The 662,454-nt window shown below is 71.6% G+C and carries 663 protein-coding genes, 1 tRNA gene, 2 pseudogenes and 2 riboswitches (1 of these 668 only partly in view); of the genes and pseudogenes, 347 read left to right on the top strand and 319 right to left on the bottom strand.

Annotation, left to right across the window (positions count from 1 at the left end):
* A partial coding sequence (locus HNR20_RS31830) for an MFS transporter (protein ID WP_260321925.1) occupies positions 1-1,145 on the bottom strand: 1,145 nt, incomplete at its 3' end.
* A gap of 137 nt (positions 1,146-1,282) precedes the next feature.
* Between HNR20_RS31830 and HNR20_RS31825 the strand changes: the two genes are divergently transcribed.
* The 4 genes from HNR20_RS31825 (at position 1,283) to HNR20_RS31810 (ending at position 4,969) form a co-directional block, all read left to right on the top strand.
* Positions 1,283-1,732 carry a MarR family winged helix-turn-helix transcriptional regulator gene (locus tag HNR20_RS31825; protein WP_184187750.1) on the top strand — a complete coding sequence of 150 codons (450 nt, stop codon included), beginning with the start codon at positions 1,283-1,285 and terminating at the stop codon, positions 1,730-1,732.
* A gap of 77 nt (positions 1,733-1,809) precedes the next feature.
* Entirely contained in the window at positions 1,810-3,117 is a 1,308-nt protein-coding gene (gene paaK, locus HNR20_RS31820) for a phenylacetate--CoA ligase PaaK (RefSeq protein WP_184187747.1), read from the top strand.
* 120 nt (positions 3,118-3,237) lie between these two features.
* Positions 3,238-4,347: a nucleotide disphospho-sugar-binding domain-containing protein gene (locus HNR20_RS31815; RefSeq protein WP_184187744.1), complete on the top strand. Its 1,110-nt coding sequence runs from the start codon at positions 3,238-3,240 to the stop codon at positions 4,345-4,347.
* Between the two features lie 55 nt (positions 4,348-4,402).
* A complete protein-coding gene (locus HNR20_RS31810) occupies positions 4,403-4,969 on the top strand; it encodes a dienelactone hydrolase family protein (protein ID WP_184187739.1) in 567 nt (188 codons plus the stop codon).
* A gap of 37 nt (positions 4,970-5,006) precedes the next feature.
* On the opposite strand, the gene HNR20_RS31805 is transcribed toward HNR20_RS31810, so the two are convergent.
* Together HNR20_RS31805 and HNR20_RS31800 are read right to left on the bottom strand one after the other, a co-directional pair.
* Entirely contained in the window at positions 5,007-5,699 is a 693-nt protein-coding gene (locus HNR20_RS31805; RefSeq protein WP_229687411.1) for a hemerythrin domain-containing protein, read from the bottom strand.
* Positions 5,700-5,788: 89 nt separating this feature from the next.
* Complete coding sequence (locus HNR20_RS31800) at positions 5,789-9,079, bottom strand: ATP-binding protein (RefSeq protein WP_221309984.1); 3,291 nt, start codon at positions 9,077-9,079, stop codon at positions 5,789-5,791.
* Positions 9,080-9,187: 108 nt separating this feature from the next.
* Here HNR20_RS31800 and HNR20_RS31795 point away from each other — a divergent pair, with 108 nt between their 5' ends.
* Complete coding sequence (locus HNR20_RS31795; protein ID WP_229687413.1) at positions 9,188-10,003, top strand: class I SAM-dependent methyltransferase; 816 nt, start codon at positions 9,188-9,190, stop codon at positions 10,001-10,003.
* Positions 10,004-10,086: 83 nt separating this feature from the next.
* Here the strand turns inward: HNR20_RS31795 and HNR20_RS31790 are convergent, their stop codons facing one another.
* The gene (locus HNR20_RS31790; RefSeq protein ID WP_184187732.1) at positions 10,087-12,429 is read right to left on the bottom strand and encodes an AAA family ATPase; all 2,343 of its coding nucleotides are present in this window, start codon (positions 12,427-12,429) and stop codon (positions 10,087-10,089) included.
* A gap of 194 nt (positions 12,430-12,623) precedes the next feature.
* On the opposite strand from HNR20_RS31790, the gene HNR20_RS31785 reads away from it, so the two are divergent.
* The 5 genes from HNR20_RS31785 to HNR20_RS31765 all read left to right on the top strand — a co-directional run bounded on the left by HNR20_RS31785 (position 12,624) and on the right by HNR20_RS31765 (position 21,076).
* Positions 12,624-15,521: a helix-turn-helix transcriptional regulator gene (locus tag HNR20_RS31785; protein WP_184187730.1), complete on the top strand. Its 2,898-nt coding sequence runs from the start codon at positions 12,624-12,626 to the stop codon at positions 15,519-15,521.
* A gap of 135 nt (positions 15,522-15,656) precedes the next feature.
* Positions 15,657-16,427, top strand: a complete 771-nt coding sequence (locus HNR20_RS31780) for a DUF5995 family protein (RefSeq protein ID WP_184187727.1) — start codon at positions 15,657-15,659, stop codon at positions 16,425-16,427.
* A 385-nt stretch (positions 16,428-16,812) separates the two neighbouring features.
* Complete coding sequence (locus HNR20_RS31775) at positions 16,813-17,202, top strand: hypothetical protein (protein WP_229687414.1); 390 nt, start codon at positions 16,813-16,815, stop codon at positions 17,200-17,202.
* A gap of 87 nt (positions 17,203-17,289) precedes the next feature.
* On the top strand, positions 17,290-19,386 hold the full coding sequence (locus HNR20_RS31770; protein WP_221309983.1) for an APC family permease: 2,097 nt from the start codon (positions 17,290-17,292) through the stop codon (positions 19,384-19,386).
* Between the two features lie 172 nt (positions 19,387-19,558).
* Positions 19,559-21,076 carry a right-handed parallel beta-helix repeat-containing protein gene (locus HNR20_RS31765; RefSeq protein ID WP_184187719.1) on the top strand — a complete coding sequence of 506 codons (1,518 nt, stop codon included), beginning with the start codon at positions 19,559-19,561 and terminating at the stop codon, positions 21,074-21,076.
* 83 nt (positions 21,077-21,159) lie between these two features.
* Here the strand turns inward: HNR20_RS31765 and HNR20_RS31760 are convergent, their stop codons facing one another.
* Positions 21,160-22,119 (bottom strand): TIGR03557 family F420-dependent LLM class oxidoreductase, encoded by a 960-nt coding sequence (locus tag HNR20_RS31760; protein WP_184187716.1) that lies wholly within the window; start codon positions 22,117-22,119, stop codon positions 21,160-21,162.
* 323 nt (positions 22,120-22,442) lie between these two features.
* Between HNR20_RS31760 and HNR20_RS31755 the strand changes: the two genes are divergently transcribed.
* The gene (locus HNR20_RS31755; protein WP_184187713.1) at positions 22,443-22,895 is read left to right on the top strand and encodes a hypothetical protein; all 453 of its coding nucleotides are present in this window, start codon (positions 22,443-22,445) and stop codon (positions 22,893-22,895) included.
* Positions 22,896-22,958: 63 nt separating this feature from the next.
* Here HNR20_RS31755 and HNR20_RS31750 read toward each other — a convergent pair whose 3' ends face one another.
* Complete coding sequence (locus HNR20_RS31750; RefSeq protein WP_110566517.1) at positions 22,959-23,165, bottom strand: hypothetical protein; 207 nt, start codon at positions 23,163-23,165, stop codon at positions 22,959-22,961.
* A gap of 249 nt (positions 23,166-23,414) precedes the next feature.
* On the opposite strand from HNR20_RS31750, the gene HNR20_RS31745 reads away from it, so the two are divergent.
* Together HNR20_RS31745 and HNR20_RS31740 are read left to right on the top strand one after the other, a co-directional pair.
* Positions 23,415-24,242, top strand: coding sequence for a hypothetical protein (locus HNR20_RS31745; RefSeq protein ID WP_184187709.1), 828 nt, complete (start codon positions 23,415-23,417; stop codon positions 24,240-24,242).
* Complete coding sequence (locus HNR20_RS31740; RefSeq protein WP_184187708.1) at positions 24,239-24,997, top strand: maleate cis-trans isomerase family protein; 759 nt, start codon at positions 24,239-24,241, stop codon at positions 24,995-24,997. The genes HNR20_RS31745 and HNR20_RS31740 overlap by 4 nt, the downstream gene beginning before the upstream one ends.
* A 19-nt stretch (positions 24,998-25,016) precedes the next feature.
* On the opposite strand, the gene HNR20_RS31735 is transcribed toward HNR20_RS31740, so the two are convergent.
* The gene (locus tag HNR20_RS31735; protein WP_229687415.1) at positions 25,017-26,147 is read right to left on the bottom strand and encodes a low temperature requirement protein A; all 1,131 of its coding nucleotides are present in this window, start codon (positions 26,145-26,147) and stop codon (positions 25,017-25,019) included.
* A gap of 294 nt (positions 26,148-26,441) precedes the next feature.
* Positions 26,442-27,512: a helix-hairpin-helix domain-containing protein gene (locus HNR20_RS31730; RefSeq protein WP_308425487.1), complete on the bottom strand. Its 1,071-nt coding sequence runs from the start codon at positions 27,510-27,512 to the stop codon at positions 26,442-26,444.
* 243 nt (positions 27,513-27,755) lie between these two features.
* Between HNR20_RS31730 and HNR20_RS31725 the strand changes: the two genes are divergently transcribed.
* The gene (locus HNR20_RS31725) at positions 27,756-28,856 is read left to right on the top strand and encodes a threonine aldolase family protein (RefSeq protein ID WP_184187703.1); all 1,101 of its coding nucleotides are present in this window, start codon (positions 27,756-27,758) and stop codon (positions 28,854-28,856) included.
* 6 nt (positions 28,857-28,862) lie between these two features.
* Here HNR20_RS31725 and HNR20_RS31720 read toward each other — a convergent pair whose 3' ends face one another.
* The 3 genes from HNR20_RS31720 to HNR20_RS31710 all read right to left on the bottom strand — a co-directional run bounded on the left by HNR20_RS31720 (position 28,863) and on the right by HNR20_RS31710 (position 31,452).
* A complete protein-coding gene (locus HNR20_RS31720; protein ID WP_184187701.1) occupies positions 28,863-30,212 on the bottom strand; it encodes an FAD-dependent oxidoreductase in 1,350 nt (449 codons plus the stop codon).
* Position 30,213: 1 nt separating this feature from the next.
* Complete coding sequence (locus HNR20_RS31715) at positions 30,214-30,564, bottom strand: TcmI family type II polyketide cyclase (RefSeq protein ID WP_184187699.1); 351 nt, start codon at positions 30,562-30,564, stop codon at positions 30,214-30,216.
* Between the two features lie 90 nt (positions 30,565-30,654).
* Complete coding sequence (locus HNR20_RS31710; protein WP_184187696.1) at positions 30,655-31,452, bottom strand: AfsR/SARP family transcriptional regulator; 798 nt, start codon at positions 31,450-31,452, stop codon at positions 30,655-30,657.
* Between the two features lie 443 nt (positions 31,453-31,895).
* Between HNR20_RS31710 and HNR20_RS31705 the strand changes: the two genes are divergently transcribed.
* From HNR20_RS31705 to HNR20_RS31665, 9 genes are read left to right on the top strand one after another with little or no spacing between them, the layout of a single operon-like run.
* Positions 31,896-32,234 (top strand): TcmI family type II polyketide cyclase, encoded by a 339-nt coding sequence (locus tag HNR20_RS31705; protein WP_184187693.1) that lies wholly within the window; start codon positions 31,896-31,898, stop codon positions 32,232-32,234.
* A complete protein-coding gene (locus tag HNR20_RS31700; protein ID WP_184187690.1) occupies positions 32,231-33,982 on the top strand; it encodes an acetyl-CoA carboxylase carboxyltransferase subunit alpha in 1,752 nt (583 codons plus the stop codon). The genes HNR20_RS31705 and HNR20_RS31700 overlap by 4 nt, the downstream gene beginning before the upstream one ends.
* Positions 33,979-34,512 carry an acetyl-CoA carboxylase biotin carboxyl carrier protein gene (gene accB, locus HNR20_RS31695; protein WP_373291108.1) on the top strand — a complete coding sequence of 178 codons (534 nt, stop codon included), beginning with the start codon at positions 33,979-33,981 and terminating at the stop codon, positions 34,510-34,512. The genes HNR20_RS31700 and accB overlap by 4 nt, the downstream gene beginning before the upstream one ends.
* A gap of 19 nt (positions 34,513-34,531) precedes the next feature.
* Positions 34,532-35,974, top strand: a complete 1,443-nt coding sequence (locus HNR20_RS31690; RefSeq protein ID WP_184187687.1) for an acetyl-CoA carboxylase biotin carboxylase subunit — start codon at positions 34,532-34,534, stop codon at positions 35,972-35,974.
* Complete coding sequence (locus HNR20_RS31685) at positions 35,971-36,726, top strand: SRPBCC family protein (RefSeq protein WP_184187684.1); 756 nt, start codon at positions 35,971-35,973, stop codon at positions 36,724-36,726. Before HNR20_RS31690 ends, HNR20_RS31685 begins: the two co-directional genes overlap by 4 nt.
* Entirely contained in the window at positions 36,719-37,123 is a 405-nt protein-coding gene (locus HNR20_RS31680; protein WP_184187681.1) for a cupin domain-containing protein, read from the top strand. The genes HNR20_RS31685 and HNR20_RS31680 overlap by 8 nt, the downstream gene beginning before the upstream one ends.
* 55 nt (positions 37,124-37,178) lie before the next feature.
* Positions 37,179-38,453, top strand: a complete 1,275-nt coding sequence (locus tag HNR20_RS31675; RefSeq protein ID WP_184187678.1) for a beta-ketoacyl-[acyl-carrier-protein] synthase family protein — start codon at positions 37,179-37,181, stop codon at positions 38,451-38,453.
* 59 nt (positions 38,454-38,512) lie between these two features.
* Positions 38,513-39,763, top strand: coding sequence for a beta-ketoacyl synthase N-terminal-like domain-containing protein (locus tag HNR20_RS31670; RefSeq protein ID WP_184187675.1), 1,251 nt, complete (start codon positions 38,513-38,515; stop codon positions 39,761-39,763).
* Positions 39,760-40,083, top strand: coding sequence for an antibiotic biosynthesis monooxygenase family protein (locus HNR20_RS31665; RefSeq protein WP_110566547.1), 324 nt, complete (start codon positions 39,760-39,762; stop codon positions 40,081-40,083). Before HNR20_RS31670 ends, HNR20_RS31665 begins: the two co-directional genes overlap by 4 nt.
* A 91-nt stretch (positions 40,084-40,174) precedes the next feature.
* On the opposite strand, the gene HNR20_RS31660 is transcribed toward HNR20_RS31665, so the two are convergent.
* Together HNR20_RS31660 and HNR20_RS31655 are read right to left on the bottom strand one after the other, a co-directional pair.
* Positions 40,175-42,103 carry a S1 family peptidase gene (locus HNR20_RS31660; RefSeq protein ID WP_184187672.1) on the bottom strand — a complete coding sequence of 643 codons (1,929 nt, stop codon included), beginning with the start codon at positions 42,101-42,103 and terminating at the stop codon, positions 40,175-40,177.
* A gap of 131 nt (positions 42,104-42,234) precedes the next feature.
* Entirely contained in the window at positions 42,235-43,170 is a 936-nt protein-coding gene (locus HNR20_RS31655) for a sialidase family protein (protein WP_184187669.1), read from the bottom strand.
* Positions 43,171-43,645: 475 nt separating this feature from the next.
* On the opposite strand from HNR20_RS31655, the gene HNR20_RS31650 reads away from it, so the two are divergent.
* Positions 43,646-44,743, top strand: a complete 1,098-nt coding sequence (locus tag HNR20_RS31650; protein WP_184187666.1) for an alpha-hydroxy acid oxidase — start codon at positions 43,646-43,648, stop codon at positions 44,741-44,743.
* Between the two features lie 104 nt (positions 44,744-44,847).
* Positions 44,848-45,108: a hypothetical protein gene (locus tag HNR20_RS31645; RefSeq protein ID WP_110566555.1), complete on the top strand. Its 261-nt coding sequence runs from the start codon at positions 44,848-44,850 to the stop codon at positions 45,106-45,108.
* A gap of 115 nt (positions 45,109-45,223) precedes the next feature.
* Here HNR20_RS31645 and HNR20_RS31640 read toward each other — a convergent pair whose 3' ends face one another.
* The 4 genes from HNR20_RS31640 to HNR20_RS31625 form a co-directional block, all read right to left on the bottom strand.
* Positions 45,224-46,660 (bottom strand): glycine hydroxymethyltransferase, encoded by a 1,437-nt coding sequence (locus HNR20_RS31640; protein WP_184187662.1) that lies wholly within the window; start codon positions 46,658-46,660, stop codon positions 45,224-45,226.
* 19 nt (positions 46,661-46,679) lie between these two features.
* Positions 46,680-46,769, bottom strand: a riboswitch (ZMP/ZTP riboswitch).
* A gap of 64 nt (positions 46,770-46,833) precedes the next feature.
* A complete protein-coding gene (locus tag HNR20_RS31635) occupies positions 46,834-47,703 on the bottom strand; it encodes an NAD(P)H-hydrate dehydratase (protein WP_184187659.1) in 870 nt (289 codons plus the stop codon).
* Positions 47,687-48,418 (bottom strand): histidine phosphatase family protein, encoded by a 732-nt coding sequence (locus tag HNR20_RS31630; RefSeq protein WP_184187656.1) that lies wholly within the window; start codon positions 48,416-48,418, stop codon positions 47,687-47,689. The genes HNR20_RS31635 and HNR20_RS31630 overlap by 17 nt, the downstream gene beginning before the upstream one ends.
* Positions 48,419-48,462: 44 nt before the next feature.
* Positions 48,463-50,025 carry a glycosyltransferase family 39 protein gene (locus HNR20_RS31625; protein WP_184187653.1) on the bottom strand — a complete coding sequence of 521 codons (1,563 nt, stop codon included), beginning with the start codon at positions 50,023-50,025 and terminating at the stop codon, positions 48,463-48,465.
* A 139-nt stretch (positions 50,026-50,164) separates the two neighbouring features.
* Between HNR20_RS31625 and HNR20_RS31620 the strand changes: the two genes are divergently transcribed.
* Genes HNR20_RS31620 through HNR20_RS31605 form a run of 4 tightly spaced genes read left to right on the top strand, consistent with a single transcriptional unit; the run spans position 50,165 to position 54,444 of the window.
* Positions 50,165-51,112, top strand: a complete 948-nt coding sequence (locus HNR20_RS31620; protein WP_311736892.1) for a glycosyltransferase family 2 protein — start codon at positions 50,165-50,167, stop codon at positions 51,110-51,112.
* Positions 51,113-51,135: 23 nt separating this feature from the next.
* Positions 51,136-52,110 (top strand): NAD-dependent epimerase/dehydratase family protein, encoded by a 975-nt coding sequence (locus tag HNR20_RS31615; protein ID WP_184187645.1) that lies wholly within the window; start codon positions 51,136-51,138, stop codon positions 52,108-52,110.
* Positions 52,111-52,132: 22 nt separating this feature from the next.
* Positions 52,133-53,437, top strand: a complete 1,305-nt coding sequence (locus tag HNR20_RS31610; RefSeq protein ID WP_184187642.1) for an acyltransferase family protein — start codon at positions 52,133-52,135, stop codon at positions 53,435-53,437.
* A 35-nt stretch (positions 53,438-53,472) separates the two neighbouring features.
* A complete protein-coding gene (locus HNR20_RS31605; protein WP_184187638.1) occupies positions 53,473-54,444 on the top strand; it encodes a DNA polymerase domain-containing protein in 972 nt (323 codons plus the stop codon).
* Between the two features lie 10 nt (positions 54,445-54,454).
* Here HNR20_RS31605 and HNR20_RS31600 read toward each other — a convergent pair whose 3' ends face one another.
* A complete protein-coding gene (locus HNR20_RS31600; RefSeq protein ID WP_184187635.1) occupies positions 54,455-54,961 on the bottom strand; it encodes an Lrp/AsnC family transcriptional regulator in 507 nt (168 codons plus the stop codon).
* Between the two features lie 106 nt (positions 54,962-55,067).
* On the opposite strand from HNR20_RS31600, the gene pdhA reads away from it, so the two are divergent.
* The 4 genes from pdhA to HNR20_RS31580 all read left to right on the top strand — a co-directional run bounded on the left by pdhA (position 55,068) and on the right by HNR20_RS31580 (position 60,496).
* Complete coding sequence (pdhA, locus tag HNR20_RS31595; RefSeq protein WP_373291109.1) at positions 55,068-56,234, top strand: pyruvate dehydrogenase (acetyl-transferring) E1 component subunit alpha; 1,167 nt, start codon at positions 55,068-55,070, stop codon at positions 56,232-56,234.
* Entirely contained in the window at positions 56,231-57,247 is a 1,017-nt protein-coding gene (locus tag HNR20_RS31590) for an alpha-ketoacid dehydrogenase subunit beta (protein WP_184189353.1), read from the top strand. Before pdhA ends, HNR20_RS31590 begins: the two co-directional genes overlap by 4 nt.
* Positions 57,244-58,683 (top strand): dihydrolipoamide acetyltransferase family protein, encoded by a 1,440-nt coding sequence (locus HNR20_RS31585; RefSeq protein ID WP_184187632.1) that lies wholly within the window; start codon positions 57,244-57,246, stop codon positions 58,681-58,683. Before HNR20_RS31590 ends, HNR20_RS31585 begins: the two co-directional genes overlap by 4 nt.
* Positions 58,684-58,816: 133 nt before the next feature.
* Positions 58,817-60,496: a right-handed parallel beta-helix repeat-containing protein gene (locus tag HNR20_RS31580; protein WP_229687439.1), complete on the top strand. Its 1,680-nt coding sequence runs from the start codon at positions 58,817-58,819 to the stop codon at positions 60,494-60,496.
* Positions 60,497-60,586: 90 nt separating this feature from the next.
* Here HNR20_RS31580 and HNR20_RS31575 read toward each other — a convergent pair whose 3' ends face one another.
* Complete coding sequence (locus tag HNR20_RS31575) at positions 60,587-62,680, bottom strand: PQQ-dependent sugar dehydrogenase (protein WP_184187629.1); 2,094 nt, start codon at positions 62,678-62,680, stop codon at positions 60,587-60,589.
* A gap of 22 nt (positions 62,681-62,702) precedes the next feature.
* On the bottom strand, positions 62,703-63,659 hold the full coding sequence (locus HNR20_RS31570; protein ID WP_184187626.1) for a sugar phosphate isomerase/epimerase family protein: 957 nt from the start codon (positions 63,657-63,659) through the stop codon (positions 62,703-62,705).
* Between the two features lie 647 nt (positions 63,660-64,306).
* On the opposite strand from HNR20_RS31570, the gene HNR20_RS31565 reads away from it, so the two are divergent.
* Positions 64,307-65,575, top strand: coding sequence for a L,D-transpeptidase (locus HNR20_RS31565; protein WP_184187623.1), 1,269 nt, complete (start codon positions 64,307-64,309; stop codon positions 65,573-65,575).
* Positions 65,576-65,724: 149 nt separating this feature from the next.
* Here HNR20_RS31565 and HNR20_RS31560 read toward each other — a convergent pair whose 3' ends face one another.
* On the bottom strand, positions 65,725-66,741 hold the full coding sequence (locus HNR20_RS31560; RefSeq protein WP_184187621.1) for an SMP-30/gluconolactonase/LRE family protein: 1,017 nt from the start codon (positions 66,739-66,741) through the stop codon (positions 65,725-65,727).
* Between the two features lie 298 nt (positions 66,742-67,039).
* On the opposite strand from HNR20_RS31560, the gene HNR20_RS31555 reads away from it, so the two are divergent.
* A complete protein-coding gene (locus HNR20_RS31555; protein WP_184187619.1) occupies positions 67,040-67,426 on the top strand; it encodes an STAS domain-containing protein in 387 nt (128 codons plus the stop codon).
* A 118-nt stretch (positions 67,427-67,544) separates the two neighbouring features.
* On the opposite strand, the gene HNR20_RS31550 is transcribed toward HNR20_RS31555, so the two are convergent.
* Both HNR20_RS31550 and HNR20_RS31545 read right to left on the bottom strand, forming a co-directional pair.
* Positions 67,545-67,937 (bottom strand): FKBP-type peptidyl-prolyl cis-trans isomerase, encoded by a 393-nt coding sequence (locus tag HNR20_RS31550; protein ID WP_184187617.1) that lies wholly within the window; start codon positions 67,935-67,937, stop codon positions 67,545-67,547.
* Positions 67,938-68,193: 256 nt separating this feature from the next.
* Positions 68,194-68,751 (bottom strand): hypothetical protein, encoded by a 558-nt coding sequence (locus HNR20_RS31545; RefSeq protein WP_229687417.1) that lies wholly within the window; start codon positions 68,749-68,751, stop codon positions 68,194-68,196.
* Between the two features lie 252 nt (positions 68,752-69,003).
* On the opposite strand from HNR20_RS31545, the gene HNR20_RS31540 reads away from it, so the two are divergent.
* On the top strand, positions 69,004-69,963 hold the full coding sequence (locus HNR20_RS31540; protein WP_184187613.1) for a TerC family protein: 960 nt from the start codon (positions 69,004-69,006) through the stop codon (positions 69,961-69,963).
* 30 nt (positions 69,964-69,993) lie between these two features.
* Here HNR20_RS31540 and HNR20_RS31535 read toward each other — a convergent pair whose 3' ends face one another.
* The 5 genes from HNR20_RS31535 to HNR20_RS31515 all read right to left on the bottom strand — a co-directional run bounded on the left by HNR20_RS31535 (position 69,994) and on the right by HNR20_RS31515 (position 72,459).
* A complete protein-coding gene (locus HNR20_RS31535; protein ID WP_184187611.1) occupies positions 69,994-70,719 on the bottom strand; it encodes a helical backbone metal receptor in 726 nt (241 codons plus the stop codon).
* Positions 70,720-70,786: 67 nt separating this feature from the next.
* The gene (locus tag HNR20_RS31530) at positions 70,787-71,347 is read right to left on the bottom strand and encodes a hypothetical protein (protein WP_184187609.1); all 561 of its coding nucleotides are present in this window, start codon (positions 71,345-71,347) and stop codon (positions 70,787-70,789) included.
* The gene (locus tag HNR20_RS31525; protein ID WP_184187606.1) at positions 71,344-71,865 is read right to left on the bottom strand and encodes a DUF6286 domain-containing protein; all 522 of its coding nucleotides are present in this window, start codon (positions 71,863-71,865) and stop codon (positions 71,344-71,346) included. Before HNR20_RS31525 ends, HNR20_RS31530 begins: the two co-directional genes overlap by 4 nt.
* Before the next feature lies 1 nt (position 71,866).
* The gene (locus tag HNR20_RS31520; RefSeq protein WP_184187603.1) at positions 71,867-72,271 is read right to left on the bottom strand and encodes an Asp23/Gls24 family envelope stress response protein; all 405 of its coding nucleotides are present in this window, start codon (positions 72,269-72,271) and stop codon (positions 71,867-71,869) included.
* Entirely contained in the window at positions 72,268-72,459 is a 192-nt protein-coding gene (locus HNR20_RS31515; RefSeq protein ID WP_184187600.1) for a hypothetical protein, read from the bottom strand. Before HNR20_RS31515 ends, HNR20_RS31520 begins: the two co-directional genes overlap by 4 nt.
* Before the next feature lie 162 nt (positions 72,460-72,621).
* Here HNR20_RS31515 and HNR20_RS31510 point away from each other — a divergent pair, with 162 nt between their 5' ends.
* Together HNR20_RS31510 and HNR20_RS31505 are read left to right on the top strand one after the other, a co-directional pair.
* A complete protein-coding gene (locus HNR20_RS31510; RefSeq protein ID WP_184187597.1) occupies positions 72,622-73,503 on the top strand; it encodes a DUF2726 domain-containing protein in 882 nt (293 codons plus the stop codon).
* A 294-nt stretch (positions 73,504-73,797) separates the two neighbouring features.
* On the top strand, positions 73,798-75,096 hold the full coding sequence (locus HNR20_RS31505; protein ID WP_184187594.1) for a hypothetical protein: 1,299 nt from the start codon (positions 73,798-73,800) through the stop codon (positions 75,094-75,096).
* A 132-nt stretch (positions 75,097-75,228) separates the two neighbouring features.
* On the opposite strand, the gene HNR20_RS31500 is transcribed toward HNR20_RS31505, so the two are convergent.
* Both HNR20_RS31500 and HNR20_RS31495 read right to left on the bottom strand, forming a co-directional pair.
* Positions 75,229-75,576 carry a histone-like nucleoid-structuring protein Lsr2 gene (locus HNR20_RS31500; protein ID WP_184187591.1) on the bottom strand — a complete coding sequence of 116 codons (348 nt, stop codon included), beginning with the start codon at positions 75,574-75,576 and terminating at the stop codon, positions 75,229-75,231.
* 145 nt (positions 75,577-75,721) lie between these two features.
* Positions 75,722-76,345: a response regulator gene (locus HNR20_RS31495; protein ID WP_229687418.1), complete on the bottom strand. Its 624-nt coding sequence runs from the start codon at positions 76,343-76,345 to the stop codon at positions 75,722-75,724.
* An 83-nt stretch (positions 76,346-76,428) separates the two neighbouring features.
* Here HNR20_RS31495 and HNR20_RS31490 point away from each other — a divergent pair, with 83 nt between their 5' ends.
* The 4 genes from HNR20_RS31490 to HNR20_RS31475 all read left to right on the top strand — a co-directional run bounded on the left by HNR20_RS31490 (position 76,429) and on the right by HNR20_RS31475 (position 81,040).
* Positions 76,429-77,160: a sensor histidine kinase gene (locus tag HNR20_RS31490; RefSeq protein ID WP_184187585.1), complete on the top strand. Its 732-nt coding sequence runs from the start codon at positions 76,429-76,431 to the stop codon at positions 77,158-77,160.
* Positions 77,161-77,247: 87 nt separating this feature from the next.
* Positions 77,248-78,090 carry a manganese catalase gene (locus HNR20_RS31485; protein WP_184187582.1) on the top strand — a complete coding sequence of 281 codons (843 nt, stop codon included), beginning with the start codon at positions 77,248-77,250 and terminating at the stop codon, positions 78,088-78,090.
* 84 nt (positions 78,091-78,174) lie between these two features.
* Positions 78,175-80,505 (top strand): endopeptidase La, encoded by a 2,331-nt coding sequence (gene lon, locus HNR20_RS31480; protein ID WP_184187579.1) that lies wholly within the window; start codon positions 78,175-78,177, stop codon positions 80,503-80,505.
* Positions 80,506-80,635: 130 nt separating this feature from the next.
* Complete coding sequence (locus HNR20_RS31475) at positions 80,636-81,040, top strand: DoxX family protein (RefSeq protein ID WP_184187576.1); 405 nt, start codon at positions 80,636-80,638, stop codon at positions 81,038-81,040.
* 48 nt (positions 81,041-81,088) lie between these two features.
* Here the strand turns inward: HNR20_RS31475 and HNR20_RS31470 are convergent, their stop codons facing one another.
* Both HNR20_RS31470 and HNR20_RS31465 read right to left on the bottom strand, forming a co-directional pair.
* Positions 81,089-82,834 (bottom strand): DEAD/DEAH box helicase, encoded by a 1,746-nt coding sequence (locus HNR20_RS31470; RefSeq protein ID WP_184187573.1) that lies wholly within the window; start codon positions 82,832-82,834, stop codon positions 81,089-81,091.
* A gap of 130 nt (positions 82,835-82,964) precedes the next feature.
* A complete protein-coding gene (locus HNR20_RS31465) occupies positions 82,965-83,909 on the bottom strand; it encodes a hypothetical protein (protein WP_184187571.1) in 945 nt (314 codons plus the stop codon).
* Positions 83,910-84,040: 131 nt separating this feature from the next.
* Between HNR20_RS31465 and HNR20_RS31460 the strand changes: the two genes are divergently transcribed.
* The 3 genes from HNR20_RS31460 to HNR20_RS31450 are packed head-to-tail and all read left to right on the top strand — an operon-like array spanning position 84,041 to position 86,360.
* On the top strand, positions 84,041-85,198 hold the full coding sequence (locus HNR20_RS31460) for a sensor histidine kinase (RefSeq protein WP_184187568.1): 1,158 nt from the start codon (positions 84,041-84,043) through the stop codon (positions 85,196-85,198).
* On the top strand, positions 85,195-85,800 hold the full coding sequence (locus HNR20_RS31455) for a response regulator transcription factor (RefSeq protein WP_184187565.1): 606 nt from the start codon (positions 85,195-85,197) through the stop codon (positions 85,798-85,800). Before HNR20_RS31460 ends, HNR20_RS31455 begins: the two co-directional genes overlap by 4 nt.
* Before the next feature lie 41 nt (positions 85,801-85,841).
* A complete protein-coding gene (locus HNR20_RS31450) occupies positions 85,842-86,360 on the top strand; it encodes a 2'-5' RNA ligase family protein (protein ID WP_184187562.1) in 519 nt (172 codons plus the stop codon).
* A gap of 44 nt (positions 86,361-86,404) precedes the next feature.
* Here HNR20_RS31450 and HNR20_RS31445 read toward each other — a convergent pair whose 3' ends face one another.
* Together HNR20_RS31445 and HNR20_RS31440 are read right to left on the bottom strand one after the other, a co-directional pair.
* On the bottom strand, positions 86,405-87,055 hold the full coding sequence (locus tag HNR20_RS31445) for a UCP032817 domain-containing protein (protein WP_506280107.1): 651 nt from the start codon (positions 87,053-87,055) through the stop codon (positions 86,405-86,407).
* Positions 87,056-87,194: 139 nt separating this feature from the next.
* On the bottom strand, positions 87,195-89,423 hold the full coding sequence (locus HNR20_RS31440; protein ID WP_184187558.1) for a glycoside hydrolase family 43 protein: 2,229 nt from the start codon (positions 89,421-89,423) through the stop codon (positions 87,195-87,197).
* Positions 89,424-89,574: 151 nt separating this feature from the next.
* On the opposite strand from HNR20_RS31440, the gene HNR20_RS31435 reads away from it, so the two are divergent.
* The 7 genes from HNR20_RS31435 (at position 89,575) to HNR20_RS31405 (ending at position 99,000) form a co-directional block, all read left to right on the top strand.
* A complete protein-coding gene (locus HNR20_RS31435; RefSeq protein ID WP_184187556.1) occupies positions 89,575-90,318 on the top strand; it encodes an ArsR/SmtB family transcription factor in 744 nt (247 codons plus the stop codon).
* Positions 90,319-90,495: 177 nt separating this feature from the next.
* Positions 90,496-91,455 (top strand): cytochrome P450, encoded by a 960-nt coding sequence (locus tag HNR20_RS31430; protein WP_229687419.1) that lies wholly within the window; start codon positions 90,496-90,498, stop codon positions 91,453-91,455.
* A complete protein-coding gene (locus HNR20_RS31425) occupies positions 91,452-92,267 on the top strand; it encodes an isocitrate lyase/PEP mutase family protein (RefSeq protein ID WP_184187552.1) in 816 nt (271 codons plus the stop codon). The genes HNR20_RS31430 and HNR20_RS31425 overlap by 4 nt, the downstream gene beginning before the upstream one ends.
* Positions 92,268-92,431: 164 nt before the next feature.
* Positions 92,432-93,400, top strand: coding sequence for a DUF5715 family protein (locus HNR20_RS31420; protein ID WP_184187549.1), 969 nt, complete (start codon positions 92,432-92,434; stop codon positions 93,398-93,400).
* A gap of 4 nt (positions 93,401-93,404) precedes the next feature.
* On the top strand, positions 93,405-94,994 hold the full coding sequence (locus HNR20_RS31415; RefSeq protein ID WP_184187546.1) for an asparagine synthetase B family protein: 1,590 nt from the start codon (positions 93,405-93,407) through the stop codon (positions 94,992-94,994).
* Between the two features lie 524 nt (positions 94,995-95,518).
* The gene (locus tag HNR20_RS31410) at positions 95,519-98,050 is read left to right on the top strand and encodes a fibronectin type III domain-containing protein (RefSeq protein ID WP_184187543.1); all 2,532 of its coding nucleotides are present in this window, start codon (positions 95,519-95,521) and stop codon (positions 98,048-98,050) included.
* Positions 98,051-98,115: 65 nt separating this feature from the next.
* Positions 98,116-99,000 carry a hypothetical protein gene (locus tag HNR20_RS31405; protein WP_184187540.1) on the top strand — a complete coding sequence of 295 codons (885 nt, stop codon included), beginning with the start codon at positions 98,116-98,118 and terminating at the stop codon, positions 98,998-99,000.
* Here HNR20_RS31405 and HNR20_RS31400 read toward each other — a convergent pair.
* From HNR20_RS31400 to HNR20_RS31360, 9 genes are all read right to left on the bottom strand, one after another.
* Positions 98,988-99,269 carry a PqqD family protein gene (locus HNR20_RS31400; protein WP_184187537.1) on the bottom strand — a complete coding sequence of 94 codons (282 nt, stop codon included), beginning with the start codon at positions 99,267-99,269 and terminating at the stop codon, positions 98,988-98,990. The two genes, HNR20_RS31405 and HNR20_RS31400, sit on opposite strands and share 13 nt — an antisense overlap.
* Positions 99,266-100,408, bottom strand: coding sequence for an asparagine synthase-related protein (locus HNR20_RS31395; protein WP_184187534.1), 1,143 nt, complete (start codon positions 100,406-100,408; stop codon positions 99,266-99,268). The genes HNR20_RS31400 and HNR20_RS31395 overlap by 4 nt, the downstream gene beginning before the upstream one ends.
* Positions 100,409-100,416: 8 nt before the next feature.
* Complete coding sequence (locus HNR20_RS31390; RefSeq protein ID WP_184187531.1) at positions 100,417-101,277, bottom strand: ABC transporter permease; 861 nt, start codon at positions 101,275-101,277, stop codon at positions 100,417-100,419.
* Positions 101,274-101,888, bottom strand: coding sequence for an ABC transporter ATP-binding protein (locus HNR20_RS31385; protein WP_184187528.1), 615 nt, complete (start codon positions 101,886-101,888; stop codon positions 101,274-101,276). Before HNR20_RS31385 ends, HNR20_RS31390 begins: the two co-directional genes overlap by 4 nt.
* Before the next feature lie 34 nt (positions 101,889-101,922).
* On the bottom strand, positions 101,923-102,078 hold the full coding sequence (locus HNR20_RS31380; protein WP_184187525.1) for a lasso RiPP family leader peptide-containing protein: 156 nt from the start codon (positions 102,076-102,078) through the stop codon (positions 101,923-101,925).
* A 131-nt stretch (positions 102,079-102,209) separates the two neighbouring features.
* Positions 102,210-102,617, bottom strand: a complete 408-nt coding sequence (locus HNR20_RS31375; RefSeq protein ID WP_184187522.1) for a lasso peptide biosynthesis protein — start codon at positions 102,615-102,617, stop codon at positions 102,210-102,212.
* Positions 102,610-103,533: a nucleotidyltransferase family protein gene (locus HNR20_RS31370; protein ID WP_184187519.1), complete on the bottom strand. Its 924-nt coding sequence runs from the start codon at positions 103,531-103,533 to the stop codon at positions 102,610-102,612. The genes HNR20_RS31375 and HNR20_RS31370 overlap by 8 nt, the downstream gene beginning before the upstream one ends.
* Positions 103,534-103,743: 210 nt before the next feature.
* Complete coding sequence (locus HNR20_RS31365) at positions 103,744-104,955, bottom strand: ArsB/NhaD family transporter (protein ID WP_184187516.1); 1,212 nt, start codon at positions 104,953-104,955, stop codon at positions 103,744-103,746.
* Positions 104,956-105,088: 133 nt separating this feature from the next.
* Positions 105,089-106,522, bottom strand: coding sequence for an LVIVD repeat-containing protein (locus HNR20_RS31360; protein WP_184187513.1), 1,434 nt, complete (start codon positions 106,520-106,522; stop codon positions 105,089-105,091).
* Positions 106,523-106,660: 138 nt separating this feature from the next.
* Between HNR20_RS31360 and HNR20_RS31355 the strand changes: the two genes are divergently transcribed.
* From HNR20_RS31355 to HNR20_RS31340, 4 genes are all read left to right on the top strand, one after another.
* Positions 106,661-107,389, top strand: a complete 729-nt coding sequence (locus tag HNR20_RS31355; RefSeq protein WP_184187510.1) for a DUF305 domain-containing protein — start codon at positions 106,661-106,663, stop codon at positions 107,387-107,389.
* 25 nt (positions 107,390-107,414) lie between these two features.
* Positions 107,415-108,626: a sensor histidine kinase gene (locus tag HNR20_RS31350; RefSeq protein WP_184187508.1), complete on the top strand. Its 1,212-nt coding sequence runs from the start codon at positions 107,415-107,417 to the stop codon at positions 108,624-108,626.
* Positions 108,623-109,288: a response regulator gene (locus tag HNR20_RS31345; protein WP_184187505.1), complete on the top strand. Its 666-nt coding sequence runs from the start codon at positions 108,623-108,625 to the stop codon at positions 109,286-109,288. Before HNR20_RS31350 ends, HNR20_RS31345 begins: the two co-directional genes overlap by 4 nt.
* 147 nt (positions 109,289-109,435) lie before the next feature.
* The gene (locus HNR20_RS31340) at positions 109,436-111,910 is read left to right on the top strand and encodes an ABC transporter permease (RefSeq protein ID WP_184187503.1); all 2,475 of its coding nucleotides are present in this window, start codon (positions 109,436-109,438) and stop codon (positions 111,908-111,910) included.
* Between the two features lie 93 nt (positions 111,911-112,003).
* On the opposite strand, the gene HNR20_RS31335 is transcribed toward HNR20_RS31340, so the two are convergent.
* Together HNR20_RS31335 and HNR20_RS31330 are read right to left on the bottom strand one after the other, a co-directional pair.
* A complete protein-coding gene (locus HNR20_RS31335) occupies positions 112,004-113,266 on the bottom strand; it encodes a nucleotide sugar dehydrogenase (RefSeq protein WP_184187500.1) in 1,263 nt (420 codons plus the stop codon).
* Between the two features lie 124 nt (positions 113,267-113,390).
* A complete protein-coding gene (locus tag HNR20_RS31330) occupies positions 113,391-114,767 on the bottom strand; it encodes a serine/threonine-protein kinase (RefSeq protein ID WP_184187497.1) in 1,377 nt (458 codons plus the stop codon).
* A 457-nt stretch (positions 114,768-115,224) separates the two neighbouring features.
* On the opposite strand from HNR20_RS31330, the gene HNR20_RS31325 reads away from it, so the two are divergent.
* The 10 genes from HNR20_RS31325 (at position 115,225) to HNR20_RS31280 (ending at position 122,952) form a co-directional block, all read left to right on the top strand.
* Positions 115,225-115,857 carry an RNA polymerase sigma factor gene (locus HNR20_RS31325; RefSeq protein WP_184189347.1) on the top strand — a complete coding sequence of 211 codons (633 nt, stop codon included), beginning with the start codon at positions 115,225-115,227 and terminating at the stop codon, positions 115,855-115,857.
* A 16-nt stretch (positions 115,858-115,873) separates the two neighbouring features.
* A complete protein-coding gene (locus HNR20_RS31320; protein ID WP_184187495.1) occupies positions 115,874-116,665 on the top strand; it encodes a hypothetical protein in 792 nt (263 codons plus the stop codon).
* Between the two features lie 158 nt (positions 116,666-116,823).
* Positions 116,824-118,083, top strand: coding sequence for an ergothioneine biosynthesis glutamate--cysteine ligase EgtA (gene egtA / locus HNR20_RS31315; protein WP_184189344.1), 1,260 nt, complete (start codon positions 116,824-116,826; stop codon positions 118,081-118,083).
* Positions 118,080-119,417 carry an ergothioneine biosynthesis protein EgtB gene (gene egtB, locus HNR20_RS31310; protein WP_184187492.1) on the top strand — a complete coding sequence of 446 codons (1,338 nt, stop codon included), beginning with the start codon at positions 118,080-118,082 and terminating at the stop codon, positions 119,415-119,417. The genes egtA and egtB overlap by 4 nt, the downstream gene beginning before the upstream one ends.
* 40 nt (positions 119,418-119,457) lie before the next feature.
* The gene (egtC, locus tag HNR20_RS31305) at positions 119,458-120,204 is read left to right on the top strand and encodes an ergothioneine biosynthesis protein EgtC (protein ID WP_184187489.1); all 747 of its coding nucleotides are present in this window, start codon (positions 119,458-119,460) and stop codon (positions 120,202-120,204) included.
* Positions 120,205-120,252: 48 nt separating this feature from the next.
* Complete coding sequence (gene egtD, locus HNR20_RS31300) at positions 120,253-121,224, top strand: L-histidine N(alpha)-methyltransferase (protein WP_184187487.1); 972 nt, start codon at positions 120,253-120,255, stop codon at positions 121,222-121,224.
* Positions 121,225-121,440: 216 nt separating this feature from the next.
* On the top strand, positions 121,441-122,028 hold the full coding sequence (locus tag HNR20_RS31295; protein WP_184187484.1) for a TMEM165/GDT1 family protein: 588 nt from the start codon (positions 121,441-121,443) through the stop codon (positions 122,026-122,028).
* A gap of 39 nt (positions 122,029-122,067) precedes the next feature.
* Positions 122,068-122,430, top strand: a complete 363-nt coding sequence (locus HNR20_RS31290) for a DUF1622 domain-containing protein (RefSeq protein WP_184187481.1) — start codon at positions 122,068-122,070, stop codon at positions 122,428-122,430.
* Complete coding sequence (locus HNR20_RS31285; protein ID WP_184187479.1) at positions 122,427-122,750, top strand: hypothetical protein; 324 nt, start codon at positions 122,427-122,429, stop codon at positions 122,748-122,750. The genes HNR20_RS31290 and HNR20_RS31285 overlap by 4 nt, the downstream gene beginning before the upstream one ends.
* A gap of 4 nt (positions 122,751-122,754) precedes the next feature.
* On the top strand, positions 122,755-122,952 hold the full coding sequence (locus tag HNR20_RS31280) for a hypothetical protein (protein ID WP_184187476.1): 198 nt from the start codon (positions 122,755-122,757) through the stop codon (positions 122,950-122,952).
* Positions 122,953-122,983: 31 nt separating this feature from the next.
* Here HNR20_RS31280 and nhaA read toward each other — a convergent pair whose 3' ends face one another.
* Positions 122,984-124,324: a Na+/H+ antiporter NhaA gene (gene nhaA / locus HNR20_RS31275; RefSeq protein ID WP_184187473.1), complete on the bottom strand. Its 1,341-nt coding sequence runs from the start codon at positions 124,322-124,324 to the stop codon at positions 122,984-122,986.
* Between the two features lie 323 nt (positions 124,325-124,647).
* Between nhaA and HNR20_RS31270 the strand changes: the two genes are divergently transcribed.
* The gene (locus HNR20_RS31270) at positions 124,648-126,111 is read left to right on the top strand and encodes a tyrosine-protein kinase domain-containing protein (protein WP_184187470.1); all 1,464 of its coding nucleotides are present in this window, start codon (positions 124,648-124,650) and stop codon (positions 126,109-126,111) included.
* Here HNR20_RS31270 and HNR20_RS31265 read toward each other — a convergent pair.
* The gene (locus tag HNR20_RS31265; RefSeq protein WP_184187467.1) at positions 126,092-126,646 is read right to left on the bottom strand and encodes an arsenate reductase/protein-tyrosine-phosphatase family protein; all 555 of its coding nucleotides are present in this window, start codon (positions 126,644-126,646) and stop codon (positions 126,092-126,094) included. The genes HNR20_RS31270 and HNR20_RS31265 overlap by 20 nt on opposite strands.
* Positions 126,647-126,814: 168 nt before the next feature.
* Between HNR20_RS31265 and HNR20_RS31260 the strand changes: the two genes are divergently transcribed.
* The 4 genes from HNR20_RS31260 (at position 126,815) to HNR20_RS31245 (ending at position 132,106) form a co-directional block, all read left to right on the top strand.
* Positions 126,815-128,062, top strand: coding sequence for a glycosyltransferase family 4 protein (locus tag HNR20_RS31260; protein ID WP_184187465.1), 1,248 nt, complete (start codon positions 126,815-126,817; stop codon positions 128,060-128,062).
* Between the two features lie 97 nt (positions 128,063-128,159).
* Complete coding sequence (locus tag HNR20_RS31255) at positions 128,160-129,944, top strand: DUF4012 domain-containing protein (RefSeq protein ID WP_184187462.1); 1,785 nt, start codon at positions 128,160-128,162, stop codon at positions 129,942-129,944.
* Positions 129,945-129,957: 13 nt separating this feature from the next.
* On the top strand, positions 129,958-130,584 hold the full coding sequence (locus HNR20_RS31250; RefSeq protein ID WP_184187458.1) for a hypothetical protein: 627 nt from the start codon (positions 129,958-129,960) through the stop codon (positions 130,582-130,584).
* A gap of 937 nt (positions 130,585-131,521) precedes the next feature.
* On the top strand, positions 131,522-132,106 hold the full coding sequence (locus tag HNR20_RS31245; protein ID WP_184187455.1) for a hypothetical protein: 585 nt from the start codon (positions 131,522-131,524) through the stop codon (positions 132,104-132,106).
* Positions 132,107-132,176: 70 nt separating this feature from the next.
* On the opposite strand, the gene HNR20_RS31240 is transcribed toward HNR20_RS31245, so the two are convergent.
* Together HNR20_RS31240 and HNR20_RS31235 are read right to left on the bottom strand one after the other, a co-directional pair.
* Positions 132,177-133,616: an MFS transporter gene (locus tag HNR20_RS31240; RefSeq protein ID WP_184187452.1), complete on the bottom strand. Its 1,440-nt coding sequence runs from the start codon at positions 133,614-133,616 to the stop codon at positions 132,177-132,179.
* Between the two features lie 85 nt (positions 133,617-133,701).
* Positions 133,702-133,938, bottom strand: coding sequence for a hypothetical protein (locus HNR20_RS31235; protein WP_030491902.1), 237 nt, complete (start codon positions 133,936-133,938; stop codon positions 133,702-133,704).
* Between the two features lie 144 nt (positions 133,939-134,082).
* On the opposite strand from HNR20_RS31235, the gene HNR20_RS31230 reads away from it, so the two are divergent.
* Both HNR20_RS31230 and HNR20_RS31225 read left to right on the top strand, forming a co-directional pair.
* A complete protein-coding gene (locus tag HNR20_RS31230) occupies positions 134,083-135,240 on the top strand; it encodes a geranylgeranyl reductase family protein (RefSeq protein ID WP_184187449.1) in 1,158 nt (385 codons plus the stop codon).
* 55 nt (positions 135,241-135,295) lie between these two features.
* Entirely contained in the window at positions 135,296-135,496 is a 201-nt protein-coding gene (locus HNR20_RS31225) for a hypothetical protein (protein WP_184189408.1), read from the top strand.
* A gap of 54 nt (positions 135,497-135,550) precedes the next feature.
* Here the strand turns inward: HNR20_RS31225 and HNR20_RS31220 are convergent, their stop codons facing one another.
* The 4 genes from HNR20_RS31220 to HNR20_RS31205 all read right to left on the bottom strand — a co-directional run bounded on the left by HNR20_RS31220 (position 135,551) and on the right by HNR20_RS31205 (position 139,248).
* On the bottom strand, positions 135,551-137,341 hold the full coding sequence (locus tag HNR20_RS31220) for a bifunctional metallophosphatase/5'-nucleotidase (RefSeq protein ID WP_184187446.1): 1,791 nt from the start codon (positions 137,339-137,341) through the stop codon (positions 135,551-135,553).
* Positions 137,342-137,453: 112 nt separating this feature from the next.
* Positions 137,454-138,113 carry a nucleotidyl transferase AbiEii/AbiGii toxin family protein gene (locus HNR20_RS31215; protein ID WP_229687420.1) on the bottom strand — a complete coding sequence of 220 codons (660 nt, stop codon included), beginning with the start codon at positions 138,111-138,113 and terminating at the stop codon, positions 137,454-137,456.
* The gene (locus tag HNR20_RS31210; RefSeq protein WP_184187443.1) at positions 138,110-138,451 is read right to left on the bottom strand and encodes a hypothetical protein; all 342 of its coding nucleotides are present in this window, start codon (positions 138,449-138,451) and stop codon (positions 138,110-138,112) included. Before HNR20_RS31210 ends, HNR20_RS31215 begins: the two co-directional genes overlap by 4 nt.
* Positions 138,452-138,486: 35 nt before the next feature.
* Positions 138,487-139,248, bottom strand: a complete 762-nt coding sequence (locus tag HNR20_RS31205) for an alpha/beta fold hydrolase (protein WP_184187440.1) — start codon at positions 139,246-139,248, stop codon at positions 138,487-138,489.
* A gap of 974 nt (positions 139,249-140,222) precedes the next feature.
* Here HNR20_RS31205 and HNR20_RS31200 point away from each other — a divergent pair.
* The 10 genes from HNR20_RS31200 to HNR20_RS31155 all read left to right on the top strand — a co-directional run bounded on the left by HNR20_RS31200 (position 140,223) and on the right by HNR20_RS31155 (position 152,301).
* Positions 140,223-140,807, top strand: a complete 585-nt coding sequence (locus HNR20_RS31200) for a hypothetical protein (RefSeq protein WP_184187437.1) — start codon at positions 140,223-140,225, stop codon at positions 140,805-140,807.
* Between the two features lie 1,025 nt (positions 140,808-141,832).
* Entirely contained in the window at positions 141,833-145,105 is a 3,273-nt protein-coding gene (fdh, locus tag HNR20_RS31195; RefSeq protein ID WP_184187434.1) for a formate dehydrogenase, read from the top strand.
* Positions 145,092-146,024, top strand: coding sequence for a 4Fe-4S dicluster domain-containing protein (locus HNR20_RS31190; protein ID WP_184187430.1), 933 nt, complete (start codon positions 145,092-145,094; stop codon positions 146,022-146,024). The genes fdh and HNR20_RS31190 overlap by 14 nt, the downstream gene beginning before the upstream one ends.
* The gene (gene nrfD / locus HNR20_RS31185) at positions 146,021-147,205 is read left to right on the top strand and encodes an NrfD/PsrC family molybdoenzyme membrane anchor subunit (RefSeq protein ID WP_184187427.1); all 1,185 of its coding nucleotides are present in this window, start codon (positions 146,021-146,023) and stop codon (positions 147,203-147,205) included. Before HNR20_RS31190 ends, nrfD begins: the two co-directional genes overlap by 4 nt.
* 38 nt (positions 147,206-147,243) lie before the next feature.
* Positions 147,244-147,339 (top strand) — tRNA-Sec (locus tag HNR20_RS31180).
* Between the two features lie 22 nt (positions 147,340-147,361).
* A complete protein-coding gene (gene selA, locus HNR20_RS31175; RefSeq protein WP_184187424.1) occupies positions 147,362-148,666 on the top strand; it encodes an L-seryl-tRNA(Sec) selenium transferase in 1,305 nt (434 codons plus the stop codon).
* A gap of 2 nt (positions 148,667-148,668) precedes the next feature.
* Positions 148,669-150,423: a selenocysteine-specific translation elongation factor gene (selB, locus tag HNR20_RS31170; protein ID WP_184187421.1), complete on the top strand. Its 1,755-nt coding sequence runs from the start codon at positions 148,669-148,671 to the stop codon at positions 150,421-150,423.
* A gap of 71 nt (positions 150,424-150,494) precedes the next feature.
* Entirely contained in the window at positions 150,495-150,692 is a 198-nt protein-coding gene (locus tag HNR20_RS31165) for a hypothetical protein (RefSeq protein ID WP_184187418.1), read from the top strand.
* Positions 150,693-150,766: 74 nt separating this feature from the next.
* Positions 150,767-152,044 (top strand): hemolysin family protein, encoded by a 1,278-nt coding sequence (locus HNR20_RS31160; protein WP_184187415.1) that lies wholly within the window; start codon positions 150,767-150,769, stop codon positions 152,042-152,044.
* Positions 152,045-152,115: 71 nt separating this feature from the next.
* Complete coding sequence (locus HNR20_RS31155) at positions 152,116-152,301, top strand: hypothetical protein (protein ID WP_036410487.1); 186 nt, start codon at positions 152,116-152,118, stop codon at positions 152,299-152,301.
* Positions 152,302-152,305: 4 nt separating this feature from the next.
* Here HNR20_RS31155 and HNR20_RS31150 read toward each other — a convergent pair whose 3' ends face one another.
* The gene (locus HNR20_RS31150) at positions 152,306-152,956 is read right to left on the bottom strand and encodes a hypothetical protein (RefSeq protein ID WP_184187412.1); all 651 of its coding nucleotides are present in this window, start codon (positions 152,954-152,956) and stop codon (positions 152,306-152,308) included.
* A gap of 134 nt (positions 152,957-153,090) precedes the next feature.
* Between HNR20_RS31150 and HNR20_RS31145 the strand changes: the two genes are divergently transcribed.
* A complete protein-coding gene (locus HNR20_RS31145; RefSeq protein WP_184187409.1) occupies positions 153,091-153,294 on the top strand; it encodes a hypothetical protein in 204 nt (67 codons plus the stop codon).
* Here the strand turns inward: HNR20_RS31145 and HNR20_RS31140 are convergent, their stop codons facing one another.
* The 3 genes from HNR20_RS31140 to HNR20_RS31130 form a co-directional block, all read right to left on the bottom strand.
* On the bottom strand, positions 153,295-153,771 hold the full coding sequence (locus HNR20_RS31140; RefSeq protein ID WP_184187406.1) for a hypothetical protein: 477 nt from the start codon (positions 153,769-153,771) through the stop codon (positions 153,295-153,297).
* The gene (locus tag HNR20_RS31135) at positions 153,768-153,980 is read right to left on the bottom strand and encodes a phosphatidylethanolamine-binding protein (RefSeq protein WP_184187404.1); all 213 of its coding nucleotides are present in this window, start codon (positions 153,978-153,980) and stop codon (positions 153,768-153,770) included. The genes HNR20_RS31140 and HNR20_RS31135 overlap by 4 nt, the downstream gene beginning before the upstream one ends.
* A gap of 71 nt (positions 153,981-154,051) precedes the next feature.
* The gene (locus HNR20_RS31130; RefSeq protein ID WP_184187402.1) at positions 154,052-154,933 is read right to left on the bottom strand and encodes a universal stress protein; all 882 of its coding nucleotides are present in this window, start codon (positions 154,931-154,933) and stop codon (positions 154,052-154,054) included.
* A gap of 117 nt (positions 154,934-155,050) precedes the next feature.
* Between HNR20_RS31130 and HNR20_RS31125 the strand changes: the two genes are divergently transcribed.
* The 15 genes from HNR20_RS31125 to HNR20_RS31055 all read left to right on the top strand — a co-directional run bounded on the left by HNR20_RS31125 (position 155,051) and on the right by HNR20_RS31055 (position 166,683).
* The gene (locus HNR20_RS31125) at positions 155,051-155,797 is read left to right on the top strand and encodes an SAM-dependent methyltransferase (RefSeq protein WP_184187400.1); all 747 of its coding nucleotides are present in this window, start codon (positions 155,051-155,053) and stop codon (positions 155,795-155,797) included.
* A gap of 71 nt (positions 155,798-155,868) precedes the next feature.
* Entirely contained in the window at positions 155,869-157,047 is a 1,179-nt protein-coding gene (locus HNR20_RS31120; protein WP_184187398.1) for a PP2C family protein-serine/threonine phosphatase, read from the top strand.
* Between the two features lie 56 nt (positions 157,048-157,103).
* Positions 157,104-157,568: a MarR family winged helix-turn-helix transcriptional regulator gene (locus HNR20_RS31115; protein WP_184187396.1), complete on the top strand. Its 465-nt coding sequence runs from the start codon at positions 157,104-157,106 to the stop codon at positions 157,566-157,568.
* Between the two features lie 292 nt (positions 157,569-157,860).
* Entirely contained in the window at positions 157,861-158,493 is a 633-nt protein-coding gene (gene clsA / locus HNR20_RS31110) for a cardiolipin synthase ClsA (protein WP_184187394.1), read from the top strand.
* Positions 158,490-159,434, top strand: coding sequence for a DUF881 domain-containing protein (locus HNR20_RS31105; RefSeq protein ID WP_184187392.1), 945 nt, complete (start codon positions 158,490-158,492; stop codon positions 159,432-159,434). Before clsA ends, HNR20_RS31105 begins: the two co-directional genes overlap by 4 nt.
* A complete protein-coding gene (locus HNR20_RS31100; RefSeq protein ID WP_030327710.1) occupies positions 159,431-159,763 on the top strand; it encodes a small basic family protein in 333 nt (110 codons plus the stop codon). The genes HNR20_RS31105 and HNR20_RS31100 overlap by 4 nt, the downstream gene beginning before the upstream one ends.
* Before the next feature lie 11 nt (positions 159,764-159,774).
* Positions 159,775-160,809 carry a DUF881 domain-containing protein gene (locus tag HNR20_RS31095; RefSeq protein ID WP_184187389.1) on the top strand — a complete coding sequence of 345 codons (1,035 nt, stop codon included), beginning with the start codon at positions 159,775-159,777 and terminating at the stop codon, positions 160,807-160,809.
* Between the two features lie 60 nt (positions 160,810-160,869).
* Positions 160,870-161,250 (top strand): glycine cleavage system protein GcvH, encoded by a 381-nt coding sequence (gene gcvH, locus HNR20_RS31090; protein WP_184187386.1) that lies wholly within the window; start codon positions 160,870-160,872, stop codon positions 161,248-161,250.
* 214 nt (positions 161,251-161,464) lie between these two features.
* The gene (odhI, locus tag HNR20_RS31085) at positions 161,465-161,917 is read left to right on the top strand and encodes an oxoglutarate dehydrogenase inhibitor Odhl (protein WP_007071101.1); all 453 of its coding nucleotides are present in this window, start codon (positions 161,465-161,467) and stop codon (positions 161,915-161,917) included.
* 50 nt (positions 161,918-161,967) lie between these two features.
* Complete coding sequence (gene ftsR / locus HNR20_RS31080; RefSeq protein ID WP_184187383.1) at positions 161,968-162,669, top strand: transcriptional regulator FtsR; 702 nt, start codon at positions 161,968-161,970, stop codon at positions 162,667-162,669.
* Between the two features lie 185 nt (positions 162,670-162,854).
* Complete coding sequence (locus HNR20_RS31075; RefSeq protein WP_030492026.1) at positions 162,855-163,319, top strand: bifunctional nuclease family protein; 465 nt, start codon at positions 162,855-162,857, stop codon at positions 163,317-163,319.
* A gap of 184 nt (positions 163,320-163,503) precedes the next feature.
* Positions 163,504-164,100 (top strand): MerR family transcriptional regulator, encoded by a 597-nt coding sequence (locus HNR20_RS31070; RefSeq protein WP_184187381.1) that lies wholly within the window; start codon positions 163,504-163,506, stop codon positions 164,098-164,100.
* 258 nt (positions 164,101-164,358) lie between these two features.
* Complete coding sequence (locus HNR20_RS31065; protein WP_184187378.1) at positions 164,359-164,751, top strand: group I truncated hemoglobin; 393 nt, start codon at positions 164,359-164,361, stop codon at positions 164,749-164,751.
* A gap of 2 nt (positions 164,752-164,753) precedes the next feature.
* On the top strand, positions 164,754-165,935 hold the full coding sequence (locus HNR20_RS31060; protein ID WP_184187375.1) for a globin domain-containing protein: 1,182 nt from the start codon (positions 164,754-164,756) through the stop codon (positions 165,933-165,935).
* 52 nt (positions 165,936-165,987) lie between these two features.
* Positions 165,988-166,683, top strand: a complete 696-nt coding sequence (locus HNR20_RS31055) for a cell division protein DivIVA (RefSeq protein ID WP_184187373.1) — start codon at positions 165,988-165,990, stop codon at positions 166,681-166,683.
* A gap of 47 nt (positions 166,684-166,730) precedes the next feature.
* Here HNR20_RS31055 and HNR20_RS31050 read toward each other — a convergent pair whose 3' ends face one another.
* On the bottom strand, positions 166,731-167,009 hold the full coding sequence (locus tag HNR20_RS31050; protein ID WP_184187370.1) for a DUF1905 domain-containing protein: 279 nt from the start codon (positions 167,007-167,009) through the stop codon (positions 166,731-166,733).
* A 21-nt stretch (positions 167,010-167,030) separates the two neighbouring features.
* Positions 167,031-167,687, bottom strand: a complete 657-nt coding sequence (locus tag HNR20_RS31045) for an NAD(P)H-binding protein (protein WP_184187367.1) — start codon at positions 167,685-167,687, stop codon at positions 167,031-167,033.
* 150 nt (positions 167,688-167,837) lie between these two features.
* Between HNR20_RS31045 and HNR20_RS31040 the strand changes: the two genes are divergently transcribed.
* From HNR20_RS31040 to gcvP, 3 genes are all read left to right on the top strand, one after another.
* Positions 167,838-168,905, top strand: coding sequence for a MerR family transcriptional regulator (locus tag HNR20_RS31040; protein ID WP_184187364.1), 1,068 nt, complete (start codon positions 167,838-167,840; stop codon positions 168,903-168,905).
* Between the two features lie 102 nt (positions 168,906-169,007).
* On the top strand, positions 169,008-169,859 hold the full coding sequence (locus HNR20_RS31035; protein ID WP_184187361.1) for an NAD-dependent protein deacetylase: 852 nt from the start codon (positions 169,008-169,010) through the stop codon (positions 169,857-169,859).
* 87 nt (positions 169,860-169,946) lie between these two features.
* Positions 169,947-170,045: riboswitch (glycine riboswitch) on the top strand.
* A gap of 74 nt (positions 170,046-170,119) precedes the next feature.
* A complete protein-coding gene (gene gcvP / locus HNR20_RS31030) occupies positions 170,120-172,942 on the top strand; it encodes an aminomethyl-transferring glycine dehydrogenase (RefSeq protein ID WP_184187358.1) in 2,823 nt (940 codons plus the stop codon).
* Positions 172,943-173,118: 176 nt separating this feature from the next.
* Here the strand turns inward: gcvP and HNR20_RS31025 are convergent, their stop codons facing one another.
* Positions 173,119-173,319: a DUF5999 family protein gene (locus HNR20_RS31025; protein WP_007460326.1), complete on the bottom strand. Its 201-nt coding sequence runs from the start codon at positions 173,317-173,319 to the stop codon at positions 173,119-173,121.
* Positions 173,320-173,415: 96 nt separating this feature from the next.
* Between HNR20_RS31025 and HNR20_RS31020 the strand changes: the two genes are divergently transcribed.
* Both HNR20_RS31020 and def read left to right on the top strand, forming a co-directional pair.
* The gene (locus tag HNR20_RS31020) at positions 173,416-174,636 is read left to right on the top strand and encodes a chorismate-binding protein (RefSeq protein ID WP_184189338.1); all 1,221 of its coding nucleotides are present in this window, start codon (positions 173,416-173,418) and stop codon (positions 174,634-174,636) included.
* A 31-nt stretch (positions 174,637-174,667) separates the two neighbouring features.
* Positions 174,668-175,177, top strand: a complete 510-nt coding sequence (gene def / locus HNR20_RS31015; RefSeq protein WP_184187355.1) for a peptide deformylase — start codon at positions 174,668-174,670, stop codon at positions 175,175-175,177.
* On the opposite strand, the gene HNR20_RS31010 is transcribed toward def, so the two are convergent.
* Positions 175,157-175,942: a GNAT family N-acetyltransferase gene (locus tag HNR20_RS31010; RefSeq protein ID WP_184187352.1), complete on the bottom strand. Its 786-nt coding sequence runs from the start codon at positions 175,940-175,942 to the stop codon at positions 175,157-175,159. The two genes, def and HNR20_RS31010, sit on opposite strands and share 21 nt — an antisense overlap.
* Positions 175,942-176,715 carry a sulfite exporter TauE/SafE family protein gene (locus HNR20_RS31005; RefSeq protein WP_268240374.1) on the bottom strand — a complete coding sequence of 258 codons (774 nt, stop codon included), beginning with the start codon at positions 176,713-176,715 and terminating at the stop codon, positions 175,942-175,944. Before HNR20_RS31005 ends, HNR20_RS31010 begins: the two co-directional genes overlap by 1 nt.
* Before the next feature lie 184 nt (positions 176,716-176,899).
* On the opposite strand from HNR20_RS31005, the gene HNR20_RS31000 reads away from it, so the two are divergent.
* The 5 genes from HNR20_RS31000 (at position 176,900) to HNR20_RS30980 (ending at position 182,362) form a co-directional block, all read left to right on the top strand.
* On the top strand, positions 176,900-177,679 hold the full coding sequence (locus HNR20_RS31000; RefSeq protein WP_184187349.1) for an endonuclease/exonuclease/phosphatase family protein: 780 nt from the start codon (positions 176,900-176,902) through the stop codon (positions 177,677-177,679).
* Positions 177,680-177,787: 108 nt separating this feature from the next.
* On the top strand, positions 177,788-178,591 hold the full coding sequence (locus HNR20_RS30995; protein ID WP_184187346.1) for an alpha/beta hydrolase: 804 nt from the start codon (positions 177,788-177,790) through the stop codon (positions 178,589-178,591).
* Complete coding sequence (locus HNR20_RS30990) at positions 178,588-179,388, top strand: MBL fold metallo-hydrolase (protein WP_229687421.1); 801 nt, start codon at positions 178,588-178,590, stop codon at positions 179,386-179,388. Before HNR20_RS30995 ends, HNR20_RS30990 begins: the two co-directional genes overlap by 4 nt.
* 115 nt (positions 179,389-179,503) lie before the next feature.
* The gene (locus HNR20_RS30985; RefSeq protein ID WP_184187343.1) at positions 179,504-181,612 is read left to right on the top strand and encodes a M14 family zinc carboxypeptidase; all 2,109 of its coding nucleotides are present in this window, start codon (positions 179,504-179,506) and stop codon (positions 181,610-181,612) included.
* A 96-nt stretch (positions 181,613-181,708) separates the two neighbouring features.
* Positions 181,709-182,362: a fasciclin domain-containing protein gene (locus HNR20_RS30980; RefSeq protein ID WP_184187340.1), complete on the top strand. Its 654-nt coding sequence runs from the start codon at positions 181,709-181,711 to the stop codon at positions 182,360-182,362.
* Positions 182,363-182,368: 6 nt separating this feature from the next.
* Here the strand turns inward: HNR20_RS30980 and HNR20_RS30975 are convergent, their stop codons facing one another.
* Entirely contained in the window at positions 182,369-183,364 is a 996-nt protein-coding gene (locus tag HNR20_RS30975) for a tyrosine-type recombinase/integrase (protein WP_184187337.1), read from the bottom strand.
* A 57-nt stretch (positions 183,365-183,421) separates the two neighbouring features.
* Here HNR20_RS30975 and HNR20_RS30970 point away from each other — a divergent pair, with 57 nt between their 5' ends.
* Entirely contained in the window at positions 183,422-183,973 is a 552-nt protein-coding gene (locus HNR20_RS30970; protein ID WP_229687422.1) for an AAA family ATPase, read from the top strand.
* 188 nt (positions 183,974-184,161) lie between these two features.
* A complete protein-coding gene (locus HNR20_RS31985) occupies positions 184,162-184,731 on the top strand; it encodes a hypothetical protein (protein WP_221309980.1) in 570 nt (189 codons plus the stop codon).
* Between the two features lie 123 nt (positions 184,732-184,854).
* Here HNR20_RS31985 and HNR20_RS30960 read toward each other — a convergent pair whose 3' ends face one another.
* Positions 184,855-186,897 (bottom strand): hypothetical protein, encoded by a 2,043-nt coding sequence (locus HNR20_RS30960; RefSeq protein WP_184187331.1) that lies wholly within the window; start codon positions 186,895-186,897, stop codon positions 184,855-184,857.
* 88 nt (positions 186,898-186,985) lie between these two features.
* Complete coding sequence (locus HNR20_RS30955) at positions 186,986-188,200, bottom strand: MFS transporter (protein ID WP_184187328.1); 1,215 nt, start codon at positions 188,198-188,200, stop codon at positions 186,986-186,988.
* A 75-nt stretch (positions 188,201-188,275) separates the two neighbouring features.
* On the opposite strand from HNR20_RS30955, the gene HNR20_RS30950 reads away from it, so the two are divergent.
* Positions 188,276-188,821 (top strand): CGNR zinc finger domain-containing protein, encoded by a 546-nt coding sequence (locus HNR20_RS30950; protein ID WP_184187325.1) that lies wholly within the window; start codon positions 188,276-188,278, stop codon positions 188,819-188,821.
* 29 nt (positions 188,822-188,850) lie between these two features.
* On the opposite strand, the gene HNR20_RS30945 is transcribed toward HNR20_RS30950, so the two are convergent.
* The gene (locus tag HNR20_RS30945; protein WP_184187322.1) at positions 188,851-190,008 is read right to left on the bottom strand and encodes an FAD-dependent oxidoreductase; all 1,158 of its coding nucleotides are present in this window, start codon (positions 190,006-190,008) and stop codon (positions 188,851-188,853) included.
* Between the two features lie 98 nt (positions 190,009-190,106).
* On the opposite strand from HNR20_RS30945, the gene HNR20_RS30940 reads away from it, so the two are divergent.
* Positions 190,107-190,754: a TetR/AcrR family transcriptional regulator gene (locus HNR20_RS30940; protein WP_184187319.1), complete on the top strand. Its 648-nt coding sequence runs from the start codon at positions 190,107-190,109 to the stop codon at positions 190,752-190,754.
* Positions 190,755-190,780: 26 nt separating this feature from the next.
* Here HNR20_RS30940 and HNR20_RS30935 read toward each other — a convergent pair whose 3' ends face one another.
* The gene (locus HNR20_RS30935; RefSeq protein ID WP_184187315.1) at positions 190,781-191,563 is read right to left on the bottom strand and encodes an alpha/beta fold hydrolase; all 783 of its coding nucleotides are present in this window, start codon (positions 191,561-191,563) and stop codon (positions 190,781-190,783) included.
* A 27-nt stretch (positions 191,564-191,590) separates the two neighbouring features.
* Between HNR20_RS30935 and HNR20_RS30930 the strand changes: the two genes are divergently transcribed.
* Positions 191,591-192,523, top strand: coding sequence for a PhzF family protein (locus tag HNR20_RS30930; protein ID WP_184187312.1), 933 nt, complete (start codon positions 191,591-191,593; stop codon positions 192,521-192,523).
* 61 nt (positions 192,524-192,584) lie between these two features.
* Here HNR20_RS30930 and HNR20_RS30925 read toward each other — a convergent pair whose 3' ends face one another.
* A complete protein-coding gene (locus tag HNR20_RS30925) occupies positions 192,585-194,180 on the bottom strand; it encodes a beta-N-acetylhexosaminidase (RefSeq protein ID WP_221309978.1) in 1,596 nt (531 codons plus the stop codon).
* Positions 194,181-194,383: 203 nt separating this feature from the next.
* Between HNR20_RS30925 and zwf the strand changes: the two genes are divergently transcribed.
* Positions 194,384-195,763 (top strand): glucose-6-phosphate dehydrogenase, encoded by a 1,380-nt coding sequence (zwf, locus tag HNR20_RS30920; protein WP_184187310.1) that lies wholly within the window; start codon positions 194,384-194,386, stop codon positions 195,761-195,763.
* A 31-nt stretch (positions 195,764-195,794) separates the two neighbouring features.
* On the opposite strand, the gene HNR20_RS30915 is transcribed toward zwf, so the two are convergent.
* Positions 195,795-196,472 carry a TetR/AcrR family transcriptional regulator gene (locus HNR20_RS30915; RefSeq protein WP_184189326.1) on the bottom strand — a complete coding sequence of 226 codons (678 nt, stop codon included), beginning with the start codon at positions 196,470-196,472 and terminating at the stop codon, positions 195,795-195,797.
* Between the two features lie 95 nt (positions 196,473-196,567).
* Between HNR20_RS30915 and HNR20_RS30910 the strand changes: the two genes are divergently transcribed.
* From HNR20_RS30910 to HNR20_RS32545, 3 genes are all read left to right on the top strand, one after another.
* Positions 196,568-197,995 carry a DHA2 family efflux MFS transporter permease subunit gene (locus HNR20_RS30910; RefSeq protein WP_184187307.1) on the top strand — a complete coding sequence of 476 codons (1,428 nt, stop codon included), beginning with the start codon at positions 196,568-196,570 and terminating at the stop codon, positions 197,993-197,995.
* 267 nt (positions 197,996-198,262) lie between these two features.
* A complete protein-coding gene (locus HNR20_RS30905) occupies positions 198,263-199,681 on the top strand; it encodes an OFA family MFS transporter (RefSeq protein WP_184187304.1) in 1,419 nt (472 codons plus the stop codon).
* Positions 199,678-199,803: an MFS transporter small subunit gene (locus HNR20_RS32545; protein ID WP_260321921.1), complete on the top strand. Its 126-nt coding sequence runs from the start codon at positions 199,678-199,680 to the stop codon at positions 199,801-199,803. Before HNR20_RS30905 ends, HNR20_RS32545 begins: the two co-directional genes overlap by 4 nt.
* 35 nt (positions 199,804-199,838) lie before the next feature.
* On the opposite strand, the gene HNR20_RS30900 is transcribed toward HNR20_RS32545, so the two are convergent.
* Positions 199,839-200,567 carry an SDR family oxidoreductase gene (locus HNR20_RS30900; RefSeq protein ID WP_184187301.1) on the bottom strand — a complete coding sequence of 243 codons (729 nt, stop codon included), beginning with the start codon at positions 200,565-200,567 and terminating at the stop codon, positions 199,839-199,841.
* Between the two features lie 90 nt (positions 200,568-200,657).
* Here HNR20_RS30900 and HNR20_RS30895 point away from each other — a divergent pair, with 90 nt between their 5' ends.
* From HNR20_RS30895 to HNR20_RS30885, 3 genes are all read left to right on the top strand, one after another.
* Positions 200,658-201,491, top strand: coding sequence for a patatin-like phospholipase family protein (locus HNR20_RS30895; RefSeq protein WP_184187298.1), 834 nt, complete (start codon positions 200,658-200,660; stop codon positions 201,489-201,491).
* A 45-nt stretch (positions 201,492-201,536) separates the two neighbouring features.
* On the top strand, positions 201,537-201,998 hold the full coding sequence (locus HNR20_RS30890; protein ID WP_308425488.1) for a peroxiredoxin: 462 nt from the start codon (positions 201,537-201,539) through the stop codon (positions 201,996-201,998).
* Between the two features lie 83 nt (positions 201,999-202,081).
* Positions 202,082-202,771 carry a hypothetical protein gene (locus tag HNR20_RS30885; RefSeq protein ID WP_184187295.1) on the top strand — a complete coding sequence of 230 codons (690 nt, stop codon included), beginning with the start codon at positions 202,082-202,084 and terminating at the stop codon, positions 202,769-202,771.
* 6 nt (positions 202,772-202,777) lie between these two features.
* Here the strand turns inward: HNR20_RS30885 and HNR20_RS30880 are convergent, their stop codons facing one another.
* Complete coding sequence (locus tag HNR20_RS30880; protein WP_184187293.1) at positions 202,778-203,230, bottom strand: MarR family winged helix-turn-helix transcriptional regulator; 453 nt, start codon at positions 203,228-203,230, stop codon at positions 202,778-202,780.
* Positions 203,231-203,325: 95 nt separating this feature from the next.
* On the opposite strand from HNR20_RS30880, the gene HNR20_RS30875 reads away from it, so the two are divergent.
* Positions 203,326-203,772 carry a winged helix DNA-binding protein gene (locus HNR20_RS30875; RefSeq protein WP_184187290.1) on the top strand — a complete coding sequence of 149 codons (447 nt, stop codon included), beginning with the start codon at positions 203,326-203,328 and terminating at the stop codon, positions 203,770-203,772.
* Positions 203,773-203,998: 226 nt separating this feature from the next.
* Here HNR20_RS30875 and HNR20_RS30870 read toward each other — a convergent pair whose 3' ends face one another.
* The 3 genes from HNR20_RS30870 to HNR20_RS30860 all read right to left on the bottom strand — a co-directional run bounded on the left by HNR20_RS30870 (position 203,999) and on the right by HNR20_RS30860 (position 207,833).
* On the bottom strand, positions 203,999-205,192 hold the full coding sequence (locus tag HNR20_RS30870) for a GNAT family N-acetyltransferase (RefSeq protein ID WP_184187288.1): 1,194 nt from the start codon (positions 205,190-205,192) through the stop codon (positions 203,999-204,001).
* A gap of 215 nt (positions 205,193-205,407) precedes the next feature.
* Positions 205,408-206,406 (bottom strand): cytochrome d ubiquinol oxidase subunit II, encoded by a 999-nt coding sequence (cydB, locus tag HNR20_RS30865; protein WP_184187285.1) that lies wholly within the window; start codon positions 206,404-206,406, stop codon positions 205,408-205,410.
* Between the two features lie 14 nt (positions 206,407-206,420).
* A complete protein-coding gene (locus tag HNR20_RS30860; protein ID WP_184187282.1) occupies positions 206,421-207,833 on the bottom strand; it encodes a cytochrome ubiquinol oxidase subunit I in 1,413 nt (470 codons plus the stop codon).
* A gap of 159 nt (positions 207,834-207,992) precedes the next feature.
* On the opposite strand from HNR20_RS30860, the gene HNR20_RS30855 reads away from it, so the two are divergent.
* The 6 genes from HNR20_RS30855 (at position 207,993) to HNR20_RS30830 (ending at position 213,500) form a co-directional block, all read left to right on the top strand.
* On the top strand, positions 207,993-208,760 hold the full coding sequence (locus HNR20_RS30855; RefSeq protein WP_184187279.1) for a lysophospholipid acyltransferase family protein: 768 nt from the start codon (positions 207,993-207,995) through the stop codon (positions 208,758-208,760).
* Positions 208,761-208,851: 91 nt separating this feature from the next.
* The gene (locus HNR20_RS30850) at positions 208,852-209,427 is read left to right on the top strand and encodes a TetR/AcrR family transcriptional regulator (RefSeq protein WP_184187276.1); all 576 of its coding nucleotides are present in this window, start codon (positions 208,852-208,854) and stop codon (positions 209,425-209,427) included.
* 58 nt (positions 209,428-209,485) lie between these two features.
* Positions 209,486-210,442, top strand: coding sequence for an SDR family NAD(P)-dependent oxidoreductase (locus tag HNR20_RS30845; protein WP_184187273.1), 957 nt, complete (start codon positions 209,486-209,488; stop codon positions 210,440-210,442).
* Positions 210,443-210,550: 108 nt separating this feature from the next.
* The gene (locus HNR20_RS30840; RefSeq protein WP_184187270.1) at positions 210,551-211,318 is read left to right on the top strand and encodes a glycerophosphodiester phosphodiesterase family protein; all 768 of its coding nucleotides are present in this window, start codon (positions 210,551-210,553) and stop codon (positions 211,316-211,318) included.
* A 17-nt stretch (positions 211,319-211,335) separates the two neighbouring features.
* Positions 211,336-212,727 carry an MFS transporter gene (locus HNR20_RS30835; RefSeq protein ID WP_184187268.1) on the top strand — a complete coding sequence of 464 codons (1,392 nt, stop codon included), beginning with the start codon at positions 211,336-211,338 and terminating at the stop codon, positions 212,725-212,727.
* 56 nt (positions 212,728-212,783) lie between these two features.
* Positions 212,784-213,500 carry a thymidine kinase gene (locus tag HNR20_RS30830; protein ID WP_184187265.1) on the top strand — a complete coding sequence of 239 codons (717 nt, stop codon included), beginning with the start codon at positions 212,784-212,786 and terminating at the stop codon, positions 213,498-213,500.
* Here HNR20_RS30830 and HNR20_RS30825 read toward each other — a convergent pair.
* Both HNR20_RS30825 and HNR20_RS30820 read right to left on the bottom strand, forming a co-directional pair.
* Positions 213,467-214,690, bottom strand: a complete 1,224-nt coding sequence (locus HNR20_RS30825) for a low temperature requirement protein A (RefSeq protein ID WP_184187262.1) — start codon at positions 214,688-214,690, stop codon at positions 213,467-213,469. The genes HNR20_RS30830 and HNR20_RS30825 overlap by 34 nt on opposite strands.
* Positions 214,677-215,135, bottom strand: coding sequence for an Rv0361 family membrane protein (locus tag HNR20_RS30820; RefSeq protein ID WP_184187259.1), 459 nt, complete (start codon positions 215,133-215,135; stop codon positions 214,677-214,679). Before HNR20_RS30820 ends, HNR20_RS30825 begins: the two co-directional genes overlap by 14 nt.
* Before the next feature lie 147 nt (positions 215,136-215,282).
* On the opposite strand from HNR20_RS30820, the gene HNR20_RS30815 reads away from it, so the two are divergent.
* Positions 215,283-216,986: an acyl-CoA dehydrogenase family protein gene (locus HNR20_RS30815; protein ID WP_184187256.1), complete on the top strand. Its 1,704-nt coding sequence runs from the start codon at positions 215,283-215,285 to the stop codon at positions 216,984-216,986.
* A gap of 31 nt (positions 216,987-217,017) precedes the next feature.
* A complete protein-coding gene (locus tag HNR20_RS30810; protein ID WP_184187254.1) occupies positions 217,018-218,190 on the top strand; it encodes an outer membrane protein assembly factor BamB family protein in 1,173 nt (390 codons plus the stop codon).
* Between the two features lie 25 nt (positions 218,191-218,215).
* Here HNR20_RS30810 and HNR20_RS30805 read toward each other — a convergent pair whose 3' ends face one another.
* Positions 218,216-219,061, bottom strand: coding sequence for an LLM class flavin-dependent oxidoreductase (locus HNR20_RS30805; RefSeq protein ID WP_184187251.1), 846 nt, complete (start codon positions 219,059-219,061; stop codon positions 218,216-218,218).
* 88 nt (positions 219,062-219,149) lie between these two features.
* Here HNR20_RS30805 and HNR20_RS30800 point away from each other — a divergent pair, with 88 nt between their 5' ends.
* The gene (locus tag HNR20_RS30800) at positions 219,150-219,521 is read left to right on the top strand and encodes a VOC family protein (RefSeq protein WP_184187248.1); all 372 of its coding nucleotides are present in this window, start codon (positions 219,150-219,152) and stop codon (positions 219,519-219,521) included.
* 31 nt (positions 219,522-219,552) lie between these two features.
* Positions 219,553-219,960, top strand: coding sequence for a RidA family protein (locus HNR20_RS30795; protein ID WP_184187245.1), 408 nt, complete (start codon positions 219,553-219,555; stop codon positions 219,958-219,960).
* A gap of 42 nt (positions 219,961-220,002) precedes the next feature.
* Here HNR20_RS30795 and HNR20_RS30790 read toward each other — a convergent pair whose 3' ends face one another.
* From HNR20_RS30790 to HNR20_RS30765, 6 genes are all read right to left on the bottom strand, one after another.
* A complete protein-coding gene (locus tag HNR20_RS30790; protein ID WP_184187243.1) occupies positions 220,003-221,001 on the bottom strand; it encodes a tyrosine-type recombinase/integrase in 999 nt (332 codons plus the stop codon).
* 97 nt (positions 221,002-221,098) lie between these two features.
* On the bottom strand, positions 221,099-221,593 hold the full coding sequence (locus tag HNR20_RS30785) for a GNAT family N-acetyltransferase (RefSeq protein WP_229687423.1): 495 nt from the start codon (positions 221,591-221,593) through the stop codon (positions 221,099-221,101).
* A 40-nt stretch (positions 221,594-221,633) separates the two neighbouring features.
* Positions 221,634-222,047 (bottom strand): DUF6069 family protein, encoded by a 414-nt coding sequence (locus HNR20_RS30780; protein WP_184187240.1) that lies wholly within the window; start codon positions 222,045-222,047, stop codon positions 221,634-221,636.
* A gap of 76 nt (positions 222,048-222,123) precedes the next feature.
* Positions 222,124-222,600 carry a MarR family winged helix-turn-helix transcriptional regulator gene (locus tag HNR20_RS30775; RefSeq protein WP_184187237.1) on the bottom strand — a complete coding sequence of 159 codons (477 nt, stop codon included), beginning with the start codon at positions 222,598-222,600 and terminating at the stop codon, positions 222,124-222,126.
* 52 nt (positions 222,601-222,652) lie between these two features.
* Complete coding sequence (locus HNR20_RS30770; protein ID WP_184187234.1) at positions 222,653-223,168, bottom strand: DUF2087 domain-containing protein; 516 nt, start codon at positions 223,166-223,168, stop codon at positions 222,653-222,655.
* A 52-nt stretch (positions 223,169-223,220) separates the two neighbouring features.
* Positions 223,221-223,736, bottom strand: coding sequence for a MarR family winged helix-turn-helix transcriptional regulator (locus HNR20_RS30765; protein WP_221309976.1), 516 nt, complete (start codon positions 223,734-223,736; stop codon positions 223,221-223,223).
* A 68-nt stretch (positions 223,737-223,804) separates the two neighbouring features.
* On the opposite strand from HNR20_RS30765, the gene HNR20_RS30760 reads away from it, so the two are divergent.
* The 5 genes from HNR20_RS30760 (at position 223,805) to HNR20_RS30740 (ending at position 228,102) form a co-directional block, all read left to right on the top strand.
* Complete coding sequence (locus HNR20_RS30760) at positions 223,805-225,043, top strand: MFS transporter (protein WP_184187231.1); 1,239 nt, start codon at positions 223,805-223,807, stop codon at positions 225,041-225,043.
* 132 nt (positions 225,044-225,175) lie between these two features.
* The gene (locus tag HNR20_RS30755; protein ID WP_184187228.1) at positions 225,176-225,649 is read left to right on the top strand and encodes an NUDIX hydrolase; all 474 of its coding nucleotides are present in this window, start codon (positions 225,176-225,178) and stop codon (positions 225,647-225,649) included.
* A gap of 125 nt (positions 225,650-225,774) precedes the next feature.
* Complete coding sequence (locus HNR20_RS30750) at positions 225,775-226,296, top strand: SigE family RNA polymerase sigma factor (RefSeq protein ID WP_184187225.1); 522 nt, start codon at positions 225,775-225,777, stop codon at positions 226,294-226,296.
* Entirely contained in the window at positions 226,293-227,561 is a 1,269-nt protein-coding gene (locus HNR20_RS30745) for a hypothetical protein (protein WP_184187222.1), read from the top strand. The genes HNR20_RS30750 and HNR20_RS30745 overlap by 4 nt, the downstream gene beginning before the upstream one ends.
* A 52-nt stretch (positions 227,562-227,613) precedes the next feature.
* Positions 227,614-228,102, top strand: a complete 489-nt coding sequence (locus HNR20_RS30740; protein WP_184187221.1) for an isochorismatase family protein — start codon at positions 227,614-227,616, stop codon at positions 228,100-228,102.
* Here HNR20_RS30740 and HNR20_RS30735 read toward each other — a convergent pair.
* The 3 genes from HNR20_RS30735 to HNR20_RS30725 are packed head-to-tail and all read right to left on the bottom strand — an operon-like array spanning position 228,093 to position 230,253.
* A complete protein-coding gene (locus HNR20_RS30735; RefSeq protein ID WP_184187218.1) occupies positions 228,093-228,698 on the bottom strand; it encodes a GNAT family N-acetyltransferase in 606 nt (201 codons plus the stop codon). The two genes, HNR20_RS30740 and HNR20_RS30735, sit on opposite strands and share 10 nt — an antisense overlap.
* A gap of 20 nt (positions 228,699-228,718) precedes the next feature.
* Complete coding sequence (locus tag HNR20_RS30730; RefSeq protein WP_184187215.1) at positions 228,719-229,225, bottom strand: DinB family protein; 507 nt, start codon at positions 229,223-229,225, stop codon at positions 228,719-228,721.
* Positions 229,222-230,253, bottom strand: a complete 1,032-nt coding sequence (locus tag HNR20_RS30725) for an aldo/keto reductase (protein ID WP_184187213.1) — start codon at positions 230,251-230,253, stop codon at positions 229,222-229,224. The genes HNR20_RS30730 and HNR20_RS30725 overlap by 4 nt, the downstream gene beginning before the upstream one ends.
* 122 nt (positions 230,254-230,375) lie before the next feature.
* Here HNR20_RS30725 and HNR20_RS30720 point away from each other — a divergent pair, with 122 nt between their 5' ends.
* Positions 230,376-231,929 carry a glycosyltransferase family 39 protein gene (locus HNR20_RS30720; protein ID WP_184187210.1) on the top strand — a complete coding sequence of 518 codons (1,554 nt, stop codon included), beginning with the start codon at positions 230,376-230,378 and terminating at the stop codon, positions 231,927-231,929.
* A gap of 7 nt (positions 231,930-231,936) precedes the next feature.
* Here the strand turns inward: HNR20_RS30720 and HNR20_RS30715 are convergent, their stop codons facing one another.
* Positions 231,937-232,422, bottom strand: coding sequence for an RrF2 family transcriptional regulator (locus tag HNR20_RS30715; RefSeq protein WP_184187207.1), 486 nt, complete (start codon positions 232,420-232,422; stop codon positions 231,937-231,939).
* Between the two features lie 132 nt (positions 232,423-232,554).
* Between HNR20_RS30715 and HNR20_RS30710 the strand changes: the two genes are divergently transcribed.
* A complete protein-coding gene (locus tag HNR20_RS30710) occupies positions 232,555-233,295 on the top strand; it encodes an SDR family oxidoreductase (RefSeq protein WP_184187205.1) in 741 nt (246 codons plus the stop codon).
* Positions 233,296-233,472: 177 nt separating this feature from the next.
* On the opposite strand, the gene HNR20_RS30705 is transcribed toward HNR20_RS30710, so the two are convergent.
* Positions 233,473-233,964, bottom strand: coding sequence for a MarR family winged helix-turn-helix transcriptional regulator (locus HNR20_RS30705; RefSeq protein ID WP_184187202.1), 492 nt, complete (start codon positions 233,962-233,964; stop codon positions 233,473-233,475).
* A gap of 174 nt (positions 233,965-234,138) precedes the next feature.
* Between HNR20_RS30705 and HNR20_RS30700 the strand changes: the two genes are divergently transcribed.
* Both HNR20_RS30700 and HNR20_RS30695 read left to right on the top strand, forming a co-directional pair.
* The gene (locus HNR20_RS30700; RefSeq protein ID WP_184187199.1) at positions 234,139-234,690 is read left to right on the top strand and encodes a TetR/AcrR family transcriptional regulator; all 552 of its coding nucleotides are present in this window, start codon (positions 234,139-234,141) and stop codon (positions 234,688-234,690) included.
* Positions 234,691-234,699: 9 nt separating this feature from the next.
* Positions 234,700-235,170: a hypothetical protein gene (locus HNR20_RS30695; RefSeq protein ID WP_184187197.1), complete on the top strand. Its 471-nt coding sequence runs from the start codon at positions 234,700-234,702 to the stop codon at positions 235,168-235,170.
* 105 nt (positions 235,171-235,275) lie between these two features.
* Here HNR20_RS30695 and HNR20_RS30690 read toward each other — a convergent pair whose 3' ends face one another.
* The 3 genes from HNR20_RS30690 to HNR20_RS30680 are packed head-to-tail and all read right to left on the bottom strand — an operon-like array spanning position 235,276 to position 236,283.
* Positions 235,276-235,602 (bottom strand): DUF1048 domain-containing protein, encoded by a 327-nt coding sequence (locus tag HNR20_RS30690; RefSeq protein ID WP_184187194.1) that lies wholly within the window; start codon positions 235,600-235,602, stop codon positions 235,276-235,278.
* 1 nt (position 235,603) lies between these two features.
* On the bottom strand, positions 235,604-235,960 hold the full coding sequence (locus HNR20_RS30685) for a DUF1048 domain-containing protein (RefSeq protein ID WP_184187191.1): 357 nt from the start codon (positions 235,958-235,960) through the stop codon (positions 235,604-235,606).
* Positions 235,957-236,283: a PadR family transcriptional regulator gene (locus tag HNR20_RS30680; RefSeq protein ID WP_184187188.1), complete on the bottom strand. Its 327-nt coding sequence runs from the start codon at positions 236,281-236,283 to the stop codon at positions 235,957-235,959. The genes HNR20_RS30685 and HNR20_RS30680 overlap by 4 nt, the downstream gene beginning before the upstream one ends.
* Positions 236,284-236,455: 172 nt before the next feature.
* Here HNR20_RS30680 and HNR20_RS30675 point away from each other — a divergent pair, with 172 nt between their 5' ends.
* On the top strand, positions 236,456-237,292 hold the full coding sequence (locus HNR20_RS30675; protein ID WP_184187185.1) for an alpha/beta fold hydrolase: 837 nt from the start codon (positions 236,456-236,458) through the stop codon (positions 237,290-237,292).
* Complete coding sequence (locus tag HNR20_RS30670) at positions 237,285-237,848, top strand: TetR/AcrR family transcriptional regulator (RefSeq protein ID WP_184187182.1); 564 nt, start codon at positions 237,285-237,287, stop codon at positions 237,846-237,848. Before HNR20_RS30675 ends, HNR20_RS30670 begins: the two co-directional genes overlap by 8 nt.
* Before the next feature lie 60 nt (positions 237,849-237,908).
* Here the strand turns inward: HNR20_RS30670 and HNR20_RS30665 are convergent, their stop codons facing one another.
* Positions 237,909-238,928, bottom strand: a complete 1,020-nt coding sequence (locus tag HNR20_RS30665) for a DMT family transporter (protein ID WP_184187179.1) — start codon at positions 238,926-238,928, stop codon at positions 237,909-237,911.
* Between the two features lie 73 nt (positions 238,929-239,001).
* Here HNR20_RS30665 and HNR20_RS30660 point away from each other — a divergent pair, with 73 nt between their 5' ends.
* The gene (locus HNR20_RS30660) at positions 239,002-239,937 is read left to right on the top strand and encodes a LysR family transcriptional regulator (protein WP_184187177.1); all 936 of its coding nucleotides are present in this window, start codon (positions 239,002-239,004) and stop codon (positions 239,935-239,937) included.
* A gap of 96 nt (positions 239,938-240,033) precedes the next feature.
* Positions 240,034-240,726: a carbon-nitrogen hydrolase family protein gene (locus HNR20_RS30655; RefSeq protein ID WP_184189314.1), complete on the top strand. Its 693-nt coding sequence runs from the start codon at positions 240,034-240,036 to the stop codon at positions 240,724-240,726.
* Positions 240,727-240,797: 71 nt separating this feature from the next.
* On the opposite strand, the gene HNR20_RS30650 is transcribed toward HNR20_RS30655, so the two are convergent.
* Together HNR20_RS30650 and HNR20_RS30645 are read right to left on the bottom strand one after the other, a co-directional pair.
* On the bottom strand, positions 240,798-241,280 hold the full coding sequence (locus HNR20_RS30650; protein WP_221309973.1) for an NUDIX hydrolase: 483 nt from the start codon (positions 241,278-241,280) through the stop codon (positions 240,798-240,800).
* A gap of 64 nt (positions 241,281-241,344) precedes the next feature.
* Positions 241,345-242,253: an NADP-dependent oxidoreductase gene (locus tag HNR20_RS30645; RefSeq protein WP_184187171.1), complete on the bottom strand. Its 909-nt coding sequence runs from the start codon at positions 242,251-242,253 to the stop codon at positions 241,345-241,347.
* A gap of 237 nt (positions 242,254-242,490) precedes the next feature.
* On the opposite strand from HNR20_RS30645, the gene HNR20_RS30640 reads away from it, so the two are divergent.
* Positions 242,491-242,952 (top strand): HNH endonuclease, encoded by a 462-nt coding sequence (locus HNR20_RS30640; protein WP_184187168.1) that lies wholly within the window; start codon positions 242,491-242,493, stop codon positions 242,950-242,952.
* Positions 242,953-243,492: 540 nt separating this feature from the next.
* Here the strand turns inward: HNR20_RS30640 and HNR20_RS30635 are convergent.
* Positions 243,493-245,394, bottom strand: a complete 1,902-nt coding sequence (locus HNR20_RS30635) for a S9 family peptidase (RefSeq protein WP_184187165.1) — start codon at positions 245,392-245,394, stop codon at positions 243,493-243,495.
* A gap of 182 nt (positions 245,395-245,576) precedes the next feature.
* Here HNR20_RS30635 and HNR20_RS30630 point away from each other — a divergent pair, with 182 nt between their 5' ends.
* The gene (locus HNR20_RS30630; RefSeq protein ID WP_229687424.1) at positions 245,577-247,028 is read left to right on the top strand and encodes an MFS transporter; all 1,452 of its coding nucleotides are present in this window, start codon (positions 245,577-245,579) and stop codon (positions 247,026-247,028) included.
* Between the two features lie 353 nt (positions 247,029-247,381).
* Positions 247,382-248,806 (top strand): rifampin monooxygenase, encoded by a 1,425-nt coding sequence (gene rox / locus HNR20_RS30625; RefSeq protein WP_221311197.1) that lies wholly within the window; start codon positions 247,382-247,384, stop codon positions 248,804-248,806.
* 151 nt (positions 248,807-248,957) lie between these two features.
* Here rox and HNR20_RS30620 read toward each other — a convergent pair whose 3' ends face one another.
* Entirely contained in the window at positions 248,958-249,413 is a 456-nt protein-coding gene (locus tag HNR20_RS30620; RefSeq protein ID WP_184187160.1) for a hypothetical protein, read from the bottom strand.
* Positions 249,414-249,573: 160 nt separating this feature from the next.
* Between HNR20_RS30620 and HNR20_RS30615 the strand changes: the two genes are divergently transcribed.
* Positions 249,574-250,833, top strand: coding sequence for a sensor histidine kinase (locus HNR20_RS30615; protein ID WP_184187157.1), 1,260 nt, complete (start codon positions 249,574-249,576; stop codon positions 250,831-250,833).
* On the top strand, positions 250,818-251,465 hold the full coding sequence (locus HNR20_RS30610; protein WP_184187154.1) for a response regulator transcription factor: 648 nt from the start codon (positions 250,818-250,820) through the stop codon (positions 251,463-251,465). The genes HNR20_RS30615 and HNR20_RS30610 overlap by 16 nt, the downstream gene beginning before the upstream one ends.
* 11 nt (positions 251,466-251,476) lie before the next feature.
* On the opposite strand, the gene HNR20_RS30605 is transcribed toward HNR20_RS30610, so the two are convergent.
* A complete protein-coding gene (locus HNR20_RS30605; protein WP_184187151.1) occupies positions 251,477-252,199 on the bottom strand; it encodes a TetR/AcrR family transcriptional regulator in 723 nt (240 codons plus the stop codon).
* An 86-nt stretch (positions 252,200-252,285) separates the two neighbouring features.
* On the opposite strand from HNR20_RS30605, the gene HNR20_RS30600 reads away from it, so the two are divergent.
* A complete protein-coding gene (locus HNR20_RS30600; RefSeq protein ID WP_184187148.1) occupies positions 252,286-253,149 on the top strand; it encodes an NmrA family NAD(P)-binding protein in 864 nt (287 codons plus the stop codon).
* Between the two features lie 69 nt (positions 253,150-253,218).
* Here HNR20_RS30600 and HNR20_RS30595 read toward each other — a convergent pair whose 3' ends face one another.
* Both HNR20_RS30595 and HNR20_RS30590 read right to left on the bottom strand, forming a co-directional pair.
* On the bottom strand, positions 253,219-254,079 hold the full coding sequence (locus HNR20_RS30595) for a class I SAM-dependent methyltransferase (RefSeq protein ID WP_229687425.1): 861 nt from the start codon (positions 254,077-254,079) through the stop codon (positions 253,219-253,221).
* A 59-nt stretch (positions 254,080-254,138) separates the two neighbouring features.
* A complete protein-coding gene (locus HNR20_RS30590) occupies positions 254,139-254,765 on the bottom strand; it encodes a TetR/AcrR family transcriptional regulator (protein ID WP_184187145.1) in 627 nt (208 codons plus the stop codon).
* A 63-nt stretch (positions 254,766-254,828) separates the two neighbouring features.
* Between HNR20_RS30590 and HNR20_RS30585 the strand changes: the two genes are divergently transcribed.
* Positions 254,829-256,055 carry an FAD-dependent monooxygenase gene (locus HNR20_RS30585; protein WP_184187142.1) on the top strand — a complete coding sequence of 409 codons (1,227 nt, stop codon included), beginning with the start codon at positions 254,829-254,831 and terminating at the stop codon, positions 256,053-256,055.
* On the opposite strand, the gene HNR20_RS30580 is transcribed toward HNR20_RS30585, so the two are convergent.
* Positions 255,936-256,607: a winged helix-turn-helix transcriptional regulator gene (locus tag HNR20_RS30580; RefSeq protein WP_184187139.1), complete on the bottom strand. Its 672-nt coding sequence runs from the start codon at positions 256,605-256,607 to the stop codon at positions 255,936-255,938. The genes HNR20_RS30585 and HNR20_RS30580 overlap by 120 nt on opposite strands.
* 105 nt (positions 256,608-256,712) lie before the next feature.
* Here HNR20_RS30580 and HNR20_RS30575 point away from each other — a divergent pair, with 105 nt between their 5' ends.
* The 3 genes from HNR20_RS30575 to HNR20_RS30565 are packed head-to-tail and all read left to right on the top strand — an operon-like array spanning position 256,713 to position 258,263.
* On the top strand, positions 256,713-257,096 hold the full coding sequence (locus tag HNR20_RS30575; protein ID WP_184187136.1) for a VOC family protein: 384 nt from the start codon (positions 256,713-256,715) through the stop codon (positions 257,094-257,096).
* A gap of 39 nt (positions 257,097-257,135) precedes the next feature.
* Positions 257,136-257,642 (top strand): hypothetical protein, encoded by a 507-nt coding sequence (locus HNR20_RS30570; protein ID WP_184187132.1) that lies wholly within the window; start codon positions 257,136-257,138, stop codon positions 257,640-257,642.
* Positions 257,643-257,687: 45 nt separating this feature from the next.
* The gene (locus HNR20_RS30565; protein ID WP_184187129.1) at positions 257,688-258,263 is read left to right on the top strand and encodes a maleylpyruvate isomerase N-terminal domain-containing protein; all 576 of its coding nucleotides are present in this window, start codon (positions 257,688-257,690) and stop codon (positions 258,261-258,263) included.
* Between the two features lie 34 nt (positions 258,264-258,297).
* Here the strand turns inward: HNR20_RS30565 and HNR20_RS30560 are convergent, their stop codons facing one another.
* From HNR20_RS30560 to HNR20_RS30520, 9 genes are all read right to left on the bottom strand, one after another.
* Positions 258,298-259,773 carry an aminotransferase class V-fold PLP-dependent enzyme gene (locus tag HNR20_RS30560; RefSeq protein ID WP_184187126.1) on the bottom strand — a complete coding sequence of 492 codons (1,476 nt, stop codon included), beginning with the start codon at positions 259,771-259,773 and terminating at the stop codon, positions 258,298-258,300.
* Positions 259,763-261,064: an amino acid adenylation domain-containing protein gene (locus tag HNR20_RS30555; protein WP_184187123.1), complete on the bottom strand. Its 1,302-nt coding sequence runs from the start codon at positions 261,062-261,064 to the stop codon at positions 259,763-259,765. Before HNR20_RS30555 ends, HNR20_RS30560 begins: the two co-directional genes overlap by 11 nt.
* A complete protein-coding gene (locus HNR20_RS30550; protein WP_184187120.1) occupies positions 261,061-262,269 on the bottom strand; it encodes a cytochrome P450 in 1,209 nt (402 codons plus the stop codon). Before HNR20_RS30550 ends, HNR20_RS30555 begins: the two co-directional genes overlap by 4 nt.
* Positions 262,266-262,496, bottom strand: a complete 231-nt coding sequence (locus tag HNR20_RS30545; RefSeq protein WP_110568593.1) for a phosphopantetheine-binding protein — start codon at positions 262,494-262,496, stop codon at positions 262,266-262,268. The genes HNR20_RS30550 and HNR20_RS30545 overlap by 4 nt, the downstream gene beginning before the upstream one ends.
* On the bottom strand, positions 262,474-263,571 hold the full coding sequence (locus tag HNR20_RS30540) for a condensation domain-containing protein (RefSeq protein ID WP_184187117.1): 1,098 nt from the start codon (positions 263,569-263,571) through the stop codon (positions 262,474-262,476). Before HNR20_RS30540 ends, HNR20_RS30545 begins: the two co-directional genes overlap by 23 nt.
* Positions 263,564-264,895 carry an MFS transporter gene (locus tag HNR20_RS30535; RefSeq protein ID WP_184187113.1) on the bottom strand — a complete coding sequence of 444 codons (1,332 nt, stop codon included), beginning with the start codon at positions 264,893-264,895 and terminating at the stop codon, positions 263,564-263,566. Before HNR20_RS30535 ends, HNR20_RS30540 begins: the two co-directional genes overlap by 8 nt.
* Entirely contained in the window at positions 264,892-266,079 is a 1,188-nt protein-coding gene (locus HNR20_RS30530) for a condensation domain-containing protein (protein ID WP_184187110.1), read from the bottom strand. Before HNR20_RS30530 ends, HNR20_RS30535 begins: the two co-directional genes overlap by 4 nt.
* A 274-nt stretch (positions 266,080-266,353) precedes the next feature.
* The gene (locus HNR20_RS30525; RefSeq protein WP_184187107.1) at positions 266,354-267,643 is read right to left on the bottom strand and encodes an MFS transporter; all 1,290 of its coding nucleotides are present in this window, start codon (positions 267,641-267,643) and stop codon (positions 266,354-266,356) included.
* A 153-nt stretch (positions 267,644-267,796) separates the two neighbouring features.
* A complete protein-coding gene (locus HNR20_RS30520; RefSeq protein WP_184187104.1) occupies positions 267,797-268,282 on the bottom strand; it encodes a DnaJ family domain-containing protein in 486 nt (161 codons plus the stop codon).
* A 229-nt stretch (positions 268,283-268,511) separates the two neighbouring features.
* Here HNR20_RS30520 and HNR20_RS30515 point away from each other — a divergent pair, with 229 nt between their 5' ends.
* Positions 268,512-269,162, top strand: coding sequence for a LysE family translocator (locus HNR20_RS30515; protein WP_184187101.1), 651 nt, complete (start codon positions 268,512-268,514; stop codon positions 269,160-269,162).
* Positions 269,163-269,173: 11 nt separating this feature from the next.
* On the opposite strand, the gene HNR20_RS30510 is transcribed toward HNR20_RS30515, so the two are convergent.
* Genes HNR20_RS30510 through HNR20_RS30500 form a run of 3 tightly spaced genes read right to left on the bottom strand, consistent with a single transcriptional unit; the run spans position 269,174 to position 272,066 of the window.
* Positions 269,174-270,013, bottom strand: a complete 840-nt coding sequence (locus HNR20_RS30510; protein ID WP_184187098.1) for an SDR family NAD(P)-dependent oxidoreductase — start codon at positions 270,011-270,013, stop codon at positions 269,174-269,176.
* Positions 270,010-271,368 (bottom strand): flavin-containing monooxygenase, encoded by a 1,359-nt coding sequence (locus HNR20_RS30505; protein WP_184187095.1) that lies wholly within the window; start codon positions 271,366-271,368, stop codon positions 270,010-270,012. Before HNR20_RS30505 ends, HNR20_RS30510 begins: the two co-directional genes overlap by 4 nt.
* A gap of 56 nt (positions 271,369-271,424) precedes the next feature.
* Positions 271,425-272,066, bottom strand: a complete 642-nt coding sequence (locus HNR20_RS30500) for a TetR/AcrR family transcriptional regulator (protein WP_184189305.1) — start codon at positions 272,064-272,066, stop codon at positions 271,425-271,427.
* A gap of 63 nt (positions 272,067-272,129) precedes the next feature.
* Here HNR20_RS30500 and HNR20_RS30495 point away from each other — a divergent pair, with 63 nt between their 5' ends.
* The 3 genes from HNR20_RS30495 to HNR20_RS30485 all read left to right on the top strand — a co-directional run bounded on the left by HNR20_RS30495 (position 272,130) and on the right by HNR20_RS30485 (position 275,274).
* Positions 272,130-273,512, top strand: coding sequence for an MFS transporter (locus tag HNR20_RS30495; RefSeq protein ID WP_184187092.1), 1,383 nt, complete (start codon positions 272,130-272,132; stop codon positions 273,510-273,512).
* Positions 273,513-273,546: 34 nt separating this feature from the next.
* Positions 273,547-274,704: a hypothetical protein gene (locus tag HNR20_RS30490; protein ID WP_184187089.1), complete on the top strand. Its 1,158-nt coding sequence runs from the start codon at positions 273,547-273,549 to the stop codon at positions 274,702-274,704.
* Between the two features lie 228 nt (positions 274,705-274,932).
* The gene (locus HNR20_RS30485; RefSeq protein WP_091398247.1) at positions 274,933-275,274 is read left to right on the top strand and encodes an RNA polymerase-binding protein RbpA; all 342 of its coding nucleotides are present in this window, start codon (positions 274,933-274,935) and stop codon (positions 275,272-275,274) included.
* A gap of 107 nt (positions 275,275-275,381) precedes the next feature.
* Here HNR20_RS30485 and HNR20_RS30480 read toward each other — a convergent pair whose 3' ends face one another.
* The 9 genes from HNR20_RS30480 to kdd form a co-directional block, all read right to left on the bottom strand.
* Complete coding sequence (locus HNR20_RS30480) at positions 275,382-275,900, bottom strand: FxsA family protein (protein ID WP_184187086.1); 519 nt, start codon at positions 275,898-275,900, stop codon at positions 275,382-275,384.
* 67 nt (positions 275,901-275,967) lie between these two features.
* A complete protein-coding gene (locus HNR20_RS30475; RefSeq protein WP_184187083.1) occupies positions 275,968-276,777 on the bottom strand; it encodes a polyprenol monophosphomannose synthase in 810 nt (269 codons plus the stop codon).
* Between the two features lie 34 nt (positions 276,778-276,811).
* Complete coding sequence (gene lnt / locus HNR20_RS30470; protein ID WP_184187080.1) at positions 276,812-278,473, bottom strand: apolipoprotein N-acyltransferase; 1,662 nt, start codon at positions 278,471-278,473, stop codon at positions 276,812-276,814.
* 480 nt (positions 278,474-278,953) lie between these two features.
* Positions 278,954-280,291, bottom strand: a complete 1,338-nt coding sequence (locus tag HNR20_RS30465) for a glutamate mutase L (RefSeq protein WP_184187078.1) — start codon at positions 280,289-280,291, stop codon at positions 278,954-278,956.
* A 28-nt stretch (positions 280,292-280,319) separates the two neighbouring features.
* Positions 280,320-280,727 (bottom strand): 3-aminobutyryl-CoA ammonia lyase, encoded by a 408-nt coding sequence (gene kal, locus HNR20_RS30460; protein ID WP_184187075.1) that lies wholly within the window; start codon positions 280,725-280,727, stop codon positions 280,320-280,322.
* Positions 280,724-281,473 carry a lysine 5,6-aminomutase subunit beta gene (gene kamE / locus HNR20_RS30455; RefSeq protein WP_184187073.1) on the bottom strand — a complete coding sequence of 250 codons (750 nt, stop codon included), beginning with the start codon at positions 281,471-281,473 and terminating at the stop codon, positions 280,724-280,726. Before kamE ends, kal begins: the two co-directional genes overlap by 4 nt.
* Positions 281,470-283,026 (bottom strand): lysine 5,6-aminomutase subunit alpha, encoded by a 1,557-nt coding sequence (gene kamD / locus HNR20_RS30450; RefSeq protein WP_184187070.1) that lies wholly within the window; start codon positions 283,024-283,026, stop codon positions 281,470-281,472. The genes kamE and kamD overlap by 4 nt, the downstream gene beginning before the upstream one ends.
* A 117-nt stretch (positions 283,027-283,143) precedes the next feature.
* Positions 283,144-284,709, bottom strand: coding sequence for an amidohydrolase (locus HNR20_RS30445; RefSeq protein WP_184187067.1), 1,566 nt, complete (start codon positions 284,707-284,709; stop codon positions 283,144-283,146).
* Positions 284,710-284,713: 4 nt separating this feature from the next.
* Positions 284,714-285,775 carry an L-erythro-3,5-diaminohexanoate dehydrogenase gene (gene kdd, locus HNR20_RS30440; protein WP_446425749.1) on the bottom strand — a complete coding sequence of 354 codons (1,062 nt, stop codon included), beginning with the start codon at positions 285,773-285,775 and terminating at the stop codon, positions 284,714-284,716.
* A 141-nt stretch (positions 285,776-285,916) separates the two neighbouring features.
* On the opposite strand from kdd, the gene HNR20_RS30435 reads away from it, so the two are divergent.
* Entirely contained in the window at positions 285,917-287,323 is a 1,407-nt protein-coding gene (locus HNR20_RS30435) for a KamA family radical SAM protein (protein ID WP_184187064.1), read from the top strand.
* Positions 287,324-287,347: 24 nt separating this feature from the next.
* Here the strand turns inward: HNR20_RS30435 and HNR20_RS30430 are convergent, their stop codons facing one another.
* Positions 287,348-287,905, bottom strand: coding sequence for a TetR/AcrR family transcriptional regulator (locus HNR20_RS30430; protein WP_184187061.1), 558 nt, complete (start codon positions 287,903-287,905; stop codon positions 287,348-287,350).
* Positions 287,906-288,009: 104 nt separating this feature from the next.
* On the opposite strand from HNR20_RS30430, the pseudogene HNR20_RS32530 reads away from it, so the two are divergent.
* Positions 288,010-288,954 (top strand): annotated as a pseudogene (locus tag HNR20_RS32530) (NADP-dependent oxidoreductase).
* 72 nt (positions 288,955-289,026) lie between these two features.
* On the opposite strand, the gene HNR20_RS30420 reads toward HNR20_RS32530, so the two are convergent.
* The 3 genes from HNR20_RS30420 to HNR20_RS30410 all read right to left on the bottom strand — a co-directional run bounded on the left by HNR20_RS30420 (position 289,027) and on the right by HNR20_RS30410 (position 290,560).
* A complete protein-coding gene (locus tag HNR20_RS30420) occupies positions 289,027-289,707 on the bottom strand; it encodes a polysaccharide deacetylase family protein (RefSeq protein ID WP_229687427.1) in 681 nt (226 codons plus the stop codon).
* A 243-nt stretch (positions 289,708-289,950) separates the two neighbouring features.
* On the bottom strand, positions 289,951-290,292 hold the full coding sequence (locus HNR20_RS30415; RefSeq protein WP_184187058.1) for a YnfA family protein: 342 nt from the start codon (positions 290,290-290,292) through the stop codon (positions 289,951-289,953).
* Between the two features lie 73 nt (positions 290,293-290,365).
* A complete protein-coding gene (locus HNR20_RS30410) occupies positions 290,366-290,560 on the bottom strand; it encodes a CsbD family protein (RefSeq protein WP_110568553.1) in 195 nt (64 codons plus the stop codon).
* A 176-nt stretch (positions 290,561-290,736) separates the two neighbouring features.
* On the opposite strand from HNR20_RS30410, the gene HNR20_RS30405 reads away from it, so the two are divergent.
* Positions 290,737-291,348 carry a histidine phosphatase family protein gene (locus tag HNR20_RS30405; RefSeq protein WP_184187055.1) on the top strand — a complete coding sequence of 204 codons (612 nt, stop codon included), beginning with the start codon at positions 290,737-290,739 and terminating at the stop codon, positions 291,346-291,348.
* Here HNR20_RS30405 and HNR20_RS30400 read toward each other — a convergent pair.
* The 3 genes from HNR20_RS30400 to HNR20_RS30390 all read right to left on the bottom strand — a co-directional run bounded on the left by HNR20_RS30400 (position 291,278) and on the right by HNR20_RS30390 (position 294,147).
* Positions 291,278-291,784, bottom strand: coding sequence for an Lrp/AsnC family transcriptional regulator (locus HNR20_RS30400; RefSeq protein ID WP_184187052.1), 507 nt, complete (start codon positions 291,782-291,784; stop codon positions 291,278-291,280). The genes HNR20_RS30405 and HNR20_RS30400 overlap by 71 nt on opposite strands.
* Before the next feature lie 114 nt (positions 291,785-291,898).
* Positions 291,899-293,041 (bottom strand): acyl-CoA dehydrogenase family protein, encoded by a 1,143-nt coding sequence (locus HNR20_RS30395; protein WP_184187049.1) that lies wholly within the window; start codon positions 293,039-293,041, stop codon positions 291,899-291,901.
* Positions 293,038-294,147 (bottom strand): M24 family metallopeptidase, encoded by a 1,110-nt coding sequence (locus HNR20_RS30390; RefSeq protein WP_184187046.1) that lies wholly within the window; start codon positions 294,145-294,147, stop codon positions 293,038-293,040. Before HNR20_RS30390 ends, HNR20_RS30395 begins: the two co-directional genes overlap by 4 nt.
* Before the next feature lie 203 nt (positions 294,148-294,350).
* Between HNR20_RS30390 and HNR20_RS30385 the strand changes: the two genes are divergently transcribed.
* Entirely contained in the window at positions 294,351-295,721 is a 1,371-nt protein-coding gene (locus tag HNR20_RS30385) for a glycosyl hydrolase family 18 protein (RefSeq protein WP_184187043.1), read from the top strand.
* Between the two features lie 37 nt (positions 295,722-295,758).
* On the opposite strand, the gene HNR20_RS30380 is transcribed toward HNR20_RS30385, so the two are convergent.
* Together HNR20_RS30380 and HNR20_RS30375 are read right to left on the bottom strand one after the other, a co-directional pair.
* Positions 295,759-297,066, bottom strand: a complete 1,308-nt coding sequence (locus tag HNR20_RS30380; RefSeq protein WP_184187040.1) for an MFS transporter — start codon at positions 297,064-297,066, stop codon at positions 295,759-295,761.
* A gap of 38 nt (positions 297,067-297,104) precedes the next feature.
* Entirely contained in the window at positions 297,105-298,058 is a 954-nt protein-coding gene (locus tag HNR20_RS30375) for a DMT family transporter (RefSeq protein ID WP_229687428.1), read from the bottom strand.
* Between the two features lie 93 nt (positions 298,059-298,151).
* On the opposite strand from HNR20_RS30375, the gene HNR20_RS30370 reads away from it, so the two are divergent.
* Positions 298,152-299,042: a LysR family transcriptional regulator gene (locus tag HNR20_RS30370; protein ID WP_184187037.1), complete on the top strand. Its 891-nt coding sequence runs from the start codon at positions 298,152-298,154 to the stop codon at positions 299,040-299,042.
* An 85-nt stretch (positions 299,043-299,127) separates the two neighbouring features.
* Here HNR20_RS30370 and HNR20_RS30365 read toward each other — a convergent pair whose 3' ends face one another.
* Positions 299,128-300,006 carry a winged helix-turn-helix transcriptional regulator gene (locus HNR20_RS30365; protein WP_184187034.1) on the bottom strand — a complete coding sequence of 293 codons (879 nt, stop codon included), beginning with the start codon at positions 300,004-300,006 and terminating at the stop codon, positions 299,128-299,130.
* An 84-nt stretch (positions 300,007-300,090) separates the two neighbouring features.
* Between HNR20_RS30365 and HNR20_RS30360 the strand changes: the two genes are divergently transcribed.
* The 3 genes from HNR20_RS30360 (at position 300,091) to HNR20_RS30350 (ending at position 302,669) form a co-directional block, all read left to right on the top strand.
* Positions 300,091-301,365, top strand: a complete 1,275-nt coding sequence (locus tag HNR20_RS30360) for an MFS transporter (RefSeq protein WP_184187032.1) — start codon at positions 300,091-300,093, stop codon at positions 301,363-301,365.
* A gap of 91 nt (positions 301,366-301,456) precedes the next feature.
* Positions 301,457-301,684, top strand: a complete 228-nt coding sequence (locus HNR20_RS30355; protein WP_184187029.1) for a hypothetical protein — start codon at positions 301,457-301,459, stop codon at positions 301,682-301,684.
* 58 nt (positions 301,685-301,742) lie between these two features.
* Complete coding sequence (locus HNR20_RS30350; RefSeq protein WP_184187025.1) at positions 301,743-302,669, top strand: 5'-3' exonuclease; 927 nt, start codon at positions 301,743-301,745, stop codon at positions 302,667-302,669.
* An 80-nt stretch (positions 302,670-302,749) separates the two neighbouring features.
* Here the strand turns inward: HNR20_RS30350 and HNR20_RS30345 are convergent, their stop codons facing one another.
* Both HNR20_RS30345 and HNR20_RS30340 read right to left on the bottom strand, forming a co-directional pair.
* Positions 302,750-303,466 carry an isocitrate lyase/PEP mutase family protein gene (locus tag HNR20_RS30345; RefSeq protein WP_184187023.1) on the bottom strand — a complete coding sequence of 239 codons (717 nt, stop codon included), beginning with the start codon at positions 303,464-303,466 and terminating at the stop codon, positions 302,750-302,752.
* 41 nt (positions 303,467-303,507) lie between these two features.
* On the bottom strand, positions 303,508-304,263 hold the full coding sequence (locus tag HNR20_RS30340; RefSeq protein WP_184187020.1) for an SDR family NAD(P)-dependent oxidoreductase: 756 nt from the start codon (positions 304,261-304,263) through the stop codon (positions 303,508-303,510).
* Positions 304,264-304,353: 90 nt separating this feature from the next.
* On the opposite strand from HNR20_RS30340, the gene HNR20_RS30335 reads away from it, so the two are divergent.
* Positions 304,354-304,944 (top strand): TetR/AcrR family transcriptional regulator, encoded by a 591-nt coding sequence (locus tag HNR20_RS30335; protein ID WP_184187017.1) that lies wholly within the window; start codon positions 304,354-304,356, stop codon positions 304,942-304,944.
* 45 nt (positions 304,945-304,989) lie between these two features.
* Here the strand turns inward: HNR20_RS30335 and HNR20_RS30330 are convergent, their stop codons facing one another.
* On the bottom strand, positions 304,990-305,292 hold the full coding sequence (locus tag HNR20_RS30330; RefSeq protein ID WP_184187014.1) for a GNAT family N-acetyltransferase: 303 nt from the start codon (positions 305,290-305,292) through the stop codon (positions 304,990-304,992).
* A gap of 154 nt (positions 305,293-305,446) precedes the next feature.
* Here HNR20_RS30330 and HNR20_RS30325 point away from each other — a divergent pair, with 154 nt between their 5' ends.
* The 5 genes from HNR20_RS30325 (at position 305,447) to HNR20_RS30305 (ending at position 311,796) form a co-directional block, all read left to right on the top strand.
* Positions 305,447-306,145 carry a DUF1223 domain-containing protein gene (locus HNR20_RS30325; RefSeq protein WP_184187012.1) on the top strand — a complete coding sequence of 233 codons (699 nt, stop codon included), beginning with the start codon at positions 305,447-305,449 and terminating at the stop codon, positions 306,143-306,145.
* A 40-nt stretch (positions 306,146-306,185) separates the two neighbouring features.
* On the top strand, positions 306,186-306,593 hold the full coding sequence (locus HNR20_RS30320) for an MmcQ/YjbR family DNA-binding protein (protein WP_184187009.1): 408 nt from the start codon (positions 306,186-306,188) through the stop codon (positions 306,591-306,593).
* Positions 306,594-306,750: 157 nt separating this feature from the next.
* Positions 306,751-309,657, top strand: a complete 2,907-nt coding sequence (locus HNR20_RS30315) for a glycosyl hydrolase (protein WP_184187006.1) — start codon at positions 306,751-306,753, stop codon at positions 309,655-309,657.
* 217 nt (positions 309,658-309,874) lie between these two features.
* Positions 309,875-310,813 (top strand): NHL repeat-containing protein, encoded by a 939-nt coding sequence (locus HNR20_RS30310; protein ID WP_184187003.1) that lies wholly within the window; start codon positions 309,875-309,877, stop codon positions 310,811-310,813.
* Between the two features lie 119 nt (positions 310,814-310,932).
* A complete protein-coding gene (locus tag HNR20_RS30305) occupies positions 310,933-311,796 on the top strand; it encodes an endonuclease/exonuclease/phosphatase family protein (RefSeq protein WP_229687429.1) in 864 nt (287 codons plus the stop codon).
* Positions 311,797-311,822: 26 nt separating this feature from the next.
* Here the strand turns inward: HNR20_RS30305 and HNR20_RS30300 are convergent, their stop codons facing one another.
* Together HNR20_RS30300 and HNR20_RS30295 are read right to left on the bottom strand one after the other, a co-directional pair.
* A complete protein-coding gene (locus tag HNR20_RS30300) occupies positions 311,823-312,707 on the bottom strand; it encodes an MHYT domain-containing protein (RefSeq protein ID WP_184186999.1) in 885 nt (294 codons plus the stop codon).
* A 166-nt stretch (positions 312,708-312,873) separates the two neighbouring features.
* Complete coding sequence (locus HNR20_RS30295; protein WP_184186996.1) at positions 312,874-315,684, bottom strand: DEAD/DEAH box helicase; 2,811 nt, start codon at positions 315,682-315,684, stop codon at positions 312,874-312,876.
* Positions 315,685-315,770: 86 nt separating this feature from the next.
* On the opposite strand from HNR20_RS30295, the gene HNR20_RS30290 reads away from it, so the two are divergent.
* On the top strand, positions 315,771-316,541 hold the full coding sequence (locus HNR20_RS30290; RefSeq protein WP_184186993.1) for an HAD family hydrolase: 771 nt from the start codon (positions 315,771-315,773) through the stop codon (positions 316,539-316,541).
* A gap of 17 nt (positions 316,542-316,558) precedes the next feature.
* On the opposite strand, the gene HNR20_RS30285 is transcribed toward HNR20_RS30290, so the two are convergent.
* Both HNR20_RS30285 and HNR20_RS30280 read right to left on the bottom strand, forming a co-directional pair.
* Positions 316,559-316,954, bottom strand: coding sequence for a hypothetical protein (locus tag HNR20_RS30285; protein ID WP_184186990.1), 396 nt, complete (start codon positions 316,952-316,954; stop codon positions 316,559-316,561).
* Positions 316,951-317,259: a hypothetical protein gene (locus tag HNR20_RS30280; RefSeq protein WP_184186987.1), complete on the bottom strand. Its 309-nt coding sequence runs from the start codon at positions 317,257-317,259 to the stop codon at positions 316,951-316,953. Before HNR20_RS30280 ends, HNR20_RS30285 begins: the two co-directional genes overlap by 4 nt.
* Before the next feature lie 123 nt (positions 317,260-317,382).
* Between HNR20_RS30280 and HNR20_RS30275 the strand changes: the two genes are divergently transcribed.
* A complete protein-coding gene (locus tag HNR20_RS30275; protein ID WP_184186984.1) occupies positions 317,383-318,300 on the top strand; it encodes an EamA family transporter in 918 nt (305 codons plus the stop codon).
* Here the strand turns inward: HNR20_RS30275 and HNR20_RS30270 are convergent.
* The 6 genes from HNR20_RS30270 to HNR20_RS30245 all read right to left on the bottom strand — a co-directional run bounded on the left by HNR20_RS30270 (position 318,263) and on the right by HNR20_RS30245 (position 323,104).
* A complete protein-coding gene (locus HNR20_RS30270; RefSeq protein ID WP_184186981.1) occupies positions 318,263-319,186 on the bottom strand; it encodes a diacylglycerol kinase in 924 nt (307 codons plus the stop codon). The genes HNR20_RS30275 and HNR20_RS30270 overlap by 38 nt on opposite strands.
* Positions 319,187-319,332: 146 nt before the next feature.
* Positions 319,333-320,286, bottom strand: a complete 954-nt coding sequence (gene tatC / locus HNR20_RS30265) for a twin-arginine translocase subunit TatC (protein ID WP_184186978.1) — start codon at positions 320,284-320,286, stop codon at positions 319,333-319,335.
* 18 nt (positions 320,287-320,304) lie between these two features.
* Positions 320,305-320,613: a Sec-independent protein translocase subunit TatA gene (gene tatA / locus HNR20_RS30260; RefSeq protein WP_184186975.1), complete on the bottom strand. Its 309-nt coding sequence runs from the start codon at positions 320,611-320,613 to the stop codon at positions 320,305-320,307.
* A 160-nt stretch (positions 320,614-320,773) separates the two neighbouring features.
* A complete protein-coding gene (locus tag HNR20_RS30255; protein ID WP_184186972.1) occupies positions 320,774-321,019 on the bottom strand; it encodes a hypothetical protein in 246 nt (81 codons plus the stop codon).
* A 10-nt stretch (positions 321,020-321,029) separates the two neighbouring features.
* The gene (locus tag HNR20_RS30250) at positions 321,030-322,109 is read right to left on the bottom strand and encodes a helix-turn-helix transcriptional regulator (RefSeq protein WP_229687430.1); all 1,080 of its coding nucleotides are present in this window, start codon (positions 322,107-322,109) and stop codon (positions 321,030-321,032) included.
* Positions 322,106-323,104, bottom strand: a complete 999-nt coding sequence (locus HNR20_RS30245; protein ID WP_184186969.1) for a helix-turn-helix transcriptional regulator — start codon at positions 323,102-323,104, stop codon at positions 322,106-322,108. Before HNR20_RS30245 ends, HNR20_RS30250 begins: the two co-directional genes overlap by 4 nt.
* A 128-nt stretch (positions 323,105-323,232) precedes the next feature.
* Here HNR20_RS30245 and HNR20_RS30240 point away from each other — a divergent pair, with 128 nt between their 5' ends.
* Positions 323,233-324,228 carry a cation diffusion facilitator family transporter gene (locus HNR20_RS30240; RefSeq protein WP_184186966.1) on the top strand — a complete coding sequence of 332 codons (996 nt, stop codon included), beginning with the start codon at positions 323,233-323,235 and terminating at the stop codon, positions 324,226-324,228.
* 61 nt (positions 324,229-324,289) lie between these two features.
* Positions 324,290-325,375, top strand: coding sequence for a DUF3866 family protein (locus tag HNR20_RS30235; RefSeq protein WP_184186963.1), 1,086 nt, complete (start codon positions 324,290-324,292; stop codon positions 325,373-325,375).
* 22 nt (positions 325,376-325,397) lie between these two features.
* On the opposite strand, the gene HNR20_RS30230 is transcribed toward HNR20_RS30235, so the two are convergent.
* From HNR20_RS30230 to rfbA, 4 genes are all read right to left on the bottom strand, one after another.
* A complete protein-coding gene (locus HNR20_RS30230; RefSeq protein WP_184186960.1) occupies positions 325,398-325,592 on the bottom strand; it encodes a hypothetical protein in 195 nt (64 codons plus the stop codon).
* Positions 325,593-325,693: 101 nt separating this feature from the next.
* Entirely contained in the window at positions 325,694-327,052 is a 1,359-nt protein-coding gene (gene pafA, locus HNR20_RS30225; RefSeq protein WP_074309747.1) for a Pup--protein ligase, read from the bottom strand.
* A gap of 68 nt (positions 327,053-327,120) precedes the next feature.
* Positions 327,121-327,744, bottom strand: coding sequence for a dTDP-4-dehydrorhamnose 3,5-epimerase (gene rfbC / locus HNR20_RS30220; protein ID WP_184186957.1), 624 nt, complete (start codon positions 327,742-327,744; stop codon positions 327,121-327,123).
* Positions 327,741-328,631, bottom strand: coding sequence for a glucose-1-phosphate thymidylyltransferase RfbA (rfbA, locus tag HNR20_RS30215; RefSeq protein ID WP_184186954.1), 891 nt, complete (start codon positions 328,629-328,631; stop codon positions 327,741-327,743). The genes rfbC and rfbA overlap by 4 nt, the downstream gene beginning before the upstream one ends.
* A gap of 87 nt (positions 328,632-328,718) precedes the next feature.
* On the opposite strand from rfbA, the gene rfbB reads away from it, so the two are divergent.
* From rfbB to HNR20_RS30190, 5 genes are read left to right on the top strand one after another with little or no spacing between them, the layout of a single operon-like run.
* Positions 328,719-329,720 (top strand): dTDP-glucose 4,6-dehydratase, encoded by a 1,002-nt coding sequence (gene rfbB, locus HNR20_RS30210; protein WP_184186951.1) that lies wholly within the window; start codon positions 328,719-328,721, stop codon positions 329,718-329,720.
* Complete coding sequence (gene rfbD / locus HNR20_RS30205) at positions 329,717-330,604, top strand: dTDP-4-dehydrorhamnose reductase (protein WP_184186948.1); 888 nt, start codon at positions 329,717-329,719, stop codon at positions 330,602-330,604. Before rfbB ends, rfbD begins: the two co-directional genes overlap by 4 nt.
* Complete coding sequence (locus HNR20_RS30200) at positions 330,601-330,972, top strand: DUF2304 domain-containing protein (protein ID WP_184186945.1); 372 nt, start codon at positions 330,601-330,603, stop codon at positions 330,970-330,972. The genes rfbD and HNR20_RS30200 overlap by 4 nt, the downstream gene beginning before the upstream one ends.
* Positions 330,965-331,666 (top strand): glycosyltransferase family 2 protein, encoded by a 702-nt coding sequence (locus HNR20_RS30195; protein WP_184186942.1) that lies wholly within the window; start codon positions 330,965-330,967, stop codon positions 331,664-331,666. The genes HNR20_RS30200 and HNR20_RS30195 overlap by 8 nt, the downstream gene beginning before the upstream one ends.
* A complete protein-coding gene (locus tag HNR20_RS30190; RefSeq protein WP_184186939.1) occupies positions 331,663-332,967 on the top strand; it encodes a lipopolysaccharide biosynthesis protein in 1,305 nt (434 codons plus the stop codon). The genes HNR20_RS30195 and HNR20_RS30190 overlap by 4 nt, the downstream gene beginning before the upstream one ends.
* Positions 332,968-333,044: 77 nt before the next feature.
* Here HNR20_RS30190 and prcA read toward each other — a convergent pair whose 3' ends face one another.
* The 6 genes from prcA to arc all read right to left on the bottom strand — a co-directional run bounded on the left by prcA (position 333,045) and on the right by arc (position 339,204).
* Entirely contained in the window at positions 333,045-333,875 is an 831-nt protein-coding gene (prcA, locus tag HNR20_RS30185; RefSeq protein WP_184186936.1) for a proteasome subunit alpha, read from the bottom strand.
* A gap of 61 nt (positions 333,876-333,936) precedes the next feature.
* Positions 333,937-334,776, bottom strand: coding sequence for a proteasome subunit beta (gene prcB, locus HNR20_RS30180; RefSeq protein WP_184186933.1), 840 nt, complete (start codon positions 334,774-334,776; stop codon positions 333,937-333,939).
* A complete protein-coding gene (locus tag HNR20_RS30175; RefSeq protein ID WP_229687322.1) occupies positions 334,695-335,063 on the bottom strand; it encodes an endonuclease VII domain-containing protein in 369 nt (122 codons plus the stop codon). The genes prcB and HNR20_RS30175 overlap by 82 nt, the downstream gene beginning before the upstream one ends.
* 177 nt (positions 335,064-335,240) lie before the next feature.
* Positions 335,241-335,456 (bottom strand): ubiquitin-like protein Pup, encoded by a 216-nt coding sequence (locus HNR20_RS32525; protein WP_184186930.1) that lies wholly within the window; start codon positions 335,454-335,456, stop codon positions 335,241-335,243.
* A 104-nt stretch (positions 335,457-335,560) separates the two neighbouring features.
* Positions 335,561-337,078 (bottom strand): depupylase/deamidase Dop, encoded by a 1,518-nt coding sequence (gene dop, locus HNR20_RS30165; RefSeq protein ID WP_373291063.1) that lies wholly within the window; start codon positions 337,076-337,078, stop codon positions 335,561-335,563.
* Positions 337,079-337,419: 341 nt separating this feature from the next.
* Positions 337,420-339,204, bottom strand: coding sequence for a proteasome ATPase (gene arc, locus HNR20_RS30160; RefSeq protein WP_184186927.1), 1,785 nt, complete (start codon positions 339,202-339,204; stop codon positions 337,420-337,422).
* A gap of 178 nt (positions 339,205-339,382) precedes the next feature.
* On the opposite strand from arc, the gene HNR20_RS30155 reads away from it, so the two are divergent.
* A complete protein-coding gene (locus HNR20_RS30155) occupies positions 339,383-339,676 on the top strand; it encodes a ferredoxin (protein ID WP_184186924.1) in 294 nt (97 codons plus the stop codon).
* 52 nt (positions 339,677-339,728) lie between these two features.
* Here the strand turns inward: HNR20_RS30155 and HNR20_RS30150 are convergent, their stop codons facing one another.
* Genes HNR20_RS30150 through HNR20_RS30140 form a run of 3 tightly spaced genes read right to left on the bottom strand, consistent with a single transcriptional unit; the run spans position 339,729 to position 342,437 of the window.
* Positions 339,729-340,301, bottom strand: coding sequence for a hypothetical protein (locus HNR20_RS30150; RefSeq protein WP_110567382.1), 573 nt, complete (start codon positions 340,299-340,301; stop codon positions 339,729-339,731).
* 46 nt (positions 340,302-340,347) lie between these two features.
* Positions 340,348-341,349: a tRNA (adenine-N1)-methyltransferase gene (locus HNR20_RS30145; RefSeq protein WP_373291064.1), complete on the bottom strand. Its 1,002-nt coding sequence runs from the start codon at positions 341,347-341,349 to the stop codon at positions 340,348-340,350.
* Complete coding sequence (locus tag HNR20_RS30140; RefSeq protein WP_373291089.1) at positions 341,346-342,437, bottom strand: site-2 protease family protein; 1,092 nt, start codon at positions 342,435-342,437, stop codon at positions 341,346-341,348. The genes HNR20_RS30145 and HNR20_RS30140 overlap by 4 nt, the downstream gene beginning before the upstream one ends.
* A gap of 140 nt (positions 342,438-342,577) precedes the next feature.
* Here HNR20_RS30140 and HNR20_RS30135 point away from each other — a divergent pair, with 140 nt between their 5' ends.
* From HNR20_RS30135 to HNR20_RS30115, 5 genes are all read left to right on the top strand, one after another.
* The gene (locus HNR20_RS30135; RefSeq protein WP_184186918.1) at positions 342,578-343,492 is read left to right on the top strand and encodes a RecB family exonuclease; all 915 of its coding nucleotides are present in this window, start codon (positions 342,578-342,580) and stop codon (positions 343,490-343,492) included.
* A 238-nt stretch (positions 343,493-343,730) separates the two neighbouring features.
* A complete protein-coding gene (locus HNR20_RS30130; RefSeq protein ID WP_184186915.1) occupies positions 343,731-344,417 on the top strand; it encodes a response regulator in 687 nt (228 codons plus the stop codon).
* A 355-nt stretch (positions 344,418-344,772) separates the two neighbouring features.
* Entirely contained in the window at positions 344,773-345,540 is a 768-nt protein-coding gene (locus HNR20_RS30125; RefSeq protein ID WP_184186912.1) for an ABC transporter ATP-binding protein, read from the top strand.
* Positions 345,540-348,095, top strand: coding sequence for an ABC transporter permease (locus HNR20_RS30120; protein ID WP_184186909.1), 2,556 nt, complete (start codon positions 345,540-345,542; stop codon positions 348,093-348,095). Before HNR20_RS30125 ends, HNR20_RS30120 begins: the two co-directional genes overlap by 1 nt.
* Positions 348,096-348,260: 165 nt before the next feature.
* Positions 348,261-348,638, top strand: coding sequence for a carboxymuconolactone decarboxylase family protein (locus HNR20_RS30115; protein WP_184186907.1), 378 nt, complete (start codon positions 348,261-348,263; stop codon positions 348,636-348,638).
* Between the two features lie 15 nt (positions 348,639-348,653).
* On the opposite strand, the gene HNR20_RS30110 is transcribed toward HNR20_RS30115, so the two are convergent.
* Positions 348,654-349,310 (bottom strand): HAD family hydrolase, encoded by a 657-nt coding sequence (locus HNR20_RS30110; protein WP_184189286.1) that lies wholly within the window; start codon positions 349,308-349,310, stop codon positions 348,654-348,656.
* Between the two features lie 119 nt (positions 349,311-349,429).
* Positions 349,430-350,173 (bottom strand): neutral zinc metallopeptidase, encoded by a 744-nt coding sequence (locus HNR20_RS30105; protein ID WP_184186904.1) that lies wholly within the window; start codon positions 350,171-350,173, stop codon positions 349,430-349,432.
* Positions 350,174-350,340: 167 nt separating this feature from the next.
* On the opposite strand from HNR20_RS30105, the gene HNR20_RS30100 reads away from it, so the two are divergent.
* The 3 genes from HNR20_RS30100 (at position 350,341) to HNR20_RS30090 (ending at position 352,571) form a co-directional block, all read left to right on the top strand.
* Positions 350,341-350,703, top strand: a complete 363-nt coding sequence (locus tag HNR20_RS30100; protein ID WP_184186901.1) for a hypothetical protein — start codon at positions 350,341-350,343, stop codon at positions 350,701-350,703.
* 209 nt (positions 350,704-350,912) lie between these two features.
* Positions 350,913-351,305, top strand: a complete 393-nt coding sequence (locus HNR20_RS30095; RefSeq protein ID WP_221311167.1) for a YciI family protein — start codon at positions 350,913-350,915, stop codon at positions 351,303-351,305.
* Between the two features lie 3 nt (positions 351,306-351,308).
* Entirely contained in the window at positions 351,309-352,571 is a 1,263-nt protein-coding gene (locus HNR20_RS30090) for an RNA polymerase sigma factor (protein WP_184186895.1), read from the top strand.
* Between the two features lie 8 nt (positions 352,572-352,579).
* Here the strand turns inward: HNR20_RS30090 and HNR20_RS30085 are convergent, their stop codons facing one another.
* Entirely contained in the window at positions 352,580-353,680 is a 1,101-nt protein-coding gene (locus HNR20_RS30085) for a calcium:cation antiporter (RefSeq protein WP_184189284.1), read from the bottom strand.
* An 89-nt stretch (positions 353,681-353,769) separates the two neighbouring features.
* Between HNR20_RS30085 and HNR20_RS30080 the strand changes: the two genes are divergently transcribed.
* A complete protein-coding gene (locus tag HNR20_RS30080; protein ID WP_184186893.1) occupies positions 353,770-354,132 on the top strand; it encodes a metalloregulator ArsR/SmtB family transcription factor in 363 nt (120 codons plus the stop codon).
* Positions 354,129-354,644 (top strand): SRPBCC family protein, encoded by a 516-nt coding sequence (locus HNR20_RS30075; RefSeq protein WP_184186891.1) that lies wholly within the window; start codon positions 354,129-354,131, stop codon positions 354,642-354,644. Before HNR20_RS30080 ends, HNR20_RS30075 begins: the two co-directional genes overlap by 4 nt.
* An 8-nt stretch (positions 354,645-354,652) precedes the next feature.
* Here the strand turns inward: HNR20_RS30075 and mug are convergent, their stop codons facing one another.
* Complete coding sequence (mug, locus tag HNR20_RS30070; RefSeq protein WP_184186888.1) at positions 354,653-355,228, bottom strand: G/U mismatch-specific DNA glycosylase; 576 nt, start codon at positions 355,226-355,228, stop codon at positions 354,653-354,655.
* Between the two features lie 74 nt (positions 355,229-355,302).
* Here mug and HNR20_RS30065 point away from each other — a divergent pair, with 74 nt between their 5' ends.
* The 5 genes from HNR20_RS30065 to HNR20_RS30045 all read left to right on the top strand — a co-directional run bounded on the left by HNR20_RS30065 (position 355,303) and on the right by HNR20_RS30045 (position 362,159).
* Positions 355,303-356,046, top strand: coding sequence for an SAM-dependent methyltransferase (locus HNR20_RS30065; RefSeq protein WP_184186885.1), 744 nt, complete (start codon positions 355,303-355,305; stop codon positions 356,044-356,046).
* A 37-nt stretch (positions 356,047-356,083) separates the two neighbouring features.
* Complete coding sequence (locus tag HNR20_RS30060; protein WP_184186882.1) at positions 356,084-356,893, top strand: CPBP family intramembrane glutamic endopeptidase; 810 nt, start codon at positions 356,084-356,086, stop codon at positions 356,891-356,893.
* Between the two features lie 118 nt (positions 356,894-357,011).
* Positions 357,012-357,725 carry an alpha/beta fold hydrolase gene (locus HNR20_RS30055; RefSeq protein ID WP_184186878.1) on the top strand — a complete coding sequence of 238 codons (714 nt, stop codon included), beginning with the start codon at positions 357,012-357,014 and terminating at the stop codon, positions 357,723-357,725.
* 337 nt (positions 357,726-358,062) lie between these two features.
* Entirely contained in the window at positions 358,063-359,241 is a 1,179-nt protein-coding gene (locus HNR20_RS30050) for a ThuA domain-containing protein (protein ID WP_184186875.1), read from the top strand.
* A gap of 86 nt (positions 359,242-359,327) precedes the next feature.
* Positions 359,328-362,159, top strand: a complete 2,832-nt coding sequence (locus HNR20_RS30045) for a PQQ-dependent sugar dehydrogenase (RefSeq protein ID WP_184186872.1) — start codon at positions 359,328-359,330, stop codon at positions 362,157-362,159.
* 83 nt (positions 362,160-362,242) lie between these two features.
* Here the strand turns inward: HNR20_RS30045 and HNR20_RS30040 are convergent, their stop codons facing one another.
* Positions 362,243-363,187 (bottom strand): acyltransferase domain-containing protein, encoded by a 945-nt coding sequence (locus tag HNR20_RS30040; protein ID WP_184186869.1) that lies wholly within the window; start codon positions 363,185-363,187, stop codon positions 362,243-362,245.
* A 67-nt stretch (positions 363,188-363,254) separates the two neighbouring features.
* Positions 363,255-363,839 carry a hypothetical protein gene (locus HNR20_RS30035; RefSeq protein WP_229687239.1) on the bottom strand — a complete coding sequence of 195 codons (585 nt, stop codon included), beginning with the start codon at positions 363,837-363,839 and terminating at the stop codon, positions 363,255-363,257.
* A 95-nt stretch (positions 363,840-363,934) separates the two neighbouring features.
* Between HNR20_RS30035 and HNR20_RS30030 the strand changes: the two genes are divergently transcribed.
* Together HNR20_RS30030 and HNR20_RS30025 are read left to right on the top strand one after the other, a co-directional pair.
* Positions 363,935-364,540 (top strand): hypothetical protein, encoded by a 606-nt coding sequence (locus HNR20_RS30030; RefSeq protein ID WP_184186865.1) that lies wholly within the window; start codon positions 363,935-363,937, stop codon positions 364,538-364,540.
* A gap of 32 nt (positions 364,541-364,572) precedes the next feature.
* Positions 364,573-365,526 carry an NAD-dependent epimerase/dehydratase family protein gene (locus HNR20_RS30025; RefSeq protein ID WP_184186863.1) on the top strand — a complete coding sequence of 318 codons (954 nt, stop codon included), beginning with the start codon at positions 364,573-364,575 and terminating at the stop codon, positions 365,524-365,526.
* Here the strand turns inward: HNR20_RS30025 and HNR20_RS30020 are convergent.
* The 4 genes from HNR20_RS30020 to HNR20_RS30005 all read right to left on the bottom strand — a co-directional run bounded on the left by HNR20_RS30020 (position 365,483) and on the right by HNR20_RS30005 (position 367,862).
* Positions 365,483-365,932 carry a GNAT family N-acetyltransferase gene (locus HNR20_RS30020; protein WP_184186861.1) on the bottom strand — a complete coding sequence of 150 codons (450 nt, stop codon included), beginning with the start codon at positions 365,930-365,932 and terminating at the stop codon, positions 365,483-365,485. The genes HNR20_RS30025 and HNR20_RS30020 overlap by 44 nt on opposite strands.
* Positions 365,933-365,974: 42 nt before the next feature.
* Positions 365,975-366,415, bottom strand: a complete 441-nt coding sequence (locus HNR20_RS30015; RefSeq protein WP_184186859.1) for a VOC family protein — start codon at positions 366,413-366,415, stop codon at positions 365,975-365,977.
* A 72-nt stretch (positions 366,416-366,487) separates the two neighbouring features.
* Positions 366,488-367,030, bottom strand: a complete 543-nt coding sequence (locus HNR20_RS30010; RefSeq protein WP_184186857.1) for a carbonic anhydrase — start codon at positions 367,028-367,030, stop codon at positions 366,488-366,490.
* A gap of 82 nt (positions 367,031-367,112) precedes the next feature.
* Positions 367,113-367,862 carry an MBL fold metallo-hydrolase gene (locus tag HNR20_RS30005; protein WP_184186854.1) on the bottom strand — a complete coding sequence of 250 codons (750 nt, stop codon included), beginning with the start codon at positions 367,860-367,862 and terminating at the stop codon, positions 367,113-367,115.
* Between the two features lie 107 nt (positions 367,863-367,969).
* Here HNR20_RS30005 and HNR20_RS30000 point away from each other — a divergent pair, with 107 nt between their 5' ends.
* Positions 367,970-368,509, top strand: a complete 540-nt coding sequence (locus HNR20_RS30000; RefSeq protein ID WP_184186850.1) for a hypothetical protein — start codon at positions 367,970-367,972, stop codon at positions 368,507-368,509.
* Between the two features lie 54 nt (positions 368,510-368,563).
* Here HNR20_RS30000 and HNR20_RS29995 read toward each other — a convergent pair whose 3' ends face one another.
* A complete protein-coding gene (locus HNR20_RS29995) occupies positions 368,564-369,007 on the bottom strand; it encodes a hypothetical protein (RefSeq protein WP_184186847.1) in 444 nt (147 codons plus the stop codon).
* 160 nt (positions 369,008-369,167) lie between these two features.
* Here HNR20_RS29995 and HNR20_RS32810 point away from each other — a divergent pair, with 160 nt between their 5' ends.
* Together HNR20_RS32810 and HNR20_RS29985 are read left to right on the top strand one after the other, a co-directional pair.
* Positions 369,168-370,139 carry a DUF6183 family protein gene (locus tag HNR20_RS32810; RefSeq protein ID WP_184186844.1) on the top strand — a complete coding sequence of 324 codons (972 nt, stop codon included), beginning with the start codon at positions 369,168-369,170 and terminating at the stop codon, positions 370,137-370,139.
* A 172-nt stretch (positions 370,140-370,311) separates the two neighbouring features.
* Complete coding sequence (locus HNR20_RS29985) at positions 370,312-370,692, top strand: VOC family protein (protein WP_184186841.1); 381 nt, start codon at positions 370,312-370,314, stop codon at positions 370,690-370,692.
* 293 nt (positions 370,693-370,985) lie between these two features.
* On the opposite strand, the gene HNR20_RS29980 is transcribed toward HNR20_RS29985, so the two are convergent.
* From HNR20_RS29980 to HNR20_RS31975, 3 genes are all read right to left on the bottom strand, one after another.
* A complete protein-coding gene (locus tag HNR20_RS29980) occupies positions 370,986-371,219 on the bottom strand; it encodes a hypothetical protein (RefSeq protein ID WP_184186838.1) in 234 nt (77 codons plus the stop codon).
* 246 nt (positions 371,220-371,465) lie between these two features.
* Positions 371,466-371,948 carry an NUDIX domain-containing protein gene (locus HNR20_RS29975; RefSeq protein ID WP_229687240.1) on the bottom strand — a complete coding sequence of 161 codons (483 nt, stop codon included), beginning with the start codon at positions 371,946-371,948 and terminating at the stop codon, positions 371,466-371,468.
* Positions 371,949-371,967: 19 nt separating this feature from the next.
* Entirely contained in the window at positions 371,968-373,026 is a 1,059-nt protein-coding gene (locus HNR20_RS31975) for an XRE family transcriptional regulator (protein ID WP_221309966.1), read from the bottom strand.
* Between HNR20_RS31975 and HNR20_RS31970 the strand changes: the two genes are divergently transcribed.
* Complete coding sequence (locus HNR20_RS31970) at positions 372,962-373,279, top strand: tyrosine-type recombinase/integrase (protein ID WP_221311163.1); 318 nt, start codon at positions 372,962-372,964, stop codon at positions 373,277-373,279. The genes HNR20_RS31975 and HNR20_RS31970 overlap by 65 nt on opposite strands.
* Before the next feature lie 57 nt (positions 373,280-373,336).
* On the opposite strand, the gene metH is transcribed toward HNR20_RS31970, so the two are convergent.
* Positions 373,337-376,837, bottom strand: coding sequence for a methionine synthase (metH, locus tag HNR20_RS29965; protein ID WP_221311162.1), 3,501 nt, complete (start codon positions 376,835-376,837; stop codon positions 373,337-373,339).
* 277 nt (positions 376,838-377,114) lie between these two features.
* On the opposite strand from metH, the gene HNR20_RS29960 reads away from it, so the two are divergent.
* Both HNR20_RS29960 and HNR20_RS29955 read left to right on the top strand, forming a co-directional pair.
* Positions 377,115-377,984 (top strand): PAC2 family protein, encoded by an 870-nt coding sequence (locus HNR20_RS29960; RefSeq protein ID WP_184186832.1) that lies wholly within the window; start codon positions 377,115-377,117, stop codon positions 377,982-377,984.
* A gap of 163 nt (positions 377,985-378,147) precedes the next feature.
* Positions 378,148-378,939 (top strand): GntR family transcriptional regulator, encoded by a 792-nt coding sequence (locus HNR20_RS29955; protein ID WP_184186829.1) that lies wholly within the window; start codon positions 378,148-378,150, stop codon positions 378,937-378,939.
* Positions 378,940-379,347: 408 nt separating this feature from the next.
* On the opposite strand, the gene mshC is transcribed toward HNR20_RS29955, so the two are convergent.
* The 6 genes from mshC to HNR20_RS29925 form a co-directional block, all read right to left on the bottom strand.
* The gene (mshC, locus tag HNR20_RS29950) at positions 379,348-380,586 is read right to left on the bottom strand and encodes a cysteine--1-D-myo-inosityl 2-amino-2-deoxy-alpha-D-glucopyranoside ligase (protein WP_184186826.1); all 1,239 of its coding nucleotides are present in this window, start codon (positions 380,584-380,586) and stop codon (positions 379,348-379,350) included.
* Between the two features lie 66 nt (positions 380,587-380,652).
* Complete coding sequence (locus HNR20_RS29945) at positions 380,653-381,471, bottom strand: Rv2133c family protein (protein ID WP_184186823.1); 819 nt, start codon at positions 381,469-381,471, stop codon at positions 380,653-380,655.
* Complete coding sequence (locus HNR20_RS29940; RefSeq protein ID WP_184186820.1) at positions 381,468-382,049, bottom strand: Rv2134c family protein; 582 nt, start codon at positions 382,047-382,049, stop codon at positions 381,468-381,470. Before HNR20_RS29940 ends, HNR20_RS29945 begins: the two co-directional genes overlap by 4 nt.
* A gap of 187 nt (positions 382,050-382,236) precedes the next feature.
* Positions 382,237-382,950, bottom strand: coding sequence for an Rv2135c family putative phosphatase (locus HNR20_RS29935; RefSeq protein ID WP_184186817.1), 714 nt, complete (start codon positions 382,948-382,950; stop codon positions 382,237-382,239).
* Positions 382,951-383,203: 253 nt separating this feature from the next.
* Positions 383,204-384,040: an undecaprenyl-diphosphate phosphatase gene (locus HNR20_RS29930; RefSeq protein ID WP_184186814.1), complete on the bottom strand. Its 837-nt coding sequence runs from the start codon at positions 384,038-384,040 to the stop codon at positions 383,204-383,206.
* On the bottom strand, positions 384,037-385,089 hold the full coding sequence (locus tag HNR20_RS29925; RefSeq protein WP_184186812.1) for an LLM class F420-dependent oxidoreductase: 1,053 nt from the start codon (positions 385,087-385,089) through the stop codon (positions 384,037-384,039). Before HNR20_RS29925 ends, HNR20_RS29930 begins: the two co-directional genes overlap by 4 nt.
* Before the next feature lie 186 nt (positions 385,090-385,275).
* Between HNR20_RS29925 and HNR20_RS29920 the strand changes: the two genes are divergently transcribed.
* A complete protein-coding gene (locus HNR20_RS29920; protein WP_184186809.1) occupies positions 385,276-386,247 on the top strand; it encodes an aldo/keto reductase in 972 nt (323 codons plus the stop codon).
* Positions 386,248-386,283: 36 nt separating this feature from the next.
* Here HNR20_RS29920 and HNR20_RS29915 read toward each other — a convergent pair whose 3' ends face one another.
* From HNR20_RS29915 to HNR20_RS29905, 3 genes are read right to left on the bottom strand one after another with little or no spacing between them, the layout of a single operon-like run.
* The gene (locus HNR20_RS29915) at positions 386,284-387,189 is read right to left on the bottom strand and encodes a hypothetical protein (protein ID WP_184186806.1); all 906 of its coding nucleotides are present in this window, start codon (positions 387,187-387,189) and stop codon (positions 386,284-386,286) included.
* A 14-nt stretch (positions 387,190-387,203) separates the two neighbouring features.
* On the bottom strand, positions 387,204-388,265 hold the full coding sequence (locus tag HNR20_RS29910; protein ID WP_184186803.1) for a WXG100 family type VII secretion target: 1,062 nt from the start codon (positions 388,263-388,265) through the stop codon (positions 387,204-387,206).
* Positions 388,262-388,594 (bottom strand): hypothetical protein, encoded by a 333-nt coding sequence (locus tag HNR20_RS29905; RefSeq protein WP_184186801.1) that lies wholly within the window; start codon positions 388,592-388,594, stop codon positions 388,262-388,264. Before HNR20_RS29905 ends, HNR20_RS29910 begins: the two co-directional genes overlap by 4 nt.
* Positions 388,595-388,693: 99 nt before the next feature.
* Here HNR20_RS29905 and HNR20_RS29900 point away from each other — a divergent pair, with 99 nt between their 5' ends.
* The 3 genes from HNR20_RS29900 to HNR20_RS29890 all read left to right on the top strand — a co-directional run bounded on the left by HNR20_RS29900 (position 388,694) and on the right by HNR20_RS29890 (position 390,343).
* A complete protein-coding gene (locus HNR20_RS29900) occupies positions 388,694-389,113 on the top strand; it encodes a YbaB/EbfC family nucleoid-associated protein (RefSeq protein ID WP_184186798.1) in 420 nt (139 codons plus the stop codon).
* A complete protein-coding gene (locus HNR20_RS29895; protein ID WP_184186793.1) occupies positions 389,110-389,934 on the top strand; it encodes an SseB family protein in 825 nt (274 codons plus the stop codon). The genes HNR20_RS29900 and HNR20_RS29895 overlap by 4 nt, the downstream gene beginning before the upstream one ends.
* A 217-nt stretch (positions 389,935-390,151) precedes the next feature.
* A complete protein-coding gene (locus HNR20_RS29890) occupies positions 390,152-390,343 on the top strand; it encodes a DUF5703 family protein (RefSeq protein ID WP_013734349.1) in 192 nt (63 codons plus the stop codon).
* Positions 390,344-390,388: 45 nt separating this feature from the next.
* On the opposite strand, the gene HNR20_RS29885 is transcribed toward HNR20_RS29890, so the two are convergent.
* Positions 390,389-391,051: a hypothetical protein gene (locus HNR20_RS29885; protein WP_184186790.1), complete on the bottom strand. Its 663-nt coding sequence runs from the start codon at positions 391,049-391,051 to the stop codon at positions 390,389-390,391.
* A gap of 59 nt (positions 391,052-391,110) precedes the next feature.
* Entirely contained in the window at positions 391,111-392,439 is a 1,329-nt protein-coding gene (locus HNR20_RS29880) for a M20/M25/M40 family metallo-hydrolase (protein WP_184186788.1), read from the bottom strand.
* A gap of 205 nt (positions 392,440-392,644) precedes the next feature.
* Here HNR20_RS29880 and HNR20_RS29875 point away from each other — a divergent pair, with 205 nt between their 5' ends.
* From HNR20_RS29875 to HNR20_RS29865, 3 genes are all read left to right on the top strand, one after another.
* Entirely contained in the window at positions 392,645-393,253 is a 609-nt protein-coding gene (locus tag HNR20_RS29875) for a hemerythrin domain-containing protein (protein WP_184186785.1), read from the top strand.
* Positions 393,254-393,339: 86 nt separating this feature from the next.
* A complete protein-coding gene (locus HNR20_RS29870) occupies positions 393,340-394,320 on the top strand; it encodes a LysR family transcriptional regulator (RefSeq protein ID WP_184186782.1) in 981 nt (326 codons plus the stop codon).
* A 60-nt stretch (positions 394,321-394,380) separates the two neighbouring features.
* Positions 394,381-394,626: a hypothetical protein gene (locus HNR20_RS29865; RefSeq protein WP_184186779.1), complete on the top strand. Its 246-nt coding sequence runs from the start codon at positions 394,381-394,383 to the stop codon at positions 394,624-394,626.
* 55 nt (positions 394,627-394,681) lie between these two features.
* Here the strand turns inward: HNR20_RS29865 and HNR20_RS29860 are convergent, their stop codons facing one another.
* From HNR20_RS29860 to HNR20_RS29850, 3 genes are read right to left on the bottom strand one after another with little or no spacing between them, the layout of a single operon-like run.
* Positions 394,682-395,032 carry a DUF3140 domain-containing protein gene (locus tag HNR20_RS29860; RefSeq protein ID WP_110565257.1) on the bottom strand — a complete coding sequence of 117 codons (351 nt, stop codon included), beginning with the start codon at positions 395,030-395,032 and terminating at the stop codon, positions 394,682-394,684.
* Positions 395,032-395,244 carry a hypothetical protein gene (locus tag HNR20_RS29855; protein WP_184186777.1) on the bottom strand — a complete coding sequence of 71 codons (213 nt, stop codon included), beginning with the start codon at positions 395,242-395,244 and terminating at the stop codon, positions 395,032-395,034. The genes HNR20_RS29860 and HNR20_RS29855 overlap by 1 nt, the downstream gene beginning before the upstream one ends.
* On the bottom strand, positions 395,241-397,799 hold the full coding sequence (locus HNR20_RS29850; RefSeq protein WP_184186775.1) for an ATP-dependent Clp protease ATP-binding subunit: 2,559 nt from the start codon (positions 397,797-397,799) through the stop codon (positions 395,241-395,243). Before HNR20_RS29850 ends, HNR20_RS29855 begins: the two co-directional genes overlap by 4 nt.
* 141 nt (positions 397,800-397,940) lie before the next feature.
* Here HNR20_RS29850 and HNR20_RS29845 point away from each other — a divergent pair, with 141 nt between their 5' ends.
* The 7 genes from HNR20_RS29845 (at position 397,941) to HNR20_RS29815 (ending at position 406,294) form a co-directional block, all read left to right on the top strand.
* Entirely contained in the window at positions 397,941-398,333 is a 393-nt protein-coding gene (locus HNR20_RS29845) for a PIN domain-containing protein (RefSeq protein ID WP_184186773.1), read from the top strand.
* A 152-nt stretch (positions 398,334-398,485) separates the two neighbouring features.
* Positions 398,486-398,746, top strand: a complete 261-nt coding sequence (locus HNR20_RS29840; RefSeq protein ID WP_030504016.1) for a hypothetical protein — start codon at positions 398,486-398,488, stop codon at positions 398,744-398,746.
* 6 nt (positions 398,747-398,752) lie between these two features.
* Positions 398,753-399,790, top strand: a complete 1,038-nt coding sequence (locus HNR20_RS29835) for a hypothetical protein (protein WP_184186771.1) — start codon at positions 398,753-398,755, stop codon at positions 399,788-399,790.
* Positions 399,783-402,458 carry an FtsK/SpoIIIE domain-containing protein gene (locus tag HNR20_RS29830; protein WP_184186769.1) on the top strand — a complete coding sequence of 892 codons (2,676 nt, stop codon included), beginning with the start codon at positions 399,783-399,785 and terminating at the stop codon, positions 402,456-402,458. The genes HNR20_RS29835 and HNR20_RS29830 overlap by 8 nt, the downstream gene beginning before the upstream one ends.
* Positions 402,455-403,117 carry a hypothetical protein gene (locus HNR20_RS29825; RefSeq protein WP_184186767.1) on the top strand — a complete coding sequence of 221 codons (663 nt, stop codon included), beginning with the start codon at positions 402,455-402,457 and terminating at the stop codon, positions 403,115-403,117. The genes HNR20_RS29830 and HNR20_RS29825 overlap by 4 nt, the downstream gene beginning before the upstream one ends.
* Before the next feature lie 92 nt (positions 403,118-403,209).
* The gene (locus HNR20_RS29820) at positions 403,210-405,738 is read left to right on the top strand and encodes a CHAT domain-containing protein (protein ID WP_184186765.1); all 2,529 of its coding nucleotides are present in this window, start codon (positions 403,210-403,212) and stop codon (positions 405,736-405,738) included.
* A 40-nt stretch (positions 405,739-405,778) separates the two neighbouring features.
* Positions 405,779-406,294, top strand: coding sequence for a trypco2 family protein (locus tag HNR20_RS29815; RefSeq protein WP_184186762.1), 516 nt, complete (start codon positions 405,779-405,781; stop codon positions 406,292-406,294).
* Positions 406,295-406,309: 15 nt separating this feature from the next.
* Here HNR20_RS29815 and HNR20_RS29810 read toward each other — a convergent pair whose 3' ends face one another.
* The 11 genes from HNR20_RS29810 to HNR20_RS29760 form a co-directional block, all read right to left on the bottom strand.
* A complete protein-coding gene (locus HNR20_RS29810; protein ID WP_184186760.1) occupies positions 406,310-407,584 on the bottom strand; it encodes a cupin domain-containing protein in 1,275 nt (424 codons plus the stop codon).
* 9 nt (positions 407,585-407,593) lie between these two features.
* A complete protein-coding gene (locus HNR20_RS29805) occupies positions 407,594-407,899 on the bottom strand; it encodes a hypothetical protein (RefSeq protein ID WP_007459745.1) in 306 nt (101 codons plus the stop codon).
* A 183-nt stretch (positions 407,900-408,082) separates the two neighbouring features.
* Entirely contained in the window at positions 408,083-408,511 is a 429-nt protein-coding gene (locus HNR20_RS29800) for a DUF2267 domain-containing protein (RefSeq protein ID WP_184186757.1), read from the bottom strand.
* Positions 408,504-408,689, bottom strand: a complete 186-nt coding sequence (locus HNR20_RS29795) for a hypothetical protein (protein ID WP_184186754.1) — start codon at positions 408,687-408,689, stop codon at positions 408,504-408,506. Before HNR20_RS29795 ends, HNR20_RS29800 begins: the two co-directional genes overlap by 8 nt.
* A 121-nt stretch (positions 408,690-408,810) precedes the next feature.
* Complete coding sequence (locus tag HNR20_RS29790; protein WP_184186751.1) at positions 408,811-409,683, bottom strand: DUF72 domain-containing protein; 873 nt, start codon at positions 409,681-409,683, stop codon at positions 408,811-408,813.
* Positions 409,684-409,731: 48 nt separating this feature from the next.
* On the bottom strand, positions 409,732-410,130 hold the full coding sequence (locus HNR20_RS29785) for a TraR/DksA family transcriptional regulator (RefSeq protein WP_184186748.1): 399 nt from the start codon (positions 410,128-410,130) through the stop codon (positions 409,732-409,734).
* A gap of 164 nt (positions 410,131-410,294) precedes the next feature.
* Positions 410,295-410,948: a nucleoside/nucleotide kinase family protein gene (locus HNR20_RS29780; RefSeq protein WP_184186745.1), complete on the bottom strand. Its 654-nt coding sequence runs from the start codon at positions 410,946-410,948 to the stop codon at positions 410,295-410,297.
* 42 nt (positions 410,949-410,990) lie between these two features.
* A complete protein-coding gene (locus tag HNR20_RS29775) occupies positions 410,991-411,596 on the bottom strand; it encodes a winged helix-turn-helix domain-containing protein (protein WP_184186742.1) in 606 nt (201 codons plus the stop codon).
* 248 nt (positions 411,597-411,844) lie between these two features.
* A complete protein-coding gene (locus tag HNR20_RS29770; RefSeq protein WP_184186739.1) occupies positions 411,845-412,393 on the bottom strand; it encodes a winged helix-turn-helix domain-containing protein in 549 nt (182 codons plus the stop codon).
* A gap of 50 nt (positions 412,394-412,443) precedes the next feature.
* The gene (locus tag HNR20_RS29765; protein WP_184186736.1) at positions 412,444-412,932 is read right to left on the bottom strand and encodes a rhodanese-like domain-containing protein; all 489 of its coding nucleotides are present in this window, start codon (positions 412,930-412,932) and stop codon (positions 412,444-412,446) included.
* Positions 412,933-412,978: 46 nt separating this feature from the next.
* On the bottom strand, positions 412,979-413,434 hold the full coding sequence (locus tag HNR20_RS29760; protein WP_184186733.1) for a cysteine dioxygenase: 456 nt from the start codon (positions 413,432-413,434) through the stop codon (positions 412,979-412,981).
* A 217-nt stretch (positions 413,435-413,651) separates the two neighbouring features.
* Here HNR20_RS29760 and HNR20_RS29755 point away from each other — a divergent pair, with 217 nt between their 5' ends.
* On the top strand, positions 413,652-414,203 hold the full coding sequence (locus HNR20_RS29755; RefSeq protein ID WP_184186730.1) for a LuxR C-terminal-related transcriptional regulator: 552 nt from the start codon (positions 413,652-413,654) through the stop codon (positions 414,201-414,203).
* A 38-nt stretch (positions 414,204-414,241) separates the two neighbouring features.
* Here the strand turns inward: HNR20_RS29755 and HNR20_RS29750 are convergent, their stop codons facing one another.
* The gene (locus HNR20_RS29750; RefSeq protein ID WP_184186728.1) at positions 414,242-414,619 is read right to left on the bottom strand and encodes a signal peptidase I; all 378 of its coding nucleotides are present in this window, start codon (positions 414,617-414,619) and stop codon (positions 414,242-414,244) included.
* Between the two features lie 64 nt (positions 414,620-414,683).
* On the opposite strand from HNR20_RS29750, the gene HNR20_RS29745 reads away from it, so the two are divergent.
* Entirely contained in the window at positions 414,684-415,076 is a 393-nt protein-coding gene (locus HNR20_RS29745; protein ID WP_184186726.1) for an ankyrin repeat domain-containing protein, read from the top strand.
* Positions 415,077-415,108: 32 nt separating this feature from the next.
* Complete coding sequence (locus tag HNR20_RS29740; protein WP_184186724.1) at positions 415,109-416,059, top strand: DUF3500 domain-containing protein; 951 nt, start codon at positions 415,109-415,111, stop codon at positions 416,057-416,059.
* 117 nt (positions 416,060-416,176) lie between these two features.
* On the opposite strand, the gene HNR20_RS29735 is transcribed toward HNR20_RS29740, so the two are convergent.
* The 8 genes from HNR20_RS29735 to HNR20_RS29700 form a co-directional block, all read right to left on the bottom strand.
* A complete protein-coding gene (locus tag HNR20_RS29735; protein WP_184186722.1) occupies positions 416,177-416,935 on the bottom strand; it encodes a class I SAM-dependent methyltransferase in 759 nt (252 codons plus the stop codon).
* Between the two features lie 163 nt (positions 416,936-417,098).
* A complete protein-coding gene (locus tag HNR20_RS29730; RefSeq protein ID WP_184186720.1) occupies positions 417,099-417,293 on the bottom strand; it encodes a helix-hairpin-helix domain-containing protein in 195 nt (64 codons plus the stop codon).
* 61 nt (positions 417,294-417,354) lie between these two features.
* Entirely contained in the window at positions 417,355-417,846 is a 492-nt protein-coding gene (locus HNR20_RS29725) for a DUF2231 domain-containing protein (RefSeq protein ID WP_184186719.1), read from the bottom strand.
* Positions 417,847-418,117: 271 nt separating this feature from the next.
* Positions 418,118-418,858: a GAF and ANTAR domain-containing protein gene (locus HNR20_RS29720; protein WP_184186716.1), complete on the bottom strand. Its 741-nt coding sequence runs from the start codon at positions 418,856-418,858 to the stop codon at positions 418,118-418,120.
* A gap of 178 nt (positions 418,859-419,036) precedes the next feature.
* Positions 419,037-421,328 carry an accessory Sec system translocase SecA2 gene (secA2, locus tag HNR20_RS29715; protein ID WP_184186713.1) on the bottom strand — a complete coding sequence of 764 codons (2,292 nt, stop codon included), beginning with the start codon at positions 421,326-421,328 and terminating at the stop codon, positions 419,037-419,039.
* Positions 421,329-421,402: 74 nt separating this feature from the next.
* The gene (locus HNR20_RS29710) at positions 421,403-423,154 is read right to left on the bottom strand and encodes an ABC transporter ATP-binding protein (RefSeq protein WP_184186710.1); all 1,752 of its coding nucleotides are present in this window, start codon (positions 423,152-423,154) and stop codon (positions 421,403-421,405) included.
* Positions 423,155-423,206: 52 nt separating this feature from the next.
* Positions 423,207-424,295, bottom strand: coding sequence for a zinc-dependent alcohol dehydrogenase (locus HNR20_RS29705; protein WP_184186707.1), 1,089 nt, complete (start codon positions 424,293-424,295; stop codon positions 423,207-423,209).
* Positions 424,288-425,298, bottom strand: coding sequence for a Gfo/Idh/MocA family protein (locus tag HNR20_RS29700; RefSeq protein ID WP_184186705.1), 1,011 nt, complete (start codon positions 425,296-425,298; stop codon positions 424,288-424,290). Before HNR20_RS29700 ends, HNR20_RS29705 begins: the two co-directional genes overlap by 8 nt.
* 226 nt (positions 425,299-425,524) lie before the next feature.
* On the opposite strand from HNR20_RS29700, the gene HNR20_RS29695 reads away from it, so the two are divergent.
* From HNR20_RS29695 to ctaD, 5 genes are all read left to right on the top strand, one after another.
* Positions 425,525-426,508 (top strand): glucosyl-3-phosphoglycerate synthase, encoded by a 984-nt coding sequence (locus HNR20_RS29695; protein WP_229687324.1) that lies wholly within the window; start codon positions 425,525-425,527, stop codon positions 426,506-426,508.
* A 22-nt stretch (positions 426,509-426,530) separates the two neighbouring features.
* Complete coding sequence (locus tag HNR20_RS29690; protein WP_184186699.1) at positions 426,531-427,688, top strand: glycosyltransferase; 1,158 nt, start codon at positions 426,531-426,533, stop codon at positions 427,686-427,688.
* 95 nt (positions 427,689-427,783) lie between these two features.
* Positions 427,784-428,242 carry a DUF4383 domain-containing protein gene (locus HNR20_RS29685; protein ID WP_184186696.1) on the top strand — a complete coding sequence of 153 codons (459 nt, stop codon included), beginning with the start codon at positions 427,784-427,786 and terminating at the stop codon, positions 428,240-428,242.
* 109 nt (positions 428,243-428,351) lie between these two features.
* Positions 428,352-429,080: an ATP-binding protein gene (locus HNR20_RS29680; RefSeq protein WP_184186694.1), complete on the top strand. Its 729-nt coding sequence runs from the start codon at positions 428,352-428,354 to the stop codon at positions 429,078-429,080.
* 124 nt (positions 429,081-429,204) lie between these two features.
* The gene (gene ctaD / locus HNR20_RS29675; protein WP_184186691.1) at positions 429,205-431,196 is read left to right on the top strand and encodes an aa3-type cytochrome oxidase subunit I; all 1,992 of its coding nucleotides are present in this window, start codon (positions 429,205-429,207) and stop codon (positions 431,194-431,196) included.
* A gap of 78 nt (positions 431,197-431,274) precedes the next feature.
* On the opposite strand, the gene HNR20_RS29670 is transcribed toward ctaD, so the two are convergent.
* Together HNR20_RS29670 and HNR20_RS29665 are read right to left on the bottom strand one after the other, a co-directional pair.
* Positions 431,275-432,417 (bottom strand): SigB/SigF/SigG family RNA polymerase sigma factor, encoded by a 1,143-nt coding sequence (locus tag HNR20_RS29670; RefSeq protein WP_184186688.1) that lies wholly within the window; start codon positions 432,415-432,417, stop codon positions 431,275-431,277.
* Between the two features lie 223 nt (positions 432,418-432,640).
* Positions 432,641-434,083: a hypothetical protein gene (locus HNR20_RS29665; RefSeq protein WP_229687242.1), complete on the bottom strand. Its 1,443-nt coding sequence runs from the start codon at positions 434,081-434,083 to the stop codon at positions 432,641-432,643.
* A 203-nt stretch (positions 434,084-434,286) separates the two neighbouring features.
* On the opposite strand from HNR20_RS29665, the gene HNR20_RS29660 reads away from it, so the two are divergent.
* Entirely contained in the window at positions 434,287-434,541 is a 255-nt protein-coding gene (locus tag HNR20_RS29660; RefSeq protein ID WP_184186683.1) for a CDGSH iron-sulfur domain-containing protein, read from the top strand.
* A 5-nt stretch (positions 434,542-434,546) separates the two neighbouring features.
* On the opposite strand, the gene HNR20_RS29655 is transcribed toward HNR20_RS29660, so the two are convergent.
* Genes HNR20_RS29655 through HNR20_RS29645 form a run of 3 tightly spaced genes read right to left on the bottom strand, consistent with a single transcriptional unit; the run spans position 434,547 to position 438,583 of the window.
* Positions 434,547-435,662 (bottom strand): iron-containing redox enzyme family protein, encoded by a 1,116-nt coding sequence (locus HNR20_RS29655; RefSeq protein ID WP_184186681.1) that lies wholly within the window; start codon positions 435,660-435,662, stop codon positions 434,547-434,549.
* Positions 435,663-435,711: 49 nt separating this feature from the next.
* Positions 435,712-437,466, bottom strand: a complete 1,755-nt coding sequence (locus tag HNR20_RS29650; protein ID WP_184186678.1) for a thiamine pyrophosphate-binding protein — start codon at positions 437,464-437,466, stop codon at positions 435,712-435,714.
* The gene (locus HNR20_RS29645) at positions 437,459-438,583 is read right to left on the bottom strand and encodes a baeRF2 domain-containing protein (RefSeq protein WP_184186675.1); all 1,125 of its coding nucleotides are present in this window, start codon (positions 438,581-438,583) and stop codon (positions 437,459-437,461) included. Before HNR20_RS29645 ends, HNR20_RS29650 begins: the two co-directional genes overlap by 8 nt.
* 142 nt (positions 438,584-438,725) lie before the next feature.
* Here HNR20_RS29645 and HNR20_RS29640 point away from each other — a divergent pair, with 142 nt between their 5' ends.
* Positions 438,726-439,274 carry a hypothetical protein gene (locus HNR20_RS29640; RefSeq protein WP_184189280.1) on the top strand — a complete coding sequence of 183 codons (549 nt, stop codon included), beginning with the start codon at positions 438,726-438,728 and terminating at the stop codon, positions 439,272-439,274.
* A gap of 28 nt (positions 439,275-439,302) precedes the next feature.
* Here HNR20_RS29640 and HNR20_RS29635 read toward each other — a convergent pair whose 3' ends face one another.
* The gene (locus HNR20_RS29635; protein WP_184189278.1) at positions 439,303-439,641 is read right to left on the bottom strand and encodes a DUF3817 domain-containing protein; all 339 of its coding nucleotides are present in this window, start codon (positions 439,639-439,641) and stop codon (positions 439,303-439,305) included.
* Between the two features lie 153 nt (positions 439,642-439,794).
* Between HNR20_RS29635 and HNR20_RS29630 the strand changes: the two genes are divergently transcribed.
* From HNR20_RS29630 to HNR20_RS29620, 3 genes are all read left to right on the top strand, one after another.
* Entirely contained in the window at positions 439,795-441,273 is a 1,479-nt protein-coding gene (locus tag HNR20_RS29630; RefSeq protein WP_184186672.1) for a glutamate-cysteine ligase family protein, read from the top strand.
* Between the two features lie 267 nt (positions 441,274-441,540).
* Positions 441,541-442,464, top strand: coding sequence for a S66 peptidase family protein (locus tag HNR20_RS29625; RefSeq protein ID WP_229687325.1), 924 nt, complete (start codon positions 441,541-441,543; stop codon positions 442,462-442,464).
* A gap of 89 nt (positions 442,465-442,553) precedes the next feature.
* The gene (locus HNR20_RS29620; protein WP_184186669.1) at positions 442,554-444,365 is read left to right on the top strand and encodes a hypothetical protein; all 1,812 of its coding nucleotides are present in this window, start codon (positions 442,554-442,556) and stop codon (positions 444,363-444,365) included.
* 44 nt (positions 444,366-444,409) lie between these two features.
* Here the strand turns inward: HNR20_RS29620 and HNR20_RS29615 are convergent, their stop codons facing one another.
* The 5 genes from HNR20_RS29615 to HNR20_RS29595 all read right to left on the bottom strand — a co-directional run bounded on the left by HNR20_RS29615 (position 444,410) and on the right by HNR20_RS29595 (position 449,103).
* Complete coding sequence (locus HNR20_RS29615; RefSeq protein ID WP_184186666.1) at positions 444,410-444,796, bottom strand: DUF2267 domain-containing protein; 387 nt, start codon at positions 444,794-444,796, stop codon at positions 444,410-444,412.
* A gap of 132 nt (positions 444,797-444,928) precedes the next feature.
* The gene (locus HNR20_RS29610; RefSeq protein ID WP_184186663.1) at positions 444,929-446,239 is read right to left on the bottom strand and encodes an alpha/beta fold hydrolase; all 1,311 of its coding nucleotides are present in this window, start codon (positions 446,237-446,239) and stop codon (positions 444,929-444,931) included.
* A gap of 83 nt (positions 446,240-446,322) precedes the next feature.
* Entirely contained in the window at positions 446,323-447,495 is a 1,173-nt protein-coding gene (locus tag HNR20_RS29605) for a zinc-dependent alcohol dehydrogenase (protein ID WP_184186660.1), read from the bottom strand.
* Positions 447,496-447,522: 27 nt separating this feature from the next.
* The gene (locus HNR20_RS29600) at positions 447,523-448,473 is read right to left on the bottom strand and encodes an SRPBCC family protein (protein ID WP_184186657.1); all 951 of its coding nucleotides are present in this window, start codon (positions 448,471-448,473) and stop codon (positions 447,523-447,525) included.
* Positions 448,474-448,596: 123 nt separating this feature from the next.
* A complete protein-coding gene (locus HNR20_RS29595) occupies positions 448,597-449,103 on the bottom strand; it encodes a DUF6584 family protein (RefSeq protein WP_184186654.1) in 507 nt (168 codons plus the stop codon).
* A gap of 119 nt (positions 449,104-449,222) precedes the next feature.
* Between HNR20_RS29595 and HNR20_RS29590 the strand changes: the two genes are divergently transcribed.
* Together HNR20_RS29590 and HNR20_RS29585 are read left to right on the top strand one after the other, a co-directional pair.
* On the top strand, positions 449,223-449,753 hold the full coding sequence (locus HNR20_RS29590) for an RNA polymerase sigma factor (RefSeq protein ID WP_229687243.1): 531 nt from the start codon (positions 449,223-449,225) through the stop codon (positions 449,751-449,753).
* The gene (locus HNR20_RS29585; RefSeq protein WP_184186649.1) at positions 449,740-450,945 is read left to right on the top strand and encodes a WD40/YVTN/BNR-like repeat-containing protein; all 1,206 of its coding nucleotides are present in this window, start codon (positions 449,740-449,742) and stop codon (positions 450,943-450,945) included. The genes HNR20_RS29590 and HNR20_RS29585 overlap by 14 nt, the downstream gene beginning before the upstream one ends.
* Positions 450,946-451,277: 332 nt before the next feature.
* Here HNR20_RS29585 and HNR20_RS29580 read toward each other — a convergent pair whose 3' ends face one another.
* From HNR20_RS29580 to HNR20_RS29570, 3 genes are read right to left on the bottom strand one after another with little or no spacing between them, the layout of a single operon-like run.
* On the bottom strand, positions 451,278-452,288 hold the full coding sequence (locus HNR20_RS29580; RefSeq protein ID WP_184186646.1) for a HEAT repeat domain-containing protein: 1,011 nt from the start codon (positions 452,286-452,288) through the stop codon (positions 451,278-451,280).
* 6 nt (positions 452,289-452,294) lie between these two features.
* On the bottom strand, positions 452,295-452,963 hold the full coding sequence (locus tag HNR20_RS29575) for a HEAT repeat domain-containing protein (RefSeq protein WP_184189273.1): 669 nt from the start codon (positions 452,961-452,963) through the stop codon (positions 452,295-452,297).
* 47 nt (positions 452,964-453,010) lie between these two features.
* Positions 453,011-454,966: a serine hydrolase domain-containing protein gene (locus tag HNR20_RS29570; RefSeq protein WP_184186643.1), complete on the bottom strand. Its 1,956-nt coding sequence runs from the start codon at positions 454,964-454,966 to the stop codon at positions 453,011-453,013.
* A 169-nt stretch (positions 454,967-455,135) separates the two neighbouring features.
* Between HNR20_RS29570 and HNR20_RS29565 the strand changes: the two genes are divergently transcribed.
* Entirely contained in the window at positions 455,136-456,227 is a 1,092-nt protein-coding gene (locus HNR20_RS29565) for a winged helix DNA-binding domain-containing protein (RefSeq protein ID WP_184186641.1), read from the top strand.
* Between the two features lie 140 nt (positions 456,228-456,367).
* Here the strand turns inward: HNR20_RS29565 and HNR20_RS29560 are convergent, their stop codons facing one another.
* The 3 genes from HNR20_RS29560 to HNR20_RS29550 all read right to left on the bottom strand — a co-directional run bounded on the left by HNR20_RS29560 (position 456,368) and on the right by HNR20_RS29550 (position 458,158).
* Positions 456,368-456,976: a hypothetical protein gene (locus HNR20_RS29560; protein WP_184186638.1), complete on the bottom strand. Its 609-nt coding sequence runs from the start codon at positions 456,974-456,976 to the stop codon at positions 456,368-456,370.
* Between the two features lie 198 nt (positions 456,977-457,174).
* Positions 457,175-457,735: a TMEM175 family protein gene (locus tag HNR20_RS29555; RefSeq protein WP_229687244.1), complete on the bottom strand. Its 561-nt coding sequence runs from the start codon at positions 457,733-457,735 to the stop codon at positions 457,175-457,177.
* 150 nt (positions 457,736-457,885) lie between these two features.
* Positions 457,886-458,158 carry a hypothetical protein gene (locus tag HNR20_RS29550; RefSeq protein ID WP_184186635.1) on the bottom strand — a complete coding sequence of 91 codons (273 nt, stop codon included), beginning with the start codon at positions 458,156-458,158 and terminating at the stop codon, positions 457,886-457,888.
* A gap of 247 nt (positions 458,159-458,405) precedes the next feature.
* Here HNR20_RS29550 and HNR20_RS29545 point away from each other — a divergent pair, with 247 nt between their 5' ends.
* From HNR20_RS29545 to HNR20_RS29455, 19 genes are all read left to right on the top strand, one after another.
* Positions 458,406-458,663, top strand: a complete 258-nt coding sequence (locus tag HNR20_RS29545; RefSeq protein WP_184186633.1) for a hypothetical protein — start codon at positions 458,406-458,408, stop codon at positions 458,661-458,663.
* 462 nt (positions 458,664-459,125) lie between these two features.
* A complete protein-coding gene (gene lxmK / locus HNR20_RS29540) occupies positions 459,126-460,226 on the top strand; it encodes a class V lanthionine synthetase subunit LxmK (protein ID WP_221309963.1) in 1,101 nt (366 codons plus the stop codon).
* Complete coding sequence (locus tag HNR20_RS29535) at positions 460,223-461,182, top strand: T3SS effector HopA1 family protein (RefSeq protein ID WP_184186630.1); 960 nt, start codon at positions 460,223-460,225, stop codon at positions 461,180-461,182. The genes lxmK and HNR20_RS29535 overlap by 4 nt, the downstream gene beginning before the upstream one ends.
* A gap of 99 nt (positions 461,183-461,281) precedes the next feature.
* Positions 461,282-461,464, top strand: coding sequence for a hypothetical protein (locus HNR20_RS29530; RefSeq protein WP_184186627.1), 183 nt, complete (start codon positions 461,282-461,284; stop codon positions 461,462-461,464).
* Positions 461,465-461,532: 68 nt separating this feature from the next.
* On the top strand, positions 461,533-461,718 hold the full coding sequence (locus HNR20_RS29525; protein ID WP_184186624.1) for an LxmA leader domain family RiPP: 186 nt from the start codon (positions 461,533-461,535) through the stop codon (positions 461,716-461,718).
* A gap of 84 nt (positions 461,719-461,802) precedes the next feature.
* Positions 461,803-462,810, top strand: a complete 1,008-nt coding sequence (locus tag HNR20_RS29520; RefSeq protein ID WP_184186621.1) for a methyltransferase — start codon at positions 461,803-461,805, stop codon at positions 462,808-462,810.
* Between the two features lie 23 nt (positions 462,811-462,833).
* The gene (locus tag HNR20_RS29515; protein ID WP_221309962.1) at positions 462,834-464,612 is read left to right on the top strand and encodes an ABC transporter ATP-binding protein; all 1,779 of its coding nucleotides are present in this window, start codon (positions 462,834-462,836) and stop codon (positions 464,610-464,612) included.
* Positions 464,612-465,574: an LLM class flavin-dependent oxidoreductase gene (locus tag HNR20_RS29510; RefSeq protein ID WP_184186620.1), complete on the top strand. Its 963-nt coding sequence runs from the start codon at positions 464,612-464,614 to the stop codon at positions 465,572-465,574. Before HNR20_RS29515 ends, HNR20_RS29510 begins: the two co-directional genes overlap by 1 nt.
* Positions 465,571-466,206: a flavoprotein gene (locus tag HNR20_RS29505; protein WP_221309961.1), complete on the top strand. Its 636-nt coding sequence runs from the start codon at positions 465,571-465,573 to the stop codon at positions 466,204-466,206. The genes HNR20_RS29510 and HNR20_RS29505 overlap by 4 nt, the downstream gene beginning before the upstream one ends.
* Entirely contained in the window at positions 466,203-467,081 is an 879-nt protein-coding gene (locus tag HNR20_RS29500) for an aminoglycoside phosphotransferase/kinase family protein (protein ID WP_184186617.1), read from the top strand. Before HNR20_RS29505 ends, HNR20_RS29500 begins: the two co-directional genes overlap by 4 nt.
* Positions 467,082-467,090: 9 nt before the next feature.
* Positions 467,091-469,676 (top strand): M16 family metallopeptidase, encoded by a 2,586-nt coding sequence (locus HNR20_RS29495; RefSeq protein WP_184186615.1) that lies wholly within the window; start codon positions 467,091-467,093, stop codon positions 469,674-469,676.
* A 46-nt stretch (positions 469,677-469,722) separates the two neighbouring features.
* Positions 469,723-470,202: a hypothetical protein gene (locus HNR20_RS29490; protein WP_184186612.1), complete on the top strand. Its 480-nt coding sequence runs from the start codon at positions 469,723-469,725 to the stop codon at positions 470,200-470,202.
* Entirely contained in the window at positions 470,199-470,516 is a 318-nt protein-coding gene (locus HNR20_RS29485) for a transcriptional regulator (protein ID WP_184186609.1), read from the top strand. The genes HNR20_RS29490 and HNR20_RS29485 overlap by 4 nt, the downstream gene beginning before the upstream one ends.
* A gap of 41 nt (positions 470,517-470,557) precedes the next feature.
* Complete coding sequence (locus tag HNR20_RS29480) at positions 470,558-471,706, top strand: nucleotide disphospho-sugar-binding domain-containing protein (RefSeq protein ID WP_184186606.1); 1,149 nt, start codon at positions 470,558-470,560, stop codon at positions 471,704-471,706.
* 86 nt (positions 471,707-471,792) lie between these two features.
* Positions 471,793-472,632, top strand: coding sequence for an ABC transporter ATP-binding protein (locus tag HNR20_RS29475; protein ID WP_221311147.1), 840 nt, complete (start codon positions 471,793-471,795; stop codon positions 472,630-472,632).
* On the top strand, positions 472,629-473,483 hold the full coding sequence (locus tag HNR20_RS29470) for an ABC transporter permease (RefSeq protein WP_184186602.1): 855 nt from the start codon (positions 472,629-472,631) through the stop codon (positions 473,481-473,483). Before HNR20_RS29475 ends, HNR20_RS29470 begins: the two co-directional genes overlap by 4 nt.
* A 66-nt stretch (positions 473,484-473,549) precedes the next feature.
* Positions 473,550-474,182 (top strand): GOLPH3/VPS74 family protein, encoded by a 633-nt coding sequence (locus HNR20_RS29465; RefSeq protein ID WP_184186599.1) that lies wholly within the window; start codon positions 473,550-473,552, stop codon positions 474,180-474,182.
* Positions 474,183-474,189: 7 nt separating this feature from the next.
* Complete coding sequence (locus HNR20_RS29460) at positions 474,190-475,320, top strand: glycosyltransferase (RefSeq protein ID WP_184186596.1); 1,131 nt, start codon at positions 474,190-474,192, stop codon at positions 475,318-475,320.
* Between the two features lie 7 nt (positions 475,321-475,327).
* Positions 475,328-476,794: a helix-turn-helix domain-containing protein gene (locus tag HNR20_RS29455; RefSeq protein ID WP_311736889.1), complete on the top strand. Its 1,467-nt coding sequence runs from the start codon at positions 475,328-475,330 to the stop codon at positions 476,792-476,794.
* A 168-nt stretch (positions 476,795-476,962) separates the two neighbouring features.
* Here HNR20_RS29455 and HNR20_RS29450 read toward each other — a convergent pair whose 3' ends face one another.
* The gene (locus tag HNR20_RS29450; protein WP_184186591.1) at positions 476,963-477,172 is read right to left on the bottom strand and encodes a hypothetical protein; all 210 of its coding nucleotides are present in this window, start codon (positions 477,170-477,172) and stop codon (positions 476,963-476,965) included.
* A gap of 278 nt (positions 477,173-477,450) precedes the next feature.
* Between HNR20_RS29450 and HNR20_RS29445 the strand changes: the two genes are divergently transcribed.
* Both HNR20_RS29445 and HNR20_RS29440 read left to right on the top strand, forming a co-directional pair.
* Positions 477,451-477,750 carry a LysR family transcriptional regulator gene (locus tag HNR20_RS29445; RefSeq protein ID WP_204945369.1) on the top strand — a complete coding sequence of 100 codons (300 nt, stop codon included), beginning with the start codon at positions 477,451-477,453 and terminating at the stop codon, positions 477,748-477,750.
* A gap of 92 nt (positions 477,751-477,842) precedes the next feature.
* Positions 477,843-478,994, top strand: coding sequence for a class I SAM-dependent methyltransferase (locus HNR20_RS29440; RefSeq protein WP_184186588.1), 1,152 nt, complete (start codon positions 477,843-477,845; stop codon positions 478,992-478,994).
* 87 nt (positions 478,995-479,081) lie between these two features.
* On the opposite strand, the gene bla (HNR20_RS29435) is transcribed toward HNR20_RS29440, so the two are convergent.
* The gene (gene bla, locus HNR20_RS29435) at positions 479,082-480,047 is read right to left on the bottom strand and encodes a class A beta-lactamase (protein ID WP_184186586.1); all 966 of its coding nucleotides are present in this window, start codon (positions 480,045-480,047) and stop codon (positions 479,082-479,084) included.
* 140 nt (positions 480,048-480,187) lie between these two features.
* On the opposite strand from bla (HNR20_RS29435), the gene HNR20_RS29430 reads away from it, so the two are divergent.
* The 3 genes and pseudogenes from HNR20_RS29430 to HNR20_RS32990 form a co-directional block, all read left to right on the top strand.
* Entirely contained in the window at positions 480,188-481,081 is an 894-nt protein-coding gene (locus HNR20_RS29430) for a LysR family transcriptional regulator (RefSeq protein ID WP_184186583.1), read from the top strand.
* Positions 481,078-481,980 carry a serine hydrolase gene (locus HNR20_RS29425; RefSeq protein ID WP_184186580.1) on the top strand — a complete coding sequence of 301 codons (903 nt, stop codon included), beginning with the start codon at positions 481,078-481,080 and terminating at the stop codon, positions 481,978-481,980. The genes HNR20_RS29430 and HNR20_RS29425 overlap by 4 nt, the downstream gene beginning before the upstream one ends.
* Before the next feature lie 158 nt (positions 481,981-482,138).
* Positions 482,139-482,320 (top strand): annotated as a pseudogene (locus HNR20_RS32990) (IS5 family transposase); the annotation flags it as partial.
* A gap of 31 nt (positions 482,321-482,351) precedes the next feature.
* Here the strand turns inward: HNR20_RS32990 and HNR20_RS29420 are convergent.
* Entirely contained in the window at positions 482,352-482,990 is a 639-nt protein-coding gene (locus HNR20_RS29420) for a hypothetical protein (RefSeq protein ID WP_184186577.1), read from the bottom strand.
* A gap of 342 nt (positions 482,991-483,332) precedes the next feature.
* A complete protein-coding gene (locus HNR20_RS29415; RefSeq protein WP_184186574.1) occupies positions 483,333-483,764 on the bottom strand; it encodes a winged helix-turn-helix transcriptional regulator in 432 nt (143 codons plus the stop codon).
* Positions 483,765-483,879: 115 nt separating this feature from the next.
* On the opposite strand from HNR20_RS29415, the gene HNR20_RS29410 reads away from it, so the two are divergent.
* Positions 483,880-484,599 (top strand): DsbA family oxidoreductase, encoded by a 720-nt coding sequence (locus HNR20_RS29410; protein WP_184186571.1) that lies wholly within the window; start codon positions 483,880-483,882, stop codon positions 484,597-484,599.
* Positions 484,600-484,761: 162 nt separating this feature from the next.
* Here the strand turns inward: HNR20_RS29410 and HNR20_RS29405 are convergent, their stop codons facing one another.
* Entirely contained in the window at positions 484,762-486,369 is a 1,608-nt protein-coding gene (locus tag HNR20_RS29405; protein WP_184186568.1) for a hypothetical protein, read from the bottom strand.
* A 420-nt stretch (positions 486,370-486,789) separates the two neighbouring features.
* On the opposite strand from HNR20_RS29405, the gene HNR20_RS29400 reads away from it, so the two are divergent.
* The 5 genes from HNR20_RS29400 (at position 486,790) to HNR20_RS29380 (ending at position 490,698) form a co-directional block, all read left to right on the top strand.
* Positions 486,790-487,434 carry a dihydrofolate reductase family protein gene (locus tag HNR20_RS29400; protein ID WP_184186565.1) on the top strand — a complete coding sequence of 215 codons (645 nt, stop codon included), beginning with the start codon at positions 486,790-486,792 and terminating at the stop codon, positions 487,432-487,434.
* A 129-nt stretch (positions 487,435-487,563) separates the two neighbouring features.
* Positions 487,564-488,478, top strand: a complete 915-nt coding sequence (gene bla, locus HNR20_RS29395) for a class A beta-lactamase (RefSeq protein ID WP_373291067.1) — start codon at positions 487,564-487,566, stop codon at positions 488,476-488,478.
* 87 nt (positions 488,479-488,565) lie between these two features.
* Entirely contained in the window at positions 488,566-489,405 is an 840-nt protein-coding gene (locus tag HNR20_RS29390) for a helix-turn-helix domain-containing protein (protein WP_229687245.1), read from the top strand.
* Positions 489,406-489,470: 65 nt separating this feature from the next.
* On the top strand, positions 489,471-490,052 hold the full coding sequence (locus HNR20_RS29385) for a dihydrofolate reductase family protein (RefSeq protein ID WP_184186557.1): 582 nt from the start codon (positions 489,471-489,473) through the stop codon (positions 490,050-490,052).
* A 100-nt stretch (positions 490,053-490,152) separates the two neighbouring features.
* Positions 490,153-490,698, top strand: coding sequence for a GNAT family N-acetyltransferase (locus HNR20_RS29380; RefSeq protein WP_229687246.1), 546 nt, complete (start codon positions 490,153-490,155; stop codon positions 490,696-490,698).
* 104 nt (positions 490,699-490,802) lie between these two features.
* Here HNR20_RS29380 and HNR20_RS29375 read toward each other — a convergent pair whose 3' ends face one another.
* Positions 490,803-491,546, bottom strand: a complete 744-nt coding sequence (locus HNR20_RS29375) for a hypothetical protein (protein WP_184186554.1) — start codon at positions 491,544-491,546, stop codon at positions 490,803-490,805.
* 264 nt (positions 491,547-491,810) lie between these two features.
* Here HNR20_RS29375 and HNR20_RS29370 point away from each other — a divergent pair, with 264 nt between their 5' ends.
* Genes HNR20_RS29370 through HNR20_RS29360 form a run of 3 tightly spaced genes read left to right on the top strand, consistent with a single transcriptional unit; the run spans position 491,811 to position 493,924 of the window.
* On the top strand, positions 491,811-492,884 hold the full coding sequence (locus HNR20_RS29370) for a glycoside hydrolase family 43 protein (RefSeq protein ID WP_229687247.1): 1,074 nt from the start codon (positions 491,811-491,813) through the stop codon (positions 492,882-492,884).
* Between the two features lie 33 nt (positions 492,885-492,917).
* The gene (locus HNR20_RS29365) at positions 492,918-493,298 is read left to right on the top strand and encodes a hypothetical protein (protein WP_184186551.1); all 381 of its coding nucleotides are present in this window, start codon (positions 492,918-492,920) and stop codon (positions 493,296-493,298) included.
* Entirely contained in the window at positions 493,295-493,924 is a 630-nt protein-coding gene (locus HNR20_RS29360) for a 4a-hydroxytetrahydrobiopterin dehydratase family protein (RefSeq protein WP_184186548.1), read from the top strand. Before HNR20_RS29365 ends, HNR20_RS29360 begins: the two co-directional genes overlap by 4 nt.
* Before the next feature lie 82 nt (positions 493,925-494,006).
* On the opposite strand, the gene HNR20_RS29355 is transcribed toward HNR20_RS29360, so the two are convergent.
* A complete protein-coding gene (locus HNR20_RS29355) occupies positions 494,007-494,591 on the bottom strand; it encodes a dihydrofolate reductase family protein (protein WP_184186545.1) in 585 nt (194 codons plus the stop codon).
* A 57-nt stretch (positions 494,592-494,648) separates the two neighbouring features.
* Positions 494,649-495,146, bottom strand: coding sequence for a pyridoxamine 5'-phosphate oxidase family protein (locus HNR20_RS29350; protein ID WP_221309960.1), 498 nt, complete (start codon positions 495,144-495,146; stop codon positions 494,649-494,651).
* A 75-nt stretch (positions 495,147-495,221) separates the two neighbouring features.
* On the opposite strand from HNR20_RS29350, the gene HNR20_RS29345 reads away from it, so the two are divergent.
* The 6 genes from HNR20_RS29345 to HNR20_RS29320 all read left to right on the top strand — a co-directional run bounded on the left by HNR20_RS29345 (position 495,222) and on the right by HNR20_RS29320 (position 498,947).
* Positions 495,222-495,896: a winged helix-turn-helix transcriptional regulator gene (locus tag HNR20_RS29345; protein ID WP_184186541.1), complete on the top strand. Its 675-nt coding sequence runs from the start codon at positions 495,222-495,224 to the stop codon at positions 495,894-495,896.
* A 40-nt stretch (positions 495,897-495,936) separates the two neighbouring features.
* Positions 495,937-496,821 carry a S41 family peptidase gene (locus HNR20_RS29340; protein WP_184186539.1) on the top strand — a complete coding sequence of 295 codons (885 nt, stop codon included), beginning with the start codon at positions 495,937-495,939 and terminating at the stop codon, positions 496,819-496,821.
* Between the two features lie 110 nt (positions 496,822-496,931).
* Positions 496,932-497,309, top strand: a complete 378-nt coding sequence (locus HNR20_RS29335; RefSeq protein ID WP_221309959.1) for a DUF2089 domain-containing protein — start codon at positions 496,932-496,934, stop codon at positions 497,307-497,309.
* Positions 497,309-497,566 carry a hypothetical protein gene (locus HNR20_RS29330; RefSeq protein ID WP_184186537.1) on the top strand — a complete coding sequence of 86 codons (258 nt, stop codon included), beginning with the start codon at positions 497,309-497,311 and terminating at the stop codon, positions 497,564-497,566. Before HNR20_RS29335 ends, HNR20_RS29330 begins: the two co-directional genes overlap by 1 nt.
* A gap of 11 nt (positions 497,567-497,577) precedes the next feature.
* A complete protein-coding gene (locus HNR20_RS29325; RefSeq protein ID WP_184186535.1) occupies positions 497,578-498,000 on the top strand; it encodes an SHOCT-like domain-containing protein in 423 nt (140 codons plus the stop codon).
* Between the two features lie 275 nt (positions 498,001-498,275).
* On the top strand, positions 498,276-498,947 hold the full coding sequence (locus HNR20_RS29320) for an acetoacetate decarboxylase family protein (protein WP_229687248.1): 672 nt from the start codon (positions 498,276-498,278) through the stop codon (positions 498,945-498,947).
* 15 nt (positions 498,948-498,962) lie between these two features.
* On the opposite strand, the gene HNR20_RS29315 is transcribed toward HNR20_RS29320, so the two are convergent.
* Positions 498,963-499,304, bottom strand: a complete 342-nt coding sequence (locus tag HNR20_RS29315) for a GlsB/YeaQ/YmgE family stress response membrane protein (RefSeq protein WP_184186533.1) — start codon at positions 499,302-499,304, stop codon at positions 498,963-498,965.
* A gap of 167 nt (positions 499,305-499,471) precedes the next feature.
* A complete protein-coding gene (locus tag HNR20_RS29310) occupies positions 499,472-500,695 on the bottom strand; it encodes a helix-turn-helix domain-containing protein (protein ID WP_184186529.1) in 1,224 nt (407 codons plus the stop codon).
* Positions 500,696-501,066: 371 nt separating this feature from the next.
* Here HNR20_RS29310 and HNR20_RS29305 point away from each other — a divergent pair, with 371 nt between their 5' ends.
* Together HNR20_RS29305 and HNR20_RS29300 are read left to right on the top strand one after the other, a co-directional pair.
* Complete coding sequence (locus HNR20_RS29305) at positions 501,067-502,425, top strand: NsdA family TPR-like regulatory protein (protein WP_184186526.1); 1,359 nt, start codon at positions 501,067-501,069, stop codon at positions 502,423-502,425.
* 40 nt (positions 502,426-502,465) lie between these two features.
* Positions 502,466-503,002, top strand: coding sequence for an NUDIX domain-containing protein (locus tag HNR20_RS29300; protein ID WP_184186523.1), 537 nt, complete (start codon positions 502,466-502,468; stop codon positions 503,000-503,002).
* A gap of 83 nt (positions 503,003-503,085) precedes the next feature.
* On the opposite strand, the gene HNR20_RS29295 is transcribed toward HNR20_RS29300, so the two are convergent.
* From HNR20_RS29295 to glgX, 4 genes are all read right to left on the bottom strand, one after another.
* Positions 503,086-503,757: a DUF6082 family protein gene (locus tag HNR20_RS29295; protein WP_184186520.1), complete on the bottom strand. Its 672-nt coding sequence runs from the start codon at positions 503,755-503,757 to the stop codon at positions 503,086-503,088.
* 386 nt (positions 503,758-504,143) lie between these two features.
* Positions 504,144-505,868 (bottom strand): malto-oligosyltrehalose trehalohydrolase, encoded by a 1,725-nt coding sequence (gene treZ / locus HNR20_RS29290; RefSeq protein ID WP_184186517.1) that lies wholly within the window; start codon positions 505,866-505,868, stop codon positions 504,144-504,146.
* Positions 505,865-508,186, bottom strand: a complete 2,322-nt coding sequence (treY, locus tag HNR20_RS29285; RefSeq protein ID WP_184186514.1) for a malto-oligosyltrehalose synthase — start codon at positions 508,184-508,186, stop codon at positions 505,865-505,867. The genes treZ and treY overlap by 4 nt, the downstream gene beginning before the upstream one ends.
* A 1-nt stretch (position 508,187) precedes the next feature.
* A complete protein-coding gene (gene glgX, locus HNR20_RS29280; RefSeq protein ID WP_184186513.1) occupies positions 508,188-510,305 on the bottom strand; it encodes a glycogen debranching protein GlgX in 2,118 nt (705 codons plus the stop codon).
* A 332-nt stretch (positions 510,306-510,637) separates the two neighbouring features.
* On the opposite strand from glgX, the gene HNR20_RS29275 reads away from it, so the two are divergent.
* A complete protein-coding gene (locus HNR20_RS29275; protein WP_184186511.1) occupies positions 510,638-512,071 on the top strand; it encodes a glycosyltransferase family 4 protein in 1,434 nt (477 codons plus the stop codon).
* 122 nt (positions 512,072-512,193) lie between these two features.
* Entirely contained in the window at positions 512,194-512,838 is a 645-nt protein-coding gene (locus HNR20_RS29270) for a maleylpyruvate isomerase N-terminal domain-containing protein (RefSeq protein WP_184186509.1), read from the top strand.
* A 298-nt stretch (positions 512,839-513,136) separates the two neighbouring features.
* On the opposite strand, the gene HNR20_RS29265 is transcribed toward HNR20_RS29270, so the two are convergent.
* The 4 genes from HNR20_RS29265 to HNR20_RS29250 form a co-directional block, all read right to left on the bottom strand.
* On the bottom strand, positions 513,137-514,420 hold the full coding sequence (locus HNR20_RS29265) for a citrate synthase (protein WP_184186507.1): 1,284 nt from the start codon (positions 514,418-514,420) through the stop codon (positions 513,137-513,139).
* A 230-nt stretch (positions 514,421-514,650) separates the two neighbouring features.
* Positions 514,651-516,705, bottom strand: a complete 2,055-nt coding sequence (locus HNR20_RS29260; protein WP_229687249.1) for a sulfatase-like hydrolase/transferase — start codon at positions 516,703-516,705, stop codon at positions 514,651-514,653.
* The gene (locus tag HNR20_RS29255) at positions 516,698-518,128 is read right to left on the bottom strand and encodes a class I SAM-dependent methyltransferase (RefSeq protein ID WP_184189244.1); all 1,431 of its coding nucleotides are present in this window, start codon (positions 518,126-518,128) and stop codon (positions 516,698-516,700) included. Before HNR20_RS29255 ends, HNR20_RS29260 begins: the two co-directional genes overlap by 8 nt.
* A 17-nt stretch (positions 518,129-518,145) precedes the next feature.
* Positions 518,146-518,295, bottom strand: coding sequence for a hypothetical protein (locus tag HNR20_RS29250; protein WP_179778832.1), 150 nt, complete (start codon positions 518,293-518,295; stop codon positions 518,146-518,148).
* Between the two features lie 198 nt (positions 518,296-518,493).
* Here HNR20_RS29250 and HNR20_RS29245 point away from each other — a divergent pair, with 198 nt between their 5' ends.
* Positions 518,494-519,342 carry an arginase family protein gene (locus tag HNR20_RS29245; protein ID WP_229687326.1) on the top strand — a complete coding sequence of 283 codons (849 nt, stop codon included), beginning with the start codon at positions 518,494-518,496 and terminating at the stop codon, positions 519,340-519,342.
* A gap of 39 nt (positions 519,343-519,381) precedes the next feature.
* On the opposite strand, the gene HNR20_RS29240 is transcribed toward HNR20_RS29245, so the two are convergent.
* From HNR20_RS29240 to HNR20_RS29220, 5 genes are all read right to left on the bottom strand, one after another.
* The gene (locus tag HNR20_RS29240) at positions 519,382-520,647 is read right to left on the bottom strand and encodes a glycosyltransferase (protein ID WP_184186503.1); all 1,266 of its coding nucleotides are present in this window, start codon (positions 520,645-520,647) and stop codon (positions 519,382-519,384) included.
* Positions 520,644-522,797, bottom strand: a complete 2,154-nt coding sequence (locus HNR20_RS29235; RefSeq protein WP_184186501.1) for an ArnT family glycosyltransferase — start codon at positions 522,795-522,797, stop codon at positions 520,644-520,646. Before HNR20_RS29235 ends, HNR20_RS29240 begins: the two co-directional genes overlap by 4 nt.
* Before the next feature lie 44 nt (positions 522,798-522,841).
* On the bottom strand, positions 522,842-524,347 hold the full coding sequence (locus HNR20_RS29230; RefSeq protein ID WP_184186497.1) for a sensor histidine kinase: 1,506 nt from the start codon (positions 524,345-524,347) through the stop codon (positions 522,842-522,844).
* Positions 524,325-525,071 (bottom strand): response regulator transcription factor, encoded by a 747-nt coding sequence (locus HNR20_RS29225; protein WP_184186495.1) that lies wholly within the window; start codon positions 525,069-525,071, stop codon positions 524,325-524,327. The genes HNR20_RS29230 and HNR20_RS29225 overlap by 23 nt, the downstream gene beginning before the upstream one ends.
* Positions 525,072-525,184: 113 nt before the next feature.
* The gene (locus tag HNR20_RS29220; protein ID WP_184186492.1) at positions 525,185-525,415 is read right to left on the bottom strand and encodes a DUF8847 domain-containing protein; all 231 of its coding nucleotides are present in this window, start codon (positions 525,413-525,415) and stop codon (positions 525,185-525,187) included.
* A 189-nt stretch (positions 525,416-525,604) separates the two neighbouring features.
* Here HNR20_RS29220 and HNR20_RS29215 point away from each other — a divergent pair, with 189 nt between their 5' ends.
* The 3 genes from HNR20_RS29215 to HNR20_RS29205 all read left to right on the top strand — a co-directional run bounded on the left by HNR20_RS29215 (position 525,605) and on the right by HNR20_RS29205 (position 528,265).
* Positions 525,605-526,552 (top strand): serine/threonine-protein kinase, encoded by a 948-nt coding sequence (locus HNR20_RS29215; protein ID WP_184186490.1) that lies wholly within the window; start codon positions 525,605-525,607, stop codon positions 526,550-526,552.
* A gap of 70 nt (positions 526,553-526,622) precedes the next feature.
* On the top strand, positions 526,623-527,048 hold the full coding sequence (locus HNR20_RS29210; RefSeq protein WP_110567054.1) for an OsmC family protein: 426 nt from the start codon (positions 526,623-526,625) through the stop codon (positions 527,046-527,048).
* A 368-nt stretch (positions 527,049-527,416) separates the two neighbouring features.
* Positions 527,417-528,265 (top strand): hypothetical protein, encoded by an 849-nt coding sequence (locus HNR20_RS29205; RefSeq protein ID WP_184186488.1) that lies wholly within the window; start codon positions 527,417-527,419, stop codon positions 528,263-528,265.
* A gap of 17 nt (positions 528,266-528,282) precedes the next feature.
* On the opposite strand, the gene HNR20_RS29200 is transcribed toward HNR20_RS29205, so the two are convergent.
* The 5 genes from HNR20_RS29200 to HNR20_RS29180 form a co-directional block, all read right to left on the bottom strand.
* Positions 528,283-528,804, bottom strand: a complete 522-nt coding sequence (locus HNR20_RS29200) for an ATP synthase subunit B family protein (RefSeq protein WP_184186485.1) — start codon at positions 528,802-528,804, stop codon at positions 528,283-528,285.
* A 110-nt stretch (positions 528,805-528,914) separates the two neighbouring features.
* Positions 528,915-529,361 carry a response regulator gene (locus tag HNR20_RS29195; RefSeq protein WP_184186482.1) on the bottom strand — a complete coding sequence of 149 codons (447 nt, stop codon included), beginning with the start codon at positions 529,359-529,361 and terminating at the stop codon, positions 528,915-528,917.
* 69 nt (positions 529,362-529,430) lie between these two features.
* Positions 529,431-529,778: an STAS domain-containing protein gene (locus HNR20_RS29190; protein ID WP_184186479.1), complete on the bottom strand. Its 348-nt coding sequence runs from the start codon at positions 529,776-529,778 to the stop codon at positions 529,431-529,433.
* A 116-nt stretch (positions 529,779-529,894) separates the two neighbouring features.
* Positions 529,895-530,932, bottom strand: coding sequence for a cobalamin B12-binding domain-containing protein (locus tag HNR20_RS29185; protein WP_184186476.1), 1,038 nt, complete (start codon positions 530,930-530,932; stop codon positions 529,895-529,897).
* Positions 530,929-532,683: a PP2C family protein-serine/threonine phosphatase gene (locus HNR20_RS29180; protein WP_184186474.1), complete on the bottom strand. Its 1,755-nt coding sequence runs from the start codon at positions 532,681-532,683 to the stop codon at positions 530,929-530,931. Before HNR20_RS29180 ends, HNR20_RS29185 begins: the two co-directional genes overlap by 4 nt.
* Before the next feature lie 184 nt (positions 532,684-532,867).
* Here HNR20_RS29180 and HNR20_RS29175 point away from each other — a divergent pair, with 184 nt between their 5' ends.
* Positions 532,868-533,200, top strand: coding sequence for an STAS domain-containing protein (locus tag HNR20_RS29175; RefSeq protein WP_184186469.1), 333 nt, complete (start codon positions 532,868-532,870; stop codon positions 533,198-533,200).
* 71 nt (positions 533,201-533,271) lie between these two features.
* Here HNR20_RS29175 and HNR20_RS29170 read toward each other — a convergent pair whose 3' ends face one another.
* Complete coding sequence (locus HNR20_RS29170) at positions 533,272-533,586, bottom strand: hypothetical protein (protein WP_184186465.1); 315 nt, start codon at positions 533,584-533,586, stop codon at positions 533,272-533,274.
* 199 nt (positions 533,587-533,785) lie between these two features.
* Here HNR20_RS29170 and HNR20_RS29165 point away from each other — a divergent pair, with 199 nt between their 5' ends.
* From HNR20_RS29165 to HNR20_RS29155, 3 genes are all read left to right on the top strand, one after another.
* Positions 533,786-534,763: a DUF2267 domain-containing protein gene (locus tag HNR20_RS29165; protein ID WP_184186462.1), complete on the top strand. Its 978-nt coding sequence runs from the start codon at positions 533,786-533,788 to the stop codon at positions 534,761-534,763.
* A 112-nt stretch (positions 534,764-534,875) separates the two neighbouring features.
* Complete coding sequence (locus HNR20_RS29160) at positions 534,876-535,670, top strand: spermidine synthase (protein WP_184186459.1); 795 nt, start codon at positions 534,876-534,878, stop codon at positions 535,668-535,670.
* Positions 535,671-535,727: 57 nt separating this feature from the next.
* A complete protein-coding gene (locus HNR20_RS29155) occupies positions 535,728-536,828 on the top strand; it encodes an AI-2E family transporter (protein ID WP_184186456.1) in 1,101 nt (366 codons plus the stop codon).
* Between the two features lie 17 nt (positions 536,829-536,845).
* On the opposite strand, the gene HNR20_RS29150 is transcribed toward HNR20_RS29155, so the two are convergent.
* On the bottom strand, positions 536,846-538,147 hold the full coding sequence (locus HNR20_RS29150) for an NAD(P)/FAD-dependent oxidoreductase (protein ID WP_184186453.1): 1,302 nt from the start codon (positions 538,145-538,147) through the stop codon (positions 536,846-536,848).
* Positions 538,148-538,268: 121 nt separating this feature from the next.
* Between HNR20_RS29150 and HNR20_RS29145 the strand changes: the two genes are divergently transcribed.
* Entirely contained in the window at positions 538,269-539,717 is a 1,449-nt protein-coding gene (locus tag HNR20_RS29145; protein WP_184186451.1) for a M20/M25/M40 family metallo-hydrolase, read from the top strand.
* Positions 539,718-539,781: 64 nt separating this feature from the next.
* On the opposite strand, the gene HNR20_RS29140 is transcribed toward HNR20_RS29145, so the two are convergent.
* The 9 genes from HNR20_RS29140 to HNR20_RS29100 all read right to left on the bottom strand — a co-directional run bounded on the left by HNR20_RS29140 (position 539,782) and on the right by HNR20_RS29100 (position 550,199).
* Positions 539,782-540,117, bottom strand: coding sequence for a CU044_2847 family protein (locus tag HNR20_RS29140; protein ID WP_184186448.1), 336 nt, complete (start codon positions 540,115-540,117; stop codon positions 539,782-539,784).
* A 14-nt stretch (positions 540,118-540,131) separates the two neighbouring features.
* Positions 540,132-541,523: an ABC transporter substrate-binding protein gene (locus HNR20_RS29135; RefSeq protein ID WP_221309957.1), complete on the bottom strand. Its 1,392-nt coding sequence runs from the start codon at positions 541,521-541,523 to the stop codon at positions 540,132-540,134.
* A complete protein-coding gene (locus tag HNR20_RS29130) occupies positions 541,520-542,623 on the bottom strand; it encodes a GlnX family signal transduction membrane protein (protein ID WP_184186445.1) in 1,104 nt (367 codons plus the stop codon). Before HNR20_RS29130 ends, HNR20_RS29135 begins: the two co-directional genes overlap by 4 nt.
* Positions 542,620-544,050, bottom strand: a complete 1,431-nt coding sequence (locus HNR20_RS29125) for a vWA domain-containing protein (protein ID WP_184186442.1) — start codon at positions 544,048-544,050, stop codon at positions 542,620-542,622. The genes HNR20_RS29130 and HNR20_RS29125 overlap by 4 nt, the downstream gene beginning before the upstream one ends.
* A 30-nt stretch (positions 544,051-544,080) precedes the next feature.
* Complete coding sequence (locus HNR20_RS29120; protein ID WP_184186439.1) at positions 544,081-546,357, bottom strand: serine/threonine-protein kinase; 2,277 nt, start codon at positions 546,355-546,357, stop codon at positions 544,081-544,083.
* Positions 546,354-548,033 carry a S1 family peptidase gene (locus tag HNR20_RS29115; protein WP_184186436.1) on the bottom strand — a complete coding sequence of 560 codons (1,680 nt, stop codon included), beginning with the start codon at positions 548,031-548,033 and terminating at the stop codon, positions 546,354-546,356. The genes HNR20_RS29120 and HNR20_RS29115 overlap by 4 nt, the downstream gene beginning before the upstream one ends.
* 113 nt (positions 548,034-548,146) lie before the next feature.
* Positions 548,147-548,674, bottom strand: coding sequence for a GNAT family N-acetyltransferase (locus HNR20_RS29110; RefSeq protein WP_229687251.1), 528 nt, complete (start codon positions 548,672-548,674; stop codon positions 548,147-548,149).
* A 98-nt stretch (positions 548,675-548,772) separates the two neighbouring features.
* On the bottom strand, positions 548,773-549,510 hold the full coding sequence (locus tag HNR20_RS29105; RefSeq protein ID WP_260321915.1) for a VOC family protein: 738 nt from the start codon (positions 549,508-549,510) through the stop codon (positions 548,773-548,775).
* 80 nt (positions 549,511-549,590) lie between these two features.
* Positions 549,591-550,199, bottom strand: coding sequence for a TetR/AcrR family transcriptional regulator (locus HNR20_RS29100; protein WP_184186430.1), 609 nt, complete (start codon positions 550,197-550,199; stop codon positions 549,591-549,593).
* 130 nt (positions 550,200-550,329) lie between these two features.
* Between HNR20_RS29100 and HNR20_RS29095 the strand changes: the two genes are divergently transcribed.
* From HNR20_RS29095 to HNR20_RS29085, 3 genes are all read left to right on the top strand, one after another.
* Positions 550,330-551,241, top strand: coding sequence for a TIGR03620 family F420-dependent LLM class oxidoreductase (locus HNR20_RS29095; protein WP_184186427.1), 912 nt, complete (start codon positions 550,330-550,332; stop codon positions 551,239-551,241).
* A gap of 50 nt (positions 551,242-551,291) precedes the next feature.
* Entirely contained in the window at positions 551,292-552,041 is a 750-nt protein-coding gene (locus HNR20_RS29090) for an SDR family oxidoreductase (RefSeq protein ID WP_184186425.1), read from the top strand.
* A gap of 344 nt (positions 552,042-552,385) precedes the next feature.
* Entirely contained in the window at positions 552,386-552,562 is a 177-nt protein-coding gene (locus tag HNR20_RS29085) for a hypothetical protein (RefSeq protein WP_184189405.1), read from the top strand.
* A gap of 1 nt (position 552,563) precedes the next feature.
* Here the strand turns inward: HNR20_RS29085 and HNR20_RS29080 are convergent, their stop codons facing one another.
* From HNR20_RS29080 to HNR20_RS29055, 6 genes are all read right to left on the bottom strand, one after another.
* Positions 552,564-552,983: a hypothetical protein gene (locus HNR20_RS29080; RefSeq protein WP_184186422.1), complete on the bottom strand. Its 420-nt coding sequence runs from the start codon at positions 552,981-552,983 to the stop codon at positions 552,564-552,566.
* A gap of 40 nt (positions 552,984-553,023) precedes the next feature.
* Positions 553,024-553,317 carry a DUF6510 family protein gene (locus HNR20_RS29075; RefSeq protein WP_184186419.1) on the bottom strand — a complete coding sequence of 98 codons (294 nt, stop codon included), beginning with the start codon at positions 553,315-553,317 and terminating at the stop codon, positions 553,024-553,026.
* A 35-nt stretch (positions 553,318-553,352) separates the two neighbouring features.
* The gene (locus HNR20_RS29070) at positions 553,353-554,117 is read right to left on the bottom strand and encodes a ferredoxin reductase (RefSeq protein ID WP_184189235.1); all 765 of its coding nucleotides are present in this window, start codon (positions 554,115-554,117) and stop codon (positions 553,353-553,355) included.
* Between the two features lie 7 nt (positions 554,118-554,124).
* Complete coding sequence (locus HNR20_RS29065; protein WP_184186417.1) at positions 554,125-554,724, bottom strand: sulfite oxidase-like oxidoreductase; 600 nt, start codon at positions 554,722-554,724, stop codon at positions 554,125-554,127.
* Positions 554,725-554,795: 71 nt separating this feature from the next.
* Positions 554,796-555,821, bottom strand: a complete 1,026-nt coding sequence (locus HNR20_RS29060) for a TerC/Alx family metal homeostasis membrane protein (protein ID WP_184186414.1) — start codon at positions 555,819-555,821, stop codon at positions 554,796-554,798.
* Positions 555,822-556,039: 218 nt separating this feature from the next.
* A complete protein-coding gene (locus HNR20_RS29055; protein WP_184186398.1) occupies positions 556,040-556,450 on the bottom strand; it encodes a DUF2267 domain-containing protein in 411 nt (136 codons plus the stop codon).
* 158 nt (positions 556,451-556,608) lie between these two features.
* Here HNR20_RS29055 and HNR20_RS29050 point away from each other — a divergent pair, with 158 nt between their 5' ends.
* Both HNR20_RS29050 and HNR20_RS29045 read left to right on the top strand, forming a co-directional pair.
* Positions 556,609-556,881, top strand: coding sequence for a DUF2795 domain-containing protein (locus HNR20_RS29050; protein ID WP_184186396.1), 273 nt, complete (start codon positions 556,609-556,611; stop codon positions 556,879-556,881).
* A 78-nt stretch (positions 556,882-556,959) separates the two neighbouring features.
* Complete coding sequence (locus HNR20_RS29045; RefSeq protein WP_184186392.1) at positions 556,960-557,592, top strand: DUF1345 domain-containing protein; 633 nt, start codon at positions 556,960-556,962, stop codon at positions 557,590-557,592.
* A 313-nt stretch (positions 557,593-557,905) separates the two neighbouring features.
* On the opposite strand, the gene HNR20_RS29040 is transcribed toward HNR20_RS29045, so the two are convergent.
* The 5 genes from HNR20_RS29040 to HNR20_RS29020 form a co-directional block, all read right to left on the bottom strand.
* Positions 557,906-558,574, bottom strand: coding sequence for a hypothetical protein (locus HNR20_RS29040; protein WP_184186387.1), 669 nt, complete (start codon positions 558,572-558,574; stop codon positions 557,906-557,908).
* A 98-nt stretch (positions 558,575-558,672) separates the two neighbouring features.
* Positions 558,673-559,647 (bottom strand): pirin family protein, encoded by a 975-nt coding sequence (locus tag HNR20_RS29035; RefSeq protein ID WP_184186383.1) that lies wholly within the window; start codon positions 559,645-559,647, stop codon positions 558,673-558,675.
* Positions 559,648-559,712: 65 nt separating this feature from the next.
* Positions 559,713-560,324: a cell wall-active antibiotics response protein gene (locus HNR20_RS29030; protein WP_229687253.1), complete on the bottom strand. Its 612-nt coding sequence runs from the start codon at positions 560,322-560,324 to the stop codon at positions 559,713-559,715.
* 592 nt (positions 560,325-560,916) lie between these two features.
* Positions 560,917-561,501 carry a hypothetical protein gene (locus HNR20_RS29025; protein ID WP_184186380.1) on the bottom strand — a complete coding sequence of 195 codons (585 nt, stop codon included), beginning with the start codon at positions 561,499-561,501 and terminating at the stop codon, positions 560,917-560,919.
* Between the two features lie 1,236 nt (positions 561,502-562,737).
* Complete coding sequence (locus HNR20_RS29020) at positions 562,738-563,049, bottom strand: MazG-like family protein (protein WP_184186377.1); 312 nt, start codon at positions 563,047-563,049, stop codon at positions 562,738-562,740.
* Positions 563,050-563,482: 433 nt separating this feature from the next.
* Here HNR20_RS29020 and HNR20_RS29015 point away from each other — a divergent pair, with 433 nt between their 5' ends.
* Positions 563,483-564,850 carry a hypothetical protein gene (locus tag HNR20_RS29015; protein ID WP_184186374.1) on the top strand — a complete coding sequence of 456 codons (1,368 nt, stop codon included), beginning with the start codon at positions 563,483-563,485 and terminating at the stop codon, positions 564,848-564,850.
* 67 nt (positions 564,851-564,917) lie between these two features.
* Here HNR20_RS29015 and HNR20_RS29010 read toward each other — a convergent pair whose 3' ends face one another.
* The 4 genes from HNR20_RS29010 to HNR20_RS28995 all read right to left on the bottom strand — a co-directional run bounded on the left by HNR20_RS29010 (position 564,918) and on the right by HNR20_RS28995 (position 568,471).
* The gene (locus tag HNR20_RS29010; RefSeq protein ID WP_184186371.1) at positions 564,918-565,643 is read right to left on the bottom strand and encodes a hypothetical protein; all 726 of its coding nucleotides are present in this window, start codon (positions 565,641-565,643) and stop codon (positions 564,918-564,920) included.
* 430 nt (positions 565,644-566,073) lie between these two features.
* On the bottom strand, positions 566,074-566,535 hold the full coding sequence (locus tag HNR20_RS29005) for a VOC family protein (RefSeq protein ID WP_184186368.1): 462 nt from the start codon (positions 566,533-566,535) through the stop codon (positions 566,074-566,076).
* A gap of 221 nt (positions 566,536-566,756) precedes the next feature.
* Positions 566,757-567,386, bottom strand: coding sequence for an MBL fold metallo-hydrolase (locus HNR20_RS29000; protein WP_184186365.1), 630 nt, complete (start codon positions 567,384-567,386; stop codon positions 566,757-566,759).
* Entirely contained in the window at positions 567,383-568,471 is a 1,089-nt protein-coding gene (locus HNR20_RS28995; protein WP_184186362.1) for an S-(hydroxymethyl)mycothiol dehydrogenase, read from the bottom strand. Before HNR20_RS28995 ends, HNR20_RS29000 begins: the two co-directional genes overlap by 4 nt.
* A gap of 186 nt (positions 568,472-568,657) precedes the next feature.
* Here HNR20_RS28995 and HNR20_RS28990 point away from each other — a divergent pair, with 186 nt between their 5' ends.
* The 3 genes from HNR20_RS28990 to HNR20_RS28980 all read left to right on the top strand — a co-directional run bounded on the left by HNR20_RS28990 (position 568,658) and on the right by HNR20_RS28980 (position 571,836).
* The gene (locus HNR20_RS28990; protein ID WP_184186360.1) at positions 568,658-569,077 is read left to right on the top strand and encodes a hypothetical protein; all 420 of its coding nucleotides are present in this window, start codon (positions 568,658-568,660) and stop codon (positions 569,075-569,077) included.
* A 20-nt stretch (positions 569,078-569,097) separates the two neighbouring features.
* Positions 569,098-570,285, top strand: coding sequence for a low temperature requirement protein A (locus tag HNR20_RS28985; RefSeq protein WP_221309955.1), 1,188 nt, complete (start codon positions 569,098-569,100; stop codon positions 570,283-570,285).
* A 90-nt stretch (positions 570,286-570,375) separates the two neighbouring features.
* On the top strand, positions 570,376-571,836 hold the full coding sequence (locus tag HNR20_RS28980) for a cryptochrome/photolyase family protein (RefSeq protein ID WP_184186357.1): 1,461 nt from the start codon (positions 570,376-570,378) through the stop codon (positions 571,834-571,836).
* Positions 571,837-571,848: 12 nt separating this feature from the next.
* On the opposite strand, the gene HNR20_RS28975 is transcribed toward HNR20_RS28980, so the two are convergent.
* The 4 genes from HNR20_RS28975 to HNR20_RS28960 all read right to left on the bottom strand — a co-directional run bounded on the left by HNR20_RS28975 (position 571,849) and on the right by HNR20_RS28960 (position 575,339).
* Positions 571,849-572,754 carry an SDR family NAD(P)-dependent oxidoreductase gene (locus HNR20_RS28975; protein ID WP_184186354.1) on the bottom strand — a complete coding sequence of 302 codons (906 nt, stop codon included), beginning with the start codon at positions 572,752-572,754 and terminating at the stop codon, positions 571,849-571,851.
* Positions 572,755-572,815: 61 nt separating this feature from the next.
* Complete coding sequence (locus HNR20_RS28970) at positions 572,816-574,333, bottom strand: flavin-containing monooxygenase (RefSeq protein WP_184186351.1); 1,518 nt, start codon at positions 574,331-574,333, stop codon at positions 572,816-572,818.
* A 68-nt stretch (positions 574,334-574,401) separates the two neighbouring features.
* Positions 574,402-574,860 (bottom strand): hypothetical protein, encoded by a 459-nt coding sequence (locus tag HNR20_RS28965; protein ID WP_184186348.1) that lies wholly within the window; start codon positions 574,858-574,860, stop codon positions 574,402-574,404.
* Positions 574,860-575,339, bottom strand: a complete 480-nt coding sequence (locus HNR20_RS28960; protein WP_184186345.1) for a hypothetical protein — start codon at positions 575,337-575,339, stop codon at positions 574,860-574,862. The genes HNR20_RS28965 and HNR20_RS28960 overlap by 1 nt, the downstream gene beginning before the upstream one ends.
* A gap of 44 nt (positions 575,340-575,383) precedes the next feature.
* Between HNR20_RS28960 and HNR20_RS28955 the strand changes: the two genes are divergently transcribed.
* The 4 genes from HNR20_RS28955 (at position 575,384) to HNR20_RS28940 (ending at position 579,226) form a co-directional block, all read left to right on the top strand.
* Entirely contained in the window at positions 575,384-576,406 is a 1,023-nt protein-coding gene (locus HNR20_RS28955; protein ID WP_184186343.1) for a helix-turn-helix transcriptional regulator, read from the top strand.
* Between the two features lie 45 nt (positions 576,407-576,451).
* Positions 576,452-577,075, top strand: coding sequence for an ABC transporter ATP-binding protein (locus tag HNR20_RS28950; protein WP_184186340.1), 624 nt, complete (start codon positions 576,452-576,454; stop codon positions 577,073-577,075).
* Positions 577,072-578,493, top strand: a complete 1,422-nt coding sequence (locus HNR20_RS28945) for a DUF6297 family protein (RefSeq protein ID WP_184186337.1) — start codon at positions 577,072-577,074, stop codon at positions 578,491-578,493. Before HNR20_RS28950 ends, HNR20_RS28945 begins: the two co-directional genes overlap by 4 nt.
* A 154-nt stretch (positions 578,494-578,647) precedes the next feature.
* Positions 578,648-579,226 (top strand): dihydrofolate reductase family protein, encoded by a 579-nt coding sequence (locus HNR20_RS28940; RefSeq protein ID WP_184186335.1) that lies wholly within the window; start codon positions 578,648-578,650, stop codon positions 579,224-579,226.
* Here HNR20_RS28940 and HNR20_RS28935 read toward each other — a convergent pair.
* Together HNR20_RS28935 and pdxR are read right to left on the bottom strand one after the other, a co-directional pair.
* Positions 579,208-579,918: a helix-turn-helix domain-containing protein gene (locus HNR20_RS28935; RefSeq protein ID WP_184186332.1), complete on the bottom strand. Its 711-nt coding sequence runs from the start codon at positions 579,916-579,918 to the stop codon at positions 579,208-579,210. The two genes, HNR20_RS28940 and HNR20_RS28935, sit on opposite strands and share 19 nt — an antisense overlap.
* Positions 579,919-579,958: 40 nt before the next feature.
* On the bottom strand, positions 579,959-581,431 hold the full coding sequence (gene pdxR / locus HNR20_RS28930; protein WP_184186329.1) for a MocR-like pyridoxine biosynthesis transcription factor PdxR: 1,473 nt from the start codon (positions 581,429-581,431) through the stop codon (positions 579,959-579,961).
* Between the two features lie 62 nt (positions 581,432-581,493).
* Here pdxR and HNR20_RS28925 point away from each other — a divergent pair, with 62 nt between their 5' ends.
* Positions 581,494-582,105 (top strand): LysE family translocator, encoded by a 612-nt coding sequence (locus tag HNR20_RS28925; RefSeq protein WP_184186326.1) that lies wholly within the window; start codon positions 581,494-581,496, stop codon positions 582,103-582,105.
* A 23-nt stretch (positions 582,106-582,128) separates the two neighbouring features.
* On the opposite strand, the gene HNR20_RS28920 is transcribed toward HNR20_RS28925, so the two are convergent.
* Both HNR20_RS28920 and HNR20_RS28915 read right to left on the bottom strand, forming a co-directional pair.
* Positions 582,129-582,731, bottom strand: a complete 603-nt coding sequence (locus HNR20_RS28920; RefSeq protein WP_184186324.1) for an MBL fold metallo-hydrolase — start codon at positions 582,729-582,731, stop codon at positions 582,129-582,131.
* 34 nt (positions 582,732-582,765) lie between these two features.
* Positions 582,766-583,374 (bottom strand): hypothetical protein, encoded by a 609-nt coding sequence (locus HNR20_RS28915; protein WP_184186321.1) that lies wholly within the window; start codon positions 583,372-583,374, stop codon positions 582,766-582,768.
* Between the two features lie 181 nt (positions 583,375-583,555).
* Between HNR20_RS28915 and HNR20_RS28910 the strand changes: the two genes are divergently transcribed.
* The 3 genes from HNR20_RS28910 (at position 583,556) to HNR20_RS28900 (ending at position 585,913) form a co-directional block, all read left to right on the top strand.
* Positions 583,556-584,650 carry a DUF5919 domain-containing protein gene (locus HNR20_RS28910; RefSeq protein WP_184186318.1) on the top strand — a complete coding sequence of 365 codons (1,095 nt, stop codon included), beginning with the start codon at positions 583,556-583,558 and terminating at the stop codon, positions 584,648-584,650.
* A gap of 72 nt (positions 584,651-584,722) precedes the next feature.
* Positions 584,723-585,604, top strand: coding sequence for a pentapeptide repeat-containing protein (locus HNR20_RS28905; RefSeq protein ID WP_184186314.1), 882 nt, complete (start codon positions 584,723-584,725; stop codon positions 585,602-585,604).
* A gap of 72 nt (positions 585,605-585,676) precedes the next feature.
* Positions 585,677-585,913: a preprotein translocase YidC gene (locus tag HNR20_RS28900; protein WP_184186310.1), complete on the top strand. Its 237-nt coding sequence runs from the start codon at positions 585,677-585,679 to the stop codon at positions 585,911-585,913.
* A 7-nt stretch (positions 585,914-585,920) separates the two neighbouring features.
* Here HNR20_RS28900 and rnhA read toward each other — a convergent pair whose 3' ends face one another.
* The 5 genes from rnhA to HNR20_RS28875 all read right to left on the bottom strand — a co-directional run bounded on the left by rnhA (position 585,921) and on the right by HNR20_RS28875 (position 591,783).
* Positions 585,921-586,397, bottom strand: a complete 477-nt coding sequence (gene rnhA, locus HNR20_RS28895; RefSeq protein WP_184186307.1) for a ribonuclease HI — start codon at positions 586,395-586,397, stop codon at positions 585,921-585,923.
* A 96-nt stretch (positions 586,398-586,493) separates the two neighbouring features.
* On the bottom strand, positions 586,494-588,395 hold the full coding sequence (locus HNR20_RS28890; RefSeq protein ID WP_184186305.1) for an FtsX-like permease family protein: 1,902 nt from the start codon (positions 588,393-588,395) through the stop codon (positions 586,494-586,496).
* Between the two features lies 1 nt (position 588,396).
* Complete coding sequence (locus HNR20_RS28885; protein ID WP_184186302.1) at positions 588,397-589,143, bottom strand: ABC transporter ATP-binding protein; 747 nt, start codon at positions 589,141-589,143, stop codon at positions 588,397-588,399.
* Positions 589,144-589,208: 65 nt separating this feature from the next.
* Positions 589,209-590,465: a lycopene cyclase family protein gene (locus tag HNR20_RS28880; RefSeq protein ID WP_184186299.1), complete on the bottom strand. Its 1,257-nt coding sequence runs from the start codon at positions 590,463-590,465 to the stop codon at positions 589,209-589,211.
* A 55-nt stretch (positions 590,466-590,520) separates the two neighbouring features.
* A complete protein-coding gene (locus HNR20_RS28875) occupies positions 590,521-591,783 on the bottom strand; it encodes an MFS transporter (RefSeq protein ID WP_229687254.1) in 1,263 nt (420 codons plus the stop codon).
* Positions 591,784-591,926: 143 nt separating this feature from the next.
* Between HNR20_RS28875 and HNR20_RS28870 the strand changes: the two genes are divergently transcribed.
* From HNR20_RS28870 to HNR20_RS28835, 8 genes are all read left to right on the top strand, one after another.
* A complete protein-coding gene (locus tag HNR20_RS28870; protein ID WP_184186296.1) occupies positions 591,927-592,751 on the top strand; it encodes an ArsR/SmtB family transcription factor in 825 nt (274 codons plus the stop codon).
* 397 nt (positions 592,752-593,148) lie between these two features.
* A complete protein-coding gene (locus HNR20_RS28865) occupies positions 593,149-593,634 on the top strand; it encodes a hypothetical protein (protein WP_184186293.1) in 486 nt (161 codons plus the stop codon).
* An 87-nt stretch (positions 593,635-593,721) separates the two neighbouring features.
* Complete coding sequence (locus HNR20_RS28860) at positions 593,722-594,333, top strand: class F sortase (RefSeq protein WP_184186290.1); 612 nt, start codon at positions 593,722-593,724, stop codon at positions 594,331-594,333.
* Between the two features lie 108 nt (positions 594,334-594,441).
* A complete protein-coding gene (locus HNR20_RS28855) occupies positions 594,442-595,542 on the top strand; it encodes a magnesium and cobalt transport protein CorA (protein ID WP_184186287.1) in 1,101 nt (366 codons plus the stop codon).
* 56 nt (positions 595,543-595,598) lie between these two features.
* Positions 595,599-596,366 carry an SGNH/GDSL hydrolase family protein gene (locus tag HNR20_RS28850; RefSeq protein WP_184189222.1) on the top strand — a complete coding sequence of 256 codons (768 nt, stop codon included), beginning with the start codon at positions 595,599-595,601 and terminating at the stop codon, positions 596,364-596,366.
* A gap of 47 nt (positions 596,367-596,413) precedes the next feature.
* Positions 596,414-596,833: a YchJ family protein gene (locus tag HNR20_RS28845; RefSeq protein ID WP_184186284.1), complete on the top strand. Its 420-nt coding sequence runs from the start codon at positions 596,414-596,416 to the stop codon at positions 596,831-596,833.
* A gap of 201 nt (positions 596,834-597,034) precedes the next feature.
* On the top strand, positions 597,035-597,763 hold the full coding sequence (locus HNR20_RS28840; RefSeq protein WP_184186281.1) for an SRPBCC family protein: 729 nt from the start codon (positions 597,035-597,037) through the stop codon (positions 597,761-597,763).
* Positions 597,760-598,146, top strand: a complete 387-nt coding sequence (locus tag HNR20_RS28835) for a VOC family protein (RefSeq protein ID WP_184186278.1) — start codon at positions 597,760-597,762, stop codon at positions 598,144-598,146. The genes HNR20_RS28840 and HNR20_RS28835 overlap by 4 nt, the downstream gene beginning before the upstream one ends.
* 45 nt (positions 598,147-598,191) lie before the next feature.
* Here the strand turns inward: HNR20_RS28835 and HNR20_RS28830 are convergent, their stop codons facing one another.
* A complete protein-coding gene (locus HNR20_RS28830) occupies positions 598,192-599,478 on the bottom strand; it encodes an MFS transporter (RefSeq protein ID WP_184186275.1) in 1,287 nt (428 codons plus the stop codon).
* Between the two features lie 213 nt (positions 599,479-599,691).
* Positions 599,692-600,735 carry a mechanosensitive ion channel family protein gene (locus HNR20_RS28825; RefSeq protein WP_184186272.1) on the bottom strand — a complete coding sequence of 348 codons (1,044 nt, stop codon included), beginning with the start codon at positions 600,733-600,735 and terminating at the stop codon, positions 599,692-599,694.
* Positions 600,736-600,947: 212 nt separating this feature from the next.
* Between HNR20_RS28825 and HNR20_RS28820 the strand changes: the two genes are divergently transcribed.
* The 5 genes from HNR20_RS28820 (at position 600,948) to HNR20_RS28800 (ending at position 605,484) form a co-directional block, all read left to right on the top strand.
* Positions 600,948-602,078, top strand: a complete 1,131-nt coding sequence (locus HNR20_RS28820) for a peptidoglycan recognition protein family protein (protein ID WP_184186270.1) — start codon at positions 600,948-600,950, stop codon at positions 602,076-602,078.
* 141 nt (positions 602,079-602,219) lie between these two features.
* Positions 602,220-602,633: a VOC family protein gene (locus HNR20_RS28815; RefSeq protein ID WP_184186265.1), complete on the top strand. Its 414-nt coding sequence runs from the start codon at positions 602,220-602,222 to the stop codon at positions 602,631-602,633.
* 61 nt (positions 602,634-602,694) lie between these two features.
* Positions 602,695-604,269: an FMN-binding glutamate synthase family protein gene (locus HNR20_RS28810; protein WP_184186262.1), complete on the top strand. Its 1,575-nt coding sequence runs from the start codon at positions 602,695-602,697 to the stop codon at positions 604,267-604,269.
* Between the two features lie 115 nt (positions 604,270-604,384).
* A complete protein-coding gene (locus HNR20_RS28805; protein ID WP_184186259.1) occupies positions 604,385-604,906 on the top strand; it encodes a GNAT family N-acetyltransferase in 522 nt (173 codons plus the stop codon).
* Positions 604,903-605,484 (top strand): GNAT family N-acetyltransferase, encoded by a 582-nt coding sequence (locus tag HNR20_RS28800; protein ID WP_184186256.1) that lies wholly within the window; start codon positions 604,903-604,905, stop codon positions 605,482-605,484. Before HNR20_RS28805 ends, HNR20_RS28800 begins: the two co-directional genes overlap by 4 nt.
* Here the strand turns inward: HNR20_RS28800 and HNR20_RS28795 are convergent.
* The gene (locus HNR20_RS28795) at positions 605,379-606,353 is read right to left on the bottom strand and encodes a helix-turn-helix transcriptional regulator (protein ID WP_184186253.1); all 975 of its coding nucleotides are present in this window, start codon (positions 606,351-606,353) and stop codon (positions 605,379-605,381) included. The two genes, HNR20_RS28800 and HNR20_RS28795, sit on opposite strands and share 106 nt — an antisense overlap.
* 95 nt (positions 606,354-606,448) lie before the next feature.
* Here HNR20_RS28795 and HNR20_RS28790 point away from each other — a divergent pair, with 95 nt between their 5' ends.
* The 7 genes from HNR20_RS28790 to HNR20_RS28760 all read left to right on the top strand — a co-directional run bounded on the left by HNR20_RS28790 (position 606,449) and on the right by HNR20_RS28760 (position 610,416).
* The gene (locus tag HNR20_RS28790) at positions 606,449-606,886 is read left to right on the top strand and encodes a VOC family protein (protein WP_184186250.1); all 438 of its coding nucleotides are present in this window, start codon (positions 606,449-606,451) and stop codon (positions 606,884-606,886) included.
* 136 nt (positions 606,887-607,022) lie between these two features.
* Entirely contained in the window at positions 607,023-607,364 is a 342-nt protein-coding gene (locus tag HNR20_RS28785; protein ID WP_110565305.1) for an ArsR/SmtB family transcription factor, read from the top strand.
* A complete protein-coding gene (locus HNR20_RS28780; protein WP_184186247.1) occupies positions 607,365-607,592 on the top strand; it encodes a hypothetical protein in 228 nt (75 codons plus the stop codon).
* Positions 607,589-608,179, top strand: a complete 591-nt coding sequence (locus tag HNR20_RS28775; RefSeq protein WP_184186244.1) for a CDP-alcohol phosphatidyltransferase family protein — start codon at positions 607,589-607,591, stop codon at positions 608,177-608,179. The genes HNR20_RS28780 and HNR20_RS28775 overlap by 4 nt, the downstream gene beginning before the upstream one ends.
* Positions 608,176-608,682 (top strand): hypothetical protein, encoded by a 507-nt coding sequence (locus tag HNR20_RS28770; RefSeq protein ID WP_184186241.1) that lies wholly within the window; start codon positions 608,176-608,178, stop codon positions 608,680-608,682. The genes HNR20_RS28775 and HNR20_RS28770 overlap by 4 nt, the downstream gene beginning before the upstream one ends.
* 70 nt (positions 608,683-608,752) lie before the next feature.
* The gene (gene dinB / locus HNR20_RS28765) at positions 608,753-609,940 is read left to right on the top strand and encodes a DNA polymerase IV (protein WP_184186238.1); all 1,188 of its coding nucleotides are present in this window, start codon (positions 608,753-608,755) and stop codon (positions 609,938-609,940) included.
* 122 nt (positions 609,941-610,062) lie between these two features.
* The gene (locus HNR20_RS28760) at positions 610,063-610,416 is read left to right on the top strand and encodes a hypothetical protein (protein WP_184186235.1); all 354 of its coding nucleotides are present in this window, start codon (positions 610,063-610,065) and stop codon (positions 610,414-610,416) included.
* Positions 610,417-610,495: 79 nt separating this feature from the next.
* On the opposite strand, the gene HNR20_RS28755 is transcribed toward HNR20_RS28760, so the two are convergent.
* Positions 610,496-611,158 carry a ThuA domain-containing protein gene (locus HNR20_RS28755; protein WP_184186232.1) on the bottom strand — a complete coding sequence of 221 codons (663 nt, stop codon included), beginning with the start codon at positions 611,156-611,158 and terminating at the stop codon, positions 610,496-610,498.
* Between the two features lie 65 nt (positions 611,159-611,223).
* On the opposite strand from HNR20_RS28755, the gene HNR20_RS28750 reads away from it, so the two are divergent.
* Positions 611,224-611,559, top strand: a complete 336-nt coding sequence (locus HNR20_RS28750) for an ArsR/SmtB family transcription factor (RefSeq protein WP_184186229.1) — start codon at positions 611,224-611,226, stop codon at positions 611,557-611,559.
* A complete protein-coding gene (locus HNR20_RS28745) occupies positions 611,556-612,248 on the top strand; it encodes a nitroreductase family protein (RefSeq protein ID WP_184186227.1) in 693 nt (230 codons plus the stop codon). The genes HNR20_RS28750 and HNR20_RS28745 overlap by 4 nt, the downstream gene beginning before the upstream one ends.
* Before the next feature lie 107 nt (positions 612,249-612,355).
* On the opposite strand, the gene htpG is transcribed toward HNR20_RS28745, so the two are convergent.
* A complete protein-coding gene (gene htpG, locus HNR20_RS28740) occupies positions 612,356-614,272 on the bottom strand; it encodes a molecular chaperone HtpG (RefSeq protein WP_184186224.1) in 1,917 nt (638 codons plus the stop codon).
* A 162-nt stretch (positions 614,273-614,434) separates the two neighbouring features.
* Between htpG and HNR20_RS28735 the strand changes: the two genes are divergently transcribed.
* A complete protein-coding gene (locus HNR20_RS28735) occupies positions 614,435-615,133 on the top strand; it encodes an SDR family oxidoreductase (protein WP_184186221.1) in 699 nt (232 codons plus the stop codon).
* A gap of 63 nt (positions 615,134-615,196) precedes the next feature.
* On the opposite strand, the gene HNR20_RS28730 is transcribed toward HNR20_RS28735, so the two are convergent.
* Entirely contained in the window at positions 615,197-616,954 is a 1,758-nt protein-coding gene (locus HNR20_RS28730; protein ID WP_184186218.1) for a M28 family peptidase, read from the bottom strand.
* A gap of 205 nt (positions 616,955-617,159) precedes the next feature.
* Between HNR20_RS28730 and HNR20_RS28725 the strand changes: the two genes are divergently transcribed.
* Entirely contained in the window at positions 617,160-619,991 is a 2,832-nt protein-coding gene (locus HNR20_RS28725; RefSeq protein WP_229687256.1) for an ATP-binding protein, read from the top strand.
* Between the two features lie 19 nt (positions 619,992-620,010).
* Here HNR20_RS28725 and HNR20_RS28720 read toward each other — a convergent pair whose 3' ends face one another.
* Complete coding sequence (locus tag HNR20_RS28720; RefSeq protein ID WP_184186215.1) at positions 620,011-620,772, bottom strand: hypothetical protein; 762 nt, start codon at positions 620,770-620,772, stop codon at positions 620,011-620,013.
* Positions 620,769-621,269: a SigE family RNA polymerase sigma factor gene (locus HNR20_RS28715; protein ID WP_184186212.1), complete on the bottom strand. Its 501-nt coding sequence runs from the start codon at positions 621,267-621,269 to the stop codon at positions 620,769-620,771. Before HNR20_RS28715 ends, HNR20_RS28720 begins: the two co-directional genes overlap by 4 nt.
* A 137-nt stretch (positions 621,270-621,406) precedes the next feature.
* On the opposite strand from HNR20_RS28715, the gene HNR20_RS28710 reads away from it, so the two are divergent.
* Entirely contained in the window at positions 621,407-622,252 is an 846-nt protein-coding gene (locus HNR20_RS28710; RefSeq protein WP_184186209.1) for a DUF3152 domain-containing protein, read from the top strand.
* A 15-nt stretch (positions 622,253-622,267) separates the two neighbouring features.
* On the opposite strand, the gene HNR20_RS28705 is transcribed toward HNR20_RS28710, so the two are convergent.
* Complete coding sequence (locus tag HNR20_RS28705; RefSeq protein WP_184189402.1) at positions 622,268-622,909, bottom strand: hypothetical protein; 642 nt, start codon at positions 622,907-622,909, stop codon at positions 622,268-622,270.
* A gap of 127 nt (positions 622,910-623,036) precedes the next feature.
* A complete protein-coding gene (locus tag HNR20_RS28700; RefSeq protein WP_375791646.1) occupies positions 623,037-624,182 on the bottom strand; it encodes a snapalysin family zinc-dependent metalloprotease in 1,146 nt (381 codons plus the stop codon).
* Positions 624,183-624,462: 280 nt separating this feature from the next.
* On the opposite strand from HNR20_RS28700, the gene HNR20_RS28695 reads away from it, so the two are divergent.
* The 8 genes from HNR20_RS28695 (at position 624,463) to HNR20_RS28660 (ending at position 633,153) form a co-directional block, all read left to right on the top strand.
* Positions 624,463-625,032, top strand: coding sequence for an AMIN-like domain-containing (lipo)protein (locus HNR20_RS28695; protein ID WP_184186203.1), 570 nt, complete (start codon positions 624,463-624,465; stop codon positions 625,030-625,032).
* A gap of 105 nt (positions 625,033-625,137) precedes the next feature.
* Positions 625,138-625,818 carry a response regulator gene (locus tag HNR20_RS28690; protein WP_184186200.1) on the top strand — a complete coding sequence of 227 codons (681 nt, stop codon included), beginning with the start codon at positions 625,138-625,140 and terminating at the stop codon, positions 625,816-625,818.
* A 14-nt stretch (positions 625,819-625,832) separates the two neighbouring features.
* Complete coding sequence (locus HNR20_RS28685; protein ID WP_184186197.1) at positions 625,833-627,281, top strand: ATP-binding protein; 1,449 nt, start codon at positions 625,833-625,835, stop codon at positions 627,279-627,281.
* Positions 627,278-628,192 (top strand): Gmad2 immunoglobulin-like domain-containing protein, encoded by a 915-nt coding sequence (locus tag HNR20_RS28680; RefSeq protein ID WP_229687257.1) that lies wholly within the window; start codon positions 627,278-627,280, stop codon positions 628,190-628,192. The genes HNR20_RS28685 and HNR20_RS28680 overlap by 4 nt, the downstream gene beginning before the upstream one ends.
* Positions 628,193-628,332: 140 nt before the next feature.
* Complete coding sequence (locus tag HNR20_RS28675) at positions 628,333-628,962, top strand: TetR/AcrR family transcriptional regulator (protein ID WP_184186194.1); 630 nt, start codon at positions 628,333-628,335, stop codon at positions 628,960-628,962.
* Between the two features lie 35 nt (positions 628,963-628,997).
* A complete protein-coding gene (locus HNR20_RS28670) occupies positions 628,998-630,491 on the top strand; it encodes an MFS transporter (RefSeq protein WP_184186191.1) in 1,494 nt (497 codons plus the stop codon).
* A 110-nt stretch (positions 630,492-630,601) separates the two neighbouring features.
* Complete coding sequence (locus HNR20_RS28665; RefSeq protein WP_184186188.1) at positions 630,602-631,393, top strand: maleylpyruvate isomerase family mycothiol-dependent enzyme; 792 nt, start codon at positions 630,602-630,604, stop codon at positions 631,391-631,393.
* Positions 631,394-632,154: 761 nt separating this feature from the next.
* The gene (locus HNR20_RS28660) at positions 632,155-633,153 is read left to right on the top strand and encodes a zinc-dependent alcohol dehydrogenase family protein (protein WP_184186186.1); all 999 of its coding nucleotides are present in this window, start codon (positions 632,155-632,157) and stop codon (positions 633,151-633,153) included.
* Between the two features lie 66 nt (positions 633,154-633,219).
* Here the strand turns inward: HNR20_RS28660 and HNR20_RS28655 are convergent, their stop codons facing one another.
* Both HNR20_RS28655 and HNR20_RS28650 read right to left on the bottom strand, forming a co-directional pair.
* A complete protein-coding gene (locus HNR20_RS28655; protein ID WP_184186184.1) occupies positions 633,220-634,419 on the bottom strand; it encodes an RtcB family protein in 1,200 nt (399 codons plus the stop codon).
* 363 nt (positions 634,420-634,782) lie between these two features.
* The gene (locus HNR20_RS28650; protein ID WP_184186182.1) at positions 634,783-636,780 is read right to left on the bottom strand and encodes an elongation factor G; all 1,998 of its coding nucleotides are present in this window, start codon (positions 636,778-636,780) and stop codon (positions 634,783-634,785) included.
* 321 nt (positions 636,781-637,101) lie between these two features.
* On the opposite strand from HNR20_RS28650, the gene HNR20_RS28645 reads away from it, so the two are divergent.
* Both HNR20_RS28645 and HNR20_RS28640 read left to right on the top strand, forming a co-directional pair.
* A complete protein-coding gene (locus HNR20_RS28645; RefSeq protein ID WP_184186179.1) occupies positions 637,102-638,538 on the top strand; it encodes a glycosyltransferase family 39 protein in 1,437 nt (478 codons plus the stop codon).
* A 52-nt stretch (positions 638,539-638,590) separates the two neighbouring features.
* Entirely contained in the window at positions 638,591-639,550 is a 960-nt protein-coding gene (locus HNR20_RS28640) for a helix-turn-helix transcriptional regulator (RefSeq protein ID WP_184189213.1), read from the top strand.
* Here HNR20_RS28640 and HNR20_RS28635 read toward each other — a convergent pair.
* The 6 genes from HNR20_RS28635 to HNR20_RS28610 all read right to left on the bottom strand — a co-directional run bounded on the left by HNR20_RS28635 (position 639,538) and on the right by HNR20_RS28610 (position 644,822).
* Positions 639,538-640,149 carry a hypothetical protein gene (locus tag HNR20_RS28635; RefSeq protein ID WP_221309951.1) on the bottom strand — a complete coding sequence of 204 codons (612 nt, stop codon included), beginning with the start codon at positions 640,147-640,149 and terminating at the stop codon, positions 639,538-639,540. The two genes, HNR20_RS28640 and HNR20_RS28635, sit on opposite strands and share 13 nt — an antisense overlap.
* Positions 640,150-640,222: 73 nt before the next feature.
* Positions 640,223-640,921 carry a hypothetical protein gene (locus HNR20_RS28630; protein ID WP_184186177.1) on the bottom strand — a complete coding sequence of 233 codons (699 nt, stop codon included), beginning with the start codon at positions 640,919-640,921 and terminating at the stop codon, positions 640,223-640,225.
* Between the two features lie 90 nt (positions 640,922-641,011).
* Entirely contained in the window at positions 641,012-641,680 is a 669-nt protein-coding gene (locus HNR20_RS28625) for a response regulator transcription factor (protein WP_184186175.1), read from the bottom strand.
* Positions 641,677-642,951 carry a sensor histidine kinase gene (locus HNR20_RS28620; RefSeq protein WP_229687258.1) on the bottom strand — a complete coding sequence of 425 codons (1,275 nt, stop codon included), beginning with the start codon at positions 642,949-642,951 and terminating at the stop codon, positions 641,677-641,679. Before HNR20_RS28620 ends, HNR20_RS28625 begins: the two co-directional genes overlap by 4 nt.
* Positions 642,952-643,023: 72 nt before the next feature.
* Positions 643,024-643,485 carry a hypothetical protein gene (locus tag HNR20_RS28615; RefSeq protein ID WP_184186174.1) on the bottom strand — a complete coding sequence of 154 codons (462 nt, stop codon included), beginning with the start codon at positions 643,483-643,485 and terminating at the stop codon, positions 643,024-643,026.
* Positions 643,486-643,508: 23 nt separating this feature from the next.
* Entirely contained in the window at positions 643,509-644,822 is a 1,314-nt protein-coding gene (locus HNR20_RS28610) for an RICIN domain-containing protein (RefSeq protein ID WP_229687259.1), read from the bottom strand.
* 160 nt (positions 644,823-644,982) lie between these two features.
* Between HNR20_RS28610 and HNR20_RS28605 the strand changes: the two genes are divergently transcribed.
* On the top strand, positions 644,983-646,170 hold the full coding sequence (locus HNR20_RS28605; protein ID WP_229687260.1) for a spore photoproduct lyase family protein: 1,188 nt from the start codon (positions 644,983-644,985) through the stop codon (positions 646,168-646,170).
* Positions 646,171-646,172: 2 nt separating this feature from the next.
* Here the strand turns inward: HNR20_RS28605 and HNR20_RS28600 are convergent, their stop codons facing one another.
* Together HNR20_RS28600 and HNR20_RS28595 are read right to left on the bottom strand one after the other, a co-directional pair.
* Positions 646,173-647,009 (bottom strand): M15 family metallopeptidase, encoded by an 837-nt coding sequence (locus HNR20_RS28600; protein WP_229687261.1) that lies wholly within the window; start codon positions 647,007-647,009, stop codon positions 646,173-646,175.
* A 39-nt stretch (positions 647,010-647,048) separates the two neighbouring features.
* Positions 647,049-648,014: an acetylxylan esterase gene (locus tag HNR20_RS28595; RefSeq protein ID WP_184186171.1), complete on the bottom strand. Its 966-nt coding sequence runs from the start codon at positions 648,012-648,014 to the stop codon at positions 647,049-647,051.
* A 184-nt stretch (positions 648,015-648,198) separates the two neighbouring features.
* Here HNR20_RS28595 and HNR20_RS28590 point away from each other — a divergent pair, with 184 nt between their 5' ends.
* Positions 648,199-649,233 (top strand): LacI family DNA-binding transcriptional regulator, encoded by a 1,035-nt coding sequence (locus HNR20_RS28590; protein ID WP_184186168.1) that lies wholly within the window; start codon positions 648,199-648,201, stop codon positions 649,231-649,233.
* A 138-nt stretch (positions 649,234-649,371) separates the two neighbouring features.
* Here the strand turns inward: HNR20_RS28590 and HNR20_RS28585 are convergent, their stop codons facing one another.
* The 3 genes from HNR20_RS28585 to HNR20_RS28575 all read right to left on the bottom strand — a co-directional run bounded on the left by HNR20_RS28585 (position 649,372) and on the right by HNR20_RS28575 (position 652,281).
* On the bottom strand, positions 649,372-650,217 hold the full coding sequence (locus HNR20_RS28585) for a peptidylprolyl isomerase (RefSeq protein ID WP_229687262.1): 846 nt from the start codon (positions 650,215-650,217) through the stop codon (positions 649,372-649,374).
* A gap of 70 nt (positions 650,218-650,287) precedes the next feature.
* Positions 650,288-651,499 (bottom strand): D-alanyl-D-alanine carboxypeptidase family protein, encoded by a 1,212-nt coding sequence (locus HNR20_RS28580; RefSeq protein ID WP_184186165.1) that lies wholly within the window; start codon positions 651,497-651,499, stop codon positions 650,288-650,290.
* Between the two features lie 53 nt (positions 651,500-651,552).
* Positions 651,553-652,281, bottom strand: a complete 729-nt coding sequence (locus tag HNR20_RS28575; protein ID WP_221309950.1) for a MerR family transcriptional regulator — start codon at positions 652,279-652,281, stop codon at positions 651,553-651,555.
* A gap of 166 nt (positions 652,282-652,447) precedes the next feature.
* On the opposite strand from HNR20_RS28575, the gene HNR20_RS28570 reads away from it, so the two are divergent.
* Positions 652,448-654,742, top strand: a complete 2,295-nt coding sequence (locus tag HNR20_RS28570) for an ATP-binding cassette domain-containing protein (protein ID WP_184186162.1) — start codon at positions 652,448-652,450, stop codon at positions 654,740-654,742.
* 55 nt (positions 654,743-654,797) lie between these two features.
* Here HNR20_RS28570 and HNR20_RS28565 read toward each other — a convergent pair whose 3' ends face one another.
* The 3 genes from HNR20_RS28565 to HNR20_RS28555 form a co-directional block, all read right to left on the bottom strand.
* Entirely contained in the window at positions 654,798-655,217 is a 420-nt protein-coding gene (locus tag HNR20_RS28565; protein ID WP_184186159.1) for a protein-tyrosine phosphatase family protein, read from the bottom strand.
* 670 nt (positions 655,218-655,887) lie between these two features.
* Positions 655,888-656,472 (bottom strand): hypothetical protein, encoded by a 585-nt coding sequence (locus HNR20_RS28560; protein ID WP_184186156.1) that lies wholly within the window; start codon positions 656,470-656,472, stop codon positions 655,888-655,890.
* Between the two features lie 890 nt (positions 656,473-657,362).
* Entirely contained in the window at positions 657,363-658,157 is a 795-nt protein-coding gene (locus tag HNR20_RS28555; RefSeq protein ID WP_184186153.1) for a DedA family protein, read from the bottom strand.
* On the opposite strand from HNR20_RS28555, the gene HNR20_RS28550 reads away from it, so the two are divergent.
* From HNR20_RS28550 to HNR20_RS28535, 4 genes are all read left to right on the top strand, one after another.
* Positions 658,156-658,938, top strand: a complete 783-nt coding sequence (locus HNR20_RS28550; RefSeq protein WP_184186150.1) for a carbon-nitrogen hydrolase family protein — start codon at positions 658,156-658,158, stop codon at positions 658,936-658,938. The two genes, HNR20_RS28555 and HNR20_RS28550, sit on opposite strands and share 2 nt — an antisense overlap.
* A gap of 63 nt (positions 658,939-659,001) precedes the next feature.
* On the top strand, positions 659,002-659,802 hold the full coding sequence (locus HNR20_RS28545) for an alpha/beta fold hydrolase (RefSeq protein ID WP_221309949.1): 801 nt from the start codon (positions 659,002-659,004) through the stop codon (positions 659,800-659,802).
* Positions 659,803-659,850: 48 nt separating this feature from the next.
* Entirely contained in the window at positions 659,851-660,291 is a 441-nt protein-coding gene (locus HNR20_RS28540) for a VOC family protein (RefSeq protein WP_184186148.1), read from the top strand.
* Positions 660,292-660,337: 46 nt separating this feature from the next.
* Positions 660,338-660,835 (top strand): DinB family protein, encoded by a 498-nt coding sequence (locus tag HNR20_RS28535; protein ID WP_184186145.1) that lies wholly within the window; start codon positions 660,338-660,340, stop codon positions 660,833-660,835.
* A 9-nt stretch (positions 660,836-660,844) separates the two neighbouring features.
* On the opposite strand, the gene HNR20_RS28530 is transcribed toward HNR20_RS28535, so the two are convergent.
* The 3 genes in view from HNR20_RS28530 to HNR20_RS28520 are tightly spaced (at most 51 nt apart) and all read right to left on the bottom strand, a layout consistent with a single transcriptional unit that may run on beyond the window.
* The gene (locus HNR20_RS28530; RefSeq protein WP_184186142.1) at positions 660,845-661,720 is read right to left on the bottom strand and encodes an alpha/beta fold hydrolase; all 876 of its coding nucleotides are present in this window, start codon (positions 661,718-661,720) and stop codon (positions 660,845-660,847) included.
* A 51-nt stretch (positions 661,721-661,771) separates the two neighbouring features.
* Complete coding sequence (locus tag HNR20_RS28525) at positions 661,772-662,413, bottom strand: histidine phosphatase family protein (protein ID WP_184186139.1); 642 nt, start codon at positions 662,411-662,413, stop codon at positions 661,772-661,774.
* Positions 662,414-662,446: 33 nt separating this feature from the next.
* On the bottom strand, positions 662,447-662,454 hold the 3' portion of the coding sequence (locus tag HNR20_RS28520; protein WP_229687263.1) for a serine/threonine-protein kinase. The gene runs 1,435 nt beyond the window's last position; the window shows 8 of its 1,443 coding nt (coding positions 1,436-1,443); its start codon lies off the right edge, out of view; it ends in the stop codon at positions 662,447-662,449.

Raw genomic sequence — 662,454 nt, 5'->3', positions numbered from 1 at the left:
AGGACACCCAGACCGGCCAGGGTGAGCGCGGCGCCGGCCCAGATCGGCGAGGTGTACCCGAGTCCGGCGGCGATGGTCACGCCGCCGATCCAGGCGCCCAACGCGTTGCCGAGGTTGAACGCCGCGATGTTCGCCCCGGACGCCAGGGTCGGCGCCTGGTTGGCGTAGTGCATGATCCGCATCTGCAGCGGCGGCACGGTGGCGAACCCGAACCCGCCCATCAACACCAGCGAGACGATGGTCAGCACCGGGCTCGTCGCGGTCAGCGCGAACCCGACGAGCACCACGGTCAGCACCGCCAGGACGATGACCAGGGTGCGCGACAGGGACCTGTCCGCCGCCCGACCGCCGAGCAGGTTGCCGGCGAAGAGCCCGACTCCGAAGAGGACGAGCAGCCACGGCACGGTGCCGGCCGCGAACCCGCTGACCTCGGTGAGCGTGTACGCGATGTAGGTGAACGCGCCGAACATGCCGCCGAAGCCCAGGACCGTGATCACCAGGGACAGCCAGACCTGCGAGTGGGTGAAGGCGCGCAGCTCGCCGCGCAGACCACCGGCCGGCTGGTCGGCGTTGGCGGTGTCGCGAGCCGGGATGAGCAGGGCCAACCCGATCAGCGCGACCACGCCGATCGCCGTGATCGCCCAGAACGTCGACCGCCAGCCGAAGTGCTGGCCGAGGAAGGTGCCGAAGGGCACGCCGAGCACGTTCGCGATGGTCAGGCCGGCGAACATCATGGCGATCGCGCCCGCCCGACGGGCCGGTGCGACGAGGCCGGCCGCCACCACGGCGCCGATACCGAAGAACGCGCCGTGGCAGAGCGCGGCGACGATCCGGCCGGCCATCATCACGGCGTAGTCGCCGGCGACGGCCGAGAGCAGGTTGCCGATGATGAAGAGCACCATCAGGCCGAGCAGCACCGGCTTGCGGGGCAGCCGGGTGACCGCCGCGGTGAGGGCCACCCCGCCGACGGCCACGCTGAGCGCGTAGCCGGAGATCAGCCAGCCGGCGACCGGCTCGGTGACCGCGAAGTCGGCGGCCACCTCGGGCAGCAGCCCCATGATCACGAATTCGGTGAGCCCGATGCCGAAGGCGCCGATGGCCAGCGCGATCAGGCCGGGCGGCAGGGACTTGTGGCGTACGGACATGGTCTTCCCATCGGGGAGGGGTCAAGTATGCGGCGTGTGCAACTACACGCGCCAACAACGAAATAGTTGCACGCGCCTTATACCGGCGCAAGCGTGGTAGCCTGGGGCCGTCCAGATCACACCCGAGGAGGGCCGGCATGGGCATCGCCGACGACGCGGTCGAGATCCGCGCGCAGGGCTGGCGCACCCTCGCCGCCCTGCACGGGCTGATCGAGACCTCCCTGGAGCGGGCCCTGCAGGGGTGCCACGAGCTGTCCGTCGTCGAATACACCGTGCTCGACGCGCTCTCCCGCCAGGACGGCTGGCACATGCGGATGAGCCAGCTCGGTCGGGCCGCCGCGCTCTCCAGCAGCGCCACCACCCGCCTGGTCACCCGGCTCGAGCAGCGGGGTCTGCTCACCCGCATCCTCTGCGCCGACGACCGACGTGGCATCTACACCGAGCTGACCCCAGCCGGCTCCGACCTGCTCGCCCAGGCCCGACCCACCCACGACCGGGTGCTCACCGACGCACTCGCCGAGGCCGAGGCCACCCCCGAGCTGGCCCCCCTGGTCGACGCCCTGCACCGGCTGCCGACCGCCCGCTGACCGTCCGCCAGCCTTCGCGAAGGCGGGCGTACGGTACCCGCAGCCCCACCGGGACCGCCGCGCCAAGGAGGCAACCGATGCAGGACCGCACCCCTCGTCCGGAGGAGCTGGAGCCGATCGAGCGCGCCAGCATCGACGAGCTGCGCGCCCTGCAAGGAGAACGGCTGCGCTGGTCGTTGCGGCACGCGTACGACAATGTGCCGCACTACCGCCGCGCGTTCGACGCGGTCGGGGTGCACCCCGACGACTGCCGCGACCTCGCCGACCTGGCCCGCTTCCCGTTCACCGGCAAGGCGGAGCTGCGGGAGAACTACCCGTTCGGCATGTTCGCCGTCCCCCGCGAGCGGGTCGCCCGGCTGCACGCCTCCTCCGGCACCACCGGCCGGCCGACCGTGGTCGGCTACACCCGCGACGACCTGCGCACCTGGGCGCGACTGATGGCCCGCTCGATCCGCGCCTCGGGCGGTCGCCCCGGCGACCGGGTGCACGTCGCGTACGGCTATGGGCTCTTCACCGGTGGTCTGGGCGCGCATTACGGGGCCGAGGAGCTGGGTTGCACGGTCATCCCCGTCTCCGGGGGCATGACCGAGCGGCAGGTCATGTTGATCCGCGACTTCGAGCCCGAGGTCATCATGGTCACGCCCAGCTACATGCTGGCCATCGTGGACGAGATGCGCCGGCAGGGTGTCGACCCGCGGGCCACCTCGCTACGGGTGGGCATCTTCGGCGCGGAGCCGTGGACCGAGGACATGCGCCGGGAGATGGAGCAGCAACTGGACATCCACGCGGTGGACATCTACGGGCTCTCCGAGGTGATGGGCCCCGGCGTGGCCACCGAGTGTGTCGAGACCAAGGACGGGCTGCACCTCTGGGAGGACCACTTCTACCCGGAGATCATCGACCCGGTCAGCGGGGAGGTGCTGCCCGACGGCGAGCAGGGTGAGCTGGTGTTGACCTCCCTGACCAAGGAGGCGATGCCGGTGGTGCGCTACCGCACCCGGGATCTGACCCGGCTGCTGCCCGGCACCGCCCGCCCGATGCGCCGGATCGAGAAGATCACCGGCCGGACCGACGACATGATGATCGTGCGTGGGGTGAACATCTTCCCCACCCAGATCGAGGAGCTGATCCTGCGGACCCCACAGCTGTCGCCGCACTTCCAGTGCGTCCTCGACCGGCAGGGGCGGTTGGACACCCTGACGGTACGGGTGGAGCGGCGGGCCGATGTCGCCGTGGAGGCCGCCGCGCGGGCCGGCGCGACGCTGGTCGAGCTGGTGAAGAACACCATCGGCGTGAGCGTGGCGGTCGACGTCCTCGCCCCGGACGCGGTGGAACGGTCGGTGGGCAAGATGCGCCGCATCGTCGACCAGCGCCGGGCTGGCTGAACGGCTGGCCGACGGCGATCGGTGGCAGCTCGGCAGGGCGGCGCGCGGCGTGTCGGGTCACTCAGCTGCCAACGATCATCGAGGAGCCCGCGTTCGTCATCGTCGACATAGGATTCGCCCATGCGAGTGCTGGTGGTCTCCGCCCCGCTGATCGGGCACGTCTTTCCGCTGGTGCCACTCGCCGTCGCCCTGCGCGACGCCGGCCACGACGTGCTGCTGGCCACCGGTGACAGCGGCCTGGCCGCCGCCGAGGCGGGCCTGCCGGTGCACGACATCGCGCCGGGCTTCGCCTTCGGCCGGATCGCGCTGCGGGTCCTTCCCCGGCATCCGCTGATCGCCCGCGCCGAGATGGCCGGCACCGCCGGCACCCGGGGCGCCGGCCTGCTCTTCGGCGCCCTCAACGACCAGCTCACCGATCCGGTCGTCGCGTTGGCCACCGAGTGGCTACCGGATCTGGTGCTGCACGAGCCGTTCGCGGTGGCCGGCGCGGTGGCCGCCGCCCGGTTGGGCGTCCCGGCGGTCCGCCAGGAGAACTCCCTCTTCGACGGTCGGGACCTGGTGGGCGCCACCACCGCCCGCCTCGGTCCCGCGCTGCGTCGGCACGGCCTGAGCGAGCTGCCGCCACCGGCTGCCGCCCTGGCCGTGGCCCCGCCCAGCGTGGCCACCCAGGAGGGCTGGCCGATGCGCTACGCCTCCTACATCGGCGGCGGCGAGCTCCCGGCCTGGCTGCGCGAGCCGGGTGAGCGACCCCGGATCCTGGTCACCCGCAGCACCCTGACCGGCCCCGGCGACCAGGGGCCGATGCCCGCCGTGGTCGCGGCCGCCGCCGAGGTGGACGCCGAGATCGTGCTGGTCCGGCCGGACCGCCGTACGGCAGCCCGCACGCTGCCCGCCAACGTCCGCGTGGTCGATTGGGTCCCGCTCGACGAGGCGTTGCCGGCGAGCGCGGCGCTGGTGCACCACGGCGGCGCGGGCAGCGCTCTCGGTGCCCTCGCCGCCGGGCTGCCCCAACTGGCCACGATGGGCCCGGGGGACCGGCGGCACAACGCCGAGCTGGTGGCCCGCCGGGGCGCCGGTCTGGCGCTGCGCCCTCGCGACATCACCGCGCGGACGCTGACCCAGTTGGTCACCGACGACCGCCTCCGTACCGTTGCCGGGCAGGTCAGCCGCGAGATGGCCGCGATGCCGCCACCGGCCGACCTCGTCGCGCGACTGGCGGCGCTGGTCTGACGCTCGCCCCGCGTGGCCGCACTGGACGGGCGGTCGGCTGCGGCAGGATGGCGTGATGCGACACGTCGTGCTGTTCCACTCCGTGCACGGGCTGCGGCCCGCCGTGCGCGCCGCCGCCGACCGGATGCGGGCCGCCGGGCACCAGGTCGCCACACCCGACCTGTACGGCGTACCGGCCTCCGACAGTGTCGAGGAGGGCTTCGCGTTGCTCGACAAGATCGGCCAGGAGGTGGTGCTGGACCGGGCTCGGGAAGCGTTGCGTGACCTGCCGGCCGAGACCGTGCTCGCCGGCTTCTCGATGGGTGCCGGCGTGGCCGGGGCGCTGCTGGCCGAGCGCCCCGACTCGGCCGGTCTGCTCCTGCTGCACGGCACCGGTGGCGCGCCGGACGCGGTCCGGCCCGGCTTGCCGGTGCAACTGCACCTCGCCGACCCCGACCCGTACGACGCGCCGGACGAGGTCGACGAGTGGCAGCAGGCGCTGACCGACGCGGGCGCTGACCTGACGGTGTTCCGCTACCCCGGTGTGGGACACCTGTTCACCGACCCGGACCTGGCCGAGTACGCCCCGGACGCCGACGCGGCGACCTGGCCACGGGCGCTGGCCTTCCTGGCGGCCCGCTGACCCCGGCGCGAGCAGCCGAATCCGCACCGCCCACGGCTCAGTGCGCGTTTGCCCCGATGCGCGGGGGCGTGGCGGTGCCGTGCACCCGCTTGGCGTGCGCGGCGAAGAGCCGGGGCCCGATGATCGGCATGAGCAGCCGGGCCGGCAGCGGGGCGTGCGCGAGCACCGCCTTGATCACCTCGGGATCGCCCTCGTACATGGCCAGGCCGAAGATGAGCGGCGCCTGCTTCTTCGGGGTCTTGGCCAACCCGTGCTCGCCGAGCTGCATCCACTCCGCGGCGGTGACGTACCGCTGCGCCAGGGGCAGGATCTGGGTCTCCTCCATGGCCATGTGCTCGATCAACGCGGCACGAAGGTGCTCGACCGCGTCGGCGAGCTGCTCACCGCCGCGCCCGGTGCGGCGCCACTCGGGGAGCAGGGCGACCACCGCCGCGTGGGCCTCCTCGATGGCGTGGTGCTGCGCCTCCATGGTGGGCACGATGGCCGCGGCCTCCGCACCGGCGCGCTCGACCAGTCGCGGCCACAGCAGCAGGTCCTCGCCCTCGTGGTGCAGGTGCAGGACGTTGCAGAGCAGGTCGGTGTGGGCGCCGACGACCTCCGCGCGTTGGGCGTCACCCGGTGCGACGTCGCGGACGAGCTGCGGAAGCAGGCTGAACTCGCGGCGGAGCGCGGCGTGCGCCATGTACATGTCGCGGACGTCGGCCATGGCTTCGCGGTGGTTCTGGTTCACGGGGACCTTCCGAGGAAATCAACTGGCACAGGTTTCTTGATCATGCTCGGTGCCACTTGGAATCGGCTTGGAAGCCACACCGCACGGGATCAGCCGGCCAGCGCCGCCGTCGCCTCCGCCAGCCAGTGCGGCGACTCCCACCGACGGGCCACCCTGGCCGCCAGCGTGAAGTGCCGCGCCGCCTGCTCGGTGTCGCCCAGCAACCGGAACAGCTCCCCGAGCGTCAGCGCGACCGGCCGCAGCGCGATCGCGGTGGTGCAGAAACCGGCCAGTTGGTCGCGTACCGGAAGCAGCGCGTCGATCACGGGCCGGGCCAGATCCCGCCGACCCAGTGCCACGACGACCATCGCCCGTACGGTGAGCAGCGACGACTGGAAGTAGTCGGGGCGGTACGTGTGCCGTCCGATCGGCATGGCCCGCGCCTCGTCCACCCGTCCGCTCTCGATCAGCGCCAGCGCCAGCAGGTCGTCGGCGATCGGCCCGAGCAGCTCGCCGGCCAGCCGGGTCGGCTCCAGGTGCTCGGCGAAGCGCCGCTGACTGATCAGCAGGCTCGCCACGGCGAAGTAGTGGAAGGCCTCGGCGTGCAGCGAGCCCTGTCGCCGCATCTGCTCGGCAACCTCGTCGTAGTGCCGCCGCGCGGCGCCGAAGTCGCCGCCGATGTGCGCGAGGGCACCCAGCGAGCTGAGGTGGATAGCCTGCGCCTCGTGCAACTGGTACGCCTGGGCCAGCGTCCCCTGCCGGGCGACGCTGACGCGGACCTCGTCCGGCTCGTTGAGCGCGGCGGCGGCCTGCCCGAGCACCTGCTCGGCGAGCCAGCGGTAGGTCACCAGGCCGTGCTTGTCGGCGAGGGCGCGCAGCTCCAGGGCCAGCTCCCGCCGCTGCGGCGCCTCCAGCTCGTAGCGCATGGTGCGGACACGGGCGGCCAACCCGAGGGCACGCAGCTCGGGGTCGTCCTGTCGCCGGGAGATTGTCAGCGCCTCCCGTCCGGCCTCCGCGCCGCGGGGGTCCGCCTCGCCCTCCAGCTCGGTGGCCAGCGCGTCGAGCAGCCGGCAGCGGGCGACCGGGTCCAGGTCGTCGGCGCGCAGCAGCCCAGCGAGCAGCTCGACGACCCGGTGGTCCACGTCGCCGTACGCGTGGGTCAGCCACGGGGTGGGGACGGTCCACGCGGTGAACGCCGCGACCAGCAGCTCGTCCCGGCCGGACCCGACGGCGACGTCGATGGCCCGCGCGCGGGTCTGCTGGGCGGCGGCCACCGCACCGGCCCGAGCCTGGGCGCGCAACAGCCGGCCGAGCAGGTCGACACGCAGCGCGTCGCGATCCCCGGCGACCGTGCCAGCGGCGTCGACGGCGTTGCGGAGCAGCTCGATCGCGGCGTCGTACACGTACCGCCGCTCGGCCAGTTCGGCGGCGCGCACTGCGTAGTCGACGGCGAGCGGCGCGGTGTCGGCCGACGCCGCGCGGGCGTAGTGGTGGGCCAGGGCCGGGTAGTCGTCGGGCGTCAGTCGGCGGGTGGCGGCGGCGATCCGGGCGTGCAGGTGGGTGCGGCGAAGTTGGGGAAGGTCGGTGTAGATGGTGTCGCGGACCAGACCGTGCACGAACCGCACCCGCCCCGGTGCCGGTTCGGTGAGCAGGCCGGCGGTCAGCCCGACCTCCAGCGCCTCGAGGGCGGACGCCTCGTCGGTGCCGGCGGCGTCGACGAGTGTCCGTACGTCCGCCTCCCGCCCGAGAGCGGCGGCGAGGCGCAGCACCGAGACCGCCGATGACGGCAAGCGGGAGATTCTCCGGCGCAGCACGTCACGTACCCCCTCGGGCACGTCGGAGGTGGCGACGAGCGAGCCCTCGGCGGCGAGCAGCCGCGCCGACTCCCGGACGTAGAACGGGTTGCCGCCGGTCCGCTCGGTCAGCGCGGTGACCGTGTCGGCGTCGACGGTGGTCCGGGCCAGCGCCCCGAGCAGCGTCTCGATCTCGGCCGTCGTCAGGCCGCCCAGCTGGATCCGGTGAGGTGATCGACGGGCCAGGACGGCCATGGTGTCGGCGAGTCGCTCCCGGTTGTCGGCGGGGCGCAACGCCGCGACGAACAGCACGGGGCCAGTGGTCAGTTCGATGACGCTGTTCAGGAGGAGCAGTGTCTCGGCGTCGGCGGCGTGCAGGTCGTCGAGGACCACCGCGACCGGCCTGTCGACCGCGGTCGCGTCCAACCAGGCGCCGACGGCCCGGTGCAGCCGGAACCGGCCGGCGGTGACGTCACCGCCCGGCTCGCCGTCGCTCCCGCCGAGCAGCGGGGTCAGCGCCGGCGCGAGATCGCCCGGGGGAGCTTCCTGGGCGAGCTGCCGCAGCGCCTCGACCCACGCCCAGGCCGGCGGGGCGCCCTCGACCTCGGGGCAGCGGCCGACGGCGACCAGCCAGCCGTGGGCGGTGAGCGCCTCCCGGAACCGGGCGAGCACGCTCGTCTTGCCGGCCCCGGCCTCCCCGCTGAGCAGCGCGATCCGCGGCCCACTCGTCATCGCCTCGGCGGCGGCCCGCCCGAGAGCGGCCAGCTCGGCCTCCCGTCCGACGAAGACGTCCTCTGCCGGCGGTGGTGTGGCGTCGACGTGTGCCGCCGTCGCGGCCACCGGTGGGAGCAGGTCGAGACGTTGGCCCAGGATCGCGGACTCCACCTCGACCAACGCCGGGCCGGGGTCCAGGCCGAGCTGATCCGCCAGGGTCGCCCGCGCCCGGCGCAGCGCGGCCAGCGCGTCGCCCTGCCGACCGGTACGCCACAGCGCCAGCGCCAGCAGCCGCCAACTCTCCTCCCGCAGCGGCGCCTGCCGGGTCAGCGCCTCGGCCTCCGGTACGGCCGAGGCCGCGTCGCCGCAGCGCACGGTCACGTCGAGTAGCAGTTCCCGGGCGACGAGACGCAGCTCCTCCAGTCGCACGACCTCCGGCTGCGCCCACGGCTCCCCGGCGAATTCGGCGTACGCCCGGCCGCGCCACAGGTCGAGCCCGGTGCTGAGCAGCAGACGTGCGCGTGCCGGATCGGCGGGGCTGACCGCGCGCGCCTCCCCGAGCAGCGCCTCGAACCGGCCGGCGTCGACGGCATCGCGGGGCACCCGGATCGCGTAGCCCGGTGGTGTGGTGACCAGGACCCGCGCCGGCGCGCGGCGCTCGCGGGCCGGCTCCAGCAGGCGGCGCAGGTGGGAGACGTACGCCTGGAGGGAGGCGATCGCCCGCGGCGGTGCGTCACCACGCCACAGATCCTCGATCAGATGACCGACGGAGACGGCCTCACCCCGGGCCGCCAGCAGCAGCGCGAGCACGGCGCGTTGGCGGGGGCCGCCGAGGTCGACCGGCCCGCCTGTGTCGACCTCGACCTCAAGCGGCCCGAGCACCCGTAGCAGCATGACTGGGCCAATCCTAGTCAGGCGCGTGGAGGGCCTTCCCGTTCCCGCTGAACACCTCGTGCAATATCGTGGCGATACCATCAAGATCGTTGAATGGGATGTGGGCCAGTGACGACAGCCTTCGACGAATACGAGCGGTCGCGCTGGGCCGGGCGCGCGGCGGCGTTCGACCGCAGCTTCGCCTCGCTCTGCGCCCATCCCGCGTCAGCGTTGTTGGACGCCGCCAACGTCGGTGCGGGCATGCGAGTGCTCGACGCCGGTACCGGTTCCGGGACCGTCGCCGGGTTGGCGTGCGCTCGCGGCGCCGCCGTGGTGGCCGTCGACGCCGAGCCCAGCATGGTGGAGCTGGCGCGCGGTCGGCTCCCGTCCGCCGAAGAGGTCCGTGTCGCGGCTCTGCCCCACCTGCCGTTCCCGTCCGGGTGTTTCGACGCGGCCGTCGCGAACTTCGTGATCAATCACGTGGGCGATCCGCTGGCCGCGATCGGCGAGCTCCGGCGGGTGGTCCGTCCGGCGGGTCGGATCGCGGTGACGACCTGGCCCTACCCTCCGCCCGAGGCCCAGCGGCTCTGGGGCGAGGTCTTCGCAGCCGCGGGGGTCGAACCGCCGACCGCGGTGCCGAGCGTGGACGCGGACAGGGACTTCCCGCGTACCCCCGACGGGTTGGCGGGCCTCCTCGACGTCGCCGGGCTCACCGACGTGCGCTGCGACACGATCAGCTGGGTGCACCGCACCGACCCGGAGGCGTGGTGGAGCGGCCCCGCCAACGGGATCAGCAGGCCGGGCCTGCTGATGGAGGCCCAACCGCCGGACGTGATCGTCCGCATCCGTGCCGCGTACGACGAGGTGACCGCCGCCTACCGTGACGCGGACGGCCTGCTCGCACTGCCTACCGCGGCGCTGCTGGCCTCGGCGTCGGTGCCGTGAAGATCGCGGCGATCGGTGGCAGCTCAGCAGGGCGGCGCTCGGAGTGTCGCGTTGCTCAGTTGTCAACGATCAAGGGCGGACCCTCAGGCGGAGGCAGCCAGGTTCTGCGGCCGACGGATCGGCTTCGCCAGGGGCACGGAGCGCACCGCCCCTGGCGGAGCGCCGACAGCGGCATGGGCGCCGGGTCCGGCTGACCCTGGTGCGGCAGGCACTGCACGGATGCCCACCGGGGACCGGTCGACGTCCGAGGGCCAGTGACCGCCCGAATTGGACCGCGCCACCGGCGCCGCTGCGGATCGGGCCCGCGCCGTAGGCGCTGTGACGGCCGGGATCGGCGGCACGTCACCGGCCAGCGCGACGGCTCGGAGTCGGCTGGAGCCGGGCGGACGGTTGGTCACCCGAGTCAGCGCGGCCGGCGGGGTGGCCATCGTCGGGGTGGGACGGCGTCGGCCCGCCGGGCCGGATCGCGGCGCTGGGGCCAGCGCCGCGGGGACGTTGTCCAGGCCGACCCGGGAACGAACGGCGTCGAGGCGCACGACCTCGGCGGTGCGCGCGGCCGAGCCCTTCAGCACAGCACGAGCGGCACCAGCAACACCGGCGCCAACGGGGTCGACGGCAGCAGGGTCCGCCCGGAGGGCGTCTGCCTGGACCGGGCCGAGGCGCGGGGCGTCAGCCGGGACCGGGCCGAGGCGCGGGGCTTCGGTGGCTCGGTGGGCGAAGAGGGTCCGCAGCGCGCGGGGCAGCCGCTCGGCGGCGACCTGGCGCAGCGCGGGCGCGGCGAAGGCGTACCCGTCCGCGCGGTGGGGGAGCAGCAGCCCGGCGGTGACCAGCCCGCGTAGTGCCGGTGCGGAGCGGCCGGGCGTCCAGCCGAGCGCCCGGTCGATCGTCGCTGACGAGATCACCCCGCCGAGGATGCCGGCGGCCATCAGGACCGCTCGCCGCTCACCGTCGAGGTGGTCCACCTCGGCGGCGACGGCCCGGCGTACCGCCTCGGGCAGCGGGAGCGCCACCAGGTCGGCGCCATCCACGATCGATGCCACGTACGCCGCCGCGTGCCCGGGGCGGCCGCCCACCAGCGGCAGCAGCCGGTCGACCAGGGCCACCGGCTGGCCGGCCCGGGTCAGCAGGTGGCGCAGCATCCGCCCGGACTGCACTGTGGCCAGCGGGCGGATCGTCACCCGTCGGGCCGGGCCGGGCTGGGTGTCGGTCCACTGCGGTTGGTGCAGGGTGAGCATGGCCAGCGGCAGTCCACGCGCCGTCGCCGCGCTGAACAGCGCGTGCAGGAAGCGACTCACCGCCGGCCCCGCCCGGTCCACGTCGTCCACGGCGACGATCAGCGGCCGGTAGGCCGCCAGGCGCAGCAGGACCTCCCGGCAGATCGCCGCGCCTGCCAACGCCGCCGCCGAGCCGTCCGGGGTGCCCAGCAGCCGCTGCAGCGCCGGGACCGCCGTCGCGACCTGCGCGGGCGGGAACAACGGTGTCAGGGCGGCGACCAACCGGTCATGGACCACTGCGGCGCTGTCGCCGTGCCGGACCCCGGCGAGGCCGCGGAGCAGTTCGGCGATCGGCGCCAGGACCTGATCGGGGTACGGCTGGCAGGTCGTCACACACCAACGCACCGGCGACCCGTCCACCGAGGTCAGCCCACGGGTCAACTCGTGCAGCAGCCGGCTGCGTCCACTGCCGGTGGGGCCGACCAGGGAGACCCAGCGCGGGTTCCGCGTGCGGATGGCCCAGCTCAACTGGTCACGGATGGTGGCCAGCTCGCGGCGGCGACCGATCAGCGGGCCGTCGTGCTGGTCTGCGCCGGGGCGCACCGGACCGACGGCGTGCCAGACCGGCATCGGTGGCACCCGACCGGCGACCGGTACCGGCATGAGCTGACGCTGGGTGATGAGGCCGGCGGTGGCGCGGGCGGTGGCCGCGCAGAGTGCGACGGCGCCGGGCGGCGCGTACTCCTGCAGGCGCGCCGCGGTGGTGATCACCGCGCCGCTGGCCACGCCGTGCCCACCGCTGACCGCGCCGCCCAGGTCGACGACGACCTCGCCGGTGGCGACACCGACGCGAACCCGCAGTCTGATGTTCCCGACCATCGGCCGGCGGTCCAGCGCGGCCTGGATCTCCAGTCCGGCGCGCACCGCCCGGTACGCGTCGAAGCCGTCGGAGTTCCGGGCGCCGAAGAGCGCCATCACCGCGTCGCCGACGTACTTCTCGACCACCCCCTGCCAGCGGTGCAGCACGCCGGCGACGGTGTCGAAGTAGACCCGCTGCAATGCTCGGACGTCCTCCGGGTCGAGCCGGTCCACCAGCGCCGTGGAGCCGACGATGTCGGCGAAGAGCACGGTGACGGTGCGCCTCTCCTCCGGCACCGGCCAGTCCGGGGTAATGGTCCGCAGCGCGTCGCCGACGATGAGCGTGGTGGTCATGGGTGTCGCACCGGCCCTTCTCCCCGCTGATGCCTGATGACCTCCGGAGATTGGCATTCCTGGGCTGACGGGGGATCTGCCGAACGACGTATGTCGGCCACCTGCAACCTTTAGTCGCAAAGTCGACGCGAGGAGTACCACAAGCGGCGGATGGCCGTAGAACGGTTTGGGGACCTGTGATTAGGCTGCGTGCCATGGCCAGCGATGTGGACACCGCACCGCTCGTGGGCCGGGCCGAGCTGGTGCAGACGGTTCGGTCCGCGATGCTCGGTGACGCCGCGCACGGGCAGACCGCCGCTGTCTTCCTGACCGGTGAGAGCGGTGTGGGCAAGACCCGGCTGTTGAGTGAGATCGGCGACCAGCTGCGTGAGCAGGGTGCGGTGGTGCTCACCGGCAGTTGCCTGGACATCGGCGACGCCTCCCCGCTGCACCCGCTGCTGCAGGCACTGCGCCGCTTCGACGCCGACGTGTCCACCTCGCACGCACGCACCTCCTCGGCCGTGCGTGGGTTGCTGCAGATGTTCGCCGACGAGACCGCCGGCCCGGACGGCGCGGGCGCGTTGCTGGAGCGGGTCAGCCGCGGGCTGCACCTGATCGCCGAGGGCAGACCACTGGTGTTGATCCTCGACGACCTGCAGTGGGTCGACCGGAGCACCCGGCAACTGCTGCTCTACCTGTTGGCCGGGCTCGGCGACCTCCAGCTCTCCGTGCTGGCGGCCGTGCGCGCCGAGTCGTTGCAGGGCGCGCACCCGCTGCGCCGGGTGCTCACCGAGCTGCGTCGCCTGCGGACGGTGCGAGTGCTCGACCTGGCACCGCTGGGCCGGGCCGACACCGAGGAGCTGGCCGCCGCCGTGGTCGGCCGGACACTCCCCGCAGACGCGGCCGAGCAGGTGTGGCAGCGCAGCGGCGGCAACCCGTTCGTCATCGAGGAGCTGGCCCGCGATCTGCGCGACGGCCGCGACGGTCTGTCCGAGACGCTGCGGGAGATCTTCCTCGACCGGGTCGACGCGCTGCCCCAGCACGCGCACGCGGTGGTGCACGCGGTGGCCGCCGGCGTCGAGCCGGTGCAGCACTGGCTGCTGGCTCAGGTGCTGCGGTTGCCGGAGGACGAGCTGATCGACGCGGCCCGCGCGGCGGTGGCACACCGGCTGTTGGTCGGCGCCGACGACGGCTACCGGCTGCGGCACCGCCTCGTCGCCGAGGTGCTGGCGCACGAGCTGCTGCCGGCCGAGCGTTCCGGGCTGCACCGTCGCTACGCCGAGGCGCTGACCGCGGCGCCGGGTGAGCTGCACCAGGCCCGGCTGGCGCACCACTGGCGGTTGGCCGGTGAGCCGGCGCGTGCGTTGCCGGCGGCGGTGGCCGCCGCGCAGGAAGCCGAGCGGCTGCACGGTTACGCCGAGGCGCACCGGCACTGGTCGGCGGCGCTGCAACTGGCCACCGACCCGGGTCCGCTGCCGATGGACCGTGTCGAACTGCTCGAGAACGCCGCCGAGGCCGCCCACCACTGTGGGGAGCACGCCCGCGCGCTGGCCCTGCTGGAGGAGGTGGCCGCGCTGCGCGGCGGCGAGCCGAGCTGCGCGCTGCACATCCGCCGTGCTCGCTACCTGGCCGCCGCCGGTCGTTCGGCGCTGGCCGAGGAGGAATACCAGCGGGCGTTGGAGGCGGCGGACTGCTCCCCACGGGACCGGGCCGCAGCGGCCGCGCGCCTGGCCGAGCTGCTGCTGCACCTCGGTCGGTACGCCGACGCCGGGCAGCGGGCCCGGGAGGCGCTGACGTTGGCCGCCAATGTGGAGGGCACCGCCACCGAGGTGGTGCTGGCCAGCTCCGCGCTCGGCTTCAGCGACGCCTACCTGGAGGACCCGGACGCCGGCCTGGCGGTCATGCGCGACGCCCTCGACACCGCCGAGCGCGCCGGCCAGCCCGAGGACGTCGCCTGCGCGTACCTGCACCTGGCGGAGCTGCTGACCGGTCCACTGAACATCCTCGAAGAGGGCGTGGTGGTGGCCCGGCGTGGTGCCGAGCGGGTGGCCGAGCTGGGGCTGGGCCGCACCTGGGGGACGCGCCTGCTGGCCATCGCCATCAACGGGCTGTTCCGGGTGGGCCAGTGGGCCGAGGCGGAGAAGGTGGTCGCCGCGGCCCTGCGGCACCGACCGTCCGGCGCGGACGCCGTCGAGCTGCTGCTCGCCCGGTGCCGGCTCTCGGTGGGCTACGGCGACATCGAGGCCGCCGGTCGGGACCTCGACGCGGTGGCGACCCTGCTCGCCGGCGGCGGGGCGCGGCACGTCATTCCGCTGCTCACCCTGCGCTCCGGGCTGGCGATGTGGGAGGGCCGGCACGATGTGGCCCGGTTGGCGGTGCAACGCGGCCTCACCGAGAGCCGTTCCGACGACGTGACGATCCTGTCCGCGTTGGTCTGGCACGGCCTGCGCGCCGAGGCCGAGGCGCACGCCAGCCGCACCGTGGCCGTGGACCCGACGGCGGTACGCCGGCTGCGGGACGTGGCTGAGCGGGTGGCCCGAAAGAGCGTCGGCGCCGCTCGTCCGGTGCGGTCGGTGGTGGAGGCGTTCCTGGCCCTCTGCGCCGCCGAGGTGAGCCGCCTCGACGGCAGCGACCCGGAGCTGTGGGCCGCGTCGGTCAGCGAGTGGGACCGACGTCATCACCCCTACCCGGCGGCGTACTCGCGGCTGCGGCAGGCCGAGGCGCTGCTGGCTCGCCGCAGCCGGGTGGCAACCGCAGGCAAGCTGTTGCGGGAGGCGTACCGGGTGGCGCAGGGGTTGGGCGCGGTGCCGTTGACCTCGGAGATCCGCGAGCTGGCCGGGCGTGCCCGGGTGTCGCTGGAGGAGCGCGAGATCATCGGCGGTACGCGGGGCGTACCGGTGGAGGCGTCCGACGACGAGTTGGCGGCGCTCACCGCACGGGAGCGGGAAGTGCTCGCTCTTGTCGCGGAGGGGTTGACCAACAAGGAGATCGGGCAGCGGCTGTTCATCAGCGAGCGGACCATCGGGGTGCACGTGTCGCACATCTTCGACAAGCTCCAGGTCCGTACCCGTGTTCAGGCCAGCGCGATCCAGTTGCGCAACGTTCGGGGCTGATCGGCCACTCCGTTTACTGACGCGTGTGCGCGCCCGGATACGTCGTTCTACTGATCCGGCGAGTGGGTGTCGGCTGAAAGGCTGAGCCGCGTCGACGACGGCACGGGGGATGCCGCCGACCACCATGGAGGAGAGATGACCGAACCGGTCTGGGGGCCCGTGCACCGGGACATCGTCGACCTGCTCGCCGACCATCCCGCGGACGTGCCGGCCGTGGTCGATCACCTCACCAAGCTCCAGGACATTCTGGTGCGGCTGCCTCCGCTGGAGGACAGTTGTCCGCTGGCCGACTTCAACCGGCTCTACCTGACCATCACCAGCAGCGTGCTGGACGGGCTGTACGACGACCGCTTCGTCGACCCGGCCTTTCTCTCCCGGCTAGACGTCGAGTTCGCCGCGCGGTACTTCGACGCGATGCGAATGTGGACCGATTCCAGTCCGGGCACACCGAAGGCCTGGTCGTGCCTCTTCGAGCGGATGCGTGGGCCGGACGCCCGCCCGCTGCCCTCGGCGGCGGCCGGGGTCAACGCGCACATCAACTTCGATCTGCCGTTCGCGTTGGTGACCACGTTCGACCACCTGGAGTCGGAGCCGGTCGACGGCAGCGACCAGCACCACGACTACCTCGAGATCAACAAGATCTTCGCGGACAAGATCCCCGGCCTGCGCCGTGGCTATCTGGAGCGGTGGCAACTGCTCATCGACATGCTCAACGGCGACATCGACGACTGGTACCAGGGGGAACTGGTCGAGTACACCCGCGATGTCGCCTGGCGTAACGCGCAGAAGATCTGGCGGTGCCGGCACGATCCGGACGCCCGCGAGTGTGAGCGCACGCGGTTGGACGACAACGCCGCGGCGCTCGGCCGGCTGCTGCTCTCGCCCCTGGGGGCGTTCCTGCAGTAGCCGGGACGGGGGGTCCCCGCGCTCCGCCCCGTGGGGGGCGGCGGAGCGCGGGGGCGCGTCCCACCAGTTCCGCCCACCCCGGGTGGCCGCCGAAGGGCTCGGCACCAGGGGGTACAGCCGGTCGGCTCCGGGGGGTGTCGACCGTCTGCCACCGTCGGCCGGCCCGGGGGGTGCCGGCCGGCGGTGGGGGAGGGGCGTCACGCTCGCGCCGACGGTGGCAGATCCGGGGGTGTCGGCGGGCTCGTACGGGGTACGCCCGCGCCATGACCGTCCTGGCCCGGCGCCGGCCCGCCGCCCGCCCCCGACCCGCGCGGCCCGGCCCTCTGCGGCCGGGTGGCCCGGTGCCGCGACCCATTGCCCGGCCCGGTGCGCGGTGACCGGCGTCGTGACGCGGTTCCCGTTCCGCTTCGATCCGGCGTTCCGCCCCGTGCTGGCGCTGCTGGGGGTCCGCCCGGCGACGGCCTGGGTCGCCGTCACCGACCGGGATCTGCTGATCCGGTACGGGCCGTGGCGGCTGCGGACCGACCGGGAGAACGTGACCGCCGTCGAGCTGAGTGGCCCGTACCGCTGGTGGCGGGTGATCGGGCCGCACCTGTCGATGGCCGACAGGGGCGCGAGCTTCGGCAGCAGCACGGCCGGCGGGATCTGCCTGCGCTTCCGCGTACCGGTGCCGGCCATCGTGCCTGGCGGGCGGCCGCGACACCCGGCGGCCACGGTGACCGTCGCCGATCCGCTCGCACTGGCCCGGCTGCTCGCCGTTCCGGACCTGTCCTGAGCAGGCCACCCACCTGCCCGGTTCCGCCGGCCGGGCCCCGCGCTACCGCCTACCGTCGGATCAGGACCTGTGAGGGTGGGACTGGCGATGGGTGACGAGCACCGGGCGAAACCACGACGCTGGAGCGGACGCCGCCATGCGCCGACCGGGCCGGACCCGGCACTGCGGGCGGCCCGTGACCCGGCCCGGCCGCACCGCGGCGGTCGGCAGGGTGTCGTGGTGCCCGAACGCGTGGCCACCGCGGCCCGGTCGGCGCCGCCAACCAGCCCCCTGCGCCGGTGGCTCTTCCAGCACCGGGTGCAGCCACCCGGCCCGGAGACGACCGAGGGGCAGAACCGCAGGCACGCCTGGTGGCAGGTGATGTGCCTGACCGGTGTCGACTACTTCTCCACGCTGTCGTACCTGCCGGGCATCGCGGCGTTGGCGGCCGGCGCGCTCTCCCCGCTGGCAACCCTGTTGATCGTCGCGCTCACCCTGTTCGGCATGCTGCCGATGTACCGGCGGGTGGCCCACGAGAGCCCACACGGGCAGGGGTCGGTGGCGATGCTGGAGCGGCTGCTGCCGTTCTGGCGGGGCAAGATCTTCGTACTGGTGCTGCTGGGCTTCGTGGCCACCTCCTGGATCATCACGATCACCCTCTCCTCGGCCGACGCCACCGTGCACCTGATGGAGAACCCGTACCTGCCGGACGCCCTGCACGGCCCGCAGACCCCGGTCGTGGTGACCGTGGTGCTGCTGCTCATCCTCGGCGGGGTGTTCCTGCTCGGCTTCCGCGAGGCGGTGGTGGTGGCCATCCCGCTAGTCGCGATCTTCCTGATTCTCAACGCGGTGATCGTCGTGGTCGCGGTGGCCCGCATCGTCGGTGACCCGGGCATCGTGTCGAACTGGACCGACGCGTTGACGACGACCGGCGGCGGGCCGGGCCACGTGCTGCTCACCGCGGTGCTGGCGTTCCCGCTGCTGGTGCTGGGGTTGTCCGGTTTCGAGACCGGGGTCAGCATGATGCCCCTGGTCTCGGCCGACGGGCCGGACCGGCAGGCCCGGCTCGCCGCCCGGATCCGCAACACGCGCCGACTGCTCACCACCGCCGCGCTGATCATGTCGGTGTACCTGATCTCGACGACCTTCGTGACCACGGCGCTCATCCCGCAGGAGGAGTTCCAGCCTGGCGGCGCCGCCAACGGGCGGGCGCTGGCGTTCCTGGCGCACTCCTACCTGGGGGAGTTCTTCGGCAGCGTCTACGACGTGAGCAGCGTGCTCATCCTCTGGTTCGCCGGCGCCTCGGCGATGGCCGGGCTGATCAACATCGTGCCCCGCTACCTGCCCTCGTACGGTATGGCACCGGAGTGGGCGCGGGCGGTGCGGCCGGTGGTGATCGTCTACACCGTGGTCAGCATCGCCATCACGATCGCCTTTCGGGCCGACGTCAACGCTCAGGCCGGGGCGTACGCGACCGGCATCCTGGCGATGATGGTCTCCGCGGCGGTGGCGGTGACGATCTCCGCGGCGCGAAACCACCAGCGCGCCTTCGCGATCGGGTTCACCGTGCTCACCCTGGTGCTGCTGTACGCGCTGCTGGAGAACGTCATCGAGCAGCCGGACGGGATCACCATCTCCGCGCTGTTCATCCTCGGCATCATCGCGGTCTCGTTGGTCTCCCGGGTCACCCGGACCACCGAGCTGCGCGCCGAGCGGATCGAGTTCGACGAGTCGGCCCGTCGATTCATCACCGAGTCGCTGGCCCACGACGGGCAACTGCACCTGATCGCCAACAAGAGGCAGAGCGGGTCGGTGAAGGAGTACACGCTCAAGGAGCGGGGGCAGCGCGGGATGAATCCGGTGCCCGGGGCCGCGGACGTGTTGTTCCTGGAGATCGACGTGGTCGACCCGTCGGAGTTCAGTCAGGTGCTGTGTGTGCACGGGATCGAGGTGGGTGGCTTCCGGGTGCTGCGGGCCAGCAGCCCGGCCGCGCCCAACGCGATCGCCGCGATCCTGCTTGCCCTGCGGGACGCCACCGGGGTTCGGCCGCACGCGCACTTCGAGTGGTCGGAGGGGAGCCCGATCGCGCACCTGGCGCGCTATCTCATCCTCGGTCGCGGCGACACCCCGCCGGTGGTACGGGAGATCATCCGCCGGACCGAGCCGGACCCGTTACGTCGTCCCGGCATCCACGTCGGCGGGTGAGCCGGTGCCCGGATGACGGGTTCAAAGATGAATAGGGGCGCTATTCACGTTCACACCTTCCTGTCCGTATTGCGGACCTATCGTGACGTTTGGTGGCCGGCGGTACGTCGAGCCCCCCGCGCCCGGATCGGCGCGCGGTCACGTCAGGCAGGCAGGAAGGCAGGCACCTTTGATGTCCACGTACCGAAAGGGAGACCGCGAGATCCGACCCAGACGGCGGTCCCGATGGTTCTTAGCCAGCGGCTTCCTGGCGGGGAGCCTGGTCGTGGGAGCGGCCGGAGCGGCCGGCGTGGCCGCTGCCGCCGACCGTGCCCTCTCCCTCCCCGGTCTGAGCCGGCTGTCCCCGACGGCCGCAAGTGACGACGACCGCGATGCCGGCGAGCAGGGCGCGGCGGAGCGCGACCAGGACGACGCCGAGCGGGCCCGCCCGACCGTCCCGGGCACCGGCAAACGTGGCGTGGTGTCGGTGCCCTGCGACGCGGCGAAGCTGGTGGCGGCGCTGGTGACGGCGAACGCCGAGGGCGGCGCGGAGCTGCGGCTCGCCCCCAGGTGCCGCTACGTCCTCACCGAGGCGTTCCACGAGACCGACCAGTACGACGGGGGGATCCGCGACGCACGGGAAGCGGCCGACGCCGCGGAGACCCCGGGTGACGCCGAGGCGCCGCCGCACAACCCGGCCGACGACACCGCTGGCCTGCCGGTGATCTACCAGCCCATCACGATCGACGGCGCGGGCGCCACCATCGCCCGGGACGCCCAGGCCGCCGCGTTCCGCTTCTTCACCGTCCGCGACGGCGGCGAGTTGACGTTGCGCGACGTGGAACTGCACAACGGCCGCTCGGCCATCGAGGGCGGCAGCGTGCACGTGGTGCACGGCGCCACCGCCGTGGTGGAACGGGTCACCGTCACCCAGAGCACGTCGCTGTCCCCTGAGGGCGGCGGCGGGGGCATCTTCAACGACGGCAACATGGTGGTCACCGATTCCACGTTCGTCGGCAACAGCGCCTCCGGCGCCGCGGGCAAGGGCGGGGGCCTGCTCAACGGTGGTGTGCTGACGCTGAAGCGCTCCGAGTTCCACCGCAACAGCGCCAACGCGTACGGCGGCGGGCTCGGCAACTACCGTGGTGCGGCCGACGTGGAGAGCGTCTCCTTCACCCAGAACAGCGCCGGCCAGGGCGGTGGGCTGGCCAGCTTCTCGGCCCGGACGAAGGTCTTCGACACCGAACTGCTGAACAACACCGCGCAGATCGGCGGCGGCGCCGCGAACTCCGACGCGGTGCTGGTGATGCGCAAGATGACCATCCGTGGCAACACGTCCACCGTCAACGGTGGCGGCATCTCGACGGTGAAGGGCCTGACGCCGCTCGACGACAGCGTGGTCGACGGCAACACCACCCACGGCCTCGGCGCCGGCATCTACGCCGAGAAGGCGAACCTGCTGGTCCGCGGCAGCGACGTGACCCGCAACGAGGCGGTCGGCGCCGCGTCCAGCGGCGGCGGCATCTACGCGACCGCGGGTTCGGTGGCGATCTACCGCAGCAAGATCACCCACAACGCGTCGACGGTGAAGCCCGGTGGCATCTTCGCCGCGCACGCCCAGGTCAAGATCGACGATGAGAGCGTGGTCGTCGAGAACGAGCCGACCAACTGCGAGGGCAGCGCGGCACCGATCGCGCACTGCTTCCGCTGAGCAGGACCCGCGCACCCATCCCGAGCGCGCAACCGGCCGCCCCGACGATCAGTCGGGGCGGCTCGGCGCGGAACACGGTCGGATCAGCCCGTCGCGCGGAGGCGGCCGGAGAGGTCCGCGGCGAAGAAGTTGAGGAAGCCGTCCGGGTCGGGGCCGGCGTTTTGCAGGACGATGTGGTCGAAGCCCGCCTCGACGTACGACCGGACCTTGTCGACGTGCGGCTGCGGGTCGGGGCCGATGGCGAAGAGCTGACGGATGTGCTTCTCCTCGACGTACGCGCTGGCCGCGTCGAAGTTGACCGGGTTCGGCAGCTCGCTCATCACCTTCCAGCCGGTGACCATCCACCGACTTGTCTGCAACACCGCCTGCACCGCCTGTTGGTCGTCGCTGGCCCAGGCCAACGGCACCTCCGCGTAGCGCGGGCCCGACCCGCGGGCGCGTCGGTAGTGCTCGACGATCGACGCCTCCGGCTCGGTGGCGAACAACCCGTCGCCCAACTCGGCGGCAAGACGGGCCGATGCCTCGCCACTGGCCGCGACCGCGATCACCGGCGGGGTGTCCGGCAGGTCGAAGACCCGGGCGTCCTCCAGTTGCAGGTGCCGACCCTCGTACGACTGGTAGCCACCCTGCCAGAGCAGTCGGATGATCTCCAGTGCCTCGCGAAGCCGCTCGTGCCGGCCCCGCACGCTCGGGAAGCCGTGCCCGACCACGTGCTCGTTGAGTCGCTCGCCGGCCCCCACCCCGAGGGTGAACCGCCCATCGGAGATCAGCGCCATGGTCGCCGCGGCCTGCGCGATGATCGCCGGGTGGTAGCGGACGGTCGGGCAGGTGACGCCGGTGGCCAGGCGCAGGGTGCTGGTCCTGGCCGCGATGGCGCCGAGCACGCTCCAGGTGAAGGACGAGTGTCCCTGCGCGTCCAGCCAGGGGTGGAAGTGGTCGCTCATCTCGACGAAGTCGAAACCAGCCTGTTCGGCCAGGACGGCCTGCCGGATGATCTCCTGTGGGCCGTAGCCCTCCGAGGCGAGCTTGTAGCCGATCTGCATGCCGCGCTCCCGATTCCGTCCGCCGACTGACCCGGGTCGGTTCCCGGCCTCGGCACCGACAAACGCCGCCGAGACCGGTAAACCAGCCTCCTAGGATGCCGTACGGGGTGTGCGGTGTCAGCGCCAGCGCTGCGATCCGAACAGGTCCGAACACGCCGCCGAGCAGCCCGAACATCCGCTCACCTGTTCGGAACAGGATCCGCCTCTTCCCTCAGCCTGCGTCGGGCCCCAACACTTTCCCTCGTCCGGTAGGACCACCGACAAGGTCCCGATCAATGTCGACGGCCTGGTTGGTCGCGGCAGAGCCACCCTGGGGGAAAGAGATGACGAACCGACTCATCCGCCGTGTCAGCGCCGTCGCTCTGGCGGCCGTCCTCGGGGGCGGCGCAGCCCTCGCCGGCGCGTCACCAGCTCAGGCGTCGGGCTGCTACACGGGCACCGGCACCGTGGCGAGCCCGAAGGGCGGGGCGGGAGCCACTGCGAGGGCAACCCTCTGCGTCAACAGCGCCGGCTACGCCTGGCTGGACACCAACAGCACCAACACGGTCACCGACAGGCAGGCCGACGGGTACGCCGCCCGCGTGTACGTCTACTGGGCGCAGCAGTACAGCGGCGCGATCGCCGTCGACGACACCAGCAACTCCGGGAGCGTGCCACTGTACTGGGAGTCCAACCGCGGCACGCCGTACCTGTGGACCGAGGTCTACGTCTGCATGGGCTTCTCGCGGCCCGACGACTACAACGGCCGCTGCGCCTCGGTCGTCTACGGCAGCTGAACCGTCGACGTGCGCCGGCCCGTGCCCCGAGTCAGGGGGCACGGGCCGGTGTGCGTCAGCGTCCTACTTGGACGGTTCGGGCAGCTTGCAGTCGACCTTGGGGTTGGCGCCGATGTAGTTCAACGGCCCGGCCACGATGGTGACCAGGATGGTGCCGGCCTCGGCGCAGTTGGTGTCGTCACCGCTGTAGTAGCCGCGCTGTCCGGCGGCGATCGCGCCGATCAACAGCCAGATCACGACGATGACTCCGAGTATCGAGGTGCCGCGCATCGCTGCCTCCTGAGGTATGTGGTGGATGTGAGGTGCAGGCGTTGTACCCAATCCGGTCGCGCGGCTAACGGCCGCGCGCCGAGACCACGCAGGATCCTCCGTCCGGCCGGTGTCGTCCGCCGTTGAGTACCCCCGGGCATCGGCCGCCAGCACCGGGTCGCGCCGGCCGGCTATCGGATCGACGACCGACCTCGCCGTCGTACGGGTCGGCCGACGTAGAACTGCCTCACGGCCCGCCGAGGAGGACTCATGGACGCCCCGACACCGCCCCTGTACATCGACCGCCCCGAGGACGTCGCGGTCGCCGCCCGCGCGTTGGCCGGTGGCGCGGTCGTCGCGGCGGCGTTCGCCAACTTCTACGTCATCGTCACGCGACCCGACGCGGACACCGTCCGCCGGGTCAACCTGGCCAAGGGCCGCCCGGTCCAGCAGGTCGGCAGCATCACCACCGCGATCGGCCGGATCCCGGGGATGTTCGACTGGACGCGGATCTCGCCACGGTTGCCGGTGGGCCGGGTGCGGGCGCTGATGGACGCCCTCTACGGGGCCGGGCCGTTCGGCTTCCGGGGTCCGGCGGCGGAGCGGTTGCCCGAGCACCTCACCCAGGTCGACCGAGGGGTGCGGACCACCCAGGTGATCGCGCCCGGCCTGACCTGTCCGTCCAACGCCTTCTTCGAGCGGGCACTCGCCGAGACCGGGTCGGACCACCTCTACATCACCTCGGCGAACCGGTCCCGGCATCTCACCGGCGCCGCCGAGGAACCGGCGCACTGGAAGGCCGCGGCACTCGCCGCCGACTTCGCCCACCTCGACGACCTGGTGGTGCTCGCCCACCGCGACGAGGCGGCGGCCCGCGCCGCGTACCCGGGCTACCTCACCACCTCGGTCACCCTGCTCTCCTTCCACGCGCCAGAGGGTGAGCTCGAGGAGCCGCCGGTGCTCAGCGTCGACCGGCACGGGTCGCTGCACCTGGACGACGTACGCCGCGCCGCCGCGCCGCTCGGCCTGCAGGTGCGCCTCGGCGCGACCGCCGGGCAGCGGTTGCAGGTCCGGGGGTACGCCGAGGCGCTGGTGTGAGCAGCCACCGCATCGGCCTGGTGGTGCCCAGTTCGAACACCACCATGGAGACCGAGATCCCGGCGATGCTGCGCCGGCGCGAGACCGTCGACCCGACGGTTCGCTTCACCACGCACACCAGCCGGGTACGACTGCGTCAGGTGACCCCCGACGAGTTGGCCCGGATGAACCGCTCCGCGCTCCGGTGTGCCGCCGAGTTGGCCGACGCCCGCTGCGACGTGCTCGCGTACGCCTGCCTGGTGGCGGTGATGTGCGAGGGGGCCGGCGCGCACGAGCGGGCCGAGCGGCGGTTGGGCCGCGCGGCCGTTCGGGCCGGGCACGACATGCCGGTGGTGACCAGTGCGGGCGCGTTGGTCGCCGGGCTGCGTGCGCTGGGCGCCCGCCGGGTGGCCCTGCTCGCGCCGTACCTGCCGCCGTTGACCGCGACCGTCGCCGCCTACCTCGCCTCGCACGGTGTGCAGGTGACCGAGGCGGTGAGTCTGAGCGAACCGGACAACGTGGCGGTCGGGCGCATCCCGCCGTCCCGCCTCGTGGAGCTGGCCGATCGGTTCGACGTGGCCGACGTGGACGCGGTGGTCCTCTCCGCCTGTGTACAGCTGCCGTCGTTGGCGGCGGTGCCGCAGGTGGAGGCCCGGCTCGGCCGCCCGGTGCTCACCGCGGCCACCGCCACCGTGCACCAGCTCCTCACCACTCTGGGTGTCGAGCCGTACGTTCCGGACGCCGGCCGGCTGCTGGCCGGGCCGACTCCTCGCTGAGCGGGCCGGCACCGACCGTTCAGTGCGGTGGGGCCGGGGCCTCCGGTGGCTTGCCGTAGCTACGCCGGAAGTCCGCGTAGGCCACGCCGGCCAGCACCAGGAGTGCGCCGAGGGAGGCGAACACCGGTGCCACGAACAGCACGGCGGGCGCGATGGTCAGCAGCGCCAGCACACCGCCGGGGCGGGACAGTGACACCCGGCTGAACACCTCGTACTCGAAGGAGGCCCGGCCGACCAGGAACAGTGCCGGGCCGCCGAGGATCACCGCCGCCCAGGCCGGTGGCGTCCGCCCGCCCGGTTCGTGCAGCACGAGGTCGAAGCCGGAGGCCGTGGTCACCACCCCGGCAACCATCAGCAGATGGGTGTACGGCGCAGTGAACAGGAACTTGTTCGGCGACCCCGATCCCTTGATGGCCATCGGCAACAGCTGACCGGACTTGTGCACGTAGATCCGCCACAGCAGCAGGGTGGTCAGGAACGCCACCGCGAACACGGCGATGTTCGCCGCCTCGCTGTGCGCGGTGCTGAACATGCTGCCGATGGTCAGGATGGCGTCGCCGAGGGCGATGATGAAGAACTGCTGGTAGCGCTCGGAGAGGTGCTCCGCCGTGACGTTGCGCTGCTGTTCGGGCACCACACCGAGCCCCGGCACCGGGTAGGCGAGCCGGAAACCGAGGTAGTCGATGGCGAGCGCGATGGCCCAGCACGCCAGGCGGGCGTCGTCGCTGACGAACGCGCCGATGATCCAGGGGATCGCGGACACGGCGAACCAGACGAAGATGCGTGCCGCGCGGCGCTGGGTCTGCGGTTCTCGGCGGACGGCCGGCATCAGGAACAGCCCGCGCCCGAGATGGATTGCCACGTAGGTGGCGGCGAAGACGATCCCGCGGTCGTCGAACGCCGCCGGGATCGCCGTGGTCATCAGCAGCGCGCCGAACATCACGGCGCTGATCAGCAGCTTGATCTCGGTTCGTTCCGGGTCGTACAGGTCGGTGACCAGGGTGGTGATCACCCACGTCCACCAGACGGCCGCCAGCAGGATCAGTGCCTGGCCGGCCCGGTGCCAGTCGAGGTGGTCCACCATTCCCCGCGAGATGAGCGCCAGGGCGACCACGTACACCAGGTCGAAGAAGAGCTCGAGGAGGGTCACCCGGCGGGGGGCCTCCGGGTCGCGCACCGGAGGGCGGCGGGCCCGCGGGGACCCGGGCTCCGACGCGGCGAAGTGCACGGGCTACTCCTGCGGTACGGGTCGACTCGACGGACCCGACCGGCCCACCTCAACCGACGGTAACGATCGACCGATTGCGGGGCGCCGGATTCGCCGCGTCTTCCCTCGGCCGAGTCGATCACCTGCGCCTCGGCGTCGGAGGATCTTTCGCGCCAACGGCCGAGCCCCCGGTCCACCGTCGGGTTGGACGGTAGACCGGGGGCTCGATGTCAGGCGTCAGGCCTGGTTGCCGCCCGGCAGCACCGCAGCCATCTCGTCGCCGGCTCCGGCGAGCACGCGGGCCTGCTGCGGCCAGCTGGCCAGCCCGGGTGCGGCCCGCAGGCCGGCGGCCCGGATCAGGTCACGCAGCGCCGGCTCGTCCAGCTCGCCGAGCTGGCCGTAGGTGCGCACACCGGCGTCCTGCAACGCGGCCGCCATCTTCGGCCCGATCCCCTGGATCCGGCGGAAGTCGTCCGCGGGGCCGGTCGGGTCGGCGTCCACGCTGCTCGTGGTGTCGGCGGCCGTACGCACCGGCGGGGTCGCGGTGGCGGTCGGCCGGACCGGAGGCGTGGCCACCGCCGGCCGCGTCGGCTCCGCGTCGACGTCCACCGACTCAGCGGTCACCGGCGTCTCCTCCGACAGCGGGTCAACTGCCGTGACCTCGGCCGGAGCGTCGTCGGCCGGGGTGGTGTCGGTCGAGGTGGTGTCGGTCGGGGTGGTGCCGAGCGTGGCCTCGGCCGGGGTCGCGTCGGTCTGCGGGGCGTCGGCGTCCGGGAGGTCGTCCGCCGGCAGGCGGGGGGAGATCACGGTTGCCGCAGCGGGCTGCTCCTCGACCGTGACCGGCTCGGGGGCCGACTCCACGGCCGGCTCCGGCAGCTCGGCCGCGTGAACCGGCTCAGCGGCGGGGACCGGCTCGGCGGCGGGGACCGGCTCGGCGGCGGGGACCGGCGGTGGGGCCTCGGTCAGTGCCATGTCGGCCGGGTCGACGCTGCTCGGGGTCTCCACCGGGGTGGCGTCGACCGGCGCGGTCACCGCGGCTGGCGCGCTGACCGTGTCCACCGGCGCCGGCTCATCGGCGACCGCGGTCGGGGCCGGGTCGACGGCGGCCGCGGGCCGGGCCTCGTCGGTGGTGGCCGGTGGCGTCGGCGTGGAGATCACGGCCAGGCCGGCGACGGGATCGCCGTCCACGATCGACTGACCCTGCCCACTGCCCTGTGCGCCCCGCCGGCCGCGCAGCAGCCACCCGGCGGCCAGGCCCAGCAGCAGTGCCAGCACCACTATCAGCGAGTGTCCGATAGACCACGCCACGGCGAACCTCCCTCTCATGTCGTCGGATAAGTTGCGAGAAAAACTCGCCGCAGCTTCGCACACGCGTATTTCCGATGACAGAGAGGATCGGTCGATGGCGTCCGGATGGGATACCGCACGTCAACGGGTGTCCGCCGAGTAACGCAACGTTGCGACAGGTGGCGCAGGGAAGCGCGCCGATCGCGGCGCGCAGCGAAGAAAAACCGATCGGCCCCTATTGCCATGACATGCGAGGATCCGCCAATGTCCCACAACACAAGGCAGCGTCGGCTTGCCGCGCAGCGCGCCTGCGACCACATCCTCTCCGGCCTCCGGCCCACGACCATGAGAGAGCGGCTCGCGGACCTCGACGCAGGCGGCGATCTGGATGGTCAGCCCGACTTCTATGGCGACGGTCCGGTGGCCACGCTGGAAGAACGCGTCGCCGAGCTGCTGGGGACCGAGGCCGCCGTCTTCTTCCCCACCGGCACGATGGCCCAGCAGGTCGCACTGCGTTATGGCGCCGACCGCACCGGTCACCCGACGGTAGCTCTGCACCCCCTCGGTCACCTGGAGGCGGACGAACGGCACGCCTACGCCAACCTGAGCGGCCTGCGCAGCACCTGGCCGACGACCGAGCCCCGCAACCTCACTGCCGAGGAGATCACCGCGCTCGCCGAACCGGTGAGCACCGTCGTCATGGAACTCCCGCTGCGCAACGCCGGTTTCGTCCTCCCCACCTGGGACGAACTCGCCGCCGCAGCGGCTGCGGCGCACGCCGTCGGTGCCCGGGTCCATTTCGACGGCGCCCGCGTGTGGGAATCCACGCCGTACCTGGCACACACCCTCAATGAGATCGCCGGCCTCGCCGACAGCACCTACGTCTCGTTCTACAAGACGATCGGAGGTATCAGCGGTGCGGTGCTGGCGGGCACCACAGACCTCGCCTCCTACGCCCGCATCTGGCGGCGCCGCTACGGCGGCGAGGTGTTCCAGCAGTGGCCAGCCGCTCTGAGCGCACTCGCCGGTCTCGACACGGAACTGCCGCGCATCCCCGACTACGTGCGACACGCGCGGACCGTCGCTGCCGCGCTCAGCGCGCTTCCCGGCGCGCGGGTGCATCCGGAACCTCCGCACACCCATCGATTCCGCCTCTGGCTACCCCACCCGGCGCAAGCGCTCAACGACGCCGCGCTCGCACTCGCCGAAGAGGAGAAGGTGTGGTTTGTCGCCGGCTGGCAGGACGCCGCCGTGCCGGGTATGGCGATGGCCGAGGTCACTGTCGCCGCACCCGCCCTCGACTGGACCCCCGACGACGTCGCCGAGGCAGGTGAGCGCTTCCTCGGCCGCGTCGTCGAGCAATAGTCGGGCTCAGTCCTGGTCGCCCTCGTAGGTGTGGAAGTCGTCGACGAACCGGCGGCGGAGCCGTGGCACCCGGCTGGTCACGCCGAAATAGCCACGGGCGCCGGCCAGCGCGAGCCGACCCACCACCGGCCGGTACATCCGGTCGTCGCCGTTGGTGCCGCTGCGGTTCAGTGATTCGGCGACCCGCGCGAAGCCGTACGGCACCATCGCGGCCTCGTAGTCCGCCACCGCCTGCAGCAGCGTCTTGTCGCCGGCGACGGCGCGGCTGAGTTGCCCGCAGAGCAGGCGGGCGTCGCGCAGCGCGGTGTTCGCGCCGACCCCGCGACCAGGGGTCATGGTGTGGATGGCGTCGCCGAGCATGGTGACGGTGCTGCTCTTCCAGGGCGGCACCGGCTCGGACGTGGACACTTTGATCGGTAGGGCGCTGGAGGGTTCTGCGCGGGTCAGCAGCTCCCGCAGGTTCGAGTGCCAGTTCGAGGTGAGACCCAGGGCGACACGCAGTACGTCCTCGCCGCGGCGCTCCATGACATCGGCCGGGAAGCGGCGGGCCGTACTCCAGATGATCAGGTTGATGTTGTCGGTGGTGGTGTCGTGGGACAGGCCGGGCCATTCCCGCAGCAGCGCGGCGTCGGCGTCGCCGACGCCGCGCTTGATCGCCCGCTGGGCGTCCCACTTGAACTCCATGACGTGCAGCACGCCCATCATTCCGCCAACGCCGAAGATCAGCGAGATGCCCTGACGGACCCGCTCCGGGACGAGGCCGCGGGTGTGCGCGGTCAGTGGGATCCGGGTGGCGATGTTGATGGTGCCGGCGTCGCGGGTGACGGCGTGCGGCAGGTACTGGCGGCGCACCGCCGAGTGGGTGCCGTCCGCCGCCACCAGCAGATCGCCGGTGGCGCTGGTGCCGTCGGCGAAGTACGCGGTGACCGTGCCGTCGTCGCGCTGCTCGTAGTGGGTGAAGGTCTTGTCGAAGTGCACCACGTCGTCCAGGCCGGTCAGTAGCACCTGGCGCAGCACCATTCTGGCCACCGAATGTTCGGTGTGCACCGGGTCGGCGCTCGGCCGCAGGGCGAACGAGGCGGTCTGGCGTAGCCCCTGGGTGACCACGTTGAAGTAGTGCGGCGGCCGGGCGCAGGTGGCCAGGAAGGTGGCGAACAGTTCCGGGGGCAGGCACTCCCGCAGTGCTCGGCTGCCGGTCGGGCCGATGCCCACCCGGTAGCCGAGCAGCCCTTCGGAGCGGTTGCGGTGCCGTTCGTAGACGGCGACGCTGATCCCGGCGCGGCGCAGGCCGTGCGCCAGGCACAGTCCGCCCGTGCCGGCGCCGATGATGAGGACGTGCGGTGGCGCGGACGACATGTCAGCCGGCCGGGCGCGCGGCGGGCGCGGGGGTGGCGTCCCACCGGTAGAAGCAGCCGGCGATCGCGTCACGGGGGGAGCGCCAGGTCGGCAGGTACGGCGACGTGTGCGCGGAGAGCCGCTCGTTGACCTGCTGGAAGAGCGGGTGGTTGCGGGCGGCCGCGAGCGCGTCCGGGTCGACGTCGTCCGAGGTCTCCAGGACGTGGACGTACAGGTCGTGCAGGCAGTACAGGGACCGGTGCGTGACGCCGGTCAGACCGGGGAGGTCGGTGGCGTCGGATTCGGCGAAGATCTGCGCGACCCGCCCCTCCGCGCCCGGGATGATCCGGCTGACGATCAGTAGACGACTCATGGGACCCCTTCCGCCGGTGGCTTCGCGACCCTCGGATCGGCGCCACGTGCTCTGTGCGCCCACCGTGCCGCAGCGCCTGTCACATCTCCGTCACGTACGCCGACCGGCTGGTGACGGGCGGTCGGTGACGGCTCCCCGGGTGGCCTGGCGGATCGGGGCGAGCGTGTCGTCGAGCAGGGCGCTCATCGCGGGGCTCGGCTCCAGGCGTAACTCCCTGCGCAGCAGGTCCCGGTAGACGTAGAAGGCGTGCACCGCTTCGAAGGCGTTGCCCTCGGCCAGGTGGATGCGGACCACCAGTCGGTGGGGCGTCTCCCGTAACGGCTCGGCGGCCATCGCCTCCAGCGCGGCTTCGAGGGCCTCGCCGTGCCGCCCCGCGGTCAGGTGTTGCCCGGCCACCTGCTCCAGCATGTGCAGGCGGAGTTGGCGCAGTCTCTCCCGGTCCAGCAACACCCAGTCGTCGTACCAACCGGGCAGGAGGTCGTGCCGGCCGGCGGCGAGCGCTCCGGCCGCGATGCGTGGGTCGTCGCCGTCACGGACCCGGGCCGCGGTGCCGACCAGGTCGTCCACGTCGAGCCGGACCGCCGGGCCGAGCCGTACGGTGTCGCTGGCGATGGTCATCGGGCAGCACGGGTCCTGCCGAAGTCGCCACAGCGCGGTGCGCAGTGAGGACAGGGCCCGTTCCTCCGAGGCGTCGGGCCAGAGCAGCCCCGCGAGTTGGCTGCGGGTGGCGCCGGGGCGCAGTCCGATCAGCGCGATCACCCGTTGCAGCCCGCGCGGCACCACGACCGGCACCGCCTCGCGGAGTAGCCGGAAGCCGCCGAGCAGGTGCAGCGAGACGCCCTCCTCGGGCGGGTCGCCGGCGGTCGGCACGGACGGATCAGCGGTCACGGCGGCACCCCCTGCGGAACGCTCGTCCCGACTGTCTGCTGTGTCCCGGATAGGTTGCCCGTGACGCCACTGTCGGCCCCCCGGTGGGGCGCGGCCCACGGCTGCCGGGCGCGGCCCCGCCCCGTCGAGGCGGCCGGGCTGACCACGGTGAAGATTATCAATAGCGCTCACGGTGAGTCAACGCCGTCGTGGACCTTCTATTGGCGACAGTCAACCTGAGATCGGTTCTGAACTGCCCAAATGTCTCTGTGGCCTGCCGCATCTGGTTGCGGGGACGCATAGCTAATACACAGGTTGCGTCAACGCAGCGTCACCATGCAGCGTCGCTGGTTGGGCCTGTGCGGTGACGCCGCCGTGACGAGGATTGCCGCATCGTGGCGGAAGTCGTCCAGCGCGTACGGGGTTCACCCGTCGCCGCCCGGACGCTGTGGGGGAGGCCCAGCATGGATCGATCGCTGATCGTCGCGAAGGTGGATCCGACCGCCGAGGAGCGGGTCGCCGAGATCTTCGCCGAGTCGGACGCGACGGAGTTGCCGCGCCTGGTCGGCGTCCGGCACCGCTCGCTGTACCGGCTGCACGACCTGTACGTGCACCTGCTTGAGACCGAGCAGCCGGCCGAGAGCGCCGTGGAGGGCGCCCGCGGCCACCCCGAGTTCATCCGGGTCAGCGAGCGCCTGCGTCCGTACGTGTCGCCGTACCTGTCGACCTGGCGCTCACCGCGCGACGCGATGGCGCAGTGCTTCTACCGGTTCGACGCCCCGGACGCCCGGCGGCGGTCGTGACGGCCACCGCGCCACGCGAGGATCAGCTCTGGTCCCGCTGCGCCGGCTGCGCGAGCCTGCTCTACCGCAAACGGTTACGCCGCAACCTGGACGTCTGCCCGGAGTGTGGCGAGCATGCCCGACTCGCCGCCCCGGAGCGCCTGCGCCAACTCGTCGACCCGGGATCGCTGCGCCCACTGCCCGACCAACTGCCCGAGGCGGACCCGCTCGACTTCGTCGACGTGCTGCCGTACGCGCACCGGCTCAGCGCCGCGCGGGCCAGCACCGGCCTGGCCGAGGCGGTCGTCTGCGCCACGGCCACCATCGGTGGGCACCCGGCCGTGTTGGCGGTGATGGACTTCCGCTTCCTCGGCGGCAGCCTGGGCTGCGCGGTGGGTGAGCTGATCACCCGCGCCGCCGAACGGGCACTGGACGACCGCATCCCGCTCATCCTGATCACCGCCTCCGGCGGTGCGCGGATGCAGGAGGGCGCGCTGTCACTGATGCAGATGGCCACCGTCAGTCAGGCCATCGCCGCGCTGCGCGAGGCGGGTCTGCTCACCGTGAGCGTCCTCACCGATCCGACCTACGGCGGGGTCGCCGCGTCGTTCGCCACCAACACCGATCTGGTGCTCGCCGAGAGCGGCGCGCGAATGGGCTTCGCCGGCCCCCGGGTGATCCGCCAGGTCACCGGCCGCGCACTGCCGGAGGGCTTCCAGACCGCCGACGTGCTGCTCCGGCACGGGCAGGTCGACATGGTGGTGCAGCGCCGGTCGCTGCGCGGACGGCTGGGGGCGCTGCTCGCCGCCACCAGTCCGGCCCGCGCCGCCCGTCCGCCCGTACCCCGGCAGGAGCCGGCACCGCTTCGCGAGCGCCTCACCGGCGACGGCGCGGCGTCGGCGGACCCGGCGGCCGCCGTGACGCCGCCGACCACCCCAGCAGCCCCGGCGGTACGCGACGCGTGGGACACCGTCCGGATGGCTCGACACCCCGGTCGACCCACCACGCTGGACTACCTCGACTCGGTCTTCGACGGGTTCGTGGAGCTGCACGGCGATCGGCTCGGCGGGGACTGCCCGGCCATCGTGGGCGGTGTGGCGCGGTTGGCGGACCGGCACGTAATGGTCATCGGCCATCAGAAGGGCCACACCACCGCCGAACTGGTGGCGCACAACTTCGGTATGGCCAGCCCGGCCGGGCACCGCAAGGCGCTGCGGCTGATGCGCCTCGCCGCCCGGCTCGGCCTGCCCGTGGTCACTCTCGTGGACACCCCCGGCGCCGACCCCGGGGTGAGCGCCGAGGAGCAGGGCCAGGCGGCGGCCATCGCGGAGAACATCCTCACCCTCACCGTGTTGCCCACCCCCGTGCTCGCGGTGATCACCGGAGAGGGCGGCAGCGGCGGCGCGCTCGCGTTGGCGGTCGCCGACCGGGTGCTGATGCTGGAGAACGCCGTCTACTCGGTGATCAGCCCCGAGGGCTGTGCGGCCATCCTCTGGCCGGACCGGTCGGCGGCGCCGCAGGCCGCCCGGGCGCTGCGACTGACCGCACCCGACCTGTGCCGGCTCGGCGTGGTCGACGAGGTCGTGCCGGAGCCGTCGACCGCCGCGCACGACGATCCGGCGGAGACCGCCCACCGGTTGCGCGCGGCCTTGCTGACCAATCTGCTGCCGCTGCTGGACGTGCCGCCCGCCATGCTGGTCCGCCTGCGCCGGCAGCGCTTCCGGCGGTTCGGCGCGACCCGCGCCGGTGCCCGGGCAGGTGTGCGGTGACCACCGGCGACGGGGCGATGACGACCGTCGAGGCGACCCACGACGCCGGGGTGAGCGGCGAGGAGGCGCTGGCCGGGTTGCGTCGGCAGGCACAGCACCTGATCGCCGAACTGGCCGGGCCGGTGCGTCGGATCCGGCTACGCAGCGGGCCGGCGGTGCTCGAGGTCGAGTGGCACCCCGAAGACCCGGCCCGAGCGGACGTACCTCCCGAGGTTGCCGAGGCGGCGGTGCCGCCGGGCGCGTCCCCAGCCGGCCCACCAGCGGCGCTGAACTGGCCGGCGGTGCCGGGGCGTGCCGCGGTGCGGGCACCCATCGTCGGCACCTTCTACCGGGCGGCGGAGCCGGGCGCGAAGCCCTTCGTCGCCGTGGGTGACCTGGTCCGCCCGGGCCAACCGGTCGCCATCGTCGAGGCGATGAAGCTGATGAACGAAGTGACCGCCGACCGCGCCGGCCGGGTGGTCGCGATCCTGGTCGAGGACGGCCACCCCGTCGAGTACGACCAGCCGCTTGTCGAGTTGGACCCGGCATGACCGCGCAGGGTGGTTGACCATGTTCGAGACCGTGCTGATCGCCAATCGGGGCGAGATCGCGCTGCGGGTGCTGCGCGCCTGCAAGGAGCTCGGCGTGCGAACGGCGGTGGTCTACTCCGCCGCGGACGCCGACTCGGCGGTGGTCCGCCTCGCCGACCAGGCCGTCCGGATCGGACCCGCGTCGAGTCGGCGCAGCTACCTCAACGCCGCGGCGATCGTCGAGGCGGCCCGGCAGGTGGGCGCGCAGGCCGTGCACCCCGGCTACGGCTTCCTCTCCGAGGACGCGGACTTCGCCGAGATCTGCGCGGACAACGGGCTGACCTTCATCGGCCCGCCGCCAGCGGTGATGGCCGCACTGGCCGACAAGTCCTCGGCACGTGCGTTGATGAGCCGTGCCGGGCTTCCACTGTCGCCGGGCAGCGTCGCGCCGGTGCCGAACGCCGCCGCGGCGGCGGAGGTGGCTGAGGCCGTCGGCTACCCGGTGATCGTGAAGGCCACCGCCGGGGGCGGCGGCCGGGGGATGACCGTGGTGCACACCCCGGGTGAGCTGCGCCGGGCGTACGCCCGCACCCGGGCCGCCGCCCAGGCCGCCTTCGGCGACGACCGGGTGTACGTCGAGCGCTACCTCAGCGAGGCGCGGCACGTCGAGGTGCAGGTGCTCTGCGACTCCCACGGAAACGGGGTGCACCTGGGCACCCGGGACTGCTCGGTGCAACGCCGGCACCAGAAACTGGTCGAGGAGGCGCCCGCCCCGGCGCTGCCCGCCGCCGTCCTCGACACCATCGCCGAGACCGCGCTGCGGGGTGCGCTCCAGGTCGGCTTCGTCGGTGCCGGCACGCTGGAGTTCCTGGTCGACGCCGAGGAACAGTTCCACTTTCTGGAGATCAACTGCCGGATTCAGGTGGAGCATCCGGTCACCGAGATGGTCACCGGGATCGACCTGGTGCACGAGCAGCTGCACATCGCCGCGGGGGTGCCGCTGCGCTGGCGGCAGGAGGAGATCCACCTGCACGGCGTCGCGGTGGAGTGCCGGGTCAACACCGAGGACCCCGACCGCGACTTCGCCCCGACACCCGGGCGGCTGGAGCGTTTCACGCCACCCGGCGGCCCGTTCACCAGGGTGGACACCCACGCCAGCGCCGGCTACCTGATCGGCCCCTGGTACGACTCCCTCCTGGCCAAGGTGATCGTCTGGGCGCCGGACCGGGAGTTGGCCCTCAACCGCCTCGAACGCGCCCTGGACGAGTTCGTCATCGCCGGGCCGGGCGTGCACACCACCATCCCGTTCGTCCGGCGGGTGCTCGACGACGCCGCATTCCGCAAGGGCCGCTACACCACCGGCCTGGTCGACCGTCTGCTCGCCGCGCCCGCAGCGGCGCCCGCGCAGCGACCGACGGCCACCCCCGCACCGCGCCCCGCGTCCGCCGCGGAGCCCGACGTAACCCACAGGAGGACCCGATGACCGTCACTCATGGTCGCCCGATGACCGCCGAGATCACCGACATCCTGGTGGCGCACTGCGGGCTGGACGCCGACGCGGCGGCCCAGGCGCCCGCCGCGTCGCTGGAAGAGTTGGGCATGGACTCACTCGCCCTGCTGGAGTTGTCCGCGGTCGTCGCCGACCGATGGAAGGTGAGCATCCCCGAGCAGGCCGGGCAGCTGAGCATCCCGGCGGTGGCAGACCTGGTCAACCGGCGCGTCGATCCGCCCGGGCACACCGAGAACGGCGTGGTCATCGACGCGCCGCTGGCGCTGGTCTGGGAGGTCACCAATGACGTGGCGAACTGGACCGAGCTGTTCACCGAGTACGCCGTGGTGGACATCCTGCACCGCGAGGGGCACACCGTGCGGTTCCGCCTCACCATGTACCCGGACGAGAACGGGGTGGCCTGGAGCTGGGTCAGCGAACGCACCGCCGACCCGGTGAGCAGGCAGGTCCGGGCGTACCGGGTGGAGACCGGGCCGTTCGAGTACATGCGAATCCACTGGCGTTACGCCGAGGAGGCCGGCGGCACCCGGATGACCTGGACGCAGGACTTCGCGATGAAGCCGACCGCGCCGGTCGACAACGCCGCGATGACCGAGCGGATCAACACCAACAGCGCCATCCAACTCTCGGTGATCAAGGACCGGGTGGAGCGGATCGCCCGGCAGCGCGCCGACGAGGACGCTTCGGCGGCCGGTGACGAGCCGACGGAGGCCGGCGATGAGTGACCTGAGCACGCGGCCGATCGCCGCCGGGGACGTACCCGCCGACCGGCGACGCGGTGGTGAGCTGCGGGTGCTGCTCGGCCCCCGCACCGTCGGCAGCACCTCGGGCTTCCTCGGGGTGGCCGCCCTCGCGCCGGGGGAGCGGATCGCCGAGCACTACCACCCTTACAGCGAGGAGTTCCTGTACGTGGTGCGCGGCGCCATCACCGTCGACCTGGACGACGAGCCGACGCTCCTGGCCGCCGGCGAGGCGCTGTTCGTACCGGTGAACGTGCGGCACCGCCTGCGCAACACCGGCGTCGAACCAGCCGAGGTGGTCTTCCACCTGGGCCCGCTCGCCCCCCGCCCCGAGTTGGGGCACGTCGACACCGAGCTCGTCGAGCAGCGGGGCGGGTCATGAGCGCGAGGAGTGAGCCGGGTTTGCGAGCCCCGCAGTCGCGAACCGAGGTGGCGACATGACTGGGCGCCGCACGGTGGTGACCGGGGTCGGGGTGGTCGCCCCCGGCGGCGCCAGCCGGGACCGGTTCTGGAAGACCATCACCGAGGGGCGGACCGCCACCCGGCGGATCAGCTTCTTCGACCCGTCGGCGTTCCGTTCGCAGATCGCCGCGGAGTGCGACTTCGACCCGATCGCCGCGGGGCTCACCGAGGCCGAACGACGCCGGGCCGACCGGTACGTGCAGTTCGCGCTGGCCTGTTCCGCGGAGGCCGTCGCCGATGCCGGGTTGGTGCTGACCGACGCCGAGCGGAACCGGGCCGGGGTGGTGCTCGGCACCGCCGTGGGCGGCACGATGGCGCTGGAGCAGGAGTACGTCACCGTCAGCGAGCACGGCCAGCGGTGGCTGGTCGATGGGGCGCGCGGTGGCCCGTACCTCTATCAGGCGCTGGTGCCCAGCAGCCTCGCCGCCGACGTGGCCTGCCGGCACGGGCTGCACGGCCCGGCGCAGGTGGTGTCCACCGGCTGCACCTCCGGCATCGACGCCATCGGCTACGCCCATCAGATGATCGTGGACGGTGAGGCGGACGTGATGCTGGCCGGTGCGTCCGACTCGCCGATCTCGCCGGTCACTGTCGCCTCGTTCGACGCGATCAAGGCGACCAGCCCGGACAACGACGACCCGGCGCACGCCTCCCGCCCGTTCGACGCCGACCGGCACGGGTTCGTGCTGGCCGAGGGTGGGGCGGTGCTGGTGTTGGAGGAGGCCGGGCATGCCCGGCGCCGGGGCGCGCACATCTACTGCGAGGTGGCCGGTTACGCCAGCCGCAGCAACGGTTACCACATGACCGGGCTGCGGCCGGACGGTCTGGAGATGGGCCTCGCCGTCACCGACGCGCTCAAGCAGGGGCGGATCCTTCCCGAGCAGGTCTCCTACATCAGCGCGCACGGCTCGGGCACCCGGCAGAACGACCGGCACGAGACGGCCGCGTTCAAACGGGCGCTGGGCCAGGCCGCCTACCGGGTACCGATCAGCTCGATCAAGTCGATGGTCGGGCATTCGCTCGGCGCGATCGGGTCGATCGAGATGGCCGCCTGCGCACTGGCCATCGAGTTCGGTGTGGTGCCGCCGACGGCGAACTGGAGCACCCGGGATCCGGAGTGCGACCTGGACTACGTACCGAACGAGGCGCGGGAGGTCCCCGTGGACGTCGCGCTGTCGGTGGGCAGCGGGTTCGGTGGCTTCCAGTCCGCGATGGTGTTCCGCCGGCTGCCCGGGACGGTGGCGGCGTGAGCGGCGCTCACGGCAGTGGCGGCGCTCAAGGCAGTGGCGGCGCTCACGGTAGTGGCGGCGTGAGCGCCGCCCGGGCGGTGGTGACCGGTATCGGTGTGGTGGCGCCGAGCGGCATCGGCGCGGACGCGCACTGGCGTACGGTGCTGGCCGGGACCCGCCGGACCGGGCCGATCACGCTGTTCGACCCGTCCGGCTATCCGACCCGGTACGGCGGGGAGGTGCCCGGCTTCACCGCCGACTCCTACGCCGACAGTCGACAGTTGGTGCAGACCGACCGGTGGACGCACCTCGGGTTCGCCGCCACCCGGCTGGCGTTGGCCGACGCGGGCCTACCCGACCGGGCCCCCGACCCGTACGGCTACGCGGTGACGCTGGCCAGCTCGTCCGGGGGCAACCTGTTCGGCCAGCGGGAGCTGCAACGGCTCTGGGGTGGGTCGTCGCGGACGGTCGGGGCGTACCAGTCGATCGCCTGGTTCTACGCGGCCAGCGTCGGGCAGCTCTCCATTCACCACCAGTTCAAGGGGCCGAGCGGGGTGCTGGTCGCGGAGGCGGCCGGCGGGCTGGACAGCCTCGCCCACGCCGCTCGCGCGATACGCCGAGGCACACCGGTGGTGATCGCCGGGGCCACTGAGTGCCCGCTCAGCCCGTACGCGCTGGCGTGCCAGCTGCGCTCCGGGCTGCTCAGCGACGTCTCCGATCCGGAGCGGGCGTACCGGCCGTTCGACGCCTCGGCCAGCGGCTACCTGCCGGCCGAGGGGGGAGCGGTGTTCGTGGTGGAGGAGTTGGGGCACGCGTTGTCCCGGGGCGCCCGCGTCTACGGTGAGGTGAGCGGTTGGGGCTCCACCCACGACGCCGCGCACACCACGGCGGACAGCGCCGGTGACCCGGCCCAGTACGCGCGGGCGATGCGGCTGGCCCTGGACCGGGCCGGCGTCGCGGCGGCCGGGATCGACGTGGTGCTGCCCGACGCCCTCGGTGTGCGCCGCTACGACCGCAGCGAGGCCGAGGCGCTGCGCGCCGTCTTCGCCGACCGGCCACCTCCGGTGACCACGCAGAAGCCGCTGACCGGGCGGGCGTACCAGGGTGGGTCGGCGTTGGACGTGGCCACCGCGCTGCTCGCCTTCGCGCACGACACGCTGCCCGCCTCCGCCGGACCGGACGAGGTCGCCGAGGGGTGCGAGCTGGACTTCCTGCGCGAGCACCGCCAGCCGCGAAGCAGGCTCGCGCTGGTCTGCGCGCGGGGCTTCGACGGGTTCAACAGTGCGCTGGTCCTGCGCGGGGCGGTGCCGATGAGGGGAGAGACGCCATGAGCGATCAGCGAGCCCGGGTGGTGTTCCTGGTACGGGTGCCGGTGCCCCGCACCGAGCAGTTCCTCGCCGCGTACGAGGAGGTGCGGCACCTGGTCGCCGACGGCGTGCCGGGGCACGTGGTCGACCAGGTGTGCCGCTCGTCGACCGACCCGGAGCAGTGGTTGATCACCAGCGAGTGGGCGAGTCTGGCGGACTTCGAGGCCTGGGAGCGCACTCCGGAGCACCGGGACCTGGTGCGTCCGATGCGGGAGTGCTTCACCGACGCCCGTTCGCTGCGTTTCCACATCCACGCACAGACTCCGGCCTTCGCGGCGGGTTGAGCACGCTCGCCGGCGGCGGATCCGGTCCGAACGCCAGCGCCGCGGTCGCTCCTGACCCTGGTGGCCAGGAGCGACCGCGGTGGTGTGGTGTTCAGCTGCCGGCGACCGCCGGCTGGTTGAACCATCCGTGCAGGGTCACCACCAAGTGCACGGTGCCGCCGCTGAAGTTCACGATCCTGACCACGCCCGGCTGCCCGTTGTAGAAGCTGCCGTCATCCCGGCCGACCTTGGTCACCATCATTGTGGTCCGGGCATGGTGGCCCGCAGTGAAGTTCGACACCGACGGGTTCGTCATCAACGGTCCGTCCGGGGTGGAGGCGTACGGCCCGGCGTGCTCGACCGTGAGGACGCCACTCGCGGTCGGGCTGATCACCGTGATCGAGATGAGGGCGCCGTCCATCGCGTTCGGTGGAAGGCCGATGGCGGTGGCGAGGTTGACGGACAGTTCACCCTTCGCCTTGATGGGAGCCCCACCGTTGGCCCGCGTGTCCAGGACCTGGGTGGCCGGCGTGAGACGTAGATCCGCACCCATGGTCGGGGATGCCGCGACGTAACCCTGCAGGGTCAGCACCAGGTGCACGGCCGGGCCACGATTCACGAAGGTGACCTGGTTGGTCGAGGAGAGCTTGACGGCGACACCCTGTGCGGTGACTCCGCTGGCGTAGTCCAGCACGCTGCTCGGGTCGGCCGTGCCGCCCGTCGGGGACGCGGTGAGGTAGCCGCCACCTGTCGCACCGACGACGACCGCCTCGAGTAGCACGTTGCTGGTGCCGGCCGGGATGCCGTCGTCCTCGGCCAGCGTGAACGTGCGGCTGCCGTTGGTGGGAATCGTGCCGGTGGTGGTGCCGGTGCCGTTGCGGGTGTCGACCACGCGGCGGTGTTCCACCGCGACGAGACCGCCGCCGCCGCTGTTCGTGAAGTAGCCGTGGACGTCGATGCGGACGTGCATGCTGCCGCCCTGGTTGTACACGGAGATCGTGCCGTTGGACCCCACCTTGACCACCTGCGTGGTGGAGATCGTCTCACCGGTGGAGGCATTGATCGAGGCCGTGACCGGCCGGGTCGAGCCGCCCGGGTAGACAATCATGTAGGAGTTCTGGGTGGGGTTGATCGCCGTCACGTCCACCAGAACAGCGGTGACACCGGTGGTGGGGACACCCGTAACCCCGAGCGCCTGGACAGTGGTCGTGCTGCCACCGGTGCGTAGGCCCGCGGGGGCGCCGACGCCGCTGCGAGTGTCCAGCAGAGCGCCGCCGGAGGCCAGCGCGACGTAGCTGTTGCGCGTGCTCTGGGCGATCCAGCCGCCGAGGTCGTCGACCCGGACCTCGGTGGCGGTACGGCGGGTCTCGGACTCGGCGAGACAGCCGCCCTGCCAGGAGCGGTCGTGCAGGGCGACAAGTTGCGGCGCGCCCGAACCGGCCCGCACCAGCGGACCGCCGGCATCACCCTTGCAGAGGGTGGTGGCGTTGTCGGTGCCGTCGATGGTCAGGGTCTGGCCGGCGACGGCGGTGACAGCGAACGCGCCCGCGTGCAGCTTGTTGGGAACCCATTCGGTGGCGGTACGGCCGAAGCCGGCGGCCATGAGCTGCTCACCCACGGTCGCGGCGGCTCCGAGCGCGATCGGCGTGACACCGCTGGCCGGCCGATCGAGCTGTGCGAGCACCACGTTGCGGGAGGGGTGCGGCACCAGCGAGGTGACACTCAGAACATGGCCGGCCGTGGAGGTCAGGTCCGTGCGGCCGACCGTGACGGTCGTCGGGCGGGTCGGCGGGCCGGCCACGACGGGCTGACCTTCGCTGGTGAGACAACTGGTGGTCGTGATCACCCAGGTGGGGTCGACCAGGGCCGCGGAACAGGCCCCGAGGTCGCTCTGGATTTTGGCGGTGAACAGGTAGGTGCCCGCAGGCACCGGGCTGACCCCGCTCACCGCCTGCGCGGTGGCGCTGATGATCGTGCTCGCCGCGACGACGACGGCGACGAACGCCGAACCCTTCGCCAGGCGACTACGGGTTGTACGCATGCTTCTCTTTCCTGTCAGCCTTGTGCTGGCAGGCCCCCCGTGAGGTCGCGGAGACCGCCCCGTCGGGACGACGATAGCGGCTGGCGTCGCCGGCCGTGGTCCCCTCGATTGTCCGTGGTGGACGGTGCCGATCAGGCGGTCAGCCGGACCTCGGCGAGATAGACGCACGTCCGCTCCTCGTGGGAGGAGTAGTAGCTGACCCAGAGCAGATCGTCGTGCCAGACCAGCCCCGGATAGCTGGTGTCACCGCCGGAGGGCAACGCGACCAGTTCGGTCAGCTCGCCACGCTCCGGGTCGACCGCGCAGATCGCGGTGCGGACGACACCGTCGAGCAGGCGTACCCCGGCCAGCAGGCCTCCGTCGGGCAGCCGGAGCAGCGCCGGCCCGCCCACCTGGACGCCCAGGTCGGTCCACCGCCACTCCCGGTACGGCGGCCGGGCCAGGCCGAGCTGCGCGCTGGCGTTGTCACCGTCGCGCCGCAGCAGGCAGAAGGCCGTGCCGTCCGGGTCGAAGACCAGCCCCGACTCGTTGGGGTAGCCGCCCTCGAACAGCGTCGGCACCCACGGCTCCAGGTCGGTGCCGTCCACGCTGCGGTAGAGCCGGGCGAACCGCGGCTCACGGGTGGCGTAGCCGACGCCGTACATCACGTCGTCGTGCCACGCGGCCCTCCACACCCAGACACCCGGTTCACCGACACCGATCGGGTCGCCCCAGGTGTGCCCGTCGTCGGAGAGCCAGGCCACCGTGTCGAAGGTCCGGGGGCTCCCGCTGCTCGCCGCCGCCAGCAGTTGCAGGCGCCCGTCGGGCCGCGGAACGAACCGAGGGTCGCGCAGGTCGGCACCGGCCTGGCGGATCGTCGTCGCCGAGGTCCACGAGCGCCCGTCGGCCGAGGTCAGCACCCGGATGACACCGTCGTCGGAGAGGTGGGTCCGCGCCTCGCGGAAGGCGCAGAACCAGGTGCCGGCGTACCGGACGAGGTCGGTGAACGCGCTGTGCGGCGCGCTGTCGCCGATCCGCCGCACGGCGGTGACCTCGGCGGTGCGGCGACGGGTGGGTGACGACGTCATGCGCGGCGGCCTCCTGGGCACGGAAGGAGCAGAGCGTGGCGTACGCCGCCGGGGTGCTCCCGCGGCCGACGCCGGCCGTCCTCGGGCCGACGTGGTCCGGCGCGGCCACGGCGGCCGAGGCTAGCCGGCCCGGCCGACGTCCGCCCGGCCATCAGGCGAACGGGCGGCGAACGAGCAACTCGCCGAGCACGTGCCGGGCCTCGGCAGCCCGGGCCGGATCTCGGTTATCCACAGTGGTGGACAGTGGGCCGCCCCGCCAGGCGGTCGTTGGCGCCGGGTATGTCGGGGAGGGGCTGCGCACTCATCCGTCCGAGCCTGGGGGGACCGCCCGACGTCCCGCAATCGAATTCGCGCCGCTTGATCACCCCGATTGACGCTCATCGTCGGCGGAGCTAGGTTTCTAAACCATCGTCGGCGTGGAGACCGCCAGCAGACGGCCCGAGGGCGGGCACGGGGGTGCGAGGTGGTTGAGCCGATGCTGACCGACCGACCGGTGCTGACCGACCGCCCGGCGGTGTCGCTCGACGACTACACCGAGCGGGCCCGGGCGGTGCTGCCGCCGGACGTGTGGGACTACGTCGCCGGCGGCAGCGCGGCCGAGGTGACCCTGGCTGCCAACCGTCGCGGGCTGGACCGGGTCGCCGTGCTGCCCCGGGTGCTGCGCGGGGTGGGCGCCGCCGACCTCCGCACCCGGCTGCTCGGCCGCCCGTACGCCATGCCGGTCGGGGTGGCGCCCATGGCGTACCAGCGACTCCTGCACCCGGACGGGGAGTTGGCCCTCGCGGCGGCGGCCGGCGCGGCCGGCGTGCCCTACGTGGCCAGCACGTTGGCCAGCACACCGATCGAACAGATCGCCGGTGCGGGCGCGGAGATCTGGTTCCAGCTCTACTGGCTGCGTGAACGTGCCATGGTCCGTGATCTGCTGGACCGGGTCGTCGCGGCGGGTTGCCGGGCATTGATGCTCACCGTGGACGTCCCGGTGCTCGGCCGGCACCCCCGGGACCTTCGCAACGCGTTCCGGCTGCCGGCCGACGTGGTCGCCGCGAACCTGCCGGACGGCCGCGCCGCCCTGGCGCACGCCGGCGCACCGGGAGTGGCCGCGGTCGCCGCGTCGTTCGCGCCGGCGCTGCGCTGGGCGGACCTCGCCTGGCTACGGGAGCAGGTCGACCTGCCGCTCGTGGTCAAGGGCGTGCTGGACCCCCGTGACGCGGTCGAGGCGGTACGGGTCGGCGCGGACGCGGTGGTCGTCTCCAACCACGGCGGCCGGCAGCTCGACGGGGCGCCGGCCAGCATCACCATGCTGCCGGAGGTGCTCGACGCGGTCGGCGACCGGTGCCAGGTGCTGGTGGACAGCGGCATCCGGAGCGGCACCGACGTGCTGCGGGCGCTCGCGCTGGGAGCCTCCGGGGTCCTGATCGGCAGGCCGCTGCTCTGGGCGCTGGCCGTCGGTGGCCAGCCGGCCGCCCGGGACGCGCTGGCCCTGCTCGCCGCGGAGCTGACCGACGCGTTGACCCTGGCCGGTTGCCCCGACCCGGCGGCGGCGGGGGAACTGCGCACGGTCGAGGTGCGCTGAGCGCGACCGTCCCCGATCGGCACCACCCGTCGGTTGACACATCGCGTTCACCGGATGGCAAAGCGCGACGGCCCGCGTACCGCCGTCCTGGGTGGACGGTCATAATGGGCCGCATGGTTGCCTGGGAGTACGCCCTGCTCGTCCGCCGCTATCAGGGACAGGGCCGCAATTTCCATGTCTCGTTCGTCTGGTACGCCCCGGACGGGTCACGCAAGGACATCACCGCCTTCGGTGACACCGCCATCGCGCACCTCAACCGCGCTGGCCGGGAGGGGTGGGAGCTGGTTTCCGCCGCCGAAGACGTGAACAACGTCCAAGGCAGCACCGAAGTTCACCGTTACCACCTCAAGCGCCCGCTGGCCTGAGATTCGGCGTGGCCGCGCAGTTACTTGGAAGAGCGATATACCGCTGAGTCGCATTTATGACTCAGCGGTATATCGCTCATTCACGCGACCGTCACCGATCCGTCCGAACGAGCTGTCAGGCCAGATCGATGGCCGGGTAGAGCGGGTGCGGGGCCAGCAGATCGGTGGCCTGGCGGGCGATCTTGTCGGCCAGGTCGGGGTCGAGGTTGTACTTGGCCTTCGAGGCGGTGCCGTCGGCGTTCGCGCCAGCGGTGGTCTGGGTCAGCACGGTGTGGATCAGCTCCGCGGTCTGGTCCATCTCGGCGGTGCCCAGGCCGCGGGTGGTCAGTGCCGGGGTGCCGATCCGGATGCCGGACGTGTACCAGGCCCCGTTCGGGTCCTGCGGGACCGAGTTGCGGTTGGTGACGATGCCCGAGTCGAGCAGCGCCTGCTCGGCCTGCCGGCCGGTGAGCCCGTAGCCGGACACGTCGATCAGCACCAGGTGGTTGTCGGTGCCGCCGGTGACCAGCTTCGCGCCCCGGCGCAGCAGCCCCTCGGCGAGGGCCTGCGCGTTGTCCACGATCCGCTGGGCGTAGTCGGCGAAGTCGGGGCGGCGGGCCTCCGCGAGGGCGACCGCCTTGGCGGCCATCACGTGCGGCAGCGGACCACCGAGCACCATCGGGCAGCCCCGGTCCACCTGGTCGGCCAGCTCCGGCTGGCAGAGCACCATGCCGCCGCGCGGGCCGCGCAACGACTTGTGGGTGGTCGTGGTGACGATGTGCGCGTGCGGCACCGGGTCGAAGTCGCCGGTGAACACCTTGCCCGCCACCAGGCCGGCGAAGTGCGCCATGTCGACCATGAAGGTGGCGCCGACCGAGTCGGCGATCTCCCGCAGGATCCGGAAGTTCACCTTCCGGGGGTACGCCGAGTAGCCGCCGACCAGGATCAGCGGCTTGAACTCGCGGGCCGCCTCGGCCACCCGGTCGTAGTCGATCAGGCCGGTCGCCGGGTCGGTGCCGTAGCTGCGCTGGTCGAACATCTTGCCGGAGATGTTCGGCCGGAAGCCGTGGGTGAGGTGGCCGCCGGCGTCCAGCGACATGCCGAGCATCCGCTGGTTGCCCAGCTCCCGGCGCAGGGCGAACCAGTCGGCCTCGGTGAGATCGTTGACCTGGCGGACCTGCGCCTTCTTCAGCGCGGGGGACTCCACCCGGTCGGCCAGCACCGCCCAGAACGCGACCAGGTTGGCGTCGATACCCGAGTGCGGCTGCACGTACGCGTGCGCGGCGCCGAACAGCTCCCGGGCGTGCTCGGCGGCGAGCGCCTCGACGGTGTCGACGTTCTGGCAGCCGGCGTAGAAGCGGCGCCCCACGGTGCCCTCGGCGTACTTGTCACTGAACCAGTTGCCCATGGCCAGGAGCGTCGCCGGGGAGGCGTAGTTCTCGCTGGCGATGAGCTTGAGCGACTCCCGCTGGTCGGTCAGCTCGGCGCCGATGGCGTCGGCCACCCGCGGCTCGACAGCGCGGATCACCTCAAGGGCGCTCCGGAATGCGGTGGACTCGGCGTTGCGCGACATACGACCTCCAACAGACGTGCGGGAAGGCCCAGGCGCTCGGCAAACGTCCTCGTGACGGGGCCGCTCCCCGATGGTTGTCCATCCCCACGCGCCAGTAACGGCCCGGTCCGATCCTACCGGGGGAGGGGACCACCGCCCCGGCCGGCCTCCGTGGGCGACACGCCGGTGTTCGGTCAGACGGTGGCCAGCGTTCCCGGGATCTCGTCGAGCAGCTCCCGGGCGAGGAAGCCGATCCGCCCGTACCGGGGGATCAGCCGCTGGCCGCTCACCGCGTGCGCGAACGAGCCCCAGCAGGCGGCCTGCGCCGGGTCCGCGCCGCGGGACAGCAGCCCCGCCAGCAACCCGGCGAGCACGTCCCCGCTGCCGGAGGTGCCCAGCCCCGCGTCACCGCTCTCCTCGCGCCAACCACGGCCGTCCGGGGCGGCCACGTGCCCGTAGAGCGAGACGACCGCCTCGTACCGGGTGGCCAGCTCGGCCGCCTCGGCGTCCAGGTCGTCGCCCGGGTCCCGCCCGAGCAGGTGCCCGGCCTCGGTGACGTTCGGGGTGAGCACCACGGGCCGGCCCGAGCCGACCAGCAGGTCCGGCGCGTGGCTGAGCGCACCGAGGGCGTACGCGTCGAGGACCAGCGACGTCTGCGGCCGGGCGGCGTCCAGGACCAGGCTCAGTAGCCGGTTGGTCTCGTCGATCGCCTTCAACCCCGGCCCGACAGCCACCACGTCGGCCTGAGCGACCAGCTCGCCGAGCTGGCCCTCCCGGTCGGCGGCGACCGCGCCGTCGGGGGTCTCCGGCAGCCCGACCACCAGCGCCTCGGGCACCTGGATGCTGAGCGTGGCGGCGGTGGACTCGGCGGCGGCGAGCTGGAGCACCCCGGCGCCGGCGCGCAGCGCGGCCACCCCGGCGAGCAGCACCGCGCCGGGGGTGAAGCGTGACCCACCGACCACCAGCACGGTGCCCCGGCTCTGCTTGCCACCGACCGGCACCGGTAGCGCCCAGTCCCGTAGCAGCCCCGGCGTGATCACCTTCACCTCAGACCGGTTCGGCATTGACCTCGTCCTCCCTGGTCGGCTGGGCGCCCTGCCGGTGCAGGTGGCCGACCTCGTTGAATCCGCCCAGGAGCAGTCGATCCTGGGCGTCGGCGGACCAGTCGGTGATCGAGCAGTTGGCGATGACGTGCTCGCGGGTCAGCGCCATCAGGTCCGTCTCGGTCAACCCCTCCACCAGGTAACGCAGCAGAAAGACCAGCGCGTCGTGGCCGAAGAGCAGAACCCGCCGGCCCTCGTGGTCCCGGCGCAGGTCGCCGAGGAGTGTCCGCAGCCGCAGCGCCACGTCGGTCCAGGACTCCCCGCCCGGCGGCCGGTAGTAGAACTTGCCGAGCCGGGCTCGGCGCTCGGCCTCGTCGGGATACCGGCGGCGCACCCCGTGCCCGGTCAAGCCGTCGAGGATGCCCAACTCCCGGTCGCGTAGCCGCTCGTCCCGGCTCACCGGCACGCCGGTGCCGTGCAGCGCCAACTCGGCGGTGCAGACCGCCCGCAGGTACGGCGACACCACCGCCACGTCCGGCCGGCGGTCCGGGGGCAGCCCGGTCAGCCAACGGCCGGTGGCCCGGGCCTGCTCCTCGCCGGTGGGGGAGAGCGGCACGTCGGCATCGCGGTGACTGAGCCCGATCAGCTCCTCGCCGGACGCCTCGGCGTGTGTCGCCGCCACGTTCGCGGTGCTCTCACCGTGCCGAATGATCCAGAGCGTCGCCAGTTCCGCCATGCCGATCCCCCTACCCGGGCACCGTCGGCGGTAACCGCGCGCGCTCAGCCGCGCCGTTGCAGCAGGGCGACGGTGATCCCGGTCGCGTGGGTCACCCGAACCACCTCGTAGCGCTCGGTCAGCACGGTGGCCTGCTTCTTCGGTAGCCCCGTCAGCGGCGCGTCGGTGACCGTCGGCAGCAGCACCCAGATGCGCGGCTCGTCCCGCAGACAGCTCGCCGGGTCGGCACACGCCGCCCCGAACAGCTCGTTGCGCTGTGCCGCGGACCGCTGCTCGAAGACGTTGCGCGGCGCGACGTCCGCCGGGAGGTAGTAGCGCACCCCGGGCTCGTGCATCCACCACCAGGGGCCGCCCGCCACGAGGCCGTCACCGGGCTGGTAGTCGGCCTCGATGATCCGTGCCGCCTCGGAGTAGGACAGCGGCTTGAACGCCCGTGCCTGCGGATAGGTGTACCAGCCGTGCGAGTACTCCCCCCGCAGCGCGAGCTGACCGGGCACGGACAGCGCGGCGACGACCACGAGTGCCACCGCCACCAGCGGGGCGCGGCGCAGCACGGCGATCCCCGCGCCGGCGAGCACGGCCCAGGCCGGCAGCAGGAACAGCAGGTACTTGGAGAAGAAGTAGTTGATGTCGCCGGTCGAGGCCAGCAGGATCACCGGCACCGGCAGCACGGCGACCAGCGCCGCGCTCACCGACCGGGCGAGGACGTCGCGGCGCAGGTGGGTCAGCACACCCACCGCGGCCAGCGCGGTCACCGCGACGGCGAGCAGCGTCGAGCCGTACGCCTGCTCCCAGACCGTCCAGGGCGGGCTGTCCGGGATCCAGCTGACCTGCCGCCCGGCCTGCCTCATGCCCCGCAGGATCACCGGCGCGGCGATCGCCACCCCACCGGCGGCACCGAGCGCGAACCAGGCCAGCGACCACCAGCGGCGCTCCCGCCAGCAGTGGATCAGGACGGCCGTCCCGTGCCCGAGCAGCAGGGTCAGCGCCACCACGTTCACCAGGCCGATGCCGGCCACCGCGAGCGCGTACGCCGCCCAGCGCCACCACCCCGGCCGCTCCAGCGCGCGGAGCAGGAACAGGGTGGCCGCCGCCGCGGCGAGGACGACGAAGGCGTACGAACGGGTCTCCTGCCCGAAGCGGGTGACCGTGGGCACCAGGGCGAAGACGAACCCGGCGGCGACACCCGCCCGGTGGTCGAAGAGCCGCCGCGCCGCCAGCGCCACGCAGGCGGTGGCCAGGATCATGGCCAGCGCCGACGGCAGTCGCACCGCGGCGGGGCCGGTGCCGAACAGCGTCGTCCAGCCGTGCATGAACAGGTAGTAGGCCCCGTGCACGGCGTCGACGTTCGCCAGCATGCCCCGGATCTGCCGGGTGGAGCGGGTCGCCACGTCGACGGTGACCAGCTCGTCGTGCCACATCTCCGGGCTGCCGAGGCGCCACCCGACGGCGAGTGCGGCGAACGCCGTCGGCCAGAACCAGACGCTGAGCGCCAGCCGCCGGGGGAGGGCGACCAGCTGACGGCTCGGCCCGGTGACGGGCCGGGGCGGACTCCCCGCGTCGATCTGCGCGGGATGCGCGTCTGTGGCGACGGCGCGGTCTGACATTGGCGTCCGATCCGGGGGCGGGGGGTTACGGGCGCGACGATGATAGCGCCCGCCGAGGTCGGCGTCGGACCGTCATCGGCGCGGTGGAGTGGACACCCGGCCGGTTCGGCGATGGTCGATCGCCGGGGCGAGCCTGATAATGTGGCCCGCGCCTGTCGAGCTACTTCCACCACGCACAGTTAGGCCTGCCGACCCCATGATTGTCGACATAATGCTGCCGTACTACGGAAGCGTGCCCCTCATGCAGGCGGCAGTGCGCAGCGTGATGGCGCAGAGTGACCCTGGCTGGCGCCTCACCGTGGTCGACGACGGCACCGCGCCGGGGGTGCCGGAGTGGTTCGCGGGCATCGACGACGAGCGGGTCAGCTACCAGCGCAACGAGCGCAATCTGGGGATCACCGCCAACTACCGCAAGTGTGTCGGTCTCGCCGAGCACGAATACCTGGTGATGATGGGCACGGACGACATCATGCACCCCAACTACGTCGCCACCGTGCGATCGGTGATCGAGCAGTACCCGGGCGTCGGCATGGTCCAGCCGGGGGTCGAGGTCATCGACGCCGACGGCACGGTGGTCAACACGATCGTCGACGAGGCCAAGCGGCGGCTCTACGCCCCCCGGATCGACTCCCGCGAGCTGATGGGAGGCGAGGACCTGGCGGCCAGCCTGCTGCGCGGCTGCTGGTTCTACTTCCCGTCGATCTGCTGGCGCACGGACGCGCTCAAGGCCGTCGACTTCCGCGACGAGTTCCAGGTCATCCAGGATCTGGCGCTGGTCATCGACCTGATCCAGCGCGGTGAGCAGATGGCGGTCGACAACACCCTCTGCTTCCAGTACCGGCGGCACGCGGTCAGCAAGTCCGCCGCCGACGCGGTCAACGGCTCCCGGTTCACCGAGGCGCGGGCGTACTTCGTCGATGTCGCCCGGCGCATGGACGAGCAGGGCTGGCCCCGGGCGGCCCGGGCGGCCCGTCGCTACACCTCGTCCCGGCTGCACGCCATCACCATGCTGCCGACGGCGGTGCTCTCGGGCAAGATGGCCGGCGTACGGAGCCTGTCCCGGCACGCGTTCGGGCCGGGCCGATGAACGACGACAGCCAGGGAGACGCCATGACCGTCACACCACGACGCCCGACGGAGGACGCAGGACAGGCGCTGCGGGTGGTGGTGCTCGGCGGCACAGGATTCCTCGGCCGCCCCATCTGCCGCGCGCTGGCCGACCACGGCCACACCGTGGTCGCCGTCGCGCGCAACCCGAAGGCCATCGGCCCGGGCGTCGTGGTCCGCGCGCTGGACCTGGCCGCCGCCGACGTCGACGAGATCACCGCGGTGCTGCGTGACCTCGACCCGGACGTGGTGATCAACGCGGCGGGCGGGATGTGGGGGCTGAGCGAGGCGCAGATGCTCGCGGTCAACGTCACCCTGGTCGAGCGGCTCACGGAGGCCGTGGGCCGCCTGCCCCGGCGGGCCCGCGTGGTCCAGATCGGCAGTGTGCACGAGTACGGGCTGGTCCCGGTCGACACCTCGATGTCCGAGCAGATGACCCCCGCGCCGGTGATGCCGTACGGCGAGTTCAAGTTGCGCTGCACCGCGGCGATCATCGAGGCGGACCGGCAGGGCCGGATCGAGGGCGTCACGCTGCGGGTCGGCAACGTCATCGGCGCCGGCCAGCCCGGGCACAGCCTGCTCGGGGTGGTCGCGGGCCGGCTGCGCGAAGCCCAGCGGTCCGGTGAGCGGGCACGGCTGGAGCTGGCGCCGCTCGGTTCCCGACGCGATTTCATCGGCATCAGTGACGTGGTCGCCGCCGTGCTGCTGGCCGTGACCCGCCCCAACGCCGCCGGCCGCGTGATCAACATCGGTCGGGGGGTGGCATCCAGCGCGCGTGATATGGTCCGACTCCTCATCGACGTGAGCGAGGTGCCGACCGACCTCGTCGAGGCCGAGCACACCGGCCCCGCCGAGACCAACTGGCAGCGGCTCGACGTCGGGCTGGCCGCCGAGGTGCTCGGTTGGTCGCCGAGCGATGATCTACACACCGAGATGAAGCAGTTGTGGGAGCACGCCGGCGCCGAGGTGCCCGCCTGATGGTCGAGAGGTTCCTGACCGCATGACTACCCCCGCCCTCGTCAGGTCCCGTGGCACGCTTGCCGACCTGCTCTCCGGCCGCAGCAACGGCATCGGACTGATCCGGCTCCTGCTCGCCGTCGGCGTCGTGCTGTCGCACTCCAAGCCGCTCGGCTTCGGTGCCCACGACCTCGGCTATTACCTGACCGGTCGGCAGACCAACGTCGGCACCATGGCCGTCTACGGCTTCTTCGTGCTCTCCGGCCTGCTGATCACCCGCAGTGCGCGGCGTACCGGTCTGATCCGCTACGCCTGGCACCGGGCCCTGCGCATCTTCCCCGGTCTCTGGGTCTGTCTGCTGATCAGCGCGCTGGTGATCGCCCCCCTGGTCGCGCTGCGCGAGCACGGCACCGTCGCCGGCTTCTTCGACAATCCCTGGGACCGGGGCGGCCCGCTGGCCTACCTGCAGGCCAACTGGTGGACCGGCGTCCGTCAGTACGGCGTCCGGGACCTGTTCGTGGAGACCACCCCGTGGGGTGAGAAGGTCAACTACAGCGTCTTCAACGGCGCCCTGTGGTCGCTCAAGTACGAGATGTTCTGCTACGTCGTGGTGGGCGTGCTGGCAGTGACCGCGGTGCTGCGCAACGCCCGCCGGTTCGTGCTGTTCCTGACCGCCGCGCTCTACCTGAGCATCCTGCACGACTGGGTGACCTCCGGGCACTTCAGCGGCCCGGCGTCGACGGCGAGCTGGAGCTTCAACTCGCCCCTGGTCGGCGGGATGTCCTTCTACTACATCGTCTACCTGGGCTTCCTCTTCGCCGCCGGCGCGACCATGGACCTCTACCGGGAGCGGGTGCCGATCAACGACGCGCTGGGCATCGGCTCGGCGGTGGCGCTCGGGTTGTCGCTGCTCTTCGGTGGCTTCTTCGCCATCGGGCTGCCCGCGTTCGCGTACCTGCTGGTCTGGCTGTCGGTGCGGATGCCGCGTCAGCTGCACTTCGTGGGTCGCAAGAACGACTACTCGTACGGCATCTACATCTACGGCTTCGTCTTCCAACAGGTGATGACGAGCCTGGGCTGGAGCCGCTGGGGGTACGTGCCGTTCGCGGCGATGTCGGTCGCGGTCGCCTTCGCCGCCGCCTTCCTCTCCTGGAAGCTGGTCGAGCGGCCGGCGCTGCGGTTGAAGGACTGGACGCCGGGCTTCGTGGCCCGCCGGTCGTCGCAGCGGGTGCCGGTCGAGCAGCAGACCGCGGTGGCCGAGGAACCACCCGGGACACCGCCGGCGCAGGTCGGTGGTCCGACGCAGGAGTTGCCGCAGCAGCCCGCCACGCTGGTTTCCGGCCGGTAGCCTCCGGACCGCTCCGGCGTCGTACCCTCGGGGGCGTGGCGACGGCGGCGGAGGAGATCCAGGTGGGGGAGCGGCTGGTCCGCGTCTCCAGCCCCGACAAGCCGTACTTCCCGGAGCGTGGGCTGACCAAGCTGGACGTGGTCAACTACTTCCTGGCGGTGGGTGACGGCATCCTGCGCGCGTTGCGGGACCGGCCGACGATGCTGGAACGCTGGCCGCGTGGTGTCTTCGAGGGCGCGACGATCGCCACCCGGCAGACCAACCGGGGCGACGCGTTCTATCAAAAGAGACTGCCGGCGGGCGCGCCCGAGTGGGTGCGCACCGCGCACATCACCTTCCCCAGCGGTCGTACCGCCGACGAGGTCGCACCGAGCGAGTTGGCCGTGGTGATCTGGGCGGCGAACCTGGGCACCCTTCGTTTCCACCCGTGGCCGGTCACGGCCGCCGACGTGGAACGACCCGACCAGCTGCGCATCGACCTCGACCCGATGCCCGGCGTCGGGTTCGAGCAGGTGGTGCCGGTCGCCCGGGAGGTGCGGGCGTTCCTCGCCGAGCTGGGCCTGACCGGCTACCCGAAGACCACCGGCGGGCGGGGCCTGCACGTCTACCTGTCGATCGAGCCGCGGTGGAGCTTCGGCGACTGCCGTCGGGCGGTGCTCGCCCTGGGCCGCGAGATGCAGCGCCGGCTGCCGGAGCTGGTCACCACCACCTGGTGGCGCGACCAGCGGGACCGGCCGGTCTTCGTCGACTACAACCAGATGTCCCGGGACCACACGATGGCCTCGGCGTACTCGATCCGGCCCACGCCCAGAGCCCTGGTGTCGGCGCCGCTGGAGTGGGCGGAGCTGGACGACGCCCGACCGGAGGACTTCGACGTGCTGTCCGTGCCGGCCCGCTTCGCCGAGCGCGGCGACCCGCACGCCGGCCTGGACGGTGACCGGCACTCGCTGGAGCCGCTGTTGGAGCTGGCCGACCGGGAAGGGCTGGAAGCCCCGCCCGAGCGGTGACCGGTCTGGCCTACTGCCAGGGGCTCTGCGTCCCGCCGAACTCCTCGAAGACGAGCCATGACCGCGTCGACAGCACCCCCGCGATGCGCTGCACCCGGTCCAGCACCACGTCCCGCAGCGCGGCGTTGTCCGGGGCCCGGACCAGCGCCAACACGTCGTGCTCGCCGCTGAGCAACGCGACGTGCTCGACGTAGCGGACCCGGGCCAGCTCGGCCGACACCTCCCGCCAGGTGTTCTGCTCGATCGTCAACGCCATGTACGCCGAGGTGCCCAGCCCGGCCGCCTCGGGCGCCACCTGGGCCCGGAAGCCGGTGATCACCCCGTCGCGCACCAACCGCTCCACCCGCGCGTACGCGTTCGTGCGGGAAATGTGGATCCGCTCGGCGAGGGTCCGTACCGACGTCCGACCGTCCCGGACCAGCTCGTCGAGGATCCGCCGGTCCACCTCGTCGAGAGCTCGGACCGATCGTCCCGATCCCGCTGCCCGGGCTGCTTCGTCGGCGGTCTCCTGGCTCACAGGTGAATCCTCCGCATACCAATCGTCCCGCCTTCCGCGTGGATCTTGAGTCAATCATCCGACAAGCGGAAGCATAGGCTCACCACACGTCCCAGGAGGTTCCGCCGTGACGACCACTCCCCAGGCGGTCCGCAGGGCATCCCCGCGCACCCGTCGGGCGGCCACCCCGCCCGACCCGGCGCGCCCGCTGCTGCCGGACGCCGAGCCGGTCCGCCTGCTCGACAAGAGCGGCACCCCGCTGCCCGCCCGCACCGACTACCCGGAACCACCCGTCGAGGTGCTGCGCGAGCTGTACCGCCGGATGGTGCTCGGCCGCCGATTCGACATCCAGGCGACCGCCCTGACCAAGCAGGGCCGTCTGGCCGTCTACCCGTCCTCGCGGGGCCAGGAGGCGTGCCAGGTCGGCGCGGTCCTCGCGGTCCGTGACACCGACTGGGTCTTCCCCACCTACCGTGAATCGATGGCGCTGGTTGCCCGGGGCATCGATCCCGTCGAGGTGCTCACCCTGCTGCGCGGCGACTGGCACTGCGGCTACGACCCGACCGAGGTGCGGACGGCACCGCAGTGCACCCCGCTCGCCACCCAGTGCGTGCACGCCGCGGGACTGGCGCACGGCGAGGCGTACCAGGGTCGCGACACCGTGGCCCTGGCCTTCATCGGTGACGGCGCGACCAGCGAGGGCGACTTCCACGAGGGGATCAACTTCGCCGCCGTGTTCAAGGCGCCGGTGGTCTACTTCGTGCAGAACAACCGCTACGCCATCAGCGTCCCGCTGTCGCGGCAGACCGCCGCGCCGTCGCTGGCCTACAAGGGCGTCGGCTACGGCGTGCCCAGCGAGCAGGTCGACGGCAACGACCCGGTGGCGGTGCTCGCCGTGCTCACCCGCGCGGTCGCCCACGCCCGGGCCGGCAACGGGCCGTTCCTGGTCGAGGCACACACCTACCGGATGGAGCCGCACACCAACGCCGACGACGCCACTCGCTACCGCGACGGCGCCGAGGTCGACGCCTGGCGTGACCGGGACCCGATCGCCCGGTTGGAGACCTACCTGCGGGCCCGCGGGGTGCTCGACGACGCGGCGGTCGCCGAGGTCGCCGAGCAGGCCGAGGCGTACGCGGCGGACCTGCGGACCCGGATGAACGACCAGCCCACCGTCGACCCGCTGAGCCTCTTCGACCACGTCTACGCCCAGCCCACCCCGCAGCTGATCGAACAGCGCGAGCAGGTCCGCGCCGAGCTGGCCGCCGCTCGCGACGAGGAGGGTGACGCCTGATGGCCACCACCATGGCCAAGGCGCTCAACGCCGCGCTGGCCGACGCCCTCGCCGCCGACGATCGCGTCGTCGTCTTCGGAGAGGACGTCGGCCAACTCGGCGGCGTCTTCCGGATCACCGACGGTCTGCAGGCCCGGTTCGGTGAGAACCGTTGCTTCGACACCCCCCTCGCCGAGGCCGGCATCGTCGGCTTCGCCGTCGGCCTGGCCATGTCCGGCCTGCGACCGGTGGTCGAGATGCAGTTCGACGCGTTCGCGTACCCGGCGTTCGAGCAGATCGCCTCGCACGTGGCGAAGCTGCGCAACCGGACCCGGGGCGCGCTGAGCGTGCCGATCGTCATCCGCGTGCCGTACGCGGGCGGGATCGGCGGGGTCGAGCACCACTGCGACTCGTCCGAGGCGTACTACGCGCACACCCCCGGCTTGAAGGTGGTGACGCCGGCGACCGTCGAGGACGCGTACTCGCTGCTGCGTGAGGCGATCGACGACCCCGACCCGGTGGTCTTCATGGAGCCGAAGAAGCTCTACTTCGCCAGCGCCGACGCGTCTCTGCCGGCACGGACCGAGCCGTTCGGCCGGGCCGTCGTGCGCCGCCCGGGACGCGACGCCACCCTGGTGGCGTACGGGCCGGCGGTGCCGGTCGCGCTGGAGGCCGCCGAGGCCGCCCGCGAGGAGGGCTGGGACCTGGAGGTGGTGGACGTGCGCAGCATCGTGCCGTTCGACGACGCCACCATCACCGCCTCGGTCCGGCGTACCGGTCGGTGCGTGGTGATCCAGGAGGCTCCCGGCTTCGCCGGGGTCGGCGCGGAGATCGCCGCCCGGGTGCAGGAACGCTGCTTCCACGCACTGCACGCCCCGGTGCTGCGGGTCGCCGGGCTGGACATCCCGTACCCGGCGCCGATGCTGGAGCACACCCACCTGCCCGGCGTGGACCGGGTGCTCGACGCGGTGGCTCGGTTGCAGTGGGACGACCAGCCGGACCCGCGCTGGGCGGCGCAGGGCAGCGCGGCATGACCACCGTCGAACGGACGCAGGTCTTCCTCCTGCCCGACCTGGGCGAGGGGCTGAGCGAGGCCGAGATCGTCGAGTGGCGGGTCGCGGTGGGCGACGTGGTCACGGTCGACCAGAGCGTGGTCGAGGTGGAGACCGCCAAGGCGGTCGTCGACGTGCCCTGCCCGTACGCCGGCCGGGTCGTCACCCTGCACGGCGCGGCCGGTGAGGTACGCCCGGTCGGCCAGCCGTTGATCACCATCGCGCCGCTGGACGGTGGTGACGAGCCCGCGGGGCACGCCACCTACCGCGAGGAGGAGCGGGCCGGCTCCGGCAACGTGCTGATCGGGTACGGCACCGGGCACGGCAGTGCCACCCGGCGTCGGCGTCGACCCCGTCTGGTGCTGGCCCCCGAACCGACCGATGCTGGCCCGGCCGGTGTGGCCGGCCCGACCGATGCTGGCCCGACCGGTGTGCCAGGCCCCAGCGGTGTGCCCGGCCCGACCGGCGGCGCTGGCGCGGTTGCCGGCGGTGTTCCTGCCGGGGCGACCGCGTCCGGCGACCCGACACGGTCGTCGACCGCCCTGGTCATCTCGCCGATCGTGCGGCGGCTGGCCCGGGAGCGCGGCATCGACCTGGGCACGGTGCGGGGCACCGGGCCGGGCGGGGTGATCCGCCGCGCCGACGTGGAGGCGGTGCTGACCGCGCCCGCCGCACGGCTCGCCGCCGTGCCGGACCCGCACGTCGGCCCGGCCCCGTCCACGGACGGCGACGTGATCATCCCGCTCACCGGTGTCCGCAAGGCGATCGCCGACAAGCTCTCGCGCAGCCGGCGAGAGATCCCGGAGGTGACCATCTGGGTCGACGTCGACGCCACCGGGCTGCTGGAGACCCGGGCCGCGATCAACGCGGCGACGCCCGACGCACCCGTGAGCATCCTGGCCCTGCTGGCCCGGATCTGCCTCAGTGGGCTGCGCCGGTTCCCGCAGCTCAACTCCCGGGTCGACACCGAGGCGCAGCGGATCGTCCAGTCCGCCGGGGTGCACCTCGGCATCGCCGCGCAGACCGACCGGGGTCTGCTGGTGCCGGTGCTGCGCGACGCCCAACGGCTCACCACCGCCGAGTTGGCCGCCGAGCTGACGGCGACCACCGCCGCCGCGCGGGCGGGCAGCCTGCCGCCGGCCCGGCTGACCGGCGGCACGTTCACGCTCAACAACTACGGGGTGTTCGGCGTGGACGGCTCGACGCCGATCATCAACCACCCCGAGGCGGCTCTGCTCGGGGTCGGGCGGATCGTGGACAAGCCGTGGGTGGTCGACGGGCAGCTCGCCGTCCGCAAGGTGACCCAGCTCAGCCTCACCTTCGATCACCGGGTCTGCGACGGTGGGGTGGCCGGCGGTTTCCTGCGGCACGTCGCCGACTGCGTGGAGCGCCCTGCGCTGCTGATCGCCGCCGTCTGACGGCGTACCCCGGCCCCGGCGTCGCCTCTGCGGCGCCGGGGCCGGCGCGCGTCCAGGGTTTCCCGGCGGCTCCACCGGGAAGTCGGCCCCGCCGGAACGCACCGAACGCGTCGAAGGGAGCCGGCCCGTGGCCGTGGCGAACGAGCTGCTACTGAACTCGGTCCGGGTACGACGGCCCGCCTCGGCCGGCGCCCCGCTCTACTGCGACGCCCGGGAGTACGGGCTGACCGGCGACGGCGCGACAAATGACCAGCCAGCGTTGGCCGCCCTCGTGGACCGCCTCGGCGCCGGCTACGCCGCGGACGGGCGGGCCCGGGTCATCTACTGCCCGCCGGGCATCTACTCGATCCGCGATGCCGGCACGGTGTGGCGCAGCGGCGTGTCACTGGTCGGGGCCGGTCCGGCGGCGACCCGGTTCATGCTCAGCAACGAGGGCAACCGGGCCGACCCGACTCCGTTGGCCTTCTGGACGACCGTGCAGCACGGCGCCGACCGCGACCGGCACATCGCCGACTGCACCTTCTCCGACTTCCAGATCGACGGCTCCGGCGTGGCGATGGCCGAGTACAGCTACCTGGCCAAGGGGCTCGGCCTCCAGTACGTGGTGCGCGGCGTGTTCCGCAACCTCTACATCCACCACACCGCGGCCACCGGCCTGGGCTGCGACTTCCTTCAGGACTCCCTCATCGACGGGGTGGTGGTGGTCGGCTGCGGCAGGCTGGACAACGGCGAGCAGATCGGTGGCGCCGGCATCGGGGTCGGCATCGGCGGCTGGGGCGCCGAGGAGCGGCTGACCATCGCCAACTGCACCGCGCTGGCCAACGGCACCAACGGGATCTTCCTGGAGCTGCAGAAGGACTACTGGGAACAGCCGCGCGGCTACCGCATCGTCGGCTGCCACAGCCAGGGCAACCGGTTCGGCATCTCCGACTGGGGCGCCGACGGGCTGATCGTCTCCGCCTGCACGATGACCAGCAACCTGGAGACCGGCTTCGACGTGTCGGCGCAGGGCACCTCGTCGGTGGCCGGCCGGGGTGGGCTGCTCACCGACTGCGTCATCGACGGCAACCTGCGCGACGGCGTCAGGATCGGCAACAGCCCCGGCCCGTACACCGTCCGGGGCAACCGGATCAGCGGCAACGGCCGGCACGGCTATCACGCGCTCGACCTCGGGCGCGGCTACCAGGGCTCGATCCGCGACGTCGTGATCGAGAGCAACGAGCTCTGGGGCAACGGGCTCGACGCGATCCGGATCGACCACCAGATGACCGACGCGGTGCTGCTCAACAACCGGATCCGCAACAACGGGCGGCAGTGCGCCCAGGGCGCGGGCGGCAGCGGTGATGCCGTCCACTACGGGGAGCGGAGCCTGGTGGACCGGTCGGCCAACTGGCCACACGACGGGCACCGGGGCAAGGTCCTACGGGTCGGGCGATCCGTTGCCCTGGTGGCCTCGAACACCGGCGACGAACTCACCCTCGCCCCGGTCCGCCCCGACGCGTTCAGCGCGTGGAGCGGGGACGTCCCTCCACCGGGATGCGGATACGAACTGTCTGCCGCACCACAGCGGCGGGCCGGTATCACCATCGAAGCGCCGTTCGACTCGGCCACCATCCGGGGCAACCGGATCTGGGACGGCAACGACGACCAGAGCCAGACGCACGGGCTGTGGATCACCGAGCGGGGCAGTTGTGTGGACTGCCGGGTCGAGGACAACGACCTCGCCGGCAACGCCGACGACGGGATGCGGCTGGACACCCCACCGGTGGGCGGACGCTGGCGGGACAACCACGTCGACAGCGACTGGAGCTGAGCCGCGGCCGGCACCCGCGACGGGCGGGGCGCAACGACGAGCGGCGGCGGCCGGAGTGTCCCGGCCGCCGCCGCTGTCATGGTGAACTGGTCAGCCGGCCAGACCGGCCACCGGCGTCGGGTCCAGCACCACCGTGTCCGAGCCGGACTGTGCCGGTACGCCCGTGTCGGTGTATTCGGCGACGAAGACCCCGGTCAGGTTGTCCGCGCCGCTGTGCCCGCCGTCCAGGAAGGTGACGATGCTTCCGGAGCACCCGCTTGACGTGGAGAGCGGGTGCCCGTGCTCATCGTGACCGAGCACGTAGGTGACCGTCACCCGGGAGCAGTCCACCGGCAGATCGTCGGTGACCTTCACCTCGTACGCGACGGTCTGCCCGAACTGGAACGGCTGCCCGGCCACCGGGGTGACGAATTCGACGATGGGCGCCGTTGGCCCCACCACCAGCGGCAGGGTCGCCGCCGCCGACCGTCCGGTGCGGTCGGTCACCTTCACCGTCGGCGTGTACGAGCCGTTTTCCTGGAACGTCCAGGTCGGGTTCGCAGCGGTGCTGTCCACCGAGCCGTCCGCGTTGAAGTCCCACGCGTAGCGCAGCGCGTCACCGTCCGGGTCGGTGGTGCCGGCGCTGGAGAACGCGACGGTCAGCGGAGCCTGCCCGACGGTCGGGTCAGCGCTGATCTTCGGGATCGGCGTCCGGTTGCCGCGGACGAAGTCGATCCGGGACAACTGGGCGTCCGGGTTCTCGGCGAAGTAGCCATCGCCGTACTCCAGCACGTAGAGCGCGCCGTCCGGGCCGAACTCCAGGTCCATCGGGTTGTCCACCACCACCGATGGCACCACCGACCGGATGTCCTTCACGTCGCCGTCCTCGTCGAGGCGGAACTCCTTGATGTAGTCCCGGGTCCACTCGTAGAACAGCGGCACCCCGTCGTAGTAGGCCGGCCACCGGGTCCGCGACGTGCTGGTCCCGTCGTAGTCGTACGCCGGGCCACCCATCGGACCGATACCGCCGGTGCCGAGCTGCGGGAACTCACCCGACGCGGCGGACGGGTACCAGACCTCCGGCTGCTCGACCGGCGGCAGTTGCCGCTTGCCCGTGTTGTGGGGTGAGTCGTTGACCGGGCGCTTGCAGTTGAACTTCGGACCGGACGTGCCGGTGGCGAAGTCGTAGTCGCGGTAGGCGATCGTCGGCGTCACGCAGTAAGGCCAGCCGTAGTTGGCTGGCTTGTCGATGAGCATCCACCGGCCGTGCCCGGCCGGCCCGCGCTCGGGGTTCGACGAGGACGCGTCCGGGGAGTAGTCGGCCAGGTACACGTTGTCGGTACGCCGGTCGACGGCGAACCGGAACGCGTTGCGCAGCCCCATCGCGTAGATCTCCGGGCGGGTCTGCGCCGTGCCCGGCTTGAACAGGTTGCCCGCCGGCACCGTGTAGCCACCACCGGGCTTCACCCGGATGCGCAGCAGCTTGCCGCGCAGGTCGTTGGTGTTGGCCGAGGTGCGCTGGGCGTCGAACGCGGGGTTACGGTCGGCCCGCTCGTCGATCGGGATGAAACCGTCGGAGAAGAACGGGTTCGTGTCGTCACCGGTCGACAGGTACAGGTTGCCCTTGCCGTCGAAGTCGATCTGGCCGCCGACGTGGCAGCAGATGCCCCGGTCGGTGGGCACGTCGATGATCTTCTGCTCGGTGGTGAGGTTGAGCTTCATCCCCTCCAGCTTGAACCGGGACAGCCGCAGCGCGCCCTTGAACCGCTGCCAGTCGGCTTCGGTGCCGACCAGTGGCGCGTCGCCCTCGTTGACGTCCGGGGTGGCCGGGTCGTCCACCGGCGTGTCCAACGGCAGCGAGTAGTAGAGGTATACCCACTTGTTCTGGGCGAAGTTCGGGTCGATGGCGACCCCCTGCAGCCCCTCCTCGTCGTGCTCGTAGACCGGGACGTCGGCAGCGAGGGTGTTCAGCCCGGTGCGCGGGTCGTGGATGCGGACCTCGCCGGTACGGGAGGTGTGCAGCACCCGCAGGTCGGGCAGGACGGCGAGGCTCATCGGCTCGCCCGGGAAGTCGTTCAGTGTCACTTTCTGGAAGCTGCTGTCCGGCGGCGCGGCCGGCGCGGGCGCGGCTGCCGCCGCCGATGGTGGTACGGCCAGGCCGGCCGTCACCAGCAGCAGGGCGGACACGAATGCGGTCCTGTTCATCAGGTCGTCCCCCGAGGTGGTTTCAGTACCGGAGTGAAGCGAGAAAGTCGAAGCCGACCCGGGCGGTGTCCAGGGCGTCGGCGGGGGAGCGTGGCGAGGTGCCTGCGTCGTCGCGCTCCACGATGTACTCCTCGATGCCGGCCTCCCGCTCGTGGGCGAAGATCCGGCCGAAGTCGATGAGGCCGTCACCGAGGTCGGCGAAACCACCTTCGACGTCGAGGTCCTTGACGTGCACCTGGCGGATTCGGCCGCGGTTGGCCCGGATCACGTCGATCGGGTCGTGCGCGCCCCGCCAGGTCCAGTAGAGGTCGAGCTCGAAGTGGACCAGGCGCGGGTCGGTCTGCCCGGTGAGGATCTCGAAGCCGGTCGAGCCGTCGGTCAACGGCGTGAACTCCAATTGGTGGTTGTGGTAGCCGAAGTCGAGCCCGGCGCGCTCGGCGAGCCGACCGGCGCGGTTCAGGTCCCGGGCCAGGGCACGGTAGACGGCTGGGTCCCGGATCGCCTGGCCGTTGGCGTCCCGACCGAAGTACGGGTGGACGATCTTCTTGCTGCCCAGGATGTTCGCGTCGGCGAGGGCGCGCTCCCAGGTGGCGTCGTCGAAGGGCTGCGGGATGCCGGTGTGCCCGGAGGTGGAGCGCAGGCCGGCCTCGTTCAGCGCGGCCCGGAACTGCGCGGCGGTGCGTCCGACGAAACCGGCGTGCTCCACGCGCCGGTAGCCGATCCGGCGCAACGCGTCCAGGGTGCCGGGCAGGTCGGCGGCGAGCTGATCGCGCAGCGTGTAGAGCTGGATGCTGATCCGGTCGACCGGCACCCGACGCCGGCCCTGGGACTGCCCGACGGGCCCGGCGGTGGCCGGGCTGGCGAGCAGGCCGGCGGCGCCGACGGCGGCGGCCGAGACGGTCGCGGCGCGCAGCACTCCACGCCGGCTGACCGGCTCGGACGCCAGTGCTGGCTCTGGTCGATTTATCTGTTGATCCATGGTGGTGGTCCCTTCCTGACGGCAGGTACGCCGTCGGCGGCAGTCGACCTGGTCGCCGTCGACCTGGCTGCCGTCGCCCGGGCGCGCCGAACCGGCCGGAGACGGGCTTCGGCTGGACGGTGAGGGACGGCGTGCGGGTGCGGCCCAGCCCCATCGGGAGCGGAACGCGGCGACCCGGCAGGGGTGGCGGCAAACTGATCGACAAATGGGCAACCCTCTATCTGGATCGTGACCCTACCCTTGCCCCCGGACGAAGGCAAAGCTTCGTCGCGGGCGGCAGAAGTTTCGCTCCAGTCGACAAAAGTCCGCCCCCGCCGTGCGCCACCGGCTGCGGCCCACTACCTCCGCCGCAGTCGCCTGGCTGTGCCCGATCTCCGCCGGGGCGGCGATCCCGGGGCGTGCCGCCGTCGCTCGGCTTCGTCCCAGGCGGCGCCACCGGGGGCCTGGTATCCGGACAGCCGGTGTCGCGCGCGCCGAAGTGGAGCAGAGGACGTGAGAGAGGCCGCTTGAACCCCTGTTCTGCCAAGTGGAGCATTGCGGGAAAATGCGTCGGTAAATGCGCCGACGATTATTTCCGAATGCCGTGGACGCCCCTGTCGAAGAAGCGAGGATGTGGCAGAGGGAAGTCGAAAACGGGGGGACTGAACATGACGTCTAGGCGGCGATTGACGCTGTTGGCGGTAACCATCGCAGCCGCACCACTCGTCCTGGGTGGATGCACCGCCGACCGGGAGTCGGCGACTGGTTCGGCCAAGAAACACGTCGCCGGCCCGGAGCTCGCCGTGACGCCGGGGGACAAGGCCCGGGACGTCCCGGTCAGCGCCGAGGTGGGCACCGTGGTCAAGGGCGGACGGGTTACCGGCGTACGCCTCACCGACGACAAGGGCAAGCAGGTGAACGCCGAACCGCGCGAGGACGGCTCGGGTTGGGTGCCGAGCGCGCCGCTGCAACCGCGACGGACGTACACCGCGGAGGTGACCGCGACCGGTGACTCGGGTGCCACCACCACTCGCACCACCACCTTCACCACGATGGCGAAATCGACCAAACCGCAGATCACCAGCACGCTGTATTTCGTCGGCAATCGGACGTACGGCACGGCGATGCCGGTAACCGTCGCGTTCGACCCGGCAATTCCAAAAGGGGCCAGAGCGGATGTCCAGCGGCGGTTGTTCGTGAAGACGAATCCCCCGCAGCCGGGCACCTGGTCGTGGCTCGAGGACGGAAGTCAGGTCTATTACCGGGCGCCCGATTTCTGGAAGCCGGGGACCACGGTCAGCGTCCGGGCCGGCCTGCAGGGTCTGCCGATCGGGAAGGACCGGGTCGGCGACGCCGAGCGGACCGCGACCTCCAAGATCGGACGCCAGGTCTCGCTGGAGATCGACAACGCCACCAAGCAGATGACGGTGCTGCGCGACGGCAAGCAGGTCCGCCGGATCCCGGTCAGCCTGGGTAAGCCGAGCACGCCGAGCTCCAGCGGCAAGATGGTGATCATGGAGAAGCACGAGCGGACCACCTTCGACACCCGGGGTGAGCCCAACGGTGGGTACGTGGTCGACGTCGACGACGCCCAGCGCTACACCTGGGGTGGCGAGTTCATCCATTCCGCCCCCTGGTCGGAGGGGGACCAGGGCAACACCAACGTCTCACACGGCTGCGCGAACGTCTCCGCCACCGCGGCCGACTGGTTGATGGGGGTGACCCAGGTCGGTGACCTGGTCACCGTCAAGGGCACCGAGGTGGAGCTGCAACCGGGCAACGGCTGGACCGCGTGGAACGTGAGCTGGGACGAGTTCGCCCGGGGCAGCGCCCTGCCGGTGCCGCCCGGACTCAAACCCGCGCCGGTCGGCCCGGCGCACCCGGGCGCGGTGGCCGGCGGGTCACCCGCCCCGGCGCCCTCGGTCAGCGGCCGCTGAGTCCGGCCTTCGGAGCCGGCCCGCCACCGCGGCGGGCCGGCTCCTGGCTGCCAGCGAACCGATCGCTGGCATCCGGGCGACGCGACACGCCGAGCGCCGCCCTGCTGAGCTGCCAGCGATCGGTTCGGCGTCCGTGGCACCCCGGGCGTTCAGTCCAGCGGTACGCGGGCCACCCCGGGCCCGATCAGGCTGCCCAACCAGAGTTGATCGCCGTGCTGGCGTACCCCGGTGATCATCCAGTAGTGCCCGGTCGGGCCGTGCAGCGTACGGCGGACCGCGCCCGTGCCATCGACCAGCGCGACCAGCCCGTACCGGCGTGGCTGCGGCTGCATCGCGTCCGGCAGCAGCGCGGCGACCTGGCGCAGTCGCGGGTGCGGCAGCAACCGCTCGGCGATCGGCACCCGGGGGCTGGGCAGCGCGATCCAGTACGTCCCGTCGCCCACGGCGGCGAGATTGTCCGGGTACGCGGGCAGGTCGGCGAGGATCCGGACGCCGCCGCTCAGCTCTACGCGGAGCAGGCGGTGGGTGCTGGTCTCCACCAGCATCAGCGCCGACTCGTCCGGGGTCAGCGCGATTCCGTTGGGGAAGTAGAGCCCGTCGGCCACCACCTCGGTGCGGCCGCTGCCCGGATGATGGGCGAGCACCCGACCGTTGGGGCGGTGCTCCAGCAGGTCCCGCTTCCAGTGCGAGACCGGGAACCGGTCGGAGCTGTCGGTGAAGTAGATGGTGCCGTCACGGCCCACCGTCGCGTTGTTGGCCAGGTGCACCGGGGGCGCCGTCCCGGTCAGTTCGCGTACCGCGCCGTCGGGCGTGACCCGCAGCAACCCGCGGTACGCGTCGCAAACGATGAGAGCCTCGCCGGACGGGTCCAACTCGATGCCGAGCGGCCGGCCCCCGGTCTCGCCCAGCAGCCGGGGTCGGGTGCCGGCCGGCGCGTCGGCCGGCCACCACCAGAGCCGCCCGTCCTCGTCCCCGCTGATGACCCGGCCGGCGCCGTCGACCAGCACGTCCTCCGGGCCGACGGCACCCTCGGGGAGGGGCAGCAACTCAGCGTGGTCGAGCCGGCAGTCGTCGGGTGCCCACGCCCCGGCCAGCGCGGGCGGAACGGTTGCCGGCTCGCGGACGGGGCGGATCAGCCGGGGTGGTCGGGGCCGAGGGATCAGCATCGGCCTATTCTCCACCGCCGGTGCCGGCCGTCCCCGAATCGTCGCTCAGGCGGCGTGCCGACGGGCGTGATCAACACCGTATCGGCGAGGTGGGGGTGTTCCGCTGACCTGGATGCCCCGATGTCGGCGACCTGGAGTGGATCATGACCCGGGCAGGCGTTTCGGGGTCGCCCACGCCGCTGCCCCCGGCCTCCACCCCGAGGGGGATGAGGGGCGCCTCGGGGTATGACCCTGGGCGTACCCGGAATCACTCCGCGGAGGGGCGAAACTGTCGGTGGTGGCGGCTAGATTTCTGGGCATGGGAGAGCACAGCGACCGCCTCGACGTGCAGGTCAGCGTGGGTGATCAGGTGGTCGTCATGCGGGTGGCCGGCGAGGTCGACATCGCCACCGTGGCCGCGTTCCGGTCCGCGTTGTGGTCCGCGCCTGCCCGCCCGGTGCTCCAGCTGGAGCTGTCCGAGCTGCGGCTGCTCTCCGCCGCCGGTGTCCGCACTCTGCTCGCCGCGCATCTGCGCGTCCGGGCCTGCGGTGGCGAGCTCGTCCTGGTCGACCCGAGCCCGGTGGTGGCGCGGGTGCTGCGTGCCACCGGTCTGCACCGGGTGATGTCAATTCTGGAGCCGGCCCGGGTGGTTGAGGCCGCGCGTCGCCCGGTGGGCGCGACCGCACACCTGCAGCTGGCCGCCTGACCTAGGCCGAGCCCGCGCTGGGGTCGCTGGCGTGGGCCCGAGCCCGCGCTGGGGTCGCCGGCGTGGGCCGAGCGCGCGCTGGGGTCGCCGGCGTGAGCCGACGACCCCCGGGAATCGGTCAGCGCACGCCGAGCAGGTCGACGATGAAGACCAGCGTCTCGCCCGGCTTGATGACGCCGGCCGCGCCGCGGTCGCCGTACCCCAGGTGTGGCGGGATGGTGAGGCGGCGCCGGCCGCCGACACGCATGCCGACGACACCCTGGTCCCAGCCGGCGATGACCTGACCGCCGCCGAGCGGGAACTCGAACGCCTCGCCCCGGTTCCACGACGAGTCGAACTCGCCGCCGGTGGAGTGCGACACGCCGACGTAGTGCACGCTGGCCAGCTGGCCGGGCTCGGCCTGCGGGCCGTCTCCCACGGTGATGTCCTCGACCACGAGGTCGGCCGGCGGCGCACCCTCGATCGGACCCACCTCGGGCTTGCCCGATCGGGCGCCTGCTGCCTGGTTCATGCGGGGTCTCCTGCCGTGCTGGGTGATGTGTCCGGTCACCGTCGATCCTGCCGGATCACCCCTCACCGATGTGCGGCAGACCCGCTCCCCGCCCCGCCACCCCCTCGCCGATCTTGCACTTTCGGTCGCCGAAGTGCGAAGAATCGCACCTTTCGTCGGGGCAGGAAGCGCAAGATCGGCGGGACGGGGGGAGGGGGACGGGGGGACGGGCGTCACCGGTTTGGGTGACGCCCGTCCTCGGGGGTGTTGCGGTGGGTCAGCGGAGCCAGGGCAGCCGGTGGACTATCGGCAGCCTCGCCCATACCCGGCCTAGGCCCCAGGTGTCGCCGGCATTGACCAGCGCCAGGACCGCCAGCACCGCGGCGTAGATCAGGTGATCGTCCACGAAGGGGTTGTTCTCCGGAGGCAGGACGGCGGTCCACATCAGGACCAGCAGCAGTCCACCGGCCACGGCGGCGACCCGCATGGCGACACCGAGCAGAAGAGCGGCGCCGATCCCGGCCAGTCCGGCCATGAAGAGCCAGTCCGCCCAGGCCGCGCCGGCGATCCCGGTGTAGACGTCCGTGAACGGGCCCGTCACGCCGAAGGTCAGAAAGCCCTTGGTGGGGCTGCCCCCGTTGATCCACGCGCCCTTCGACTCGGTGGCCATTCCGAGGCCGAACACCTTGTCGACGAAGGCCCAGAGGAAGATCCAGCCGAGCGCCAGACGGATGCCGGCCAGGAGGTACCGGACAGGTCGCTTCTCAGCGTTGCCGGCGTTCGGAGCGGTGTTTGTGGCGGTGACCCGCCCGATCGTCGCAGTCATGGTCTCCACGTCCCTTCTCAGCTTCGCACCGCGCTTCCCGGTGGCATCTCCAGTGGACGCTCACGGCGCCGTCGGTGGCAGGGCCGACAGACCGCAACGACCCGGGACGTTGGACCCCCCTCCGGTCCTGTCCGGCAACCGGACGAGGGCTGGGCCGCACTGGCGGGTGAGGTACCCGTCGGAGCGCGGACGGCGGGTCGGTCGTTCCCCTAGGCTCGGAACGGCCGGCCGGCGGGGTAGCGGGCGGGTGCACCGTGGTCGATGCGGAGGGCGTCGGTGGCTGAGGCGACGGTCGCGGTCCCGCTGTGGGCCTGGGCGGCGGTCGGCGCGGTGATCGCGGTGATGCTCGCCGTGGACGTGCTCCTGCACCGGGACAACCACGTCATCGAGCTCCGCGAGGCGCTGGTGTGGAGCGCCGTCTGGATCGGCGCTGGCCTGCTGTTCGGGTTGGTCGTGTGGTGGGGCCTCGGCGGCGACCCGGCCATCGCGTACTTCTCCGGCTACCTGCTGGAGAAGGCGCTCTCGGTGGACAACGTGTTCGTCTTCGCCCTGCTCTTCGGCTACTTCCAGGTGCCGCCGGGTTACCAGCACAAGGTGCTGTTCTGGGGCGTCGTGGGGGCGCTCGTCTTCCGCCTGCTGTTCATCTTCGCCGGCGCCGAGCTGCTGGACCGGCTCGCCTGGGCCGGGTTCGTGCTGGGCGCCTTCCTGATCTGGACCGGCTGGCGGCTGGCCGTACGCGGGAAGCCGGACGTCGACCCGGAACGCAACGTCGTGGTCCGGCTGTTCCGCCGGCTGGTGCCCACCGACGCCCGGTACCACGGCGACCGGTTCACCGCCCGGGTGGCAGGCCGGCGCGTGGCGACGCTGCTGCTGGTGGCGCTCGTCGCCATCGAGGCCACCGACGTGGTCTTCGCCATCGACTCGGTGGCGGCGATCCTCGCCATCACCACCAACACCTTCCTGGTCTGGTCGGCCACCGCGTTCGCCGTCCTGGGGCTGCGCAGCCTCTACTTCTGCCTGGCCGGCCTGCTGCGACACTTCGGCTACCTGCGCTACGGGCTGGCCTTGCTGCTCGCCTTCGCGGGGCTGAAGCTGATCCTCGCCGAGACGCCGGTGGGCAAGCTGCCGGTCTGGTTGACCCTCGCGGTGGTGGTGCTGACCCTGGCGGTCTCCATCGGGGCGAGCGTCGTGCTCCCGCGCCGCCCCGGGGCCCACGGCTGAGCCGCCGGGCCGTGCGCGGAAACGCCGGGGTCAGCCGACCAGAACCGGCCGGGACAGCTGGTCGGCGAGCACCGCGGGCGCCTCGGCCAGCGAGGGGCCGTACCAGGTGAGGTGCCGACCGGAGAGCAGAGCGCACGGTACGCCGGGGAAGGCCTCCGGCCCGTCGTCGGCGGTGAACGTGTACGGCTCGTCGGGCAGCACCACCAGCTCCGGCTCCCGCTCGCGCAGCTCGGCAAGGGTCGGGCGGGGATAGCGATCGGGGTGCTCGTCGTAGCTGTTGACCACGCCGAGCCGGCGCAGCACGTCACCGGCGAACGTGTCACCGCCGAGCACCACCCAGGGGCGCCGCCAGACCGGCACCACCGCCCGGCGGGGCGGCGCCAGCCGGGGCGGCTCGGCCCACGCCCGACGGGCGGCCCGCAGCCAGGCCGGCTCCGCCGACGCACCCAGCTCGGCCAGCAGCTCGCCCAACTCGGTCAACGCGCCCGGGACGGTACGTGGATAGGTGACCCGTACCGGCACGCCGGCCGCCCGCAGCGCATCCGCGTCGGCCCGGCGGTTCTCCTCCACGTTCAGCAGCACCAGGTCGGGACGCAGCGCGCGGACCCGGTCCAGGTCCGGGTACTTGCTGCCGCCGACCCGGGCGACGTCCAGCCCGACCGGGTGGCTGCACCAGTCCGTCGCGCCGACCAGCACCCCCGGCAGCGTCATCGCCACCGCCTCGGTCAGCGACGGCACCAGCGACACCACCCGCATCCCGGTTACCTCCGTCCGCCACCCGTACCGGCACCGATCATGCCCGCTGGGCCGGTCCGGCCTTGGCTCAGGGTTGGCCGGGTTCGATGCGGGCGGTCACGTCGAGGTGCGCCGGCTGGCAGTCGGTCGTCGCCGCGAATCGGCGGACCGCCGCGCGGACGTGCTCGCGTACGCCTGCGGCCGGCGCGTCGGCCGTCAGGTCCACCCGGATCCACACGTCGGGGTGCGGCGGCTCGCCGGTGAGCACCACGCGGGCCCGGCGTACACCGGGGTTGCCGGTCAGGTCGCGAACCAGCGCGTCGGCGAGGACGTCGGCGGCCAGCCGGGTCCGGCCCGGTCGGCGTCCGGGATGGCTCAGGGTGCCCCGCAGCCTGCCGGCGGGTCGCTGCAGCTCTCGGGCCAGCAGGCGCTGCCCGGCCAGGGCGATGAGCACCCCGGCGACTGCCGCGGCCAGGGTGCTCCACGGCGCGGCCGTCCGCCACCGGTCCATCAGCCCGGCGCTGAGCAGCGTCGCCTGAGGACTGGCGCCGTGCAGGGTGCCGAACCCGGCCGCCAGCGCCGCTGCGCCGGCTGCCACCAGCAGCAGCGCGATGATGGTCCACAGCAGCCGGTGCCCGGCGTTGGTCATGCCGGCCGCCTCCGCGGCTGGAGCCGGACGTCGACCCGGGCCGGGCGCGGCGCGGTGAGCCGGTGCAACTCCTGGTGCACCGCGTACTCGATCTCCGCCCGGGCCGCCGGGTCGCCGGTCGCGCGCACCCGGGGGCGCCACTGGCCGCCGCGTCGCCGGACCCGGACCCGCGCGCGGCGTACGCCCGGGACGGCGCTGGCGGCGTCGGCCAGCCGCCGCTCCACACAGCGCCGGTGCAGGTACCAGCCGTCGCGTTCGTCGGTGCGCAACCGCACCGGCGTCCACGGGCGCAGCTGGGCGACCAGGATGGCCAGACCCAGCAGCACGGCCGCGCCGGCCACGGCCCGGACCGTCGGGTCGCGCCACGGGGTGCTGCTCAGGGCGGCGAACCAGCCGGCGGTGTCGAGTGGCGCCGGGCGGTCCAGGGCGAGCAGCAGTGCCTGGACGGCCGACAGCGACCCGCCGACGAGCAGCGCGGTGGCCAGCAGCAGTGAGGCGACCCGGTTGACGCTCCGCATCTCAGCCGTCCTTCGGCAGGAGGGTCGCGGGGGCCGCGGAGACGTCGACGCCGGGGACGAGCAGGTCGTCCACGGTGACAGTCACCACCGCCACGCTGAGCCCGGTGGTCGCGGTCACCCGGTCGGCGACCACCGCCCGGACCGTCTCGGCGATGGTTGGCACGCTGTGCCCGTACCAGGTGATCAGGTGCAGGTCGAGTCCGACGGACCGGTCGTCCAGGCGGACCGCCGCCGGACGGACGACGGCCACGCCCGGCACCAGGCCGGCCGCCTGGACCGCGATCCGCGCGACGTCCGCCGCGTCGGCCGGGCGTCGTTCCGGCCCGGTGGCGTCGGCCGGGCGTCTTTCCGGCCCGGTGGCCAGGTTGGTGCTGGGGCTCGTCCCTGCGGACGGGCCGGTGGTCATCGGCGTCGCCGTGGTTCGGCGTGGCGGTCGCCGAGGCCGGTCACCGCCAGGTCGCCGTCGAGCACCCGGACCACCAGCCAGCCGAGCAGGCCTGCGAGTACGGCGAGGGCGGCCACGCCGGCGCCGGCGAGCGCCCAGACCGCTACGGCGAGAAACCCGGCGAGGAAGCCGAACTGCTGTCGCGACATGGTCACCTCCGGCCGGCCCGTTACCGGCGGTCGCTGGATACACCCGGGGGCCATCCCTGGAACGTCGCACGACTGTGATCCCGATCACACCCGAAGTCGGTGGACCATGATCGACCACCTAGACTCGGCCCGGCTCGACCGACCGGCGGATGGATCAGGCAGATGACGAGCATCGGCAGCGACGACCGCGGCTTCCTGCGGGCGGTGCCCGCCGACGGTGGACGCGACACGATGCTCAGCCGCGCCGACCACCGGGTCTATCCGGCGCGCCGGCTCAGCGACCTGGTGCAGGGTCGCCCACCCGGCGTCACTGGCAGCCAGTGGAGTTCCGCCAGCCGCGCCAGCTTCGATTTCGTGGTCTGCGCCGCCGACACCGGGCGGGCGATCGTCGCCGTGGAGATCGGTCCGGTCGCGGCCGCCGGCTCGGCGGAGCAGCGCGTCGAGCGACTCAAGGACGCGGTGAGCGCGGCCGTCGGGCTGCCGGTGTTGCGGATCGGATCGTCGACGTTGCGGGCGGCCGAGCACGGCCGACGCCTCGTGGAGTACGTGATCGACGCTCGCGCCTACGCGGCGGGCGGTGCCGGGGTGACCGCCGCCGAGGACGAACCTGCCCCGGTGGGCTTCCGGGACATCCTCGGTCGGCTGCCGGACGGCCGTACCGGGCCGGTCAACGACCTCGGCGCGCTGACCCGCGCGGCGGCCGTCGAGGCGTACGTGGCCGGGCGGGTGGCCGACCCGATCGTGCGAGGCCTGCACGTGCGCTGGGCGGACGGGCCGGCGCAGGGGTGGAGTTGGGTGCAGGTCCGCCCCGACGCGTGCCTCGTCGAGCGGGTCTCGGTGACCGAGCACCGCTTTTCGTGCGGCATCGACCCGGCCCGACTGGCCGAGGATCTCGCCGCGGTCGCCGTGGGTGAGCGGCTGCGTACGAACGGGCTCACGGACCTGCTGCCGCGCACCGAGTTGACCGCGCAGATCGTCGAGTTGAGCCGGCGCCGCCACGAACTCGTGGGCGGGTTCGCCTTCGACCACCTCTGCGCCGACTGACGGGCGCGCGTTTTACCTGCTGATTCCTGCTCCGCACCGGCTCCGCGTCGGGTCGCGGCAATTTCCTGTGCGCCGGTTGAACCTTCCCGGTCGCCGTCCCGTACTCCTGCGCGAATGAACAGGATCTCCCCATCCGCGTCGACCTGACGCGGGAGACGGTGCGGAAAGGGCATCGTCGGCCATCGACGCATTACCGGGTAGGTCACGGTGGTCGCCGCCGTGGCGTGCCATCTCACATCCGTCGGTCCGCCGAGGGCAGGAATCCACTACCGGATCGAGAAGGAGAGCAATTCGATGCGCAGGTCCACACGGGCGCGCCGGTCATCCGGCAACGCGCGGAGCAAGCGTCTGCTGGCCGTTGTCGGCACGCTCGTGGTCTTCGGCGGAGTCGTCGCCGTGACCCAGATTTCGTCGGCCCAGGACCGGCGGACAAATAAGCCGCGTCCGGCTGCTGGGCAATGCGTGGAGCCGAGCCCGGGCTCGACCGCGCCGGCTGGCAGCTCGACCAGCCGAACCTGGCAGAACGGTCGGTGGGTGCGTAATCACTGGGGTGACGGACAGCAGTCGGTCCCCGAGTGCGAGGACGGCAAGGACGGCACCGTGGGCACCGGTACGGCCATTGCCTGTCCCGATGTGACGGCCAAGCTGCCGCAGGTGCCGGCCCAGGCGCGGGCCGAGGTGGATCGGGGCCTCGCCCAGTTGCAGTCCCAGATCGCCGAGGCGGACCGACGGCTGGCAGCCGAGGGCAACAAGGGTGAGGCGTTCATCCGTAGCGCGATTCTGCAGCCGTTGAGAGACAAGCGGCGCGCGGTGCTGGACCGGATCACGACCGCGATCGACCGGGTCGGGCCTCGGCCGCAGGGTCTCGCGCAGCTCGCCGACTGCCAGGTGCAGCCGACCGGCAACACGGGCGGCAACAACGGTGGTGGGAGCAACGGCGGCGGTCCCACCAACGGTGGCAACAACGGTGGTGGCAACAACAACGGCGGCAACAACGGTGGTGGCAACAACGGCGGTGGGAACAACGGTGGCAACGCCCCCGGCGCCGGGCTCGGCGTGCTGGCCAACGACTGCGACGAGAGCCAGCTCCAGCCGCACGACGGTTTCCAGATCGGCAACCGCTGTGTGAGCACCGAGTTCGGTGAGGTCGGCGCCGCCGCCAACAACCCGTCCCTGCTGATTACCCAGTTCCCCGACCAGGTCGGCCGCAACCAGGCGTTCACGCTGCGGGTCAGCACCCGCAACCTGGTCCGGGACCGCTTCCTGGCCGCCGGTCAGGGTGGCTACTACGTGGAGAGCTCGCTGCTCAACGCCCAGGGCCTGGTCCGGGGCCACTTCCACACCGCATGCCGGATGTTGGACAGCCTGACCGCCCCGCCGGAGCCGCAGGAGGTGCCCGCGTTCTTCGTCGCGACCGAGGACGGCCGCGGTGGCGCCCAGCCCGACGAGGTGACGATTCAGATTCCGGGCCTGCCGGAGTCGGGCACCGCGCAGTGCTCGGTCTGGGCCGGTGACGGCTCGCACCGCCTGCCGATGATGGAGCGGGCCAACCAGACCCCCGCGTTCGACTCGGTGCGTATCGACGTCAACTGATCCGACTGCACGAACGGCGGCCGGTCATCCAGGGCGACATCCCTGGGTGACCGGCCGCCGCGTCGTTTCGGTGCCCGGACAATCTGACGGGGTCCGGCCGTTTCCGGCGGGACCCCGTCGTGAACTCCTGTGTCAGCGCGCCTTGTACGCCTCGACGACCTCAACCGGGATCCGGCCCCGTTCGGAAATCTTGTAGCCGTTCTTGACGGCCCATTCCCGGATGGCCCGGTTCTGCTCCCGATCCATTCCGGCACCGGTGGGTCGCCCCGGCCGCCGGACTGAACGGGTGCTGTCCACCGGGCCGCGCCCGATCCGCCGACCCGCATTGATGTACGGATCCAGTGCCTTGCGCAGGACGCCGGCATTTTCATCCGAGACGTCGATCGTGTAGGCCACGCCATCGAGACTGAACTCGACCGTCCGGTCGGCCTTGCCGCCGTCCAGGTCGTCGGTCAGGACCGTGATTACTTTTCTCGCCATTGCCGATTACTCCCTGTGTGCGGCGGGATGTGTCCAAAGTCTGACCTATCACCCCGGTAATCCGCAACAATATGCCTCCCATTCATTCGGCGCGTCGCGATTCCGTTACCCAACAAAACCGCGAATCGGTGCGATGAAGGGGGCTTCAATCGCCGAGGAGACCGGTGTGACCGGCGACGGCGGCCGCCTCCGCCCGGTTGGACACCCGCAGCCTGCGCAGCAACGCGGCGGTCATCCGTTTCACCGTCCGCTCCGAGACGTGCAGTTCTTCGGCGATGTCGACGGTTGTGCGGCCGGTGGCGATCGCCCGCAACAGCCGACGTTCCTCGCCGTCCAGGTCGACCGGTGTGGCGTGCGTGGGTCGCAGCATGGCGCGCAGCAGTCCGGCCGGCAGCACCGCCCAGCCGTTGAGGATGGCCACCAGCGGGGGAAGTAGTTCCTCCGGTTCGCTGGTCTTCGGCAGGAACCCCTCGGCGCCGGCTCGCAGCGCCTCCAGCGCCGGTGCGGGGTCGGCGGAACCGGACATCGCGACCACTCGTACCCCCGGGGTGGTCCGCCGGATCGCGGCCACCGCCCGGATGCCACCGGGTGCCGGCATGTGCAGGTCGACCAGGGCCAGGTCGGGGTGGCAGCGGCTGACCAATGCCGCCGCGGCGGCGGCGTCGCCGGTCGAGGCGACGACCTCGGCCCGGCCTTCGGTGGTGATCGGGAGCAGCAACTCCAGGCCGCGGACGAAGAGGGGGTGATCGTCCACGACAACGAGTCGCATGGTGGAGGCTCCCGGCATGTCTGCGCCGTTCCCCAGCGGGTACCGATCATGCGGGTACGCACCGAACGAGGGGAGTCGGGTGGATGCGCGCACGGCACGGTTTGCAGGGCCTGCTGCGAGGGTTGCGCCGAATCGAGCCGGTGCCCGGCGACATTCGGGAGCCGCAGGTCGATTCCGAGTTGTTGCTGCGGGTGTTGTGCCACGAGTTTCGCACGCCGATCAGCACCCTGACGTCGCTGATCCGCGCACTCGCCGACGAGCGTCGCGAGCTGACCGGCGCCGACCGGCGGGCGATCACCGAGCTGGCCCGTGACCAGGCCGTCCACCTGCAGAGCCTGCTGCGCGACGCGACCGCCGGCATCGGAGCGCTGGCGTTGGTCCCCCAGCCGGAGCCGGCCGTCGCGCTGGCGGGCATCCTGCGTGAGGTCGCCACGCTGGTGCCGGCCGGTCGGCGGCGTGCGCGGGCCACCCGGCGGGCGGGCTCCTGCCCGGTGCCGGCCGGGCGGACCCGGCAGGTGCTGGTCAACCTGGTGGAGAACGCGTTGCGGCACGGGCCGCCGGAGGGGCAGATCGGGCTCTACGCCACGCTGCGCGGTGCCGGCCTGAGCATCCTGGTCACCGACGAGGGTGGGGTCGACGACGCGCTGCTGGTCGCGTTGCGCCGCCCGACGCCGGCCGTCGGGATGTCCGGTCTCGGGTTGTGGATCGTGCGGCAGCTCGTCGTGACGGATGGGGGAGCGCTGCGGGTGCACCGGCTGCAGCCGCGCGGCGTGGCGCTGGAGGTGCTGCTGCCGATCGCCGGCCCGGTGCGCTGACCCGAGGGGGACGTGGGTTGGCGCGTTCGGGCCACCGGGACGGGAACGGCCTCGCTACCCGATGTCGGGTACCGAGGAGGAGGTCGGATGTTCCGTCATGTCAAGGACCTGCAGTTCGAGGCCAGGCCGGACGGCCCGGACGCCGCGTTCGCCCGCCGGTTGCAGGAGGTGCTGGGCGGCAAGTGGGGCGAGATGACCGTCGCCAACCAGTACCTCTTCCAGGGCTGGAACTGCCGGCTGCCCGGCAAGTACAAGGACCTGTTGCTCGACGTGGGCACCGAGGAGATGGGCCACGTCGAGATGATCGTCACGATGATCACGCGACTGTTGGACAACGCGCCGCTGTCGCTGTCGGAGGCCGTCGCCGACAATCCGGGAGGCGGGGCGATCTACGCCGGATCGAACCCGGCGCACTTCATCCATGGCGGTGGCGGGGCGTTGCCCACCGACGCCAACGGGGTGCCCTGGAGCGGCGCGTTCATCACCGCGAGCGGAAACCTGCTGGCCGACTTCCAGCTCAATGTCACCGCCGAGGCGCAGGGCAGGCTCCAGGTCTCCCGGTTGTTCAACATGACGGACGACCCGGGCGTCAAACAGATGCTGCGCTTCCTGCTGGCTCGCGACACGATGCACCAGAACATGTGGCTCGCGGCGATCGAGCAGCTCAAGGAGGACGGCCTGGAGGACATGCCGGTGCCGGAGGCGTTCCCGGACTCCGGCGAGTTCACCGCGGAGTACAGCCACACCTACCTGGGCTTCTCGTCGGGCACCGACGCCGCCGAGGGTCGGTGGGCGGCGGGACCGAGCCCGGACGGCAAGGGCGAGTTCCGGTACGACGACAACCCGCGCGCGAACGCCCCGGAGCCCCTGCTGCCCCCGGGAGATCCGCGGTTGTACGGCACGAACCCGGAGGCGGCCGGCTCCATCTAGTGTCCTGGGTCACAGATCGGAACAAGGGGAACGCTTTGTTACTTGAGTGAGACACGCTCAACTCAACGCGATAGCAGGTGTTCGATGGCAACTCTTCCGGTACTTCCCCTGACCGACGCCGTGCTGCTGCCCGGCATGGTCATCCCGGTGACCCTCGACCCGACCACCCAGGCCGCGATCGACGCGGCGCGGGCGACCGGCGACCGCAAGCTGCTGGCCGTGCCGCGTATCGACGGCGAGTACGGCCCGGTCGGCGTCGTCGCCACCATCGAGAAGGTCGGCCGGCTGCCCGAGGGTGAGCCCGCCGCCGTCATCCGTGGCCTGTCCCGGGCCCGGATCGGCTCCGGTGTGCCCGGCCCCGGCGCCGCACTCTGGGTCGAGGCGACCGAACTCGACGAACCCGCCCCCGCCGGCCGTGCGCGCGAACTCGCCCGCGAGTACCGCGCCCTGGTGACCTCCGTGCTTCAGCAGCGGGGCGCCTGGCAGGTCATCGACGCGGTGGAGCGGATGACCGACCTGTCCGAGCTGGCCGACTCGGCCGGTTACGCGCCCTGGCTGACCCTGGAGCAGAAAACCGAGCTGCTCGCCGCACCGGACGTCACCGCCCGGTTGGAGCTGCTGGTCGGCTGGGTCAAGGACTACCTGGCCGAGCAGGAGGTCACTGAGCAGATCAACAGTGACGTCCGCGAAGGGCTGGAAAAGTCGCAGCGGGAGTTCCTGCTGCGCCAGCAGCTCGCCGCGATCCGCAAGGAACTGGGCGAGGACGAGCCGGACGGCTCGGCCGACTACCGGTCCCGGGTCGAGGCAGCCGAGCTGCCGGAGAAGGTCCGCGAGGCGGCCATGCGCGAGGTCGGCAAGCTGGAGCGGGCCAGTGACGCCTCCCCGGAGGCCGGCTGGATCCGCACCTGGCTGGACACCGTGCTGGAAATGCCGTGGGGCACGCGTACCCAGGACAACACCGACCTGGCCGCGGCCCGGGCTGTGCTCGACGCCGATCACGCCGGTCTGGCCGACGTGAAGGACCGCATCCTGGAGTACCTGGCCGTGCGCAACCGGCGGGCCGAGCGCAACCTCGGCGTGGTCGGCGGTCGCGGCTCCGGCGCGGTGCTCGCGCTCGCCGGTCCTCCCGGAGTCGGCAAGACCAGCCTCGGCGAGTCCGTGGCGCGGGCGCTCGGGCGCAACTTCGTCCGGGTCTCGCTCGGTGGTGTCCGCGACGAGGCGGAGATCCGCGGTCACCGGCGCACCTACGTGGGCGCGCTGCCCGGCCGGATCGTCCGCGCGCTGCGCGAGGCCGGCTCGATGAATCCGGTCGTGCTCCTCGACGAGGTGGACAAGCTGGCCGCCGGCTACGCCGGCGACCCGGCCGCCGCCCTGCTGGAGGTGCTCGACCCGGCCCAGAACCACACCTTCCGGGATCACTACCTGGAGGTCGACCTCGACCTGTCCGACGTGCTGTTCCTGGCCACCGCCAACGTGGTGGAGTCCATCCCCGGCCCGCTGTTGGACCGGATGGAACTCGTCACCCTGGACGGCTACACCGAGGACGAGAAGGTCGCCATCGCCCGCGACCACCTGCTGCCCCGGCAGCGGGAGCGGGCCGGGCTGACCGCCGAAGAGGTGCAGATCGCCGACGAGGCGTTGGCACTGATCGCGGGGGAGTACACCCGGGAGGCCGGCGTCCGGCAGCTCGAACGTGGCCTCGCCAAGATCCTGCGCAAGGTGGCGGTGACGCTCGCGACCGACGACACCCCGGTACGCGTCGACACCGACAACCTCACCGGCTACCTGGGGCGGCCGAAGTTCACCCCGGAATCGGCCGAGCGCACCGCGGTGCCCGGCGTGGCAACCGGCCTCGCCGTCACCGGCGCGGGTGGGGACGTGCTCTTCATCGAGGCGACCAGCATGGAGGGCGAGCCGGGGCTGACCCTGACCGGTCAGCTCGGTGACGTGATGAAGGAGTCGGCGCACATCGCGCTCTCCTACCTGCGTTCCAACGGACGTCGGTTCGGCATCGACCCGAACGTCCTGGCCGGACGCCGGATCCACGTCCACTTCCCGGCGGGCGCGGTGCCCAAGGACGGCCCGAGCGCCGGCATCACCATGGTGACGGCTCTGGCGTCGCTGGTCACCGGCCGACCGGTCCGCCCCGAGTTCGGGATGACCGGCGAGGTGACGCTCTCCGGTCGGGTGCTACCGATCGGGGGAGTGAAGCAGAAGCTGCTCGCCGCGCACCGGGCCGGCCTCACCGAGGTCATCATCCCGGCGCGTAACGAGCCCGACCTGGACGACCTGCCGACCGAGGTGCGCGAGGCGCTGACCGTGCACACCCTGGCCGACGTGGCCGACGTGCTCGCCCTGGCGCTGCGCCCGGCCGACGTGCCGGCGCTGGACGGTCCGGCGCTCTTCACGGTCTGACGTTCCGTACCAAAGGACCCCCGCCGTCTTCGAGACGGCGGGGGTCCTTTGGTACGCGCAGGGAGGTCTACTGTCTCGCTTGAACCCTCAACTACCTCTCCGCCGCGAGGCGGCCCCTGGAGGAACAACCGTGAACCTGGTGCTCTGGATCATCCAGATCATGCTCGCCGTCGCCTTTGCCGGCGCTGGCGTCAGCAAGCTGACCCAGCCCAAGGAGAAACTGCGCGACCGGATGGCCTGGGTGGACCCGGTTCCGCCGACCCAGGTCAAGGCCCTCGGCGCTGTCGAGGTGCTGGCCGCCATCGGGCTGGTGCTGCCTCCGCTCACCGGCATCGCCACCGTGCTCACCCCGCTCGCCGCCGTCGGGCTGGTCATCGTCATGATCGGCGGCATCCTGGTGCACCGGCGCGACTTCAAGAAGCGGGACACGGAGGCCGCCCGCCGGTTGGAGATCCAGGGCGGGATCCTCTGCGCGGTGCTGCTCCTCCTCGCCGCCGTGGTGGCGTGGGGCCGCTTCGGCCCGTACTCCTTCTGAGCTGCCGCGCCGGCGACCGTCGTACCACGGCGGTCGCCGGCGGCGTGCTCAGCGCTCGTCGCCCCCGCGGTCGCGGCGCACGGTGGCCTTGCGGCCCTTGATCGTGCTCTGGCGCAACCCGGAGATCACCTCGTCGGCCACCCCCTGCGGCACCTCCACCAGCGAGAACCGGTCGGCGATCTCGATCGAGCCGATGTCCCGGCCACGGATCCCGGTCTCGCCGGTGATCGCGCCGACCAGGTCCTGCGGGCGCACCCCCGCGCGCCGGCCCAGGCCGACGAAGACCTGGACGGTGTTGCCGCCGCCCGAGCGCGGCCGGCCCCCACCACGCCGATCGCCACCCCGGCCGCCGGTCTCCGGTCGACCCTCGCGCGGCCCACGCACCGGCACCTGCGGGATCTCCTCCTCGTCGTCGGAGCCCGGCGACGTCACCTCGTGGGCCAGCTTCACGGCGGCGAGGGCGACCTCCATCAGGTCGAACTCGTCGGTCAGCGTCTCCACGATCACCCGGAACGGGTCGAGGTCGTCCTCCAGCAGGCTCTCCCGCAGCGCCGCCTGGGTCAGCTCCAGCCGGCGGGTACGCATGTCGGCCACGGTGGGGATCTTGTCGATGGTGATCCGCTGGCCGGTCACCCGTTCGATGGTCTTGAGCATCCGGTGCTCGCGCGGCTCGGCGAGGGTGATCGCCACGCCCTCGCGCCCGGCCCGACCCACCCGGCCGATCCGGTGCACGTACGACTCGGGAGCTGACGGCACGTCGTAGTTGACGACGTGGGTGAGCTGCTCGACGTCCAGCCCACGCGCCGCCACGTCGGTGGCGACCAGCAGGTCGGCGGTGCCCGCCCGCAGCCGGCCCATGACCCGGTCACGCTGCTCCTGGCTCATGCCGCCGTGCAGCGCCTCGGAGCGGTAACCCCGGCCGTTCATCGTCTCGGTCAGCCGGTCGACCTCTTCCCGGCTGCGGCAGAACACGATCGCCGCCGTGGGCGACTCCACGTCCAGCACCCGGCCCAGCGCGGCCGGCTTGTGCGCACGGGTCACGATGTACGCGCTCTGCCGCACCCGGGGCGCCTCACCGGCGACCGTCTGCTCCCGGCCGATCTCGATCCGGACCGGCTCACGCAGGTGCTGGCGGGCCATTCCGTCGATGCGGGACGGCATGGTGGCCGAGAAGAGCACCGTCTGACGCTGCGCGGGAGCGTGCTCCAGGATCGCCTCGATGTCCTCGGCGAAGCCCATGTCGAGCATCTCGTCGGCCTCGTCGAGCACCACCGTGGCCAGCCCGCCGAGCCGCAGCGTGCCCCGGGCGATGTGGTCCAGCGCCCGACCCGGGGTGGCCACCACCACGTCCACGCCGCTGTCGAGTGCCCGCAGCTGCCGCCCGATCGGCTGCCCACCGTAGATCGGCAGCACCCGAGCGCCCAGGTCCTTGCCGTAGCGGTGGAACGCCTCGGAGACCTGCACCGCCAGCTCCCGGGTCGGCACCAGCACCAGCGCGACCGGATCGCCGCCCCGGCGGTGTGCCGTCATGAGGTTCAGCAGCGGCAGCGCGAACGCCGCCGTCTTGCCGGTGCCGGTGGCCGCCTGACCCAGCAGGTCCCGACCTTCCAGCAGCGGTGGAATCGCCTCCCGCTGGATGGGGGTCGGCTCCTCGTAACCGAGGGCGGCGAGCGCGCCCAGCAGTTCGGCGCGCAGCCCGAGCTCGGTGAAGGCGTTCACCTCGTCGGTGCCGGCGGGGGTGGCGTCGAGCGGTGCGTCGGTCGGTGCGTCGTGCTGTGCAGGTGCGGAACTCATGTGCCAAGCCTTTCATTACGCCGTCCGGGCCGCTGCGCCGACCGGCACAAGAGTCGCGCCGACTCCCGGGCCGCACGGCCCCCGCGCCGGTGCGCGCGCCCGATCTCGCTCCTCGGCGGCCGTGGTCGCCTTACGCGTAGGTGGTGAGGATGGCGAGGATCATCGTGCCGGCGAGGGCCGCGTCGAGCACCCCGCACCACTCGGCGTAGGCGCGCGGCACCACCCGGCCGGTGCGGTGGTGCACCAGGTCCCACCCGGCGTGCGCCAGCCACCCGAACGCCACCAACCAGGCGGCGACCTGTCCGTCGACCGTGACGGCGACCACCGTCAGGGCCACCCAGCCGCCGAGCCCGACGAGTTGGGTGGCGAGCACCTTTGGCCCACGCAGCGTACGGCGGGCCACGCCGATCACCAGGTAGCCGCCGGGCAGCACCAGCATCGTCCACGGGCTGAACACTCTCGGCTCCACCCACAGGTCCACGGTCATCAGCACCGCCAGCCCGGTCGGCCAGCGGCGGGCGAGCGCCACCACGGCCGGGTGCCGGCGCACCACCACCGGCGGGTCGTGCCGATGGCGCAGCGCCACCAGCACCATCGCGGGAACCATCAGCAGATGACCGCCGAGCAGCAGCGCGTCCGCGTCCAGCAGGCCGACCCACCACGGTACGAGCAGCAGCAGGAACGGGACGTACATCGCGGCGGCCATCTCACCGACCCCACGCCAGTGGTGCGCCCGGTAGCGCATCCACACCGTCATCCCGACGGTCATGTTCGTGGCCATCACCAGCGCGGCAACGTCCGGCCGGCGCAGCGGCCCGGCGAGCCCCAACGAGGCGCCGGCCGCGTCCCACAGCCCTCCGAGCAGCAGCATCCCGGCGAGCATCGCCAGCGCCATCTCGCCGAGGTGCCACAGCAGCGGCCGTGTGTCGCCGGTCGGTGCCGCGTCCGAGGGTGCCGCTACGGGGCACGCCGGGTTGAGGGACGCCGCGTCCGAGGGCGCCGGCTGGTCGGTCGGCAGCGGCCCGGGCGGCGGTACGGCGGCGACGCTGTCCGCGTACATCCGTGTCTTTTCCATGCCTCGACCCTGCCGGCGTCCCCGGCGCGGTGGGCAGACCCGTTCGGCACGGGAAAACCGTGCGGGTCGCATGGTCCAACCGTGACGGTTCGCTGGGTGGACCGGGCGGCGGGCGGCCCTAGGATCGGTGCGTGGCGAGCGAGGCGGTGACGGCCCGGGCGGACCGCCGGCTGCGCCGGGCTCGGCGGGCAACGCTCTTGTCGCTGGCCACCGGCGTCTGGGCGAGCGTCCTGTTCCCGGCGGTCGGGCTGACCCGCGAGCCCGATCCGGGCCGGGTGGTGCTCGGCGCGGTTGGCATCCTCGCGTTCACGGTCGCCCAGACCGTTGTGCTGTACGCGGCCGTGACGCCGTGGCTCGACCCGCGCTGGCGGCGCCGCGCTCAGGTGGGCCTGGCCGGGATGGCGGTGCTGAGCGTTCCGCTCGTGGGTCCGGTGGCGGCTGGCAGTTGGCCGACCTGGGCCTGGCTCGGTGCGGCACTGATCGGCATGGCGCCGCTGCTGTTGGTGCGACTGCGGGCCACGTTGGCGGTGGCGGCCGGTGTGCTGGTGGTGGCGGTGGCGGTCGCCTGGTGGACCGGCGGCTCCGTCCCGCGTCACCTCGCCGTCACCGGGGGGATCGGGGTGGGCGTCGCCGCCGTGAACGGGTTCCAGGTCTGGTTCTGGGACCTGCTGGTGCAGGCCAGGCAGGGCCAGGCCGCCCAGGCCCGGCTGGCCGCCGCCGAGGAGCGGTTGCGCTTCGCCCGGGACGTGCACGACGTGCTGGGGCACAGCCTTACGGTGATCGCGTTGAAGGCCGAACTCGCCGCCCGGCTCGCCTCGGTCGACCCGGAACGGGCCGGGCGGGAAGCCGCCGAGGTGCAACGCTTGGCCGCGTCCGCGCTCACCGAGGTGCGGGAGACCGTGCACGGTTACCGGGTCGTCGACCTCGACGAACAACTCGCCGCGGTGGCGGAGGTGCTGCGCTCCTCTGGGGTACGGTGCACGGTCCTGCCGCTGCCAGCGGACCTGCCGCAGCCCGCCGCCGCCGAACTGGCGGCCGTGCTGCGCGAGGCGAGCACCAACGTGCTGCGACACAGCCGGGCCGACTGGTGCCGGATCCGCATCGATCGGGAGGACGACGTGGCCAGAATGACGGTGGCCAACGACGGCGCCGACGACCGTGGCCCGGACGCGCACAGCCACGGCCTGCGCGGGTTGGCCGACCGGCTCGCCGCCGCCGGGGGCGAGTTGCGGGTACGCCGGGAGGACACGGTGTTCACCCTCGAGGCCACCGTGCCGGTGCCGTCGTGATCCGCGTCCTGCTCGCCGACGACGAGGACCTGATCCGGGTCGCGGTCGCCGCGCTGCTCGGCCTGGAGCCGGACATCGAGGTGGTGGCACACGCCGCCGATGGGCCGACGGCCGTCACCGCGACACTGGCGCACCGCCCGGACGTGGCCGTGGTGGACCTGGAGATGCCCGGCCTGGACGGCATCGCGGTGGCCGCCGAGCTGACCCGGGCCCGACCCGAATGCGCGGTGGTCGTGCTGACCGGGCACGGCCGACCCGGGCACCTGCGCCAGGCGCTGACCGCCGGCGCCCGGGGGTTCCTGCGCAAGGGTTCGCCGGGTGGCGCGCTCGCGGATGTGATCCGCCGGGTGCACGCCGGAGGCCGCTACGTCGACCCCTCGCTGGCCGCCGACGCGCTGACCTTGCCCCCGTGCCCACTGACCCCTCGGGAACTGGAGACGCTGCGGCTGGCCGAGGTTGGTGCCCCGGTAGCGCTGATCGCCCGGCGGGTGCACCTGTCCACCGGCACGGTGCGCAACCATCTCTCCGCCGCCGTGCAGAAGCTCGGCGCGGCCGACCGGGCCGAGGCGGTACGCACCGCCCGGGACAACGGCTGGCTCTGACCACGCCACCCCGCCGTCCGTTGCTCCGCTAGCGTATCTGGGTGCGTACGGTGGAACTGCTCTGCTCGGCCGGGTTGGACGCCGAGGTCCGGTCGACCTGGGAGCGGTTGGCGGAGGCGGGGCTGCCCAGCCTGGCCCGCAACATCCATCCGACCAACCGGCCGCACCTCACCCTCGCCGCCGTGGACGACTTTCCGCCCGGTGTCGAGCACCGCCTGGCCGAGCTGTTCGACGCCGCGCTGCCGGTGCCGGTCACACTCGAGCGCGTTGTCGTGCTCGACGGCAGCGCCCCGTTGGTCTGGCTCGTACGACCAACGCCGGCACTGACCTCGTTGCACGCCGCCGTCTGGGACGTCCTCGCCGAGGCCGACGGGCATCGTCCGTGGCATGCCCCTGGGCAGTGGGTGCCGCATCTGAGCCTGGCACTGCGGTTCCGCAACGCGGATCTGCGGCTGGCCCGGGCTGTCGCGGACGGGCACCGGCCGGCGGGCGAGTTCGCCGCCGCCCGCAGCTACGACGGCACGGACCGGACGGTGACCCCGCTGACCCGGCTCGGCTAGGGGCAGCGGGTCAGCGGATCAATTCGGGCAGTGGGTCGGCAGGCTCAGTCGCCGCCCCCACCGCCGTCGCCACCGCCCGCGCCGCCGGCGTAGCCGTGGCGGCCGTCGTTGAAGGGCAGATCGCCGCGAATGCCGCCTGACTTGGGCCGCTTACCCGGCCCTTCGAGGTGCTGCAGGCAGACGCGGCCGGAGACCGGGAAGCACTCGCCACGGCCTCCACAGTCGGCCAGGTAGCGGTTGCCGTCGTGGACGCGGAGCTCTTGGTCCACCCGGAACAGCAGGGGGAGGTCGGTCGCGGCGCACCCCTCGTCCTGACGGCCGTGACTCAGCGTGGCGAGCAGCAGGGCGCTGCGATCGGCGTTGGTCGTGTCGCCGTTTGGTGCCGACCTCGGTTGGCGGTTCAGCAGACGCCCGAACGCGGCGTCGCAGAAGGTGGCGTAGTCCTCCGCGTGCAGGGTCAACGCCTGCCACAGATCGTCCACGACCACCGACGGCATCGCCAGCTTCGCTCTGGGCTGGCGGGCGATGATCCGGAACCACTGCCGGGTCGCGGTTTCGACGAGGACGATGTCGTCGTCGTTGAGATGGGGGTACTGATTGCGCAGGTGCTCACGCCCGCTGGCAGGAAACTGCAGGTTGGACACTGCGCGGAGTCGGCGAGGGGTGCGGTCGCTTCTGAACGGCGTCCAGATCATGCGGCTACTTCCATCCGCCCAGGGTGCGAGCTCTAAGGCCACGACTTGCCGAAGTGGCGCCGCGGCCCCTCCAGGGTAGGGCAGTAGACAAGCGAAGGCCCCCTGCACACCGCCGAGCGGCGGCAGGGGGCCTCGCCACCTAGCGGTAGAAGCGCAGGTAGTCGAACTCGGCGCTGACCGCCGGTGCGGCGCCGCCGTGCGCGACGAGCCCGATCCGCGGGGTGGTGTCGGCCGGGAAGGTCCACACCGCACCCCAGGTCCAGGTACGCCCGTCCCGGCTGGACCCGGCCCGGTACTCGTGCTCCCCGGTGGCCGGGTCGACGTGGTGCGCCAGCCGCAGCCAGGTGGTGCTGGCCGGGGCGCCGACGATGCTGCCGCCGTAGACCGGTTGACCGGCGAAGGGGAGCTCGTAGCCGTACTCGACCTGGCGGGTGTTCCAGATCGCCACCTGGGTCAGCCGCGCGAACCGGTCGTCGTCCACGTAGGCGACCAGGCCCGCCTGCTGGTAGTTGCGGACGGTCTCCTCACCCAGGTCCAGCGTCACCTTCGTCTCGACGACGTAGTCGCCGTTCGGTGCGTCACGCAGCAGCACCCCCGCCGTGTTGCCGGTGCCGGTCAGGTCGGCGGCCTGCACGGGCCAGCGCAGCGCGCCGCCGGCGACGGTGGCCGCCGGGTCCTCACGTACCCATTGCCAGTCGCCGTCCAGCCCGCCGTCGAACTCGTCGGAGTACGCCGGCAGTGGTGCCCCGGCCCGCGGCTCGGGCACCGGTCGCCGAGGCGGTTGGTACAGCCGGGCCACGCTCACGTTGTCGAACTCGGCCGGCCCGCCGGTGGCGGTCAGTCCGGGTCGGCCGGCGACCGGGCGGTCCAGCCGTAGCGACACCACGGCGAGCTGGTCACCGAGGCGGGCCGGGCTCAGCTCGGCGACCAGTTGCTTGCCGCGTACCTCGATGGCCAGGTTGTGTCGGTCGGCCGGGTCGAACCCGGCGGGCAGTGCCGCGCTGGCGCGACGGCGGCCGTCGCTGGCGACGAGCCGGCCGACGGCCGCGTCCACCCGGACCTCGACCCGGTCGGCGAGGGTGATCCCGGCTGAGGCCGCGCCGGTCAGCCGCAGGTCGGCCTCCGCCCGCAGGTCGCCGCCCATGGTGGTACGGCTGGTCAGCGCGCCGCTGCCGGTGAGCCGGCCGTCGGCGATCCGCCACTCGCCGGATGCGCGTCGCCAGCCGGCCAGGCCGGCGGTGTCGAACCGTTCGTCGACCCGGCCCGTGGTCACCGGCGCGGGGCGGTTGCCGTCGGACGGGCCGGCGCCGGCGTTCACCGTCGGCCAGCCGTCGAACCAGTCCAGCCGGTCCAGCAGCATGGGGCGTTCGTTGATGCCGAACGGCTCGTCCAGGTACGGGTCGGCACGGTCGATCGCGTGGTAGACGATCCAGTCCTGACCGGACAGGTCGGTGAGGAACCCGTTGTGCCCCGTCCCGATCCACTGGTTGCCGTTCTGGGTGAGCACCGGCGTGCCGCCCGCCCGGGACGCGGTCAGCGCGACGCCTTCCCGGTCGGTGAACGGGCCGCGCGGGCTGCGCGCGCGTCCAACCTGGACGGAGTAGCCGGTGGCCGGGCCGGCGCAGCAGTTCGCGGTGGAGGCGAACAGGTAGTACCAGTCGTCGTGGCGCAACACGTAGCTGCCCTCGAACTTGTTGTCGACGGCTACCAGCGTCGGTGTGCCGACGGCGGCCAGCCCGTCCGCGGTGAGCTCGGTGACCGAGATGCCGCCGTAGTAGCTGCCGTAGTAGAGGTAGCTGCGGCCGTCGATGTCGGTGAACTGGGTGGGGTCGATGGTCCACAGGTAGCCGCCGCCACCGCCGGCACGAGGGTTGACGACCGGCTGCGCGGCGAAGGTCCAGGGCCCGGCGGGGGTGGGGGCGGTCGCCGCGCCGATGGCGTAGTCGCTGCCCTCGGCGGAGACGGTGGTGTCGGTGACCGTCACGTACATGACCCACCGGTCGCCGAGGCGGCGCACATCAGGCGCCCAGAAGGCAGCCCCGGGAGCGGCGTACGGCGGGCGCTGGTCGGGGCCGAACGCGTCGCCGACGTACGCCCAGTCGACCAGGTTGGCCGAGCGGGCGATCGGCACCCGGTGGAACTCCCGCTCACCCTCGTGCAGCGGGTCAGTGGTGCCGTACGCGTACCAGAACCCGTCTTCGCCGCGGACGATGACCGGGTCCGCGAACGTGTCGCCCACGGCGACGGAGATCGGGTTGCGGTAGCGCGACGGACTGTCCGAGCCGGCGGCGGCGGCGGTGGGCGCGGTCGCGGCCAGGATCAGGCCGAGCACGGCGGCGAGTACGCCACCGCGGCGGAACTGTCGCATGTGGACCTACCTTGGGGGAGTTGGCGGTGTGCTCCACGTTCTTACAACGTTGGATACAACGTTGTAAAGGGGCAGGCTCCGATAATGAGAGCCAGCTCGTGCTCTGGACCCAGATGATCGGGGCGCTGCTCGTCCAGGCGATGATGACGCAATGAGTGGTGGCACCGAGGGCCGGGCAATGGCCGAACTGGCAGCCCTGCTGGCCGACGGCACCCGGGCTGGCATCTGCGTCGCGTTGCTCGACGGCCGTGCCTGGACAGCCGGCGAGCTGGCCCGGCGGGCCGGGGTCGCCCCGTCGACAGCCAGCGACCACCTCACCCGACTGGTCCGCGGCGGTCTACTGGTCGAGGAGCGGCAGGGCCGCCACCGCTACCTGCGGCTGGCCGGGCCGTCGGTGGCCCAGCTCATCGAGGACCTGGCCGGGCACGCCCCGGCTGCACCCGCGCCGGCCGGGTCGCTGCGCGCAGCCAACGCGAGCGCCGTCCTGGCGTACGCCCGGACCTGCTACGACCACCTGGCCGGACGGTTGGGCGTGCTCATGTACGACGCGCTGCTGGCCGATGGACGGCTGGATCGCTCCAGCGGCCTGACGCTGACGACCGAGGGGTGGGCGTGGGCGGCCGAACTGGGCGTACCGGTGCACGTGCTGCGCACCGCTCGGCGGCCGGTGGTCCGTGACTGCCTGGATTGGACCGAGCGCCGGCCGCACCTGGCTGGAGCGCTCGGCGCGGCGCTGTGCCGCCGCTTCACCGACCTGGGCTGGATCACGCCGGGCGCGGGTCGCGCGGTCCGACTCACCTCGACCGGCCGCACCGCCCTCGCCGAGACCCTGGACGTCTCCGAACAGACCCTCGCGCCCACCCCGCCCCCGGCACCCGCCAGCGGCCGGGCCTGACTCTCGCGCCGCGAACCGCGCGCCGCGCAGGGCGCGACATCGGGGGACTGTTCGGTGGGGGGCGAAGGGTTCGGGTTCTACGGTCGGCCGGTGACTGACACGTGGACTGAAATCGCGCCCCCTGCGGGAACGCCGGCGTGCGGCCCGCCCTCGTTCGAACCGGGGCGCGGTTGGTCGGTGACGCGGCACGTCGACGTGCGGGCGGCGCTGACGCACCCGGCGTTCGAGGTGCCGGCTGTCGACAGCGGTCCGTACGGCACGCTCGCCTGGCTGCGAGCCTCGGTCAGCCGGTTCAGTTCGTCGCGGCGGCACACTGAACGTCGGGCGATCGTGGTTGACGCGCTGGGCGCCCTGGACGTGGACGATCTTCGGCACGAGGCGGCCCGGCGGACGGCCGCCGTCCTGGATCGGGCCGGGGACCGCCTGGACGTGATGCGTGACGTGGCCCGGACGGTGCCGCTGCGGGTGCTGGCCAGGCGCCTCGGTTTCGCCGAACCGGCAGCCGCCGGGACGGCGGTCGCGGTCGTCGCTGCGGCGTACCACCCGGGGGTTGACCTGGCCCTGGCGCAGCGGGCCGACCGGGCGGTGGCGACGCTGCTGGCCTTGGCGCCGCCGGCCGGACCGGAGGTTCGGGCGAACCTGATCGGACTGTTGGTCCAGGCGTGTGACGCGACCGCCGGCCTGATCGGTGCCGCCGCTTTCCATCTGCTGCCTCCGCACGGCCGCCTACCGGGCGGCGACCCGCCAGGCGTGGCGGGAACGACGGAGCTGGTGGCCGAGGTGCTGCGGCTCGACCCGCCGGTACGGGCGACCCGGCGGGTCACCGCATCCGCGGTGCGACTGGGTGGGCGGGATCTGTCGGCGGGCAGCCCGGTGCTCCTGCGCTTCGACGCGGCAAACCGTGACCCGCAGGCGTTCGCCGAGCCGGCGACGTTCCGGCCCGGTCGACCCGGTGCCAGTCTGTTGACCTTCGGGTCGGGGGAGCGCGGCTGCCCCGGCGACCGGCATGCCCTGGCCCTCGCCACCGGGGTGCTCGACGTGCTGGGCGAACGCTGCGAGCGCACTCGGGCCCCGCTGTGTCACGAGCCGCACCCCACCCTGCGTGTTCCGACGAACCTCGAGGTGAGCGTCCGATGACCGATCAGCGTGCGGAGTTCCGCGCCCTGCACCACACCGGCCGACCGCTGCTGCTGCCCAACGCCTGGGACCACGCCTCGGCGGCGGCGCTCGCCGCGCGCGGCCACCGGGCGATCGGCACCACCAGCCTCGGCGTCGCCGCAGCCGCGGGCCGACCCGACGGCACCGGGGCCACCGCCGCCGAGACCCTGGCCCTGGCTCGCCGGCTCAGCAGACTGCCGGTGCTGCTCAGCGTGGACGTCGAAGCCGGCTTCAGCGCTGATCCGGCGGCCGTGGCGGAATACGTGGCCGAGCTGGCCGGGCTCGGTGTGGTCGGGATCAACCTGGAGGACGGGCGCGCTGACGGCACCCTCGCCGACCCCGAGGACACCGCCGACAAGGTCGCCGCGGTGAAGGCAGCGGTGCCGGACCTGTTCGTCAACGCCCGCACCGACACCTGGTGGCTCGGGGTGGACAACCCGTTGCCGCAGACCCTCGCCCGGGCCCTTGCCTACCGGGCCGCCGGCGCCGACGGGATCTTCGTGCCCGGCACCGTCGACCTGGCGACGCTGCGCGTGCTCACCCAGGAGATCGACGCTCCGCTCAACGCGCTGTACCAGCCGGGTGGCCCAGGGCTGGGCGACCTGGGCCGCGCGGGGGTGGCCCGGGTCAGCACCGGCTCCCTGTTGTTCCGGGCCGCGCTGGCCGCCGCGGTCGCCGTCGCCGACGGAGTACGCGCCAGCGGGCTGGCGGCGCCGGACGGGCCAGCCGTGCCGGCCGGGCTGCCGTCGTACGCCGAGGTGCAGGGCCTGGTGCCGACGGACGGCGACTGACGGCTCCCACCTGGCCCGCTGGGGGTCGCGCCGTCGGGCGCACAACCTGAGGTCCGGCTCCCTTCGGGGCCAATCGGAGGATTGTTCGGTCCCTTCCGGTCCGGCTGATTACGGTGTGTTTCAGGGCGAACACCCAGTGCCGTGACCGGAGAAGGGACCCCGTCATGCGAGTGCCCAGCCGTAGCCCGGGACAGCAACCCGGTTCGCCCGTCTCGCCCACCGCGCCGGCCCGCCGTCGGCCCTCCGGCACGGCCCCCCGCCGCCTCTCCGCCACCGAGCCCGATCTGGCCGCCTACCGGGCGGCCGTCGCCGAACTGCTGGTCGAGGTCGGCGCCCTGGCCGACGCGGCCAGCACCCGGGCTCGCCAGGTGCTCATCGACGAGCGGCTGCGGGAGCCGGCGCTCGCCGCCGTCCTCGACGCCACCCCGCAGGGGCTGATCGGGGCGCGCGAGACGCTGCTGCTGGAGATGGCCCGCTACCACCCGAACGAGCGCACCTCGGCGCGTGACCTCACCGCGCTGGTCCGGATCTACCTGCTCTCCCGCATCGACGTGCTGTGGTGGCAGGACGCTCCGACGTTCGTCACCGACGACCAGGTCAACGGCAGCGCCGACCTCGTCGACCTGGAGTGGTTGCGCCGCCGCGACCTGCTGCGTTTCCGCTACCAGGAGCAGCCCGCCACCATGCTCGGCCGCGCCGCCCGCGGACTTCGACGTCGACTGCGCCCGGACGCCACCCCGCAGACCGCCGGGCTGCTGTTCCGTCGCGCCCGCCGGGAGGTGGTGGCGCTGCTCAACGACCTCGCGCGGGAATTCGCCGCCGCCGCGCCACCGAACACTCCGCCGCTGTGGGTGACCAGCCTGGTCCGCAGCGCCGAACACCAGTACCGGCTACGCCGCCTGGGCTACGCCGCCATGCTGCCCAGCGGGCACTGCCTCGGCTACTCCGTCGACGTCGAGCTGACCTGGTTCGAGCGTTTCGGCGCCCGGGAGGCGCTGGCGGAGCTGCTGCTGGCCCGGCAGGAGACCGGGGACATCAACGTGATCGACGAGGGGCAGGCCTGGCACCTGTGCCTCGCGCCCACCGCCCGGCGCCGCCTCCGCCGGGCGTACGAGGCCGAGATGGGGGTCTGAGTCGGTGTGCGGCATCGCGTTGAGCATCGGCCCCGAGGCCGACCCGGCGACCTTCCGGCGGATGCTCGCCGTCCTGGCCCCTCGCGGTGAGGTCACCGAAACCCGGTCCGAGAGCGGGTTGCTCGCCGGCACCCGCCGGCTCCGGGTCGTCGACCGGGACCGGGCGGTGCAGCCGTGGACCTCGACCGACGAGCGCTGGCTGCTGTGCTTCAACGGCGAGATCTTCAACTACCGGGAGCTGCGGGCACAACTGACCCGCCTGGGTCAGGCGTTTCGCACCGTGAGCGACACTGAGGTGCTGCTCGCCGCGTTCCAGCAGTGGGGCGAGGCCGCGGTGACCCGGCTCCGCGGCGAGTACGCGTTCGCCGTTGTCGAGCGGGCCACCGGCCGGGCGTACCTGGCTCGCGACCCACTCGGGGTCAAGCCCCTGTACTGGTCCCGTCGGCCCGGTTGCCTGCACCTCGCCTCCGAGGTCAAGGCGCTTGTCGGGCACGGCGCCCCGATCGCCGAGGTGCCACCCGGGCACCACGGCTGGGCGGAGGCGGACGGGCACGTGCGACTGCGCCCGTACGTCGACCTGCTCACCATCGGTGAGGGCCTGCCGGTCATCGACGACCCGGACGAGGCCGCCCTGCTCGTCCGTGCCGCGCTGAGCGACGCGATCCGGATGCGGGTGGAGACCGACCTGACCGTCGGGGTGGTGCTCTCCGGTGGGTTGGACAGCTCGTTGACCCTGCGGCAGGTGCGCGACATCCACCCGGACTGCGTCGCGGTGACGGTCGGTGTCGCGGACAGCCCCGACGTCGCGTACGCCCGGCGGCTCGCCGCCGACCTGGACGTGCCGCACGTCGTGGTCGAGCTGCGTCCGCGCGACATCCGCCTCGCCGACGTGCGCGAGGCCATCCGGATCTCCGAGCTGACCGAGTACGGCGACATCATCAACGCGGTCGTCTCGGTGCCGATCTTCCGGCGGCTGGGCGACCTGGGCATCAAGGTGGTGCTCACCGGCGACGGCTCCGACGAGCTGTTCGGCGGGTACCCGATGTACCGCCAGGTCGCTCCGGCCGCGGCCCGCCGACTGTTCCTGCACCGGATCCGCAACCTGTGCCGTACGGAGTTGCAGCGGGTCGACCGGGCCGCCATGGCGCACGGGGTGGAGGCTCGGGTGCCCTTCCTCGACCTGAGCGTGGTGGAGCTGGCGATGCGGCTGCCGCTGGATCTGAAGGTGCGCCACGGGCAGGAGAAGTGGATCGTCCGGCGGGCGTTCGCCGACGTGCTGCCCGACTACATCCTGCGCCGTCCGAAGAACCCGATGTCGTACTCGTCGGGGCTGCACGAGCGGGTCCGGTTGTACAAGCCGCTCTTCGCCCGGCTGCACCGCTCGTTCGGCTACGACCTGCAGGAGCCGGTGCGCCGGGACTTCGACACCGTGTTGAGCCGGTGTGGCAACGACCTCGACCGGGCCATCGCCGACGGGTTGGACCGGCCCGACTACACCGTGCTGGAGCACGCCCGCGACCTGGTCGGTGCGGCGAAGTGGAACGCCGCGCCGGTGGTCCGCCGCCTGGTCGGCCCTCGTCCCGCCCGCCGCTGAGCGCCAGCCACAAAGGACGTACCCGTCGCCGTCCACCAGGACTGACCGCGACCCTGCCGTCGTGCCCCCGAATCGGGGCGCGACGGCAGTCGGGTTCCGGACAGCCCTCGCCCACCGGAAGAATTCCCCACCGCCGAAACGCGCTTTGACCTGGGAAAACTGGTAGAAGTTGATAGAGGATCGTCGCTCAATACGTGAGATCCATTGCGTGAGCGGCGGTCGGGTTTCCGCCAGTCGCCCTGCGGCCGGGGGGCATCAGGCGCGTGGCCGCCGAGGACTAATCAGCCGGTCGCCCGTCTCCTTCCTCCATCCGCTGTGGTCCTCATCCCCGGAAGAGGGAGAAAACATTCATGTCCCCAGTGCTCCGTGCCCGACCACGGGCCGTCACGGCATGCGCCGCAATCCTGGCGCTGATCATCAGTCTGTTTGTCGCACCTACGGCGGCCTCGGCCCGTGCGCCGAGCCGTGCCCCCACACCCGCTTCGGCGCCGGTGACAGCGCCGCTGACAGCACCGACCGTCACCATGGAGCGCGTCGCCCAGGCGGCCGCTCCGGCGCAACCACCGGCCGCCCCGGCCGCGCCCACCGCGTCCTGGCGCGCTGGCACGGCAACGGTGACGTGGAAGGCGCCCGCTGACCGTGGCGCCGCCATCACCGGCTATGTGGTCACGCCGTACCGCAACGGCAAGAAGGCGAAGGCGGTGACCTTCGACGCGTCGAAGACCACCCAGAAGATCTCGGGTCTGACCGCCAAGGGCACCTACACCTTCACCGTCGCCGCGAAGAACGCGGAGGGCACCGGCCCGGCCAGCAAGGCATCCAAGGGCGCCAAGATCATGGCTCTGCCGGGCGCACCGACCATCATCGCGGTCACGGCCGACACCGCCACCGCCCTGCTGAGCTGGACGCCCGGACCCAACGGCGGCTCACCGATCACCAACTACATCGTCACACCCTGGGTCGGCGGCATCCGTCAGCCCGCCCAGACCTTCGGACCGACCACCACCAACACCGTCACCGGGCTGACCCCCACCACCACCTACCGGTTCACGGTGGCCGCCCGCACCGTCGAGGGCACCGGCCCAGACTCGGCGCTGTCGGACACGGTGATCGCGAACGTGTCGCCGACACTGCTGTTCAACCACCCGACCGAGGCGACCGTCGGGATCGCCTACGTCGCCACCCTGAACATCACCCACGGCGTGCCGCCCTTCGTCTGGTCGGTCGCCTCGGGCGTCCTGCCACCGGGGCTGCTGCTCAACCCGCTGACCAACGGCATCTCGGGCGTACCGACCACTGCGGGGAACTACCCGGTGGTGATCCGGGTTGTCGACGCGAACGGCCAGACCGGCACCCGGCTGATCGTGCTGGTGGTCAACCTGGCACCCACCCTCACCTTCCCAGCACCGCCGCTGGGTGAGGTCGACGCTCCCTACGCCGAGCAGCTCAACGTGGTGGGCGGCACAGCGCCGTTCACCTGGTCGCTGGCCACCGGGTCGCTGCCGCCCGGCTTGACACTCGACGCGGCGACCGGCCTGTTGTCCGGCCGGCCGACCCTGATCGGCGCGTTCCCCTCAACGGTCCGCGTGACCGACGCCAACGGCCAAACCGCCACCCGGGCCATTCGCATCCTGATCCAGGCCGCGAGCGTGGCCACGCTGACGGCGTCCACGAACGCCACCACCTTCGGCACACCGGTGCAGTTCACGGTTCTCGTCGGCCCGGGCGTCGCCGAGGGCAGCGTCACCCTCATCGACGAGTTGCCCAACGGGGTGGAGACCCCGCTCGGCACCTTCCCGCTGAGCCTCAACGTGGCCCACTTCGAGATCTACGTACCGGCCTTCGGACACAATCAGTTCCGGGCGCAGTACGACGGGACCGGCCCGTTGGGCGAGGCGGTGTCCAACGAGATCGTCGTCGAGGTCTCGGCGGCGCCCCGACAGGTGGTCATCGACCAGTTCGCACAGTCCGGCATCAGCGGCCTCACCGACCAGTTCGTCTCGATCGTCAACAGCACCTCGATCAACCTGCCGATCGCCGGTTTCAAGGTCGAGGCGCCCGGTGGGCTGTCCATCACCATCCCGGGCAGCGCCCGGCCGCTCGGTCCCCGACGGGGCTATCTGATCGCGGCAGCCAACTATTCGCTGTACAACATTCAACCCGACCTCATCGTCCCCAGCCTCGGCCAGGGCGGGTTCCGGGTGGTTGCACCGGACGCGGCGAACACGGTCACCGACCGGGCGGGCTCGACACCGGGCTTCTCCGAAGGTCCGCCACTGCCCGCGTTCAACGCACCGCCGTTCGTGCCCCACTCCTGGAACCGACTCCGGGTCGCCGGCAACCTCCAGGACACCGCCAACAACCAGGCCGACTTCCGACTGGTCGCCACCGTGCTCGGCCCGATCAACGGGGTCCCGTCCACGCTCGGCAGCCCGTCTCCACAGAACACGCTCGGCACCTACCAGCAGAACGCCTCCATCCAGTCGACGTTGTTCGACCCGAACGTGGCCGTGTCGGTCGCGCCCAACCGGGTGCGCACCGCGAACAGCCTGGTGATCCGGCGGACGCTGACCAACCGGTCCAACGCCGCGATCACTCAGGCCCGGATTCGGATCACCTCACTGAGCGCGGAGAACGGAGCACCGTACCCCGGTGGACCGTCGCCGGCGGTGCACTCCAACCTGAGGTTGGTCAACCCGATCAACCCGACCACTCCGATCATCATCAGTGACGGTCGGACCCTCCTGTCCCGCAATCTGTCGATGGATTCGCCGGCGACCACCCCGCCGGGTGGTGGGCTGGGCACGACGCTGACGATCCCGTTCGACCTGGGTGGTCTGGCGCCCGGTGCGTCGGTGCACATCGCGTTGAGCTTCGCGATCGACACACCCGGATCGTGGTGGGTGGCGTACGACGTCGATGCGATCGGCGGGGGAGTCGTCCCCACGGTCGCGGCATCGGCGAAGGGCGCCAAGGCGACGAAGCAGCGCGCGGCGGACGCCAAGCGACTGGCTGAGTCGCGCAAGTTGAGCGTCGACAGCGGAACCCTGCGCTGACGCTCGTCGGTTGAGGGTGCGGGTGGCGCGTCACCACGAGCGCCACCCGCATCGCGTCGTCGACCATGATCGTTGAGCAGGCGATGAACGGGGAGAACATGCCGACACCCGGACGAGGTGTCTACGGGCTGCGGGTGCACGGGCTGGACGAGGTGTCCGAGCTGCTGCCAGCCGAGGGTGCCGCGCTCGGGTGGCCCGCGGTGCGGGTCCGCCAACTCGACGCACCGCCACCGCCGCCGGTGCCGCTCGACGACCGGCGGGGCACCCGGGTCCTCGCCGACGGGCGGACCCTCGCCCTCGACCGGCTGGCGGGCACCGCCATCTTCTACGGCCCTGCGCTCACCCCGGACGTGCTGGCCCACCCGTACCTCGCGCCGGTGGCGACGACCGTCAACCGGTGGGCCGGGAGGGAAACCTTCCACAGTGGAGCGTTTGTACTCGCCGATCGGGCCTGGGCGGTGCTCGGCCCGCGTACCGCGGGCAAGAGCAGCCTGCTCGCCGCCCTGGCCGCCCGGGGCGTGCCGATCCTGACCGACGACATCCTGGTCGTCGACGGCGTCGAAGCCTTCGCCGGTCCTCGCTGCGTCGACCTGCGGCAGCCCGTGCCGGGCGCGGCGCTGCCGACCTGGCTGGCCCGGGCCGGCGACCGGCTGCGCGTCGGGCTGCCCCCGATCGCGCCCCGCGTCCCACTGGGCGGCTGGCTGTTCCTGTGCTGGGGTGACGCGGTCACCCTGACCCGACTGCCCGGGACCACCCTGCTGGCGCGGCTCGCCGGGCAACGGTCCTTCGGACAGCTGCGCTCCGACCCGGCGGCGCTGCTGTCGATCGCCGCCCTGCCGGCGTGGGAGTTGACCCGGCCGCGCGACTGGGCAGCGCTCGACGACACCCACCGACTGCTCGCGGACACCATCGCCGCGAGCCGGGCCGTGGGCTCCGGTCAGGGCCGCTGAAGCAGCAGCCCGTGCCCGCGCAGGTCCTCCAGGAAGGCGGCCACGTCGGCTCGGGCTCGTTCCCGATCCACCGGGGCGGTCTCCTCCAGTGCGGTGACCAACTCGGTGCTGGTGGCACCCGCCACCAGTCGTTGCCAGAGCAGCGCCCCCGCCGAATCCAGCCCGAAGTAGACCGAGTTGGCGGTGTCCAGGACGACCACCTCGTCGCCGGCCAACCGCCAGGCCACCCGGTCCGGGTCGACCCGGTGCACGGCCTCATGCTGTGTCACGACTTGACCTCCACATCGATGTCGGAACGCTCCGGCCGGCCGGCGGCACCAGCCGGGTTGGCGGCCAGCCAGAGCTGTTGGACCAGGCTTGCCGTGCCGCCGGGGATCGGCCAGTGGGACCACAGTCGACGCAGACCGTCCGGGTCCACCAGCCTCGGGTCGACGCCGGAGCCGTCCCAGGAGCGGACGAACTCCCGGGTCGGTGTCCGGAAGAACACCTCGAGAAAGCGGGCCTTGCGGCGTGGCGCGGTGACCTCGGCCGGCAGGGCTCCCCGGACGATCTCCGCGAGCAGCCGGTCCCGGCCGATGTTCCGGCGGTCGCCCGCCAGCATTGCCAGCGCGGCCAGAAATCCCTTGTCGAGCAGCGGCTGAATCGCGGTGGCCTGGTGCTCGGCGGCCAGCGCGGCCAGCGCCGAGCAGGTCATCCGTAGGTCACGGCGCCGGGTGTGCCAGGCAACCCGGTGCCGCAGTTCGCGCGGCTCGGCCCGTTGCTCGGCGCGGAGCGCCCGGTGCGCCTCCCGCGCCACCGACCGGCGCAGCCAGGGAAACATCGCGGCGGGCCCTTGACGGGTACGCGCGGCGTGCCGCAGCCACCACAGTCGGTCGCGCAGCGAGGCCGCCGGCGGGCGACGCCACCCGGCCAGGATCTGGTCGCCGCCGGCGCCCGTGAGTAGTGAACCGCCGGAGGCCAGCTCGGCGATGGGCAGGTGTAGGTGCAGGTTGACCGGATGGACCACCCCGTGGCGGTGCAGCAGTCGACGGGCCACCGGCCCGACCAGGTCCAGATCGTCGTCGGCCCGCAGGATCTCCCACGATCCGCCGATCCCCAGAGCCCCGATCACCCGTTCCTGCCAGTCCGACTCGTCAGCCCGGGGGGCCCCGGTGAATCGCCAGGTGACCGGGACCGGATCCGGCAGCCCTTCCCGCCGGGCAGCCCGGACGGCCACCGCGAGAATCAGCGACGAGTCCAACCCGCCCGAGAAGCTGACCACGCACGGGGGCCGGGACAGGCCGGCCAGCACGGCGGCGTCGAGCGCGGCCAGCGGGTCCGGTACGACGACCGGCACGGGCCGACGCGGCGGTGGAGCGACACCGAGCAGCGTGCCGGTGGCGAGGTCGAACGGGGTCGGACGGAGCATGTCGTACCTCAATCGCGTTTCAGGGTGCCGCGGCCGGCGGCGACCCGCAGCGCCCGCGCGAAGGCCCAGCTCGACACCGGCAGCAGCAGCGCGGTGACGCCGAGCAGCGTGCCGGCCGACCACGCCCACTCGCCGCCGGCCAGTGCGGCGCGCAGACCGTCCAGGGCGATCCGGCTGGGCAGCACCGCGGTCAGCTCCGGTAGTGGGCCGGGGAGTCCGGAGACCGGGAAGTACGTGCCGGACACAAAGGTGAGCCCGACGACGAAGAGCCGGGCGGCGGCGTCGCCGTGCCCGACAGCGACGGTGAACGCCGCGAGCGCGATGCCGATGCCCATCAAGGACGCGGTGCCGGCGATCAGCATCACCGCGACTCCCCACCAGTCGGCCCGCTCGGTGCGCAGGCCGAGCAGGGTGCCGAGGATCGCCAGGTAGACGCAGGAGCGCAGCAGGGCGAACAGGAACGGGTAGCCGGCGGTCCCGATGGTCAGCGCGGTGACCGGCACGGGTTGGGCGGCCAGCAACTCCAGCGTCCCGCCGCGTTGCTCCCGGATCACCCGGCTGGTCAGTTGCGTGGTGGCGGCCTGCAGGATGAGCAGGAAGGTGATGCCGACCGCCACGAAGTCGAAGTAGCTCGGCGAGTGGGCGAGGTCGGTGCCGGAGGACGGGGTGAGCGCCCGGGAGATGAACAGGAAGACGACCAGGTTCACCACCCCGAAGGCGAGGTCCAGGAGCAGCGGCAGCCGGAACTGCCGTGGGTCACCGAGATCGCGGCGGACCAGCGCGAGGATCATCCCGACCGCACTCGCACCGACGGCCCGGCGACCGACCGGTCGGGCGGTGGTCGTGACCGCCGTGGTCGGTGTCGTCATTGGGCGGTCGGGAGGGTCAGCGCGGACTGGCACCGGCTGCGGTCGTCGGCGAGGTGCGACGCGATCACGCAGGTCAGCTCGGGCCGCCGATCGAGTGCCTGCCACAGCAGCAGCCGGGACCTCTCATCGAGGGACCGGCCGGGCTCGTCGAGGAGCAGCAGCGCTGGTTCGGCGACGAGCGCCCGCGCGATGCTGACCCGGGCCCGCATTCCCGCCGAGCATCGTTCCACCGGGACGGTGGCGTAGCCGGTGAGGTCCAGTTCGGATTCGACCCGGGCGACGGCTGGGCGGACGGCCCGTCGTGGCAGTCGGAGTCGGGCGACGAGGGCCACGTTCTCGCGCGCCGACAGTTTCTCGTACAGGCCCTGCTCCGGGGCGAGGCAGACGCCGGTCAGGCGCCGGGCGGGCAGTGAGCCGACCGGGTGGCCGCTGACGGTGGCCTGTCCGGCGCTGAGGGTCAGCGTGCCGGACAGGCACCGCAGTAGCGTGGTCTTACCGGATCCGTTACCGCCGCCCAGGAACACTCGGGCACCGACCGGAACGTCGAGGTCCAGATCGGTGAAGATCACCCGACGCCCGAACCGACGCTGTGCCCGGCGGACCGTGAGCATCGGCGGTCCTCCCACGATGTCGGGCGGCGACGGATCAGAGGGAACCGTCGCCGCCGCCACCCAGGCCATCGTCTGGACCTACGGTGCCGCCCTTGGTCAACTCGGCGAGGGTGCCCAGGCGCTGAATGGTCGGCGGCCGGTAGTCCGCAGCGGCGGTCTGGGCTGTGTCCGGCTCGCGGTTCGATGTCATTGGTTCTCCCTAGTCGTTCGGTGTTTTACCAGCATAAACGGTCATCAGGTGCTTTAGATGCCATTGGAGGCCTAAACGTCGCAGCACGTCGAGAACCACCCAGGAACGGTCGAGCTGCGCCGGCGGCGCGGTCAGAGCAGCCACGAGTTCGGGACGGGGCGGCGCAGAATCTCCGCCAGCTCGTGCTGGTGCGGGTCCGGATCGCCGTCGAGCCAGGCGTGGGCGTGGAACCCAGCCCCCGGCGAGCTGACCCCGATCACCACGGTCCGCGCCACCCGCCTCCGGGCGAACCAGCGCTGGAGCACCAGCGCGCTCTCCAGGCAGTTGCCGCCGCCCCGGCCCAGCGCCCGCCGGACCAGGGCGTCGCTGCCACCGGGGGGCGGCGCGGGGAGGCGTACCGCATCGAGGCCGCCCCGGGCGAGCTGACGGCGTACCCGCCGGCAGGCCAGCAGCGTCCACGCCACCACGGCCAGGCCGAGCGGCCCGTGCCGGCGGATGACCCGGGCCAGGGCGCGCAGCGCGCGTACCGGGTCAGCCATGCCGTCGCTGCGCGGTCCGCAGCTCCCGCAGCACCCGGGGCAGCAGCCGGACATGCCGGCCGATGCGCCGGACGTACGCCCACAGCAGGCCCCGCCGGCCGCGGTGCGCCCGCGCGTCGAACTGCCGCAGGTGCACCGGCAACGGCAGCACCAGCCGGGACAACACCCGCAGGCGGTGCCCCGGCCCGGACACATCCGCCAGGTGCGCCAGACCGACGGCGGTGGGACTGGCCAGGCGGGCGGCGAGCCATGCCGACGACGGGCCACGCGTGGACGAGAGGCCGAGCCGGGCCGCGACCACCACACCGGCCGGCAGCAGCCCGAGCCCGACGGTGAACGCCGGCACCGCGTCGCAGCGCGCGGCGAGCCGACCGGCCGCCTCCCAGGTGTCCGGGGAGAACACCGCCAACGCGTGGGCCAGGTCCCGGGCTGGTTTGCCGAAGCCGGCGGGACTGGCGGCGTGCAGGGCGGCGATCAGGGCGGTGCCGGCCTCGTCGGGTACGAGGACGCGCCCGCCGGCCAGGTCGAGGTGGTCCGCCCCGACGCGTAGCGACCGCCACAGCTCGTCGTAGTCACCGACCCCGGCGAAGCCGCGGTGCAGCTCCATGGTCAGCGGCAGTGGCCCGGGCGCGTGCCAGGGCTGTTCGTGCCACGTCGCCGCGACGACGTGCAGGTCGGCAGGGAGCTTCGGCCGGTAGCCGGCGGCGTGGAGGGCGTCCTGCGCGGCGGTGACGCTGTCCGGCGCGACGAGCAGGTCGACGTCGGCGTAGTGCCGGTCGACGCCGAGCCGGCGGGCCAGGCCGGCCCCCTTGAGCAGCATGCTGTCGACGCCGTGTCGGCGCAACACGTCGCTGGTGGACACGGCCAGGGCATCGAGGGCCAGGCAGCGCACGGCGAGGCCGGGGGAGACGGTCACCGCAGGACCACGGCGGGGGTGAGTGCCGGTCCCACCGGTGCCCGGAGACGGTACGACAGTGACATCCAACCTGCCTTTCGGGTCTGCGGCACCGGACGTACTGAAAAGGGGGTGAATCCGAGACCAACTCAGTTATATCGACATAAGGCGATATCTGGTATACCACATTTCGGCAGGTCGGGCGGGCTCGGCGGCCGGGAGCTCCTCGGGTCAGCCGACCAGCAGTAGCGCGCCGACCGCGGCGAGCGTGCCGACGACCGCGAGCAGGGCGCTGGTCAGCACGAACCGGGTCAACGGCACGGCCACCCCGGCCGCCCGGCACCGCTCGAACCACAGCAGGGTGGCCAGCGACGCCCAGGGGGCGGCCAGTGGGCCGACGTTGGTGCCGATCAGCAGGGCCAGCAGGCGGGTCACGTCGCCGGTCGGCAGCACCGACTCGCCGGCCAGGTAGGCGGGCAGGTTGTTCACCGCGTTGGCCAGCAGTGCCCCGGTCCCGCCGGCGCGGATCGCGCCGCCAGCCCCGCCCTCGACACCGAGGAGATCGCGGACCAGGTCGTCCAGCCCGTGCTGGCCGAGGGTCTGCACCACCAGGAACAGGCCGGTGACGAAGAGCAGCAACCGCAGTGGCACCAGCCCCGGGCGCAGCGTGGCGGGGGACCGGACGATGAACCCGATCAGCACCAGCGCGAGCGCGACGGTGGAGGCGAGGCCGATCTCCACCCCGGCGAGGATGCCGGCGACGAAGAGCAGGCAGCCGGCGAGCGCGATGCGGTGCAGCACCGGGTCGGCCGGCACGTGCCGGGCCGGCGGGACGAAGCGCCCACCGGCCGGCCGTTCCCGCCGCCACCACGCGTACCAGAGCAGCGCCATGGTGACCGTCACCGCGGCGACCTGCGGCAGTGCCATCCGCTCGGCATAGGCCAGCGGTGTCAGGCCGACCCGGTCGGCGGCCAGCAGGTTGGTCAGGTTCGACACCGGCAGCAGCAGGCTGGCGGTGTTCGCCAACCAGACCGTGGTGACCGCGAGCGGGGCGGCTGGAACGCGCAGAGCGCGCGCCAACGCGAGCAGCACCGGCGTGAGCAGTACGGCGGTGGTGTCGAGGTTGAGCACGAGGGTGGTCAGCGTGGCGAGGCCGCCGCAGAGCAGGAACAGCGCCGCCCACCTGCCTCGGGCGGCGATGGCCAACCGGCTGGCCAGGACGTCGAAGACGCCGGCCACGGCGGTCAGCTCGGCGAGCACGATCACGGTGCCGAGGAAGAGCAGCAGCGGCAGGATCCGGTGCAGGGTGGTGGTGGTCTCCGCGCGGGGCAGCAGCCCGCTCAGCGCGCAGCCCGCGCCGGCCACCGCGAGGACGACCGCCACCAGGTCGAGCGGGTGTGGACGCCAGCGCACGGTCGGCTCGGGCGGGGCTGCGGGCTTCACGGCTGCTCACGCTGGCACAGCGCCTGGCCGGTCGGTCGTCAACCCCCGTCCAGGTGACCGGCCCCACCCTGCTTGAACGTGGCCAGGCCCGGCCCCCGGGATCGGGGACCGGGCCTGGTGTGGTGCGCGGTGCCTACCAGCCCAGGTAGCTGGGCTGGGTCTGCACGTTCAGTTCGTTGTAACGGGTCAGCTTGGCCGTCCAGGTCCGCCAGTCGTTCAGCTCCAGGACGTCCAGGCCCTTCACCATGTCGTTGGAGTAGATGTGGCCGTTGTAGTAATACGCGGACCAGGTGCCGCCGCCGACGAACGAGTCGGCCGAGAGCGGGCCGCGCTCCCAGAAGGCGATCTCCTTGGGCCTGGCCGAGTCGGTGAAGTCCCAGACCGAGATTCCGCCCTGGTACCACGCCTGGACCATGATGTCCCGACCGAGCACCGGGATCAGCGAGCCGTTGTGCGCCACGCAGTTCTCGGTGTCGGCGTTCACCCGGGGAATCTTGTAGTAGCTGCGGAAGTTCATCTTCCGAGCGTTACCGCGGCCGGTGATGTCGTAGATGGCGTCCGCGCCCCGGTTGGGTCCTACGGTCTCGTTGCAGGTCGCCGCCCCGCCACCACCCAGCTCGTCGGTGAAGATCACCTTGGTGCCGGAGTTGTTGAAGGTGGCCGAGTGCCAGAACGCGAAGTTGGTTTCGTCCCGGACTCGGTTGATGACCCGGGGCGCCTCCCGGTTCTTGATGTCGAGCAGGACGCCGTCACCCATGCAGGCGCCGGCGGCCAGGTCCTTCGACGGGTAGGCGGTGATGTCGTGGCATCCGGTGGTCGCCGAGCCCGTCGTGCTGCCGGGGAAACCGCCGTCCGGGAAGAGGTTCGGCGTCGCGACCACGGCCGCGTCGGTCGGCTTCTTCAGCGGCACCTTGATGATCGAGATGGAGTCGTGCGGCGGCTGGCAGTCCGGGAACTCGGCCCGCGGGCTGTACGACGACACGTACAGGTAGACGGCCTTGCGGTCCTTGCCCGGCACCAGGGTGTGGGTGTGCGAGCCGCAGGCCGTCTCGACGGACTTGATGTACCGCGGGTTGGCCTTGTCCTTGATGTCGAAGACCTTGATGCCCTCCCAGGACCCCTTCACGTCCGCCCCCTGCGCGGTGCTGTTGCAGGAGTCGTCGCTGCGGGACGAGTCGGTGGAGAGGAAGAGCAGGTCGCCGTGGATGGAGATGTCGTTCTGCGACCCCGGGCAGAGCACCCGGGCCTTGACCGTCGGCGCGCTGGGCCGCGAGATGTCGTAGATGACGAAACCGTTGTAGTTGCCGGCGAACGCGTACTTGCCCTGGAAGGCGATGTCGCTGTTGGTCGCGTCCAGGGGCGCGACCTTGGGCACGTTCGCGATCTGGCGCAGGTTGGGGCTGCTCACGATCTCGTCGACGCCGGGGATCGTGTTGGTGGGGGCCGACTGCGGCACCACCTGGGCGTTGCTCGCGGGGGCGACGAGCGCGCTGGCGACGAGCAGGCCGGTCGCGGCGAGCGCCACGATGCGGAGTTGTCGTAACCGAGGCTTGTGGAGTCTGATCATCGGCGAGGCCCTTCGCAAGGGGAAGACGATGGTCGACACCTTACCGCCCGACGAAGAACGTCGATGTGACCTGGCTCACACCAAAGTGGGTTCTTCAATAGATAGCATCGCGATGACCTCGACCCCAGGGAGTGGCCCATGACCGACCGGCGCGCACGAACCCTGGCGATCGTCACACTGGCGCTCGTGCTTCCGCTGGTGGCGTTCATTGTGAGCCGCTCCGGCGGCGACTCCACGACCGGCGCCGCGCGGTCGACCTCCGTGTCCGCCATCCCCGAGCCCGCCACCCCCGCGCCCGCCACGACGCCGACGGTCAGCCCGGTGCCCACCGACCTGACCGTCATCGCGCCCGGCCGCCCGGGTGAGACGGCGGCCACCCGCGCGGCCCACGAGGTCCGCGACGCCGGCCCCGCTCCGCACAACTCGATGGACGTCTGGTTCGTGCGGATGATGATCCCGCACCACGCGCAGGCCCTGGCCATGGCGGAGCTCGCGCCCGACCGCGCCGCCAACCCCGACATCCGTGCCCTCGCCGATCGGATCCGCGCCAGCCAGGGACCGGAGATGGGCATGATGCGTGGCTGGTTGCAGACCCGTGGCCTCCCGGCGGAGGTCCAGGGGCACGACCACGGCACCATGCGCGGCATGCAGTCACCCGAGGCGATGCGGCAGCTCGCCGCGGTCCGTGGCGCGGACTTCGACCGGCTCTTCGTCCAGATGATGACCGCGCACCACGAGGGCGCCATCGAGTTGGCCACCAACCTGCTCACGGTCGGTTCAGACCTGACGCTCAACGAGTTCGCCAACTCGGTCGCCACCGAGCAGACCGTCGAGATCGGGCGAATGCGCGAGGTCCTCTCCCGTTGAACGGGCCCTGCGGCACGTACGCTGGGTGACCGTGACACGCACGATGTTCGGTCGCCCGCTGCGCGGCGTCGCCTTCGACGTGGCCGTCTCCGCCGTGGTGGCCCTCATCGGCCTGGCCGGCGCGGTCAACCTGCCGGGCGGCTGGGCGGCCGCGCTGGTCTGTGTGGGGATGGCCGTGGCGCTGCTGTTCCGCCGCGCGCATCCGGGCGCGGTGACCGTGGCGGTAGCGGCGCTCGGCCTGGTGCAGGTGATCGCCCAGTGGGGTCCGCTGCCCTTCGACGTCGCCGTCCTGATCGCGCTCTACAGCGTGGTGAAGTATGGCGAGCGGCTGCGCGGCGCCGTGCTCGCCGGCGTGGCCGCCGCCGTCGGCGTGGTGCTCGCCGCCGTGCAGACCCCGGGGCTGATCAGCTGGTGGGTGACCGCGCTGTGGTACGCGCTGGTCACCGGCGCGGTGTGGCTGGTCGGGCTGAACGTGCGGACCCGCCGGCTCTACGTGCTCAGCCTGGAGGAACGGGCCACGACCCTGGAACGCGAACGAGAGGCCGAGTCCCGGGCGGCGGTCGCCGAGGAGCGCACCCGGATTGCCCGCGAGCTGCACGACGTGGTCGCCCACAGCATGGCGGTGATGATCGTCCAGGCGGACGGCGCCCGGTTCATGCTCGACCGTGACCCCGCCCAGGCCCGCACCGCCGTGAAGGTGGTCGCGGACACCGGCCGGGCCGCACTGGAGGAGATGCGCCGGCTGGTCGGCGTCCTGCGCGACGCCGGACCGTCCGGTGGAGACGGGCTCGCGGTGGCCGCCGACCCGGAGCACCGGCGCCTGGCCCTGGCCGAGTTGCCCGACCTGCTGGCCCGGTTCGGCGACGCCGGGCTGTACATCCGCAGCACCGTCACCGGTGAGCCGCCGGCCCTGCCCCCTGGCTTGGAGTTGACCGTCTACCGGGTGGTGCAGGAAGCGCTGACCAACGCGCTCAAGCACGCCGGTGTCGACGCCGGCGTCGAGGTCGCCCTGACGTACACCGCCGAGGCCGTCGTGGTCCGGGTGCGCGACGACGGTCGGGGCCGCCCGGTGGTCAGCCCGGCACCGTCCGGCGGTCACGGTCTGCTCGGCATGCGGGAGCGAGTGACGGTGTACGACGGCAGCCTCACCGCCGGCCCCCGGCCGGCCGGGGGCTGGCAGGTCGAGGTCCGGCTACCGCTACCGTCGGACCCGGCAACGGAGGTGATCGCGGCATGACGGTCCGGGTGGTGATCGTGGACGACCAGGCGCTGGTGCGCGCCGGGTTCCGGATGGTGCTGGACTCCCAGCCCGACCTGAAGGTGGTCGGGGAGGCGATCGACGGCGCGGACGCCCTGCGTGTGCTCGCCCGCACCGAGGCCGACGTGGTCGTGATGGACATCCGGATGCCGACCATGGACGGTGTGGAGGCGACCCGCCGGCTCTGCGCCGACCGGCCCGCCGGCCCGCCCCGGGTGCTGGTGCTGACCACCTTCGACACCGAGGCTGACGCGTTCGCCGCCCTGCAGGCCGGGGCGAGCGGGTTCCTGCTCAAGAACGTCCCGCCGGAGGAGCTGCTGGCCGCGATCCGGGTGGTGGCCCAGGGTGACTCGGTGGTGGCCCCGTCGATCACCCGGCGGCTGCTGGACCGGTTCGCCGGGCAGTTCGGCGCCGCCCCGAGCGCAGACCCTCGCCTCACCCAGCTCACCGAACGGGAACGGGAGGTGCTGCTGTTGGTCGCCCAGGGGCTGTCCAACGCGGAGATCGCCGCCCAGGTGCACGTGGCCGAGGCGACGGTGAAGACCCACGTCGGGCGGATCCTGGCGAAGCTCCAGCTGCGCGACCGGGTCCAGGCGGTGGTCCTGGCGTACGAGAGCGGGCTGGTGACACCCGGCGGATGACTCCGCGTACGACCTGGGTCGTAGGGGTCGGCGGGCGCACCGCGACCCGGGTCGCACGCAGGTCGAGCGCGCAGGTGGAGATCGACCGACCAGCTCCGGCCATAGCGTCGGAGGGGTCCGATCCGCCACCTGCACCGGGAGCCCCGCATGATCCGCCTGACCCTGCGCTCGTTGCGCGCCGAGGCACTGCGCATGCTGCTCTCCGCGCTGGCCGTCGTGCTCGGTGTCGCGTTCGTCGCCGGCACCATGATCTTCGTCGACGGGATGAGCGCCGGCGCGTACGAGCGGGCCGGCACCTTCGACCGGCACACCGACCTGGGTGTCTACTCGGCCGGCCGGGAGTTGTTGCCCCCGACCCTCATCGACCGGGTGCGCGCGGTCGACGGGGTGGCCGCCGCGGCCGGTGAGCTGACCAACACCGCCGGGCTCCTCGGCGCCGACGGTCGCCCGGTCCTGGGCTTCACCATGCTCGCCGCCATCCCGACCGAGGACGCTCTGCGCTCGTACGACGTGGTCGCCGGCCGGTTGCCCGACCGTGCCGGGGAGGTGGTGCTCGACGCGCCGACGGTGGCCGACGAGGGTTTCACCCTCGGCGCTCCGGTCCGCGTCGGCAGCACCGGCGGAGCGGCCCGCTCGTACACCCTGGTTGGCACCGTCGACGTGGCTGGCACCGTCCGCGACGTCGGCGGTCCGTTCGTCGGCCTGGTCGGGCCGGACGCGTTGGCCCTCACCGGTGAGCGGGGCTATGGCCGCATTATGGTGGCGGCCCGACCGGAGGCCTCCGTTACGGCGCTGGCCGACGAGCTACGCACCGTGGCAGGTGGCGAGTTCACCGTGAAGGGTCGCCAGCAGATTCTCGACGAGGCCGTGGAGGACGCGGTCCGCAACGTGGACCAGTTCCGGATGCTGCTGTTGATCTTCGTGGGGGTCGCCGTGGTGGTGGCCGGCTTCGTGATCGCCAACACCTTCGCGATCGTGCTGGCCCAGCGCACCCGGCGGACCGCGCTCCTGCGCCTGATCGGCGCCACCCGCGGGCAGGTCTTCCGGGCCGCACTGCTGGAGTCGGCGGTGCTGGGGCTGGTCGCCTCCGCGCTCGGTGTGCTGCTCGGGGTGGCCCTCGCCGGTGGGTTGGGGCTGCTGATGTCCCAATTGGACGTTCCGGTCAGCGGGGGCCTGACCGTGACCGGTTCGACCGTGCTGACCGGCCTGCTGCTGGGAACCGCGCTCACCGTGTGCGCCGCCCTGCTCCCGGCCTGGCGGGGGACACGGGTCGCTCCGGTGGCCGCGCTCACCGACGCCGCGGTGCAGCAGAGCCAAGGTGCTGGTCGGGTTCGGCTGACCTTCGGCGCGGTGGTGCTGGCCGTCGGTGTCGCCGCGCTGGTCGGCGCCGCCAGCGCCGGCCAGCTGCTGCTGGTGGCGCTCGGCGGGGTGTTGGCCTTCTTCGGGATCGTGCTGTTCGGGCCGGTGCTCGTCCCGGCGTTGGCCCGGGTGTTCGGTTGGCCGGCGCGCAAGGCGCTCGGGACGATCGGTGCGCTGGCGGTGGCCAACGCGGTCCGCAATCCGCGGCGGGTCGCCGCGACCGCGACCGCCCTGGTGATCGGGATCGGACTCGTGTCGGCTTTCATGGTCGGCGGACGCAGCACCAAGGACAGCATCGAGAACAGCGTGGACGCCCAGATCGGGACGGACTTCGTGGTCGTCGGAATCGGTCAGGAGCTGCCCGCCGCGCTCGTCGGTGAGCTGGCCGCCCGCCCCGAGTTGGGCGTGGTGCACGAGCAGCGCAGCACGGTCGCCGCCGACATCGAGATCCGCGCGGCCGACCCGGCGCTGGTCGGCCGGACGTTGAGCGGGGTGCTGTCCGGCGCCGCCAATGAGGTCGGGCCGGGGCAGGTGCTGGTGCATCGGGAGTTGGCGCAGGCACGCGGCTGGCAGGTCGGCTCGCCGGTGACCGTCGGGGGCCGGTCGTTCCGGGTGGCCGCCGTCGTCACCGACGACACGCCCGGCAACGGCGCTCCCGCCGGTCACGTGATCGACATGGCCGACGCGGACTTCACCGCGCTCTTCCCCGGTCAGCGGGGCTTCCTGGCCGAGATCGACCCCGCCGCCGGGGTGAGCGCCGAGCGGGCCCGGGACGCGATCGAGGCGGTGCTGGGCAGCTACCCGACGGTGAACCTGATGGACCAGGACGCGTACAAGAAGATGCTCACCGGCACGGTGGACATGGTGCTGGGACTCGTCACCGCGCTGCTCGGCCTCGCCGTGGTGATCGCCCTGGTCGGTGTGGCGAACACGCTGAGCCTGTCCGTGGTCGAGCGGACCAGGGAGAACGCCGTACTGCGGGCGGTCGGGCTCACCCGAGCGCGGATGCGGGCGGTGCTCGCCGTCGAGGCGGCGCTGATGGCGCTGGTCGGTGCGGTGCTCGGGGTCGGGCTGGGCACCGGCGTGAGCGCCTCCGCGATGGCTCTGCTGGCCCGCTTCGACGAGAACTTCCATGTGGTGCTGCCGCTGGGCCAACTCGGGCTGGTCCTCGGCGTCGCGGTGCTGGCCGCCCTGCTCGCCTCGGTCCTGCCGGCCCGTCGTGCGCTGTCCCGCCCGGTCGTCGAGGCGCTCGCCGACCAGTGATCGGCCCCGCCGCCGCCCGGGGCGAACGGACGGACATCCGCCGGCCGGCCCCGCCGTCTTCCCCGGCGGCGGGACCGGCCAGCGGTGCCGGGCCTACAGGCGCTCGACCATCGGGCCGACGCACCGGTTGCGGGTGTCGAAGACGTACGTGGCGTGCTGGACCACCAGGTCGTAGTCGAAGGTGTCGTGGTCGGTGACCACCACCACCCCGTCCGCGGCGCGCACCTCCCGCTCGGTGAGACCGACCACGGTGACTCCGGCCGGGATCTGGTGCGCCTCGGCGTACGGCTCGACCGCGTGGACCTCGGCCCCGAGGGCCTGCAGCCGGCGGGCCACGTCGACAGCGGGGGAGTCCCGCATGTCGCCGGTGTTCTTCTTGTACGCCAGTCCGAGCAGCAGCAGCCGGGCGCCGCTGACCGCACGGCCGTTCCGGTTCAGCCCCGCCATGATGCGCTGCGCGACGTGCTCGGGCATCTCGTGGTTGATGTCGTTGGCCAGCTCGATGAAGCGGAACTGCCGGCCGAGGCGGCGCTTGACCTGCCACGAGAGGTAGCACGGGTCGATCGGCAGGCAGTGCCCGCCGACGCCGGGTCCGGGCCGGAACGGCAGGAAACCGAACGGCTTGGTCTCGGCGGCGTCGATCGCCTGCCAGACGTCGATGTCGAGGTGGTGCGAGAGCATGGTCAGCTCGTTGATCAGCGCGATGTTGACCTGGCGGAAGGTGTTCTCGATCAGCTTGGTCAGCTCGGCGACGCGGGTGGAGCCCACCGGCACGGTGTGTTCCACGAGGCGCTGGTAGAACTCGTCGACCCTGGCCAGTGACGTCGGGTCCACGCCGGAGACCACCTTCGGGGTGTTCTCCAGCCGCCAGGTCGGGTTGCCCGGGTCGATCCGCTCCGGGCTGTAGCCGAGATGGAAGTCGCCGGGGCTGCGCAGCCCGCTCGCCGACTCCAACAGCGGGCGCAGCAGTTCCTCGGTGGTGCCGGGGTAGGTGGTCGACTCCAGGATCACCGTGCAGCCCGGGCGTACGTACGGGCCGATGCCGACGCCGGCCTGCTCGACGAAGCTCAGGTCGGGAGTGCCGTCGCGCAGCGGCGTCGGGACGGTGATGACGCAGATGTCGAAGCCTTCGGCATCGGTGTACTCCGTGCTGGGGTTGTACCGGCCACTCCCCAACGCCCGGCCCAGCCGGTCGGTCGGGATGTCCTCGACGAACGACTCGCCGGAAGCGAGACGCTTCACCCGGTCGGCGTCGACGTCGAGGCCGACGACGTCCAGCCCTGCCTCGACGGCGCGCATTGCCAGCGGCAGTCCGACGTACCCCTGACCGATCACGACCAGCTTTTCAGCGCTCACCCAGGCTCCCGCAGCAGTTGGTGGAAATAGCCTGTTGCGAGCCTAGAGGCGCTTTCGACTCCTCAAGTCCGTTTTGGGGATATCGGTGCTGGTGGGGCTGTCGCGGCGGGCGAAAGAGCCGCCCTCAGCCGGCCTCCGACCCGCCCGGGGCGCTCGTCGGGCTCTCCGGGGTGCTCGGCTCGGGAGATGCAGGCGGGGTCGTCGGAGGTTCATTCGTCGGGGGAGTGGTCGGCGGGGCTGTCATCGTCGGCGTCACCGTCGGCGTCGGCGGGCTGGATGTCTGGCTGGGCTGCGTGCTCGCCGTGGTGGAGACCGAGACGGACGGGGAGACGCCGGGCGCCGGCGGCCGGTCGGGCCGACCCGGGTCGGCGCTGGGGAAGTGCTCGTTCGCCGCCGGCAGGTCCAGCGGGCCAGTCGGTGTCACCGTCGGCGAGGTGGTCGGCAGTTTGACCGCCGGATCGTCGCCGGCATTGCGTGCCGCGCCCAGTGCCGCGCCGAGCCCGACCAGCGCGACCAGCACGGCCACCCCCGCGCCGACCAGCGGCCCACGCCGTCGCTGACGCCCGGCATGGGGCCCAGTCGCCACCGCCGCGCCGGCCGGCACGTCGGTGCGGGTGCCCGGCCCGGCATCACGCAGCGGGACGGCTGCCGCCATCGCTGTCGGCGGCTCGCCGCCGGTGACCGCGGTCCGAGCGGCCTCGGCCATCGCCGCGCCGCTGGAGAATCGATCCTGCGGGTCCTTGGCCAGGGCCCGGGACACCAGAGCGCGGACCGCCTCCGGGATCTCGTTCGGCAGCTCCGGCGGCTCGTCGTCCAGGTGTCGAACGGCAACCTGGAGCGGGTTGTCGCCGGTGAACGGCGGACTGCCGGTGAGGCAGCAGTAGGTGACCGCGCCCAGCGCGTAGATGTCGGTGGCACCGCTGACCGGCCGGCCGGCGGCCTGCTCGGGGGCCATGTAGAGGGCGGTGCCGGGCACCGCGTTGGTGCTGGTGATGCTGGTGATGTCGGTGGAACGGGCCACGCCGAAGTCGACCAGGACAACCGTGCCGTCCTCGTGGACCAGCAGGTTGCTGGGCTTGACGTCGCGGTGCACGATGCCGCCGCGGTGCGCCGCGTTCAGTGCCGCGGCCGCCTGGGCCACGACCGACATCGTCTCGGCCACGTCGAGTCGGCCGGCCGTCTCGATCCGCTTGGACAACGGCTCGCCGGCGACGAACTCCATGACCAGGTAGTCCGCCCGACCGCCGTCGGGCAGGTCGTCGGCTCCGCAGTCGAAGACCTGCACGATGCCGGGGTGCCGCAGCGCCGCCATGATCCGGGCCTCGGCCCGGAACCGGGCGATGAAGTCGGGGTCGGAGACCAGTGCTGGCAGCAGAACCTTGACCGCGACCTGCCGGCCGAGGATCAGGTCTGAGCCACGCCAGACGTCGCCCATACCGCCGGTGGCGACACGTTCGTCCAAGCGGTACCGACCGCTGAGCACGACCTCCGATGACAACACCGCAATACCGTACCCAGAGTGGCGCGCGGGGGTGCATCACGGCCGGTCGGCCGAACGAGTGATACGGGTCGGTTCATCCGGCCTGACCTGTGTGGACGCTGCGTCTCTGTGACGGCGTGACGACTTGCCGTGACGAAACCCGACATATTTCGACGTACGGGTGCCGGACGGTGGCGACAGAGCGCCTCCAGAGGCGGTCCGCGCCCCTCGGTTACAGGCCGTGACGGCGACACGCCGTCCCGCAGGGCAGATAATTGTCACTCTTCCGTGACGAGGTGCCGACTTGTCGTGCCGCTGGGCCCGTCCTAGCGTTAGCCCGGCTCGGGTCCGCCCGACGGATGGGATCAGATCGGCGGAGGGCGGTGCGGGTGCTGATCGGGCGGACGATTCGCACCGCGTGGTCTGGCGCACCGTGGCCGATCGGGCCGGCACCCGCCGGACACTGCGCGGGCTGCGGATGACCGTCGAGCTGTCGGAGGCGGTCAGCGCGGCGCAGGCCGGAGACGAGGACGCGTTCCGTCTTCTCTACCGCAGCCTGCAGCCGGGTCTGCTGCGGTATCTGACCGCCCTCGTCGGCGCGGACGCCGAGGACGTCGCCTCCGAAACCTGGCTGCAGATCTCCCGCGACCTGCCCAACTTCACCGGTGGCGAATTCCGCGCCTGGACCGTCACGATCGCCCGCAACCGGGCGATGGACCACCTGCGCCGGCTGCGCCGCCGACCGTCCCTGCCGGTCCCGGTGCAGGCGCTCGTCGACCTGGCCAGCGACGAGGACACGGCCGAGGGCGCCAGCGAGACGATCGGCACCGAGACCGCCCTGGCGCTGATCGCCACCCTCCCTCGCCGCGAGGCCGAAGCAGTCCTGCTGAGGGCCGTGATCGGGCTGGACGCGGGATCCGCCGGTCGGGTGCTGGGCCGCCGGGCCGGTGCCGTCCGGACCGCCGCCCACCGAGGTTTGCGACGGCTCGCAGCCCTGCTGGAGCGGCAGGCCGCGGCCGAGCCGTCGGTCGGGGTCGAGGGCATACCGCCGCCCCGTACGGGCAGCGGCCCATCCCTGCGGGCACCGCACGCCGAGCCGGCGGACGGCTGACGTGAGGGGATTCTGGATGAACCCGTTCCGGCGGGCCGACCACGCCGAGACCGAACGGCTGCTCGACTCGGCCCGCGCCACCGTGGCCACCACGTCGGATCAGGTCCGCCGCGCCACGCCGCCCGTCGGGGACGTGACGTCACCTCAGGTCCGCGTGCCTGCCCCAGCCGAGCCGGTGGCCGGGTTGCTCGCCGCGGCCGCCGGCCCGATCCGGCCCGGAGAGCTGGTTGGCGAGGAAGCCGCGCTGGCCGCGTTCCGGGCCGCCCGGGAGAACCCGGCGCCCTCGGTGCCGCACCGGCCGCGCCGTCGTCGGCTGACCACCGGCGCGGTGGCCTGGATCGGCGCCGTGGCGGCCACCGCCACGGCGGGCGCCGCCTTCGCCGCGGTCACCACCCGGGACTGGGCGCCGGACCCGGTCCCGCCGGCGCCGACCAGCACGTCACCGACCCCTGATACGGGGGCGTCCACGTCCGGCGACCCCAGACGGTCGCCGTCCCCGGGCACGCCGTCGCCCGGCACGCCGTCCCAAGGCCCACCGTCCCCCGGCATGCCGCCTCCCGGCACCCCGCCGGCTCACACCCCGCCCGAGGGCCAGTTGCACGGCCTCTGCCGCGCCTGGCAGGCCAAGAAGCCCGAGCAGCGGGAGAAGGCGCTGCGGACGCCGGCCTTCAAGAGGCTGGTGACCGCCGCCGGCAGCGCCGACCAGGTGGAGGCGTACTGCCAGCGGTTGGTGCCCGAGCCCAAGCCGTCCGAATCGGTGAAGCCCAAGCCCTCACCCCCACCGACGGGCCACCCCGCCCCGAGGTAAATGGTCGGCGGCTGGCGCGTTTCCGTTCCGCCCTGCACGGGAAATTCGTCTGTTAGACAGAGGTTGGTGGCGTCGTACACGCCCCCGACGGTGTCGGTGGGCGGGTTTACGGTGGCACAGTGTCCCGGAGCCGGCAGACGGAGAGGGGGCCCCGACCGTTGGTGACGTCACCCGAGCTGGACCGCAGCGCCATCCTGCGCGAGTCCGCAGCCGCAGGCCGGCACCTCGCCCGGATCTGCTTCAAGACCGGCCCACCGACACTCACCGGCGTCGAACTGGAATGGACCGTGCACGACGCCGCCGATCCCGCCCGCCCCGTCGACCCGACGCGGCTGCGAGCGGCGCTCGGGCGGCACAGCCCCGCCACGCTTGATGCCACCAGCCCGGCCGAGCCGCTGCGACACGGCGGCATGGTGACCCTGGAGCCGGGTGGCCAGTTGGAGATCTCCACCCCGCCCCGCCCCTCGGTCACCGCGTTGATCCAGGCCACCGAGGCCGACATCGCCCAGGTCACCGACCTGCTGGCCGCCGCCGGGCTGATCCTCGGCCGCAGCGGCATCGACCCACACCGACGGCCCCGCCCGGTGTTGGAAACTCCCCGCTACCGCGCGATGCGCGGCGCCTTCGACCGGCACGGTCCGGCCGGCCGCACGATGATGTACAGCACCGCCGGCCTGCAGGTCTGCCTCGACGCCGGCGAGCCGGAGCAGGTCGCGGCCCGTTGGGCGGCCGCCCACGCGGTCGGGCCGCCGCTGCTCGCGGTGTTCGCCTCGGCCAGCCGGCACGCCGGGCGCCGCACCGGGTGGGCTTCCGCGCGGATGGCCGCCTGGCTGGCCATCGATCCGGCCCGCACCCGCCCGGTCTGGATGCCCGGCGATGTCGACGAGGACCCGACCGCCAGCTGGATCCGCTATGTGCTCGCCGCGCCGCTGCTCTGCCTGCGCCGGCAGGGCCCCGACTGGGCACCGCCCCCGAACGTGACGTTCGCCGACTGGCTCGACGGCGCACTGCCCCGCCCGCCGACCACCGACGACCTCGACTACCACGTGAGCACCCTCTTTCCGCCCGTGCGGCCGCGCGGCTACCTGGAGCTGCGCTACCTGGACGCCCAACCCGACCGGGACTGGCGGCTCCCGCTGGCGGTGCTGACCGCCCTGTTCACCGACCCGGGCACGGTGCGCGCGGCGTACGCGATCGCCGCACCGGTGGCACACCGCTGGTCGGCCGCCGCTCGCCACGGCCTCGCCGACCCGGCGCTGGCTGCCGCCGCGGCGGCGCTGCTCGACCTGGCCCTGACCACGCTGCCCCGGCTGGACCTGCCGGCCGGCATCCACGACGAGATCCAGCGAGGCGTACGACGACGGCTGGCCGCCGCGAATCGACAGCCCCGCAGTCGCGAACGAAAGGTGACGCCGTGACCGCGAGCACGAGGGAACACGTCGACGGGGAGCAGTTGCGTGAGCGGATCGCGGCGGAGTTGGCCCGGGCCCGCTCCCGCACCATGCTGCTGACCGAGGTGGTCGACGACGCCGACCTGATGCGCCAACACTCACCGCTGATGTCGCCGCTGGTCTGGGACCTTGCCCACGTGGGCAACCAGGAGGAGCTCTGGCTGGTCCGCGACGTCGGGGGCCGCGAGCCGGTCCGGTGCGACATCGACGAGCTTTACGACGCGTTCAAGCAGCCGCGACGGGATCGCCCCGCGCTGCCGTTGCTGCCGCCCGCCGAGGCGCGCGCCTACCTGGGCACCGTCCGGGACAAGGTGCACGACCTGCTCGACGCGGTGGCGTTCACCGAGCGGCCGCTGGTCGCCGACGGGTTCGCCTTCGGCATGATCGTCCAGCACGAGCAGCAGCACGACGAGACCATGCTCGCCACCCACCAACTGCGCTCGGGGTCGGCGGTGCTGCACGCTCCGCCGCCGCCCGAGCCGTCCGTTCGGGTCGGCGCGGAGGTGCTGGTGCCGGCCGGCGATTTCATGATGGGCACCGACACCGACCCGTGGGCTCTGGACAACGAACGTCCCGCGCACCGCGTCGACCTGCCGGCGTACGTCATCGACGCCGCTCCGGTCACCAATGGTCAGTACGCAGCCTTCATCGCCGACGGCGGCTACACCGATCAGCGCTGGTGGAGCCCGGCCGGGTGGGCACATCGGCTTCGGGAGCGGCTCAGCGCGCCGATGCACTGGCGCCGTGACGGCGACGAGTGGTCGTACCGGCGCTTCGGCCAGTGGGGTCGGGTCCGCGCCGACGAGCCGGTGGTGCACGTGTGCTGGTACGAGGCGCAGGCGTACGCGGCGTGGGCCGGCAAGCGGCTGCCGACCGAGGCGGAGTGGGAGAAGGCGGCCCGGTGGGATCCGGAGACCGGTCGGTCCCGCCGTTACCCCTGGGGCGATGACGACCCGACCGAGGCCCACGCCAACCTCGACCAACGCCATCTGCGGCCGGCGCCGGTGGGCGCGTACCCGGCTGGTGCCTCGCCGTTGGGTGTGCACCAGCTCATCGGTGACGTGTGGGAGTGGACGTCGACCACGTTCAAGGGGCATCCCGGCTTCACCGCGTTTCCCTACCGCGAATACTCGGAGGTCTTCTTCGGCGACGACCACCGGGTGTTGCGCGGTGGCTCGTTCGGCACCGACCGTTCGGCCTGCCGGGGCACCTTCCGCAACTGGGACTATCCGATCCGCCGGCAGATCTTCAGCGGTTTCCGTTGCGCCCGTGATGCCCGACCGGAGGAGTCGTACCGGTGAGTCACCGCGCGGGCGGCGGCCCGGCGGGCGGGGTGCGCTGATGTGTCGCCACCTGGCCTACCTGGGGCCGCCGGTCACTCTGGCCGAGGTTCTGTTCGACCCCGCGCACTCGCTGGCGCGGCAGTCGTGGGCGCCCCGCGACATGCGCGGCGGCGGCACCATCAACGCCGACGGGTTCGGGGTCGGCTGGTACCCGGGCGATGGTGAGCCGGTGCGTTATCGGCGGGCGCAGCCGATCTGGAGCGACCCGACCATCGCTCAGCTTGCCGCGGTGACCCGCAGCGGTGCGCTACTCGCGGCGGTGCGCTCGGCCACCGTCGGGATGGCGGTGCTCGACGGCGCGGCCGCGCCCTTCGCCGAGGGGCGGTGGTTGTTCAGCCACAACGGTGTGGTCCGCGGCTGGCCGGACGCCGTGGTGCCGCTCGCCGCCGACCTGCCGGTGCGCGACCTGCTCACCTTGGACGCCGCCACCGACTCGGCGCTGCTCTGGGCGTTGGTGCGGCATCGGCTGCGTGCTGGCGAGGACCCGGCCGAGGCGGTCGGGCGGACGGTGGCCGACGTCGCCGCGGCTGCCCCCGGGTCCCGGCTCAACCTGCTGCTCACCGATGGCCGCCGGGTGGTGGCCAGCGTGGCCGGGCACGCGCTGTCGGTACGCGAGGCGCCGGGTTCGGTGCTGCTCGCCTCCGAGCCGCACGACGACGATCCCGGGTGGCGGGTGGTGCCGGAGGGGCATCTGGTCACCGCCGCCCCGGGAGAGGTGCTGGTACGTCCACTGCCGATCCGGTGAGCGCACCGGTCGGGCACGCAACGGTTGATCGAGCAGAGAGGCGAACCGATGACCGCGGAACCGCTGGAGATCTACCTCGAGGAGCGTGACCTGGAGCGCGGCCTGCGCGACGACGTCCGGGCCGGTCTGAGCGCCGGGCAGAAGTGGCTGCCCCCGAAGTGGTTCTACGACGCCCGGGGCAGCGAGCTGTTCGAGGAGATCACCCGACTTCCCGAGTACTACCCGACCCGGGCCGAACGGGCCGTGCTGGCCGCGCACGCCCCCGACATCGCGGAGCTGACCGGGGCCAAGACCCTGATCGAGTTGGGCTCCGGTTCGTCGGACAAGACTCGGCTGCTGCTGGACGCGTTCGCCCGTCGGGGCGGGCTGGGCACGTTCGTCCCGCTCGACGTGTCGGTGAGCGCGCTGCGGGGGTCCACCGCCCAGATCGCCGCCGACTATCCGAGCCTGCGGGTCCGGGGCATCGTCGGTGACTTCACCCGGCAACTGGACCGGCTGCCCACCGGCGGCCGTCGGCTGGTGGTGTTCCTCGGCGGCACCATCGGCAACCTGCTGCCCGCCGAGCGGGCCGAGTTCCTGACGGCGATGCGCGCCGCGCTGGAGGTTGGCGACTGGCTGTTGCTCGGCACCGACCTGGTCAAGGACCCGTCGGTGATCGTGCCCGCGTACGACGACGCCGCCGGGGTCACCGCCGAGTTCAACCGCAATGTGCTGCACGTGATCAATCGGGAGTTGGACGCCGACTTCGACCCGGGGGCGTTCGCGCACGTCGCTCTCTGGGACCCGGCCCAGGAGTGGATCGAGATGCGGTTGCGGGCGACCCGCCCGATGCGTGTGCAGGTGCGGACCCTGGACATGACCGTCGACTTCGCCGCGGGGGAGCAACTCCGTACCGAGGTCTCGGCGAAGTTCCACCCGGAGGGGATCGCCGCGGAGCTGACCACGGCCGGCTTCGTCACGACGGAGTTCTGGACCGACGTGGACGGGCTCTTCGGGGTCACGCTGGCCCGGGCACGGTGAGCCTTTCCACCCACCCCGACCGGGCCCGCGGTGATCGGTTAGGCTGGTCGCGCGAAGGGGAGTAGCCCCCAATGTCGTGGTCGACATACTGGTGCGTTCCGCATCCGGCCACGCGGCCTCGGGTTTCCGGGGCGGGCGAGACCTTCGACTCAGGCTGTTGCAGCCGGGTCGAGGGCGCCCCTGTACCTCCTCCCGGCATTGAACGGGAAGGATGTCATGGAGGGATTTTTCGCCGCGCTGGTCATCAGCTTCGGCGTCATTTTCGTCGCCGAGCTGGGGGACAAGTCCCAGTTGATGGCGTTGACCTTCGCCACGCGGTTCAAGCCGATCCCGGTGCTGATCGGCATCACCGTCGCCACTGCGGTGGTGCACCTGGCGTCGGTCGCCATCGGTGTGGGTCTCGGTGCGGTGCTGCCCACCGACTGGATCTCCCTGGTGGCCGGCGTGGCGTTCCTCGGTTTCGGTGCGTGGACCCTGCGCGGGGACAAGCTCACCGAGGAGGAGAAGCGCAAGGCGGAGAAGACCAGCAAGACCGCGATCGTGGCGGTGTCGGTGGCGTTCTTCCTGGCCGAGTTGGGCGACAAGACGATGCTCGCCACGATCACGCTCGCCACCAAGTACGGCTGGTTCGGCACCTGGCTCGGCTCCACCATCGGCATGGTCGCGGCGGACGCGCTTGCCATCCTGGTCGGCCGGATGCTCGGTCGCCGGCTGCCGGAGAAGGTCATCAAGTACGGTGCCGCGATCCTGTTCGCCATCTCGGGGCTCTGGCTGATCCTGGAGGCGGTGAACGAGCTGACCTGAGCGCCGACTAGCCGCCCCGAGGGCGGGTAACGGCCCGGGGTGGAGCCGGCCGAGCTGTTGCGACACGGCGACCAGGTGCTGGTTGCCGTGGTGGAGGTGGCCGGCGCTCTGGTGATCTTCGTCGGCGCGGTCTGGGCGGCGGTGCGGTTCGTGGTCGAAGGGCTACGACACCGCACCGCCGCCGTCTTCACCCCGATCCGGCTCTCGCTGGGCCGGTTTCTGACCCTCGGTCTCGAATTCCAGTTGGCGGCCGACGTGCTGCGGACCGCGGTGTCCCCGTCGTTCAACCAGATCGGCCAACTCGCGGCGATCGCCACGATCCGGACGGCCCTCAACTACTTCCTGGGCCGGGAGATCGGCCAGGAGCAGCGGCAGGTCGCCGAGCGGGAGCGCCGCACGTGATCGGCACCCTGGCCACGGTGGTCACCGCGCTGGCCCTGGTCGTCGGTGTGGTCATCGCGCTCACCACCGTGGCGCTCCGGACCGCCGTTCGGGTCCTGCTGGACCTGCTGACCGCGGCCGGCCTGCTCCGGCTCGCCGGTGATCCGGGCTGGAACGGTCTGGCCGGCGCGGCGGCGATCATCGCCCTGCGGCAGCTGCTCGGGGCGGCATTGAACACCCGGCCGCCGTGGTCCGGGCGACAATCCCCGGCGCGCTGCGCAGTCGACGATCAGCACCTACCGTTGGCGTTAGAGGCGAAACCGGGGAAAACGGGAGGATAACCACATGAGCCGGCACGACGAACCGAACGAGTACGGCTTTTCCGGTGACCCCACCGCTCCCGAGCCGCCGCCCCGCGGGAAGCCCGACGAGCAGGATCGTGCCGAGGCGGTGGCGGTGCCGGGCGACGACCTCACCGCACCGGCGGCCGAAGCGCTGGTCGACGAGACCGAGGACCTGCCGCCCGCCGAACGCCGCCACTGACCGGAGTCGGTTCCCGACCCGCCGGCCGCGCTCAGCGCTCGGCGGGTCGCTGGTAGACGTCGGGTACGCCGTCGCCGTCGGCGTCCAGCCGCTCCCGCTCCGCCACCTCGCGGTACGTGGCGTTGCGGCGGACGAGCACCGCGGCGGCCAGCCCGGCGGAGATCACCGACCCGAGCAGCACGGCCACCTTGACCCGGTCGTCGGTCGTGCTGCCCGTGCCGAAGGCCAGGTCGCCGATGAGCAGCGACACGGTGAACCCGACGCCGGCCAGCAGGGCGATCCCGCGCAGGTCCGACCAGGTGATGTCCTCGTCCAGCTCGGCGCGGGTGAACCGGGCCAGCAGGTACGTCGAGCCGAAGATGCCGATGCTCTTGCCGAGCACCAGTCCGGCGACGATGGCGATCACCACCGGGTCGGTCAGTAGCGCGCCCAGGTCGGTGCCGCGCAGGGTGACCCCGGCGGCGAACAGCGCGAAGATCGGCACCGCGATGCCGGCCGACACCGGCCGCCAGCGGTGCTCCAGGTGCGCGGCGAGTCCGCCCTCGTCCGACCTCGTACCGCCGGCGGCCCCGGCCGGTCGGCGGGCCAGCACCGGGACCGTGAAGCCGAGCAGCACACCGGCCACCGTGGCGTGCACACCGGAGGCGTGCACCAAGGCCCAGGCAGTGGCCGCGAGTGGGATCAGCGCCCACCACCAGGTACGGCCGCGCTGCACCAGCAACGCGAAGAGCCCGATCGGCGCCAGCGCCGCGAGCAGCGCAACGGGACGGAAGTCGGCGGTGTAGAAGACCGCGATGATGGTGATGGCGAACAGGTCGTCGACCACGGCGAGGGTGAGCAGGAACGCGCGTAGCCCCTGGGGTAGGTGGGAGCTGACCAGCGCCAGCACGGCGAGCGCGAAGGCGATGTCGGTGGCGGTCGGAATGGCCCAGCCGCGCAGCCCTGCCCCGCCGGCGGTTACCACGACCGCCACGTAGATCAGCGCCGGCAGCAGCATGCCGCCGAGGGCGGCCACCACGGGCAGCGCCGCCCTGCGCGGGTCGCGGAGTTCGCCGGCGACGAACTCCCGCTTGAGCTCCAGGCCCACCACGAAGAAGAAGATGGCCAACAGGCCGTCCGCCGCCCAGCTGGCCAGGTCCAGGTCGAGGTGCCAGGGCGCGCCGCCGGGCCAGGGCACCCAGCCGCCGAGCCGGGTGTACGAGTCGGACCAGGGCGAGTTGGCCCAGATCAGCGCTGACACGGCGCCGAGCAGCAGCAACGCGCCACCGACCGTCTCGGTACGCAGCACGTCGGCCAGGTGCCGGGCCTCGGGCCAGGTCGATCGCGAGAACAGTCGCGCCTTCGGCCGCCGCTCCGGCGGGGGGGAGGTCATCTGCGGTGCTCACCTCGGGAATCAGGACGGCAGGAATCCACTCGCCGACCAGACTTCCCGGCACACCGCCACGGACCTTATCCGGGTTCGTGCGCGGCGGCGACCGCAGAGATGTTCGCTCGCTGACTTTTTCCCGGGTATCGCCGCAGCCGAATGCCCGTTTGTCCGGTTGGTTATGCGGGCGCATGTGTCGGAGTCAGAAAGTACCTAACTCCGGACATAAGCCCTATGAACCGCTTTAATGGTTTCACGAGTTGGCAGACGACCTTGGGGGTTTTCGTGAAGTTTTTTGGCGTAACCGGACCGACACGGAGGCGCTCCTGATGGAACTGCTCCGCCACTTGCGCCATGTGCGTCGGCACTGGTGGGTCGTGCTGGTCACGGTCATGGTGCTCCTGGGCGTCTCGGCGTTCCTGACCGTACGGGCCCAACCCCGGTACGTCGCCACGGTGACCTTCTTCGTCACCACCCCCAACTCCGGCGTCAGCGACGCCTACCAGGGTGGACTCTTCCTCCAACAGCGCGTCAAGTCGTACGCCGACCTGCTCACCAGCGACCGGCTGGCGCAGAGCGTGGTGGCCGAGACGCCGGTGGGCCTCACCGCGGACGAGGTGCGCAGCCGGGTCACCACCTCCACCGAGACCGGCACCGTCCTGCTGCGCGCGTCGGTGAACGACACCGACCAGACCCGGGCGTTGCGGGTGACAGAGAGTCTCGCCACCAAGTTCGTCGAGCTGGTGGAGAAGGTCGAGACGACCCCGGAGGGCAAGGCCCCGCTCAAGATCGAGGTGGTCAGCGGCCCACGGGTCAGCGCCAGCCCGGTCTCGCCGCAGCCGGCGCGCAACCTCACCCTCGGCGGCCTGATCGGCCTGGTGCTCGGCGTCGGCCTGGCGATCCTGCGCGGCGTCGCCGACGTGCGGCTGCGTGACTCCGCCGGCCTGCAGCGGGCCACCGGCAGTCCGCTCCTCGGCGAGATCCCCTTCGAGAGCGGCGCCCGCGCCAAGCCGCTGATCATCGGCGACGCCGCGACCTCGGCGCGCGCCGAGGCGGTCCGCAAGCTACGGACGAACCTGCGGTTCGTGGACGTCCACGAGCCGGCCCGAGTCATCGCCGTGACCAGCGCTCTGCAGGGCGAGGGCAAGACCACGCTCTCCTGCAACCTGGCCATCGCGTTGGCCGAGGCGGGTTGGCGGGTCCTGCTCGTCGACGCGGACCTGCGCCGCCCGAAGGTCGACGAGTACCTGGGCCTGGACGCCGGCGTCGGCCTCACCGACGTGCTCGTCGGTGACGTGAAGGTCGGCGACGTCGTGCAGCGCTGGGGCGACAAGTCGATGCTGGTGCTACCGAGCGGTTCCGCCCCGCCGAACCCGAGCGAGCTGCTCGGCTCCAAGGCGATGTCGGACCTGCTGCTGGCGCTGCGGGAGTCGGCGGACATCGTGATCATCGACACCGCGCCGCTGCTCGCGGTGACCGACGGCGTGGTCGTGGCCGTGCAGGCCGACGGTGCGCTGCTGGTGACCCAGCAGGGCCGTACCTCGCGCAGTCAGGTGGCCGCGGCGGCCCGCTCACTGCACTCGGTCTCGGTCCGGCTCCTCGGCTGCGTGCTGAACATGGCCAAGGTGGCCAAGGCCGAGGCGTACCAGTACGAGGCCTACCGGGTGGTCACCTCGATATCCAAGGGATCGGCGCCGTCCGAGCGGGCGACGGCCGGCCGGCACAGCGGGACCACCACCGGGGTCAACGGCGTCGCCGACCACACCCAGGAGCTCACCCGGCTGCCCCGATGAGCGCGGCGAGGGGTCGCAGCGACCGTTCGATCTCCTCGGCGCAGCGTCGGAAGTCGGCGGCGGCGCCGCCGATCGGGTCCCGAAGGTCGTCCTCGTCCGGGGCGGCGGGTTGCAGCCGTCCCCGGGCCTGGGCGGCGGCGGCGACCGCCGCCCGCAACGGGTCGTCGGCCGACTCGACGGGCGGCTCCGCCGCCGCCGCCAGCCGGCCGAACTGGTGCAGCGTGAACGTCCGGTGCAGGGCGCTCGGCGCCAGCGCGGTACAGATCGAGCGCTGGCGCCTCGTCGCGGTCAGCACCAGCGTCGCATCGACCAGGTACTCGGGCCGCAACGCTCGGGTCCGGAACGCCGCCGCGTCCGCGCCGCTCTCGGCCACGACCTCCATGGCGTACGGATGCATGCCCAGCCCGTCCATCGCGTCGGTGCCGGCGCTGGCCACGGTGACGGGCCGGTCGGCCAGCAGCCGGCGGGCCAGATGCTCGGCCATCGGTGACCGGCACAGGTTGGCGTGGCAGACGAACAACACGCGATCAGCCATCGGTGCCCCTCTCATCGGTGCGGACGCGGGTGGACGCACCGCGAGGACGGTGCGTCGGTGCCGGCGGCCGCGCAGGGAGGGGTTGTCGGCATCGTACGCGCGCCGTCCGCCCGTCGGTCAGGGTGCCGCGCCGGCCGATGTCGATCCGCAGTGGACGGGGGCGTACCAGTGAAGATTGGCATCCTGTCCTACCACTTTCCACCCGAGCCCGCGTTCATCCCCGGCAGCCTCGCCGAGGAGTTGGCCGCGCGGGGGCACGAGGTTCGCGTGCTCACCGGGTTCCCGGACTACCCCGGCGGGCACGTCTATCCCGGCTGGCGGCAGCGTTGGCACCACGAGACGCACAGCGAACGGTTGACCGTCCGACGAGTGCCCCGCTACCCCGGGGGCGCCACGTCCACCGGAGCCCGGATGGCCAGCTACCTCTCGTTCGCCGGCAGCGCGACGCTGGCCGCACGCCGATATTTCAGTGGCGTGGACGCGCTGTACGTCTTCCAGCTTCCGGCCACGACATTCGCCGCAGCCGGGGTGCTCCGGCTGCTCGGGCAGGTGCCCACGGTGCTGCACGTCCAGGACGTCTGGACCCGTGACGGCACCGACGAGGCGGGCGAGGGGCGCTGGGTGGCGCGGATGGGCAGCGCGATGACCCGGATCTACCGGGCTGCCGCGCGGATCGCCGTCGCCGCGCCGTCGATGCGGGATCTGGTTGTCGCCGCCGGCGCCGAACCGTCCCGGGTTCAGCTGGTGCTGAACTGGACCGACGAGCGGATCTTCTATCCGGCGACGCCCGGCGCGGCGGCCCGCCAGTTGGTCCGCCGCGACGGTCGGTGCGTGGTGATGCACGCCGGCACCATCGGCCCACGGCAGGGGCTGGAAACCGCGGTCCGAGCGGCGGCGGCGCTGGATCGGACGATGGATCTGGTCCTGGTGGGTTCGGGGGCGGCCGAGCGGGGGGTGCGAGGGCTCGCCGCCGAGTTGGGCGCGGACAACGTCCGCTTCGTGGAGCGACGGTCGCCGGTCGACATGCCCGAGCTGTACGCCGCCGCCGACTACCAGCTGATCATGTTGCGCGACCTTCCGGAGCTGCGGGGCATGGTGCCCGGCAAACTCCAGGCCGCGCTCTCCTGTGCCGCGCCGGTGGTGGCGTCGGCCGGCGGGGACACGACCGAGCTGGTCGAACGCGCCAGGGCAGGGCTGTCCTGCCCACCGGAGGACTGGGCGGCGCTCGCCGACCGGTTCTGGTTGGCCGCCACCATTCCTCCGCCGACGCGTACCGAGATGGGCCGTCGGGGGCGGGCGGCGTACCTGCGGGAGATGTCGCTGCCCGCCGGGGTGGACCGGATCGAGCGGCTGCTTCAGGAGGCCGCGGGGCGAGTCGCAGAGCCCGTTGCCGAGCCGCGAAGGAAACTCGCATAAAGGACGCGTAGCGCAATAACGGTACGAAGTTCCCCGACACGTGCTAAGAACGTCAGGGAATCGACCTTCTGTCCGGTTCCGCGAACGGGAGTGTGGTGTGACGGAGAGCGAACGGCCGACCCGGCGACGAAGCCGGTCCCGGCGTCGTCGGCGTGCCCGACTGCGACGGGCCCTTCTCGGCGCCCTGGTGGTCGGCTCGCTGCTGCTGGCGACCGGCGGGTGGATCGGCTTCCGCGGCTGGCAGGCGCGTGCTCACCTGCTCAACGCCGCAGGCCTGGCCAGGGAGTTGAGTGCCCAGGTGGTCGGCGGGGACACCGACCGCGCCCGGCGGACGCTCGCGGCGCTGCAGGAGCAGTCCGGTGCGGCCCGGGACGCGACCGCCGACCCGAGTTGGCGGTTCGGCCAGCGCACGCCGATTGCCGGCGACGATCTCGACGCCGTCCGCCGGATCGCCGTCGCCATCGACGAGCTGGCCCGGCAGGCGTTCCCGACTCTGCTTCGGACGGATCTGACGAGCCTGGTGCCGGCCGGTGGCCGGGTGGATCTCGCTCGACTCACCGCTGTCTCCGCCGAGCTGGCCCAGGTGGACGAGTCGGTGCAACGTACCCGCAAGGACCTGGCGGCGGTGCCGGCCGGCAGTCTTGTCAGCCAGATTCGGCAGGCGTTGACCGACCTACGCGCCGAGATCGACCGACTGGCCAGCCTGACCGCGGCCGCCGACCAGGGCGCCCGCCTGCTGCCGCCGCTGCTCGGCGCGAACGGACCGCGACGGTACCTGCTGGTCTCGCAGAACCTGGCCGAGCTGCGCGCCACCGGAGGCATGTTCGGCGCGTATGCGATGTTGGAGGCCGAGAACGGCGCGGTGAAGATGGGCAAGCAGGGCAGCAGTGCCTCGCTCGGCCGGTTCACCCCGGCGCTGAAGGTGCCCGGCGAGATCCGGGCGCTCTGGACCGACCTGCCCGGCATCTATCCCGCCGACGTCAATCTGTCCCCGCACTTCCCGACCGCCGCCTCGCTGTACCGCGAGATGTTCCGCCGCTCGACGGGCACCACGGTCGACGGGGTGCTTGCCGTCGACCCGGTGGTGCTGTCCTACCTGCTCAAGGCGACCGGTCCGGTGCTGGTGCCCGGTGGTGTCCCGCTTGCCAGCGAGAAGGTCGTGCAGACCCTGCTCAACGACAGCTACCAGCGGTTGAACGTCAAGCAGCAGGACGATTTCTTCGCGGCGTCAGCCGCTTCGGTCTTCGACGCCTTCTTCAAGAAGAATGTCAACCCGCGAGTGTTGTTGTCCGCATTCGACCGTGCTATCACTGAACGTCGCATATTGTTCTGGAGTGCCCGACCAGAGGAACAGCGGACATTCGGCGAGAGTCGGATGGCCGGGACGCTTCCGGAACAGGACACCGTGCCGACTGTCGGCGTGTTCCTCAACGACGGCAGCGGCGCGAAGCTCGGCTACTACCTGCGGCCGACGGCGAACCTGACAGTCGGCGAATGCCGGCCCGACGGTCGCCGCGAGCTCCGGCTGCGGGTGACCATGCGCTCGACGGCGCCGAAGTCCGGACTTAGCGAATCCGTCCTCGGCCTCGGTCTGGCTGGCGACCCGTACACCGTTCGCACCTTGGTGTCGATCTTCAGCCCGGCTGGTGGAGCGGTGGTCGAGGCCCGGCTCGACGGGGCCGAGACGGCGCTTGGCAGCGGCACCGAACGCCGCCGTCACGTGGCGACCACCAGCGTCGACGTCGGCCCCGGCGTCGAGAGGGTGCTGGAGGCCACCGTACTGACGGCCAAGACCGGCGTCGGGCAGGCCGAGCTGTGGCTGACCCCCACCGCCAACCCCTGGATCACCCAAGTTCATTCCGCACCAAGCTGTGACCAGTAGGAGGGAACCAATTATGCGGCTATCCCGCATCATCATGGCGCTCACGGTCGGCCTGGCCGTGGTGGCCGTGCCGACGGCAGCGGGGGCGGCACAGCCGCAGCCGGCGCCCAGCGCGACCACCGACCCGCCCCAGCCGCCGCCGTACACGCCGGTCGGCCCGTCGCTCACCGTCAACCGGCCGACGATCTTCATCGGTGAGACCGTCGTACTGACCGGCACCGGCTTCGGTCCGAACGAGACTGTCGACATCGTGGTGACGGTGGCCCCGCTGGCTGCTCCGGCCGGCGGTCAGGCTCCCGCTCGCCGTAGCGACGGCAGCACCGTGGCCATGGTCCCGGTGGCCTACCAGGCCAGCGCGCCACTGAGCTTCACGGCGCAAACCAACGGCGAGGGTAGCTTCAGCAAGCGCTACAAGCCGTCGGTGACGGGTCTGCTGACCTTCACCGCCACGGGCCGGGATTCCGACCGTACCGCCAGCACCGAGCTGCGGGTGCTGCACAAGAAGCAGCCGCTGCCTGTCACCGGTGACAGCCTCGGCACACCCATGAAGCTCGGCGGCGGCCTGGTCGGCGCCGGAGCGGTCATGCTGCTGCTGACCCTGGCCTGGCGTCGCCGCCAGCGCCTCGGCGGTGCTGCGTAGTAACCCGCACACCACCGGGCAGTGCCCGGATTGCACACGAAGCTGGCGCCCGTCGGAACACTCCGACGGGCGCCAGCCCGTCTTGTCCGGTTTCCGCCCCCAGTTCCCCGCGAGATCCCCCTGGCCGACTCGTGGCCGGGCGCGGCGAGGTGCGGTGCGGTGCCTGATCGACTCCAGGTCGGCGCGGTTTCCCGGAGCGAGGCCTCGGTCACCCCGGCCCGAAGAGGGATATGTCCGCCTTTGGGTGCGCCGTTGCAGGCTGTCGTGATCATGATCGACACGAGGTCGCCGACCTGGGGGTGTCCCGCGCCGTGGATACCCCAATATCGGCGATCTGGAGTGGATCATCCCCGAGCGAGGCGGACTGAGGCCACACGGGCGGCCCCGACGTGCGCGTTGTGTCCGTTCTGGGGTGTTCTGGCCTGTGACCGGTGGCACCCGTGGCCCGGAATCATGGCCGGGCCGGGGTCGTTACATACCCTGACGATCGCAGCACCACCGGCTAGCGCCCCGCCCCCCGGGGTTGGAATGCTGGTCCCCGCCCGGTCGTTACAGTCTCCCCGAACGACCGCCCGGCCGCCGCCTCCACGAGGTCGCGGATAGGTGGGCCACCTCCGGAATGACCCCGGCCCCCGGGTCGTTACACACAGACCCGGCGCCACGAGCCCTCCGCTCGCAGGCCGCCGAACCCGGGCGCCACAAGCCCTCCGCTCGTGAGCCACCCCGGGAATGACCCCCGACCTCGGGTCGTTACACATGGACCCGGCGCCACGAGCCCCCCGCTTGTAGGCCGCCGACCTCGGCGCTGTCAGTCAGGCGCCAACTCCCTTTAAGACTTTCCCCTGTTTTGTGCAGCGCCCGGACGAGGTGCTCACACCCGGCACGCCTTCCCCCTTATGGGCGGCTGGGTGTCCTTACCCCCGAAGGAGCTACCCCCATGAACACGATCATGCGTAAGAGTGTGCTGTCTGTTGCTGGTCTCGCGTTCGCCGGCGGTGTGTTCGCCGGTCCGATCGCCGGCCACGCCAACCCGGTTGATGCCAAGCCCGTCGCGGTGGCGGTGCAGGCCGACAAGCCCGATACGAGCAAGTTGATCCCGCACGGCACGCAGGGCGACCAGTCGCGCATCTCGTTGAACGATGAGCAGACCGCCAACGCCAAGGCGATCATCGCCGCCACGAAGAAGGCCGGCCTCCCCGAGCGGGCCGCGGTCATCTCGATCGCGACGAGCCTGCAGGAGTCGAAGCTGGAGAACCTCGGCCACCTCGGTGACATGAACGACCACGACTCGCTGGGCCTGTTCCAGCAGCGCCCGAGTTCGGGTTGGGGTACCCCGGAGCAGATCACCGACCCGGCCTACTCCACCACCGCGTTCCTCAAGGGCCTGCGGCAGGTTGACGGGTGGCAGGACATGCCCCTGACCGAGGCCGCGCAGACCGTCCAGGTCTCCGCCTACCCCGACGCCTACGCCCAGTGGGAGCAGCAGGCCGCCGACCTCGTCGGCCAGCACTGGAACAGCTGACCCCGCACATGAACACTCGACCGCTGGCCGGCACCCCGCACCTGGGGTGCCGGCCAGCGGCGTACCCCGGTCAGTTCTCGTGTTTGTGGCTGCGGACGATGTCGATCAGCGCGGCGATCAGCGCGAGCGCGATGATGCCGGCCGCCAGCGTGAGGGACTTCTCGAAGGCCATGGTCCAGTTGCCGCGGCTGTCGGCCACCGACGAGAAGAACAGCGAGCCGACGGCGGCGATACCGGCTGCGGCCCCGATCCGCTGACCGGTCTGCAGCATGCCCGCGCCACTGCCTGCCTGCGGTAACGGCACCTCGGCGAGGGTGAGCGTCTGGTTGGGGGCGATCACCAGCCCGCTGCCGATGCCGGCGACGAGCAGTGGGCCGGCGGTGACCCAGGGCGCTGGGGCGTCCGGCGCGAGGCGCAGCGCTACCACCGTCGCGGCCAGCCCGACCACCACGGCGAGCAGACCGATGCCGACAAGTGGTCGACCGAAGCGGTTGACGATGCGGCCACCCAGCACGGAGGCGGCCGCCGAACCCAGGGCGAACGGGGTGATGGCCAGGCCGGCGACGAGCGCGCTGTAGCCGAGACCCATCTGCAGGAACAGGGTGAAGATGAAGAAGATCGCCGTGAAGCCGCCGAAGTAGACGAGCGCGATGAGCGACCCCAGGGTGTACGACTGGAAGCTGAACAGCCGAAGGTCGAACAGGGGCTGGTGGTGGCGTGCGTACCGCCGCTCCCAGAGCCCGAAGGCGATCAGCACTGCCAGGCCGACCGGGATGAGCGCCCACTTCCACGGGGTGTGCCACTGCTGCTCCTGCACCAGCGGCAGCAGTACCAGGAACACGCCGACGCCGAGCAGCAGGACGCCGACCGGGTCGAGTCGATGCGAGCCGCGTTGGTGGGCGGCACGGCCGGGCAGCAGGCGCCAGCCGAGGATCACTGCGAGGATGCCGACCGGCACGTTGACGAAGAAGACCCAGCGCCACCCGTGATCCTCGCCGCCGATGGCGATGAGCAGTCCGCCGAGCAGCGGCCCGACGGCGGTGGAGATACCGATGGTCGCGCCGAGCAGCCCGAACGGGCGGGCCCGTTCCGGTCCTCGGAAGAGTTGTTGGATCAGCCCGATGACCTGCGGGTTGACGATGCCGGCCGCGGCGCCCTGAAGCAGTCGGGCGATGACCAGCCACGTCGGGGAGGTGGCGAGGCCGGCGAGCGCGCTGGTCAGGGTGAACAGCGCGATGCCGAAGACGAACGCGTTGCGCCGACCGCGGGCGTCGCCGAAACGGCCGGCGGGCACCAGTGCCAGGCCGAAGGTGAGCGCGTACCCGGAGAGGATCCACTGCAGGTCGCTCGACGAGGCGTGCAGCGCCCGGTCGATGGACGGCACCGCGACGTTGACGATGCTCACGTCGAGCAGCGTCATGAACGCGGCGACCAACCCGACGCCGACGGCCTGCCAGCGTCGCCGGTCCTCGGCCTCGTCCACGGGCTGCGGCGTCTGCGCCGCACTCATCGTGCCCCCCGTTGACCGTTGACTACGATGTGCTGACTGCTACCCGGGCCACCGGGGGGCGAATCGTCGCGGGTGGTTCCGCGGGTCACGCCATCTGGCGTGCGCAGAACCGGGGGCCGAAATCGAGGCCCGCCATCGGCGAGTCCTCGCGATGCAGCAGGCCCTTCTCGGTGAGCAGGTGCAGGGGGCTGCCCACCTGCTCCTCGGTCAGCCCGGACTCCTCGGCGATCAGGTCCGGGTACGGTACCTGCCCGCGTGCCTCAAGCGTGGTGACCGCCTGGTACACCCGTTGCTCGGCCTCCGACAACTGCACCTGCTGCATGGTTTCCTCCTTCGCTCGCCCGCCATCGCGGCGGGTTGCCCCGGGCCGCTTACCCCCTCGGTGACTGAAGATGCACACCCGATCGGGCGGTAGAGGCGGCGTGCTGGCCGGCCCTCGCCTCAGGTGGTGCCCTAGGCTGCTTTCGTGATCATTTGGGATCTCGTCGTCGTCGGCGCCGGCCCTGCCGGGCTCTCCGCGGCACACGCCGCTGCCCGCGCGGGTGTCTCCACCCTGGTTGTCGAGCGAGCCGCGCACCCGCGGTACAAGACCTGCGGCGGTGGTCTGATCGGCACCTCCCTGGCGGCCGTTCAGGATCGGATCGAGGTGCCGGCGCACGACCGGGTGGACCGTGTCACGTTCACCCGCGACGGCCGCCGGGAGTTCACCCGCCGCAACGACAGTCCAGTGGTGACCATGGTGCGCCGCGAGGAGTTCGACGACCGGCTGCGCGCGGCGGCGGTCGCCGCCGGCGCGCAGATGCGGGAGCGGGTCGCCGTCCGCGCGATCGAGCAGGACCCCGAGGGGGTACGCCTGCGGCTGGCCGACGGTACGACGATCGCGGCCCGCACGGTGATCGGGGCGGACGGTTCCTCGGGGGTGACCGCCCGGCATGTCGGGGTTCGGTACCGGCAGGTGGACCTGGGGCTGGAACTGGAGATTCCGGTGCCGCCCGCCGAGCAGGAGCGCTGGCGGGGGCGGCTGCTACTCGACTGGGGCGCGATGCCGGGCTCGTACGCCTGGGTCTTTCCCAAGAACGACAAGTTGACCGTCGGTGTGATCGCCGGTCGGGGCGCGGGGGAGGGGACCCGGGACTACCTGCGGCAGTTCGTCGACCGGCTGGGGCTGACCGGGTTGCCGGCGGAGCACGACTCCGGTCACCTGACCCGTTGCCGCGAGGAGGATTCGCCGCTGCGCAACGGCCGGGTGCTGGTGGTGGGGGATGCGGCGGGGCTGCTGGAGCCGTGGAGCCGGGAGGGCATCAGCTTCGCGTTGCGCTCCGGCGAGCTGGCGGGTGCGGCGGTGGCCGGCGGAGACCTGACCGGGTACGAGCGGGCGGTCGCCGAGCACCTGGTGCCCGAGATGCGGGCGGGGTTCCGGCTGCTCGACGTGTTCACCCGCCGGCCGGACGTGTTCCACGCCCTGTTGGCGACCCCGCCGGGCTGGCGGATGTTCGTCCAGTTCTGTCAGGGGCGGGCGAGCTTCGACGAGATGCTGCGACGCCGGCCGATCCGGGCTGCCCTGGCGGTGCTCGACCGGCTACCCAGTCCGCGCCGGCCCACTGCCATTCACCCAGGATCCTAGGATGCCTTACACGGTGTGACCCGACACTGGTGCCGAGCGCTCCAGCCGCTGGACAATGGCGGGGGAGCAGCAGGAGGTGCCGATGGCCGAGCAGCCGTTTACCGAGGACGAGTACGCGTTCCTGCGCCAGATCCGGTTCGGAGAGCTACCGCCCGCTGTGCGCCCGGAGGACCGCGTCGCCCTGACGGAGACCGATCCCGGGCGTGACCGGCCGGAGGAGGCCGAGGACCCGGTCCGCTGGAACGTGCAGGGCTGAGAACGCGCGGCGGGCCGCGGGTGCCGCCACCCACGGCCCGTCAGCGGTCTGCGATCAGAAGACCGGCACGCCCTCGCGTACCAGTCGCCAGTTGGGCTGGAAGAAGTCGTCGGGGTTGATCGTCCCCTTGGCCTGCGCCCAGTCGATGAGCAGCTGACGGATCTCCTGCTGCGCGTTGTAGACCTGCGTCTTCACGATGCCGGGGAAGTTGCCACCGCCGCTGCGCCGGTAGTTGTTCACCGCCACCACGAACTGCGCGTTGTCGGCTACCGGGGTGTCGGTGCCGGCCAGCACCAGTCGGGTGATCCGCTGGCCGACCGGCTTCGAGATGTCGATGTCGTAGTCCACGCCGGAGAAGACGTCGTAGTTGTAGTCCGGCACCGCCGGGTCGCTGATCTGCTCCGGGTCGACCGTGGCGCCCGGGGCGAGGGTGCGGAAGAACTTCGCCGAGTACTCCAGGTACGCGCGTACCTCAGCGCCGCTGAGCACGACCGCCTCGAGCGTGTTGTCGTACACGTACAGGCCGGCCACGTCGCGGATCTTGACGTCACCGGCAGGGAAGACCGCGGTACGGCTGAACGGCGCCGCGATCGACAGCACCGGCAGGTCCGCGTACGCGGTGCCGGCCAGCGCCGCGCCGACGACCTCGGTCTGCACGTGGTTGATGAAGTCCAGGATCGGGGTGTCCCGGTACCGCGACTCCGCGGCCGACAACTCCACCGTGGACTGCGCGACGACCTGGTTGACGTACGCCACGGTCTTCTTGTGCTGCGCCCGCACGGCGGCGAGCACCTTCGGGTCCTCGGCCACCGTGTTGGTGTTCAGCATGGTCGCGGCCTTCTTGGTGATCGTCCAGCGGCCGCGCTCGCGAGTGAGGGTGAAGTCCATCCGGGTGAGCCGCTGGCCCCACTTCGACGGCTCGGAGAGCAGCACCTGCGCGCCGGTCCGCTCGTTGGTGACGAACCGCTCGACCACCTCGTTGTGCGCGTGACCGAAGAGGATCGCGTCGATCCCCGGCACCTGCTGGGCGATCAGCGCCACCGGGTTCTCGTTCGGCAACTCCGGGCCGTAGCTGGAGGTGCCGCTGTCGCCGCCGTGGGCGGAGATCAGTACGAGGTCCGCGCCGCGGGCCCGCATGATCGGCACCCACTTCGCGGCCGTCGCCACCATGTCGTCGAAGCGCAGCTTGCCCTCGACGTTGCCCTTGTCCCAAATGGCCACACCGGGGTTGGTCAGCCCCAGGATGCCGACCCGCAGGGTCGGCGCCGCGAAACCGAGGGAGACCTTCTTGATGACGTACGGCAGGAAGGCCGGCTTGCCGGTCTTCGCGTTGACCGCGTTCGCGGCGAGCGCCGGAAAGCCGAGCTGACGGATCCACAGGTCCAGCAACGGCAGACCGTAGTTGAACTCGTGGTTGCCCAGCGTCACCGCGTCGTAGTCGATGACGTTCATCGCCCGCGCCATCGGGTGCTTCTCCCCGGTGGCGGTGATCGGCTCCTGCTTGGCGTAGTAGGTGGCCAGCGGCGTGCCCTGAATGGTGTCGCCGGCGTCGAGCACCAGCGTCGCCTTGCCGCGCCGCTCCCGACGGATCTGGTTGATCAGGGTCGCCAGCTTCGCGACGCCGATGTCGTTCTGCTTGCTGTCGTCGTACTCGGCGTCGCGGTAGTAGTCCCAGTTGTAGACGTTGCCGTGCGTGTCCGACGTGCCCAGAAGGGTGAGGTCCCAGGTGCGGGGACGGGCCGGACCGGCCGCCTGCGCGGGTGCGGCGGCGATCAGCGGGGCGGAGGCTGCCGCCGCCGCGGCGACGAGCACCTGACGGCGCGACGGGCCGGAGGGAGAGGTCATGACGTGCCTTTCCATGGGGGTGGACGGGCCTTGTGGGCGCCTCGCGCACCATAACCAGCGGTCGGCACTCCCGCCACGCCGGCCTCATGTGGGTCGACGGTCCGGTGTCGGCTCAGCGCGGCCAGGCGGCGAAGCGGTGCCGGATCTGGGCGACGTCGGCGGTGCCCAGGCCATAGCGGCCGAAGCGCTGGTCGGGCAGCCGGTCCAGGTAGCGGCCGGCGGCCCGGACGTCCGCCGGATCCAGTACGGGGTCGACCTGCCGTGCCAGCACCAACAACTCGGTCACGTCGTAGTGCTCCAGCGCCGCCGCCACGTCGATGAAGTCGCGGACCTCCCGCCGGTTGACCAACGCCGCGATCTTGTTGGCCACCAGGTCACGGACGTCCATCACCGGGCCCAGGTCCATCACCACGGGACTCTGCTGGCGGTCCAGTCGGGCGAGGCTGAGCCGGATCTGCCGTCCATCACGGCTCACCACGAAGTCCTTCATGTCCTGCTCGTACCCGTCGAACAGCTCGTGCAGCTCACTGTCCGGGTCGGCATCGCTCACGATGAACCCGGCCTGCTCCAGGGCAACCCGTACCTTGGCGGACGCTGCCGCGGCGGCGCCCTCCACGTCTGCGAACAGGTCGACGTCCTCCGTCGGGCGGGCGACCAGACCGTGCGCCGCCCAGGCCACCCCGCCACCCAACACGAACCGGTACGGCCCGGCAGCGGTCAGCGCCACCCGGGCCACCTCCCGGTAGAACTCGTGCAGATGAGGGCCGATCACGCCGCGCGCAGGCCGCGGTGCCGGCTCTCCCACGCCTGGCGTACGCCCCGGGGCAGGTTGAGCAGTCGCCACACCCGGCGCAGCGTCCGCCCATTGATCAGAGCGCGCAGGTCCTCGGCGCGGGTGGTCTCGCGGAGCACGTTCTCGTACATCCAGAGCAGCTGGTCGGGGTCGCCGAGGTCGAAGGTGCGCTCGGCGTTCCACATCAGCCGCACCGGCAACTCCACCACACCCCGGGTGGGGCCGGACAGCTCGGCGAGCGTCCTCGCCACCACGGCAGGGCGACCCGGGCGTGCCAGGAAGGTCACGCCGGTCGGGGTGGGGGAGACGGCCTGCATGGTGTCAGGGTAACTCCCACCGGAGTCGGTGTCGCTCAGGACGATCCCAGAAAGGCGCGGACAGCAGCGGCGAACTCCACCGGAGCGTCCTGGTGCACGACGTGACCGGTGGGCAGCTCGACAAGACTGGCCTGGCCGGTATGACGGGCGATCATCTCGCGAGCGTGCGCAGCCGTCAGTCCGTCGCTGCGCGTTCCCCGGATCAGAAGGGTGGGGCTGCTCACCGATTCCCAGTCCTCCCAGTGGTCTCCGTCGAGTGCCTGCTGGGATGCCACCGTGTCCTCGATGTCGAACGACAAGCCCCAGCCGTCCTCCGTCTGCCGGAAGGAGCGCTCCAGGTAGGGGGCCATCGCGCCCGAGGCCGAGGCCAGCGCCTCGCGGGATGGCGCGTGGCGGGTGAGTTTGGTGGTGAACACCCAGTCGACCTCCACAACCGCGCCGATGTCCTCGACGATCAGCGCGGTGACCTGGTCCGCGTGCCGGGCGGCGTACTGGTAGGCGTTCACTCCGCCCAGTGAGTGGCCCAGGAGCGCCACGGGGCCGACTCCCAGATGCTGGTGAAAGGCGGCGACGTCGGCAACATAGTCGTCCCGCTCATAACTCTCGGCGCGGTCCGACTCTCCATGCCCACGCTGATCGAGTGCGATCACCCGCCACTGCGGTGCCAGCGCCTCAGCCAGCGGCGCCCATGCCGACGCCTCGTTGTAGTGCCCGTGCAGAGCCAGGACCGGGGTACCCGGACCACCAAAGTCCAGGTACGAAAGCCGCCGACCCGCAACCGCGAAGAACCCACGCATGACCGGGGATGTTAGATCTTCGCCGCCGACCACGCACCAGGCTTTTCCTGGTCCCAGCCGGCCCGAAATGCAGTGCCGGAGTCGGACCTGATCATGATCGACTCCATATCGCCGATGTAGGGGTGTCCTTGCGCCCGGATACCCCCATATCGGCGATATGGAGTCGATCTCTCGGTGTCAGGGTGGGAACGCTCTGGCTGTGGTGGGGTCTTCGCGCGGTTCGTCGGGTTTGACCCCGTGTTCCGGAAGCCGACCGCGATGGCACCACGCCACGGTGAACGAATCGGTCCTGATGATGGCGGGGTGTCACCGCGCCCCGGACGCCGCGATGTCGCCGTTGCCCCGGGACGGGTGATCTGGCACCCCGCTCCGGACGGGCTTCTGGGCGATCTGCGCGGTCTGGGGTGCTCTGGCCTGTGACCGGTCGCACCCGTGGCCCGGAATCATGGCCGGCCCGGGGTCGTTACATACCCTGACGATCGCAGCACCACCGGCTCGCCGCCCCGCCCCCGGGGTTGGAATGCCGACCCGGGCCCGGTCGTTACAGTCCCCACGAACGACCGCCCGCCCGCCGCCTCCACGAGGGTGCCGATGGACGGGCCACCCCCGGAATGACCCCGGCCCCCGGGTCGTTACACCTGGACCCGGCGCCACGAGCCCTCCGCTCGTCGGCCGCCCCCCCCGGAATGACCCCGGCCCCCGGGTCGTTACACCTGGACCCGGCGCCACGAGCCCCTCCGCTCGTCGGCCGCCCCCGGGAATGACCCCGGCCCCCGGGTCGTTACACCTGGACCCGGCGCCACAAGCCGCTCGGCTTGCAGGCTGCCGATCCCGGCGCCACGAGCCCCCCGCTTGTGGGCGCCGACCCCCTTTAAGACTTTCCCCTGTTTTGTGCAGCGCCGGACGAGGTGCTCACACCCGCTTGCCACCACCGTTGGTGTGCGGGTGTTCCTACCCCCGAAGGAGCTACCCCCATGAACACCATCATGCGTAAGAGTGTGCTGTCTGTTGCTGGTCTCGCGTTCGCCGGCGGTGTCTTCGCCGGACCGATCGCCGCCCACGCCAACCCGGTCGACGCCAAGCCCGTCGCCGTGGCCGTGCAGGCCGACAAGCCCGACACGAGCAAGCTGATCCCGCACGGCACCCAGGGCGACCAGTCCCGCATCACCCTCAACGACGAGCAGACCGCCAACGCCAAGGCGATCATCGCCGCCACGAAGAAGGCCGGCCTCCCGGAGCGGGCCGCGGTCATCTCGATCGCGACGAGCCTGCAGGAGTCGAAGCTGGAAAACCTCGGCCACCTCGGTGACATGAACGACCACGACTCGCTCGGCCTGTTCCAGCAGCGCCCGAGTTCGGGTTGGGGCACCCCGGAGCAGATCACCGACCCGGCCTACTCCACCACCGCGTTCCTGAAGGGTCTGCGACAGGTCGACGGGTGGCAGGACATGCCCCTGACCCAGGCCGCGCAGACCGTCCAGGTCTCCGCCTACCCGGACGCGTACGCCCAGTGGGAGCAGCAGGCCGCCGACCTGGTTGGCCAGTACTGGAACAGCTGACCCCGCACATGAACAACCGACCGCTGGCCGGCACCCCGCACCCGGGGTGCCGGCCAGCGGCATACCCACACCACACCCCGCACCGCACCGCACCGCACCGCACCGCACTAGCGTTCCGGGCCCGGCCCGCACCCCACCCGGCCCCGCACCGAGCCGCCGCGTCTGTGTCCGCGCCGCGTCTGTGTCCGCGCCGCGTCTGTGCCAGCGCCTGGGCCTGCACCGCGTCCGTGCCCGTCCGTGCCGGCCCCGCGCCTGTGCCTCGCGCCGCCGTCCGTGCCCGCGTCCGTGCCGGCACCGCGTCCATGCCCCTGTGCCTCGCGCCGCCGTCCGTGTCCGCGCTCGGGCCTGCGCCGCACTCGGGCCGTCCTGCACCCGTGCCCGCGTCGATCATGCACTTGTGGTGCCCGGTCGAGGATGCTTCAGGCTGCTTTGTCCTCCACCACAACTCCTTGATCGACGCGGGATGGCGTACGGCGCACGCCCCCGCAGCCACGAGCCCTGGCAATCTTGGACAGTTGCTGTTAGCCGCTGACGGAAACTGTCCAAGATCTCGGCTGCCGAGCCGCCGAGCGGCCGCGCCGCCGAGCTGAGTGGGGCGGCCCAGGGGCCGGGCGATCGGGCGAGCCGGCCGGGTCATGGTGCGGGCCGAACGATGGTGCGGGCCGGGCGGTCGAGCGGGCGGGCGATCGGGCGAGCCGGCCGAGCGGGCCGAGCGGGCCGAGCGGGCCGAGCCGTCGGGCGATCGGGTGGGTTGGGCGGTGGGGAACATCGTGGGGGTCCGGCTGGTTGTGGACAGTGTCGGTGTGACTCAGTGTCCCCGGGCCTCACCTAATAATGCCTTCGCGGAATACCGTTCGGCTGGAGCCGTGTTGCGCCACTCGCCGAGAGGCGACCTGCACACCGACACCAGCGCCGCCCCCGACCAAATGGCCGGGGGCGGCGCTGTCTGATTTTCCGCGCTCGCGAACATGTCTCAGTTGACCTATGTTCATGGGGTCGCTCGCGTGGGAGGGGGGTGTCGGGGCATGGGTCTGCGTACCTTCATTGAGGGTTGGCCGGTTTACCGGCAGCTCACCGGCACTGACCCGCTGGGCCGGGGTGCCGCGGCCAAGTCCGCCGGATCCCGTGCGCTCACCGCCCGTACCGAGGACGCCGACAGTGTGGCCCGTTCGGTGTGCCCGTACTGCGCGGTGGGGTGTGGTCAGCGGGTGTTCGTCAAGGACGGGCAGGTCAGTCAGATCGAGGGTGATCCGGACAGCCCGATCTCGCGGGGTCGGCTGTGTCCGAAGGGTTCGGCGAGCAAGAGTCTGGTGACCAGTCCGCTGCGGCAGACGAAGGTCCGTTACCGCCGGCCGTACTCGACGCAGTGGGAGGACCTGGAGCTCGACACCGCGCTCGACATGATTGCTGACCGGATGCTCGCGGCGCGTGAGCAGACCTGGGAGGACGTCGACACGCAGGGCCGGCCGCTCAACCGGACGCTGGGTTTCTCCAGCCTGGGTGGGGCGACGCTGGACAACGAGGAGAACTACCTCATCAAGAAGTTGTTCACCGCGATGGGGGCACTTCAGATCGAGAACCAGGCCCGTATTTGACACTCCGCCACCGTCCCCGGTCTGGGGGCCAGCTTCGGTCGTGGCGGTGCGACGGACTTCCAGCAGGACATCGCCAACTCTGACGTCATCGTCATCCAGGGTTCGAACATGGCCGAGGCCCATCCGGTGGGTTTCCAGTGGGTGATGGAGGCCAAGCGCCGCGGGGCGAAGGTCTTCCACGTCGACCCACGGTTCACCCGGACCAGCGCGCTGGCTGACTCGTACCTGCCGATCCGGGCGGGCACGGACATCGCGCTGCTCGGCGGGGTGGTGCGCTACATCCTCGAAAACGAGTTGGACTTCCGGGAGTACGTGTTGTCGTACACCAACGCGGCGACGATCGTCAGCGCCGAGTTCAGCGACACCGAGGACGGCGACGGCTTCTTCTCCGGGTTCGACCCGGAGACCGGCACGTATGTGCAGGACAGTTGGCAGTACGAGGGGCACGAGGGCTCGTCCGGCAGCGGGCACACCGCCCAGGAGCGGGACAGCGCCGCGGGCCTGGCGCACGAGTCGCACGGCGCGCATGTGGGCGGGCAGACCCGGCGCGACGAGACGTTGCAGCATCCGCGCTGCGTCTACCAGATCCTCAAGCGACACTTCTCCCGCTACACGCCGGAGATGGTCGAGCGGGTCTGTGGGATTCCGCAGGACAAGTTCCTGGAGCTGGCCCAGGCCTGGACGGCGAACTCCGGTCGGGAACGCACCGGAATGCTGATCTACTCGGTCGGTTGGACGCAGCACAGTGTGGGTGTGCAGTACATCCGCACCGGGGCGATCATCCAGCTGTTGCTGGGCAACATGGGTCGGCCGGGCGGCGGCATCATGGCGTTGCGCGGACACGCCAGCATCCAGGGCTCGACCGACATTCCGACGCTGTTCAACCTGCTGCCCGGCTATCTGCCGATGCCGCACCACGCCGAGCACCCGACCTTCGACGAGTGGGTGGACAGCATCCGGCACCCGGGGCAGAAGGGGTTCTGGGGCAACGCGCGGTCGTTCGCGGCCAGCCTGCTCAAGGCGTACTGGGGTGATGCGGCGACACCGGAGAACGACTACTGCTACGGCTACCTACCCCGGCTGACCGGTGATCACGGGACGTACCAGCAGGTGCTCGACATGATCGACGGCAAGATCAAGGGGTACTTCCTGCTGGGCCAGAACCCGGCGGTCGGCTCGGCGCACGGTCGGGCGCAGCGGCTGGGCATGGCCAACCTCGACTGGCTGGTGGTCCGGGACCTGTTCGAGATCGAGAGCGCCACGTTCTGGAAGAACGGCCCCGAGGTGGCCACCGGTGAGATCGTGCCGGAGGAGTGTCGTACGGAGGTGTTCTTCCTGCCCGCCGCCTCCCATGTGGAGAAGGAGGGGACGTTCACCCAGACACAGCGTCTGTTGCAGTGGCGGGAGAAAGCGGTCGAGCCGCCGGGTGACGCCCGCTCCGAGCTGTGGTTCTTCTACCACCTGGGGCGCAGGCTGCGGGAGAAGCTGGCCGGCTCGAAGCTGCCGCGCGACCGGGCGCTGCTCGACCTCACGTGGGACTACCCCACGCACGGTCCGCACGCGGAGCCGAGCGCCGAGTCGGTGCTGCGTGAGATCAACGGGTACGACGTGGCGACCGGCCGACCGCTGTCCAGTTTCGCCGAGGCCCGCGCGGACGGCTCCACCGCGATCGGCTGCTGGATCTACACCGGGGTGTACGCGGACGGTGTGAACCAGGCCGCCCGGCGCAGGTCCCGCCACGAGCAGGACTGGGTGGCCGCCGAGTGGGGTTGGGCCTGGCCGGCGAACCGCCGGATGCTCTACAACCGTGCCTCCGCCGACCCGGACGGCAATCCGTGGAGTGAGCGCAAGCGCTACGTCTGGTGGGATGCCGAGAAGGCCGAATGGACCGGCCACGACGTGCCGGACTTCGAGAAGACCAAACCGCCGTCGTACCGGCCGCCACCTGGCGCGTCCGGGACGGAGGGCCTCGCCGGCGACGACCCGTTCATCATGCAGGGCGACGGCAAGGGCTGGCTGTACGCTCCCAGCGGTGTCCTGGACGGCCCGCTGCCCACCCACTACGAGCCGGTGGAGTCGCCGGTGCGTAACCCGTTCTACGGGCAGCAGGCCAACCCGACCCGCAAGATGTACGCGCATCCGGTGAACTCGGTGAACCCGAGTCCGCCGGAGGAGCACAGCCAGGTCTTCCCGTACGTGTTCACGGTCAGCCGGCTCACCGAGCACCACACCGCCGGTGGGATGAGCCGAACGGTGAGCCCGTTGGCGGAGCTGCAACCGGAGATGTTCGTCGAGGTGTCGCCGGAGTTGGCGGTCGAACGCGGCCTCGACCACCTGGGCTGGGCTCATCTGGTCACCGCTCGGGCGGCCATCGAGGCGAAGGTGTTGGTGACGGATCGCCTCACTCCGCTGCGGGTCGACGACCGGATCATCCACCAGGTGTGGTTGCCGTACCACTTTGGTTTCGAGGGTCTGGTGACCGGCGACTCGGCCAACGACCTGTTCGGGATCAGCCTCGACCCGAACGTGCTGATCCAGGAGAGCAAGGTCGGTACCTGCGACGTCCGACCCGGGCGCCGCCCGACGGGCCGCGATCTGCTCGATCTGGTCACCGATTACCGGCGGCGTGCCGGGACCGTCCCGGGCCAGCATGCCCCGGCGGTCACCACCGACAGCGCGGGAGAGGAGCATGGTGCTTCCTGACCCGAACAGCCTGTACGGGCCGCTCGATCCGGCGCCGGAAGCCGGCTACGAGGACGCCCCGCCGCGGATGGGGTTCTTCACCGACACCAGCGTCTGCATCGGCTGCAAAGCCTGTGAGGTCGCCTGCAAGGAGTGGAACGGCGTCCCGCAGAGCGGGCTCGACCTGCTCGGGATGTCGTACGACAACACCGGGGCGCTGACCGCGAACTCGTGGCGGCACGTCGCGTTCGTCGAGCAACCCCGTCCGGCCGACGTGCTCGGTGAGCCGGCCGCGACCGAAGCGGGCCCGCAGTTCCTCGGGATGCCGGGGTCGCAGCCGCCGGGGCGGGGGTCCGGTGCGCAGGGTCGCACGGACTTCCGCTGGCTGATGATGTCCGACGTGTGCAAGCACTGCACCCACGCGGCCTGCCTGGACGTCTGCCCGACGGGTTCGCTGTTCCGCACCGAGTTCGGCACGGTGGTGGTCCAGGAGGACATCTGCAACGGCTGTGGTTACTGCATCTCCGCCTGCCCCTACGGTGTGATCGATCAACGCAAGGACGACGGTCGGGCGTGGAAGTGCACCCTCTGCTACGACCGGTTGGGTGCGGGCATGACCCCGGCCTGTGCGCAGGCGTGTCCCACCGAGTCGATCCAGTACGGGCCGCTGGACGAGTTGCGGGAGCGGGCCGCCGTGCGGGTCGAGACGCTGCACGAGCGGGGGGTCCCCGAGGCACGCCTGTACGGTCACGACCCGACCGACGGGGTGGGCGGGGACGGCGCGTTCTTCCTGCTCCTCGACGAGCCCGAGGTGTACGGGCTGCCACCCGACCCGGTCGTGACCACCCGCGACCTGCCGAAGATGTGGAAACGCGCCGGCCTCGCCGCGCTGGCCATGGCGGCGGCGACCGTCGCCGCGTTCGTCGGAGGTTCCTCGTGAGTCCAGACCGTCCGCCGGTGGGTGACCTGTTCCGCCGCTTCCGCGACCGGCTGGCCGCCGAGGGTTCCGACCGACCGGGCGACCCGGTGCGACCGGAGGCCCGTGTGCATCGCGGACCGGCGGGCACCGACGATGGGGTGGACCTGGCCTCGCCGCCGCAGCGGCCCGCCGACCTCCCCGGCCGGCGCGCTGGCCGTAGGGGCGGGCGTCGCGGCAGCGGCGAGGAGTTGCGGGTGCCGGAGGCGGAGTTCACCTCGTACTACGGTCGGCCCATCCTGAAGGCGCCGGTCTGGAAGTGGGACATCGCCGCGTACCTGTTCACCGGCGGGCTGGCCGCCGGTTCGTCGCTGCTCGCGGCGGGTGGGCAGCTCACCGGGCGTCCGGCGTTGCGTCGCGCCGGGCGGGTCACGGCGTTGGCCGCCGTCAGCGCCAGCGCCGTGTTCCTGGTCAGGGACCTGGGTAGGCCGGCGCGGTTCCACCACATGCTCCGCGTGGCCAAGCCGACGTCGCCGATGTCGATGGGCACCTGGATCCTCACCGCGTACGGGCCGGCCGCCGGTGTCGCCGCGATCGCCGAGGCAGCCGGTTGGCTGCCCCGCCACGGCCGGCTCGGGCTGGTCGGTCGGGTGTTGCCGTCGGTCGGGCACACCGCTGGCCTGCTCGCCGCCGGCACCGCGCCCGCGCTGGCCACGTACACCGGGGTGCTGCTCGCCGACACGGCGGTGCCGTCCTGGCATGAGGCGTACCCCGAGTTGCCGGTCATCTTCGCGGGCAGCGCGCTGGCCAGCGGCGCCGGCGTCGGTCTGCTCGCCGCGCCGCCGGCCCAGGCCGGGCCGGCCCGGCGGATGGCGGTGGCCGGCGCGGCCCTGGAGCTGTACGGCGCGCATCGGGTGGAGACCCGCCTCGGCCTGCTCAGCGAGCCCTACCGGTTGGGCCGGCCCGGTCGGCTGCTGCGCGCCGGGCGGCTGCTCACCGTCAGCGGGGTCGCCGGTGCTCTGCTCGGCCGGCGCAGCCGGTGGGTCGGCGCGCTCTCCGGCGCTGCGTTGCTGGCCTCGTCGGCGGTGACCCGGTTCGGCATCTTCTACGGCGGCGTCGCGTCCGCCCGCGACCCGCGGTACACGGTGGTGCCGCAACGCGAGCGGGTGAACGCTCGGCGGACCGAGGGCGGATCTGGCGGCTGACTGAGCGGCCACACCGCCGTTGTGATCGAATGTCCGACGGAGGCGTTCAGGAGGCTGGTGCCCCTCCCGGTCTTCAAAACCGGAGTGGTCCGGGACCCGGGCCAGGCGGGTTCGATTCCCGTCCGTCTCCGCCAAACGGTTGCAGGAGATGACGCGATGGGCGACGGCCCGGTGGACCCGCGACGCCGGGTGCCCCGCACCGACACGCTGCTCGCCGACCCGCTGCTGGCCGCGGCCAGCGCGACGCTGGGTCGAGACCAGGTCAAGGCGGTCGTCGCCCGGGCGCAGGACCGGGCCCGTCGCGGCGAGATCAACCCCGACGAGGTACGCGACGTCGCGGTCGCGGCGTTGCCCGCGCCCGGCCCGCGCGCCGTGCTCAACGCCACCGGCGTCGTGCTGCACACCAACCTGGGCCGGGCGCCCCTGTCGCCCACCGCGGTCGCCGCGGTGGTGGCTGCCGCCGGGCACACCGACGTCGAACTGGACCTGACCACCGGCCGGCGGGCCCGGCGAGGCCGCGACGCGCTCGACGCGTTGGCCGCCGCCGTGCCCGACGCGGACGCCGTGCACGTGGTCAACAATGGCGCCGCCGCGTTGGTGCTGGCCGCGACCGCGTTGGCCACCGGCCGGGAGATCGTGGTCAGCCGAGGCGAGCTCGTCGAGATCGGTGACGGCTTCCGGCTGCCCGACCTGCTGGAGAGCACCGGCGCGCGACTGCGGGAGGTGGGCACCACCAACCGCACCACGCTCGCGGACTACGCCGCCGCCCTCGGCCCGCAGACCGGCTTCGTGCTCAAGGTGCACCCGTCGAACTTCCAGGTCACCGGCTTCACCTCCGCCACCCCGGTACGCCAACTGGCCACCCTCGGTGTGCCGGTGGTCGCCGACATCGGCTCCGGCCTGCTCGCCGCGGATCCACTGCTGCCCGACGAGCCGGACGCCGCCAGCACCCTCCGCGCCGGCGCCGCACTGGTGACCGCCAGCGGCGACAAGCTGCTCGGCGGCCCGCAGGCCGGGCTGCTGCTCGGTGCCGCGGACCTGGTCGACCGGCTGCGCCGCCACCCGCTGGCCCGGGCGCTGCGCGTGGACAAGCTCACCCTGGCCGCGCTGGCCGCCACCCTGCACCAACCGGACACACCAACCCGGACGGCCCTGCACGCCGACCCGGGTGCCCTGCGGCGGCGGGTGGAGCGGCTGCGCGACCGGCTCGGCGCGGACGGCCGCAAGGCGGAGGTGGTGCCGGCCGTCGCGGTGGTCGGCGGCGGCGGCGCACCCGGGGTCGAACTGGACTCGTGGGCGCTGAGCCTGCCCGAGCGGTACGCGGCGCCGCTGCGCACCGGCGACCAACCGATCCTCGGGCGGGTCGTGCGGGGCCGACTCCTGCTCGACCTGCGCTGTGTGCCCGCCGACGCCGACGAGGCCGTGCGAGTGGCTGTGCTGCGCGTGCCCGGGGACGACTGAACGTGTTCGTCGTCGCCACCGCCGGGCACGTCGACCACGGCAAGTCGACCCTGGTCCGGGCGTTGACCGGGATGGAGCCCGACCGGTGGGCCGAGGAACGCCGCCGGGGGATGACCATCGACCTGGGCTTCGCCTGGACGACGCTGCCGTCCGGCGGCACCGTCGCGTTCGTCGACGTGCCCGGGCACGAGCGGTTCGTGCCGAACATGCTCGCCGGGGTCGGCCCGGTGCCGGCGGCGCTGATCGTGGTGGCCGCCGACGAGGGGTGGATGCCGCAGTCCGCTGAGCACCTGGCGGCGCTCGACGCGCTCGGTGTCGCGTACGGCCTGCTGGTGGTGACCCGCGCGGACCTGGCCGACCCGGGACCGGCGATGGCCCACGCCCGCGCCGAGATCGCCGCGACCAGCCTCGGCGCGGTGGAGGCGGTGGCGGTCAGCGGCCTGACCGGCGCGGGCCTGCCGGAGCTGCGTAGCGCCCTGGACCGGCTCGCCGCCGGACTGCCGGCCCCCATGGCGCACGACCCGGTGCGGCTCTGGGTCGACCGTAGTTTCACCGTGCGGGGCAGTGGCACCGTCGTCACCGGCACCCTCGGCGCCGGTCGTCTCCGCGTGGGTGACGAGTTGGAGTTGGCCGGCGCCGACGAGCCGGTCCGCGTCCGTGGCCTGCACTCGCTCGGCGAGGCCCGACCGGAGACCACGGCGGTGGCCCGGGTGGCGGTCAACCTGCGCGGTACGCCCCGCGACCGACTCGGCCGCGGCGACGCGCTGCTGACCCCGGGGCGGTTCCACCACACCGACCTCGTCGACGTCCGGCTCACCGGCGACCCGGCCGCCGACCTGCCGGCCACCCTCACCCTGCACGTCGGATCGGCGGCGGTGCCGGTACGGGTCCGCCCGCTCGGCCCGGACACCGTACGGCTGCGGCTGGCCCGCCCCCTGCCGCTGCTGGTCGGCGACCGGGCTGTGCTGCGGGACCCGGGCCGCCACCACGTGGCCGGCGGGGTGCGGGTGCTGGACGTGGCACCGCCACCGTTGGCCCGCCGAGGCGCCGCCGTCGCCCGCGCGCAGGTCCTCGCCGAGTTGGACGGTCGACCGGACCTGGCCGGTGAGCTGCGTCGCCGTCGGCTGGTCCAGGCCGGTGCGTTGATCCGGATGGGCGTGCCGGTGGACTCCGCGCCGGTGGCCGGCGACTGGTTGGCCGACCCCGCGCACTGGCGGCGACTCGGCGACCAGTTGACCGAGGAGGTCGCCCGGTACGCCCGGGACCACCCGTTGGAGCCCGGGATGCCGGTGGACGCGCTGCGCCAGCGCCTGGCCCTGCCCGACCGGGCGCTGGTCGAGGCGCTGGTCCGGCCGCCGCTGCGGCTGCACGCCGGGCGGGTCGGGGTGGCGGGCGCCGACGCGCTGCCCGAGCCGGTGGCCCGGGCCGTGCAGCGGGTCCGCGCCGAGTACGGTGACCGGCCGTTCCGCGCCCCCGAGGCGGACCACCTCGTCGACCTCGGGCTGGGGCCCCGGGAGATCGGAGCGGCGGTGCGCGCCGGCGCCCTGCTGCGGCTGGCCGACAACGTGGTGCTGCTGCCCGACGCACTCGACGACGCGGTCCGGGTGCTGGCCGGGCTGCCCCAACCGTTCACCCTCTCCGCGGCCCGGCAGGCGTTGGACACCACCCGACGGGTGGCGGTGCCACTGCTGGAGCTGCTGGACCGCCGGGGCGCGACCCGGCGACTGCCCGACGACGCCCGGATCGTCGTCACCTGAGTGCCCGGCCCGGCGCGGTGGTGCCGGGCTAACCGGCCCCCGGGTCGGCGGCGGTCACCTACGGTGACGCCATGGACCCTTCGGCGGTCTGGCGGGACCGGCAGCACCGGTGGCGGATCGAGGCGTACCGCGCCCCCGACCTGCGCTTCGCCATCTACGCCACCAACGGCCCCACCGAGTCCGTGCCGCTGTGGCTGTTCGGCATGTCGGCGCTGGCCCGCTGGTTGATGTCCCACGCCATCTCGCTGGACGACCTGGAGGTCGACTGAGCGGGGGGCGGAAACGGACCCGGAGCCGGCCGCGCTGCGGTTGAGTGACCTGAGGCGGCGGACGGGGGTGCGCGATGGGCGGTCAGCTCGGGCAGTTGGCGCTGGTGGCCGTGCTGGTGCTGGTCAACGCCGCGCTCTCCGGCAGTGAGATGGCGCTGGTGACGTTGCGCGAGGGGCAGCTGCGGCGGCTGGGCCGACGGACCCGCGCCGGTGACCGGTTGGTGCAGCTGTCCCGCGATCCGAACCGGTACCTGGGCACGATTCAGCTCGGCATCACCCTGGCCGGGTTCCTCGCTTCGGCGGCAGCCGCGGTGTCGCTGGCCGGGCCACTGGTCGGGCCGCTGGGCTTCCTCGGCGGGTTGGCCCGTCCGGCCGCGGTGCTGGTGGTGACCGTGCTGCTGACGTTCGTCACGCTGGTGTTCGGGGAGCTGGCCCCGAAGCGGCTGGCCATGCAGCGGGCGGAGCGGTGGGCGCTGCTGAGCGCCGGCCCGCTGGACGTGCTCGCCCGAGTGTCCCGACCGGCGGTGTGGCTGCTCAGCCGGGCCACCGACGCGGTCGTCCGGTTGGCCGGCGGTGACCCGCGGGCCAACCGTGAGGAGATGACCGAGGAGGAGCTGCGGGAGATGCTGGCCAGCCAGCGCGGCCTGTCGGCCCAGCAGCGGGAGATCCTGACCGGAGCGTTCGACATCGCCGGCCGCACCCTGCGCGAGATCCTGGTGGCCCGGCGGGAGGTGACGACCCTGCCGGCCCACCTGACCGCCGACGACGGGGTGCGGCAGCTCGCCGCCGCCGGGCGGTCCCGCGCTCCCGTCACCGGTCCCGGTGGCCTCGACGAGGTGCTCGGGGTGGTGCACATCCGCGACCTGGTGCAGGCCGGCGCCGCCTCGGTGGGCGAGCGGGTCCGGCCGCCGTTGCTGCTGCCGGTCACCCTGCCGGTCGCCGACGCGTTGCGTCAGCTCCGTCAGGAGCATCAGCAACTGGCCCTGGTGGTCGACGAGCACGGCGGCATCGACGGCATGGTCACGATGGAGGACCTGCTGGCCGAGGTGGTCGGCGAGTTGTACGACGAGACCGACCGCGACGTGCGCGGGGTGATCCGGGAGTCGGACGGGTCCCTGCTGGTGCCCGGTGACTTCCCGCTGCACGACCTGCCCGACCTGGGGGTGCGGCTGAGTTTCCCGTTGTCACGGGACTACACCACCGTGGCGGGGCTGGTGCTGGCCCGGCTGCGGCACCTGCCGGATGAGCCGGGGGAGACGGTGCGCCTGCCCGGGTTGACCCTGGAGGTGGTGGAGGTCGGTGACCGGGCGGTGCGTCGGGTACGGCTGCGCGGGTTCACGGCCGACCGCTGACCACCCCCAGAAGGGGGACAACAAGCCCAAATGCCCGCCGGGGTGGGGGCGGCACGCTTACGGTGCGAGACGTGAAGGACCGAGGTTTGCGTACGTTCGTCACGGTGCTGGCCGGCCTCGCGGTGATCTACTTCGGCAGCGCCGGCCGCAGCCCCGAGGAGGGCCGTGGCATCTCCGGCGGGGTGGTCGTCCTGGCGTTGCTCGCCGCGTTGCTGGTGTGGCACCTGACCCGGCCCGGGGACAAGACGGTCAAGTAGGGCCTCAGCGGGCGGCCACGCGGGTGACCTCGCCGGCGGACTCCTCGCCGAGCGCCACGCGAACCAGCGCCGAGGCGAGCCGGCCGAAGTCCGGTTCCTTGACGAGGCCGGCCAACCGGTCCGGAGAGCCCGGCAGACCCAGCCGCTTCGCCCCGGCCAGCGCCCGACGGTCGGCGTACGGGCGCAGGTCCGACCAGACCGCCTGAGCCTCGCGCAGGTAGATGTCCGCGCCGGTGGGGCCGATGCCGGGAAACTCGGTGAGCCGCCGACGCAGCCCGGCGGGGTCGCCCTGCGCCTCCCGGTGCAGCCGTCGCAGGTCACCGTGCCAGCGGTCCAGGCACAGTCGGGCGCCGGTGCCGAGCATGGTGGCGGTCCGCTCGTCGTAGCGGCGGTAATGGGCCCGGCCCAGCGCGTCGACGCGTTCCTGCCAACTGGCCGCCTCCATCGCCTGTGGCGTGCGGTAGCCCGCGGCGAACAACTCCCGCGCGGCGTCCACCGCCAGGCACGCCCGGATCCGGGTGCTCAGCAGGGTGGCCAGCACCAACAACTGGTAGAGCGGCCCGGGGCGGTCGGAGAGCCGGATGCCGGCCTCCTCCGCGTACGTGCGGCCACGCCGGTCCAGCAGGACTCGCACCACCGTTCGATCGTTGCCCACACCGACGGGGTACCCGATCCGTGCTCCACTAGCCGTCCGGCCGGCGCCCGGGGCCGGAATGCCGCCGGAGCGGGCGGGTATGCCGGGGTGTGCAGGCGGTCGATGCCGCCTGCCGTACCGGAGGGAGACACCCCGTGACGAACCCGCAGCAGCAGGAACTTCGCCGCAACGCACTGGGCGCGACCAGCCAGGACAACAAGGGCCCCGCCCCGGGCGGGCACCCGGCCAACCGTGGCACGTCGGGCGGCGATGCCGGTCGACCGGTACCCAAGGGGCAGGTGTCGCCGTACGGCCCGGCCGGTGAGCCGGTGGCCGACGACGACAGCGACACCCGCTAACTAGCGACTGCGACCTGACGGCCGCCGCAACCTGTTCCAGGTGGCGGCGGCCGTCAGCCCGTACGCCAGGTGCGGGATGATGTCGGAGATCCAGTCGGATCGCCGCCACGTACGCGGGTCACTGATCCCGAGCACGGTGATCGACCCGTCGGTCATGGTCATGACGCCGGCGCCGAGCAGGCCGGTGGCCATCGGCAACGGCTGGCGTCGACCACCCGCGTAGAGCGCGAACGCGACGCCCGCGGCGATGCCCAGCCCGTAGCCGATCAGGGGCCCGAGGCCCGAGCGGCGGTTCGCCGCCTGGTCCCCGGACCCCAGGTCCACGTGCGCGATCCCGGCCAACCGGTCGACGGTCTCCTGCGGGACGTTGCTCTCCGGCCGTCCCCGCAGCGCGATGTCGAGGTAGCTGACCACGTTCAGCGCGGTGCTGCCGACGGCGCCCGCGATGGCGCCGTCGGCCACGTCGACCCTCCTCACTTCGGGTCGCCTGGTTCGCGCTCGCTCTTCGGGCCGTACGTGCGGTCGCCGCGCACCACGCCCCGCTGCCCGCGATCCTCCTGGAGGATCTTGTTGGCGACCTGGTTGGCCTTGCCGTCGGGCACCCGGCGTCCGGAGTCGTCGATCGCGTTACGCAACCGCGCCCGCTGCTTGTCGTAGGCGTTACTGCCCGGCCGTGGTCCTGCCATCTGGAGCCTCCTTCGTCGCCATGGGCGTACCGCGGCCGTCTACCCGTCTGGTGGCGCGCCAACCTCGGGACCTAGCGGGGCGCGTGGACGACGGCGACGGGGCACTGCGCGTGGTGCAGCATCGACTGGCTCACCGACCCCAGCAGCAACCCGGTCACCTCGCCGCGCCCCTGCCCACCCACCACCGCCAGTTGGGCGGAGCGGGACGCCTCGGCGAGCACCGCACCGGTCCGGCCGTGCACCGCCCGGCAGGTCAGCCGCAGCTCCGGGTGGTGCTCGGTCAGCCCGCTCACCCACTCGGCGAGCATCCGCTCCTGCTCACCGTGCAGCTTCGCCTCGTCGTACACCAGGGGTTGCATGTCGCCCGGGCCGCTACTGCCCGGGTGCCGGTAGGCGTGCACCGCCACCAGCGGCACGCCGCGCGACACGGCGGTCTCGGCGGCGAAGTCGGCCGCCAGCTGGGAGGCCGGCGAACCGTCCACCGCGACCAGCACCGGCTCGTCGGGTCGTTGCGCGCCGCGGGCCACCAGCACCGGGCAGTCGGCGTACGCGGCGACCTGCACCGCGACCGAGCCGACGATCAGCGCGGAGAAGCCACCCAACCCGCGGTCGCCGAGCACGATGAGCGCGGCGGTGGGGGATTCGCCCACCAGCACCGCGGCGGCCTCACCGTCGATGATCTCACCGGAGATCGACAGTCCCGGTACGGTCGCCTCGGCCTCGGCCACCGCGGCCTGGACCAGTTCCTCGGCCCGGTGGCGCAGCCCACCGCCGGGCGGCGCGCCCGGGGCGGGGGAGACCGGCACGTGCAGCAGCGGCCAGATGAACCCGTGTACGACCCGTAGTGGCCGATGCCGGCGCGCCGCCTCCGTGGCGGCGAGGCGTACGGCGCGCAGCGCCGGTTCCGAGCCGTCCACGCCCACCACGACCGCCGCGCTGTTCGCCGAGTTCACCGCCCACCTCCCGCCCGGGGCCAGTATCGCGGGCGCGATCGCCTCCGCGCCGCGATACCGCCGAGTGCGTCGGGGTCGGTACGCTGGCGACGACCGGTCGGGGAGGGAGCACTGTCGATGGGTGAACCGGAACAGCCGAGCACCGCACGTATGATCGACTTTTGGCTCGGCGGGGCGCACCACTTCCCGGTCGACGTGGCCGCCGCGAGCGCGTTCGAGCAGGCGTACGGTCCGTGCGCGCCGGTGTTCCGGGAGTTGCGGGCGTTCCTGGGCCGGACGGTGCGGGCCATGGCCGGGCAGGGCGTGGACGGTTTCCTGGTGTTCGGCGCCGGGGTGCCCACGATGGGCAACGTGCACGAGGTCGCCACCGACGCGACCGTGCTCTACACCGACGTCGACCCGGTGACCATCCGGCTCGGTCAGGGCATCCTCGCCGGCAGCGACCGGGCCGGCTACGGCTTCGGTGACGCGACCGACATCGGCACGATCGACCCGGCGCAGCTGCACCGGTTCGTCCCTGGTTGGGGCCGCAGACCGGTCGGGGTGGTCTTTCTCGGGCTCGCCGCGTTCCTCGACGACGCTACGCTGACCCGCACGCTCGACGAGTTGTACGCCGGCGCGGCGCCGGGCAGCCTGCTCGCGGTGGATTTCGACACCGAGGAGTTGGCGGGTCATCCGCAGGCGCTGGCGATGATGGGGCCGCAGTTCCGGATGCGTCCACCGGCGGCGTTCGCGCCGCTGCTGGGTCGGTGGGCGCCGACGGGGGACGGGATCGTCCCGGTTGCCGAGTGGCGGCCGGAGGGCCCGCCGGCGCAGGTGCCCGACGCGTTCCACGGTGTGCTCGCGACCCGCGGCGGCGACTGACCGCCCGGATTCGCCGTCTGGGGTCGTCCGTATGATGCTTGCCCTGTAGCAAGCTTCTGGAGAGGACGACCATGGTGGACCCGCCGGACGTGGTGTCGCGCGCGTTGCGCGAGGCCCCGCCCGACCAGTTGGCGGAGGCTGCGGACCGGGCGATCCGGTCGACGCTGGGCGCGCTGCGCACCGACGTCTTCGTCGCCGACTACCGGATCAGCGGGCTCTGGCCGGTGCTGGATCCGGACCTGCCGGCGGCCGGGTTCCTGGCCTGCCACACCGTGGCCCAACGGTGCTTCAGCAGCCAGCAACCGGTGCGCGACAGCGCCGGGGACGGCTCCTGCCGGCTCTACCTGCCGTTGACGGTGTGGGGGGAGCGGCTGGGTGTGCTGATGATCGAGCTTCCGGCCGTCCCGGGTCCGGCTGTCACCGGCCAAGCGGCCGACATCGCCGGTGCTCTGGCGGTGGCGATGCGTGCGGCGGACCGGGAGACCGACCGTTACCGGCGGGCCCGACGCCGTGAGCGACTGACGATGGCCGCCGAGATGCAGTGGGATCTGCTGCCCGGGCGCAGCGTGGCGCACCACGCGTTCCACCTGGCTGGGCAGCTCGAGCCGGCGTACACCGTGGGTGGGGACCACTTCGACTGGTCTCTGGACGGCGACCGGCTCACCGTGACCGTGCTCAACGGCGAGGGCAGTGGCCTGGCCGCGTCGATGCTGACGGCCGTCACGGTGAACGCGATGCGCAACGCGCGGCGCTCGGGTGGCGGCCTGGTGGAGCAGGCCGAGCTTGCCTCGGACACGGTCTTCTACCAGCACCGGGGCCACCGGTACGTGGCCACCCTGCTGCTCGAAGTGGACACTCGCACCGGCCGGGTGCGGGCGGTCGACGCGGGCTCCCCGCACCTGTTGCGGATGCGCGGGGCCGTGGTGGAGCCGATAAAGCTGGATCAGCAGTTGCCGCTGGGCATGTTCGCGGAGACCCGCTACGAGCTACAGGAGTTGCAACTCACGCCGGGCGACCGCCTCTTCGTGGTCAGCGACGGGGTGTGGGCCGCCGAGCCACCGGGCCAGGAACCGTACGGGCAACGGGTGATGGCCCGCTCCCTGCGCGCCACACGGTTGCAGCCGGCGGCTGAGGCGGTTGGTACGGTGATGCGCGAACTGCACGCCTACCACGCGGACTCCGATCTGCGCGACGACGCCGTCGTGGTCTGTCTGGACTGGCACGGTCCGCGTGAGCGGGGCAGTGAGTGAGGGTCGCCGCCGCTCCGTCGGGCGGGCACCAGCGCGACGACGGCAGGGGACATCAGGTGGAGCGACCTGCGGATCTCGCCGCCGCGATCGACGCGGCCGCCGGGACGCTGATCGCCGTGCTCGACTCGGCCGCGGCGCGGCACCAGGTGCCGCCCACGCAGTTGCGGGTGCTGACCCTGATCAGCAGCCGACCGGAGACCAATGTCAACGGCCTGGCGGAGCTGCTGAATGTGGTGCCGTCGTCGGCGAGCCGCCTCTGCGACCGGCTGGAGGCGACCGGCCTGCTGCGCCGGGTGCCCGATCCACGCGACCGGCGTGAGGTGCGGTTGGTGGCGACCGCCGCGGCGCTGACCCTGCTGCGGCAGTTGGCCGAACAGCGGCAGCGGGCGGTGCAGTCGGTGCTGGATCGGATGCCGGCGAGGATGCAACACGATCTGTTGCTGGCGTTGGTCGCGTTCGGTCGGGCGGCGACCCAGTCGGTGCCCGAGCAGCAGACCGACCCGGCGGTGCAGACGGCCTGAGCCCGGCCACCCCGTTCTCCAGTATCCTAGGATGCTCTACGCGTGGTGATCCACGCCACAGTGCGGCAAAGCCGCACCGAACCGCCCACGGCGGCGCCCAGGGAGCCGAGGGAAGCCCGATATAGTGACAACGCACTTACCCGGCCCGTGATCATCGAGATCACGGGCCGCGTCAGGGAAGAGGCCCCGCCCGGGGCCGCAGGGGAGCCGGCGCTGGCCGGCCCGACAGCGCGTACGACCCTCCGCCACGCCCAACGTCGGCCGGGGGCCCGCGTGCCGTGGAGGAGGATCGGTGTCGCGTCGGCCGGCTCGGGCAGAGCAACCGCGGGACACCGGTGACGAGGCCCCCGGCAACCAGGTGCTCACCCTGCCCAACCTGATCAGCTTCGTGCGGCTGCTGGGCGTGCCGCTCTTTCTCTACCTGTTCCTGGTCGAGCGAGCCGACGTCGCGGCGATCGTCATCCTCGCCATCGGCGGCACCACCGACTGGGTCGACGGTTGGATCGCCCGCCGCCTGCACCAGGTGAGTCGCCTCGGGGAGCTGCTCGACCCGTTCGCCGACCGGCTCTACATCCTCGCCACCCTGATCGCCTTCACCGCGCGGGAGGTGGTGCCGTGGCAGTTCACCGCGGCGCTGCTGGCCCGCGAACTGCTGCTGCTCGGCTCGCTGGCGGTGCTGCGCCGCTTCGGCTACGGGCCGCCGCCGGTGCACTACGTGGGCAAGACCGCCACGTTCCTGCTGCTCGCGGCGTTCCCGGTGCTGCTGCTGGCCACCGAGTGGAGCGCGGCGGCGACGGCGACGGCCGCGATCGGTTGGGCGTTGGCCTGGTGGGGGCTGGTGCTCTACTGGGTGGCCGGCGGGATGTACGTGGTGCAGGCGGCTCGGCTGGTGCGCGCGGCGCGCGGGCGGGGAGCGGCGGCGTGAGCGCGCCCCGGCCCGGGAAACCCCGCCAGGACCGGGTGTACGCGCCCGATTTCCTCACCGAACTGTTTCGCAACCCGCTGGACCCGGGGTATGCGGACGCGGCGGCTGCCCGCCGTCGTTCGGCGTCCACCGAGCCGGCCCGGGGGTGGCGTGCCTGGCCGACCCGTTCGGTCAGCCTGGTCGTGGTGGTGATGCTCGGGTTCCTGTTCGCGGTCGCGTACCGACAGACGATGGAGGACGAGCCGGGGCGCAGCCAGGCCCGCTCCGGTCTGGTGGCGCAGATCAAGGAGCGGGAGAGCCAGACCGACCGGTTGTCCACGCGGGCGGACCAGCTGCGTGACGAGGTCAGTCGGCAGCGGGATGCGGCGTTGAGTGGGTCGGCCGCCGCCCGGCTGCGGGACCTGGAGGCGAGCACGGGGCTGGGTCGGGTGCGCGGCGATGGTGTGGTGGTGCGGTTGGCGGACGCACCGGACAACGCGGACGCGGTGACCGGTGCCGGCGCTGGGCCGTCGCGGGTGCTCTACAGCGACCTGCAGGGGGTGGCGAACGCGTTGTGGAGTGCCGGCGCGGAGGCGATCGCCATCAACGGGCAGCGGTTGACGGCGACGTCGACGATCCGGTCGGCGGGTGAGGCGATGCTTGTGGATTTCCGGCCGGTGACCGGGCCGTACGAGGTGTCGGCGATCGGTCCGGGTTCGTTGCGGCGCAAGTTCGAGGACAGCCGTAACGCGGCGCTGATGCGGGAGGTCGCGCAGAAGACCGGGTTGTCGTTCGGTGTGCGGGAGTCGGATGACCTCACCCTGCCGGCGGCTCCGGAGCCGCAGCTACGCTACGCGAAGCCGTCGGTCAGTCCGAGCCCTTCCGCGTCGGGTGTCCGGTCCGGCAGTCCCGGGTCGTCCGGCCCGAAGACGACCACTAGCCCCTCCGGAGGTGGCCGATGATCGCGGTGCTGGCGTTGCTCGCCGGTGTGGTGCTCGGTGTGTGGCTTGATCCCACGGTGCCGGCGGCGTTGCAGCCGTACCTGCCGATCGCGGTGGTGGCCGCGTTGGACGCGGTGTTCGGTGGTGTGCGGGCCAGGTTGGACCGCATCTTCGACGACAAGCAGTTCGTGGTGTCGTTCATCTCGAACGTGCTGGTTGCTGGTCTGATCGTCTATCTGGGTGACCAGTTGGGGGTGGGCGGGCAGTTGTCCACCGGTGTGGTCGTCGTGCTGGGGGTTCGCATCTTCGGCAACGTGGCGGCGATCCGTCGGCACCTGTTCCGGGCGTAGGTTTGACAGCGATGAGTGACGAGCAGACCGACACGGGGACCGGGTGGCCGCAGCCGGCGGGTCCGGCGCGGCCGGGTGGGCCGGCGGGTGAGCCGGATCCGCGGCCGGATGCGCCGGATCCGGACGAGTTGAGCCCGTTGGCCCCGCAGGAGCCGGTGGAGCCGCAGGAGCCGGATGAGGATCCCGCGGTGGAGCCGGGTGTGGAGCCGGTCGATGACGGTGCGACGGTGGACCTGAGCGCGGTGTCGCGGTCGGGGGAGCCGGTGGCGGGTTCCGACGGGTTGGCGGAGCCGGCCGGGGAGTCGGAGGCGGTTGCCGGGGCGTCGGCGGCGCCGGTTGCGGCGGGTCGGTCGCGGTGGAGTACTGCCGGGGCGATGATCGTGGTGTTGTTGGCGTTGTTGGGCTTCACCCTGGTGGTGCAGTTGAAGACGACGTCGACGGATCCGACGTTGGGTGCGACGCGCCAGGAGGACCTGGTCCGGATCCTGTCGGATCTGGATGCGCGGGAGAGTCGTCTGCAGCAGGACATTCGTGCTCTGGAGGACAGTCAGCGGCAGTTGCGCTCGGGTGAGCAGGGCCGTCAGGCGGCGTTGGACGAGGCGACGCGGCGGGCGGACGAGCTGGGCATCCTGGCGGGTACGTTGCCGGCGGTCGGGCCTGGGTTGACGGTGCAGTTCGATGCCGGCCTCAAGCCGATCACGGCGAACCGGGTGCTGGACGCGGTGCAGGAGTTGCGGGGTGCCGGCGCGGAGGCGATGCAGATCTCCGGTGGTGACCGGGCGACGGTGCGGGTCATCGCATCGACGTACTTCCTCGATGGGGACAACGGGTCGTTGGTGGTCGAGGGGCGTCGGTTGACGGGGCCGTACACGATCACGGTGATCGGTGATCCGGCGACGATGCGTACGGCGTTGAACATTCCTGGTGGGGTGGTGGCGTCGGTCCGGGGCGGCGGCGGTAACGTGACGTTTGGGGAGCGTGAGGTTGCCGAGGTTTCGGCGCTGCACGCTCCGATCAGGTTGGAACACGCCCGTCCGGTCTCCTGACCGGCGCGGCCGCGCCGGGCCCGGGTGGTCCGGGGCACCGATGGATGAAGGACGCGTCTGGTGATTCCTGAGGATCTGCGATACACCGCCGAGCACGAGTGGGTGGCGGGTGACGGCACGGGTTCGATCCGGGTCGGCATCACGCACTTCGCGCAGGACGCGCTGGGTGACATCGTGTACGTGCAGTTGCCCGAGGCGGGTGCGGTGGTCGCGGCCGGTGATTCGCTGGGTGAGATCGAGTCGACCAAGAGTGTGTCGGAGATCTACGCGCCGGTGGCCGGTACGGTTTCGGCGCGCAACGAGGCGTTGGGTGACACGCCTGAGCTGATCAACACTGATCCGTACGGTGAGGGTTGGTTGGTGGAGATCACGCCGAATGATCCGACGGCGACGGACGGGTTGCTGACGGCGGGCGCTTATCAGAAGATCACCGAAGGCTGAGTGTGCTTGTTCCGGTGCGTGGGCTGTCTGCGCGCGTCCGGTTGCCCTGCATTTCGGCGCTGGCTAGGCTCGCCCAGTCGACCGAGAACCCAATAGTTGAGCGTTGTGGAATTGCCTTCCCGGGCACGGGGAGCCAGCCGCCGGGTGTTCGAGTGCCCGGCGGCCAGACCCGCCATTACCCGACGCCGACCGAACAGATCCGTGAGGTGGTCCCATGACGCGGCCAGACGACGAGTTCCCCCCGCTCGACGTCACTTCGACGCTCAATCTCGGTTCGCTCGACGAAGTGCTGGAGGGGCCGGACACCGATGTGGTGCCGAGCCGGATGTCCGGTTCGTTGCCGCCGGGTATGGCGCTGCTGGTGGTTCGTCGAGGCCCGAATGCGGGTGCCCGGTTCCTGTTGGACCACGATGTGACGACCAGTGGCCGGCACCCGGACAGTGACATCTTCCTCGATGACGTGACGGTGTCGCGTCGGCACGCGGAGTTCCACCGTGACGGTGGCACGTTCACGGTGCGCGATGTGGGCAGCCTGAATGGCACGTACGTGAATCGTGAGCGGGTCGAGGCGGCCACGTTGAGCAATGGTGACGAGGTTCAGATCGGTAAGTTCCGGGTGGTGTTCATCGCCGGTCCGCGCCCGGAGGAGGAGGCCGGCCGGGGGTGAACGAGCCTGCGGCCTCCACGTCACCCGGGGCGGCTCGGTCTCAGCCGCTGATGAGCATCGGTGAGGTGCTTGGGCAGTTGCGGGTGGATTTTCCGGACACCACGATTTCGAAGCTGCGGTTTCTTGAGGCCGAGGGTTTGGTCGAGCCGCAGCGGACGGCGGCGGGTTACCGGAAGTACAGCTGGGACGATGTGGCGCGGTTGCGGTTCGTGTTGACCGCGCAGCGGGACAAGTACCTGCCGTTGCGGGTGATCCGTGAGCAGTTGGCGGAGTGGGACTCGTCCGGTGAGCAGCCGGGGCGGTCGCGGCCTGCGTTGGTGGCGGTTGGTCCTGATGGTGCGGTGCCGGGTCGTGAGCCGGTGGAGCCGGCCGAGTCGTCGCAGGTGCGGCTCGGCCGGGTGGATCTGGTGGCGCGTAGTGGGATCGACGAGTCGACGCTGGTGGAGTTGGAGCGGCTCGGTGTGCTGGTGTCGGATCCGCCGGGGTGGTATGACGCGGACGCGTTGATCATCGCGTCGGCGGTGGCGGGTTTGGCGTCGTACGGGTTGGAGCCGCGGCACCTGCGGGGTTTTCGGACGGCGGCGGACCGTGAGGTCGGTTTGTTCGCGCAGTTGGTGGCGCCGTTGGCGCGGCAGAGTGATCCGGCGGCGCGGGCGCGGGCGGCGGAGACGGCGCGTGAGTTGGTGGCGTTGTCGGAGCAGTTGCACGCGGCGTTGGTGCGGGTGGGTTTGCGTTCGACGTTGGGTCGGTGAGGGTGCCCGGCGGGTGGCGGCTGAGCGGAAAGATCTCTTCCGGGAAGCGTGCCGTAGGCTTGCCGGGGTAACCCCTTTCCGGCGCGGACGTGGTGCTGTAGCGCATGGGACGGCCGTGTCGCGGTCCGTGTACCGTGCAGGGAAGGGCGCGGTGCGGCGTAGGTGACAACGACACGGAGGCGGCGGTGCGCGAGCTGAGCGTGGTCGGAGTTCGGGTGGAGCTGCCCAGCAACCAACCGATCGTCCTGCTCAGGGAGGTCGAGGGGGACCGCTATCTGCCGATCTGGATCGGCGCGGTCGAGGCCACGGCTATCGCTTATGAGCAGCAGGGGGTCAAGCCGGCCCGGCCGTTGACGCATGATCTTCTGCGGGACGTGTTGGCGGCGTTGAAGGCGCCCTTGCAGGCGGTGGAGATCACCGAGCTCAAGGAGAACGTGTTCTACGCGGATCTGTTGATCGGCGATGGGGTGCGGGTGTCGGCGCGGCCGAGCGATTCGATCGCGTTGGCGTTGCGTGTCGGTGCGCCGATTCGTTGTGCGGAGCAGGTCCTCAGCGAGGCGGGGATCGTCATCCCTGACGAGCAGGAGGACGAGGTGGAGAAGTTCCGTGAGTTCCTGGACCAGGTGCGTCCGGAGGATTTCGCGGGCTGAGGCTCCGTTCCCGGCTGTCACTGTGGGTGATTCCGGTGCGGCTGGTGATCTTTCTCGGTGGCTGCGCGGCGTGTCGCGTCGGTTCCTCCGTGGTAACCCCTGACGGTGGCTATAGGGTTTTCCATGTCGAGGGGTGCGCGTCCCGGAAACGACGCGTCGCCACACTGACGGGGAGGTTGTCCGGATGCACGAGCCGCAGGATCCCGATCCGGGTGGAGAGTTGGACGAGCCGGGTGCCTCGTCGCCAGGAGTGGCGACTGAGGGTGACGGTTCGGTCGGCTACCGGGGTGTGACGGCCTGCCACGCGGTGGGCATCAGTTATCGGCAGTTGGATTACTGGGCGCGGACGACGCTGGTGGTGCCGAGCGTGCGGGACGCCTCTGGTTCGGGGACGCAGCGGTTGTATTCGTTCCGGGACCTGGTGGTGTTGAAGGTCGTGAAGCGGTTGTTGGACGCGGGGGTGTCCCTGCAGAACATCCGTAAGGCGATTGAGGCGCTGCGGTCGCGTGGTGTGGAGGACCTGGCCGGGATCACGCTGATCTCCGATGGGACGACGGTGTACGAGTGTCGGTCCCCGGAGGAGGTGGTCGACCTGTTGCAGGGTGGCCAGGGCGTCTTCGGGATCGCGATCGGCGGGGCTTTCAAGGAGATCCAGGGGTCGTTGTCGCATCTGCCGGCGGAGCCGGCGACGAGCGGCCCGGTGGAGCCGGCGGTGGCGTCGGAGTCGGATCCGGTGGGCGACGAGTTGGCGGCGCGGCGGGCGCGGCGTCGGGCCGGCTGAGCGGTCGCGTTCCCGGTTTTTTCCGGTTGGTTTTCTCGCGACCGTCGGTGACGGTGGCAGGGGTCGTCTGGTCGGTGTTGTCCACTGTGGATACGGTGGGTGTTGCTGCGGTGGCCGGTTGTGGAAGTTCCAGTCAGTAGTGGTGACGTAGCGTGTCGTCCGCTTGTCGGGAATCCGATACGGGGGCGCTGACCGGAGGCGGTTGACACGCTATGGTCCCTCACGGTTCTGGACCCTTCATCCCCGGGAGGAACGACCGTGACGGTTACGGAAGAAACCGCTTCGCACTACGACCGCATTGGCGGAGCCAGTTCGGTCAAGGCGGCTGTTGAGCTGTTCTACGACAGGGTGTTGGCGGACCCGGAGTTGGCGGGTTACTTCACCAGTGTGGACATGGTGGGTCAGCGGCGGCACCTGGCGTTGATGTTGACCGTGGTGCTGGGTGGGCCGAACGAGTACACCGGTCGCGGGTTGGCCGAGGCGCACCAGCCGTTGAACATCCCGGTGGAGCACTACGCGAAGGTGGGCGAGCACCTGACGGCGACGCTGACCGAGCTGGGTGTGCCGGCCGACATCCTCGCCGACGTGCAGACCGTGCTGGGGCAGGTGCAGGACCAGGTGGTGGCCTCCGGGAACCGGTCGGGCGTCTGAGCGTGGACGCGGCCCGACTCAAGCAGAGCTGGTCGATGGTCGCCGGGCACGGCGACCAGGTGCCGCTCTATTTCTACTCGACGTTGTTCCTCGCTCATCCTGAGACGCGGCAGATGTTCCCGACGAACATGGCCGGGCAGCGGGACCGCCTCGTGACCGCGTTGGGGCACATCGTGTCCAACGTGGACCAGTTGGATCAGCTGGTGGGTTTCCTGCAGGATCTCGGCGCGGACCACCGCAAGTTCGCGGTACGCGCGGAGCACTACCCGGCGGTCGGTGAGGCGCTGTTGGCGACGTTGCAGCACTTCCTCGGGGAGCAGTGGACCGACGAGTTGGCTCAGGAGTGGACAGCCGCGTACGGGTTGATCGCGCAGGTGATGACGGAGGCGGCGCAGGCCGCCGAGGCGGTGAACCCGCCGTGGTGGGTTTCCGAGATCGTGGCGCACGAGCGGCGGGCGTTCGACGTGGCGGTGTTGACGGTGCGTCCGCAGTACCTGTTGCCGTTCACCCCGGGTCAGTCGGTCGGGGTGTCGCATCCGTCGGTGCGTTCGTGGCGGTACTACTCGCCGGCGAACGCGCCGCGCGCGGACGGCACCCTGGAGTTGCATGTGCGGGCCGCGCCGGGTGGCGCGGTGTCGTCGCGGCTGGTGTACGGGTCGGCGGTGGGGGATCGGATCCACCTGGCGGCGCCGGTCGGAGAGCGGCTGGGGTTGTGGTCGGCGGGTTCCAGCGATCTGTTGTTGCTGGTCGCGGGGACCGGCTGGGCGCCGGTGAAGGCGTTGGTGGAGCAGGTCGCCGCGGAGGGTTCCCGCCGGCGGGTGGACCTGTACGTGGGGGCGCGCTCCCGCAGTGAGCTCTACGACAGCGACGCGATCGACAAGATGGCGTCGTCGTATCCCTGGTTGACGGTGACCTACGTGGTGGGTGCCGATGTGAACCGGCCGGGGGAGTTCGTGCAAGCGGTGGACCGGGCGTTGGCCGACGGTGACTGGCGTTCCCGGCATGTGTTCGTGTGCGGGTCGGACCAGATGGTTTCGCACGCGGTGCAGACGTTGGGTCAGGCGGGTTTCCACCCGGGTCAGGTGCACCACGAAGGCCTGGGTGATCAGTGGTACGGCCCGGCCTGGCGTACGGCGGTGCAGCAGGCGCCAGTCGGTGACACTTCGGGAGGTGGGCACAGGTGAGCGCGAGGAGTGAGCTTGCGAGCCCCGCAGTCGCGAACGGAGGCGGGCACAGGTGAGCGCGACCCCGATCAGCCGGTACGACGGGATGCAGGTTTCCGGCGGTGTGCAGGTGCGGATGACCGCCGATCGGGTTCGGCGGTGGGAGTTCGGTGCCGCGTCGTTCGCGCGGCGCGGTTACGACAATGCCGACGTGGACCGGTTCCGGGTGCAGGTCGCTGACGAGTTGGACCTGCTGGCGACGCAGATCGCGACGTTGCGGGCGGAGAATGAGCGGCTGACCGACCGGGTGGAGTTGCACCGGCACGGGGTCATCCCGAGCACGGGGGCGGCGGGGAAGGTCCCGGCGGCGCGGGAGGTGAATCTGCTGTCCGCGGCGCAACGGGAGGCGGAGCAGATCATCGCGCAGGCGCATGACTATGCGCGGCGGGTCGCCGAGTACGCCCGGGTGCAGTACGAGAGTTACATGCACGCGGCGGAGGCGGAGGCGAAGCGGGAGGCCGAGCGGGCGGTGACGGAGTACCGCAGCGCCGCCGGGTCGAGCTTCGACGACACGGTGGCCACGCGGGAGGCGTTGCGGATTTTCGGCGAGATGATGGTGTCGCACATGCAGGCGGCGGCGCGGCATCTCGACGACGGCAGCGAGCAGTTGGCCCGCACGATGGACCGGATCCAGGCGGAGACGCCGGGGGCGCCGTTCGTCGGCGGTGCGGCGGGACAGTCGGCGTTGCCGCGACACCAGCATCGGTGACCACCGCGCGGGTGGGGTTCGCTTGAGGTGAACCCCACCCGCGGTGGTCAGCTGAGGCGTTGCTCGAGGTGGAAGTTGACCTCGGCGCCGGCTTCGCTCTTGCCGATGGCCTTGCACAGTGCGGCCCGGATGGGCAGCCAGTGCGGGCCGGTGCCCGAGGGCATGAGGGTGGCGTTGAACGGGTGGCCGTCGATCGTGCCGGTGACCTTGACGGCGCGGCGGGTGCCGAGCAGCTCCGCGGAGTCGGGCACGGTCACGTAGGTGGCGAACGCGCCGTCCTTCTCGATGGGCGCGGTGAAGCGGTGGTCGAGTGGTTGCGGGTCCATTGCTCTCCTCGGTGAGGGCGGTCAGGTGGTGGCGGCGTGGATGGCGTCGGCGATCGGTGTGGACCCGCCGACGAGTTCCAGGGTCGCTCCGGTAGTGGCTGGTTCGTCGAGCAGGGCGACGAGGACGTGGGCGACGTCGGTGCGGCTGATCGCGCCGCGGTCTGCGTGTCGGGTGAGGGTGACCCGGCCGGTGGGCTGGTCGTCGGTGAGCCGCCCGGGGCGTAGCACCGTCCAGGCCAGGTCGCGGCCGCGTAGGTCGTCCTCGGCGGCCTTCTTCGCCCGCAGGTACGCCGCCCACACGTCGTCGGTGCCGGCTGACGGTGGGGCGTCCACGCCCATCGAGGAGACCAGCAGGTAGCGGCGGACACCGGCGCGGGTGGCGGCGTCGGCGAGCAGCGCGGCGGCGCCCCGGTCGACGGTGTCCTTGCGGGCGGCGCCGCTGCCGGGGCCGGCACCCGCGGCGAAGACCACGGCGTCGGCGTCGGCGAGGTGCGCGGCGACCTCCGCGGCGTCGGCGTGTTCCAGGTCGCAGACGACGGGGGTGGCGCCGGCGGCGCGCAGCGTGGCGGCCTGCGCGGGGTTACGGATCAGCCCGACGGCGGTGTCACCGCGCCCGGCGAGGTGGCGTTGCAGCAGTAGGGCGATCTTGCCGTGGCCTCCGGCGATGACGACACGCATGCGCCCAACCTACCGGCGGTGTTGGTGGCAGTGGCGACACCAGGGGCGGCGGGGCTGTTTTCCTGGGTGGCGAGCTTGACCTTGACCTTTGGGCAACCCCCAGCCTGGTGCGTACCGGTCAGTGTGACCGGCACGAGGAGGATGTTCGGCGTGGAGCTGTGGACCATCGGGGCGTTCGCGCAGGCGGCGAGGCTGACGCCGAAGGCGTTGCGCCTGTACGACCAGGTGGGGCTCCTGCCACCGGCCGCGGTCGATCCTGAGTCCGGGTACCGGCTCTACGACCCGGACCAGTTGCCGTTGGCGCGGCTGGTCGCCCAACTGCGCCGCATCGGCATGCCACTGGCGCAGATCCGTGTCGTGTGTGGCTTGGCGCCCGCGGCGGCGGCTGAGGCGGTCACCGCGTACTGGCAGCAGGTCACCGCCGATACCGCCGCTCGGGCGCGACTCGCCACCGTCCTCGTGGACCACCTGTCTGAAGGGGGCACCACCATGTCTGACGCGAAACCCACAGTTGCCGTCCGCTACGCCGCTGGGTGTGACACCGGGGCTGTGCGCGCCAGCAACGAGGACGCCGCGTACGCCAGCGGGCGGTTGTTGGCCGTCGCCGATGGTATGCGAGGACCCGGCGGCGCTGCCGCCAGCGCTGCCGCTATCGACGCGCTGCGTACGGTCGAACTGGCCGACGTCCCGGCCGCCGACCTGCTGACGATGCTCGCTGGTGCGGTCACCGACGCCGAGCGCACCGTGCGCGCGTTGGAGACCGACGAGGACCAGCCGGTCACCACGCTGACCGCGCTGCTGTTCAGTGGCTCCCGGCTGGCCCTGGTGCACGTCGGTGACACCCGGGCCTACCTCCTGCGCGGCGGTGAGTTGTCCCTGCTCACCCAGGATCACACCTGGGTGCAGGCTCAGGTGGAGCAGGGCCGGCTCGACCGGGACCAGGCCGCCGCGCATCCGCAGCGCGCGGTGCTGGTGCGCGCCCTCGGTGGCGGCCGGCAGGTCGAGGCGGATCTTGCGTTGCGCACCGCCCTGCCCGGTGACCGGTACCTGCTGTGCTCCGACGGCCTGTCCGCTGTCGTCGGCCGGGCCGACCTGCTCTCGACGCTGAGCGCGGCAACCGACCCGGAGCAGACGGTGCGGGCACTGATCGCTCTGGCCGAGGCCGAAGGGGCGCCGGACAACATCGCCTGCGTCGTCGCCGACGTCATCGCCGCGTAGCGCGCGACCCCGCCCGCCGCCGGCACCCCGACCGGCGACCGCCCAGCGAGCTGCGGTTGCCGGGGTTCGGCGTCGGCGGGTGGGTTGAGGCAGCATTGAGGGGTGACGGAGAGCCTCGACGCGTTGACCTCGCTGCTGGACGGTGGCGGGGTGGTGGTGCTCAGCGGTGCCGGCCTGTCCACCGAGTCGGGTATCCCGGATTATCGGGGGCCCAGCGGCGTGGCGCGGCGGCACACCCCGATGACCTTCCAGGCGTTCACCCGGGATCCCCTCGCGCGGCGGCGCTACTGGGCGCGTAGCCACCTGGGGTGGCGGTTGATCGCGGGTGCGGCGCCGAACGCCGGGCACCGTGCGGTGGCGGGGCTGCAGCACGCCGGTCTGGTCGACACGGTGATCACTCAGAACGTCGACGGTCTGCACGGTGCGGCCGGCAGCACGTCGGTGATCGAGTTGCATGGTCGTCTGGATGAGGTGACCTGCCTGGACTGCGGCAACCTGACCTCCCGGGAGGAGTTGGACCGGCGACTGCGCGAGGCCAACCCGGACTTCGTGGCGCAGGTCGCCGCGGTGAACCCGGACGGTGATGTTGATCTCCCCGACGAGCAGGTGGCGGCGTTCCGGCCGGTCGACTGCGGGATCTGCGGCACCGGGATGTTGAAGCCGGACGTGGTGTTCTTCGGTGAGACGGTGCCGGCGCAGCGGGTGGCGCGTTGCTTCGCGGCCGTGGAGCAGGCCCGGTCGTTGCTGGTGCTCGGGTCGTCGTTGACGGTGATGTCCGGGCGCCGTTTCGTGATTCGGGCGGCGAAAAGGGGCATCCCGGTCGCGATCGTCAACCAGGGGCCGACCCGTGGTGACGGCCACGCCACGGTGTGCGTCGACGCGTCGCTGGGTGCGCTGTTGCCGGAGTTGGCCGCGCGGGTCGTCGGTGACGCCGCGACGGCGGTCGGGGTGTGACGCTGTCGGCGTGTAGCGCGGTGTGCACGGGCCAGGGGTAGGACATCTGCCGGAAACACCGGCGCTGGTAGCGTTGACCATGCCGGTAACACCCACGTGGGAGAGACCGCCCGACAGCACGCAGGGCGGCGCCGAAGGGGCAAATCCTCCCCGGAACCTCTCAGGCAAAAGGACCTCGTGGGCAGGCACTGTGGAGCGCCCCTGTGGGGTGCGACAGAGGGGGAGGCCGACACGTCGACCTCGCCCCGGGAGTGCCCCCAATGACCGTAGAGCAGTTCGCCACCCGTCACATCGGTCCCGGCCCCGACGATGAGCGCCGGATGCTGGAGGTCGTCGGGCACGACTCGATCGACGAGCTGATGGACGCCGCGATCCCCGAGGTGATCCGCTGGCACGGCACCCTCGACCTGCCGGACCCGGCCACCGAGGCCGAGACGATCGCCGAGCTGCGGGCCCTGGCGGCCCGCAACACCGTCGCCGTCTCCATGATCGGGTTGGGTTACCACGGCACGCACACCCCGGCGGTGATCCGCCGTAACGTGCTGGAGGACCCGGCCTGGTACACGGCGTACACCCCGTACCAGCCGGAGATCAGCCAGGGCCGCCTCGAGGCGCTGCTGAACTTCCAGACGATGGTCACCGACCTGACCGGGTTGGCCACCGCGAACGCCTCCATGCTCGACGAGGGCACCGCCGCCGCGGAGGCGATGACCCTCGCCCGCCGCGCGTCCAAGAGCAAGAGCGGCGTGTACGTCGTCGACGCCGACGCGTTGCCGCAGACCATCGCGGTGATCACCAGCCGGGCGGAGCCGCTCGGCATCGACGTGCGGGTCCTCGACGTCGAGCGGGACGAGTTGCCGGCGGAGTTCTTCGGCCTGCACCTGCAGTACCCCGGCGCGTCGGGTGCGGTGCGCGACCACGCGACGCTCGTCGAGGCGGCGCACGCCGCCGGTGCCCTGGTGACCGTCGCCGCGGACCTGCTGGCGTTGACGCTGCTGCGCGCACCGGGGGAGATCGGCGCGGACATCGCCGCCGGCACCACGCAGCGTTTCGGCGTACCCATGGGCTTCGGTGGGCCGCACGCCGGTTACCTGGCGGTGCGCTCGGGCCTGGAGCGGATGCTGCCCGGGCGCCTGGTCGGGGTGTCGCGCGACGCGGACGGCAACCCGGCCTACCGGCTGGCGTTGCAGACCCGTGAGCAGCACATCCGGCGGGAGAAGGCGACCAGCAACATCTGCACCGCGCAGGTGCTGCTCGCGGTGATGGCCGGCATGTACGCGGTCTACCACGGCCCGGACGGGCTGCGCGACATCGCGACGCGTACCCATGACATGGCGGCGCGGCTCGCGGCCGGGCTGCTCGCCGGGGGCGTGGACGTCGCGGACGTCGCGTTCTTCGACACCGTCACCGCGCGGGTGCCGGGCCGGGCGGCGCAGGTCGTCGCGGCGGCCGCCGAGCGGGGCGTGAACCTGCGGCTGGTCGACGCCGACCGGGTGGGTGTGTCGTGCGACGAGACGACGACCGTGGCGCACCTGGCGGCGGTGTGGGAGGCGTTCGGTGTGCCGAGCTTCGACGGCGCCGTCGACCCGACCCTGCCGACCGGCCTGCGCCGCAGCAGCGACTTCCTGACCCACCCGGTGTTCCGCAGCCACCACTCGGAGACGGCGATGCTGCGCTACCTGCGGCGGTTGTCGGACTTCGACTACGCCCTGGACCGGGGCATGATCCCGCTCGGGTCGTGCACGATGAAGCTGAACGCCACCACGGAGATGGAGCCGGTCAGCTGGGCGGAGTTCGCGCACATCCACCCGTTCGCGCCGGACGACCAGACCGTCGGGTACCGGGAGATGATCGGCCAGCTGGAGTCGTGGCTGGCGGAGGTGACCGGCTACGACGCGGTCAGTGTGCAGCCCAACGCCGGGTCGCAGGGTGAGCTGGCCGGGTTGCTGGCGATCCGCTCGTACCACGCGTCGCGGGGTGAGTCGCACCGCGACGTGTGCCTGATCCCGTCGTCGGCGCACGGCACGAACGCGGCGTCGGCGGTGATGGCCGGCATGCGGGTCGTCGTGGTGGCCTGCGACGACGACGGCAACGTCGACCTGGTCGACCTGGACGCGAAGATCGAGAAGCATCGGAACGCGCTCGCCGGGATCATGGTGACGTACCCGTCGACGCACGGGGTGTACGAGACGGGCATCGCGTCGCTGTGCGCGAAGGTCCACGACGCCGGTGGTCAGGTGTACGTCGACGGGGCGAACCTCAACGCGCTTGTCGGTTTCGCGAAGCCGGGCAAGTTCGGGGCGGACGTGTCGCACCTGAACCTGCACAAGACGTTCTGCATCCCGCACGGTGGCGGCGGCCCCGGCGTGGGTCCGGTGGCGGTGCGCGCGCACCTGGCGCCGTTCCTGCCGGGTGACCCGCTGGGCACGCACGCGGACGCGACGCCGGCGATCTCGGCGGCGAAGTACGGGTCGGCGGGGATCCTGCCGATTCCGTGGGCGTACCTGCGGATGATGGGCGCGGCCGGGCTGACCCGGGCGACCGGTGTGGCGGTCCTCGCGGCGAACTACGTGGCGGCGCGGCTGCGGGGGCACTTCCCGGTGCTGTACGCCGGCAACAAGGGCCTGGTGGCGCACGAGTGCATCCTCGACCTGCGGCCGTTGACGAAGGCGACCGGGGTGAGCGTCGACGACGTGGCGAAGCGGCTGATCGACTACGGCTTCCACGCGCCGACGATGTCGTTCCCGGTGGCGGGGACGCTGATGGTGGAGCCGACCGAGAGTGAGGACCTGGCCGAGCTGGACCGGTTCTGCGCGGCGATGATCGCGATCCGGGCCGAGATCGAGCAGGTGGGTTCCGGGGCGTGGCCGGCCGGGGACAACCCCCTGGCCAACGCGCCGCACACCGCGGCGATGGTCAGCGGTGACGAGTGGCCGCACCCGTACCCGCGGTCGGTGGGCGCGTACCCGGCCGGGGTGGACCGGGCCGGAAAGTACTGGCCGCCGGTGCGGCGGATCGACGGCGCGTACGGCGACCGGAACCTGGTCTGCTCGTGCCCGTCGCCGGAGGCGTTCGAGGACTGACGACGCCGGAGGCGTTCGAGGACTGACGACGCCGGAGGCGTCCCGGGACTGACCACGGGCGAGCCGGGGCGGGCGGTGTGGCCGCCCCGGCGGGCGCCGCGACCTGGGCGGGGACGTCCCTTACCGGGGGACTAGCCTGGGTCGACGGCGGCTATCTGGTGACGCTGGGTGGTCGATCAGGCCACGAGGGCGTGGCGGGCGGGGCCGCGGTGCGGTGCGATGCTGCTGCCGTCGGGGAGCAGCTCGCCGGTGTCCTCGAAGACGATCACACCGTTGCAGAGCAGGCTCCAGCCCTGCTCACGGAAGCAGGCGAGGACCCGTGCGGCTTCCCGGTCGGTGGCTTCAGCGGAGGGGCAGGTCGGTTGGTGCTGGCACATCAGGGTCTCCGGACTGTGGGGGCACTGTGTCATGGTTCACATGACCAGTGACGCACAGTACCAAGCGAAAGTGTCCAGCATCGAGCAGGTGTCGGCCTGGCGCACGGGAAATCCACTGAACGGATGAGGAAGGTCGGACCGTACGGCGTGGAAACGCTCCCACAAATGCTGGTCGATGTACCCGCGGCACCGGCCGCGTGCCGAGGCGCGCTCACCGAACGCGCCCGCCTGCAGTGGCGCCTCGGCGACGGCGGCGACCCCGCCGCACTGGCCGAGGAATTCCTCGCCGCGCACGGCCTGCCCCTGCACGACCTGACCCGACCCGCCCCCGCCCACCACGACACCGGGGCCTGCGGCGCCGCGCTCTACCTGTCCGCCGCGGCCGGGGCGTACCTGGCCGGCGCACCCACCACGGCGCCCGAGCCCGCGCCGGCGCTGCCCGACCTCACCGTGGTCGTCTACGACCACGGCCGTCCCCGGGTCACCGCGGCCGGCCCACCATCGCCGTGGTGGCTCGGCGCGTGGACCGAGAGCTGGACACCTCGCCAGCACGCCGACGCCGTCGACGCGGTCCGCGCCGCCATCGGCCGCGGCGACGTCTACCAGACCAACCTCGTCGGGCACGCCGCCGCCCGCTACACCGGTGACCCACTGCCCGCCCTGAGCCGCCTCGGCGCGCTCCCCGGGGCCCGCTACGGCGGTGTGCTCACCGGCGACGGCTGGGCGATCGGCTGCGCCTCCCCGGAAACCCTCGTCGAAGTCACCGACGGGCAGCTGATCACCCGCCCCATCAAGGGCACCCGCCCGGCCACCGCCGCCGGCCGCAGCGAGCTGATCGCCAGCGCCAAGGAACGCGCCGAACACATCATGATCGTCGACCTGGAACGCAACGACCTCGCCCGCATCGCCCGCACCGGCACCGTTCGCGTCGACGACCTGTTCGCCGTACGCCGCTGGTGCGACCTGTGGCAGGCCGAGTCGACCGTACGCGCCGCCGCCGCCGACGGCCTCGGCCTCGCCGACCTGCTGCGCGCCACCTGCCCCGGCGGCTCCGTCACCGGCGCGCCGAAACACGCCGCCCTGACCCAGATCAACGCCCTCGAACCCGTCGGTCGGGGTGCCAGCATGGGCGCGTTGGGCTGGGTCGCCCCCGGCCGCGTCGACCTCGGCCTGACCATCCGCACCGCCGCCGCCGACGCCGAGTTGCTGCACACCTGGGCCGGCGGCGGCATCACCTGGGACAGCGACGCGTACGCCGAGGTCGCCGAAGCCGCCGCGAAGACCGCCCCGATCCGCGCCGCCCTGGCCGGACGCTGACCCCGGCGCCACCGGCGATACGCTGACCGGCATGACCATGCGGCCCATCCGGATCATCGGCGACCCCGTCCTGCGGACCGAGTGCGAGCCGGTCACCACCTTCGACGCCGAGCTGCGTGCCCTCGTCACCGACCTGATGGACACCCTGCTCGGCGAACCCGGCCGCGCCGGCGTCGCCGCACCGCAGATCGGCGTCAGCGCCCAGGTGTTCGTCTACGACGCCGACGGGCACCGCGGCCACCTGATCAACCCGACCCTGGAGCTGTCCGACGACGTCCAGGACGACGAAGAGGGCTGCCTGTCCATCCCCGGGCTGTACTTCCCGACCGTACGGGCCCTGCACGCCACCGCCCACGGCGTCGACCAGCACGGTGAGCCGCTCAGCATCACCGGCACCGGGTTCCTCGCCCGCGCCCTGCAACACGAGACCGACCACCTGCGCGGCACCCTCTACGTCGACACCCTGCGTGGCGACACCCGCCGCCGCGCCCTGCGCGAGATCCGCGCCGGCCGCTTCGACTCACCCAGCCGCCGCCGCTAGAGCGGTCAACGTCCACTCGTCGTAGTCGGCGACGCGGGTGAAACCCACCCGCTCGTACAGGCGCACCGCGGCCACGTTGTCCGCCTTCACGTTCAGCGTGACGTGCTCGACGCTCTCCCGCAGCCGGGCGCACAACGCCGCCACCACCGACGCGCCCAGCCCCCGCCCCCGCCAGCGCGGATGCGTCGTGACGTTGCCCAGGGCCGCCACCCGGTACGCCGGCGAGAACACGTGCACCCCGGCCACCGCGACCAGCGTGCCGCCCTCGCGTACGCCCAGGTACTGCCCGGTCTGCAGCATCCGCTCGTCGAACCAGTTACCGGGGTACGCCTGCGCGTACAACTCACGCACCTGCGGCAGGTCCGCCGCGCCGAGCACCACACCCGCCGGGGCCACCACGCCCAACCGCGCCGGGTCGGTCAACGCCATCCGGTGGTGCCGGCCACCGGAAGCCAACCGGAACGACCCGGCCAGAGCATCGGCCAGACCGGGGGACAGGTGCGCGTACAGCCGGGCCGGCAGCACCGGCGCCATCTCCGCCAGCAACACCGCCAGCGACCCCGTGTCCGCCGGCGCAGCGAACGCCAGCAGCGTCGGCAGGTCGACCCCGTGGTACAGCAACGCGACCTGCTCACCCCGGCGGAACCACGACGTGTACGGCCAGAAGAAGTCGTCCAGGTCGCCCAACTGGTAGGCGTGCAGCACCGGGTCACGCCCCAGCAACCGCGCCAGCACCGCACGGTCGTGCTCGGCCCGCACCGGCATCAGCGGGCCACCCACTGGTCATGACCGAGCTTCGCGACCAACGCGACCACCACCACCAGCAGCACCACCCGCACGAAACCCGACCCGCGGCGCAACGCCATCCGCGCCCCCAACACCGCGCCGGCGATGTTGCACACCGCCATCCCCGCGCCCAGCAACCACCACACGTGCCCGGTCACCCCGAACACCACCAGCGCACCCAGATTCGTACCCGCGTTGACGACCTTCGCCATCGCCGAGCCGTGCACGAAGTCCGCGCCCACCAGCGCGGTGAACGCCAACACCAGAAACGTGCCGGTGCCCGGACCGATCAACCCGTCGTACAGGGCGATGCCCACCCCGGCCACCGCGATCGCCGCCGCCACCCGCACCGGGGTACGCCGCTGCGGCACCGCCACCACCCCCAGCCGGGGGCGCAGCAGCACGAACACCGCCACCGCCACCAGCACGACCAGCACCACCGGCCGGTACGCCGACGCCGGCACCGCCCCGGCGAGCGCGGCGCCCACACCCGCGCTGAGGACCGCCAGCCCCGCCGCCGGCGCCACCACCCGCCAGTCGACCTTGGTCCGCCGGGCGTACGTCGCCGCCGCCGTGGCCGTACCGAAGATCGCGGCCAGCTTGTTCGTGCCCAACGCGGTCGCCACCGGCAACCCCGGGGCGGCCACCAGCAACGCCGGCAGCAGCAACAACCCCCCACCGCCGACCACGGCGTCGACCCACCCGGCCATCGCGGCAGCGGCCAGCAGAGTACTCAGCGATACGGCGTCCACGGACGGCAATTCTCCCCACCGGGGCACCCCCGACCGGCACCGGAGTGGCCAGCCTCACCCGGTCAGCGACCCCGCGTACGCCGCAACCACACCCCCAACGCGCCAACCGCCACGAACACCAGCATGGAACACAGCAGCACCTTCACCACCGGGCAACCATGTCACGGGCACGTAAGGTGCAGGAGTGCGCCTGGCCACCTTCAACCTGCTGCACGGACGATCCCTCACCGACGGGCTCGTCAACTCCGACCGGCTCGCCGCCGCCGTACGCGCCCTCGACGCCGACGTGCTCGCCCTGCAGGAGGTCGACCGCGACCAGCACCGCAGCGGCAACCTCGACCTCACCGCCATCGCCGCCCGCGCCCTCGACGCACCCCAGCACCGCTTCGCCGCTGCCCTCGTCGGCACCCCCGGCGAACAGTTCCGCCCGCTGCGCCACGACGACGACGGGCACGGCGAACCCTGCTACGGCATCGGCCTGATCAGCCGACACCCGGTCCGCAGTTGGCACGTCACCCGGCTCAAACCCGCCCCCGTCCGCTCACCGGTCTACGTCCCCGGCCCCCGCGGCGGCCTCATCCTGCTGCACGACGAACCTCGCGTCGTCCTCGCCGCCATCCTGGACACCCCACACGGCCCGCTCACCGTCGCCGCGACCCACCTGTCCTTCGTGCCCGGCTGGAACGCCCGCCAACTCCGCCAGACCGTCCGCGCCCTGCGGGCGCTGCCCGCCCCCCGCGTCCTGCTCGGCGACCTCAACCTGCCCGCGGGCCCGGCCCGGCTCATCTCCGGCTGGCACCCCCTGGGCCGACGCCCCACCTACCCCTCCGGGCAGCCCCGCGTCCAACTCGACCACATCCTCGCCGACCGGCACGCCCTCGACCAGCTCCCACCCGTGCGGGCCGTCACCGCGCCGCCGTCCACCGTCTCCGACCACCGGCCCCTGCTCGTCGACCTCGGCTGAGAGTCGACTCGCGGTAAAGCCGCCATCGCGGGTCACGAATGTCTAGGGTGGACGCACCGACACCACCGCCGACGCGCCATCGCCACCCCCGACACCACGGAGCTGACCATGAGCGACACGCCGGACACGATCGTGCTCATCCACGGATTCTGGGTCACCCCCCGCAGCTGGGAACACTGGGTCACCCACTACCAGGCCAAAGGCTTCCGAGTGATCACCCCCACGTACCCGGGGCTGGAAGTCGAGGTCGAGGCGATCAACGCCGACCCCAGCCCGCTGGAGACGCTGACCGCACCGCAGGTCATCGAGCACCTCAGCACGGTGGTCGAAGCGCTACCCACGCCGCCGATCATCATGGGCCACTCCGCCGGCGGGGCGTTCACCCAGGTGCTGCTCGACCGGGGGTACGGCGCCTCGGCGGTCGCCCTCAACTCGGCGCCCACCGAAGGCGTCAAGGTGATCCCCTTCTCGCAGCTCCGCTCCACCTTCCCGGTGCTGAAGAACCCAGCCAACCGGCACCGGGCCGTCGGGTTCACCTTCGAGCAGTGGAACTACGCGTTCACCAACACCTTCGCCGAGGACGAGGCCCGCGCCCTGTACGAGCGCTACGCCATCCCCGCCGCCGGCGGCATCCTCTGGGACAGCGTCCTGGCCAACCTGCTGCCCGGCCCGCAGGACATCGCCGTCAACTACCACAACGACCAGCGCGCGCCGCTGCTGTTCATCTCCGGCTCCGAAGACCACATCATGCCGCCCAGCGTGCAGCGCTCCAACGCCGCGCACTACAAGGCCGACAACACCATCACCGAGGTCCAGCTCTACGACGGGTACGCACACCTGCTGCCCGCGCAGCAGGGTTGGCAACAGATCGCCGACGACGCCCTCGACTGGGCCCTGCGGCACGCGCGGTGACCACCGCGGAACCGCTGCGCATCACCCACATCGGCGGCCCCACCACGCTGATCGAGGTCGGCGGCTGGCGGTTGCTCACCGACCCGACGTTCGACGCACCCGGTCGCCGCTATGCCTTCGGCTGGGGCACCTCATCGCGTAAGGTCACCGGCCCGGCCATCCCCGCCGCCGACCTCGGGCCGATCGACGCGGTGCTGCTCAGCCACGACCACCACGGCGACAACCTCGACGACACCGGTCGCGCGCTGCTGACCGGCGTGGACACCGTCCTCACCGCCGTGTCCGGGGCACGTCGGCTCGGCGGCGACACCCAGGGCCTGCGCGCCGGGCAGAACACCCGACTCGCGCGCTCCGGACGGCCGACGATCGAGGTGACCGCGACACCGTGCCGGCACGGCCCGCCACTGAGCGGCCCGATCGTCGGTGACGTCATCGGCTTCGCCCTACGCTGGGCCGGACAACAACACGGCGCGCTCTGGATCACCGGCGACACCGTGCTGACCCGCCGGGTACGCGACGTGGCCACCCGCATCCCGATCGGCACGGTGCTGCTGCACCTAGGCGGGGTGCGGTTCCCCATCACGGGGCCACTGCGCTACTCCATGACCGCCCGGCGGGCCGTCCAACTGTGCGCCGCGCTGCGACCCCACACCGCGATCCCCGTGCACTACGAGGGCTGGCAGCACTTCCAGGAACCCCGCGACGTCATCGAGCGGGCATTCACCGCCGCACCGCCCTCGGTACGCGACAGCATCCACTGGCTCTCACCGGGTGAAACCGCCACCGTCACCGCGTAGGCGCGACGGGGGAGCGCCGCCGCCGAGTCGCAAGATTCCCTCAAGATCATTGCATCGACGGACGCCGACGATCATGCTGGCCGATACACGCCACGATCACCTCGTCGGAGGCCACATGAGACGTCAGCGACCCACCCTCATCGCGGTAACAACCCTCATCGCCCTCACCCTCACCGCCGCACCCACCCCCGCCAACGCCCAACGTGCCGCGGAACCCAACCAGGTCAACGCCCTCTCCGTCCGCCAGGCCGACGGATTCGCCACCCTCGCCTGGCAACCAGTCGACGGCGCCACCGACTACCAGATCGAACGCACCCCCGTCGACGCCGACAACACCCCCACCGGCGCACCCACCATCGTCGGCATCTGGCGACCCAACCGCCAGATCAACCAGGAGGCACCCACCTTCGCCGACGCCGGCTTCAACCCCGGCGACACCTTCCAATGGCGGGTCCGGGCCCGCACCGGCACCACCGAACAGCCCTACTCCGACCCGGTCACCGCCACCACCACCGCCCCCTGGGGCAACCCCGAAAACCCCGGCCAGCAGCTGCGCACCCAATGGGAAACCACCCACGCCGCGCAATACACCAGCGACACCGACGAGTACGCCTACACCGCCGCCATCGACGCGCTCAGCGACCGCGTCCGCGTCGTCGAACTCGGCCGCACCATCCAGAACCGACCCATCAACATGCTCGTCATCGGCAGCCCCACCCCACCGGCCACCCCCGCAGCCGTCGCCGCGACCGCCCCGGTGGCCATCAACTGCAACGTGCACGGCAACGAACCCGGCGACCGCGAAGCCTGCCTCATCATGGCCCGCCAACTCGCCTTCAGCACCGACCCCCGCGTCACCGACCTGCTCAGCCACACCACCGTCCTGATCGTCCCCACCATCAACGGTGACGGCCGAGCCGCCAACACCCGCGGCAACTCCACCGGCCAGGACCTCAACCGCGACTACTCCCTGATCCGCCAACCCGAGACCGCCGCGTACATCAAAATGGTCCGCGACTACCGACCCGTCGCCGGCTACGACGGCCACGAGTTCGGCAACTCCCGCGCCGGTGACCTCCCGATGCTGCCGCCGCGCCACCAGAACGTCGCCCAACCCATCTTCGACCAGTCCCAGGACATGATCGAAGGCCACATGTACGCCAAGGGCGCCGAAGCCGGCTGGTGGGCCTGCCCCTACGGCTGCGAAGGCGGCGGCAACGTCGGCCTCAGCGAGGAAACCATCCTGCGCAACACCCTCGGCCTCAAGAACGTCACCAACTCCCTCCTGGAACTGCGCAGCTCCGGCGGCCAGACCCGACCCGACGAGGGCAACAGCGCCAACAACCGGCGCCGCAAGACCTACTCCGCCCTGTGGACGTTCCAGCAGTTCCTCGACTACCACCGCGCGGACCTCGGCGACATCCTCAAGGCCCGCACCGAGGCCATCGAATTCCAGGCCGCCAACACCGGCCGACTGGTCTTCCGCGGCTCCCGCCCCATCCCCGCACACCCGGCACCCCACCCCGGCGACAGCCCCCCGCCGCTCGACGCGCCCCCCGCCAACCTCATCCTCGACAACGCCCCCTGCGCCTACAAACTCACCGACGCCCAGTACAACGGAGCCCGCACCGACGGACCCGGCGGCGTCGGCACCACCATCGCGCAACGCATCGCCGCACACGGCTGGAAGGTCATCAAGACCGCCGACGGCTACTACGTCCCCCTCAACCAGCCCGAACGCGGCCTCATCCCACTGCTCCTCGACACGCTGGGCGTGGAGAAGCTGACCGACGGCGAACGCGTCTACCCGACCCTCACCGGACGACGCAACGGACCCCTGGTCGTCTCCGGCTTCACCTGCGCCGCCAACGCCACCATCAACGGTCCGGTCACCGTCCGGCCCGGCGCGACACTCGTCACGACCGGAACGACCATCAGCGGCCCCGTCAGCGCCACCGGCGCCGCCGGCGTGCTCCTCGCCGACAGCACCATCAACGGGCCAGTCCGCATCGCGAACACCACCGACGCCGTCTCCGTCATCGACGTCACCGTCGCCGGCCCGGTCGACCTGTCCGCCAACACCACCGGCACCGACACCCCGCTACTCGTCGGTTCCACCATCCGCGGCCCGCTCAACTGCGCCGGCAACAGCCCCGCACCGAGCAACCTCGGCATCACCAACACCGTGCTCGGCCCCCGCACCGCCCAGTGCGCCGCACTGTGACCACCAACTAGCCGCACCAACATGCCGGCGGCGCGGGTCTGACACCCGCGCCGCCGGCACACCCCACCCGCCAACCCCGAACCCGTGGAGGCCGCCGTGCCGCACACCGCCACCGCAGCGCGGCACCCCCGACTGCGGGCCCTCAGCCTCCTCGTGCCAACCCTGCTGCTCGCCGCCTGCACCAGCAGCACCGCCGCGCCCCGCACCCCGGCCGCCAACGGCACGGCACCCCACGTCACCGGGCCGCTCTGCGCCGCCCTGCCCACCGGCACCGACCCCGGTAACCCGACCTTCCTCGCCGGCCAACCCGCCGACGAGGCCCTGCGGTGGCTCCCCACCCTCACCACGTTCGAAGCGGCCCTGCGCACCAGCGGCGTCCTCGCCGACCTGCCCGCCGGCACCGGCGTCACCATCCTGGCGCCTACCGACGACGCCTTCGCCGCCACGTTCTCCGAGGACAACTGGGACGACCTCATGACCCACCACACCGACCAGCTACGCACCCTGCTCAAGGCGCACCTCATCACCGACGCCCACCCGATCGACGACCTCGCCGGCGCCGGCACCGCCACCACCCTCGACGGCGTCACCATCACCGTCACCCGTACCGGGCCGACCACCCGCCTCGCCGACCGCGCCGACACGGTCTGCGCCGACTACCAGGCCACCAACGCCCGCATCCACCTCATCAACGCCGTGCTCGGCCCACTGCCCGTCACCGCGGACGGCACCGACCACCGCGCCCACTGACCGCCCTCAGCCCAGGTCCGTGGGCACCAGACCCGCCAACGCGCGGTTGGTCCGGTTGGCCCGCACCGCGTCACGCTGCTGCCCGGCCGTCACCTCGATGTACGTCTGCGACGACGCCAACGACGCGTGCCCCAACAACCGCATGATCTCCGCGGCGCTCGCCCCGTCCTCCGCCAGCCGGGTCGCGAAGGTGTGCCGCAACGCGTGCAACCGCGCGCCACGCGGCACCCGGTCACCGATACCAGCCCGCCGATAACACGACTCCACGAGATACTGCAGCCCACCACGGCGCAACGGCTCACCGTGCCGATCCACCAGCAACGCCGAGTCGGGGCGTACCGAACGCGAACCGAAGCGCCGCGCCCGACTGGCCAGGTAGTCCATCAGCACCCGGTCCAGATCCGCCTCGATCGGCACCACCCGGGGCCGCCCGCCCTTCCCGACCACCTCGACCCGCCGCTCACCGAGCCGACCACCCAGCGAGCCGACCCGCAGCGCGAGCAGCTCCGACAGTCGCAGGCCGGCGCAGAGCGCCACCGCCAACACCGCGACGTCCCGCTCCGGCCACGGGTCGCGCTGCCGACCGTCGTCGCGCGCGGCCGAGGCGAGCAGCACCTCGGGGGTGTCCGCGCCGCGCAACGGCTTCGGCTGGGGGAGTAGCGCCCGGGGGCGGCCGACCGCCGGCATCGGGTTGCCCGCCACGATCCCGTCGGCCACCAGGAACGTGAAGAAACTGTTCCAGGTGGACCAGGCGCGGTGCACCGACGCGGGCGCCCTGGGTGCGGCGAACCGGGCGAAGGCCGCCCGCATCACCCGAGGGGAGAGGTCGGTGATCAACAGTGCGTCCCGGGGGAGGGGAGTGGCCTCGGCGACCAGGGCGGCCACCGCGTGCAGGTCCCGCCGGTACGCGGCCAAGGTGTGCGGGGAGGGCTTGCGGGTGGCCCGGGCGGTCAGGAACTCCTCGATCAACGCCATGAGCGATTCGTCCTGTTTGTCATGCATAACGGATATTATGCAGCATTTTCGGGTTTCCCGGAAGTGCAGGAGAGGGGGAGTGCGGTGACCGAACCGCGGCGCTACGTCCTGACCGGAGCCCCGGGAGCCGGCAAGACCACACTGATCGACGCCCTGAGCCGCCGCGGACACCTGGTGATCCGGGAGGCGGCAACCGACATCATCACGGCCCGGCAGGCGAAGGGGTGCGCCGAACCCTGGCAGGAACCCGATTTCCTCGACGCCATCGCGCGCCTGCAGCACCAGCGCCGACTCGCCGCCGACGCGCATGGCGGCGCGCAGATCCACGACCGATCACCGCTGTGCACCCTCGCGCTGGCACGACACCTGGGCCGCGACGTCGGCCCCCACCTCGCCGCCGAGATCGACCGGATCACCAGCGCGGGGACCTACCAGCCGCTGGTGTTCCTGATCGCCCCGCTGGGCTTCATCCGACGCACGGCCGCGCGCCGGATCAGCTACGCCGAGTCACTGGCCTTCGCCCGGATCCACCAGCAGGTGTACGAGGCGTACGGGCATCGACTGGTGGACGTGCCACCCGGGCCGGTGCGGGAACGAGTCGCGCTGATCGAGAAGCACGTACCGTGCCCGGTATGACGACACCAGCCGGCACCTGTCCCGAGTGCGGCCGGTCCGGCAGGCCGACCGTGTACCGGGAGCCCGACGAACCCATAGGTTGGGCCTGTACCGAGGGGCACGAGTGGAGGGCGGCCGACCGCCCGGGGTGGGCCCCCTGGGCAACGCCAACCGTTGTCGCCGGAGGCCGCGATGCGGCTGACGCGTCGATGTCGACGGACCCCAGGGACTTCGTCAGGGACGGTCGGGTGTGGCGGATCGGCACGGCCAGCGACGTCGCCTGGCTCGCCGACCGCACCACACTGGGCCTCTCGATCACCGCGGCGATTCCGCCGGTGTTCGACGCGTACGCCACCTTCTATCCACCCGACGGCGTCAGCTTCGTCGACCACGAGCGCGCCCTGGTCGACGAGCTGGCCGCGTACACCCCTGACCAGCCGTGGTGGCTGGGCTATCTCGAGACCGGCGCCCACGATGTCGTCTTCCCGCGTGCTCCACGGGTGACCCTGTACGGGGACTGGTCCTACGTGCTGGTCGAAGCCGGACCCGAGCAGGCGGTCACCTGGCGGACCCGTCACTCGCGCGGTGATGGGCCGCTGCCGGACCTGTTGTTTCCCGCGGATCGCTCCTGGCTGGTCTCCGCACTGTGGGACGACACCTGGACCGACATTGGCGGCAGCGCCGTCCTCGTCGCGGCGTTGCACCGCAATCCGCTGATCAACGCTCGCCGTGTCGGGCCCGATGACGACGCCCTGCCGCCAGGACTGACGCGCGAATAGCGGCTGCTCGTGTCACCGCGAGGGGACCGCCAAGATAACGCTACTTGACATAATGTGCATTATCGAATCAGGATTAAGGCCCGCCGGGACGGTGATCCCGAGGGGCCTTGCCGGCGCGTTCGCCTACGGCGTCATGGGACAGGGCGTCCGCGCGCAGACGTCGATGACCCTGCCGGTGAGCAGGAAGACCGCCTTCTGTTTCTGGGCACCGGCCTGGGCGCGCGGGAACTCGTGCGGATCCTCCCCGTACTCCGGTCCGGCCGGAGCGAGGTTGGTCGGCGGTGGCGCCTGGGCCGCGCCGCTGTTCCAGATCACGATCGCCGAGCCGGTGTACGGGTAACTGCGGATCGGCGCGATGCCCCAGTACGGCCGCACGTCCAGTGACCAGCCGTCGGCGAGCGCGGGGGTATGCAGGCGGGCGCCGATGGTGCGCGCCTGCACCTCCGCCGCGGCGGGTGAGACCTGCTGGTCGGCGAAGGCCACGTGCATCAGCACCTGGTGCGCCGGGGTGCGCGGTAGCGGCCGGTCGGTCATGTGCTGGGCGTAACCGTTGGCCTCGGACCGGTCCCACAACATCTGCAGCAGCGCGAGGATCAGCTGTTGGTCGACCTTGTCCGGGTAGTAGCCGTCCAGCACGGTCTGGAACGGGGCGAAGTCGACGCTGCGTTGCAGCAGCGTGGAGTAGTTCATCGCCGGTACGCCGAGCACCGAGCGGGTCCAGTCCTGGGCGATGGCGGTGAGCGCGCCTCCGTTGATGCCGCCCTGGCTGTTGCCGTCGTAGTGCAGCCCGCCGACTCGGTTGATCAGCGGTCGTGCCGTGGCGTCCCGGAACGCCGGGTGGGCGGCGAATCCGTTCGGGTGGATCATCGCGCGGCCCAGGAAGAGGAAGTTCAGGAAGCTCTGCTGCAGCCGGTCCGCCACCGCGGGGAAGGCACTGAGGTCGGTGAAGGCGCCCGCCACGTAGGGGACGTCGGCGGCGGCCATGCCGATCCAGCTTGTCGCGCAGAAGGTGAAGTTGTGGGTGTTCGACATTGTCCTGACGTTGCCGGCGTTGATTTCGGTCGGCTTGCCGAGCAGCCCGTGGCCGTAGAGCGAGAGGTGTGCGGGTCTACCGGCGGAGGCACTGCGCGGGATGTTGCAGACGAAGTCCGCCGCGACCGTCGCGCCGGACGGGGTGGGCAGGGCGTTCGGCGTTGGCGGTGTGCCGGCGCCGCCGGTCGGCCCGTAGTGCAGTCGGGAGCCGGGCCCGCCGTCGCCGGTCAGATAGGACGGTACGCCGATGGTGCCGGTCACCTGCCGGGCGATCAGTGGCTCCTGCTCCGGTGGATAGTTGGTCACCTGGGTGACGGTGATCGGCGGCGCGGCGCGGCCGAGGTCGGCGAACGCGTCGTCCCGGACCGCCAGCATCCGCCCGGTCAGACTCTGCCGGCTGGCCACGGTGAAGTCCCAGGCCAGGTAGAGGTTGTGCCGCTGGACGCCGGTCCGGGTCAGATCGGCGAGGATGCGCCTCATCTGCGGCACGCGAGCGTCCCGATGGGCGAGGCCGGCGCCGGTCACGTACGCCGTGAACGCCTTCGGCGCGGGTATCGACGCTCCGGTGCCGTTCCGTAGGCCGCGCAGGCCGACGACGTAGCGGGTGCCTTCGGCCAGTGCCACCGCCGGCCGGATGATCAGCAGTTGCCGGTCGGGCTGGCCTGCGGCGTGCGCGTCCAGTTCGGCCCAGTACGGGGTGCGTTTGCCGGTGCGGGTGTTGAGCAGGACGATCGGCGCGTCGGGCGCCAGCGAGCGGCCGATGTCGGTGACCGGCGCGATCCCGGTCGCCGTGGCGTCGAGGCCGGGTACGCGCACCAGGATCGGCGAGCCGGGACTGAAACCGTCCTGTCGGTTCCATTCGGTCGGGTCGATCGGGGCTCCCTGCACGTTCGCGGGCATCGCGGTGGCCGCGAACCGTACCCGTTTGCCGGTGGGGCTGGTGCGGTCCGGCACGGTGAAGTAGTCATTCGGGAACGGCAGCAGGCAGGCGGTCGGGTCGATCGGGTCGCAGGACCGGCGCCCGGCCGGTTCGGGAGTCGCTGGCGGTGCCGCGGCGGCTGCCGTGCCGAGCAGGACCGTGCTCACAGTCACCAGCACGGACACGGCGAGGCGGAGCCCTCTGGAGGTGGTCACACGCATCTCCTTCGACGCTGGACGGCGGATCGATGCAGGGGCCGACGGTGGGTGGTGGTGGTGTTCTTCCTACGCTTGTGAAAGAAACTCAGCAAGCATCGATACGTGCCCTCTCCCCCGGCCGCTGACGGCGCAGCAGTACGCCGCCCGCCACCCCCGCGAGGATCGGAAAGCCGGCGACCAGCAGCAGTTGGGCGCTCGCCGGCAGGTGGGCGGCGAGGCCGAGGAGGCCGGCGCCGATCGCGGAGGCCGCTACCTTCAGCCCGGCGCCGATGGTGAACACCTGCGTACGGATCGCCTCGGCGGCGAGTTGGTTGCGGGCCAGGAACAGTGCTGCGGCGAACGGCCCGGTGCAGAGCCCCGACAGCGCGAACAACGCCGCGGTCAGCGGCAGGGAGTGCGTCGCGGCGGCCAGCGCGAGAGGTACGCCTGTCGCGACCATGGCCCAGACGGTCACGCCTGGCGCACGGGACGCCGGCAGCGGCCGCCAGGTCCAGAGCAGTGCGCCCACGAACGCGCCTGCGGCGGTGACGCTGAGGAGCAGGCCGGCCTGTGTGGGTTCGTGCGCGGCGGCGGCCAGGGTGGTGGCGACGACAGCGAGACCGCCGAGGCCCAGTTGGCCGAAGCTGGTGGCGAGGGTGATCGTTCGCAGGGCCGGAACCCGGACGATCGCGCGGACGCCGTGGAACAGGTCGGTCGCTCGTGTCGGCTCCGCCGCGGTGTCGGAGGCGACCAGGCGCAGGGATGCGACGCCGAGTGCGCCGAGCCCGGCGGCGACCGCCAGCGTGAGAATGGCGGTACTCGGGCTGGCGACCGCCGCCACCAGCCCGACGGTCGCCGGCCCGACCATGCCGGCGACGCTGTAGGTCAACGAGTCCAGTGCGAAGACGCGAGCTTCCTGCCCGGGTTCCGCCAGCGGCGCCAACCGGCTGGTCAGCCCGCCGGTCACCGCCGGCCCGCCGCACCCCGCCAACGCGAGGACGAGACAGGTCTGCCACAGCGGCGCGGGACCGAGCAGGGCGACCGGGGCCGCGAGGGCGCCACCGAAGACGGCAATCGCGCCGGCGAGGACCGCTGCCGGGCGTCGCGACCGGTCGACCAGCGCGCCAACCAGGGGCGCGGCAACGACATGCGGGATGAGCAGGGTCGCGACCAACGTCCCGCCGACGGCGGCGCTGCCCGTCCGTTCCAGGGCGAAGATCAGCAGCGCGACACGTGCGCCTTCGTCAGCGGTGCGTGCCAGTAGTGCCGCGGCCAGATAGTGGGCCAGCCGACCGCCGCTGCGGCGGGTACCGGGATCCACTCTCGTCACCTGTTCAACCGGTGATGCCATCGAGCCACTCTTGCATCGCCCCGCGTCACCGGTCAATATGGTGACGTGAGGTTCGAGTTCACCGCCGATCGGCCGGTACTGGACTTCCTTCCCACGCTCGCCGAGCGCGGTCACACTGACGTCGAGCAGCTGACCGCCCCGAAAGATTTCGCGAACTGGGCCGTCCAGGCCGGCATCGTCGACCAACCGCCTCCTGTGGACGATGCGGGTCTACGACACGCGAAGGCGCTCCGAGAGGCGATGTTCCGCCTGGTCCAAGCTCTGATCGACGGTGCTGACGCGGCCGCGGCAGACCTTGAGCTGGTCAATGAGGCGGCGGCAGGGCCGCTGCCCGCGTTGCGCCTGGAGGTCGACGGGATGCACCGCAACGGCGACCTGGACGCCGTCCTCGCGGTCCTCGCACGTGACTGTCTGGAACTGCACGCCAGCGACGATCGTCTCGCCCTGCGCTGGTGCGCCGACGAGCACTGCACCCGAGCGTTCGTCGATCGGTCGCGGGGCGCGCGGCGGCGCTGGTGCGGCATGCGCGGCTGTGGAGACCGGGCGAAGGCGGCCGCGTACCGGCAACGCAGGCGAATTCCGACCGCGTAAGGGCAGCCGACCGAGGACATCGGCAGGGGCTACCGCGTGCCGAGCGTGCCGGGCTCGTAGTCGTAGAGCCAGGCGGTGGCCTTCTCGTAGAACAGCGGCACGAACATGCGCATCACCAGCGCCTGCATGCGTCGCTTGACCGGCCCGGCCTTCTTGGCCCCGCGGTTGTCCTCGGCGGTGTCGAGAAGCTTGACGATGCGCGGGCGGCGCTCGGCGTCGTACGCCGTCAGTGCCGCTGAGAGGGTCGGCTCGGCCTGCAGGGCCGCGGCCAGGACGAGCGCGTCCTCGATCGCCATGGAGGCGCCCTGGCCGGCGCCGACCGGGTGGGCGGCGTCGCCGATCAGGACGACGCGGTCGCTGTGCCAGGTGGGCACCGGGTCGACCGCGTGGAAGAGCACGGTCGGGTGCAGCCGGGTGGTCGCCGCGATGACCGCGGATGGCACCGCCTCGTGCTGGTAGAGCTCGGCCGTGCGGCTCAGCCACTGTGCCTCGCTGATGCCGGTGCGGTCCGGCTGGGTCGGTTCGGCGATCTGCGCCTGCCACCACACCTCGCCGTCGCCGGCGCCCAGGTGGATGAAGGCGCCGTTGCGGGCGAAGGTCAGGTTGAACACCCCGGGCTCGACGCCGTCCATCGTGGCGACGCCCGAGACCGCGTAGAGGCCGGCGTACTCCGGGCGGGGCGCGGCCGCGTCGAGCAGCCGGCGCACCGTCGACCAGATGCCGTCGGCGGCCACGAGCAGGTCGGCGGTGGCCCGCTCGCCATCGGCGAACTCGGCGGTCACACCCTCCGGTGTCTCGGTGACGCCGACGAGTTCGCGTCCGGTCACGATCCGCGCCCCGGCGTCGGTGGCGGCCTGGCGCAGCGCCGCGACGAGCCGTCCGCGTAGGAGCGTGACGCTGTGCAGTGTTTCGGTGCTGCGCCGGCCGCGTGGCACGTCGGCCAGCAGGTGGCCGCCGGCCGACCACATCCGCTGCCGTGGGATGTCGACGCCGGTGTCCTGGACCTGGGCCAGGCAGCCGAGTGTGTCCAGGCTGCGTAGCCCGTTGCTGGCGAGGCTGACGAACGAGCCGATGTCGCCGGCCGGTTCCTCGTACGCCTCGTAGATGGTCACGTCGATGCCGATGTGCCGCAGCGCGAGTGCGGCCGTGGCTCCGGCGATGCCGCCGCCGACGACTATCGCTCTCATGTCCCCGCTCCCCTGAACTTTAATTCACTGAACCAGTCTTCGGTGAAGGTACGTTCGTTAGGATGGGCCCGTCAACCCCTTGACGCGGAAGGACGCAGATGCCCCGAGGAACCACGCCCGAGACGGCCACGCGCAAGGTCAAGGCCGCCCAGACGCGCACCGCGCTGCTGGACGCGGCTCGGCGGCTGTTCACCGAGCGCGGCTACCTCAACACCAAGATCACCGACATCACGGGCGCCGCGGGGCGTGCCACCGGCTCGTTCTACGAGCACTTCGCCAGCAAGGAGGAGCTTCTGCAGGCGCTGCTGGCCGAGATGGAGGCCTCCGCTGACGAGCACATGGCCAGCGGCGATCACCCCAAGGACCACGACCTGACCGACCGGGCGCAGTTGCGCGACCATCTCGCGATCGCCTGGACGGTGATGCGTCAGCACCGCCCGGTCACGGTCGCGCTGTTCCAGTCGATGATCGCCGCAGATCCCGCCTCCGGCAGCGCCTGGCGCGACCTGCGCGACCAGACCACGACGTTGCGCGAACACCTGGAGTACCTGCGTGACCGTGACCACCCGCTGCCCGGCGACCCGCTGCTGGTCGCGGCAGCCATGGGCGCGATGCTCGCCACCCTCAACTACGCGATGCCGGCCACCGATCTGCCGGCCGGTGACGACGACAGGACCCTCGACACCCTCACCGACCTGCTGCTGCACGGACTGGCCGGGCCCGGCCCCTCCGGGGTGGTCTCGTAGCGGCACCGCCGCAGACGGGGGAGTTCCTAGCCGCGCGTACGGTGCAGCCAGTCCTGGGTCAGCGTTCGCAGCATCGTGGGCTGTTCGTACGGCAGGTAGTGGCCGGCGGCGTCGAGCACGGTGAAGGTGCCGCGGGGGTAGCGGCGCATGGCGCGGAATTGATCGGCGTAGCCGACGATCCCGTCCTGTCGGCCGGTGACGACGGTGACCGGGCCGTCGAAGACGACGTCGTCGCTCTCGTCGGGCAGTGCGTAGTCGGGGCCGGTCTGCAGCTTCTCCTGGAACGTCGCGTCACCGGGGCCGCCCGAGCTCAGTGCCGTGAGCACCGTCGTGACGACGGCTGCGCTGCGATGACCCAGGGCGGCGTCGAGGTGGGCGTGCAGTGCGGCGGGGGCGGCGTCGAGCCAACCCGTGGGCGCGGCGAGCGGCGGCTCTTGGGGCAGGTCCCGGCTTTCGCGGGCGATGGTGATGCCCGGGCAGACGAGGAGCAGGCCGCCGACGAGGTCGGGTCGTTGGCGTGCGATGCCGGCGGCCAGGTAGGCGCCGTAGGAGGCACCGGCGAGCAGGACGGGTGTGTCGACGTGCTGGTCGAGCCACGCGCACACGGTGTCCAGCATCGCCTGGGACGTGGGTGGGCAGTCGGCGGGGGTGTCCCCGTGGCCGGGCAGGTCCAGGTACGTCTCCCGCAGGCCGGCACCGGCGAAGGCTGGGCCGAAGGCGGTGGCCGTGGCGGTGCGGGTCATGCTGAACATGGGCAGGCACACCACCTCCGGTCCGGTCCCCGCTGATTGGTCATACGCAAGGTTCATGGTCGACTCCCTGTGGAGATGATGGCGATGGCACCGAGCGACAACGTCTCACGGGTGGGTTGGCGCGGTGACGACGGGCTGGCGGAGGCGGCTTCCGCTGACTCGTTTGTGATCACCACCGTCCGCGCTTGTCTTCGGGAGGGGCGCGGCGGCAGCCCCACGGCTGTCGTCGATGAATCCGGCTCCCCCACCCTGGCCGACGTGATGACCGACGCCGATCGGGGGCAGGTGCCGGGCCGGGTGGGGGCCTCGCATGCCGTGTTCGTGCGGCGGGCGTCGGCTGACGAGCCCGTGGGCCTGCGGTTCTTCGCCGCCGAGGGAGAGCTGCCCGCGTGTGGGCACGGGACGGTGGCCGCCGTGGCGTTCCTCGCCGCGCAACGACCTGGTGCGGAGCAGGAGTTCAGGCTGCGGGTGTCGGGCCGTACGTTCGTCGGCCGGGCGGTCCGTGCTGGCGATCTGATCCATGCCGCGTTCGACCCGGGTCCGGTGGTCGTACGCGATGCCACCTCGGCCGAGATCGGGCCTGTCGTCGACGCCCTCGGTGTCGCCCCGGGTCACCTGCTCGCCGGGGCGTGTGTGGCCTCGCTGGGCCGGGCTCGGATCCTGGTGCCGGTCAGCACGCCCGACGCGGTCGTTGGGCTCGGCCCGCGTCTGGATCGGCTCCGCGCGGTGTGTGATCGGTTGGGGTTGCTCGGCTGCTACGTCTATTCGGCGCCCACACGCTCGGGTGGTGTGGTGGCGCGGATGTTCGCGCCGTCGATCGGGGTGCCCGAGGACATCGCCAATGTGAACAGCACGGCTTGCCTGGCGGCCCGCCTGTCCGGCAGCGGCTTCGGCCGGTTGTCCGTCGACATGGGTGATGTCCTCGGCGAGCCGGCGACAATCACCGCTTCTGCCCGGCCGGGTCCGACCGGTCCGCGGGTCCTGGTCGGGGCCGCCGCCCTGATTGCCGGGCGGTGAGTGGTTCCCAGCCTTCGCGGGCACCGGTCGGTGCCCGCGAAGGCGTCAGATGGGGTACGACTCAGCGCCACGGCACCTGGGGTGACGGGTAGAAGTCGACCTGTTGCAGGCGCCAGCGGGGTGCCTGCTCCCCCAGTCGCGTCCGGAACGATTCCCAGTCGTGGCTGGCGGCGGTGGACCAGCCGAGTTCGGCGATGGCGGGTAGGCGTGGGAAGGCCATGTACTCGATGTCGTCCAGGGAGCGCAGCGTTTCGGACCACAGCGGGGCTTCGACGCCGAGGATGGCGTTCTCGCCGACGCCTGTGACGCGGGTGGCGGGGTCCCAGCCGTACGCGTCGGAGACTTCGATGTAGGCGGCCCAGCTCAGCCCGAGGCGGGTGGTGCGGTCGTACTTCATGTCCAGGTACGCCTTGTTCGCCGGCGACATGATGACCTTGTTGCCGCGGGCGGCGGCTTCGGCGAGGTCGGTGTTGGTGGTGCCGGTTCCCCAGAACTGGGCGACGGCGTCGGTGGGCGGGTCGACCTGCATGATCTCGTTCCAGCCGGATGCGCGTTTGCCGTACTTGGCGACCAGGGGCAGGACCCGCTGCATGAAGGTGCGGTAGTCCTCGTCGGTGGTGGCGTGGGCTTCGTCGCCGCCGATGTGCAGGAACGGGCCGGGTGTGATGGCGGCGAGTTCACGGATGACGTCCTCGACGAACCGGTAGGTGAGGTCGTCGTTGATGCACAGCGAGCTGTAGCCGACGGCCATGTCGGTGCGCGGGGCCGGTGCGACGCCGTCGCAGTTGAGTTCGGGGTACGTCGACTGGGCGGCGTTGGTGTGTCCGGGCATGTCGATCTCGGGGACGACGGTGATGTGTCGGGCGGCGGCGTAGGCGACGACGGCCTTGTAGTCGGCCTTGGTGAGGTATCCGGGGCCGACACCGTCGACTCCGGTGCCTGGTCCGCCGCCGACGGTGGTGAGGCGGGGCCAGGAGTCGATCTGGATGCGCCAGCCCTGGTCGTCGCTCAGGTGCAGGTGCAGGTAGTTGATTTTGTACTGGCTGAGCAGGTCCACGTAGGCGGTGATCTCGTCGACGGTGTGGAAGTGCCGTGCGAGGTCGAGCATCGCGCCCCGGTACGCGAAGCGCGGGTAGTCGACGATCCGGCCGCCGGGGACCGTCCAGGTGGTGCGTTGCCGTTGGGGTGATTCGATCGTGGCCGGGAGCAGTTGGCGCAGTGTCTGTGTGCCGGCGAACAGGCCGGCGGGGGTGTTGGCCCGGATGGTCACGCCGCGGCGGGTGACGTCGAGTTGGTAGCCCTCCTGGCCGACGCGGCCGTCCGCTCCCCCGATGAGCAGGGCGATCTCGGGCAGCGGGGTGGAGTGGACGGGGAGGACGGGCAGGGGGTAGCCGGTGGCGGGGCGCAGGGTCTCGGCGAGTTGGCGGCCCACCTGCCAGGAGGCGGCCGAGCCGGGTGTGGTGCGGATGACGGTCAGGGGGCTGATCCGGAAGGTGCCGCGGGCGTCGGGTCGGGTCTCGACCGGTGCGGGGATGACGTCGGCCAGTTGTCGGGCCGGTGCGGTGGGTGCGGCGGTGGCTGGGGTCGCGGGCAGGATGAGTGGCAGTCCGAGCACGGTCATGGCCAGTAGTCGCGTGACGGTGTGTCGGCGACGCATGGGCACCTCCAGGCCTCGTCATGATCGACGTGTGTCGATCAGGCCCGTACGTTACCCGCGTCACACACGCACTGTAAACCTTCCTTAACGTTGGGGTCGCCGCTGTCGCCGACCTCACGCGCGCCGCTCGCGGGGAATTCTCGGAGCGGGCCGGGCCGTTGTCCGTTCGGAAGATCAGGATCAGATGATCGAATGGAAGTGCCATGGACATGCGCTCAGACGCGGTAGTGCTGTTCGGCGTCACGGGGGACCTCGTCTCGAAGAAGCTGTTCCCGGCGCTGTACGAGCTGACCCGGCGCGGCCGCCTCGACGTCCCGGTGATCGGCGTGGCCCGCTCCCCCTGGGATGATCAGCAACTCGTCACCACGGCCCGCAAGTCGGTCACCGAAGCCAACGACGAGGTCGACGACGAGACCTTCGACCGGCTGGCGGACAACCTTTCGATGATCTCCGGCGACTACGCGGACTCGGCCACCTACCAGCGGTTGGCTGAGCGCCTGCGGGGCGCCGAGCGGCCGGTCTTCTACCTGGCGATCCCGCCGGCGGTGTTCGGCGCCGTCGTCGAGGGCCTCTCGTCGGCCGGCCTGGCCGACCGCGGCCGGGTCATCGTGGAGAAGCCGTTCGGGCGCGACCTGGAGTCCTCCCGGGAGCTGGACTGGACGCTGCGCGCGGCCTTCGACCCGCAGCGGGTGTTCCGCATCGACCACTACCTCGGCAAGGAAGCCGTCGAGGGCCTCTACGCCTTCCGGTTCGCCAACCGGCTGTTCGAGCCGCTGTGGAACAACGAGCACATCGACAACATCCAGGTCACCCTCGCCGAGGGTTTCGGCACGCAGGGCCGTGCCGGCTTCTACGACACGGTGGGCGCCACCCGGGACGTGTTGCAGAACCACATCCTGCAGGTCGTCGCGCTCATCGCGATGGAGGCGCCCGTCGCCGACGACACCGACGCGTTCAACGCCGCAGAGGTCGCGGTGCTGCGGCAGATCGCGCCACTGTCGCCGCAGTCCACCGTCCGGGGGCAGTACGCGGGCTACCGCGACGAGCCGGGCGTCACGCCGGACTCGAACACGGAGACGTTCGTCGCCACCCGGTTGACGGTCGACTCCCCCCGCTGGGCGGGCGTGCCCTTCTATCTGCGGACCGGCAAGTCCCTGCCGGGGACGGCGACCGAGGTCGTGGTCGAGTTCAAGCAGCCACAACGTTCCCTCATCCCCGCCGAGGGTGGTGCCGTGGCGCCCGCGAACCTGCTGCGGTTCCGGCTCGGGCGTGGTGACGGCATCACGATGTCGATCCAGGCGAAGAGCCCGGGCGCCGAGGTGACCAGCCGTCCGGTGGACCTCTCCGTCGACTTCGGCGCGGCTCTCGGCCGCCGGCAGGAGGCGTACGAGCGGCTGCTCGACGACGCGATGGATGGTCAGCACCTGCGCTTCGCGCGCGAGGAGACGATCGAGCAGGAGTGGCGCATCGTCGAGCCGATCCTGGATCTGCCGGCCGCGGTGCAGTCGTACGACAAGGGCACCTGGGGTCCGGCGGACGCCGAGGCGCTCGCCGGCAGCTGGCACGCCCCGGACCTGCGGTAGCGGCGTTGCCCGCCACCGGGGCCGGGTCAGGTCATCCGGAGGTACGGGTCGCCGGGCGGATGCCGCGGATGCCGGCGACGGCGAATTCGATGCCCAGGTCGTAGTAGTTGTCCCGGTCGGCGCAGAGGGTGAGGGCGTCGGCCGCGGCGAGGATGTGCGGGTAGCGCTGCGGGGCCAGTGCGCGCAGCGCCGCCCGCTTGGCGCGGATGACGTCGTCGCGGGTGTCGGGGTCGGTGTTCTCGGTGGCGGCTCCGGGTTCGGTGGCGACGAGGGTCACCAGGGAACAGAGGGCCTGGCTGCCGATCTCGGTGGCCTGGTCCGGCGCGAAGCCCGCTTCGTCGAGCAGGGCGAGGGTGCGCTCCACCAGCGTCAGGCCCGGCTCGGAGAGCAGGATGCGGGCGGGGACGAGGCCGGCGACGGCCGGGTGCGGGCGTAGCACGGCGAGGCAGGCGGCCAGGACGGCGCGTATCTGCTCGTCCCAGGGCGCGGTCGTCGGCGCGGGTAGGCGAATGTCGGCGAGCAGGCGTGCCGCGAGTGCGTCGAGCAGGTCGTCCTTGTCCCGGAAGTGCCGGTAGAGCGCCATCGGAGTGACTCCGTGTTCCTGGGCCAGCCGGCGGATGGTGATCGCGGTGAGGCCCTCGGCGTCGGCGATGCGCATGGCGCTGGTGACGATCGCGGCGGGGTCGAGGCGCGGGGTGTCCTTGCTCATACTGACCACGTGGCCAGTCTACTACGTACACCTGTAGGTATACGTTGTAGATGTACGGCGTATACGGCGTCGTCCCTTCCCCGATGAGGTAGGCAATGCGACGTAGTCCCTGGGCAACCCTGGCGGTGCTGTCGTTGGCGCAGTTCATCGTCATCCTCGACGTGACGATCGTGAACGTGGCTCTGCCCAACATCCAGACCGACCTGAGCTTCACCGCTGACAACCTGCAATGGGTGATCAGCGCGTACACCCTGCTCTTTGGTGGTTTCCTCCTGCTCGGTGGGCGCGCCGCCGACCTGCTCGGCTCCCGCCGGATCTTCATCGTCGGGCTGGTGCTGTTCGGGGCGATGTCCATGCTCGCCGGGCTGGCGACCTCACCGGGCCTGCTGATCGCCGCGCGCGCTGTGCAGGGTCTGGGTGGTGCGTTGCTCTCCCCCGCGGCGCTGGCCATCCTCACCGTCACGTTCGCGCACGGACGGGAACGCAACATCGCGATGGGCATCTGGGGCGCCCTCGCCGGGCTCGGTGGCACGCTGGGCGTGGTGGCCGGTGGCCTGCTCGTCGACGCGCTGAGCTGGCGGTGGGTCTTCTTCGTCAACGTGCCCATCGTGATCGCGCTGGTGGCGATCGTCCCGACCTTCGTGGCGGCCGTGCGGCACTCCCCACCCGGACCCCGGACCTTCGACGCGCTTGGCGCCGTCCTCGGCACCTCCGGTCTGCTCGCGGTCGTCTTCGGCGTGGTCCGCGCCGAGTCGGCGGGCTGGGGCTCGGCGCAGGTGCTCACCGCCCTCGTCGGTGGTGTGGCGCTGCTGGTCGTCTTCGTCGGCGTCGAGGCGCGCTCGGCCGCGCCGCTGGTGCCGCTGCGGCTGTTCAACTCCCGGGCGCTGAGCGTGTCCAGTGGGGCCCTGGCGCTCAACGGCGCCGCGTTCCTGTCGATGTTCTTCCTCACCGCGCTGTACCTGCAGCAGGTACGCGGGGCCTCGCCCCTGACCGCCGGCCTGCAGTTCCTGCCGATGGGCGCGACAGCCATCGCCGGCGCCGCCCTCGCCACCCAACTGGTGCACCGGCTCGGCACCCGCACCCTGCAGATCATCGGCGCGCTGCTCAGCGTGATCGGCCTTCTGCTGCTCGGTGGCGCCGGCGCCACCGGCTCCTACGCCACCGAACTGCTGCCCGGCCTGCTGCTGTTCGGCCTGGGCATCACCACTCTGGGCGTACCCGCCCAGATCTCCGCGGTCTCCGACGTCGAGCACCACGAGGCCGGCGCCGCCTCCGGTGTGGTGACAGCCGTCTACCAGGTGGGCGGGGCGCTGGGGCTGGCCATCGTCACCACGCTGTCCATCACCCACGTCACCGACGCGCTCGGGCACGGGGCCAGCCAGCAGCAGGCGCTGGTCGACGGGTTCCACCGAGGGCTGTTGATCGCCGCCGTGTTCGCGATCGTCAACCTGGTCATCTCACTGGCCACCCCGCAACTGCGGCCCGACGCCGAGCAGGTCGCCGAGGCGGCAGTCGCGGCCTGACCGACGCGCCCGCGCCGGCGGGCTCAGCGGGTGATCAACTCCAGATCACCGACATGGGGGTGTCCCGCGCCAGGGACACCCCCATGTCGCCGATCAGGAGTCGATCTCCGCCTCGTGTGGCCGGCCGCCCGGTGGCTCGCCGTCGGGGCTGAGTGACCGCTCAGCTCAGCGCAGCGACCGTCCGGCGATGATGAGGTTTGCCTCGTGCCCGTGGTGTGGGCACGTTGTGCGGGACGTTTCTCGTCCGCATTGGAGAGGAAGCAGCGCATGCTTTCCGCACTCGATCGTCGGCACACCATCGCGCCACCCGGCTACAGCCGGTGGCTCATACCCCCGGCGGCATTGGCCATCCACCTCTGCATCGGCCAGGTCTACGCGACCAGCGTCTACAAGAACTCGCTGATCGCCCACTTCGACACCAGCCAGACCGCGATCGGGGTCATCTTCAGCATCGCGATCGTGATGCTGGGACTGTCCGCCGCGGTCGCCGGGACCTGGGTGGAGGCGAACGGACCGCGCAAGGCGATGTTCGTCTCCGCCTGTTTCTGGGCGGCGGGCTTCCTGGTGGGTTCGCTGGGCATCGCCACGACACAACTGTGGCTGCTGTATCTGGGCTACGGCCTGCTCGGCGGCATCGGTCTGGGAATCGGCTACATCTCCCCCGTCTCCACCCTGATCAAGTGGTTCCCGGACCGGCCGGGCCTGGCCACCGGGTTGGCGATCATGGGGTTCGGCGGTGGGGCAATGGTCGCCTCTCCCCTGTCCCGGCAACTGCTGTCGTTCTACGACCCCGCATACGACCCGGCCAACGCGGGTTCGACCGCGTCGGGCAACGCCCTGGTGTGGCTGTTCGTGACGCTCGGCCTGGGCTACTTCGTGATCATGATGTTCGGGGTGGCCAACGTGCGGGTGCCCGCGCAGGACTGGCGGCCAGCCGGCTTCGACCCCGCCAGCGTGGCGGCGAAACCGCTGGTCACGACGGCGAACGTGTCGGCCGCGAACGCCGTGAAGACCCGTTCGTTCTGGCTGCTGTGGGTCGTGCTGTTCTGCAACGTGACAGCCGGCATCGGCATCCTGGAACAGGCCAGCCCGATGATCCAGGACTTCTTCCGGGACAACGGCACCTCGGCGGTGACCGTCGCGGCGGCCGGCGGCTTCGTGGGTCTGCTGTCGCTGTTCAACATGGCCGGCCGGTTCGTCTGGTCGTCCACCTCGGACGTCATCGGCCGCAAGCCGATCTACATGGTGTACCTGGGTGTCGGCATGGTGCTGTACGCGCTGCTGGCCCTGGTCGGACAGACCGCGACGGCGCTGTTCGTGCTGTTGGCCTGTGTGATCCTGTCGTTCTACGGCGGTGGCTTCGCCACGGTGCCGGCGTACCTGCGGGACCTGTTCGGCACGTTCCAGGTCGGTGCGATCCACGGTCGGCTGCTGACCGCCTGGTCGGCGGCGGGGATCGCGGGTCCGCTGATCGTCAACGGGTTCCTCGACGCGCAGGGTGAGCCGGGCTCGTTGACGGCCGCGGCCTACCGGCCGGCGCTGTTCACGATGGTGGGTGTGCTGGCCGTGGGCTTCGTGGCGAACCTGCTGGTGCGGCCGGTGCCGCAGCGCTACCACGAGCCGGCGGCGGCGGCGGATCAGAGCGTGGACGAGGACGCGACGGTGCAGAGGAGTGGCACGCGATGAGCGACGACAGCCGACACGGGCAGCAGGCCCGGTTGTGGATCTCCTGGTTGGTGGTGGCGGCGCTGCTCGGCTACGGGGTGGCGCAGACCGTCATCACGGCGGCGAAGCTGTTCACGCACTGAGCCGGGTCCGGCGGTCTCCGGCCGCGAACGCGTGGTCAGAGACCGCCGGACACCCGCAGCACCGTTCCGGTGGCGTACGAGGCGTCCGGGCCGAGCAGCCAGGCGATGGCCGCGGCGATCTCGTCGGGTTCGCCGGCACGGCCCAGCGGGATGCGACCGGCCGCTGAGTCGGCGCGGTCGGGTACGCCGGAGTCGGCGTGGATGTCGGTACGCACGATGCCCGGCGCGACGGCGTTGACCCGGATGCCCTTCGGGGCAAGCTCCTTGGCCAGGCCCACGGTGAGGGTGTCGGTGGCGGCCTTCACCGCCGCGTAGTGCACGTACTCCCCCGGGCTGCCGAGGGTCGCGGCGGCCGACGAGACGTTGACGATGGCGCCGCCGTCGGTCATTCGGCGGGCGGCCTGCTGGGCGCAGAGCACGTAGCCGACGAGGTTCACGTCGACGACGCGGCGCAGGTCGTCGACCCGCAGCTCGGTGAAGGGCCCGATGGGGCTGGTGACGCCGGCGTTGTTGACCAGGCCGGTGAGCGGGCCGAGCTGTGCGGCGGCGTCGAACAACTCGCTCACCTGGTCGGGGTCGGTGGTGTCGGCGCGTACCGCGATGGCCTCCGCGCCGGCGGCGCGCAGGTCGGCCAGGACGGCAGCGGCGGCCGCATCGTCGCGGCGGTAGCACAGGCCGATGTGGTGACCGGCCCCGGCGAGACGGCGGGCGGTGGCCGCGCCGATGCCGCGACCGCCGCCGGTGATGATCGTGACGGGTGCCACAGCGCCCTCCCTGGAATCGACGATGGCTGCGTACGGGTCGCGCCGACGCTACCGTGACCGGCGCGGGTCGGTCGTCGAGAGGAGAGTCACATGCAGACGGCGTTGGTGCTCGGTGGTGGCGGGGTGACCGGTGTGGCCTGGGAGTTGGGGCTGCTGGCGGGGCTGGTCGAGCGGGGCGTGCCGGTCACCGGGGCGGACCTGGTGGTGGGCACGTCGGCGGGTTCGGTCGTCGGCGCGCAGGTGTGTTCCGGGTTGCCCGTCGAGCAGTTCTACGAGGAGCAGTTGGTCCCGCCGTCGAGCGAGATGGCGGCACGGCTGGGCTTCGTGGCGCTGGCGCGGCTGGTGTGGGCCGGTGGGCGTACCCGGGACGCGGTGCGTTCACGGGCCCGTATCGGGGCGATGGCGGTCGCGGCGCGTACCCCGTCGGAGGCGTCGCGACGCGCGGTGATCGAGGCCCGCCTGCCGGCCCGGGACTGGCCGGCGCGGCGGCTGCTGATCACGGCGGTGGACGCTGCCACCGGTGAGTTCGTGGTGTTCGACCGTGACAGCGAGGTGTCCCTGGTGGACGCCGTCGGGGCCAGCTGCGCGGTGCCGGGTGTGTGGCCGCCGGTGACGGTCGGGACGCGCCGCTACGTCGATGGGGGGATGCGCTCGTCGGTGAACGCGGACCTGGCGGCGCACGCGCAGCGGGTGCTGGTGATCGCGCCGACGTCGGCGGCGTTCGGGCCGATGCCCCGGTTGTCGGCGCAGGTGGCCGGGTTGCGGGCCGCCGGATCACGGGTGGCGGTGGTGACTCCGGACGCGACGGCGCGTACGGCGATCGGCCGCAACGTGCTGGACCCGGCCCGACGGGCCGGCGCGGCGCGGGCCGGGCGGGCCCAGGCCGCGACGGTGGTGGACGAGGTGACGGACCTCTGGGTGTGATCGCTTACGCTCACCGCGCGTTCGATCGGACAACGGAGGTGCGCGGTGGCGGGTGTGGGTGTCGGCGACGTGGTCGAGGATTTCGAGCTGCCGGATGAGACGGGCACGCCCCGGCGACTGTCCGAGTTCCTGGCGACAGGGCCGGTGGTGCTGTTCTTCTACCCGGCGGCGATGACCCGGGGGTGCACGGCGGAGAGCTGCCACTTCCGGGACCTCGCCGCGGAGTTCACGGCGCTGGGCGCGTCGCGGGTGGGCATCAGCCGCGACCCGGTGGCGAAGCAGGCGGAGTTCTCCAAGCTGCACGGCTTCGACTACCCGCTGCTGTCGGACTCCGACGGTGTGGTGGCGCAGCAGCTCGGGGTGAAGCGGCGGGTGCCGTTGGGGCCGTTGAGCATGAAGCGGATGACCTTCGTGATCGGCACGGACCGGCGGGTCATCGAGGTGATCCACAGCGAGGTCAGCATGAACGACCACGCGGACCGGGCGCTGCGGGCGCTGGGCGGCTGAGGGGGCACGAGCCCCCTGCGGCGGGTGTCGCAGCCGGCTGGTATCAAGACAGCAATCAAACAGGTGTACGGAAGAGGGTTGTGATGGATGCCGGCCAGGGTTTGTCCACTAGCGACGTGCAGAGCATCCGGGAGGCGTTGGCGGCCGGGCGTAAACCGCGGGTGGTGTTCACCGCGTCGGCGGGGCAGATCGCCGGTCAGGTCGGTCAGGTGATCGAGCTGACCGACCCCGAGGTGTCCGACGAGTTCGTGGTGGTGCGCTTCGGCCGCGACGAGTTGCCGTTCTCCCCGGCCGACCTGGCCGTGGCGCCCAAGGGCGCCGGTCGCCGGGTGGCGGAGCCGAAACCGGAGCCGGAGCCGCAGGAGTCACCGGCGGTGCCCGCGCCGGAGTTCGTGTTGGACACGCCGCGGGTGCCCGCGCAGCGACAGGAGGAGCCGAAGGTGGAGCAGCAGACGGAGAAGCCGCCGGCGCGGCGGGCGGTCAAGGCCGTCAAGCCGAAGGGCCCCGCGGGCCTCACCGTCACATTGGCGTACGCCGACGGTGAGTGGACCGTCGCCGCGCAGCAGGGCAGCAAGGCCCTCGCGAAGCCGTACGTGGTGAAGCCGGCCGAGGCGTTGAAGATGGTGGCGCTGGTCGACGTGCCGGGCGTGCAGGAGGCGGTGGAGCAGATCCTCGGCACCGAGCGGGCTGAGGCGGAGCAGCAGGCGGAGAAGCTGCGCGCGGAGCTGGCCGAGATCGAGGCCCGGTTGGCGGAGCTGCGCGAGGCCCGCTGAGGCGGGTCAAAGCCGGCTGTGGTGCTCCAGCAGCCGGGTCAGCAGTCGCGTCAGCTGCTCACGCTCGGTGGTGGACAGGGGGGCGAGCAGGTCGTCCTGGACACGGTCGACGGTCTCGCCCATCCGGCGGGCCGCGTCGGCGCCAGCCTCGGTGCTGCTGATGACGTTGCGGCGGCGGTCGGCCGGGTCGGAGGCGCGCACCACGAGGCCTCGGCCGGCCAGGTCGTTGATGGCCGCCACCACGTCGCTACGGTCGATACCGCAGCGACGCCCGAGGTCGGCCTGGCTGGCGGGCCCGTCCTCGGCGAGCGAGGCGAGCAGCCGGTAGTGGTAGCCGCGCAGGTCATGCGCGGCGAAGCCCTCGCTGATGAGGCGGCCGGCGTAACCGGCGGCCTGGTTGAGCAGCCAGCTCGGGGTGGTGCGGAGCCCGGCGGGTGACTGCGGGGCGGTGAACTCCATGGCAGCACCCTAACAGTAATCGTTGGTGCGACCCACGATCTGTGTTACGTTGGCTGCACCAACGTTGGCGCGGCCAACGTTCCGAAGGAGGCGTCATGTCCACCGCTCCCACGCTCAACGGCCAGGTCATCGGCCAGGCCCACTACGCCACCCGGGCCCTGCTCGACCGCGCCATCGCGCCCCTCGGGCTCATCTTCGGGCAGGTGATCGCGCTCAACGTCCTCGCCGACGGCGCTGTCACCCCGGCCCGGCTCGTCCACCGGCTCACCAGCACCCTCAAGACCGACGAGCAGACCGTGCACGAGGTGATCGCCCAGCTCGTCGACGCCGACCTCGCGCGGATCGACGACGGCGCCGCCGAACCGCAGGTGCGGCTCACCGACGCCGGCCACGCCACACAGCGCCGCGTCGGGGCCGCCGTCGCGGACATCACCACCCGGCTGTACGGGGACATCCCGACCGACGAGGCCACCGTTGCCGCCCAGGTGCTCACCCTGGTCACCCAACGGGCGAACGCCGAGCTGGCGGCCCTTCCGGCCTGACCAGCGAACGATCGTGCTTGATCAGAGCGCCGCACTACCCCGTCGATCATGGAGTTGTGGTGGGTGACAAAGCGCCTGCAAGATGCCAGAACTGGCACCACACCTCCCGAAGTGTCACCGACTGGCGCCATGATCGACCGGGCTGGGACTGCGCCCTGACGGGTTGTAGGGGCCGGACTCGTCGCCAGGCAGCAGTCACCGCATTCGGTGCCTGACCGGGGCCGCGTCAGAAGTAGTCGAGCAACTGCGCCGGCCCGCCGGCACCCAGAAGGTCGAGGGCGCTCGGGTCGACACCGGCAGCGTGGTGCAGCAACCCGGCCTGCGCGACCGCCCGGGCCTGCGCCGCTCCGGCGTAGAGCAGGGCGAAACCGCGGACGTCCAGCCGCAGGTCCGCCTCGCCGCTGATCCGGCTCAACTCGGCGGCGCCGTCGGCGACGGTCAACCGCCAGGTGCCGGTGTTCCACTCGGCAAGTGGATCGGCGAGGGCGAAGTCGACGGTCCCGCTGGCGTGGGCGGGCCAACCGCGTGCGCCCACCGCCCGGGCGATGTCGACCGGCCGGTGCATCCACAGGTCCCGCTCGTGCTCGCGGGCCGACTCCAGCGGCAGATGGGTGCTCACGGCGTCCCCGTCGAGCGGGCAGAACCGCAGGGTCGGTGCGACGCTTGCCCAACTGCCGAGCACCCCGACGAGCTCCCGGGCGGCGTCGGCGGTGGTGGCCAGCGCCTCGTCGACGGTCAGCACCGAATCGGCGCCGTAGCCACGGCCCCGCTGCCAGGTGGCGTAGCCGACCAGGTCGCCATCGGCCTCGACGAGGGTGACCCCGTCGCCGGGCAGGCCACGGTCGGCGGCGAAGGAGTCGAACAGCTCGCCCCGGCGGGTGAGCATGCCGTTGCGGTGCCGGGTGACCCGCTCGTACAGGGCGCTGACGGCGGGCAGGTCGGCCGGAGTGCCGGCGCGAACGCTGAGATGCGCGGCGGGTCGGTGTCGGGGCAGCGCGGCGGTGCGCAGATCGACGGTCCGCAGCACTCCGGCGGCCTCCCACCCGCAGGCGCGGTAGGGGGCGGCGACGGTCGGGTAGAGCGCGCTGATCGCCGCGCCGCGTTCGTGGGCACCGCGCAGCAGGGCGGTGAGCATGGCCCGAGCCACGCCCCGGCCACGGGCCTCGGGGGCGACCGCCACCCCGGCGACGTCGGCGGCGGGCACCGCGCGCCCGGTCCACCACTGGTCGTGGTGCAGGTCGACGGCCTTGCCGACGAGTCGACCGGCGTCGTCGAACGCGCCGTAGCGGGTCAGGCCGGGCACCTCGGCCGAGGCGTGCGCGGGGCGCTGCGGGTCGGATCCGAACGCGAACCGGCCCAGCTCCCAGGCGGCGTCGAGGTCGTCAGCGGTGAGTTCGCGAACGTGTACGGGATCGGGCATCGGCACAGGCTAGCGGGAGCGCGGGGGCATGATCGACTCCATTTCGCCGACGTTGCGCTTTCCCGGCCCGCGGATACCGCCATGTCGGCGAAATGGAGTCGATCACGTTGCCGGCGAGCCGGCGAGCCGGTGAGCGGTTGGGCCGGCGGTCCGTCTGGCGCGGGCGGAGCGGGCGGCGGGTGCGGGGCCGGCGCGACCGACCCCGCACCCGACGCTCAGTGCTGCGGGATGTTGGCCACGCCGATGCGCTTGCGGAACACCCAGTACGTCCACCCCTGGTAGCCCAGCACGACCGGAGTGAAGATCACCGCCACCCAGGTCATGATCTTGAGGGTGTACGGGGTGGAGGCGGCGTTGGTGGCCGTCAGCGTGCCGGCGGCGTCCAGGGTGGAGGGCAGCACGTTCGGGAACAGTGCCGCGAACAGGGTGGCCACGGCCAGGCCGATCGCCACGGCGGTGCCGGTGAACGCCCAGCCCTCTCGGCGTACCCGGGCGGCGGCGAGCCCTCCGAGCAGGGCGAGGGCCGCGCCGACGGCGAGCACGACGGCGGCCGCGCTGGACCGGATGGTCAACGTCCAGGTCAGGAACCCGACCGCGAGCACGGCGGCGCCGACGCCGAGGCGCACCGCGAGGGCGCCCGCGCGCTCGCGGATGTCACCGGTGGTCTTCAGGGCGATGAACACCGCGCCGTGGGTGAGGAACAGGGCGAGGGTGGTCGCCCCGCCCAGCAGGGCGTACGGGTTGAGCAGGTTGAACAGACCGCCGACGTACTCGTGCTCGGCGTTCAGTGGCACCCCGCGCAGGATGTTGGCGAAGGCGATGCCCCACAGGACCGACGGCAACAGCGAACCGATCACGATCGCCGCGTCCCAGCGGCGCTTCCAGGACGCCTCGGGGCGCTTGTGCCGGTATTCGAAGGCCACCCCGCGGGCGATCAGGGCCAGCAGGATCAGCAGCAGCGGCAGGTAGAAGCCGGAGAACAGGGTGGCGTACCACTCGGGGAAGGAGGCGAACATGGCGCCGCCGGCGGTGATCAGCCAGACCTCGTTGCCGTCCCAGACCGGGCCGATGGTGTTGATCAGGACGCGGCGTTCCCGGTCGTCGCGGCCGAGGACGGGCAGCAGCATGCCGACGCCGAAGTCGAAGCCCTCCAGGATGAAGTACCCGGTGAACAGCACGGCGACGAGGAGAAACCAGATGGTGGTCAGTTCCACGATGGGCTCCGGGATCAGTAGGCGAAGGCGAGCGGGCGCTCGGCGTCGTCGGTGTCGTCGGCGGGGGGATGTTCGGTGACGTCCGGTACGCCGGCCTTGGCGTAGCGCAGCAGCAGCTTGACCTCGATCACGGCGAGGGTGGCGTAGATCAGCGTGAAGGCGGTGAACGAGGTGAGCACCTCGGCCAGCGAGACGCTGCGGGACACGCCGTTGCGGGTCAGCATCTCGCCGAAGACGATCCACGGCTGGCGGCCCATCTCGGTGAAGATCCAGCCGAAGGAGTTGGCCAGCAACGGCAGCACCGGCATGGCCAGCCCGGCGCGCAGCAGCCACTTGCTGCTCGGGGTGCGGCCCTTGCGCTGGCTCCAGAGCACGAGCAGGGCGATCGCGCCAGCGGCCAACCCGAACGTGATCATGAAGCGGAAGCTCCAGTAGGTGACCGGGATGATCGGGGTGTAGCTGCCCGCCCCGTACTGGGTGGCGTACTGGGCCTGCAGGTCGTCGATGCCGCGTACGGTGCCGTGCGGGTCGCCGGTGCCCAGGTACGACAGCAGGTACGGGATCTTGAGCGCGAACACCTCGCGGCTGCCATCCAGGCTGCCGATGGTGAGCACGGAGAACGAGGCGGGGCTCTCGGTGCTGTAGAGACCCTCGGCGGCGGCCATCTTCATCGGCTGCACGTCCGTCATGATCTTGCCCTGGATGTCGCCGGTGAACAGCACGGCGGCGGAGGCGACCAGGACCACCCAGGAGCCGAACTTCGTGGCGAAGCGGTAGGCGCCGGTGTCGGCGGAGTCGCGGTTGCGGATGACGTGCCAGAGCCCGACGGCGACGATCAGCGACCCGGCGACCAGGAAGGAGCCGGCCAGGGTGTGCGGGAAGGTGATCAGGGCGACCTTGTTGGTCAGCACGGCCGGGAAGTCGGTCAGCTCGGCACGTCCGCTGTCCGGGTTGATCCGGTAGCCGACCGGGTTCTGCATGAACGAGTTCGCGGCGAGGATGAAGTACGCGCTGAGGTTGGTGCCGATCGCGGCGGCCCAGATGCTGGCCAGGTGCGCCCGCTTGGGCAGCCGGTCCCAGCCGAAGATCCACAGGCCGATGAAGGTGGATTCGAGGAAGAAGGCGACCAGCGCCTCGATGGCGAGCGGGGCGCCGAAGATGTCGCCGACGAAGCGGGAGTAGTCGCTCCAGTTCATGCCGAACTGGAACTCCTGCACGATGCCGGTGACCACGCCCATGGCGAAGTTGATCAGGAAGAGCTTGCCGTAGAACTTGGTCAGCTTGAGGTAGCGCTCGTTGCCGGTGCGGTGCCACATCGTCTGCAGGATCGCCACCAGCACGGACAGGCCGATGGTCAGCGGTACGAAGAGAAAGTGGTAGACGGTGGTGACACCGAACTGCCAGCGGGCAACGTCCAACGCGTCCACTCGAACCCCCAGCCATCCGTACTACGAGACGTAGTAAATACTACTGCTCGTCGTAGAAGTCGGGCGGCTCGAACCGGCCCGGGACGAATGACTCTGATCACCCCGGTCCCCCGGACCCGCCCTCCTGGCCCCGCCGCCACGTGCGACGATGGCGCGCTGATGGACACCACGCACTGGCAGCCGCCGCTGATCTGGCGCACCGCCCTCGTACTGATGCGGGGCCTGGTCGGCCTGCTGGCCCGCCTCGAGGTCACCGGCGACGTTCCCGCGCACCTGCGCCGCGGCCCGTTGGTGCTGGCCGCCAACCACATCAGCCCGTTCGACCCGCTGGTGATGGCTGCCGCCTGCCAGGCCCGCGGCATCGCCCCCCGGATCATGGCGACCGCCGGGCTGTTCCGCGTACCGGTGTTCGGCGCCGCCATGCGCCACGCCGGGCACATCCGGGTCGACCGGGGCACCAGCGCCGTGCACCGGGCACTCGACGATGCCGCCGCTGCCGTCGGCCGGGGGTCGGTGATCCTCATCTACCCCGAGGGACGCATCGGCCTGGACCCCGGCATGTGGCCCGAACGCGGCAAGACCGGCGCCGCCCGACTCGCTCTGGCCTGCGGCGCTCCGGTCGTCCCGATCGCCCAGTGGGGCTCGCACGAGGTGCTGCCCTACGAGGCGCCCCGGGGAATGCTGCGCGGCATCGCCCGCTCGCTGTGGCGCCGCCCGGTGATCCGGGTGCACTTCGGCGCGCCCGTCGACCTGGGCGAGACGACCGCCGCCCATCCCGGCGCCGCCCGCAGGGCCACCGACCGGATCATCGACGCGCTCACCGACACCCTCGCCCCACTGCGCCCCGACGAACCCGACCTGCCCCGGCACATCGACCCCGGCCGCCCGACCGACCTCAGCCGGGCGCACCGCCGCCACTCCCGCTGAGGCCGGGGGTGGCGGCGCGAAGCCGTGTGCACCGTCACAAGCATCGCTGACAGCTTAGACAGATTCCAGAAATCTGTCTAAGGTGTCTAACGTGAGCAACGTGGAGATGGATGACGCGGACCCGAAGCGCTCCGCCGTCCTCGCGGCGGCGGTCGGGGTGTTCGGGCGCTACGGCTTCCAGAAGACGTCGATGGAGGCGGTCGCCAAGGCTGCCGGCATCTCCCGGCCCGGCCTGTATCTGACGTTCCCGAACAAGGAACAGCTCTATCGCGCCACCATGCAGGGCGTCATGGAGCACGCCCAGCGGGGCATGGAGGCCCGATTCGCCGACCAGGCGCTCAGCTTCGACGAGCAGATCGTGGCCGGGCTGGACGCGCTGATGGGCCCGTACATCGGCACCCAGATGGCCCGCGACCTCAGCGACTTGCTGGAGAACAGCGGGCCGCAGCTGGGCTCGATGTTCTCCGACTACCAGGAGCGGGCGCAGGCGACGCTGCGTGCCCACCTCGACGCTGCCGCCCCGGCCGGCCTCCTCGGCGAGGAGCAAACCGCGGACGACGTGATGGACCTGCTCTTCTCCGCCGCGCTGACCTGGAAGTCGACCTCGGCGACCAGGGACGAGTTCCGCGACCGGATCCGCCGGGCGCTGCGGCTGCTCCACCGCTGACAGACCCTGTCGTACACCGAGGACCTGTACCGATACCCTGCATCCCAGGAGACCCGAAATGTCACGAATCATCACCCCCTACTCCGCCCAGTCGACCGCCATCGAGGTGATCGCCGGCGTCGACCTCGCCGGCAGGCGGGCAGTGGTCACCGGCGGCGCCTCCGGCATCGGCCTGGAAACCGCGCGGGCCCTGGCCACCGCCGGCGCCGAGGTGACGTTGGCGGTGCGCGACACCACCGCCGGTGAGCGGACCGCCGCCGACATCGCGGCGGGCGGGGCGTCCGGCAAGGTTCGGGTCGACCACCTCGACCTGTCCCACCGCGCCTCCATCGACGCCTTCGTGGCCAGCTGGACAGGCCCGCTGCACATTCTGGTCAACAACGCCGGAGTCATGGCCCTGCCGGAGCTGACCCGGACCGTCGAAGGCTGGGAGACACAGTTCGCGATCAACCACCTCGGCCACGCCGAACTGACCCTGGGTCTGCACGACGCGCTCACCGCGGCGCGGGGCGCCCGGATCGTCGTCGTCAGCTCATCGGCCCACCAGCAGTCGCCGGTCGTCTTCGACGACATCCACTTCACCGCTCGGCCCTATGAGGCGTGGTCCGCGTACGGCCAGTCGAAGACCGCCAACATCCTGTTCACCGTCGCCCTGGCCCGGAAATGGGCCGCCGACGGCATCACCGCCAACGCCCTGCACCCCGGCGGCATCATGACCAACCTGCAACGACACCTCGACGACGCGCAGCTGCGCTTCGTCGGCGCCCTCGACGAGCAGGGCAACCGCCTCTCGGTGCCGCCGGGCTGGAAGACCCCGCAGCAGGGCGCGGCCACCTCGGTCCTGCTGGCCGCGTCCCCCGAGATCGACGGCGTGACCGGCCGCTACTTCGAGGACGCCAACGAGGCGATCATCGCCGAGCGCGCCGACGGCAGAAGCGGCGTGCTCCCGTACGCCCTCGACGAGAAGGCCGCCGACCGCCTCTGGGACGAGACGCTCCGGCTCCTGGGGCGCTGACCACTCGCGAGTGGCGACTGGTTGGCCTGAGCGTCGAGGGGGCCACTGGACGACGAATGTCGCCCGCAGGTCACCCACGATCCACCGGCGGCGGGCATACTGCGTCGCGTGTTGACCCGATTCGGCTACCTCGACGCACCCGCGCCGCTGGCGTTCGCCCACCGTGGCGGCGCCGCCGAGGGCGACGAGAACACCACCGAGGCGTTCGCCCGCGCCGTCGGGCTCGGCTACCGGTACGTGGAGACCGACGTGCACGCCACCGCGGACGGCGTGGCGGTGATCTTCCATGACCCGACGTTGCGGCGGGTCACCGGCGAGGCCGGGCGCATCGCTGATCTGAGCTGGGCCGACCTCGCCTCGGTACGCGTCGGCGGCGCTGCCGTCGTACCCCGGCTCGACGAGGTGCTGGAGGCCTGGCCGCAGGTCCGCTTCAACATCGACGTGAAGGCCGACGGCGGCGTCGAACCGACGGTCGCGACCGTGACCCGGGCCGGCGCCGCCGACCGGGTTCTGCTGGCGTCGTTCAGCGACGCCCGCCTGACCCGGATGCGCGCGCTCACCGAAGGGCGGATCGCGACCAGTCTCGGCATGCGCGGAGTCGCCCGGCTGCGGCTCGCCTCCCTGCACGGACGTCCACTGCGGTTGCCCCCGTCGGTGGTAGCCGCGCAGGTCCCGCCGCACTACGGGCGGGTGCCGGTGGTGGACCGCCGGTTCCTCGACTACTGCCACCGACTCGGTCTGCAGGTGCACGTCTGGACGATCGACGAACCCGCCCAGATGCACGACTTACTGGATCGTGGCGTGGATGGCATCATGACCGATCACGTCGGCGTGCTGCGCGACGTCTACCGCAGCCGCGGCCACTGGGCCGCCTGACCATCGAAGGACCCCCGATGGCCGAGACCGTGACCCCCACGGTGGACGACACGCCGCCTCCGGCAAGCACCCGCCGTGAGCGCAGCGGCTGGTACATCTACGACTGGGCCAACTCCGCGTTCCAGACCACGGTGATCACCGTGTTCCTCGGCCCGTTCCTGACCACCGTCGCCGAGCTGGCCGCCGGCTGCGAGCTGGGCGCGGACACCTGCGACGGCTTCGTGTACCCGCTGGGCATCAAGGTCGCGGCCGGGTCCTACTACCCGTACCTGATCTCACTGTCGGTGTTCCTCACCGTGTTCGTGCTGCCGGTGATCGGGGCGATCGCCGACCGGTCCGCGCACAAGAAGCGACTGCTCGGCGGTGCCGCGTTCACCGGCGCCGGCGCGACCATCGCGATGGCCTTCGTCACCGGCGACCGCTACCTGCTCGGCGGGGCGCTGTTCCTGATCGCCAACATCTCCTTCGGTGCCGCGATCGTGGTCTACAACTCGTTCCTGCCCCAACTCGGCGGCCCCGACGAACGCGACGGCATCTCCAGCCGCGGCTGGGCGCTGGGCTATCTGGGCGGCGGTCTGCTGCTGGCGCTCAACCTCGTCGCGATCACCCTGTTCGACGACGGGGACAACCCGCAACGCACCCTGGACCTGGCCCGCTGGTCGATCGTGTCCGCCGGAGTGTGGTGGGCGGCGTTCACCCTGGTGCCGCTGCGCTGGCTGCGCGAGCACCCGACCGTCGCGGCCCTGACCGCCGGCGGCAACGTGCTCACCGACGGGTTCCGGCAACTCGGCCGCACCATGCGGCAGATCAAGGCGTACCCGTTGACGCTGTTCTTCCTGCTCGCCTTCCTCGTCTACAACGACGGCATCCAGACCGTCATCACTCTGGCCAGCCAGTACGGCACCGAGGAGCTGCGCCTGGAGCAGGACACCCTGATCGTCACGATCCTGCTGGTGCAGTTCCTCGCCTTCGGCGGCGCGCTGAGCCTCGGCGCGCTGGCCAAGCGCATCGGCGCCTGGAAAACCGTGCTGCTCAGCCTGGTGCTCTGGACCGGTGTGATCATCGCCGCGTTCCGGCTGCCCGCCGAGGCGCCGAGGCAGTTCATGATCCTCGGCGCGGCCATCGGCGTGGTCCTCGGCGGCAGCCAGGCGTTGAGCCGATCGCTGTTCAGCCAGCTCATCCCGGCCGGCAAGGAAGGCGAGTACTACGGCTTCTACGAGATCAGCGACAAGGGCACCAGCTGGCTCGGCCCGCTCGCCTTCGGCCTGGTGTTCCAGCTCACCTCCTCCTACCGGGTGGGCCTGGTCTCACTCCTGATCTTCTTCGTGGTCGGGTTCCTGCTCCTCGCCGCCGTGCCGATCCGGCGTGCCATCGTCGCCGCCGGCAACACGCCACCCCGGGTGCTCTGAGCACGCATCCCGCGCCCAACAGATCAGGACCGGTCGATCGGCTAGGCTGCCCGACCGTGACTGACGACGCCGCCACCGCCCCGACCTGCCTGGCCCACCCGTTCCCCGGCCAGCCGCACGCTCCGGCCGGGTGCGCGGCTGCGCGCGGGCTCGACGGGCGTCCGGTGCACGCCGCGGCGTTGAAGTTCTTCTGGGGGCCGATGGACTGCGGCAAGTCGACGATGGCGCTGCAGATGAACTACAACCACGCCCGGCAGGGCCGTCGCGGGCTGGTCACCACCCGCATCGACCGGTCGCTGGGCCCGCAGGTCACCACCCGCATCGGCCTGGCCCACGAGGCCATCGAGGTCACCGACGACCTGGACCTGCGGGCCCTGGTCCGCGGCCGGTGGGCCGACGGGGTACGCGTCGACTACCTGATCTGCGACGAGGCGTGCTTCTACACCGTCGAGCACGTCGAGCAGATGGCTGAGCTGGTCGACAGCTACGACGTCGACGTGTTCGCGTTCGGCCTGGCCACCGACTTCCGGTCCCGCCTGTTCCCCGCCGCGCAGCGCCTGTTCGAGTTGGCCGACCAGGTGGCCCGCATCCAGGTCGAGGTCCTCTGCTGGTGCGGCCGGGAAGGGCTGCTCAACGCCCGCGTCGTCGACGGGCGGGTCGTCCGCGAGGGCGCGCAGGTCGTCATCGGCGACACCGTGGACACCGCCGAGGTGCGCTACCAGGTGCTCTGCCGCCGGCACTACCGCAGCGGCGACCTCGGCCCCCGCGACTGAGGAGTCGCCGCGGCCGCTCGGAACCGGTCGGTCACGATCACGGCGACGGTCACCGCCAACGCCACCGCGGCGCACGCCGCGACGGGCACCTCCAGCCCCACACAGACCGGGATCAGTGCCAGCAACACCACCACCGCCACGATCCGGCTGATCGGCAGGATCCGCCACAACAGCGCCTTGTACGCGGCGTGCCCGGCCAGGAACAGCGCCGGACCACCGAGGGTGAGCAGCGCGGCAACCGCAGTGGCAGGCGCGCCGGGCTCGCGCAGCAACCGCTCGTCGCTCGCCGAGGTGACGATCACGCCGGCGACGATCACCGGGTGCAGGTAGTTGAACGCCACCCGGCTCAGGGCGCCGGTGCGCTCGCCGGCCTGGGCGATGACCTCCGTCGCGGCCGGCGCCGAGCGGGCGAAGTACACCCACCACAGCGCCACCGAACCGGCGAACGCCAGCAGGAACGCCCCGGACGTCACCAGGTCCACGTGCGACGTGAGGGTGCTCCCGGTGACCAGGATCGACTCGCCCAACGCGATCAGGACGAACGCCGCGGACCGCTCGGACAGATGCCCACCCTCCACCATCCACCGCTCGGGTCGGCTACGCCCGCGTCGGGGCAGGGGATAGCCGATCGATAGGCCGACCACCTCGATCACGATCACCGCCGTCCACACCGCGCCCCGGGCGGCACCGTCGACCAGGCCACCGAGGACCACCAGCACCGACGTCCCGGTGATCCACGGCAGCGACTGCTGAAATCCGGCTACCAGCCACGGGCTGCCCTGCACCGCCCACAACGCGAACAGGGTGCGGCCCACCTGCACAGTCACGTAGACCAGCGCGAAGAGCAGGCCGGTCGAGCCGAAGGCCTCCGGGATCGCCGCCGACAACAACAGGCTGCCCAGCGCCACCGCGATCAACATCGCCCGCACCGGCCCCTGATCCGGTTGCAGCCAGTTGGTCAGCCAGGTGGTGTAGATCCAGACGAACCAGACCAGCGCCAGCAACAGCCCGGTCCGCGCGGCGCCACGCCAGTCCGGGTGCGCGATCAGGTAGTGCGACAACTGGGTGATCGTGAAGATGAAGACCAGGTCGAAGAAGAGTTCCGTCGAGGTGGTCGGCTGCACCCCCTGGCGCGGTCGCAGTAGCTGCGGGCGTACCGGGTCGGCGGCCGGCGGCTCAGAAGGGGTCACCGCACACCCGCCAGTCCCCGCCCTCGCGGACCACTGGCAGGCGGCGTTCCTCGGTGAGCCCGCCGTCACGGGTCACCTTGACGGTCACCGTGCCGTGTGGCCGCCCGCTGCGGGTCGCCACCGACACGTCGGTGATCTCGTAGTCGGTGACCATCGGCGGCGTACGCACCCAACTGGTGAAACCGATCGCGCTCCACCGGCTGCGCGCGTCCGCGCAGAGCCGGTCGTACGCGCCGTCGCTGTCGCCGAGGGTCACCTCACTGAGGAACCCGTCGGCGGTCTCCCGGATCGGGCCGGCGGCCTGGCGGACGGTCTGCAGGTTCCAGGCGCCCAGCCCGGCCACGCCGACACAGCACAACGCCACGCCGAACCCGGCGAAGGCCAGCCCGGTACGCATCGGGCGGTGACGCCGGGCCGGTCGGCTCCACGGCTGGCCGGCACCCACGACTACCGACCGTAGAGAACGCAATCGCACCAAAGTGCGACAAGCCGGAAATCGGCTGTACGCGGTGGGTGGGACTGCCCTGTTCGCGGCGGCCACGGATCGTCTACCGTCGGCGCACACCCCCCGAGCAGTGCCAGGAGTCGATCGATGAGCCGCTTCGTGCAGCCGGTACCACTCCCCGTCGACCCGTACGCCGGTGATGCCCTCCTGCGGTCCTGGCTGGAGCGTCACCTCGGCCCCAGCGGGCACGCCGCCGCGAAGGGCCGCCTCGCCGATCTGGCCGCGGACGTCAGCGGGCCGCTGCGCGCGGCGCACGCCGACGCGGAGGCCCACCCGCCGACCCTGGTCCGCTACGACCCGTGGGGTGCCCGGATCGACCGCATCGACACCTCCGCCGGCTGGCAGGCGCAGCGCGCCGCCGCCGCCCGCCATGCCGTGGTCGCGCTGCCCTACCTGGCGGACGCCCGCGGCACCTGGGGTGCCGCCGCGCGGGTCGTCCAGCACGCCCTGCTGCACCTGTACGGGCCGGAGTCGGCGACGTTCTCCTGCCCGGTGGCGATGGCCGACGGGGCCGCGGCGCTGCTCAGCATGCCCGACGTGGACGCCGGGGTCCGCGATGCGTGGCTGCCCCGGCTGATCTCCACGGACCCGGCAACGGCGATCACCAGCGGGCAGTGGATGACCGAGTCGCAGGGCGGCTCCGACCTCGGCCGTTCGAGCACGATCGGTCGGCCGGCAGCGGATGGCTCGTGGCGGCTGACCGGGGAGAAGTGGTTCTGTTCCGCCGCCGACGCGGCGATGGCGGTGGCGCTGGCCCGGCCGGAGGGCGCCGGGCGCGGCAGCCGGGTGCTCGCACCGTTCCTGGTCCCCCGGTACGCGGTCGACTCACCGTTGACCGATGGCGTGGCGCCGGGCGCACCCGCACCGGGCGTCACCGTGCGCCGGTTGAAGGACAAGCTCGGCACCCGGGCGCTACCCACCGCCGAGATCGGACTGCACGACGCCTACGCGGTACCGCTGGGCGACCCGGCGGTGCCCGGTCTGGTCCGGGCGATGACCCTTGTCGTGGTGACCCGGGTGCACAACGCCGCCGCGGCGGCCGGCGGGATGCGACGGGGTCTCGACTACGCCCGGGCGTACGCCGACGTGCGGCACGTCGCCGGCGGCCCGCTGGCGTCCTCGCCGCTGCACCGGGCCACCCTGGGCACCCTCGCGGTCGACGCGGCGGGCGCGTTCGCACTGGCCGGGCACGCGTTCGCCCTGCTCGGGCGGGTCGAGGTCGGTGCCGACCCGGCGGCCGCGGCAGAGTTGCGCATCGTGGCGCCGCTGGCGAAGCTGGCCACCGGCCGGCTCGCCGTCAGCTCCGCCAGCGAGTACGTGGAGAGCTTCGGCGGGGCCGGTTACGTGGAGGACACCGGCGTTCCCCGGCTGCTGCGCGACGCACAGGTGCTGCCGATCTGGGAGGGCACCACCAATGTGCTGGCCCTGGACGTGCTGCGCGCGTTGACCCGGGAGGACGCCGGGACTCCGGTGCTCAACCGGCTCGCCGCCGCCGTCGACCTGGCCCGGCCCCTGTCGCCGGCGCTGGCCGACACCCTGGCCGCCTCCGCCGCGCAGTTGGGCGACACCATCACCTCGGTCACCGCCGACCCGGGCGCCGCGGTGGTGCAAGCCGGTGCCCGTGGCCTGGCGCTGCGCCTGGCGTACGCGCTGACCACCGCGTTGCTCGTCGAGCACGCCGCGTGGGGTGACGAGCAGGCCGAACTGGGGGCCCGGCTGTGGGCGCGACGCTGGCTGCGGCACGAGGAGATCGCCGAGGACGCCCACCACCACCTGGAGTTGCTCTGCTGACCGGCCGACGCGAGCGTATGGGCGGGGCGGCATGTCGGTGCTGATCGAGCTGGGCGACGACCGGGGCGCGCCCCGGGACGACCGCAGGCCACCGCGGCAGGCGTCCCGCGGTCGGCGGGTGGCACTGCTGCTGGTGGTGTGCGCCCTGCTCGGCGGGGCCGCCGGGCCGGCGTACCTGAGGCCTGAGCTCGGGCCGGCGGTGCCCGCCGGGGCGACCGTGCTCGGCGCGGGGCGGCTGCTGCTGGTCGTCGACCCCGACACGAACCCGCCGACCCTGAGTGCTTACGACGCGGACGCGCCGCACCACCCGGCGCGGTGGCGGGTCGCGGTGCCGCGAGCCTTCGGGTGGTCCGCCGAAGCCGTCGGTGACGTGCTGCTGGTCGTCGAACGTGACCAGGTACGCGGGACGAGGGTGACCACCGCCCGGTCGATCCGCACCGGCGAGGCAGTGTGGCGACGACCCGAGCGCGTGTACGCGGCCGGCGACACGGCGGTCGCGGTGAGCGAGGTGCGCAGCGCCTCCGAGCCGGGTCGCCGGGTCGAGGGCACCGTGCACGGCGTCGATCCGGCCACCGGCGCCACACGTTGGTCGGTGCCGGTGCCCTCCACGGCCGTGTTGCGGGTGCTGCCCGACACGCCCGGGGGGTTACTGCTGGTCCAGGACGACGGGCTGGCCCGGATGCTCGACACCCGCGACGGCACCGAGCGTGGGCGGGGGTGGCTTCCGCCGGCCGACTACGGCCCGGACAACCCCCAGGTCGTTGGCGCGCACCTGGTGCTGCGGCACCCGAGGGGCAGCAGCGGGGCGGCGCTGACGGGTTACGGCCTGCCCGGCCTGTCGCCGCGCTGGCAGCTGCCGGTCGAGGCGGGTGAGCTGACCCTGCGGCCCTGCCAGGGTCTGATCTGCGGGCAGGACCAACAGGGCCGGTGGGCCATCGACGCGGGCACCGGCGCGCGACGTTGGACGTGGCCGGCCGGGGCGCACTGGGACACCGTCGCGGGCCCTCGGGTCGCCAACGAGTCGTTGGTGCTGCTCAGCATGGCGTCGGACGGCCGGCGCGTCCTGGTCGCGACGGTGGGCCCGGATGGCCACCGGGTGATCGCGGTGCTCCCGGCCGGGCTGACCAGCTGCCGGCGGGTCGGCCCCCGGCTCATCTGCCGCGACGGCACCCGCGTGACGCTCTGGCCGCTCGACGCTCCCTGACCCGACCGCGTCCCCAGGACGACGCTCAGCGTAGGGGGCCACGGGTGACGGCGGCGCGCATCGTCTCCGGGTCGTCGACCGGGATGAACTCCAGCCACCAGGTGGCGCCGGCCGCCGCGAGCTCATCGAGGTACGCCCGTTCGGCGCGTTCGTTCGACCGGCGCCGCCGGCCACCGATCGCCACGTCGAACGGCTGGCCGTCGGCGCGGGTCGGTGGCAGGGCGCGCACCAGGTCGTGGACCTCGTCGGGGGTGAAGTCGGACCACCCGTCGGTGTCGGTGAGCTTGTACGGCACGATGCCGTCGGCGCGGGCCGCACGGCGACGCACGGCCCCGGCCTGGGTGCTGCCGCCAACCCAGACCGGCACCCGGGGCGACTGCACCGGCGCAGGCCGCAGCGCCACCCCGTCGGCGCGGTAGTGGGTGCCCTGGTGGCTGACCCGCTCGCCGCTGAGCAGCCCGGTCAGCAGGTCGAGCCCCTCGTCGAGCATCGCGGCGCGCAGGGACACCTCGGTCTGCTCGCCGAACGCGACCATCCCCCGGTCAGCGGGGTCGCCGACGCCGACCGCCACGGTGGCGCGGCCCGCGCTGAGGTGGTCGAGGGTGAGGACCTCCCGCGCCAGCTTCGCCGGGCGGCGCCGGGGCAGCGCGGTGACCGTGGTGCCCAGCCGCACCCGACCGGTGCGGCCCGCGATCGCGGCGAGGACCAGCCAAGGGTCGTAGGTGGACGGGTCGTCGCCGGAGTAGTGGATCAGGTAGTCCTCCAGGAACACGCCGTCCCATCCGGCGCGCTCGGCGAGCTCACCCAACTCGACCAGGGTGGACACCGTGACGGCGGCGCCGCCGCAGGAGATCTCCAACCCGTGTCTCATCCGTCGACCGTACGAGCAGGGTGCGACGTTCGGCCGCAACGAGTGTCGCTGGACCGATCCTGTCGGACTCCCGCGACATACTGCGGGCGTGACAGTCACAGCGGACCTCGCCATGGTCAACCTCGACAGTTCCGACCCCGCCGGCCACGCCGCCTTCTACCACGAGGCGCTCGGCTGGGAGATCACCCACAGTCAACCCGAGTACGCGATGATCAAGTCCGGCGGCATCTCCATCGGCTTCGGCCTGGTGGAGGGCTACCGGCCGCCGTCCTGGCCGGACCCGACGGGCGACCAGCGTTACCACCTCGACCTCTACGTCGACGACCTCGCGGCGGCGGAGGAGAAGTTCGTCGCCGCGGGCGCGTCCAAGCCGGATTTCCAGCCCGGTGGTGAGCGGTGGGTGGTGCTCCTCGACCCGATTGGGCAGCCGTTCTGCATCTGCCCCCGCCCGCAGGGCTGAGACGGCTCGGCGCAACGACAAAGGAGTCAGCATGGCCATCACTCTCGTCAACCCGGACGGCTTGCCGAAGCCGGACGTCTACCGGCAGTTGTCGATCGCGACCGGGTCCAGGCTGGTGTTCCTCGCCGGTCAGGTGGCCCGTGACGCCGAAGGGCGCAAGGTCGGTGAGGGAGACTTCGCCGCCCAGGTCGAGCAGTGCTATCTCAACGTTGGCACCGCCCTGACTGCGATCGGCGGGTCCTTCGACGACGTGGCGAAACTGACCATCTACGTCGTCGACTGGTCGCCCGACAAGATGCCCCTGTTGGGCGAAGGCGTCGCTCGGGCGGCCGAGAAGCTGGGAGTTGACCCGGTCAAGCCCATCACGCTGCTCAGTGTCAGTGCTCTGGGCGAGCCTGATCTCCTCGTCGAGGTCGACGCCACCGCGGTTCTCGACTGACCAGCGGCGGTCGGCGGAGGACCTCCGTCGGGCGCGGAGGGTTCAGCCGCGGCGGCGGGACCGGGCCGCCCACACCACGTACGCCGGGTCGCGGTCGAGGTTGTGCCGATCCCTGTCGTAACGACGGGTGGTGCGTGGGTCGGCGTGGCCCATCGCGTCCTGCACGTCCTCCAGCGGCACGCCCTCGGAGCGGGCGGTGGTGGCGAAGGCGTGCCGCAGCGAGTGCGGCGACAGCTTTGCCCAGGCCGGGATGCCGGCCGCGCGGGCGAGTCGACGGACCATCCGGAACACCGAGTGCCGGTCCAGTCGGGCGCCGCTGGCGGTGACCAGCAGCGGGCCGCTCAGCTGTGGCACCGGCACTCCGGTGGCGGCGGCCCGCTGGGCCAGGTAGGCGTCGACGGCGTAGCCGGTGCCGGGGGTGAGGGCGCGGCGGCGCTGCTTGCCGCCCTTACCGATGAAGCGCACGCTGCGGTGCCCGCGTTCGGTGCCGAGGTCGGTCAGGTCCAGTGAGATCAGCTCCCCGACCCGGAGGCCGAGGTCGGCAAGGAGCGCGATCGCGGCCCGGTTGCGCACGGCGGTCGCGCCGGTGTCCGCGTCGGCGGCGCCGAGCAGGGCGTCCACCTCCTCGGGGGTGAGCCCGACGGTGGCGGAGTGGTCCCGGTCGACGCGGGGTCGGTCCGCGCCGGAGACCGGGTTGGCCGGCACCCCGCCGAGTTTGACGAGGAAGTCGTACCAGCTGGAGAGCGCGGAGAGCCGACGCGCCACGGTCGCCGGGGTCAGCGGTCGGCCGCTGCGGGCGCCGATTGTCGACTCCAGCGCGCGGGCGTACTCGTTGACGTGCAGGAACGTGGCCCGCAGCGGATCCAGGTCCCGGCTGGCGCACCAGCTGAGCCAGGCGGTGACGTCGCGCCGGTACGCGTCGCGGGTGTGCTCGGACAACCGTCGGTTGCGCAGCCACGCCTCGGTGACCTCGACCGGCCCGCTCGGCAGCGCGGGCGGCGCGGTCGGGCGGGTCAGCACCGGAGCGTCGGAGATCACCATGTGAAAAAGGCTCTCAGCCTCGGGTGGGATCAGCGCGTAGGCGCGCCGATCCCACCCGGCACGGTGTCGTTCAGGCGATCCTGGTCACGCGTTGAACTCAGCGCAGTTGCTTCTCGAACCAGTGCTCGGCGTACGGGCCCTGCGAGTACGCCGGGATCTCGACGTAGCCGTGCCGTGCGTACAGGGCGCGGGCCTCGACCAGGTCGTTGCGGGTGTCGAGTCGGATCCGGTCCGCTCCGGCTGCCCGGGCCCGCTGCTCGACGGCGGCCAGCAGCGCGGCGCCCCCTCCCGCGCCCCGATGCTCAGGACGGACGAACACCCGGGTCAACTCGGCCCACCCCGGATGCCAGCGCAGCCCGGCACAGCCGGCCAGGTCAACGCCGTGGTGGGCGAGCAGCAACAGCCCGCTCGGGTCCGTCAGGTCGTTGCTGGGCATCTCGGCCAGCGCCTCGTCGACCTCGCCGGGCAGAGCCGGGCGGCGGTGGTAGCGAACCACCATCTCGGTCATGTACTCGCGCAGCAGATCTACCGCGTCGGGGTGGTCGGGTCGGACGGTGCTGGTCAACCATGTCGGTCGGGCGGTGGTGGTCACCTGTCGATCATCACCGCCCGGTCAACGGCTTATCGGCCCGTCAGCGCCGACGGGCCGGCAACAGGGCGATCAGCGCGACTGCCACGGCCACGTGCGTCGCACCGAGGGCCAACTTGGCGCCGCCGGTGGCCTCGGTGCCGGCCAGGGGGGCGAAGGACAGCAACGTCACCACGCCGGCGAGCGAGATCCAGACGGGGCGGGCGACCCTCGCGGCGAACCGCTCCAGCAGGGCCAACGCCGCCCAGCCGAGCAGTGCGGCGCCCAGGGCGACCACGACGATCGCGCCAGGACCGATGTCCGTGGCGGGCTGACCCGGACTCTTGACGGTGTAGTCGACTCCGGCGAGCGCGCCGATCGACCAGATGGCCAGGCAGGCCACGACGGCGACGACGACGCCGAGGGCGCGGCGACGCAGCGATGAGGTGGCGGGGGTCGTGACGGCGGCAGCACTCATGACGGCTCCTCGTTCAGGGGAAACGAACGAGTACGACCGTAGCAGATAGTCTTGTTCGGAACTATCTTTCTCGGGACTAACAGCCGGAGCGGGCGCCCGGAGCGTACGGAGAGGTGTTGGCCAGCGGCCCGCTCACCAGCGCCAGGAGCGCACGCAGGAACACCTCGCGGTCCTGCGCGGGCAGGGTCGCGAGCAGGTCGCTCTGGATGCGCTGGACGACCTGCTGCGCGCGCTGCAGGACCTGCTCCCCCGCTGGTGTCACCGCGACCAGCCGGGCGCGCCGATCCGTCGGCACGGGACGGCGCTCGGCCAGCCCGGCCCGTTCCAACTGGTCGAGCGTCACGACCATCGTGGTCTTGTCCACACCGCACCGCTCGCCGATCTCGCGCTGGGTCAGGTCGCCGGTGCGGGCCTGCGCCAGCACGTAGTGCGCCCGTGGCGAGATGCCCAACTCGGCCAGGCCCGCGGCGTGCTCGGTCTGCAGCGCGTGACTCGCCCAGGAGAGCAGGAACAACAGGTCAACGGGGCCGTCGCCGGGCGTGCAGGAGGTCATGCGCCGAGGCTAGCAAGATCCTCCGCGACGAGACGGTTCGCGCGGCGGACGATCAGGGCCGCTGGTAGATGCCGTGCTCGCGGGTGAGCAACTGCTCATCGATCAGGTACCGGCGCAGCGTGGCATGATCCGACGCGCCAGCGGCGCACCACGGCTTGAGCGCGTCGTCGACGGCCCGTTCCGGATAGCGCGTCCCCGCCTCGAACGACCGCTCCGCGATGTGCGCGAGCAGCAACCGCCGCCGGACCCGCTGCGCCGGCATGCCCACCAGGACGCCCGCGCGCAAAAACGTCCGCAGCACCGGATCGGCGGCGGGTTCGGCGTCGTCGGCCGGGCGGTTGTCGCGCGCGGCCGCCCGTAGCGACGCCTCGTCGGCCGCGAACGCGCCTTCCGCGCCGGTGACGAGGCCCGCGTCGGTGAGCCGGCGGACCCCGGTGAGCACCACCCGCGCCGGCAGGCCGGCTCGTCCGGCGACCTCCGCCGTGCTGGTCGCACCCAGCACGATCGCCGCGAAGATCCGTCGCCGTCCGTCGTCAGCCAGGGCCCCGGCCAGTGCATGCGCAGTCACGCCGGTCACCCTTCCATCAGCGGTACGCGGCCGCCAGGCGATTTCGGCCCGCTCAGTTGGCTTCCGGCGCGCCTTCCGGCCGCTCGGTAACGAGCAGCACCCGGCGCAGCAGGTCGGACAGCTGTCGTCGCTCGGTCGGGGCGAGCGCGCCGAGAAGTCGGTGCTCCTCCGCGCCCTGGATCTCCATCGCCCCGCGCCACGCCGCGTAACCCTCGTCGGTCAGCTCGACGTCGACCCGACGACGGTCGACTGTCGACGGAATCCGACGCACGAAACCCCGCCGCAGCAGGGTGTCGACGCGCGCCGTGATCGAGGCGGGAGCCATCGCGAGGTCCGCGGCGAGGTCCGAGGGGGCCGCCCGTCCTCGGCGGCCGGCCAGGACGTGCAGGGTGTCGTACTCGTGGGCCGGCAGGTCGAGATCGACCAGGACCCGCTCCTTGACCGCCCGCAGGTGCCGGGTCAGCTTGATCATCCTGGTCACCGCGCCCTCGACGTCCGCGTCGAGGCCGGGCACCACGGGTAGCCAGCGCTCGATGTGGTGGTCAACGGCATCCGGAGTGGCGGTCACGGCTCCAGCTTACCTCAGTGTCGAAATATTCGATGGCGAAAGGTTCGACGTCGAAGTATGTTGTCGGTATGTCTCACCCACTGCGCACCCGCTCCTTCCGGCTGCTGTTCCTGGGTCGCACCGTCTCCGCCCTCGGGGACGCGGTGGTGCCCGCCGCGCTGGCCCTGGCCGTGCTGCGGACCACCGGCTCCACCGGCGCGCTTGCCGTCGTCCTCGCCGCGGCGATGGTCCCCCGGTTGTTGCTGCTGCCCCTCGGTGGTGTCGTCGCCGACCGGTTCGACGCCCGGCGGGTCGCCCTGCTGGCCGACCTGGTCCGCTGCGCGACCCAGCTCGCGGTCGGCGTGCAGTTGCTCGGCGACGACCCGTCGCTGAGCACCGTCGTCGTGGCGTCCGCGCTCGGTGGCACCGCGTCGGCGTTCGCCATGCCGACCGCCTCCCCGCTGGTCGCCGGCACCGTCGAACCGGCCGGCCGGCAGCGGGCCAACGCCCTGATGGGGATCACCGCCAACACCAGCCGACTCGCCGGGCCGGCGCTGGCCGGGGCGCTGATCTGGGCCGCCGGGCCCGGCTGGGCGTTCATCGTCGACAGCGCGTCGTTCGCGCTCAGCGCCACCCTGCTCGCGCTGGTACGGGTCCGCCACGTACCGGTGCCCCGCCGCTCCGTCCTCGCCGACCTGCGGCACGGCTTCGGGGAGGTACGCGCCCGCGACTGGTTCTGGACCAGCCTGCTCGGGCACGGTGTGTGGAACGGCGCCGCCGCCGTGCTGATGACCCTGGGGCCGGCCATCGCCATCCAACGTCTCGGTGGCGAGACGACCTGGGTGCTGCTGCTGCAGGCCGGCGCGATCGGCATGCTCACCGGTTCGCTGCTGGCCGGGCGGGTCCGGCTGCACCGGCCGGTGCTGCTGGCCAACCTCGGGCTGGCCAGCTACGCCGCGCCGCTGTTCCTGCTCGCCGTCGCCGCGCCCGCCCCAGCGGTGATCGCCGCCTACGCCGTGGCGCTGACCGCCCTCGGTTACCTGAACCCGGTCTGGGAGACCGTCGTGCAGCATCAGTTCCCGCCGGAGGTTCTGGCCCGCGTCACCTCCTACGACTGGCTGGTGTCGCTGGCCGCCGTGCCGTTGGGATACGCGCTGGCACCGCTGGCCGCCGACGCGTTCGGCGCACCCGTACCGCTGGCAGTCGCCGGCCTGCTGGTCCTCGTCTCGTGTGCGGGCACCGCGCTCGTCCCCGGCGTACGCCGACTCACCTGGCCGGCGGCCCCGCAACCGCAACGGCAACCGGCCGAACCCGCCGGTCTGCGCTGAGCAGAGCGAACCTCCCGTGGGCCGTACTCGGCCGCGAGGCTGCGTTTCGTCGGCTGGGCTGAAGCCCGCGAGGAACCGTCTTCGGGGTCACGGCTCAAATTCCGCATTGTCTAGCTCATCGATCATGGCCGCATGAGGATTCCTCCGTTCGCGTTCCGACTTCTCTATCGCCTCCGGACGGTCTACTGGCGGATTGCCAAGCCGACCACCTACGGCGTGAAGGTCCTGATCATTCACCCGGTGGACTCCGGGCGGGTACTCCTCGTCCGACACAGCTACGGCGACCAATCGCTGTGGAGCCTGCCCGGAGGCGGATACAAGCCGACCCGGGAGACGCCAGAGCAAGCCGCCATGCGCGAGTGCACTGAGGAGCTGGGCATCAAGGCCGAGTCGTACGCCCTTCTGTTCGAGGAACACCTGACCACCTTCGAGGGCAAACAGGGCTACCAGAAAGTTGTCAGACTGCACGCCATTTCCGAAGACCTGGTACCAAACGGGGAGATCTCCGAGGCCCGGTGGGTGGCCGTCGACCTTGCGGACCTACCTGGCAAACCGGTGCTCTCCAAGTGGGTGCATTCGGCACTGAAGGCGTACGCAAAGACCTGAACCGAGTTCGGGATCGACGAGCCGACATGCCTGCTCATGCGGCACTGATCCGAGCAAGGTTGCAGGCTCGGTAAACCTCGCAAGCGGATGCGGTGTCTTGCTGGTTGACGAGGCCGGGAGGTCAGATGAGGGATTCGCGTGGGGCGGAGTTCGACGACTTCGTTCGCACACGGTCGGTGGTGCTGTTGCGGGTTGCCTTCCTGCTGACCGGGAACCGGCACGCTGCGGAGGACCTGCTTCAGGAGGTGCTGGAGCAGGTGTATGTGCGATGGCGTCGGGTGCAGAGCAGCCCCGAGGCGTACGCGCGACGGGCGCTGGTCAACCGTTCGATCAACCGGTGGCGTTGGCGTGCCCGGCGTCCGGAGCAGGCGCTCGGTGACCATGACGGCGTTGCCCGGGACCACGCCGATGCCGTGGCGGTTCGTGAGCTGGTCGTCGGGGCGCTGCGGGCGTTACCGCCTCGGCAGCGGGCCGCTGTCGTGCTCCGTTACCTGGAAGATCTGCCAGTCGCTGACGCTGCGGCGGCGATGGGCTGCTCCGAGGGTGCGGTGAAGAGTCACGCCTCGCGTGGGTTGGCCCGGCTGCGAGAGGCGCTGGCCGAGTCGAGTCTCGTCATGCCCATCACTGAAACCGGGAGTTCGCGATGACCATGAACGACAGTGACGTGCGCGGCATCCTGCATCGCGCGACGGACGGCCTGGTGAGCCCGCCGGGTCTGCTCGGTGAGGTGCGCCGGGGTGGTCGACGACGGATGGTGCGCCGGCGGGCCGTGTTGGCGGCAGTCTGCGCGGCCGTGGTGGCCGTGCCCGTGGCTGGCAGACTTCAACTGACAGGCGACGCAGGAGATGCACCTTTCGCCGCACCACTGCTTGACGAGCCCACTCGCGGTGACCTGGCCACCGACAACGGTTACCTGCGGCAGGTCCGCGCGGCGTGGCAGCTCCGAATGAAGCAGGTCGGGGACCTGGCGCGCGGCGAGTCGCACATCGTGTGGGCAGGAGCTACGCCTGCTGGCCCTGCCGCTTACGTCGCCCAGCGCACCGCGCACGGCACAACTGTGGGATTCGTCGAACCCACCGCCGACGGACCGCGCGTCGGCACCCAGACGCAGGTCACCGATATCGGAACAGACGGCTTCGAGCAGGCGGCACTGCTGGGATCGCAGCGCGACGTGCTCCTCGTGCTCGACTTCGGGCAACCGGTGCAGTTCTCCGCGGAACTGCGGTCCAAGCCCGATGGCAAGGTCGAGCGGACCTTCACGCCGGTGGTGTTCCGAGACGGTGCAGCAGTGCTGTCGGTGCCGCCACAGCTTACGAAGCTCACCGTCGCGCTCTCCAGGACTCCGGTTGGCTGGGAGAACATGATTCACATCGACAACGCGCAACTGATCCTCTTCCCGGGCAACAAGGATCGGCCGGAGCCACCGGTTTTCCGCCACACGTTGGCCGGCGCGGAGCAGGTGTGGGGCACCGACCCGGCCGCTCAAAGCGTGAGCGCGCCAGCAGAAGCTCTCACCGGGTACATCGACCCTGTCGGAGTGCACACCCACAACGGATCACCCCGTCTGTGGGTCTACGGGGCAACCCCCGACGGACGGCGACTCCTCGTGGAGACCATCCAGTACGACGACGAACCCTCCCGCGTCATCGCGCTGCTCGCGCGCAGGTACTTCCCCTTCGAAGCGGTGGCCAGCACGACCGCGGACTGGTCGGCGCCCCTACCGGTGCGGTTACGGCTACCTGACAACCAGGGCATTCTCGTCGCCGCCGAGGGGTCAGCGCTGAGCTACCGAGTCGGCGAAGGCCAATGGCAGGACGCCGGCCGCAACGCAGCGCTCCTGCCCGCGACGGCCACCGAGGTACGCGTCACCGACGCCAACGGAACCACCACAAGCGTGCCGACCGCTTCCTGACTCAACCCCCGTCAGCCGAAGCGCCGGCCAGCTCATGCATATGATCATCTTCATGACCTCCGCGCTGGTGCTGATAGATCTGATGCCCCGCATCGTTGCTCTGCCTGTTGCTCCGCACTCTGGCGAGGAGGTCTTGGAGCGCTGCCGTCAGCTGGCCGAGGTGTTCCGGGCGAATGATCGGCCGGTGGTGCTGGTGCGGGTGGAGCGGCCGAACGTGTCCGAGCAACCACCTGGCAGCGACTTCGTCGACGGCCTCGTTCAACGCGGCGACATTCTGGTCGTCAAGCGCACCATCGGCGCGTTCTACAACACCGATCTGCACGAGCAGCTGCAGAAGCGTGGCGTGAGCACCCTGGTCCTTGCCGGGCTGGTCACCACCATGGGAGTGGAGTCCACTGCGCGGGCTGCCAGTGACCACGGCTACGAGGTGGAGTTCGTCGCGGACGCGATGTCGGGACTCGCCGCCGACGAGCACGATTTCGCGGTCGAGAAGATTTTCCCAAGGTTCGGCAAGGTGCAGAACACCGAGGCCTACAACTGATCCAGGGGGTGTGACGCGGGGCCCGTCGCCAGCCGCGCGTGCAGGTGCATGTCGTGCCAGCCATCGATGTGGCGAACCGACTCGCGGAGCACACCCTCCACGGTGAAGCCGGCCCGGGTGGCGACTCGGCACGACGCCGTGTTGGCGGTCGAGTGCTCCAGGGCCGGCCGGTGCAGGCCGGCTCGCGTGAAGCTCCACCGGGTCAGTGTCCCCAACGCGTCGGTGGCGATCCCCCGACCGCGCGCCGCCGGCACAACCCAGTACGACACCTGCGCCGGCGCCTCGGCCAGCAGCACGCCCCGCAGCCCCACCTGACCGACCGGTCGGTCGTCGGCGTCGACGATCGCCCAACTGGCGGCCGTCTCGTCGCGCCAGCGGCCCGCCCACTGCGCTGTCCACGCCCGCGCCTCGTCGTCGCCGTCGAGGCGGCGGACGTGCCACCGCTGGATGGCCGGACAGTCGAAGGCGACCCGGACGGCCGTGGCGTCGTCGTCGCGCCACGGCCGCAGCGCCAGTCCGGGGCGTACCGGAAGGTGGGGTTGCTCCTGGGAGCCGAGGCTCCCGACGGGCAGGGCGGGCGCGACGAGCAGCGGCATTCCGCCATTGTCGCCGCGCCTCACTCCCCCGTCGGACCGCCGGCGAGTTCGGCGACCACGTCGAGGTGCCCGAGATGGCGGGCGTACTCCTGCACCAGGTGGAACAGCACCCGCTCCAGCGACGCCGGGTCCGCGCCGTTCCAACGCGGGCCCGGCGCACCGATCTCCGCCAGGTCATGGGCCGTCACCACCTCGGTGGTGTGCGCGCCCTGAGCCCGCAACGCCGCCACCAGGTCCGCGCGGGTCTCGTCGGGGGCGACGTACCAGCGGTCCTCGTGGCGGTCGCCCCACGGCTCGGCGACGTCTCGACCCTGGAAACCCCACTCGATCCAGCGCAGCTCAACGTGGCGCAGATGCTTGAGCAGCTCCAGCGGGGTCCACCCCGACGGCAGCCGGCTGCGCCGCAGCTCCGGCTCGGCCATCGCCGACACCTTGGCCACTGTGGACTCGCGGAAATAGTCCAGGTAGCGGAGGAAGACCTCGGCGCGGCTGCCGGCGGGGGAAGTGGGCTCAGGAAAGGGAATCACGGCGAGGTCGGCAGGTCACGGCCGCGCTGCCGCACACCCGGCTCGCCGTATGGGTAGTCACCCACGAGCGGGGCGCTCGCCTCGTCCAGCAGCCGCATCTGCTCGGCGTCGAGGACCAGGTCGGCGGCGGTCAGGTTGTCGTCGAGCTGCTCGGTGGTGCGCGCACCGAGGATCACCGAGGTGACCGCCGGTCGGGCCGCCAACCAGGCCAGCGCCACCGCCGACATGGACGCGCCGCGTCCTTCCGCGACCTGACCGACGGCGTCGAGCACCCGCCAGGTGCGCTCCTCGGCGTTGCGACCCGCGTACGCCTCGACCCCGCGCTGCGGGTTCTCCCCCAGCCGGGTCGCCCCGGTGGGCAGGCTGTCGCGCTGGTACTTGCCGGTCAGCCAGCCTCCGCCCAGCGGCGACCACGGCAGGATGCCGATGCCCTCGTTCTCACAGACCGGCACCAGCTCGAACTCGATCTCCCGGGCCAGCAGGTTGTACTGCGGTTGCAGGGTCACGATCGGGGTGAGGTTGAGGTGCTGGGTGAGCAGGGCGGCCTTCTGCAACTGCCAACCGGTGAAGTTGCTGACCCCCGCGTAGCGGATCTTGCCGGCGCGCACCGCGTCGTCGAAGAACCGCAGCGTCTCCGGCAGGGGGGTCAGCGGATCCCAGGCGTGCGCCTGGTACAGGTCGATGGCCTCGACGCCGAGCCGCCGCAGGCTGGCGTCCAGGGCGCGGCTGAGGTGCACCCGGGACAGGCCCGCGTCGTTCGCTCCCGGGCCCATCGGGAAGCGCCCCTTGGTGGCGATCACCAGCCGGTCACGCAGGTCGGGCCGCGTCCGCAGCCAGCGACCGACGATGTCCTCCGAGACGCCGCGGGAGTAGACGTCAGCGGTGTCGATGAAGGTGCCACCGGCCTCGACGAAACGGTCCAGTTGGGCGAAGCTGCCGGCCTCGTCGGTCTCCGCGCCGAAGGTCATCGTGCCCAGACAAAGGGTCGACACCACCGTGCCGGTGGCGCCCAGAGTGCGATAGCGCATATCGTCCTTTCGGTCCGAGTGACAAAGCTGATCTTCGCACTCGGCTGGGCCACCTGCACATGGAGGCCGCCGGACCCCGGCACGGGCACCCACGCGCCGCCCTCGCGGGTCATCATGGGCGGGTGAGTGAGCCCGCGATCGACATCGACCGACCTCACCAGCCGGCCCAGTCGCCCTTGCCAGGGCGGCCACCGGAGCCCGGCGCGTCCACGCGCGCCCCGTGGCTGATAGCCGCGGCGACCAGCCTGACGCTGCTGCTGCTCGCCGGCCGTTACGGCTACCACCGTGACGAGCTGTACTTCCTGCTCGCCGGCCGACACCTCGACTGGGGCTACGTCGATCAGGGCCCGCTGGTCCCGGCGCTTGCCCGGCTGCTGGACACGATCGCGCCGGGCAACCTGGTGGTGCTGCGTACCCCGTCGGCGTTGCTGGCCGGCGGCGCGGTGCTGCTGGTCGCCGCCATCGCCCGCGAGTTGGGCGCCGGCCGGGGCACGCAAACCTTCGCCGCGGGCCTCGCCGCGCTGTCCGGCATCGTGCTAGCCGGTGGGCACCTGCTCAGCACCACCACCGTCGACCTGCTGGTCTGGCTGGTCGCGGCGTGGTGCGCGGTGCGGTTGCTGCGCACCGGTGACAGCCGCTGGGCCCTGGGCATCGGGCTGGCGCTCGGCGTGGGCATGCTCAGCAAGGTGCTGCCCGCGCTGCTGGCCGTGGGCCTGATCGCCGGAGTGCTCATCGCCGGGCCACGCCGACTGCTGCGAGACCGGTGGGTGCTCGCCGGCGCCGGGATCGCCGTGCTGCTGGCCGCGCCGAACCTGATCTGGCAGGCGGCGAACGGCTTCCCGCAGCTCGGCGTGGCGGCCTCCATCTCCGACGGCGACAGCTCCTACAGCGGCCGCCTCGACGCGTTCACCCTTCAGTTCGTCATCATCAGCCCCTATGCCGTACCCATCTGGATCGCCGGCCTCGTCGCGCTGCTGCGGCGACCGGCGTGGCGGGCCTACCGGGCGGTGGCCTGGGCCTGGGTGGTCGTGGTCGGCCTCGTGCTGATCGTCGGCGGCAAGGGCTACTACGACGCGCCTCTGCTGCTGGTCCTCACCGCCGCCGGCGCGGTGGTCACCGTCGCGTGGGCGTCACGCGGGTCGATCCGGTTGCGCCGAGGGCTGCTCGCGCTGGGCACGGTGCCGCTCCTGCTGCCCAACATCGTGCTGCTGCTGCCGGTGCTGCCGGCCGACCGGTTGCCCGGTTTCGTGGTCGACGTCAACTACGACGCCGGCGAGACGATCGGCTGGCCGGCCTTCGCCGACTCGGTCGCCGTCGTCCACCGTGGTCTGCCCACTGAGGAGCGTTCCCGGGCGATCGTCCTGACCGCCAACTACGGCGAGGCGGGTGCGTTGGCCCGCTACGGTCCGGCCCGTGATCTTCCCCGCGCGTACTCCGGGCACAACAGCATGGCCGACTTCGGTCAGCCGCCCGCCGACGCGGACGTGGCCATCGCGGTCGGCTGGGAGCGTGCCGACCTGCTGAACACCTGGTTCGACGAGTGCACGCTCGCCGGGCGGGTGGACCAGCGCGTCGAGGTGGAAAACGACGAGAACGGCGGCCCGATCCACGTGTGCCGAGGGCTGCGGCGTCCGTGGGCGCAGATCTGGGACAGCGAGGTACGCCACACCGGCTGACCCGTGCTCAACCGGCCTTCTCGCCGGTCAGCCAGGTCTGGATGCCGGCCATGGCCTCAGGGCCGGAACTGGTGTCGACGTCACGCGCGAGGTCGGCGATCGTGACCGCGGCGAGCGCCTGGCGCCACGCGTCCTCAGCCGCCCACATCGCTCGGGCGACCGGGCACGGCGTGGTGCAGGAATCGGCCGGAGTCGCGAAGGGGCCGCGCTGGCGGATCTCCGTGCAGACGAAGGTGGGGCCTGGACCGTCGACGGCCCGGACCACGTCGAGCAGGGTGATGCTCTCCGGTGCGCGGGTCAGGACGTAACCGCCCGACTTGCCCTGAACGGAGTGGATCAGGCCCGCACGGGCGAGGGACTGGAGCTGCTTGGCGAGGTAGCTGCCGGAGACGTCGTGCAGCTCCGCCAGTTTGGCCGCCGGGACGGGCGTGCTGCTGGCCGTGAGGACCACGCAGCAGTGCAGCGCCCACTCGACCCCGCCAGACATCTTCATGACTTCACCCTAGCCAACCCCGATTACTCGGACTGGGAATGTCCGAGTATTGTTACTCGGACAAGAGGGGTCCGAGTAACGGCTGTTTCAAGCCGGACAACCGGCCGCATAGTCACGGGAAGGTGCATTGACATGAAGATCGCCGTACTGGGTGGGACTGGGCTCATCGGGTCACAGGTCGTGAAGATCCTGCAGACGGCCGGGCACGAGGCGGTGCCGCTGGCGCTGTCCACCGGGGTGGATCTCCTCACCGGGCAGGGCCTGTCCGAGGCGCTCGCCGGAGCCGAGGTCGTCGTCAACCTGACCAACTCGCCGACCTTCGACGACGCCTCGCCCGCCTTCTTCCAGACGACCATGGACAACCTGCTGGCCGCTGCCGCGAGTGCAGGTGTCGGCCACGCGGTGGTGCTCTCCATCGTCGGGGTCGACCAGGTGCCGGACCTGGCCTACTACCGCGCCAAGGTCCTCCAGGAGGACATCCTCACGGCCGGTCCCGTTCCGTACTCGATCGTCCGCGCCACCCAGTTCTTCGAGTTCGTCGACGCGATCCTCTCGTGGACGGCCGACGACACCACGGTCCGCCTGCCCAGCACGCCCGTGCAGCCCATCGCCGCGGCCGACGTGGCGCAGGCCGTGGCCGACGTCAGCATGGGCGCGCCCCTGCAGGGCATCCGCAACGTCGCCGGCCCCGACGTCTTCGCCCTCGACGAACTGGGTCGCATCACTCTCGCCGCCCGCGGCGACCAGCGCACCGTCACCACCGACGACGGCGCCGGCATGTTCGCCGCCGCACCCGGCGGCGTCCTCATCGCCCCCGACGACGCCGTCATCGCGCCCACGGCCTATCGGGAGTGGCTCGGCCGCCAGGCCTGAGGCGTCAACCCGCCCGCACGCCGCCGTGGTGATCGACTGCCGCGGCGGCGTGCGGGCACGACCCCGCCCTCGACGCCGTCCAGGCCTCGGCGCCGCCGACCGCAGGGAGCCGAAGCGCCTGCGCAGGCCGGCCGATCAGAGACCTGCCGGACCCGGACGCAGCCGAAGAGGCAGAACCTAGGAGCCCTCGTTGTCCCCGACGTTGGCGACCATCCTGCGTAGCACCTTGAGCGCGGCCACGTACTCCTCGTCGCTGATGCCCTCGTGGACCACGGCGCGCAGCTCGGTCACCGACTCGCGCAGCCGCAACCTGGCAGCCTCCCCGGCGTCGGTGAGCTGTAGGCGCTGCCCGGCGTCAATCCGAAGCCAGCCGCGGTGGAGCAGTTGGTCGACGACACGAGCGATCTCGTGCGGCCCGTCCGCGAGGGGCGTCAACTGGATGACGACCTCCTCGCGGCTCGGCGCCACGGGCCCGCCGTTCACCCGGTTGAGTACCCAGTACTGCGGCTGCGTGACGTCGATCCTGGCCATGGCGTCCCGCAGATGGCGGGTGACGGCCGCGTGGACGACGCCACTCCAGTACCCGATGGGTTGAGTGGCCAGGGAGTCGTCGTCGGCGCCCGGATCAGCCGGTGCCTGGTCGGTGGTGGTGTCAGTCAACGATCTCATCATCGCGACGCTATAGCCCTCGTCGCGACGCCAGCGCTACGGGCGACGCTTGCACGCAAGGCGAGCTGCGTGGTGCGGGTCGGCCCGCCGGTACTCCGATCGCGCAAAGCGGTGTCTTGCGCCTCTCACCTAACAGCGTTAGGCTGATCTAACACCGTTAGGTAGGAGGCATGAGTGCCCCAGCAACCCTTGAGCCCGACACTGATCGTCGACACGGCGATGGACATCCTGGACCGCGATGGCGTCGCCGGTCTGTCGATGCGTGCCATCGCGGTCCGGCTCGATGTCAAAGCGGCCTCGCTCTACTACCACGTACGCAACAAGGAAGCCCTGCTCCAGGCACTCGCCGACCGCGTCGCCCACGAGGTCAACGCCAACGCGGACCCCGCCGCCGATTGGCGGCCGATGCTCACCGCGATGGCGGTGCGCCTGCGTGGCATCCTGCGCGCGCACCCCGGCCTCACCGCCGTGGTCGCCACGAAGAGCGTCTCGCCGACGGTCGCGCAGCAGATCGCCGACCGCGTCGGGCCACCCCTGGCCGGCGCGCTGAACACCACGGTGGACCGGGCGCTGCTGTTGGCCCAGTCCCTCTACGTCCTCGTCGCGGGGCTGGCTCTGGCCGAGTTCGGCGACGTCCCCCACGAGCCCGCCGCCCCCCGCGCGTACTACGACGCGTGGTTCGACCTCGCCGTCGGCACCTTCCTTGACGGCGTCGACACCCCCTGAGGAGCCGGAATGTTCGCTGCCGCCATCACGCTTGTGCTGCTCACCGTCGCCTACTTCGCCGTGACGACCCTCGTGGACCTCGCTCCGCTCAACAACGTCACCGCCGCCACTCGCCGCGAGAAGACCATCGAGGTCGCGGTCAACGCGCCCGTCATGACGTTGCCCGCCGTCCTGATCCTGGTCGCGGCCGCACTGCACACCTCCGTCGCCGCCTACGCTGCCGCCGGCCTCGAACTGCTCATCGTCCTCGGTGGACTTGCGCTGTGGTGGCTGCCCTACCTGGTCGGGGTGACCGTTCCCTGGGCGACCGCCGGCGTCGGCGAGACCTGGGCTCAGCTGCACGCCCGCACGTACGCCAAGACCATCGTCGTGCTGCCCCGGATCGGCGACCGCCCTCGGCCCAACCTGGAACACATGATCCTGCACTCGCTCCTGCTCGCGGCGACGGCCGTCACCTTCGCGTACGCCTCGAATCTCTGACGTGGTGGCGCCTTGTCGGCCCACGGCCTACGGCGTCGGCAGGCTGCCTGCCGACGCCGGGCGAGCTGAGGAGCTCGCCCGGCGTCGTGCGGCCAACGCCCCGGCCTACTTCTTGTCCGTGCCGGGTTTCGCGCTGATGGACTCCTGGTAGGCGTCCGCGTAGGTGGGCGTGTCCTTGATCAGCTCGTCGCAGAAGGCGGCGACGTCGTTGCCGATGAGTTGCAGGACTCCCTTGCCGGCGGCGACGCCCTCCTCGAAGAAGTCGACGATCCCGGGGAGCAGGGGCCCGTCATGCAGGTCTACTGGTCCGACCTTGAACAGGTACCTCTGCATCTCCTTGTAGACGATCTGGTAGTCCGGCGGGAGCGCCTTGACCCGAGCGACGTGCGCCCGCCACTGCTTCTTGCCTTCGATGATGTCCTGGATGCCCACGTCAGCCTCCCAGCCGCTTCAATTTCCGTGCGACGTTCCTGTTCAACTGCTCGCGCCACCGGTCCCGATAGGTCCGGGCTTCCTTGCCGCCGGCGAGCGCCTGACAAAAGCCGGGGATGTCGTCGCCCAGCACCTCGTGGATGCTCAGCCCGTCGGCCGACGCCTCTTCGAGCAGCCCCAGGGCGTTGTCGAAGATCGGCATCAGATTGCGACCCGAGAAGTCCCCGTAGGTATAGAGGTTGTTCTTGATCTGCTCCCATGCCGCCTGGTAGTCGGCCGGCAATGCCTGTGCGCGGGCTTCGAGCACCTTCGATTCCCTGGTGAGATCGCTGCCCGTGATGGTTTCCCAGAAGCTCATCTCCCGCCCTCCCTGAGCTTGTTGATGCGTACCGAGACGTACTGCCATTTCGCCCAGAACGTCGCGAGCTCCTCGCGCCCGGCGTCGTTGAGCGCGTAAAACTTGCGCGGCGGGCCCATTTCGGATGGCCGCTTCGTCACCTGGACGAGTCCGTTCCTCTCCAGACGCAGCAGGATCGTGTACACCGTCCCCTCGATGACGTCGGCGAAGCCGAGCTCGTTCAGCCGACGCGTGATGGCGTACCCGTAGGTCTCCTCGCCGTCGATGATTTCGAGCACGCAGCCCTCGAGGGTGCCCTTCAGCATCTCCGTCAGGTCGTCCATCGCGCCTCCTCTTCGGCCCCTGGCACCTCGGTACTTCGTAGTACCAAGTACTACTAGACCGTATCACCGAGTACTGGTATCCGGTAGTACCGAGTACCGAAGAAGTTTGACACGGCTAGCTAATCGCGTTAGTTTTTAGCTAACGCAGTTAGTTATCCCCTTGGAGGATGTCATGACCGAGCACCTGAGCATTGACGGCAACACCATCGCCTTCGACGTGACCGGGGAGGGTCCCCTCGTCGTCCTCGCGCACGGCATCGGTGACAGTCGACACTCCTACCGATTCGTCGCCCCGGCCCTGGTCGAGGCCGGTTACCGGGTCGCGAACGTCGACATCCGCGGCTGCGGTGACTCCAGCCTCGGCTGGGACGGCTACAGCCGCACCGACATCGCCGCCGACCTTGTTGCCGTCGTGCGTCACCTCGGCGGCCCGGCCGTGATCGTCGGCCAGTCGATCAGTGGTGGCGCCGCGACCATCGCCGCCGCCACGGCGCCCGATCTGATCACCGGCGTCATCGAGCTGGCGCCCTTCACCCGCACCCAGTCGATCGCCCTCGGCGGGCTGGTACGGGTGAAGCGTTACCGGGCCGGGTCGACCCACCTGGCAATGACCCTGGTCCGGGGAAGCCTGTCGAGCTGGAAGAAGTACCTCGACGTGGCGTACCCCGTGAAGCCGGCCGACTGGAACGCCGAGCTGGCGCGTATCGAGGCCAAGCTGAGCGAGCCCGGCCGGATGAAGGCCCTGCAGGCCATGTGCAAGTCCAGCCCGGCTGATGCCGGTGCGCAACTGGCCAACGTCACCTGCCCGGTCCTGGTCATCGAGGGCAGCGCCGACCCCGACTGGGCCGACCCGCGCGCCGAGGGCGAGAAGATCATCGCTGACCTGCCCGACGGCATCGGTGAGCTGGCGGTCATCGACGGCGCCGGCCACTACCCGCACGCCCAGACGCCCGAGAAGGTTGTCGCGCTGGCGCTGCCCTTCCTCGCCAAGGTGACCGCTCGTGCCTAGGGCCGGCCTCACCCCGGCGGCGGTCGTCGAAGCCGGCGCCAGCCTGGCCGACGAGATCGGGTTCGCCCAGCTCAGCATGGGCCTGCTCGCCGAACGGCTCGGGGTCAAGACACCCTCGCTCTACCGACACGTCGACAGCCTGGCCGACCTCGCGCACCGGATCGCCATCCTGGCCATGATCGAGGTCGGCGACGCCGTCCGCGACGCCACCCAGGGTCGGGCCGGCGGCGACGCACTGACCGCCGCCGCCCAGGCCATGCGGGCGTACGTGAAGGACCACCCCGGCCGGTACGCGGCGGGTAACGCTGCCCGCTCGACCGGACCGGACGACCCGCTCCTCGCAGCGAGCACTCGACTGCTCGCCTCCCTCTCCGCCGTGCTGCGGGGGTACCAGCTGGAGCCCGGGCAGGAGATCCACGCTCTCCGGATGTTCCGCAGCATGATGCACGGCTTCGCAACCCTCGAAGCAGCCGGCGGCTTCCAGATCGACGCCGACGTCGACGAGAGCTTCACCTGGATGATCAACCTGATCGACCAGGGCCTGCGGGCAGAGTGATCACGTCCAGCACGGTCACCGACACGAAACCCTGCGCCGCTTCTTCGGCCGCTCGCCGCTTTACGGCGCCAGAAAGGCCGGCTCGGCATGGTCGTCACGTGCCGGATCCGTGGCCTGGTGGTTTCCAAGGGCGTGTCGGTCGGCCGTCGGGCGCAGGTCCAATTCCTGGCGGCGGGTGCCGCTGCGTCGGAGCTGGAGGACGGCGACGGAGGACAGCACCAGCGCGCCGCCGGCGAGTTGCACCGGAGTCAGGGACTCGCCGAGGACGAGCGCGGCCAGTGCCGAGGTGACGACGGGCTCGAAGGTGGACAAGATGGCGGCGGTCGACGGGCCGGTGCGCTTGAGGCCGGCGAAGAAGGTCAGCATCGCGGCGACGGTGGAGACGATGGCGATGCAGGCCAGCCAGAACCATCCCGACACCTCGAAGTCGAGGTCGACGCCGCCGGTGAGCAGGGCGAGGGCGACGAGGGTGCCGGCCGCGCCGGTCATCACCAGCCCGGCGAGCACCACGGGTGCCAGCCGGTGCACGACGGTGTCGGCGACGAGGATGTAGACGGTGTAGGTGATCGCGGCGGCGAAGGCCAGCAGCGCCCCGGTCGGGGCGAAACTGACGCCGCCGGCGCCGAGCAGGACCAGCAGGGCTCCGCCCGAGGCGGCCGCCAATGCGGCGCCGCGCGCGGGGGTGAGCCGGTCACGGCCGACCAGCACCGCCACCACGGTGACCATGACCGGGTAGGTGTAGAAGATCAACGCCAGCAGGGATGCGTCCATCCGTTGCAGCGCGGAGAAGAACAGACTCGCCTGCGTGGCGTACCCGATGGCGCCCAGTCCGACGGCGATGGACAGCACCCGGGCGCGTGTCATCGTCGACCGACCGATCGCCCCACGCAGGGGCGAACTGGATGCCGCGCGGCGGAGTCCTGGCCGCACCAGCAAGACGATCCCGAGCAGGACGGCCGCCAGGGTGAAGCGCACCAGCAGCAGAGCCCCGGGCGAGACGCCGGCGTCGTACGCGAGTTTGCCGAAGATCGCCATCACGCCGAAGCAGGCCGCGGACAAGAGACACAGTGCTGCACCCATGCACCCGAGGATCGGACAGCCGACGCATCGGGTCCAGCGATGATTTCCAGGGGTGAATCGTTAGGATTCCCGCATGATCGAGCTGGACCTGCGGCGGTTGCGCTTCCTGCGCGAGTTCGAGGAACGCGGCACCCTGGCCGCGGTCGCCGCGGCTCTGGGCTACAGCCCGTCCACGATCTCCCAACAGCTCGCCCTGCTGGAAAAGGACGTCGGCGCACGGCTGCTCGACAAAGCCGGGCGCGGTGTGCGGCTCACCGACGCCGGACACCTGCTCGCTCAGCACGCCCGGGTGCTGCTGTCCGCCGCCGAAGCGGCAGAAGCCGACCTCGCCGCCCTCAGCGGCGACATCCGAGGCACCGTCCGTGCCGGCGGCCTGCAATCGGCGGCCCGCCGCTTACTGATCCCCGCCGTGGCCCGCATGAAGGCCGACCATCCGCAGGTCCGGGTGGAAATCTTCGAGCTGGAACTCGAACAGTCCCTGCCAGGTCTACGCCTCGGCGCGGTCGACCTCGTCATCGGCGATGAGTACGACAGCCACCCCCGCCCCCGCCCGGCCGGGCTGTGTTTCACACCCTTGCTGGAAGAGTCCCTGAAGATCGTGCTTCCGGCCGCGCATCCGCTCGCCCAGGCCGGCGGACCGGTCGCGGTCACCGACCTGCGTTCCGACATTTGGACCGCGTCCGCCGAAGGCACCGGCCACCATGCCATGGTCGTCGGCACCTGCCGCGCCCTCGGCGGCTACGAACCCGACCTCCGGCACCGCTCCAGCGACGCCGACGTCCAACTCGAACTCGTGCGGGCCGCCACCGCCGTCGCCCTGTTGCCAGCCCTGACCCTGCCCAGCAACGACCCCGCGCTCGCGATCCGAGACATCGCCGAAACCACCCTCAGACGCCGGCTGGTCGCCGCCACCCGAGACACCCCACCCGCTCCGTCACTCACCGCCCTCCTGACAGCCGTGACGGACCAGGTGCACAACCTCGATCCGAAGAACAGCCGCTTCCGTTGACGAGATCGGGCTCCATCTGGGCGTCGATGTGAGCGGAGCGATCCGGGGTCGCGTACGCACGTGGTCTAGAATTGGATCTTGCCGATCGGCCAGCTCGTGGAGGAAATCTTGCGCATCGCCGTCGCCCAGCCTGCGGTCGTGGCGTACGACGTCACCGCGAACGTGGCCACTCATGCGAAGATCGTGCGCACGGCAGGGGCGAGGCTGGTGGTGTTCCCGGAGTTGTCGCTGACGGGGTACAACCTCGACGCGCCAGCGTTGACTTGCGACGATCCGCGGCTGGTCCCGATCGTGGCGGCGTGCGCCGATGCCGACGCGGTCGCGTTGGTCGGCGCGCCGCTCGCTGATGCTGATGGCCACGCCTACATCGCGACGTTGCTGGTCGACGGCGAGAGCGTGACGGTGGCCTATCGGAAGATCCATCTGCACCCACCGGAGGACCAGCGGTTCACTCCGGGCGACAAGCACGTCGTGCTCGACCTCGACGGGCGACGGCTCGGGCTGGCGATCTGCCGGGACGCCTCGCTTGCCGAGCATGCGGCCGCGACGGTCACGGCCGGCGCCGACGTATACGTTGCGAGCACCCTCAACTCACCTACCGACCCACGCGATGCGCGAATGCGCGAGCGCGCGACCACGCACCGGATGCATGTGGTGCTGTCCTGCGGCGCGGGGCCGGACGGGCCGCTGTTGACCGCGGGCGGCTCCGGATTCTGGGCGCCGGACGGGACAGTCATCGCGCAGGCCGGCGCCATGCCGGGTGAGGTGGTCGTGACCGACCTGCCCTGACCTGCCGGCCTGGTGATGTTCCTCAACCGTCGTCAACCGCCTAGCGCGGCAACCAGGTCGGTGCTCGCTGATCAGTGCCGCTGGAGGCTGGTCGTCGGGATCGGCTCCCTGTGCCCGGTGGGTGGCGTATCGCGATGCAAGTCAAGCCCGATGTCGACAACCGCGGAACGCTCCAGGGTGGCGACCTGCGCGATTGGTATCCACTGTGCCAGGTCGGTCGTGCCGTCCGTCTCAGGTCGAAGATCGCCGCCAACGATCCGGGCCCGGTAGAAGATGCCCAGCATGTGCAGGTCGACGACCCCGCCCTCGTAGCTCTCCACGGTCCTCGTTCGCGAATTCACGCCGAGCAACAGCTCGACCTGCGCCTCGTACCCCGTCTCCTCAGCCACCTCCCGCACGACGGCGTCGAACGGATCCTCCGCGTGCTCAACCCCACCGCCGGGCAGCGTCCAGTGCCGCCGAGCCCCATCCGGCGAAACCCAACGGGCCAGCAGCAGATGCTCGTCCCGCGAGCACACCGCGTACGCGGCGACCCGCAGCCGTTGCGCGATCACAGTGACCTCCTCGCTGAGTGCCCGAAGCGGTGACCCCGGCGTCAGACCCATCTCGACGCTCCCGTCACGGCACCAGGACGAGTTTGCCGGTTGTCCGACCGGTCTCACCACGCCGGTGTGCCTCGGCCGCCTCCGCGAGCGGAAACACTCTGTCGACGTGAACCCGTAGTTTGCCGGCGTCCACCAGCGTCGCCAGTGCCTCGAGTCCAGCCCGGTCGGGCTCCGCCAAGAGAAACAGTCCGCCGAAATCGCGAACGGTCGTCGCCTCCGCGCTGTTGAGCGCGACGATGAGGCCACCGGGGCGCAGCGTTGCCGCAAGCACCGGAAGTTGGCCGGACACCGTGGCGATCGCGAGATCAACGTCTTTGACGACCGCGCCGACGTCCTCGGATCGGTAGTCGACCACCTCGTCAGCGCCGAGCCCGCGCACGAAGTCGTGCTTGGGCGCACTGGCGGTCCCGATCACGTACGCGCCGAGCGCCTTGGCGACCTGGACCGCCAGGTGCCCGAACCCGCCCGCCGCCCCCGGGATGAGGACCCGCTGACCGGGCTGCACATTGGCCGTCTCGACGAGCGTCTGCCATGCGGTCAACCCGCCCAGGGCGAGCCCTCCCGCCTCGACCTGGCCCATGACGCGCGGGGTTCTCGCGAGGTGTCGGGCCGGCGCGGTGACGTACTCGGCATAGCCGGCGAGTTCCTTGGGAAACCGGGGCATGCCGAAGACCTCATCCCCCACCGCGAACCGGGTCACTCCCGGACCGAGCGCGGAAACGACGCCGGAGATCTCCCAACCGACGGTGAACGGCGGCGGGCCGAGAATCCCACCGTGGGCCCGCACCTTCCAGTCGACCGGGTTGACACCGGCCGCGCGTACCTCGACCAGCACCTCGGTCGGGCCCGGCTCCGGCCGATCCGCCTCGATCAGGCGTAGCACTGAAGGGTCGCCCAGCTCGCTCTGCACGATCTTCCACATCGCAGTCAGTATCCACACCGGTGGAGCACCAGACCAGGCTCGTCACGCCACCGCACCAGCAACGACTTCAGCTCGCGCTCCGCGTTGTTACTCGCCAGGTGTCCCTCCTCTCCGCAGGACCATCATCCGGAAAGGAGGGATCGTCGGTGGTGATGGACTGCGCATCTGGGCGCCCAGGCGCTCCACTGGCCCTGGTCTCCCGTCGAGCGAGGCCGCGCATGCGGGTACGGTGACGCCGTGCTCTCGGCCGTGAAGGGTCTGTCCCGGTACCACACCGAAAAGTCACTGGAGGCCCACCTACTGGAGCGCTCACACCGCGCCGAGAACGGCTGCCTGATCATTCACGGCTACGGGCCGCGACGCGGAACGCACCAGAAAGTCGCGGGTCGCGCATGGGCGCACATTGCCGCGTACGTTGTCCTCGTCGGCGGGTACGACCCCGCCCTCGACGTCGACCAGACCTGCGGCGCTGCCGACTGTATCGAGCCGACACACCTGCGCCAGGTCAGCCGGACCGAGGCCTGCCGCAGCCGAACTCAGCCGGCACGATGCCGCAACGGCCACGACCGTGAACTCGACCCGGCGACCGGCCGGTACCGTCGGGTCTGTCGAACGTGCAACCGGGAGGCTCAGCGCCGGTGGCGTGAACGCGAGGCCGCCGAGGTAGCCAGGGCCCGCGCCGCGTACGGCCGCTCGTAGTCTCAGCCCCTCCGTGCGGTCCGATCCCGGAATCGCCACTCAGTCGGTATTGGCGAGGATCGTGGCCGAGTTCAAGCAACTTCGGCCGCCAGAGTCCTTTGTCGGCGCGGCCGGTCGCCCAATGCTCGCCCGTGCCGCCCCGAGAGGTCTGAGCCCTCGCTGTTGAGCGACACGACAGTGTCCGTGAAGTGACATCGTTCGTCTGCGCGTCCTGCGACTTCATCCCTGAACGTCGGTGAGTCTTCACCTGCGGGACGAGCTTCGAGAACCAGCCGCCTGACCTCGCGGCGCGCCAGTCGCCCGCGCCGGCTCGGTGCACTTACACCATGCTGATTCCTTACGCACAAGAACTGTCATTATGGTGCACTGCGGATTCGCCCCTTTTGCGGTGATGATTTAGCGAATTATCGTTACCGGCAATCCGACAATCGGAGCGCAAGCGTCGAGCTCAGCGAACGGGTGTCGCTTCGCAGACGAGGCGGTGAGTCCTCGTTTGGCGTGGAGAGCAGGCACGGGAACACGTCTGATCCACGCGCTCCCTCAGCGCCGAAGCCAGCGATCAAACCAGGCGCGGGTCCGGCGCAGGACGTCGAGTTGGTGGTTGCGTTCCCGGATCGAGTGGCCCTCTCTCGGGTAGATCACGAACTCGTGCTCGACGTCGTAGTGACGCAGCGCCCGGTGGAGGTACACGGCCTGTCCGAGCGGAACGTTGGTGTCCTCGGCGCCGTGCAAGATGAGCACTGGAGTGCGGATGTGGCTGGCGAAGGAGATCGGGCTGACCGCGTCATGCGGGTGTGGGCCGATGCCGGACCAGCCAGTGCTGCCGCCGAGCGCGGCTTCGAACTGGCCGTTCTCCCCGGTCGCGGCGAGCATGCCCCAGTCGATGACGCCGGCGCCGACCAGCGCGGCGCGGAAGCGGTCGGTCTGGCCGACGGCCCAGGCGGACATGAAGCCGCCGTGGCTCCAGCCAGCGATGCCCAGCCGGTCGGGGTCGGCGATGCCCTCGGCGATGAGCAGGTCGATGCCGGTCAGGATGTCGGTCCACTCCTGCTGTCCGACCTGACCGGCGACGCTGGCGGCGAACTGATGACCATGGCCCTGGCCGCCGCGCGGGTTGGGAAGCAACACGGCGTAGCCGGCGGCGGCCAGCCACTGCGCGCTGGGGTACCAGAACAACTGGCAACGATCGGCGTAGCGATCGTACGGGCCTCCGTGCACGATCGTGACCAGCGGGAACGGGCCTTCCGATGCGGTTCTTCCGACCGGCAGCACGAGCAAGCCGTCCAGGTCGAGGCCGTCGGCGGCGCGGTAGGCCAGCGGTTGTTGCGTGCCGAGCGCGATGCCGTCCAGTTCCGGGCGGGTGTTGGTGATTCTCCGCAGCGGCCCGGCCGGCGGGCCGATGTGGACGTTCGCAGGTTGATAGCGGGTGCCGGTAAGTACCGCGATGTCCTCGCCGGTAGGTGTGGCGGTGAGGTTGTCGAGGCGTCCGGGGTGATGCGACAGGGTCGTGAGGTCGGTGGGGTTGAGCCGGGCCAGGGTCGTGTTCAGGCCGTCGGCGAACACAACCAGCGGGGCGGCATCGGTCTGGCAGAGTTTGGTGGGGCACATCGGTAGACCAGCGGTGCGGTTGCGCAGGACGCGGCTGTCCACGGCCAGGTCGAACACGGCAGTGCCGGCCTGCAGGACCGGTGGGGTGAGCGCGATGTAAGCGAGGTGCCAACCGTCTTCGCCCGGCCACCAGGCCAGAGATCGTGCATCTGCCCCGACCGGTCCGAGGTTCTCCGCAATCCCGGTCGTGGGGTCGAACAGGTGCAGTTGGCCGGTGCGCGGGCCGTAATCGTTGTCGGCGCTGGCCCCGGTCAGCACGGCAAGTGGGCCGCCGTCGGGACGTTGCCGCAGTTCCACGACGTGCCGGTCACCGAACACATTCGGGGTGGTGACCCGGCCGGTACGCAGGTCGAGCAGGCGCAGCCGGGCACGCGGTTCGCGCTCGCCGACGACGATGGCGTCGTCGCGGTCCCGGGCACGGCGCGCGTCCTGCTCGGTGGGTTCGTCCTCGGCGAGCAGAGCGACCACATTGGGGTCGGTGAGCGGCAGATGGTCGATGACGCCGGCGCGCCAGCTGGTCAACGTGGTCATCATGGCGGCGGCGAGGTTGAGCCCGTGCAACTGCGGGAGACCGCGGTCGGCGCGGTCGGACAGGAAGAACAGCGTCTCCGAGTCGGCCGACCATCGTGGCCGGGACTCGGTTGCGGTGTCGCCTGTCGCCCGGTGCGACGCGACGACGCCATCGGTGTCGACGAGCCAGAGTTCGGTGTCGAGATGGTCACCGGTCCGGCTGACGGGAGCGAGGACGTAGCAGAGCAGGCGCCTGTTCGGGGCGAGCGCCGGGGTCTGCGGGTCACGACCGTCGACCACGAGCTCGGCGCTCAGACCTGTCATGCGATCAGTCTGCCAACACCACGCGGGTAACCCGCCGCTCGATCCAGTGCTGGATCACTGCATCGGAGCGGTCCGGATCAGCCGTGTCCAGACGAACGCCGGGGAGGTCGAGAAGGGGGGGAGGACCGAAGCCGGAACAAACCCCCTTGACTAATGGTCAAGAAATCTTGACCATTGGCGGCATGACCACCGATGATCTTCCCGAGACGTTCCACGTCACCCCTGACGAGCAGGTACGCAGCGATTCCAACCGCACCCGTCACCGGATCACCTCCGCGCTGGCGATCGCGCCGCCGGATCCGGGCCGTGCAGGCCGAGGGGGACGACAAATGACCTCAGACGTCCAGAAGTTGCCGACCGGGTTCGGGCGGCTGTGGACTGCGCAGACGGTGTCCTCGCTCGGTGACGGGGTGATGCATGCCGCGCTGCCGCTGCTCGCGTTGACGTTGACGCGGGATCCGATGGCGCTCGCCGTCGTCACGGCCGCCGGAACGCTGCCGTGGCTGCTCTTCGGGGTGCTCGGCGGTGCGCTGGTGGACCGCTGGGACCGCCGCCGCACGATGTGGGTCGCGGACGCGGCGCGTGCGGTGCTGCTCGCGATACCGGTAGCGGCGGCCGCGCTCGACGTGCTGAGCATTCCGCTACTCGCGGCCGTCGCCTTCCTGCTCGGCCTCGGCGGACTCTTCTTCGACACGGCCGCCACGGCCTATCTGCCGGATCTGCTCGGCCGGCACCCCGCGCTCCTGGAGCGAGCCAACTCCCGCCTGCGCGGCACCCAGACCGCCGCGTCCGGCTTCGCGGGGCCGCCCCTGGGCAGTGCCCTGCTCGCGCTCGGACGGGCGGTCCCGCTGCTCGCCGACGCGGTGTCGTTCACGCTCTCCGCGCTGCTCGTACGGTCGTTGCCTGCCGTACCCCGGCCGGTTCCGCAGGCTCGCGAGTCGTTGCTTCGGCAGGCGCGGGCCGGGGCCTCGTACGTCTTCCGGGATCGGCTGCTGCTCGGGCTCGCGCTGCGTCCGGCGGTCGGGAACGTCGCCTTCCTCGCCGTGGAGACCGTCCTCGCCCTCTTCGCGCACGACCGTCTCGGCATCGACACCTACGGCTTCGGCCTGCTCCTCACCGCGGAGGCCACCGGCGGCCTGCTCGGCGCGGGGATCGCCTCGTTCCTCGGCCGACGACTCGGCACCGGAACCGCGCTGACCTGCACGGCCGCAGTCGAAGGGCTCGCCATCCTGGGTCTCGCCGCCGCCCCGAACCCGTACGTCGCCGGCCTCGCGCTCGCCGTCTGCGGAGCGGGCATGGGCGCCACGATGGTGCTCGGCCCTTCCCTGCGACAGGCGATCGTCCCTGCCCACCTGATGGGGCGGGTCGCCTCCACCTCCCGCATGCTCGCCATGTGCGCCGCCCCGTTCGGTGCCTTCCTCGGCGGCTGGCTGGCCGCCGCCTACGACGTACGCACCCCGCTCTACGCCGCCGGCGGCGTCCTCCTTGCCATGACCGCCGTCACGGCGACCATGACCAGCAACCGCCGGGTCGAGGCGGCGCTGCGTGCCGCCGCCCCGGCCGATGATCCGGGTCACCCGGAATCCCGGGATCTCGTTCAGGAGGGTGCCGTTCAGGGCTTCGGAGGTCGTTGAGCCGGTGCTGTTGCGGCTGGCCGGGCGAGGTCGCCCGCCGGCGGACCGGAAAGGGTTGGACGGGATGACGCTCGGGCTTGTAGCTTGCAGTCGACCGCGACACCGCCCGAGGAGGTGAGACCCATGAACCCTGTTTCGATGTGGGTGCTCCCCCTTGCTGTCACGGTCGGGCGATTGACGTAGGTGTCGCCGGGAGCGCCTCGCCACCAAGGCGCTCCCGAAAGGCAACACCGATGCATTCTCTGCAGTCCACCGCCGAACCGTCGTCGAACGACATGGTCGAGCGCGACTCCCCAGTGAGCGACGTCCTCGGACTCCCCTCGCCGGCCGCCGACACCGATCGGGCGCCCCTCATGTTCGACGTGATCATTGCCGGTTGCGGGCCGACCGGTGCGATGCTGGCCGCCGAACTGCGGCTGCACGATGTGCGGGTACTCGTTCTGGAGAAGGAGACCGAGCCCGCGTCGTTCGTCCGCATAGTCGGTCTGCACATCCGCAGTATCGAGTTGATGGCAATGCGCGGGCTGCTGGAGCCCATCCTCGAACGCGGACGACGGCGTCCGGCCGGCGGCTTCTTCGCCGCCATCAACAAACCCGTGCCCGAGGGCCTGGATTCCGGGCACGCCTATCTGCTGGGCATCCCACAGCCGGTCATCGTCCATCTGCTCGAAGAACGTGCGGTCGAACTCGGTGCGCAGGTCCGCCACGGTGCTGCGGTGGTCGGTTTCCAGCAGGACGACGAAGGGGTGACCGTCGAACTTGCCGACGGGGAACAGGTTCGTTCGCGCTATCTCGTCGGCTGTGACGGCGGGCGCAGTACGGTGCGCAAACGGCTTGGCGTCGGCTTCCCCGGCGAACCCTCGCGGACCGAGACGCTGATGGGCGAGATGGAAGTGGGTGTGCCGCAGGAGGAGGTCGCCGCCAGGGTGGCCGGCATCCGCGAGACCCATCAGCGGTTCTGGCTGCGGCCCGCGGGCGTCGGGGTCTACAGCGTCGTGGTCCCCGCCGTAGGGGTCAGCGACCGCGCGGTACCGCCCACCCTCGAGGATTTCCAACAACAGTTGCGCGCCATCGCCGGAACCGATTTCGGCGTGCACTCCCCGCGCTGGTTGTCCCGCTTCGGCGATGCCACCCGGCTGGCCGAACGTTATCGGGTCGGGCGGGTGCTGCTGGCCGGCGACGCGGCACACATCCATCCACCCATCGGCGGACAGGGCCTCAACCTGGGCGTTCAGGACGCATTCAACCTCGGCTGGAAACTGGCCGCACAGATCCGTGGCTGGGCGCCGGAAACACTGCTGGACACCTACCAGGCCGAACGTCGACCGGTCGCCGACGACGTGCTGGACAACACCCGCGCCCAGATGGAGTTGCTGTCCACCGAACCAGGCCCGCAGGCGGTGCGCCGGCTGCTCACCGAGCTGATGGACTTCGACGAGGTGAACCGCCATCTGATCGAGAAGATCGCCGCGATCGGCATTCGCTACGACTTCGGGGCGGGCCCCGACCTGGTCGGGCGCCGCCTGCGCGACATCGATGTGAAGCAGGGCCGCCTCTACGGTCTGCTGCATCGCGGCCGTGGCCTGCTGCTGGACCGCACCGATCGGCTGACCGTCGGCGGCTGGTCAGACCGGGTCGATCACCTCGCGGATCCCACCGCGGAACTCGATGTTCCGTGCGTTCTGCTCCGCCCGGACGGCCACGTCGCCTGGGTCGGCGACGACCAGCAGGACCTGGACGACCACCTCTCCCGCTGGTTCGGCAAGCCCGCCAACTGATTGGTCATCCCGCAGGTACGAGCAGATCGGCGTTTCTCGTCGGGCATCAACCGCCCGCTGGAATGGCGGAAGAGGGCCATGCCAGCGGGCGGTGCCAGTCGGGCTGTCCAGCCCCATCGCAGGTGTTACCGGGCTTCGGCCGGATCTCTGGTCAGTGCAGCTCGGCCCGGCCCCGCTTGGGGAACGCGGCGCGCAGTGCGGGGCGACGGACGATGAACGCGACTCGGATGATGGGCAGCATGCAGACAACCTGCAGCACGGCGTACCACGGCGGGCAGACGCCCGGGATCACGTCGACGCCGATGATCGCGATCGGCATGATGACCGTGAGGGCGGCCACTCGCTCGAAGGCCCGCCGGGACCCCCGGGAAGCGGAGACGGCAATCTGGTAGATCGGCAGAGCGGCTACCGGCAGCAGGACCGCCCGGACCCACATGAAGGTGTTCACCAGATGACCGCTGCTCGACACCACGATGACGGCCGCGAGGGCGGCGGCGCTGAGCGCGGCGTACACCTTGATGCTGCCCGTCACGGTGCCGAACGCTCGTCGGGTGTCGGGCCGGTCGAGGTCAGTGGCTGCGGGCGGGGTGTGCGTGTTGGTCTGCATGGTCACCGACGCTAAGAAGCGCTCGGTCGACCCAGTATCCGTCTGGACCCACGGCTGGGTGGGGACAGACCCACTCCCCGGCCGCACAGGGCGGTAACGGGCTCCGCGCGGTGCACAGTGAGAGCAGCGAGAGCACCGGACGGAGAGCGAAGGTAGGGACATGAGGCATCTGGGTTCGTGGCTGGCGCGCGTGGGCGTGGGGTTCGTACGGGCGTGCGTCGTGACGGTCGTCAGCCTTCTGGTCCCGGCCGTGTGGGCCGCCGCCGTGGCGTTGGGGATCTGGTGGGGGGCGGGCAACCCGTGGTCGTGGGTCGCGCCGTTCGTGCTGGTGTGCGTGGGCACGCTCGCCCTGTCCCGTCCGGTCTGCCGGATGGTCCGCTTCCTCGTCGCCAGGTGGACGGCCACCGTCATCCCCAGCGGATACCGGCAGACCCCTCAGGTGACGCAACTGTCCACCGGCTACTGGTGGAACGGCTTCAGCTACGAGCGCACCAGCCGCGACGCCCTCCTGGACCAGAGGTGGCGGGTTCGATGGCAGGACCCCGCCAACTGGCGTGATCTGCGGTTCACGGCGGTCGCGCCGCTCACTGCGGGCGTGGTCGCGTCCCTGCCACCCGCGGGGGTGGCAGCGGCGGCTCTCGGGCTCAGCCAGCCGGCGCCCTCCGCGCGCCTGGTCGGGGCGTTCGGCCTGGTCGTGGCCTTCGTCTCCGCCCCGTACGCCTGGCGGTTTGTCGAACCGGTCGCCGTCCGCTTCCTGCGCCCGACGCCGGCGATGGCGCTGGCCGATCGGGTGGACGAGCTGACCGCCCAGCGTGCCGACGCTACGGTCGCCCAGGCTGCCGAGATCCGCCGGATCGAGCGGGACCTGCACGACGGGGCGCAGGCCCGTCTGGTCTCCCTCGGGCTCTCCCTGGCGACCGCCGAGAAGCTGATGGAAACCGACCCTGTCCAGGCCAGGGCGCTGATGCGGGAGGCGCGGGCCGGTGCCACCGCGTCGCTGACCGAGCTCCGTGACCTGGTTCGGGGCATCAACCCGCCGGTGCTGAACGACCGGGGGCTCGTCGACGCGGTTCGCGCTCTCGCCCTGGACAGCCCGCTCGAAGCGGATGTCAGCGCCGACCTTCGGCTGCGCCTGGACCCGCCGATCGAGTCCGCCCTGTACTTCGGGGTCGCCGAACTGCTGACCAACGCGGTCAAGCATGCCCAGGCGACCCGGGCGCGGATCTCCATCAGCCGGGACACCACCACCATCGTCATCGACGTCGAAGACGACGGTCGCGGCGGCGCCCGTGAGCGTGCCGACGGTGGTCTTGCGGGGCTACGCCGCCGCCTCGCGGTCTTCGACGGCACCGTAGAGATCACCAGCCCGGCAGGTGGCCCGACCCTCGTGCGGATGATGGTCCCATGCGAATCGTTGTAGCCGAGGACCTCTACCTGCTGCGCGACGGCATGGTCCGCCTCCTCGAAGCGTACGGACACCAGGTGGTGGCGACGGCAACCACCGGAACCGAGACGCTCCAGGCGCTCCTGAGGCACCGGCCGGACGTCGCGGTCGTCGACGTCCGCATGCCACCGACCCAGTCGGACGAGGGCCTGCGGGCGGCTCTCGCGGCCCGCCGCGAACTGCCCGGACTGCCCGTCCTGATCCTTTCCCAGTACGTCGAGCAGCTGTATGCCCGGGAACTCCTGGCCGACGGCTCCGGCGGAATCGGCTACTTCCTCAAGGACAGCGTGTTCGACGCCGACCAGTTCATCGACGCCCTGGAACGCGTCGCGGCCGGTGGCACCGCCATGGATCCGGCCGTCATCGCCAAACTGCTGTCCAGCGGGTCCTCGAACCGACGTCTCGAACAGCTCACCGAACGCGAGCGCTCCGTGCTCAGCCTCATGGCCGAAGGACTGTCCAACCATGCCATCGGCCAACGGCTCTTCCTCAGCGACGGCGCCATCAGCAAATACACCACGTCGATGTTCGGCAAGCTCGGCATCACCGACGACGACAACAACAATCGCCGCGTGCTTGCCGTCCTGGCCTACCTGAACAACCCCTGACCAAGCCCCGGTCAGGGGTTGTGCGGTGCGCTCAGCGATCGGTTGAGCCACTCCGTCATGAGCGCGCGTTCGGCATCGCTGAGCCCCGGGAGGTCGGGCACCACCGTGGCGAAGGTGACCGCGACCGCGCTCATGGTCGTGTCGGGTGTCGCCGGCGCGGTCACGAGGATGCTGCTGAGTACGGCATCGAGCATGGCGTCGCCCAGGCCAGGGTCGCGCTTCTCCTCGGACGTCCCCAGTAGGGCGAGAATGGTGCCGTTGCCCGCCGCGTGGATCATCATGAGCGCCCGCTGTTCGTCGACGCGTAGCAGGCCGGCTGCGGCCAGTCGCCGTACGCGGGTGCGCAGCACCTCGATGCCCGCGGCCGTCGCCGGCGACGGCCCGCCGCGCCCCCGGGTGCCGATGAGTGCGTACAGCTCAGGATTGGCCAGTCCGAACTCGACGTGCACGCGCCATCCGGAGCGCAGGTCCGCTACGGGATCACCCGCGGCGGTCTCCACCGCAGCCGCTTTGGCGGACACGTAGGTGGCCATGACGTGTTCCGCGACGGCGTCGATCAGGCCGTCCTTGTCGCCGAACAAGCGGTAGATGGTGGGCGCCTGCACGCCCGCCGCCTGGGCGACCGCTCGGGTCGTCACCGCGTTCGCGCCCTTCTCCCGCAGCAGCTCGCTAGCTGCCGCGACGATGCCGGATCGGACGTCGTCTCGGGATGTCGTGTCCTGCGCCGCAGCCATGAATCAATGCTAACAGCAACTTGTTGCCATCGAATTATCAGTGCTAACGTCGAGACGATAACGCCGTTAGCACAGGAGTGTTCACCATGTTCGTCATCACCGGCGCCACCGGTCAGCTCGGATCCCAGATCGTCGATCGGCTACTCGAACGGGTTCCCGCCAACACCGTGGGCGTCAGCGTGCGCGACGTAGCCAAGGCCGTGAGCCTCGCCGAACGCGGCGTACGGGTCCGCGCCGGAGACTTCACCGACCCGACCACGCTGGAACACGCCTTCGAGGGCGCAGACAAGGTCCTCATCGTGTCCGCCGCCATTCGCGGTGGCGGTGCGGTCGTCGCGAACCGCGCCGCCATCGACGCCGCTCACGCCGCTGGAGCCAAGCGCATCCTGTACACCAGCCACCAGGCCGCCTCCACGGAATCCCTGTTCCCCGCCCAGCTCACCCACGCCGCGACCGAGGAGTACCTGGCAGGGCTCGACGTCCCCTTCACCGCCCTCCGCAACGGCTTCTACGCGAGCACGCTCAGCTTCGCCGTCGGTGCGGCACTCGAAACCGGACAACTCGTGGCGCCGCCGGACGGCCCGGTCTCCTGGACCGCGCACGCAGACCTCGCCGAGGCCGCGGCCATCGCCCTCGCCGAGGACGGCGCACTCGACGGGATCACGCCCGCCCTGACCGCGCCGGAGATGCTCGACCTCGAAGCGGTCGCCGGCGTCCTCACCGACATCACCGGCCGCACCATCAGGCGCGTCGTCGCGGATGACGAGCAGTGGAGGGCGGCCACCATCGCCCGTGGCATGCCCGCGCCAGCAGCGGACTTCACCCTGGGCATGTACCGCGCGGCCCGCCGTGGAGAATTCGCCGTCACCGACCCGACGCTGGAGACCCTCATCGGTCGCCGTCCGACGTCCGTCCGTTCGGTGATCGAGGCCATCGCCTCTCAATCCTGAGGGGCTCGGTGGCAAGACAAGAGCCGAAGGCCGGCCCTCGCCATACGCGGGGGCTGGCCTTCGACGTGCTCAGTGCGCGGCGCGAACCGCCGAGACGAGCCCGCCCGCGCCCTCGTCCTGCTGCGGCGGGGTGGGCGCAGGACGCCCGTAGGCCTCGGCGCGCTCGCGCAGGGTGAAGGTCTCCGCCTCCCAGCCGAGGCCGGCTAGCCAGCCGACCGGGTCCTCCGGCATCTCCCAGACCCACATCGACGCCGCCGAGCCCGAAGCGGCATCCTCGCGGAAGCGTTCGACCACACCGCGCGAGCCCAGTGTGAGGCCCATCCTGCTGCCTGCGGCGGACAGCGCGCCGACCCGTTCCAGCAGCGACTCCACCGCGTCCTCGGGTAGATAGATCAGCAGTCCCTCGGCGATCCACACCGTCGGCCGCGCCGGATCGTGCCCGGCCGCGGCCAGGGCGCCGGGCCAGTCCTCGCGCAGGTCGACCGGGACGGTGATCCGCTCGCAGCGCGCAACGGCACGCTCCTGACGCAGCACCGAGGCCTTGAAGCCCAGCGGTTCGGCCGTGTCGACCTCGAACAACCGCGTACCCGCAGGCCAATCCATCCGGAAGGCCCTGCTGTCCATCCCGGCTCCGAGCAGCACTACCTGCCGAACGCCGGACGCGACCGCCTGATCCAGCAGGTCGTCCAGGAACTTCGTCCGGATGACGATCGAGAAGGCCACACCGAGCCAGCGGCGCCGCGCCGCCTCGTCCGCGCGCGGGGGCGGCGGCGTCCCGGGGTCTCTCCCGCCGGCCGTGGCGAAGGCCAGCGCCAGCGGATCCCGGAACAGCGGCTGCTCGCGTGCCGTCTCCATTGCCCTCACCCGGGCCACGCCCACGGCTGTGGCCCACACCCCGGACGGCTCGATCGGTCCCGCCGCATCAGTCACGCGTTGAGCCTAGCCAGGCGGCGTTTCACCCAACACCGGGAACGTTCGTGGTCACAGCACTAGCGGACGGCGGACAGCCAGGGGCGCAGCGCTGCCGCGACCGCGTCACGCATGCGCCGCTGCAGCTTGCGGGGGTCGTCGAGCGCGCCCGGCTCTTCGAGGAGGACTTGAAGCGCGCCCGTCACCGCACCAAGGAACGCCCCGACCAAGGCGCTCGCCTGCACGGCGTCGAGTTCGTCGGGGAATGCTGCCTGGAGGTGGCGGGCGATCTCGAGTTGCGCGTCGAGTTGGATCTGCAATCCACGGCCGCGCACGGCCGGAACGGTCTGCATGAGCCGCATCCGCAACAGCGCGGTGGGGCTCGCCATCTCGGTGCTGTGGTCGTTGACGTCGCGCAGCGCCCGGACGAGCAGGTCGGCGGGGCTGTCACCGGGCTTGCGGCCGGCGATCGCCGAGACCGCCGCGGCGACGCGCGCGTCGCTTTCGGGAAAGAGCAGTTCCTCTTTGCTGGCGAAGTAGCTGAAGAACGTCCGAGTGCCGATCTCCGCCGCTTCGGCGATGTCGGCGATCTTCGTGCCTTCGTAGCCGTGGCGCTCGAAGAGGTCGACCGCGGCGTCGACGATGGCCTGCCGGGTCCGTTCGCGTTTGCGCTCGCGCAGGGAGGATTCCGCCATGGTCAGCAGCATAATGCACCCAGCGCGTAGCGGCACTGATTGTAATACTGCACTGAGTGCAGATATCCTCCTGGCATGACGAGCATGAAGACCGTGCTGATCTCCGGGGCCGGCGTCGCCGGCCCCACCCTTGCCTACTGGTTGGCCCGCCACGGATTCCGGCCCACCGTCGTCGAGCAGGCGCAGGGCCTGCGCTCCAGCGGCAGCCCCGTCGACGTGCGCGGGCCCGCCGTCGGAGTCGCCGAGGCGATGGGCATCATGCCGAGGCTCCGCGCTGCGGCGACCGACGTGACCACCCTGACCTTCGTGGACGACAGCGGTCGCCGGGTCGGTGGCATGCGGCTGGGTCAGACGCGCGGCGAGGTGGAGCTGCCCCGCTTCGACCTCGCGACGATCCTCCACGAGGCGGCCCGTGATGAGGCCGAGTACCTCTTCTCCGACTCGATCGCCACACTCGCGCAGGACGAGGGCGGCGTCGACGTCACGTTCGAGCAGGCCGCGCCGCGCCGCTTCGACCTGGTCGTCGGCGCCGATGGCCTGCACTCGCGGACGCGCCGGCTCGTCTTCGGGGACGAGGGCCGGTTCGTGCGGCACATGGGCGTCTGGATCGCGACCCTGCCCGTCGACGGCCTCGACCTCGCGCCGCACGAGGTGCTGATGCACAACGCGCCCGGCCGCGCTCTCGCGCTGCACCCGAACCGCGGGGATTCGAGTGCCGCGTTCATCTTCCGTGGCCCGCCGGCGCTCGGCTTCGACCACCGCGACACCGCCGAGCACAAGCGCACACTCGCGGCTGCCTACTCCGGCGGCGGCTGGCGGACACCCGAGCTTCTTCAGTGGGTGCACGCAAGCGACGACCTCTACTTCGACTCGGTGAGCCAGGTCCGGCTGGACAGGTGGTCGGCCGGACGGGTGGCGCTGCTCGGCGACGCGGCATCCTGTGTGTCCCTCTTCGGCGACGGGTCGACCCTGGCGATGGCGGGCGCGGCGACGCTCGCGGAGTCGCTGGCCGCGACACCCGGCGACGTTGCAGAGGCGCTGCGACGCTACGAACAGACCCACCGGAAGCTGGTGGCGCCGAAGCAGCGAAACGTCGCGCGGGCCGCGTCGCTCCTCGTGCCCGCCAGCCGGATCGGAATTACGACCCGCAACGCCGCCACCCGACTGCTGTCGCTGCGAGGGCTACGCACCGACCTGAGCACCAGGCCGACGATCTCCGGCCCCCGCCTCGAGGAGTCGGTGCAGCGCCGCGTCGTCTCCGCTGACGACGACCGTGCCGGCGGTGCGAGCGGTGGCCAGTGAGATGGAGCCGTCGAGCAGGGAGTTGAGCGTCGAAGGGTCGGTGCGCAGGCCGGCGTCGGGGTCCGCTGGTTCGCCGGGTTCGACGTGGACCTGGCCGTCCCGGGTGCGGATGGTCCACACCTGGTCGTTGAGCTCGAACCGGTAGGTGGCCGGCGGCGCCTGCGGACTCGGGTGCCGTGAACCGCGCAGGAACAGCAGCACCGAGGTCGCGCTGAGGTGGGCCGGCGACGGTGGCAGGGGTACGCGTAAGCCCCAGCCGCCGAGGGCCAGCACGATCGGCTCCAGTTCGCGTCCGGACGCGGTGAGGTCGTACACCACCGAGGCCGCGGGCGGCGGCAGCCGGCGCTGGCGCACCACACCGTGGCTCTCCAGCTCGCGCAGCCGGTCGGTGAGCATGTTCGAGCTGACCCCGGGCAGTGCCCGGCGCAGGTCGGAGAAGCGCTGCGGCCCAAGGAACAGTTCACGGACGACGAGCAGCGCCCAGCGTTCCCCGACGACGTCGAGGGCACGGGCGATCCCGCAGGCGTCGCCGTAGCTACGACTGGTCGGCATGGTGGACCCTCCCCCACTCGACTCTGGATGCCAAACACTATCGCGTGGTTGTTTTTAACAACTATAGGCGTTACGGTCTCGCCAAACAGAGACAGGGAGAATTCCATGGGGATGCCAGTGGTGCACTTCGAGATCATCGGGACCGACCCGCAACGGCTGCGCACCTACTACAGCGAGCTCTTCGACTGGCAGTTCGACGTGGGGGACGCCGCCGCCGAAGCGGTCTCGGCACCAGGCAGCTACGGGTTCGTCCACCCCCACGACGGCGGAATCCCGGGCGGCGTCGGCGGTGGCACGGGTTACCCGCACCGGACACTGTTCTATGTCGGCGTGCCCGATGTGGAGGCGGCGCTGCAGCAGGCCGAGCGTCTCGGCGGCACCCGCGTGTCCGGACCGCATCCCAACCGCGACGAGACGTTGGTGGTCGGCTTCTTCACCGACCCCGAAGGACACCTCGTCGGGCTCGCCGCCGCCGGAGCACCGCAGTGAGTTGACCCTCAACCGGGTTGAGGCCCGAGCATCGGCGACATGGACGACCAGCCGACACCCGACCCGACCATGATGCGCATCATCGAAGCGGTGCAGCTCGGCCAATCCGGTACACCGGGCCAGGCCCGCGAGCTGCTCACCGCCCTGTGGGACGAAATCGGCCCCACCGGTGACGCGCTGCACCGCTGCACCCTCGCCCACTACCTCGCCGACCTGCAGGACAACCCCGAGGTCGAGCTGATGTGGGACGAACGCGCCCTGGCCGCCGTCACCGACCTCACCGACGACCGCGCCCAGCAGTACCATCACGCCCTTCAGGTGCAGGGCTTCCTGCCGTCGCTGCACCTGAACCTGGCCGACGTGCACCGACGGCTGAGCAACACGACCCTGGCCCGGGCACACCTGGCGACCGCTCGGAGCCTCGTCGAGCAGTTGCCGGCCGACCAGTACGGCGACCTTGTCCGCGCGGGCATCCAACACGTCGACCAGGCTCTGGCGGCGGGTTCGACGGCCCGCCTCGACTCGCATCCCTCGGTGGCGGGCTGACGATCCCGGTTGCGCCACAGGGGGCCGTGCTGTGAGGGTCGACGGATGACAGCGGTGACCGGCGCCGACCTGCTCCAGGCGGCCAACGAGATGACCCGGGTGCTGCTCCCGCACCGGGAGCGTGACTGGACGGTGCCCGCCGGCACCCTGACCTGGAGCTGCTGGACCACCGCGGCGCACGTCGCGCACGACCTGCTCGCGTACGCCGGCCAGGTCACCGGCCTCCCGCAGGACGCCTACCTGCCGTACGACCTGCGGGTCTCCCCCACCGCGAAACCGGCGCAGGTGCTCACCGTGGTGCACGCCTGCGCCGGGCTGCTCGCCGCCGCGGTCGACACCACCGGGCCGGACGCGCGGGCCTGGCACTTCGGCCCCTGCGACCCGGCCGGCTTCGCCGCGATGGGCGTGGCGGAGACCCTGTTGCACACGTACGACATCACCGTCGGCCTCGGCGTGCCGTGGCTGCCGCCGCAGCGGTTGAGCACGTTGGTGCTGGGCCGGCTCTTCCCGGAAGCCCCGGACGGCCCCGCACCCGACGTGCTGCTGTGGATGACCGGCCGGGTCGAGCTGCCCGGCCGGGCGAGACGCACATCCTGGGTTTGGCGGGCAGCGGTCGACTGACTCGCACCACAGCCGGCTGTGGCGGGCCGGGCGCTCAGCAGCGGATTCGTGGTGCCAGCCGGACGTCGGCGGGACCGTCGCGGTCCAGGTAGGTCGACTCGCAGAAGGCCAGGAAGCGTTCCGCGTCCGCCGCGGTGGACGCCAGACCGAAGGAGACGCGTACCGCCCCGCCGGTCGGCAGCCCCAGGGCGGCGAGATGCTGGTCGATCGTCCCGACGTGCGCGAGGTTCGTACGGCGCAGCAGTCCGGGGTTGATCCCGAAGGCGGCCTCGGCCGAGCCCGGATTGCAGAAGCAACCCGTCCGCAGGGCGAATCCGGCCGCCGATGACTCGAACGCGACGAGCCGCTCGTCGACGAGCGTGCCGTCGGGATAGTGGAAGTTGAACGCCACGGTGCCACCCCGCGCGTCGCCCGTAGACGGCCCGTACACCCGGACCAGCGGCTGGCCGTTGCGGTGCCGCAACGCGGTCAGCCGCTCCAGCAGCCAGCCGGTGAGCAGGCCGACCCGGGTGTGAACGAGGTCCACGCCGATCGAGTCGAGCCAGCGCAGCCCGAACTCCACATCGGGGATGCTGAGGAAGTTGAGCGTGCCGTCCTCGAACCCCGTCTCGTCCCCCATCGGCTGGTGCCAGTCACCCTGGACGCTGACGGCCCGGATGGTGCCACCGGCGAACCAGGGGCGGCGCAGTCGGGTCAGGGCGTCCCGCCGGGCGAGTAGCGCCCCCACACCGGTGGGGTAGCCGAAGAGCTTGTACCAGCTCAGGCAGACGAAATCCGGACGTACGACGCTCAGGTCCAGCCGGTTCGTCGGGGCGAAGGCCGCGGCGTCGAGCAGTACGTCGTACCCGTGCTGCTGGGCCAGGTCCACCCACCCGAGCGGATGCTGCACGCCGGTGAAGTTGCTCTGCGCCGGGTACGCGAAGAGCCCCGCAGGACCCGACCCACGCGCCCAGGGGCGGCCGACCGGCCCGCCTCCACGCGCGGTCAGCGCGGTGATCACGTCGGGTTCGGCCACCCGCAGGTCGGGTCCGGCCGGCGGCACGTAGCGGACCGGTGAGTGGGCCGCGCGGGCGTACTCCCGGATGCCGTTGACGGAGTTGTGGTTGTCCCAGGTCAACACGAGCGGGCGGCCCCGGCCGAAGCCGTACGCCTCGCCCACCAGCCGGCATGCGCCACTGGCGTTGGGCGTGAAGATGACCGCGTACTCGGTGGGGTCGGCGCGGAAGAAGTCGAGCACCGCCCGCCGGGCCGACTCGACCAGCCCGCCGGCCGCCTCGGAGGTGGGGTTCTCCGAGTGCGGGTTGCTGTACAGGCCTGCGAGCAACCGGTCGTGATGGGCGATGACCTGGGCCTGCGCGGCCACCCCGGCGCCGGTGTAGTCGAGGTAGACGCGGCCGTCGCGGTCGAGGTGCCGGTACTCGGTGGCGCGCAACTCGTCGATCCGGGCCGTGCTCGCGTAGGCGGCGGTCGCGGGGACCCGCGCCGCGGACGTCCGCCGCTCAGTCGCCATGTCGAGTGTGGTCGGCTTGGCTCAGGGCACGCCTGTCGAGTTTGCCATTGGGCAAAGTGGACAGCGATCGCACCCGCTCGAACACGGTGGGCACGGCCACGGCGGGCAGCCGGTCGAGCAGGTGTGCGCGCAGGGCCTTCTGATCCACCGGCTCGGCGCAGACGACGTACGCGACACCCTGATAGGGGACGGCGACGCCGGCGAGGAGCACCGCCGGGTGGGCCATCAGGGCGTGCTCGATCTCGGCCGGCTCGATACGCATCCCACCAATTTTAAGCTGCTCGTCAATGCGTCCGTGGTACCGCAGCAGGCCGTCGGCGCCCCTGCTGACCCGGTCACCGGTGCGGTAAACCGTGCCCCCGGACACCACCCCGGGCGAGGAGACGCACAGCTCGCCGTCGTCGATCGAGACCGTCGTACCGGGGATCGGACGGCCGATGGGGACCGGGTCCTCGCCCACCGCGCACCTGTGCACGGTGCTCCAGACGGTGCACTCGGTCGGGCCGTACTCGTTGTAGAGCGTCGCGTCCGGCATTCGCTCGTGGTGCAGGTCGACCAGGCCGGGTGGACAGCTCTCCCCGGCCACGATCACGGTCGTCAGGCTGGGCACCGGCGAGCGCAGCACGAGGCGGTACAGGGACGGGACCATCAGCGTGTGGGTGGGCCGGTGCGCGGCGCCGGCCCGGACGATCGCCCGCACGTCGAACGGTCGGTCGCTCGGGATGACCAGGGTGCCGCCCGTGCACAGCGTCCAGTAGATGCCCGCGACCGAGCTGTCGAAGGAGATGGACGAGCTGAGCATGAACCGTTCGGGTGGGCGGCCGTAGTACTCCAGCCGGGCGCCCGTCGAGTAGCTCAGCGCCGCCCTGGACACCGTGACCGCCTTCGGTACGCCGGTCGATCCGCTGGTGAACAACGTGTACGCGTCCGGCCCGTCCTGCCAGTCGAAGCGGGCCGGACGCAACGTCGCCAGCAGCTTCTCGGTGAGTGTCACGCGCGCGCCACTGCCAGCGGCCATCAACTCGCGCCGGGTCGCGGGGAAGGCCGCGTCGATGGGTACGTAGCGGGCTCCCGCTCTGAGGACGCCGATCATGGCCACGATTGCCCAGCGCGACAGCCGGGTGTGCACGATGACCGGGTCGCCGACGGCCACCCCCTGCTGTTCGAGGTGGAGCGCGACCGCGCCGCTCAAGCCGTCCAGGTCGGCGTACGTCAGGGACTGCTCGGGGTCCACCACGGCCAGCGACTCCCGGCGGGTGCGCAGCTGGGTGGCGAGCGCCTCGGGGATCACCGCCGACCGGCCAGGACCGGCATCCGCTTGATCCCGCCGAGCCAGTTGGACCGTACGCGCTCGACCTCGCCGGCCGGTTCGAAGGACGTGAAGGTGGCGAAGAGTTCCTCGAAGAAGACGCGCAACGTCAGCCTGGCGAATGCCGCCCCCAGGCAGTAGTGCCGGCCCTCCCCAAAGGCCAGGTGCCGGTTCGGGTGCCGGTCCGGGTCGAGGGTGTCGGGGTCGCGAAAGACGGACTCGTCACGGTTCGCCGACCCGAGCCACACCACGACGGCGTCGCCCGCCGCGACGCGTACGCCGCCGAGGGCGGTGTCGCTCGTCGCCAGCCGCATGAAGTGCCCGGCCGGTGAGGCGAACCGAAGCGCCTCCTCCACCGCGCGGCCGATCCGCTCGGGTCGGCGGGCCCAGTCCTCGTAGCGCCCGGTGCGGATCAGCTCGGCCAGGACCGCGCGGGGCACGTGCGGGAAGGCCGCGCTGCCGCCGAGCAGCAGGCTGTAGCAGTTGGCCACGATCGCCCCGGCGCGCAGCGGCATGGCGCCCAGCACGTCCACCAGGTCGCCGCGTGGCCGCCGTCGGTGCGAGATCACCAGGTCGAGCAGGTACGCGAACAGTTCCCGGTGTCCACGGTCGAGGGTCGCGGACGGGCCGCCGGGCAGCATGACGTCCGGGTCGTGTTCGGCCACCGACATGGACACCCACCGGGCCAGAGCGGGCCAGTCCGCCGTCGGGATGTCCATCATCGGTCCCAGGAAGGCCATCGGCAGGGCGGAGGTGAGCGAGGCGAAGTCCAGGAGCCCGTCGGCGGGGCGCAGCATCTCCCGTACGAAGGAACGGATGGCCGGTTCGTGCCGTGCTACCGCACGTGCGGTCATCTGCTGCTGCAGCGGCCCCCGGATGAGGCCGTGCCGCGGCGGGTCGGTCGCCGCGAACTGCTGGTTCTGCGCCGGTTCGGGCCGGCCGAGCATGCTGAGCACCACCCCACCGGTGGAGGTGAACCGGGAATGGTCGGCCAGGACGGTTCTGACGTCGGTGTGGCGGGTGACCGCCCAGAAGCCTGACCCGCCCTGCGCGGGCTGCCAGCTGACGGGATCCCATCGGCGCAGCATCCGCCAGGCGGCGTGCGGGTCGCCGCCACCATGCAGGCCGGGGTCGGCGAGGTCGATCCTGCCCGGGGGGCGGGTGTGCCCACACGGTGGGGTTCTCATGCGGCCAGTACCTCGTCGACCAGCTCGGCGATGGTCGGCTTGAGGAACAGCACTGCGGCGTCGACCTCGACGCCGAGCTGGTCGTAGAGGTCCATCAGCAGGTCGGCGGCGAGCAGCGAATCACCGCCGAGGGCGAAGAAGTCGTCGTCGACCCCCACCGGGGTGACGTTCAACTTCTCGCTCCAGAGCCGGGTCAACATCGTCTCAAGCTCGCTGCGCGTCTGCACGGATCTCCTCCCAACTGTCGATGAATCGGCCGACCAGGGCCTGCATGTCGGCCTCCCGCCACGAGCGGCGGTAGCGCACGCAGACGGTGTAGGCGCCGCCCGCGCCCGGCTCGAGCCAGAACGTCAGCCCGTTGACGGGCAGCAACGGCCCGCCCAGCCCGAGCCCGGGAGGGATCGTCAGCGGCTCGATCCCGGCGCCCTCCGGCACCTGGATCACCTCGAACTGGGCCAGGCCCGGCCCGCCGTCGGCGAACAGCGCGTCGGCCTGCGGCACCGCGTCCAGCAGCACCGGAAACGGGATCTCATGCGCGTACGCCTCGGCGAACGCGCGGTGCACCGCGCCTACCGTCGGCGTGCGCAGCCGTACCGGCAGCGCGTTCATGTACAGCCCCACGGTGTCCCAGTCGGCACGCTGCCGGCCGTGCGTCAGCACGGGAATGACGGCCTCGCCCGGGCTGAGCGGGTCGAGGGCCCGTGCGAACGCGGTGAGCAGGACGACGAACGGCGTGCTGCGCACGGTCCGGGCCACCACGGCCGCCTGCTGCTGAGTGATGCCGCTCGGCGTTCTGATCTCGGCCGTGCCCCCGTCGTCGCCCACGGCCACGCCCGGGGCCAGGGCCGGTACGTCGGCGAGCATCTCGCGCCAGAACGGCACGGACCGGTTGATCCGCTTGGGCGCCGGGGTCGACGTGCCGCCGTAATAGGAGGGGGCCGGCCCGGTCCCCGGCTTCAGCACCTCGCGCAGCAGCAGCCGCATGGACCACGGGTCGGACACGTTGTGGTGCGCCACGAGCAGCAACTCGCGTCCGGCCAGGTACGCCCAGAGCAGGCAGCTCGCGTCGCGCGGGTAACGGCCCGCGGCGGCCGCCGCCCACACGTCGTCGACGACGCGCAGCGGGACCGGCCCCGCACCCAGCACGGGGTGCCGGGCCACGATCGTGTCCAGGGCGTGTTGCAGGGCGGCGGGGTCGGGTTCCGCGGGTAGCCGGACCCCGCCCAGCGCGACGAACCGGTCGGGGTTCGCCGGCCCACCCGTCCAGGAGAGAATGCGCTGGCCGAACGGCTCGTCATGCACGTCGTACACCTCCGATGGCCTTGCCGGCCGGGTCGACCGGCGACCGCTCACGCGGCGCCGGGAAGCGCGTCTCCGGCTGCCCGCCGGCTGGCGCATCGGCCTCGTCCGGCAGGTCACGCCACCGCCGTAGCGGCGAGAAGTACAGCAACAGGCCCGACGCCCACACGCCGACGGCCGCGATCCACAGCGTCGGTCGTACCCCCAGCCAGCTGCCCAGCAGCCCGCCCGCCAGTGCGCCCACCGGCATCACCCCGAAGATCACGAATCGGACCGACGCCGTCATCCTCCCGAGCAGCTCCGGAGGGCAGACCCGTTGCCGGTAGCTGACCGACGCCGAGTTGAAGATGGCGAACACCACCCCCATCCCCGCCATCCCGACCGTGTAGGCGGCCGGACCCCAGCCGGACTGGGCGGCCGGTACGAGGAGCACCGTCCAGCCGATCCCCAGCGGGGCGATCCAGATGATCCGGGCCGTGCCCACCACGCGCGCCAGCCGTGCGGACGCCAGGCCGCCGACGATCCCGCCGACCGTGGTCAGCCCCATCACCACACCGACCATGCCCTCGCTCAGACGCAGGTCGCGCACCAGGTAGAGGACCGCCAACGCGAAGAGCATCTGACTGAACAGGTTGAACGACGCCGCGGCCGCCACCAGCCGGGGCATGACCGGGTGGCGGAACACGAAGGACAGGCCGTCGCCCAGTTCGCGGCGGAAGTCCCGACGCCGCGCCACGGTCGGCCGCTCCTCGGTATCGCGGATCAGCAGGAGGGACGCGGCGTTCACCACGTAGGCGAGCGCGTCGACGCCGGCGGCACGCGCCACGCCCAGCGCCGACACCACCGCGCCGCCCACGCCGTACCCGGCGATCCGCGAGACCGAGTACGTGGTCGTCAGCTTGCCGTTGGCGTCGAGCAGCTGGTCCTTGGTGACGATCGACGGCAGGAAACTCTGGTGCGCGGTCTCGTACAGCACGGTGCAGACGCTGGACAGCAGCGCCACGGTCCACAGTTGCATCATCGTGACCCAGCCGGCCCACGCACCGACGGCGACGGTGGCCACCAGCCCGGCCCGCACGAGGTGACAGACCACCATGACCCGGCGTTTGCGCATCCGGTCCACCCACACCCCGGCGGGCAGGGAGAGGAACAGGTAGGCCACCATCCGGGTGGCGCTGAGGACACCCACCTCCACGGCGGAGGCGTCCAGCACGGTGACGGCCAGCAGCGGGATGACCAGCATCGACACCGCGTCGCCGACCTCGCTGAGGGTCTTGCCCGACCACAACACCAGGAAGTTTCGGTGTCGCCACAGGCTGTCCGTCATGCCGCGTCCTTGACCGCGCGCAGCAGCAGGTCGGTCATGGTGCTCAGGAAGCGTTCCACCTCGTCGCGCCCGTACCCGTTGCGCATCACCCGCATGGTGAGCTGCACGTACGGGTGCACCTCCGCCAGCACGTAGAAGCTGGCTCCGCTCTGCGCGCGGGGAGCGAGGAACTCGATCCGCCCGGGCTCCCACTCCGACGGCGCGGGATCGGCCGCGGCGTCGACCGGCGCCGGGAGGAAGGTGAAGAAGCTGCCGTGGTCGAAGTCCGTCAGCTCGACGGCGAACGGGTCGTACACGCCGTGCTGCAGGGCGCGCGCCGCCGCGACGTTGATGTCACGGGCCAGCGGGCGCAGCGGCCCGTCGGGGTCGCACTCGGCCAGCAGGGGCACCAGCTGGGTCATGGAGGACACCAGGCGCCGCACCGTGGGGTCCATCCGGTTCGCGGACAACTGCCACAGCAGGTGTCCGGGCTGGCCCGTGGTCGTGGCGAGCGCCTGCGCGTACACCGTGAGCAGCAGGGTGGGCAGGGTGACCCCCAGCTGCCGTGCCGCGTCACGAACCGCGCCGTGCGGGATGCCGGTGTGCGCGCAGGCCCGCACCATCGGACCCCGGGTCACCGGCACCCGCGGTGCGGCAGCAACGGTGCGTCGGCGGTATTCGCCGGCCGCGGCCAGCTTGGCCCGGAAGGCGTCGGAGCCTTGGCGTTCGGCGACCTCGCGCGGCGCGGGGGCGTCGGCGGGACGTTCACCGCGCAGCAGTGCGTGAAAGTCGGATTCCAGGATCCGCACCGCGGCGCCATCGGCCGCGATGTGGTGGATCAGCACACGGACCTGGGGTGCTCCACCGTCGTCGGGGGTACGCACCCAGGCCCGCCACGCCGGCTGGGCGGCCAGGTCGAACGGGTCGCGGACGGACGCCTCGGTGAACCGCACGAGTGGGTCGCGCAGGACCACCTGCCGCACGCCGCCGGGATCATCGGCCGCGTGGTACACGGTGCGCAGCGACTCGTGCCGCACGGCCAGGGCGGTGAGCGCCTGCCGCACCTGCTCCTCGGTGGTCCCGACCGGAGTTGACCAGGCGAGGTCCAGGTTGGACTCCCACAGCTGTTCCGGGGGGCGTACCGAGAGGGCTCGCCACATCGAGAGCTGACCCATGGTGAGCGGGTGGTCACCCGAATTCTGCATGGCTTCTCCAGCGTCGAGGGGTGGGTGGGTGGTCGCCTGGCCGGCGACCACCCACCGCGCTTCACACGGCTCTCACTTAACGCAGTCGTCCTTCCGCATCTCCCGCACCTCCTCTCGCCACCGGGGTCGGTCCCCTCCGGCCATCAGTTGGGTTCGGAGGCGTGCCGACGAAGTGGTGCGTCACGGTCAGGTCCAGCTGATGCCACGGTTGCGGACGTTGCGCATGCGCTTCTCCTCTCCCGTAGAGGGCGGCTCCCGAGCCCGCCCGGTGACCTCAGCGTCGGCCGCCGCCAGCTTCGGCGGTAGGGCTGCCAGCGTTCGAAGTCGTTCGGCCTTGTTCGACCGGAACCTCGAACGTCACCGGTGTCGGGGCAGGCCGCCGGGGCCACAGCGGCACGAAGACGAGGACCGCCACCGCACCCGCCAAGCCGCTGAACCCGATCACCGTGGTGGCCGGCCACCGGTCGGCGGCCAGACCGGCCATGACCATCGCCGCCCCCTGGAGCCCACTCAGACCGGTGATGGCCACCCCGAACGCCCGTCCCCGGTACTCCGTCGGCACCGCCCGGCCGAACAACGCGTTCAGCGGGATGGCGAAAGCGCTCGCGGCGCCGGCCAGCACCAACAGCAGCAACATCATCCACAGCGGAGGGACGAGCCAGGCCACCGTCAGCACGCCGGTCGACGTCGCGGCCAGGGGCAGGATGAGTCGTGGCCGGGCCGCCGGCGGACAGAGCCGGGTGAGGGCGACTCCGCCGATGGCCATTCCCAACGGCGCCGCCGCCAGCAACAGCCCGACGGTGCCGGCGCCGCCGCCGTACTCTCGGGCGAGCGGTGCCATCAGCCCCTCGGCGGCGTAGGTGAAGGCGCTGGCCGTCCAGAGGACGAGCACGTAGGACCGCAGCCGGGAGTCGGCGAAGATCACCCGCAGGCCGACCGCCCGGGTACGGCGGGTCGGGCGGGACGGTGGTCGGGGGGCAGGGCGCGAACGCACGCCGATCGTGATCAGCAGGGCGGAGACCAGGAACGTGCCGGCATCCACCAGCAGCGCGCCGCGCAGCGACAGCAACGCCACCAGACTCCCCCCGACGGCGAAGCCGACCACCTGCACGACCTGGGCGCAGATGTTGTCCACGCCGTTGGCCACCGCGTAGCGGTCGCCGTCGAGCACTTCCGGCATCAACGCCGCCCGCGCCGCCACGAACGGCGGTCGCATCAGGTTGACCACGAAGAGGAGCGCCACCAGGGCCGGCGCCGGGAGAGCCGGCAGCGCCGCCAGCGGGATGAGCGCCGCGCGGCCAAGGTCGCACGCGATCATGACGTTTCGCCGGGGGAACCGGTCGGCGAGGCCGGACAGCAGCGGTCCGCCGGTGAGCCAGGCGAGGTAGGAACTGGCGTAGCCGGCCGCCGCAAGGGCGGCGGAGCCGGTTTCGGTGAAGACGAGGTACGCCACGGTCACGGCCGTGAGCTGGTCGCCGGCCAGCGACAACAGGTACGCCCCGAACAGGTGGCGGTATTCGCGCACCGCGAACACCTCGGCGTACGTCGCGGCGCGCTCGGTCACTTCGCCCCCGTCGAGTCCCCCGCGCCCGCTGTCGTCAGGGCGCTCGGCCCAGACCGTAGCCGCGCTGGCGGGGTCGGGGCAGAGACCAGGCGTTCGAACCCGTTCGGATCCGTTCGGAACGAGTTCGGACGACCGAAGGGGAGGTGTTACCCGTCAGCCCCGGCGACGCCAGCGCAGCCACCAGCCGCGGCGGGGCCGGCGGGCCGGCGCGGCGGCGGTTGCCGGCTCGGTGGCGGGCGTGAGCTGCGCGCGTCGGGCGCGCCCGACGCGCCAGTTGCGGACCACCTCGTCGGCGTTCACCGGCCGCACCGCTACCCGGGGACCTTCGGGGTTACGCAGCCAGGCCACGATCTGGGCGTTCAGTTGGGCCACGAAGTCCCGTACGGACTGTTCGGTGGGCAGGTCGCGGACCTCGTCGGGGACCTGCTCGACACGCCGACGCAGTTGCAGTGGGGTGGGCAGGAGCAGGTCGCTGGGCAGCGCCTCACGCTCCAGGAAACTCTTGATCCACCACGACTCGTCGTACGGTGCCCCTCGGCCGGGGATCGGCTTGCCCATGCCGGGCAGGTCGTCGAACTCGCCGCGTTGCGCGGCTCCCCGGATCTGCGCCTCCACGGCCGCTTCCCACGCATCGGTCACCCTGCGGCACCTCCCCTGGCCACCGTAACGCGCAGCCTCCCGACGGCGACGCGCACCTGCAACGGCACAGCGCACCCGGCCCGGTGACCATTCCCGGCGGGCGCCGCCGGGGAGGTTTTCGCCCGGACGACCGGTTTGGCGAGGCAGGCCACGGCCTTCCCGTTGGCCCTGCTCCGCGACGCTCTCCTCGCCTACGGTCGGTGTGAGTGTTCGAGGAACGGGGGCTGCCATGGTGGGCACGGGTGCACTGCTGGGTATCGCGCTGGTGGCGTTGGGGTTGGTGCTCACGCCCGGCCCGAACATGGTCTATCTGGTCTCCCGGTCGGTGGCGCAGGGCCGTCGCGCCGGGCTGATCTCACTGCTCGGGGTGGCGGCCGGGTTCGGCGTCTATCTGGCGGCGGCGGTCGCCGGCCTCGCCGCCGTCTTCGTCCTGGTGCCGACGCTGTACGCGGTGGTGAAGCTTGCCGGCGCCGGCTATCTGCTGTGGCTGGCCTGGCGGACGGTGCGTCCCGGTGGGCACTCACCGTTCACGCCCGCGCCGCTGCCGCCGGACCGGCCTCGTCGGCTGTTCACCATGGGCCTGGTCACCAACCTGCTGAACCCGAAGATCGCCATCCTCTACGTGTCGCTGCTGCCGCAGTTCGTCGACCCGGCGCGGGGGCACCTGGCGGTGCAGAGCCTGCTGCTGGGCCTGACCCAGATCGCGGTGGCGCTGAGCGTCAACGCGCTGATCGTGCTCAGCGCCGGCGCGCTGGCCGGGTTCTTCGCCCGCCGTCCGGTGTGGCTGCGGGTGCAGCGGTGGGTGACCGGGACGGCCCTCGCGGCGCTGGCGGTCCGGATCGCCGCGGACCGGTCCCGCGCGGCGGTCGTCACCCCCTGAGAGCCGGCGGACTAGTGTCCGGGGTCGCGGTGGCGGCGGAGCATCCCGGCGGCCAGCGGCGCGGCGTCCAGGTCACCGGCGGCGAGCCGGGCGGCGAGGGTACGCCGTACCAGGCGGTCGGCCAGCGCGGGCGCGTGCCGGCCGACGGCCATCTCCAGGCGTCCGCGCCTGGTGGTCGCCACGTCCCGGGGCGCCCGCCGGGCGGTGGCGGCGCGCAGGATCGCCGCGACGACGCCGTCGACGGGCTCGGGACGGGACACGCCCCGCAGGGACAGGCCGGCCTCGGCGGTGCTGTCGTGGATGGGTGAGGCGACCATGCTCGGGTAGATCACGCTCACGCCGACGTGGGTGCCGACCTCGTGGCGCAGCGCGTCGGCGTAGGCGACCAGGGCTCGTTTGCTGACCCCGTACGCGGCGGCGAGTGGCAGTGGCAGCACCGCCATCCGGCTCGCCACGAAGATCACCCGCCCGTGGGCGGTGAGCAGTGCGGGCAGCGCCGCGGCGGTGGTCCGCCACGCGGCGAGCAGGTTGACCTCCAACTGCTGGCGGACCACCTCGTCGGGTGGCAGTTCGGCCGGGGCGGGCCCACCGACCCCGGCGTTGTTGATCAGCAGGTCGAGCCCGCCGAGCCGGTCGACGGCGGCCTGCACCGCAGTCGGCACGGCCGCCGGTTCGGTCAGGTCGCAGCCGAGCACCGGCACGGCGTCGTCGGGGCGCGCGTGCAGGTCGAGCCCCACCACCTGGGCGCCGGCGGCGTTCAGCGCGGCGCCGAGATGCCGGCCGAAGGTCCCGCTCGCCCCGGTGACCAGCACCCGCCGCCCGCTGAGCCCGCGCGCCGGGCGGCCGCTCACTGCCCTGCTCCGACCGGCGAGGCGGTGCCGCCCGCGTCGGGGGCGCCGGAGCGGGCGCGGCGGGCACCGGCGGCCAACTCCCGGGTCAGCTCGGCCAGGTAGACGTCGAAGTCGACCCGCATCGCCGGTCGGCGCTGGCCCCACCGGGCGGTCGCCGCCCGCAGTTCGGCCCGGCACGCGGCCCGCTGGCGGGCCGGGTCCGGCAGCGCGTACCGGCCGGCGAGTTGCGCGGCGATCAGCTTTGCCTGCGCCTCCACCAGGGGGAACGCGGAACCGGTCGACTGCATCAGCCCGACGAAGGTCAGGCCGGGGGCGTCGGGGTGGAAGACGTGCCGGTACAACGGCAGGGTGTCGGCGCCCCCACCGAGCAGCGCGGGGTCGAGGAAGGGGACGTCCACCCGGTAGCCGGTGCACCAGATGATCAGGTCGACGTTGTCGCTGCGACCGTCGGTGAACTCGACCCGGTCGCCGTCGAGGGCGGCGACGCCGGGTCGGGCCTCGACGTCGCCGTGGGTCAACCGGGACAGCAGTCCGTCGGAGAGCGTCGGATGGTCCTGCAGGAAGCCGTGCGTCGGCGCGGGCAGCCCGTAGCGGGTGGGGTTGCCGACGGTGGTGCTCAGCATCGCCTGGCTGATGCGCTGGCGCAGTCGCCACGGCAGCCGGCGGGCCAGCGCCCCGTTGAGGGTGTCCGAGGGGCGGCCCAGGAGGTGCTTCGGCACCACCCAGACACCTCGGCGCAGCGACAGCAGGGTGCGGGTGGCGGCGTACGAGGCGTCCACCGCGATGTCCATCGCGGAGTTTCCGCCGCCGACGACCAGGACGCGCTTGCCGGCCAACTGTTCCGGGCCGCGGTAGTCGTGGCTGTGCATCTGTTCGGCGGTGCAGGTGCCGGGGTACGGCGGGCTGGGCAACCGGGGCACCCGGTTGTGCCCGTTGGCGACGACCACGGCGTCGACGGTGACCTCGACCGGCCCGCCTGGTCCGCTCGCGGCCACCGTCCAGGTGCCGCCGGGATCCTGGGTGACCCGCTGCACGGTGTGGCGCAGCCGGATGGTGTCGCCCAACCCGAAGCGGTCGGCGTAGTCGGCGAGGTAGCCGGCGACGCGACGGTGGTCGGGGTAGTCGGGCCAGTCGGTGGGCATCGGGTGGTCGGCGAACTGGGTGCGGCCCCGACTGGTGTTCAGGTGCAGCGTGCGGTATGCGGGCGAGTCGGCTGCCCCGTACACCCAGAGGCCGCCGACCTGGTCGGCGGCCTCGAAGCCGACCGTGGGCACGGCGGCGTCGCGCAGTGCCTTGACGGCGGCGAGCCCGGCCGCGCCGGCGCCGATCACCGCCACCTGAGGTGGTACGCCCATCGCCGCCCCCAATTAATCCAACGTCTGATGGATAATCGTCGTGGGGCGGCGGCCCGTCAAGAGGTCGACGCGCCGTACAACCCGTCCAGCAGCCGATGCACGAACGCCCGGAACTCGCGCCGCTCCCGAGCCCCCGGCGCACCCGCGGCCAGCGCCACCACGTGCCCGTGCGTCGCCCACACCAGGCTGCGCACGGTGATGTGCGGGGTCGGTTCCGCCAGCGCGCCGGCCGCCGCCGCGGCGGTGAGCAGCTCGGCGACCAGCCGGTACAACGGCTCGGCGTAGCGCTTGTCGAGTTCGGCGTGCCGCTGCGGTTCCAGCCAGCGTCGCAGCCACAGCGCGGTGGTTTCCGGGCGGTCCTCCAGGAAGTCGACGAAGACGTCGACCAACCCGTGCAGGGCTCGCCGCGCCGCGTCCGGCCCCGCGTCGAGGGCCGAGCGGGCCTGCTCGGCGGCCTCGGTGAGCACCTCCCGCTCGGCGGCGAAGACACGGGCGAAGCAGGCGTCGTAGAGCGCTGCCTTCGTACCCGTGTGGTGCGCGACCGTGGCGACGTCGACCCCGGCGGCGGCGGCGACCTCCCGCAGCCCGACGGCGTCGAAGCCGCGCTCGGCGAACAGCGCGGTCGCGGCGGTGAGCACCACCTCGCGGGTCGGTCGGGTCTCGTCGCGGCGGGGCCGGCCCGGACGGCGTCGAGGCATGGTCATGGCCGCCATTCTGCCCCTAGAATCCAGCAACCGTTGGATTACGGAGAGGATGCGGCGATGACCGGGCTCGACCGGCGGCCCGCGGCCGCCACCGACGCGACGCTTCCCCGGGGCCCGCTGGCGGGCTTCGCGGCCGGCTCGCTCGGCATGGGTGTCTGGGTGACCGTGCCCGGCCTGCTGCTGCTCTACTTCCTCACCGACGTGCTGGCCGTCGGGCCGTGGCTGGCCGGCCTCGCGCTGCTGCTGCCGAAGATCGCCGACGTGCTGCTGCACCCCTGGGTGGGGCACCGCGCCGACGTCGAGCAGACCCGACGCGGCGACCGGCGTCGACTGCTGCTGCTCGGCTGCGCCCTGCCGATCGCGTTCGCCGCGCTCTTCGCGGTGCCCGGCGGGCTCACCGGCGCGCCGGCGGCCGCGTGGGTGGCGGTGTTCTTCGTCGCCGGCAATCTGCTCTTCGCCGCCTACCAGGTGCCCTACCTGGCCACCCCGGCAGACCTGCGGATCGGCTACCACGAACGCACCCGGCTGATGGCGTTCCGGATGGTCGTGCTGACCCTGGGCATCCTGGTCGCCGGGCTGCTGGCACCGCTGCTCACCGGCGGCGACGCCGCGACCCGCGGCGGCTACCAACGGATGGGCGTGGTCCTCGCCGTCGGAATGCTGGTGGCCATGCTGGTCGGTGTCGCCGGCATCGCCCGGCTACGCGGATCCGCCGCGGCCACCGCACCCGCGGGCCACAGCGGGTGGCGGGCGCTGCGCACGGCGCTGCGTGACGCGCAGTTCCGCTGGCTGGTCGCCGCGTACCTGGCGATGTCGACCACCACCCACCTGGTGCTCGCCGGGGTGCCCTACTACGCCGAGTACGAGCTGCGAGCGCCCGGCCTGACCACGGTGCTGGTGGCCGCGTTCGTGGCACCGGCGCTGCTGGTCACCCCGGGCTGGCTGGTGGTGGCCCGCCGGGTCGGCAAGCAGCGGGCGCTGCTCGGCGCGCAGGGCGCCTTCGCGGTCGGCTCGCTGGTGCTGGCGGTGGGCCGCCCGGCCGGCCTGCCGGTGCTGATCGGCGCGGTGGCGGTGCTCGGCGTGGCGTTCGCCGGCATGCAACTGCTGCCGTTCTCGATGCTGCCCGACGTGATCCGCGCCGCCGAGACAACCGCCACCGACCCAACCGGCGCCGGTAGGACGACCGGTGCCGGCACCTACACCGGGGTGTGGACGGCCACCGAGGCCACCGGTGCGGCCCTCGGCCCGTACGCGTACGCCCTGTGCCTGACCGTCGGCGGTTTCGTGGCCTCGACGGCCGGCGAGTCGCCGGTGCAGCCGGACGCGGCGCTCGCCGCGGTCCGCTACGGCTTCGGGTTGCTGCCGGCGGTGGCGATGCTCGCGGCGCTGCTGCTGCAACGCCGCTACACCCTGGACGTGACCGCCCGGGCCGCGAGCTGATCCACCGGTGCTGCGGCACTAGACTGCGACCTCGATGGACGCCGAGCCCAGCACCACCGAGACCCGCCCGTGTGCCCACTGTGGACGGCCGGTGCCGCAGCGTGTCGGCGCGGGTCGACCCTTTCGCTACTGCAGGGACAACGACGGCGCCTGTCAGCGGGCCTCCCGCAACAGCCGGATGCGTCACCGCAACGCCCCTGGCCTGCCCGGGCAGGTGGCCCGCACCTGGGAGGCGGTGGACCGCCTCGATCAGATCGTCGAGACGTTGACCGAGTCGTTGCACGCCGAGTTGTCCCCGGTGGGTGTGCAACGGCAGCTCGCTCAGGCGCGGGCGGAGGCCGCCACCGAGGTCGCGGCGGCGCAGACCGAACGTGACGAGGCCCGCGACGACGCCGAGACCGCGGCCGCCGACGCGGCGCGTGCCCGTGAGCAGGCCCGCGGTGCTGTCGCCGACGCCGACGACGCCCGGCAGCGCGCCGAGCAGGCCGTGCGGCAGGCCACCGCGGCCGACGAGCGGGCGCAGCGCGCCGAGGCCGCCCGTGACCAGGCGCGCCACGACGTCAGCGCCGCCGAGGCGCTGCGTACCCAGGCCGAACGCGACCGCGACCAGGCCCGCGCCGAGGTGCGCGACCTGCGGGCGGAACGGGACACCGCGCGGCAGCGGGTGGCCGACCTGACCGTCGACCGCGACGCGACGCGCGCCGACGCCGAGCGGGCCACCCGGGCCGCCGCCGAGGCGACCGAGCGGGCCGGGCGGTGGCAGGCCGAGGTGCAGGACGTGCGGCAGCAGATCGAGCAGGCCCGCGCCGACGCCGCGCGGACCCGCGCCGAGGCCGCCGACGCCGCTCGCGCACGGGAGCAGGCCGACCGGGCCCGCGACCGCGCCCAGGTCGCCGCCGTCGCGGCCGACGACGCCCGGCAGGAGGCCGCGGAGCTCGCGGCGCGGCTGCGCGCGGAGCTGGCCGCCACGACCGCCCACCGCGACACGCTCACCGCCGAGCTGGCCGCGGCCCGGCAGGCGGCGGCCACCGCCGAGGGCAGCGTCACGGCCCTGACGGTACGGCTCGACGCCGCCGAAACCGACCGGGACCTGGCGCAGCGGCGGGTGGCGCAGCTCGGTGACCAGGTCAGCGACCTGGCCCTGGCGCTGGCCCGCCTCGGCGCCGCCACGCCCGACGACGCCAACCGATGATCGCCGCGCAACCTTCGCTAGGCTCGGGCGGTTAACATCCCCGGTGGCAACGGGTCGAACATCCCGTTGCGACCCGCCTGGGGATCACCTGGCCGGGTGACCGTCCCGGCCGGCTACCCTTGGTCCCGGCCCACCCGTGGACGCCTCACGCCCTCGGGCGGGAATGGCTCGACGGGAACGCACCGTTACACCCAGAAGACCAGCACCACGAACGAGGGGAAGTCGATCATGGGCGAGCGTATGCTGCGCGGAAGCCGCCTTGGCGCGGTGAGCTACGAATCCGACCGCAACACGGAGCTCGCGCCGCGTCAGACCCGCGAGTACCTCTGCGCCAAGGGCCACCAGTTCGAGGTGCCGTTTGCCGTCGACGCCGAGGTCCCGACGACCTGGGAATGCAAGTTCGACGGCAGCGTCGCCCGACTCGTCGACGGCAACGAGCCGGAGCAGAAGAAGGCCAAGCCGCCGCGTACCCACTGGGACATGCTGCTGGAGCGGCGCTCGATCGCCGAGCTCGAGGACATCCTCGAGGAACGCCTCCAGGAGGTTCGGACCCGTCGCGGCCGCGCCTGAGCCGCACGACGCACAGCCGCACGACGCACAACGACGGCGCCCCCGGGGTTTCCCCCGGGGGCGCCGTCGTGTTGTCAGTGACTTCGGTGGCCTGGCTGGCCGTGGGCTCAGTGCCGGCCCGGCTCGATGATCTCGCCCTCGATGGGCTGGCCGCCGTCGACCACCACCGGCTGTTCCGGCCGCGGCGTCGGTTGCGGCGCACCCTGGCGCACCCGCACCGTGCGGGGCCCGAACAGGTCACCGGCGACCATCGACGACACCCGCCGCTCGGTGGTGCGTCGCACCCCCGCGCGGGCCAGTCGACGCACCGGCGGCACCAGCAGCAGCAACCCGACCAAACCGCTGACCAGGCCAGGCACCGCCAGCAACAGGGCACCGGCCAACCCGACGAGCCCGTCGGTCACCTGCCCGCCCGGTGGCTGCCCGGCGGCCGCGGCGGAGCGGAAACCACGCCAGGCGCGCATCCCCTCACGGCGCAGCAGCACCAGCCCGAGCAGGGACGCGGCGAACACCAGCAGCACCGCCGCCCCGAAACCCAGCGCCCGCCCCACACCGACGAACACCGCCAACTCCAGCACCACCGCCAGCAACAGGGCCAACGGCACGAACCTCAGTCCTCGGCGCATCTCACCTCATCGCCATTCCCGCGACACCATGGGCGTGTCCCGCTCATCCAGCATGACACGGCCGCGCTCACGGCCACCGCGCCTGACCCGTGGGGGTGCCGTGCAGGCCACGGCGTACCGCCTGCCGCCGGTCCTGCACCCCCCAGGCGGTGATCCGCCACAGCGCCTCGGCCACGATCCGGGGGCTCATCTTGCTGTCCCCGTGTTCCCGTTCGGCGAAGGTGATCGGCACCTCCACGATGCGCACCCCGGCGCGGTGCGCCAGCCGGGACAACTCCACCTGGAACGAGTAGCCCTGCGACGTCACCGACCCCAGGTCGATGGCGTCCAACGCGCTGATCCGGTACACCCGGTAGCCGCCGGTGGCGTCCGAGACGGGCATACCCAGGGCGAGACGGGCGTACAGGTTGCCGCCGCGTGACAGCAGCAGCCGCCGCAGCGGCCAGTTGACCACCTGCGCACCGCTGGTCCACCGCGACCCGATCACCACGTCGGCGTCCCGGGCGGCGTCCAGCAACGCCGGCAGGTCCTCCGGCGCGTGTGAGCCGTCGGCGTCCATCTCCACGACCGCGTGGTAGCCACGCTCGCGCGCCCAACCGAACCCGGCCAGGTACGCGGCTCCGAGGCCCTGCTTGCCCTGACGGTGCAGCACCTGCACGTGCGCGTCGCCGTCGGCCAGGGCGTCGGCGATGGCACCGGTGCCGTCGGGGCTGTTGTCGTCGGCGATGAGGATCTGCACCGCCGGGGCGGCGCGCCGGACCCGTCCCACGATCGCGGCGATGTTGTCGGCCTCGTTGTAGGTGGGGATCACCACCAGCACCCGGCCCACCCCGGGCACCTCGTCCGGGCGTCGGATCGTATCGGTCGCCTGGATCACGGTTCCTCCGCTCCCGCCGGCGTACCGGCTGTTGCTATCCGGGCATGACCCGCTGCCGCCGGCGCAGCACCGCCGCGCCGACCAGGGCCGCCACGGCCAGCGCGGCGAGCGTCACCTCCGGCCACCAGGCGAGGCGGGTGGCGAGGGTACGTCCGTCGTCGAGCCGCAACTGCCGCACCACGACCTCCCGGGTGTTGAACCCGGTGCCATCGCTTACCCGCCCGTCGGGTGCGACGAACCCGGACACGCCGACCGTGGAGGCCATCAACGCCGGTCGGCCGTGCTCCACGGCCCGCAGCCGCACCATGGCCATCTGCTGGCGGGCCTCCGCCACGTCGAAGGTGGCGTTGTTGGTCTGCACCACCAGCAGTTGCGCGCCGCCGATGACGGTGTCGCGGACCAGGCCGTCGTAGGCGACCTCGAAGCAGATCACGTCACCGAGCACGGCTGGGCCGGCGCGTACCACGCCCGGGGTGCTTCCGCCCACGAAGTCGCTGCGGATCAGGTCGACCTGCTTGCTGACCTTCCGGGCGATGTCGCGCAGCGGCACGTACTCGGCGAACGGCACCGGGTGGCGTTTCGTGTACAGCTGACTCATGTCGGCGCCGGTGCCGGGCCGCCACAGGATGCCCGCGTTGCGGACCTGCCCGGGGCCGGGGCCGAGCAGCACCGCGCCGACGAGGATCGGCGCGCGCACGGTGTCGGCGGCCTGGGAGATCCGCGCCCCGGCCTCGGGGTTGCGCAGCGGGTCGATGTCGCTGGAGTTCTCCGGCCACACCACCAGGTCGGGTTGGCGTTCCTGCCCGGCGGCGACCCGGGCGGCCAACTCGATGGTGGCGTCGACGTGGTTGTTGAGCACCGCCTGCCGTTGGGCGTTGAAGTCCAGGCCCAGCCGTGGCACGTTGCCCTGCACGATGGCCACGGTGACGGTGGCGCCCGATCCCGCGGTGGCGACCGGCACCAGCAGACTCCCGGCGGTCAGCGCGACCGCCACGACGGCCGGTACGGCCACCGGCGCCCACCGCCGGGTTGTGTCACCCTGCGGGCCGCCAGGGTGTGACGCGTCGTCCTGGGGGGTGCGGCGGGCGGCGGCCCAGCCCCGCCAGGCGGCGGTGACCAGCAACCCGCCGACGAGCGCCACCGCGAAGCTCACCAGCGGCGCACCGCCCAGGGAGGCCAGGCGCAGCAGCGGGGAGTTGTCCTGGCTGAACGCCAGCCGCCCCCACGGGAACCCTCCGAACGGGGTGCGGTCGCGCAGCGCCTCCTGCCCCACCCAGAGCAGCCCGGTCAGCGCCGGCCACGCCCAGCGGCTGCGGTCGGCCAGCGGTGACACCCAGGCGGTGGCCGCGCCGAGCAGCGCCAGGTAACCGGCCTGCAGCAGCGACAGCAGCACCCACGGCAGGTAACCGGTGTGCAGGTTCGTCCAGGCCAGCAGTGGGGCGAAGAACGCCACCCCGGTGAGGAAGCCCAGGCCGGCGCCGGCGCGCAACCGACGCCGGTGTGCGGCGGCGGCCAGCATCGCCACTCCGACCGGCGCGAGGGGCCACACGCCGTACGGGGGGAACGCCACCAGCAGGGCCAGCCCGGCGGCCACGGCCAGGGGCGCGGCGAGGGTCAGCGGCAGCGGCCGGCCGGTGCCGGCCGGCCGGGGCAGCGTTGCCGGGGTAAGGGCCTCATCCCGGTCCAGGGTCGTCACCGCTTCACCTCGATCACGGGGCGAAGGCTACCTGGCTGGTGGGCGTGCCGACCGCATCGGGCCACCCGGGTACGGACCGCCCTTCGGGCATGAAATCGGGGCGCGGCTGACGCCGCGCCCCGATGCTCCCAGGCCCTTCCCGGCCGGTGTGGCGAGGATGGGGCACGACGACCTTCGGACCGACCGGACGTGGACTGGCTGCCCCCGCCGGGCCGTTGTCTACTGGCCGTGCACCTCACCCTGCCCGTACACCGGTAACCGCGGCCGGTTCGCGCCGCCCCGCCGACCCCCGCCCGCTGGACCTGGCCGCCGCGACTGTGACGCTGAAAAATGTCGCTCGGCCAGCGGACGAAGGGACGAAGCGAACAACAGCCGCTTCCCGTGGTAGGACTCAAAGACGGTACGTGCCGACCCCCGTCGGTTGTCAACCCACCCCCGGCCTGTCGTGTGTTGCGACACGGCGTGTCGGGTCGGCGAGTCTCAATGCGTGCGCAGATGGTGGCGCAGCAGCGCCCCCGCCGCCGCCCGGTGCTCCTCGGCGAGCAGCCCTCCGGCGGCCAGCACGTAGTCGGCGTCGACCACGGCGGCGGCGGCGCGCGGTAACGCCCACCCTCCGGCGTGGTCGGTGAGGACCGCCGTCAACACCTGCTCGGACGCGTCCGTCGGGGCGTGCCGCAGCACCCCACCGGAACCCACCAGCAGCCGCACGTCGCGCAGGTCCCGCCCGGCCCGCTCACCCGTGGCGGCGCCCCGGGCGTGGCGCCGCAACGCCACCGTGGCGGCGAGGGTGGCGATGCGGGCGTCCACGGCCCGTTCGACGTCGTCGACGGCCAGGAACGCCGGATCGGCGGCCCGGCGTGCCGCGGCGGCGGTCAGGTCGTCGGCTTCACCGGTGGCGAGCAGCCGCTCCTCGGCGGCGGCACGTACGACTCCGGGGGCGCTCCACCGCATGCCCAGGTCACCTTCCACGGTGCGGGCCCGCCACAGGCTGCCGGTGACCTCCCGAGCGGGCCCGGTGGCCCGTTCGTCGGGGGTGAGCACCGAGTACACGTCGGTGGTGGCGCCACCCACGTCGACCACGGCGAGGTCACCGCCGATGGTGTCGGCGAGCACCTCCACACCGGTGAGGACCACGTCGGGGGTGGCGGCCCGCACCAGCCGCGCGAACCGGGTGCCCTTCGACAGTCGTTTACCGCCGATGACGTGACGCAGGAACACCGCGCGGATCGCCGCCCGCGCCGACGCGGGGGCGAGCACCCCGATGCGCGGCAGGACGTTCTCCGCGTCGGTGACCGGCACCCCGGCGTCCTGTAACAGCCTGGTCAGCGGTGCGCGCACGTCGGCGTTGCCCGCGTACACCACGGGTTTGCGCCACCGGGCGCGGGCCAGGCGGGTGGCGTTGTGGGTGATCGTGTCGGCGTCGCCGCCGTCGGTGCCGCCGACCAGCAGCACCACGTCCGGTCGGGCCGCCCGCAACGCCGTCAGGTCCGCCGCACCGAGCCGGCCCGCGGCCACGTGCACCACGTGCGCGCCGGCGGACAACCCGACCCGCCGGCCCGCCTGCGCGGTGACCAGCAGCTCGTAGCCGATCACGGCCAGCCGCAGCCCACCGCCGGCCGACGAGCACACGTACCAGGGCACGTCGCGCACACCGAGCCCGACGGTGGCCGCCGCGACCGCGGTGTCCAGGCCGTGCAGCACGTCGGTTCCCACCGTGGTGGGCGCGGCCGCCGCGCCCACCAGCACACCAGCGGCAAGGTCCACCACCGCGACCTTGGTGTACGTGGACCCGACGTCCGCGCAGACCGCCAGGCTCACCGGCCTCCCCTGTTCACGACTGCGGGGCTCACTCCTCGCGACTCACACCTGCGGCGGGAACGACCACGGTCCCGGTCGCGGTGACCGCCACGATCGGCGGGTCGAGGACCTCGGCGGCGGACTCGGAGCGGTCCGGGCGGCCCCGGCACACCACCGCGCAGCTCAGCTCCAGGGTGCGGCTGCGGGTGCCGACCCGGGACACCTGCGCGCTCACCTGCACCACGTCACCGGCGCGGATGGGCGCGTGGAACCGCACGTCGGAGTACCCGGCGAACAGGCCCTCGTCACCGTCGGTGCGGATGCACACCTCGGTGGCGACGTCGCCGAACAGTCCGAGGGCGTACGCCCCGTCGACGAGGTTCCCGGCGTAGTGGGCGTGCGAGTACGGCACATACCGCCGGTGTGTGACGGACACTCCGAGCCTGGAGTCGGTCATGGCGTCGCCTTCCGCTGCGTGATCAGGGCGTGCACGAGGTAGCTGGCCACCTCGCCGGGCGTGGTGCCGCGACCGAAGATGCGGTCCACGCCCAACTCGTCGGTCATCGTCTCGTCGAAACGGGGGCCGCCGACGATCAGCAACGGCCGCTGACCTGCCGGCAACGCCTCCCGGAACGCGGCGGACATCTCCCGGGTGTTGTGCAGGTGCGCGTCGCGTTGGGTGACCACCTGCGACACGAGCACCGCGTCGGCCTTCTCCACCCGGGCGGTCTCCACCAGCTCCGGCACGCTGACCTGCGCACCCATGTTGGTGACCTTCAGTTCCCGGTAGTACTCCAGGCCCTTCTCCCCCGCGATGCCCTTGACGTTGAGGATCGCGTCGATGCCCACGGTGTGCGCGTCGGTGCCGATGCACGCCCCGACCACGGACAGCTTGCGCCGCAGCCGCTGCTTGATCACCGTGTTGACGTCCTTCGCCGACAGCAGCGCGAAGTCCCGTTCCACCACCTGCACCGCGTTCAGGTCGACCAGGTGGTTGACCCGCCCGTAGACGACGAAGAAGGTGAACCCGTCACCCATCGGCTTGGCGTGCACCACCATCGCCGGGTCGATGCCCATCCGGTTGGCCAACTGCACCGCCGCGCCCTCGGCCCGCTTGTCGTGGGTCACCGGCAGGGTGAACGACACCTGCACCATCCCGTCGCCGGTGGTGTCCCCGTACGGGCGCACGATCGCCCCGCTCATGCCGCGGCCTCCAGGATCTCGGTGGCCGGGTTGCAGTAGTCCGCCTCGTGCGCGGCGACCCCGGCCAGACCCTTACCCCGGTCCGCGGGCCGCTTCATGATCCCGAACGTGCCCTCGGCGATCGCCGTGAGCAACGTCTGCTCCCCGATGCGGTCCAGCAGATCCAACGCCTCACCGAGGACCTGGTTGGCGCGCCGTCGGATGAACCCGTCGGGCGCCGGCACGAAGTCCTCGTGCAGACCACCGGCCGCGCCCAGCACGTACCGCACGTTCTGCAGGGCGATGTCCCGGTCGGACAACCACGGCGTCACCACCGCCTCGGTCATCATCCCCACCAGCAGGATGCCCTGACCGGTCAGCGCGCCCGCCAGGTTGAAGAACCCGTCGAGCAGGTTGCCCCGGAACACGTCGCCGGTCATGTGCTTCGTCGGCGGCATCCACTTCAGCGGCGCGTCGGGGAACAACTCCCGGGCCAGCAACGCGTGCGCCAACTCCAACCGGAACGACTCCGGCACCTCCGGGTTGATCTCGAACGCGTGCCCCAACCCCAACTGCCAGTCCGCCAACCCCGCCTCGTGCGCGAAGTACTCGTTGAGCAGCTGCGACACCGTCACCGTGTGCGCCTCGTCGACCGCGTCGGCGGTGGTCAGGTAATTGTCCTCACCGGTGTTGATGATGATCCCGGCGCGGGCGTGCACCTGCCGGGAGAACCGCTGGTCGACGAACGTACGCACCGGGTTGATGTCGCGGAACAGGATCCCGTACATCGAGTCGTTCAACATCATGTCGAGTCGTTCGAGGCCCGCCAGGGTCGCCATCTCCGGCATGCACAACCCGGACGCGTAGTTGGTCAACCGCACGTAGCGCCCGACCTCCTTCGACGACTCGTCGAGGGCGGCGCGCATCAACCGGAAGTTCTCCTGCGTGGCGTACGTGCCGGCGAACCCCTCCCGGGTCGCACCCTCCGGCACGTAGTCGAGCAACGACTGCCCGGTGGAACGGATCACCGCGATCACGTCCGCGCCCGCCCGCGCCGCGGCCTGCGCCTGCGGGATGTCCTCGTAGATGTCGCCGGTCGCCACGATCAGGTAGATCCACGGCCGCTGCGCCGGGTCACCGTGGCGCTTCACGAGACGGTCCCGCTCGGCGCGCCGCCGGTCGATGCGCCGGATGCCCGCGCCGACCGCCTTGCGCGCCGCCGACCGGGCTGCCGTGGCGGCCCGACCGGTGGGCTGGGCGAAACGCACCGACCCGGCGGCGGCCTTCTGCGCCAGCAGCGTCACGTCGGTGCTGCCCTCGCGGACCAGGGCGTCGAACACCGGCACCGCCACTCCGTGGCCCAGCCCCACGTCCGCGGCGACCGCGTCGACGAGGCGGTTGACCCACGGGATGCCGTCCGGGTCGGCGCCGGTCACGCCGGCCAGCCGCAGGACCGCCCGCTCCACCGACACCGTGGTGTGACTGCGCGCCAGGTCCACCACCGGCTGCCCGGCCCGACGCGCCAACTCACGCGCCCGCGCCACCAGCACCGGATCAAGATCAAGCTTGCTCATCGACCATCCACCCGCTCCTGTGCCCGATGGTCCGCTCGCTTCGCTCGCTCACGCCGACGCTCCGCGTCGGCGCGAGCGCCCCGCTGCTGTGCTTGCCGGTTCGCTCGCTTTGCTCGCTCACGATGACCCTTCCTCATAGATGACCTCACCGCGCAGCACCAGGCTCCGACACGTCGGCAACGGCGTCGGGTCGTCCGGACCCCGCAACTCCGGGTCCTCGGCCTGCAGCACCGGCAGGCCCCGCTCCACCCCGGCCGGCGTCGACCACACCGCGAACGTCGCCGGCGCACCCAACGCGAGGACCCCCTCGACGTCCAGGTGCACCGCCCGCCACCCGCCACGGGTGTGCGCGGCGAACGCCGCCCGCACACTCATCCGCTGCGCCGGGTTGTGGTGCGCCGCCGCGGCCCGCACCGACCCCCACGGGTCCAGCGGCGTCACCGGCGAATCCGACCCGAACGCCAACGCCACGCCCACACCGTGCATCGCGCCCATCGGGTTCGACTCCAACGACCGGTCCAGACCCAGCCGCGACTCGTACATCCGGCCCGCGCCACCCCACAACCGGTCGAACGCCGGCTGCATGCTCGCCACGACCCCGTACTCCACGAACCCGGCGATCAACCGCTTGCTCATGATCTCCGCGTGCTCGATCCGGTGCCGGGCGGCCCGCAGACGCTCCACACCCACCGTCCGCGCGGCGCCCGCGAAACCGTCGAGGACCGTGCCGATCGCGGCGTCACCGATCGCGTGGAACCCACCCTGCAGGCCGTGCGCCACGCAGTCCAGCAGATGATCACGCACCTGCTCGGCCGTCAGGTACCCGTGCCCGCAACCGTCACCATCGCCGTACGCCTGCGACACGTGCGCGGTCCGCGAACCCAACGCCCCGTCGGCGAACAGGTCACCACCGGCGCCCACCGCGCCCAACTCCCGGGCCCGCGCCGCACCACCCAGCTCACCCCAGTACCCGTACACCTCCGGCAACCCCGCACCGGAGATGCCCAGCAGGCCGGTGAAGTCCTCCTCGTCGGAGATCTCCGGGCCACCGCACTCGTGCACCGCCGCGATGCCCAGCGACGCCGCGTGGGCAAGGGCCACCCGCTGCGCGGCGACCCGCTGCGCACGACTCACCGACCCCTGCGCCGCCGCCCGCACCACATGATGCGCGTCGCGCCGCAACCACCCGGACACGTCGTAACCGGCCGACTGCACCACCTGCGGACACGCCGCCAGCAACGCCGACGACACCAACGCCGAGTGCAGCGACGCCTGCGACACGTACACCCGCCGCCCACCGGCCGCCCGACCCAACGCCTGCGCGTCCGGCACCGTCGGATCCGGCCAGGTCGACTCGTCCCAGCCGTGCCCCAACACCACCGCGTCGCCCGGCAGACCCGCCGCGAACCCGGCCACCGCGTCCAACAACTGCCCCGCCGAGCGCACCCCGGACAGATCCAGCCCGGACAACGCCAACCCGGTGTCGGTGGCGTGCACGTGCGCGTCGACGAACGCCGGCGTCACCAACGCCCCACCCAGGTCCACCACCCGGTCGGCCGGCGGCGCGTCACCGTCGGTCCCCAACCAGGCAATCCGCCCACCGGACACCAGCAGCGCGGTGGCGCTCGGGTCGGCGGGGCAGTGCAGCACGCCGCCGCGGTACAACGTCGAGGGGTTCGTCATGACCTCAGTCTGCCGCGATCCGCGCCGCGAACAGCCGACGCACCCCCGGCTCGGCGCGCAGCAGCCCCAGCGCCAACTCCGCGTGCCCCGGCACGTACCCGTTGCCCACCAGCATCGTCACGTCCGCGGCCAGACCCTCGGCGCCCAACGCGGCCGCGGAGAAGCTCGTCGCCATCGAGAAAAAGATCACTGTGCCGCCGTCCGCGGTGGCCAACACCGCCCCGTGCTCACACCCCGGCACGTCGACGCAGACCACCGTGACGTCCGCCGGGGCACCCAGGGCGGTGGTCACCGCCGTGGACAACCCCACCGGGTCCCGCGCGTCGGCCAACGCCACCACCGACGCCAGACCGGCGGCCGTCAGCGCGTCGCGCTCCGCCGCCACCGGCACCACCCCGACGGTACGCGCGGCGCCTGCCCGCCGCGCCGCGGCGAGGGACAGCGACCCGCTCTTGCCCGCCCCGCCGATCACCGCGACCCGCACCGGCGTCGGGTCGCCGACGCGACGACGATCCTCGACGTAGCGCGACACCACCCGCGCGGTCAACGCGGGCGCCCCGCACACGTCCAGCACGGCCAGGGACAACTGCGGGTCCTCGTCGTCGGGCAGCACCGCGGCGATGGAACGGGCGAACAGGATCGCCCACCCGTCACACGGCACCTGCTCGCTGCGCCCGTCCCAGCGGGCCAGCCCGTCGGTCACGACCAGCGGCGTCAGCGTCAACGACACCAGGGTGGCGACCCGCTCCCCCGGCTTGAGCCCGAGCGGGGAACGCCGGCCGGCCTCCTCCACCGTGCCGATCAGCATCCCGCCGGAACCGGTCACCGGGTTCTGCATCTTCCCCCGCGTCGCGATGATCTCCAGCACCTCGGCGCGGACCGCGTCACCGTCCCCGCCGTGCTTCTCCGACAGCTGCCGGAAGCTCGCCGCGTCCAGGTTGAGCCGCTGCACCCGGATCCGCACCTCGTTCGGCGCGATCGCCGCCGACGTGTCCAGGCGCCAAGCCGCCTGCGGCAGCACCCCCGTCGGTTGCACGACGCGGTGCAGTCCCACCGGTGACGTCACGCCAACCTCCCCTGCCCAGCCGTTCGAAGCCCCGGTCAAGGCTCGCGTAACGGGAAAACTTACGGCAGACTAATTTCTACGCCGGATATTTTCCAGTAGCCTTCGAGCTTCGATGATCAGCCGCAACACCGAGGAGGGGCCGTGACCCAGACCCAACCGGTTGAGACCATCCCTCAACCCCGTCACGCCCCGGTCGCCGTGCCGACGGCTGGGCAGCCGTACGAATACCACCGCCGCCCCCTGGTCGAACCCGACTGGACCCGCTTCCCCGGCTGGCGCCACGTCACCCGCGACCAGTGGGAATCCGCCCAGTGGCAACGCGTCAACTGCGTCAAGAACATCAAGCAGCTCCGCACCGTCTTCGGCGACCTCATCGACGAGAGCTTCTACACCGACCTCGAGGCCGACCAGAAGGCCCTCGCCACCATGTCGATGCTCGTGCCACCCCAAATGATCAACACGATGGTGCCGTTCGCGCCCCTCACCACCGAGGCGCTGCTCGCCGACCCCATCCGCCGCTACATGATCCCGGTCGCCTCCGACCGACGCACCGACTGGCCGTCACACCCCTACGCCAGCCGCGACAGCCTGCACGAACACGACATGTGGGTCGCCGAAGGCCTGACCCACCGCTACCCCACCAAGGTCCTCGCCGAACTGCTCTCCACCTGCCCCCAGTACTGCGGGCACTGCACCCGCATGGACCTCGTCGGCAACTCCACCCCCGCCGTCGACAAGCTCAAACTCACCCTCAAGCCCGTCGAGCGCTACGACGCCCACATCAGCTACCTCAAAGCCCACCCCGGTGTACGCGACGTCGTCGTCTCCGGCGGCGACGTGGCCAACGTCCCCTGGCGCAACCTCGAGGCGTACCTGATGCGGCTGCTGGAACTGGAGACGGTCCGCGACATCCGCCTCGCCACCAAGGCCCTCATGGGCCTGCCCCAGCACTGGCTGCAACCCGACGTCGTCGAAGGCCTCGAACGGGTCGCCCGCACCGCCGCCCGCCGCGGCGTCAACCTCGCCATCCACACCCACGTCAACCACGCCCAGTCGCTCACCCCACTGGTCGCCAAGGCCGCCCAGACCGCCCTCGACGTCGGCGTCCGCGACGTCCGCAACCAGGGCGTGCTCATGCGCGGCGTCAACGCCACCACCCCCGAGCTGCTCGACCTCTGCTTCGCGCTACAGGGCGAAGCCGGGATCTTGCCCTACTACTTCTACATGTGCGACATGATCCCCAACGCCGAGCACTGGCGGGTCCCGGTCTGGCACGCCCAGCAGCTCCAGCACGACATCATGGGCTACCTCCCCGGCTACGCCACCCCCCGCATCGTCTGCGACGTCCCCTTCGTCGGCAAGCGCTGGGTCCACATGCTCACCGACTACGACCGCGAGCGCGGCATCTCCTACTGGACCAAGAACTACCGCACCTCCATCGAGTCCGCCGACCTGGAGGCGCTCAACAAGCGCTACGCCTACTACGACCCGATCGACACCCTGCCCGCCGGCGGCCAGCAGTGGTGGGACGACCACCGCGACGACTGACCACCAGTCAGACGCCGATTCCAGTCAGACGCGGATTCCGGCGAGGACGAGGTCGGCGAGCCTGCCGATCACCTGCGCCCTCGTCCTCGCCGGCAACCGCCGCAGGGACGCGATGGCCAGCAGACCGGCCCGAACATCGTCCACGTCCACGCCGTCACGAAGCACACCCGCGGCCCGCGCGCGGGCGACCAGCACGTTCAACGCCTGAGCGTGCTCCCGCCGTTCGACACCGAAGACGGCGCTCACCTCACCGGACCCCAGCAGCGCCTCGTTGAGCGCCTGGTCGCGAATCTGCCGATCGGCGAAGTCACGGACCGTGCCGGACAGCGCCCGCCACGGGTCGGGGTCGTCCAGAGCACGGCGCATCTGCACACCACACGCCTCGACGCGCTCGGCGAGGACCGTCGTGACCAGCTCGGTGCGGGTCGGGAAATGCCGGTAGAGGGTCGCCACGCCGACCCCCGCCCGCCGGGCCACCTCGCGCATGGGCGCCTCGAGCCCCGCCGCGGCGAACGTCTCCCGTGCTGCCGCCACGACCCGCTCACGGTTGGATCGGGCGTCGGCACGCTGCTTCTGAGGCATCTTCGACCCTCCCCCTTCTCACTTGACCCCCATAGCGGAACAGCTGCTCCGGTTCCGGCCTACGGTACGGGCACGACCACGTCATCGAGGCAGAGGAGCCGCTGATGTTCGCAGTGCAGTTCGACCGGTTCGGCGGCCCGGAGGTACTCCACCTCGCCACAGCCGACGCGCCATGACCCGAGACCGGCCAGATCCGGATCCGCGTCCAGGCCGCCGGGATCTCCCCGGTCGACGTCGGACTCCGGGCCGGCCGCACCCCGATGAGTGCCCAGTTGCCACTGCCGCACATCCCCGGCGTCGACGCGGCCGGAATCGTCGACGACATCGGCGACGGCGTCGACGGCGTCACCGTCGGCGACCACGTCTTCGGTGTCGTCGATCTGGCAAAACTCGGCGGAGCGAGCGCCCAGTTCGCGGTACTGCAGCTCTGGGCACACAAGCCCGCCACCATGCCATGGGAGCAAGCCGGCGCGGCCGGCACCAGCACCGAGACGGCCACCCGGGCCCTCGACCTCCTCGACCCACAACCCGGCACGACCCTCCTCATCGACGGCGCCGCGGGCGGCGTCGGAAGTATCGCCGTCCAACTCGCCGCAGCCCGCGGCATCCGGGTCATCGGCACCGCCCGCACCGACAACCACGACTTCCTCCGCCAACTCGGCGCGACACCCGTCACCTACGGGCCCGGCCTCCCGGACCGGCTCAACGCCCTGGGCGTACCCCGGGTGGACCGCGCACTCGACGTCGCCGGCGCCGGTTCCCTGACCGACCTGCTCCAGCTCACCGGCGACCCGGCAGCGGTGGTGACCCTGGCCGACTTCACCGCCCCCACGCACGGCGTCCGCCTGTCCATGGGCCAACTGGCCGGTGAGCCCGACGGCCGGCACGGCCTGAGCACCGCCGCCGAACTGTTCACCGTCGGCCGGTTCACGGTGCCGATCGAGGCGGCCTTCCCCATCCAGAAGGCGACCGACGCACACGAGACAGCCGAGCGTGGATCCCGCCGCGGCAAGATCGTCATGACCGTCGACGACGCGCCGGACCTCTGACCAACCACGGCAGCCCCGGCTAGTGACCAACCACGGGGCTGCCGCGGGTCTCGGCCCGAACACGCGTGCCGGTCAGCCGGCGGCCAACACCTCCGACAGCGGCGCCGGCACCAAATCCCGCTCGCGCAACCCGGCCAGGATGTGCGGCAAGGCCTCATCGGTCATCGCGGCGTTCGCTTCGGTCACATGCATGATCACCACCGAGCCGGGGCGGACCTTGTCCAACACCGCCCGCACCAACGGCTGCCAGGCCTTGGCGAACGGGTCACCGCTGACCACATCCCCGTCGACGACCGTCAACCCGAGCGGCGCCAACGCATCCAGCGCGGCGGCGTCGTGGCAGAGCCCCGGGAACCGGAAGTACCGAGTCTGCCGACCCCCGTACGGTTTGATCACCTCGAAGGTCTTCGCCACGTCGGCGGTCATGCCCTTCGCCGGCACCCGCGGCAGGTCGTAACAGTCATCGGTGAACGCCGCGTGCCCGTAGGTGTGGTTGGCCAACTCGAAGCGCGGATTGTCGGCGATCCGCCGCGTGAGAGCCGGATACCGCTGCACCCACTTGCCGGTGAGGAAGAAGGTGGCCGGCACCTCCTCGCGCTCCAGCAGGTCGAGGATGCGCAGGTTGGCGTACGACTTCACCTTGCCGGTGCGCAGGTTCTGCAGCATCCCGTCGGTCATGTCCGCGTCGAAGGTCAGCGCGACCCGGTCACCGGTCCTCGGCCCGTGGTCGACCACCGGCGGTCGACTGCCCACCCGCGTCGCACCTGGCACGCTGGCCGCTGCCTCCCGCGGGGTGGCGCTCACCGACGGCCCTGACGCGGAGGGGCTCACGAAGGCCGGCCCGCCCGGCGACGGCGCCCGGGTATCCGCGCACGCGGCGCTGCCGAGAACGGCCACCGCAACCAGTACGCCACACAGCGGGCGAAGCCGAGGTCGGATCACGGCGCCGATCATCGCAGACGTGAACGACGTTCACTGTCCCGTCGGCGGGGACGATCAGGCGGGCGTACCCCGTGGCGCGTACATGATGACCGCGACGCCGAGCAGGCAGAGCGCCGCACCCGCCAGGTCCCACCGGTCCGGGCGGAAGCCGTCCACCACCATCGCCCAACCCAACGAGCCGGCCACGAACACCCCGCCGTACGCGGCCAGGATCCGGCCGAAGTTCGCGTCCGGCTGGAACGTGGCGACGAAGCCGTAGCAGCCCAGCGCGACCACACCGGCGGCGATCCACCACAGCCCGCGCTGTTCCCGCCAGCCCTGCCAGACCAGCCAGGCGCCACCGATCTCGGCCAACGCGGCGAGCGCGAACAACACCAGGGAACGGAGCACGGTCACCTGGCGACAGTAACCGCAGCACGCGACGGGTCCCCGGGCGACGGTGCGCCCGGGGACCCGTGGACCGCTCAGGTCACTTGGTGAAGGAGTCCTTCACGTTGCGCCCGGCGTCCTTGACGTTCTGACCGGCCTGCTTGGCGCGCGCGTCGCTCTGCTGGCTGGCGCCCTCGCCACGCATCCGCTCGTTGTCGGTCATGTCGCCAACGCGCTCTCTCGCGGCGCCGGCCATCTGCTCAACCTTGTTTCGTGCCTTCTCGGTGAAGCTCATCGCGCCTCCTCGGTCTGGCGGTTGTCCGTGCTCGCTTGCCCGGTCTCCGGGTGCCGAAACCAGCTGTGCTGGTCGGCACACCGCGTAAGGCATCCTAGGAAGATAGGTTGAGAGGTCACGGTGGCGGTGTTCGTGCCCGCCGTATGCCGACCTGAGCTCGGTGGTTAACTGGCCGCATGGGAGAGCTCCTGCTGATCCGGCACGGCGAGACCACCTGGAGCGCCAGCCTGCGGCACACCTCGTACACCGACCTGGAGCTGACCCCCGACGGCGAGCGGCAGGCCCGCACCCTCGCCGCGTTCCTGGCCGGCCGGCGGTTCGTGACCGTGCTGGCCAGCCCCCGCTCCCGGGCGCTGCGCACCGCGCAGCTGGCCGGGCTCACCGTCGACGGCGTCGACGAGGACCTCAGCGAGTGGAACTACGGCGAGTACGAGGGCCGCACGACCGTCGACATCCACGAGGACCAGCCGCACTGGAACATCTGGACCGACGGCTGCCCCGGCGGGGAGTCACCCGCGCAGGTGGGCGAACGACTCGACCGGGTGCTCGCGCGCGTCACCCCGCTGCTCGACCGGGGCTCCGTCGCCCTGGTCGGCCACGCGCACAGCCTGCGGGTCCTCGGCGCCCGCTGGATCGGCCTACCACCGTCCGCCGGCGGGCGGCTGCGCCTGGAGACCGCCACGGTCAGCGCGCTCGGTCACGAGCACGGCCGGCAGGTCATCCTGCGGTGGAACCAGCCGGCTCCTCCGGCACCCGGGACCGCGACCGACTCGGTGCCGCAGCACTGATCTTCGGCGGCCGGTTCTCGTACGGAGTGGAGAGCACCACCGTGGTCCGGGTCGTGACGTTCGCCGACGTGCGGATCTCCTGCAGCACACGCTCCAGGTCGGTCGGGCTCGCCACCCGCACCAGCAGCATGTAGAAGTCCTCCCCCGCCACCGAGTAGCACGAGTCGATCTCGGGCAGGTGAGCCAGCCGCTCCGGCGCGTCGTCGGGCTGCGACGGGTCGAACGGGCGGATCGCCACGAACGCGGTCAACGGGAGGTCCAGCGCCTCGAACGAGACCCGGGCCGCGTACCCCTTGATCACCCCGCGCTGCTCCAGCCGGCGCACCCGCTGGTGCACCGCGGACACCGACAGCCCCACCTTCTCGGCCAGGTCGGTGTACGACAGTCGGCCGTCGGCGGTCAGCGCGGCGACGATGGCGCGGTCGATCTCCTCCACGGCGTGCAACCTACCGGGAAAACGGCCCGACGGCGACGAGGTACCCGCCGGGCCGGGCCGGCGGCGCGGCGCGGTGGACCACCGCAGCCACGCCGCCACACCTCGTCGGCCTGGTCAGCCCTTCGCCAGCGCTCGGGAAATCACCATCCGCTGGATCTGGTTGGTGCCCTCCACGATCTGCAACACCTTGGCCTCGCGCATGTACCGCTCCACCGGGTGGTCGGCCACGTAGCCAGCACCTCCGAGCACCTGCACCGCGTCGGTGGTCACCCGCATCGCCATGTCGGTGGCGAAGAGCTTCGCCTTGGCCGCCTCGATAGCGTACGGCCGACCGGCGTCGCGCAGCCGGGCCGCGGCGAGGGTCAGCGCACGGGCGGCGGAGATCTGGGTGGCCGCGTCGGCGAGGATGAAGCCGAGCCCCTGGAAGTCGATGATGGACCGGCCGAACTGCTGTCGCTCCCGGGCATAGGAGACCGCGTAGTCCAGGGCCGCCTGGGCCAGCCCGACCGCGCAGGCCGCGATGCCCAGGCGGCCGGAGTCCAGTGCGGACATCGCGATGGTGAAGCCCATTCCCTCGCCGCCGATCAGCCGGTCGGCGGGCACCAGCGCCTCGTCGAAGGCGATCTGCGCGACCGGGGAGGCGCGCAGCCCCATCGTCCGCTCGGCCGTCTGCGGGGTGATGCCGGGCGTGCCCGCGTCGGCGAGCAGGCAGGAGATGCCCTTCGGGCCGGGCCCTCCGGTGCGGCAGAAGACGTTGTAGAAGTCGGCCGTCCCAGCGTGGGTGATCCACGCCTTGGTGCCGGACACCAGGTACGCGTCGCCGTCACGGTCCGCCCGCGTGCTCAGCGCCGCCGCGTCCGAGCCGCCCTGTGGCTCGGAGAGGCAGTACGCGCCCAGCAGCTCGCCGCCGATCATGTCCGGCAGCAGCTTGCGCTGCTCGTCGCTGCCGAACGCGAACACCGGGTAGCAGGACAGGGTGTGCACGCTGACCGCCTCGGCGACCGCGAGCCAGCGGCTGGCCAGGATCTCCAGCACCTGCAGGTACACCTCGTACGGCTGGGCCGCGCCGCCGTACTCCTCGGGGTAGGGCAGGCCGAGCAGGCCGGCCCGGCCGAGGGTACGGAGCACGCCGCGGGGGAATTCGGCGCGCTCCTCGAAGGCTGCGGCCTTCGGCGCGAGCTCACGGTCGGCGAGCTCGGTGGCGAGACCCAGCAGGTCGTGGGCCTCGTCGGTGGGCAGGATCCGGTCGACAGTCATAGTGCGATGAGCTCCGTGGGGGTGGTGTTGAGCCGTTGCACGCCGTCCGTGGTGCAGACGACGATGTCCTCGATGCGGGCGCCGTGCCGGCCCGCCAGGTAGATGCCCGGTTCGATGGAGAACGCCATCCCGGCCTCGAGCGGGCGGTCGTTGCCGGCCACCAGGTACGGCTCCTCGTGACCGTCGAGGCCGATGCCGTGGCCGGTGCGGTGCAGGAACGCGGGGCCGTATCCGGCGGCGGCGATCGGTTCCCGGGCGGCGGCGTCGGCGGCCGCGCCGGTGACCCCGGGCCGTACCGCGGCGACCGCGGCGCGCTGTGCGTCGTGCAGCACCGCGTAGTACTCCAGGAAGTCGGCCGGCGCCGGAGCGCCCACCACGTAGGTGCGGGTGCAGTCCGAGCGGTAGCCCGAGGCCATCGTCCCGCCGATGTCGACGACCACCGGCTCTCCGGCGCCGATCGGCCGGTCCGAGGTGCCATGGTGCGGGCTGGCGCCGTTCGGCCCGGCCGCCACGATGACGAAGTCGACGGTGACGTGCCCGGCCGCGCGGATCGCCGCGGCGATGTCGGTGGCGACCTCGGCCTCGGTGCGCCCGGGGCGCAGCCACCGCGCCATCCCCTGGTGCACCTGGTCGATCGCCGCGCCGGCCTCGGCGAGCGCCGCGACCTCCGCCGGGGACTTGCGGATGCGCAGCTCACGCAGCACCTCCGCGGCGAGCCGTTGCGCGGCGTCGGGAAGGGCCGCGCGCAGCGCGAGGACCTGCTCGGCCCACATCCGGTTGGACAGGCCGACAGCCGTGACCGGGCCGTCGAGGGCGGCGACGACCAGGGGGTACGGGTCGGTGCCGTCGACGTGGTCGACGATGCGTACCCCGGTCGCCGGTGCCGCCTCGGCCGCCGGGCGTTCCAGCCTCGGCACGATGAGGGTCGGCTCGCCCACGGCGGGCAGCACGAGGCAGGTCAGCCGCTCCCCCGCGTGGGCGTCGTACCCGGTGAGGTAACGCAGGTCGGAGCCGGGTGTGAGCAGCAGGGCGTCCAGACCCGCAGCGGCGGTGGCGCGCTGCGCGGCGATCAGCCGATCCGGTGGATACAGGTCGTCGATTCCCACACCACCAGCTTAACGGTCGTTTGGGTAAACCCCCATATTCGCGCCGGTACCGCAGAAATCCATAGATGTTGATTGACGCGGACAGTTAACACTCTTTAAGATTTGGCTGCCTCGAGGCCCACCCGTCCCTGCGTCCCCGCACCTCCCGCCCGCGACAACCCTGCGCGGGCGGGTGTCGTCCCCCGCCCACGGGAAGGCCCCCGATGTCCTCACCACTGCGCCGCGCCCTCGCCGCCGGCCTGCTCGCGCTGGCCACCGCCGGCGCCACCCTCACCGTCACGTCCACCGCCGCGCAGGCCGTGGTGCTGCCGAACAACTTCAAGAGCGTCGGCTACATGCCCTCCTGGGCCGGCGACGTCAACACCATCCAGTACAACAAGCTCACCCACATCAACTACGCGTTCGTGCTGCCCAACAACGACGGCAGCCTGCGCGCGGTGGAGAACCCGAGCAAACTCTCCTCGCTGGTCTCCCGCGCGCACGCCAGCAACGTCAAGGTGTCGATCGCCGTCGGCGGCTGGAACGACGGCAACGACTCGGCCTTCGAGGCCCTGGCGGCCAACTCCGGCAGTCGGACCAACTTCGTCAACAACCTGGTCAACTTCGTCAACCAGTACAACCTCGACGGCGTCGACATGGACTGGGAATACCCCGACCCGGGCGCCTCGGCCAACAACTACACCGCGCTCATGACCCAGCTCGGCAGTGCGATGCACAGTCGCGGCAAGCTGCTCACCGCCGCCGTCGTCTCCGAGGGCGGCAGCGTCCAGGGCGTACAGACGGCCGTGTTCGGCCAGGTCGACTGGCTCAACATCATGGCGTACGACGGTGGCAGTCCGCACGCCAACTACGACTGGTCGATCAACAGCATCAACCTGTGGAAGGCGCGTGGCCTGCCGGCCAGCAAGGCCGTGCTCGGCATCCCGTTCTACAGCCGCCCCGGCTACTACACCTACTCGGCGCTGGTCGCGCTGGACCCGGCCAACGCCAACCGGGACTGCACCACCGCCGGCGGCGCGCAGCAGTGCTACAACGGCATTCCGACGGTCAAGCGCAAGACGCAGTGGGCGCTCGCCAACGCCGGCGGCGTGATGAACTGGGAGCTGTCGCAGGACACCTCCGGCTCGACCTCACTGGTCAGCGCCATGTACGACACCATCATGGGCGGCACCACCCCGCCGCCGACCGGTCGTACCGGCCCGATCACCGGGATCGGCGGCAAGTGCGTCGACGTGGCCGCGGCGAGCACCGCCAACGGCGCCGCCGTCCAGCTCTACGCCTGCAACGGCACCAACGCGCAGACCTGGACCGTGGCCAGCGACAGCACCCTGCGGGCCCTCGGCAAGTGCGCCGACATCGCCAGCGGCTCCACCGCCAACGGCGCGAAGGTCCAGCTCTGGGACTGCAACGGCAGTGGCGCGCAGGTCTGGCAGGCGCAGTCCAACGGCACGCTGCGCAACCCGCAGTCGAACAAGTGCCTGGACGCCACCGGCAACAGCTCCGCCGACGGCACCCGGCTGCAGATCTGGGACTGCTTCGCCGGCGCCAACCAGCGCTGGACGCTCCCAGCCTGAGGTAAGGAACAAGGAAGGGCTCCTTGTTGACGCCACGTCAACGAGGAGCCCTTCCTTGCCCGGCCAGCGCCAGGGAGCCGGTTCGCTGTTCGGCCCCGTCGTCGTCCTTGCCCGCTGGCCATTCCGGCAGGTCGCGGCGGGTGCGAAGGGGCGAGAGAAACACGGGCAGGAAGGCCAGCGTCAGCACGACACCACCTACCCAGAGGGTGGCGTGCGCGCCGGCCAACTCGCCGATCAGTCCGGCCACGGCGGCGCCGATCGCGAGTGCGCCGGTGAGCAGGAAGCGGAACGTGGCGTTCATCCGGCCGAGGAGGGCGTCCGCTGTCATCCGCTGTCGCAGGCTGACGCCGAGTACGTTGTCCATGCCCGTCTTGAACAGTGCAAGCAGCCATCCGGTCCCGGCGAGGCATAACCAGGGGCCACGGTCGATGAGCGGTACGAGTAGTCCGGCGGGCGCCAGGAACAGGCCGACGAGACCGAGTGCGCGACCGTAGCCGAGCCGTCCCGCGATGGGGCGAGCGCAGCGGGATCCCAGCAGCAGGCCGGCCCCGCCCACCGCCCAGAACAGGCCCAGCGCGCCGGCCGGGAGGCCGAGTTCCCGGATGAACAGCACCGGAAGCATGGTGTTGATGATCTGCGAGCCGAGGTTGGACAGGGTTGCGGTGAGCGCGAGGGCCCGTAGTTCCGGGTTGTTGAAGACGTGCTGCAGCCCTTCGGCGATCTGTGTGCTCAGCCGGGTGGGCTGCCCCGTCACGGCCGGCGCCGGGGTGCGGCGAATGGCGGTGAGCCGAAGGGCCGACGCCAGGTAACCCCCGGCCGCGCACGCCACCGCCACGGGCGCGCCGAGTAACTGGACCAGCGCCCCGCCAGCGCCCCGCCCGGCTATGTTGCCGACCGCTATCAGGCTCACCACGGCGGCGTTCGCCTGGACCAGGCCGTCACGGCCGACGACTCGCGGCAGCACGCTCTGCGCGCCGACATCGCTGAAGACGGTGGCGCAACCGTTCAACAGGACGACCAGATACAACTGCCAGAGCGTGAGGGCGTCCCACCACCAGGCCAGCGGGATGAGGGCGAACAGCGCGGCTCGGGCCAGGTCCGCGGTGATCAGTAGGCGCCGATGGCGCATCCGGTCCACCCAGGCCCCGGCGGGAAGACCAATGAGGAGGAAGGCGGCGGTGCTCAGGGTGGCGAGTGCCCCGACCTGGCCGGGACGGGCGTCGAGGGCAGACACGGCGATGAGCGGGACGGCGATGTAACCGACGTTGGTGCCGAGTTGGCTGAGGCTGGTTGCGGTGAACAGGGCGCGGAAGTCGGAGTTCCGCCACGGGGAGTTGGGTCGCATGATCCGTTCATCCGGTGGTGGGGTTCGCGGCACCGCCGTCATCCGGCAGTGGCGTTGCTGGTGGCGGCGGCATGGGTGCCGGGAGTCGCGGTGTCCTTGCTGACCGATGGCGGCGGCTGCTGTCGCCGGGTCATCGCGACACCGACGAACACGACGACCATCCCCGCGATGACGCGCAGACCGATTTGCTCACCGAGCACGATCGCCCCCAGCGCCACCGAGACGACCGGCAGCAGGTACCCGACGGTGGCGGCGCTGGTCGCCCCCTCGTCCGCGATCAGCCGGTAACTGAGGTAGAAGGTGAATCCGGTGCTGAGGATGCCGAGGAGGACGACCGCGATCACGCCCCTCGGATTGAGCTCCGGCAGTGCCATCCCGCCGGCTGGCAAGGCCAGCGCGCTCAGCGCGGTGGCGGTGAGAAGCTGGGCCGCGGCGAGGGCGATCGGGGCGGTGCCCCTCCCGGTGAGCGTGCGGGCCATGTAGGCGAAGGCGACGGCGTAGCTCGCCGCCGCGCCGAGCAGGGCGAGGGTGCCCCAGCTCAGCAGCCCGGCCGCATGCCAGGGGGCGAAGATCAGCAAGGTACCGGCGAAGCCGAGCAGCAACCCGCCCAGGCGGACCGGGCCGAGGCCGCGCTCCGCCCCGACTCCGATGCCGATCAGCAGCGACCACAGCGGCGTGGTCGCGTTCAGCACGCCGGCCAGCCCGGAGTCGACGGTCTTCTCGCCGAGGCTGAAGAGGAAGAACGGCAGGGCGTTGCAGAAGAAGGCGGCCACGACGAGGTGGCACCAGGTCGTCCGGTCCCGGGGCAGTCGCTGGCGTGCGGACCAGGCCAGGCCCAGCAGGACCGCCGCGCCGAGCGCGGACCGCGCGAAGGTGATCTGGAGCGGGGTCAGACCGTTGTTCAGGGCCAGCTTGATCCAGAGAAAGCCGGATCCCCACAGCAGCGCGAGTACGACCATCCGTCGCAACGCGCCACGTCCGCCAATGCTCACTTCTTGCCTCCCGGTCGAATCGACATGAACGCTGCCGGAGTGGACTCGACAGGACAAGTGAAAGATTCTTCAGAGGCCGTTAAGCTCAGCTACATGATTGACGTACGCCGCATGCAGGTCCTCCGCGCGGTGGTTGCCACGGGCTCGGTGACCGCAGCGGCGGCGGATCTCGGGTACACCCCGTCCGCCATCAGCCAGCAGGTGGCGGCGCTCGAGAAGGAGGCCGGGATCGCGCTGTTGGAGCGCGTCGGCCGGGGCGTACGGCCGACGGCTGCCGGACGACTGCTCACCGAGCACGCGGCCATCATCGGCAAGCAACTGGCCGAGGCGGAGACGGCGCTGGCCGATCTGCGGGCCGGGCGTACCGGGCGGCTGGCGATCGGCTACTTCGCCACTTCGGGAGCCACCCTGATGGCGCCCGCGCTCGCCCGGCTCCGGCAGGCGTACCCGGGCGTGCGGGTCGACCTCAGGATGACCGACCCCGAGGACCCGCTGCCGGAGGTGACGCAGGGCCGGATCGACCTGGCCATCGTGGTCAGGTCCCCGGACCGGCCACCCGAGGGCGTCCACCTGGTCCACCTGCTCGACGACCCCTATCGCGCCGTCCTACCCAAGGGGCACCGACTCGCCTCGAAGCGGGTCATCGACCTGATCGATCTGGCCGATGAGCCGTGGGTCGGCAGCGAGTGGCCCGGCCCCTGCCTCGATGTCATCCTCGACGGCTGCGCTGCGGCCGGGTTCCAACCGAACGTGGTGGCGCGGAGCGAGGATTACGCCACCGCGCAGGGCTTTGTCGCCGCCGGCCTCGGCGTCAGTCTGATTCCGGAGTTGGGGCTGACCAACCGGCACCCCGCCGTCGTGACGCGCAAGATCCGCAACCCGGAACCCGTTCGGGCGATCCAGGCGGCGGTGCGGCAGACCTCGCTGGGCCAGCCGGCGCTCAACGGATTGCTCGCCGCACTGCGGCACGCGGCGGCCGACTGAGGCCCGCCTCGGGGGCGCGGCGGGACCGCCCGGTGTGGCACCGGGCCAGGAATCGGACGCCCATCCAGTTACCCAAGCGGGGGGCTTACAACTGGTGCTCGCGGACCAGGGTGAGCATCTCGTCCACCGAGCCCGCCGGGTCGGTGACCGGGAACTGCACGGCGCGCACCACCGTCGTGGGGTCGACCAGCAGCGTCAGCCGCTTGAACCGGGTGATCCCACCGGCCCGGAAGGTGGGCAGCAGCAGCCCGGCGGCGAGCCGGCCGTCCTGATCGGACAGGAGGGGGAACGGCAGCTCGGCGTACGCGGCGAACTCGCCGAGCTGGTCCGGCCGCTGGGTGCTGACCCCCCACACCCGCGCCCCGGACGTCTGGAAGTCCGCGTACCGGTCGGCGTAGGTGGTCGACTCCAGGGTGCAGCCACGGGCGCCGGGAATGTCGGCCCAGCCCGGCGGGTAACCCTGCGTCCCGGGCGCGTACGCCCCGGGGAAGAGGTAGAGGACGCTCCACGCGCCGCCGTCGGTCAGCGCGACCGGTTGCCCGTCCGGCCCGGGCAGGACGATCTCGGGCAGTCGCCGCCCGATCAGGTCGTGCACCCGACGCGCCTCGGCCGAGTCGGCGTCGGCGGTAGCGGTCAGCTCACCATCGCCCATCAGATGTCTCGTTCCCCAGTCCTGCAACGCGATCAGCACCGGCAGTAGCCCCTCACCCTTGGCGGTCAGCAGATAGTCGAAGCGCGGCGGGTGTCGGGAGTACGGCCGGCGCTCCAGCACACCGTGCTCGACCAGCGCGGCGAGGCGTTCGGTCAGCGCTCGCCGGCTGACACCCAGCTCGCGCTGCATCGCGTCGAAGCGGGTCGTCCCACCGGCGACGTCCCGCACGATGAGGAACGTCCACCAGTCCCCCAGCACGCCGAGCGCCTGCGCGATACCGCAGTCCGCATCAGCAAGATCCTCTCGCCGCACCCGCCACCTCCGTTCGGTCCGGGCTCGACTATAGTCCGTTCCAGATTGGAACGCACTGGTACGAGCGAACGGGGGACCGACGACATGCGCGTCGAAGATCGAGCCGGTGTGTTCTGGCGCTGGTGGACCGCCGGCACGACCAGCCTGGTCGGGTCGGCGGTCGGCTCGGTGGCCCTGCCGCTGACCGCGCTCACCGTCCTCGACGCCTCCGCGTTCCAGATGGGCGTGATCGCCGCGGCCAGCTACGTCGCCTGGATCGTGATCGGGCTGCCCGCTGGCGTCATCGTGCAGCGCCTGCCGCTGCGCGGCGCCCAGGTCGGTGCCGACCTGGCCCGCGCGGTCGCCGTCGCGTCCATTCCGCTGGCCTGGTGGTGGGGCCACCTCACCGTCGCCCACCTGGTGGTCACCGCGCTCGTAGTCAGCTTCGCCAACGTGCTCTTCGACGTGGCCAACTCGACCTTCCTGCCGAGCATCGTGGACCGCGAGCAGCTGCAGTCGCGCAACAGCCTCACCTCGGCAACCCACGCCGCCACCCAGCTCAGCGGCCCCTCGCTCGGTGGGCTCGCCGTGCAGGCGCTCGGCGCGGTGCCCACCCTGCTCGTCGACTCGGCCAGCTACCTCGTCTCGGCGGCCCTGCTGCGCACGCTGCCCGCCAGCCGGGTCGACGTGCCGGAGCGCTGGCCGCCGGTCGGCGAGCTGATTCGCGAAGGCTGGCGCTTCGTCGTGCACCACCCGGTGACGGGCCCGAGCATGTGGGCCGCGACGGCGATGAACTTCGTCTGCGGCGCGCAGCTCGCGCTCTTCCCGCTCTACCTGGTCCGCGAGCTGCACGCCCCGGCCGGCCTGGTCGGGGTGCTGCTGGCCGTCGAGGGGGTCGGCGCGTTGGTCGGGGCGGCGCTCACCACGCGGATCACCGCACGGATCGGCACCGCCCGCGCCCTGATCGCCGCCGGATTCACCACGGTCGCCGGTGCGTTCCTGCTCCCCTGGGGCACCGGCCGGCTGGCGTACGCCGCCTTCGCCGCCGGCAGCATCATCTTCTCCCTCGGGACGGTGGTGCTCAGCGTGACCACCCGGACCTACCGGCAGATCGCCAGCCCACCCGACCTGCTCTCCCGGGTGATGGCCACCGTGCGGTTCGTCTCCTGGGGCGCGATCCCCGTCGGCGGGCTGGTCGCGGGCGCGCTGGCCGGCCCACTCGGCGCCCGCGCCACCCTGTTCGTCTTCGCGGCGACCCTGGTGTGCGCGCCGCTGGTGCTGCTGCTCTCCCCCGTCCGGCACCTGCGCGACCTCACCGACCACGACCGGGACGACCCGACGCGCCCAGCCGCACCACCGGTCACCGTGGGAGGTCGGTAACCACGCCGCCGCCGGTTCGCTGGTCGAACGGCACCGGGGGTCATAGCCTGGGTCGGGGGACCGCGCGGGCTCCCCGACCGGGAGGTCCGACGTGGCAGCGAACGACACGAACCGGGGGGCGGCACGCCGTCGCTTCCAACTGTGGGCCGGGGTCCTCGCGCTCGTCGGCCTGGTCCTGCTGATCATCGGCCTCACGGTGGCCGACGGGGTCGCGGCCTGGGTCGAGGTGCTGGTCGCGATCCTGCTGCTGGTGACCAGTTACGTCGTGCAGCACCTGGCTCGGCGGGAGACCGTCTACCGACGCGACGAGCAGCGCTGACACCGCCGACGGCCGGGCGTACCCCTGATCGTCGGAGGCTTGTGCCAGGCTGTCCGGCGTGGCACACCGACCCCCGATCCTGCTGATCGACGCAGCCAGCCTCTACTTCCGGGCCTTCTTCGGCATCCCGGAGTCCGCCGCCCGGGCCGAGGACGGCACCCCGGTCAACGCGGTGCGCGGTTTCCTCGACATGCTCGCCACCCTCATCCGGGTACGCGGCGCCGACCGGATGGTCTGCGCGCTGGACTACGACTGGCGTCCCGCCTGGCGGGTCGACCTGCTGCCGTCGTACAAGGCGCACCGGGTTGCCCCGCAGGGCGGCGAGGTCGTTCCGGACACGCTCTCCCCGCAGGTGCCGATGATCCTGGAGGTGCTGGCCGCGGTCGGCATCACCGCTGTCGGCGCGACCGGTTACGAGGCGGACGACGTGCTCGGCACGCTCTCGGTGACCCAGCCGGGCCCGGTCGAGGTGGTCTCCGGCGACCGGGACCTGTTCCAGCTCATCGACGACGCCCGGCCGGTCCGGCTGCTCTACGTCGGGCGGGGCGTCGCCAAGCTCGACGACTGCGACGACGCCGCGGTGCGGGCCCGCTACGGCGTGCCGGCCGACCGGTACGCCGACTTCGCCGCCCTGCGCGGCGACCCCAGCGACGGGCTGCCCGGGGTCGCGGGCGTGGGCGAGAAGACCGCCGCCCGGCTCATCGAGCGGTACGGCAGCATCGCCGGCATCCTGGCCGCGCTCGACGACTCCGACTCGTCCTTCGCACCGGGTCTGCGCACCAAGCTCGCCGCGGCCCGCGACTACCTGGGCGTCGCGCCGACGGTGGTCCGGGTCGCCCTGGACGTGCCACTGCCGGAGCTGTCCACCGCGCTGCCGACCGCCCCGGTCGATCCGGACCGGCTGCTTGAGCTTGCCGGTCGGTGGAACCTGGCCGGCTCGGCCCGCCGGTTGGTGGACGCCCTCGCCGCCCGCGCCGACGCCTGACCGCCGGCCTCGCGGCGTCCGGCCCGGAGCCCCGCCGCGAGGGCGGGCTCCAGGTCGCAGGTCCGCTCCGAGGCGAGGCGTCAGGCCCGGAGCTTCGCCGCGAGGTCGCCGATCGCCCCCGACGCGTACCGCTGCATCTCCGGGCCGAAGGTGATGCGGGTCGCGCCCCGCCGTCCCAACTCGGCCACGGACTCCCTGCTCGGCCCGGCGGCCATGTTGAGTGGGCCCGCGATGCCCTCCCGCAGCGCCGGCAGCACCTCGATCGGCGCCAACAGGGGGTAGACGCAGTCGGCGCCGGCGGCCACGTACAGGCGGGCTCGGTGCACCGCATCGGCCGGGTCGCCCGTTCCGACCAGGAACGTGTCGACGCGCGCGTTGATGACGAGAGCGTCGCCCGCCTCCGCCCGCACCTCGGCCAGCCAGTCCGCGTGCCGCTGCGGGTCCTTGAGCGTGCCGTGCCCCTCCGAGTCCTCCAGGTTGCAGCCGACAACGCCCGCCTCCAGGAGCCGCCCGACCAATTCGCTGGGGGCGAGGCCGTAACCGCCCTCGACGTCGGCGGACACCGGAACGGAGACAGCTCGGGCGATCCGTGCCACCGCGGCGAACATCTCGTCGGCCGGGGTCGAGCCGTCCTCGTAACCGAGGGAGGCGGCGATCCCGGCGCTCGGCGTCGCGAGGGCCGGGAACCCGGCGTCGGCAAACACCCGAGCGCTGGCGGCGTCCCAGGGCCCTGGCAGGACGAGCGGGTCGCCGGCGGCGCGGCCGTGGTGCAGGGCGCGGAAGGTGGCGGCTGTCATCGTTCTTGTCTCCTCAAGGGTGCGGCGCGGCTGGTCGAGGGTCAGGCGGTGTAGCCGCCGCTGGAGTCAAGCACGGCGCCGGTGATGTAGGAGGCTGCGGGGCTCGCCAGGAAGGCGATGGCCGCCGCGGTCTCGGCCGGCTCGCTGACCCGCTTGATCGCGAGGTTGGAGACCATGCCCTGGAGCACCTCCGGGTTCGGCGGCTCCATCCCGGTCAGCATGAGGCCGGCCTGCACCATGTTGACGGTGATGCCGCGTGGTGCCAGGTCGTGGGCGACGCCCCTGGTGTAGCCGACCAACCCGGCCTTTGTCGCGGCGTAGTCGGCGAGCCCGGGAACCCCGACGCGGGTGGCGATTCCCGAGCCGATGGTGACGATTCGCCCGTTGTCGCGCAGCACCTTCGCCGCAGCGCGGATGATCGCGATGACTCCGGTGTAGTTGGTGGCGTGCATCCGGTCCAGGGCGGCGACGTCAGCGTCCGGGTCGTCGACCGTCCGGCCCTGCTCGATGGAGATCGCGGCGTTGTTGATGAGGATGTCCAGGCCACCGAGCTGGGTGACGACGTCGTTGATCAACTGCGGTGCCAGCGAGGTGTCCGCCTGGTCGTTCTGCAGGGCCACTGCCCGTACGCCCCGGCCCACCAGCTCGTCGACGACCTCGGCGGCCTTGTCGGCGGAGCCGACGTAGGTGATCGCGACGTCCGCGCCGGCATCGGCCAGGGCACGGGCCGTGGCCGCCCCGAGCCCGCGTGAGCCGCCCGTGACGAGGGCGACCTTGCCCTGAAGAAGGTGTGCCATGAGGTGTTCCTCCACGTGACCGAGTTATTGACCGTCCGGTCCACCATACGTTTGGTGGACCGTACGGTCAAGAATTGCTAGGCTGGTCACATGGCCAGGCCACGGCAGTTCGACGAGGAGCAGGTGCTCCGCGCGGTTCGGGACCAGTTCTGGGACGCCGGCTACGCGGCGACCTCGCTGGAGGACCTCATGCGGGTCAGCGGGCTGGGCAAGGGCAGCCTCTACGGCGCCTTCGGCGACAAGCACCAACTGTTCCTGCGGGCACTGCGCGAGTACACGGACACCAGCGGCGGCTACCTGCGGGAGATGCTCGCGTCCACTCCCCGCGCCCGGGACGCGTTGCGGGCGTTCGTCATGGCTCCGGCGAACGACCCGGGCGGAGCCGCCGCCCGGCGCGGTTGCCTGATGGCGAACAGCACCTCCGAGCTGGCCACCAGCGACCCCGACGTTCTCGCCGAGGCGCGACGCACCTACGAGGCGACGACAAGGCTGGTCGCCGAGTGTGTCGTACGAGCCCAGGACGAGGGTGACCTGTCGCGCGACATCGAGCCGGTCGAGTTGGCGCGCGCACTGCTCGCCGCGCAGCAGGGGCTGGTGTTCATGGGGCGCACCGGGCTGGACATCGCGACCCTGACCGCAACCGCGCGCGCCCTCGCCGCCCAGCTCCTGCCGGGCGACTGACCGGTAACGGTCGCCCGCGAGGGTGCCGAACAGCGCGTTCGGGCCTTATTTCACCTTGCGGGTCGATCGGACCACGATGCCCTCGTACTCCGGGTGCTTGACCAGCCAGTCGGCGAGGAACGGGCAGATCGGCACCACGGTCCGCTTCCTGGCCCGGGCGTCGTCCATCACGGCACGGGCCAGCGTCGACCCGACGCCCTTGCCCTCGAACGCCGGATCGACCTCGGTGTGGGTGTAGGCGATGATGGTGCCGGTCAGCTGGTAGGTGACGAACCCGGCGACCACACCCGCCTCGTCGCGCGCCTCGAATCGCTCCCGCTCCGGCACGTCTGTCACGGTGAACTGCACCAGGCCATCCAACCACCCACCCCGCCACCGCTCACGTCGAGGCCGGCCCGGGGGGGCGACAGCACGCGCATTGTCTCGGCCGTAGCGGGAAACGCAGCGGCGCCCGGCCGGTAGCAGCGCCGCCCCGACCGGTTCGTGGGAGGAGACGCGCGACATGACAGACCCGTCGACGGACGGCGGCATCGCCGTCGTGGAGATGTTCACTTCCCAGGGCTACTCGAGCTGCCCTCCCGCCGAGGAGGTGCTGACCGAGATCGAGCGCGACGCCCGGGAGCGGGGCCGGCCCGTCTTCGCCCTCGGGTTCCACGTCGACTACTGGGACGACCTGGGCTGGCCCGACCGGTTCGCGGACGCGGCGTACACCGCACGGCAGGAGGCGTACGCCCGCGCCTTCGGCACCGGGCGCCTGTACACACCGCAGATGATCGTCAACGGCACCGTCGAGTTCGTCGGATCCGATCGTCGGCGGGCGGCGGGTGCGATCGCGTCGGCCCTGACGTCGACCATGACCACGCCGCTCGCACTCTCCGTCTCCGACGCCGACGGCGGGCACCGGATGGTGTTGGACTACCAGGCCGATCATGCGCCGGGCCGCACGGTGTTGAACGTGGCGATGGTGGAGCGCGGGCTGGTCAGCGAGGTCGCCCGAGGGGAGAACGCCGGGCGGACGCTGCGGCAGGACAACGTCGTACGCGCCTTCACATCGGTGAGCATGAACGGCGGGCGGGGACAGGTGGAGCTGGCGGTGCCGCCGGATCTCGATCCGCGTGGCGCCACGGTCGTCGGCTATGTGCAGGAGAACGGCGAGCAGGCCATCATCGGCGCCACGTCCATCGACCTGTCCACCGCGTAATCTCGACACATGCGAGTGGTGTGGGGTGCGAGGAGGCTCGGTGGCTGACGCCGATGACGTACGCCGGCTGGCGCTGGCCCTGCCGCACACGGTCGAGATCGCCAGCGACGGCTTCGACTTCCGGGTGGCCGACAAGGGCTTCGTCTGGTCCTATCCGGAGCGCGTCCCGGGGAAGCCACGGGTGATCCGACTCGACGTCGCGGTGCTGTTCGTCGGCGACGAGGCCGAGAAGCAGGCTCTCCTGCTCGGCGAGCCCGAACTGTTCTTCACCGCGCCCGGCTACGACGGCCTGCCCCTGGTGCTGTTGCGCCTGGCGGCGGTCGACGTCGAACGCCTGAGTGAGCTGGTGACCGACGCGTGGCGGATGCGCGCGCCCGAGGCGCTCCTCAGCGACATCGACGGCTCCGACGGGTCGGTCATCGCGACGAGCGCGGGCGCGGGCAAATAGCGACATCAGCACGCAACGGGTAGGACACATTGACGAGGATCTCAGTACTCCATTACCGTGATTGTGAGAGCGCTCTCTCGACCGACCTTCTCCCCTAATTCAGACGCAACGCGTCGGACCCGGCAAGGGCCGTTCCCCGGCGCGCGATGGAGGCACCATGAAACCTCCCGTCCCCCACCGCCGCTGGGCCCTGGCCATCGCCACCGCTCTGGCCCTGGTCGTCGGGGGTCTCGCGATCCCCGTCACCCGCTCGGCCGAGGCCGCACCCGTCGGCGCCGGCAGCTACACCACCACCCCGGTCGGCCCGCTCCCCAGCGGATGCGGCGCGATGTCCAGCAACCCCCGGCAGTTCGTCACCGCCAACGCGCCCGCCGGGCCGGTACCCACCAACGACTGGTGGTCCTCGCTGCTGTGGAAGCGCACCGACTGCGCCTTCAGCGAGCCCCTGCACGCCCACCCGACCTCGTACGACACCTTCAGCGACGGCCTCGGCTTCTCGGCCAACTCCACCGCCGCGATCAGCGGCACCGCGACCGGCGTCGGCGAATTCCACTACCCGTACGTGCAGGACATCCGGGTCGGCGTGGCCGGGCTCGCCGCGCCCCTGGTCAGAGTCGACGGCTGGACCGACTGGACAGTCAGCCCACACTGGAGCGACGGCACCCGGACCCTGCGCGCGACCATCGGCCACGGGCTGCCCTTCGCGTACTTCCAGAGCACCGGCGGGGACGCGGTGATCGGCACCGCCGGCACCCCCGACGTCTGGTCCAACAGCGGGGCCACCATCGGCTTCCGGGTCAACGGCCACGACTACGTCGGTTTCGCGCCCAGCGGCGCCAGCTGGACCGTCGCGGGCGGCCGGATCTCGTCCACCCTGGCCGGTCGGGGCTACTTCTCCGTGGCCCTCCTGCCACCGACGTCGAGCACGGCCGAGCGCGCCGACCTCGCCGCGACCTACGGCCGGTACGCGCACGCCCACGTGACCGGCACCCAGGTGTCGTACGCCTACAGCCCGGCGACCAGCGGCCTGACCACCACGTACGCGTTCACCACGACCGCCCGGGAGGGGTCCGCCACGCAGACCGTGGTGAGCCTCTACCCGCACCAGTGGAAGTCGCTGAGTGGGTCCACCGCGATCACTCCGACCTACCCGTCCGCCCGTGGTCGGATGAGGGTGCTCACCGGCGTCAACCAGTTCCGCACCGCCATGAAGTTCCAGGGCGTCCTGCCGGAGTTGCCGGCCGTCGGCGACGGGAGCGGCACCGACCTGGCCACGCTCACCAGCCAACTGGCCGCCGTCCGCGCGAACCCGATGGACCAGCGCGGCAACGACACCTACTGGACCGGTAAAGGGCTCGGCCGGGCCGCCCGCATCGCCGAGATCGCCGACCTGGTCAACGACACCACGACACGCGACAGCGCGCTGACCGCGATCCGTAACACGCTCACCGACTGGTTCACCGCGTCCAGTGGCAAGACCAGCAGGGTCTTCTACTACGACAACAACTGGGGCACGCTGATCGGCTACCCGGCGTCGTACGGCTCCGACCAGGAGCTCAACGACCACCACTTCCACTACGGCTACTACATCGCCGCCGCGGCGACGCTTGCCAAGTTCGACCCGGCGTGGGCTTCCACCAGCCGTTACGGCGGCATGGTCGACCTGCTGATCCGCGACGCCAACAACTACCGGCGCGGCGACACCCAGTTCCCGTACCTGCGCGACTTCGACATCTACGCCGGCCACGACTGGGCGTCCGGGCATGGCTCGTTCGGCTCCGGCAACAACCAGGAGTCCTCGTCGGAGGGGATGAACTTCGCCAACGCGCTGATCCAGTGGGGGCAGGTGACGGGTAACACCGCCGTCCGCGACGCGGGCGTCTTCCTCTACACCACCCAGGCGGCGGCCATCCAGGAGTACTGGTTCGACGCCAGCGACCAGAACTTCCCCGCGGCCTTCGGGCACTCGACGGTCGGCATGGTCTGGGGTGACGGCGGCGCGTACGCCACCTGGTTCAGTGGCGAGCCGGAGATGATCCAGGGCATCAACCTGCTGCCGGTCACCGGAGGACACCTCTACCTGGGCAACAACCCGGCGTACGTGCGGACCAACTACGCCGAGCTGGTCCGCAACAACGGCGGGCAACCGACGGTGTGGCAGGACATCCTCTGGCAGTTCCAGGCCCTCGGCGACGCGGACGCGGCACTGGCGAACCTTCGTGCCAACCCCGGCTACACCCCGGAAGAGGGTGAGAGCCGGGCACACACCTTCCACTGGATTCGCAACCTCGCGGCCCTGGGCACCGTCGACACGACGGTGACCGGCAACCACCCGCTGTCGGCGGTGTTCTCGCGCAACGGGGCGCGCACCTACGTGGCGTCGAATCCGACCGCGTCGCCGATCACGGTGACGTTCTCCAACGGCACCAGCCTCACCGTGGGGGCCGGCAGGACGGCCACCACCGGGGCGTACACCTGGAGCGGTGGCAACGCGGCCGGCGGCGTGACGCCGGGGCCGACGACTCCCCCACCGACGACCCCACCGCCCACGACGCCACCGCCGACTACCCCGCCGCCCACGACGCCACCCCCGACCTCGGGCGGTCCGACGCGGTACCTGCTGCCCGGGGGTGGGTTGGGCGCCGCCGGTAGCGCGGCCACGACGACGGTCGTGGCGGCCAACGGAAACCACGACGGTACGCCCACCAACGCGCAGGTCTTCACCGCGACCGGCCTCAACCTCGCCTACTCCGGCGGGCAGACCACGTTCGACCTGTTCGTGGACGCCGGGACAGCGGTCGGCAACGGGGTGCAGGTGCGGATCTCCTACGACCTCACCGGCAACGGCAGTTGGGAACGGGTGGAGACGCTGCGCTACTTCGCCACCGACCCGGTCCCCGGCTATGAGCACTACACCCAGAGCGCCGGCCTCGCCTCGGCCACCGGCACGTTGGGCTCACTGAGCAACGGCACGGTTCGGGTGGAGATCTGGTCGGCGATCGGCAACAACCCCAGCACCGTGGGCATCGGCAACCAGTCGGTGCTGCGGCTTCCGTACTCCTGATCGATCCATCCGGTCCTGACACGGGTCGACAAGGTGCTGGGCGTGGCGAACCAGCCGACTGTCCACGCCCGACGGGTCACCGGCGGCGGTCCGAGGAGACCGTCGCCGGTGACCCCGGGCAGGTAGCTCGCGCCGGACGTACAGTGGGTTGGGTCCTGGCCCCATTGATCGTGGCGGATCGACGGCGCGTGCCGCGTTTCCGCCCGGAAGGAGCACAGTGAACCGACCCCTCAGGGCCGCGCTCGGCGGCGCCCTGACCGCCGCTCTCCTGACCTCCGTCGCCGTCGCCCCCGCGCAGGCGCATCCCGGACGGCGGCTGCCCACCGTCCTCGCCCTGCCCGAAGGGTTCCAGCCCGAGGGCATCGCCGCCGCCGGCCGGTACGCGTACTTCGGCTCCCGCGCCACGGGCGCCATCCAGCGCGTCGACCTGAAGACCGGCCGGGGTACGACGATCGGCGCACCCACCGGCACCCCGTCGCTCGGCCTCAAGATCGACCCACGCGGCCGGCTCTTCGTCTCCGGCGGCACCGCCGGCGACGCCCGCGTGCTCGACACCCGCACCGGCGAGGTGCTGGCGCGCTACCAGTTCGCCACCGCCCCGACGTTCGTCAACGACGTCATCCTGACCCGCGACGCCGCGTACTTCACCGACTCCAACCGCCCGGTGCTCTACCGGCTGTCGCTCGGCCGTGGCGGCGCGCTGCCGCCCGCCGACACGTTCACCACCATCGCGCTGACCGGCGCGTACCAGCAGGTCGGCACGGGCGTGAACCTCAACGGCATCGCCACCACACCCGACGGACGGGCGCTGATCGTCGTCCAGTCCAACACCGGAACGCTGTACCGGGTCGACCCGGCAACCGGCGCGACCACCGTCGTGGACGTGCCCGGTTACACCTTCGCCAACGGCGACGGGCTGCTGCTGCGCGGCCGCACCCTCTACGTCGTGCAGAACAGGCTCAACCAGATCGCGGTGGTCACGCTGAACCGCGCCGGCACGACGGGGACGGTCACCGGCACCATCACCGACCCGAACTTCGACGTGCCCACCACCGTCGCCGAGGCGTTGGGCCGGCTCTACCTGCCCAACGCCCGCTTCACCACGCCGCCGACCCCGACCACGCCGTACACGGCCGTCGCGGTCCGCACCCGCTGAGCAACCCGAGGGGGTACGCGCGGTGCGCGTACCCCCTCGGTAGCCCACGCGCGGTCCGGTCGCCGGTACGATCACCGGCACCTCGGCGAAGACTGTCGCCTCCTTCACCCGGAGCCCGCGTGGCCGACCGTTCCTTCCGATTCCTGCGTCGGGCCCTGGCCGTCGGCTGCCTGATCGCCGCCGCCGGACTGCCCGCCGGCGCGTCGGTGACCAACTCGACGGACGCCGCCGAACCCACGATCCTGCGGGTGCTCCAGCTGAACCTCTGCAACAGCGGCCGCGCCGGCTGTTACACCGGCCGGTCGCTGACCCGGGCCGCCGAGGTGATCAGCGCGGAGGCTCCCGACCTGGTCACCCTCAACGAGATCTGTCGGGACGACGTGACCGCCCTGGAGCGGGTGTTCGCGGCCGTCCACACCGGCCGGGTCGCCGTGTCCGCGTTCCAGGCCGCCGGCGACCGTCCGAGCGGCGCCGACACGCGGTGCCGCAACGGCCAGCCGTACGGCGTCGGGCTGCTGACCCACGTGCGGACACCGGACACCCCGCGTGCCGTGTACGGCGGTTTCCACCCGACCCAGGACGTCGCGGACCCCGAGGAACGATCCTGGCTCTGCGTCGACGTCGACGGTGCTCTGCTCGCCTGCACTACTCATCTCGCGGCAACCGGTTACCGCGTCGCGCTCACCCAGTGCCGCCACCTGCTCGACACGATCCTGCCGACGATCCGCGGGCGCGCCGGGTACGCGCCGGTGGTGCTGGGCGGCGACCTCAACCTCCGCGACGGCGGCGACCCCGACGTGCGGTCCTGCACGCCGCCGGGTCACCAGCGGATCGACGACGGCGCGGTGCAACACATCGTGGCGACGCTCGACGTCACGCTCTGCTGCCGCAGGTCGGTCGCCATGCACGGGGCGACCGACCATCCCGGGCTGCTGGCCACCCTCAGCATCGACGGCAACCGGCCCGGCCGCCCGCCGACCTGACCCTCCCCCGCGAGCACCGCCCGGCGTCATCGGGGTGGCGTGTCCCGGCGGGACGGGAACGGGGTGCCCGGCTGGCCGAGGGTCGAGCGGGCGCGCAACCCGACCGGGTCCGGAGCGGAGACCGGCGTCACGGCGGCCGGCTCCGGGACCCGCCGCCCGTCCAGGTACGCGGCGGCGGCCCGGTCGTCGTCGTTCGGCGCGGCGAGCAGGGCGTAGAGCAGACCCACCACGCCGAAGATCACCGCCACCACGATCGGCACCAGCAGCGTGCTCACCGAGGCGCCGGTCACCTCGCCCGTACCTTCGTGGCGGTGCACCGACAGGGCGCTCATCCCGGTGAAGTGCATTCCGTTCACGGCGATGCCCATGACCAGCGCGGAGGCGAAGATCGCCAGCCCTCGTCGGACGGTCATCGCGAGCCACAGCGCGACGGTGGACGCCACGACGGCGATGACCACCGAGAGCACGACCCGGATGGTGTCGTAGCCGAGGCTGCCGTTGAGGCGCATCGCCGCCATCCCGGTGTAGTGCATGGACGCCACGCCGGCACCGGTGAAGACGCCACCCGCGACCAGTCGTACCGGATTCAACCGGCCGGTGCCCACGATGGCCAGGCCGATGCCGACCGCCACCACGGCGATGACCGTGCTGGCCACGGTCAGCGGCACGTCGAAGCGGATCCGGGTGCCGTCGACGGCGAAGCCGAGCATGGCCATGAAGTGCATCGCCCAGATGGCGGTTCCACCCAGTGCCCAGGCCGACAGCAGACCCCACCACGCCCGCTGGCCGGCCGTGCCCGCCGTACGGATACGCCCGGCGCAGATCAGCCCGAGGACCGAACCGAGTACGGACAACGCGTAACTCAGCGCGGGCGTGATCCATCCATACTCAAAGTGATTGATGTCCGCCACGGCGGTCCTCTCCCCATTGGTTACCGGCGCGTCAACAAATGCGCTCGGGCAATGATCAGGGGTGCCGTGAACAGCGGCGACAGCGCCCCCCGAGCTATCCGGGGGGTGCCGTAGCGGTGACAGTCCGACACATCAATTCGTCAGCGATGACGACGGAATGTGACGATCAGGCGGAGGTGTGGTACGCCAGGACGCCCCGGTTGATGGCCGCGATCGCCTGTCGGGCGGTCGAACGCAGCTCCGGCGAGGCGCCGCCGGAGTCGGCGAGCTGACCGAGCAGGTCGACCACCTGTCGCGCCCACCGGACGAAGTCACCGGCGGGCATCTCACCGTCCATCTCGTGACCGCTGCCGAGCACCTTGGCCAGCGCCTCACCCCGGGCCCACCGGTAGACGGGCCAAGCGAAGCCGAGATCCGGCTCCCGGGTCGCGGTCAGCCCGCGTGCCGCCTCGTCGGCCTCGATCTCCCCCCACAGCTTCAGCGTCTCGTCCACCGCGTCTGCCACCGGCCCGCGCGGCAACGACGCCCGCTCGTCGACGTCCCGGCGCGCCTCGAAGACCACCACGGACACCGCGGCTGCCAACTCGGACGGGGACAGCCCGTTCCACACTCCCCGGCGCAGGCACTCGGCGACCAGCAGGTCCGCCTCGGTCCAGATCCGACCGAGCATCCGACCAGCGTCGGTGACCGCGCCGTCGCGGGCGAGATAGCCGCGCTCGGTCAGCAGCGCCACGATCCGATCGAAGGTCCGCGCGAGGGAACCGGTGCGCCCGGAGACCCGCTCGCGCAGCTCCTCGGTGTCACGCTCCAGCCGCCGACGCCGTTCCGCCCAGCGGGCGTGGTCCTCCCGCTCCGGGCAGGCGTGGCAGGGGTGGTGCCGCAGCTCGGAGCGGAGCTGGGTGAGCCGGTGGTCCTCGCCGGTCGCCTGCCGGGAACGGCCACCCCGTCGGCCGCCGTGCCGGTCCAGGCCGGTGCCGCTGACCTCGGCGGCGAGATCACGCCGCGCGCCCGGCGAACGGTGGTTGAAGTGCTTCGGCACCCGGATCCGAGCCAGCACCTCGGCGGGAGTGCTGAAGTCGCCGGGGCTGACCCGCCCGGCCCAGCGGTCCTGGGTGAGCACCAGCGGTCGGGGCTCACCGAACCCACCGGTCGCCGGGTCCAGCACGACGGCCAGCCCGGCCCGCCGGCCCGACGGAACCCGGATCACGTCGCCGACCCGCAGCCGCTCCAGCGACGCCACCGCCGCGGCCTTGCGCTGGGTCTGCCCCTGCCGGGCGATCGCCTTCTCCCGGTCGGCGATCGCCACCCGCAGCGCGAAGTACTCGTCGAAGTCGCCGTGATGGCAGGCGGCCTCCGCGCCGTACGCCTCGATCGTCTCGGTGTTGCGCTGCACCTGCCGGGCCAGGCCGACCACCGACCGGTCCGCCTGGAACTGGGCGAACGAGGACTCCAGCAGAGCACGGGCCGGCTCCGCGCCGACCGTGCCGACCAGGTTCACCGCCATGTTGTACGAGGGCCGGAAGCTGGAGCGCAGCGGGTAGGTGCGGGTGGAGGCGAGCCCGGCCACGTGCCGCGGGTCGGTCTCCGGGGACCACACCACGACGGCGTGCCCCTCCACGTCGATGCCACGACGGCCCGCCCGACCGGTGAGCTGGGTGTACTCCCCCGGGGTCAGGTCGACGTGCGCCTCGCCGTTGTACTTCACCAGTCGTTCCAGGACCACGCAGCGGGCCGGCATGTTGATGCCCAACGCGAGGGTCTCGGTGGCGAAGACCGCCTTGACCAGACCGCGGACGAACAACTCCTCGACGATCTCCTTGAACACCGGCAGCATGCCGGCGTGGTGGGCGGCCAGGCCGCGCTCCAAGCCGTCGAGCCACTCCCAGTAACCCAGCACCGACAGGTCCTCGCCGGGAATCGCGGTGACCCGCGACTCGACGACGCGGCGGATCTCGGTCCGTTCCTCGGGCGAGGTGAGCCGCAGCCCGGCGGCGAGGCACTGCTGCACGGCGGCGGCGCAACCGGCCCGGCTGAAGATGAACAGGATCGCCGGAAGCAGACCCTCCCGATCCAGCCGGTCGACGATGTCCGGGCGCAGCGGGCCACGCCAGCGCGGGCCACGCCGGCCGGCGCCGGGCCCCGCGCTGCGGCCCTCGCCCAACTCCAGCCGCCGGGCGGTCTCTCGGGTGTAGCGCAGCAGTTCCGGGTGCACATCGTGCTTGCGGGCCGCGTCGGCGTCGTGGAACAGGTCGAACATCCGCTTACCGACGAGCATGTGCTGCCACAACGGCACCGGCCGGTGCTCGCTGACCACCACGGCGGTCTCGCCGCGCACCGTGACCAGCCAGTCGGCGAACTCCTCGGCGTTGGAGACGGTCGCCGACAACGAGACCAGGGTGACCGAGGCGGGCAGGTGGATGATCACCTCTTCCCACACCCCACCGCGGAACCGGTCGGCCAGGTAGTGCACCTCGTCCATCACCACGTACGCCAGCCCCTGCAGGGCGCTGGAGCCCGCGTAGAGCATGTTGCGCAGCACCTCGGTGGTCATCACCACCACCGGCGCGTCACCGTTGATGGCGTTGTCGCCGGTCAGCAGGCCCACCTGGTCGGCGCCGTACCGGGCGACCATGTCGTGGTACTTCTGGTTGGACAACGCCTTGATCGGCGTGGTGTAGAAGCACTTGCGCCGGGCCGGCGGGGCCGGCGGGGTCGACGCGTCGTCGGCGGGCGCCGGGTCGTCGGGCCGCCCGCGCAACGCCAGGTGGACCGCGAACTCCCCGACCACCGTCTTACCGGCACCGGTGGGAGCGCAGACCAGCACACCGCTGCCCCGCTCCAACGACTGACACGCCTCCCGTTGGAAGTCGTCGAGATCGAACCCCAGGTCAAGGGCGAACTCGTCCAGCGCCGGAAACTGTGAGGCCTGTGCGGCCTGGCGGCGCGCTGCTGCGTACCGCTCGGCGGGGCTCGACATGGCACCAAGATTAGTGCGTGCCGGGACACGCCACTCGACAAGGCCGTCCGGCCGGGCCGTCGGCGGCGGTCGGTAGGGTGCACGGCGTGCCGGACCATGCCGAACCGCCCCAGACCCCTCCGCCGGGCAGCGCCGAGGCCGTCGCCGCCCCGCGGGCGTCCCGACGGCCCGTCAAGGCGGTGCTCTTCGACTTCCACGGCACCCTGGCCCAGGTGGAGGAGCCCCGGCAATGGGTGCTGGAGGCCGCGGCGACGTGCGGGGTCACCCTGGACCGGGTCCGTGCCACCTCGCTGGCCGACCGGCTGCTGACCGCCGGGCGCGCGGGCGGGCCACTGCCTGCGCGGGTGCCGCCCCGGCTGGCCGAGCTGTGGGCCGACCGGGACCTCTACCAACACGCCCACCGGGGCGCGTACACCGGGCTGGCCGAGACGGTCGACGCCGGCATCGACGGCTTCGCCGAGGCGCTCTACGAGCGGCTGCTGATCGCCGAGGGCTGGCTGCCGTACGCGGACACCGCGCCCACGCTCACCGCGCTGCGCGACGCCGGGGTGCCGGTGGCGGTGGTCAGCAACATCGGCTTCGACCTGCGACCGCACTTCGACGCGTGGGGGTTGACCGACCTGGTCGACGCGTTCGTGCTCTCGTACGAGGTGGGGCGCTGCAAGCCGGACCCGGCGATCTTCTGGCGTGCGTGCGGGATGCTCGGCGTCGACCCGGAGCAGACGCTGATGGTCGGTGATTCACCGGCGGACGCGGGCGCGGTCACCGCCGGCTGCGCGGTGCTGGTGCTCCCGGCCGCCGAACCGGGTCGGGAGAACGGCCTGGGCGCCGTGCTCGATCTCGCCCTGCCGGGCTGACCGTGGGGGTCGTGCCGTCAGTCGGGAATGTGGATCACCGGTAGCTCGCCGTCGCCGTACCGGTCCTCCCCGGTCAGGATCGACGCGTCGTGTTCGAGGACGGCCAGCACCGTGCTCGCCAGGTCGGCGCGACCCGTCACCGTGCGCCAGAAGCTGAGTTCGTGCCAGGAGTGCCCCTCGGTGGAGAGCACCTCGCAGGCGTCGAGGGACAGCAGCCGGTGAAGGGTCGCCCGCTCCTTCGGGTCGCTGACGATCGCCATGGCCTCCGCCGCGGTCACCGCGGTGACGCCGAACCGGTTGCGGTCCTGGATGACCTCGTGCAGCGGCTCCCCGACATGCACCGATCCCGCCAGGTAGGCCAGCAGTGCCGACCGGTCCAGTACGAGCCGGACCGGCCGGTCGTCGGCGGTCACGCGGCCGGCTGGTCGACAGTGCCGGCGGCGGCGTCCAAGGCGGTTTGGCGTGCCCGCTCGCGAAGTGCTCGGCGGCGCTCCGGCGACCAGTCGGCCTCGACGGCGGCCCGGCGGGCGCGTGCCTCGGCAACGCCCTGGTCGGTGATCTGAATGCCCTGGTGGGCCAGTTCCGCGTCCAGGGCGTCCAGACGCATCCGGTCACGGACGGCCTGGGTGATGTACGCGCTCGCGTTGGTCTCGCGCTCCAGGCGCTCCGCCACGTCGGGTGGCACGGAGATCGACAGTTTCCGCATCGCGCTGGTCATACCAGGGACCGTACGCCGGTAGCACCGCATTGGCGAACACTTACGCCGTGTCGGCTTCGCGGTGCCGCTCGTAATGGCAGGTGGACACCGGCGTCGGGTGGCCGAGACTGACCGCCTACCGTCGTGCCCGTGACCGACACGCTGCTGCCCACCCCATCGCCGGCCGACACGCCAACGGCCCGGCGCGGTGGTATCGCCGCCGTGGGCCTGGTGCTCGGCGGGGCCCTGTCGGTGCAGTTCGGGTCCGCCGTGGCCGCGCTGCTCTTCCCGCGCACCGGGGTGGCCGGCGCGGTGACCCTACGGCTGACGATCTCGGCGCTGTTGCTGCTCGTCGTCTGCCGGCCCCGACTGCGCGGGCACGACCGGTCGGCCTGGCTCGCGGCGGGCGCGTTCGGGCTGGCGCTGGCCGGCATGAACTCGCTGTTCTACCAGGCCATCGAACGCATCCCGCTGGGCCCGGCGGTGACGCTGGAGGTGCTCGGCCCGTTGGCGCTGTCGGTGTTCGGCGCCCGACGACTGGCCAGCTGGGGCTGGGCAGGGCTGGCGTTGGCCGGGGTGGCGCTGCTCGGGCAGGGCGGCTTCGACCGGCTGAACCCGGCCGGAGTCGCCTTCGCGTTCGGCGCGGGCGCGATGTGGGCCGCGTACATCGTGCTGAGCGCCCGGGTCGGCGGGCGGTTCCCGGGCGCCGACGGGCTGGCCCTGGCGCTGACCCTCGCCGCCCTGGTCACCCTGCCACTGGGCATCGCCGACGGTGGTGCGGTGCTGCTCGACCCACAGGTGCTGGCGCTCGGCACCGCCCTCGCGGTGCTCGCCTCCGGGCTGCCCTACACGCTGGAGCTGCTGGCGCTGCGGCGGATGCCCACCGCCACCTTCGCGGTGCTGATGAGCCTCGGCCCGGCCATCGCCACGCTCGCCGGGTGGCTGGTGCTGCGGCAGGCGCTGACCCTGCTGGAGTGCGCCGCCATCGTGCTGGTCATCGCGGCCAGCATCGGAGCGGTACGGGTCAACGCAGCAGCCGCAGGGCGCCCGGGACGGCGGTGATCGTCACCGGCAGGTCCAGGGAACGTTCCCCGTCGGCGTACGTGGTGATGCCCTCGGCGGTCAGCTCCACGGTGCGGGCCCGGAAGCTGCGCACGAGCGGATGGCTGACGTGGGTGCCCTGGTAGATGCGCGGCTTCACCCGGATGAGGGTCCACCGGTCGACCCGGCCCGCCACCACCACGTCGAGCAGCCCGTCGGTCGGGTCGGCGTCGGGGCAGATCCGCATACCCCCGCCGTACGTCGGGCAGTTGCCCACCGCCACCAGCACCGCGTCCAGCTCGTGCGGCACCCCGTCGAGGCGCAGCGTGTAGCGCCGGGGTCGCAGCCGGGCCAGCTCGACCAGGATCGCCAGGTCGTACCGGCGGGGGCCGCGCGGCCAGCGCATCCGGTTGGCCCGCTCGTTGACGATCGCGTCGAACCCGGCACCGAGCACCGCCCCGTACCAGCGCTCGACGCCGTCGGCCCCGGTCATCCGGGCCAGGTCGACCGGTCGGCTCCGGCCGTCGCGCAGCGCTGACGCGATCACGTCCGCCGCCACCAGCGGGTCGGCCGGGAAACCGGTGTCCAGGGCGAAGTCGTTGCCGGTGCCGGCGGGGATCGGGCCGAACGGCACGTCGGTGCCGGCGACGGCCTGCAACGCCCGGTGCACGGTGCCGTCCCCGCCGATCGTCACCAGCGCGCCAGCACCATCGGCGACCGCGGCACGGCAGGCCGCTTCCGCCTCGGCGGGGCTGGACGCCGGCAGCAACCGGACCGGCCGACCGGCAGCGGCCAGACCGTCCAGCAGCCGGGGCAGCAGAGCGCGGTGCCGGCCCCGTCCAGCGGTCGGGTTGGCGAGCACGGCGACCGGGCCGGGCAGGTGATCGTCTGCGGTCACGGGCAGCACCGTACCGGTCGGACACCCGCCGTTCACCAGGGGCGGGCGACATCACGATCAGTCCCCGCGTCGGCGCGCGGGGTGAGGTCGCGAACGCGCCGACGCCGCCCCCGGGGACCGGGGACGGCGTCGGTGGACCGGGCGGCGCAGGGCCGTCAGGTCATGTCGTCGTAGCGCCGCTCGATCGGAGCCGGCTTTGCGATCGGCTCGGGTACGCCGATCGGCGCGGTCGCGTCGACCCGCTGCCCGGCCACGACCGGATCCTTGTCGAACTCCAACGGCGACACCTCGTCGTCGTCGATGCCGGCGTAGACCTCCTTGCCACGGCCACGTCGCCTGTCGTTGATGAACGCGACCCCGACCGCGGCGAAGTAGAGCGCGGAGAGACAGATCGCCAGCGCGGTCATCCCGAACGGGTCCGGGGTGGGGGTGACCACGGCGGAGAACGCGAAGAACACGAAGATCGCCACGCGCCACCAACTGAGCAACCGCTTCGCGCTGGCCAGGCCGACGAAGTTGAGCATCAGCACGATCAACGGGAACTCGAACGCCACACCGAACAGCAGGATCAGGTTGGTGACGAACGAGATGTACCGGGTGACTTCGAGGTTGGTCGAGATGTCATCGCCGGAGACGTTCAGCAGGAACTCGAGGCCCTTTGTGGTGACGAAGAAGGCCAGCACCGCGCCGGCCGCGAACAGCGGCGCGGCCAGAGCGGTGAAGACGTACGCGTAGCGCCGCTCGTGCCGGTGCAGGCCCGGCGCGATGAACGCCCAGAGCTGGTAGAGCCAGATGGGCGCCGCGATGATCAGGCCCACCCACAGGCCGATCTTCAGGTTCAGCAGGAAGACGTCCGCCACGCCGAGCTGGACGAACTTGCACTTGCCGGTCGCCGCGTCGATCGACGCCGGAAGGTCACAGTACGGCTTCGACAGCAGCACCCGGACCGGCGTTGCCAGCCAGATGCCGATGCCGAAGCCGAGCATGATCGCCAGCGAGGCGCGGAACAGGCGGTTGCGCAGCTCGCGAACATGCTCGATGAGCGTCATCGAGCCGTCGGCGGCCCGCTCGAAGGTGCTCGGGCCGCGTTTACGCAGGGCGAAGGCCACGGTGGTGGGGCCTTTCGGTCAGTTGTCGCGGACGCGGTGCACCGGGTCGACGACCGGCTGCTGCACCGGTGCCTGCTGGTACGGCGCCTGCTGCGGGGCGTACGGCGCCTGCTGCCCGGCGTGCGGCGGCAGCGGCTGGTAGCCGGCCTGCGCGTCGGCCTTCTCGGCGAGGTCGCGGTCGTCGTCCTGCAGGCTCTTGGTCTCGGCCTTGATGATCCGCAGCGACCGACCCAGCGAACGGGCCGCGTCGGGGAGGCGCTTCGCACCGAAGAGCAGGATCAGCACAACCACGAGAACAGCGATGTGCCACGGCTTGAGGGCACCCATGAGAAGCTCCAGTCGCTCTGTGTCCGAGGGGTGGTTCGCAGCCCATCGTACGTGCGGATCGGCTGGTTGCCACCCGCCGGGTGGTGGTGGTCTGGCCCAAAGAGTGAAGTGTTGACCAACGCGCGATGATCCGTCAACCGCCGCCGGGGCGAAGGCCCGATCAGCCCCGCTTGGCCTTGATCAACTCGAGTCGCCGCTGTGTGGTGTCGAGTTGATGTTGGATGCCCTCGGCGCGCTGCTGCAACGCCTCGGCGGTCTCCCGCAGCGACTCGGCCTCGCTCGCCCGCCGCTGCAACGCCACCGCGGCGCGGCGCAGCTGAGGCAGCCGGGTCAGCACCGGGCGCACGGCCAGCGCGAGCGCCACGAGCGGAAGCAGCACCACCGCGAGCACGATCCAGATCAGCACGGCGGTCAGCCTACTGGGTGCGGCCGGCCACCGCCGGGTCACCCGACGGCACGCCGAGCGGACCCACCGGGTCCGGTGTCCCGGAATCAGACGCGGGTCGCCGGGGCGCGGCCGTGGGGGCCGGCACGGCGTACGCGTCCAACGCGCTGGCCGCCGCCGCCCGCACCTGCTCGGCCAGCTCGACCGGGGCGACCACGATGGCGTCCGGGCCGAGGCCCAGCACGAACCGGCGCGCCCACCCCAGGTCGGTCACCCGCAGGGAGACGAGCCACTGATCGCCGTCGCCGGCCTCCACCCGCTCGCACGGGTAATACTCGGTGATCCACCGCTCGCCCCGGCCGATCCGCAGCGTGATCAACGGCAGGTCGGGCGAGGGGCGGAAGACACCCTCGGTGAGGTCGTGCGGGACGGCCTGCGGCGGCACGGTCGCCGGCTCGCCCAACTCGGTGATCGCGTCGATCCGGTCGGCCCGGAACAGGCGGACCGCCTCCGCGCGCCGACACCACGCCTCCACGTACGCCCGGCCGCCGACCATCAGCATCCGCAGCGGGTCGATGACACGCTCGGTGGTCTCGTCCCGGGCCGCCGTGTAGTAGGTGATCCGCAGCGCCTTCCCGCCCTCCACGGCGGCACGCAGCGCCTCGACCCGCCGGGTGTCCCCCGGCAGCCGGACCGCCACCGGCGCGCCCACCAGGTCCCCCGCGTCCTCGATCTTGGCCAGGGCCCGTTCGACGGCCTCGCGGTTGGCCACGCCGGGCGTCTCGGCGAGCATCCGCAGCGCCACCACCAGCGCGAGGGCCTCGTCCGGGGTGAGCCGCAACGGCCGGTCGATGCCGGCGTCGTAGGTGATGGTCACCCGGTCACCGTCGAACGCCATGTCGATCAGATCACCGGGGCCGTAGCCGGGCAGCCCGCACACCCAGAGCAGCTCCAGGTCCTCGCGTAGCTGTCGTTCGGTGACGCCCAGGTCACCGGCCGCCTCGGCGATCTCGATGCCGGGCCGGGCCAGCAGGTAGGGCACCAGGTTGAGCAGTCGGGCCAGCCGGTCGGCGGACGCGCGCGAACCGCCCCGGGCGGCCGGGCGGGTCACCGGGCACCACCGGTGGCGGTCAGCTCGTCGTGTCGGACGGCGATCTCCTTGAGTCGTTGGATGACGGCCTCGCGGACCTCCGGCGGGTCGAGCACGCGCACGTCCGGGCCGTAACCGACCAGGTGGCCGGCCAGCCCGTCCGGGTCCGCGTACGGCAGGACCAACCGGTCGCCGTCCGGCCCGGTGGTCACCTCCACCGCCCAGCGGCGCAGGCCGGCGGCCCGGCCCGGTGCGGCCAGCACGGTGGCCCGGCCGGTGCGCTCCACGGGACCCGACCAGCGGGCCACGTGGCTGATCAGGTCGACATTGGCCGGCGGCTCGTACGCGCCCGGCGCGCCGGTCACCCGGACCGTGCCGACGACCCGGGAAAGTCGGAAGCAACGGGTCGCCGCCCGGTCCAGGTCGTGGCCCACCACATACCACCGGCCACGCCAGCAGACCACCCCCCACGGTTGCAGCCGCCGACGGCTCGGCGCGTCGCGGTCGGGCACCCGGTAGTCGAAACCGACCTCGCGCCGGTCCCGGGCGGCGGCGGTCAGCGGCGCGAACGCCGGGTCGACCGTGACCATCGGCTCCAGACCGAGGGTGGCCTGCGGGTCCACATCCACCCCGGCAGCGCGCAGCTTCGCCAACCCGGACGACGCGGCGGCGGCCAGCCCGGCGTGCTGCCACAACCGGGCGGCGATGCCCACCGCCGCGGCCTCATCGGGCTCGAGGAGGATGTCGGGCAACGCGTATTCGCGGTGGGCGATCCGGTAGCCGGGCTCGGCGTCGAAGGCGCTCGCCGTGCCGGTCTCCAGTGGCACACCCAGCTCGCGCAGCTCGGCCTTGTCCCGCTCGAACTTGCGCTGGAACGCTTCGTGGTCGCGTGCGTCGTCGGGGTCGTGCTCGTAGCCGGGCACGGTCGCGGCGATCTGCGCGGCGGTCAGGAACCGTCGCGTGGACAGCAGGCAGATCACCAGGTTGACCAGGCGTTCGGTGCGGGTCCGCGACACGCCGTAGACGCTAGCAGCCGACACGCCCGCGACGTGCACCCGCGCGGGCGTGCCGCACAACTGTTCGGATCGGTGGTGTCGGCGGACTCCGGCGGCGGGTTGCCTCTACCGGTCATAGGGTGGCCCTCATGTCGCAACCGGAGCTCAAGACCGAGAGCGTCGGCACCGTCCTCGTCGCGGGCGCCGCCAACCTCGCCATCGCGGTCGCCAAGCTGGTCGCCGGGGTCATCTCCGGCTCGGCCGCGATGCTCTCCGAGGCGGCACACTCGGTCGCCGACACCACCACCGAGGTGTTGCTCTACCAGGCGCTGCGCCGCGGCGCCCGACCGGCCGACCAGCGGCACCCCTTCGGCTACGGCAAGGAGAGCTACGTCTGGGCGTTCTTCGCCGCGATGTTCACGTTCGTCGCCGGCGCCGGTTTCGCCGTCACCCACGGCGTCACGACGATCCTGGTGCACGAGCACAGCGGCGACTACCTGATCTCGTACATCGTCCTGGCGGTGTCGTTCGTCATCGAGTCGATCTCGCTGGCCCGGGCCCTGCGGCAGGTCCGCAGCGAGTCGAAGCGTTGGGGGACCACTCCCCGACGCTTCCTGCGCCTCACCGCCGACACCACTGTCAAGGCGGTCTTCCTGGAGGACAGCGCGGCTCTGATCGGTCTGCTGCTGGCCGCGGCCGGCGTCGGCCTGTCCCACGTCACCGGCGACGAGGTCTGGGACGGCATCGCGTCGATCCTGATCGGGCTGTTGTTGCTGACGGTCGCCGGGATCCTCGCCGGCAACAACCTGTCGCTGCTGGTCGGCCGGGCCGTCCCGGAGCGGCTGCGCCACGAGATCGAGCAGGAACTGACCGGGCTGCCCGAGGTGGAGCGGATCGACACCCTGATGACGATGCAGCTCGGCCCGGACGACATCCTGGTCGCCGCGAAGGTCGACTTCAGCGACGAGGCCACCGGCGCGGCCATCGAGGCCACCGCCGACGAGGCCGAACGACGGCTGACCGAGCGGTACCCGGAGATCCGTTACGTCTTCCTCGACCCCACCCGCTCGTTGCCCGGCGCCACCGGCCGGGCCCGGCACACGCAGGCGGACCCGGCCGCCGGCGACGAGCCCCACCGCCCCTGAACCACGGCAACGGCCGCACCCGGGCGCGGGCCGCCGCGCCCGCGCGGCTAGCGTGCCCGTCATGGTGCGATGGCGTACGGGGACGGTGGCGACGCTGCGACGGCAGTGGACCGGGGCGGTGGAACTGGACGTGGACCTGCCCGACGGCACGCGCATGCGGGCGCTGGCCTATCCCGAGCTGGTCGGCACGCCCGAGCCCGGCGACCGGGTGCTGCTCAACGCCGGTGCGCTGCTGATGGGGTTGGGCACCGGCGGGTACGCCCTGGTGGTCGCCCTGCCGGACCGGCTGCCGCCGGACCCACCGGAGGTCAGCGACACCCGCGATGCCGGGCACCTGGTCAAGGCCCGCTACACGCCGTTGCAGCCGATCCTGCTTGGCGTCGACGAGGAGGCGTCCCCGCACCGCGACGTGCTGGCCGACGCGGACGACCTCGGCGGTCTGCCGGTGGTCACCGCCGACCTGCACTCGGCGCTGCCGGCGATCCTGGCCGGCATCCGGGCCGACGCCCCGCAGGCGCGGGTGGCGTACCTGCTCACCGACGGTGGGGCACTGCCCGCCTGGTTCTCCCGCACCCTCGCGGGGCTGCGCGCCGAGTTGGCCGGCACGATCACGGTCGGGCAGTCCTTCGGCGGCGACCTGGAGGCCACCACCCTGCACGGCGGTCTGCTCGCCGCCCGGTACGTGCTGGGCGCCGACGTGGCCATCGTGGCCCAGGGGCCCGGCAACCTGGGCACCGGCACCCGGTGGGGGTTCTCCGGCGTCGCCGTCGGTGAGGCGGTCAACGCGATCGCCACGCTGGGTGGCCGGCCGATCGGCTCGCTGCGCATCTCCGACGCCGACGCCCGCCCCCGGCACCGGGGCGTGTCACACCACAGTCTCACCGCGTACGGCCGGGTGGCGCTCGCCCCGGCGGAGCTGGTGGTGCCCGACGACCTGCACCCGGCGCTGGCAGCCGAGGTGGACGCGTCGTTGGCCCCGCTGGCTGCCCGGCACCGGATCGTCCGGGTGCCCACCAAGGGTCTCGACGCCGCTCTGCGCGCCAGCTCGGTGCCGCTGTCCACCATGGGCCGTGGTCTCGACGCCGACCACGCGTACTTCCTGGCCGCCGCCGCGGCCGGCCGCCACGCCGCCACGCTGCTCCCCTGAGGAGCCGCGAAGCGGGTGCTGATCAGGCCAGGAAGATCAGGGCGAGCCAGCCGCCCACGATGAGCACGAGGGCCAGGGCCAGCACCCACGTCGGAACGGTGTATTCACCGCGGCGGTTACGGTCGACCTCGGCGCGGATCTTGTCCCGCCGACGTTCGACCCAGTTCTGCCGCTCGGTGCCGCGCTCGGGGCGGTCGGGAGATCCGGAAGTCGTCATGGCGCGCTCAGCTTACCGGGCCGCTCAGCTCGCCTGGCCGCTGAGCCCACCGGGCCGGCCGGCCCCGCCGGTGGACACCACCACCGGGGCCGGCACACCCGTCACATGCTGGCGATCAGGCGCTCCACCCGCTCGTCGTACGCCCGGAACGGGTCCTTGCAGAGCACGGTGCGCTGCGCCTGGTCGTTGAGCTTCAGGTGCACCCAGTCGACGGTGAAGTCCCGCCTCTTCTCCTGGGCGTGCCGGATGAACTCGCCGCGCAGCCGGGCCCGGGTGGTCTGCGGCGGAGTCTCCTTGGCCTCGAAGATCTCCGGGTCGGTGGCCACCCGGTCGACCTCGCCGCGACGCTCCAGCAGCCCGTAGAGGCCACGGCCGCGACGCACGTCGTGGTAGGCCAGGTCCATCTGCGCCACCCGGGGGTGCGACAGCGGCAGGTCGTGCTTGCGCTGGTAGCGCTCGATCAGCCGCAGCTTGCTGACCCAGTCGATCTCCCGGGAGACCGGCTCCAGGTCCCCGGTCTCGACCGCGTTCAACACCCGACCCCACAGCTCGACGACCCGCTTGGCGGCCTGGTCGCCGCCGCGGCGCTCGACGAACTCGGTGGCCTTGGCCAGGTACTCCTGCTGGATGTCCAGGGCACTGACCTCCTTGCCGGAGGCCAACCGCACCTTGCGCCGGCCGGTGATGTCGTGCGACACCTCCCGGATCGCCCGGATCGGGTTCTCCAGGGACAGGTCGCGCATCACCACCCCGGCCTCGATCATCCGCAGCACGATGTCGGCGGTGCCGACCTTGAGCAGCGTGGTGACCTCGTTCATGTTGGAGTCACCGACGATCACGTGCAGCCGTCGGTAGCGCTCCGCGTCGGCGTGCGGCTCGTCGCGGGTGTTGATGATCGGGCGGCTGCGGGTGGTCGCCGAGGAGACGCCCTCCCAGATGTGCTCGGCACGCTGCGACAGGCAGTAGACCGCGCCGCGCGGGGTCTGCAGGACCTTGCCGGCCCCACAGATCAACTGCCGGGTGACCAGGAACGGGATGAGCACGTCGGCGAGCCGACCGAACTCGCCGTGCCGGGAGACCAGGTAGTTCTCGTGGCAACCGTACGAGTTTCCCGCCGAGTCGGTGTTGTTCTTGAACAGGTAGATCTCACCCGCGATGCCCTCGTCGTGCAGTCGCTTCTCCGCGTCGACGAGCAGGCCCTCCAGGATCCGCTCGCCGGCCCGGTCGTGGGCGACGAGATCGGTCACCGAGTCGCACTCCGGTGTGGCGTACTCCGGATGCGACCCGACGTCCAGGTAGAGCCGGGCCCCATTGCGCAGGAAGACGTTGCTCGACCGACCCCAGGACACCACGCGACGGAACAGATACCGCGCGACCTCGTCCGGGGACAGCCGCCGCTGCCCGCGATAGGTGCAGGTGACGCCGTACTCGGTCTCGAGGCCGAAGATTCGCCGCTCCATGGTGAGACATTAGCCGCCCGGAGGCCCGGTTCGTCACTGTCACACCACAGGTCGTGCCCCGGGGGCGGTCACATACCGGTTGAGTGCGACATTCCGTCCGGCCCAAGGGTCGCCACGAACCGCCGGCAGTTGTCGTACTCCGGCAGCAGGCCCCGCTCGCGAGCCTGCGCCAGCGTCGGTGCCGCGTCGTCCCGCGCGGACAGCAGCGGAACGTCGGCGGGCCACTCGACGCCCAGCTCCTCGTCCAGCGGGTGCACCGCGTGCTCGCCGGTCGGGTTGTAGCTGGCCGAGCAGAGGTAGCTCAGCGTCGCGTCGTCGGTCAGCGCGCAGAAACCGTGCCCCAGCCCCTCGCTGAGGTAGACCGCCCGCCGGTCGGTGTCGTCCAGCCGGACGCCCTCCCAGCGGCCGAAGGTGGGCGAACCCACCCGCAGGTCCACGATCACGTCGAGGACCGCGCCGCGCACACAGGTGACGTACTTGGCCTGCCCGGGCGGAACGTCGGCGAAGTGGATGCCGCGCACCACGCCGCGCGCGGAGACCGACAGGTTGGCCTGGGCCAGGCGCAGCGGATGCCCCACCACCTCGGCGAGCTTGTCGAAGCGGTACCACTCCATGAACATGCCGCGCGGGTCGCCGTGCTGCTGGGGGGTGATCTCCCAGGCGCCCTCGATGCTCAACTCCCGGATCTTCACCACGCCACCCCGTGACTGCCCTTCGGCTCGGCCAGCAGACCGAGCAGGTAATCGCCGTAACCGCTCTTGGTCAGCGGCGCGGCCAGCGCGCGCAGCTGGTCGTCGTCGATGAGGCCGGCCCGCCAGGCCACCTCCTCGACACAGCCGATCTTGAGACCCTGCCGTTCCTCGACCACCCGGACGAACTCGGCCGCCTGCATCATCGAGGTGAACGTGCCGGTGTCCAGCCAGGCGGTGCCCCGATCCAGCACGGTCACCGACAGCTCCCCGGTCTCCCGGTACACCTCGTTGACCGCCGTGATCTCCAGCTCGCCACGGGCGCTCGGGGTGAGCTTGCGGGCGATGTCCACCACCCGGTTGTCGTAGAAGTACAGGCCGGGCACCGCGTAGCGGGACTTCGGCCGGGCCGGCTTCTCCTCGATCGAGAGCACCCGACCGGCGTCGTCGAAGTCGACCACGCCGTACTCCTGCGGGTTGGACACCTGGTAGGCGAAGACCCGACCGCCGACCGGGTCACCGTGCTCGGCGAGCTGCCGGCCCAGACCCACGCCGTGGAAGATGTTGTCGCCGAGGATCAGCGCCACCGACTCGGCGCCGATGAAGTCCGCACCGAGGATGAACGCCTGCGCGATGCCCTCCGGGCGCTCCTGGCTGACGTACTCCAGGCGCAGCCCGAACTGGCTGCCGTCGCCGAGCAGCCGACGGAACTGGTCCTGGTCGTCCGGAGTCGTGATCACCAGGATCTCCCGCACCCCGGACATCACCAGGGTGGAGAGCGGGTAGTAGACCATCGGCTTGTCGAAGACCGGCATCAGCTGCTTCGAGACCGCCCGGGTGATCGGCCAGAGCCGGGAGCCGGTGCCGCCAGCAAGTAGGATTCCACGCACCGGGGAAGCCTAGCGGCACAAAAGCCGGATGCGCCGGGGGGTCACACCCCCCGCAGCGCGCCCAACTTCGCGTACACTTCCCGACCCGTGAGGATCCTCGTCACCGGCGGAGCCGGATTCATCGGGTCGGAGTACGTTCGCCTGCTGCTGGGCAAGCCCCTCGGCAGTGCCGACGGCGTGCCGCCGCTCGAGCCGGCGGTCGTGACCGTGCTCGACAAACTGACCTACTCGGGCAACCTGGCCAACCTCGACCCCGTCCGCGACGACCCGCGGCTACGGTTCGTCCAGGGCGACATCTGCGACCCGACCATCGTCGACGAGGTCGTCGCCGACCACGACGTGATCGTGCACTTCGCCGCCGAATCCCACGTCGACCGGTCCATCGCCGGCGCCGCCCCGTTCGTCACCACCAACGTCCTGGGCACCCAGACCCTGCTCGACGCCGCGCTACGCCACCGCACCGGCCGCTTCGTGCACGTCTCCACCGACGAGGTCTACGGCTCCATCGACGACGGCTCCTGGACCGAAACCTGGCCCCTCGCCCCGAACTCCCCCTACTCGGCGTCGAAGGCCGGCTCCGACCTGCTCGCCCTGGCCTACCACCGCACCCACGGCATGGACGTCGTCGTCACCCGCTGCTCCAACAACTACGGCCCCTACCAGTTCCCCGAGAAGGTCATCCCGCTGTTCGTCAGCAACCTCCTCGACGGCGGCACCGTCCCCCTCTACGGCGACGGCGGCAACATCCGCGACTGGCTGCACGTACACGACCACTGCCGCGGCATCGCCCTCGTCCAGCAGAAGGGCCGCCCCGGCGAGGTCTACAACATCGGCGGCGGCACCGAGCTGACCAACAAGGAACTCACCGGCCTGCTCCTCGACGCCTGCGGCGCCGGCTGGGACCGCGTCGTCCCGGTCACCGACCGCAAGGGCCACGACCGCCGCTACTCCCTCGACATCACCAAGATCCACGAAGAACTCGGCTACACCCCCAGCATCACCCTCGACCAGGGCCTCGCCGACACCGTCGCCTGGTACCGCGACAACCGCACCTGGTGGGAACCCCTCAAGACCACACCCGCCGCATGACCCGGCTACTCGTCACCGGCGCCGGCGGGATGCTCGCCCGGGACCTGGTCACGGTGCTGCACACCCGGCCCGACCTCAAGGTGACCGCCGCCAGCCGCGCCGACCTGGACATCACCGACCCCGCCGCCGTCCGCGAGGCGGTCGCCGCGCATGACATCGTGATCAACACGGCGGCGTGGACCAACGTTGACGGCGCCGAAGCCAACGAGGCGGCAGCCACCGCCGTCAACGGCGACGGCGTGGCGAATCTCGCGTCGGCGTGCGCCGCCAGCGGTGCGCGGCTGATCCAGGTCTCCACCGACTACGTCCTCGCCGGCGACGCGCAGTCCCCCTACCCGGAGGACGCGCCCACCGCGCCGGTCAACGCCTACGGCCGGGGCAAGCTGGTCGGCGAGCAGGCCGTCGCCCAACTCCTGCCCGACAACGGGTACGTGGTCCGCACCGCCTGGCTGTACGGCGCGCACGGGCCGAACTTCGTGGCCACCATGCTCCGTCTCGCCGGCCAGCGGGAGTTCATCAACGTGGTCGACGACCAGCACGGCCAGCCCACCTGGTCCTACCGGCTCGCCGAGCGGCTCGTCGCACTCGCCGAGGCCGCCCTGGAGGGCCGGGCCGAGCCCGGCATCTACCACAGCACCTGCGCCGGCCAGACGACCTGGTACGGGCTGGCCCGCGCCACGTTCACGCTGGCCGGCCTGGACCCGGACCGGATCCGACCCACCACCAGCGACCAGTTTCCTCTTCCTGCTCCCCGCCCGGCGTACAGTGTGCTAGGGCACAGCCGCTGGGCGGCCGCGGGCTTGCCGTCGCTCCCGGACTGGCACACCACTCTTGTCGACGCGTTCGCCTCCCCCGCTCCGCCCGCTCCGTGGAAGGTCGCATGAAGCTCACCCTCGTCACCGGCTTGACCGGCCTGATACTGCTGGCCACGATCGTCGAGCTGCTGCGCCGCCGGCAGCTCCGCGAGAAGTACGGCATGCTCTGGCTCGGCGTCCTGGTGATCGTCATCCCGCTGTCGCTCTTCCCCCGCCTGCTGGACAACGTCGCCGAACTGCTCGGCGTCGCCTCCGGCGTGAGCCTCGTGCTCTTCCTCGGCATCGTCTTCCTGCTGCTGGTCTGCGTGCACCTCAGCTGGGAGGTCAGCCACCTGGAAGAAGAGACCCGCACCCTGGCAGAAGAATTCGCCCTGCTCCGCACGGAGATCGACGCGGACCGGGCGGCCCGAGACGAACTGGTGCGCAACGATGGTTAACGGCAAGCGGGTCCTGATCATCATCCCGGCGCTCAACGAGTCCGGCTCGATCGCCGACGTGGTCGGCGAGGTCCGCGGTGAGCTGCCCGGCGTCGACGTTCTCGTCGTCGACGACGGCTCCACCGACCGCACCGCCGCGGTCGCCGCCGCGGCCGGCGCCCGGGTCGCCAAACTGCCGTACAACCTCGGCGTCGGCGGCGCCATGCGGGTGGGCTACCGGTACGCCCGCGACCACGACTACGACGTCGCCATCCAGGTCGACGCGGACGGCCAGCACGACCCCCGGTACGTGCCGAAGCTCGTCGACCTGCTCGACGAGACCGACCTGGTGATCGGCGCCCGGTTCGCCGGCGAGGGTGACTACAACGTCCGCGGCCCCCGCCGCTGGGCCATGGTCATGCTCTCCGGCGTGCTGTCCCGCGTCGCCCACACCAAGCTCACCGACACCACCTCCGGGTTCCGCGCCGCCAACCGCCGGGTGATCGACATGTTCGCCACCTGGTACCCGGTGGAGTACCTGGGTGACACCGTCGAGACGCTGGTGCACACCGCCCGACGCGGCTACACCATCCGCCAGGTGCCGGTGGCCATGCGCAAGCGGATGGCGGGCACCCCCAGCCACTCCCCCGCCAAGGCCATGATCTACCTCGGCCGCGCCTTCGCCGTCCTCACGTTGGCGCTCATTCGCCGGTGATCCGCAGGCTCCTGAGTCTCGTCCCACCGGGCACCGTCGCCGTCGGCGCCGGCCTGGCCCTGCTGGGACTGGCCTCCTACGTCCACCTGGCCGTCGCCGGGCACAGCCTCACCGAGGCGGACTACAACTCCCTCTCGGTGCTCTGGTCGATCGTCTTCACCCTCGGCATCGGCCTGTTCATGCCGGTCGAGCAGGAGGTCGCCCGACTCGTCGCCGCCCGGCACAGCCAGGGCCTCTCCCCCGGGCCGGTACTGGCCCGGGGGGCGGCCCTGGCCGCCGGCCTGCTCGCCGCCGTGGTCGCGCTGATCATCGCCGCCCGGGGGCCGCTCGCCGACCGACTCTTCGACGGCGACGGCACCATGGTCGCCGTCCTGATCGGCGCGTTGGCCGGGCTCGCCATCGCGCACACCACCCGCGGGATCCTCTCCGGCCTGCAACTCTTCCCCTGGTACGGCACCCAGCTCGGCATCGACGGCGGCCTGCGGATCGCGCTCGTCGCCGTGCTCGGCCTCAACGGCGTCACCAACCCCGTCTGGTACGGGGCGGTGCTCGTCGTCGCGCCCGTCGCCGGCGCCATCCTCACCGCGCCACCGGTCCTGCGGGCCATCGGCGGTGGCGCACCCGTGGCCTGGGCGACCCTGCTACGCGGCCTCGGCCTCCTCACCGTCTCCAGCCTGCTCTCCCAGGTCGTGGTCAACATCGGCGTGATCAACGTCAAGGTTCTGGACCCGTCCGACGCGGCAACCGCCGGCGCGCTGCTCTCCGCGCTGGTGCTGGTCCGGATCCCGCTGTTCGTCTTCGCGTCGCTGCAGGCATCACTGCTACCCGGCCTCGCCACCACGGCCTCCACCGGTGACCTCGCCGGCTTCCACAACCTGCTGCGCCGGGCACTCGGCATCGTCAGCGCGCTCGGCCTCACCGGCGCCGTGCTCGCCGTCCTGCTCGGTCCGTGGCTGGTGCAGGCCCTCTTCGACGCACCCGGTCTCGGCCACGCCGACTTCGCCTGGCTCGCCGTCGCCACCCTCGCCTACCTGTGGGCGATGGTCCTCGGCCAGGCCCTGCTCGCTCTCGACCGGCACCGGGCACAGGCCCTCGCCTGGGCCATCGGCGTGGCCGCGCTCGTCGTCGCCACGCTCGCCCCGGTCTCCACCGCGCTGCGAGTCGAGCTCGGCTACGCCATCGGCTCCGTCGTGGTGGCCGTCGTCATGGCCGTGCTGCTGCGCACCCGCACCGCCCGCTCGACGCCCACCCACGCCCCTCCCCTCGAGGCCGTCACGCCTGGAGTGACCGGAGTGTCGTGAGCATGGCCGCCCGCCGCCGGGCTGGACATGCGGCGGCGGGCGGCCATGAACTCAACCGCCCGCCGCCCTGTCCGGTGTTACTTGCCGTCCGCCGGCTTGTCCTCCAGGTCCGCGGACGCCGCCGACGTCGTCGGCTTGTGCGACTCCGTGGTCGGCTGCGCCGGCGTGTCGGGGCCACCCGCCTCCGCCGGCTGCTCGGCGGCGGACACATCCCCGTCCAGCAACGCGGTCAACGCCGCGCCGGTGATCCGGCGGAACGTACGCCCCACCCGGTGGCGGTCCAACACCGCCACCTCCAACTGGTTGGCGGCGATCGTCCGAGCGGCGCCGCCCTCCCCACCAACCGTGCTCAACGCCTGCACCGCCACCCGGGCCGCCTCGGCGAGGGACATGTCCGCGCGGTGCTGTGACTTCAGCACGCCGGTGATCGCCTCGGCCTGACCACCCATGGCCATCCGCCCCGGCTCGTCGTTGACCGAGCCGTCGTACGTCAGCCGGTACAGCTCGTCGTCGTCCGCGGTGGCACCGACCTCCGCCACGCAGATCTCCACCTCGAACGGCTTCGACTGCTCGGTGAAGATGGCACCCAGCGTCTGCGCGAACGCGTTGGCCAAGGCCCGGCCGGTGACGTCACGCCGGTCGTAGCTGAGCCCGTTCAGGTCGGCCATCCGCACACCGGCCCGGCGCAGATTCTCGAACTCGTTGTACCGGCCGACGGCGGCGAACCCGATCCGGTCGTAGATCTCGCTGACCTTGTGCAGGGCGCTGGAGAGGTTCTCCGCGACGAAGAGCACCCCGCCGGAGTAACTGAGGACCACGGCGCTGCGACCCCGAGCGATGCCCTTGCGGGCCAACTCGGAGCGGTCGCGCATGATCTGTTCGGGCGAGGCGTAGAACTGCATGGCCACGGCGGCGGTTCTCCTTACGGCGCGGTGCTGACGACTGCTGACTGGTGGGGGTGGACGGGGCTCAACCGCCCGGGTTCTCCATCCGGCTGGCGACCACGCCCTCGGCGATCGCCGCCGTCTCGGCATCGGTCAGCCGGCGGGTGCCCTCGGCGGTAGCGGTCATCACCACCGGATAGATCCGGCGGGTCAGGTCCGGTCCGCCGGTCGCGGTGTCGTCGTCGGCCGCGTCGTAGAGTGCCTCGACCGCGAGCCGGGTGGCATCGTCAACCGACAGGCCGGCCCGGAAGCGCTTCTTCAACGCCGACTTCGCGAAGAGCGAGCCGGAGCCGATCGCGTCGTAGCCGGTCTCCTCGTACGGGCCACCGGTCACGTCGAAGCTGAAGATCCGCCCGGCCCTCTCCGGGTCGGCGCCGGCCAGGTCGAAGCCGGCGAAGAGCGGCACCACGGCCAGCCCCTGCATGGCCGCGCCCAGGTTGCCCCGGATCATCGACGCCAACCGGTTGGCCTTGCCGTCCAGTGAGAGCATCGCGCCCTCGATCTTCTCGTAGTGCTCCAGCTCCACCTGGAACAGTCGCATCAGCTCGATTCCGATGCCCGCGGTGCCCGCGATGCCGACCAGCGAGTACGCATCGGCCGGGTGCACCTTCTCGATGTCGCGCTGGGCGATCAGGTTGCCCATGGTGGCCCGGCGGTCGCCGGCCATCACGACGCCACCCGCGGCCGAGATGGCCACGATGGTGGTCGCGTGCGGCGCCAGGTCGGCTGCCATGCCCGGCGGCAGCGGCCGCCGACCGGGCAGCATCTCGGGAGCCACCCGACTCAGGAACGTCGTGAAGGAGGACGTCCCCGCGTTGGTGAACACATCTGGTAGACGCCCGGATGGATCAAAGCCCGCTGCCACGTGGTTCCTCTCAGGTACGTGATCGCCCTGGCCAGCCTCATGGGACTGTCACGGAACTGGCCAAGACCACCGTTGCAGTTGAAGCAGAGTATCCCGCGCACCCATCCGGTGCGATGATCGTGGTCCAGATGTTGCGGGTCCGCGCCACCACAGATCGCGCAGACCCCGCCCTGCTCGGCCAGGAGCTCCGGAAACTCCTTCTCAGGCGTGGTGGCATGGCTTGCAGTATGTGCCGCAGCCCGTGCTGTCCGAGCGGTTACGGCGAAGTCGGACAAGGGCTTGGCCATCGCACAGTCCACGCGGAACCGATGACCCTCAGGGGCCTCGCGGGCCTTCTTCACCTCGCGACCGTGCCGCTGGCAGAAGACAAATCAAGGGGCAGCCACTCGCCGCAGTCGCGGTAGCGGCGGTGGCCATCCCGGTCATCCAGAGGACGAGGCACGTCCGTTTCGTCCGGCTATGCCCTACTCGCCGCCTTTTTGTACGTAACCCCTCACGAACTCCTCTGCGTTTTCTTCGAGGACGGAGTCGATCTCGTCGAGGAGGTCGTCGACGTCCTCGGTGATCTCGGCATGCCGCTCGGCCACCTCGGGGTTGGCCTCGGTGGTGACGTCCTCGACTTCCTCGCCCTGACGGGACTTGCCGGACTGCGACTGGCCGCCGCTGTCATGAGTGGCCACTGCTGCCTCCTCCACGATCGTCTGCGATGAACTTACCTCGCGCGGGCGACGAAAAGCCCGCCGCGCGCCGGCTTGCGGCACACGACGGGCATCCGGACGCGTGTTCAGCCCCCGGTCAACGTCTCCAGCAGGTCCTTGGCGCTGGCGCAGCGGTCGAACAGTGCTCCGACGTGCGCACGAGTGCCACGCTCCGGCTCCATCATCGGCACCCGCACCAGCGACTCCCGACCCACGTCGAAGATCACCGAATCCCAGCTCGCGGCCACCACCTCGGACGCGTACTGGGCGAGGCAACGGCCGCGGAAGTAGGCGCGGGTGTCCTCCGGCGGCTCGGTCATCGCGGTACGGGTCTCGTCGTCGGTGAGCAGCGTCTTCATCGCCCCCCGGCTGACCAGCCGATGGTAGAGGCCCTTCTCCGGCCGGACGTCGGAGTACTGCAGGTCGACCAGTTGGAGCTTGTGCGCGCCCCAGCCGAGCTTCTCGCGCTCCCGGTAACCCTCCAGCAGCCGCAGTTTGGCCACCCAGTCCAGCTCGTCGGCGCAGAGCATCGGGTCGCGGCCGAGCCGGTCCAGCACGCTCTCCCAGCGGTCGAGCACATCGACGGTCTGCTCGTCGGCGTCGGTGCCGTACCGGTCGTCGACAAAGGACCGGACCCGCTCCAGGTACGCCCATTGCAGGTCCAGCGCGGTGAGCCGGCGACCGTCGCGCAGTCGCATGCGGTGCGACAGGCTGGGGTCGTGGCTGACCGCGCGCAGCTCGCTGACCGGGTCGGCGATGCCGAGGTCGGCGCCGAGCGCCTTCTCCTCGATCATGTTGAGGATCAGCGCGGTGGTGCCGACCTTGAGGTAGGTGGAGATCTCGGAGAGGTTGGCGTCGCCGATGATGACGTGCAGCCGGCGGTACTTGTCGGCGTCGGCGTGCGGCTCGTCGCGGGTGTTGATGATCGGCCGCTTGAGGGTCGTCTCCAGGCCCACCTCGACCTCGAAGAAGTCGGCGCGCTGGGAGATCTGGAAGCCGCTCTGCCCGCCGTCCTGGCCGATGCCGACCCGGCCGGCACCGCAGACGATCTGGCGGGTGACGAAGAACGGCGTCAGGTACGCCACGATGTCGGCGAACGGGGTCTGCCGGCGCATCAGGTAGTTCTCGTGGGCGCCGTAGCTGGCGCCCTTGTTGTCGGTGTTGTTCTTGTAGAGGTGGATCGGCTGACTGCCCGGGATGGTGGCGGCGCGACGCGACGCCTCGGCCATCACCCGCTCGCCGGCCTTGTCCCAGCGCACCACGTCCCGGGGGGTGGTGACCTCCGGGGTGGAGTATTCGGGGTGGGCGTGGTCGACGTAGAGACGTGCGCCGTTGGTGAGTATCACGTTGGCGAGGCCGAGGTCCTCGTCGGCCAACGCCTCGGCGGGGTCGTAGGCCGCTCCGGAGTAGGTGAAGCCGCGGGCGTCGCGCAGCGGCGACTCTTCCTCGTAGTCCCAACGAGCTCGCCCGCCCCGGTTCAGTTCTGGGCGGGCCCCATAGGCGTTGACCACCTGTGATGAGGTGACCATCGGGTTGGCTCCGGCCTGTCCGGGCACGGAGATGCCGTACTCGACTTCGGTGCCCATGATCCGACGTACCGTCATGCGACCACTCGCTTCGCTCGCCCCTGGAGCCGGCGTACCCGCCGCTCACACCATCGAGACTAGTCTGCGCGGTGGCCCACCGCGCGGCCCTGCCGGCGGCGCGGCGTGGCTACCGTGCCGGGGCGACGTGGAGTGGCATCACGGTGAGGCCCGCCCGCGGCGACGGGCTCGCCGCGCGGATTCCGTCGATGGCCTGCTGAGCGGCCTGGTCGGCCACCAGCGGCCGCAGTGGACGAGGGCTGCGACGCAGAAGCTGCGCGGTCCGGGCGGACTCGACGGAGGCGGAGAAGCAGAAGCACGCAGCGGCGGCACCGGACGAGTCCGGTGCCGCCGCTGGACGATCAGAGGTACTGGCCGGTGTTGCTGGCGGTCTCGATGGACCGGCCGGCCTCAGCGCCCTTGCCACCGGAGACGAGCGTGCGGATGTAGACGATCCGCTCGCCCTTCTTGCCAGAGATGCGGGCCCAGTCGTCGGGGTTGGTGGTGTTGGGGAGGTCCTCGTTCTCGCGGAACTCGTCGACGCAGGAGTCGAGCAGGTGCTGCAGGCGCAGCCCCTTGCGAGCGGAGGTGAGGAACTCCTTGATGGCCATCTTCTTGGCCCGGTCGACGATGTTCTGGATCATCGCGCCGGAGTTGAAGTCCTTGAAGTAGAGGACTTCCTTGTCACCGTTGGCGTAGGTGACTTCGAGGAAGCGGTTCTCCTCGGTTTCCGAGTACATCCGCAGCACCACGGCGTCGATCATCGCCGCGACGGTGGCCTGGGGGTCGGCTCCGTGCTCGGCCAGGTCGTCCGGGTGCAGGGGCAGTCCGGAGAGGATGTACTTGGAGAAGATGTCCTTGGCCGCTTCGGCGTCCGGTCGCTCGATCTTGATCTTCACATCGAGCCGACCGGGGCGCAGAATCGCCGGGTCGATCATGTCTTCCCGGTTGGAGGCGCCGATGACGATGACGTTCTCCAGCCCCTCCACGCCGTCGATCTCGCTGAGCAGCTGCGGGACGATGGTGTTCTCCACGTCCGAGGAGACACCGGAGCCGCGGGTCCGGAAGATCGAGTCCATCTCGTCGAAGAACACGATCACCGGGGTGCCCTCGCCGGCCTTCTCCCGTGCGCGCTGGAAGATCAGCCGGATGTGCCGCTCCGTCTCGCCGACGTACTTGTTGAGCAGCTCCGGGCCCTTGATGTTGAGGAAGAAGCTGGTGTGCTTCTCCTTGCCCTGCCGTTCGGCGATCTTCTTGGCCAGCGAGTTGGCCACCGCCTTGGCGATGAGCGTCTTGCCACAGCCGGGCGGGCCGTAGAGCAGGATGCCCTTGGGCGGACGGAGCTGGTGCTCACGGAACAGGTCCGCGTGCAGGAAGGGCAGCTCCACGGCGTCCCGGATCTGCTCGATCTGCGACTGGAGGCCACCGATGTCGCCGTAGTCGACGTCGGGCACCTCCTCCAGGACCAGCTCCTCGACCTCGCTCTTCGGGATCCGCTCGTACGCGTACGCCGAGCGGGGCTCGATCATGAGCGAGTCGCCGGCGCGGATCGTCGAGCCGATCAGCGTCTCGGCGAGGTGCACGATGCGCTCCTCGTCGGAGTGCGAGACCACCAGCGCCCGGTCACCCGGACCGCCACCTGGTCCCTCCAGGATCTCCTTGAGCATCACCACCTCGCCGACCCGCTCGTAGCCGAACGCGTCGACGATGTTGAGCGCGTCGTTGAGCAGGACCTCCTGACCGCGGCGCAACTCGGCCACGTCCAGTGAGGGCGAGACGGAGACCCGCAACTTGCGGCCGCCGGTGAAGACGTCCACCGTGCCGTCCTCGTGCTTGGCCAGGAAGACGCCGTAACCACTCGGCGGCTGTGCGAGCCGGTCGATCTCCTCCTTGAGCGTCACGATCTGCGTGCGAGCCTCCTTGAGGGTGCTCACCAGCCGGTCGTTGTTCTCGGTCAGCCGCGCCAACTGTGCCTGGGTGGCCGCCAGCCGCTCTTCGAGCTGCCGGACGTGTCGGGGGCTCTCGGTCAACTTACGCCGCACCAGAGCGAGTTCCTCCTGAAGGAACGCGACCTGCGTGGAGAGATCGTGGGCTTCCTTCTCCCACCGTGCGGCGCGCGAGTCCGCGTCGTCGCTGCGTGCTGCCACGTCCCACCTCCCCGGGGGGCTTGAACGTTCTGCCCTAACACTAGCCGCTATGAGGCCGATTCGGTCCCATGCAACACCCTCGTCACCGAACCTTGATCGCCAAGGGTGGCCCGGCGGGCCGGTACCGGCGTTCAGGTACCGTCGGACCGTACGACGCGAGAACATGGGGGGTGCACTGATGGCCGAGGTCGCGACCGATCAGCTGCAGGTCTGGGTGGACCAGGATCTGTGCACGGGCGATGGGCTCTGCGTGCAGTACGCGCCGGAGGTTTTCGAGTTCGACATCGACGGCCTGGCGTACGTCAAGGGCGCCGACGGTGAGCTGCGGATGGCGCCGGGCAGCCGCGTCGACGTGCCCGAGCACCTGCGGCTCGAGGTGATCGACTCCGCGAAGGAGTGCCCGGGCGACTGCATCCACGTGGTGCGCGGCGACGGTGTCGAGGTCGCCGGGCCGGACGCCGAGGAAGACTGATCACCGGCCGGCCGGGCCACACGGCCCGGCCGGGCCCAGGACGGGGTACGCCTCAGAGCATCGGACGGCCGACCACCGATGCGACCAGCCGCGCGAACTCCTCCAGCCGGGCGATCTGCCCGGCCCCGCCGTCGTCGAGGGTCTTGCCGAAGCGCAGCGCGTCGTGCCGTGGCGTGCCGACCATCTCCTCGCTCGGCGGCGCCTCGTCCAGCGAGGTGAGCAGCAGGTAGACGTCGATGCTGTCGACCCGGATCTCGCCGCTGTCGGAGCGGTTGAGCCGCCGCCGGCAGCCGACCTCGGTGACGGTGGAGACCGGCACCACCCGCAACGACGAGGTCATCGAGCCCGGCGGGCCCTCCTCCGGCGGTACGTCCTCGCCGTGCCAGAGGATCAGCCGACTGCCGTCGCAGACGACGACCTCCTGCCACACGCCGTTGACCTCGTTGACGAAGCGTTCCAGGGTGAAGCCGAGCACCGACGCGCCGCGCAGCACGCCACCGAGCGCCTCCAGGGCCACGTCCGGGTCGCGCAGGTAGGCCCGCGCCGCCGACTCCAGATCCTGGTAGGGCGACCAGTCGGGGAAGACCGCAGGGAGGTCTCCGCCGCCGTAGCCCGGTCGGCTCATGCCAGCGTCTCCCCCTGCTCGGCGGTGCCGGCACCCAGCTCGATGGTCACGGCCTGTCCATCTCCCCCGTACCGTTGGGTTGCGCGCCTGCCGCCTGGGCGGCTGCGGCCTGTCGGGCCGCCTCCGCCGCGCGCAGGTCCTGGCGGCGCTGCACGTACGCCTCGGTGCCCTTGCTGGGCTTGCGCCGACGCGGCGGCGCGGTGACTCCCGGGGCCAGCTTGCGCGCGGACACCAGGAACGCGGTGTGCGCGATCATCCGGTGATCCGGCCGCACGGCGAGGCCCTCGGCGTGCCAGTCGCGCACCAGGGACTCCCAGGCCCGCGGCTCGGTCCAGCCGCCGCGCTCGCGCAGCGCCTCCACCAGCTCGGACAGCTGCGGCGTGGTGGCGACGTAGCCGATGAAGACCCCGCCCGGCACCAGTGCCCGCTCGACCATGTCGAGAGTTTCCCAGGGCGTCAGCATGTCCAGGATGATCCGGTCGAAGCCGGTCTCCTGGCACTGTGCGACGTCACCGACGTGCAGGTTCCACGACGGGTGCGGCCCGTTGAAGAACGCCTCGACGTTGCGCTTGGCGATCTGGGCGAAGTCGTCGCGCAGCTCGAAGGAGTGCAGTTCACCCTCGGTGCCGACGGCCCGCAGCAGGGAGCAGCTCAGCGCGCCGGAGCCCGCGCCGGCCTCGAGGACCTTCGCGCCGGGGAAGATGTCGCCCATCGCGACGATCTGCGCCGAGTCCTTCGGGTAGATCACCTGGGCGCCGCGCGGCATGGACAGCACGTAGTCCGACAGGAGTGGCCGCAGGGCGAGGAACGCGGTGCCGCCACCGGAGGTGGTCACCACGCTGCCGTCGGGGAGCCCGATCAGCGCGTCGTGCGCCAGGATGCCGCGGTGGGTGTGGAACTCCTTGCCGGGCTCCAGCGTCACGGTGTGCATCCGCCCCTTGGGGTCGGTCAGCTGGACCCGGTCGCCGGGCCGGAACGGCCCACGGTGCACGGGTGTCAGCGCCGGGGTGGCGGGGTCGGCTCCGACGGTGGAGGGAGTTGCGGTCACGGTGTCATCTTCCGGTTGGGTTCGAGGAGCTGTGCCAGGTCCGCGATGTGCAGAATGCCGACGACATCTTCGCCTGACGTCACCACGTACTGCGCGCCCGGGTGGGTCTGTACGGCGTCCATCACCCGCTCGCCGTCCAGGCCGACCGGCAGTGAGGGAAGTGTGCCCAGTGATCGGGCGACGGCGTCCACCGCCAGCCACGGTCGGCGTTCGACGGGCACCGCGTCGGCGGCGGCCGGGTCGACCAGCGCCACCGGCCGGCCGGCCGAGTCGGTGACCAGCAGGGGCGCGCCGGGCTGCCCGCCTTCGGCGCGTCGGCGCTGGGCCTCGGCCAGGGGCGTACCGGTGGCCACCGGCCAGACCGGACGGGCCAGCCGGGCGAGGTCGATCAGCGGGAAGCGGCGGCCGACCCGGGCGGCCCGGATCGCCTGACCGGCGCCGCGCCAGAGGGTGACGGCGACCAGCAACATCAGCGGCAGCGCCAGCGGCGCCAGGTAGTCGGCGAGGGTGAGGAGCAGGACCAGGGCCGCGGTGCCCACGGCGACGACGCGCCCGGCCCACCCGGCGACCTCGGTGCCGAGGTGCCGGTCGCGGGTCATCCCCCATACCGCCGCACGCAGCGCCCGGCCGCCGTCGAGGGGCAGACCGGGCAGGCTGTTGAACACCGCGACGATGACGTTGCTGACCGCGAGCTGGAAGGCGAGTTGGTGGGCCACCGTCCCCTCGGGCAGGGCAAGCGTCGCGGCGACCGCGACGCCGCCGAGCACCGCGGACACGGCCGGGCCGGCCAGCGAGACCAGCAGGTCGATGCGGGCGGTCGGGGCGTCCCGGTCCATCTCGGTGTAGCCGCCGAGCAGTTCCAGGGTGATTCCGCGCACACCGATGCCGTAGCGCCGGGCGGTGAGGGCATGGCCCAGCTCGTGCAGCAGCACCGAGCCGAGCAGCGACACCACGAATCCGAAGCCGATCAGGTAGCCGCTGATCTGCGGCAGGTCCAGCTGTCGGCGGGCGAACTCGGCGTACAGCACGGCGATGAGCACCGCCAGCAGGACCATCGAGCCGTTGAGGTGCAGCGGCACCCCGAACACCCGGCCGACGTTCAGGCCGAGGCGCCGGTCGGGTCGGCGCGGCGGGCGGGATGTCTGCTCCATCGGCACGATGCTACGGACCGTCGCTGTACGGGGCGGGCGGCGGTCGGTGTCACACCGGTGCCCTAACCTTTGCCGACATGACGGCGGAACCGGTCACCACCTCCCAGCCCACCTCCCCGGCGCAGGCGCCGCCTACGGTGCGGGCCTCGCTGTCCCCGTCGCGTGCGGCGGATTTCAAGACCTGCCCGCTGCTGTACCGGTTCCGCAGCATCGACCGGCTGCCCGAGCGCACCACCATCGAGCAGGCCCGGGGCACGCTGGTGCACGCGGTGCTGGAGCGCCTGTTCGACCTGCCCGCGCAGGGCCGCACGCCGGCGGCCGCCGGCGACCTGGTGGCGCCCCAGTGGGACCGGCTGGTCACCGAGCAGCCGGAGCTGGCCGGGATCTTCGACGGGGCCGAGCCGGCCGGTCCGGTGGAGTTCCTCCGCTCGGCAGCCGGGCTGCTGGAGGGCTACTTCGCGGTGGAGGACCCGACCCGGCTGGAGCCGGCCGAACGGGAGAGCCTGATCTCGGCGGTGGTCGACGAGGAGTTGTTGATCCGGGGCTACCTCGACCGGCTCGACGTCGCACCGGACGGCGCGCTGCGGGTGGTCGACTACAAGACCGGGGGCGCGCCACGGGAGGCGTTCGAGGCGCGGGCGTTGTTCCAGTTGAAGTTCTACGCGCTGGTGCTGTGGCGCACCCGGGGGGTGGTCCCCAGGGTGCTGCGACTGCTCTACCTGCGCGACGCCGAGGTGTTGGACTACACGCCGGACGCCGACGACCTGGTCCGCTTCGAGCGCACGGTGGTGGCCCTGTGGAGGGCGATCGAGCAGGCCACCGCCCGGCAGGATTTCCGGCCTCGGCCGAGCCGCCTCTGCGACTGGTGCAGCCACCAGGCGCTGTGCCCCAGCTTCGGCGGCACTCCGCCGCCCTTCCCGGTCGCGGCGGCGAGCGCCGACCCGCTGCGCGATTCCCGGTCCGCTCCGGTGGCGCCGGGCGCGGACGAGTGACGGCCCCCGGGCGACGTTCGCGCCCCGCGCGGTGAGACCCGCCGGGCCCCGACGGCCCTGATCGCTCGCGCCCGGTGCGCTCTCGTGCCGACGCCGATGCCGGAAAGCCGACCAAAGCGGTGCCGTTCCGGTCGGGACAGAGCGACGGGCCGGCCAATACGGTGATCCGCGACGCACCGGCCGGTGTACGCGAGGATGACCGGTGCGGCAGCAGGACGCCGGCTGGACAGGAGACGACATGACCGATCGGGCGGCCCCGGCGCGGCCGGTGCGGATCCTGCTCGCCGACGACCAACCGCTGCTACGTACCGGGTTCCGGATGGTGCTGGGCACCGAGGGTGACCTGGACGTGGTGGCGGAGGCCGGTGACGGCCTGGAGGCGGTGGAGCTGTCCCGCCGGCTGCTACCCGACGTCGTTCTGATGGACATCCGGATGCCCCGGATGGACGGGGTCGCCGCGACCCGGGCGATCGTCGACGCTCGACTGCCGGTGCGGGTGCTGGTGCTGACCACGTTCGACCTGGACGAGTATGTGGTGGGCGCGTTGCGTGCCGGGGCCAGCGGGTTCCTGGCCAAGGACGTGCCGGCCGAGGAGTTGATTTCGGCGATCCGCACGGTGGCGGGCGGGGACGCGGTGGTGGCGCCACGGATCCTGCGGCGGCTGCTGGACCGCTTCGCCACGCTGTTGCCCGACCCGACGGCGACGCCGTCGGCGGCGCTCGACGCGCTCACCGAGCGCGAGCGCGAAGTGCTGGTGCAGGTCGCCCGAGGCCTGTCCAACGCCGAGATCGCGGCGGTGCTGTCGGTCAGCGAAACCACCATCAAGACCCATGTCGGGCATGTGCTGACCAAGCTGCGGCTACGCGACCGGGTACAGGCCGTGGTGCTGGCGTACGAGTCGGGTCTGGTCCGCCCCCGGGCGTAGCCTCCGCCGTCCCGAGTACCTCACCCGGCGTACTCGAAGATCCCACCCTGGGGGGACGTAGGCCGTTGCCGTCGTCACCTACCGTGACCAGAGGTGGCTCGGCGCGGTTGACCCTCCTGTGGCGTCAGGTGGGAGCGTCGGGCCGACGGCGTACCGCACGATCGGAAACACGGTCGACCGGGCGTCGAGTCAGGGGCAACCCTGACTCGGCATGGGGGTGCACCCGCAGCGGGAAATCCGCGCGGGGTCAGCCCGTGGGCGGACGGAACGGGCGTGAGCAGCGCCGATGATGGAACAGTCGCGCCGGACCATCGGGGGGCGGCGTGAATTCGGACAGACGGAAGAGGTAGATGACGTGACCGCGACGGTAGGCCGGCAGGCGCAGGCCGCGGCCCGGGCGAACGACGTGTGGAAGGTGTACGGCAGCGGCGAGGCTCAGGTCATCGCGCTGCGGGGGGTCAGCGCGGAATTCGAACGTGGCCGGTTCACCGCGATCATGGGGCCGTCGGGTTCCGGCAAGTCGACGCTGATGCACTGCCTCGCCGGGCTTGACTCGGTGACCCGGGGGACGGTGGCGATCGGTGAGACGACCGTCACAGGGCTGGGTGACGCGGGGCTGACGAAGCTGCGCCGCGACAAGGTTGGCTTCATCTTCCAGCAGTTCAACCTGCTGCCCACGCTGACCGCCAAGGAGAACATTCTGCTGCCGCTGTCGATCGCCGGCCGCAAGCCGGAGGCGGCCTGGTACGACACGGTGATCGACACCGTCGGTCTGCGCGACCGGCTGGACCACCGGCCGGCGCAGCTCTCCGGCGGCCAGCAGCAGCGGGTGGCGTGCGCGCGGGCGCTGGTCTCCCGTCCCGAGGTGATCTTCGCGGACGAGCCGACCGGAAACCTGGACTCACGCTCCGGCGCGGAGGTGCTCAACTTCCTGCGCGACTCGGTTCGCGAGCACGGCCAGACGATCGTGATGGTCACCCACGACCCGACCGCCGCCGCGTACGCCGACCGGGTGGTCTTCCTCGCCGACGGGCAGATCGTCTCGGAACTGATCGAGCCGACCGCCGAGACGGTGCTGGACACCATGAAGAAGCTGGACACCCCGGCTGAGGTGGGCAACTGATGTTCCGGGCGACAATGAAGAGTCTGCTGGCCCGCAAGGTCCGGCTGATCCTGTCCGGGCTGGCGGTGGTGCTCGGGGTGATGTTCGTCTCCGGCGCCTTCGTGCTCACCGACACGCTGGGTCGCTCCTTCGACTCGGTCTTCGCCGACGGCTTCTCCGAGATCGACGTGAACGTCGCGGCGAAACCGAAGGTGGAGCTGAGCGAGTTGGAGGGCGAGCAGACCTCCGCCCCGCTGCCCGCCGCCGTGGTGGACCGGGTCAAGCAGGTGCCGGGGGTCGCTTCGGCGACCGGCATCGTCAACGCCGACGGCGCTCGCGTGATCGGCAGCAACGGCAAGGTGCTCACCTCGTTCGGTCCGCCGCAGTTGGGCGAGAACTGGACCGGCGAGAGCGAGCTGATGCAGTTGCGGGAGGGGCGCGGGCCGCAGGCCGAGGACGAGATCGTGATCAACAAGTCCTTGGCCACCGCGGCGAAGGTGCAGGTCGGCCAGAAGGTCGGCGTGCTGACCGCGTTCGAGTCGAAGAAGCGGGACTTCACGCTCGTCGGCATCATGGGCTACAGCGGTGACCGCGACTCGATCGGCGGGGTCAACGAGGTCTTCTTCACCACGCCCGTGGCGCAGCGGCTGATGCTCGGCCAGCCGGACACGTTCAGCAGCATCACCGTAGCCAATGCCGGCGGGGCCTCCGACGAGGCGCTGCGCGACGACGTGGCTCGCGCCCTGGGCCCGGACTTCGAGGTGAAGACCGGCGAGCAGGTCGCCGCCGACGCCTCGGCGAGCCTGAAGGAGGGCCTGTCCTTCTTCAACAAGATCCTGCTCGGCTTCGCCGCGGTGGCGCTGCTCGTGGGCACCTTCCTCATCCTCAACACCTTCTCGATCATCGTCGCGCAGCGGACCCGGGAACTGGCGCTGATGCGCGCCATCGGGGCCAGCGGTCGGCAGATCATCGGTTCGGTGGTGCTGGAGGCGATCGCGGTGGGGCTGATCGCCTCGGTCCTCGGCCTGGCCGCGGGCATCGGGATCGGCGCGCTGCTGGCGTTCCTGTTCGGCAAGCTGGCCGGCGGTCTCACCCTCGCCGGGATCGGCGTGCCGGCGGCCGCGGTGATCGGTTCGTTCGCCGTCGGTCTGATCATCACCGTGGTGGCGGCCCTGCTGCCGGCGCTGCGGGCGTCCCGGATCCCGCCGATCGCGGCCATGCAGGACGTGGCCACCCCGGACCGGCCGTTGACCAAGGTCACCGTGGCCGGGTCGCTGGTCACCGGCGTCGGCGCGGTGCTGCTGTTCCTCGGGCTCAGCGGCAACGCGCGCGGGCAGACGCTGCCCACCATCCTCGGTGGGGTGCTGTTCGCCTTCATCGGCGTGGCGCTGCTGACCCCGCTGATCAGCCGGCCGGTGGTGAGCCTGCTCGGTGCGATCTTCTCCTGGTCGGTTCCGGGCAAGCTGGGCCGGCTCAACTCCGGCCGCAACCCCCGCCGGACGGCGATCACCGCTGCCGCGCTGATGGTCGGCATCGCGCTGGTCACCGGCGTCACGGTGATCCTCGACTCGGCCAAGGGCAGCATCAGCGCGCTCGCCAAGGACACCATCAAGGCCGAATTGGTGATCGCCGGGGTGCAGGGCGGTCCGCGTCCGCCGAGCTTCGACCCGGGGGTGCTGGACCAGGCGAAGACCCTGCCCGGTGTGCGGCTGGTCGACGGCGAGTACGGCGACATGGCGAAGCTCGACGGCGAGAGCACCTGGGTCGCGGCGAGCAGCGACATCACGTCGCTGCGGCAGATCTTCGGCGCGAAGGCCACCGCCGGTGACATCGACCGGCTCGGGCCGACCCAGATGCTGGCCAGCTCCGACACCGCCACCTCCCGTGGCTGGTCAGTGGGCTCCACGGTGAAGGTGCAGCTCAACCGGGGCGAGGCACGGACGTACACGATCAGCGGCATCTACGAGTCCTCGCAGCTGACCAACCCGGTGACGCTGCCGGTGCAGGCCGCGAAGGACTTCGCCATCCCGCAGCCCATCCAGGGCTTCATCCAGCTCGCCCCCGGCACCCGGGTGTCCGACGTGCAGCCCCAGGTGGAGACGCTGCTGGCGGACAGCCCCGAGGTGTCGGTGGCCGACATGGACGCGTTCATCAAGCAGCAGACCGGTCAGCTCGACGGGCTGCTCACGATGATCCAGATCCTGCTGGCCCTGGCCATCGTGATCGCCGTGCTCGGCATCATCAACACCCTGGCGCTGTCGGTGCTGGAGCGGACCCGCGAGTTGGGTCTGCTGCGGGCGATCGGCCTGCGCCGGTCGCAGACCATGGGCATGATCACCGTGGAGGCGGTGGTGATCTCCGTGTTCGGCGCGCTGCTCGGCGTGGCGGTCGGCACCGGCCTCGGCGCCGCGGTGGTCGAGGCGCTCAAGGACGAGGGCATCACCGACCTGATCCTGCCCTGGGGGCAGATGGGTGTCTTCCTCGGTCTCGCCGCGATCATCGGGGTGGTGGCCGCGGTGCTACCCGCCATCCGTGCGGCACGGATCAACGTCCTGGGCGCGATCGCCCACGACTGATCGCACCACCGAGGCCCCCGGTCGCCGTGCCCGGCGATCGGGGGCCTCAGCCATCCGGCATGGTCGTTTGGCCTCGGCTGCAAGCGTCCGAGTGCCAGACTGGTGGCGCCGGCAGGGCGCCGGTCCGCCAGCGACCCAGGCGGCGGCGAGCCGGGGTCCGGTGACATGACCGATCAGGATGCGTACCCGCGGGCACTGGACAACGCCGAGCGGCTGCTCGGTCAGCCACTGGTGCTGCCGCTCGGCGATGGCGAGCCGCCCGTCGGGCACGATTTCCGTCGCCTCGCAACGGTGCAGACGTTCGGCGAGGCATGGCCCCGGGAAGGCTTGGACCTGCGCAGCCGCTGCCTGGTCTCGGTGGCAATCGCCGCCGCCCTCGGCACTCATGAGCCGCTGCGCGGCCAGCTGCGCATCGCCCTGAACTCGGGCGTGACCAAGGAGGAGATCGTCGAACTGTTCATCCACCTCGCCGCGTACGCGGGGGCCGCGAGGGCCTTCGACGGCTACCAGGTGGTCGGGGCGGTCTTCGCCGAACGCCCCTGATCCACGCCGGCCCCGTCAGCCGGTCGCGCCGGCCCAGTCGGCAAGCAGCCCGGCGAGAAACTCCAGGTCCACGCCGGTCAGGCTCTCCACCTGGTGTACGCCGGCAATGCGCCCGAGTGGCACCTCCACCGGTACGGCCAGCACCGCCGCGCCGGACGCGAGCGCGCTGGCCACCCCGGTCGGGGAGTCCTCGATCGCCACGCAGCGCTCGATCGGCACGCCCAGCAGCCGGGCCGCGGTCAGGTAGGGCTCGGGGTGCGGCTTGGCGGCGACCACCTCGTCGCCGCAGACCACCGTGTCGAAGTTGTCCCGGCCCAGGGTGTCCAGTGCGATCTCGACCAGCGCCCGGGGGCTGGAGGTGACCAGCGCGGTGGGGATCGCCGCCGCACGAACCGCGCGCAGCAGGGCGAACGCGCCCGGCCGCCAGCGCAGACCGGAGCGGAACAGCTCCAGGATCCGGGCGTTGATCCACGCCGCGCTGATCTCCGGATCCCGTTCGGGCTGCCCCAGGTCGTCGTGCATGATTCGCATCGACTCGGCCATGCTGGTGCCGACGATCGACCGCCGGGCCTCGGCGGAGAGCTCCGCGCCGTACTCCTGCGCGAGTTCCTGCAGCGCCACATCCCACAGCTTCTCGCTGTCGACGAGCGTGCCGTCCATGTCGAAGAGCACTGCGGCGGGGTGATGGCTGCTCAGCGGATCCTCCAGGGTCGTGGCGACACCGGCGATCCTTCCAGGCCCCGGCACCGCCGGTGACCGCGATGGCCACCGACGTGATCCGGGCAACCCGCTCAACCCAGGTCGCAGGCCTCCAGTGAGCGCTCGTAGCCGCGGAAGAACGAGTCGGTGCGCTGCTCGGCGGTGCCGTGCGAGCCCTCCGCGAACCACGGTTGGTCCGGGTCGTCGCCAACCGCCGCCACCCCCTCGCGGAACTCGTCCAGGTCGCCCTCGGCCAGGGTCAGGGCCCCGGAGCGCACCGAGTCACCGAGGTACGCCCCGGCCATGCAGTCGGCCTGCAACTCCTGCTGGATGGTGAAGCTGTAGTTGATGCCGAGCCGCACCTGGATGCCGTGGGCGTACTCGTGGCCGAGCAGGTAGAACACGAACGCGTCGCCGACCTGGCGGAACGCCCCCACCGACCAGGCGACGTCGTACGCGATGAAGTCGCCCTGCGAACAGTAGACGGCGTTGTTGCGGGGCAGCGGCTGGCCGCCGCAGGACACCTCGCCCTCCCGCTGGTACGGGGTGATCCGCCGGATCGGCTGGAACCGCTGCGCGGACGCCTTGAACTGGGCCGCCCAGTATCGCTCGGCGATCGCCTGCGCGTCGGCGACGTCCTGCTCGAACTCGGCGACGCTGGTGGTGCTGTCGGCCCGGGTGGTGTTCGCCTCCGGAGATGCCTTCGACACCTCCGGTGCGGGGCGTTCACCCTCCGGCTCGGCCAACCCACCGCCGGCGCAGGCGAGCGACACCAGTGCGGCGATCAGGAGGCCCACCAACGGGCCTCGGGCGTTGCGTCCCGACCGTGCCACCACTGTGTCCTCCCCTGGCGTCGGCGCTGCGCTGCGCAGTACCCCGACGATACGACCGCCACGCTCACGCACCGGTTTCACGTCCGCTGGCGGCGGATGGTTCACGGCACCGACGTTCTACGGCCAGAATGACCCGGGGCGGGTGCAGCCGTCCGGCGAGGAGGGTCGTCGTGCACGAGCTGGGCAGCCGCCTTCGACGTCAGCCGGCCCCGCCGCACGTCGTGTGGCGTTCGCTGCGCGACCCGTACGAGGTTGGCAGCCGCCCCTGGCTGGAGCTACGTGACGACGAGGTGCCGCCCCGGGTGGTGGCCGGCTACGCGCCCGTACTGCTGATCTGGTCGTCGCTGTGGCCGCACCGGCCGCTGGACCGGATCCGTTTCGACCTGGCGGCCCACCGGCCCGGTCCGGAGTGCGCGCTGCGGTGGACCCTAACCACCGATGGGGAGGTGCCAAGCGAGAGCACACTCGGCTACCTGCGGCACCGGCTCAACTACCTGATCAATGACCGCCTCCGCCGCTCCTACGGCCAGTAACCCGTCCCCGCTCCCCCACCCCACCCCACCCCTCCCCCGGTTGATCATGAAGTTATTGCCCTCGATGTCGGCGTGTCGGGGGAATAACTTCATGATCAGCGGATCGAATCGGGCGGGCGGGGTGTCCGGGTGGGGGGTTGGGCTTCGACGTTTCTGGTAGGTGGTGCCGGAGGCGGTGCCCGCGATACGAGGAGACACCCGTGAAGTACATGATTCTGCTGTACGGCTCCCAGCAGGACTACGACGTGCTGTCCGGCCGGGCGACCGACCGGCCGGCCATGTCGGCCGAGCAGATCGCGGCGATGCACAAGCACATGGAGACCTTCCACCAGGCGCTGGCCGAGTCCGGCGAGTTGGTCGACGCCCGAGGCTTGAGCGAGCCGGTGCATGCCCGCCGGGTGCAGGTACGCGAGGGCGCGCCCGTGGTCACCGACGGCCCGTACCCGGAGACGCAGGAGGTCCTCGCGGGTTACACGATCGTGGAGTGCGCCAGTTTCGACCGGGCCACCGAGATCGCCGCCGGTCTGGTCGATCCGGACGCTCCCGGCGGGTACGTGGACGTGCGGCCGGTGCTGGAGGGCGTCGAGGACCTGGCCGGCTGACCGGTGCCGGAGACTCCCGTCGAGGACCTGCTGCGCGAACTGGCGCCGCAGGTCCTCGGCGCGCTGGTACGCCGCTACGGGCACTTCGACACCGCCGAGGACGCGGTGCAGGAGGCGCTGATCGCCGCGGCGGGCCGTTGGCCGCGCGACGGCGTACCCGAGAATCCGCGCGGCTGGCTGATCACCGTCGCGTCCCGCCGGCTGACCGACCTGCTGCGCCGCGAGCAGGCCCGGATGCGGCGGGAGGACACGGTGGCCCGGTGGGTGCTGCCGGAGCAGTGGCGCGCTCCGCCGGCCGATCGACCAGCGGCGGACGCCGACGACACGCTCATCCTGCTGTTCCTGTGCTGCCACCCGGCGCTGTCACCGGCGTCGCAGATCGCGCTCACGCTGCGAGCGGTGGGCGGGTTGAGCACCGCCGAGGTGGCGCGCGCGTTCCTGGTGCCGGAGGCGACGATGACCCGGCGGATCAGCCGGGGAAAGCAGCGCATCCGCGACACCGGCTTGCGGTTCGCGCCACCCACCGACGCGGAGCGCGGCGACCGGCTCGCGGCCGTGCTGCACGTGCTCTATCTGATCTTCACCGAGGGGTACGCGCGCACCGCCGGCCCCGGGTTGCTACGCGCCGACCTGACCGCCGAGGCGATCCGGCTGGCCCGCCTGGTGCAGCGGCTACTTCCCGAGGATCCCGAGGTCACCGGGTTACTCGCGTTGATGCTGCTCACCGATGCCCGTGCTCCGGCGCGGATCGGCCCGCACGGCGAGTTGGTGCCGATGGCCGAGCAGGACCGCGGCCGCTGGCGGGCCGACCAGATCGCCGAGGGGGTCGAGCTGATCACCGCGGCGCTGCCGCGCGGGGTTGTCGGGGCGTACCAGGTGCAGGCGGCCATCGCGGCCGTGCACGACGAGGCGCTCAGCGCGGCGGCCACCGACTGGGCGCAGATCACCGCCCTGTACGAGGTGCTGCTGGGCATCTCCGACAACCCGGTCGTGGCGCTCAACCACGCGGTGGCGGTGGCGATGAGCAGAGGCGCGTCGGCCGGCCTGGCGCTGCTCGCCGACCTGGCCGACGACGCCCGGCTCGCCGACGATCCCCGGCTGCCGGCCGCCCGCGCCCACCTGTGGGAGCAGGTCGGTGAGCGGATCGCGGCGCGGGAGGCGTACCGGATGGCGGCGACGCGCTCGACGAACCTGGCGCAGCAGCGCTACCTGAACGCCCGCGCGGATCGTCTGGCGGACGATCCGCCGGGCGGCGGGAGTCGGTGACGGCGGGGTCAGGGGCTGGCGGCGAGGAAGACGAAGGCGGCCAGCAACACCAGGTGTACGCCGCCCTGCAGCACGTTGGCCCGGCCCGGCACGACGGTCAGCACCGCCGTCACCGCGGTCAGTGCGAGCAGCGCGAGCTGGGTGCCACCGAGGCCGAGCAGCAGCGGACCGTCCAGCCAGATCGAGGCGATCGCGATGGCCGGGATGGTCAGGCCGATGCTGGCCATCGCGGAGCCGAGGGCGAGGTTCAGGCTGATCTGCACCCGGTCGCGGCGGGCGGCGCGGGCGGCGGCCAGCGTCTCCGGCAGCAGCACCAGCAGGGCGATGATCACGCCGACGAACGCGTGCGGCAGGTTCGCCGCCGCCACCCCGGCCTCGATGGTCGGTGAGACGGTCTTGGCGTCGCCGACCACGGCGACGAGCGCCACCAGCAGCAGCCCCAGGCTGACCAGCGCCGCGCGGGTCGTCGGCGGTTTGGCGTGCTCCTCGGCGTCGATCACCCGGCCCTGACTGTCGACCGGCAGGAAGTAGTCGCGGTGCCGGCCGGTCTGCACGAGCACGAACAGGCCGTACAGCGCCAGCGACGCGACGGCGGCGAAGGCGAGCTGGGCCGGGCTGAACTCCGGGCCAGGTCGGGCCGTGGTGAAGGTCGGAATGACCAGACTCAGGGTGGCCAGGGTGATCACGGTGGCCAGCGCCCCGCCGGTGCCCTCCGGGTTGAACACGGCGACACGACGGCGCAGCGCCCCGAGCAGCAGGGACAGGCCGAGTATCCCGTTACAGGTGATCATGACAGCGGCGAAGACGGTGTCGCGGGCGAGCGACTGGGTCTTCTCCGGCCCGCTGATCATCAGCGTGACGATGAGGGCGACCTCGATCACGGTGACCGCGACGGCGAGCACCAGCGACCCGTACGGCTCCCCCACCCGGTGGGCGACCACCTCCGCGTGGTGCACGGCGGCGAGCACCGCCCCGCCCAGCAGCACCGCGACCACCACGATGATCGGGCCGGGCAGGTCTCGCCCCCAGGTGACGATCAGCACCAGGACAGCGAGCACGGGTACGGCGACGGTCCAGTCGGTCACGCGGGAGCGAAGCAGGGCGGTCATGCCGTACAGACTGCCAGGCCAGGTGATCATGTGCCCACCATCGACGCAGCGACGACCCAAATCCGTAACTTGTAGGTTACGCTTCCGGAGTGGATGAGGTGGCCACCGCGATCGCGGACCCGGTACGACGGCACATCCTCACCCTGCTGCGCGACGAACCACTGGCCGCCGGCGACATCGCCCGGCGGTTCGCGATCAGCCGGCCCGCGATCAGCCGCCACCTGCGGGTGCTGCGCGAGAGCGGGCTGGTCCGCGACGAACTGGTTGGCCGGCAGAGGATCTACCACCTCGACCCCGGCCCGCTCGCCCCGCTGCTCGACTGGCTCGCCGGGCTCGTCACCACCGACCGGTGGGAACGGCACCTCGACGCGCTGGAGACCGAGGTCTATCGCACCCGCCGAGAGCGCCGCAGCAGCGGCCCGGCGGAGCACCGAAGGGAACGCACCGCATGACTCGTACGCCCGCCGGACGCCTGTTTCGCACCGCCACCGGCCACGACCTCGTCCTCACCCGGACGTTCCGCGCCCCGGCGGCGGACGTCTGGGCCAGCCTGACCGAGTCGGAGCGCACCGCGCGCTGGTTCGGTCCGTGGGAGGGCGACGCCACGCCCGGACGGACCATCCGGGTCCAGATGGCGTACGAGGAGCAGCAGCCCTGGTGTGACGTCCACATCGACGCGTGCGAGCCCCACCAGCGCCTCGCCGTGTCGATGATCGACAGCTACGGCACCTGGCTGCTGAAGCTGTCGCTGACCGAGACCGACGGCACCACCGAACTGCGTTTCGTCCAGCACCTGACCAACCTGGAGGGCATCGCCGAGGTCGGCGCCGGCTGGGAGTACTACCTGGACATGCTGGTCGCCGCCCGGGACGGCGCAGCCCGGCCCGAGTTCGACGACTACCACCCCGCGATGCAGCCCTACTACCAGGCCCTGGCCGCCGAAGGCGCCACACCGCACGCCTGAGCCCCAGCTCACGCCTCGGCCCCCAGCTCACGCCGTAGCTTCGCGAACTCGGCGGTCAGAGCCGGCAGCGGGAAGTGCGCGTTCAGGCCACTGGGGTTGGGCAGCACCCACACCCGAGCCGGGCCCAGCCGACCGGGCTGCGGACCCAGCTCGGCCTTGGGCCGGACAAAGGCGATGCGGTACGCGGTCACCCCGAGGATGGCCACCCACCGCGGCCGGTACCGCTCGGCCTTCACGGCCAACCCCGTGACCCCGGCCACCAGCTCCGCCGACGTCAGCTCGTCGGCGCGGGCGGTGGCCCGGTTGCTCAGGCTGGTGATGCCGAGGCCCTGCCGCAGCAACTCGTCGTGTTCCCACGGGTGCAGCTCCCGGTCGGTGAATCCGCCACCGTGCAGGGCCGGCCAGAACCGGCTGCCCTTACGGGCGAAGGGCAACCCCACCGCGGCGGAGTAGAGACCCGGGTTGAAGCCGCAGAACAGCACCCGCAGGCCCGGGCCGATCACGTCCGCCAGGCCCCGACCGGCCGCCGCCGCCACCTCCTGCGGGGTTGGCCGCCGGGGCGGGCCCGACCTCTGCGCGTCCACCTCACCGATCCTGCCGTACTCCCGGGTGCCGGACCCGGCGCACGCCGACGATCACCGCTTGGCACCCTCAACGGATGCAGTCAGCCGACCACCTCGCCACCAGCCGCTACGCGCGGATGCGCTGGAACACCCCGCTGTCGCAGGAGCACGCGGCGTTGCTGCTGCAGCGACTCGACGTCCGCCCCGGCGCGCGCGTACTCGATCTGGGTTGTGGTTGGGGTGAGCTTCTGCTGCGGGCGGTCGCCGCCGGGGGCGTGTCCGGCCCGGTCGCGACGAGGGGCGTCGGCGTCGACACCGACGGCGCCGCCCTCGCCCGGGGGCGGCGGCTGGCCGCGGATCGGTCGCTGAACCGGCACGTCGCCTTCGTCATGGGGGAAGTGGCGGCCTGGCAGGAGCCGGCCGACCGGGTCCTCTGCATCGGCTCGGCGCACGCCTTCGGTGGCACCGGCGCCGCCCTCGACGCGCTCGCCACCCTGGTCCGACCGGGAGGAAGGCTGCTCTTCGGAGACGCCTACTGGGACCGTCCCCCGCCGCCGGAGGTCGAGCAGATCTTCGGCCCGGACGTCGTGACCCTCCCGGGGCTGATCGAGGCAGCCCGGGAACGGGGCTGGCGGGTGCTGCACCTGAGCACCGCAGACCAACGGGAGTGGGACGACTTCGAATCCACCTGGCTCGCGGGCCGCCAGGAGTGGCTGCTGACGTACCCGGAGGATCCCCGCGCGGCCGACGTCCGCGCGGAACTCGACGACCGGTTGCGCCAGTACGTCGGCGGCTACCGGGGCATCCTCGGCCTCGCCTACCTCGTCCTCGGCCGGTGACGGTCTGCCATTGACGCCGCTGGCTACGCTGCGCGTGGTGAGCACCCAACCTCGCCTCGCCATGCCGCGGCGGATCATCATCGTGTTCAGCGCCACCGTGCTGGTATGGATGGCGCTCGGGGCTCTTCTCGACCGCGACTACAATCGCCCGACCCATGCCGTCGGGGCGATCATCACGACGGTGCTCGTCGTACCCCTGGTCGTGCTTGCCCGCCGTCTGCTCGACCGACGCCCCTGGGCCGGCCTCGGGCTGCCGCCCCTGCGGGTCGGTTGGCGGCGTCTGCTGCTCGGCATGGCCTGCTGGCTCGTCCCCGCCGCTGTCGGCTTCGCGCTCTGCCTCGGCCTCGGCTGGGTCGAGATCAGCGTTCGGACATCCGTCGGGGACGCCCTGCGGGTGGCGGCGTTGCTGGTCGTGCTCGTCTTCCTGAAGGAGGCGCTGCCGGAGGAACTCGTCTTCCGCGGCTACCTGCAGCACAATCTCGCCACCCGACTGCCGGCGTGGCAGGCGGTCATCGGGCAGGCGGCGTTGTTCACCCTGTTCGGATTCCTCACCGGGGCGGCCAGATCCGTCGACCGGCTCGTGCTCTTCACCGTCTTCGCGCTCCTGCTGGGTGCCTTCCGCGCCGCCACCGGCGACATCTGGGCGGGCATCGGCTTCCACGTCGCCTTCCAGACGGTCGCCCAACTGTTCGGTGACGTGGGGGCGGTCTTCGACGTCACCGGGTCCGGCGTCCTGGGAGTCGTGGCGCTGGGAGCCATACCGTTCTCGGTCAGCTGGCTCGTCATCCGACGTCTGTACCGGGACCGCCTGGACTGGCAGGCCCTCGAAGCGGACCCGGCACGTTGACGGTCCGGACCCTCGGTGTTCGGCCCACCGACCCGACCGGCGTAGGGAAGAGTGTCAGGTGAGAACTGTCGTCGGCGGCTGAGCGGTGGCACCCGCGTCGTCGCGTGCGGAGGTCCAGATGAGCGACACGTCCCCGACCAAGCCCGCCCGCAATGTCGTGCTGGTCCACGGCGCCTACGCCGACGGCTCCTCCTGGTCCGACGTCATCCCCATCCTCCAACGGGCCGGGTTGACCGTCACCGCCGTGCAGAACCCGCTGACCTCCCTGGCGGAGGACGTCGCCGCCACCAACCGCGCCCTCGACCGCCAAGATGGGCCGACGGTGCTGGTGGGGCACTCCTGGGCAGGCACGGTCATCAGCGATGCCGGCAACCACCCGAGGGTCACCGCCCTGGTGTACGTCGCCGCCCGCGCGCCGGACGCCGGCGAGGACTACGCCGCGCTCGCGGCGAAGTATCCGACGCCGCCGGCGAACGCCGGTGTCGTCCACCACGACGGGTACGCGCAGCTGAGCGAGAGCGCCTTCCTCGAAGACTTCGCGGGCGGAGTCGACGAAGCCCGTGCGCGCACCCTCTACGCGGCACAGGGGCCGATCGCCGACGACCTCTTCAAGGGCCGTACGACGACCGCCGCGTGGCGGGACAGGCCCTGCTACTACTCGATCTCCACCCAGGACCGGACCACGGCGCCTGAGCTGGAGCGGTTCCTGGCCGAGCGGATGGACGCGACGACGATCGAGGTCGACTCCTCGCACCTCGCCATGGTCACCCACCCGGAGGCGATCGCCGATCTCATCCTGATGGCCACGAGAGGCGCGCGAGCGCGGGCTTGACGGAGCGCAGACATCGGAGGTTTACTGCCTCAGCGATGCAAGTCGATGTGCTTCGATCGTCCACACTGGTCGATCGAGTCGTTGGCGGCGCCATCGCGCATGGTCGTCGCTGTCGCGCCAGCCGTCTCCTGGCGCTTTCGGTCGCGACTGTGACGCTTCCCCCTCGGCGGGTGGGGAGCGCCCCCGCACGGCGCAGCGTCGCGCACCCCGACACCACCCGCAGCATCTCAGCCGAGCATCGGCGGCCCGGCTCCGTACCACCGCCAACCGGCCCCGGCGAGGCCGCACGTCCAGCGACGCGCGCGCCCGGGTCGATGCTCAGCAGAGGAGCAAGTGCATGCGTTCCCGTTCCCGCTTGTTAGGTTTCATCACCGGCGTGGCCGTGTTGTTGGCCAGCCTGGTCGCCCTTCCGACGCCGGCCTCGGCGGCACCCCTGACCAAGGTCCTGGTGTTCAGCAAGACCGCCGGCTTCCGCCACTCGTCCATCCCGAACGGCATCGCGGCCATCCAGCAGCTCGGCTCCGCCAACGGCTTCACTGTCACCGCGACCGAGGATGCCGCCCAGTTCACCACCTCCAACCTGGCCCAGTACCAGGCGGTGGTCTTCCTGTCGACGACCGGTGACGTCCTCAACGCCTCCCAGCAGACGGCGTTCGAGTCGTACATCGCCGCCGGCGGCGGCTACGTCGGCGTGCACGCCGCCGCGGACACCGAGTACAGCTGGGCGTGGTACGGCGGGCTGGTCGGCGCGTGGTTCGACTCGCACCCGGCGATCCAGACCGCGACCGTGCGGGTCGAGGACCGAACGAACCCGTCGACCGCGCACCTCGGCGACACCTGGGTCCGCTCCGACGAGTGGTACAACTACCGCACCAACCCCCGGTCGGGCGCGCGGGTCCTGGCCAGCCTCGACGAGTCGTCGTACAGCGGCGGCAACATGAGCGGCGACCACCCGATCACCTGGTGCAAGACCTACGGTGGCGGACGCGCCTGGTACACGGGGCTCGGGCACACCGAGGCGTCGTACAGCGACTCGAACTTCACCCGGATGCTGCTCGGCGGCCTCCGTGTCGCCGCGGGCGCCGTGACGGCCGACTGCTCGCCGCGCACCACCACCCCGCCGCCCAGCGGTTCCAGCCTGCGTGCCCGGGCCAACAACCAGTACGTGAGCGCGCCGAACGCCACCACCGCACTGATCGCCAACCGCAGCGCCATCGGCACCAGCGAGCGGTTCGACGTGGTCGACCTCGGCAACGGCAACGTCGCGCTGCGGGCCAAGAGCAACGGGCAGTTCGTCGCCGCCGAGAACGCCGGTGCCGCCGCGCTGATCGCCAACCGCGCCAGCGCCGGCGCCTGGGAGACCTTCCAACTCGTCCGCAACTCCGACGGCACGGTGAGCCTGCGGGCCACGGTGAACAACCGCTACGTCGCCGCGGAGAACGCGGGCGCCGCCGCGCTGATCGCCAACCGGACCTCCATCGGCCAGTGGGAGAAGTTCGACCTCGTCACCGGCTGACCCCACCCCGGTTCGCTCCTCACCACCCCCACCTGGCCGTGGTGCGCCCCCGCACGCCCGGCCCTGGTCGTCGAGGAAGGACGATCATGCCCTCGTACCCCCGGCGCTGGCCCCGGGTCCTCGTCGCGGCGGTCACCACCGTCGCGAGCGTGGCCCTGGCTGTGGCCGCACCGTCCACCGCCCAGGCTGCGGTGATCCCCGCCTCCGACTATCAGCAGGTCAAACTCGCCACCGGCTCGGCCGAGCTCGGTGAGGCCATGTCCCTGGCCGTCCTGCCCAACCGCTCGGTGCTCCACACCGCCCGCAACGGCGTCCTGCGGGTCACCGACGTGGCCGGCAACACCAAGGTCTCCGGCACGCTGTCCGTCTACACCCACGACGAGGAGGGGTTGCAGGGCGTCGCCGTCGACCCCAACTTCGCCACCAACCGGTGGATCTACCTGTACTACTCGCCCAGTTTGAGCACCCCGTCCGGGGACGCCCCGACCACCGGCTCGGCGTCGGACTTCGAGCAGTGGAAGGGGCACCTGCGGCTGTCCCGGTTCACGCTCAACAGCGACGACACGCTCAACCTGGGCAGCGAGAAGATCGTGCTCCAGGTCGCCAACGACCGTGGGCAGTGCTGCCACGTCGGCGGCGACCTGGACTTCGACGCCGCCGGCAACCTGTACCTGACCACCGGCGACGACACCAACCCGTTCGAGTCGTCCGGCTACGCGCCGATCGACGAACGGACCAACCGCAACCCGCAGTTCGACGCCCAACGCTCCTCGGGCAACACCAACGACCTGCGGGGCAAGCTGCTGCGGATCAAGCCGCAGGCGGACGGCTCGTACACCATCCCGTCGGGCAACCTGTTCGCCCCCGGCACGTCGGGCACCCGCCCGGAGATCTACGCGATGGGTATGCGCAACCCGTTCCGGATGAGCGTCGACAAGGCGACCGGCGTCGTCTACCTCGGCGACTACGGCCCCGACGCCGGGTCCACCAACTCCGACCGTGGCCCCTCCGGTCAGGTCGAGTTCAACCGGATCACGGCGCCCGGTAACTACGGCTGGCCGTACTGCACCGGCACCAACACGACCGCCGAAACATACAGCGAGTACACGTTCCCGTCCGGGCCATCGCAGTCCAAGTACAACTGCGCGGGCGGGCCGACCAACAACTCGTTCCGGAACACCGGGCTCACCACGTTGCCCGCGGCGAAGCCGGCCTGGATCAGGTACGCCGGCGACTCCGGATCGCCGCCGGAGTTCGGCAGCGGCTCGGAGTCGCCAATGGGCGGACCGGTGTACCGGTACGACGCCTCGCTCAACTCCAGCATCAAGTTCCCGGCGTCGCTGAACGGCCAGTTCTTCGCCGGCGAGTACGGCCGCCGTTGGATCAAGGCCATCGCGGTCAACTCCGACGGCACCCGCGGGGAGATCTCCGACTTCCCGTGGAGTGGCACCCAGGTCATGGACATGGCCTTCGGCCCGGACGGCGCCCTGTACGTGCTGGACTACGGCACCGGCGCGAACAACCAGGCGCTCTTCCGGATCGAGTACATCGGCGGCGGCAACCGCAGCCCCATCGCGGTCGCCTCGGCGAACCCCACCTCCGGGCCAAGCCCACTGACCATCGCCTTCTCCTCGGCCGGCAGCTCGGACCCGGAGGGCGGCGCGCTGAGCTACCTGTGGACCTTCGGCGACGGCACCACGTCGACGGCGGCCAACCCCACGAAGACGTACACCACCAACGGCACGTACTCCCCCACCCTGAGGGTCACCGACCCGACGGGGCTGTCCGGCACGGCAAGTCTGGTCGTCACCGTCGGCAACACCGCCCCGACGGTGACGCTCACCTCCCCCGCGGATGGGCAACTGTTCACCTTCGGTGACACGGTGCCGTACCAGATCTCCGTGAGCGACCCGCAGGACGGCACGATCAACTGCTCCAGGGTGAGCCTCACCTACGCCCTGGGCCACGACAGCCACGCCCACCAGATCACCTCGAAGACCGGCTGCAGTGGCACGATCACCGTCCCGACCGACGGTGAGCACGACTCCGCGGCCAACATCTACGGTGTCTTCGACGCCGCCTACACCGACAACGGCGGCCTCACCACGCACAGCATCAAGACGCTGCAACCGAAACACCGGCAGGGTGAGCACTTCGGCGCCCAGTCCGGCGTCCAACTCGCCGACCACGCCAGCGCCGAGGGTGGCCGCACCGCCGGGTTCATCGAGAACAACGACTGGATCTCGTACCAGCCGTACAACCTGTCCAACGCGACCCGGTTCACCGCCCGGGTCTCCTCGGCCGGGGCCGGCGGCACCATCGAGGTCCGCGCCGGTTCCGCCACCGGTTCCCTGCTGGGCACCGTCACGGTGCCGGTGACCGGTAGCTGGGAGACCTTCACCGAGGTGTCGGGCGCGATCAGCAACCCGCCCGCCGCGTCGACCACGCTGTACCTGGTCTTCAAGGGAGGCTCCGGCAACCTGTTCGACGTCGACGCGTTCACCTTCGCCACCGGCACCACCAGCCCCATCGGCGGAATCAGCCTCCGGGCGCAGGTCAACAACCAGTACGTCTCGGCGGTCGGCAGCAGCCCGTTGATCGCCAACAAGGCCACCATCGGGACGACTGAGCAGTTCGACCGGGTGGACGCCGGCAACGGCACCATCGCCCTGCGGTCACGCGCCAATGGGCTCTACGTCGCCGCCGAGAACGCGGGCGCGGAACCGTTGATCGCGAACCGTACGGCGATCGGTCCGTGGGAGACCTTCCAGCTCATCACCAACTCGGACGGGACGGTCAGTCTGCGGGCCACGGTCAACAACCAGATCGTGGCCGCGGAGAACGCCGGAGCGGGATCGCTGATCGCGAACCGTGCGGCGGTCGGCTCGTGGGAAAAGTTCATCCTCACCACCAACTGACGAGTGGTGGGCCCGGCCTGGTCGGTGACCGGGCCGGGCCCACCGAGCCCATCGACTGTCGGCGCTGCCGGCCGCGGATGTGGCTAAATCGGGAAGCGGCCGTGCCGCCAGTGCCAGTGCCGGCCGGCCCTGAGGTGGTCGACGATCGCGCGCTGGAGAACGGTGCGGCGGGGCAACTGGTCGAGCGGCGTGCTCAGGGTGCGGAACACAAAACGCAGCACCTCGACGTCGGCGTCCGGACCGTCCTGCTCCTGGTAGGGGTCCAGCTCGAACATCTGCTGGAACCGGGCGATGTTGGAGCCTTCGGGTAGGTATTCCAGCAACTGCGGGTCGAGCAGCCACGAGCCGCAGGAGAACGCGGTGTAGGGCTCGTCGGGGAAGTGACGCGGGAAGAACGCACGCGCCTCGTCGAGCGACGCCGCGACCGCCTCCGGGGTCAGCGGTCCCGCGTCGGGGACGTGCAGGCCGATGGCCGCGTCGCCAGGGTGATGTTGCAGCCGGCCCAACTCGTAGACGCTGCCGCGCACGTGCAGCGTCAGCCAACTCTGCATGACCGGCCAGCCCTCGCGGCGCATCCGCCGATCGATCGCGAGGTTGCGCCCGAGGTCCGCGAGGCTCAACCACGACACGGCATCGGGGATGCCGTGGTCGCGGTGGTAGTCCCGGGCGACGTCGACCAGGGCCAGGTACGCGTACACGTAGAGGTGCCGCCAGGCGGGACCCCGGTCGCGGGGCAGCTCCGGACCGGGCGACAGCCAGCCGTGGCCGCCGAGATCGGCGCGGACCAGGGCGATCGAGCGGTCGAGCAGCCAGCGCAGCTCCGAGGTCCACAGCGGCGAATCAGGGTCGGGCCAGCCCGCCATGATCTCGGCGACGTCGTCCGGCCGCACCGCGAGCCGGTCGAGGATCGCCGGCGCGTCGGCCTTGGCGGGCAGCGGAGCCGACGGCCGGTCGCCAGCCAGTTGGTGCACACGGTCAACGTCCTCGACGGGCACCCCGAGCCGGGAGGCGATGGCGTCCAGATCCACGGGACGACCCTACCGGCGAGGGGGTCGGTGGTGGACGCCCGGAACGTGAAACTCCGTGCCCGCGGACTCAGGAGTCCGCGGGCACCCCGGCTTCGAGCTGGCCGATCATCGGCGCGAGCAGGTCGTTGAGTTCCCGAACGAGCACCACCACGGCCCGACGCGCCGCGGACGCGACGTCGTCGTCCGGACCCCCGGGCGCCGGCGGCAGATCGTCGAGCGGGACCGGGGCTTCCACCTGAAGCAGCGCGCGCAGATGCGGGCTGCGCGTCTGATCCTGCTCCGTCGGCGTCGTGAACTGACCGAAGACCTGAGGCCAGTCCCGCCAACCCCGGTCGCGCTGCCACTGTTTCGTCCAGGTCAACTCGGCCGGCCAGCGGGACACCATCGTCACCGCGCAGACCATGCTGCCGTCCCACGGGCTGCGGGCACAGGTCGCCGCGACGATCCGCCGATGCCAGCGGACGAAGCCGGGCGACAACTCGCTCGCCACCCGCCAGGCCGTCGCCGCGAACGCGACCGGCGCGAAGTCGTTCCAGCTGTCGGCGAACTCGTCGATCCGGGCGATCACCTCGGCCTCGTACCGGCCGCGCCCGTCGGTGCCGCGTTCGCGGTCGAACTGCTCGTCCAGCCAGAAGGCGCGCGGTTCAGGCATCCTCAACCCCGTTTCACGGCGATGGTGTCCAGCACCTCAAACCTAGGCGAACGTCGGGGTACCGACGACATCCTCGCTGGTTGTTAACCTGCGCTATGCCCTCATCGGACCTACCCGTCTGGGTGACCCTGGCAGTCGCCGGCATCGGCGTGGCGGGAATCGTGGCAGGAAGCGCCATCCAGTCCGCCCGGGACGACCGACGCTGGGAACGCGAACGGCAACGAGAGCGCGAACGGTGGGACCGGGAGGACACGAACCGCTGGTTCGCCCTGAAGACGGAGAGGTACGCCGCGTTCCTCAAGGTCGCCAACGAGTGGGGCAACGCCCTGCTCTATCCCCGACTGCACTCCCCGACTCCCGACGACGCGCCGACTCTCGAACAACTGGTGGACCAGGAGATGTCCAACCTGATGTTCTTCGCCTCCGCCGAGATCAGGGAGGAGGCCATCGCCCTGTGGGAGATCCTGCAGACGGCCACGGAGGCGCTCACCGAGACGGACACGAGCCGATCAGAGCGGGAGCGCATCGATCGCCTGGTGGCCGACTGGGAGTTGTGGCGGCAACCATTCCGGGATGCCGCGCCGGACGACGACCTGCGCACCGTCGTCAGAAGGCACTTCGACGAACGCTGGGGCTCGTGCGCCACAGCGATGCGACAGGACCTGAACGTGCCCTGGCGATCGACGCCGATCGTGACTTGACAAGCACCGGGTTCCAGAGTGGACGATCCGGTGTGCGAATTCTTGTGGTGGGTGGCAGTGGTCTGATCGGCGCGCACGTGGTGGACGTGCTGCGCGAGCGCGGTCATGCGGCGACCACTGCGGCGCGTACCGCCCATCCGGGTGTCGATCACCTGCTCGACGCCGGGTCGGCCTCGGTCGACGAGTTGCGAGCGCTGCTCACCGGTCAGGACGGCGTCGTGTACGCGACCCGCACCGACGAGCAGCGGCCGCTGCCCAAGCCGATCTACCCGGAGTTTCGCCGCGACAACGTCGAGCCGGTGGTGCGCCTGCTCACCGCCGCTCGCCAGGAGGGCCTCACCCGCGCGGTCGTGATGGGCTCGTACTACACCTATTTCGACCGGCTGCATCCGCAGTGGCGGCTCGCCGAGCGTCACACGTACATCCGGTGCCGTCTGGAGCAGGCCCGGGAGGGGCGCGACGCCGCAGGCCCGGGCCTGCCGGTCGCCGTACTCGAACTGCCCTTCGTCTTCGGCCGGGCCGGCGACCGGCTGCCGAACTGGGCCGGGCCGCTGGACCGGTGGGCGCGGTCCCGTACCCCTCTGGTCGCGCCGACCGGCGGGAGCGCCGCGGCCTCGGCCCGCAGCGTGGCCGAGGTCGCGGTGGACGCCCTGGAGCAGGCCAGCGGCGCGGACATCCCGGTCGCCGACGAGAACCTCGCCTGGGACGACATGATCGGGCGCATCGCCGAGGCGGTCGGCCGACGCCGCCGGGTCACCCGCCTGCCGTCCGGCGCGGCGAAGGCCGCCCTACGGCTCGGCGGTGCGATGCAGGCCCTCGGCCGTAAGGAGTCGGGCGTCAACCCCAGCTACCTCGCCGACCTCCTGCTCGCCGACCTGTTCATCGAGCCGACGACCGGCCGCGCGCTGGAGCCGGCGCTGCGCGAGACCTTCCCCGAGTTACCTAGCTCTGGGGCGCCGGTGGTCGGGCGAGATACGCGGTCTTGACGTCGGCCGAGAACCCGCAGGCTCGGTAGAAGGCGTGGGTCGCGGGGTTGCGTGAGCCCGTCATCAACATCGCCTTGTAGCAGCCCGCATCCCAGGCGGCCTGGAGTGTGCCGGCCATGATCTGCCTACCCAGGCCGGTGCCTCGCCGCGATTCCTCGACGACGACGTTCTCGATGACGGCGTAGGGCGATGCCGACCGGCTGAGATTGGGGATCACGTTGAGATACGTCGTGGCGACGACAACCCCATCCAGTTCGAGTACGAAGAGACGCAGTCCTGCCGAGCCCAGGATCTCCCGAAAAGCCGCCGCGTCGGATCCATCCTCAAGAACCGAATCGTCGGGGTTCAGTTGCCGGTAGAGGCCGATGATCTGCTCGAAATCGTCAGGCCGAGCCACACGAAACATGCCCTGAAGGGTAGTCACCACTCGCGGGCACGTTGGTGGTCGTCAGTTGAGCTGTTCGGCCAGGCCGACGAGGATGCCCTCGGGGCCGCGGACGTAGCAGAGCCGATAGAGGTTCTCGTACTGTTCCAACTCCCCGACGAGCTCGGCGCCGTGGTTGCGCAGGCGGGCAATGACGTCCTCGATGTCGTCGACGGCGAACATGATCCGACGAATGCCCAGCGTGTTCGCCGGCGCGTCCTTCGGCTCGGTGGTGATCGCCGTCGGCGTGTGGAACATCGCCAGCTCGACCTTGCCCTGGCCGTCCGGGGTCCGCAGCATCGCGACCTCCTGCCGGACGTCGTCGATCCCGATGACACGCTCCACCCAACGCCCCTCGACGGGCCCCCTCCCCTCCAGCTCCATGCCGAGTTCGACGAAGAACGCGATGACAGTGTCAAGGTCGTCGACAACGATGAGGACGTTGTCCATCCGCTGGATCGCCATGCTGAATCTCCTTGGGCTGGTGCGGCCACGACGGCCACATCCTCCCTGAGACCGAGCCGCGCCGCCGCTTACCTAGCCGTCAGACCGGCTGCGCGGGGGCACGAGTGTTCTCAACAGGCCAGTGTCCACGTCGTACTCGTAACCGGAGACCTTGATCCTGGGAGAGAGCAGTGGAGCGTTGATGAGTGTCTCCACGTCGCCGGGCACGGTCTGGGCCGGGTCGAAGACCGCCTGGTTGACCAGAGCGGTGTCATCGCCGCCTCGCTCTGCGAAGCCCTTGAGCAGGGCCTTGTCGTCCAGCCCTCTGCCACAACCCGTGTGGTGCACGACAGCGAGATCGAACCAGTCGGCGTCCGGCGTCTTGACCTCGTGCAGGTAACTGATCCACGCCAGGTCCTCGATCACGGCCGGAGTTACCCGACCACCCAGACTGCGGGCGACGATAGCGTCACCGAGCGCCAGGCCGAAGATGAAGGCCGGGTCGACTCGCGGGTCGAGACACGTGATCACGTAGAGCTGCTGGTTAGGGACGAACGGGACTTCCGGTACGCGATCCCTGGCGTCCGTAGCCGCGAAACGGACGTTACGCTGCAACAGGTCGTCCATGTTGCTCATTTCTGCAGCCTAAGCGAGGCGCCACGTCACCCGGCCTCGAACGTGTAATCCAGGCGACCCCCGTCCGCCCCTCGAACCCGACTCAACCTGAGCTCCTGAGCAGGTAGGCCTCGGCCAACGGGCGAAGGCGGGTCCTGCCGAAGCTGTCCCCGTGGCCGGGATGGACGACGGACACGTCGAGGTCGGCGAGGAACTCCATGCTTCGCCGGTAGTCGGCGACGTCGGAGTTCGGCAGGTTGTCGATCAGATAACCCTCGTAGATGATGTCGCCGGAGTACAGCGTCCCGGTGCGCTCCTCCAGCAGGGCGATGCTCCCCGGTGTGTGGCCGGGAAGGTGCAGCACCGTCAGTGCTCGCCCGCCCAGGTCGATCCGGTCGCCGTCGTCGAGCGTGCGATTCAGGGTCATGGGTTCGACGCGGTAGGTGGCCGGGTCGTAGCCGAGATCGGGCAGGACGTCGATCATGAGCTCCGGGACAGGTTCTCCCGCTGCGTCGATCCCGAGTTTGTCGTAGAGCTCCGCGCCGTACAGGCTCGCCGGCACACCCGCCGCCAAGAGCCCTGCCTCGGCGGGGTGGGCGGCCCGGTCAGCGAACTCCGCTGCCCCACCCACATGGTCCAGGTGCGCGTGGGTGAGCAGCACCATCGGATCGCGCTCGAACAGTCCCGGAATCGCCTCGCGCAGGGCGACGACACCGAGCCCGGCGTCGATCACGATGTCACGATCGTTGCCGCGCAACCACCAGAAGTTCGCCGACAGCAGCTCGTTGACGTGCGGTTCCGAGATCCGAATGACGTCACTGGCCGCTTCGGCCTGCGTGTACCAGTCGACCATGTCTGCGAGTGTGCCAGCGCGGCGATGCCGTTTCGACCCTGTCCGACCCCGGCCTCCGGCGCCGTGGGGCAGACGATCGGCGTCCGGAATTTCGGTAACCTCGCGCCGTGACGTCTGCTGATCAAGAAAGCTGGTCGTTCGCCACCGCACGGGTTCCGGCCGCGTTCGGCGCTGCGATCCACCCGCTCACACCGGGTGTGCAGCACGCCTGGGGCGGCGAACAAACCCTGTGCGGCCTGCCCGAGGAGCAGATCGAGTTGTACCGGCACCTCTTCAACCACGGCGACGACTCAGCCTGCCCGACCTGCCGGCAGCGGGCAGCCGTCGCGCCGACCCAACCGTGTGGGCAGGAGCGTCTGCACGACCAGGTCCTCGCGGCTGCGGTGGGACCGATGCGCGATGATCTGCTCGACGCCCTACGCCGAGGTGTCGAGATCAAGTTGTGGATCAACGGCCCCGCCCGCGGCCTGGCCACGCACTACGCTCGGCTAGACCGGATCGTCGAAGGCGGCCCTGCCCTGGTCGAGGCGCTCAACGTCGACGGATCGGTCGGACTTGCCCGGGTCGAGCAGGGACAGTGGCAGTTCATCGTTGTCCTGCCCGACCACGGGCCTGCCCTGATCGGTCGCGCTACCACCGACGGGTAGGCACCCGCAGGCCGCTGGCACCATGCCGGCCAGGCCGACGCGGGCCGGGCCCGATCAGGCTGTCGGCGCCGGCGGCAAGGCTGCCGCGAGGGCCTCGGCGTTCTTCTTGTCCACCCGGGGGAAGGTCAGGCTGACGCCGTCCCCCGCACCGCCGAAGGCGAGGCGCAGCAGGCTCACAACACCGATCTTCGCCTCGGCGAGCGCGACGTGTTCCCTGGGCACCTCACCGAGAACACCGGTGCCGGGCCCGCCAAAGAAGGTCTGCGGCAGGAAGATCAGTCGCTGGTCGGTGAGCACGAGGAACTGCTTCTTGGTCCGCGCCAGCGCCGCGCCCGTCGCTCCGGCAGCCGCCCCGATCAACCCTTGCGTGACGACCGTCCCGAGCCGACCGGCCGAGAATCTCCCGACCATCGCTCGGGTCGCGGTGATTGGGCGTTCCCCCGGCCGCAGGGTCGATGCCACCCGTTCGAACGCGCGGGTCTGGAGCTTCTGGTTCATGGTGTCCTCCGTCTTTGACCGTGATCGCCGGTGATGTTACGAAGTGGGCCACCGCGAGCCATCCGCCGATCAGACGCATGATCATGACGGGTCAGCCATGATCGACATCTGCCGACGGCCCGCCGCGGCGTCACTCCTCGCAGGCCGGCAGGATGACAAGGTGACCCCACCCGCTGCCTCATACCGCAACCTCGACCTGTTGGCTGACGGCGGACGCTGGCATGACCTACTGACCTTCGCCGCCACGGTCGATGCGGGGCCGGTCGACGAGCGGCAGGAGGTAGCCCACGTCGTGGCATTGGAGGCGCCAGCCGGGATCGCCGCGGCCGCTGCCGAACTGTTTCCCGACGGCGACAACGGTTACCCGGGGCCCCTGTGGGAGGTTGTGGCGCAGAACCACACCTGGCGAGAACTGGCCCCACATCTGACCAACCCGCGCACGCGGCACCTGGTAGCCCACACTCGTGTGCTCCACGGCGAGGATCTCCGTGCCGCCACGGACCTCGACCCACAACTGCTCGGCGCTCCGCTGTGCCTTGAACGTTGGGAAGGCGCCAACTGGCACAGCACACTGGACATCTCCGACTACGACCGAACCGGCAGCGTGGGCTGCACCAACTGGGCCTGGCCGAGCCATCTGGCCGACCCGATGCCGCTGCCCACGACCACGGCACGGTCGGCGCAGCATGACGCGGTGCCGTTCCTGGACGAGTTGTCACCTGCCACTCAGGCGTACGCGTTCCACGGCACCGCGTGGGAGGCAGCTTCGATGGTCGCCACCGACCAGGCCAGGATGCCCAGGGGCCAACGGTGGCAGGGCCTGCGCGGCCGTGAGGGATCACCGGTCCCCTTCGCCGACGTCTACTCCAGCTTGGTGCACCTGGCCACCGGTGACGGACCTTACGCGCGCCGAACGGGACAGGCGCTGGGACGGACAGCTCTCTGGAGGGCACTCGCCGCCATGGCTGGCGTGACTCCTGCCGCAGATCCGCACAGCGTCACAGCGCTTGTCGAACGCCTGCACTGCGTCACCTGGCAGGAGCCGGACGACGAGATCTGGTACCTGCACCTGGCGATGGAAGACCCTGAACAGGGCATCGCCTGGGTGCTCACCGGCAACGACTTCGATTGACCAGACAACGATCGTCCGTCAACACCCACGCCGGTGCAGGCCCGACGGACACCCTCGTCCAGCCCTGCTCGCCTCGCCCGCTACGATCGCGAGCTTGTTCGCCCTGCAGGGAGCCCATGAGATCCGCGTGCGGCCGCCCCGGCAGTTCCCATGCTGAGAGTAGGTTTCGTCAATGGCATGCCGTATCGGTGAGCTCGTGCTCAAGTGCCAGGACCTCGAGGTGCTGGCGCGGTTCTGGTGCGAGGTCTTGGACTTCGTAGAGCTCGATCGCGAAGAGGGGGTCTACATCGAGATAGGTCCGCGCGAAGGGTTCGGCGGCCCGCAGCCGACGATCTTCCTCATCCGCGACGACGAGCCGAAGAACGGGCATGCCCGGCTGCACATCGACGTCAACCCCACCGACCGCGATCAGGACGCCGAGCTCGAGCGCCTCCTGGCCGCCGGGGCCAAACTCGTCGACATCGGCCAGCCTGCGGATGCGTCCTGGCACGTCCTCGCCGATCCAGAAGGCAACGAGTTCTGCCTGCTCAAGCGCCGCCTCGACCCACTCTGACGGCCCTCGCCCAAACGATCGGCGGCGTGTGCGGCCCGTCTCGGGCCGCCTTGAAGACGTACAGAAACTTTGAACCACTTTTGCCGGCAGCCCGGTGTCCTCCGTCGACTGATGCGCGACAGTCGTCCGCCAACTGATCTGCGACATCCGAGCGGATCGCGGCAGATGCGTGCGTTCTCGGGGTCGTTGCCCGTGGAAGCGTTCTGCGGGACCGGACCGGACCGGACCGGTGCCGCACCGACCGGCTGACCTCTGGCGGCCCAGACAGCCGCATCACCTACCGGACTGCCTCGTTAACGGTCCTGCTCGGTTCTCAACACGCGCATCATTCGCAGGATGCCCTGATGAATCAACACGCCGACGCCGGCGTTGGCTATGGCGAGCCCAGACGCGCCGAGCAACCCCGGCCCGACACTCATCACGTCGTCGGCGGCGAGCAGGACTGGCCACCCCAGAGCGGCGGCGATGAGCGACAACCGCCACCAGCGTCCGAATACAAGGCCGAACAAGATCAGTGTCGGGATCACGGCGATCCGCCCTTCGCTGCTCCCAACATACGCTCATCGGCCGGGCGTCCGCCCCACCCCCCGACGTCACGGAACGGGGCGCCGACGGCCTGCTGCCTAGTTCCCTGGCACATGTCGCACTTCAACTGATGGAGATCTGTCGTGCATCTCATGTCGGATCACATTGCCGGCAGCCCGGCCGCCCCGAAGATCCGACCAACAGACGGTGCGATGGGTACAGCGGCTCCGGTGGCGTGGCTCCGTGTCTCAGAGCGTGGTGGGCACTTCGCCCTCTTCAAGGTAGGAGGTGCGAGACTGCTTCCGGGCTCGCACACTGGCCCGGAGTCGTCGGGCGAGTCTGGGGATGGCCAGCTCGTCTAGCTGGTGGTCTTCCACGAATGCCCACTCTGCGATCTCGCCGTCGCGGAAGGCAACGGACGTGAGCTGGTCAGACGTGAGCATGCCGCCGTCGAAGACGAAGAGCATCTTGTCGCCCTCGTCTGGCCTCGGAGCCCAGTCGACCGTAAGGAGAGCACCGATCGCGACTCGGAGGCCTAGTTCCTCGTAGACCTCTCTCGCACAGGCCTGTAGCGGGCTCTCGCCCTGCTCGACGTACCCGCCTGGGATGTCCCAGTGCGCCTTGTACGTTGGCCTGACGAGCATCATGCGCTCTTGCCCATCAACGAAAAGCGCGCCCGCCGCCACCTTGGGAGTAGCTTGCGGACGGGCGTTGCTGGCTTGGCTGGTCACATCCTCGGACCCTACGGATCTAGGCCGTGAAGGGCACGCGCTGCGCCAGGCTGGCGAGTTGGTGGCTGGGTCGGCCTCGACCGCGGCGCACCCAGTTCTGGACGAGCTGCCTGCTGATCGCGTGGTGGCGAATCTGCTCGGGCGCCTGCTGCTCAGCAGACAGCACTACCGCCATGGCCTCATCTGTTCTGTTCCAGGCAGTCAGTGCCCGCGCTGTTTCGAGCGCATGCCGCGCCTGCCGTTCGGCAGGAAGGCCGGTCGTGTCGATACGGGGACCAAGGTCGATCGCAACCTGTACGTCATCCAAGTCCATGGCGGTTGTCACGCGGTGGATAGCCACGTTGGTCGGCCCGAACGCGGTCCAGAGGTGGTTCGCGTCGTGGCCAAGTCGCCGCGCGGTCTCGTCCGCCTCGCTGAGGAAGGATCGGACGGCGGTACGGTCCTCGTCGCGTGCTGCGGCTACGGAACCGGCCAGGAACAGGGTGCCGTATACCGACAGGTACTCCGGCGTCGCCCCGGCCAAGCCGGGCTGCATGTATGCCGCCGCATCGGCGGTGAGCTGCTTCGCTTCACGGAATCGACCTGTCGAGAGCAGCGTATGGGTGACTGAGCGGAAGAGCGACCCGATGACAACCACATCGCCGCATCGTTGAGCCGCCGTGAAGCCCCTCTCGGCAGCAATCCATGCGAGGTCCGCTTCCCCGAGCTTGGTGAGCAGGACTGCGGTCGCCTGGTAGGTGAGCGCCAGAAGTGCGAACGACTGCTCCTGGTCCTCGCCCTCGTGAGTTTGGGTCGCGGCTTGTCCGGCTGCGAGCGCCTGCGGCAATCGCGCGACGACGTAACCGTATCGAGAGTTCCGCTCCCGGCCTCGGTAGCTCGTCGCCTGAGCGCGCACGCCAAGCAGTACGCGCCCGTAGAGGTCACCTTGCCGTAGGGAACCCTCACTGGCGATCCCACGACCGTCACGCTCTACTTGACCACCGCTGACGGCCTGCCGCACCACCGCTGACGGCCTGCCGCTCAGCCGCTCGAAGTTCAACCCCGGTGTCTGGAAACCTGCGATTCGGGCGACGGCCATCCCCGACGACCGGCGCAACGGCATGCACGTCCTGCGGCACACCTACGCCTCGGTCCTCCTGGACGCCGGGGAGAGCATCAAGGCCCTGTCGACCTATCTGGGCCACGCCGACCCGGGCTTCACTCTGCGGACCTACACGCATCTCCTGCCGACCAGCGAGGACCGCACGCGCCGGGCCATTGATGCGGCCTTCGGTGAGGACCAGGCCGCCGAGGTCGTCCCGGAAGCCCTTGACGGCCTACAGACGGCATGATCATGGTTCATAGGCCCTCGGGACGACCGTAATTGCAGGTCAGGAACCTTGCGCCCGTCACTTGGCGTTGAAGTAGCTGGCCTCCGGGTGGTGGACCACGATCGCGTCGGTGGCCTGCTCCGGCATCAGCTGGAACTCCTCGGACAGCTCAACCCCGATCCGGTCCGCACCGAGCAGGTCCACGATCTTCGCCCGGTCCTCCAGATCCGGGCAGGCCGGGTAACCGAACGCGTACCGGCAGCCCCGGTAGTCGTTGCGGAGCAGGCCAGCCAGGTCCGCCGGGTCGTCGTGGCCGAGCGCACGGCCGTCGGGCAGGGTCATCTCCGAACGGATGCGCCGGTGCCAGTACTCGGCGAGGGCCTCGGTGAGCTGCACGGAGAGCCCGTGCACCTCCAGGTAGTCGCGGTACTCGTTGCGGGCGAACAGCTTCGCCGCGTACTCGCTGACTGGTTGGCCGACGGTGACCAGTTGCAACGCGACCACATCGAGCTGGTCGCCCTTGGGTTTGAAGAAGTCGGCCAGGCAGAGCCGCCGCTCCTGCCGCTGCCGGGGGAAGGAGAACCGGGCGCGCTCCGCGTGCCCGTTCTCGTCGAGCACCACCAGGTCATTGCCTTCGGAGTACGCGGGGAAGTAGCCGTACACCACGGCTGCCTCGAGCACCTGGTCGGCGATCAGCCGATCCAGCCAGTACCGCAGACGCGGCCGACCTTCGGTCTCGACCAGTTCCTCGTAGGACGGACCGTTGCCGCCGCGGGCGCCGTTCAACCCCCACTGCCCGCGGAACGTGGCCCGCTCGTCGAGCAGTGCTGCGTAGTCGGCCATCGGCACGCCCTTGACCACCCGGGTGCCGAAGAACGGCGGGGTGGGCACCGCTACGTCGGCAGCCACGTCGGAGCGGATCGAGGAGTCGTGCAGCTCCGGCAGGGACTCGGACACCATCGACCGCTGCCGTTCCCGGCGGGCCCGCCGCGCCGCCAGGGCCGCCTCGCGCTCCGGGTCGATCACCGGGGCGCCGCCGCGCTTGGCGGTCATCACCTTGTCCATCAGGGACAGCCCCTCGAACGCGTCCCGCGCGTAGTGCACCTGCCCGGGGAACATCGACCGCAGGTCGTCCTCGACGTACGCGCGGGTCAGTGCCGCCCCACCCAGCAGGACGGGCCACCGCTCCGCGACCCCGCGGGTGGCCATCTCGGCCAGATTTTCCTTCATGATGACCGTGCTCTTGACCAGGAGCCCGGACATGCCGATCGCGTCGGCGCGGTGCTGCTCGGCGGCGTCCAGGATGGCGCTGATCGGCTGCTTGATGCCGATGTTCACCACCTCGTAGCCGTTGTTGGACAGGATGATGTCGACCAGGTTCTTGCCGATGTCGTGCACGTCGCCACGGACGGTGGCGAGCACGATGCGGCCCTTGCCGCCGTCCTCGGTGGTCTCCATGTGCGGCTCCAGGTACGCCACCGCGGTCTTCATCACCTCGGCGGACTGGAGCACGAACGGCAGCTGCATCTGCCCCGAGCCGAACAGCTCGCCGACGACCTTCATGCCGTCCAGCAGGATGTCGTTGATGATCGACAGTGGGGCCCGGCCGCCGGCCATCGCCGCGTCCAGGTCGGCCTCCAAGCCGTTGCGCTCACCGTCGATGATCCGCCGCTTGAGCCGCTCGTCGAGCGGCAACGCGGCCAACTCCTGCGCGCGGCTGGCCCGTGCGCTGGTCACGTCGACACCCTCGAAGAGTTCGAGGAAACGCTGCACCGGGTCGTACCCCTCGCGACGCCGGTCGTACACCAGGTCCAGGGCGACCTCGCGCTGCTCCTCGGGGATCTTCGACATCGGCAGGATCTTGCTGGCGTGCACGATCGCCGACGTCAGACCGGCCTGCACACACTCGTGCAGGAACACCGAGTTGAGGACCTGCCGGGCCGCCGGGTTGAGCCCGAACGAGATGTTCGAGATGCCCAGGGTGAAGTTGACCCCCGGGTAGCGGTGGGCGATCTCCCGGATCGCCTCGATCGTCTCGATGCCGTCGCGGCGGGTCTCCTCCTGCCCGGTGGCGATCGGGAACGTCAACGCGTCGATCAGGATGTCGGAGCGGTCCACCCCCCACCGGCCGGTCAGGTCGTCGATCAGCCGCGCCGCGACCCGGACCTTCCACTCCTGGGTACGTGCCTGCCCCTCCTCGTCGATGAGCAGCGCCACCACCGCCGCGCCGTGCTCACGGACGATCGGCATCACCCTCGCGTAACGGGAGTCGGGGCCGTCGCCGTCCTCGAAGTTCACCGAGTTGACCACGCACCGGCCGCCGAGCATCTCCAGCCCGGCCTCGACGACGGCCGGCTCGGTCGAGTCCAGCATGATCGGCAGCGTCGACGCGGTCGCGAAGCGGCCGGCCAACTCCCGCATGTCCTGTGTGCCGTCACGGCCGACGTAGTCCACGCACAGGTCGAGCAGGTGCGAGCCGTCGCGCGCCTGACTACGGGCGATCTCCACGCAGGCACGCCAGTCGCCGGCGAGCATCGCCTCGCGGAACGCCTTCGAGCCGTTGGCGTTGGTCCGCTCCCCCACCATCAGCACCGACGCGTCCTGTGCGAACGGCACCGGGTGGTACACCGAGGAGACGCCCGCCTCGTGCCGGGGCTCGCGCGCCGGGGCGGTGACGCCGTGCAGCCGCTCCGCCAGCACCCGGATGTGCTCCGGTGTGGTGCCGCAGCAGCCGCCGACCAGCCCCACGCCGTACTCGGTGATGAACCGCTCCAGGGCCTCGGCCAGCTCCACGGGAGTCAGCGGGAAGTACGCGCCGTCGGCGGTCAGCACCGGCAGGCCGGCGTTCGGCATCACCGACAGGGGGATGCGGGAGTGCTGCGACAGGTACCGCAGGTGTTCGCTCATCTCGGCCGGGCCGGTCGAGCAGTTCAGGCCGATCAGGTCCACCCCGAGCGGCTCGATCGCCGCCAGTGCCGCGCCGATCTCGCTGCCCACCAGCATCGTGCCGGTGGTCTCCACGGCCACGTGGCAGATGATCGGCACCGACTGGCCCAGCTCGTCCATCGCCCGCTTGGACCCGACCACGGCCGCCTTGACCTGGAGCAGGTCCTGGCAGGTCTCGATGATCAGCGCGTCCGCGCCGCCGACGATCAGACCGGCGGCATTTTCCTGGTACGCGTCGCGCAGGGTCGCGTAGTCGGCGTGCCCCAGGGTCGGCAGCTTGGTGCCCGGCCCGATCGAGCCGAGCACGAACCGGGGCCGTTGCGGGGTGCTGGCCGCGTCGGCGGCCTCCCGGGCGATGCGGGCGCCCGCCTCGGACAGCTCCCGGATGCGCTGCGGGATGTCGTACTCGGCGAGGTTGGCGAGGTTGGCACCGAACGTGTTGGTCTCCACGCAGTCCGCGCCAGCCGCCAGGTAGGCGTCGTGCACGCCGCGCACCACGTCCGGCCGGGTGACGTTGAGGATCTCGTTGCACCCCTCCAGCCCGTCGAAGTCGTCGAGCGTGAGGTCCGCGGCCTGCAGCATCGTGCCCATCGCGCCATCGGCGATGAGAATCCGGTCGGCCAGCACATCCATCAACGAAGTCCGCACCCGTTCAGGTTAGTGCGGCACCTGCCGGACCCAGCGGCCGTCGGCACCCGATCCCATATTGTGTCAGCGGGATCACGCTGTCCGGTTCGTTCGTGTATGACCAGGCCTTGGCATGGCCGACCGGCGCGGCCGACAGGCCGTACCCTCGCCCGGCACGTAGGCTGACGGACGTGAAGGACAACAGGGACGCTGCCGTGCCCCACGGTATGACGACCGGGCGCCATCCCGGCGCCGGCCGCGACGAGCAGGGTGAGGTGACGGCGTGACCGAGTTCGACGGACTGCCGGTGCTGCGGTCCCCGGTGGCCATCGCCGCGTTCGAGGGCTGGAATGACGCCGCCGACGCGTCCACCGCTGCGGTCGAGCACCTCGAGCAGGTCTGGAATGCCCGGCAGATCGCCGAGTTGGACCCGGAAGACTTCTACGACTTCCAGGTCAGCCGGCCCACCATCACCATGGCCGACGGGGAGACCCGCCGGGTGGAATGGCCGACGACCCGGTTCATGGTGGCCAGCCCGGAGGGCACCGACCGCGACGTGGTGCTGATCCGCGGGATCGAGCCGAGCATGCGCTGGCGGACGTTCTGCGAGCAGGTGCTGGAGATCTGCCACAGCCTCGAGGTGGAACGGGTGGTGTTGCTCGGCGCGTTACTGGCCGACGTTCCCTACACCCGGCCGCTGCCGATCAGCGGCAGCGCCTCCGACGCGCAGGCCGCCGAGCGCTACCAGCTCACCCCGACCCGGTACGACGGGCCGACCGGCATCGTGGGCGTGCTGCACGACGCCTGCTCCCGCGCCGACGTGGATGCCGTCTCGTTCTGGGTGCACGTGCCGCACTACGCCAACAACCCGCCCTGCCCCAAGGCCACTCTCGCCCTGCTGCACCGGGTCGAGGAGGTCGTCGACCTGCCGGTGCCGATGGCCGACCTGGCCGAGGAGTCCGCCGAGTGGGAGCAGCGAGTGCGCAGCGCGGCCGAGCAGGATGCCGAGCTCGGCGAGTACGTCCGCGAGTTGGAGGAACGAGTCGGCGACGAGGGGATCACCCCGCTGACCGGTGACGAGATCGCTCAGGAGTTCGAGAAGTACCTGCGGCGGCGGGGCGGTTCGGCCGGCCCCACGGCCGGTTCCTGGTAGCACCTCTCCCCCGTCTCGCCTCTCCCCGTCTCGTCGTGGTTTGTTCGACCCTGCGGGCCCTCGGACCTTTTGTGGTCCGGGGGCCCGTTTTCGTGTGTCAGGGGTAGCGCCGTCACACCCTCTAAGGCATCCTAGGAACCTAGATGTGATCAAGGAGGCCGGTGTGCAGATCAATCCCGGGGCCGCGGAGTTCCCGCACCGACAGATCGCCACGCAGCTCAAGGCCCAGGTCCGCCGCGGCGACTGGGGACCCGGCGAGCGGCTGCCATCCATCCCGGCCATCGCCGAGATGTTCGGCGTCGCCAAGCAGACCGTGCAACGCGCCGTCGACCAGCTGCGGGTCGAGGGCATCCTGATCACCAAACCCGGTTCCGGTACGTACGTCCGCGGCACCCGCCGCCGACTCAACCGCCTCGCCCGTGGCCGGTACGGCGGCTTCCGCGGCTACCACACCGATCTCGCCGCCCGATATCGTCAGCAACTCGTCTCCGTCGGTCGCGCCCCCGCCCCCGCCGAGGTGGCCGACGCGTTCGGGGTGCCCGACGGCACCGACCTGCTCTGCCGCCGACACCTCGTACGCACCGACGACTCCCCCGTCGAGGTGGGCGCCTCCTGGTTCCTGCCCACCGACACCGCGGGCACCTCGCTGGAGCGCACCGAGGCGTTCGGCCGGCCGCTCTACCAGGAGGCCGAGGAAGTCACCGGCCGGCGGTACGTCTCGGCCACCGACACGATCAGCGCCCGCCAGCCCAGCCGCGAAGAGGCCGAGACACTCCAGATCCGGCCAGACACCCCGGTGCTGCACCTGCTGCACGTCGCCTACGACGCCCACCGCAAACCGATTGAGGTGTCCCAGGCCACCTGGCCCGGCCCGATGACCACCCTCACCGAGGAGTACAAGATCCCTGCCCCAACCCCAGACCCCGACCCCAACCCCGGCCTGGTCCTAGGCTGACCCACCCCGCCCCGCGCACCCTCACGCGCTCACCCCACCCCCACGCCGTCACACCCCGCCCCGCCCCGCCGATCTTGCACTTCCTGCCGCGGTTATGCCACGGTTCGCCCCATATGCGGGGACAGAAACCGCAAGATCGCGGGAAGTCACGGCGCCGGGGCAGTCACGGCACCCTGGCAGTCACGGCACCCTGGGAAGTCACGGCGCCGGGCTCAGAGCGCGCCGTCGATCATGGAGTTGTGGTGCCCCGCAAAAGGCGCGGAATACCGCACAACAGGCACCACAACTCCATGATCGACGCGCGCCAGGGCCACAGCCACGACGGACCGCGGCCACAGTCACCGCCACGACGGGTCACGCTGCGAGCGCGGCCACGGCCACGCCGAGGGCTGCGGGGAGGGGGTGGGGCTAGAGGTGGATTCCTAGGAGGGCGTCCAGCGTGTTCGCGAAGAGGGCTGGAGCCTCGGTGTCGTCTGCGGTGCCCGCCAGGGCAGCGTCGGCCCATCGGTCGGCCACGGCCAGGGCGCCGGGGGTGTCCAGGTCGTCGGCGAGGCGTTCGCGTACCCCGGCCAGCAGCTCGGACCCGGACGGCCCGGCGGGCGCGGCGGCGGCCCGCCGCCAGCGGTCCAGGCGCTCCTGCGCCTCGGAGAGCAGCGCGTCGGTCCAGGTGCGGTCGCTGCGGTAGTGCCCGGAGATCAGCGCCAGGCGGATCGCCATCGGGTCGACCTTGTCGGCACGCAGCCGGGACACGAAGACCAGGTTGCCTCGGGACTTGGACATCTTCTCGCCGTTCAGGCCGATCATCCCGGCGTGCACGTAGTGCTCGGCGAACGGCGCCTGACCAGTGAGCCGCTCGGCGTGCGCGGCGGACGCCTCGTGGTGCGGGAACAGCAGGTCGTTGCCGCCGCCCTGTACGTCGATCTGGTCGCCGAGCAGGTTCAACGCGATCACCGCGCACTCGATGTGCCAGCCTGGGCGGCCCGCGCCCAACTCGCCGCCCGGCCAGGACGGCTCGCCCTCGCGGGCCCCACGCCACAGCAGCGGGTCCAGTGGGTCACGCTTGCCGGCCCGGTCGGGGTCCCCGCCGCGATCGGGGAAGATCTCCAGCATCTGCTCGCGGGTCAGGTTCGACTCGTAGCCGAACCGGCCGGTGGCGGAGATGTCGAAGTAGACGTCGCCGGTGCCGTCGTCGAGCCGGTACGCGGCGCCGTCCTTGAGCAGGACCTCGACCTTTTCGGCGATGTCCGGGATCGACTCGACCGCTCCCACGTAGTGCGCCGGCGGGATGATCCGCAGCGCCTCCATGTCCTCCCGGAACAGCGCCGTCTCGCGCATCGCCAGGACCACCCAGTCCTCGCCGTCGCGGGCGGCCCGCTCCAGCAGCGGGTCGTCGATGTCGGTGACGTTCTGCACGTAGCGCACGGGACGGCCTGCGTCCCGCCACATCCGCTGCACCAGGTCGAACGTGATCATGGTGGCGGCGTGACCGAGGTGCGTGGCGTCGTACGGGGTGATGCCGCAGACGTACATGCTTCCCGCGTCGGCCGGCTCGCTCGGGTGGACGGCCTGCCGCGCCGAGTCGTACAACGCCAGCGGCTCGCCCCTGCCCGGTAGCCGTGGCACCTCGTGTCCCGCCCAAGACTCCATGGGATCAGCCTAGCCAGCCGCAGGGCGACGTCGGAGCGCCCCACGGGTGATCAAGATGACAGCGACTCACATGGGCGGCCAGGGCATCGCCGGCCAGTCCTCCGGGGGCTGCGGGAAGCGGCCGGCCTTCCGCAACCGGTCGATCCGGGAGGCCAGTTCGGCCACCTCGCTGATCGTCAGGTGGTCGGCCAGTTCCGCGCCGAGCGCCCCGGCGACCTGCCCGGCGAGCCCGTCGAGCATCTCCACGGCGTCCGGGGGCAGCTGCTTGCCGGCCCAACCCCAGAGCACCGTGCGCAGCTTGTCCTCCACGTGGAAGCTCACCCCGTGGTCCACCCCGTAGATCCGGTCGTCGGCGCCGACCAGCACGTGACCGCCCTTACGGTCAGCGTTGTTGATCACGGCGTCGAGCACCGCGAGTCGGGCCAGCCGTGGGTCGTCGGCGTGGGCCAACGCGTAGGCGGTGCCGTCGTCGTCCTGGGCTGCGGCGATCGGAACCCAGCGGGGCGGCAGCTCACCGGCCGGCAGGAAACCGACGAGCGCCTCGGCGTCCTCCGGCTCGTCGATCCAGAGCTGGCAGGAACCGGGGCCGAACGGGCCGTCGCGCAGAACGGTGGGCGGCACCAGGCCCCAACCGGTGGCCCGGGACACCAGATACGCCGAGACCTCCCGGCCCGCGAGGGTGCCGTCCGGGAAGTCCCAGAGCGGACGTTCGCCACGGACCGGTTTGTAGACGCAGCGGGCGGTGATCCCGTCGAGGGTCAGGATGCCGCGCAGCGTCGTGTTCGACGCGTCGACCAGCCGACCCTCCAGGTCGAGCACGCCGTCACGCAGCAGCCGCAGCGCCGCGTCGCCGTCCTGGCGAGGCTGGAGGCCGGACGAGGTCACCGGTGATAACCGTTGTGCCGCGGGCAGAGGTGCCCGGCGGGGTCCAACGGTTGGCCGCAGAGCGGGCACGGAGGCCGACCCGCGTTGACCACTCGCCGGGCCCGCTCGATGAACTGGCGGGTCGCCTGCGGGGTGAGCCGGACCCGGAGGCGGTCCAGGTCCTCGTCCGGCTCGTCGTCCTCGTCGTCGTCCTCGTCCTCGTCGTCGTCCAGCTCGACCTCGGGCTCCACCTCGCCCGCGGCGATCGCTTCGATCACCACGGTGGCGGTGTCCACGTCGAAGGCCAGCCCGAGGGTCCCGACCCGGAACTCCTCGTCGACCGGCGTGTCCAGCGGCTCGTTGTCGCCGATCACCGGCGCCAGCTCGGGCGGCAGGTCCACCCCGAATCGACGCTGCGCCTCGGTGAGGAGCTCCTCCAACTTTTCGGCCAGCAGGGACACCTGGACCTTTTCCAGCGCGACGCTGACCAGTCTGCCGCCGCCGCGGGCCTGCAGGAAGAACGCGCGCTCCCCCGGCGGCCCGACAGTCCCGGCGACGAACCGCTCCGGCGGTTCGAAGGCGTGCACCTGGTGGGTCATACCCACGACCCTATCCGGCCCGCCATGGCATCGCGCACCCCACCGACCCGAATCGCCCCAGGGGCGGCGCGCCCGGCGTACCAGCAGGTATAACCGGGCGTGGCGGCCCACCCGCCGGCCGCCGCCAGCCTCAGCCGACGATCAGGCGGGGGTGTCGCGCCGGCACGGCGGGCGGACAAAATCGCCGTCACGAGGCCGCCCCGGCCCCGCCGCCGACCGTGGCGTCCGAATCAGCCGCGCGGGGAGCCCGCCGACGCCGCTTGCGCGGCGGCGGCACCAGGGCGTGGAGATCACCGCCGGTGTCGTTGAGCCGGACCAGGAACGGCCGCAGCGGCGTGAACCGGATCGCGGTCACCGACGCCGGGTCGGCCACGATCCGCTGAAAAAGATCCAGGTGTACGCCGAGCGCGTCCGCCACAATGGCCTTGATCACATCGCCGTGGCTGCAGGCCAGCCACACCGCCTCGGGCCCGTGCTCGGCGCTGACCCGGGCGTCCCACGAGCGAACCGCCGCGACCGCCCGCGCGGCCATCGCCGCCATCGCCTCCCCGTCCGGAAAGACCGCGGCGCTGGGGCGCTGCTGGACCACCGGCCAGAGGGGCTCCTTCGCGAGCTTCTTCAGCTGCTGCCCCTCCCAGCTGCCGTAGTCGCACTCGATCAACCCGTCCTCGACGATCGGGGCGGCCTCCGGCAGCGCCAGCTCCAGGGTCTGTCGGCAGCGGATCAGCGGGCTTGTCACCACTGCGGCCAGCGGCACCCCCCGCAGTCGCTCGCCCACCGCGGCGGCCTGGGCGCGCCCGGTGTCGTCCAGCTCGACCGGTTGCCGGCCGGCCAGGCCGCCATCGGCGTTCGCCGTGGTCCGGCCGTGTCGCAGAAGTAGAAGGGTTGCCACACCGACCACCCTATGGCCTGCTCCCCGACCCCGACCGTGACGGGCTCCGGGCCGCCACCCGCGGGTCCCCGTCGGCGAGCCGGAGCCCCGGCGGGATCCGCACCGGGTCGGCGATGTGGGGGTTTCCTGGCACCCTGATGCCCCCATGTCGGCGACATGGAGTCGATCAAGCGGGCGGCGGGAACGAAGGCGGGCCGGCGGGAACGAAGGCGGCCCCCGGCCCGCCGGGAGGCGGGACGGGGGCCGTCGACGGGTCGGCCGGTCAGGTGGCGTCGATCGTGCCGGTCAGCAGCAGAGCCAGGACCAGGGTGCCCAACGCGACCCGGTACAGCACGAAGACGTACAGGGTGTGGTGGGCGACGTAGCGCAGCAGCCAGGCGATGGCCGCGTACCCGATGCCGAAGGCGATGGCGGTGGCCACGATCGTCTGGGCCACGGTCGGCACCGACGTGCCCGGCGCGGACGGCTCGAAGACGTCACCGAGGCTGAACACGCCGGACATGACCACCGCCGGGATGGCCAGCAGGAACGAGTACCGTGCCGCCGCTTCCCGGGTGAGGTTGAGCAGCAGGCCGGCGGTGAGCGTGCCACCGGAGCGGGACACCCCGGGGACCAGCGCCATGGCCTGGGCGAAGCCCATCACCACGCCGTCCTTCATCCGGAAGTTCTCCAGGGTCCGGGTCTGCCGCCCCCAGTACTCGGCGAACGCCAGCACGAAGGCGAACACGATCAGCGTGGTCGCCACGACCCAGAGGTTGCGCCCGGCGGTCTTGATCTGGTCCTTGAACACGAAACCGAACAGCCCGATCGGGATCGAGCCGACGATCACGTACCAGCCCATCCGGTAGTCGAGGCTGGAGCGCACCGACTTGTCCCTGATGCCGACCAGCCAGGTTCGGGTGATCCGCCAGATGTCCTTGGCGAAGTAGATCAGCACGGCGGCTTCGGTGCCGAGCTGGGTGACCGCGGTGAACGACGCGCCGGCGTCACGGTCGAAGAAGATCGCCGAGGTGATCCGCAGATGCCCCGACGAGCTGACCGGAAGAAACTCGGTCAGTCCCTGGACGATGCCCAGGACGATGGCCTCGACCCAGGTCACTCGCCGACTCCCGAAAGGTCGAGTGCCTCGGCGACGGTACGCAGGGTCTGCACACCGCTGTCCCGGTCGGCCACGAACAGGGTCACCGACAGCGTGGTGACGCCGGCGGCGGCGTACTCCCGCATCCGCTCGGCGACGCGCTCCTTCGGGCCGAGCAGCGAGGTGCGGTCGATGAACTCCATGGGGACGGCGGCGGCGGCGTCGCGCTGCCGCTTGGCCAGGTACAGGTCCTGCACGTCGCGGGCGGCGTCGCCGTACCCCATCCGGGTGGCGAGCTGGTTGTAGAAGTTCTGCTCCCGGCTGCCCATGCCGCCCACGTACAGCGCGGCGTACCAGCGGACGAGTTCGGCGCAGGAGGCCACGTCGTCGCCGATCACCACGGGCACCGACGGCACCACGTCGAACCCGGCCAACTCCTTGCCGACCTTGGCCCGCCCGGCGCGGACCGAGGCGAGCTGCTCCTCGGCGAACTCCGGGGCGTAGAACACGGCGAGCCAGCCGTCGGCGATCTCGCCGGCCAGTTCCAGGTTCTTCGGGCCGACCGCGGCCAGGTAGATCGGTATGTGCTCGCGTGGTGGGTGGAAGCCCAGTCGCAGGGCCTTACCGGGGCCGTCCGGCAGCGGCAGCGTGTAGTGCTCGCCGTCGTACGCCACCTCTTTGCGGGCGATGGCCAGCTTGACGATGTCGACGAACTCGCGGGTCCGGGCGAGCGGCTTGGCGAAGCGCACGCCGTGCCAACCCTCGGAGACCTGCGGGCCGGAGACTCCCAGGCCGAGCCGGAAGCGGCCGCCGGAGAGGGCGTCGATGGTGGCGGCGGTCATCGCGGTGGCGGCCGGCGTACGGGCGGGGATCTGCATCACCGCGGCGCCGACGTCGATCCGTTCGGTCTGGCCGGCCATCCAGGCGAGCATGCTGGGCGAGTCGGAGCCGTAGGCCTCCGCCGCCCACACCACCGAGTAACCGAGCCGGTCCGCCTCCTGCGCCAGGGCCAGGTGATCGGCCGGTGTGCTCCATGCGGTCTGGTATCCAAGACTGAGCCCGAGTCGCACTGGTCCTCCCCCATCCGTGGCACAGGTCGCACCAGGTTACGCAATGACGAAAACGGACTCGATCACCGGCTCGACACCTTTGTTCCCCGCCCGTCGCGGTGCCCGTCGTCGGCGGAACCGGCAGAACCGGCAGAGTTGACGGGAGCGAGGATATCCGTGGCGGCAGGTTCGAAATAAGGTTCACCCATGCAACAGCGACCGCTCGGCCGAAGCGGGCTGGCGGTTTCCCGGCTCGCGCTCGGCACCATGACCTGGGGCCGGGACACCGACGCCGACGATGCGGCCGCCCAGCTGAAGAGTTTCCTGGACGCGGGCGGCAACCTGATCGACACCGCCGACGTGTACGGCGACGGCGACGCCGAGTCGGTGATCGGCTCGCTGCTGGGCACCCTCGTGCCCCGCGACGAGCTGCTGATCGCCACGAAGGCGGGGTTGCGCCCGGGCAGCGGCCGGCGCCGCGACGGCTCCCGCGGGCACCTGCTGCGGACGTTGGACGCGTCGCTGCGCCGGCTCGGCACCGACCACGTCGACCTGTTCCAGGTGCACGGGTACGACCCGGACACCCCGCTCGAGGAGACCCTGGCCGCGCTGGACCACGCGGTGGCCAGCGGAAAGGTCCGCTACGTCGGCGTGTCGAACTTCTCCGGCTGGCAGACCGCGCGCGCCGCCGCCTGGCAGACCGCCTGGCCGGGGCGGGCGCCGGTGGTCGCGACCCAGGTGGAGTATTCGCTGCTGGAGCGGGGCGTGGAGCGGGAGGTGCTGCCCGCGTGCGACGCGCTCGGCCTCGGCCTGCTGCCCTGGTCACCGCTCGGCCGGGGGGTGCTCACCGGCAAGTACCGGCACGGCCGTCCGACGGATTCCCGAGCCGCGTCGCCGCACTTCGAGCGGTTCGTCTCGACGTACCTGGAGCCGCGTTGTTCCAGCATCGTGGAGGCGGTGGCGACGGCGGCCGGGGGCCTGGGGGTGTCGCCGCTGGAGGTGGCGTTGGCCTGGATCCGGGACCGGCCGGGAGTGACCGCGCCGATCCTCGGCGCGCGGACGGTGGGGCAGCTGCTCGGCGCGCTCCAAGTGGAACGGATCACACTTCCTGAGGAAATCACCACCGCACTGGACGACGTCTCGGCGGTGCCGGTGGGCTACCCCGAACGCGACGGCTGACCCGCCGGCCGGGGTCACGGCTCACCCGCCGGCTGGTCACGGCGTTGGGCGCTGTCCGGGGAGGTCCTGGATCGCGGTCAGGAAGCGCGACTGGTCGTCGCGGAGCGCGGGCTGGGTGAGCCGGATCCACGAGCCGTCGTCGAAGACGATGGTGGAGGCGAGCTGCACGAGCCCGCTCGCGCCACGCTCGGAGTCGACCCGGGCCACCCGGTCGCGCCGCACACTCCACAGCACCCGTGGTTGCCGCCGGTCGGGCCGGTCGGCGTCCGGGCGGGGGCCCATCCGCAGCAGGTGCAGATGGCTGTCGGTCACCGCGAGGGGTGTGCCGCTGTAGCGCTCCAGGAAGAGCAGCAGGCTGCCGGCGAGGGTGGCGAGGTCGCCGCTGAAGACGTAGCGCCGCCGGTAGGCGATCTCGGCGAGCTGGTCGGCCAGCGGGCGGTACTGGCTGAGCCGGAACAGCGCGCGGAACGCCTCCTGCTCCGCGGTGAGTGGGATCGGCTCCCGCTGGGCGGGTTGCTGCGGCAGACCCGGCTCCGGCGCGGCCAGGTCCGGCACTCCGGCGGCGATGGCACCGGCCTTGCCCGGCAGCAGCAGCACACCGGCGGCCAGCCGCACCGGCGTCAGCACGGCGTCCACCCAGACCACGGGGTTGACGATGTTGAGCAGCCCGAACAGCACCTTCGGGTCGAGTGCGTCGGCCAGCTCGGCGCCGACCTCGTCGGCGAGCTGTTGACCGGCCTTGTGGGTCTGCGACATGCGGACCGGGCCGAGCCCCACGTAGCGGAGCTCCTGTCCGGGCAGCAGCGGCGCGACGAGGGCACGTTCGGGTTCGTCGCTGGTGCGGAACTCGTCGACCAGCTCACGGGCCTTGTCGCGGGCCGCCCGCGCGCCGCCGAGCACCGCGTCGGTGAACCGACCGAGCCGGCCTCGCTCCCCTGCCATCACGCGTCGCCTCCCTAGCGGCCTGCCGGCTGGCCGGCCGGCGGTTGCCCGAAGACATTCTGGTCGACCCAGTCGGCGCCGCCCTGCACCGCCTGGTCGATCTGGTCGCTGACCTGATCGCTGCCGGGAACGGAGAGCCCGCTGGTCAACGCGACCGTCCCCCAGGTGACGCCGTGGACGACCGAGTTCGGCACGTTCCACGGCAGGTTGGTCGCCCAGTCCCGGGCGATCACCCGGGCGCCGTCGGCAACGCCATGCGCCCGCAGCGCGGCGGCCCGTTCGAGGGCGCCCATGTCGAACGGGGCACCCGACTTGCCCAGCTTGTACGTGCCCTTGCTGGGGTCGAGGACCTTGTGGTGCCACTTGTCGAGCTTGCCGGCGAGGCGGCGCTTGTCGGCGTACTTCTTGCCGGTGCGCAGCCCCTTCTGCATGTCGACCAGCTTGTCCAGGTGCGCGCGCAGCTTGCGCAGGTACAGCATGACCCGCTGCAGCAGGCGGATGACCTTCTGCAGGTGCGTTGCCAGCGGCCGGATGACCTTCAGCATCCGGGTGAGCACGATCATGCCCCTGGTCACGGCGACGCCCAAGCCGGCCGCCCAGGACGCACCCATGGTGATCGGCGCCATCAGCAACGCCGTCACCAGCGTGACCAACAGGAAGTTCACGAACTCGACGCAGAGATCCACGAGTACGTCGTGCACCGTCTGCAGGCCGTCGGCGACACTCCGCAGGTACTCGGCGGTCGCGGCGAACTGCTCGGCGACGTCGAGCATCTGCTGCTCGACCTCGGCCAGCCGCAGGCCGTACGCCTCACCGGCGGGTGAGCGCCACCCGGGCTGTGAGGCCTCGCGGACGCCGCGGTGCCCCTCTGCCAGCTCGCGCACCTGTGCGGCCAGCGCGTCCCACTCGGCGGCCTTCGCGCGCAGGGCGGCGGGTTCACCGTCGACCATGTCGACGAGTTGGATGAGCGGCCAGGCCAGGGTCCGGCAGACGCTGTCGACCGCGTCCTGCACCCCGGAGAGCGCGCTGTCGAGGCCGTTCCACAGCTGGACGGCGCTGCCGGCGGGCCCGCTCATCCGGGCAGCCCCGACTGGATGGCCTTGAACCCGGCGTCGAGGTCCTGCTCGTTGCGCTCGTACGCCTCGACCGTGTCGGCCAACGCGCCGGCCACCCGGCCGAACGCGGCATTCGCGGCGCCGAACAGCTCCTTACCGCCGGTGACCTGCTCGGCGTACTTCTCGCGCAGCATGTCGCTGGCGAACGGCAGGTGGCCGAAGGCGTCCGACGGCACGTCGCCGGCCGAGGCGATCTGGCCCTCCAGCGCGGCGAGCGAGCTGGCGACCTGCTTGGCGGTTGTCTCCAGTCGACGGACCGCCTGCACGTCGACATCGATATCCGGTGGCATGCCGTTCCTCCCCCATGAGTCGAGCGCACCGACGATACGATTCCCCGGCTACCGGGCACCACCCGGTCCCGGTGGCACCGTCCACGGGGGAGGATTCTCATGACTGACCCGACGTCCGCGTTCGACGCGCTCGCCGGGCGGATCGCCGACATCGAACGCCGGTTCGCCGGCCTGGGCGACGACCTGGCCGAACTGTCCGGCACCGCGACCGACGAGAGCGGGCTGGTCTCGGCGACCGTCGACGCCACCGGCGCGCTGACCGGCCTCACCGTCGCGCCCGCCGCCCTGCGCGCAGGAACCGAAGGGGTGGCGGAGTTGGTGCTCGACGCGTACCGGCGGGCCCGCGTGGCGGCCACCGAGCACGTCGACGAGCACACCGAGGGGTTGGAGGTCGCGCTCGGCGCGGGCCTCACCGACCTGTTCGGCAAGCCCGGCGACTTCTCGGCGCTGGGCCGTCTGGAGGAGACCGTCGCCCGGCTCGGTCGGCTGGACGACCGCCTGCCGGGCTCACCGGCGTGACGCCGGCGACCTGGCCGGACATCGCCGCGCGTCTGCGGGACACGCTCGCCCGCTGCGACCGCGACACCGACCTGGAGCTGTCCGCCGGTCCGCGCAGGATCTGGCTGCTGGTGCGGCGCGAGGCCGTGCGGGTGGTCTGCCCGGGCCACGACGAGGCGGTCCTGGCCGCGCTCGGCTGGCACCGCCCGACCGGCGGCGAGGGCTGGTGGTACGAGGCACGGCGCACTCCGGAGCAGTTGGAGCGCCTCAGCGTGTTCGTGACCCGTACCGCCGCCGAGGTGCTCACCGACCGGCCGGGTGCGCTCTCCTGCCGGGCCGTGCCGCCGGCTGCGGGCCCTGGCCCGACGGGGCGATCGGCTGCGGGCCCCGGCCCGACGGAGCGATCGGTCGCCTCCCGGCCGGCACCGAACGCGTCTGCACTGGCCCGGACGACACCCGCCGAGGCGGCGGAGCCGGCGGTGGTGGCGGTGCTCGCCGCGGCCGTCGACCGGCGTGACCTGCCCGGCTACCTCGGAGCGCTGGCCGGCGCCACGGTGTGCGTCCCGCTGGCCGGGGAACCGGCGCCTGATGCCGACTTCCCGTGGACGGTGGTCGGCGACGCGACCGGAACGACTCTGCTGCCGGTCTTCACCTCGCCCGGGTCGCTCGCTGCGTTCACGGGGGACGGGGTGCCGTTCGTCGCGCTGCCCTGCGCGGACCTGTTCGAGGACTGGCCGAACCCGTCCTGGGGGCTGGCAGTCGACCCGGGGAGCGCCCGGGCGATGGCCCTGGCCGCGCCAGCCCTAGCCGCCCTGCTGACAGCAAACGTCCCCACCAGCTGACACCCCACCCCACCCCCACCCGGCCCTCGGCCCCCGCCCCTTTTCCGCGATCTTGCAGTTGCTGTCGCGGCATACGGGGCGTTCCACTCATCTCGCCGACCGAAACTGCAAGATCGGCGCGATGGGGGCACGGGGTGGCAGGAACCACCCACGGCAGCGGCGTTGGTCACCCCCGAGGGGGTGGCGAACGGCCGCTGGGCTGGGCAGCATGGGTGGCATGGACTACGAATACGCGCCGCTGCGGCTGCCGCCGAACGTCGACCGGTTGACCGCCGCGGCGCAGTTGGCGATCCAGGCGGAGTTCTCCGGGTGGGAGTTGGCCCGGGTGCGGTTGTACCGGGACGGCACGCGGCAGGTGGTGCTGCGTCGTCGGCGGGTCAACCAGCCGCAGCCGGGCCTGTCGTACTGAGGGACGTTCGCCCGGGGCCCGCGCGGGCCCCGGGCGTCACCCTGCCTAGTGCTGGTGCCCGGCGTGGTCGTGATCGTCGTCGAGCTCCAGGAACGGGTGCTCGTCGAGCCGGCCGACCAGCCGGTCGTCGGCCGCCGGTTGGAACGGGCCGACCGCGTCGTCGTCGTCGAACGACTCCAGGTCGACCGGGGTGCCCACCTCGCTGACCATGACCACCCCGTCGAGCGGTTCCAGCTCGGGGACGTCCAGCGCACCGAGCGAGCCGTCGCCGCTCTGCAGCAGCTCCAGCACCGCCTCGCCGACCCCCTCCACCGGTGCCGGCTCGTCGTCCTCCGGGGTGCCCTCGCGACGGGCCACCTCGGCGACACGCAGCAGCGCGGCCACGCTCGGCACCCGGTAGTCACGGCGCTGCCGCACCGAGATCACCCGGGGGTGCGGGTCGCTGGCCTCGGCGCCCTCGGCGCCGCCGAAACGCTCGTCGGCTTCGTCCGGGTCGATCGAGTCGACATCCCACGGCGTCACCTCGCCGAAGGCGTCGAGCAACCGCTCGTCGTAGGCGAAGGAGGCGTTGTTCAACGCCACGTACGCCTGCCAGACGTCGTCGTCGTCGACGCGGCCCTGTGCGGCGCGTACGGCGGCCAGGTGGTGACGGGCCGCTTCGATCACCCGCTCGAGAGCGGCGTCCAGCTCACCGTGCTGGTCGGTCATGTGGGGCAGTCCCTTCACGTTTGGGGAGGTTGCGCGCCGGCGGCTACTGCCGGACACGACTAGCAGGTGCGGAGGAACCGGTCGAGAACCCGCACGCCGAACTGTAGTCCGTCCACCGGAACGCGCTCGTCGATGCCGTGGAACAGCGCCGAGAAGTTCAGGTCGGCGGGCAGCCGCAGCGGGGCGAACCCGAAGCAGCGGATGCCGAGCTGCGAGAACGCTTTCGCGTCGGTGCCGCCGGAGAGCATGTACGGCACCGGCCGCGCCCCCGGGTCCTCCGCTCGCAGGGCCGCCGACATGGCCTCGACCAGGTCACCGTCGAAGGTGGTCTCCAGCGCCGGCTGCCGCTGGAGGTACTCGATCGCGATGTCCGGGCCGACCAGCTCGCGCAGCTGCCGCTCCAGCAGCTCGGACTGGCCGGGCAGGCTGCGGCAGTCGATGGTGGCGGTGGCCCGACCGGGGATGACGTTGTCCTTGTAGCCGGCGCTCAACCGGGTCGGGTTGGCGGTGTTGCGGATGGTCGCGCCGATGATGTTGGCGATCGGGCCGAGCTTGGCGATGGCCGTCTCCGGGTCGTCCGGGTCCAGCTCGATGCCGAGCACGTCGGAGACCTCCGTGAGGAAGGCCCGCACGGTGTCGGTGACCACCACCGGGAAGCGGTGCTGGCCGATCCGGACGACCGCCTCGGCGAGCGCGGTGACCGCGTTGTCGTCGTGCATCATCGAGCCGTGCCCGGGGCGGCCCTTGGCGTGCAGCCGCAGCCAGTCGATGCCCTTCTCGGCGGTCTCGATCAGGTAGAGCCGCTGGCTGTCGTTGACCGAGTACGAGAAGCCGCCGACCTCGCCGATCGCCTCGGTGCAGTCGTCGAAGAGGTCACGGTGGTTCTCCACGAGGAAACGTGCCCCGTATTCGCTGCCCGCCTCCTCGTCGGCGGTGTACGCGAGCACGATGTCGCGTGGGGGCCGTACGCCGGTGCGCTGCCAGTGCCGCACCACGGCGAGCACCATCGCGTCGAAGTCCTTCATGTCGATCGCGCCCCGGCCCCACAGGTAGCCGTCGCGCAGCTCCCCGGAGAACGGGTGCACCGACCACTCGTCGGCGTCGGCGGGCACCACGTCCAGGTGACCGTGCACGAGCAGCGCGCCACGGCTCGGGTCGGTGCCCGGGATGCGGGCCACCACGTTCGCCCGGCCCGGCGCGGACTCGTGCAGCACGGACTCCACGCCGACCTCGGCGAGCTTCTCCGCCACGTACTCGGCGGCGCGGCGCTCACCGACGCTGGTGTCGTTGTCTCCCGTGTTGGTGGTGTCGATACGCAGGAGGTCGCGGCAGAGGTCCACGACCTCTGCGGTGGGGTCGGGTCGGGCGGAGGCCGCATCGCTCGTCATCGGCTCTTCATACCAGCCGGAGCTGGTCGACCGCCCGGCGCACCGGCGCGGACGGGCCGGCGCACCGGCGCGGACGGGCCGGCGCACCGGCGCCCGCGCGGTGGCGCATCGACGGACCCGGTTTCGCCGTTGACGCGTTCGGGTACCGCCGCCCGTGACCGCACATCCCTGCCGGAGCTTCCGCCCGCCAGTCGAGGAGGGCATCATGTCCGCCGTTCCCCTGCCGCCGTTGCCGCCCGCGCCCGCACCCGAGGAGGGCTACCGGCCCGGTGGCCGCAACATCGCCGACATCGTCGAGCGGGAGCACTCCCAACTGCTGACGCTGCTGGACCAGCTGACCGGCCCGGACGCCACCGGGCAGGAAGGGCTGGCCGTGCTCACCGCCGCGCTGTCGCGGCACCTGTCGGCCGAGGAGCAGTACCTGCTGCCGGCGGTGCGCGCCGCGCTGCCGCACGCCTCCGAGCGGGTGGACGCCGAGATCAACGCCGACGCCAGCCTGCTCAACGCCCTGAAGGGGTTGACGGACGAGGCGCTCACCGAGGTGGCCGAGCGGGTCCGCCGACACGTCGACGGGGTGGGCTCGCTCGTCACCGAGCTGCGCACGGTCGCGACCGAGGAGGAGCTGATCCGGCTCGGCAACCGGCTGGAGATCGCCGAGGAGGCGGCGCCGACCCGACCGCACCCGGGCACTCCGGGCACCCCTCCGTGGAACCGGATCGTGGAGCCGGCGGTCGGGGTGGTGGACAAGGTGCTCGACGCGGTGACCCGCCGGCCGACGTATCTGGCGGACCTGCCGGAGCCACCCCGCGACTGAGGAGCGGCGACGACCAACAGTGCATTCATCATCACCGATCCGCTCGGGCTATTCCGCCGGCTGACGCGTAGTCCTACCGTCACCCTATGAACCTGGAGCTGCGTCACCTGCGGGTGGTCTGCGCGATCGCGGAGACGGGGAGTGTGACGAAGGCGGCGTCGGCGCTCGGCCTGGCCCAGCCGGCGCTCACCGCCCAGCTCCAGCGCATCGAGCGGACACTGGGCGGCCCGCTGTTCGACCGGGACCGGCGCGGTGCCCGGCCCACCGCGCTCGGTGAGCTGGTGCTGGCCCGCGCCCGGGTGCTGCTGCCGGCGATGAAGGGGCTGCAGGACGAGGCGGCGCGCCTGGCCGGGTCCGGCGACGCCCCGCCCTGCTACCGGCTCGGTGGAGTGAACAGCCCGATCCTGGGCCGGATGGTGCACCGGTTGGCGGCCGAGCAGCCCCCCGCCCAGATCACCACGTTCGCCTCCTGGTCGGTGGACGAGTTGGCGCAGTTGGTGGCGGGCGGCCGACTGGACTTCGCGCTCACCGGTGTGTGCGGCGACGCCAGCCCGTCGGCCGGGTTCGGGTTGAGCTGGCAGGAGGTGGCCATCGACCCGGTGCTGGTGCTGCTGCCGGAGACGCACCCCCTCGCGGCGCACGACGAGGTGCGCCTGGGGGACCTGCGCCACGAGCAGTGGGTGGCCGCGCCGGGCGACGGCTGCTTCAGCGACTGCTTCGCCGCCGCCTGCGCGCGCGCCGGCTTCACCCCTCGGAAGGTGTACGAGACCGACATCCGTGGCTGCGTCGACCTGGTGGACGCCGGCGTGGCGGTGGCGCTGTGCCAGGCGACGTTCCGGCCGGTGGCCGGGTTGGTCACCCGTCGACTCGCCGGCGTACCCCTGCGCTGGCGGCTCCTGCTCGGCTGGCATCCGGACTCCCCCGCCGCCCGGGAGGCCGACCTGGTGTTGGAGACGGCCAAGGCGGCGTACGTCGACTCGTTGGCCGCGCATCCGGCGTACCTGGCCTGGCTGCCACGCAACCCGGGGTTCGGCGTCCGGCAGCCCAGCGGGGTCCGACCTGGCTGAGCGGGAGGTAATCCCGGCCGGTGGCGGTGCGAACCGCCGCTGTCCGGGTATCTGGCGAACATGACCGATCTCTACCCGCCCGCCGACGACCGGGAGCTGCTCCGCCAGGCGGCCGCCGCGCACACCGCCGCCACCCGTGAGGTGGAGGCGTTCCTGCGCCGCCTGCCGACGGTGCCCGACCCGGCCGACGTCACCGAGTACGCGAATCTGCTCACCCGGGAGGACCAGACCCGCGCCGAACGGGACGCCGCCGCCAACTCGGCGGGGCTGACCATCGCCAGCTTGGAGCCCGACCAGGGCCAGTAGCCGGACGCGACGGTGCCGTCCCCGCCCGGGACGGCACCGTCGCGCGTGGCACCACTCAGCGTTCGACGAGCGGGTCGTGACCCAGGTCGAGCAGCGAGTGCCGCCACGTGTCGTCGGCGTTGCCGCGCGACGGCTTGGCGTCCATCAGCTCGCGGATCCGCTCGACCGCCTCCCGCATCACCTCGATGTCCTCCGGGGTGAGGTCGACCTTGCGCTTGTTCAACACCTTGAGAATCTCCCGGCCCGGCTGAGGCAGGTCGAGGTTCGGGTTCGGGCTGAACGAATCCTCCCCGGAACCCCGGGTCAGCAGCCACGTCCGCAGCTGCTCCGACGGGACGTTGACCTCGGCGTGGAAGTCCTCCCAGAGCACTTCCACCTCGGGGTCGAGCCGCGCTTCGCGTACCATCAGGTCTCCTCTTCGGGCGGCGGCCCGGACGTCTCCGGGTCGTCCTGGTCGGTCTTCGGATGCAGGCCCTCCGCGGGCACCCGCGTCCTGCGGGGGTTCGCGGTGGGCGGCGCCAGGATCGGGTCGGGATGCTCGTCCTCGTCCCGGTGTTTCGCGGACTCCGCCGGCTCGTGCGGGTCCTCGTGTTCACCTCGTCGCGCCGGCCCGCTCATCGCGGGTGCGTTGTCGTGGCGGCGGTGTACCCCCGCTCGCCCGCGGTCACGTCGAAGGTGAGCGCGCCGTCGCGGACGTCCACGACGACCTTCTGCCCGGGTGAGATCGCCGACTCCAGCAGCATCCGGGACAGGTGGTTGTCCACCTCCCGCTGGATCACCCGGCGCAGCGGCCGGGCGCCGAACTCCGGCTGGAAGCCGTGCTCGGCGAGCCAGTCGATGCCCGCGGTCGTGAACTCCACCTGGAGGTCCTGGGCGTGCATGCGGCGGCGGGTATCCTCCAGCAGCAGCGCCGTGATGTCGCGCAACTGCTCGGCCTCGAGCCGGCGGAAGATGATGACCTCGTCGATGCGGTTGAGGAACTCCGGGCGGAAGTTCTCCTGCAGGCGGCGCATCAGCCGCTCACGCAGTTCGTCGCTCTCCTGTTCGCTGCCCGGCGCGCCGGTGCCGAACCCGACGCTGCGCTGGCTGCCCGTGATCAGCTCGGAGCCGAGGTTGCTCGTCATGATCAGTACGGTGTTCTTGAAGTTCACCGTGCGGCCCTGACTGTCGGTCAGCCGCCCGTCGTCGAGCACCTGGAGCAGGATGTTGAACACGTCCGGGTGGGCCTTCTCGATCTCGTCGAGCAGCACCACCGCGTACGGGCGGCGGCGCACCGCCTCGGTGAGCTGGCCGGCCTCCTCGTAGCCGACGTACCCGGGTGGGGCGCCGACCAGCCGGCTGACCGTGTGTCGCTCCTGGAACTCGCTCATGTCCACCCGGACCATCCGGTCCGCCTCGCCGAACAACGCCTCGGCCAGGGCACGGGCCAGCTCGGTCTTGCCGACGCCGGTCGGGCCGAGGAACAGGAAGCTGCCCATCGGGCGCTCCGGGTCGGCCAGTCCGGCTCGGGAACGACGGACGGCCTCGGCGACCGCGGTGACCGCGTCGTCCTGCCCGACCACCTTCTGGTGCAGTTGCCCCTCCAGGCGCAGCAGCCGGTCCCGTTCCTCCTCGGTGAGCTGGCTGACCGGGATGCCGGTGGCGCGGGACACCACCTCGGCGATCTCCTGCGGACCCACTTCGGGCACCTGGGAGGTGGTGGAGCCGTCGTCGCCGTTCGCGCGACGCATCTCCTCCTCCAGCTCGGAGATCCGGTCGCGCAGCGCGGACGCGCGTTCGTACTGCTCGTCGGTGACGGCCTGTTCCTTGTCCCGGCGTACCTCGTCGAGCTCCTGCTCCAGCTCCCGCACGTCGGAGGCGGGCGTACGGGTCCGCAACCGCACCCGCGCGCCGGCCTGGTCGATGAGGTCGATGGCCTTGTCCGGCAGGAACCGGTCGGTGACGTACCGGTCGGACAGCTCGGCGGCGGTGACCAACGCCTCGTCGGTGAACCGCACCTGGTGGTGTGCCTCATAGCGGTCGCGCAGGCCGCGCAGGATGGCGATGGTGTCGTCGACGCTGGGCTCGGGCACCAGCACCGGCTGGAAGCGCCGGGCCAGCGCGGCGTCCTTCTCGATGCTCTTGCGGTACTCGTCCAGCGTCGTCGCGCCGATCACCCGCAGTTCGCCGCGGGCCAGCGCGGGTTTGAGCATGTTGGACGCGTCCATCCCGCCCTCGCTGCCGGCGCCACCCGCCCCAACCAGGGTGTGGATCTCGTCCATGAAGATGATCAGCTCGTCCCGGTGCGCCCGGATCTCGTCGATCACCTTCTTCAGCCGCTCCTCGAAGTCACCCCGGTACCGGGTGCCGGCGACCAGGCCGGCGAGGTCGAGTTGGACGACCCGCTTGCCGAGCAGGGTCTGCGGGACGTCACCGTCGCAGATCCGTTCGGCCAACCCCTCGACGATGGCGGTCTTGCCGACGCCGGCCTCGCCGATCAGCACCGGGTTGTTCTTGGTACGCCGGGACAGGATCTCCACGGCCTGCTCGATCTCGTCGGCCCGTCCGATCACCGGGTCGATCTGATCGTTGCGGGCCAGGTCGGTGAGGTCCTGCCCGTACTGGTCGAGGGTGGGCGTGCCGCGATCCGGCTTCGGTCCGGTCATCGGCCCGCGCTCGGCGTTGGCGGCCTGCAACGACTCGGGTTGGATCCGACCGGCGGCCAGCATCCGCCCGGCCGGCGACTCCGGGTTGAGCGGCAGCGCCATCAGGATGTGCTCGGGGCCGATGTAGTTGGCGCCCATCGCCCGGGACAGCTGATGGGCGTCGAGCAGCGCCCGCTTGGCCGCCGGGGTCAACGACAGGTTGGGCGGCACCTCCCCGCGCGGCGCCCCGTCGCCCTTGCCGCCGAGCGCGTTGAGCAGGGTGTCCGGGTCGGCGCCGGCCCGGCGTACCAGGTCACGCAGCGGTTCGCGTTGCAGCGCCGCCCAGAGCAGGTGGTCGGTGTCCAGGTCACTGCTGTGGCGTTGGGCGGCACGCCGGGCCGCGTCGGCCAGCATCTCCCGGGCGTCAGCCGTCATCAGTCGGGTGATGTCGACCCGGTGCGGCGGTCGGCGCCCTCCCTCGCCCCGGCCGAAGTACCTGGCCAGGAATTCATCCCACGGGTCGGAGCCGGTCTCACCGGGTCCCATCATGTCTGTCCTCCCGCAGTAGGGCGCGGCACGGTCGGCAGGGGCTACCCGGCGCGCGCCCCGACAAACGCCGCAGGAGGCGGAGCACCGGCGTCCCGGGAGTGGCGTCGGGCCCGAACCGGCCGTTGGTGGCAGGCTGACGGGATGGATGAGACCCCGCTGCTGATCGTGGATGGCGCCAACGTGGTGGGCTCCCGCCCGAACGGGTGGTGGCGTGACCGTGCCGGGGCCGCTGCCCGGTTACGCGACTCCCTCGCCCCGGTGGCGACCATCGGCCTGCCGGCGCGACTGACCGCCCCGGTGGAGGTGGTGCTGGTGGTCGAGGGGGCCGCGCGGGACGTGCCGGGCACCGAGGGCGTCCGGGTGGTCTCCGCCGCCGGCTCCGGGGACGACGCGGTGGTCGAGCTGGTGGAGGGGGCGCCGCGCCGCCGCCGGCTGGTGGTCACCGCCGACCGGGAGTTGCGCGGTCGCGTGACCGCGTTGGGCGCCGAGGTGTACGGCCCGCGCTGGCTACGCGAAGAGCCGACCAGCAACTGAGAAAGTCTCGCACCGGGACTCCCACAGAACGGACTCCCGGCACTTCCGGGGTCCTACCGGACAGGCGGGCAGGAACACCGACAGGGCGGATGTTCTTTCGGGACCGCCGATAGGCTCTAATGGAGATCTCCCCGCCCCCAGGAGGTTCCGCCGTGGCCAGCGTCGCTGAGCTGAAGGCTGCCATCGATGTCGCCCTCCAACAGATCGGCGACGGGCAGACAGCCGTACAGGCCGCCGGCGAGAAACTGGCCGAGGCGCAGCAGACCCTGGCCGGTGCGCTGGAGGGCAGCGGGCACGAGACGGTGGAGGCGGCCCAGGCGTCGCTGACCCAGGCCAGCCAGGAGCTGGAGGAATGTCTCGCCGCGACACTTGTCGCGGTCGAGCAGGCGCAGCTCTACGTCGCCACCCTGTAGGCCGCCATGTCCATCATCGAGGACGTCGGTGGGCAGGTCCGTGCCGCCAGCGAAGAGTTTCCGGTGGCCCTGCTCGGGCAGGCGCTGGAGAAGTTCGGGCTGGCCACCGAGCGACTGCGCTGGGTTCGCCAGGAGTCGGCCAACCCGATGGGCGTGCCCGAGTTGTCCGCCGCCACCGAGCACGCCGAGAGCGCCGGCTACGCGCTGCGGGTGGCGCAGGAGCAGCTGTCGGCTTACCTGGCGGCGATCGGGCTCGCCGCGGACGGCGCCCCGGCGCCCCGCCCACAACCGCGCGAACCCCGACACGACACGTCACCGGCGGCCGGGCCGACCGAGGTGGCCCCGGAGCCGGCCGAGCAGGTCCGGCTGCGCCGCTGGTGGTCGGTGCGGGTCGCGGAGCTGACCGGCGGGCGTGACAGCGGCGCCGAGGAACCCGACGAGCAACTGGACGACTCCCAGGAGCTGCTGCGCCGCGTCGTCGGCGGGGTGCGCGCCGGCGACCGGGACCGGCTGCGTACCGAGCTGCGCCGAGCCCCGGCCGACGTGGGGCTGGGCATGGCGGCGCTGACCCCACCGCTGCTGCGGGAGCTGGCCGGTGAGCTGCTGGGCCACCCGCCCCGGGCCACCGACCTCGGGCGGCTGCGCGGGGAGTTGGACGGGCGCGTACGCGACCTGTTGCCGGGGCTACCGCCGCCGGTGCTGGAGACGTTGCTGACCCGGGTGTGCCGGATGCCGCCGCCTCGTGCGTCCGGGGAGCCGCCGCACGCCGCCGACTCCGCGGTGACGGCCGGCGTGGCGACCGGGCTGCTGCTCGCCCGGCTCGGCCGGGACCTGCCCTCGGGGGCCCGTCCGCCGTCAGGTGACGCAGGCCAGCCCGGCCCCGGGCCGCAGCAGACGGGCGCGGGCCGGCCACCCGGCGCGGGCCAGCCGGGCGGCGTGAGCCAACGGCCGGGTGGCTCCGCTGGGCAGCGCTCCGGTGGGTTGCCGCCGCGCGCGGGCAGCCCGTGGCGGGACGCGCCGACTCGTCGGGGCTCCGATGGCTGACCGGCGCGGGCAGTTGGCCCGCCAGGTCCGGGACACCCTCGCCGAGGCGTTGGGCGCCACCCGTACCCGACTGTCCGCCGCCCAGGCTGAGCTGACCGCCGGGCGGGAACGGCTGGCCCGGGTACAGCGGGCGGCGGCCGCCGTACCGGAGCGGGTGGGGGCCCAACGGGACCGCCGCATCGCCGAGATCGACGCCCGCTACTCCACCCGGATCGCCGAGCTGGCCCGACGCGCCGCCGACGCCGCCCGTCAGGAGGCGCCCGGCTGCGCGGGGGCCGACTGGGCGGGGTGGACACCGACGCCCGCCCGGCGGGCCGAGCCGCCCGGCGCGCTGCGCGTCGGCACGGTCCGGATCGACGGCGTCGACCCGGTGCCCGCGCTGGTGCCGCTCCTCGACGCCGGGCACGTACACCTCTCCGGGGACGATCGCGCCGGCTGCGACGCGGTGGTCTCCGCGTTGCTGCTGCGGGCCGTCGGCCGCGCCGACCCGGGGGCGGTACGACTGATCGGGTACGACCCGGAGCAGCTCGGTGGCGGCCTGGCCGGATTCGCCCCGCTGGGCACGGCGGGGCTGCTCACCTTCGTCGGCCCCGGCGGGCTGAGCCCTCTCCTGGACGACCTGGTGGAGCAAATCCGCCGGGTCAACGAGACGGTGCTCGCCGGCGAGTACGCCTCATTGCGGGAACTGGCCGCGGCGACCGGCCGACGACCCGAACCGTGGCGGGTGGCGGTGCTGCTCGGCGGCGATGAGCTGAACCGGCACGAGCGCGGGCAACTGGACCGGATCGTGCGGGCCGGCGCGGCGTGCGGGGTGCACCTGGTGGTCCACGGTGTGCCGCTGCCGGAGGATCCGACGGTGACCCGGGTGGTGGCCGGGGTGTCCGGCGCGCGGATCGGCGGATCGGCCGGGCTGCCGGTCCGGCTGGACCCGCCGCCACCGGCGACGCTGGTCACCGAGACCTGCCGGGAGATCGCCGCCCGGGTGAACGCGGGCCCACCGCCGACCCCGTTCGCCGATTTGCTGCCCCCGCCCGAGTTGATGTGGCGGGAGGACTCCGCCGACGGGCTGACCGCGCCGATCGGCGAGGGCCCACAGGGCCGGCCGGTCCGGCTGACGTTGGGCGACTATCCACCGCACGCGCTGATCGGCGGGCCGTCCGGCACCGGCAAGACCAACCTGATCTTCGCGTGGATCGGCGCGCTGGCGGCCCGCTACTCCCCCGCCGAGTTGGAGTTCTACCTGCTGGACTTCAAGGAGGGGGTGTCCTTCGCGCGGTTCGCGCAGGGCCGGCGCGATCCGAGCTGGTTGCCGCACATGCGTCTGGTCGGCATCAACGTCAACACCGACCGGGAGTTCGGGCTGGCGCTGCTTCGTTTCCTCGCCGAGGAGCTGCGCCGGCGTGCCGACGCGGCCAAGAAGCACGAGGTGACCAAGCTGGCCGAGCTGCGGGCGGTCGACCCGACCGGGCACTGGCCACGGATCGTCGCGGTGGTCGACGAGTTCCAGATGCTGCTGGCCGGCCGGGACGTGGTCGCCCGGGAGGCGGCCGACCTGCTGGAGGACCTGGCCCGCCGCGGCCGGTCGCAGGGCATCCACCTGGTGCTCGCCTCGCAGGACGTGCGGGGCATCGAGGCGCTGTGGGGCCGCCCCGCGCTGGTCGCCCAGTTCACCCTGCGTATCGCGCTGCCGAAGGCGCTGCGGATCCTCGCCGAACGTAACGACGCGGCGCAGTCGCTGCCCCGCTGGCACGCGGTGGTCAACGCCGAGTCGGGCATGGTGGAGGGCAACGAGGTCGCCCGGATCCCGTCGGCCAGTGACTGGGAGACGTGGAGCGGGTTGCAGCACCGGCTGTGGCGGATGCGCCCGGCCGACGCGGCACCGGCCCGACTCTTCGACGGCGACGCGATCCCCCGGCTGGCGGACGCACCGGATTTCCGGGCCCTCGCCGTACCCCCGGACGGGACCGTGCCCCGGAACCCGGTGGCCCTGCTCGGCGAGATCATCGACGTGCAGTCCCGTTCGGCGGCGCTGCGGCTGCCGCGCGCCCCGGGGCGCAACCTCGCGGTCCTGGGCACCCGGGTGGACGAGGCGTGCGCGGTGCTGGACGCGGCGGCCCGGTCGCTGGCCCGCCAGCACCCGCCGGGCACCGCCCGGTTCTCCATCGCCTGCCTCGACCCGGACGCCGACCCGATCGCCCGCGCCCTCTACGACGACCTGGCCGACGACGCCGCCTGGTACGACGAGGAGACCGTGGGCGAGCTGATGGCCGAGACGGCCGACGCGCTGACCGGGCCGGGTAGCCCGCACTACCTCCTGCTGTTCGCGGTCGACGCGGCAGCCGGCGCACTGGCCGCCCGCGCCGGTCGGCGCACCGGCCTGGAGCAGCTACGCCGGATCATGCACGACGGGCCGGAACGACGGACGCACGTGCTGGCCTGGTGGCGGGGGGTGGCCCGGATGCGCGCCGACCTGGGTGGGCCGGCCGCCCGTACCGACCAGATCGGCGCCTGGGTGGCGCTGGACGCGCACGGCGGTGAGCTGGGTGCCTCGCTCTACCCGGGCACCGGCGGCCCGGACTGGTATCCCCGCCCCTGGCGGGGGCTCTTCTTCGACCGGGCGGTCCACCGCACCGGGCAGGTCATCATCCCCTATGGACCGTCGCGATGAACGAACCAGTGGCCAGCGAGACGTACGCGGCGCAGTTGCGGCGGCTGGCCGACCTGACCGCGCGGGTGCACGAGCAGCGCGCCGAGGCGCACACGTGGCACGAGCGGCAGTGCGCCGCTGCCGAGCGGGCTGTCGCCGACGCCGCCGAGCAGCTCCAGTTCGCCGAGGAGGAGCTGGTCTCCGCGCGTGAACAGCAGGAACGGGTCGACGCCGAGGTGGCGCACCTGTGGCAACAGGTACGCACCCGACTGGGCGCCCGCCGCCTCGGCGGCCCGCCCGCCCCGGCGAACGGCAACGGGGCCACCGACCCGTTGCTGCTGCTTGGACGGGCTCGTGACCTGCTCGACCGGGCCGGGCAGCCGGGTGAGCTGCCAGCCTCGGTCAACCCGCTACTGGCGCTCTGCGGGGTCGCCGGCGCGGTGGTCGCGTACGCGCTGGGGGCCGGCGCGCGTGCGCTCGGCGTCGGGTACGGCGGCGACCTGGCGGTCGGAATGCCGGTGCTGGCGCTGGTGGTGACCCTGCTTGGGCCGCTGGTCGGCCTGGTGCCGGCGCGGGTGCTGGCCGACCGTCGGCACGCGGTGCTCGGTCCCCGGCCGATCACCGTGGTCCTCGGCGCGGGGGTGCTCGCGACCGGGTTGCTGCTGGCGCTGGGACGCTGAGCGATCTGGTCGAATCAGTCCACAGAGGTTGTCGAATAGCCGACCGCCGGTGCGGCGAAAATCAGCGCGCGATCTTCGATACGGTACGTCAAATGGTCAGCTTCCTCCTCAGCTACCGCGCCGACGACGACAACGTCGTCGGGCGCCTGCTCGATGACGCGCTGACCGCTCGATTCGGCCGCGGCAGCGTCATTCGCGACGATCGGATGGCGGTCGTTTCCCCCGCTGAGCTGTCAGCCTCGGCGGCACTCATCGTCGTGCTCGAACCTCGCATGACCAGCGGTCCGGCAGGCTTGTCGGAGCACGTTCCGAGCAGCACCCTCCGGACGATCGAAACCGCCCTCGAACGGCAGGTCCTGCTCATCCCGGTGCTGGTGGACGGCGCTCCACTGCCACGCGAGACGCGTCTGCCCGAGGCGCTCAGACCGCTGGTCCAGCAGCACTACCGGCGGGTCTCCACGCGCACCGTTGATGCGGACATCCGCCACCTGATCGATGACCTCGCGACAAGTTTCGGCGCGGAGACCAAAACTGCTGGGCGCGCGATCCCACTGATCCTCAGCGCGGAACGGGTGCGCTGGTTCATGCCGCCCCCCGGGCACGGGCCATCGGCGGCGATCGTCTACTCGACCCGCCGAGATGGTCTGGAGGTCGCCGACAGTGGCCAGTCAATGGCGTGGTGGCGCCCAGGGTTCGTAGCCCGATACTCGACACGCTACGAGGTGGACACCAGCGACCACTGGATCGTCTTCGACGTTCGGCTGCCCGCGAAGGGCGCGTACCATTTCGAGGCATCGATCATCGTCGGCTTTCGGGTGACCGACCCGGCGCAGGTCGTCCGACGCGCGATCACGGACGCCGCGGGCCTGATCCGCGAGTTCGTGCTGGACGCCTGCCGGCCAATCAGTTCGCAGTACGCCCTCGACGAGGCGGACCAAGCCGAGACAGCCATCAATCGACGACTCAACCGGGGCGCGTCTGCTCTCGGCGGCATCACCCTCTATCGAAGAAGCGCACGGCTTTCCCTCGACGAACGAGGCCGTCACTATGTGCGATGGCGCGAACTGGAAAGGAAATTCTACGACCCGCAGGCACGAGCCGCGTACCGGCTGGCGCGACACCGGCTCGGCCCGACCACCGGGGGCCGGAAATTGGGTATGTCCGCCTTACGGCCGGGCGGGACACCCCGGGCACGGGAGCGGCTGTTGGTGGCGCGTGCGCCCACCCAGGTTCCGGCGGGTCGGGACCTGAGCGTCGACGTCCGGCTCGTCACCGAAGGGCGGCCGGTTCACCCGGACGCCGTGACCTCGCGGTTGGCGAACCTCCTCGTCAGCGACGCCGGCACACCTGTCACCGTGACCGTCCACGCGCCGGCCGGCCTGCACGCCGAGGGCCCGCTCCAGCAGACCGTGCTGGTCCTACCGGACGAGGATCCGAATCCGATCCGGTTCGGTTTCGGGGCGCGTACCCCCGGTCTGCATCGCATCGACGTGACGGCCTGGGCCGGCGGCACGTTCCTCAGCGAGGTGTCCGTCGAGGTCTCCGTCGCGGACGGTGGGCCGTTCCGGGACGGCCAGCCGAAGACGGCGCCGATGGGCGCCCCGCAGGCACGACCGGGCGAGGTCACCATGGAGGTACGGTTCGACGGGAGCCGCTACACCTTCCAACTGCGCTCCGACGCGGCGCTGTTCGCCCCGGTCGTCGAGTCGGTCACGAACACGCCGAACGCCGCGGTGGAGAACGCGATCAAGGAGTTGCAGCAGCTCGCCGGTGGTGGTTCCCGGTACGACGCGACGATGACCCGCGCGGTCATCCGGTCGGCGGGCATCCAGCTGTGGTCGGAGATGGTGCCAGCCGACGTGCAGGACCAGTTCTGGCAGGTCGGCGCCGACATGAGTGCCTTCACGATCGCCACCGACCACGATGTCGTCCCGTGGGAACTGCTCTATCCGCTCAGCGCCGAGCGCGATGCCGGTTTCCTCGTCGAGCAGGTCCCCGTGGTACGCCGCACCTATGGTCAGCACCGCAACGCGAAGGTCGGCCTGCGCAACCCGCGCTTCGTGGTGCCGCCGAAGGCTCCGACCGGCGCGCACGAGGAGATCGCCGCCATCCGCGCGATCCTCGGCGCGGCCGACAGCGAGCCCATCACCAAAGCCGGCGAACTCCTCGCCCTGATCAACTCAGGAGGGCTGGGAGCGACCCACTTCGCCTGCCACAACACGTTCTCCTCGGACGGCTCGTTCATCGACATGGACGGCGGCCGGTTCAAGCCGGCCCTGCTCGCCGAGGCCAGCATCCGGAGACTGCTGGCGGAGTCCGGCCCCCTCGTGTTCATCAACGCGTGCCGGAGCGCGGGCGTGGCACCGACGTACACGAAGATGCTCGGCTGGGCGCAGCAGTTCATGTCGTCCGGAGCGGGCGCGTTCGTCGGCACGCTCTGGGCGGTGCGCTCGGACAGTTCGGCCCGCTTCGCGACCGCGTTCTACCAGTCCCTCGCCGACGGCGCCACGCTCGGCGCGGCGGCCCTCGCCGCACGGATCGAGCAGCAGGACGACCCGCTGGACCCGACCTGGCTGGCCTACACCGTGTACGGCGACCCGTTCGCCACCGCCGCCGTCTGAGCGGTCGGCAACTCAACTCGCGCAGAAGGGGAGGTGCGGCATGGACGTGGTCGACCACAGCGTGCCGGTGGAGGAGTTGGTGTCGGCGGTGAAGAACGCGGTGAAGCAGGCCGGGATCTCCACGACCGACGAGGGTCGGGACCTGCGGGTCGGCTCCGTTCAACTGATCTTGAGCGCGGTCGCCACCACGAAGCTCGGCGGTGGCGTCGACTTCCGGGTCCCCGTGATCGGCTGGAAGGTCAAGGTGGGCGGCAGCCACTCCCGCCAGAGGACCCACACGATCGACATCACGCTCGTCGCCGAGGATCTCCAGGATCGGCACGAGCTGCGCGACGGCGGGGTCGAGGCGACCCTCGTGGACGCGATCACCACGATCCGCGCGGTGGTCGCCGCCGGCACCGGAGGTGACGACCCGCTGGTGCTGAAGGCCGGCACGGTGGAACTCGTCTTCGGCGTCACCGACCAGGGCACGATCTCGGTCGGCGCGGAGGGCGAGCTGACCGACGAGGTCACGAACACGCTCAGGATCGAGCTGGTCGGAGCCACGGCCGGGTGATTCAGGCCGGGTTGCTCAGACTGGGACCAGGACGGCCTCGCGGAGCAGTCGGCGGGCCAGGGTGACCCGGTCGGCGTCGTCGGGCAGCCCGGGCAGGTCACCTACCCGGGTGACCGTGCCGCTGAGCACGGCGCGGGCCGCCGGCTCACAGTCGGCGGGCAGGGTGATGGTGCGATCGAACAGCCGCAGCGCCACCATGTCCGAGCTGTGCGGCACGAGTTGCCAGCGCAGGCCCGGGCGCAGCGCGACCTGGGAGTCGGGGTCCAACGCGGCCAGCGCCTCAGCCTGGGCGAGCGGCCGGATGGGTGCCGGGCGGGCAGCCGGCCAGGCACGCTGCCGCAGGCGCGCGGCGACCGCGCTCGGGTCGGCGCGCAGCAGCCAGTCCCGCAACGCCTCCACCGTCTCGGTCAGCTCCGGCTCGATGGCGTCCGGGTCGGCCACGTCGGTGCCGAACGGCAGGCTGGCCCGCAGCCGCTGGTCCTCGGCGGCCAGCGTGAGCAACTCCTCGACCAGGGCGTACCGGGTGAGAGCACGGATGCCCACGGTCAGGTGCAGCGAGCTGGCGTCCTGCGCCTGCGCGCTGTGCAGCCAGCCCCGGGGCAGGTAGAGGGCGTCGCCGGGGGCGAGCACCACGTCCAGCGCGGCGGGGCCCTGCGCGGTGGCGCCGACCTCGTCGGCGCGCCCACCCCACGGTTGCTTCTCCAGCGGATCGGGCAGCACCGGCGGGTGGATCCGCCAGTGCTTACGGCCGTCGACCTGGAGGACGAACACGTCGTGCGTGTCGTAGTGGGTGGCGAATCCCTGGCTGCCGGCCGGGGTGAGGTAGGCGTTGATCTGCAACGGCTGGTTGAGCGCGAGGCCCAGGTCGCGGGCGAAGTCGACAAGCGGTGGCCAGATCCGGTGCAGCCCCTGCAGCACCAGCGTGGCGCCGGCGGCGTACTGCTCCAGGATCCGCTCGTCGAGCACCTGGTCGCCGATCTCGGCGCCGGCACCGCCGCCGCCGGTCCAGCGCGCCGCGGGCACCAACTGGCCGTCCCGGGCGACGCGCAGGAAGGGGGTACGCAGTCCGCGCCGGCTCAGCAACTCGTCGGCGTCGGCGGGGCTGAGCAGGTCGGTGAAGCCGGACGGGTCGGGCAGCTCGGTCGCGCGGGACAGCAGCGGGGTGTGGCCCCAGTGCGCGGCGGCGAACTTGGCCGGTTCGACCGAGACGCAGCGGGCCAGGGCGGCGGTGGCGTCTGCGGACGGAACCGCCGGGCGGCCGTGGCCGCCCGGCGGGTCGAGGTGCGTCATGGTGTGCCGCTACCGTGCGCTGCCGTCGGCGCCACCGTCCTGCTGGCCCGGCGTCGCACCGCCGTCGGCGGGACCTTCCGCGCCACCGTCGGCGCCGCCGTCCTGGTGACCGGGAGTCGCCCCACCGTCGGCCGGGCCTTCCGCGCCACCATCGGCACCGCCGTCCTGGTGACCGGGGGTCGCCCCACCGTCGGCCGGGCCCTCCGCGCCACCATCAGCACCGCCGTCCTGGTGACCGGGGGTCGCCCCACCGTCGGCCGGGCCCTCCAGGCCGCCGCCGCCCGTGGTCTGCATGTCGTCGTCGTTGAGTGCCATCGGTACTCCCTCGGGTGTGCCGCCCCGCCGTACGCCGGGCTCCGTCGTGGTGCGGGTGGTACCCCACGCGCGATCTTCTCTAACCCTCACCGTAGACGCCGAACCGGAGCGACACGGGCGGTTCAGCGGCAGCGCGGCACCTGAGCCCGCCCGATTCCTCGGGCGGGCTCAGGTGCCAGGTCGTCACGGCATCATCGTGGCGAGGTCGCTCGGCATGGTGTCCTTCACGTCCTGCCACTCGCCCTGGGTGACGTGTCGGCGCAGGGTGTCCAGCACCACCTGCGTCACCCGCTCCGGGCCGCCCTCCGCGTCGTACGGGAAGCCCTGCCGGACCTCGTACAGGAAGTCGTCCCGGTTGAGCTTGATCGGCACGTCGGACGGAACCCAGCCGTCGAAGTAGATCCCCCGGACCAGCACCGGCAACTGCTGGGCGAACTCGACGCTCTCGTCCACCGGCAGCCGGTCGCGCAGCAGGTGCAGCACCGTGCGCAGGGCCGCGTACGACTGGTTGCGCCGGTCCTTCGGCCAGCCGTAGGCGTTCTCGATGTCCTTGAGAATGAGGTTCGTCTTGTCCAGCGAGGACTCGAACGCTGAGATCATCGCGTCAGCCATCGGTCGACCCCCGTTCCGTGCTGTCCCACCGTCGGTCGTCGGAGCGGCGCGGTGGCCCCGCCGGGCCGCGTCGCGCCCGCACCGGGCTGCCCTGCGGGGCGCGCCGGGCGTTGTCGGCCGTGCCGACCACGTGCAGGACGGCACCACGCCGTCGATCCGTCACCACTCGAACCGTCATCCCCCGTCACCTCCGTGTCGTCTCCGGCGTCGGCCACCCTCGGGCGGCCGTACCCACCGTGTCCACCCTGCCGGCGGCCCGGGTGAGTCGGCACCACCCCAACCGGGTGAGCCGGCGACGATCAGTCGACGCCGAGGAGCCCGGCCAGCGTCGTGGCGTTGGTCTGCGCATAGTCGCGGTAGCAGTTGTTCATGAGAACGTGGGTCTGGCCGGCCTCGTCGGCCAGCTCACGCAGCTTCGGCGCCCAGTCGGCCAACTCCCGCTTGGAGTAGTGGTAGCCGAACTTCTCGTGGATGTCCTTGCTGGTCCACTTGTCGCTGTGGCCGTGGAAGCGCATCACCGCGAGGTCCGCGGTGGCGGCCAGCACCGGGGGCAGCGACGAGCGGTGGCCCTGCGGCATGTCCACGCAGACGTACGGCAGTTTGTGCTCGCGGAGGAAGGCCAGGGTCTCGTCGGCGTTGTCACCGTCGAACCAGGAGGCGTGCCGGAACTCGTAGACGGCGCGTAGCGGCGCGCAGCGCTTCGCCACCTCCAGCAGGTACTGCTTGTTGGCCCGCTTGATGGTGAACCAGGGCGGGAACTGGAACAGCAGCGCGCCCAGCTTGCCCGCCTCGACCAGCGGGTCCAGCGCGGACAGAAAGCGCGTCCACACCTCCTCGTACGCCTGCGCGGGCAGGTCGTCGGGGTAGATGTTCTTCTTGTCGGTCTCCGGGCGAAGGTCCTTGTAGAGGGCGCTGACCCGGGTGGGATGCCCGGTCAGCAGGCTGAACGCCTTGATGTTGAAGGTGAAGCCGGCGGGGGTGCGCTCGGCCCACAGCCTCGCGGTCGCCTCGGCGGGCGGGGAATAGTACGTGGCGTCGACCTCGACCAGCGGGAACTGCCGGGCGTAGTAGGCCAGCCGTTTTTCCGGGCTGTCCGCGGTCTGCGGATACCATCCCGAGTCCAGCAGTGTGCGGTCGGTCCAGGACGCGGTGCCCACAAGGATGTCACCCATGGGTGAAGTCCATCGCGTTGTGGACCGACCGGCAACCGCTGGCGTCGCTCAGGCCGCCCGCCGTTCGCGGGTCTGCTTGCACGTCACGCAGGTGGTGGCGGACGGGAAGATCTCCAGCCGCTCCACCGGGATCGCCGCCGCGCAGCCCTCACACCAGCCGTAGGTGCCCTCTTCGAGTCGGCCGAGGGCGTGCTCGTACTGGGCGCGGCGGTCGAGGATGGTGCGCAACAGGGACTGCGCGGTGTCCCGCTCGGCCGTCTTGGTGCCGCTGTCGGCCTGGTCGTCGCCGGCGGTGTCACCTACCTCCACCAGCCGCAGCACCTGGCTCTGCAACACGGCCTGGTCGTACTCGGCGGTCAGCTCGTCGTAGTGCGACTGGAGGGAGAGCTTGATCTGGTCGATCTCCGTCTGGGGACGGGCCGTACCGACCGTGTCGTGGGCGACCATCGCTGCCTGCCTTTCCTGGGCCTGTGGCTCAAGGTGAACCGGGTGCCGGCGGCGTGAGGCCCCGGTCACGGTCGCAGTGGGTGCGCGGGCGATCACCCGCGCTCTGTGAGCCGGGCGAGTACCCGCCGGATCAGCCGCACAAACCGCCGAACTCTCCGCGGTTGTCAGTCGTCGCCGTCGGGCTCCACGAGCGCGGGTCGGCGGGGGTCGTCGGCCCGCACCACCACGTCGGCGAAGCTCGCCGGGACGACCTCCTCGGCGTACCGGTCGAAGGCCGGCAGCGCCCATTCCTGGGCCGGTTCGGTACGCCGACGCAGCGCGGCCGGGGTCAACTCCAGGTGGACGGTGACGTCGAAGGGCAGGCCACCGCCGAGCAGCAACGCGCCGCTGACCAGGACGACGCCCCCGGGTGGCAGGTCGACGTAACGGGCGCGGCTGGCCCGGTCGGCGTCGGCGTCCCAGAGCGACGGGAGCAGCCGCCCGGTGCCGCCCGGGCCGGCCGGGTCGAGCACCTCCCGGCGCAGCCCGGCCTCGTCGACCCAGCTCTCGTAGTAGGAGTCCGGGTTGGTGCGGCCCAGCTCGAAGCGCAGCGACGCGGGGCGGAGGAAGTCGGTGGCGCGGATGTGCAGCACCGGGCGGCCCCGGGCACGCAACGGGTCGACGAGCGCGGCGGCCAACCCGTCGGTGCCGGCCGCCGGAGCGCCGTCCACGGCCACCCGCAGCCGGGCGGGCCCGGCGGCGGCGCGGATCGCCGCGTCGGCCAGCCGGCCGGTCAGCTCGTCGACGAGCAGGTCGGGCGAGATGGGGCGGATACGCACCGGACCATCCTGCCCCGCGCCCGGTGGGGTCGGTGACGCCGGTCAGCCGGTGCGGTCGATGGTGACCCGGGCGTCGTCGGCCAGCCGGTAGCCCACGCCGTAGACGGTGGTGACCAGGGGGACGTCGACGCCGACCTTGCCGCGCAGCCGACGCACGTGCACGTCGACGGTGCGTACCCCGGCGTGCTCGTAGCCCCAGACGGCGTTGAGCAGTTGCAGCCGGGTGAACACCCGCCGTGGATGGGCGACCAGGTGCAGCAGCAGGTCGAATTCCAGCCGGGTCAGCGGCAGCGTCTCGTCGTCGCGCAGCACCGAGCGGGACGAGGCGAGGATGTGCAGGGCCGGGATGGTCGGGCTGAGCGCCCGGGTCGGCGACCGGTTGGCAGGAACCTGGTCGGGGCGGCGGTCGGCCGGCACGGCCCCGATGATCACGCCCTCGCCTCGCTCGAGCATCTCGCGCGCGGCCTCGAGCAGCCGACGTGCCGCCGGGGTCAGCGACTCCTCACAGGCCAGCGGGATGGACAGCGTGACGGTGAGCATGGGCGCGGCGGTGTTCGCCGGGCGACGCTGACCGCCGGGAGGTCGACCGGGCACCGCAGGTTGGGACGTATGCCATCCGGCGCGCGACGAGGCAGGGCTGACCGACATGGTCCTCCTTGGGCTGGTCCGGGTATCTCCCCACGGCCCGGGACGCCGCTTCATCGATGTTTCCCGGCGCTCGGGCGAGGGTCAAGAGGCGGCCGCGTTGCATGAATGTGACAATTGACGAACGCATCGGAGCCGGATGCTCGCTCTGCGTACGAGGCCTGATGATTACAGCAGAGCCCCCGAGATGCCCCGATACGGGGGTCCCCGTCCGGTTCACCAGGGCGCCCGCATGACCCCCGGACCAGGAGTCAGCGGCTGTGGTCCACGCTGATCTGCGCCTCGTCAGCCAGCCGGTAGCCGACCCCGTAGACGGTGGTGACCACCTCCGAGCCGGCCAGCTTGGCGCGCAGCCGGCGGACGTGCACGTCCACCGTGCGGGCCACCGCGTGCTCGTAACCCCAGACGCTGGACAACAACTGCAGGCGGGTGAAGACGCGGCGTGGCCGCTCGGCCAGGAACAGCAGCAACTCGTACTCGATGCGGGTCAGCGCGATGGCCCGGTCGCCCCGGCGGACCATCCGTGAGCCGGCCAGGATGTGGACCTGGTCCGCGTCGGCGGACGGCTCGACGACGGCGGGGCCCGGGGCCGGTCGCGGCCTCGGCGCGACGTCCCCGACGGTACGCAGCTGGCCCTCCCCCGATTCGGCCAGCTCGCCGAGCAGCTGCACCAGCCGGGCCAGCCGCGGGCTCAGCGGTCCCGGGACGAGGTCGAGGGTGATGGTCAGGGTCGGGCCGGTGCGCGGACGGGGTGGGCGCGCCCCCGGGTGACGACGGGTGGGGATGGCGACGACGGACATGGTGCCTCCTGAGTGGCGGTACGCCCGCCACGCCCGGTGGGGCGTGACGGTCAGTGGCGCGCCCACCCGGTGTTGACCGGGGGCGCGAGAGGGGCGGCGCGGTGCATCGGGGTTGGGCCGAGGGCCGGCAGGCCGGCGATCCGCCAGGCCGCGAACCCGCCAACCACGTCGGTGGCCCGGTGCAGGCCGACGTCCTGCAGGGCGGCGGCGGCCAGAGACGAGGTGTAGCCCTCCTGACACAGGATGATCACCGGTACGTCGTAGTCGACCGCCTGCGGCAGCCTGGCCGGACAGCGTGGGTCGAAGCGCCACTCCAGCACGTTGCGCTCGACCGCGAGCGAGCCCGGCACCACCCCGTGTGCGGCCCGCTGTGCGGCCGGCCGGATGTCGACCAGCAGCGCTCCGGCCCGGCACGCCAGGTGCGCCCGCTCCGGGTCCAACCGGTGGAGCTGGGCACGCGCGGCGGCCAGGATCTCGTCGATGCCCCGGGAGCCCGGCGGCGGCACGGGGGCTGGACGGTGCTCGGCGGTTACCTGCATTCTCGGTTCCTTCCGGTGACAGGGGGTGGATCGTTGCTCGCCGTGCTCACCAGGACCGGCCGGCTTCGGCGACCTCGGCGACCCGCAGCCGCCCGTCCAGGAGGTGGTAGCGGGTCATCCGCAGCAGCGCCGGGCGGTAGACGTGCACGCTGACCGCCGGTGTCGCGCCCTGGTTGGTCACCTGGTGCACGTGCCGGGGGCCGAAGCGGCGGCCGGCGCCGGCGGGTAGCAGCCGTGGGCGTAGCCGACCACCGGCGACCGTCTCCTCGGTGAGCGCGCCGGTGACGACTCGGAACGCTCCGGCGGAGCCGCCGTGGTCGTGCAGGTCGGTGCCCTGCCCGGGCAGCCAGCTCAGCGCCCACACCTCGTGGTCGTCGCCGGTGGCGAGGCGGGCGTACCAGCGCTCGGCGGGATCGAAGCGCAGCTCGACCGGCCAGCAGGTCGGGTCGACCCATCGAGCGGCGACGGTGAGCAGGTCGGGCTCCGGGCGGTGCTGGGTCATGGCGGTTCCTCGCGGGTCGTTCGGCGGGGTGCCCTCGTACTCTAGACGGCAAACCCTATAGGTTTAGTAGGTAATTCCATCTGTTGGGACACCTGAGCTGAGCTCCCCGACGGCCGCCGGGGGTGCGGTTTCCACACCCGGGCTGCTGAGGTCGGCCTGCTGAGGTCGGCGGTCCACCTCATGGTCCGGGCCGCGGTGAGTCCGCAGCGTCGTCGGCATGATCAAGAACGTCCTCGTCACCGCCGTCGAGCAGCACCGCCCCGACGTCGTCGTCACCGACGTCCGGATGCCGCCCACCAACACCGACGACGGGCTACGGGCCGCGTTGGAGATCCGCCGCCGCTGGCCCGACATCGCCGTGCTCGTCCTCTCCCAGTACGTCGAGAAGCGCTATGCCGCGAAGCTCCTCGCCGACCGGTCCGAAGGCGTCGGCTACGTCCTGAAGGACCGCGTCGCCCAGGTCGAGGACTTCCTCGACGCACTCGACCGCATCGCCGCCGGCTCCACGGCCCTCGACCCCGAGGTCGTCCGGCAGCTCATCTCCGCGACCAGCCACACGGACCCGCTCAACCGTCTCACCCCGCGGGAACGCGACGTGCTGCACCACATGGCTCAGGGGCACACCAACGCCGCCATCGCCGAGCGTCTACACGTCTCACAGAGCGCGGTGGAGAAACACATCAACACCATCTTCGACAAGCTCGACCTCACCCACACCACCGGCTACAGCCGCCGCGTCCTCGCGATCCTGCAGTACCTCGGCTCCTAGGTGTTCTGCCCGGAGAGAGCCCAGGTGAGGAAAGCCGCTCAGTGCAGGACCGGAGGGTCCACCCGGTAGCCGGGCAGGGAGGGCCACCGCACGGTCAGCACCACCGACGCCCGCTCGGCGAACCAGGAGTGGTCCACCCCGCGGGCCCACACCACGTAGTCGCCCGGCGCGGCCAGCCGTACCGTCCGGTCCGGAAGCTCCACCCGAAAACACCCCTCGACCAGTACGAGCAGAGTGGTTCGCCGTTCCCCGGTCGCCCACCGCGACCGGGCCTGCCCGGGCGGGTGCACGCCCCACTTCACCTCGACGTCGGTGCTGTGCCGGATCTCCCCCGGCGGCGCGAAGTGCCCGAGCAGCCAGCCGGCGTTCGCGGCACCGTCGACACCCGCGTTGCCCACGTACACCGTCTCACCCATTGGACCCTCCCCCAGCGCACCGGCCGAGCAACCTATCAGGGCCGGTGCGACTAGCCTTGGACCGGTGACCGACGACCTCGACGCCGAGACGCTGGCGTTCGCGCACCGGATGTTCGACCTGGCCCGGGCCGGCTCCACCGAGGAGTTGGCCGGGCAACTCGACGCCGGCCTGCCGGTCAACCTCACCAACGACAAGGGTGACACGCTGCTGATCCTGGCCGCCTACCACTCGCACCCGGAGACGGTGGTCGCCCTGCTCAGTCGGGGCGCCGACCACTCCCGGGCGAACGACCGGGGCCAGACCGCGCTGGCCGCCGCGGTGTTCCGCAGCAGCACCGAGGCCGTCCGCGCGCTCCTCGCCTCCGGTGCCAATCCGGCCCACGGTGACCCGTCGGCTCTGGAGACCGCGGAGTTCTTCGAGCTGACGGAAATGGCGGAGCTGCTGCACGCCGGCTGACACCGGCGCGGACATGCCGGTATACAGGGTCGGTGGAAGATCCCTTGCCCGAGCAGATGCGCGCCGCCAGCACCACGCTGCTAGCCGCGCTCGACCCCTCCGCCCGCGAAAGCGCCCTGCACCCGTTCGACGACGAAGCGACCCGGCGCTGGCTGGAGTACCGCCCCCGACCGCGCCCCGGCGTCTGCCTCGCCGAGCTGGACGTCGCCGGTCGCAAGGCCGCGCACCGGCTGCTGGCCACCGCGCTCAGCCCCTCGGCGTACGCGCAGGCGATGGCGATCATCGCGCTGGAGGAGGTCCTCGATCGGGCCGAGGGCTGGCACCGTGGGCGGCACAGCGGTGACTACTGGGTGGCCGTCTTCGGCGATCCGGCGCGCGACGACCGCTGGGCGTGGCGGCTCGAAGGACACCACCTGTCGGTGAACATGACCGTGGTGGACGGCCAGGTGTCCCCCGCGCCGATCTTCTTCGGCGCCAACCCGGCCGCGGTCCGGTACGCCGGCCGCCCGGTCTCCCGTCCACTCGGTGTGGAGGAGGACCTGGCCCGGGCACTGCTCGACGCGCTGGGGCCGGCCGAGCGGGCCGCCGCGATCATCGCCGACGAGGCGCCCGGAGACATCATCAGCGCCACCCGCGGGCGGGTCGACGGACCGCTGGAGCCCCTCGGTGTGCCGGCGGATCGGCTGGGGCCGACCGGCCGCGCCCTGCTCGACCAGGTGGTCGCGCTCTACCTGGACCGGCTGCCGCCCGAGTTGGCCATCCGGGAGGCGACTCGGCTGGACGCCGGCCAACTGCACTTCGCCTGGGCCGGCCCCACCCATCCCGGGCAGCGGCACTACTACCGGGTGCAGGGCGACGACCTGCTGATCGAGTACGACAACACCACCGCCGACGGCAACCACGCGCACACCGTGCTGCGCCGCCCCGCCAGCGACTTCGGCGCTGACATCCTGGCGACCCACCACCAAACCCACCACCACTGACCATCCCACGGCCCCACGGCCCCACGGCCCGGTCGATCATGGAGTTGTGGTGGGTGGCTTGCCCCGGTCCACGGCTTCTGTGCGGCACCACAACTCCATGATCGACGCTGCGGAGGGTCAGGGGCGGGTGGCCTCGATGAGGAAGCGTTGGGCGTGGGCCACGAAGGGGCCCTCATCGGTGATCTGACGGTGTAGGTCTCGCAGTTGTTCGCGATAGCGGTCGACGGTGAACCCGGGCACCGTCCAGATCACCTTGCGCAGGAACCAGACCACCGCGCCGATGTCGGCGAAGGTCGCGCGCAGGGTGGCGTGGCGCAGGTCGACCACCCGCAAGCCAGCGGCTTCGGCGGCGGCGACCGCGTGCTCGGGGTGCCGCTGGTTCGGCGGTGGCAGCGGCCCGAGGATCGCCTCACTCAGCTCCCGCATCGTGCCCGCACCGATCTGCTGCGACAGGAACGTCCCGCCCGGCCGCAGCACCCGGGCCGTCTGCGTCCAGTCGGTACGCACCGGATGCCGGCTGACCACCAGGTCGAAGGACGAGTCGCGGAACGGCAGCGGTCCGTCCGGGGCGACCGCCACCACCGTCGCGCCCACGCGGCGCAGGGTCCGCCGGGCGACCTCGACGTTCGGCGGCCAACTCTCGGTGGCCGTCAACAGCTTCGGCGGGCGCGGCACCTCGGCGAGCACCTCCCCGCCGCCGGTGTCCACGTCCAGTGCCGCGTCGGCCCGCGTCATCCGGTCGGCGACCAGCCGGGCGTACCCCCAGGGCGGGCGTTCCTCGGTGGCCCGGCCGTCCAGCCAGCCGAAGCCCCAACCGTCGACCGGCGCGGCGGCCGCGTCCGCGATCAACTCCTCGGCAACACGTTCAGTGTTCATGGCGGCCAGCCTCGCCGGCCGGCAACTCGGCCGGCAACTGATTTGCCGCCGGGCCGGGAAGGGCCGGGCCGGGCGGCTACGGCTGGGCGATGCCTCAGGGTCGGGAGACCGGTGGCCCGTTGGCGTCGGCTGGCGGAGAGGGATGTCCGGGCAGCGGCTGGTTTCAGCCGAGTCCCAGGTTGTGCTCTTCGAGGGCGGCCTGGAGGATGTCGAGCGCCTTCGGCCCCATGCCGTGCAGTCTTGCCAGATCCGCCCGGGGGACGCCGTCGAGTTGGCGCAGGGTGGTGTAACCGGCGCCGTGCAGGGCTCGCGTCGCGGGCGCACCGATCTTCGGAAGTGTGTCCAGGGACGAGGTCATCCGCGGATGGTAGACCGGCCCGGTTGCGCGAGGGCCGCTTCGTGCGCCCGTCTTTTCGTGATCAGGGGCGAGGGCGGACGATCTCGATGGTGGAGCCGGCGAGCGAGTCGAGGGTGCCGGCCTCGGCGCGACCGGTGTCGAACTGCCGCATCAGCCGGGCGCCCAGGTGCACGCCGACCCCGCCGACGGCCAGCGCGACCAGCTCGGTGATCAGGATCGCGACTGACGCGCCGCGCTGCGGGGAGTGTGACCGCACCAGGCAGGTGAGCAGGAACATGGCGGCCATCACCGTGTTGACCAGGTTGAAGGCGATCGCCGTACGACGGGTGCGGTCACCCGGCACGTCCCACAGGTCGACCATTCCGGCCACCGCGGTCAGCGCGGCGGCGACGAGGGCGGCGACGCCCGTCCAGTAGCCGACCTCGCCCAGAAACGCCGGCCCGCCGAGGAGATCGGTGAGGTCGAAGACGGTGGCGCTGACGAAGAGCCCGAGCGGGAACGTCACCAGCATCGGTTGGATCGGGTGCCCCTGCACCCGCAGCCGACTCTGCATCGGTCCTCCCCGGGTCGGCGCACCGCACAGTGACCAGAGTGCTACCCGAGCCCGGTCCCGGCGAAACGGTGCCGCCCGACTCGCCGCGGACCGGGAGAACGGGCACCGGCCGCGCCGGACCGCCAGATCGACCGGTGATCGACTCCATATCGGCGAGGTGGGGGTGTCCCAGCGCCGGGATACCCCCAGATCGGCGACCCGGAGTCGATCAAGGGATCGGGCGAGCACGCGCCGGTCAGGCAGGCGAGCGGGCGGGCGGGCGGGCGGGCGGTCAGTTGTCGCGCTGGCGGGAGACCGTACGGACCAGTCGCTCGGCCACCTCGCGCAGCGGGATGTCCAACGACGACGCGGCGGTCCGCAGCACCTCGAGTGCCTCGGCCGGCGGGCACCCACGCTGCGTCATGATCACGCCGACGGCCTGGCCCACCACACCGTCGTGCAGCAGCGAGGCGTCCCGTTCGCCGGCGAGGACGAGTTGGCGGCTGCGGTCACGGACGGCGGCCAGCAGCAGGCCGGCGTGCTCGGCGAGCAGCATCGCGGTCAACTGGTGTTGTGGGGTCAGCAGGTCCGGCGCACCCGCGTAGAGGTTGATCGCCCCGATCACCTGCTCGTCGATGTCGACGGGCGCGGAGATCACCCCGCGTACGCCGAGGTCGCGGGCGCGCGCCGTCCAGACCGGCCAGCGAGGCTCACCGGCCAGGTCGACGGCGAGGATCATCTCGCGGCGTCGGATCGCGCTCATCGCCGGCGAGTCCGGCCCGTGCCGCAGGTCGTCCAGCCCTGCCAGCCGCTCGTCGGAGGCGGCCACGCCGGCCGGTTCGCCGGCGCGAAGGGCGGTGAACCCGCACCAGCGCACCCCGGCTACCGCGTCCCGGGTGACCCGGACCAGCGCCAGCAGCGCCTCATCGAAATCGGTCAGCGCGATCAGCCCGGCAGTCAGCTCGCGCAGCAGCGCGGCCGTTTCCAGGACGCCGAGATTCTGTACCACCGGTTCCCGCGTGTCGAGGTTCACCGGTCCGCAGCCTCCGTGCACCCTCGCGCCTGCCCAACGGGCCTCGTCACCTGTGTCATCGTCTGCTCTCTCCCGACTTGACCGACCAGCCCTACTACCCTGCGAACCCCGGGTCGAAACGGCGCAAATCAGGGCCCCTGCCGCACGCGGACGCGCGACAGGGGCCCGACTGCCCGCGTCAGCGCGAGGCGCCGCTGAGCCGCCGCCCGATCGACGCGATCAGCCGGTCGAGCTCGGAACCGAACGGGTTGTCGTGCACCAGGTACGTCCAGGTGGCGGTGGGCCGGACCAGGGTGCCGTCGTCGGGCTGCCAGTCCTCATCGAATTCGGTCTCGTTGAAGGTGGCGATGGTGCGGGCCTCGATCTCGGGGATCAGGTCGTTGAACGCCGGCACCGCGGCCCGGTGGAACTCGTCCAGCGGGTCGAGCCGGCCCAGCGCCCGCAGGTGCACGCCCTCGCGGACCTCCGACAGCTCGGCCAGGTGCTCAGCCCAGAGCCGGTCCAGGTGGTAGAGCGCGATCGACCGGGCGGCCCGGGCGAGCAGGTCCTCGTCCATCTCGCCGGCCTTCTCGGGCTCCTTCTCCAGCAGCATCACCGCGGCGACGTCGCTGGTCAGCAGCCGCTCCCGCCGGGCAGCGAGGGCCTTACGCTGCTGCTCGATCACCACGCTGTAGCGCCAGGTGTTGCGGTGGATCTCGTGGTTGACGCCCTCGGCGACCCGCTGGGCGTGCTCCACCGCGTAGTCGACCTGCTCGTCGGTCACCAGGCCGTCGGCGTTCATCCGCGGCGACGGCGGCACCGCGTCGGCGGCGTGCCGGACGACCAGGTCGTCCTCCAGGCTGACGAGGAAGACCGAGCCGCCCGGGTCGCCCTGCCGGCCGGCCCGACCGCGCAACTGGTCGTCCACCCGGCGGCTGTCGTGTCGGCCGCTGCCGAGCACGTAGAGCCCGCCAAGCTCGGCGACCCGCTCCTGGTCGCTCTGGTCGCTGCCGCCGAGCCGGATGTCGACGCCCCGGCCGGCCATCTGGGTGGAGACGGTCACCGCGCCGTACGCGCCGGCCTCGGCGATGATCGCCGCTTCCTCGTCGTCGTTCTTGGCGTTCAGCACCACGCAGGGCACCCCGGCGGCGTTCAGCCCGGCGGCCAGCCCCTCGGACTCCTTGACGTCCAGCGTGCCGATCAGCATCGGCCGCCCCTTGGCGTGCCAGCGCTGGATCTCGTCGATCAGCGCTTCGTCCCTCTCCGCCCGGGTGGCGTAGATCCGGTCCGGTTCGTCCTCGCGGATGCACGGGGTGTTCGGCGGGATCACCGCGACCTCGAGGTTGAAGAACTCCCGCAACTGGTCGCCGACCAGCACCGCCGTGGCGGTCATCCCGCAGACCTTCGGGTAGAGCGCGATGTACGCCTGCACGGCGATGGTGCCCAGCACCTCGCCCTCGGCAGTGGCGTCCAGGCCCTCCTTGGCCTCGACCGCCGCCTGGAGCCCGTCCGGCCAGCGGCGGCGCTGGGCCACCCGGCCGCGCATCTCGTCGACCAGTTCGACCGAGCCGTCCCGGACGATGTAGTCCACGTCCCGGTTCAGCAGCACCTGCGCGTGCAGCGCCACGTGGACCGCCGAGAGCTGCGCGACGTGCTCCTCGTCGTAGAGGTCGATGCCGAGCTTGGCCTCGATGGCGGCCAGGCCGGCGGAGGTGAACGCCACGCTCCGCCCGTCCTCGGCGACCGTGTAGTGCTTGCCCTTGCGCAGGCCACGCACCAGCGCGGCGGCGGCGTGCACCGGGTCCTGCTCGCCCGGCACCGCGCCGGCGAGGACCATCGGCACCCGGGCCTCGTCGATCATGATCGAGTCGGCCTCGTCGACGATCGCGGTGGCCAGGGTGGGCTGCACCCGGTCCTCCACGTCGGTGACCAGTTGGTCGCGCAGGTAGTCGAAGCCCGCCTCGCTGACCGAGACGTAGGTGACGTCGCAGGCGTACGCGTCGCGCCGCTCCTGCGGGGTGGAGGCCTCGTTGACCCAGCCGACGGTGAGGCCGAGCAGGGTGTAGACCGGCTCCATCCACTGGGCGTCGCGGCGGGCCAGGTAGTCGTTGATGGTGAGCACGTGCACCGGCCCGTTGCCGAGCCGGACGTGCCCGTACGCGGCGACCGTGGCGGTGAGTGTCTTGCCCTCACCGGTGGCCATCTCGGCGACCTTGCCCGAGAGCAGCGCCATCGCGCCGAGCAGCTGCACGTCGTACGGCCGCTGGTCGAGCCCACGGCGGGCGGCCTCGCGGCCGACGGCGCAGATCTCCTCGTAGCCGACGGCGGCACCCGCGGCCTCGGTCAACTCGGCGTCGTCGAGGGCGGCGAGCTCATCCGCCCGCGCCTCGATCGCCGGCAGCAGCTTCTCCAGCGGAGCAAGATCCACGGTCGAGCCGGGGCGCTGGAGGAACCGCCGGAACTTGCTCTTGAACCGTTGCGACACACCCATGAGCGGCAACGGTACGCGATTCGAGCCGGCTCGCGCGGCCCGGCCGCCGGCAAGTCGGCCCCGACGCGACGGAGTCAGCCGACGAGCAGCTGATGGGTGGCGAGTTCCCGGTAGAGCGGGTCGGTGGCGGTCAGCTCGGCGTGGGTGCCCACGGCCACCACCCGGCCACCGTCGAGGACGACGATCTGGTCGGCGTCGACCACGGTGGCGAGCCGGTGCGCCACGATCAACAGTGTTCGGCGGACGGCCACCGCGTCGATGGCGCGGCGCAGCGCGGCCTCGTTGCGCGAGTCGAGGTTGCTGGTCGGCTCGTCGAGCAGCAGTACCGGTGGGCCGGCGAGCAGCGCGCGGGCGATGGCCAGCCGCTGCCGCTCACCCCCGGAGAGCAGCACTCCGCCCTCCCCCACCTGGACGTCCAGGCCCTGGGGGGTGCGGTCGGCCAGGTGGCTCAGGTTGACCTCGTCGAGGACACCCCGCAACCGGTCGTCGGTGGCGTCGGGGGTGGTGATCAGCAGGTTCTCCCGCAGCGTGCCGGCAAGCACGGGGGCCTCCTGCTCGACGTAGCCGAGCCGGGCCCGCAGCGCGTCGCGGGGCAGGTCCCGCACGTCGCTGCCGTCGATCCGGACGGCCCCGGCGCTCACCTCGTAGAAGCGCTCGACCAGGGCGAGCAGCGTCGACTTGCCGGTGCCCGAGGGGCCGACCAGCGCGGTACGGGTGCCGGTGGGCACCGCGAAGCTGACCTCGTGCAGCACCGGCTCCCCGCCCGGGTAGCCGAACCCCACCCGGTCGAACTCGATCATCGGGGTGGGGCCGCGCGGGGTCGCCGTCGCGCCTGCGGGCGTCGGCTGGTCCGCCGCGTCCTCCGCCGGCACGGCGAGGATCTCCTCGATCCGCTGCAGGGCGCCCAGACCGGACTGCAACTGGGTGTACGCCCGCAGCACCTGGGCCAGCGGCAGGGCCAGGAAGAACAGGTACATGACGAAGGCGACCAGGTCGCCGACGGTGATCGCCCCGGCGGCGACCCGCGCCCCGCCGATGCCGAGCACCAGCAGGAAGGCGCCCTGCACGGTGACCGAGCCGATCGGTCCGACCACCGCCTGCACCCCGGCCACCCGCAGCCCCGCCGCGTACGCCTCGCGGGCGCTGCCGGTGACGGTCTCGGTCTCCCGGGCCTCGGCGCGGCTGGCCCGGATGGTCCGGGCGGCCGAGATGGCCCGCTCCACCGCCGAGGTCATCTCGCCGATCCGCTCCTGGGCGGTGCGTGCCAGGGCCCGGACCCGTCGGGCAAAGGTGGCCGCGAAGCCCAGCCCCAACGCCACCCCGAGGAGGGTGACGCCGAACAGCAGCGGGTCGAGCAGCACCATCGCCGTCGCGGCGCCGACCACCATCACCGCCCCGGTGACCGTCTCGAAGAGCCCGGAAGTGACGACCGCTCGCAGCAGCGTGGTGTCCGAGCCGACCCGGGAGAGCAGATCCCCGGTACGCCGGCGGTCGTACTCGGCGATGGGCAGCCGCAGCAGGTGCCCGGCCAGCCGTCGCCGGGTGCCCAGCACCAGCCCTTCGGCGGTGCGTTGCAGGAGGTAGTCGCGCAGCCCGCCGATCGCCGCGCCGAGCACCACGAGCGCCACCAGCACCGCCACCAGGTCGGACACCGGGTGGTCGGCGCCGATCCGGTCGAGCACCGAGCGGGTGAGCAGCGGCTGTGCCAGCGACGCCGCGGCGCCGACCAGCGACAGCGCACCCACCACGACCAGGGTGCCGCGGTGCTCCCGCAGGTACGGCAGCAGCGCGGCCAGACCGACGGGCCGGCCCTTCGGGGTGCTCATGCCGGGAACGGTAACCCGCCCGGGTCAACCCACGAGCGCGCTCCGGACCAGGTCAGGCGGACAGCACCACCTGAAGCTCCTGGCGGCGACGGTCGGCCAGGTCGGTGAGCAGGGTGGGCGCCTCGTCGAAGGGCACCACCGCCGAGACGAGGTGCTTGCGGATCACGTCCCCGTACGCGCGGAGCAGGTCGACGGTTTCGGCGGAGAGCCGCTCGCGGTCCCAGGTGGGGGCGAGGCCGCGCGGCACCCGCCCGATCTGCGCGCAGCGCAGCGACAGCCCGTTGTGGTGGAACTCCTCACCGAGCCGGACCGCCTCCGCGCCGCCCTGGTAGAAGGCGAGGTCGATGACGGTGCCCTGGGGTCGCAGCAGCCGCAGGGCGAGCTGCAACGCCCACGCCTGCCCCCGGCACTGGAACACCACGTCGGCGCCCCGGTCACCGGCGGTGTGCGCCCAGCGGGTCTTGAGCACGACCGCCGGGTCGTCCGCGTCCGGGTCGAGGGTTTCCAGGCCGAGCGCCTCGGCGACCTGGCGGCGTTGCGGGGTGGGGTCGAGCACCACCACCGAGGCGGCGCCGTTGCGTCGGGCGAGCAGCGCGGTCAGCAACGCCACCACACCGGCGCCGACCACGGCGACCCGTCGGCCGCGAACCCCGTCGCCGAGCGCGCGCACGTCGGCGCCGTGCAGGTCGGCGGCGGCGTGCAGGAGACCGTTGGCGCAGATCGGGCCCATGTGCGCGACGTAGACGCCGAGCAGCGGGTCCAGGTCCTCGGGCAGCGCCACGAACCGCTCGGCGACCGGGTCGGCCAGCCAGCCGGTGCGGTGCCCGTACGTCATCGCACCGATCGTGCCCACCGCGACGGCCGGGGTTTCGCTCTCCACCACCCGGCCGACCTGCATGTAGCCGAGCCGGGTCACCGGGTACGGCGTGCTCGCCGCGCCCGGCTGGAACAGCCCCAGGTCGGCGTTCCAGGTGACGTTCAGGTAGGGATTGGTGCCCTTGACGTAGCTCAGCTCGGTGCCGGCGGAGACGCCGCTGAACAGCGTCTCGACCCGGAACGTGCCGGGGCGCAGCGGTGCGGCGTCCTGCTCGACCAGGTCGACCCGGCCGGGGCCGGTGACCACCACGACCTTGTCACGCATCGACGGTCACCCCCGTGTTCAGCACCGCCGGCCCGGTGGGGGTGGCGAGCCGCACGGTCGCGCCGCTGCGGGCCGAGTCGGCCACCGCGAGGGCGAGCCGTTGGGTGGCCAGCGCCTCGGCGTACGGGACGCGTACGTCGTCGCCGATGCCGCGTACGGCGTCAATGAAGGTGCGGTCCACCGCCACCCGGGCGGCTTCCGGGTCGGCGGGGATGTGTCGTTCACCGTCGGCGTCACGGATCGACAGGCCGTCCTCGGTGAGGGCGAGGGCCAGCCCGTCGGCGAGGATCTCCAGGCCGGCGCGGTGCTTCCAGCCGAGCACGCAGGCGGCGCTGAGCGTGCCCACCGCGCCGTCGGCGAAGCGCAGCGCGGCGGTGGTCACCGAGTCGATGTCGGCGCCGTCGACCGGCGGCGGTGTGCCGTTGCCGTACGCGGTGACCTCGGTGACCTCGCCGGCCAGCACGCGGATCAGGTCCAGCACGTGGGCGGCCTGCTCGACCACCGGGCCGCCGGAGCGGTCCCGCCGCGACCACCACGCCACCGGGGGCACCTTGTCCAGCCAGGCGCCGCTGACCATCCGCACCGGGCGGCCGGCGAGCAGCTCGCGGGCCTCGTCGAGCACGCTCAGGTAGCGCCAGTGGTGGCCGACGGCGGTGCGCAGGCCGCTGCGGGCGACCAGGTCGGCGATCCGCTCGGCGGTGCCCAGGTCGACGGCGACGGGTTTCTCCACGAACATCGGCACCCCGGCGTCGATCACCGCCTCCTCGGCCGGACCGTGCGCGAACGGCGGAACGCAGACGTACACCGCGTCCGGGCCGGTGGCGAGCAGTTCGGCGACGTCGGCGCAGGCCCGTGCGCCGTGCTGTGCGGCCAGCGCGGACGCCGCCTCCGGCATGACGTCGGTGACCCCGACCAGCTCGACGTCGTCGAATCCGGTCAGTACCCGCGCGTGACGTTGTGCCACTCCGCCGGCTCCGACCAGACCCACCCGGCATTCACGCATCCGACACCCCTTCAACGACGTTTCCTATGTGATGGGAGCAGTCCCCTGGGGTGTGCGCAATCAAACGTTCATCCCCCGGGAACGCAGTGACGTAACCCCCGTGATCAAGCTGTTGCCCAGAAAGCGGTTAGCGCGTGATGAGGAATGGGAACAACCAATTTCGGTTTTTCCACGCTCGAACGGAGGGGTGCCCGTGCGGGATACGACACCGAGCGTGTCACCGGTCGTGGAGGCCTGGGCCACGTACCGGACGACGTCTGCGGCGGACTGGCCGGCACGTCGGCTGCTGCGTGCCAAGGGAGGGACCCGGGTCAGCGTGGTGCTGCCGGCACGCAACGAGGAGGCCACCGTCGGCGCGATCGTGTCGACCATCCGAGAGCACCTGATGGATCGGGTCGCCCTGGTCGACGAGCTGATCGTGGTGGATTCACGCTCGACCGACCGTACCGCCCAGGTGGCTCGTGCCGCCGGCGCGGAGGTCGTCAGCCAGGACGCGATGACCCGAGGGCTGCCCCGACTGACCGGCAAGGGCGACGCGCTCTGGGCCGGTCTGGCCGCCGCCGAGGGTGACGTGGTGGCGTTCATCGACGCCGACCTGCGGGAGTTCCGGCCGCACTTCGTGAGCGGGCTGCTCGGACCGCTGCTGACCGACCCGTCGGTCGACTTCGTGAAGGGCTTCTACCACCGACCTCTGGTGGGCACCGCCAACGTGGAGCAGGACGGCGGGGGCCGGGTGACCGAGTTGATGGCCCGACCGCTGCTCAACCTCTTCTGGCCCGAGCTGGCCGGCTTCGTGCAGCCCCTCGCCGGCGAGTACGCGGGACGCCGCGACGTGTTGGCCCAGGTGCCGTTCGTCTCCGGGTACGGCGTGGAGACGGCCATGATGATCGACCTGCTCGACCTGGTCGGCCTGGACGCGATGGCGCAGGTCGACCTCGGTGAGCGCAAGCACCGGCACCAGGACACGGCGGCCCTCGGCCGGATGTCCGCCCAGATCATGTTGACCGCGTGGTCCCGGTTGCAGCGGCGCGGGTGGGCGACCCCCGGGTTGGTGCCGGAGGCGATGCTGACCCAGTTCCGTCGCGGCGGCTCGGACACGTTGCCGAACCTCGACCGCGAGATCGTGGTCAGCGACGTGTCCATCGAGGAGCGTCCGCCGCTGGCCGAGCTGCGCCACCAGGTGCCCCGTCGGCGGGTGGCCGCCGCGTGACCGGCCGGAAGGGATGGGCGGGATGAGCCTGACCGTACTCATGAACGCCGGCCCGTGGCTGTCGGTGCCACCGCCCGGCTACGGCGGCATCGAGAACGTGATCGCCACGCTGGTGCCGGAGCTGCGACGACTCGGCGTGCGGGTGGTGCTCGCCTCGGTGGACAGCAGCACCCTGCCGGTGGACGAGCAGGTGTCGGTCTTCGCCGACGGGCAGTTCGCCGCCTTGCAGCGGCCGTACAACCAGGTCTGCGGGATCGCCCAGGCGCACCTGGCCGGGGTGGTCCGTGAGCTGCACTCGCGAGACGACATCGACCTGGTGCACGACCACGTGGAGGCGGTCGGGCTGGCCACTCTCGCCGCGATGGGACCGGCCGGCCCGCCGACCCTGCACACCCTGCACTGGGACCTGGCCAAGCACCCGGCGCTCTACGGCGCCCTGGACGGCGGCGACCGGGTTCGGGTCAACGGCGTCTCCGCGTCGCAGTTGGCCCGGGCCCCACTGGCGCTGCGCGAGCACTCGGTGGGGCACGTGCACCTGTCCACCCCGCTCGCCGTGGACGCCGAGCGGCGGCCCCGAGCGGACAAGGGCGAGCACCTGCTCATCCTGGGCAGGATCAACCCGGGCAAGGGGCAGGACGTGGGTGCCCGTCTCGCGCATCGGGTCGGGGTCCCGCTGGTGCTGGCGGGGCCGGTCGGGCCGTACCATCGGCCGGCCGATCTGGCCGCGGCCGGCGACGAGGCGCGGCAGAACCCGGACGTGCGGTTCTTCCTCGACGAGGTGGCGCCGCACGTCGACGGTGACCTGGTCCGCTGGGTCGGCACGGTGGCCGGTCAGGAGCGCGACGACCTGCTCGCCAGCGCCCGCGCGTCGCTGTTCCCGCTGCGCTGGGAGGAGCCGGGCGGCACGGCGGTCGTCGAGTCCCTCGCCCTGGGCACGCCGGTGGTGGCCACCGCCCGGGGCTGCCTGCCGGAGCTGATCGAGCACGGCCGCACCGGGCTGCTCACCACCGACGAGGAGGAACTGGACGACCTCGTACTCTCCGCCGAGTTGCTCGACCCCGACGAGTGCCGGCGGGTGGCCGCGCAGCGGTTCACGCCCGCGGTGATGGCGCAGCGCTACGTCGAGTTGTACGAGCGGGTCCGCCAGGGGGTCAGCGCGCCACGGCTGCTCCCGGCCTGACCCTCGGCCCGGCCGGACGGTCGGCGGCGGTTTGTCGGCGGCGGCACCGGGTAGCCCGGCTGCGCTCATGCCCGCCGCCCAGCGAGGAGCCGGTGATGGTCGGACCGATGGCGCACTCCCGGGCCCGCCCCAACCCGGCCGACGGCAAGCCGCCGGTCCGCCGCGCGGCGGCATCGGTGGGGGTGCTGTTCCTGCTGGTCGGGGTGCTCGGTTTCGTGCCGGGGATCACCACCGGGATGGACGCCCTGCGCTTCGCCGGGCACGGCTCCGGCGCGTACCTGTTCGGCGTCTTCCAGGTGTCGGTGCTGCACAACCTGGTGCACCTGGTGTTCGGGGTGGCCGGTCTGGTGCTGGCGCGGACCGTCACCGGCGCTCGGGCGTTCCTGATCGGCGGCGGCGCCATCTACCTGGTGCTGTGGCTCTACGGGCTGGCGGTGGACCACGACACCGGGGCGAACGTCCTACCGGTCAACGACGCCGACGACTGGCTGCACCTGGGCCTCGGCGTCGGCATGATCGCGCTGGGTGTCCTCACCGGGCGGCCCCGTCCGTGACCTGCCGACGCCGGCCGTGACCTGCCTCGCCTCGCTGTCGGTCCGGTTTGGCGTCGCCTGGCCTCGGGTAGTTGGCAGATCCCGACCCAGCAGCGAATCGAGGGCGCCGATGTCCAGCCGGATCACCTGCGACGTGCGCGCCACGGCACCGGTGGCGGTCGTCCGGCTGCGTGGCGCACTGGACCTGGGCACCATGCGGTCGGTGCACCAGGCGCTCAACGACGCGCTCGTCGACCAGCCGGAAGCGCTGGTGGTCGACCTGGCCGAGGTGAACGTCAAGGACCGGCTGGCGCTGTCCGTCTTCGCCGCGACCGCCCGCCGGGCCGAGGAGTGGCCGGCCGTGCCGGTGGTGCTCTGCGCCCCGTCGCCGGTCGCCGCGCGATGGCTGGCCGAGACGACCACGTGCCGGGTGGTCCCGGTGTCGGCGGACTGCGCGGAGGCGACCCGGGTGGCCGGCGCGACGGCCACGCTGCGAATGCGGACCCGGCTGGAGCCGGTGGCCGAGGCCTGCCGCCGTGCCCGGGAACTGGTCACCGACGCGTGCACGCGGTGGAACCTGCCCGACGCGTCCGGCCCCGCCGCGCTGGTGCTGAGCGAACTGGTCGGCAACGTGGTCCGGCACGCCGGCACGCCGATGCAGGTGACGGTGACCCTGCGCCGGCCGTACCTGCATCTGGCGGTGGTGGACGGCAGCCGCGCCCAGGCCCGGCCGGGCGGGACGGACCTGCACGCCGAGGGCGGGCGCGGATTGCTGCTGGTCCGGGAACTGGCCCAGCGGTGGGGCAGCGTGCCGGCCGGTCAGGGTAAGGCTGTCTGGGCGATGCTGCCGGTCACCTGAGGGTTCGAGGTGCTTGCGCCGGTACCGGCGATCTGACCGAAATTTCCGCTCTGGCCTGGTTACATGGTGAGAGGGTCGGGTAGGCACGCCCGTCCTTTCTGCCGTCACGACGGGGTGAGCAGCCATGCCCAAGCGGGTAACCACGGAACCCGGTCGCGATCGGGGCCCGGCGATCCTGGCACCGGCCCGTTTCGGGGGTTTCCCGGGAGCGGTACGAGCGCCGGTCCCCGGCAGCTCGTTGATCAAGTTTCTCGCGACGACCGACCACAAACAGATCGGCCTGCTGTACCTGCTGACGTCCTTCGGGTTCTTCCTGCTGGCCGGGCTCCAGGCGATGCTGATGCGCGCCGAGCTGGCCCGCCCGGGGATGCAGTTCCTCTCCTCCGAGCAGTACAACCAGCTCTTCACCTCGCACGGCGCGGTGATGCTGCTGCTGTTCGCCACGCCCGCGGCGTTCGGGTTCGCCAACTTCATCGTGCCGATCCAGATCGGCGCACCGGACGTGTCGTTCCCCCGCCTCAACGCGCTCGCCTACTGGCTGTACCTGTTCGGCGGGCTGATGGTGGTCGGCGGGTTCCTCGCCCCGGGCGGCTCGGCGGACTTCGGGTGGACCGCGTACAGCCCGCTCAGCAGCGTCGAGAACAGCCCTGGCGTGGGCGCGAACATGTGGGTGGTCGGCCTGGTCGTCTCCGGGCTCGGCACCATCCTGGGCGCGGTCAACCTGATCACCACGATCCTCACCCTGCGCGCGCCCGGCATGACCATGTTCCGGATGCCGATCTTCACCTGGAACATGCTGTTCACCAGCGTGCTGGTGATCCTCGTTTTCCCGCTGCTGGCGGCCGCGCTGCTGGCGCTGTCCGCCGACCGGTTGCTCAACGCGCACGTGTTCGACGCGGCCACCGGCGGCCCGATGCTCTGGCAGCACCTCTTCTGGTTCTTCGGCCACCCCGAGGTGTACATCATCGCGTTGCCGTTCTTCGGCATCATCACCGAGATCATCCCGGTCTTCTCCCGCAAGCCGCTCTTCGGCTACACCGGGATCGTGCTGGCCACCATCGCGATCACCGTGCTGTCCATGACGGTCTGGGCGCACCACATGTTCGCCACCGGCCAGGTGCTGCTGCCGTTCTTCAGCATCCTCAGCTACCTGATCGCGGTGCCGACCGGCGTGAAGTTCTTCAACTGGATCGGCACCATGTGGAAGGGGCAGATCACCTTCGAGACGCCGATGCTGTTCGCCATCGGCTTCCTGGTCACCTTCCTGCTCGGCGGCCTCACCGGGGTGCTGCTGGCCAGCCCGCCGGTCGACTGGCACACCCACGACAGCTACTTCGTGGTGGCGCACTTCCACTACGTGGTGTTCGGCACCGTGGTCTTCGCGCTCTTCGGCGGCTACTACTTCTGGTGGCCCAAGATGACCGGGCGACTGCTCGACGAGCGGCTCGGCAAGGCGCACTTCTGGACCATGTTCATCGGCTTCCACGGCACCTTCCTGGTGCACCACTGGCTGGGCAGCGAGGGCATGCCGCGCCGGTACGCCGACTACCTGCCCACCGACGGGTTCACCACGCTCAACACGATCTCCAGCATCTTCGCCTTCATCCTCGGCCTGTCCACGCTGTTCTTCATCTACAACGCCTGGAAGTCCTGGCGTTACGGCGCGATGGTGACAGTGGACGACCCGTGGGGCTTCGGCAACTCGCTGGAGTGGGCCACCAGTTGCCCGCCGCCGCTGCGCAACTTCGACCGGATGCCCCGGATCCGGTCCGAGCGTCCCGCCTTCGACCTGAAGTACGGCCCGCTCGTCGCCGATCTGGGCCGGGACCTGCCGCAGCGCACCACCAAGCCGCCGCAGCACTTCGCCGAGGAGTTGCGGATGGAACACCACACCCCGGAGTCGCCGGCCGCCGAGGGCGCGCACGGCGCCCAGGACGCGACCGACTTCCAGCCGGGGTCGCGGTCCGGTGCCCGGCCGGTGGACGTGCCGGAGCCCGAGGGCGTCCGCCGGCCGAGCTTCGAGCAGAGCGACGCGCCCAAGGACGCCGAGGACGCGCCGAAGCCGCACGAACGCTGGCGCCACCCGCACAGCGACGGCAACCCCGAGGAACGCTGACCGGGGTATGCCCCGAGGGCCGACACCCACCGGGTGTCGGCCCTCATCCTGTCGTCTTGTGCGAGGCTGGCGGCGACCTCAGTCCCGGGCGGGGGCCAGGCCGGCGGCGGTGAGTGAGCGGCGTACCGCGGGCTGGACCCGGGTCAGCCGCAGCGGCACCCCGGTCCGCTCCGCCGCCTCGTGCCCGGCCATCAGCGCGGCGATCCCACCGGCGTCGAAACCGCCCGCGCCGACCAGGTCGACGACCACCTCGCTGGGCTGACCGGTGACCGCCTCCAGCATGGCCCGGCGCAGCTGGTCCGCGCCGTCGCGGTCGATCTCGCCGCCGACCTCGACGACCACCCGGTCGCCGTTCTGCTTCACCGAGATCCGGGTCTTGCCCGGGTCGGGTTCGGCGGCGCCGTTCTGCCACGGCGGCGGCGCGTCGGCGAGCATCGCCTGACGCAGCCAGGTGAGCGCCCGGGACAGCAGCCGGGACACGTGCATCTGCGAGATGCCGAACCGGGCGGCGATCTCCGCCTGGGTCTGGTTGCCGTAGAAGCGCATTGCCAGGATCCGCCGCTCACGCCAGGGCAATCGGTGCAGCAGCCCGCTCACCGTGACCCGGTCGTCGACCGATTCCAACGCGTTGTCCGACTCGCCGACGAGGTCACCGAACTCCGCGGAGCTCTCCCCGCCCACCGGGGCGTTGAGCGAGGCCGGGCTGTAGCCGGCCGCCGACTCCAACGCGGCGAGGATCTCCTCCTCCGGCGTCTCCAGTCGGGCCGACAGTTCGGCCACCGACGGCGCACGGGACAGTTCGCTGGTCAGTGCGGCGGTGGCCTGCCCCACCTCGAGGATCAGGTCACGCAGCCGGCGGGGCACGTGTACGCCCCAGGTGCGGTCCCGGAAATGCCGTTTGATCTCCCCCACGATGGTGATCGCGGCGTACGCGGTGAACGAGCCCCGTTCCGGGTCGTAACGGTCGACGGCGTTGACCAGCCCCAGCCGGGCCACCTGCTCCAGGTCCTCCAGCGGCTCCCCGCGGCCCCGGTATCGGCGGGCCAGCCGCCCGGCGAACGGCAACGCGAAGCGCACCAGGTCGTCCCGGGCCTCCCCCCGCCGCTCCGGCGGGAGCCCGGCGATCCGGGCCGCGTACGCCAGTGCCGCCGCGTCGAGATCCTCCAGACCTCGATCGGTGGGTGGTGGTGTGGTCGTGGTCGTGCTCGTCTGTCCGAACATCCGCGCCTCCCTCAGGAAGGTCCCCCGCCCGGATCGGGAAACCGGTCGTGCGCGTGGTCGAGCCACGCACCGGGCCGGAAAAGTGGGTCAGTGACTGGGATGCCAGCGGGCGACACCGCCTCTACGCAGCGCAATCAGGCCGTCGCAGCCAGCGATGTTCCCGCTCCGTAGGTACTCAATCACGGGACCCCGGGTTCGCGAGGAAGTTTCGGCGTGCTCCGCCTCAGGAGACCAGCAACCCCTGGTGGCCGCCGCTGTCGCGGAGCACGGCCAACGCCTCGGCGGCCCCCAGCGAGGGCGGCGCGGGCAGGTCGTACGGTTGGGCACGCAGGACCTCGGTGGCCCGGCGGGTGGGCACCGAGGTGACCGGGTAGCCCCGCGCGGTGGTCCGGTCCAACGCCCGACGCCGCCGCCCGAACCCGGCCACCGCCAGCCACTGCGGCAGCCCAGCGAGGGCGGGTGAGCGCACCCCGGGCGGTTCGGGCAACACGTCCACCGAGCTGAACGCCTCGCTGCCGGCCAACCACCACTCGGCCTCGTCGACGCTGCGCCGGGTGGCGTTCTCACACCAGTACGGCACCAGCCCCGCCCGCACCACCTGCCACGGGTCGAGCAACCGGCCGCACTCCACCACCAACCGGTCACCGGTCTTGCCGGCGCCGCGCAGCCACCGTCGGTACAGGTCGGCCACCCCCGCGCTCAGCGCCGCGGGCCGAGGCACCAGCACCCGGTGCAGCGGGTGCTCGTGCCGCGCGGACCAGTCCCGCGCGGCCAGCTCGAAGCCCGAGTCGACGCCGTGCTCGGCGTAACCCGACGGTACGGACACCTCCGGTGGCTCCCACCGGGCCGCGTCGCCGCCGACGGAGCGCAGCACCTGCCGCAGCGCGTGGCTGTCCGGGTGGAAGTCGACCGGGTCGAGCCCGCTGGCGGGGCTTCCGACCTGGAAGCTGTGGCCGGGGCCGCGCTCCAGCACCGGCCAGGTGCGCGCGTCACGAACCAGCAGCACCGGGGCACCCGGGACCAGCCGGTCGGCCAGGAACTGCGCGTACGCGGCCGGTAGGGCCCTCCACGCGGCGGTCAGCGACACGGTCGCCCCGGTCAGCGGGCCACGGCTGGCCGGGCAGTGCACCTGGCGCAGGTGCAGGTCGGCGTTGCCGGCGAGCAGCCGGGTGGCGAGTGCCTCGCCGTGCTCCAGGGCGTCCGCCGGGCGGTCCACCGCGCCGTCGGACCAGTGCACGGTCATCTCGAAGCCGGCGGGCAGCCACGGCACGCCGAGAGCCACCGCGAGGTGTGCCGCCGCGCCGTGCGGTGAGCCGATGAGCACCCCGGGGTAGCGCCGGCGGGGGTACTGGTCGACGAACCAGCGGGCCACCCGGGCGGCGTCCACCTCGTCGACCTGGGACACGGTGAGCGCGACCCGACCAGCGGCCCGGGTGACCGCGGCGCGGCGTACCGGCTCCGGAGCGCCCGGGAACCGCGACGTCGGCCCGGTGTGCCCAAGGTCGGCGCAGTCCTCGCCCCGCAGCGCCCGGGCGGTGGCGCCGACCAGCACCCGGGCGGCGCTTCCCGCGGCCACGACCCGGTCGCCGGCGAGACCGGCGCCATCAGCCGTGAGCCCCTTGTGCACCTTGTGCACCGGCCCCACCTTGCCTCGTTCGCTCACCACGCGGCCCGGCTTCCCGTCCCGATGGGGTTCAAACGGGGCATCACCCACCCGGCAGCACATTCCGCTGGTCAGCGGGGTGCGCCGGTCATCACCGGCGTTCGGCGACGATCCGCCGCCGACGGTCGGAGCGGGTTGGCCCGGGGCGATCACCCCGGGACGGTGGCGCGGGTTTCGCCGGGGCCAGGGCGGGCACTTGCGGGGCCATGCGCACCGACGACACCAGCGAGCCCGCCGCCGCCACGATCACCCCGTACGAGGACGGACCGTTGCTGGTCCGTGGCGACTTCGACCTGGTCACCCCCGACGGCGAACGCATCGACGCGCGCCGGGGCACGGTGGCGCTGTGCCGATGCGGCAAGTCGGCGCTCAAGCCGTTCTGCGACGGCACCCACAAGGCGGTCAACTTCCGCGCGGGCACCACCCGCGAGGGCGGACCCGACCTCGTGTCGAAGGGCTGACCCGGTCAGGCCACGGCGGGCTCGGCCGGCGGGGCCAGGGTGGCCGACGCCGTCGCGGTGAGGGGGACGCTCGGCAGCACGGTGGACGGCAGGGGCGGCGGGGCGGGCGACCGCAGCGAGCTGCGGCCGGCGGCCCAACTGTCCAGCAGGTGCCCGGCGAACAGCCGGTCCACCGCGAGCCCGGCCGCCGCGCCGAAGAGCACGTCGGGGGCGAGGGCCGGTTCAACGCGGACCAGGCCACCGCACATGTCGTGGGCGGCGATCTGCTCGTGCACCGCGTCTGCCTCGACGTGCTCGTCGTAGAAGCGGGTGGCCACCTCGTCGAAGCCGAGCCGGCGCAGGCCGTTGCCGTAGCGACGGTTAGGCAGCGAGGAGGTCATCTCGAACGCGGCCAGATGCCCGAGCAGCGCGCCGCGCAGCCGTCGGTGCAGCCCGAACAGCGACATCAGGTTGTTGGTCGCCAGGGTCACCGCGGGCGCCGCGTCCAGGTGGGCGCCGTAGGTGATGTCCAGGCCGAGCCGCTCCAGGGTGCACCGGAACAGCTCGGCGTGCATCCGGTCCAGCCGGCCGTTGCCGTACTCGTCGGTCTGGATCTCCACGAGGGCGGCCTTGGCCGGGCCGCCGAGGCGGGGCAGGGCCCAACTGTGCGGGTCCGCCTCACGCAGGTGGTAGACGGAGCGGTGGGTGACGAACTCGCGGAACTGGGTGAGGTTGGCGCGGCGTTGCAGCGTCGCGGCCAGCGGCGGCCCGTCGTCGGCCGCGACCAGCTCGGCGAGGCCGGCCGCCACCCCGGCGGCGGGCACCGACGGCGAGCCGACCAGTCGGCGCAGCGCCGCCTCGAACGACCGTTCGGCGCGGGCCCGCAGCGCGAGCATCGTCGGTTGCCACTCCCATGCCTCGTCCACCCCCCGCCAGCCCCGGTAGTGCAGCTCGTAGCAGAGGAACAGGGTCAGCTGAAGGTCCTCGTCCGTGATCGGGTCCGCCGGGTCGAGGTCGGCGCCGAGGTCTGGCGGCAGGTCGTGCGGCGGCCGACGCAGAGCGCCGAGCACCGCCGCGGAGATCGGGCCGCGCGACCGCGGCAGGGTCGCCGGGCCGTATCGGCGGTCAGCGGGCTCGGACATGGGACCTCCAGCGTCGTCGGGCCGCTACTGATGCCCGAGGCCAGGGCGGCTAAACGAGATCCTCGGCGTTCGCGGTGACCTCCACCTGTTCGCGGACCTTCCGGGCGGGAGCACCGTCGGCGTACAGGCCGCGCAGGTCGGCGAACGCCGGCTCCGGCGGCGCCAACGACACCGCCGGGTCGACGACGGCCTCCAGTACGCAGGGACGGTCCGCGGCCAACGCCTCGTCCCAGGCCGCGCCGACCAGTTCCGGGCGGTCCACCCGCACACCGTGCAGCCCGAGCAGGCGGGCCCAGCCGGCGTACGGCACGTCGGGGCGGCGCTGGGTCGGGTCGGATGACGTCTCCCGGCCGCCGCCCATGCCGCTCTGGTCCCGGTTGTTCAGCACCAGCACCACCAGCCGCGGATCACGCCACTTCTGCCAGTGGTGCGACACGGTGATCAACTCGGCGAGCCCGTTGAGCTGCATCGCCCCGTCACCGAGCAACGCGATCACCGGCTGGTCCGGGGCGGCGAGCTTGGCGGCCACCGCGTACGGCAGTGCGCAGCCCATCGAGCCGAGGGTGCCGCACAGCTGCGCGTTCACCCCGGGTGGCAGGGCGAGGTGCCGGGCATACCAGTAGAGGACCGACCCGACGTCGACCGCGACCGAGCCGGTGCCCGGCATCCGGGCGGACAGCTCCTGGAGTACGAGCTGCGGGTTGACCGGGTCCGCGGGCGCGGCAGCCCGGTCGACGGCGACCTGACGCCACCGGTCCACTGAGCTCTCCACGGTGGCGCGCCACCGCTGATCGTTCCGAGGGCGCACACGGGTCAGCAGCGCCCGCAGCGTCTCGGCGGCGTCACCGACCAGCGGCGCGTCGGCCGGGTAGCGGGTGCCGATCCTTCGGCCGTCGATGTCGATCTGCACGGTGCGGGCCTGCTCGGGCATCGGGAAGTAGTCGGTCCACGGGTCGTTGGTGCCGACCATCAGCAACGTGTCACAGCCACCCATCAGCTCGGCGGCGGCCGGGGTGCCGACCTCGCCGAGCACCCCGGTGTGGAACGGCAGCCGCTCGTCGAGCACCGGCTTGCCCAGCAGTGAGGTGGCCACGCCGGCACCGAGTCGGTCGGCCATCTCGATGATCTCGGCGGCGGCGTCGCGACCGCCCTGACCGACCAGGATCGCGACGCGCTGACCACCGCTGAGCAGCTGGGCGGCGGCATCGAGGTCCGCGTCGTGCGGCAGCACCCGGGCCAGTGGCTCACCCGGGGTCGCCGAGACCACCCCGACGGCCGACGTCTGTAGGTCGGGCACCAGGGCTTCCTGCAACTGCCGGGGCAGCACGACACAGGTCGGGCTACGGGTCGCCGCCGCCGTACGGAACGCCTGGTCCAGCAGCGCCGCCACGTGCTCGGGGCTGCGGCCGTACCGGACGAACTGGTTGCAGACGTCGCCGAAGAGCCGGCTCAGCCCGATCTCCTGGTGCGCGTCGCCGAGCGGCCCGGAGATGTCCTCCCCGACGATCGCCACCACCGGTTTGCTGTCCAGCTTGGCGTCGTAGAGGCCGTTGAGCAGTTGGACGGCGCTGGGCCCCTGGGTGGCGAGGCAGACCCCGATGCCGCCGGTGAACTTGGCGTGCCCGGTGGCCATGAACGAGGCGGTCTCCTCGTGCCGGGCCGGGATGAACGCCGGTTCGCCGCCGGTACGGTCCAACGCGTCGACCAACGGGGCGATCGCCTCGCCCGGGTAGCCGAAGGCGCGGGGCACCCGCCAGGCCAGGAGCCGTTCCACCACGAGGTCCGCCACGCGGCGCTCAGCCATTGCCCCGCCCCGGCGTGCTGGGGTCGACGTAGCGCAGCACCGCGCCGACGCCGTCGGTCAGCTCGGGTGCCTCGTCCGCCCCCAGCACGGTCAGTGCCGCGTCGGTGCCGACGAGTGCGCGGACCAGCGCCGCGTCGGCGCGTACCCGCTGCGGGTCGTCCACCGACATCGCGGCCAACTGCCCCGGGTCGACGGCGATCTCGGTCGCCTCCGCGCCGATCCACAACTCGCCGTCGGCCGACGGGTCGTCGACGATCAGCATGGTGTCCACCTGGTTGCGTTGCAGGGCGGAGACCACCGCGTCGAGGCCGGCGCCCACGTCCTCCTGCACGCCGAACTTGTCCAGGGCGGCGCTGATCCGCTGGTCGGCGATCTCCGCGATGGTCTGCACGGTGAGGTCGTCCAGCAACGTCTGGTCGGCGCCGCCGGCTCGTGACCCGGCGTCGGTACGGACCACCAGGTCCTGCCAGCGCTCCGGCATCTGCGCGGCGATCATTCCGGTGGCCCGGACGTCACCGGCGACGACCACCACGTCCGCGCCGACCCGGTCGGCCAGTTCCACGGTCGCCGCGGTCACGTCGCCGGCGTTGTGGTGCCACGCCTCCATGGCCGCCCGTTGATAGCGCGACTGGGACCAGCCGCCGGGCTTCGCCCGCCGCAGTGGGAACTCGTTCGCTCCGGCGACGTGCGCCCGCCGGGGCACCCCGCCGGCGCTGACCGCCATCGCGTCGGCGCCGATCCGGTCGGCCACCACCCGCACCCAGGCGACCTGTTCGCCACGCTGGGCGAGCAGCGGCATCACGTGCGGCAGTGCCCCGTACGCGGCCAGATCGCGCAGTGGCGGCGCGGACAGGTACTCGGAGAGCACCACTCGACCGTGACTGGCGAAGACCGCCAGGCCGTAGTCGCCGACCATCGGGTCGTGCCCACGGATCACCCGGTCCAGCGCGGCGACGCTCGCCTCGTCCGCCCCCTGTTCGGTCAGCCGACTCTGCAGGGCACGCCAGCGCAGGTCCAGCGCCGGTTTGGCATCCTCCGTGTCCGCGGAGGCATCCAGATACACCGAGCACCACGGCCCGGGACGGTCGTAGAGCGGGCGCAGGAAGGACAGCTGCATGCTCGACCCCTTTCCAGCTCGGCAGCCCGCTTACCCTCCTCGCCCGGGATGTCACCTCGCAGCCGTGAGCCCGTGACCAGGTTTCATTCACGTCGTTCAACCCAGGACGTCGATACGATCTGTGAACACAAGCGGACTCTCGGTGGTGGAGATGGACAGCGGACTCGATACCCGACGGATCGTGCACCCGACGGAGCGGATCGTCACCGGGCGGCTGATCCGCCTGCTCGACGGCTACACGCGGGAGGTACGCATCGGTCAGCCGGTGCTGGTGGCGGTGCTCGCCGCGGCGGCGGTCGCCCGGCTACCCGCCCTGCTGCTGCGCTCGCTCTTCTCCTCCGCCGGTGGCGGCACACGTCGACGCTGGAAGCAGTTGAAGCAGGGCCCGGAGTACCTGGTCGTCCCGGTGCGACTGCGCAACACCGCCGGGCAGCTCTGCGAGGTGGAGCTGCACGGTCACCTGCCGCAGAGCGCCCTGCACCCGGCGGACCACGTGCAGCTCACCCTGCGGCCGCAACGGGACCCGGAGCTGCCGCCCCGCATCGAGCGAATCGTCAACCTCACCACCGGGCAGCTGCTCACCCCGCGTACCGCGACGCTCTGGTCGCATCTCGGGCCGCCACTGCTGCTGCAGGCGTTCCTGGGCGCGCTCCTGCTGGCCGGCATCGCGGCCTGGGCCGTGCTGACCTGATCCGGCCGGGCGGGTGCCGGCCGGCCGTTCAGCCGACCGGGGCGGGCTCGCGGGCCGGTTGGCGGTCGACGCCGAGCATCCCCCGGCGACGGGCCCAGCGCTCGTAAGCCAGGGTGGCGAACGGCGGCACCGCACTGGCCAGGGCCACTGCCGTGGCCAGCAGGCTCCACCGGTGCAGCCGGGCCACGGCCAGCACCAGCAGGACGTACGCGATGAACAGGCCGCCATGGATCGGCCCGAAGATCTTCACGCCCAGCTCATTGCCCGGCGGGCCGTACTTGACCAGCATGCCGACCAGCAGGGCCAGCCAGGAGCAGGCCTCGGCGATCGCCGCCGCGACGAACAACCGGGTCACCTTCTCGCGCATCCGCACCCCACCACCTCTCCGGCCGCAATGCTATCGGGGCGACCTGACTGGGCTATCAGGGCGGGCGGCTGGGTAGGAGAAGACCATCGGGCCTTCCCCTGCCCGCCGACGACGTGCGAGGTTAGGGGGACCAGCGGTGACAGGGTGGTGACCATGGGCGAGGACGTCAGCGTACGAACCTTCAGTCGAGAAGACCGGGCCCGCTATCGCGACAAGGTCCGCCGCTGCCTGGATGTCTTCGCCGAGATGCTGCGCGAGTCGCGTTTCGATGTCGACCGGCCGATGACCGGCGTGGAGATCGAGCTGAACCTGGTCGACGAGGCGTCGAATCCGGCGATGCGCAACGCCGACGTGCTGGCGGCCATCGCCGACGAGAGTTTCCAGACGGAGCTGGGCCAGTTCAACATCGAGATCAACGTGCCGCCGCGCCGGCTGACCGGCACCGGCACCGCCGACTTCGAGGAGGGCGTCCGGGCCAGCCTCAACGCCGCCGAGGTGAAGGCCCGGGCGATCGGCGCGCACATGGTCATGATCGGCATCCTGCCGACGCTGCGCCCCGAGCACCTGACTGCCGAGACGCTCTCGGCCAACCCCCGCTACAAGCTGCTCAACGAGCAGATCTTCGCCGCCCGCGGTGAGGATCTGCCGATCGCCATCAGCGGTGTGGAGCGGTTGGCGGTCACCGCCGACACGATCACCCCCGAGGCGGCCTGCACCAGCACGCAGTTCCATCTGCAGGTCAGCCCGGCCCAGTTCGCCGATTACTGGAACGCCGCCCAGGCGATCGCCGGCATCCAGGTCGCGGTCGGCGCGAACTCGCCGCTGTTCTTCGGCCGGGAGCTGTGGCGCGAGACCCGCATCCCGCTGTTCCAGCAGGCCACCGACACCAGGTCGGAAGAGATCAAAGCCCAAGGGGTACGCCCCAGAGTCTGGTTCGGCGAACGCTGGATCACCAGCGTGTTCGACCTGTTCGAGGAGAACGTGCGTTACTTCCCGGCACTGTTGCCGGTCTGCGACCCGGAGGACCCGACGCAGGCCCTCGCGGCCGGCGAGGTGCCCAACCTCGCCGAGCTGCGCCTGCACAACGGCACCGTCTACCGGTGGAACCGCCCGGTGTACGACGTGTCGCGCGGCCGGCCGCACCTGCGGGTGGAGAACCGGGTGCTGCCCGCCGGCCCGACCGTGTTGGACACCATCGCCAACGGCGCGTTCTACTTCGGACTGGTGCGCGCCCTGGCCGAGTCGGACCGACCACTGTGGTCACAGATGTCGTTCAGCGCCGCCGAGGAGAACTTCACCAACTGCGCCCGGCACGGCATCGACGCGCAGGTCTTCTGGCCCGGCCTGGGCTACCTGCCGGTCACCGAGCTGGTGCTGCGGCGGCTGCTGCCGCTGGCGCACCACGGCCTGGACCGGTGGGGGCTCGACCCGGGCGAACGCGACCGGTTGCTCGGCGTCATCGAGCAGCGCTGTCTGACCAGCCGCAACGGCGCGAGCTGGCAGGTGGAGACGCTGCACCGGCTGGAGTCCGCCGACCACCTGGACCGGCCGGCGGCGCTGCGCGAGGTGGTCCGCCACTACGTGGACCTCATGCACAGCAACCGGCCGGTGCACGAGTGGCCCATCCCCTGACCGGGCGTCGCTCCCCCGGCCGGCCCCACCGTTCGCGGCCCCACAACTCATCGATGTCTGTCGTAGGCTGGTGCGGCGCGGACATCGACGTCAACGAGGGGACCGCCTGTGACCACTTCCGGAACGGACCGCACCCCGACTCCGAGGTCCGCGAGCCAAGCCCTGTCCCGACGGCACGTGCTGGGTGCCGGAGCTGCGGCTGCCGGCGGGGCGTTGCTCGTCGGGACGGCCGAGGCGGCGCAGGCGGCGCCGGGCGGCCCGAAGCGGGTGCTGCGCGCGCCGGCCCTGGTTCCCGGGGACCGGGTCCGGGTCGTCTCTCCCGGAGGCACGCCCAGCCCCGCGAACATGGCGCGCGGCATCGAGATCCTGCGAAGCTGGGGCCTGGAGGTCGAGCTGGGCGCGCACGTCTTCGCCAGGTACGGCTATCTGGCCGGCACCGACGCGCAGCGGCTGGCCGACCTGAACGCCGCGCTCAACGATCCCGGAGTCCGTGGTGTGTTCGCCGCCCGTGGCGGCTACGGCACCCAGCGGATCGTCGATCAGATCGACGTGGCCGGCATCCGGCGCGACCCCCGGGTGGTCGTCGGGTTCAGTGACATCACCAGCATCCACGGCAGGCTCTGGCGCGAGACCGGGCTGGCCACCTTCTACGGCCCGATGGTCAACTGGAGCGACAGCCGCACCGGCCCAGAGTCAGCCGAGTCGCTCCGCCGGGCGGTGATGACGACGGCCCCCGTCACCATCTCCCGAGATCCCGCCGAGACGGCCGCCGCCGTGCTGGTGCCGGGGCGGGCGACGGGTCCCCTGCTCGGGGGCTGCCTCACCCTGATCTCCACCTCGCTGGGCGCCGACGACGCCCCGAAGTTCGACGGCGCCATTCTGTTCTTCGAGGACGTGGACGAGGCTCCGTACAGCATCGACCGGATGCTGACCGAGTTGCGCCGGGTGGGCGTGCTGACCAGGGTCGCCGGGGTGGTCATCGGCCAAATCACCAACAGCGTCGGCGGACCCGACGAGTGGGACGCGGCGGCGGTGCTGAGGGATCGCCTCTACGACCTCGGCGTGCCGGTCCTCGGTGGGCTCCGACTGGGGCATGGCAATGGCCAGCTCACCGTTCCGCTCGGTTCACGGGCCACCATCGATGCCGTGGCGGGGACCCTGACGGTGGAGCCCGGAGTCCGTCCCCGCTAGCCTCCGGGCGGGGCGAGGTCGACAGTCTTCCGGACGAGCCGCCCCACGGCGCCGACCGCTCGGCGCACCTGTCGTCGATGATGGGTGCCATGACGTCGGTGGGCGCCCAGCGGGTGCGAGATGCGAACGGCGCGACGCACAGTCCGGCGGAGCAGCGACTGATCGAGTCCGTCGCCCGCGGCGAGGTGCTTGATCTGGTCGGTGACAGGCCGGTCGACGAGGAGGCGATGCGCTCCTGGGGCGATGACCACGCGATCTCGGCCTCGGTCATCCGTGAGCTGGTGCGCGGCCGGCTGGTCAGCGAACCCGACCCGCACGGTCTGCGGCTGCGCGGGGCCCGGATCGTCGGCCGGATCGACCTGGAGAACGTCACCAGTGACCTGGCGCTGGAGTTGCGCGACTGTCTGCTGCCCGACGGCGTGAACCTTCGCAACGCCCGCCTGTCGGCGGTCGCCCTGAGTGGGTGCCGCATCGAGCAGGCGCCCGACTCAGCGGATGCGGCACTGGAGGCGACGCGCTGTGCGGCCTGGGCGCTCTCGCTCGACCGGAGCACCGTGAGCGCCGACGCCGCGGCCGGCGCCATTCGTCTCGCCGCCGCCCGCGTCGGCACACTGGACTGCCGCGGCGCGCGGTGGGCGAACAGCACCGGACCTGCCCTGGATGCCGACGGCCTCACCGTCGACCAGAGCGTGTTCCTGAATGACGGCTTCACCGCGACCAGCCCCAGCGTGCGCGGCACCGTCCGGTTGCTCGGCGCCCACATCGGCGGCCAGCTCAACTGCGGTGGGGCACGGTTGGAGAACACCGTTGGCCCGGCGCTCAACGCCGACAACCTCCGAGCCGACCAGGACGTGCTGCTGTCGCACGGCTTCAGCGCCACCAGCGCCAGCGCGCAGGGCACCATCCGGCTCATCAGCGCGCACATCGGGTCGCTGAGCGCGGGCGGCGCGCGGCTCACGAACACCGCCGGACCGGTCCTCGACGCGGACGGCCTCACCGTCGACCGGGACGTCGCCCTGGATCGTGGCTTCACCGCCAGCAGCGCCAGTGCGTGGGGCGCCGTCGGCCTGGCCGGCGCCCACATCGGTGGGCTCCTGACCTGCGGCGCGGCGCGCCTGGAGAACACGATCGGCCCCGCCGTCGACCTGAACGGCCTTCGGGTCGACCAGGACGTGCTCCTGGACGACGGGTTCAGTGCCACCAGCGGCGGTGACGAGGCGGTGGTGCTGGTGCTGGCCGGGGCCCGGGTCGGTGGAACCCTCCGCCTCGACACCGATCGGGTGGCCCGTACGGCACCGGGCCCGGGACCGCTCGTCGAGTTGGAGGGGCTCACCTACAGCGGGCTGCCGCGACCGGCGTCACTGCGGCACTGGCTGACCCTGCTGCGCGAGCACACGCCCCGCTACAGCGCCCAGCCCTACCAGCATCTCGCCGCCGCCTACCGAGCCGCCGGCCATGACCGTGACGCCCGCACCATCCTCATCGCCCAACGCCGTGACCAGCTCCACCGCGCCGGGCTGAGCGCCGCCGAACGCGCCTGGGGTCGCCTCACCGGGATCACCCTCGGCTACGGCTACCAGCCCTGGCGGGCCCTGCTCCTGCTCCTCGCCACACTGGCCGTCGCCGTCGCGCTCAGCGTCGTCGGCGGCCACCACGGCGGCCTCGCGCAGAAGCCGCTGACCAGCGGCGCTGCCGCCGCCTGCACGAGCATCGACCAGATCGGTGTCGGCCTCGACCTCGGCGCTCCACTGCTCAAGACCGGTGCCCGGGATCGCTGCCAACCGACCGACACCGCCGCCGGTCAGACTCTCACCATTGCCGGCTGGCTCCTGCAACTGTTCGCCTGGAGCTTCGCCACCCTCTTCATCGCCGGCTTCACCAGCGCGGTCCGCAAGACCTGACCCCACGCTGACCTGCTCCGCGCCGGTTGCGGCCGGGGCGGTGCTCAGCCGCGCGGGGTGGGAACGCCGAAGAGATCGATGATGCCGCCGGGAAGCTGAGCGAGCAGGTCGTGCCGCTCGTCGTCATTGAGCGCCTCGGCGACGGTACGCAACACCGCCTGGGCGTGTTGACGCACCTGGTCCGCGTCCGCGACCTGCTCCCGGTCGCCGACGTGCTTCAGGAACTCACCGACGTCCCACCGGCGACCCTGAGGATTACGGGTGACGGATGCGTCCAGCCGATCCGGTAGCTGTGCCGCCAGGTTGTCGGCCTCCTGTCCGGCGAGCCGTTCGCCGAGCACCGACAGGACGGCCTGTATGGACCGCACGGCCTCGTTCTCCCCGAGGCCCGCGCGCCGCCGTACCGTGGCGATCATCTGCTCGTACTCCATGACCCGCTCCTTCCGTCTCCTCGACCGGCCGTCAGGCCTGCCGGCGGACGAACGGGGCGAGTTCCCAGGCTCCCTGGCCGCAAACGGGGTCACGTGTCGACCCGGACTTTGTGTCATCGGGCGGGCAGGGCCTCACAGCTCGCCGCGAACCAGACGGATCAGGCGGTCGAGGACGCGGCCCTCGCTTACCCGCAGGCCGTCGTGCTCGTACTCGTTGGTGATCCAGGGGCGCAGACCGCGTACCGCTCGCGCGGTGGCCAACGAATCGTCAGTGTCGACGTACATGTCGTCGTGGTAGATGGCGGCGGCGACCGGCACCTCGTTGCGGGCCAACCGCTCCGGGTCGTACAGGTCCGGCCAGTCCGTGCGCCGCGCGAGCAGCTCGGCCGCCTCAGCCAGCGGGGCCAGGGCAGGGTCGGTGACGACCATCCAGGGGTAGATCATCTCGCCGGTCAGCAGCACCGGCCGGTCCTCCGCCAACGCCCGGTCGGCGTCGAACGCCGGGAACTCGGCCCGTACCGCCTCGGCCGCCCATCCGGTGGCGCGCGGTGTCACCGAACGCTGGCCGTAGATCGACTCGTGCAGCAGCGCGTAGAGCGGGCGGCCCGCGTACGACAGGTGGCCCTGGACCTCGGCGAGGAACGGGTCGGAGAGCTGCTGACCGGGCACCCCGGGCAGGAAGGCGTCTTCGAGCAGGTAGTGCAGAGCGTGCGACCCGTTGCCGGTACCCAGCATGATGCCGATGGCCTGGAACGCCTCGGCGGTCAACAGTCCACCGCCGGGCAGACGCACCTCCCGCTCCCGCAGGTGTCGCACGACGGCCCGGACGGTCTCGACGTCCTGCGGGTAGCGCGCGTAGTGCGCCTCGACCTTGCGCCGCACCCGTGGGTAGGCGGCCCGGTAGACATCGTCGGCCGTGCTGCGCAGACCGGGCAGACCGCCGGTCACGAAGGCCTCGCGGACGCCGTCCGGCGCGTACGACAGGTAGGTGAGGGTGCAGAAGCCGCCGTAGCTCTGGCCGAGCAGGCTCCACCGACCGTCCTCGCCGAGAAGTTCCCGGCGGATCAGTTCACAGTCCCGGACGATCGAGTCGGCGCGGAAGTGCGCCAGGTACCGGGCCTGGGCGGCCGCGTCGCCCCGAAGCGGCAGCGTGTTTCGGTCGGCGGGGGTGGAGCGGCCGGTGCCGCGCTGGTCCAGCAGCAGCACCCGGTAGTCGTCCAGCGCCCGGTCCAGCCAGTTGTCCCTGCCCACCGGGCGGGGTGACCGGCCACCGGGGCCGCCCTGCAGGAAGAGCAGCCACGGCAAGGGCTCGCGCTCCTTGCCGGCGGCCACGACCTCGCGGGCGTACACCTCGATCCGCTCTCCGGCCGGGTCAGCGTGGTCGAGCGGTACCTGGAAACGGTGGTCGGTGATGATGGTGCCTGGGTGGCGGTAGACCGACACGGGTGCCCCTTCCCGGAGGGGGTCCTGATGCCTCCGATTGTCGGCCGCCACCGTACGCGACGCCGCCGCGTGGACGTCCCCGGTCAGACCGTGAGCAGCACCTTCGTACAGTCGTCCTGTTTCTTCTGGAAGATCTTGTAGCCCTTCGGGGCGTCGCGCAGCGGCATCCGGTGGCTGACGATGAAGCTCGGGTCGATCTCACCGCGCCGGATCCGCTCCAGCAGCGGCCGGGTGTAGCGCTGGACGTGACACTGACCGGTCCGCATGATCAGCGATCGGTTCATGAAGGCGCCCATCGGGAACTTGTCGACGAAACCGCCGTACGCGCCGACGACCGAGACCACCCCTCCCGAACGGCAGGCGAGGATCGCCTGGCGCAGCGCGAACGGCCGTTCCGTCTCGACCCGGGCGGCCTGCTTGGCCCGGTCGTACGCGTACATGGCGGCGTTGCCGTGGTGTCCCTCCAGGCCGACCGCGTCGATGCACGCGTCGGGCCCCCGGCCGGCGGTCATCTCGTTGAGTGTGTCCAGCACGTCAGCCTGTTCATAGTTGATCGTCTCGGCGCCGACGTGTTCCTCGGCCAGCCGCAGCCGGTACGGGAACCGGTCGATGACGATCACCCGTTCCGCGCCGAGCAGCCGGGCGCTGGCGGCGGCGAACAGCCCGACCGGCCCGGCGCCCCAGACGGCGATCACCTGCCCGGGCTTGATGTCGCACATCTCGGCGCCCATGTAGCCGGTCGGGAACACGTCGGCGAGCATGACCGCCTGGTCGTCGCGAACCTCGTCGGGCACCTTGACCGGGCCGACGTCGGCGAACGGCACCCGGGCGTACTCGGCCTGACCGCCCGCGTACCCGCCGAGCAGGTGGGAGTAGCCGAAGATGCCGGCCGGCGAGTGACCCATGATCTTCTCGGCGATGCCGGCGTTGGGGTTGGAGTTCTCGCAGACCGAGTAGAGGCCGCGCTGGCAGGACGAGCAGTGTCCGCAGGAGATCGGGAAGGGCACCACCACCCGGTCACCGGGCTTGAGGTTGCGCACCTGCGGGCCGACCTCGACCACCTCGCCCATGAACTCGTGGCCGAGGATGTCGCCCTTGCGCATCGCGGGGATGTAGCCGTGGTAGAGGTGCAGGTCAGAGCCGCAGATCGCGGTGGTGCTGATCCGGACGATGGCGTCCCGGGCGTTCATGATCTTCGGATCGGGTACGTCGATGACCTTGACGCTGTCGGTGCCCATCCAGGCGGTGGCCTTCATTCTCGGTCCCTTTCGGAGCTGGGGCGGTCAGCGGCGGGACGCCGGCAGCGGCTGGGCGGGACGCTGCATGGCCTGCTGGCGTACGGAAATGCCGTTGGGGCTGCCCTCGGACCGGACCACCTCACCGGCCTCCAGCACCTGCTTGAACCGGCGCAGGTCGTCACGGACCTGTTGCTCGGGTTCCTCACCGAAGAGCTTCGCCACCGCCCGGCCGAGCGCGCCGGCGGGCGGCGCGTACCGCAGCTCCACCCGGACCTCGGTGCCCCGGTCGCCGGGTGCGGGCACGAACCGGACGCGTCCGGCGTTGGGCACCCGGGTCCCCGGCAGCGAACGCCAGGTGATCGCCTTGTTCGGCTGGTCGTCGATGATCTCGGCGTCCCACTCGACGCGCTGCCCGGCCGGGGCGCGAGCGATCCAGTGCGAGCGGCGCAGGTCGTCGGCGCGTACCGACTCCAGGTGGGCCATGAACCGGGGCAGGTTCTCGACGTCCCGCCAGAACCGGTACGCCTCGGCGGGTGACCGGTTCACCGTCACCGCGATCTCCATCCGGATCATCCGCGCCCGGGCCCGTTGGGCCCGCCCGATCCGTACGGCGGCGAGGACGTCGACGGCGGTGATGCCGGCGATCACGGCGGCGGTCAGTGTCAGGCGGCGGCGCCGTTCACCGCCGTGGTCTGCGAGGGCTCGGCCGAGCAGGGTCAGGTCCATGGCGTCGCCGACCACCCGGCTCCACGCCCAGCCGGCCGGGCGTCGGCCGCTGATCAGGCCGGCGGCGCTGCCCAACTCCCGCAGGCCGACGGCCGGGATCACCATGCGCGCGGCCGCGGAGTCGTCCACCCCGGTCAGTCGTGCGAGGGGTCCGGGCGCGACCAGGGCACCGACGCCCAGCGCCAGACTCAGCAGGCCCAGCGTGCTCGGCAGCGTCGCCGGCACCGGCCCGTCCAACTCCGGCAGGAGCACACTGTCGACACGGTCCATGTCCGGTCCCTTCGGGTGGGCGTGACCGCCAGCGCGCCGACGGAGCGGCGCGCCGCCGCCACCGTGACGCTATGCGGTACGCCCGCCTGATGCGCCCGGTTCGCGATAGAACGTCCGATGCGCCTACAGCGCCCAACGGATCACGGTGATCAGGCCGACGACGGCCAGCGCCACCGCGATCAGCCCGAACACCGCCGCCACCAGGCAGCCCAGTTCGTCGAGCCACGAGCTGGGCTCCCCAGGCCGGGGGCCGACGTCCACCCAGGTGACCGGGGCGGGGCCTTCCTCACCAGCCTGCTCGACCAGGCGGCGGAGCCGCGCGCCCGCCAGCGGCCCGAGCCGGTCGCTGGGGTCGGCGGTCACCTTCAGCACGAGCAGGCGTTGCCAGGCACCCGGGTAGGCCCGCTCGAACGCGGCGGCCTCCTCGGCGGTGGCCTCCTCGCTGAGAAACCCCCACCGCCCGGCCTCGGCCACGTTGCCCACCTGCCGGTACAGGGCCGCACGCCGGGCGCGCAACTCCAGGTCATCGGGGTACGCGGCGTTCAGGCTCGCCAGCCGCTGCATCGCAGGGTGGACATGCCCTCGCCGCAGGTCGGCATCCACCTTCGCCAACACGTGCTCTTTCGCCACGACGAGCATTCTGCGTGGTACGCGTACCGCGCCGACAGGGGAATATCGCCGGTCGGATTATTCTGGCCGGCCACCGGAACCTTCTGCCCGGCCCGTTGGTGGGTGTCATGGAGAAGGGGGTGACGGTGTCCGAAGGTGATCTGATCTCCGAGCTCTACGCCAACTGTTTCCGGCGCCTGGTGGTCCAGCTGTACGCGGTGACCGGTGACCTGACCGAGGCGCAGGAGGCGGTCCAGGAGGCGTTCACCCGGGCACTCGTGTCGCCTGGGCGATTCGCCGGGTTGGAGAACCCGGAGGCGTGGTTGCGCCGCGTCGCCGTAAACTGGGCCCGCAGCCGGTTCCGGCGCCGCCAGGTGCTCGACGGCCTGCTGCGCCGCATCGGCCCGCCTCCGGCCGTCGCCGACCACTCGCCCGAGCACCTCGCCCTGCTCGCCGCGCTGCGCGTACTGCCGGAGGGGCAGCGGCACGCCCTGGCACTGCACTACCTCGTCGACCTGCCGGTGGACGAGGTAGCCGCCACGTTGGGCGTGTCAGCCGGGACGGTGAAGTCCCGGCTGTCCCGGGGCCGGCACGCCCTGGCAGCCCTGCTCGCCGACACCCCCGACACCGCCCACACTACGGAACCCGGGAGGATCGATGTCCGGTCGTGAGTTCTCCGGATTTGACGTGGACACCGTCACCGACGCCGTCCGGCAGCCTCCCCTCGACGAGCTGCGCACCACCGCCCGGTCCCGCCGACACCGGTCGGTCGCGCTGGTGGCGACCGCACTGGTCGCGGTGGCCGGGCTGACCGTCGTACCGCTGGTCGCCGGGCCGGACCGGGCGGACCCGCCGGCCCCGGCGGAACTGTCCCCGACGTACTCCGGCGACTTCACGCTGACCGGGCCCGAGTCCGGAGTCGACGTACGGCGGGACGGCTGCGACCTGCGCTTCTCGTTCACGGGCGATCGCGGCCGAAGCTGGTCGGACTGGGACGCGGCCCGGTTCCAGGGCACCCGGTGTGCGGCCAGCTCCACCGGGACGGTGGACAGTCGCATCGAGTTCTCCGTGCTCAGTGATCGGTCCTACCTGGTCAGCGATACCGGGTTCCTCCGCCTCTCCACCGACTACGGCCGCACCTGGCGGGACGGGGAGACCGCGATCGTCGCCGTACCCAGGTTCCCGACGGCGGCCCGGCCGGTCTTCTGTGGCTTCGGCTGCGGGGCGCTGTCGGAGCCACTGGCGGTGGATCCGTCGAGCGGGACCGTGTACCGACTCACCGCCAGCGGGCCGTCGTGGCGTCCACTGTTCGCCCTCTATCCGGCCGCGGACGGCGCCATCTGGGCGGCGTACCAGATGGGTAGGGCCTCGGGCGCGACGGTCGCCCGCAGTGTCGACCGAGGCGCGACCTGGACCAGCTGGGAGGCGGGGGGCGACGCGAGCGTGGTGGCGGTAGTGGGGCTCGATGACCGGGAGGGGTACGTGCTGACCGAATCGCCGACGACGGGCGGCTCGATGCGGCTGTTGCGGACCACGGACGGCGCGAGGACCTGGACGGACACCGGCGCGAAGCTACCGCCGCAGGCCCACTGGGACCTCACGCTGGGATCGGACGGATCGATCTTCGCCATCACCTCGGGTGAAGGCACCGGATCCGACAACCTCGCGCGACTCCTGGTCAGCAGGGACGACGGGAGGCATTTCACTGTCGCCCGGGAGTACGGTCCGCTCGTCGGCTCGGTCAGCGTGGCACCCGGGTACGCCTGGCTCTTCGGCAGCGACGACGGGTCGACCGGCGAGCCGGACCACTTTCTCCTCACCACGGACGCGACCACCTGGACCCGTTTCACGCTCGCGCCATGATCGAGCTGGCCGGACGGCGGTGTAGACGGCGCTCTGCCCCCGCCGGCCCGGCTCTGTCGAGACTGACGCCGTCGGTGAGGGGTGTGCCGGTCGTTGCCTTTGGAGCTGAATCGTCTGCGACATCGCCGGCCGGGCGAGGACGGCGGACGTGTGAACCGACGACGCCAACCAGCGCGGCTGAATCGTTTGCGACATCAGCTCCAAAGGCACTCAGACCCACCCTCGTTACCTCGGCCATCAGCCGCCTGGACCCCCAGACGTGGACGGCCCCGTGGTGGCGCGTGGGCCGTGGGCGTGGGCTGCCCCCTCCCACGGTGTCGCCCGGCCCTCGTTCAGGGTGACGTGTCTGCGCGTAGCTGGAGAATGTAGGTCGCGGTGAGCGCGACTCCACGGTCGTCGTCCTGTGCCAGGTCGACGAGGGCACGCGCCGCGGTGCTTCCCGGGATGTCCGCCAGGGCCTGTGCCAGCCGTCGGCGGGCGGACGCTTCGACGGGTCCGTGGGCGAGGCGGTCGACGAGCCTGGTCGCGATCTGATCCGCCAACGCGGGAGCACTCGCCAGCGTGCTCAACGCATCGGCAGCGTCGACATCATTCGCCTCCTCGACGACCATGTCGACGAGCGTCGGGACGGCGTCGGCCACTCCCCGTGGCCCGAGCGTCAGGGCCGCATACCTGCGGACCGCGATGTCGGGGTTCGCGAGGGCGCCCTGCAGCAGTGCGGTCGCGGTCGCGGTCGGGATCTCGGCGATGGCCTGAACGGCGCGTTTCCGCACCTCGACCTCTGGTGAGCCGAGGCCCTCCGCCAGCAGGGCCAATCCCCCGTCGCCCGATTGCGCCAGAGCCCAGCGAAGTGCCCCGGCGACGTTCGGGTCCGTCTCGTTCAGCGCCGCCTCGACCAACGCCTCCACCGGTACCGGAGCCTCTTCGACCGAGGACAGGGCCGCGCGCTGGCGCCTCCCCGCGCTCTCCGATCCCAACGCCTGCAGGAGCGCGACGATCTGGAGGACGTCCTCCCAGTCGGCGGGTTCCGCCGCACCGATCCGGCGGAGTCGCGTGAGCAACTCCATCTCGCCCGCGATCCGTCTGCGCGTTTGGCTGACGAGGTCATCGACGAGACCCGAGGGTGTGAAGGCGGGATCGTCGAGCGCGCGCCGGACATCACGCAGCGACAGCCCCAGTGACCGCAGGCTCTCGACCTGGAAGATCAGCCGGATGTCCTCGCTGGAATACTCTCGATAGCCGGCTCCGGTACGGCCAGTTGGCCGCACCAGGCCGAGCGATTCGTAGTGCCTCAGCATGCGGGCGCTGACGCCGGACCGTCGTGCCACCTCACCGATCAACACTGCACATCACCCGTTCGCACTGGTCCTGCCGAGGGCCACGACCCGCTTCGCCTCCTCGATCGCGAGCTCGAAGCCGGCGTCCGGGTCGGCCAGCAGCCGTTCCGTGGCGGTCGCGTGCGCGCGTACGCGCGGGTCGCGATCCGTCTTCGCCGCGCGCAGGGTCGGCATGATCACCTCACCGAGCGAGATCAGCGCCCGGCTGAGGCTCAACTGCGTCTCGCGCTCGCCCCGCCCGAACTGTGTCGACAACACTGCGGCCAGGGTCGGCTCCGCACCCTGGGGCACGAGGACGACCGCCGCTCGCCAGGCGCTGCGTGCCACCTCGTCGTCGGCGTCGGTCAGGAGCGCCCGCGTGATCGCTGGCCACGTCTGCCGATCCCCGATCTTGGACAGCGTGTGCAGCGCCTGGCTGCGCGCCTGCGTACCCTCCGACCGAAGTTCGTCAATGAGCTTCGGGATCGTCAGTGGCGATGGGTGGCGGATGAGCGCCCAGGTCAGCATTTCGCGCACGTAGAATTCCGGCTCGATCGCGCATCGCTGGATGAGCTTGTCGATCAACAGCGGATCAGGGTTTGTGCCGACCGCCAGCGCTGTGCGCAGCCGCACCGACGCGTCGGCGTTCTCCAGCCCCCGGAGAGCGCGCATCGTGTTCGTGCCGTTTCTCGGCATGGTCATCGGAACCACCTCATCGCCCCACTGAAGACCTTGCCACTGTGTCAAGGTCAAGCGAGCGTGAGGTGGTAGATCGACACGACGCCGAGGAAGACGACTGCGGCGAGGGAAACGGCGGTGTGGTGTAGGCGTCCGGGCAGGGTCCACCAACCCCGACGCCATGCCGCCACCGTCCCCGTGATGGTGGCCGCCGCGGTGACCACCGCCGTCGTCGACATCGCCAGGACGGTGATCACCACCGGCGACTTCCCGAGCAGGATGCTCTCCTGCAGCCGGTTGCCGTCGGAGAACAGAACTGCGAGGCCGGCGGTGAACGCTGTGGCGAGGGCCGCGGTGATCCATGCCGCGAGCCGTGCGGTGGTGCTCCACCGGGTGCCGGCAGCAGGGCTGCGGCGGCGCAGCAGGCGGACCAACACGGCGATCGGATAGTAGAGCAGGGTGACGAGTAGCACCGTCAGCGCGCCGACCAGGAGCACCTGGTGCAGGGTGGGTGACTGCCACCAGGCCAGTCGTTGGTAGGCGATGGTCGGGTTGCTGGTATCGAAGAGCGCCGCGATCTGCCCATCGCCGTCGACGCGGAAGCCCAGTTGGTCCTGGCCGCCGCGCTCCTGGAACAACCGTGGTCCGATCGGCGTCCAGTGCTGGGTGACCTTGTCCGGGTCGGGCGAGAGCGGCCCTCGGGTGGTGAGGGTGTTGTCGGGGCCGACCTCGACCGACACCGAGGACATCAGCGCGGCCGCCTTGGTGAGATCCTCCGCGGTACGGGTCACCCGGTAGTCGCCCTCGTACTGGTTGAGGCTGCCGGCCACCTCCGGATCTTGGCCGGCCGCAACCGCGTTCCCACCGGTGGTGGCTGCGCCGGGGAAGAACGACCCCACGAACTCGTCGACGACCTCCTTGCCGGCCCAGGAGGCAGTGCCATCCACGCCGTCACCGTTGTAGACGACGAAGATGCCGATGCCCTTGTCGGGCAGCAGCGCCGCGTTGCTGTGGAAGCCCGGGACATCGCCGTCCTTGGCGAGGACGAGTTGCCCGTCGCGGGGGTGTTCCTGCCAGCCGAAGGCCATGCCGGGGAGCTGCGGGTCGTGGCTGAACTGTCGCGTCTGCATCTGGCGGAGTGCGGTCGGATCGAGCAGCTGTGGCTGGATCGGAGAGGTACTCGTACGCAACTGGTCGCTGAGGAAGCGGCCCATGTCGGTGGCGGTGGAGACCACACCGGCGCCGGTTGGCACCATCGGCCCGTACTGGCCCTGCACCCGCACCTGTCTGTCGTCCTGCGGCCGGTAGCCCTGGGCGAGGGTGGCGTTGACGGCTGCGGTGGGTGGTTGACTGGCGGTGGAGCCGGACATACCCAGCGGCTGCAGGAGGTGCGTCGCCACGTACCGGTCGAAGGGCTCTCCGGAGACGACCTGCACCAGGTAGCCCGCGAGGGTGAACCCGTAGTTGTCGTACGAGGCGAGAGTGCCGGGGCGCCGAACCCGTTCGGGCTGATGCTCAGCCAGGTAATCGGCCAGCGGTTGCGCGTCGGCCGGGTCGCGGACCGCCGCCCCTACGATCTCGTCGACGAACCCTGAGGTATGGGTGAGCAGATGCGCGAGGGTCACCGGCTGGCCCGGGTAGCTGTCGCGAATCTTGAAGGCGGTGAGATAGCGGTTCACGTCCGTGTTCAGGTCCAGCTTGCCCTGTTCCACCAGTTGCATCACGGCGGTCGTGGTCCACAGCTTCGCGTTCGAGGCGATGAAGAAGCCGGTCCTGTCCGGCGACACCGGTACGCGGGTGTCCACGTCGGCCAGGCCGTATCCCCGGGCGAACAGTGGGTGCTGGCCGTCGACGACAACGACCGCGGCACCGGGAATCCGATACTTTGCCAACTGTGCCGGCACGAGGTTGTCAAAGAACGCCTCGTAACCCGTGGCCGGTGCCGCCTGGGCCGCGCCCGGCACTGCCGTGACGGCACCCAGGGCCACCACCGACGCCAACAGTGTGCGCGTGACGCGAGTGAACACTTCGTACTCCCTGCTCAGGTCTTCCCGTCGAGCCGGCCGACGGGAACAGACGTTATGGCGGCCCGGAGGGCCTTTCGAGCCAGTCCACCCCCGACCTGACGTCGGGCTAGCCCTACCGGCGCCACGCGCACCAACCGCGACTCCGGTCTCCGCTGAGTAGGGTGCAGGCATGGTTGATCGGCACCAGGTGATGAACTTCCGCGTCCAGGCCCAGCAGCTCGACCGGGATCAGAACACGCTCGCCGACGCCGCCATCCTGGACATCGGGGTGCAGAACACCGGACCGGACGGCGCCCGGTGGGCGCTGGCCGTACGCGGGGTCGACGTGGCCGCGTTGTCCGCCAAGAATCTGGTTCTGCTGTGGACCATCCGCGGCGCCCCCCACGTCTACCGTCGAGCCGACGTCGGAAAGGTGGTGGCCGCGGTCGAGCCCTTCTCCGACGCCGACGCGGGCAAGCGCATCTACGACGCCTCCAAGCCGTTGAAGGCCGCTGGCATCGGCAACCTTGCCGCCCTCGACGAGGTGGCCGCTCAGCTGCGGGCCATCGTCACCACGCCAACGGTCAAGGGAGACGTCTCCGGTCGCCTGGCCAAGGTGATGCCCGAGCCGTACCTGCGGTTCTGCCGAGCGTGCGACGCCACGCACCTCTACGAGATGCCGTTCCGGTTGGCCGCCGCGCGGGCCGGGCTGGAGCTGCAGCTCGACACCTCGCCCCCGGTCCTCCAGCGCATCACCGGGTTCACGAGAGCGGCCGCCTCGGGCGACCGATACGACCTCATCCGCGCGTACCTTCACCTGCTCGGCCCGGCCACTCCGAAACAGGTGGCCGACTATCTCGACGCCCCGGTCAAGGACGTGAAGGCGCTCTGGCCCGACGACGTGATCGAGGTGACTGTCGACGGGGAAGTGCGCTCGCTGCTGGCCGCCGACGAGAACGTGTTGGAGTCGGCCGACGCCACGTCAACTCGCCTGCTCGGCCCGTTCGACCTGTTCCTGCAGGCCAAGGACCGGGCAACCCTGGTGCCGGACACCGCCCACGCGAAGGAGTTGTGGCCGGTGTTGGGTCGCCCCGGCGCCGTTCTGGTCGACGGCGAGCTGGTCGGCACCTGGCGCCCCCGCAAGTCCGGCAACACGTTCACGGTCGCCGTCCAGCCCTGGCGCAAGCTGCCCGGCCCCATGCGCAAGGCCATCACCGAGCAGGCCGATCGCCTCGCCGCGTACCGCGCCGTCTCCCTCACCGGCGTCGACTTCGCCATCTAGTGGGTAACAGACGGCAAACGCACGATCACAGTACGGGTCAACGACCGGCATCGACTGGTGAAAACTAGGCAACGCCCTACCCCTTTCGCTGGTGGCCTGACGACCGTCACGACAACCCACAGCACCGGACAGCGGTCATGTCAGCGCGGCAGACGGGTGCGGCGGTAGTAGGACCAACCGGCCAGTGGCAGCGCGAGCGTCCATGCCAGAAAGAGCGGAAGGCCGATCAGGACACCCGTGGGGGTGAAGATGTCCTGTGGGCTGGACTCCGCCAGGTCGGCTGCGAACTGCCAGGGCAGGGTCGCCGAGTAGCCGATCATCAGGGCGGATCCCAACACCGTTGGTGTCAACGGCAACCATGGCGGCACTCGGCGTCCGTGCAGCCACGGCACCCACCGGGGGAAGGTCACTCCCCAGTCACTGATGAGCCCAAGCGCCAGGACCCCACCGAGCGCGGCGAGGACGCACAGGAGGCCCAGATAGAACGCGCCGGCCGGCATGCCCAGGACACCGTCGACCGGATGATCGCCGACACCGGGCCCGCGACCGTGGTACCACTCGTCGAACGGCCCGGCGTTGGCGAACATCGGAATACCGAGGATCCATGGAATGTGCAGCGGGATGAACCCCAGCAGGGGGGCGATCCACGCCACGTGACCGGCTCGGCGTGCCCATGGCGGTGGTGGTGGCGTACGAGGAGCCATCGATGCTGTGGCGGGCAGGGTCTGCGCCTGTGGTGGTCGAGTCACGGTGGTTTCTCCGTATCGGCGGTGAGCGTCGGCATATCCGAGATCACTCTGACCGAGCGGCGCGACCGGCGATTCCCCGAGCGGAGGGAGTCGCCTACCCGTACGCGGGGAGAGTCACTTTCGCTGTCCTGGCCGGGGCTCGCCTTTTCGTCAGCACGACCTGTTCACCGGTCGGTGGCGTTGGTGTCCTCGCCGTACTCACCGCGGATGGGTAGGTAGTAAGCGGGTAGGAAGGCGGCGATGATGACGACGCCGGCGATCGGTACGAACGCGCCGACGAGGATGCCTGAGCCGATCCAGACCAGCGCGAGCGCGAATCGGTGGCCGATCGCACGGACGCCGATCGGACCGAGGCCAGGATCCAGCAGTTTGGCGCGACGAAGGTGAGCCCAGATGACGTTGAAGAGGGCTGCGGCCGTCCAGAGTGTGCCGCCGTAGACGACAACCGACGTGCGTAGTCCCTGCTCCGCGCGTAGTGCGTCGGCGAGTAAGTGACGTGGAGAACGGCAGGGACGCGATGACCATCAGCAGCAACGTGTTGAAGAACAACACCTCGCGGTCAACGTGCCGGACACGGTCGAACATGACGTGATGATTGACCCACACCTGCCCGATGAGCAGGAAGCTCAGTGCGTATGCCAGGTACGACGGCCACAGAGCACCGAGACCCCGTAGGAGATGCCCGAAGTCCTGTGGCGGCTGGATCTCCAGCACGAGAAGCGTCACGGCGATGGCGAAGACACCGTCGCTGAAAGCCATCAGCCGACTCGGACTACGCGTGAGCCGTGGATTGTCGCTTTTGGAAGGCACGCCGCAAATTATGCTATAAGTCAGCTTTTGCCACGCGCGCCCGCTGACGCGCAGGCAGAGTTTCAGGCCAGGGTGTCCGCCAGTGCCCAGCGAACGGCGTCAGTGCCGGCGGTAGCCCTGGTAGGCCTGCCAGCAGCCCCAGCCGATCGCGGCAAAGCAGGCGATCCGGACCCCGAACAGGATCGGCAGGCCGAACCGGCCCTGATCGATGAGCCAGTCGTGCAGGCCCCAAAAAAGTGAGGTGAACACGACCGCGGACACCACCGCGACGGCCAGGCCGGTCACCACCTGCGCCCAGCGGCGGGTCGCCGAGACCTGGGTCGCGTCGGGATCGCCGTCGACCCTGCGCCCCTGACCATCGATCCCCGTCATGCCCGAAAGTCTATTCAGCCGAGCCGGCATCGATCAGGTGTGCGGCCCGGCAATGGGCCGGCTCGCCGTCCCCCACGCACGCCGGCTCGTGGCCCTCAATTCTTCGATGTGGGGTGCCGGCGTGAGCCCCGAAGTCGTCAACCTTGACCCGCCGGACGGTCCGCGTCCGCCTAGGACGGATGCCCGCCGTCGGGCTTTCACCCCGGCGTCCGCGTCCCGCGGCCGCCCTGTCGCGTAAGGAGAACCGATGTCCCCGCTGAACCGTGTCGCCGCGCTCGCCGCGACCGCCGTCGCACTCGCCGCACCCGCCGCGCTTGCCGCACCCGCCGCCGCTGCCGCGCACACGGGCGCCGCCCGGACGAGCGCGGTGACGGCCGGCCCGATCTGCCCGGACCATCCGGACGTGCCGCTGCTCGGCTCCTACGTCGGCAGTGAGGGCGACGTCGACGTCTACCGCGTACCGAACCGCTTCGGCTTCACGTTCGTCCGCGTCACCTGCGGCTGACCTCTCAGCCATCCTTCGAGCCCCGGTGGGCTCCGGTCGTCCGGAGCCCACCGGGGCTCTGCTGTTCCCAGGTACGACCGCAAATCCACTTGAGAAGTTTTTGAGTCCGGCCAGTCCCTGGCGGGGACCGCGGCGACGGACCGCTTTCCCGCTCTGAACTGGGCACACCCGTCTGGGCCCCGCCCTCGGAAGCCGCACCGGCAGGACGGCCGACGCACCGACGTCGGCGCAGATCGGACATACCGACAGCCGGCCGCAGAAACAGTTTTTATATGACCGCGGATTCGCGCCTTGTCTCGCCTCAGCCCGTCATGGCAATCTTTCATCACACCGAACGGAGCAACACCCGAAAGGGAGCCGGGAGGCAAACGGGAAGACAGTTCCGGTGCCGCCGGAACCATTCAAGATGAACACGGTCCTTAGCTAGTCGTGTCCGTGTGAGAATTGTCGGAGGTGATAAGAGTGGTCACGAAGCAGGTGATGCCGATCAATTTGGATCTGGCACCCGAGGTCGACCGGCTGCTGCTGGAGCTGGGCGTTGGGCCCTTCGTCCGCGAGACTGTCACCTCGCCGATCGGGCGGAACGACGCGTGGGCGGGTGTTACCGAGAACGGCCGGGACGTCTTCGTCAAACGGCTCACCGGCCGGGCCGGCGACACGCAGGGCCGATTGCGCCGCCTGCTCGACTTCGAAAAGTACGCGGCGGACGCCTCTTTCGACAATGTGCACTGGCCGCAATTCATCGGCAGTGACGAGGAAAACTTCATAGTCGTATTCGAGCGCATCGACGACGCGGTCAACGGCGCGACGCTCATGGTCGACGAGACCTTCACGCTGGAGCACGCGCACCAGGTGGGCAGGGCGATCGGGCATCTGCACTCCACCCCGCCCGCGGCCACCGTCGACCTCGACGACACGACACCAGGATTTCCGCCGGTCGGTCTTCTGGAAGGGATACCGCTGTCGATGTTCCTGCGCTCCAGCGCCGGTGAGATCGAAGCGTGGCGGCTCTTGCAGAACGACCCCGAGCTGATCGCCGCCGTGCGGCGACTGCGGGACGCCGAGGCGCAGGCGCCGAAGGTGCCGTCGCACTGCGACCTGCGGGTCGACCAGTTGCTGATCGGTCCGGAGGGTCTGTTCCTCACCGACTGGGAGGAGTTCCGGCTCGCCGATCCGGCCCGTGACGTCGGGGCGTTCGCCGGCGAGTGGATCTACCGGTCGGTCCTGGACCTCGTGACCAACCGGGGCGACGACGCCTTCCTGGACACCGAGTTCACCCACGACCTGGTGCTGCGACGCGGTGTCGACAAGATGCGCCGCCTGCTGCCGCTGGTGCACGAGTTCTGGCGCGCGTACCGCGAGGTTCGACCGGAGGTCGACGACGGCCTGGCGGTCCGCGCGACGGCCTTCGCCGGCTGGCACCTGCTCGACCGACTGATCGCCGGGGCGCTGTCCTCCGCGCGGCTGTCCGCCATCCAGCGCGCCGCCGCCGGAGTCGGACGGGCCGCCCTGGTCAACCCGGAGAAGTTCGCCACCACCCTCGGCTTCGGAGGAGACCGATGACACTGCAAGCCCAGCCCGTGACGGGGGAACTCTCCCCGACGGTGCGCGACGCGATCAGGCAGATCCGCGTGTCGGCGGACCGGACCACCGCGGTCGTCGGCGGCCAGGAGGTCACGGCCGACTACCCCAGGGAACTGCGCCGCCTGCTCGCGGAGTCGATCTACAACGTGCTGCACTCCGGGCAGCCGGACGGGCAGGTGCCCACCCGGTTGCGGGACGACGCTCTCGAAGAGCGGTTCATCGCCGCGGTTCCACACCGACAGATCGAGGTACGGGGCGTCGCCCGCTCGGCGGTCCAACGCGACCCCGCCGGCCGCGCCCGGATCCTCGTGGAGCGCGAGGGCCTGCGGATCTGGGTCCCCGTGGAGGCCCTCACCACGACCGGGTCCGCACCCGGTGAGCCGGTGACACTGGGCGTACCACCGTGGCGGGCCGCCCTGTCACCGGGATTCTTCCTGGTCGACGGCTCCCGGCAGCGCGCCACCGACCGGGACTTCCTGCGGATCTACTTCCACCTCCGCGACGCCGAGCACGCCGTCGGCGCGTGGGCCACGATCCTGAACCACCTTGAGGACCGGGCCGTGCCGTACCGGGCGAAGGTGCTGTCAGCGCACGAGTTGTACCCGCGCCGCGACGCGATCGTCGTCTACCTCACCGACGACTGGGCGCACGTCGCCGACGACCTGGCCCGGGTGGCGCAGGACCTGCCCGGTCTGGAACACGAGACGTCGGCCTTCGTCGACCGGGTGGCGCCGGGAGTCGGGGCGGCCTCGGAACCCAAGGACGCCAAGGCCGGTCGCCAGGGGCTCAGCTTCGGGCAGCACCGCGCCACCGTCCTGGCCGCCGCCCTGGTCGAGGCGGGCGACGACCTGAGTCAGGTCGAGCCCACCGTCGTCGAGCACTTCATCGCGGCACACATCGACCCCACGAACCCGGCCCGCAACCTGCCGGCCTGACCCGTACGGATGACGGAAGACCTGAGCTCTCTCGCTGGGGGCGTCAACGGGGCGTTCCCAGTCTGGAGCTCAGTGCTTCCCACCACGAAGGAGATCAAAATGCCCACGGACCTCACCAAGACCGACAACATCGTCGACCTCGTGGCGAGCTACGAGACCTACCTCGGCGACACCGACGAGCTGGACGTCTCGGCCGTCGCCGACGCCCCGGCCACCACCTGGTACTGCGCCAGCGCCGCCGTCAGCTTCCTGACCTCGGTCACCTACGAGGCGACCTGCTGAGCGCACCTCCCGATCCCGTCCGCCGGCCCGGCGGACGTCCCTGAAAACCCTTTCACGAAGGAGAGAAAGTGCAGGACAAGGCGAGCAACATCGAAGAGCTGCTGGCTGGCTACGAGACCTACAGCACCGCCGAGGACATCGAGGTTTCGGCTGTCTCGGACGCCCCAGCCACCACCCCGGCCTGCGCCGCCTCGGCGGCCGTCAGCTTCATGGCCAGCCAGATCATCTCGAAGACCGTCGACGACGGCTGCTGAAACACGGCAGGCCCCCGAGCGGTGGGCCGCACGGTTCCGTCCGGCCCACCGCTCGGCCAACCATCTGACAGCGAGGTACCAACGATGACCGAGATCCCGCCCTTCCAGCAACTGTTGACCATGACCGACCTTCTGGTCCCGGCAGCCGTGCGAGCGGCCGCGACGCTCGGCATCGCGGACCACGTCGCGGCGGGGGCGACCACCGCCGACGAGATCGCCCGCCGGGCGGGGTCGGCCCCCGACGTGACCGACATGCTGCTCCGCTACCTGGTCGACATCGCATTGCTCGACCGTGACGTGAACGGCGGGTACGCCCTCACCGCCCTCGCCGAGCCGCTGCGTTCCGACCACCCGCAGAGCGTGCGCGCGATGCTGCGCAACGACGGGATGTTCGGCAGCAGCGGCCTTTCCCTGCTGCGGCTCGACCACACCGTACGCACCGGCCGGCCCGGGTACGTGGCCGAGTTCGGCCGCGACTACTGGGATGCCGTCAACAACGATCCGGCCTTCGTCGCCGAGTGGCGGGAGCAGGGCGAGGCCGCGGACCGGATGGACCTGCACTGGGACGCGGGCATCGTCGTGACCGGGTACGACTGGAGTGGCGTCGGAAGTTTCGTCGACGTCGGCGGCCACCTGGGCAACCTGACCCTCGCCCTGGTCCGGGCCCACTCCCACCTGCGCGGGACGTTGCTGGATCTGAGGAACGTGTCGGCAGAGGCGGGTCGGCGCTTCGCTCGAAGCGAGGTCGCGGACCGGTGCACCGCGGTCGAGGGCAGCTTCCTCGACCCGCTTCCGGAGGGGCACGACGTCTATCTGCTCTCCGCCATCCTCGCGGACTGGTCGGACGACGACGCGACCCTGATCCTCAAGCGTTGCGCCGAGGCGGCCGGTGCGACCGGCAAGGTGCTGGTCGCCGACATCGCCATGCCCGTCGGCGGCGCCGGCTCCGAGCTGCGGCTGCGTTCGATGATGCCCGCGCCCACCCGTACCGCCGAGGACATCGAGCGACTGGCCGGGGCCGCGGGTCTCCGGCTCTCCTGGCGCGGACCCGACACGGCGGTCCGGACCCTGCTCGAGTTCGTCGGCCAGTGACCCGAGTCGAAAGGCAGAATCCCGTGCGTACTTCGCGAACTCCTGTCCTTGCCGGCGAGCGCCAGCCGGACCGCCCGCTACGTCTGCTGCGCGACCTCGTCACGGCGCATCCGCCGACCATGGCGTTCATCGGCCTGCTGGCGCTGGTTTCCACCGCGGGCACCCTGGCCCTGCCGTGGGCCGTCGGCCAGCTGATCGCCGCTCTCGGCGCGGGCAGCACCCAGCGGTGGACGGTGCTGCTGATCGTCTTCGGGCTCGGCGCGGCGCTGTCCAACGCGCTCGCCACGTTCCTGCTGTCCCGCCTCGGTCAGCAGATGATCTGCCGGTTGCGGGTACGCACGATGGGCCACGTCCTGCGGCTGCCCCTTGCCGACGTACGCCGGGAAGGCAGCGGCAACCTGGTCAGCCGCATCACGGCGGACACCTCCCGGGTCAAGAAGCTGATCGACGTCGGCCCGATCCAGCTGCCCATCGCCGGTCTCACGGCCGTCGGCACGCTGGTGATCATGGGCTTCCTCGACTGGGTGCTGCTGGCGATGACGCTCGCCGCGTTCCTGGTCGCCGCCGCGCTGATCGTGGGCGTGGTGCGGCGCCTCCGGCGCAGCTACGCCGCCGTGCAGGAGACCACCGGGACCCTCGCCCAGCGCTTCGTCACCGCGGTCGACTCGATCAAGGTGATCAAGGCGTACCGGGCGGAGGCGAGCGTGACGGCGGATCTCGCAGGGCAGGCCGACACGGTCGCCCGGCGGGAGATCGACGCCGCGCGGATGGAAGCGCTGATGACTCCCGTGGTCAACCTGGGTCAGCAGATCGCCCTGGTCGCGGTCGTCAGTGGCGGTGGGGCCCGGGTCGTGGCAGGTGGGCTCAGCCTCGCCGACTTCGTCGCGTTCCTGCTCTACCTGCTCCAGCTCACCGGCCCGTTCATGATGATCGCGGCTGGTGTCACGGCACTGAAGATGGGCGCCGTCGCCCGGGACCGCTTCACCGGCCTGTTCGCGATGCCGCAGGAGGCTGGGCCGGACGAGGCGCTGCCGGCGCCGCAGGGCCCGGCGGCATCCACGCCGGCGGTGCGGTTCGACAACGTCGGGTTCCGCTACGGCGCGGAGCCGATCCTGCGGGACGTGTCGTTCGAGGTGCCGGCGCGGGGCCTCACCGCCGTGGTGGGTCTCTCCGGCGCCGGCAAGACGACCGCGATGGAGCTGATCCAGCGCTTCGCCGACGTCACCGACGGCAGCATCCGGGTGTTCGGCAACGACGTCCGGCAGTGGTCGCTCGACGAGCTGCGCGGCCGGATCGCCTTCGTCGACCAGGGTTCCAGCTCGGTGCAGGACACCGTGCGTCGCAACCTGACCCTGGGCCGCGGCGACAACGCGTACTCCGACGGGGACCTGATGTCGGCGCTGCACCGGGTCGGCCTGGCCGACGACATTCGGCGTCTGCCCGACGGTTTGGACACGGTGCTGGCCGGTGGCGTGGACCTCTCCGGCGGCCAGCGGCAGCGCCTGGCCATCGCCCGCGCCCTGCTCAGCGAGGCGCCACTCGTGCTCCTCGACGAACCGTCGTCGCATCTGGACAGCATCAACGAGCAGCGACTCCGGGACCTGATCGACGAGATCGCCGCGACCCGCGCGGTGGTCGTGGTCGCGCACCGCATCTCCACGATCCGGCACGCCGACCACGTCGTGGTCATGCAGGCCGGAGCGGTGATCGGGCAGGGGTCGCATGACAACCTGGTGCAGACCTGCCCGAACTACACGGACCTGGTCCGGGGGCAGCTGCTCGTCGGGACGGGAGTGAACTGATGACCGCGTACTCGATCATGATGCCCTTCGCGCCGCAGCGCCCCGAACAGCTCCTGCCGTTCGCCGCGCTGACCCAGTGGTCGGCGTCCTGCCTCTGGCAGGGCCAGGGCAACGTCGGCGACACCCACATCAGCTTCGCCCACGCGGCGGCCAGCGGTTTCCGGGTGCCGATGGGCACCTCGGTCAACCTGATGCCGTTCCTGCACCCGTACGACGCCGCCCTGCGGGCGCAGACCCTGGCGGCCACCACCGGTCACCGGTTCGTGGCCGGTTTCGGACCCGGCGCGGCGGTCCTGCAACGAGGGGTGCTGGGCGCTCCGTACCGCAGTCAGCTCGGCGCGGTACGCGAGTACGCGACAATCGTGCGGTCGCTGTTGGAGCACGGCGAGGTGCACCTCGAAGGGGAGTACTTCCACTGCGGGATGCAGTTGGCCCGCTACCCCCGCCCGGCCGTGGAGATCGGCCTGGGCGTGCTGCGGCCGCGGATGGCGGAACTGGCCGGGGAGGTCGCCGACGTGGCGATCACCTGGCTCACGCCCGCGGCGTACCTGCGCGACACCGTGCTCCCGGCGCTGCGCCGGGGGGCCGAACGGGCCGGACGACCCACGCCGCGGCTGGTCGCCGTCGTGCCGATGGCGCTGCGCCACGCCGACCGCGACCCCGTCGCCCTGGCGCTGGCCAGCAACTCCGGGCACATGCGTCTGCCGCACTACCGCGACATGTTGCAGCGTTCGGGTATCTCGGTGGACGTCGCCGCGGACGCGCAGGCCAGCGGTCGGGCCCTGATCGACGGGGGCGCCTTCCTCTACGGCGACCCCGCCGAGCTGGCGCTGGGCATCAAGGAGTTCGTGGCGGCGGGCGTCGACGAGGTCGTGCTGAACATGTCCGGTGTCTGCGCCACGTACGGCTCGCGGCGGACTCTCGGTGAGCTGGAGACCGTCCTCGGGGAGACGTCGCCATGAGTGCCCCACCCCCGCCGGAGTTCCTTCAGGCGCCGGAGCTGCGCCTGGAACGGCTGCTGCTCGTGGTCACCGGCTCGGCCTCGGCCAGCAACGTGCCCAACTGGTTGAACTGGCTCCGCGACACGTACGCCGACCTCGACGTCGCCGTGGTGGCGACCCGCAGCGCCCTGCGCTTCGTCACCCGCGACGCGCTCGCCCTGCGGACCGATCACCCGGTGGTCGTCGACGCGTGGGACGACTGCACGCGGGCCCGGCACGTCGAGCACGCCCAGTGGGCCGACGGCATCCTGGTGTACCCGGCGACCTTCCACTTCGTGGCCCGGTTCGCCCTGGGTCTCGCGGATTCCCCGGCCCTGCTGACGCTGCAGTGCACGAGCGCGGCGATCGGTCTGGCGCCGGCGCTGCCGCCGGGCGGGCTGGACAGCCCGGCCTTCCAGCGGCACTGGGCGACGCTGGCGGAGCAGCGCAACATCGCCCTCGTACCGCCGATGCCCGCGCGCAGCCTCACCACGGGCCGCGACGACGGTTGGGTGTGCCCTCCGCTGCCGGAGGCCCTGCGCCGGCTGGAGGAGCGTCGCCTGGGCCTGGTCGGCGGCGTCGAGGCGGTTCTGGCTGGCGGGGCAGCGGCATGACGGTGGCGACGATTGCTCCGGCGGGGCGCGACTTCGGCACCGAACTGCTGCGCACCACGGTCCGACCCCTGCCGGTCGGCGGTTACCGGTGGCGACGCAGCGTCGGCACGTTGGCGCCGACGCCGTTCGTCCCGGCGGTCGACGACGTCCTCGCGGCGCTGCCCGCACCGGGTCCGGTGCGCTGGGTGGCCGGCGTGCCCGACGGCGACGCGCGGACCTACCAGGTGCGCGGTGATCACGCGGTGGCCGGGCGCCTGCTCCGTGAGGGCCCGGACGAGGCCCTCGCGCCGGTCCTGCACGGGCTCGGCAAGGCCCTGCGTCACCTGCACGACCAACCAGTACCGGCGGGGGTCGGGGCACACCGCCCGCGCGGGTTCACCCGGCTCACCACCTGGCTGGACGGCCGGTCGCCGCAGCCGAGGACCGCGTACGCGGAGTCCCTGCTCCTCCCCCGGCTCGGCGTCGACGCCCTGCGACGGATCCGGGTGTACACCGAGCGGATCGCGACCGCGCCGGCCGTGTTGTGTCACGGTGCCCCCGGTCTCGGCTCCCTGGTGCCCGCCGAGGCGGATCCCACCGAGGCCGACGCGCTGATCGGTGAGGACCTCTGCGCCGCGCCGTGGGAGTACGACCTCGGTTGGGTGCTGGGCGAGCTGGTCGAGCTCCAGTGGTACCGCGGTGGTGACCGCCCGGCCTGGCAGCGGCTGATCACCGCGCTGCTCGACGGGTACGGGCGCGACCTCGGTGACCGGTGGCAGGAGTGGGTCGCCTTCCGGGTGTTGCTCCACATTCACGACTACACGGCCTATGTCGGCTGGGAGTCGGACGTCTTCGCCAGGTACACGGGTTTCGCCCGGTACCTGCTGTCCTCCTGAGGAAGAATCATGACCGTCCCAGTCGGGTCCTCGGACCCCCGTCGACTGCACCGTCGCAGACTGTCGAACGGGCTGCGGGTGGTGCTGCTCCCCCACTGGCCAACCCCGCGCTGCGCCGTGAGCGTGCATCACGCCACCGGGTTCCGCTCGGAGCTGCCTGGTCAGGAGGGGCTCGCCCACCTGGTGGAGCACCTGATGTTCCGGGGCAGTGAGAGCCTGCCCTCGGGGCGCTTCTACGACGACCTGCACCCGCTCGGCGGCACGGCGAACGGCACCACGCACGCCGACTACACCGACTACTACCAGGTGGTCCCGGCCGAGGCCCTGGAGCAGGCGTTGTTCCGTGAGGCGGATCGGCTGCGCGCGCCGGCGTTCACCGATGGGGAACTGGCGACCCAGCTCGTCGAGGTGGGCCGGGAGATCCAGGTGATGCGCGACAGCCGGTTGTACGGCAACCTGCCGTGGCCGGGGCTGCCCGCGGTGATGTTCCGCTCGTTCGCCAACGCCCACGACGGGTACGGCGAGGTGAGCCGACTGGCCGACCTGACGGTGGACGACTGCGCCGCGTTCTTCGACGCCCACTACGTGCCCTCGGGCGCGGTGCTGACGATCGTCACCCCGCACGCCCCGGAACAGGTGTGGCCGCTCGTCGAGCGGCACTTCGGTACGGTGCCGGCCCGCATCGGTGTCGCGTCCCGCCACGTCGACGAGCCGCCGCCGGGCGATCACCGGGTGGCCGAGCAGTCGTTCGAGGGGGCGAGGCGGACGGCGGTGGCGTTGGGCTACCGGCTGCCGGATCCGCACCTGGCCCTGTCCGAGTACGTCGTGCACATGGTGCTGGCCCGGCTCACCAGCCGTTGGCGTTCGGAGCGGGCCGTACGCGCCAGCGCCGGGTGCGGCTTCTTCGGGCCGCTGGACGCGTTGGCGCCGGACGCCTTCGTGGTCACGTCCGTGCTCCCGGACGACCTCACCCCGGATGATTTCGTCGCGGACCTGTTGGCCGAGTGGGGGCGGCTAGGTGATTCCACTCTCGACCGGGACCGGGTGCGTCGGGCGGCTGCGGAGTTGTCCGGTGAGCACCGCCGTCAGCAGGCGGGGCTCGTGGAGCGTTGCCGCGCCCTGGGCCGTTTCGAGCTGCTGTTCGACCGGGCCGAGCTGGTCGATGAGCTGCCCCGGCTGATCAGCGGCACGTCCGCCGGGCAGGTGGCGCGGGCCGCCCACACCCTGGTCGGGGAGCCGCGCGCCCTGCTCGTGGCGGGTCCCCCGGTCGCCGCGCGGACCGCGCCCGCACGGGTGCCCCGGCCGGTCGAGGTGCCGCCGTCCCCGAGCGCCGGCCCGCTGCGGACCGCCGCCGAGTTGGGCGTCACCGCCTGCGGTCCTCGGGTGCCGCCGGCGCTGGGTGAGCCGGTGCCGCCGGCGCTCAGCGGGGCGCGCGAGGTGTGTCTGGACAACGGGCTGCGGGTGGTCGCGGTCCCGGACCACCGGGCGGAGCTGGCGGAGATCCGGCTGCGGGTGCCGCTGGGCCCGTACGGCTGGGAGTCCCCGGGCCGGGTCGACTTCCTGCTGCGGGCCCTGGGCGCGCAGACCGATGCCACGGGCCGGGCCGCGACGCTCGGCGGTGGCCTGCACCTGTCGCAGGACGGGCAGTGGGCGGACCTGAGTGGCTGGGCGCCGATCACGCGCCTGGCCGCGCTGATGTCCGTGGTGGGAGACGTCCTGAACCCCGGCCCACTGCCCGCGTGGCGACCGTTGCCGGTCCGCCGCGGCGCGCCGCCCTCGCCCCAGCAGCGTATGGACGAGGCGCTGCGCCGACGCTGGGCACGAGCCGAGGCGTCGGCGGACCCGCCGGCCGAGATGACCGCCCTGCATCGGCACGTGTTCCGTCCGGCCGTAGCCACGCTGGTCGTGGTCGCCCCGGCGGATGCCGTGACCGTGCTGGCGACCGTGGCGGCACCACTCGTGGATTGGGTCGGGGACGCCGCGACGCCGGTGGCCCCCGACCTGCGCGCCGAGCCGGAGTTGCTCGTGCTGGCCGAGCCCGGAGGGGACGTCGCGCATCTCAGCCTCAGTGGACGGGAGCCGGACGAGGGCTCGCCGGAGGCGGCCCGGTACCTGACGACGGCGTTGCTGGGCGGGTACACCGAGGCCCGGTTGGTGGCCCGGTGCCGACGGCTGGGCCGCGCCGACCACGTGATGCTCGCGCGGCGTGACGTGCTGGCCGGGCACCGGCGGGCGTCGGTGCGGCTGGCCGTTCCGCGCGAGGCCCTCGGGCAGGCGGTGGCGGACGTACGGGCCGAGGTGGCCGCCCTGGTCGCCGAGCCGCCGCCGGTCGAGGAGGTGGAGGCGGTGCGCCGGTACTGCTCGGCGCAACTGCTGTCGGCCTTCGACTCGCCGGCGGCGCTGGCGGACGCGCTGCGGCACACCACCGCGGCGGGGCGTGGGCTGCACTGGCTGGTGCGGCGACCGGAGCTGCTGCGGGCGCCGCGGCCGGAGGATCTCAGCGCGGCGGCCCACGACCTGTTCGGCGCGCTGCGTCACGTCGTGGTGATCGGCGACGTGCCGGCCGATCTGGCTCCGGCGGACCTGACCGGGTAGCGCGAAAGCATCGACTTTCCACTATAGAAAGGGTAGAGTTTCCATTATGGAAAGAGAACATGTGGACATGAATCGGATCAGCCCCGACGAGGCACGCCAGGCCCTGGCCGACGTTGACGAGGGACGCCAGCAGGTGGCCCGCCGCGCCGCGGCGCCCTGGTGGTACCACGTCGGCATCGGCGCCTCACTGCTCTTCGCCTTCGCCTCGGTGTCGATCGGCTGGGACTGGATCCCCTACGGCGTCATCGGCGGCCTGTTCCTCGGCCCCTACCTCGTCACCCAGGCGGCCAAGCACTTCACCGGGGTCTCCCTGGACCGGTTCCAGGCCACGCCCGGCGCGCGACGGATCAGCCTGGGCATCGGGATCCTCGTGCCCGCCCTGATCCTCGTCGGGCTCGTCCTCGAGTGGGGTCTCGACCTGCGCGGCGCGATGGCCGCCGTGGGGGTCCTGGTCATGGTGCTGGTGATCGTCCTGGGCCGCCGACTCGACGCGGTACTCACCCGGGAGCTTGGCCGGCCGGCATGAGACCAGGGCTCGACGAGACCATCCACCCGATCAACCGGCTGCAGATCTGCGCCCGGCTCAGCGGTGTCGAATCGCTGTCGTTCGCGGCCGTGCGCGACGGGCTCGGGGTCAGCGACTCGGTGCTCAGCAAGCAGCTCAAGATCCTTCAGGAGGCAGGGTACGTGACGCTGCGCAAGGAGCCATTCAATTCTCGAATCCACGCTTGGGTGGCCCTGACCCCGCTCGGTAGAACTGTCTACACCGCACATATGGCCGCACTTCGGGAGATCGCCGAGGCCGGCCACGCCGCTCACCCCCCGACCGGCCCGCACTGACCGCGCGGCCGGACCATCCGTCCGGAACGGAGGAACGACCTGTGACGCCAGCCGGCCCGCCGAAGAGAACGCACGTCGCGTTCATGTCCGTGCCGCTGCACGGCCACGTGAACCCGATGCTGGGCGTGGCCGCCGAGCTGGTCCGCCGGGGCCACCGCGTCACGTTCGCCACCGGCGCGGGCTTCGCGCCGTTGATCGCGGAGACGGGCGCCACGCCCGTGTCGTACACCTCGACCTTCCCCTCCGCCGGCCAGCCTGGCGGCGGCTGGCTCCCGGCCGACGACGACGGGCGCCGCGCCGCCCTGGCCTTCGACCGGGAGCGCGCCGCCGCCCTGCCCCAGCTGACGGCGGCGTACGCCGACGACCGACCCGACCTGGTCGTGTACGACACGGTCACCGCGTACGCCCCGGTGCTGGCGGCCCGGTGGGGGGTGCCCGAGGTGCAGTTCTCCCCCACCCACGTGTTCCCCCGGGGCAGCGAGGAGCGAATCGGCTCGCCCGTGCGCCTCGCCCCCGAGACCCGCCCCTGCCTGGTGGCCCTACCCCGGTCGCTCCAGATCGCCGCCGACACGGTGGGCGGCGAGCACCACTTCGTCGGCCCGGTCCCCTGGCGGCGCGACGCCGACGGCGACTGGACCGGCCCGGCGGACCGCCCGGTTGCCCTGATCTCCCTCGGCACCACCTACAACCGCGCGCCCGGGGTCTTCACCGCGTGCGCCGAGGCGTTCGCCGGGGGCGGCTGGCACGTGGTGATCGCCACCGGGGCGGCCGTGGACCCGGCGGCGCTGCGCACCCTGCCGTCCGACGTGGAGGTCCACCGCTGGGTGCCCCAGGTACGCGTCCTCGAACGGGCCAGCGTCTTCGTCACCGCGGGTGGCACCGGCAGCGTCCTGGAGGGGCTGACGCACGGCGTACCGCTGGTCGTGGTGCCCCAGGGGGTCGAACAGTTCGTCACCGCCGCCCGCGTCGACGCCCTCGGTCTGGGCCGGATGATCCGGCCCCCCGACGTCACGGCGCGGGCGGTACGCGCGGCCGTCGAGGACGTCACGACCAGCGCGCGGGTGTCCGCCGGGCTGGCCGCGATGCGCGACGAGATCGCCGCCTCGGGCGGCGCCCGCGCGGCTGGCGACGTCATCGAGGCACACCTGCGGGGCGCGCCCCCGCGACGCCAGGAAGGAATTGTGGCATGAGCACCAGGGTGGCGTCCGCCGTCCCGGCCACCGCCGAGACGACCGTCGGGCCGGAGCAGCCCGCCGTACGGGTACGCGGCCTGCGGATGGCCTACGGCGAGCAGGAGGTGCTGCGTGGCATCGACCTCACCGTCGACCGGGGGGAGATCGTCGCCCTGCTCGGCCCGAACGGGGCGGGCAAGAGCACCACGATCGAGATCCTCGAGGGCTTTCGACTCCGTTCGGCCGGGGAGGTGAGCGTGCTCGGGGTCGACCCGGCCCACGGCGACGAAGCCTGGCGGGCGCGGCTCGGCATCGTGCTGCAGTCCTGGCGGGACCACGCCAAGTGGCAGGCCCGGGAGCTGCTGCTGCACTTCCGGTCCTTCTACCGCCCGTACGACCGTCCCGGCGCCGCCGGGTCATGGGAGGTCGACGACCTGCTCGACGTGGTCGGACTGACCGAGCAGGCGCGCAAGCCGATCGGGACCCTGTCCGGTGGGCAGCGTCGGCGGCTCGACATCGCCATCGGCATCGTCGGGCGTCCCGAGGTGCTGTTCCTCGACGAGCCGACGGTCGGCTTCGACCCGGAGGCCCGGCAGGACTTCCACGAGCTGATCCGCCGGTTGGCGCAGGAGCGGATGACGGTTCTGCTGACCACCCACGACCTGCACGAGGCGGAGAAGCTGGCGGACCGGGTGCTGATCCTCGCCGGCGGAGGCATCGTCGCCGGGGGGACGGTCGAGGAGCTCAGCCGGCAGTTGGGCGGTGACGCCGAGGTGACGTGGGTCAGCGCCGGCCGGACCCACCGCACGCGCACCGCCGACGTGTCCGGTTTCGTGCGGGAGCTGCTCCAGGGCGACGGCGACGTCGAGGACCTGCGGGTCAACCGGCCGGCCCTGGAGGACATCTACCTGGCGATGGTGCGAGACGCGGAGGGCACCCGATGAACACCACCTGGAACGCGGTCGGGCAGGGCCTGCGCCGAGGCGTGATCGAGCTGCGTCACGTGCTGGGCAACGCCCAGGATCTGGGCAGCAACCTGATCTGGCTCGTCGGTCTGCTCGCCCCGATCTACTTCCTCCGCGACGACCAGCTCGCCGGCTCCGACCTGTCGGTGGCCACGTTCGTGCTGCCGAGCCTGCTCAGCATGTGCGTCGGCTTCAACGGCCTGCTCATGCTCGCCCAACTGCTCGTGGTCGAGCGGGAGGACGGCACGCTGCTGCGGCTCAAGGCCCTGCCGCAGGGGATGCTGTCGTACCTGATCGGCAAGATCGTGCTGATCTCCGGCATGGTGCTGGTCGCGTGGGTCGTCGTCCTCGGCACCGGCGCGGTGCTGGTCGAAGGCCTGCAACTCGGCGAGGCGCGGCGATGGCTCACCCTGCTCTGGGTGTTCCCCCTCGGCCTGCTCGCGATGCTGCCCCTCGGCGCGGTCATCGGCTCCCTGATCGAGAGTCCGCGCAGCATCGGCCTGGTCATGCTGCCGGTGCTGACTCTCGCGGCGCTGTCCGGGATCTTCTACCCGATCTCCGGTTTCCCGACCTGGCTGCAGGTGGTGGCGCAGGTGTTCCCGCTGTACTGGCTCGGCCTCGCCGCACGATCCGCGCTGCTGCCCGACAGCGCCCTGGCCGCCGAGATCGGTGGCTCCTGGCAGCACTGGGAGACGTTCGCGGCGCTCGGTGTGTGGGCGGTCGTGGGCATGCTCGCCGCGCCGGTCGTCCTGCGCCTGATGGCCCGCCGGGAGTCCGGCTCGACCATGGCCCGGCGTCGCGACCTCGCCCTGGACCGCCGTCCCGCCTGACCCGACCCCGCCATCGTGACCGACCGCCACCGACCCCGACATCCACATCAACCCGAGGAGACCGCAATGTCACGTCTGGCCGAAGACCTCGTCCTCCTGCTGCTCGACGACTCCAGCGGCCGCAGCACCGTCGACATGAACCGTCGCCACCGCGCCGTGGGCAGCGCCGTCCTGCTCGACCTCGTCCGCGCCGGCCGGATCAGGATCCCGGTCACCCCGGTGGGTAAGGAGCCCCGGGTGGACGTCCTGGACACCAACCGGACCGGAAATCCGGCCCTCGACGCGGCCCTGCGTCGGATGGGCACGAAGTCGATGAAGGTCGGCTGGGCCGCGGACAACCTCGGCCAGGTCTGCTGGAAACCACTGCTGGAGCTGCTGGCCGCCGACGGCGCCATCCGGCTGGAGGAGCAGCGGACATTCGGAGTGATCAAGACGAAGAGCTGGCCGGCCGAGGACGGCGCCCGCGAGCGGACCATCCGCCAGGCCATCGCCGCGGCCCTCGGCGGTGCGCAACCCGACGAGGAGACGTCGGTGCTCATCACCATCCTGCACGCCATCGGGGCGGTGCCCGGCGCGGCGGACGACGCCACGCGGGCCCGGGCCGCCGAGATCGCCCGCTCCGGCTGGGCGTCCGGGCCGCTGCGCGAGGCCTTCCACGGCCTCGACACGGCCTGGCTCGTCACCCTCTACGCGGGCTGACCGTGCCATGGCCACCGCGGAAACCGTCCTGATCGTCGATCACCAACTGCCGACGCCCGACCGGGACTCGGGGTCCCTACGCCAGCACCGCATCATCGAGGAGCTGCTGGGGCTGGGCCATCAGGTGCTCTACTTCCCGCTGCACGCGACCGCCGGGCCGGCGTACGCCGATCGGCTGCGCCAACTCGGCGTCGCCGTGCTCGGCGACCGCCGCCAACAGGAACGCTTCCTCGCGGTGGAGGGTCACCGCCTCGGAGTGGCACTGCTGTGCCGCCCCGAGCCCGCGGTGGAGATGCTCGCCCGGGTGCGGGACAACGCGCCCGGATGCCTGGTGGTGTACGACACGGTCGACGTGCACTTCCATCGGCTGCGGCGACAGGCGGCGCTGGCCGCGGCCGAGGGCGCACCGGACCGGTATGTCGTGCGCGCCCGGGCGGAGAGCATGCGAGCCCTCGAACTGATGCTGGTCCGGGAGTGCGACGTCGCGCTCGTGGTCTCCGAGGAGGAGCGCCGGTTGCTGTTGAACGAGGCGCCGGGCACGAGCGTCGAGGTGCTGTCGAACATCCACCGTCCGGTGCCGCCGATCGGATTACCGACCCGGTCGAGCCGGATCGTCTTCGTTGGCAACTACCTCCATCAGCCGAACACCGACGCCGCGCGGTGGTTGTGCGCGGAGGTGATGCCGGCGGTCTGGAGGGAGGTGCCGGAGGCGACGGTCGACCTCGTCGGCGACGGCGCGTCCCCGGCGATCGTGGCGCTCGCCGGGGACCGGGTGACGGTGCACGGATGGGTGCCGGACCTGACGCCCCTCTACGCCGACGCGCGGGTGGCGGTCGCCCCGTTGCGCTACGGCGCCGGGGTGAAGGGCAAGGTCGGCGAGGCGATCGAACACGGTGTGCCCGTGGTGGGCACACCGATCGCCTTCGAGGGCATGGGCCTGGTGGCCGGCCGGGACGTGCTGGCGGGCGAAACGGCCGCCGAGGTCGCCGAGCACCTGGTACGGGTCCTGCGGGATGATGCCCTCGCCGTCCGGCTCGCCCGATCGGCCGGGCCCGCGTTGGCGTCCCGCTGCGACACCGCCGCGGCCCGCGCGACACTCGTACGTCTGCTCGCCCGACGCGCGACCGCGCTGATCTGAGTTTCCGATGTCGAGTCGTCACGCACCTGCGGTCCCGGCGGCACCCATCGGGGTGCGCGTCCCGCGGGTCGGTCCGCGCCCCGACGGCGCGGGTGTTGATAATCGGTCACACCAACCAGGAACTCGGCCGGTGGCACACCGTGCACGTGCCCGACAGGGGGCGGGCCGCGCCGAGACAGAAGCGGAAGGTCTTGAAGTCAGTCGCATGGCCACTCAGATTGTTCAGCCTGAATTCGGGCAACGGCTACGCCGGCTACGAACCGACCGTGGGATGTCCCAACGGGACCTGGCTGTCGGTGTGGTCAACCAGTCCTACATCTCGCTGCTCGAATCCGGGGCGCGGGTGCCGACGCTCGATGTCGTGATGCACTTGGCCGAGGTTCTCGGCGTACCGATGCAGGCTCTCGCCACCGATGCCGAGACGGACGCCGGGCCGTCCGCGGAGCCGGACCCGGAGGCCCGGTCCGCCGAATCCGAGCTGGCCCGGAAGCTGATCACCAGCAGTGCCCTCGACCAGGGCGACCTCGGCCGGGCGGAGCGGGAGCTGACCGAGGCCTACCGGGCTGCCCGGCGGGAGAACCGGACGTTGGCGGTGGTCAGTCGTGGGCTGGCCCTGGAACGACTGCTGGAGCAACGTAACGACCGCGCCGCCCGCTACGCCCTGCTCACCGAGCTGGTCGACGCGGCGGCGGCGACCGGTGTGCCGGAGGCGTTGGTCCGCACCAGGATCGCGCTGAGCGGCGCGGCGCGCGATGTGGGTCGGCTGGCCGAGGCGTTCACCCAGATCGAGCTGGCGGATCAGGAGATCGCCCAGACCGGGTTCGTCGGTGGCGCCGAGCACATCCGGCTGTACGCCGTGCACATCTCGGTGCTCAGCGACGCCGGCGGGGGCGCCGAGGTGCCCCGGATCGTCGACCGCATGTTGGCGATGGCCGACAAGCTGGATATCCCCTCGATCTGCGGGCGGGCGCACTGGGTCGCCAGCATCGCCCTCGCCCGCAACGGGGAGGTCCAGCGGTCGCTGGAGCATCTGCGCGCTGCCCGGGAGATGTTGGCGAACCCCGCCACGTCCCTGCGGGACTGGGCCCGCTTCGCGGCGGCCGCCGCGTCGGCCCTGATGGACGCCGAGGCGGGCCTCCCGGAGATCACGTCACACATGTTGGCGGCCCGGGCGGCGATGGCCGCCGCCAAGAGCGCGGCCTCCCCCTCGGCCGCCGCGAGCCTCGAGGTCCGGTACGCGCTGGCCACCGGCGACCCGGAGCGCGCGCTGGAGATCGCCACCAGCGTCGACGAGACCGACCTGCTCGGGATCGAGCGGGTGCGTTTCGTCCTGGCCGTCGGCCGCGCACAACGCCGGTGCGGCCGGGTGGAGGAGGCGGTCGGTTCGCTGCGCCGCGCCGCCCAACTGGCCGAGGCGGCGGCGGCGTACCAGCGGGCGAGCCAGATCTGGCGCGAGATCAACGACGCCGGCTAGGGGATGACGGCGGTCTTGCGCCGGACCGTCTCGGGAAGGACCGGCAGACACCGCGAACGGGAAAGTCCTCCGCCGCCGGATGGCCGCGGAGGACTTTCGGTGTGTGATCCGGTCGCGGTCCCTCGCCGCCGCGACCGGATCCCTGCTGTCAGGTCGTCGTCGGGCCGGTCACCAGGGCCAGTCTTCGAGGGCACCGGATGCGGGCTGGGGGGCCGTCCCATCCGGACCGGAGACGGCCAGCGGGAGGCCCGCCAGGAGTTCGTCGCCGCTCACCCCGCCGATGGCGAGAGCAGCCACCGGTGCGACCAGGACGATCATCGGCAGCACCAGGCGAACGAGTCGGTTGACGTCGGGGCGGGAGGCTGAGTGCGTCGTCATGCCTCAATTTCTACTGGCCCGCCCGCCGCGAAGGGCAGTCTGCTTCGAAATCTTTGTGGATGCCGTTGAGGAACTGATGACCGTCGTGGCACCCGGACGCCGATCCGGAGTCATCAACGATGACTACGGCGCGACGACCTTCTCGCTGAGCGCAACCTGAGAGCCGCCTGTGAGAGTACGTGCTGGTCAACGGCTTGCCACTCGCCCAGGATGGTCTTGACGACGACCAGGCCCCGTTATTACTCTGATGACAGGTCATCGATGACAAGAGTCAACTGATGACAGTCGAACAGACGGGGGTCGAAGTGAACGAGCGTGAACTGCAAGCGTTTGTCGCGGTGGCCGAGCACGGCCGCATGGACCTCGCCGCGAAGGCGCTCGGTTACTCCCAGCCGGCGGTGAGCTATCAGATCAAGTGTCTGGAGACGACGCTCGGGACCAAGCTGTTCATCCGCACCTCGTCCGGTGCGACGATCACCCGCTCGGGCGCCCTGATGCTGCCGTCCGCCCAGGCCGTCCTGACCCTCCTGCGGGGCATCAAGGCGACGACCGAGGACCTCGCGAAGGCCGCCGCCTGAACGACGGGCACGGTTGCCCCTCGCCCACCCCGGGGCCATGACGACGTCGAGGCACCCAGGACCGGCACCCCATCTCACGCACGGAGGACACGGTGGAGCGTCACGGAATCGGCAGGCTCATCTCCGCGGCCGGCGGCAGCGCCGACGGCATCACCGCGACGATCGGCGACCTCGGGGCGGAAGCCGTCGCCGCGGCGGCGATCGGCGAGTGGCTGCATCGGGCGGACCTGCCGCCAGGACCCGAGGCCACGGTCCACCTCCGCCTCCGCTACGGCACCACCACGATCCGGTACGGCGTCGAGACCGGGCCCGCGGGCGTCACCTACCGCCCCCACTCGGACGGGGACGAGCCGACCGTCGCGCCCGACGTGTCACTGACCCAGGACCTCACCGAGGTGGCCCGCAGCCTGTTCGGGCCCCGCGGCACGCAGACCAGTGCCAGCCGGGTGATCCGCTGGGGGCACCTCGAAGACCCGACCGCGTTCGACCGGCCGCTGCCCACCTACGACGTGGTCCGTCGACTCGTGGACGCCCTGGACCGGCCGTACGCCATCGGCCTCGCCGAACTCTGCGTCCGCTACGGCTCGGACAAGTGGGGGCATCACACCTACCCACGCCGATACGAGCAGCACTTCGACCACCTGCGCGACCAACCGCTCACCATCCTGGAGATCGGGGTGGGCGGGTTCGGCGACCAGGGGCGCGGCGGCGCGTCGCTGGAGGTCTGGCGGCGCTACTTCCCCCGCGCCCTCGTCTACGGCCTCGACATCGTCGACAAGTCGCACCTGAGCGCCGGGCGGGTCACCGTCCTGCAGGGCGACCAGTCCTCCCCCACCGACCTGGCCCGGGTGCTGGAGGTGACGGGAAAGCCGGACATCGTGATCGACGACGGCAGCCACGTCAGCCCACACCTGCTCGCCTCCTTCGCGTACCTCTTCCCGCACCTGCGCGACGGCGGCCTGTACGTCATGGAGGACCTGCAGACGTCGTACTGGCCGTTCTTCGGCGGGCGGGCCAGCACCTACACCGACCCGGCAACGAGCCTGGGGTTCCTCAAGACGCTGATCGACGGCCTGCACCACGAGGACATCGTGGGCCGGGCACCCGCAGCGACCGACCCGGACATCGGGGGGCTGCACTTCTACCACAACCTGGCGTTCATCGAGAAGGAGCACAACCTCGACGGCGGGGCGCCGTCCTGGATCCCCCGTGGAGTGAGACAGGCCGCCCAGGTCAGCGGCTGAGCCCGCCCCCCACCTCGGTACGTGACCCCGGGGGCGCGCGGTGCGCCGGGCGCGATACGTGCCCAGCCACCGCGCGGTGCCGGCTCCCTAGCCGTGCAACGCCGCAATTGTCGCTTCCGCCGCCTGCGCGATCAGCGCATCGTCGTAGGTGGCGTCGGCCGCACTACGACTCGAGAGAATCGCGAGCACGATGGGGGCACCCTTGGGTGGCCACACCACCGCGATGTCGTTGCGGGTGCCGTAGCCGCCGGCACCGGTCTTGTCGCCCACCTGCCAACCCGCCGGTACGCCAGCCCGGATGAGACTGGCTCCGGTCGTGTTGCCCGTCAGCCACTCGGTCAGGATGGTGCGGTCATCGCGGGAGAGCGCCCGGTCGACGGCATACGCGCGCAGATCGCTGGCGAGGGCGCGCGGGGAACTGGTGTCCCGCTCATCGCCCGGAATGGCCTCGTTCAGCTCGGTTTCGATCCGAGCTGACTCGGTGACCCGGTCGCCGATGCCACGCAACGCCCTCTCGAAGCTGTTCGGGCCACCGAGCTGCTTGAACAGCAGGTTACCGGCGGTGTTGTCGCTGTAGCGCACGGCGGCGTCGGCGACGGCGCGCAGCGTCATGCCGGTCTGCACGTGTTGCTCGGTGATCGGCGAATAGCTCACCAGGTCTTCCTTGGAGTAGCGGATGACCTTGTTGAGGTCAGCCGTCGACGTTTCGTCCAGCACCGCCGCAGCAGCGAGCGCCTTGTACGTCGACGCGAACGCGAAGCGTTCATCGGCACGGTGGGTGATGGTGCGGCCCGAGCCGGTGTCGATGGCGTAGACGCCGAGCCGGGCGTCGAACTCCGTCTCGAGTCGGGCGAACTCCCGCTCGGCCTTCGATCGGGATTCGGTGCTGGTGTGGTACGAGACCGCGACGGCCGTCGGCCGGATGGCGACGTTGGCCGACCCGTCGCCGGGTGAGCAGCCGGCGAGCGGTACGAGCGCCAGCGATGCCGCGATCGCGATCCCAGTCCGTCGGGAGATCGCGCTGCCACCCTGTCGGGAGCTGTGGTGCCTCATCGTCGGTCTTCCCCTTTTCACAATCGGTTACAGCAGGCCAGGGCCTGGACCCACCGCCATGGACCTTGACAGCACGGCGGCCATGCCGTCCAACACACCAATGGGCCCATCCATGCTGATCCGACATAGGCTGCTGACCCATGGACTTAGTCGCGGCGTGCCAAGCCTTCGTCGCCGTCGCTGAGTACGGCAGCTTCACCACGGGCGCCGCCGCCGCGCGCATCCCGCAGCCGGTCGCCAGCCGACGCGTCGCGGCGCTGGAGGAGCACTTCGGGGCCCGACTCCTCGAACGGACCTCCCGCAGCGTCACGCTCACGACGTTCGGCCGGGACATGCTGCCCTCGGCCCGGCGGCTGGTCGAACTGGCCGAGACGATGGAGCACGACGCCGTACAAGCACAACGGCGACCCTTTCGGCTGGCCGTACCGGCGGTCTGCACCCCGCCCCGGCTCGTACGACTGGTTGTCGAGGGACGCCGGAGCGGCGTGCACCTGGATCCGCATCCGGCGGGGCCGGGTGAGCGCGCGGAACTGTCCCGTACCTTGGCGGCACGCGCCGCCATAGTGGCGGTAACGCCGGACAGCGGCGCGTGGCGGATACCCCTAGGCCTCGCCAGTACCGCCGACCCGCAGGTCCCGGTCATCTACCTGGAGACGCTGCGAGCGGGCCGGGTCGACAACCACCAGCAGCGTCGGCGTGTCTGGATTCAGCCGGAGGACGACGTGCCACACGTGCGGGACCGAGTGACGCGCCTACGCGACGCCCTCGGCCTACAGCCCGCACAGGTCACGGTCGCGACCTCGCTCGTCGCCGCAGCGGCATCGGTGATCGACTCGTCCGATCTCCTGCTCTGCGCGGAGGACCAGGCGGGCGAGTTGGGCCTGCACTGGCGTCCGATCGGCGAGGTGAAACTCGTCCGCGGCTACGACATCTCTGCCACGTTGGGCGAGGACCGCCGACAACTCCGGACCCAGCTACACGCGGCGATCGGCCGCTGCCTTGGCGCGGTCAACGACGACGGAGGGCAGGCATGAACGTCGCACGGATGATCCGAGAGGCCCGAGAGTCGCTGGACGACGGAGGTCTGCACGGCTCGTTCCTCGTACGCGACCTGGATTCCGGCGACGAGATCGGCATCGACCCGGACCTGGAGTTCCCCGTCGCGTCGCTGGTCAAAGTGCCGCTCGCGGTCGCCACCCTCGAACGGATAGCACGTGGCGAACTCGACGGGGCGATGCCGGTCACGGTGACGCCGGGCCGGATCTCCACGCCGGGACCGACGGGTCTGAGTAAGTTCCGCCATCCGGCGACCGTCGCCCTCGACGACCTGCTCTATCTCAGTACCTCGGTGAGCGACGGCATCGCCGCCGACGCCCTGTTCGACCTCACTCCACCCGCCGACGTCACCGCTGAACTGCGTCGGCTCGGTTTCGATGGCATCGCGGTACGTCACCCCATTCGCGACCTCGTCGAGACGCCGGCGGAGCGGTTCGTGCCGGCGCAGGCGCATCTCGCCCATTCCCTCGCCATCGGCGCGACGACGGCCGGACACGGCCACGCGGTGGCTCAGCTCGATGTCGGCCGCGCCAGCACCGGTACCGCGCGATCCTTCGTCGACCTGCTGTGCGGCCTGTGGCGCCCCTCGGCGATCCGCCCACCGGTCGCGGCCCGGGTGCGGGAGCTGATGGGCGACAACGTGTTACGGCAGCGGCTGGCGCCAGACTTCAGCGCCGACGCGTCCCGCTGGTCGTCGAAGACCGGCACGCTGCTCAACCTTCGGCACGAGATCGGGGTGGTCGAACACGCCGACGGACAGGTGTTCGCCATCGCGGTGCTGACCGAGTCCCGGGTGCCGGCCATCCAGCAGCCGGGCGCGGAGGCGTTGATGGCGCAGGTCGCTCGCAACTTGCGGGACCACCTCCGGCTCAACTAAGGCGTGTTTTAGAAGTCGTGGTGGCCGGTGAAGGTCCCGGCGTGGCGGTGATCGACAACTGAAGTGGTCTCCGGTATCTGGTTCTGCGACCAAGCAAGAACTTCATACCGGAGACCTCGTGGCCACCTTAGCGGTGACGAGGCGGCACGACCTTACCGACGCTCAGTGGCAGCGTCCTAGCGGACAAGGCCTACACCAGCCGCGGCAACCGCGCCTACCCGCGTAAGCGTGGCATCAAGGCGAGCTCAAGCGCCACCGCGGCGTGGCCACCCGCTACGACAAGTTGGCCGTCCGGTTCCAGGCCGTCCTGACCATCACCATCATCTGCGAATGGCTCTGACCGGGCTTATGAAAAACGCCTAGTTGCAGTATTAGGCGACAGCTGGTTCGGACATGATTCGCAGCCAGCGAGACCGGTGGAAGATTGGGTCCTCGGCGAGGACCATGCATTCCCAGCTACCGTCGCGTCGTCCGGAGCGGCGGTCCGGTCCGTCGAACTGGCTGAGCCCGGTTGGCCCCCCATATCGGTGAACGTCCTCGTTGGTGGCGACCTCGTTGCCGCACCACGTCAGCTCGTCCCCGGCCTCGTGCAGGGCGGTGGAGGTGCCTGACATCACCAGCGTGTGGGCATGTTCGGCGACGAACAATGCCTGCAGCGCCGGGTTGTATGTCTGGCCGGCCGGCGGGCGCGGAGCCGGTGCCGACATTGTCGCGGGGGCTCCGGGGCCACGGCGTAGCGTCGCACGGATCGTCGGCCAGGCCGACGGTCGTAGCGGCACATCGCGGCGCACGATGAGGAGGTCGGCCAATCCCTGGCTGTCACGCCAGGACGCGGCGGTATCGCTGGGTTCGTTCATCCGCAACGGCAGAAACACCGCGCTGTGTGGGCTGACCGCCGCCAGCCGGAACAGCGCCCCGAGGCGAAGTAGATCCGCGCGGGAGCTGATAAGAGCGCCGGTGTGCCGCCACAGCACATTGGTGATGTGGGTGTTGCGAAGTGGAGCCGCCATCGTGATCACCCGCCGTAGCTGGGCGCTACGGGACACGTGGTGAACGCGTAAGCGGAGGCGCATGCGCGCCGCGTCCGGAGGGCTGGTCACTGAGGCACGGTAGACCGGCGCCTGTTCAGGCCGATCGTGAATTCCCACAACGTGGCCGGGGAATCCGCCTTCAGGTCCAGCGCGTCAATGCACCACGTGGCTCCGCCTCGGACACCACCACCATGACCACTCCGGATCACGGCCGGTTTGCCCTGGACCGTCAGCCAGGTCACCGCCACGCCGTGACCTTCACCGGCCACCCACGACTTCTGAACACGCCTTAATGGTTCCAACCAGGCTTATGAAACACGGCTAGGTCGCGTCGAGGTTGTCGTACTCCGTCTGGTGGCGGCGGATCTCGGCGTGATGGTCGGCGGACCAGGCCGCCAGGGCCAGGACGGTGGAGAGCAGTGACGTGCCCAGTTCGGTGAGGGCGTACTCGACGCGGGGCGGGACCTCGGGGTAGGAGGTCCGGGTGACGAGGCCGGTGCGTTGCAGGTGCTTCAAGGTCAGCGTGAGCATGCGCTGGGAGATGCCGGGGATCGCGTCGCCCAGGTTCGAGTAACGCACCGGACCGTCGGCGAGCGTACCGATGATCAGGACGCTCCACTTGTCGCCGACGAGGTCCAGGACCTCGCGGATGAAGTCGGCGTCCTCGTCGCCCCAGTGCGCACAGGGCCCTGGCGCGGTCCGGACGTTCGCCCGAACGTTGGTGCGGCCCCGTCGAAGATCCCCTGCGCCCATCCCCGCCACCCCTCTCCCAGCACCTTGCTACGCACATGAATGTACCTTTTGTGGCTCTCCAATTCTCATGCATCATGGCGCTACGAACAAGAAGTGAGAATCGAGGAGGAGCGCCATGAAGATCGAGTTCTGGTCGGACATCGTCTGCCCGTACTGCGGGCTGATGGATCACCGGCTCCACCAGGCCCTGGACCGGTTCCCGTACGGCGATCAGGTGCAGGTGATCCACCGGTCGTTCCAGCTGCACCCCGACCTGCCCCGCGCGGGTGTCAGTCAACGGGAGTTGATCACGATGGCCGGGGCTCCCGCGACGACCGTCGACCAGGTGCTGCGGCCAATCGAGCGGGCCGCCGAGGCGGAGGGTCTGACGCCCTACCACGCGGTCGACCGCACGCTCGGGCCGACCGACTTCGCCCACGAACTGCTCGCCTACGCGACCGACCAGGGCCGCGGCAGCGAGATCTGGACGGCGATGTTCCGGGCGCACTTCGGGCAGGCCCGCAAGCTGTGGACCGCCGAGGAGGTTCTCGACTTCGCCGCCGAGGTGGGCCTGGACCGCGCCGGGGCCGCCGAGGCCCTGCGCAGCCGCCGCTACCGGGCGCGGGTGGCAGCCGATCAGCGCGAGGCGCAGCGCCTCGGCGCACGCGGAGCGCCGTTCCTCGTGTTCGACGGCCGCTTCGCCGTGCCCGGGGCGATCGGCCTCGACGACCTGCTCGCGGTCATCACCAAGGCGTGGGCCGAGAGTCATCCCACGCCACAGCCGCTGCCGTTGGTCGGTGACGCCGAGGGCATGTGCGCCCCGGACGGCTGCGTGGTGCCCGACCGCACCAGGTGAGCCGATCGGCTGACACCTCTCGCGAACTGAGACCGAGGGCGCTGTACACGCCATCCGGCCCCGCCGCGGGTCTGATCTGCTTGATCAAACCCGGGCGGGGCCGGATGTCCTGTGCGCTGCTCGCGACTGCCGTCAGGTTCCGGCTAGCCGAGTGGCCGCAGGTCAGCCGAAGCAGTTGGGCACGGGCTGGGCGCTGCCGGTGCAGTTGGTGGGTCGGTTCTTGATGATGAGTGACTTCTGATCCACCGTGACCTGGTTGTTTTCGGTGAAGATCCCGCCGGGCGGCAGGGCGGCGTCGTTCTGGACGACCTTGGACTCCGTGAGGCTGAGCGTGCCGCGGTTGTAGATTCCACCGGCTAGCGAGTCCGGGCCCACGGCCTTGTTCCGGTCGACGTGACTCCGCGACAGCACGACGGTGCCGCTGCCGACGTAGATGCCACCGCCGCCCTCGTTGCGGACGGTGTTCTCGCTGATCTTGCTGTCGGTGATGACGAGCTGGCCAATCTGGTTGAAGATGCCGCCGCCACGTTGGAAGACCGAGTTGCGATCGATCTTGCTGTGCTTCAGGTGGAAGTCGCCGTCGCTGAAGATGCCGCCGCCCTCGCTGCTGGCCGTGTTCTCGCTGACGTCGGCGTTCGTGACCGTGGTGGTGGAGTTGAGTCCGCCGTGGACACCGCCGCCGCGGAAGTCCGCGATGTTGTGGTCGATGCGAACATCGTTGATTACGGCAACGCGGCTGTTCGACAGTCCGCCACCGCTACCGGTTATCACCGTGCCGCCGGTACCGCGGATGACGTTGGCGCTTACTCTGGCGTTCTCCATGGTGAGGTAGCCGTTGTTGTGGATGCCTCCGCCATTGAACGTACCGGTGTTGTTGCTGATCCTGGTCTCGTTGCCCTCGTACCCGCCCTTGTCCTTGTCGTCCCAGTTCCTACCCGTGCCGGCGTTCTCCGCGGACAGTTCCGCCGCGGCTCCCTGACCCTCTGGGGACTGGGCCGCCGGCCCGTTGCTGGGCGCATCGCTCTTGGGGGTGCCGCTGGTGGCCGAGTCCTTGCCATGGTCGGTCTTGCCAGTGATCTTGGTGATGCCGAAGTTGGCGATGCCGCCACCGGAGCCACTGGACCGGTTGTCGACCACGTTCAGGTGTTCGAGGGTGGCCTCGCCGCCGGCGTCCACCCGGATCCCGCCACCACCGGCGATGCTCGCTGACCCCCCCTTGATGGTGATGTCGCGGAGCCTCAGGTCTCCGCCGACCCCGACCTCCAGGATCCGGAACGCTTCGGCGTTCGCCGCCCGCACGATGGTCGCGCCTTCACCCTTGATGGTGATGGGTTTGATGATGACCGGGAGGCCGTTGGGGCCGTAGGCGGTGGGCGGTGTGGCGACCGGCGCGAACGCGGTGAGGGTGTACGTGCATCGCTCGGCGAGTTTGAGGGTCGCCCCGTTTCCGGCGTTGGCGAGCACGAGCGCGGCGATCAGCTCATCGGCGTCGCACGGCACCACCCACTCGTCGCCCTTGTAACTCTTGCCGTCGCTGCCACCCGGTTCCTGCCCACCTCGGGCCTGCCCGTCCGGTGCCTGCCCGCCTGGGGCCTGCCGGCCTGGGTCCTGTCCGCCGTTGTCGTCGCCGGTTGCTCGGCCACCTTCGACGATGAACTGCTGCGCAGCTTTTTCGAGGCGGTCGTTGACGCCATCAAGGCCGGACGCTCCAGCGACGCCAGCGGCGCCGCTGACGGCGGCCAGCCCGGCCACTCCGGTCAGCCCGGCCACAAGCCAGCGTCCCCACCGGCGCCGTCCCGGCGGTCCGGGCCGAGCTGCTGCTGCCCGGCTGACATGTTGGTGTTGCGATAGATGGTCGGACATAGCGCTACCTCACCCTTCTCCGTGCACAACAGGTCTCCACCGCCCCTCCGGGGCCGATAGCGACCAAATTGGGCCTTAGCTATCAGAACGGAACGTAGCAGAGGCTTTCTCGCATAAGACACAGACGCGAAAAATAGCCATGTTCGGTGCATCTGTCACAGGCGCCCCGCGAGCAGCAGTGGTCCCAAGGTTCTCCATCTCGATCGGGCCGATCGCTCACGCCCGACCGCAGCGCGAATTTCTGCCCGAGCCGTCGCGGCGCTGAGCCTGCCGGCGCTCACACGACTACTCTCCCGACCGAGACGACCAACTCACCGGGAGCAGGGCATGGGCCTCATCCACATCGAACTGTTCGCGACCCTCGACCTCGTCGGGCAGGCGCCCGGTGGCCCCGACGAGGACCCGGCCGGGTTCTCGTTCGGCGGCTGGCAGGCGCCCCTGCTGGACGAGGTCGCCGGGGCGCAGGTTCTCTCCGCGTACGAGGGCACCGACGCTCTCCTGCTCGGCCGGCGCACGTACGACATCTTCGCCGCGCACTGGCCGCACCAGGAGGGCGGCGAGGACAACGAGATCGCCACGCTCTTCAACAGCATCCCGAAGTACGTGGCCTCCGGCGGCAACCCCGACCTGTCGTGGGCCGGCTCCACCCAGCTCGGCCCGGATCTGGCCGACGCGGTGCGGGAGATCCGGGACCGGCACGAGCACATCAAGGTCGTCGGAAGCCTCAACCTGGTGCAGACCCTCCTGCGCGAGAAGCTCTTCGACCGTCTCGACCTGTGGGTGCACCCGATCGTGCTCGGCGTCGGCAAGAAGGTGTTCGACGGCGGCGCGGTGCCCACGAACCTCACTCTCCTCGAACCGCCGGTGGCCAGTTCGAAGGGCACCGTGTACCTGCGCTACGCGCTCGCCGACGGCACGCCCGCGACGGGGGACATGGCCGCACCCGATCGCGGTGCCGGGCGCGACGACTGACGCCGGGCCGTGTGGGTTCGCGTCGTCGGCGGTGAGTCCGCCGGGCCGGCACTCAGCCGGGGGCCTCGCCAACGATCAGTGGGGACAGTTGAGCCGGCCACGGCGCGGGTCAACGGCGCACGAAGAGGGATGACGATGGCTGTCTCGGCACAACGTCTGGCGATCGCCGTGGCCGCCTCGACCCTGGTTGCGATGACGTCGTGCACCCCCGGAGACCCAGCCGAGGTGCGGACGCCGAGCGCGGAGGTGCCGATCACCCCGTCGCCGGCCGCCGACCAGGAGTTCCAGCGGTTGGAGAAGACGTTCGAAGCACGGCTGGGGATCTACGCCGTCGACACAGGCACTGGCCGCACGATGGAGTACCGGGCCGACGAACGGTTCGCGTACGCCTCGACGTGGAAGGCGCTGGCCGCCGCCGAGGTGCTGGACGACACCACGGACGCCGAGTTGAATCGTGTGGTGCGGTACTCGGCGCAGGACCTGGTGGCACACTCACCGATCACCGAGAAGCACGTCGCCAAGGGCATGAGTTTGCGCGCCCTCGCCGACGCCGCCGTGCGCTACAGCGACAACACGGCAGGCAACCTGCTGCTGCGTCACCTCGGAGGGCCGCAGGGGTTCGAGACGAAGCTGCGCGAAATCGGCAACACGATCACCGACGCCACCCGTTACGAGACCGCGCTCAACGAGGCGACGCCGGGCGACAAGCGGGACACCAGCACCGCGCGGGCTCTGGCGGACGACCTGCGGGCGTACACCATGGGGAAAGCCCTGGATCCCGCGGACCGCGACCTTCTGCGCGGCTGGCTGCGGGGCAACACCACCGGTGGGGCGTTGGTCCGCGCCGGGGTGCCCGCCGGCTGGGTCGTCGGGGACAAGACCGGCACCGGAGGGTACGGCACCCGCAACGACATAGCCGTGATCTGGCCGCCCGACCGCGCCCCGATCGTCCTCGCCGTGCTGTCCAGCCGCGACAAGAAGGACGCCACCCCCGACGACGCCCTCATCGCCCAGGCCACCAAGGTGGTCGTCGCGCAACTGTGACCGGCGGACGGTTGTCGTCGAACTCGCGCCCCGCCGGCGCGCGCGCCGAGACGTCCAGCCGCGCTGGCGGGCGTCGATACTGTGGGCGTGGAGTACGTGTCCAGAGTTCCGCGACCGCCGCTGGACGGGCTGATCGACGACCTCTACTACCTGGAGGGTGCGCCGCCGTACGCCCGGCTGACGCTGCCGGCAAGTCCGGCGGTGTTGCTCATCGTCAACCTCGGGGCGCCGTTCCGCATCCGCGCCGACGCCGACATCGAGACGGCCGAGTACGCCGACGGCTGCGTGGTCACCACGCCCACCCGCGCGTTGGAGTTCGGCTACCCACTCCGGACCCGGTCCGTCGGCGTGCACTTCAAGCCGTGGGGGCTGGCGCCGTTCCTGCCGATGCCCGCGGCCGAGTTGTGTGACCGGCCGGTGACGGTAGAGCAGGTTTGGGGTCGACCCGCCATCGCCGAGTTGCGAGACCGGCTGGCCACGGCGGGCGAACCGCACGAGATGCTGACGCTGCTCGAGGAGGAGCTGATGCGACGGCTAGGCGACCCGGCCGGCTTGGGGCTGGTCCGCCATGCGAGCAGCGTCATCGCTGCGACCGGCGGGGCGGTGGCCATCGACGACCTGAGGGTTTCAGCCGGCGTCAGCAGCACTCATCTGGCACAGCGGTTCAAGGAGCTCGTCGGCGTCACGCCGAAGCGGCTGGCCCGCTCCTACCGCTTCGTCGCCACCGTGTTCGCGATCAACCCCGCCGAACCGGTCGACTGGGCCGACCTCGCCAGTGGCGCGGGCTACTTCGACCAGGCCCACTTCGGCCACGAGTTCCGGGCGTTCACCGGGCTCACGCCGACCCGGTACGTCGAAGTCCGGCGGCGGTTCCTGCGCGAACATCCCGGCCACACGCTGGACGGCTGGCCGCTGCCGGCCGATTGATTTCTTACAAGAGCGACAGCTCACGACACGCTAACTTGGCGGCACCTCAAAGCATAGGAGAGCCCGTGGGCAAGGTGGTCATGTACAGCTCGGTGTCGGTGGACGGCTTCATCGCGGATGAGAACGATCAGCCCGGACCCCTGTTCGACTGGTTGACCAGCGGTGACGTCCCGTTGGACGACAGCGGAGTGCTGAAGGTGTCGCAGACGTCCTACGACTACACCCGTGCGTACTGGGACCAGATCGCGGTGACAATCGCGGGCCGCCACGTCTTCGACATGACGGACGGCTGGGACGGGAAGCCTCCGAGCGGGATCGACCACGTGGTCGTCGTGACGCACCGACCGGAGCCCGAGGGCTGGGACCCCGAGGCGCCGTTTTACTTCGTCGACGGCGTCAAGGCAGCCGTGGCCAAGGCACAGGAGCTTGCGGGTGACCGCATGGTCGAGGTCGCCGCTGGCGACGTCGGCGGCCAGGTGCTTGCCGCGGGCCTGATCGACGAGGTGCGCATGGACGTCGTACCCGTGGTGTTCGGGTCTGGAAAGCGCTACTTCGGGTCGGTCGACGCGCAGCACCTGTTGGAGGAGCCTGACGTGGTGCTTCAGGGCAACCGGGTGCTTCACCTGCGCTATCGGGTGCGCCGTTGACCGATCTGACCGGGTACGCGAAGGAGTCCCCTGCACGGACGTCGCCGAGCTTCTGCTCCCCGCCGTGATGCGCGGCGCGCCGAAATGCTACGAAGGGGAGGTGCCTGACCTGACAAGCTCCCTTGATGCCACGTCCCTGGAAACTCCGCGGCTGCTGTTGCGTCGCTGGCGAAGCGATGATCTGGACGGGTTCGCCGCGGTCAACGCGCAGCCCGAGGTGATGCGCTACATCCATGACGGTCGCACCCTGGACCGGGCCGCGACCGCGGAGCGTCTGGCCATCTATCAGCGGCACTGGGACGAGCACGGCTTCGGCCTGTACGCGGTGGAAATCAAAGAGACCGGCGAGTTGGCCGGTTTCACGGGGCTGGCGGTGCCGACCTTCCTGCCCGAGATCATGCCGGCCGTGGAGATCGGCTGGCGGCTCGGCCGCGCGTACTGGGGCCGGGGCCTGGCCACCGAGGCGGCCCAGGCGGTTGTCGCCCACACTCGGGCCGAGCTAGCCCTGCGGCGGCTGGTCAGCATCCACGTCGTCGGCAACGAGGCGTCCGCGCGGGTGATGGTCAAGCTGGGCATGTCGCTGGAACGCGAAACCGTGCAGCCGGACACCGGCCGCCAGGTCCGGGTCTACGCAATGGACCTGTAGGCAGGACTTCGTTGCCAGACCCGAGGCCGCCGACACGAAGGGCGGCCACCGAAGTTGTCCGACGCCGAAACAATCACCATCGCGGTCGCCCAGTCCCCGAGCATCTAGCTCGCCAGGAGGCGGCGCAACCCGTCCGGCACCTCGGTAACCTCGGCCGCGCTGGGTTTGTCGATCTTGACGTGCTTGCCGAAGTCGGAGAACCTGGCCGTGCTTGCAAAAGTCGGCAGCGTGACCGTCAGCGCAATCAGGTAGCCCTGAGCGTCCACCGACGCCTCGTACGGCACGGACTGCGACACACCACCGTGGTGCTCTAACTGCTCGGCCGTCGCCGGCAGGAGCCCTCGGGACACCTTCGCTGGCGCCACGGTGAAGTCGAGCGTGCCGGTGTAGGTGCCCTCCCCCGTACGCGTGGCGGCCGTCATCGCCGCGGAGAAACCCTTGATCCCCGCTGGGTCGAACGTGTCCCCCAGATGCACCAGGGACGCCGTGGCGAACTCCGACGTCGGGAACCAGATGAACTTCGTCGGGTCGAGGTTCGGCAGGTAGGTCGAGCCCAGCGTCATCCAGGCGTCATCGCCAACCACCCGCACCTTGGAGTCGACGGTTTCGCCGCCGGTACCCGTGGTGACCGTCAAGGTCAGCGCCTTTCCCGCCGGGTCGGTGTCGCCGACGACCTCGACGTTGGGCACGCTCAACGTCACGTGCGCCGACCCCTTGGCGGTCTTGGCGGCCGCGGCCCGCACCTGCGCGAGCGGGTCAGCGGGGGCCGGTTCCGGCACGGCGTTACCGCCCGAGTCACAGCCCGCCAGCAGCGCCAGCAGGCCGACGAGCATCCACTTGCGAACCATGGCCGAACTCCCCCGTTGATCGACGACTGCGGCAGACTACCGAATCCGGCAAAGGCAAAGCGCCCGCGTTTTACGCACCTTCGTGCGGCACCGTGAGCCGGGCCCTCACCGCGCTGCCTCAGCAGTGGCCGTGTGAGTGACGTTGTGGCAACGTCCTAACGGTCAGCGAGTTCAGGCAGTCCACTCCGGCCACTGCCGGAGACGACCGACCGGACCCGACGTGACTGAGGGCCGGCCAACGGCCAGCTGAAAGGAGCCCCGATCGTGAACGTGGGCGACCGAACCCTTCCGCGCATCCTCTCCGTCCTGCTGGCCGCCGTGCTCGCCGCCGGCCTGTCCACTGCCGGTGCCGGACCGGCAGCCGCCGGGCAGACGAGCCTGCGGGCTGCCGACCCGAGCGTGATCCGCGTCGGCGCCACCTACATCTCCGTCCAGTCGCTCAACGGCGGGATCGCCGTGCGGCAGGCAGCGTCAACCGACGCGCTCGCCGCCGCACCCGCGCGACAGGTGTGGACGGACAGCCGCAACCTCGGTGAGGTCTGGGCCCCGGAGATCATCACCGATGGCGGCCGCTACTACATCTACTTCACCGCCGGTCGCGGCGCCGCACACCGCATGTACGCGATCAGCTCGGCGTCGCCGGCCAGCGGCTACACGGCCGAGCGGCAGCTCGCGCTGCCCGGCGGCAAGTGGGCCATCGACGGCAGCATGTTCACCTTCAACGGGCAGCGGTGGTTCGTCTGGTCGGGGTGGGCCGGCGACACCAACGTCGAACAGAACATCTACCTCAGCCGAATGAGCGATCCACTCACCCCGACCGGCAACCGGTTCATCATCTCCCAACCCCGGGAGAGCTGGGAGCGCGTCGTCGGCAACCCGTACATCAACGAGTCCCCCGAGGCGATCAGGGACCCGAACGGGCAGCTCCACATCGTCTACTCCGCCAACGGCAGCTGGAGTGACCAGTACTGTCTCGCCGACCTGCGACTGCGCGCCGGCGGCGATCCGACGTACGTGTGGGACTGGTACAAGTCGAACGGCTGCCTGTTCGGCTCGAACCGCGCCACCATGATGGCCGGCTGGGATCCCACCCTGCACGTGAACGGGCCTGGCCACCACAGCTTCGTGCTGCTCAACGGTGACATCGCCACGAGCCCACCCGCCGGGCCGAGGTTCCCGCTGATGTTCCACGCCGTACCCAAGGGCACCCCGTACTCCTGGGAGAACCGCTACTGGTACACCGGCACCTTCTGCTGGTGGGGCAACACCACCTACCGCCGCGCGAACGTGCCCGGCCCGACGACCGACACCGGGTTCAGCATCAAGTTCTTCGAATAACCCACCGTTGCCCACCGGTGGCACCATCGCCTGATGAACGTTCGTCGATTGGCGGCCGTCGACATGTACGGCACCCGAGGAACCCGCCGCCGGCGGCTCATCATTCTGGCCGAGTTCCTCATCGGCGTGGTTGCCATGGTGACGTTGGGCAGCTGGCTACTGGCGTCATCGAGCGGCCTCGGCGACCGAGCATTCGGCCTGTGGTTCATCGGTGCGGGTCTCAACTACGCCCCGCTGTCCGCGTACGCGATCATGCTGATGCGGCCCGGCGCCCTCGACGCCGAGTTGGCCGGCGTCGACGTTGGCCGGGAGTTGCGCCGCTACACCGTTCTCCAACTGTGGGTCTTCGTGCCGCTCTCGCTCGTCGTCTTCGACCTCCACGACGCGCTCACCCGACGTCGGGCACGGGCATGACTGGGCAGATCACGGCCGCGCAGTTCCACGCGGCCGACGGTGTCGAGGACTGGCGCTGCCTCTACCACCTGGTCTCGGCCTACTTCCCGACCGGATCGCTGACCAAGGGCGTCGCGCTCGTCGATGAGATCGGCCGGCTCGCCGACGAGGCCCAGCAGCAGCACCTCGCCGTCGACCTGCGCGGCACCGGCGTCACGGTGAGCCTGACTCGGCGCGACGTCTCGTTGGCCCGGCGCATCTCGTCCGCCGCCAAGGAGCTGGGCATCCCCGCCGATCCGACCGCCGTCCAGCTCGTCAACGTCACCCTTGACGCACTCGCCGGCGCGGACGTGCTGCCGTTCTGGCGGGCGCTGCTCGGCTATCGGCAGATTGGCGACGACTACCTGTCCGACCCGTCGCGCCGCGGCCCGGGCTTCGGGTTGCAGCCGATGGACGAGGCGCGCCCACAGCGCAACCGCATGCACCTCGACATAGCTGTCCCGCACGATCAGGCAGAGGCTCGCATCGCCGCCGCCCTGGCCGCCGGCGGCCACCTGGTCTCCGACGCGCACGCGCCCAGGTGGTGGGTCCTGGCCGACGCCGAGGGCAATGAGGCGTGCGTCGCCACCTGGCTCGGCCACGAATAGCAGACGGCGGGCCGTCACCTCGTGAGCCGATCACGGTACGCGCCAACGGCCGGCGCCGAACCTCAGCCGGCGCGACGCTGTCTCAGCCGGCCCGGGTGTCGTCGGTTGGGTGGTACTTCAGGAGGACGACCCCGGAGGCGAAGGGTTCGGCGGACACCAACTCCAGCCGTGCCGGCGGCTGACCACCGTCGAACAGCGCCTTGCCCTGGCGAAGGAACAGGGGATGCACCAGGAGGTGCAGCTCGTCGATGAGCCGGAGATCGGCGAGGGACCGGATCAGGGTGAGACTGCCGTAGACCACGATGTCGCCGCCGGCCCCACGCTTGAGTTCGGTGATCTCGTCGGGGTCGAGATGGGTGAGCCTGCGGGTGTTCGTCCAGGTCGCGGTGTTCCCCGAGGCGGAGACGACGATCTTCTCCAGCGCGTCGAGGCGTTGGGCATACCCTCGTACGTCGTCCGGCTGGTCGGGGTTCTGGGCGGTCGGCGGCCAGTGGCTGGCGAAGTCGGCGTGCGTGATCCGGCCCAGCATCAGGCTGCCGGCGTCGTCCACCAGGGTCCGCTCGTATTTTTGCAGGTGATCGTCGGCCAGGAGCCAGTCCATCTCGTCGTCGGGGCCGGCGACGAATCCGTCCAGGGTGATCCACATCGACACGACAATCTTGCGCAACGTCGTCCTCCGTCATGGTGCGGCGAGCCCCGGGGATCCGGGTCCTCGGCGTGCTGGTTACTGGCCGCCGGTGAGCGCGGCTCGGACGGGTTCCGGTGTGCGAGCCGGGAACCGCTCCTGGAAGTCGACGACTCCGACCCAGGTGGGGCGCAGGCCGATCCGGACCATCCGCAGGCCCGGCTGATCTATCGCCTCCAGGTAGGCGTTGCCCACCTCGTCGCCCATCCCCGCGCGCTGGATGGTGGCGTACTCCGGCAGGACGCCCTCGACCTCCGCCAGGGTGACCTTTCCGCGCAGCATGAGCACCTCCGGAAGCCCGTCCGCGGTGTCGACGCAGACCGCCACGTCCGGCCGGGCGCTCAGGTCACGGATCTTGTACGTGCCGGCGAACGCGCCGACGACCAACTCCTCGCCGGTCCACAGAAAGTTCACCGGGATCAGCCGCGGCGTGCCGTCCCTGCTGGTGTAGGCGAGGCGTGCCACCAGGGACGCGGCGAGCAGGCGCCGCGCCAACGGGGTGTCCAGCAGCTTCACGTCACCTTGCGGCAGGCTCATGAGAGCCACGCTAGGGGTCCAACTCCTAAAGAACAAGTGATACTCCTGAATTAGGATCGAGATAGAGTGGACGCCATGAGCGGCATGCGTAGTTACGGAGATCCGTGCGGTGTCGCGCGTGGACTGGACATCATCGGCGAGCGGTGGGCGCTGCTGGTGGTACGCGACCTTCTGCTCGGCCCCCGGCGGTTCAACGATCTGCTCGGCGGCCTACCCGGCGTGAGCCCCAACGTGCTGAGCCAGCGGCTGCGCCAGTTGACCGAGCACGGCGTGGTGCACCGGCGGGACCTGGGCCCACCGACGCGGGTCCACCTCTACGAACTCACCGAATGGGGCCGCGCCCTGGAACCGATCCTTCTCCAGTTCGGACGCTGGGGAAGCCAGTCTCCACAGTCACCCGAAGGCACTCTCGGCATCGACTCCCTGCTGCTCAGCATCAAGGCAGCCTTCGACCCGGCGCGAGCCCCGGAACTCGCCGGCAGCTACGCGTTCCACATCGACGCCGACACGTACCTCGCCGACGTCGCCGACGAGACGGTGCAGATCCGGCGCGGCCCGGCGTCCGAACCCGACGCGACGCTCACCACCGACATCGGAACCCTTCGGGCCGTCTGTGGCCAGGAGATCACCATGGCGGCGGCGGTGAAGTCGGGCGCACTGCGACTGAGCGGTGACGAGGACGCCAGGCGGCGCCTCACCGATCTGCTCCTGGCCCCGTTCACGCCCGCACCCCAGCCGGCCGCGCACTGACGGTGGTCAGGAGGCTGCCTGTGGTCTAACGTGGCCCGCCGTGCTCTCAAACGAACAGATAATCGAACAGGCCCTGGATCGGATCGAGGCAGGGTACGTCTTCCCTGCGAAGGTCGCGGACATCGACGCCGCGATCCGGCGCCGTCTCGCGGCAGGCGAGTACGACGACCTGGACGGGCCGGCGCTGTGCGAGACGGTGACCGCTCACCTGCAGGAGGTGTGCCCGGACAAGCATCTGCGGCTGCTGTGGTCGGACCAGCCGCAGTCGCTGGATCCAGCGGACGAGGACGGCGGGAAGGCCGCGTTCCTCGCGCTACTCAGGGCGGAGAACCAGGGAATCCGCCGGGTCGAGCACCTGGACGGGAACGTCGGGCTCATCGACGTGCGGCGCATCGCGTACGCCGACGAAGGCGCCGCCGCGATCGGTGCGGCCATGCAACTGGTCGCGCTCAGCTCCGCGCTCATCCTGGACCTACGCGCGTGCTCCGGCGGAACACCGGAGGGAGCCGCGATGTGGTGCAGCTACTTCTTCCGCGACGACCAGGTGCACCTCAACGACTTCTACGAGCGGTCCACCGGCGCCACACGCCAGTTCTGGACGACCGCGCACCTGCCCGCGCCGCGCTATGCGGACCGCCCGGTCCATGTGCTCACCAGCGCGATGACGTTCTCCGGGGGCGAGGACGTGGCGTACACCCTTCAGGCGCACGGCCGGGCCGTCGTCGTCGGTGAGACCACACGTGGCGGCGCGCATCCGACGGCCCGCCACCCGGTCACCGAACACATCCTCGTGACCGTGCCGACCGCCCGGACCATCAACAGCGTCACCGGCACCAACTGGGAAGGCGTCGGAGTGGTCCCGGACGTACCCGTCCCGGCACACCAGGCACTCGACACGGCACTCAAGGCCATCCTGGGCGCATAGGCGCGTCTGCGTCGCCGGCCGACGGCCACCTCCACGCCCATGAGCGCGATCTTAAGAAAGTTAAGGTGTACCTCTTGGAAGTTGAAGATTTCTGAGTTTAAGATTTAGGTATGACAGAACAGGCGATGGACTGGCAGGAACTCACCAGCCTGACGCGAGGCCAGCCGTTCGTCGTCGAGCGGGTGCGCCTGGCCAGCAACGGCGTCGCGATCGAGGGCGAGTTCGAGCTACCGCAACTGGCTCAGCTCAACGTCGAGGATCAGGTCTTCGTCACGGCCTTCGTGCGCTGCCACGGTTCGATCAAGGAGATGGAACGCATCTTCGGGGTGAGCTACCCGACGATCAAGTCACGACTCAACCGGATCACGCAGATGCTCGACTTCGTCGAGACCGACCCGGCGCCCTCGCGGGCCGACATCATCGACAGGTTGCGCCGCGGTGAGATCACCACGCAGCAGGCGCTGGCCGAGCTGGACGGCCGCAGTTGATGCCGCAGCTGGTGACCGTCAAGGTCCACCGCCCGGACCGCCGGCCCATCCGCCTCTGGGTTCCGGTGCTCCCCGTGGCGCTCGTGCTCTTCCCGGTCGTGGTCCTGGTCGTGCTGGCGGCGATCGTGGCCTGCGTCGTGTTCCGCATCGGTGTGATGCGGGCACTCGGCACCGGTTGGCGCGTCATCTCCGCGCTGCCCGGCGCCCGTTTCGACATCGAGCAGGACCGCATGGCCGTGCTCGTGGCTATCCGATAGGAGAGGTTCGAATGACCGAACAACGCAAGGACATCCTCGACATGCTTGCCGCCGGCAAGATCACCGCCGAGGAGGCGGACCAGCTCATCGCCGCACTCGAACGGGACCAGGCACCGGCGACGGCAAGTCACGACGCCCGACCGAAGGGCAAGGTGAAGTACCTGCGGGTGATGGTGGACGCCACCGACAACGGCGAGCCGTCGCGGGTCAACGTGCGGGTGCCACTGCAACTGCTGCGGGCCGGCGTACGGCTGGCGGCGCTGATCCCGCCGCAGGCCCTGGTCAAGGCCAACGCCTCACTCAGCGACTCGGGCGTGCCGATCGACCTGACGCAGCTCAAGCCCGAGCAGTTGGAGGCGCTCGTGGAGCACCTCGACGAGGTGACCGTGGAGGTGGACTCCCCCGATGCCACCGTGCGGGTCTTCTGCGAGTAGGCGCCGTCTGACGGGACGGCCCCTCGAGAGGGTGCTGGAACACCCTCCCGAGGCTGCGCCCGCCGCAGCAGAGCACAGGTGAACTGCCAACCTGAAGTTTAGCCACTCACCAGCACGCCAGCGGAGGGACCACTCGGACGGGTGGTCCCTCCGCTGCGTCCCGCCCCTGGTCGTGAGCCGGACGGGTTGGCATGTCGGCAATCCGTCGTTGTCCGGGCGTCGGGCGACTCCGTAGCGTCGCGGCTACGTATCGATGCCCAGCGGAAGGACCCCTCGTGACCGAACTCGTCGCTCCGCAGCTCGTCGTGAACAGCAGAATGATCTACTTCGGTTGGCTACCGGCCGACCCCGACGCGGTGGCCGCCCTGGTGCCCGACGGGCTCAAGCCCGCGCCGAACCACCAGGTCTTCATGAACCAGTACGTCGTCGACGACGCCGGGCAGACCAATGGCTTCGGCGCCTACTCCCTGACGTACATCGGGCCGGACCTCTCCGGGGTCGACGCTCCCGACGGCGTCACGCCCGGTCGCTGGTGGACCCAGTACTTCAATTCCAGCCCGGTCGTCCGCGCCTACGCCGAAGCCCGGGGCGTGCCGGCGACCCCGGGAAAGACCACCATCGAGGTACGCGGGCGTCGGCTGATCGCGACCACCGAGGCGGACGGCGTGCCCGTGATCAGGACAACGGCCCGCGTCGGGCACACCGGCGACGCCGTCAACCGAGGCCAACTGCGCTACCTCACCCGCCTGGACGGGAAGCTGCACAGCGGCAACTACCCGTTCGTGGCCGAGCCGGTCGACCCGTTCGAGGTCGAGTCGCTGGAGTTCCTCGAACCCGACCACCCCGTGTACGCGCTGCGTCCGGCAAATCCGCTGGAAATCGTCTGGGGCTTCTACTCACCGCGCGCGTCGTTCGCCTACCCGGGCGGCGAGTCCGTACTCGACTGAGCCCGTAATCGAATCTCAGCTCTTGGCCTGGCTGCGACGGGCACGCCGACGGGGCTTGTCGTCGCCGCCGGCAAGCCGGGTGAAGGTGAGCATGTTCGCCAGCGCCACGGCGATAATCGCCAAGCCGACCTGGATCGCGAGCACAACCCAGTCCCAGCGCAGCACCCACACCTCCACGTTGGCCCCGTCGTCGATATCGAGCGCCCTGGCGACCACGGTGCCCAGCACCGCCGAGCCGACGCCGATGACGAACGTGGCGAAGAGCCCGATCCGCTGCCTCCCCGGCAGGATCAGTCGGCCGAGCAGGCCGACGAGGGCACCGATGAGCACCGCGCCGAGATAACCAGTTACCAGCATTGCCGTCTCCCCTCCAGCAGTGCCCAGGTACATGCCCGAAACTTGCGTCCCCGGAAACCCCGTCCAGGCCGTCGGCCGGCTCATCGCCCAATCCGGCATCCCTGAGAACCCGTAATCGCTCCTGCGCCCGACCGGCGCTCGCGTGGTGGTGGCCGGACGCCGGTCGGTCAGCGGGTGAGGCCGACCAGCGTCGCCAGTCGCGCCACGCCGGCCGGCGCCGGCTGCGCGCGGGCAACATCGGCGATCACGGTACGCACCAGAGGCCGACACCGAACCTCGGCCGGCGCGACACTGTCCGCGTCCACCAGCGCCCGTGCGGCGCCGCGCAGGTCACCCACCTGCAGGTACGCCCGTGCGGCGTCCACCAGGTACGCGCCCCGATACTCGGCCGGCAACCGCCGCCACGCCTCCCGCCGCACCACGGTCACGTGCCGCCGCACCGCCTCGGCAACGTCACCCCGCAAGGCCGCCACCAGCACCCGCGCCACCTCGACGGCGATCGGTCCGAAGCTGGTGCGGTGCTGATCGTCGTACCCCCTGATCTGCGCCGCGATCCCCGCGGCCCGGTCGATCAACTCGTCGGCCCGCCGGTGCTCGCCGCACCCAGCGGCCGCCAGCGCGGCCTGCACCAACAACACCCCACCCACTCCCCTCCCCTCGCCCTGTCCCCCGTGATCAAGAGGTTTCCGGGCGGTTTGATCTCCGAAACTGACGCAAGCCTCTTGATCACCAGAGCGGATTGCGGGTTGAAGGACGCGGTTGGCGGCGGGTAGCAGGGCGGTCAGGGCCAGGTGGTTGCGGTCCTGGGCGCGGAGCGCCTGGCCTACCGAGATGGTGGCCGTTGCCGCGAGGATCGGGTTGTCGGCGGCGGTGGTCATCGCGCGGTCGGCGGCCAGCCAGGCGAGGTCAGCCTCGCCGAGCTTGACCAGCAGCGACGAGGTGATCCGGTACGCCTGCACCAGCAACTCCGGTGACCGCGCGGCCTGGGCGGCGTCGAGCAGACCCGGCAGCAGGCGCACCAACTGTCGGTAGTGCGCGTGCTGGTAGGTCAACCAGGCGTACCCGACCTCCCGCCGCAGCTCCTCCGGCGGCTGGGCCGGTGCCTGCGGGGTGTCGTAGCGGGCGAGAGCGGCCCGGATGTCGTCGACCCCGTCCGGCGGGCCGGCAGGGGTGCTCGGCTGCTGGCCGAGCAGCACCTCCGGGTCGACCCGCAGGACGTGGGCCAACTCCTGGATCACCGAGTACCGGTCCAGAGAGCGCACGCCCCGCTCCACCTTGTCCACCCAGCTCTTCGACCTACGCAACCGGTCGGCAAGCATCTGCTGCGTCATCGACCGCCGCACCCGCCATCGGGCCACCCGCCGGCCGATCGGGACGTCATCGTTGGTCACGCCGCCACCGCCGGTCCGGGACCGCGCGGGTCGTGTCGTCCACGGGTACGCGTTCCGCTTCGGCCTGGGCAAGGAGGCGCTGTTTGGCAGCCTCCCGCTCGGCCGCCTCCGACTGCTCGCCTTTGCTCGCTGACTCGTCACCCTGCATAGCCACCTCCGTCAACCGGGGCGCGACGCTCAGACTTCGCCGCCGCCCAGGACTTCTGCAATCAGCGAAGCGGGCTGCCGATCGGCGGACCAGATGGCAAGCGATGCGCTCGATTGCGCTGCTCACGACGTGGGTTGCGCAGGGTTGTGCAGGTCCCCATAGGACCGCAGCAGCCCATAGGCTCATCACTGTTGGTAGTTGGCTGATGCCTGGAGGCAGAACCATGGCGCGACCGGTGACGAACGCAGCGTTCGAAGGGCTGCTACTTGCCGCCGGCTACGGTAACGCGCACGCGGCTTTCGCTCGGCAGCTCAACCACGCCGGCCGCAACGAGGGAGCCTGGCGCTACGACGCTGCCAGCGTCTACTGGTGGTTGCGCGGTCGCCGGCCTGGCGAGCATGTCCAAGCCGCCATGACCGAAACGCTTGCCCGCAAGCTCGGTCGCTCAGTCGCCGTCATGGAGTTGGGGTTCGGCGCAACCGACAGCATCGGAATGTGTGTCTACACCGCGTCCCTCAATGGGGCGATCGATACCGCCGAGCAGATCTGGACGAGGCTGGCTAGGCACCTCAACCAGCAAGCCAGCGGGGCGTTCGACAGCGGCAAAGCACTAGAGGCAGCATTGGGCTGGCGCTATGACCTGCCTGACGAGGCGGTCAGCCGGAACGGCCGACATCAGGTCAGCTCCACCGACGTCCAATCGCTGTACGCGCTGGCGGACCACTTCACGGATCTCGACCGACGTCACGGCAGCGGCTCTCCGCACGCCCGTGCAGTCATGGCCGACTTCCTCGTACGTCAGGTCGCGCCCATGCTGGGTGGCACCTATACCGATGCCGTGGGGCGCGACCTCATGCGTGCAGCGGCAACACTCTCCGGCCAACTCGCCTTCATGTCGTACGACGCGGGCGAACATGCAATGGCGCAACATCATGTGACCCTCGGCCTGCGCCTCGCGAAAGCCGCTGACGACCGCCTCTACGGCGCTCACCTGCTGGCGAACCTCGCCACCCAGGCTGTGTTCTTGGGGCACGCCCGGGCGGCGACTCGACTCGTCGAAGCAGCTATTGACGGAGCCGGCCGCGCACCCGCTGCCGTGCTGGCTCGGCTGCACGCCACCGCCGCTACCGCTTACGGTCAGTCAGGCGAGCGGCGTGCCTGCCAGCTCGCCCTCACCAAGGCTGAACGTGCTCTCGCCCGGACGGGCACAGATCCCGGCCCGCGCTGGGTCGGCTACTTCAGCCCTGCCCACCTGGCCGGGGCCGCGCTGAGGTGCCTGGGCGACCTGCATCTGTACTCGCAGGCCCTCCGACACGCCCCCGACGCGCTCATCCTCAACAGCCAGAACACCCGGACGCGTGCCCTGCACATCGCTCTCGTCGCCGTGACTCATGCCCGCGCTGGAGACACCGACGCCTCCTGCATCTGGGGCCGAAAGTTAGTGGAGGACACACCGGGCATCCAGTCTGCGCGGGTTCAACAGCGCGTCCGCGAACTCACTACGACTCTCAGTCCACAACGGGCATCGCCCCAGGTCAACGAAGTCCTGCACGCACTGGCGGTCTTGCCAACAGTCACGTGAAGCAAGAGCACCCCTAGACGGGTCCGCTAGCGTCACCGAGGTGACCTGGACGGAGCCCGCCACGTGGTACGCGAACCTCGCTTCCTTCTACGCAGCCGCAGCGGCCTTCATCACCGACCCAGCGGGCAACGTACTGCTCGTCAAGCCCACCTACAGGGACCACTGGGCCTTCCCTGGCGGCTACGTGGACGAAGGCGAATACCCGCACGATGCCTGCGCCCGCGAGATTCGGGAGGAGTTGGGGGTCGCTGTAGCGGTAGGTGATCTTCTCGTGGTCGACTGGGCCCCACCCGCCGGGCAACGACCGCGCGCGATCCTCAGCTTCACGTTCGACTGCGGGTCCATCGCCAACCTCGACAGCTTCGATCTGCCAGGACAGGAGTTGGAGGACATCGCCTTTTTCCCGCGCGCTGAGGCCGAGCAGCGTCTTCCCGACAACGTCGCCGCACGAGTTGATGCGGCGACCCGCGCCCGGGCACGACGAGGTCCGATTTACCTTGCTGGCGGCTCAGCCGTACCCTCGTTTTCTGAGTTCGAGGCACGTTACCAAACAGGTCCAACGTCGCAGACTGCATAAGCGTTCTCCAGTGCCAGCTCGACTCGCCGGCCGCCGGGAGCCGACTGCCTCTCAACCCCACGCGACTAGTCCGGTGCCGCAGATCAGTCCTGCTCGCTGGCCAGGGCCGCTCCCCTTCTGGCCGGATACTGATCGCCGTTCGCCGGTGCGCTGGGGCCGCCCACCGGCGAGGCAATGAGTCCGGCGTTCTCGCACTCGCGACTTGCCAGCTCCACGAAGATGCGGCTGCGCCGAGCCTTGCTGGAAGTCCAAGTCGGCCCGTATACCCCCCACCATTCTCGCGCGACGGGATTACGAAACATCCCAGCAAGCTGCCTCTTCAGACCAAATTCATCAATCTCCCTGGTCTTCCACAACAAAAACCAATGACCTATCCAAAGATTGATATTGAGGCGCTGCGCGAGGGTGCCTGTACTGACAGCCCCGTCGTCTACAAAGTATGCGATTTCGGGGCGATCCATCGTCAGCTTGATGAGCTCAAAATGCCTCTCTCTAGCAGAAACAGCGTGTGACATGACGTTCAGCCGCCACTGAAGAAGCAGAGAGATGGCAACACCAATGAATGCGAGCGCAGAAAGTACCGCAGTGACCGCCCCGTACGCCTGCCCGATATTCGACAGCTCGGCCCAGTCCGTGTCTCCATCCGCCAGAACTTCCATGAGGAACGGCGACACGAGCACCAGCCCGACGACCGCCGCTAGGAGCACAACCAGCGCCGACACTACAACTGCCCGATTCCGGAACCAATAGGACATCACGCTATTCCATCCACGACGAGGAATGTTTGAACCATCCTCGCATGTGGATGCAACATCAGCCTCCGTGGCCAACTCCTGCATAATTGGTCAGTGATCCTCCTATGCGTACAGCAAGCTGGCGAACACCGCGAACGTTCGTGGGGTCTGCCATTTTATGCAGCCTGCATCCGCCGCGAATACGCATCCCAATCACGATCGCGCCCGATATCTACTTAACCCACTCAAGGGCGAATATGGACAGCAAGTCGGCGCCTAGACCGCCACTACAACGTCGAGTTCGCCTACAGGCTGACCTAGAGTTCGCGGGCGCGTGACTTTGACAATCAACCACTCATCTTGGGTAGACGAGGCGAGCCGATAAGACTATGCGAGTCGCGCACCTCTCAGAGCGCCACGATTGCCGCAGTCTCCGCAGGCAACTGGATCCGGTCCCTCATAACGGTGACCCCCTCCCCGGTAGCCAGCAGCACCCGCCGAGCCACCCCAGGCAGTGACACCCCCTGCCCCCGCCCAGCCAGGTTCGCGACAACCAGCGTCTCCCCCCGCCGCATCAGCAGGAACTGATCCCCATGCTGCACAGAAACAGCGTTCAACCGAGGATCAGAAAGATCAGGAAGAGACCGACGCAGCGCGATCAACCGCTGGTAGAACGCCAACATCTCCCGATGCTCAGGCTTGTCCAGTTCCGCCCAGTCCAACCGCGACCGTACGAACGTCTCCGGATCCTGCGGATCGGGCACGTCCCCCTCAGCCCACCCGTGCGAGGCAAATTCCCGCCGCCGCCCCAGCGCCACCGCAGTAGCCAGCTCCGGCTCCGGATGCGAGGTGAAGAACTGCCACGGCGTAGAAGCCGCCCACTCCTCCCCCATGAACAACATAGGAGTGAACGGAGCGGTCAGCAGCAACGTGGCCCCAACCCGCAGCAGCGAAGGCGTCAGAGAAGCCGAGATCCGATCCCCGGTAGCCCGGTTCCCGATCTGGTCGTGGTTCTGCAGGTAGGCCACCAGCCGATGCCCAGGCACCCGCGAATCCAGAGGCCGCCCATGGTGACGGTTACGGAAGCTCGACCAGGTTCCCGCGTGGAAGAACCCGCCGGTCAGCACATCCGACAGCGTCTCCAGGGAGCCGAAGTCCCCGTAGTACCCCTGCCGCTCCCCCGTCAGCAACGTGTGCAGCGCGTGGTGCGCATCGTCGTTCCACTGGGCGTGCAGCCCAAACCCACCAGCCTCCCGAGGCGTGATGAGCCGTGGATCGTTGAGATCCGATTCCGCGATGAGCGACAGCGGCCGCCCCAGGTGCGTCGACAACGACTCCACCGAAACCGCCAGCTCTTCGAGCAGCGGAACCGCGCGGGTGTCGGGCAGAGCGTGTACGGCATCCAACCGCAGCCCGTCGACGTGGTAGTCGCGCAGCCACATGAGCACGCTGTCGATGATGTAGCGGCGGACCTCGTCCGAGTGCGGGCCGTCGAGGTTGACCGAGCGGCCCCAGGTGTTGCTCTGCTCGGCGAGGTACGGGCCGAACCGCGGCGCGTAGGCCCCGGAGGGCCCGAAATGGTTGTAGACGACGTCGAGGATCACCCCCAGGCCTTTAGCGTGGGCGGCGTCGACGAAGCGTTTCAGACCATCGGGGCCGCCGTAGGGCTGGTGTGGCGCATACCAGCAGACGCCGTCGTACCCCCAGTTGTGTTCGCCGTTGAAGGCGTTGACCGGGAGCAGCTCGATCAGGTCGACGCCCAACGACACCAGGTGGTCGAGGCGGTCGATGGCCGCGTCGAAGGTGCCGTCCGGGGTGAAGGTGCCGATGTGCAGCTCGTAGAGGATGCTGCCGGGCAGTTGCCGGCCCGTCCACGCGCTGTCGGTCCAGTCGAAGGCGTCGTGGTCGTAGAGGCGGCTTGGCCCGTGCACACCAGCAGGCTGCCACGGCGAGCGGGGGTCGGGCAGTGGGGTTTCGTCGTCGTTCAGCAGAAAGGAGTAGTCGGGGCCGGCGTCGGGCACCTCGACCCGCCACCAGCCGTCGGCGGCGGCGCGCATCTCGTGGTCGACGTCGCCGGACAGGCGCAGCCGCACGCGGGTGGCGTCGGGTGCCCAGACGGAGAATTCGGTCATGAAGCAGCCTCCACGGAAGCGGTGGGAGGAGCCAGCAGTGCGACGGGGTAGTCGGCCAGCAGGTCGGCCAGAGAGGTCTCTCCGCCACTGTAGACCCGCCCGGTGAACAGGTCCTTCACCTCGTTAACGGGAAGCGACAGGTTTGTGTCACACCACCCACCAGCGCGTTCCAGACCGAGCGGCAGGCGGGTCGCGACGGTGATCGCGCCGCCCCGGTCGAAGGCCACCACGTGCCGGCCCACCGGCCCGTGCGCGGGCACCGGTCGGTAGCCGGTGAACAGCTCCGGGCGCGCCCGCCGCAACCGCAGGGTCCGCGACACGACGAGCAGCTTCGCCGCGCCGTCGGTGTCGACCGGGGGACGCCAGCCGCCGTCCAAGCGTGCCAGCATCTCTCGGCGTACGTCGAAGTCGACCGGGCGGCGGTTGTCGGGGTCGACGAGGCTGTTGTCCCACAGCTCGGTGCCCTGGTAGGTGTCCGGCACGCCGGGCATGGTGAGCTGCACGAGCTTCTGCCCGAGCGAGTTGGACCAGCCGGCCGGGGCGATCGCGGCGGCGAGTTCGGTCAGTTCGTCGTGCAGGCTCGGGTCGTCGTACATGAGGTCGATCACGGCGTGCATCGCCTGTTCGAAGGCCTGGTCGGGGTCCGACCAACTGGTCGAGGCCGCGGCCTCCCGGGCGGCCTTCTCGGCGTACGCGTGCAGCCGCTCCCGCTCGATCGGCCACGCGCCGACGGCGGTCTGCCACAGCAGGTGGGCGAACGACGGGTCGGCCAGTGGGGCGTACTCCATCCAGCTTTTGACCTGCTCGGCCCATTGGTCGGGCAGCTCGCTGAGCACGGCGAGGCGGGCGCGGACGTCCTCGCCGCGTTTCGTGTCGTGGGTGGAGACGGTGGTCATGCTGGCCGGCCAGCGGACGTGCCGGGCGGCGGCGAAGCGGTGGAACTCCGCCGGCGGCACCCCGAAGTGGGCGGGGCTGCCGCCGACCTCGTTGAGTGCCACGAACCGGGTCCAGCGGTAGAACGCGGTGTCCTCCACCCCCTTGGCCATCACCGCGCCGGTGAGCTGGGGGAACCGTTTGGCCAGCTCGTCGTCGGGGTCGCGGAGCCGGCGGGTGACCGCGTCCAGGGCGCCGACCAGGTCGGGGCGGCGGCGGCCGGCCTCCGAGCGGGCGGCGGCGAGGTGCCGAGCACCGTGCGGCGGGTAGCCGCGGTAGACCGCGAACGCGGCGGCCAACTCGGCGAGCGCGGCCCGCGCCTGGTCGGCCGGTACGTCGGGGGCGAGCGCGGCGAGTCGGGTCAGCTCGGCGGCGAGCAGCTTCGTGGCGGCGGCGAGCTTGGTGTCGTGGGTCAGGTCCTCCCAGGAGGTGTGGTGCCCGGCCAGTCGGGTGTCCAGCACCGTGAAGTCGCCCTCGGCATCCGGGTCGACGAAGAGCCCGTTGACCGCGGCCAGGGCGTCGTAGCCGGTGGTGCCGTCCACCGGCCAGTCCGGCAGCTCCTCGCCGTACTCCAGGATCTTCTCCACCACGAGCCAGGCCTGCGGCGCGGCGGCCCGCAACCGGGTGAGGTAGCCGGCGGGGTCGCGCAGCCCGTCCGGGTGGTCGACGCGGATGCCGTCGATCTCCCCGGCGGCGGCCCAGCGCAGGATCAGCTCGTGGGTGGCGGCGAACACCGCCGGGTCCTCCACGCGGAGACCGGCCAGGCCGGAAACCGCGAAGAACCGGCGGTACGTCAGCTCGGCGTCACCCCGACGCCAGGAGACCAGCTCGTAGTGCTGCCGGTCGTGCACCTCCCGGGTGGTGCCGTCGCCGGTGCCGTCAGCGACCGGGAAGCGGTGCTCGTGGTAGCGCAGCTCCCCGTCGACCAGCTTGAGGTCGTCCAGGGCGGCCGGGTCGTCGGCCAGCACCGGCAGCAGCAGCCGGCCCCGGTCCCAGTCGATGTCGAACCAGTCGGCGTACGCCGAGTCGCGCCCCCGGCGCAGCACGTCCCACCAGGCGGGGTTGGCCGCCGCGACGGCGACCCCGGCGTGGTTGGGGACGATGTCGACGACCAGGCCGATCTTCTTGTCGTGCAGCGCGCGCAGCAGTCGCTGCCGGGCCGCCTCGCCGCCCAACTCGGGGTTGACCGCCCGGTGGTCGACCACGTCGTAGCCGTGCGCGGAGCCGGGCGTGGCGGTGAGCAGCGGGGCGGTGTAGAGGTGGCTGACGCCCAGGTCGGCGAGGTAGTCGAGGATCTCGGCGGTGGCGTCCAGGTCGAAGCCGGGGCGGACCTGCACGCGGTAGGTGGCCGTGGGAGGGGTGGCCTCGGGAGGGGTGGCCGCCATGTCAGTTCATCCTCTCCAGCACCACCAGGGAACGGTCCGGCACCCGGATGGTGCCGCCCGCGCTGATCACCATGGCGTCGTCGGGCTCAGGTTCGGCTGTGCTGATCACCCGTTCCCATTTCTGGCCGTACTCGCTGCCGGGCATGGTGAAGTCCAGCGGCGCGTCGTGGGCGTTGAAGCAGAGCAGGAACGAGGTGTCGTGGTGCTTCTGGCCGTACTGGCCGCGTTCGCGGATGCCCTCGCCGTTGACGAAGAGCGCCACCGAGCGGCCGAAGTCGTTGCCCCAGTCCTCGCCGGTCATCTCCCGCCCGTCGGGGGTGTGCCAGGCCAGGTCGGGCAGTGGCTCGTCGATGCCGCGCCCGTTCACCGGCAGGCCGGTGAAGAACCGGCGACGCCGGAACACCTGGTGTCGTTTGCGGAACGCGGTGAGCGTCTGGACGAACTCCAGTAGCTGCTCGTCGACGTTGTCCCAGTCGACCCAGGCCAGCTCGCTGTCCTGGCAGTAGACGTTGTTGTTGCCGTGCTGGGTGCGGCCCAACTCGTCGCCGTGGCCGATCATCGGCACACCCTGCGACAGCATCAACGTTGCCAGGAAGTTGCGCCGCTGCTTGGCCCGCAGGGCGAGCACCGCCCCGTCGTCGGTGTCACCCTCGACCCCGCAGTTCCAGGATCGGTTGTGGCTCTCGCCGTCCCGGTTGTCCTCGCCGTTGGCCTCGTTGTGCTTGTCGTTGTACGACACCAGGTCGTTGAGCGTGAACCCGTCGTGCACGGTCACGAAGTTGATGCTGTGGAACGGGCGGCGGCCGTCGTCCTGGTAGAGGTCGGCGGAGCCGGAGATCCGGGACGCGAACTCGGCGAGGGTGGCCGGCTCGCCGCGCCAGAAGTCGCGCACGGTGTCGCGGTACTTGCCGTTCCACTCGGTCCACAGCGGCGGGAAGTTGCCCACCTGGTAGCCGCCCGGGCCGACGTCCCACGGCTCGGCGATCAGCTTGACCTGGCTGACCACCGGGTCCTGCTGCACCACCTCGAAGAAGGTGGACAGCCGGTCGACCTCGTAGAACTCGCGGGCCAGGGTGGCGGCCAGGTCGAAGCGGAAACCGTCGACGTGCATCTCGGTCACCCAGTAGCGCAGCGAATCCATGATCAGTTGCAGGGAGTGCGGGCTGCGCACGTTGAGGCTGTTGCCGGTGCCCGTGTAGTCGACGAAGTAGCGGCGGTCCTCCTCGCTGAGCCGGTAGTAGCTGGGCGCGTCCACGCCCTTGAAGCTCAGCGTCGGGCCGAGGTGGTTGCCCTCGGCGGTGTGGTTGTAGACCACGTCGAGGATGACCTCGATGCCGGCCGCGTGCAGCGCCTTGACCATGCCCCGGAACTCCTGCACCTGCTGGCCGGTCCGGCCCAGAGCGGAGTAGCCGTGGTGCGGGGCGAAGAAGCCGATCGTGTTGTAACCCCAGTAGTTGCGCAGCCCCAGGTCCACGAGGCGGTTGTCGTGGATGAACTGGTGCACCGGCATCAGCTCGATAGCGGTCACCCCGAGCTGGGTCAGGTATTCGATCATCGGCGGGGAGGCGATGCCCGCGTACGTGCCGCGCAGCTCCTCCGGGATGTCCGGGTGGCGCATGGTCAGCCCGCGTACGTGCGCCTCGTAGATCACCGAGTGGTGGTAAGGGGTGCGTGGCGGCTTGTCGTTGCCCCAGTCGAAGTACGGGTTGACGACCACCGACTTGGGCATGAACGGCGCCGAGTCGGTCTCGGACATCCGCTCCGGCTGCGCCATGTCGTAGTCGTAGACCGCCGGGTCCCACGTGACGTCACCGTCGATGGCCTTCGCGTACGGGTCGATCAGCAGCTTGTGCGGGTTGCAGCGCAGCCCGTTCGCCTGGTCGTACGGGCCGTACACCCGGTAGCCGTAGCGCTGCCCCGGCTCGATGCCCGGCAGGTACGCGTGCCACACGTAGGCGTCCACCTCGCGCAACTCGACGCGGCGCTCCGCGCCGGTGTCCCACTCGTCGAACAGGCAGAGCTCGATCCGCTCGGCCACCTCGGAGAAGATGGCGAAGTTGGTGCCCATCCCGTCGTAGGTGGCGCCCAGGGGGTACCGCTCGCCCGGCCAGACCTGCATGTCGCTCCTTCAAGCCATGGTCATGTGCGGACCGCGCCGCGTGCGCGCCGGCAGAGGCCGCCCGCGCGCACGCGGGTAATGCCCCCCGCCCTGGCGCGCCAATCCATCCTTTCAGGCGGTGACCGGAAACGACCTGTCTGATGCGCGCTACACCACTCAGGTGTCCTCCGTCACGATGGCCCATTTCGGGGTGCGTTCTTGGGCTCGATGCACTTTCCTTGACCGGGGACAAGCGTCCGCGCGTGCCCGCCAGGCCCTCGGCCACCCCTTACACCTCTCGCTCCGCCGCCACTGATGCCGGCGCGCCCCACCATGCTTGGACGGAGATTGATGTGACGACCCTGCGGGTCGACGAGCAGCTCGCTGCCACCAAGGACCGGACCCACCGGCCCACCCTGACCTCCCGGCCTCAGCCCGGTCTTCCTTCGCAGCCCGCCGCGGTCGTGCCGGCGAAGTCCGGCCCCGGCGTGCCCCCGCAGACCCGTCGCATCCTGATGCTGTCCTGGGAGTACCCGCCGGTGCTCGTCGGCGGCCTCGGTCGACACGTGCACGCCCTCTCCGTGGCCCTCGCCGCCGCCGGCCACGAGGTCACCGTCGTCACCCGCCACACCGAAGGCGCGCCCCTGGAGGAGTACGCCGACGGCGTCCACATCCTGCGCGCCCCCGAGGACCCGGTGGCCTTCCCGCTCGCCACCGACTCGCTGCTGGCCTGGACCATGGCTTTCAACCACACCCTCACCCGCACCGCCCTGCGCGCCACCCAGGCCAACACCTACGACGTCATCCACGCCCACGACTGGCTCGTCGCCCACACCGCGATGACACTGCGCGACCACCTCGACATCCCGCTGGTCAGCACGATCCACGCCACCGAGGCCGGTCGGCACCAGGGCTGGCTGCCCGAGGAGATGAACCGCACCATCCACGGTGTCGAGCAGTGGCTCAGCAGCGAGTCCAACCGGGTGATCGTCTGCTCCGGGTACATGCGCGACGAGGTGAACGCGCTGTTCGGCGTACCGGCCGGACGGGTCGACGTGGTCGCCAACGGCGTGGAGCCGCACCGCTGGCGCGTGCCCGCGAGCGCGGTGGCCGCCGCGCGCGCCCGGTTCGCCGAGGATGGCCCGCTGGTCACCTTCGCCGGTCGACTCGTGTACGAGAAGGGCGTCCAGCACCTGATCGCCGCCCTGCCCCGGCTGCGCGATCGGCACCCCGGCCTGCGTGCCGTGATCGCCGGCGACGGCCCGTACCGCGCCGAGCTGGAAGCCGAGGTGCACCGCCGCGGCCTGGGCGGCATGGTCACCATGCCGGGCTTCCTGGGCGGCAACGACCTGCCGGCGTTGATGGCGGCGTCCGACTGCTTCGCCGTGCCGAGCATCTACGAGCCGTTCGGCATGGTCGCCCTGGAGGGTGCCGCCGCCGGCGCACCCCTCGCCGTCGCCGCCACCGGCGGCCTCGCGGAGATCGTCGAGCCGGGCGGGACCGGGATGACCTTCCGCCCGCACGACCCCGACGGGCTGACCGACGCCGTGGACGCGCTGCTGTCGGATCCCGACCGTGCCCGCGTCATGGCCCGCCGTGCCCGCCGGATGGTCAACGACCAGTACGGCTGGGCGGCGATCGCCCAACGCACCGCCGCCAGCTACGCCGCCGCCATCGCCACCGACGCAACGTTCACCGCCCAGCGCGCCGAGCAGCGCATGGCCCAGGGCCGCGCCCTCCCGGTGCTCCCCGAGGGCAACCTGCTCGCCGCCGCCGGGCTGCGCTGACCGATCCGCCTCGCCGATGTTGGGGTGTCCCCGCCCGGGGACACCCCAACATCTGTTCCCGTTGCTCTGAGTCCGGGATTGCCCGGTCGGCGCTGCCTCGCGGTGACTGTCAGAATCGGCGGATGTCTCGTCCTGTCGACGCCCTGGATGCCGCTTTCCCTGTTGCCGCCTCGATCGCGTTGGACCTGATCCGGCGCCCCGAGGTGGCCGAGCGGTGGTCGCGTCCGAGCGCGCTGCCGCACCTGTCGGTGGGAGGCCTGGCATGCCACCTGGGGCGTCAGGCGGCCCGGGCGGCGGAGTTGCTACCCATGCCGACGGAGCTGCCGCTCCTTGAGTCGGCCGACGAGCATTACGAGCGGGCCGCCTGGGTCAGCGAGGGCACACCGGACGAAGACTCGGTCGCCTCGGGTCCGGACGAAGCCGAAGCGGCACAGGGACTGGCCCGTCTGACCGCCCGCTCGGCCCTGGCGCTGCAGGAGGTCGGTTACCTGCTCTCGCGAGGGGACGCCCGCGACGTCGTACCGATCCCCTGGCAGGGCTGGGCCCTGCGGCGCGGCGATTTCCTGCTCACGCGTCAACTGGAGATCGTGGTCCACTCCGACGACCTCGCGGCGAGCGTGGGCGTGCCGACGCCACCGTTCCCCGTCGAGGTGTTCGACCCCGTGCGCGACCTGCTGGTCCGGCTGGCCGTTCGCCGTCACGGCCAGTCCGCGCTGGTCAGCGCACTGAGCCGCAGCGAGCGGACACGGGACATCTCCGCCTTCTGACGCCCCGACCCCTCGTCGGCCAGTCCGCTCGACCCCAACTGGGGACGCGGACCGACCGCGAGCCCGCGAAGGACCGGCCCCGCCGCTTGATCGACTCCGTATCGCCGATGTCGGGGTATCCCAGCGGGCGGAAACCGCAATATCGGCGATGTGGAGTCGATCATCGCCGAACCGGCCGGCACTGACACTCTGCGGCCCGAACATCATGGATTGGACGGGCACGACACCGACCCCGAACAAAGCGGCAGGCCGCCGACCCGGTGGGGTCGGCGGCCTGTGGTGGTGCGGGGGTGGAGGGTCAGCGCTCGGCGAAGGGGACGTAGTCCCGCTCGGGGGCACCGACGTAGACCTGCCGCGGGCGGCCGATCTTGGTCTCCGGGTCGCTGATCATCTCGCGCCACTGGGCGATCCAGCCGGGGAGCCGGCCGAGCGCGAACAGCACCGTGAACATCTTGGTCGGGAAGCCCATGGCCTTGTAGATCAGGCCCGTGTAGAAGTCCACGTTCGGGTAGAGCCGACGGGAGACGAAGAAGTCGTCGGCGAGCGCGATCTCCTCCAGCTCCATGGCGATGTCCAGCAGCGGGTCCGGCTTGGCCATCCGGCCGAGCACGTCCTGAGCGGCCTTCTTGACGATCGCCGCCCGCGGGTCGTAGTTCTTGTAGACCCGGTGGCCGAAGCCCATCAGCTTGACGCCGTCTTCCTTGTCCTTGACCTTGCGGACGAAGGACCGGACGTCGCCGTCGCCGGCGTGGATCTGCTGGAGCATCTCCAGCACCGCCTGGTTGGCGCCGCCGTGCAGCGGGCCGAACAGCGCGTTCACACCGGCGGAGACCGACGCGAAGAGGTTGGCGTTGCTGGAGCCGACCAGGCGGACGGTCGACGTGGAGCAGTTCTGCTCGTGGTCGGCGTGCAGGACGAAGAGCATGTCCAGCACCTTCGACATCACCGGGTCGACCTCGTACGGTTCCGCCGGCACGCCGAAGGTCATCCGCAGCAGGTTGTCCACGTACCCCAGCGAGTTGTCCGGGTACAGCAGCGGCTGCCCGATGGACTTCTTGTACGCGTACGAGGCGATGGTGGGCACCTTCGCCATCAGCCGGACCGTCGAGATCTCCACGTGCTCGGAGTCGAACGGGTCCAGGCTGTCCTGGTAGAAGGTCGACAGGGCGCTCACCGCGGACGAGAGCACCGCCATCGGGTGGGCGTCCCGGGGGAAGCCGTCGAAGAAGCGGCGCATCTCCTCGTGCAGCAGCGAGTGCCGCCGAATCCACTCGGTGAACTCGGTCAGCTGCTGCTCGGTGGGCAGCTCACCGTAGATGAGCAGGTAGGAGACCTCCAGGAAGGAGGACTTCTCGGCCAACTGCTCGATCGGGTATCCCCGGTAACGCAGGATCCCCGCGTCGCCGTCGATGTAGGTGATCGCGGATGAGGCAGCCGCGGTGTTGACGAAACCGGGGTCGTACGTTGTCATCCCGGTTTCTTTCAGCAGCTTGCTCACCCCGATACCGGCGGGGCCCTCGACCGCGGGATGCACCGGCATCGACAGCTGCCCACCGGGGTGATCGAGCTTGACTTCCGTCATGTGGTTCCTCGCTTCGCCGGCAGATCTACGTTGAATTGCCTTCGCTTCTACCGTAATTGCGGCTCATGGGACAACGCCCGCCGTGGTTCGGCGGTGAGGTATGCGTCACCCGATTCCCGACCGGGCCACCGGGAAACCCCACATCCCGCGGAACGGGACGGAGTCAGGACCGGGGGCAGAACCAGGGCACGACCAGGGGCAGGACCAGGAGAAAGATCAAGGCAGGACGGTCAGGACAGCGCGAGGCGTCGCAGCGTCCCGTCCGAGCCGACCTGGAGTACGTCGAGCTGGTTGGTACCCGCGTGGAAGAGCTTGTCGTCGGTGAGCAGCGCGGCGAACCGGCGTCCGCCGGGGTCGGCCGGCACCACCGGGACGACGGCCCCGATCCGGCCGTTGACGGCCACCGCCAGGAGTGTGCCGTCGGCGATCCGGTCGGGGACGTCTCCCCAGACGAGCGCCGGGAGGGTGCCGGTGTCCGGGTCCATGGCCTTGAACGCGGCCAGGTCGGCCACCCGGGCGCTGCCGTCGGACGGGCCGGCGCGGACCTCGGTGCCGATCAGGGGGTGCGGCGTCGGCAGTGGCGGTGGGGTGGGCACCCCGCCGGGGAAGGTGACCGGTTCGCCGGGGCGGTCGTAGAAGTGCTTCGTGCCGTCGGTACGCGGGGCCTGCCGGGCGGAGCGGCCGTCGACCCGCCAGGGCAGCCGGATGTTGGCCTCGTCGGCCACGGTCGGCAGCAGGTCGACGTGTTCCCAGTTGCGGTCGTCCACCCGGCCGGTCTGCTGGCGGGGCTCCTTGACGAACATCGGCACCCAGGCGACCTCGCCGGCGGCGGCGTTGATCGCGTCCATGCCCCGCCCCTGGGCGCCGGGGCGGAAGCTGACCCCGTGGTCGGCGGTCACCACGACGAGGGCCTGGTCGTAGAGGCCGCTGGCGCGCAGCGTCCGCAGGGTCTCGCCGATCAGCCGGTCGGTGTAGCCGAGCTGGGCGAGGTGCCGTTGACGGGCCAGGTCGACCCAGCCGGCACCGTCGTTGGGCAGGTCCTCCGGGGCGTCGTAGCGCGCCCCGGACGGCAGGTACGCCCACGGTGAGTGCGGCATCAGCAGGTGCAGGAAGTGCAGGGTGGGTCGGGTCGTCGGCTTCAGCCCGGCCAGGAAGCTGGTGAACCGGGCCGGCTGGTTGTCGTCCAGGCTGTCCCAGCGGAACTTCGGGTCGGCCGGCACCGGTTCGGCGGCGTCCAGGCCGGCCTCGACCCGGGTCTGCTCCCGGTAGGAGTCCTCCGGGTCGACCTGGGTGGGTGTCGGCCCGGTGATCTGGCCGAGCAGCTCGCCGGTCTTGCGGACCAGCACGTCGAGCCCCTGCTCCGGGGTGACGGGCTGTTCGCAGCGGCTGGGCGGGCACAGCCGGGTGATGCTCTCCTCTGCGCGGATGTCGTACAGGCCACCGAAGGCGGTGAAGATGTTGTCCGGGTACTGCGAGTAGTGCGGGGCGACCGGCCGCGCCGGGTAGCGGCCGGTGAGCATCGCGGGCAGCGCGTTGGGTGTCCACCCGCTGACTCCGGTGGCGTTGCGGTACCAGGTCGATTCGCCGGCCAGTTCGGCGAAGTGCGGGTACTTTGTCGCGTCGATCCGTCCGTCGGTGCCCAGCAGGCTGACCAGTGGCAGTTCGTCGAGGATCAGCATGACCACCGGCGGGTGCACGCCCGTTCCCTGTGCGGTGCCGGCGGCCCCGCCGTCGGTGCGCGGCAGCACCACCGCCGAGGTGGGCGAGGCGAACAGGAAGATCGCCACGAAGGCCACCGGCCCGGCGGCGGCCAGTCGCAGCACCCGGCTGGGGGCCCGCCACCGCCGGTGTGCGGCCGCGCCGGCCGCGCCGGCCAGTCCGGCGACACACAGCAGGGGTACGCCCCGAAGCGGCGTCACGTGTCGGCCCACCTGCACGGCGAGGGCGGCGAGCAGCAGCCCGACCAGCCCGGTGTGGGTGAGGGCGCGGGCGGTCCTGCCCGCGAGTCGACTGAGCGCGCCGAGCAGTGCCACCGCGATCGTGGGTACCACCGCCACCAGGCCGATCAGGAGCAGGATCTGGGTCGTGTCGGCGCGGTGGAAGAGGAAGAAGTCGGGGCTGCGGCCGAGCACGTCCAGCAGTGGCTGGGTGACCACCAGCCCGACGAGCGCGACCATTTCCAGCAGGCGGGCCACTTCGCCCCGCCAACCCCGGTCCCACCGCTCGCGGGCCGGGCTCGGCGGCTCGGCCTCCGCTGGAGGGCCGGCGGCGGCTGGTTCAGCCACCCATCACCGTCCGGTAGAGCGTGCGGGTGCCCGAGGGCAGCTCCAGCCGGTCGGTGATTCGACCCCGGGCGGCGAGCAGCGCCTCGAAGGTGTCGCGCCGGTAGTCCGGGAAGAGGCCGGCGGGTTTGTTGGCCTGCAGCCGAGTTGCCATCGGGTCTTCCGGCCCGACGAACTCCACCACCACCGCGCCGCCGGGCGCGGTCAGCCCGGCCAGCCAGTCGATGATCTCCGGCAGCGGCACGTTGCGCCCGATCGCCAGGTGATGCACCACGGCCAGGGCGAGCACCACGTCGGCGGACGCCCGCTCGGCGAAGCCGGCCCGCTCGATGCCCCGCCAGCCTCCACCGGGTGACGGGTCGGCCAGGTCCAGCACCAGCGGCAGGATGCGGCGCTGTCCCTCCGAGCGCAGCTTCCGGTACAGCTCGTCGACCACGGCCGGGTCCTGCTCGACGGCGACCACGTAGTCGGCGTGTCCGACCGCCAACCGGGAGTACCGTCCGTCGTTGGCACCGAGGTCGAGCACCAGGCGGGGGCGGGTGCCGGCGGCCACCGCGGCGGCCACGAACTGTTCCTTCGCCACCCGGTCCCGGGCGGAGTAGCCGCAGGTGCGCTGGTAGTCCGACCAGTGGCTCTCCGCCGGGCGATGGTCCAGCCGGCGGACCAGTTTCTCCATGCCGCGTACGGTGGCGAGCAGCAACTCCCGGGAGAAGCCGGCGGCCCGCAGTTGGTCGCGTACGTCGGTGGTGCTGGCGGCGGCGTTGCGTTGCTGCATGGCCCCGTGCAGGTGCAGGTGGGTCAGCACGCCGGGGCGCAGCCGACGGGCCCCGCCGAAGAGTGGGCGCAGCTCGTCGGCTTCGATGCCGTCGACCCGGGCGCGCAGCCACGGCTGGAAGTCGACGCCGAGGTGGGCGGTGAGCATCAGCGGATAGAGCACGGTCTGGCAGAACTGCCGGTAACCGGCCCACGGTTCGCCGTCGCGGACGGGCTCGAAGGAGCCGATGTCGATGAAGACCGGCTCCGCGCCGCGCCACTGCAGGTTGTACGCCGAGCCGTCCTTGGTGGTGAAGCCGTCGGTGAGCGCGGCGCGCAGGAGTTCCAGGTGCAGCAGGGCGGCGTCGCGCAACATGCTGAACGACCACTCGTACGGGTGGGAGACGAACGGGATGCGCTCGTGGCGCAGGACGGCTGCCCACGGGGTCCCGGTCGCGGCGGGCACCAGTGTCGACGGGGCGTCCTCGGTGGCGCAGACCTTGCGCGCGGCGACGAACGCCGGGAAGAACGTGCTGCCGGCGAGTGCCCGCCAGTGCTCGGCGGCCTGCGTGTCCAGCCCGCGCAGCACCTCGTCGCCGACGTGGAAGACGCGGTTGGCCGGGTCGCGGAAGGAGGCCGGCTCGGGCCGTACCTCCGTGGGTGAGATCGCCATCGCCGGGACCAGCCCGCTCACCGCTGGTCGGTGGGTTGCCGGCGGAACCGGTCGACCAGTCGTCGCCAGTAGAGCTTGGCGGCGACCGCGGCGCCGGCCACCCCGCCGACGACCGCCTGCACGATCAGGCTGCCGGATCCCGCGTCCAGGTAGGCCAGATGTCTCACCGATCGCTCCTTGCCCTCGCCCGTCCTGACACCGGTCCCGGGCGTACACCGATGAGGCTTTTGACCCAGAAAGCCGGACTTGTCCCTCACCGTACGCTGATCGTCATCCGCGTCGCGGGCACATTGCCGGACTCCCAGCCTCACCACAGAATGCGACCGGGACACCCACCTGGTCGGTACGCTGCGGACGTGCGCTGGATGGTCGTGGACGCGCCGTTGGACTCCTCCGGAGCCAGGCGCGGCGAGGAGCGGGCGCCGGACGCGCTGCGCCGGGCCGGCCTGCTGGACGCCCTGACCGCCGATGACGACGGGCGGGTGGACGAGGCGCGGCTGCGCGACTCGGCCCGGGATCCGGCGAGCGGGGTGATCGGCGCCGCCGATCTGCCCCGAGCGGGTGGAGCCATCACCGCACGGGTCGCCGCGCTGATCTCCGACGGCCACCGGCCGCTGGTGCTCGGTGGGGACTGCGCGATCCTGCCCGGCATCTGCCGGGCCCTGCCCCCGACGACGGAGCTGTGGTTCGTCGACGCCCACCCGGATTTCCTCGACGGTCAGACCTCGCCGACCGGTGAGGCCGCCGACATGGACCTGTCGGTGGTCACCGGGCACGGCCCCGCCGCCGCCGTCGGGCTGGACGACGCGCTGCTCGACCCGAACCGCGTACACCTGCTCGGGCACCGGCCGCCCACCGACGAGAGCAGCCGGGTCGAAGCGGCCCGGATCGACCCGGCGATCCACCAGATGCCCGCCGTCGAGCTGCTGCGCCGGGGCGCCGGGGCGGTCGGGACGAGCCTGGCCGCCGGCGGGGACGGGCCGGCCTGGCTGCACCTCGACCTGGACGTGGTGGATCCGCGCGACCTGCCGGCGGTGACCTACCCCGAGCCGGACGGGCTTCGCTGGGCGGACCTGATCGCGCTGGTCACTCCCCTGGCCCGAGCCGATCGGCTGCTCGGGATGAGCGTGACCGACCTGAACACCGACGAGGACCCCGACGGGCGCCACGCGCGACGCGTCGTCGAGGTCCTCGCCCAGGTGCTGGGCGACTGAGCGTCGGCGGGCCCAGGCCGGCTCGACCGGGACGGCGGCTCAGCCGCGCCGGTGGTGCATGCCGAGGCGCAGCAGCACGAAGCGCAGCACGGTGGCGGCAAGGTTCGCGGCCACCAGCACGGCCAACTCCACCGGCCGCGCCGGCACGGTGGAGACCACGTGCAGCACGGCCAGCGCGCCACTGGTCAGCGCCAGCCCGAGCGCGAAGGCCAGCAACCCCTGCAGGTGATGCCGTCCGACGTTCCGGCGTCCGCTGATCCCGAACGTCAGCCGCCGGTTCGCGGCCGTGTTCGCCACCGCGGTCAGCAGCAGCGCCAGCAGGTTCGCCGGTTGCGCGCCGAGCGCGCCCCGGGTGGCCAGAAACAGCAACAGGTACGCGAGCGTGCTGGCCACCCCGACGGCGGCGAACCGGACCAGCTGCCGGGGCAACCCAAACGGCACCTGCCCCGGCGGCGCGGCCAGCGGCGCCCCGGTGAGCTGCGCGCGTGGAGCGGCCAGCGGCGCCCGGCCGAGTTGGGCGCGCAGGTCGGTCAGCGGCAGCGCGCCGGTCAGCAGCGCCCGGCCCAGCCGACCCATTCCGCGTAGGTCGGCCAGGGCGGTGGCGACGATGTCGACGCGGCTGTCCGGGTCGTCGACCCAGTCCACCGGCACCTCGTGGATGCGCAGCCCGGCCCGCTGGGCGAGCACCAGCAGCTCGGTGTCGAAGAACCAGCCGGTGTCCCGCACCAACGGGAGCAGCTCACCTGCCACGTCGGCACGGATCGCCTTGAACCCGCACTGCGCGTCGGAGAACCGTGCCGCCAACGCCCCGCGCAGCAGCAGGTTGTAGGCCCGCGAGATCACCTCCCGCTTCGCACCGCGCACCACCCGGGAGGTACGCGCCAGCCGCGTGCCGATGGCCAGGTCGGAGTGGCCGGAGATCAGGGGCGCGACCAGCGGCAACAGTGCCGCCAGGTCGGTGGAGAGGTCCACGTCCATGTACGCCAGCACCGGCGCGGACGACGCGGACCAGGCGGCGGAGAGGGCCCTGCCCCGCCCCTTGGCGTCCAGGTGCAGCACCTCGACGCCGGGCAGCTCGCCGGCGAGGCCGTCGGCAACCTTCAGGGTGTCGTCGACGCTGGCGTTGTCGGCGATGGTGATCTGGAACGGGTACGGGAAGTGTTCGCTCAGGTGGGCGTGCAACCGCCGTACGCACGGGCCGAGGTCGGCCTCCTCGTTGTGGACCGGGATCACCACGTCCAGCACCGCACCGGCGGCTGACGGTCGGGCCTGGACCGCGGCCCGGGGGCCGCTGAGCGCGGTCACGACTCCTCCGTGCCGGTGCTCAGGTCGTAGACGGTGACACCGTCGACGGTCTGCGCCGTGAACGTCTCCCCGACCCAGGTGGCGATCTCCTGGGAGGCGGAGCTGCCGCCGTTGGCCCGGAAGCCGCCACCGCCGACGAAGTAGTGGATTCGGCCGTCGGCGACGTAGCGCTGGAACTGCGCGAGGGTCGGTGACGGGTCACTGCCGTTGAACCCGCCGATCGGCATCACCGGTTCGCCGGTGGCGAGTTGGTAGCCGGAGGCGTTGTTGGAGCCGATGGTGGCCGCCACCCACGTGTAGTCGGCGCTGTCGCGCTCCAGCAGCTCGCGCAGCGCGGCGCTGGGCTCCTGGGCGTCGAGCAGCCCGCCCATCCCCCCGCCGCCCGGGCGCCCCTGCCCGCCACCGGGAGGACCGGGCAGTTGACCACCACCGGGGAACTGGCCCCCTCCAGGCCCGCCGCCCGGGAACTGGCCACCACCGGGGAACTGACCACCGCCGGGGAGTCGGCCGCCGGTCGGCAGTTCCATGCCGCCGGGCGGTCGCCCACCGGCGAAGCCACCTCGCCCGAACCCAGCCGACACGAACGGGCCGGCGCTCGGGATCGCCCCGGTGTGCGGGGTCGCCGCCGTCTGCACCGCGTACGCCACCGGGCCGGCCAGGGCCGCCGCCACGCCCAGACCCAGCGCCACCGGCACCAACCGGCGCGGCAGCCAGGTCAACAGCAGGAGCAGCGCCGCGCCGAGCAGGCCGGCGACCAGCACGACGTTCCGCAGCCACGGGTACCAGTCCGGGCTGCGCTCGAGCAGCACCCACGCCCACCAGACGGTGACCGCGAGAGTGCCGGCAAGCGTCGCCGTGGCCGCCAGCGGACGCCAGCGCCGCCAGCGCGCGCTCACGCCCGGGGTATCGGCCGGGAGCGGGCGGTGGTGCCGCCAGAGCAGGGTCACACCGATGCCGATCAGCGCGCCGATCGCCGGGGCGAGCGCCACCGTGTAGTAGGCGTGGAAGATCCCGGACATGAAGCTGAAGATCAGGCCGGTGACCAGCAGCCAGCCGCCCCAGAGCAGCAGGCCGGCCCGGGTGCGGTCGGTGCGGGGCGCGCGACCGGCCAGCAGCAGGCCGGCGATCAGCAGGATCAGCGCGGCCGGCAGCAGCCAGGAGATCTGACCACCGACCTCACCGCCGAACATGCGCAGCACGCCGGTCTGCCCCGAGAACGGTCCACCGCCACCAGGCCGCCCGCCACCGCCGCCGACGCTGCCCACCTCGTCGCCGGTGATCCGGCCGAGGCCGTTGTAGCCGAGGGTGAGCTCCAGGATGCTGTTGCCCTGCGACCCGCCGATGTACGGGCGGGCGCTGGCCGGGACCAACTCGACGATCGCCACCCACCAGCCCGCGGCGACCACCACCGCCAGACCGGCCAGCAGCAGCTGCCGGACCCGCCGCCACAGCCCGGTCGGCGCGGCCACCAGGTAGACCCCGGCGAAGACCGGCACCACCAGGAACGCCTGCAGCATCTTGGTGAGGAAACCGAAGCCGATCAGCACACCGGCCAGCACGATCCACCGGGTGCCGGCCGACTCCAGTGCCCGGACGGTGGCGTACGCCCCGGCGACCAACAACAGGACGAGCAACGCGTCGGGGTTGTTGAACCGGAACATCAGCGTCGCCACCGGGGTGACGGCGAGGACCGCGCCGGCGATCAGCCCGGCGGCCGGCCCGTACCAGCGTTTCACGGTCGCGTAGAGCACCCCGACCGAGGCGACCCCGCAGAGCGCCTGCGGGACGAGCATCGCCCAGCTGTTCAACCCGAAGACGCGTACGGACAGGGCCATCAGCCACAGCGACGCGGGCGTCTTGTCGACGGTGATGGAGTTGGCGGCGTCCGACGAGCCGTAGAGGAACGCCTTCCAGCTCACCGAGCCGGCCTGCGCGGCCGCCGCGTAGAACGAGTTCGCCCAGCCGGAGGCGCCCAGGCCCCAGATGTAGAACACGGCGGTGGCGAGCAGCAGGACGGCCAGGGCGGGCCGGGTCCAGGTTGGCGAGCGGCGGGCCTCCGGCGGGGAGTGTTCGTCGGGGCGCGTGGCTGGCGGCGGTGCCACCACGGCGGGCTCGTCGGGCGCGGAGGGCAGGGTTTCGGTTGTGTCCATGCGGCCAGCCTTGGCGGCTCGGCTGGCGCGACGCCGTGCGCCGACTATGCGTCAGCTGTGGGATTGGGCAACCGGACGGTGAACACGGTCCGGCCGGGGTGACTGTCCACTTCGACCGTCCCGTGGTGGGCCTCCACCACCGCCGCGACGATCGCCAGACCGAGACCGGTGCTGCCGTGCGTCCGGGACCGGGAGCTGTCGCCACGGGCGAACCGCTCGAACATCTCCGGTTGCAACTGGGCCGGCACCCCGGGCCCGTCGTCGGCGACGGTGAGCACGGCGCTGTCGCCCACGACGGCCAGCGTGGTGGTGACCGTGGTGCCGGGCGGGGTGTGCACGCGGGCGTTGGCCAGGAGGTTCGCCACCACCTGGTGCAGCCGGGCGGCGTCGCCGGGCACCCGGATCGCCAGCTCCGGCAGACCGAGCTGCCAGCGGTGTTCGGGGCCGGCGGCGTGCGCGTCGCTGACCGCGTCCACCAGCAGGGCGGTCAGGTCGACCGGGTCCACCGCGAGCGGCCGACCGGAGTCCAACCGGGCCAGCAGCAGCAGGTCGTCGACGAGGCTGGTCATCCGGGTGCTCTCCGACTCCACCCGGCGCAGCGCGTGGGCCACGTCGGCGGGTACCTCGTCGCGGCCGCGCCGGGCCACCTCCGCGTAGCCGCGAATCGCTGCGAGGGGTGTGCGCAGCTCGTGGCTGGCGTCGGCGACGAACTGGCGTACCCGGGTCTCGCTGGCCTGCCGGGCGGTCAGCGCGTCGGCGACGTGGCCCAGCATCCGGTTCAACGCCGCGCCGACCTGGCCGACCTCGGTTCGCGGGTCGGTGTCGGCGGCCGGAACCCGGACGGCGAGCGCCACCTCGCCGCGGTCCAGGGGCAGTTCGGTGACCCGGGTGGCGGTGGCGGCCACCCGGTTGAGCGGGCGCAGCGTGGCCCGCACGATCAGCGCGCCGGCAGCGCCCGCGATGAGCAGCCCGACGGCGGCCACCCCGGCCTGCGCGGCGAGTTGCCGCTGGACGGTCTCCTGCACGCCGGCCAGCGGGATCGCGATGACGCGTACCCGGCCGTCCCAGTACTGCCGGGCCACGGCCCGGTAGTCACCGCGGGCGCCGAGGTCGACGGTGCGCGGTTCGGCGCCGACCGGCAGGCCCGCCAGGGTGGCGACCTCCCCGACCGGGACGGCCTGTTCGTCGGGGAACGGGTCGTCGCTGGACGGGCTGCTGGTCAGGGTCCGCGCGCTGGTCACCTGACCGTTGGTGATCTCGGCGACCACCGTGCCGGACGGCGACCCGGGTGGGATGGCGGGTCCGTTGCCGGGGAAGGCCGGCCGTCCCGGACGTTCACCCCGCATGACCGTCGCGGGCGCCAGTTGGGCGTCGAGCCGGTCGATCAGGAAGTGCCGCAGCGCCACGGTGGTGATGCCACCGATCGCGACGCTGACCAACGCCAGCAGCGCGACCAGGGCGAACACCAATCGGGTACGCAGGGAGCGGCCGGCCAGCCAGCGGCGGGCGGCGCGCATCGGGTGGCGGTTACTCGGCGGGCTTGAGGACATAGCCCGCACCGCGCAGCGTGTGAATCATCGGCGCCCGGCCGGCGTCGATCTTCTTGCGTAGGTACGAGATGTACAGCTCCACCACGTTGGCCTGGCCGCCGAAGTCGTAGTTCCACACCCGGTCGAGGATCTGTGCCTTGCTCAGCACCCGGCGGGGGTTACGCATCAGGTAGCGCAGCAGCTCGAACTCCGTCGCGGTGAGGGTGATCAGTTGGCCGTCGCGGCGTACCTCGTGGCTGTCCTCGTCGAGGCTGAGGTCACCGACGGTGAGGACCGCGTCCTCCCGGGCCGCGACCGCGAAGCCGGAGCGCCGCAACAGGGCGCGCAGCCGGGCGATCACCTCCTCCAGGCTGAACGGCTTGGTGACGTAGTCGTCGCCACCGACGGTCAACCCGGCGATGCGTTCCTCGACCGCGTCGCGGGCGGTCAGGAAGAGCACCGGCACGGTCGGGGCGTGCTCGCGCAGCCGGCGCAGCACCTGGAAGCCGTCCAGGTCGGGCAGCATCACGTCGAGCACCACGGCGTCCGGCTGGAACTGCCGTGCGGCGCTCAGCGCCGCCATGCCGTTGCCGGCGCTGCGCACCTGCCAGCCCTCGTAGCGCAGCGCCATCGACAGCAGGTCGGTGAGCGTCGGTTCGTCGTCGACCACCAGCACCCGGACGGGTTCGCCGTCGGGGCGCAGCAACTCGATCCGGCTCGGCGCGGCCTGCCCGTTCGTGACCATGCCCCCCATCGTGGCCGCGACACCTGTGCCGTGCCCCTGCGAGAGCTGTGTGCGAGCTGTGCGGCCGGGCCGACGCGACGCCGACATCACCACCGGTCAGTCCCGCCTCGTCGTCACTCGGACACCCCGTACGCGTCGGTCCGCACGAACCGCATGCTCCAGCCGCCCGCCTCGTCGGGTCGGTCGCGTTCGTAGAGGTGGTCGGGGCCGGGCTGTACCGGCCCGGTGCCGTCCGGGTGCCGCATGATCCAACGCTGTGGCGGGGTGCCGTCCGACCCGGCCGGGAGCAGCCGGACCAGGCCGTCCGCGGGCCCGCCGACGAAGCGTACGGTGACCTCGCCCATTGCGGCGCTCCCTGCGGTGACGGTGCCGGCACAATCGGTGACACCGGCTCTGGCTCGCAAGCTACCGCACCCGTCGTCGCGCCGCAGCGAGCTGCGCCGGGCCGGTGCGCTGTCGGTTTGCCCAGCTCGGAGCTCGGGTACCGCGACCGGAGCACCCGCTGCCGGCGGGGCGAGGACGAGGAGCACGCGATGCGCACACTGGGCGGGCGGTATCAGCTCGAGCAGCGCATTGGCGTAGGCGGGATGTCCGAGGTGTGGCGGGCGCACGACCGGGTGTTGGACCGGCCGGTCGCGGTGAAGCTCATCCTCCCCGGCCCCGACGATCAGGACGGCCCGGAGGACCGGATCCGCGCGGAGGCCCGTTCGGCGGCCCGCCTGGTGCACCCGAACGTGGCGAGCGTGCACGACTTCGGCACCTCCTCGACCTGGTCGGGCCGCCCAGCTCCCTACATCGTGATGGAGCTGGCCGAGGGTGAGACGCTCGCCGCGCACCTGCGGGCCGGGCCGCTGGACTGGCGGATCTCCGTACGCGTCTGCGCGGAGGTCGCCGCGGCGCTGGCCGCCGCGCACGCGGAAGGCATCGTGCACCGCGACGTCAAGCCCGCCAACGTCATGCTCACTCCGTCGGGGGTGAAGGTGCTCGACTTCGGCATCGCCATCCCCGCCGGAGCGGCGGATCCGACTCCGACCGGGATGGTGTTGGGCACCCCGGCATACCTGGCCCCCGAGCAGTTGCAGAGGGCGCCGGCCACCCCCGCCGCCGACATGTACGCCCTCGGCGTGCTGCTCTACTACTGCCTCACCGCCCGTTTGCCGTACCACGCGGCCAGCACCACCGAACTGCTCGGCGTGCGCCGACGGCAGCCGCCGGAGCCGCTGCCCGAGATCGACGGGCTGCCCCCGGAGGTGGCCGAGTTGTGCCACTCCTGCCTCGCCGACGATCCCGCGCAGCGCCCGACCAGCATGGTCGCGGCGCTGGTGCTGGCCGAGGCCGTGGACGCCCGGGTGTACGTGCCGATGACGATTCCGACGACCCGCCGGCCGGCCGCAGTGTCGCCGTGGACCGAGCAGGCCGCCGCGGAGGCGACCGAGGCGGTGGCGGTGCTCGACGAGTCGAACCGGGCCTCCGAGCGCTGACAGTCCGGTCCACGGCGTTTCGCTGGGCGGCGGCCGGGTAGCCGACCTGGTGAGCGACGGGAGAAACGCGATGCCGGATCAGAGTTCCTGGCTGCGTGAGGCCACAGCGACCGCCGAGGGCGGTCACGTACGCACCGACGATGGCGGGCTCTCCACCGCGCTGGCCTCACCGCTGGCGCCGCACTGCACCGGGTTGACCCCGGAACAGTTGCTGGCCGCGGCCTTCGCCTCCTGCCTGCACCACGCGGCGGTGGAGGTGGCCGGGGAAATCACCGACGAAGCGCACACCGTCCAGGTACGGGCGGAGGCGAAGCTGGGGCGCGACAACGACGGCCGGTACCGGGCCGACGTGCACGCGGAGATCTCCTCGGCCGGCCTGAGCCGGGATCAGCTGGCCGACCTGGTCGAGTACGCCGATCGGCTCTGGCCGTTCTCCAGCGGCGACACCAGCCGGCACCGCCTGACCGTCACGCCGGCGGAGAACGGCCGACACTGAGATCCAGCCCGCCGCCCGCCCACCCGGCGCTAGATCAACTCCGCATCGCCGATGTTGCGGTATCCGCGTCCAGGGATACCGCGATGTCGCCGACATGGGAGTTGATCTTCCTTCACCCTCGGCCGCCTGGTCGAGATGACACCTGGCCGAACGGCTGACCTCTGGAAATCGGCGGCAGGCCGGCTCAGGGCGTGACCTGGCGACCGTATTCACCCGGCGAATCGGGAATAACGGTCTGGACCGTTCCGCGAGGTTGGTCAGGCTCACGGCACTTTTGCCCCTCAAAGTCGGCAAGATCGGGGCAAATTGTGGCGCATGCCACCGCGCGGGCCGATGGCATCGACCGGTCAGCTCTCTAACCTCGGCGGGTGCACCCCGACGACCCCAACGACCAGAAGCTGACCAACGCACGCCCGACCACCCCTACGGGCGACGCCGCATCAACCGAACGGACGATAGGCCGTCACCGCGCCCCGGAACCGCCCCGGCGCCCCCTGCTGAGCTCGACCCCGGTCCGGGTAGCCCTGGCCACCAGCGTCACCTGCTGCCTCAGCCTCGTCGCGGTCGCCACCGCCCGAGGCAGCGACGACACGCCCCGCACGGTGGAGCCGCTCGCCGAGGCGGTGGCTGACCGCGCCGCCATCGCCGAGGAGCGCGCCTCCCGGTCGCTGGACCGCGACGCCGCCCCCGCACGGATCCTCCCCACCCCGACGGCCACGCCCACACCCGCCCACACCGCCGCGCGCAAGGCACCCAAGAAGCCGGTCAAGCCACGCCGACCCCGACCGGTCGCCGGCCTCGACCAGGCGCAGATGGACAACGCGAAGATCATCGTGGATGTCGGCCTGGAGATGAAGATGCCGCGCCGCGCCCTGGTCGTGGCACTGTCCACCGCCATGCAGGAGAGCAACCTCTACAACCTGGCCAGCGCGGTCCTCCCGGAGTCGTTCGATTACCCGAACCAGGGCAGCGGCTCGGACCACGACTCGGTCGGGCTGTTCCAGCAGAGGCCCAGCAGCGGCTGGGGGACGGTAGCCCAGCTGATGCGCCCGTCGTACGCCGCACGGGCCTTCTACAGCGCGCTGAACGAGATCCCGGGCTGGCAGGACATGAGCGTCACCGCAGCCGCCCAGGCCGTGCAGATCTCCGCCTTCCCCGACGCGTACGCCCAGCACGAGGACCGGGCGACCACCGTCGTGGCGGCGCTCACTGCCTGAGGACGTCCACGCCGGTGTCAGCGAAGGCCGGGCGGGGGCTCCGCGCCCGCGTCCAGCCCGCCGACTCCCACCCGGGTTCCCGGTACGCCGGCAGCCGCGGTCGGGGTGTCCGCGGGCACCTGATCCCCCGTCACCTGGTTGAGGATCTCGTCCACCCGCGCCTCGCGCCGCCGACGGGCGTACAGCGCCACCTCGAAGTCGCGCCGGGCCTGCACGGCTTCCGCGTACGCCCGCTCCCGCACCTGCCGTGCCTCCTCGCGGGCCTCGTCCAGCGCGACACGGGCCTGAGCCAGCAGCTCGGCGGCCTCGTGCCGCACCGCGTCCCCGCCGTACCGGCCGACGGTGGCGTCGCCGAGGTCCAGCCGCCGCAGGAGGCCGCTGAGCCAGGCCGCCTCCTGGCGGATCTCGTCAAATTCCCGGGCCGCTCCCGCGGCGACCTCGGCCCGCGCCGCGAGCCGGGACAACCGGATCCCCAACTCGTCCAGGCAGGAATCCACCTGCCGCTGGTCGTAACCGGTCCCTACGACGGAGAACCTCATACTGTCGCCCCCCAGGCAGCTGCTGTTACTTCCCCACCTGGATCCTCGGCCGCGTCCGCGACCACCGAGGGGGTTCGGGAAAAATGTTCAGCATGCGCGTGGGGCGCGCGTCAGACCCGCTTGGGCAGCACGACCACCCGGCCGAAGAACTCGTCGATGCGGCGGACCACGTCGTTGAAGTCGTCCAGATCGATCGGCTTGGTGACGTAGGCGTTGGCCTGCAGCGTGTAGCTGCCGACGATGTCGGTGTCGGCGTTGGACGTGGTCAGCACGACGATCGGGATGGTCCGCAGATCCTCGTCCTGCTTCACCGCGCCGAGCACCTGCCGGCCGTCCATCCGCGGCATGTTCAGGTCGAGCAGGATCACGTCCGGCCGGCGGGCCTGTTCGTGGCGGCCCTCGGCGCGGAGAAACTCCATCGCCTCCTCGCCGTCACTGACCACGTCAATGATCTTGTCGACGTCGGAGTCCGCCAACGCCTCCTCGATCATGAGCACGTCGCCCGGGTCGTCGTCGACCACCAGGATGCGTACCGGCTGTGGGCTGTCTGCGCCCATCACTACCTGCCTCGGGGTCGGCGGGGACGGGACCGGACGGTCACCGCGTTGGCGGGGAAATCTAGCCCATCAGGAAGCACTGCGGGACGCGGGGTCGACCGACTCGGGTTCGTAGCGCAACACCTCGGCGAGGCCGGTCACCCGCAACACCCGCTCAACGCGGCCATTGGCGCCGGTGAGCCGAAGCCACCCTCCGGCGGCCGCCGCCTGATTGTCCCCCCGAACGAACACGGCCATCCCGGTCGAGTCGCAGAAAGTGAGATCGGTGAGGTCGAGCAGCACCCGGGTCTCGCCGTCGGCGGTGAGCCCGTCGATCGCGGCGCTCAGCTCGGGGGCGGTGCTCAGGTCCAGCTCGCCCGCGAGCCGCAGGCAGGCGCCACCGCCGTCGCGTTCGACGTAGCTGACGCTGAACGTCACCGTTCTCCCCCTCGCTCCACCCACGGGTGGGACGTTTGCAGTGCGGCAAGTATACGCAGGCGCGCCCCGCGAACCGCAGGGCGCGGTGATCGACAACGAGGCCGTCGGGTGGGCGTTCAACGGCCCACGGCGGGCAGCGCGGCGCGCCCCAGAGCCAGCACACGCCCCGCCCGGGGGAAGTCACGCAGCGCGACGGAAAAGTGCTCCAAGGGCTGGGCGACGACCGCGGCGGGCATCCCTCGACTCAGCAGGATCCCCGACAGCCACTCGACGAACTCGGTGAACAACGAGGCGTCGTCGACGTAGACCGCCGCGGCCAGGAAATCCACGATGTGACCCAGGTCGCTCACGGTCGAGTCGAGCTGTGTCGCGGTATAGGCCCGCGCCGCCGGCACCCGCTCCAGCAGCTCCGCCAACGCGCTGTCGATGAGCTCGCCACGACGCCGCACCAGACTCGCGTACTCGTCGTCGGCCAGGTGGGCAAGCCGCGCCGCCGGCACCCCGCGCAGCGCCCGCTCGTCGGAGATCAGCTCGGCCGCCGAGGGCGCGTCGGGCGCCCAGGCCACGCCGAGCCGACGCGCCCACCGACCATCCACCCCGAACCCGCGCCCACCGACCACCACCGGCACGTCCGAGCGGCGGCAAGCCTCGATCATCCGGTGGGCGTACGGCAGCCGCATCGGCAGCGCGCACGCCAACGCGACCGCGTGGGCGTCGTAGCGGTGCAGGTACGACACGAGGTGCGCCGCGGGCACGCTGGCGCCCAGGAAGGTCACCTGCCAGCCGCGCAACCGCAGCACCTCGGCCACCAGCCGGGGCGGCAGCGCGTGCCACTCGCCGTCCATGCAGGCGACCACGACCCGTCTTCCGGTCGGGCGCGGGTTGGCGTGCGCGGCCACCGCCGCCACCACCTGCTCGCTGATGTGGGTGGCCGCGTGCTCCTGGGCGACGCTCCACTCGTTGCGCGCCCACCGCTCGCCCACCTCGGTCTGGGCGGGCGCGACCAGGTCGAGCAGCACCCGCTCCGCCGGTACGCCCGCGTCGAGCAGGCCGATCGCCATGTCGATCGCTGCGTACTCGTCAGCGTCGGCGAGGCAGTCCAGATAGCCGACGTAGGCGTCGGTCGGGTCGGCGGCGGCCGTAGCGGCGGTCACGCGTCGATCTCCTCCTGCTGGTCGGGGTCGGCCGGTGCGGGCACCGAGTGCAGGTGCCGCGCCCCGCGCCCGCTCGGGCCGGCCGCCCGCAGCGCCAGCACCGCGATGTCGTCGTGGTCGCCATGCGCCAACCAGTCGCAGGTGACCTGTTCGACCCGCTCGGCCAGGGCCTGCGCCGGCATCCGTTGGCAACCGGTCACCGCGCTGACCAGTCGTTCGGTGCCGAACTGCTCGTCGCCGCGACGGCCACCTCGGGCCTCGGTCACCCCGTCGCTGTAGAGCAGGCAGGTCTCACCGGACGCCAGCCGCACGGTCACCTCGCCGACGCGAGGGTCGGGCACCACCCCGATCAGCATGCCCTGCAGCGGCACCGACTCCACCTCGCCGGAGGCGCGCAGCACCAGCGGCGGCAGGTGCCCGCCGCCGGCCAGGGTGAGGATGAGGCCCCCGTCGCTCTGTGGGCGGACCACGCCCAGCACGATCGTGGCGAAGCGGCCCAGGCCGCTCGCCTGGGTCGTCTCCAGCAACGCGTCGTTGAGCAGCCGCAGCAGCCGCCCCGGGTGCGACTCCAGTCGGTGCAACGCCTGCAGGCACTGACGTAACTGGCCGGTGAGGACGGCCGCCTCGACGCCCTTGCCCGACACGTCGCCGAGGAAGAACACCGAGCCCCCGTCGACGAGCCGGTGCGAGCCGTAGAAGTCGCCCCCGATGCGCAGTCCCGCCTGCGCCGGCCGGTACGCGGTGCCCCACTGCACGCCTGCGGCTTCGGTCGGCTCGACCGGCAGCAGGCTGGCCTGGAGAGTGTCGGCGACCTCCGCCTGGTCGCGGTAGAGCAGAGCGGTGGTCAACGCCGCTCCGGCGCGGGCCGCGAACGCGCGGATCAGCTCCACGTCGGCCTCGTCGTACCAGGGGCGGGCGACCAGCAGCACACCGACCGGCTCGTCCCGGCCGGGCAGCGGGACGACCCGGGCGGCGCTTCCGGTGCTGGGAAGGCCGGACAGCAGACCGGCGTCGACCGCCTGCTCGACCAACCAGTCCACCGCGTGCGGTTCGACCCCGGTCAGCCCGTCGGCGATGGCGGCCGGCAGGTCGCCGGCGGCCAACGCGCCGCTGTCCACCATCGGCGCCTCGTCGTCGGCGCGCGAGGCTCGCCACCAGCGGGCCCGACCGGCGCGCGGGGCGAGGACCAGCACGGCCACCTCGGCCAGGGTCGGCACGGCGAGTCGGACGACCGCGGCGGCGGCCCGGTCGGGGTGCAGAGGGTGGCCCAGCTTGTCACCGACCACGGCCAGGAAGGCCGAGCGTGCCCGTTCGGCGAGCAGCGCGTCGGCGCGGCCGATGCTGTCGGTGACGTCCTCGACGTACCAGCAGTAGCGGGCGCCGGAGAGGGGCACCTGGCGGGCGGTGAGCCGCCGCCCGCGATAGCTGAAGCCGCCGGCGATGCCGTCGCTCAGGCCGGGCACACCGGCCGCGCTGAGCAGCTCGCCGGGTGTCACACCGGGCAGCAACCGCTCGGCCACCGGGCTGACGTGCCGTACGACGCCGGTGGCGTCACAGACCACCAGGCCCTCACGGAAGTGCGCGACGACCTCGAAGAGGTCGGGTGCGCCAGAACCCCGGTCGGAGGGCGGCGGCAGGGCCGTGGTGGGGCGGGGCGGGAGGTCGGCGGACCATGCCGGAGACCGTGTCGTGCTCGGCGTCGAGAGCCGTCCTTCGCCCGGGTCGCAGTCCCTGACGTCGGAAGCAGTCACCAGCTGAGCCTCACTCCTTGTCGTCCACCCGAACCCGTGCCGGAACCGGCGTCTGTGGTCAAAACTCTCCAGCCCACCCTACGCGCGTACCCGGACACCGGCATCTCAGCGAAGCTGGCGGGCACCGCCGCCACGCGCCGTCCCCCCGAGTTGCGGTCGCTCGCCCGACTGGGAACATGGTGGGATGTCCGACCAGTTGTTGACCATCGAGGCGACCCGGCTCGATGCCGGGCACGTCCGACTCCGGCTGGCTGGCGAGCTCGACTACGACACCGCGCCCGAACTGGTCGCTGCGGCGGTCGACCTGCGCGGCGACGAGCAGGTGCTGATCGACCTGACTGGTGTGAGCCTCTGCGACTCCTCCGGGCTCAGCGCGCTGCTGGTGGTGCACCGCGCCGCCGGGGCGATCCGGCTGACCGGGGTCGGCCGACACCTGCAGCGGTTGCTGGACCGCACGGGTCTGTCCGAGTTGCTGGCCGTGGAGCACGCCGCCGACGACCTGCGCGCCATCGGCTGAGCAGGGGCCACCCCCGGCGAACGGGGATGGCCCCCGACCCTGGGACCTGGGGTCGGGGGCCGGAGGAATGTCTAGGGTGCCGTCATCGGCTGGAGCCGAGGTCCGTTCTCGCGCAGCTCGCCGGTCGGGGTCGAGTCGACGTCCTCGGGCTCTCCCGAATCGGGCGTCTGGTACAGGTAGCGGACGAACTGCCCACCCGCCTCGTTGTCGTCCGCGCCGGGCCATTGGCCGATGCAGTCCATGCCGATGACCTCACGGCCGGTTCCGTCGGCTTCCTCCAGCAGCGCCCACAGACTCACCGGGTAACACCTGGTGACCTCGGGTGCGAGCTGCCAGCGGGCGTACCAGCCGGCTCGGGCGGGAACGATCTCGACGATCTGCTTCATGACGACCTTCCTTCCGCGTACCTCGGAAGAACCTCGGTCCTGACCCGATCGTGCCCGCTGAGCGGGTGAGCACCCCTCACCCCCGCCGGATGAAGCGCGGCGGGCGCCGGGCCGACCCGGCCGACGGCGTCCGTTTCGGCTCCCGGGACGGCGGGAAGGCGACTGGCGCAGTCACGATCCCCAGCGGAAGGGTGCCACCATGCGCAAGCAGATGGAGGGCGACAACCAGAGGCGTCGGGCTCTGGCCCGACAGGCCCGCGAACAGAGTCGCCAGCCCAGCGAGATCGGTGCCAGCCTGAGCGCGTCCAAGCAGCTCAAGAGCCTTGAGGGCGGCAAGCGAGCCGGCCCACCGGCGGCCGGGCCCCACAAACCGGACAGTACGCGTGGCGGGCCGGCACCGCCGCAGATCGGCAGTGCCGACAATCCGCGGCCTCAACCGTCCCCGCCGAGCGGCGCGGCCGGCGTGAACAGCATGGGCTACCACGACCTGGTCGACGAGGTCCGTCGGCGGGCCGGGGTCGACTTCAAGACGGCCAAGGTGGGCACCGAGGCGACCGTGCTGGTCCTCGCCTTCGCCCTGGAGGCGGCCGAGCGGCAACGACTGCTCGCGGCGGTGCCGGCGTCACTGCACGACGTGCTGCCCGTCGACGGCGTCGAGCGACACCGTGACCTGGCCGGGTTCCTGGCCGAGGTGGGCCGGATCAGCGGCAACACCCCGGAGCAGGCCCGCTACCAGGCCGAGGCGACCTTCGCCGCACTCGCCGCGCAGGACGGCGACCTGGTCGAGTCGCTGCACGTGCCCGACGAGCTGCGTGACCTGCTGAACCCGCCGGAGGCCGGCGGTGGCCTCGTGGGCGCCTCCACCACCACACCCACCCTGGACCCGGACGAGATCAGCGCGGCGCTCGACGACCTGCCGTACTGGGCCGGCGACAGCCAGGGCCTCTACCGGGTGGTCGCGTTGCCTCCGGACAACCTGGACCGGGTGCTCGACCGGCTCGACCGGATGCGCCAGGACACCGGCCGGGGCCCGAGCATCGGACGTCCGGGTGACACCGCCGCCGTGTTGACCGTACGGACCAACCAGGCCGACGGGGTGACCGCGCTCGACGTGGACCTCGCCCGCCAGATCGACGACGCGATCGACGAGGTGGGTGCCGGGATGGCCGGCGGCTGACCGGCACCGGCAGGTACGGGCCGGCGGGAGCGGGGCAGCCCCGTTACGCCGGCCCGTCGGCCCTGCCGGGCCACGGGCGGGCTGAACCATGGGCTCGGCTAGCGTGCCGGTCATGAACCGCGCCGCCGACCGGTTGGAGCTGGTCGCCGACCCGGTCCGCCGGACCGGCCGGACACTGCTGTCCGCCGGAGTCGAGCAGTCGTACGTGGATGTCGAGGATCCCCGGCACCTGCACTTCGAGTACGTCCGGCGGATCGCCTCGGCGGTGGACCTGGCCGCCCCGGCGGGCGCACCGCTGAGCGTTCTGCACCTCGGTGGCGGCGCGTTGACGCTGCCCCGCTGGCTGGCTGCCACCCGGCCCGGGTCCCCGCAACGGGTCGTCGAGCGGGACCCGGCGGTGGTCGAGCTGGTCGCCCGGGAGTTGCCGCCGCTGCCGCCGGAGGTGCGGGTGGAGGTCGCCGACGCCCGGGACGCGCTCACCGCCACCCCGGCCGGTCAGTACGACCTGGTGATCGCCGACATCTACCGGGCGGCCCGGATGCCCCGGCACGTACGCACCGTCGAGTTCGCCGCCGAGGTGGCCCGCACCCTTCGCCCGGGCGGGTCGTACCTGGTCAACGTCACGGACCTGCCGCCCCTGGTCGGCACCCGGGTGCAGGTGGCCACGTTGCGCGCGGCCTTCGCCGACGTCTGCGTGCTCGGCGACCGGCAGATGCTGCGCGGCCGGCGCTACGGCAACCTGGTGCTGGCCGCGACGTCCCGACCCGGCGGGCTGCCGGTGGGGCGGCTGGCGGTGGCCGCCCTGCGCGACCCGGTGCCCGGTGGTCTGCTGCACGCCGCCGCACTCGACACGTTCGTCGCCGGCGCCCACCCCGTCACCGACGCGGACGATCCCGGGCGTCGCTGATCCTGTCCCGGCCGCAATGCCGGGTTTTCGACGACGAGTCCGGGGAAGGCGCGGCGGATGAGCAACGCCGACGACCGGGAGACCGCCCGCCGGACCCTGATCGTGATCGGTCTGGTGCTGGCGACCGCGTTCGCGCTCGCCTTCGTGTACGCGACCCGTCGGGTGCTGGTCTGGGCCGTCGTCGCCGCGTTCTTCGCCGTCGCGCTCAAGCCCCTCGTCGACCGGCTGCAACGCCGTTTCGTGCGGCGCCGGTCGGTGGCCACGCTGCTGGTGTTCCTCACCGCGTTCGTGCTGCTGGCGATCCTGGCCGCGCTCATCCTGGTGCCGTTGTTCGGGGAGGTGGGCCGGTTCGCCGACCAGGCCCCTGCGCTGTTGCACGACGCCCGCGCCGGCCGGGGCCCGTTGGGGCAGTTGCTGGAGCGCACCGGCGCGCGACGGTACGTCAGCGAGCACTCCGACCAGCTGCGCGACCTCGGCACCCGACTACGCCAACCCGCGGTCGGCGTGCTGCGCGGCGTCGTCGAGACGGTCGCCGGGCTGGTGACGGTCATCGTGCTGGCGTACCTGATGGTGTTGGAGGCGCCGCGGATCAGCCGCGGCATTCTCGCGGCGGCCGGGGACGGTCAGAGCGAGCGGCTGCGCCGGGTGGGCCGGGAGGTGTCGCGAAGCGTCACCGGTTACCTCACCGGAAACCTGCTGATCAGCGTGATCTGCGGGGTGTTGACCTACGCGGTGCTGGCCCTCACCGGGGTGCCGTTCGCGGCCGTGATCGCCCTGCTGGTGGCGGTGGCCGACCTGATACCGCTGGTCGGTGCGACGCTCGGCGCGGTCATCGCGGCCGGGGCCGGCTTCCTGCACTCCCCCACCGCCGGGGTGGTGGTGCTGGTCTTCTTCGTGGTCTACCAGCAGGTGGAGAACCACCTGCTGCAGCCGTTCATCCTGTCCCGCGCGGTCCGGCTCAACCCGCTGACCGTCCTGATCAGCGTGCTGCTCGCGGCGGAGTTGGCCGGCCTGCTCGGCGCGCTGCTGGCCATCCCCGCAGCCGGCATCGTCCAGACCCTGCTGCGCGAGTACGGCCCGCGCCGGCTGCGACCCACCCCGCCGACCGGCCCGGCCGCGCGGTCACGCCGACCGGCCGGTCCCGCCCCCCAGGGCTGACCGGCCGAAGGGCGTGCTCAGCGGGATCGGGTCGCGACCTCGGGTGAGGTGCTCTCCAACGGCACCGCGTTGGCCGGCACCAGCCCCAGCTGGACCGCCGAGCGGGTCAGCGCGGCGTCCAGCGCCCAGTCGGCGCTGACCCGCGTGCGGTTTCCGGGCATCGCCATCAGGTGGTACGCCCGGGTGACCGCCTTGGCCGGCAGCCCGGCCAGGTTGACGTGCAACGGGTTGGCCGCCGCGTCCTTGCCGCCCAGGTCGACGACCCAGCCCAGGTCGTGGTGCTTGTACGGCCTGCGCCGGCCGAAGCCGTACGACGCGGCGATGTTGTGCGCCGCGCGCTTGCCCTGCCGCTGCGCGTGCTGGGCCGTCATCCCGCAGAGCTGTCCCGGGTTGACCAGGTCGGGCACGGCGGCGGCGTCGCCGCAGGCGTACACCTCCGGGTAGCCGGGGACGTTGAGGAACTCGTCGACCACCAGCCGACCCCGGTCGGTACGCAGGCCCAGCTCGTTGACGAACGGGTCGGGGCGTACCCCCACACACCACACCAGCGTGCAGGTCGGGACGTACTCGCCGTCGGTGAGCTTCACCCCGTCGCAGGTCGCCTCGGCCACGGACGTGCCCATCCGCACGTCCACACCACGCCGGTTGAGCACCTTGTGCGAGGTGTCCGACATCCGCTTGTCCAGCTCCGGCAACACCCGGGGCGCGACGTCGAGCAGCATCCAGCGGGGGCGGACGGTGAGTCGGGGCCGCTGGGCGTGCAGCGCGTCGGTGAACAACTGCCCGTGCGCGGCGACCTCGGTGCCGGTGTAGCCCGCCCCGACCACCACGAACGTGGAGCGGGCCTGCTGCTCGGCCGGGTCCTCGGCCTGCTCGGCCAGCTCGATCTGACGGACGATGTGGTCGTGCAGGTAGACGGCCTCGGGCAGGCCGCGGAAGCCGTGGGCGTACTCGGTCACCCCCGGGATCGGCAGCAGCTTGTTGACGCTGCCCACGGCGAGAATCAGCCGGTCGTACGCCAACCGGTTCTTCTCCCCCTCCGCCTGGGTGAAGCCGACCCAGCGGTTCTGCAGGTCGACGTGGTCCGCCTCGCCGATCACCACCCGTACGCCCTTGAGCGTCCCGGTCAGCGGCACCGCGATCCGTTTGGGCTCGACCACGCCGGCCGCCACCTCGGGCAGCAGTGGGAGATAGAGGAAGTAGTCGGTGGAGTTCAGCACCACGATCTCAGCCCGGTCCCGGGCGATCCGGCTCAACGCCTTCGCCGCGTGGTAACCGGCGAACCCGGCTCCCACGATCACCACACGAGGTTTCGTCATTGCGGCCCGTTTCCCGCCCAAGCCCAGCACAAACGTGCAACAGCCGGTGGGGGTGCGGCCCGCAGGACATTCGTGAACAACGATATAGACAAGCCCCATCGACGATGGGCAGTATGCCGGGATGGGATCAGACGACACCGGCTCACAGCCCACGAGGCCCACCCGCCGCACGTTCCTGTCCGCTTCGGCAGCCGCCACCGCCGCGACCGCCGCCACCGTTGCGGTGCCCGCGCTCGCCGCGCCGGCCGCCGCCGACGCCCTCCCCGCCGGCCCCGGGGGTCCGGCCCGCGCTCAGCGGCCCGACCGCGAGCTGCGCGAACTGCTGCGCCAGGTCGACCCACGACGGATCGAGGCGACCGTGCGGCGGCTGGCCGCATTCGGCACCCGGCACACCCTCTCCAGCCAGGACGACCCCCAGCGGGGCATCGGTGCCGCTCGGGACTGGATCTACGCCCGCCTCCAGGAGTACGCGGCGACCTCCGCCGGCCGGATGACGGTCGAACTCCAGTCGTACGTCCAGCAGCCCGCGTCGCGGATCCCCACCGCCACGCGGATAACCAACGTGGTGGCGACCCTGCGCGGCCAGACCTCGCCGAACCGCACCTACGTGGTGACCGGGCACTACGACTCCCGGGTCACCGACGTGATGGACGCCATCAGCGACTCGCCAGGCGCCGACGACGACGCCTCCGGGGTGGCCGTGGTGCTGGAGTTGGCCCGGCTGATGGCCACCCGGCCCACCTCGGCAACCGTCGTGTTCGCCGCGGTCGCCGCCGAAGAGCAGGGCCTGTACGGCTCGGCGTACCTCGCCCAGCAGCTCAAAGGGGCCGGCGTGGACGTGCAGGGCATGTTCAGCGACGACATCGTGGGCAGCAGCACCGCCGACGACGGGACCCGCGACCCGCACGCCGTGCGACTCTTCGCAGAGGGGGTGCCGACGGCGGAGACCCCGGCGGAGGCCACCACCCGGCAGTCCGTCGGCGGCGAGAACGACTCGCCGTCGCGGCAACTCGCCCGGTTCGTTCGAGACGTGGCGGAAAACGACGCCACCGGAATGCGGGTGCGGGTGATCTATCGGCGGGACCGCTACCTGCGCGGTAGCGACCACATCTCGTTCCTGCGGGAGGGCTGGCCCGCAGCACGGTTCACCGAGCCGAACGAGGACTTCGCCCACCAGCACCAGGACGTCCGGGTGCAGGACGGCCACCAGTTCGGTGACCTGCCGGAGTTCTGCGACTTCGCGTACATCGCTCGGGTGGCCCGGGTCAACGGCGCGGCGCTCTGGTCGCTGGCCCAGGCACCCGGCACACCCAAGGGCGCCATCATCGTGACCACCGACCTGACCAACAACACCACCCTCCGTTGGCAGCGCGGCGACGAGCCGGGCCTGGCCGGCTACGAGGTGGTGTGGCGGGAGACCACGGCTGCCGAGTGGCAGCGGGTGATCCCGGTCGGTGACGTCACCGAAGTCAGCATCGACCTGTCCAAGGACAACGTCTTCTTCGGCATCCGCGCGGTAGGCCACAACAACCTACGCAGCCCAGTAGCCTTCCCCCGCCCAGGCGCCTAACCCTTCGCGGTGATCAAGAGGTTTGCGTCACGCCACGCCGTGGTCCGTGACGCAAACCTCTTGATCACGACGGTGCAGGGGGGTGGGGTGGGCGCTGCCAGCGCACCGTCACCGTTAGCTGACCCTGGACACCGGTCCGGGCGATCACCGCACCGGTCTCCGCGGTCAACTGCACCCCGAAGGTGATCTCGACCTCGTCCGGACGATGGGCCATCGACTGGAACTGGCCGAGCGCGGCGGAGGCGGCGTCGCGTACTTCCGAGAGCGCCCGGTCGAACGTCGCCCGCGCCTCGCGGACCACCTTGCCGGCGTTGCCGGCCGGCGTCACGCCGGCCCTACCGTCGACCTCGACCACCACCGACCCGCCGCCGTCGAGGTCGAACCTGCGCAACTCAGTCATCGTTCATCGCCCTCTCACGCGGTCGGAACGCACTGGAGATCCATCCACTCGGCCTTCGACAACGCCCCTCTGACCTTCTCGAGTTCGATCAGCAGGATGTCCAGGCGCTCCGGTGCTTCCAGGTAGACCAGGACCGCCCGCTCGAAGGCCGTGGCCATCGCCGCCGGCAGCAGGTCCGACCCGTCCCAGCACAGGGTGCCGGTGCGTAGCCGCCCCGCGACCGCTTTCGTGACCGGGTCCTGGTATTCGGTCGCCGTCGTCCGCCGGCTGAAGGCCACGCCGCCCCGGGTTTCCGCACGCCGGGCCTCCTGCGCCTGCTCGGAGGCCAGGTAGCTCATCAGTTTTCTGGCCGGATCGGTGTCGCGGAACATGGCCGCGACGTCGTCGGAGACCTCCTGCAGCGACGAGTTGCCCGTCTGTCCGACCGGCGGCGGTGTCGGGAAGAAGGTGAATGACGGGACCGGCGACGTGGCACTCGTTTGGCCGGCCAGCCTTCCCAGGTGCTCCAGGTAGTCGCGGATCACGAAGGAACCCTGGTGGTCCAGGTGACATCCCCTCTTGGCGGACGGCTCCGCCGGCTTCTCGCGCGGAAACAGGCCCTTCCCCGCCATCTGGAAGGTGGTGTAGAGGCTGGCTCGGGCCGTCTCCCCGGCCGCGACCCGCAGCAGGTCACCCCAGGTCTCCCAGGCGTCCTTGACCTGTGCGGAGGTCCAGGGGAGGTCGCCGTGGGTCCACTGCTCGTAGACGTCCTCGCCGAAGTCGTGCAACAGGATGTCCTCGATCCAGTCGGTGCCCGGCCAGCCGGAGACCGGCGGGGCACTCATTCCGAGGCACCAGGGCGTCTGTTGGCCACCGGCGATGCGCTGGGTCTGGCTGACCAGTTCCTCCCAGGTCTGGGGCGGATTCTCACCGAGCTTGGCCAACTCTGCCGGGTCGTACCAGACCACGCTCTTCAGGTGGGTGGCCACCGTGACCGCGTAGGGGAGTTCGCCGCCGACCGGGTTGCCGTCGGCCCCGACCTTGCGGGCGAGCTTGATCAGCTGCGGGGCGGCGGCCGGGTCGGTCGTGAAGTCGCCTTTCAGCGGCGCCAGTTGGCCGGCGTTGACGTACCGTTGCAGGTCGTTGAGGCGGGGCAGGATCGCGACGTCGGGCGGTCGACCTCGCTCGATCCCCACCTGGAGCACCTGGCTGACGTCCCGGTGCCCCTGGTAACGGGTCCGAATGCCGAACGCGGCCTCGAACTTGTCCAGAACCCTCGTGAACTCCGCCTCTTCCTCGCCGGTCCAGGAACCGAGGACCGTCAGCTCCGCAGCCGGCTCGGCGGAGCATCCGCTCAGCGCGACACCAGCCAGCAGCGCCGTGACCATCGTCAACGCCGTTCGGGACCTCCATGCGCCCAGCGTCATGTCGACCGCTCCCCATATTCCGCCAGGCGGGGCCGGAAGCCCCAGAGGACCAGCACCGCGATGCCGAGCGCGAGCAGGGGCAGAGCGAGTTCCACCGAGCGGCTGTCGGCCGCGTCGTCGGCATCGGCAACGATGGCCTGGTCGGCCGCGACAACCGTCTGCCCCGGCGTCGAAGACGCGGGCGGGGACGGGAACGGGCTGCGAAGCTCCTCGATGGTGTCGTCGCAGGCCGTCGCACACTGCGCCTTGACCTGATTTGCGAGACCGTCGGCCGCACGGAAGCCCACGGCCTTCAGCTGCCCCTGCCTGCTGTCGTGCACGGCCTCGACTCCCGCACGGGCCCGGTCCAGTTTGTCCGCCGACCAGAGGCTCAGCGCGGTGAGAGCCACCATTCCCACCGTCACGACCGTGGCCGCCAGCAGAGGGACGTTCACCGTCCGGCGGAAGCGGCGCGTCAGATACACCTGCGTCCGCGCCAAGAGCACGCCGAGCCCGACCAGCGGCAGCAACCAGACGGCCGCGGTCAGCATGTTGGTCCACTTGTTGTCCGCCTGATCGTCGAAGGCGCGCAACTGCATGCCCCGCAGATCCTCGAGCCGGAGCAGAATGTCGTCCAACAGGCTCGCCGCGTCCCGGAGCGCGGCCACCCCGAGCGCCCGCAGACCGGCGTCCCGGTAGCGCGCATCGGCCTGGCCGATGAGCCCGGTATAGGTGACCAGCAACGCCTCGATCGTCTGAATGGCCTGGGTGCCCCTGTCCCCCGCCGCGTTGTTCTCCGCCAACAGGGTGAGGTACTGGCCGGCGCCGGCGATCTGGCGCTGGTAATCCACCCCGGGGCCGCCGAGGACCTCGCCACCCTCGGCGAGATTGCGCACCGCGGCGAGATGCGCGTTGCGCAGCGCGTCCTGCGCGTCGTAGCTGGCGAGGACCGCCGGCACGGACCGGTCCGCGGCCACGTCGGCATTACCGGCGACGCCGAGGAAGACCGCCAGGCTGGTGGCGAGGGTGAGCGCGGTGACCCCGAGCAGCCACCCGCGCAGACGCACGAGGGTTTGCCGGGTGGTGCTGACCGGCGACGGTGTACGCGCGGGCACCGTCATACCAACACTCCCGCTGGTGGGTCGTCGCCCTCGAACCGCCGGCCACAGTTCTCGCAACGGCCCGCGCCGGGCGGTGACGTCTCGCCACAGGCGCCGCAGATCTGGTCCTCGACTGCCGTGCTCCGCGGCACCGGTGGGTGCAGCGGGTTCTGCGTCGACTCGATCATGCTGACCTTGATGTCGGTCTGGCTCAGATTCTCCTTGAGCCGGACGATGCCACCGGGCTCGATGTCGACCAGGTGCCGCAGCTGGTCCAGGGCGGCCGCGTCGCGCGTCGCCGTTGCCAGCGCCACCGCCCGAGCCCACTGAGCGTGTGCCTCGATCCGGTCACCGCGGTCGTACGCGTCGCAGCCGGCGTTGATGGCCTGCCGGACGTCCTCCTGCCCGGTCACCTGGGAGACGCTGAGATCAATCCGGGCCGACCTGGCCATGTTGACGGTCCAGTGCACGAGGACGGTCGCGGTGGCGGCCCGCAGCTCCCCGTCGACCACCAGGTCGACCCGAGCGGCCAGCCGGTCCTGCTCCAGGATGTCGTCGGGCGGCTCGACACCCAGGCAGAGATGGAACTCCCTGCGCTCCGCGCCCCACGAGCCGGTGGCGATCTCCCACGTCCGCTCGTCGACCTTCGTGGCGTACTCGGTGAGGTCCTGAATGGTGGGGCGGGCCTGTTTGAAGAAGGTCACCGTCGCGTACGGCACGGTCCGCAGCCGAATCCGCACGTCCGGCAGGAGCTTGGTCAGCGCGGCGCGAATGGACTCCCGGAAACTGGCTACCAGGTCGGCTGGCCGCCGTACCGCCTCGGCGGTGCCGTTCAGCGCGGCGGCGATCCGGAGCAGATCCGGCGGGTGCCAACCCTCTCCGATGCCTCGGGGATCGCAGACGAGCCGACCGGCGCAGGTTCGCAGGACGCGCTCCAGCTCCTCCTCGGTCTCGTGCTGGTTGATGCCGTCGGTGAGCAGCAGGACGTGGTTGATCGTCGACGACGGCGGTGGAAGCAGGTCTCGTGCCGCCGCGAGCCAACTGCCCATCGCCGTTCCGCCGCTGGCGGTGAGGCGGGTGACGGCCGCTTTGGCCGCCTTCCGGGTGGCCGGCGAGGCGGTCACGAGCGTCTTCGTCGGCGGATAGACCACTCTGGCCTGCAGGGTCCCCTCGATCACCGCGAAGCGGACGCCGTCCGGCAACACGTTGATGGCCGCGGCGGCGGCCTGCTGCGCCGCGGCCATCTTGGTCGGTGGATCCGCCATCGATCCGGAACAGTCGATCACCAGCACCTCGACCAGTCGGGACGGATCCGACCGGGCTGGCGTGTCGTCCTCGTCCGTCGTCCCCTGCCCGGTCACCGAGAGGACGGCGTGCATCTCCCGGCCGCCCACGCGCAGATACTTGTTCTGGTTGACTTCCAGGCCGAACTGGATGGCGTTGTCCACCGATTCACGCTCCGTTCCGGGTCGGTTCGGTCACCATCGGGTGCGGGGTCGGACGGCGTTCGCCCGGTCGATGAGCACGTCGTGCGCGGCGCGACGGGCGGCGTCGCCGGTGCGACCGACCAGCCGAGAGCGACCTGACCGCGCCGCCACGGGCTCGGGGAGATCGGCGTGTTGCGCCTGCTGGCCCAGGGCCCGGTAGGAGCCCTCCAGCAGCTCGCGGACGACGCGCTCGGTCGGCGGCTCACCCAGCACCGGGCCGCCGGTCAGGTCGGCGGCGTCTCCAGAGCGGATCAGGTCGAGCGCCATCTCCCGGATCGCCGTGGTCAGCCGGTCGCGCGACTCGCCGTCGAGATCCAGCCCGGTCAGCCGGTGGACGGCCTGGTTGAGCTCGCGGGCGGTGGGTGGGCCGCCGGGCAACCGGGACGACAGCACGCGCACCGCGGCGACCCGGGCGGCGTCGTGGTGCCGGGAGAGCGCCGGAACCTCATCGAGTACGGCGACAGCCCCGGCCCGGTCGGTCGCCGCCAGGCGGAGCCGGGCCAGCCCGAACGCGGCGCTGGCCTGGAACGGGTCGCGCAGCCAGACCGCCGCGTAGTAGCGGGCCGCCCGCGCGTCGTCGCCGCCTCGCTCGGCGCAGTAGCCCAGCGCGAGCTTCGGGGCGACCTCCCCCGGGATGTCGCCGTAGACCACGTCGAACTGCCGTCCCGCCACGTCGATCCGGTCGTCGGCGAGCGCGAGGAGCCCACGGTGCCAGGCGATCCGCCAGTCGACGTCGGGATGGGTGCCGGGCAACGTCTCGGCGGCGGACAACGCCGAGGTGGCCGCGTCGAGATCGGCCAGTGCGAGGTGTGCCCGGCACCGACTCAACTCGATCTCCACCGACGTCTGTTCGACCATGGCGAGCTCACCCAGCAGCGCCTGCGCGTCCGACGCGTCCACCGTGCGGAGCACGTTGACAGCCGGGTCGTCCGGGTCGGGTCGGGGCACCGGCAGGCCGAGGGCCACGTCGACCGAGGTGGGAAGGCCGTCGTCCAGGACGGTGCTGTCGCCCGCACCGAGCCAGGCAACCAGTGGCGGGACCAGCCCGAGGCTGGCGTCGAGCAGTTGGGCGGAGGGTTGGAAGAGTGAGATCGGCTCGGGCTGACGCCGGTCCGGCTGGCCCGCCAGAATCTCCCGCAACACCCCGAGGAGTTGCTCGGACATCTCGATGGCGGAGGCGAACCGCCGGTCCCAGTCCGGGCGGACCGCGCGGGCGACGAGCCGGCGGAACGACTCGATGCCGAGGGCGTCCGGGGCTGCTCCGGGAGTGTCCGGCCCGGGCGTGCGGTGCCGGTACAACTCCTCCAACGTCCGACCGAGGGCGAACAGGTCGGAGCGCTCGGTCGCCCCCCGGGTCTGGTATTCCGTCTTGCTCACCGAGAAGCCGACGGAGTGGACGATCCGCTCGGGCCCGCTGTCGGCCTTGCGGACCCCACCCAGGTCGATCACCTTGATCCGGTCGGCGGTGCGCATCACGTTGTCGGGCTTCATGTCGGTGTAGAGCAGCCCGCGCCGGTGCAGGTAGTCGAGCGCGGCGAGGATCTCGTGACCGTAGGCGAGGATGTGGTCGATCGGCAGCGCGACATCCGGCTGCCGAGGGTCCTTGGCGGCAGCCTGCAGTTTGTGCAACGACATGCCGTCGAGGTAGTCCATCACGATGTAGCCGGTCGGGCCCGTGACCGGGTCGTCGTGGGTGGCGAAGTCGGTGCTCCGGACGATGTTCGGGTGGTCCAGCGTGTTGAGGAACTGTCGCTCCTCGACCGCGGCCTTCAGGGAGGCCTCGTCCTCGGCGTGCAGCACACCCTTCAGCGCGACGTCGAGGAGATCCTTGTGGGTGTCGTGGGCGAGGTAGACCCAGCCCTGACCGCCGCGGGCCACGCAACGGACCACCTTGTACCGCCCGGCGACAAGATCGTCCGGTTGTAGGCCGGGAAGGAAGTTGAACGGCGTCGGGGTCGGGCAGTAGGGGCAGAACCCTCTGTCCCGACCGGGTCGACCGCCCCGGCTCCGACCGACCGGGTGATTCCTGACGCAGACCCGCAACTCGTCGGGCACCCGGAGCGGTTCGGTGGCCGCGTCGTCGGGCGAGAAGGTCAGCACCGGCAGGGAGACGAGACTGGCCACCGTCCAGACGTCCCGGGTGGTCGACCTGGACGTGACCGCCGCCGGCTTGGCGCTGTCGACGGGGAGTGGCGCCAGGCCGCAGACGTCACAGAATCCGGTCTCGTCGACGGTGCCGGTGCAGCCGGGCCAGTTGCATGGCGTCACGAGCTGCTCCCACCGTGCTGGCCGCCGACTCGCTGTGCCACTGCCTCGGCGTACTGGCGTACCGCCACCTCGGTGATTACCAGATCGCACGGCGCGGCCATGAGCAGGTCGTGCGCGTGGCGGTACGACGTGCCGAGCGCGGCATCCTCGGAGAACCCGTGTTGCACGGCCATCGCGAGATAGGCGCCCAGCCGGCCGCGAAGCTCGGACCAGAGATCCTCCCGCGTCACGATCTCCCGCCGGACCGACTCGGCCCTGCGCAGCGCCCGGTCGGTGGCCCGCTCGGTGGAGGCGAGGAGGGCGGCCAGGGTGTCGCCGTCGGTGGTGGCGGCCGCGGCTCGCAGCTTGGTCAGCTGGATGCGCAGTTCGGTCGCCACGGGCCGCAGCCGGGGCACGTCGGCGACCACGGCGGCTGCCCTGCGGTACGCCAGGCGGGCGGCCTCCTCGGCGCTCTGCAGGCCGGCGACGCGACTCGCCAGCAGAGTGGTGCGCAGCGGGATCGACTCACCCCGGAAGGTCAGCAGCATCCGCAGGTCCCGCGTGGGAGCCTGGTCGACCAGGGGAAGCACCACCTCGGAGAGGAGTGTTTCGGGTTCGGCCGCCTCGTCGATGTTGTTGATGATGATCGAGCGGGGCGTGGTCTCGATGGCCCGGTCGCTGTCCGCCTCGGTGGTCGCGGCGTCGGCCGCACCGGCCCAGTCGGCGATCCGTTGGGACACGTCCTTCGTGCTCTTGTCCGCGGCGTCCAACGCAAGGTCGATGCTGCCGATCGGCGGGGCGAGAATGTCCTGGTGCGGGTCGATCGGTGGCCGAAGCTCCCGACTGGACAGCACGGCGGCCTGACGCACCGCTGCGGCGACGCCGGAATCGCGGTGGTTGACGACGATGACCAGCACGTTGCCGGGCAGATGGCGACCGAAGAAGTCGACGAGCTGACGAGCGACCCTCGGGTCCGCCGGAGTGCCCTCGGTCGCGCGGAAGCTCAGGTCGACAGAGGACTCTCCCGGCACCTGGTCGCGGATCCACGAAAGGCGGCCCAGAATCGTCTCGACCGGGATCATCCACGACAGGCCGCTGCCCGGCTCGGCGCCGCCGATCACGTCCCGGTCGTGGTCGCCATCCTGGTACGTGCTGACCACCATCCCGACGACGTGCCCGGTGTCCGCGTCGACCACCGCCGCGCCGCTGAAGCCGGGGCTGACCTGGGGACCGGTGGTCGCCGAGACCATCTGGATCCGTTCCCGTCCCGCCCCGGACCGGCCGGTGAGCCGGGCCTCGACAAATACGCCGTGTTCCAGCGTCTCCGGGAAGCCGTACATGATGACGCGGCGGTCCCAGGTCCGCCGCATGCGGCGCAGCGGCGCGAAGGGGCCCTGCGGCGCGGGTTCCTCCAGCTCGAGCAGCGCGAGGTCATCCCGCCCGTCGTGGGTGGGTGGCCACCAGCAACCGGGCACGACCCGGGCCGGCACCGACCGGCTGACCGACTGGCCGACGAGGTCGACATAGACCGGCCAGGTCGGCTCGGTGCTGAGTGACTCCGTTTCGCCCCCTGCGCTGACAACGTGGGCGCAGGTCAGGACGCGGCGATCGTCCAACGCCATTCCGGCGCCCAGAACATCGCCATGCTCACTGCGGACGCGGACCGGCCATCGCTCGTTGCCATGGCTGAACGTCACTTCGCTGAGGGTAATGGAGCCGGATCATATCCGTTGACCGCCGTCATTACGTCTATGCGCTTTTGCGGCTGTTCCTGGCGAATAGTCGGCCAGCATGACGAGCGTCGTTACGGTCAGGTCGCCGCCGACGCGGTGATCGCCCACCGCTCGTGGTCCCGCCAGGCGCCGTCGATGAACAGGTAGTCCGGCGAGAAGCCCTCCAACCGGAAACCGAGCTTGCGGGCCACCCGCCGGGACGGTTCGTTGCCCGGTTGGATGTTCGCCTCCAGCCGGTGCAGCCCGGCCGAGTGGAACGCGTGGTCGATCACCAGGGCGACACCCGCCGAGGCGTGCCCGGTGCCGCTGTACGGCAGGAACGCCGCATACCCCAGGTACCCACCGCGCAGCGCTCCCAGCACGATCCCGCTGATGTTCACGTAGCCGGCGATCTCGCCGCTGGCCCGGTCACAGATCAGGTAACCGGCACTGTCGCGGCGGCGGATCCGCCTCAGGTAGCTGTCGTACTCCTCCGGGCTGGCCGGCGCGGCCAACCACGGGTGGTGCAGGTCCCGACTGCGTCGCACAGCGGCGACGAACTCGTCGGCGTCGGTGGGCCGGGGCCGCCGGATCGCGGCCGGACCACCGGTACGCAGGTATCTCACGGCCGACCACTCTGACCGACCGGTGCCGCCGTTGTCCAATTGGCCCCGGCGAGTCGGCCGCGGCAGGCGGCAGGATCGCGCCGGCGTCCGGCGGCGGGCTAGCGAGGTGTCCGCAGGCCGAACTCAACGCCGTCGGGGTCGGCCAGCACCAACCGGCCGGCCGCCGCGTCCCGGTCGGTGTCGACCCGGGTCGCTCCGAGTGAGAGCAGACGGTCGACCTCGACCTGCGGGTCGACGTCGGCACCTGCTGTGAGGTCGAACCGCACCCGGTCCCTGCCTCCGTTCGGCATGTACGGCGGACCGCCCCAGGAGATCTTCGTGCCGCCGTTCGGTGACTGGATCGCGGTCTCCTCGCCCTCGTCCCAGACCAACGGCCACCCCAGTGCCTCGCTCCAGAAGTACCCGACCTTCTGCGAACCGTCACAGGCCAGCGCACCGATGAACCCGCAGCCGGCGAGGAAGTTGTTGCCCGGCCCGATGACGTCGAACTCGTTGCCCTCGGGGTCGGCCATCACGAAGTGGTCGTCCTCCGGGTCCTGCCCGATGTCGATGTGCCGCGCGCCGAGCTCCAGTGCCCTGGCCACGGTCTGCTGCTGGTCCTCCAACGAGCTGCTCGTCAGGTCGAAGTGCATCCGGTTCTGGACGACCTTCGGCTGCTGGCTCGGGGCGAAGCGGACGTGGAACCCGGTGTCGTTGGTGGGCGGGAGCAGGACGCCGCCGTGTGGATCGTCGACCATCTCCCGGCCCAGGAGCCCGGACCAGAACTGCGCGAGCCGCAGAGGCTCGCTCGCGTCGAAGCTGATCGCGAACAGGTGTGAAGTCATCGCTGCGCTCATCTCCCCTCCGACCAGACACCGCGCCAGCCGTCGGGCGGGAGCCTAGGGGCGTACCAGGTCGACCGCACCCGAGTTTCGGGTCACGCGGTGGAGTACGCCGCCGCGGTGAAGGCACGCAGGGCTATCTCGGCCGACTGCTCCAGTTGGCTGCGCTGGACACCGGCTGCCGCGTGGACGGCGTGGCCCTCGGTCACGACGCTGAGGAAACGGGCCAGGGCGGTGGGATCGACCGTCGATGGGAGGTCGCCCTCGTCGACGGCGCGGGCGAAGCGGGCCGCCAGGGCGTGCTCACCGGTCAGCCGGCTGGCCGCCAGAAATTCGGAGATGGCCGTGTTCTCGGTGCCGCAGGCGGTGCCGCCCTGGACGGAGAGGCATCCGGCGGGACGGTCGGGTCGGGTCAGCGCGACCACGTTCTCCCGTAGCAGCACCGCCGCCACCTCCTGGGCGGTGGGCTGATCCAGCGCGTCGCGCGCGTACGCCATCTCGACGTCCGCGTACCGGGCCACCACCTTGCGGAACAGGCCCTCCTTGTTACCGAACGCGGCGTAGAGGCTGGGCTTGTTGATGCCCATGGCTCCGGTCAGCTCCGTCAGTGACGCGCCCTCGTAGCCGTGCCGCCAGAACACCTCCATCGCCTGGTCCAGGGCCTGGTCGGTGTCGAAACCCCGTGGTCGTCCGGTTTGTGTCATGTCATCCACCCCCTCGCGGTGCCAAGCCTACCGCCACCCAAACCGATCGGTACAAAAGTTTGGGGAATGGCGGCACAGGCTGCTAGGTTACTTCCATACCGAGTGGTACAGAAGGTCGGAGGGAGTCGCCATGAACAACATGAAGCGCACGCTCGGCACGGTCGGAATCTGGAGCATGGAGCTGCGCGGGGCAGCCCGCCCCGAGGTCCGGGAGGCCGCCGCCGAGCTGGACCAGCTCGGCTTTCCCGCCCTCTGGATCCCGGGCCTCGACGGCCCGGGAGCGCTGGACGACGTCGAGCACCTGCTCGTCGCCGCACCACGCGCCACCGTCGCCCTGGGCGTGCTGTCGATGTGGGGTCAGGACCCGAGCACGCTGGGGAGCCGCTGGGCCGCGCTGGATTCGGCGTACGGCCCCCGGGCCGTCCTGGGCCTCGGCGTCAGCAATGCCCATTCCGCCGCCAACGCCGGGCAGGATTACGGCAAGCCGACCGTCTCGATGCGTCGCTTCCTCGACGGCCTCGACGCCGCACCCCACCCGATCCCGACCGACCGGCGCCTCCTCGGCGCGCTGGGTCCGAAGATGGTCGACCTGGCCACCGCGCGTACCTCCGGTTGGCACCCGTTCCTCGTGACTCCCGAGTACTCGGCGGTGCAACGGGCGCGCGTGGGCGAAGCCCCACTCATCGCTCCGCACCTGGCGGTCGTCCTCGATCGTGATCCGAGCCGGGCGCGGGCGGCCGCCCGGGACGGCATCGGAACGTTCATCGGTTTCCCCGCCTACCGCTCCAACCTGGCCCGCCTCGGCTACGGCGAGGACGACCTGGTCCCGGGCGGCAGTGACCGGCTCATCGACGCCCTCGTCGCCTGGGGAGACCTCGACGACGTCGCCGACCGTATCCAGGCTCACCTGGACGCGGGCGCCGACCACGTCACCCTGCACGTCCTGCGGCCCGACGCCGGCGCGGACCTGCCGCGGCAGCAGTGGCGCGAACTCGCCACGCTGCTACCCCGCTTCACCCCCCGCACACCGGGCACCGAATAGCCCGCGTGCCAAACCCCAACCCCAACCATCAAGTTCAAGGAGTACGACTCATGGCACAGCTCAACGGCAAGACCGCCCTCGTCACCGGTGGCACCACCGGTATCGGCTTGGCCGCTGCCCGCCGCTTCGCAGCCGAAGGCGCCCACGTCTTCGTCACCGGCCGCCGTCAGCAGCAGCTGGACGACGCCGTCACCGCCATCGGCCCGAATGCCACGGGGATCCGCAGCGACGTGAGCGACCTCGACGACCTCGACCACGTCTTCGATGCGATCGCCGCTCGCGGCGCCGGTCTGGACGTGCTGTTCACCAACGCTGGCGGAGGAGAGTTCGCAGCCCTGGGCGGCATCAGCCTGGAGCACTACACGTACACCTTCGACCGCAACGTCCGGGGCACGCTGTTCACCGTGCAGAAGGCCCTGCCGGTGCTGAACGACGGCGCTTCGGTCATCCTGTCCGGCTCGACCGCAGCGACCAAGGGCACCCCCGCGTTCGGGGTCTACGCCGCCTCCAAGGCCGCCATCCGCTCGTTCGGTCGCACCTGGGCCGCCGAGCTGACCGGCCGCAGGATCCGGGTCAACACCCTCATTCCGGGCTCGACCGAGACGCCGGGCATCACCGGGCTGGCCGCCACCCCGGAGGAGGCACCCGCGCTGGTGCAGATGCTCGCCTCCGGCGTGCCGATGGGCCGGATGGGCCAGCCGGAGGAGATCGCCAACGCGGCGCTGTTCCTCGCCTCCGACGAGAGCAGCTTCATGACCGGCGCCGAGATCTTCGTCGACGGTGGCGGAAACCAGCTCTGACCTGATCGGCTTCCCCGGGAGTGCGGTGCCGGCCGGCGACGAGACGTCGGCCGGCACCGCAGGCGGTCGCGAAGGCAGGTTCGGGGCGTTCGCGGTGGCATATTCGGGGCGGTCTCAGTGGAATGGTTGGGGCGGTCGGTCGAATGATCGACACCACTTCGCCGAGGTTGGTGTGTCAACCACCTCGGATACCGCAATGTCGGCGAACTGGAGTGGGTCTTGCCGGAGGGGTGGGTCAGTGTGGGTCCACACCGTTGGTGCGCCGGGTTGTACGGCGGCTGGGACGTCAGTGCGCCTGTCGAGCCAGGAAGCGAGCGGGTTCTCCTGGAGATCCCCGTCCGACGGTGGCTACTCGTCGGCACCGCGCAGTAGGCCGTCGTACCGGCGCCGCCATCGACGGAGCCACCCGGGACCTCTACCGGCTCAACCCCGACGAGGCGCCCGGACCGCAGGCGATGTTCGCGCGGTTCGTCGGCTGGACCCCGTTCCGTCGCACCATCGTCTCGCCACCACCGGGCTGACTCAGCCGCACTGGATCTTGGACCGGGCGAACCATGGTGCCAACCACGGGGTGAGTGCGACGAGGGCGACGGCGAGGGCGGTGATGACCGCCTGCCCGATCCGACCCGGGGTGACGCCGACCGCCGCGTCCAGCATGTAGTTGGCGTACCAGTTGGCGGCCGCGTCCGTCGTCAGCACGACGCAGCCCAGCGCCAGGCCCTCCACCCGGCGAGCCGCCAGGAGCAGCGCCGCCAGCGGGTCCCACAGCGTCAGCGAAACGAAGTAGACCGTGAGCCACCCGGGCAGGGCGAGCTGCGGCCCGAACTGGGGCAGGAGCAACTGGACGACATGCACCAGGCCGCCGTAGGCGAAGACCAGCACGGCGACCGACACGACCAGCCGGACCGCGAGGGGCGAGTCACGCCATCGACCGGTGCACATCCGGCCAGTCTGCCTCAGCCGGGCAGCACCGACCGATCCGTCAGAGCGGGCCGGGGAACGTTTGCTCCATCGGCATCGGCACCTGCAGGTAGGTGGTGCCGCGCATGTCCAGCCAGGCCCGGTCGGGCCCACGGACCAGTCGCACCATCACCTCTTCGCAGGACGGGCAGCGGGCGACGAGGCCGGGCGCGTGCGAGTAGACGTGCAGGCTGGCCATCGAGCCGGTCATCCCACAGTTTTCGCAGCGACCCATCGCGGTGCTCAGGTCGACGGTGAACAGCTCGCGCATCGGGCCGTCGAGCATGTTGCCGTCCAGGTACGACATCTCGGTCATTGGATCTCCTCGACCTTGCGTGAGCGAGCGGGCGGTCAGCCGGTGGGGCCGAAGCGTTCGGTCTTGACCCGCCGCGACGGGTGGCCCCACCCCACCAGCAGGTCGGCCACGGTCTCCACGAACGCGGTCGGGCCGCAGACGTAGGTGAGCGGTTCCAGGTCCGGTGGCCAGCCGTGCGTGTTGACATCGGCAAGCCCGATGCGGTGTGGCTCGCCGCGCCAACCCTCGGGTGCCTCGCGCGTGTAGACGTACGCGATGTCCAGGCCGAAGTCGTCGCGGACCCGGCGGCGCAGCTCATCGGCGTAGATCACGTCGCCCGGGGTGCGTACCGAGTAGATCAGCCGGAACGGCGCCTTGCTGCCGGTGGCCCGCCGGGCCCGGATCATCGCCATCAGCGGCACGATGCCGGAGCCACCGGCGACCAACTGCACCGGCGCGGTCTCCTCCGGCCGCCAGATGAACCACCCACCGAGCGGCCCGCGGACCTCCACCGGGTCGCCGTCACCAAAGACATCGATGAGGTACGGGGACACCTCGCCGTCGTGCACGCGCTGGACGGTCACCTCGATGCGCGGGCCGCCCGGGCCGTTCACGACAGGCCCGGCAATGGAGTACGAGCGGGCCGCCTGGTAACCGTCCGGGGCGGTCAGCCGCAGGTCGACGTGCTGCCCGGGCAGGTGCCCCGGCCAGTCCGGCACCTCCAGCACCAGGGTCTGCGCGGTCGGCGTCTCCACCCGGCGCTCCACCAGCCGGCCGACCTGCCACCGGTTGGCCGTCCGGGGCGGACTGCTCGTCGCCACGGCGCGCTCAGTCACCCTGGTACCGCTGTTCGCGCCACGGGTCGCCGTAGTCGTGGTAGCCGGCGGTCTCCCAGAACCCCGGCTCGTCCATCGTCTTGAGCCGGAGGCCGCGCACCCACTTGGCGGACTTCCAGAAGTACAGGTGCGGCACCAGCAGCCGCGCCGGCCCGCCGTGCTCGGCGTGCAGCGGCGCGCCGTCGAAGGTGTGCACCACCCAGGCCCGGCCGCCGCGCAGGTCGTCCAGCGGCAGGTTGGTGGTGTACCCGCCGTAGGAGTACGCGAGCGCGAAGTGCGCTCCCGTGTCGACGTTGGCGAGCAGGGTGTCCAGTGAGACGCCCTGCCAGGTGGTGCCGAGCTTGGACCAGCGGGTGACGCAGTGGATGTCCACCAGGGGTGTCTCCTGCGGCAGGGCCATCAGCTCCTGCCACGACCACCGGTGCTCGCTGCCGTTCTCGGCGGCGATGACGAACTCCCAGGTGTCCAGTGACACCCGGGGCGTCGGGCCGGCCGAGAGCACCGGGAAGTCCTCGGTCAGGTATTGACCGGGTGGCAGGGCCGGCTCCTGTGTTCGGGGCCGACCCTGAAAGCCCGGTGACACGATTCCCATTGCACAGTCGTACCACCCGCGTCGGCCGGGCCGGGAGCTTTCCGGCGTACCTCCTTGTCGTCCCGGCGCGGTCAGTGCCGCTCCGTGACGACCTCACGCTCCTCGGGCACGTCGCCGCCCCGGGTGGCGCGCAGGCTGGTCAGGGTGACCACCACCAGCACACCGATGATCACGCCGAGCGAGGCCAGGGTGGGGATCTGCGGCACGTTGTCCCAGATGCCGTGCGCCCAGTGCAGACCGAGCTTGAGGCCGATGAACGCCAGGATGATGGCCAGGCCGTAGCTGAGGTGCACCAGCCGGCTCAGCGCCGCGTGCAGGACGAAGTAGAGCGCCCGCAGGCCGAGCAGGGCGAACGCGTTGGTGGCGAAGACCAGGTACGGGTCCTCGGTGATGCCGTAGACGGCCGGCACCGAGTCGACCGCGAAGACGATGTCGGTGGCCAGCACTGCGACCACCACCAGGGCGAACGGCGTGAGTGCCCGCTTCGCGCCCTGCCGGACCGTCATCTTGGTGCCGTGGTAGTCGTCGACCACCGGCATGATCTTGCGCAGCAGTTTCACCGAGCGCATCTTGTTGATGTCGACTTCCTGCTGATGCCCGGACATGGCATCACGCAGCAGCTTCACCGCCGTGGCGATGAGGATGATCGCGAAGAGCAGGAAGGCGAAGTCGAGAGTCTGCAACGCCGCCGCGCCGAGGGCGATGAAGACGGCACGCAGCACCAGCGCGCCGGCGATGCCGTAGAGCAGCACCCGCTGGGCGAGCACGGCCGGCACCGCGAACGCGGCCAGCAGCAACATGAAGACGAAGAGGTTGTCGACGGAGAGGGACTTCTCCACCAGGTAACCGGTCAGGTACTGCACGCCCTGCTCGGAGCCGTAGCGGGACCAGATCCAACCGCCGAACGCGAGCGGCAGCGCGATGTAGAACGCCGACCAGCCGATCGCCTCCCGCATGGACACCTCGTGCGGGCGGCGCGTGACCAGGAAATCAAGCACCAGCAGCAGGATGACGCCGACGATGGTCACGGCCCACAGCGTGGGCGTGCCCACCGACGACAGGTCACTGGCGGCGGACAGGTACGACACTTCGCTCATTGGGGTCTCCTCGAACACCGTCATGTTCGAGGTCTCCTTCACCCATCACCTGATGGGCAACCACCCGAGGCGCGCCGGGCGCGCCGTACTGACCGGAATGGTTCGTGGGAAGTACTCCCCTCGCACGACAAGGTTAGGCCAGGCCGAATCGCCATGCCAAGCGGGACATCGATGGTTGCCCTGATCAACCGCTGTGCGCGCCCCGGGAAGAGGCCGGGTCAGGCGCGGCGCAGCGTCGCTCCCGGGGCCATCGCCTGCTCCACCAGGCCCCGATAGTCACGCGGCAGTTGAGTGACCACATCATCGAACTCACCGCCGGTGATCGCCTCCCGCAAAGTGGTGAAAACCGCCTGTGCGGCGTCGCGAGCGGCAGGCTCCTCCACCTGTGCGCGCAACGCGACCCGGGCGACGAACTCGGCCGCCCCGAACCGGTCCGCCTGCTCGGTGCTCGGGCTCGGTTTGAGCACCAACTGCAACGGCTGGGGCAGTTGGGCCGCCAGGTCCAGGACCTCACCGCCGGTCAGCCGCTCGGCGAACGTCTCCAACACGGCCCGGGTCAGCTCGACCGCCCGCTCGGAGGACGTCGCAGTGCGCTGAGAAACCTGGTCGATGAAGGTGTCGTAGTTCATCGCGTACTCCCTTGGGCTCGCGTCGGCGCCTGCGGGTACCCGCGGCGGCCGGGTGGAAACGGCGCCGGGATTCCTCCGCCCGGGCGGGCGTGACCGGCCGGGGGGCGGGTAACCGCCGCCGGTCGTGACCACATCGATGCCCCGAGGGAGCCCATGCCATGGCGAGCTACGCCGACGTCCTGCAGTACCTGTCGAGCCTGGACTACCCGGCCGAGAAGAACGACGTGGTCCGCGAGGCCGAACGGGAAGGCGCCCCGCCGGACGTCCTGAAGGCGTTGCGCGCCCTGCCGCCGGTCGACTACGCCAACGGCACCGAAGTGGCCCGATCGGCCGGCATCGAGGCAGCGCCCGAGGTGGGCCCCGCCCAGCGAGCCGAGCAGGCCCGGGACAAGAAGCACAATCGGGTCTCGCAGCATCTGCGCGGCATCTGACCCGGCGGTGGCGGCCACAGCCCGGACGCACGGGCGCCGCGGATGACCCGCACGGGCCGACCATCCCGGCCACCGGACATGCGATTCCCGGCCGCGATGCAGATCGCCGTGGTGGCGGTGGTCGGCGTCATCGCCTTCGGCCTCTTCGCGTTGCTGCTGCCACTGCCGCTCGCCGCCCTGGCCGGCTGGGACGTGGGCGCGCTGAGCTGGCTCGCGCTGGTCTGGCACAAGCTCTGGCCGATGGACGCCGAGCGGACCGCCCGGCTGGCCGTCCACGAGGACCCGAACCGGGCGGTACGGGACGCCCTGCTGCTCGTCGCCTGCCTGGCCAGCCTGTTGGCCGTCGGACTGGTCGTGGCCAGCGCGCAGAACGCGCCACCCGGCCTCGACCGCGAAGCGCACAGCGGCCTGGGCGTCCTCAGCGTGGTGCTCTCCTGGTTCGTGGTGCACACCGTGTTCGCCGCCCGGTACGCCCGGATCTACTACACCGGCCCGGACGGCGGGGTGAACTTCCACTCGCCCGAACCGCCGCGCTACTCCGACTTCGCGTACGTCGCGTTCACCATCGGCACGACGTTCCAGGTCTCGGACACTGACCTGACCAGCAACGAGATGCGTCGCACGGTGCTGCGGCACTCGATGGTGTCGTACCTGTTCGGGGCCTTCATCATCGCCGTGACCGTGAACCTGCTGGCTGGGCTGGCGCGCTGAGCGGCTGGCGTGGCGCTGAGCGGCCGGGCTGGCGCGCGTTGAGCGGCGGCGGTGCGGTTGGGGTCGGCGCCTGCCCTGGGGGCGACACGGGGCGGAGCCGAAGAAACGCCGGGACAGGCGGGCGCCCCTGGTCACGAACCGCGACCTAGGGCGCCACGCAAACCTGCCCAGGCGGTGAACCGCGTCCGAACCGGTCGCGGTCACCAGGCGGTGGATGTCCGCTCGAACCGAGCGGCCAGCACTGCCGGGTCCAACCATACGACAGAACATCCTCCGTTTGGTCAGAATTTGGCGAAGTGTGGGCCAGGGCACGTCACGGTCGACCGGTCACCTCCGCGTACCGGTGTTCCAGGTCGACCCGCGCCAACGCCCCCACCAGCCAGGCCAGCTGCTCCGACTCGCCGCTGGCCAGACCGGCCAGGTCGTCCGCGGACCTGCCCAGCCCGAGCCGACGGGCGGCCGCCAACGCCCGCCGGTCGGCGACCGGGGCCACCTCCCGCCACAGCGCCTGCGCCTCGCGGAGGAACAGGTCGACGACCTGATCGTCCACGCCGGGAAGCTGAGCGAGGAGCGCCCGCTCCCGGCCCGGGTCGTGATGCGCCACCGCCCGCAACCGGCGCAGATCGCCCCGGTACCGCTCGACCACCACCCGAGCCAGATCACCCAACACGTCGGCCAACGCGTCCACGTCACCGCGCTGACCGCTGGCGCGCAGCACCCGCACCCGGTCCTCATGCAGTGAATTGGCCAGTCGGGCGGCGCTGTCCCACCCCTCGTCGCGCACCCCACGCGCCCCGTCCAACGCCCGCCGGAAGTCGCCGCGGCGGGCCAGCAGCACTGCCAGGTACAGCACCTGGAACAGGCTCGCCGGGTTGTTGGTCACCCGGAAGCCGTACTGCTCGGCGAAACCCCGCCCGCTGCCGGCGAGCCGGCGCGCCAGGCGTTTCCGGTCCTCCACCGGGGTGATCAAACTGGTCGGCATGCCGGCGACTACCCACGCGGCCGTCGGTCACACACGCCCACCGGGGTGGCGGACGCGTCAGCCGTGCAGGCCGTGGCGTGTGGTGCTGCCTGGCTCAGTCAGCCGTGCAGGCCGCCGGTGCGGTCACGGGCCTTGAGGCGGGTGGTGGGCAGGGCGGGCGCTGGCAGCGGCGGCGCCGGATCGTCGGCGACCACGCCGAAGCGTCCGTCCCCAGCCATCCAGTCCTCCCGGGCGGCGGCGACCTCCTCGTGCGAGCGACCGACGAAGTTCCACCACATCACCAACGGCTCCTCGAACGGCGTACCGCCCAGGAGCAGCAACCGCGCTCCGACCCCGCCACGTACGGCCACCTCGCGGCGGCCCGAGCCCAGGTAGAGCAGCGCCCCTGGCTCGAACCCCACCCCGGCGGCCTCGGCGGACCCGGACATCGCCAGCACGGCGTACTCGAAATCGGGCCGCAGCGACAGCGTGGTCGGCGCCTCGCCACTCAGCTCCAGCTGCACACCGACCAGCGGGGTGTGCACCACCGCCGGCGACCGCCGCCCGGCGAACTCGCCGACCAGCAGGGTGAGGTCCAGCTCACCGTCACGCCAGCGCGGCAGGTCGGCGTGATGGGCGAAATCAGCCGCCCCCGCTCTCGCCGGGTCCGGCAGTGCCACCCAGAGCTGCACGCCGTGCATCACCGGCGGATGGATGGCAGGTGACCGCTCGGAGTGGGCGATGCCGTTCCCCGAGGTCATCACGTTGAGCTGACCGGGCCGGATCGGCTGGACGTTGCCGAGGCTGTCCCGGTGCAGGATCTCACCCTCCAGCAGCCAGGTCACCGTCTGCAGGCCGGTGTGCGGATGCGGCGGCACCTCCATGCCGGGCCGCTGCGCCACATCGTCCGGCCCGAAATGGTCCACGAAACACCAGGCGCCGACCATTCGGCGGGGGCGCTGCGGCAGCAGCCGCCGCACCGTGGTGTACCGCCCCAACGGCACGTCGTGGCCAGGCAACAGCACACTGCCGGGATCGACGTCGGCCACGCCAGGTGGTCGGGTCTGCGCCAGCATTGATTCGGTACGCTCCACCGCCCGACTGTACGCTCACGTCCACCCGTGACCGCGGCGCTTCCCGCAGGGTCGGTGACCAGGGCTCACCGAGTGCTGGACGACACCGTCACGGCGCCCGCGCCGGCGACCATGTCGAGGTAGATCCGGTCGGTCGCACGGTCCCATTCGGGGGTACCGAGCACCGCACCCGCGGCCACCCCGTCCCAGCGTTCGTCGCGTACCACGACTGAGCCGGCGCCCGCTCCCGCCCGGACCCGGACCGGTGGTGTGCCCGGCACCCGGATGTCGAGCTGGCTGGTCCCGCCGGTCAACCGCACCGTCATCGTGCCGCCGCTGACCGCCGGCAGAACAAGGTCGGTACGGGTCGACCCGCCGGCAAGTTCCACCCCCAGAAGCCGCGCGCGGGTCAGATCCAGAACCTGCCCACTCACCCCGCCGACCAGTTGAAGCCGCCAGGCGACCCGCTCGTTGAGAAGCACCCGCACGGCTCTCGTCCCGGACGCCCCGGTCTCCACCAGGCCGAGCCGGACAGTCTCCCCCTGCACCGTCGGCCGCGCCGCCACGCCCGAACCGGCCGGGCTGCTGATCCGGTAGAGGTCGTCGCCCAGATCAGCCACCCGCAGGTCGAACGAGGACAGCCCGTCCGCGAGCACAAAAGTGCCCGCCTGCCGACCCGCGAGCGGCGCAGTCCTCACCTGCTCGCCAGAAGCCGCACCCGCCCCGCCGTCTCGATCGCCGCCTCGGTCGCCGCCCCGGTCGCCGTCGCGGTCGCCGTCGTGGGCGGTGCCTGGGCGGTACGAATCAACGACGATTACGGCAACCGCAGCAGCGCCCAGGACCAGCACGACGGCCGCGGCAGCCACCAGAAGGCGAGCGCCGACGGACAGACGCTGACGCGGTGCCGCCGCACTTCCCGGGGGCGTCGGATCAACGTCCGGCTGGCTATCCGTGCTGTTTCCCGCCACGGGCATGTCGTCGTCCCTTCGCCGGTCCCCGTCAGCGATTACGTACCCACCAGCCGACCGGATCACGCGGCGCCTATCACGCCGTCCTCTCCGTCGCCGACGGTAGATCTTGGACAGTTTCCGTCCGCCGCTGACGGAAACTGTCCAAGATTGCCAAGCCTTGTTGCCGCGAAAGCGCCCGCCACACGCCAGCCCGCGTGCGCAGGTGCCGGCCCAGGGCAGCGCGGGTAGCAGTGCCGGTGTGGGGTGGGGTGTGGGTATGCCGCTGGCCGGCACCCCGGGTGTGGGGTGCCGGCCAGCGGTCGGGTGTTCATGTGCGGGGTCAGCTGTTCCAGTACTGGCCAACCAGGTCGGCGGCCTGCTGCTCCCACTGCGCGTAGGCGTCGGGGTAGGCGGAGACCTGGACGGTCTGCGCGGCCTGGGTCAGGGGCATGTCCTGCCACCCGTCGACCTGTCGCAGACCCTTCAGGAACGCCGTCGTCGAGTAAGCCGGATCGGTGATCTGCTCCGGGGTGCCCCAACCCGAGCTGGGGCGCTGCTGGAACAGGCCCAGCGAGTCGTGGTCGTTCATGTCACCGAGGTGACCGAGGTTCTCCAGCTTCGACTCCTGCAGGCTCGTCGCGATCGAGATGACCGCGGCCCGCTCCGGGAGGCCGGCCTTCTTCGTGGCGGCGATGATCGCCTTGGCGTTGGCGGTCTGCTCGTCGTTGAGGGTGATGCGGGACTGGTCGCCCTGGGTGCCGTGCGGGATCAGCTTGGCCGTGTCGGGCTTGTCGGCCTGCACCGCCACGGCGACGGGCTTGGCGTCGACCGGGTTGGCGTGGCCGGCGATCGGACCGGCGAACACACCACCGGCGAACGCGAGACCAGCAACAGACAGCACACTCTTACGCATGATCGTGTTCATGGGGGTAGCTCCTTCGGGGGTAGGAACACCCGCACACCAACAGGGGGTGGCAAGCGGGTGTGAGCACCTCGTCCGGCGCTGCACAAACAAGCAGGGGAAAGTCATAAAGGGGGTCGGCGCCTGGCGGACGGCACCGGGTCGGCGGCCTACAAGCGGGGGGCTCGTGGCGCCGGGTCCGTGTGTAACGACCCGCGGTCCGGGGCCATTCCCGGGGGCGGCCGACGAGCGGAAGGGCTCGTGGCGCCGGGTCCCGGTGTAACGACCCGCGGTCCGGGGCCATTCCCCGGGGCGGCTCACGAGCGGACGGCTCGCGGCGCCGGGTCCGTGTGTAACGACCCGGGGGCCGGGGTCATTCCGGGGGGCGGCCCATCCGTCGGCACCTCGTGGAGGCGGCCGGACGGGCGGTCGTTCGTGGGGACTGCAACGACCGGGCCCGGGTCGGCATTCCAACCCCGCGGGGCGGGGCGGCTAGCCGGTGGTGCTGCGATCGTCAGGGTATGTAACGACCCCGGCCCGGCCAGGATTCCGGGCCACGGGTGCGACCGGTCACAGACCAGAGCACCCCAGACCGGACAACCATCCACGCACGCGACGCGGGTCGGTCAGCCCGACACCCCCAGACCGGACAAACCAGCCAACACCCGACACGATCAGGCCTCGCGTGGCCGGGCGGGCGCAAGACCCACTCCAGATCGCCGACATTGCGGTAACCGACGCACGGGATACCCCAACCTCGGCGAAGTTGTGTCGATCATGCAGGCGACGGCCCGCCCGTGGCACGGGTAACCGGACAAAGCACCCGTTTGGCCCTGACTCAGCATGCATGTCAGTGACCAGGCACGTGCGCCGCTCTGCATTACGCCGCCAGACCATCGGGGCCGCCCAGGTAACGGACGCTTGATTGGTCACGCGAGGCGGATCGTCGCGCGAGACGGATGAACGCGCGGAACACCAGACGGCGCGGCGACACCCTGACGGGCGGGGCAGGTGACCGGGCGAAACGGATGACCGCGCGAACACCCGACGGCGCGAGACGGATGGCACTCGCGATACAGATCGCCGCACGAGACAGATCGCCGCACGAGACAGATCGCCGCACGAGACGGATCGCCGCACGATACAGATCGCCGCACGATACAGATCGCCGCACGAGACAGATCGCCGCACGAGACGGATCGCCGCACGAGACGGATCGACCGATGGTCGGGAGTCACAGGTGGCATGACTGGGCCACCGTCACCCCGCTAGGCGGGAGCTCACCTTCGTGGCGCAGGCGTCCAGGACCGTCCGCGCGTCCAGTCCTAGGCTCTCGATGGCCACCAACGCGGTGAAGGCCACGTCGGCCAACTCCGCTGCGACGTCCTCGCGGGTGTGGGTGACGCCCTTGCGCGGATTTTGCCCGAGCAGACCGATCCAGGCGGCGGACGCCTCCCCCGCCTCCTCGGTCAGTTTGAGGATGCGGCAGGTCAGTTCGGTCTGCCCAGTACCGTTCGCCCCGTCCAACCAGCTGCGCGACGCACGGGCCGCCTCCCAGATCGACTCGTCCACGCCGACCAGTCAACCCGACCGGCCCGCCGGCCCACGCACCCGGGTACGCGGGGACGCTGGCGGCCAACGACAGGTGCGTGGCCGACGGCAACGGTCACCCAGGAGCGCGGCAGCACCCCGCCCGGCAACACGCAGACCGGAAGCCCAACAGCACGCCAGCAACGCGGCAACACCAAAGCACTGCAGCCCGCAACACCAGAGCACCACAGCACCACAGCCCGGTCGGCCGGTCGGCCTAGGGCGGTGGGATACCTGGACCACTCGTCGAGGCCTACGGGCTGGGCTGATCGGCCGGACAGTCGCGCTTGACCGGCCGGTCAGAGCAGCCATTGACACTGGTCGACGGCGGTTCTAGGTTCAGGTCGCTACCGGCCGGTAGGCAACCGTCCCGCCTGGTCGCCCCCGGGCGACATCCGTCCGATGGGGAGCATCGATGCTGTCCGTACCCGTTCGTACCCTCCGCCGTCTCCTCGCCGCCACCGCGGCGCTGACCCTCGCGGTCGGGCTGGCCGGTGCCGCGCCGGCCAGCGCCACCGGGCGCGACCCGAGTGGCGGCCAGCCGCTGCCGGGGTACACCATCGAGAATCCGCCGTTGGCCCCGCTGGTCGTGGGCGGCAAACCGACGACGGTACGTCAGGGCGTGCACCGCCACGCCGGGTACATCATCGAGGTCCCCGACCGGTGGAACGGCGACCTGGTGCTGTGGGCGCACGGCTACCGCGGCCAGGGCACGGTGCTCTCGCCGGAGCCGCCGGGCTTCGGGTTGCGCCAGCGTCTCCTTGAGCAGGGGTACGCCTGGGCGTCGTCCTCGTACGACCGTAACGGCTTCGACATCCGCTCCGGGGTGCTCGGGACCAAAGCCCTTTCCGACCACTTCGGACGGACGGTCCGCCGGCCGCACCACACCTACATTGCCGGGGTGTCGATGGGCGGGTACATCATCGGTCGCTCGTTGGAGCAGTATCCCGGCTACTACGACGGGGCACTGCCGATGTGCGGTGTGCTCGGCGACCAGACGTTGCTCGACTTCTACCTGGACTACAACCTGGTCGCGCAGTCGCTCGCGGGGGTGCCGGCCTACCCCACGCCGGCCGACTATCTGACCAACGCGGTGCCCCGCATCCAGGTGGCGCTCGGTCTGGCCGGGCTGACCCCCACCGGGCCGGACACCACCACCGACCGGGGCAAGCAGTTGCGCGCGATCACGGTGAACCGTTCGGGCGGGGCGCGTCCGGGTGCGGACGCGGCGTTCGCGGTCTGGAAGGACTTCCTCTTCTCGATCACGGTGACGAGTGGCGGTGACTCCCCCGCCGAGCGGCCCGGTCAGCTCTCCACCAACCTGCTCACCCGCTACACCCCGAACAGCCCGGTCGACGTCAACGCCACCGTGCAGCGCGTCGCCCCGGAGAACGTCGTGCAGCGGCTCCTGCCGACGCTGACCGAGGTGCCGCGGATCGCCGGTCGGCCCACCGCGCCGGTGCTCAGCCTGCACGGCCTCGGCGACATGTTCGTGCCGTTCAGCATGGAGCAGGCCTACGCCACCGACGTGGCGCGCAACGGTCGCAGCAAGGTGGTGGTGCAGCGGGCCATCCGGACCACGCAGCACTGCGAGTTCAGCCCGGCCGAGGCCGGCGCCGCCTGGGACGACCTGGTGTCATGGGTACGCAAGGGCAAGCGCCCGGCCGGCGACAAGGTGACCGATCCGGCGGTGGTGGCCGGGCCCGACTATGGCTGCCGGTTCAGCGACCGGGACGCGTACGCGGCTGGCGTCGGCACCCGCCGGCTCTACCCCGCCTGCTGACCTACCCCGGGTACGACGAAGCCGGCCGGCCCCCTGAACGAGGGCCGGCCGGCGTGTGTCGCGGGTGTCACCACATCTGCTGGACGATGTCCGCGGCCTGCTCCTCCCACTGCGCGTACGCGTACGGGAAGGCGGACACCTGAACGGTCTGCGCGGCGGCAGTCAGCGGCAGGTCCTGCCAGCCGCCGATGTTCTTGAGTGCCGTGAAGAACGCGGTGGCCGCGTACTCCGGGTCGGTGACCTGGTCGGGCGTGCCCCAACCGGACGACGGACGCTGCTGGAACAGGCCCTGCGAGTCGTGGTCGTTGTACGCGCCGAGGTGGCCGAGGTTGTACAGCTTCGACTCCTGCAGCGAGGTGGCCACGCCGATCACCGCGCCCCGGTCACCGACGCCGGTCTTCTTGGCGGCGTCGACGATCGCCCGGGCGTTGGCCAGTTGCGCGTCGTCGAGCGGAACGCGCGACTGCGCGCCCTCGATGCCGTGCGGGATCAGCTGGTCGCGGCTGGGCTTACCGGCCGGCGGCTTGCCGGTGGCGGAGCCGGTGGTCAGCCCCGACTCGATCGGCTGGTCGTCCTGGCGCGCTGGCGCGGCGGTCTTGCCGGCAGCCTTGCCGGTGGCGAGGTCGATGGCGGCGACGGCGCCCTGGTGCGGCCCGGTGGTGACCGGGGCGGCCGCCGCGGTCGGCGCGAGCGCCAGGCCGCCCAGGGCGGCCACGCCCACCACGCTCAGCGCGGTCTTGCGGTACGAGTCCTTAGCGATGGCGGGGAGCCATCGGGTGAAGTCGACCTTCACGATGGTGGCCCTCTCGATCGTGCGGAGCGCTCCGGGGTGAACGCTCCTCGGGAGATGACCGCGGAAAGGGTTTGGGCTCCGACGGTACGGGGGACACAACCGGGTTCACGTGTCGGGCATTCCGGAAATGCCGGTGCCTCGGCTGGATGCGGTCCCGGCCACTCCCGGGAATCGGACGCCCGGTCCGTACCCTCGCCGCCGATGGGCGTGATCGACTCCATATCGGCGATCTGGCGGTGTCCCAGCACCCAGATACCGCAATGTCGGGGATCTGGAGTCGATCTCCCGCCGAGCGACGGCGAAACGGACAATCCGCCGAGCGAATCGGACGGCTGGCCCAGCGCGGGACATGCCCCCGTCCGGGGGCCGTGCCGGACGAGAACGTGCCCGAGCGGCTCACGGGCTAGAGGGTGAGCGCGGCGGAACCTGCTCAGCTGCGCCCGGGAGCCACGCCGTCCGGCTCGGTCAGCTCGTCCGGCGTACCCAGCTCCTGGAAGACGGTGATCTGCAGGTCGGCGGGGGCGTCGAGGCGGGAGTTGAGGGACTGCCACGGTGTGCGCGTGGGCGGCGCGATCTCGCTCGCCCCGGCGGCGACCAGTCGGGCCGTCGTCGCCCTGGCGTCGTCCACCTCGAAGGCCACCCGGATGCGGGGCGCGACCTGACGACCCACCTCTACCTCGTCGATCATGCGTTTCTGTGCCGGGTTGGCGATCTCCAGGGTGGCTCGGCCGGCGTCCAGGATCACCACCCGGGCGTCTCCGTCGCCGCTGAACGCCGCCTCCTCGGGCAGGCCGAGCGCGTCGCGGAAGAACGCGACGGCGGCCTCGTGGTCGGCGGCCTCCACCACGAGGCGCAGCTGACGGACAACGGGGGCGGGTGAGTCGTCGACCATGGACGGGATCCTAGCGTCGCGGCGGCGCCAGGTTGAGACCGTCCAGGAGGGAGCAACCGGTGGACGAGGCAGGTAGCGGGTACGTGCTGCTGGGCGCGGCCGACGAGCGCTGAGCCCGTCGACCACGCCCCAACCAGACCAGCACGCGGCAGGCCGCCACGCCGGCAGGTGGGCACGTCGGCCACGCCGACAGGCCGGCCCACCAACAGGCCAGCAGAAGATCAGTGGCCCCGGGCCAGCCACTCCTGCAGATGCGGGGCCTCCGCGCCGATCGTCGTGTCGTCGCCATGGCCGGTGTGCACGACCGTCTCCCCCGGCAGGGTGAGCAGGCGGGTCTGGATCGACCGGACGATGGTGTCGAAATCGCTGTACGAGCGGCCGGTCGCGCCGGGACCGCCGGCGAAGAGCGTGTCGCCGGTGAACACCACGCCCAGGTCCGGGGCGTGGAAGCTGCACGCGCCGGGGCTGTGCCCGGGGGTGTGCAACACGCGCAGCGTGGTGCCGGCCACCTCGATGGTCTGCCCGTCGTGCAGCTCGCCGTGCGGCGGCAGGTGCGGGTGGACCATGTCCCAGAGGACCCGGTCGGCGGCGTGCAGCAGCACGGGCGCGCCGGTGGCCTCGGCCAACTCGGGTGCGACCCTGACATGATCGTCGTGGGCGTGGGTGGCCAGGATCGCCCGGACCTGCCGGTCGCCCACGAGGGCGAGGATCGCGGCCACGTCATGCGGCGCGTCCAGCACGACGCACTCGCTGTCGTCGCCGATCACCCAGACGTTGTTGTCCACATCGAACGTCTGCCCGTCCAGGGAGAACGTGCCCGCGGTGACCGCGCGGTCGACCCGGGCGGTCACGGGAACACCACCACCGAGCGGAGCACGTCGCCGTGGTGCATCCGGTCGAACGCGTTCTCGACCTGGTCGAGCGCGATCTCCTCGGTGACGAACGCGTCCAGGTCGAGCCGGCCCTGCAGGTACAGCTCGGTGAGCATCGGGAAGTCCCGGCTGGGCAGGCAGTCGCCGTACCAGCTGGACTTGAGGGCGCCACCGCGCCCGAAGACGTCCAGCAGCGGCAGCTCGATCTGCATCTGCGGGGTCGGTACGCCGACCAGCACCACCGTGCCGGCCAGGTCCCGGGCGTAGAACGCCTGCTTCCAGGTCTCCGGTCGGCCCACCGCGTCGATCACGACGTCGGCGCCGAACCCGCCGGTGGCGGCACGGATCGCCTCGACGGGATCGGTTTCGGAGGCGTTCACGGTGTGCGTGGCGCCGAACTTGCGGGCCCAGTCCAGTTTGCGGCTGTCGGTGTCCACCGCGACGATCGTGGTGGCGCCGGCCAGGGCAGCGCCGGCGACCGCCGCGTCCCCGACCCCTCCGCAGCCGATCACCGCGACCGAGTCGCCGCGGGTGACGTTGCCGGTGTTCATCGCCGCGCCCAGCCCGGCCATCACCCCGCAGCCGAGCAGACCCACGGCGGCCGGACGGGCGGCCGGGTCCACCTTGGTGCACTGCCCCGCGTGCACGAGGGTCTTCTCGGCGAACGCGCCGATGCCCAGCGCCGGGGCGAGCTCGGTGCCGTCGGTCAGGGTCATCCGCTGCTTGGCGTTGTGCGTATTGAAGCAGTACCACGGGCGACCCCGGCGGCAGGCGCGGCAGACGCCGCAGACCGCACGCCAGTTGAGCACCACGAAATCACCCGGCGCGACGTCGGTGACGCCCTCGCCCACCTGCTCGACGATGCCCGCCGCCTCGTGACCGAGCAGGAACGGGTACTCGTCGTTGATGCCGCCCTCGCGGTAGTGCAGGTCCGTGTGGCAGACGCCGCAGGACTGGATCCGGACGATCGCCTCACCGGGACCAGGATCGGGCACCACGATGGTGGTGACCTCGACCGGCGCGCCCTTGCTGCGGGAGATGACTCCCCGGACTTCCTGGCTCACTCTGCCTCCTGCTGGTGGTGTGCGGCAGGGCCGGGCGCCGGGTGGGCAGGTAACGCCACGGGCTCGGCGGTGGGCCCCCGGCGAACCTACCGCGACCACCACGGCCAGCCCAGCCGGCCCGGCGGGTTATCGCGGGCAGTCCGGGGTACGCGGGCCCCATTCGACCACGGCCATCGGGGAGTGACCATGAAGCTCGCGCACCTGCCGCTGCGGGTCAGCATCGGCGCGTACTTTCTCAACTCGGGTCTGGGCAAGCGCAGCCTGGAGGGTGCCGCTGCGGAGGGCGTGCACGGGATGGCGGTCGCCGCCATACCGCAACTCGCCCAACTGGACCCACCGCGCTTCGCCAAGCTGCTGTCGTACTCGGAGATCGCCCTGGGGGCCGCGCTGATCGCGCCGTTCGTCCCGGCGCCCCTGGTCGGGTTGGGCCTGACGGCGTTCGGCGCGGGCCTCGTGCAGCTGTACCTGAAGACGCCGGGGCTGCGGGAGCCCGGCAGCATTCGACCGACCCAGCAGGGCTCCGGGCTCGCCAAGGATGTCTGGCTGGTCGGCGCCGGGTTGACGCTGGTGTTGGAAGGGCTGACCCACGGCCGTCGGCGCGGGTGAGCCCGGCCTGAGGAGCTGCGTTGACCGTTTCGCGTTCGGTGCGGCCGTTCTACCGGCCGATGAGGCCCCGACGCCGCGACGAGCCGCACCGTGCGGCCACCCCGTTGGAACTCTTCTTCGACCTGTGTTTCGTGGTGGCGGTGGCGCAGGCGGCGAGCAGTCTGCACCACGACGTCGCTGAGGGCCACCTCGGCCACGCGGCGGCCAGCTACGCCATGGTGTTCTTCGCGATCTGGTGGTCGTGGGTGAACTTCACCTGGTTCGCGTCGGCCTACGACACCGACGACGACGTCTACCGGATCACCACTCTGGTGCAGATCTCCGGGGCGTTGATCCTGGCGGCCGGGGTGCCGCGCGCCTTCACAGACGGCGACTTCGCCGTCATCACCTACGGGTACGTGGTGATGCGGCTGGCCGCCGTCGTGCACTGGAGCCGAGCGGCTGCCGGCGACCCCACGCACCGGGTGGCGGCGCGCCGCTACGCGATCGGCGTGACCGTGGTGCAGCTCGGCTGGCTGTCGCGGCTGTTGCTGCCCGACGAGGGGGGTGTGGCGTCGTTCGTGCTGCTGGCGCTGGCCGACCTGCTGGTGCCGGCGGTGGCCGAACGCCGCGGCATGACCCCGTGGCACCCCCAGCACATCACCGAACGGTACGGGCTGTTCACCCTGATCGTGCTCGGCGAAGCGGTCCTGGCCATCTCGGTGGCGATCCAGACCGGGCTCGACGCCGGCGAGCATGGTCTCTGGTCGCTCGCGGCGGCCGGAGCGGTCATCGTGTTCGCACTCTGGTGGCTCTACTTCGACCGGCCGATCGAAGCACCCGCCCGGCTGCCGTACTCCCTGATCTGGGGTTACGGCCACTACCTGATCTTCGCGGCGATCGCCGCGGTCGGTGCCGGCCTGGTGGTGTCGGTCGACGTCGAGCGGCACGTCGCGCACATCTCCGGGATCACGGCCGGGTACGCGGTGGCCACCCCGATCGCCGTCTTCCTGCTCACGGTCTGGGTGCTGCACGTACGCCGGCAGCACCACGGCGTGGTGGTCGTCGCCTTCCCGGTCGTCGCGTTGCTGGCGCTGCTCGCTCCGCTCGGCCCGGTCCCGGTGTACGTGCTCGCGGCGCTGCTGGTCGGTCTCGTGACGCTGACCGTGCTGTTGCGCAGTCGCGACGTCGGGCCGAGCACGACGGCGGCCGGGGCCGACCCGGCCTGACTCGCCGTTACGGCGTCACGGCGGTGATTCGGCGTCGAACGTGCGGCCCGCCACCGGGCGCGGCGGACAGAAAGTGGGCAGAATTGGGCCATGGATCGCCGCCGATGGTTGCTGGCCGACCAACTCGGGCCACATTTCCTCGACGACCCCGACCAGCCGGTGCTGCTGGTGGAGATCCGGGAGTTGTTCCGCCAACGGCCGGTGCACCGGCAGAAGGCGCACCTGATCCTCTCCGCGCTGCGACACCGGGCGGCCGAGCTGGGCGATCAGGCGCTGCTGCTGCGCGCCGACACGTTCCGGGAGGCGCTGACGCGGGTCGCCGAGCCGGTGGAGGTGAGCCATCCGCACTCCTGGGCGGCGCTGCGCTTCGCACAATCGGTGCCGGGGCTGACCGTGCTGCCAGCACGCGGCTTCATCACCAGCCAGGCCGACTTCGCCGGCTGGGCGGACCGCGCGCGACGCGGCCCGCTGCGCATGACCGACTTCTACCGGCACGCCCGCCGCCGCCACGACGTCCTGACCGCCCCGGCGGGCGGGACCGGGCCGGGACGCCGGGCCCGCGCCGACAACCGCGCCGTGCCGGAGGCCCCACCGCCACCCCCACCGATCGTCGAGGACGACATCGACGCGGAGGTCCGCCGCGACCTGGACCGGTGGGCCGCCGACGGGGTGCGGTTCGTCGGCCGGGACGGCCCCCGGCAGCACCCGGCCACCCACACCGAGGCGCAGGCCCGGCTGGCGCATTTCCTGACCCACCGACTACCCGGGTACGGCCGCTACGCCGACGTGATGAGCGGCGACGACCCGCTGTTCGCGCACTCCGTGCTCTCGTCCTCGTTCAACCTCGGGTTGCTCGACCCGGAGCCGGCCGTACGCGCCGCCGAGCAGGCGTGGCGGGCCGGCACGGCCCCGAGTACGGCGGTGGAGCCCTTCATCCGAGGGCTGCTCGGCTGGCGGGAGTTCCTCTGGCAACTGTACTGGTACTTCGAGCCGCCGTTCCGTGGGGCGAACTGGTTGGCCGCGACCGAGTCGCTGCCGCAGTGGTTCGCCGAGTTGGACGCCGACGCCGTGGAGGCCCGCTGCCTGGCCGACGTCCTCGGTGCCGTCCGGGACCGGGCGTGGACGCACCACACGCCCCGGCTGCTGGTGCTGGGCAACTACGCGTTGCAACGCGGCTGGCGACCCACCGAGGTGGCGGACTGGTTCCAGCGCTGCTTCGTGGACGGCACCGACTGGGTGATGAACGCGACGGTGATCGGCATGAGCCAGTACGCCGACCTGGCCCGGGTGGACACCCGCCCGTACGCGGTGGACGGCACCGACATCGACGAGATCAGCGACTACTGCGCCGGCTGCCGCTACGCGCCCGAGCGGGCGCTCGGCGACCTGGCCTGCCCGTACACCGGGGGTTTCGAGAGTTTCCTGCACCGCAACCGGGACCGGCTGGTGGCCGATCCGCGGCTCGCCGCCGAACTGGCCCGCCGCGACGACCCGGAGCACCGCGAGGCGGTGCTGGCGCAGGAGGAGAAGCGGGGCAGCACACCACCGTGAGCGCGCCGCCGCTCACGCCACCTCCCGGGCAGGGTCGGCGGCGTCGTCGGCGGGGCGTTGCGTGGGCACGCTGGGCGGCACCGGGCGGACGACGCCCCGGTTCAGGCCGGTGACCAGGAGCCGGTTGTACGAGGCCGGCAGGACCCGGGCCAGCAGGTCCGGCAGCTTCGCCGACCAGCCGATCAGCACCCGGCCCCGACGCCGCTCGACACCGCGCAGGATCACCTCGGCGGCCCGAGCCGGCGCGATGGTGAGGAGCTTCTCGAACTGCGCCCGACCGGCCGCGTACTCCTCGTGCGAGACGCCACTGCCGATCCTCGCGTTCTCGGTGATCCGGGTACGGATCCCGCCGGGGTGCACCGAGGTCACCCCGATGCCGTCGTCGACCAACTCGTGGCGCAGCGCCTCGGTGAAGCCGCGCACCGCGAACTTGCTCGCCGAGTAGGCCGTCTGCCCGGCCGGCGCGATCAGCCCGAACAGGCTGGAGACGTTGACCAGGTGCGCGCCCGGCTCCGCCCGCATTGTGGGCAGCAGCGCGTGGGTCAACTGCACCACGGCCCGGAAGTTGATGTCGATCACCCAGCTGAACTCGTCGAACGTCACCTGGTCGAACCGACCGCCGAGGCCCACGCCGGCGTTGTTCACCAGCAGTCGTACACGCGGGTGCCGCTGGCCGATCTCCGCGGCCACCTGGGCGGTGGCCGTCACGTCGGCGAGGTCCACCAGGTACGTGAACACCTGGCGATCCGGGTGGTCGGCACGGATCGCGGCGGTGACCGCGTCCAGCCGCTCGGCGTCGCGGTCCAGCAGGACCAGGTCGCTGCCCCGGCGGGCCAACGCGTGCGCCAGCGCCGCACCGATGCCGCTGGCCGCCCCGGTGACCACGGCCGTCGCGCCGGTGAAGTCGAACCTCTGCACGATCGGTGCTCCTCTCCTGGTGGTTGGCGACTCGTCTGGCCGGTATCGACTTCCCCGGCGGTCACCGACGAGCGGCCGGTCTGGTCCGGGCGGGACGCTGGACGCCGACGGGCGTGGCCACCTCTCCGGCTCGGGAGAACCGCACACCCTTGTCGGTGAGCCGGCCGTGCCGCATCAGCAGCACGTCGCGGGCATAGTTCTGGTACAGCCGCCACGGCGCGCTCGCACCCTGCTTGGGCAGGGCGTCGACGGCGCGCAGCACGTAGCCGGAGCGCAGGTCGATGAGCGGCACCCGCTCGGCGTCGGACGGTGGGAGCGGGGTGACGATCTGCTGGTCGGTGCGGTCCAGGTGGTGCAGCAGCCGGCAGACGTAGCCGGCGACCAGGTCGGCCTTGAGCGTCCACGACGCGTTGGTGTAGCCGATGGTCAGGGCGAAGTTCGGCACGCCGGACACCATCATGCCCTTGTAGGCGACGGTGCTCGCGAGGTCGACGTCGGTGCCGTCCACCCGCAGCGTCAGGCCACCGAGGGCGAGCAGGTTGAGCCCGGTCGCGGTGACCACGATGTCGGCGGGCAACTCCGCGCCGGAGGTCAACCGGACACCCTGCGCGGTGAAGGTGTCGACGGTGTCGGTGACCACCGACGCGTTGCCCTGCCGCACGGCCGTGAACAGGTCACCGTCGGGTGCCACGCAGAGCCGCTGGTCCCACGGGTCGTAGCGCGGCGAGAAGTGCCGGTCGAGGTCGTACCCCACCGGGAGCCGACCCTTCGCGGTGCGGCGCAGCATCCGCTTGACCAGGCCGGGCGCACGCCGGCTGAGCTGGAAGGTGACGGTGGACAGCAGCACGTTCTTCCAGCGCACCACCGGATACGCGGCCTTCGCGGGCAGCCAGCGCCGCAGCGCGTCGGCCAGCCGGTCGCGCGAGGGCAACGCGATGACGTACGTCGGGGAGCGCTGCAGCATCGTCACGTGGGCGGCCCGCTCCGCCATCGCCGGCACCAGGGTCACCGCGGTGGCGCCACTGCCGATGACCACCACCCGTTTGCCGGTGTGGTCGAGGTCGTCGGGCCAGTGCTGCGGATGCACCAACTGACCGGCGTACGCGTCCACACCGGGCAGGGGTGGGGTGTAACCCTCGTCGTAGCGGAAGTAGCCGGTGCAGGCGAAAAGAAACGAACAGGTCAGCACCACCGCATCGGTGGTGTCGGCGCGTTGGGCGTGCACCGTCCACCGGGCGGTGGCACTGTCCCATTCGGCCCGCAGCACCCGGTGGCCGAAGCGGATGTGCCGCTGCACGTCGTACTCCCGGGCGGTTTCCCGGACGTACTCGCGGATGGTCGTGCCGTCGGCGATGGCCTTCGGGGCGTTCCATGGCTTGAACGAGTAGCCGAGGGTGAACATGTCCGAGTCGGACCGGATGCCCGGGTAGCGGAACAGGTCCCAGGTGCCGCCGACGGCGTCGCGCGCCTCCAGCACCGCGTACGTCTTGTCGGGGCAGTCGCGGCTCAGGTGGCAGGCGGCCCCGATGCCGGACAGGCCGGCGCCGATGATGAGCACGTCGACGTGGTCGGAGGCCATCGCGTTCCTCCATCCGGGGCGGTGGACGGACATTAACACCGCGTCCACCGCCCCGCCATCATCCTGCGTCAGTCCCCCACGCGGGTGGACGTCATGATCCAGTTGGTCTCCCAGGTCAGCTCACCGTCGGTGGAGAACGCCTGCTCCCAGCGGGCGGTGGTGGCGCTGATGTCCGACCAGATGAACCGGCACCGCACCGGCTTCCCCTCGTGCTGGTCGTCGGCGTAGAAGCGGCCGACGCCGTCCACGAAGCGGCCCACCATCGGCGGCTGCCCCAGCACGCCGTCGACGTTGCTCATCCAGTAGATCGACCACTCCTCGCGCACCGGGTCGAAGATCCTGACCGTGGCGCCCGCGGAACCCCTGGTCGGAAAGGTGATCTCGTCGAAGTTGCCGCCGCCACCGAAGAAGCTGTGGGCGACCGACACCCCCGGAAACTCGTCCCACTCGTCGCAGCCGGTCAGCCGCTCGCGCAGTCGCCGGTTCACCACGTTCCACGTGCCCACATAGAAGTCGAAGTCGCCCATCAGCGGCCCACCGGCCCTTCCGCTCGTGTGTCGTCCAGATATCCAGCCAGGTTGGGGTTGTCCGGCGCAAGCATGTGGTGGACCCAGGCGGCCCGCTCGTGCTCCAGCACCGCCAACTCCCACACACAGCCGATGGCAGGCCTACGTACCTCGACGAAGTGGGTCGGGTCGTCGTCCGGGCAGTCCAGCGCCGGTTGCCCGGCCGCGGCGGCGCGGACCTCCACCGCGTTGTCCCACATCCAGGTGTACGCCAGCAGGTAGGCGCCGGTGTCCGCGCCCCGGTGCAGCACCACCCATCCGGCGGGCGGGGTGCCGTCGTCCTCGACCCCGGCCAGCAGCGTGGGCAGCATGTCGTACGCGGCCTTCTCCACCTCCGGTTCGAGCGGTCGTTCCGGCTGGTCTATGTGGTAGCGCTTGAGCTGCCGGCCGTCCACCAGAACCGGTCCGGGAGTTCGTAGTTCCTTGTCGCGAAATGCCATGCCGGGACGGTAGGACCGGTCCCCTGACAACTAGTGTCAGTGAAGTGCGGGCTTCTCGACTTCTTTCCCTCCTCCTGTTGCTCCAGCGGCACGGCCGGCTGACCGCCACGCAACTCGCCGAACGGTTGACCGTCTCCCCCCGCACGATCTACCGGGATGTGGAGGCGCTGCACGCCGCCGGCATCCCCCTCTACGGAGAGGCCGGGCACGCCGGCGGCTACCAACTGGTCGACGGCTGGCGGACCAGGCTGACCGGGCTGACCGCCGAGGAGGCCGACCGGCTGTTCCTGGCCGGCCTGCCCGGCCCTGCCGACGAGCTGGGCTACGGCGACGTGGTGGCCGCGTTGCAACTCAAGCTGCACGCGGCGCTCCCTGCGCCGTTGCGCGACCGGGCGACCCAGCTCCAGCAACGCTTCCACCTGGACACCCCCGGGTGGTACGCCGACGGCGACGCCTCGCCCGAGCTGGCTCGCACGGCCGAGGCGGTCTGGCGGCAACACCGCATCGAGGTGCGTTACCGCGGCTGGAACGGGGAGGTGACCCGGGTGCTGGAGCCGTACGGCCTGGTGCTCAAGGGCGGCCGCTGGTACGTGGTGGCCGATCAGCCCGGCCGTGGGGCGCCGGCGACCTACCGGGTCAACCAGATCCTCGCCCTGACTCCCCTGCCGCAGGAGTTCGACCGACCCGCCGACTTCGACCTGCCGGCGTGGTGGCGGGCGCACGTGGTGCAGTTCCGGGCCCGACTGCACCGCGACGAGGCCACCGTACGGCTCTCCCCCGCCGGGCGGGCGCGACTGCGGGAGATCGGCAGCGACCCCGTGGTCACCGCGATGGATGCCAGCGCCGGCCCACCGGACGCGCGGGGCTGGGTGACCGCGGTGCTGCCGATCGAGTCGCTCACCCATGCCCACGGCGACCTGCTGCGCCTCGGCGCCGACATCGAGGTGCTGACCCCGGTCGCGCTGCGCGAACGCCTGGCCGCCACGGCGACCGGGCTCGCCGCGCTCTACGGCCGATACCTGGACGGCCACGTCGACAGGCACCAGCCAGACCATGATCGGGCGTGACGTAGGTCGCTCACGTTGGGCGCTGGCACGCGTCTGGGAGACTCTGTGATCGTGGATGCGCTCGCGGTACGGGGACTGAGCCGTAACTTCGGCAACCTGGTCGTGCTCGACGATGTGAGCTTCACGCTCGCGCCGGGCAGGATCGCGGTGGTGCTAGGCCCCAACGGCAGCGGCAAGACCACCCTGCTGCGCTGCGTGGTCGGCGCCGACCGACCGGACGCCGGTGATGTGCTGGTGCAGGGCCGCCGGGCCGACGAGACCGACCCTCAGGTGCGGGCGCTGGTGGCCGCCGCCCTGGACGACATCGACTTCTTCCCGGACCTGTCCGTGGTCGAGCACCTGGAGCTGGTCGCATACGCCCACGGGGGCAACGCCGAGCCGGTCGAGGAGGTGCTCGCCGAGCTGGGCCTGGAGCCGGCCCGCGATCAACTGCCGGTGACCCTGTCCAGCGGGCAGCGCCGCCGCCTGGCGCTGGCGTCGTGTTTCGTACGGCCCCGCCGGGTGCTGATCCTCGACGAGCCGGAGCAGCGGCTGGACGTACGCGGACGGCAGTGGCTCGCCGACCGGCTGCGCCGGGAACGGGACGCCGGCACCGCCGTGCTGCTCGCCTCGCACGACACGGAGCTGATCGACGCGGTGGTCGACGAGCGCATCGAGATCGGCCGGTGACCGCGCCACCGGCCACGATCGCCGACCCGACGACCGGGGTGCCCAGCGCCCGCCAACTGCGTGCGCACCTGCGCCGGGCCCGCAGCCGACACCACGACCACTCCCTCAGCGATGTGCTGGGTGACGCGTACGTCATGGTCCTGTTCGTGGGGATGTACGGCTGGTTCGCGATCAGCGCCAGCCGCGACATGCTGGACTCCCCGACGGTGGGGCAGGCCGAGCCGGGCGTGCGGTGGTGGCTGGCGGTCGCCGCGTTGCTGGCCGGCGCCGGCCTCGCCTGGCGTGGCCTGCGCGCCCTCGGCCCACTGCTGGTCACACCGGCCACGCAGAGTTGGGCGACCAGCGCGCCGGTGGACCGGCGGGCCTGGCTGGCGCCGCGCTTCGTCCTCCTGCTGCTCGGCGCCGCGGCGGGCACCGCGGCGCTCGGGGTGGCCGTGGCGGCGCTCGGCGGTGTCAGCGACCCGGCCGCACTGGGCTGGGCGGCCGCGGCCGGCGCGGGATGGGGTGCCGCCGCGCTGGCGCTCAGCGTCGTCGCCCAGAGCAGCAAGGCGGGCCGACGCTGGCCGACGCTGGCCGGTGCGGTGCCGATGGTGGCGGCCGCCGTCCTCACCACCGTGGTCGTGCTCGTCGGGCACCTCGGTGACGGGCTGCCCCGGCCGGCGACGACGCCGACCGTCGCGCTGTTCGCCCTCGCGGTGCCCCTCGCGGGCCTGGGCACGATCCTCGCGGTACGCGCGCTGCCCCGCGTCGACCGGGCCACGCTGACCACCGGCGCCCAGTTCGCCAACGCTGCGGCCACGGCCACGATCCTGCTGGACCCGAGCCTGCTCGCCAGCCTGGTGGAGAGCCGGCGCTGGCGCCGGATCGGCCGGGTTCGCAGCCGCCGGTTCCTGCCAGGCCCCGGCTGGTGGGCGCTGCTGCAGGCCGACGTACGCCGGCTGCGCCGCCACCCGAGCGCCGTGCTGATCTGGGCGGCCATGATCGGAGTGCAGTACGCTGCCGCGCTCGCCCTACCCGGGCTGGCCGGGGCGGCGCAGGTGGTGCTCGCGTACCTCGCCGCCAACCGGCTGACCGGCGGCCTACGGTCGGTCAGCCGTTCAACCGGGCTACGCCGGGCGCTCGGCGGCAGCGACACCCTACTGCGCGGGATCCACGTGGTGGTGCCGGCGGTCGGCGCGGGCCTGTGGTGGTTGCTGACCCTGCCGACCGTCGACCCGGGGCCGACCTGGCTGGCGCCGACGCTGGCGCTCGGGGTGGTGCTCGCCGTGTTTCGGGCCGGCACCCGTCCCCCGATCGACTACGGCGGCGCGACGGTCAACACGCCGTTCGGGATGATCCCGGTCGACCTGCTGCGTCAGGGCTCACGCGGGCCGGCGCTGATCGCCGTGCTGGTGCTGGTCGAGCTGTTCCTGGGCTGAGCAGGCTCATCCGCCGGGTCGGCTCGGGGCCGATCACGGCACCACCAGCGCCGGCAGCGCGTTTGGACCCGCTGTCGTTTCCGTCCAAGACAGCGGCGCGACCGCGACCTAGCGTGGACCCAGCAGCCCGCTCCGAGCATGAGGAGACAACACCATGCGCGACCTCGTCTACACCGGTTTCATGTCGCTCGACGGCGTCGTGGACTCGCCCGGCGGTGGGCCGGGCGAGGAGCACCGCAGTGGCGGTTGGGTGTTCAAGGACCTCGAGTTCGTCCCAGAGGCCTGGTCGCTGAAGGGCGAGGAGCTCGTTGACACGACGGCGTTGATGTTCGGCCGTCGCAGCTACGAGGCGTTCGCGCCGGTCTGGCCCGGTTCGGAGGACCACGCCAGCTACAAGGAGCTGCCCAAGTACGTGGTGTCGAGCACGCTGTCCGACGACGCGCTCGTCGACGGGTGGGGGCCGACGACGATCCTGCGCTCGACCGGGGATGTCGCCGCGCTCAAGCAGGGCGAGGGCGGAGCGATCTTCATCCACGGGAGCGCGGAGCTGGCCCGGCGGCTGTCCGATGAGGGGCTGATCGACCAGTACAACCTGCTCGTCTTCCCCGTGCTGCTCGGCGCCGGCAAAAGCCTGTTCGGCCGGGCCGACCGCGACAAGCACATGCTGACGCTGCGGGAGTCGGAGAGTTACTCGAACGGGATCCTCAAGCTGGTTTACGACGTCAAGCGCTGATCCGGATCGAGGGCGATGGCACCGCCGGAGCCCTCGCGTAGCTGCTTGACGGTGCGTCCGACGTAGGTGCGCAGCGCCCGGGCCAGGTGCGGCTCGTCGAAGTAGTCGAGCTTGGCGACCACGTCGGCGGCCGGGTCACCGGTAGCCAGCAGCTCCGCCGCCGTGCGGGCCCGCTCGATCTGCCGGACCGCGCCGCGCGTCAGTCCCGTCGCGGCGCGGAACCGGCGTTCAACGGTACGTCCCGAGACTGCCGGACGCTGGCCCCGCAGCAGCTCGGCGACGAGCAGGTCACGGACCACGGTCCCGGCCCGGACGAGGCTGTCGACCAAAGCCTCGGCGTCGTCGGGGCCGGGCATCTCCCAGCGCGCGTCGTCGAGCCGGAACGTCCGGCGCGTGGTGTCGGGAAGCTCGATGCCGCCGTCGACCAGCATCGGCGTGGGCACGGCCCGCAGCGAGGTGCCCACGGCGAACTCGATGCCGGTAAAGGTCGCGCCCTCCGGCACCGGAGCCGTGCCGGTCCGGGTCTCGGGACCGGTGATGCTCGCGGACGTCCGGCCAGCCTGCTCCCAGAACACCAGGCCCCAACGCACCCCCGCGACCGACGTCATCGCCGTGACCTGCTCGCTCGTGCAGGTCCACACAGCGTCGACCCATGGCGAGTCGGACCCGCGCGTCTCGAACCGCAGTCCCACCGGCGAAGGATACGCCGGCGAGCACGTTAACCGGACCGTCCTAGCCGGAGTCGAGCGCGGCGGCGATAGCGGCGACACCCTCCTCGATCTCGGTGGGCGTACGGGCGGCGTAGCCGAGCACGAGGCCCGGTCGGTACGGCCGCTGGCAGTGCCAGGACAGCGGTTGCACCTTCACTCCGCGCGCCAGCGTCGCCGCCGCCAGGTCGGTGTCGACCACGGCGTCATCCAGCGTGATCATCAGGTGCAGGCCGGCGGCGGCGCCGTGCACCGTCGCCGACGGCAGCTCGCGGGCCAGCGCGGCGATCATCGCGTCCCGCCGACGGATGTGTCGACGGCGCAGCAGCCGCAGATGCCGTTCGAAGGCGCCGGAGGTCATCAGCTCCGCCAGCACCAGTTGCGGCAGCACGGCGTTGCCCAGGTCGGCGTTGCGCTTGGCGGCCAGCACCGCCTCGCGCAGCCGCGGTGGCACGAGCAGCCAGCCGACCCGCAGGGCGGGGGCGAGCAGCTTGGAGACGCTGCCGGCGTAGCAGACCTGCTCGGGCAGCAGGCCACGCAGCGCCGGCACCGGCGGACGATCGTAGCGGTGCTCGGCGTCGTAGTCGTCCTCGATGATCAGGCCGCCGGTCCGCGCCCAGGCGACGAGTTGGCGGCGGCGGTCACCGTCGAGGACCACGCCGGTCGGGAACTGGTGCGCGGGGGTGAGCATCACGGCCGGTGCGCCGCTGGCGGCCAACTCGTCGACCCGCAGCCCGGCGTCGTCCACGGTGATCGGCGGGGTGTCCATCCGCCAGTTGTTCAGGTGCTGCCGCACGCCGAGCGAGCCCGGGTCCTCGACCGCGATCCGGTCGACACCGGCGGCGGTGAGTGCCTGGGCGAGCAGCCCGAGCGCCTGGGAGACGCCCGCCACGATGATCACCTCGACGGGGTCGACACCGATGCCGCGGTTGCGGGCCAACCAGCCGGCGACGGCCTGTCGCAGCGCGGGCGCGCCGGCCGGGTCGCCGTAGCCGAGGTCGGCCGCGGCGAGGCCGCGCAGCACGCTCCGTTCGGCGCGCAGCCAGTCCGCGCGGGGAAAGGCGGTCAGGTCGGGTACGCCGGGCGTCAGGTCGATGGTCGCGCGCGCCGCGCGTACCGCGTCGAAGATGTCGGTGCCCGGTGCCCGGGGGAAGGTCGTGACCGGTGCCGGCGCGGCGGCCGGGGCGGGTGGGGGCGCGGCCGGCGCGGCGACGACCACCGTTCCGGCCCGGCCCCGACCGGTGACGTGCCCCTCCTCGGTGAGGCGCTGGTACGCCTCGGTGACGACGCCCCGGGAGACACCGAGGTCGGCGGCGAGCACCCGGGTGGGGGGCAACCGGTCACCGACCGGCACTCGCCCCTCGGCGATGGCCTGCCGCAGCTGGTCGGTCAGCCAGTCGGCACGTCCGCCCGGCGACGCGTCGGCGATGGTCAGGTGCAGGAAGTCGGACCCGGCAGTTATGGACCCCTCTGATGCCCTCGGTTTGGCTCTGCCCATCGGGCCATTGTGGCAGCAGAGTGAGGAGGAATCAGACCTGCCAACTCCCCCGGAGGACGATCGTGACCATCCCGTTTCTGATCACCACGCTGATCGTGGTGGTCACCCCCGGCACCGGGGTGATCTTCACTCTCTCGGCCGGCCTGTCCCGGGGTGCCCGAGCCGGAGTGCTGGCCGCGTTCGCCTGCACGCTCGGGGTGCTGCCACACCTGCTGGCGGCGATGACCGGGTTGGCCGCGCTGTTGCAGACCAGCGCCGCGGCGTTCGAGACCCTCCGGTATCTCGGCGTCGGCTATCTGCTCTACCTGGCCTGGACCACCGTGCGGGACCGCAGCGCCTTCGCGGCGGCGACCGACAGCCCGCTCCGCCCGGCGATCCGGGTGATCGTCTCCGGGGTCCTGGTCAACCTGTTCAACCCGAAGCCGACGCTGTTCTTCGTCGCGTTCCTGCCGCAGTTCGTGGACACCGCCGCGCCGGGCTCGACCCGGGCGATGCTCGCCTGCGGCGCGGTGTTCATGCTGCTCACCTTCGTGGTGTTCAGCGGCTACGGCATCTTCGCGGCCCGGGTACGCGACCGGGTGCTGACCCGGCCCCGGGTCACCGACTGGCTACGCCGATCCGCCGCCGGCACGTTCGTCGCGCTCGGCGTGACGCTCGCCCTCACCGAACGGTAGGAGTTCTGCGCGTTCGCGCGGCGTCAGGCGGTGTCGCCGGGCACGAGGTGGCGGTAGCCGGGGATCGTCTCGGCGAACCAGCCGGCGACACTGGCCAGGCCACGCTCGTTGAGCTGCGCGTCGTGGATCGGGTACGTCGCCGCCGCGCCCACGGCACCGGCGAAGCGGATCGCCTCGTCGAGGCGCACCCAGGACCCCTGGGCCGGGACGAGCAGGGTGCGCACCGGTTCGTCCGGCACGTGCAGCGCGTCGCCCGGGTGGTAGAGCTGCTCGCCGATCAGGTAGCCGAGGTTCGGGCAGTCGGGCTGTCCCTCATGGATCGCGGCGTGCCGGCCGCCGTGGGCGCTGACCGCGATGCCGGCCGCGGTGAAGCGCTGCCCGGCGCGGACCCGGGTGACCGGCAGCGGGGCGAGATCCGGCAGGCGGGCGCCCTCCGGGGCGTACACGGGGACGCCGAGGCCGGCGAGCCGCAACACGTCCACGTGGTCGGTGTGTTCGTGGGTGACCAGGACGGCGTCCGCGCCGACCAGGGCAGCCGGCTCGCTCCACGTCCCCGGGTCGACGACCAGCACCCCGCCGTCGTGCTCGATGCGCACGCACGAGTGGGTGAATCGGGTGATCCGCATTCCGCCGACGGTACGCCGATCGGTCGGCGGGCGGTCAGGCCCGCCGTCCGGCCGACTTCCGGACGATGTACACGAACTGCACACCGAACGCCACCACCGCGACGAGCACCCCGACGAGGACCGTCAGCACTCCCCCGCTCCCCGCCGCCGCGGCCACCAGGGCGATGCCGAGCCCGGTCAGCACCGCGTTGACCGCACCCACCAGCGCGGCCGTGGTCAGCATGAACTCCCATCGCCCCGGCGTCGTGCCGACCAGGTTCCACGCCGTGCTCATGGCGTCGTCGGCAATCACCGCATCGGCGAAGAAGTCATGCTCGGCGGCGAACCGATGGTGGTAGTAGGCGCGGATGCGCTGGATCCGCCGTAGGTCCAACGAGTTCTCCACGGTGGTCTCCACCAGCCGCAGGAACGTCAGCACCCCGATGATCACCAGGGTGGGAAGCACCGCGGCCAGGTAGGGCCGGACCACCTTGTCGTTGGTGGCGACGAAGCCGAGGCCGATCAGCGCCGCCGACAGGACGGACAGGAAGATGGTGGCGCGGCCGGTGGCCTCGGCGATGGTGCCGGCCCGGGACGTCTGCAACGCGTAGTGCTCGGTGGTCAGGGCGGTGAGGAGCGCCTTCTCCCGTTCACCGTCGTCCATCCCGCCCACTCTCCGCAGTCGCCCGGCACCGTTACCGTCACCCTATGAGCGGTGGAGCTGGTCCGAACGGCGAACTGCCCGGTCCCGAACGGGACAGCGCGCAGCAAAGCGGGCACGTATCCTCCGAATTCGGGTGATCACCTCGCGGCGGTGGCGCCGACCGACGACGGAAGGGGACCGGATGCCCGGGTGGGCTGGTCGGGGCGGGCGGCAACGACGCGCCTTCGTTGTCGGAGGGCCGCTGCTCGCGATCGCCGCCCTCATGCTGCTGGCCGCCTGGCTCACCACCGGCTTCCTCAGCAACCTGCTGCTCAACCTCGGTTCCAGCGTGGTGCTCGCGGCCATCTCGTACGTCATCTTCGACCCGCTGTTCGAGGAGGCTCGCAAGGCGCGGGTGCAGGAGCACCTCAGCTTCGACCAGCAGACGTTCGTGACGCGGCTGCACCGCTCCGGTCGCCGAGTACGCATCCTCGACACCTGGACGATCCTGCTGGAGCAGCGCTACCGCGAGGAGACCCTGACCGCGATACGGGCAGCGCTCGCCAACGGCGCACAGGTGCAGTTGCTCCTGCTCGACCCGGACTGCACCGCCGCCCAGCAGCGCTCCGAGGAACTGGAACGGCAACGGGTGGACGTCCCGCGCCAGATCCGCACCAACCTGCGCCACCTGGCCGCCTTCGCCGACGCCCTCGACTCCCGGCTGCGGCACCGCCTGCAGGTCCGGCTCTACGACGCGTCCCCGTCGATCCAGCTCTACCAGTGGGACGGGCGTGCGCTGATCTCGTTCTTCCCGATCGGGAAGTTGTCGTTCAACGTGCCTCAGCTCGAGGTGGACATGGACAGCCCGTGGGGCGGGTTCGTGCACGCCCGGTTCGAGGAGCTGTGGGAGCACGAGCAGGCCACCCTGGTTCTGGAGCGGTACTGGTCGGTCACGGTCACGTTGCGTCATGACGACTCGGACGTGGTCGAGGTGCGGGTGCCGTACGCGACGGTGGACGGGCAGCACTACGTCGACTGCCGCGGGTTCCGGGTGACCGCGCCACTGACCATGCGAGCCGCGTTGCCACCCCGCGCGCCCGGGGCGGCCCCCGCGGTGTTCACGCTGGCCGAGCCGACCGACGAGGACCGCACGCCGGCCGCCGTCGTGAAACGGCACTTCGACCAGAAGTACGGGCACGGCGACGGGGAGCGGGAGATCTACCGTCTGGTTTCGGCGCCGGGCGGCCCGCGTACCCCGGCACCCCGCGCCGCCGCCGGCGACGCACACGGACGGTGACCCCGGCCCGTCCGGTTCAGGCGGCGCACGAGACAATGAGGGCTGACCCTGATTGCCGGGAGGATCGTCCGCGTGTCGCCCAACCCCGCACCGCCATCGGCGCAGCTTCGCGCCGACTGCGCGCGCTGCTTCGGGCTGTGCTGCGTGGTGCCCGCCTTCGCCGCGTCGGCGGACTTCGCCATCGACAAGCCGGCCGGGCAGCCCTGCCCCAACCTGCGCCCGGACCACCGCTGCGGCATCCACGACGACCTGCGGCAACGCGGGTTCCCCGGCTGTACGGTGTTCGACTGCTTCGGTGCCGGTCAGCAGGTCGCCCAGGTCACCTTCGGCGGACGGGACTGGCACGACGCGCCGGAGACACTGCCGGCGATGGCGGAGGCGTTCGCCGTGCTGCGGCCACTGCACGAGCTGCTCTGGTACCTCACCGAGGCGGCGGCGCTGCCCCTGCCGGCCGACCTGAGCGTCGAGTTGGAGCGGGCCCGCGCCGAGACCGCGACGCTCACCGAGGGTGACCCGGCGCAGCTGCGCACGCTGGACGTCGTCGCGCATCGGGACCGGGTCAACCCGCTGCTGTCCCGGGCCAGCGACGCGGTCCGCTCCCCCGGGGGCGCCGATCACCGGGGCGCCCAGCTGTTCGGCGCGGACCTACGCCGGGTCGACCTGCGCCGGGCCAACCTGCGTGGGGCGCTGCTGATCGGTGCCGACCTGCGCGGGGCCGACCTGAGCCTGGCCGACGTCACCGGCGCGGACCTGCGCGGGGCCGACCTGCGGGCCGCGGATCTGCGGACCACTCTCTTCCTGCACCAGGCCCAGCTGGACGCGGCCCGGGGTGACGCGCGTACCGAGCTGCCGGCGGCGCTCACCCGGCCGGCGCACTGGACGGCGTTGCCGCTCACCCCGCTACGCCAACCGTCCCGGGCCAACGCACCCGCCCGCCGGGGCCGGCGTCGCTGAGCGCGAGGTTTCGGCCCTGACGACGCCGGGTAGCCAGCGCCGACGCGGACTGGCATCGACGGGGGGCACGGCGTGGGCTACCGAAAGCGCGACGGTGAGCTGCCGGGCGACCCGCAGCACAGCGAGGACGAGGCTGGCCAGGTGCCGTTGGTGCAGGTCGAGGCGGATACCGAGGTGCCCGCGCCGGCCGACACCGACGTACGGCCGGACATCGTGACCGAGGACGACAACTCGGGTGTCGCCGGCGGTTCGTCCGGCAGCAGCGGCGGCGGATCCAGCATGCCGGGCCACCCGGACGCGACCCGCTGACGCAGGCTCAGCGGCGGGCCGGTGCGGCCGAACGTGCCTCGGTCATGCCCTTGTTGGCCAGCCCGTCGGCCCGCTCGTTCTCCGGGTGCCCGTTGTGCCCCTTGACCCACAGCCAGGTGACCTGGTGGCGCTCGCAGGCCGCCTCCAGCCGCTGCCACAGGTCGGCGTTCTTCACCGGCTGCTTCGCGGCCGTCAGCCAGCCGTTGCGCTTCCACGACGCCAGCCAACTGGTGATGCCGTTGCGCACGTACGTGCTGTCGGTGTGCAACTCCACGGTGACCGGCCGGTTCAGGCTCTCCAACGCCTGGATGGCCGCCATCAGTTCCATCCGGTTGTTGGTGGTGGGCGTGGCCTCGCCGCCGCACAACTCCCGCTCGTGGTCGCCGTAGCGCAGCAGCGCACCCCAGCCGCCCGGCCCGGGGTTGCCACTGCACGCCCCGTCGGTCCAGATCTGCACGCCCCTGCCGGCCGCCGCGTCCACCATGCCCGGCAACCTACCGGTCGGTGACGCGACCTCCCGTGCTCGGGGGGCCGCCGCGCCGGACCGCATCGGCCTACCGTGATGAAATGGTGGAAACCGCTACTCTTCGGCGCCCATCAGCGTGATCGGCGCTGGGCGGGTGGCGACCCACGAGGTCACGACGCTCGCCGTCGCCGTCGCCATCAGAGCGGCCCCGACGACCACCGCGACGAGCGTCCACGGCAGGTCGAGGGTGGCTGTCCCGGTGACGGCCTCGGTGATGCCCAGCACCCCGACGAACGTGGATCCGGCGGCGAGCCCGCCGAGAACGATGCCGGCCGCCGCGACCGCGACCGCCTCCAGCAGCGCCGAGCCGACCACCTGTCCGCGCCCGAGCCCGGTGACGCGTGCGGTGGCGAACTCCCGTCGACGCGTGGCCGCCCCGATCACCACCGAGTTGACGACGCCGATGAGCGCGTACAGCCCACCCAGGCCGAGCACGATCAGCATCACCTTGTCGTTGGTGGAGGCACGGTTCTTCGCGTCGGCGCGGAGCCAGGAGTCCAGATCGGACACCGTGCCGATCGCCGCGAGTGCCGCGGCCACGGCCGCCGGGTCAGCGTCGGGCGCCAGGGACACGAACGACCTCGTCGGTGCGTCGGCCAGCAGGGCGGGCGGTACGACGTCGGGGGGCAGGAGCAGCCCCGCGCCGCCGCTGAGCGTCTCGGGAACCGACGCGAGCACCGGCAGCTCGCCCAGATCGGTGCCGGGGAGGCCGACGCGTACCGTGCCCCGCTGCGGCACCCCGCCGCCGGGGCCAGCGGCCACGCCCCGCCCGCTCAGCCGGGCGACCGCGTCGCTGCCCGGGTGAGCGGCGAGGTAGGACGCGGGGTCGATGACGAGCGCCGACGCGCCCTCCGACTCGATGTCCTCGCCGTGTCCGGTCCGGACGATCGCGGGGATCGACGCCTCGGTGGACGCCGCTGCCACGCCGGGCACCGCCGCGACGGCGGCACCGATCGGGCCGGTCCCGTCGACCACCAGGTCCGCCCGGGTCCTTTCCCGCAACTCGGCGACGGCCGAAGTCTGGATGGACGTGCCGGCGCCGGCATTGCCGAAGACCAGCCCGACGAGCACGATCAGCGGCGCGGCCACCGACGCGCTGCGCCGGCGGTCGTCGCGCAGGTTCGCCCGGGCGAGTCCGGCCGCCACCCCGGCCCCGGTGGGGACGAGGCGACCGAGCAGCGGCACGAGGAACGGCGAGAACGCGGCGAGGGCCACCACGGCCGGCATGGCGATGTTCATCACGACGGCCTGCCCGCCGGCCGCCCCGGCGTGCGGGGCGACGATCACCATGGCGGCCGCGCCGCCGGTGAACAGCAGGCCGGCGATCCACCGGCTCGCCGTCATGACGCGCGCGGACGCACCGGTGTCCCGCAGCGCCTCCAGCGGGCGGACCTGACCGGCCCGCCTGGCGGCGACCAGCGCGCCTCCGAGGGCCAGCACGACGCCCGTCCCCAGCGAGACGGCCAGGATCCAGGACCGCCATTCGCCGGTGAACCCGTGGGGCACGAAGCCGGCGGAGACGAGCAGCCGGGTCTGAATCGCCATCACCCCCAGCCCGGCGGGGATCCCGACCGCCGCGCCGAGGCTGCCGAGCAGCACCGCCTCGCCGAGCAGCAGGCGGCGCACCTGCCGACGGCTTCCACCGGCCAGACGCAGTAACGCGAGGTCGCGGCGGCGCTGCGTGACGGTGAACGCGAACGTCGAGCTGACGATGAACCCGCCGAGGAACGTGGCGGCGCCCATCACCACGCCGAGGACCGCCACCGCCGCGGTCGCGTTGTCGTCGAACCTCATCCGCTCGGCCGGGTCGAGGCCCTCCGGCGGGACGAGCGTCGCCGCCGAGATGAGCAGCAGCAGCGATGACTGCACCAGCGCCACGCCGAGAGACACCGACAGCACGGCGCCGACGAGGACGGGGAAGCGTTCGGCCACGCCGGCGCGGCTCATGCCCAGCATGTCACTGCTCCAACGTCGCGAGCCGGTCCGCGACCGCGCGCGGCCCGGCGCCGACCAACCGGTCGACGATGCGCCCGTCACGGAGGAACACCACCGCGTCCGCGCGGGCGGCCGCACCCGGGTCGTGGGTCACCATCACGATGCTCTGGCCGCCGTCGGCCATCGCGCGCAGCAGGTTCAGCGCGGTGCGGGCGGCGGTCGAGTCCAGCGCGCCGGTCGGCTCGTCGGCGAACAGCACCTCGGGCCGGGTCACCATCGCGCGGGCGATCGCCACCCGCTGCTGCTGCCCGCCGGAGAGCTCACGCGGCCGGTGCCGGGCCCGGTCGGCCAGGCCCACCGCGGCGAGCGTGTCGCGGACCACCGACCGCGACGGACGTTGGCCGGCCAAGCGCAGCGGCAGGGCGACGTTCTGTTCGGCGGTCAGCGAGCCGATGAGATTGAACCCCTGGAACACGAAGCCGACCCGGGTACGACGCAGGGCCGTCAGCTCCCGATCGCCGGCGGCGGTGATGTCGGTCCCGCCGAGCAGCACCTGTCCCGCGTCGACACGCTCCAGCCCGGCCGCGCAGTGCAGCAGCGTCGACTTGCCGGACCCGGACGGGCCCATGACGGCCGTCCAGCCGCCGCGCGGGAAGTCGATCGTCACGTCGTCGACTGCTCGCACGGCGGCTGCTCCCCGGCCGTAGGTCCGGCTGATTCCGCGCAGCGCCACCGCGGTGGCCGTCACCGTGACAGTGGTTGTCTCCATACCTCCGAGGCTAGGAACGGACAGGGCCCCGCGTCGCTGCCGCTGTCCCCCCGGCCGTGGTAGGGCTACCCGGACCTGTCGCGCACGGTGTCTTCCGGCGTAGCGCGTGCCACCGCCGCCGGGATGGCCGGCGCCGGCCGGCTGGGGCGCAGCCGGTCGCGGACACGGTGCGCCGCGTCGCCAGCGGTGGCGGCGATCATCGGCAGCAGCCGGGTCGAGTTCATGATCGCGACCTCCTCGGCCGGGGTGGTGACGCCGTCGAGGAAGCGCAGCACCCGCTCGGCCGGGTTGCGGTCGAAGAGCCGGTCGAAGAACTCGGGTCCGCCCACCCCGCCACGGTCCAACGCCCGCAGGGCCACCGCGTCCATCCACCGGTGCCGGCGCGGGTACGCCGCCGCCGGCACCGGCGCTCGGCCCGCCGCGAGGGCGCGGGCCACCTGGTCGGCCTGGCGGTACATGGCGGAGAAGGTGAAGCCGGTGGACGGACGGGTCGCACCACCAGCCGTGCCGAGCCGGACCACGCGGGGTGAGGGCCGGGGCGGGAACGGCGCGTCGGTCATCGGAATCACGCCGTTCTCCACCTCGCGCACCCGCAGCCGGGCCGGATCGAGCCCGAGCAGGTTTCGGTAGCCGGCCAGCGCGGCGTCGTACCCGGCGTCGCTGAGCAGAACCGGCGAGAACTCGGTGTACTCGACCAGCGCGTAACGGTCGCTCACCGGCAGCACGTACCCGAAGGACACGCCCCGGGGCGGCTGCGGGGTGCGGAAGTCCATCAGCACGGCACGCGCCGCGTCGAACGTGGGCCGGTCGGCCTCCAGCCACCAGCCACGGAAGTGCTGCAACCAGGTCGTCCGCCCCGCCCGCGCCGGTGGGCGGGGGCGGGAGTCGAGCACCCAGCCGGCCCGTACGGTCTGCCCGTCGCCGACGCGCACCACCACCCGCGTGCCGTCGTCGGTCAGCGTGTCGGCGGGGGCGACGATCCGGGTGACGTCGAGCCGGCGCTCGGCCTCGGCCGCCCGGTCGTAGACCGGGCCGGAGCGGAGCATGGCGTACCGCAGCGGGGTCAGGTCCAGGACGCGGCGCCGCGTCTCCGTGGCCACCTCGACCTGCTGCCAGCTCGCGCTGAGCAGTGGGTCCAGGTCGACGTCCGGGTGACCCCAGAACGCCCAGGTGCGGTCCTGACCGCGTCGGCGCACCGGGTCGACGACGGCGATCCGCAGGTCGCGGACGCCGTGCCGGTCCAGTGCGGCGAGCAGCAACGACGCCGCGCCGCCGCCGCCGAGCAGCGCGAGGTCGACGTCGAGCGGCGCGGAGTCGGTCACCCGCACCACGCTGCCACACCGTCGCGCGCCAGCACCGGATGGGCCGGAACGGCGCTCAGGCCACCGGGGCGGGCGACTCGACCGGGGGCGGGTCGGTGTAGGCGTGCGCGACAGCCGCGCGGTTGAAGACCCGCCAGGTGGCGACGGAGACACCGATCGCCACCACCAACCCGACCCAGTACGGCGCGGTGATGCCGAAGCGGGCGGCGAGCACCCCGCCGAGCAGAGCACCCACGCAGTTGCCGCCCGCCGCCACGAAGAGGGTCGTGCTGGCCACCCGCCCCTGCAAGGCCGCCGGGGTGAGTCGTTGGCGCAGGGAGTTCGCCACGATGTTCCACAGCGCGCCGTGCACACCGAAGGCGAAGAGCGCGACCCCGACCACGATGGTGCTACGGGAAGCGGCCAACGCCAGGTGCAGCCCCGCCTCGATCAGCAGACCGACCCGGATCGTCCAGGTGGGGCTGATCCAGGCGATGATCCGGTCGCCGAGGAGCGCGCCGAGCACCCCACCGCAGGCCATGCAGGTGAACAGCAACCCGTACCCGACAGACCCGAGTCGTAGCCGCTCGCCGGCGAGCAGCACCAGCACGGCAAGCGCGGCGGTGAGGGTCACGTTGAGCAGGCCGATCAGCACGGCCATCGTGCGCAACAACCGCTGCTGGGCCAGCCAGCGAAGCCCCTCGGCGATCTCGCCGCGCATCGAGCGGCGTACGCCGACGTCGGTTGCGGCGGCCCGGAAGTCGCCAGCGATCAGCGCCACCAGCACCGCGCTGAGGGCGTACGTGACGGCGTTGACGAGGAACGGGCTGCCCGCCGAGAGCGCGAACAGGAAGCCACCGAGCGGGCCGGCGAGCATGCTGTGCATGAGGGTGGCGCCACCGCTGAGCCAACCGTTGGCGCGCTCCAGGCGGTGCCGTGGCACCACGCTCGGCACCATGGCCTGACTCGCCGCGCGGAACACGATCTCCCCGGTGTTGACCAGGAACAACACCGCGTACAGCAGCGCCACCCCGCCGTGGCCGGTGAGGATCGCGGTGGCCAGAACGGCGAGCGCGACCACCCGGACCAGGTCGATGACGATCATCAGGCGGCGGCGGTCCATCCGGTCCACCAGCACCCCGCCGGGCAGGGCGAAGAGCAGCCAGGGCAGCCACGCCACGGCGGACGCCCCGGCCACCACGAGCGGATCGGAGGTACGCGAGGCGACGAAGAGGGGCGCGGCGACGGTGGCCAGGCCGCTGCCCAGGGCCGAGAGGGTGCTGGCCGCCCAGAGCCGGGCGAACACCGTGCCCAGACCAGCCTCCGTGTCCCGTCTCACGGCCAGCGAACCTACCAGTGCCGCCGCACGGCCGACCGGGATTTATCCCACCGGCAGAAGCCTCGGGCGGTCAGGTTGACATGCAACCGGCTGGCTGCCTATGTTGACATGCAACCAATCGGTTGCATGTTGAGGGAGGGTCGATGGACGAGGCGTTTCGGGCGTTGGCCGATCCCAGTCGGCGTCGGCTGCTCGATCGGCTCAACGAGCGCAACGGCCAGACCCTGCGCGAGCTTTGTGACGGGCTGATGACGACCCGACAGGCGGTCAGCAAGCACCTGTCGGTGCTGGAGGCAGCCAATCTCGTCACGACCGCGCGGCGCGGCCGGGAAAAGCTGCACTACCTCAACGCCGCCCCGATCAACGCCATCGCCGACCGGTGGCTCAGCCGCTACGACCGCGAGCGGGCGGCAGCGCTCGCGGACCTGACCACAGCATTGGAGCGCCAACCCATGGAGAGCCCCACGTTCACCTACACCACCTACGTCACCACCACCCCGCAACGCCTGTGGGCCGCGCTCACCGAGCCGGCATTCACCCGCCGCTACTGGGGTGGAGTCGCCCTGGTGTCGGACTGGCAGGTCGGGTCACCGGTGCTGTGGCAGGACGCGCCGGGCGACGAGCCTCGTGACCTCGGCCAGCGCGTGCTGATCGCCGAGCCGCATCGTCGCCTGTCCTACAGCTGGCACGGCTTCCAGCCCGAACACGCCGCGCATTTCGGCTGGTCCCCCGAGGACCTGGCCGCCCGGCTCGGCGAGCGCCGGTCGAAGGTGAGCTTCGAGATCGAGCCGCACGGCGCGTCGGTCGTCCGGCTGACCGTCATTCACGACGACTTCTCCGCCGACAGCGAGATGCACCGGGCGATCAGCGGCCAGCTCGACGGCAGCGGCGGCTGGCCCGAGCTGCTGGCCAGCCTCAAGACCCTGGTGGAGACCGGCGAGCCGGTCCCCGCGCAACCCGCCGGCTGACCGGTCGCGCCCATCCGACACCGTCGTCGAGATCCGCACAACTTCAGCGATGTAGTGGCCTGCGGAACCCCCGAGGCCGCTACATCATGGAAGTTGTGCGGATCTTGGACAGGTGACGCGATACCTCGCCATCGGCCCAGCACCTCGCCATCGGCCCAGCGGCGACAGCCCGACCGGAGGGACATCGATCGGAGCACCGGTGCCGGTCGGGTCGTCCGGGCCTTTCCGCAGCTCTCCCCGCCTTCGGGTGGACACGTGACGGCAACGAGGATTTCTCATTTTCACCTGATCGAGGACCCAACCCACCTAGTGTTGGGCACACCGGTGCTAGTCACGGAGTTGGCCACCCGAACGACGTCCCACGCAGTCAGCGGACGAAAAGTGAGGGAAGACGCGTATGAAGGTCTCAACAGCACTCTGCTCGGCGGCGCTCGGCGTGGGCCTCGGCACGCTCCTGCTGCCAGGCGCCGCGCTGGCCGACACCACGGTGTCACCAGCCACCACACCGGTCGGTGGGACCGTCGTGCTCACCGCGACGACCTGCAACCCGAAGTCGGGTGACGCCATCTTCCGGGTCACCGGCCCCAACCGCGACCAGAACGTCCGATCCACCACGGCCGCCGCCGGCGGCGGACTGAGCGCCGAACTCTTCACCGCCGGGTTCACCCTGGGTACGTACACGGTGGCGGCGACCTGCGGCGACGGCAGCTCGGCCGGCAGCGCGTCATTCACCGTCACCCCGATCGGCGGCGCACCGGCCGGCTCCGGCGGCGACAGCCACGACACCGGCGCTCTGGCCGCTGGCGGCACGCTGCTCGGCACCGCCCTCGCCGGCGCGGTGATCCTGATCCGCCGGCGACGTCCGGTGTCCACTGTCGCCTGATCGGCGGCCGCTCCATCCCTGAGGACGGGTGCCCGCGCCGGTGACACCGGCGCGGGTACCCCGACGATCCGTTACGGAGGTGTCCACGTGTGGTGGCGGCGGAGCCTACCGGCCGTGGTGGCCCTGCTCGGCGTGACCGGGCTGGGACTGATCACCGTCGGCCTCACCGCCGACCCGGCACAGCCTCCACGGCCGCCGGCCGACGCGCCGAGGCGCACCCACCCCGCACCGGACCTGGCACCGCTGCCGCGCGCCGCCCCGGTCCGGGTGCAGATCCCCACCATCGGCGTACGCGCGGAGGTCGTCCCGGTCGGCGCGAACGCCGCCGGGGTGCTGGAGGTGCCACCACTGGACCGGCCCACCCTCGCCGGCTGGTACCGGCACGGGGTCAGCCCCGGCGAGACCGGCAACGCCGTCCTGGTGGGACACGTGGACTCACCAGCCGGCCCGGCGGTCTTCTTCGACCTCGGTCGGCTGCGCACCGGCGAGCAGATCCAGATCACCCGCGCCGACACACAGGTCACCACCTTCACCGTGGATGACGTCCGCGCGTACCCCAAGGACCGCTTCCCCTCCGCGCTGGTCTACGGCCCGGCCGACGCCGCCGGGCTACGCCTGATCACCTGTGGCGGCCGGTTCGATGCCGCGACCGGCAACTACGTCGACAACGTCGTCGTCTTCGCCACCCGCACCGCCTGAGCGCCCCGCCCGCCTGTCGGGAGCCGGACCCTGCTCGGCAGAATGCGGTGACACCATCCCTGCGGGCACCGCGATCGGGGCGGTGCGCCGGCGACGGGGAGGCACACGGTGGATCAGCGACCGGTACGGGACCGGGCCGGTCGAGGCGTACGCGCCCTGGCCCGTCGACTACTCGGCCGGGTCGAGGGAGACGCCCCCACCCCACGCCGGTCCAACCCGGACGCCGTCGTCGACTGCGCCGTCTACGTCAACGGCAGACGCGAGCCCGGCCAGCGGCACTACGCCGACGCGTACGCCCGCGCGCGGCACGTCCGCGACGCGTTCGTGTGGCTGGGGTTGCACGACCCCGGCCCGGCCGTGCTCGCCGCGGTCGGCCGAACCTTCGGCCTCGACGAGCTGACCGTCGAACAGGCGCTCGCCGACGGGCACCGGCCCACCGTGCAGCGCCATGGACCGGTCACGCTGCTGGTGCTGCGCACCGCCGGGTACGTGGAGCACGAAGAGCTGACCGACACCTCCGAGGTGATCGACACCGGGGACGTGATGGTGCTGATCGGCGACCGGTTCGCCATCACCGTCCGGCACGGCGCCGCCGGGGCGCTACGCAGCGTCCGCGCTGACATCGAGCGCCGACCCACCCTGCTGGCCGCCGGACCATGGGCGGTGGCGTACGCGGTCTGCGCCCGGATGGTCGACTCCTACCTGGAGGTGGCCGGACACGTGGAGCGCGACCTGGAACGGGTCGAGGAGGCCGTGTTCGCCCGCGACCGAAGGGCCGACATCCAGCACATCTACCAGCTCAAGCGGGAGGTGGTGGAGTTCAAACGGGCGGTCCTGCCATTGCAGGCACCCATGCGTACGCTGCTCGACCCCGACGGCCCGCCACGCACCCTGCACCGCTGGTTCGTCGATGTGGACGGCCGGCTGAGCCGGGCGGTCGACCGGGTGGCCGCGTACGACGACCTGCTCACCTCGATCGTCCAGTCGCGACTGGCCCAGCTCGCCGTGGAACAGAACAACGACATGCGCAAGATTGCCGCGTGGGCGGCCATCGCGGCCACCCAGACCGGCATCGCTGGCATCTACGGCATGAACTTCGACCACATGCCCGAGCTGGCCTGGCGCTACGGCTACGGGGGCGCGGTGACCCTGATGGCGATCGCCGCCCTGATCCTGTACCGCCTGTTCCGCCGCTCCGGCTGGCTCTGATCCCTCCGCCCCGGCGGTGCGCGGGTGGGCGGCCAGCGACTACCGTCGCCGGGGTGATGTGGCAGCGATACGTGGCGATCGGTGACAGCACCACCGAAGGGCTCGACGACCCGGACGGCAACGGCGGCTACCGGGGCTGGGCCGACCGGTTCGCCCTGGCGGTGGCCCGCGCGCAGGGTGGTCTGGAGTACGCGAACCTGGCCATCCGTGGCCGGACCACCGCGCTGATCCGCGCCGAGCAGCTCCAGCCCGCCCTCGACCTGGCCCCCGACCTGGCCACCGTGGTCGCCGGCATGAACGACATGTTGCGCCCCTCCTTCGACGCCGACCGCATCGCCGGGGACATCGCGGTGATGCAGCGGGCGCTGGTCGAGCAGGGGGCCACCGTGCTGACGTTCACGATGCCGGATCCGACGCCCGTGATGCCCCTGGCCCGGCCGCTGCGCGGTCGGATGTTGGCGTACAACGAGGCGCTGCGGGCCGCCACCGCGCAGACCGGCGCCACCATGGTCGACCTGGGCGCCCACCCGATCGCCTCGGATCCCCGGCTGTGGAGCGACGACCGGCTGCACGCCAACAGCGCCGGCCACGAGCGGATCGCCGCCGCGCTGGCGTACACCGCGGGTCTGCCCGGGTTCGACGACTCGTGGACACAGCCGTTGCCGCCGGCACCACGGCGACGCCGCGGCGAGGTGCTCGGCGCGGAGCTGGCCTGGACCCGCCGGCACCTGCTGCCCTGGCTGGCTCGGCACCTACGCGGCCAGTCGTCCGGCGACGACCGGGTCGCGAAACGTCCGGTGCCGCTGCCGGTGTCTCTGGACTAGCGACGGTCGGCCTCCGGGGCCGGCCGGCGGTGCGGCAGGATGGCGGGGTGGGTAAGGGTGCGGCACGACGACGGGCGGACACGACGACGGGACGGGCCTGCCCGTGCGGCTCCGGCCAGGCGTACGCGGACTGCTGCGCCCCGCTGCACGGCGGCGACGCGCAGGCGCCGACGGCCGAGGCGTTGATGCGCTCCCGGTTCAGCGCCTTCGCCCTCGGCAACACCGGCTACCTGCTGCGCAGCTGGCACTCCTCGACCCGGCCCGCCGTCCTCGAACTGGACCCGGGGCAGCGGTGGACCCGACTGGAGATCGTCGAGACCGAGCGGGGTGGTCTGCTCGACACCGCCGGCACGGTGACGTTCCACGCCCACTACCGGGACGCGGGCCGGCCCGGCGCGTTGACCGAGCACAGCCGGTTCGTTCGTGAGGACGGCCGATGGGTCTACCTCGACGGCGACCAGCCCTGACGGCTGCGCCGACACCCGGAGTGAGCGTAGGATGACGTCGGCGTAGTCCTGCGCCGCACCTCCCTCCCGGCGCTCACGCCGCCGGCAACGCGGAGGCAAAGGGGGCCTGGAGCTCTCGGGACGTGGTGCCACATGCCCCACTCCGGCGGGGTCGACGGGAGCGTGGGTCCCGGTGACCGTGCCGTTGACCGGGAGCATGTGATGACCAACCAGAGATCGTTCAAGGCCCGGGTCCGAACCCGGATGGCGAAGACCGGCGAGAGCTACACCACGGCCCGCCGGCAACTGCTCAATCGGGCCGCCCAGCCAGCCTCGGCCGCGCCGCCACCTCCGGAGCCCACCCCGACGCCGCGGCCCGGGTCCGCCGCCGCGCAGACCGAGCGCATCGCCGACGACCTGATCCACGCCCGCAGCGGCCGGCGCTGGGCCGACTGGTTCGCCCTGCTCGACGCGGCGGCGGCCACCGAGTGGACGCACACCCAGATCGCCCGCCACCTGGTCGCCGAGCACGAGGTGCCGGGCTGGTGGGCACAGACCATCACCGTCGGGTACGAGCAGGCACGCGGCCTGCGAGCGCCTGGTCAGCAGCGCGGCGGTGGTTTCTCGGCCAGCGCCAGCCGGACGGTGGCGGTGCCGGCGCTGCGGCTGTACGAAGCGTTCGCCGACGAGACGGCACGCGCCCGCTGGCTTCCCGACGTCGACGTACGCGTCCGCACCACCACCGCGCCCCGCAGCTTCCGGGCCGACTGGGTCGGCGGCCCCACCCGGATCGTCGTCGGCTTCGACGCTGTCGGCGAGTCGAAGACGCGGGTCAACGTCCTGCACGAGAAGCTGACCGGGGCCGAGCAGGCCGCGGAGCTCAAGGCGTACTGGCGGGAACGGCTCGCCGTGTTGAAGGAACTGCTCGAGTCGAACGGAGACCACCGATGACCATGACGTTCATCAACCTGCCGGTGCGCGACCTGAGCACCGCCGCCGAGTTCTACCGGGCGCTCGGCTTCGTCGCCGACCAGACCGAGCCGACCGGGGACAGCCTGGCGCTCACCATCTCCGACGGCACCCGGCTGATGCTGCACGTCCGCTCGGCCTTCGAGGCGTACACCGGGGTTTCCGCCCCGGACACGGCCACCAGCCGAGAGGTCATCGTGGGGCTGTCGGCGCAGAGCCGGGAGCAGGTCGACGAGCTGGTCGACCAGGCGGCGGTCGCCGGTGGGGAGTCGCTCGGGCCGGGAGTGGCCAACGGGCCGATGTACATGCGTGGCTTCCGGGACCTCGACGGCCACCAGTGGTCGTTCCTGCACATGTCCTCCTGAGCGCGCTCCCGGCGGCGGCCACACCGGCCGCCGCCGGGGCCCTGGTCAGTCGGGTCCGGTCGCGGCAGCCGCGGCGACACCGGCGGGCGCCGCCGTGGTGCGCCGGTGGCGGGTCAGCACCACCAGCCCCACGATGAGATACGGCCCGGCCGTCACCGCGAACGCCACCGCGTTGCCGGCCGCCGTGGCGAGCAGGCCAAAGCAGACGTACGTCCCGATGATCAGCACGTCGGTGGCCATCCCCGCCATCGAGGTGACGGTGGCGCGGCTGCTGCCGGTGATCCGGGCCTGCAGCCGCGCGTCGGCCAACACGGTGGCCAGTTGCGCGGCCCCGAACGCCACCGCGAGCAGCACGAACCCGGCCGGGTGCTCGAGGAGTGCGCCCCCGGCCAGCGCGACGCCGACGAGGCACAGCAGAGCGCCGTAACCCCGGTGGCTCAACCGCTCCCCCGCCGGGGCGAGCAGCCCTCCGACGGTCACCCCGGCCCAGAGCAGCAGGAGCAGCAACGGCACGGCCTGCGCTCCGACGCCGGTGTCCAGGGCCAGCAGCGGCGTGAACTCGTCCAGCGCACCCCAGTCGGCGGTCACGACGGCGACCAGCAGCACGGCGGCCCGTACCGGCGGGCGCGTGCGAACCTGCGCCACCCCGGCCCGGAGCGTGTCCCACCAGCCCAGGTCACCATCGTCCGGGTCGGCCGGTGCGGCAGTTCCGGACACGCGTTCCCCGGGCACCTCGGCGGACGATGGGCGGTGCTCCGGAAACCGGGTGGCGACCACTGTGGCGAACAGGCAGGCGAGCACGCTGGCCGCGCCGACCACCGGGTACCCGCCGACGGCGAACACCGGGCCGGCGAGCACTCCGGAGCACACCACCCCCAGCACGCCCGCCGTGCGCGCGCGGCCGAGCACCCGGGCGTACCGTCCGACCGCGCCGAGCCGGTCCAGCTCGGTCCAGACCAGCGCCTCCAGCGCGCCGGAAACCAGCGCGCCGGCCGCGCCCCAGAGCAGGAAACCAACCGCGAACGCCGGGTACGACGGCACCAGCACCCACAGCGCGAAAGCGGCGGCGGTCACCAGCGGGGCGAGGCACAGCAGCAGGCGGCGGGACACCACGTCGGCCCACGCGCCGGACGGCACCTCGAACAGGATGCCGGCGGCCGACCAGACGACGAAGAGCGACGAGATCTGCCCCACCGACAACCCGGTGTCGGCGAAGAACACCACGTACAGCGGGTAGAGCAGGACGAGGTCACTGAGGAACGCGTACCCGTAGAGGGTGGCCGTCAGCCGGCGGACCGCCGGGTCGGGCACGCGCGAGGCGAGGTGAGTCATGAGGCCTTCCCGTGGGAGTGGAGACGGACACCGGTCGTGCGGTGCCCGTGGTGGCCCACGGGATCGGTCTACGCTGCGGGATCAATGTCGCCAGGTCATGCGGCGATGCTAGACGTGCTGCGCTGCGCCGGCCAGCGTTTTCGACCTGCCGGACAACGCGTCAGCGGGGCGGGGATCCCGCGAGGGACCCCACCCCGCTGATGCCACGGCGGGTCAGCGCCGGTGCGGATCGACCGGCGGGATGACCGTGGTGGTCTCGCTGTCGTCGTTGGTGCGCTGCCCGGGCACCGCGCCGCCGGCGCTCACCACCTGGGTCGTGTCGGCATCGCCCCGACCAACCACCTGGGTCGTGTCGGCGTCGCCCCGACCAACCACCTGAGTCGTGTCGGCGCTGTGGTCGACCGGTCGGGTCACCACCTGGGTGGCCTCCGCGTCGGCAGGCCGGGTCACCACCTGGGTGGCCTCGGGATCGGTGGCGACGGTCGACGGCCGGGTCGACTCAGCACCCGGTCCGGTGGTGACGGTCGACAGGCGGGCCTGCTCGGCCTCGGCGTCGCGGCGGCCGTCCCGGTAGGCGCGGGCGTGCGAGGCGATCAGCTGCGACTCCTGCTCGGCACGGGTCAGCCACCCCTCCCACCGGCTCTGCATCGGACGGATCAGGCCACCGCCGACCCCGACGACGAGGATTCCGCCGACGGTGGCCAGCACGGCGATCAGCACGGGAGTGGTGACCGCGGTGGCCACGCCGATCTGGTTCAGCGCCGCGATGACGCCGAGGCCGAGGATGAACACCGAGGCGATGTTGGCCAGCACCCGGCCGTACGACAGGCCGCCGAGCGCACCGCTGATGATGTCCTTGACCGCGTTGGCGATGGCGGCGGCGACCACGACGATGACGATCGCGACGAAGGCACGGGGCAGCCACGAGATCACCGCGGCGAGCAGGTCGGAGATCGGGTTCGGCCCCCAGATGCCGAAGGCGAGCTGGAGGGTGAACAGCAGCACGGCGTAGTAGACGAGCTTCGCGACGATGTCGCTGGCGTCGTACCGGGAGCGACTCAACGCCCGACGGACGCCGCCGCGTTCGACGGCGCGGTCGAAGCCCACCCGCTCCAGGACCTTCTCCACGATCTTCAACACGGCCTTGGCGATCAGCCATCCGGCCACCAGGATCGCCAGGAAGGCGACGGCCTTGGGCACGAAGAGCATCACCGAGCGGAGGGCGTCGCCCACCGCGTCGCTGACGTTGTCACTCATGTGGTCATTCCTTTACGCGGGGCAGCCGGGATGGTCGTTCCCCGACCTACCCCCGACCCCGCGCGCGGAAACGCCGGCCACTTACGGTCCGAATGATCAATTCGCGCGCCGGGCCCTCTAGCGCGCCGGTGAGTTTTGGCAATATCCTCCGGAGCACGTGCGCCACTGGAGCTACTTTTCATCCCCGCCGTCGGCCGCAGGAGGAGATGTCAATGCACGTCGACCATTCCGAAGTGGATCGCCGGACACTGCTGCGGGCCGGCCTCGGCGCCGCCACGGTCGCCGTCGTCGGGAGTGAACTCGCCTTCCCCGGCGCGGCCCACGCCGCCCCCGGCACCGACCTGGACTGGATCATCAGCTGCGACGAGTGGGCCGCCCGCCCGCCGAAGGATCCGCTGTCGGTCAGCGCCACCGCCACCAACAAGATCATCGTGCACCACATGGCGTTCCCGAACGTCACCGACTACTCCCGCGAGCAGGCCGTCAAGCTGGCGCACGACTGCCAGGACCTGCACATCGACGGCAACGGCTGGTCGGACACCGGCCAGCACTTCACGGTGAGTCGGGGCGGCTACGTGCTGGAAGGTCGCCGGGGCAGCCTGGAGCGACTCGAAGCCGGCGACCGGCAGATGATCTCGGCGCACTGCCCCGGCGAGAACGGCCGGGCCATCGGCATCGAGAACGAGGGCACCTACGTCACCGAGACGCCGCCGAAGGCGCTGACCGACTCGCTGGTCAAGCTCTGCGTCACCATCTGCCGCCAGTACGGGCTGCACGCGCACGACATCTTCGGCCACTGGGACTTCCGCACCACCGAGTGCCCGGGCGCCGCCTTCTACCGGCAGTTCCCGGACCTGCGGCGGCGGGTCCACGCAGCCCTCGGCACCAAGCTCGGTGACGTGCCGGCGCGCCGCTGGCCCGACCTGTGGCGCTTCGTCAACTCCCCCTCGGTCCGGGTGGTGCAGCACCTGCTCGCCTACCGGGGCTACGCGGTTACGGTCAGCGGCACGTTCGACGCCGCGACCGTGACCGCCGTGCAGGACTGGCAGGCCCGCAACGGCATCCCCGTGGACGTGGACGCCACCCTCACCCCGCCCACCTGGGAGACGCTGGCGCCGGAACTGAACCAGCACGCCACCGGCGCGCCGGTCACGGCCGTGCAGGAGATCCTCGCCACCAAGGGGTACGCGGTCACCGTCACCGGGGCGTACGACCACGCCACCCGGGCGGCGGTGCAGGACCTGCAGGCGCTGCACGGCCTGCCCCGTAACGGCAAGCTCAGCACGAGCACGTGGTGCACGGTCGTCGGCGGGTCGGTCCGCCAGTCGTACAAGCACCGCTGATCCGACGAGTACGACGGCGGCGGTGCGGGGCGTACCCGCACCGCCGCGCGGCGTTTCACCAGCGCAAACCTGCGCGCGCCTCGTTGTCCGCCCTCCAACGGTCTGCGACGATGACGCCGACCAGGACCAAGGAGGGGTGCCGTGCAGACGCGACTCAACCCGTACCTCAACTTCCCCGGCACGGCCCGTGCGGCGTTGACCTTCTACCATCGCGTGTTCGGTGGCGATCTGACGGTGAACACCTTCGGCGATTTCGGCAACCCGGATCCGGAGCTGTCCGACCAGGTCATGCACGGGCAGCTCGAGTCCCCCAACGGCCTCACCCTGATGGCCTCGGACCTTCCGCCCGGGATGACCCACCAGCCCGGCACCAACATCACGATCAGCCTCAGCGGCGACAACCACGACGAGCTGGTCGGTTACTGGGAGCAGCTCTCCGCGAGCGGTTCGGTGACGGTCCCGTTGGAGAAGCAGATGTGGGGCGCCGAGTTCGGCCAGTGCGTCGACGCGTACGGCATCGCGTGGTTGGTCAACATCTCCCCGCCCGAGTCCTGACCAGCCCGACGGCGCGGCCCGGCCGGTTTGGCCCGCAGCGTGGGCGGAAAGAGTGCCGGGCATGAGATGGGCCCGTCGAACCGTACCCGCCGTCGCAGCCGCCGTGGCGGCGCTCGCCGCGCGGGATCTGCTCCAGCGCGACCACGCACTGCTGCGCAACTTTCCGGTGCTCGGCCGCGCCCGTTACCTGTTGGAGGCGATCGGGCCGGAGCTGCGGCAGTACATCGTGGCCGGCAACAACGAGGAACGGCCGTTCACCCGCGACCAACGCCGCTGGGTGTACGCGTCGGCCAAGCAGGAGAACAACTACTTCGGCTTCGGCACGGACAACGACATCGAGCACACCGCCGGGTACCCGATCATCAAGCACCGCACGTTCGGCCGGGCGGTGCCGCCCTCGACGCCGACCGCCGGGCACGACGTGCGGTTGCCCTGCGCGAAGGTGCTCGGCGCGGCTCGTGGGCGGGTCCACGCGTTCCGACCGGAGTCGGTGGTCAACATTTCCGGGATGAGCTTCGGCTCGCTCTCCGGCAACGCCATCACCGCCCTGAACAAGGGGGCCGCGCTCGCCGGCTGCCTACAGAACACGGGCGAAGGCGGCCTGTCGCCGTACCACCGCAACGGTGGTGACCTGGTCTTTCAACTCGGGACGGCGTACTTCGGGTGTCGCGACGAGCAGGGCCGGTTCAGTCTGGGCCGGCTGAAGGACCTGGTCGCCGGCTCACCGGTGAAGGCGTTGGAGATCAAGCTGAGTCAGGGGGCCAAGCCGAGCCTCGGTGGGCTGCTGCCCGCGGCGAAGGTGTCCGCCGAGATCGCCGACACCCGGGGCATCCCCGCCGGACGGGACTGCGTCAGCCCGTCCCGGCACGCCGAGTTCTCCGACTGCGACAGCCTGCTCGACTGGGTGGAACTGCTGGCCGCCGAGACGGGCCTACCGGTCGGCATCAAGTCGGCGGTCGGGGACCTCGACTTCTGGCAGGAGCTGGCCACCCTGATGCGCGACACCGGCCGGGGCGTCGACTTCGTGACGATCGACGGCGGCGAGGGTGGCACCGGCGCCGCGCCGCTGATCTTCACCGACTCCGTGTCGCTCCCGTTCCAGCAGGGCTTCTCCCGGGTGTACAAGGTCTTCGCCGAGCACGACCTGCACGAGCAGGTGGTCTTCGTCGGCAGCGGCAAGCTCGGCCTGCCGGACAACGCCATCGTGGCCTTCGCGCTCGGCTGCGACCTGGTCAACGTCGGTCGCGAGGCGATGCTGTCGATCGGCTGCATCCAGGCGCAGAAGTGCCACACCGACACCTGCCCCACCGGTGTCGCAACCCAGAACGCGTGGCTCACCCGGGGCCTGGACCCGACGTCGAAGTCGGTCCGGGCGGCCAACTACCTGCGGACGTTGCGCCGCGACCTGACCAAGGTCGCCGAGGCCTGCGGCGTGGAGCACCCCGGCCTGATCGGCACCGACGCCGTGGAGATCCTGGACGGCCGCACCGGCTCCACCCCACTGCACGAGGTGTACGGCTACCGGCCGGAATGGGGTCTGCCCTCGCCGGCCGACCAGGCGGAGATCGTTCGGCTGATGACGGCGCAGGCGCCACGGGGCGGCAGCGCCCCGCCGTCGGCTACCGCCGTCGGGTGAGGCTCACCCGGGCCTGCCAGTGTTCTCGATGCCTGCCATGTTCTCGATGAGCACCGGCAGTCGACGCACGATAAACCCGTGGAGCCGGCGCCGGGGCACGCCTTAGGGTGACGCCGTGCTGATCAGACGCGAGACACCCGCCGACGTCGACGCCATCCGGGCGGTGCACTCCGCCGCCTTCGCCAAGGCGGACGGCGTTGGCGTACCGGTCGAGGCGACCCTGGTCGACGCGCTGCGCGCCGACGAGGGCTGGCTGCCCGCGTACTCCCTGGTGGCGACCGACCCGGACGGCCAGGTGGTGGGGCACGTGGTGGCCACCCGCGCCCGGGTGGCCGGTGAGCCGGTGGCGCTCGGGCTGGGACCGCTCGGTGTGCTGCCCGAGTGGCAGCGGCGCGGGGTTGGCGAGGCCCTGATGCACGCGGTGCTCGGCGCGGCCGACGCCCACGACGAGCCGCTGGTGGTGCTGCTCGGTCACCCCGACTACTACCCACGGTTCGGGTTCCGGCCCGCCGTGGAGTTTGGCGTCACCCCGCCGCAGCCGTGGGGTCCCCAGTATTTCCAGGCCCGACCGATGAACGCGTGGCGAGAGTCGATCCGCGGCGAGTTCCGCTACGCCCGCCCGTTCGAAGACCTGTGACCCGACCCCACATCCGCCGGCGACGCGCCACCGACCTCGACGGCTGCGTCGCGGCGCTCGCGGACGTCCACCGGGCCGACGGGTACCCCCTGAACTGGCCCGCCGACCCGCACCGGTGGCTACGCGAACCGCACCCGGCGCGCGCCTGGGTCGCCGTCGACTCCGACGCGGCAATCGTCGGACACGTCGCGGTGCACCGGGTGCCCGGCCCGGTGGACGGGCCTCCTGCCCGGCCGACCGCCGAGGTGGCGCGTCTCTTCGTGATACCGGCCGCCCGAGGGTTGGCGCTGGGCAGCGCGCTGCTGGCCCGGGCCCGGCAATGGGCGAGTGCGCGTGGGACGGATCTGGTGCTCGAGGTGACCTCCAGCAGCACCGCGGCCGCCGCCCTCTATGAGCGCACCGGTTGGCGGTGCACCGGCACCAGCACAGCTCCGTGGACCGCCCCGGACGGCGGCTCGGTGTCGCTGCGCCACTACACGCTGCGTGGTGACGCCGCACCGGCCATCGCCGTGAGACGGCGGGCGAGCTGGGCGGCGGCCTCGCGCAGCTCCGGCGGCTCCAGCACCTCCACGTCGTAACTCAGCCGGGCAATGTGCGCGGCGACCCAGTCCAGGCTCTCCCCGCCGACGACCAGCACACACCACCCGTCGCGATCGTCCTCAACCCGCCCCACCTGCGGCGGGACCATGTCACGCACCCGATCGGCCGGGGCGTGCACGCGCACCCGGGCGAGATGCCGGTACGGCGCCTCGGTCACCGACCGCTGCACGAAGGCGACCGGATCCGGGTGCACGCGCACCCGGAAGCGCCACGTCGTCGCCACCGCCGCCCGCATCCGGTCCAGGCGGAACGTACGCCAGTCGTCGCGGTCGACGTCCCAGGCCATCAGATACCAGCGGCGGCCCGTGGTGACCATCCGGACCGGCTCGACCGTCCGCTCGTGCTCCCCGCCGTCGCGACCGGCGTACCGGAACCGGACCCGCACCGCGTCCCGACAGGCACGCGCGAGTGTCATCAGCAGCTCGGCGTCGATCTCGGCGACCGGGCCGATGAGGGTCTCCGTCGAGCCGTGCACCGCCCGCACCTCGGCGCGCAGCCGCGACGGCATCACCTGATCCAGCTTCGCGAGAGCCCGCAGCGCCGCCTCGCCGGCTCCGGCGACCGTGCCGCCCGAGGCGAGCCGCAGGGAGATCGCGGTGGCGATCGCCTCCTCGTCGTCGAGGAGCAGGGGCGGCAGCCGAGTGCCCGCGCCGAGTCGATAGCCGCCGCCGACGCCCGCCGTGGCGTGCACGGGGTAGCCGAGCGTGCGCAGTCGCTGCACGTCGCGGCGTACACAGCGGCCGGTGACCCCCAGCTCGGCGGCGAGTTCGGCGGCCGTGCAGGACGGGCGTCGCTGCAACAGCGCCAGCAGCCGCAGCACCCGTTCGGTCGTCGCCTCGACAGTCACCGGCCGATCGTTGCACAGATAGCGGAACGTCCCTGTCCGCTATTTCGGAGAGGGTGCAGATCATGACCGACCAGAGCAGAAAACAGGGAGCTGACATGGCACGCAGCGTGCAGATCACGTTCGACTGCGCCGACCCTGCCGCGTTGGCGGCGTTCTGGGCCGAGGCGCTCAGCTACCAGGTGCAGGCCCCGCCCGGAGACTTCGAGTCATGGGAGGAGGCGCTGGAAGCGATGGGGGTGCCGCCGGAGAACCGTAACGACGCGTCGGCGGTGGTCGACCCCGAGGGCGCGGGACCCCGCCTGTTCTTCCAACGGGTCCCCGAGCACAAGCAGGTGAAGAATCGCGTACACCTCGATGTGCGAGCCGCTCCGGGGCTGGAGGGCGACGAGCGGATGGCGGCCCTGGAGGCGGAGGCCGTCCGGCTCGGTTCGCACGGCGCCACCCGGCTGGATCGCCATGAGCCCGCTCCCCCGCTGGCGGGCGGTCACATCGTGATGGCCGACCCCGAGGGGAACGAGTTCTGCCTCGACTGATCGGGCCGCACAGCTGACCCACCCCCGAGCGGACCGCAAGGGGTCTCGGTGCGCAACGCCACGGTCGGCGTTGCGCACCGAGTTGACACTGGCGCTTGCTCATGCCAATAATAGTTGGCATGAGCCAAGGTGAGCTATGGGAGAGTTGAGCGGCGACCGACTGATCGAGGTCCTTGCCACTCTGGCCAGTCCGCACCGACTGCGTGTGCTCGCCGCACTGACCGGCGGACGCGCCTACGTCTCACAGCTCGCCCGCGATCTGGGCATCAGCCGCGCGCTGCTGCAGGTGCACCTCAAGAAGTTGGAGAAGGCCGGGCTGGTCACCGCGCATCTGGAGTTGTCCGAGGACGGCAAGGCACTCAAGTACTACGAGGCCACGCCGTTCTCGCTGCACCTCACGCCCGACGTGGTGGCGGTCGCCGTCACAACCCTGAGCAACGCCGGTGACGGCGACGCCGTACCGAAAGGAAACAATTAGATGGACATCACCGCCTCGGTCTTCCTCGTAGTCGTCGCCGCCCTGCTCATCGCGGTCATCTGGTATGCGAGCGTCCGCACACGGACCGCCGTGTCCGCCGAAATGCAGCGGCAGTACGCCGAGCAGGCCGCCGAAACCCAGCGCCTGCTGACCGAGATGAGCGCACAGTTGGCCGACCTGAACCGGCGCACCACGGACATGCAACGCATCCTCAAGGACGCCGAATGACCGCACTCAGCCTCAGTCCGCCGGTCACACTGCTCAACGTCCCCAACGCCATCACCGCCGTACGGACGGCCGTCTCCGTCGGGCTCGCCGTGGCGGCGCTGACCCACCGCAGCGCTCACCTGCTCGTCGCCGCCTACCTGATCTACTGGATCGGCGACATCCTCGACGGTGTCGCCGCCCGCGCCCTGGGACAGGAGACGCGCACCGGCGCGGTCTTCGACATCGTCGCCGACCGTGCCTGCACGTCGGCCTGCGCCGCCGCGCTGGTCGTGCTGCGGCCCGCCACGGCCCTGCCGATCGCGGTGTTTCTGGTCCAGTTCATGGTCATCGACCAGTTGCTGAGCCTGATGTTCCTGCGCTGGCCGCTGCTGAGCCCGAACTACTTCGCCCACGTCGATCGGCGCATCTACCGATGGAACTGGTCGCCGCCGGCGAAGGCGCTGAACACCGCCGCGGTGGTGCTCCTGGCGATCTTCGCGCCGATGGCCGCGGCCGTCGCGTTCGCCCTCGGGGTCGCCGCGGTGAAGGTCGTCTCGTTGGTCTGCGCCGCCAAGTTGCCGGCGGGCCTGTCGCACGCCCGGCCATGATCGCCGCCCTGGCGGCCGCGGCCGTCGGGCTCCTCTCGGCCTTCCTGCCGTTCACCCCGGCCGAGCCGTACCTGATCGCGGCCGCGGCGACGACCGGCGCGCCGCCCGTGGCGCTCGGCGTAGCCGCCGCTGTCGGCCAGACCGCCGGCAAGATCCTGATCTTCCTCGGCGCGCGGGGCGCGATCCGCTCGGCCTGGCTGCAACGCCGCCTCAGCCGACGCTCCGCCGCGCCGGCACGACCGGGCCGACTGGGCCGACTGGGCCGGATGCTCGCGCGGCCGAAGGCGGCCGGTGCGCGACTCGTCGAGGTGATGGAACGCCCTCACCAGTCGACCGGGCTGCTGCTCACCAGCGCCGTCACCGGATTTCCACCGCTGCTGGCCGCCAGCGTCTACCTGGGCCGCACACCGATGCGCCCGGTCGCCTTCGCGGCGACGTGCCTGCTGGGCCGAGCGATCCGCTTCGTGACGGTCGCGCTGGCCCCGCAGCTCGCCGGCTACTGAGCGCCGGCCGCCGACCCGTCCCAACCCAGCTCAGTGCCACTTTCGCCGGCCGTCATGCGAACATGTGTACGTGTCGCCCGACGCCAACATCCTGCACGCCGACCTGGACGCGTTCTACGCGTCGGTCGAGCAGCGCGACGACCCGCGCCTACGCGGGCGGCCGGTGATCGTCGGTGGCGGCGTGGTCCTCGCGGCCAGCTACGAGGCGAAGGCGCGGGGCGTACGCAGCGCGATGGGCGGCCAGCAGGCGCGCCGACTGTGCCCGGACGCGATCGTGGTGCCGCCCCGGATGTCGGCGTACACGGCGGCGAGCCGCGCGGTCTTCGAGATCTTCCGACAGACCACGCCGCTGGTCGAGGGGCTCTCCATCGACGAGGCGTTCCTGGACGTGGGTGGCCTGCGCCGGCTGGTCGGGCCACCGGCCGACATCGCCGACCGGCTGCGTCGGGAGGTCCGTGAACAGGTCCACCTGCCGATCACGGTGGGCGTGGCCCGGACGAAGTTCCTGGCGAAGGTGGCCAGCGGGGTGGCGAAACCGGACGGGCTGCTGGTGGTCCCGCCGGACGGCGAGTTGGCGTTCCTGCACCCGCTGCCGGTCGAGCGGCTGTGGGGCGTCGGCCCGGTCACCTCCGCGAAGCTGCGGGAGCACCGGATCCGTACCGTCGGGGAGGTGGCCCGGCTCGGCGAGGCTGCGCTGGTGTCACTGCTCGGCGCGGGCGCCGGCCGGCACCTGCACGCTCTGGCCCACAACCGTGACCCCCGGGCGGTGCAGGTCGGCCGCCGTCGCGGTTCGATGGGCGCGCAGCACGCGTTGAGCCGTACCCCGCATGCTCTGGTGGAGCTGGATGCCATCCTCGCGGGCCTGGTCGATCGGGTCAGCCGGCGGATGCGGGCAGCCGGGCGGGCCGGTCGCACGGTGCTGCTGCGGCTGCGCTTCGGCGACTACACCCGGGCGACCCGCTCGCACACCATCGGGAAGGCAACGGCCGACACGACGTCGTTGCTCGCCGCCGCGCGAGCGTTGCTGCGGGCCGCACTGCCCGAGATCGATCGCCGTGGTGTGACGCTGATCGGTGTCTCGGTGGGCAACCTGGACGACAACCCGGTGCAGCCGGAGCTGCCGTTCCTCCGCAACCCGGGTGCGGAGTTGGATGCCGCGGTGGACGCGGTCCGCGACCGATTCGGATCGGCGGCGCTCACCCGGGCAGTGCTGCTCGGTCGGGATCCGGGCGTCGAGATGCCACTGCTGCCTGATTGACCGATCCGTCAGCCGCGTTCGGAGGTCGAACTGCGACCGGAGACACATCACAGCAGGTCGGCGGTTTAGCCGGCCGCTGACGGGTGACCCTTGAGGTGCACAACTTCCAAGGGGGGCCCACGATGTCCGACGACACCAGCAACCGACCGAGCCGTCACGCCGAGCGCCCGCACGACGTGACCGACCCCCTGCTCTGGCAGCTGGCGATCGACGTGCTGAGCGCCCACGAGCCGGACGACGAGGGTCACTGCCGCAACCTCCAGTGCGCCGGGCAGTCGTGGCCGTGCGCGGCCCGCAAGGGCGCCGAGCAGTCGCTGCGGCTGTCGCGCAGCACCCCGGCGTCGGACGAGGACGCCAGTGCCGAGACCGGCGCGGGCTGGCCCGGTGACAGCGCGGTGCCGGCCCCCCGCTGGGGCTGGAACGCCGGCCCGGTGGCGTCGCACCGGGGGCCGAAGGCGTCCGCCTCCGCGGCCTGACGGCGGCCCGTCGGGGCGCGGCACGGGGGCTGATCGGCACCACACCCACTGATGCTCGGCCGGTGACCCGGCCGAGCATTCAGCTGTCGTGACGGAGCCAGTCGACGATGCGGCGCAGCAGCTCCACGTGCCCCGGCGACTCGTACGACCGGGCGTCGTGGCCGAGCGCGCTGTAGACGATCCGGCTGCTCCCGACGGTGCGCGCCCAGACGAGTGGGTGGGTGTCGCCGCCCTCGTCGTGAACGTAGAGGGGCTCGACGTCGACGCCGTCGATCAACTCCAGGTCGGTGTAGCGCTCGTCGAAGACCTCGAAGTCCCCGAGCCCGGTGCTGATCGGATGATCGACACCGCTGTGCCGGACGAGGCTCGGGCCGATCGGCGGGTGGAAGGTCCGACCGTGTTGCCAGGCGGCGCCGATCGCGGATCGCCAGCTCGCCTGCTGGGGGAACGCGAGCGTGGCGCTGTGTGTGGCGAGCAGGCTGCCGCCACGGGCCAGGAAGCCGTCGAGGATGCGGGCGAAGGTCTCATCGTCGGGGATCGGGGCCGGACGGTCGGCGCTGGCGTTCACCACCAGCAGGCGCGCACCGTCGAGTGCGGCGTCGAGCTGGTCGACGGACGTCACGATCGCTACCGAGCCCGGATCACCGATCAGTGTGGCCAGCGCGGCGCTGGTTTCGGCCAACGGGTGCCAGGGGTCGGCGTGTGCGCCTTCCCCGCTGAAGATCACAGTGTCGAGAGGCATGACCGTGCTCCACTCATCATTTGGACAATTTTCGAAATCCCGAATCGAACGGTAGCATGGCCTCCATGAGAGCCCTGCATCATCCCGACCTCACCTCGGTCGACCTGGCCACCTTGCTCGGCGCCCTCGCCGATCCGGTGCGCCTGAGTGTCGTACGGCAGTTGGCGCAGGCCGGTGGGGTCGTCTGCGGCAAGTTCGACGCCTTGTCCGAGGTGAGCATGTCCACGCTCTCGCATCACCTGAAGGTCCTGCGAGCCGCCGGCATCCTCCGCGTCACGCCGAACGGCAGCTTCCGTCGCCACGAACTGCGTGCCGACGAGATCAACGACCGATTTCCCGGGGTCCTCCCCGCGGTCATCGCCAACCTCGACCTGCCAGAGCGAGTAGGAGCGCCCGCATGACCGACGCCGAATCGACCGGGCGCCACACGCCGAACACACTGGGTCTGTCCGCCGACGAGGTCCTGAGCACGACCCGCGCCGTCCGCAAGCGTCTCGACCTGGAACGCCCGGTCCCCCGTGACGTGATCGAGGACTGCCTCCGCATCGCGCTTCAGGCACCCAGCGGCCGCAACCGGCAACGCTGGGACTTCGTCTTCGTCGAAGACCAGGAGACCCGCGCCGCCGTCGCCCGACTGTGGCGACTCGGCCTGATGGCGCCACCACCGGCCTCGGGCGGCACCGGCCCGGCCTTCAGCCGGATGAACTTCGGCTCCGCGCAGTGGAGTCGCATCGCCGGCAGCCTGCAACACCTGGCGGACCACCTGCACGAGGTTCCGGTGCTGCTCATCCCCTGTCTGCGCGTCGAGTCACGCGCCGAGTTGGACAGCGTACGCGGGCAGGCGGGGGCCTGGGGCTCGGTCATCCCGGCGTTCTGGAGCTTCATGCTGGCCGCCCGGGAGCGCGGGATCGGCACCGCGTGGACCACGAGCCATCTCAGCTATGAGCGGGAGATGGCCGAACTGCTCGGCATCCCCTACGACACGGTCGTGCAGGTGGCCCTCACCCCGGTGGCGTACACCCTGGGCACCGACTTCAAGCCCGGCCCCCGCGCCGAAGCCGACGCGTTCGCCCACTGGAACCGCTGGTAGCAGACCACCGCCGCGCCCCACTCAGCGCCTGGTGATCCCCGGTCGGTGACCGGCCGGCGGGGCCCGAGGCGATCGGGTGGCCCGCCGGCCGGAACATTGAACGCCTACTAGAGGGTGCGCGCCAACCGGTCGGCGAGCGTCCGGGTGAAGCGGGCCGGATCGGTCAACTCACCGCCCTCGGCGAGCACCGCCAGGCCGTAGAGCAGCTCGGCGGTCTCGGTCAGGGCCACGGAGTCGCTGCCCTGCTCGTGTGCCTTGCGCAGCCCGGAGACCAGCGGGTGACCGGGGTTGATCTCCAGGATCCGCTTGGTCACGGGGACCTCGTGCCCCATCGCCCGGTACATCTTCTCCAGGGTCGGGGTGAGGTCGTGGGCGTCGCCGACGACGCAGGCCGGTGAGGTGGTCAGCCGGGACGACAGGCGGACCTCCCGGACGCTGTCGGTCAGGGTGGTGCCCAGCCAGCCGAGCAGCTCGGCGAACTCCTGCCGCTGCTGCTCGCGCTCGGCCTCGGCCTGCTGCTTCTCCTCGTCGGTGTCCAGGTCGATCTCGCCCTTGGCGATCGACCGCAACGGCCGGCCGTCGTACGCGCCGACCCGCTCGACCCACACCTCGTCGACCTGGTCGGTGAGCAGCAGCACCTCGTGGCCCTTGGCTCGGAACGCCTCCAGGTGCGGGGAGTTCTCGATGGCGGCCCGCGTCTCGCCGGTGGCGTACCAGATGTCGGTCTGGCCGTCCTTCATCCTGCTGACGTAACCGGCGAGGTCGGTGGCCTCGACCGGGTCGTGGGTGGAGGCCACCGACAGGATGTCGAGCAGGGTGTCGCGGTTGTCGGTGTCGTCGATCAGCCCTTCCTTGACCACCGCGCCGAACTCGGTCCAGAAGGTGCGGTACCGCTCGGCGTGGTTGGCCTTCAGGTCCTTGACCGTGGCGAGGATCTTCTTCACCAGGCGGCGGCGGACGATCTGGATCTGCCGGTCCTGCTGCAGGATCTCCCGGGAGATGTTCAGCGACAGGTCGTGCGCGTCGACCACACCCTTGACGAAGCGCAGGTAGGTCGGGACCAGCGCCTCGCAGTCGTCCATGATGAACACACGCTTGACGTAGAGCTGGACGCCGCGGCGGCCCTGCGGGGAGAACAGGTCCAGTGGGGCGTGGCTGGGCAGGAACAGCAGCGCCTCGTACTCGAAGGTGCCTTCGCCCTTCATGTGCACGACCTCGAGCGGGTCGGCCCAGTCGTGGCTGACGTGCTTGTAGAACTCGTTGTACTCGGCGGCGTCGACCTCGTCGCGGGGCCGCGCCCAGAGCGCCTTCATCGAGTTGAGGGTCTGCACCTCGTTGGTGGCGGGGGCGTCGTCGGCGCCGGGGCGCTCGACGCTCATCCGGATCGGCCAGGCGATGAAGTCGGAGTATCGCTTGACGATCTCCCGGATGGTCCACTCGGCGGTGTAGTCGTGCAGGTTGTCCTCGGTGTCGGCCGGCTTGAGGTGCAGGGTCACCGTGGTGCCCTGTGGGGCCTCGTCGACGCCCTCGATCGAGTACGTGCCCTCGCCGGTGGACTCCCACCGGGTGCCGCCGGTCTCGCCGGCCTTGCGGGTCAGCAGGGTGACCCGGTCGGCGACCATGAACGCGGCGTAGAAACCGACGCCGAACTGGCCGATCAGGTCCTGCGAGGCGTGGGCGTCGGCGGATTCGCGCAGCTGGCGCAGCAACTCGGCGGTGCCCGACTTGGCGATGGTGCCGATCAGCTGGACCACCTCGTCGCGGGTCATCCCGATGCCGTTGTCGCGCACGGTGAGGGTGCGGGCGTCCCGGTCGACCTCCAGGGCGACGTGCAGGTCGTCGGTGTCGGCGACGAGGTCCTTGTCGACCAGCGTGGCCAGCCGCAGCTTGTCCAGCGCGTCGGACGCGTTCGAGATGAGTTCCCGCAGGAAGACGTCCTTGTTCGAATAGATCGAGTGGACCACCAACTGGAGGAGCTGACGCGCCTCGGCCTGGAACTCCAACGTCTCGGCCTGATTGCTCACACCGTCTCCCTTCTCGGCTCCTGCGGAGGTTCGCGGAAAGGATACGAGTCGTCACCGGCCGGGTGGTGACCGCGTCCGGGTCGTATTCCCGATCCGGGCGCGCCGCCCCCGTGACATAGCTGACTTTGGCATACAGAAGTCAGGTCGGATAGCGTCGCCGCCATGAAGATCGCTGGAAGCACCGCCCTCGTCACCGGCGCCAACCGTGGCCTCGGCCGACACCTGGCCGCCGAACTCCTCGCCCGCGGCGCCACCGTCTACGCCGGCGCCCGCAACCCCGACAGCGTCGACCTGCCCGGCGTGACGCCGGTGAAGCTCGACATCACCGATCCCGCCTCGGTGGCTGCCGCCGCCAAGCTGGCCGGCGGCGTGAACCTGCTGATCAACAACGCCGGCATCGACACCCGGACCGACCTGCTCGACGGCGACCTGGACCTCGTCCGGCTGGAGCTGGAGACCCATTACATCGGCACCCTGTCGACGGTCCGGGCGTTCGCGCCGGTCATCGCCGGCAACGGCGGCGGAACCATCCTCAACGTGCTCTCCGTGCTGTCGTGGTTCGGCTCCCCGACCCACGCGGCCTACAGCGTCGCCAAGTCCGCCGAGTGGGCGATGACCAACGTGCTGCGCGTCCAGCTCGCCGACCGGGGCGTCCGGGTCGCCGGCCTGCACGTCGGCTACCTGGACACCGACATGGCCGCCGACATCACCGGACCGAAGTCCGACCCGGCGGCGATAGCCCGGATCGGCTTGGACGGCATCGAGGCCGACGCGTACGAGATCCTCGCTGACGACCTCAGCCGCCAGGTGCAGGCCGGGCTCGCCGGCGGCGTCGCAGCGCTCTACCCACAGCTCCCCTGACCCACGACGCGACGAGCCGCCGCCGGGAAGCACCGGCGGCGGCTCGACCCTTCGGGTACGCGGTCAGCTCGCCTGCAACGTCACGTCGTCGATCACGAAGCTGGTCTGCAGCGACGAGTCCTCGGTGCCGGTGAAGCGCAGCGTCACCGCCTGCCCGGCGAAGCCGGCCACGTTGAAGCTGCGCTGGACGTAGCCGGCGGCGGCGTTGAGATTCGAGTACGTCGCCAGCGTGGTCGACCCCACCTGCACGGTGAGCCGGTCGTACGCGGTGGAGCTGGTCGTCTCGGCGGTGTCGATGTGCAGCCAGAACGACAGCGTGTAGGTGGCGCAGCCGGCCGGAACGGTCACCGACTGCGACAGGTTCTCGGTGCGGGTGCTGCCGTACCCGTTGAGCCAGGCCTTGTACGACCCGGTCCGGGCCGGCTGGCCGCTGGCGTTGGTGATCACGCCGGAGGACGCGGTCCACGGCGTGCTGCCGTTCTCGAAGCCGCCGTTGCCGATCACCTGGCCACCGGCACAGCCGCCGGCGCCGGTCACGGTGAGGGTGAGGCTGGCGGTACGGGTGACCGAGCCGGTGCCGGTGACCGTGATCGTGAACGTGCCGGTCGTCGCGCTGGCCGAGGCGGTCAGGGTCATCGTGGCCGAGCCGCCGGAGGTCACCGAGGCCGGGCTGAACGAGACACTCACCCCACTGGGCGCACCGGAGGCGGAGAGGCTGACCGACTGGGCCGAGCCGGCGGTGGTCGCGGTGACGACCGTCGCGGTGGTGCTGGCGCCCCGCGCGACGGTCCGCGTGGACGGGTTGACCGCGACGGAGAAGTCGTTTGTCGGGGTCCCGCCGCCCACTGCGAGCTGCCACAACGCGTACGCGACACCGTCGGCCGACCGGTTCAGCACGGTGGCGCTGACGTTGGCGGTGGTGTCGCAGGACCGGTGGTAACACGGGTCGTACGCGGCATTGGCGGTGCCGCCCCACTTGGCCGCCTGGGTGCTGCTCTTGCGGGCGCTGGCGCCCGCCGCGTAGCCCGAGGTGGGGATGCCCGCCTGCTGGAAGTAGTAGTCGTCGGAGCGGCCCTGGCCCTCGACGTTCTCCTCCGGTTGCAGACCCAACGAGTCCCAGTACGCCTTCAGCGGTGCGGCCGTGGTCGAGGAGACCCGGTTGATGAAGTAGCCCCCGTTGGTCGAGCCGACCATGTCGAAGTTGTAGTAGCCCTTGATGTAGCCGCGCTGGGTGGCGTTGAGCGAGTTGACGTAGAACCGGGAGCCGTTGAGCCCCTGCTCCTCGTCGGTCCACCAGGCGAATCGGACCCGCTTCGTCATGGTCGGGTTCTGCGCGGCCAGGACCAGCGCGTTCTCCAGCAGGGTCGCCGAGCCGGTGCCGTTGTCGTTGATGCCCGGACCGGCCGAGACGCCGTCCAGGTGAGCGCCGAACATGACCACCTGGTCGGCCGGGCCGCCGGGCCACTCCGCGATCAGGTTGTTCGAGGGGTACGTGCAGCTGGAGCAGTACTGCTCGCTGACGGTGTAGCCGACCGCCTGCAGCCTGGTCTTCACGTAGTTGAGCGAGGCGGTGTAGCCGGCCGAGCCGGCCCGCCGGTTGCCGCCGTTACTGCTGGCGATGGAGTTGAACTGGCTCAGGTGCGCCTGGACGTTGGTGACGGAGATGTCCGGCGCTGCCAACGCGGCGGCGGTCGCGGCGATCGGCCGGGCCACTGTCGTCGCGGTCCTGGGTGACGCGGTCACCGGCTGGGCGGCCAGCGTCACCGTCATCCCGGCGAACACGGCGAGCGCGACTCCCGCGCTCAGCGTTCTGCCTCTCATGGGGGCTCCTCGGGGTGGTTGGAGAGATAACCGAGACACTTACAGACTTCGATGTGTTGGGCATCGGTCGTTCGTCCCGAACCGCCACCGCTTCGACCGTAGGTACCGGCGTCAGCACAGGTGAGTAGAGGTGCCAGGATGGGTAGGTAACGCCAGCAGGGGTCGTCGGGCCCGGAACGGGGGCTGCGATGGGGCCGGATCGAGCGTGACAGGACCCAGCGCTGACCTGTTCAGTGGCGGCGGCGACACCGGCCGGTTGATGGCGGAACTCGACTGGGCCCGCACACCACTCGGCCCGGTGACCGGCTGGCCGCAGAGCCTGCGCGTCGCGGTCCGGATGGTGCTCTCCTCCCGGTACCCCATGCTGCTGCTCTGGGGCGACAGCTTCTCCCAGCTCTACAACGACGCGTACTCCCAGCTGATCGGTGACAAGCACCCCGCCGCGCTCGGCGACGACGTGCGGGTGACCCTGGCCGAGGGCTGGGACGTGCTCGCCCCGCTGATCCAACAGGCCACGACGACCGGAGTGGCCAGCTGGGTCCCCGCCCTGCGGCTGCTGCTGGAGCGGGCCGGCTACCGCGAGGAGGCGTATTTCAGCGTCTCGCACGCCCCGGCCCGAGACGACGACGGCCGCACCGTCGGCGTGCTCACCGTCTGCAGCGAGGTCACCGAGCAGGTGGTCGGCGAACGCCGTCTGCGCCTGCTGCGTGACCTGTCCGTTCTCGGCGACGGGCGCACCGTCGACGTACACGCCACCGGCGCTCGACTGATCGACGCGATGGACGGCCATCCGCTGGACGTGCCGTTCGCCGCCATCTACCTGCGCGACGACACGGCCCTGCGGCGCATCGCCTGCACCGGCGGCGACCAGGGGTACGCGGGAGCAGTGCCGGACACCGTCGAGCTGACCGACCCCGGCCCCGTCGCGTACGGCTGGGGGCTGCCGGACGCCGCCCAGGGCCGACCGACCCAGGTGTCCGACGTCGCCGACCGGCTGGCACTGCCCGGCGGCCCGTGGGGTGACCCGGTCCGCACCGCGCTGGCGCTACCGCTGCCCTCGGGCGACGGCGATCAGCCGCTCGGCGTGCTGCTGGTCGGAGTCAGTCCCAGCCGGGGGCTGGACGAGGCGTACCGCTCCTTCGACCAACTCCTGGCCCAGCAGATCTCCGTGGCGCTGCGCAACGCCCAGGAGTACGAGCAGGAGAGGCGCCGCGTCGAGGCGCTGGCCGAACTGGACCGGGTGAAGACCGACTTCTTCGCCAACGTCAGCCACGAGTTCCGTACCCCCCTGACCCTGATCCTCGGCCCGCTGGCCGACGCCCTCACCGACACCACCGCGCCGTTGGCGTCGGTGCAGCGGGAGCGGTTGGAGACCTCCTGGCGTAATGCCACCCGACTGTTGACCCTGGTCAACAGCTTGCTCACCTTCTCCAGCCTGGAGGCCGGGCGGGCCCGCAGCGACGCCCGGGTGGTCGACCTGGCCGCGCTCACGGCCGAGCTCGCCGGCGTGTTCCGGGCCGCCGTCGAGCGGGCCGGGCTGGCTCTCGAGGTGAGTTGCCCGCCGCTGCCCCGGCCGGTCACCCTCGATCCGGTCAACTGGGAACGCATCGTCACTAACCTGCTGTCCAACGCCCTGAAGTACACGTTCATCGGCCGAATCCGGGTCGCCCTGGCCGCCGACGACGAGGAAGTACGCCTCACCGTCACGGACACCGGCATCGGCATCGCCGAAACGGACCTGCCGAAACTCTTCGAACGCTTCCACCGGGTGCGGGGCGCCCGCTCGCGCAGCCACGAGGGCACGGGCATCGGCCTGGCCCTGGTGCACGAGCTGGCCCGGCTGGAGGGCGGTGAGGTCCGGGTGGCGAGCCGAGTGGGCGTCGGCAGCACCTTCACCGTGGCGCTGCCCTGGTCGGCGGTGCACCGCACGGCGGTGAGCGGGCCAGCGGCGGACGGGCGGGGCGACGCCGCCCGCGCCGCCGTGGAGGAGGCCATGGGCTGGCTCACCGAGCCGGACGGCAGTCTGACCGAGCCCGGACGCGCGTCCGGACCGGCCATGGACGAGCTGGCCGGGGCGCGGATCCTGGTCGCCGACGACAACACCGACATGCGGGCGTACCTCAGCCGGCTGCTCACCGGGCAGGGCTGGCGGGTGCGGGCCGTCACCGACGGCCAGCAGGCCCTCGACGAGGTCCGCCGCGAACTACCGGACCTCGTCCTCACCGACGTGATGATGCCGGTGCTGGACGGCTTCGACCTGGTACGCCGGCTTCGCGCGGACCCGGCGACCCGGGCGCTGCCGGTGCTGGTGCTCTCCGCCCGCGCCGGCGGGCAGGCCAGCGTGGAGGGCCTGAGCCTGGGCGCCGACGACTACCTGGTGAAGCCGTTCGCCGCGGCCGAGCTGATCGCCCGGATCCGGGCCGCCATCCGGCGGGCCCGGATTCACCCGGCCGACGACGCCACCCCACCGGCAGTCGACGCCGCAACGGCGCCGGCGCGCCCCGGCCCGGTCGCCACCGTCGCGCCGGCCCCGGCGGTCGATCCACCTGTGATCGCGACTGCGGGGCTCGCAAACCCGGGTCACTCCTCGCGCTCACCCGTCACGGACATGCCCGTGGTCGCGGAGACACTGACCGACCGGGACAGGTTGGGCGACATCCTGGACGTCGGGTGGACGTACCCGTCCGCACCCACCTCGGCCGCCGCGATGCGTCGGGATGTCCGGCTGACGCTGGGCGACCTCGACGTCGACCCGGACGTGCTGGAGGATCTTCTGCTCGCCGCGTCCGAGGCGATGAACAACGCGGTCGAACATGCGCAGCGGCCCAGCCGTCCGGAGGTGTGGGTCCGGGTCCAGGTGGGCGGAGGGCTGATCCGGATCTCGGTGCGGGACTTCGGCACGTGGCGGGACCGCCGGCCGGCGATGGACCGGGGCCGTGGCGCGCTGCTGATGAACGCCTACGGCGACGTGCGCCTGGTCTCCAGCGCCGAGGGGACGACGGTGACCATCGACCGGCAACTGGCCGACCCGGCCTGAGCGTGCGGCGGCCGACGCGTCAGAGTCGGCGGCCCTTGCCGTCGCGGGCGATGATGCCGTCGAGTCGCACCCCCGGGGTCAGCTCGGTCGGGTCGAACCAGAAGATCACCACCTGCTTGTCGACGCTCCACCGGGCCAGTCGGGCGTCGACCTGTCGACCGTCGACGGTGCCGATGATCCGCTGGGCGGGGCCGACGAAGTAGCCGAAGGTCGGCACGGGGTCGGCCGATGACCGCTCGTCGTAGCCGATCTGGTGGAAACCCGGGCTGCGATCGGCTCCTCCGACGTCGTTGACCAGGATGTCCGTGGTCAGCGAGCCGTCCAGGGCGCGGCGACCGGCGGCGAGGCCGACGGACACCTTGGGGTGGCCGGGCACGGACACCCCGACGACGAAGTACACCCGCTGGTCGGTGCCGTGCCGCACCCCACTGTCGATCATCTGCCCCAGAGGCTTCGGGGCCGGTTCGTCACCAGTCGTCCCCGGCGGTGCCGTAGGCCCCAGCGACGTCGGCACCAGCGGTGAGACGCCGGTCGGGGGCGTGGCGACGGCGACCGGCGGCGGGCGCTCGGCCGTCGGCGAATCGTCCGGCCGGGTGCCGACCGCCACCACCACGACGACGACGGCGGTCAGGCCGGCGGCGAGCGTCGCCGCTCCGGCTCCGGCAACCCGCCGGCGGGTACGCAAACGCCGACCCTCACGCATCACTGTGGCCAGGTCGGGCATGACGTCAGGGCGTTCGGTCGCCCGCATGGCGTGGCGGAGGCGGTCCAGTTCGCTCATCGGCGCGCCTCCTGGTCAGCCGTCTGCGGCACGGCGGTGCGCAGCTTCTCCAAGGCTCGCGAGCTGGTGCTCTTGACCGTGCCGACGGAAACGGCGAGCTCCCGGGCCACCTGCGCCTCCGGAAGGTCGAAGTAGTAGCGCAGCACGACGATGGCTCGTTCACGAGGGCTGAGCGCACCGAGGATGGTGATCAACCAGCGCCGGGTGGCAACCTCGTCGGCCACGTCGCCGCGCCGCTGCTCCGGCACCTCTTCGGTCGGATACTCCCGCATCGGCCGCCGCCACCCGTCGACAAGGTGGTTGACCAGGGTGCGGCGGGCGTACCCGTAGGCGTCGTCATCGTGGATCCGCGACCAGGACGCGTAGGTGCGGACCAGGGCGGTCTGTGCGGCGTCCTCAGCCTGGTGGTGGTCGCCGGTGATCAGGAACGCGGCGTGCACCAATCGCGCGGACGCCGCCCGCGCGAACTCGACGAACTCCGCGTCACCGCGCGCCACCGTGAACCCTCCCCCGTGCCACACCGTCAAGGACGGGCGAGAGCGACAAAAGGTTGAGCCACGTCACAACAACCTTTCGCCGCGGTCGCGCGTCTTCTTCTCCGCGCCGCCGCCGATGGGCGCGCGAGGGGAGAGACATGTCGACGAAGGTTACCCGCCGGTGGAGTACCGCCTCAGCGGCGTTACTGCTGGCGGTGGCGCTGCTCACCGGTTGTGGGCTGCCGGCCGCGGGGCAACCCTCGACCGTTCCCGTCGGCGCCGGACCGTTGCCCGCCGGATCACCCCCTGACGCCGCTTCCCCTCGGCCGTCCGGAGGCGCCGGGAACGCCGGTGTCGCGCCCAGTTCCGTGCCTGCCATTCCGACCAGCTACCCCGCCACCGGTGGCAACCGCTGGTCCGTGGCGCCCGCCGAGACGGCACCCGGACGCGCGACCGGCGGCCAGTTGCTGCGCTACCGGGTGGCCGTGGAGCGCGACATCCGGGGCCTGCCGGTGGATGACATCGCCACGGCGGTGTCCGCGACGTTGAACGACCGCCGCGGGTGGACGGCGGGCGGGACATGGCGGTTGCGCCGGGTGGGTGCCGGTGAACCGACCGACTTCACGATCTACCTGGCGACCCCCGGCACCCGCGACACGCTGTGCCAGGACCAGCCGGACGGCTACACCTCGTGTCGCAACGGTGACCGGGTGGTGCTGAACGTGGCGCGCTGGGTCAAGGGAGTGCCGGGCTACGGCGCGAGCCTGGCCACCTATCGGCAGTACATGGTCAACCACGAGGTGGGGCACCGGCTCGGGTTCGGTCACGAGCGGTGCCCCAGGCGGGGTCAGCCGGCGCCGGTGATGCAGCAGCAGACGCTGGGCCTGCACGGCTGCACCGCGAACGCCTGGCCGTATCCGGAGGGCAAGCACCGCTACAGCGGGCCGGTCGGGGCGTACGACGACGAGATCCCGCGGCGCGAGGGTGCCTACCTGGCGCACTGAGCCCCGACGTCCGCGTCAGGTGCGGCGGTCGCGTTCCTGGGCCAGCCGCTCGTCCAGCCGGCCCATCTCGTAGACGGCGTTGAGGCTGGTCGGCAGCCGGCTGACATTGTCCGGCACGGGGCCGGGCGATGGCGCGGGAGCGGGGGCCGGCGCAGGTGCGGTGGAGGGGCCCGGGGCCCGGCGGCGCAGCAGTGCCAGTGCCAGCAGCACCAGGAGAGCCAGCACCAGCAGGTACGACACGGGCGGCCAGCTGTCGCGAGCGGGATTGGCGAGCGTCGGCGGGACAGCCGGGGCGGGGGCGTCACCGTTACGCGGGGGCACTGGGGCCTCGCGGGTGCCGGTGTCTTCGCCACCGGCGGGGCGACCGGGTGCGGCGGGTGCCGCCGGGGCGGGGACATCGGCTGCCGGCCCAGCGGGCGCGGGGGGCGCCATGGGTGCCGCCGTGCTGGGCTGCTCGGTGGCCACGGGCGGGCTCGGCGTCGGCGCGGGGGTGGGCGTCAGGGTGGGGGTGGCGGTCGGCTTGTCGCCGCCCTTCAGCAGGTCGTCGACGATCTGGCCAACACCACCGAGGAGGCCACCGACCAGACCCGGGGTGGCTGACGGGGACGGTGCGGGCGAGAGGGCGAGGGTCAGCACGAGGGCGACGACGGCAGGCACGGGGGCCACCTCCGATGTGGCGATGTGCCAGGCACCGTATCGCATCGTGGGATCGCGTGGGTATCCCAGCCAGGCCGGGAGCGGGGACGCGCCGTACGCGCGTCCCCGCCTCGGTGTCCTTGGTGGATCAGACGGTCAGGCCGCCGACCTGGGTGGAGATCCAGGAGCGGATCGAGGGCAGGTCGACGTAGATGGACGGGCCGGTGGCACAGGTGGAGTTGTTGTTGCCGGCCCGGCTGGTCGCGCCGATCAGGTTCCACACTCCGTTGACGCGGCGCACCTGCGGCCCACCCGAGTCGCCGTAGCAGGCGCCGGAGTTGCCGTTGGTGTTGTTGGTGCAGATCTCGTACGGGCCGTTGATGCCGGAGCACCGGCTGTCGGCCACGATGGACGTGTCCAACTCGTTGGCGACCGCCGGGGCCGATCCGCAGCCCGGCCGCGCACAGGCCTGACCCCAGCCGATGATCCGGGTGGCGGTGCCGACCGCGCCGGAGGTGCTCGGGATCGGCGCCGGGGCGTACGCGACAGAGCTGGCGAGTTGCAGCAGCTTGACGTCGACGCTCGGGTGGTTGACCGCACGGGTCACCCGCACCACCGTCCCGCCGCTGCTGCGGTTGACGCTGCCGACCCGCACCGACGACGGCGTCGAGCAGTGCTTGGCGGTGACCGCCCAGTTGCCCTTGATCAGGGTGCCGGTGCAGCCGGAGACGTACACCATGAACGGGTAGTTCTCCGTTGCCGGCCGGCCGCCGACCACCGTCGGGCCGATGTCCCCGGTGCCGTCCCAGGTGTACGTCGTGTTGGCCGGTGCGGCCAGGGTGCCGGCGAACAGCGAGTTCACCCGACTTGCCTCGGCCGAGCTGGGGTTCGCGTTGCGGCAGGAGACCGGCGCGCTGCTGCCGGACATCAGGTCGGAGCAGAGGCCGGTGCGTCGGTCCGGCAGGCCCAGGATGTGGCCGATCTCGTGGGCGGCGATGCGGTTGCGGTCGTACCCCTGGTTGACGGCCGTGCGGCCCATCCAGATCCGTCCCGAGCCGAGGCCGGTCGGTTGCGCCCGGGGCCAGCCGTCGTCGACGTAGATGGTGATGCTGGCCGGAGTCCCGGGCTGGAGCCGGACGGTGCTGACCCGGCTGTTCCAGATCTGCGCGGCCTGGTCGAAGTTGGTGCGGAACTCGCCGGTCCGGCTCGCGTCGTAGTAGACGGTCCGTACGGCGGCGGCCGGAGCGCCGGTGGCGAGCTGCACCCCGGCCGCTGCCAGGGTCGCCACCAGCATGGCCAGCGCCGCGCGTCTCAGTTGTCGTCGGAACATCACGCACTCCCCTGCGGTCGTCCGGCGGCCAGCGAGGCCACCGGTCATCGATGTACGTGGATATTAATGTGACGGCGACCGATGTTCGGCATAGCGGAAGCGTCATACCAACGGGGTCGACGGCTGTTACCCAGCGGTTACACCGCAGCGAAGTGCCCGTGCCGAGGCAGGACGACGGTGGCGACAGAGGGTCACCGGCAGTGCCGCCGCGACGTGACCCCGCACACCGAACGGAGAAACCACGATGAGGATCAGGAGCGCACTGACAGCGTTGGCGGTCGTACTCGCCGGGCTGGTCGCCGGCGCGGGCAGCAGCAGCGCGGCGGGCACCACGACCGGGTCGCCCTACTGCGGGATCACCTGGGGCAGCGCGGAGAAGGCGGCCGGCGCGCTGAGCAGCGCCCCGCTGGTCGACGTACGGACCGGCCGGCACGACTGCTACGACCGGGTGGTGTTCGAGTTCGCCGGCCCGGTCGACGGTTACGCGGTCGCCTACGGCGAGACCTGGACCGAGGGCGAAGGGCTGGCGCTGTCGCCGTACACCGCCGGAGGCGCGCTGCTGCGGGTCTCGTTGCGGGCCCCGGCGTACGACGACGACCACCAGGGCACCGTGCCGTACGCGGTCGGTGCGCACGTCGCGAACCTGCTGCGCTACCCGACGCTGCGCGACGTCGTCTTCGGCGGCAGCTTCGAGGGCTACAGCACCTTCGCCGTCGGCGTACGGGCTCGGTTGCCGTTCCGCACCTTCGTACTCGCCGGACCCGGCACGCACAGCCGGATCGTGCTCGACGTGGCCCACCAGTGGCAGGAGTGAGTCCAGGCGGACCTGGCCGGACGGTTGGTTGCCGTCCGGCCCGGCCCGCGACACCGACCGTTTCGCCAGGACCGTCGGCGACCGCGGCGGGTCTACCCTCGGGTGATGGAGGGCCGCGTGCTGGTGGTCGAGGACGACACCTCCATCCGGGAGGTCACCGCCCTCGGTCTGCGCCGCGCCGGCTTCCGGGTCGACACCGCCGTCGACGGGCGGCAGGCCCTCGCGTCATGGAGAGCCCACCCGGTCGATCTGATCGTGCTCGACATCATGCTGCCCGGTCTGGATGGCCTGGAGGTCTGCCGGGAGATCCGGCGCACCAGTCAGGTGCCGATCCTGATGCTGACCGCGCGCACCGACACGATCGACGTGGTGGTGGGGCTGGAGTGCGGCGCGGACGACTACCTGCGCAAGCCCTTCGACCTGCCGGAGCTGGTGGCCCGGGTCCGCTCGGTGCTGCGCCGGGTGAACACGCCGGTCGCGTCGAGGATCATCGAGGTCGGCAGTCTGGAGATCGACCCGGGCAGCTTCGTGGTCCGCCGGCACGGCCGGGAGGTGGCGCTCACCTCCACCGAGTTCCGCCTGCTGTTGGAGCTGGCCCGCCGACCCGGCCAGGTCTTCACCCGGGACCTGCTGCTGGACCTGGTCTGGAACCACAGTTTCCTCGGCGACTCCCGACTGGTCGACGTGGCGGTGCAGCGGCTGCGCGCCAAGATCGAGGACGACCCGGCGCAGCCACGGCTGATCCAGACGGTGCGCGGCGCCGGCTACAAGTTGTCCACGGGCTGACAGGAGGGTCGGCGATGGCCGGACGCGCGGTGACCCCGGGCCGTCTGCGGCGCCGGCTGACGATCGCGTTCGTTCTGGTCGCCGGGGTCTCGGCCGGGCTGCTGGCCGGCGGGACCGGGCTGCTGCTGCGACAGTCCTGGTGGGACGCGTCGCTGCACGAGGCCGCCGCCGACGCCCGTTACCAGCTCGTCCTCGCCGGACAGTTCCTACCGCTGACCGAGAAACGCAGCACCGAGCTGCTCAGCAGCTTCGAGGCCAGTGGCCGGCACGTGGTGCTCGTCGACGGCCCGGCCCGTCCATCGCACCCCGCGTACGCCCCGGTGCTGGGCACCCGGTTGCGGGCCACGGTCGCGGACGGGCAACTCGGCTACCAGCGCTCCGCGCCGGCGCAACGTCCTCGGCTGCTGGTCGTCGGCGGGCGCATTCCCGGTTCGACCGCCGAGCTGTACGTGCTCACCGTGGAGGACGACGTCGCCACCGACCTGGGCCAGCTACGCACCGCGCTGGTGGCCGGCTGGGTGCTCGTGGTGCTGCTCGCCGCCGGAGTGGGTCACGCGTTGGCCCGCCGCACGTTGGAGCCGGTGGGTCGCGCCAGCCGGGCGGCCCGAGCGCTCACCGAGGGCCTGCTCGCCACCCGCCTGCCGGTACGCGGGCACGACGAGTTCAGCGTCTGGGCGGCGTCGTTCAACGAGATGGCCGAGGCACTGGAGTCGAAGATCGCGGCGCTGTCGGCCGCGCAGGCCCGCGAGCGGCGGTTCACCGCCGATGTCGCGCATGAGCTGCGTACCCCGGTGACCGCGCTGGTGGCCGCGGCGTCGCTGCTGCGCGAGCACCTCGACCAGTTGCCCGACGACGCTCGACCGGCCGCCCGACTGCTGGTCGGCGACGTGGTCCGGCTGCGCCGGCTGGTCGAGGACCTGATGGAGATCTCCCGGCTGGACGCCGGGCGCGAGCAGCCGGCCGTCGGGCCCGTCGACGCGGTCGCGCTGCTGTACGGGATCGTCAGCGCGCGCGGCTGGTCGCAGCGGGTGCGGGTCAGCGGAGATCCGGTCACGCTCCGCACCGACCCGCGCCGCCTGGAGCGCGTGCTGGCGAACCTGGTCACCAACGCGATCGAGCATGGCGGCGGGGAGATCCGGGCCACCGTGACCGATGCCGACCCGCTGGTCGTCTTCGAGGTCAGCGACCAGGGGCCGGGCATCCCGGCGGAGCACCTGCCACGCGTGTTCGACCGGTTCCACAAGGTCGACCCGTCCCGCTCCGCACCGGGCAGTGGGCTCGGGCTGGCCATCGCGTGGGAACACACCGCCCTGCTGGGCGGGGTGCTGAGCGTTCGCAGCGGGCCCGGCAACGGCACCCGTTTCCTCCTGGAGCTGCCGGCCCGTGGTCCCGCCGAGGCACCGAGCGACGACGGCGAGCAGCGGGACCCGAGTGTCGGCCTGGCGGCGGGCGGTGCGAGGTGATCCGGCGGGGTGTTGCCGGCGCGATCGCGCCGGTGCTCGTCGCCGCGCTGCTCGTCAGCGGGTGCGGCGGTCCCCGCTCCGGTGCGCTCGGCCCCGCGCCCACCACCGCGCCGTCGAGCGCCACACCGTCGAGCGGCGCACCGCCGAGCGCCACGCCGTCCGGACGTCCGGTTCCGACCTCCATGCCGCCCTCGGACCCACCCGGGGCACCCGCGTCGACCCCACCGGCGCCGGCGGGCACCACCACCCGTGACACCGTCACCATCGAGCTGTGGTTCGTCCGCGCCGGGCAGCTCGTACCGACCAGGCGGGTGCGGCCGGCGACCGTGGCGACGTCGCGGCTGGCGCTGACCGAGCTGGCCGCCGGGCCCACGCCGGCGGAGGCCGCCACCGGGCTGACCACCCTCGTCCCGGCCGGCGTCGAGGTCACCCGCATCACCGCTGGCACGGCGACGCTGCGGGTCCCGCCCGCCGACGACCCGGCGCAGCGGCGGCTGCGCGAAGCGCAGGTGGTGTGGACGCTGACCCAGTTCCCCACCGTGCGGGAGGTTCGCGTCGACGACGATGACCCGGTCGACCGGACCGACTACGCGGACCTGCTGCCGCCGATCGTGGTCACCGGCCCACTCCCCGGTGAGCGGGTTTCCACCCCTCTCATCGTCACCGGCACCGCCGACGTGTTCGAGGCCACCGTGAGCGTCCGGGTGCTGGACGCCGCCGGCCGGGAGGTGGCCACCGGCTTCGGCACCGCCAGTTGCGGCAGTGGCTGCCGGGGCGGTTACCGGGTGGTGGTCGCCTGGCGCACGGCACGGGAGCAGAAAGGCACGGTCGAGGTGTACGAGGTGTCCGCGCGCGATGGCACGCGGATCAACACGATGGCCGTGCCGGTGCTCCTCGCGCCCGGCGGTTGACCACCAGGTTCACCTGCCGGACCCCCGATGGAAACGCAATCGTTTCGTCGACTCAGTGCGACGCAACTCACGAAAACCTGCACGTTCGGATAACCGCGAACTAGTGTCAGTACGACATCGTTTCGCGGGGGGCTTCGGGGATGCTGGGTGGTCAGCAGGTGGGCGCGGGTGCCGGAGTTCCGGCAGCCCGGGTGCCACGGTGCACCGACAGCGACCTGTTCGCCGTGGTCACCGACCTGCTGCGCGAGGTCGGCTTCGACCGGATGACCATCGACGCCGTCGCCGCCCGCGCCCACGTCAGCAAGGCCACCATCTACCGGCGCTGGGACGGCAAGGCCGAGTTGGTCGTCGCCGCCCTGCGTGACCGGCACGTGAGCGTGCACAACCCGCCCGACACCGGCTCCCTGCGCGGTGACCTGGTCGAGCTGCTGCGCGCCACGGCCGCGATCTGTGTGGCCGACTGCGACCTGATGCAGGCGCTGACCTTCGCCATGCGGACCAACCCCGAGCTGGAACGCCTGGTGCGCCACCAGGTGCTGCCGGCCGGGCGGGTGGCCAGCACCGCCATCCTGGTCCGCGCCGCCGCCCGCGGGGAGATCCCGCCGGAGGCCGGCGAACGGGAGCTGTTCCACGATCTGGCGCCCGCGCTCACCATGTCCCGCATCGTCGCGCACGGTCTACCCGCCGACGACGCGTTCCTCACCCAGGTCGTCGATGAGGTGCTGATCCCGGTACTCCGCTACCAGCCCGACCGCCCGTCTCAGGCCTGATTCACACCGACATTCGCAACACGGAAGGCTTCACCATGCCCGGAACTACCTCGACCGCGCCCGGCGCACCCGGCGCCGGGACGTCGACAGGCGCGCCGCACCCGCGGCGCTGGATCGCGCTGGCGGTCATCGCGGTCTCGCAGCTGATGGTCGTCCTGGACGCCACCATCGTGAACATCGCGCTGCCGAAGGCCCAGGTCGACCTGGGCATCACCGACGCGAACCGGCAGTGGGTCATCACCGCCTACACGCTGGCGTTCGGCGGGCTGCTGCTGCTCGGCGGCCGCATCGCCGACTACTGGGGGCGCAAGCGCACCTTCCTGGTCGGCATGACCGGCTTCGCGCTCGCCTCCGCGCTGGGTGGCCTCGCCACCACCGGCGAAATGCTCTTCGCCGCCCGCGCGCTGCAGGGCGCCTTCGGCGCGCTGCTCGCCCCGGCCGCGCTGGCGCTGCTCACCGTCCTGTTCACCGAGGCCACCGAGCGGGCCAAGGCCTTCGCGGTGTACGGCGCGATCGCCGGCGGTGGGTCAGCGGTCGGTCTGCTGCTCGGCGGGGTGCTCACCGAGTACGCCGACTGGCGCTGGTGCCTGCTGGTCAACATCCCGGTCGCCGCGATCGCCATCGCGTTCGCGCTCCCGCTGGTGCCGGAGAGCCGGGCACACGGCAACACCCGCTACGACGTGCCCGGCGCGATCGTGGTGACCGCCGGCCTGGTCTCGCTGGTGTACGGCTTCACCAAGGCGGCCGAGGACGGCTGGGACGCCGCCGCGACGCTCGGTTTCATCGCCGCGGGCGTGGCGCTGCTCGCCGTCTTCGTGGTGATCGAGCTGCGCTCCAACCACCCGCTGCTGCCGCTGCGGATCATCCTGGACCGCAACCGGGGTGGGGCGTACCTCACGTCGACGTTGATCGGCGCCGGCCTGTTCGGCGCGTTCCTCTTCCTGACCTTCTACTTCCAGGTGGTGTTGCAGTACAAGCCCCTTGAGGCCGGGCTCGCGTCGCTGCCGGTCACCGCGGGTGTGCTGATCGCCGCGGGTGGCGCCAGCCAGCTGATGCCACGGGTGGGGGCCAAGCCGCTGATGGTCGGCGGCGCCGTCCTCGCCGCCGTGGGCATGCTGGTGCTGACCCAGATCGACGTGGACACCTCGTTCCTCACCCTCCTGCTGCCCGCCCAGGTCATCCTCGGCATGGGTCTGGGCTTCACCTTCGTCCCGCTGTCCAGCCTCGCCCTGGTGGGGGTGCCCGAGCACGACGCGGGCGCGGCCAGCGCCACGCTCAACGCCACTCAGCAGATCGGTGGCTCGCTGGGCACCGCGCTGTTGAACACCCTGTACACCAGCGCGGTCGCCGCGTACCTGGTCGGCCGGGCGCCGAACCCGGTCAACCAGGTCGAGGCGCTGGTGCACGGCTACCGCGTGGCGTTCGCCTGGGGCGCGGCACTGATCGTGCTCGCCGGACTGGCCACCCTGATCCTGGTCAAGGTGCGCAAGGAGGACATCCCGACCGGCAACGCCGTGCACATGGGCTGAACCTGACTGAAGCGGCCGCCGGCCGGACCACCCCGACCCTGGGGTGGGCCGGTCGGCGGCCGCTTCCGGTAACGTCCCGACCATCGTCGAAAGTCCGTTTGAGGAGATCCATGTCGACCCCAGCTGACCAGATCATCACAGCTCTGCGTGCGGGCCACGAGGAGCTCGCCGCGCTCGTGCGGGATCTCAAGGAAGACGACCTGCTACGACCCTCGGGGGCCAGCGAGTGGCAGGTGTCCCAGGTGCTGAGCCACCTGGGCAGCGGCGCCGAGATCAACCTGGCGTCGTTGGACGCCGCCCGCACCGGCACTCCCGGCCCGAACGGGGACTTCAACCGCACCGTCTGGGCGCGCTGGGACGCGATGTCCCCGGCCGAGCACGCGGCCGGCTTCCTCGCCGCCAACGAGCGGCTGGTCGAGGCGTACGAGTCGTTGGACGCCGAGACCCGGGCCTCGCTGCGGATCGACCTCGGGTTCCTGCCGGAACCGGTCGACGTGGCCACCGCGGGCCGGTTCCGGCTCAGCGAGTTCGCTCTGCACCAGTGGGACGCCGAGGTGGCGTTCAACCCGTTCGCGGCGGTGACGCCGGAGGCGGTGTCGCTCCTGCTCGACCAGGTCGGCGGCATGCTGGGCTGGACCAGCCGGCCGCAGGAGCTGGCCGGCCGGGAGGCCACCCTGCTGGTTCGGCTGCACGCGCCCGAGCGGGCGTTCGGGCTGCGGCTGGGTGAGAAGGTCGAGGTGGTCGACGCGCCGGAGCAGGCCGACGGTGAGCTGACCGCACCCGCCGAGGCGTGGCTGCGGCTGGCGGTCGGTCGGCTCGGGCCCGCGCACACCCCGGAGGGTGTGCGGGTGACCGGCCCGCTGACGCTGGACGACCTGCGCCGGGTCTTCGCCGGCTTCTGAGCCTGCGGGCTCTCTCCGGGCTCCGCTCAGCCCTGTGGCGGCAACCGTGCCGCCGATCGTGGCTGAGCGGGCCCGGTGGCGGCGATGTGCGCCGGTTCCGGCCCGTCGTCCGCCACCCGGACTGCGGGCCGGCGGTACGTCAGCGGGGCGCGGGCCGCCACCGACGGGAATCGCGTGACGGCGAGGGCCAGCGCAGGACGAACGTTCGTTCCTCGCGGGCAACCAACAAGATCGCACCGGACCCAGGTCGTAGTGGTGTCAGCGCGAGCTGAGCCGACAAGATCGCGCTCGATCCAGGTTGTAGTGGCCTCGCAGGCCATGATCGTGCTCGATCCTGGTTTTAGTGGTATCGGCGCAAGGTCGAGACCCCTACTTCCAGGATCGAGCACGATCTTGGCTGGTCCACCGCCGTTGCCCGCATGTGTGGGACGGGTGCAGCCCGATGCGCACGGACATGAGGTCACGGGCTGCCAGTATGCCCGTTTAAAGCAGAATGCGCGGCCCGTGGGGCGTCGGCAAAGGTGGGCTCGGCAGTGATCGACTCCAGATCGCCGACCTGGGGGTATCCCAGCGCGGGGAAACCGCAACCTCGGCGACATGGAGTCGACCAACCGCCCTCCACGCCCAACTCCGGCGCGTCGAGCTGTAGTGGTCTAAATCCCATGCCCCTTACATTCCCGGATTCCGCCTGCTAGCGTCGTAAGAGTCAAAGGCGTTAAGCCAATTACGCCTGACAGAGTCTCTCGCTAGGAGCGCTTCCCATGAGCCAACTCGTCCTCACCGGCATCGGCGATTACGCGCAGAACGTCCGCCTGGAGCAGCAGCCGGAGCTGACCGTCGGCCCCGACGACGTCCTCCTCCAGATGGAGGCGGCCCCGATCAACCCGGTCGACAATCTCTTCTCCAACGGCTGGTACGCGGTGCAGCCGCAGGTGCCCAGCTTCATCGGTAGCGAGGGCGTGGGCCGGGTGCGCACGATCGGCGCCGCTGTCGACCCGACCCTCGCCGGGCGGCGCGTGGTGATCCTTGGCAGCTACGAGCAGGGTGCCTGGGCGGACCAGGTCGTCGTCCCCGCCCGCAACGTCGTCGCCGTCCCCGAGGGGATCGACGCCACCCAACTGTCGATGCTCACCATCAACCCGATCACCGCTCACCTCATGCTCACCAGGTACGTGGACCTCAAGCCGGGAGACTGGATCGCCCAGACCCTCGGCAACTCGGCCGTCGCCCGGTCCGTGATCACCCTGGCCCGGATCGCGGGCGTCCGGACGCTCAGCGTCGTCCGCAGTGAGAAGGCCGCCGAGGAGGCTCGGGCCGCGGGCGGCGACCTCGTCCTGGTCGACGGCGACGACCTCGCCGAGCGCACCGCGTCGGCGCTGGCGGGTCAGCGGCTGCGCCTCGTGCTCGACGGCGCGGGCGGCAGCACCGCCGGGGCCCTCGCCACCGGGTTGGAGCCCGGCGGCACCGTGGTCAGCTACTCGTCGGCAACCGGGGAACCACCCGTGCTGCCCCTCGGCAGCCTCGTCTACGGCGAGCTGAGCCTGCGCGGCCTGTGGGTGGTGAACTGGTTCCACACCGCGCCCCGGGCGGAGATCGAGAAGGTGGTCGCCGACCTCGTCGACCTCGTCGCTGGGGGTGAGCTGGTGGTCCCGGTCGACTCGACCTACCCGCTGCACCGCTACGCGGAGGCGTTCGCCCGCAACGCGTCGCCGGAGCGTACCGGCAAGGTGCTCTTCACGTTCGACACCACCGGCGCGTGACACCACCGACCGGCCCGCGCGATCGCGCGGGCCGGTCGGCTCGTGGCCGGTGCCACGGCGGACACGTCAGCCCTTCACACACACCACCTGCTTGAGGTGCGCCACCACCTCGACCAGGTCCTCCTGCTGGGCCATCACCTCGGTGATGTCCTTGTACGCGCCGGGAATCTCGTCGACCACCCCGGCGTCCTTACGGCACTCCACCCCGGCGGTCTGCGAGGCCAGGTCCTCCGTGCTGAACGTCCGCTTGGCCTGCGCCCGCGACATCCGCCGCCCGGCCCCGTGCGACGCCGAGCAGTACGCGTTTGGGTTACCCCGACCCCGCACGATGTACGAACCGGTGCCCATCGATCCGGGGATGATGCCCAGGTCGCCCCGGCCGGCCCGGATCGCGCCCTTGCGGGTGACCAGCACGTCCACCCCGTCGTAGCTCTCCTCCGAGACGTAGTTGTGGTGGCATGAGATCGGCTCGTCGTAGGCGACCTGCGGGAAGTGCTCACGCACCACGCCGCAGAGCAGGGCCAGCATGACGGCCCGGTTGCGCCGCGCGTACTCCTGCGCCCACCAGAGGTCCCGCCGGTACGCGTCCATCTCCGGCGTGCCGGTGAGGAACACCGCCAGGTCCCGGTCGGGCAGATCGATGTTGTGCGGCAGCTTCCGGGCCACGTCGATGTGCCGCTCGGCCAGCTCCTTGCCGATGTTGCGGGACCCCGAGTGCAGCATCAGCCAGACCCGGCCCGAGTCGGCGCCACCCTGCTCCAGGCAGACCTCGATGAAGTGGTTGCCCCCGCCGAGGGTCCCGAGCTGCCGCCGCGCCCGCGTCTCCAGCTGCGCCACGCGCCGGTCCAGGCCGGCGAACCGCCCCCAGAAGTCGTCCCAGCCGGCCTGCTCCAGGCCGCGGACCCGACGCGTGTCGACCGAGTCCGGCCGCTGCGCGAAGCCGACCGGGATGGTGGCCTCGATCGCGGAACGCAGCCCGGCCAGGTCGTCCGGCAGGTCGGCGGCGGTCAGCGACGTGCGTACCGCCGACATTCCGCAGCCGATGTCGACACCGACCGCGGCCGGCGAGACCGCCTGCCGCATCGCGATCACCGAGCCGACCGTGGCGCCCTTGCCGAAGTGCACGTCGGGCATGACGGCGACGCCCTGCACCCAGGGCAGCGCACCGATGTTGCGCAGCTGACGGGCGGCCTGCGGCTCGATGGCGTACGGGTCGGTCCAGACCCGGACCGGTGCCCGGGTACCGGCGAGAGGGGTGAATCCCATCGTGGTCTCCTCGTGAAGTGCGGTGGTCACCACCGAGCGGTGACCGTTAATGATCAGGTGCCGGCGGTCCGGGGTCCGGCGGCGGTAGGCGGATGTGAAACGGCCGCCCGATCCCCGTGGGATGGGCGGCCGGCGGACGCGTCAGCGTCGGCGTCAGTCGCGCCACCCCGACTCGGGGCGCCGCACGGGGCGGCAGGCACGGGTTTTGGCATAGGTGAGCACAGAGGCGCCGGCAGGGAGCAGGCGCAAGGCGGCGTCGGTGCGGACGCGTCGCGGCACGGCGTACTCCCTCGGGGTGTGATCGGTCGACCTTGCACCGACGAGAGTAGGAGGGCCGCGGCGCGTCCGCAATGGATATCGCCGCTACCGGCCGCCGACCCGGCGGTTGACCGCCAGCAGATACTCCTTACGATCCAGCGGGTTGTTGTCCCAGCGGGCCCGGCCAGGGGCGGGACCACGCACCGGCCGGTAGCTGTCGAACTCGGTCTCCAACACGCCCTCGCCCCGGGTCAGCGCGGGCAGGCGACGCTCCAACGCATGCACCAGGCCCGCCGGAATCTCGCCCGTCACCAGATACGACGCCCCCTGCCCGGTGGTGGCGGTCGGCACCGCGTCCAGTCGGGTGAGCGCGGGCAGCAGCGTGCCGAGGACGTCACCCGGCACCTCCAACCGGAAGCGGTGCACCGGCTCGTGGACCCGCGTGCCGGCACGGGTGAGCGCGGTCATCAGCACCAACGGGGTGAGATTGCGGAAGTCCCCCGCCGTGCTGGACATGCTCTTGTCGAAGGTGCCGTGGGAATGACTCTGCCGCGCCCAGTAGCCGGCGTGGGTCAGCGTCACCTCGCAGTCGGGGACCTCCCACCCGTGCAGGCCCTGGCGCAGGGTTCGGCGCACGGTCTCCTCCACGGCGGCGAAGAAGGCCGGTGGCATCGAACCCAGCTCGACACCGAGCCGGAAACTCACACCGGCACCGGTCGGCGCCGGCGCGACCCGCAGTCCGACGGTGGCCAGGAACGGGTTGGGCGCCACCGCGATCACCTCGACGGCCGAGCCGACGCCGGACACCCGTTCCACGTGCACCGTGCTGGTCTCCCGGAACGTCACCCCCACGCCGAAGTCGTCGGCCAGGGTGGCCTGGATGACCTCCTTCTGCACCTCGCCGTAGAGCGACACGGTGATCTCGTGCTGTCGGTCGTCCTGCCGCAGGTTGATCAGCGGGTCCTGCTCGGCGAGCTGGATCAGCGCGGCGTGCAGCGCGACCCGGTCGACGGAACGCGCCGGAACCACGACGGTCTCCAGCGTGGGTGGCGCGAAGTGGCGGTCCGCGCCGGCACGTTCGAGGGTTACGCCCACCGGGTCGCCGATCCGCGCGTCCGTGAGACCCCACAACCGGGCGATGTGGCCGGCTTCGACGGCCGACGCCACCATGTCGGCCCCGTGGGCGACGACGCGTACCGCGGTGACCAGGACAGCGTCGGCAGCGCCGACGCGGACCCGGTCACGGACCCGGATCGTGCCGGCGAAGAGCCGGACCAGGGCGATCTTCTCCCCCGCCGGGCCCCGTTCGATGGCGAACACGGTGCCGGATACCGGGGCGTCGACGTCGCCCTGGACGGTGGGCAACAGTTCGGTGATCCCGGCGATCAGCGCGTCCACCCCGGCGCCGGTGATCGCTGAGCCGGCGAACACCGGCTGTACCAGGGCGCGGCCGGTCCGCGCCGCCAACGCACGGCGCAGCCGCGAGTACGGCAGCGACGCCGTGTCCGTCACCCAGTCGGCGAGCAGCACGTCGTCCTGCCCGGCGAGCAGGTCGAGCAGCCGGTCGGTGAAGGCGACGTCGGCGGACCCGTACGGCGTGCAGTGGGCGCCGCGGGTCCCCGCCGCCGCCACCGAGCCCATCGCCACGACGGCCTCGGTGAGCTTCTCCGCGACGGCCCGTACGACCCGCTCGGGGTCCGCCCCGGCCCGGTCGACCTTGTTGACGAAGATCAGCGTCGGGATGCGCAGCCGGCGCAGTGTCCGCATCAGCACCCGTGTCTGCGGCTGCACGCCCTCCACCGCGGAGATCACCAGCACCGCGCCGTCGAGCACGCCAAGCACCCGTTCGACCTCGGCGATGAAGTCCGGGTGACCGGGCGTGTCGATCAGGTTGACGGTCACGTCGTCCAGCACGAAGGAGACGACAGCCGAGCGGATGGTGATCCCGCGTTGCCGTTCCAACGCCAGGGTGTCGGTACGGGTGCTGCCCGCGTCGACACTGCCGAGCTGGTCGGTCACACCGACATCGTGCAACAGCCGCTCGGTCAGGCTGGTCTTACCGGCATCGACGTGAGCCAGGATGCCGAGGTTCAGGGTTTTCACGCAGCGTCAGGTCCTTCAGGTAGGCGACAGATCCCTTCTGGTCGGACATCGACGCAGCGCGCATTGTTACTCCCTGGAGGTTGGTGGCGGTTTCGGGTAGTTCAGCAGGTCGCCGCGGCTCGGGCAACCGAATAACCGGCGCTTTCGTTCACCGTCTGGCCGGCTGTGCGACGTCGTTCGCTCACCTGACGTGGCTAGATTCGCGCGGGCATTTTCCGCCCCTGTTCAGGGAGAACCACCATCACCGCCACCTGGCCGTTGCACCACGCCGGCACCGTCGCCACACCACCGGACCTCCCTCGGGCGGATGCGAGTCGGGAGGTGAGCGACACCCGACCGGGCTGGGCGGTGGCGAGTTGGGCAGTCCCCGCGCTGGTCGCACTGGTGCTGGGCCTGTGGCGGCTGACCGGTCCGGCGCTCTGGGCCGATGAGCTGGCCACCTGGGGCGCGGTCCGGTTGAGCTGGTCGCAGCTGTGGCAGCTCGCCGGTTCGGTGGACGCGGTCCTGACGCCCTACTACGTCCTGATGAAGGTGTACGCGGCCGTGGCCGGCACGTCCACTGCCGCGTTGCGGCTGCCCTCGGTCGCCGCCATCATCGTCGCCACGGTCGTGGTGACCGCGCTCGGGCGCCGGCTCGGCGGCACCCGGTTGGGTCTGCTGGCGGGACTGCTCTTCGCGATCCTGCCGGTCACGTCCCGGTACGCGCAGGAAGCCCGGTCCTACGCGCTGGTGATCCTCGGGGCCGCTGTCGCCGTGTGGTGCCTGGTCCGGCTGCTGGAGGAACCCTCGCGCCGTCGACTGACCGGATACGCCGCCGCCGTCGGATTCGTCGGCCTGCTGCATCCGCTCAACGGTCTGCTCATGCTCGCGGGTCACGCCGTCGCGCTCGGCTGGTGGCAGCTTCCTCGACGTGCCGAGGGGTGGCGGACCGCGCGACGCTGGGCGGCGGCGGCCGGTGTGGGGGTGCTGCCGGCGCTGGCGCTGGCCGTCTGGGGTGCCGGTCAGACCGCGCAGGTGTCCTGGATCGCGCTGGTCAACCTGAGTGCCCTGCAGGCGTTCCCCGAGCGGCTCTTCCACTCCGCGGCCGTCGGCGGGCTCGTCCTCGTACTCGCGGTTCTCGGCGTGCGCCGCGCCCCGGCGTACGTCTGCCTGGCCGGTGCGGCGTTCGTTCCGATGGCGCTGCTGTTGCTCGCCGGCACCCACCTGCACGTCTGGGTGGCCCGCTACGTGCTGGTCGTGCTGCCGGCGCTGGCCGTCCTCGCCGCGTCTGCCCTGGCCCACGCCGGACGATCATCGGCCGTCGTCGCGTTCTGCCTGGCGGCCGTCCTGAGCTGTCCCGCACACGTCGCCATCCGGGCCCACGCCGGGCACAGCCAGGACTCCTACCGCATCGCGGCGGTCATCGGCCCCCGCTACCAACCCGGCGACGTGGTGGTGTTTCCGGACAGCCACCCGAGCATCCCGTGGTCACCACGGGACATCTACGAACGCTACCTGCCCGCCCCGCGCCCTCCGGACGTGCTGCGCGTCGCCGCGCAGCGCACCGATGGCAGGTTCCTGGCCACCGAGTGCCCCGACGCCAGCTGTCTCGGCACCCCACCGCGCGTCTGGGTCGTCGGGGCCGACCCGGTGGCCGACCCGCTGCGGGACATGGCGCCCGGCAAGCGGGAACGGATCAACGACGGCTACCGGTCCGTGCAGCGCTGGCAGTACCCGCTGCTGAGCATCAGCCTCCTGGAGCGCACGACCAGCCAATAGCTCCCGTCATTGCGGAAGATCAGCTTCCGCGATGCCTGGCAGACTCGCGGACATGGTGGAGACCTCGGTGCGGCTGTTGCGGCTGCTGACCCTCCTGCAGGTACGCCGGGAGTGGTCCGGCGCGGACCTGGCCGACAGGCTGGCGGTCACCACCCGCACCGTCCGCAGCGACGTGGAGCGGCTGCGGGTGCTGGGCTATCGGATCGAGTCACATCCCGGCGTGGCCGGTGGCTACCGGCTCGGTGCGGGGTCCGCGTTGCCACCTTTGCTGCTCGACGACGACGAGGCGGTGGCGGTGGCGGTCGGGCTGCGGGCGGCCGCGGGCGGTTCGGTGACCGGCATCGAGGAGACGTCGCTGCGGGCGCTGGCCAAGTTGGAGCAGTCGCTGCCGTCGCGGCTGCGGCACCGGGTGGACGCCCTGCGCACGGCGACGGTCTCCGCCGCGGGCGGCGGCCCGACCGTCGACGCCGACACGCTCACGGCCGTGTCCACCGCCGTGCACTCCCGGGAGCGCCTGCGGTTCGACTACGCCGGGCATGACGGCACGACCACCGTGCGCGACGTCGAGCCGTACCGTCTCGTCTACACCGGCCGGCGCTGGTACCTGCTCGGCTGGGACACCCACCGCGCCGACTGGCGGACCTTCCGCGCCGACCGCATCCGACCCCGGACGCCGACCGGCCCGCGCTTCACACCCCGAGAGCCGCCAGGTGGTGACGCGGTCGCGCACGTGCTGCGCGGCGTCGGCTCCACGGCCTGGCCACACCCCGCCCGGGTACGCCTGCACGCGTCGGCCGACCAGATGGCCCAACGGATCCCCACCACAGCGGGCCTGCTGGAGGCGATCGACGAGCAGACCTGTCTGCTGCACACCGGTGGGGAGTCGCTGGCCAACCTGGCCGCCTTCCTCGGCACCCTCGCGGTCGACTTCGACGTGCTCGACCCGCCGGAGCTGCGCGCCGTCATCCGTGCCGTCGCCGCCCGGTTCGGGCGGGCCGCTCAGGTGCCGTAGCCGCCGCCTGGGCTTCGGCGGCGTCGGTGGTAGGCGTAGGCGACCGCGGCGAGCAATGGTCCCCACAGCAGCAGCGGGAGATAGCAGGCATAGAAGATCGCGGCCTCCCACTGCCCGCCCTGGGTGGGGAAGTCCGCGGGGAGCGGCCCGCCTCTCATGGTGACCCCGGCGAATATTCGGACGAAGGCGGTGGTCCACAGGACGGTCAGGATCGCCGCGCCGAGCGTCGCGGGGACGAGGGCGACGCTTGTCGGCACTCTGCGGCCCCGCAGCCCGGGAACCCAGCGCGGGAGCCGCTCCCCCCAACCGGCGATGAGCCCGACGGCGGTGAACGCCACCACCTCCGCCACGATCGAGAGGGAGACGACGTATATCCGCCCGTCGAGCCCGACGCCGTCGCGGAACGCGACCGGAAGCCGCCAGAGACCCGACGGCAGGACGGTGAACGGGATGGCGTAGGCGGCAAACCGCGCCCACCGGGGCACTCCGGCCACCGGGGCATGGGCCGCCCGCCACGCCGCACGTGGCCGCGATTCTCCGGTTCCGGCGGCCACCGGGAACAACGGCGTGGCGCCGCCACGCTGATCACGTGTTCTCATGTCACTGACGCTAGGAACGGGCGGGCCGGGCCACCTCCCTCCTGCGAGGGAGTGCACCCACCTGGATGGGTGCCTAACGTCGGTCACCGTGAAGCGCGGTGCCGCCCGTGGCGGCACGATCCTCGGCCAGCGTCGGCGAGGTCGGCACGGACCGGGCGGCCGCCCGGGGACGCAACCGCCCGGCGATCATTTGTATCCCGACGTAGAGGAACGGGAGCAGGAGCAGCAGATCCGCGGCATGCGCTACCAGCACCTCGCGCGGGATGCGGCTGATCGGGAAGACCACGGCCCCCAGGCAGATCAGCCCGCCGATCGCCACCGGCACGGCACGGATCCGGGCCAGCACCAGGCCGAGGACGAAGAGGCTGGTCGGGAAGAGCGGGCCGGCGAACCAGAAGAGCACCGACGCGGCCACCGGGTACGGCTCGAGCAGCCGTACCGCATCGCCGTGCGAGACGCCGAACAGCTCCTCGTGCATGCCCTGCAGCCCGAACGCCACCCCGCCCAGCACTCCGTAGCAGGCCAGCGGCAGGGCGATGGCGGCGTACCGGGGTGCCCACGGCTCGATCGCCCGGAACACCCCGACCAGGCCGACCAGCCAGGCCAGGGAGGAGAGCACGTTGAACACCGCGGCGTCGACTCCCTGCACGCCGCCGTCCTGCCAGTAGAACGTGCCGACGACGCTCAACGCCGGACCGAGCAGCAGCCCGACCCCCGCGATCCACCGGTACGACCTGGGCAGTTCCTGCGCTTCTTGCGAGTAAGTTGTCATGCCGATGACGCTATGGTTCGACCTGGCTCGATCCGTCCGGCGAACGCGGTCGCCGCACTACCGCAAACGCGGTAGCCGTCGAAGCGCCGGCTACCGCGACGGCGGCAGACCCGTCAGACCGGACTGGTAGGCGAAGACCACCAGTTGCGCCCGGTCCCGGGCGCCCAGTTTCACCATTGCCCGGTTGATGTGCGTCTTCGCCGTCGCTGGGCTCACAGTCAGGCGTACCCCGATCTCCTCATTGGAGAGCCCGGCCGCGACCAGCGTGATCACCTCACGCTCGCGCTGGGTGAGTGCGGCCAACGACGCGGCCGGAACCGCCGGACCTTCGGCCCGGCCAACGAACGCCGCGATCAGGCGCCGGGTCACGGCGGGCGCGAGCATCGCGTCGCCGCGGGCCACCGTCCGTACCGCCTGCCGCAACTCCTCCGGCTCGATGTCCTTGAGCAGGAATCCGCTCGCCCCGGCGCGCAGGGCGGAGTAGACGTACTCGTCCAGCTCGAACGTGGTCAGCATCAACACCCGCACGCCCGGCAGCCGGTCGTCGGCGAGGATCCGCCGGGTCGCGGTGAGCCCGTCCGTCCCCGGCATCCGGATGTCCATCAGCACCACGTCGGGGCGGTGCGCCCGGGTCAACGCGATCGCCTCCGCGCCGTCGCCGGCTTCGCCGACCACCTCGATGTCGTCCGCCCGCTCCAGCAGTGCCCGCAGTCCACCGCGGACAAGGATCTGGTCGTCGGCCACCAGCACCCGGATCACGTCGTCGCCTCCCGTACCGGCAGCCAGGCCCGCACCCGGAAGCCGCCGGCCGGCTCCGAGCCGGCGGCCAGCCAGCCGCCGAGGCTGCCGGCCCGCTCCGCCATCCCGCGGATGCCGAACCCGGTCCCCGGCGTGGCCGGCTGAGTGCCATCGTCGACAATCTCCAGTCGCAGTCCGTCCGGCAGATACTCCACGGTGACGTCGACCCGGTTGGCGGCGGCGTGCCGCAGCACGTTGGTCAGCGACTCCTGGGCGATCCGGTACGCGGTCGCCTCCACCGCCTGGGGCAGTGGCCGGCGGTCGCCGCGCCAGGTGAGCGCCACCGCCGGCCCGTCGCCGGCCCCGCAGGCCTGGGCCATCACCGGCAGCCGGTCGAGGCTCGGCGCCGGCGGCTCCGGTTGGGCCGGCGTCGCGCCGAGCGGGACGCCCTCGGGTAGACCGGTGTCCGCCGGATCGGCGTCGCCGGGCGGATCCGCCGTGGCAGGGGTGCCGTCCCGCAGTACGCCCACCGCCGCGCGCAGGTCGCGCATCGCCTCCCGGCTCGCCTGGCGTACGGCGCCGAGCGCCGCCCGGGCCTGCTCGGGCGAGTCCCTCAGCGTCTCCGCCGCCACCCCGGCCTGTACCCCGATCACCGCGATCGTGTGCGCCGTGATGTCGTGCAACTCCTGGGCAATGCGGATCCGTTCCCGGGCAAGGCGCTCCGCTGCCGCCCGGTCCCGGTCCGCGGCGACCCGATCCCGCTCGGCGGTGAGCAGCGCGAGCCGGGCGCGGGTCTCGGCCTGCCAGTGGCGGCGGCTGCGCGTGGCCTCGCCGAGCAGGAGCGCGGCGATGAAGACAGCGAACGAGCCGTCCAGAGTGGGATCGAGGGGGTCGAGGTTCTGGGTGGCGACGCGCCCCTGCAGATCGGATCCGATCAGGATCGCGGCGACGGGAATCGACGCGGCCCGGTCGGTCGCGGCGGCACCGCTGTAGAGCGCGACCCAGACCGGCACGGCCGGCGCCCCACCCGGATAGTCGAGCATGTGGTAGGCCAGCCAGCCGACCGTGACCAGCGCGAGCACCAGCGCCGGCCAGCGGCGGCGCAGCGCCAGCACCGTCGACATGGCCAGCCCGAGCAGGTACGCCGCCTGGTCCGGTGGCCGGTCCGCGGGCTGCAGCACGCCGGTCCGGATCCGGAAGACGGTCGCCACCGCCACGACGACCACCAGGGCCGACTCGCCGACCCACGGCGGCACCGTCGCCCACCAGCGCCGCAACGCCTCGAACGTCACCTACTCACGGTACGGAAGACGGTGGCCACCGGCATACCACGAATGCGGTATCCGCTGGTGGCCGCCGCGAGGTCAGGTGTCGTAGCAGCCGTCCCAGGGCGGATCGAAGCCCAGGTCGTCGGGGAGGAACTCGGCGTGGTCCTCGCCGTCGTACTCCTCGGACCAGTCGACCAGCCCGAAGACGTGCCCGTTGACCTCGACCTGGAACAGCCCGATGGCGATGTCGGCGTATTCCCGGCCGGGCAGCGCGTCGAGCCATTCGACGAGGCGGGCCTCCGCCAGGTCGATGGAGGCCTGCTCGTCTTCGCTGGTGCCGGCGAACCAGATGTCCGAGTCGGTGTGCACGCCGTCGGCGTCGAACCGGTGCAGCACCGCGTACCACCGCTTGTGGCGGTACCAGTTGTCTTCGGCTCCGGCACCGTCCTCCAGAGTCGCGGTGACGGAGCCGAAGAACTGGCCCTTGTCGTACCGCCCGATGAAGCGGGTGCGGTAGTCAGGCTCGTACGCGATCGGCACACGGTCGGGAATCGCCATGGCGGGAGGTTACCGGGGCGGGTCTACGCCTGTGGTACCAGCCGGAAGGACTGGGCGGCGGTGCCGTTGCAGGTGTACTGGACGAGCTGGACGCTGTCCGCCGTGGACGCTCCCGGCACGTCGAGACACTTGCCACTGAGGCGGTTGACCAGGCGGTAGTAGCCACCGCCCTCCGATTCGGCCCGCCACTGCTGGTTGTTGCCGCCGCTGTAGGACCAGAGCTGGATCGGCGCCGAGTTGGCGGTCGACACGTTTGTCACGTCGAGCACCTGGGCGCTGTTGTTGCGGTTGTTGACCCGCAGGTAACCGCCGCTGGTCGGCACGAACTGGTACTGCTGCGCGGCGCTGCTGTTGCACGCGTACTGCTGGATGGCGGTGCCGTTCGCGCTGGACGCGGCCCGCGCGTCCACGCACTTTCCGCTGCCCCGGTTGACCACGGTGTGCCAGGCGGTCGGCGAGATCGCGCCGTCGGTCGGCGGTGGGGTCGTCGTCGGGGGGACGGTGCCGACGCCGGCGAGCCAGTGCAGCCCGTCGATCAGCAGTCGGTTCTGCTGGGCGCTGTCGAAGGTCGACGACAGTCCGGTGTTGGTGCTGTAGTTCATCGCGTTGTGCCCGAAGTTGGCGTAGAGCATCTTGTACTGCCGGTTGCTCCACACCAGCGGGTAGTAGCCGCCGTACCAGGACTGGTTGGGGTCGGTGCCGACCGGGAAGCTGGACGGGTCGACCGAGGCGAGGATGTCGATGTTGGGGTTCTGCCGCAGGTCGTTGCTCCAGGAGTACCACTCGCTGATCGACGAGGGGAACGTCGCCGGGAGGTTCCGGGTGGCGGCGTGGGTGCGGTTGTCGGCGCGCAGCGTGACCCGGGTGGGGCCCCAGGTGTTGGTCTGGAACGCACCGGTGCCGAGGAAGGTGTTGTAGTACCAGCTCCAGCTCGACGGGTTGTCGGTCCACGCGCTGACGTGGAAGCCCAGCCATGCCCCGCCGTTCTGCATGTACTGCTGGAACGCGGCGCGCTGCCCGCTGGGCGGCGCGTCGTCCAGGAACATGATGACCTTGTACTGGGCCAGGTTGGCGGTGTTCAGCAGACTCCAATTGTTGGTGGCCTCCCAGGAGAAGCCGTACTGGGCGGCCGCCTGCGGGAACCAGGCTCGGGCGTCCTTGACGAAGTCGATGTGCGCGGCGTCCCAGGTGCCGTTGTAGAAGGCCAGGACCTTGAACGTCGGCGCGGCCTGCGCTTGCCGCGAGGCGTTGACCGCGAGGCCGGCGCTCAACGCGACCACCAGGGCGACCAACAACGACAGGATCCGTCTGGTACGGGAGGAGAGTTCTGCGATCACCTGATCGTCCCTTCGCTGGGAACGCGCGCCGCCGCGTCGACCTGAATCATTTGTTCACAAGGTTTACAGATAGACGAAAGGTTATGCCTTGCGCCGGGTGGCGTCAATCGCCGGCCGACCGATCCGGTGGGATTCCTGCGACAACGGGTACTCCGCGCCGGTGACCAGCCCGGATGTGGTGAACGTCGACCAGCCGCTCGCCGTGGACGTGCCCGCCGCGCCGCACGACGCGAGCGGAGAGCGGGTGCCGACTCGCGACCTGACCAGCCTCGCGCCGCCGGCCAGGTCGGCGCGCCGTTGGACCCCGGGCCGGGTGGTCGCCACGCCGGCCGCGTTGGAGCACCCGCACGGCCAGCGGATCGTCGAACTGGTGCAGGCACAGGGCATCGAGGTGGAACACCTGCGCTCCAACCGACTGACCGGGGTACGCGGGCAGACCGACCGGGAGACGTACGCGCGGGCCAAGGCGACCATGGCGATCGTGGTGAGCCCACCCTCACGACGCGCCCTGCAACCCATCGCGCCGAGCGCCGACTGGCGGGTCGACCTGGCCGAGGGCTGCCCCGCACACTGCCAGTACTGCTACCTCGCCGGATCGCTGTCCGGCCCGCCGGTGACCCGGGTGTACGCGGACCTCGAGGACATCCTGGGCGGGCTGGCCGCGTACGCCGGGCGTGGAACGGTGACCAGCCGCAACGCACGGCGCGCCGACGAGGGCACCACCTTCGAGGCGTCCTGCTACACGGACCCGCTGGCGTTGGAGCACCTGACCGGGAGTTGGCGGCGGGCGGTGCAACACTTCGCCGACTGGGACGCGCCGGTGCAGTTGCGCTGGACCACCAAGTACGCCGACGTGGAGACCTTCGTCGGGCTGCCGCACGCCGGTCGGACCCGGGTCCGGTTCAGCGTCAACTGCGCCCCGGTCAGCGAGCGGTTCGAGGGCGGCACTGCCCGGGTGCCGGACCGACTGGCCGCGCTGCGCCGGCTCGCCCTCGACGGTTACCCGGTCGGGCTGACCATCGCGCCGATCATCGCGCTGCCTGACTGGCGGGAGCGCTACGGCGAGTTGCTCGACCAGGTCCGCGCGGCGGTCGACGGGGTGCCGGAGTTGGACCTGACCGCCGAGCTGATCACGCACCGGTTCACCCCGGGCAGCAAGGAGGTGCTGCTCGGCTGGTACCCGCGTACCCGCCTGGAGATGGACGAGGAGTCTCGCAGTCGCAAACACGGCAAGTTCGGCGCGGTGAAGTACGTCTACCCGCGCGACACCATGGCCGAGCTGCGCGAGTGGTTCCACGCCGAGCTCGCGGCGCGCGTGCCGGCCTGCCGGATCCTCTACTGGACCTGAGCTCAGCCGATCGAGGAGCGGGCGACCGGCGCGGTGAAGAACGTGTCCGGGTACGGCTCATCGCGGAGGCTGTAGTGCCACCACTCGAGTTCGTAGTTGACGAATCCGGCGTCGGTCATCAGCCGCTGCAACAACCGACGGTTGTCCCGCGCCGTCGGAGTGACGCGAGGGTCGGCGGTGTGCGCGCGGGCGTCGAAACAGTCGAAGCCCGTACCCATGTCGATGCTGTTGTCGGGGAAGCGCTGCGCCCGTGGCGCGGTGCAGGCGACAAGTGGTTGCCCGACCCGGTACGGGGGTTGGCTGGCGGCGGGCTCGTCGACCAGGGTCAGGTCCATGGTGCTGCCCCGACTGTGCGCGGTGGGCGCCCCGATGTAACCCTGGGCGAAGAGCCGGTTCTTGGCCACATCCGGATAGAACTCGGCCTTGGTCTGCTGCTCGCCGGGGCTCTTGGACCAGGCGACGAAGTCGTCCACCGCCGGCTGCGGGCGGTAGCAGTCGTACACCTTGAGGCTGTGCCCACCGGCGAGCGCGGCGTCCTGCACCCGGCGCAGCGCCTCGGCGGCCTGTCGGGTGAGCAGGCAGAGCGGCTCCGGATACGCGGTGATCGGGCGGCCGACGAAGTTGTGGGCGGTGGCGTACCGGATGTCGGCGTGGACGCGCGGGTCGAAGTCGGTCAGCACCACGAACCCCGGCAGCCGGTCCGCCGCGGACGCCGACGAGGCGGGGGTGGGGCTCACCGGCGTCGGTTGCGGCGCGGCCGGCGCGGGGCGGGGCTCCGGCCGCGAGCAACCACCGAGCAGCACGGCGAGCGCGAGCACGACGGCGAGGCGGTAGCGCACCAGTCCTGTCTAGCAGCCAGCCCGGCGCCCCGTGCCGGATCAGCCCTTGAGGTGTTCGCGCAGGAAGACCAGCGCCGCCTCGTCGTCGTCGATCCCGCCGGCCTCGTGGCCGTTGTACCGCCACACCGCCAACTCGGTGGGTCCGGCGTGGGTGTTGACCGCCGCGTAGACCGTCGACGGCGGCACGATGTCGTCCATCAACGCCACCGAGTACCGCGCCGGGCGGCGGCAGCGTCGGGCGAAGTTGACCCCGTCGATGTACGCCAGGGTGGTCAGCACCTGCTCCTCGGCGCTCCGGTGGATCGCCAGGTAGTCGCGGATCTCCCGGTAGGGGCGGGCGGCGGTGGTCACCACCGCGCGCGGGATGTCGCAGAGGAACGGCACGAATGCGACCACCGCCCGTACCCCGGGGGCCAACGCGCCGGCCGCGAGCGCCAACCCGCCGCCCTGGCTGTGCCCGAGCACCGCCACCCGGGTCGGGTCGACCACCGGCAGGGTCCGGACGGCGTCCACCGCCCGGACCGCATCGGTGATCAGCCGCCGGTAGTAGTAGGTCTTCGGGTCGGCGATGCCCCGGGTGGTCACCCCGGGCGCCTCCGGACCGGCCGCGCCGAGGTCCGGGGTGTCACCCCGGCTCCATCCCGAGCCCTGGCCCCGGGTGTCCATCTGCAGGTGCGCGAACCCGGCCGACACCCAGAGCAGGTTCTCCAACGGGTGCCCGCGCCCGCCGCCGTAGCCGGCGAACTGGACCACGGTTGGCAGCGCCGTGTCGGCGCCGCGAGGCACCCGCAGCCAGGCTCGCACGGGCTGGCCCGCGAAACCTGCGAAGGTCACGTCGAGTACGTCGATGCTGGCCAGCCCGGTTTCGACCGGCTCGGCCCGCACCGGCCAGCCAGCACTCCGGGCCTCCGCCAGGGTGCCAGCCCAGAAGTCGTCGAAGTCCGCTGGTTCCCGGACCACCCCGCGGTAGCCGCGCAGCTCTTCCTCAGGTAGATCGGTGTACATGCCGTCCCCAGTCCGATGAACTTCCGGAAGGTTTCCGTAACTTGGCGAACGCTAGAACCGACCTGGCATGTCGTCAACCCGCATCGGTGGGGCAAGATGGCGCGTGGAACGGGCAAGCCGTTTCGGGACACACGGTTGACGACGTCTTGTGGGTCGTTCTTCCGGCTCGGTGAAGGAGACGCGGGTGGGCGCGGACGACGGACGCAGGGTGACCATCACCGCGATCGCACGGGAGGCCGGGGTGTCGGTGCCGACCGTGTCACGGGTGCTCAACGGTCGCTCCGATGTGGCCCCGGACACCCGGGAGCGAGTCGAGGAGCTGCTGCGCCACCACGGCTACCGGCGTCGCACCAGCCGTAGCGTCCGCCGCGCCGGCCTCGTCGACCTGGTCTTCAACGACCTGGACAGCCCCTGGGCCGTGGAAATCATCCGAGGTGTGGAGGATGTCGGGCACGGCGCGGGCGTCGGCACGGTGGTCTCCGCGATCCACCGCCAGCCCACCGCGGCCCGGCAGTGGTTGCAGAACCTGCGCACCCGGGCCACCGACGGCGTCATCTTCGTCACCTCGCACCTGAGCCCACCGCTGCACGCCCAGCTGCGCCGCCTCAACGTGCCGGTGGTGGTCGTCGACCCGGCCGGCGTGCCGGCCATGGACGTGCCGACGATCGGCGCCACCAACTGGGCTGGCGGGCTCGCCGCGACCGAGCACCTGCTCGCGATCGGGCACCGGCGCATCGGCTTCGTGGCCGGGCCGACGAGTCTGCTGTGCAGTCGCGCGCGGCTCGACGGTTACCGGGCCGGGCTGGAGAGCGCCGGGGTGCCGGTGGACGACGTGCTGATCCACCCGGGCGACTTCTACCACGCCTCCGGGTTCGCCGCCGGGACCGCGCTGCTCGACCTCGCCGATCCGCCGACCGGCATCTTCGCCGCCAGTGACCAGATGGCCTTCGGCGTCTACGAGGCCATCCGGCGCCGAGGGCTACGCGTGCCGGACGACGTGAGCGTCGTCGGCTTCGACGACCTGCCGGAGGCCCGCTGGGCCTCACCACCGCTGACCACGGTGCGCCAGCCGTTGGTCGAGATGGGACGGTTGGCGGCACGGACCGTGCTGCGCCTGGCCCAGGGCGAGGGCATCGACTCGCCACGGGTGGAACTCGCCACGGAACTGGTCGTCCGCGACAGCACCGCCCCGCCGACCGGGTCGACTGGCCCGTCGTGACGGCCGGAACTAGGTCGGTAACCGGTTGGACCAGTTCCGCCCCGCTCCCGAGAATTCCGGGCGGCGGGCGTACCCGGCTTACGGTCCTGGACCCGCTCGCGCGGTGAGCGACCGAGGGTCGCCCACCGCGCCGCGCGGTCAGTGGTGGTGCGAGCGGACGGCCTTGCGGATGTCGACCGGCAGCGCGGGCGCGCCGTCGACCGGTGCCGGGTCCTCGGCGGTCGGTGCCACTCCCCCGGCGGCGATCCGGTCCAGCGTGGCCAGACCGGCCCCGTCGATCTCGCCGAAGATCGTGTAGTTGGGGCGCAGCGCGGAGTTCGCGTAGACCAGGAAGAACTGGCTGCCGTTGGTGTCCGGCCCGGCGTTGGCCATGGCCAGCACGCCCCGCGCGTACACCCGACGCTCCCCGGTCGGGTCGGTCGGCGCCGGCGGCAGGTCGGTCGGCAGTTCGTCGCGGTACCGGTAGCCCGGGCCACCCTCGCCGGTGCCGGACGGGTCACCGCACTGCAGCACGCTCAGCGTGGGATACGCGGTGAGCCGATGGCACGAGGTGCGGTCGTAGAAGCGCTTGCCGACCAGGTGCAGGAAGCTCTGCACGGTGCACGGCGCGGTGGCCCGGTCGAGGGTCAACCCGATCGGCCCGTGGTTCGTCGCCAAGGTCACCCGGACGCTGCCCCGAGCCGGGGTGCGTCGCGGGTCGGGCGGCAGCGGCACCGGCCGGGCCGCGGGTTCGTCCGGAGTCTGCGTGTACGCGCAGGGGCCGTGGGTGGTGCGCGGCGGTCGGGTGGCCGCGTCGAAGGCGGTGGCCGCCGTGGCGGACGCCGTCACCGCGTCGGCCGACGGGCCGGGCGCGGCGAGCGCGGTGGCGGACGCGCCGACGACCAGCGCACCGGCGAGCACGGTCACCCCCGCGAGGCGGGACAGGGCGCGCACCGGCCGGCGGGGTGCCGCCACACCGGGGCGCGGTTCGAGTTCACTCGACACTGAGATCCTCCTGGACTCGTGGTGCCAGAAAGACCGGAGTCTATGGACGCCAGCGCCCGATGTCGATCCGTCAGGGCAGCCGACTGCGACGCCGCCACAGCATCCCGCCCAACAGCACCAGCACTCCCGCGCCGCTCACCGCGATCACCGACCACAACCATCCCGAGCCGGTACGCGCCGGCCCGCTGGCCGCCGCCGGCCGAGGACCACCGGGCACCGCCAGCGCGGACGGCGCCGCCGACGGCGTGGCGGTCAGCTCGCCCGGCTCGACCAGCCGACCGACGGACGCGTCCCGAGGCAGCGTGAAGCCCCAGTCCAGCAGGGCCGCGCCCTGCTCCCAGCCGCGCTTCGGCGCCGGTTCGGCACCCAACAGGGTCACCACCAGCCGTCGCCCGTCGCGTTCGGCGGCACCCACGTAGGTGTGCCGGGCCAGGTCGGTGAAGCCGGTCTTGCCGCCGAGCGCGCCCGGGTACCGGTAGATGAGCTGGTTCTCGTTCTGGATCTGGAAACCCTTGGTGCGCTGTGCTGGCTGGGCGGGGATCGCCGTCTGCTTCGTCAGCGCGTACCGGCGGAAGGCCGGCTCGGCGAAGCAGGCCCGGGCGATCAGCGCCAGGTCGTACGCGCTGGTGAACTGACCCTTGCCGTCCAGCCCCGACGGGGTGACCGCGTGCGTCTGGAGCGCGCCGAGCCGGTGTGCCTGCTCGTTCATGGCGCGTACGCCGTCGGCCGCGTCGTTCCCGCCGCCGCCGAGGCGGGCCAGCGCGTTGGCCGCCTCGTTGCCGGAGTTGAGCAGCAGACCGAGCCAGATGGTCTCGATGGTGTAGCGACCGCCCTTGACCAGGCCGACGGCGGATGATCCGGGCTCGATGTTCATGTCTTCCGCGGTGACGGTGACCGTCTGCTTCGGGTCCAGTCGGGGCAGCATCGTGGCCGCCAGCAGCAGCTTCTGCACGCTGGCCGGGGTGCCGTACTCGTGTGGGCCGCAGCCGCCGAGCACCTGGCCGCTGTCCAGGTCGGCGACCAGCCACGACGTGGCCGTGATCCCCGGTGGTGCGGCGGCGGCGGCCGGCACGACCAGCCCCGCCGTGTCCAGCGCCGCGCCGCCGACCACCCGCTGCTCGGGCACGGCGGGCGGGGGCGAGGGCCGGGGCGGACGGGACATCGCCGGCGCCGGCACCCGGGGGCATCGCACCGTGGGCCCGGAAGGCGCTCCCGCGGCGGCGACCGGCGCGGGAGCGAGCAGGATGACGGACGCCGTGGCGGCCAGCAGCGCAGCTCTCATGTGCCCGACCCTAGTCAACAAGATCGGCGGGCGGGACGGGATACCCCGGTCGGTCAACCTACGTCGCCGCGACCACGCAGGTAGTCGTGCAGCGCGGCGCTCCCCCGCAGCCGACGCAGGCTGCGGGCGTGCAACTCCTGCTCGCGGCGGGCAAGCTCGGCGCGGACCCGCTGAGCGCTGCCGGTGCTCCGAAGTTCGCCCAGCACCGCCTCGATGATCTCGAACGGGTACGCGCCTCGGCGTAGCAACGCGATGACCTGCGCGGCGCGTAGCTCCGCCTCGTCGTACACCCGGTAGTTGGTGCCCGGGGTGCGGCTCGGCCGCAGCAGTTCGCGCTCCTCCCACAGCCGCAGCTGCGAGGTCCGAACCCCGACCAGGGCGGCGACCTCGCCGATGCGGACGCCGCGGCGCGGTGCCGGCCGGGCCTGTGGTGGGCTGGCCAGCACGGTCTCGAAGGCGCCGAGCACCCGGCGGATCTCGGCGCGTTCCCGGTTCAACTCGGCATGGCCGCCGTCGAGCGCCGCGAGGGCCGCCGGCAGGTCGCCCCGGTGCACCGCCGCCAGGATCTCCCGGGTACGGCTCCAGCCGTGCCCCTCGGCCAGCCGGCGCGCCACGGCCAGCGCCCGTGCGTGCTCGGTCGTGAAGATCCGGTACCCGCTCGCGGTGCGCCGCACCGGCGGCAGCACACCCAGCTCGACGTAGTTGCGCACCTGCTGCACCGAGATCCCGACGGTGGCCGCCAGGTCCACGGCCCGCAGCCGATCCTCCGGGGCGATGTCCACGCGAGTCACCGTACTGCTTACCACGTGATTTGAGACTTCCCGGGGCGTCCTGTCGAGGCCAGTGCTTGGATCTCGGCAAAAGTCTCTACATGGACCTGAATGAGACAATGGAACCTGCCAGTGCCGGGCGGGAGAAACTCCCGCCATGACTCCGTGAAGGGTTCGCATGACGCAGCCAGCATGGTCCGCCGCCGACAGCCACGACATGATCGAGGTACGCGGAGCGCGGGAGAACAATCTCGCCAACGTCTCGGTCGACATCCCCAAGCGCCGGTTGACCGTCTTCACCGGTGTCTCCGGGTCGGGCAAGTCGTCACTGGTCTTCGGCACCATCGCCGCAGAGTCCCAGCGCATGATCAACGAGACCTACAGCGCGTTCCTCCAGTCGTTCATGCCGAACCTCAACCGGCCCGACGTCGACTCGCTGCGCAACCTCAGCGCGGCCATCGTCGTCGACCAGGAGCGGATGGGCGTCAACTCCCGCTCCACCGTCGGCACCGCCACCGACGCGTACGCGATGCTGCGGATCGTCTTCAGCCGGCTCGGCGTGCCGTCGGTGGGCGGAGCGGGGGCGTTCAGCTTCAACCTCGCCGAGGGCATGTGCCCCACCTGCGAAGGACTGGGCCGGGTCTCCGACCTCGATGTGAACGAGTTGGTGGACGTCGAACGCTCCCTCAACGACGGCGCCATCACCGTGCCCAACTTCGCGGTCGACTCCTGGTACTGGCAGACCATCGTCGGCTCCGGCCTGTTCGACCCGGACGTCAAGCTGCAGGACTTCACCCCACAACAGTGGGAGGACTTCCTCCACAAACCGTCCACGAAGATCAAGGTGGGCAGCAACAACTGGACGTACGAGGGCCTGGCGGTCAAGGTCAAGCGGCTCATCCTGGCCAAGGACCGCGAGTCGATGCAACCGCACATCCGCGCCTTCGTCGACCGGGCCGTCACCTTCACCACCTGCGGCGACTGCCACGGCACCCGACTCAACGCGGCGGCCCTGTCGGCACGGATCGCCGGGCGAAACATCGCGGAATGCTCGGCCATGCAGATCAGCGACCTGGCCGCGTTCGTCCGGGGCGTCGACGACCCGGCGGTGGCACCGCTGATCGCCAACCTGCGGGAACTGCTGGAGTCGCTGGTCGAGATCGGACTGGGCTACCTCAGCCTCGACCGTGAGTCGGCAACCCTGTCCGGTGGCGAGGCGCAACGGGTGAAGATGGTCCGACACCTCGGCTCCAGCCTCTCCGACGTCACGTACGTCTTCGACGAACCCACCGTCGGCCTGCACCCGCACGACATCGCCCGGATGAACGACCTGCTGCTGCGGCTGCGCGACAAGGGCAACACCGTGCTGGTGGTGGAGCACAAACCGGAAACCATCGCGATCGCCGACCACGTGGTCGACCTCGGACCGGGCGCCGGCGCCGACGGTGGTCGGATCTGCTTCACCGGCGACGTGCCCAGCCTGCGCCGCTCCGACACGCTCACCGGCCGGCATCTGGACCACCGGGTGACCCTGCGCGACCAGGTACGCCCACCGGCCGGACAACTCGCCATCCGCCAGGCCGACCTGCACAACCTGCGCGACGTGGACGTCGACATCCCCCTCGGGGTGCTCACCGTGGTCACCGGCGTTGCCGGCTCCGGCAAGAGCTCACTGATCCACGGGTCGCTGCGCGGCCGCTCCGGGGTCGTGATCGTCGACCAGTCCCCGATCCGCGGGTCACGACGCAGCAACCCGGCAACCTACAGCGGGCTGCTCGACTCGATCCGTACCGCCTTCGCCAAGGCCAACGGGGTAAAGGCGGCGCTGTTCAGCGCCAACTCCGAGGGCGCCTGCCCCGCCTGCAAGGGGATCGGGCTGATCTACACGGACCTGGCGATGATGGCCGGCGTCGCCAGCGTCTGCGAACGGTGCGAGGGGCGGCGGTTCACCGACGAGGTGCTCACGTACACACTGCGCGGCAAGAACATCAGCCAGGTGCTGGCCATGTCGGTCACCGAGGCGTACGCCTTCTTCCCCAGCGGGCCGGCGCACCTCGTCCTCGGTCGGCTGGTCGACGTCGGGCTGGGCTACCTCAGCCTCGGTCAGCCGCTGACCACCCTGTCGGGCGGGGAACGGCAACGACTCAAGCTCGCCATCCACCTCGCGGAGAAGACCACCACGTACGTACTGGACGAGCCGACCACCGGCCTGCACCTGGCCGACGTGGACCAACTGTTGGCCCTGCTCGACCGGATGGTCGACACCGGAAACACGGTGATCGTCATCGAGCACCACCAGGCGGTCATGGCCCACGCGGACTGGCTCATCGACCTCGGCCCAGGCGCCGGACACGATGGCGGCCACATCGTCTTCACCGGCACGCCCGCCGAGCTGGTCACCCACGGCGACACGCTCACCGCCCACCACCTACGCGAGTACGTCGGCGCACCGGCGCAGACCGCCCAGGCCTAGCGGCGTGGGCCGGCGGCTGCTCCGAGACGCGGCGCAGCTAGGAAAAGCGGCGCAGCTAGGAGACGCGGCGCAGCCAGCGTCGCTGCCAGGGAGTCTCCACCGCCTTCGGGTGGTAACCCGCCCGGACCCACGGCACCGCCCGCTCCACCGGCAGGCCGTCGAGGATCGCCAACGCCGCCAACGCCGTTCCGGTACGCCCGACCCCACCCCGGCAGGCAACCTCGACACGCTCACCGTCCTGCGCCCGCCGCAGCGCCACCCGCAGGGCATCGAGGGCATCCGCCCGATCGACAGGTACCCAGAAGTCGGGCCACCGGATCCGCCGATACGACCAGGTGGGCTCCGGGCCGGGCGCCAACAGCAGGGCGAAGTCGGCAGGCGAGGCAGCCGCGCCGATACGGCGTCCGCGCACCGTCGCTCCACCGGGAAGCACGAGTACGCCCGACTGCTCCGACCACGGCTGAGCATCAGTCACCCGAGCATTGTGCCGCCGCTGGCCTGACGGTGGGCACAGACAGCGCCGCCCCCGGCCGTTTGGCGGGGGCGGCGCTGGTGTCGGTGTGCAGGTCGCCTCTCGGCGAGTGGCGCGACGCGGCTCCAGCCGAACGGTATTCCGCGAAGGCTTTATTAGGTGAGGCCCGGGGACACTGAGTCACACCGACACTCTCCACAACCAGCCGGACCCCCACGATGTTCCCACCGCCCGGCCGATCGCCCGACGGCTCAACCCGCCCGACCCGCTCAGTCGCCGAGATCTTGGGCAGTTTCCGTCCGCCGCTGACGGAAACTGTCCAAGATTGCCAAGCCGTGTAGCGGCCGATGGCGCACGCGACACGCCAGCCCGCGTCGATCAAGGAGTTGTGGTGGGGAACAAAGCCACCTGAAGCATCCCCGACCGGGCACCACAAGTCCATGATCGACGCAGGAGCAGGCGGAGGGCGGGGCGGCGCGGGACGAGGCGGGCAGGCGGGCGCGGGGCGGGAGACGCGGGGCGAGGCGGGGCAGCGCGGGTGCGGGTCCAGGGGGCGCGGGTGGCAGTGCCGTTGGGGGGTAGCGGTGCCGGTGCGGGGTGGGGTGTGGATATGCCGTTGGCCGGCACCCCGGGTGCGGGGTGCCGGCCAACGGTCGGGTGTTCATGTGCGGGGTCAGCTGTTCCAGTACTGGCCAACCAGGTCGGCGGCCTGCTGCTCCCACTGCGCGTAGGCGTCCGGGTAGGCGGAGACCTGGACGGTCTGCGCGGCCTGGGTCAGGGGCATGTCCTGCCACCCGTCAACCTGTCGCAGGCCCTTGAGGAACGCGGTGGTCGAGTAGGCCGGGTCGGTGATCTGCTCCGGGGTACCCCAACCCGAACTCGGCCGCTGCTGGAACAGGCCCAGCGAGTCGTGGTCGTTCATGTCACCGAGGTGACCGAGGTTCTCCAGCTTCGACTCCTGCAGGCTCGTCGCGATCGAGATGACCGCGGCCCGCTCCGGGAGGCCGGCCTTCTTCGTGGCGGCGATGATCGCCTTGGCGTTGCCGGTCTGCTCGTCGTTGAGGGTGATGCGGGACTGGTCGCCCTGGGTGCCGTGCGGGATCAGCTTGCTCGTGTCGGGCTTGTCGGCCTGCACCGCCACGGCGACGGGCTTGGCGTCGACCGGGTTGGCGTGGGCGGCGATCGGACCGGCGAACACACCACCGGCGAACGCGAGACCAGCAACGGACAGCACACTCTTACGCATGATCGTGTTCATGGGGGTAGCTCCTTCGGGGGTAGGAACACCCGCACACCAACAGGGGGTGGCAAGCGGGTGTGAGCACCTCGTCCGGCGCTGCACAAACAAACAGGGGAAAGTCTTAAGAGGGGTCGGCGCCCACAAGCGGGGGGCTGGTGGCGCCGGGTCGGCGGCCTACAAACGCGGGGGGCTCGTGGCGCCGGGTCCATGTGTAACGACCCGAGGTCCGGGGCCATTCCCGGGGGCGGCTCACGAGCGGAGAGCTCATGGCGTCGGGTCCAGGTGTAACGACCCGGGGGCCGGGGTCATTCCGGGGGTGGCCCGTCCATCGGCACCTCGTGGAGGCGGCGGCCGGGCGGTCGTTCGTGGGGATCGCAACGACCGGGCCGGGGCCTGCATTCCAACCCTGGGCTAGGCACTCCAACCCGAGGGACTGGCTGGCGGTGCTGCGATCGTCAGTGTATGTAACGACCCCGGCCCGGCCATGATTCCGGCCCACGGGTGCGACCGGTCACAGGCCAGAGCACCCCAGAACGGACAACCGGCCACGCACACGACGCGGGTCGCCCAGCCCTGACACCCCCAGACCGGACAAATCACCCGACACCCGACACGATCAGGCCTCGCGTGGCCGGGCGGGCGCAAGACCCACTCCAGATCGCCGACATTGCGGTAACCGACGCACGGGATACCCCGACATCGGCGAAGTTGTGTCGATCATGCCACCGCGACCCGCCACCACCCCGCGAACGCCCCACGACCACCCCACGGACGCCCCACGACCGCCGACACACGCCATGCGACCGGCCCACGACCAACCCGCCTCCGGCCCTGCGCGCGTCAGGTTTCTGGCCAGCCCGACACGGCCAGGATCCGGTGGCGGTAACCGGCATACCTCCGAGTTCGGGCTAACGGTCGTCCGAGGCCCACGATCCGCTCCGGTAGAGCGTGCCGCGCCCGCCGGGATCGGGCACCCCGGACGAGAGGTCGTCCGGACCGAAGGCATCGGGTTCGGTCATCTCGGGGTTGCGGGCGGCACGGCGGGCTCGCCGTACGCGGGACCCGACGAACCAGGCGACCGCCGCCACGCAGACCACGATCACCACCTTCTGGAGGGCGCCGACGTACCCCTCGACGAGGTGCCAGTTGTCGCCGAGCAGGTAGCCGGCGAGCACGAAGGTGGCGTTCCAGATCAGGCTGCCCAGGGTGGTGTAGAGCAGGAACGTGGCCACCGGCATACGTTCCACTCCGGCCGGAATGGAGATCAGGCTGCGGAAGATCGGAATCATCCGGCCGAAGAAGACGGCCTTCACGCCGTGCCGGAGGAACCATGCCTCGGTCCGGTCCACGTCGCTGAGCTTGACCAGTGGCAGCCGGGCCACGATGGCGCGCATCCGGTCGCGACCGAGCGACGCGCCGATCAGGTAGAGCGCCAGCGCGCCCACCACCGAACCCAGCGTGGTCCAGAAGATCGCACCGACCAGACTGATCCGGCCTTGCGCCGCGACGAACCCGGCCAGCGGCAGGATCACCTCGCTGGGGATCGGCGGGAAGAGGTTCTCCAGTGCCACCGCCAGGCCCGCGCCCGGCCCGCCGAGCCGTTCCACCAGGTCACTGACGTATCCGACGATCCCACCCTGCGGCGGTTCCGCTGCGGCGGTGGGGGTTCCGGTGGCGAGCAGGGCGTGGGACGTTCGAATCATGCACCCACCGTACGAAGTGATCCTGAGAGTCGACCATGCGGTCGACCGCCCGGTCGCACGGGTCGACCACAGCGGCAGGGGTGCGGAAAACCGTACTCCGCTGCGGCTCGCGGCGGTGCAGCCGCTGTGCGTACCCCTCGATGTCGCGGCGAACGCTCGGGCGCACGCCGCCGCGGTCCGCGCGGCGCGGGCCCGGGTGGTGCTCTTTCCGGAGCTGTCGCTGACGGGGTACGAGTTGGACGCGGCGGTCGTGTCGGTCGACGACCCGCGGTTGGCGCCGCTGGTCGAGGCCTGTGCCGAGACGGGAGCGTTGGCGCTGGCCGGCGCACCCGTCGCCGGTGACCACATCGCGATGCTGGCCGTGACCGGTGACGGTGTGTCGGTGGCGTACCGGAAGATGTGGCTGGGCGACGCGGAGGCCCGCCGGTTCCGACCGGGCGACACGCCCTCCGTGCTCGATGTGGACGGTTGGCGGGTGGGGTTGGCGATCTGCAAGGACACCGGCGTCGCCGCGCACGCGGCGCGCACCGCCGCACTCGGGATCGACGTGTACGCGGCGGGGATCCTGGAGTCGGCGAGCGATGCCGCCGTGACGGGCGAGCGGGCGCACCGGATCGCCACCGCCCACCGGGTCTGGGTGGCGGTGGCGAGCTTCGCCGGGTCGACCGGCGGGGGCTACGCCGAGGCAGCCGGCCAGTCGGGCATCTGGACGCGGGCGGGCGAGGTGTACGTACGCGCGGGCACACAGCCGGGCGAGTTGGTCAGCACCAGCATCGGTTGAAACGCCGTCAGCGTCCGACCCTTCCCCTAAGGTGGGGCACCGCCATCGACAGGAGGAGAGCCCATGGGCGAGGCGACAACGATGGGCACGGTCCGTTCGAACGACGGCACCACCATCGCGTACGAGCGCAGCGGCACCGGCCCCGCTGTGATCATGGTGGATGCGGCGGGCGGGTTCCGGGAGATGGGTCCGCTGAGGTCACTGGCGGCTCACCTGGTCGACGAGTTCACCGTGCTCACCTATGACCGGCGGGGCCGGGGGCTGAGCACCGACACCCTGCCATACGCGCCGCAGCGAGAGGTCGAGGATCTGGAAGCCCTTATTCGGGCGGTCGGTGGGTCGGCTGCCCTGTACGGCTTCTCCTCCGGTGCGGTGCTGACGTTGCTCGCCGCGGCCGGCGGCCTGTCGGTCACCCGCCTGGCTGTGCTGGAGCCACCGTACGAGCAGAGCGAGCAGTCGACGGACGAGCCAGACCTGGCTGCGGAGATCGTCGAGCTGGTGGCCGCCGGCCGACGGGGTGACGCGATGCTCCACTTCCAGCGCAGCATCGGGGTGCCAGCCGAGTTCATCGACGGTATGCGCAACGGGCCGGGTTGGCCGGCGCTGGAAGCCTTGGCGCACACTTTGGTCTACGACCTCACCCTGCTCACGGCATTGCCGGTCGAGGCGCTGAGGGCACTCACCATCCCGACGTTGGTGCTCGACAGCGACCAGAGTGACGCACGGTTGCGCGGCTGGGCGCAGGGGGTGGCCGAGACGCTGCCAGCCGGGCGGCACCGCACGCTGCCCGGGCAGTGGCATGGTGTTCCCGCCGAGGTGCTGGCACCGGTGCTCGCCGAGCACTTCGCCGGCCGCGCCGACTGATCGGTGGCGCCGGGCGGAGTGTCGTACGTCTGGGGCAGGATCGTCCGCATGAGCACCCTCCCCTCTCGACTGTCCGTGGTCACGCTGGGAGCACGCGACACCGGCGCGCTGCGGTCGTTCTATCGGTCGCTGGGTTGGACCGAGCTGCCGTCCAGCGACGATGGCTGGTCGGCCTTCCTGCTCGGTGGCGTCCTGCTCGCGCTCTACCCGCTGCCGGACCTGGCCGCCGAGGCGGCGCCGGGTGTGCCCGATCCGGCCGGCGGGTGGTCCGGTGTCACCCTGGCCACCATCGTCGACAGCCGCGAGCAGGTGGACACGGCCTTCGCGGAGGCTGTCGCGGCGGGCGCGGTGGTGGTGGCGGAGCCGACCGACCGGCCCTGGGGTGGGCGCTCCGGCTATTTTGCCGACCCGGAGGGCAACCGCTGGGAGATCGCGTGGGCGGGCACGGCCCGCTTCGACGAGCGCGGCGCGCTCCTCGCTTTCGGCTGAGGGTGTGCTGTTTGCTCCTCGGCGGCGAGCTTGGGATGCTTCGCGGATGACTACCTTCCCGGCGACCTACGCCGACGATGTCATCGGCGAATCGGCCAAGGTGCAGTTCGAGGCGTTCATCGACGAGCACCGCAGAGCGCTCAACGGCTGCCTGGACGGGCTGACCGAGGAGCAGGTGCGCCGATCGTTGGTGCCGTCCCGGACCACGCTGCTGAGTCTGGTGAAGCACGCCGCGTTCGTGGAGAAGGTCTGGTTCGACGAGGCGGTCACGTGCCGGTCCCGTGCCGAGATCGGCATTCCCGCGGCGCCGGACGAGTCGTTCATCCTCGACGACAGCGACACGATCGCCACCATCCAGCAGGCGCACCGGGAAGCCTGCGAAGCCTCGCGCCGCGCGACGTCCTCGTTGGGCCTGGACGACGTGCTTCGTGGCAACCGGCGCGGCCCACTGCCGCTGCGGTGGGTGTACCTGCACGTGCTGCGCGAGCTCGCCCAGCACTGCGGGCACGCCGAGATCCTGCGTGAGCAACTCTTGAACGAGTAGCGCGCGCGGTCACCCGGCGTCCAGCACCTCCCGCAGCCGTGCCGCGAACTCCTCGGGCTTGCCCGCGTAACCGAACTCACCACCGAGGAAGCCGCCGTGGTGACTCGGAAACACCACGGCCTGCTGGCCGAGCAGGGCCGCCATGCCGTGGGCGGTACGCGCGGTGTACGTCCCCGCCGACTCCTCGCCCACTGCGATCACGATCCGAGTCGGCGCCGTGGTGAGCAGGCTCGCGTCGGGGCGGTAGTCGGTGATCGCCCACGAACTCTTCGACAGCAGCGGGTCGTCGCGCCTGCCGTCGTCGTCGGTAGACATGCCGAACGCCGCCGGGTCGGGGGCGGGCTGACCGAAGTAGGCATCGGTGAATTCGCCCTGCCACGACGTCATCGCGATGAACGCGGCCATGCCGGCCCCCGTGCCCTTCGCCTGGTACGCCTCGTAGAAGTCGGCCCGTGCGCGTTCGGCGGCCCCGGCGTCGGGGAGCACCGCGTTGATCGGTGGCTCGTGCGCTACCAGCGTGACGACGTCGCCCGGGTAGGTCGCGACGAGTTCGAGTGCCGTCACCGCCCCGCCGCTGCTGGCGAACACCTCGACCGGGCCGGCGCCGAGCGCCTCGACCAGCAGGTGCAGGTCGGCTGCCTGCTGCTGCGGCGTGTGGTCGGTGCGGCCGTCCTTGCGGGTGCTACGGCCCAGGCCACGCGGGTCGTAGGTGACGACTGTGCGGTCGGTGAAGTGCGGTGCGAGGGCGGTGAAGCCCTCTGCCGTCATCGGCTGGCCGATCATGAGCAGCGCGGGGCGCCCGCTGGACGGGGGCAGCGGGCCGCGGACGTCGTAGACCAGGTCGACGCCGGGTACGGCGAGGGTGTGCGTCTGCGTTGTCGTCATTCGGTGAGACTACGGCCGGTGGACGCCGGTGGACGACCACGCCGTGCCGGATCAGGCTCTGGGCCACCCGCCGATGTCGCCGAAGCGACGTAGCGTCCAACGGGCCGGCGGCCAACCGCCGGGGTCGTGATCGGTGGTCCATTCGGTGATCGAGGCCGGGGGCACGTCCAGGTCGAACGCCCGGAAGATCGGCTGGGCGGCGAGCGCGTGGAACGCTCCCTCGACGGTCTCGCTGTGGCCGACCAGGACGACGGTGGCGCCTCGGTGCCGGTGGGCGATTTCCATGATCGCGCGGCTGACGCGGACCACGAGTTCGGCCCAGCTCTCGTTGCCCTCCTCGAACGGCCGGAAGACACCCCCACCAGCAACCGCGTGTTCGGTGCGGAAGCGAGCTGTCGGCAGGCCGTCGGCGTACGGGGGTGTGTGCCAGGTGCACAGGCCACAGTCGGCCACCGGTCGGACGCCGAACGCCGCGCCGATCGGTTCCGCTGTCTCGACAGCCCTGCGCAGCACGGACGAGTAGACCGCTACTGGTCCGTCGGCAGCGACGTCACCGGTGAGCCGGGTGGCCAGGTCGTGTGCCTGCTCGTGGCCGAGGGCGGTGAGGCCTCGACAACCACGTGGCCCGCCCACTATTCCTTCGAGCTGGTGGAGTGACTCGCCATGTCGCACGAAGATCAGACGTGTCCGCATCGGCACATCATGCCAGCGGCATAGACAGAGGTATCAGTCGT

The sequence above is a fragment of the Micromonospora parathelypteridis genome (genome assembly GCF_014201145.1).
In the GTDB taxonomy this organism is placed as follows: Bacteria; Actinomycetota; Actinomycetes; order Mycobacteriales; family Micromonosporaceae; genus Micromonospora; species Micromonospora parathelypteridis.
The sequence above is the reverse complement of the archived record's forward strand: the minus strand, read 5'-3'. Positions and strand labels throughout refer to the sequence as shown.

Coding starts and splice junctions, on each gene's coding strand:
- HNR20_RS31825 (WP_184187750.1), top strand. CDS start 1,283: ATGGGCATCGCCGACGACGCGGTCGAGATCCGCGCGCAGGGCTGGCGC.
- paaK (WP_184187747.1), top strand. CDS start 1,810: ATGCAGGACCGCACCCCTCGTCCGGAGGAGCTGGAGCCGATCGAGCGC.
- HNR20_RS31815 (WP_184187744.1), top strand. CDS start 3,238: ATGCGAGTGCTGGTGGTCTCCGCCCCGCTGATCGGGCACGTCTTTCCG.
- HNR20_RS31810 (WP_184187739.1), top strand. CDS start 4,403: ATGCGACACGTCGTGCTGTTCCACTCCGTGCACGGGCTGCGGCCCGCC.
- HNR20_RS31800 (WP_221309984.1), bottom strand. CDS start 9,079: ATGCTGCTACGGGTGCTCGGGCCGCTTGAGGTCGAGGTCGACACAGGC.
- HNR20_RS31790 (WP_184187732.1), bottom strand. CDS start 12,429: ATGACCACCACGCTCATCGTCGGCGACGCGCTGCGGACCATTACCCCG.
- HNR20_RS31785 (WP_184187730.1), top strand. CDS start 12,624: ATGGCCAGCGATGTGGACACCGCACCGCTCGTGGGCCGGGCCGAGCTG.
- HNR20_RS31780 (WP_184187727.1), top strand. CDS start 15,657: ATGACCGAACCGGTCTGGGGGCCCGTGCACCGGGACATCGTCGACCTG.
- HNR20_RS31770 (WP_221309983.1), top strand. CDS start 17,290: ATGGGTGACGAGCACCGGGCGAAACCACGACGCTGGAGCGGACGCCGC.
- HNR20_RS31765 (WP_184187719.1), top strand. CDS start 19,559: ATGTCCACGTACCGAAAGGGAGACCGCGAGATCCGACCCAGACGGCGG.
- HNR20_RS31760 (WP_184187716.1), bottom strand. CDS start 22,119: ATGCAGATCGGCTACAAGCTCGCCTCGGAGGGCTACGGCCCACAGGAG.
- HNR20_RS31755 (WP_184187713.1), top strand. CDS start 22,443: ATGACGAACCGACTCATCCGCCGTGTCAGCGCCGTCGCTCTGGCGGCC.
- HNR20_RS31750 (WP_110566517.1), bottom strand. CDS start 23,165: ATGCGCGGCACCTCGATACTCGGAGTCATCGTCGTGATCTGGCTGTTG.
- HNR20_RS31745 (WP_184187709.1), top strand. CDS start 23,415: ATGGACGCCCCGACACCGCCCCTGTACATCGACCGCCCCGAGGACGTC.
- HNR20_RS31725 (WP_184187703.1), top strand. CDS start 27,756: ATGTCCCACAACACAAGGCAGCGTCGGCTTGCCGCGCAGCGCGCCTGC.
- HNR20_RS31720 (WP_184187701.1), bottom strand. CDS start 30,212: ATGTCGTCCGCGCCACCGCACGTCCTCATCATCGGCGCCGGCACGGGC.
- HNR20_RS31715 (WP_184187699.1), bottom strand. CDS start 30,564: ATGAGTCGTCTACTGATCGTCAGCCGGATCATCCCGGGCGCGGAGGGG.
- HNR20_RS31705 (WP_184187693.1), top strand. CDS start 31,896: ATGGATCGATCGCTGATCGTCGCGAAGGTGGATCCGACCGCCGAGGAG.
- HNR20_RS31690 (WP_184187687.1), top strand. CDS start 34,532: ATGTTCGAGACCGTGCTGATCGCCAATCGGGGCGAGATCGCGCTGCGG.
- HNR20_RS31685 (WP_184187684.1), top strand. CDS start 35,971: ATGACCGTCACTCATGGTCGCCCGATGACCGCCGAGATCACCGACATC.
- HNR20_RS31680 (WP_184187681.1), top strand. CDS start 36,719: ATGAGTGACCTGAGCACGCGGCCGATCGCCGCCGGGGACGTACCCGCC.
- HNR20_RS31675 (WP_184187678.1), top strand. CDS start 37,179: ATGACTGGGCGCCGCACGGTGGTGACCGGGGTCGGGGTGGTCGCCCCC.
- HNR20_RS31665 (WP_110566547.1), top strand. CDS start 39,760: ATGAGCGATCAGCGAGCCCGGGTGGTGTTCCTGGTACGGGTGCCGGTG.
- HNR20_RS31660 (WP_184187672.1), bottom strand. CDS start 42,103: ATGCGTACAACCCGTAGTCGCCTGGCGAAGGGTTCGGCGTTCGTCGCC.
- HNR20_RS31655 (WP_184187669.1), bottom strand. CDS start 43,170: ATGACGTCGTCACCCACCCGTCGCCGCACCGCCGAGGTCACCGCCGTG.
- HNR20_RS31650 (WP_184187666.1), top strand. CDS start 43,646: ATGCTGACCGACCGACCGGTGCTGACCGACCGCCCGGCGGTGTCGCTC.
- HNR20_RS31645 (WP_110566555.1), top strand. CDS start 44,848: ATGGGCCGCATGGTTGCCTGGGAGTACGCCCTGCTCGTCCGCCGCTAT.
- HNR20_RS31640 (WP_184187662.1), bottom strand. CDS start 46,660: ATGTCGCGCAACGCCGAGTCCACCGCATTCCGGAGCGCCCTTGAGGTG.
- HNR20_RS31635 (WP_184187659.1), bottom strand. CDS start 47,703: ATGCCGAACCGGTCTGAGGTGAAGGTGATCACGCCGGGGCTGCTACGG.
- HNR20_RS31630 (WP_184187656.1), bottom strand. CDS start 48,418: ATGGCGGAACTGGCGACGCTCTGGATCATTCGGCACGGTGAGAGCACC.
- HNR20_RS31625 (WP_184187653.1), bottom strand. CDS start 50,025: ATGTCAGACCGCGCCGTCGCCACAGACGCGCATCCCGCGCAGATCGAC.
- HNR20_RS31620 (WP_311736892.1), top strand. CDS start 50,165: ATGTGGCCCGCGCCTGTCGAGCTACTTCCACCACGCACAGTTAGGCCT.
- HNR20_RS31615 (WP_184187645.1), top strand. CDS start 51,136: ATGACCGTCACACCACGACGCCCGACGGAGGACGCAGGACAGGCGCTG.
- HNR20_RS31610 (WP_184187642.1), top strand. CDS start 52,133: ATGACTACCCCCGCCCTCGTCAGGTCCCGTGGCACGCTTGCCGACCTG.
- HNR20_RS31585 (WP_184187632.1), top strand. CDS start 57,244: ATGACCACCGTCGAACGGACGCAGGTCTTCCTCCTGCCCGACCTGGGC.
- HNR20_RS31575 (WP_184187629.1), bottom strand. CDS start 62,680: ATGAACAGGACCGCATTCGTGTCCGCCCTGCTGCTGGTGACGGCCGGC.
- HNR20_RS31570 (WP_184187626.1), bottom strand. CDS start 63,659: ATGGATCAACAGATAAATCGACCAGAGCCAGCACTGGCGTCCGAGCCG.
- HNR20_RS31565 (WP_184187623.1), top strand. CDS start 64,307: ATGACGTCTAGGCGGCGATTGACGCTGTTGGCGGTAACCATCGCAGCC.
- HNR20_RS31560 (WP_184187621.1), bottom strand. CDS start 66,741: ATGCTGATCCCTCGGCCCCGACCACCCCGGCTGATCCGCCCCGTCCGC.
- HNR20_RS31555 (WP_184187619.1), top strand. CDS start 67,040: ATGGGAGAGCACAGCGACCGCCTCGACGTGCAGGTCAGCGTGGGTGAT.
- HNR20_RS31550 (WP_184187617.1), bottom strand. CDS start 67,937: ATGAACCAGGCAGCAGGCGCCCGATCGGGCAAGCCCGAGGTGGGTCCG.
- HNR20_RS31540 (WP_184187613.1), top strand. CDS start 69,004: ATGCGGAGGGCGTCGGTGGCTGAGGCGACGGTCGCGGTCCCGCTGTGG.
- HNR20_RS31535 (WP_184187611.1), bottom strand. CDS start 70,719: ATGCGGGTGGTGTCGCTGGTGCCGTCGCTGACCGAGGCGGTGGCGATG.
- HNR20_RS31530 (WP_184187609.1), bottom strand. CDS start 71,347: ATGACCAACGCCGGGCACCGGCTGCTGTGGACCATCATCGCGCTGCTG.
- HNR20_RS31525 (WP_184187606.1), bottom strand. CDS start 71,865: ATGCGGAGCGTCAACCGGGTCGCCTCACTGCTGCTGGCCACCGCGCTG.
- HNR20_RS31520 (WP_184187603.1), bottom strand. CDS start 72,271: ATGACCACCGGCCCGTCCGCAGGGACGAGCCCCAGCACCAACCTGGCC.
- HNR20_RS31515 (WP_184187600.1), bottom strand. CDS start 72,459: ATGTCGCGACAGCAGTTCGGCTTCCTCGCCGGGTTTCTCGCCGTAGCG.
- HNR20_RS31510 (WP_184187597.1), top strand. CDS start 72,622: ATGACGAGCATCGGCAGCGACGACCGCGGCTTCCTGCGGGCGGTGCCC.
- HNR20_RS31505 (WP_184187594.1), top strand. CDS start 73,798: ATGCGCAGGTCCACACGGGCGCGCCGGTCATCCGGCAACGCGCGGAGC.
- HNR20_RS31500 (WP_184187591.1), bottom strand. CDS start 75,576: ATGGCGAGAAAAGTAATCACGGTCCTGACCGACGACCTGGACGGCGGC.
- HNR20_RS31495 (WP_229687418.1), bottom strand. CDS start 76,345: ATGCGACTCGTTGTCGTGGACGATCACCCCCTCTTCGTCCGCGGCCTG.
- HNR20_RS31490 (WP_184187585.1), top strand. CDS start 76,429: ATGCGCGCACGGCACGGTTTGCAGGGCCTGCTGCGAGGGTTGCGCCGA.
- HNR20_RS31485 (WP_184187582.1), top strand. CDS start 77,248: ATGTTCCGTCATGTCAAGGACCTGCAGTTCGAGGCCAGGCCGGACGGC.
- lon (WP_184187579.1), top strand. CDS start 78,175: ATGGCAACTCTTCCGGTACTTCCCCTGACCGACGCCGTGCTGCTGCCC.
- HNR20_RS31470 (WP_184187573.1), bottom strand. CDS start 82,834: ATGAGTTCCGCACCTGCACAGCACGACGCACCGACCGACGCACCGCTC.
- HNR20_RS31465 (WP_184187571.1), bottom strand. CDS start 83,909: ATGGAAAAGACACGGATGTACGCGGACAGCGTCGCCGCCGTACCGCCG.
- HNR20_RS31445 (WP_506280107.1), bottom strand. CDS start 87,055: ATGATCTGGACGCCGTTCAGAAGCGACCGCACCCCTCGCCGACTCCGC.
- HNR20_RS31440 (WP_184187558.1), bottom strand. CDS start 89,423: ATGCGACAGTTCCGCCGCGGTGGCGTACTCGCCGCCGTGCTCGGCCTG.
- HNR20_RS31435 (WP_184187556.1), top strand. CDS start 89,575: ATGAGTGGTGGCACCGAGGGCCGGGCAATGGCCGAACTGGCAGCCCTG.
- HNR20_RS31425 (WP_184187552.1), top strand. CDS start 91,452: ATGACCGATCAGCGTGCGGAGTTCCGCGCCCTGCACCACACCGGCCGA.
- HNR20_RS31420 (WP_184187549.1), top strand. CDS start 92,432: ATGCGAGTGCCCAGCCGTAGCCCGGGACAGCAACCCGGTTCGCCCGTC.
- HNR20_RS31410 (WP_184187543.1), top strand. CDS start 95,519: ATGGAGCGCGTCGCCCAGGCGGCCGCTCCGGCGCAACCACCGGCCGCC.
- HNR20_RS31405 (WP_184187540.1), top strand. CDS start 98,116: ATGATCGTTGAGCAGGCGATGAACGGGGAGAACATGCCGACACCCGGA.
- HNR20_RS31395 (WP_184187534.1), bottom strand. CDS start 100,408: ATGCTCCGTCCGACCCCGTTCGACCTCGCCACCGGCACGCTGCTCGGT.
- HNR20_RS31390 (WP_184187531.1), bottom strand. CDS start 101,277: ATGACGACACCGACCACGGCGGTCACGACCACCGCCCGACCGGTCGGT.
- HNR20_RS31385 (WP_184187528.1), bottom strand. CDS start 101,888: ATGCTCACGGTCCGCCGGGCACAGCGTCGGTTCGGGCGTCGGGTGATC.
- HNR20_RS31380 (WP_184187525.1), bottom strand. CDS start 102,078: ATGACATCGAACCGCGAGCCGGACACAGCCCAGACCGCCGCTGCGGAC.
- HNR20_RS31375 (WP_184187522.1), bottom strand. CDS start 102,617: ATGGCTGACCCGGTACGCGCGCTGCGCGCCCTGGCCCGGGTCATCCGC.
- HNR20_RS31360 (WP_184187513.1), bottom strand. CDS start 106,522: ATGATCAGACTCCACAAGCCTCGGTTACGACAACTCCGCATCGTGGCG.
- HNR20_RS31355 (WP_184187510.1), top strand. CDS start 106,661: ATGACCGACCGGCGCGCACGAACCCTGGCGATCGTCACACTGGCGCTC.
- HNR20_RS31345 (WP_184187505.1), top strand. CDS start 108,623: ATGACGGTCCGGGTGGTGATCGTGGACGACCAGGCGCTGGTGCGCGCC.
- HNR20_RS31340 (WP_184187503.1), top strand. CDS start 109,436: ATGATCCGCCTGACCCTGCGCTCGTTGCGCGCCGAGGCACTGCGCATG.
- HNR20_RS31325 (WP_184189347.1), top strand. CDS start 115,225: ATGACCGTCGAGCTGTCGGAGGCGGTCAGCGCGGCGCAGGCCGGAGAC.
- HNR20_RS31320 (WP_184187495.1), top strand. CDS start 115,874: ATGAACCCGTTCCGGCGGGCCGACCACGCCGAGACCGAACGGCTGCTC.
- egtC (WP_184187489.1), top strand. CDS start 119,458: ATGTGTCGCCACCTGGCCTACCTGGGGCCGCCGGTCACTCTGGCCGAG.
- egtD (WP_184187487.1), top strand. CDS start 120,253: ATGACCGCGGAACCGCTGGAGATCTACCTCGAGGAGCGTGACCTGGAG.
- HNR20_RS31295 (WP_184187484.1), top strand. CDS start 121,441: ATGGAGGGATTTTTCGCCGCGCTGGTCATCAGCTTCGGCGTCATTTTC.
- HNR20_RS31280 (WP_184187476.1), top strand. CDS start 122,755: ATGAGCCGGCACGACGAACCGAACGAGTACGGCTTTTCCGGTGACCCC.
- nhaA (WP_184187473.1), bottom strand. CDS start 124,324: ATGACCTCCCCCCCGCCGGAGCGGCGGCCGAAGGCGCGACTGTTCTCG.
- HNR20_RS31270 (WP_184187470.1), top strand. CDS start 124,648: ATGGAACTGCTCCGCCACTTGCGCCATGTGCGTCGGCACTGGTGGGTC.
- HNR20_RS31265 (WP_184187467.1), bottom strand. CDS start 126,646: ATGGCTGATCGCGTGTTGTTCGTCTGCCACGCCAACCTGTGCCGGTCA.
- HNR20_RS31250 (WP_184187458.1), top strand. CDS start 129,958: ATGCGGCTATCCCGCATCATCATGGCGCTCACGGTCGGCCTGGCCGTG.
- HNR20_RS31245 (WP_184187455.1), top strand. CDS start 131,522: ATGAACACGATCATGCGTAAGAGTGTGCTGTCTGTTGCTGGTCTCGCG.
- HNR20_RS31240 (WP_184187452.1), bottom strand. CDS start 133,616: ATGAGTGCGGCGCAGACGCCGCAGCCCGTGGACGAGGCCGAGGACCGG.
- HNR20_RS31235 (WP_030491902.1), bottom strand. CDS start 133,938: ATGCAGCAGGTGCAGTTGTCGGAGGCCGAGCAACGGGTGTACCAGGCG.
- HNR20_RS31225 (WP_184189408.1), top strand. CDS start 135,296: ATGGCGGGGGAGCAGCAGGAGGTGCCGATGGCCGAGCAGCCGTTTACC.
- HNR20_RS31220 (WP_184187446.1), bottom strand. CDS start 137,341: ATGACCTCTCCCTCCGGCCCGTCGCGCCGTCAGGTGCTCGTCGCCGCG.
- HNR20_RS31210 (WP_184187443.1), bottom strand. CDS start 138,451: ATGCAGGCCGTCTCCCCCACCCCGACCGGCGTGACCTTCCTGGCACGC.
- HNR20_RS31205 (WP_184187440.1), bottom strand. CDS start 139,248: ATGCGTGGGTTCTTCGCGGTTGCGGGTCGGCGGCTTTCGTACCTGGAC.
- HNR20_RS31200 (WP_184187437.1), top strand. CDS start 140,223: ATGAACACCATCATGCGTAAGAGTGTGCTGTCTGTTGCTGGTCTCGCG.
- HNR20_RS31190 (WP_184187430.1), top strand. CDS start 145,092: ATGGTGCTTCCTGACCCGAACAGCCTGTACGGGCCGCTCGATCCGGCG.
- selA (WP_184187424.1), top strand. CDS start 147,362: ATGGGCGACGGCCCGGTGGACCCGCGACGCCGGGTGCCCCGCACCGAC.
- HNR20_RS31165 (WP_184187418.1), top strand. CDS start 150,495: ATGGACCCTTCGGCGGTCTGGCGGGACCGGCAGCACCGGTGGCGGATC.
- HNR20_RS31160 (WP_184187415.1), top strand. CDS start 150,767: ATGGGCGGTCAGCTCGGGCAGTTGGCGCTGGTGGCCGTGCTGGTGCTG.
- HNR20_RS31135 (WP_184187404.1), bottom strand. CDS start 153,980: ATGGCAGGACCACGGCCGGGCAGTAACGCCTACGACAAGCAGCGGGCG.
- HNR20_RS31125 (WP_184187400.1), top strand. CDS start 155,051: ATGGGTGAACCGGAACAGCCGAGCACCGCACGTATGATCGACTTTTGG.
- HNR20_RS31120 (WP_184187398.1), top strand. CDS start 155,869: ATGGTGGACCCGCCGGACGTGGTGTCGCGCGCGTTGCGCGAGGCCCCG.
- HNR20_RS31100 (WP_030327710.1), top strand. CDS start 159,431: ATGATCGCGGTGCTGGCGTTGCTCGCCGGTGTGGTGCTCGGTGTGTGG.
- HNR20_RS31095 (WP_184187389.1), top strand. CDS start 159,775: ATGAGTGACGAGCAGACCGACACGGGGACCGGGTGGCCGCAGCCGGCG.
- odhI (WP_007071101.1), top strand. CDS start 161,465: ATGACGCGGCCAGACGACGAGTTCCCCCCGCTCGACGTCACTTCGACG.
- ftsR (WP_184187383.1), top strand. CDS start 161,968: ATGAGCATCGGTGAGGTGCTTGGGCAGTTGCGGGTGGATTTTCCGGAC.
- HNR20_RS31070 (WP_184187381.1), top strand. CDS start 163,504: ATGCACGAGCCGCAGGATCCCGATCCGGGTGGAGAGTTGGACGAGCCG.
- HNR20_RS31050 (WP_184187370.1), bottom strand. CDS start 167,009: ATGGACCCGCAACCACTCGACCACCGCTTCACCGCGCCCATCGAGAAG.
- HNR20_RS31045 (WP_184187367.1), bottom strand. CDS start 167,687: ATGCGTGTCGTCATCGCCGGAGGCCACGGCAAGATCGCCCTACTGCTG.
- gcvP (WP_184187358.1), top strand. CDS start 170,120: ATGACCGTAGAGCAGTTCGCCACCCGTCACATCGGTCCCGGCCCCGAC.
- HNR20_RS31025 (WP_007460326.1), bottom strand. CDS start 173,319: ATGTGCCAGCACCAACCGACCTGCCCCTCCGCTGAAGCCACCGACCGG.
- def (WP_184187355.1), top strand. CDS start 174,668: ATGACCATGCGGCCCATCCGGATCATCGGCGACCCCGTCCTGCGGACC.
- HNR20_RS31010 (WP_184187352.1), bottom strand. CDS start 175,942: ATGCCGGTGCGGGCCGAGCACGACCGTGCGGTGCTGGCGCGGTTGCTG.
- HNR20_RS30995 (WP_184187346.1), top strand. CDS start 177,788: ATGAGCGACACGCCGGACACGATCGTGCTCATCCACGGATTCTGGGTC.
- HNR20_RS30985 (WP_184187343.1), top strand. CDS start 179,504: ATGAGACGTCAGCGACCCACCCTCATCGCGGTAACAACCCTCATCGCC.
- HNR20_RS30975 (WP_184187337.1), bottom strand. CDS start 183,364: ATGCATGACAAACAGGACGAATCGCTCATGGCGTTGATCGAGGAGTTC.
- HNR20_RS31985 (WP_221309980.1), top strand. CDS start 184,162: ATGTCGACGGACCCCAGGGACTTCGTCAGGGACGGTCGGGTGTGGCGG.
- HNR20_RS30945 (WP_184187322.1), bottom strand. CDS start 190,008: ATGAGAGCGATAGTCGTCGGCGGCGGCATCGCCGGAGCCACGGCCGCA.
- HNR20_RS30940 (WP_184187319.1), top strand. CDS start 190,107: ATGCCCCGAGGAACCACGCCCGAGACGGCCACGCGCAAGGTCAAGGCC.
- HNR20_RS30935 (WP_184187315.1), bottom strand. CDS start 191,563: ATGAACCTTGCGTATGACCAATCAGCGGGGACCGGACCGGAGGTGGTG.
- HNR20_RS30930 (WP_184187312.1), top strand. CDS start 191,591: ATGGCACCGAGCGACAACGTCTCACGGGTGGGTTGGCGCGGTGACGAC.
- HNR20_RS30925 (WP_221309978.1), bottom strand. CDS start 194,180: ATGCGTCGCCGACACACCGTCACGCGACTACTGGCCATGACCGTGCTC.
- zwf (WP_184187310.1), top strand. CDS start 194,384: ATGGACATGCGCTCAGACGCGGTAGTGCTGTTCGGCGTCACGGGGGAC.
- HNR20_RS30915 (WP_184189326.1), bottom strand. CDS start 196,472: ATGAGCAAGGACACCCCGCGCCTCGACCCCGCCGCGATCGTCACCAGC.
- HNR20_RS30910 (WP_184187307.1), top strand. CDS start 196,568: ATGCGACGTAGTCCCTGGGCAACCCTGGCGGTGCTGTCGTTGGCGCAG.
- HNR20_RS30905 (WP_184187304.1), top strand. CDS start 198,263: ATGCTTTCCGCACTCGATCGTCGGCACACCATCGCGCCACCCGGCTAC.
- HNR20_RS32545 (WP_260321921.1), top strand. CDS start 199,678: ATGAGCGACGACAGCCGACACGGGCAGCAGGCCCGGTTGTGGATCTCC.
- HNR20_RS30895 (WP_184187298.1), top strand. CDS start 200,658: ATGCAGACGGCGTTGGTGCTCGGTGGTGGCGGGGTGACCGGTGTGGCC.
- HNR20_RS30885 (WP_184187295.1), top strand. CDS start 202,082: ATGGATGCCGGCCAGGGTTTGTCCACTAGCGACGTGCAGAGCATCCGG.
- HNR20_RS30880 (WP_184187293.1), bottom strand. CDS start 203,230: ATGGAGTTCACCGCCCCGCAGTCACCCGCCGGGCTCCGCACCACCCCG.
- HNR20_RS30875 (WP_184187290.1), top strand. CDS start 203,326: ATGTCCACCGCTCCCACGCTCAACGGCCAGGTCATCGGCCAGGCCCAC.
- HNR20_RS30870 (WP_184187288.1), bottom strand. CDS start 205,192: ATGCCCGATCCCGTACACGTTCGCGAACTCACCGCTGACGACCTCGAC.
- HNR20_RS30855 (WP_184187279.1), top strand. CDS start 207,993: ATGGACACCACGCACTGGCAGCCGCCGCTGATCTGGCGCACCGCCCTC.
- HNR20_RS30845 (WP_184187273.1), top strand. CDS start 209,486: ATGTCACGAATCATCACCCCCTACTCCGCCCAGTCGACCGCCATCGAG.
- HNR20_RS30835 (WP_184187268.1), top strand. CDS start 211,336: ATGGCCGAGACCGTGACCCCCACGGTGGACGACACGCCGCCTCCGGCA.
- HNR20_RS30815 (WP_184187256.1), top strand. CDS start 215,283: ATGAGCCGCTTCGTGCAGCCGGTACCACTCCCCGTCGACCCGTACGCC.
- HNR20_RS30810 (WP_184187254.1), top strand. CDS start 217,018: ATGTCGGTGCTGATCGAGCTGGGCGACGACCGGGGCGCGCCCCGGGAC.
- HNR20_RS30805 (WP_184187251.1), bottom strand. CDS start 219,061: ATGAGACACGGGTTGGAGATCTCCTGCGGCGGCGCCGCCGTCACGGTG.
- HNR20_RS30795 (WP_184187245.1), top strand. CDS start 219,553: ATGGCCATCACTCTCGTCAACCCGGACGGCTTGCCGAAGCCGGACGTC.
- HNR20_RS30790 (WP_184187243.1), bottom strand. CDS start 221,001: ATGGTGATCTCCGACGCTCCGGTGCTGACCCGCCCGACCGCGCCGCCC.
- HNR20_RS30780 (WP_184187240.1), bottom strand. CDS start 222,047: ATGAGTGCTGCCGCCGTCACGACCCCCGCCACCTCATCGCTGCGTCGC.
- HNR20_RS30775 (WP_184187237.1), bottom strand. CDS start 222,600: ATGACCTCCTGCACGCCCGGCGACGGCCCCGTTGACCTGTTGTTCCTG.
- HNR20_RS30760 (WP_184187231.1), top strand. CDS start 223,805: ATGTCTCACCCACTGCGCACCCGCTCCTTCCGGCTGCTGTTCCTGGGT.
- HNR20_RS30755 (WP_184187228.1), top strand. CDS start 225,176: ATGAGGATTCCTCCGTTCGCGTTCCGACTTCTCTATCGCCTCCGGACG.
- HNR20_RS30750 (WP_184187225.1), top strand. CDS start 225,775: ATGAGGGATTCGCGTGGGGCGGAGTTCGACGACTTCGTTCGCACACGG.
- HNR20_RS30745 (WP_184187222.1), top strand. CDS start 226,293: ATGACCATGAACGACAGTGACGTGCGCGGCATCCTGCATCGCGCGACG.
- HNR20_RS30740 (WP_184187221.1), top strand. CDS start 227,614: ATGACCTCCGCGCTGGTGCTGATAGATCTGATGCCCCGCATCGTTGCT.
- HNR20_RS30735 (WP_184187218.1), bottom strand. CDS start 228,698: ATGCCGCTGCTCGTCGCGCCCGCCCTGCCCGTCGGGAGCCTCGGCTCC.
- HNR20_RS30725 (WP_184187213.1), bottom strand. CDS start 230,253: ATGCGCTATCGCACTCTGGGCGCCACCGGCACGGTGGTGTCGACCCTT.
- HNR20_RS30715 (WP_184187207.1), bottom strand. CDS start 232,422: ATGAAGATGTCTGGCGGGGTCGAGTGGGCGCTGCACTGCTGCGTGGTC.
- HNR20_RS30710 (WP_184187205.1), top strand. CDS start 232,555: ATGAAGATCGCCGTACTGGGTGGGACTGGGCTCATCGGGTCACAGGTC.
- HNR20_RS30705 (WP_184187202.1), bottom strand. CDS start 233,964: ATGAGATCGTTGACTGACACCACCACCGACCAGGCACCGGCTGATCCG.
- HNR20_RS30695 (WP_184187197.1), top strand. CDS start 234,700: ATGTTCGCTGCCGCCATCACGCTTGTGCTGCTCACCGTCGCCTACTTC.
- HNR20_RS30685 (WP_184187191.1), bottom strand. CDS start 235,960: ATGAGCTTCTGGGAAACCATCACGGGCAGCGATCTCACCAGGGAATCG.
- HNR20_RS30680 (WP_184187188.1), bottom strand. CDS start 236,283: ATGGACGACCTGACGGAGATGCTGAAGGGCACCCTCGAGGGCTGCGTG.
- HNR20_RS30675 (WP_184187185.1), top strand. CDS start 236,456: ATGACCGAGCACCTGAGCATTGACGGCAACACCATCGCCTTCGACGTG.
- HNR20_RS30665 (WP_184187179.1), bottom strand. CDS start 238,928: ATGGGTGCAGCACTGTGTCTCTTGTCCGCGGCCTGCTTCGGCGTGATG.
- HNR20_RS30660 (WP_184187177.1), top strand. CDS start 239,002: ATGATCGAGCTGGACCTGCGGCGGTTGCGCTTCCTGCGCGAGTTCGAG.
- HNR20_RS30645 (WP_184187171.1), bottom strand. CDS start 242,253: ATGTGGAAGATCGTGCAGAGCGAGCTGGGCGACCCTTCAGTGCTACGC.
- HNR20_RS30635 (WP_184187165.1), bottom strand. CDS start 245,394: ATGACAGGTCTGAGCGCCGAGCTCGTGGTCGACGGTCGTGACCCGCAG.
- HNR20_RS30630 (WP_229687424.1), top strand. CDS start 245,577: ATGACCACCGATGATCTTCCCGAGACGTTCCACGTCACCCCTGACGAG.
- rox (WP_221311197.1), top strand. CDS start 247,382: ATGTTCGACGTGATCATTGCCGGTTGCGGGCCGACCGGTGCGATGCTG.
- HNR20_RS30620 (WP_184187160.1), bottom strand. CDS start 249,413: ATGCAGACCAACACGCACACCCCGCCCGCAGCCACTGACCTCGACCGG.
- HNR20_RS30615 (WP_184187157.1), top strand. CDS start 249,574: ATGAGGCATCTGGGTTCGTGGCTGGCGCGCGTGGGCGTGGGGTTCGTA.
- HNR20_RS30610 (WP_184187154.1), top strand. CDS start 250,818: ATGCGAATCGTTGTAGCCGAGGACCTCTACCTGCTGCGCGACGGCATG.
- HNR20_RS30605 (WP_184187151.1), bottom strand. CDS start 252,199: ATGGCTGCGGCGCAGGACACGACATCCCGAGACGACGTCCGATCCGGC.
- HNR20_RS30600 (WP_184187148.1), top strand. CDS start 252,286: ATGTTCGTCATCACCGGCGCCACCGGTCAGCTCGGATCCCAGATCGTC.
- HNR20_RS30590 (WP_184187145.1), bottom strand. CDS start 254,765: ATGCTGCTGACCATGGCGGAATCCTCCCTGCGCGAGCGCAAACGCGAA.
- HNR20_RS30585 (WP_184187142.1), top strand. CDS start 254,829: ATGACGAGCATGAAGACCGTGCTGATCTCCGGGGCCGGCGTCGCCGGC.
- HNR20_RS30580 (WP_184187139.1), bottom strand. CDS start 256,607: ATGCCGACCAGTCGTAGCTACGGCGACGCCTGCGGGATCGCCCGTGCC.
- HNR20_RS30575 (WP_184187136.1), top strand. CDS start 256,713: ATGGGGATGCCAGTGGTGCACTTCGAGATCATCGGGACCGACCCGCAA.
- HNR20_RS30570 (WP_184187132.1), top strand. CDS start 257,136: ATGGACGACCAGCCGACACCCGACCCGACCATGATGCGCATCATCGAA.
- HNR20_RS30565 (WP_184187129.1), top strand. CDS start 257,688: ATGACAGCGGTGACCGGCGCCGACCTGCTCCAGGCGGCCAACGAGATG.
- HNR20_RS30560 (WP_184187126.1), bottom strand. CDS start 259,773: ATGGCGACTGAGCGGCGGACGTCCGCGGCGCGGGTCCCCGCGACCGCC.
- HNR20_RS30550 (WP_184187120.1), bottom strand. CDS start 262,269: ATGAGAACCCCACCGTGTGGGCACACCCGCCCCCCGGGCAGGATCGAC.
- HNR20_RS30535 (WP_184187113.1), bottom strand. CDS start 264,895: ATGACGGACAGCCTGTGGCGACACCGAAACTTCCTGGTGTTGTGGTCG.
- HNR20_RS30530 (WP_184187110.1), bottom strand. CDS start 266,079: ATGCAGAATTCGGGTGACCACCCGCTCACCATGGGTCAGCTCTCGATG.
- HNR20_RS30515 (WP_184187101.1), top strand. CDS start 268,512: ATGGTGGGCACGGGTGCACTGCTGGGTATCGCGCTGGTGGCGTTGGGG.
- HNR20_RS30505 (WP_184187095.1), bottom strand. CDS start 271,368: ATGGGCGTACCACCTCAGGTGGCGGTGATCGGCGCCGGCGCGGCCGGG.
- HNR20_RS30500 (WP_184189305.1), bottom strand. CDS start 272,066: ATGCCTCGACGCCGTCCGGGCCGGCCCCGCCGCGACGAGACCCGACCG.
- HNR20_RS30495 (WP_184187092.1), top strand. CDS start 272,130: ATGACCGGGCTCGACCGGCGGCCCGCGGCCGCCACCGACGCGACGCTT.
- HNR20_RS30490 (WP_184187089.1), top strand. CDS start 273,547: ATGGACGCCGAGCCCAGCACCACCGAGACCCGCCCGTGTGCCCACTGT.
- HNR20_RS30485 (WP_091398247.1), top strand. CDS start 274,933: ATGGGCGAGCGTATGCTGCGCGGAAGCCGCCTTGGCGCGGTGAGCTAC.
- HNR20_RS30480 (WP_184187086.1), bottom strand. CDS start 275,900: ATGCGCCGAGGACTGAGGTTCGTGCCGTTGGCCCTGTTGCTGGCGGTG.
- kal (WP_184187075.1), bottom strand. CDS start 280,727: ATGACCGACTCCAGGCTCGGAGTGTCCGTCACACACCGGCGGTATGTG.
- kamE (WP_184187073.1), bottom strand. CDS start 281,473: ATGAGCGGGGCGATCGTGCGCCCGTACGGGGACACCACCGGCGACGGG.
- kamD (WP_184187070.1), bottom strand. CDS start 283,026: ATGAGCAAGCTTGATCTTGATCCGGTGCTGGTGGCGCGGGCGCGTGAG.
- HNR20_RS30445 (WP_184187067.1), bottom strand. CDS start 284,709: ATGACGAACCCCTCGACGTTGTACCGCGGCGGCGTGCTGCACTGCCCC.
- HNR20_RS30430 (WP_184187061.1), bottom strand. CDS start 287,905: ATGCCTCAGAAGCAGCGTGCCGACGCCCGATCCAACCGTGAGCGGGTC.
- HNR20_RS30410 (WP_110568553.1), bottom strand. CDS start 290,560: ATGAGCTTCACCGAGAAGGCACGAAACAAGGTTGAGCAGATGGCCGGC.
- HNR20_RS30405 (WP_184187055.1), top strand. CDS start 290,737: ATGGGAGAGCTCCTGCTGATCCGGCACGGCGAGACCACCTGGAGCGCC.
- HNR20_RS30395 (WP_184187049.1), bottom strand. CDS start 293,041: ATGACTGTCGACCGGATCCTGCCCACCGACGAGGCCCACGACCTGCTG.
- HNR20_RS30385 (WP_184187043.1), top strand. CDS start 294,351: ATGTCCTCACCACTGCGCCGCGCCCTCGCCGCCGGCCTGCTCGCGCTG.
- HNR20_RS30380 (WP_184187040.1), bottom strand. CDS start 297,066: ATGCGACCCAACTCCCCGTGGCGGAACTCCGACTTCCGCGCCCTGTTC.
- HNR20_RS30370 (WP_184187037.1), top strand. CDS start 298,152: ATGATTGACGTACGCCGCATGCAGGTCCTCCGCGCGGTGGTTGCCACG.
- HNR20_RS30360 (WP_184187032.1), top strand. CDS start 300,091: ATGCGCGTCGAAGATCGAGCCGGTGTGTTCTGGCGCTGGTGGACCGCC.
- HNR20_RS30345 (WP_184187023.1), bottom strand. CDS start 303,466: ATGACAGCCGCCACCTTCCGCGCCCTGCACCACGGCCGCGCCGCCGGC.
- HNR20_RS30340 (WP_184187020.1), bottom strand. CDS start 304,263: ATGGCACACCTTCTTCAGGGCAAGGTCGCCCTCGTCACGGGCGGCTCA.
- HNR20_RS30335 (WP_184187017.1), top strand. CDS start 304,354: ATGGCCAGGCCACGGCAGTTCGACGAGGAGCAGGTGCTCCGCGCGGTT.
- HNR20_RS30325 (WP_184187012.1), top strand. CDS start 305,447: ATGACAGACCCGTCGACGGACGGCGGCATCGCCGTCGTGGAGATGTTC.
- HNR20_RS30315 (WP_184187006.1), top strand. CDS start 306,751: ATGAAACCTCCCGTCCCCCACCGCCGCTGGGCCCTGGCCATCGCCACC.
- HNR20_RS30295 (WP_184186996.1), bottom strand. CDS start 315,684: ATGTCGAGCCCCGCCGAGCGGTACGCAGCAGCGCGCCGCCAGGCCGCA.
- HNR20_RS30280 (WP_184186987.1), bottom strand. CDS start 317,259: ATGACCAGCGCGATGCGGAAACTGTCGATCTCCGTGCCACCCGACGTG.
- tatA (WP_184186975.1), bottom strand. CDS start 320,613: ATGGGTGCCCTCAAGCCGTGGCACATCGCTGTTCTCGTGGTTGTGCTG.
- HNR20_RS30240 (WP_184186966.1), top strand. CDS start 323,233: ATGTCGCAACCGGAGCTCAAGACCGAGAGCGTCGGCACCGTCCTCGTC.
- HNR20_RS30235 (WP_184186963.1), top strand. CDS start 324,290: ATGGTGCGATGGCGTACGGGGACGGTGGCGACGCTGCGACGGCAGTGG.
- HNR20_RS30230 (WP_184186960.1), bottom strand. CDS start 325,592: ATGACGACTTCCGGATCTCCCGACCGCCCCGAGCGCGGCACCGAGCGG.
- pafA (WP_074309747.1), bottom strand. CDS start 327,052: ATGGAGCGGCGAATCTTCGGCCTCGAGACCGAGTACGGCGTCACCTGC.
- rfbD (WP_184186948.1), top strand. CDS start 329,717: ATGACCCGGCTACTCGTCACCGGCGCCGGCGGGATGCTCGCCCGGGAC.
- HNR20_RS30200 (WP_184186945.1), top strand. CDS start 330,601: ATGAAGCTCACCCTCGTCACCGGCTTGACCGGCCTGATACTGCTGGCC.
- HNR20_RS30195 (WP_184186942.1), top strand. CDS start 330,965: ATGGTTAACGGCAAGCGGGTCCTGATCATCATCCCGGCGCTCAACGAG.
- HNR20_RS30175 (WP_229687322.1), bottom strand. CDS start 335,063: ATGGCCAAGCCCTTGTCCGACTTCGCCGTAACCGCTCGGACAGCACGG.
- dop (WP_373291063.1), bottom strand. CDS start 337,078: ATGACGGTACGTCGGATCATGGGCACCGAAGTCGAGTACGGCATCTCC.
- HNR20_RS30155 (WP_184186924.1), top strand. CDS start 339,383: ATGGCCGAGGTCGCGACCGATCAGCTGCAGGTCTGGGTGGACCAGGAT.
- HNR20_RS30150 (WP_110567382.1), bottom strand. CDS start 340,301: ATGAGCCGACCGGGCTACGGCGGCGGAGACCTCCCTGCGGTCTTCCCC.
- HNR20_RS30135 (WP_184186918.1), top strand. CDS start 342,578: ATGACGGCGGAACCGGTCACCACCTCCCAGCCCACCTCCCCGGCGCAG.
- HNR20_RS30130 (WP_184186915.1), top strand. CDS start 343,731: ATGACCGATCGGGCGGCCCCGGCGCGGCCGGTGCGGATCCTGCTCGCC.
- HNR20_RS30120 (WP_184186909.1), top strand. CDS start 345,540: ATGTTCCGGGCGACAATGAAGAGTCTGCTGGCCCGCAAGGTCCGGCTG.
- HNR20_RS30115 (WP_184186907.1), top strand. CDS start 348,261: ATGACCGATCAGGATGCGTACCCGCGGGCACTGGACAACGCCGAGCGG.
- HNR20_RS30095 (WP_221311167.1), top strand. CDS start 350,913: ATGATTCTGCTGTACGGCTCCCAGCAGGACTACGACGTGCTGTCCGGC.
- HNR20_RS30085 (WP_184189284.1), bottom strand. CDS start 353,680: ATGACCGCCCTGCTTCGCTCCCGCGTGACCGACTGGACCGTCGCCGTA.
- HNR20_RS30075 (WP_184186891.1), top strand. CDS start 354,129: ATGACTCGTACGCCCGCCGGACGCCTGTTTCGCACCGCCACCGGCCAC.
- HNR20_RS30065 (WP_184186885.1), top strand. CDS start 355,303: ATGCAGTCAGCCGACCACCTCGCCACCAGCCGCTACGCGCGGATGCGC.
- HNR20_RS30055 (WP_184186878.1), top strand. CDS start 357,012: ATGAGCGACACGTCCCCGACCAAGCCCGCCCGCAATGTCGTGCTGGTC.
- HNR20_RS30050 (WP_184186875.1), top strand. CDS start 358,063: ATGCGTTCCCGTTCCCGCTTGTTAGGTTTCATCACCGGCGTGGCCGTG.
- HNR20_RS30045 (WP_184186872.1), top strand. CDS start 359,328: ATGCCCTCGTACCCCCGGCGCTGGCCCCGGGTCCTCGTCGCGGCGGTC.
- HNR20_RS30035 (WP_229687239.1), bottom strand. CDS start 363,839: ATGCCTGAACCGCGCGCCTTCTGGCTGGACGAGCAGTTCGACCGCGAA.
- HNR20_RS30030 (WP_184186865.1), top strand. CDS start 363,935: ATGCCCTCATCGGACCTACCCGTCTGGGTGACCCTGGCAGTCGCCGGC.
- HNR20_RS30020 (WP_184186861.1), bottom strand. CDS start 365,932: ATGTTTCGTGTGGCTCGGCCTGACGATTTCGAGCAGATCATCGGCCTC.
- HNR20_RS30015 (WP_184186859.1), bottom strand. CDS start 366,415: ATGGCGATCCAGCGGATGGACAACGTCCTCATCGTTGTCGACGACCTT.
- HNR20_RS30010 (WP_184186857.1), bottom strand. CDS start 367,030: ATGAGCAACATGGACGACCTGTTGCAGCGTAACGTCCGTTTCGCGGCT.
- HNR20_RS30005 (WP_184186854.1), bottom strand. CDS start 367,862: ATGGTCGACTGGTACACGCAGGCCGAAGCGGCCAGTGACGTCATTCGG.
- HNR20_RS29995 (WP_184186847.1), bottom strand. CDS start 369,007: ATGAACCAGAAGCTCCAGACCCGCGCGTTCGAACGGGTGGCATCGACC.
- HNR20_RS29985 (WP_184186841.1), top strand. CDS start 370,312: ATGGCATGCCGTATCGGTGAGCTCGTGCTCAAGTGCCAGGACCTCGAG.
- HNR20_RS31975 (WP_221309966.1), bottom strand. CDS start 373,026: ATGGCCGTCGCCCGAATCGCAGGTTTCCAGACACCGGGGTTGAACTTC.
- metH (WP_221311162.1), bottom strand. CDS start 376,837: ATGGATGTGCTGGCCGACCGGATTCTCATCGCCGATGGCGCGATGGGC.
- mshC (WP_184186826.1), bottom strand. CDS start 380,586: ATGGAGTCTTGGGCGGGACACGAGGTGCCACGGCTACCGGGCAGGGGC.
- HNR20_RS29940 (WP_184186820.1), bottom strand. CDS start 382,049: ATGACCCACCAGGTGCACGCCTTCGAACCGCCGGAGCGGTTCGTCGCC.
- HNR20_RS29920 (WP_184186809.1), top strand. CDS start 385,276: ATGCAACAGCGACCGCTCGGCCGAAGCGGGCTGGCGGTTTCCCGGCTC.
- HNR20_RS29915 (WP_184186806.1), bottom strand. CDS start 387,189: ATGGCAGGGGAGCGAGGCCGGCTCGGTCGGTTCACCGACGCGGTGCTC.
- HNR20_RS29910 (WP_184186803.1), bottom strand. CDS start 388,265: ATGAGCGGGCCCGCCGGCAGCGCCGTCCAGCTGTGGAACGGCCTCGAC.
- HNR20_RS29905 (WP_184186801.1), bottom strand. CDS start 388,594: ATGCCACCGGATATCGATGTCGACGTGCAGGCGGTCCGTCGACTGGAG.
- HNR20_RS29900 (WP_184186798.1), top strand. CDS start 388,694: ATGACTGACCCGACGTCCGCGTTCGACGCGCTCGCCGGGCGGATCGCC.
- HNR20_RS29890 (WP_013734349.1), top strand. CDS start 390,152: ATGGACTACGAATACGCGCCGCTGCGGCTGCCGCCGAACGTCGACCGG.
- HNR20_RS29885 (WP_184186790.1), bottom strand. CDS start 391,051: ATGACCGACCAGCACGGTGAGCTGGACGCCGCTCTCGAGCGGGTGATC.
- HNR20_RS29880 (WP_184186788.1), bottom strand. CDS start 392,439: ATGACGAGCGATGCGGCCTCCGCCCGACCCGACCCCACCGCAGAGGTC.
- HNR20_RS29875 (WP_184186785.1), top strand. CDS start 392,645: ATGTCCGCCGTTCCCCTGCCGCCGTTGCCGCCCGCGCCCGCACCCGAG.
- HNR20_RS29870 (WP_184186782.1), top strand. CDS start 393,340: ATGAACCTGGAGCTGCGTCACCTGCGGGTGGTCTGCGCGATCGCGGAG.
- HNR20_RS29865 (WP_184186779.1), top strand. CDS start 394,381: ATGACCGATCTCTACCCGCCCGCCGACGACCGGGAGCTGCTCCGCCAG.
- HNR20_RS29860 (WP_110565257.1), bottom strand. CDS start 395,032: ATGGTACGCGAAGCGCGGCTCGACCCCGAGGTGGAAGTGCTCTGGGAG.
- HNR20_RS29855 (WP_184186777.1), bottom strand. CDS start 395,244: ATGAGCGGGCCGGCGCGACGAGGTGAACACGAGGACCCGCACGAGCCG.
- HNR20_RS29850 (WP_184186775.1), bottom strand. CDS start 397,799: ATGATGGGACCCGGTGAGACCGGCTCCGACCCGTGGGATGAATTCCTG.
- HNR20_RS29845 (WP_184186773.1), top strand. CDS start 397,941: ATGGATGAGACCCCGCTGCTGATCGTGGATGGCGCCAACGTGGTGGGC.
- HNR20_RS29835 (WP_184186771.1), top strand. CDS start 398,753: ATGTCCATCATCGAGGACGTCGGTGGGCAGGTCCGTGCCGCCAGCGAA.
- HNR20_RS29830 (WP_184186769.1), top strand. CDS start 399,783: ATGGCTGACCGGCGCGGGCAGTTGGCCCGCCAGGTCCGGGACACCCTC.
- HNR20_RS29825 (WP_184186767.1), top strand. CDS start 402,455: ATGAACGAACCAGTGGCCAGCGAGACGTACGCGGCGCAGTTGCGGCGG.
- HNR20_RS29820 (WP_184186765.1), top strand. CDS start 403,210: ATGGTCAGCTTCCTCCTCAGCTACCGCGCCGACGACGACAACGTCGTC.
- HNR20_RS29815 (WP_184186762.1), top strand. CDS start 405,779: ATGGACGTGGTCGACCACAGCGTGCCGGTGGAGGAGTTGGTGTCGGCG.
- HNR20_RS29810 (WP_184186760.1), bottom strand. CDS start 407,584: ATGACGCACCTCGACCCGCCGGGCGGCCACGGCCGCCCGGCGGTTCCG.
- HNR20_RS29805 (WP_007459745.1), bottom strand. CDS start 407,899: ATGGCACTCAACGACGACGACATGCAGACCACGGGCGGCGGCGGCCTG.
- HNR20_RS29800 (WP_184186757.1), bottom strand. CDS start 408,511: ATGGCTGACGCGATGATCTCAGCGTTCGAGTCCTCGCTGGACAAGACG.
- HNR20_RS29795 (WP_184186754.1), bottom strand. CDS start 408,689: ATGACGGTTCGAGTGGTGACGGATCGACGGCGTGGTGCCGTCCTGCAC.
- HNR20_RS29790 (WP_184186751.1), bottom strand. CDS start 409,683: ATGGGTGACATCCTTGTGGGCACCGCGTCCTGGACCGACCGCACACTG.
- HNR20_RS29785 (WP_184186748.1), bottom strand. CDS start 410,130: ATGGTCGCCCACGACACGGTCGGTACGGCCCGTCCCCAGACGGAGATC.
- HNR20_RS29775 (WP_184186742.1), bottom strand. CDS start 411,596: ATGTCGGTCAGCCCTGCCTCGTCGCGCGCCGGATGGCATACGTCCCAA.
- HNR20_RS29770 (WP_184186739.1), bottom strand. CDS start 412,393: ATGTCCGTCGTCGCCATCCCCACCCGTCGTCACCCGGGGGCGCGCCCA.
- HNR20_RS29765 (WP_184186736.1), bottom strand. CDS start 412,932: ATGCAGGTAACCGCCGAGCACCGTCCAGCCCCCGTGCCGCCGCCGGGC.
- HNR20_RS29760 (WP_184186733.1), bottom strand. CDS start 413,434: ATGACCCAGCACCGCCCGGAGCCCGACCTGCTCACCGTCGCCGCTCGA.
- HNR20_RS29755 (WP_184186730.1), top strand. CDS start 413,652: ATGATCAAGAACGTCCTCGTCACCGCCGTCGAGCAGCACCGCCCCGAC.
- HNR20_RS29750 (WP_184186728.1), bottom strand. CDS start 414,619: ATGGGTGAGACGGTGTACGTGGGCAACGCGGGTGTCGACGGTGCCGCG.
- HNR20_RS29735 (WP_184186722.1), bottom strand. CDS start 416,935: ATGAACACTGAACGTGTTGCCGAGGAGTTGATCGCGGACGCGGCCGCC.
- HNR20_RS29730 (WP_184186720.1), bottom strand. CDS start 417,293: ATGACCTCGTCCCTGGACACACTTCCGAAGATCGGTGCGCCCGCGACG.
- HNR20_RS29725 (WP_184186719.1), bottom strand. CDS start 417,846: ATGCAGAGTCGGCTGCGGGTGCAGGGGCACCCGATCCAACCGATGCTG.
- secA2 (WP_184186713.1), bottom strand. CDS start 421,328: ATGGGTGTGTCGCAACGGTTCAAGAGCAAGTTCCGGCGGTTCCTCCAG.
- HNR20_RS29710 (WP_184186710.1), bottom strand. CDS start 423,154: ATGAGCACCCCGAAGGGCCGGCCCGTCGGTCTGGCCGCGCTGCTGCCG.
- HNR20_RS29705 (WP_184186707.1), bottom strand. CDS start 424,295: ATGCGTGACAAGGTCGTGGTGGTCACCGGCCCCGGCCGGGTCGACCTG.
- HNR20_RS29700 (WP_184186705.1), bottom strand. CDS start 425,298: ATGCGTGAATGCCGGGTGGGTCTGGTCGGAGCCGGCGGAGTGGCACAA.
- HNR20_RS29690 (WP_184186699.1), top strand. CDS start 426,531: ATGAGCCTGACCGTACTCATGAACGCCGGCCCGTGGCTGTCGGTGCCA.
- HNR20_RS29685 (WP_184186696.1), top strand. CDS start 427,784: ATGGTCGGACCGATGGCGCACTCCCGGGCCCGCCCCAACCCGGCCGAC.
- HNR20_RS29680 (WP_184186694.1), top strand. CDS start 428,352: ATGTCCAGCCGGATCACCTGCGACGTGCGCGCCACGGCACCGGTGGCG.
- ctaD (WP_184186691.1), top strand. CDS start 429,205: ATGCCCAAGCGGGTAACCACGGAACCCGGTCGCGATCGGGGCCCGGCG.
- HNR20_RS29670 (WP_184186688.1), bottom strand. CDS start 432,417: ATGTTCGGACAGACGAGCACGACCACGACCACACCACCACCCACCGAT.
- HNR20_RS29660 (WP_184186683.1), top strand. CDS start 434,287: ATGCGCACCGACGACACCAGCGAGCCCGCCGCCGCCACGATCACCCCG.
- HNR20_RS29655 (WP_184186681.1), bottom strand. CDS start 435,662: ATGTCCGAGCCCGCTGACCGCCGATACGGCCCGGCGACCCTGCCGCGG.
- HNR20_RS29650 (WP_184186678.1), bottom strand. CDS start 437,466: ATGGCTGAGCGCCGCGTGGCGGACCTCGTGGTGGAACGGCTCCTGGCC.
- HNR20_RS29645 (WP_184186675.1), bottom strand. CDS start 438,583: ATGCAGCTGTCCTTCCTGCGCCCGCTCTACGACCGTCCCGGGCCGTGG.
- HNR20_RS29635 (WP_184189278.1), bottom strand. CDS start 439,641: ATGCGCGAGAAGGTGACCCGGTTGTTCGTCGCGGCGGCGATCGCCGAG.
- HNR20_RS29630 (WP_184186672.1), top strand. CDS start 439,795: ATGGGCGAGGACGTCAGCGTACGAACCTTCAGTCGAGAAGACCGGGCC.
- HNR20_RS29620 (WP_184186669.1), top strand. CDS start 442,554: ATGACGTCGGTGGGCGCCCAGCGGGTGCGAGATGCGAACGGCGCGACG.
- HNR20_RS29615 (WP_184186666.1), bottom strand. CDS start 444,796: ATGGAGTACGAGCAGATGATCGCCACGGTACGGCGGCGCGCGGGCCTC.
- HNR20_RS29605 (WP_184186660.1), bottom strand. CDS start 447,495: ATGAAGGCCACCGCCTGGATGGGCACCGACAGCGTCAAGGTCATCGAC.
- HNR20_RS29600 (WP_184186657.1), bottom strand. CDS start 448,473: ATGGACCGTGTCGACAGTGTGCTCCTGCCGGAGTTGGACGGGCCGGTG.
- HNR20_RS29585 (WP_184186649.1), top strand. CDS start 449,740: ATGTCCGGTCGTGAGTTCTCCGGATTTGACGTGGACACCGTCACCGAC.
- HNR20_RS29575 (WP_184189273.1), bottom strand. CDS start 452,963: ATGACCATGCCGAGAAACGGCACGAACACGATGCGCGCTCTCCGGGGG.
- HNR20_RS29565 (WP_184186641.1), top strand. CDS start 455,136: ATGGTTGATCGGCACCAGGTGATGAACTTCCGCGTCCAGGCCCAGCAG.
- HNR20_RS29555 (WP_229687244.1), bottom strand. CDS start 457,735: ATGGCTTTCAGCGACGGTGTCTTCGCCATCGCCGTGACGCTTCTCGTG.
- HNR20_RS29550 (WP_184186635.1), bottom strand. CDS start 458,158: ATGACGGGGATCGATGGTCAGGGGCGCAGGGTCGACGGCGATCCCGAC.
- HNR20_RS29545 (WP_184186633.1), top strand. CDS start 458,406: ATGTCCCCGCTGAACCGTGTCGCCGCGCTCGCCGCGACCGCCGTCGCA.
- HNR20_RS29535 (WP_184186630.1), top strand. CDS start 460,223: ATGACACTGCAAGCCCAGCCCGTGACGGGGGAACTCTCCCCGACGGTG.
- HNR20_RS29530 (WP_184186627.1), top strand. CDS start 461,282: ATGCCCACGGACCTCACCAAGACCGACAACATCGTCGACCTCGTGGCG.
- HNR20_RS29520 (WP_184186621.1), top strand. CDS start 461,803: ATGACCGAGATCCCGCCCTTCCAGCAACTGTTGACCATGACCGACCTT.
- HNR20_RS29510 (WP_184186620.1), top strand. CDS start 464,612: ATGACCGCGTACTCGATCATGATGCCCTTCGCGCCGCAGCGCCCCGAA.
- HNR20_RS29505 (WP_221309961.1), top strand. CDS start 465,571: ATGAGTGCCCCACCCCCGCCGGAGTTCCTTCAGGCGCCGGAGCTGCGC.
- HNR20_RS29500 (WP_184186617.1), top strand. CDS start 466,203: ATGACGGTGGCGACGATTGCTCCGGCGGGGCGCGACTTCGGCACCGAA.
- HNR20_RS29495 (WP_184186615.1), top strand. CDS start 467,091: ATGACCGTCCCAGTCGGGTCCTCGGACCCCCGTCGACTGCACCGTCGC.
- HNR20_RS29490 (WP_184186612.1), top strand. CDS start 469,723: ATGGAAAGAGAACATGTGGACATGAATCGGATCAGCCCCGACGAGGCA.
- HNR20_RS29485 (WP_184186609.1), top strand. CDS start 470,199: ATGAGACCAGGGCTCGACGAGACCATCCACCCGATCAACCGGCTGCAG.
- HNR20_RS29475 (WP_221311147.1), top strand. CDS start 471,793: ATGGCCTACGGCGAGCAGGAGGTGCTGCGTGGCATCGACCTCACCGTC.
- HNR20_RS29470 (WP_184186602.1), top strand. CDS start 472,629: ATGAACACCACCTGGAACGCGGTCGGGCAGGGCCTGCGCCGAGGCGTG.
- HNR20_RS29465 (WP_184186599.1), top strand. CDS start 473,550: ATGTCACGTCTGGCCGAAGACCTCGTCCTCCTGCTGCTCGACGACTCC.
- HNR20_RS29460 (WP_184186596.1), top strand. CDS start 474,190: ATGGCCACCGCGGAAACCGTCCTGATCGTCGATCACCAACTGCCGACG.
- HNR20_RS29455 (WP_311736889.1), top strand. CDS start 475,328: ATGTCGAGTCGTCACGCACCTGCGGTCCCGGCGGCACCCATCGGGGTG.
- HNR20_RS29450 (WP_184186591.1), bottom strand. CDS start 477,172: ATGACGACGCACTCAGCCTCCCGCCCCGACGTCAACCGACTCGTTCGC.
- HNR20_RS29445 (WP_204945369.1), top strand. CDS start 477,451: ATGACAGTCGAACAGACGGGGGTCGAAGTGAACGAGCGTGAACTGCAA.
- bla (WP_184186586.1), bottom strand. CDS start 480,047: ATGAGGCACCACAGCTCCCGACAGGGTGGCAGCGCGATCTCCCGACGG.
- HNR20_RS29430 (WP_184186583.1), top strand. CDS start 480,188: ATGGACTTAGTCGCGGCGTGCCAAGCCTTCGTCGCCGTCGCTGAGTAC.
- HNR20_RS29425 (WP_184186580.1), top strand. CDS start 481,078: ATGAACGTCGCACGGATGATCCGAGAGGCCCGAGAGTCGCTGGACGAC.
- HNR20_RS29420 (WP_184186577.1), bottom strand. CDS start 482,990: ATGGCGGCTCCACTTCGCAACACCCACATCACCAATGTGCTGTGGCGG.
- HNR20_RS29415 (WP_184186574.1), bottom strand. CDS start 483,764: ATGGGCGCAGGGGATCTTCGACGGGGCCGCACCAACGTTCGGGCGAAC.
- HNR20_RS29410 (WP_184186571.1), top strand. CDS start 483,880: ATGAAGATCGAGTTCTGGTCGGACATCGTCTGCCCGTACTGCGGGCTG.
- HNR20_RS29400 (WP_184186565.1), top strand. CDS start 486,790: ATGGGCCTCATCCACATCGAACTGTTCGCGACCCTCGACCTCGTCGGG.
- bla (WP_373291067.1), top strand. CDS start 487,564: ATGACGATGGCTGTCTCGGCACAACGTCTGGCGATCGCCGTGGCCGCC.
- HNR20_RS29375 (WP_184186554.1), bottom strand. CDS start 491,546: ATGGTTCGCAAGTGGATGCTCGTCGGCCTGCTGGCGCTGCTGGCGGGC.
- HNR20_RS29365 (WP_184186551.1), top strand. CDS start 492,918: ATGAACGTTCGTCGATTGGCGGCCGTCGACATGTACGGCACCCGAGGA.
- HNR20_RS29360 (WP_184186548.1), top strand. CDS start 493,295: ATGACTGGGCAGATCACGGCCGCGCAGTTCCACGCGGCCGACGGTGTC.
- HNR20_RS29350 (WP_221309960.1), bottom strand. CDS start 495,146: ATGAGCCTGCCGCAAGGTGACGTGAAGCTGCTGGACACCCCGTTGGCG.
- HNR20_RS29345 (WP_184186541.1), top strand. CDS start 495,222: ATGAGCGGCATGCGTAGTTACGGAGATCCGTGCGGTGTCGCGCGTGGA.
- HNR20_RS29335 (WP_221309959.1), top strand. CDS start 496,932: ATGACAGAACAGGCGATGGACTGGCAGGAACTCACCAGCCTGACGCGA.
- HNR20_RS29330 (WP_184186537.1), top strand. CDS start 497,309: ATGCCGCAGCTGGTGACCGTCAAGGTCCACCGCCCGGACCGCCGGCCC.
- HNR20_RS29325 (WP_184186535.1), top strand. CDS start 497,578: ATGACCGAACAACGCAAGGACATCCTCGACATGCTTGCCGCCGGCAAG.
- HNR20_RS29315 (WP_184186533.1), bottom strand. CDS start 499,304: ATGCTGGTAACTGGTTATCTCGGCGCGGTGCTCATCGGTGCCCTCGTC.
- HNR20_RS29305 (WP_184186526.1), top strand. CDS start 501,067: ATGGCGCGACCGGTGACGAACGCAGCGTTCGAAGGGCTGCTACTTGCC.
- HNR20_RS29295 (WP_184186520.1), bottom strand. CDS start 503,757: ATGTCCTATTGGTTCCGGAATCGGGCAGTTGTAGTGTCGGCGCTGGTT.
- treZ (WP_184186517.1), bottom strand. CDS start 505,868: ATGACCGAATTCTCCGTCTGGGCACCCGACGCCACCCGCGTGCGGCTG.
- treY (WP_184186514.1), bottom strand. CDS start 508,186: ATGGCGGCCACCCCTCCCGAGGCCACCCCTCCCACGGCCACCTACCGC.
- glgX (WP_184186513.1), bottom strand. CDS start 510,305: ATGCAGGTCTGGCCGGGCGAGCGGTACCCCCTGGGCGCCACCTACGAC.
- HNR20_RS29270 (WP_184186509.1), top strand. CDS start 512,194: ATGTCTCGTCCTGTCGACGCCCTGGATGCCGCTTTCCCTGTTGCCGCC.
- HNR20_RS29265 (WP_184186507.1), bottom strand. CDS start 514,420: ATGACGGAAGTCAAGCTCGATCACCCCGGTGGGCAGCTGTCGATGCCG.
- HNR20_RS29255 (WP_184189244.1), bottom strand. CDS start 518,128: ATGGCGATCTCACCCACGGAGGTACGGCCCGAGCCGGCCTCCTTCCGC.
- HNR20_RS29245 (WP_229687326.1), top strand. CDS start 518,494: ATGGTCGTGGACGCGCCGTTGGACTCCTCCGGAGCCAGGCGCGGCGAG.
- HNR20_RS29235 (WP_184186501.1), bottom strand. CDS start 522,797: ATGGACACAACCGAAACCCTGCCCTCCGCGCCCGACGAGCCCGCCGTG.
- HNR20_RS29230 (WP_184186497.1), bottom strand. CDS start 524,347: ATGTCCTCAAGCCCGCCGAGTAACCGCCACCCGATGCGCGCCGCCCGC.
- HNR20_RS29225 (WP_184186495.1), bottom strand. CDS start 525,071: ATGGTCACGAACGGGCAGGCCGCGCCGAGCCGGATCGAGTTGCTGCGC.
- HNR20_RS29220 (WP_184186492.1), bottom strand. CDS start 525,415: ATGGGCGAGGTCACCGTACGCTTCGTCGGCGGGCCCGCGGACGGCCTG.
- HNR20_RS29215 (WP_184186490.1), top strand. CDS start 525,605: ATGCGCACACTGGGCGGGCGGTATCAGCTCGAGCAGCGCATTGGCGTA.
- HNR20_RS29210 (WP_110567054.1), top strand. CDS start 526,623: ATGCCGGATCAGAGTTCCTGGCTGCGTGAGGCCACAGCGACCGCCGAG.
- HNR20_RS29200 (WP_184186485.1), bottom strand. CDS start 528,804: ATGAGGTTCTCCGTCGTAGGGACCGGTTACGACCAGCGGCAGGTGGAT.
- HNR20_RS29195 (WP_184186482.1), bottom strand. CDS start 529,361: ATGGGCGCAGACAGCCCACAGCCGGTACGCATCCTGGTGGTCGACGAC.
- HNR20_RS29175 (WP_184186469.1), top strand. CDS start 532,868: ATGTCCGACCAGTTGTTGACCATCGAGGCGACCCGGCTCGATGCCGGG.
- HNR20_RS29170 (WP_184186465.1), bottom strand. CDS start 533,586: ATGAAGCAGATCGTCGAGATCGTTCCCGCCCGAGCCGGCTGGTACGCC.
- HNR20_RS29165 (WP_184186462.1), top strand. CDS start 533,786: ATGCGCAAGCAGATGGAGGGCGACAACCAGAGGCGTCGGGCTCTGGCC.
- HNR20_RS29160 (WP_184186459.1), top strand. CDS start 534,876: ATGAACCGCGCCGCCGACCGGTTGGAGCTGGTCGCCGACCCGGTCCGC.
- HNR20_RS29155 (WP_184186456.1), top strand. CDS start 535,728: ATGAGCAACGCCGACGACCGGGAGACCGCCCGCCGGACCCTGATCGTG.
- HNR20_RS29150 (WP_184186453.1), bottom strand. CDS start 538,147: ATGACGAAACCTCGTGTGGTGATCGTGGGAGCCGGGTTCGCCGGTTAC.
- HNR20_RS29145 (WP_184186451.1), top strand. CDS start 538,269: ATGGGATCAGACGACACCGGCTCACAGCCCACGAGGCCCACCCGCCGC.
- HNR20_RS29140 (WP_184186448.1), bottom strand. CDS start 540,117: ATGACTGAGTTGCGCAGGTTCGACCTCGACGGCGGCGGGTCGGTGGTG.
- HNR20_RS29135 (WP_221309957.1), bottom strand. CDS start 541,523: ATGACGCTGGGCGCATGGAGGTCCCGAACGGCGTTGACGATGGTCACG.
- HNR20_RS29130 (WP_184186445.1), bottom strand. CDS start 542,623: ATGACGGTGCCCGCGCGTACACCGTCGCCGGTCAGCACCACCCGGCAA.
- HNR20_RS29105 (WP_260321915.1), bottom strand. CDS start 549,510: ATGAGCGCAGCGATGACTTCACACCTGTTCGCGATCAGCTTCGACGCG.
- HNR20_RS29100 (WP_184186430.1), bottom strand. CDS start 550,199: ATGACACAAACCGGACGACCACGGGGTTTCGACACCGACCAGGCCCTG.
- HNR20_RS29095 (WP_184186427.1), top strand. CDS start 550,330: ATGAACAACATGAAGCGCACGCTCGGCACGGTCGGAATCTGGAGCATG.
- HNR20_RS29090 (WP_184186425.1), top strand. CDS start 551,292: ATGGCACAGCTCAACGGCAAGACCGCCCTCGTCACCGGTGGCACCACC.
- HNR20_RS29080 (WP_184186422.1), bottom strand. CDS start 552,983: ATGTGCACCGGTCGATGGCGTGACTCGCCCCTCGCGGTCCGGCTGGTC.
- HNR20_RS29075 (WP_184186419.1), bottom strand. CDS start 553,317: ATGACCGAGATGTCGTACCTGGACGGCAACATGCTCGACGGCCCGATG.
- HNR20_RS29065 (WP_184186417.1), bottom strand. CDS start 554,724: ATGGGAATCGTGTCACCGGGCTTTCAGGGTCGGCCCCGAACACAGGAG.
- HNR20_RS29060 (WP_184186414.1), bottom strand. CDS start 555,821: ATGAGCGAAGTGTCGTACCTGTCCGCCGCCAGTGACCTGTCGTCGGTG.
- HNR20_RS29055 (WP_184186398.1), bottom strand. CDS start 556,450: ATGAACTACGACACCTTCATCGACCAGGTTTCTCAGCGCACTGCGACG.
- HNR20_RS29050 (WP_184186396.1), top strand. CDS start 556,609: ATGGCGAGCTACGCCGACGTCCTGCAGTACCTGTCGAGCCTGGACTAC.
- HNR20_RS29045 (WP_184186392.1), top strand. CDS start 556,960: ATGCGATTCCCGGCCGCGATGCAGATCGCCGTGGTGGCGGTGGTCGGC.
- HNR20_RS29040 (WP_184186387.1), bottom strand. CDS start 558,574: ATGCCGACCAGTTTGATCACCCCGGTGGAGGACCGGAAACGCCTGGCG.
- HNR20_RS29025 (WP_184186380.1), bottom strand. CDS start 561,501: ATGAACACGATCATGCGTAAGAGTGTGCTGTCTGTTGCTGGTCTCGCG.
- HNR20_RS29015 (WP_184186374.1), top strand. CDS start 563,483: ATGCTGTCCGTACCCGTTCGTACCCTCCGCCGTCTCCTCGCCGCCACC.
- HNR20_RS29005 (WP_184186368.1), bottom strand. CDS start 566,535: ATGGTCGACGACTCACCCGCCCCCGTTGTCCGTCAGCTGCGCCTCGTG.
- HNR20_RS28990 (WP_184186360.1), top strand. CDS start 568,658: ATGAAGCTCGCGCACCTGCCGCTGCGGGTCAGCATCGGCGCGTACTTT.
- HNR20_RS28980 (WP_184186357.1), top strand. CDS start 570,376: ATGGATCGCCGCCGATGGTTGCTGGCCGACCAACTCGGGCCACATTTC.
- HNR20_RS28970 (WP_184186351.1), bottom strand. CDS start 574,333: ATGGCCTCCGACCACGTCGACGTGCTCATCATCGGCGCCGGCCTGTCC.
- HNR20_RS28965 (WP_184186348.1), bottom strand. CDS start 574,860: ATGGGCGACTTCGACTTCTATGTGGGCACGTGGAACGTGGTGAACCGG.
- HNR20_RS28960 (WP_184186345.1), bottom strand. CDS start 575,339: ATGGCATTTCGCGACAAGGAACTACGAACTCCCGGACCGGTTCTGGTG.
- HNR20_RS28940 (WP_184186335.1), top strand. CDS start 578,648: ATGCGCGACCTCGTCTACACCGGTTTCATGTCGCTCGACGGCGTCGTG.
- pdxR (WP_184186329.1), bottom strand. CDS start 581,431: ATGGGCAGAGCCAAACCGAGGGCATCAGAGGGGTCCATAACTGCCGGG.
- HNR20_RS28920 (WP_184186324.1), bottom strand. CDS start 582,731: ATGCGGATCACCCGATTCACCCACTCGTGCGTGCGCATCGAGCACGAC.
- HNR20_RS28915 (WP_184186321.1), bottom strand. CDS start 583,374: ATGGACGACGGTGAACGGGAGAAGGCGCTCCTCACCGCCCTGACCACC.
- HNR20_RS28910 (WP_184186318.1), top strand. CDS start 583,556: ATGCCCGGGTGGGCTGGTCGGGGCGGGCGGCAACGACGCGCCTTCGTT.
- rnhA (WP_184186307.1), bottom strand. CDS start 586,397: ATGGTGGACGCGGCGGCCGGCAGGGGCGTGCAGATCTGGACCGACGGG.
- HNR20_RS28890 (WP_184186305.1), bottom strand. CDS start 588,395: ATGCTGGGCATGAGCCGCGCCGGCGTGGCCGAACGCTTCCCCGTCCTC.
- HNR20_RS28885 (WP_184186302.1), bottom strand. CDS start 589,143: ATGGAGACAACCACTGTCACGGTGACGGCCACCGCGGTGGCGCTGCGC.
- HNR20_RS28870 (WP_184186296.1), top strand. CDS start 591,927: ATGGACGAGGCGTTTCGGGCGTTGGCCGATCCCAGTCGGCGTCGGCTG.
- HNR20_RS28865 (WP_184186293.1), top strand. CDS start 593,149: ATGAAGGTCTCAACAGCACTCTGCTCGGCGGCGCTCGGCGTGGGCCTC.
- HNR20_RS28850 (WP_184189222.1), top strand. CDS start 595,599: ATGTGGCAGCGATACGTGGCGATCGGTGACAGCACCACCGAAGGGCTC.
- HNR20_RS28840 (WP_184186281.1), top strand. CDS start 597,035: ATGACCAACCAGAGATCGTTCAAGGCCCGGGTCCGAACCCGGATGGCG.
- HNR20_RS28835 (WP_184186278.1), top strand. CDS start 597,760: ATGACCATGACGTTCATCAACCTGCCGGTGCGCGACCTGAGCACCGCC.
- HNR20_RS28830 (WP_184186275.1), bottom strand. CDS start 599,478: ATGACTCACCTCGCCTCGCGCGTGCCCGACCCGGCGGTCCGCCGGCTG.
- HNR20_RS28825 (WP_184186272.1), bottom strand. CDS start 600,735: ATGAGTGACAACGTCAGCGACGCGGTGGGCGACGCCCTCCGCTCGGTG.
- HNR20_RS28820 (WP_184186270.1), top strand. CDS start 600,948: ATGCACGTCGACCATTCCGAAGTGGATCGCCGGACACTGCTGCGGGCC.
- HNR20_RS28810 (WP_184186262.1), top strand. CDS start 602,695: ATGAGATGGGCCCGTCGAACCGTACCCGCCGTCGCAGCCGCCGTGGCG.
- HNR20_RS28790 (WP_184186250.1), top strand. CDS start 606,449: ATGGCACGCAGCGTGCAGATCACGTTCGACTGCGCCGACCCTGCCGCG.
- HNR20_RS28785 (WP_110565305.1), top strand. CDS start 607,023: ATGGGAGAGTTGAGCGGCGACCGACTGATCGAGGTCCTTGCCACTCTG.
- HNR20_RS28780 (WP_184186247.1), top strand. CDS start 607,365: ATGGACATCACCGCCTCGGTCTTCCTCGTAGTCGTCGCCGCCCTGCTC.
- HNR20_RS28775 (WP_184186244.1), top strand. CDS start 607,589: ATGACCGCACTCAGCCTCAGTCCGCCGGTCACACTGCTCAACGTCCCC.
- HNR20_RS28770 (WP_184186241.1), top strand. CDS start 608,176: ATGATCGCCGCCCTGGCGGCCGCGGCCGTCGGGCTCCTCTCGGCCTTC.
- HNR20_RS28760 (WP_184186235.1), top strand. CDS start 610,063: ATGTCCGACGACACCAGCAACCGACCGAGCCGTCACGCCGAGCGCCCG.
- HNR20_RS28755 (WP_184186232.1), bottom strand. CDS start 611,158: ATGCCTCTCGACACTGTGATCTTCAGCGGGGAAGGCGCACACGCCGAC.
- HNR20_RS28750 (WP_184186229.1), top strand. CDS start 611,224: ATGAGAGCCCTGCATCATCCCGACCTCACCTCGGTCGACCTGGCCACC.
- HNR20_RS28745 (WP_184186227.1), top strand. CDS start 611,556: ATGACCGACGCCGAATCGACCGGGCGCCACACGCCGAACACACTGGGT.
- HNR20_RS28735 (WP_184186221.1), top strand. CDS start 614,435: ATGAAGATCGCTGGAAGCACCGCCCTCGTCACCGGCGCCAACCGTGGC.
- HNR20_RS28730 (WP_184186218.1), bottom strand. CDS start 616,954: ATGAGAGGCAGAACGCTGAGCGCGGGAGTCGCGCTCGCCGTGTTCGCC.
- HNR20_RS28720 (WP_184186215.1), bottom strand. CDS start 620,772: ATGAGCGAACTGGACCGCCTCCGCCACGCCATGCGGGCGACCGAACGC.
- HNR20_RS28710 (WP_184186209.1), top strand. CDS start 621,407: ATGTCGACGAAGGTTACCCGCCGGTGGAGTACCGCCTCAGCGGCGTTA.
- HNR20_RS28700 (WP_375791646.1), bottom strand. CDS start 624,182: ATGCTGGTGGCGACCCTGGCAGCGGCCGGGGTGCAGCTCGCCACCGGC.
- HNR20_RS28695 (WP_184186203.1), top strand. CDS start 624,463: ATGAGGATCAGGAGCGCACTGACAGCGTTGGCGGTCGTACTCGCCGGG.
- HNR20_RS28690 (WP_184186200.1), top strand. CDS start 625,138: ATGGAGGGCCGCGTGCTGGTGGTCGAGGACGACACCTCCATCCGGGAG.
- HNR20_RS28685 (WP_184186197.1), top strand. CDS start 625,833: ATGGCCGGACGCGCGGTGACCCCGGGCCGTCTGCGGCGCCGGCTGACG.
- HNR20_RS28675 (WP_184186194.1), top strand. CDS start 628,333: ATGCTGGGTGGTCAGCAGGTGGGCGCGGGTGCCGGAGTTCCGGCAGCC.
- HNR20_RS28670 (WP_184186191.1), top strand. CDS start 628,998: ATGCCCGGAACTACCTCGACCGCGCCCGGCGCACCCGGCGCCGGGACG.
- HNR20_RS28665 (WP_184186188.1), top strand. CDS start 630,602: ATGTCGACCCCAGCTGACCAGATCATCACAGCTCTGCGTGCGGGCCAC.
- HNR20_RS28660 (WP_184186186.1), top strand. CDS start 632,155: ATGAGCCAACTCGTCCTCACCGGCATCGGCGATTACGCGCAGAACGTC.
- HNR20_RS28655 (WP_184186184.1), bottom strand. CDS start 634,419: ATGGGATTCACCCCTCTCGCCGGTACCCGGGCACCGGTCCGGGTCTGG.
- HNR20_RS28640 (WP_184189213.1), top strand. CDS start 638,591: ATGGTGGAGACCTCGGTGCGGCTGTTGCGGCTGCTGACCCTCCTGCAG.
- HNR20_RS28635 (WP_221309951.1), bottom strand. CDS start 640,149: ATGAGAACACGTGATCAGCGTGGCGGCGCCACGCCGTTGTTCCCGGTG.
- HNR20_RS28630 (WP_184186177.1), bottom strand. CDS start 640,921: ATGACAACTTACTCGCAAGAAGCGCAGGAACTGCCCAGGTCGTACCGG.
- HNR20_RS28615 (WP_184186174.1), bottom strand. CDS start 643,485: ATGGCGATTCCCGACCGTGTGCCGATCGCGTACGAGCCTGACTACCGC.
- HNR20_RS28595 (WP_184186171.1), bottom strand. CDS start 648,014: ATGTACACCGATCTACCTGAGGAAGAGCTGCGCGGCTACCGCGGGGTG.
- HNR20_RS28580 (WP_184186165.1), bottom strand. CDS start 651,499: ATGAGAGCTGCGCTGCTGGCCGCCACGGCGTCCGTCATCCTGCTCGCT.
- HNR20_RS28570 (WP_184186162.1), top strand. CDS start 652,448: ATGACGCAGCCAGCATGGTCCGCCGCCGACAGCCACGACATGATCGAG.
- HNR20_RS28560 (WP_184186156.1), bottom strand. CDS start 656,472: ATGAACACGATCATGCGTAAGAGTGTGCTGTCCGTTGCTGGTCTCGCG.
- HNR20_RS28550 (WP_184186150.1), top strand. CDS start 658,156: ATGCACCCACCGTACGAAGTGATCCTGAGAGTCGACCATGCGGTCGAC.
- HNR20_RS28555 (WP_184186153.1), bottom strand. CDS start 658,157: ATGATTCGAACGTCCCACGCCCTGCTCGCCACCGGAACCCCCACCGCC.
- HNR20_RS28545 (WP_221309949.1), top strand. CDS start 659,002: ATGGGCGAGGCGACAACGATGGGCACGGTCCGTTCGAACGACGGCACC.
- HNR20_RS28540 (WP_184186148.1), top strand. CDS start 659,851: ATGAGCACCCTCCCCTCTCGACTGTCCGTGGTCACGCTGGGAGCACGC.
- HNR20_RS28535 (WP_184186145.1), top strand. CDS start 660,338: ATGACTACCTTCCCGGCGACCTACGCCGACGATGTCATCGGCGAATCG.
- HNR20_RS28530 (WP_184186142.1), bottom strand. CDS start 661,720: ATGACGACAACGCAGACGCACACCCTCGCCGTACCCGGCGTCGACCTG.
- HNR20_RS28525 (WP_184186139.1), bottom strand. CDS start 662,413: ATGCGGACACGTCTGATCTTCGTGCGACATGGCGAGTCACTCCACCAG.